The sequence below is a fragment of the Rhizobium sp. T1470 genome (assembly GCF_042140505.1).
Taxonomy (GTDB): domain Bacteria; phylum Pseudomonadota; class Alphaproteobacteria; order Rhizobiales; family Rhizobiaceae; genus Rhizobium; species Rhizobium favelukesii.
Genome location: NZ_CP148091.1, coordinates 2,758,508 through 3,540,000 on the forward strand (window position 1 = coordinate 2,758,508; position 781,493 = coordinate 3,540,000).

Here is a 781,493-nt window from a genome sequence, read left to right on the forward strand (position 1 = left end):
TCTTCTCATCCTCGACGACCTGGCCTACGTCACCAAGGACCAGGCCGAAACGAGCGTGCTCTTCGAACTCATCTCCGCAAGATATGAGCGGCGTTCCATCATGATCACCGCCAATCAGCCCTTCGGAGAATGGAACCGCGTCTTTCCAGACCCGGCCATGACGCTTGCCGCGGTGGACCGACTTGTCCATCACGCAACAATCTTCGAGATGAATGTCGAAAGCTACCGGCGGCGTTCGGCCATGGAAGCCAAACGCCAGCGCGGCAGGCCCGCCTCATTCGCGACAATCAAAAGCTCTTCCCAGCTTGTCGCGGAGCGGCAATCAGAACACGATGAAACTCTTGCCAGCGACAATCAACATGATAACTTCGCTCCAACCGCGACATAAGAATCTCATCCAGATTGTCGCTCGCGTCTCATCCTGATCGTCGCGCTATACTACGCGGCGCCACGAGTGGTTGACACGACCCGCCGTAAGTTTTGGTATCGGGATGATCTAGACCGCGCGATGAACATCGGCGTGGCTGAAACCGCATCCGGCATAGGAGCTAGATTCCGTGAAAAGATCAGGGAAAAGCGGAACAGTCGATCTGCCTAAGCACGTTCACCGCGTGACGAAGCGCCGGAGGAACGGCGCTGAGGCTGTCTATACCTTCTACACCCGCTTCAGAACACGAAGGCCGCCTGGCCTTCAATCGCGCTGCCAGAACCGTTGGAGCGGGAGTTTCAGACCAGAGCGGCTATATGCGAAGCGCTGGAGCGCGATGACAGAGGTTTCCTGCTTGATGGGAAGCGCCTACCCAACCCGATAGATCGAGACTTCTGGCCAGCGGCGGAGAAGGCGTTCGAAGCGCTCCTGAAGCGCGGCCGTGATGGCATCAAAGACTTCAAGACAATGGTCGGGGCCTTCCAGGATGAAGGCAAGCCGTTCTGGTCGAGCCTCGCGGCATCAACGCAGCGCGGCTACAAGGCATCGGGAAAGATCTTGGAGATGGTCGGCGATGACCTGCCCGCCGATCTGACGACCGTCGAGGCCCAGCCGATGATCGACGAGCTTGGCGAGACACCAGCAACTGCCAACCAGTTCCGCGCCTTCTTGTCCCGCCTGATGGCTTGGGGAGTGCCCCGCGGTTACTGCACCGCGAACCCTGTCGAGCACACCGAGAAGATCCCAGGTGGCGAGCCGTGGGTACCGTGGCCGAACTGGGCTTTCGAGATCCTCTTCGAGCACGCGCATTCCACATGCAGATTATCGCCATGTCCGCCTTCTTCACAGGCCAGCGCCAAGGCGACGTTATCGCCATGCTGAAGCCCAAGGCCGGAGAAACGACTATCGCCGTCAAAGCACAGAAAACAAAGAAGACGGTTTGGATCCCGATCCACTCCGCCTATCGGAAATGGATCGATCGCGTCCCGTCGAATGACAGCGTTGCTGCACGCCGGATCGCGCACGAAGTTCTACAAGACCGCCGACGGCTTCCGCACTGAATGGCAGAAGATGATGAACGAAGACGCGTTCAAGCGCTTCCGCGAAGAGTGAATTGTCTTCCACGGACGGCGCAAAAACGCGGTGATAAATCTGCTGGAAGTGGGGTGCACAGAGAACCAGGTGGGGGCGATCTGCAACATGTCTGCGCAGATGGTTCAGCACTACGGGAGGGAGGTTGCGCTACGCAGTTTGGCGCGTGATGCGATGAAGCTCATGGAGAGCCCGCTGGAGCGAAATTGAGCCCGCCGCATTCCGGAACAGGGACGGAACATGAATTGGAAACCGTTTCCAATTTCTTTGAAACTGGACAGCCGAAAACGTCTGAGTCATTCCATATTGTGTAATGATTTCAAGAGGTTTTGGTGGGTGATGTAGGGCTCGAACCTACGACCCGCTGATTAAGAGTCAGCTGCTCTACCAACTGAGCTAATCACCCGTAACCGCCGTGTTGCGCGGTGTGAGGGGGCGTATAAACAGGATCGTTCGGCTTGTCTAGCGCCTGCCTGAAAATTCTTTGGTTAAATGCGAAGATTTTTGCGCATGGCTGAAATGCAATGAAATCAAAGGTCCAGCGTTCCGCTTGCAATACGCACCGCCTGCCCGCCAATCCGGGCATTCGAGATCGCTCCGCCTTCGACATCCATATGCAGGTGGATGAAGGACGGTCTGCCCATTTCCACGCCCTGCTCGATCATCACCCCGTGGTGCCCGTCCGTCAGGCGGTCGAAATGGTGAATGGCACCGGATAGCGCGGCCACTGCCGACCCGGTGGCCGGGTCTTCAACGATCCCCATGCCGCTCTTAAACATCCGCGCGTGGAACTTTGCGACATGGTTCACTCCGCCCCGACAATAGATGTAGGCCGAGGCAAGTGCGCCGTCGACGAAGGGAACGGTCGCTTCCCAAAGTTGCGGGTCGAAATCCATGCGCTGCGCGGCGCCGACGTCGTGAACGGGAACCATGAGGAAGGGCACCCCCGCACTCCAAAGCGACGGAACGTGATTTTCAAAGCCGATCTCCGTTGTCTTCAGCGACAGCGCATTGGCAATTCCAAGCTTGTCGAGGGGCATGGCGATCTGCTGCGACTTCCGCGGCAGGTCGAACTCGGCAAAGCTCGCCTCACCCTCCCGCAGCCGAACGGCACAACGCACCGGCCCGACATTTTCCTCCAGCACCGAAACGAGATCGATGGTTGAGTTGCCGTGCGCCCGCTCGGCCAGAGCGATCGCCGTTCCGACCGTCGGGTGTCCTGCAAAGGGCAACTCGCGACCGGGGGTGAAGATGCGGATTTTCGCCGTGTAGGCGGGGTTGCCCGAGGGCTGAACGAAGACCGTTTCCGACAGGTTCGTTTCCTTGGCGATCGCGTGCATCGCGTCATCGCGCAAGTCGTCGCCATCGAAGACGACGGCAAGCGGGTTTCCGGCGAGCTTGCGGTCGGTGAACACGTCGTAGACGCTGTAGCTGCGCGCCACATCGGCCTCCCCTGTCTCGGTCCTCGTGTCGCCAACCTGCCCGACCGGAAGACCGAGTGCAAGGCGTTAAGCGCCCTGCTTCTCTCTGAAGTACCAGTCGATGACGGGGAGCATCGCAATATTGTACGGGTAAGCCTTGGGATCGGCCGACCGAATCGCGATGGCGCCGGCAATCTCCTTGTCATCGGCAACCAGCATGTGTGCGTGGATCCTCTCAATCATCTCTTCGGCGGTCAGGCCGAAGCGGAAGAGACGCAGCACCGTTACGGTGCGCCTGACGTGGCTCGCATAGTACCGATCGCCCGCCTGGGCAACGTTGAGGTCAAGCCCCGTCTCCTCCATCACCTCGCGACGCATGTTGCCTTCGACGTCGCAGCGGTCGCCGGAAACGTCCTCGAGCTCCAGCGAGCCGGCTGCGAAATACACCTGGCCGGGATTGGCTGTATGGCTCCCCATGCGGATCGCCACCAACGCGCCGTCGGATGCCTCGAGAACGGGATAGGCAAACAGATGGATGCCGCCGTGCCGGCTCGCCTGACGGCGCCACCACATAAATGTCGAAAACGGTATGACGTGGCCTTCGCCGGCGATACCGCTGTCGGTCAGCGCCAGCCGCCTCTGAAAGACCATCCGGCCGTCGAACAACGCCGGGTTCGCGGCGGTTTCCCGTTCCCAATTTTCCCGGATCGCCTCGCCCTGCTCGAGATAGAAGGGGTGGTCACCCGACAGGACGCGGAGGTCCAGGCCAGCAATCGGGAATACGGTCTGCTCCGGCGGCCAGCCGGCGAAATCTTCTGAAAAATGAACGTTCATATCAGATTCAATGTCATGACAACGGGGCAATGGTCGGAAGCTTTCGGTCGATCCCAGCCCGTGCGGGGATAACGCTCGACCTCCTGACCAGGTGGGAAGACCGTCCGGTAGGGCTGTCCATGCCGAACGATCTCCGGTATGCGGCTGGCGTTCGTCCTAGCAAGTGCGGCGGACAGCCAGATGTAATCGAGCTGACACAGCCATTGTTCTTCGGGTCCGCGGGCGTGGTAGAGCGTCCAGCGATCGAGTGGATCGCGGCGGCGGACGACGTTCTCCGTAAAGCCGTCATGGCTGAAGACATCGAGTGCGCTGACACTCTCGTCCCGATGCTCGAAACGGAATCCGGTGCGGCGGCGCCCGATGACATCGACGCGCTCCTGATAGTCGTTCATATCGCCGCAGATGACGAACCGCTTGTCTTCGATGCGACCGCCGAATCGATCCTCGATGATGCGGCGCACCGCCAACGCTTCTGCCCGCCGCACCGGCATCGTGCCGAGCCTGCTGTCGACGCCTTCCGTGCGCGGTCCGTCCATCGATTTGAAATGGACGACATAGAGCGATAGCGGGACACCACCAATCAGCAGATCGAACTCCAGGCAATCGCGCTTGAAGATCTTGTCGTCGATGCGGTTGGTAGGCGCCAGTTGATCGTTGAAGAGCCCGAGATCGCGATAGGTGAGCATGGCATGGCTCCTGATCTGCTTGAGCTCGATCTTCTGGCCGTCACGCGTCTCTTCCCGCATCAAAACAGCGACGTCGATGCCGCGACTGTCATTACCCTCGACGAGATATTTCTGCCGGTAGCCGTTGCCGACCATCCGGAACAGATAGCCATACTCGAAGGCCTGCAGCGCCTCCATATTATCGACCTCCTGCAGGCACAGAATGTCGGCATCGGCGTCTGCGATCGCCAGGGCCGTCATCTGCCGCGTATCGTCGGTCGAGGAAATCACCCGCGCCTGTTCGAGCTGCTGGTAGACGCCTTCGCTACGCACCTCGAAAAGCTTGATCACGCGGTCCTGCCGCAGCTGGTTGCGGAAGCCCGTGAAGTCGAAGCGCGTCATGAGATTTTCGACGTTGAAAGTAGCAAGGCGAAGCGACATCGAGCATTTCCAATTGACGTTGCGTCATTAGTAGTGGCTAAGGCCCGCTTCGCAAAGACGTTTCGAAATCAGAGGCGCCAGGCGGCCCGGGCCATCACCCGCACACTCTCGCCAACATCCAGCCGCTCCCGGCTGAACGCCCGAAGCACCTGCCCGTCGCCGAGCAACAGCTTCACGGCATAGCGCTCGCCCTCGTAGAGGATGGATTCGACGCGTGCTGCAATGCCCTCACCCGTGATAAGGACATCCTCCTGGCGCAGCAGCACGTCCACCTTCGGCCGATCACCGACTTCGTGCGACAACAAAGGTTCGAGAGCGCACCAATCGAGCAGCCTGATGTCACCAACCGGAGACGGAAGCGAGAGAATTGCGCCGCGACCGATCAAACCGCCGACCACCCGACCCTCCGGCCGGGCGTAGATTTCCGCTGGCAGTGCAGCCTGCAGAAGGCGGCCTTCGGACATGACCGCAACGTCGGTTGCGAGTGCCATCGCCTCGCTCTGATCGTGCGTGACATAGATCATCGTCGCACCCGAGCGCTGGTGGAACTCGCGAAATGTTTCCTCCATCTCCTGCTTCAGGTGGTGGTCGAGATTGGCGAGCGGCTCGTCGAGCAGCACGACATCAGGTGAGGACACGAGGCAGCGCGCCAGTGCCACCCGCTGTCGCTGGCCACCGGACAGATCGGCGGGACGGCGCTCGGCATGATTGGCCAGTCTTACGGTCGCCAGCGCCTCGCGGACCTTCTGCTTGTAAGCCTCGCCGGAGATACCGCGCACCTTCAAGGGATAGCCGACATTGTCCGCGACACTCATGTGCGGCCAAAGTGCATAGGACTGAAACACCATCGCCATGTTGCGCCGTTCCGGCGGCAGCGACCGGGAGGCGTCTGCAAGCAGCCGCTCCCCGAGATGGATGGAGCCATTCGTCGGCGCTTCGAAACCGGCGATCATGCGCAGCACCGTTGTCTTGCCGCAGCCCGAAGGCCCGAGCAGTGCCAGAAAGCCGCCATGCCTCACCTTCAGGGAAAAGTCGGTAACGGCCGCACGGCCGGTGCCGAAATCCTTGGCGAGGTGGTTGAGGATCAGTTCCGCCACGGCACGACCCCTTTCGGCAAGCGTTTTGCCAACAGTTCCAGAAGCAGCATCATGCCGACGACCATGAGGACGACGAGCACGGAAAGCGCCGATGCCAGATCGGAGCTGCCGCTATCGTCGAGATTGTAGATTGCCACGCCAAGCGTCTGTGTCCCGGCAGACCATAGGAGCGCAGAGATGGTGAGCTCATTGCAGGCGATCAGGAAGACCAGAATGACCGATGCTCCCGCCGCGGGGGCGATCAACGGCACGATGATATCGACGAGCCGCCGGAAGAAGCCCGCCCCCGATAGTCTTGCTGCTTCCTCCAGTGCCGAATCCAGCTGATGGAACGCACTGACGACAGGCTTTAGGCTTACGGCAAAAAAGCTCGAAAAATACGCGATCAAGATGATCCAGATCGTCCCGTAAAGTGTCACGTGCAGGATGGGAAGCGGCGCGGCAAACACGAGAATGAAGGACACGGCCATAACGATGCCGGGCAGCGAATAAGGGATCTCGATGAGGCTGGAAACAATCCGGCTCAGCAGGTCTTGGCGTCGCGCCAACGCGTAAGCCGAAAGCACGGTCACCACAAGGAGACACAATGCCGTCCCAGACGCGAGAGACAGGGAGTTCACGAACGCCGTGCGCGTTACCGCTTGCCGGAAAAGGATTTCATAGAAGGCGCTCGCCGACATCGTCTTGAAGGTCAGCGGCACGCCATAGGCCGGCACGAGCGCACCGGCCAGGAGAGCGAAGAATGGTGCAGCCAGCATGAAGAAAAGGCAAAGCCATAACAGCGGCTGCAAAAGGAACTTCCAGCCTCCCAATTCGAAGGCCACGGTCGCGCCGGAAAGCCCAAGCACGCGATAGTCGCGTCCACGCAAGGCGCGGTCCTGAATGGCAAGCCCGACCACTGAAATGATGGCGATGATCGCTGAAAACAGTGCCACGTCGCCGAAAGTCCGGCTGGTGAAGGCGGAGAACTTGGTGAAGATCAGCGTCGGAAGCGTATAGATCGAGGCCGGTATACCGAGGATTGCCGGAATGCCGAAATTGCCGGTGCAGGAAACGAACGAGATTGCTGCTCCGGCAATGATCCCCGGCAGCGAAAGCGGCAGGATGATATCGCGGAAGACCCGAAGACTGCTGGCTCCGGCCAGTCGCGCCGCCTCGACGCCATCGCGCGGGAGCGCCATCAGGCCAGCACGGAGAGCGAGATAGACGAGCGGCGCATGCTGCACGCCGTAGAGAAGCGAAATCCCGCCGACCGAATAGAGCGGCTGCGGCGACCCGAGTGGAGGCGCAATGTGCAACGCCTTCAGGAGCGGGCTGGAGGGCCCGGACATCTGCACCCAGGCGAGCGCCGTCACCTGCGGCGGGATCATCATCGGCAGGACGAACAGGAAACTCAGCGCGCCCTTGCCGCAAATATCCGTCAGCGTCAGCAGGAACGCGAAGGCGCAGCCGACGGCAAGCGAGATCAGCGTGCCGAGCACCGCCGTCACGAGGGTGTAGTAGGTTGCCGACCAGAGCGCCGGATCGCCCAGCACCGCGCCGACGCCACCGTTTGCAAGCGCGGCAAGGCCTGTTGTCGCCAGCCGCGCCAGCGGCAGCACGCTGAGGATCAGCACGATGATAACAATAAAAGGAAACAGCCAGACGGGCTGGCTGTTTCCAGGACGAACATATCCGCGCATCTGCTTTCCGGCGGCGATCAGTTCGAGCCGTAGATGCCGGAGAAGGTCTTGAGGTCCTGATCGGTGCTCGTCAGCGCCTCGGCCGCATTGATCGGCAGCACCTTGATGCTGTCGCGGGCCGGAAAGCCCTCCGGCAGCTTCATGCCATTGCGGGCCGGGATATAGCCGAGTTTCAGGAAGCCTTGCTGTCCCTTTTGCGAGAGCACGTAGTCGACGAATTTCTTGGCTGCATCGGCATTCTTCGAGCTGGCGAGAATGCCGACCGGCTCCGTCACTGCGGAGACGCCTTCCGTCGGGAAGACGAACTCGACCGGCGCGCCCTTGGCTTTTTCGCGGATCGGCATGTAATCGACAATCATGCCGAAGGCCTTCTCGCCTGAAGCAACCGACTTGAGGACCCCACCATTGCCGCCGGCAGCAGTCGCGCCATTGCCAGCGAGATCCTTGTAGAAGTCCCAGCCGAGGCTATCGACGCCGGCAAGCGTCTGCGCATGAAGGAGGGCAGCGCCCGACGTCAACGGGCTCGGCATGGTCACGAGGCCTTTGGCTTGCGCCTTCGTCAGATCCTTCCAGCTCGTCGGCTTGAACGCGGCAGAGGTGTTGTAGACGATACCGGTGGTGATCAGTTTCGTCGAATAATAGTAGCCGTCGGCGTCGTAGAGAGCCGCGTCATAGCTTGCAGCCTCCGGCGACTTATACGCGAGCAGCTTTCCGGCTTCCTTGAGGCGCTCGAGCGTTACCGTGTCGGCGATCAGCAGAACGTCGGCGACGGGATTGCCGGCCTCGATTTCCGCCTGCAGCTTCGCCATGATCTTCGGAGTGCCATCGCGCACCCAGTCCACTTTGACCTCGGGATTGGCGGCCACGAAGCCGTCCACGGTCGCCTGTGCATCTTCGTTCGGCTGGCTCGTGTAAAGCACAAGATTGGCGGCAGAGGCCGGCATTGCAAGCAAGCTCGCGGCAAGCAGCGTGGCGGCGGAAACGATCGTCTTCATGATGGATCCTCGATGATGGGAGAACCGTTCCTTAGCCATCGCGGATAACATGATTGTGACAGTCGGCTTCGGCACGAGCACGCCGACCTCTGCCCTTGACCCGCCTGCTCCGCCCCTATCTTCTACCGCACGTTCTGACATGTTCATTTTGGAGGAAGGCATATGGAATACCGGCTTCTCGGCCGTTCTGGTCTCAAGATTTCGACCGTGACGATGGGCACGATGACGTTCGGTGGCCAGGGCTGGGCGAAAATGGTTGGCGATCTCGGGGTTGCCGAAGCGCGCAGGCTTGTCGATATGTGCATCGACGCCGGCGTCAACCTGATCGATACGGCCGACGTCTACTCGCAGGGCGCCTGCGAAGAAATTCTCGGCGAGATCATCGGCGGGCCGCGCAAGAACGGCGTTCTGGTCGCCACCAAGGCACGCTTTCGCATGGGAGACGGCCCGAACGATACCGGCTCTTCGCGCTATCATCTCATCAGCGCCTGCGAAGCCAGCCTGCGGCGCCTGAAGACTGACGTCATTGATCTCTATCAGCTTCACGAATGGGATGGGCAGACGCCGCTGGAAGAAACCTTGGAGGCGCTCGACACGCTCGTGCGCCAGGGCAAGGTCCGCTATGTCGGCTGCTCGAATTTCTCAGGCTGGCACATCATGAAGGCGCTCGGCGTCAGTGAGAGAGAAAAGCGGGAGCGGTTCGTCAGCCAGCAGATCCACTACACGCTCGAAGCGCGCGATGCGGAATATGAACTGCTGCCCATCAGCGTCGACCAGGGGCTCGGCGTGCTGGTCTGGAGCCCGCTCGCCGCCGGCCTTCTTTCCGGCAAGCACCGCCGCAACCAGGCCGCGCCCGAAGGCTCGCGTCAGTTTGCCGGCTGGACCGAGCCGCCGATCCGTGACGAAAACCGCCTCTGGAATATCGTGGAAACGCTGGTAGCGATCGCCGACGAGCGCGGCGTGTCGGCAGCCCAGGTGGCGCTTGCCTGGCTGATCGGCCGCAAGGCGGTGACCTCGGTGATCATCGGTGGCCGGACCGAAGCCCAGTTCAAGGACAATTTGGCTGCCGCCCAGCTGAAGCTGACCGAGGACGAGCGCAAGCGCCTCGACGCCGTCAGCCTGCCGCCGGTGCTTTATCCGTATTGGCACCAGCTCAACACGGCAAGCGACCGGCTGAGTGAGGCCGATCTGGAATTGTTCGGCCCGCACTTGAATCGTTAGTTGTTCCTGAAAAGTCGGCGGCCGATCAGCCGCCGGTTTCGCCAGCGATCAGCGCGCCAAGGCGGCTGATCCCCTCCTCGATCATCTGCTCGTTCGCGCAGGAGAAGCTGACGCGGAATGTATTCTCGCCCGAACCGTCGGCGAAAAATGCCTTGCCGGGGACGAACGCGACCTTGGCCGTTTCCAGCGACTTGGCGAGCAGCTTCGCGCCGTCCATACCCTTCGGCAGCGTCACCCAGATGAACATGCCGCCTTCGGGCTTCGTCCAGCTCGTGCCGGCAGGCATATATTTCTCCAGCGCCGCCAGCATGACGTTGCGGCGATGGCTGTAGACCGACCTGATCTTGGCGACCTGCGCGTCAAAGCCGCGCTCCGCGACGTGCGCGATCGCCATCTGATTGATCGTCGAGGAATGCAAGTCAGCCGCCTGCTTCATCAGCACGAGCTTGCGGATCACCAGAGCATTGGCAACGATGAAGCCGACACGCAGGCCCGGCGCCAGCGTCTTGGAGAAGCTGCCGCAGTAAATGGTGCGCGTGTCGTTGATATTCCCCTTCTTGGCAATTTCCGTCGCCAGGATCGGTGCGATCGGCGTCCCATCGTAACGCAGCGACTGATAGGCTGCGTCTTCGATGACCGCGATATCGAGCTCCTCTGCCAGGGCGAGAACCTTCTCTCGTCCGGCTTGATCGACAGTCTCGCCCGTCGGATTGGCAAAATCGGCGGAGAGATAAGCGAACTTCACCTTCCCACCCGCAGCTGACGCCTGCGCCCTAAAGGAGTCTGGCGTGCGATTGCCGTTCGGCGTCAGCTGATCATAGGTCGGCTCGTAAGCATTGAAAGCCTGCAAGGCACCGAGATACGTCGGCCAGGTGACCAGCGCCGTGTCGTTCGGCGAGAGGAAGAGCTTGCCGAGATAATCCAGACCCTGCTGCGAGCCGGAAACGATGAAGACGTTATCGAGGTCGCAAGGGATGCCGATGGCAGCCATCTGCTTGATCAGCCATTCGCGGAGCGGCTTGTAGCCTTCGCTGACGGAATACTGCAGCGCCGAGTTCACGGCCGAACTGTTGAAGATATCGGCGTAAGCGGCCTTGAATTCCTTATCGGGGAAAAGTGCCGGATCCGGAATGCCGCCGGCAAAGGAAATGATGTCAGGGCGGTCAAGAAGCTTCAGAAGCTCGCGAATCTCCGATGCACGCATCCGTGAAGAACGCGTCGCGAATATGCTTTCCCAATTCAACATGGGCATTTCCTCGCAATTTTTTGTCTTTGGGCGACAGAACCACGCAACAAATGATAAGTCAACATTACTGACCTATTTGTTTGTCACGGTGACAAGTCTGCGCGCCTTTTAGTCCAAAAAATCTGCGACAGCGACTGGAAAACGTTACAGAAAGGCCCCGTTCCCGGAAGAAACAGGGCCTTCTTGTCTAGCAAGATCACGAACGGAAAAGCGTTGCGATCTGCTCTTGTGTCGGTAGCTGGCCCCGCGGCGTCAGTTTGTCGACCACGCCAGGCAAGACGTTCGACAGTTGGTTCAGCAGCTCTTGCTCACTGATTCCCGCCTGCCGTGCGAGATCACTGATCGTCTTGGAACCGAGCGCATCATTGAGATTGCCCGGTGCGATCGGCTTGTTCTGCCCGGGCTGGACCCACGAGTCGACCGTATCGCCCTGCCCGGCTTCCGTCAGCTTGCCGAGAAGACCACCGAGCCCACCGAGAAGTCCGCCGTCGCCGGTCTGCGGATTGGCCTGCGGATTGGCCTGCTGAGTGGCTGGATCCGCCTGGCTGCCGCCGGCACCGAGAAGCTTTCCCACCAGCAACGCGCCAAGAGCAATCATGATCGGCTTCGATATATTTCCGCCTGGAACGGCGTCATCAAAGATACCCATGCCATCCTCCTTTTCGGTTTCTTCATTTCATTGAACAACAACTGTACAATGAAAGCATAAGGTTCTCGCGAACCTTGAATTCCCCGACCAGCTATTTAGCTTGAACGGGAAGATGGCCTGAATATTCAACCAATCAAGGAGGGGAATGGCAGATGTCAGTAATCGGTTGGATTATCCTTGGACTGATCGCAGGATTCATCGGAAGCAAGATCGTCAACAAGTCAGGCGCGGGCATGCTGATGGATATCGTCCTCGGCGTCGTCGGAGCAATCGTCGGCGGCGTCATCTTCAGTTTCTTCGGTGCCTCCGGCGTGACGGGCTTGAACATCTACAGCCTCGTCGTCGCCGTCATCGGTGCCGTTATCGTTCTCTGGCTCTACCACGCTGTCAGCGGACGACGCTCCATCTAGTTCGCTATTCTTCATCGAGCGAATGTGGGCTGCCTCAAAGGCGGCGGCTTTACGCGTGTAACTCCGGTCTTGGCTCATCGGGCAAACGATCATGGCGGACGAGAGTACATCTTCATTCTACAACGACAACGCGGCCACCTACGCTTCGCGGCAGCGTATTTTGCCGATTCGACGGCTGGACGCCTTTTTGTCGCTGCTGCCTCCGGGCGCAGCCGTCCTTGATTTGGGGTGCGGGGGCGGCCAAGACAGCGCCTACATGCTGTCGAAAGGCTTCGATGTGACACCGACAGACGGGTCGCCGGCAGTCGCGAAACAGGCGGAGATCCTTCTCGGACATCCCGTCGAGGTCGTGCGCTTCGAGGATTTGGACGAGGAAGAAGCCTTCGACGGCGTATGGGCCGAGGCCAGCCTGTTGCATGTCCCGCGAGTAGCACTTCCCGAGGTGCTGGAACGGATCCGCACGGCGCTGCGGCCTGGTGGCACCTTCCACGCCACGTTCAAGGCAGGCGAAGCGGAAGGACACGACGGCTTCGGTCGCTACTACAACTATCCGTCGGCGGAATTGCTCTCGGAAATGCTGAGCAATGGCGGCTGGCACAACATCGTCGTCACCGAAGGCGACGGCAGCGGCTACGACGGCAAGCCAACCCGCTGGCTCGCCGTGCGGACGCAAAAATAAAGGCCGGAGCTTTCGCCCCGGCCCGCTGAAGCAGTAGTTCGAAACCGCTTAGTTGACGCTCTTGTCGACCAGCTTGTTCTTGCCGATCCACGGCATCATGCCGCGAAGCTTGGCGCCGACTTCTTCGATCTGATGGCTATCGTTCATGCGACGAATACCCTTGAAGCGCGAGCCGCCAGCCCGGTATTCCTGCATCCAATCGGACGTGAACTTGCCGGTCTGGATGTCGTGCAGAACGCGCTTCATTTCAGCCTTGGTTTCAGCGGTGATGATACGCGGGCCGGTGACGTATTCGCCCCACTCAGCGGTGTTGGAGATCGAGTAGTTCATGTTGGCGATACCGCCTTCATAGATCAGGTCGACGATGAGTTTCACTTCGTGCAGGCACTCGAAATAGGCCATTTCCGGCGCGTAACCGGCTTCGACCAGTGTTTCGAAGCCAGCGCGGATCAGTTCGACGAGACCACCGCAGAGAACGACCTGCTCGCCGAAGAGGTCGGTTTCGCACTCTTCGCGGAAGTTGGTTTCGATGATGCCCGAACGGCCGCCGCCAACGCCGCAGGCGTAGGAGAGAGCGAGTTCAAGTGCATTGCCGGAAGCGTTCTGGTGAACGGCAACGAGGCAGGGAACGCCGCCGCCCTTCTGGTATTCGCCGCGAACCGTGTGGCCCGGGCCCTTCGGCGCGATCATGACGACATCGAGCGAAGCCTTCGGCTCGATCAGGCCGAAGTGAACGTTGAGGCCGTGTGCAAAGGCGATTGCAGCACCGTCACGGATGTTGCTGGCGATGTCGGCCTTGTAGATGTCGGCCTGCAACTCGTCCGGGGTCGCCATCATGATGAGGTCGCCCCACTTGGCAGCGTCGGCAACGGTCATGACCTTGAAGCCGTCGGCTTCTGCCTTCTTGATGGTGGCCGAACCGGCCTTGAGCGCGATCGCAACGTTGGCGGCACCGCTGTCCTTGAGGTTCAGCGCGTGCGCACGGCCCTGCGAACCGTAGCCGACGATGACGACGTTCTTGGACTTGATGAGGTTGATATCGGCATCACGATCGTAATAGACGCGCATTGTTCTTTCCTTCCCTTTGCTGGTCCTGTGACTTGTAAGAGGGCATCAGCCGACGAGCGGCATCTCCGCCAAAACCTTCTCCGTGCCGTAAAGGCGCAGGAAGGCGCAAACCGCCCTCTCCGCCTGACGCGCGGTATCCTTGAGACCCGGCTCGCCGAGCAGCATGCGAACATGCAGATCGGAAACGATCAGGCCATAAAGCGTGTGATATGCCTCGTCGGCATCATTAAAGCGTAGCAGCCCGGCACGCTTGCCGGAATCGATAAGCCCCATGGCGCGGCGATCGATCTGGCGGCGGCCCCGCTCCAGAAGCAACTTGCCGAGCTTGGAGCCGTCGCGATGCGACTGGCCGATGGCGAGGCGGTTCAGCGCCAGCGAAACGTCGCCGGCGAGAACCTCCAGCAGATCCTTCGAGAAGATGACGAGGTGATCGTGCAGGCTCACCGACGTCAGTCGCTCGCCGTTGCGCTCGAACGTGCGCACCTTGCTCGCCTGGTAGGCGATCATCGCCGACAGCAGCCCGTCGCGGTCGCCGAACCACTTGTAGAGGCTTTCCTTAGAGCAGTTCGCCGCGCGCGCGACGCCGGATGTCGTCAGCGCCTTCTCGCCGCCGTCGACGAGCAACCGCAGCGCCTGCTCCAGAACGGCGTTTTGGCGCGGCGAAAACTCGCTGGGCTCCAAATTATCGACGGACACGGTCTCACTCCCGATTAGTACCGTACGGTACGGTTCGCGGGCTTTATGCTGCAAAGCTTAGGGCGCGTCAAGCGGCATCTTACGAAAATTCCCGCCTCGTTTCGAGCCGTCGATTTCCGTCGTCAAGACCGGTCCGACGCGGCAATTGCTTGCTCAGGCACCGTCAACGGGCTCGCGCGCGGCCTCGACGTCTCTCAGTGGGGACAGGCCATAGACGCGGCTGTACTCCCGGCTGAACTGCGACGGGCTCTGGTAGCCGACGCGATGGCCTGCCGTCCCGGCATCCAGCCTCTCGATCAGCATCAAGCGCCGCGCCTCATGCAGCCGCAGCTGTTTCTGGTACTGTACTGGCGTCATCGCAGTAATTGACTTGAAATGATGATGGAAGGACGACACGCTCATGCTGACCTGGTCGGCGAGGTCCTCGATGCGCAGTGGCCGGGCAAAGTTCTGCCGCAACCAGGCAATGGCGCGGGCGATGCGGTTGCCATGGCTGTCGGCGACCGCAATGTTGATGAGCCGGCCACCGTCCGGACCGGTAAGGACCCGATATAGGATCTCCTGCTCGATCAGCGGTGCCATCGCCGCAATGTCCTTTGGACTATCGAGCAAACGCAGGAGCCGCACCGCCGCATCCAGGAGTTCGGCTGTCGCTATGTTTACGACAATCCCGCGCCCGCCTACGGGTGCTGTCGGGCGCGGGAGATCAGTGCGGCTCAGAAGATCGAGAACCTTCTCGCTGTTGACGGCGAGTGTCAGGCAGAAATGTGGAACCTCTGGGCTCGCCTCCACGACGCGCCATGTCACCGGCAGGTCGAGCGATGTCAGAAGATAGTCGCCAGCGCCGTAGTTGATGACATCGGTGCCGAGGCGAAGGCTCTTGGCGCCTTGGATAACGAGGGCGATGCAAGGTCGGTAGCTGCCATGGCACGGCGCGCTCGGAGTGTGTCGGCGGCTGATCCCCAGGCTCTCGATGGCGGTGCGGAACTCACCCTCTCCGTCCGCGTGACGCGCGGCAATGGAAGCGATTTCCTGATAAGGATTGAACGGCAAGGTCATGTAGAACTCGTTCTGAGATAGCAGGTTCACTTTATCTAAGCTTCACGGCAGCATCCTACAAACCCGTAGTCGCACTATTCGGTCTCCGGAAGCAAAGGAGATTAGTCGTCATGACGGGAATGGATCGCTAGGGGCAGCTCGACGTCAAAATCGGCCGTTGCAGCATTCGCGATACTTCCTATTCTGCCAGGCTGCAAAACATCATGCGGACGTCGCGCTTTGGTCCGGTATCTTGCGCAACGACTTTGAGCGTCTCGAGAGGAAAATGATGCGTTTTATCAATTCTATTCCTTTCGTTCGCGACATAAGTCGCTCGAAGGAATTTTATAACGAGCTGCTCGGTCTGAACATTATAGAGGACGCCGGAAATTTCGTCCTTTTCGAGTGTGGCTTTGCAATCCACGAAGGACAATCACTTGAACAAACGATCTGGGACCAGAAGCATGACGCTGCCGAACCCTATGGGCGAAGAAACTTGCTTCTGTATTTCGAACACGGCGATCTTGATGCCGCGTTTGAAAATATCGCGCCGCATGTCGAATTGATCCACGCAGTAGAAAAGCAAGCGTGGGGACAGCGGGTCTTCCGATTTTACGATCCGGATGGGCACGCAATAGAAATTGGCGAGCCACAGAGCTGAATTGCTTAGAAGATTCGCGAACCTCCTGAAATTCGTGACGCGGTCCGTTATATGGCTCTGCCCGTGAATTTTGCAGGATCGTGCAAGAAGCTTGCAGGATCGCTCTAACGCCTCTTCGTAGTCCCGAGGCATAGTCGGGCTGTCCAATTGCTCACATCAAAGGAAGTTTCAGATGGCTATTGCAAAAGGCTATGCCGCGACGGATGCGTCGAAACCGCTAACACCCTTCACCTTCGAGCGCCGCGAGCCCAATCCCGATGACGTCGTGATCGACATCAAGTTTGCCGGCATCTGCCATTCGGACATCCACACCGTCCGCAACGAATGGAAGAACGCCGTCTATCCGATCGTACCGGGTCATGAGATCGCCGGTATCGTCTCCGCGGTCGGCTCGGCCGTGACGAAGTTCAGGGTCGGCGATCGTGTCGGCGTCGGCTGCTTCGTCGACAGCTGCATCGGCTGCGCTACCCGCGACGTTGACCGTGAACAGTATATGCCGGGTCTCGTCGGCACCTACAATGACTTCGAAGCCGACCGCAAGACGCGCACCCAGGGCGGCTACTCCGACTCGATCGTCGTCAAGGAAGGCTACGTGATGTCGATCCCGGACAACCTTCCGCTCGATGCCTCGGCCCCACTGCTTTGCGCCGGCATTACGCTCTATTCGCCGCTGCGTCACTGGAATGCCGGCCCCGGCAAGAAGGTCGCGATCGTCGGCATGGGCGGGCTCGGCCACATGGGCGTCAAGCTCGGCGCCGCGATGGGCGCTGACATCACCGTTCTGTCCCAGACCCTTTCCAAGAAGGAAGATGGCCTCAAGCTCGGCGCCAAGGAATATTACGCCACCAACGATCCGGCAACCTTCGAGAAGCTCGCCGGCGCCTTCGATCTGGTGATCTGCACGGTCAGCGCTGAAGTTGACTGGAATGCCTACCTTGGTCTGGTCAAGGTCGACGGCGCCTTCGTCGTCGTCGGTGCGCCGGAAAACCCGATCCCGGTTCATGCTTTCGCACTGATCCCAGGCCGCAAGAGCATTTCCGGCTCGATGATAGGCTCGATCAAGGAAACCCAGGAAATGCTGGATTTCTGCGGCACGCACAACATCGTCTCCGAGATCGAGAAGATCAACATCCAGCAGGTCAACGAAGCCTACGAACGCGTTCTGAAAAGCGACGTTCGCTATCGCTTCGTCATCGACATCGCCTCGCTGGCTGCCTGACAAACGCAAAGGGCGGCCTGGAGCCGCCCTTCTTGTTATGTGCAATTGTCGTCGCGCATCGTTTCCTTCTGAGTGATGAGCCGCGCGCTGTGCTGACCGCTCAGGTAGATCCAGAGCCAGCTCCAGGCCACCGCAAAGCGCGAACGCGTTCCGATCAGGAAGTAGATATGGGCGATGCCCCATATCCACCAGGCGATCCGGCCTTTCAGTTTGATGCGACCGAAATCGATGATGGCGGCACTCTGGCCGATCGTCGCAAGACTGCCCCGATGTCTATAGCGAAACGGGGCGGGCGCCGGTTTTGCCGCTAGGCGCGCGCGGATCACCTTTGCTGCATAGGCACCCTGTTGCTTGGCGGCCGGCGCGATCCCCGGAACCGGAGCGCCGCTCTCCTGAATGACAGAGGCCGTGTCGCCGACGACAAAGACATCCGGAAACCCCGGCGCCGTCAGATCCTTCTCGACGATGACGCGCCCCGCCCGATCTGCCGGCACATCGAGCCACTTGGCAGCGGGCGAGGCCTGTATGCCCGCAGCCCAGACGATCGTGCGGCTTGCGATGAGTCCTTGGCTTGTCTCGACGCCTGCTGGCGTGCACTCCAGGACGCGCTCGCCGATATGCAGTTCGACACCCAGTTCTCCAAGCGCCTTGCCGGCATAGGCCGAAAGTTCTTCGGCAAAGGTCGGAAGCACGCGCGGCCCCGCCTCGACGAGCACGACCCGTGTCTTGCGCGTATCGATATTGCGGAATTCGCGCGGCAAGGTATTGCGCGCAAGCTCGACAATGATCCCGGCGAGCTCGACACCGGTCGGCCCTGCACCGACTATCGTGAAAGTCAGAAGCGCGTCACGCATAGCGGGATCGGTTTCGGTCTCTGCCCGCTCGAATGCGAGCAAAACCCGCCGTCGGATTGTCGTTGCGTCCTCCAGCGTCTTCAGACCTGGTGCAACCGGCTCCCAATCATCTCGCCCGAAGTATGCGTGCGTTGCCCCCGTCGCGAGAACAAGGCTGTCATAACGCAGCGTCATGCCGCCGCGTAATGCAACCTCCCTTCCGGCCGTATCGACACCAACGACTTCGCCAAGCACCGTCGTAACGTCCGGCCGGTCGCTATAGAGGTGGCGAATGGGCCAGGCGATATCCGAGGTCGAGAGGATTGTTGTCGCCACCTGGTAAAGCAGCGGTTGGAACAGGTGATGATTGCGACGGTCGACAAGGGTGATGCGGACACCCGCCCCCTTCAAATCGTTTGCCAACTGCAATCCGCCGAAACCGCCACCGACAACGACAACGTGGTGCTCGCTCATGCCTTGCCTTTCCGTGCCATTGCGCTACCGCAAATGTCGTCGATTGCCTGCGGCTTTCAACCTCTCCTTGGGCATAGCTCGCCTGCGTCCAGCGGTTGTTGCGGAGGTCGAATTCAGAGAATGGAAACAACTCAATCTGCGTAAGCAACCGGAATCGATGTCCCGCTTTTCAGCAATTCCATCGAGATGGACGCGGACACGTCGAAGAGTTCGATCTTGCGAACGATCTGCTTATAGATCACATCGTAGTGCTCGACGCGTGGGAGCACGATCTTCAGAATGTAGTCGTGGTTCCCGGTGAGCCGATGCGCTTCGACGATCTCGGGAATGCTGCTGATCGCCCGCCGAAACGCTTCGATCCACTCGTCGGTGTGATGCGCGGTCTTGATCAGCGCAAACACCGTCGTCGGCACGCCCATCTTCTCGCGATCGAGCACGACGATTCGCCGCGCGATATGGCCGCTCTCCTCCAGCCGCTGGATGCGCCGAGAACAGGCAGAGACCGATAGCGCGACACGTTCGGCAAGATCCGTCACCGAAATGCCTGCATCGGACTGCAAGAATTCCAGGATTCGTCGATCGCGGTCATCCAGCACCGGCCTTCCTATCTTTCATGGTTGTCGTTTGCACAATATTCGATATCCACGCAAAAAAACAGCGTACGCCGAGAATTTAAAACAAACAAAGCAAACCATTTGCGCGAGGATCGATGCAAGATTTCAGCAACAGGAAATTCCAGACGGGAGCATAAAAACAATGCAGACAATCGGACTGATTGGTGGGATGAGCTTTGAAAGCTCGGCGGTCTACTATCGCTTGATCAACGAAATGGTGCGCGAGCGCCTCGGTGGGCTCGCCTCTGCCGACCTCCTGATGCACTCCGTCAATTTCGACGAGATCGTCGCCATGCAGAAGGCGGGCGACTGGGACGCCGCCGCAAACCGGCTCGGCGACGTGGCCCTGCACCTGCAGATCGCCGGCGCGCGCTGCATGCTCATCTGCACGAATACCATGCATCTCATCGCCGATCAGGTCGCCTCGCGAATCTCCGTGCCGCTGATCCACATCATCGACGAGACCGCCAAGTCCCTGAAGGCCGCCGGACGGAAGCGCCCGCTGCTGCTTGCCACGCGATACACGATGGAGCATGGCTTCTATGCCGATCGCATGAAGAGGCTCGGCGTCGACATCGCAGTTCCCGAGGCCGCCGACCGAACTGCTGTCCACGACATCATCTTCAATGAGCTCTGCGCCGGTAAGGTGCTCGAGAGCTCGCGTGATAAGCTCCTGCAGATCATCGAGCGCGAGCGGGCCAAGGGCGCCGACAGCATCATTCTCGGCTGCACGGAAATCTGCCTTATCCTCGACCCGAACGACCTGCCCCTGCCCGGCTTCGACACGACAGAGATCCATGCCCGGGTGGCGGTCGAGTTCGCGCTTGCCGACGAAGTGGTCGAAGAGACCGTCGCTGCCTGAGTGCAAAATTAGTTGACTCAGTCAAATAAAAGCAGGACAAAATCTCCTATCAGGAGGTTTTGTCCATGTCCGACTCTGGCTTGATCGACGTCGCCCGCGACTTCAATCGCTTCTATACCAACTTTCTCGGCGTCTTGAACCGGGCCTATCTCGATACGGAGTTCACGCTCAGCGACGCGCGTGTCCTCTTCGAGATCGGCTCTCGCAAAGGTGTAAGCGCGGTCACGCTTGCCGGCGACCTGCACCTCGACCCCGCCTATCTCAGTCGGATCCTCAAGCGCTTTCGAGCCGGCGGCCTGATCGAAACACAAGCCGATCCAAGCGATCTGCGCAGTCAGATCATTACGGTCACTACCAAGGGACACGATCAGTTCGAGGAACTTGGCAGGCGCTCAAATGCTCAGATCGCGGAGCGCTTCGGCAACCTCGCCGCGGGCGAGCCGCAAAGCGTCGTAACGGCAATGACAGCCATCCGCTCGCTACTCGATCCGGACGCCGCACCCCCTCCATTGGTCATCCGCGCCCACCGGCCCGGAGATATCGGCTGGATCGTCCAGAGCCAGGGCAAGGCCTATACCGAGGAATACGGCTGGGACATGCGCTTCGAGGGCCTTGTTGCAGAGGTCGCCGGCAGGTTCCTGACGAATTTCGATCCGTCGATGGAGTATTGCTGGATTGCCGAACGCGGCGGCACCAACATCGGTTCGATCCTTGTCACCAATGGTGGCGACGGCGTTGCGAAGCTTCGCCTGCTCTACGTGGACAAGGCGGCTCGCGGCCTCGGGCTCGGCAAGATGCTGGTGGACGAGTGCATTCGCTTTGCCAAGGCAAAGAAATATCGACAAATCTCTCTATGGACGAACGACATCCTGCACGCTGCGCGCGGCATCTACTTAAAGACCGGTTTTCGCCTTGTGTCTGAAGAGAGGCACCGGATGTTCGGGCCCGAGGAAAACGGTCAGACCTGGATTCTTGATCTCTGATTTGCTGCGTCGCAAAAGTTTCACTTGATTTGGAAACGATCGTTTCCTAATTAAGTCATCATGACCATGACGACCTTCACTGGAACCACCCGCACACGCGGAAGACCGCGCGAGTTCGATCGCGATGCAGCACTGGACAAGGCGCTGCAGGTCTTTTCCGAGCGCGGCTATCATGCTGCGTCGATCAGCGAACTCACAGAGGCAATGGGCCTTGCCTCCGGCAGCGTCTACAAGGCGTTCAAGGACAAGCGCGGAATATTCCTCGCAGCCTTCGACCGGTATCGCACGGTGCGTCGCGGCCTGCTGGATGCCCGCATGGCGAAAGTCGAAACCGGCCGCGACAAGATTCGGCAGGTCCTGACCCACTATGCCCTCTCCTCCCACGGCACCTCTGGGCGGCGGGGCTGCTTGGTCGTCGGCAGCGCGAACGACCTTGCGCTTTTCGACGAAGAGGCTGCCGAACGTGTCGCAGCCGCCTTCGCGGCCAACGAAAACCTGATCGCCGACCTCCTCCACCTCGGCCAAAGCGACGGCTCGATCTCACGCGAGATCGATGTCGCCGCCACTGCCCGGACACTTCTGTGCATGACCAATGGAATGCGCGTCGTCGGCAAGACGGGGCGCAATGAGGACGACATGGCCGCTGTCGCCGAGACTGCAATGAAGCTTCTTGTGTGAATCGGGTTGCGATCGACCCGCCTCAGCACGCAACCTTTTTTAATCATCCGATAGCCCCACCGGAGCCCATTATGAGCCTTTCGACCACCACGCGGGAAACCGTCGCGCCACAGACGATCTCGCCGTTGATGACGTTTCTTTTCGCTGCCGCGTGCGGGCTCGTCGCGGCCAATCTCTACTACGGCCAGCCGCTCGCAGGCCCGATCAGCGCCTCCCTCGGCTTCACACCGGCGGCAACCGGCCTGATCGTCACCCTGACGCAGATCGGCTATGGTCTCGGCCTTCTGCTGATCGTTCCCCTCGGCGACCTGCTGGAAAACCGCAGACTTGTGCTGACCCTCATCGCCGTCTCTGCCGTCGCTCTCGTCGGCGCGGCTCTATCGTCGACTCCACCCACGTTTCTCCTGGCCTCGTTGTGCATCGGCCTCGCCTCGGTCGCCGTCCAGGTGCTCGTTCCCTTTGCCGCCCACATGGCGCCGGACGCAAGCCGTGGCCGCGTCGTCGGCAACGTCATGAGCGGGCTGCTGTGTGGCATCATGCTGGCGCGCCCCTTCGCCAGCTTCCTTGCCGAGGCGACGTCCTGGCACATGGTCTACTTCGTCACCGCTGCCTTGATGATCGCGCTCGTCGTCATCCTAAGGGCTAACCTGCCAGTGCGTGTTCCTCACACCCAGCTGAGCTATGGCAAGCTGCTCGCCTCTATGGCGGACCTCGCCCTCCATTCGCGGGTTCTCCAGCGTCGCGCACTTTATCAGGCCGGCATGTTCGCTGCTTTCAGCCTGTTCTGGACCACCACGCCCCTGCTTCTGGCAGGCCCGGAATTCGGGCTAACGCAGAACGGTATTGCCTTGTTCGCGCTGGCGGGTGCTGCCGGTGCCATCGCTTCGCCGATCGCCGGACGCCTGGCCGACCGCGGCCTGACCAAGGCTGCCTCAACGCTGGCGATGCTGCTTGGAATGTCGGCCTTTCTCATCAGCCACTTCTCGACGGACGGTTCGCCGACGGCGCTGCTGTTGCTGACGGCGGCGGCGATCCTGCTCGATTTCGGCGTCACGACCAATCTTGTCTGCGGACAGCGTGCCATCTACGCGATCAGCGCCGAGCATCGCAGCCGCCTGAACGGTCTCTACATGGCGACGTTCTTTGCCGGTGGAGCGATCGGATCGGCCGTGGGCGGCTGGGCTTATGCCACCGGTGGTTGGACGATGACTGCCTGGATCGGCTTCTCGTTCCCGGCTTTCGCGTTCCTTCTCTTCCTGACGGAAGGTCGCGGTCAGCGTCTGAGACTGCCTGCTGACCGCGACCTTCCTGACGGAAGGTCGCGGTCAGCAGGCAGTCTCAGACGCTGGCTGAGTCGAACCTGAGCCGGGCGGCGCGAACCGCATCATGGTTTCCTTCCGCCCAGTTCAGCAGCAGTGCGAGGGTGCCGTAGAGCGAGCGGCCAAGATCGGTCATGCGATACTCGACACTCGGCGGCTTGGTCGGAAACACCTCCCGCTCGATATAGCCGTCACGCTGCAGATCTCTTAGCGTCTGCGTCAGCATGCGCTGCGAGATGTCAGGGATCATCCGCCGCAACTCGCCGAATCGGTATGGACGCTGCGACAACGCCTCGAGCATCAGCGTCGACCATTTGCCGCCGATCTGCTGCATCATGTCCCGGACCGGGCAATTGCTGAAGTCGAGCTTGCTGAGATCGACTTCACGACGAATGCCGGGTGCCTTGTTCTTCAGGTTGACGACGGCGCCGCTCATCCTTGGTTCCCTTTTGGTAACGTAGAGCGAAAAAACTGCCTTCTTTACAGACGCCAGTCAATTCCTAATCTAGAGCTACTCTCTTTTTGAGACTGCAACGAACCTAGAGGAAAGACATGAGCGAGACCATTCTCATCACCGGCGCCGCCGGCCAACTCGGCCAGAAGGTCATCCATCATCTGCTCGAGACCGAAAAAGTTCCGGCGGCAAACATCATCGCCGCAACGCGCGATCCCGCCAAGCTCGCAGATCTTGCCGCCAAGGGTGTCATCGCCCGCAAGGCCGATTTCGACGACGCCGCCTCGCTCGAAGCTGCCTTCAAGGGCGTCGATCGGCTGCTGATCATCAGCACCGACGCGCTTGCCGTCCCCGGTCAGAGGCTCAAGCAGCATAAGGCAGCGGTGGATGCAGCGGCCAAAGTGGGCGTGATCCATATCGCCTACACGTCGATGCCCTCGCCGGACAAATCCCTGGTGACCTTCGCGCCGGACCACCTCGGCACCGAGAATGCCATCAAGGCAACGGGTATTCCCTACACGATCATTCGCAATGCCTGGTACATGGACAATTATCTCCACGGCATGCCGCATAATCTCCAGTCCGGAAGCTGGTACACGGGCAGTGGCGAAGGCAGGGTTGCCAACATCTCCCGCGAAGACTGCGCGCGGGCGATCGCGGCAGCTCTTGCCTCAAGCACAAACGAAAGCGTAACCTATACACTGACCGGCGCTGAATCCCTGACAGCTGACCAGATCGCCGCAACAATCGCTGATGCCGTCGGAAAGCCGCTGAAGGCCATGAAAGTCACCGATGAGCAGCTTGGCCAGGGCATGCGCGGCGCAGGTCTGCCCGATTTCGTCGCAGACATGCTGGTCTCCGCCGACGCCAACATCCGCGCAGGCAACTTTGATCTGGCGACAGCCGATTATGAGAAGCTGACCGGCAAGAAGCCTGAAACGCTTAAGGACTTCTTCGTCGCGCACAAGGCCGCCCTCATCGCTTGAACCGGTCAAGGAAGCCCGCTTCGCACCACCGGAGCGGGCTTTCGCCTATTCGCGGTCTTAGATCTTCTGGCCGCACGCCCGGCAGAACCGCCGGACCGTTTCGGCCATGCCGAATTCAAGCGCATCGGCTGTCAACCCATGCCCGATGGATACCTCGGCGAGGTTCGGAATGCGCTTTACGAGCGGCGGCAAGTTCGCCACCGTCAGATCGTGCCCCGCATTGACGCCGAGGCCGATCGCTAGCGCCGCATCCGCTGTCTTGCCAAGCGCCTCAAGGATCGGCCCTGCCCGTTCGGGCGACCCGAAGCACCCGCCATAAGGACCCGTATAGAGTTCGATCCGGTCAGCGCCGACCGCCTTGGCGATCGCGAGGGCCTCGGCGTCCCCGTCGCCATCGGCGAACAGCGATACGCGCGTGCCCGTCTTCTTCAGCCGCGCAATCACCTCTACCAGAAAGTCCCGGTGTTTGCGGAAATCCCAGCCATGATCAGAGGTTGCCTGCGAAGGATCGTCCGGAACCAGTGTTACCTGCTCGGGTGCCGCACCGGCGCAGAGTTCAAGAAACTCATCGGTCGGATAGCCTTCGATATTGAACTCGGCGTCCGGAAATTCATCATCGATCAGGTTGCGGATGACGGGCAGGTCGGAGAAGCGAATGTGCCGCTGGTCGGGCCGCGGATGCACGGTCAATCCGCTCGCGCCGGATTGCAGCGCGATCCGCCCCAACCCCTCGATACTCGGCCACGGCAGGTCACGGCGGTTGCGCAGCATCGCGACGGCATTGAGATTGACGGAAAGCGTGGTCGGCATGGCAGGATTCCAATGAAGCGAAGGATGATCGTTTCTAAGCCAATGAGTCGGCACGGGCCAACGAGATTCGTACATGAATGCATGTGAATCTGTGATGACGCGAGTGTTTCACCCATCAGCGCGACGCTGAAAGTACATCTGGTTCGGTCTTCGCGCTTTAAACGATCAAGCGTTTCTCCAACGCTGATTCCTCACGAGAATCGTCATCGCCCGGGCAACTTTTCCCTGCAAATTAAAGGTCACTAATTTTGATACTAACAAAATACGTCAATCACGAGTAACGTAAGCTCTCGATATCGAAGAGAACACCGCCAGTTGCTTCGAGCCTGAACAGAAACGATAAGAGGGAACCCCACTCAGCCGCACCCTTTTGCAATTTGCAGACGCACAATGAGCACAATGGGAGGGACACCATGCAAGAAGGTTACAAGCAGGGGTTCACGTCAGGCCTAGCGACACAAACGCGACCGCGGCACCGTTTCCTCCCTTTAGCGGCCCTCCCCGCCGATTTGCCCCGCGGACGAGTCCCGATCGCCGATATGGCCAATGCCTTCGGCGTTACGCATCGTACCCTGCACTTCTATGAGGAAAAGGGACTGATTTCCGCCAGCCGAATCGGTCTGATGCGCGTCTATGAGCCGGGCGATGTCATGCGCATGGCCGTCATCAACGCCTGCCGCGAGGCGGGTATGGCGGTAGCTGTGATACAGGACCTGATGAACGACCTCGTCGAGGCCGGTTCGCAGGACGCTGCCGAGACTTTGTTTCGCGACGCGCTGGTGACCCGCAAACGCGAACTCAGCGCGGAAATGTCCACATTGCATCGGCAGATGCAGCAGGTGAACGAGCTGCTCGACCACGAAGCAACCGACGATCAAACGCTCAACGACAATCAAGGCGGATCGCCACTCACGGATCAGGAGTTGCGGTGTCTGGCACTGATGGCTGCAGGGCTTTCCACGCAGCGCATTGCACGCACCCTCGACCTTCCAAATGACGATGCTCAAAATCTCGAATCCGGCATCATCGTGAAATTCCGCGCCAACAACCGCTTTCAGGCCATTGCCCAGGCCGTCATGCTGGGTGTCGTACAGGTCTGACTGCAGGCGGCAAGCCTTAACGCACGATCGTCAGCGTCTCCGCTGCGCGCGTTATTGCGGTGTAGAGCCACCGCTCGCGCGTGTCGCGGAACGCCCAGCTTTCATCGAACAGCACGACGTTGTTCCACTGCGAGCCCTGCGCTTTGTGAACCGTCAGCGCATATCCATAATCGAATTCGTCATAGCGCTTGCGCGTGTTCCAAGGGATTTCACCCTCGACGTCCTCGAAAGCCTGCTTCAGCAGTTTGACCTTCGCCGCGCCGCGATCCATGTCGTCGTCTTCAGGCCGGATCAACAGGTTGATGCCGGGCTTTGTCGTCTCCTTGGACGACGTCATGACCTGCCAGAGCGAGCCGTTGAGCAAGCCCTTTGCCGGATCGTTGCGCAGACAGACCAGCTTGTCGCCCGTTTGCGGGTATTCGGTATTAAAGCCCTTCAACTCGCGAAGGCGCTGATTGTACCGACGTCGCGTTCTGTTGGTACCGACGAGCACCTGATCGGCGTCAAGCACCAGCGACTGGTTCACGTCGCCTTTTGAGATGACCTGCGCAGTGCCATAGTCGCCGTAACTAACTTCGTTGCCCTCACGCACCTGCATAGCGAGCTGGATGATCGGATTGTCGCGAGCCTGGCGGTGAATATCCGTCAACAGATAGTCCGGCTCCTGATTTGTGAAGAACCCGCCGCCGGAAACGGGAGGCAACTGCCCCGGGTCACCGAGCACCAGGATCGGGGTGCCGAAGCTCATCAGGTCCCGGCCGAGCGCCTCGTCCACCATCGAGCATTCGTCGACCACGATGAGGGCGGCCTTGGCCACCGGACTCTGCCGGTTGATAGAAAACATCGGAGCGATGGAGGTCTTGCCCGTCTCCTCGTCCTCGACGGCTTCCTCGCCGCGCGGACGATAGATCAGCGAGTGGATCGTCTTCGCATTGCTGGCACCCCGCGACCGCAGCACCTGCGCCGCCTTGCCCGTAAACGCGGCAAACAGCACTTCACCATCGACGTGCTCCGCGAAGTGGCGCGCAAGTGTGGTCTTGCCCGTGCCGGCATAGCCAAACAGGCGGAAAAGCGGCGACCGCCCTTCCTTCAGCCATTTAGAAACGGCCTTCAGGGCTTCATCTTGTTGCGGAGCAAATTGCATCGTGGATCGACTTGGCAGGATTCGCCGGGGATAGGCAACCCTGAAAATCCGAGCGGATTGAGGATCGCATGGGAATAAAACCGGCGCCGATCGTGTCTCATGTCTGGCAACGCAATCAAGCGTGCCCAACACGTGAGGAGAGAGCCCATGAAATCCGCAACGATGCTGATCGCATTTGCCATTGCATCCGCCGCCACAACGTCCGCATTTGCGGCCCCGCCCGTCAAGGCCGTAAAGTCCACCAAGGGCGAGGTTCTTGCCGGCGAAAACGGCATGACTCTCTACACGTTCAAGAAGGACAAGATGGGCGTTTCCAATTGCTACGACGACTGCGCCAAGAACTGGCCGCCGCTGATGGCCGCTAGCGGTGCGAAGCCTGAGGGTGCATATTCGATTGTCGAACGAAAAGACGGCAGCAAGCAGTGGGCCAAGGACGGCATGCCGCTCTATTTCTGGGTGAAAGATAAGAAGATGGGCGATATCACCGGTGACGGCGTCGGCGGCAACTGGGATCTCGTCAAGCCGTGAGCGAACCGACTTGAAGACACCAGGTCACGACACGTTCGAGGGCCAGATCCTGGCCCTCCTTCCCTCGCTGAGGCGTTACTCGCGGAGCCTCACCCGCTCCGATGCGGAAGGCGAGGACTTGCTGCAGGACTGCGTCGAGAAGGTGTTCGCCCGCCGCGGGCAGTGGCGGGGGTTGAACCTGCGCGGCTGGGTGCTGACGATCATGACGAACCTCTATCGCAACAGTTACCGCCAGACCGGTGGCGCGCCATTCGTGGAACTCGACAGCGCCGAGGACATCGTGTCGGTGGATCCAGCCCCAGATCCGTTGGAACGTTCGCGGCTGGAGGACGCCGTGAACAGTCTTTCCGAGGAGAACCGCTCGGTGCTGATGCTGGTCGTCATCGAAGGCTATACCTATCAGGAGGTTGCAACCGCGCTCGATATCCCGATCGGCACCGTTATGTCGCGTCTGTCACGCGCACGCCAACGGATAGGAGAGCGCATGAAGGCTGACAATGTCATTACGCTTCGGAGACCGAAATGAATGAGATCAACCAGACCGTGACCGAAGCGGATCTTCATGCCTACGCCGACGGGCAGCTTCCCGAACAAGCACGGGCGCGCATCGAGGCGTGGCTCAGTGACAATCCGGACGATGCCGCCAGAGTGGCGGAATGGACGGCACAAAATGCCGAGATCCGATCGCTTTTTGCAAGCTACGAAATGTCCAGGGATACGGACATTGAGCTTGTCACGGGCCGTAGTAAGCGCGCAAGCTGGCCGAAACGATTGGCCATGACAGCCGCAATCGCCGGCATTTTTGGTCTTGGGGCTCTGAGCGGCCACTACGGCCCGGCGCTGTTTGAAAAGCCGAATCTGCAACTGACGGAACTCGAAACGCTTCCCAATGAAGCCCGCAACGCCTTCCTGGTTTACGCCGGTGAAGTCCGTCATCCCGTCGAGGTCTTTGCCAATGAGGAGGCTCACCTCGCTACCTGGCTCGGCAAGCGGCTAGCCGTTCAGGACCTCAAGGTTCCGAACCTGCAGGAACTCGGCTTCAAGCTGGTCGGCGGTCGCCTGTTGCCCGTCGACGGCAGCCCGGGTGCGATGTTCATGTACGAGGATCAGGCAGGCGAACGCCTGACGGTACTCGTCGGGCGCAACGCGGATAACAGATCGACCAGTTTCCGCTTTGCCTCATCCGGCAATGTCGAAACCTTTTATTGGATCGATGGCGAACTCGGCTATGCCGTGACCGGCGAGGTCTCGCGCGATGTACTGAGAAAGGTCACGGAGGAATGCTACAGGCAGTTTCCGTCCTGATCTTCAGTGCAGCGGATCATTGGCAAGCTCGATCGGCTTGCCATGCGGCGTCGCCTCCGCCGCCCGCTGCCAGCTTTTCTGCAGATCGAGGATCATGTCGGCGTCAGCGACGCCGAGTTTGACGAGGATCGCAGAAAGCGCGGCCACCCAGCAATCGAAGTAGTCGCCGCCGTCCTCGGCGCGGCCGGGTTGGTGCAACTCCCGGGACAGGGTCTCCGCCCACTCGCCCCAGGTAAAGATGCCTTGCTCGTGCAGATGCACCGTCATAGCAAAGGCTTCCGCAGCCCATGGCTCAGGAAAAACCGGCTCGCCATCGGACGATTTGGGCAGTTGCGGCGATTGCGCCAGCGGCGAGCGCATCTCACACTGGCTCAAGATAGTTCTCCCAGGCATCGATCGACACGCTGAGGGTCGGATCGGCGCCTTCGCCCCAGATCTCGCCGCCACCGAACACGACCGTATAGACCCATTGTGGATTCTCGCCTTTCCCGTGCGCGTTGTCGTCAGGAAAGACAAAGGAGCCCTGAATCGCTTCCACCACACCGGATTTTGAACGGGCATAGCGCGGCAGCCGCGTATGTGTCGTCGGGCTGAAATTTCTGGTTCGGACCCTGTCACCTTCTGAGAAGCGGGGCGGGATCGCCACCGGTCGGTCACAAGGACCGCCCTTGGCGATCACGCCCGCGACCATGTCTGCCTTGAGGACGCGCTTCGGCGTCGCTCCGTCCGTCTGCTTGTGGCCGGCATCGATCTCGTCGGCCGTCACGAAGCCATGGCGCTGCAGCAGCACCTCAAGCGCCCGCATCCAGATCTCGTAGTAGCTCGCGCCAAGATAATTCGCTGGCGGGATGCTTTCGCGGGCATGCCGGCTCTCGTCGATATTCCAGGCGCCAAACGCACCGCTGGAAAGCGTAAGTCCAAGCGCCCGTTTCTCCCACCGCGCATGGAAATACGGCTCGTTCTTCTCGGGCGCGACTGGGCCGAAGCCCATCTGACCGCCAAGGTCGTGAGGGCCGTTCATGGCGCAACTCCCGCCACAGCCGCGAGACCCGTCCCGATCATCGCGTCGCGGCTGACGAGACCGGCAAGCTGCTCCTCGCTCCACCCTTCTGTGCCTTCCGGTCGCTCGGGAATGACCAGATAACGCAGCTCCGCAGTCGAATCCCAAACGCGGATCTTCTTATTCTCCGGCAACATCACGCCGAATTCAGCCAGCACGCCGCGCGGATCGATGACCGCCCGCGAGCGATAGGCGGGGGCCTTGTACCAGACCGGCGGCAGGCCAAGCACGGACCACGGATAACAGGAGCAAAGCGTGCAGACGACGAGATTGTGCGTATCGGCGGTGTTGAACACCGCGCGCATATGCTCACCCTGACGGCCGGTATAGCCGAGGCTCGCGATGGCGGTCGTCGCATCACGCCGCAACCCCTCGGCAAATTCAGGATCGCTCCAGGCCCTGGCAACGACGCGCGCCCCGTTGCGCGGGCCGACTTTCGTCTCGTAGGTCTCCACGATCGCATCGATAGCCGCCGGATCGATCAGCCCCTTCTCCGTCAGGACCGTCTCAAGCGCCTTCACCCGCGCATGCATGTCGGTGTAGCGGTTATCGTGGTCGTGATGGTGATCGTCGTCGTGCACGAGATATCCTCCTCCGCCAATCTGCGGCTATCTTTAGGCTCTTGCTTGGGTCTCGCCAAGACATTCTATGCCGATGCAACTTTTCGGTTAAGTTCGATGCCATGAACATCCTGATTCTCGGTGCGACAGGCTTTATCGGTTCGGCGACAACAGCCCGCCTGCTGGCGGATGGGCATCGTGTGACCGGCCTCGGACGCACCCCATCGCGCGCGCGCCTGAAATTGCCAGATATCAAGTGGATAGCGGCTGATCTGTCGAAAATGCTGCGCGCAGAAGATTGGAGCGCCATCATTGAAGGTCATGACGCCGTCGTCAATTGTGCCGGCGCTCTGCAGGACGGCCTTGCCGACGACCTGGCGGCGACACAACACAAGGCAATGCTGGCGCTCTACGCCGCCGCACAGCAAGCGCGCCCTCTCATTGTGCAGATATCCGCACGGACCAACGGCGCCGCCGGCGACCGACCGTTCCTGACAACGAAACGTCAGGCTGACGAAGCGCTCGCGGCAAGTGGCCTGCCTCATGTCATCCTGCGCGCGGCCCTCGTCCTCGGCCGCAACGCCCATGGTGGTTCGGCCCTGCTGCGCGCCCTCGCTGCCCTGCCCTTCAGCATCCCGCTAGTGCCGCGCCACAGAGATTATGACTCTTTGACGGGGTAAGCTTTGCGGAGCTTTTGGCGGGCTTTTTCGGTTGTGAACATCCATTGGATCTTTGCGCCATTAGCGTTGCGTTGCTGCTCCCAGGCTGCGACTTCGGCGATTATGGTGTCTTTATTGTCGATACGACGGTCGAGGCATTGGCTGCGCAGGACACCGATCTCGATCTCGACCATGTTGAGCCAACTGGCGTGCTTGGGCGTGTGGTGGAACTCCAGTCGCTTCAGCACCCTTCGAGCCTCCGGGGCTGGAAATGCGTCGTAAAGCGCCCCGGCGGAATGGGTGGAGAGGTTGTCCATCACCACGCGGATGATCGGGGCGTCGGGATAATCGACGTCGACCAGTTCGCGCATGCACTGGGCGAAGTCTTGGTTGGTTCGCCGATCGGTGACCTTCACCCTGCGCCAGGGCTGGTGGGCGTCCATGAAGACAAACAGATTGACCGTGCCGTTTCGGCGATACTCGCAGTCGTAGCGTTCAAGCTGGCCAGGCTTGGCCGCAATGGGCTCGCGCACTTCGCCGATGAGTTGGGTCGGGCTCTCGTCGAAGCAGACCACGGGCCTTTGTGGATCAGGCGTCTCTGCGTAGAGGTCGAGAACATCCTCCATGCGCGCGACGTATTCCCCATCGAGCTTTGGGATGCACCACATGTCTTTGCGCCAAGGTTTGAGATGATTCTCAGCCAGCCGGCGACGTACGGTCTCCGAGGACAACTCGTCATGATCGGTGAGTCGGACCATCTCATCGGCCAGAAGCTCCAGGGTCCAGCGGGCTCGCCCGGGCGGCGGCTTTGAGCAGGCGGTCGCCACCAACAGCGCCTCCTCCTTGCTCGATAGCTTGCGCTCAACACCCGGGCGCGGTTCTTCACTGAGCGCGCCTTCCAGATTGGCTTCCACAAACCGGCGCTTGGTCCGGTAAATCGTCGATCCGCTGACGTTCAAGGTTGCCGCGATCACCTCGTCGCTGAAGCCTTCGTCCGCCGCCACCAGGATCTGGGCGCGCTTGATCTTGCGCGACGCATGGCGTCCCCCGCTCAACAAAACGGCCAGTTGATCACGTTCCGATTGGCTAAGCTCTACGTGAAACTTTATATTCATCGACACCTCCTTCAGCGCGGAGACGCAGATGAATCCGAAAATGAGTCCCTCACTTGACCCGCAAGCCGCAACGGCAAGACATGGCCTTACGCAAGTCCAAGGCCAGTACCTGGCCTTCATCTACGCCTACAGCCGCATCTTCAAACAGCCTCCGGCCGAAGCCGACATGCGTCGCCACTTCGCCGTTACGGCTCCGTCTGTTCACCAGATGGTGCTGACCCTCGAGAAGGCAGGATTTATATCCCGCGTGCCAGGCGCAGCACGCAGCATCCAACTTCTCATCCCACCAGAAGACTTGCCCATTCTACGATAACCCAACCCGTCATAATCTCTGTGGCGCGGTACTAGTTCATGCAGCAAGTCCGATTGCAGCAGTCGCGCTTGATGACGTCGCGGCGGCGGTAAGCAGCGCTGTGGCGGGACAGTTCCCATCCGGCGCTGACGCGGATCTCGCATCGACCGAGCAATTGACGCTCGCCAAACTCGTCACCCTCCACCGGCAATGGCTGGGTTTGCCGCACGCAAATGTGGTTTGCCTGCCTGCCATCGCTTCAAGGCCGGTCACCTGGCTCGCAGACGCTGCCGGTTGCCTTGGATGGCGTTCACCCTTGCGCTCCACAGCCATGGCCGTCATGGCTGAAGGCATCCAACCAAGCGCCGGCAGTGACCCTGGTATTGCTACAGCGTCGGCGCGGGACATCCTGCGCATGAACCCGGCCGGCGTGCAGGATCTTTGGTTTGCCAGGCTCTATCTCCTGAAGCCGCTGATGATTGGCACTCTGTCGATCTTCTGGCTGCTGTCGGGTTTTCTGCCGCTGCTTGATGTTCAACGTGCTGCCACACATTTCCTACCCCTGCTGCAGGCAGGCCCTGCCACGTCGCTGACCGTCCTCACCTGCCTGATCGATATGCTGCTCGGTGCGGCTGTCCTCGTCCGGCCACTCGCCCGCCGAGCCATGCACGGCATGATGTTGGTATCGCTGGCCTATCTTGCTGGTGCCACTATCGTCGAACCTTCCCTGTGGCTCGATCCGCTTGGACCTTTGGTAAAAGTCCTGCCGTCGCTCGTGCTGACGCTGGCCACCCTCGCCATTCTGGATGAAAGATGATGCTCGAACAGTTGCTGCTGCTGGCACACGTGATCGGCGCGACCGTCCTGTTTGGCACGGGCGCCGGCATCGCTTTCTTCATGGTGCTTGCACACAGGACGCGGGATCCGAAGCTGATCGCTCATGTCGCAGGAACCGTCGTCATCGCCGATGCGCTGTTCACGGCGACAGCCTCAGTTCTCCAACCGGTGACAGGCTATCTACTGGCGAGACTGATGGGCTGGGAACTGACGGAGGGCTGGATCGCCCTTTCATTGCTTCTCTACGTCTTTACCGGCCTTTTCTGGCTACCGGTCGTGGGTATTCAAATCCGTATCCGAAATCTTGCCCGCGCGGCCATCGCGGAGCAAACAGAGTTACCCGCGGCTTATTTCCGGCTTTATCGCATCTGGTTTACCTTTGGATTTCCGGCGTTCTTCGCAGTGATCGGCATCCTGTGGCTAATGCTCAACAAACCGACGATCGCACTATTTTAGCATTGGCCAGAGGCTGAGCACCAACAATACGGCCATCGTGATGTTGAACCATTTGAGCCGTACAGGATCCGACAGCCAATCGCGCAGGGCCGAGCCGAACCCTGCCCAAGTCGACACGCTCGGAACGTTGACCAGCGCGAAGGCGAAGCCGACGATCAGGACGCTCGCGAGATAGATGTCCGGGATCGTATAGGTCGCCATCGCGGTCACCGCCATGACCCATGCCTTGGGATTGACCCACTGGAAGGCTGCCGCCGACAGGAACGACATCGGCTCCACGCCGCTTTTGCCTTCGCCAAGAGTACGCGATGTCGCGATCTTCCAGGCGATCCAGGCAAGATAAGCGCCACCGGCAAACTTCAGCGCCGTATAGAGCGCCGGCACCGTATGCAGCAGTGCCCCAAGTCCGAATCCTACGCCGATCAGCAGAGAGAAAAAACCTGCCCCGATGCCCAGCATATGTGGAACGGTGCGGCGGAAACCGAAGTTCACGCCGGATGCGAACAGCATCATGTTGTTGGGGCCTGGCGTGATCGATGTCGTGAAGGCAAACAGAACAAGAGCCAGAAATGTATCCAGCGGCATGAGACCTCCCGGAGGCCCGCGGTTGGTTGGCGAGCTCAATTTGATTTAGGTCAGCATAACTGACCTAAATTCGTCATTCCACGTAATCATTGTCATGGTGACAGGATTGGTTGAAAGATTGCCGGGCCGTCCAACCTTCATCGAAAACGGAACGACCATCATGCAAGACGCCGCCATCCCGGTTATCCGCTTCCCGAACGGTATCGAAGTCCCGGCACTTGGCCAGGGAACCTGGAACATGGGCGAGAAACCTTCCGAGGCGAAGAGCGAGATGGAGAGCCTGCGGGCCGGCCTCGACCTCGGCATGACCCTGATAGATACAGCGGAAATGTACGCCGACGGTGGCGCGGAGAGGATCGTCGGCGAAGCGATCCGCGGTCGCCGCGAGGAAGTCTTTCTCGTCAGCAAAGTGTATCCCTGGAACGCCAGCCGATCGGGAACGATTGGTGCCTGCGAACACAGCCTCTCGCGTCTCGGCACAGATCGGATCGACCTCTATCTGCTGCACTGGCGTGGCGACCAGCCGCTGTCGGAAACCGTCGAAGCATTCGAAGAACTGAAGGCATCAGGCAAGATCGGCGCCTGGGGCGTTTCCAACTTCGACGAGGACGACATGAAGGAATTGCTCGGAGTTCCGGGCGGCCGCAATGTCGCGGCCAATCAGGTGCTCTACAACCTGTCGCGCCGCGGCATCGAATACGATCTGCTGCCTTGGTGCCAGGAGCGCCAAATCCCGGTTATGGCCTACTCGCCGATCGAACAGGGGCGGATCCTGCATCATCCGGAACTAATCCGCGTCGCCAAGGCCTACCAGGCAACGCCGGCGCAGGTGGCGCTTGCCTTCCTGCTGGAGCGCGACGATGTGATGGTTATCCCGAAGACGTCGAGCGCTGCCCGCGCAGCCGAAAACCGCGATGCCGTTTCGCTCGATATAACCGACGAGGATTGGGCAGCTCTTGATGCCGCTTTCCCGCCTCCGGCAAGAAAAAAGCCGCTGGAAATGCTCTGATCGCCAACGGCCTTAGATATCACTGCACGGTGACTTACATACCCTGCGAGCCGCGGTTCATCGCTGCAATGCCGGTGCGGCAGACTTCGATGAGGCCGAGCGGCTTCACGATCGCCACGAACTGGTCGATCTTCGATGACTTGCCGGTCAGCTCCAGGATGAAGTGTTCGACGGTCGCATCGACCACCTTGGCATGAAAGGCATCGGCCAGACGGAGCGTCTCGGCACGGGTTTCGCCCTCGCCCACCACCTTGATCAGCGCCACTTCGCGCTCGATCGGCCGTTCCTGACCCAGTTCGCGGGCGCGCACTGTCAGGTCGACCACGCGGTGAACAGGCACGATGCGCTCGAGCTGGGCCTTGATCTGCTCGAGGACGTGGGGCGTGCCGCGCGTCACAATGGTAATTCGCGACAGATGCGCCTGATGCTCAGTCTCGGAAACCGTCAGGCTCTCGATATTGTAGCCGCGGCCGGAGAACAGGCCGATGACGCGAGCAAGGACGCCCGGCTCGTTGTCGACGAGGATTGAAAGCGTGTGGCTTTCGGCTGCCGCCGTTTCCGGTGAAATGAAGTAGGCCGAGCCCGTCGGTTGTAGATGTGCATTCATGGTCTTGGGTTCCTTTTCCCGGAAATCAGACGAGCGCTCGGCCCTTGGCGTCGATGGCATTGGCAACGGCTTCGTCAGTCGCCTCGTCCGGCAGCAGCATCTCGTTATGCGCCTTGCCCGACGGAATCATCGGGAAGCAGTTAGCGAGATTGGCAACGCGGCAATCGAAAATGACCGGCTTCTTCACATCAATCATTTCCTGGATCGTCGCATCGAGATCAGCAGGCTTCTCGCAACGCAGGCCGACGGCACCATAAGCTTCCGCCAGCTTGACGAAGTCGGGCATCGCCTCTGTATAGGAGTTGGACAGGCGGTTGCCATGCAGCAGCTGCTGCCACTGGCGGACCATGCCCATGTACTGGTTGTTCATGATGAAGATCTTGATCGGCGCATTGTGCTGAATCGCCGCCGACATTTCCTGGATGCACATCTGGATCGAGGCATCGCCGGCGATATCGATGACGAGGCTTTCCGGATGCGCGATCTGTACGCCGAGTGCCGCCGGCAGACCGTAGCCCATCGTGCCGAGGCCGCCCGAGGTCATCCAGCGGTTGGGCTTCTCGAACCCATAGAATTGTGCCGCCCACATCTGGTGCTGACCGACTTCGGTTGTGATGTAGGTATCGCGATCCTTGGTCAACGCATAGAGACGTTCCAGTGCGTATTGCGGCATGATGACGTCGTTGCTCTTGGTGTAGGCAAAGGAGTTACGCGCGCGCCAGCGGGTGATATCGGCCCACCAATCGGCGATCTGGCTCTTCTCCGGCTTCTTCGGCAGCGCCCGCCACAGGCGAACCATATCTTCCAGAACGTTGCCGACATCGCCACGGATCGGGATATCGACGCGAACGTTCTTGTTGATCGACGAAGGATCGATATCAATGTGAATCTTCTTCGAGTTCGGAGAGAAGGCATTGAGACGACCGGTAATGCGGTCGTCGAAGCGTGCGCCGATGCAGACCATGACGTCGCAGTCGTGCATCGCCATGTTCGCCTCGTAGGAGCCGTGCATGCCGAGCATCTTCAGCCAGTTCTTGCCGGAAGCCGGATAGGCGCCGAGGCCCATCAGCGTCGAGGTGATCGGGAAGTCCGTCAGCTCGACCAGTTCACGCAGCAGCTTGGTGGCCTCGGGGCCGGAATTGACAACGCCGCCGCCGCTATAGATGACCGGGCGCTTCGCATTCGCCATCAGTTCGACAGCCGCCTGGATCTGATTGAGATCGCCCTGGACCTTCGGCTGATAGCTTTTCTGGATCGCGTGTGCTGCGGGCGGCGTATAGGTGCCGGTCGCAAACTGCACGTCCTTCGGAATATCGACGACAACTGGACCGGGACGGCCGGACTGGGCGATGCGGAACGCTTCATGGATGATGGCAGCCAGCTCGTTGACGTCCTTGACCAGCCAGTTGTGCTTGGTGCAAGGGCGCGTAATGCCGACCGTATCGCACTCCTGGAACGCATCCGAGCCGATCAGCGAGGTCGGAACCTGGCCCGTCAGGCAGACGAGCGGGATCGAATCCATCAGCGCGTCCTGCAGCGGGGTGACGGCATTCGTCGCACCAGGGCCCGACGTAACGAGCATGACACCGACCTTGCCGGTGGAGCGAGCGTAGCCTTCGGCGGCATGGCCGGCACCCTGTTCGTGGCGAACGAGGATATGCTTGATATCGTCCTGCTGGAAGATCTCGTCGTAAATCGGCAGCACAGCGCCGCCCGGATAGCCGAAGATGTGCTCGACGCCGTTGTCCTTCAGCGCCTGGAGGACGATCTCCGCTCCCGTCATCCGATTGCCTGCTGCCTGATTGTCCGTGCCCGTCATGTTTCTTTTCCGTTTTGACTGCTGGGATTTGAGTTTTGTGGTCCGGAAGCCCGAATTTCGGACATAAAAAAAGGCCCCTGAGGGAGCCTGTCATCTAGCGCATGGGTGGCTATCGCCGGATGGTTACACCATCCTGCCCATGCGCCTTCCCACCACGATAAGAGCTACTGCGATTTTCATGGGCCGAAGTGATAGACAGAAAATTTCGCATCGTCAACGCATGCCGCAATAAAAAATCGAGCAGCATCGTACCAGCCGAATGTGTGCGCGAACGGCCCGCCTGTCGCAAAAAGACTTTCTTAAACGTTCGCTCATATCCTTCTTTGCTACCGCAGGGAGTAGCCCTTTGCTGAACAAGGACTTGCACACGTCAGGCAAGGAAGGCGAGCATGACCGCCGCGATGACCAGACCCCGGGCAACCGGCTTCTTGGTCGCGTTGTTGCGTGTAGCGGCTCTCGCGCCACAATCGCCGCCGTCGCCGAAGCCGGCGGCACAGAGCTGGCAGAACTGTGGTCGGTCGGCAGGCTTATTTCCATCAGCGTCGGTCTGAACCGTGTGGTCGCCCTCGTCTACGCGATGAACACCGGCAGCCACAGCTGGGGTGAAGGCGAAGACAACTATTTCCAGATCGAAACCGAACTGCTCGGCGAAGTCCGCGTCGACGGGGATGGCCGCGAGCAGTTCTCCACCGGCATCTCGCGCTATCCCTACCTCGGCGCCGTCGCACACCGCATTCGCTCGGCCGACTTGATGCGCATCTATGATGCCGGCAGCGGAACAACGGCTGTCATCGGCAAGCTCACCCAGGACGAGAGCATTGATGCCGCCCTCCATATCCCTTCGATGCTGTCCAAGCACTTCGCCATCGTCGGTTCGACCGGCGTCGGCAAGTCGACGGCCGTCTCGCTGCTTTTGCACAAGGCGATCGAGGCCGACCCGAAGCTGCGCGTCCTGATCCTCGACCCGCACAACGAATTTGCCGCCGCCTTCCCGACGCACTCCGTGGTCATCGACACCGACACACTCGATCTGCCGTTCTGGCTGATGAAGCTGGAGGAGTTCGCGGAGGTCGTCTTTAGAGGCCGAACTCCCATTCCCGAGGAGGTCGATATCCTGCGGGACCTGTTGCCGGAGGCAAAGCGTGCTTTCCGGGGCAGCGACAGCTCCCTCGTGCGACGGACGACCGAGAAGAGCTCTATTACCGCCGATACGCCCGTGCCCTACCGCATGGCCGATCTGCTCGCACTGATCGATGAGCGCATCGGCAGGCTAGAAGGCCGCAGCGAAAAGCCTCTTCTGCGATCGTTGAAGATGCGCGTCCTCGCCGCCATCAACGACCCACGCTACCACTTCATGTTCTCCAGCAATACGATCAGCGACACGATCATGGAGACGGTGGCGGAGATATTCCGCATCCCCGGTGACAGCAGGCCGATCTGCACTTTCCAGCTGTCAGGCATTCCGTCCGAAGTCGTGAATTCCGTTGCGTCAGTCCTCTGCCGCATGGCTTTTGAAATCGCTCTATGGAGTGACGGCGCCATCCACATGCTCGTCGTCTGCGAAGAGGCGCACCGTTACATTCCCTCCGACCCGACTCTCGGCTTCGTCCCAACGAGGCAGGCAATCGCCCGCATCGCCAAGGAGGGCCGCAAGTACGGCGTATCGCTGGGGATCATCACCCAGCGCCCCGGCGAACTCGACCAGACGATCCTATCGCAGTGCTCGACGCTCTTTGCCATGCGCCTCGCCAATGATCGCGACCAGGAGATCATTCGCTCGGCCATTCCGAACTCATCCATCTCCACGACAAGTTTCATTTCCTCGATCGGCAACGGTGAGGCGATCGCCTTCGGCGAAGCAATCAGCGTTCCGATGCGAATGCGCTTCTCGCGCGTCGACGAACGCTACCTGCCCAAGGCCAACGGCGCCAACGTGAAGGTAAGCGAAGAGGATCCTGACAACGTCGACCTGCGCAAGATCGTGACGCGCATGCGCGCCGTGAGCGGTCCCGATATTTCGGCGTTCCAGCAGAGCTATTCATCCGCGATCCCGAGCGGTCCCTATGAGGACGAAGACGACTATGGTGACGACTTCGACGAGCCGGCAGTGTCCCCCTCCTACCCATCGGTGCCAACGGCGGCCCCCTTACCGGCAACGCCGCCACTTGCCCCATTCGAGCCCTACCGCCGCGATATGCTGCCGGGTGCGGGCTCGCAACGCGAGCCTGTAGCCGCCGCACCACGCGCAACTGTCGCGGCACCGCAAACGTCTATCGACAGTCGCCTCGAAGCCCTGAGACGCGAAATCCGTGGAGAAACGTCGCCGGGACAAGGCGACAAGCCAACCGTCGCGGGAAGCATTCGCCGCGAACCCGGCATGTCCCTTCGTGACAGCATACTGAAAAAGCCTCTCAGCAGCATAAATAACAAGGACTAGTGCCGCAGGCGGTTTCTACCGTAGGCGCTCCCAGCTTTCGTCCATCTGGTTGCGAAACCAAGTCATTTGCCGCTTGGCGTATTGTCGCGTCGCCGCTGCACCCCGCTCCAGCACTTCATCGCGCGTAAGCTCGCCTCTCAACATCGCCGCAATCTGCGAGACGCCGATAGCCTTCATCACGGGCATATCGGGCGACAGCGAAAGGGCGAATAGCGCCCTCACCTCGTCCGCGGCCCCCTGCTCCAGCATCTTCTCGAACCGGCCGTTGATCCGCTGATGAAGGACAGCTCGCTCCGGCTCCACGACGATCCTGCGAGACGTCGAAGGATCGACGATCACAGGGCCTGCCTGCGCCTGGAAATCGACGATCGATCGACCAGTCGCCTCAAGAATTTCCAGCGCCCTTACGATCCGCTGCCCATCCTGTGGGCGCAGACTGTCGGCGACCAATGGATCGCGCGCTTGCAGTTGTCGATAGAGTTCCTCTGGCCCTTCCGACTGCAAGAGGGAACGGAGCCTGTTGCGCAACGCGTCCGGTATCACCGGCATATCCGAAAGCCCGCCGGTCAGCGCCTTGAAGTAGAGACCCGTTCCGCCCACAAAGATCGGTTTGCGGCCACCGGCGCGCAGGCGCTGCAGAAGATCCGTGACATCCCGCAGCCAGGCGCCCGTCGAATAGGCTCGACTCGCCGGGACGTGACCGTAGAGGTGATGCGGCACGCCTTGCATGTCCTCCTCTGAAGGTCGCGCCGTCAACACACGCAGCGTGTCATAGACCTGCATGCTATCGGCGTTGACGACGACGCCGTCGTGCTGTTTCGCCAGCTCAACGGCCAAGGCGGACTTGCCGCTGGCGGTCGGCCCGGTTATCAGGATCGCGTTCACCGCGCTCAGAAGGTTTTCCATCATGGCCCTCGTTGCCACGCTTGTTGCCAATCCGTCAAATCCTGTTCTCACGCCTCTGATTGCCGAGCAGGCATTCGACGCGGCGAATGCTTCCGGCCTCTACTGGCTTGCTGACGGAATCGCTTGCGATATCGCGCTGAGAGACGGGACGGATATTGAAGCCGCTCGAGCCAACATTCTCGCTGTCATCGGCAGCGCAGCCATAGACCTCGTCATCCAGAATGCCGAGACACGCCGTAAGCGGCTTCTGATCGCCGACATGGACTCCACCATGATCGGCCAGGAATGTATCGACGAACTCGCCGCCGAAGTCGGGCTAAAAGAAAAAGTGGCCGCCATTACCGCTCGTGCAATGAACGGCGAGATCGCCTTCGAGCCAGCCCTTCGCGAGCGCGTCGCACTTTTGAAAGGGCTGCCGGTTTCCGTCGTGAACGAGGTCATTGCCAAGCGCATCACGCTGACGTCAGGCGGTCCGGAACTGATCGCCACGATGAAATCGAAGGGACACTATACGGCGCTAGTCTCTGGCGGCTTCACCGTTTTCACCGGCCCCATCGCGAAGACGCTCGGCTTCGATGAAAACCGCGCGAACGTTCTTCTAGCAGAGAACGGCCTCCTCTCCGGCTTCGTCGTTGAACCCATCCTTGGCAAGCAAGCGAAAGTCGATGCACTGAACGACATTGCAGAAAAGCTCGGAATTTCGCCAGAAGAAGCGATCGCCGTTGGCGATGGGGCAAACGACCTCGGCATGCTGCATCTGGCAGGCTCAGGCGTCGCACTACACGCCAAGCCAACCGTTGCCGCAGAAGCGAAGATGCAGATCAACCACGCGGACTTGACGGCGCTGCTCTATATCCAAGGCTATCGGAAAACGGATTTCGTGTCATCATGACAGTGATCGCGACGACGGATCGCCTGCTTCTGCGCAATTGGACCGACGAGGATCGGCCGCTTTTCCACGAGATCAATTCCGATCCTGAAGTGATGGAATTCTTCGCCTTTCGTCGCGACCGCGCTGAAGCAGATTGGATGCTGGACAATATTCGCGATGCCATTGCGACTACAGGGCTTGGCTTCTACGCCATCGCCCTGAAGGAAACCGATGAGCCGATCGGCTTTTGCGGCCTCTGGAAACCCGAACTCGAACCGTTCCTTGCGGCCGGCACGATCGAGGTCGGCTGGCGTCTTGTGAAGCGGCATTGGGGCAAGGGATATGCGACGGAAGCGGGAGCGGCGGCACTTCACCTCGGCTTCACCCAGTTCAATTCCCCCGAGATCGTCTCTTTCGCCGTGGCGGACAATCATCGTTCCACCGCCGTCATGCGCCGACTGGGCTTGCATCACGAACCGGATCGCGATTTCGACCATCCCCGCGTTCCCGACACGCATCCGCATCTGAAACGCCACGTTCTCTACGCCATTAGCCGTCACCAGTGGAAGCAAGCAGTCGGCTGACGCCGATTGTCGACGCGCGCAAGAGACTATGGAAAACGTCGCCCCGTCTGCCATCGTCGTTGACGCAGACATGGGAAGACGGGACCGTTCAGTAGTTCCTGAAACGATGAACCCCGCGTCTTGTTATTCCATCGGCACCGCCACGAAACGCAGGTCGCCATTCGCCGAGGCGATCATCATCTGTGCATTGCGCCGCCCTTCCTGCTTCAGCGACTGCACCTTCGCGGCAACAGCCTCCGGCGAGCGCATGAACTCCTGCGCCACCTCGACGATCACGTCGCCGGGCTTCAAGCCCTTTTCAGCAGCAAGCGAGCCAGGCGCGACCTCAGCGACGAGCACGCCATCAACGCTTTCGGCAATGCCGAAGGTCTTGCGCGTCTCGGCGCTGAGCTCCGAAAGCGAGAGGCCGAGTACGTTCTTGGGATTCGTTGCATCCGGCGTTGCCTGGTCCGCCTTACCCTTGCCATCCGGCATTGGCTGGCTCTGCTGGTCATCGGGCTCGTCCATATCCTGATTTTCATCAGGATCCGGATTGATCACACCCTTGTTGGAATCGGCATCGTTCGAGGCGGCCTGATCGCTATCTTCAAGGCGGCCGAGCTTCACCTTCACGGTCTGCTCCTTGCCATCGCGAAGTACGACGACGTCCACTTCCTTGCCGACCGGGCTTTCCGCCACGACGCGCGGCAGGTCGCGCATCTCATTGACCGGCTTGCCGTCGAATTTCAGAATGACATCGCCCGCCTTGATCGAGCCGTCATCGACCGGACCGCCCTTGATGACGCCGGCCACCAGCGCGCCCTTGGCGCTCGAAAGGCCGAGGCTGTCGGCAACATCGTCGGTAACCGGCTGGATACGCACGCCGAGCCAGCCGCGGCGCGTCTCGCCAAACTCGCGCAACTGCTCAACGACACCAGCCGCCAGTTCCGACGGCACCGAGAAGCCGATACCGATCGATCCGCCGCTCGGCGAAATGATCGCCGTGTTGATGCCGATAACCTCACCCTTCATGTTGAAAAGCGGACCACCGGAATTGCCCTTGTTGATGGCCGCATCCGTCTGGATGAAATTGTCGTAGGGGCCGGCGTTGATGTTGCGTCCACGTCCCGAAATGATGCCGACGGTCACGGACCCACCGAAGCCGAAGGGATTGCCGATCGCCATGACCCAGTCGCCGATGCGCATCCCACTGGAATCACCGAATTTGACGGCCGTCAGCGGTGCCTTCGGCTCGACCTTCAGGACAGAAAGATCGGTCTTCGTATCGGTCCCGATCAGCTTCGCCTTCAGCTTGGTGCCATCGGCGAAATTGACTTCGATGTCGTCGGCCCCCTCAATCACGTGATTGTTCGTGACGATGTAGCCTTGCGGATCGATGACGAATCCGGAACCCAGCGAATTGACGTTGTGGTTGCCGCCCTTATTGCCCTTCTGCTTGTTGAAGAAGTCGTTGAAGAATTCCTGGAAGGGCGAACCGTCAGGCGCGCGCGGTGCCGGACCAACGCCCTCGTCGTCCTTGACATTCTGTGACGTCGAAATGTTCACGACGGCGTTGAGAAGCCCTTCGGCGAGATCGGCAACAGATGCCGGCCCGTTCATCGGCGGCGTGCCCTGTGCGTGGACCGCGCCTGTGAACCCAATGTTAGCCAGAAGTGCGGCGCCGGCCAGGAGAGCGAGCGATCGTCTGAAGGTCGGGCGAGTCGTCGGGGCCATCAAGCATCCTCATTTCAAATAAAACGCACTCTGAGCACCAGCATAAGGCGGAATGATGGAGGGTGAAATCACCTTTTCGCGAAATCCCGCGCAATCTATCCGCCGCGCTCGCCACCATCATGTCGCAATGCAAAAAGGGCCGGCAAAGCCGCCGGCCCTTCGTGTTTTTGCACGTCCCGATGCGCCGATCAGTTCGCCGGCGCGGTCGGCATTGCCGGCGATGGGTTTCGTGGCGCGCCGCTTGCGTCGTTGAAGAAACGGAAGAACTGCGAGTTTGGCGAGATCACCAGTGTCGTGTCCTGAGAAGTCAGAGCCGTGGAATAGGCTGCCATCGAGCGATAGAACTCGAAGAAGGCGGGATCCTTGCTGAAGGCATCCGCAAACAACCGGTTCCGCTCGGCATCGCCTTGGCCACGCAGGATTTCGGAATCACGCTGCGCATCGGCAGTGATCTCGACCACCTGCCTGTCTGCGATAGCCCGGCGGCGCTGGCCCTCTTCCGTACCCTGTGCGCGCAGGAGTTCAGCTTCGGCAAGTCGCTCGGCGCGCATGCGGTCATAGGTCTTCGGCGCAACTTCGCGCGTCAGATCCGTACGACGGATGCGCACGTCCTGAATGTTGAGGCCGAGGTCTTCGGCATCGCGATGCAGATCGTCGCGAACCTCAAGCATCATCGCCACACGCTCTTCCGACAGCGCAGCATCGAAGTCGCGCAGACCGTAGACACGGCGTAGCGAAGAATCGAGCTGGGTACGAAGGCGCGCTTCCGCTGCCTCGCGATCGCCCGAGACGGTTTCGCGGAACTTGCGCACGTCTCTGATGTCATAGACCACGAAGGCATCGACATCGAAGGTCGCGCCACCGCGAACCTGGACGCGAATGTTGTCGAGGTCGAAGCGGAGTGCCTGTCTTTCGACGATCTGGACGCGGTCGGCATCCATGAAGGCAAACGGCAGCTTGAAGTAAATACCCGGTTCGGTCTTTACCGACTGGATCTGGCCGAAGCGGACAACGATTGCCTGCTCACGCGCGTTCACCACGAAGACCGAAGAGTAGAGCGCAACCAAGACGACGGCGAGGATGCCGAGAATGAGAGGAAGCCTGTTCGATGTCATGGCTCAACCTCCCTGCTGTGCCGGTTTGCCGATCTCGTTCAGCGGCAGATAAGGCACAACCCCCTGCTTCTCGTCGATCACGACCTTCTTGGAATTCTTCAGGACTTGCTCCATCGTTTCGAGGAAGAGGCGCGTCCGGGTGACATCAGGCGCCTTCGCGTATTGTTCGTTGATCGACGCGAAGCGCTGCGCCTCACCTTCAGCTTCCTTGACGACGCGGTTCTTGTAGGCTGCCGCGGCTTCACGGATCTGGGCGGCGTCACCGCGCGCCTGACCGAGCTTCTGGTTGGCGTACTGATTGGCCTCTTCGACCAGTCGCTGCTTGTCCTGGTCGGCACGCTGCACTTCTTCGAAGGCATCGGCAACTTCACGCGGCGGCGCCACGTCCTGGATCGTCACGGCGCCGATGGAGATACCAGCCCTGTAACGGTCCATCGTTCCCTGGACGATATTGGCGACTTCGGTCTCGATCGGTTGACGATTGTCACGGAACGCATCCTGGGCAGGACGGCGACCGACGACTTCGCGCATGGCGCTTTCGGCGACCTGCTGCAGGGTTTCGGCCGGATTCTCGACGTTGAAAAGATAGGCCTTCGGATCGCTGACCGTGAAGAAGACGGAGAATTGAACGTTCAGGATGTTCTGGTCGCCGGAAAGCATCAGGCCGCTCGGCGAAGAGGAGGACGTCGACGCGGCGCCTATGTTCTGCTGCTGCATCGTCACCTTGACGATTTCGATGGTTTCCATCGGCCATAGGTGGAAATGCAGGCCAGGTGTGGAAATCTCTTCCTTCGGATTGCCGAAACGCAATTCGACGCCGCGCTCATCCGGCTGGACGATGTAGATGCACTGGAAGAGCCAGAACACCACCAAAATCGCAGCGACAATGACGAGCACGCCGCCGTTGAACCCGCCAGGCACAATGTTGCGCAGCTGATCCTGTCCGCGCCGGATGATATCCTCGAGATCGGGCGGTCCGCCCTTGCCGCCCCCGCGTGGGCGATTGGGTCCTTGCCCCCATGGTCCCTGATTGTTACCGCCGCCGCCGCCCCAAGGGCCGCCGCCGCCATTCTGATTGCTCCAGGGCATCAAAACCTCGTTATTCGTTAAACTCTCGATCGCCGAACCCGCGGGGGCGGCGGATATTGGCGATCGTGACCGTTATAGGTATCGCCGCAGCTGCTTTCAACGCAGCATGAGGAACTTGACGATATTTATTGGAAAATAGTTGGTTTTCAGCGTTTAGCGCCTGTCGTAGACGACGAATCTCGTAGGATAGTTATCCTTGTCGCCTGCTGGCACATCGATCGTCTCCGTCACCTTCCAGAGCGTCGCGTCAATCGCGGGAAACGAGGTGTCGCCTTCAACGAAGGTTTCGACGTGCGTCACACACAGCCGATCGGCTAGATTGATGGCCTGCGCGTATATTTGGCCACCACCGATGATGCAGATTTCGCCCTCGCCATTGTGCGCGGCAATTTCCTCGGCACGATTGACGGCTTCGTTCAGCGAACCGGCCATGCGCACATCCCGATGGTCGATCGCAGTCGCCTGGCGCGAGATGACAACATTCGCGCGTCCAGGCAACGGTTTGCCGATCGAGTCATAGGTCTTCCGACCCATAATGACGGGCTTGCCCAGCGTCAGCGCCTTGAATCGCTTAAGATCGGTGGATAGCCGCCAGGGCATGTCCCCGTCTCGCCCGATGATGCCGTTCTTGGAGACGGCCACCACGATGGTCTTGCGAATTCCCGACATGGATGTCCCTGATCAGACCGCGATCGGCGCCTTGATGCTGGCATCGGCCTCATAGCCGATCAGCTCGAAATCATCGAACATGAAGCCGAAGATATCGTTCACTTCGGCGTTGATCCGCATGAACGGCAACGGCTTCGGCGTACGCGTGAGCTGCAGTTTCGCCTGCTCGAAGTGGTTGTGATAAAGGTGCGCATCGCCGAGCGTGTGGACGAAATCGCCGAGCTTCAGCCCCGTCACCTGCGCCACCATCATCGTTAACAGTGCATACGAGGCGATGTTGAAGGGCACGCCGAGGAAGATGTCGGCAGAGCGCTGATAAAGCTGGCAGGAAAGCTTTCCGTCGGCGACGTAGAACTGGAACAGGCAATGGCACGGCGGCAACGCCATCTCATCCACCTCAGCTGGATTCCACGCCGAAACGATATGCCGGCGCGAATTCGGATTCTTGACGATGCCAGCAACGAGATTGGCGATCTGGTCGATATGACCGCCATCGGGAGCTGGCCAGGAGCGCCACTGAGCGCCGTAGACCGGTCCGAGGTCGCCGTTCTCGTCGGCCCATTCGTCCCAGATCGATACGCCATTGTCCTTGAGGTAGCCGATATTGGTGTCGCCGCGCAGGAACCAGAGAAGTTCGTGGATAATGGAACGCAGGTGCAGCTTTTTGGTCGTCAGAACCGGAAAGCCTTCCTGCAGGTCGAACCGCATCTGATAGCCGAATACGGAACGTGTGCCGGTGCCCGTGCGGTCCCCGCGATCTGTTCCGTGTTCCATCACATGCTTCAAGAGATCGAGATACTGCTTCATCGTTTGCCGCCGATTCCGTTCCTTACCTATTTAGGCGCTTTGACCAACGAAACCAATCGCCGCGCTGTCTTTATCCCGGCAAATCTCCGCCCTGCCTGTCAGGATGCAACCCGCGACGCGCAGCACTTTGAGGTTATCGTCAGCTTCACATGTCTCCCTGTGCTCGGCGCGGGGGCGCTCCACGGGGAATCAGCACCATCAGGATACTGGCGGCAATGTCGCCGACCCCCCTTGGGGCCAGCCGCAAGTTTTGGGGGGAAATGATGGCCGAGAGCCCAGTACGATTGCAGCTACAAGCATAGCGGCGCGACGAAGTATTCGCCCAGCAGGATCAGCCCATCGGCGACTTCACATTCAATGCGAAGGTCGCCGATGTTTTCGACGACATGGTCAGCCGATCCGTGCCGTATTACGAAGAAATGCAGCGGATGGTCGGCGAGCTGGCGCAGGACTACGCCAAACCGAAGACCAATCTCTACGACATCGGCTGTTCGACGGCGACCACGTTGCTCACCCTCGACCGAGTGATCGATCCGACCGTCAATTTCATCGGCGTCGACAATGCCCCTGACATGCTGAAAAAAGCGACGCAGAAAATCCAGCATGCAGACACGCAGCGACCGATGGACCTGAAAGTCGTCGATCTTCACCAGGGTCTCTATATGGAGAACGCCAGCGTCGTAACCATGCTGCTGACGCTGCAGTTCATTCGCCCGCTGTTTCGCGAGCGCGTGATGAGGATGATCTTCTCCGGCCTGAACGATCAGGGTTGCCTGCTGCTCGTCGAGAAGTTGACCAGCGAGGATACCGCCTTCAACCGCCTGTTCATCCGCCACTATTACGACTTCAAGCGACGAAACGGTTACTCCGAAATCGAGATATCGCAGAAGCGCGAAGCACTCGAAAACGTGCTCATCCCCTATCGTCTGGAAGAGAACATGCAGCTTCTGAAGGAAGTCGGCTTTCGCAGCGTCGAGGTCTTTTTCCGCTGGTACAATTTCTGCGGCATCATAGCCGTCAAGTGAGGCTGGGCGCCAACATGAAAGCAACCATGATCCACATCGGGAACTTCTTCTTCAAATACCGTAACCAGGTGTTTCCGCTCATAATTGTCGCCCTGTTTCTGATGTCGCCGCCCCCGGCGGAAGCGTTACCGCTGAGCGTGTCAAAGACGTGATCGCGCTTTTGATCGTGTTTTCCGGCCTGGCCCTGCGGGCAACGGTGATCGGCTACGCCTATATCAAGCGGGGCGGTTTGAAGAAGCGCGTCTACGCCAGCGACCTCGTGACGGAAGGCATGTTCGGCGTTTGCCGCAATCCACTCTATGTCGGAAACATGCTGGTCTACGCAGGGGTCTTCCTGCTGCACGGCAATCCGACCGTCGTGATTGTCGGCATAGCTCTCTTCATGTTCATCTACCAATGCATCGTCTATGCCGAAGAAGCGTTCCTCGAAGACAAGTTTGGAGATGCATACCGGGCCTACTGTGCGGACGTCCCTCGCTGGATGCTACGTTTTAGCAACTTTGCGCAGGCAACCCACGGGATGGTCTTCAATGTGAAGCGAGTAATCGCGAAGGACTATTCGACTGTCTCTGCCGCGCTGCTCGCTGTTCTCCTGATCGAGATCTACCGGGCTGCAGGTGCAGCCAATGCGCTGTCTCTGCCTTACATCTCGCTTCTCGGCTTCTTTATGGCCGTCGTGGGAGCCGCGACCGGAATGGTCAGTCTGCTCGAGAAGCGTGGTGTCTTCAATGATCCGAAAGCCATCTCCTAGAGCGGCCAGCGACCTTTTCTCTTTCCTGCTCCGTTACGACACGGTTTTGTGACGACGCCTCTTCCCATACGAAACGGAAAACACTATATCAGCCATGCCGGTCTTCGGATCGGCTATGGCGATAAATGAGCGGTGTAATAAACCTATTGGACCCGGGGGCGGTACCCGGCGCCTCCACCAAAAACCGGCGACCTTGCAATGAGATGGCCGGCTTTTGATGGGGGCGAAACAGGATCGACAAGGGTGTAAAGATCGTCTTTTTGCTCGGCATTGTACCGCCGTTATCGGGCTAAAATTGTAGTTGCAAACGACAACTATGCGGAAGCTCGTCTCGCTGCTTAATCGCGGTGTGACACTTCAAATAAAGCCCTAGTGGTTCGCACCTCTAGGCGGGGTCCGAAGGCACCTGGCAACAGAAGCCTTCACCTTCTCCCTTGCGCGCAAATCATGTATGGTTTGGTCAAGCATGAATCGGCTCAGGCCTTTTCCAGGGCGTCTTGGCATGCCATACAGCCTTGGGAAACGAGTCCGAACCTAAAGAAAGACAGGAAAGCATGGGGCAGGATCACATCCGTTACGACATTCTGGCACAGGACGCACTGCGTGGCGTCATCCGCAAGGTTTTGTCTGAAGTTGCCGCGACGGGTCGCCTGCCGGGCGAGCATCATTTCTTCATTACCTTTCTCACGGGCGCGCCGGGTGTTCGCATTTCGCAGCACCTGAAGTCGAAATATCCGGAACAAATGACAATCGTCATTCAGCACCAGTTCTGGGAGTTGAAGATCACTGAGACCACGTTCGAGATTGGCCTTTCCTTTTCGGACGTTCCGGAGAAGCTGTTTATTCCATTCAACGCTATCCGTGGCTTCTACGATCCCTCCGTCAACTTCGAGCTGGAGTTCGACGTACCTCTCGCTGACGGCGACGAGCTTCCGGACGCCGAAATCACTGCTTATCCGGTCTCGGCCGAGAAGCCCGAGGAAACGCCAACCAGCAAGGCGGATGGCGAGGAAAAGAAGCCTGGTTCGGTCGTCTCGCTCGACGCCTTTCGAAAGAAACAGTAAAACGAAGGGAAGCAATTTCTTCCCTTTTTTCAATTCCGATCGAGGCCAGCCGTGACCGCCGAAGTCGTCAATTTGCGTCAATTCAAAAAGAAACGGACCCGCGCCGAGAAAGAGAAACAGGCGGAGCAAAACCGCATTTCTTTCGGCCGCACCAAGGCCGAAAAGCAGCTCACGAAGGCACTCAATGAGAAGGCCGAACGCTCTCATCAGCAAGGCCGGATCGAGAAATCCGAAGACGACATATGAGCGTCTTGAGAAACGAAAAGGATTCTCGCATCAGTCAGTTGGCTGGTTTTCTGGAATCGTTTCCTCAGCACGTTGGATCGAATTCTGAAGCCTGGCGATGATCCGCAAGCACTCCGCTACTCTGCACGGCCACCGCACCAGCTTTTCCCTGGAAGACGAATTCTGGACCGAGCTGAACGCAATTGCCAAGGCGCGCGCCGTCCCGCTCGCAGCCCTGATCTCCGATATCGACGATCAACGGCAGCCGGAGAGCAACCTCTCCTCAGCGCTTCGCCTTCATGTCCTTCACTGGCTGAAATCCAAGCGCGCGAGCTAGGTCATTTCCCTCGTTTCGGCAGGCCGGGTACCCGAATGTACGGATTGTTCGGATCGTAGGGGAAGCTTGGCTCGCCCAGGCCTTTCGACACGACGTTCCTTGCAATAATCCCGTCGTTGCCGAAGAGATAGTCTATGCCTGCGCAGAGGTGTGCAAGCTCCCTGTAGTCGAACTGTTTGAACTCGGTCTGTGCCAGAAAATTCGCGTCGTCCCAGGCTTTGCCGCGCAAATCGAAATAGCCGTTCTGTTTCAAAAACGCGATCCCGGCGCCCTCGTCTGTTGCCGATCCCTTGCAGGCATGCCCCGCCATCAGCGACAGGATAACGGTCCGCAGCAATCCGGCCTCCGGCGTATTGAGCCGTCGCGTGAATTTTGCGAGGTAGAGATTGCTGGCAGGATCATTGGTCATGCTCTTGTGCCAGAATGCCGGGATACTGTCCTCGGCCCCAGCACCGGCCGGCGAGGCAACCGTCAGGCCAACACGGAGCGGCGACAAGCGCCAACATAAGTCTGGTCGAACTCATCGAGTATTCTGGCTCCAGTCGTCACAATGCCCGCCAGCTAACCAGATTCGCTCAAAATACAACCATTGAGAGCGTCCATAAAATCCGCTACTGCGGCATCTGCACACCGGGCAACCCGGGTATCGTCTTGAAATTGAGAGAGTTCTCGGGGGGAACGGCAAGCTGCTCTTGAGCACGTCGCGCAGCATCCGCGGCAGCCTTCTCTTCCGCCGCCTTCGCGCGTGCTTCGGCATCGGCTTTGGTTTTTGCTTCTGCTTCGGCCTTTGCTTTCGCTTCAGCCGCCTGCCTCTCGCGCTCGGCCTGTGCGGCCAAAGCTCTCAGACGCTGCTCTTCGGCCCGTCGCTCTGCCTCGAAGGCTGCAGCCTTTTGGCGCTCTGCGTCATTGAACTTGTAGAGAGCGACTTCGCGGCGCAACCGCTGCTTTTCCAGAACGTTTGACTGCAAACGCTCGACACGCCGGCGTTCACGCTCGAAGGCACGCAGCGACAAATAGCCGGTGATATCGGTGACATCCATGGTTCGTCCAGGCGACGCGAGCAGTCCCGAAAAGTCGAGGCGTACGGCGGGCTCCGCGCCCGCAAGCACCTCGCCGCCCGGATTCAGCGCAATGTTGAGCGACGCGTTGATGCGCTCCTGCGGCAGATCGATCTGGCCGTTGCCAACGACCGTCGCCTGGTCGGTCGTCACGCTGACGTTCTGAAAGCGCAGAACCCCATCCGTCACGTTGAATGGAATAGCGGCCGGCGGCAGTTTCGCCTCGCCGTTGTTGAGCAATGTCTCAACGATCGGATGAACCTTGCCGGCATTCAACTGATCCTGCATCGGATCGGTCGCAGCCAGCAACGGCGCCAGCATGCCGAGATTGAGACCGCGAACACTGGTATCTCCAAGCCGAAGCTCGCCGGAGCCGTTCAGCGAACCGACGATGTCCTTCATCGACTTGCCGGAGGCTTCCGTGGAGAGTGCCAGCCCGAACTTCCCATTTGCGACGGGCGCTCCGTCGCGTGACCACACGACACCAGCCAAATCCGCATCCGTCACCGCCAACTTGGTCTGGAAGAAGCCTGTCCCATCGGCATTGGTAAACAGCAGGCTGCCGTTGAGGCTGCCGCCACCCCAGCCGCCCTTGATGCCGTTCAGCTGCAGTTCATCGCCCTTGTAGGCCACATCAGAGGTGAAATCCGAAATAGCGCCCGACCAACCGGGCCAGAATTGCTTGGCGGAAAGCTTGAGGGTGACGTCCATGTCCTTGAAAACTGGCAAGCCCAGCGCGCCGGCCGACAGATCGCCAGTCGCCGCATCTGTCATTGGCCCGTAGATGGCTTCTCCGAGCCACGCGGCATCGGCCTTGGAAAGCGCCAATTCACCCGTTGCCGTCGTCTTCTCCGCTTTGCGGTCAACGGTCAGGGCGCCATTGAACTCATTGTCGGCGGCATGGCCGGCGATGTCAGCAAAAGCAATCTTGTCGCCATCAATGGTCGCGTTTGTCGTCAGCTTGAACGGCAGGCCGGTGCCCATCTGCGGCACGGCGATACCGTTCATGACAAGATACGGATCAAGGTCCGCACTCTCCAGAGACACCGCAAGCTGTCCGTTCATGAAGGCTTGCGGGCGAACATCGACCTTCCCGCCGGCCGTAAAGGAGGTGCGATCAGTGGCAAACGTCAGCTGTGCGTCGGCGGGATCGGTTCCCTCTGCCTGCACCTTGAGAGTCAGGCGCCCGTTGGCGTCGGCTTCGACCGGCAACGGATCGAGACCGGCCTGCCCGAACAGGATGGAGGTGACGCTGTTTTCGAGCGTCGCCTCAAGGCTCGTCGTGCCCTTGCCTGTCAGCGCCAGAAGATCCGACATGCGGTAGTCGAGATTGACACGGCTGCCGTTGCTCACCCCGGCCAACGTCAGGGTCAGACCGTCGCCCTCGTCACCACCGAGCGTCAACGCTCCGCGCAGTGCGGTATTCGTGTACCACGCGGCGTTACGAACGAGCCGGTCCATGACCGGATGCGGCGGCAAATGCTGCTTCAGCATCGTGAAGAACGCGCCCGGATCGGCCGATTTGAAGGTGATTTCCCCAGAGCCCGTGTAGTCGAGCAGCGATCCTTCGGCGCGGCCGGTCGCCGTCACTTCGGCACCCGCCAGATTCTTGACGGAAAGCTTCTCGACCGCGAGAGCGCCATCGGCAATTGCAAAACGTGTCTCGACATCGGCCGCTTCAACGCCAAAGGCTGTAAACTTGTCGGCCTTGAGCTGTGCATTGATTTTGTGATCGAGCACGTTGTCGCCGGCATCCTGACCCGTGAACAATCCTGTCAGCGCACGCAGCGCATCCAGATCGAGTGCATCGCCGGCAAGCGCCACATCCAGCGTCGGCGCCTGATTGGCCACCACCTGTCGGTCCAGCCTGCCCTTGAGTGTCGCCTGCCCAACGGCAATTTCCAGGTTGCTGAACGTCTGGCGCTCGTGCGTGAGGCTAACATCTGCGGAAAAACCCGCCTGCCGCAGTTGCCGGATCGCGGGATCGACGGAGCCTGCAAGCCAGGCCGCAAGGCCAGTGGGCTGATTGGATGCCACTGTGATCTGCCCAACGAAGGATGCCTGCCCCTGCAGATTGAGCTTGCCTTGGCCTTCCACCTGCGTACGACCCGGCAGCGTGCCGACCACATTGTCGATCGTCCAGCCCTTGCCAGCGGGTTCGACATCGAGCTGAATGTCGCGGATTGTCGTGTCTCCCGCCACGATCGCCGGCAATCGAACGCTCGCCTTACCCGGCACCTGCGGCACCGGCACTTGCGAAACAATCTGGATCAGCGCGTTCAAGCGCTGCCGGGCCGAAAGGCCGGCATCACGGGTGGTCTTGCCGTTCGCACCTTGATTGCCGATGCGATTGACATCGATCTGCTGGCCGTTCGCAATCAACAGGAATTGCGGCTTGCTTCCGGTGTCGAGCGTCGCCTCCCCGGTGACGACGTAGGGATCGTCTGTCGCCCCGACCTCCAAACGATATTCCGGTATGCGAACGCTCTCGTTGGTAAGTTCGAACTTCCCCTTCAATCGCGGAGGCACATCGGCCTTGTCGGCCTTCTTGCCATTCCGGTTTTCGATCGAAGCCGACACCGTTCCCTGATAGTTCGGTTTGCGGTCGACGAGCTTCAATTCCCCGTCGAGATCCACCGTCACCGGCTGCTTATCGGGCTGCAGCCGCGTGCGCATCCGCAGGATTCCGTTCTCATCCAGCTGATTACTGGCAATCGTGAAGCTGCCATGCGCCCCATCCAGAGCCGCATCGCCCTCGATCCGCCATGGACCGGCAAGCGACTTCGCCGACATTTCGGCATTCAGGCCCGTAATGTGTCGCGACCGTCCCGACTGATCGTCGATGAACTGGACATCGCCGCCGCTGACGTGAACATTCTCGAGAATAACCGTCCTGGCCGGAATTTCAGGTCGGCTGCCGCGGGTCCAGTCGAGTGTGCCGTCTTTCAGGAGCCTCAGCTTCACCTTCGGGTTGACCACGCGCATGTCGAAGATCAGCGCCTCGCCCGAGAGGAACGGCGCGAGTTCCGCATCCATCGAGAACTGTTCGACCTGCACGATCGGCGATCCGTCAAGCTCCTGCCCGACGCGCACGTCATGCAGGGTCACGGAGGGAAACGGCAACAGCCGCGCATCCACCGCACCGTAGACGATGACCTTTTTGCCGATGATGCGGCTCGCCTGAGCCTCGAAATTCTTTCGAAAGTCCGTCCAGTCGATAAACAGCGGCGCCAGCAGCGCCACGAACAGCGCCACGACAATCACTCCGCCCAAAAAGACGAGGAACCGGCCTACCAACTCAACACTTCTCCATTTGGGAATCCATCGCGGACACTAGAGCATGATACCGAAAGCTGTGAAGCAGCTTTCCGGCAACATCGTGCTCTATTTACTTGATTTCGAGATGAATTCGCCTCACGCCCGGTCATTTCCCTCTCAGTCGGTCTCGCCTGACAGACAAGCGCAACAGAGTGTTCGTTTTCAGGCACGGTGGAATATCTTGCCCGGATTGAAAATATCATCCGGATCGAGCGCCTTCTTGACCTGCCGCATGAGATCGACCGTGCCCCCAAGCTCCTCTTCAAGGAACGCCATCTTGCCTTGGCCGATGCCGTGCTCTCCGGTGCAGGTACCGTCCATCGCCAAAGCGCGGGCGTTGAGCCGGCCGACAAAGGCTTCAGCCACAGCAATGCCCTCCTCCGTCTTGTCGTCAAACAACAGGAGCACATGGAAGTTCCCGTCACCGGCATGCCCGACGATCATCGCCAGCAGACCATGTTCCTCGATATCGGCCTGCGTCTCGCCGATGCAATCGGCAAGGCGGGAAATCGGCACGCAAACGTCCGTCGAGAGCGCGGCCATTTCAGGCGCCAGCGCGCGCGATGCCCAGTAGGCATCATGCCGTGCCTTCCAGAGCTTGCTGCGTTCGTCGGCGTTGACCGTCCATGAGAATTTGCCACCGCCGCATTCTGCGGCAATCTCAGCAAACTGCTCCGATTGCAATGCAACGGTTTCGTCCGTGCCATGAAACTCAAGGAAGAGTGTCGGCTTTTCCTCATAGCTCAGCTTTGAATAGGCATTGCAGGCGCGGATTTGCAGGGCATCGAGAAGTTCGATGCGGGCAACGGGAATACCCATCTGGATGGTCATGATCACCGCATCACAGGCAGCCCGAACGGTCGGAAACGCGCAGACGCCGCCGCCGATCTTCTGCGGAATACCCTGCAGCCGCAGCGTGACGGAGGTCAAAATGCCAAGCGTACCTTCCGCACCGACGAAGAGCCGGGTCATGTCATAGCCGGCGGACGACTTGCGTGCGCGTCGCGCGGTGCGGATTTCTTCCCCATTCGCAGTCACCGCCGTCACGGCGAGCACATTGTCCTTCATGGTGCCGTAGCGCACGGCATTCGTTCCCGACGCCCGCGTCGAGGTCATGCCGCCGATCGAGGCATTTGCCCCGGGATCGATGGGGAAAAACAGTCCGGTATCGCGGAGATACGTATTGAGCTCCTCACGGGTCACACCTGGCTCGACGGTGCAGTCGAGATCTTCCGCATTGACTTCAAGAATCCGGTTCATCCGGCTGAAATCGATCGATATGCCGCCATTGGGGGCATTGACCTGCCCCTCCAGCGACGAACCGGTGCCAAAGCCAATGACGGGCACCTTATGTTCGGCGCAGATCTTCACCGCGGCCTTCACATCGTCACTGCCCTCGGCAAGTAGCACGCCGTCGGGCAGCTGCGCCGGGATGTAGGTGGTGGTGTGCGCGTGCTGTGCGCGAAAGGCTTGGCCGGTCTGAAAGCGCTCGCCAAAGCTCTGCTTCAGAGCGCCAAGAGCGGCGGCGATGCCTGCCTCGTTCCGTGTTCCGGTTTTTGCATCTTTGAGCGCCATCTCTTTGATCTCCTTCACCTTCGCTGCCGGAGGCAGGTTGGTATGGGACAAGAGACGGCGCCTGTCTAGTGCAGGATTAGCGAGAACGGTTCTCTGTCGAGCACCGCTTAGACCAACGGCGGATTGAGCCGCGCAAACGCTTCCTGCCTGCGGTACGGAAAGTACGGATAGGGCGCGGTCACGGCACTGGCTTTATCGAGCTTTTCCACCTGCTCCTTCGACAAAGACCAACCGACGGCACCGAGATTCTGCCGAAGCTGCTCCTCGTTGCGCGCACCGATGATAACGCTGGCGACGGTCGGACGGCCGATGAGCCAATTGAGCGCGATCTGCGGAACGGTGTTGCCGGTCTCTTCGGAAATCTCCAGGAGCGCATCGATGATATCGTAGAGCTTCTGGTCATCGACCGGAGGCCCGTAATGGGCCGTCTGGTGCAGACGGCTACCCTCCGGCAGCGGCTGGCCGCGTCGGATCTTGCCGGTGAGACGCCCCCAGGCAAGCGGACTCCATACCAGCGCGCCTACGCCCTGGTCGGCAGCGAGCGGCATCAGTTCCCATTCGTAGTCGCGACCTGCGAGGGAATAGTAGACCTGATGCGCAACATAGCGCGGATGGCCTTGACGCTGCGCAATGCCGAGCGACTTCATCAGTTGCCATCCCGAGAAATTAGAGACGCCGATGTAGCGGATTTTGCCTGCCGCGATCAGGCCGTCCAGCGTTGCAAGCACCTCCTCGATGGGAGTCGAGGCGTCGAACGCATGAAGCTGCAGCAGATCGATGTAGTCCGTTCCCAGCCGCTTCAGCGCCTCGTCCGTGGAGCGGATCAGCCGTGCGCGCGACGTTCCCCAATCCGCAGGTCCATCGCCCATCGGCAAGGCAATTTTGGTCGAGATCAGCACCGCATCGCGCCGACCGGCGATCGCCTGGCCAAGGACCTCCTCGGAGGCACCGGCCGAATAGACATCTGCCGTGTCGAAGAGATTGACGCCCGCTTCCATCGAGATATCAATCAGTCGCCGCGCTTCCGCAGCATCGGTATTGCCCCATGCCCCGAAGAGCGGGCCCGCGCCACCGAAGGTTCCTGCGCCGAAACTCAAGACCGGCACCCTGAGGCCGGATGCGCCGAGATTTCTGTATTCCATGGTCGGTCACCTCCTGTTGTTGTCCTCAGAAGAGATAGACACTGAATTTACGGTGATATAGCTTACCGGAAGGAAAACCATCCATGAATTGAATTCATCATGAGCCGACAAGACATCAATCGCTCCGGCGAAATGGAGGTCTTCGTGCGCGCCGTCGAGCTCGGCGGCTTCACGGCCGCGGCTCGCGCCTGCCGCATGACACCATCCGCCGTCAGCAAGCTCGTCGCGCGGCTTGAGGCACGCCTCGGCGCCCGCCTCGTCAACCGTTCGACCCGCAAGCTGCACCTGACGCCGGAAGGCTCCGCCTTCTACGAGCGCAGCGTTTCCATCCTTGCGGACATAGCGGAGGCCGAGCGCTATGCGTCCGCCGGCGAACAGGCTGCTGGTCCCATTCGCATCAACACCAGCGCGTCTTTCGGCCATCATATCCTTGCGCCGCTGGTTTCAGACTTTCTGGCGCTGCATCCCGCCATCACACTCGACATCTCGCATACCGACGCCATCGTTGATCTCGTGGAGGATCGAGCCGATGTCGCAATCCGCGCCGGACCGCTGAAGAGCTCCAGCCTGATCGCCCGCAAGCTCGGCGTCACCCGCAAAGTCATCGTCGCATCGCCGGCCTATCTGAAGCGTTTCGGCGAGCCGAAATCCGTCGACAACCTGAAGCAGCACCGCCGCATTGGTTTTTCTTATGCGCGCAGCGTCCAGGGCTGGCCTCTGCGCCATGACGGCGAAACCGTCACGCTGCCGATCACGCCAGGCGTGCAGGTTGGTGACGGTGAAGCGATGCGATACATGGCCGTGTCAGGAGCGGGCCTCGTGCGGCTCGCCAACTTCACCGTACGCGCCGATATCGAGGCGGGCAGGCTGGTGCCGGTTCTTGAGGATATCAATCCAGGCGACATTGAGGAATTCTACGCCGTCTATATCGGCCAAGGCGGTCCATTGCCGGCTCGCGTGCGGGCTCTGCTCGACTTCCTGGCGGAGCACGTCAGTCTCTAACACTGCGAAACCTATAGGATTTCGCAATTGACCCCTTCCATGGCTGGCGCCTATATCGGCGCAGTGTCCTCCGGCTTCTCCGGCCGGTCTTTTTACCCGCCAGTGCTGCTCCCCTGCTTCGCCTCGATTGCAGTTTCAGCATTGGCAAGACATGCATGGGATCATGCCGTTGTACGATGCCAGCCGCTTTCTTCGATACGCCAGCCTGCCGCGGTGGGTACTCTTGCTCAGCATCTCGACCCTGCTCGTCGTCGGGCTCGAAATGCTCGGTCTACCGGCTTCGCTCCTTATCGGTCCGATGGTGGCGGCGATTATCCTTGCTTTGTCCATAGGCCAGGGATCGCTTCGCGTGCCGCGCTGGCCGCTCCTCTTCGGGCAGGCGCTCGTGGGCTTCCTGATGGCACGCGCCATCACGGTCGATATCCTGAAGACGATGGCGACCGATGCGCCGCTCTTTCTCGCAATGATCCTTTCCGTCATCGTCGCGGCGGCAGGCCTTGGCTGGCTGCTGACACGCTGGCAGGTTTTGCCGGGAACGACGGCCGTTTGGGGCTCGTCTCCCGGCGCCGCTTCCGCAATGGTCATCATGTCCGAGGCCTACGGCGCCGACGCCCGCCTCGTCGCCTTCATGCAGTATCTGCGTGTGGTCTTTGTTGCTGTGGCCGCCTCGGTCGTTTCCCGCCTCTGGGTTGCCGCCGATGGCGGCAAACCGCCGGCATTCATCCTCTTCCCTCCAGTCGACTGGCAGGCGCTTGCCGCTACCATCGCCCTCACCTGCCTGTCAGCTTATGTTGCCGTCCGCTTTCGCATCCAGGGCGGTACGATCACCGTGCCTTTGGTTCTCGGCTCGCTGCTGCAAGGCTTTGGTCTGCTGACGATCGAGCTGCCGCTATGGCTTCTGGCGATCAGCTATGCCCTGATCGGCTGGAATATCGGCCTGCGCTTTACCCGTGGCATCGTCATGCACGCCGCTCGTGCCCTGCCCCGCGTTGCTGCCTCCATCCTGTTGCTGATGTCGATCTGCGGCTGCATGGCCTTTGCCTTGCACAAATTCGCCGGCGTCGATCCGCTCACGGCCTATCTGGCGACCAGCCCAGGGCGCGCAGATTCCGTCGCCATCATTGCAGCGTCCAGCGATGTCGACGTGCCCTTCGTGATGGCGATGCAAACCGGCCGCTTCCTCGTGATCCTGTTTACCGGTCCGATGCTGGCTCGCTTTATCGCGCGGCGCTCCGGCCTTGCGGAGAAACCCGTCTGAGGCCTGCCCATTGGCCCGGCGTCAGACCATAGGCCTTCTTGAAATGGCGGGTCAGATGGCTCTGATCTGCAAAACCGGTTGCCGCGGCAACATCAGAAAGTCCTTCGCCCGCTCCGATCATGACGCGTGCCTGCTGGAGCCGCCGCATAAGAAGATACCGATGCGGACTGGTTGCAAAGGCGGCCCTGAAATGCCGCGCGAGGGAAAAACGGTCGAGGCCGGTGACAACCTCCAATTCGCCGGACCGCACAGCTTCTGTCGCATGTGCTTCGAGATAGTCCCGCGCCAATCGTGTGCGCTCCCACGCCACGTTGGCGAGCGGCCGCAGTGGTGTCCTTGCGTGCTTGGCAAGTCCGCCCGCAACACGCGAAACGAAGTCATCGACGAAAAGCTCATCGAGTTCGCGATCCAGTTCGCCAAGAGCGGCGAGCAATGTGTCGGCCAGGATGGGATCCCCGATCACCGGTTCATCGACGAACGGCAGCCCGATCTTCTCGGCGTCCAGGCATTCGAACAATAGCGCCGGTTCCAGATACAGCATACGATATTGCAGCCCGTCATCTGTGCCCGCACCGCCATCATGCTCTTCATCGGGGTGGAGGACGATCACCTGCCCAGGCATGCTGAAGCGCCGCTTGCCTCGATAGGAAAAAGTCTGCACGCCCTTGATCGTGACCCCTAGAGCATAAGTATCGTGGCGATGCGGCTCGAAGGCATTGCCTGAAAATTGCGCCTCGATCCGCTCGATGCCCGGAAAGGCCGGTGCGGTCAGGATCCCGTCTGTGCCGGGCTCCATGCACAAACGTTCAAGACCTTCGAAGGCGTGATTGCTTACATCCTGGTCCAACGCGACTTTCGACCCCGCATGAAAGAGACTGGAATGTTTGATACCAAAATTGCAATCGTTCTGCGAAACAATCTTGCATCCTGGCAAAAGCTGAACGTCACCGCCTTCCTGATGAGCGGCCTTGCCGGACACAATCCCGAGATCATCGGCGAGGCCTACAAGGATCGCGCCGGCAATCTCTACCATCCGCTTTCCATCCAGCCGATCATCGTTTTGTCGGCCGAGGGCGAGACGCTATCGACGATCCACCGCCGTTCTTTGGAGCGCGGCATAACCTCCTCGCTGTTTATCGAGGAGATGTTCGCAACCGGCCACGACGCCGCCAACAGAGCTGTCTTTGCCGAGTATGCACCTGATGATGCCAAGGTTGTCGGCATTGCCATCAGGGCGGAGAAGAAGATCGTCGACAAGATCACCAAGGGCGCGACGATGCACCAATAACGAAAACGGCCGGGCGTTGGCCCGGCCGTTTTCATGCCTGCAATGTTGATCAGCTCTGGGTGACAGGCGCGATCTGGATTTCGACGCGGCGGTTCTGGGCGCGGCCGGCTTCCGAGGCGTTGGAGGCGACCGGTTGCGACGGTCCGAAGCCGACGGCCGAAACGCGGCGCGGATCGATGCCCTGGGTGCCGAGATAGTCGGCAACTGACATCGCGCGGCGCTGCGACAGATCCTGATTGTGCTGCAGGCTGCCGGTGGAGTCGGTGTGACCGTTTACGTCGATCAGCGTGCGGTTGAACTTGCGCAAGACGATCGCCACAGAGTTCAGCGTCGGGTAGAACCCAGCCTTCACGGCATCCTGATCAACATCGAAAGTGATGTTGGACGGCATGTTGAGGATGATGTTGTCGCCGCGGCGGGTGACCGAGATGCCGGTTCCCTGGAGCTGAGCGCGCAGTTCGGATTCCTGCTGGTCCATGTAATTGCCGACCGCACCGCCCGCGAGCGCGCCGACGCCGGCGCCAATCAGCGCGGCGTTGCGACGTCCAACCGGCGAGCCGCCGACAGCCAGGCCAGCAAGCGCGCCAACGCCGGCACCCAGCAGTGCGCATTGGCATCCAGAGCGATTTCGCGCAATCGTTGGACGATTCCTACTCCCGCGGCATCAGCCGCCTGATCGATGCCGACATGGAAGAGCAGTCAAGCCGGCTGCGGGCCCTGCAAACACAGGAGCAGCTTGGCCTGCAGTCGCTGAACATCGCCAACGCGCCAGCTACGACAAGGTTCGCCAGCTCTTCCAGAACGTCTAATACCAACATGCATTGATCAAAACCGATGCGCCCACTCGCGCAGTCCAATGGACATTATCTTCCAGGGTTGCGCGACGAGTTTGTTCCAGGCGGCACAGCAGTGAGCGACGATGTCCTCGTAGTCTGTGAAGATGCGGTTCGACAGCCAGTTGTCCCTCATAAACTGCCAGACGTTTTCGACAGGGTTCAATTCAGGCGAACGCGGCGGCAAGAACAGCAATGTGATGTTGTCAGGGACGCTGAGCTTCGGCGTGACGTGCCATCCGGCTTGATCGAGGATGAGGACCGCGTGAGCGCCGTCATCGACTGCCTGGCTGATTTCCAGCAGATGTTGATTCATGGCGTCGGTATCGCAATAGGGCAATACGAGGCCCGCGCCCTTACCTTTCTTGGGGCAGATGGCACCGAAGATGTACGCCCACATCGTCCGTTGATCCAGCGGCGCTGAAGGTCGGGTGCCACGGCGAGCCCATCGGCGGGTGATCTTGTTTTTCTGACCTATGCGCGCCTCGTCGGCCCACCAGAGTTCGATCTCGGTATTCTTCGGGAGGCTGCTTCTGATGGCTGCCAATGCGGCAGGGAACTCTTTTTAAAAGCGTCCACTTCGGGTTCATTCTGGGCGTAGTGGCGCGGCCGGGCAGACAGCTTGGCAAAGCCGAGAGCCTTCAATTCGCGACCAACCGTGGTCTCGTCCATCGAGATCCGGAATTCCTGGAAGATCCATTGGACCAGATCCTTGCGCCGCCACCGAACGACACCGTGGATAGCCGGGATCGGACCACGCTCTACAATCTTGGCCAAGGCCTGGCGCTGATCATCATTCAGCTTGGGCCGATTGCCGGGAGCCTTGCCGTTGAGGAGCCCGGCCGACCCGTGCTCATTGAAACGAACGACCCAGTCGCGAACAATCTGCAAGGTCACGCCCCCGATCCGGGCCGCATCTGTACGCGAGCCGCCGTCATAAATTTCCGCCAACGCCAGAAGCCGCCGCGCTTGAGCGGCATCCTTGGTCCCTTTCGCGAACTGCCGCAGAGCAGGACCATCAAAATCATCGCGCAATGCAATCGCCGAACCCATTGCAAACCTCCCGTTTGCCCCATGGATTCAGATTTTCACCGATTCGGGAATCCCAAGTGAGTCGCACTCTGCGCTCGCTGGTATAACCGGCTGTCTTGAAAAACGGTTCGTCGCCCGTATTCCGACGGGCGACATGGCCACGCAGCCTGTCACTGTGGCTTGCGATCCGCAGTAGCCGTGCATTTTGCCCAATTTCCAGTATCTGAAGAGCCTGCTTCATCTTGTTGCCGCAATCCTTAATACTGGTCGCATCAACACCGAATTGGAGATACCGCTGTCCATGATCAAGAAATTCATACTTTTGTCTGTTGCTGCAACTTACCTTAGCTGCCCCGCCTGACGTGTTCGACATCTTCTGCTCGCCCGTATAGGGGTCGGTCGTGGTGCAAGCGCGACCACCTCGAAGGATGCACGTTACCTCATTGATGATCGGACGACCGGCTCCGGTGAGTATGGCGCTCTCACCTCTCAGTATTTTGCGACAGAGGCCGGCGCTTCGCAAAACTATGTGATGCTGAAGGGCGCCGGCAATACGGCAGGGCAGGTCGAAATTGGGGTTTCCAGCAGCACGACCCAGGCGCAGGTGAAGGAGATGATCACCGTCGTCGACATGATGCTGAACCAGATGACGACGGTTGGCTCGGCCTTCGGCGCACTCGAAAAGCGTCAGCGAGATCAAGGCAAAGCTCGTTGCAGCAACCGAACCCGGCCGCACCAACCGGTGCGAGATCGACCTCATAGCTGAGCATGTCGACCTTCACCGTGCCATCGGAATGACGGATGAAGGAAGACGGTATCTGCCTCGGCTTGGACGGATCTGTGGATCCGTCGATAACAACCCAGTTGTCGCCGTTGAACTCCGCGGACTGGGCAACCGAGCGCAGTGATCTTTCAGGTAAGCGATATCCGTGTTGATCTTGTCCTTGTCGACGAGATCGATCGCATTGTCGACGGCATTGTAAGCTGTGTCCATGGTCGCAGCCGCGAGGCCAAGGGCGTCGCGAATAGCCGACTGGGCTTTCTGATCGGTTTTCAGCGTCGAACCTATCGCCCAATAGGCGCCGTTGTCGGACGCTCTTTCCACTCTGAGGCCGGTGGATACCTGCCTCTGCGTCTTGGTCATATCGCGACCGATGTCACGCAAAATATACAGCGCGGCATCCACCGAAGTGCGCCGATAAATCGTCAAGGTACTGTACTCCGAACACAACAATACGCGACTGATACAAACAAACCGGTACCGCGAACCTTCATGTCCGGGAGCGCCTCACACCGGCGCCGAAGCGGCCCTCCGAAACGTTGGAGGATCTATCGGTTTCTGTCGGAATGATTGCCGCTCATGCTTAAAAAACATCTAAGGTTTAGAGGAAATTCATCCAATCCTACAACTTTTCATAAACTATAAGTCGCAGCGTTTGCCCGCCAGGGCAGCGGGCTTCGCTATTCTGCCGCCTGCAGTCGGCCTGCCTTTGGTGCCGGAGGCCGCGATGCGTGAGCCATTTCTTCGTGGAGGCGCTCCTCTTCATGAGCATGCGGCTTCGCAAAGCGGGCGATAAGCAGGTAGGCGACCGGCGTAATGTAGAGCGTCACCAGCGTCGCAAAGCCGAGCCCCCCGACAATGACCCAGCCGAGCGCGACGCGCGCTTCCGCGCCAGCGCCATGCGCAAAGACCAGCGGAACGCCGCCGAGGATGGTCGCGATCATCGTCATCATCACGGGTCGCAGACGCAGCGCACACGCCTTCTCGATCGCTGTGCGCACATCCTCGCCGCGATCGCGCAGCTGGTTCGCGAACTCGACGATCAGAATACCATTCTTCGCCATCACGCCCACAAGCAGCACAAGGCCGATCTGGCTGTAGATGTTGAGGCTCGACCCGGTGATGATCAGTGCGAAGACGGCGCATGCGAGCCCGAGCGGCACCGTCGACATGATGATCACCGACGACAGCACGCTTTCGAACTGCGCGGCCAAAACCAGAAAGATGATGACGATGGCAAAGCCAAAGGTCAGCGCCATGCCGCTCGAGTTCTCTTCCAGTGTCGCGGCCTCAGCGAGAGGGACGAGACGGGCGCCGGGCGGCAGGATCGATTTGGAGATCTCGGTCACTTCCTTGACGGCATCTCCGAGCGAGAGACCGTTCTTCAGGCCGGCAGTGATCGCCACCGAGGCGAGCTGCTGTTCGCGGTTCAGCTGCGGCGCGACCGAGCTTTCCGTCAGCGACGCGATCACCGACATCGGCACGATCTTGCCATCACCGGTCTTCAGGAAGACGTTCTCTAGATCCGTCGGATCGTCAAGGGGCCGGGTGTTGGAGGTGAGCAGCACCGGATAGGCTTCACCCTTGACGAAAACATCGACGACCGAGCGCCCTTCCAGCAGCGACTGCATGGCCGTTGAGAGGCCGGTAATGTCGATGCCGAGATCGGAGGCCCGCTCGCGGTCGAACGTGACCGACACCTGAGCCTGGGTCGGCTCGTTGCTCAATCGCGGCGTATCGTAATGCCCTTTTGCGTCGAGTGCCTGGACCAATTGAGCGGCTGCGGTCGTCAGTGCCTCATGATCGTTACCAACCAAAGCCATCTGCAATCCATTGCCGGCGCCGCGAATGCGCAGGCTGTTCGACTGGATCGCATTGCCGCGCAGAGCCGGAACCCTTGCAGCCGCCCGGTTGATATCGGCGACAATCTCCGCCTGCGTGCGGTGGCGCTCACCCCACGGCGCCAGCGTCAGCACCATGAAGCCGCTGTTGACCTGCCCGCCTTGCCCGGAGATGGAAAAGACGTTGCTGATATCACCGCTGTCGACGAGCGGCTGAAGATACTCTTCAACCCGCTGCATCTTGTCGCGGGTATATTCGAGACTGGAACCCTGCGGTGTTGTCAGGCGCATCATCACCAGGGCGCGGTCTTCGTTCGGCGTCAGCTCGCTTCGAACCGTCGAGAAGGCCAGCACAGCCGCTCCCGCGAAAATCGCGGAAACGACGATGACGACGAGCGGCGCATTCAGGCAGGCATGCAACGACCACCGGTAGGTATCAGCAAACCAGGTGCCGAAACGGCCGAGAAGTCCGTGGTCCTCGAGCATCTCCTTCGTCAATATCCGCGAGGCGAGCATCGGGCACAAGGTCAAAGCGACGATGGACGAGAGGCCGACCGAGAAGGCCAGCACGAAGCCGAATTCGCGGAACAGGCCACCCACCTGCCCCGGCAGGAAGGACAGCGGAATGAAGACTGCGGCAAGCGTCGCAGTCGTCGCGATCACCGCAAAGAACACCTCACGTGTGCCAAGCACGGCGGCCGCCCGCGGCCCCATGCCTTCCGATCGGCGGCGCACAATGTTCTCGAGAACGACGATCGCGTCGTCCACGACGAGACCCGTGGCCAACACGATCGCAAGAAGCGTCAGGATGTTGATCGAGAAGCCGACGAGATAGACGGCCGCAAGGGTTCCGATCAGCGCCACCGGCATGCTGACGGCAGGGATGATCGTCGCGCGCCAATCCCGCAGGAAAAGATAGATCACGCCGGTAACGATGACGGCGGCCAGGATCAACGCCAGCACGACCTCATGAATCGCCCCCTGGATGAAGACGGCATCATCGCTGGTGATGGTGATCCGCGTGCCCTCGGGAAGCGTCTTCGAAAGCTCGGCAACGGCGTCCTTGATGCCGTTCGAAATGTTCAGCGTATTCGACTGCGCCTGGCGGATGACGCCGAGACCGATGCCGGGAACGCCGTTGGAGCGCAGTGCCGTCTGTCCGTCGCGCGGTCCGAGCGTAACGTTCGCCACATCGCCGAGGCGCACGCGGTTCTGCAAAATGACGTTGGCGAAATCCTCCGGCGTCTGCAGACTCGCCATCGCACGCACGACGATCGTCTGCGTCGGGCTCTTCAACGATCCGGCCGGCATATCGAGGGCAGCGCTCGACAGCGCCTTCGTCAGATCGCCAACAGTCAGCCCACGACTGGCAAGTTCGCTCTGGTTGACGTCGACACGGAACACCTTCTCTTGGTCGCCATAGGTCTCGACATCGGCAACACCGTCGACCGAGGCAAGGCGGTCGATGACCTGGTTTTCCACGAGAAGGGTCAGGTCATCCATGTTGAGCTTGGACGAGGTCACGGCAAGTCGCATGATCGGCTGAGAATCGGAATCTGCCTTGACGATCTGCGGCGCATCTGCCTCCTCGGGCAGACGATCTGAGATACGGCCGATGGCGTCGCGCACATCGTTTGCCGCGACGGCAAGATCGATTGAGTCCGAGAATTCGAGCGTCACCCGGCTCTGGCCGAACTGCGAACTGGAGGAAATCGACTTGAGGCCGCTGACGCGAGCCGCCGCGCCCTCGATCACCTTCGTCAGTTCCTGGTCGATCGTCTGCGGCGACGCGCCCTCGAAAGTGGTGCGAACGGTCACGATGGGCCGATCGACATCAGGCAGTTCGCGCACTTCGATTCCGGCATAGGCCGCAAGGCCGGCGACGATCATCAAGGCATTGAAGACCAGCGCAAGGATGGGACGCCGGACGAACAGCGCGGTAAAGGTCTGTTTGCCGGAAGCCGGCTTGTCCTGCATCTCGATCACGTTCATTGCGTGGCAGGCTCCGAATTCGACGCGACTTCGCCGGCAACCCGCACCCCGCCGCCCTCACGGACGCGCTGCAGGCCCTCGGTGACGATGGCATCGCCATCCTTCAGATCGGCTTTGACGAGAATGTAGTCGGGATTGCGCTGCACGATACTGACCCGCACCTTGCCGGACTTGCCGTCGACAACCTTCCAAACAAAAGCCCCTTGCGAGTCCCACTGGACCGAAAGCGGATCGACCGCCGGATATCGGTCACCCCCAAACTTCATCCCGACATTGAAGGACATGCCGGCGCGCAGCTCGTCCGACGCGTTGTCGATACGGGCCCGAACGCGCATTGTGCGGCTGGCCGCGTCGATGCGGTTGTCGATTGCTTCGACCGCGCCCGAGAATACCCGACCGGGCCGGGCTACCGACGTTGCCTCAACCGGCTGGCCGACCGTGATGGTGTTGGCGAAGCGCTCGGGCACCCAATAGTCGACAAGAATTTCCGTTCGGTCGTCGAGCGTCGCGACAGGCGTGGTTGTCGAGACGTTGTCGCCGATGTTGATAGGGATAATGCCGACGATGCCATCGATCGGCGCAACGATGCTGCGGCGTTCAAGATTGAGATCGGCGGCCTGCAGCTGCAGCCGCGCGCCCTGCTCCGCGATTTCGGCATCGAAGACATCCATGCGCGATACGCTGGATTTGATGTTGTGGTAGAGACTGGATTTCTCGATGGCGCTCTTCAGCGCCACATCCGCCTGACCGCGAGCGATGACTTGCTCTTCGCTGTCGAGTTTCGCAAGGACCTGCCCCTTGGTGATCCTGTCGCCCGATTTGATGAGGATTTCGCGGATCGTGCCGCTCGCCTGTGGCATCACCACGACAGAGCGGATCGCATCCCCCGTGCCGATGGCGCTCAACCGATCATTGACAATGCCACGAACAACGGCTTGCGTGGCGACCAGAACGGGGGCAAGGGCTCCGCCACCGGGACGCCTCGACTGCCCTTCTCCACTGGCCGCCAGCTGCGGTACAGCCTCGTCGGGCGCTAGCTTGGAAACCTCCCTAAAGCCGGCCTTGCGCAGCGTCTCGCCAGCTCCCGGCACAAAGTATACCCATCCAGCAAAGCCGGCAGCAATCACGACAAGGCAAACGATAAACTGCTTCCAAAATGGCATTCACGTCTCCAGAGGGACTCGAGGCTGGTCCAGGGTCTATCGAAAGAGGCGTTCGCAGGACAAATTGCCGCGCGTCTGCGACAATATTGTCTCTTTGCTGATCACCGGCAAGCGAATTGGCCCCTCCTTACTGAATTGTAATATCAAGACTGAGTTATCGACGGAGTATCCGCCCATCGCTCCGCGCAGGTTTCGCAGTGTCTCTTCGTTCGGGTCAAATGACGGTTGTTTTCTGACGTTTATGAGGGATGCGGTACCGCCGGGAACGATTCTCGTCTCACATGCCGGCAATTCGCTGCCGTTGCTGCCCTCTCACGCCAGATACAAGCTGAGGACAGCCATCCGACCGGGAATGAAAGCAGAACATCTTTTCTGGTCTTTCCATCCCGAATCACTACATTACGCGCCATGAGCAATAGTTTCGACGATATCCCCTTCTTCGATGAAGAGCCGGGCGAGCCGCCGCGCAAGCAGCCGACCCCTGCCGCTTCCGCCGCCGGAGGGCTCGCCGCCCGGGCCATGGCCGCTCGAGATGGCGGCAAGCGCCCCGATTACCTTTCCGGCTTGAACCCCGAGCAGACCGAAGCCGTCGAAACGCTGGAAGGCCCCGTCCTCGTGCTCGCGGGCGCAGGCACTGGCAAGACACGTGTCCTCACGACGCGCATTGCCCATATCCTCAACACCGGCCGCGCATTCCCCTCGCAGATCCTCGCCGTCACCTTCACCAACAAGGCTGCCCGCGAGATGAAGGAGCGCATTGCCGTTCTCGTCGGCGGTGCTGTTGAGGGCATGCCATGGCTCGGCACCTTCCACTCGATCGGCGTGAGGCTTCTGCGCCGCCATGCCGAAATGGTCGGCCTGCGCTCCGACTTCACGATTCTCGATACCGACGACGTCGTCCGTCTGATCAAGCAGCTCATCCAGGCGGAAGGTCTCGATGACAAGCGATGGCCTGCCAAGCAGTTCGCCGGCATGATCGACACCTGGAAGAACAAGGGCCTCGGCCCCGGCGACATCGCGGAAGGCGACGCACGCGCCTTCGCCAACGGCAAGGGCCGCGAACTTTACGTCGCCTACCAGCAACGGCTTTCGACGCTGAACGCCTGCGATTTCGGCGATCTCTTGATGCACCCGATCGCGATTTTCCGGAAGAACCCGGATCTTCTGAAGGAGTATCACGGCCGCTTTCGCTACATCCTCGTCGACGAATATCAGGACACCAACACCGCCCAGTATATGTGGCTGCGGCTGCTCGCGCAGCGCCCCAAGGGTGAGCCGCAGAACGTTTGCTGCGTCGGCGACGACGACCAGTCGATCTATGGGTGGCGCGGCGCCGAGGTGGACAACATCCTGCGCTTCGAAAAGGATTTCCCGGGCGCCAAGGTCATCAAGCTGGAGCGCAACTACCGTTCGACGGCGCATATCCTCGGTGCGGCCGGCCACCTGATCGCTCACAACGAAGGCCGCCTCGGCAAGACGCTCTTCACTGATCGGAGCGATCCCGAAGACATCAAGGTCCAGGTGCACGCCTCCTGGGATTCCGAAGTGGAAGCCAGGGAAATCGGCGAGGAAATCGAGCAGCTTCAGCGCGGCAATCCCGATGGCAAGCGGCATCTGCTGAACGACATGGCGATCCTCGTGCGCGCCTCCTTCCAGATGCGCGAATTCGAAGACCGCTTCGTGACGTTGGGCCTCAACTACCGCGTGATTGGCGGCCCGCGCTTCTACGAGCGCCTCGAAATCCGCGATGCCATGGCCTATTTCCGCCTCGTCGCACAGCCTGCCGACGACCTCGCCTTCGAGCGCATCATCAACACCCCGAAGCGTGGTCTCGGCGACACCACCGTGCGCGCCCTTCACGATTACGCTCGCGCCCGCGATATTCCGATGCTGGCGGCAGCCGCCGACATGATCGAGACCGACGAGTTGAAGCCGAAGGCTCGCAAGGCCCTCTTCGACGTCGTCCAATCCTTCCGCCGCTGGCAGGAAATGCTGGAAAATACGCCCCATACCGAGCTTGCCGAGCAGATTCTCGAAGAGTCGGGCTATACCGATATGTGGAAGAACGACAAGTCGGCCGACGCGCCGACCCGTCTCGAAAACCTGAAGGAACTGATCCGCTCGATGGAAAGCTTCGAGTCGATGCGCGGCTTTCTCGAGCACGTCTCGCTGGTCATGGACGCCGAGCAGAATGAAAATCTCGACGCCGTCTCGATCATGACGCTGCATTCCGCCAAGGGCCTGGAGTTCGACACCGTCTTCCTGCCCGGCTGGGAGGAAGGTCTCTTCCCCCACCAGCGTTCGCTCGATGAAAGTGGTCGCGCCGGCCTCGAAGAAGAACGCCGCCTCGCCTATGTCGGCATCACCCGCGCCAAGCACCGCTGCCACATCTGGTTCGTCTCCAACCGACGGATCCACGGTCTCTGGCAATCCACCATCCCGTCGCGTTTTCTCGATGAACTACCGGAAACGCATGTCGAAGTGGCGGAAGCCGAGCAGAGCTACGGCGGCTATGGTCGCGGCGGCTACGGCCAATCGCGCTTCGATAAGGCTGATCCCTTCGCCAACTCTTATTCGACGCCGGGCTGGAAGCGCGCGCAGCAGAACAAGACGGACGCCACCCGCGACAACTGGGGCACCCGTTCCGGCCACGCTGTGGAGCGCATCGGCTACGGCGAAAGCGGCCCGCGCGGCCGCACTATCGATGGCGAACTGGTGGCAAAATCCACAGCGACCGAGCCCTCGAAATTCAAGACCGGAGACCGCGTCTTCCACTTGAAATTCGGCAACGGCAACATCATCGAGATCGAGGGCAACAAGCTGACCATCGATTTTGACCGGGCTGGCCAGAAGAGAGTGCTCGATGGGTTTGTGGAGCGGGTTTCGTAGAGCGGAAATCAGCCTGCTCGCCAACCTCAGATAGCTCTCACAACACAGGGATGGCGCGAACTATCGCTCGGCTTTCCTCACCCATTCGTGACTTCGCTTGTCGTCCTCCCTCCCGCATACTGGATACCCGACGCGCACTGATTGGTGGAGAGAAGGAGCACGCAGATGAAACACTATTCGCTATCGCTGATCGCAGCCTCGCTTATGGTCGCCGTCTTGAGCAGTCCGACCATCGCATTTGCCTGCAACAAGATCATCCTCGGGACCTGATACCAAACGGCCGCGCTTGCCGCGACGACCGAGCAAGTACGAACTCACGGGGCGGGCGTGGCGCCCGCTCACCCCAGGATCGGCATCGATCCCAGTCCCAGTATGTCATTGATCAATGCCAGCCCGATCCCGGCCGCGACGACCGCGATGCCGATCAGAAACAGCCGTCTGGCCCGATCATATTTTGCAGCAATCAGCGAATCCCGAGCCAAGAGGTCGGCGAAAACCTTGACTTGTAGGGCTATCCCCGCACTGAGCAGCAGCATCGGAAAGATGTCTATCCGGCTCCAATCGTTCGGATTGGAGACCCAGCGACTTATGAAGCTCAAGGAAAAGCCGAGAATGATGCCGGCTGCTGTTAGCGAGCCGTTGCGGAATGTCGCGTCGATCTTCTCCTCTGGACCGGGCTCGGTCATGGCTTGGGCTCCGGGTGATCATCTCGCAAAGAAAGGCAGAAATTCCCGGCGTGAGCAAGGCCGCAACTCGCCGCGATGCTACGCGGGCGCTAGGCGCAGGCTTCCGCCGCAAACGTTGCATTCCGCTCTTCAAGCAGGCGCCGCAATACGCTTCGATGGCATCTGCTTTCATTCTCGCAGTAACAGCCGATTGAAAAATGGCTGGCATTCGAAAGCGTGGCGAACAGGTCGAGCACGTGGCTCGCCTCCGGCACTTTCATTTCCTTCCTGAAGCTGCGCACAAACGCCGCCCATTCGGCGTCCGTGGTCGCCGCCTTCGCTTCGCTCACCAGGGCCTGGCTCGGCGAAAGGATCGGCAGCCAGACGTCATAATAGTTGCGGCTGGAAAATTCCTCCTTCGGCACACCGCGCGGCGGTCGGCGGACGGTGCCGATGCGCACCCCCTCGCCGGCAGCCCGCGCCGAACCTAATTGAACGACACTGATAGCCACTTCGCCCTCCATCAACTTGGTGCGATAACGATCGCAATCGCTGCCTCCTCACCAGCCTGCGCAGGATATCCTTCGGTTACCAGAGGCCAGGGAAAAGACGCCATCTGACTTTCTCGCGGTAGTCGGCATAGCCAGTCAATTGCTTCACAAGGTGTTTCTCCTCGTCGAGCAGCCGCGCGACGAGACCGCCAGGGACCGGGAGTACCACAAGCACGCCCCAATAGCAGCCCAGCGCCAAGGGCACGCCGAGGAACATCGGCAACACTGAGGCATACATGGGATGGCGCACCATACCGTAGAGCCCTGTCGAGATCACCCGCTGCTCTTCCGTTACGCGCACCATTGCCGCGGCGAAGGAATTTTGCCGGAAGACGAAGAAGCACCCGACGAAGCCGAGGGCGATCAATACATTGCCGAGAAGCACGACAGCGACAGGAATGGTGCCCGACCAACCGAACCTGCAATCGAGCGCCGAGACAACGAAAAGCGCTATGATTGCGATACTGTTGAAGAGTTGTATCCGCTTTTGCGATGGCTCCCGTTCCGCAGCGGGTCCGACGCTCAAACGCTGCCGGACCAACGCCGGGTCGCGCTTGACAAAATACGCCATGAGGGCTGCGCACCAGCCGCAGAAATTCGCGAGAAACAGCCAGTCTTGCCAGTAAGACATGGATCCCACAGCAAGGAAGATCATCCCGAGCATAACGAGGCAAAACCTGACCGTCGCCTGCCGCCCAATACTCTGAACGCTACTCACCATTGTCGCTCTTTCGCGCCTTTGAAGCCGCGATCTCTTCTGCGAAGGAAGGTTGGTCGGATCGTGCGGGCGTCAATGGCTCCTCGCATGAGAGCGGCCAGCGCGGCGGGCCACCAACAACGCCGCGTCAAGCGAAGGTTAACGAATCACTCTTAAAGATCGATCAAATAGTGCTGTGCCTCCACAGGCAACGCCAAAATCGAAAGTCCTGTCATGAGCGATTCCGATATCTTCGATCTGTCACCAATCGCGATGTGGATCGAGGATTTCAGCGGGGTCAAGGCATCGCTGGCGCGCCGAAGGCGTCGTCGACATTCGGGCCTACTTGGGAGACGACACAACCCGCGTCGCGTCCTGCTCGCGGCTGATCCGCGTTCTGCGCGTCAACCGCAAGACATTGGAACTCTTCGAGGCCAACGACCTCGACCACCTCGTCGCGAATCTCGGTTCCGTGTTTCGCGATGAGATGCTCGAAAGCCACGTCAACGAATTGGCCGAACTCTGGGAGGGCAAGACAGAGTTCACCAGCAGCGCCGTCAACTACACGCTGTCCGGACGCCGGCTCGATATCCAGCTGCGCGGCTCGGTGCTGCCGGGCCATGAGCAGTCGCTGGCGCAGGTGATGCTGACGACGGAAGATGTTACGGCGCGCGAGGAAGCGCGTCGCAAGGAGTGCGAAAACCGCCGCTACGCCGAAGGCATTTTCGAGCATTCGCCGGTCTCCCTCTGGGTTGAGGATTTCAGCCAGATCAAGCTGCTGCTGGAGAATGTCGGCGATCGCGGCATCGACGATTTCAGGGTCTTCACCGATGTCCATCCTGAGTTCGTGCGCCAGTGCATGAGCGAAATCCGGGTCATCGACGTTAATCAGGCGACCCTCGATCTGTTCTGCGCGCCCGACCGTCACACACTTCTGCAACGCATGGGCGAAGTCTTTCGGGACGATATGGAAAAACACTTCCGCGAACAGCTGATCGAACTGTGGAACGGCAGGCTTTTCCACCAGCGCGAGGTCATCAACTACGCGCTTGACGGCTCGGAACGCTACGTCCTCCTGCAATTCTCCGTCCTTCCCGGTCACGAAGCCGACTGGGCACTGGTGCAAGTGGCGCTCACCGACATCACCGCACGCAAGAAGGCAGAGGCCTATCTCGAATATCTCGGCAAGCACGACGTGCTGACCAAGCTGCGCAATCGCGCCTTCTATGCCGACGAATTAAACAGGCTCGAGCGCAAGTCGCTGCGTCCGGTCTCTGCTGTCATCATCGATCTCAACGGCTTGAAGGAGGCAAATGACCAGCTCGGACATGATGCCGGCGATGCACTGTTGCGCCGCCTTGGCGAGGTCTTGAACGGCGCTGCCGCGCAACCCAATCATGCGGCCCGCATCGGCGGCGATGAATTTGCAGTGCTGATGCCTGGCGCCGACAAGCTGGCTGTCGCCACGATGGTCGAGACCATCGGCGAACTCCTCAAGATCAACAACCAGTTCTACTCCAATGCTCCGCTCAGCATTTCGCTCGGTGTCGCGACAAGCGAGCCCGGCGAAACGATGGAGTCGATGGTGCGGCGTGCCGATATTGCCATGTACACGCAGAAGCGCGCCTACCACGCCAGCCGCAAGGCCGACGAACAGGGCGGCGCGGCCACGAACGAAAAGTCCGCCTCGGCCGCCTGAACACTGCCAAGACGCCCGCCCCGGCCTTCAGTGACGCTGGCGTGAAATCCTGCGCCTAGATGCGTGTTCGCAAGGGCGAAGCGCATATCGCGACGCACAATAAAAATCGATTGCATGCTACCAATTTTGTTTCAAACGGTTATATGAAGCCCCGTGGCTTGCTGCATGCTTCCTCCCAAAGCGCCTGCCGAGCCACCGCCGACCCGTCGTTTCGACGGCTTCAACGGAAAATTTCCGGCGCAAACAAGAACAAGAGGTACAAGACAGTGGCTGGTATCATCACCAACAATGCCGCGACGATACGCCCGGCATCGACTTCCCCAGCAGCGAATTATCAGTTTGCCCTTGTGGCCCTGACATCGCTGTTCTTCATGTGGGGCTTCATCACCTGCCTGAACGACATTCTCATTCCGCACCTGAAGAACGTCTTCCAGCTGAACTACACGCAATCGATGCTGATCCAGCTCTGCTTCTTCGGCGCATACTTTATCGTCTCCCTCCCCGCCGGCGCGCTCGTCAAGCGTATCAGCTATAAGTGGGGCATTGTAGCGGGCCTCCTCATCTCGGCGATCGGCTGCGCGCTCTTCATTCCGGCGGCGAGTTACCGTGTCTACGCTCTCTTCCTCGGCGCCTTATTCGTGCTGGCAACCGGGATCACCTTGCTGCAGGTGGCAGCGAACCCCTATGTCACGGTGCTCGGCCCGCCCGACACGGCTGCAAGCCGCCTGACGCTGACACAGGCATTCAATTCGCTCGGCACCACGCTTGCCCCGATGTTCGGCGCGTTCCTGATCCTGTCCGCTGCGACGGCCGCCGTTGCCGGCGCGACACCCGAACAGCTGGATGCTCTGAGACTGGCAGAAGCCGGCGCCGTGAAGCTTCCCTACATGATGCTGGCTGTCGCCTTCCTGTTGCTGGCAGCGCTCTTTGCAGCCCTGAAGCTGCCGCACGTCGAAGGCGCCGAAGACATCGAGCCGATTACCGGTGGCGGCTCGGCCTGGCAGCATCGCCATCTGGTGCTCGGCGCGGTCGGCATTTTCCTCTATGTCGGCGCAGAGGTGAGCATCGGCAGCTTCCTCGTCAACTTCATGAGCCAGCCGGACATTGCCGGCTTTTCGGAAACCGAGGCCGCTCATCACGTGTCCTACTTCTGGGGCGGTGCGATGATCGGCCGCTTCGTTGGCGCTGTCGTGATGCGCTACGTCAATGACGGCAAGGCATTGGCCTTCAATGCAGTCGCAGTGATCCTGTTGCTGCTGCTCACCGTCTTCTCGGGCGGTCACGTGGCCATGTGGTCCGTGCTGTCAATCGGCCTCTTCAATTCGATCATGTTCCCGACGATCTTCAGCCTGGCGCTGTACGGTCTCGGAAAATATACCAGTCAGGGCTCCGGAATCCTTTGCCTGGCCATCGTCGGCGGCGCGCTGCTACCGCTGGTTCAGGGCGCCCTTGCCGACACCGTCGGCATACATCTCGCCTTCCTAATGCCGGTTCTGTGCTATGCTTACATCGCCTTTTATGGGCTGAAGGGGCACCGGCCAACCTGACCTTTTCAAGGCTCGCTTCGCCGCCCCTGCGGCGAAGCGTCTTGGCGCTTGCGCCATCCCTCGGCCCTTGGCATGGTGCAGTGCAAAATCCAGGGAGTCGCACCGATGAAAGCCTTGCTTCTAGTCGATATTCAGAATGGCTTTTGCCCGGGCGGCAACCTCGCTGTACCGGACGGCGACGACGTGGTTCCCATCGCAAACCGGCTGATCGAGAGCGGCAAATACGACCTGATCATCGCCTCCCAGGACTGGCATCCGCCCGGCCACGGCAGTTTCGCCTCCTCTCATCCCGGTAAGAAGCCATTCGAAGTCGGCACACTTTTCGGCAAGCCGCAGATGCTGTGGCCGGATCATTGCGTCCAGGGTACGCCGGACGCGGAACTGCATCCAGACCTCAAGATGGGGAAGATCGATCTCATCCTGCAAAAGGGTGAGAATCGCAACGTCGACAGCTACTCCGCCTTTCGCGACAATGATCAGGACGCGCTGACGGGGCTCGCCGATTTTCTCGAAGGCCAGGACGTCACGGAACTCGACGTTTGCGGTCTCGCAACCGATTATTGCGTGAAGTTCTCGGCATTGGACGCGATCGAGATGATGCCGGGCGTGCGGGTTCGCTTTGTCGAAGATGCCAGCCGCGGTATCACGCCCGAAGGCGTCACGGCCGCGATCGAGGAGATGCGCGAGCATGGCATCGACATCGTCACCAGCCGGAAGGTTCTGGAAGGCTGATCACTCCGTCGCATTCCGCTGCAACTGATAGACGTCCTCGGAAAAGTCATCCATGCGTCTGGTGAGGGCGGCCTGCGCGTCTTCAAGCCCCTTCTTGTAACAGGCGGCGCCAACTACCTTCGCAAAGAATTCGAGAACGAACTCCGCTTTGAGGAGGCCGATCGGCTGGTCCAGCTCGCGGTCGAAATAATGCTGGATCCGTGCAATGAGCTCGGCCTTCTCTTCCTTCGAAAATTCGATCTGATTCATGTTCTCTCCGCGAACGGCAATCGGTCACGCGTGCATCGTTCAGCGAAATCGATCGTTCAATCAAGGAAATTTGCTTGCGGCAGATACCGCCCCTCCTTAGACGGGGGCAAGATTCCAGAAGGATTGTCGCCGATGAGTCGCGCTGATTTTTTCGACGGTTTGCGCGGTGGTTCAGCCGTTGCGCTGGCCTCGGCCCCGTTCGGGGCTTTGTTCGGAGCACTGGCGGTCGATAACGGCATGTCGCTTGCAGAAGTGACCTTCATGAGTGCCACGGTCTATGCCGGCGCGAGCCAGATGGTCGGCATCGAGCTCTTTGGTCATAACGTCCAGGCGTGGCTGATCGTCGCCTCCATTCTGGCTGTCAACTTTCGCCATGTCCTCTATTCGGCGGCAATCGCGCCTTACATCAAACACTTCTCTCCGATCCAGAAGTTCTTCACCTTTTTCCTGCTGGTCGATCCCCAGTTTGCGGTAACGGCAAAACGCGGCGAATCAGGCAAGCCAGTCACCTTTGTCTGGTATCTCGGCTTTGGCATCATCATCTACATACCCTGGGTCCTGGTCAGTCTGCTCGGCGGCCTGCTCGGCAGCTTCATCGGCGACCCGAAATCGATCGGACTGGACATCCTGCTGCCGGCCTATTTCCTCGGTATCGTCCTCGATTTCCGTCATCGCGACAATTTTCTGCCGGTTGCCGCCGTCAGCGCGGTCGCCTCTGTTATCGCCTATCATTATGTCGGCTCGCCTTGGCACGTCAGCCTGGGTGCCGCGGCGGGCATCATCCTTGCCGCCCTGTTCCCGCCCCCGCCTCGTGAACAGGAACTCGAATCCGATCTTCACGAGGTATGACGATGGCCTTCGATCTTCATATGGCACTCGTGATCGCCGCTGCGGCAGTTGCAACCTACGCGACCCGCATCGGCGGCTATATCCTCATCACCACGATGAAGCGGATTCCGCCGCGCATGGAGGCCGCGCTTGCCGCAGTCCCTGCCGCGGTCTTGACGACCCTTGTCGCGCCGGCCTTCTTCACCGGCGGCTGGGATTCGAAACTGGCCCTGCTCGTCGCGCTCCTCGTCGGCTTGCGGGTCTCGCACACCTGGATGCTGATTGCCGCCTGGCTCGTCGTCATGGGCTGGCGTCACACGATCGGCATGTGACGCCACCGGCGGCGAGCAAGGCCGCCGCGCTTAATATTCCAGCGGCAGCGTCGCATTTTCCAGCCACGCCTTGACGTCGTGGTCGTGGATCAGCGGCATCAGCGCGTCGCGGGTGCGCTCATGATAGCCGTTGAACCAACGCAGCTCGTCATGCGTGAGACGTTCGGGAATGACCAGACTGCGGTCGATTGGGCAGAAGGTCAGCGTCTCGAAGCCCAGCATAGGCATGTCGCCGCCGTCGATCGCCTCGGCCTCGCGCACATAGATCAGGTTCTCGATACGGATACCGAAGGCGCCGGGGCGGTAGTAGCCCGGTTCGTTTGAAAGGATCATCCCGGGCAGCAGCTCCTGCGTTGAAAGCCTCGAGATACGCTGCGGACCTTCATGCACCGAAAGATAGGAGCCGACGCCATGGCCGGTGCCATGGGCGAAGTCGACGCCGGCCCGCCAGAGCGCAATGCGGGCGAGCGGATCGAGATCGCAGCCACGCGTGCCCTTGGGAAAACGTGCGGTGCTGATCTGGATCATCCCCTTCAGCACCAGCGTGAAGAAACGTTTGTGCTCCTCGGTGACCGCGCCGATACCAACGGTACGGGTAATGTCGGTCGTACCGTTGATGTACTGGGCGCCGGAATCGATCAGGAAGAGCTCGCCGGCTTCCAGGTTGCGGTTCGTTTCTGTCGTCACACGATAGTGCATGATTGCGGCATGTTCGCCGGCACCGGAGATCGTATCGAAGGAAATGTCCTTCAACGGGTTCTGCATGCTTTCGCCGACGCGGCCGCGCAATGCTTCCAGCTTTTGCGCAACTTCGATCTCGGTCACGGTCCCGGGCTTCGTCTGCGAGAGCCAGTAGAGAAACTCGACCATCGCTGCTCCATCCTGGAGGTGCGCGGCCGCGGAGCCGTTTATCTCGACGTTGTTCTTGACCGCCCGCGGCAGTTTGGCAGGATCGTTGCCCTCTGCGACCTCACCGCCTGCCTTGCGAATGATCTCCGCCAGGGCATAGGAGGTCAGGTCCGGATCGACCAGAACTTTACCGCCATCCTTCGCAACAGCCGCGAGCTTCTTGTCGAGTTCCGAGGGCGGAAGCTGTACGCACATCTGCGCGAGGTAGGCTTCGGCCTCGATGCCGGTCTTGCGCTTGTCGAGGAAGAGATCCGCGTTGCCGTCGGCATAGATGATTGCTCGCGCCAGCGGGTGCGGCGTGTGCGGCACATCGGTACCGCGAATATTGAAGATCCAGGCGACTGAAGACGGATCCGCAATCAGCGCCGCCTTGAGATTCTTCGTTGCAAGATCGGCGGTGATGGTTGCTATCTTCTCCGTCGCGAGCACGCCCGCCTGGACGATGTTCTGGATCATCACCTGCCCCAGCGGCTCCTGCGGCCGGTCGCTCCAGAGCTTGTCTAGAGGATTGTAGGGCAGGACAACGAGCGAACCGCCAATCTCGGCAAGCGCCTTTTCGAGCCGCCTCACCTCTGCTCCCGAATGGAGCCAGGGATCGATGCCGACACGCAAGCCCCTGGAGCCGTTCTTGGCGAGCCAGTCATGAGGCGGCTCGTTCACAAGATCTCCACCAATGAAGACGGAGTTGTCCACTTGCTCGGCAAGTTGTGTCACGTAGCGCCCGTCCACGAAGACGATCGCCTCGGAACGCGTTACCAGCGCGACGCCCGCCGACCCTGTGAAGCCCGTCAACCACGACAAGCGCTCCGCGCAAGCCGGCACATATTCGCCGTTGAACTCGTCGGCGCGCGGCACAAGAAAGGCGTCGATATCAAGCGCGTCAAAACTTGCGCGCAAGGCCGAGACGCGATTTCGGCCGAATTGTGGCGTCGAGGTGACTTCGAAAGACTGGAACATGCTCAATAACCCGGTTTCTTGGACGAATCCGCTGCGAAAGGACACGTCTATGTTATCGGAATCTCAGACGAATACGAGAAATTCGCGACGTGACGTGTGAGCGAAAGCCGCGCAATAATCCGGCGGAAATGAGGCGCCCATTCGCAAATTGGCACGCTTTATGCATTCCACGCATGGCTCCCATGAACGAAACCCTCTCCCTCGACTTTTCTAAATCGCTATATAGGCGCCATCAGACTGGTTCGAGACGAACCTGAAACGAAACAAAAGGAATTTTGATATGACTGCCCTTCTGTCGCGCTTCGCTTACAGCAGCCCGGTACAGGCTGGCGAACGCCAGACTGTGCGTCACGTCATCGGCTCGCGCCGTCCGCTCAATGAGGACACCCTCAATCTGCTGGGCGCCGGCCAGAAGGTTACGCGCCGCCAGGTTGCAACCAGCTACGCGTTCTGAGCAACTCGCCGCTCCGTTCTCCTCCTCCCTCATCGGACCGGCGATCAGAACCAGTAGAGCCCGCTCGAGCGCTCCTCCTCCTTCGAGCTCGCGGGCATTGACCGGGAAACTGGTCCGAAGGCGGTGCCATTGGCACCGCCTTTTCTTTTGTCTCACCTCAAGGACGATCGAGATGGATCGTCACCCAGCCATTGCGCCAGATCGTGCGGACGTGCCGCAAATGCGCACCGTTATAGGCGGCCAGCACCTTCCAGCGCTGCGCGGCCAGAATACCGGAGAGAATGACCGAGCCTCCTGGCGCCAAATGGTTCACGAGCTGCGGTGCCATCTTGATGAGGGGTCGCGCCAAGATGTTGGCGATGATCAGATCAAAGGGGCCATGCGCGCCAAAGGCGGTGGAGTGAAACCCCGGCGCCGTCTCGGTGGCGATGCCGGACGCGATGCCGTTGCGCCGAACGTTCTCGGCAGCGACCCGCGTCGCGATCGGATCAATGTCCGTTGCTAGAACAGGAATATTCCGCAGCTTCCTGACGGCAATCGCCAGAACGCCGCTACCAGTCCCGAGGTCGAGCGCATTCCGCACCCGGCGGGAACGAAAGACAGCGTCGATCGTCTCCAGGCAGCCAGCCGTCGTGCCGTGATGACCGGTACCGAAAGCCTGGCCGGCGTCGATCTCGATCGCAATGTCGCCGGAGCGCACCTTGTCGCGGTCGTGCGATCCGTGGACGAGAAAGCGCCCCGCCCGAACCGGCTTTAGCCCTTCAAGCGACTTCGCCACCCAATCGACATCGGGAATCACTTCGCGCTCGACTTTGGCCTCGGGAAAGCTCACCTTCAGCGCTTCCTCGACGCGCGCGCGAACCTGCAGTTCGTCTTCGCGCATCATGTAGACCGAGGCTTCCCAAATATCCTTCCTCTCATCGATCTCAGTGGTCGCGATTGCGAAGTCTTCTTCGCCGAAGACATCGGACAGCAGGTCCAGAATCTCTCCTGCCTGCACTTCGGTCGTCGTCACATAAAGGCGTATTTCACTCACAAGCGGTCTTTCTTCTATAGTGCGCCATCGATCCAGGGCGGCGACTGCGTATCATATCCGGAAACGTCGTGAAGCAATTTTTGTCGGAATGCGGGTATTCGCAAAAGTAAGGGGACGGCAAGATTGCGGATCGCGATCGCCACCGGATGCTTCATGGTAATAAGCGATGTCAGTTGATGCGTCTGCTTCAACACCGTCTTCACCGCCGGCATCCTGAGACCCGCATATTCACGCTCCCGCCCTTCCGAGATGAGCCAGGCCAACCAACACGCGTCCTCGATGCCAAGGTTCATCCCCCGCGCACCGGCCGGCGAATGAATATGCGCTGCGTCGCCGGCAAGAAACACGTTGCCCCTCGCCATCATGGCGACGTGGCGGAAATGAATGCGGAAATCGGACGCCCAGACGCGCTCGGCGACCGGCGCGGGATGTTGGATTCGGCTCTCGAAATCGGGAAGCGTTGAGATGTAGCGCAGCACATCGCGCGTGACAGGCAGACGACCGATCATGCCTGGATCGAACAGGCTGATCTCGGCAAAACCGGGATCGATCGGCACAGCATAACGAAAGTCCGCCAGATAGAAGCTGCTCTCCAGCGCCTGCCCGGGAAAGCCGATGCCGACGGCCCTGCGCACCGCCGAATGGGCGCCGTCGGCAGCGACCACGATATCGAAATCCGCCGCTTCGACCGATCCATCTGCCTTCCGTAGCGTTACCCGCGGCTTCGAAAGATCCCCGGAGACCGTCTCCACCGCCGTTTGCCACTCTGGAGCAACCTCATAGTCGGAAAGCTTGCCCAGCAGCAGCCGCTCGGTATGCCCCTGTGCCAGGGCCTGGATTGCGCTGTAGGGGCCGGGAACCCTCGTCGTGTCGATGTCGGCAAGCAGTCTGCCCTTGGAGACGATGCGGAAGTGCGCAATCCGCTGCGCCTCCTGCAGGATCGTGTCCGTCACGCGCGAAGGCGAAAGAAGCGTCAGCGTTCTGGCATTGATGCCCAGCGCACGGCTTTCCGTCAGCGGCACGGGTCCGGCGTCGCTGTCGACGATACGCGCAAGGAACCCGCGTCGGGCAAGTTCGAGGGCAGCAGCCAGGCCGGACGCGCCGGCCCCGGCGATCAAGATGCTGCGATGCCCTGACGCCATGCCGTCATCCCTTGCTGACGAGGTTCTCCAGTTTCTTTACAGCCGTATCGGGATTTTCGCCATAGGCGATGGTACCGGAGAACCGCCCTGCCGAATCGAGCAGGAAGACCGAGGCCGTGTGGTCCATCGTGTAGTCACCGTTCGGATTGCTCTCGTCCACGGGAACCTTCTTGGCGTAGACGCGGTAACCCTTGATGACGTCGGCAACCTTGTCGGGAGCGCCGGTGATACCGACAATGCGCTTGGAGACATTGGAGACGTACTGGTTCATGACGTCAGGCGTATCGCGCTCCGGATCGACAGTGACGAAATAGGCCTGAAGCTTCTTGCCCTGCGGATCGACTTTCTCCAGCCAACCATTCATTTCGAACAGCGTTGTCGGACATACCTCCGGGCAATGGGTAAAGCCAAAGAAGAGCGCCGTCGGCTTGCCGCGGAAGGCCTGCTCCGTGATTGGTTGGCCGTTCTGGGCGACAAGCGTGAATGGCACGCCGAACGGTCCCTCGGATACGGCCTCTTTTGTCTTGGTCACATTGAGCGTCAGCCAGCCGAGAATTCCGGCCATCACCAGCACCGCAACCCAGACCGCAATGCGGACAGTCTTCATCGATCGAACCTCTGAGATCGGGACCATTCCCGTTTCCGGGTGATATCGCCTCGTTCTTCACGGTGCAATTCAACAAGATGTTTTCCAGGCGGCGACCGATTGCCCCACCAGCACACGGAAAAGGCGCAATCAAAATTGGAAACTCCTGTATTTACAAACACATATTCGACGCAACAAAGGCAACCTACAATCTTTGAGCGTTAGTAAATACTTAAAAATGCATATCTATATTTAGCGATGGATAGAACGGTCGCCGTTCTCGTGACATGACGTCTGCCTGGCATTTCAACCCCGGCTATCCGCGTGAGCGCAAGATACATGCCGCGTCTCATCGCGGAGGGGATGATCGTCACATGAGCGATATGAAAGTGCGCAAGAGCCTCTCCGTTGGCCAGAGGCTCGGAACGCTGGCCGGTGCGGCATTCATCGGCTTCGGCGCGATGCTTGGAGTCGGCTGGTACCAGAATTCGAGCGCCGACGCCGCTCTGAGGCACGCCAACGAGATCCAGGCCAGCGTCGATCACATCAACGAGCTGCGCACCGCAAATCTCACTCTAATTCTTGCCGCCATGGACACTATCGTCGATCGCGGCGATCGCGCCGTGATGCCCGAACGCCTTAAACTAATGAACGAAGCAATCGGCGAGCTACAGAGCAGTTCCAAGGAAATGCACCGCCTCGAAGAAGAGCTAAACGCGGGAGGCCTGCTCTCCACGTATGATGCAGACGTGGCGACGCTGGGACAGAATATCGTCGGAGACCTGAAGGCTGCCGTCGATTCTGCGGCGCCTGACAGTGAATTCGACAGACTAGATGACGCCATCGACGGTGGCGGCAAAAAGGTGGGGGCGACACTGGAGAAGTTCGCGCGCCAAGGCGGCGAATTCGCCAAGAGGAAAATCGACGAAGCCAATGCGATCTCGCGGCGAGCGATTCACATCCAGCTTGCACTTGGCATCGTCGCTATCGTGACGATGGCGATCCTGCAGTACATCCACGGCGGCTCGATTCGCCGCGGCATCGAGGGCGTACGCACGAGCATGCAGGGGATCATGCGTGGCGATCTCAATCGCCACGTCCCCGCCACCGAGCGTGGCGATGAGATCGGCGACATGGCGCGCGCGGCGGAGAGCTTTCGCCTTGCCGCAATCGAGAAGCAGGAACTCCAGGCGCGAAGCGAAAGCGAGCGTCAGCAGAGCGATGCCGAGCGTCGCAGCCGCGAAACGGCAAAACTGGCAGATGCCGAAGCGCTCAATCGTGCAGTAAATGCGCTTGGCCAGGGCCTCACACGGCTCGCTGGCGGCGACGTGACGGTCACCATCGATCAGCCGTTCAAGCCGGAACTGGAGCGCCTGCGCAGCGACTTCAATGAGACGACGGCAACGCTGCGCCAGACGATGGCCGGGATCTCCCAGAACGGCGCTTCCATCCAGGCAAACAGCCGGCAGATGCGCTCAGCTGCGGACGACCTCGCAAAGCGCACGGAGCAGCAAGCGGCATCGCTCGAGGAGACCTCTGCCGCACTCGATCAGATCACGGCAACGGTTCGCAGCGCCACCAGCCGCGCCGAAGAAGTCGGCCACATGGTCGCCCATACCCGCCAGAACACCGCGAAATCAGACATCGTCGTCACCGATGCCATGGCGGCCATGGAGCGTATCGCAGCCGCCTCGCGCGAGATCGGAACGATCATCAACGTCATCGACGAGATCGCCTTCCAGACCAATCTCCTCGCCCTCAACGCCGGCGTCGAGGCGGCGCGTGCGGGCGAGGCCGGCAAGGGCTTTGCGGTCGTCGCGCAGGAAGTACGCGAACTCGCCGGTCGCGCTGCGGGTGCCGCCAAGGATATCAAGGCTTTGATCGGAAAATCCGGGGCTGAGGTGAAGGCTGGCGGTGAACTCGTGACGGCAGCCGGCGAAGCCTTGCGCCAGATCGGCGACGATGTTTTGCGTATCGACGAACACGTTAAGTCAATCGTAACCTCTGCACGCGAACAATCCACTGGATTGAACGAAATCAACACGGCCATCAGTCAGATGGACCAGGTCACGCAGAAAAACGCGGCCATGGTGGAAGAGACGAACGCTGCAAGCTGCGCGCTCGCCACCGATGCCGACAGCCTGATCCACCTGATCCAGACGTTCAAGATCGGCGAGGGCATGAATGCCCGTTCCACGCCGCGGGAAGCCACCGCAGTCTCGCATCCGAAACCATCTCCCGCACGAAGCCTGATCGGCAAGGTCGCGGGCGCATTCAGCGGCGGCGCAACCGCCAGAGCCATGGCCGCACCGGCCGGAGACAACTGGGAAGAATTCTGATCATGAACAACACCGTCATCAACCAGACCGGCTCGCATCTCGAGATCGTCTCGTTCCACCTCGGCGAGCAGGAATTCTGCATCGACATTATGGCGATCCGCGAAATCCGCGGCTGGGCGCCAGTGACCCCGATGCCGCACACGCCGCCGTACGTGCTTGGTCTCATCAACCTGCGTGGTGCGGTGATCCCGGTCATCGACATGGCCTGCCGCCTCGGCATGAAGATGACGGAACCGTCCGAGCGCTCCGCCATCATCGTCACCGACATTGCCGGCAAGCTGGTCGGCCTGTTGGTCGAACAGGTATCTGATATGATGACCATCAAGAGCGAAGACCTGCAGCCGGCGCCTGAGATCATCCCGGAAGCACAGCGCGCCTTCTGCCGCGGCATCGTGGCGCTCGAAAAGACCATGGTCTGCTTCCTGAACCTCGACACCGTCATCGCCGACGAGCTGGCACAGGCCGCGTGATCAGACCAGCCGGGTTTCGCTGTTAGCCCTGACCGCTGACAACACTTCCGAACCGCTTGCGACAGAACGTTGCAAGCGGTTTTTCTATGCCATTCTTCGGGCCGTATTGCAGGCTATCTCGTTGGCGAACGCCACCTCCGTCATGCGGTCCTTGGACATAGCCTTGTAAATCAAGGGCGAAGGCAGGCGTTTGAATGTCGTTGGAAAAGGCAATGGGATACGCAGGATGAGCGATGCAAAGACCCGCCACACCGGAGGATGCGGCTGCGGCGCGATCCGCTATAGACTCGACGAGGCGCCCCTATGTAGCGGCATCTGCCATTGCCACACATGCCGAAAGGTTGCTTCGGCTCCGACGCTGCCGTTCGTCACCTTTCCCGTGCGAACACTGGTGTATGAACAAGGAGCCCCGCGGGCTTTCGCCTCCTCGAAGGGCGTCGTGCGGACATTTTGCGGTTCATGTGGTTCCCCGCTCGGCTACCAGAACGATGCGGACCCCGGCTTGATCGACATCATGACCGTCAGCCTCGACGAGCCGGATGAGTATCACCCGACCTTTCACGTCTGGACATCCGAAAAGGTGTCCTGGGATATCATCTGCGATGACCTGCCGGCCCATCCCAAAAGCCGCACCTAACTCGACGAGCCACGCTGCTATTGCGGCTTGCCGTTTTTCCACAAAACGTTCTGGCCGTAGAGCGGGATGGTCGAGATCGCCATCTTGGCCGAGCCGTCGGTCAATTCGCGCGAATGCGCAAGATAGATCAACGTGTCGTTCTCTTTGTCGTAGATCCGGTTGACGACCAGCTTCTTCCAGATCAGCGACATGCCTGTCTTAAACACCTCGTCGCCGCCCTTCGACAGGTCGATGTCGCCGATCTCGATCGGCCCTGTCTGCCGGCAGGCAATGGAGTTGTTCGAGGGATCCTCAAACCAGTTGCCGTTCTTTACGCGGTCGATGACGCTGCGGTCGAAATAGGTGACGTGGCAGGTCACGCCTTTCACCTGCGGGTCGGCCACCGCATCGATGATGATGTCGTTGCCGATCCAGTCAACCCCAACCTTGCCGACGACGTCGGCCGACACGGTGCCAGCGCTAAGACCGATGAGTGACGCGGTGGCAAGCGCGATATAGCTCTTTGTGGACATGACGGCTCCCTGATTGCATCAGCATCTAAGGTAAGCGCGCCAGGGGTCTTTACAAGGAAGTGCTCACTGCTTCCTGCAGGTGCAGGCCTCATACCCGTTTGACGTCAGCCGGCCCGGCTTCATGCCGATCACAGCAGGAATGGCGTTCACGGCGGCGGCCCCGACGGCCTTTGCCATCGCGATCGCCGCATGCGCGCAGACGGCGGCATCTTCGGCTGCATTGTGATGCGCAAAGCGAAGGCCGAGATGCTCGGCGATCATGTTGAGCCGGTGCGATAGGAAATGCGGCCAGATCCGCTGTGCCATCTTCAGGCTGCAGAGATAGGTGAGTTCCGGATAAGACTGCCGATAGAGATCGAGGCAGGCACGCCAGACGCTAAAATCGAAAGCCGCATTGTGCGCGATCATGGTCGCGCCTCGGAAATCGTCGTGGAACTCGTCCATCACCTCCGGAAACTCCGGCGCGTCCTCGACCTGCTCCGGCCGGATGCCGTGGATGGCGATGTTCATGCCGGAGAACCGCATCTCCTTCGGCCGGATGAGCCGCTCCTCGACGCGCGTGACCTGGCCGTCCTCGATCCATGCCAGTCCGACCGAGCAGGCGCTTCCGCGCTGTTCGTTGGCTGTCTCGAAATCAATGGCGATAGTCTTCAACGAGGCTTCCGATTCGATTGTATCGATCTGGCATAGCCTTCCTGCCCTGTCGGCGCAAACCAGGCTGTTGACATCCGCAACCGGATTGCGAACATGGCGAGCATGAACGGATCGATGGCCATAACGCTTACGCTGACGACCACCACCCTTGCGGGGTTGGCGGGAGCCACGGTGCGCTAGAAGCAGTCCGTCCAGCCCCGAAACCCCTGCCGAGGCGAGCAGGGTTCGGGAACCGGCTCCCCTCGCAATGACAAGGAGAGTTGTATGCAGAATAATCCAAGCAGCAGAAAAGCACCTGTCGGACTGTTGATCCGAGCCATCCGTTCGTCCGACACCGAGGCCTTGGCAGCGCTGGTCAATCTGCCGGGCTTTCGGGCCGGGACCTTGCGTCCGCCCTACCAGAGTATCTAGAGCGCCGTACCTTTAATCGAACCCATAGCCTGCGGCTGTAAAATAGTTTCGACATTCTTGGCTGTTGAAGAGGTTACAGATGGATCCGAGCGCATTTGAGAGTGCGTCAAACGTGCGAGCGGCGGCGGCTCGGAGATGGGCCTTAATTTTGGCGAAGGCCATTTCGATCGGGTTCAAATCTGGCGAATAAGACGGCAGAAACAGGAGCCACGCACCAACTTCCTTGAGGCAGGCTTTGGCTTTATCGCTCTTGTGAACGCGAAGATTATCCAGGATGACGACATTGCCTGGTTCGAGTGTCGGCGCAAGCTGGGTCTCGATGTAGGTGTCGAAGATTTCCCGGTTCATCGGCCTGTCAATAATCCAGGGCGCAGTAAGACCGAAACAGCGCAAGCCTGCAATGAATGTCTGTGTCCCCCAGTGGCCAAAGGGCGCATCCGTGATGAGACGCTCGCCGCGCGGGGAGCGCCCACGCAGTCTCACCATCTTTGTGTTCACCGAGGTTTCGTCCAAGAAAACAAGTCGATGCGGTTCAAATCGCATCCGGGGTTGGCGTTTCGAAATCCAGACATCACGATCCTTTCGGATATCAGCGCGAGCGCGTTCCGACGCCATTATCTGTTTTTTTATATGTGTATCCCTGCGTTATCAAAACCGCGACAGGGACGATGGTGGAATAACCAATCCATGTTCATCCTCAAGGCGACGGGCAAGCTCTGGCATGGTGATATCCGGTTTGCCTTCGACCTGTGCGACCAGGAAATCGCGAAACGCCGACAGTTTCCCTGCACCTGGTGGCCTTCCTTGACGCGCGGGGGTTATCAGCCCAGTCCGCTCCCGGCGTTGCAGCAGCTTGATCGCACTGCTGTCGCTGATTGCGAAATGACGGGCAGCGGCTCGCCGTGATTGGCCGCTAGCGACCATGGAAACAACACGCTGACGAAGATCAACAGAATGAGATTTACCCATGTGATACCAACGAGCGCTAATCAAAACCGGTGCGCCCAGTCACGCATTCCAATCGACATGATCTTCCACGGCTGAGCGACCAGCTTGTTCCATGCGTCGCAGCAATGGGCGACGATGTCCTCGTAATCTTTGAAGATCCGGTTGGACAACCAGTTGTCACGCAGAAATTGCCACACGTTCTCGACGGGATTTAATTCGGGCGAGCGTGGCGGCAGGAAGAGCAGTGTGATGTTGTCGGGCACATCGAGCTTCGGCGTGACATGCCACCCCGCCTGATCAACGATCAGCACGGCATGAGCGCCGTCATCGACGGCCTGGCTGATTTCGATCAAATGCTGGTTCATGGCGCTGGTGTCGCAGTAGGGAAGAACGAGACCCGCACCTTTGCCCTTCTTGGGGCAGATAGCGCCGAAGATATAGGTCCACATCGTGCGTTGATCGTGTGGTGCCGAAGGCCTTGTTCCCCTGCGTGCCCATCGCCGGGGGATCTTGTTCTTTTGGCCTATCCGAGCTTCGTCGGCCCACCAGAGCTCAATCTCGACGTTCTTCGGGAGCCTGCCTTTGATGGCTGCCAGTGTGGCGGGGAACTTTTTTTAAAACTCTCCAGGTCGCCTTCGTTCTGGGCGTAATGGCGCGGGCGGGCAGACAGCTTTGCAAAGCCGAGCGCCTTCAATTCGCGGCCAATGGTCGTTTCATCGACGGATATCCGATATTCTTGGAACAGCCATTGAGCAAGATCCTTGCGCCGCCAGCGCACAACGCCATGCACCGCCGGTATCGGGCCACTTTCGACGATCTTTGCCAAAGCCTGGCGATGCACGTCGGAAAGCTTTCCTTGATTGCCGGGTGCTTTGCCATTGATGAGCCCCGACGGGCCACGCGCATTGAAGCGAATAACCCAGTCGCGGACAATTTGCAGGGTCACGCCTCCGATCCTGGCCGCATCGCTGCGGGAATGGCCATCATAGATTTCGGCAAGGGCAAGAAGCCGCCGAGCCTGTGCCGCATCCTTCGTGCCTTTGGCCAACGCCCGAAGAGCGAAGCCGTCGAAGTCATCGCGCAGTGGAATTCCTGATGTCATCCGCAAACCTCCGTTTGCGGTATTGATTCAGAACTCAACTGATTTGGAAACCTCAAAAAGAGTCAGAGATCGCTCACGCTGGTATGATTCACCTCCAACCGCAGTGAATCACACCAATACCCTCGTGAAAACCCCACTCGATTCTCAATTCAAGTGCGATGCTCTAAGAAACCCGCCGCCATGTCGAAAACAGCAATCCGGACGCGATGCGTCTGGTCGCAACCATCGACGGGCAAATCGTCGGCGACATCGGCATGACCCGCTTCCGCGGCCGTCGCAATCACGTCGCCAGCATCGGCATGGGCGTTCATGACGACTTTGCCGGCCGCGGTATCGGCAACGCGCTGCTCGCCGCCGTCATCGACGCCGCGGACAACTGGCTGAACATTAGTAAGCGCTCATTTCCATGCGCCTTTTCGCGTTGAGTTCTCTGCCGCATGAAGTGTCCACTTGAAATAGGTGGACACCAAATATGAATGACGAAGAGCAGAAGCTGCGTGTGCGGTTGGTGGGGCGTGATGGTCGGCGGCGCTATGATCCAGGATCAAAGGCGCGGCTTGTTACGGCTTGCCTCCAGCCTGGTGTTTCTATATCAGGCCTTGCGCTTGGCCATGGGGTCAATGCCAACCTTCTACGCAAGTGGGTCAAGGAGGCCAGGGAGGCTGGCTTGTCGGCGGTATCTGCAAGCTCGCCGTTTATCCCGGTCGTCGCAGCAGACGGCAGCCTGCCTGTCGGGATGCGCTCGCTGGATATACCGGTCGCGTATGGTGAAGAACAACCGGCATCACTGGAGAAGACGGCCCATCTGTCAGGTTTTTCCAAAATCAGCGCGTTGCTGCCGAACGGCGTGAAGCTTTCGCTGGAATGCGGTGATGTGGATGCGTTGACGGCGATCATCGGAGCTCTGGGTCATGTTCAGACTGGGCGCTGATATCAAGGTTTACCTGCACCGCGAGCCGATCGACTTCCGGGCCGGTATCAACAGCCTTGCGGTCCTGGTGCAGGAGGTGATGGAGCTCGATCCGTTTGCGCCTGCGGTCTTTGCCTTTTGCAATCGCCGCCGTGACCGGATGAAGCTCCTGTTCTTCGATCGGTCCGGTTTTGTGATGGTGCTGAAGCGATTGTCGGAAGACCGGTTCCGATGGCCACGTCGGGAGATGATGGTGGTAACGCTGACGACCGAGCAATTACACTGGATTCTCGACGGCATTGATATCGACGCGATGGTCCGCCATCCGGTTCGGCAATACCAGATCGCCGGCTGACAGTTCTCGACGTCTGCGGTTGACGGGGCGAAACGGTTCAGATTCAAGAATCTGATGATCCGACCCGGCGAACCCACTGTTGAGGAGTTGATGGCGCGCATTGCGGCGCTGCAGGCGGAGAACCGTCAGCTCACGGAACGCGTGGTCAAGCTCGAGGAAGAACTGGTGTTGGCGCGGCTTCATCGTTTTGCGCCGAAAAGCGAAAAGCACGTGGACCGCCTCTTCGATGAAGCCGAGCAGGTTGCCGATGAAGACGACGCCGGCGGAGACAATGGGGAGGTCGTCGACCTGCCGGACACGGGCTTTGCGGCGATCGAGAAGCCAGAGGGCAAGAAACGTGGCCGCAAGCCCCTGCCGGAACATCTGCCGCGCGAGCGCGTCGAATATGACCTTGCCGACGACCAGAAGGCCTGTCCTTGCTGCCGTCACCAGATGCATCGCATGGGCGAGGCCGTCACCGAGCAGCTCCACATCGAGGTGAAGGCCAAGGTCCTGCAGAATGTGCGGCTCAAGTATGCCTGCCGCCATTGCGATCGCACCGGGATCAACACGCCTGTTGTCCTTGCGCCAATGCCCGCGCAGCCCTTGCCGGGCAGCATCGCCACGGCCTCGACGCTGGCATTTGCTCTTGTTCACAAATATGTCGATGGCACGCCGCTCTACCGCCTGGCCCAGGCCTTCGAGCGCGCCGGCGTTCCCGTCAGCCGCGGTGCTCTGGGCCATTGGGTGATCGGTTCGAGCGAGAGGCATCTCTCCCGCATCTATGACGCGCTGAAATCGCGGCTCAGGTCTCAAGCCATCATCCATGGCGACGAGACGACGGTCCAGGTGCTGAAGGAAAAGGACAGGGAGGCCACCAGCACATCATTCATGTGGGCGTATCGGAGTGGAGAGGACAGCGACGAGCCGATCGTGCTGCTCGATTATCAACCCGGCCGCGGCCAGATTTATCCGCAGGCCTTCCTCGGCGATTACCACGGCATCCTGATGAGCGATGGCTATTCCGCCTGGCGCACGCTGGCAGGGGCCACCCATCTGGGATGCATGGCGCATTCCAGGCGTCGCTTCGTCGATGCCCTCAAGGCAAGAAAGAAAGGCGGCGGTCCGCCGGAGCAGGCGCTGAAATTCTTCGAGCAGATCTACCGGATTGAAAGCCAGGCGCGCAACGCAAAGCCTGACAAGGGCGAAACGCAAGCCGATTGCATTCGCCGTTTCCGCCAGCAACACAGTGTCCCCATCCTGAATGCTCTCAAGGTATGGCTCAACGACATCGCCCCGAAGGTCTTGCCCGACAGCAAGATCGGCGATGCCGTGTCCTATACCCTAAATCAGTGGGACTACCTGACGCGCTACACAGAAGACGCCAGGATGCCGATCGACAACAACCTACTCGAGCGCGATATCAGAATTTTTGCCACTGGCAGAAAATCCTGGCTGTTCAGCGACACCGTGGACGGAGCGAGGGCCAGTGCCGTCGTCTACAGCCTAATGCTGACCTGCCGAGCTTGCGGCATCGAACCCTTGGCCTACTTGCGCCACGTGCTTACCGAACTGCCGCAGCGCGCAACAGATTCCGACATCACTGATTTGCTGCCCTTCAACTTCGCCAAAACTACCGCTGCCTGATCCGATAGGGCCGTCACAAAGCGACCCACGTCAAATGGGCCACGTCAACGCGCATGGAAATGAGCGCTTACGAACATTATGCGCCTTGAATTGACAGTCTACACCGACAACGAAGCCGCCCTCGCCCTCTACAGAAAGTTCGGTTTCGAAGAGGAAGGCATACTTCGTGCCTATGCCTTCCGGGCCGGCACCTACGTCGATGCTTATGCGATGGCGCGCATCAAGCGGTAGTAGGAGGCTCTGAGATGAGCGGAACCGATGCCCTCACCCGCCAATCAGCGCCAGCCACTCGTCCTCGTCCATCGTCTGGACACCGAGTTCGCGTGCCTTGTCGAGCTTCGAGCCGGCGCCCGGTCCCGCAACGACGATATCGGTCTTCTTCGACACCGAACCGGCGACCTTGGCGCCGAGGCTTTCGGCCCGCGCCTTGGCCTCGTCGCGCGAAAACTTTTCCAGCGAGCCGGTGAAAACGACGGTCTTGCCGGCGACAGGGCTGTCTGATGTCACCGCCTGTTCGGCGGGCAACGGCCTCTTGTCGTCGAGTTCGTCCAGCAACGCGCCGATCACCTTGATATTACGCGGTTCCTTGTAGAATTCGACGATAGCGCGGGCGACAATCTCACCGATGCCTTCGATAGCGTTCAAGTCGTTCCAGGCATCGCCGGAAAGTGGTGCAGCCTCCTTCATCGCCGCCTCGAAGGCGTCATAGGTGCCATAGGAGCGCGCAAGCAGTTTCGCGGTTGTCTCGCCGACATGGCGTATGCCGAGCGCATAGATGAAGCGGTGGAGCGCGATAGTGCGGCGCTCGTTGATGGCGGCGTAGAGCTTGCCGACACTGACCTTGCCGAAGCCGTCGATATTTTCGAGCTTGGTCAGTGAATCCGCCTGCCGCTTCTCCAGCGTGAAGATATCGGGCGCGGTGCGGATCTGCAGCGCGCTGTCCTCATTATCGAAGAAGAAGTCGATTTGCCTGGAGCCCAGGCCCTCGATGTCGAAGGCATTGCGCGAGACGAAATGCTTGAGATGCTCCGTCGCCTGCGCCGTGCAGATGAAGCCGCCGGTGCAGCGGGTGACCGAATCGAGCTTGCCGGTCTTCTCGTTCTTCTCACGCACCGCATGGCTGCCGCAGACCGGGCAAGTTTTCGGGAATTCGTAAGGCCTGGCCTCGGCCGGACGCTTCTCCATGACGACGTCGAGCACCTGCGGGATGACATCTCCTGCCCGCTGCACGATGACCGTATCACCGATCCGGATGTCGTGTCCCACTTCGCGAATACGTTCGCCCGAATTGCCGATGCCTTCAATATAATCGGCATTGTGCAGCGTCGCATTGGTAACGACGACGCCGCCGACAGTGATCGGCGTCAGGCGTGCGACCGGCGTCAGAGCGCCGGTGCGGCCAACCTGGATGTCGATATTTTCGACCATCGTGAAGGCCTGCTCGGCCGGGAATTTATGTGCGGTCGCCCAACGCGGGCTGCGCGAGCGGAAGCCAAGACGGGCCTGCAGCTCAAGGCTGTCGACCTTGTAGACGACGCCGTCGATGTCGTAGTCGAGATCGGGCCGCTTCAGGCCGATCTCATCGTAATGCGCCAGGATATCGGCGACGGAGTTCAGCCGCTTCATCAGCGGATTGACGGGAAAGCCCCATTCCTTGAACTTCTGCACCATGTCGAATTGCGCCTTCGGCAAATCATTGGGCTCGGAAATCTCGCCCCAGGCGTAGGCGAAGAACTTCAGCTTGCGGCTCGCTGTCACTTTCGCATTGAGCTGTCGCAGCGAGCCAGCGGCGGTGTTGCGCGGATTGACGTAGGTCTGCTTGCCCGCCGCCTCCATCTGCTTGTTCAGCGCCAGGAAGTCGCTCTTGGCCATATAGACTTCGCCGCGCACTTCAACGACGGCCGGAACGCCCCGGGGCAACTCGTTCGGGACTTCCTTGATGGTGCGGATATTCGCGGTGACGTTTTCGCCCGTCGTACCGTCGCCGCGAGTCGCTGCGTTTACAAGTTTGCCGTTCTCGTAGCGGATCGACATGGAGAGGCCATCGATTTTCGGCTCTGCCGTAAAGGCAATCGACTGGTCCGGCAAGCGGCCGAGGAAACGATAGACGCTGGCCACGAAGTCCTGCACGTCCTCCTGCGAGAAGGTATTGTCGAGCGACAGCATCGGCCGCGCATGCACGAGGGGTGCGAATGTGACTGAAGGCGCGGAGCCGACACGCCGCGACGGGCTGTCGTCGCGGATCAGTTCCGGAAAGCGCGCCTCGATCGCGTCGTTGCGCCGCTTCAGCGCATCATACTCGGCATCCGAAATCGCCGGGCGATCCTCGCCGTGATAGAGCTCGTCGTTGCGGGCGATCTCCATCGCAAGCCGCTCGAGCTCGGCGGCGGCATCTTCGATCGTCAGGGCATCAACGGCTATGGTTTCGGTCGACATACGGCTCTCACTCCACGGAATCTGGAGTCGTTTTAGAGCAAAATGCATGGATTGAAAGGGAGTGAGACGTCATCTCCGGCGCCTCTCCCCAATTCGGCGATTTCGAAATCAGCCGTTCCCGGCCAGCAGCCGGGCAGCAGCCGCCCTCGCCTCTTCCGTCACCGAGGCGCCCGCCAGCATGCGCGCGATTTCTTCGGTACGGTCGTCGGGCGCCATCGTCGCGACGCGCGTCGCAATCTTCTCGGAGCCTTCGGCGGCCGGTCCCTTTGAGATCAGCAGATGCGTCGCCGCCCGTGCTGCAACCTGCGGCGCATGGGTAACCGAGAGGACCTGAACGCGGTCGGAAAGCCGCTTCAGGCGCTGACCTATCGCATCCGCAACCGCCCCGCCAACACCGGTATCTATTTCGTCGAAGACGAGCGTCGGTGCAGAGCCGCGATCGGCGAGCGCCACCTTCAGCGCGAGCAGGAAGCGCGAAAGCTCGCCGCCGGACGCCACCTTCATGATAGAACCCGGGCGCGTGCCCGGATTGGTCTGCACGTGGAACTCGACAACGTCGATGCCCTCTGCTGTCGCATCCTCGCGATTGGTGGTGATCTCTACCATGAAACGTGCCCGCTCCAGCTTCAGTGCCGGCAGTTCTGCCATGACGGCGGCAGCCAAAGCGTCGCCGGCGCGATGACGCTTATCGGAAAGCGTGCGTGCTGCTGCATCGTAGTTCGCCTTGGCAACACCAACCTCGGCTTCGAGCTTGGCAAGCCGTTCCTCGCCGGCATCGAGATCGGCAAGATCGCTGATCATGCGAATGGCGAGCGCTGGCAGTTCGACCACCGGAACAGAGTACTTGCGCGCGGCGGCGCGCAAGGCAAACAGGCGCTCCTCTACACGCTCCAGCTCCTTTGGATCGTATTCCGTCTTTCGGAGTGCCGCCTCGACTTCCATCTGGGCGTTGGAGAGCTGGTCGAGCGCAGCGTCCAGAAGCGCAACCGTATCTTCCAGCAAGCCAGGAGCCTCGTGGCTCTTGCGCTCCAGCCGGCGCACGAGCGAGGCGATATGCGGCACGGGAGAGGCATTGCCGTTGAGGAACTCTGAAGCCTCGGCGATATCGCCTGCGATGCGCTCGGCCTTCATCATCTTTTGGCGGCGATCGGCGAGTTCGTCCTCCTCGCCATCCAGCGGCGAAAGCTTTTCCAGTTCCTCGACGGATGAGCGCAGATAGTCCGCCTCGCGCGTAGCATTCTCCACCTTCTCGCGCTGTTTCTTCAGCGTCCGCTCGGTATCGCGCCAGATGCGGTAAATGTTGGAAACGGTAGCAGCGTCTTCGTTCACGCCCGCAAAGGCGTCGAGCAGGATCCGGTGAGCGTGGGTGTCCACGAGCGCGCGATCATCATGCTGACCGTGAATCTCGACGAGCATCTGTCCGGCCTGACGCATCAGCTGAACGCTGAGCGGCTGGTCGTTGACATAGGCCTTGGTGCGCCCGTCGGAGTTTTGGACACGGCGGAAGATGAGATCGCCATCATCATCGATGCCGTTCTCGCGCAGCAGCTTGCGGGCGCCGTGATCAGGGCCGACGTCGAAGACAGCCGTCACCTGCCCCTTGTCTTCGCCGTGGCGAACGAGGCCTCCGTCTCCGCGGCCCCCAAGGGCCAGCGACAGGCTATCAAGCAGGATGGATTTGCCAGCACCGGTCTCACCGGTCAGCACCGAGAGGCCGGTCTCGAAGGCGAGGTCCAGCCGCTCGATCAGGACGATATCGCGGATCGAAAGCTGGATCAGCATTGGCCTCAGGAACCGAGCAGGAGTTTCTTGCCTGCAGCCGCGATCCAGGAACCCGGGTTTTCACGCGGCTCCGCGCCACCGTTCTTCAAGAGCTTGAAGGAATCGGCGTACCACTGGCTGTCCGGATAGTTATGGCCCAGAACGGCAGCTGCGGTTTGCGCCTCCTCGACGATGCCCATTGCGTAGTAGGCTTCGACAAGGCGCGCGAGCGCTTCTTCGATCTGGTTGGTATTCGGATACTTCTCGACGACAGTGCGGAAGCGCGAGATCGCGGCGAGGTATTCCTTCCGCTCCATATAGTAGCGGCCGACCTGCATTTCCTTGCCGGCCATCTGGTCGCGCGCGAAGCGGATTTTCGCCTGCGCGTCGTCGACGTATTCGGAATCCGGGTAGTTGTCGATGACCGCCTGCATGGCCTCGACAGTCTTTGCAGCTGCGCGCTGATCCTGCGTGACGTCCACGATCTGCTTCGAATAGGTCAGACCGATCACATACTGCACGTAGGGAGCATCTTTCGACTTCGGATACTGCGCCATATAGCGGTTGCCCGAGGCAAGAGCATCGTCGAGACGGCCTTGGCGATACTTGACGAAGGTGCTCATCACGAGCGCCTTGCGCGCCCATTCGGAAAACGGGTTCTCGCGATCGATGGCGTCGAACTTGCGCGCCGCTTCGGCCATGTTGCCGGCCTTCATGTTGGCAAGGCCCTGGGTATAGAGAACATCCGGCGGATCGCTCTCGACGCCGAGCTTGCTAATATCGATATCGGGGTCCGACTGGCATCCAGAAACTAAGGCACCTGCGCTCAGCACCAAGAGCGATGCGAACAAAGCGCGCGCTGTCTTCATCATACTTTCAGACCCTGCATAACCCATCGGAACAATCCCAACGCCGCCATCCCTCAACGGCAGCCACGCCTTGCTGGCGTTTCTAGCCACAAATGTGGAGCCAGAGCAACGCAATGATGATGCATTAACGCATTTTTGTGGCGATGCAGGCGATAATCGCCCGTTTTGCACCGTGAAAGCTGCACCTGTTGCCGCTAAACATCTGCGGCGAAACATCTATCGGGGAATCACCGTCAGTCTGTTCAAAATAAAGAAACCGCCTCCCGAAGGAGGCGGCCCTGGCCTAGTAGATGCGATGGAGGTCATGCCGACCAGGGAGCAAATTCCGGTGCGTTGACCCGGATGAAATCCCGAGGAGCAACACGCTGGCGCGGCGCAGAGGTCTCGACCACTTCGTAGGCGGTCGGGTCGCTGAGCAACACCTTGAGAGCATTAGCATTCATCTTGTGGCCGCCCCGATAGGAGCGATAGCAACCGATGAAAGGAGCGCCGGCGAGCGCAAGATCGCCGACGGCATCGAGTGCCTTGTGGCGCACGAATTCGTCCTTGGCGTAGCGCAGGCCCTCGACATTGATAACGGTATTGTCGTCCGAGATGACGACCGAATTCTCAAGCGAGGAACCAAGCGCGTGGCCGGAGGCCCAAAGACGCTCTACATCCCGCATGAAACCGAAGGTACGAGCGCGCGACAGCTCGGACTTGAACGTCGCAGCCGTCATGTCGCCTTCCCACTTCTGCCGGCCGATCAGAGGGCAATCGAAATCGATCTCGACTTCAAAGCGCGTACCATCGTAGGGACGGAACTCGCTCCACGAGCCACCATGCTCGATGCGAACCGGCTTGGTGATGCGGATATACCGGCGCTTCACGCCGAGCGATACCAGGCCAACCTGTTCGATCGCTTCGATGAAAGGCATCGAACTGCCGTCCATGATCGGCATTTCGGCGCCATGAACCTCGATCACGACGTTGTCGAGACCGAGCGCGTAGACGGCAGCCATGACATGCTCGATCGTCGCAACCGAGTGTGCCGGCGAGAACCCAAGAACGGTGCACAGATCCGTATTGCCGACCTGCGAAGACACAGCACGGTATTCGGAAACCTCGCCGTTCTCATGCATGCGATTGAAGACGACGCCAGTGTCAGCTTCTGCCGGGTTGAAGGTAATCGAAACGTCAGCACCAGAATGAACGCCGATGCCCGAGAGCGTGATCGGACGTGATACCGTCGTTTGAAATCCCAACATGCCAATAACCATAAATTTTTGCCTTTATAATCCCTGGTGACCCGCCGCGGCTAACATGCCGAACTATCTGCCAGGGTTCATTTCACTCCGTTGAAGGCTCGCCATAAAGCGCGAGAACACGGTTTCTTGAGCACATACATACGTGCGCCCGGGTTCCAATCCAAATCACTGTTTCTTTCGCATTGTTACGAAAGCATGTCTTTGAAATAACGCCGCAATTGGCGCCAGATTCCATCCCTTGAAACAGCAATGCCCGGGAGCGTACTCCCGGGCATCCATGTGGCGATTCTATCCCTGCCTCAGTTCGACTGACGGCGCAGGAATGCCGGAATTTCGAGCTGATCGTCTTCCTGCATCATGCGAGCCTGCGGAACGCTGCGGCCCTGATCGTCGAGGTTTCCGCGGCGCGGCGCATAGAGGCTGGCTTCCGGAGAAAGCGGACGGCGCTGCTGCGAGGCAGCAGCAGGAGCCGACGTCATCTCCGGCGCGACTTCCTCTTCGCGACGGCCAAGCGAGTTGGTGATCCGCTTCAGGAGGCCCATCGGACCACGCTCTTCATGCGCATGAGACGTGGGGGCAGGCTGCGAGCGATGGTCGATCTCTGCCTGAACCACTGGCGGAAAATCCTCCACTTTCGGCATGCGAACGGGCTGTTGGGCGGCCATTGGCTGCTGCATGACAGGCGCCTGGCTCGTCACAGGCTGCTGAACCGGCTGGCTCATGACAGGCGCGTGAACCGGAGCCTGCTGAACCGCGGCTGGACGAATGACCGGAGCGGCTTCCGGAGCGGCAAAGATCTTGCTCTGCGGACGGAAGGTCTCCTGCATCGCCGGCTGCTGCACCGGTGATGCTGCACGTGGAGTGTGGATCTCGAGCTCGCGCTCCATTTCCGCTTCAGCCGTACGGATCGCCTGCGCGACCGGGTCGACGGCCTTTGGTGCCTGCTGCATGACAGGTGCAGGCTGAACTGCGGCCGGCGCCGGAGCGACGGCCGCGGAAGGACGGACAATCGGCTTTGCGACAGGCTGGAATGTCTTGCCGGCTGCTTCGTTGAGCGCACGGTCGATGCCGGTTGCGACGACGGAGACGCGGATGATGCCTTCGAGCGATTCGTCGAACGTCGCGCCGAGGATGATGTTCGCATCCGGATCGACTTCTTCGCGGATACGCGTTGCTGCTTCGTCGACTTCGAAGAGGGTAAGGTCGCGACCGCCGGTGATGGAGATCAACAGGCCCTGTGCGCCCTTCATCGACGTTTCGTCGAGCAGCGGGTTGGCAATCGCAGCTTCGGCAGCCTGCATTGCGCGGCCCTGGCCCGATGCCTCGCCGGTGCCCATCATTGCGCGGCCCATTTCGCGCATGACCGAGCGAACGTCGGCGAAGTCGAGGTTGATGAGACCTTCCTTCACCATCAGGTCGGTGATGCAGGCGACACCGGAGTAGAGGACCTGGTCTGCCATCGCGAACGCGTCGGCAAAGGTCGTCTTGTCGTTGGCGATGCGGAAAAGGTTCTGGTTCGGAATGACGATCAGGGTATCGACCGACTTCTGCAGCTCCTGGATGCCGGATTCGGCTAGACGCATGCGGCGCCCGCCTTCGAAGTGGAAGGGTTTGGTCACGACGCCGACCGTCAGGATGCCCTTGTTACGGGCTGCCTGTGCAACGACTGGAGCAGCGCCAGTGCCGGTGCCGCCGCCCATGCCGGCGGTAACGAAGCACATGTGCGTTCCATTCAGGTGGTCGACGATCTCGTCGATGCACTCTTCAGCGGCTGCGCGGCCGACTTCCGGCTGCGAACCAGCACCGAGCCCTTCCGTGACGTTGGCGCCGAGCTGGATAATGCGCTCTGCCTTGGTCATCGTCAGGGCCTGGGCATCCGTGTTGGCAACGACGAAGTCGACGCCCTGGAGGCCCGCGGAGATCATGTTGTTGACAGCGTTGCCACCGCCACCGCCAACACCGAACACGGTGATACGCGGCTTAAGCTCAGTGATATCCGGCTTTTGCAGCTTGATAGTCATGTTACCGTTCCTTCTCTTTATGGCCGCATCGCCACGCCGGCCAATTCACTCAATTGTCAGAAGCTTTCTTTCAACCACTGGCCCATGCGGGCAAAGCGGCTGGTATTTCCCCCAAGCGACATGAGCAGACCGCTCTGTGGCGCATGTGTTTCTTGGTCCGCGACCTGCGGATAGATCATCAGACCGACGGCGGTCGAAAAGGCTGGGCCCTTCGCTGCGGTCGGCAGGCCCGAGACGCCCATCGGACGACCGATTCTGACGTTGCGGGCAAGAATGCGGCGCGCAACTTCGGCAAGGCCGGTCAGCTGGCTCGCACCACCCGTCAGCACGACGCGCTTGCCGACGATCGGGCTGAAGCCCGAGCGCTGGATGCGATCGCGGATCAATTCCATCGTTTCCTCGATACGGGCGCTGACGATGCGCGATACCAGCGCACGCGGCACCTGCGTCGGCAGGTCGCGTTCGTCTTCGCCGATCGGCGGGATCGAGATCAGTTCGCGCTCGTCCGAGGAGTTCGGCATCGCGGAAGCATGAACGACCTTCAGGCGTTCGGCATCCTCGATACGGGTCGACAGACCACGGGCCAGATCAGTGGTCACGTGATGGCCGCCGAGGCTGACGGCATCGGTGTGCACCAGCTTGCCCTCTGCGAAGACAGAAATCGTCGTCGTGCCGCCGCCCATGTCGATGGCCGCGCAGCCGAGCTCGACTTCATCATCGACGAGAGCGGCAAGGCCGGAGGCGTAAGGCGTCGCGACGATTCCCTCGACCGAGAGGTGCGCGCGATTGACGCTGAGTTCGAGGTTCTTCAGTGCAGTGCGCTCAGCGGTGACAACGTGCATGTCGACGCCGAGAACGTCACCATACATCGACAGCGGATCGCGGATGCCGCGCTCGCCGTCGAGCGAGAAGCCAGTTGCCAGCGAATGAAGGACCGCGCGATCCTGTCGAAGCGACTGCTGACAGGCAGCGGACAGAACCTTCTTGAGGTCGTTCAGCTCAACTTCCTGACCACCGAGATCGATGGTCGCAGTGTAGATGTCGCTTGTCAGACGACCCGCCGTGACGTTGACGATCAGGCTTTCGACGGTCAGGCCGGCCATGCGCTCGGCTGCGTCGACCGCAAGCCGAATCACGCTTTCCAACGCATCCAGGTCGGAGATCGCGCCGGTCTTGATGCCGCGCGAACGCTGGTGACCAATCCCGATGATCTCAATGTTGTGCGTACGGCCGGGCAGAACCTGACTTTCCTCGCGAGGCGTCAGGCGGCCAATCATGCAGACGACCTTCGTCGATCCGATGTCCAGCACCGAAACGACATGGGACCGCTTCGACGAAAGCGGCTTCAGGCGCGGCAATCCGAAATGGGACGAACCGAACAAGCTCATATATTTTGCCCCGCCTTCTTCAATTCCTTGGTCCGCTGATCAAGCACGAGTTGCCGGCGCGCCATCGCTTCCGGCGTCAACTCAATCGCCGTGCGGTCGGTAAGCCTCAGATCGACGGCAGCGATGTCGCGCTCCAGAAGATCCTGCTCCTTCATGAACTTCGACAGCCGCGCCAACGCCACCTCGACATCGTCTTCCGGCAGCTTCACCGCAATACCGTTGTCCATGTGCAGATCCCAGCGACGACCCGAAACCCAGACGTAGGCCTTCACCCGCGCCTTGATCTCCGGCCACTTTGCGAATTCGGCTTCGAGCGAGGTTGCAGCAACCTCCGCGCCGCGACCAACCACGAGGGGCAGCTCCGAAAACTTGTTATCGCGTAGCGGAGCGATTACCGAACCACCCTTCTCCACGAGAGAAAGCTCCTGGCCATGCTGCCAGATGGCGTAAGCCTGACGCTCTTTGAGTTTTACCTCGATCGTCTTCGGGTAGATCTTGCGGACTTCGACATTCTCGACCCAGGGAAGCTTAGCGATCTTCTGGCGCGCCGCATCGACATCGAGCGCCACAAGCGACGTCGTGCCATCCAGCCCCAACAGCTGCAGGATCTCGATTTCGGAGGTCTCGGAATTGCCGGACACCTTGACGTCATCGATTGCAAATCCGGCAGCGGTCGTCGTCGCTTGCGCAACAGCGTCGGTGTGACCACCGAGCGACATGCCGTAGAGACCCGTCACAGCAAAGAAGGCCAAGGCGGAGACCGTCCCGACATGGGCCGGAATATGGATGCGGCCACTTCCGAGGCTGACAAGGAAGCGCACGACACGGCGCAGCGGGCGCGGAAGAATCAGCCGACCATCACCCTCGGGATACGAAGGCTCAGCCTGATGACTTGGGCGCCCTATTCTTTTGACCGTCACCGAGAACAAGAAGCGTCCTCCACCATCCAACGGAGAAATTCACCAAATGAGTAGCCGGCATGACCAGCCATTTCGGGCACCAGGGAGGTTGGCGTCATGCCCGGCTGAGTATTGATTTCCAGCCAGATAATTTCGCCATCTTCGGAGAAGCGATCGTCGTAACGAAAGTCGGAGCGACTGACGCCACGGCAACCAATTGCTTGATGCGCCCTTAATGCCAATGATTGTATTTTTTGGTAAATATTCGGTGAAATTTCCGCCGGGATGACGTGTTTCGATCCACCTGCGACATACTTGGCGTCATAATCGTAGAAGCCATGGCCCAGCGGCACCACCTCGGTCACGCCAAGCACCTGATCCCCCATGACACCGCAAGTCAGCTCCCGGCCATAGACGTAACGCTCGACAAGAACCTCTTCGCCGTAGCGCCAGTCCGGAGAGCTGATAATCTGCGGCGGATGCGATTGATCCTCCTGGACGATCACCACACCGAAGCTGGAGCCCTCACGCACAGGCTTCACAACATAGGGCGGCTTCATCGGATGCTCGGCTGGAAAGGCGAATCGATTGATCACCTCTGATTGAGCAACCGGAACGCCCGCGGCGGCGGCAACGCCCTTTGCCTTCTCCTTGTCCATGGCAAGCGCCGAAGCCAGCACGCCGGAATGCGTGTAGGGAACCTCAAGATACTCGAGGACGCCCTGGATCGTACCATCCTCGCCGTAGGGGCCATGCAGCGCATTAAAGACGACATCGGGTCGCAGTGCAGCAAGCTTCGCAGACACATCGCGATCGACGTCAATCCGCGTCACCTGGAAACCCTCAGCCTCAAGGGCATCCGCGCACGCCGTCCCGGAAGAGAGGCTTACCGGCCTCTCCGAGGAAAACCCGCCCATCAGGACAGCGACATGCTTGCGACTCATCAACACCCCCAAAAAATAACCCGCACACTGCGTTCCGACGCTTGCACCAAGCTTGTTTCTCGTCCGAATCCAGCTTGATGATGCAGGTGCATTAGAGCCCGATTATGGTTAACGAAGTGTTTACTTTCGTTAATTTTCACCTCGGAAAGCGGCGCGGACATGACGGCGCAGAACGCAAAAGCCCCGCAGCGGCATGCCGTGCGGGTTCCTTCAGGACGTTGCGTCAGTTGAGGCCACTTCGCCTGTCATTTTCCAGACAAGGCCACCGAGGACACCGCCTATAAGCGGCGCAACCCAGAACAGCCACAGTTGCTGCAACGCCCAGCCGCCGACGAACAACGCCTGTCCTGTCGAAAGAGAGGGATTGACCGACGTATTGGTGACCGGAATCGAAATCAGATGAATGGGCGTCAGCGCAAGCCCGATGGCGATTGGCGCGAAGCCCGCCGGCACCCTGCTGCTCGTTGACCCCAGGATGATGAAGATGAAGAACGACGTCAGGACGACTTCGATGACAAGTGCAGAAAGGAGCGAGTAGCCGCCGGGCGAATGTTCACCATAACCATTGGCGGAAAAGCCTCCGAGCTCGAAACCGGCCTTGCCGCTGGCGACGGCATAAAGCAAAGCCGCCGCAACAATCGCGCCAATGACCTGTACCGCGATATAAGGAACCACGCGACCGGCCGGGAATTTGCCCGCGACTGCGAGACCGACGGAAACCGCCGGGTTGAAATGCCCGCCGGAAATGCCGCCGACGGCAAAAGCCATTGTCAGTACGGTAAGACCGAACGCAAATGCAACACCCACAAAACCAATGCCAAGTTCGGGAAACGCTGCGGCAAGCACGGCACTGCCGCATCCGCCGAATACGAGCCAAAACGTTCCAAGAAATTCTGCAACAAGACTTTTCTGCATATTTCCCTCCTGCGCTCAACCAGGGCGTTCATGAGGAATCGGCTTCATATTGATTCTGGTCAAGTGCCCACACGCGGCATCGATGGGCGGAAAAATGCAAAGCCTGCTAATCTTTTTTCGTTTGTTGCGCGATGGGCATTTGCGCCGAATTAAAATTGCGTTAAGAGCCGCCTGCCTTCCCAAGGCATCTTTACAATCCCGATTGGAATGAAAATGTCAGACGCGATATCCAGAGTATCGCCGATACCCGCTTCATCGAACAGTGCGCAAGTCAACTCGCCGGCGCGCGTTCTGATCGCGAGCCTCGTCGGCACCACAATCGAGTTCTTCGATTTCTACGTATATGCAACTGCCGCCGTGCTGGTCTTCCCGACGCTGTTCTTCCCAAACAGCGACCCGACGACCGCGCTGCTTGCGTCCTTCGCAACCTTCTCGATCGCCTTCTTTGCCCGTCCGCTTGGCGCCGTCGTCTTCGGCCATTTCGGCGACAGGATTGGCCGCAAGACGACGCTGGTTGCCGCCCTGCTCACCATGGGTATCTCGACGGTGGTAATCGGCCTTCTGCCCTCCTATGAATCGATCGGCGTCATCGCACCGCTGCTGCTCGCGCTTTGCCGTTTCGGCCAGGGCTTCGGTCTCGGCGGGGAATGGGGTGGCGCCGTGCTGCTCGCGACGGAGAACGCGCCGGAAGGCAAGCGCAGCTGGTATGGCATGTTTCCGCAGCTTGGCGCTCCGGTCGGCCTGTTCCTCTCCTCAGGCATTTTCTGGCTGCTTCTACAGGTCATGTCTCAGGACGCCTTGCTGAGCTGGGGCTGGCGTGTGCCGTTCATCTCTTCCATTCTGCTGATCGTCATCGGTCTCTGGGTCCGCCTCTCGATCACCGAAACGCCGGCCTTCCAGAAGGCGATCGACAAGCAGGAGCGCGTTGCCGTCCCGGTTGCCGAACTTTTCCGCAAGTACAAGCGCAGCCTATTCCTCGGCACCTTCGTGGCGCTCGCCACCTTCGTGCTGTTCTACATCGGCTCGGCTTACCTGCTGTCCTACAACGTCAAGGTCCTGAAGATACCGTTCCTTGACGCGCTCGAAATCCAGATCGTCGGTTCGGTCGCCTTCGGTATCTTCATCCCGATCGTTGGTAAACTCGCCGAGCGGTTCGGACGTCGCGAAATGCTGATCCTCACCACCGTACTGATCGGTATCTTCTCGTTCTTCCTGCCGGGCCTGATGACGGGCGGCGAAGGCAGCATCGTGGTGTTTGCGATCGTCGCCATGGCGCTGATGGGCATGACCTACGGCCTGATCGGCACCGCGCTTGCCGCCCCCTTCCCAACGGCTGTTCGCTACACCGGCTCGTCGATCACCTTCAACCTTGCTGGCATCTTCGGCGCTTCGCTGGCGCCCTATATCGCCACCTGGCTGCAGGCAAACCATGGCATGCAGTATGTCGGTTACTATCTCGGTCTGTCTGCCGTGATCACGCTGATCTGCATCCTGGCCTCCGGCCGCGACGAAGTCTGATCCCGGAAATCCAATTTGAAGGGCCGCGACAGGCAACTGTCGCGGCTTTTTTTGTTGTTGTTGTCTGATCGCGCCTTGCTCCTAGATTTTCAGAAACAGGGGAAGCCAGATGCTGACAAGACGATCACTGCTGACGCAAGGGCTCGGTGCCGGGATTTCGCTGACACTGCCGTCAATTGCGAAAGCAGCCAGCCTTCCGCCCACCGATGTCACCTTCCTTGTCATCAACGACGTCCACGCATGCCGCTTCGGAGACGGGCAAAGCCCGAACTGCCAGGATGAAGGCAAGACCGACGCAAACCTGTTACGCCACATTCTTGCATTGAACAGCATTCACCATCAAACCTGGCCTATGGAGATCGCCCGGAGACCGAGCGGCCTGCCGCTCGCCGGACAGCCCATTGCAAGGCCGCAGGGCATCATCGTCTGCGGCGATGTGACGGACGATGGTGGTGGTCAGACGGCAGAGGTCGCGGAAGGGTCGCAGCTGCTGCAGTTTTCCCATCGCTACCAGCAAGGGCTCGGTGCCGATCATGTGCACTTTCCAGTCTATGTCGGCCTCGGCAATCACGACCTCGATCAGGATGGGCGCCCGCCGCAGGTCGACTGGTATCGCGATGAGCTGCGCGATTACGTGCAGATGAACCACAAGCCGAGCGTCTTCTTCAAGCCGCTGGTGCCCGTCGACAACTACGACGAAGCCTCGGACAACTATTCCTGGAACTGGGGCGGACTGCATCTGATCCAGGCGCAACGCTACGGTGGAGACAATACGAAAGGCGCCGCAAGCAGCCTCGATTGGATGAAGCGCGATCTCCAGACCTATGCATCAGATGGACGCCCGGTAGTCATCTTCCAGCACTACGGGTGGGATCCGTTCTCATTGGAGCGCTGGGATCGCGAAAAGAAAACGTTCAATGCCAGCGGCACCGGCGCACCCCATTGGTGGGGTGAATCAGAACGTCAGGAACTTCTCGCAATCCTCGAAGGCTACAATGTAATCGGCATTTTTCACGGACACGAGCACAACACGCCCATGGCCTACACCGTCGGCAAACTGGATGTCTTCAAAGCGAAAGCCGCCTTCATGGGCGGCTTCTGCCTTGTCCGGGTGACAAGCAACACGATGGATGTAGCGATCGGCGAAGCCAGCGACAACAGAGGCGGAGTGACCTTTTCCACCGCTTTCACCAAGCGCTTCGCCTAAGGATTACTCGCTGGTCACGCCCTGAAAGGGACGTACCTCGCGCCCGGGCATGAAGACGCCGAGACGCTTGATCTCCCACTCGAGCTTGATGCCGGAATTCTCGAAGACTTCGCGGCGGACCTGTTCGCCGAGATACTCGAGATCGTATCCCGTCGCCTGCCCCATGTTGATCATGAAGTTGCAGTGAAGCGAGGACATCTGCGCGCCGCCGATCACCAGGCCCCGGCATCCGGCCTCGTCGACGAGCTTCCAGGCGGAATGCCCTTCCGGGTTTTTGAAGGTCGAGCCGCCGGTCTTTTCGCGGATCGGCTGTACCGTCTCGCGATGGCTGCGCACAGCGTCCATCTCAGCGCGGATCTTAGCGCGATCCTCGCCATACCCTTCGAAGAGCACCGACGTAAAAATCAAATCGTTCGGTACCGACGAATGACGGTAGGAATAGCCCATATCTGCGTTCGACAGGACATGCTTGTTCCCCTTGCGATCAACGGCGTTCACCTCGACAAGCCGTTCGCGCGTCTCGGCGCCGTTGGCGCCGGCGTTCATGCGTACCGCACCGCCAATGCTCCCCGGAATGCCGTAGTAGAAATGGAAGCCGCCTATGCCGTTATCCATTGCCATGGCTGCGACATGCTTGTCCGGGCAGATTGAACCGGCAAGGATGCGATTTTCGCCCGCGAGCTCGACCGCCCCAAAGCCCTTCGCCGAAAGCCGCAGAACGACGCCAGGAATTCCACCATCGCGCACGAGAATGTTGGAGCCGACGCCCACGACAGTGACCGGCACCTCCTCCGGCAGAATCTTGAGGAAGGCGATAAGGTCGTCCTCGTCGTGCGGCTGGAACATCAGCTCGGCCAGACCGCCGGCGTGGAACCAGGTGACGCGGTCCATCGGCGCATCCGGTGTGATCCTCCCACGGATGTCCTTTACGCCGTCGCCAAGCGACGCAAGAAGCTTTTCCCCATTCACCTGTTTCATGCAGATATTCCCGAAAGGCTTTCCAATTGCTTGGGCAACGCTGCCGCCCAGTATGTGATACTCCCAGCCCCTAACAGAACCACAAAATCCCCCGGCTTTGCAATCTCTGCGACCATTTCAGGCAAAAGCTCTGGGGACGACAGGAAGCGGGCATCGCGGTGACCGCCCGATTTGATCAGCGACACAAGTGCCTCGGAGTTCGCTCCTTCGATGGGATCCTCACCCGCGGCGTACACAGGCGCGAGGAAAATACTATCCGCATCGTTGAAGCAGGATGCAAACTCTTCGAAAAGGCTGGACAGCCGCGAATAGCGATGCGGCTGATGAACCGCGATCACACGACCCTTGCAGGCCTCGCGCGCAGCCCGTAGCACGGCCTTGATCTCGACCGGGTGGTGGCCGTAATCATCGAAGATCTGAACGCCGTTCCATTCGCCGGTCAGCGTGAAGCGGCGCTTGACGCCGCCAAAGGACGCGAGCCCCTTGGCAATGTCCTCGCTCGACATGCCGAGGCGGTTGGCAACCGCGATCGCGGCTGTGGCGTTGGAGATGTTGTGGCGACCCGGCATGGGCATGACCAGATTGTCGAGCCTGATAACCTGCCCCGTCCGGCGGCGGCGGATCTCCACGTCGAAGATCGAACGCGCACCATCGATGCGCACATTCATGAAGCGCACGTCGGCCTGCGGGTTTTCACCATAGGTGATGACCTTGCGATCCTCGATCCGACCGACCAGCGCCTGCACCTCCGGGTGGTCGAGGCACATGACGCCGAAGCCATAGAACGGCACGTTCTCGACGAACTGCCGGAAAGCCGCACGAACGGCATCGAAGTTGCCGTAGTGGTCGAGGTGTTCCGGGTCGATGTTGGTGATAACAGCAACATCGGCGGGAAGCTTCAGGAACGTGCCGTCGGATTCGTCGGCCTCTACCACCATCCACTCGCCTTCGCCCATTCGGGCATTGGTGCCGTAGGCATTGATGATGCCGCCATTGATGACCGTGGGATCGAGGCCACCCGCTTCCAACAACGTCGCCACCAGCGACGTCGTCGTGGTTTTTCCATGCGTACCGCCGATTGCAATCGCATTGCGGAACCGCATCAATTCGGCAAGCATCTCCGCCCGGCGCACGACCGGCAGCAGCTTTTCGCGCGCCGCCACGAGCTCCGGGTTGTTTTTCTTGATCGCGGTCGAGACGACCACCACTTCGGCGTCACCGAGGTTCTCTGCTTTGTGGCCGACGAAGACTTCGATGCCCTTGTCGCGCAGGCGTTGCACATTGGCGCTGTCGGCCTGATCCGATCCCTGCACACGATGGCCGAGATTATGGAGCACTTCGGCAATGCCGCTCATGCCGATGCCACCGATGCCGATGAAATGAACGAGGCCGATGGCCTTCGGCATTTTCATGCGCGTTTCCCCTTGAACTCTGCAATTGTCCGTCGTGCCGCAATAGCCTCTACCATGTCGGCAAGCAAGTTCGCAGCGTCGGGTTTACCCGCTTGCTTGGCGGCGGCGGCCATCCGGGCGAGCTTTTCCGGGTCGTTCATCACATGGGTGAGGATCGAAGCGATCTTCTCGGGCGAAAGCTCGGCCTGAGGAATGACTTTGGCGCCGCCTGTCGCCGCAAGCGCTGCCGCATTCGCCGCCTGATCGTGATCCAAAGCATGCGGATAGGGCACGAGCACGGCCGGTCGCCCGATGACGGAAATCTCCGAAACAGTCGATGCGCCGGAGCGGCAGATAACGAGATGTGCCGCGGCAAGTCGTTCGGCCATATCGGTGAAGAACGGTGCTGTGTCAGCCGCCATCTTCAATTGGGCGACGCAAACGCTCATCATCTCCATGTCTTCTGGTCGAACCTGCTGGGTAATGCGCAGGCGGTCGCGAAGCCCGTCATCGAGCAAGCTGATGGCCGTCGGCATTGCCTTGGAGAAATACTGTGCACCCTGGCTGCCGCCAAAGACGACCAGATTGAAAGGCTCACCTGGTTTCGAAGGAGAATATGGCACGTTGGCAGCGGCGATAATGGCCGGGCGCACCGGATTGCCTGTCGTCACCGTCTTGTCGGGAAACTGGCCACCGCCTTCAGGCAGGAACCCGCCGGCAATCGCCTGCACGCGGCTCGCCAGCGCCTTGTTGGCGCGTCCCATCACCGCATTCTGCTCATGGATCATGGCAGGCACGCCGAGGCGCGTTGCGGCGAGCAACGGCGGCACGGTCGGATATCCGCCGAAGCCGACGACAACAGCGGGCTTCAGGCGCGCGATCAGCTTCTTGGCGGCCCGCATGCCGCTCCAGAGCGTCCACAGGGAGCGCGCAACGGCAACTGGATTTTTCGAACCGATCGTCGCCGATGGCACGACATGAATCTCATCGGCAGGGAATTTGCCGGCATAGCGCTCAGCGCGGCTGTCGGTGACCAGATGCACGGAATAGCCGCGTTCCTTCAGCTTATAGGCCAAAGCCTCCGCGGGAAACACATGACCGCCGGTTCCCCCGGCGGCAAGCAGGACGATGCCTTTACTCATAAGCACTCACTCCGCCGGCATACCATGCGCGACGCGAAAGAGGCTCCGCTCTTGCGCGCGCTTTTCCGGCCTATGACGCGTCAGCGCGAGAATAAACCCGGCGGTGACGCAGATGGCGACCATGGACGAACCGCCGTAGGAAATCAGCGGCAGGGTCATGCCTTTTGCCGGCAGCAGTTCGAGATTGACGCCCACGTTGATGATCGACTGTATGCCGATCTGCAGCACGAGACCAGCGACAGCAAAGCGGTTGAAGTCGTTCCGCTCCTTGTAGGCATGCGAGAGACCGCGCAGCACGAGGACGGAAAACAGCGCGACAAGCGCCATGCAGAAGACGATGCCGAACTCCTCGGCAGCGACCGAGAAGATGAAGTCGGTATGGGCGTCCGGAATGATGCGCTTGACGATGCCCTCGCCCGGTCCCTGGCCAAACCAGTCGCCGCGGATGATGGCTTCGCGCGCCGTATCGATCTGGAAGGTATCGCCCTCGCCAGTCAGGAACTTGTCGATACGCAGTGCCACGTGCGGGAACACGTAGTAGGCGCCAAAAAGTCCTCCGACGCCGCCGGCGCCAAGAAGAATGATCCATATCCACGGCATGCCTGCCATGAAAAACATTCCGCCCCAGACGGCCGTCGTGAGGATCGTCTGCCCAAGGTCGGGCTGGGCGACCAGTAGCGCGGCAACGATGCCGAAGAGGATGATGGCGAACAGGTTGCCCGGAATCTCCGGCTGCCTCGCATGCTCGGCAAAGAGCCACGCACAGACGACGACGAAAGCCGGTTTCATGAACTCGGAGGGCTGGATCGAAATGCCGGCCAAGGTGACCCAGCGGCGGGAGCCCTTGACCTCGACACCGAAGAACAGCGCCAACAGCATCATGCCGAGGGCGACAATCAGCAGGATGATCGCCGTGCGCCGCACTTGGCGCGGCGTCAGGAAGGAGAGACCAATCATGACACAGAGCGAGGGGATCATGAAGGCCGCGTGTCGCTTGACGAAGTGGAACGGCTCCAGCCCGATACGCTCGGCGACCGCTGGCGACGCAGCGAACGACAGCATGAAGCCGATGCCCATCAGGAAGATGAACATCGCCAGGAAAAAGCGGTCGATGGTCCAAAACCAATCGGCCAGAGGCCCACGTTCCGCACGGCTTACCATGTCATTTATCTCCTGTTGCCGAATCGATCAGCATGGTGATCTCGTCGAGCGCTGCCACATGGCTGACAAATGCATCGCCCCTGACTTCGAAGTTCTTATATTGGTCGAAACTTGCGCAAGCCGGAGATAACATCACGGCCAGCGGGCCACTTTCATCTTTGTCGGCATCCGCAGCAGCATGCGCTACGGCGCGCTCCAGCGTTCCAGAAATCTCATATGGCACGGCTTCGCCGAGCGTCGCGGCAAATTCCGCCGCAGCTTCGCCGATCAGATAAGCCTTGGCGATCCGCGGGAAGAAGCCCGTCAGCGACGTGATGCCCCCAGCTTTTGGCAGCCCACCGGCGATCCAGTAGATGCGGTCGTAACTCGACAGCGCCGGAGCGGCCGCATCCGCGTTGGTGGCCTTCGAGTCGTTGACGAAAACGACGTTGCCGCGACACCCGACCGGCTGCATCCGATGCTTGAGCCCGGGGAAGGACGTCAAGCCCGCGCGAATTTCCTCTTCCGAGACACCGACTGCAAGGCATGCGGCAACTGCCGCAGCGGCATTCTGCGCATTGTGGCCGCCCCGCAGTGTCTGGATCCCTTCAAGATCGGCAATCGACTTTGTTGCGCCTCCCGAGGCTTCGATAAGCTTGGTTCCTTCCGCATAGATGCCATAGGGAAGCGCATGACGCCGGGAAATCCGCGTGACCTTGCCACCTGCTCGTTCGATACGATCTGCGATCATCTCGCAATGGCTGTCGTCCACGCCGATGACGGCAACGTCGCTACCTGCAACGAGCCGCTCCTTGATGTCGGCATAGTGCTGCATCGTCCCGTGGCGATCGAGATGATCGGGCGTCAGGTTGAGCAGGATGCCAGCGGAGGGATTGAGCGTCGGTGCAAGGTCGATCTGGTAGGACGAGCACTCGACGACGTAGAAGCGTCCATCCTTCGGCGGATCGAGCGTCAGGACCGCCGTCCCGATGTTGCCGCCGAGCTGTGTGTCGCGCCCACTCGAGGTCAGGATATGCGCGATCAGCGCCGTCGTCGTCGACTTGCCGTTGGTGCCGGTGATGGCGATGAACGGGCAACCCGGCGCATGCGCCCGGCGTTCGCGTACGAAAAGCTCGACGTCGCCGACGATATCAACCCCGGCCGCACGAGCGAGATCGACTGTCCAGTGTGGCTTCGGATGGGTCAACGGCACGCCTGGCGAAAGCACGAAGAGCGACTGCGCGCTCCAGTCAATGGAGCGCAGATCGACCGTACGAATGCCTTCAGCGGCGGCCTTGGAGACGCTGTCTGGGTTATCGTCCCATGCAGTGACCTCGGCCCCCCCCAATTTGAGCGCACGCGCCGTGGCAAAGCCCGAGCCGCCGAGCCCAAAGAGCGCGACCTTCTTGCCTGCAAGTGTCGTAATCGGGATCATCGCCGCCTTACCGCAGCTTCAGGGTGGAGAGACCAAGCAGGGCGAGACCGACGGCGACGATCCAGAAGCGGATCACCACCTGGCTTTCCGTCCAGCCCTTCTTTTCGAAATGGTGATGGATCGGCGCCATCAGAAAGACGCGCCGACCGGTCATCTTGAAGAAGCCGACCTGAATGATGACAGAGAGCGTTTCCATTACGAACAGACCGCCAATGATCGCCATGACGATCTCGTGCTTGGTCGCAACGGCAACCGTGCCGATCGTGCCGCCGAGTGCCAGCGAGCCGGTGTCGCCCATGAAGATCGCAGCGGGCGGTGCATTGAACCAGAGGAAGCCAAGGCCGGCGCCGATAACGGCACCGAGGACAACCGAGAGTTCGCCCGTGCCCGGTACGAAATTGATCTGTAGGTAATTTGCGAAGACGACGTTACCCGCCAGGTAGGCGATGACGCCAAAGGACGCAGCGGCGATCATCACGGGGACGATGGCAAGGCCATCAAGACCATCGGTAAGGTTCACGGCATTGCCGGCGCCAACGATGACGAAGCCGCCGAAGACAACGAACATGATGCCGAGATTGATCATGAAATCCTTGAAGAAGGGAAAGGCAACCGACGACCCGAAGGTCGAACCTGCCGTACCCGACGCCAGCGCCGTGCGCATCATGAAGTAGACGGCAATGCCGGCGATCACGAACTCGATACCGAGACGAGCCTTGCCGGAGAATCCCTTATGGCTTTGCTTGGTGACTTTCAGGTAGTCGTCGTAAAAGCCGATCGCACCGAAACCGAGGGTCACGAGCAGCGTGGCAACCACATAGAGGTTCGAAAGGTCGGCCCAAAGCAGCGACGAACCGACAATACCGGCGAGGATCATTAGGCCGCCCATGGTCGGCGTACCGGCTTTCTTGAAGTGCGTTTGCGGACCGTCGGCGCGGATCGGCTGCCCCTTGCCCTGGCGGATCCGCAGCGAATTGATGATCATCGGACCAAAGAGGAACACGATGAAGGCGGACGTAAACAGGGAGGCGCCCGTGCGGAAGGTAATGTACCTGAACAGATTCAAGAATTTCAGATGTTCCGACAGTTCGACAAGCCAAATCAGCATTCAGGGCCCCTTGTTTACCCGCTCAAAAATCGCGTTGCGTGTCGGCAAATGGCGGGAACTTGTCAAGGAGCACGGCGACGATCTTGCCGAAACCGATGCCCAGTGACGATTTTACCATCAGCACGTCGCCAGCCGCGACAGCGTTCAATATGTACTCTGCTAGTTCTTCGGTCTTCTCGTAGTGGACGACCTGCACGCTCTCGGGGAGCGATTCCTTCAGCGCAACCATTTCAGGGCCGGCAAGCCAGACGTGCTCAATACCGGCAGCGAGCAATGGCCCTGCCAGATCCGAATGGACCTTCTCCGCGTAGTCGCCCATCTCCAGCATGTCGCCAAGCACGGCGATGCGGCGTCCCGTGCCCGTCGGCACGGAACTCGCAAGCACAGCGATTGCCGCTCGCATCGAAGCAGGATTGGCGTTGTAGCTCTCGTCGACGACTGTGAAGGAGCTGCGCTCGATCGCCAAGCGATGACGACGGCCCCTGCCCTTTTCCGGCTGGAGGGTCGCGAGGGCGGCGATTGCCTGCCGCATATCAGCTCCGACGATCTTCACGACGCCGAGGGCGGCCAGCGCATTCTCGGCGATGTGCCGGCCCGGCGCGCCGATCGCAACTTCCTTCGTCTCGCCGTCAATGGTGATCCACAACGTCGAACTCTGATCAGAGTCGTTGAATTCTGCCAGGCGAAACTCGGCCTTCGCATGCTGACCGAAGGAATGGATGTGCTGGATGCCGTGTGTCTCTGCGGTGCGCTCCAGGAAATTGAACTGATCGTTGTCGCGATTAAGCACGACCTGCCCGCCCGGCACTACGCCTTCGAAGACCTCGGCCTTTGCCGTCGCGATCTCCCTTATGCTCTTGAAATTGCCGAGGTGAGCGGGCGCGATCGTCGTGATCACCGCAACATGCGGCTGGATCATCTTGACCAGCGGACGGATCTCGTCCGGATGGTTCATGCCCACTTCGAAGACGCCGAAATAGGTATCGAGCGGCATGCGGGCGAGCGTCAAAGGTACGCCCCAGTGATTGTTAAAAGAAGCAACGGAGGCATGCACCTTGCCCGATGGAGACAAGACCCGCCGCAGCATCTCCTTGGTCGTCGTCTTTCCGACCGAGCCGGTCACGGCAATGATCTGGGCGCGCGAACGCGCGCGAGAGGCTTGCCCGAGTTTGCCGAGCGCCGCCAACACATCCTCCACGACGATCACCGGAACCGTCAGCCGCCCCATGGCGGGAAGGCGCGCTTCGCTGACGACGAGAAGAGCTGCACCGTTTGCCATCGCCATCGAGGCGTAGTCGTGGCCGTCGACGCGGTCGCCCTTGATGGCAAAGAAGGCTTCGCCGGACGCGATGGAACGGCTGTCGATGGAAATCCCGGTAATGCCCTCAGGCAAAGTGCCGAACGGCCGCCCGGCCATGGCGGCAATCAAGTCTTCCGTCGTCCAAAGCCAGTTCACGGTTTCAGCTCCTCCAAAGCCTTACGCAATTCGGCATGATCCGAAAACGGCAGGGTAACGCTCCCGATCGTCTGCCCTTCCTCGTGTCCCTTGCCGGCAACGATCAGCGTGTCGCCGGACGTCAGCATCTCAACCGCCATGCGGATCGCCTCGGCGCGGTCGCCGATTTCGGTTGCGCAGCCTGCGGCCGCCATGATCTCGGCGCGGATGGCCGCCGGCTCTTCTGAGCGCGGATTGTCATCGGTGACGATCACCACATCGGCCAGACGGCAGGCGATCTCGCCCATGATCGGGCGCTTGCCGCGATCGCGATCGCCGCCGCAGCCAAATACGACAATCACACGGCCTGTGGTAAACGGCCGGACGGATTCCAAAACATTGGCGAGCGCGTCCGGCTTGTGCGCGTAATCGACATAAGCGAGCGCGCCATCCCTGGTATGGCCTACCAATTCCAGACGCCCGGACGCGCCCTGCAGCTTCTCGAGCGCGGCCATGGCGACCTTCGCCGGCACGCCCGTCGACATGGCAAGACCTGCCGCCACAAGTGCATTGGCCACCTGGAAGTCGCCGGCAAGCGGAATGTCGACCTCAAAGATCTCGCCGTCAGCATGAATTTCAGCCACCTGCTTATGACGGAAATGTTCGACGCGCTTCAGCGCCAGGTAATCGCCCTTGCGGCCGACCGTGCGAACATCGTGCCCCGCACGGCGAGCTGCCTCGACCGCTTGTTCCGACCAGGCATCGTCGGCAAAGATCACCGCCGGTGCGCCCTTCGGCAGCAGCGTGTCGAACAGGCGCGTCTTTGCGGCCATGTAGCTTTCGACCGTCGGATGGTAGTCCATGTGATCACGGCCGAGATTGGTAAAGGCGGCGGCAGCGAGCTTGACACCGTCCAGGCGGCACTGATCGAGGCCATGGCTGGACGCCTCCATTGAGGCATGTGTGACGCCCTCGTCCGCGAGTTCTGCCAGCAGCTTGTGGAGTGAAACCGGATCAGGTGTTGTCAGTGAGCCGTATTCGTTGCGTGTCGGCGAGACGACGCCAGTCGTGCCGATCATCGCGGCCGCATGGCCGGCATGGGCCCATATCTGCCGGGTGAAGGAGGCAACCGACGTCTTGCCGGCTGTGCCGGTCACGGCCACCATCGTTTCCGGCTGCTTGCCATAGAAACGCGAGGCCGCGATCGACAGGAAGCGTCGCGGGTCGCTGACGACAAGAACGGGGACGGAAGCGTCAATGCTGTGGGAGGCAACTGCTGCGACGGCACCACGTGTTGCCGCATCGGCGATAAAGCCTGCGCCGTCCGCCTTCGTCCCGGCGACAGCCACAAACACCATTCCGGGTTCGATCTTGCGGCTGTCGGACGAGATGCCGGAAACCGCCAGCGCCCCGACAGACCCGGCCAATTGATCAAGTTCCGGAAATGCATCTCCGGCGATGTCTCGCAAGTTCATCGAATGTACTTTTCTCTTTCAAGCCGCCGCGCCCCGTGGCGAATCGGCTCCGACATTCATTCAGACTCAATAAGACACCAACATGGCCGATCCGTCGTCACCGAACTTGGGTTCCACACCGAGAATTGGCGCTGCGCGGGCAATGATGTTCTTCACCATCGGCGCTGCAGTGTACGCGGCGATGTTCTGGCCCTTCTCACCATTGTGCGGTTCATCGCAGAAAGTAAGAACGACATATTTCGGGTCATCGATCGGGAACGCCGCAAGGAACGCATTGAAGTTGAGGTTCGTCGCATAGCGGCCGTTGACGACCTTGTCGGCCGTTCCGGTCTTTCCGCCGACGTTGAAGCCGGGAACGTCCGCATTGCGGCCCGAGCCCTTGATGCCGTTCAGCTTGAAGAGATAGCGCACGTCGTCGCTGGTGCTCTTCTTGACGACCACTTCAGCGACTTCATCTGCCTGCTCACGGTTGCGCGGCAGGAAGGTCGGCTCGATGAGCTTGCCGCCATTGACGAGCGCGGCACCGGCGACGGCAGTCTGCAGCGGGGTGGTCGACACCCCGTGGCCAAAGGAAATCGTGATGGAATTGATTTTCTTCCAAACCTTCGGTTGGCTCGGCATTTTCACTTCGGGCAGTTCGGTCTGCATCTTGGTCAAAAGGCCGAGCTTCGTCAGGTAGTCTTTCTGAGCATCCATGCCGACGATGTCGATGATGCGGGCGGTACCGACGTTCGACGAGTACTGGAACACTTCGGGCAGCGTTAGCCAACGGCGCTGACCGTGGAAGTCATGGATAGTGAAGCCGCCGATGCGGATCGGCTGTGTCGCATCGAAGCTGTCGTTGAGGCTGACCTTGCCCGTGTCGAGCGCCATGGCGAGCGAGAAGGTCTTGAAGGTCGACCCCATCTCGAACGTGCCATTCGACATGCGGTTGAGCCAGCCCTCCTTGGCGCCTTCCAGCGGATTGTTGGGATCGAAATCCGGCGCCGATGCCATCCCAAGCACCTCACCGGTATGAATATCGAGGATGACGGCGCCGGCGCCCTTTGCCTCGTAATTCTTGACTGCGTTGACGACGACATCACGCACGATGTTCTGGACACGAACGTCGATCGACAAGCGCACCGGTTCAAGCGGCTGATCGCTTGTCATGCCAACTGAAGCAAGGTCGGCAAGTCCCTGATCATCGATGTATTTTTCCATGCCGGCAACGCCGCGGTTGTCGATGTTGACGTAACCGAGGATATGCGCAGCAGTCGCGCCACCGGGATAGAAGCGGCGTTTTTCAGGCCGGAAACCGATGCCGGGAATGCCGAGCGCAAGGATCTGGCTCTGCTGCTTCGGTGTCAACTGGCGCCGCAACCAGGCAAAATGGGATGTGCGGTTCGCGAGCTTCTTGTAGGTGCCTTTCATGTCGAGGTCAGGCAAAACCGTGGCAAGCTTCTCGACGGCCTCGTCCGCATCGACGACCTTGTTCGGCTCGGCAAAGAGCGAGACGGTGCGGATATCGGTTGCCAGCACTTCGCCGTTTCGATCCAGAATATCAGGGCGCGACGCCATCAGACGATCCGGCGGCAGTATGCTGGACACAACTTCCGGATCGCGAATCGCGTATTCGACGAGACGCCCACCGATCACGCAATAGACCCCGAGGAATCCGACGATCAGCAGACCGACGCGGCTCTTGGCCTGTACTGCCTTCTTCTTTCTCGATCCCTCGATCTGCACGTTGCCGGACGCCCCGCCAAGACGGTTGTATACGCCAGCGGAAAAATGCGCCTGGCTCTTCAAGACCATGATGCGTGAAAGAAAGGACATCTCTACTCCACCGATCCGGTTGCCATCAGGTCTTCTTCTTCGGGTTGCGGCACCACTGCCTTAGGCTTCGCTTTGGCGCCTGAACCAGCCTTCGCCTCGGTAACGTCGGGAACCGCAACCTGCGACTTCAGCATCGGCAACTCGCTGGCATGAACGAGAGAGGTGGACGCCGTCGGCTGCAGCTGAAGTTCGCCATTGTAGTTGTTGACGAGACGCTCGAGCCTGTTCGGCTGGGACAGCAACGCCCAATCGGCCTTCAACAGGTCGATCGTGTCCTTCTCGAGCTTGATCTCCGCTTCAAGGCGATGAACTTCCTCGAGCTTGAGTTCTGCGTGATGCTTGATCGTGTAGGTGACGGCAGCCGCGGCTGTCATGACACCGACCAGGATGAGGTCCAACGTTCTCAGCATATCAAGCTCCGAGCTTTCCGAGACTTGCCAGGTTCGGCAGCCCGAAGATGGAAACATCAGCCGCTTCGGCGGGGGCTGCGGTGCGCAGCCCTGCACGCAGCTTGGCGGAGCGCGCCCGCGGGTTGACCTCGGCTTCCGCCTCGCTTGCAGCCACCATCGGCTTGCCGATCCGCTCAAAGGTCGCCGCGCGCTCGTGCGCGACGGGCAGATGACGCGAGCCCGACGCCTTGCCGGCACGATCTGAGAAGAACGTCTTGACGATCCGATCCTCAAGCGAATGGAAGGTGACGACAACCAGACGCCCGCCGGGCTTCAGCGCCCGCTCGGCACCAAAGAGCGCCTGCGCCAGTTCGCCGAGCTCATCGTTGACGAAAATCCTGAGCGCCTGAAAAACGCGCGTCGCCGGATGAATCTTGTCCTTCATCTTGCGCGGCGTAACGAGCTCGATCAGCCCAGCCAGATCGCGCGTCGTCTCGAAGGGCTTTTCGGCACGCCGCTTTTCGATCGCGTGGGCAATGCGCGGCGACTGACTTTCTTCTCCGAGAAAATGGAAGATACGAATCAGATCGGCCACCTTGGCGCGATTGACCACATCGGCCGCAGAAACGCCTGCAGCCGACATGCGCATGTCCAGAGGGCCGTTCTTCTGAAAGGAGAAACCGCGCTCCGCTTCGTCAATCTGCATCGACGACACGCCGATATCGAGCACGACCCCGTCGAGCCCGTCGTGGGGAGCACACTCGGCCAAATGAGAGAACTGAGAATGAACGAGTTTCAAACGACCTTGACTGTTTGCCACAAGCGCCTGGCCGGCTTCGATAGCGGTCGGATCGCGATCCAGCGCAATCACATCGGCGCCAGCATCGAGAATGGCTGACGCATAGCCGCCCGCGCCGAATGTGCCATCCAGAATGAGCTTGCCAGGGGAAGGTTCGAGCGCACCCAGAACCTCGTCGAGAAGAACCGGAATGTGGCGAACCGGTCCGCCACCGGCATCAGTTGAATCTCCGCCAGGATTCGCCGCCATTCCGTTCCCTCGTATTATTCGAAACGCCTGCCCGCCAGCCGACGCCCTCCTCGTGCCTGCATCTGCGCAGCCTGAAATGCCTGCGGCTGCCACAGCTGAAAATGATCCGCCCGACCGACGAAGGTCACCTCGTCGGAGACGCCGGTGAAGTCGCGAATGAAATCCGTGACCATCAGCCGACCTTCCGCATCGAGCTTCATGAAGATACCGCCCCCGTGGATCAGAAGCGACATCTCGTTCGCATCCGGCGAAAACGGATCCTCCGCAGCGATCTGACGCTCGAACCTTTCCAGAAGGTCCGGACCGCCGACGCTGATTGCCGGAAACACAAAGTCCTGGAAGCAATAGAGCTCCTGAACATTGCGCTGCGCCAGCACGGATCGAAACGCTGCCGGCACGGAGACCCTGCCCTTGGAATCGATTCTGTTGGTCGCATTTGAAAGGAAGCGGCTCATGACACGAAACATCCGTTCCCAAAAGAGCCCGGACTGAACTCACAAGCCCGGAACCCCGAAATTCAGGCACAGCCTCGCGAGCCGAATGGGCACAATCCCATCCGGCGCTTCCGGAAAGGAAGACGCCTTGGCTTTGCGATTGATGGGCACCTACCTGCCCGTGCGCAGTGCATAAATGGGATAACATGGGACCATATGGGCGTCAATGGGAAACGCCCGTCTCACGATGAGCGCAGTATCGAAAATTTATAAGCTGTTAAGTTTAACAAAGGGTTAGGATCGCGCATCTGCAGGCTGAATAGCGGCGCGCTCGCCACCCTTTCGACGGCGGCAGATGACCCAAATAGCGACAGGCAAATAGGCAATTTCATACAGCGTCTTAGCGCGGCGCATTCATGGACGAGGCGAATTGTCGCGACGCCACATGAAGAGGTAGGCCGCGGCTATCCACTTTGAAGTAGGCGACCAACCCCTTCGGATAGAACCACGTGCAAAATAATGAAGTGCCGGAGAATTGAACTAGTTGGAGGCTGCCGCATATTATGCAGTGCTAAATAAATAACGTGGAGTACTGCTATGACAAACTTCACATTAAAGGGGCTTCTTTACGGGCGTTTTGAGCCGGAAAAGCGTATTCCGCTGTCGCAGACTGGCATGACGACCGATATAAAATGCGATTCCTGCGGCAAGATATTCAAGCGTTGGTCTATTCTTGCTCGCAGCAGCACCACCTGCGAGGAATGTCTGGCGAAGGCGCCGACCGCTCATTAGCAACCGACGGCAATCACACGGAAGGCACGCTCCTGCAAAGGTAGTTCGCCAGCTGGCCTGTAAGCCGGGTTCTGTATGGCCCCGGCCGAAGCCGGAACGTGGCAGCCATTCCTCTGGGACAGCGTTCGCACGCTGCCTCACGCAACCCACCCGGATGACTGACCTGGAAACCGGCCGGAAGGCTTGCGCCCCCCACGTCATCCCTATTCGGTCTTGCTCCCGGTGGGGTTTACCTTGCCATCGCCGTTACCGGAGATGCGGTGGGCTCTTACCCCACCCTTTCACCCTTACCTGCCGAGGCAGGCGGTTTGCTTTCTGTGGCACTTTCCCTGAGGTCGCCCTCGCCGGACGTTATCCGGCACCGTGTTTCCGTGGAGCCCGGACTTTCCTCACCCTACCGCCTTTCGGCATTGGTAAAGCGCGGCTGCCCGGCCAACTGGCACGGCTCCCTTAGCGGAGACTTGGGCCGAATTCCACTGAAATATCGCCAATCTCCACGCAATAGTGCAAGGGTTAGCCGAAGCGCCTCCTCGCCACCAGGCGCGCGTGCCTAGCGGAAGACGGGCGTCAGTTCCCTGCCGAAGTCCTCGGCCCCGAGCCAGCCTTGCGTCATGATGACAGCGCCCAGTCGACCGAGCTCATCCGATGATTTCGCGGCAACGAAATTGCCACCGGTCAGCACCGCGATCCGCGGCGAATCCGTATATCCCACGTAGGGATATGCACTTGTCGTGAAGGTCGCCACACATGGCGCGGAGGTCGTTGGGCAGCCGGCCAATGCTGGCATGAGCCGCAAAGCCGTTGACACCAGATGATCGCGCTCGAGCGAATCTCCGTCAGAGCGAAACCATGCTCCGATATCCTCCAGCGTGTCGAATGAGCGCGTTTCCAGATCGCCGCCGAGCTTGAGATAGGTCTTGCCGTCGGGATAGCCGACCGGCGGAAGGATATAGACATGGTCCTCGTCGCGGTCACCAAAGACGATCGTCGAAGGCATTTCGGAGAAGATCGTCATTTCCCGCTCACTAAGCTCGAAGAAGGCGACGGTGCGTGCCGCAACGCGAACATCGATGGCATCAGGCAGAAGATCATTGAAATTGCTGAACCCGCCGGCGGCGACCAGCACACGTTCCGCGGTGCAGCGCTTGCCATCCGCATGGATCTCTACGAACGTGCCTTCGTCACGAACCGCACCAACAGTTGCATCGATGACCGTCACACCGGCCTGCTCGGCAAGTTTGGTTTGAGCCCGAACCAACGCGCGCGGATCGATGTGGCCTGCACGCCGCGCCTCGAGATAGCCGTTGAACGAAGGATTGAGCGCAAACTGAGGAAAGCGGTCGCGCAATGCCGCAGGCGGCAATGTTTCGACGTCGAGATCGAGCGCTTCGGTTACCTGCAGCGCCCCCCAAGGAATCCCTGGCCCGGCCGGGCGGGCGGTCCGGCAAACAGACAACCCGCCTCCGAGAAAAAGGAAATGCCGCTCTTCGCTTCGATTTCCCGGTAGCGGTCGAGCGAGCGTGCCGCCAGCATCGCCCAGACCATATTGTCGTCGAAGGACCGGGTGATGCGGGCCTCGTCGTAATGACTGGCAAAAACACCGTGATGGCTCTTGCGCTCGGCTGGCTCACCGGGGCCGATGAGCGCAACACCGTCGATCATGCCGGAAAGATGGCGGGCCGCAGCCGCGCCCATCATCCCGCGTCCGACGATGATCACCTTGAAATCAACTGCCATATGTCACCTCATTCAGAGGCGAGATAACACAGGCGCCAAGTTGAATCATATTCTTACTTGCCCGGCCGAAGCGATTCTCGAACAAGCGGTTTTAGATGATCAGTCGAGCATCGCCAGGACCTTGCCGCAATAGGCCTTGGAGACCGGATTCATGCGGGTGGCACCGTGGCCGGCATTGTACTTCAGGATCGTGTCGCAGGTTTCGCCACCGCCGAGCTGATGCGCTGTAGCCAAGTATTTCATGCCGAACTTGATGTTTGTCTCGGGATCGAACAGGCCCTTCCTCGTACCCGAGTAACCCATCATCCTTGCCGTGGCCGGCTTGATCTGCATGAGGCCGACTTCACCCGCGCTACCACGTGCATCGGGATTGAAATTGCTCTCGACGCGCACGACCGCCTGAGCAAGCTCGACAGGGACGTTGTATTGGTTTGCGTATTTGATGATGAGAGCTGAATAGTTGTTGGCGGTGAAGTCCGGCATCGCATAGCCGCTAGTCCGATCGACAGTCTTCAAAGGAAGTGTCTGGATCCTTCCACCCCACTCGCCCGCGAAGGCGCAATTGATGCCCATCAACAGTGTACTGACGCACACTGCAGCAGAAATAATCTTATTCATTCAGTCTAATTACTCCGACCCAAAGAAATTCCGGATCATGATTAAATAATAATCCGGCTACATGCGGCAGATATACATTAGCTATTCTGCAGCATTTCTTTTTGTTTCAATTGACAACCGCCTGAAACCCTAAAACAAACCAGGCGGCGCCGTTCGACGATGGCGTTAGACCATCGCAATGAGGAGATAATAGGGAAATCATGTGGCGGCGCAGCAGACTCCCGAATTCTTGGGAGTCGGTGCCGTCATAAAAGTACGACTTATGAGACGTAATGTGAAAGCGACGCCAGCAAACGGTGCAGCGTGTCTATCGTCGAAAAATCTGCGATTCCATCGATCCGAGCAGGCCGGAAGTGGCGCTGGAAGGCCTCGACATCGCCTGCCGTCCTGTCGGAGAATTCGCCTGTGATTTCTGTCGCATAACCGTAAAGCGAGAGCATCGACTGCAGGGCCTCGACCGGCTGGCCGCGGTCACCGCGTTGGAAAAATCTTCCACCAGCAATCGGGGCAGGCTCGACCCAGTGCCCGACACCGGCTCTGTGGAGGTCTTTCCAGGGAAATTTTTCCCCCGGATCAACCTTCCGAATCGGTGCGACATCGGAGTGCCCAAGCACCCGTTCGGGCACGATGGACCAACGTTGGCCGCAATCGCGACACAATTCAACGAGCGCCTGAATTTGTTCTTGCGGATACTCGGGAAGACCGCCGGGATGCCCTGCATTGGCGATCTCGATCCCGATCGACAGAGAGTTGATATCGGTCTCGCCCTGCCAATAACTTTTGCCGGCGTGCCAGGCGCGGCGCTCCTCAGGCACGAGCTGAAGAACCTCGCCGTCTTCACTTACGAAGTAGTGACTCGAGACCTGGCTCTCGTCACGACAGAGCCATTCCAACGCTCCATCCCGCGTTGGCATGCCTGTATAGTGCAGAAGGATCATGTCGGGCTTGCGCCCGCCTGCGCGCTCGCCGTGATTGGGCGAAGGACGAACGCTCGCCTTCCGGTAGTCGGCCTCGAACGAGGTCATGCGGCGCGGCGTTCCTTTTCGATCGCCTCGTAGGCTGCATTCAGAGCGGCCATTCGCTCATTGGCGATGGCGTGGAACTCGGCCGGTACGCCGCGGGAAATCAGCCGATCCGGATGATGTTCGCTGACAAGGCCATGATAGCGGCGGCGAATCGTCGTGAAGTCATCGGAGGGCGACACCCCGAGCACCTTGTAGGGATCACGTCCCATTGAGACATGGCGCGCGGCAATCCTTTCGAAATGCTCTTCGTTCATATGGAAAATCTCGCCCACATGCCGCAGGAACGCCAGCTCCTTCTCGTGGACGAGCCCATCCGCCTTGGCGATATGGAAGAGACCGTCTAGAACCTCTTCCAGCACCGGGCAGTTGGCGGCGCATGTCACGCACAAAGACGACAAACGCTCCGCGTAGGCCTCGTAACCAGCGACGTCCTGACGCGCCAGATTGTAGAGACGTGCGACGTTCTTCGCCTGCTCGGGCGGGAACTCGAAGATCTCACGGAAGGCATCCACCTCCTTCTCGCTGACGATTCCATCGGCCTTGGCCATTTTTGCCGACAAAGCGATGATCGCGACCGAGAAGGCGACCTTCCGGCGCGTCTCGGGGTCGCCCTCGAAAACCGTCCGAATGGCCTCGACCACCGCCGAAAGGACATTGCCCGCAGTGTTGCCAATGGCGTTCAGCAGTTTTTCCCAGAAGGACATAAAAAGTCTCTCGCCGTGCAAACAGGTGTAAAACACCTTGACCAAATAATGGTTGCCTTTGCAAGGCGGCGATTGGTCGTAGGGCGGAATACACTTTTCACAATTCGTTCATGGTTGCACTGGGATCATCCCCGCATCGCACCCAAGTTCCAATTGCTGCCGGCCGGGTGACGCGATTTCCACAACCCTTCGGCACGGGGCATCTCGAGCTTGAAACGATTATATCAGCGCTTCTGTCCGCCTTCGCCGTTCAGGGCATGATTTTCATAATAACGACACTTTACATGCCCCTTTCCCTGTCGCATCCATGCGTTAGGTAAGCAGCACGCAACTGCGCTGATACGTGACAATGGAGGGATCATGGCCAAACAGAAAGTCGCAATGCTCACGGCTGGAGGCCTGGCACCCTGTCTGTCGTCCGCGGTCGGCGGACTTATCGAACGCTATAGCGACGTGGCGCCTGACATCGAGCTCGTCGCCTACCGCTCCGGATACCAGGGCGTGCTCCTCGGCGACAGCATCAAGATCACCGCCGATATGCGGGAGAAGGCGCCGCTTCTGCATCGCTACGGTGGCTCGCCGATCGGCAATAGCCGCGTCAAGCTCACCAACGCGGCCGATTGCGTGAAGCGCGGTCTCGTCAAGGAAGGTGAAAACCCGTTGCGCGTCGCAGCCGAACGCCTCGCCAACGACGGGATCACGATCCTTCATACGATCGGCGGCGACGACACCAACACCACGGCGGCCGACCTCGCGGCATATCTGGCCGCCAATGGCTACAATCTGACGGTCGTCGGCCTGCCTAAAACCGTCGACAACGACGTCGTCCCCATCCGCCAGTCACTCGGTGCATGGACGGCTGCCGAAGTCGGAGCCCACTTCTTCGACAACGTCAGCAACGAGCAGACGGCAGCACCGCGCACCTTGATCATCCACGAAGTCATGGGACGCCACTGCGGCTGGCTGACGGCGGCAACCGCCCGCGCCTATCTACAGCGGACGAAGAATTACGAATATGTCGATGGCTTCATGACGAACGCCAAGATGAAGAGCATCGACGCGGTCTATCTGCCCGAGATGGCGTTTGATCTCGATGCGGAAGCGGCCCGGCTGAGGGAAGTCATGGACCGCACCGGCCATGCGACCGTGTTCGTGTCGGAAGGCGCCTGCCTCGACGCCATCGTCGCGGAACGTGAAGCGGCGGGCGAAACCATCAAGCGCGACGCCTTCGGACACGTGAAGATCGACACGATCAACGTCGGCGGCTGGTTCCAGAAGCAGTTCGCTGGCCTCATCAACGCCGAGCGTTCGCTGGTGCAGAAGTCCGGCTACTTTGCCCGTTCTGCCCCCGCCAACAACGACGACCTTCGTCTCATCCAGAGCATGACCGACCTTGCCGTCGAAAGCGCCCTCAACAAGATTTCCGGCGTCACCGGTCATGACGAAGCGCAGAACGGCAAGTTGCGAACGATCGAGTTCCCGCGCATCAAGGGTGGCAAGGCCTTCGACACCTCGACCAGATGGTTCGCGCAGGTCATGGAGACGATTGGACAGAAATACCAGGCAGCATGATTGACTGAGGGTTGATATGGTGTCTTTGCTTTTACCCTAGGGAATAGGAGGAGATTCCATGTCGCTCGAAGCCTGGTTCGCTTTTGCCGCTGCGTCTGCAATCATGCTGGCCATTCCGGGCCCGACAATTCTCCTCGTCGTTTCCTATGCCCTCGGCCATGGACGCAAGACGGCGCTCGCGACGGTAACTGGTGTTGCGCTCGGCGACTTCACCGCGATGACCGCATCGCTATTCGGATTGGGGGCCGTACTCGCGGCCTCCGCAACCCTGTTCACGGTATTGAAGTGGGTCGGTGGCGCCTATCTGATCTGGCTCGGCATCAAACTCTGGCGAGCGCCGGTCATGTCCGAGCCGATGGCAGACAATGACAACCTGCCCGAAAAGAAATCGCTCAAGGTTTTCCTCCACGCTTATGTCGTCACGGCGCTCAATCCGAAGAGCATCGTGTTTTTCGTCGCATTCGTTCCGCAGTTCCTGAATCCGGCTCAGCCGTTTTTCGGCCAGATGCTGATCATGGAAGCCACCTTCCTGGTTCTTGCAACCATCAACGCTTCCATCTATGCGCTCGCCGCAAACGCAGCGCGCGGCCTCATTCGCAAGGCAAGTGTCCAGCGCGCAGTCAACCGCACCGGCGGCACTTTGCTCATTGCTGCGGGCGCCGTCACAGCCGGCTATCGGCGCATCGCCGCGTAAATAATTCCAGCGGGTTGCAGCAAAGCAACGAATACGTTAATGGCGAAATCCGGGCTTAAGGTTTTTGGTAACTTCTAACGCTGCCGGGGCGGCGCATTCACGAAAGTGAGAGTATGGTAGCGATCGGTTTTTCCGGCCTGAAACGCAGTCTCATCGTTTCCACGATGCTCTGCGGCGTTGTCGCCGGATGCACGAGCGTCGAATACACGTCGCAGGCCGAATTAACCGCAGTCCAGACCGTTGTCCCGACGCCGAAGCCGGGCGAAGACGCTACGCTTGCAGCCGTGCCCGCCGGCGAAGGAACGACAGAAACGGCGATGATCACCGCCGCTGACCAGACGGCGATCGCCCTCGCAGCGCCCGCCATGCCGGCAACCGATCCCTCTCAGTTAAACGGTCAAATCCAGACAGCGACGGCAACGGGTAATGCGCAGATCCCGCTGACGCCTGAGATGACGGCGATTCAGTCCGTCGTACCGACCCCGCGCCCGGGACCCCCCTCCCCGGCGACGCAGCTTGCCTTTGCAGCAACGCCTCAGAACGGCGGCGGTGCCATCGCCGCGCTTTCCGCGATCGACACCACACCGCATCCGATGATGGACTACGGTTTCGACACCTCGGGGCCCTCCGATCCGCCGGCTGCTCCACCCATGTTCAGTGATAGCGATGACGATGGCGCACCGACCGTCGAGAAAAGCGCGATCACCAAGATCATCGACAAGTACTCGAAACTTTACCGGGTGCCCGCCTCGCTGCTTCACCGCGTCGTGCATCGCGAAAGCCGCTACAATGCCAAGGCCTATAACAAGCGCGGTTATTTTGGCCTGATGCAGATCAAGTACAATACGGCCAAGTCGATGGGCTACGATGGCGAACCTGCGGGCCTGTTTGACGCCGAGACCAACATCAAATACGCCGCCAAGTATCTCCGCGGCGCCTGGCTTGTGTCCGACAGCAGTGAAGACGATGCTGTCCGCCTCTATGCCCGTGGCTACTATTACGACGCCAAGCGCAAGGGCATGGACGACGTCGCCCACGGGAACTACTGACTACTGCCGAGGAAGCGCCGCTAGAATCTCCTTCACGAGGATCTGCGGTCTATAGCCAAGCCAGCTTGGCGTCAGCCCGAGCCTGACGACGACAAGCTTCGCAGACGGCACGATCGCGACACTCTGTCCATCATGCCCTTCCATCCAGAACGTGTCTTCAGGAAGACCGGCAGTCGCGCTGCTATCGCCGCCCGGCGCAGCGAGCCAGGCCTGCGCCTGCGTATATTTGCCACCAGAGGCGGCAGTCGGCGTCCTCATTGCCGCCATGAACCGTTCCGGCAACAGCCTCTGTCCATTCCAGACACCGTCCTGAAGAAGAAACTGGCCGAAACGAGCCCAATCCCGCACTGTGGCGTAGAGATAAGAGCTGCCGGCAAAGGTGCCGCGGGCATCGACCTCCAGAACGGCGCTCGACATGCCGAGCGGATCGAACAGCGCCATCTTGGGATAGGCAAGCGCTGCCTGCATGTTGCCGATCCGATCCATCCATATCTTCGAGATCAAGACCGATGTGCCGCTCGAATAGTTGAAGCGCACGCCCGGGCTCGCCTCCAAGGGGAGGCTCGCCGGCAGTGCCGTCATATCTGCATCGAGATAGAGCATTCGTGTGACATCGGCGACCGTGCCATAACTCTCGTTGAAGGCCAGGCCGCTCTCCATGCCCAGAAGATCCCTGAGCTTGATTGCTGAATGATCGCCGCCCTGCCACTGCGGCAGGAGGGCTGCGTCACCAAACGCGATCCTGTTGTCGAGCATCAGCCGTCCGACGATCGCTGCATTGACGGTCTTCGTCATCGACCAGCCCGTCAGCGGCGTTGTTGGATTGAAGCCGTCACCGTAGTGCTCGGCGATGATACGGCCGTTGTGAACGACGACAACCGCGCGCGCTTCAGGACCGGTCAAATTGGTGTCTGAAAGCAGCGCGTCGACACGGCTGTCATCGACCTTTGCGACGGCGTTGCCCTCCGGCCATATCTCATCATTTTGCGGCTCTGGAGCGGCAGGGCGATCGGGCACTGCGCTCGCTGCCGCTTCAAAATCCCCGTCCGGCACGCTGCTGCAGCCGAGTGCGCCGCGATAGATCGCATAGCCCGGTGCGAAGACCCCGAGGATGCGCGCTGTAACTCGCTTCTCCTGCCTGTCGACAGCCACACGCACCAGCCGCAGCAACGGATTTCCCGGCGCCTGAACGTCCTCGTAGAGCACCTGTTCAGGATCCCGCCCTGCGAGGAAGACGTTCGAGCAAACGATCTTGGCTGCATAGCCATCACCCACCCGCAGCAATTCCGGTGGGCTGACGTAAAGCCAAGTCGCGCCCATAGCGACGATCACGACCAGCAGAAGGGCAAGTGACTTCACGACACGCAGCACAAATCGCATGTACGGTCCTCCATGCCTGCAAGAAAAGCAGGAAAGCCCGCGGCGCGAAAGACCCGAACGCCCGGATGCGTTTCTATTTGCAGCCGCGCAAAGCCCTGCCCACAGCCTGCGTCATCAAACTGTAGTGACGGCGCGCTAAACGCCCTGAACGCTAAAAGGGTGAAAGATTCATATGACGGAATTTGCACCGGATGCCGGCTTCCGCAAGAACCGGAAACTCAAGGCAGCCCTTCTCCGCCACAATGCCTTCTCCAAGGCAGGCTTTTCGGAACGGCTTTTCGGCCTATTGTTTTCCGGCTTGGTCTACCCGCAAATTTGGGAAGATCCCGACCTCGACATGCTGGCGATGGAGCTTCAGCCGCATCACCGCATCGTAACGATCGGCTCCGGCGGCTGCAACATGCTCGCCTATCTCTCCAGAAGCCCGGCGTCGATTGATGTGGTGGACCTTAATGCGCATCACATCGCCCTCAATCGGCTGAAACTCGCGGCGTTCCGTCACCTTCCCGGACACGCCGACCTCGTTCGCTTCCTCGCCACACCGCGCGAAACGTCGAACAGCCACGCCTTCGACCAGTTCCTCGCAGCAAATCTCGACGAGACAACTCGGAACTACTGGAATGGCCGGAAGTTCGGCCGTCGGCGCGTGACGGTTTTCGACCGCAACATCTACGAAACGGGCCTCCTCGGTCGGTTCATCGGTGCAGCCCACCTGCTTGCCCGCCTGCATGGCGTCGAGCTGACGGAGATGACAAAGGTACGTTCGCTGCGCGAGCAGCGCCAGTTCTTCGACGAGAGGATCGCACCGCTCTTCGACAAGCCGGTCGTACGCTGGATCACCGGCCGCAAGAGCTCGCTGTTCGGCCTCGGCATCCCGCCGCAGCAGTATGACGAACTGGCAAGCCTCGCAGCCGACCAGTCGATCGCTCCCGTCCTGCGCCACCGTCTTGAAAAGCTCGCCTGCCACTTCCCCATGCAGGAAAACTATTTTGCCTGGCAGGCTTTCGCTCGCCGCTACGCACCGAAGGGTGACGGCCCGCTTCCGACCTATCTCGAACCGGCGAACTACGAGGCGATCCGTGCCAATGTGGATCGCGTCAACGTTCATCATGCAAGCTTCACCGAGCTTCTCGCCGGCGAGGCGGCCGCCTCGCGCGATCGTTATATCCTTCTGGACGCACAGGATTGGATGACGGACCAGCAACTGAATGATCTATGGGCCGAGATCAGCCGCACCGCGCGTGAAGGCGCTCGGGTGATTTTCCGCACCGCGGCCGAAAAAAGCATCATCGAAGGACGCCTGTCGCCTGCGATCGGCGATCAGTGGACCTACATGGAGGAACGCTCGATCGAACTGACGGCGCTCGATCGCTCGGCGATCTATGGCGGCTTCCATATCTACAGGAAGACCGCGTGAGAGGCGTCGACACCAACCCGGTCGTCAAGGACGACCGCCATGCCGCCCTGATGGATGGCATGTATCGCTATCAGCGCCACATCTATGACCTGACGCGTAAGTATTACCTGCTCGGTCGCGATCAGACGATCCGCAATCTGAATGTGCCGGCAGGCGGCACGCTGCTGGAGGTCGGTTGCGGAACCGGCCGCAACCTCGCGCTTGCCCATAGATATTATCCGCAGGCTAAGCTCTACGGCCTCGATATTTCGGCGGAGATGCTGATCTCCGCGCGCAAGACATTCGAGACCAAAGCCACGCTCCCGGATTTCCGTGTCGCGGACGCGACGGCCTTCACGCCGCGCGAATTCGGCGTCGGCGGCTTCGACCGCATCCTCATTTCCTACGCGCTTTCCATGATCCCGGATTGGGAGTGCGCGATCGACTCGGCCTTGGCCGCCCTAGCCCACGGCGGCGAGTTGCACATCGTCGATTTTGGCCAGCAGGAACGCCTGCCAGGCTGGTTTGCGCGTGTTCTCAAGGCGTGGCTGCAAAAATTTCACGTGTCGCCGCGTGCCAATCTGCGGCAGGTTCTGGAGTCTCAAGCCTCTGAAAACCAAGCACGACTTACGTTCGAGACCATCGGCGGCGGCTATGCCTGGCGGGCCGTCATTGTGACCAAACCTTGACATTTCGCTTGAAACTAACCGAATTTTTACGTTGATATGGCAAATAGAGGGGACATTCCTCTGCTGGACGCGTTTATCACGAAGGTCGAGCTGTGGGGCAAAAATTCCATTCGTTTCGCGACGGAACATCTATGCGCCGGCTTCTGTTTTGCGTTTTGCCGTTGGCTGTCATGCTCGCTGGATGCACGTCATCGGGCTATGACTATCTCGAAACAGCGTCCGTAAAGCCAAAAACGCGCTTCAAGGACACCGATCCTCAGGACTTCGGAACAAAGCATCCGGAGAAGCAGCCGATCCACGGCATCGACGTGTCGAAGTGGCAGGGCGATATCGACTGGCAGACGGTCAGGAACTCCGGCGTCGCCTTCGCATTCATCAAAGCGACCGAAGGCAAAGACCGCATCGATCCGCGTTTCAATGAGTACTGGCAGCGTGCCCGCTCCGTTGGCATTCCCCACGCGCCCTATCATTTCTACTATTTCTGCTCGACGCCTGATGAACAGGCCGACTGGTTCATCAGCAATGTGCCGAAGGATTCGATGCGCCTGCCGCCCGTCCTCGACGTCGAATGGAACTCGGAATCGAAGACCTGCCGCTATCGCCCTGATCCGGCAACGGTCCGCGCCCAACTGCAGCGCTTCCTGGACCGTCTCGAGGCCTACTACGGCAAGCGTCCGATCATCTACACGTCGGTCGACTTCCATCGCGACAATCTCGTCGGCTACTTCCAGAATTATCACTTCTGGGTCCGCTCCGTCGCAAAGCATCCCGAAGTTACCTATGCCGACCGCCGTTGGGCCTTCTGGCAGTACACGTCGACGGGCGTCATCCCTGGTATCAAGGGCCCGACGGACATCAATGTTTTCGCCGGATCGAGCCAGAACTGGCACAATTGGGTAGCCGCAGTCTCTAAGGACACAAATTCTTAGTAACGTCCCCTGGTCTTTCTTGCTTCCGTCACAATCATCTGGGAAATCGACGGAATTCCATTGACGACGAGGATCGAAACTATGCACCGCTCGCCCGCAAGCCGCACGGCACTTGCACTCCTTTTTGCTGCCGGCCTCGCCACCGGCGCTGCCGCGCAGACGCCGGCACCGAGTGCACCGGCTTCGCAGGCGGCCGCCCCCGCGTGTGACGGCGATCTCTCTGAATTTCTGGCCGGCGTGAAGGCCGATGCGATTGCATCCGGCGCATCTGCTGAAGCCGCCGACAAGGCGCTGGAAGGCGCACAGATCGACCAGAAGGTTTTGAGCCGCGACCGCGCTCAGGGCGTGTTCAAGCAAACCTTCCTGGAATTCTCGCAGCGCACTGTCAGCCAGGCCCGCCTCGACATCGGCCGCCAGAAGATGAAGCAATATGCAGATGTCTTCGCCCGTGCCGAACAGGAATTTGGTGTGCCCGCTGGCGTCATCACCGCCTTCTGGGCCATGGAGACCGATTTCGGCGCCGTGCAGGGCGATTTCAACACCCGCAATGCCCTCGTGACGCTCGCTCATGATTGCCGGCGGCCCGAGTTGTTCCGCCCGCAGTTGATTGCCCTCATCGAAATGGTCCAGCACGGCGATCTCGACCCCGCGACCAACACCGGTGCCTGGGCCGGCGAGATCGGTCAGGTTCAGATGCTGCCTCGCGATATCATCGCCTACGGTATGGACGGCGACGGCGACGGCCATGTGCGCCTCAAGCAGAGCGCCCCCGATGCCATCCTGACGGCCGCCAAGTTCATCCAGCATCTCGGCTTCCAGAAGGGACAGCCGTGGATCCAGGAGGTTACTCTTCCAGACAACCTCCCTTGGGAAAAATCCGGCATCGGCGGTCCGCTGACGGCCGGCGAGTGGTTTGCCCTTGGCGTCAAGCCGCGGGATGGCAACACGAGCTTCGGCAATCTGCACGGCGACCTGATACTGCCGCAGGGTCGCCTTGGCCCGACCTTCATCGCTTACCCGAATTTCCAGATCTACCTCGAGTGGAACAAGTCGTTCATCTACACGACCTCGGCCGCTTATTTTGGGACCCGCCTTGCCAGTGCCGAGCCCTATCTCAGGGGCACGCCTGAACAGGGCCTTTCCAATGATCAGATGAAGGAATTGCAGACGAAGCTTGGAACCCTCGGCCATGACGTCGGCAAGGTCGACGGCATCCTGGGTTCGGGCACGCGCGTTGCCATCCAGAAGGAGCAGCAGCGCCTCGGCATGCCGGCCGACGGCTGGGCAACACCGACGCTCCTTAACTCCCTCTGATCGCGCATCTTGAGCGCACGCTTTCGGGCCGGGTTTCAGACCCGGCCTTTTCATTTCCGGATTATTCCATTGTTTCAGACGCTTCAGGCAAAGCCTTCATCTTGCCGCAAGTGTGAAGGCCGGATCGCTGACTTTAACGCCAGGTTAAAATCTGTGAATATTTTTCTCCGGCGATTTCTTTCGTAATTTCAGCGTGTTGATCGCAGGCTCGTGTCTGCGATGTGACATTTTCGCCGCAGTGCAGTATAAAATCCGCTTTCCAAGCGACACATTCACGACATATTATCGCACCGTTAACGCGAGGAGACAGACATGGGACTTACACAATCCTTGAATGTCCTTTTGGTCAGCGCGGCGTTTGCATTCGTATTGACAATGCTTTTCATCTGAACGTCGTGCCAATCGAACAGTGACTCCTGAGTAGCGAAACAGTTCAATGAATCGGAAAAGCGCATCCCACGAGGAGATGCGCTTTTCTTTTTGTCTCCTGACGGGAGCGGTCTATGCGGCTGCACCGGCCTTCTTGGCGCCTTCCCGTGTGAAGCCGAGATGGGTCAGCACGGCCGAGACGAGCGGCGCACGATTCATGGTGTACAGGTGGAAGTCGGTGAGCCCGCGACGGGCCAGATCTTCGATCTGTTCGGCTGCAACGTCAGCCGCAACCTTGGCTCTCTCTTCCGGCTTGTCGTCGAAGCCCGCAAAGCGCTCATCCAAAAACGCCGGTATGATGGTGCCGCAGGCGCCGGCGAAGCGCTTCAGCTGCGTCAGGTTCTGGATCGGCATGATGCCCGGCACAACGGGAATATTGATACCGGCGGCCCGCACTTTCTCCAGGTAGCGCTCGAAACTGTCGTTATCGAAGAAGAACTGCGTCAGCGCCCGCGTCGCGCCGTTGTCCGCCTTCTGCTTCAGCATGTCGATGTCGGCAGCGGTATCGCGGCTCTCCGGATGCTTTTCGGGATAGGCAGACACCGAAATCTCGAAATCGCCAATCTCGCGCAGTCCGGCAACCAATGCCGCCGCGTTCGCATAGCCGCCGGGATGCGGCTGGTAGGGCGCGCCGACGCCGCCCGGAGCATCGCCGCGAAGCGCTACGAAATGCTTGACGCCAACCTTGCGGAAGGTCTCGATGACGCTGTGCGTCTCATCCTTCGTCGCGCCGACGCAGGTGAGATGCGATGCGGTGGCGAGGGGAGTCTCGGCGAGAAAGCGCGAGACGGTCGCCAGCGTCGGTGCCTTGGTGGTGCCACCGGCGCCATAGGTTACCGATACGAAGTCGGGATCCCAGTCCTGCAGCTCGCTGACCGCGTTCCACAGCTGACCTTCCATCTCTTCCGACTTCGGCGGAAAGAACTCGAAGGAAATACCGATCTTGCGGCGCGCGTCGCTGTTCAAAGCCATATCATTATCTCCCGGCAAATATGGGTTCGGCGCCTTCGCTCGCTGAGGAGGCCATGAGACGCCGGGGGTCGCGCGCAAGCCAGACGGTGACGGTGAGCCCCTGCCCGCTTTGATGACCCGGATGAAGGTCGACGACCTGCTCGACATCCAGCCCCACCTTGCGCAGCCAGTCCGATATCGACTGATGCGAGAAGCCGAGGCGAACATGCGCATGCTCGTCACGAAGGTATTCCAGCCCATGCGGCGCCAGATCGATGATGACCAACCGCCCGCCCGGCCGCAGCATGCGCGCTGCCTCGCCGATCGCGATCTCGGGCTGATCGAAAAAATGCAGCACCTGATGGATCGTCACCACGTCGAAATCCTGCGCCTCGAACGGCAGGTTCAGGATATCGGCGTGGCGAACGGATGCCTTGGTGATCCCTGATTTGTCGAGATTGGCGCGCGCCACGCTCAGCATATCGCGGCTGGCGTCCACACCAATCGCGCGGCGATAGAGGCCGGACAGGAGTTCAAGGATGCGCCCCGTGCCGGTGCCGAGATCGAGAAGCGAGTCAATCGGCTGGCTGCCAAGCAGCCGAATGACCGCGGCATCGACTTCTTCGTCCGCGGCATGCAGCCGGCGAAGCTCATCCCATTCGGCAGCGTTGCGACTGAAATAGGCCTGTGCGCGCTCGGCCCGTTGGCGCTTGACCGCAGCCAACCGTTCGCTGTCGCGAAGGACTACAGGATCATTCTCGGAAGCATGCGCAAGCAGGCTGCGTGCGAAAATGGCTGCCTTGCCATCCTGGCGCAGCCGGAAATAGGCCCACGCGCCCTCCTGGTAGCGGTCGATGAGATCCGCTTCGCCGAGCAGCTTCAGGTGACGAGAGATGCGCGGTTGGGATTGGCCGAGGATTTCAGTAAGATCGGTGACCGTCAGATCCCCTGCCGCCAGCAGAGCCAGCAGGCGCAGACGCGTCGGCTCGCCGGCCGCCCTGAGGACGTCCACCAACGCATCCAATCCGAGTCTGATAGGCTCACTCATACCCAATCCAATCAACATATAAAGATATCTTTATGTGAATCGAGCGAGTGTGGCAAGCCGCAATTCCATCCGTTCACGAAATTAGCTGCTCGGATCGCGACATCGATGCGCGCAAAAAAGCCCCGGCGCGAACCGGGGCCTCCATGTCTCTAAACCCGGCTTCTGGCGGTCAACGCGTCAGCCGCTTATAGGTCACGCGGCTCGGATTGATGGAATCGACGCCGAGACGACGCATCTTGTCCTGTTCGTATTCCTCGAAGTTGCCCTCGAACCACTCGACATGGCTGTCGCCCTCGAAAGCAAGGATGTGTGTCGCCAGACGGTCGAGAAACATGCGATCGTGGCTGATGATAACAGCGCAGCCTGCAAAGCTTTCAAGCGCGTCCTCAAGAGCCGCCAGCGTTTCCGTATCGAGGTCGTTGGTCGGTTCGTCCAGCAGGATGACGTTGCCGCCGGCCTTCAGCATCTTGGCAAGATGCACGCGGTTGCGCTGACCGCCCGACAGCGTCCCGACCTTCTGCTGCTGATCGCCCCCCTTGAAGTTGAAGGCGCCGCAATAGGCGCGCGAATTCACTTCATGCTTGCCGAGTTTGATGATGTCGCTGCCACCGGAGATTTCCTCCCAGACGGTCTTGTTGCCGGCGAGCGCATCGCGGCTCTGATCGACATAACCGAGATCGACAGTCTCGCCGATGCGGATGGAGCCGCTATCCGGCTTTTCCTGACCCGTGATCATACGAAACAGCGTCGTCTTGCCAGCGCCGTTCGGACCGATAACGCCGACGATGCCGCCAGGCGGCAGCTTGAAGGTGAGGTTCTCGATCAGAACCGTGTCGCCGTAGCCCTTGGTTAGGTTCTCCGCCTCGATGACCACCTGGCCGAGACGCTCGCCGACTGGGATGACGATCTGCGCATCGCCAGGACGACGGGCATCCGCCGCTGCGACCAGGTCGTCATAGGCACGGATACGCGCCTTGGACTTTGCCTGACGTGCCTTCGGGCTGGAGGCGATCCATTCCTGCTCGCGGCTGATCGCCTTCTGGCGGGAGGCCTCTTCGCGGCCCTCCTGCTGCATGCGCTTGGCCTTCGCCTGCAGATAAGCGGAGTAGTTGCCTTCGTATGGGATACCGCGACCGCGGTCGAGTTCGAGGATCCAGCCCGTGACGTTGTCGAGGAAGTAGCGGTCGTGGGTGATCATCAGCACGGCACCGGGATATTGGCGCAGGTGCTTTTCAAGCCAGGCGATCGTCTCCGCGTCGAGGTGGTTGGTCGGTTCGTCGAGCAGTAGCAGGTCCGGCTGCGCGAGCAGCAGGCGGCAGAGTGCCACGCGGCGCTTCTCACCACCAGAGAGCTTTTCGACCGTGGAGTCGCCCGGCGGGCACCGCAGCGCATCCATTGCCATTTCCACCTGGCTCTCGAGGTCCCAGAGGTTCTGGCTGTCGATGATATCCTGGAGCTTGGCGCCCTCTTCCGCCGTCTCGTCGGAATAGTTCATCATCAGCTCGTTGTAGCGATCGAGGATCGCCTTTTTCGGCGCAACGCCTTCCATGACGTTCTCGAGAACGGTCTTGGAAGCATCGAGCTGCGGCTCCTGCGCGAGGTAGCCGAGTGTTGCGCCTTCGGCAAGCCACGCCTCGCCGGTAAATTCCTTGTCAAGACCGGCCATGATGCGCAGCACCGTCGACTTACCAGCACCGTTCGGGCCGAGGATACCGATCTTGGCATCCGGATAGAAAGAAAGGTGGATGTTTTCCAGCACCTTCTTGTTGCCGTACGCCTTGTTGAGGCCGGCCATATGGTAGATGAACTGACGTGCCATTGATAATTCGCTCCGCGGGGGATTTTAAGTTTTGCCGCTATGTAGGCGAATTGGGACCAAGGAGCAACGCGCGACGGCCAAAAACCAGAGGCTTTTGTGAGCATCGCGGAGAATGGAACTCGGTGTGATCGTCTACATCAGCTTCGTACGCTCTATAGAGATCGGGTGAACTCGTGCCGATCGAGGCGTGTCGACCGGCTGGCCTCCGTTCTCGGTGAGAGGCGGTTCAAAACCCTGCCGCATCCACGACGCCCTCATCACAGCCGAACGACGTCCGCCCTGCCCCTTGAATGAGGTCGCGCAGGCTTGCTTTGTCATCCGATGTCGCGTTCTCCGACAGGCCGATCGTGAGCTCGCTGATGACGCGGTCCCCTCCGCCGGCGCGCCGGCAACTCATCTTGACGCGATCGCCGGCGCCAGGGCCGAAGCTCTTGTCGAATGCAGCCTTGATCACCTCCGCCGTCAGCGCCTTGCCGATACTGGCCGCGAACAAATCGCGGACCGCCGAGGCGTTCAGCTCATCGATCAGACGGACCGACGTGGCAAAATAGTCGTCGGCACTCATCTTGGTGCAGGAGCCGTGCTTGATCCACTCGTGTCGCTCCAGGCCGGATTGCGTTCCAGGCATTATTTTCTCGAGCGCGGCCCTGGTCGCAGTAGACAACTCCACCTCGGGCAGCTCACGCCAATCGCCGTCCTTGTCCGCGGTCCGCAGACTGCCGGAGACGTCGCAGTAGTCCTTCCGCATCGACCAGAGCCCGTGCAGCGAGAAATTGGTCGCATCGAATCTGTCCTTGGTCTGCGTGCGGCATTCCGGCTTGCGCTGGTTGGTTTCACAGAAGGCGGGCTGCCAGCTGGCCGCCAGAATCAAGCGCGTCTTTCCGCCCGCATCCTGGGCCTCCCCAACACCGGCAGCCGCCATTGCAATCAAGAATACAGCCGTGCGCAAAAATGGATTGCTCATCCTCATCCCACAGAACACAGAACACAGAACAATTCATGAACAAGAGATCATGGCGCGTTAATTTTCGCAACCCTCAATTCGCAGGTGCGAAAATCCTGTGGCATAAATGTTGGGATGTGTTGCTTTTTACGGCCGATCTGGTCTCCTCCCGGCAATGGGAGAATAAGATGTTCGCACAAACGCAACGCCTTGACGCGGCGAATGCCTCGCTTGGCTTTCATCATGAGCGGGCACAATCGCAGGCACGCGGAATTATCCTTGTGTCTCATGGACTGGCCGAGCATTCCAAGCGTTATTCCCGTTTCGCAGCAGCCATGGCGGCCCGTGGATACCATGTCTTCGCGTTCGATCACCGAGGGCATGGCGAAACGACTGCACCCGATGCGCCAATCGGACGGTTCGCCCGTCGCGATGGCGTTCGGCAGGTAATCGACGACGTCTCGTCGGTCCGCGAGCATGTTGTGAGGCAATATCCCGGCTTGCCGGTCATCCTTTTCGGACATTCGATGGGAGGCCTCATCGCGCTGAATGCGGCAGTCACGCATCCAGAGAAATACGATGCCGTCGCAGTCTGGAACTCGAACTTCAACCCCGGTATCGCCGGGCGCGCTGCGCAGGCGATCCTGCTCGCCGAACGTGCGCTGAAGGGCTCCGATGTCCCAAGCGGCATCCTGCCGAAACTCACCTTCGGCACCTGGGGCAAGTCCATCTCCGGCCGTCGAACAGAGTTTGATTGGTTAAGCCGCGATCCTGCCGAAGTCGACAAGTATATCGCGGACCCGCTGTGCGGCTTCGATGCCTCGGTGTCACTCTGGCTCGATATTTTCGAACTGACGTTTCGCGCCCCGCAGATGACGCATCTGGAACGGCTGCCGAAGCAGATACCGATCCACCTTGTCGGCGGCGGGCAGGACCCGGCGACAGATGGCGGAAAAGCAGTGATCTGGCTATCAAACCATTTGAAAGCCCATGGCTTCTCCCTTATCACGACCCAGATATATCAGGACATGCGCCACGAAACGCTGAATGAGATTGGAGCGGACGCGGCTATCGCTGCATTCGCCGACTGGTGCGACGAAGCGATCGCAAGATCCTGAACTGAAGGATTTCGCGATGAGTAACAGTGTTTATTTTCGCCCCGCCGCCGCTTCGGAGGTGTCGACCGGCATTCTGCTGATGTTTCTGTCGGTGCTTGTCTCGCCGATCATCGACATCTTTTCCAAGCTCGCGATAGCCACGATTCCCGCGGCAGAAATCACAGCCGCACGCTTTGTTGTACAGGCCCTCTGCATGCTGCCGATCGTCATCTGGCGCGGAAGCTGGAAGACCTTCTCCTGGCGCGCCAACGTCTTCCATGCCATCCGGGGCGCCATCATAACCATCTCCATGGTTTCCTTTGTCACGACGCTGAAGTACATGCCGGTTGCCGATGCCATCGCGATTTTCTTCGTCGAGCCCATCATATTGACGATCCTGAGCAGCATCTTCCTCAAGGAGACAATCGGTTGGCGCCGCTACACCGCCTGCGGCGTCGGCTTTTTCGGCGCGATGCTGATCATCCAGCCGAGCTTCCAAGAGGTGGGCTACGTCGCGCTCCTGCCTGTCGTCAGCGCCCTCTGCATTGCCATCTTCGCCTTGATGACCCGCGTGCTTTCGCACCGGGAAGACCCGTGGGCGATGCAGCTTCAGATGGGCATCTGGGGTCTGCTGTTCTGCGCCATCGTGCTTGCGTTCGGCAGCGGCACGGGTTCTGACGTCTTTGACGCGGTGATGCCGGATGGCCGTGGCTATCTCTACCTGCTCGGCGTCGGTGTCACGGCAGCCATTGCCGGCATCTTCGGCGTCTATGCCTACCGCGCAGCACCCGCCTCGACATTGGCACCGCTGCAGTATTTCGAGATCGTGTCGGCAACCTTTTTCGCCTGGCTCGTGTTCGGCGACTTTCCGGATGCGGTCAAGTGGCTTGGCATCCTGATCATCATCGCATCGGGCTTGTACATCATCTGGCGAGAGCGGCGCTTTGCATCGAAGCCGGTATCCGATACACCTCAATCGGCGCTGGCGCCCTGATCTGCTCGTGGGAGGAACATGACGGACCATCAGCCCAAGAAACCACCGCTCTCCGGCATCCGCGTCATCGAGCTCGCACGCGTGCTCGCTGGCCCATGGGCGGGCCAGATGCTGGCCGATCTCGGCGCCGATGTGATCAAGATCGAAAACCCGGATGGAGGCGATGACACCCGCCACTGGGGACCACCCTTCGTCGAGGGCGCCGACGGCGAAAACCTGTCCGCCGCCTACTACCACGCTGCCAACCGCGGCAAGCGCTCGATCACCGCCGACCTGAAGCGCGAAGAAGATCAGGCGCTCGTCCGCCGTCTTGTCGCTACGGCCGACGTCGTCATCGAGAACTTCAAGCTCGGCGGGCTGGTGAAATACGGTCTCGATTACGAAAGCCTGAAGAAGATCAATCCGAAGCTCGTCTATTGCTCGATCACGGGTTTTGGTCAGAACGGCCCGTATGCTAGCCTCGCTGGCTACGACTATATCGTGCAAGGCATGTCCGGCTTCATGTCGATCACCGGCGAGCCGGACGGACAACCGATGAAGGCAGGCGTCGCGATCGCCGACATTTTTACCGGAATCTATGCGGTCGCAGCCATCGAGGCGGCGCTCATCCACGCGCAGAAAACCGGCGAAGGGCAGCTGGTCGACATGGCGCTGCTCGACGTTCAATCGGCAGTGCTTGCCAACCAGAACATGAACTATCTTGTCTCCGGCCGTCCCCCGACCCGGCTTGGAAACGCACATCCGAATATCTCGCCCTATGAAGTTGTTCCGGCCGCTGATGGCTATCTGATCCTGGCCGTGGGGAACGACGGCCAATTCCGCCGTTTGTGCACGATCCTCAGCCTCGAGGGTATTGCTGACGATCCACGCTTTTCGACAAACAAAGCGCGCGTTGCAAACCGCGACGAAGTTCGCAGGCTGGTTTCGACGGAAACGCTGCAATGGCAGAAGGCCGACCTGCTGAGGGCTTGCGAGGCGGACGCCGTTCCGGCCGGTGCGATCAACACGATCGAGGAAATGTTCGACGATCCACAAGTCCAGGCGCGCGGGCTGCGGGTCGATCTGGCCGACGCAAAGGGTACCGTCATTCCCGGCGTGAGGACGCCGGTCGTGCTGTCGCAAACGCCCTTGCGTTACGAGAGCCCGAGTCCGCGGCTGGGAGAGCATCAGCAGGAGGTTCTGGCGGAACTCGCCGAACTGGAGGGGAAGAGACCATCATGAAGAAAACCGGCGGGGAACTAATCGTCGAGGCCTTGAAAGCCAATGGGGTGAAACGCCTCTCCTGCGTGCCCGGCGAGAGTTTCCTTGCTGTTCTCGATGCGCTCTACGACAGCGATATCGACGTCGTGGTCTGCCGTCAGGAGGGTGGCGCGGCCATGATGGCCGATGCATGGGGCAGGCTCACCGGCGAGCCTGGCATCTGCATGGTTACGCGCGGCCCGGGCGCCACAAACGCCACGGCGGGCCTGCACATCGCCAGGCAGGATTCCATTCCGATGATCCTCTTCATTGGACAGGTGCAGCGCGACGCCCGCGAGCGGGAGGCCTTCCAGGAGGTCGAGTTCCGCCGCGCCTTGACCGAATTCAGCAAATGGGTTGGGGAGATCGACGATGCTGCTCGCATTCCGGAGTTCGTCACCCGCGCCTTTGCGATCGCCACATCCGGTCGTCCCGGTCCCGTTGTATTGTCACTGCCCGAAGACATGCTGCGTGATGAAGTGGAGGCGCCCCGCGCCAAGCAATACTCGCGCGTTGAAGCGCATCCCGGTCGTCGCCAAATTGACGACTTTTACCTGCGACTGCTGAAGGCGGAGCGACCGATGGTCATCGTCGGCGGCACGCGCTGGGATGCGGATGCAGTGGCCGACCTGAAAACCTTCTCGGAACGCTTCGCCCTGCCTGTCGGCTGCTCGTTCCGTCGGCAGATGCTGTTCGACCATCTCCACTCGAACTATGCCGGGGATGTCGGCATCGGCATCAATCCTGCGCTCGCGAATGAGATCAAGGAGAGCGACCTGCTGATCCTACTAGGTGGCCGGATGTCGGAAATGCCCTCCTCCGGCTATACGCTGATCGACATCCCCTATCCGCAGCAGTCGCTCGTCCACATTCATCCCGATCCTTCGGAGCTCGGCCGTGTATACAGGCCCGACCTCGCAATCTGCGCGAGCCCGAGTGACTTCGTTGCAGATCTTATTGATCTCGAGGCACCAAGCGAACTCAGATGGGCGGAACGCACCGAACGGATGCATCAGGCCTACATTGCGTGGTCTACGCCACCGCAGAGCGGTCCCGGTCCAGTGCACATGGGGCCGATCATGGAGTGGATCGAGGCAAACACGCGCCCGGATGCAATATTTACCAACGGCGCGGGAAACTATGCCACCTGGCTGCATCGGTTCCATCGTTTCCGTCAATTCAACACCCAGGCCGCCCCGACATCAGGCTCCATGGGCTACGGCCTACCGGCTGCGGTTGCGGCCAAGCGGCTCTTTCCCGAACGCGAGGTCATCTGTTTTGCCGGAGACGGCTGTTTCCTGATGCACGGCCAGGAATTTGCGACTGCCGTTCGCTATAGCCTGCCGATCATCGCCATCGTCATCAACAACGGCATCTACGGCACCATCCGCATGCATCAGGAGCGGGAATATCCGGGTCGCGTCAGCGGCACTGACCTCACCAACCCAGACTTTGCCTCGCTTGCGCGCGCTTATGGCGGCCACGGCGAAACGGTCGAGGCGACCGAGAGCTTCGCAGCCGCCTTCGAGCGCGCCCGCGCAAGCGGCAAGCCGTCGATCATCGAAGTAAAACTCGATCCGGAGGCGATTACGCCAACGCGCACGCTTTCCGAAATTGCCCAAACAAAAAGCCGGTGAGCGAAACCCACCGGCCTTGGAAATCGCGATGCTGTCGACCTTAGTCGATTGCGGCCGTAACCGTGAACTCGACCTTGTACTTCGGCGCAGCGAGCTTGGCTTCGCTGGTGGCGCGAGCCGGCGTGTTTGCCGGATCGACCCAGGCTTCCCAGGCAGCGTTCATTTCCGCGAAGTAGGACATGTCGGAGAGATAGATCAGCGTCTGCAGGATCTTGGACTTGTTCGAGCCGGCAGCGGCGAGCAGGCGATCAACTTCGGCCAGTGCCGACTTGCACTGTTCGGTGACGCTTTCGCCTTCACCGACCTGGCCAGCGAGGTAGACGGTGTTGCCGTGGACGACTGCGCCGCTCATGCGGGCGCCGGCGTCGATGCGCTTGATGCTCATGGTGTTCTCCTGTTTGCGAAACGAAAGACGCCGCTGAGATCAAGCGGCGCCGGACTTGGTTCAGTGACCGACACTAGGCGCGAATATGATGCGTCTTTTGGTAGATCGCGGTGGAGCGGGCGCCGGAGCGGCAGTAGCCGAGCATCGGGCGCGGGAATTCATCGAGCGCGTCGACCATACCGGCAATTGCCTCTTCGGTGACCCCCATGGAGCCGACCGGCACATGCGCGATATCGAGGCCAAGTTCATTTGCGCGCGCTTCGACCAGGGCATACGGCGTCTGATCCGGGCCCTCATCGTCGGGGCGATGGCAAACGATCGATTTGAAGCCCATGGCCTTGATTTGATCGAGATCCTCGACCGCAATCTGCCCGGAAACCGAATATTCGTCGTCGATCTGGCGAATGTCCATCGCTAATCCTCCTGAAATCGTGGGCTGAATGACTACGCCGCCCCATGCCCAGCGTCAACCGCAGATCACTCAAACGAAGGCGAAGCTGAGCGCATAATTTCGGCTCTCGCCGGGCTTCAGCATGATGAATTCGCCGGCGGTCTCCAACTCAAAACGCGATAGCCAACGATGCGACACCGGCTCGATGCCGAGCACGTCGGCAGGCGCCTTTTGATTGCGCCAGACCTGCAGGTGCGGCAACGTCTCGGCAAGGACACGTACTCTCAGGGCCTTGCCGGCGATCGCGGCAATCGGACCAAGGCGCACCTCGGCAAAACCGCCTTCCGTTGCCGGTGCCTCAACGCAGAAGATACCACCCGGTTCCTCGCCGAAATTCCAGGGAAAGCCGCCGCCGTCGAGCATCTTGCCTTCAAGGCGCGTGCCGGCATCGAACCATTTGCCGCCGATATTCATATGATACATGAGGAAGGCAGGCACGATCTCGTCGCTCGTATTGACGACCTTGTCCTTGAGGCTCACCTCGCCCGTGCCGCCATCGATGAGCCAATGACGCTCGATGCGGGCCGGCAATCCCTCGACCGTCACGACGTCGATATCCGCCCGGCACTCCGCATTCCCATTCTCGAACTTCGTCCAGAGAATTTTGGCTACGTGGCCAGGCGCGGACCCATGCAGCGGATAGACCTTGCCGTCAGCACGGCCCGGAATTGGTTCGCGGTGCCTGATATGGTCCGGCCCGCACGTAAAGAGGAAGCCTTGGACGGAATGCGAGATGCGTGCATCACCATCATCGGGAACCGCCTCCTTGGGAGCGATGTCGACGCCGTTGATGACACATGCGCCGATGTCCATCAATGAGGTTTCGTCGAGCATCAACTTCGGCCCTGCTGCGGCGGCAAACTCGATCATCGTTCAACTTCCTCCCGGTTCTGACCACTTATGCAGCGTTATGTCTCGCGGCCAAATTCGTCAATCGCGACCACGTGCGCAGCGCGCCGGAACCGGTTCGCGCCCCAAATGTTTACGACCAAAGGAAAAATCACGGAGTTTTTATCTTTTGTTCAGCACGATTTCATAAATTCCACACTAGCGTCAAAATTCGCAGGTGTGTGTCGGCCAGTCACTAAAGGGTATGAAGACGTGAATCGCTTTGTAATATCGGGATTATCCGCCGCCGCTGCCCTGCTCGCCATTGCTACCGCAGCGCCCTCTGCCGATGCGCAGCAGTTTTTCAACGGACGCCAGGGCGACGTCGTCTTCGTCGCGCCGAACGGCGATATCCTCGACTATGTCCCATCGGGCGCTGCCTACGCGCGCGACCGAAGGGGCAATCGCGTGCTGGTCGATCCCTATGGCAATGTGATCGCGACTGAAATGCGTGCCCGCGGCTACTACCCACGCCCACCGGTACGCGATGCCTATAATAACGATGTTTATAACGGCGACGATCCCTACGGCGATGCTCGCTATTCCGAGCGCGGCGCCGTGACTGGCTCCATCCCACGCAACGCGCCGATCGACCGCCAGCCGCTCAACGACCAGCCCTACCCACAAAGCGACGACTATGCGTCTATCGAGCCTGACCAGCAAACGCCTGATGTGATGCAGCCGAAGCCCTCCCAAGAGCCGGTCATCACGCTGAAGAACAAGTCGAAGTCCGAGATCGTCGCCCTGCAGGTGTTTCTCGACCGCGCTGGCGTGTCGCCGGGCGCGATCGACGGCCACATGGGCGCAAACGTCACCAAGGCGATCTACGCCTACCAGCAGATGACGGGCGAGACGCTCGATCCGAACAACACCGACGCCATTCTCGAGCAGTTGCGCATGTCCGGCGGTCTGCCGCTCGTCGGCTACACCATTACGCCTGCCGACGCTGCCGGTCCGTACGTTGCGGAAATCCCGGAGGACTACGCGCATAAGGCTGCCCTGTCATCACTCGGCTACACCTCGACGACGGAAATGCTCGCGGAGCGTTTCCACATGGACGAAGGCTTCCTGAAGGAAATCAACCCGGGTGTGGATTTCACGGTCCCCGGCACGATCGTAAAGGTCGTCAATCCCGGTGAAGTGAAGGCCGGTTCGGTCGCGCGCATCATTGCCGACAAGGGCCGCAAGCAGGTATTTGCCTATGATAATGCCGGCAATCTGATTGCCGCCTATCCCGCCTCGATTGGCTCCACCGATACGCCCTCGCCCACCGGCACGGTGACCGTCGAGCGCGTCGCATTCAATCCGGGCTACACCTACAATCCGAAGATCAACTTCCAGCAGGGCGCCAACGACAGGATCCTGAACATTCCGCCGGGTCCGAACGGCCCGGTCGGTACGGTCTGGATGGCGCTTTCCAAGCCGACTTACGGCATCCACGGAACGCCAGAGCCATCGAAGATCGGCCGCACCCAGAGCCACGGCTGCATCCGCCTGACAAACTGGGATGCCACCGAACTGGCGAAGATGGTCAAGCCGGGCGTGACAGTCGAATTCGTCGACTGATCCATCCTGCCTGTTCCCAAAAAAATGCGCCTCAGAGGGCGACCTCAGAGGGCGCATTCTTTCTTTTGGTAGTTTCGTCTAGGCCGCTGAGCGGATCAGTGGACCGGTGCTGTGCGTTGGCTCAGCAAGCTTCACCGGCAGCTTGCCCATGATCTCTTCAGCAAAACAGCGAGCGTTCTCACGCGCCTTTTCGAGGTTGCTTACACGAGCCGGATCCAGCGAGTGCAGCGTGCCGCCACAGTCAAAAATATCGCGGAACGCCGAGCGTTCGATGATCGCGGTGTCGAGAACCGGGACCTGGCGCTCACTCAGCAACGACTTGACGAGACAGAGTGCCCGCGTCGTCACCATCGAGTTCACGCGGGTCAGCACGACCGAGTGCCCGATACGAATGCCCGCCTTCTCATCCAGATATTGCAGCAGCTCGAGGACCTGCGCACCACCACGGGCGTCCATGGCGCATCCCTGGATCGGGATCAGCACGTGGTCGGAGAGCCCGATTGCCGTCGCAAGCAGCGGATTGCGCGCTCCCGGAAGGTCGATGATGAAGTAGTCTGTGTTGTGCTTGTTTTCGGCTATGTGCAGCGGCAAGGAAGCCGACGTGACGAAATCGATGACCGAGATATTCGTCACATGCCCGGAGACTTCATGCCATCGCGTGATCCAATGTTGTGGATCGGCGTCGAGGATCGTCACCCGATAGCCCTTCTGGGCAAGCTCGGTGGCGAGAAGAAGTACGGCTGTGGTCTTACCAGCGCCGCCCTTGGTGTTTGCGAAAGTGATGACTGGCATATTCGGTCCTCGAAGGGAGAATGCGAGCCCTCTATGGCTCTGCCGCGCACTCTTGGAAGCATCGTGCGGTTAATGCATCCTTTCTAATTATGGTTAACAACTTCTAAACACGACACCTGAAATTGCGGTCAGCATTTCTTGCGCCCGCGAAAAACACCACGATCGCGAACAAGAAAGCCCGGAAAGCCTAGGCTTTCCGGGCTAGCTCAGGTCCGCCGTCTCTATGTTCAGAAGCAATCTTTAAAGAGCACCTTGGTATTTTCGAGCGTCATCTTGACTGGATTGCCGCCAGCGCTTGGATCTTCGATCGCCATCTCCGAAAGTTCGTCGATTCGATCCGGCTTGATTCCCATCGCAGACAGGCTGTCCGGAACGCCGAGCTCCGAGCGAAGCTGCAGCACGTAGCTATAAAAGCCGTCGAAGCCGCCGGAGATGCCGAGATAGGCCGCGGCGCGCGCAATCTTCTCCTCAATCGCCGAACGATTGAAGCGCAACACCGCCGGCATCACGACAGCATTCGTCATGCCGTGATGCGTGTTGTAGACAGCCCCGATCGGATGCGACAGCGCATGGATGGCGCCGAGCCCCTTCTGGAATGCGACTGCGCCCATCGCAGCCGCCGACATCATGTTGACGCGGGCTTCGAGGTCTGTGCCTTCCTTGTAGGCGCGCGGCAGGAACTCCTTGACGAGCCGCATGCCCTCCAGCGCGATGCCGGCCGACATCGGGTGGTAAAAGGGCGAGGAATAGGCTTCCAGGCAGTGCGCGAAGGCATCCATGCCGGTGCCGGCAGTGATGATCTTCGGCATGCCGACCGTCAGTTCCGGATCGGCGATGACGACGCCCGGCAGGAACTTTGGATGGAAGATGATCTTCTTCACATGCGTTTCGGAATTGGTGATGACGCTGGCGCGGCCGACTTCCGAACCGGTGCCGGCCGTCGTCGGGACGGCCACGATCGGAGCGATGCCTTCGACGCTCGCACGCGTCCACCAGTCGCCAATATCCTCGAAGTCCCAGACCGGCAGTGTCTGACCGGCCATGAACGCGACGCACTTGCCGAGGTCAAGGCCCGAGCCTCCACCAAAGGCGACGACGCCGTCATGGCCACCGTCCTTGAACGCCTTGACGCCAGCGTCGAGGTTCTTGTCGTTCGGGTTTGGATCGACATCGGCAAAGATCGCCCGGCCGAGGCCGGCGTCTTCAAGAATGTCGAGCGCGGTCCTGGTGATCGCCATCGAGGCCAGGCCGCGATCGGTGATCAGCAACGGCTTCTTCATCCCGAGGCTCTTGCAAGCGTCCGCCAGTTCCTTGATGCGGCCCCGGCCAAGCTTGAAAGCGGTCGGGTAGCTCCAGTTGGCTGTGATGTTGCTGCTCATGCTGTGACTTTCTTCAGATGGAAGGATTTCGGACGCGTCAGGTTGTGGAAGCCGATGATCGACAGCGAGCCACCTCGGCCGGTTTCCTTGACGCCGGTCCAGCACAGAGCCGGATCGAGATAGTCGGCGCGGTTCATGAAGACGGTGCCGGTCTCGATCTCGCGGCCGAGCCGCCCTGCCCGCTCAGGATCCTTCGTCCAGAGCGAAGCCGTCAGGCCGTACTGGCTGTCGTTCATCAGGGCAACGGCTTCGTCGTCGCTCTTCACCTTCATGATGCCGACGGCAGGTCCAAAGGTCTCCTCGCGCATGAAGGCCATCGAATGATCGACATTGACGAGGATCTGCGGTGCCAGATAGGCGCCGCCGTCGTCGGCCGAAAAAAGCTTCGGATCGACCAGTGCCTTGGCGCCCTTGGAAACGGCATCGGCGATCTGCTCGCGCACGACCCTGGCGAAGCGCTTGTTGGCCATCGGGCCAAGCGAGGTTTCAGGATCGAGCGGATTGCCGAGCTTGTAGTTCGAGACCCAGGCGACCGACTTCTCGACAAAGCTGTCATAGAGCGATTCATGCACATAGATACGCTCGATGCCGCAACAGCACTGGCCGGAATTGTAAGTCGCGCCGTCCATCAGCGTGTCGACGGCCGCGTCGAGGTCGGCATCGTCCATGACATAGCCCGGATCCTTGCCGCCGAGCTCAAGCCCGAGCCCTGTGAATGTTCCGGCCGCCGCCCGCTCCATCGAGCGGCCGCCTTCGACCGAACCGGTGAAGTTGACGAAGTTGAAGCTGCCCGCAGCAATCAGCGCCGAGGTCGTTTCGTGATCAAGGAACACGTTCTGGAACACGTCCTCAGGAACGCCGGCCTCGACGAAAGCCTGCACCAGCCGCTCTCCAACCAGCAGCGTCTGTGACGCATGCTTGAGGACGACCGTGTTGCCCGCCATCAGCGCCGGCGCGATGGTGTTGATCGCCGTCATGTAGGGGTAGTTCCATGGCGCCACCACGAATACGACGCCATGCGCCTCGCGCTCGATGCGGCGCTCGAACTTGTCGCTCTCCTCGACAACCAAAGGCGCGAGCGCATCGGCGGCGATCGAAGCGACATAGTTGGAGCGCTCGTTGAAGCCCTTGTACTCGCCGCCGTAGCGGATCGGGCGGCCCATCTGCCAGGCAAGCTCGGGCACGACCACGTCGGACATTTCATTGAGCCGTGCGACACCCTTCAGCACCAGCTGAACGCGCTCCTCCAACGGCCGCTTCGCCCATGCCTTCTGCGCCTTGCGCGCACGCCCCACGGCCTCCTTCGCCGCCTCCAGCGAAAGCGCCGGACGCTCGGCGTAAACCGATCCGTCGACCGGTGAAATGCATTGGATCATTCCCATGATCTTCATCCTATGTTTTCACGTGCCGAAACCGGCAAACCCCAACAATCTCCTCAGGTATGGAGATCATACGACAGGGCGCCGTGCGGCCTTGGCTACGCCTATTATGCTCTTTCGAAACCGCGCGCCACTTCCCAGTCGGTGATGCGACGATCGTATTCTTCCTGCTCCCACTCGGCAGCACGGGTGTAGTGGTCGACGACATCATCGCCGAAAGCATTGCGCAGCATCTTCGATTCCGTCATGGCGACTGTTGCCGCGCGCAGCGTACGCGGGATCTCGCGGACGCTGCGAGCTCCATAGGCGTCGCCGACGAACGGCGCCTCGAGCACCATCTTCTTCTCTATGCCATCGATGCCGGCGGCAAGCAGCGCGGCAAAGGCGAGATAGGGATTGAGGTCGGAGCCGCCGACACGGCACTCGATGCGGATCGCTTTGGTGTCGTCGCCGCAGAGGCGATAGCCGGCGGTGCGGTTGTCCTTGCTCCAGATTGCCTTCGTCGGCGCAAAGGTGCCCGCCATGAAGCGCTTGTACGAGTTGATGTAAGGTGCGAGGAAGTAGGTGATCTCGCTCGCGTGGGCGAGAAGACCGGCCACGTAGTTGTTCATCAGCGGCGACATGCCGTACTTGCCACCCTCATCGTAGAAGAGCGGCGTCTTGCCGTCAGCGCTCCACAGCGACTGATGAATATGCGACGAACTGCCGGCGGCATTGTAGTGCCACTTCGCCAGGAAGGTGATTGCCTTGCCCTTTGACCAGGCGATTTCCTTGCAGCCGTTCTTGATAATCGAGTGGCGATCGGCCATCGTCAGCGCCTCGGCATAGCGGACGTTGATTTCTTCCTGGCCCGCGGACGCCTCGCCCTTGGAATTTTCGACCGGAATGCCGGCGCCCTGAAGGCCGGTGCGGATTGCCCGCATGACCTCTTCTTCCTTGGTCGTCTGGAAGATGTGGTAGTCCTCGTTGTAGGCGCTGGCGAGCTTCAGATTGCGATAGCCGGACGCGTGCGCGGACTCATAGGTCTGGTCGAACAGGAAGAATTCGAGCTCCGAGGCCATGAACGCCTTCATGCCCATGTCTTCCAACCGCTTGACCTGTTTCTTCAGGATCGCGCGCGGTGAGTGCGACACCTCTTCATGCGTGTGGTGGTCGAGGAGATCGCAGAGCACGAGCGCCGTGCCTTCGAGCCACGGAATACGGCGCAGCGTCGAAAGATCAGGCTTCATCGTGTAGTCGCCATAGCCCTTTTCCCAGCTCGTCGCCTTGTAGCCGGAGACGGTTTCCATCTCCATGTCGGTGGCAACGAGATAGTTGCAGCTATGCGTTTCCTTCCATGCGCTTTCGAGGAAGTATTCAGCCTGAAAGCGCTTGCCCATCAAGCGGCCCTGCATGTCCACCTGGCACGCCAGAACCGTGTCGATGCGCCCGTCGGCAACATCCTGCTTGAGATCGTCGAGGGTATAGATGCTCATATTGAATCCGCCTGACCTTGAACTGAAATCGGGGCACCGAACGAGCATAGAGTGAAGCGGGCCTGCCGGCTTTGATGCCTTTTCGTTGATCCGGGAAGCGGGGCCGCCATCGCGGCCCCGCCGTTGGAGAGGGAAGCCGAAACCTCAGGCTTCGCCGACGGCCTTTTCGGCAGCCGCGATCTCCACCTGACGGCGCGCAACCTCGTCGCCGATCGGCGGGCCTTTGAAGCGGCGGCTTTCGAAGCCGAACCAGACGATGCCGGTAAGGACCAGGAAGCCGACGGTGATGTAAAGCGCCCACTGGTTCGGCGGCTGGATCCCGAGGACGAAGATCAGCATCATCGCAAGGATCGACAGGACCGCGAACAGCTTGAATATGCCTTCGCCGAGGTTCCATGGACCCATCTTGTCCCACTTCGACGTTCCCCACGCGAAGAGACCGAGGGTGATCGGGATCGCGAAGGAGAAGAACAGGAAGATGACCGTGCACGAGACGACGATCGTGTAAACGGGCGTCTCGCCGATCGAAACAAGCGACGAGCCCCAGACGAACAGTACGGAGAGGATCGAACCCGTCCAGATGGCGGCAACCGGCGTGCGGTGCTGCGGGCTGACCTTGGCGAGAGCCTTGGATGCCGGCAGACCGCCGTCACGCGAGAAGGCGAAGATCATGCGGGAGACCGAGGTCACCGTCGCCAGACCGCACAGCCACTGGCTGACGAAGATGGCGAGATAGAGCAGATCCTTGACGGCCGGGTTGACCTGGCTGTCCATGGCCCAGAAGAAGACGTTCCAGCCCTGCTTGGCCGCGTCGTCCATGTTCGGGAGCATCAGCACGAATGCGCAAAGCATGATGTAGCCGAAGAGAGCCGACCAAAGAACGGAGGCAACCATGCCACGCGGAACGGAGTGGGCGGCCTTCACCGTTTCCTCCGAGGTATGCGCCGAAGCGTCATAGCCGGTGATCGTATAGATCGGCAGCAGCAGACCAAGTAGGAATACCCAGGCACCCGAAGTCGACGGCCATACGTTGCCACCCGCTTCGCCGGAATAGTTCGCGAAGGTGAACAGGCGGGCAATGTCGTAGGACGGCGCCGCCAGCAAGCAAACTGCAGCCAGGGCAATTGCCGTTGCGAAGATCAGGTAGCCCGAAAAATCGGTGAGCTTCGCCGTCAGCCCGATCCCCATGTGGTTCACGAGCGCCTGCGCGCCGGTGATAACAACCAGGAACAGGATACGCACGACAGTGGTATCAGTCAGGTCGAAGTAGCTCGTTCCAAACGATCCCATGAAGAAGTAGTAGGTGCCGACGTTGATCGCGCCGAGCACCGTAACGAGGCCGAGGAGGTTGAACCAGGCGGTTAACCAGCCGGTGAAGCGGTTGCCGAGGATCGAACCCCAGTGGTAGAGACCGCCCGCGGTCGGATAGGCCGAGCTGATCTGCGCCATCGCCACAGCGAACACCAGCGAAACGAAGCAACCGAGCGGCCAGCCGATGCCGATGGCCGCACCGCCGGCGCCCGCCGTCGCTTGCGCCAGCGAGTTGATGCCGCCGGAAAGGATGCAGATGATAGAGAATGAGACCGCAAAGTTCGAGAACGAGCTCATTCGCCGTTCCAGCTCCTGGGCATAGCCCATGGAATGCAGGACATGCATATCCTGTTTCTTGTCGTGATCCGTGTAGTCGGACATGACTTCCCCCTGTTTAGCGATCAGCCGCGGGATTGCGGGTGATCATCCAGTGCCAAAGTGCCCGTGACGTTTTCGCCTACGGGCGGACCGCAGTTAGACTGCTCCCCGGGGTCTTTTCTTCGTTGTCAGGCGTCCAGGCTTTGCTGGAGAAGCCCCGTCAGATAGTCGGCCATGACCCCTTGACCGTCTTCGTCTGAGATGAGGTCGTTGCGGACCTCGATCATTACATTGCGGAACCCGTTGGACAGCCCATGCAAGATCAGCGTGTGGGTCACGCCATCCGCAGGGCCATAGGGCTCGTTGCGTTCGATTTTGTAGAGAGGCGAGCCGGTCGATGCGGCGTTCAAAACGCTGTCGGCAAAGCGGCTGTCTTCGTCGTGCAGTATGCCAATTTCCACGGCGCGCGTCCTGTCGTGGTACACCGGAGTGAAGCTGTGGACCGTCGCAATCACCGTCTCCTGCCCCCTCGCCTTGCGATCGCGAATCAGTGCGCGAATGGCGTCGTGGAAAGGAATATACAATGCTTCGGCGCGCGCGAGGCGTTCTTCCGCGCTGAGATCGGCATTGCCGGGAATCTCGTAGATTTCGCTTCTCGCGGGCATCGCCCCCGGAGACTCCGGCGGCCTGTTGCAATCGTAGATCAATCGCGAAAATCGCTGGTAAATGAGCGTGGCATCGAGCGCTTCGGAAATCCCGCGGGCAACTGCCAATGCGCCAGGATCCCATGCGATATGACTTTCCAGGGCCTCAGCGGAGAGACCGAGTGTGCCGTACCGCTCCGGCAGCAATCGGGATGCATGCTCGCAGATCACCAGCAACAGGCTCTTGCCGTCCGGCCGCTCGACCGAAACGCATTCGCCTTCCGCTTCGCTTAGAACCTTGAAATGAGCAGGCACCACAGCCGCATCCCGATCATTAATAAAGAATGTATAAGAAAAGAATTCTTCAGGTTTCGGCGACTGTCAAGCGCACTCTGAAAATTTCTTTTCATGACAGCAGTTGACATGGATTATGACAGCGTTGTTAACTTTCAGTGGGAAAGTGGCACAAGACCAATCCCGGGGAGCAAGTCGCGTGACCGCTGCGTCGAAGACAGTTTCGGACGTAATCCATTCGCATTTTGGCACGCTCACGCGGGCTGAAAAGCAATTGGCTGAAAGCCTGTTGGACAACTACCCTGTCTCCGGACTGGGGAGCATAACGACGATTGCGGAAAACGCAGGCGTATCGACGCCGACGGTCGTACGCATGGTTCAGAAGCTGGGCTTCAAAGGCTATCCCGACTTCCAGGCGCACCTCCATCAAGAGGTGGAAGCGACGATTTCAAACCCCATCGCCAAGCATGACCGATGGGCCTCCAACGCGCCGGGCACGCACATTCTGAACCGGTTTGCCGACGCAATCATGGGCAACCTGCGCCAGACACTGAGCGCTCTCGACACGGCGACCTTCAACGACGTCGCCTCGCTGTTGTCCGATCGTAAGCGCGGCCTTTACTTTGTCGGCGGGCGCATCACCGGCGCCCTGGCCGAGTACTTTTTCACGCATATGCAGGTCATTCGCCCGAACACCGCGCTGTTGTCGTCGAATTCGAGCAGCTGGCCGCAATATGTTCTCAATATGAATCCCGGCGACCTCCTGGTGATTTTCGATATCCGCCGCTACGAGCAGGAAATGGTTAGCCTTGCGACCGCTGCCCGCAAGAGCGGCGCCGAGATTGTCGTCTTCACCGATCAATGGGTCTCGCCGGCCGCCAAGCTCGCGCGTCATACCTTTCGCGTGCAGATCGAGGCGCCGTCGGCCTGGGACTCTTCCGTCGTCACTCTCTTCATCGTCGAAGCGCTGATCGAGGCCGTCCAGAGCTCGACGTGGGACGAGACGAAAGAACGCATGAAAACCTTGGAGGGTCTGTTCGAACAAACCAGGCTCTTCCGCAAACTCGGCTAGGAGGAAAAATACAACAGAGAGATGACGCAAGTCGTGCATGCAAGCAACGTGTCGTAAATAAAACATCGCGGCCAACTGTCTGCTATACAAAGAAAAAATAACGTCGTCGAGCTGTCACGAAAGCTTCACGTAACGTCAGTAACAGCATCGTCAGACACTGAACCCTGAAGGAGAACAACAGTGATCTCTAATATCTCGAAAATGCTTTCGCTTTCTACTGCTATTGTTGTTGCTTCGACGGCAATTGCAGCTGCCGAACCAAGCGCTGAACTTATCGCCGCTGCCAAGAAGGAAGGCACGCTGACGACGATCGCGCTTCCACACGACTGGTGCGGCTACGGCGACGTCATTGCCGGTTTCAAGGCCAAGTACGGCCTCGAAGTCAACGAACTGAACCCGGATGCAGGTTCGGGCGACGAAATCGAAGCCATCAAGGCCAACAAGGGCAACAGCGGCCCGCAGGCGCCCGACGTGATCGACGTTGGTCTCTCCTTCGGTCCGTCGGCAAAGGCCGAAGGCCTGATCCAGCCCTACAAGGTTTCGACCTGGGATTCCATTCCTGACAGCGCCAAGGATGCCGATGGCTTCTGGTACGGCGATTACTACGGCGTTCTCTCCTTCGTCGTGAACACCGATATCGTCAAGGAAGTTCCGAAGGACTGGGCCGACCTGAAGAAGTCGGACTACGCCAACAGCATCGCTCTCGCTGGCGACCCGCGCGCTTCCAACCAGGCTGTTCAGGCTGTCTACGCTGCCGGCGTCGCTGCTGGTGAAAAGGATGCGACCAAGGCTGGTGAAGCCGGTCTCGCTTACTTTGCCGAACTCAACAAGGCCGGCAATCTCGTTCCTGTCATCGGCAAGTCCGCCTCGCTCGCTCAGGGCTCGACCCCGATCGTCGTCGCTTGGGACTACAACGGCTTGTCCTGGCGCGATACGCTGAAGGGCAACCCGCCGGCTGACGTCGTCGTTCCGGCATCGGGCGTTGTCGCTGGCGTTTACGTCCAGGCGATCTCCGCCTTTGCTCCGCATCCGAACGCTGCCAAGCTCTGGATGGAATACCTCTATTCGGACGAAGGTCAGCTTGGCTGGCTGAAGGGCTATTGCCACCCGATCCGCTTCAACGATCTGGCGAAGAACAAGAAGGTCCCGCAGGCACTTCTCGACAAGCTGCCGCCGGCCGCTGCGTATGAAAAGGCCGTATTCCCGACCCTCGACGAGCAGGCTGCTGGCAAGACCGCCATCACCACCAAGTGGGACAGCGTCGTCGGCGCCAACGTCAAGTAATCTCTGACGCAGGACCTCTCCGCCCGCGTGGCGGAGAGGTTTCGTTCTTCATTGCCCCGATAAGGCTGTCGTCTATGACCACTGTTTCAACATCCGCGGCCCCGGCCACGCCCATGATAAACCGCGACAGGATCGTAGACTGGCTCGGCATCGCGCCGTTCATGATCTTCGCTGCGATGTTCCTTATCATACCGACGCTTTATCTGGTCGCAGGTGCATTTCTGACGCCGGAAGGCGACCTGACCCTCAAGAACATTGCCGACCTGTTCACGCCGTCGATTCTCAGCGCCTACTGGATCAGTATCAAGGTGTCCGTGGCATCTGCCCTCGGTGGCGCACTGATCGGCTTCTTCCTCGCCTGGGCAGTCGTGCTCGGCGGCCTGCCGAACTGGATTCGTTCGGGCCTGCTGACCTTCTCCGGTGTTGCCTCCAATTTCGCAGGCGTACCGCTTGCCTTCGCCTTCCTCGCCACCCTCGGACGCACCGGTCTCGTGACCGTTTTGATGCGCGACTGGTTTGGCTTCAATCTCTATTCCACCGGTTTCAACCTGCTGAGCTTCTTCGGGCTCACCATCACCTACATGTACTTCCAGATCCCGCTGATGGTCCTGATCCTGACGCCGGCGCTCGACGGCATGAAGAAGGAGTGGAAGGAAGCCGCGCTGATCCTCGGCGCCACCAATGGCCAGTATTGGCGCATGGTCGCCTTCCCGATCCTCTGGCCCAGCCTGATGGGCACGACGCTGCTCCTCTTTGCGAACGCCTTCGGCGCCATTGCCACTGCCTACGCGCTGACCGGCAGCTCCCTCAACATCGTGCCGATCCTGCTCTATGCGCAGATCCGCGGCGACGTGCTTCACAACGCCAACCTCGGCTACGCGCTGGCGCTTGGTATGATCGTCATCACCGGCCTGTCCAACCTTGTTTACATCCTGCTGCGCATGCGCGCTGAACGGTGGCAAAAATGAAGACATCACGCCTTGGAGCCTGGATATCCATCGCATTCGGCGCGATCTACTTCGTCCTGCCGCTCATCGCCACAATCGAATTTTCGCTGCGTATGCGCCGTGGCGCCTACAGTTTTGATGCCTACGCCTCGGTTTTTTCCGAAGCGCAGTTCCGCGAGACCTTCGGTTATTCGATGCTGATGGCGCTGCTGACGATCGTCTTCGGTATGCTGCTTGTTGTGCCGACAGCCTATTGGGTGCGCCTGCGCTTGCCGCAGATCCGCCCGATCGTCGAGTTCATCACGCTGCTGCCGCTCGTCATCCCGGCAATCGTGATCGTCTTCGGCTACCTCAGAATGTACAACTCATCGTCGATCCTGCCGCTGACGGGCTCGACGACGGGCACGAACATCCTGCTGGTCCTCTCCTACATGACGCTCTCGCTGCCATACATGTACCGCGCCGTCGACACCGCCATGCGGGCAATCGACGTCCGCACCCTGACGGAAGCGGCCGAAAGCCTCGGCGCAAGCTGGACGACGATCTTGTTCAAGTGCATTTTCCCGAACGTCATGAGCGGCGTGCTTTCCGGCGCCTTCATCACGCTTGCGATCGTTATGGGCGAATTCACCATGGCCGCGCTGCTCAACCGTCCGGCCTTTGGCCCCTACCTGCAGCTGGTGGGCGCCAACCGCGCCTACGAGCCGTCGGCACTGGCCGTCATTGCCTTCTCGATCACCTGGCTCAGCATGGGCCTGCTGCAACTCGTCTCCCGCTTCCACAAAGCCGCCCCGGCTAAGTCGTAAGGTATCTGGTTTCATGGCTTTTCTCGAACTCGCAAACCTCAAGAAATCCTTCGGCAACACGCAGGTCGTGCATGACTTCAACATGCAGATAGAGAAGGGTGAATTCATTTCCTTCCTTGGCCCCTCAGGCTGCGGCAAGACGACCGTCCTGCGCATGATCGCCGGCTTCGAAACGCCTTCCGCCGGTCGCATCGCCATCGGCGGCAAGGAGCAGAACAGCCTGAAGCCCAACAAGCGCAATATCGGCATGGTTTTTCAGGCTTATGCGCTGTTTCCCAACATGACCGTTCACGACAACGTCGCCTTTGGCCTGAAGGTCGCCGGTGCGCAGCCGACGGAGATCGATCAGCGCGTCAAGGAAATGCTCGCGCTGATCAAGCTCGACCATCTTGCCGACCGCTATCCCTATCAGCTCTCCGGCGGCCAGCAGCAGCGCGTGGCGCTTGCCCGTGCGCTTGCAGTACGCCCGCAGGTACTGCTGCTCGATGAGCCGCTGTCTGCCCTCGACGCCAAAATCCGCGTGTCGCTGCGCGAGGAAATCCGCGCGATCCAGCAGACGCTCGGTATCACCACCGTCTTCGTGACGCACGACCAGGAAGAAGCCCTTTCAATCTCCGACCGCATCGTCGTGATGAACGCCGGCCGCGCCGATCAGATCGGCACGCCGTTCGAAATCTACAACACCCCGGCGACCCGCTTCGTCGCCTCCTTCGTCGGCACACTCAACATGATCGAAGCGAAGGTCGTCGATCCCGCTGCCAACCGTATCCAGATCGGCGACCAGGGCGTGACGCTGAAGCAATCGGTTGCCGCCTTCAAAGCGGGCGATACTGTCTCGCTGGCGCTGCGTCCGGAAGCCGGATCGCTGACCGAAGGCACGCCAAGCGACACGAAACTGACGGGGCAGGTCGTATCGGCCCACTTCCTTGGCTCGGTCATCCGCACGCGTATGAACGTCGGCGGCAACGTCATTTCATTCGACATGTTCAACAGCCCCGGCGTGACCCCGCCGGCCGCCGGCGAGACCGTCACGCTCCGCTTCATGGCGGCTGACCTTCTCGTCATCCGCGACTGACCGCCAAAGCGCTCCCTTTGCGGCTTTGCCACACCCGCTTCCGCATTTCCGGCGCTGTATTGCGCGGCGCCGGAAATTGCTTGAAATGGCGACCTTGATGCGCAACGACGGCTGAAACGTTTTTGTTAGGCAAGATCAGCATCATGTCCCCTACCACGACCGCCACAGCGCCCCGCCGCCTCACTTCGCTGGACTTCCGCACACTTGGCCTCTCGGCCCTCGGAGGTGCGCTTGAGTTCTACGACTTCATCATCTTCGTCTTCTTTGCGGCGGTCATCGGCAAGCTGTTCTTTCCGGCCGACATGCCGGAATGGCTCGTGACGATCCAGACCTTCGGGATCTTTGCCGCCGGCTACCTCGTGCGCCCACTCGGCGGCATCATCCTGGCGCATTTCGGCGATCTTTTCGGCCGCAAGCGTGTCTTCGCCTTCTCGATCCTGCTGATGGCGCTTTCGACGCTCGGCATGGCGGCGATGCCGACCTATGCCACGATCGGGGTTGCCGCTCCGGTTCTGCTGGTGCTCATGCGCATCCTGCAGGGTGCGGCAATCGGCGGCGAAGTGCCTGGCGCCTGGACCTTCGTGGCGGAGCACGTCCCCTTCCGTCGCGTCGGCTTTGCCTGCGGCTTCCTCTGCTCCGGCCTGACGCTCGGCATCCTGCTCGGATCATTCATCGCAACGATCATCAACTCCGTCTTCACGCCGGCGGACGTCGAAGCCTATGCCTGGCGCATCCCATTCTTCCTCGGCGGCATCTTCGGCCTCGTTGCCGTCTATCTGCGCCGCTGGCTGCAGGAAACTCCTGTCTTCTCGGAGATGAAACAGGCCCGCTCGCTCGCTCCCGAGTTGCCGTTGAAGGCGGTGCTGCGCGACTACCCGCGCGGCGTGATCATCTCGATGCTGCTGACCTGGATCCTGTCGGCCGGCATCGTCGTGACGACGCTCATGACGGCGACCTTGCTGCAGAAACTTTACGGCTACACTGCGCAGCAATCGCTTGCAGCCACCAGCTTCGGCACCCTCTTCCTGATCGTCGGCACCGCCGCCGCCGGCGCGATCGTCGACCGGGCTGGCTCAGGCCGCTTCTTCGTTGTGTCGAGCATCTTCTTCGGCGCAGCGACCTTCGCCTTCTATACCTACGCGGCGGTTTCACTGACCGTCCTCTTCGTACTCTACGCGATTATGGGACTCTCGGTCGGCATGGTGGGCGCCGCGCCTTACGTTATGGTCCGCGCCTTCCCGGCTCGTGTCCGCTTCAGCGGCCTCTCCTTCTCCTACAACGTCTCCTACGCCATCTTCGGCGGCCTGACGCCTCTGGCGGTGGCATCGCTGCTGCCGCTGAACCCGATGGCGCATGCCTACTACCTTCTCTTCATCGCAGTGTTGGCATTCGTCCTCGGCCTCTATCTGATTGCCAAAGGCGACAGCATCGAATCCGAAGTCGGTATCGAAGAGCCAACGGATCGCCTTGCCGCCTAGCTTAAATACAAGCCTTCGGCCGCGCGGTTAACCCTCGCGGCGTTTCCCTAAGACGAGATTCTCAATGATTACTTGCTATTTGCGTTATACAATCGACCCATACAAGATCGTCGAATTCGAGCAGTATGCGCGCCTCTGGATCCCGATCGTCGATCGGATGGGCGGCACACATCACGGCTATTTCCTACCATCCGAGGGCGCCAACAACATTGCCATCGCGCTGTTTTCCTTCCCGAGCCTTGCGGCTTACGAGGACTACCGCACCCGCATGGCAAGTGATCCGGAATGCCAGGCCGCGTTCGACCTTGATAAGCGTAACCGCAGCATCATCAGCTACGAGCGCAGTTTCATGCGGCCCGTGCTTGGCTGATCGGTAGAAATGGAAAGCCCCGCTCAATGGCGGGGCTTATGTTTTGTGGCGGGCGTCTAGCGGATTGCCTGGTCATCTGCATCGAAGCGATGCATGTGGCCCGTATCCGGCGTCGCATAGACGATGTCATCCGGCTCGTACTTGTGCTCGCCGAAAAGGCGCGCAGTGATAAGGCCACACTGCTCGGATTCCAGATAGATGATGGTATCCGCCCCAAGATGCTCGACGTGGACGACTTTCGCCCGCCAAGTGCCCTGCTCGCGCGAAAGGGCCAGATGCTCCGGGCGGACGCCGACGGTCTTTGCGCCGGCATCGGCGACCTTGTCGCCCGGAATGAAGTTCATCATCGGCGAACCGATGAAGCCCGCGACGAAGACGTTTGCGGGGCGGTTGTAGAGCTCCATCGGTGAGCCGACTTGCTCGATCGCACCGGCATTCAACACCACGATCTTGTCGGCAAGCGTCATCGCCTCGACCTGGTCGTGGGTGACGTAGATCATCGTTGCCTTGAGGCTGCGGTGAAGGCGCGCGATCTCGAGACGAGTCTGAACACGAAGCGCAGCATCGAGGTTTGACAGTGGCTCGTCGAAGAGAAAGAGCGCCGGCTCGCGCACGATCGCACGGCCAATAGCGACGCGCTGGCGCTGACCACCGGAAAGCTCTGCCGGGCGCCGCGCGAGGTAGGGTTCCAGCGACAGCATCGAGGATGCCTTGCTCACCCGCTTGTCGATCTCGTCCTTTTGCGTGCCGGCCTGCTTGAGGCCGAGGCCCATGTTGTCCTTGACCGTCAGGTGCGGATAGAGCGCGTAGGACTGGAACACCATCGCGATGCCGCGCTTGGCGGGAGGCGTCAGCGTCTCATCCTTGCCGTTGATGAGAACGGCGCCCGAGGTGACATCCTCCAACCCCGCAATGCTGCGCAGAAGCGTCGATTTCCCGCAGCCCGAAGGCCCGACGAAAATGACGAACTCGCCGTCCTTGACCTCCAGGTCTATACCTTTCAGCACCTCGTGGATGCCGTAGGTCTTGCGGATGGATTTGAGTTGAAGCGATCCCACTAGTCGTATTCCTTACAGTTTGACCGGCTCTTGGAGCTTGACGGCTTGGCCGGTACGCACGCTTTCGTCGGCGGCGAGGCAGATGCGCAACGACGCGACGGCGTCTGCCATGTGACGGTTAAGGTCGATGTCCTCGCGAATAGCCTTCAGCATGAAGGCCTGCTCGCGGTCGCAGAGTTCCTGATGGCCAGGTTCTCCCGCCATCGTCATGTCCTGGTCCGGCCTGATGAACTTGCCGTCGGGTCCCGTGTCTGCCGTGTGCAGACGAATGACCGAGGTCTTGGTGTGAGCGTCGATGTCGTCAGACTTGGCGTTCGGGTACATGACGATCGAGACGGACCCCTTCGGCGAGATGATGTCCTTCACGAAGAACGCCGTTTCCGAGATCATGGGGCCCCAGCCAGCCTCGTACCAGCCGACGGAACCATCCTCGAAAAGCACCTGAAGCTGGCCGTAATTGTACATATCGGGCGCGATTTCGTCCGAAAGGCGCAGTCCCATGCCGCGCACTTCCAGCGGCCTGGCGTCGGTGATCTGGCACATGACGTCCACATAATGCACGCCGCAATCGACGATCGGCGACGTCGTCTGCATCAGTGACTTATGGGTCTCCCAGGTCGGACCGCTGGACTGCTGATTGAGATTCATGCGGAAGACATACGGCCCGCCGAGCTTGCGCGCCTCCTCGATCAGCCGCATCCAGGACGGATGGTGGCGAAGGATATAGCCGATCACCAGCTTCCGCCCGGCCTTCTTTGCCGCCGCCACGACGCGCTCCGCATCGGCAACCGTTGTCGCCAGCGGCTTCTCGACGAAGACGTCGCAACCGGCTTCGAAAGCCGCGACGGCATAGTCGGCGTGAGTGTCCGAATAGGTGCAGACGGCGCAGAGATCGGGCTTCAGCTTAATAAGCGCCGCCTCGAAATCCGAATGGATCTTGTAGCCCCGCAGTTCCTCCGGCAGATCAGGCGTCGAGCGATTGACCAACCCGACAATCTCGAAGCCGGGATTGTTGTGATAGGCCAGCGCATGGCTACGTCCCATGTTGCCGAGGCCGGCGACCAGAACGCGGATTGGCTTGTCGGACGCACTCACTTGACCGCTCCCGAGGTGATGCCGCGGATCAACTGCCGCGAGAAGATGACATAGAGGACGAGGATCGGCAGGATCGCCAGCGACAACGCGGCAAGCACGGCGTTCCAATTGGTCACGAACTGCCCGATGAAGATCTGCGAGCCGAGAGTAACGGTCTTCGTTGCTTCGGATGGCGCCAGGATCAGCGGGAACCAGAGATCGTTCCATATCGGGATCATCGTGAAGACGGCAACCGTCGCCATGGCCGGGCGCACCAACGGCAGCACCAGCCGGAAGAAGATCGAATACTCCGAGAGCCCGTCGATGCGACCGGCGTTCTTCAGGTCATCGGAAACCGTGCGCATGAACTCCGACAGGATGAAGATCGCAAGCGGAATGCCCTGAGCCGTATAGACGAGGATCAGCGCTGTCAGCGTGTTGACGAGGCCCGCTGCCACCATCCCCTGCAGGATGGCGACCGTGCCGAGGCGAATCGGGATCATGATGCCGATCGCCATGTAGAGACCGGTCAGCGTGTTGCCCTTGAACTTGTACTCCGAGAGCGCAAAGGCGGCCATCGCGCCGAACAACAGCACGAAGAAGATCGAAACGACCGTGACGATGAAGCTGTTCTGGAAATAGGCGGCGAAGTCCCCCTGCCCCAGCACGGTCTGATAGCCGACAAGGCTGAAGGTCGAGGGTGTCGGGACCTGCATTGGCGAACGGAAGATCGCGTTGCGGTCCTTGAACGAGTTGATGATCGTCAAAAACACCGGGAAAATGGCAACCAACGTATAGCCGATCAGTGCCAGGTGAACGAGGCCGGTGCGGATGGGGGATGTGCGTGCTCTGTTGGACATGACACACTCCTCAGAACTGGTACCGGCGCATGCGCCGCTGGATGGCAAAAAGATAGAACGACACGCCGGCGAGTATGATCAGGAACATGACCGTCGCGATCGTGGCGCCCATCGAGCGGTCGCCGAGCTGCAGCTGGAACCCGAAGAAAGTGCGGTAGAGCAGCGTACCCAGAATGTCCGTCGACATGTCAGGCCCGGCAAGCGCACCCTGCACTGTATAAATCAGGTCGAACGCATTGAAATTGCCGACAAAAGTCAGGATCGAAATGATACCGATCGCGGGAAGGATCAAGGGCAGCTTGATCTTCCAGAATTGCGCCCAGCCGGTGATGCCGTCGCACTCGGCGGCCTCGATCACCTCCTCCGGGATGCTGAGTAGCGCAGCATAGATCAGCATCATCGGAATGCCGATATATTGCCAGTTGGAGATCAGCGACACGGCGACGAGCGCCGGCCCGGACTGCCCGAGCCATGGGGCAAAGAACGACTTCATGCCGACGAGGCTCATCAGCCACGGAGCAACGCCCCAGATCGGCGACAGGATGAGCTTCCAGATGAAACCGACGATCACGAAGGAAAGTAGCGTCGGCAGGAACATGGCCGTGCGGTAGAACGCCACGAAGCGAAGTCGTGGCGTCGAAAGCAGCGCCGCCAACGCGACACCGATCGGGTTTTGCACGCACATATGAATGACGAAGAAAATGAAGTTGTTGACCAGCGCGTTCCAGAAATCGTGCGCCCAGCGCGCATCGCCCAACAACACCTTGTAGTTCGCGAGCCCGACGAAGGCAGGCGCGCCATCGACGGTGTTGTAGAACGAAAGCCTGAGCGTTTCGATCAGCGGCAGGACCATGATCGCCGAGTAGACGACAAATGCCGGGAAAAGAAAGACGCCGATGTGCCAACGCACGGGGCGCCTGATGGGAACGACATCGATAGCGGATTCGGCTTCGCTCATGGCTTTTGCCTGTTCTTCTTGGCTGCACCGGTGGTGCAGCGCGTCTGACACAGCGGGCAGAACGCCCTTCCCTCCAATCGTCTCCCCGTCTCTTCGGGTTTCGAAGGCGGCGGGGAGAGGAAAAGCGGACACGAAATGGCTTAAGGCCGAATGAGGGACGACGTCACGCCGTCCCTCACCTTTCATCACTTGGCGGGCTTGTACCAGCCGTCGAGGCCCTTCTGGAGCTTCTCGGCAGCAACCTGCGGCGTGTCGGTACCGTTGACGACGTTAGCCGATTCGACCCAGGTCTCGTTTTCGAGGTTCGGCGTGCCGCGCGACAGGACCTGGTAGGTAGAGCGGATGGTCGACTTGTACGGGCCACGCCAGGAAACGAATTCCTGAGCGAGCGGATCGGTCATCTTCACCGGGTTGGAGTTCAGGCTGAAGAAGCCCGGCAGCGAGTTCGCGTAGATGTCGGCGAATTCGCTTGAGGCAACCCAGCTCAGGAACTTCTTGGCTTCTTCGGGATGCGTGCTCTTGGCGTTCAGGCCGACGCCGATATCCGGATGGTCGGAGATGTAGCCGGTGTCACCAGCCTTGGGAACCGGCGGCGGGAAGGCGCCCATCTTGAACTGAGCCTGGCTGTTGAACAGCGAGATTTCCCAGGAACCGGCCGGGTAGATGGCGGCACGGCCGAGCGTGAAGAGGTTCTGGCTGTCCGAGTAGGTCTGAGCTTCGAAGCCGTCGCCGAGGTATGGCTTCCACTTGGCAAGCTCTTCGTACGGCTTGACCCAGTCGGCGTCCGTCAGCTTCTGCTTGCCGGAAATCAGCGCAAGGCGGCCGTCCTCGCCCTTCCAGTAGTTCGGGCCGATATTCTGGTAGCCCATGGTTGCCGCTTCCCAGAGGTCCTTCGTGCCCATGGCGAGCGGAATGTACGTACCGTCGGCCTTGATCTTGTCCAGCGCTGCATAGAACTCGTCCTGCGTCTTTGGAACAGCGATGCCGAGCTTGTCGAAGGCATCCTTGTTGTAGATGAAGCCATGGATGACCGAGGCCATCGGCACGCAGAAGGTGGTCTTGCCGTCATCAGTTGTCCAGGCGGCCTTGGCGACGGGCGAGAAGTTCTCCATGCCCGGCAGGCTCGTCAGATCGGTGAGCTGCTTCTTGTCGAAGAGTCCGAGCGAGGGGTCGAACGGCCGGCAGGTGATGATGTCGCCGGCGGAGCCGGCATCGAGTTTGGCGTTCAGCGAGGCGTTGTATTCGGTCGGCGCCGTCGGCGAGAAAACGAGCTTGATGCCCGGGTTCTTGGCTTCGAAGGCCGGGATGATCTTCTCCTGCCAGATCTGCAGGTCGTCGTTCCGCCAACTTTCAATCGTCAGCGTGACGTCGGCGGCATGAGCAAAGCCTACGGATGTCAGCAGGCTGGAGGCCAGCAGGAAGCCTTTTAGTGCAGTGTTCTTCATTTCCCTCTCCTGTTTTGAGCGCCGATGGGGCGCCGTTCTTGACCTGAAACGAGCGGTTGCGTGCATGAGATGGCACCCAACGCCCCTTGGGGCCGTCAGCAGCAACTGCCGGCCCGAAAGCTCAAATCGGTTCGACAGGTACGACACCCGTCGACCAGACGGCGTGCCCGAACAAGAAACCGATCCGGCACAGCCGTGAAGGGAAACCCGATGGCGAGAAACGGCTGAAGAGCGACAAAGCCGCCACGGCCAATCCACATTTCATCGAGTGGCCCGGCTTATCTCTGTCCTGCCGGTTTGTTGCTGCCCGATGCGCTGTTCCCTTTGATGGAATTAAGTCCAAAAAAATACCAATTGTCCAGCCAATTTTAACATCTGAGCGACAGAAAAGTCGCTTCGAAAATTTTTCGATGCAAAATCAAATAGATAAAAAGACGAATTTTTGCAGCGCTTTGCACTTGGTAAATGGTATTTTTTTGGTATTGTAGTGAAAACAAGGGGGGCAAGCGGATTTTGGTGGTTCAATGACAGAACTTGCGATCGGCATTGATGGCGGCGGTTCTAGCTGCCGCGCCGCAGTCACGGATACGACGGGGCGCATCCTGGGCCATGGCACTGCCGGCCCGTCGAACATCCTGTCCGACCTCGACAACTCGTTGCTCAACATCGTTGCGTCGGCCAGAAATGCATTGAGCGACGCTGGCCTTTCACCTGAAGCCGTTTCCAGCGTCGCGGCGGTCGTCGGCGTCGCCGGCGCGAATGTGGGCGACTATGCGGAGCGCATCGAGCGCGCCCTGCCCTTTGCCAGACGTCGCGTTGTCACTGATGCGACGACCGCGCTCCAAGGAGCGTTGGGCGATTGCGACGGCGTGATCGGCGCGTTCGGAACGGGCTCCGTCTACAATGCGCGCCGCAAAGGAAAGCTTTACGGCATCGGCGGCTGGGGGTTCGTTGTCGGTGACCAGGCAAGCGGCGCCCGCCTCGGTCGCGATCTGCTGGAGCAGTCTCTGCTTGCCCATGACGGTGTACGCCCCTCCTCGCCAGTCACAAAGACGGTGATGGCCGAGTATGGCGACGATCCGGAGCGCGTCGTCGAGTTTGCCCATGTGTCCCGTCCCAATGACTTCGCGCGCTATGCACCCGTCGTCTTTGGGGCTGCCGCTAGAGGCGATCCGGTTGCGACGGCGATCGTACAGAACGCGGCAGCCTCGATCGGCGAGAGCCTGGATGCGCTGCTCTGGCCGGAATGCCAGGCCATCTGCCTGCTCGGCGGCCTGGCGAAGGCTTATCGTCCGTGGCTTGCAGAGCGTCACACCGCCCTGCTGCGCGAGCCGAAGGGGGACGTTCTGCAAGGTGCCATCGAGCTCGCGGTGAAATTTCTGCGGGAAGAAGGAAGAGGCGCGGCATGACGGATGATTTTGCAAGCCTCCTTTCCCCCGAGCGCCTCCAAGCTGGCGGCACCGGCCCGCTCTACGTCAAACTGCGGCGCACGCTGGAAGATGCGATCCGCACCGGTACGCTCAGCCATGGCGACGCCTTGCCGCCCGAGCGCGACATCGCCGAATTTGCGACGGTAAGCCGCGTCACGGTGCGCAAGGCGATCGATGAGCTCGTTGCAGACGGCCTGCTTGTCCGCCGCCACGGCTCCGGGACCTTCGTGACGAAACCGGTATCGAAGGTCGAGCAGCGCCTCTCGCAGCTGACCTCCTTCACCGAGGACATGGCCCGACGCGGCATGACCTCGCGCTCCGAATGGCTGCACAAGGGCATCCACACCCCCTCACCCGATGAAATGATGATCCTCGGCCTCGCTACCGACGTCAGGGTCTCGCGCCTCAGCCGTCTGCGCATCGCCGACGACCAGCCACTGGCAATCGAAAACGCCAGCGTCTCCGGCGAATTCCTTCCGGATCCTTTCGTCGTGACGACGTCGCTCTATGCCGAGCTCGAGCGCCGCCAGGTACGCCCGGTACGCGCCGTGCAGAGGATTTCGGCGACCAACATGAAGGAGGCCGACGCCCACCTGCTCGGCGTTCCCGTCGGCGCTGCCGGGCTGTCGATCGAGCGTATCTCCTATCTTGGCTCCGGACGTGCGGTCGAGTTCACCCGCTCGCTCTACCGAGGCGACGCCTATGATTTTGTCGCCGAACTGACGATCGGCGCGCCGTAATGCCTGGACGCATTGAATGGACGGCAATGCGCGTCTATTGAATGCACCCATGACATCTCGCATCAAGATCCTCGACATCATCTCCGATCCCGGAAATCCCGCAAAGCCGAACGACGACAGCTTCGGCCATAACCAGGCCTGCGCCTTCGTCATCGACGGCGCAACGGGCCTCGGTGATCGCCAGTATATGGATGAGGCAGGCAGCGACGCCGCCTGGATCGCCCGGCATTTCGCCCGCGGCTTTCAAGATCAAATCACCCGCGACACCGGCGTCTCGGAGGTTGCGCGCAGCCTGTCACTGGCAGCCCGCACGGAATTTCTACGCCGCAACGAGAATGTTCCGCGCTACGCCTGGCCGCTGACCGCCTTTGCCATGCTGCGTCAAACACGCGGTGGATTCCACTTCGTCGGCCTCGGCGACTCCTGCCTCTTTCTGCTGCAAGAAGACGGCTCAGCCGCGATGCACATGGCGATCCCCGGTGCCTATGAGTATGAGCAGAGCCAGGCGCGAAAACACATTGCCCGCACGGGCGGCATTACGAAGGAAGGTGGCGCACTCGGCAATTTGGAAACGCTCGCCTTGCTGCGTCAGCACCGCGAGCGCCAGAATACGCCGGAAAGCGGCGTGTGGACCCTTGGCCTTGTGCCGGAGGCGGCCGACCATCTGGTTTCCGAACCGCTTGATATCAAAGGCCAGGCACACGCCATCGTCTGCAGCGACGGATTTTCGGATCTGGCGGTGCTTTACGCAGCCTACGATTCGGCAAGCCTTGTACGTACCGCACGACAGAGGGGTCTGCGGCCAATGCTGGACGAACTCAGACGCTTCGAACGCGAGATCGATCCGGAAGGGCTCCGCTATCCGCGTTTCAAGCAGAGCGACGACACCACGGCGCTGCTCGTCGAGTTGACGCCCGCTACATGAGGCGATTTTCTATTCAGATTCAGTGCGTTGCCGCCGAAACCTGATTCGATCTATCTGCTCTTTGAATCAAATACTGAAGACGCAGCCGATCAGGCCGCGTCATCAATCTCCTCATCGCGCTTGCGCGGCACGTAGTTGAGAACCGGTCCAAGCCAGCGCTCGACGTCAGCAACATCCATGCCCTTGCGAACGGCATAATCCTCGACCTGGTCCCGCTCCACCTTGGCGACGCCGAAGTAGTACGACGCGGGATGGCCGATATAGATGCCGGAGACGGATGAACCTGGCCACATCGCATAGCTCTCGGTGAGCGTCACGCCGGCTGCATTCTCGGCATCGAGCAAGCCGAACAGTGTCTTTTTCTCGGTGTGGTCGGGCTGCGCCGGATAGCCCGGAGCCGGGCGGATACCGGCATATTCCTCGGTGATGAGCTGCGCGTTGGAGAGATGCTCATCCTGCGCATAGCCCCAGTACTCACGGCGAACCTGCTCGTGCATGCGTTCGGCAAAGGCTTCCGCGAAGCGGTCGGCCAGCGCCTTCACGAGAATTGACGAATAGTCGTCATTGGCGCGCTCGAAGCGTTGCGCAATTGCGACTTCCTCGATACCAGCCGTGACGACGAAACCGCCGACATAATCCTGAACGCCGCTTTCGACCGGAGCAACGAAGTCCGACAGCGCGACATTTGGCCGGCCATCGCGCTTCGAAAGCTGCTGGCGTAGCGTGAAGAAGGTGGCAAGCTCTTCCTTGCGACCGTCGTCCTTGAACAGGCGGATATCGTCGCCGACCGCGTTCGCCGGCCAGAAGCCGATGACGGCACGCGGATGGAACCACTTCTCGTCGATGATCTTCTTGAGCATCGCCTGCGCATCAGCCCACAGCTGGCGAGCCGCCTCGCCCTGCTTCTCGTCCTCGAGAATCGCCGGGAAACGGCCGCGCAGTTCCCAAGTCTGGAAGAACGGCGTCCAGTCGATATACTTGGCGATCTCGGCAAGATCGTACCCGTCGAAGACCTTGGTGCCAAGGAAGCTCGGCCTGGTCGGCTTGTAGGCGGTCCAATCGACCTCGTGCGCGTTTTCGCGGGCACGCACCAGCGGCAGGCGGACCTTTTCTGCCTCGCTGCGGGCATGCGCAGCCGCCACTTTGGCATACTCGGCGCGGATATCGGCCACATAGCCGTCGCGGCTCTCGGGCGACAGCAGCGATGAAACGACGCCGACCGCACGGCTGGCATCCGTCACGTAGATCGTCTGGCCCTTGCTGTAGCCAGGATGGATCTTGACTGCCGTGTGGACACGGCTCGTCGTCGCACCGCCGATCAGCAGCGGCAGATCCAGTCCCTGGCGTTCCATTTCAGCGGCGACATGCACCATCTCGTCGAGCGACGGCGTGATCAGGCCGGAGAGACCGATGACATCAACCTGCTCGGCAACGGCCGTCTCGAGGATCTTCGTTGCCGGCACCATGACGCCGAGATCGATGATCTCGTAATTGTTGCAGGCGAGAACGACACCGACGATGTTCTTGCCGATATCGTGGACGTCGCCCTTCACGGTGGCCATGAGAATCTTGCCGGCAGCCTTACGCTCGTCGCCGCCGTTGAGCCGCTTCTCTTCTTCCATGTAGGGAAGGAGCACGGCAACCGCCTGCTTCATCACGCGGGCAGACTTGACGACCTGCGGCAGGAACATCTTGCCGGAGCCGAAGAGATCGCCGACCACGTTCATGCCGGCCATCAGCGGGCCTTCGATGACATGCAGCGGCCGCGCGGCCTGCTGACGGGCTTCCTCGGTGTCGGCCTCGATATATTCGGTGATGCCGTTGACCAGCGCATGCTCAAGGCGCTTGGCGACCGGCCATTCGCGCCAGGTAAGATCCTGCACCTTCGCTTCCCTGGTGCCCGCGCCGCGGAAACGCTCTGCGACCTCAAGCAGACGCTCGGTCGCATCCGAACGGCGGTTCAGCACCACATCTTCGCAGGCTTCGCGCAACTGCGGATCGATGTTGTCGTAGACCGCCAACTGCCCGGCGTTGACGATACCCATGTCCATCCCCGCCTGGATGGCGTGGTAGAGGAACACGGCATGCATCGCCTCGCGCACCGGCTCGTTGCCGCGGAACGAGAAGGACAGGTTCGAGACGCCGCCCGAAATATGCACGAGCGGCATGCGCTGGCGGATCGTCCGCGTCGCCTCGATGAAGTCGACGCCGTAGTTGTTGTGTTCTTCGATGCCGGTCGCGACCGCAAAGACGTTCGGGTCGAAGACGATGTCCTCGGGCGGGAAGCCGGCCTTTCCGGTGAGGATCTTGTAGGCTCGCGTGCAGATCTCGACCTTGCGCTCGTAGCTGTCCGCCTGCCCCGTCTCATCGAAGGCCATGACCACGACGGCGGCGCCATAAGCATGCAGCAACTTTGCCTGAGCAAGGAAGTTCTCCTCGCCTTCCTTGAGCGAGATCGAGTTGACGATCGGTTTGCCCTGAACGCGCTTCAGGCCGGATTCGATGATCGAGAACTTCGACGAGTCGATCATCACAGGCACGCGGGCGATATCGGGCTCGGCGGCGATCAAGTTCAGGAACTCGATCATCGCCTTTTCAGAATCGATCAGGCCCTCGTCCATGTTGATGTCGATGATCTGCGCGCCGTTTTCGACCTGGTCGCGCGCGACATCGAGCGCTGCGGTGTAGTCGGCATTGGTGATCAGCTTGCGGAACTTCGCAGAACCCGTGACGTTGGTGCGCTCGCCAACGTTGACGAAGGGAATGTCCTTGGTCAGCTCGAAGGGCTCGAGGCCCGACAGCGACATGAACGGGCGATGCTCGGGGATTTCACGCGGCTTGTACTTGGCAACGACGTCGGCAATCGCCTGGATATGTTCCGGCGTCGAACCACAGCAGCCGCCAACGATGTTGACGAGGCCTTCGCGCGCAAAGCTCTCGATCTGCGCCGCCATCAGTTCCGGCGTCTCGTCATATTGGCCGAACTCGTTCGGCAGGCCGGCATTCGGATAGGCGCAGATGAAGGTATCCGCAGCGCCCGAGAGCTCCTGCAGGTGCGGACGCATGGCGTTGGCGCCGAGCGCGCAGTTGAGGCCGATCGTGAACGGATTGGCGTGACGCACCGAGTTCCAGAAGGCGGACGGCGTCTGGCCGGATAGCGTGCGGCCAGAAAGGTCGGTTATCGTGCCCGAGATCATGACCGGGAGGCGGATGCCCTTCGCCTCGAAGCGCTCTTCACAGGCAAAGATCGCAGCCTTGGCGTTCAGCGTGTCGAAGATCGTCTCGATCAGGATGATGTCGGCGCCACCGTCGATCAGGCCGTCGATCTGTTCGCGATAAGCGATGCGCAGATCGTCGAAGCTGACGGCACGGAAGCCCGGATTGTTGACATCGGGCGAGATCGAAGCCGTACGGTTCGTCGGGCCGATGGCACCGGCCACGAAACGGCGGCGACCATCTTCGCGCTCGGCACGGATGGCCGCACGGCGCACGATCTCGGCACCCTCCTTGTTGAGTGCATAGACTTCGCTTTCCATCGCGTAGTCGGCCTGGGCGATGCGCGTCGAGGAGAACGTGTTGGTCTCGAGGATATCGGCGCCAGCCTTGGCGTACTTATAATGGATCTCTTCGATCGCATCCGGCTGCGTCAGGATCAAAATGTCGTTGTTGCCCTTCTGATGGCAGGCACAGCCAATGAAGCGGTCGCCGCGGAAATGGTCTTCATCATAGCCCAGCCCTTGGATCTGCGTACCCATGGCGCCGTCAAGAACGAGGATGCGCTCGCTGGCGGCTTTCTTAAGCGCCGCAAACACTTCACTGCCGTCGCGCTTTGCCCCTTCGGGACCAAAGAGAGTATCAAACACGGGCGGACTCCTTGACGTCGTTACTGGCCAGCTGACCAAATCACATAAAGATATCTTTATGTCAATATATGCCCTTCATGTGGCGCCTTTGCGGCGCTTGACAGATGACAGACTCGGGCGGCCCCTATATAGGCAGTTGCAAGGACTTTGTGCACGAAATCGGAGGAGTATCATGGCATTTGCAATCGGCGAGGCCACGCTCGGAAACTGGACCACCCGCGCCTACCACCGCAATTAGCTTCTCGCACAGGCAAACGGCCTTTTCGGTTTCTTCCAGCACAATTCTGTCAATCCCGAGGGCGGTTTTTTCGATCTCGACGATAGCGGCAAGCCGCTCGATGCCGCTGGCCAGGTCCGTCCGATCCACATTGCAGCCCGCGCCGTTCACTGCTTTGCCATTGGCGCTTTGCTTGGCCGCCCCGGTGCTGCCGACATCGTCGATCACGGCATGCAGTATATCTGGAAGCATCACCGCGATAGCAAGAACGGCGGCTACTTCTGGTCGCTCAACAGCGATGGCCCGGTCGATTCTACCAAGCAAGGCTACGGCCATGCCTTCGTGCTGCTTGCCGGTTCCTCGGCGAAGGCGATCGGACACCCGCTTGCCGACGGCATGATCGCCGATGTGACCGAGGTCTTGAACACCCGGTTCTGGGAAGCACGCCACGGCGCGATCGCCGAGGAATTCAACGCCGACTGGTCGCCGATCGACGGGGGCACCTATCGCGGCCAGAACTCCAACATGCACCTGACCGAAGCGCTGATGGCGGCCTTCGAAGCGACAGGCGACAAGGCCTATCTCGACAAGGCCGAAAGCATTGCCGATCTCGTTATCCGCCGCGCTGCCGGTTCGGTGGATTGGCGCGTGGCCGAGCACTTCACGTCCGAATGGGTTCTCGACAAGGACTATCGCGGCAACGAGATGTTCCGCCCCTCAGGCACCACACCCGGCCATTGGCTGGAATGGGCGCGCCTCGTGCTGCAGCTCTGGGCGCTCGGCGGCAAGAAGCACGACTGGATGCCGGAGGCAGCCAAAGCTCTCTTCGCTCAATCGATGCTGCTCGGCTGGGATGCGGACAAGGGCGGCTTCTTCTACACGCTCGACTGGCAAGATGCGCCCGCCAAGCGCGAAAAGCTCTGGTGGCCGGCTTGCGAAGGTGCTGGCGCGGCACACTTCCTCAACGAGCACCTGCCGAGCGACTTCCACGAGGAAAGCTACCGCAAGATCTGGAACGTCATCGAGCGCTGCTTCATCGACCACAGGAACGGCGGTTGGCACGAGGAACTCACCGAAGACCTGGCTCCCGCCCACACCATCTTCCCCGGCAAGGGCGATATCTACCATGCCCTCCAGGCCTGCCTGATCCCCCTCTTCCCGGCAACCGGCAGCCTGACCAAGGTTATCCCGGAAGCCGGCGGCAAGACCTGATCGGGAGCGAGCGCCACCCCAATGGTGCTCGGCCATCATTTCAAGCGATATCGCGGCGGCACCGTAACTCGAGCGGAGGACACGACGCGGCGTACCCGCGCAAACGACAAGACGTCGTCGGAATGGCCGTGCGATAGAAAAACAAATCAGGGCGAGGTTTTGGTTTATGACGCGAGTTCCAACGACAAATTGGGCGGCAAGCTTTCACTATGGCTTTCGAGATTGCCTCTACCCGACTTCTGTGGAGGCGGTTTGCGAGATCGTGGCGCGATCGCCAAAGATAAAAACCGTGGGGTCAGGCCACTCATTCAATGCAATCGCCGATGGCGAAGTTGGCCTGTCGCTTAGCGAACTTCCGATCAACCCCATTATCGAGGGCGATGGAACACAGGTTTCAATTGGCGGTCATTGCACCTATGGAGAGCTTGCGCTTTTCCTCCATCGGCATCATCTCGCCGTTCACAATCTGGCATCGTTGCCCCACATTTCGATTGCCGGAGCAATTGCCACGGCAACGCACGGCTCAGGCAACCGGAACGGTAACCTGGCGACAGCGGTTTCCGGACTCGAGATGGTTTCAGGCGACGGCCGCCTTATAAAAGTGGCACGCGGCCATGCCGATTTCTTGGGACTGGTGGTGCATCTGGGCGCCCTTGGCGTCATTACGCGCGTGACGCTTGACGTTCAGCCGGAGTTTCAGGTCGCACAGTCCGTCTACGAAGGATTGGCCTGGGACAAGCTGTTGGCCAACCTCGATGAGATCATGGCTGCGGGCTACAGCGTAAGTGTGTTCACGCAATGGCGTCAACACGCGGGATCAATTTGGGTCAAGAGAACCGCATCAGCCGATGAATGGCCTGCCGCCATCCATGGCGCAACGCGCGCGACGGTCAACAGGCATCCCATAAGCGGATTGGATTCGCAAAATTGCACTGAGCAGTTGGGGCAGTACGGGCGATGGTCCGACAGGCTCCCGCACTTCAAGATGGGCTTCACACCCAGCAGTGGCGAGGAGATACAGTCCGAATTCCACGTTTCCAAGGAGTATGGGGCGACGGCGATCGAAGCCCTGCTGTCAATCCGTGAGAAGTTTGCGCATCTGGTGCAAGCAGCGGAATTCCGGACAGTCGCAGCAGATGAGTTGTGGCTCAGTCCTCAGTATCACCGCGACACCCTATCGATCCACTTTACCTGGATTCGGGATCAGGAGGCAGTGAACGCGGCTGTGGAGCATATTGAGCAGAAACTATCGCGGTTCACGGCCCTGCCACACTGGGGCAAGGTCTTCACCGGGCGCCATATCCGGGCAAAATACGAAAGGCTCCCTGAGTTTGCCCAGCTTCGAGACAGGATGGATCCCCAACGGACGTTTTCTAACCCGTGGTTGGAAGACGTCATATTTGGTACGAGCGAAAACTAGGCGCCTGTCGCCGACGACGTTGCCTCTACCTCGACCCGCTCGAATTGCAGCCGTACCGCCGTCCAGAAAGATCGCTTGCAACATAGACCTGGCGTGTCACAAACACGCCAGGTAGGACGGATTTATGCCAAGCGCAGCGCGTCGAGGTCCTTCGCCAGCATCAGCGCCAGCGCCTCGACGGCGAGATTGTGGTCCTCACGTTGCGGCAGGCCGGACACGGTGACCGCGCCAATGCAGCCAGTGCCCTTTACATTGATCGGGAAGCTGCCGCCGTGTGGCGCATAATCGGCATCCGCGAGGCCGTTGTCGGCAACCGTCTTGCCTCTCTGCTTGAGATCGAGGCCGATCGCGTAGCTGCTCCTGAAGTAGCGCAGCACCAGATTGCGCTTGCGCCGCACCCACTGCACATTGTCGGGGGTGACGCCGGGGAGTGCAGCGTAGAAGACAGGCATCGAATGCAAAGTGATGTCGATGGCAATACCGAGGCCGCGTTCGGTTCCGAGCTCCTGCAGAAGCTTGCCGAGCTGCCACGCCGTCGTGAGATCAAAGGTGTCGAAACTCAACGCCCTTTCCTGTTCTGCGATCCGCGCGAGGTCATCGTCTGGCGTGGTCATGTCTGCTTCCTCTCCTGCAATGCCTTTTTCTGAACAAATGCAAGCGGAGCGTAAAAGTAAAGCAGAATCGTGGTGATAGCCGCGCCCCTAAATCTCGGTGGGAGCGCTCGAAGCGATCGCGGATCGTGGATTGGGTGTCCCGTCGAGGGCGCAATGGCATCGACCTCGGCGGCATCGACACGCAGGCGACCGAGCGAAGCATCCGGACGAGGCTTGCCGATTGATGCTTCACCACATCGCACATATTGAGGCCGACCTCGATCTGCGCGAACGCAGGGGCGCCGGCCTCAAGAAAGCCTTCGAACTATAGCAATTTCTAGTTTGGGAGGCGCGATTGCGGCCGAATGACCGCAATCCACCAGTTCAATTATCCGAGTGGCGCTCGGCTGGCCGTTCTGCAACGGCGACGATCTCAGGCATACCGTTTGCAAGCAGGCGCTTGCGAACGAGGACTCCCATGACACGAGCGGCGGTCGAGAAGCTCATCTGGTCAAGCGGTCCCTCGCCTTCCCAGGGTTTGGTAAGCCGTTCAGTGACGGCCCCGACGATGTTCATCGGAACGATATCGTCGCATTGACGCATCGCTTCGAAGACCTGGCTGATGGGAACAACGCGTCCTTCGAAGGTGACTATTGGTTCTGTGAGTTCCGTATCCCACTCTTCGAAGGCATAGAGTGCTTCGCGGAAGAGTTCCTGAAGGGTGAACGGGGCGTGTCCATCGTGAAGCGGCGGCAAGGCATTCGTCATGTCTGTCTCCTCTTTAGGGCTATTTGCCATTCCTCCTCTTCGGCCGGGCAGCAACGCGGGAAGCAGAACTCAGGGTTCCCTGCCGGGCCGAATAACACGATCAATGTTATAGTGTAATATATGCGTGATAAAGCGTTTTATCCGCCTCGCGGTTTCCTGTCGCCGGATAAAAATAGATAGGCCATTGATATTGCAGAGAATATCAATGGCCGTTCGGTATCAAATTAACTGCAGCCGAGGCGCCGGGCGATTACTGCGCGATCGAAAACGTCACGTTGACGGTGATGTTGTAGCTGGTTTCACCGCCCTGGACCGGTACGGCTGAGTCTGCCGCTTCCTTCATCATGGCGGCCCGATAGACCGGCACCGGCTGCGGGCGCGGCGATGTCTCGCTAATCTCGATCACACGCCCGAGCTTGACATCGGCGGCTACGGCCAGCGTCTTCGCCTTCGCAATCGCATTGGCGACGGCATTCTTACGCGCCTCTTCCATTGCCTTCTCGGGCTTGTCATTGGTGAACTGAATGTCGCCGCCCTGGTTGACACCGAGTGTCACGGCCTCGTCGAGGATGACGCCGAGCTTGGACAGGTCGCGGACCCGCACGCTCAGCGAATTGGACACCTGGTAGGCGATCAACTGTGGCGACTGAGGCTGACCATCGTTGGACTGCGGGTAGCTGTACTGCGGCTGCACCGAAAAGCCCGAGGTTTGGAGATCCCGCTCGGCGATACCCGCCTTTTTGAGCGCGGCCAGCACATCGTTCATCGACTTGTTGTTCTCGTCGAGCGCCTCGCGTGCGGTCTTTGCCTGCTTCACGACGGAAAGGTTGAGCACCGCCATGTCGGGTGCCACGCTCGATTGGCCCTCGCCGCTAACCGAAATCACCGCCTCGCGCGGCTGCGAATCGGCGCCCAGCGCCGGCAGCGCCGTGACAGCCGCGATCGGAAGTCCAAGCAGAAGGCTGAAGGCGATTGTTCTGGTGTTCGGCAGCACGATGTTTCACTCCGTGATTGTGAAGTCTCGATTGTCGTCTTGCCGATTGATTGTGAAGCTATTGCGGCAGTCCCTTGTGACCGCTGAAGAATTGCGTTAGAGCGAAACCCGTTCCGGGGAACCATTGCGCCGGACACGGCAGCCACGCTGCCGCAGGGCCTGTAGCTCAATGGTTAGAGCCGGCGGCTCATAACCGCTTGGTTGGGGGTTCGAGTCCCTCCGGGCCCACCACCATCCTAAGATTCTGAATTTCCATAAAATTTTAGGCACCCGTTTTCCGTCGTACACGTCGATGTACACACGACCGTACACATCGCGGCCCACTGAAAGGGTTCGTTATGTATCTTTGGCGACGGTCTTCCGGTTTTACATTCCAGCAACGGGTCCCGGCTAGGTTACGGGAAAAATTCGGGTCATCGCCCATCAGAATCAGTCTCGGTCCGATTTCGGCAGAGGAAGCACGTCGTCGTGCCAGGATTCTCGCTGGGGCGTTGACTAAGCAGATCGAGGAGCCGACCATGACACGAGAAATACTTTCCGCCAGTCTGACCGCGCTGGCCGCCGAACTCGACGGTATCCGGAAGCAAGACAGGTATCTCGCATTCATGGGGCCGTCTGCGGACGAGGTGCACCAGATCGATAACAACGAACTCGCGACCGAAAACGAACGTGGCATCGCCAACCTCCTTGGAGAGGAGCGAGCATCGGCTGTCCGGAAGCGGCGGAACCTGAAGGGACTGAGAGCGCGTCTGGAAAAGATCGGCGCGGCGCTGGAGAAGGACAAGAACACTTGGGAGACGGAGCGCGCGACGTACAAGGATACTGTGCGAATGCTGGCATCTCTTGAGCGTCCAGCGGTAGAGGTTCGGGATGGAAAGTCCTCGACATTGTTGAGTGTCGCCGGAAGAGAAGTTCTTGATGCTCGGAAGGCCGCGCTGAACCCTGAAGATAAGGATGCAACGCGCTACGAAGAACGGCTTGAAACAGCCTTCGCGGCGTTTCTGGAGATTGTGGGGGACAAGCCTCTCAAGGAGTACCTTCCGATTGATGTCCAGCACTTCGCAACCTTCCTTGCCCGGCTGCCGAAAAATCGTTCGAAGATCGCTATCTTTAAGGGCCTGACGTTGAGGCAGATAGTCGAGAAGAACGCCAAGCTCCCGCCTGAAGAACGCGAGCAGTGTCTGTCAGAAACGACGGTTGCGAGCTACCTCTCGGAATTCAAGAATATCTGGTCCAGGGTGGCGGCAAGCGTGCCAGACATTCGAGACATGGGCGGATATCGAGTGACCATGCCAAAGGGAACCGAAGCTGCTATCGACCGTGAGCCGATGGCGGTGCCGTCGTTGAACATCTGGTTCCAGGATGCGGCTACCCCGAAGCTCATGAAGAAGGCGCACAAGGCTTGGCTGCCGCTGGCCGGGCTGCTGACAGGAATGCGGCTTGCGGAACTGATCTATCTCCAACGGACCGACATTGTCGACGTCGAAGGCAATGAGGTTATCGATCTGACCCGTCCGCTACTGCTCGCGGGGCAGAAGATTGACCGTCCGGTGAAGACGAAAACGTCGAAGCGCTACGTCGCAATCCACCCACTACTCCACGAGGTCGGTTTTATCGACTACGCGAAGAACGTGGAGTCACCCGACGGCTTCGTGTTCGGCCACTTCCACAGGGCGGACGATCCGCCAGATGCCGCTCAGAAGCAGATGTACAACTGGATGAACGGACTTGGTATCCACGAGACGCAACGGCAGGTCTTTCATAGCCTCCGGCACAGCGCCAAGGATTGGCTCCGGGACCATGTCGGCGAACGTCTGGCCGACAAGCAATGCGGTCATGCCTTCTCCAGTGTCAGTGCCAAGTACGGAGCGAAGCTCCTGAAGCCGAAGGAAGTGCGGAAGATCATGGCGATGCCCGCTCCGGAGGGCGTGGATTTCACACCATTCATTCGATGAGGAGCGTGAAAGCGAGGGAGGAGTACCTAACTAGCCGTCCAATCGAGGCTTGGGGGGAAACTTCGCGAGAAGCAGTTCGTCGATGCCTTGTGATGGCACCTGCGGCTGCCCCTGCGACCGCATTTGAAGAAGAGCTTGCTGGCGCCTATGCATCTGTAGCTCCTCTTCTTGGGCTAGCGCATTTGGATAGTAAATGCGAGCGATGTCATCGACCTTGAGTGTATCCGATAGCCCGATATCTGCGCCCATTTCCTTCAACAAGACGCGTAGTTTTTCTTCGCGGAGTTGTGGATGAGGAACATCCGAGGTGTGAAAAATCGCGAAAAGGTCGGCCCAAGCTTCGCGGACTTTTGGGGACTCCGAGAAGACGAAATCGATTGAGTTGAGCATTCTTACCGAATCGAGGGAAGCGATCGTCGCTCTCTCCTGCATCAGCGTAGAGAACACCTGAAGTTTCATACGCCGCCGTTCGTTTTCGCGTTCTGTATCATTCCGAATCTGCTCAGAGAGTTTGGCTGCAGAACGTGGGCCTTGCCATGTCGCAACGACCGACAACAGTGCCGCCACGGCGCTCAGGAATGCCGCGATCGTTGCTGGGTTTTCCTGGATCCATTCGATCAAGCTGCGTCTCCAAGATCACGGAGCTTTTCAAGCTTGATATTCACCGGACCGAATGGGGTATCAACTCGGATAAACGGAGCTTCGAGGAAATTTTCCGGCATCGAGAAAGGAACTTCGTACGTGAGGCCATTCGGCCCTGTATTAATTCCTTGAACTAGGTCGATATTGGGAGGTGCGTTGACAGTTATCTTTCCTTTGAAAGAATTTGTTGCTGAATCCTGCGTGTAGGTTCCATCAAATTTAACGCCGCCAGCGTCAACCCCGACGATATTACTTCCTCTGAAAACGAACAATACTACGCCGTATCCGTCGGCTGACATGTAACCAACATAGAACCCATCAAGCATCGCGATCTCCTAGCGATTCGGTCTACATACTTTACAACGGTTCGTTGATTTCGTCGCGTATAGCGGGTGCTCCCCCCAGAGGATATCTACTCACCCCGGGAGCCCGGGATGTTTCTCCATTGACCTTCTTGCGCCGACGATCGACCATGAAAAAAGCCGTGGTCGAAGGGCTGGAACCCTGCACGGCTTTTTCAAGGACTGTTCAAAAATGATGAACAATGACCAAGAGATTGTAAAGCCCCGTCGAACGGGTAGTTGAGCGCCGGGGGCGAAATATTCGCTCCGGACGACCTCGCAAGCTCATCTTTTGAAAATCTAATTGTTGACAACGTGGTTGTGCAGATCGAAGGCGGCAAGCCGGGCGGGATTGCTGCGCGCGCGCTGGCGGGCGTTTCCGGTGCCGCGACCGCGTCCGGGCGCGGTGTGAAGACGCACAATTCGGTGCTGAAGTCGAACAGTGGATGGGGGCTCGATCCCGTCGCCTGGGCGCGGCGTGCTGCGGCGACGGCGAAGCTTATGGAGCAGAACGACCGCATCGCCAAGGCGCTGCAGCGCGCGGGGGAGGATGTCATCCGGCCCGGCGGAGTGACGCTGATCTCCGCTGTCACGAACGTCATCGAGACGCAGCGTGTCTTCCGTGCCGTTCGTTTCCTGCCAGTCGTCGCCGCCCGCGACAGGCGGCCAACGGTGAACGGCCTGAAGTTGTTCATTCATGAACATCCTTCCGCGAGGTACTTCAGGTACGCTGTCATGACCTGCGCCGAGCCGGTCCCCGCCTTTGGCGACCTCCGGGGAGCCATTCAGGAGCTGTCACGTCGTATATCGTCGTGGGCTTATGAAGTGAGCACGCCGGACAAGAAAACGGGCAAATGCTACGACATCGAGGTTTTATATCGCGGCATCGAATTCACCCGCGCGACGGCTGCCGAACGTGATGCCGCCGCTGCCGAGCGTGGGCAGGCCTCGGACCTGTCGGCACGCTACGGCGCGGACACGGTGCTGTACCATGTCCATGCGAACGTACTGTACTGGCCGAAGCGCAACATCGCCAAGCTGTGGCCGGAATTCCTCCGGTACACCGAAAAATTCATGGACGCGCACTGGCGGGACAATGGTCGTGTCGAGAAAGTCGAGGAGATTGTCAAATATTGTAGCAAGCCAGCGGACACGCTTGCGGCTACCGACGACGAACTCGTCTGGCTCTACAGACAGACGCAGAAGTTGAAAATCTGCCAGCCGATGGGAGAGTTCAGGACGTGGATGAAGGAACTCAAGAAGGAGCGGAAAAAGGTCGTCCGAGTTCATGTGGGACGTGGTGATGGCCAGCTCATGCGCGTCAAGAAAGGTAAGCGCGGCGGTGCCCCGGACGAAGACGATGCGGATGACGACGGCAACGTCATCGAAGACGGCGAAGCTGGCGAAGACGCGCCGGACAAGGATTTCGACGATGCTCCGGAGCTGTCCCCGGAGAAAAGGCCGCGGCTGGGCGACGGCGGTCCTGCGGCGAACATCGTCATTGGCCTCACGCTGCCGCAATGGCGGCACACGCCGTGGGCAGAACCGATGATCATGGTCCAGAATTATGATCCGTTGAAACTGTCCACCGAAGACGGGGCTGACATCCGCGAGTGGCAGCAGCAGGCGCGTGAATGGTGGGACGATGCCTTCGCGCCGCCTCCGGAAGAGGCGCTGCGCGTGGCGAGGATGGCGCTCGACGTGGCGGAGCGGTATGCCGCGTGGTCATGCGACGGACGGATGTCGGACGATGATGAGGACGACGCTCGCGCCGCACTGAAAGAGGCGCGGGCTGAGGCCGAGGACGATATACGCGAAGCTGCGGAAGCAGCGAGCTATATCGTTCACACATGTAGCTCAACTGTCCGAGAAGGACAGGCAGAGCTACCCCACGACATCTCCAATATCATCGACGACCCCGTCATCGAGGAGATTGCGGAGATATTCGGTGGCAAAGTCGTCAGGCTGAAGCCTCGAACGCCAGACGAAGACGACGAAATCCCGTTTGAGTCGTCGGACGACGAGGCGAAGTGGGCTCACGTGCGGGCGAACCTCGACCAGCGGGCAAGCGAGTGGCAAGCGCTGGTGGCCGCGCACGGCCTTACCGGAGCGCGACAGATCGATGAGGACCGTCAGCGGGTGCGGTATGCCGCGTATCTGTCGCGCCAGTATGCCGCAGCCGCTTGCCGCGCGGCGGCGTGACAGAGCCGTCGCATTGTCACCATGGCAACCATCCGGTTGCCTCGTCGCATCCAGCGGCGACAAGGCCCCTGCCAGGAGCCTCGCGGAAGTCCCCAGACAGGGTCCCCCGGAAAGGTCCGGCGGAAGCCTCCCCGAAGGGCCGACGACTCGACCCAACGGGGAGAGCCATTAGTCGGTCACTAAAGACTATTGTTTTCGGCTCCGCCGGCACTGAAGATTCTTCCACCAACAGGGAGGGTTGTAATGGCGTATGGCGATGTCGTTTCGGGTTGCTCTGTTTTCTTCCGGGAGTGGCTTCCGCACTGGGTCAACTTGCAACGGCGCAAGTCCGTCACGGTCGAACATGTCGGACGGAATCGAGTTCTCATTCATCTGCCGAAAAAGGGGGTGGCGGTTCGCAAGTCCCTGACGGCGAAAAGGATCGGAATCGTCACGCGGGACGGTCGCGATCTCGTCGCCGAATGGCGCGAAGTGCCGGGGCGTGACTGATGTCCTTCCAGTTCGTCCATCTCGAAGCATTCTCGCGCAAGGGCGACAGTAAGGGCCGCTCCACGGGCTTCGTGTTCAATGAAGCTCGGCGCGATCCGGTAGCGTCCGTTCATGTCGCGAATCCATCTCCTCCGATTGTCGTCTATGGCTCGACGATCGATGAGGTAGAGGCGCTGCACGAAGCCGCTGCCGATGCCGCGACGACAACGCCGAAGGGTGGCAAACCTCGAAGAATTCAGAAGACCCAGCACACGCTCATGACAGTCGTGGCGAGCCATCCGTACACGATGGAAGAAGTCCGCGCCGATCCGGAAAAGCAACGCGAGGCGGAGGAGTGGGAAAAGCAACGCGAGGCGGAGGAGTGGGAAAAGCGAACAGTGGCATGGCTTCGGTCGCAATACGGCGACAAGCTCGTCTCCGTGATCCGGCACGAGGACGAATCTCATTGGCATATCCACGCCTATATCCTGCCAGACGATCCAGCCATGCGTGCGGCCGCCCTTCACCCCGGGCAGACGGCGAAGGCCGCTGTAATGGCGGCAGGTCCCCTTGACGGCGAGGACACCAAGGCGTTGAACAAGCGCGGCGATCAGGCGTATCGAGCCGCGATGCGGGAATGGCAGGATGCGTATCATGGGACCGTTGCCATCGCCTGCGGTCTGACTCGCCTCGGCCCGCAGCGTCGTCGTCTGACGCGGGCCGAATGGCAAGCTGAACAGGTACAGGCCAAGGCGCTACGGACCACCATCGAACGGGCCAGAGAGGTCAAGCGCAAGGGCGAATCCATGATCGCCAGCACGAAAGACGAGGCCGCCCGGATTGGTGCGGAGGCTGCTGCGGCCAAGAAGGAAGCGGCCCGCCAGCTTGCCGCTGCGAAGGCCGCGACGGAAGCCGCTTTGAAGGCCCAGGACAAGGCCGTTCAGGAGCAGAACAAGGCCCGGTCGATGATGGCCCGTGTTCGTGAAGAGGCCGTCCGTGTCCGCGAGGCTGCTGCACGCCTTCAACTTCTACCGGGAGCGCTGCGCAGCGTGTTCGATGGATTCCGGAAATCGAAGGTCGCGGCACGCATCCGCGCCGCCGTCGATGCAGAAATGGAAGCTCTCCGGCAAGCCGCCGCCGATGCCGTTGACCGTGCCAGCGCCGCCGATGCCGGACGGCGGGAGGCTGAAACGCGGGCGAAGAACCTCCGCGACAATCTCACCGATACCGGGCGGCAATTGGCAGCGGCCCGACAGGAACTCGCGACCCTGCGTCCGCCAGAGCCGGAACGCACGCCGGCCATTTCGACGCCCGCTCTTCGACGGCGAGGCTGAAATCCTACGAAAATCGCGATCGGCACAAAATTTGTGCGCCAGAGAAGGCCGTACAGCGCGATCTCGCGCGCCTGATGGGGTCATACCCATCAGGATTCACGTCGAATCCTTGTCACGGTCCTGCCGAATGCAGGTCGTCCAGCCATCCATCAAGCCCGGTGAAATAGCCTGATACTCCCTGCATCACGCCGTGGATATTTTCCAGGTCGATTATGTGATCTGGCAGTTTGATTTCTTTGCCTTCTTTGCCCCAGCCGTACCGGAAGCTAATTCCGGCCCGATCAAGATCATGGAATTCCTTGACGATCTTCTCGACCACTTTGGTGGCCTCGTCGTCATTCTGCTCGTATTGTTCAATGATCGCGCGGCAGCGCTTCCAAAGCTTCCAAAGGTCATGATCTGCCTCGATCCCCTGAAATCCTTCTCCGCCGAAACGAAGCACGATCCATTTCATCGCTAGTTCGAGGCCGTGGCGATAATTGAACAAAATTGGATAGATCACGAAGTGCCGGTCGCCCCCGTATCCATCCTGGGTACATAGTTCGATCAGTCCGGCTCCGGCTCTCATGTAGCCTTCCCAAAGATGCACGTGTCTATCGATTGGCCGCTTGGAGAACTCCACCCCTCGGTCCCAATCATCCGATCGGCGTAGCAGTCGATCGCCCTTCTTGGGCCAGCGGTACTCAAAATTCAGCAGTTCCTCGAAACTCGTGGGCCTCTTCTTCATCGGGACATTCTCCTCGGCTACCAAGCGGGATCGAAGGTGGTGCAGGATAGGCGGTTTCGTCGAGCCGACAATGGCCTTGGGGTCACTCCGTTGGCGTTCGACGTCGAATCCTTCTCCCGGGAGTCGCGCACCCGCTCCTGATTTGCGCCGGTCCCGACCTGCCCGCATCCTGAAAGAAGGCAAAGGGCAGCGGAGGGTCGGGTATGTCAACAGTCAACGAAAGAATCGAAACCGTCTATCAGTCAGCACACTGGATGGCCGAAGGTGTGTTGATAGATGCGTGCGAGAACTGCTGGCCAGCCGAGCAGGTCGCGCAGGCCGCTCGTGAATGGCATCGCACTCGTGAGCTGTTGGCGATGTCGAAGCGGTGGCGCGAAAAGGTGAGAGGCCGCCCGTTCACTTCATTCGATGAAATCGAATGGTGAGCGTCATGAACATGAAGAAGCAGGATAAGCGTCGTCGGACATGCGTGGATCGCATGCGCCGCGATCTGGCTGAACGCCAACGGCAGCGCCGGGGCGGCGATCCGGCAGGCAAGGTGTTGCTCCAGCTACTCGGAATCCTATCGGCGACGCTCGCGATGATGCCACCCATACCGATGCCGGCTTTCTCATTTCCCTTCCGTCCTGCCCGTTCGCCTGCCTCGTCGATCGACGATGACCGGGGGCCAACGGCATACGCGATGGAGCGCGGCCTGGAGCCGCTGCACTACGCCACGAACCGTATGCGCCCGCCGCCGTCCTTCCGGCGGCTTGTTAAAGACCTGTCGCGCAGCCGAAAGGCTGACATTGCTCGCGAGATGCTTGAAGCGCGAGTGCCGCCAGCCGCTGTCGAGTGGCTGCGCGACTCCATCTACACGGGCGACCTATGGCGGCTCCGGATGGCCGCTCGGCCCGGAGCCTCTGATGATGAGATAACTGCCTCCATGTTGGCGGCGGCGCAGATGTGGGAAGTCGAACGGCAGCAGGCTGCGCCCCCGGAGACGGAAACGCCGGATGACGATGCGGGTACGAAAGGACCGAAGCCATGACAGACGAAATCGCCATCGCCAGCCCCAGCCTCGCCGGCTTTCTCACTCGGGTCGGATTGATCGCCTCCGCGCGGGATCGTGTCATCGCCATCGATCGGACGCTTGCCCGCGAACTTGAGAGCGACCAACCGGACGCTGATGGCTGCGCGGAACTTGTCCTCGAAGCAGCGGACCTCATCGCAAACGCGGGGTCGTGGGGCTTTGATTGGAGCGGCTGGGATGATGAAGGGAAGGAGTAGACATGTATAACCTTGTGGTGGGGGTGATCGCGGGCGTGATCTTCGGAGTGCTGGCTGTTGCGGGCGCCTGGTACGGCGGCGAGGTCTACGAACACGCGCGGCTCCGGGCGGAGCTTGTCGCGGTCGTGGGGCAGCAGCAGCAGATAGCAGCGGCGCTCGATCTCTACGGGACGGACGGCGGCCGGGTGTCGTCCCTTGGTGATGACGGGGCGGCTCTCACCGGGCTCCTGGAATCCGGCTTCTTGAATGCGGTACCGCCAGGAACGTGGCGTGTCCGGCACGGCGGCGGGCAGGTATGGAATCCACTGCGCATCCAGACACCCGGGGCCTGCACAGCGATGAACGGGCTCGCCGGCTTTCCAGAAGTCTGCCCGCCATGCGACAGCGAGACCCTGTCACGCTACCCGGCGTGCGAACTGCCGGAGGATGCGGCATGAAGGCTGTCGTCGCTCTCGCCACCATCGCGGCTCTCTGGAACGCTGATGCGTCGGCCGGGACGTTTGTTCTGCGATCGTCGACGACGGGCGTGATCGCCGTCCCTGTCGTGGCTCCTCCGAAGGAGCCGACGACACCGATACCGCCGGACACTCCGGCAGGCTTCACGCTGTCCGTCACGGGGCAGACATCTGTGGCCGTGGGCTCGGCGCTCGATCTGCGTCCGGTCGTCTCCGGGGCATCCGGCAGCCCCTCGTATTCATATTCCGGCAGGATGCCACTCGGGGCGACTTTCGACGTCGCGACGGGGCGGATCGGTGGCCGGGCGCTGATCGCGGGGAGCTATGAAATCTGGGTGTCCGCGACAGATTCGAGTGGTGTGGCGGTGACGGCGGACATCACCATCGTCGTGACCTGAAGCGCGAAATCGGGGTCTCTCGACCCCGATGTCCACATTTCGTTGCGTTTAAGTGGCCCGTACAGCACGCCTGACCGCTCGGGTGGTGTCTGTACCCGCCCGGAATGGAGAATGTCTCTGGCGGTCGCCTTCCGCTATTCAACGGGCCTGATTGAGGCCCGCCGGGCTTCGACCTTGGCGAGGTGGCAAGCTTCATCCCATGATGACGCTGTCCCCTCTGCAAATGTCACCCCGGTCCTGTTGCGGGTGCCTGTGACGCTGTAGTGCGTCGGTCCGATACGGCCCGGCTCGCCAATCACGAGCATATCGTAGGTGTCCTCCTCGCCATCCCCGACGATGAGGAGGTTCGTCCATGTGCTCTGGGTATTGTCGGCAACGGTGTCGTCCCGCTCCCAGCCGAGAAGTTGAAGAGCCTGCATCATGCGTCCTCCTTCTTCAGCTTTGCCTCGATGTCACTGACAACGTTGTCCCCGTTGAGGGTGAATTTCGTCACGTCGTCGGTACCAACGGCAAGAAAACGAGCCGTTCTGTGAATCTCGCTATCCTCATCAAGCGAGCATACGAGGTCATCCATCCGGTCGAGGTAGCGATCATAAGCCTCTTTAAAAGCTTTGAACTCTGCAACGATATGGCGGGCGACGATGCTGTTCGTAGTATGTGTCATGGGGGTCTCCTTTTCTGTCTGTCGATCATTCATGACGCTGGACAGTGTCGCGAATGCCGCTGGAAAAATCGAGGAATTCCATATCCTTGGGGCGTGTCCCGTCTGGTTTCCAAGCGGTCTTGAATCCTTGCCGGAAAGGACTCGAAGGGCATCGAATCCTTGCTGAGGCAAAACGAGTCCTTGGTGAATCCTTGGAAAAATATTTCAGGCAGCCGGCGAAAAAGTTTCAAGAGCACGAACGCCACGCTGCTGGACGGCCTGAGCCAGTTCCTTCGCGGTGCCGGGGATGCGAGTGCGCCGGACGAGGCGTTGCGCACCCGACTTCCGCTCCCGGATCAGGACTTCGGCACGGTAAAAGAGAGTGCCGACGGCATCTGCATGTACGGTTTCAATGATGAGGACATCGATTGCTAGCCCGCGAATTACGGTGGTCGTCGTCTTCATTCGAAATCTCCATAACTCATTGAAAACATGAATTTTATAGCAGATTTCGGGAGTCGGGCCCAGGGCGATCGGAAATGATTTCCGGGTTCCCGGAAACAGGACGTCGAAGTCGTTAACGTGATTCAGATTGGCACGACGGCAGGCAGGGGTTGACTGTCACAAGGGTCGCCATGCTCGGAAGAGGCATGCCCCTCCAAGGGGGATGCCGCAGGCCGCAGGCCGTTTCTGAGCGGCCCTTGGGATTGTCACCGAGCGACAAGGTTCCGCGACTATTTTTTCCCCGGTCCGCAATGCGGATCGGATCGAGACACGTGGCTCGATCCGAAGGGCAGGAAAAAATCGTCGTGGAAGAGAGCGAGGCTACCCCTGCCGGGATCAGGGGAACAATGAGCATATCGGAGCCGGGAGCATAGCGTCCCCGCAGGGGCACGGCGGGAATTCGCGCATGCCGAGACCGGACAAGAGGGCAGCCGCAGGAGGTCCAGCATAGCGCCGCCGGCTACGGCGGGGACTGGGATCGACTGGCCCCGGCGAGGCATTCAATTGTTGACACCATTTTGAGATCTCCGTACACATCGCTGAACCCGCGAATGTATCCGGAAGTGCCTGGAAACGCGGAGTGCCTTGGAGTTCAGGGCTTCAGGATGTACACGGCCCTTCGTCCCTCCGGGCCCACCATTCCTTTCCACACCTCCTTATGTTTCAAGGACTTGCGGGTGAATTCTGCTAACGGCTCGTACCTGTTAGCAGATTTTTGTTTCTCCAACGTTCTCATGCTGCCCCATAGGTCTTCGCTGTTGCGCTATCGGCAAGCTTGCTCTTGTTCGCTTCCTTCACGTAGGTTTCCACCTCCGCAAGGTTCTTGTGCCCCGTGATGCTCATGATCTCCGATGCGGAGCAACCTGCCTGTGCAAGCCGGATGCATGCTGCTTTTCGTAGGCCGTGGGGGGACCGGTGCGGGGGCAGGCCAGCGTCCCGGCCGGCTTCAATAATCCAGTTGGTGAAAGCCTTCTCCGATCGGGCTGCGCCTTGCGCTGTCACGATAAGGCTCGAATGGCCTTGGGGGATGGTGTTCAGGGTTTGCCGGAATGCGGCATGGATTGGAATGCTGACTTGGACGATGTCGCCGCTCTTTTTGATCTTTGTGACGATGCGGTCATTCTGGATATATGGCCTGCCAAGACGGACAGCATCACTGCGGCGAAGGCCGGTGAACAATAGGATAGCCGATCATCGCGCCAAGCCTGCTGCCGCCGCCGAAGGACGCCATCTTGACCACGGCCGGTTGGCTGCCGGACGCGAGTGATGCAAACCGGGACCGCATGGAAGGTTCGCCGGCGCCAAATCCATCCCTCAACCCGGCCGAACGGCGGCCGCGTTTGGTCCCACCATGCATTCGGCCGGCGGTAAGAGATGCGGTCGGGACCGCTCCGCCGCGGCGCCGGCGCTCCTCTTCCTCCAAAGTCTTGCCCCGGCCCAGCGACCGCTCGTGTAGCAGCGCTGCCCTACGCCGCTCCCACTCATTCTCGAACGCACCGAAGAAGAACTCCATCAGGCGGTTCCTCGCCGCCGTTGGGCGCCGCGCGCCGCGAAACGCCTGAGCTCGAGCATGACGGCGGCGACGATCTTTTGAATATCTGCCGTTTGAGCAGAGATCGCCTTGGCATCAACGTGACCGCTGCTGTTTGCGGCGCGCGCCAGCTGGTTGAGGTTCACGCCAATCGCCCGCATGTCCGACAAAAGCAGATCCAGAATTGCCCGGTCGTCATCGGTGAAGAAGGGGCGGACGCCTGCGCCTTCCAATGTCAGCGACCGCATAAAGGCCGAGATGGTCATTCCGGCGCCTGCGGCAACGCGCGCAATGACGGCGATTTCGGAGGTGCTGAAACGCGCGTGCACGACCCGATCCTTCCGCTTGTCTGCCCCTTCTCGTTTGATCGCCCCGCGGTGGCTTGCCGCCATTTCATCCTCTTCGAAACAATCGCCGCAGGCGCCATCGACGGCTTGTCCGTCGATCGTCAGCAAATTTGTATCACAAATTTGCGTATCCTGCCAAACATAACCATACGTATTTAGTATTGTTCTTCAAGCTGTCATCGGAGAGCCTTGATGGGGCCTGACCGCGAACGAACGAAGCTTCGCAGGGACAACAGCCATGTGCACAATTTGAGCAAATACATCGAGCATTCACACGCTATTTCAATATAATGGGTGTGAACAAACACCTCGTGTAATCACATCGTGTGCCATTGGCATGTGATCCCACTCTAGGGGCCATCGCCCATAGAATGTGTTTGATCGCCAGCATTTTGGTTGACGGTTGCTATACGCATAGAGTTATATTCACAGAGACACTGAGCACGTCAGCTTTCAAAGGGTCGATCAAGATGAGCCGGATCTATGCTGCGGTGAGCAATAAGGGTGGTGCGGGCAAGACCACGCTCGTCACCCTGGCGGCGGGGGAGTATGCGCTCAGAAACGAGCGTGTGCTTCTGATCGACGCCGATAGCAGGCAGAACCTGTCGGGATGGTGGCGACTGTGCCACAACAAGCAAAATGTGCCCGACAACATCGAAGTCACGACCGCATCGACATCACGAACGCTCGAGACGGCCATCGAGCGGTTTGCAACGTCCTTCGACCTCATCGTGATCGATGCACCTGGCGTCGACAGCTCCCTTCAGACGAGCATCATTCGCGCTTCGGAACTTCTCTCCCATTCAGCCGGCGATCAAGGAGATCGAGGCGGCTGGACAGGCGATCGCCATGGTCAACGAGACAAACGACGAAGCGGGTACCAAGATTCAGCATCTGAATGTGAGAACGCGCGTGACTATCCCGGGGCGCAACCTCGAAGCCTATCGCTATATCCGGCCATTCGTTGCCGGGTTGCAGCAAGCCGCCTATCGCACTGCACTTCTCGATACGGAGTTGTTCGAGCGCAATATCTATCGCGCGATCCAAAACGGTCTCGGCACATTGCAGATGCAGGACTTGACCGACAGCGTCCGAAAGGCCCGCGCCGAAGTTCAGGCGCTCGTCAACGAAATCGAGAGCAAACGATCGATCCACCTCAAGGGCATTGCCGCATGAACAAGCCGAGCCTGGCCCTTGACGACTTCATCATCGCATCGAACGCCGTCAAAGCCGACCACAATGCCGGGGGTGCGAACGCGAGATCGGTCGAAGGTCTCGCCGAAGAAGGATCTGCGCCGTCGGTCGAGGCCCCTACTCTGCGAAAGCTTGGCCAGGATAATCGACGCGCGACCGGATATGACACCGTGGGTCTGGCGGGCGACATGCCGCCCCTGCCCTAGAAAAACGAGGAGTGGCGTCGATTTTGACCTATCAAGTACGTGAATCAATGCGGCGCGACCGATTCAAAACTGTCGTTGGACGCCGAGCACCGGATCACCGATCCTGTTGTCCATGTCGCTCGATCCCTATCGCCTCTATTGCCATCGCGCTGATCTAAGCAGGAACATGGCACGGTTCCACACCCTGTCGATACGAGCCAACGCTGTTCGGTGAAACGGCTGTCGTCCGCTCATGGGGCCGGATCGGGACGAGCGGTCGGGAATAGACAGAGGTGTTTTCGGATGAGCTCGCAGCGGCGTCGCACTTCCTCAAACTCGCGCGCCGGAAACGGTCGAAGGGCTATAAGCCCATAGGAAGCTGTGGAAATGCCGCCGAAGTCAGTTCGGTGGGCATCGTGGCCGATGACAGAGGAGCCGCGTGGTGGAAAGGATTCCGGAGCTTCAATCGGGAGTTCACCATGACCACAACCAACGAAATTGCAGACAAGATCGCCGGCGAACATGGCCTGACCAAGGTACAGGGCAAGGCGATCGTGGAAGCCGTGTTCGGCCATCACTGCGGCATCCACCTCCGGCAAGGAAACCTCGATCCCAGGTTTCGGCAAATTTAAAGTGAAGGACACGCCGGAGCGCGAAGCGCGCAATCCGGCGACCGGCGCGACCATCAAGGTCGCCGCCGCCAAGAAGCTCACCTTTGCGCCGGCAAAGGCGCTGAAGGATGCACTCAACAAGTGACATTGAGAAAAGCCCCGCTTGAGTGGCGGGGCTTTCTGGTTCTGCTTACCGGCGCGTGTTGCGCGACCAGATGAGCTGGAGGCCCTCCTGGCCCTGGACTTCGGTCAGCGTGGCATAGATCGGAGCCGGGAAGCTCGGATCATCTAGCTTGACCGAGATGTAGTCGCGCTCGGTGTCTCGGGCCTGCTTCTGCCAGCCTGCGCCGAACTCGACATTGCCGGCCAGGACGCGGAAGTCCGGGGCGCCTTCGGAGGCGCGTTCGACCCTGACGATCTTTGCCTTGACGTTGAGATTGAGGGTCTTGATGGTGCCGGTGAAGCCGTCGGTTGAGGCGGTGAAGGAGCCGATGGTAGCCATTGTCGCATTCCTTTTCGGTTGCTCGAGCCGCGCCCATCGCAGTCTCGATGGCTGTCGATCAGACCGGCGACGATCGGCGCGCACCCGCAGGGCCGCAACGAAGTGGAGGACGGCCATGGGCCGAGGCTTTCTTGGCTACCGCGAGGAATGACGGCGATCCGGGGTCCCCGCGTGACCTGTCACGTGGGGTGGTCGCCGTCAGGGGAAGAAAACGAGCCGGCCGTTGCGGGAGGACGATCGAGCCGAGCAGCGTGAGGCGTTCTCCGGTCCGACATGCCCCATCGAGACCGCGGTGGGCCTGCCTTGCGCAACCATTGAAGGGATAGAGAATGGCGGATCCAGGCGCGCCAGCATCGAGGCCGCGACACCCGCGCGTGTCATTTTCCCGTCTGCGGCAAGCGTAGGATCAGGAATGCGTAATACCAGTGAGCCTTCGGGCAGCGAGGACCGTTCGAAACTTCCTCGCTGCAGACGATGCTTTATTTCGACCGATGCACTTCCTACACCTCACCGTTCGGATGCGGCAAGCGGGCTTCGCCCACCGCGACGCGATGGGCGTGGACAGGGACAGTTTCCTTCATCAGGTCGCTCCACTTCGGTCAATGAGGCCAGTTCCGGACAATCGACACAAACGCCAGCATCATCAACCGTCAAGGCGTGGATCCAGCATTCTGAAGACCGTGCAGGTAGGCAACGGCGCGCTGCGCCTGAGCGGCGGCCTGGAAAATGAAGCGCTTGTCGTCTTCAGCACCAAGAGCCATGATGCAAGATAGCTCGCATGGTCCGGGCGCGGCTCCATCTCCGGAACGATGCCGAGATCGGCCGCGAGAAACACGGCACCCAATTCGGCGATCAGCTCTTCGCGTGCGCGCTCCGACCGGTCTTTCGCGTATCTGGAGAGATCACGATTGAGGCGATGTGTTGCACCGACCCAGTGAATTTCTTCATGGGCCAGCGTTGCATAATAGCTTTCCACATCCCTGAACGTTTCGATCGGAGGCATCTGGATGTCGTCCGTCCCTGGCGCATAGAACGCCTTGTCACCGCCATGACGGATGACGGCACCGGTTGCTGCGAAGAAGGCGTCGGCGTGACCGATCCTGTCGACACACCGCACGCTACTGTCCTCACTCGAATAGGTTTCGGGAAGCCCGTCGATCTGCTCGACATTGAAGACGGTGTAGGCCTTGAGGAAGGGAATATCGCGTTCGACCTCCTGCCCCTCGCCGTCGGTTTCGATCTTGCTGATACGGTTGGCGTAAACCACCATCGAGCCCGTCTCGCCCTTGCGGACGCAAGCGCCAAGTTCCACTGCCTGGCGAAACGTCATCCATGTCGATGACGAAAAACCGCGTGCCATGCTCTCCGACCAGAGCAGCAGCACGTTGATGCCCGAATAGGGCTCGCCGTTATGGCGCAAGGGCCGCGAAACGCGTCCGCTCAGATGCTTCGCGCTCCATGGCTGCACCCACGGCCGCACGCCCTCGTCGAGCGCGGCAACGATCTTGTCGGTGATGCGTGCATAAATGTCTGCACGCTCGCCGATATTCTTGTCTGACTTCTTCATGGTCTTGTTCCTCAACTTTGCGAACCGCGCCCTTCGCGGTTCGTCACGGCGGTCGAGGAAGCCGAGGCCGGAGGCGGTGCACCCGCTGGCATCCAGTTGGTAATTCGATCATCACAGGCGGGCCGAAACGACAGTGGAGGACGGCTTGCCGTTGCGACCGTCCATCTCCGGACCCGGCTAGACCGCAAAACGGGACGAACCGTAATCGGCAAGGCCTCATCATACGACATGGGGAAAGGCCGGTGCGCGACGCGCACCGGCCTTGTTTCGGAGATGAAGGGGCTTTCGCCCCTTCCGGTCAGTCGAAGGCGGACATCTGCAGCGAAGCCGCCCTCTGGTCGATCGATGAGCGGAAGGCGCAGCGCCTGTGCGCTCATATGGCTTCCAGGTCTCGCCGGTGATCTCTTCGTAGGCGCTGACAGCGCCTTCTGCGGCCATACGCAGAACGTGGGCCTGCAGGCCGATGTCGGCTGCGAATTCGCGCTTGCGCTGGGCGCGGCTGCCAAAGCCGACCGGGCCTTCGAGATCCTCGTCGCGATAGTCGTTCGAAAGCTTGGTGGTGAGATCGCGCGCTTCCGTGACCGAGCGGCTGTAGAACTGGCCGGCGCCGTAGGCGGAGCCAACGAAGGAACCGACGATGCGCTGCATGTGGATCTGCATGGCCTTTTCGGCCAGACCGTCTTTCAGTGCCGCAGCACTTTCGATCAGTTGGGCATGGTGAAGTTCGCGGATACCGTCGCTGTCCACGACGGCCAGGCCGAAGCTTTCGGAGATGCGTTGTGCCTGTGCGCTGTCCGGGCAGGCGTGGCGGACCATCTCGAAGGTGGTGGCGCGCTGGGCGGCTGGGCGGGCTTTCGGGCCGGAACGGTTGAGCGATGCCATGATGAATGTCCTTGTTTGGGTTGGTTGAGCGAAGCCCGGGGCTGCCGATTGTCCGGCGCTGTCCCTCGGGTGCGGTCGACACGAACCGGCGAAGCAGCCTGGCCCAAGGTCAGGACGATGCGTGGCGAGAAAGGTGGGGTTGCGGACAATGCGGGCCGCGTCCACGGTCTGCAGTGGACGCGGCCACGCCTTGCGAAGCAAGCGTCGAGACTGCCGCCCCGCGGCGCGGAACGCGGCCTTTGATCGGGCTGCCGTCCGGTTCAGACCGCAGCAGAACCGAGGGGCTGCGCCGGATGAACCGCTCGACGTGCGCACTCATCCAACGCGGCGGGAACATCATCGTCGCCTCGCGGTTCCTCGCCAGAAGCTCATCTCAGACGACGCCGATCTCGGAGGCAACCCCGCGGCAGCTTCAGTCCCGCACGTCGTGTTTCAGGTAGACGATGCTGTGCTGTCGCCGGAGACCAGGCCCGCGAGTGTGGACTTTAATTATATTCATTATGCGCCAAGCGACGATTATTACGACGACCACTGATCACGAACACCGCAGAGATCATCATTCCAATCATTCGCGCGTGGCCGCAGTCGATAGAAATCGCAACCCTTGGCATCGGCGATGGCCCGCAGTGCGTCGGCAAAAGCCTCGCCCTGACTGTCACGATCGGTTGCGGCCACCAGCTTTCGATCCCGCCGTGACAGCGCCGAGACAGCAGCCTGAGTGCGCGGCGACCAACCACCCGCGGTGCTGGCATAGAGGGTGTCCTGGCGCAGGCCCTCGATTGCCGCCAGACTGAGAGCGTCGATCGCAGATTCGGTAACGCAGACACGGGTGGGCGCTTCGCTGCCAAACCGAAAGAGCGATTTGGAGCCCCCCGTGGCAAAGCCGCGCCACCCGTCGCCCCTCTCCTCCCAGCCGACAACCACGCGGGCCTCTCGATGCGCAAACCATGCGCTCCCATACGGGCCCGACCGCAACCAGCCATCCGCGACAGCCTTTGCAAGGATCGCCGGCGGGAGACACCGTGTCTTGGAGAGATAAAGGAGAATTCTCGACCCAGCTTTAGGCATGGCTCGCGCCGCCCAGCGGGCCGCCGGCGTCGCGGCAGATGATCGCGGTTTTGGATTGCGCTCGGGGTGCGACCATATGGAATCGGCGACGCGCCACCCGATCAGGTCCGAGGCTACTTTGAGCGCCGACTGAAACCCCAGGCCTTCGATATGGCGAAGCAAATCGAAGATATCTCCCTTGCGATCAGACAGCGGATCAAACCAACCCTTGCCGTCATGGATGACGATGATGATCTCAGCCTCGCGTCTGTATTTCACTGCCCGTCGCGTGCTCTCCTTCAGGTCCACGCGCCAACCGCCGCGTTCAAGGACTGCCCCGCAAGAGATCTTCTCTCGCAATGCCTCTATGTCGTCGCGCACCATCGCTCGTTCTCCTTCACTTTCATTCTCTGAGGACAACTTCCAAAGAGCGCGAAGGCCGATGGACGCAAGGGCGCGCTATCTACTTGACGATGAGTGAGACGTGATGCGCGGCAAAGCCTCCCTTGTGTGCATCCGGCCGCAAGCGCCAGACGTCATTGCGAGGGTCGCCTTGATGACCGCTTCCGCCACGGATGGATGCCCGACACAGGCCGGGCAGGTTTCCGCTATTCCGACAGCCCGGCCCGCAGGGCGGCGCAAAACCGCCTCACAACGCGACGAAATCGGCTGTCGTTACGTTGGCATCAAAACGCGCAATTCTCCTTAAACGTGTCACGAGATTGCGGTTGCACGCCTTTGCGGGGAGACGATGGCAGCGATCAAGTTGAAGTCCTACACATCTCCGACCCGGATCCTGCTTGTGCTCGATTGGGAAAGGGGAAGCCAGATGAATGATTTCCTCGGATTGGCGATCAGGCGCACTCCAGGGTCAGAGGCGCCTGACAAGCCGGCCGACCAACCACACAGGGACGCGTGGGAGATGGAAGGCGAGCAACCGCGCTTTGCTTGCGAGCATCGACCAGCTCTTGCCCCAGACGGGGAGAGCCGAGAGGTCAGCCTACCCGTTGGTGATCCTCTCGAGCCCTCTCAGGGGACCCGAAGGTGCCCCTGCGTGTCCTTTTTGGCGGAAGGACAGGAGCAACTTAGGCAGAGTGCGCGCGCTTGGAAAGTTGGACCAAGGTCCGATTGGAAGGAGGGAGGCTGCAGGAGGGTTGGTCCGCGACATCCTAAAGCCTCCCTCATCCTTCGGGGCAGAAGGACATGGGTCACTTAGCGCTCACAGAACGCTCGGGTAGTCGGACTTAGGTCTGACGAGTTCACCGCCATTTTGCGAGTCTAGCGGTATTTCCGGCACAACCGCTCGTCACAGGAGTGCCGGATGAAGCGGAAACGCAGGAGGAACTAGAGCCCGTGCGCTAGGACCTTCTGGCAGCCTGGCGACAAACGCTGCATGTTTTCCCTGAGGCAGGCGATGCCGCGTCCGCCGCCGAGCGGAACGGCACGGCAGTAAGACCGGAAGTCCGGCCCGCAGGCCTCGCGGGCAATGACCATTTCCTCTCGCGGTGAAAGCTGAGGTGCGGCCGCGGCCGGCGCTGCGGCCTTGGGGGTGCCGGTATCCGGCGTCGCCGGCGCCGTCGACGCATCGGAAGACGATTTCGGCGCGGTGGCCTTGCTACCTCCGCCGAGCGCGCTGATTGCCTGCTTGCAACCCGACGAGAGCGACGCTTCGTGCTGCTGCAGGCAGGCAAGCGCCTCCTTGCCTCCCGGCGTGACGCCGGAGCAATTGGATATGAAATCGCTGCGGCAGGCGGACTTGATTGCGTTGCGCTGCGCGTCGGTCGGTTGCTGCGCCAAGGCGGCGCCCGCGAACAAGACGACGCCCAGCACGGACAGGCCAAGTCTCATTCTCCACATGCCGCGTTTCGCGTATGCGATTTCCAGTGACGACGACGAGAAATTTTCCATAGTTCCTCTCCTTGCGGAAATCATAGTGTCGACGATGTCGGCATCGTGAGGGCGGCTTTAGCCCTCTTCCTGCGAGGGCGCTCCATTGCTTATCCACGGGCCGAAGGTCGAGCGCGGCGGCCCGTTCGTTCTTCGCCGGGAATAGCAATTCTCAATGCGGCGTCAGTTCTGGTCAGCGGCGTGTCGATGTTGGTCCTTGACGCCGCATACCTACGTCTGTGCGTCAGGCACCGCCACCGCGCGGCGCTTCCGGTATTCCTCGAAGTGCTGCAGGATCACGTAGAAGGACGGCACCAGCAAAACCGCCAGGCACGTCGATGCAATCATGCCGCTGAAGACGGAAATGCCGATCGATCGGCGCGCGTTGGCGCCGGCACCTGTCGCCAGCACCAGCGGCACCACGCCAAGGATGAAGGCAAACGACGTCATCAGGATCGGCCGGAAACGCAGCCGCGCGGCAAGCACGGCGGCAGCGGCGATTTCCATGCCCTGCATGCGTTTTTCACGTGCATATTCAACGATCAGGATGGCGTTCTTCGAGGAGAGCGCGATGAGCAGAATGAGGCCGATCTGGGTGTAGAGATTGTTGGCAACGCCGAGCGCCGTCAGTGCGCCGACCGTCCCGAGCAGAGCGAGAGGAACGGCGAGAATGACGGCGAACGGCAATATCCAGCTTTCGTACTGTCCGGCCAAAACGAAATAGACAAGCAGAATGGCAAGGCCAAAGACGTAGTAGATCTGCCCGCCGACCGCCCTCTCCTGATAGGACAGCGCCGTCCACTCGAAGCCGGCGCCTGGCGGCAGCGTCTGATCGGCAATCTGCTCCATGACATCGAGCGCCTGCCCCGAACTGAAGCCGGTGGCGGGACCCCCGACGATCGTGGCGGTAGGATAGAGATTGTAGAGGCTGATCAGCGACGGCCCCGGCACGCTGGTGACATCGATCACAGTACCAAGCGGCACCATGGTGCCATCGCCGGCCTTGACCTTCAGGTTGCGGATATCATCCGGCCGCACCCGGAAATTTGGAGCCGCTTGCACATAGACCTGAAAGGTACGGCCGAACTTGTTGAATTGGGTAACGTAGCTCGATCCGACGTAGCCCGAGAGGGCGGAGAACACCTGCCCGACCGTGACGCCAAGCGTCTCGGCCTTGATGCGATCGACCGAGACCTCAAGCTGGGGAGCATCCGCGCGGAACGACGTCTGCAGCCGCTGCAGCGAGGATTGCGAATTCCCGTGTTCGACGATCGTGTCGGCCAGCGCCTGCAGCAGCGGGAAATCGAAGCTACCGTCCTTGAGCAGCACCTGCATGGTGAAGCCGCTGGCATTGCCGATGCCCTGGATCGCAGGTGGGACCACGACCAGCGTCTTGGCCTGCATGATACTCTCCAGTGCGCCATTCAGATGCTGGTATATCGACAGCAGATCCTGGCCTTTTTCCTTTCCTCGCACATCCCAGTCCTTGAGAACGACATAGGCGACACCGGCGTTCGGCAGGCTTGCATTGTTGTCGATGATCGAAATACCGCTGATCGTCAGAACCTGATCGACGCCCGGCGTCGCCTCGGCGATCTCGCTGACCCGCAGCATCACGGCATCGGTGCGTTCCTTCGACGCACCATCCGGCAGTTGCGCGCTGATCAGCACGTAGCCTTGATCCTCGATGGGAAGGAAGGCGGTCGGAAGCCGGGCGAGCCCCCAGAAGGCAACACCAATCAGAGCCAAACCCACGAGGACTGCAATGGCACTCTTGCGCACAAGGCCGCCAACAAGCCGGGAGTAGCCGTTCTCCGCGGCGTCATAGATACGGTTGAAGCCGCGATAGAAAATGTTGCGCTTCTCGGGCGCAACGGGCGGCCGCAGCCAAAGGGCGCATTGCGTCGGTTTCAACGTGATCGCGTTGATCGCGCTGATCAAAGCGGTCGCGGCAATGACGAGCGCAAATTGTCGGTACAGCTGCCCCGTCAACCCAGGCAGGAAGGCAGCCGGAATGAAGACGGCCATGAGAACCAGCGTAATACCGATGACCGGGCCGAGAAGCTCGTCCATCGCCCTCTCTGCCGCTTGCCTGCAGGGCATCCCCTCCTCGACGTGACGTGACACGCCCTCGACGATGACGATCGCGTCATCGACGACGATGCCGATCGCAAGGACGATCGCAAACAATGTCGACAGGTTGACGGTGAACCCAAGGGCTGCCATCGCCGCAAAGGCACCGATGATCGTCACCGGAACGGTCGTCGCCGGCACGAGCATGGCCCGCCAATCCTGCAGGAAGAGCAGGATCACGATCAGCACCAGAACGCCGGCCTCGATCAGCGTCACGTAGACTTCGCGAATCGACGCCTTCACGAATTTCGTCGTATCGAACGGCATGTTGTATTCGAGGCCAGGCGGAAAGCTCTTTGAAAGCTCCGTCATCTTCGCCCTGACGGATTCGGCAACCGCGATGGCATTTGCTTCCGGCAACTGGAAAATGCCGATGCCGGTGGCGGGGCGCCGGTTCTGCAGGAATGATTGGCTATAGGTTTGAGCGCCAAGCTCGACACGGCCAATGTCGCGCACGCGCGTTATCCGGCCGCCACTGTCGGAATCGACCTTGACGATGATGTCTTCGAAGTCGGCGACTTCGTTGAGACGTCCGCTGATATTCAACGTGTACTGAAAATCCTGGCCGCTTGGCACTGGCGGCAATCCCACCTGCCCTGCCGTGACCTCCTGGCTCTGTTGCTGAATGGTGTTGACGACGTCCTGCGGCGTCAGTCCCCGGGCTTGCAGGAGATCCGGGTCCATCCAGATACGCATTGCGTACTGGCCCGCGCCGAAGACGGAGACATTGCCGACGCCTGGAAGCCGGGCGAGTTCATTCTGCAGGTTGATGACGGCATAATTTGACAGAAAGAGGCTGTCGTAGCGGCTATCCGGCGAGGTGAGGCTGACGAAACCGAGGATCGATGTCGACTTCTTCTGCGTCGTCACGCCTTGCACCTGCACCGCCTGCGGCAGTGAGGGCATGGCAATGGCGACACGGTTCTGCACGAGGACCTGCGCCTGGTCGGGGTCCGTGCCGATCGCGAAGGTGACGGTCAACGAATAGGTGCCGTCGCTGGCGCTGGTCGACTGCATGTAGAGCATGTTTTCGACGCCGTTGACCTGCAATTCGATTGGCAGTGCAACGGTGTCCACCAGGGTCTTGGCGCTCGCGCCCGGATAGCGCGTCGTCACCTGCACGGTGGGCGGAACCACGTTCGGATATTGCGCAACCGGCAACTGGAAGAGCGCGACGGCACCGATCAGGACGAACACCAGAGCAAGGACATTTGAGAGCACCGGCCGCTCGATAAAGAAGCGCGAAATCATCTTGTTCGCCTCCTGGATCGGGTCCGGTGCCGTCTCATGGGACCTTCGATCCGCTGGGATCGCCTGTTGCCGCGGCGGCGTCTATCGTGATTTTCTCTGGCGTGACCGTCATGTCGGGCACGGCCCGCTGGATGCCGGCCATGACAACCCAGTCGCCAACGTCGATACCCTGCTCGATGACCCGCATCGAGCCATCGCGCTGGCCGATCTTGACCGGTCGCTGTTCGATCACGTCGTCCTTGCCCAGCACCAGCACATAGTTCCCCTGCTGGTTGGTGCCGATCGCATCATCGCGAACGAGAAGCGCCTTGTCCTGATGGGCCACCGGAACACGAACCCGAACGAAAAGGCCCGGCAGGAGGGCGTGGTCCTTGTTGTCGATGATACCCCGAACCGAAAGCGTGCCCGTCGAGGCATCGATCTGCGGAGCGACATAGTCGAGATGGCCCTTGTGCGGATATCCCTCTTCGTCCCCCAGCCCGATTTCCACCGGTATGGTTGGGAGATCGACTTGTGTCAGCTTGCGTCCTGCCTTTGCGAGGCTCTGCTTGATCCTCAGCACCTGCGCTTCGCTGACGTTGAAATAAACGTACAGCGGATCGGTTTGCACGATGGTGGCAAGCTTTGTCGGGCCGGACACTCCGACCAGAGCGCCGACATCGACGAGATGATCGGTCACCGTGCCATCGAAGGGCGCCACGACCTCGGTATATCCGAGATTGATGTTTGCAAGATCGAGGCTGGCCTGCGCGTTCAGAATGGAGGCGTTTGCCTCATCGAGCGTCGCCTTGGCGCTGTCGACAGCCGTCTGCGTCGTTACCTGCTGCTTGTTGAGATTGAGTTGCCGGTCGTATTCCTGCTTCGCCCCGACCTGCGACGCCTGCTGCGAGGCCAACTGCGCCTGAGCTTGATCGACCTGCGCCTTGTAGGTGTCCCGCTGGATGCTGAAGAGCTTGTCGCCCTTCTTCACTGCAGTGCCATCCTTGTAGTCGACCGACTCAAGAAAGCCCTGGACGCGCGCTTCGATATCGACGGCGCTGATAGCATCCGTATTGCCTGTCAGCTCGAAGTATTCAACTACCGGCTGTTGCAGGGGTTGCGCGACATTGACCTTGGGCGGCGGCGGCGGCACATACGCATTGCCCCCGTCGTCGCACGCCGATAAGCCGGCGACCACTGCCAAAATCCCGATAAACTGCAGCCCTCGATACGATCTACCACGCATTTCCCTGCCTCGATGAATGCACGAGCTTCGGATTTCATGCGTGCCTCGCAGTGGATCCCAACACTCCAGGGACCGAGGCGGAGTGTAGTATGGGACAATATTTCCGCGAAAGGCAATAGCAACGCACGCGATAAATATTTGCCGATACAAGCCGAGATGTGCGAAACGAGATGAACTTACAGTTACATTTCGGCAGCAAGAAAAACAAACGTGCAGTAGCTGCGCTTCCGTCCGATCGGGCAGAGGTTGCCGAGCCGATTTCGAAGTGTCTCAAAGGTACGCCGTAAAGGAGTAGGCTCGCCTAGGCCTTCTTAGCGATGGCAATGCCGCCGGCAACCTTAACGTACCCAGCATTCGACGCGTACCCCATCAACCGTTGCCAAAGTGAGGGCCGTGACATGTCGAAATTCATCTTGCCGACGCGTACGGATTTTCGCCTTTGCGCTCGCAGTCGCGTTTGCCTCTCTTGACGTCAGCATGGAGGGCAATGACCTGACAACCTTGACCTTCAGGGCGTCCACGCCGGCCGAGGCCGTGATCGGACGCCCGCTGACGCCGCTCTCCTACGCGGGCGTCGCCCGCCGGACCACCCGCCGTGTCGTGCGTAGGACAAACGTCTACATCAGCACTCTGTCGGCGGGCTGCTGCGGATCGCTCTACTACGCCAAGAGCGGCGCTACCTATGTGCAAGTGGTGATCGAATAGAAGGCTCGAGCATTCACGTCTGCTTCAAGGGCAAGTCAGCAAAGGAATGGCGCTTGAGACACAGCGACAGGCGCATCACGTGCGCCGTGCGCATGTTCCAGGAACTGCCCGGCCAGCAGCTGTTCCAGTATATCGACAACCATGGCGCCTCCCATCCCATCCAGTCGCAGGGATGTGAACTCCTGCATAACGGGCATCCGGAACCGATTTCAGCTCGCGGCAATTCCGCACCTCGGGTGCCACGCAATCGCTGCGATAGCGCTGGCCGCGCTCGAACCGCAGCAAAGCCAGCGTGGACGCGGGCGCCAGATGAACGAGATCATCGATGCGGTTGCCGCACGCCTAGTCACCACACGCACTGTGTGTCGGTCCTCCTATATCCATCCAAAAGTGTCGAAAGCGAAATGGGCGAGCTTGCCAAGCTCGCTGGTGCGCGGCCGAGCCGAAGCGCCAGATTGTTGCGCTGGATGGACCAGGGGGAAATCGTTGTGCCACGCTGGTTGAAAGGCCTCAACGGCCGCTGACAGCGGCTGGTTCACTGCATTCGCACGCTTCACGACGATTGCAATGGAACCAAACCGCACCTCAGTCCGTTATGGGCCATTGCCGCGAATGCGGCCACGGGAGATGGCGCCAGGGCGCAAATGGCACGTCAGACCTATTGGAAGGGCTATCTCAAGCTGTCACTCGTCACCGCCGCGGTATCGCTGACGCCGGCGACAACGGAAAGCAACCAGCTTCGATTTCATGTTCTGAACCGAAAGACGAAGAACCGCGTCGAAAGCCGCTACGTCGACAGCGTCACCCGCAAGCCGATTGCCGACAAGGATCAAGCCCGAGGATATCCGCGCGGCGAGGACGACTACGTCATTCTCGAAGACAAGGAACTCGACGAAGTCGGCTTGGAAAGCACGAAGACGATCGATATCGATACGTTCGTGCCGCGCGGCTCAATCGACTGGATCTGGTATGACAAGCCACATTTTCTTACCCCGGAGGACAAGGTCGGCACCGAAGCTTTCTGTGTGATCCGCGAATCGATGAACGCAAACGATGTCGTTGGCATCGCCCGGCTTGTTCTCTACCGGCGCGAGCGGGCAGTCCTGCTTGAGCCGCAGGGCAAGGGCATCATTCTCTGGACGCTGCATTTCGGCGACGAGGTTCGCCCGCCGGCAGCGACACTGGACAGCCACAGCAAGGTGGATGACACCGTGCTCTCCCTGATGAAGAAGCTGGTGAAAGACCGGACCGAGGAATGGCAACCGGCCATGGTGCAGGACCCGATCCAGAAACGGCTGAGAGCAATGATCCGAGCAAAGCAGAAAAGCCTCGTCAAAGCGACACCACCATCTTCCAAGGGGCCGCCACCGAAACCGACGGGCAACGTCGTCAATATCATGGACGCACTGAAGAAAAGCCTCGCCAAGGAAACAGGCCGTCCGAAATCTCACTGAGACATCGCAACCAGCGGTCCGTTATTTTTGCTTCTCGAGCGGGACGGCGGCGGCAAAGAAGTCCGCCCACGGATCGCTTCGCAAGATATCGAGACGCGCCGGAGCGTTGTCGACCGTGAAATAGGCCGGACCGATTTCCTCGGTCAGCTCTTTCCACTCAAGCGGCATGGAGACGGCAGCGCCGGGGCGTGCTCGCGTCGAATAGGCGGCGACGGCCGTATTGCCGCGCCCATTGCGCAGATAGTCGATGAAGATCTTGCCGTTCCGCTTCGCCTTCGTGGCGGTTGCCAGATATTTATCCGGCTGATCTTTCGACATACCATCGGCGAGCGCCTTGGCGAAGGCCTTGACCTGCGTCCAGCTGGCCTTCGGTTTCAGCGGCGTCACGACATGCAGCCCCTTGCCGCCGGAGGTCTTGACGAAGGCCGCGAGACCGACCGCCTCCAGACGCTCCTTCAGTTCATCGGCGGCGGCGATCACATCCGTCCAGCTGACGTCATCAGCCGGGTCAAGATCCATCGTGATCATGTCGGGCCGTTCCCAACTGCCTGTCGTGGCACCCCAGGGATGGATCTCCAGCACCGCGGACTGGACAAGCGCAATCATCCCGTCGAAGTCCATGATGCGCAGCAATTTCTCGCCGCCCCTGTCCTTCGGATCGGTGATCTCTTCGATATTCGAATTCATGCCCTTCCAGGCATGCTTCTGAAAAAACCGCTGTCCGCCAATACCATCAGGACAACGCAGCAGCGCCAGCGGCCGCTTGGTGACATAGGGTTCGATGAAGCGCCACACCCGCGCATAGTAGCTGGCCAGCCCCTGTTTTGTGATGCCCTCCTCCGGCCAGTAGATGCGATCCGGGTGGGGGAGCGTGACGCTGGACTGAGGCAGTTCCTCAGCGGTCTTACTTGTTGCTTCGGGCATCACATCCTCTGGCGCCTTGTCGTCCCTCAAGCCACGAAACGCAGCATGCCGCAAGTTGCCGTCGGCCGACCAGGCCTGAAACTCCACCTCGGCAACGAGCTCCGGCCTGACATAGACCAGCCCACGGCGCTCTTCGGCAGTGAGTTCATCGTCAAACGAATTCTCACTCTGCTCCATCGCCGACAACTTGTCATAGAGATCTTGTGCGACATTGACGCTGAAGCCCGTTCCTACCCTGCCGACATGCTCGAGCTTGCCGCTGCGGTTGACGCCCATGGCAAGCGAGCCTATCGCATTTTTCATCGAGGTCGACGGCACATAGCCGCCGATGACCAGTTCCTGCCTCTGCAGGCATTTTGATTTGACCCATTCGCCCGTGCGCCCGGACACATATTCGCTGTCCGCCAATTTCGAAATGATGCCCTCAAGACCGAGCTGGCGGACATGGTCCAGCACCAAGGCACCCTTCTCGGCGAAATGCTCGCTGTAGCGGAGCCTTCCGTCAGCGTCTGCCAGCAGACCCAACAGCAACTCCTTGCGGCTGGTGAGCCGGACTTGCTGCAGGCCGTATCCGTCGAGATAAATCAGATCAAAGGCGTAAAAGACAAACCGATCGTGACGCCCTTGGCTGAGATCGTTCTGGAGGGACGAAAAGTCGGAGGCGCCGTTTTCCCGCTCGACGACGATCTCTCCATCGAGGATCGCTGACTTGGCCGGCAGTGCCGCGAAAGCATCGACAATCTCTTGGCCGAACTTCTCGGTCCAATCGAGGCCGCTGCGCGTGAGCAGGGTCGCCCTGCCATTCTCAAGCCGTACCTGCAGCCGGTATCCGTCAAATTTGATTTCGTGGATCCACCCTTCGCCCGACGGCGGTTTGGCCTTGAGCTTGGCAAGCTCGGGCTCGACAAAGGCAGGCATCGCGGCCTTTTCGGCTCCCTTCTCATGGCGTTTCGGCTTGACCGGGGTCGCTGCAGGCTTGGCGGAGGTCGGCTTTGACGTGCCCTTGGGGCGGGAGTTCCAGGTGGCGTCAGGGTGCTTGGCAATGTCTTCGATCTTGCGGCCGCTCTTGACCGATTCCGGCCGCTGTTTGAGAATGTCGCCCTTGTGGCGCGCTTCCTCGTCCTCGGCCTTGATGAGCAGCCAGTTTTCCTGTCTCTCGGCCGGTTTGCCGTGCATCCGAACCAGATGCCAGCGGCCGCTGAGTTTCTCACCGTCGAGGTCGAACTCCAGATGGCCCTTCTTGTAGCCCTTATGCGGATCGCCATTCGGCGTCCATGTGCCCCGATCCCAAACAAGCACCGTGCCGCCACCATATTGCCCCTTCGGGATGGTGCCTTCGAAGTCGCCATAGTCCAGCGGGTGATCTTCGACGTGAACGGCAAGCCGCTTTTCATCGGGATTGAGGCTTGGCCCGCGTGTGATGGCCCAGCTCTTCAGCGCGCCATCGAGCTCAAGCCGGAAGTCATAGTGAAGTCTCGTCGCATCGTGTTTCTGAATGACGAAGCTGAGCGCTGCAGGCGCGGCAGACTTGGTGCCACGCCGGCTTCCTCGCGGCTCCGGCGTCACCTTGAAATTGCGCTTTGCCTGATAGGCCTCCAGAGCCATGGTCAGCTCGCCTTCGGCTGCCCGCTAGCGGCGCGTTTGCTTCCCGGTGGTTTAGCACTCAGCTTGGCGCTCTGGCGCAGGGCGTCCATGAGATCGATGACCTTGCCCTGCGGCTTTGGCTTCGCTCTCGGCAGCTCCCTGCCGTCGATTTTCGCCTTCACCAGCTCCGAAAGCGCCGTCTCGTAGCGATCGTCATATTCCTGCGGATTGAAGGCGCCCTTTTTCGTGCCGATGATATGGCCGGCCAGTTCGAGCATTTCGTTGTCGAACTTCATCTCCGGAATGTCCTTGAAGACCGTATCCGGCTTGCGGACCTCGTAGTCGAAGCTCAACGTCGTCGCGACGACATAGTCGTCCTGCGGCCGGATCAGAACCGTGCGGTTACGGCGGAACAGCACGGCCTCTGCGATCGCCGCAACCTTTTGATCGTGCATGGCGCGAGCGATCAGCCCGAGCGCCTCCTCGTCATCTTCGCCCGCCGGCGCCAGATAGTAGGGCCGATCGAAATAGAGCTTGTTGATTTCATTGTAGGGTACGAAGTTCTGCACGTTCAGGACTTTGTCGCTCTGCGGCATGACACCGGCGATCTCGTCGCCCTCGATGACAATGTATTCGCCGTTGTCCAACTGATATCCCTTGACCTGGTCATCCCGTTCAACCGGCTTGCCGTTCTCGCTGTCAACGAACTGGCGCTCCACGCGATGGCCGGTCTTGCGGTTGATGATGTTGAATGAGATGCGGTCCGAGGTGGAGACGGCAGTGTATAATCCCACGCCGCATACGAGGTCTCCGACCTTCAGATGGCCTTTCCAGCTTGCCCGAGCTGCCATGACATTCCCCTCAGTTGTCGTTTTGCAGTTTACGCCGGCGCCTTTCGTCCAAGGCTATAATCTTCTCAACGGATGCGACGTCGTCGCTCGTCACCACCGGAACCGGGTCGGCAGCGATGGCTTCGAGCACATCCTTCGATAGTCCTCCGTTGCGGATCACCCATTCAAGGGTCTCACGGGTCTGGCGTTCGGCCTTAAGCTGCGCGTAGAGCGCAACAATCAGCCGGTCTCGGGCATCCATCTGCCCGCTCTTGCGATCGATCTTTCGGATGTGAGGCACGTGATCACCCGCCCGCATTTGCAACGAGAGGATTCAACAGATTGGAGGCAAAAAAGTTCCGGGACTGCGCGGCTTCAGCACTCTTTTTTGCTTTCAATGGCAACCCTAGAACCGCAGCCGAGCAGAAAGAAACGATCTCCTCCTTGCCCTCTCAATGTTTTGCCGGCCCCCCTCGAGATCGTGGAGCCGGTTGCTGAAACCGGATCGCTCGCTGGAAAAGTGCCTTCCAGTCCCTCGTCGAGCTGTTCTTCTATGGCGCTGCGATCGGCTGCCGCACGAGGGCTCGGCCGCCGTCAGTCGATCAGAGTTGACTTCGCCCCATTGGCGGCAGCCATCTCCAGCATGACCGCCTTGGCTCGTTGCACAACAGGACGGAAACCACCTCGCCGCCAACGCCTACGAATTCGATCGTGAAGCCCGGCTTGCCGCCCATTTCGGGAATGACCTGCGTGCCGACGACCTGCATGACGTTCTGCTTCAGCTTTTCTTCTTCTTGAGAGGCGCAAGCCACAACCGGATGTTGCGAGTTGCGACCAGCGGCGCGGTATCCAGCGCGCAAAAAAATAGCCACCGCTTGCACGGTGGCTGGGAGTATGAGGTCAAGGACCTCCAGAGGGAACAGTTGCGTCATCGACCGGGAGGTTGGTCGACATGCGTCAGCAACCATCGCCAATATGCAGCTTTGGCGCCGTGCGCTCAATCAACCACGGACCGAAATCCGCTGTTTGCGGAAACCATCTTTCCAGATTTTCGCGGAAACGCGCGATATTCTACCTGCTACAGCGTCCCGGGCGGCTCAGCCGTGCGGAGCCCCTTGCGCCGAAACGAGGAGGATCAGGGCTTGGACGGCCTCGCCGGCCCGGTCGATTCCCGCAGGATGAGTTCGACAGGCCACAATTCGTGGATCTCCAGCGGGGACCGCCCCGACAGCAGCTGCAAGACAAGATCGGCGCAACGCGATCCGGCTGCACGCATCGAAGACCGCGTCGCCGAAAGCGACGGCACCATGTTGTCTGCTGTCAGGTACGGAAAAACGTCGTCGTGGGCGATCACCGAGACGTCCCGGCCGATCTGCAGCCCCAGCGATCGAACCGCGCGATAGACGCCGAGCGCCGTCATCATGGATCCCGCCACAAAGGCAGTCGGCGGGTTCGGTTGTTCCAGGAAGGACCGCGCGAAACGAAAGCCAAGCTCGTCGGTGAAGTTTCCGTTCGCGATCAGCTGCGCATCGGGTTCCATACCGTGGCTTTGGAGGGCCTTGCGAAACCCGCTGTCTCGATGAAGGGCGTAGGTGGCGCCCGGCCGCCCATTGATCATGGCAATACGCCGATGGCCGAGGTCGATCAGATGCGATGTTGCTCGTTTGATCGCGGCTTCGTTGTCGATGTCGAGCCAGGCATGCGGTACGTCGATGGCGGATCGGCCGTGCACAAGAAACGGCATGCCGAGTTCGTGGAGTAGCGCAATGCGCTCATCGTCGGGTTTGGGCGAATGCACGATGATGGCGTCCACGCGTCGACTCTCCACGAGTCGTCGATAGAGCTGCATCTCGTCTTCATGGTTCGGATCCGCCATCGGGATGACGAGAATATCGGTCTCCTCCGCCACCAGTCGCTCCGCCATACCGGCCATGAACTCGGCGAAGTGGAATTCGCCGGCCCGCCCCATCACCACGCCGATCGCCCCGGCCCTACCGGTCTTCAGCCGCACTGCATTGACGTTCGGGCTGTAACCCAGCCGGACCGCAGCCTCCGCAACACGTGCACGTGTGGTCTCGCTCACCTCGGGATAGCCGCTCAGCGCCCGACTGACGGTTGTCGGGGACAATCCCACCTGCTTCGCGAACTCTTTAAGCTTCATACGGCATTGTGTCTTTCGTCCTGGCCTACCTGGCTGGACGCCAGCAGGTGCTGTCTTCCTTATGGCCTAAGCGTCGCAGTTCGCAAACAGCCAAACCGTTTTCAATTCTAGATATTCCTCGGCGGGCGATCCTGTTCTTTTCCCACAACCGAAATCAGCGCCATCCCTATGATTTTTCTTTGTTATCAATATGTGATTGCGGTTGTGCGACTTTGACACGAGTGCCCGCTTGACTCAATATCGACCTTCTGACAGTTTTTTCCAACCAAACCGTTTTCAATTTTCTCAATGTTTGGTTCTTTTGGGAGGAAGATATGAAGTTTCGTTTCACAGCGGTCGCCATTGCTGCCGCGTTGATTGGCGTCGCACAGCCGTCCTTCGCCGCCAGCATCAGCATTTCCGCCAGCTCCACCGGCAAGAACCTGGAGCTGTTCCGCAAGCAACTCGACGCCTTCGAGAAGGCAACCGGCAACAAGGTCAGCATCGTGACCATGCCATCCTCCTCGACCGAGCAGTTTTCGCAGTACCGCCTCTGGCTGGCCGCCGGCAACAAGGACGTCGACGTCTATCAGACGGACGTGATCTGGGCGCCGCAGCTGGCCGACCAGTTCGTCGACCTGAAGGATGCGGCCAAGGATGTCGTCGGCGATTTCTTCCCGTCGATCATCGCCTCGCAGACCGTGAACGGCCGCCTCGTCGCCATGCCGCTCTACACCGATGCACCGGCGCTGTTCTACCGCAAGGACCTGCTCGACAAGTACGGCAAGCAGCCGCCGAAGACCTGGGACGAAATGGCGGCAACCGCCAAGGAAATCCAGGAGAAAGAACGCGGCGCCGGCCAGAAGGATCTCTGGGGCTTTGTCTTCCAGGGCAACGCCTATGAGGGTCTGACCTGCAACGCGCTGGAATGGGTCAAGTCGTCGGGCGGCGGTCAGATCATCGAAGCGGATGGCACCATCTCCATCAACAACGAGAAGGCTGCACGCGCGCTCGACCGTGCCAAGGGATGGATCGGAACGATCTCTCCTCCCGGCGTCCTCGCCTATCAGGAAGAAGAGTCCCGCGGCGTCTGGCAGACCGGCAACGCCGTCTTCATGCGCAACTGGCCCTATGCCTACGCGCTCGGCAATGGCGCAGACAGCGCCGTCAAGGGCAAGTTCGACGTGGCAACGCTTCCCGTCGCCAAGGACGGCGACACCCCGTCCTCGACGCTCGGCGGCTGGAACCTTGCGGTCTCCAAGTATTCGCAGAACCAGGACGCCGCGATCGCGCTCGTCAAGTTCCTGACCTCCCAGGAAAGCCAGAAGCAGCGCGCCATCGAGCTGTCGAACCTGCCGACGCTGCAGGCGCTCTACGACGACAAGGACATCGCTGCCGCGCAGCCATTCATGCCGAACTGGAAGCCGATCTTCCAGAACGCCGTTCCGCGTCCCTCCGCTTCGGCCAAGGTCAAGTACAACGAGGTCTCCTCGAAGTTCTGGACCGCCGTTCACAATTCCCTCTCCGGCAACGGTACTTCCGCAGAAAACCTCGAGCTTCTCGAAGCCGATCTGACGTCGCTTAAGGGCGACAACTGGTGATCGACAGTACCGGCAGCGGCGGAACCCCCGCCGCTGCTCACTTCTGAAGACGCCATCGTCAATCGCCTCAAGAAGCGGGGACCTCATGACTGAAGCCGCAATGTCTCAAAGCGTCGGATCGCGAGCGCGCGCCGCCAGCACCTCGTCGGATTTGCACGCCGAGCGCGTCCGCTCTGCCTGGATGTTCCTGGCTCCGACCCTGTTCATTCTGGCAGTCGTTGCCGGATGGCCTCTTTTCAGAACCATCTATTTCAGCTTCACGAACGCATCGCTCACCAGCCTCGGCGACGCGCAGTTCGTCGGCTTCAAGAATTATCTCTCCTGGATTACGCTCAAGAGCGGGCGCACCGTCTATAGCGGCCTGCTGGCCGATCCCGCCTGGTGGGGCGCCGTCGGGAACACGATGAAATTCGCGTTTCTGTCAGTGACCATCGAAACCGTCCTCGGCCTCGTCGTCGCCTTGGTGCTGAACGCCCAGTTTCCAGGCCGCGGCATCGTGCGCGCCGCCATTCTCATTCCCTGGGCGATCCCGACCATCGTTTCCGCCAAGATGTGGGCCTGGATGCTCAACGATCAGTTCGGCATCTTGAACGACATCCTGCTTGGCCTCGGCCTGATCAGCCAGAAGATCGCCTGGACCGCCAATCCCGACACGGCGATGATCGCGGTGCTGATCGTCGATATCTGGAAGACGACGCCCTTCATGGCGCTGCTCATTCTCGCCGGCCTGCAGATGGTCCCCGCCGATATCTACGAGGCGGCCAAGATCGACGGCATCAACCCGATCCGCGTCTTCTGGCGGCTGACGCTGCCGCTGGTGCGCCCGGCCATCATGGTTGCCGTGATCTTCCGTATGCTGGATGCCATGCGCATCTTCGACCTCATCTATGTACTGACGCCGAACAATGCACAGACCAAGACCATGTCTGTCATGGCGCGTGAAAACCTGTTCGATTTCGACAAGTTCGCCTACGGGGCAACCGCTTCAACCATGCTCTTCCTGATCATCGCAACGGTTACCGTGCTCTACATGTGGCTCGGTCGCGTCAAGCTCGGTGGGAGCGAACGCTGATGTTGCTGACCCTGACCAAGAACACGCTCTTCTATCTGCTCGTCACCGTCATCGTCATCGTTGCGGTCTTCCCGTTCTACTATGCGATCCTGACGAGCTTCAAAGCCGGCACGGCCCTTTTCGAGGTGAACTACTGGCCGACTTCGATCTCGCTCACCAACTATACGACGGTCCTGACCACAGGCAGCTTCATTCGCAGCCTCGGCAATTCTCTGCTCGTCGCCTGCCTCGTCGTCGCAGCCTCGCTGCTGCTCGCCGTCACCGCGTCCTATGCGCTTGCCCGCGTCAATTTCCGCGGCCGGGCACTGCTGATGCTGACGATCCTGTCGGTCTCGATGTTCCCGCAGATCGCCGTGCTCGCCGGCCTGTTCGAGCTGATCCGCTGGATTGGCATCTTCAACACGCCTTTCGCGCTGATCTTCTCCTACATGATCTTCACCCTGCCCTTCACGGTCTGGGTGCTGACCACCTTCATGCGCGATCTGCCGATCGAAATCGAGGAAGCGGCGATCGTCGACGGCGCCTCCCCCTGGGTCATCATCACGCAGGTTTTCATGCCGCTGATGTGGCCTGCTTTGGTCACCACAGGCCTGCTTGCCTTCATTACGGCCTGGAACGAATTCCTCTTCGCCCTAACATTCACCTCGTCGGACGCTCAAAGAACCGTGCCGGTTGCCATCGCCCTGCTTTCGGGCGGCAGCCAGTTTGAAATTCCTTGGGGCAACATCATGGCGGCATCCGTCATCGTCACGGTACCGGTCGTTGTCCTGGTCCTGATATTCCAGCGACGCATCATTTCCGGCCTGACAGCCGGCGGCGTCAAAGGTTGAAGAAAGCAAGATATGGCACAGATTCGACTCGATAATATCCGCAAGAGCTTCGGTGTGCTCGAGGTCATCAAGGGCGTTTCGCTTGATATCCGCAAGGGCGAATTCATGGTCTTCGTCGGCCCTTCGGGCTGCGGCAAGTCCACGCTGCTGCGGCTCATCTCGGGGTTGGAGGACATCTCGTCGGGCACGCTGTCCTTCGATGGCGAAGCCGTTAACCGCTTTGCCCCTTCCAAGCGTGGCATCGCGATGGTGTTCCAGTCCTATGCGCTTTACCCGCACATGACCGTGTTCGAGAACATGGCCTTCGGCATGAAGCTATCGGGCCGCAGCAAGGAGGAATGCAACACCCGCGTCGAACAGGCAGCCGGCATGCTGCAGCTCTCGCCTTATCTGGAACGCCTGCCGCGCCAGCTGTCGGGCGGTCAGCGTCAGCGCGTGGCGATCGGCCGCGCCATCGTCCGCGACCCGAAGGTGTTCCTGTTCGACGAACCGCTGTCGAACCTCGATGCTGCGCTGCGTGTCGCGACCCGGCTGGAGATCGCCAAGCTTCACCGCAGCATGCATGGCACGACGATGATCTACGTCACCCACGACCAAGTCGAAGCAATGACGCTGGCCGACCGCATCTGCGTGCTGCGCGACGGCGTCGTCGAACAGGTCGGCACGCCGCTCGAGCTTTACGAGACGCCGAATTCCGTTTTCGTCGCCGGTTTCATCGGCTCGCCGAAGATGAACTTCCTGACGGGCGAATTCTCGGCACCCTACAACGCCCACACCATTGGCGTGCGGGCCGAACACATGCAGATCGTCCAGCAGGCGCCCGCCTGGACGGGAACCGTCATCCATTCGGAAATCCTCGGCTCGGACAGTTTCGTCTATCTCGACATCGGCATCGCCGAACCGCTCGTCGTTCGCGAAACGGGCGTATCGAGCCACCGACCCGGCCAGAAACTGGGCGTCGCCCCGGTAAAGGGCTGCATTCACCGGTTCGACCAATCCGGACGCGCGCTCGAGAGGATGCCCCTCAAAGGCGCGGCCTGACACCCATCAAACCACAGGATCCGACCGCTTCCCATCGGTTTCGGTCCACCATCGCATGAAGGAGCAGTAACTTGGCTATTCGCACCATTGTCTGGGGTGAAAACATCCACGAAACCACCAATGCCATCGTTCGGGGCATCTATCCGGAGGGCATGCACACCACCATCGCCAATGCGCTGAACACCGATCCAGGTATCAGCGCGACGACGGCGACGCTGCAGGAGCCGGAACACGGCCTGACCGAAGCCCGCCTCGCCGAAACCGATGTCCTCACCTGGTGGGGCCACAAAGACCATGGCGCCGTATCCGATGTCGTCGTCGAGCGTGTCGCCAAGCGCGTCTGGGAAGGCATGGGCCTTCTCGTTCTGCACTCCGGCCACTTCTCGAAGATCTTCAAGCGCCTGATGGGCACGCCCTGCGCGCTGAAGTGGCGCGAGGCCGGCGAGCGCGAACGCCTCTGGACCATCAACCCGCGCCACCCGATCGCAGCCGGTATCGAGGAGAATTTCGTGCTGGAAAACGAGGAAATGTACGGCGAGCAGTTCTCCGTACCGGAGCCGCTGGAAACCGTCTTCATTTCCTGGTTCCAGGGCGGCGAAGTCTTCCGTTCGGGCCTCACCTGGCGCCGTGGCGCGGGCAACATCTTCTACTTCCGCCCCGGCCATGAAACCTATCCCACCTATCATGATGCCAACGTCCAGAAGGTACTCATCAACAGCGTGAAATGGGCTTATAACCCGCAGGGCGATCTCAAGAGCATCACCGATGCCCCGAACGTTCCGGTCGAAAAGGCGCTCGAACCGATCGTCGAGCGCGGTCCGAGACTGCACCAGGCCGGCGAAGCCGGTTACCGCTGAGGAGCATAGCAATGCGTCTACTCGTTCTTGGCACAGGCGTTATGGCCAAAAACCAGGTTGCCAACTTCCTCGCCATTGATGGTGTGGAGGTTGTCGGCGCCGTTGACACCGACCTGGTCCGCCTCGCCGAATTTGCCGATCACTTCCACATCGAGAAGCGTTTCCAGACGCTCGAGGAAGCGATCGCATGGGGCGAATTCGATTCCGCCACCAACGTCACGCCGGATCGCATCCACCACGCGACCAGTCTGGCGCTGATCGCCGCCGGCAAGCATGTGTTTTGCGAAAAGCCGCTGGCGGAAAACTATGCCGACGCTCTGGAGATGACGGAGACCGCGGAAGCTGCGGGCGTCGTCAACATGGTCAACCTGACCTATCGCAATGTGGCTCCTCTGCAGCGCGCCCGCGAAATGGTGCTGGCCGGCGAGCTCGGCACGATCCGCCATGTCGAAGCCTCCTACCTGCAGAGCTGGCTGGTTTCTCGCGCCTGGGGTGACTGGCGCACGGAATCGCGCTGGCTATGGCGCCTGTCGACCGGTCACGGTTCGAACGGCGTGCTTGGCGATGTCGGCATCCACATCCTCGACTTCGCCGCCTATGGCGCAGCAACCGATATCGACCATGTCTTTGCCCGCCTGAAGACCTTCAACAAGGCACCGGGCGGCCAGATCGGCGAATATCTCCTCGACGCCAACGACAGCTTCACCATGTCGGTCGATTTCACCAACGGTGCGCTCGGCGTCATTCACGCCACCCGTTGGGCGACGGGCCACCTCAACGAACTGAAGCTGCGCATCTACGGCGAAAAGGGCAGCCTGGAAGTGATCCATCGTCCCGATGGTTCGGACCTGCGCGGCTGCTTCGGCGAGGACATCGAGACCGCCATTTGGCGCGACATCGAAGTGCCAGCGGTTCTCACCAACTACCAGCGCTTTGCTGAAGCGGTCAGAACCGGAAAGCAGGACGACCCGACCTTCCGCCACGCTGCCAACCTGCAGAAGGTCATCGACCTTGCGATCGTGTCGGAGAAGGAGCGGCGGGAGCTCAATCTGCTGGAGGCCTCCGAACAGGATAGCCCAGCAGACAAGCGGATACCGCCGCTGACTGTCGTGGTCTGATGCAAGCGACGCGCTGCCAGCCAGAAGCAATAAGGGCCCGCTCATGCGGTAATGCAGTTCACTTAGTGAGCTGCGGGCAAGTTTGATGGTTCAGGATGGGGATTCGTTTTCCCATCCTGTTTTTGTTTGTGATGTCACGCACCCTTGGACATTCGGCCGAATTATCGGCTCTTTCGCAGGCGATCGACCCGGACTGGATCGCTCAGGCTCTCGCCACGACAGGCAAGGCGAGCATCCGCAAGCGCAAGCTGCCAGCCGAGCAGGTCGTCTGGCTGGTGATTGCGTTGGCCCTTTATCGTCATCAGTCGATCCCGGAGGTGGTGGCCCATCTTGATCTGGTTTTGCCCGATGAGGTCAACGCGGATATTGCCAAGAGCGCGTTGACACAGGCACGGCAGCGCTTGGGTCAGGCACCGTTGGCGCAGTTGTTTGCAATGAGTGCATCATGCTGGGATGAACGCCACCAATCCGGGCGTGCCTGGCGGGGTCTTTGTCGTTATGCCGTGGACGGCAGCACGCTGCGGACGTCCGACAGCCCGGAGAACCGGGCGCATTTTGGAGCGCAGGCCTACGCGTCTGGCGTTGTCGCAAGCTATCCGCAATTGCGGCTGCTGACGCTGACGGCGCTGGCGACGCATCTGGTGCGTGATGCGGTGTTCGGAGCCTATGGCACAAACGAGATGCTCTATGCCAAAAGCCTGCTCGACCGGGTTCCGGACCATTCGCTGACGGTCTTCGACAAGGGCTTCTTCAGTGCCAGCCTTCTCTTGCAATTGCAGACGAAGGGACATGAGCGTCACTGGCCGATTCCGGCCAAAGCCAACAGCACATGGGAACGACTGGATCCGCACCCCACCGATTATCGGGTGCGCATGAAGGTCTCGCCCCAGGCGCGGCAGGCAGAACCGGACTTGCCGGCCTTCTGGGAGGTCAGGGCCATCGAGACGACCACCAGCCATGGCAAAAAGCGCATATTGTTGACATCGCTGATGGACAGACAAACTTATCCGGCAAGCGAAATCGTCCATCAGTATGAAGAGCGATGGCGCATCGAGACAAGTTATCGCGAACTCAAGCAGGAGCTTCTCGGTAGCGAACTGACCCTGCGAAGCGGCACGCCGGAGACTGTCTATCAGGAGGTCTGGGGCGCGTTGCTGGCCTACAATCTGGTGCGGCTCGAAATGGCAGAGGTCGCGACCGAAGCCCAAGTCGAGCCAACCCGACTAAGCTTTATCACAGCCCTGCATTACCTGCGTCACGAATGGGGATGGATGGCGATCGAAGCACCCGGCAAAATCCCCGCCCACCTCACCAGATTGAGAAACAGATTGGCAGACTTGCTGCTGACAGAAAAACGGGGGCGATCATGCCCCCGTGTCGTCAAAAAACTCCCTGCCAGATACCCGATAAGAGCCGTAAGCAAACCTAAGTGAACTGCATTACCGCTCATGCGGGCCTTTGTCGCCTTGGGTTTGCTATCGAAGGCGCTCTGCGAGGAGACCAATCAAAGCCGCATCGGCATTTGCGAAAGCGAGCCTCAGATAACGCTCCTGCCCTTCTCCGAAATAGCTTCCGGGCAAGCAAACGACGCCCGCCTGCTTTGCCAGCCGCTCCGCGACGGCCGATGAGCCGAGCTGTTCAAAGGGATGACGGATGAAGGCGAAGTAGGCGCCGATCGCGCCGATCTCCCAACCGGGCAAGCCTGCCATTACGGCCCTGAGCGCATCCGCGCGGCGCGCGATTTCCAGACGGTTGCCTGCACGCCAACCGGCGAGGATCGGCATCGCCCCGGCAACGGCGATCTGCGCAGCGCGCGGAGCGCAGATCTGCATATTGTCCATCACCTTGGTAATCTCGGCGACGACGCTCGCACCGGCCGTGATCGCCCCGAGGCGATGGCCGGGAATGCAGAAGGACTTCGAAAAGCTGTAAAGCAGGATGAGCGTGTCTTCCCAGCCCGGAATTGTCAGCAGCGGATGCGGCGCGCCGTAGCCATCGGGCAGAAAGTCGCGATAGGTCTCGTCGACGATCAGCCACGCCCCGTGCTTGCGGCACAACATCAACAGGTCGCGCAGCAACGCCGGCGGATAGATCGCGCCGGTCGGATTGTTCGGCGTGACGATCGCCAGCACCTTCGCACCTCCGGCCAGAGCCTTTTCGGCGGACTGAACGTCTGGCAAGAAACCATTCTGCGCATCGCACTCGACGAGGGCACGCTTGATGCCGAGCATCGACAGCGTCGTTTCCTGATTGAAATAGAACGGATTGGTCAACGCCACCGTATCGCCGCAACCGGCAAGCGCAATCGCCACGGACATGAAGGCCTGATTGCAGCCGGCGGTTATATGGATGTTGTCTGACGACACCGCGGCGCCGTAGAGTGCCGACATGTGCCGCGCATAGGCTTCCCGCAGCACGCCCTCGCCCTCGATCGGCCCGTAGCCGGTCATCTTCGGTGAGGACGCGGCTTCGCCCAACAGCCGCAGCATATCGGGGTGCGCGGGATAGCCGGGCACCGCCTGCGAAAGGTCGACCAGCGGCCCCTTCGCGCCCTTGTATTCACGAGCCCAAGCGAGGACGGACGGGATGGGCGGGGGAGACAGTCGCGAAACAAGCGGATTGGGTTCGGCAGACATGCGTATCTCTTATGGAACGAGGTGGACCAGCACTCCTGCACAAAATCGGCTGCCTCGGCAACATGCATTCGAGCGTCAGGAACCGCAGAAAGCCTTGAGCTTTGAAAGCTTCGGCACGTTGATATGCCGATTGGCAACGATCCCGATCATCCCCTCGGCCTTCAGCTTCGACATCTGACGGGAAACGGTTTCGATCGTCAGCCCGAGGAAGTCCGCAATATCCGCCCGCGATAGCGGCAGGTCGAACTGGCGCCGGTCGCCGGTCGCCTCGGGATCGAGGTGCGTCGCGATCAGGAGCAAGAAGCTTGCGACCTTCTCCGCCGCCGTCTTGCGCCCCAGCGTCACCATCCAGTCGCGCGCTTCATCCAGCTCGCGCAGTGTTTGCGTCATCAGACGTTCGGCAAGCGCGGGGTTGCTCTTGACCATGCGCTCCAGCGCAACCTTTGGAATGCGACAGAGGTTGAGGTCGGATGCCGCCTCCACCGACACGGCATTCTCGTCGGCATTCAGTCGGCCAAGGAGATCGGGAGCGAATTGCAGTCCAACGATCTGCTGGCGTCCGTCTTCCAGCGTCTTCGTGAGCTTCACGACGCCACGGATCACAGTGGCGTAGGATTCGGCCGGCATCTTCTCGCCAGCCAGCTCATCGCCGGCTTCGTGGTTGACGAGGCGCGTATGCGCAGAAAGCGCCTGCAACTCATCGGCGCTGAGCGCGCCGCATATGCCCTTGTGGCGGACCTCACAACTCATGCAACGGACTGGTATGTTTGAATTATGTATGTCTTTGCGCATCAAATCAGCTCCGCGCAAAAGCATAGACGACAGCCACAGCGGGAGAACAGCGTTTTCTTGATCGAAATCAAAGTGTCACCGGATCGGCTGACGAGCTTCGACGGCAACACCTTCGCCATCAGGCCGAAGGGCCGGCCTTTCGTTCGGGTGATCGCCGCGACGTTCGACCGCTACCTCAATCAGGGACAGGCGAAACATTCCGTCGCCGTTTGATCCAGATCACGTTTTGCCGCGGCGAACCTTCGTATGACTGACCGCGACACCAAATTGCCGCAGCCCTCACTTGCCGATTGCCGATAGAGCCGACCCAGTTATAGTAGTTTCAGAAATTTCTGAAATCACAGACATAACGGAAACAGAGATGAACCTTCCGCCGCTTGTTCAATCCTTCGTTCTGCACTTTGGTGAAATGGGCTCGCGCTGGGGCATCAACCGCACGGTCGGCCAGATCTACGCCCTGCTCTACGTGTCGCCTTCGCCGCTCTGCGCTGAGGAAATCGCCGATTCCCTCGGCATCTCGCGATCGAACGTGTCGATGAGCCTGCGCGAACTGCAGACCTGGAACCTCGTCCTGCTGAAGCACCGACCCGACGACCGGCGCGACTTCTTCACGACGCCAGATGACGTCTGGCTGATCCTGCGCACGCTGGCCGAGGAGCGCAAAAAGCGCGAGGTCGATCCGACGCTCTCGGTGCTGCGGGAAATCCTCATGCAGCGGCCGGCAAGCGAGGCCGAGCGTCATGCGCAGGAACGCATGAGCGAGATGCACACGCTGATCGAACAGCTAACGCATTGGTACGAGGACGTAAAACAACTTGAAACCGAACGGCTTGCAACGTTACTCTCGCTCGGAGCGAAAGTGACGAAGCTGTTGGAGGCCAAGGACCGAGTCGTTTCGCTCGGCCGCAGCCGCCGGCCCAATCCTGCGAACAAGAGTTAGCGCTATGGGGAGTGCTTACTTAGACGCAAAAGGAAAGCAGGCTTTCGGCAAGCCGGCAAAAACCGTGCCCGGACATGGTGGGTTGCGAAAGACAGCCGCGATCCAGACCCTGGCATCGCTCATGTGGATCCCACAGGCGGCACTCCTCGCCACTGCAGTCGGCCGGATTGCCGATGGCGGCGGCTTCACCAATGTTCTGTGGCCCGCCGTCTACATCGCCCTGCTCGGCATAGCGAAAAGCTGTCTCGAGGCAGCTGGCGGCCGCATGGCATTTCGCGCCGCGCGCGCCGAGCTGACAGCGCGGCGTGAACTGGCCGCCGCAGCCCTCGCCCGACGCTCGCCGATCGACAGCACGAAGCCGAGCTCCGGCGAGGCCGCAAGCGTTCTCGGCGAGCAGGCCGAGATGATCGTTGCCTATCTCTCGCGCTTCCAGCCGGCTCGCTTCAAGGCGAGTGCCGTACCGCTGGTCATCCTTGCCTGCGTCTTCCCGATTTCGTGGATTGCCGCCCTCATTCTCTTGATCGCCATGCCGCTGATCCCGGTCTTCATGGCATTGATCGGCTGGCGCGCGCAGGCGGCAAGCGAAAAACAGCTGGCAGCGACCGGCGGCCTCAACGGTTTCCTCCTCGACCGGCTGCGCGGGCTGGCCACCATCCGCGCGCTTGGTGCCGTCGACGCGACCGCGACGAGGCTGAGAGCCGACGCCGACGCGCTGAAGGTCCGGACGATGGCTGTGCTGAAGATCGCCTTCCTGTCGTCGGCCGTTCTGGAGCTTTTCGCGGCTCTGGGCGTCGCGCTGGTCGCCGTTTACATCGGCTTCTCCCTGCTTGGAGAAATCCGCTTTGGCGCCTGGACAGCCGGGCTCCACCTGACGACCGGCCTCTTCGTGCTGCTGCTTGCGCCCGCCTTCTTCGAGCCGCTGCGCGAACTCTCGGCCGTCTGGCATGACCGCGCCGCCGGTGAAGCTGCGATCAAGGCGATCGATGCGCTGAGCACTGGCGGCCTCATGCTGCCCGAGGACGCCGACCCATGCGCAGGCAAGCCAACCACGCCAGCTGGCGCCATCCGACTGCAGAATGTCGGCTTCCGCTACGGCAAGGATACCGGCATGACGATCGACGCCTTCGATCTGAACATCCGCCCCGGCGAGCATGTCGCACTGCTCGGCGCCAGCGGCTCTGGAAAATCGACCCTGCTCGCCCTGATTGCCGGCCAGGCTGCGTGCGAGACCGGCAGCATCACCATCGACGGACAGCCAGCCAACCCCGCCCTCCGGGCCAAGATCGCCTGGGTCGGCCAGAAGCCGCACATATTTGCAGGCACGATCGCAGGCAACATTTCTCTCGGTCGGCCCGGCGTTTCGATGCAGGCCGTGGCGAGGGCGCTCGAGCTCGCCAAGCTCGGCCGCTTCGCCCGCAGTCACGCTCGACGCCCGCTCGGCGATGGCGGCATGGGACTTTCCGGCGGCGAAGCGCTGCGCCTCGCAATCGCCCGCGCCGCCTGCAATGCGGACGCCTGCATCGTGCTTGCGGACGAGCCGACCGCGCACCTCGACGCCGAGACCGCAAGCGAGATCACCGAGGGCCTGCTTGCTCTTGCAAGGGGACGCACGCTTGTCGTTGCGACCCATGACCCGCGGCTTGCCGCGCGCATGGACCGGACGATCGCCCTCGATCTCGAAACCGCACGGGAGGCCGCCGAATGAGCGCATCGCTTTCCAACCTCAAGCCGATCGTCAAGCTCTTCCTGACCGAACGACGCCGCGGCTTGATCCTCGGGGCAGCACTTTCGGCGACCACGGTATCTGCAGGGATTGCCCTGCTCGGCCTCTCCGGCTGGTTCATCACGGCAACCGGCATCGCCGGGCTTTCGGCAGCAACGCTCGCCACCTTCGACGTCTTCATGCCGTCGGCCGGCATTCGCCTGCTTGCGCTCGGCCGGGCCGCTTCGCGCTACGGCGAGCGGCTCACCACCCATGACGCAACGCTGAGCGTGCTCGCCGCTCTGCGCGAACGCTTGTTTCGTGGATGGTCCGTGCCCGGTGCCGCCAGGCAGCTTGCACGCCGGCCCGCCCGCCTGCTCTTCCGCCTGACGGGCGACATCGACGCGCTCGATTCCCTTTACCTGCGCGTGCTGGTTCCGGCAGGCGTTGCGATCTGCGCGGCGATTGCCGCGAGCATCGCGCTCGGCCTCATGCATCCACTCTTCGGACTGGCGGCCGGCATCGTGCTGGTTGCCGCCGGTCTCGGCATTCCCTTCGTCGCCGGACGTCGGGCCGCAAAGCACGCTCGCCGCCGTGCCTATGGCATAGAGGCGGTTCGCGCGCGCACCGTTGATCTCGTCGCCGGCCAGACGGACTTGCTGATAGCCGGGTGCCTTGATGCGCAGCGTGCGGCGATCGCCGATGCCGACCGCTATGCCGCTTGCGCCGACGACCGCCTCAACCGCGTCGAAGCCGGCGTCACATTCGGCTTCGGCCTCACCGCTACCGCGTTGCTCAGCGGTTCGCTAATGGCTGGGGCAGCATTGAGCGTAGCGGGCACGATCAGCCCGCCGGTCGCCGCGCTCGGGGTGCTGATGATCTTCGCCGCAGTCGAGCCCTTCGGTGCGCTGCGCCGTGGTGCGATGGAGCTCGGCCGAACCCTGCTTGCCGCCCGCCGCATCGCGCCGCGCCTGTCGGCAGATGAAGACGCACACCGCAACGCTGCATCGGCTCCCGGTCTGGCGTTCCGCCTGAACGAAGTGACCGCGGGATATGACGCGGAAATGCCTGTGCTAGGTGACATCAACCTCGATCTAGAGGCCGGCGAAAAACTCGCATTGATCGGCGCAAGCGGTAGCGGCAAATCGACACTCCTTTCGCTTCTCGCAGCCGAAATGCAGGCCCGCCACGGAGCCGTCGAATGCGTCGACGCGACCCTGCTGACGCAGCGCACGGAGCTTTTCCAAGATAGCGTTCGCGGCAATCTGCAACTCGCGAGCCCCGGTGCAAGCGACGTCGCGCTGCATGGGGCGCTCGCCGCCGCCGGTCTCCTGCGCGCCGTCGTCGCTCTGCCGCGCGGCCTCGACACGCCGCTTGGCGAAGGCGGCATGGGGCTCTCGGGCGGTCAATCGCGCCGCCTTGCCCTCGCCCGCCTCTTCCTGCGCGACGCGCCGCTCTGGCTGCTGGATGAGCCGACGGAAGGCCTCGATGGCGCAACCGCGCGCGATGTCATGAGCCGTCTGGTGGAGAAAGCGGAGGGACGCTCGCTCGTCATCGCCACGCATATCCGTCGGGAGGCCGCGATCGCGGACGTCATCGCGGTCATGGAGGATGGGCGCATCACGGACGTTTCGCGCCGCGGAGAGGCCGCGTTCGAAAAGGCTTTGAACCGGCTGAGACCGGACTGAACCACACCGCATGACCGCCAGGCAATCCGGTTTGGCGGGAACCCTTCGTACCCCGTGGGACCGTGGGAGAAAGACAATGGAACTAGACATCGTCGCGCTATCGCGCTTCCAATTTGCGCTGACTGCGCTTTACCATTTTTTATTCGTGCCTTTGACGCTCGGGCTCTCCGTGCTGCTCGCCATCATGGAAACCGTCTACGTCATGACGGGCCGCCAGGTCTGGCGGCAGATGACGAAGTTCTGGGGCATACTCTTCGGCATCAACTTTGCAATCGGGGTCGCCACCGGCATCGTCATGGAGTTCCAGTTTGGCATGAACTGGAGCTACTACAGCTACTATGTCGGCGATATTTTTGGCGCACCGCTGGCCATCGAAGGGCTGATGGCGTTCTTCCTTGAAGCAACCTTCGTCGGCCTGTTCTTCTTCGGATGGGACAAGCTTTCGAAGGTCGGTCACCTGGTCGCGACATGGTGCGTGGCACTCGGCTCCAACTTCTCGGCTCTCTGGATCCTCGTCGCCAACGGCTGGATGCAGAACCCGGTCGGCTCGGCGCTCAATCCGCAGACAATGCGCATGGAAATCACCAGTTTCTTCGACGTGGTCTTCAATCCGGTCGCCCAGGCGAAATTCGTCCACACCGTATCGGCCGGTTATGTCTGTGCATCGATCTTCGTGCTCGGCGTCTCGGCCTGGTACCTGCTGAAGGGTCGACACCTCGAAATCGCCAAGCGTTCAATGACGGTTGCGGCATCGTTCGGCCTGGCATCGGCGCTTTCGGTCGTCGTCCTCGGTGACGAAAGCGGCTACCTCGCAACCGAAAACCAGAAGATGAAGCTCGCCGCCATCGAGGCGATGTGGGAGACGGAACCAGCGCCCGCCGCCTTCACCGCCTTCGGCTTCCCCGACCAGGAAGCGCGCGAGACGCATTTTGCCATCCATATTCCCTGGGTCATGGGTTTGATCGGCACACGCTCGCTGACAACGGAGATCCCCGGTATCGACAAGCTCGAGCAGCAGGCGGAAGCCCGCATTCGCGACGGTATCAAGGCCTACGACGCGCTGATGCAGATCCGCGCCGCGGCAACGCCGGACGGTATCGCACCTCAGGTCCGCACCTCGTTCGAGGAACTGGGACACCAGCTCGGCTACGCTCTTCTTCTGAAGCGCTACGTCGACGATCCGCGCCAGGCCACCGACGCGCAGATCACCCAAGCCGCACGGGACACGATCCCGCATGTACCGACGCTCTTCTGGTCGTTCCGCATCATGGTCGGGCTCGGCATGTTCTTCATTGTCTTGACGGCCACCTTCTTCTGGCTCTCGGCACGGCGTCATCTGGACAAGTACACGCTCCTGCTGAAGATTGCCGTCTTCGCGATCCCGCTTCCCTGGATTGCCATCGAATCGGGTTGGATCGTTGCTGAAATCGGCCGTCAGCCGTGGGTCATCGAAGGCGTTCTACCGACGGCAATGGCGGTGTCGAGCCTCGGCGCAAGCACGGTACTGCTGACAATCATCGGCTTTGCCGCGCTCTACACCACGCTCATCATCGTCGAGATGACGCTGATGATCAGAGCCATCCAGAAGGGGCCGGAGCCGGACGACGAGCCGGAAGCAGAGCTTATTTCCGAAACCCTCGTTCCCGCTGCGGAGTAATCCATCATGGTCCTTTACGAACTGATAGACTACGAAATCCTGCGCTTGATCTGGTGGCTGCTTCTCGGCGTACTCCTGATCGGCTTTGCCGCCACGGATGGCTTCGACCTCGGCGTCGGCACGTTGTTGCCTTTCGTCGCCAAGACGGATACCGAGCGCCGCGTCGCCATCAACACGATCGGCCCTGTCTGGGAAGGAAACCAGGTCTGGCTGATCGTTGGCGGGGCCGCTACTTTCGCCGCCTGGCCGCCGCTTTATGCAGTGTCGTTCTCGGGCTTCTACCTCGCGATGTTCGCGATCCTGTTTGCGCTCATCCTGCGCCCGGTCGGCTTCAAGTATCGCTCCAAGCGCGAGAGTGCCCGCTGGCGCAACAACTGGGACTGGGCGCTGTTCGTCGGTGGTTTCGTACCGTCGCTGATCTTCGGCGTCGCCGTTGGCAACGTGCTCCAAGGCGTGCCGTTCCGCTTCGACCCGGCTGACATGCGCATCTTCTACGAGGGCTCGTTCTTTGGCCTTCTCAACCCTTATGCTCTGCTTTGTGGCCTGCTCTCGGTCGCCATGTTCGTCATGCACGGCGCTTCCTGGCTGGTCCTGAAAGCAAGCGGCACGGTCGCCGAACGGGCAAGACGCTATGGCAGCCTCGCCGCGCTCGCCGTCATAGTCCTTTTCGCACTCGGCGGCATCTTCCTGGCGCTTGGTGTGAGTGGCTACAGCATCACCAGCGAGATCAATCGGGCCGGCCCGTCGAACCCTCTGCTCAAGACGGCCACCCACGATGGCTCCTGGCTGGCGAACTATGGCACCTACGCGTGGATGCTGATTGCGCCGGTCCTCGGCTTCCTCGGAGCAGCAGCCGCCTTCCTCGCCCTTCGGGCAAAATGGGAAGTCGCTACCCTGCTCTTCAGCAAGCTCTCGATCTTCGGCATCATCTCGACCGTCGGTCTCTCGATGTTTCCGTTCATCCTGCCCTCCTCACTCGACCCGAGGTCGAGCCTGACGGTATGGGATGCCTCGTCGAGCCACATCACGCTGTTCGTCATGCTTGTCGTGTCGCTGATCTTCCTGCCGATAATCGTCGCCTACACCGCCTGGGTCTACAAAGTCCTCTGGGGCAAGGTCGATGAAGAGACCGTCAACGACAAGAGCGGCCACGCTTACTGAAGGAGAAAGACGATGTGGTATTTCGCATGGATCCTCGGCCTGCCGCTGGCCGCCGCCTTCGCCGTCCTCAACGCCATGTGGTATGAGCTGATGGACGACGAAGCCAAGAAGCGAAAGCAGTAGCGCTTAGGCGTCCTGTTTGAAACCAACGAAGGGACGGTCTGCGCAGGCGCTCGTCCCTTTTTTGCCTGAGAGACGTCAGCTACGAAATTCTGATGCTCACGAACTCAAAGGTTAATAGCTCCGGCCAATAGCTGGGGCTAATAGCTGGCCTCGACGAAAATCCGGGCCAGAGCTTCGACGCCGGCCTGATCCTCGGCCTCGAAGCGCGACGCGGTCGGGCTGTCCAGATCGATGACGCCAAGGATTTTACCGTTGCGTTGAAGCGGCACCACGAGTTCCGAACGCGAGGCGGCGTCACAGGCGATATGCCCGGGAAACGCATATACGTCCTCGACGAGGATCGAAGTCCCCTTTTCCACAGCCGTACCGCAGACCCCGCGGCCCACCGCGATTCGAACGCACGCGGCCTTGCCCTGGAATGGTCCAAGAACCAGCTCCTTGTCCGATTTCAGGAAGTAGAAGCCCGCCCAGTTCAGATCCGGCATCATTTCGAACATCAGAGCCGATGTATTCGCGGCATTGGCGATCGTATCGCTTTCGCCATGCAGCAGCCCCTTCAGCTGCTGGCAAAGCTCTTTGTAGAAATCGGCCTTGTTGGCGGAATTTATGGTCGCGGCCTGAAACATATCCGTTATCGCTTCCGTTTGCGTGGTGAGCGTCGATATAGGGGCACGCATCCCGATTGCCAAACGCAATCGTGAGGAGCAGGATGGACCATCATGTCACTAGATGGCGATAGTGATCAGCAACCATCTTGTCGGTCGATGATCCGACTCTATGTAGTGCCCTGTCGCGACCTATTGCGGGTCGCGAGTTAAATCGGCCGGCAGCTGCGGTTTGCGCGCACGGCGATATCGGGCGACGGTCAGGTAAAACGCAGCCGCCCCTCATTGTTAGGGCATTCCGACGAGCGCAGCAGCTATCTCGGCAGGGCTGCGCAAGAAGTCATGAAGCCGCTTCGGCTGGGCAGATTGATCCATTGATTTCAAGCAGAGGTAAGGACGATGACACCGGAAGACAGACGGGCGGTCTTTAGCCACCGCCAGATAGCGGCAATCATTGAAGGCATCATGCAGGAAGACGGCACCGAGGAGCCGATCACGGGAAAATCGCTTGGCGAGGCGATCCTCTTCGTATCGGAAGAAGCGGCGACCAGCGCATCCAGCGCCCATGTCATTTACGGCGAGAACGGCTCGCTTAGCTATACCGATTGCCTGAGCGTTTACCGCGACTACGGCGTGGCTCTTCGCCAGACGCCGAATTGAGACAGAGCGCTGGGCGGGCCGCGCCCAGCGCTCTTCCCCGTAAGCAGAAGGATGCAGTCGATATGGCGAAGCGAAGTGCAGGCCTGCTGATTTACCGCCTCCATGATGGTGGCTACGAGGTCCTCCTGGTTCACCCGGGGGGGCCTTACTGGGCAAAGAAGGACATCGGCGCCTGGTCGATCCCCAAGGGCCTCGTCGACGAGGACGAAGATGAACTTGATGCGGCAAGACGTGAAGCCCGCGAAGAGCTGGGCGTCGACGTCGAAGGAAGCTTTCACCATCTCGGGGAGTACAAGCAACCCGGTGGCAAGATCGTTGCTGCCTGGGCGGTCGAGGCCGACACCGATCTCAAAGCAACTGCCAGCAATCGCTTCCAGATGGAGTGGCCGCCGCGCTCCGGCGTGATGGTTGAATTTCCCGAAGTGGATCGGGCCGAATGGTTCACGCTGGCGGATGCGGAGCGAAAGATCCTGAAAGGTCAGCACCCCCTGCTCGTGGATTTCCGTCGACGGCGGTCGCAAAGTCCCCTGGAGGCATATGCGAGCTGATCAATGATGACAGCCGGGCTTGCGATTGTGCATGGCAGCTATTCGCAATCAGCTCTCGCGTTGCCGTCGGCGGTCCGTAAGAGTTCAAAACACTCTCCTGCGGACGAATCTAGAAACATGACAGCCCATTCTTCGCCGCTGCGCGGTGTTCTCGTCGCGTTCGGCGCCTATGCCGTATTTGCCTTCAGCGATGCATCGATCAAGATATTGCACGGCGGCGTGCCGGCCTATCAGATCGCCTTCATCGGTGCACTGTTCGGCTGCGCAGCACTGCCCTTCATCAAGGGCAGAGATGACACCTGGGTCGATATCGTCAGAAGCACGAACCGCACCCTTTGGCTGCTGAGGTTCGCCTGCGGCGCCATAGGAGCAATCGCTTCGATCATCACGTTCACAAAGCTGCCGATGGCTGAGGCCTTCTGTCTGCTGTTCCTTCTGCCGTCGTTCGTGACCATTCTGTCGGTCATCTTTCTCGGGGAAGACGTACGCTGGCAGCGCTGGGCCGCCGTCATCGTCGGCTTCGTCGGCGTTCTGGTCGTGCTCCGTCCGGGCTTCCGCGAGTTGTCGGTCGGTCATCTTGCGGCGGCGATCGGCGGCTTGGCTGCAGCAATCTCGATCGTCATCATGCGAAAGATGGGGCCGGCCGAAAAGCGCCTGTCGCTGTACGGCGCAGCCTTGCTCGGCACGCTCGCCGTCAGTGGCATCCTGATGCTGTCGGAGGTGGTTGTTCCAACCCCGCGCCAGTGGCTCTTCATCGCAAGCTATGGCCTGCTTGGCGCGGCCGGTAACGTGCTGCTGATGACAGCCGCCCGGCTCGCACCGGCAAGCCTGGTCGCCCCTCCGCAGTACAGCCAGATGTTGTGGGCGATCGCATTCGGATATCTGATCTTCGACGACACCATCGACCTTCCGATGGCTGCCGGCATCGTTCTCATTATCTGCTCGGGCTTGCTGACGCTGGCCCGTGAAAAGAAGCGTGGTACGCCGCTGCCGCGAGCCGTCGTTTCGGCTGACAGCCAGGCGCCGCTTGCAACATCGACCGACGAGACCGGCGACGTGGAGCGACCAGCTCAAACGGCCTTACACGCGATTTCTCAAGCCTAAAAAAACGCCTTTGCCGAGGTCGAATGACGTTGGCAAAGGCGGTTTTCTATGTTTTCAGGGTCTGGTGATCGGGACCGTTAGCGGCGCAGGACCGGGCAGCCGCGGATATTGCCGAAGCTGATTTCATCGGCGCCACGGCGCGTCCAGCCCTCGACGATCACGCGGCGGGGCGTGACGTCGACCACGCGGGTACGACGAAAACCGTAGTCGCGCGCGATATCTTCTGCGAGCCGAGGGTCGCAGCCACGCTGACGCCGCTGCGGGCGATCATAGTCAGGCGGTGGCGGGCGGTAGTAACCGGGAGGCGGTGGCGGGCGACCATTGCCAATGTAGACGTCTACCTGAGCGGATGCCGGTGCAGCTGCCCCGGCAACAGTGCCGGCGGCGAGCAGCGTCGCAAGGCCCGCCTTGGCCAGAAATTGCATCATCGAAAGTTCTCCATCGGGGTGCGGCAGGGCCCTTCCCCATTCGATACACTCTTACCGGCAAGGTCAGGTCCAACCTTTCCGGATCTGCGCATTCATATGCGATTCGCACAAAGCAGGGTGAAAATGGCGTGGCCAAGGCAAGCTGACGGCGCATTTGTGGATGACGCCAATCAGCGGCGGATCAAGGGGCAGCCGCGAACGTTGGCGAAAACCATCCGGTCCCAGCCCCGATAATTGCGGCCGGAAACGACCACACGCCGGCCCGTGACGGTCGTGACGCGCGCGTAACGCAGACCTGTCCAACGTGCCTTCTGGACAGCTTGTACGGGCGAGCAGGCATACACGGGACGGTATTGGACATCGACAACTGGCGCACGTCCCCATTCCGAAGCCGAGGCGGTCGGTGCGCCGAACGGAACCGAGGCCAATGCGATAATGGCGGCAAACGAAGCCTTGGCGATGAAATGGGTCATGATACGAACCTCTGAACCGTCGCTTACATCTCCCATTCGGGATCATGGCGACGATAACCCACTGAAAATGAATGATCTTCGAACCGACCGTTCAGTTCCGGTTCAGCCACCGAGATGCAGCACGATCTCACGCCGATGCGGCCGGTCGCGGTGTTCGAACAGGTAAATCCCCTGCCACGTGCCGAGCGCAAGGCGTCCCCCGACAACCGGAATGCCGATGGAAACCTGCGTCAACGCAGCCTTGATATGCGCCGGCATATCGTCCGGTCCCTCGGTCGTATGAACGATCCAGCCCATCGAGGGATCGGACGCGGGAGGCACCAGTCGGCGAAAGAATGCATCGAGATCGGTGCGGACGTCCGGGTCGGCGTTTTCTTGAATAAGCAGTGAGCATGAGGTGTGGCGCACGAAAACGGTCAGCAGCCCCTCGGCCGCGCCATTGGTGCGAACGAAGGATGCTGCCTCCGCCGTAACCTCGTAAAGGCCCTGGCCCCTGGTGGAAACGCTGATGATCTTCTGGGGCATGGCGCCGGTTCCGCTAAGCGTCTCTTTTACCAGACGTGGCGTTGAGCTGCCCGCATGTCAATGCAGCTTCCTCGCTGCTCAAAGCTGCAGAAAGGGAACGAACCCACCGAAAATCATCCGCTTGCCATCGAAGATCGACTTCCACTCGTCGCCTTGAAGACGAGGGTCTGCCATCACCTTCACCATGATGTCATCGCGCTCCTGGCGTGAGCCATAAACGATCCAGGAAAAAACCACGACTTCGTCGTCGGCAGCCTGCACGGCGCGCGGAAACGAGGTCAGTTCCCCATACGGCACGTCGTCGGCGATGCATTCCACATACTCTTTCGCACCGTAAGACTTCCAGATCGCACCTGTGGTCGCCGAAAAGGCCTTGTACGCCTCCATGTTCTTCTGCGGCACAGCCACGACGAACCCATCGACATAGGACATGGTTTTCTCCCTTTTGCGTTGTAGCACGTCCAAGGACGAACGGAGTTGGCTTGGACCGACAGCCCTCTTCAAATTAAGATTAGGCAGGATCGGCGATAGGCAAGAGACTTGCCGCGAACTTCCAATCGGGAATAATTCGCTGACCGTTGTCGGCACTCCTCCTCTTTCGGCGTCCTTGCCACAGATGAAGCGCCAGGAGGACAACCGATGCAGAAGATCACGCCTTGCCTTTGGTTCGATAACCAGCTCGACGACGCCATCAGCTTTTATAGGACGATATTCAAGAACGCCGGGGACCCGCAGGTGAAGCGAGGCCCGGATGGAAAGGCATTTGCCGCGACGTTCGACCTGGAAGGCCAGCAGTTCATGGGCCTGAACGGCGGCCCTCAGTTCAAGTTCAGTGAGGCCGTCTCATTCTTCGTTCGTTGCAAGGATCAGGCAGAGGTCGACTATTACTGGGAACGGTTGCTCGATGGCGGCAAGCCGCAGCAATGCGGCTGGCTGAAGGACCGGTTCGGCGTCTCCTGGCAGATCATACCCGACGCGCTGATGCGCTATCTCAACGATCCGGACGCAGAAAAGGCCATGCGTGCGCAGGCTGCGATGATGCAGATGGTGAAGATCGATATAGCGGCGCTCGACGAAGCCTACGCAGGCTGAGCGCTGGACATCTCGACAAGCCGGGTCTGATCCTTCGCCTGTGCCTGTGTCTCGGCCTCCTGGCATTGCGTGGTGAGGCGCAGGCTTCGGAACCGCTCGACGAGAAAATCGACGAGCGCGCGAACGGCTGTCGGCAGTCCCCGGGTTGCGGTGAAGACCAGGTAGATCGTCGCCTGGGACATCTGGTGATTGGGCAGAAGGCGCACGAGCCTGCCATCGCGAATTCCCTCGGCGCAGATATGGTCGGGCAGAAGCCCGACCCCTATCCCGGCGTATATCGCTTCCAGCACGGCCGCGACGCTGCGGCAGCTCATGCGCGGCTTGTGCTGATGCCGGTATCGGGTGCCATCGGGTCCAGTGAACTCCCAGACATCCCAGTCCTGCCACTCCGTCAGCGGCCCGGCAAAAGACACCGTCGGAGCGTCGGCGAGGCATTCGACGCCTTCGATCGACGGCAGTGAACGCGCAACTTTCTGGTTCGCCACAAGGATCAGATCCACCTTGCTGAGCACACGCATCGTCAGTTCGGAATCCGTCTCTTCGGCCAATTGCGCGCGAACCGCGAGATCGAGGCGCTCGTTGATGATGTCGACCCGTCGATCCGTACTGAGTATCTGCAGCTGAACCTTGGGGTAACGGTTGAGAAACTCCGGGATCATTGCGCCAAGCGAGCCATCCAGCAAACCGTGAGGCACGCTTATACGAATCTGCCCCTGCGGTTCACCGGTCGCATCGTTGATGGCCTTGGCGGCGCGATCTGCCTCGCGCAGCATGTTTTCGCAGTGATTGTAGAAGGCACGTCCGATGTCCGTCACGCGGAATCGATTGACCGTCCGCTCCAGTAGCCTGACGCCTAGTCTTGCCTCCAGTGCTGTTATGTGCCGGCTGAGCTTCGATTTCGGCATGTTCAGCACCCGCCCGGCGGCGGAAAAGCCATTGTGACGGACGACGGCGGCAAAATAGACGAAATCGTTCAGATCCTGGAAAACACCCTCTGCGTTCAGCATCGGGGCACCCCTTTCAGTCAGCTCGATAGGCCTGCGATCGTTATCGCTTACCGCTACTAAGGGGTGATGCCAACCGCATGGAACGAGAATTCGTTCCAAATTTGGAACACTGCGTTCCAATCCGTGCCCTTCAATTTGGCCTTTGGCGGGACTACTTGCGGTGCGATTTCCTTTGGCGCCGTTGCGATGATGGCGTTAGACGCGCTCCTACGAGCCCGCCGAGAACAGCATGACGATGGCGATGCGCCGTACAGCTGCGACGCTGCGGAATCGCGAGCTTAAGCGTTTGATATTGTTACAAAAAAGCAACAGAAACCATCAAAGAACCGTCGCAAACCGGGATTTCGTTACAGGCAGAATTGATAGATTTAATCAAGGATGAAATTAAGGCTTCAGCGGTTCGCTGATCCGCCAGCCGAAAGGCAAACTACCGGAACGGCCCCATCTCCCCTGGCGGCGGTTCAATCGAAAAGGAAATGGATTTCAAATGAACATACGGATGGCTTTGTTGACCTCCGCCGCAGCGTTTGCTGCTGCGTCTACGCCGGTCTTTGCTGCGGACGCAATCGTCGCAGCTGAACCCGAGCCGGTTGAATACGTCCGCGTCTGCGACGCGTACGGCACAGGCTACTTCTACATCCCGGGCACCGAAACCTGCCTCAAGGTCAATACGGCGGCCCGGATGAGAAGGGTACGTCGGACTGGAACGCCTTCACACGCGCCCAGGTTCAGTTCACGGCCAAGAGCGACACGGAATATGGTCCGCTGACCGGCGTGATCGTTTTCCGTAACAACGGCGACAACGCTTCGACCAGCACCATTTTGGACTCGGCATACATTGATATCGCCGGTTTGCGCGCTGGTCTGTTCTACAGCTGGTGGGATGACGACCTTTCAGGCGAGCCAGACGTCCTGTCCAGCTTCGAGACGCTGCACAACTCCATTCGCTACCAGTACGAGAACGGCGATTTCTACGCCGGTATCAGCGTAGACGAGCTTGAAGACGGCTATTACAAGACTGGCGAAAACCCGAACAACGTCGGCGTTGCCTTCGGCATCGGCGGCAAGGCTGGCGCGATCAGCTACCAGGTTATCGGCGGTTACGACACCGACAACGAAGAAGGTGCTGTGCGCGGCATGCTTTTCGCTGATATCGGCCCGGGCACGCTCGGCCTGGCAGCTGTCTATGCGTCTGGCCCGAACTCCTACTACTCTCAGTCGGAATGGACGGTTGCCGCCGAATACGCGATCAAGGCTACCGACAAGTGGACGATTACCCCGATCGCCCAGTACTTCGGTAACTATGTGCCTGATCTTAACACCTTCCACGGCGACTCCTTCGACGGTCTGGGCGATGCATGGAAGGTCGGCATCACCGTCGACTATCAGATTGCCGACAATCTCTACGCCAAGGCAACGGTCGACTACACCGACCCGGACGACGCCGACGAAGTGACCAAGGGCTTCTTCCGCCTGCAGCGCGCGTTCTAATTCGAAATCCCGGCGCCCTGGATCAACCTTGGGCGCCGCCCAGTATTGCGTTTTCTGATCCGTTTGACCTCCGATCAGTTACGGGGACTGGTCCGGTTTCCCTGCCGGACCGTCCTTGCTTTTCCTCCCAAGCATGCCACGCTTCCGCAGCAAGATATCTCGATCAATCAGATGCCATGGGGCAGAACGGTTCCGATATCGAACAACGCTGCTTCAACTCGCCACCGGTGGCGCGCCACACTAACCCGAAAACTCCTCGATAGAGTCCACCCGATCGGGATAGAAGGCGAGATGCTCCTTGATCTCGCTGACCGCGGCATACGGATCTTCATAGGTCCAGATCGCGTTCCCCGCAGTGTCACCACCCGAAACGATGTTGAAATACGAGGCCTCCCCCTTATAGGGGCAAGAGGTATGGTGGTCACTTCGGGTCAGGAGCGCCATGTTGACATCAGCGCGCGGTATGTATTGCACGGCGGGATAGGACGCTTCCTTCAGCGTCAACGCGTTGCGACTGTCGGCAATGACCTGACCGCCGAGCTTTACGACGACGCGCGCCGGATTGGGCCTGACGGTGATTGGATGATCGGGACCAGGTATCTTCATCGGTTGTGCAGACATCGACAGCTCCTTTCGGCCAGACATCAGATATAGGGACCGACGTGGCGAATTTCATGGGCCGGTCGGACGAACGGAATCGCGCTGGCTTCATACGCGTGGCGAACCTGCGCGCATCGTATTGTGCCTTGGCCGCGTTCTACCTCGCCATTGTCGCCCGTCGCTGAAGCGCCCCGAGCGCCAGGACAGCCGCCAACACGCACCCGACGCCGCCGATCTGGTATTTGGACAGCGGTTCACCGAGGATCCCGAAGGCCAGCAACAGCGCTGAGACCGGTGCGACTGCTGTGAAGAGCGACGCCTCAACACCACTCACACGCTCCGCCCCCGCATACCAGAGAATGAAGCCGGCAACAGTCGGCACGAGTGCGTAGTAAATCACCGCCGACATTGCACTTGCAGGCAACGCGCTCGGCACGCCCTCCACCACGAGGGCCGCGACCATGGCGACAATGAAGCCGATCCCCGTCATCAATGCGGATTGCGTCAGCGCCGGGATCGGTGAACTGAGGTTCTTGTTCAGGAGTATGAACAGGCTTTCGCAGATCACGGCTCCGAAAACCAGCGCGTTGCCAAGGAGGGATCCACTCCCTGCGTCGGGCGAAAGAGCAATGAAGAGAACACCGGCTGCCGCCAGCGCGATCGCCAATACCATCGATGAATGTGGTCGCTCGCCCAAAACCGCGACGGAAAGCGCCCCGGCGACGACCGGCAGCGTTCCAATGATGACGCCCGCGTCGGCGGCGGTCGTCAGCCTCAGGCCCGAGATCAGCAAGGTTGTGTAGCCAACGCTACCGGCACCAGCCTGAACGACGAGGATGATCCAGTCGCGAGGCGGCAAGCCTGGCAAGCGCGTCCGGGTCATCCACATCAACAGCACGAAGAACGGGAAGGCCGTGGCGAAGCGCAGAGCTGTTGCCGTGAGTGGCGGCATGCCTGACGCAATGACCCGGCTTGCGATGACCGTGCTGCCGACTGTGATCATCGCCAGGGTCAGATAGAGGTAACCTTGCAAATGTCGCTGCATCGTCTTCTCCTGTTTGCGCAGAAGAAAGACGAAAACCGCACGGCGATCTTGTATGAAATTGCAGCGCAGTCAGGCGACCGCATTGGCATAGGCGCGCGGGGACACGCCGTACTTGCGCACAAACACCCGCGTCATATGGCTTTGGTCGACGAAGCCGCTGGCCACGGCAGCCTCAGCCAAGGGCGCGCCGCCGGCAATCAGGTGTCGGGCAAGATGGATGCGGCGCTGGACCAAATAAGCGTGTGGTGTCATGCCGGTCGCCTTGGCAAAACCGCGCAACACCTGAAATCGGCTGAGCCGGCTTGCGCAGGCGAGATCGGACAGCGAGATTGCGACCGTCGGATCGCAGTCGATCATCTCCTGCGCGGTCCGGATGGAGTGAGGCGCAGCCTGCCGTTCATCCGGCACGACCTTTGCAACGACACGGGCGACGAGTTCAAGAAGGACTTCCTCAAGCTGCAGTCGATGCCCTCCTGCGCTGGTCACCAGCGCAAAGGCTGCCTCGAAGCATGCCGCAATCGCCTTGTCATGCAGTACCGGATGCGAAATCTCGACAGCCGATCGCCGCCCCTGCGTGATCTCGCAGACATTGGCAGCGATCATATCGGGATTGAAGTAGAGGATCCGCCACGATCTGCCCCCACCAATCGGCATGCCATCATGCACTTCGTTCGGATTGACCGTGATGATATCGCCGGCACCCGCCTCAACCATCCCTCGGCCGCTCAGGGACTTTTGCGCACCTGACGAAACCAGCCCGATGCCGAACTGCTCATGCGTATGGCGCGCAAAGCTTTGGTTGCTATCCGCAGCCACGGCCTCGATGCCGGGAACGACCGACCTGAACATGCGAAATTGACTGCGAGCCATGTCTGCGCTTCCGAGGTAACAACGCATAGTGCCAGCACAAGCCACTGAAAACAACGGTGAGCGAAATCGGTCGATGCAGCGATCCCGTCAAGGCTTCAAAACTGGTCAGCCTGACCACTCAATGGATCGTTTCGCGAACATCGTCGTCGGCAAGAATCGCAAAGACGTCCTCAAGCGCGGCGACCAGGATGTCGGTGAGCTCGTCGCCGCGGCTCTCGACAAAGGCCGCCTTGGTTGCCTCATCCTGCAATTCGAAGAAGCGCTCGATCTCGTTCGACATCTCATTGTCCTTTCACGCGCCACCGACATGTGGCGATGGGACAAAGCTATCCCGGCAGTCTTGTGCCGAACTGGCGACAACTAGTCCATCGGGAAACGGCGGCTGGCCCATTCGCTTCTCGGAACAGGATTGCCGACAGCAAGGCCGAACGATTTGACCTTCGTTGCTCCATCGTCCACCTCGCAACGGAAGCTGACATCATACCAGCGCCCCGCAGCCCGGAACGCGCCCCGCTTTACCTGAAGAACCGTTCCCTTTGAAAGACGGTAGGACGGCAAGAGTTCCGGCCGATACGATGGAGCCCCATGCATCAACTGCTGTCGAAGCTCACTGCCGCAGAGCTGATCCACCCGTGCGCCACGCGGCAAATCACCCATTGCGGTTCGCGCTACCGGGTCGTTGGTCATATTTTGCGAGAACAATGTCTTCGCCTCGGTCAGTTCGAGCGGCTTGTCCGCCGCGGCAGTGGCCGTCGCATCGGGTTTTGCTGCAGCGGGCGGCTTTCCCTGCTGGAAACTCGTCTTGGCGTCGCTTGCAGTTCCGGCGGCGGGGCCATTTTTCTCGGCATGGTTCTCCGCCAGGTCCACCTGCGGGAGTTCGACATCCTCAGGAACCGGATTGGCTGGCGGCTCCTCGCTTTCGGGTGCCTTGGCTGCTTGCGCAGTTTCCTCTGGCTTCGTTTGATCCTTAAGGGGTTCCGGCTTGGGCTCAGCTGAAGGAGGCGCCACATCTGGCTTCACGCCCGCGACGGACGCATCTCCCTCATTGGATTTTTCTGGTCCGGTATCCTTGTCGCCAAATTCGACCACCGGTCGCAGCACCGACAGGGGTTGCGACTTGCCGGCCTGCTCCTTGGACTGGGCATTTTCTGCAGCCGCCGCTTCCGGCGGTTTTTCCGGTGGCTTCTCTTCCGGTGCCTTTGCCTCCTGCAACGGGGGTGGCGGCGGAGGCGGCGGCGGTTGCTCGGCCTTTGCCTCCTTCGGCGGCTCCGCAGGCGTCTCGGCCGGCTTTTCTTCGGCTTTCTTCTCCTCCGGTTTCGGCTCCTCGGGCTTGGGCTCTTCCGGCATCTTCAGCTCCGGCGGCTTTTCCTCGGGCTTCTTTTCCTCCGGCGGCGGCACGAGGTCGACGCTGACGGTTTCCTCCTCCGGGTGGGGAGCAGGCACGGGCAGCTTCACGAGAAAGAAGGCGACGACGGCAAGGTGCAACAGCACGGAGGCAAAGATGCCCCAGCCGAACGCTCCCCATTTTTTTGCCGAAACCTGCTGCATGCCTACGAACGATGCCCTACGCCACGCTACCGATGTGGCCTTTTAAGAAGGCATCATCAAGCCATAAAACAAAAAAGCCTCGCGCTCCACGGACGCAATGCGTCGGCGCAGGACACGATCCACATATTTGCCAGCAGCAGGCCCGGCAGCCCGACAAATCAGCCCAGCGAACCTATGATCTCGCGATAGGCGGCCTCCGGAAATGCCTTCAATGTCCGCGTGCGCACATTGCCAGCCATTCCAAGAGACAGGTTGAAACGGGCCATCACGGCATCGTCAGGTGCCTCGCATACGGCGACAAGGTCATGATCGCCCATCGTCAGGAAGAAATTTTGGAAGGAGCCGCCCATGTCGCCAAGCAGCTTCTTTGCCGCGTCCAAGCGCTTTGTCGAGTCGCGAACGTTGCGAATGCCCTGATCCGTCCAATTGATAAGCACGATGTAAGTGGTCATTGCACACCTCCCAACGGAGGGTCTTGGCCCACGCAACAGGCTATGGCGACCTCGCTCATGCGCTGTGGTCGGTCCCTTCCCCCGTGGGGTGCACCTTACTCCTGTCCCCGTTCGACAACAAGAAACACCACGGCCCGCAGATGCGCGCCGAAAGCAAAAAGCCGGGCACACGGCCCGGCTCTTTGATGCGTTTAGCGACGACCAAATCCTAACTGTCCAGGAAGCTGCGGAGCTTTCTGGAGCGGCTCGGATGCTTCAGCTTGCGCAGCGCCTTTGCTTCGATCTGACGGATACGCTCGCGGGTGACCGAGAACTGCTGGCCGACTTCTTCGAGCGTGTGGTCGGTATTCATGCCGATGCCGAAACGCATACGCAGAACGCGTTCTTCGCGCGGTGTCAGTGATGCCAGAACGCGGGTCGTCGTTTCGCGCAGGTTCGCCTGGATGGCGGCGTCGATCGGCAGCAGCGCGTTCTTGTCCTCGATGAAATCGCCGAGGTGTGAATCCTCTTCGTCGCCCACCGGGGTTTCGAGCGAGATCGGTTCCTTGGCGATCTTGAGGACCTTGCGGACCTTTTCGAGCGGCATTGCGAGCTTTTCGGCCAGTTCTTCCGGCGTCGGCTCGCGGCCAATCTCGTGCAGCATTTGGCGCGACGTGCGGACGATCTTGTTGATCGTCTCGATCATGTGCACCGGAATGCGGATCGTGCGGGCCTGGTCGGCGATCGAGCGGGTGATCGCCTGACGGATCCACCACGTCGCATAGGTCGAGAACTTGTAACCGCGGCGGTATTCGAACTTGTCTACCGCCTTCATCAGGCCGATGTTGCCCTCCTGAATGAGGTCGAGGAACTGCAGACCGCGGTTCGTGTACTTCTTGGCAATGGAGATGACGAGGCGAAGATTCGCTTCGACCATTTCCTTCTTGGCGATGCGCGCTTCGCGCTCGCCCTTCTGCACCATGTGCACGATGCGGCGGAATTCCGAGATCGAAATGCCGGTTTCCGTTGCGAGATTCTGGATCTCCTGGCGGATGTCGCGGATCGTCGTGTTTTCGCCCTTGGCGAATTCCTTCCAGCCGCGGGCGGCCAGATTGCCGATCGACTTCATCCAGTTCGGATCGAGCTCGGCGCCCTGATACTGTTCGAGGAAACTATCGCGCTTGACGCCGTAGGATTCAGCCAGACGCAGCAGGCGGCCTTCGTTCTGAACGAGGCGCTTGTTGATGTCGTAAAGCTGCTCAACGAGGGCGTCGATGCGGTTTTGATTCAGCGACAGAGACTTGACGGCCTTGATAAGCTCATCCTTGAGCTCCTTATAACGGCGCTCCTGGGCGGACGACAGCGTGCCGGTCGCGGCAAGGCGCTGTTCGACCTGCTGATCCTGAAGCTTGCGCAGCTTCTTGTAGGTCTCGGCGATGATGTCGAGCGTTTCCATGACCTGTGGGCGCAGTTCCGCTTCCATGGCGGCGAGCGACAGGTTGGACTCGTCTTCGTCCTCTTCCTCTTCCTCAGGAGGCAGGCCCTCGCCGCCGACATTGGTAATGTCGTCGTCGCCGGAACGGACGCGGCGCGTCTTTTCCTTTTCTTCGGCAGCCTTGCGGTCAGCCTCGATCTTCTCAGGGCTCTGGAACTGCGGCGCAGCCTTGGCTTCCGGACCGGAATAGGTCGTTTCGAGATCGATGATCTCGCGAAGCAGCGTCGTGCCTTCGTTCAGTTCGTCACGCCAGATGATCAGCGCCTGGAACGTCAGCGGGCTCTCACAGAGACCACCGATCATCGTTTCGCGGCCGGCCTCGATGCGCTTGGCGATCGCAATTTCGCCTTCGCGCGACAGAAGCTCCACCGAGCCCATCTCGCGCAGGTACATGCGCACCGGATCGTCGGTACGGTCGGTCGGCTCCTTCTTCTTGGCGGTCGCAAGGGCGGTACCGCCAGAAGGGGCCAGTTCGCCGCCTTCGCTTTCGTCGTCGGAGCTGGAATCGTCGTCGTCGCCACCTGTGGCGCCGGCCTCTTCGGCTTCCTCGTCCTCGATGACGTTGATGCCCATATCGGACAGCATCGACATCGTGTCTTCGATCTGCTCGGACGTCACCTCTTCGGACGGCAGGACAGCATTCAGCTCGTCCATCGTCACATAGCCGCGTTTCTTCGCGGCCTTGATCATCTTCTTGACCGCGTCATCGGAAAGATCGAGAAGAGGGCCGTCGGTGCCGCCGTCGCGTTCGACTTCCGCTTCTTCGTTCTCTTTGACCTTGGTTGCCATTTATGTCGTCGCCTTCCTGACGCTATTCAAACTCGCCGCAGTGAACGGCCGCACGCAGCCGATACGCGGCAAACGACCGTCTCGAATCACCTAGTCCCACCTAACGGGATGAGATTTAATGCCTGATTAACCACGATTGCCGGCGACGGACGACAGAGCTTAAAAGTCATCATATGTCCGGCCATGGTTGTGCGATCCGCCCTTGACCCAGTTCACCGCTTTCCAAGTCGAACGGTGATTCCCATATTTTTTGTTCTCGTCAAGCTTTTCTAGCAAAAAAGCCTCAGAAAACCCCGAAAAAGCCTTATCCACAGGTCCGGAACCGCTCAAGCGATTGCCAAGCATAGATAGGATGTCACCACGAGAAGACAAGAGCAGCGGACATTCTTCTTGAACGGCAAAGTTGCCGCCAAGAACCGTTTGCCCGCCGCTAGTTGTTCGATCCGGGTCGAAAGCTTAGTGAGACTGCCCATCCCAGGGTTGGATCTCTAGACTTGCAAGATCGACAGCGGGAATGCAGCGGACGTTGATGCACGCCATCTCGGCGCCATCAGGCATTTTGGCTTCGGCGAAAGGAGCAATCCCGCATGTGTCGCAGAAGCGGTGCTGAATGGTGCGCGTATTGAACGTATAGGTCGACAGGCTCTCACGCGGCGTTTTCAGCGTGAACTTGTCGCGCGCAACGAAGGCGAGCAGTCCTCCGCGCCGCCGGCAAAGTGAACAATTGCAATCAAGGGCGGAGGTGAACTCCCCGTCCACTTCAAACGCGATTTTGCCGCAATGGCAGCTTCCCTCGTAAATCATAAATCCCCCTCAGTTCCAATCCATAACAACCTTGCCGGAATTGCCGGAGCGCATCGCCTCGAACCCCTCACGGAAGTCATCGATGCCGATCCGGTGCGTAATGACGGGCGACAAATCCAGCCCCCCCTGCACGAAGGCTATCATCTTGTACCAGGTCTCGAACATCTCGCGACCATAGATGCCCTTCAGATTAAGCATCTTGAAGATGACTTTGTTCCAGTCGATCTCGAAGCCGGCGGGTGCGATGCCGAGGATGGCGATCTTGCCGCCATTGTTCATCTTGTCGATCATGTCGCGGAACGCCGGTGCGGCGCCGGACATTTCCAGCCCGACGTCGAAGCCCTCGGTCATGCCGATCAACTTCATGACATCGGCAAGGTTCTCCTTCGAGGCGTCGACGACATAGTCGATGCCAAGCTTGCGGGCGAGCTCGAGCCGGTGCGGGTTGATATCGGTGATGACGACCTTGCGCGCCCCCGATCGCTTGGCGACCAGCGCCCCCATGATGCCGATCGGGCCAGCGCCGGTGACAAGCACGTCCTCGCCGACGAGATCGAAGGACAGCGCCGTGTGCACCGCGTTGCCGAATGGATCGAAGATCGCGGCTATCTCGTCTGGAATATCATCCGGGATTGGCACCACGTTCGCCTCGGGAATGCAGACGAACTCTCCGAAGGAACCGGGGCGGTTGACGCCGACGCCCAGCGTATTGCGGCAGAGATGCCCCCTGCCTGCGCGGCAGTTGCGGCACTTGCCGCAGACGATATGTCCCTCGCCGGAGACCCGCTCGCCGACATGGTATTTCGTTACCGCCGAGCCAATCTGTGCGATCTCGCCGCAGAATTCGTGGCCAACCACCATCGGCACCGGAATGGTCTTCCGCGCCCACTGGTCCCAGTTCCAGATATGCACATCGGTGCCGCAGATCGCGGATTTTTTCACCTTGATCAGCACATCGTTCGGCCCGACCTCGGGAACGGGAACATGCTCCATCCAAAGCCCGACCTCCGGCTTCGCCTTGACCAGTGCCTTCATCATGTTCGACATGATCTTACTCTCCCAAACCCTTTAGATGACACCGAGTTCGCGGCCAGCTTCCGCGAAGGCTGCAATCGTCCGTTCGACGTCCGCACGCGAATGCGCGGCCGACATCTGCGTGCGGATGCGTGCCTGCCCTTTCGGCACAACCGGGAAGGAGAAGCCGATCACGTAGACGCCCTTTTTCAACATCAGTGCCGCCATGTCCTGCGCCAGCTTGGCATCGCCAAGCATGACCGGAATAATCGGATGCCCCTCGCCGGCAAGCGTGAAGCCAAGCTTCGTCATCTCGGAGCGGAACAGCATCGCATTTTCCGTCAGCCGCTCGCGCAGCGCGGCACCATTCTCGATGAGATCGAATACCTTGAGGGATGCAGCGGCAATGACTGGCGCCAGCGTGTTCGAAAACAGATAGGGACGCGACCGCTGGCGGAGCCACTCGACCGTTTCCGCCTTGGCCGCGGTATAGCCGCCGGAAGCACCGCCGAGAGCCTTGCCGAGCGTGCCGGTGATGATGTCGATCCGGCCTTCGACCCCGCAATGCTCGGCTGACCCACGCCCATGCTTGCCGACGAAGCCGACGGCGTGGCTGTCATCGACCATGACCATCGCACCATACTTCTCGGCCAGATCACAGACGCCCTGCAGATTGGCGATGATGCCGTCCATCGAGAAGACACCATCGGTGGCGATCAGCTTGAAGCGACTGCCTTGCGCCTTCTTCAGTTCCTCCTCCAGCGCTGACATGTCGTTGTTGGCATAGCGGAAGCGCTTGGCCTTCGAGAGGCGCACGCCGTCGATGATCGAGGCATGGTTCAACGCGTCCGAGATGATCGCATCCTCCTCGCCGAGCAGGGTCTCGAAGAGGCCGCCGTTGGCGTCGAAACAGGAGGAATAGAGGATCGTGTCTTCCATGCCGAGGAAGGAGGAAATGCGCGCCTCGAGCTGCTTGTGCTCCTCCTGCGTGCCGCAGATGAAGCGCACTGAGGCCATGCCATAGCCATAGCGGTCGAGCGCCTTCTTCCCCGCCTCGGCAAGCTCTTCGTTGTCGGCGAGCCCGAGGTAGTTGTTGGCGCAGAAATTCAGAACCCGCTCGCCCGAAGCAACGGCGATCTCGCCCGCCTGCTTCGACGTGATGACACGCTCGGACTTGTAAAGCCCGGCGTCCTTCAGTGCAGCAAGTTCGGTACGGAGGTGGGAGAGAAATTGCGAGGTCATTGAGTGCCCTTCTTGTGATGTTTCCCGATGCCCTGCACTAGCACATAGCCAAGCGCCTGTCTTGCCGTCGTCAACGCTGTGCGGCGATCAACAAAAACATCGGCCGGTCCATCTCTTCTGCCCATTCGGGACGCGCACAACTGCTCGTCGCTCGGCCGCCACGCCTCGACGTGGCGGAGCGAAAAGCCAGCAGCGATCAGCGTGTTCAGTCGTCCCCAGCATGCGATACTCTTTGGCGACACCCTTGGCGAACCAATCCGTCGTGCGCTGCCCTGGCGCAAACAGCCGTCAAGCGGCCAGATCCGGCGCCCCTCGCCATCCACCGCCCAAGCGGGATTGCCCGGCGCCATAGAGATCGGATGCTCGATCAAAAAAGACGACATCGGCGCCCGGCACACGTGCACGGTGGATCGTGGCAGACAGGCGGGTAAAATCCTCGATATCGTGAAATGCCAAAGAGCTATAGCCCAGATCGAACGAAGCCGGCAGCAACTGCGGCCTCTCCAGATTCGCGATCTCGTCGCTGACCGAATGATTGACGGTATGGCGTCGCGCCCGGTCGATCATTCGCTCCGAGATATCGAAGCCGAAGACGCTTTTTGCACCCTGCCGGGCGGCACAACGGGCAAACCAGCCAGAGCCGCAACCGAGATCGACGATCCGCGTGCCGTGCAGATCCGGTAGCACTGCCTGGATCGATTCCCAGTGCGCGCCGTCGAGGCCGTGCAGAGACCGCGAAAGCTGGCTGGCCTGTCGAACCAGCACGCGATAAAGGCCGCGCACCAGCGGTGACCCACAGCCCTTCCGACGTCCATCGGGGAGACGCGGTGGGCCGGCCGCCGAGCGACCTGGATGAGTATACGCCTGGGATCACTCCAGGTCGCATCGCGATTATAGGCGTTCGCAGCTGCCTAGTCGTGGCTGAGGATCACGTCCAGAAACGCATCGCCGTAGCGTTCGAGCTTAGACTGGCCGACGCCTAAGATGGCGAGCATCTCCTTGTGCGTTCGCGGCCGCTCGGTCGCGAAAGCGATGAGCGTCGTATCGGGAAAGACGACATACGGTGGCACGCCGAGCGAGCGTGCAATCGCCGTCCGCTCCGTGCGCAAAGCGTCGAACAGGACACCGTCGCCACCAGACAGAACGGAGCGCGGCTCGACCTGCGCCGTTCGTTTCGAGCGACGTTCGGCAGCCGGACGATCCTTGCGGAAAAAGACCGGTCGTTCGCGCTTGAAAACGGCGCGGGCCTCCGGCTCCAGCTTCAGGGCGCCAAACGCCTCGTGATCGACGCGGACCAGTCCCATCGCAAGCAGTTGCCGAAATACCGATTGCCACGTGCGGGCCGGCAGATCGTTTCCGGCCCCGAAGACCGGCATCGTGGTGTGGCCGAAGCGTTCCGTCTTCTCGTTGACATGACCGAGCAGCACGTCGACCACATGTCCGGTACCGAACCGCTCGCCCGTCCGGTAGACCGCGGCAAGCGCCTTGATCGCCGCCTCGGTCCCGTCCCAGGTTTCGACCGGCTTCAAACAGCTATCGCAGCCGCCGCAATTGCCCGCATGGGCCTCGCCAAAGTGCGCAAGGATCGCCTGGCGGCGGCACGAAGCGGTCTCGCAGATCGCCAGCAGTGCATTGAGCTTGGAGCGCTCGACACGCTTGATCTCGTCGGCGGCGGCTCCCTCGTCGATCATCCGTCGGCGCTGGATGACGTCGGCCATGCCGTAGGCCATCCACACTTCCGAAGGCAGGCCATCGCGCCCGGCGCGGCCGGTTTCCTGATAATAGGCCTCGACGGAACCCGGCAGATCGAGATGCGCCACATAACGCACGTTCGGCTTGTCGATCCCCATGCCAAAAGCAACGGTGGCGACAAGGCACAGGTCTTCCTCTTTCAGAAAGGCATCCTGGTTGGCATCACGAAGCGCCCTGTCCATGCCGGCGTGATAGGGGAGCGCGCGAATACCCTGCCCGTTCAGCCACTCGGCCGTATCCTCGACCTTGGCGCGCGACAGGCAGTAGACGATACCGCTGTTGCCTTTGTGTCCGGAGAGAAAGCGCAGCAGCTGCTTTCGCGGCTGGTCGCGCTCGACGATTTCGTAAGAGATGTTCGGTCGGTCGAAACTGGTGGTGAATACCTTCGCATTGCTCAAGCCAAGCCGTTGCGCGATGTCGTCGCGTGTATGCGGGTCAGCGGTCGCCGTCAGCGCGATGCGCGGCACCCCGGGATAGTGTTCCGCAAGCCTGCCGAGTTCGCGATACTCCGGCCGGAAATCATGTCCCCATTGGGACACACAATGCGCCTCGTCTATGGCAAAGAGCGCGATCTTCGAATTGCCGATGGTGTCACGGAAGCCATCCATGAGAATGCGTTCCGGCGTCACATAGAGAAGGTCGAGCTTGCCCGCCGATAGCGCCCGTCGAACTTCCATGAACGCCTCTCGCGACAGGGAAGAGTTCAGCGCCGCTGCACGGATACCGAGCTGCTTCATCGCCTCCACCTGATCGCGCATCAGCGCAATCAACGGCGAAACGACAATGCCGACGCCCTCGCGGCAGAGCGCTGGAATCTGGAAGCACAGCGACTTGCCGGCCCCCGTCGGAAAAAGAACGACGGCATCGCCGCCGGAGACGACATGCTCGACCACCTGCTGTTGCTTGCCGCGGAAGGCGGGATAGCCGTAGACACGGTTGAGAATGCCAAGAGGCGAGCGCTCGGCACCGAACAACGCATCGCCAGCGGAAAATTGCCGATCTGGCGCTCCCATCAATGGCTCGCCGCTCCCTTGACGCGGCCGGAGAGCACGCCGAAACCATCGATGATGGCTTCCTGGTTCTCGAGGCGAAGCCCCTCGAAATGGACCTCCTGCAGCGCGCGCATCAGCTGGTCGATCACCTCGCCGTTGCCGGCCTCGGTCGCCTCGGCGATCTCGCGTTCGAGCTCGATCTTCTGGAAACGCAGAGCTTTGGCGCGTTTGTGGAAAGCGAGCGCCTGCCGGTAACCCTCGCGCGCATCCTCCATCGCTGCCTCGGCCGTGGCGATCCAGAGGCGGGCATTGCGGATCTGCTGCTCGAGCCCCTGCAACAGCGAGCCGAAGCCCTGCTCTTCCATGCGCTCCAGCAGATACTCGCGCGTCAGACGCGGCCCGGCGACGGTGGCAGCAGCCCCGAGCATGACGGACCAGAGCCGCTGAAGCTCGCGGTTGTCGTAATCGATCGAGGCGATCTCGTCATATTCGTCCTGCATCAAGGCTGGATGATTGATGACCGTCAGCGCCAGCACGCTCTCTCGCAAAGCAGGTGTTTCCTGATGGCCACGAACCAGACCGGAGCGGGCCAGCCGATCGGAGATGCCGCCGCCGGAAAGGCGCGGGCCGCGCGGCCCCTCGTTGCCGCGGCCGCGACCTTGGCCAGCGCCGCGATCGAAACTTCGCCGTTCGCCGCCGCGGCTCTGGAATTGCGGCTGGAAGAAGCCGTTCAGGCGGTCGCGCATGTCCTGCTGGTAGTGACGACGCACGTTTTCATCGGCGATGACCGTCACCAGCTGCTTTAACCGCGCTTCGAGCTCGGCCTTGGCTTCGGGCGTCTCGAACTGCCCCGTATTGATTTCACGGCTCCAGATCATCTCGGCCAGCGGCTTGGCCTGGCTCATCACCTTGTCGAAGGGCGCGCGGCCTTCGTTGCGCACCAAATCGTCCGGATCCTTGCCATCGGGCAGCAGGGCAAAACGCACGGTGCGCCCCGGCTTGATATGCGGCAAAGCCAGATCGGCCGCGCGATTGGCGGCGCGAATACCGGCGCCATCGCCATCGAAGCAAAGCACCGGCTGCGGTGTCATCTTCCAGAGGAGTTCGAGTTGGTTCTCGGTCAATGCCGTGCCGAGCGGCGCCACGGCATTCTCGACGCCCGCCTGGTGCAGCCCGATCACATCCATATAGCCTTCGACGGCGATGATCGTGGCCTCGCTGTTCGCGCCCTGTGTCGCCCGCCGGGCGCGCGCGAAATTGTAAAGTACATTGCCCTTGTGGAAGAGCTCCGTCTCATTGGAATTGAGATACTTGGCTGGAGCGTCCGGCGACATGGCACGGCCACCGAACGCAATGACCTTCTCGCGCGACGACAGGATCGGAAACATGATGCGGTCGCGGAAACGATCGTAGGAGACCGGCACCTCGGGTCCGTGCACAACAAGCCCGCAGGCCTCGATCTGGTCCTTCGCAACGCCCTTGCCCGCCAGGAACTCCTTCAATGCATTGCGACTGTCGGGCGCAAAGCCCAGCCGGAACGTCTCGATCGTCCGTCCCGTCAGCCCGCGATCGCGCAGATAAGCGCGCGCCCGCGCGCCGTTTGCCGTCTGCAGCTGATCCTGAAAGAACGTGGTCGCAAGCTCCATCACATCGAGAAGCGAGGTGCGCTCCTTCTCGCGCTTCTCCATGACCGGATCGGCAATCGGCATGGCGACGCCCGCCATGTCGGCGATCTGCTGCACGGCCTCCGGGAAGCTCAACCCCTCCAGATCGGTGAGGAATCGGAAGTGATCGCCGGTCACGCCGCAGCCGAAGCAGTGGTAGCGCCCCTTCCGGTCCTCGCAGTGGAAGCTCGGCGACTTCTCGCCATGAAACGGGCAGCAGGCCCAATAGTCCGCGCGCGAGACATTGGTCTTGCGCTTGTCCCAGCTCACACGACGGCCAATCACGTCCGAAATCGGCACGCGATCGCGTATCTCGTCGAGAAAGGAATTGGAAAAGCGCATGTGAACCTCTTAACAGGGGTCCATATAAGCAGGTTCATCAGCACATGCCACGGCATTTGGCCAAAAGACGCGCTATTCACAGGACTGCCGCGCCTTCAGAACCATCATCGGACGAGCGTTCAAAAATGCGTTACCATGCCTGCGACAGGGGGTGCGACATTGAGGATCGCGCCCCCCGTTTTGCGTGTATGCGAGCCGGCGTCTTGAGCGCGCCAACCTTTGGCTTTCGTCAAAAATCGGTTGCAGAACAATAGCTTCCTATCTGCCCGGAACGACGAATAGCCATCGCGAAACCGCCGCCTTCAGCATGAAGGACACATCTAAGGCAGGCTGCGTCGCCAATCATTATTTTTTTGTAATTTGAATCACTTGCCGCATCGCAATACCGTCATCTCCAACAAAGCGATCCCCGAGCGAGGCACCATCCCTACCCCCGGCGCCGCCTCGCAAGGGTGTCTTTGCTAATATTCGCTGGCTTGGATCTCGGTCCTGCGTCGCCACCGGAAGCAAAGAGCAAGAAGGCAGGAGCACCCCCAGCTCCTGCCTTCTTTAATTTCACGCAACGGTTTTATTTTTGATATTTCCGCGTCCACTATTGGCCCTGGAAAGCCCTGGAAGGCATTGACAGTCACCATCCTATGCCTAATGAAAGCGACCTATCGGGATGGTCGCATGCCACATAAAGTTGAAAATTTTCTAGAAAGCGACGCCTTCTTCGTGGCCGTGTTGCATTGCGCCCGCGAAATGCTGTCGATCTATCGCGAGAGCCCGCGCATCGCATCGATCTTTGCCGCGCAACGGCGCTGGCTGATGGCCCATGCCGGCTTCGCCCTTCATTTCGGCTACCCCGGCGAACCGAAACTCGGCCTTTATTCGGGCCGTTTCATCGCCTTCGTCGTGGCCAACAAAATTGCAAGCCGCAATACCGCCGCGGCCTTTATCCAGGAAATGCGCGCCTACCGGTTCCTTCGCCCGGTCGAGAGTACAAGCGACAAGCGCACGCGCCTGTTGGAGCCGACGGAAACGGCCCACGAGCACTTTTTCAAGTGGCTCACCACCCATCTTCTCATTCTCGACAGTCTGGACGGCGGCAACCGGCTGGACCGGTTCAACGCCGATCCGTCAGCCTTTTCCAAGCTGCAGCCGCTGATTTCCAAGGCGATCATCGATAGCGACGCCGTGCGCGACCCCGGCGCAACATACAATCTGTTCAACTGGGCCAATTCCGGCGGTCTCATCATGGACTACCTGATGAGCCGCATCGGCAACTTCGATCGCAGCTCGGAACGGGCCTACATCGGGCCGCTGTCACTCAAGGAAATCCGCGACCAGTTCATGATCTCCAACACGCACCTCAAGCGCCTGCTGACGCAGGCGTCCGAAATGGGAAGTGTGGGCTGGGCGCAGCCGCCCTACAAGGGCGATACCTGGTTGTCGCGCGGCTTTGTCATGGAGTACTGGGGCTATCAGGCAGCAAAGTTCGCGGTTGTCGATGCCGCCGCAGAGGCAGTGCTGGGGCCTGCCGCCAGAAAAACGGCGAGCGTGCGCTGATCAGTTCAGCAGTTCCTTGACGGCGCCGGAGGCCTTGGAGAAGTCCATCTGGCCGGCATAGCGCTCCTTCAGGACAGCCATCACCTTGCCCATATCTTTCGGGCCGGCGGCACCGATCTCGGCGATGATCGCGGCGATGTTTTTGCGAACCTCTGCGTCGGAGAGCTGCTTCGGCAGGAAATCCTGGAGCACGACAATTTCGGCGCGTTCCTTGGCTGCCAATTCCGGACGTGCGTTTTCTTCGTAGATCTTCGCCGATTCGTCGCGCTGCTTCACCATCTTGGCGAGGATCTGCAGAATCTCGTCGTCGCTCGCCTCTGCCTTTCCGGCGCCGCGATTGGCGATATCCCGGTCCTTGACGGCGGCCTGAATCAGGCGAACGGTCGAAAGCCGTTCGGCATTCTTGGACTTCATGGCATCCTTGAGGGCGGCGGCGAGTTGATCGCGCAACATTATGGTCACTCCTGTTTGAATGCCGCTTCATAAACCACGCGAATGCTTGGGATCAAATAAATTGCGGAAAATGGCGGCAGAAAGCGCGAGAAAACCCGCAGAATGTGCGGTACAAAGATTGACCTCGCGCAATAGCGTGGCTATTTACCGCCACCTGCACCAAAATTCGTGATCAGGCCTGAGAGCGCGCGCCTTGCCGCGCGCATACGCTTGCGAACCAAATGGCCGGCCAACGTTGCCCAAGAACGTGTGGCTGCCGGAAACGGGATGAAGATGACCGCAACAGCACCCTGGACAACCGAAAAGCCGACCGCCCTGCTCGTTCTTTCAGACGGAACCGTCATCGAAGGCAAGGGCATCGGCGCGACCGGCAAGGTACAGGCCGAAGTGGTCTTCAACACAGCACTGACCGGCTACGAGGAGATCATGACCGATCCCTCCTATCTCGGCCAGATCGTCACCTTCACCTTCCCGCATATCGGCAATATCGGCACCAACGACGAAGACATCGAAGACCTGACGCCGGCAGCACGCCACGGCGCCGTCGGCGTCATCTTCAAGGCCGAGATCACCGAACCGTCCAACTATCGCGCCGCCAAGCATCTCGATGCCTGGCTGAAGGCCCGCGGCATCATCGGCCTTTGCGGCGTCGACACTCGTGCCCTGACGGCCTGGATCCGCGAGAACGGCTCGCCCAACGCCGTCATCGCCCACGACCAAAACGGTGTCTTCGACGTGGAGACGCTGAAGGCCGAAGCCAAGGCCTGGAGCGGCCTCGAAGGGCTCGACCTCGCCAAGATCGCCTCCTCGGGCCAGTCCTCGCAATGGGCGCAGACCCCGTGGATCTGGAACGAGGGCTATGGCGAACTCGCCCCCGAAAATGCCAGGTACCACGTCGTCTGCCTCGACTACGGCGTCAAGCGCAACATCCTGCGCCTGTTTGCCGGCCTCGACTGCAAGGTCACGGTGATGCCGGCAACGACGAGTGCTGAGGACGTGCTGGCCATGCAGCCGGACGGCATCTTCCTTTCGAACGGCCCGGGTGATCCGGCAGCAACCGGCGAATATGCCGTTCCCGTCATCCAGAAGCTGATCAAGACCGACATCCCGGTCTTCGGCATCTGCCTTGGCCACCAGATGCTGGGCCTGGCGCTCGGCGCCAAGACCGAGAAGATGCACCAGGGGCATCACGGCGCCAACCATCCGGTGAAGGACCACACGACAGGCAAGGTCGAGATCGTCTCGATGAACCACGGCTTCGCGGTCGACACGAAGTCTTTGCCCGATGGCATTGAGGAGACTCACGTTTCGCTCTTCGACGGCACCAACTGCGGCCTGCGCGTCGCCGGCAAGCCGATCTTCTCCGTCCAGCACCATCCGGAAGCCTCCCCAGGCCCGCAGGACAGCCACTACCTCTTCCGCCGCTTCGTCAATCTGGTGCGCCAGAAGAAGGGCGAGGAAGCCCTCGCCGAGCGCTGAGAGGCATCCGTTCGCTCAATTCGAAAGCCCACTTCTGAAGCCAACCCCTCATTCAGATGTGGAATACATAAGCTCGCAAAAGTCGGGTCGCTGAACTCCAGCTTTTGCGACCTTGTTCCGCTGATAAGTTCGAAGGGGCCAAGGTTGGGAATGGACTTGGCGGAAGGACCGTTGCGCTTGCTCAAAGCCGGCCAGGCTATCTGATAACCATTTCCATGGAACGCGTCGCCTCTTCCAAGCCCCTCGGTGTTGGTTCAAACGGTTTGCACTCTTGAAATCCGAATTTGCGCTAAAGGGAGATGGCATCCTTCATGAACGCAATCGTCACGAGGTTCACTTTTTGGAACTTGGACTGCTCGATAGCATCAAGCGCGGTCGCAAGCAGGCGGGTTCCTGCGCCTTTTCCTCTTCCTTCCGGACGCACGAAGAGTTTGATGATTTGGGCACATCTCCACGACTGACGTGGCCGATGCAACCTAAAACGACTGAGCCGACCTGAGCGAGGTACATGCCGGTGTTCGGTAATGTGCACATTTCCAACAAGCTTGCGACATCGTCAGAATAGTAGGCAGAAATCACGTCCTCCGACGGAAGACCGAGCGCATCGCATTGTGCAACATCCCACCGGCCCATCTCCGCGATGAGCGCGTGGGCTTCATAGAAGTCAGCAAGCGTCCGTGCCTTTGTAATGACAACCATCGCACGCCCATGATGTGAGGTTCGGCGAGGCTTTACGTTCGTATTGCATATGGTCGCGAGACTAGCACAATCAAAAGTAGCTGTCTGCCTTCCCTTTTGAGCTGAGAAAAGCTTAGCGAAAATCTCTTCGGCAAGGAGTGCCCCGGCCTCCGGCGAGTGGGTTCAGGCTCCAATGTGATTCCCACTCCACATTTCGGCTAAAGGCTGGGCTTCAAAAACGGTGTTTTTTCGTTTTTGAGCTATTGCCCTCAACTATGGCTGGCGCGCCCGCCGCATCGATATCCGTTTGAATAGTGTCGAGAGTCCTGATTTACTGACTCTGATCAGGGAGGCGGCCATGAGATGCGTGGTTCTGGCAGTTGCGTGCTTGGTCCCGACGGTATTGCTTGCCGCCGGGCCCGTGAAGGTCGATGCAAAAGATCACAGCTGTGCGCAGCTTGCGCAGATTATCCGCCAGTCCAAAAAGGTCTATGTACGCCTCGGCTTCGGGGGCCGGAATTTTCGCTATCCGCCGGCCCAATGCGGGCCTGGGGATAAGCTGAGCACTACCAGTTTGCGTGATGGCACCGGCAGGCAATGTCTCCTGGACTACGCCTGTGTGAATGATCCGATGTCGATGTACAATTACTAATTTAGCGGCGGCAAACTGGCTTGGGGGGTGAGAGGAAGCGCGCGCGCGCGCGCCCCGAGCCCAGCGACCGTCCATTCGCTCAGTTGAAAGCCGGCTCTCGCGCGGGTTTTTCGTTTCCGGCCTGTTGACCTCAACTTAACTTGAGGAATTACACCCGCCTTTGTGACATCGAAGCAAAGGAGATGAGGATGAACGGAGCGTTTTACCGGATCGACAAGTTTGCTGTTCCGGAGGCAGCGCGCGAGGAGTTCCTGATGAACGTGCTGAAGACGCACGAGGTCTTGCAGGTGCAAGAAGGCTTCATCAGCCATCAGGTGCTGGAACAGGTTTCAGGACCCGGCGAATTCAACTTCGTGACGATCGCCCAATGGGAAAGTGCGGAGGTGATCGACCGGGTAAAGGCCGTGGTGCAGGCCGCCCATCGTGCCCGAAACTTCGATCCGCAAGCACTGTTCGAACGGCTCGGCATTCGCGCCGACCTTGCCAATTACAAACCGATCGCGGCTTGATCTGAATTGGCCGGCTAGACGCCGGCCATGTCCTTCTCGCGGCGCACAAGCAGGTAGAAGCGTCCGCACAGCATCACGGCTGCCGCCGCCAGTCCGACGAGGAAGCCGAACCAGATGCCGATGCCGCCGAAGCCAAGCGGGAACGCAAAGGCCCAGGCAAGGAAGAAGCCGATCGGCCAATAGGCAATCAGCGCCATGATCATCGGCACGCGCGCATCCTTCAGGCCGCGCAGCAGCCCGTTGGCGATTACCTGCAGGCCATCGACCAGCTGGAAGAGCCCTGCCACAACGATCAGCGGCCCGGCATAGGCAAGCACCTGCGGCGCCTCTGGCAGGGTGGTATCGAGGAACCAGCTTCCCAGGAACTCGGGAACGACAGCAAACAAGATGCCACCGGCACCCGCGATCAGGCAGGCGATGACGACGACTGCGATCGAGGCTCGAACAACCGCGGTGTAGTCGCCTTGCCCGTGCGCCACGCCAACCCGAACGGTCGCCGCCTGCGACAAACCGAGCGGGATCATGAAGGCGATCGAAGCCCATTGCAGCGCGATGCCGTGAGCGGCGAGCTCGATTGTCCCGATATGCCCCATCAGCAGTGACGCCACGGTAAAGAGGCTCACTTCAGCCAAGATCGTTATGCTGATCGGAAGACCAAGGCGCACGACCTCCCAAAACGCCTTCCAGTCGGGACGCCAGAACCGCACGAAAATCTCGTAGCGCCGCGTCTCCTGCCTGCTTTGCACATAGGCAACGATAAACAGGAAGCCGGCAACCTGCACGACGACCGAAACGATCGCGGCTCCCTCCAGCCCCATTGCCGGAAAACCGAAATGCCCGAGCACCAGCGCATAGGCGAAGAAGGCATTGAGCACCAGCATCGCGATCGTCACGTTGAGAACGACCGCCGCTCTTCCGATCGCACTGACGAGGGCGCGCATGACGTTGTAGAGCAGGCCGGGCAGCACGCCGAACTGACCGATCAGGATGTAGCCATGCGCCAGTGCCGCCACTTCGGGCTTCTGCCCGGCGGCCAGCAGGATCCGCTCGGAGTTGAAGAACGCCGGCAGCATGATCACCCAATAGGCCAGCACGACCCAAAGACCCATGCGCAGTGACCGGCGCACGCTGACGACGTCACCCTTGCCGTATGCCTGCGCAACCATCGGGATGACCGCGATCGCAAAACCCGAGCCGAAGACGAGGATGGTGAACAGGAACTGCGCCGAAAGCACCATGGCGGCCAGATTCTCGGCGCCGAGGCGGCCGACGATCATCACGTCGGTCGTATTGATGCCGAGCTGGGCCAACTGCGCGCCGATCAGCGGGATTCCGAGCGCCAGCGTGGCGCGAAAATGCGCAGCCCAACGGTTATCGGTTTTCGGCGCAAGCTTGCGCGCGTCGATCGGCGTGTCCATGACACTGTTCCTGTAATTCAATCGGCAAGGCCGCAAGTTGCGGCGAAATATCAAGACGCCTTAGATCAAACCCCGGCAAAGAACCACTCAAAACGATGCAAATGATGAAAAATTCATCATCGCATCACGAATTCTAATGGCTCACTGCGCCGGCTGCTCGACGATGTCTGCGGCCTTAACCGTGCGCACCTTTGTCAAGAATACCATGGCCGCGATCAGGATGATGATGGCCGACAGCAGATACGGCGCTCCGGCAAAGCGCACCGGCGCCTCGGGCTTCGTGAAGTAGCCGAACAGCTGCGTGAAGATCAGCGGCCCGATGATCGTGGTGATGCTGCTGAGGCTTGTGAGCGCCCCCTGCAGCTCGCCTTGCGCCGACGGCGGCACTTTGCCGGCTGCTATGCTTCGCAGCGGCGGATCGGCGACATTTTCCATCACCGTCAGCACGATCACCGTGTAGACCATCCAGCCCTCCCAGGCGAAGGCGTAGCCCGTCAGTCCGACGACGGAAAAGGACAGGCCAAGGACGGCAGTCTTCCACTCGCCAAGCACCGGCACGATTTTCGGCAAGATGACACCCATGACGAAGGCTGCTCCGATGCCATAGATGCCGAGCGACAGGCCGATTTGCCCCTCGCTCCAGCCATAGCGATAGGTCGACACGAACGACCAGACCGCCGGATAGACGGCATGCGCCAGCCAGAAGAGGAACATGACCGCACAGATCGGCCCGATACCGGGATAGGCGCGCATCTGCTTCAGCGCGCCAAGCGGATTGGCTCGCTTCCATTCAAACGTCCGACGATGCCTTGCCTCCAACGTCTCGGGAAGCATGAAGTAGGCGGCAACGAAATTCACGAACGAAAGAGCCGCAGCCCCGAGAAACGGCACCCGGGGGCCGAACTCGCCGAGGAAGCCGCCGATGACAGGACCGATCGTGAAACCGACACCGAACGCAATGCCGATCAGGCCGAAGTTCTTGGCGCGATTCTCATCAGTACTGATATCGGCGATGTAGGCCGAGCAGGTCGCAAAGCTACCGCCGCTCAAGCCAGCAAGCGCACGACCGATGAAGAGCATCCAGAAGCTCGTCGCCACCGCGCAGATGAAGTTGTCGATCGCAAAGGTCAGCACCGATAAAAGCAGGATGGGTCGCCGCCCGAAGCGGTCGCTGAGATTGCCGAGGAACGGTGCGAACAGGAACTGCATGACCGCATAGACGACAAGCAGCCAGCCGCCGTCGAGCGCAGCGTCGCTCACCGATCCCCCGGTCAATTGCTCGAGATAGGCGGGAAGTACCGGCATAATGATCGCAATCCCGATCACGTCGAGAAACAGGATCATGAAGACGAGGAAGAGGCCGCGACGAACGAATTTCGGATCGAGCATCAGACATCTCTACAGCAGGTTGTTTTCTGAAAAGACGATCTCGTCCCCGGTCTTGTTACATAGCTCACGTACATGAGCGAAACAATCCGTGAACATTTCAAATCTTTTGATAGGCGCACGACTTATGTTGATGAGGAACGGGAACAAACGCAGATTCTAACCGGCTTTGCGCTGCTCAGCCTTGACGAAATCGACGAAAGCCCGAAGTGCAGGCGGCATATGCTTGCGGCTCGCGTAGTAGAGAAACGGGCCGGAGAACTCCGTTACCCATTCTTCGAGGATCGGCACCAGTGCCCCTGTCTCCATGGCTGGCAACAAGACCTCCTCGAAGGTCCGGATAACGCCGAGCCCGGCGACCGCAGCCGAAACCTCCATATCGATCGCGTTGGCAATGACCGGCCCCTTCGGCGTGATCATCAGCGTCTCCTCGCCCCGCTCGAATTCCCAAGGCAATGAAGCGCCACTGAGGAAGCGATGCCTGATGCAATCATGCGCGAGCAGATCACGCGGGTGACGAGGAACGCCACGCTGCTCCAGATAGTCAGGTGCGGCCGCCGTGACATATCTTTGCCTGCGAGGCCCGATCGGCACCGCGATCATGTCGCGCTCCAACCGCTCGTCATAGCGGATGCCGGCGTCGTAGCCGGCAGCGAGCACGTCGACGAACGTGTCCTCGCCGACGATCTCGAGTGAGATCTGCGGATAGCGCTTCAAGAACCGGTTGGCGAGATCGGGCAGAAACAGCCGCGCGGCGATCGTCGGGACGTTGAGGCGGAGCGTCCCGCTGGGGCCATCGCGGAAGGTATCGAGTTGCTGAAGCGCCAGGGAGACCTCTCCCAGAGCAGGCGTAAGACGTTCCAACAGCCGCTCCCCCGCCTCCGTCGGCGTGACGCTACGGGTCGTCCGGTTGAACAGGCGAACGCCGACGCGCTCCTCCAGGCGCCGCAGCGAGTCGCTGAGCGAAGAAGCGGAGACACCGCGTTTGCGGGCCGCCGCGCGAAAACTGCGCTCCCTTGCAATGGCGGTGAAGGCATCCAGATCATTGAGGGGAAGGTCTTCCATTGTGCATTTTCCCGTACAGCCCGTTCGCATTCACATGGATTATCGCACGAAGCGCGGCGCGATAAAACCGCTCCGAAGTATCAACACAGGCATGACGAAGGAGAACGAAATGGAGACGCATCGTTTGGGGAAAACTGGCCCCACGGTATCGGCCATCGGCCTCGGCTGCATGGGCATGTCCGGCATGTATGGGCCATCCGACCGCGGCGAAAGCATTGCGACGATCCATGCCGCACTCAACGTCGGCATCAATCTGCTCGATACCGGCGACTTCTATGGCATGGGCCATAATGAAATGCTGATCGGCGAGGCGCTGAAGGGCGGCAAGCGGGACGATGTTGTCATCAGCGTCAAATTCGGCGCGCTGCGCGATCCAGCCGGCAACTGGAGCGGCTACGACTCCCGTCCGGTGGCAATCAAGAACTTCCTCGCCTATACACTGAAGCGTCTCGACGTCGACTACATCGATATCTATCGCCCTGCCCGCCTGGATCCCAGCGTTCCGATTGAAGAAACGGTGGGCGCGATCGGTGACATGATCAAGGCCGGATACATCCGCCATGTCGGGCTGTCCGAAGTCGGCGCGGACACCATTCGTCGGGCGGCAAGCACCCATCCGATCTGCGACCTGCAGATCGAGTATTCGCTGATATCGCGCGGCATTGAGGACCAGATCCTGCCGACCTGCCGCGAGCTCGGAATTTCCATCACCGCTTACGGCGTTCTCTCCCGCGGCCTGATCAGCGGACATTGGCAAAAAGGGCAAGGAAGCAGCGCCGGCGATTTCCGCGGCATGAGCCCGCGTTTTCAGGACGGCAATGTCGATCAGAACCTCGCGCTCGTCGAGGAATTGCGCAAGATCGCGGACGCAAAGCGGGTATCGGTCGCTCAGATCGCCATCGCCTGGGTGGCAGCCCAGGGCGACGACATCGTGCCTCTTGTCGGGGCGCGCCGGCGCGACCGCCTGACCGAAGCGCTCGGTTCGCGCGCCGTGCAATTGTCGGCCGAGGAAATGGCGGCCATCGAGCGGGCCGTTCCGAGGGATGCTGCAGCGGGCACCCGCTATCCCGACGCCCAGCTCAAACATATGGACAGTGAAAGATGATGATGATCAGCCTCTCCTCTGAGGAGAGGCTGTGTCTGTGTTTCAGATCGGCCCTGAGAACGTATCGCAGGCGGACAACTGCCCGCTGTCGAAGCCGCGCTTGAACCATCGGGCCCGCTGCTCCGAGGTGCCGTGGTTGAAGCTTTCCGGCACCACGTAGCCCTGGCTGCGCTTCTGCAGCGTGTCATCGCCGATCTGCTGGGCTGCGTTCAACGCCTCCTCCAGATCGCCGGCTTCGAGAATGCCCTTCTGCTCGGTGAACTTGCCCCAGATACCGGCAAAGCAATCGGCCTGCAGTTCGACGCGAACCGACACCTTGTTGGCGTCCGCCTCGCTCATCCGCTGACGCGCCTGATTGAACTTCGGCAGGATGCCGAGCAGGTTCTGAACGTGATGGCCGACCTCATGTGCAACCACATAGGCTTCGGCAAAATCGCCGGAGGCGCCGAATTGGCGGCTGAGCTGGTTGAAGAAGGCCGTGTCGAGATAGACCTTGTGGTCGCTCGGGCAGTAGAACGGCCCGGTCGCGGCCGAGGCAAAGCCGCAGGCAGATTGCGTCTGTGCGGAGAAGAGAACGAGGCGAGGCTCCTCGTACTGACGGCCCTGGGACTGGAAGATCCCGTTCCAGGTATCCTCCGTCTCGGCAAGGACGGTTCGCACGAATGCGGTCATTTCGTCATTGGCGGGCGTCTGGCTTCCCGATTCGCTCTGCTCGTAGCCCGGTCCACCTGTTGTCATGCCGCCATCCATGATCTGCAGCAGGTCGATGCCCATGGCCTTGAGGACAAGGTAGATGACGACGAGGAAGATGATGGTGCCGATGCTCAAGCCACCGCCGCGCCGGCCCATGCCGCCGCCGGACGGAAAGCTGAAGCCTCCTCCTCTGCCCAATCCGCCCATGGAAGGGTCGCTACGGCGATCCTCGATGTTGTCGGACTGACGCCGGCCTTTCCATTCCATGACGGTTCCCCCAGGCTAAACCTTCGGTCGCTACAGGCTCATATATATCTCGCCGATCGGGAAATTCCAGCTACCCGAGAAGGCGTGTTTGAGCGGAGGCTAACGGCGCAAGCAGCCTTCGGGATTTGCGTCCGGCCGGGGCAATCAGACGGTTACGACGGCATCCTTTGGAGCCTCGGCGGCTGATCCTGATTCGCGATCAAGCAGCTTTTTAAGAGTAAAATGGCCGAGCCCAACGACAAGCAACGACGCGTAGCCATCAATGGCGTAGTGCCAGCCGAGATAGACGGAGCTCGCTATCACGAACGCCGTGTAACAAAAGGCGATGATACCCAGCCTGCGTGAGACCTCTGCGGCGAAGAATGCATTCAAGGCGATCAGCCCCACATGGACGCTGGGAAACGCCGAGATGCCCGAGCCGAGCCCGGATGTCCCGTGCTCGTGAAGCGACCATAGATAACGCTGAAACATGCTCGCGGTCGTCGGACTATCAGGCGAGTTGAGAACCGTCAGCAGCTCCGCAAAGCGCTGCCCGTCGCCGGTTACCGCGCCATAAAAGACAGGCCCGGCCGATATGAAGATGCCGGCAAGAATATTTCCGCAGACCACCCAGACGAGCATGAACATGCTGATATAGCGGACGCGTATCGACGCCGCTCGCGGCGAGGTTGCCACGTAGAAGAGCGTTGCGAAGCAGACCAGGAACCACAATACGCTGTAGTTCCAATCGACGATCTTGACGATGGCGTCGTGGCCGGCGATCGAGAGCAGCCCCCTCCAGGGATCGGGCCCGAACGACAGCAGGGCATCGAGGTTTGCGAGCGGTTGATCGTAGATGAAGCCGCCGCGAATGATCGGCAGCAGGTTCTTGATCGATGTGAACGTGCCCTGAAAAATCATCAGCGCCATCATCAGCGCCATGCCCGAGAAGAGATGGGCCAAACGCTGAGGCGAAAATGCTCTTCGCGCAGCCAGCGATCGTTTCTGATCAAAGCGAAGCAAAATCCATGCGTAGTCAAAAATGGCGGCCATAAGTGGCATGAAAAACAGGAACAGGTAGGTCCATTGGTTGAAGTATAGGCCGAAAGACATCATCTCGGCGTGGCCATCGGCGATCAGCAACACGACGCCAATCACGAAATAGACTGCTACGGCGAGATAAAGCCAAACGTCCGCCGTCATCCGGACCTTGAGGTGCGATAGCAACTCCAAAGTCCACGCTCTCAGGCTCGCAAGCCTTTTATCACGCTGAGATACTGTCAATTCAAGCGCGCCCCTGCAAGCAAACCGCCCGCCTGGTTTGCAATGATAAATAGAAGCACCCAATTTGTTAATTTTCACGAACTGGCACTGCTAGAAGGCCGGCCTGACCATATTTTCCAATTGCGAGGCAAAGAAGCACTGACCGAGCGCAGCGCGCGCAACCGCTTGACGAGACATCGCCATTCAGGCCTCCTTGCGCGACGAAGTCAAAGGAGGAGAGACAAACGATGAAGGCGGTGCGGCTCGAAGCGACGGGAAAGCTGGCACTGCGCGAGGTAGAGCGTTGCGAGCCGGGAGTTGGCGAATTGCTGGTTCGCGTGGAGGCCTGCGGCATTTGCGGCACCGACCGCCATCTGTTCCTCGGAGAGTTTCCTTCCAAGCCACCCGTTACGCTTGGCCACGAATTTGCCGGCATCATCGAAAAGGTGGGCGAGGGTGTGAGCGGCTTTCGCAAAGGCATGCGCGTCACCGGCGATCCGAACATCGCCTGCGGTCGCTCCCGCAATGCCAGCGCGGCCGCGTCAATCTGTGCCATAACCTGCAGGCGATCGGCATCCATCGCGACGGCGGTTTTGCCGAATATGTCTGCATTCCGCAGCAGCAGGCCTTCGAACTGCCTTCGGCACTGGATCCTCTCCACGGCGCCTTTTGCGAGCCTCTCGCCTGCTGCATCCACGGCGTCGATCTTGCCGAAATCCGGACCGGCGCCTCGGTCGTCGTCCTCGGCGGCGGCGTGATCGGCTTGCTCATCGTGCAGTTGGCCCGGCTGGCGGGAGCAACCAAGGTTGTCCTCGTCACCCGCAGCGAGGAGAAGCGGACGCTCGCCGAGAGGCTGGGCGCCACTGCGAGTGCGGATCCTTCGACAGGCGATATCGTGGCACGCTCGACTGCGGCAGACGGTTTGCTGCCCGGCGGCGCCGACATCGTCATCGAATGCGCCGGTGTTGCCGAAACAATCGAGCAGGCGCCCCGCCTTGCACGGCGCGGCGGCACCGTCGTGATCCTCGGGGTCATGCCCCAGGGCATGAAGATTGCGGTCGAACCCTTCGACCTCCTCTTCCGCGAGATCAAGCTGGTGAACTCGTTCCTCAACCCGTTCACGCACCGGCGCGCGGCCGATCTCATCGCATCGGGGACCATCAAGGTCGCGCCGCTTGTCTCCCGCCGGATCGGCTTCAATGACGCGGTTGAAGCAATCTCCAGTCCCGCCCGCCGGGGTGAGATCCGAGCCCTTGTCGTACCGGGTGTCGTACCGGGTATCGACTAGGCTTCTGTCGTTCGGCCAATTCCTGTCGATTCCGCAATTTATGGGGTTCCGTTTACAAATACATTTGCCTATAAGCCGCTTCTAGCCTGAAAAGACCATCACATGCGCGACCCGGCCGGTGCCTCCCACCCTGGCCGGCTTTCTGCGCAGCTAGGAAACGGAAAAAGCCATGCCGAAGCGCCAAGATATCAAATCGATCCTCATCATCGGCGCGGGACCGATCGTCATTGGCCAGGCTTGCGAATTCGACTACTCCGGCACCCAGGCGTGCAAGGCGCTGAAGGAGGAAGGCTACCGCGTCATCCTCGTCAATTCCAACCCGGCAACGATCATGACCGACCCTGGTCTTGCCGACGCCACCTACGTCGAGCCGATCACGCCCGAAGTCGTCGCAAAGATCATCGCCAAGGAACGTCCGGACGCGCTGCTGCCGACCATGGGCGGTCAGACGGCACTCAACACCGCCCTTTCGCTGAAGCGCATGGGTGTTCTTGACCGCTACAATGTCGAGATGATCGGCGCGAAGCCCGCTGCAATCGATATGGCCGAAGACCGCGCCCTCTTCCGAGAGGCAATGGATCGCATCGGCCTGGAAACCCCGCGCTCCATGCTGGCAAACGCCACCGACATCAAGGATGCCGATCGCAAGACGCATGAAGCCGAGCGCAACAAGCTGAAGGAGAGCCTCTCCGGCTCCGACCTCGACAAGGCGCTCGACGAGCTGGAAAACCAGTGGAACCTCGGCGAGACCGACCGCAAGCAGCGCTACATCAGCCACGCCATGGCGATCGCTGCGCAGGCGATCGACGCCGTCGGTCTGCCTGCCATCATTCGCCCGTCCTTCACCATGGGCGGCACCGGCGGCGGCATTGCCTACAACCGCTCGGAATTCTTCGAGATCATCGGCGGCGGGCTGGATGCGTCGCCCACCACCGAAGTTCTGATCGAGGAATCGGTTCTCGGCTGGAAGGAATATGAAATGGAGGTCGTCCGCGACAAGGCGGACAACTGCATCATCATCTGCTCCATCGAGAACATCGACCCAATGGGCGTCCACACCGGCGACTCGATCACCGTCGCCCCGGCGCTGACGCTGACCGACAAAGAATATCAGATGATGCGCAACGCCTCGATCGCGGTCCTGCGCGAGATCGGCGTCGAGACCGGCGGCTCGAACGTTCAGTTCGCCGTCAACCCGAAGGACGGCCGCCTCGTCGTTATCGAGATGAACCCGCGTGTTTCGCGCTCCTCGGCCCTCGCCTCCAAGGCGACCGGCTTCCCTATCGCCAAGGTCGCCGCCAAGCTCGCGATCGGCTATACGCTGGACGAACTGGAAAACGACATCACCGGCGGCGCGACGCCGGCCTCCTTCGAGCCGTCGATCGACTACGTCGTCACCAAGATCCCGCGCTTTGCCTTCGAAAAGTTCCCGGGCGCCTCGCCGGTGCTCACCACCGCGATGAAGTCCGTTGGCGAGGTCATGGCGATCGGCCGCACCTTCGCGGAATCGCTGCAGAAGGCGCTCCGCGGTCTCGAAACGGGCCTGACTGGCCTCGACGAGATCGAAATTCCGGATGTCGAGGAAGGTGAATCCAGCCAGAACGCCATCCGCGCCGCCATTGGCACACCAACGCCGGATCGCCTGCGCATGGTCGCCCAGGCGCTGCGTCAAGGGATGAGCCCTGAAGAAGTTCACGAAGGCTGCAAGATCGACCCGTGGTTCATCGCCCAGTTCAAGGCGATCGTCGACATGGAAGCCCGCATCCGCGAGCACGGCCTGCCAACTGACGCAACCAACCTGCGCGCGCTCAAGGCGATGGGTTTCTCCGACGCCCGCCTGGCAACGCTGTCCGGCAAGCGCCCGAAGGAAGTGGCTGAGCTGCGCAACAGGCTGAACGTCCGACCGGTCTTCAAGCGCATCGACACCTGCGCCGCCGAATTCGCCTCGCCGACCGCCTACATGTACTCGACCTACGAAACCCCGTTCGTCGGCGTTGCCCGCTCTGAAGCTGACGTTTCCAACCGCAAGAAGGTCGTCATCCTTGGCGGCGGTCCAAACCGTATCGGCCAGGGCATCGAATTCGACTATTGCTGCTGCCACGCCGCCTTCGCCTTGAGGGATGCCGGCTATGAAGCGATCATGATCAACTGCAACCCGGAAACGGTCTCGACTGACTACGATACCTCCGATCGCCTCTATTTCGAGCCGCTGACGGCCGAGGATGTCATCGAGATCCTGCGTGGAGAGCAGGAAAAGGGCGAAGTCGTTGGCGTCATCGTCCAGTTCGGCGGCCAGACCCCGTTGAAGCTTGCCGAAGCCCTCGAAAAGAACGGCATTCCGATCCTCGGTACGGCACCCGACATGATCGACCTCGCCGAAGACCGCGACCGCTTCCAGAAGCTGTTGATGAAGCTCGATCTCAACCAGCCGAACAACGGCATCGCCTACTCCGTCGAGCAGGCCCGCCTCGTCGCCACCGAAATCGGCTTCCCGCTGGTCGTGCGCCCGTCCTACGTTCTCGGCGGCCGCGCCATGCAGATCATCCACTCGGAATCGATGCTGCAGACCTACCTGCTCGACACGGTTCCGGAACTGGTGCCTGAGGACATCAAGCAGCGCTATCCGAACGACAAGACGGGCCAGATCAACACACTTCTCGGCAAGAACCCGCTGCTGTTCGACAGCTACCTCAGCAACGCCATCGAAGTCGACGTCGACTGCCTCTGCGACGGGACAGACGCTTATGTCGCCGGCATCATGGAGCATATTGAGGAAGCCGGCATTCACTCCGGCGACTCGGCCTGCTCGCTGCCGCCGCGCACCCTGTCGAACGAGATGGTCGACGAGCTCGAGCGCCAGGCGAAGGCCATGGCCAAGGCGCTTAACGTCGTCGGCCTGATGAACGTGCAGTTCGCCATCAAGGACGGCACCGTCTACGTTCTCGAAGTGAACCCGCGCGCCTCGCGCACGGTACCCTTCGTCGCCAAGACCATCGGTGCGCCGATCGCCAAGATCGCGGCGCGCGCCATGGCTGGCGAAAAGCTCGATGCGACGTTTGCCGCCTACGGCGAAAAGCCCGATCCGCGCAACCTCAAGCACATTGCCGTCAAGGAGGCCGTATTCCCCTTCGCCCGCTTCCCCGGTGTCGACACCCTGCTCGGTCCGGAAATGCGCTCGACCGGCGAAGTCATTGGCCTCGATACGGATTTCGCGCTGGCCTTCGCCAAGTCGCAGCTCGGCGCCGGCGTCGAACTGCCGCGTGAAGGCACCGTCTTCGTTTCGGTCCGCGACGAGGACAAGCCGCGCGTTCTGCCGGCCATCGGCGTTCTCGTCGGCGAAGGCTTCAAGGTCCTGGCAACCGGCGGCACGCAACGCTTCCTGGCTGAAAACGGCATCGAGTCGACGAAAATCAACAAGGTCCTGGAAGGACGTCCGCACATCGAAGATGCCATCCGCAACCGCCAGGTTCAGCTCGTGATCAACACGACCGACGGCAACAAGGCGATCTCCGACTCGAAATCGCTGCGCCGCGCAACGCTGATGCAGAAGGTACCCTACTACACGACGATGGCCGGCGCCGAGGCAGCCGCCCAGGCGATCAAGGCGCTGCGCGCCGGCAACCTCGAAGTCCGTCCGCTGCAGAGCTATTTCTGAGCCAAACGACCTGAAGTTGCCGTCCGATCGCTCGGATGCTACCGTTGCGGCGGTAGCTCCGGAGTGGTTCATGGCAAAGAACCTCGTCATTCTGTTTGACGGCACGTCGAACGAGATTTCGGCTGACCGGACGAATGTCCTCAGACTATTCGGCACCCTGAAACGCTCGGATGAGCAGATCGTGTATTACGATCCGGGCATCGGCACGTTCGGCGCGACCAATGCCTGGTCGAGACTGCTTCGCAAATCCTACGAGATTTTCGGGCTCGCGACCGGCTGGGGTCTCGATCAGAACGTCAAGGAAGCCTATCGCTTCCTGGTGGAGAACTACGATCGCGGTCCGCCCGATGCCGACGGGCGACATCCCGATCGCGACCGTATCTATATCTTCGGCTTCAGCCGCGGTGCCTATTCGGCCCGCGTCCTGGCAGGCTTCATCCATGCCTTTGGCTTGACAAGCCGATATCATCTCAATCTGCTCGACTATGCCTATAGGACCTACAAGGGGATTCCCGCGCAGGAAGAGCAGCTTGGCGGTGCCCCAGAAGATGGCGGCGAGGATGCGCCGTCGGCCTTCGCTGCCATGCGTCTCTATGAGCGCACGCTCAGAAATGACCGTCCGCCGATCAAGCTGCTCGGCCTCTTCGACACGGTGGCGTCGGTGATCGAGGCCGGCAAATGGCATCCGCAATTCAAGACCCACCCTTTCACCCGCAAAAATCCGAGCGTCGAATGGGTGCGCCACGCCGTCGCGATCGATGAACGGCGAACGATGTTCCGGCCGGTTCTCTGGGAGCCGGATCAGGAATATTGGGGTCGCCCGTTCCGCCCAAAGATGCCGGTCAGGCAGAACGTCAAGGAAGTGTGGTTTGCCGGCGTGCACGGCGATGTCGGCGGCGGCTATCCGGAAGCGCAGAGCGGAGCCGTCAAGATCCCCCTCGCCTGGATGATCGAGGAAACGAACCCCGCCGGGCTCCTCTATCGCACCCGCACTGTCAACGACATCGTGCTTGCAAAGAGCGGGAAGAAATACGCGCCGTTGGACCCCATGGCTCCCCTCCACAGTTCCATGACCGCCGGCTGGAAAATCCTGGAATACATCCCCCGGCGCGTGCCGGAAAATTCCTGGCGCAAGCGCGGCAGTCGCAATGGCATTTATGTTCCCTTGAGCGACCGGCGCTTCATTGCGGACGATGCGCTGATCCATATTTCGGTCAAGGAGCGGAAGGATGCGTGTTCCTATGATCCACCGAACCTGCCCGCAAACCCTCATTTCGTTCCCTAGCGGCTTGATCCATGTCCTGCGATCAAGCAGTCAAACCCTTGATCCGGCTCTTGCCTTCGTTATGACGGCGGCATGCAAAGACGCATCGCGTCGTAGCCGTGAATACGAATTTTATGGAAATCGCCGGTGCCGATCTGCTATAAGCCGTGTAACTAGGATTGTTGCACGGTTCCGAAGTTCGCCTTCGGGACCTGTTTTCTTTTGTGTCTGCGGCAAAGCAGACGCAGGGAGTGAAGGACAGAGAAATGGTTGATAAGGTACCGATGACACAGGGTGGTTTCGTCAAGCTGCAGGAAGAGCTGCGCTGGCGTCAGCAGGAAGAGCGCCCGCGAATCATCGAAGCGATCGCAGAGGCGCGCGCGCACGGCGACCTTTCCGAAAACGCCGAATACCACGCCGCAAAGGAAGCGCAGAGCCACAACGAAGGCCGCATCAGCGAACTTGAAGACCTCACCGCACGCGCCGAGGTTATTGACCTGTCCAAGATGTCTGGCGACAAGATCAAGTTTGGCGCCAAGGTGAAGCTCGTCGACGAGGACACCGACGAAGAGAAGACCTATCAGATCGTCGGCGACCAGGAAGCCGATGTTAAGGCCGGCCGTATCTCCATCTCCTCTCCGATCGCGCGTGCGCTGATCGGCAAGGAAGTCGGCGACTCCATCGAGGTCAATGCACCCGGCGGCGCCAAGGCTTACGAAGTTCTTTCCATTTCCTGGGGCTGATGAACCCGTGGAAGGTCGCGGCCAACCGGCTATCATCAATGTCAGTGACGTCGAGATTATTGCGCCGAACTTCAAGAAACGGCTCTCAGGCGTCACCTCCACCATCATTCAGTTGATCCCGGTCCAGCGCGCTCTCGGCGAGAAGATTGCGGCTCTGGGACCGGGTCTTCCGGCATCTTTGCCGCACATTCGCTTTCGCGACCTGCCGAAGCTTTGGCGCGCGCCCCGCAGCCGGCCCTTCCGCATATGGCACGCCCGCCGCAACATCGAGATGCTTCCAGCCATCCTGATGCGCGATGTCCTGCGCATGCCCTTGAAGATCGTCTTCACCTCGGCCTCTCAGCGACGCCATACCGGCTGGACGAAATGGCTGATCTCGAAAATGGACGCCGTGATCGCAACCAGCGGCAAGACGGCCGATTATCTGGAGGTGCCGAACACCGTCGTTCTGCATGGAATAGACACGACCCGTTTTTCCCCGAGCGACGACAAGGCAGGAGCCAGGCGAGGCCTTGGTCTCGACGCGACGAAGAAAATCGCCGGCTGCTTCGGCCGCGTTCGCCATCAGAAGGGAACGGACCTTTTCGTCGACAGCATGATCCGCCTGCTGCCGACCCGACCGGACTGGATCGCTATTCTTGCCGGACGTGCAACCACGCAGCACGTCGAGTTCGAGAAGCAACTGAAGGCGCGCGTCGCTGCCGCCGGCTTGACCGATCGCATTCTCTTCGTCGGCGAACACACCAATATCAATGACTGGTATCGGATGCTCGACCTCTTCGTCGCTCCGCAACGCTGGGAAGGTTTTGGTCTGACGCCGCTCGAAGCCATGGCAACCGCTGTCCCCGTGGTCGCCACTGACGTCGGTGCGTTTCCGGAACTGCTGTCAACCGGCGCCAACGAAACCGGCGTCATTGTCCCGCGCGATAATCCGGACGCAATGGCTCAAGCTGCGGGCCTTTTCATGGACGACGACAGCCGCCGGCAACGGGCATCGGCCCGGGCGCGGGTCCATGCGATGAACGCCTTCAGCATCGAAGGGGAAGCCCAGAAAATCGGTGCCGTCTATCGATCGCTTTGAGCGACGCCTCAAGGTTTGCGGGTGAAGAGCTCGAGGTAGGCGTTGGCAACCACGTCTTCAGAGAACTGCTTCATCAGCGTCTCGCGTCCGCCTGCAGCAAGCTTTGCGGCCAGGTTCGGGTCGTTGATCACCCGTTCGATGGCGTGCGAAAAACCATCGGTATCTCCGATTTCGGCAAGAAGCCCATTGTCGCCATCCCGCATGAACCACGACGGTCCTTCGGAACGGCTGGAAACGACGGGCTTGCCCTGCGCCCAAGCCTCCAGAATGACATTGCCAAGCGGTTCGTGGTTTGACGGCATGACAAAGATATCTGCCGCCGCCACGAAAGGTCGCGTATCCTTCTGCCAGCCGAGAAATCGCACGCGGTCCGTCACGTCGAGATCCGCCGCTATCTTCTTGACATTGTCCAGCTCCTCGCCTTCTCCGGCGAGCCACAAATAGACGCCCGGAAGCTTCGCAACCGCCGCCGTCAGCAGCGCAAACTCCTTGCGTGGCACGAAACGGCCCATCGACATCACAACAGGCGCATCCGCTGGTGTGCCGAATGCAGCACGGTCGATCGGGGCAACCTGTTTTGCACTCGTGAAGTTCGAAATCACCTCGACTCCTCGCGTCCATCCCAGCTTGCGCACGTGCTCGGCGATGCCGGGCGTGTTGCAGACAAGAATGTCGGAGTTCTTGAAGTATCTGAGATTGGTCGGGTAATCCCCAAGCCGGGAGATCTTGATGCAACCTTTGTAGTTCGGCATCAACTCGCTCGCGCGAGGTGCCCAGGCCATGATTGCATCCGGCCGAACCCATCGCGCATTGAGAGCAACTCTCAGCGGCAGCAAAACCCGATCCAGGGAGAGATTGCGGAAGTTGCTTTCGGAGATCCTGACCGAGGCCGGCATATCCTTGCGCCAGATCCGACCGGGTCGGATGACGGCGCTCTGCTCGACATTGCGCCGAGCCAGGGCATTGACAAGGTGAACGAAGAACCGCTCGGCCCCCCCATCCTTGCCAAAGTGGAAGTGCATCACCCTCACGGTTCACTCTTCCCGGTTTCAAACAAGCGGATGTAGGCTTGCGTGATGGCCTCCTCGGAAAACCGGTTCGTGAGCGTGTCTTGGCCACCTTCGATCAAGGCAGCACGCAAGGCCGGCTGATCGCGAAGGCGCGCCATTGCATTCGCGAGCCCCTCGACGTCGCCGCAATCGACCATCAACGCATCCTTGCCATCGGTCATCACCCAGCTCGGTCCCTCGGCACGAGAGGAGATGGTGGGTTTCCCCGCCCCCCAGCCCTCGAGGCACACATTGCCGAGTGGCTCGTGAAGCGACGTAACGGTGAAGACATCGGCGGACGCGAGATAGGCATAGGCATTGGTCTGCCAACCGGCAAACCGTACGCGGTCGCGCAGGCCGAGCTCATCGGTGAGTTTTTCAAGGTTCTCGCGTTCGGGCCCATCGCCCAGCAACCACAGGTATGCGCCCTGGGTTCTCGCAATCGCCTTGATCAGGACATCAAAGCCCTTCCGCTTTACGAAGCGTCCCATGCCGATCACAACGAACGCGCCTGCGGGCGTCTGTAGCGCCTCCCTGGCGATTGGCTCGCTCGGGACCGAACGCGTAAAATTGGCGATCACCTCGACGCCACGCGTCCAGCCGAGTTCCCGCACACGCTTGGCGATATCAGGCGTGATACAGACGAGCGTTTCAGAATTGCGGTAATAGTCGAGGTGTTCCGGATAGTCTCCGAGCCGCGAAATGCGTCTGGCGTTCTTGTATCGCGGCATGAAGCGGCTCGCGCGCAATTGCCAGGACATGATCACGTCGGGCTGAAAATCGTTCAAAATGGCGCGCATGCGCGCCGACAAGACAAACCGGGAGAGCGAAATACGCCGGAACGTACCCTCATAGACCTCACCGCACTTTTCTATGTCCTTGCGCCAGCTGCGATCGGGGCGAATGAGCGCACGCTGCTCGATACCGCGGTCGTGGAGGGCATTGACCAAGTTGACAAAGAAGCGCTCTGCTCCGCCCTCCTTGCCGAAATGAATATGCATCACTTTCATTGCGATCGGACCTCAGTGCCTTCCTGCGTCGTCAAAGCTCGGGTGCCGCTCTGCGACCTGCCGTTGGTACAGCTTCGCCTGGGTGAGAAAGGCGTACACGGCGCCGGTCATTGCCTCGATAAAGCCCGACGGCCCGCAGCGCCATAGCCCGTTGTGGAAATACAGACGCAGGAAATAGAGCGGCGGGCTGCAAATCAGTTTGGCGAAGGTTGTCCCCTCGCCCAAGGCAAAGTGCTGATCGGCCTTCAGGGTCGAATACTTATTCTCTTTCAGGATTTGCTCATCGATGATCAGTGGCCGATAGTGAAGGAGACTCCCGGACTTCGCATCCCCGACACGCCCGGTCGGCACGATACCTTCGTGAACGGTTTGCGTGAGATCATACGCACCTCTGCCTTTGCGGATGAGCCGCAGGTTCTTTCGCTCGTGCACATGCTCGGGCGTGTAGCCGTAGCCGATCAGATAGGGGCGACGCGCCACCCGCCAGCCGACAATATCGTCGGGAGCGGCAACCAGCTCCGGTAAAAGCTTCCGCAGCGGCGCATCGAGCCGCTCATCGGAATCAATATTCAAGCGCCAGGGCTGGGTACACTGATCGAGCGCGAATTGCTTCTGCCCCGCATAACCGCGCCACGTCTCGTGAAACAGCCGGATCGGCCAGCCCTTGTCGATATAGGATTGAAGCAGAGCGACCGTGCCGTCCGTCGAACCGGAGTCGACAACCACGATTTCCGCACATTTATCGAGACTTTCGATGCAATTGCCGAGATACGTCTCTTCGTTCTGGCAAATGATGAACGCGGAAATGGGCAATTTGGTCATAGAATAATCTTCGCATCTTCATCCGCAGCGGACGGCCCGGCAAAACGCCTCTAATAAGGCATAAGCCGTTCCATTCATAGAGCTTCGCTTCCAGCTCTTTGCCGCTCAGACTTCGACCAGGCCCGCGCGCTTGACCTGTCGGATCGTCAGCATCGTGCGCACGGTATCGACGTGCTCGTTGGCCGTCAGCACCTCGATCACGAAGTCCTGGAACCGCGTCAGGTTCTCAGCAACGCAATGCAGCAGGAAGTCGCTGTCGCCGGACACCATCCAGGCCTGTCGCACCAGCGGCCACTGGCCCGTTGCGGCGGCAAAGGCCTTGAGGTTGGCCTCCGACTGATGCTTCAGACCAACCATGCAAAAGGCGACCAGATCGAAGCCCAGCTTCGGACTGTTCAGCATCGCGTGATAGCCTTCGATAACGCCGGTCTCTTCGAGCTTACGCACGCGGCGAAGGCATGGCGGCGCCGAAATGCCGACGCGGTCGGCCAGCTCGACATTGGTCATGCGGCCGTCGGCCTGTAGCTCACGCAGTATCTTTATATCGATGGCATCGAGTTCGGCGCGAAGCACAATCCTGCCCTTCCTTTAATTCATGCTCGCCAGCTTCTATATAAAGCGACGGAATTCGCAAGAAAGTTTCACCTCGGCGATGGATTGTTGCACGCCGCGCCGAGAAAGCCCTGTTGGTAACGCAAGGCTGCCCTTGAATAAAAGCACTGGACGTTCATAAATGGCGGATGGATCGCGAAACGGCCTCATTCGCCTCTTAGCCGCCGCCCTCCCGACAGTCGAAAAGGAAATACCCATGTCCGCCCGCCACACCAAGGTGCTCATTATCGGCTCCGGCCCTGCCGGCTACACGGCTGCCGTCTATGCAGCACGTGCAATGCTGAAGCCCGTGCTGATCGCCGGGATGGAGCAAGGCGGACAGCTGATGATTACGACTGACGTGGAGAATTATCCAGGTTTTGCCGATCCTATCCAAGGACCGTGGCTGATGGACCAGATGCTGCAGCAGGCAAAACATGTCGGCGCAGAGATCGTCAATGACATCGTCACCGAAGTCGAGATGAACCAGCGCCCGTTCGTGGCGCGCACCGATAGCGGCCAGGTCTGGACTGCTGACACGCTGATCATCGCAACCGGTGCCAAAGCGAAGTGGCTGGGTATCGAAAGCGAGCAGCATTTCCAGGGCTTCGGCGTCTCGGCCTGCGCGACCTGCGACGGCTTCTTCTACCGGAACAAGGATGTCATCGTCGTCGGCGGTGGCAACAGCGCCGTCGAGGAAGCGCTCTACCTTTCCAACATCGCGAAGTCGGTGACGGTCGTGCACCGCCGCGACATCTTCCGTTCGGAAAAGATCCTGCAGGAACGTCTGTTCTCGAAGGAAAACATCAAAGTGCTTTGGAACACCGAAGTGGCCGAAATTACCGGCACGCCGGCCAAGCCGCCGATGCCGCCGTCGGTTACCGGCGCCCGCCTGCGTAACACACGCACCGGTGCGATCACCGAGGTTGCCGTCGACGGCGTCTTCGTTGCGATCGGCCACGCGCCGGCCACCGAGCTTTTCAAGGGCAAGCTGAAGCTGAAGGACAATGGCTACCTCTGGACCGCGCCTGACTCGACGGCAACCAGCCTCGAAGGCGTTTATGCCGCTGGTGACGTGACCGACGATACCTTCCGCCAGGCGATTACCGCCGCCGGTCTGGGATGCATGGCAGCTCTCGAAGCCGAACGATATCTGACGGGCCATATGCCCGTCGCGGTTGCCGCGGAGTAGGATCGGCTATGAGGGGTGGGGGAATGCCATTGGATTGGGACAAGCTGCGTATCTTTCACGCAGCTGCCGAAGCGGGTTCGTTCACGCATGCGGCGGATAAACTGCATCTGTCCCAGTCCGCGATCAGCCGCCAGGTCAGCGCGCTCGAGCAGGACGTCGGCACCAAGCTTTTCCACCGCCATGCGCGCGGTCTGATCCTGACGGAACAGGGCGAACTGCTCTATCGCACCGCTCACGATGTGCTGCTGAAGCTCGAAACGGTGAAGATGCAGCTGACCGAGACGACGGAAACGCCGACCGGAAAGCTGCGCGTGACCACGACGGTCGGCCTCGGTCAAGGCTGGCTGACGGACAAGATCCAGGAGTTCATGCAACTCTATCCGGATGTCCAGATTCAGCTGATCCTCGACAACGAGGAAGTGGATGTGAACATGCGTTATGCCGATTGCGCCATCCGCCTGCGCCAGCCGGTGCAATCGGACCTGATCCAGCGCAAGCTGTTCACCGTTCATATGCACGTCTATGCGGCCCCCTCGTACATCAACCGGCACGGCGAGCCGCAGACGGTCGAAGATCTCGACAACCATCGCATCATTACGTTCGGTGAGCCCGCGCCGAGCTACCTGCTCGATGTCAACTGGCTGGAAGTCGCGGGACGATCGTCCGACAACAAGCGCATCCCGCATCTGCAGATCAACAGCCAGACCTCGATCAAGCGCGCGTGCCTGCTCGGGATGGGCATCGCCTGCATGCCCGACTACATCGTCGGCCGCGACCCTGGCCTCATCCAGCTGCCGATCAACGCCGACGTGCCGTCGTTCGATACCTACTTCTGCTATCCCGACGAAATGAAGAATGCCGCGAAGCTGAAGGCTTTCCGCGACTTCATTGTCAGCAAGGCGCGCAACTGGAACTTCTAGTTGCTTCGTTCGGAAATACAAGCCGTGCAATATACGCATGTCTGGCATGCATAAAACGGGGTTGCCGTTTGCTCATTAAAACACCATATCGCACATAGCTGATGCACATGGTGGCTTTTCCTCCCAGTTCCACCGCATTGGCTGTTCCCCTCTGGAGGTTTTGACCTTCACACCTATAAGGGCCCCGATCTTTCGGTGGCCCTTTTTTTTGCCCGATTTTTTCGCAGTGCAGCAGAAAATTGTGCAGCGCATAGCAGGCATGCGCAAACATGCATTGAAATCTGCCTCCCAAAGCATCATATCCCAATCAGTTGATGCATTTCGTGGTTTCTCTCCCAGTGCCACCGCGTCAGCTGTTCCCCTCTGGAGGTTTATTGACCTTCACACCTTTAAAGGGCCCCGATCTTTCGGTGGCCCTCTTTTTTTGCCCAAAATTTAGCCAGGCCGGGAAATGCAACACTTCACGCCGTCGTGACTTGCATATCGAAAACGAGCAATCCATATATCGCCTATAAACGATTTATAATTCGAAGAACGGCGATGGAAAAAGACGAAATCCTGAAGGCGATCGCCCATCCGACACGGATGGAAATCCTGAACTGGCTGAAGAACCCCGAAAAGCACTTTTCCTCGCAGGAGCACCCGCTTGAGATGGGCATATGCGCCAGCCAGTTCGAGCGCTGCGGCCTATCGCAATCGACCGTCTCAGCGCATCTGGGGACCTTGAGCCGGGCCGGCCTCGTGACGACAAGACGCGTCGGCCAATGGATCTTCTACACGCGCAACGAGGAGACCATCGCGGCTTTCCTCAATCAACTCTCGAAGGATCTGTAGGATGCCGGTCGCCTCTGCGCTGCCCTGCCTGAGCGCCTGCGTTCGGCATGATGAGCGCCAAGCGACTGGCGGACGACTTTCTAACACGGGCTCAGATGCAACGCGCACCGCTTGCGGCTGCCGCCGTTGATCGGCGCATCGCAACAGCCCTCACCCGTCCCTTTGCCGAATGGCAGGCGCGTCCGCCTCGGCCGAGTGATCTTCCCGCAGCAAGAAAGGACTCCCATGAGCAAGCTTTTCGAACCGACAAAGGTTGGCGACATTACCCTCAAGAACCATATCGTGATGGCGCCACTCACGCGCAACCGCTCACCGGGGGCCATTCCGAACGACCTCAACGTCGAATACTACCGCCAGCGCTCAGGGGCTGGGCTGATCGTCACCGAAGCAACGGCCATTACGCATCAGGGCCAGGGCTACGCAGATGTTCCCGGCCTCTACTCCAAGGAAGCGATCGACGGCTGGAAGCGAGTGACCGATGCCGTGCATGCGGCAGGCAGCAAGATTGTTGTTCAGATGTGGCATGTCGGCCGTATCTCGCACACGACGCTGCAGCCGAACGGTGGCAAGCCGGTCTCTTCGACGAATACGGCTGCAAAATCCAAGACCTATCTCGTCAACCCGGACGGTACAGGAAGCTTCGTACCGACGTCTGAGCCGCGCGCCCTTGAAACATCGGAAATCCCGGGTATAGCGCGGCGATCTGGATGAGAGGCGCGCGACAATCTGGATGAGAATCCCGTGTGTCGCTGGCTGGGTGAGTTTATCTGTTTGATTGACGCTCGCAAGCGTCATTCATTGGTCTGATTGACGCTCCGCGACAATCTCGTTTGTGTTGTTGATTGTCGCGTAGGAGGACGGTCTTCCACGTTGGCGTTTTGCCTCCATGGCAGAGCGACGCCTGTAACTTTCGACGTTCATCTCGAAGATCGTTGCGTGATGAACAAGCCGGTCCACCGCGGCGAGCGTCATCGCCGGATCCGGGAATACACGGTTCCATTCTCCAAACGGCTGGTTTGCCGTAATCAGCATGGATTTACGCTCGTATCGCGCGGAGATCAGTTCAAACAGAACGCTTGTTTCGGCCTGATCCTTGGTGACGTAAGCAAGATCATCGAGAATGAGCAGATCGAATCTTTCGAGCTTGTTGATCGCGGATTCCAGTTGAAGTTCGCGGCGAGCGACCTGAAGCTTTTGAACAAGTTCCGTCGTGCGCGTGAAGAGAACCCGCCAACCATTTTCGACAAGTGCCAGCCCGATGGCGGCCGCCAAATGACTCTTGCCTCCGCCTGGTGGGCCGAACATCAGGACATTAGCGCCCTTAGCGATCCATGCGTCGCCAGCGGTGATCGCCATGACCTGGGCTTTCGAGATCATTGGCACGGCATCGAAGTCGAAGCTGTCAATGGTCTTGCCGGGCGGCAGTCTTGCCTCAGCGAGATGACGTTCAATCCTGCGCCGGTCTCGTTCCGAGAGCTCGTGCTCGGCGATGGCCGCAAGGAAGCGCGCTGCTGGCCAGCCTTCCTTGTCGGCCTGTTCAGCAAATTGCGGCCACAGAACTTTGATCGCTGGCAGGCGGAGTTCATTGAGCAGCAGGGAAAGGCGTGCGGCGTCGACGGAGCTGCTATTCTTCATGCTGCATCTCCCATCTCGTTCGATGCGAGCAGAACTTCGTAGCTGGAAAGAGGAGCCAGTTGGACGACGACACCGGGTATCGCGGCCGGATCGGGAGCGAACAGTGCGTTCAGGCGCTGCATGTTCGGCAGTTTACCGGCGTCGAGACTGAGCTGAAGTTGGTCGGCGAGTTCAGCCTCGCAGCCGCGGTCATGCGCAAGTGCGAGGAGCTCGACCATCAACTTACACGCCTGCTTCTCTGGCATCCGTTCAATCAAGAGGTCGAAGGTCTGCCGATACGATTGCCGTGGAAAGAGCTGATCGCGATAAACAAGGCCGAGCAGAGCCATGGGTTTGCGGCGCAGCGAATGAATGACATGCCGATAGTCGACGATCTGACTATGCTTGCCACTGGAGTGAGCGCGCCCTCGGGGCAGTGTCATCAATGGTGTTCCGCCGACAAACAGATCAAGGCGATCGTCGAAAAGGCGAATGCGCAGCGTGTGTCCGATCAGTCGGGAAGGAACTGTGTAGAAGACTTTACGCAGTGTGAAGCCCCCGGTGCGCGCGACACGCAGAACGATCTCCTCGAAATCGGTCGTTCGTCTTTCGGGCAAACGTTGCAGATGCGTTCGTTCCACATCGGTTCGCTTGCCCTTCAGCGCATTGCGACGGCCGATAATCTCATCGATGAAGCTGCGATAGCTGTCGAGGTCGTCGAAATCATTTGAACCTCGCATCAAGAGTGCGTCTTTAATCGCACTCTTGAGATGGCCATGGGAGCTTTCGATCGAGCCGTTCTCATGGGCGATACCCTTGTTGTTGCGCGTCGGCGTCATCAGGTAGTGCTCGCAGAGCTGCTCGTAGCGTTGCGTCAAATCCCGCTTTGCGTCGTTGTCGAGATTGCGGAAAGCAGCAGAGAGGCTATCCGTTCGGTGGTTCAATGGTGCCCCACCCACCGACCACAAAGCATTCTGCAAACCTTCCGCCAGGGCGACAAAGCTCTCTCCGCCCAAGATGACGTGCGCATGCTCAAAGCCGGACCAGACAAGACGAAAGTGATAAAGAAGATGATCAAGCGGCGCAGCGGCGACGCGAACGCCAATGCTGCCCATATCGGTGAAGTCGGATAGTCCAAGCCTGCCTGGCTCATGAACCTGCCGAAAGATAACCTCCTGTTCTTGGCCATGTATTGACCGCCATGCACTGATCCGCCTCTCCAGAGTCCGCCGAATTCCCTGTCCGAGTTCCGGATGACGCCGCAGCATCTCCTCGTAGAGGGCCACAGATCGAATACCTGGCGAGGACTTCAGGATCGGCACAACTTCGGCGTCGAAGATGTCGACGAGTGGATCGGGACGCCGCCGTTCACGGGCCGGCTTCTTTTGGGATGGTAGCCTGGCATCGCTATCAAGGCGGTAGGCTGTGGCAACGCTTATGGAGGATTTGGCGGCCGCAACAGTGACCGAATGCGTCTGACGCAACTTCATAAAAAGCCTCATTTGATGATCGTTTACATGGCGACCCGGCAATCGGTGCTCCTCTCAGGAATACACCTCGATACTGGGCCGGCCGCGATACACAAACGAGCCGAAAAATCTCGCCATCAGCGCTGCTGGAACTCCGGTCGGGCTACGCCCTCCCTACGTTCCAGCAGCGCTGACAGATTCTCATCTTGATTGACGCGCATTCTCATCCTGATTGTCGCGCCGCACCCGGGCATCGTTGAAGACTATCGCAAGGCAGCGCGCGCCGCGATCGAAGCCGGCTTCGACGGCGTCGAGATCCACGCCGCAAACGGTTATCTGATCGACCAGTTCCTGCGCTCCGGCATCAACGACCGCACGGATCAGTACGGTGGCTCCGCCGAAAACCGCGCACGTTTCCTCTTTGAGGTCGTCGATGCGATCACCGCCGAGATCGGCGCTCGCCGCACCGGCATCCGCATTTCACCTGTGACGCCGGCAAACGACTCCTCCGACCCGCATGCACAGTCCATCTTCACCTACGTGGTCGAAGGCCTGGCAAAGTATGACCTCACCTACATCCACATCGTCGAGGGCGCGACCGGAGGTGATCGCGACTATCAGCAAGGCGACAAGCCCTTCGACTACAAGGCGCTCCGCAACGCCTACGAAAAGGCTGGTGGCAAGGCGAGCTGGATGGTCAACAACGGCTATGACCGCGACATGGCGATCGACGCTGTAGAGAGCGGCCGCGCCGACCTCGTCGCGTTCGGCAAACCGTTCATCTCCAATCCCGACCTCGTCGCGTTCGGCAAACCGTTCATCTCCAATCCCGACCTCGTCCAGCGCCTCAAGGACAACGTGTCCCTCGCCGGGTTCGACCAGGCAACGCTTTATGGTGGCGGTGCCACGGGATATGTAGACTATCCAACGCAAGTGAAGGCTGCCTGAGCCCGCAAACGCCAACGGACATCCCGCCATCTGGCGGGATTTTCTTTTTCCAGCGCCCTGTTAGCATGACGCCATGTTCTTACCGCACATCAAGCGCTGGCGACTGAGCGTCGACGGCGAACCGATCATCACCCATTCCAGCCACCTGTTGCCCGTTTCCTGGGACGGCAAACCCGCGATGCTGAAAATCTCAAGCGATGCGGCCGAGCGGGCTGGCGGCGCCTTGATGCAATGGTGGGACGGCGTCGGCGCAGCCAGGGTGTACGCGCACGACAGCGAGGCCGTTCTGCTCGAGCGCGCGATGGGCCGCCGCTCGCTTCTGGCAATGGCAATGGACGGCGCCGACGATACGGCAACCCGCATCATTTGCAGCACGGTTGCAAAGCTTCACGCCCCGCGCGAACGCCCCCGGCCCGAGCTCATTCCGCTTGCCCGCTGGTTTCGCGACCTCGCGCCTGCGGCAGACGTTTATGGCGGCATACTGGCTCGGTGCAACCTGATTGCCGCAGCACTGCTTGCCGACAACGGCGATCCCGTCGTCCTGCACGGCGACATCCACCACAACAACATCCTCGATTTCGAACAGCACGGGTGGCTGGCGATCGACCCCAAGGGCCTCATCGGCGAACGCGGTTTTGATTACGCCAACATCTTCGTCAACCAAGACCTTCCGACAACAAGTACTCCCGGCCGCCTGCGAAGGCAGCTTGGCATCGTCGCGACCGAGGCAGGCCTTGAGCCGAAACGCCTGCTGCAATGGATTGCTGCCTATTCGGGCCTGTCAGCTGCCTGGTTTCTCGGCGACGGATCGACGGAACTGGCCGAAAGTCCACTCGCTGCGGCGCGCATTGCGCTTGCCGAACTGCAGCAGGGCTAGCCGCGCCGTCCATCCAGCGCGCCGTGCTCGGATCCTGGCGTCGGACGCCCTGCCGGAGCGAGGCCGGGTACAGCGAAGAAACGCCACTATGCTGCAATCCGTCAGAACAACCGTTGGCGTTACGCCTCTTTGGTTTTGCGCGCTTTCGCCTTGGCGGGCGCGTTCTTCTTCAAGTTGTTCTTGTTGTAATCGATAGCGGCCCGGACGAGTTTCTTGAGAGCGGGCTCATTGATGTCATCGCCCTCGAGGAAATCGATGGCGCGCCGCGCGTTGCCTTCGAGGCCCGCATTGAAGAGCTTGGCAGGATCCGGGATGTTCGCCCCATGAGCAAAGGTAAGCTTCACCTTTCCCTTGTGCGCGTTGGCAACGGCGATCATTCCGTCGCGGGACCAGACCGGGCTTCCCATCCACTTCCATTCCTCGATTATCTCCGGGTCGACCTCGAGAATGGTCTTACGGACACTGGCGAACGTCTTGCCGCGCCAGTCTGAGATTCCTTCGATCAATTGATCAATGCGTTCCGATGCATCCATTGTATCCAATTCCTCCAATTCCAACCTTGCGGCAATCCCTTCACCAACCCTCCAACGATGAGAATGCCTCGTAGCGCTCTCACATTCGTTCACCAGGCAACCGACTTGCCTGTCTCACCCAGTCGGCGAACTGAGCCTCATCGAGCTGGTCGTCTTCACGGATATCGAGGTAACGCACCTCCTTCTGTTTTGACACCCCTGGGGGCACCGGCTCCAGAGAGCTGCCGCGGAAGAAAGCCACCTTGATGTACTTGGTGAAGCAGTGAAAGCTCAGGAACCAGCCCTCACCCTTGATGCCGTAGAACGGCGAGTTCCATTTGACTGCCTTATGGACGTCGAGCACGGTTCGCCCGATGAGCGCATCCAGACGGCGTCCAAGGTCGCTTTTCCAGCCTGGCATGGCGGCGATGTAAGCCTGTACGGGCGCATCGCCTTCGGCTTTGGCAATCTGGGGATTGCCGTCTGAGAGCAGTGTCGGCCTGGTTCCACTCGCTGTCTTGGTCATTGTCCATCCTCTTGAGCCGACCTTGGATATGATCGCTCTTTGAATTGGCGGCCTCGGTCACGCGCGCGCCGTGACGCAGCAACGGCGACACGCTCGACATCAAAGGCTATCCGCAGACGCCTTGGCAATGCAACCCTAAACAGGTGCTAGTGGACTGCCTGCACCAACGCGTGCTCCGGCCCTGCTGGCGGCATGCAGCCGAGCGAGACCAAGGAGGCGCGAACGGCCTCGTCGATTGGCGTATTCGGCTCGCTGCCGAGCGCGCAGACCAATCGTTCATTCGACATCCGCAGCGGTTCTTGCCAGAGATAACGCATCTCCTTCAGCTCACGCATGAACGTGACGAACGGAGCGGCCAGCGGCACGATCCACCAAGGAAAGTCCTGCGTCCTTGTTGCCTTGCCGGCCACCCGCTTGATCGCAGCCACCATCTGGCAGCCATCGGCGTCCCAGAAGCCGTCCATGTGATAGACGGCAAACGATGGCAGGCGGTCAGCGCATTCGACGAGACGGACCATCGTTTCTGCAACATCAGGCAGATAGGCCCATTGATGCCCGACACCGCGCCGCGCCGGATTCTTGACGGCGTTCACCGGCTTTCCCGGTGTGACCATGCCCTGCGAGAACCAGCTGTTGGCGGCTCCCGGTCCGAAGAAATCGCCGGCGCGCACAATGATGACCGGTACGCCGCTGCGCGAGGCCACCTCCAGTCGCCGTTCCATTTCGACGCGGATCGCTCCCTTCACCGTCACAGGGTGTTGCGGGCTGTCTTCTCGAAGGACTGGAAATGCATCCGGTCCGAAATTATAGACGGTACCCGGCAGAACGATGCGCGCGCCGACCGAACGCGCGGCTGCGATGGTGTTGTCGAGCATGGGAAGGACGAGCTTGTCCCAATCGCGATAGCCCGGCGGATTGACTGCGTGGATAATAAGGCTGGCGCCTTGCGCCGCAGTCATGAGATCGTTGGCGTGCATCGCATCGCCTTGCACCCAATCGAAGTCGGGCGCTTTCGCGCGGACCTTTGCGGCATCCCGGTTCAGCGCCCTCACCCGCCAACCGCGTGCGGCGAGCTTCCGAGCGACCTCGCCTCCGATCCCGCCTGTTGCACCGAGCACCAAAGCAACCTGCCCATTGATTTCAGTCATGATGGTCTCCGTCATGTTCGACTGACCCGATCATGCCCGCATTTCTACATAAACAAAATTGACGAAATTCGTAGGGCCGATATACATAAATACATGAGCAGAGAACCCGACTGGCATTTCTACCGAACGCTGTTGGCCGTGCTGGACCACGGATCGCTTTCGGCGGCAGCGCGTGAATTGGGCCTGACGCAGCCGACGGTCGGGCGGCACATCGATGCGCTGGAGGACGCGATAGGCTCGCAGCTCTTCGTCCGCTCACCGAACGGTCTTTTGCCGACCGATGCAGCGCTTGAATTGAAGCCTTATGCCGAAACGCTCGCGTCGACATCCGCCGCCCTCATGCGAACGGCGTCGGGGCATCGCGAGGCGAGTTGCCGGCACAGTCAGGATAAGTGCCAGCGAGGTCATCGGTGTCGAGGTTCTACCGCCGATCCTCGCACCGCTGATGGCGGCCCATCCCGAGCTCAATATCGAGCTCTCGGCGTCGGACGCCATCGAGGACCTTCTCAATCGGGAGGCAGATATCGCCGTACGGATGGCAGAGCCGGCGCAGGATCAGCTTCTTTTCCGGCGCATCGGAGAGATACCGCTCGGCTTTCACGCCCATCGACGCTACCTCGCCCAGCACGGCATGCCGCAGGAGATGGCCGACCTCGCAGGACACCGCCTTGTCGGCTTCGACCGACAGACAGCCTACATCCGGACCATGATGGCGCGCTTTCCAATGCCGGACGGCCTCCCCTTCGCTTTCAAGAGTGATAACCCGCTCGCGCAGATTTCGGCGATTCGCGCCGGCTTAGAGCATCGCACTTGAATTGAGAATCGAGTGGGGTTTTCACGAGGGTATTGGTGTGATTCACTGCGGTTGGAGGTGAATCACATGGGTAAATCTCATTCTGTTGATCTTCGTCAGCGTGTTGTTTCCATGGTCGCTAGCGGCCAATCACGGCGAGCCGCTGCCCGTCATTTCGCAATCAGCGACAGCAGTGCGATCAAGCTGCTGCAACGCCGGGAGCGGACTGGGCTGATAACCCCCGCGCGTCAAGGAAGGCCACCAGGTGCAGGGAAACTGTCGGCGTTTCGCGATTTCCTGGTCGCACAGGTCGAAGGCAAACCGGATATCACCATGCCAGAGCTTGCCCGTCGCCTTGAGGATGAACATGGATTGGTTATTCCACCATCGTCCGGTTTTTGATAACGCAGGGATACACATATAAAAAAACAGATAATGGCGTCGGAACGCGCTCGCGCTGATATCCGAAAGGATCGTGATGTCTGGATTTCGAAACGCCAACCCCGGATGCGATTTGAACCGCATCGACTTGTTTTCTTGGACGAAACCTCGGTGAACACAAAGATGGTGAGACTGCGTGGGCGCTCCCCGCGCGGCGAGCGTCTCATCACGGATGCGCCCTTTGGCCACTGGGGGACACAGACATTCATTGCAGGCTTGCGCTGTTTCGGTCTTACTGCGCCCTGGATTATTGACAGGCCGATGAACCGGGAAATCTTCGACACCTACATCGAGACCCAGCTTGCGCCGACACTCGAACCAGGCAATGTCGTCATCCTGGATAATCTTCGCGTTCACAAGAGCGATAAAGCCAAAGCCTGCCTCAAGGAAGTTGGTGCGTGGCTCCTGTTTCTGCCGTCTTATTCGCCAGATTTGAACCCGATCGAAATGGCCTTCGCCAAAATTAAGGCCCATCTCCGAGCCGCCGCCGCTCGCACGTTTGACGCACTCTCAAATGCGCTCGGATCCATCTGCAACCTCTTCAACAGCCAAGAATGGCGAAACTATTTTACAGCCGCAGGCTATGGGTTCGATTAAAGGTACGGCGCTCTAGGGATTGGAATCTGCCAGACCGGCCTCGCAGCGCGGGAGCCGGATCTGCTGCCGGTCCTGCCGGAGCTTTTCCGGATACCTCTCGACACTTGGGTCGTCATGCACGAGGGGATCAAAACGGCACGCCGCTATCGCGTCACATTCGACGCACTGGTCGACGGCCTGATGAATTACGTGAAGGCAACGGCGCGCAAGCGCCCGGGCTGATCATCGTTTGGACGATAACCGTATGCTCATGCGCGAGGCGAGGCTTCGCTTGAATGGCTTTTCCAGGTGCCGTCGACCACCTCGGTCTCCGGCCGGTCTCCGCCTTCGGCATACTCCTCATGCCATTTACCCTTATCATCCTGCCAGCTGATCTCCGCGGAATCACCGCCAACCTGCTGTTCGGCCGCAACGATACGGGCTGCTTCGAGCGCTTCGGAGTGTGTCGGGAATGCTTCCGAATAGACATTGCCCAACCGGTAGGCCCAGCCCCCGTCGTGAGGAACGACCTCGTAGACCACCTTGACCATGCATCTCACTCCACTTCTTCTTGTTTCGCGCTCGAATACTGACCGGATTGCATCCAGTTCTGCGCGGGCCGCGTTGCAAGAGACGAGAGGGCGCCGCGATGTGCTTCCGGCTGACCGATGGGGTAGTATTCCATTAAATTCTCAAGACTGCAAACGCGCTCCCTCCCCGTGCTCGCTTGCCATGCAAAATCATCGCTTTAGACTTGCCCGATGATTCAAGATCGGAGCTTTCCGTGGATATCGTGTCGCGACTGAAAGACGAAATGCTCTTGGTATTGGCGATGGTGGTCGCGGCTGTCGCCTATGTGACGGAACATGCGGTTCTTGAGATGGGGCGCGGGATATCGCTCATCGCCGCAGCCCTCCTTGTCGCCACCATCGTCTTTGCCTCGGTTCGCGTCGCCCACCATGCGGAGGTGCTGGCAATCAAGGTCGGCGATCCCTACGGCACGATGATCCTGACGCTGTCGGCCGTTGCCGTGGAGGTGATCATCCTCGCCATCATGATGAGTGGCGAAAGCTCCCCCACGCTCGTTCGCGACACGATCTATGCGGCCCTGATGCTCGACATCAACGGCATCCTTGGCCTTGCCGCCCTACTCGGAGGCTTGAAGCACGGAGAGCAGCCATACAACGACAACTCGGGAAAGACCTATGGCGTTATGATCCTCACTGCGATGGGTATCTCGATGATCGTCCCTGAATTCGTGCCGGCGGATAAGTGGCACTTCTACTCCGCCTTCACCATCCTGGCGATGATCGCTCTTTACGGCCTCTTCCTGCGCATGCAGGTCGGCCAGCACAGCTACTTCTTCAGCTATGCCTACCCTCGCAACGAACGGAAGAAGACCGATCCAAAGGAGCACTCGAGCGAGGATTCCACGGCCGCCTCGATCGCCACGATCCTGATCGGCGTGGTCATCATCGGCCTCCTTGCGGAGTTCATGGCCACCTTCATGACGGAGGGCCTGCGGGACACCGGCGCTCCCGTTGCCCTGACCGCCATCGTCGTCGCAGCGATTTCCGCAGCGCCTGAAATCCTGACGGCGCTGCGTGCGGCGCTGCGCAACCGCATGCAGGCGACCGTCAATATCGCCATGGGCGCGTCGCTGTCGACTGTCATCCTCACGGTTCCGGTGATGGAGGCGATCGCCCTCTATAGCGGCCAGCCCTTGATCATGGCGATGACACCGGTCCAGACCGTGATGGTGGCGATCACCCTGGTTGCGGCGGCCATCAACCTCAACGACGGCGAAACCAATGCCATAGAAGGCATGACGCATTTCATCCTCTTCGCAACGTTCCTGATGCTGTCGGCATTGGGGCTTTGATTGTGTGAAATGTGTCCGATCGTTCTGTCGCTACGGCGAGCAGATCGCACCTTGCAATTCGTATGCGTGCACACCATGTCCATGGTATCGGCGGCATCTCAAACGGACGCTGCCCCGTGCGGACGATCAGGAGCGTTCCAGCCCCACCAAAGCCAGCCCCAACAAAGGAGGACAGCATGTCTTCCGGCTCCAGCATAGAGTGCAATGTAACGTTCGCCCATCCGTTCGTTCTAAAGGCGCAGATGATTGCGTTGGAAGCCGGGCCTTATCGGCTGATCGTCGACGAGGAAGAGATCGAAGGCCTTCGATTTTCCGCCTTCAGGAGAACCAGGACCCATCTCGAAATACCGGCGATTGCAACGCGCATCGGCACCAGGCAGCGGCTGAGTGTGTCTTCGCAGGAAATCGAAACTGCCCTTCCCAAGGATGCCAGCACCGGTGAGTGATGCTGCCGGCAGACCGCGCGACGGCGATCTTGCCGACAACGCGATCCAACAGAAGAACAAGAGGCGCATTATGGCAATCGCATTTCCCAACCGCGCCAGAAGTTATGACGAAACCGCCAGGCGCATCCGCTTCCTCGGCCATGATGGTATGTTCGAGATTCGTTTCTCGATGGATATTGACGTGCTGACGAAGGGACCTTGCCCGGCAGCCACATCGGAACGCGACTATCTCGCGGGATTTGACGGGCTTCGAACCCGAATTCTAGATGTCGCCAAACGCGTGTACGGTTCTAAACGACAAAATTCGATCATCCTGAAACTGTCGGATTTCAGATAGCAGATTGATCGCTGGTTCGTTTTTCCTGCACCAAAGCCCTTATCGAAAACCAACCCTACAACGAGGACCCGCCGCATGCATGAACCATGGAGCAAAAGCCGCGAACGCGCAGAAGCGGCGTTCGGCTTGACACAGACACAAATGTTGTCCCGCACCAAGGAGGCTTTGAAAATCGACGCCGTCGCTACCGCCAGAAATGAGAAGACTGCGCGACTGAGGGCGATGCGCCTTGAGCAAGAAGCGCACGCGCGGGCCGGGAAATCGTCCCATGCAACGCCGATCACGGAATGACCGAGGGCACCTGCGGCGCATTTGGGCGTTGGTTTGGTTGAAGCGATCCCACCGGATCGGGCGCAAGCGGCGCCTTGCGGTACGAGGTGGGGAACATGGCGCTCCACGCTGGGAATTCGGTCGATCTTTCATCTCAGCCGGTTGGCGACGCCGAGCAACAAAAAACCCGCCATTCGCCGTAATGCAGTTCACTTAGTGAGCTGCGGGCAAGTTTGATGGTTCAGGATGGGGATTCGTTTTCCCATCCTGTTTTTGTTTGTGATGTCACGCACCCTTGGACATTCGGCCGAATTATCGGCTCTTTCGCAGGCGATCGACCCGGACTGGATCGCTCAGGCTCTCGCCACGACAGGCAAGGCGAGCATCCGCAAGCGCAAGCTGCCAGCCGAGCAGGTCGTCTGGCTGGTGATTGCGTTGGCCCTTTATCGTCATCAGTCGATCCCGGAGGTGGTGGCCCATCTTGATCTGGTTTTGCCCGATGAGGTCAACGCGGATATTGCCAAGAGCGCGTTGACACAGGCACGGCAGCGCTTGGGTCAGGCACCGTTGGCGCAGTTGTTTGCAATGAGTGCATCATGCTGGGATGAACGCCACCAATCCGGGCGTGCCTGGCGGGGTCTTTGTCGTTATGCCGTGGACGGCAGCACGCTGCGGACGTCCGACAGCCCGGAGAACCGGGCGCATTTTGGAGCGCAGGCCTACGCGTCTGGCGTTGTCGCAAGCTATCCGCAATTGCGGCTGCTGACGCTGACGGCGCTGGCGACGCATCTGGTGCGTGATGCGGTGTTCGGAGCCTATGGCACAAACGAGATGCTCTATGCCAAAAGCCTGCTCGACCGGGTTCCGGACCATTCGCTGACGGTCTTCGACAAGGGCTTCTTCAGTGCCAGCCTTCTCTTGCAATTGCAGACGAAGGGACATGAGCGTCACTGGCTGATTCCGGCCAAAGCCAACAGCACATGGGAACGACTGGATCCGCACCCCACCGATTATCGGGTGCGCATGAAGGTCTCGCCCCAGGCGCGGCAGGCAGAACCGGACTTGCCGGCCTTCTGGGAGGTCAGGGCCATCGAGACGACCACCAGCCATGGCAAAAAGCGCATATTGTTGACATCGCTGATGGACAGACAAACTTATCCGGCAAGCGAAATCGTCCATCAGTATGAAGAGCGATGGCGCATCGAGACAAGTTATCGCGAACTCAAGCAGGAGCTTCTCGGTAGCGAACTGACCCTGCGAAGCGGCACGCCGGAGACTGTCTATCAGGAGGTCTGGGGCGCGTTGCTGGCCTACAATCTGGTGCGGCTCGAAATGGCAGAGGTCGCGACCGAAGCCCAAGTCGAGCCAACCCGACTAAGCTTTATCACAGCCCTGCATTACCTGCGTCACGAATGGGGATGGATGGCGATCGAAGCACCCGGCAAAATCCCCGCCCACCTCACCAGATTGAGAAACAGATTGGCAGACTTGCTGCTGACAGAAAAACGGGGGCGATCATGCCCCCGTGTCGTCAAAAAACTGCCTGCCAGATACCCGATAAGAGCCGTAAGCAAACCTAAGTGAACTGCATTACGCCATTCGCCGGGCTTTTTGCATTTCGTTCCTGAACTGCTTACTTGCAGGCGCCGCAGAAACGCTGGATGCGCTTGCAGGCTTCCTCAAGCAGCGCTTCCGAGGTCGCATAGGAGATGCGGAAGTTCGGACCAAGGCCGAAAGCCGAGCCATGAACGACGGCGACACCTTCGCTTTCAAGCAACTCGGACACGAAGTCCTCGTCCGTCTCGATAACCTTGCCAGAGGGCGCGGTCTTGCCGATCAGGCCGGCGCAGGACGGATAGACGTAGAACGCGCCTTCCGGCGACGGGCACGTGATGCCCTTGGCCTGGTTCAGCATCGACACGACGAGGTCGCGGCGGCCTTCGAAGATCTTCTTGTTCTGAGGGATAAAGTCCTGCGTGCCGTTCAGCGCTTCGACAGCGGCCCACTGGGCGATCGACGTCGCACCCGAGGTCTGTTGACCCTGGATCATGTCCATCGCTTTGACGAGCTGGATCGGACCTGCCGCATAGCCGATACGCCAGCCGGTCATCGCATAGGCCTTGGAGACGCCGTTCATGGTCAGCGTGCGGTCGTAGAGCTTCGGCTCGACTTCGACAGGCGTGACGAACTTGAAGTCGCCATAGGTCAGATGCTCGTACATGTCGTCGGTCAGCACCCAGACATGCGGATGCTTGAGCAGCACGTCCGTCAGTGCCTTGAGTTCGGCATGCGTATAGGCAGCGCCCGACGGGTTGGACGGCGAGTTGAAGACGAACCACTTCGTCTTCGGCGTGATCACCTTGTCGAGATCGGCCGCCTGGAGCTTGAAGTTGCTTTCCTGCGTCGCCGAAACGATGACAGGCGTACCGCCGCACAGCGCCACCATCTCCGGATAGGACACCCAGTAAGGGGCTGGAATGACGACTTCATCACCCGGGTTCAGGGTCGCCATGAAGGCGTTGAACAGAATCTGCTTGCCGCCGGTGCCGACGATCGTCTGCTCCCAGGCGTATTCCAGGCCGTTCTCGCGCTTGAACTTCGCGGCAATCGCCTTGCGCAGTTCCGGAATGCCGGATACCGGCGTGTACTTCGTTTCGCCGCGATTGATCGCGTCGATGGCGGCCTGCTTGATATTGTCTGGCGTATCGAAGTCGGGCTCACCGGCACCGAGGCCGATCACATCGCGTCCTTTGGCTTTCAGCTCGCGCGCTTTCTGGGAAACGGCGATGGTGGCTGAAGGCTTCACACGGGAAAGAGCATCGGCAAGAAAGGCCATGATATCGGTCCTATACGGTTGATTTGGGCAGAAAGCCGGGACCGGAGTTCTGCGCTAAGCTCTATGTCCAATGTCAGCAGGCATTTCAAGCGCAAAGGCGTGATGGTGCCAATGATTCTTCGTGATCAGTCGGCTCACGCGATTGTCGATTCGCGACATCGCCCACTCGGCCCGATGCACCATTTTGCGAAGCACTTGAATCGGTTTCTGAAGAGAGCCCGATTTACGCCCTGAAATCAAAAACTTCGCCTTTTTCAGGCTTTGCCACGAATTGGCCGCAACAAATGCCGCGGCATGCCGCAATTCGGTCGCGAGCACGCCGAGATCGAAGCCGCATCTTGGTGCATCCGACATTGGTTATTGAGGGCATACCATGTTTCTGGAAGACGAGTTCGTCATAAGGCGCGTTCGCGCCAGTCGCGTATCCATCTCATTGCTGGTTGCATTCGTGGCTTTCGCCGCGTCGATCCTTATGACGTTCGGGCTCGTCACGACGGTTTACGCCGAACAAAGCCAGCAGACGGTCGAGCAGCTCGCCGGCCTCGTGCGGCCGAACGACGTCAACAGCGGCTCCCTCCTCCTTCCCGCCAGGGAGCCCGGCTTCTTCGTCGAGGCACCGCGCCAAAAGACCGATGTGCAGATGGATGTCTCCGGCCCCATCGCGCGCGTCAAGGTCACACAGCGCTTCCAGAACCCAAGCAAGGGTTGGGTCGAGGGCACTTACGTCTTTCCGCTGCCTGAGAATTCCGCCGTCGACGTGCTGAAGATGCAGATCGGCGAGCGCTTCATCGAGGGCCAGATCAAGCCGCGTCGGGAAGCGCGCGAGATCTACGAACAGGCCAAGGCGGAAGGCAAGAAGGCAGCCCTTCTCGAGCAGCAGCGGCCCAACATCTTCACCAACCAGGTCGCCAACATCGGCCCCGGCGAAACGATTGTCGTGCAGATCGAATACCAGCAGGCGGTCCACCAATCCGGCGGCGAGTTCTCGCTGCGCTTCCCGATGGTCGTCGCCCCCCGCTACAATCCGGCGCCAATCGTCCAGACCGTGGAATTCAACAACGGCGCAGGCTTCGCAATTCCGAACGATCCGGTGGAAAATCGCGAGAAGATCGAGGCTCCGGTTCTCGATCCGCGCGACAACGCCAAGATCAACCCCGTTGCGCTCACCGTCAATCTGAAGGCCGGCTTCGTGCTCGGCGACGTGACATCCTCCTTCCACGACGTCGACATCCAGCAGGACGGCGACCAGAACCGGATGATCTCGTTGAAGGGCGAGAGCGTTGCGGCAGACAAGGACTTCGAACTCACCTGGAGGGCTGCGCCCGGCAAGACGCCAAGTGCCGGGCTTTTCCGTGAAGTCGTCAACGGCAAGGCCTACCTGCTCGCCTTCGTCACACCGCCGGCAACGCCCGATGCATCCTCGCCCGCAGCCAAGCGTGAGGTCGTCTTTGTCATCGACAATTCCGGCTCCATGTCCGGCCCGTCGATCGAGCAGGCCAAGGAAAGCTTGGCGCTTGCCATCTCGAAGCTCAATCTCGACGACCGCTTTAACGTCATCCGCTTCGACGACACGATGACCGACTACTTCAACGGCCTCGTTGCAGCCTCGCCCGACAATCGCGAGAAGGCCATTGCCTACGTTCGCGGATTGACCGCCGATGGCGGCACCGAAATGCTGCCCGCATTGCAGGATGGCCTGCGCAACCAGGGCCCCGTCGCCAACGGCGCGCTTCGTCAGGTCGTGTTCCTGACCGATGGCGCGATCGGCAATGAACAGCAGCTGTTTGCCGAGATCAGCCAGAACCGTGGCGAGGCTCGCGTCTTCACCGTCGGCATCGGTTCGGCGCCGAACGCCTATTTCATGACCAAGGCCGCCGAGATGGGCCGCGGTACGTTCACCCAGATCGGCTCCGCCGACCAGGTCGCTGGCCGCATGGGCGAGCTCTTCGCGAAGCTTCAGAACCCGGCAATGACCGACATCGCGGCAACCTTCCAAGGCGTCAAGGCAAAGGATATCACCCCGGCTCCGATGCCTGACCTCTACACCGGCGAGCCGGTCGTCCTGACCGCCGAACTGCCGGAAGAAAAACCCGCCGGCAAGCTCCAGATCATAGGCAAGACCGGCGTTCAACCCTGGCGCGTCGATATGGATATTGCCAAGGCTGCTGACGGCCAGGGAATTTCGAAGCTTTGGGCCCGTCGCAAGATCGACGACCTCGAAGCCCGCGCCTACGAGCGCGAGGACCGAACCTCCCTCGACAAGGACATCGAGACGGTGGCGCTCGCCCATCACCTCGTCTCGCGGGTGACCAGCCTCGTCGCAGTCGACGTCACGCCGTCGCGTCCCGCCGGTGAGCCGCTTGGCTCGGCAAAGCTGCCGCTCAACCTCCCTGACGGTTGGGATTTCGAGAAGGTCGGCGGCGAGGACGTCCGGCCCGCACCTGCCAGCGCGCCCGATCACGCGATAACAACGCCCCAGCAGGAATTTGCGCAGCTGGCAGCATCGCGTATGGCTGCTGCCCCGACGGCGAAAGCAGCCGGGCTGATTGCCCAGAAGTCCGCGTCGGTAAAGCTGCCGCAAACGGCAACGCGTGCTGACGAAAAGATTGTCCGCGGCATCGTCATGTTTCTCGCCGCACTGATGGCGGCAAGTGGGCTTGCCGTCTGGCGCCGGCGCGTGCGCGGCGTCTTTGCAGGAGCCAAGCCATGACGCCCGCCAGCGCAAGATCAGGAGTTCGAAACCAGGACGTGGACGAGTTCGGCCCGCTTCCGACCTACCTCGAGCTCGCCATGGCGACGGCTGCGGCGACCGCCTACGATGCAGCCACCGAGCGCGAGAACCGCTCGCTCCTGCCCAGTCTCTCCGTCGTCGAGAAGGCAATTGCCGTCAGCATCGCCCTCCTTGCTCTCTACGGAACGGCACTGGTCGCCGATGGACTCTACATCAAGGCCAAGGCGGAATTGTCACAGATCCTCCTGAAGCGAGCCTTTGCCGCCGAACTCCGCGGCGAAGACGCCAAGCCCTGGCCCTGGGCGGATTTCACGACCGAGGCGGAGGTGACTGCGCCGCGCCTCGGCAAGCATGCGATCGTCCTGTCCGGCGCCTCCGGCGAGGCTCTGGCCTTCGGCCCCGCCTGGCTCACCGATACGCCCCAACCCGGCGATGAAGGGACCTCCGTCATCGCGGCCCATCGCGACACGCATTTCCGCTGGCTGAAGGATGTCAAACCGGGCGACGAAATCGAGGTCACACGTCGCGACGGCAAGGTCTTGACCTTCAAGGCGGGCGAAGGCCGCATCGTGCCATGGGATCGGAGCGGGATCGATCCGGCAGCGCAAGGTCGCCATCTGGTGCTTGCGACCTGCTGGCCTTTCGGCGCGACGCAACGCGGCCCGCTGCGCTATATCGTCGAAGCGGAACTCGCCGATCCGCAACCGACCGGCGCGATACCATCGACAAACACAAAGCCGTTATCCCGAGCCGAATGAGGTTGAAGCAGGTGTCGGATGCTCCACGTTGATCAGGACAGGCAATGGGACGGACCATGACGATCTTTGCAAAGCTTCACGTCGGCTTCTTTCTAGCAGCCGCGGTCTTTCCCTCCCCAAGCTTGGCGGCCGATGCGGTCAAGACGAAGACCGTCGAGGTTCAGGTCGATACGATTGCGACCGGGCTTGAGCATCCCTGGGCCGTGGAGGTTCTTCCCGACGGCTCTTATCTCGTCACCGAACGACCGGGGCGGCTGCGCATAATCCGTGACGGCAAGCTCTCCGCTCCCATTGCCGGCGTACCCAAAGTCAGTGCCCGCGGTCAGGGCGGCCTGATGGATGTTGCGCTCGCACCCGATTTCGCAACGAGCCGCAAGATATTCCTCACCGCTGCCATAAGGGCCAAGGGCGGCTCCGGCACCGAGGCCTTCAGCGCCACGCTGTCAATGGACGGAACCAGGCTCGATGACGTCAACTCCATCTTTGCGATGACGCGCTTCACCGGTGGCAATATCCAGTACGGTTCCCGCATCGCCTTCGCCAAGGACGGCTCGCTGTTCATCAGCATCGGGGACCGCGGCGACAGGGATCGCTCGCAGGACTGGAAGGACGACGCCGGCTCCATCATTCACATCAACGCTGATGGCAGCATTCCTGACGACAATCCTTTCAAGGACGGCGCCAAGGCGCTTCCGGAAATCTGGTCGAAAGGCCATCGCAATGCGCAAGGCATCGCCTTCGATGCCGCCGACGGCAAGCTCTATACGGTTGAGCACGGCGCGCGCGGCGGCGATGAGATCAACGACATCGAGCCCGGCAAGAACTACGGCTGGCCGATCATCACCTATGGCCGTGATTATTCCGGCGCCGAGATCGGCGAAGGCACGGCCAAGGAAGGACTTGAGCAACCTCTTTATTATTGGGACCCGTCCATAGCGCCGGGAGCGCTCGTCATTTACCGCGGCAAGATGTTCCCCGAATGGGATGGCAATTTTCTTGTCGCGGCGCTGAAGTTCCAACTGCTTTCGCGTTTGCAGCGCGACGATGGCGGAGCCTTCGTCGCCGAGGAGCGGCTATTCGATGGCTCCTATGGCCGCATGCGTGATGTGGTCGTCGCGCCCGACGGCGCCCTGCTGATCCTTACGGATGAAGACGATGGTGCATTGCTCAGGGTGTCTCGAGCACCGGCGGACAATGGCTGATGCGAAGCCTAGAGACCGGCGCGCAGTTCCTTTCGGATCATGAACTTTAGCCCCGACCACGTCTCGTCTATTGCGCAGACTTTTACGTCAACCAGCCCCAAAGGCAAAAAAATCGATCGCAGCACGTCTTCGGTGATTGTTGTCGGCATTCACGCGGCTTTCTTGGGCCAGGAAATCCAGAGCATCCCGTCGGGCCTGAGAACGCCGGACAAAGACTGCGCCATATCTTCCAGACGTGGCAGGCGGGTTTCGAACACGTGCACATAGTCGAAGCGACGCTCGATCACTGCCGGGACGGCCGTGTCGACAGAGGAGAAATGGAAGCCTCTAAGCTCAGCAATGTCAGGCACGCCGACCAGCAGTGCCGCTCGCCCTTCCTTGAGGCCAAGCTTTCGCGTGAGTGAACTGCCGGAGTATCCAGCCGGCGCAAGCGGAGCCTTTTCCTCGCGTTCCAGGGGCAATGAACCCGCTTTCGTCGTCATCGGTTTTTGCTCTCATGGGCTGACGCCTCGCGACAGTCTTCACCCTTGCCCCAACGAAAGGCAACTGCTAACGCTCGACGACACCCCCCTCTCCCCGCATCGAGGACGAAATGACGCGCATTCAGGCGAACCTTCTTTTGTTGCTTGCAGCTGCCATCTGGGGTGGCGGCTTTGTCGCGCAGTCGACGGCAATGAAGGCGATCGGTCCGTTCTGGTTCATTGGCCTGCGCTTCATGATCGCTGCGCTGGCGGTTCTGCCGTTCATGCTTTTTGAGGCACGCAAGGGCCCGGTCAAGACCGCGCCTCGCCACCTCAAGCTCTACCTGCTGACCGGTCTTGCGCTGTTTGGCGGCGCCGCCACCCAGCAGATCGGCCTGCAGACGACGACGGTGACGAATTCCAGCTTCATCACCGGCCTCTACGTGGTGATCGTGCCATTGATCGCCGTGGTCTTCCTGCGCCGCTCTCCGCACTGGATCATCTGGCCCGGTGCGATCATGGCCGTATCCGGCATATACTTGCTGTCGGGCGGACAGCTGTCGGCACTGACGACCGGCGACCTGCTGACGGTCGTTTGTGCAATCTTCTGGGCCGGACAGATCACACTGGCTGGCACCACGGTATCTGAAACCGGCCGTCCGCTTGCCCTCTCGGCCGCTCAGTTTGCCGTTACCGGCGCCTGCGCGCTCGCCGTTGCGGTCGTCACGGAGCCGATCAGCTGGGCGGCGATATGGGCTGCGGCCCCGGAAATTCTCTATGTCGGGATCTTCTCCTCGGGTGTCGCCTTCTCGCTTCAGATCATTGGCCAGCGCTACACGACGCCATCGCAGGCAGCCATCTTCCTGTCCTCTGAAGCGCTCTTCGGCGCGTCGCTCGGCGCCCTGCTGCTTGGTGAAACCATGCCGCCGCTCGGCTACGCCGGCTGCGCACTGATGTTCACCGCCATGCTTCTGGTTGAAGTGGTGCCCGAAATAGCGCGCCGTCGCGCTTCGGGCAGACTGAAACCGAGCCCAAATTTGAGTTGAACGTTCGGAAAAGAAAAAAACTTTAGCTTTTACGCAGTCGCGTTAGCGTTGCATTTTTGGCAAAATCTGCTCCCAAACTATATTGCCAACAATATAAAGCGTGCCTCCACGGCTGCTGACGAATGAAATTTTGCTCCGCGAGCGCAAAAATGCGGCCTGAAGGCAGCCGCCGGCACAAACGCGTTAAGAAACTTTTGCTTGCCAAAATTTAATAATCGCAGCACTCTCACCTTTGTTCGGGCATTTTGCGAGCATGGGAAGTCCTTTAAGAATGTGCGCGCCGGAGACGCTAATATTCCGGTCAGCCAGTTCCGAGAAAGCGGGCGTCAGTCCCGTGGTGAGCTTGGTTGTGCTAGAGGGGACCTTTTTCTCACATTTCAATGATTGCCTGCCAACGTCTCCGCGAGGAGGCATTATCAGTGATGCTGCCCGTGTGGATGGCGGGCGGAGATAAAAGGACCTGACGCATGGCCGAGACTGGCACTGTAAAATTCTTCAACACCGACAAAGGCTTTGGCTTCATCAAACCGGACAAGGGCGGCGCCGACATCTTTGTACACATTTCTGCCGTTCAGGCTTCTGGCTTGGCCGGACTGACGGAGAATCAGAAGGTTAGCTTCGACACGGAGCCGGACCGCCGCGGCAAGGGCCCCAAGGCTGTCAACCTGCAGATCGCAGGCTGAGCCTCCAGCCAACGCTGTCAATTCGAGTTGAGCCCGGCAGCAATGCCGGGTTTTGTCATTCAGCCTGTATTCAGATCGCAGCCCTTACCTTGCCATCATCAAGGTGCAGAACCGGAATCGGTTAAAACAGGGAAAGACAAATGAACAGGCTTGCGAAGACCCTCCTTATGACGGCAACCGCTGCTGCCCTCACGGTATCATCGATCGGCGTTGCTTCGGCTGGTGATTGGCATCGTCATCACCACGGCGATGACGCGCTTGTTGGCGGCGCTGTCGGCCTTGCAACGGGTCTGATCGTCGGCTCTGCCATCGCCAGCGCGCCGCGTTATGATGAGCCGCGCTATATCGATCCGCCGGTCTATGAGCCGGAATACGAAGCAGTGCCGGTCTATCGCGCTCCCCCGCCCCGCTACTATCGTCCGGTCGCTGCCGACGTCGAGCCTTGGACTGCGCAGTGGGAACGCTACTGCTCCTACCGCTACCGGTCGTTCGATCCGCGCAGCGGCACGTTTATCGGCAATGACGGCCGGAGCCACTTCTGCAACGCCGGCTGATGTCTGAACGCATGATCAAACACCAAGCGCCGCCACTCAGCGGCGCTTTTGTTTTGTTGGTGCTCAGATCTGCTGCAGGAAGGGATTGCTGCGTCGCTCGTCACCGATCCGGCTGCCCGGCCCGTGCCCGCAAATAAAACCAACGTCATCGCCCAGCGGCAAAACCTTGTCGCGGATGGAGTCGAGCAGTTGCTGGTGATTGCCACCTGGCAGATCCGTCCGACCGATGGAACCGTTGAAGAGTACGTCGCCCAGATGGGCGAAGCTTTGCGCGCGATTGAAGTAGATGACATGGCCCGGCGCGTGGCCCGGTGTGTGATACACTTCGAACTCGTGCGTGCCGAAAGAAACCTTGTCGCCATCCTTCAGCCAGCGATCCGGAACGACGTTCTGCATGCCCGGTGGCAGGCCGTACTTCTGCGCCTGCGCCTCGATCCGCTGCAACAGCGGAAGATCGTCCTCGTGCGGGCCAACGATATCGATGCCCAAGGCTTGCCTGAGCTCCTTGGCACCACCGGCGTGGTCAAGATGGCCGTGCGTCAGCCAGATCGCCTTGATGTCAAGCGCGTTCGCCGTGATGGCCTCAATGATCGCCGGCACGTCACCACCGGGATCGACCACGACGCCTTCCTTGGTCTCCGGATCGAAGAGGATCGTGCAGTTCTGCTGAAAGGGTGTCACCGGAATAATGCCGGCCTGGAGCATGCCCATGAGTGCCTCGCTTGTCTCTGTCCCGTGTCGCTATAGTCCGAAACTGCGCCGCGCGCAGCCCGCGATTTTGTTCGGCCACCAGCCGCGCTGGAGTTTAACACATCGATACAATCGTTTACCGGCGAAGCCCACCGCAGGGGAACCTCGCCATCAGCCAAACGTTACTTGGCTGTATAAGACAAGGAGAAACGAGATGACCCTGAAGCGAAATCTGTTCCTGGCTGGCGCGATCGTCGTGGGAAGCGCCGGTCTTGCCCAGGCGGACATGGCTGCCACGGCCATCAACGATCTGAACGTTCGTGCCGGCCCTGGTCCGCAGTACCCATCCCTCGGCATAGCGACGCGCGGTTCCCAGGCGATTCTGGACGGCTGCATCCAGGGAAGCCGCTGGTGCCGGGTTGACGTCAACGGCGTCCGTGGCTGGGTCTATGCCGAGTATCTGCAAGTTCAACAGGGTGGCAGCAGCGTCATCGTCGAGCAACACCAAGTCGATCTCGGCGTTCCTGTTGTGACCTACGAGACGACGGCAAGCGTCGCTCCCGACCCGGCTCCAGGCGACGAGTTGCTGGGACCGGTTGGTTCTGTCGAGGCCATCAGCCCGCCTGAGACGGTCACGACCTATGTTCAAACCAATCCGGCTCAGACCGTTCGCCTCCGCGGTGATGTCGTCGTCGGTGCAGCGCTGCCGGGGGATGTGACATTCCAGGAAATTCCGGACTATCAGTATCGATATGTCCGCATCAACGATCGGCCGGTCCTTGTGGATCCCGCTACCCGTCGCATTGTTTACGTCTACGACTGACTTTGACGCACGACATGGAAAAGGCGCCTTCGGGCGCCTTTTCCATGGGACAGCGTGGAAAACTTTCACGCATGGGTTGCTCTCCATTCCACTCCATATTCAATCATGATAAAATACTGATATTCAGACGATATCCCTGCTCCCGGTCGGACGTCGGATCGCCTGTATGGCTGGCTATCCTTTCGGACCGCGCAGCCGGCAGTGGCGTTTTGAGGAAACGCAAAAGGAGGGAAATCGTGGAAGCCTTATTGCCCATCATCACACAAGTGATAGCAGGGGCCGTCGGCGGCAATGTCGCAAGCGGCGCACTGAAGCAGGTTGCAATCAATGCCGTTGCCCGGACGATCGCCGGCGCAATCGGTGGCATTGGTGGCGGCATGCTTCTCAGCATGGTCGGCGGCGAAGCCGCAATGAGCGGTCTGATTGCCGACGGAATCGGCGGCCTGATCGGCGGCGGCATCCTGTCGACGATCGTCGGCGCAGTAGCCGCTCGCGCAAGGTAGACAGCGCATCGAAAAACGGCCGAGCTCGCGAGGAACTCGGCCGCTCCTGCTCTTAACGATCACTCGGCCGCTGCAGCGGCCGCCGGGTATACCTCTTTTATGTAGTCGTTCATCAAAGTTTCGCTGATCGTTGCCGGCGTGAATTTATGCGGGCCGATTTCCGAGACCGGCGTCACCTCTGCCGCAGAGCCCGTCAGGAAGCACTCGCTGAAATCCGCAAGCTCCTCCGGCATGATGGCGCGCTCGATCACCTCGATACCGCGACGCTTCGCGAGCTCGATCACTGTCTGTCGGGTGATGCCGTTCAGGAAGCAATCGGGCGTCGGCGTATGGATAACGCCATCCTTGACGAAGAAAATATTTGCCCCCGTCGCTTCCGCCACCTGGCCTCGATAGTCGAGCATCATGGCATCGGCATACCCCTTGGCTTCGGCCGCATGCTTTGAAATGGTGCAGATCATGTAGAGCCCGGCAGCCTTCGAGGCGCACGGCGCCGTCTTCGGATCGGGCCGGCGATATTCGGCAATGTCGAGCCGGATGCCCTTCAGCTTCTCTGCCGGATTGAAGTAGCTCCCCCATTGCCAAATGGCGATCGCGACGTTGATGCGGTTCGATTGAGCGGACACGCCCATCATCTCGCTACCGCGCCAAGCGATCGGCCGGACATAGGCATCGGAGAAGCCCTGGCGCTTCAGGAGCTCGATCGTCGCCGCATCCAGTTCAGCAACCGAATAAGGCACCTTGAAGCCGAGGATCTGCGCGGACGTGTGCAGGCGCTGGTTATGTTCCGTGAGCTTAAAAACCCTACCGCCGTAGGCGCGCTCCCCCTCGAATACCGCGCTTGCGTAGTGGAGACCATGGGTCAGCACGTGGATCTTTGCGTCTTTCCAGGGCACGAACGCACCGTTGAACCAGATTTCGCCATCCAATTGATCAAAGGGAACTGAAGCCATTTCTCACTCCTCCGGCGCCCGCACGCCATTGCTGTTGATTGTTGTCCCCAATACGTTTTATCCACTCACGCAGGGGAAAATTACGCATTGTAGTGAAGTTTGCGAAGTCAGGCCAAATTTCCAGTGGAAATGGCGTCCTCTTCCGGCTTCGCAACGCTTGGGGAAGCTAGCAACGGCGCAGAGATACGTCAACAATGCTGACATATTTTAACGAGCGCTTCCCGCACGGTGCGCAACAAGAAAGGAAATGCCAAGTTGGCACGCCAGACGAGCCCGAAGGCGGGCAAGCCCGAACCGCTGAAGATGCCGATGGAAAACACGCAAAGCATCGATTTCGAGATCATCGAGCTTCTGTTTTTCTCCTATCGTGACTTCGTTTCCGATCCCGACGCCATTCTTGCGGAGATCGGTTTCGGGCGGGCGCACCACCGTGTCGTTCACTTTGTTAACCGCAACCCCGGTATGACGGTTGCCGATCTGCTGGATACATTGAAGATTACCAAGCAGAGTCTCGCAAGAGTGCTCAAACAACTCATCGATTCGGGGTATATTCGCCAGATTGCAGGGCCTGAAGACAGGCGGCAGCGCAAGCTCTATCCTACCAAGCTGGGGCGCGAGCTGGCCCTTGCTCTGGCAGAGCCGCAATCGCGCCGTATTGAGAGAGCATTCGACGGAGCTTCTCCTGAGGTACGGGAAGGCATAAAGGCCTTCCTGAGGGGTATGCGGAACAGACAAAACGCGAAAGCAGACTGAATGGCGACAAAGACAGTGATTTCGGACGACGCTGCGCACTTGCTTGTTGTGGACGACGACACGCGTATCCGTGCCCTGCTGAACCGCTATTTGACCGAGAACGGGTTCCGGGTGACGGTGGCCGCGGACGGCGCGGAAGCGCAGCGCAAGCTTGCCGGACTGGACTTCGACCTCATCATCATGGACGTCATGATGCCAGGCGATTCCGGGATCGACGTGACCAGGGATCTGCGCACGATCAAGAACGTGCCGATCATCATGCTGACGGCACTGGCAGAGTCGGGCAGTCGCATCGCCGGACTGGAGGCCGGCGCCGACGATTATCTGGCCAAGCCCTTCGACCCGCGCGAACTCGTGCTGCGCGTCAACAACATCCTGCGCCGCAATGTCTCCAACGATGCGCCGAAGATCGAACAGGTGATGTTCGGACCATATACCTTCTCCCTGACGCGCAAGGAGCTGAAGAAGGCCTCCGAAGTGGTCCGGTTGACGGATCGCGAGCAGGAAATCATGCTGCTGTTTGCCAAGCGCGCCGGCGATACCATTCCGCGGCACGAGCTCATCGGCAACGATGTCGATGTCGGCGAGCGCACCATCGATGTGCAGATCAACCGCCTGCGACGCAAGATCGAGGACGATCCCGCAAATCCGGTCTGGCTGCAGACGGTTCGTGGTATAGGATACCGGTTGAGCATCGATTGACAGTCGCAACCCCAGGACCAGCGACCAAATGGTGACATTCGACTCCCTTCGGCGCGAGGACCGCCCGCCCGCCCGCGGCTGGCGGTCGATGATCCGCAGATTACGGCTCTACCTGCCGACCGGCCTTTACGTCCGCTCGCTTCTCATCATCATCATCCCGATGTTGCTGCTCCAGTCCGTCGTCGCGGCCTTGTTCATGGAACGCCACTGGCAGATGGTGACGCAGCGCCTCTCTGCTGCGGTCACACGCGACATCGCAGCGGTCATCCAGATCATCGAGACCTATCCACAGGATACTGATTACAGCGAGGTCACGCGCATAGCACGCGACCAGCTGGGCCTGCAGATCTCGATCGAACCGGACGGCGACCTGCCGCCGCCACGCACCAAGCCGTTTTTCTCAATCCTTGATGGCATCCTGAGCGACGAGATCAGCGACCAGGTCAAACGCCCGTTCTGGATCGACACGCTGGGCGATTCCAACCTCGTCGAGATCCGCATCAAGCTCGAAGACAAGATCCTTCGCGTGCTGGCAAGACGCAACTCCACCTACGCCTCCAACACCCACATCTTCATCGTCTGGATGGTCGGCGCTTCGCTGGTGCTGATCGGCATATCGATCCTCTTCCTGCGGGGACAGATCCGGCCGATCCTTGCGCTCGCAAACGCAGCAGAAAGCTTCGGCAAGGGCCAGAAGGCTGACAACTTCCACCCGCGCGGTGCAGACGAGGTTCGCCGCGCAGGCCTCGCCTTCATTCTGATGCGCGAGCGCATCGAGCGGCAGATGGAGCAGCGCACGGCGATGCTGACCGGTGTGAGCCACGATCTGCGCACGATTCTGACCCGCTTCAAGCTGCAACTGGCGCTGGCCGGCGACAATCCCGACCTGCACGGCCTGAACGACGACATCAATGACATGCAATCGATGCTCGAGGCTTACATGGCCTTCGCGCGAAGCGAGGTCGAAGAAGACGTCGGCGAAATGAAGCTCAGCGACCTCTTTGCAAAGCTTGAGACCGATTTCGAACTTCACGAGGGCAAGACACTCAAATACTCCATAGAAGGCGATGACGGCATTGCGGTGCGTCCAAACGCCTTCGCGCGCCTTGTGACGAACCTCGCCTCGAATGCTCGCCGCTACGCCACCACCCTCGACGTCAACGCCAAACACAGTGCCAAGTGGCTGACGATCACCTTTGACGACGATGGTCCAGGCATTCCCGAGAAGAACCGCGAGGATGTCTTCAAGCCATTCTTCCGGCTCGATGAAGCGCGCAATCTCGACGCCTCGGGCACGGGCCTCGGTCTTGCCATTGCCCGCGACATCGCCCGAAGCCACGGCGGCAACGTGACGCTCGGCGACAGCCCTCTGGGCGGTCTGCGGGCGACCGTGCGCCTACCGGCGTGAAAAAACAGATGATGATCGATACGGCGCGAATGACATGGCTGAACCCGCCGCCTCGCTTTGAAGAGCGCAACGGCGACCTGCATGTCTGGTCTGGACCGAAGACGGACTTCTGGCAAGGAACCTACTACGGCTTTCACCGCGACGACGGGCATTTCCTGCATCAGCGAAGAGGCGGCGACTTTTCGGCCGAAGTATCCTTCTCCGCACGCTATGAGGAACTCTACGACCAGGCCGGCATGATGGTTCGGGCCGACGCGACGCATTGGATGAAATGCGGGATCGAGTATACCGATGGAGCAATGCACTTCAGCGTCGTCGTGACCAATGGCAACTCCGACTGGTCAGCCTTTCGGCTCGACCATGCATTCGAGCGCATGGGCGTGCGCGTAACGCGAACCGGCGATGCCCTGTTCATTCAATACAGAACAGACCGGATGGAGGACTGGCGCATGGCGCGGCTTGCTTGGTTCGATCCGGCATTGGTGCAGGTTGCCGTCGGCCCGGCATTCTGCTCGCCGCAACGCGCCGGCTTTGAAGCCGTATTCCATGCGTTCTCGCTGACCGACCCGCTGTCGCGCGATATCCACTGATCACATCAGCTTCTTGCCGTTCGGCACTGGCTTGTCCGGTGCCGCAAGAACAATCGCGCCCGCTTCGTCCTCGAAACCGAGGGTCAGGACTTCTGAGCGAACTGGGCCGATCTGTCGCGGCGGAAAGTTGACCACACCTAGAACCTGCCGACCGATCAGGCTCTCGGGCGTATAGTGAACGGTGATCTGGGCCGATGATTTCTTAAGGCCGATTTCCGCCCCGAAGTCGATCAACAGCTTGAAGGCCGGCTTGCGCGCTTCCGGGAACGGAGTTGCCTCGACAATCGTCCCGACACGGATGTCGACACGCTCGAAGTCGGCATAGGTGATTTCGTCAGCCATGGTCTGGATGTCCTCAGCCGGCAAGCTCTTCGGCACGCTTGCGTGCTGCTGCAAGGGCCTTGTCGAAAAGAGGCTGCATCGCGTCCTCGGCCATAAGGACGGAAAGCGCGGCAGCCGTCGTGCCGCCCGGCGAGGTCACGTTCTGGCGCAACCGCGAGGCGTCGTCGGGGGACTGGTGCAAAAGCTCACCAGCCCCCGCGACAGTTTCCCGTGCAAGACGCATGGCAAGGTCCGCCTGCAAGCCAAGTTTACGGCCTGCCTCTGCCATACACTCGACGAGATAAAACACATACGCCGGTCCGCTTCCCGACAGGGCCGTGACGGCATCGATGTCGGCTTCGGTTGGAACCCACTCGACCGGACCGGATACACGCAACAGAGAATGGACTAGCTCGCGCTGCGCATCTGTGACGCGCGCATTGGCAAACGCACCCGTAATGCCACGACCGACCATGGCCGGCGTATTCGGCATGGCGCGCACCATCGCAGCCTCGCCGAGATGCTTTTTAAGGAACGACAATGTCTTGCCAGCGGCAACGGACACGACGACCGTCTCCGGTCCGACCGTTGCCTTGACCGGCGCCAGCACGCCATCCATTACCTGCGGCTTGACCGCAAGGAAAAGAACGCCTGCCGTCAACCCTGCCGGGGCCGAGATGACGTGCGTCACGCCGGCATCGTTGATCGTCTTCATCATCTGCTCCGACGGGGCGGGATCGATGACGACGACGGAGGAACCGGCCACGCCGCTCTTGAGCCAGCCGGAGAGCATCGCGCCCCCCATGTTGCCGGCACCGACGAGAACGACAGGACCTGAAGATGCGGATGACATTTACGCCTCGCCGACCGTTTCGAAGAGAACCGCTTCCATAGCGCGGTTCGCTTCCATGCCGGACCAGATCACGAACTGGAAGGCCTGATAATACGCCTCGCAAGTGTCGAGTGCACTAGCCAGCAGAACCTCGACCTGTCGATTGGTCGGCTCGGCACCACCGGCAAGCAGCAACGACTGGCGGAAAATGATGACATCTTCCTGGCGCCAGAGGTCGAAGTGTCCCATCAGCACCTGACCATTGATCGCGGCCAGGAGCTTGGTGACTTCGTTGACACGCTGTTCGGGAACCCTGACGTCGAAGGCGCAGCCTAGGTGCAGCGCCTCAAACTCTTCCATCCAGGAAAAGGAAACGTGGTAGTCGGTCCACTTCCCTTCAACCGTCATCGCAATCTCGTCATCGCCCGACCGCTCGAAAGACCAGTCGTTATTGGCGGCGACGTACTCGATCATATCGACCGGGTTCGACTGACGCTCGACTTCCAATTCCATGAGGCTCATGCAGCACCTTCTTGACCGGAGTGAATGCGAACCAACTTCTCAACGAGACACAAGGAGAACACACGCAACAGCCGGAACCACCAACCCTGATGACCGTTGAACCGCTACCAGACTTAACGCAGTCAAACCTGCCTGGAGCTTATCAACTGCTTCGAATCATCATTTAAAATCAGTGTATAACGGGCTAGGCGACGCGCCAGCCCCTCACAGCCGTTTTAGGGAACGGCACTGTGGAAAGCTTTTCGGGTTTCCATTCAGAAGGAGGGTTTAAATGACTCTGCCCATTGATCTTTTTGGCAGTGTCCACAGGTGGATAACGACACCCGGTTTTTAAGTCACAGCCGCAGCGTGTCTCATAAAGGTCACACCACGGCCTGTGTCACAGCGGGAATTATTTGCCCTTGGCTGCAAGCTTCGCTTCAAGGGCGGCGATCCGGGCAAGGAGGGCGTCGTTTTCATCGCGCGCCTTGATCGCCATGTCACGCACGACCTCGAATTCCTCGCGCTTGACGACGTCGAGAGTATTGAGCCAGCGCTCCGCCTGCGCATTGAAGGCTGTCTCGATTTCCTTGCGCACACCCTGGGCCGCGCCGGCGGCATCCGTCATCAGCTTGGCGAACTCGTCCATGATGCGGTTTGCTCCAGTCGTCATGGCGGTGTTCTCCCTTTACAACATACAACGTGCGGCCTTTGGGGCCTTTCAAGAATGAGGTAGGGCTTCGCCGCTAAGGATGCAAGCGCTTTGCTCTGGATAAGCCTGCCCGTGCGCCGCGATCGCCAACAATCGACTTGACCGTTTTTGATAGCAGCGCCATCTTCCGCCCACATCGAGCTTGGCGCGCCTTTAGAAAGTCGCAAAGGACGCCTTGAACTGAACTGCGTTCGTCCGACCGGCCACTCCGTAGGGCTCACGCCAGCGAATGGGAAACCCTTGCCGACAGCAGCCAATCTCCTGGCGATCATGCCCTTCCCCGAGATCGACCCGATCGCCTTTTCGCTCGGCCCGCTTTCAATTCACTGGTACGGACTTGCCTATGTCGCCGGCATCATGCTCGGCTGGTACTATGGCCGTCTGATCGCCGCAAACAACAAGCTATGGCCAGGCGATGTTTCCCCGATCACCAAGGTGCAGCTCGACGATTTCATCATCTGGGTCGCTCTCGGCATCGTTCTCGGCGGGCGCATCGGCTACATCCTGTTTTACGACATGCCGGCAGTGATCGAGAGCCCGATCCGAGCCATCCAGATATGGAACGGCGGCATGTCGTTCCACGGCGGACTGACGGGCACCACGATCGCGATGATCATCTTCGCACGTCGCAACGGCATACCGATCTGGAGCCTGTTCGACATCGTCTCGGCGGTCGTCCCGATCGGCTTGTTCTGCGGCCGTATCGCCAACTTCGTCAATGGTGAGCTGTGGGGTCGCCTGACGGATGCGCCGTGGGGCATGGTTTTCTGCAATCAGTACATTGAGAAGACCAACGGCTACTGCCCTGGCGGCGACTTTGTTCGCCATCCCAGCCAGCTCTATGAGGCTGGGCTGGAGGGCATCGTGCTGCTCTTGGTTCTCGCCGTTCTGATCTACGGCTTCCGCGCCCTGAAGGCGCCGGGCTTCGTCACCGGCGTCTTCGTCTGCGGCTACGCACTTTCTCGTATTTTCGTCGAATTCTTCCGCGAACCGGATGCCCAGCTGGGCTACCTGCTGGGCACCAATTGGCTCACCATGGGCATGGTGCTTTCCACGCCGATGGTTCTGCTGGGAATCTGGGCCATGCTTTTGGCCCGCCGTCAGGCTGCCTTGCAGCACTGAACGCAGCCGGACAGGAGGTATCGATGAGCACCGCGCTCGGTGAGAAGATCAAGGCGATCATCCAGGCAAACGGCCCGATCAGCGTCACGGACTTTTTCTCGCTGTGCCTCGCCGATCCCGAACACGGTTACTACAGGACCCGCGAGCCTTTCGGGCGCTCGGGCGACTTCGTCACCGCGCCGGAGGTGAGCCAGCTTTTTGGCGAGATGATCGGCGTCTTCATCGTCCATGCCTGGCAGCGACACGGAACCCCTGGAGGTGTCCGTCTTGTCGAGATCGGCCCCGGTCGCGGCACGATGATGTCGGATATGCTGCGCGTCATTTCCCGCATAGCACCGCCGCTCTTTGAGGACATGACGGTGCACCTCGTCGAAACGAGCGAGCGTCTGCGCGACATCCAGCAGGAAACGCTTGCGTCGTATCGCGACAAGGTCAGCTGGCATCAAGGTTTCGACGACGTGACGCCGGGTTTTTCGCTCGTCGCGGCGAACGAATTGTTCGATGCCATTCCGATCCGTCAGTTCGTGAAGACGACGACAGGGTTCCGCGAGCGCATGGTCGGCGTCGACGCAGGCGGTGAACTGGCCTTCGGCGTCGGGGTGGCAGGGATCGATCCAGGCCTTCTGCCCTCGCCGGAAGAGGATGTGCTCCCGGGAACGCTGTTTGAAATCTCGTCGGCTCGCCAGTCGGTGATGGTAGCGATCTGCGATCGGCTGAAGGAATATGGGGGAACGGCTGTCGCCATCGACTACGGGCACCTCGTAAGTGGCTACGGCGATACGCTGCAGGCGGTGCGCATGCATGAGTATGACCCGCCGCTGGCACATCCGGGCGAAGCCGACCTTACGAGCCACGTCGATTTCCAGGCCCTGGCGCAGGCCGCCACCTCGGCTGGCGTTCACCTGAACGGCATGCTTCACCAGGGCGATTTTCTTGTCGGCCTCGGCATTCTCGATCGCGCAGCGGCGCTTGGCCGAGACCGGGAAGCACATACGCGCCAGATTATCCAAACCGCCGTCGATCGACTTGCCGGCGAAGGCGAAGGGCGCATGGGCGAACTCTTCAAGGTCATGGCGGTCTCTCACCCGACCGTGGATTTGATGCCCTTCCGTCCAGCGGATTGACAGCGCAAGCGCCGCTCGCCAACATCCGCCGCAACCGACGGGCTTCGCCATCCGAAAATGGCGCATAAGCAGTTCAAGCAATCTTGGAAGTTTTAATGACACAAGCAGCATCTCCGGCACCGATCCAAAGCACGCTGCTGAGCGAGACAACCGGTGACGCGATTCTCCATGGCTATTTTACGCGGGAAGGCGGCGTTTCGGACGGCATCTATCGCGGCCTGAATGTTGGCCTCGGCTCGAACGACGAGCGCGAGAAGGTTCAGGAGAACCGCCGCCGCGTGGCAAACTGGTTTGAATTGCCTGTCGAGCGTCTCGCTACCGTGCACCAGGTCCACTCTCCCGATGTGGTCATCGTCGACAAGGACTATGACGGATCCCGGCCAGCAGCAGATGCGATGGTAACGGCAACCCCCGGCATAGCGCTTGGTGTTCTGGCAGCCGACTGCGGACCCATCCTTTTCGCCGACGCGACGAACGGTGTCATCGGTGCCGCTCATGCCGGTTGGAAAGGCGTCCTAACCGGCGTGTTGGAGAACACGATTGACGCCATGGTCCGACTTGGCGCGAAGCGGGAGGCAATCGTTGCCTGCCTCGGGCCATCGATCAGCCAGGCGAGCTACGAGGTCGGCCCGGAATTCGTGGAGCGCTTTGTCACACTGGATCCATCTTACGAGCGCTACTTCGTGTCCTCAGGAAAGCCGGGGCACGCGATGTTCGACCTGCCGGCGCTGACTGTCGATCGGCTGCGCGTCGCCGGTGTCCGCGCAGAAACCCTGGGGATCTGCACTTATCCCGACACCGAGCGATTCTTCTCTTATCGCCGGACCACACATAACAAGGAGCCGGACTACGGCCGCCAAATTTCTGCAATCGCAATCAGGGAGATTTAAGCGGCATGGCCCTGCACTTCGACAGACCCGAATTCGCCGTCCGTCTCGCACGTCTGACCGATAGAATGCGCGAAGAAAAGCTGGACGCCCTGCTGCTCTTTGCGCAGGAAAGCATGTACTGGCTGACCGGCTACGACACCTTCGGCTACTGCTTCTTCCAGACGCTTGTCGTCAAGGCCGACGGGACAATGGCCTTGATCACGCGCTCCGCCGACCTGCGCCAGGCCAAGCACACCTCTATCTTGGAAAATGTCCAAATCTGGGTCGACCGCGTGAATGCCGACCCGACCGTCGACCTCAGGAACCTGTTGGTCGAGATGGACCTGCTCGGCGCCAGGATCGGCGTCGAGTACGATACCCATGGCATGACGGGCCGCGTTGCCCGGATGCTCGATGCGCAGTTGACGTCGTTCGGACAGATCGTCGACGCCTCCTATCTCGTCAGCCGCCTGAGATTGATCAAAAGCCCGGCCGAAGTCGCCTATGTCGAACGCGCGGCCGCCCTGGCCGACGATGCGCTCGATGCGGCGCTAACGCTGACCAAGCCAGGTGCGGACGAAGCCGACATTCTGGCCGCCATGCAGGGCGCCGTCTTTGCCGGTGGCGGCGACTACCCGGCGAACGAATTCATCATTGGCTCCGCCGAGGACGCACTGCTCTGCCGCTACAAGGCCGGCCGCCGCAAGCTCGATGCGAACGATCAGCTGACGCTCGAATGGGCAGGCGCGTACGCGCACTACCATGTGGCAATGATGCGTACCATCGTCATCGGCGAACCGAACTATCGCCACCGGGAACTCTACAATGCCTGCTTCGAGACGATCCAGGCGATCGAGACCGTCCTCAAGCCGGGCCAAAGCTTCGGCGATGTTTTCGATATGCACGCGAAAATCATGGATGAACGAGGCCTTTCCCGCCACCGTCTCAACGCCTGCGGCTACTCTCTGGGCGCCCGTTTCTCGCCGTCCTGGATGGAGCATCAGATGTTCCACGTCGGAAATCCGCAGCCGATCGAGCCGAACATGTCGCTCTTCGTGCACATGATCATCATGGATTCCGACACGGGAACGGCGATGACCCTCGGGCAGACCTATCTGACGACCGACGACGTGCCCCGCGCCCTTTCGCGCCATTTTCTGGACTTCATCAACGTCTGACGCAAACCATTGCTGGCCAAGAATCCGGAATTGACACAGACCGGCGCCGGCCTTCATAAAGTGGATGGGGCCGGCACTGGGAAGGATGAAACGAGGGATGACGCGAGTTGCGACTGCGCCGATGCTCCTTGCCTGCTTTGCCCTATCCGCCTGCAACACAACCGATGCCCTGGTTCCCCTGGTCGACATCGGCGAACCCTCCGGAAGCATCCGTTCATCGCCGGTAACGCAGGGCGACGTAGAGCGCATGGCAGGCGCGGCGCCACGCCAGCAGGCCTTTGCCTCCGAACAGCGGTCGAACGGATATCACCCTGCCTACAACCAGACGGGCTACCGGCAGGGTTCTGGCGCACCACCGACCACGATGGAAGCCCAGGCTATGGCGCTGGAAAACGACCCGCTCTCGCCCGCCGCCGCCGCTCCGATAAAAGCCGAGACGCTGCCTGAGCCTGTGTCCAATGCCCAGGCCGAAGAAGAAGACATGGGGGAAACGCCCCCGCGTGAGCCGTCGCGGCAGCAAACCCAGACTGCCATGCTGAATACCAACTCCCCCTCGGCACGCGGCACGACCGTCCGCTTCCTGCCGATCATCGGCGCGCCGGTCCAGGCCGTCACGCCGCTTTCGCGCCAGCTCGGGGCCGAGGCCCGCTCGCACGGCCTTTCGATCAAGAGCTCGAACGACAGCTCCAGCGCCTACATTCTGAAGGGGTATCTCTCCGCCTTTTCTGATAGCGGTAAGGTCACGGTGGTCTACGTCTGGGACGTTCTCGACGGTGGGGGCGCTCGGTTGCACCGCATACAGGGAAAGGAAAGCGTGCCCTCGCAAGCGCAGGATCCCTGGGCCGGCGTTCCCGCGTCGGTCATGCAGCAAATCGCCTCGAAAACCATCACCGAATTCTCGACGTGGCGCGACGCTCGTGGCGGTTAAGCCACAAGCTTTTTAGAAATATAGGCGCAGATGACGCCTTAGCCCTTGCATTCAGGAGCAAGCTGGCTAAAAAGCGCGGCTATCAGCAGGTAATAGGCGGACCAAGATGAAGGTTTTCGCAGGCAATTCGAACCGGCATCTCGCCGAAGCGATCTGCAACTATCTCAACGTGCCATTGGGCAAAGCCAGCGTCAGAAGATTTGCCGATCAGGAAATCTTCGTGGAAATCCAGGAAAATGTCCGCGGCGAGGACGTGTTCGTCTTCCAGTCGACGTCTTTCCCGACGAACGATCACCTCATGGAACTGCTCATCATGATCGATGCGATGCGCCGCTCGTCGGCGCGCCGCATCACCGCCGTCCTTCCCTATTTCGGCTATGCCCGTCAGGATCGCCGCGCCTCGGGGCGTACGCCGATCTCGGCCAAGCTCGTCGCGAACCTCATCACGGAAGCCGGCGCCGATCGTGTGCTGACACTCGATTTGCACGCTGGCCAGATTCAAGGCTTCTTCGATATCCCGACGGATAACCTCTACGCTATCCCGGTCCTGACACGCGATATCAAGGCAAATCACGACATCAGCAACGTCATGGTCGTTTCGCCGGACGTCGGCGGCGTCGTTCGTGCCCGCGCGCTCGCCAAGCGCCTCGACTGTCTGCTGGCGATCGTGGACAAGCGCCGCGACCGCCCGGGTGAATCCGAAGTCATGAACATTATCGGCGAAGTTGAAGGCAAGGATTGTCTGCTGATCGACGACATCGTCGATTCCGGCGGCACGCTCTGCAACGCCGCCGACGCGCTGCTTGCGCAGGGGGCTGCAAGCGTTACCGCCTATATCACCCACGGCGTTCTCTCCGGCGGCGCGGTTACCCGCATCACCTCCTCGAAGCTGCGCGAACTGGTGATTACCGACTCCATCCAGCCGACGACGGCTGTTCAATCAGCCCACAACATCCGCGTTGTCAGCACGGCAAGCCTGATCGGCGAAGCCATCAACCGAACCAGCCAGGAAGAGTCGGTTTCCAGCCTATTCGACTGAACCTGTACGAAATTCTCAACTACCGCTGAGGTTCGAACTTCCCCGGAAATGCAACTTACGCTAGGATTTAGAAAGAAATCCAGCCATAGGGGAAGAATAATGACGCTCGCCGGATTCCTGTCGCCGCGAAAGCTCGCTCTGCTGGCGCTCATCCCGCTTCTTTCCGACTGCACCGTCGACGTCGGGCCAAGTTATTCGCGTCCGCCGCCTCGCCCGCCCGGGCCGGCGATGTGCAGCATGGAGTATGCTCCGGTCTGCGGCCAGCGCAGTGGACGTGTCGAGACCTTCACCAATGCATGTCAGGCCCGCGCAGCTGGCTTCGCGATCATCAACCGCGGCCAGTGCCGGCGCCCGACCCCGATAACATCGCGTCCGCCGCCGCCTCCTCGCGCGGCCAGGCCGCAGATGTGTACCATGGAATATGCTCCGGTCTGCGGCCAGCGTGGGGCACGTGTCCAGACCTTCGCCAATGCATGCCAGGCGCGCGCCGCCAACTTCGCGGTCATCAGCCGCGGCCAGTGCGCCCGACAGCCCGGCATAACGGTGCGCCCGCAGCGTCCGGCACCGCGACCGCAGCCGGGCGGCATCTGCACACGCGAGTACCGGCCGGTCTGCGGCCAGCGCGGCTCGCAGATCAGGACGTTCCCGAACGCTTGCGAAGCAAGCAACAGGGGTTTCCGCATCGTAAGCCAGGGCGCGTGCCGGCGGTGAAACAGCAACCCTCATAGGCGGCTTCCGCTTCCGCGTGCGGGAGCCGAAGCGCGTCTGTCGAAGTGGACTGGGGCGTGACGAGCGGACCTGAAAGCCCGCGACGCGTGTTAGGCGGCGATGTGCGATGCCGCCGACATGACTTCTTCGGGGGCCGGCACGCCGAACATGTGTCGACCGTCGTCGGCGACTTCAGTAAAACACCATCTGATGACGCCATCGCGGTCGAGCAGGAATTCGCCGACCAACTGGCCCTCTCCCGTTGCGATCATGCGCTTATCGTCGTCGGTGAATTCGTAGCCATCGGCATTGTCGAGGAATTCGACAGCCGCCATCGGCGCCATCGGCTGAGGCAGATCGGGCATATCGACCCGCATCGAGGTCAGCGTGTCGAGACTAACCTTATAAGGCCAGACTGTCTCCGACTGCGTGAACTCGAGATTGGGAAGTCCGAAGGCGCGATGCGATATCCGGTCGGGATCGGATGCGGCCACCAGATTGGGCAAGGGGTGGTAACGGAAATAGAGGCGCGCTCGGTCGATGGGCGTGTTGACGATCGTCAGGCTCTCGACGCCCTTTTGCTGGAGATCACCCGCGAGGCTCGCCATCGAGGCGATTTGCCGCCGGCAGAATGGACAGTGGAGCCCGCGAAACAGGCCGACCAGCACAGGCTTCTGCCCCCGGAAGTCATCGATCGATATCTTGCCCTGGCGGGTGATCGCATCGAGAATGACGTTCGGCGCGCGGTCGCCGGGCTGCAGCGGTCTTTCGCTTTGATTTTCGGGCATGATAGCCTCCCTCACAGACGCGTCGGCGAGACGCCGAACAGAAGAACAAAAACAGCGAAAATTCAGCACCTTACCTGTCGGCGCTGAATCAATCCAGGAAGGGCAACACGACCAGTGCGTCGGGATCCAGCCCATGCCTGACGCAAACGTCCTGGGCGAGCGAAAAGTATCGCTCCGCCTCGGCCATATCGTCTTTTTCCAGGTTCAACGTCGCAAGCCCATCATAGCATGGAAAGAGCAGCTGTGGTTCGCCGATTTCACGCGCGAGCTGAAGCGCTTCCTCATAATAATTCCAGGCCAGGTCCGGTTTGCCGTGACATTGATGGATCTGTCCGAGGACGATGAGCGGCACCGCCAGGTGATCGCGCTGATCCAGCGCCCGGTCGATCTCGATCGCCCGCTCCGCCGCCGGCACTCCCTCCTTGGCGCAGTTGTCCGTGAAGGTGCAGCAGGCAACGGCGAGATTGGCGAAAAGCCGTGCTTGAAAGCCGAGGTCGGAAATGCGCTTAGCAACCTCGAGGCCTTGGCGACACACATCGATGGCGCGCCTTGGATCGACGATCGTGTAGAGCACGCCGAGATTGGAATAGGCACGGCAGGCGGCGCCAAGAAGTCCCGCCGTTTCGGCAACCTCCAGGCTTCGCTCGACTTCGCGCACGGCCTCGCGATGCTGTCCGAGCCGCGCCAGTGCCACGCCTTTCGTATTCAGCGCCTCGGCGCGCACCTGTGCTGCTTCCACGGCGACGGGACCGCCGTCATCAAAGGCTGCCGTGCTGAGGCAGGATAGCGCATCGTCGGCCCAGCGTGCTGCTGCGCTTTGATCACCCATGCGGAAGGCAAGATGTCCGCGCTCCTGCAGCAGATGCGCAAGCTCGATGGGCGCAGCGCTCTCGCTCAGCAGCGAGGCGGCCTGCGCATAGTCGGCGTCCGCAAGATCGCTTCTGCCGGCTGCGAGATTGAGGCGACCGAGCTTGCGCAGGATCCGTGCCGCCCCGGGCTGGTCACCAGCTTTCCTCAAGGTCGTCAATACGCGCCCATAGTGTTCACGTGCCGTATCCCGTTCTCCCGCCGGCCCGCAGAGATCGGCGACGCGCTCATAAAGGGCAAGCAATTCCGCACCGGCCTGTGGCTTATCCGAAATCGCCGCAAGCGCCTCGCGGTAGAGGCGCATTGCATCGTCATTGGCATAGGTCTTGCGGGCAAGATCGCCCGCAGCCATGAGATATTGGGCGCCCTTACCCGTCTCCTCGGCCCGGCAGTAGTGACGGCCGAGTTGTGCGATGTCCTCAAGCCGAGCGGGTATGCCATGATGCATCCGCTCGATGGCCGCGCCGATGCGCGCGTGCAGCTGCTTGCGGCGCTGCAGCAAGAGATTGCCATAGATGGCATCGTGCAATAGCTGTTGCGGAAAGCGATAGGAGATCGCCTTTGTCGAAGCAACACCGGGCGCTTCCTCGACGATCTCCGCCTGGCAGAGATAGTCCAGCCCATGCTCGATACGCGCTGCATCAAAAGCGACGGCGTGAAGCAGCGCCAGATCGAAGCGCGGACCGATGACGGCGGCTTCCTGCGCCAAACGCTTGACGTCGGGCGGCAGACGGTCGACGCGTGCAAGCAGCATCGCCTGCAGGCTCATCGGTATCTCGCTGCCTATTTCAGCATTGGCGACATGCCAACATCCGCCCTCGGAATGCAGCACGCCCGTCTCGATCAGGGCCCGAACGATCTCCTCCATGAACAGCGGGTTGCCGCCCGCTCGCGCGAGAATTCGTGAGCGCGTTTTCGCTGGCACGGAACTGTCCGCGCCAAAGAACTGATCCAGCAGCGCCTCGCCATCCTGAACCGAAAGCGGCGCGAGCCGCATGAGCGTACGGCTGATCCGGCTTGACTCCAAGCCCTCGCCTTCAGCAACCGACCGCCCTGTTGTCAGCATCATCAGGCGCGTTCGCTCCAACCTGTCCAGCACAAAGCGAAGCGCCTCGATCGAAGCCGCATCCGCCCAGTGAAGATCCTCCACCACCAGCAGCAGCGGACTGAGCGAAAGCCGCCGCTCAAAAATGGTGCGCGTGGCATAAAAAATCTGCCTGCGCAGTTGCTCCGGCTCCACGTGGCGCAGCGCTCCATCGGGATCGCCGAGGCCAAAGACGTAAGACAAAAGCGGCGTCAGACCGGCAACCTCGCTCTCGGAAAAGCCTAGGTCGATCAATCCTGATGCCAGCAGTTCCGCCGTCCGGGCTGCAGTTTCGCGCTCGGCTATTGCGTAGGCGCTTCGTAGAACGGCCGCGAGCATACCGTAAGACTGTTCGCCAAGCGGCGAGCAGACGGCGCGGCGCACAACAACATGACGAAATCGCTCTTTCTCAGCGACGGTCTCCAGGAACTCCCTGACCAGCCTTGACTTGCCGATGCCGGCCTCGCCGATGAGCTGGACGAGTTGCGCATTGCCGCCACAGGCAAAATCCAGGCAATCGGACATCCGCGACAGTTCTGCGTCACGCCCGATGAGTGCGGCGTGTAGTCCAAGGCTTTCCAATCCGCGCGCCGTGTGGGGCGTCTCCATCCGCCCGAGGAGACGATGCACCTGTACATTGCCCGTCTTCCCGCGAAGGGCCAGCGAACCGAGATTTTCGAAGGCGAACGCATGCAGCGTCAGGCGGTATGTCACTGGCCCGACCAGTATCTCGCCCGGACCGGCTAGGCTTTGCAGCCGTTGCGCTGTATTTACTGTATCGCCAGTCACGGAGTAGGATCGCGCCGCCGCCGCCCCGAAACCACCGCTAACCACCGGTCCGGTGTTGATACCGACATGCAACTGCAGCGGATCACCACCGACCAGATCCAGCCATTTGGCGCCGAGGCGGTCGGCCCCCGCAATCATGTCGAGCGCTGCGCAAAGCGCGCGATCGGGATCATCCTCATGCGCCGTCGGCGCACCGAATAGCGCAAGCAGCGCATCCCCCACAAACTTGTCGACGAAGCCGCCGTAAGCCTCCACCGCCCGCGTCAGTTCCTCGAACAGCTCGTTCTGCAGCGCGCGCATCAGCTCGGGATCTGTTCTCTCGCTGAGAGCAGTAAAACCACAGAGATCCGCAAACAGAACCGTCAGCGGACGCCGATCAGCGGCATCGTCAGGCGTCGATGTATGCGCGACTGTAAGCGGCAGCGGTTCGGCAGGAGCTGCACGAACGTCGGCTCGGCCGAGGGCTGCCCCACATTTCGGGCAAAACGCGAAATCGGGCTGGCAGGCCTCGCCACAGGAGGCGCAGACTATAGGTTGTCTTGCGCCGCACTTCGGGCAGAACGCAAAACTGCTTTCGATCGCAAAACCACAGGCGGCACAATTCATCGGCCTGCCCCCAGGACGCGCACTGGCCCCCGCCCGGGAGCCTACGCTAGCGAGACAGAATGAACCTGCCGCGAATGCGCCGCAAGGGGTGCCCGTGGCGCTTGGAGCTGTTACGGCAAACTCAGTCCGCGCCCTTGATGACCTGGCCATTGATCGTGACGGATCCGTTTCGCGCAACGCTGATATCCCAGCGCTGGCGCCCGTCAGGATCAGTCTTCGCAAAGCCCTTGGCCATCATCAGGCCGAACGAGACCTGATTGAGATCGGCATTGGTCTTTGCAAGCTCCTGAACGGCGGCAATGGTCTTGTCGAGATCACGCGCCAGAACGGTCGCATCCATGGAATAATCCTTGGAGGTATCGACGCGACCGCGGATCTTTCCGGAAATCTCGGCATCATAGACGCCCGACACCGCACTGATCTTCGGGAAATCCATCACCAGTTCGCCGCCCTTGAAGAGGCGCTCGACAGCCTTCTTGCCGCTCTCTTCCGAGGAAGCGCCGCCGGTGAAATCGACCTTGAGGAACTCATCGCCGAAGGCAGTGAAATCCATGTCCTCAATTGCGAACTGCAGCTGCAATTCCCGTGGCACGAAGGCGGAATAGGCCGCAGGGACGATCGCGCTCGCAAAACTGATCTGCTGCGCCGTCAAGCCGACGCCGAAACGCGTAGCATCGGTCGGGCCGTCGAGCGTGACGTCGTAGTTGACGTTCTTCGCACCACCGTTGCCCGCAGCACTCGACACGGTGAGATTGTTGAAGTCGATCGTTTCGTTGAAGCTCGTGAGCAAAGGGAAGGCATCGCGAAGCATCGCCTTCAGCTTGTCGCTGTCTGCCCCGGCAAGCTGCTTTTCGTCGGCATGATCGACCGCAAACAGGATGATATCGCGAACCTTGTTTGCCGGCAGGCCGTTGACAGCGGCTGCGAAATCGATCGCGTCGGCGCGAATTTCGACCGGTGGCACCTCGCGACTGCTGATCTTCTCGAGGAATCCTGCAGCGGAGCCGCTGGTGGCGAAATTCGTCGTGCCAGCCGCTGCGCCATCCGCTGACGTCAGCTTGTACGTCATGCCATCAAAGCTGGCGCTGACCTCGTCGGCCTCGCTCTTCGACGAAAAATTTATGGCCTTCGTGGAAAAGTCGCCCGAGCGAAGATAGCTGATCGCCGGGTCGAAAATGCCGCTGAAGATGAAGGCATCGATGGCATAGGTAAAATCGGTTCTCGGCTGTCCGGGCGCCGTGAAATTCCCGGAAACATTGAGGGAATTGTTCCCTTCGACGCTCCAAAGGCCGGTATCGAGTGGTGTAGCGAACATCGACCAAGGCGTCAGGCCGGTGATTGCAAAGCTGCCCGGCTCGACCTTCTTCAAGAGCTTCACGAAATCATAGATGATCTCGTAGCGTGTCCCTGCTGGGTTCACGGTCACGAAGCCGTCTTTTGCCACACTCTTCGGCAGCAGCTTCGTCAGGCTTTCCTCGACCTGCTTTGCCCCGGCCTGGTTGATGTCGGCGGCATAGGCTGCAGATGCCAAGGCGAGCGCAATCGTGATCGTTGCCGCAATGAGATTGACCCGCATACCTGAATTCCTCCGCCGCTTGCGTTTTGCGAGCATGTGAGGTTTCCGCACGACAGATGTCAAGGCGTGTTGCAGCGCCGCAGTCAGGCCGCCGCGTCGGTCTTCACGGCAACTGTCGAGCCATCGACTACGCCTGCACCGTCAGCATTGACGAAGGCCTCGATGTCAAGACGCGGCATCGGCCTTCCGAACAGAAAGCCCTGCACCTGCATGCAACCTTCGCGGCGAAGGAAATCGACATGCTCCTCCCGTTCCACGCCCTCGGCGAGAACCGGAATATCAAGGCTCTGCGCCAGAATAAGCGTCGAGCGGACAATCGCAGCCGACTGTTTGTTGGTGACGACGCCGTCGACGAAGGCACGATCGATCTTGATCTTGTCGAACGGGAAACTCTGCAACGTCGACAGCGAGGAATAGCCCGTGCCGTAGTCGTCCATTGCCACCTTGACGCCAAGCGCCTTCAGCCGCCGGATGGCATTCAGCGCATGCCCGTGGTCGGCAATGATGCCGGATTCCGTGATCTCGAGCTCGAGCCGCGGAGCCGCCAGACCCGTTTCCACCAGGATCTGATGGACGATCTGCGGCAGGCGGCTATCGGCGAGCTGCTGGGCCGCCACGTTGACGGCTATGTTCAACGGGTTCCTCCAGCTGGCCGCTTCGACGCAGGCGCTGCGCAGCACCCATTCGCCGAGTTCCATGATGAACCCCGTCTTCTCGGCGATCGGGATGAATTCCGCTGGCGAGATATGGCCGCGCGTCGGATGCTTCCAGCGCAGCAGCACTTCGAAGCCCAGCACCTCGCGCGTCACGGTATCGTTCTGCTGCTGATAGAACAGTTCGAATTCGCCCTTCTTCAGCCCTTCACGCATCTCGATCGCCAGCGCGTTTCGTTCCCGCGCCGCCTCGTCCATCGAGGGGTCGTAGAAGCAGATGCTGCTTCCCGCCGTCGTCTTGGCGCGGTACATGGCGACATCGGCCTGCGAAAGCAGGTCGTCGATGGTGCGCGCCCTGTCAGGGAAACTGGAAATGCCGATGCTGGATCCGACGCTGAGCGATTGGCCGTTCCAATCGACAGGCCGCTCGATCTCGTCGAGCAGGCGTTGTGCTACGCTCCTGGCCTCCGAACGGCCGGCATGATCGCGCATCACGACCACGAATTCATCACCGCCGACGCGGGCTGCAAACTGTCCCTTCTGCATGACCTTCGCCAGCCGCTCGCCGATCGCCCGGAGCACGGCGTCACCAGCGGCATGACCGTGGACGTCGTTGATTTCCTTGAACCGATCAAGGTCGAAGCAGAGGACGGCGACGTTCCAGCCGATTTCATGGGTGTTTTTGGTGGCAGTCGCCAGATGTTCGTTCAGCGCCGAGCGGTTTGCAAGGTTCGTCAGCGGATCGTGTAGCGACAGATGGCGATAGCGGGCGACGGCCGCTTCGGTCGACTGCATGTCGATGATGTAGGTGGAGGCGCCGAGAAGCAGGATGATGATCATGACTGCGCCGACAAGGCTGGTCATCACGCCGACGGAGAGAATTTCGCGGGGGACGGACACGGTTGCGTCGGGAACAATCGTCATGCCCGCCATGCCGAGGAAGTGCGTCGAAACGATTGCAAGGATCAGCGGCAGGGCGGCGGCGACCGGGCTGAAACGTGTCGTCGGGCGGGCAACCCGGCTCGTCACGAAGGCGCCGAACCCGGCCGCTGCAATCAGCGAGCAGATGACATAGGCGCTGTTCCACTGGATATCGCCGGCCACCCTGTAGCCTTCGATGCCGACATAGTGCATGGCTGCCACGCCAAGTCCGACGATGGCGCCGCCGGCCTCGACAAGCGCGTCCCGGCTTCGCATCGAGGCCACGGTAAAGCCGATCATCGTGGAGGCGATTCCAATGAAAAGCGACAGCAGCGTCAAATCGGGCTCATAGCCGCTGAGCGCCGGCGCCCGGAAACCGAGCATGGCAATAAAATGCGTCGTCCAGATCGTCGCGCCGCCAACGAACCCTGACAGGAACAACCAATTGAATTTTTGGAGCCCTTGGGTGCGCCGAACCCGCGAGAAAAGCCGTACCGTCAGCAAAGAGCCGAGAAGGCAGATGACCGTTGCAAAGATCAGGTGCGGCCAGCTATGGTCGACGGCAATGCAGGAGACGAGACGGAGCATGAGAAGGACCAGGTTGTGATTGGTCCCTGATAGCCGCCGTGACATTCTGTATTCGTTAATCTCGCGGGAAATCCGGCTTTATGGTTAAGCCTTCGCGATCGCCTTCAATTCTGAAATCGTTCCCTCGCCGACAGCGTGTCCGGGTTCCTGGCCGTTGCCGATGGCAAGGGAGCAGCTTGCGTTTCCGGTGCATCTATACTATAGCGCACGCGTCCGCGCAGACACCCTTGGAGGCAACGCGGATGAGGATGGGGTAACCCGCCTCCAGTTCCGCGGCAAGCATTGGCCTGCGCGGGGCTCTCCAAATAACCTCGGAAGGAAAAGTCATGAGCCACGAAAGCTACGAGCTCAAGGCCGAGGCGCGCGAACGGGTTGGTAAGGGGTCCGCCCGTGAACTTCGCCGCAACGGTTTGATTCCCGCTGTCATCTATGGTGACAAGCAGGCCCCCATTTCTATCGCTCTCAGCACCAATGAGGTGACGAAGCGCATTCACGCAGGTGGCTTCATGACCACCATCGCGACCATCGAAGTCGACGGCAAGACGTACAAGGTTCTGCCGAAGGACTATCAGCTCGATCCGGTCCGCGACTTCACGATGCACGTGGACTTCCTGCGCGTTTCCGGCAACACCCAGGTTACCGTTGAAATCCCGGTTCACTTCATCAACGAAGAAAAGTCCCAGGGTCTCAAGGCTGGCGGCGTCCTGAACATCGTTCGTCACGAAATCGAAGTGCAGTGCCCGGCCGATGCGATCCCGGAATTCTTCAACGTTGACCTGAGCGGCAAGAAGATCGGCGACAGCATCCACATCTCCGACCTCACCCTGCCGAAGGGTGTGGCGACGGTTATCGCGGACCGTGACTTCACGATCGCAACGATCATCGCCCCGGCTGGCGGCGTTGACGAAACGGTCGAAGAAGAAGGCGAAGCCGAAGCCTGATCGCTTCCATAATTTGTAAAGCATAAGGCCCGCTTTCTGACGAAAGCGGGCCTTTTCATTTGCGCGCGAGGAGCCAGTTTCAGCAACATTTAATACATTTCATGGAAGCATGCCGGTAGGTTTTTGAAGACCGGCGGGCGTAGAAAACCGTGAACGCAAAGTGCGGCTGGGGGCAAACGGAACAATGAACAATTCCGTTGAAAATCGTTTTTTGGCAATCATTTGCGGAGCTTTGCTCCTCTTCGTTGCTCCACTGTTCGTGCTTTTCCTTTTTCTTTCTTCCGAGCGCGCAGACAAGGAAATACGCGACCACATCTCGGTTCTTCTTGTCGCCAATTCTCAGGCGCTCGCAAAGCCGCTCTGGGACCTCGATGATGACAGCGTAACCCAGATCAGCGCGACGACCGTTTCGCAGGGCGCCATCGTCAAGGTTCAGGTCCGGGATCAATCCGGCCAGCTCGACGTGACGCAATCGACAATACCGAAATCGTTCAACGGCAATCTCGTCCAGGTGTCGCGCGCGATCATATACAATACCATCGACGGCCCGAAGAATCTGGGCACCATCTCCGTCTTCTATCCGGCACTTGGCCTCTTCTCCGGCCTCAAGCACGAAGAGGTCGTCTTCATGTCGATCTTCATCTTCGCAGTGCTTGCCGTCTTCAGTGCGGCATTGATCGGCAATCGCATCTTTATCATCCGGCCGCTGATGCGCCTGACGGCAGCCGTCGAGGCCACCCGTCAACTCGGCTCGCGGCATCACGTCAACTGGCAATCGAACGACGAGATGGGCCGTCTGGCCCGCGGCTTCAACGAAATGCAATCGAAGCTCGAAAGCGAGGAATGCGAATTGAAGCTCGCGCATCGCCGTGCTGTCGACATCTACGACCTGACGCCGGCCATGCTGTTTTCGCTCGATGAGGATGATCGCATAACCGCCGTCAGCGACTACTGGCTCGTCGCGACCGGCTACGACCGGCCGCGCGTGATCGGCTGCAGGTTCGCAGATCTCGTGACATCCGATACGCGCGAAGCCTTCCTCAAGCGAAAGAACGACCTCGACGGCGGCGCCGCAGTCGACGTGACGGTAAAGTTCATATGCGCCGATGGCAGCCTCATGGATGTGCTCATCCTGGAATCGACAGCAGCCACTGCGGGTCATGACCGGCTCTCGCTATCGGTCATGACCGATGTCACGGAGCTGAAAGCCTCCGAAGCACGCAACCACCAGCAAGCCATCCGGGATCATCTGACCGGCCTGCTGAACCGCCAGGGCTTCGAAACGGTGCTCGACGCCAAGATCCTCGAAGTAGACGCCGCCGGCCAGGAACTCGCCTGCCTGTTCGTCGATCTCGACCGCTTCAAATGGATCAACGACAATCTCGGCCATGCCGAGGGCGACAGGGCGCTGCGTGAGTTTGTCGACCGGCTGAAGAGGCATCTGGCGCCATCGGATCAGGCGGCCCGCCTCGGTGGTGACGAATTCGCGATCCTTCTGCCGGCAAAGGACGCGGCCCGGCGGGCAAGCGCAATGGCCGAGCAGATCGCCTCCATCTTCATCGAGCCGTTCGGTCCGGATCTGCATCTGAGCGCCAGCGTCGGCATCGCCATCTACCCGCGCCATGCCTCGAACGCCGCCGAGTTGTTGCAGAAGTCGGATATGGCCATGTACGCGAAGAAGCGCGACGGCAAGAATGGCGCGCAACTCTTCGACACCAGCATGATGGACCACACGCGCGCTCGCGCCGAAATCGAGAACTATATTGAAGCCGGTCTCGCGGAGGACTGGTTCGACGCCTACCTGCAACCGATCGTCAGCCTGAACGGCCGCGGCGTTGCCGGTTTCGAGGCGCTCATGCGCCTCAATCATCCGCAAAAGGGTTTGATGGCACCGGCGCAAATCATCAATGTCGCGGAGGAAACGGCCAAGATCGTTCGCGTCGGCAACGTCATCATGGAAAAGGCGATCGCCCATCTTGCGGCCATTTCCCGCCTCCCCGGCATGCAGGACAGCTATCTCGCCATCAACTTCTCGCCGCTGCAATTCGAAGCTGCCCTGCCCGCGCGGCTTGCCGCACTGCTCGGCCGCCACGGTATCCGCCCCCAGCGCATCGTCGTGGAAATCACAGAGGCGGTGCTGATGCACAACAATCCGCAAATCCGCACGATTGTCGCCGAGATGCGCCGCTTCGGCTGCCGGATTGCCCTCGACGACTTCGGCACGGGTTATTCGTCGCTGAGTTATCTCAACCGCTTCCCAGTCGATATCATCAAGATCGACCAGTCGTTCACGCAGTCGATCAACGACGCCAACGACGACGTTCGCGACAAGAGCCGTACGCTGGTGGAGAGCATCACAACGCTGTCTCACAAGATGGGGTGCATCGTCATTGCCGAGGGCATCGAGAGAGAGGACGAATGCCAGACCTTGCACAAAATGGGCCTCGACTTCGGCCAGGGATACCTGTTCCATCGCCCGCAGCAAGCTGCGGCTCTGATCGAGCGTCTGTCTGCGACTGAACAGCGCATTGCGCGGGCCTCTTGAACCCAGAAAGGCAACACCATGAAGAAACTGCTGCTTTTCACTCTTTTGAGCATCTGCGCCTCCAGCCAAGCCATTGCAGCCGGCGTAATGCTCGCCACCGAGGAATACCCTCCCTTCAGCTACCGTGATGGAAAGACAATCAAGGGCGCTTCGGTCGAGCAAGTCGAAAAGGTCATGAAAGACGCCGGCATCGACTACAAGATCGAGATGATGCCTTGGGCCAGGGCCTACAATCTCGCCCAGACCACGCCTATGAGCTGCGTTTTCACGACCGCTCACAGCGCGAAACGCGACCCTATGTTCAGGTGGGTCGAGCCGTTGCTGGTCGATCGCAACATCCTCATCACCAGGTCCGGGTCAGGTGTGACAGCGAAGAACCTTGAGGAAGCGAGGCAATATACCGTCGGAACACAGCGCGACGATTATACAGAGGTGACGCTGAAGGAGAACGGCTTCACCAAGCTCGACGTCGCCACCGACTTCAACGCCACACTGCGCAAGCTGCTCAATGGTCGCATCGACATGATGCCGATCTCCGAGATCTACTTCGGCAAGCTCAAGGCGGAACAGCCGTTGGAGAAGCTCACGCTGCTCTCCTCACAGCCGATGGGGATCGCCTGCGAGAAGGACTTCCCAAGCGATCTGCTGGCCAAGATGCAGGCCGCGTTGGACAAGCTGATCGGCGATGGCACACAGCAAACCATCTTCACCAAGTATGGTCTAAGCTCGGCAGACTGATTTTTCTGCGCTTGCGGCCTCCGCGCCTTGACTTTGACGCCGTTTCGCGGTGGTGAACGATAACGCACATTTCAAGGAATGAACGAGCCATGCTGATCATCGCGGGTCTCGGCAATGCCGGCGGCAAGTACGCCGGAAACCGCCACAATATCGGCTTCATGGCTGCTGATGCCATCCACCGCCGCCATAATTTTTCGCCTTGGTCGAAGAAGTTCAAGGCTGAGATCGCCGAGGGCGAGATCGCCGGCGAGAAGGTGCTGCTCATCAAGCCGCAGACCTACATGAACCTCTCTGGTGAGGCCGTCGGCGAGGCCATGCGCTTCTATAAGCTGCAGCCCACCGACCTCGTCGCGATCTATGACGAACTCGACCTGCCGCCGGGCAAGGCGCGCCTGAAGACGGGCGGTGGCCATGGCGGCCACAACGGCATCAAGTCGTTGGACGCCCATTGCGGCAAGGACTATCGCCGCCTGCGCCTTGGCATCGGCCACCCCGGCGTCAAGGAACTGGTGCAGCATCACGTTCTCGGCGACTTCGCCAAGGCCGATCAGGCGTGGCTTGAGCCGCTGCTGCATGCCCTTGCCGACAACGCCGACATGCTGGTTCGCAAGGAAGACTCTCAGCTGATGAACAAGCTGGCGCTGGCGCTTGGCGGAAAAGCCGAAGAAGAAAAGCCGAAGCCGGAGAAGAAACCAACGGCGAAGTCTCATATCCACCAGGCTCGCAATCACAATCAGCCGAAGATGCCTGCAACCGGCCCGATGGCCGAAATGCTGAAGAAGATGTTCGGCAACAAGGGCGATTGAACCATGTCTGCCGGCGCGCTCATCATTCGCGCTGCTAAGGCACGCGACCTGCCCGGCCTGCTTGCCCTCTATCGTGAGCTGAACCCTGCCGATCCGACCATGGACCGCGCGCACGCCGAAGAGCGGTTTGGAGCTATCCGCGCGCAACCCGGCATGACGGTCTTCATCGGCGTCGCGGGCAAAACCGTCGCGGCGTCGGTGACGCTGGTCGTCGTCCCCAACGTGACCAGGAATGGCGCGTCCTATGCGCTGATCGACAACGTCGTCACCGCGGCCGATTACAGGCAGCGGGGGTATGGACGAGCCCTGATCCGGTACGCCAGCGCCGCAGCCTTTAAGGCCGGCTGCTATAAGGTGATGTTTCTGACCGGCTCGAAGGATCCGGCAACACTGCGCTTCGATGAGAATTGCGGCTTCGTCCAGGACAAGACCGGCTATCAGATCAGGCGACCGGCAGCCGGCTCATAGCAGCCCGATCGTGTGGAGCCTGAAAAGCAAGAGGTTCCAGACCCACGAAAGACCCCTTTCGATCAGCCAGGCCATGGCAATGGAAACACCCGGCGAAAACAGCATAGCCAGCAGACCGCCGACGACGCTCAGCATGCAGGAAATGCGGAAATTCTTGAGGCTGTCGAGACGATAATAGCCGCTGTCGTCATATTCGGTCCCGAAGAGCAGATCCGGAAGATTGTAACCACTCGACAGTGGCAAATCCATCAGAGGCCTGTCGGTTACGCGGTCAGGCAGAACGTTGAAGACCGCCCGGCAGAGATGACCGATCGCGCCAAGAAGGGCAAAAAGCCCCGCCGCCACAAAGTAGTGCCATGTTGCTGCCTCGCCCTGCATGAACGCCTCCGCTGCTGCGGACATTCTGCCTGAAAACAGCGGATGTCAGATTAAGGAGCCTGGTTAAGAGATCGCCAAGCTATTCCTCGGGCTCCGCCGTCAACATCAGCGGAAACCCGGCCTGCTTGGCATAGTCCATCGCCTCCTTGACCTTGGTCTCGGCGATATCCTTCGTGCAGACCACGACGACGCTCGATCCCAGCTTGTGCGCCGTCATCATCACGCGGTAGCCGACCTCCTCGCTCATGCGGAACACAGCCTTGAGGATCATCACCACGAATTCGCGCGGCGTATAGTCGTCGTTGAAGAGAATGACCTTGTAGAGCTTCGGCCGATCCAGCTTCGGTTTCGACTTTGTCTTCGGTTTAAGGGCAATACCGTTGTCACTCATCGGAAACCCACCCGTTGATGACATGGAGAGGCGAGAACAGTGCATCGATATCTATATTGCGCTGCAAAGGCGGGCGTTCAACCCCTCAGAATGCAAGAGACTTGCGCGAAAAGCTTGACCGCAAGGCGCGTTTTATCCCATAGCCAGCACCAACGAATTCAAGAACAGCAGGTTTCAGGCCATGGGCTTCAAATGCGGTATCGTCGGTTTGCCGAACGTCGGCAAATCGACCCTCTTCAACGCGCTGACCAAGACGGCGCAGGCGCAGGCGGCGAACTATCCCTTCTGCACGATCGAGCCGAACACCGGCGAAGTCGCGGTGCCGGACCCGCGCATGCAGAAGCTCGCAGCGATCGCCGGCTCCAAGGAAATCATCCCGACCCGGATCTCCTTCGTCGACATCGCCGGCCTCGTGCGCGGTGCATCGAAGGGTGAAGGCCTTGGCAACAAGTTCCTCGCCAACATCCGCGAAGTCGATGCCGTCGTGCATGTGCTGCGCTGCTTCGAGGACGACGACATCACCCACGTCGAGGGCCGCATCAACCCGGTCGGCGATGCCGACACGATCGAGACCGAGCTGATGCTCGCCGACCTCGAAAGCCTTGAGCGCCGCGTCGAGCAGACGCGCAAGCGCGCCGCCAGCAAAGACAAGGAATCGCTGGCGCAACTGCCTGTCATGGAAGCCGTGATCAAGCTCTTGAACGAGGGCAAGCCTGCACGCCTGCTTCTCAAGACGCTGGCGCCTGAGGAGATCGAGATCCTCAAGGGTCTCAACCTCCTGACCTCGCATCCGGTGCTCTACGTCTGCAACGTCGCCGAAGCCGATGCCTCGACCGGCAACGAGCACACCAAGGCCGTGGCCGCCATGGCGATGGAACAGGGCGCCGAATGCGTCATCATATCGGCTGCGATCGAATCCGAAGTGGCACAACTGCCGGAAGAAGAAGCCGTGGAGTTCCTGTCGGCGCTCGGCCTTGAGGAAGCCGGTCTTGATCGGTTGATCCGCGCCGGCTACCACCTGCTCGACCTGATCACCTATTTCACCGTAGGCCCCAAGGAAACCCGCGCCTGGACGATCGTCCGCGGCACCAAGGCGCCTGCCGCCGCCGGCGTGATCCACACCGATTTTGAACGCGGCTTCATCCGCGCCTTCACGATCGCCTATGACGACTACATCAACTTCAAGGGTGAAGTCGGCGCCAAGGAAGCAGGCAAAGGCCGGGACGAAGGCAAGGAATATGTCGTCCAGGACGGCGACGTGATCCACTTCCGCTTCAATACCTGACGCGAACTGAGAAACTGCCGCCTATGCCGGTGGCAGTTTCTCCTGCATGGCAGCCGGCAGCGTCCGTATGACGAGCCGCCGGAGCGGCATCCATCCGGTGCCGATGACGAGCACGATCGCGCCGACGGTCAGAAGCGTGATGTAGATGTAGGTATCGACAGAGGCGTCCCCCTGGCGGAAGATGCCGTAGAGCGCAAAGCCCAGCGACAGTAGTCCTGACGTCACGAATGCGCGCCGGTCGATGATGAGGCCGATCAGCATGAGCGCGACGACCGTCGCAACCACCACGGGCGTACGAAACGATACTGTCTGCAGCGCAGCAAGCGTACCGCCGCTCAGACCGGCAAGCGAAATGACGCTGTAGAGCAAAGCCGGTGCTGCGCCGAGATGGAGCCAGAAGGCAATATCGGAATTGACTGTACGACGAAGCGGGTCGCGCAGATCGAATTTCATGGCCAGTGCGAAAAGACCGACCGCGCATATGATCGCGATGATCGACAACACGACGGGATGATTGACCTCGAAGAGGGGATCGCCGCTGAGCCAGCCGAGGGTGCGCAAAACCAGCTGCAGAACAACCACCGCCGCCCCTATGATCGTGAGCGCAAGGGCGAGCGGGATGCGATACAGCAAATAGAAGAGACCGAACACAACCGGAAAGGCGAGCGTGTACTGCAGTGCCACGTTGCCGCCTATGGCAGTGACAGCAGGGGAGCCTTCCAGCCAGCGCGCAGCCACCACTGCGGTCCAGAGCGCAAGCGTGACGGTCAAGGCGACAGCAGGCAATGCCAGCCTCTGGCGTCGAACAAGGATCTCCGCAAGAACGACGATTGCCGGCAACACCGCGAAGACCGAAGCGATGCCCCACAGCCCTGCCAGCGCCACGATGATGCCGATCGTAATCAGCACATCGTGAAAGCCGCGCACGAAACTCGGCGTCTCGGTGTCTGAGAAAGCTGTCGGCTCCGCGCGCTGCTCCACCGGCTGGCCATCCGCCTTGACGCCGCGCTCGATCAGAAACGGCAGAAGCCGCTCAGCAGCCCGGACTGGAATGATACCCTCACGTGTGGCTTCATCGAGGATCAATTTCAATTCGGGCATGGTCAAAATCTCGCGGGGTTCGTTGAGTCGCGTCGAATGCTATTGTAGTCGTTCTGAAACGCCAAAGCGGGGAAGAGAAATTTGTCCGATCAGAAACTTGCCTTCGAAGATTTCCAGCCGGGGCGACGTTTTGCACTCGGCCCGAGGCCGGTCACGGCAGCGGAGATCATCGCGTTCGCCCGCGAATTCGACCCGCAGCCGATGCATCTCGACGAGGCGGCCGGCCGCGCCAGCATCCTCGGTGGGTTGGCAGCATCCGGCTGGCATACGTCCGCACTGTTCATGCGCATGATGGCGGAGAGCTTCCTCATCAACTCGTTCTCTCAAGGCGCGCCCGGCGTCGATGTCATGGAATGGCGAAAGCCTGTTCTTGCCGGAGACACGCTTTCGGGCCATTCGACAGTCATGGAGACCCGTGCGCTGCGCTCCAGGCCCGGCATCGGCATGGTGAAGTTCCGCCATGAGGTTGAGAACCAGAAAGGCAAACTCGTCTGCGTGGCCGAGAATTCGATCATGTTCGTCCTGCGTGAAGCGCTGGAGAAGACCGCATGATCATGGCAGAACGCTACGCCAGCGGCGAGAAGACCGAAATCGGCAGCTACCTATTCACGGCCGAACGGATCGTTCACTTTGCCGAGCGCTTCGACCCTCAACTGTTCCACATGGACGCGGAAGCCGCAAAGGCTACGCTCTTTGGCGGTCTCTGCGCTTCGGGATGGCACACTTGCGCGGCATGGATGAAGACCTTCGTCGCCTACTGGAGCGCAGAATGCGCTCGACTGGCCGGCGAGGGCATCAAGCCGCCCAAGCTTGGCCCCTCCCCTGGCTTTCAGAAGCTTCAGTGGCTGCGGCCCGTCTTCGCCGGCGAGGAAGTGACTTATTCCGTCACGTTTCTTTCCAGCCGCCCCCTGGCGTCGCATCCGGGGCGTCGGTTGAACACTATCGTCTGCGAGGGCGCGATCGCTGACGGCGCGCCGGTCATCCGGTTCGAGAGCACCGTCATCGAATTCGAGTGATCGCGGGGCTCAGTGGCCTGAGAATTCCACCAGGGTTCGAACGTCGACGCCGAGATCCTCCAGCTTCCTGCGGCCGCCGAGATCCGGCAGGTCGATGACGAAGCAGGCTGAAACGACCTGCGCCCCCATTTGCCGCAGGAGCTGTGTGGCGGCCACCGCCGTTCCTCCAGTGGCGATCAGATCATCGACGAGGATGACCTTCTCGCCTGGCTGCACCGCATCCAGGTGCATCTCCATTTCGTCGACACCATATTCCAGGCTATAAGCGACACGCACGGTATCGCGTGGCAGCTTGCCTTTCTTGCGGATCGGTACGAACCCCGCCGAAAGCTGATGCGCCACCGCACCGCCCAGAATGAAGCCCCGCGCTTCGGTTCCGGCAATCTTGTCGATCTTCAGGCCTGCATAGGGCTGCACCAGTTCATCGACGGCGCGGCGGAAGGCGCGCGGATTGCCGAGAAGCGTGGTGATGTCACGGAAAATAATGCCGGGCTTTGGGTAGTCCGGGATGGAGCGGATGCTGGCTGCAAGCTCCGAAATCGTATCACTCATGGAGTATCCATATTCTGCAGGGCTTCATTCGGCGCACCCTATCAATTGCCACTGTCGGAACCAACAAAAAAGGCGGCACGAAGGCCGCCTTTCCCTAGATCCTGGAGCAAAGCTCTCAGTGTTCCTTGTTCGCATAGACCGAACGCTTGGTCAGATAGATCAGTCCCGTGAAGATCACCAGGAAGACCATGACCATGAAGCCGGTGCGCTTGCGATCTTCGAGATGCGGCTCGGCAGCCCACATCAAGAAGGACGAGACGTCCTTGGCGTACTGGTCGACCGTCGCCGGCGCACCGTCGTCATAGCTCACCTGGCCGTCGGACAGCGGCTTCGGCATCGCCAGAGCAGCGGCATTGGCGAAGTACGGGTTATAGTGCGTCCCATCGGCCACCTGAACGCCGGCCGGCGGCTGCTGGTCGTAGCCGGTCAGCAGCGAGTAGATGTAGTCAGGGCCACCTTCCTGATAACCGCCGACGAACGGGATCATGTCGATCAGGAATTGCGGGAAACCACGTTCGATGCCGCGCGCCTTGGCAATCAGCGAGAAATCCGGGGGCGCCGCGCCATTGTTGGCCGCTGCCGCCGCTTCGTGGTTCGGGAACGGCGATGGGAAGTAATCCGACGGGATGGCCTTGCGGGTGAACATGTCACCGCTGGCGTTCGGACCGTCCTGAACCTCGTAGTTGGCGGCAAAGGCCTTCACCTGAGCGTCCGAGTAGCCAAGATCCCCAAGCGTTCGGAAGGGCACAAGGCTCATCGAATGACAGGCCGCACAGACTTCCGTGTAGACCTTCAGACCGCGCTGCAACTGGCCCTTATCGTAGTGGCCGACAGGGCCGGCAAAGGTCCAGTGTTCATGCTTGGGATGAAGCAGCGGATAGTGCGGCGTCTCGCCTTCGGCATGATGCGCCGGCTCGGCGCCGTTCGAGGCGGCTTCCTGGGCGAATGCTGCGCCGCTCAAACCGGCGACGACAGCAAGCGACAGGAGGCTTGTAACAAGCTTTTTCATGTTTCTCTTCCCTTCCTGTCGCACGCTCAGGCCTTGACCGGCTCAGCGGCGGCAGCCTTGTTGCGCTTTTCCAGAACCGCTTCCGTAATTGAATTTGGCAAGCGGCGCGGCGTCTCGACGAGGCCGAGAACCGGCATGGCGACCAGGAAGAAGGCGAAGTATAGCAGCGTGCAGATCTGCGAGATGGTGGTGAACAGGCCCTCGGCAGGCTGGGAACCGAGCCAACCGAGAACGATGGCATTGGCGACGAACAGCCAGTAGAACACCCTGTACCACGGGCGATAGACAGCCGAGCGAACCTTCGACGTATCGAGCCAGGGCAGGAAGAACAGCACGATGATGGCGCCGAACATGACCAGGACGCCGGCGAGCTTGGAGTCGATCGGTCCGATGTTGAAGGTGATCGAGCGCAGCATCGCGTAGAACGGCAGGAAGTACCATTCCGGAACGATGTGGGCAGGCGTCTTCAACGGATCAGCCGGAATGTAGTTGTCCGGGTGGCCAAGGAAGTTCGGCATGTAGAAGACGAAGTAGGCGTAGACCAGCAGGAAGATCGACACACCAAGCGCATCCTTGAGGGTCGCGTAAGGTGTGAAGCGAACGGTATCCGTCTTGGTCTTGACCTCGACGCCGGTCGGATTCGTCTGACCGACAACGTGCAGCGCCCAGATATGCAGGACGACGACGCCGGCAATGACGAAGGGCAGCAGGTAGTGCAGCGAGAAGAAGCGGTTCAGCGTCGGGTTCTCGACGGCGAAACCACCGAGCAGGAACTGCTGGATCCACTCGCCGACCAGCGGGAATGCGGAGAAGAAGCCGGTGATAACGGTCGCGCCCCAGAAGGACATCTGACCCCAGGGCAGAACGTAGCCCATGAAGCCGGTCGCCATCATCAGGAGGTAGATGAGGACGCCGAGGATCCAGAGGATCTCACGCGGCGCCTTGTAGGAGCCGTAGTAGAGACCACGGGCGATGTGCAGATAGACGGCAACGAAGAAGAAGGAGGCGCCGTTGGCGTGCATATAGCGCAGCAGCCAGCCATGGTTGACGTCACGCATGATCTTCTCGACGGAGTTGAACGCAACCGTCGTTTCCGCGGCATAGTGCATGGCAAGCACGACGCCGGTTAAGATCTGCACGATGAGCATGACGGCAAGCATGGCGCCGAAGGTATAGGCATAGTTCAGGTTCCGCGGAACCGGATATGCGACGAAACTGTCGTAGACCATGCGCGGCAAAGGCAGGCGCGAATCGATCCACTTCTCTAGGCCGGTTGATGGCTCGTAGCTGGAATGGCCACTCATAAATCAGTCCCCCTCAACCGATCTTGATTACTTTATCGGAAATGAACGAATAGGTCGGGATCGCCAGGTTCTGCGGCGCCGGACCTTTGCGGATGCGGCCGGCCGTATCGTAGACCGAGCCATGGCAGGGACAGAACCAACCATTGTATTCGCCGGCCTGGCCGAGCGGGATGCAGCCGAGATGGGTGCACGAACCGATCATGACGATCCAGTTTTCCTTGTCCTTGCCGGCGGAACGGTCAACGCCAGTCGCCTGGGCGTCTGAAGGCAGGTTGGCGTTGCGCGCGACCGGATCCTTCAGATCGGACAGCGCAACCTCATCGGCAGCCTTCACTTCCTCAGGGGTACGGTTGCGGATGAAGATCGGCTTGCCGCGCCACTTGGCGGTCAGCGACATTCCGGGCTCGAGGCTGGAAACGTCGACTTCGATGGAAGCCAGAGCCAGCGTGGAGGCATCCGGACGCATCTGATCGATAAACGGCCAAGCGACCGAAACGGCGCCGACAGCGCCCGCCATACCAGTGGTGAGATAAAGGAAATCACGGCGAGTGGGCTCGCCCGTGATCTCGCTTGTCGTTTCGTGTTCGCTCACGGCTTAAACCATCCTCTACGCAATTTTTGCGGAACTCCGCCTTCCCCTCGCGGCGGCGAATCTGTCGCGACACAATTCGACCTTAGATTCCCCACCAATCCGGCGCGTTCTAAGCTTGATCGCAAATTATGTCCAGCCTTGGCAAGGCCATGTGGGCACAATGTCGCGGGAATTTTCAGATGATTTTCGAAGACAATCACATGCTTGCCACAGTTGTGCATTGCACCAATTCGAACCTCGTGCTAGGCGACCGCCACAAACCTCTCCCCATCCCAGCGCCCGCCGATGAAAGACACTTTATACTGCATAGGGAGTGTTCTCCTCTCGCTGTTACTGGCGCTGGTGTCTTTGCGCTATATCACACATGTGTGGCTTCTGGCCTTCGTCTATAGCTTTCAGATCCACTTTGCTCTGGTTGCGATCGCAGGCTGCCTGGTCCTTCTCATCCTCAGGCGGCACTGGTATGCCTACGTGCTGCTTTCCATCGCCGCGATGTTGCTTGGACATGGCGTGATCATGCTGCGGGAGTTTGAGGCACCCCCGGCACGTGCCGAGACGCCACCGCTTTTCAGGCTGATGTCCTTCAATATCGAGCACGAGAACGTCTCCAATGCAGCCCGCATTGCGGATTTCATCATCGCCTCGAATGCGGATGTCGTGAACATCCTGGAGGCTGCACCCCTTCGCCCGCACATCGCGCGCCTGTCTGGCACATATCCCTATCACATAGGCTGCGGTGCGGAGACCAACGAATGCGACACGCTTGTCCTCTCGAAGCGGCCGTTTGTCGACAAGAAGGTCAGCAGCCTAGGTGAGCTTTGGCGCAACCGGCTGACGCGCTCTGCCATCGACTTCGACGGAACCAAGGTCAATTTCCTGGCAGCCCACCTCGCCAAACCCTATTTCGATGACTTCCAGACAGACGAACTCGTCGATCTCAGATCGGCGGCAGGTGCGATCGACGGCCCGCTCGTTCTTGCCGGAGACTTCAATTCCGCAATCGCCGACCCACACATCCAGCGTTTGATGCGCAGGGCCGGCTTTCACTCCGTCTTTCCGGAACCGGCGACCTGGCCGATCAGGGCGGGCCGCCTCGGCATCGGCATCGACCATGTCCTCGCCCGCCCTCCGCTGCGGCTGAAGTCGGTCGAACGGATCGAAGACAATATGGGGTCAAACCACTTTGGCCTCATGGCCGAGTTTGCGGTCGACGGTTGACAGAGGCGTCGACGCCTCGAAATCGGTGGCGAGGAACCCGCCTGATTGCCGTGCCCAGAGTTCGGCATAGAGACCGCCACGCTTCAGCAGGGTCTCGTGTGTTCCCTCTTCGATGATCTCGCCCTCGTCGACGACGATCAATCGGTCGAGGGCGGCAATGGTCGAGAGCCGATGCGCGATGGCCAGCACCGTCTTGCCTTGCATCAGGCCGATCAGGTTGGATTGGATTGCCTCTTCCACCTCGGAATCCAGCGCCGAGGTGGCTTCGTCGAGCACGAGGATCGGCGCATCCTTCAGCATGATGCGTGCAATCGCGATGCGCTGGCGCTGACCGCCGGAGAGCTTCACGCCACGTTCCCCGACATGTGCATCGAAGCCGTTGCGGCCATTCTGGTCCTGCAGGCGCTCGATGAAGCCAAGCGCTTCTGCGCGCCGCGCCGCCTCCATCAGCCGCGCCTCGCCCGCATCAGGGCGCCCAAACAGGATATTGTCCCGGACCGAGCGATGCAGCAGCGACGTATCCTGGCTGACGACGCCGATCTGCATGCGCAGGGTTTCCTGCCTGACGGCTGCAATGTCCTGGCCATCGACCAATATCTGTCCGCCTTCGAGGTCGTAGAGGCGCAACAGCAGGTTCACCAGTGTGGACTTGCCAGCACCGGAGCGCCCGACGATACCGACCTTCTCCCCCGGTTCGATCGTCAGCGAGAAGTTGTCGATGACACCGCTTTCCCTGCCGTAGTGGAAGGAGACGTTCTCGAAGCGGATGCCGGGCTGTCGGATGACAAGGTCGGGCGCGTCGGGGCGATCGACCAGTCCGAGCGGCTGCGAAATCAGCTCGGCAGCATTCTGGATCGTGCCGAGGTTGCGCATGATGCCGTTGAACTGGGTCATCAGCCGACCCAGAAGGAAGTTGAGGCGCAAGACAAGCGCAAGCGAGAACGCCACAGCACCGGAACTGACAAGGCCGGCCAGCCACAAATGAACGCAGAGCGCCGCCATCGTGACGATCATGATGCCCGAGAGCAGCGCCATCGAGGCGCGTACGCCGGTGATGAAGCGCGTGAACCGCAGCACCGTCTCCTGATAGAAGTCGAAGCCTTGCCGCATGTAGCGGTCGCTCTCCTCATCGCGCGCAAACAGCTTCAAGGTCTGGATATTGCTGTACGCGTCCACCATGCGCCCGTTGATCATCGAGGCGGCTTCAGCTGTTTGGCGGGAATGAAACCGGATGCGCGGCACGAAATAGCGCGCCAGAACGGCGAAGGCGCACAGCCAGCAGAGCACGACCACGGCAAGCGAGAAATCGAGGCCTGCGACGAGCACCAGCGTCGTCGCCGCATAAATGCCGACGAACCAGACACTCTCCATCAGCGACGTGACCAAGTCGCCCGTGGCCTGCCCGGCCGACCAGACCTTGGTGACGATGCGACCCGAGAAATCGCTTTGGAAGAAGGACAGCGATTGTTTCGAAACATGCAGATAGGATTGCCAGCGCGCCAGGTTGTAGAAGCCGGGCGTGATCACCTGCTGATCGACGAGCGCGATCAACAGCGCGACGACAAAGCGGACAATGCCGATAAGAACGAGCATGCTGAACAACTCGGCGCCGTGCGCGGCAAGGAGACCGCTCCAGCCTGCCGCCGGCGTGATCGTCGAAAGAATATCCACGAGCCGCCCGACGAACCAGAACAGTGCCGCCTCGATCGCCGCCGACATCCCGCCGAGCAGGAGCATCGCCACGAACGGCGCCTTCGCTTGACCGATATAGAACCAGACGAATCCAAACGTAGAGCGCGGTGGTTGAATGTTTTCCCGCGGCGCAAAGGGATTAATCCAATTTTCGAAAGCACGGAGGAGTCGTTTTATCAGCATATTTGCGATATAGGCTTAATAGCCGGAGCGGGAAAGCGACGGCCCCAGGGCGCAACCCTATATTTTCGTAACAATCGGTAACAACAACGGCATCGTCGTTGAATGAGACTGACCTCGTCACAATCTCGGGGTACAATGGATTCTTACGGGAGACGGCCGCGATGCAAGCAAGAAAGGCAATCATGTCGAGTATTCCGCTGCCGCTTGCGGCACGACTTGATGCACTCGTTGAACAGTTGGACATATCCTACGACCAAGCTATTGCCGAGGCGATCTCTGCGTGGATCGATCGTGAGGAAGAGCGGCGTCTGTTCGCATTGCGTACGCTTGCGTCGACCAATAGCATGCTTGTCGAAGGAAACCGGGTGAAAGATTGGGCAGACAGCCTCTGACCCCACATCCATAGACTTAAAAAGAGAAGCCCTCTCCGCATCTGCAGGGAGGGCTTCTGGTTTATTCGGCCGCCTCTTCCGCCTCTTCCGAATGATCGGCCAGGAAGCCGCCCGATTGCCGGCTCCACAGGTCCGCATAGATGCCGCCTTGTTCGACAAGCTCGACATGGGCGCCGGCCTGGATGATCCTGCCCTTGTCGAGCACGATCAGACGGTCCATCTCGGTCAGGGTCGACAGGCGATGTGCGATTGCAATCACCGTCTTGCCTTCCATCAGCGCGAACAGGTTCTCCTGGATCGCCGCTTCGACCTCGGAGTCGAGCGCCGATGTCGCCTCGTCGAGGACCAAAATCGGCGCGTCCTTCAAGAAGACGCGGGCGATCGCGATGCGCTGGCGCTGACCGCCGGAGAGCTTGACACCACGCTCGCCAACCTGCGCGTCGAGCCCCTTGCGGCCCTGCATGTCGACAAGCCCGTCGATGAATTCCCAGGCGTTGGCCCGCTTGGCGGCTTCGATCACCTGGGCATCTGTCGCCTCGGGGCGGCCATAGGCGATGTTGTCGCGGATCGAACGGTGCAGCAGGGAGGTATCCTGCGTCACGACGCCGATCAGTTCGCGTAGGCTCTCCTGAGAAACGGTCGAGACGTCCTGCCCATCGATGGTGATGCGGCCAGCCTCCAGATCGTAGAAGCGCAGCAGCAGGTTCATCAGTGTGGTCTTGCCGGCGCCGGAACGACCGACCAGACCGACCTTCTCGCCCGCCTTGATGTCGAGAGAGAGACTGTCGATGACGCCCTTGCCCTTGCCGTAATGGAAGCGGATGCGGTCGTAGTGGATTGCACCCTTCTTGGCAGACAGTTGCGGCGCGCCCGGCTCGTCGACGATGTCGTGTTTCTTCGTCATCATTTCCATGCCGTCATAGACCGTGCCGATGTTCTCGAACAGCGCCGAGACCTCCCACATAATCCACTGCGACATGCCGTTGACGCGCATGGCAAGACCGATCGCGATGGCAATGGCGCCGACGGAGATCTGTCCGTTCAGCCAGAACCAGATGGACAGGCCCGACACCACGAACAACGCCACGCAGTTGTTCATGTAGACGGCGATGTGAAACAACGTGACGCGGCGCATCTGCGCATGAACGGTTCCAAGGAACTCCTCCATACCGCTACGCGCATAGGTCTCCTCGCGGCCGGCATGCGAAAACAGCTTGACCGTCGCGATGTTCGTGTAGCTGTCGACCACCCGACCCGTCATGATCGAGCGCGCATCCGCCTGCTGCGCCGCGATCCTGCGCAGCCGTGGCACGAAGTAGGACACGATGGCGACGTAGACGGCGAGCCAGACGAGGATCGGGATCATCAGCCGCCAGTCGGCAGCAGCGATGACGATGATCATCGACAGGAAATACGTCACGACATAGACGAAGACATCAAGGATCTTCATCGTCGTTTCACGCACCGCAAGCGAGGTCTGCATCACCTTCGTCGCAACGCGTCCGGCAAACTCGTTGGCAAAGAACGTCATGCTGTGACGCAGCAGGAAGCGGTGCATCTGCCAGCGCGCGATCATCGGGTAGTTGCCGAGAAGCACCTGATGCATGATGAGCGAATCTATGCCCGCCGCCAGCGGCAGGCCGATGAGGATCAACGCTCCCATCCATGCCAGCCTCGGCCACTCCGTTTGCAGGAACGTTGCCTTGTCGGCATTCGTCAGCCAGTCCACGATGTCGCCGAGGAACTGGAAGAGAGCCACCTCACCGACGGCGATCAGCGCCGTCAGGACCGCCATGATGGCAAGCCACGGTGCTGCCGGCTTCGTATAGTGCCAGCAAAAAGCAAAAAGGCCCTTCGGAGGAGCAACCGGCTCCTCGCTCGGGAAGGGGTTAAGTCGCTGTTCGAACCAGCCAAACATGAAAATGCTCCGAAACTTCGCAGTTCCGGCCTCCCGGCTCGGCCAAAAAGGGGGCGCTTGAGCTCATATGGGAACCGGATGTTCACGAGGCGAGGCCACGACAGCCGCGCAATGGATTACAAATGGGAATTCAGGAAAGAAATGGCACTAGGCGTGCCAGATCGCCACTCGTGGGTTCACGCGTCGAGAGCGCATACGCGGCAATATTTCCATCTGGCGCTCCCTGCTGGCGATTAAAAGATATGCACCGATAACGCGAATTCGATGAAATTTCCAGCCCCGATCTGCCGGAAATTGAACATTTCAGGGTCAAAATGCGTCCTATTGCACCGAAATCACAGTTGCAATAGGTCTCGTTCGACGAAAACCGAAGAAGACGACCGCACCATGGCAGACCTCAGACTAGCCCTCTATCAGCCTGACATCCCCGGCAATACCGGTACCATCCTGCGTCTTGCCGCCTGCCTCGGCTTTGGTGTCGATATCATCGAGCCGGCGGGCTTTGATATATCGGACCGAAACCTCAAGCGGGCCGGCATGGATTACATCGCCGCAGCCGCCCTCACCCGCCACGTCAATTGGGATCGCTTCGAAGATTGGCGAAAGAACACCGGCCGACGCCTGGTGCTGGCATCCACCAAGTCGTCCGGCCGTTACACCGACTTCGCGTTTCACGCCGACGACATCCTGCTTTTCGGCCGCGAAAGCGCCGGCGTCCCGGACCACGTGCATACGGCAGCCGACGCCCGGATCCTTGTTCCGATGGTTGAAGGTCAACGCTCGATCAATGTTGCCGTCTCGGCCGCGATGATCGTCGGAGAAGCCATGCGGCAGACTGTCTGGGGTTGATTTCCGGCCCGGTGACATGAAATGCCGATAGAGCCCCAGAATATGTCGCGAACGGCGTTGTGAATTTTCCTGAGCGGCGTATAGTTTTTAGCCGGACAATTAAAAAAGTGTGCGGAAGGCCATGTTTTCAATCACTTGGCAAAGAGAGATTCGAACAGGAAGGCGCCTGTTCGCATAAGAGACAAAAGAAACGGTAGAATGGAATCGACGATCGTCATGATCAACCTGTTCGGCGCGGTAGCCCTGCTACTGTTTGGCCTGGCACAGGTAAAGGACGGCGTTTCCCGAGCGTTTGGAGCGCGACTGCGCAGCGGCCTTGCGACCGGCACCCGCAGTGGCTTGCGCTCGTTCGCGTCCGGCTTCGTCGCCACGGTCGCGCTGCAGAGCTCGACCGCGACGGCCCTGATGGTCGCCTCCTTCGTCGAGCGCGAACTGGTGAAGCAGCGCATGGCGCAAGTCGTCCTGCTCGGCGCCAATGTCGGAACCGCGGTGACCGCCTGGATCGTCGCCACCGGCATCGCGTGGCTGTCTCCTCTGGTGATCCTTGCCGGAATGATCCTTCATCGCAGCGGCTCGTCGGCACGACAGGGCGGCGGCGCGGCCCTGATCGGCATCGGCCTGATGCTGCTGTCGCTGCATCTCCTGAGCAGCGCCACCGAGCCGATGCGGCAGTCGCCCGCCCTTAGTGCCTTCATCGCCCTGCTCGACAATGCCTGGCCGGTCGCACTTGCCTTTGCCGCCGGCATCGCCTTCATCTCGTCGTCGAGCCTTGCCGCCGTCGTTCTCATTCTATCGCTTGCCTCGACGGGCATCCTGTCGGCCGGACTGGTCATCGTGCTGGTGCTCGGCGCCAACCTCGGCGGCGCCGTTCCCCCGGTCATTGCCTCGCTCGGCGGGCCGGCAGCCGCCAAGCGCGTCACACTGGGCAATCTGATCGTGCGGGCAACCGGCTGCCTGATCGCGTTGCCGCTCGCAGGCTACGGCGCGGAACTGCTGGCAACGCTGCCGCTGGCGCCGGCAAAACTGCCCGTCGACGCCCATCTCAGCTTCAACCTGATCCTCGCGGCGCTTGCCTGGCCCTTCTCGCGCCCACTCTCGCGGCTGATGCTGAGACTGGTGCCTGACGACACGCAGCCAGACAGCGCACCGAGATACCTCGACCAGCATGAACTTTCGACGCCTGTTGTCGCCCTCGCCAGCGCGACGCGGGAAGTGCTCGGCGTCGGCGATCTGATCGAACGCATGTTGTTGCGCGCCTCGAACGCTTTTGAAAACAACGAGCTGGCGAAGCTCAAGGAAATCCCGTCGCTGGAAAAGCGGGTCGACAGCCTGCAGCAGGAGGTGAAAATCTACCTGTCCAAGCTCGGCCACGCCGGTCTGAGCGAAGAGGATGGTCGCCGCTCCATCGTCATCATCGACTACGCGATCAACCTCGAACATATCGGTGACATCATCGAGAAGGGCCTGACGCCGCAGGTTTCGAAGAAGGTTTCGCTGGGCCTGAAATTTTCCGAGGAGGGCTACGAGGAACTGCGCAAGCTCTTCCACCTGACGATCGACAATCTGCGCATCGCCCAGACGATCCTCGTCACCCGCGACTTCAACCTTGCCAAGCAGCTGATGGAGGTGAAGGTCGAGGTTCGCCGGATGGAGAAGCAGTCCTCGGAACGACATCTGGAGCGCCTGCGCCACGGTCGCGCTGACAGCCTGCAGACAAGCTCATTGCACCTGGACATGCTGCGCGACCTGAAGCGCATCAACGCCCACATTGTTTCGGTCGCACACCCGATCCTCGACGAAAGCGGACTGCTCATCGAAAGCAGGCTGAAAGGCGCCGCCGAGTAACGCCGCTCAGTCGGCCGACGGCAGCCGGCGCATCGTGAATTCGATCTGGTCGCCTTCCAGCTGGCGCCAGCTCTCGACTTCCGTCCAATATGCAGCCTTGGGATATTCGTCGAACCATTCGCGCGCCTTGGCGCGGGCCTCGAGGAGATTGAGGCAATAGGTTTGTCGGACGAAACGGTCGTTCTTGCGGGGCGTGCCTTCCGCCCGGTGGGCAGCAATCCGTCGCTTGAGACCGTCGAACGACGGAGGTCCAGGAATTTTCGTCATGTGCCTACCTCTGTCGGAAAAAGGTAATATCGAAAATCGCGTTTTGCGAGTCGAATCTGAGGAAGCCTCAATCACCTGCTCTGCTGGCAGGACCCTGCCCCAGCTGCTATCAGAGCAGCAAAGACGAAAGCGCGAGTCGACTGGCGACCCGCTCGGAGAGAGACAGAATGGAAAGACCGGAACTTCCGATCGGCCTGCCGGATGATATCGAAGAGAAGAAGTCGACTGCCCGGGCATGGTTCGAAAGTCTTCGCGACACGATCTGCTCCTCGTTCGAAGCGCTGGAAGACGAACTCTCCGGCCCGCTCTGCGATAGAGAGCCGGGCCGCTTTGTGGCGAAGGACTGGTCGCGCGAAAATGGTGCCGGTGGCGGCGGCCGCATGTCGATGATGCACGGCCGCGTCTTCGAGAAGGTTGGGGTGCACACCTCCACCGTCTACGGAGAGTTCGCGCCGGACCTGCGCGCCCAGATGCCCGGCGCCAAGGAGGACCCTCGCTTCTGGGCCTCGGGCATTTCGCTGATCGCCCATCCTGTCAATCCCAACGTGCCGGCCGTTCACATGAACACGCGCATGGTGGTCACCTCGAGCCGCTGGTTTGGGGGCGGCGCCGACCTGACGCCGGTGCTTGATCGCCGCCGCACGCAGGAAGACGAGGACAGCCAGCTCTTCCACAAGGCCATGGAGATTGCCTGCCGAAGCCACTCCGGTGTCGCCGACTACGCCGCCTACAAGACGTGGTGCGACGAGTATTTCTTCCTCAAGCACCGCAACGAGCCGCGCGGCATCGGCGGCATCTTCTATGATTGGCTGCACTCCCGTGAGGAGGCCGGCGGCTGGGACGCCGATTTCGCCTTCACCCGCGACGTCGGAAGGGCGTTTGCCATGGTTTATCCACGGATCGTTCGCTCCAACCTCAATAAACAGTGGACAGACGCGGATCGTGACGAACAATTGATTCGCCGTGGACGCTATGTTGAGTTCAATTTGCTCTATGATCGAGGTACAATCTTTGGCCTCAAGACAGGAGGAAACGTAGAGTCCATTCTCTCATCCTTACCCCCGCTCGTCCGCTGGCCGTGACCTGACAAAAAAACGCGCCGGGAGGGCTTAAATTCGGAGACTGGACTACTAGGTTTATGCATGTACGCGTAACAATCGCAGGAGGATTGTCATGACGATACAAAGCAGCTCTGCAGCACCGGCGGGTGCTCCGGAGCCTCGCCCTCCCATCGATACGCCGGAGTTTTTGAGCCGGATTGCCGAAGGGTTTCGGGCGAAGAGTGGGTCCGATCTGCCACTTTCGTGCTTTATCGAGCAAGTGAAGCTTCAGCTGGCCGGTGGTAAGACGCCGGAAGAACTTGATCGTCTGGCAAAGATCCAGGACAGCAAAGCAGCAATCGATTGCTTCAGAGCCTGGGCGATGCCCGATTAACAAGAAAATGAAAAACCGGCCGGTCCTTCGCGCCGGCCGGAACCTTCCTACCGCTTCGAACATTCAGGCATTACGCAGCGCGTGACGTCGTTGAAATCCGAAAGAAGGAGGAAAGAATGAGACTCTTCGAATGTGGCACGCTCGTCCCCGGATGCGACTGGCATACCAGGGCGAATGATGATGCCGAAATCGTCCGCCGCGCTGTCGAGCATATGCGCAACGCCCACGGCGAAACCGTCATCCGCGAAAACATGATCGAGAACATCAAGGCTCGGATCCGCAACGAGGCGACGGCGGCCTGAGCTATTTTGTCAGATCATTCAGCCGGGCGAGCAGCGCCGCCCGGTCCGGCGTGAAGTTTTCCTCGACCCAGATGTCTTCCAATGCCGACAGCGTCTCACCGACCTGCTTCCCGGCCGGCACGCCCGCGCCCATGACGTCGCCGCCATTGATCGGGAACTTTGGTTTTTTCCAGTTTTCAGCCAGTTCGAGCAGCTTGCCGAGCCTTGCGCAGCGAGCCATCTCCTGCATGTCGGCTTCCGCCTTGCCCCGCGCCGTTGCCAGTGCAAGTTTCAAGCGGGTTGCAATCCCGTCCGCGCCGTGCCGATAGAGCAGCCGCGCAAAGGCGGCCGAAGACAATTCATCGTTGATAACGGGCGCCCTGGTCCACGCTTTGAAATAGGCGGCTTCCGCATTGGCGAGCTTGAGGCGCCTTGCCATCTTCTCCAGGCGATCGGCATCGCAAGGAACGATGGCGGCGAGGCGCAGAAGCGGGTCCGGCTTCCAGCCAAGCGCCCTCTCCGTGTTGATCAGCGTCGGAATGGTGTCGATCCCCCACTTCTCCGTCTCCGGCAGGATTTCGCTGAGTACGCCGACCTGTCGCATCCACAAGAGCGCCCGCCCGGGATCCTCCACGCTGAACAGCTTACGGAGTTCCGACCAGACCCGTTCGGCAGAAAGCGTCTTCAGCTTGGCGCGAGCCGATGCGCACGCCCTCAGCCCCTCGGCATCCGGACGGCCCGAACCATAATAGGCGAAAAACCGGAAAAATCGCAGGATACGCAGATAGTCCTCGGCAACACGCGTCGCGGCGTCCCCGATGAAGCGGATGTTGCGCTTCTCGATATCGGCAAGTCCACCGACCAGGTCGATCACATCGCCCTTGGAGTCGACATAAAGCGCATTGATCGTCAGGTCGCGGCGCTCCGCGTCAGTCTGCCAATCCGAGCTGAAGGCAACCTTGGCCCGGCGTCCGTCGGTCTCGACATCGGCCCTCAGCGTCGTGATTTCGAAGGGCTTGCCGTCGATGACAAGGGTCACCGTACCATGTGCAACGCCTGTCGGAACGGCTTTGATGGCAGCGGCGGCGGCGCGTTTGATGACCTGTTCCGGCGTGAGTGTCGTGGCCACGTCGATATCGCTGACGGGCAGACCCATCAGGCTGTTGCGGACCGCCCCGCCGACGACGCGCCCCTCTGCGCCGTCGGCGTTGAGAAGCGACAACACGCGTGTCAGAGCCGGATCCTTAAACCAAGCCTCGTGGCCAAGGTTGGTCATGCATAGAGCCTTTCATAGAGGGTGCGGACGATGCCCGCGGTAATGCCCCAGATCATCCGGCTTTCATAGGGCATCCGGTAGAAATGTCGTTCGAGACCGTCGAGCACACGCCTGTCGCGGCTGTGATTGGCCGGGTTCATGAGAAAGGACAGCGGCACTTCGAAGAAGTCATCCACCTCGGTGGGGTTAAGCTTCAATTCGAAGCCGCGCCGGACGACCGCGAGCACCGGCGTAATACGGAAGCCAGTCGACGCGAGGTAGTTCGGAAGCCGCGCCACGGTCTCGACAAACGACCCGTCGATACCGATTTCCTCCTCGGTTTCCCGGATTGCAGCTCTTTCTGCGGATCCGTCGATGGCATCGATCTTGCCGCCCGGAAACGCGATCTGTCCGGAATGTTTGCGCAGTGTCGCCGTGCGCTGCGTGAAGATGACATGCGCCTCGTCCCCGTCGTCGATCACCGGCACCAGGACCGCAGCATCACGAAGCTTGAAGGACTCCACCTGCGCGACGATATCAGGATTGAGGATGTGATCGCCGTGGTCGCGCCATGACATATCCACCGGTCCGCCGCTCTGATGAAGCGCGCGACGACGAAATTCGGCCGCGGAATAGAGCGCGTGGCGGTCAGTCAAAACGTTGCTCATCGGGAAAGCTTATCCAGTTCGTCCGCCGGCATGACGGCAAACGTCACGCCACCGGAGCGCAGGCAGAACATCGTCTTGCCATCGACCTCAAGGCGTTCGCCGCATTCGACGAGTTCGTACATGATCGGGCGGGAAACCAGCGCCTCCAGTTGCCCGCGCACATGAAGATAGGGCTTCAACTGGCTGTTTTCGCCGTGAATTACAAAGCGGAGAGGATGCTCCACTCCGGCCTCTATCACGTCGCCGACATTGGTCCGGAACGTCAGCAACGGCTCGCCATCTCTTTCGCCGGCATTCATTTCAACCGCCACAAAGGGTGCGTCGACGACCCGGATGCCGACCTTTTCCACAGGCGTTACAAGATACGTCTTCCCGTCCTCATCCTTTCGGAGGACCGTTGAAAACAGTCTGACGAGCGGCGCCCGGCCGATCGGCGTTCCCATGTAGAACCATGTGCCGTCGGCGCGGATTTCCATGTCGATATCGCCACAGAAGGGCGGGTTCCATTTATCGACGGGAGGAAGCCCGCGCGTTTTGCTGCCCGCATCGCCGGCGGCGCGTGAAATCAGCGCTGCAAGACCGGCCGCGTCCGTCGTTGCTTTGATCTCTTCGGCTGCCATTCTTCTGTCCCGGTTTGTGTTTAACTCCAGAAGGTCACGAGATAGTCATTCGGAACCAACTTGTCAGCCCGCAACATCTCCATAACTCTATCTGGTATGAGGCTTGCGAGTAAGTCTGCCGATTCGCGACGAATGATATCAGCCGCTGGAGATGCCTAATGGGTATGATGAAGACCGAAGCCCCGCTTGATGAAAAGGCGATCGTCGCCGCGGCCGAGAAGGCACTTGCAGATATCGCCGCCATCCGGGGCGAAGTCTCCAAGGTGATCTTCGGCCAGGAAAGCGTCGTCGAGAACACCCTGCTTGCGGTTCTCTCGGGCGGCCATGCCCTGCTGGTGGGCGTGCCGGGTCTCGCCAAGACCAAACTCGTCACCACGCTCGGCGAAGTGCTTGGCCTCGCCTCCAACCGCATCCAGTTCACGCCGGATCTGATGCCGTCCGACATTCTTGGCTCGGAGGTGATGGACCAGGACGAGAGCGGCCGCCGCTCCTTCCGTTTCGTCAAGGGACCCGTGTTCGCCCAGCTCCTCATGGCCGACGAAATCAACCGCGCGTCGCCGCGCACGCAGTCGGCTTTGCTGCAGTCGATGCAGGAGTACCACATCACCGTCGCCGGTCATCGCTACGACCTGCCGGCCCCATTCCACGTCCTCGCCACTCAAAATCCACTGGAGCAGGAAGGCACCTACCCCTTGCCCGAGGCACAGCTCGACCGCTTCCTTCTCCAGGTCGACGTCCACTATCCGGAGCTCGCTGCCGAGCGACAGATCCTGCTCGAGACGACTGGCATCGGCGAAACGGCGCCGCAAGCAATCCTGAGTGCCGAGCGCCTCGTCGAAATCCAGACGCTCATCCGCCAGATGCCGGTGAGCGACAAAGTGGTCGACGCCATCCTCGCGCTTGTCCGTTCCGCCCGTCCGGGTCAGGGAAACGCCTCGACCGACAAGAACGTCGCCTGGGGTCCCGGCCCACGTGCCGGCCAGGCCATGATGCTCTGCGCCCGCGCCCGTGCCCTCTACGAAGGCCGCCTCGCACCGTCTGTCGACGACGTCCACGCGCTCGCCGAACCCGTCCTGCAGCACCGCATGGCGCTGACATTCGCGGCGCGCGCAGAAGGCATGTCGGTTCGTGATGTCATTGCCGCGCTGGTCAAGCAGGCCAAGGGATAAGGAAGCGTCTGCGTGGCACCCATCGGACAGATCGTCAATGCGACTTCGGGCAACGACGCCCTTGCTCGCGCAAGGCAGCGGGCAAGCCTGGTGCCGGATTGTCTGGTCGAGGCCAAGCGGATCGCCAACACGGTGATCGCCGGTTGGCATGGCCGCCGCAAACGCGGTATCGGCGAGAATTTCTGGCAGTTCCGTCCCTATACCGAGGGCGAGAGCCTGTCGCGCATCGATTGGCGCCGGTCCGCGCGCGACGATCACACCTACATCCGCGACCGCGAGTGGGAGGCTGCCCATACGATCTGGCTCTGGGCCGACATGTCTCCCTCGATGATGTACAAATCGACTTTCGGAAACGCCTCGAAGGAAGGCCGGGCACTCGTCATCATGCTGGCGCTTGCAGAGATTCTCGCGCGCTCCGGCGAGCGCATCGGATGCCCAGGCGTCATGGAACCGATCGCCGCGCGCAACGCTGCAGAGCGACTTGCAACGGCATTGATGCATACTCCGCTGAGCGGAGGCCTCCCGGAAACGGCCATGATTCGCGGCTGGAGCGAACTTGTGCTGATCGGTGATTTCCTCGACGACGCGCGTGCGGTCATGGCGCGCATCGGTCCCTTGGCGCGGCGCGGTCTGCGCGGCCACGTGATCGAGATCGCCGACCCGGCCGAAGAGCTCTTCCCCTATGATGGCCGCACCGAATTCACCGATCCCGAGACCGGTTCGAAACTGACAACCGGCCGCGCCGAGCATATCCGCGAAGCCTATACCCGCGCCTATCTCGGCCGCAGGGACGATCTCGGCCAGGCGCTGCGCCACATGGGCTGGACCTTTGTCAGCCATCGCACCGACCATCTCGCCTCCGAAGCACTGGTCGCCGTTCACATGTATCTGTCGGGTATGCCGGCCAGCGCGACGCATGGAGGGCAACGATGAACGCCCTTCCCTTCGCTTTCGCCTATCCTGCAATCCTCGGCGCGCTCGTCGCCCTGCCGATCATATGGTGGCTGCTGCGATTGACGCCGCCGCGCCCGAAGACCGAAGTCTTCCCGCCGCTGAAGATTCTCGCGACGGTTCTGAAGCGAGAGGAAACCCCGGCCCAGAGCCCCTGGTGGCTGACGCTGCTGCGCATGCTGCTTGCCGCGGCCGTCATCCTGGCGATCGCCGACCCTGTCTTCAATCCACGCGCGAATTCAATCGCTGCCGGCGGTCCGCTCGTGCTCTTTGTTGACAATGGCTGGGCTACGTCGCCGGATTGGGACCAGCGCGTCAAGACCGCCGACGCGCTGATTGACGACGCGGAAGCGGCCGGGACCCCTGTTGCCATCGCCTTCACCGCCGATCCGACCAACGACGCGGTTCCAGGAACGGCGTCCGTTGCCCGCGACAAGCTGCGCGCCGCGCAGCCGAAGCCGCTCGTGCCCGACCGCCAGCGCGCGTTTGAGGCGCTGCGTGCCGCCTTGAACGGCGTCCATCCCGGCACCCTCGCCTTCCTCACCGATGGCGCCGCCGCAAGCGACAGCGACGCAACGATCCGCCAACTTTCCGACCTCTCGCCTGCCCAGTTGCGCTTGGTGTCCGGCGACGCGGCCGAGACGATCGCCATCACGTCAGCCAACAATGCCGCGGATGCGATGACGGTGACCGCCACGCGCCTCGACAGCGCGGGTGCCGCATCGCTGCCCATGACCGCGCAGGATACACAAGGTCGCGCAATCGCCGCCGGTTCGATCGACTTCCAACAGGGGCAGAGCGTTGCCACTGGATCGATCACCGCACCGTTTGAAATGCGCAACGACTTCGCGCGCGTCAGCATTGACAGCCACGCCACGGCAGGCGCCGTGCATCTGCTCGATGATGGCTTCAAGCGCCGCCGCGTCGTCCTATTGTCCGGCGAAGTCGGCGATACGTTCCAGCCGCTGCTTTCGCCGCTCTATTACATTCAGCGCGCCCTGCAGCCCTATGCCGATCTGATAGAGCCGAACACGCCCGATCTCGCGTCCTCGATCCCGGATCTCCTGACGCAGAATCCGTCCGTGATCATCATGGCTGACATCGGCCGCCTGCCCCAGGAAACCTACGCGCCGTTGCAGCGCTGGATCGCGAATGGCGGAACCTTGATCCGCTTTGCCGGGCCGCGCCTTGCCGCCGCTCCGGCCGACGACCCGCTGGTTCCGGTCACGCTGCGCCAGGGCGAGCGTGCGCTTGGCGGCGCGCTGTCCTGGGCCGAACCGCAGCCGCTGGCCGAGTTTCCGGGATTCGGCCCGTTCGCTGGAATGGCGAAGCCGACGGACGTCACCATCAAGCGTCAGGTTCTCGCTGAGCCGACGCCTGATCTCGCCGAGCGCACCTGGGCAAGCCTTGCCGATGGGACACCGCTCGTGACCACGAAGCCGATCAATGCCGGCCGGATCGTCCTCTTCCACGTCAGCGCCGAGGCCACGTGGTCCAACCTGCCGATTTCGGGCAATTTCGTCGAAATGCTGCGCCGCCTCGTCCAGTTGTCGCGCTCGGGTGGCGTCAACGCCGAAGCGAATGGCGCTTCGAGCGCCGAGGCATTGCCACCCTTCCGCCTGTTGACGGCCAGGGGCGCGCTGACGACCGAGACCGGCACAGCGCGTCCGCTGATCCCCAACGCGAAGGTCACGTCGCTTGCCAGCTTTGACAACCCGCCTGGCCTGTATGGGTCCGAGGAAGGATTTACCGCTCTGAACGTGCTGCCGAAGAACGCCGAACTGAGGCCACTCGACACGTCGGGGATCACCATCGTTCGCGAGGGACTGATCGGCGGTGAAACCTGGTCTGCAAAGCCTGCCCTGTTCCTGATCGCCTTCCTGCTGCTGCTGGCCGACAGCCTGATCGTGATGTTCATGAGCGGCGCCTTCTCGCGGCTGCGCCCAGCGGCCCGCACGGCAGCGCTTGTCGCCGTTGCTCTGAGTGCAGCAATCTTGCTGCAGCCCGGACAATCGCATGCAGATGACGCCAAGCCAGGCGACGAGCAGATCTTCCAGCGGCTCGACAATACGCACCTCGCCTTCGTCGTTACCGGCGAACAGGACGTCGATCGTATCTCCGAACGGGGGCTCGAGGGCCTGACGGACTTCCTGACCTATCGCACCACACTGGAGCCGTCGCCACCTGTTGGTCTGGATCTCACGAAGGATGAGCTCGCCTTCTACCCGATCATCTATTGGCCCGTCTCGGCGACCGCGCCGATGCCTTCGGCAGCGGCGATCAACAAGATTGACGCCTACATGCGCTCCGGCGGAACTGTGCTCTTCGACACACGCGACCAGTTCAGCGCACTCGACAACAATGGCGGCTCGGTCAGCGCCAATGGCGAGCGGCTGCAGCAGATCCTTGCCAATCTCGATATTCCGCCGTTGGAACCAGTGCCATCGGACCACGTGCTGACGAAATCCTTCTACCTGCTGTCGAGCTTCCCCGGCCGCTACACCGGAAGCCCCCTCTGGATCGAAGCGCGACAGGAAAACCGTGCCGCGGATGCCAAGTCGACCGGCACGGCAGACGGCGTTTCGCCGATCCTCATCACGGGCAACGACTTTGCCGGCGCCTGGGCCGTCGACGACAACGGGGTGCCGATGTTGCCGACGGTTCCGCCGGACGAGACGCAGCGCGAATACGCCTACCGCAGCGGCGTCAACATCATGATGTATATGCTGACCGGCAACTACAAGACCGATCAGGTCCACGTTCCCGCTCTCCTGGAACGGTTGGGACAGTGACATGACGGTTGATTTTTCGCCTTTCATTCCTTGGCCGGTCCTGGCGGGTCTGGCAGTCATTGTCGTCGCAACCGCCGCCTTTGCCATCTGGCGCCGGGTGCGCGGTGCCTGGATCCGCTCGATTGCTGCGCTTGCTTTGCTGACCGCCCTCGCCAACCCGCTGTTGCTGCAGGAAGATCGCGAGCAACTGTCGACCGTCGTGCCCGTCATCGTCGACCGCAGCCAGAGCCAAGAGACGCCTGAACGCATCAAGATGACCGACGATGCCCTGGCGCAGTTGAAGGAGCGTCTTGCTCGCTTCCCCAATATCGAACCGCGCTACGTCGACGCGACGGAACCGGACGATTCCGACGCACCCTCGACCCGGCTGTTCAACGCGCTTTCCGCGGCTGTCGCGGATGTGCCGCCCGCGCGCATCGGCGGCGCGATCATGCTGACGGACGGCGAGGTCCATGACGTTCCCGCCGTCAACCAGGCACTTGGCTTCGATGCACCGATCCACGGCCTGATCACGGGTAAAGCCAACGAATTCGACCGCCGTATCGAAGTCGTCAAGGCACCACGCTTCGGCATCGTCAACGAGGAGCAGCAATTGCTGCTGCGCGTCTTCGACGACGGCCCAAGCCCAGGCGGCACGGCCAATGTCACGGTCAAGCTCAACGGCAACGAGATCGCCACGCTCCAGGCCACGCCCGGTCGCGACACGCCGTTTTCGTTCAAGGTCGAACGCGGCGGCAGCAACGTTCTCGAATTTTCGGTCAGCGGCCTTCCAGGCGAGGTTACCGAGGCAAACAACCGCGCCGTCCATGTGATTGACGGCATTCGCGAGAACCTGCGCGTTCTGCTTGTCTCCGGCGAGCCGCATGCCGGCGAACGCGCCTGGCGCAACCTCCTGAAATCGGATGCGTCGGTGGATCTCGTCCATTTCACCATCCTGCGCCCGCCCGAAAAGCAGGACGGCACGCCGATCAACGAGCTGTCGCTGATCGCCTTCCCGACCCGCGAGCTGTTCGTCGACAAGATCAAGGACTTCGACCTGATCATCTTCGACCGCTACCAGCACCGTGGCGTGCTGCCGATCCTCTACTACGACTACATCGCCCAGTATGTGGAAAATGGCGGCGCCCTTTTGATCGCAGCTGGCCCTGAACACGCCGGCCAGGATTCGATTGCGCTGACGCCGCTGTCATCCGTGCTGCCGGCCGCCCCGACCGGCCAGATGATCGAGAAGGCGTTCTATCCCAGGCTTTCGGAAGAGGGCCGCAAGCATCCGGTCACCCGTGGCCTCGACGGATCCGCTGACGAGCCGCCTCATTGGGGCCGGTGGTTCCGCAGTGTCGATGTCGAGCCGCCGCAGGGCCAGACGGTAATGGTCGGAGCCGACAACCATCCGCTCCTCGTTCTCAATCGCGCCGGACAGGGTCGCGTCGCCATGCTGCTCTCCGACCAGGGCTGGCTGTGGGCCCGTGGCTTCGAGGGCGGTGGTCCGCATGTGTCGCTCTATCGCCGCGTCGCCCACTGGCTGATGAAAGAGCCGGCCCTTGAGGAAGAGGCGCTGACCGCTCGGGCATCCGGTCGCACGCTGGAGATCACGCGCCAGACGATCGGCGCCAACCCCGGCAACGCGACGGTGCGCTATCCCTCCGGCAAGACGGAGACGCTGACGCTGACGCAAGCCGAGCCCGGCCTCTTCAAAGCCGAGAAGAAGATGGACGAGATCGGCCTCTTCGAAATCAGGAACGGCGAGATGACGACGCTCGTTCATGTCGGCGCGGTCGATGCGCCGGAATTCAAGGCGATGATCTCGACGAGCGAGGCGTTGAAGCCCATTGCCGACAAGTCGAAGGGCCTCGTCACCCGCGTTTCCGATGCCAGCGGCGCGATCAGCATTCCGCCGATCCTGCCGGTTCGTGGCCAGGTCCGCGTTGCCGACAACGATCGCATGCAGATCCACCTTACCAACGAAACGGTGCTGAAAGGCATCAACACGCTGCCGCTGTTTGCCGGCTTCGCCGGTGTCGGTATCCTGTTGCTTGCCTTCGGCGCCATGTGGTGGCGCGAAGGGCGTTAGCGGCATGGCTGAGTTTGAGGTCACAGGCTCGCCCGCTGCCGATGATCTCACGACGATCGGCGACGCGCTCTCGGCGTTCAATCTCGATGATGTTGGCCCTTCCGAACGCCGGCCGCTCGCGGTTCTCATTCGTGATACCGATGGAAACGTCAGCGGAGGCCTTTCCGGCTATACCGCCTGGGGCTGGCTGTTCACGCAGTTGCTGTACATTCCCGACAAGGAACGGGGCAAGGGCATGGCTGGCCAGATCCTTGCGTTGGCCGAAGAGGAAGCGGCCGCACGCGGCTGCCGCGGTGCCTGGATCGATACCTTCAATCCGCAGGCGCTGCGGGCATACCAGCGCCAAGGCTACGAGATCTTCGGCGAATTGCCTGAATTCCCGAAAGGCCGCACCCGCACATTTCTGCGCAAGCGTCTCGATTAGACGCCGCAACAAGGTGCGCGATTTCGCCAGACATCGATGCTCCACCGTCCGGCCGAACGGTGGAGCACTGGTCGCTTTCAGCTGTCAGACGGCAATCTTTCCACCGCCGACCTTGGTGATCGCAACGACAGCCGGTCGGACCGGCATGTCCTCCTTGAAGTCCGGCCAGCGGGTGGAGAGATCCTCATAGTAGGACGGACGACCGTGGCCCGACCAGTCGTCGCCGCCGTCGCCGGGATGTTGCACGGCTACGAATGCCGTCTGGTCGTCCGGCAAAAAGAGCGGGCCGCAGAGCTCGGCACCCACCGGAACACGGTAGAAGAGCTTGGAGGTTGCGCGCGCGTCGCCTTCGGTGTCGACGGCCCAGAGACCGTCGGTGCGGCCTGTCGCCTTGTTGTTATTGCCGTCGGTCGCGACCCAGAGGCGGCCGGCAGCATCGATGGAACAGTTATCCGGCATGCCGAACCAGCCGTTCTTCGTCGTTTCGGTCGAGAAGGAAGCGCCGACGGCTGCGACGGCAGGGTCTCCACACTTCAGCAGGACTTCCCACTTGCCCGAGGTTGCCCCGAAGGCACCGCCATCCTCGGTGATCTCGATGATATGGCCGAAGGCGTTGTCGGCACGCGGATTGGCCGCGTCCACTTGCTCGGGCTTGCGCTTCGTGTTGTTGGTAAGCATCACATAGACCTTGCCGTTGACGGCATTGGGTTCGATGTCTTCCGGCCGGTCCATCTTCGTCGCCCCGAGCAGGTCCGCCGCGCGGCGGGTCTCGATCAGCACCTCGGCCTGGCTGGCAAAGCCGTTTTCCGCTGTCAACGGCCCCTGGCCGTGGACAACAGGCAACCACTGCAGCGTCCCGTCCTCGGTGAACTTGGCGACATAAAGCGTCCCTTCGTCGAGCAGCTTCATGTTGGCAGTGCGGTCGTTGGCCATGTAGGTGCCCGACGTCACGAACTTGTAGACGTAGTCGAAACGTTCGTCGTCGCCGAGGTAGAAGACGACGCGGCCATCCTTGTCGACGATCGATGCAGCGCCTTCGTGCTTCGTGCGTCCAAGCGCGCTGCGCTTCTTCGGGGTCGACGTCGGATCGAGGACATCGACCTCGACGATCCAGCCGAAGCGATTGGGTTCGTTTGGCTCCTTTGCAACATTGAAGCGGTCATAGAAGTGTGCCCACTCATAGGCGCCTTCCGGCACGCCGTAGCGCTTATGGTTCGCCGCCTCCTTGTGATCGGCAGGCAGTTCGCCGGAGAAATAGCCATGGAAATTTTCCTCGGCCATAATGTAGGTGCCCCAGGGCGTGACGCCGCCGGCGCAGTTGTTGAACGTGCCGATTACCTTGGTGCCGGTCGTATCGGCGGATGTCTTGACGCGCTCATGGCCCGCCACCGGACCGGTCAGTTCCGTCTCGGTCACCGAGGTTATGCGGCGATTGTACTTGCCGTCCGGCACGACCTGCCACTTGCCGTCGGCTTTTCGGATCTCGACGATCGTGCCGCCGTGAGCAGCCATCTCGATATCGACCTGCTCCTTGGTAAGCTTCGCTTGCTTGATCTTGCCGTCGGCGATCGTCACCAGGCCGGGGAACATCAAGTGCGGGTTTGTGTATTCGTGATTGACGACGAGGATACCGTGCTTTGACGAGCCATCGATCGGAATATAGCCGACATAATCGTTGTTGTAGCCGAACTGTCGGCTCTGCGCCGCAGCCGACTGTTGCTTCGGGTCGAAGACCGGCGAATCGGAGAAAAGGGCATCGCCCCAGCGCAAGAGAATATCGGCATTGTAGTCCTCGGCGACATGGTGGTCCGCATCGACGCCGGCCTCGACTTCAGTGAAGGAGAAGGCGGAGCCGCCTGCAGCGCGAGCCTTTTGCGCGCTCAACAGCGCGATTGGGCTGACAGTCGCGGCAATAGCCGAAACGGCAAGCGATCCTTGAAGGAAACCGCGACGCGAGAAGCGCCGGCCAATGATCTCCCCCATGGTGGGATTGTCGCAGCGGTTATGGCCGTCGCCGTCGGCATCCTCAAGCTGGCTGGTCGGAAAGATTTGTTTCTGTGAAATATGTTCGGTCATCGAACTACCCCCATCATATTGACACCACAGGTCCGCTTTGGAGCGCTTCCAAAGTCTAGGGAGCGCGCATGACAGTCGTGTGATCAACTGAATTTGACGTGGGGATGGCGATGCCTGGATCGGCCGCCCGCACACGTTTTTGCACACATTGCCGGTGCCGGAATCAGCTGAGCGCTGCCTGGCGCGTTTCTGCGTCGATCGCCATCGCGGCAAAGGCCGCCACGACCAGCAGGCCCGCAAACAGGCCGATGGCCAGGCCCAATCCACCTGATACGACGAATGCCATCAGGGACGGAGCAAGCAGCCCGCCGAGGCGCGCCATCGCGCCTGCCGATCCCATGCCCGTCGCCCGCGATGCGGTGGGGTAGAGCTCCGGCGTAAAGGCATAGAGCGCGCCCCACGTCCCGAGCAGCGCGAAGCTCATGACCAGCAGCGACGCGCCAACCAGCATGTCGCTCGGAGAAACCACGAAGAGCAGGCACCCCAGCGCAGAAAGCAGGCAGAAACAGATCAGCGTCGGCCTGCGCCCCCAAGCCTCGACGCCATAGGCGGCAAGCGCGTAGCCAGGTACCTGGGCAAGTGCGACGAACACCAGAAAGCCGTATCCGCGGACGAAGCCGAACCCGTCGCCGGCCAGCTTCGCCGGCATCCAGGTGAAGACGCCGTAGTAGGAAACGGAAACCAGGAACCAGATCGCCAGGATCAGTGCGCTTCGGCGACGAAGCTCTTCTGAGAAGATCCCTTCCGCCACCTGCGGCGTCGCGACGATCTCGTCGTCGGACCGCAGGGGCGCTTTTTGGTGCAGCGCCAGCATCCTGTTGACGATCATCTTGGCCTCGCCTGTCCGTCCGGTCCGAATGAGGTAGAGGGGAGATTCAGGAACGAAGAAGCGCAGCGTCAGGCCCAGCAGTGCCGGCAGTGCGGTGACCGCGAAAATATAGCGCCAGGGATCGCTCACCCCGGCAACGCTCGCAGCCCAGGCAGCCAATGCGACGATCAGCGTTCCGATCGCCCAGAAGCCTTCCAGCGCGACCAGCCAGCGGCCACGGCTCTTGGTGGGCAGGAACTCGGCCATCATCGCGTAGTCGACCGGCAACGTTCCGCCGACCGCCATGCCGGTGAGGAAGCGCAGCACGAGCAGGCTGGTAAAATCGGCAGCGAAGATCGAAAGCGTGCCGAAAAGCGCGTCGCAGGCAACCGTTGCGATCAACACCTGGCGCCGTCCGACCTTGTCGGCCAGGCGGCCGAAGGCGACGGCGCCGATGAGCATGCCGAGAAAGAACAGCGTGCCGGTCTGCAGAGCTTGCGGAACTGTCAATCCAAAGGTGGCTGCAATCGAGGCTGCGGTGAAGCCGACGGCGAGCACCTGCATTGCGTCCGCCGTCCAGACAAGTCCGAAGATGCCGATCAAGCGCCGCTGGAAAGAACCGGTCCCGGCGCGATCCAGCGCCTCGTCCATGGAAATGCGGCTCATGCTCAAAGCCCTTCAAGCTACTGAAAGATCACGCGAAGCGCGCGCCGGGCGTAAGGCTCAATACCGCACGCGATCTATTTCCGCCAGCCGATAGTTCCCTTGAGCCTTACATGCGCATCCTCGGCGAGCGGCACCACCAGCACGCGCGCCGGATCGACTGGGCCCGGAAACGTCAGCGCATTGTGGGCAACCTTCTCGAAGCCGAGCGGGCAGTAGTAAGGCGGGTCGCCGATGAGAATGACCGCCTCCGACCCCTTGCGCCGCGCTGCGTCGACGGCAATCCGGACCAGTTCCCGGCCGATACCGCGACCCTTGTGGGACGGCCGAACGGCCAGCGGCCCAAGCAGGTGTCCATTGACCGAACCGGCTTGGACGGGCGTCATTCGCACCGATGCGATCGTTTCCCCGTCATCGGTGCAAATGAAGGAAAGCAAAAGGTCGTGTGGCCCCTGCTCGCGGATTCGGGCTGCGGCCCGCGTATGCCGGCCGGGACCGAATGCTTCTTCGTTGATGTGTTCGATAGCAGCGTCGTGCGACGCATCCTCAGTGAGGTAGACCAGATCGTGCTTGTGCATGATGAGACGGAAACCGGATAGACAGAATTGATGGATCTCGAGCACGCCCTTTGGCGTTCGGGAGCATCAGCGTCGTCGCAGGTTTCTCGGGGCAAACATCAAATCGGGTTCCAGAAGTGTGAAATGGCCGATAGCAGGAAAAATTTCGGTCGTCCAACGGAAATTTAGCGGGAGACCACGCGACGTGACGCAGTGTTCAATCTTTGCCGCCTGCAAAGAAGCAAGAGCTGCGATATGTTCTGCCCCAGGATAATCTGAAGGATTACAACATGGGCATGCTGGTTGACGGCGTCTGGCATGACGTCTGGTACGATACAAAAGAAACCAAGGGGCACTTCAAGCGCGCCGCTTCGCAGTTTCGAAACTGGATTACGGCGGATGGAGCCCCTGGCCCTTCCGGTGCAGGCGGTTTCAAGGCCGAAGCCGACCGCTACCACCTTTACGTTTCGCTGGCGTGCCCTTGGGCGCACCGCACGCTGATCTTTCGCAAACTCAAGAAACTCGATGATCTCATCACCGTTTCCATCGTTGATCCCCTCATGCTGTCGCATGGCTGGGAGTTCAAGATCGGTGACGGCGCCACCGGCGACCATCTCTTCGGCGCCAAGACGCTATCGGAAATCTACGTGAAGGCCGATCCGCACTATTCCGGCCGCGTGACGGTGCCGGTCCTGTGGGACAAGAAGGCCAACACAATCGTCAACAACGAGTCTTCCGAGATCATCAGGATGTTCAACAGCGCCTTTGATCATCTGACCGGCTCAACTGTTGATTTTTATCCGCAGGATCTGCGCGCCGACATCGATGACGTCAATACCGTCGTCTACGATACCGTCAACAACGGCGTCTACAAGGCGGGCTTCGCCACGACGCAGGACGCCTACGGGGAGAATGTCGTCAGGCTTTTCGCAACGCTTGATATGCTCGAAGACCGTCTTTCCAAGGGTCGTTATCTCTTCGGCGATCGGCTGACCGAGGCCGATTGGCGGCTGTTCACGACATTGGTTCGCTTCGATGCCGTCTATGTCGGTCACTTCAAGTGCAACATCCGCCGCATCGACGACTACCCCAATCTGTCGGCCTACCTGCGCGACCTCTATCAGACGGCGGGCGTCAAGGAGACGGTGAATTTCCGCCATATCAAGGACCACTACTATCGCAGCCACAAGACGATCAATCCGACCGGCATTGTGCCTATCGGCCCGGCGCTCGATCTCGATCGCCCGCATGGCCGTGCCCGACTGGCAGCGGCCTAGCCCTGGGCTCTACCAGACGTGGGCGGGCTCCCGCTCGCCCGCCAGTTCAGCCAGGCGACGACGCGTCGCGTCAGTGGTGCCAGACGGCAGATCATCGATCGCGAAGAAGCCGCACTCGACGATTTCCCTGTCCGCTGGGCGCGGTGCGGTCTGCTCCACCTGTGTCTTATAGAAGAGAACATGGTCGCGTCGGCTGGCGGCCGTGTTGAAATAGATGTGAAACAGCTGCGGGCGACCGAGAATACGCAGGTTCCCCTCCTCACGAAGTTCCTTGATCAGCGCCTCCTCGGCAGTCTCATTGCGCTCAAGCCCGCCGCCGGGCATATGCCAGCCGGGCACGTAGCTGTGCCGCACGAGAAAGATGCGGCCCGCCGAATCGAAGCAGGCCGCCCGCACGCCCATCGTCATTCCGCGCGCGATCGCGAAATAGACATGCACGATACGCATCAGGAATCGCGACTGCCAGGGGCGGATGGTACCGATCACGCTTTTTCCAATTCCATTAATCCGTTCAAGCAGATGTGTTTGAATTGCAGAGTTACTGGGCTATGTGTCGTCGCATGTTCAAGCTCGCGCACATCTCCGATATCCATCTCGGCCCCCTCCCTCGCCTTTCCGTCCGCGAGCTCTTCTCCAAACGCATTACCGGCTTTGTGAACTGGCATCGCAACAGGCGCAAGCACCTTTTCGGCAGCACGCTGGATCTGTTGCTCGATGACATACGCGCGAAGCAAGCCGATCATCTGGCGGTCACCGGCGACCTGGTGAACCTCGCGAGCGGCTTGGAGATCCGCGCCGCCGCCGCATGGCTGAAAGAACTCGGCGACCCCGCAGACAATTCCGTCGTACCCGGAAACCATGATGCCTACGTCCCCGGTGCCTACGAAAAGTCGGTGCGTGCCTGGTATGACAATGTGCGCGGTGATCTTGCACCGGCTGAGTGGCAGGAAGACCGCCACGTTTTTCCCTACCTCCGCGTTCGCGGCAAGGTCGCCATCGTCGGCTGCTCGACTGCGGTCGCAACGCCCCCTTTCGCCGCCAGCGGCTTCTTCGGTGAACGCCAGGCCCGTGATACCGTGAACATGCTGCGTGCCGCTGGCGAGGCCGGCCTGTTTCGGGTCGTGATGATCCATCATCCGCCCATTCGTGGCGCAACGTCCTTCTACAAGCGGATGATCGGCATCCGCCGCTTCGGTGCCGTGATCTCCACCGGCGGCGCAGAACTGGTGCTCCACGGCCATACTCATTTGAACACGCTCCACTGGCTGCGCGGCCAGACTGGTCCCGTCCCCGTGGTCGGCATCGCCTCGGCATCGCAAGGGCCTGGAGGGCTGAAACCTCGCGCCGCCTACAATCTCTTCACGATCGATGGCTCTCCCGGCGCGTGGGAACTGACCGGCGAGCGCTTCAGCATCAACTCCATGGGCGACAGCATGGGCAGCGAAAGTGCAGATATTTTCAAGGCTTAGCGCCATTTTTGGAATCATCTTGTCGCCGAGCTCACTCGGAAACTCAAAATGACGATATCTTGAATTCGGAAGGCATCCGCGGCCTTGGCAATTGGCGATCGCCACGTACACTCGTTATCTCTGGACCCATCCATTCACGGAGCGTTGCATGCACGTGGCATCCTTTAGCCTTCGCGGCCTGGCTTTGGCCGGTTCCCTTGCCGTCGCCGTCTCTTCCGCAGCCTTTGCCATTGGCGACGAGAGCGACGAAACGAAGCCGCCGCCAAAGACCGAGACGACGACGAAATGCACCGACGGCAAGATCTGGGACGCAAAGCGCAAGGAGTGCGTGGTTGCGAAGAAGAGCTCGTTCAACGACGACGACCTCTACAAGGCAGCCCGCGAATTCGCCTATGCCGGCCAATACGACAACGCCCTGACCGTGCTTCTCCTTGCCAGGAACCAGAACGATGCGCGCATCCTGAACTACCTCGGCTACGCCAACCGCAAGGCGGGCAGAATGGAACTGGGGATGTCGTATTACCGCAAGGCGCTGCAGGCCGACGAGAACTATGTTCTGGCACGGTCATACATGGGACAAGCTTTGGTGGAACAGGGTGATGTGCAGGGAGCGCGCGTCCAGCTCGTCGAGATCCGGGATCGGGGCGGCGAGCAGACATGGGCCTACCGCTCGCTACTGAAAACATTAAACGGCTACCGCACGTATTGAGGTTTGCCGCACTGGTGCCAGCGAAGAAAAGCTTTGAGAACCCGTGGGATACGCCGCCGGATGCTTGCGAAGTATCAGGTACTTGTTTCATAAAGGACACAGAAGCGATATAAATCGATTTCCTGCTGGGCGTTCTGCCCGAACGCCCATGCACTACTTGGAAAGACCATGCGTCAACCCGTGACGACCATCGATATCAGACGCGATCTGGTGGGCCTTCTGCCCCGGCTGCGGCGTTTCGCGATGACCCTTGCAGGTGACGCAGCGAGCGCCGACGAGCTCGTGCAGGCGGCTTGTCAGCGCGCCATCGCCAAAAGCAACCAGTGGAACGGCGAAGGCCGTCTGGAAAGCTGGGTTTACACCCTCGCCCGCCAGCAATGGAGCGATGACCATCGTCGTCGCAAGGCTCATACCTCTACTAAGACCAATGTGACCGATATCCGTGAGGCGAGCCGCGACCGCGCCTCGCTCATCGATCCCGATGTCATCCACCGCATGGTTTCCGAGATGCCAGAAGGCACCTCAAGCGCGTTTCTGCTGGTCGTCGTCGAGGGGCGCAGCTATCAACAGACGGCCGACATTATGGGTGTTGCCGTCAACATCGTCGTCTCACAACTCGCGGCGGCGAAACTGCACTTCGCCAGCGTCGCGGACAATGATCCTCACAGGTACTGAATTGCTCGATTTCAAGAAACTGCCGCTCGATGCTCAGCTGACCGCCCTGCTGGACGGTGAGGCGACGCCAGAACAGAAGCAGGAGCTCGAGCAGCGCTTGGCAACCGACGAAGGCGCCAAGCGGCTCTACGACAAGCTGCGGCACGGTGCGGACTTCGGGAAGCACCGTTTCGACGATATTCTCAAGGAGCCCGTTCCCCTTGCGCTCGTTCGGTCGATCAAGAGCGTACAGCCGCCGAAGGCTCCGGTTGCTGCACGCCTTTCGCGGCCTTCGCTGAAGCTTGCGCCGACCGGTCCGCAGGCTCTTGCCGCGGCAATCATCCTGTTCGTTGCCGGGTGCGGCATCGGTTATTTCGCCGCCGGCAGCACCAGCACCGTGCAGTCGGCGCAGCCGACAACGATCGAAGCCGCCTCGGATTCCAGCGAGTGGTTGACAGACGTCATCGCCAACCAACGTCTGATCGCCCGCCAGCCGCGTCATATTTTCGAAGTGCCGTCGACACAGGCGGAGGAAATTTCCACCTGGCTGACCTCAACGGTCGGCGTTGCGTTCCGCGTGCCAGACCTGTCAGATCAGGGCTGGACCTTCCAGGGCGCACGGATCTTCATCGGCGCCGGCCGGCCGGTCGGTCAGCTCGTCTACACGAGCTCCGATGGCGACCTTGCTTCCATCTGCTTCCGCAAGGACAACTTGCCCTCCGAGGCCGACGATTTCAAGGAAACGATCAAGGACGAGATCGGTGTGGTCGCCTGGCACAATGCCGGTACGTCCTATGTGCTCGTCGGCCCATCGTCGGAAGCCTCGCTCGGCCAGCTCGCGATGCAGGTCGCCACGTCGATCTGAGACGGTTTAGGCAACCGGCCACACGTGGCGCTAGGTAGCGACCGGTGCGCCCTATTCTCAGCAAGTTCCCGGAAAGAGGCGCAGCGGAGGAGACCGCTGCGCAGATCTTGTCAGGCCTTTCCGGCCTTGACCTCGAGCACGCGGTTCGCCGCCGACACGATCGCTTCCAGCGACGCGCCGACGATGTTGGTGCTGATGCCAGCGCCGAAAAGCTTGCCGCCCGGATAGGAGGTCTCGACGTAGGAGATGGCGGCAGCATTAGAGCCGTGCTGCAACGAATGCTCCGAATAGTCCTCGACCGACATTTCGATGCCGAGATAGTGCGAGAGTGCATTGATGAAGCCGTCGACCGGGCCGTTGCCCCTGCCTTCGATGCGCTTCGTCTCACCATTGTCGGTAATCTCGGCAGCGACGATGCGCTGCCCCTTGTGCTCCGGATCGGCATAGGTGTGGTGGTCGACGAACTTGATGCGGCCCTTGGGCTGGGTCACGTAGCGCTCGATAAAGCGGTCATAAATCTTCCGTGACGGCAGCTCCTTGCCCTCTTCGTCGGTGATCCGCTGGATGTCCTCGCGGAATTCCACCTGCAGGTTGCGCGGCAGGTTGAGCCCGTAGTCCTGCTGCAGGATATAGGCGATGCCGCCCTTGCCGGACTGCGAGTTGATGCGGATGATCGCCTCGTAGGAACGGCCGACATCCTGCGGATCGATCGGCAGGTAGGGCACTTCCCAGACCGGGTGATTGGCGACCTTGATCGCCTTCATACCCTTGTTGATCGCATCCTGGTGGGAGCCGGAGAAGGCGGTATAGACCAGTTCGCCGACATAAGGGTGGCGCTCGCCGATCGGCATCTGGTTCGAATACTCGAACACTTCCTTCACGCGAACGATATTGGAGCAGTCGATCTGCGGGTCGACGCCCTGCGTGAACATGTTCAGCGCCATGGTGACGACATCGACGTTGCCGGTGCGCTCGCCATTGCCGAACAGCGTGCCCTCGACACGGTCTGCACCCGCCAGCAGTGCCAACTCGGCAGCGGCGATACCGGTGCCGCGGTCGTTGTGCGGATGCAACGAAATGATCAGGTTCTCGCGATTGTCGAGATTGCGGCACATCCACTCGATCTGGTCGGCATAGACGTTTGGAGTCGCCATTTCGACGGTGGACGGCAGGTTGATGATCAGCTTGTTGTCAGGCGTCGGCTTCATCACCTCGATGACGGCGTTGCAGATGTCTAAAGCCACGTCGAGTTCGGTGCCGGTGAAGCTCTCAGGCGAATATTCGAAACGATAGCCGCCGCCGGCCTTCGCCGCCATGTCGGAGATCATCTTCGCAGCATCGACTGCGATCTGCTTGATGCCCTGGACGTCCTTGGCGAACACGACACGACGCTGCAATTCGCTGGTCGAATTGTAGAAGTGAACGATCGGACGGTTCGCGCCTTCCAGCGCCTCAAAGGTGCGGGTGATCAGCTCCGGACGGCACTGCACCAGCACCTGCAGCGATACGTCGTCCGGCACGTTGCCCTGCTCCACGCACCAGCGCGCGAAGTCGAAATCGGTCTGCGACGCCGACGGGAAACCGATCTCGATTTCCTTGAAACCCATGTCGAGCAGCAGTTGAAACATCCGGGCCTTGCGGTCGTGGCCCATCGGGTCGACCAGCGCCTGGTTGCCGTCGCGCAAGTCAACCGAACACCAGATCGGCGCCTTGGTCAGCGTCTTGGACGGCCATGTGCGGTCCGGGATGTTCACCTGCGGATAAGGGCGGTACTTGATCGCCGCGTCGGGCATGCCTTTGGTCTGGGAGCCGGTGTTCGTGTCCATGTCTTTTCTTCCTCTTCCCGTCATCTGGCCAGCCGCGTCATAACGTATCGGGTCTGGCTTGGCGATGACGAATCCGGTGCGAATGCAATCCGGTTGATCAGCTTTCGGGATTGGTCACGAGGAGCGATGGCCTGGGCGGGCTTTCGGCCGCCGGCCGCTCCTCAATGGACCCGGCAACCGCGCGTAAGGCCGAGGAGAAGAAGCGAGGTAAGGGCGCGCGTATTGTCGCGGAGCGCGATGCGCCCGCGTGCAATCTGCTCAGAAATCATGATGCCCGTGCTCTTCATGGTCGCGCTTATAGCCGGGCTACAAAAAACTGGCAATCCCTCCGCCTATTTTTTCGCCGCTTGCACAAGACGTGACAATGCCAGCATCAGCCCTCCGCCGAGCAATCCCCAGAATGCCCCGGAGATACCGGCGAAGGAGACACCGGATGCGGTCACCAGAAACGTGATGGCTGCCGCCTCGCGCGATTCCGGCGCCTGGAAGGCGGCCATGGCCGAACCCGAGAAGGCGCCGACCAGCGCCAGCCCGGCCACGGCCTGGATCAGGATCGGCGGCGCGAGCGCCACGAAGGTCGTCACTGCGCCGGCAAGCAGCCCGAGAATGACATAGGAGATGCCTGAGACCAGGACCGCCCAGTAGCGCCGCGCCGGATCGGGATGCGCGTCCTGGCCAGCGCACATCGCCGCGGTAATCGCAGCAAGGTTCACCGCATGGCCTCCAAACGGCGCCGACAGTATCGAGAACAGGCCGGTCACGGAAAAGAGTGGCCCGGGCTTTGGCGCATAGCCATTCACCTTCAAGACCGCAATGCCGGGAATGTTCTGCGACGCCATAGTCACGATGAAGAGCGGCAGGGCGATGGAAATGAAAGCCGGCAGATTGAAGACAGGAGCCACGAACGCGACAGGGGGCCGCAGCGCCTGTTCGATCGAACCGAGCGCCCCTTGGGGAATGTCCACGCCGAAGGCTACCACCAGGACGAAAGCCGCTAGAGCCGCCGGCACCGCCCAGAGCCGCTTGAACGCGCCGACGACGATCCACGCCAGTACGATCGGCAAGCCAAGTAGCGGGTTGAAGCCGATCGCCCTGACCGGCGCAAAGCACAACCCGATCAGCACACCAGCGAGCATCGCATTGGCAAGAGGCGCGGGAATAGCCGCGACTGCCCGGCCGAGCGGCTTGAACAGGCCGGCAATAACGATCAGCAACGCGCAGATAAGAAACGCTCCGACCGCCGCATTGAACCCACCTTCGACCACACCGGTACTTGCAAGGAGCGCCCCACCCGGAGTGGACCATGCGATACTGATGGGCACACGCGTCACGGTGCTGAGCACGATCGCGCAAAGCCCCAGCGAGATCGACAGCGCCATAAGGCCCGACGCGGCCTGCGCATCCGTCGCGCCGACACTCTGCAGGCCATGCAGCACGACCGCGAAGGAGCTGGCAAATCCCACGAAAGTGGTGAGAACGCCCATGAACAGGGTTTGCACGGAGAAGTCTTTAAGCATGGCGGGACTCGAACTGAATGCAACTGCCGCATGGAGCATTAGACGTGGAAAGAACACAAGCCCGCGACGGCCAAGTTCCGTTCCCCTGCACCATCGAGCCGTCTTGCAAAAGAGACGCTCCCAATATTCGAAATACTGTTGACCTGTCCCCTGGGGCTGCCCCGATAAGCAGGGCGACAAACAAGCAGCGAGGTGAGTCGTGGATCATTCCGCACACTTTTTGAGCCCGTCCGAGGCGGCAGCGCGGCTAGGTATCTCCATCAAGGCGCTGCGGATCTATGAGCAACGCGGCCTCGTCGACCCCCTGCGCACATCTTCCGGCTGGCGCGCATACGGGCCGGATGAGATGGCCCGCGCTGGCGAGATTGTGGGATTTCGTGCACTCGGCCTCAGCCTCACACAGATTGCCCAGGTTCTGAAGGGTGATCGCGGCGGCCTCGAACACGGACTCGCCTTGCACCAGGCATCGCTCGAAAACGGTGTGCAACGGCTCATCGAAACGATCGGCCGCGTCGCGACGTTCCGCAGGGCCATCGCCGCGGGCCACGCCCCGTCCCCTGCCCAACTGGCCTCGATCATGCCAACGTCTCCGGTTCTTGCAGTCTTTGAACTGCCTTGGCCATGGGGCGGTGAACGTTTTGAACTGCGAGACGTCAAGGCTCTGAACTACATCATCGGTCCGCTTGGAAGCGGCAAGACGCGGCTCGCCCATGCCATTGCTGACGCGTTGCCGGATGCCCGCTTCCTGGGGCTCGATCGCGCCGCCGCGACGAGCGCCGATATCGATGCGCGATTGGATATCGATCCGGCATCGAAGGCGCGCTTCCTGCAAGCCCTCGACTGGCTTATCGATGAGGGCGCCACCGCCTCACTCGCCTTGATCGCGCTTCTCGCCGAGTTGGAGGGGCAGCACCAGGGAATGCTCATCATCGACATGATCGAGCAGGGATTGGATCAGGCCACGCAGGAAGCCTTGATTTCCTACCTACGCAATCGTCCCGCAACCGCGCGCACTCTTTTCATGCTGACGCGTTCGAAGATGATCCTGGATCTCAGCGCGGTGACACCGAATGAAGCAATCATCTTTTGTCCGGCCAACCATAACCCACCGATGACCGTGCATCCCTATCCGGGGGCGCCGGGTTATGAGGCGGTCGCAACCTGCCTGGCGTCGCCGGATGTCCGCGCACGCACGGAAGGCGTCATCGCCTGGCGGCCCGCGGTCGCTTGACAGTGGACCTTGCCTCCTGAGTTACGACGCGCGCCGGACGACGAAGATCATCTCCTCGGCGTTTCGCTCGTCGAAAGGCTGGCGGTCCCAATCGCCGTAAACGGCGTCGGCGCGCAGCCCGGACGCCTGCAGGTGCCGCTCGATATCGTTGCGCGACAGAAACAGCAGCTCGCTTTTTGAGACAAGCGTCTCTTCGGGGAAATGATAGCGGGTTTCGAAATGGGCCCGCCCTTCCCCGTAAGAGACCACGTCGCGCGTCTTGCGAACGACAAGCCCGTCGTGAATGACCTCGAACACACCGCCGTCCCAACGTGCTTTCCAGTCTATTGCGGGATTGCGAGTCTCAAAGACGATCCGGCCGCCATCCGCCAGATGCTCGCGCATGACGGCAAGGGTTGCGAGGATGGCGTTCTCATCGAGCAATACCTGAAAGGCATGGCCGGTCATGATGATCAGATCGAAGCGTTTTTCAGATCGAAAGTCCTGCGAGTAACACTCTACCCATTCGATGCCGCAGCCATTCGGTTTGCGTCTAGCGATTTCGAGCATCCGTGCTGAAGGATCGGCGCCGGTCACGTCATGGCCACCTGCCGCGTAGGCATCGCAGATCAGCCCGGTGCCGCAGCCAAGATCGAGAATTGACTTCGGCCCGCCGTCCGCCAGCGAGAGATAGAAATCGCGATCCTCCGACCAACCGCAGGCAAGATCATAAAGGGCTGCCAGACGCGGATGCTCATAGTGTAGATCGGGCATGTGGAAACCCCGCTCACCTCGGCTCGGGAAACAAAAAAACGCCCTCACCCGCCATCCAGCAAGCAAGGGCGCTTCTCATAGCACGAAATCAGATCTCGGACTGCGACGTTACAATGCGAGAAACGAGGCCGTAAGCCTTGGCTTCTTCCGCAGACAGCCAGTAGTCGCGGTCGGTATCGGCAGCGATCTTCTCGTAAGGCTGGCCGGTGGCCTCGGACATGATCTTGTTCAGACGCTCGTTCATCTTGATGATCTCGCGAGCCTGGATTTCAATGTCGGATGCCATGCCGCGCGTGCCGCCGGAGGGTTGGTGCAACAGGAAGCGCGTGTTCGGCAGGCAAATGCGCTGTTCCTTCGGCGCCGCGACAAAGATCAGCGCGCCGGCCGATGCGACCCAGCCCGTTCCGATCATCCAGACCTTCGGCTTGATGAACTTGATCATGTCATGGATCGAATCGCCGGATTCGACATGACCGCCAGGCGAGTTGACATAGATGCGAATGTCCTCGTCATTGGCCGCGGAAAGCGCCACAAGCTGCGTGCAGACCTTCTGCGCGAGTTCCTGCGTGATCGGCCCGTAGATGAAGATCGAACGCGACTTGAAAAGGTTCGCCTCCGTTTCCTTGCCGAGCGGCAGTTCCTTCGTCTTGTCGTCCTGTTCTTCTTCTTCGTACATTCGAACCTCTCTTACGTCGAATTCGGGTTCCCCGCACATAGTGCGACTCCATGCGTAAAACAATGCGGGAAAAAGACAAGCCACGGAACGGATGAAGATATGGTTAGGCAGCCCGGCGGCTTACCGAAATGTAACTTGGCGCGGCTTTGAAAAGTCGAAATCCGTTCCTACGTCATCCCTAGGCGCAAATCGCCAGCAACAGAGGAGACCGGCCATGTCACCTGAAGAACGCCAATTGTTGACCGCCCTTTTCGAGCGCGTCCGCACCGCATCGCAACGCCGCGTGACCATGACGCCGAAGCGCTGATCGATCAGGGAACGCGCGAGCAACTGTATGCCACCTATTATCTGGCGCAGGCTGTGATCGTGCAGGAAAAGGGCCTCGAAGCGGCGGCCAATCACATCAAGCAGTTGGAAGAGCGCATTCGTCTGCTCGAAGCCGACCAGAGCGAATATCACAAGGCTGAACAGGGCGGCGGCTTCTTGAGCTCGATCTTCGGCAGCAGCCAGAGCCCGCAGCAGCCGGCGTCCCCCCCGCCTTCCTCAGGCCCATGGGGAAGCGCCCCGCGCCAGCAGATCCAGCAGGATCGCGGCTTCGACACTGCCCCGCGCGCCATGCCACAGCAACCGACCGGGCCCTGGAGCCCGCAGGCGGCGGCGCCCTCCGCAGGCGGCAGCTTCCTGCAGGGAGCGCTCGGCACCGCGGCAGGCGTCGCAGGTGGCATGCTGCTTGCCAACTCGCTGAGCGGGATCTTCGGGAGCCACATGTCGTCGCTTGGCTGGGGTTCACCGCTTGCCGGCAACAATCCCTTCGGCAACGCGCCGACCGAAGAGACCGTCATCAACAACTACTTCAGCAACGACGGGGACAAGCAGCAGGCAGCTGACAACACCACAAGTAACGATAAAAGCGACGACAACGACGCTGCCGGTCTGCAACAGGCAGACTACGACACCAACGATGACGCCTCTGCCGACAACGATCAATCCGACGTCGGCAATGACGACAGCTTCAACGTCTGAGGCGGTCTGGTTGCCTTCGCTTGATGCCAGTCTGTCGGTCGCGGCGCACGACGATGCTCCCATCCGTTCTCGGACGTATATCAGCAACCGACAGATCAACCTTGACGAGAGAGGCGGAGTTCTCGATAAGGTCGGAAGCGTTATGACGGTGCAGCAGGCAAGAGCGTAGTGAATATCCTTATTATCAGTCGCAGGTCAGAGCACGAGAGAAGGCATTTTCAGTCTCAACAGATGGCGAGACTTGGATTGGAGTATCGTTTTCTTGATGCGTTTGAAGCAAGCGACCTATCGCCTGAAGACTGCCAGGGAGCCGCGAACAACTGGCCAAGTCCGACGCTTCGCCAGGACATAGCCTGCTTCACCTCGCATAGAATGGCATGGAACGCCGTCGTAGAGCGAAACGAAAAGACAATCATACTGGAAGACGATGCCGTCCTTTCGAGTGATATTGGCGACGTGATAACGACGATCCGCGACCGAGATGACGATTGGAATTGCGTCTACGATCTGGAGTTCGTCCCTCAGCCCCATATCGTGGCAAAGTCGCCGCTTTGGATAGATGATCGCACGGGCCACAAGGCCACGCGCGTCTTTCAAAATCGGCTCGGCCTGGCTGGCTATGTCATCGGCCCGCGAGCAGCCACCAGAATGCTTGAGGATACGAGGACGTATGCGCTGGTCGACGCGCATTTCTGGCATCGATCGTGGGTGACGGCCCTTCAGATCGAACCCGCTCCGGTCGTCCAGCTGCGTTTTATCGGCGACAGCACGGTCAGGGCGGCGCCCTTCCTTCGGACATCCGAAGACGATGCATTCAGGCCAAAGAGCAAGCTGCGCAAGCATTTCATGCGCTTGCGTCTCGAGCTCGTGAAGGCGCGCAATCTTATGCGAGCCGCCCATTTTCGAAGCGAGAAGCGCCAAATCCATATGGATCGCGCCAAGTTCACACTCGCGCCCGACCACGACAAGGTTTGAATTCCGGGACTCCCAGTCAAATCAACCCAGCCGCCGTCCGTTGGCGGCGGGATAACGGTGCTGTGTTGGTCAAACGAACGCCTCAGCCGCGACCGCGATAGGTCGCGACGCCCTGGTCGGGCAGCCACACGTTCTCCGGCGGCTTGCCGGTCTGCCAGAACACGTCGATCGGAATGCCACCGCGCGGATACCAGTAGGCGCCGATCCTGAGCCACTTCGGATCGAGCAGCTCGACCAGCCGCTTGGCGATATAGATCGAGCAATCCTCGTGGAAAGCGCCGTGGTTGCGGAAGGCATGCAGGAACAGCTTCAGCGACTTCGATTCCACCAGCCAGTCGTTCGGGATGTAGTCGATCACGATGTGGGCGAAATCGGGCTGCCCCGTCATCGGGCAAAGCGACGTGAACTCCGGCGCAGTGAAGCGGACGACATAGTCGGTGCCGGCGTGGCTCGACGGCACCCTCTCCAGCACCGCTTCCTCAGGTGATTTCGGAGATTCTGTCTGGCTGCCCAGCATGGACAGGTTGGACACGTCTGTGGTGGGCATTCAAGCCTCCTTGATGACTTTGACGCGGATGCCATGGGCTTTTTCACCCTCAGGCTCAACGTGAATGGCGATGCTGGAGCCCGGATGCGCTGCACGGATGGCATCTTCAAGGCGGTCGCAGATATCGTGCGCCTGCCTTACAGACAGGGCGGCCGGCACGACAAGGTGAAAATCGACGAAGGTGACAGTGCCGGCGCGGCGCGTCTTCAGGTCGTGCACGCCGATGGAGCCCGTGGCGTGCATGGCGATCGCCTGCATGATCGCCTCTTCCTCATCGGGTGTGACCGCCTGATCCATCAGGCCGCCGATCGAATGCCAGATCACCTTGAAGCCCTGGTAGAGAATGTTGATGGCGACCAGAATGGCGAGCACTGGGTCGAAGATCGCATAACCGGTGGCCAGCGCCAGCAGCAGGCCGGCGAGAACGCCGACGGAGGTGACGACGTCGGACATGATGTGCTGACCATCCGCCGTCAGCGCCGCCGATCGGTACTTGCGTCCGGTCTTGATCAGGAGTTGCGCCCAGACGGCATTGATCACGCCGGCGACAAAGTTGATCGCCAGGCCGAGGGCCGGCGCATCCAGCATCCGCGGATCGGAGAGATGCCCGATCGCCTCATTGACGATCAGCAGCGCCGCCACGACGATCAGTGCGCCCTCGGTCACCGCCGAAAAATATTCCGCCTTGTGATGGCCGAAGGGATGATCGTGGTCGGCCGGTTTCTGCGCATAGCGGATGACGAAGAAGGCGACGAAGGCGGCAACGACGTTCACCGTCGATTCCAGCCCGTCCGACAGCAACGCCACCGAGCCTGTCACCCACCATGCGACCATCTTCAAGCCCATGACGCCGAGCGACATCGGGATACCCCAGAGCGCCAGCCGCCGAACCGTAAGACTGCCCTTTTCGTTCATCTTCATCCCCTGCGCAGACATCGGTGCGGATGCGAATGAATTGCAGAAACCAGCCCATTCAAACGCAAAACCGCCCGCGCGAAAATCGCACAGGCGGCCCATGCGGCTCATATGTGTGATGATACCCATTTTGTCAAACAGGATCCGCAAGAAAGATCTCGACGGGTCGCCGTCGCAAACGGCGATCCTGACCGGTCGACGCGAATGCCGGGCGCGACCTCGGTCGCTAAGTACTCTCGGCCGGGCTTGAGGACGTCGATACTGCCGCACTTTCGGCTGTGAAACTGATTGATTGCGGCCAACGGAGGAGTGCCGCTTCGCCGGCTGGCGTCAGGGCATAGACACCCTTCTCCCGCCGTTCGAACCAGCCATACACATTGCCGAGCAGGATCTTCCCCGCATCCGGTGCCAGCGCCTTCATGTCGCGCGGCCGCACGAGCCCTTGATTGAGTACTGCGGCGCAGATGAGCGCCCGCTGGCGATAGGCCGTCATGATCGGCGCACGCGAGCCGCCGCCGACGGCCGGATCGCCGCGTCGGTGCTGATGTTCCTTGACGAGCCGCGACCGGCGCTTCGGATTGGTGCGCGGCATCGGCGAGACGGAACTGACGATGACGCTGACTTGTCCGGTATCGGAAACGCCGAGCATGCCGATCCCCAGCCGACGGCAAAGATCGCGATAGCGCTTGTCCGCCTCGCGGCCTCGTCCCTTGGCCGAAACGCGAGCCGCAATCCACACTTCATCACTCATCACAGCCCGATCGACCGCCTGTAGGACAAGCTCCAGATTGAAGCTGAGCTTCAGCTCACACACCACGACGACGGGCGGCTCACCCTCGCTCAAGCCGACGAGATCGCATCCGCCGATCTCGCCTTTGACGACATAGCCCGCAGCCTCCAGAAAGCTTTTCACCGGCAGGTAGAGCGAGGTTTCCATCATGGGTCGAGGTTATCAGGGGTTGATATCGGCGATGTCACCGTGCCGGACAATGAGCCGCGGCGACGACATATCGCCGGTCTCTTCATCGACCATCACGGCATAGGCCGCGACGCCGACGAAACGCGAGGCCATGGAGGTGGCAATCTTCTCCGCGCTGATGGCATTCGATGCCTGGCGCATCTCGCCCGGCACCAGATTGCCCCGGTTCTTACGGTACGGGAGCACGATAAATTTCTCAGCATTGGCCACGACGTTATTCCTCATTCATCGTTCCCGAAATGTTCTGATTTGTTGCAGGATGTCAATCAGAACCTGCCGGCTCTCGTCGCTGGTGTCCGAACTGCACACTGTCAAGCCGATGCGAGGCGAGGAGCGTGGGCGGCACAAAATCGTCCGCGCCGCCAAGGCGGCAGCCGCGCAAGATCGCAGTTCACGGCAGATTGTCGGAGACGGCTTCATGAGCAAATGCGGCCTGATCATTGTGGAGCCACAGGGAAGCTCTGAGCATCCATGGCAGCGCCGTCCACCACCCGGAAACGAGACCGGCCTGACGCAACGCCGTGGCAGTCCAGGTGTTGCACCCCAGGAAGGCATTGAAATAGCCCTCGGCTTCAAAGAAGGCATCGTTCTCGCCATAGGAAATGCGGCCAGCGGCATCGGCTTGTCGACCTGCTTCGCGAAACTGCCGAGAACCAACCCGAGCAGGCGCCGGTATCCCTCCGCGCCGACATCGACTGCCACGACGCTCGGGTGATCGAGCGGAATGTCGCCGGCCAGCGAAACATGCATCACGGAATTGTCGGGGCTGAAGCACTTGAAGACCGGCATCGCCTTCAGGTCTGCCCAGGTCGGCGTTTCCGAATAGAACGACCGGCCTGCCCATCCGAGGATGATGTAGCCAAGGTTCGGGTCGTCCAGATCAAGCGCGCCGTCACGAAGGAAGCCGAACCGCGCAAGAGTGTCGGCGTCAACCGGCACGGCGATGTCGCTGTGGATCGGATTGCTGAGGACGAGGATGCGATGACGGACATCTCCCGGGGTCGGATCGTCGCGCCAGATCGGCCTTGGCAATCCGATGCCGGCCGCAGTTGCCGCAGCGATCAGCGCGATGATTTCAGGATCTTCAGGAGCACGCGGCCATCCATAGCCCCGGCGGCATGGCCACCACATTGGCCATGCCGCCGATTATCTCCAAGGAGGCCGAGACGGCCTCGCCTGAAGCGTCGTCTCAGGCCGCCTTTGTCTTTGCCTTGCGCGACAGATGGGCGACGACGTTCTCGATCATCCGCATGCCGGCATCGCCGCCAAGCGTCATGATCGATTCCGGGTGGAACTGCACGGCCGCAATCGGTTCCTTGTCGTGCTCGATGCCCATGATCGTGCCGTCTTCGCTTTCCGCCGTGATGATAAAATCACGCGGCAAGGTCGAGGGATCGGCGAAGATCGAGTGATAGCGGCCGACCGTCACCTCCTTGCCGAGGCCGGAGAAGACGATGCCCGGTTCCAGCACACGGATGCGCGACGGCTTGCCGTGCATCGGCAGCGCTAGATGGCGGAGTTCGCCGCCATAGGCCTCGGCCAGCGCCTGCAGTCCGAGGCAGACGCCGAAGATCGGCAGGTTGCGCGCCCGCGCCTTCTTGATCGTCGCCTTGCAATCGAAATCCTTCGGATTGCCGGGACCCGGCGACAGCACGACCAGATCCGGATCCAGCCGGTCGAAGATCTCGTCCGGCACCGGCGTGCGAACCGTCGAAACGGTCGCGCCGGTCTGGCGGAAGTAGTTGGCCAGCGTATGTACGAAGCTGTCCTCGTGATCAACAAGCAGGATATTGACGCCCTTGCCGACGGCAGCGACGTCGCGGCTGACCTTGCCGGAGTTGCCGGCCCTGGCATCGCGGATGGCGGAAAGCATGGCGGAGGCCTTCAGTTCGGTTTCGGCTTCTTCTTCGTGCGGATCGGAATCGTTGAGCAAGGTCGCCCCTGCCCTGACCTCCGCGATCCCGTCCTTGATCCGAACCGTGCGCAGCGTCAGGCCAGTGTTCATGTCGCCGTTGAAGCCGACCATGCCGATCGCCCCGCCGTACCAGGCGCGCGGGCTCTTCTCATGGCTTTCAATGAAGCGCATCGCCCAGAGCTTCGGCGCGCCGGTTACCGTCACGGCCCAGGCGTGGCTGAGGAAGCCGTCAAAAGCGTCCATGTCGTCGCGCAGCCGGCCCTCGATGTGGTCGACGGTGTGGATCAAGCGCGAATACATCTCGATCTGGCGGCGGCCGATGACCTTCACCGAGCCGGGTTCGCAAACGCGGCTCTTGTCATTGCGGTCGACGTCCGAGCACATCGTCAGCTCGGATTCGTCCTTCTTGGAATTCAGAAGCTTCAGGATCTGCTCGCTATCGGCGATCGGGTCCTCGCCACGCTTGATCGTGCCCGAGATCGGGCAGGTCTCGATGCGTCGGCCGGACACACGCACGAACATTTCAGGCGAGGCGCCGACCAGATACTCCTGGTTTCCAAGATTGATGAAGAAGGAATAGGGCGACGGATTGATCGCCTTCAGGCGCTTGGAAATGTCGGACGGCTTGCTGTCGCAGCGCTCCATGAATTTCTGGCCGGGCACCACCTCGAAGAGATCACCTTTGCGGAAGCTTTCCTTGGCCTTCACCACCAACTCGGCATACTCGCCGGGGCGATGGTCGCTCTTCGGCGGAATGACGTTGGTGCGCTGGAACGGCTCGGCCGGAATGTCGCCCGCCTTGTCCTCGGTCGAAAGCCCGCTCTTTTCGAAATCGTAACGGTCGATCCAGGCCTTGGCAGAGTAGTTGTCGACGACGAGGATTTCATCCGGCAGATAGAGAACCATGTCGCGCTGGTCGGACGGGCGCGTCAGCTTCAGGTCGATTGCATCGAACTGGAAGGCAAGGTCGTAGCCGAAGGCGCCATAAAAGCCGAGGTTCGCATCCGCCTGCGAATGGAAGAGATCGGTGATAGCGCGCAGCACCGTGAAGATCGTCGGGATCTTCGAGCGTTCTTCCTCGGTAAAGGCGCGCTCCGGCGTCTTCACCGTCAAATCGAGGCGCCGCGCCGTGGAGGCGCCGAGCACCAGATCGGAGACCGTCTTCAAGCGCTCGGTAATGAAGGAGAGGATCACCTCACCGCGCTCGTTGTAGGCCTCGATCCAAACTTCACGGCCATGGCAAGAAATCCCGAGTGGCGGATCGACGACGGCAGTGTCCCAGCGGGTATAACGGCCCGGATATTCGTAGTTCGACGAAAACACGGCGCCGCGGCGCTCGTCGAGCTTGTCGATATAAGAGGAGACCGCATCGGCATAGGGGATCGCCCGCCGCTGCCGGGTGACGGTAATCCCGCCCCGCGTCTCGTAGATTTCCGCTCCGTCATCCCGAAGGATCGTTACCATTGTTCCACTCCGTTATCGGGGCCCGGATGACAGGCAGCCTTAAAAACAAAAAAGCCGCCTGGCGTTTTCCGGGCGGCTCACTCGTCGTCTTTGGACACGATTGGTCGAGGCCGCCTCAGCGAGCCCACCACCAAACTGCAATGTTCAAGGACGTGTTCATGGGCGAAATTGTTAGCGTGAGATCGGATCGAGCGCAAGAGCCGAATCCGGGAATGAAAAAGGGCGGCCCAATGGCCGCCCTCCACATCTTAATGCCACTGGTTCAGAATCTGGCCTTGGCTGTCACCATGAAGGTACGACCGCGACCGGTGTCGATCGCCGTGCTCTGGATCGTGCTGGAAGCCGGCGTGTAGGTCTTGTCGAAGACGTTCGTCACGCTCGCCGTCAATTCCAGACCATTTTCCCACTTGTAGTTGGCAAAAAGGTCGACAACGCCATAGCCACTCATGAATCGTGGGCGCCCGGCATTCGTTGCATTGATTTGCCCGATGTCAGCCTTTCCGGCAGCGTAGAGGCGCGTGCCGAGTGTCAGGCGTTGATCTTCAAGGAAGCGCCCACCGAGGGTACCGCTGAAGATGTTTTCCGGAAGATAGCTCTGCACACCGAAGCCGTTGACCTGCGACGGAAGATTGGTATCGGTATGGGTATAGGCAAGATCGCCGAAGACGAAGCCCGCGTCGTACGCCGCCTGGATTTCAATGCCGCGAACGTTTGACGTACCGGGGTTGTTGACGAAGAAGGTCTGCCTGCCGCCTCCGGCAAACGCACCGGTGATGTAGTTGTCGATGTTGTCGTTGAAGTAGTTGGCTTTGAAGCGGAAGCTGTCGCCTGCATCCAGAATGCCATCCAGCTTGATGTTGGCGCCGACTTCCCAGCCCTTGGAGGTTTCCGGCTCCAGGAAAGGATTCGGGAAAAAGGTCTGGCCGGTAGAACCGGGGTGTGAGCCGCCAGCGAAGGTTTCATTGAGGGTCGGCGCGCGCTGGGTCTCAGCATACGTCACATAAGGCTGGAACCACTCGGTCGGATTCAGCGCAAAGGTGACACTGGGGTCCAGGCGCCCGTCGGACTTATCGACGCTATAAGGACCGGCCGGCATGCCCAGCGGATTGCCTGCGACGACAGAACCCGAACCGTCAAGATTGAAATGATTGTAGCGCAGGCCAAGCGTCAGATCCGCCATGCCGTACGTCAACGTGGTCGTGTCGAAGACGCCGAGGATGCCGCTCTTGCCGCTACCGTTGACGCCACCCAAGGGCTGCGTCCGGCTGTTGATCACGTCGTAATCGTCGCGGAAATACTCGACACCATAGTTCGTGGAGACGGCGACGTCGCCAATGTCGAATTTGGAGGTGTTGGAAACGTCGAAGCCAATCCCGGTATCGGTAATCCGGCGACCGGCGGCCGCACCGCCGCCCGTGGCGTTCGTGTCATATTTCATCTCAAGGTGGTTGTAGTAAAAGTCCGTCTTGAAATCGATCAGCTCGTTGTCGCTGGGCGTATAGGCGTAGCTCGCGGCAAACGTCTTGTTCTTCACGTTCTGGAAATAGGAATTCGCGAAGAAGTCGTTGTCGTAGGTGATGCCGCCGAATTTGATCGTGTTTTCCGCATTCGGCGTAATCTCAGCCTTCAGCATGCCGGAAAGCAGATCCTGCTCGGTGAAAGGCACGGTAACGCCGTCGCCGTTCTCGTAGTTGCCCGGATCGCTCTTGCTGATACCGCCAAGGACGGCAAAGACATCATTGAACCGATAGGCGCCAATGGCCGATTCGGACCAACCAAGTTCGTTGGTTCCGACCGTCGCTGAGACGATACCACCGTAGTTCTTGTCGCCCTGGATCAGATCATCGATCTCGTAGGTTCGGAAATTGACTGTCCCGGCCAGTGCACCGCCGCCGATACCGGTGACTGCACCGCGGGTCACGTCGATGCCTGCCAGGAAGGCTGGATCCACATAGGTAAATCCTTGCGCCTCGTGGCCGGTGAAGCGGAAATTCTGGCGAACGCCATCGATCGACATGTTGACGCGGCCGGAGCCTTCGAAGCCGCGAATGTTCACGGCCACCCCCGGGTTCTGAGGATTGTTGGCCGTCGACGTTCCGGGAACACTGCGCAGCAGATCATCAGTGCCCTGACCGGACTGGAGGTTGATCTGGTCCGCGGTGACCGTGCTGAAAGGACCCGCCTTGTTGTAGGGATCGTTGGCCGCCTGCCGGCTGCCCTTCACGATGATTGGCGAGAGGAAGGTATCGCCCTCGTTCTTGGCCTTCTGCTCTTCGGCCGTCTGGGCAGTCGAAGGCGCGCTTTGCGCAAAAGCGATGGCGCAAGGCAAAACAATGGCGAGTGTTGTGCAGGCGAGTAGAACCGAGCGCGAGTGCCGGACGATCATGAAATCAACCCCTTGAGAAAAATATCCACCGGGCTGGCTGGTCGTGACGCGGTTGCGTTCTCGATGGGCTGGCTAGGCTTTCTGGCGACGTTTTTCGCCTTCTTTTTGCCGCATAAAAAACATGAGTTTAATTGTCAATATATCGGGAGCCAGTTATCTTGATTTAATAAATCATATTTTCATCGTAGCGATCAACGTTGCGATATTGCAACGAAAACCGCATCCGCACGTTCCCCTCCCGGGTCAACATACAACGGGTGGATGCGTGAAGAATATCATCGTGATTCTATCGGCACTGGGCTGCATCGGGCTTTTGACCGACGCACGTCTGCCGGACGAGGGCCCTTTTCCGGCGGTCCGTCCAGGTCAATCCAATACTGCAGCGCCCACCCCGCAACTTCCCCCGATACCTGAACCGAAACCGGAGCGAAGCGATGCTGACACGCCGCCCGCCAAACAGGGGCCTCCCGATTTTTCCAACCAGCCGGAAAAGCAGGGGCCGAAACTTCCCTCGCAGCAGACGCTGGAAGAGCAGCATCTGACGATCGCCGCAGAGAGCGATGCCGAGCATTCGGAATGTGAGAGGGAGCTTCAGGTCCTCGGCGTTGTCTTCAAGGATATCGCGCGCATCGACGATGGCAACGGCTGCGGAATCGACAAACCGATCAAGGTTTCCGAGGCTTTGCCGGGAATCAAATTGAAGCCCGAGGCGGTGTTTCGCTGTCCTGTCGCTCTCGCCTTGGCCCGCTGGATGAAGGAAAGCGTCATCCCGGCGGCAAGCGTCGCCGCAAAAAACCAGGGCCGCATCGTCGCCGTCAATCAGGCGTCCTCCTATATCTGCCGCCTGCGCAATGGCGCGGAAATCGGCAAGGTTTCCGAGCACGCGCGCGGCAATGCGGTCGACATTGCAAGCTTCAGCTTCGAAAAAGGCAAGGACGTCGCCGTTCAGCCGCGCCGGGAGGATCCAACGCTGATCGGCGCCTTCCAGCGGACGATCAGCGCCGCCGGCTGCCTCTACTTCACGACGGTGCTGGACCCTGAAAGTGACGCAGCCCACGAAACGCACTTCCACCTCGACGTGTTGGAGCGGAACGGAGGATATCGCTACTGTCATTAGCGCGCCGTGCGTTCGAATGGGCGCACAAAGGACGCTCTAACTCTTTGAGCCCCCGCATCGTGCTTTCCGAAAATCGATTCCGATTTTTTCGCCGATGCTGTAGCTGGCGTCGCCACCTTAAAGGCGGATGTACCGGTTCAATGACCTGCGCGCCGCGTGCAGACATAGGGTTTCTTGATGCAGGCGATCGTCGGCGTCGAACAAGCGGCTTTGCCATCGACCACGGCGCAGGTCGAACACTGATCGCTAAATTCCATGCAATCGGGATGACCCTTCATGAAATCGGCCATGCTTTCGGCAACCGCCTGCTCGTCGGCCATAGCGCTGTTGGCGAGCAGCAAAAGGACCGCGGCCGCTGCGAAAGCACAGCGTCGAGTATAGCCACAGAGCGACATCGTCGTTTCCAATCCAAGCCGGGCGAACCGCACTAACGCCTTGCGTTGCTGAAAGGTTCAGAACAACCCCTCGATATAGCCCTGATCATTGAGGTAGATCCGCTCCGCCGAGGGCGATCTCGGCAGGCCGGGCATGGTCATGATTTCGCCGGTGATTGCGACCACGAAGCCGGCCCCCGCCGAGAGGCGGACTTCGCGCACCGGCACGATATGTCCTTCTGGCGCGCCGCGCAGGTTCGGATCGGTCGAAAAGGAGTATTGTGTCTTGGCCATGCAGACCGGCAGGTGCCCGTATCCCTGCTCCTCCCAGGCCAGCAGCTGGTCTCTCACAGCCTTGTCCGCCGTCACCTCGCCCGCGTGATAGATCTTCGAGGCCACGATCTCGATCTTCTCGAACAGGGAGACATCGTCGGGATAGAGCGGCTCGAATCTCGACTGTCCCGATTCCGCAAGTTCGACCACCTTGTAGGCAAGCTCCTCGATGCCGGCAGAACCCTCGGCCCAGTGCCGGCACAGGATCGCCTCCGCCCCCAGGCGGGAGACATACTCCCTCACCGCTGCGACTTCCGCATCCGTATCCGAGACAAAATGATTGATGGCGACGACGACGGGAACGCCGAACTTGCGAACATTGGCGATATGGCGGCCGAGGTTGGAGCAGCCCTTCTTCAGCGCGGCGACATTCTCCGTTCCGAGATCGTCCTTCCTCACCCCGCCATTCATCTTGAGCGCGCGCACCGTCGCAACGATGACGGCGGCATCGGGCTTCAATCCGGCTTTGCGGCATTTGATATCGAAGAATTTCTCGGCACCGAGATCCGCACCGAAACCCGCTTCGGTCACGACGTAGTCGCCGAGCTTCAACGCCGTCTTGGTGGCGATCACCGAGTTGCAGCCATGCGCGATATTGGCAAAGGGGCCTCCATGCACGAAGGCCGGATTGTTTTCCAATGTCTGGACGAGGTTGGGCTGCATGGCATCCTTCAGGAGAACCGCCATCGCGCCGTCCGCCTTCAAGTCGCGGGCATAGACGGCCGTTTTGTCGCGGCGGTAGCCGACGATGATATTGCCGAGACGCTCCTCCAGATCGTTGAGATCCCTGGCGAGGCAGAGAATGGCCATCACCTCGGAAGCCACCGTGATGTCGAAGCCGTTCTGCCTGGGAAAGCCGTTGGCGACGCCGCCCAGCGAGGAGACCATCTCGCGCAGCGCACGGTCGTTCATGTCCATCACGCGCCGCCACGTGACGCGCCTGAGATCGATATCCTGTTCGTTGCCCCAATAGATGTGATTGTCGATCATCGCGGCAAGCAGGTTATGGGCGGAGGTGATGGCGTGGAAATCGCCGGTGAAATGCAGGTTGATGTCCTCCATCGGAATGACCTGCGCATAGCCGCCGCCCGCAGCGCCGCCCTTCACCCCGAAGCATGGTCCGAGCGAAGCCTCGCGGATGCAGACGATGGCCTTCTTGCCGATCCGGTTCAGCCCATCGCCGAGGCCGACGGTCGTCGTCGTCTTGCCCTCGCCTGCCGGTGTCGGATTGATTGCCGTGACGAGGATCAGCTTGCCATCGGGCTTCTCTGCCTGCGCGGCAATGAATTGGGCGCTGAGCTTGGCCTTGTCATGCCCGTATGGCGCCAGTTGCTCGGCCGGAATGCCGAGCTTTGCACCGATTTCGAAGATCGGCTTCTTATCCGCCGCGCGCGCGATCTCGATGTCGGATTTGTATGGTGCCATCCCCGTTTCCCCACTCTCGTCTGCGCGCGATCGGCGCCACATATGTTTCAACGGGATAGCGAAATATGCCGCGACTGTGAATAGTGCGCTGGTTGCCCAACGCTCGTCCAAGCCGCTATCAGTCAGACATCGAACCTATCCATTGCTAGGACAAGACATGAAATCACTCGAACTCATTGTCGAGCGCATCATCCTTTCGAGCTGACCAAAAAGCGAAGATAACGGACAAGATCTGATCCCGAAATGATTCGAAAGTCCTTGGCGCCTGGCGGGCGCCCCCGGAATTCCGGCCCGCACGGGCGCTCAGTCGCCTTCGCACAGATGGAATGGTCCATTCCGTCTCCTTGGGTTGCGTTTCCAGCGGGCATGAAAACAACCATAGGCCGATCGCTGTGGTTAAAGTAATACAATTGAAATTAATCACTGCGCGCCGCGCTGTTTGGCACTAGCAAATATATCAGTTTGCATATTCTATTGCGCTGATATGAAGGTAAGCAGGGACGCATTCATGTCTTACATGACGACCTCGGAACGGCAGCTGTCTCTCGTCACGGAGATTTCAGCGGCAACACCAGGGCCGAATTCGCACAAGCTCTCGTTGGGGCAGCACGCGCTTACGGTTTCCGGCATGTAACCTTGATGCATGCCCCCGCTCCCGAAAGCACTCTTCTCAAAACCCTTCTCATCGAAACCTCGCTTCCATCCGCATACTTCAACCAGTTTGACCGCGCCCGCATCATGCGCTTTCCGACGCTGCCCACGGGAATGGGCGACTCGGCCCTGCCGCGTTCCTGGAACCTTTCCGACAATGCCTGCGACAGTATTTTCCCGGATGAGTTGAGCAAGCTTCTGCGCGCCTTCGGCATACCGACGGGCGTCGCGGTGCCCGCCTATACACGCGACAGTGAGCGAATCCTGTTCTGGCTGGCGGGCGACCGCCAAGCGGTCGGGCAGACGGAGCTCAACGAACTCACCATGGTGACCCTCCATTTGCTCGACGCGTATCACCGCACGAAGCAATCGAAGCTCATGGAACACCCGCCCCTTTCTGCCCGCGAACGGGAGGTCGTCCGCTGGACGGCACAGGGAAAAACGTCGATCGAGATCGGCCAGATCCTTTCGCTATCCGATCACACCGTGAACGCCTATATGACAAGCGCCATCAAAAAGCTCGACTGCGTGAACCGGACGCAGCTTGTCGCCAAGGCGATCCGGATGAAACTGATCAACTGAACAAGGTGCTCAGCGATCGAGTACGGCGCGAATCTCGACGAGATTCGACCGGACGCGAAGAATGTAGAAGCCCATCGTCGCCAGATGGCTCGGCATGATCCAGCCGTCTTCCCGACCGTTGGAAATAATTGCCGGCTGGATCTGCAACGCCGCCTGGAACTGCCTCGTCGTTGCGCTAAAGATTGCGCCCAGATTGCGCTCCGCGACGACTTGGGAAAAGTCGGATTGTGCGGCCGCAAGGATCGCGTAGTAGGCATAAAGCTGACCGTAGGCGAACCAGAAGCGGTCGTCGGCGCGTGTATCGAACCAGCCGCGATGATGGTTCTGCGAGCGGTCGGCGAGCACATCAGAGGTGCTGCCGAGATCGTTGGCGATGCGGTCGACGAACTGGATCAGGTTGTCCGCGCGTCCATCGAAGATCGCGTTGCAGGCGGCTAGGTCGGCATTGAATTTGCGCAGGCTTTCGAGAGCGGAGCGATAATAGCTTGGTGTCGGCGTCTTCGGCCCGAACGGATCAAGTCCGAAATACCAGCTGTACTCGTCGAACTGCAAATTTCCGCGCGCCCTTTGCAGATCGTTGTTGATCCCCGACGTGCCCCGCACGCGGCCAAGCGTATCGACGAGTTCGACCGAGGTGCGACGGACCGCCTGGTTCACGCCACGCTGAAACGACGCCTTGTTGTCGAGGAACGGCGTGTGATCCCAGTCGATGCCGAAGAAGCCGAGACGATAGAGGAGCATGGAGGAGATCCACGCATTCTGATTGACGTTGAAGTCCGTCAGATCGGCGGCGACATCGACGATGGCCGAGCGCTGGCAGGTCTTCGTCGCCGACCCGTCTGTTGTCGGCAGTTCCTGACCGGCGGGAACCTTGCGCTCCGAAAGTCGATACTCGTTCACGAAAGAAGGGTTGAACCCGGACCAGACCTGCGTCTGCCAGATGAAATAGCAATAGAGAACAGCAAGCAGCCCGAGAAAGCCAAGGATCGGCAACCGGACCATCCATGTGCGCTGTACATACCAGCCACGGGCGGCGATAAATGGCCAGAAAGCCCAGGCGAAGAAGATCCGCGCAAAGCGTGCGATGGTCCGGCCGATCAGCCTGAAAAACCCGGCGATCCGGTCGAGCATCGTCTTCTCCTTGCCGTGATCGGCGAACGTTGTTTGCGCACTGACATATGCGCTCGCTCCGGCAAGGACAATATCATGCTGATATTATTGTTTCTTCGGCGAGAGGCTAAGAGCGCAGAAAGCGGAAGCGCAGACGCTTGGAGATTTTCGTCGTATCGATGATCGGCCCGCCGGAGCTTTCCTCCGGCGCCTGCTGGAAGGCCCCGAACTTGCTCGCGAAGACGGCGTCTGCCATCCGCTTGCGATGCTCCAATTCCTGCGGCACCAGCATGTTACGCTCAAACAGTTCAATCGGACCGGCAATGGCGGGAAAGAGTTCGGCTGAAATCTGGACCTTCGAACCCGGAATGTCCGTGTCGACCTGTGCCTGATAGATCAGCAGTCGCTCTTCGGTGTCGATCACCATCTTGCGGCTGAGGGCGTTGCACTGGCCGACCTGGCTATTCAGGGCATCGACGAAAACCTGGAAGAGATTGATGAAGCGTTCGCGGCGCTGGCTATCCTCGCGCATTGCGCGTTCTTCATCGGCAACGCGGCCAGCGTCCGCCTTCAGGGCGCGACGCTCTTCTTCCATGCGCTCCCATTCGGCCTTGCTTCCGTAAAGGCCAATCCTGCCCTGCGTCGTCAGCGCCCTGGCATTCAATTCCCGGATGCGGAGGCGCGCGATATCGATCTTGTCGACAAGCCGACGGCGCTGCTCGACGACACCGATCAGCCCATGCTCCCCCAACTTATGAAAGTCGATGCCAATCGTGCGGTAGCTCGCGATGACACCCGTGGTGGCATCCGACTTCACCAGCAGGTCGCGCAGCCGCTCCACAACAGGAGCAGCGCGCACCCGCGCGCTATGGCGACGCCACATCCGCTGGCGCGAAAAGCGACCGATGAATCTTTCGCCCGCCGTCAGGCCACGGAAGCTGTCGAGATCCGACGAAACCTTGATCGTCAGCGTATCGAGGACGGAAACGAGTTCCGCGAGGAGATTGGTCAGGCTCGCGCCGTTTGCGACAAACGCCTGGAAGCGGCCGTTCTCGACAAGGAAGCGCTCATCGTCGACCGCGGCCCCATGGCGTGCAAACTCGCTGATGAACTCGACGCAGACCCTGGCTTCAAGACGCAACTGTTCCACGAGCGCTCGCGCGGCTTCCAGCTGCGTGTCGAAGGAAAAAGGCTTGCGCACGGGGACGCCTCCATCAATCGGTTATGGCGAAATGGCTCGGTTATGGCGAAACTAGCGCATAAGCCGCCGAACCGGAATCGATTTGAGGAACGGTCATACCGCTTCGGCGAGCCATTCCCCGTTCATGGCGTCATCCCAATGGCGCCGGCACAGAGACACGTACTTTTCGTTGCCGCCGACATCGATCTGCGCGCCTTCGCGCAGCACCTTTCCTTCTGCGTCGAGGCGTACCACCATCGTCGCCTTGCGCCCGCAATGGCAGATCGTCCGGACCTCGCGCATCTCGTCGGCGATCGCAAGAAGCTCCTCAGACGCGGGAAACAGTTTCCCTTGAAAATCGGTCCTGAGCCCATAGACCATGACCGGAATGTTCATGCGGTCGACGATCCGGGCGAGCTGCCAGACATGTTCGCGCGTCATGAAATGAGCTTCGTCGACGAAGACGCAAGCGATTGGCTCCCCCTCCTTGCTGAGGTCGCCGATCAAGGCCTGCAAGTCCGCTTCCGGTTCGAAGCCGACGGCGCTCGCCTTGAGCCCGATCCGGGAGCCGATAATCCCCTTTCCGACGCGCTCGTCGAAGGCCGCAATCAGCAAAACGACACGCATGCCGCGCTCCTCGTAATTATAGGAGGCCTGCAGCAGCATCGTCGACTTGCCGGCATTCATGGTCGAGTAGTTAAAATAGAGTTTTGCCATCGTTTTCTCCGTCTTTCGCTTTTTGGAAGCTCGAAACTGCGAAGAAAAGTCCCTCATTTTGATAATCACAGGAAAATCGAGGCCAGAAACCGTCAAAACCCTTGAAAACCCGGCATTCCGCGAAAAATGCCCTACGTCGCAATCGGATACTGCAATGCGGCGCAAACGCGCTCGGGTCGCTTGTAAAACTCGGCTATTGGTGATTGGCTTGGGAACGCAAGACTGGGAGTCAAAAATGAAAACGACAAGCGCATTCAAACTGACCACCGCCACCGCAGTTGCCGCTCTCTCTGTTGCAACAGCAGCATTCGCCGCAGATCCCGATAGCTGCTCGGCCGTGCGTCTTTCAGACGTCGGCTGGACGGACATCACCGCCACCACCGCCACCGCCGCAGTCATTCTGAAGAACCTCGGCTACGAGCCGGATGTTAAGGTTCTCTCGGTTCCGGTCACCTATCAGTCGATGAAAAACAAGGACATCGACGTGTTCCTCGGCAACTGGATGCCGGCCCAGAAGAAGGACGTCCAGCCCTACCTCGATGAAAAGACTGTCGATTCCCTCGGCGTCAACCTCGAGGGCGCCAAGTACACGCTCGCGACCAATGCCAAGGGCGTTGAACTCGGCATCAAGGATTTCGGCGACATCGGCAAGCACAAGGACGAGCTCGACGGCAAGATCTACGGGATCGAGCCGGGCAACGACGGCAACCGCCTCGTCATGACCCTGATCGAAAAGAACGAGATGGGAATGGGCGGCCTTGAACTCGTGGAGTCCTCCGAACAAGGCATGCTGGCGCAGGTCGCCCGCGCCGAAAAGGAAGGCAAGCCGGTCGTATTCCTCGGTTGGGCGCCCCATCCGATGAACGAAAACTTCAAGATGACCTATCTGACGGGCGGCGACAGCACCTTCGGTCCGAACTTCGGTGGCGCGACGGTCTACACCAACACCCGTGCCGGCTACACCACCGAATGCCCCAACGTCGGCAAGTTCATCTCGAACCTGAAGTTCAATCTGGAAATGGAAAACCAGATCATGGGCAAGATCCTCAACGATGGTGAGGATCCGCAGGTCGCCGCGACCGAGTGGCTGAAGGCAAATCCGAACGCAGTCGATCCCTGGCTCGCAGGCATCACGACGAAGGATGGCAAGGACGCCCTTGCCGCCGTGAAGTCGGGCCTTGGCCTTTGAAACTGATGAACGGGGCGGCCCTCGCCGCCCCTTCTTGTTTCACCTCGATCTTTGCTCTTTCGGATAGGCGCGCTCCTTGAATTGGATCACCGACTATAAAATTCCTATTGGCCCGCTCGCCAAATCGACCGTCGATTGGCTGACATCGAGCGGCGAGTGGTTTTTCGACCGGCTTGCATTCTTTTTATCGCACGTTATCAATGCGTTGCTCTTCATTCTGCAAGCCCCGCATCCGCTCATCGTGCTGGCTGCGATCGTTGGGATCGCCTATTGGCTGCGCCGCTCGATCGGCGTCGCGGTCTTCACCCTGCTCGGCTTGCTGCTGATCATGAACCAGGGCTACTGGAAGGAGACGACGGAAACGCTGGCGCTCGTCCTGGCGTCGACGTTCGTCAGCATGGCGATCGGCATTCCGCTCGGTATCGCCGGGGCTCGACGCGCCTGGGTGTTTTCCATCATGCGGCCGGTCCTCGACCTGATGCAGACGATTCCGACCTTCGTGTACCTCATCCCAGCGCTCATTCTCTTCGGCCTCGGCATGGTTCCGGGCCTGATCGCAACCGTCATTTTCGCGATCCCCGCCCCAATCCGTCTGACGCGCCTCGGCATCATCTCGACCCCCTCCTCGCTCGTGGAGGCCGCGGAATCGTTCGGCGCGACGCCAATGCAGGTGCTGCGCAAGGTCGAGCTTCCCTTCGCCATGCCGCAGATCATGGCCGGCCTCACGCAGACGATCATGCTTTCTCTCTCGATGGTGGTTATCGCCGCGCTCGTCGGCGCCGATGGTCTCGGAAAGCCGGTGGTGCGCGCGCTCAATACGGTCAACGTCGCCATGGGCTTCCAAGCGGGTCTCTGTATCGTCATTCTTGCGATTATTCTCGACCGCATGTTCCGTGCGACAGGTGAAGGAGAAGGCGTATGACCGCGGTCCGCTTCGACAACGTCAGCATCGTCTTCGGCGACAAGCCGGAAAACGCCCTCGCCTTGGCCGATCAGGGCAAGAACCGCGACGAGATCGGTGCTGCGACTGGCCTCGTTCTCGGCGTGGCGGATGCCTCGCTCTCGGTTCAGGAAGGCGAGATTTTGGTCCTCATGGGACTTTCGGGCTCCGGCAAGTCGACCCTGCTGCGTGCGGTGAACGGGCTGGCGCCCGTCGTGCGCGGCGAGGTGTCGGTTGCAACGTCGAATGGGCCTTGCAATCCCTACAAGACCACTGCCAAGGGCTTGCGCGACTTGCGCATGCATACCGTTTCGATGGTCTTCCAGCAGTTCGCGCTGCTGCCGTGGCGCACCGTGGCGGAGAATGTCGGCTTCGGCCTTGAGCTTGCAGGTATGGCGGAAGCCGAGCGCAAGAAGCGCGTGGGCGAACAGCTCGAACTCGTCAACCTGACGAAATGGGCCGACCGCAAGGTCAACGAGCTGTCCGGCGGCATGCAGCAGCGTGTCGGCCTGGCGCGTGCCTTTGCGACTGGTGCGCCGATCCTTTTGATGGACGAGCCGTTCTCGGCGCTCGATCCGCTGATCCGCACGCGCCTGCAGGATGAGCTTCTCGAGTTCCAGCGGCGGCTGAAGAAGACCATCCTGTTTGTCAGTCACGATCTCGACGAGGCGTTCCGCATCGGCAACCGCATCGCCATCATGGAGGGCGGGCGCATCATCCAGTGCGGCACGCCGCAGGAAATCGTCAAGAACCCGGCCGACCAGTACGTCGCCGATTTCGTCCAGCACATGAACCCGATCAGCATGCTGACTGCGCAGGACGTGATGCAGCCCGGGCTCGGTCATGCAGCGGCGGGCGCCAGCGTCAGCGGCACGGCGCGTGTCGAGACGCCACTGATCGACATTCTCGATGCGCTGTCGCGCCAGCCCGGAAGCATCGGCGTCGTGGAAAACGGCGCCATCGTTGGCACCATCTCGGCGCAGGATATCGTCGAAGGCTTGACCCAGCACCGGCGCAAAGAACAGGCTTGATCCCGCCGTCCGCTTCCGCCAGAAAGTGGACATGAAAGATCAAGCTTCCGTTCTCAGGGAAACGGACGGAGAAGCCCGCAAGCTCGCTCGCACGCTTCTCCGCTCCGCCCGCTACGCCGCAATTGCCGTTCTCGATCCCGCGACCGGCTTCCCCTTTGCGAGCCGCGTCCTGCTCGGCACCGACATCGATGGCGTTCCCGTCATTCTCGTCTCGGGTCTGTCGACGCATACGCGCGCGCTCGACGCCGATCGTCGGGCCTCGCTCCTGACGGGTGAGCCCGGCAAGGGCGATCCGCTTGCCCATGCCCGCCTGACAACCCAATGCCTTGCCGAACCGGTCGAGCGCGACAGCGAGGTCCATGCGCGAATTCGTAGCCGCTTCCTCAACCGCCATGCCAAGGCAAAGCTCTACATCGATTTCCCGGACTTCCGCTTCTTCCGGCTTGTGCCGCAGTCGGCAAGCCTCAATGGCGGATTTGGTCGCGCCTATCTTCTGCAAGGCGACGACCTGACGATTCGATCCTCCGGCAGCGAGGCCGTGGCGGCGCAAGCCGACGCGATAGTGCAAGAATTGCTAGGTAAGCGCCCCGATTTCGCCGCGACGATCGCAGCGGGCCTGAAGGCAGGCAACGGTGATTGGCGCATTTGTGGAGTCGATTGCGCCGGTTTCGATCTGATTTCGGGAGATTTTCTCTTGCGTTTCGAATTTGACGCCGTCGCGCAAGGGGTTGAGGACGTTTATTCACATATATCTAACATAAAATACGCAATACCTGAAATTTAGCTATATACAATCTTGACGCGGTATTGATAGTTTTCGCCGTCCGGCATTGAGCGGGAACATGCGTTTTTGAAATTAGTTTCACATCGGGAAGAAGATATGGACACAATCGATTTAACCGCCAACGCAAACGTTGCAGCTGCCTTGTTGTCGGCCATGGCAAATCCGAAGAGACTCCTCATTCTGTGCAACCTCGTTAAGGGGGAAATTCCGGTCGGCGCGCTCGCGCAGCAGGTCGGCTTGAGCCAGTCCGCTCTCTCGCAGCACCTGTCCAAGCTGCGCGCGCAGAAGCTGGTAAAGACGCGCCGTGACGCCCAGACCATTTACTATTCCAGCAATTCCGAGCCGGTTCTCAGGATCCTTGAAGCCCTCACCGACATTTATGCCGTTCAGAGCCGCGCAAAGTCTGCGGCGTAAGGACGCGCTGACATAATGTCAGCCTATAAGTCGCGCTGCCGAGGGGATGTATCCCGGAATAGTGCGGCATTTCATTTCAGCACCTGAGTATTGGTTTTAGACCGGCAGGAATGCCGGTCTATTTTTTTGAAATGGTGCTCACCGATGCGGCGGCAGGGAAAGCCAGGTCGGCGATATTTGATCGTGGGCGACGCCCAGGCGGCAATGTCCGCGGCTTGACGCCCCGACAGGCGCTGATAATTTGACCGGGCAGTCAAAAACTGCCTCAGCAATACCGGGAACGGCCTCCGAAACGGCCATGGAGAACAGCATGTCCAACCGCCTCAATACCACGCCAAACGACCTTCGGGCCTTTTGGATGCCCTTCACTGCGAACCGTCAGTTCAAGAAGGAGCCGCGTCTGTTCGTCGGCGCCAAGGACATGTACTACACGACCCATGATGGCCGTCAGGTGCTCGACGGCACTGCCGGCCTCTGGTGCGTGAATGCCGGCCATTGCCGGCCGAAGATCACCGAGGCGATCCGCGAACAGGCCGGCGAGCTCGACTATGCACCGGGCCTTCCAGCTCGGCCATCCCAAGGCCTTCGAGCTGGCCAACCGCCTTGTCGACATCGCACCCGAAGGCATGGACCACGTCCTCTATACAAATTCGGGATCGGAATCGGTCGAGACCGCCCTCAAGGTCGCCCTCGCCTATCATCGCGTGAAGGGCGATGGCTCCCGGTTCCGCCTGATCGGCCGCGAGCGCGGCTATCACGGCGTCAACTTCGGCGGCATCTCAGTCGGTGGCATCGTCTCCAACCGCAAGATGTTCGGCACGCTGCTGACGGGCGTCGATCACATGCCGCACACCCACCAGCCGGGCAAAAACGCCTTCACGCGCGGCCAGCCGGAGCATGGCGGCGATCTCGCGACCGAGCTCGAGCGTATCGTCACGCTGCATGACGCCTCCACCATCGCCGCCGTCATCGTCGAGCCGATCGCCGGCTCGACCGGGGTCCTGATCCCGCCGAAGGGCTACCTGCAGAAACTCCGCGAGATCTGCACCAAGCACGGTATCCTCTTGATCTTCGACGAAGTCATTACCGGCTTCGGCCGCCTGGGCGCGCCGTTCGCTGCCCAGTATTACGACGTCAAGCCTGATATGATCACCACCGCAAAAGGCCTGACCAACGGGGTCATTCCGATGGGCGCCGTCTTCGTGACCGCAGAGATCCATGACGCGTTCATGAACGGCCCGGAGCACATGATCGAGTTCATGCACGGCTACACCTACTCCGGCAATCCGATCGCTTCGGCGGCAGCGCTTGCGACGCTCGATACCTACAAGGAGGAAGGTCTGCTGACCCGCGCTGCGGAACTCTCCGACTACTGGGCCGACGCGCTGCACTCCTTGAAGGATTGCCCGAATGTCATCGACATCAGGAACACCGGTCTGATCGGCGCCATCGAACTGGACCCGATTGCCGGCGAGCCGACCAAGCGCGCCTTCACGGCCTTCCTGAAAGCCTACGAGAAGGGCCTGCTGATCCGCACCACCGGCGACATCATCGCGCTCTCGCCGCCGCTGATCATCGAGAAACACCACATCGACGAACTCTTCGCAAAACTGCGCGAAATTCTGCAAAACAACATCTGATATCGGCGGCGGTAGAGTGCCGCATTCAATCCTCTCCCCTGAGGGGGAGAGGCATCAAACGCGATTTGCACAAAACACGCGATGACCGGCCACCGCCTTGCTCGTCATGCACCGAATGACATCTCTATCAAGCCAAGACCTGAATCGCGTTACGGGTCTCCGCCACCGCATTTTTCCGCCAGAAAGGCCACGTTCCTTTCGATCGGAGATCATTGCCATGTTCACAAGACTGCTTGCGCTTTTCTGTCTGTTGCTCGTCGTCACATCCTCTGCCTATCCAGCCTCTGCTGCGTCGGGCTTTCGCGAAATGACCATCCCGGGCACTGCGAGCGATCATCCTTTGCATCTCAGCCTCTGGTATCCCACGGGTGCCGACACTGAACCGACCCGGCTTGGCGAGACGCCTGCCTTCGTCGGCCTTCCCGTCATCCGGGATGCCGACCCCGCGCCCGGCCCACACCCTCTGGTTATTCTCTCGCATGGCTACGGCGGAAGCTGGCGCAACCTCGCCTGGCTCGCCAGCGAACTCGTCGACCGAGGGTATGTCGTGGCCGCCCCAGATCACCCCGGCACGACCACCTTCGACATGGGGCCGGCGGACACCGTGACGCTCTGGATGCGCCCCACCGACATCAGCCGGGCAATCGATGCCGTCCTTGGCGACACAACGCTCACCGGCGGCATTGCAGCCAACCGCATCGCCGCCATCGGCCATTCACTTGGCGGATGGACCGTCGTCGAACTCGCCGGCGGCCGCTTCGACGCCGAGGGTGTGATGACGGACTGCTTGGCGCAGTTCGGCGCCCTCTATTGCAAGATCTTTTCCGCACTCGGCGTTGGCCGCGATCCGGCAGCCACCGCAGCACTCGGCGCGGATCTCAGCGACAGCAGGCTCGGCGCGATCGTCACCCTCGACCTCGGCCCTGGGCGCGGTTTCACCCCACAGAGCCTCGCTGCAGTGCAGATACCCGTGCTTGTCCTTAGCGCCGGCGAGAACATTGATCCGCAGACGGCGCAAAGAGCTGGCATCGCAGCGACCAACAAGGACTCGTTCTATCTGGCCGGGCATCTGCCTTCGGCAACGACGCAATTTACTCTGGTTGCCGGCGCACTGCATTTCAGCTTCATGCAACTCTGCAAGCCGGGCGCAGCCGCACTGATCGAGGAAGAGGCGCCTGGTGAAAGCATCGTCTGCCGGGATGCGGCCGGCGCCAATCGACAATCGATCCACAGGCAGGTCAGCGACATGACTCTTGCCTTTCTAGCCAGAGCGCTTGCCACGAAATAGATGGCGCAGCGGAACAGACGGAACCGCGGATTTTCGTGTGAAAGTCGTGATTGCGGCGCAGCTCATTACAGAATTCGTCAAAAGTGGCGATCGATTTGCTATCTTCTTGCTTAATTGCCGTGAAATTCCTAAGAAACTTGCTGCGCACTCGCCGAAGCCAAACATGGAAGGCGGGTGTCTCGGCCGCGCAGCTGCTCATCGTCTCTTGGCGCATCCCGCAAGGGTTGTTGTACGATCTGGGTTCGCCGCTGCGGTACTCAAATCGCGGGTTTGAAACCCACCCAAGGAGAAAGAAAATGAGTCTGAAGACGTTGTCGGGCGCGACCCTCGTCGCCTCCCTTGCCTTTGCGCCGCTCGCCCATGCAGACATCACCATCGGCCTTATCGCGCCGCTGACCGGTCCGGTCGCTGCCTATGGCGATCAAGTGAAGAATGGCGCGCAGGCCGCTGTTGACGAGATCAACAAGAAGGGCGGCATCCTCGGCGAAAAAGTCATCCTCAAATATGCCGACGATGCCGGCGAGCCCAAGCAGGGCGTTTCCGCTGCAAACCAGATCGTCGGCGACGGCATCCGCTTCGTCGTCGGCCCGGTCACCTCAGGCGTCGCGATCCCGGCATCCGACGTTCTCGCCGAGAACGGCGTGCTGATGGTCACCCCGACTGCAACCGCCCCGGACCTGACCAAGCGCGGCCTCGCCAACGTCCTGCGCACCTGCGGTCGTGACGACCAGCAGGCCGAAGTCTCTGCCAACTACGTCCTGAAGAACTTCAAGGACAAGCGCGTCGCGATCATCAACGACAAGGGCGCTTACGGCAAGGGTCTGGCAGACGCCTTCAAGGCCACGCTGAACGCCGGCGGCATCAAGGAAGTTTTCGACGACTCGCTGACGCCAGGCGACAAGGACTTCAGCGCGCTGACCACTCGCCTGAAGGCCGAGAAGGTCGATGTCGTCTATTTCGGCGGCTATCACCCGGAAGGCGGCCTGCTGGCCCGCCAGCTGCATGACCTCTCGGTCAACGCCGTCATCATCGGCGGCGACGGCCTCTCAAACAGCGAGTTCTGGAACATCGGCACCGATGCGGCCGGCGGCACGATCTTCACCAACGCGGTGGACGCAACCAAGAGCCCGGACTCCAAGGCAGCGTCCGACGCGCTTGCCGCCAAGAGCATTCCGGCTGAAGCCTTCACGCTCAACGCCTACGCCGCAGTCGAAGTCCTGAAGGCAGGCATCGAGAAGGCCGGCAGCGCCGAAGATTCCGAAGCAGTCGCCAAGGCGCTGAAGGGCGGCGAGCCGATCTCGACGGCAATCGGCAAGCTGACCTACGGCGAAACCGGCGACCTGACCTCGCAGAGCTTCGCGCTCTACAAGTGGGAAGGCGGCAAGATCGTGCCGGCTGAGTAAGTCTTTCGATCTCTTCGATTTTTTGCCGGGCGCCCGTTTGGGGCGCCCGATTTCATTTGTGGAACGGGCATCTCACTGCAGCAAGCCAATCTCGCTTTGCCGCGCACATCGGCTATAACTGGACAAACGCCAGCACGAGGATGCCCATGACCGCCAAGCTCGAACGCCTCATCGACCAGGGAACGGGACGCCTGCCTGCCGATATCGTGCTGAAAGGCGGACGCTTCTTCGATCTCGTGACCGGCGAACTTGTGGCATCGGATATCGCCATCGCCCAGGATCGCATCGTCGGCACATGCTCCAACTACGATGGCGAAACCGAAATCGATATTTCAGGCAAGATCGTCGTGCCTGGTTTCATCGACACGCATCTCCATATCGAGTCCTCGCTGGTGACGCCGCATGAGTTCGACCGCTGCGTCCTGCCCTATGGCATTACCACCGCCATCTGCGATCCGCATGAGATCGCCAATGTCCTTGGCACCGAAGGCATCCAGTACTTCCTGGATTCCTCCCTCGAGACGATCATGGACATCCGCGTCCAGCTTTCCTCCTGCGTCCCCGCCACGCATCTGGAAACATCGGGCGCCGATCTGCCGATCGAGCGGCTCCTTCCATTTCGCAGTCACCCGAAGGTCATCGGCCTTGCCGAGTTCATGAACTTCCCCGGCGTGATCCACAAGGATCCCATCTGCATGGCCAAGCTCGACGCCTTCCAGGGCGAGCATATCGACGGCCACGCGCCCCTGCTAACGGGCAACGACCTGAACGGTTATCTCGCTGCCGGCATCCGCACGGAACACGAATGCACGAGCGCTGCCGAAGCGCTGGAAAAGATCCGCAAGGGCATGCACATCCTCGTGCGTGAGGGCTCCGTGTCGAAAGACCTCGTGGCGCTGATGCCGATCATCACCGAGCGCCTGTCGCCGTATCTCGCGCTCTGCACCGACGACCGCAATCCGCTCGACATCGCCGAGCACGGCCATCTCGACTACATGATCCGCACCGCCATCAAGAACGGCGTCGAGCCGCTGGCCATCTACCGCGCCGCATCGATCTCTGCGGCGCGTGCCTTCGGGCTGAGAGATCGCGGCCTCGTCGCACCCGGCTGGCGCGCCGACCTCGTGGTCATCGACAGCCTGGCAAACTGCCGCGCCGACATCGTCTTTGCAGCCGGACGCCAGGTGACAGCGGAGCTTTTTGCAGCGCGCAAGCCGGTGGAGCCGGTCGGCCTCGACAGCGTCAAAGCCCGGCCCGTCAACGCCGCCCACTTCGGCGTCCCGGTAGCCGATGGTGAAACGCCTGTCATCGGCGTCACCCCCGGCAAGATCATCACCGAGCATCGCCGCTACCGGCTTCCGGTGAAGGGCAACCAGAGCGATGTCGATCTTAGCAACGACATCATCAAGGTCGCCGTCATCGAGCGGCACGGCAAGAACGGCAACCATGCCAACGGCTTCGTCCAGGGCTTCGGTCTCAACAAGGGCGCGATCGCTTCAACCGTCGGCCATGACAGCCACAACATCTGCGTCGTCGGCGTCGGCGAGGATGACATGGCGCTCGCTGCCAACCGTCTCAGCGAAATCAAGGGCGGCTTCGTGGTCGTCGAGGACGGCAAGATCACCGGCGAGATCGCCCTGCCCGTTGCCGGGCTGATGAGCCTCGAGCCCTACGAGACGGTGCGCGACACGCTCCACCATCTACGCCAAGCCGCCTATGCGCTCGGCACGACGCTGGAAGAACCCTTCCTGCAGGTCGCCTTCCTGCCGCTGCCGGTCATCCCGCACCTGAAGATCTCAGACCGCGGAATGGTGGATGTCGACACGTTCGCGTTGATCGGGTGAGTGCCTAGCCCGCTACCCGCGCGCAGAACGCATCCAGCGCTGCCAGCTTGATCGGCCCGGTTCCGATCACCGCCTCGAAACCCGGCATCGTCAGGCGTTCTCCGATCACCATTCTCGCCGGTGGCTCGAACTGTGCCGGCTTGTGCGTCAGGTTGAAGACGAAGAGCAGCTTCTCGCTTCCCTTCTGTCGCGTGAAGGCCAGAAGGTCCTGATTGGTCCCGATGAATTCCATCGTCCCGTCGAGCAACGCTGGATGGCTTTTGCGGAATTCGAGCGTCTGCCTGTAGTGATGCAGCACCGAATGCGGGTCGTTTTCCTGCGTATCGACCGAAAGAGCTGCCTGCTCGTAAGGCACAGGCAGCCACGACCTCTGCGCACCCGTGAAGCCGGCATGCGCCTTGGCAGCCTCCCAGGGCATCGGCGTGCGGCACCCGTCGCGTCCCTTGAAGGCCGGCCAGAAGCGGATGCCGTAGGGGTCACGCAGATCCTCGAAAGCAAGCTCGGCCTCCGGAAGTCCCAGTTCCTCGCCTTGATAGAGGCAGATCGAGCCGCGCAATGTTGCCAGCACCGACATGGCGAGCTTGGCGACGACAGGCCGCTCCGCTTCGGTCTTGGCAAAGCGGCTGACATGGCGGTTGACGTCGTGGTTCGAGAAGGCCCAGCAGACCCATCCATCCGCAACCGATGTCTGGAAGGCGTCGACGCAGCTGCGGATATGCGTGGCGGTGAAATCCGGCCCGAGCAGGTCGAAGGTGTAGCACATATGCAGTTTGTCGCCGCCGCCCGTATAGGCGGCCACTGTCTTCAATGAGCGGGCGCCGTCGCCAACCTCGCCGACCGCCGTGCGCGCCTCGTATCGGTTAAGCAAGGCCCGGAACCGCTGGAGGAAGCCGATATTCTCCGGCTGCGTCTTGTCATAGAGGTGGTTCTGCATGCCGTAGGGGTTCGTATCGGGTGCATCAAGGCCGGCATCGCTCTCGTCGGGCGCGTGCGCAGGGTTGTCGCGAAGCAGCTTGTCGCAGAAGTAATAATTGACCGTGTCGAGGCGAAAGCCGTCGACGCCGCGGTCGAGCCAGAACTTCACCGTGGCAAGCACGGCGTCCTGAACCTGCGCGCTGTGGAAGTTGAGATCCGGCTGCGAGGTCAGGAAGTTGTGCTGGTAATACTGCCGGCGCACGCCATCCCATTCCCATCCCGGCCCGCCAAAGATCGACAGCCAGTTGTTGGGCGCCGTGCCGTCGGGCTTCGGATTGGCCCAGACATACCAGTCCGCCTTGGGATTGGTCCGGCTCGAGCGGCTCTCGACGAACCAGGGATGAACGTCCGACGTATGGGAGATCACCTGGTCAATGACGACCTTGATGCCGAACCCGTGAGCCGTCGTCATCATCTCGTCGAAATCGGCAAGCGTGCCGAAAATCGGATCGACATCGCAATAGTCCGCAACATCGTAGCCCATATCGGCCATGGGCGACTTGAAGAACGGCGACAACCAGATGGCATCGACACCGAGGCTGGCGATATAGGGCAATCGCCGGGTAATGCCCTTCAGGTCGCCTAAACCATCTCCGTTCGTATCCTGAAAGGAACGCGGATAAACCTGATAAATCACAGCACCCCGCCACCAGTCCGCAGTCTTGTCCGCAACCGACATCAGCCGTTCCTCTCCTGCATCATCCGATGGTGCCCACACTAAAGCGGGAGAGACAAAATACAACCTTCAGCCGGGATCTGCCGCGCAGCCATGCTTCTTCATCTTGCGCCTGATCTTTTCGCGCTTCTTGATGTCTTTGCTCGGCAGCTTTCCGCCCGTCACATTGCGCTCCATGACGGCAAGCGTCGCGCAGTCCATCTTGCGCCCCTTTCCGCCACCGCCGTGCCCATAAACCAACGTCGCCGACACGATTGCTGCAGCTCCAATCGACAAAGCCAGGGGAAATCTTGTAACAGCGCGCATCGGTTCGCTCCGGGAGAACCTGCCTGTCGGCAATATGCGCTTCCTGTTCGGTTCAGGCAATTTCCCCGAAGGATGCAGCCGCCGCCAGTTCATAGCTTGTCAGGAAGGTGCTCTGCGCGTATCAGCGAAACGGGAAATTCAGGGAGGCTTTCTGTGAGCGGGCGTTTTTTATCGATCGGTGAATGCATGGTGGAGCTTTCGCAGGCCGGCGCCGGTCTGTTGCGCAAGGGCTTTGCCGGCGATACGCTGAACACCGCCTGGTATGCCCGCGCCTGCCTGCCGGCCGATTGGTCGGTGGAGTATTTTACCGCGCTCGGCGACGACGCCATGTCCGATGAGATGATCGCCTTCTTCAAGGAAGCCGACATCGGTACCGGGTTTATAGGCCGCATAAAGGGCAAGGCGCCCGGCCTCTACATGATCAGCCTGAAGGATGGCGAACGCTCCTTCAGCTATTGGCGAGACAACTCCGCGGCCCGCCAACTCGCGGCCGACGCGGAACTCCTGCGTGAGGCGATCGAGGCCTGCGACGTCATCTATTTCTCCGGCATCACGCTTGCAATCCTGTCACGCAATGACGCCGACACGTTGCTGGCCGAGGTCCGCCGCGCCAAGGCGGCCGGCAAGCTTGTCGCCTTCGACCCGAACATCCGTCCACGTCTCTGGTCGAGCTACGACGTGATGCATGCGACGATCAGCGAAGGCGCGCGCGCCGCCTCCCTCGTATTGCCGAGCTTCGATGACGAGGCGGTTCACTTCGGCGACGTCTCGATATCGGCAACGATAAAGCGATATCGGACGCTCGGGGCGAGCGACGTCGTCGTCAAGAATGGTGCCGAGGGTGCCACGCTGAGTTTCGATGGCGTGGAGAGCTTTGTTGCCGCCGAAAAGGTCGAGCAGGTCGTCGACACGACAAGTGCCGGCGACAGTTTCAATGGCGCATTTCTCGCGCGCTATCTCGAGACCAAGGACGCGCCGGGGGCTGCGGCATTTGCGGCAAAGGTCGCCGCTCGCGTGGTCAGCGAACACGGCGCCCTCGTCGCACGCGAAAAGCTCGGCTTGAAGACGACCTGATCAGCAACGAGCCCCGCAAAAGATCGCAGTCTGTCGGCGCAATGCGACTGTCATATTTCCATCATCGACGACCGCCAGAATGAGAGGCGCGGGAACGAGTCTCCGGGCCTGCCCGGAATTGAGCCGACGCCACTGCGGGCGCGGCATGGATGGAATTGGGGCGTGCTGCAAGGGATGTCGGATGTTGGAAGCGACGAAAGCCGGGCCGTGTCTCGGTTGGGCGTGGCGGAACGGCTCGTTATTGTCAGCGATGCCTGGCATCCGCAGGTCAATGGCGTCGTTCGCTCGATCGAGAACACCAATCGCGAACTGGCGACGATGGGGATCGAAGTGGCGATGGTGACGCCGCAGGGCTTTCACAGCATCCCCTGCCCCACCTATCCCGAAATTCGTCTTTCGATCGCCAATTATCGCCGCGTCGCGCGCGAGATCGAAAAGCACATGCCGTCCTACGTCCACATCGCGACGGAAGGCCCTCTGGGTCTCACGGCGCGGCGCTGGTGCCTGAGGAACCGCATGCCGTTTTCCACCAGCTATCACACCCGCTTTCCGGAATATGTCTCGGCGCGACTGCCCGTGCCGAAGAGCTGGCTTTATGCTTTCGTGCGCTGGTTCCACAATTCCGGCGCCGGCTGCATGGTCGCAACCCCCAGTCTTGCGCGTGAACTCTCCGAGAAAGGCATCCGAAACCTGATGCCATGGAGCCGAGGCATCGACGCGAACCAGTTCCGCCCGATGCCACTGGAGGAGGCGCCGTTCGGCCTGCCCCGCCCAATCTTCATGACGGTTGGCCGGGTGGCGTTGGAAAAGAACCTTCCGGCCTTTCTGGATCTCAATCTGCCCGGAACGAAGGTCGTCGTGGGTGACGGACCCGCCCGCGCCGAACTCGAGAAGCGCTACCCGAATGTACGTTTCACCGGTCTGAAGGTCGGCGAGGAACTGGCAGGGGCTTATGCCCAGGCGGACGTCTTCGTGTTCCCATCGCTGACCGATACGTTCGGCAATACGATCTTGGAGGCGCTCGCCTCCGGCGTTCCCGTCGCTGCCTATCCCGTGACCGGCCCGCTCGACATCATCGGCGAGGACAACGAGGTCGGCGCACTCGACAACGAGCTGAGGACAGCCTGCTTGGCAGCTCTGTCTGCCTCGCGCGAAAAGGCCCGCGATCTGGCCCTGCAATATTCGTGGGAAGCTGCGACCACGCAGTTCATCAACAACATTCGCGCCGCCAATGGCGTCATCACGCCAAAATGGAAAAAGGCTTGGCAATTTGCCGCCAAGTCGCTGCCAAGAACAAAAAGCCCGGCGAAACCGCCGGGCCTATCTCGTCTGGAACCTGATCCACTTATTTCCTGAGCGCGTCGCGCAGCGTCTGGGTGGCGACGGAAATCGCGCTGCGTACCGCCGGTGTCTCGGCAATGGCGTTGAGAAGCACAAAGTCGTGGATCGTCCCGTTATAGCGGATCGAGGTCACCTTGACGCCGGCCTGGCTCAGCTTCCGGCCATAGGCCTCACCTTCGTCGCGCAGCACGTCGTTCTCATCGGTGATGATCAGTGCCGGCGGCAGGCCGTTCAGCTGATCGAGCGATGCCTGCAGCGGTGAAGCAGTCGGTTGCTTGCGCTTGGCTTCATCGGGCAGATAGGCGTTCCAGAACCACTTCATCGCCTCCTTCGTCAGCCACGGACCGTTGGCGAACTGGTTGTAGGAGCCGGTCTCGAAGTTGGCGTCCGTCACCGGATAGAAAAGAACCTGTTGGTCGATCGCCGGGCCGCCGCGCTCCTTGGCAAGCAAGGTGACTGCCGCCGCCATGTTGCCGCCCACGCTATCGCCGGCCACCGCCAGGCGGCTTGCGTCGACATTGAATTCCTTCTCATGCTCGGCGACATATTTCGTGGCGGCGTAGGCCTGCTCGATCGCGATCGGATAGCGCGCCTCCGGCGAGCGCTCGTAGTCAACGAAGACGACGGCGGCCTTGGCGCCATTGGCGATTTCGCGCACGAGGCGGTCATGCGTGTCGGCATCGCCGAGAACCCAACCGCCGCCGTGGAAATACATCACGACAGGAAGCTTGCCCTTCGCACTTTCCGGACGAACGATGCGCAACTTGATGCTGCCGGTCGGACCGGCCTTGATCGTCCCGTTTTCTTCCTTTGCCGCAAGCTTCTTGACGTCGCCCTTCTGCGCGCCAGCAAGCACGCCACGGGCGTCGGCGGGAGACAGCGTATAAATCGGCTTGGCGCCGGCCAGCGCGTCGATGAACTTTTGGGTCGTCGGTTCCAGTACCGGATCGGCCGCGGCGCCGAAGGTGGTGGCTGCCAGGATAGTTGCTGCGGAGACTGCGGTCTTTACGGTCGACATTGTTTTGTCCTTCCGGTTGCGGTTCGTCGTGAACACGCATTTTATTTATCGTGCGATTATTTATTGTACGATATAAAACTCGGCATGGCTCCCATGCGAAAAACTTCATTGCGATTATTTATCGCGCGATATATTGTTGCGCAATTTTGGAGATCACAGATATGAGCGACGATCTGAACCTCGACGATTTCGTCTGCTTCGCGCTTTACACCGCGAACCACGCTATGAACCGCGTCTACAAGCCGCTGCTTGACGCCCTGGACCTCACATACCCGCAATATCTGGTGATGGTCACCCTCTGGAACGAAGACGGTCAGACCGTCGGCGGCATTGGTGAGAAGCTGCTCCTCGAGTCGAGCACCCTCACCCCGCTTCTTAAGCGCCTGGAAGCGATAGGCTACGTCAAGCGCGAGCGTGGCAAGAACGATGAGCGCGTCGTCATCATCCGCTTGACCGGGGAAGGCCGGGAACTCAGACAACGCGCGGCTGCCATCCCCCACTGCATCGCCGAGGCGTCAGGCAGGGAATTCGCAGAACTGAAGCGGCTAGGGGCCGACGTCATCGCACTGCGCGACGCGCTGCAACGCAAAACGGCCTAAACTCCGCTGCCGACTAGGTCCGTCGCTTCTTCGACTCGTACGGATTGTCAGGCGAGCGGTAGTGGATGCGGATCGGCACGCTCGGCATGTCGAAATCAGCACGCAGGCCATTGATCAGATAACGCGTATAGGATTCCGGCAACGCGTCCGAACGCGTGCAGGAAATCATGAAGGCCGGCGGGCGCGCCTTCACCTGCGTCATGTACTTGAGCTTGATGCGGCGGCCGGAGACTGCCGGCGGCGGGTGCTGCACCTGCTGCTGTTCCAGCCAGCGATTGAGGCGCGCCGTCGAAATGCGCTTGTTCCAGACCTCGTCCGTATCGATGATCGACTGCATCAGCTTGTCGAGACCACGCCCCGTCTGGCCGGAGATCGGTACAGCGCGGATGCCGCGCGCCTGCGGCAGCAGCCGGTCGGTCTTTTCGCGCAGATCGGCCAAAACCGCCTGCGGATCCTCGATCATGTCCCACTTGTTGAAGGCGAGCACAGCAGCACGGCCCTCACGCAGCACCAGATCGACGATGTGCAGATCCTGTTTCTCGAACGGGATCGTCGCGTCGAAGACGACGACGACGAGTTCGGCAAAGCGGATGGCGCGCAGCGCATCGGCGACCGAAAGCTTTTCCAGCTTCTCGATCACCTTTGCCTTGCGGCGCATGCCTGCCGTGTCGAACATCTTGATCGTGCGGCCGCGCCAGTCCCACTCGACGGAGATGGAATCGCGCGTAATACCGGCTTCCGGCCCGGTCAGCAGCCGGTCTTCGCCGAGGAAGCGATTGATCAGCGTCGACTTGCCGGCATTCGGGCGGCCGACGATCGCCACGCGCAGCGGCTTGCTGTCGTCGTAAGCCGGCTCTTCCTCTTCCTCGCCGTCGGCGCCGGTCGACTGCGGGATATCGACATCAGTGACGGCGACATCTTCCTTCGGTGGAAACGCACGCTCCTCGCCAAGCGCCGCAACGATCGCGTCGCGCAGGTCGAGCATACCCTGTCCGTGTTCGGCCGAAATCGGCGTGGGCTCCCCGAGGCCCAGCGAGTAGGCATCATAGAAACCAGCGTCGGAGCCGCGCGCTTCGGACTTGTTGGCGACCAGTATCACCGGTTTGCCGCGACGGCGCAGCATCTCGGCGAGCGCCGTATCGATAGGCGTCAGACCGGTCTTGGCGTCGACGACGAACAGAGAGAGATCGGCTTCGTCGATCGCCGCCTCGGTCTGCGCGCGCATCCGCCCCTGCAGGCTCTCTTCGTGGGCCTCCTCAAGGCCAGCGGTGTCGACGATGGTAAAGCGCAGGTCGACCAGCCGCGCGTCGCCGGGGCGGCGGTCGCGGGTGACACCCGGCGTGTCATCGACGAGCGCCAGCTTCTTTCCAACCAAGCGGTTGAAAAGCGTCGACTTGCCAACATTCGGGCGACCGACGATGGCGACCGTAAAGCTCATTGAAATTCCTTACATTCAGCCCTGTGCGGCGGGCGCCTTGCCGGATGCGGTGATGTTATCAAGCATCATCTGGGCACGATTGGCAACATTGCGCGGGCTCTGCGCATCATCGGCGATCGCCTGGAACCATTGGCGCGCCTGCGTCATGTTGCCGGCCTTATAGGCGGCAAGGCCGAGTGCCTCGCGGGCGGAGTGACGGAAGGCGTTGCCGGGAACAGCCATTTCCTCGACATGCGCGGAAACCTGATCGTAGGTGCCACCTTCGATCAGCAGCCAGCCAGCCCGCATCTTGGCGGCATCGCGAACGGCCTGTGGTGCTGCGTTGTCCTTGCCGATCACGTCGAAGGCGGAAACGGCACCTGGTGTATCGCCCTTCTGCGCCAGCACGGTGGCTGCACGCATCCGCGCCAGGATCGGGTAAGCTCCGTGACCTTCCTTTTCCAGCTTATTGAGCGCGGCCAGCGCCTCGTCGTTCTTGTTCTCGTCAGCGAGCTTCATGGCAGCAATGAACTGGTCGCCCGTGCCGGAGGACTGGTTGTCGTCCCAATACTCATAGACCTTGTAGCCGACGGTACCGAGGACGATCAGGACGGCAAGCGCAATCAGGTAGCGGCCGAACCGGCGCCATGCGCCCTTCACTTGGTCGGAACGCAGTTCTTCATTGACTTCACGAATGAAGCTGTCGTCGTTGAATGCCATTCTCGTCTCCGGCCGCGGATATGCTTCGTCATGCGGGTTGCACGCACATTGTGGGCCTTCTACCCCATTTTTCAGCAGTTGTAAGGGGGATTGGAAAGATTCGTCACATAACGATCGGCGCCACGCCAATCAACAGCTCGTGCAGCTTGAACGTGATGAGTGCCCAGGCAACGACGCCGATGATCACGGCATAGAGATCATACTTTCCCGAGACGAAAGGACGCAGGGTGAGCTCGCCGGCGCGCTCGCGGCGCTTCAGCGCAATGCGCAGGATCACGCCCCATGCGAGGAAGGCACCGAACAGCAGCACCGAGGAAGTCTCGCCGTTGGCCAAGAGGTGTGAGAAAGCCCAGATCTTCACCGACAGCACCATAGGATGCTTTGTCTTGACCGCGATATGCCCCGCCGGTAGCAGCGAGGCGACGAGACAGATGATGGCGAGCAGCATCAGCGTCAGGGTGACGTGCGCCATCCATACCGGCGGGGTGTAGAGCATGCCAGTCACCTGGCGGGCCTGACCAAAGCCGTAGATCAGCAGGATCAGCGAGAGGATGCTGACAATGGAGTAAGCGATCTTCCAGCCGTGCTCGCCGAGGCTGTCGATCATGGACTGTCGAAGGCCGGGCGCAATGACGCGGATCAGATGAAGCCCGAGGAAAATGATGATCCCGACGATTAGCAATGTCATGGCGATCTCCTGTGCGTTTTCCGAGACTTAGCCGCAGCCGGCGAAAAACGCCAGCGTCACCGCAGCTTCGCCGCATTTCTGTAACAGGAAAGCCGCAAACAAATTGTCGCGGTGTCCATGTTTCATTCGTTTTTCAAAGCCTCCCTCGCTCTTTCTTTGTTCATTCCCGGCGCAGCGGGCGCCAACGACCAGCCGAAGCAGCTGGTGATGATCTCGTTCGACGGTGCGCACGACAATGCGCTCTGGCAGAAAAGCCGTGAGATGGCGGCGAAGAACGGCGCGCATTTCACCTACTTCCTCTCCTGCACCTTCCTGATGAACCAGGCCGCCAAAAAGGCCTATCAGGCACCGCACCAGAAACAGGGCAAGTCGAATGTCGGCTTCGCCCAGAGCGACGACGAAATCCGCGAGCGGCTCGGCAATATCTGGCACGCCCACCTCGAGGGCCACGACATCTCGAGCCATGCCTGCGGCCATTTCGACGGGCGGCAGTGGAGCGAGGCCGACTGGTCGAAAGAATTCGCGACCTTCCATGCCACGCTGAAGAACGCCTGGAAGAGCGTCGATCTCGAAGAGCCGAACGGCTGGCAGGAGTTGGTCGACCACGGCATCCGTGGCTTTCGTGCACCCTACCTCTCGGCAACGCCGGGCGCAGACATGATCGCTGCGGAGAAGACGGCTGGCTTCGCCTATGACGCAAGCCTGGTGACCAAGGGACCGGCCATTCCGGTCGAGGAAGCCGGCATCGTGCGCTTCGGCTTGCCGCTGATCCCTGAAGGCCCGCGCGAGAAGCCGATTATCGGCATGGACTACAACCTGTTCGTTCGACACTCCAATGGCACTGAGGACAAGGCCGATTCGAAGGCATTCGAAGACCGCTCCTATGCGGCCTTCAAGGAGGCATTCGACAAGCAGTATTCAGGCAACCGCATCCCGCTGCAGCTCGGCTTCCATTTCGTGGAGATGAACGGCGGCGCTTATTGGCGCGCGCTCGACCGGCTTGTCAGCGATGTCTGTCGCCGCGCCGATGTCGCCTGCGTCAGCTATTCCGAGGCGATCCCGATGATCGAGGCGCGCGGCAAGTTGCTGGCGCAGACGCAGACCTCGGGGCTTTAAGCGAGCATTGCGGCGCCTTACATCCACCCCTGTGCTTGCAGCGAATGAAAAACGCCGCGCGTCAGCCTGACGCGCGGCGTTTGTTTTCACCGAACGATAGCGTTAGCCGTCGGCGTGGATGATGCCTGCTTCGCGCTCCAGGTAGCGCTGGTCGATATCAGGCAGCGGCTCGCCCTCGATCGCGGATTCGAAGGTGCGCAGGCGCTTGTAGATCGACAAGAGTTCAACGATCGTCGTCCAGGAGTTGACGAGATACTGGAACGAGCCGCGCACCTGATCGAAGACATTGTTGATCTGCGTCAGCAGGCCGAGCGTCAGCTTGCCGGCCACGATCGACGGCACGAGCACGATCAGGCTGAACAGGTTGTCGGCCTGCAGATAGAAAATGCGGGCGACGTTGAAATACATGTAGTGGAAATAGAGCCGGAAATAGTTGCGGCGCACGTTGGCGAAGAGTTCGGCGACCGTCGGCGGCGTTGCCCGGTCGGCATGGTCTTCGCCGTAGACGAGTTCCTTGCGGTAGGATGCTTCGACGCGCTGGTTGCGGAACTCCAACCCCGGCAGCTTGATGCCGACGAGCCCGAGGAAGACAGTGCCGAAGATCGACCAGAAGAGCGCTGCCCAGACGAGCGCATGCGGCACCTCGCCGATCAGCGGCAGCTCGGTGATGTTGGAGCCGATCTTGAACAGCACGGGCAGGAAGGCGATCAGCGTCATGACCGAGCTGACGAGGCTGACGCCGAGGCTTTCAACCGTCGAGGAGAAGCGCATCGTGTCTTCCTGAACACGCTGCGAGGCACCCTCGATGTGTCGAAGCTTCGGCCAGTGCGCCATGTAGTATTCGTTCATCGCCGTGCGCCAGCGGAAAATCCAGTGGCTGACGAAGAAGAGATTGAGGACACCGACGGTGATCGCCACGAAGGCGATGCCGGCAAAGCCGAGCATGCCGAGGTAGAGCTGCGCTGCAGTGACCGGTGCCGTTTTCGCGAGAGCCTGCTGAATGAGATCATAGAACGGTCCGTACCAGGCATTGATGGCGACGCTCACCTGAACCGAGAAATAGGTATTGAAGATGATCAGCGCGGAGCCCAGCACCGACCACATCTGCCAGCGGTGCGGGCTATAGGTGAACCAGAAACTGGCAAAGAGCGCGACCGCCAACACATAGTAGATGTAGAACCACAGGAACGGGGCCGACCAGAAGACAGACACACCAATCGGCGCCTCCTGACCTGACGCCAGGGGCGGCAGGCCGACCACCGCACCGAGGCCGGAACCCACGAAATACCAAATGAGAACGGCAAGAAGCGCCCAAGCAACAGCTGAGATGAAGAAGAGGCTAGGCTTGGGGAAGTAGGATACGAACACGGGAGAGCTTGCTTTCCTGAACTGGAGTCTTCGGAGTCTCTAAACAGACCAATTGCGGCGAAAACTACGGCAGTTCGCAAAGAGCGGCAATGGGCTGACCCCATTGTTACGCACTTGTAACGCGCTATGACAACGTCCTGGTGACCGGTGTCACCAGCGCCGCGCACACCAGCAGCGCCGCGGCCGCGGCATAGGTCGGCGTCGTGAAGCTGCCCGTTTGCTCGGCCATCCACCCCGCGACAATGGGGCCGATGATCTGCCCGGATCCGAATGCTGCCGTCATCGTCGCGAGTATCCGGCGCGGGCTGGCGGGGGACAGTTTGCGACCGATCTGCAGGCCATAAGCGGTAATCGCGAGGAAGGTTGCCCCAAACAGCGCGCCACCGATGAGCGGCGCTACCGAATGCGGCAGGAGAACGGTTGCCAGCACGCCGACCGCCTCGATCAGCAGTGCGGCCACGTACACCTTCCCCAGTCCGAGCGGGCGGACGAACGGCTTCCAGGCAAAGAGCGCCACCGAAGCGGTCAGACCGGCGATGAACCAGCAAAGAAACTCAACGATCGGCCCGGCAGCATCCATGCGCGCGATCGTGACCAGAAACGTGCCGGTGATCACATAGCCGAAGCCGAATAGGCCATAAGATGCGGTCACAAGCAGCATCGGTGGGCTCCAGACGATCCGCGGTTCCCTGCCGGTCTGTGCCGCGACAGCCGGGCCTGCCGGCAGCAACCACCAGACCGCTATCAGGCTGACTGCCGAATAGACCGCACCACCGATCCAGGACGCTCGCCACGCCTCAGCGCTGCCGTGATAAAACAGCCCGATCAGTAGCACCATGACGGACGAGAGCGCGATACCGGCGCCTGGACCACCGAAATGCGCCGCCTGCACATGGTCGTTGCCAGCGATCGCGCCGTGGCTGAGCACGATCTGCGAACTGAAAACGAGAGCGAAGGCGCTGGCAACGCCGGCGAGGAAACGGATGACGGCAAAGGCCGGAACGGATGTCGTCATGGCCATGGCGGCAAGGAGGACCGCGGTTGCCGCAAGAGCAAGGAGCGCGACCTTGCGCTCGCGTCCTTCTGCCCAGCCATAGGCGGCCAGAACGGCACCGACGAGATAACCGACGAAATTCGCTGAGGCGATAAAGCCCGCATCTGCGGCCGAAAGCGGCACGCCGCTGATCATGCTCGGCAGGATCGGCGTGTAGGAAAAACGGCCGAACCCCATGGCGGCGGCCATGGCGATTGCGCCTGCCAGCCCGGTTCGGAACAGGTTTTCGGAGGAGGTGTCATTGCGTGCCAACATGGTCTGCTTATCGCGCTGCAGCATGACGCCGACAATCAAGATTTTCTGATCGATCGATCAATTGCACGAAATCATCCCTTCGCTCCTTGAAAGCGATTATCTTAAGATATATGTTTTAAGACATAGTGAAAGATACATCAAAGGAGTGACCTATGAGAGGTTTCAGAGGCGGAATGATGGGCGGCGGCGGTTTTCGCATGGGGCGGAAATTCGCGTCGGGCGACTTGCAGCTGGTGATTCTGGCCCTGCTGGTGGAACAGCCCCGCCACGGCTACGAGCTGATCAAGCTTTTGGAAGAGCGCTCAGGCGGCTTCTATGTTCCAAGCCCCGGCGTCATCTATCCGGCGCTGACTTACCTGGAAGAAACCGGTCTTGCCGATGTCGAGAGCGAGGGCGCCAAGAAGCTCTATAGCATCACCGAGAGCGGCCGCAGGCTCGTCGAGGAGAACCGCACGATGATCGACGTGACGCTCTCCAAGTTGGAGGGGATTGCTTCGAAGATGGCGCATGTCCGCAAGATCTTCGACCCCGAAAGCCGCGTTGGCGAACGAGACGATGACGGCTTTCCGGACGACAAAACCGAAGTTGCGGCGGCGCGCATGTTGCTGAAATCCGCGCTTAGGCTGCGCTATCCCTGGTCGAAGGATGAAGCCAAGCGCATCGCCGGCATTCTCGAGCGCGCGGCCGGCGAAATTCTTGCCGGCGGCCGTTCGGGCGCCTAACGCCTCAGGCGCCGCCTTCCGGCAGCGTCAGGATGACAGGACCATTTCGCGTGGCGACGATCGTGTGCTCGTATTGCACGGTCGGTGCCTCCGGGTCCGCGTAGAGCGTCCAGGCATCGTCGCCTCCCTCCGCCCATGTTGCGCCGAGCGAGAGGAAAGGCTCGACCGTGAAGACAAGGCCTTCCGTTATCATCCGCTTCTCGGATGGATCCGGCCAGGTCGAGAGCTCGGCCGGCTCTTCGTGTAGCGAACGGCCGATCCCGTGGCTCGCCAGATTGGCGACAAGGGTATAGCGGTTCTTCACGGCAAAGGCGCCGACAGCCTGGCCGATCCTGGCGAGAGGCTCGCCTGATTTCACCTGGTTGAGGCCGACCCACAGCGCCCGCTTGCCGTCGCGGCAGAGCTTCTCGATCTTCGACTTGTGCGGCGCAAGGCTGAAGGACGCACCGGTATCGGAAAAGAAACCGTCCTTTTCCGCCGATACGTCGATATTGACGAGGTCCCCCGGACGAATGACGCGCTGGCCCGGAATGCCATGGGCGATTTCCTCGTTGACGCTGATGCAGGTCGCACCGGGAAACTGGTAGCAAAGTTCGGGCGCGGAGCGCGCACCGGCTTCCTCCAGCACTTTACGGCCAATCTGATCGAGTTCCAGCGTCGTGATACCGGGTTCAAGCGATGCGCTCATCACCTGCAAGGCATTGGCGCAGATGCGGCCGATTTCCTTCAGCTTGAGGAGTTCGTCTTCGCTTTCAATGATCATGGATCTCTACCCGGCCTTCTTCGGCCGGTCGGCCGGCTCTCGATCAGGATGAGAGCACGACTGCGTTCGGAATCCAATTCATCCTTTACGGCATCATGCTCCAGCTTCAGGCGGTGGCTTTCGCCTCTTCGTCGCTTTCAGTCAATGCCTTTCTGACGATCGGCGCGACTTTCGTGCCGTACAACTCGATGCCGCGCATGATCTGGTCGTGCGGCATCAGGCCGATGGCCATCTGCAGCAGAAAGCGGTCATTCTTGAACAGTCGGTGATGCGCGATGATCTTCTCCGCCACCAGTTCCGGCTCTCCCACGAAGAGCGCGCCGTTGGGTCCGCGCGACATGTCGAAATGCGCCCGGTTCGTCGGTCCCCAGCCGCGTTCGCGGCCAATCCGGTTCATGACCTCAGCCTGCGGACCGTAGAACTGGTCGGCGGCAGCCTCCGTCGTATCCGCAATGAAGCCGTGCACGTTGATGCTGGTCTTGAGCTTCGACGCCTCCTGCCCGGCCCGGCGCGCCGCCTCGCGGTAGAGATCGAACAACGGCGCGAAGCGCCGCGGCTCACCGCCGATGATAGCCAGTGCTACCGGCAAGCCCATCGCGCCTGCACGCGCCAGCGATTGCGGCGTGCCGCCGACGGCGATCCACAAAGGCAAGGGATCCTGCAGCGGCCGCGGATAAACCCCGCGCCCATTGATCGGCGCACGCAGTTCGCCCGACCAACTGACCGTCTCGTTGTCGCAAAGGGCCACCAGCAGGTCGAGCTTTTCCGCAAACAGCTGGTCGTAGTCTTCCAGATTATAGCCGAAGAGCGGGAAGGACTCGATGAACGAGCCTCGCCCCGCCATGATCTCGGCACGCCCATTGGAAAGCAGGTCGAGTGTCGCGAACTGCTGGAAGACCCGCACCGGATCATCCGAACTGAGCACGGTCACGGCGCTGGTCAGTCTGATATTCTTGGTTTTCACGGCAGCGGCGGCCAAGGCGACGGCGGGAGCGGAAGCGGCATAGTCCGGCCGGTGGTGCTCGCCCAGTCCGAACACATCGAGCCCGACCTGGTCGGCGAGTTCGATTTCCTCGATCAGATGCTTCAGGCGCTCAGCCCCTTCCTCACCCTTGCTTCGGCTCGGAACCGGGTTCACGTCGGCAAAAGTGTAGAGGCCTAGTTCCATGGTTCGCATCCCGTTGAATTCACTGATGGAGATAAGGATGACGCAGCCCTAGCGCAAATACAAATTCTGGAACCGATCGTTCGAGAATATCGATAGGCAGCATCGCCGCGACTCCGGCCGCGGCGGAGTTTCCGTTCTGAAATCAACGACTTCAGACCTTGAATGGAATCATTTTCCGAAGGACTTCGTATCTGAGATAAAGGCCACCCCAGGCAATCAGCCCGAGATAGACCCCGAACAGCAGGTGCGAAAAGATCGGGCTTCCCACCCGCAGATGCGTCGCGATCGCGCCGCCGAGCAAACCCGTAAGAAGGATTGCCCCGAGCACCGACGTCCGCGGGATTGCATAAAGAAGTGCGCACAACAGCGTCACGATACCGAGACCCCGGGCAAGCATCGGATCACCCGAATAGCCGAGCGCAGTCATCGTCTCGGTGACCGGCGCGATCGGCACCAGCTTGATCGCCCCGTCGAAAACGAGGAAGGCAACGATCAACCCGCTCATCAGCGTGCCGGTCACGGTTTGCCAACGCGGAAGCCCCGCATGTGATTCAATGATTGCAGACATGCCTGTATCCCCCTGTTTCGATTCCCGTTTCAGATCCTGGCAAGCAACTCGGCGAGTTGGTCGGCGCATTTGCCCCAGCCTTCGTGGAAGCCCATCTGCTCGTGCTGTTCCTTGTCGGCCGCCGTCCAGTGTCGGGCCTTGGCGGTGTATTTCGTCCGCCCGTTGCCGAGGTCTTCGAGCAGGATGATGCCGACGAAGAACGGCTTTTCGGATGGCACCCAGGCACTGGTGAATGCATCGGTGAAAACGATCTTCTCGTTTTCGACGATCTCCAGATAGACCCCGCGGTTCGGAAACTCCTGACCATCTGGGTTGCGCATGACGATGAGGTTCGAGCCGCCGGGACGCACGTCGAGCTTGGCGTCTGCGATGCTCCATGGACGCGGAACGAACCATTCCTTCATCAGCACAGGATCGGTCCAGGCCTTGAAGATCTTCTCGCGCGGGGCATCGAATTCCCGGACGAGAACCAGTTCGTGTTGGGCTTCTGCGATCATTTCAGCATTCCTCCTGTTGAGCGAAACCTGTTTTCGATCAGGTTGTTACAAGGACGTAGGAGGTTTTCCGGTTCCGACAACCGGATATGACGTTTGAGAATTATTTCGCGATCGGTTGCGCCGCCCCGTGGACGAGGCTGTCGATCTGCTGGCGGATGTGGGCAGCTTCCGCTGCGGAATGAGCAAGCGCAATGGCGCGATCGAAGGCCTCGTGCGCCTCACGGGTGCGACCGAGTTGCTTCAGCAGGCCGCCGCGCAGACCGTGGTAGTAGAAATAGCCGTCGAGCTTGTCGCCGAGTGTTTCGACAAGTGCCAGCGCCTCTTGCGGGCCGCTGAGCTTGGAGACCGCGACGGCGCGGTTGAGCGTGATCACCGGCGACGGCTGGACACGCTCCAGCGCAAGATAAAGCAGCTCGATCTCTTCCCAATCGGTATCTTCGGCGCGCTTGGCACGAGAATGCAGCGCCGCGATCGCGGCCTGCAGCTGGTAGGGTCCGGGCTGGCGATGACGGATGGCCTTGTCGAGCAGCGCCAGCGCCTCGTTGATCAGCTCGCGATTCCAGAGCGAGCGGTCCTGATCCTCGAGCAATACGATATCGTTTTCGCGGTTAAAGCGGGCCCGACGCCGCGAAATCTGCAGCAGCATCAGCGCAAGCAGGCCCATCAGCTCTGGCTCGCCGGGAAAGATGCGCAGCAAAAGACGCGCGAGCCGGATCGCCTCGTCGCTGAAAGCGCATGCCTCGTGCTTCGGATCGGCTTGGCTGTAGCCCTCGTTGAAGATCAGATAGATCATCGTGCTGACGATTGAGAGCCGTTCGGCACGTTCCTGCGCATCCGGCGTCTCGAAGGGCACGCCGGCCTTGGCAACGCGCGCCTTGGCTCGCGTGATCCGCTGCTCCATGGCGCTTTCGCCGACGAGGAAGGCACGCGCGATCTGCTGCACGGTAAGCCCCGAGACGATGCGCAGCGCCAAAGCGATCTGCTGCGTGGCCGGCAGATCCGGGTGGCAGCAGATGAAGAGCAGCCGCAGGATATCGTCGCGATAGTTGGAATCGTCCAACCGTTCGGCAATGTCGCTTTCGGCGTCGCCGGTATCGGAAATCAGTTCCTCATCGGGAAGCGCCTGTGTCTTCGAGCGCTTGCGCACAGCGTCGATGCCGCTGTTGCGGCCGACGAAGATCAGCCATGCCGTCGGATCGCGCGGCGGTCCCTTGTCCGGCCAGGTGCGGATGGCGCGCAGGCAGGCCTCCTGAAAGGCCTCCTCCGCGATATCGAGATCGCGGAAGTATCTGAGCAGGGCGCCAAGCGCCTTCGGCCGGGCCGAAGCAAGCGTCACATCGATCCAGGCAATGTCTGTCATGTCGAAGAAGCTCCCGGCCGGAACACGTAGAACGGCCGAATTTCATAAGAGGTGGAACCCGGATTGACCGCAGACAGCTCCTTCGAGAAGGCGACCGCCTCCTCCAGAGCATCGAAATCAACCACGTAAAAACCGAGGAGCGCTTCCTTCGTCTCCGCAAACGGACCGTCGAGGACAAGCGGCTCTTCCTTGCCCTTGCGCACGGTGGTGGCCGCGGTCGTCGGCATCAGCCGGCCCACAGGACCAAGCTTGCCACGCTCGGCCAATGGCGCCTGGACGGCATAAAGCTTCGCCATCACGGCCTCCTCCTCCTCCTTGGTCCAGGAGAACACCGTCTCTTCATTCGCATAACAAAGGATTGCATAAAGCATGTCTTACTCCTCTTCCTGAATGACGAAGGAGTAGCGCGACATCCGACAGGACGCAGCAAAAAATTACAGCGCACAGAAGGAGATGCTAAGTGTTCGCCGGCAGCGCCAGGCGTGGCGAATGCGGCGTAAGGCAAAACAGACGGCCGTCCGCGACGCAGCCGTCCTGGCTGAACACTGCCGGGACTGGAGAGCGCTACGCTACCTCAGCCCCATCTGTTCGGCCTGACCCGACGGCAACGGCCTCCTGCACTGCCAACTCCGCCATGGCCAACGCGGCCTGGCGGGTCTTGGCGGCGGCGACGAAGCGGCCGTTATGGCAGAACGTTGCGCCCGCCACGCCGCAAGCGGCCTCAAGATCGCCATTGGTCAGGCCGGCCCAGGCTGCGGGCAGATCTGCCCGCAGCTCGAACCCCTCTTCCGCGCGTCGAATGCCGGTCACGCACCAATCCTTTTCCCGCGGATGAACGACAAACAGCAGGTGGTCGGCGCCTGCCTTCACGATGGCGGGACGGAAAGGCATTCCTGTTGGAAGTTCCAGAACGCGCGCTTGACCGGCACGCTCGATTGCCTGAAAGACCAGCGCTTCGGCCCGCAATTTGGCAGCGCCTTTGGCAATCTTCGCCTCGACGAAACTGCGGGCAATGGCGACGGCGTTTTGGAATCCGCGATCTTCGGCCTCCGGATCCGTCTCGTCGAAAGCCGGCTTCAAGGTTTCCAGCAGGGCCGGCAGCGTCAGCCCGGCCAGTGGGCCCGACGGGCTGAGCACACCGTTGTCCGTGAGATCGACCGGCAGCACGAAGCTTAGATCGAAGGCGGCATGCACCGCCTCGATGTTTGCCTCCGGAACGCCGGCGGCGACGAGGTAGTCGCGGCCGTAGTGCTTCCAGATCAGACCGAACGAGCTGTAGGGCTGCCCATCCTCGCGCAGGGGCGCGCCACGCTGATGGTGATCGAAAATGCGCGCGGAGGCGTCATATCCGCCACCGACGTCATAGATGATGCGGTCCGCGCCCGGCGTGATCCACTCCGACGCCCTGCTGCGGATCAGGCGGGCTTGCGGGAAAAGCCGGGTCAGGATGACGCTGGACAGCACTTCGTCGGCATGGAAGCCACCGGAATGGGTGACGAGGAAATCGGGGATCATGCCAGGATGCGCCTTGTGTTTGCTGGGGGCCGCTTGCGGTTGGCACCACATAACCATTGCTGCCCGCCATCTCAACCGGTCATTTGCCGAACAGAGGGTCGCGATCGAAGCACGGTGTCGCCCGCCAACTGTGGCTTGCATTCGGTCGCGCCATCAAGCCGCCACCTTTGGTCGGAATTGCTCGGCAATCTCAAACGTCATACTTCCGAGACAATCGTGAAACCCGCTTTCCGCCTGCTTGCCGCCTTTGCGCTCCTCGCTTGCCTCAACGACGGCGTTCTTGCCGCGTCCGCGCCGGAGAACTTCATCTATACGAGCTCTGGCGATCTGGATGCGGCACGCCCGCTTCTCAGCCGGCCCGACATTGGTGGCGCGCAGATCGTCTACAACTGGCGCCAACTCGAGACGGCGAAGGATCAATATGATTTCTCTGCGATCAAGGCCGATCTTGCCGTCATCAAAGGCCTGAACAAGAAGCTTTTCATCCAGATCCAGGACCGTTTCTTCGAACCGAAGGCAGCAAACGTTCCCGACTATCTGATGACGGGCAAGGAGTATGGTGGCGGCATCACGGCGCAGTTCGACAACCCCGGCGAGAGCAAGCCAGTCGGCTCCGGCTGGGTGGCGCAGCAGTGGAACCCGGCGCTACGCCAACGCTACCAGGCGCTGCTCGCAGCCCTTGCCGAAAAATTCGACGGCGACGTCTATGGCGCCAATCTACCGGAGACCGCCATCGATCTCGATCCGAAACACGAGCCGGAAGGCTACAGCTGCGACGCCTACTTCCAGGGCGAGATGGAAAATCTTGCCTTCGCCCGCAAGGCCTTCAACAAGAGCAAGGTCGTTCAGTACGTCAATTTCTGGCCCTGCGAATGGGAGAACGACCACAATTACATGGGGCGGCTTTTCGAGTTCGCGGCGAAAAATGGCGTCGGCCTCGGCGGACCGGATATCGTCCCCTACCGCAAGGCCCAGATGAAGAATTCCTATCCTTTCTTCAACAAATACAAGGGCAAGCTCGCCTTCGTCGGCCTCGCGGTTCAGGAGCCAACCTTGACCTACAGAAATCCGAAGACGAAGAAGCCGTTCACCAAGGACGAGTTCGTTGCCTTTGCCGGTGACTATCTCGGCGCCGACATCATCTTCTGGAGCACCGCGACGCCGTGGTTGCATCGCTGACGCAGCGATTTGGCGGCATCTGGCTCTCCGCGAATGCACGCTCGCGGTGCAAATTTCGCCGCACCCCTCGTTTTTGACGTATTTGGCCTATCTATTTCGCTGCACTGCACAAATCGGAGGGCGGTCATTGCAGCAGAAAACCCGCATCGATTGGCTGGATATCGCCAAGGGTATGTCCATCATTCTTGTGGTGATCTACCACACCCTCCTCTACCACGACGTCCACGACATGGCCACTGACCTCTATGCGCGCCTTAGCAGCATCATGACGCCGATCCGGATGCCATTGTTCTTTACGGTTTCCGGCTTCCTGGCTGCCTCGGCGATGCGTGCCTCGTGGGGCGACTTCCTGCGCCGTAAGATCTGGCAGCTCGTCTATCTCTTCGCGATCTGGAACACCGCGCGCTGGCTGTTCTTCCGTTACGTGCAGACGAACGTTCTGGTGCCGACCGAAGGAAGCGACCCCTATCAATTGCTCGAAATGTGGTGGGCGCCAAACACCGGCATCTGGTTCATCTGGGCGCTCGCCATCTTCATGGTCGCGACGAAGCTTCTCTCCCCCATCCGCCGCCCGACCACAATCGCAATTGCCGCAATGATCTCGATCCTGACCTTCGGCGAGCACCTGTCGATCGATCTCTTCACCCACCGCAACGTGCTGCAGTATTTCGTCTTTTTCCTATTCGGCTGCTGGTACGGGAAGCCGGTGGTCAACGCGATCACGGAGCGGCCGCTGCTGACGGCTTGTGCGGGCTTGCTCATCTTCGCCGCGCTCTACGTGCTGCGCTGGAGACTGCAGGCGATCGAGAAAGGTAGCTGGGCGCTGGTCTCCTCGATCGCCGGTCTTGCGTGGCTATGCGGGACGGCCGTACTGATGTCGCGTTTGCAATCGGTGCGCCACGCCTTCGCCTATTTCGGGCGCAACACGCTGCCGGTCTACGTGACCCATGTGATGATCGTGTCACTGGTGGTCGCCCTGGCTGCCACGATCGTTGGAAGCAATGCGGCAAGCGGCTACATCACCGCGCCGCTGGTGGTCGTCTTTGCGATCGGCCTATCGCTTGCGATCAGGGCAATCGCCGATCGCAGCTGTGCCGGCTGGCTCTACACGCCGCCGACGCGGCGGCAACGGCAGGCCGTGCCCGCCTGAATGGCCGCAATCTCAGGAGCTAGGCGGCGGGCTCGATGGAAACTGCCACGCCGCGGCGCAGCGAATTGCTGACCATACAGATCGCCTTCGCCCGCTCGACCACCTGCTCGGCGCTGGTGCCGTCTTGCCCATGGCAAGCGACTTTCATCACCGCCGATTTCGCAATGATCGGCTTGCCCTCGAGCTCCAGGATGACCGAGATTGCGATCTTCCCAAGTGAGACGCCCATCTCGTCAGCGGCGTAGCGCAGTCGTTGCAGAAGCAACCGCCGAGCGCCAATGCCAGAAGCTGCGCGCCATTGAACCCGAGCCCCTGCCCGCCGGCCTTACCCTCGGGACGATCGACAACGACGGTGTGCGAACCTGCCCATCCCATCGCCGCCTGCGTGCCCTCGACATTCCGCAACTCCACCGTGACTGTAACCATGCCAACTCCTCCGCGGCTGAACAGGCAAGTCTTAGAGCGCCGCAGTTTGGCGCGATGCGACCGGAAACTCGGTGCATATTATCCGCATCGATCCGACGGGAGACAAGGACATGACGCCCTCACCGTATTTGAATGACCCCAAGGTCTACATCGACACCGACACCTTCATCGATCTCATCAACAAAAAGACACGGTGCCTAATTTGTTGCGAAGCCCTCGAGAGCAAGGTGGTCAACCGGGAACACGTCCTGCCCAAATGGATTCTGCGGAAGTACGACCTTTACGACAAGGAGATCACTGTGCCCCACGAATACCATGGTCGGCGATACGATCGCCACACCTTCCCCTGCTGCAAGGACTGCAATTCGCTGCTTGGAAGGAAGCTGGAGCAGCCGGTGCGACGATTGACGGAAGGCGGATACGCGAAACGTCTACGACACCTTGACGATGACGGGCACCGTCTGCTGTTTCCTGGCTTTCCTGGATGTTCCTGAAATTCCTGATAAAGGACGGCGCCATCGCGATCAACCCGGATCACCGCGTGGACGCCGTCGTGCAAGACAAGAGCACGGATTGGGCGACACTCCATCACATCCATTGCCTCGCCAGATCCCCCTATACCGGCGCACGCATTGCAGGAGACGTTCACCATCCTGCAGGCACTGGAAATCTGCGCGGATATGGCGGCAACGACAACGCGGATCAACAGCAAGCCCATCTACTTCACGCGCATAGATCAAGCCACGGGCCGTCCCTCGATCCATGCGGACCTACCCGTCCACGAAGAAAATCCTGTCGATCCGCGCACGCGCGCCGCAATATTCGAACTCGTCTACAGGGAGCATCTGCCGCACCTGAAGATAGCGGGCAGCGACGTGTCCGCCCTGCAGGCCATCAGGGAGAACCGTTTGACCTTCCTCGATCATCGGATAAGCCGGGCGGCCACCGAAATACTGGAATAGACAATTGCTTCCGGTATTTGCGGACGTTTGCTGAGATCGACGGCGCCGTCAGGCATCCGCAAGCGTGCGCTTGACGGCGCTGCGCCAGCCCTTGAGCTTCGCCGCACGCGTCTTCTCGTCCATGGCGGGTTCAAAGCGATGGTTGCGCTTCCAGCTCTTGGCGAAGCTTTCACGATCCGGCCAGACACCGGCCCTGCTGCCGGCAAGCCATGCCGCTCCGAGCGCCGTGGTTTCGAGAATGACCGGCCGGTCGACGGGCGCGTCGAGAATGTCTGCCAGCCGCTGCATCGTCCAGTCGGAGGCGACCATGCCACCATCGACGCGAAGAACGGTGCTCTCCACGCCGCCCTTCCAGTCCTTGTGCATGGCGTCAAGCAGATCGCGGGACTGGTAGCAGACCGCCTCGAGGGCAGCGCGGGCGAATTCCTTCGGGCCGCTGTTGCGCGTCAGGCCGAAGATCGCCCCGCGCGCATTCGCATCCCAATGCGGCGCGCCAAGACCGGTGAAGGCGGGAACCAGATAGACTTCCTGTGTCGGATCGGCAGCATCGGCAAGCTCGCCGGTGCGAGATGCCGTATCGATGATGCCGAGCCCGTCGCGAAGCCATTGCACGGCAGCGCCCGCGATGAAGATCGAGCCTTCCAGCGCATAGGTCGTTTCGCCGTTCAGCCGATAGGCGATCGTCGTCAGCAGCCGGTTCTTCGAACCCACGATGTCGCTGCCCGTGTTGAGCAGCGCGAAGCAGCCGGTGCCGTAGGTCGATTTCATCATGCCGGGCTCGAAGCAGGCCTGTCCGATGGTCGCCGCATGCTGATCGCCGGCGACGCCGAAGATGGGAATCTCCGCGCCAAGAATGGCTTTCTCGGTAATGCCGAAATCGTCGGCGCAGTCCTTCACCTCAGGCAGCATCGCCGCCGGAACACGCAGGATATCGAGCAGAGCCTTGTCCCAGCAATTGTCGGAAATGTTATACATCAACGTGCGGGAGGCGTTCGTCGCATCGGTCGCGAACACCTTGCCACCGGTCAGCCGCCAGATCAGGAAGGCATCGACGGTGCCGAAGCACAATTCGCCCTTGGCGGCGCGGGCCCGCGCACCTTTGACGTTGGCGAGCAGCCACGAGAGCTTGGTGCCAGAGAAATACGGATCAAGAAGAAGGCCGGTCTTCTTGGTGAATGTCTTTTCGAGATCCTGTCTTTTCAACTTGTCGCAATAACTTGCCGTGCGGCGGTCCTGCCAGACGATTGCGTTGTGGATCGGTTTGCCGCTTTCGCGTTCCCAGACGACGACGGTCTCGCGCTGATTGGTAATGCCGAGCGCCGCGATGTCCTTTGCCTGGATCCTGGCTTCACGGATCGCCATTTTGATGGTCGAGACGACGGAATCCCAGATTTCCTCCGGATCGTGCTCCACCCAACCGGATCGAGGGTAGATCTGGCGGAACTCCTTCTGGCCCGCACCGGCGATCTGCATTTGGCCATCGAAGACGATCGCCCGCGTCGATGTCGTCCCCTGATCGATTGCCAGAACATATCCGCTCATGCCAGTCCTCCCGCTGATCGTGATTATCGGGAGAAATCAATAAGACAGGAGGGCGGGCGATGAAAGAACCTAGCCACCTCTTCGACACAAGAGATTTGCCGTCAGCGCAATTGCCAGCAGTGATGCTTTGCGCATAACCTCAACTCTATTGCGTCGCAAAACGGCTTGAGGAGAAGAGAATGGCCAGAACAATCGTCGTCACCGGATCCACCAGCGGCATCGGCCTTGCGATCGCGACAGCCTTTGCCGGCAAGGGCGACAACGTCGTCATCAACGGTTTCGGAAAGCCCGAGGAAATCAAGGCGATAGTCGAGAAGCTTGAATCGGCCTCGAAGGCGAAGGTGATCCATCATCCGGCCGACATGACGAAACCAGCTGAAATCGCGGACCTGATCGAAACTGCCGCGAGGACCTGCGGTTCCGTCGATGTGCTGGTCAACAATGCCGGCATCCAGCATGTCGAGAAGATCGAGGATTTCCCGATCGAAAAGTGGGACCAGATCATCGCGATCAATCTGTCCAGCTCGTTTCACACCATGCGTGCCGCGATCCCGCTGATGAAGGCGAGGAAAAAGGGACGCATCATCAACATCGCCTCCGCGCACGGCTTGGTCGCCTCTCCGTTCAAATCCGCCTATGTCGCGGCAAAGCATGGTATATTGGGCCTGACGAAGACGGCGGCACTGGAACTTGCCGAATTTGGCGTGACCGTGAACGCCATCTGCCCGGGCTATGTGCTGACGCCTCTCGTCGAGAAACAGATACCGGATACGGCCAAGGCACGCGGCATGACCGAGGAGCAGGTCAAGACCGAAGTGATCCTCAAGGCCCAGCCGACGCATGAATTCGTCAAGGCGGAAGAGATTGGGGCGCTGGCTCTCTACCTCGCAAGCGACGAAGCCCGGCAGGTGACCGGCACCCACATCTCGATTGACGGTGGCTGGACCGCGGCATAACCATTCAAAATAAAGATAAAAACCAAGGAACGATATGAACGACAGCATCCGCTTCATCCTGAATGGCGAGGACGTCACGCTTGGCGATGTCCGGCCGACCGAGACGCTTCTCGATTATCTCCGGTTGAAGCGCCGGCTGACCGGCACGAAGGAAGGATGCGCGGAGGGCGATTGCGGCGCCTGCACCGTCCTTGTGGGACGGCTGATCGACGGCAAGCTGCATTATGAACCCGTCAACGCCTGCATTCGCTTCATGGGGTCTTTGAATGCCACCCATGTCGTCACCGTCGAGCATCTGGCCGCCAGGGACGGTTCGCTGCATCCGGTACAGCAGGCAATGGTCGATTGCCACGGCTCGCAATGCGGCTTCTGTACGCCGGGTTTCGTCATGTCGATGTATGGCCTCTGGCTTTCCAACGACAAGCCGGTTCGCGCCGACATCGAAAAAGCCCTGCAAGGCAATCTCTGTCGTTGCACCGGTTACGAGCCGATCGTGAAAGCCGCCGAGCAGGTGAGCCGCACCCGCCCGAGCGCACTCTTCGACCCGCTCGAAAAGACCCGCTCGGATATCATCTCGCGCCTCTGGGCGATGCGGAACAGCGAGACGATCTCGATCACGACGGTGGAGGGCCGGCTGGTCCTGCCGGGATCGCTGGACGCGCTGGCGCGTGTGCTGTGCGAAGAGCCGACCGCCACCATCGTCGCGGGATCGACCGATGTGGGCCTCTGGGTGACCAAGCAGATGCGCGCCTTGAACCCGGTCGTCTTTATAAACCATCTGACCGATCTGCAGTCGATCACCGCTGGCGACGGCGGCTTCACGATCGGCGCCGGCGTGACCTACAGCCGCGCCTTCGAAACCATCGCCAGCAAGGTGCCGACCCTCGGCCGCCTCATCGACCGCATCGGCGGGGATCAGGTGCGCAACATGGGCACGATCGGCGGCAACATCGCCAACGGTTCGCCGATCGGCGATATGCCACCGCCACTGATTGCCCTCGGCGCCACGGTGAAGCTGCGTTCTCTGGCCGGAACGCGCATGCTGCGTCTGGAAGATTTCTTCATCGATTATGGCAAGCAGGATCGCCGACCGGGCGAGTTCGTCGAGAGCATCTTCGTGCCCTATCCCGCCGAGGCGACCCAGTTTGCCGTCTACAAGATCACCAAGCGCCGCGATGAGGACATCACGGCGGTTCTCGGCGCCTTCTACCTGACACTGGATACGGAGGGAGACGTCAACGACATCCGCATCGCCTTCGGGGGCATGGCCGCAACACCGAAGCGTGCCCGCAGCGTCGAGAATGCGCTCATGGGCAAGCCTTGGAGCGAGACGACGATCGAAACCGTCCGGGCCGAGTTCGACGCCGACTTCCAGCCGCTGACCGACTGGCGCGCGACGGCCGAATACCGTCAGTTGACCGCCAAGAACCTTCTGACCCGTTTCTATCTGGAAACGTCAGGCACACCGGCGGAATTGAGGCGTTTCGAGGAGGTGGCATAAATGGACAAGTCAACTCTCCCCGACCCAAAGTTTATCATATCAGGCGCGATGCATGGCTCGCTGCGCCACGATTCAGCGCACAAGCACGTTACCGGCACCGCCGACTATATCGACGACCTGCCCGAGCCTGCCGACCTGCTGCATGGCGCACTCGGCCTGTCCGACCGGGCGCACGCCGAGATCATCAGCATGGACCTTTCCGAGGTCAAGGCGACACCGGGTGTCATCTGGGTTTTCACCGGCAAGGACGTGCCCGGCGTCAATGACGTCAGTTCGAACGGCAGCCACGACGAGCCGCTGCTGGCCGAACACAAGGTCGAATTTCACAACCAGCCGATCTTCGCCGTCATTGCCGAAACGCGCGAGATCGCCCGCCGCGCCGCCCGCAAGGCAAAGATCGAATATCGCGACCTGCCGCACTGGAGCGATATCGACGGCGCGCTTGAAAATGGCAGCCCGCTCGTCATCACGCCGATGACCTTGCAGCGCGGCGATGCCAAGGGCGAGATGGAGAACGCCCCGCGCCGATTGAAGGGCCAGATGCGGATCGGCGGCCAGGAGCACTTCTATCTCGAAAGCCACATTGCCGTGGCCATCCCCGGCGAGGACGACGAGGTCGCCATCTGGTCATCCACCCAGCATCCGAGCGAGATCCAGCATATTGTGGGCCACGTCCTCGATATCGCGTCGAACGCGGTGACGGTGAACGTGCGCCGCATGGGCGGCGGTTTCGGCGGCAAGGAGACGCAGGGCAACCAGTTTGCCGCCCTGGCGGCGATTGCCGCCAAGACACTGAAGCGCGCCATCAAGTTTCGTCCTGATCGCGACGAGGACATGGCCGCAACCGGCAAGCGCCACGACTTCCTTGTCGACTACGAGATCGGCTTCGATGACGAAGGCCGCATCCACGCAGTCGACGCCACCTATGCCGCGCGCTGCGGCTTCTCCTCGGATCTTTCCGGCCCTGTAACGGACCGGGCGCTGTTCCACGCAGATTCCAGCTATTTCTATCCGCATGTCCATCTGACATCGAAGCCGCTGAAGACCCACACCGTGTCCAACACCGCCTTCCGCGGTTTTGGCGGGCCACAGGGCATGCTCGGGGCTGAACGCTTCATCGAAGAGATCGCCTATGCGCTCGGCAAGGACCCGCTCGACGTCCGCAAGCTGAACTTCTACGGCCAGCCGGGCTCCGGCCGCACGTTGACCCCCTACCATCAAGAGGTCGAAGACAGCATCCTCGAACGCATCGTCAGCGAACTGGAAGAAAGCGCCGAGTACCAAGCGCGCCGCAACGCCATCATCGCGTTCAACCGCGACAGCCGCTACATTCGCAAAGGCATTGCGCTGACGCCAGTCAAGTTCGGCATCTCCTTCACCATGACAGCGTTCAACCAGGCCGGCGCCCTCGTCCACGTCTATCAGGATGGTTCAATCCACCTGAACCACGGCGGCACCGAAATGGGCCAGGGGCTATACACCAAGGTCGCGCAGGTGCTCGCCGACAGCTTTCAGGTCGATATCGAGCATGTGAAGATCACGTCAACGACGACCGGCAAGGTGCCCAACACGTCGGCCACCGCGGCATCCTCCGGATCGGACCTGAACGGCATGGCGGCCTACGATGCCGCCCGCCAGATCAAGGAACGGCTGGTTGCCTTTGCCGCCGAAAAATGGGGCGTACCTCCGACGGACGTTGTCTTCCTGCCCAATCGCGTCAGGGTTGGCGACAAGGAGTTCCCCTTCCCTGATTTCATCAAGCAGGCCTATTTGGCCCGCGTCCAGCTTTCCGCCGCCGGATTCTATAAAACCCCGAAGATCCATTGGGATCGTGCAGCCGGCCGCGGCACGCCGTTCTACTACTATTCCTATGGCGCAGCCTGCTCGGAGGTCTCGATTGATACACTCACCGGCGAATACCTCGTCGAACGCACCGATATCCTGCACGATGTCGGCCGCTCGCTGAACCCGGCGATCGATATCGGCCAGGTGGAGGGCGCATTCATTCAGGGCATGGGCTGGCTGACAACGGAGGAACTGTGGTGGGACGACAAGGGCCGGCTGCGCACGCACGCGCCTTCGACCTACAAGATCCCCCTCGCCTCCGATCGCCCGAAGATTTTCAACGTGCGTCTTGCCGAATGGTCGGAGAATACTGAACACACGATCGGCCGCTCCAAGGCCGTCGGCGAACCGCCGCTCATGCTGGCGATCTCAGTGCTGGAGGCGCTTTCCATGGCCGTTGCCAGTGTTGCCAACTACAAGGTCTGCCCGCAGCTCGATTCACCGGCAACGCCCGAGCGGGTGTTGATGGCCGTGGAGAGAATGAAGAAGGCATAGGCTGAAGTGGCAGCATCTCGGGGCACTGCCACTCCAATCTCACGGCTTACCGCCGGAACTCGCTGTTGTAGCGCGGCTCGCGCCCGTCCATGAAACCGAGGTCGCGCTTGATGCGATCCGGCATACCCTCGAATTCCAGCCTATCCCATCCCGAAAGCCGACGCAGCAGTCTCCGGCCAAGGTCGGACAGCCAACTGGAAGTCCCGGCAGCCCTTGCCTGCCTGTCCTGTACGATAGCGGCGCAATCCATAACATCACCTCAACAATCTGATCCGTTGGGTTGCAGATTGCGCCAATAAATGCTGAAATTCCAATCGAACGCTCGTCTGGATGCATAAAGAGAACTTATCCATGAAGCTGTCGAAGCAGTTTCCCCTGAACGCGCTGCGCGTATTTGAGGCCGTCGCGCGGCTTGGCAGTTTCACCAAGGCCGGCGACGAACTCGGCATGACGCAGACGGCCGTCAGCTACCAGGTGAAGCTGCTGGAGGAGAATATCGGCGAGCCCCTCTTTATGCGGCGCCCGCGCCATATCAGACTGACCGACGCCGGCGAACGGCTGGCGCCCAAAGTGACGGAGGCCTTCGCCATATTGCACGAAGCGATGGCCTCGGTTCGCGGAGCAGCCGAGGAAACGCTGCTCATTCACTCCACGCCGACCTTCGCCTCGCAATGGCTGGCGCGTCATCTCGGCTCGTTTCACCTCAAATATCCCGCCACCGCCGTACGTCTGATCACATCGGACTCGCTGATCGATTTTGCCAGGGAGCCCGCCGACATCGCGATCCGCAGCGGCAAGGGCGAGTGGCCGGGCCTCGTGTCCCACCGGCTGCTGGCGATCGATTTCACTCCGATGCTGAGCCCCGAACTTGCGGCCAGTGCCGGCGGCATCCACCAGCCGAGCGATCTCCTCAAGTTGCGACTGATCGATGCCGGCGACTCGTGGTGGACGTCATGGTTCGAGGCGGCCGGTGTCGCCGATCCCGACCTTGCGGGCAGACCGCGCAGCCGGCTCGGCGCGCAATCCTTCGAGGCGAGTGCTGCCCTGGCGGGGCAGGGCGTGGCGATCCTGACGCCGGCATTCTATCGCGATGACCTTGCCGCCGGTCGGCTGCTCCAGCCCTTTCCAATCCTCTGCAGCGACAACGATTGGGACTACTGGCTGGCCTACCCGGAAAGCCGCCGCAATGTTCCTAAAATCAAAGCATTTCGAAACTGGATTCTCGAGGAAATGGACGTCGCCGCGACCAACGGAAGCTAATAGCCCATCTGCGGCGCGTAGAAGCAGCGCGGCGTATCCTCGTTCGGGAACAGGCAGAGATGGTAGTCGCCGTCACCGGAGCGCATTGCCTTGCCCATGGGAAGGAGGAAGACATGCGCATGCGTGACAAGCCTGTGATCGCCTGGCAACAACGTCACCCGATAGCCATGCGGCGTAATTGCCACGCTTTTTGGCGGGATCATCTGGCAGTCTCCAGTTTCGCTGTCGCCGTTGCAACAGAAGGGCTCGTAGCTCCAGCCTGAAGGCGCATCATGGGCCTGAACACAGGACGCGAATGCAATCATCACACACACAAGAATGCTGCGCATTGGCATCTTCTCCGTTGATGAATGCGCCGCCGGAATGAAGCGGTTTTCACCTCATCCCGACGGCCTCAAAAATGAAATTGTAATCGAACCGTGACATTTCAAGCCACTTTTCATGCTGCAAAGCGGCCTCGACAGACCGCCCATTCAAGGACGCCTAACCATTCCGCGTGGTTTGCGGACAGCAGTCCGCAAACGGGCTCCATGATCGCGAGATCACCGCCATGAGGGAGCATCCAATGCAAAAGCGTCGACATCTTGGCTTGGCATACATTCTTTTGGTTCGCGCGCGTTGAATGTACAGGAACGCATCCCGCAGGAGGACGATCCTGACACGCGCGCGGTCGGTGAGCTTCGCCGTCCTGGCAGCCCGCCCAACATCATTGATATGGTTTGCATATTGCAGCCCCTATCAGGACAGGCTGTCGTTTCCGTCTAAGGGCGAGATAAGGGCGGAATGCAATCTGAAGCCGCCGGCGACGGGAGCTGGAGCGTTGTTTCGATCTTCAAAAAAAGCAGGTAGGCCTGCGGAGAATACGCGCTCGACCTGATTGCCGAACATGAAATCATGGCCTCAGGCGCTGAAAGCGTCGCATGTGCAGTCCACTCGCATGAAGCATTTTCAAAAATTCGTTACCGTGGGCGACGCTGCGGTGTACACGTTAGAGCCCCGGCTGGCGCCTTATCCCCTTTCCTCCGCGCGCGACTTTCTGCAATGTGGCGAGACTGAAGAACAGGGGAACTCCATGTATGAATACGCCATAGCGTGGGAATGGCTGGCCTTTGCGGCCCGCTGGTTCCACGTCATCACCGCGATTGCCTGGATCGGCTCGTCCTTTTATTTCATTGCACTCGATCTCGGTTTGGTGAAACGGCCGCATCTTCCGCCGGGCGCCTATGGCGAGGAATGGCAGGTTCACGGCGGCGGCTTCTATCATATCCAAAAGTATCTCGTGGCCCCGGCGCAGATGCCGGAGCACCTGACCTGGTTCAAGTACGAAAGCTACTTTACCTGGCTATCGGGCTTTCTGATGCTCTGCATCGTCTATTACGGCGGCGCCGACCTCTTCCTCATCGACCGCCATGTGCTCGACATCAACGCCCCGGTGGCGATCCTGATCTCGCTCGCCTCGTTGGCCGTCGGCTGGATCGTTTACGACCTGCTGTGCAAGTCGCCGCTCGGCAAGAACACCTGGGGCCTGATGGTCGTGCTTTACGCCGTGATCGTCTTCATGGGCTGGGGCTACACGCAGCTCTTCACCGGCCGCGCCGCCTTCCTGCATCTCGGCGCCTTCACGGCAACGATCATGTCGGCCAACGTCTTCATGATCATCATCCCGAACCAGAAGATCGTCGTCGCCGACCTGATCGCCGGGCGCACGCCCGATGCGAAGTACGGCGCGATCGCCAAGCAGCGCTCGCTCCACAACAACTACCTGACGCTGCCCGTCATCTTCTTCATGCTGTCGAACCACTATCCGCTGGCGTTTGGCACCGCCTACAACTGGGTGATCGCCGCCCTCGTCTTCCTGATGGGCGTCACCATCCGCCACTGGTTCAACACGACGCATGCCCGCAAGGGACGCCCGACCTGGACCTGGATCGTCACCCTCATCCTCTTCATCCTGATCATGTGGCTGTCGACGGCGCCGAAGGTGCTGACCGGCGAGAAGGAGGCGCAGGCTGTCGCGCCCGCCTTCCAGCAATTCGCCGGTGACCCGCATTTTCCCGCGGTCAAGCAGCTTGTCGGCACACGCTGTTCCATGTGCCATGCCGCCGAGCCGGTCTATGAAGGACTGGCGCGGCCGCCGAACAACGTGATCCTGGAAACCGATGCGGAAATTGCCGCTCACGCCCGCGAGATCTATATACAGGCGGGTCGCAGCCACGCCATGCCGCCCGGCAACGTCACCGACATCACCCCGGACGAGCGCAAACTGCTCGTCGCCTGGTTCGAAAGCGCAGTCGAAGGCAAACAGGAATGACCTCAGCCGCCCTTCGTGCCCTGCTTCTCGCTTCCACGCTGACCGCCTGCGGCCAGAGCGGCGTGGATGCCGCGGCGCCGGAGGGTCGCTTGGCGGCACCCGCGGGCGATTTTTCCGGCGATCTGAACGCCCTCGGCACCGAACCCTTCTGGGCGATCAGGATCCGCTCCGACAGCATCACCTTCAGCCGCCCCGGCGCTGAAGACGTGAAAAGCGTCAACCCAGGCCCGGTGGCCAAGAAGGAAAGAGCCAGCTGGACGGTCCCCGGTGGACCGGCTCCCTTCAAGCTGACGCTGACCAAGGGGGATTGCTCCGACGGCATGTCCGATCGCCACTACCCGCTCAACGCGGTTCTGGCGTTCGGGGACAAGACGATGTACGGCTGCGCCGCCACGCCGGCGGCAATCGCGGCCCAGCCGGCACCGTGACGCGAAAACCGCCGCGTTCGGACAATCGACAGAGGGGCAGAACGCCATGACACACACACTTCTCCGCGGCCGGCTGCTCACCTTTCTGCGTGCGCCGCAAGAGCTTGGCGACACCGGAAGCTACCTCTACGAGAGTGATGGCGGGCTGTTGATCAAGGATGGCCTCATCGTTGCCTGTGGCGCTTACGACAAGGTGAGCGCAAAAGCCCCCGCCGACGTCGTGGCCGTCGATCATCGGCCGCATCTGATCATGCCGGGTTTCATCGACACGCATGTTCATTTCCCGCAGATGCAGGTGATTGCCTCCTATGCGGCAAACCTGCTGGAATGGCTAAACACCTATACCTTCCCGGAGGAATGCCGCTTCGTCGAAAGCGCCCATGCCGCGCGCATCGCCACGCATTTCTACGACGAGCTCGTCCGCCACGGAACGACGACGGCGGTCGCCTACTGCTCCGTCCACAAGACCTCCGCCGATGCGTTCTTCGCCGAGGCGTTGAGACGCAAGATGCGCATGGTCGGCGGCAAGGTGATGATGGACCGCAACGCCCCGCAAGGACTGCTGGACACGCCTCAGATGGGCTACGACGAGACCCGCCAGATCATCGCCGAATGGCATGGCAAGGGCCGCTGCCACGTCGCCATCACACCGCGCTTCGCGATCACCTCGACCCCGGCGCAGATGGAAGCCACCCAGGCACTCGCCCGCGAGTTTCCCGACCTGCACATCCAGACGCACCTCTCGGAAAATCACGACGAAATCAAGTTCACCTGCGAGCTTTATCCCGAGGCGATCGATTATACCGATGTCTATGCGCGCTACGGCCTGCTTGGTGACAGGACGCTCTTCGGCCACTGCATTCATCTCTCGGATCGCGAGGCCGATGCGATGAGCGAGACAGGCTCGGTCGCCGTGCACTGCCCGACCTCGAACCTCTTCCTCGGCTCCGGCCTCTTCCCGCTGAAGGCGCTTGCGCGCCGTGAGAAGTCGGTGCGCATCGGTGTCGCGACCGATATCGGCGGCGGTTCCAGCTATTCCATGCTGCGCACGATGGACGAGGCTTACAAGATCCAGCAATTGCTTGGCGAACGCCTGAATCCGCTCGAAAGCTATTACCACATGACGCTCGGCAACGCCCAATCGCTGTCGCTCGACGACCGGATCGGCACGCTCGATGTCGGCTCGGACGCCGATATCGTCGTCCTCAATGCTGCCGCCACCCAGGCCATGGCACTGAAGATGGAAGTGGTGAAGACGCTGCCGGAAGAGCTGTTCCTGCTGCAGACGATGGGGGACGACCGCGCGATCGTCGAGACATACGTTTCCGGGGTCGCGGCGAAGAGCACCATTTAAGTTTCTGCGCTGCTTGTAAGAACCCGCACCGAACCGATGGGTGGCTCCTATCGCTCACGCGCGATAACGAAGCGCGTTGACGAGCAGCGAAAACGCCGGCGAGGCCTGCCGGCGGCTCGGATAATACAGATGGTAGCCGTGGAACGGCGCACACCAATCCTCAAGCACCCGGACGAGCCCGCCTGCCGAGAGATGTTGCTGCACCAGCATTTCCGGCATGTAGGCCAGGCCGAGCCCCGAAAGCGCCGCGTTCAACCGGAGCTGGATATTGTTGAACACCAGCTGCCCCTCGACGCGCACCTTCAATTCACGGCCGTCCTTCTCGAATTCCCAGGAATAGACGCCGCCATAGGTCGGAAGGCGCAGGTTGATGCAGTTATGGTCGGTCAGATCGGCAGGTATCTCCGGTTTGGGTCGCTGTTCGAAATAGGCTGGCGCCCCCACCACCGCCATCCGCATATCCGGTCCGATGCGCACCGCAATCATGTCCTTCGCCACCTGCTCGCCCAACCGCACGCCGGCATCGTAGCGCTCGGCGACGATGTCGGTCAGCCCGTAGTCGACGATGATCTCGACGTTGATGTCAGGATAGTGCGGAAGCAGCTTTTCGAGCGCCGGCCATAGAATGGCATCGGCCGCATGCTCGCCGGCATTGATGCGGATTGTGCCCGCCGGCTTCTCGCGAAACTCGCTGAGTGCTGCCAATTCGCTCTCGATCTCGTCGAAGCGCGGCCCGATCGAGGTCAGCAACCGCTCGCCCGCCTCCGTTGGCGACACGCTGCGCGTCGTACGCGTCAGCAGCCGAAGCCCGAGCCGGGTTTCAAGCCCGCGGATCGTGTGGCTGAGGGCGGATTGCGACACGCCGAGCTTGGCCGCTGCCTTGGTGAAGCTCTTTTCCCGCGCCACGGCCAGAAAGGCCACAAGATCGTTGATCGATTGGCGCGTCATTCATGAATCTCCCTCATAAGCGTTTGCGATTTATACCATCTAATCGCAAGAAACCGAACGCCCTAAATCTCTTCTCCGACACAGCCAGCCTAGCACCGGGCTGCGAAGTCACGAAAGGACGAGAGATGAAAATCAAGCGAAACGGCTCCGATCCATCCGCCAAGGGACCGGTGGATTATTTCACCGGAACGGTCCGGATCGACGCGCCGTTCCAGGCGACAGCGCCGGCGCGCGTCGGCGGCGCAACCGTGACCTTCGAGCCGGGCGCACGCACGGCCTGGCACACCCATCCGCTCGGCCAGACGTTGATCGTCATTTCAGGCAGCGGTCGGGCGCAGCGCGAAGGCGGCCCGGTCGAGGAGATCCGCGTCGGCGACATTGTCTGGTTCGAACCGGGCGAGAAGCACTGGCACGGTGCCTCCGCTACCACCGCCATGACCCACATTGCGATCGCCGAAGCCCGCGACGGCAAGGTGGTCGACTGGATGGAAAAGGTCACCGACGAGCAATACCAGAACTAAACGAGGAGCTGGCATGAAAGAGGCCGCGGCCGCTGAGAGAACGGATCACCGAGATGCAGTTGATGATCGAGGGACAGTCACACTTCCAGCCTTTCGGCTTATCCTATTGGGGTTTTGCAAATCTCAACAAGGGAGTTGGAAGCATGACTGCCTCTTATGATTACCATATCGGCGTCGATTACCACAAATCCTACAGCCACCTGGTGGTGCAGGACAGCAGCGGCAAGACGCTGAGATCCGGCCGGGTGAAGAACGAGCGACAGTCGCTTGGCGGGTTTCTGGAGCGCTACCGCGAGAACTCGCATGCGGTTGTCGAAGCGACGCGCAACTGGATGGTGATGTACGACTGGCTCGACGACATTTGTGATGATGTCGTCCTCGCCCATCCCTGGAAGGTCAAGGCGATCGCCGACGCCAAGATCAAGACCGACAAGATCGACGCGACGGTGCTGGCGCATCTGCTCAGAGCCGACCTGGTGCCCGAAGCCTGGGCCCCCGGCGAACGCGCAAGAGAGCTTCGCGTCGCGCTGCGCGAGCGGATGTTTTACGTCCGGCTGCGCACGATGACGAAGAACCGGATCGTGACGGTGTTTGATCGCTATCCGGAGCAGACGGCACAGTTGAAGAAGCTCGGTGATCTGTTCGGCAAGGCGGGCCGCATCCAGCTGGCACAGGTCAACGTCTCGCCGATCGACCGCATCCAGATCGACCGTGGCCTCGACTTCATCGGTGACATCGACGCGCGGATCAAGCAGTCGGAAGCGACGATCCGGACGATGACCAAGGCCAATACCAACGTGAAGCTGTTGAAGACCATCCCTGGCATTGGCGAGTTCTTTGCAAGGCTGATCGACGCGGAGATCGACGATATAGCGCGCTTCCGCAATCCGAAGAAGCTTGCCGCCTATGCCGGACTGGTGCCCTTGACCTATTCTTCCGGCGGCAAGACCTTCCACGGCAAGATCATCAAGCAGGGCAACAAGTGGCTGCGCTGGGCCTTCGTCGAGGCGGTCTGTCCCGCCATCGCCGTCGATGCGCAGCTTCGCGCCCAGTATGAACACTTGAAGATCAGAGGAGTGAACAAGGCGCGGGTTGCCATCGCGCGCAAGCTTTTGACGATCGCCTTCCAGATCCTGCGGGACCAGCGCGCTTACGAGCTGCGCGGCGAAAGCACCATGGAAGGCGCGTCGACGATATCCCGGTTGTCCTGATGTTTACTTAGCGAGCCCGGCAGGACTGGGCTGCGCCTCTTGAGGAGAATGGGAAACCGGGAGCCGAACGCCATTCTGTGACCGAAGCCACAGGCATCAGGGTCACGCATTGGAGCATGGGTCGAGAACCGAAGGACGGAAACATTCTGTCCCGCGGAACGGAAGACTTGGCCGATCGGCGAGAACGCCGGTCAAAACGAAACCGAACCCAAGGAAAGCCGCCAATTGAAGGCGTTTTGCCCCTTGTGTTCTTTCATTGGAGATACCAGTGCAGAAGCGTACACTTGGAACGAGCGGCCTCGAAGTATCCGCCATCGGCCTCGGATGCATGGGCCTTAGCTATGGCTACGGTCCGGCGACGGACGCGCAGGACGCCATCAAGCTGATCCGCGCCGCCTTCGAACGCGGCGTCACCTTCTTCGACACCGCGGAGGCCTACGGTCCGCACCAGAACGAAACACTGCTCGGCGAGGCGCTGGCGCCCTTCCGTGACAAGGTCATTATCGCGACCAAATTCGGCTTCAACTTCGGCCCGGACGGCGCTCAGAGCGGTATGAATAGCCGACCCGCCCATATCCGGGAGGTCGCCGATGCGGCGTTGAAGCGTCTCAACACCGACGTCATCGATCTTTTCTACCAGCACCGCGTCGATCCCGACGTGCCGATCGAGGACGTCGCCGGCACCGTCAGGGAGCTGATCCGCGAAGGCAAGGTCAAGCATTTCGGCCTGTCTTGCTCGAAGGCGGCGGCGGCATCAACGGCAGCTTTCTGTCCGCCGGGCTCATCGACGAGATCAGTCTCCTCATCCTGCCTGTCGCCGACGGCAGCCTAAACGTGCCGACCACGTTCGATCGCCCCACAGGGCCGGCAACGCGTTTGTCGCTCATATCCGTCGAGCAACTGGAAGGCGATGTCGTCTACCTGCGCTATCGCCCTTGGTAATGCGGGACGAACGGGCTGATGGATAGCTGCGGCGTATCAGCCCGACCACGAAATCGACTTCAACGCGTCCATGACAACCCGCACGATTGGCACGCTGCGGATGTCGGCATGGACGACGAGCCACAGTTCTCGCGTCAGCGGGCGCGGTTGAGGGATCGCTTCGACAAGATCATCCAGGCCGGCCAGCATGAAATTCGGCAGCATGCCGATGCCGCCGCCGGCACGCGCTGCGGCGAGCTGAAACTCCAGCGTCGTTGCCCGGAGCGCCACCTTGCGGCCCTCCGCTGCCTCGCCAAGCAGCATCGATTGCGGCGCGCTCGCCATCGTTTCGTCATAGGCGATGAAGGTCCTTTGCTCCTCCGGCGTCGCCGCAAGATAAGCAGCCGTGGCATAAAAGCCGAAAGCGACATCTCCGAGCTTGCTGATGACGAAGTTGCCCTGCTCGGGCTTCGTCATGCGAACGGCAATATCCGCCTCCCGCCGGTCGAGTGAGGCGTAGCGTGTCTCGCCGACGATCGTGATGCCGATATCGGGATGCCGACCGCGCAACGCGACCAGTGCGGCCGGCAGCAATGCCGCAGCGAGCGTTGGCGGCGCGCTGATCCTGACCTCCCCGGCAAGCGTCGCACCGGCAGCAAGCCCCAGCCTCTCGATCGCAACGGCCTCCTCGCCCATGCGCTCGGCCATCGCCGCCACCCGCTCGCCTTCCGGCGTCAGCAGAATGCGGCGCCCGCGCCGGTCGACCAGCTTCACGCCCGTCTGCTCCTCGAGTCCGGCAACCCGCCGGGAAACCGTCGCATGCTCGACTCCGAGAGCACGCGCAGCCCCGAGCAATGTGCCGGCCCGCGCCAAGGCAGCAAAGTAGCGAAGGCTTTCCCAATCGATCATTGTTCATTTTTTCCCATTGAATGACAATCAATAGGGAATTTTCGATCAAGACGCCACGCGCAATGATGGCTGCAACAGCAATCGGAGTGCGCTTTCATGGACAGGGTCGTTACACTTCTCGCGCCGGGCGGCATCGAGCAATTACAGGTTTCGGAACAGACGCCGCAGGATCCGGGCGCAACTGAAATCCGGATACGCCATGATGCGGTCGGCATGAACTTCCTCGACATCTACCACCGGCGCGGGCTCTACCCGTTGCCTGCCTACCCCGCCGTGCTCGGTGTCGAAGGTTCCGGCGTCGTGGAAGCAGTCGGAAGGGAGGTCACCGACCTGAAGGCCGGCGACCGCGTTGTCTACGCTGGCGCGCCTGTCGGCGCCTATGCCGCGACACGACTGCTTCCGGCGGCGCGCGCCATCCGCCTGCCTGATAGCGTGCCCTCACAGGTTGCCGCTGCCTCCATGCTGAAGGGGCTGACGGCCTATATGCTGCTGACCAAGACCTACCGCATCGAGCCCGGAACCACCGTCCTCGTCCATGCAGCCGCCGGAGGTCTCGGAAGCATCCTCGTGCCGTGGGCCAAGCATCTTGGCGCCACCGTCATCGGAACCGTCAGCTCGGAGGAAAAGGCAGAGCTTGCCCACGCATATGGCGCCGATCACCTGATCGTCGGCCGCGATGCCGATGTCGTTGGCGCCGTGAAGACGGTGACCGATAACAGAGGCGTTGACGTTGCCTATGACGGCATCGGCGGCGGGATGCTCGCAAAGTCCATTCGGGCCGTCCGTCCGCTCGGCGTCGTGGCAACCATCGGACAGGCCGGCGGACCGATCCCGCCCGTCTCAGTCGACGAGCTCCGTCCGGGCAAATGGCTGACGCATCCGAGCATCATGGCCTACATCACGGATACCGCCAGCTACCTGGCGGCAGCCGAGGCGGTGGTCGCAATGCTGGCATCCGGCATCGCTGCAACGATCGCCCGCGAATACGCTTTGGAGGAGGCTGCGCTAGCCCAGCAATTCCTCGAAGAGGGCCGTGCCGCAGGCAGTCTGATTCTTGTTCCATAGGCAACGAAAGAGATACACAAAGCCTCGGAAATCATGTTAAGGGCCATGGCGTTATTCCGATGTGAAAGTCTTATCCATGGCCACTCCTCTCACGATCGCCGACCTGAAAAGTCTCGCCCAGCGCCGCGTCCCGAAGATGTTTTTCGACTATGCGGATTCCGGTGCCTGGACAGAGTCGACCTACCAGGCGAACGAGAGCGATTTCTCCAAGATCAAGCTGCGCCAGCGCGTGCTCGTCGACATGACGAACCGCACGCTGGAGACGACGATGATCGGCCAGAAGGTGGCAATGCCGGTGGCCCTTGCCCCGACCGGCATGACCGGCATGCAGCATGCCGACGGCGAAATGCTGGCCGCCCGCGCCGCCGAGGAATTCGGCGTTCCCTTCACGCTGTCGACGATGAGCATCTGCTCGATCGAAGATGTCGCCTCGGTCACCACGAAGCCCTTCTGGTTCCAGCTCTACGTGATGCGCGATAAGGACTTCGTGCTCAACCTGATCAACCGCGCCAAGGCGGCGAAGTGTTCTGCCCTCGTCCTGACCGCCGATCTGCAGATTCTCGGCCAGCGCCATAAGGACCTGCGCAACGGCCTTTCGGCACCGCCGAAGTTCACGCCGAAGCACATCTGGCAGATGGCGACGCGCCCCTTCTGGTGCCTGGACATGCTACAGACGAAGCGCCGCACCTTCGGCAACATCGTCGGGCACGCCAAGAACGTTTCGGACCTCTCCTCGCTGTCGTCCTGGACGGCAGAGCAGTTCGACCCGCAGCTTTCCTGGGCCAACGTTGCCTGGATCAAGGAACAATGGGGCGGTCCGCTGATCATCAAGGGCATCTGCGACGTCGAGGATGCGAAGGCGGCAGCTGAAACCGGCGCCGATGCCATCATCGTCTCCAACCATGGCGGCCGTCAGCTCGATGGCGCTCCCTCTTCGATCAGCATGCTGCCTGATATCGTCGACGCCGTCGGCCACAAGATCGAGGTGCATCTGGACGGCGGCATTCGCTCCGGCCAGGACGTGCTGAAGGCGATCGCCCTTGGCGCCAAGGGCACCTATATCGGCCGCCCCTTCCTCTACGGCCTCGGCGCCATGGGTAAGGATGGCGTTACACTCGCCCTCAACATCCTGCGCAAGGAAATGGATGTCACCATGGCTCTTTGCGGCAAGCGCGACATCAACGACGTCAACTCGTCAATCATCGCTGGCCGGCAGTAGATTACGGCATCCAGCCTGTCGCAAGCGCGCCTGCCCAATCCGGGCGGGCGTTTTCTTTGGCGAGGCAGGACATGGCCATATGGTCGTAGGCAACGGCTCGGAAGTCCGGCAGCCAGCCAGCCTCGCCCTTCTCTAGGATGCAATAGGACGCCAGGGGGTGGCCGGTCTCGACCTTGTGGTAGTGTGGCGCGTCATCGTCATAGGCGGGGCAGCTGACGCTACCGGGATTGACGATGAGCCTGTTGTCGCTGAGGCGGACCATTCGCGGGATATGGCTGTGGCCGCAGAGGATCAGCGGGAAATCCGTGCCTTTCGCCAGCGCCTCGATCTCCGCGAGCGGCTTCAGGAATACGTGACCTTCGACGGACACGGACTCAAGCCAGTAGATGTTGTCGTTCGCCGGCGTCGCGTGGCAAAGATAGATTTCGTCACGGTAGACCGCACTTGTCGGCAGGCGGCGCAGCCATTGCAGGTCCTCCTCGTTCAGCTGGCCGAAAGCAGCGGCGTCGGAGGCATGCATGGCTTTTGGCGCCTGTTCAATCAGATAGCGATCGTGATTGCCGCGCACGGTCAACATGTCGAGCGCCCGCAGGCGCTCGGCGGTTCGCGCCGCCGTCAGCGGCCCGCTGAAGCAATCGCCGAGATTGACGATATCGCCAATCCCCAGCGCTGCGATGTCGGCAAGCACCGCTTCCAGCGCGAGATGATTGCCATGGATGTCTGCAATGGCGGCAAAACGCATGGTCTAGCTGCCGCGATAGGTCGAATAGCCATAGGGCGAGATCAACAGCGGCACGTGATAATGCGCGGTCACGTCGGCGATGCCGAAACGGATGGGCACGAGATCCAGAAAGGCCGGATGCGGCAGGGCGATACCCGCCGCGCGCAGGTAGTCGCCAGCGTGGAAGAGCAGTTCGTAGGTTCCCGCCTTAAAGCTGTCGCCGATCAAGATAGGTCCGCCATCGACGCGGCCATCGGAATTTGTACTGACCGTCTTGATGTGGCGACGGAAGTCCCCATCCAGATGGAAGAGATCGATCCGCAGCCCTACGGCCGGTTTGCCGGCGGCGGTATCGAGAACGTGTGTGGTCAGTCCGGTCATAGGATCGGCTCGCTGATGATGAACGGGGTTTCGAAGAAGTATTCTTCCAGATTGTTACCGGGCCCCTCACGGTCTACGACGAGGAAGTCGCTGGCGGCGCCGAGAGACATCAGCGGATGATGCCAGACATTGCGGCGATAGTTCACGCCCTGATCGCCTCGGGCCAGGAACACCCGAGGGCGACCGGGCCTGCCTTCGTCCTCGGACACGACAACGAGGTAGGGGCGGCCGGAGATCGGCGAAAAGCTCTGGCTGCCGAACGGATGCCGCTCCATCATGCCGACTTCGTAGGGAAAGGCACGCGGCTGACCGCGGAAGAGATTGATGATGACGCGCGCGCCCTCGCCCGCTGCTTCGGCGACGGCCAGTGCATGGAAGCGCTCCGTCGTGCCATTGTTGATATAGCGCAGCGTTGCCGGATCGGCTTCGATCACGTCGCCGAAGGGCGCGAAGGCAGATTTGGTGAGGGGAAGAATGTCGAGACGTTGGTTCACAGGATTATTCGCCTTGGATGCGCCAATGGCGTATCGATTGAAGCTGCGAGATCAGGTCGGTCAAATCACTTCGCACGGTGCCCCAAATGGCCGAAAGGTCCGCGCGGTAGTAGTCGTGCACGATCAGATTGCGCATTCCCTTTATCTTTGCCCAGGGAAGTTCAGCGTGATCGCGGATGAAATCAGGATGGCTAACGCCGATCCGAGCTGCGGCCTCGCCTAAGAGGACGAGTGACATGGTCACGGCGAGTTGGGTTCTAAGATCGGCCTGGAAAGCGTTCTCGGTCATGCCCTCCGTCAGCGCGCGTGCCTGCTCGGCAGCTTGCTGCATACGATCGACATATTCCACGAGCCGTTCTGTGCTCATACGACGATCGCTTCTAGGAGAACGCGTTCCCGTATCTTGTCTGGAAGACCCCCGGGCGTTACCAGATCCACCTTCACGCCAAGTGTCTCCGTCAATTCCTCCAGCAACCCGCCAAGATCGAACAATGTCGTGCCTGGCAAGGTGTCGACCAAGATATCTAGATCGCTATCGGGCCGATCCTCGCCGCGCGCCACGGAGCCGAAGACACGCGGGTTCGTCGCGTTGAAGCGCTTCGTCGCTTCGCGGATCGCCTGCCTGTTCTTCTCCAGCACTTCTGAGGGCTTCATGGCGCAACTATAAGTCACGGAGGCAAAAGAGAAAAGCCGTACGACTGGGCAGTCTCAACGCCCCGGCAACATCGTTTCGAGGCGCACCAGCGCAATGCGCTCGACCTCAGCCATGGCGGTGGTGAACTCCTCGTCGCGGCTGTTGTCGATGCGCTTTTCGAAGGCCGCGAGAATATCGTCCTTGTTCAGCCCCTTTACGGCGATGATGAACGGAAAGCCGAATTTTTCGACATAGGCGGCGTTGAGTTCGGTGAACCGTGCGTGCTCCTCGGCGCTCAGGCGATCGAGCCCGGCGCCGGCCTGTTCCTTTTTGCTGTCTTCCGTCAGCTCGCCTGCTATCGCAAGGCGCCCGGCAAGATCGGGATGAGCGCGCAGCACGCCGAGCCTCTCTTCCGGGCTTGCTGCACGAAAGATGGCGACGAGCGCCGTGTGCACACGATCCACGGTCAGTTCATCACCGATGAAACCGTCGTCATAGGTGCGCTCGGCAACGAACGGCGAATGCTCAAAGACGCCGCCATAACGTGATACGAACTCGTCCCGCGAAAGCATCAGATCGTCTCCGGCTTGTGGTGGGCATGCCAGTGCTGTGCGATCTCGATGCGCCGCGGGATCCACACCTTGTCATGCTTCAGCACGTATTCCATGAACCGCTTCAGCGCCGCCGCGCGGCCCGGGCGACCGACAAGTCGGCAGTGCAGGCCGACCGACATCATCTTGGGGCTGCCTGCCTTGCCTTCGTCATACAGCGTATCAAAGGCATCCTTGAGGTAGGTGAAAAACTGGTCGCCCGAATTGAAGCCCTGTGGCGTGGCAAACCGCATGTCGTTGGTTTCGAGCGTATAGGGAATGATGAGGAACGGATTGTCATCGATGCCCTTCACCCAAAACGGCAGGTCGTCGGCATAGGAGTCAGAAGAATAGAGGAACCCTCCCTCTTCCATAACGAGACGCAGCGTGTTGTCCGAGGGCTTGCCCTGATACATGCCGTAGGGACGCTCGCCGGTCAGCGCCGTGTGCAGGCGCACGGCTTCCTGAATATGCTTGCGCTCGACGTCTTCCTGGAAGTCCTTGTATTCCAGCCAGCGGTAGCCATGGCTGGCGATTTCCCAGCCGGCTTCCTTCATGGCCGCGACGGCCTCGGGGTTGCGCGCCATGGCGAGCGTCACGCCATAAACGGTCGCCTGTACCTTGAGTTCCGTGAACAGGCGCCACAACCGCCAGAAACCGGCGCGCGAGCCATATTCATAGATCGACTCCATGTTGAGGTTGCGTTGGCTCTGCCAGGGTGCAGCGCCGACGATTTCCGACAGAAGGTTTTCGGAGGCCGGATCGCCGTCTAGAATGCAGCTCTCGCCGCCCTCTTCGTAATTGATGACGAACTGGACGGCCACGCGGGCATCGCCCGGCCACTTCGGATCGGGCGTATTGCGTCCATAGCCGATGAGATTGCGCGGATAGGTCTCGGATACCATGAAATCACCTTCCTGAAAGTCGGCGAAACGGTAACATCCGCAGACGGAATGTCGAGACGGAAAGTACGCAACAGAGTTTCGCCTTTGCGGCACAAACCCTTAGGCTAACGCAGGAACACGATCCCGCCGAGCGCTGACCTTGCCCATCGGATGCAGCGAATGCACGCGAAACGGCCCGCCATTCCCTTCCTCGATCATCAACGCAACGTTGGCGACCTTCACGCGATCGGCAAGTACCGGCTCGAAGACGGCCCGAAGCGCCTGCTCGACCCGTGGCATGTCGCAGTGGCTGACGGGGCCGGTCAGCGGCATGTGAAAACGAAATTCGTCCATCACATAGGGGCTTCCCCAGCGGTGCAGATTGGCGAACTGCGCCGCAGATAGACCACCCGGATCGGTCCGCTCGATTTCCGCCTCGCTCAACGGCGCGCGGAATCGATCGAACTCCTGAACAACGGCACTGGCAAGGTAGTGGGCGTGTTCGCAGGGCAGCGACGGAACGAGACTGTAGAACGCACCGAGCCGGGCCACCTCCAGACGATTGATGTGAAACGGCGTCAGTGTGCCGCAGAAGCGCATAAGATCGCGCAAAAGTTGCGCCTCCGTCACATCGGCGGCAAGGCGAAAGGGTGCCTTCAGGACACCGTGAAAACCATAGCGGCGCGGCATCGCCGTATGGAAAGCGATCTCGTGAATGCTCAGGCCGCGTATTGCGGTCGGCTCGACCGTCTCGCCGGAAAACACGTTCCGACCCAACCAATTTGCGGCCACATATGAGAGCGGGTCGCTCGCAGCGGGCGTGAAGCAAATCGCATAGCGCATCACATTTCCTCCGTAGACAAACGGCGCAGCCCTCCGTCGGCGCCGCGATTGCGCTAGCAGATAGGTGATTTGCGTGACAGATTGACGAAAGGCAGGAAACGCTAATTCACGTTTAGCGTGACGCTACGCGGATGTGATTGGCAAGCAGGAAGCTTTCGGGCAGCGCAAAGGGCGGCTGACGACCGGCGGCCAGGTGGACCGCGACCGCCGCCAGATGGTGCGCCAGACCGAAGCTGACCTTGAAGCCGCCCGTCAAGGCGACAAGGCTGTCATGATCTGGATGCGCGCCAACCATCGGATCACGGTCGATCGCCTTCGGCCGCAGACCGGCCCATCGTTCGACAATGGGCGCGCCTTGCAATGCCGGCACCAGTTGTGCGGCTGCCTCAATCAGTGCGTCCAGCTGTCGATCGGTCGAGAACGGCTCGTCGAAGCGAACCTCGCTCGTGCTGCCGATGGCGACATGACCGCCCTCATGCGCAACAATATACAGCCCATCGCGGAAGATCGTCGGCATGGACGGGTCCACGTCGACTTTCAGCAATGCCGCCTGGCCTTTGACGGGCTGGCCGAGCGGCCTTGAAAGACCCCCGGTGCTGCGCTCGAGCAAGGGAAAGGATTGGTGGCCCGCGGCCACAATGCATTGGCTGAAAGTAACGTCGCCCATGCTGGTCTTTGCGACCTTGCGCTGAAGATCGAAACCATCGACCGAAACGTGCTCGGCAACGCGGACATGCCGTGCGTCACGCAGGAATGCAGCGAGTACAGCGATGAGAGAGAGCGGGGCAACTCTGGCGGCAAGCGTGTCGTGCACGAAGCCACTTTGGCCAGCCGCTCCGTCGAGCCAATTCTCTTGGGGAGGCCTGTCGAGCACATGCCAGTGGAAGCGCCGCTCGCCCGCGATCCAGCGCTCCTCAGCATCCCGGGAATGGCCAAGCGCGATCTTACGCAAATGCGGCTTCGGCAACGGAATGAGACGCCCTGAGCGGCGATAGCCGGTGGAAAGGCCCGTCTGCTGTTCCAACGCTGCAATCTCCGCTTCCAGCGAAACCAGCGCATCGAACTGAAATTGCTTCTTGGCGTTCCACTTGTCCGGCATATGCGCCATGAGGGCTCCCAGCAGGCCACCGCTTGCGCCGTGGCCGAGCCGATCGGCGTCGACGAGCAACGCATCGATGCCGAGACGCTCCGCGTGAACTGCCGCCCACAGCCCCATGATCCCGCCGCCGACGATCAGCAGGGCAGTCGATGATTGACCGGAAGACAAGGCCGGACTATCGGCTTTGGTCATGACAGATACGGATCCCGAAAAAATCGCTGGCGCGCACCAGCCGCTTGAGTGGCGCGACGGCGATATGCCCTATTCACCGGCCTTTGGCGACCATTTTTATTGCCAGACTGACGGCAGGTTGGAATGCGGGCATGTCTTCCTTGCCGGCAACGGCCTGCCGCAACGCTGGCAGGTTCACGGCGACTTCCTGATCGGCGAGCTCGGCTTCGGCACCGGTTTGAACTTTGCCGAGACATGGCGCCAGTGGAAGCTCAATCGGCGCACGGGGCAGCAACTGCACTTCATGTCGTTCGAGCTTTATCCGATGCACCGCGAGGAAATCGATCGTGCGCTTTCTCATTGGACCGAGATCGATGCCGAACGGCAAGCCCTGGCGGCAGCATGGCCAGAAACGCCGCAGGCAACGGTATCGCTGAGGCTTGATGACCAGACATCCCTCAGCGTCGTCTGCGGCCGCGCTCTTGAAGGCGTTGCGGCCACCGAGGCCGGCTTCGATGCCTGGTATCTCGATGGCTTCGCCCCGTCGCGCAACGCCGACATGTGGTCTGCGGAATTGATGCACCTCGTCTGCGACAAGACGAAGCCGAACGGAACCTTTGCGACCTATGCCGCGGCCGGCTTTGTCCGGCGCAACCTGATTGCGGCAGGCTTTGTGGTGGAGCGTCGAAGCGGCTTTGCCGGAAAGCGCGAGATGCTGTGCGGCATCAAATCCTAGCTCGCCGAGCGCCCAGCCTGTTGCTCGCTTCGGCCCAACCACAGCTCCAGCTTCTCTTCGAGCAGTTCCGGGCTGATCGGCTTTGACATGTAATCGTCCATGCCTGCCTCCAGGCAGAGGTCGCGGTCGGCCTCCAGCGCATGCGCTGTCACTCCGATAATTGGCACGCGATGGCCTTGTCCGCGCTCGCGATTGCGTATTGCGCGCGTCGCGTCATGGCCGTTCATCACGGGCATCGAGACATCCATCATGATGATGCGTGGGGTATAACGGTCAAATGCCTCGACGGCCTCCCAACCGTTGCCGACAACGAGAAAGTTGCGGCCGGTTTCCTGCAATATCTGCGTGAAGACGATCTGGTTGACCTCGTTGTCTTCCGCAACCAGCACATCGATGAACTCGCGCGGTGCACGTTCGCGAGGTTGGACCTTGGGGAGCGGCGGCGGTGCCGCCTGAACGCTGGGCGGCATGGTGACAACAGCGGCAATCTGCTTCGCCCGGCTCGCACGCACGACGTCAACAATGGTGTTCCTCAGCACGCTGGCCCGCGCCGGCTTCATCAGATAGGCTTGGCCGTTAAGCGCTGCGAACTCTTTTTCGGCCCCGGAAATGCCCATCGACGTGAGAAAGATGATCGGCAGACGCTCGAAGCGCCTGTCGATGCGCAGTTTCCGTGCGATCTCGGCACCATTCATGCCCGGTATCGGGTCGTCGAGCACGACTGCATCGATCCCTATACCAAACTCGTCCGCAGCCTCGAGGATTGCAAATGCCGCGGGTCCGTCTTCGGCTGCCGCGCCATCGAAGCCCCAAAGCGCCAATTGCTCGGTTAAAATCTGTCGGTTGACCACGTTGTCGTCGACGATGAGAACACGCGCACCCCTGACGTTGACGGGCAGCGGCTTTGCCAGGCGCGCCGCGGCCACGACGAAAGGCAGGTTCACGGTAAAGACCGAGCCTTCCCCCGGCTGACTGTCCACCTCGAGGTTGCCGCCAAACAAGTCGACCAGTCCTGCCGTGATGGCAAGGCCAAGTCCGGTTCCCTCGTGGCGACGCGTGGAGGATGCGTCGATTTGCGAGAACTTGTCAAAAATGGACTCGAGCTTGTCGCCCGGAATGCCGATGCCGGTATCCTTAACCCGGATGTTCGCCATGAACTCGTCTGGCGCGCCCGGTGTGAAGCCGACGTCCACAAGGACGTGACCACGCTCCGTGAACTTCACGGCATTGCCGACGAGATTGGCGATGATCTGCCGGAAGCGCCCCGCGTCGCCGATCACGGCCGACGGCAAATCAGGCGCCGTGCGCACCAGCAGCTCTATGTTTTTTTCGGCTGCCGGTGACGACAGAAGGGTCGCAACATCCTCGATCGCCTCGACCAGGTCGAACGTCGTGTGCCGGAGCGTCATCTGGCCGGCATCGATCTTGGAGAAATCAAGAATGTCGTTGATGATCGTCACTAGCGCATTGCCTGATTTGACGATGATATCGATGAACGTCTTCTGACGCGTATCGAGATTGGTCTTCGCCAGCAATTCAGCCATGCCGAGAACACCGTTCATGGGTGTCCGGATCTCATGGCTCATGTTCGCCAGGAACTCCGATTTGACGCGATCGGCGGCTTCCGCCCGTGACAGGAGCCGCTCGAGCTCGGCCTCGCGCTCCTTTGCTTCGGTAACGTCGGTGAACAGCGCAATCCAATGCTGGCGCTCACTGATGGTAGCATCCAGGTTGACCCAACGCTCTCCGGCGACATGGAATGGCGTCGAGATCGGTTTCTTGGCCGCGATGTTGTCACGCCAAGTCGTGAGAATTTCATCCTCCTGACCATGAAAATCCCCACGTCGAGCGCAGAACCGGAAGAGGTCGATCCATCCCCGGCCGACAGCCAGGTACTCGGGCGGAATGGCGAGGATGTCGCTGAGTGGGTCGCTGGCGAGTAGGATGATCCCGTCCTGCACGATCAAAAGGCCCTGGGACATCGCACGTGTCGCGTCGTGCATCAGATCGCCCAGATGCTCGAGCGCTGCGCGCGTTTCGTGGACTTCCTTTTCGCGCTCACGGACCGCAGTCACATCAGCATAGGAAAGCAGAACCCGGCCATTGGAGAGACCTCGGCCATCGAAAAGCACTCGCTTGCCGCCAACCCAGCCGAGTTCCACCGGCTGCTGTCGCCTCTCAGCCGCCTGGAAATGCGCCTCACGCCGCGCAAGGATCTGTTCAGGTGTCAACCTGGCGCCGTAGCGTCCGAGCTCGTGACTATGACGGATCACGTCGATGAAGGCCCAGCCGTCAAAGCGGTGGTCGCGCGGTAGATCCCAGACATCGTAGAACTCGTCATTGGCGTAGAGAACATCGCGCTTGTCGTCGAGGATCATGACGCCGACGGGAAGAGCGCGAAGGATGTTTTGGAGATCCTCTGTCAGAGCCTGGCTGCGTGCCAAGGCCGACGCCGAACGGCTATCGCTGCCATGACGCAAGGCCTTCCTTTCGAAAAGACCCAATATGTAGACACGGTCTTCGGACGGCGAGAAGCTCTCTATTCGCACCCGCTCATGCCCGACAGCACCGGCGTCGAAGCAAACGGCACTTTCCTCGCTTGCGAAGACGAGAGCACGCCGTTCCTTGTCCTCGCGGATCTCCTCTTCCGGCGTATCAACGAGTTCGCGGCTCCTGCGCCCGATGAAATCGGAGATTTCCTTTCCGAAGAAGGACGCATAGGCCTCGTTGACGGCCACGTAGCGAAGCTCACTGTTCTTGACATAGGCAGGGTGCTCCAGATCCGCGATCCGGCGGCAGGCCAGTTCGAGAAGGTCCCCGCTCGATGTCAAAATTGGTCCTCGGTCAGGAAAAGCTTGTGCATCGATCGACTATAAACGGGCGCTCTTTAACAAGGCTTTAACCATAATTGTCGCCGGCCTCGAACAGGCGCGAGCAATCCGCGCTTTCGCCGGGCACGGTCGATCAGCGATCATCCGTGGCAGCGGACCAAATCGAGTAAACATCCCGGAATTGTGGTATAGTTTCACTCGTTTCTAGAATGGACCCGTTCAGTTGGCCCGTATACCCGAACGGTTTTGCCTGACGGCTTCAAGAACAAGCTTCGTCTGCGAAAGGAGACGACCATGTCCGTACTTCATAAAAGCGTGGCGGCGGGCTTAATGGCATTGATCCTGACTGGTGCATCCCTCATCCCGGCAACACCCGCAAATGCCAACAGTGACTTCTGGGGTGGCGTCGCCGCTGGAGCCGTCGGCGGCATTCTGCTGTCGCAGGTTGCACGCCCCTACCCTTATTATGGCTACTACCCGGGCGCGTACTACAGGCCATACTACAGGCCCTACTACAACTCCTATTATAGGCCTTACTACGGCTACAGACCGTACTACAGGCCTTATTCGGCGTATCGGAGCCCCTACAGACCCTACTATTCGCGGTACTACTACGCGCCTCGCTGCCATATCGAATGGCGACGCAGCGGTTGGGGCGAAGCTTACCGGACAAGGGTCTGCTACTGAGATCTGCGTGGCTTGGGGGCGTGGCCGGGCTTTGCGGCCGCCGCTCCCTGAACCGGTGCTCTTGACTTTTGGCCCGAACTAGACCAAATGCAGGCCAGCTTTCACCTTCCGGCCGCCGCGTGAGCGTGCCCCTGCCAGCAAATAGGATGCAGGAAGAAGGACAAAAGCGCATTTCATACAGGCCGCATCCCAAGACGCGGCAGAAGCGCTGGAAAGCTTTTTCCAACAAGACAAGTTCCCACTTCACGCGGGGTTCTTGACGCCAGAATGACACCGGGCCGCACTCTGCGATCCGGCGGATTTGTTTTGGCGCGCCCTAAAAAGGTTATGACTTGACCAATTTTGAATCGCTTGGTGTGTCCAAGCCGATCGTCGCTACACTTTTCCAGCTCGGCATCGAAACGCCGACCCCTATCCAGGAAAAGGCAATCCCGCTTCTCCTTCAAGGCCGTGACCTCATCGGCCTCGCCCAGACCGGCACCGGCAAGACGGCTGCCTTCGGCCTGCCGCTGATCGAAAAGCTCATCCCCGAAGAACGCCGCCCGGACAACCGCACGACCCGTACGCTGATCCTGGCGCCGACCCGCGAACTGGTGAACCAGATCGCCCAGAACCTGAAGAACTTCCTGCGCAAGTCTCATCTGCGCATCAACGTCGTCGTCGGCGGCGTGTCGATCAACAAGCAGCAGTTGCAGCTTGAAAAGGGCACGGACATTCTCGTTGCCACGCCGGGCCGCCTGCTCGACCTCGTCAACCGTCGCGCCATCGGCCTCACCGCCGTGCGCTACCTTGTGCTCGACGAAGCCGACCAGATGCTCGACCTCGGCTTCGTGCACGACCTGCGCAAGATCTCCAAAATGGTGCCGAAGAAGCGCCAGACCATGCTGTTTTCGGCCACCATGCCGAAGGCGATCGCCGATCTCGCTGCCGACTTCCTGACCGATCCGGTCAAGGTCGAAGTCACGCCTCCCGGCAAGGCTGCCGACAAGGTCGAACAGTATGTTCACTTCGTCAACGGCAAGAACGACAAGACCGATCTCCTGAAGAAGTCGCTCTCCGAAAACCCCGATGGCCGGGCCATCGTATTCCTGCGCACCAAGCACGGCGCCGAGAAGCTGATGAAGCACCTCGAGCATGTCGGCTATTCCGTTGCCTCGATCCACGGCAACAAGAGCCAGGGCCAGCGCGAGCGCGCCCTCAAGGCCTTCAAGGACGGCGACATCAAGACGTTGATCGCCACCGACGTCGCTGCCCGCGGCATCGACATTCCGGCCGTCAGCCACGTCTACAACTACGACCTGCCTGAAGTCGCCGAAGCCTATGTCCACCGTATCGGCCGTACGGCCCGTGCCGGTCGCGACGGCATCGCGATTGCCTTCTGCGCGCCTGACGAGTCGCGCCTGCTGCGCGACATCGAGCGCCTGATGAGCATCAACATCGCCGTTGCCAGCGGCGAAGCCCCTGCCAACATGAACGCGACCCCACGCCGCGGCAATGGCAACGGCAATGGCGGCAACCGCGGCCAGGGTCGTGGCGGTGAAGGTCGCGGCGGCGAAGGCCGTGGCGAACATAACCGCTCGGGCGGTCGTCCGGAGCGTCGTCCGCGTCGCGAAGGCGAAGGCGGCGAAGTGCGCGCCAACAACGAGGAACGGCGCGAGCGTCGTCCGCGTCCGGAGCGCCAACCCCAGTCCCAGCGCAACGAGGACTTCCGCGGCCAGCGCCGTGGCGAGCCTACGCCTGCCGTCGGTCCCGACAATGATCTGGCCACGACGTCCGACTTCCGTGCGGCCCGCAATTCGCAGCGCCCGCAACATGGCAACCATGCCAATGGCAGTGATGCAAACCGTCATCATCCCGGCGGTGGCGCACGCAACGCCCACGGTCGTGCGGCCCGCAAGCACGGTGAAGACCGCGGCGCGCAAGCCAATGCCGGCGGTGGCGAGCGCGGCGAACGTCGCGAAGGCAACGGCGGCAACCGCCGCCCTTCGCGCGGTGGCAACGGTGGTCAGCGCCGCGAACGCGCCTGATTAAAGAGAGGGGGCGGGAGAAATCCCGCCCTTCAAAACGTGCGTCTTGAGGCGCCAGATCGATTCCCATTATTTCAATCCTACCTTGTAGCAACCGGTCAGCTGCGTTAGCATGAGGGTGCTGCTGTAGGGCGCGTCGGCCTCAGGCCGGAGGGGCGTTGCCCGCCTACGACAACGTCGAATGTAGTGCGCGCCCATGCCCAATATCGAAAACCTTCGAAAGCAAGCCAAGACCTACCTGCGATGGCATCGCCAACGGTACTATCCCGTGGCGGCGCAAATCAGGTGGATCCTGCCCGGATATCGAGACCAAAGCGATCGAGAGATACTGGACGCAGATTTCAAGCTCAGCGACGCCCAGGAGCTTGTTGCCAGAAAGCATGGCTTTGCGAATTGGCCGGCGCTGATCAAAGGGATCGAAGCCATGACAGACACGCCAGTCCTCAATAGCAACGGCTCGCTTATCATATCGGCGCAGCCGCAACTCTTCGTCGCCGACCTCGATGCCGCATTCCGGTTTTATGTCCAGCAGCTCGGCTTTAAAGTCGCATTTTCCTATGGAGAGCCGCCGTTTTATGCCCAGGTCTTTCGCGATGGCGCCTGCTTGAATCTGCGAAAGGTCGGCGTGCCAGCTTTCGATGCCGGCTTCAGAGCCCGAGAGGTCGATGCCCTTTCCGCAACCCTGACACTCGACGATCCGAAGCCGTTGTTCCTGGAATATCAGGCGGCCGGTGTCCCGTTTCATCAGTCTCTACGGACCGAGCCATGGGGTGCACGCACCTTCATCGTGCGGGATCCGGATGCAAACCTGATCGCCTTTTCAGGCGGCGATATCTAGGCGCGCCTCATCGTGGCCATATCTCGTGAAGGCACGCTCGCCGGTCGGTTCGTCAGATAGACGCCGGCAACGACCACGATGGTGCCGAGGATCAGGGGCAGCGTCAGCGGCTCGCCGAAAGCGATAAAGGCCTCGAGCGCCACCGTTGGCGGCATCAGATAGATGAGCGAAGCCGCCCGCGAGACCTGACCGCGACGGATGAGATAGAGCAGCAGTCCGACGCCGCCCATCGAGAGCCCGAATACCGACCAGATGAGCGCCGCGATGGCCTGCGCCGACGCATCGAAATGCATGCGCTCGAAAGTAAGCATCAGCGGCAACGTGACGATCAACGCACCGACATATTGTAGCGTGGCGATCGGCAGAAGGTTGCCGGTCTGCAGATGTTTCTTTTGATAGAGCGTTCCGTAAGTGACGGAACACATGGCGATAAGGTTGATTGCCAACGGCAGCGCCGCATGCGCCAGATCAGCGGTGGCGGGATCGAAGAGCTTCGGCGATATCGCCATGGCGATGCCGAGGAAACCGAGCAGCAGACCAAGCCTCTGGACGCCCTGCAGGCGCTCGCCGACGAGCAGCGGCGCAGCCATTGCCGTGAGAAGCGGCTGCAGGGCGGCAATGATGCCTGATACCCCCGCCGGCACGCCATTCGCGATCGCCCACCATAGGCCAGCGAGATAGAAGCCATGCAGGAACACACCGGAATAGACCGCCTTGAAAGCAACCGCCCTGCCGGGCCACGCCGCGCGCATCACCAGGCAAAGGCTGAAAAACGCCAGCCCCGACAACGCGTAACGCACCGCAAGGAAGGTAAAGGGCTCCGAGTGGAGGGCGGCGTATTTCGCCACGACCCAGCCGGTCGACCAGAGAAGAACGAAAATGGCGGGTGCAAAGCGATCAAGCGACATAAATTGATCCTGGGGGCAATGGATTGCGGTGGGGATAGCCGACCGATGGGCTGCCCGTCAAAGGCGAACCGCTGATCCTTACCTGAAGTTTCGTTGATGCTGGGCGCAGCCTCCATCCGACCCTGCGGCCGAAATTGAATCGGATGCCGATTTGAAAATGATCAACTGCTCACATTTTGAGCGATCGCTGAGGATTGACGACAGGAGCGCCGACGCCTGCTTTCGATAAATGCCAGTTTTTCGACTGTTTTGGCCGTCGGAAGGTTTTTACGAATCTCGCCTTCAAACTGTGCATGGTTCTTGCATTGCTATTTGCATTGTATTCAAATGAACAAAAAAGGGGAGCCACACCTTTGGCATTTGATGAAATGATCACCGCGGACGAAAGTCCGCGTCCGCCATATGAAAAATACTTTGAGTGGTACAATAGCCAAGATCGAACGCATCTGATTGCCAAATCGCAGGACGCGGAAAACATCTTCCGCAAGACTGGCATTACATTTGCGGTCTACGGACACGCTGACTCCTCCGAAAAGCTCATCCCCTTCGACATCATCCCCCGCATCATTTCCGGCCGCGAATGGCGCAAGCTCGCTCAGGGCATCGAGCAGCGGGTCATTGCCCTCAACGCCTTTCTCGATGACATCTACCACAAACAGGAAATCATTCGCGCCGGGCGCATTCCGCGTGAGCTGATCGAGAGGAACGATACCTTCCTGCCCGAGATGATCGGCTTCCGGCCGCCCGGAGGGGTCTACACCCACATCGTCGGCACCGATATCGTGCGCACCGGCGAGGATGAATTCTACGTGCTGGAGGACAACGCCCGCACGCCTTCCGGTGTCAGCTACATGCTGGAAAACCGGGAAACGATGATGCAGATGTTCCCGGAACTGTTCCACACCAACAAGGTCCGGCCGGTCGAGGACTATCCCTACCTGCTGCGCCAGAGCCTGGCATCGCTTGCGCCTCCGGGCTGCAAGGGCAAGCCGCGCGTCGCCGTTTTGACCCCCGGGATCTACAATTCGGCGTATTACGAGCACTCGTTCCTGGCCGACACGATGGGCGTCGAGCTTGTCGAAGGCTCGGATTTGCGCGTCATCGACGGCAAGGTGAAGATGCGCACAACGCGCGGCTACGAGGCGATCGACGTGCTCTACCGCCGCGTCGACGACGACTTCCTCGATCCCCTCACCTTCCGACCGGATTCCGCGCTCGGCATCCCGGGGATCATGGATGTCTACCGCTCCGGTAACATCACCATCGCCAATGCACCCGGTACCGGCATATCGGACGACAAGGCGATCTATTCCTATATGCCCGAGATCGTCGAGTTCTACACTGGGCGCAAGCCGATCCTGGAAAACGTGCCGACCTGGCGCTGTTCCGAGCCGCAAAGCCTCAGATACGTGCTCGAGCATCTGGAAGAACTCGTCGTCAAGGAAGTACACGGTTCAGGCGGTTATGGCATGCTCGTCGGCCCGACAGCTTCGAAGAAGGAACGCGCCGACTTTGGCGAGAAGTTGAAGGCGAAGCCTGCCAACTACATCGCACAGCCGACGCTTTCGCTTTCGACCGTGCCAATCCTCGTCAACAAGGGAATTGCGCCGCGCCATGTGGACCTGCGCCCCTATGTTCTCGTCTCCGACAAGGTGCAGATCATCCCCGGCGGTCTGACCCGTGTAGCCCTGAAACAGGGTTCGCTGGTGGTCAACTCCAGCCAGGGCGGCGGCACAAAAGATACCTGGGTATTGGAGGACTGATGCTCGGAAGAACCGCAAACGGACTCTACTGGATGTTCCGTTACTTCGAGCGCGCCGAGAACATCGCGCGCCTCATCGATGCCGGTCTTCGCATGTCGCTGACACGAAGCGGAACCGGTGACGACGATTGGGATGGCGTCCTGCAAAGTGCGGGCGTGCGCGAGACCTACGACGAAGGCCACAGCAAGCTGACAAGCGCTGATGCCATCGACTACCTGCTGCGCGATCGCACCAATCCCTCGAGCGTCATGTCCTGCGTCGACTACGGGCGAAACAATGCCCGTATGGTGCGCACGGCGCTGACCCGCGAAACCTGGGAGGCGACCAACGAGTTCTGGATCGAACTCAAGGCTCTGCTCTCCAAGAGGCTGAAGCCGGCGGAACTGCCTGAAGCAATCGATGCCATCAAGCATCGCGCCGGGCTAATCCGCGGCGCCTTCCATGGTTCCATGCTCAGAAACGAGCTCTATAACTTCGCGCGCATCGGCACCTTCATCGAGCGCGCCGACAATACGAGCCGCATTCTCGACGTGAAGTACTATGTGCTGCTGCCCTCGGTCTCTGCCGTCGGCACGTCGATCGACAATATCCAGTGGGAATCGATCCTGCGGTCGGTCTCCGCCCACCGCTCCTATAGCTGGGCCTATGACGGGGAGTATCGCGCCATGAACATCGCCGACTTCCTGATCCTCAATGGCCAGATGCCGCGCTCGCTCGCCTACTGCTACGAGAAGATCGTCAGCGAACTCGGCTATCTCGCCAAGGACTACGGCGAGCGGCTGCCGGCGCACGGCACGGCAGACGCCATCCGCAAGACGCTCCAGACACGTGCCATCAAGGAGATCATGGATCAGGGCCTGCATGAATTTCTCGAGGATTTCGTCACGCGCAACAACCAGCTCGGCATGGAAATTTCCGACGGCTACCGGTTCTACGTATAGGCGGGCATCACATGAAACTTAAGATCAGCCACGTCACCGAATATCACTACGACGAACCGTCAACCTTCTCGCTGCAGCGGCTGCGACTGACGCCGCCGACCATGGTTGGGCAAACGGTCCTCAACTGGTCGCTACATGTCGAAGGCGCCAAGCCTGAAGTCGAGTATGACGATCAGTTCGGCAACCACGTCAACCTGGTCTCTCTCGACGGTGAGCAGCGGACGACACGCATCGTCGCCGAAGGCGAAATCGAAACAGCAGATCAAAACGGCGTCCTCGGCCCTCACCGCGGGTTCTGCCCGCTCTGGCTGTTCCTGCGCGAGACGCCGAGGACGAAGCCCGGCAAGCTTGTCAAGGAGCTGATCAAAGGCGTGAGCGGCGAAAACGAGCTCGCCCGCATGCATGCGCTGATGTCGGGGATTCATGAGATGGTGGCCTACCGGCCCGGGACGAGCGACACGGAAACGACAGCGGAGCAGGCGTTGGAGAAGAAGAGCGGCGTCTGTCAGGACCACGCCCATATCTTTGTCGCCGCCGCGCGGAGCCTCGGGGTGCCAGCCCGCTACGTCTCCGGTTACCTGATGATGGAAGAGAAGGTCGAGCAGGCGGCGACCCACGCCTGGGGCGAAGCGCATGTCCCCGGCCTCGGTTGGGTCGGCTTCGACCCCGCCAACAATATCTGCCCTGACGCGCGCTATGTGCGTGTCGCCTCCGGCCTCTGCTACCGCGATGCAGCGCCGGTTTCGGGGATGCGCATCGGCACGCCGGGAGAAAAGCTCTCTGTCGTTGTCAAGGTGGAAGATCAGGGACAGATGCAGAGCCAGAGCTGAGCGGCTCGCCTGGGAAGAACTCACTATCGGATTAGCCGAGCCGCCGCAGGGCGGCTCGGATCGTTTTGGGCGCTCGTTAGGCCAGCGTGTAAGCCGTCTTGACGGTCGTGTAGAACTCGGCGGCGTACTTACCCTGCTCGCGCGGGCCATAAGACGAACCCTTGCGGCCGCCGAACGGAACGTGGAAATCGACGCCTGCGGTCGGCAGGTTGACCATCACCATCCCAGCTTCGGAGTTGCGCTTGAAGTGCGTCGCATGTTTCAGGCTGGTCGTTGCGATCCCGGCCGACAGGCCGAATGGCGTGTCGTTGGCGGTCGCCAGCGCCTCTTCATAATCCTTAACGCGGATGACGGAGACAACGGGTCCGAAGATTTCCTCGCGCGAGATGCGCATCTGGTTCGTGGCTTCCGTAAAGAGTGTCGGCTGCAGATAGAAGCCGGGCGTCTCGCGGGTGATGAGTTCGCCGCCAAAGGCGAGCTTGGCGCCTTCTTGTTTGCCGATCTCGATGTAGTCGGTATCGGTCTTGAGCTGCCTTTCGTCGACAACCGGGCCGATGTGGGTGCCTGATTTCAAGGCGTTGTCGACGACCAGCGTCTTCAGCTTCTCCGTTAGCGACGCGACGAACGTGTCGTGGATGCCTTCGGTGACGATCAGGCGCGACGACGCTGTGCAGCGCTGGCCGGTGGAGAAGAAGCCAGAATTGGCGGCTGCCTCGACGGCGACGTTGAGGTCGGCATCATCGAGAACGACCATCGGGTTCTTGCCGCCCATTTCGAGCTGGAACTTGCGGTTATGCTCAATCGAGGCGGCTGCGACGCGGCGTCCCGTGCCGGTCGAACCGGTAAAAGTGATGCCGGCGACATCTGCACTGTCGAGCATCGCCTGGCCGACCACCGAACCCTTGCCCATGACCAAGTTCAGCACGCCTTTCGGCAGGCCCGCACGATGCAGGATGTCGACGATCGCCCAGGAGCAGCCCGGAACGAGTTCGGCCGGCTTGAAGACGATGGTGTTGCCGTAGCACAGCGCCGGCGCGATCTTCCAGGCGGGAATCGCAATTGGGAAGTTCCAGGGCGTGATGATGCCAATGACGCCGAGCGGATCACGGGTGATCTCGACGCCGATATTCGGACGGACCGACGGAATGATCTCGCCTGCGAGCCGCAGCGCTTCACCGGCGAAGAATTCGAAAATCTGCGAAGCGCGGATCGTCTCGCCGATCGCTTCGGGTAGCGTCTTGCCCTCTTCGCGGGCAAGCAGGGCGCCGAGCTCGTCCTTGCGCGCCATGATCTCGTCACCGGCCTTTTTGAGGATGACGTGACGTTCCCAGATGCCGGAGCGCGACCATGCCGGGAAGGCTGCCTTGGCGGCGGCAATGGCATTCTTGGTGTCTTCGACCGTACCATCCGCATAGAGGCCGACAACCTCGTTGGTATCCGACGGATTGATGTTCTTGGTCGCGTCCGAGCCGACCCATTCGCCGGCAATTAGGTTTTGATAAACGGTCATGGGCTGATTGGGCCTCCTTCACCGTTCTATGAAAAACGGTCCGGACGCAAAGCGCCCGGGCCTTTTCGAAATCAGAGCTGCTTGACGGCAATCTCTTCTTCGGCGGCAATCTTAAGCGGGTTGCGCAGCGGCAGGCCGAATTCGGCGACTTCGATTTCGAAGACGTCGCCCTCTTCCGCCTTTATGCCTTCCGCAAAGGAGAGCGTCGCAGTGCCGAACATATGGACGTGAACGTCGCCCGGCACGCGGAACAGGCCGTATTTGAAGTGGTGATATTCGAGGTTGGCGAAGGTGTGCGACATGTTCGCCTCGCCCGAAAGGAAGGGCTTCTCGAAGATCACCTTGTCGCCGCGCTTGATCCGCGAGGTGCCGCGGATGTCGTCCGGTGCCGCGCCGATGCGGATTTCCGGGCCGAAGCTTGCCGGACGCAGCTTGGAATGCGCGAGGTAGAGGTAGTTGATCCGCTCGGTGACGTGATCGGAGAATTCGTTCGACAGAGCGAAACCGATGCGGAACGGCGTGCCGTCTTCCGCAATCACATAGATGCCGGCCATTTCAGGCTCTTCGCCGCCGTCGAGCGCGAAGGAAGGCGAGACCAGCGGCGTGCCGGGAGCGGCCGAGCCGTAGCCGTTGCCCTTGTAGAACCACTCGGGCTGAACGCCCTTCTCGCCGGCTTTCGGCTTGCCGTTCTCAAGGCCCATCTTGAACATCTTCATCGAGTCGGTGAGCGTCTCTTCAGCCGCCTCGGAGGTCTTCTTGTGCATCGAGTCGCGCGTCGCGGCCGAACCCAGATGCGTAAGACCGGTGCCCGTCAGATGCAGGTGCGCAGCATCAGGATGCGTCATCGGCGGCAGAAACTTGCCTTCGGCATACGCCTTTTCGAGATCAACCGCATCGCCGAGGCCATGCGCTTCGATCACGGAAACCAGCGACTTGCCGCCATTTGCTGCTTCCATGGCCAGCGCGTAGACGCTGCCGGCGTTCTTGACGGCTTTCGCGATACCGCCCGGCTCGCGCACGGCGACGATGATCTCTCCGTTCGAACCCTTGATCTGCGAAATGAGCACGGTCTTCATCCTTTTTTTCGATAGCGCGGAAAATGCTCCGCCAATCCGGCTCTAGAATGAACCGGATTGGTAAGTTCACATGACTGCGAATACGTGGGCGGCGCCGGAGCGCTTAGCCCTTGTTCTTGTTGTAGACGTCGAAGAAGACGGCAGCCAGAAGCACCAGTCCCTTGACCATCTGCTGGAAGTCGATACCGAGGCCGACGATCGACATGCCGTTGTTCATGACACCCATGATGAAAGCGCCGATGACAGCACCGGTGATCTTGCCAACGCCGCCGGACGCCGAGGCACCGCCTATGAAGCACGCTGCGATAACGTCGAGTTCGAAGCCGACGCCTGCCTTCGGGGTCGCCGAGTTCAGGCGAGCCGCAACGATCATGCCGGCGAGACCAGCAAGAACACCCATGTTGACGAAGGTGTAGAAGCTCAGCCGCTCGGTGTTGATACCGGAAAGCTTGGTGGCCTTTTCGTTGCCGCCCATTGCGTAGACACGGCGGCCAATCGTGGTGCGGCGCGTCACGAAGGTGTAGGCGGCGATCAGCACGAGCATGACAACGAGAACGTTCGGCAGGCCCCTGTAGGTCGAGAGCTGGAAGCCGAGGAACAGGATCGCCAGCGCGATGATGACGTTCTGTGCAACGAAGAAACCATACGGCTCGACATCGATGCCGTGGCTCTCGTTCACCTTGCGGCGACGCCAGGCAAGGAAGAACAGCACGACCGGGATGATGACGGTCAGGATCAGCGAGGTCGAATGCAGCGGGATGCCCGCGATATCGATCATATCGCCTGGCAGGAAGCCCGTGCTGATGACCTGGAAGTCTTTCGGGAACGGGCCAATGTTCTTGCCGCCGAGCACGAACAGCGTCAGTCCGCGGAACACCAGCATGCCGGCGAGCGTCACGATGAAGGCCGGGATACGGTGATAGGCGATCCAGTAACCCTGAGCGGCGCCGATAACACCACCGATGATCAGGCAGAGAATGCCGGCCAGCACATAGTTCATTTGCAAATTGACGGTCAGGATGGCCGCTATCGCGCCGACGAAGGCGACGATCGAGCCGACAGAAAGGTCAATATGTCCGGCCACGATGACGAGCAGCATGCCGAGCGCCATGATGACGATGAACGAGTTCTGCAGAACGAGGTTCGTCAGGTTGACGGGCTTGAAGAGAATGCCGCCCGTATAGAATTGGAAGAACACCATGATCGCGACGAGCGCGATGAGCATGCCGTATTCACGAATGTTGCTTCGGATATAGTCCGCAACGGAAACGACGTTGCTTTCCTCGGTGGCTGAAGGGTTGACCGGAGTCATTGTTTCTTCTCCCCTGAGCGCATGATAGCGCGCATGATGGTTTCTTGGCTCGCCTCTCCCTTTGGCAGTTCCGCAACGATACGTCCTTCATTCATGACGTAGATGCGGTCGCACGTGCCAAGCAGTTCCGGCATTTCCGATGAGATCATCAGAACGCCTTTGCCGTCGGCGGCGAGCTGGTTGATGATAGTATAGATTTCGTATTTCGCACCGACATCGATACCGCGTGTGGGCTCGTCGAGGATCAAAACGTCGGGATCGGAGAACAGCCACTTCGACAGCACGACCTTCTGCTGGTTGCCGCCCGAGAGATTGACCGCTTCCTGGAAGATGCTGGAGCTGCGGATGCGCAGCTTCGAGCGGTAGTCCGATGCGACCTTCGATTCCTTGATACTGTCGATAACCGTGGCGCTCGACACGCCGGCCAGATTGGCGAGCGTCGTGTTGTGAACGATGTTCTCGCCGAGCACGAGGCCGAGATGCTTGCGGTCTTCGGTCACGTAGGCGAGACCGGCATCGATCGCCTTGCGAACGGTGCTGACATCGACTTCCTTGCCGTGCATGAAGACGTCGCCATGGATCTTGTGTCCGTAGGACTTTCCGAACAGGCTCATGGCGAATTCGGTGCGGCCGGCGCCCATCAGACCGGCGATGCCAACCACTTCGCCCTTGCGGACGGTGACGTTGATATCGTGCAGGACCTGGCGGTCACGATGATGCTGGTGATAGGCGTTCCAGTTCTTCACCTCGAGGATCGTCTCGCCGATCGGCACGGAGCGCGGCGGGTAACGATCGGCGAGCTCGCGGCCCACCATGTTCTTGATGACGATGTCTTCGCTGATCTCTTCGGTCTGACAGTCGAGCGTCTTGACCGTCATGCCGTCGCGCAGAACCGTGATCTGGTCGGCGACCTTGCGCACTTCGTTCAGCTTGTGCGTGATGATGATCGAGGTCAGGCCCTGGTTGCGGAACTCGATCAGAAGTTCGAGCAGCGCGTCGGAATCCCTTTCATTGAGCGACGCCGTCGGCTCGTCGAGGATCAGCAGCTTGACGCTCTTCGACAGTGCCTTGGCGATTTCGACCAGCTGCTGCTTGCCGACGCCAATGTCGGTGACGAGCGTTTCCGGCGACTCCTTGAGGCCAACCTTGCTCAGCAGCTCTTTCGTGCGCTTGAAGGCTTCCTGCCACTTGATGATGCCGTTCTGGGCGACTTCGTTGCCGAGGAAGATGTTTTCGGCGATCGACAGGAGCGGCACCAGGGCCAGTTCCTGGTGAATGATGACGATACCGATTTCTTCGGAATCCTTGAGTGCCTTGAAATGACGGACGTCGCCTTCGTAGACAATGTCGCCGTCGTAGGTTCCGGCCGGGTAGACGCCGGAGAGAACTTTCATCAGGGTCGACTTTCCGGCCCCGTTTTCACCCACCAATGCGTGGATCTCACCCTGTCGAACCTTGAGGTTCACATTCTCAAGCGCCTTCACGCCTGGGAACGTCTTGGTGATGTTCCGCATTTCGAGGATTGTATTGTCCATGGTCATAATCCAGCGCCAGCAGCCAAAAGGGGCTCGGCGATCATAAAATTGAAGACCGGAACCTGCAAGCAGCGGGTTCCGGCCAACTTGGTACAATTATTACTTCAGCTGGTCAGCCTTGTAGTAACCGCCTTCGACGAGGATCTTCTCGTAGTTCGTCTTGTCAACTGCAACAGGGGTCAGCAGGTAGGACGGAACAACCTTGACACCGTTGTCGTAGGTCTTGGTGTCGTTGACTTCAGGCTCCTTGCCTTCCATCAGAGCGTTGACCATGCCGACGGTAACCTTTGCGAGATCACGGGTGTCCTTGAAGATCGTGGAGTGCTGCTCGCCAGCGATGATCGACTTGACCGACGGAACTTCAGCGTCCTGGCCGGAAACGACCGGGAGCGGCTGGTCCGGGGTGCCGTAGCCAACGCCCTTCAGCGACGAGATGATGCCGATGGACAGACCGTCGTAAGGCGACAGAACTGCATCGACCTTCGCGTCGGTGTAGTTAGCCGAGAGCAGGTTGTCCATACGAGCCTGGGCCGTTGCCGCGTCCCAACGCAGCGTACCGACCTTGTCCATGCCGGTCTGGCCAGACTTCACGACGAGCTTGCCGCTGTCGATATAAGGCTGCAGGACAGACATAGCGCCGTCATAGAAGAAGAAGGCGTTGTTGTCGTCCGGCGAACCGCCGAAGAGCTCGATGTTGAACGGGCCCTTGCCATCCTTGAGGCCGAGGGCGTCAACGATGGAGGTTGCCTGCAGAACGCCGACCTTGAAGTTGTCGAACGTCGCATAGTAGTCGACGTTGGCCGAGTCGCGGATCAGGCGGTCGTAAGCGATGACCTTGATACCGGCGTCATGAGCCTTCTGGAGAACGTCGGAAAGCGTCGTGCCGTCGATAGCGGCGATGACGAGAACCTTTGCGCCCTTCGTGACCATGTTCTCAATCTGAGACAGCTGGTTCGGAATGTCGTCGTCAGCGTACTGCAGGTCGGTGCTGTAACCGGCTTCCTGAAGCTGCTTGACGATGTTGTTACCGTCGTCGATCCAGCGTGCGGACGACTTGGTAGGCATTGCGATACCGACAGTCCCCTTGTCGGCAGCCATAGCCGGCATAACGAACGACGCGACGCCGAAGGCCGCCGCTGCCATCAATGAGATAATGGATTTCATATCTCTCTCTCCCTTAGTTAATAAACGCGCGGACGAAAAATCGCCCGCCCCGAAACTGTGGCAGGTTCCGTCTTGGATCATACTTCAGATGGTGAGAAACGAAGTAGGTCTCCTCCACGCTCTCACACGTGTTGAGTGCCAACCAGCACACGGCGGCAAACTGGTATGGATTCCCATAACTGTCAAATAGAATAACTGGTAAAGTGCATAACAATTTTGGTATATCGTTAAAAAGTATTACTTTTGATGGAACGCGGTTGGGAGGCCGCAACCATGGCGTTCATTTCAGACCCCCAGACGCATGCCCATGTAGACATTCCAACGGATATTTTCGGCGATGACGCCCTTTTGAGATCGGGGCTCAAGCTGAATCACCTACGGATGATCGTCGCAATCGAAGATAGCGGGCAGATTTCCGCCGCTGCCGAGGTATTGAACATTTCGCAGCCAGCGGCATCGCGAATCCTGTCGGAAATGGAGTCGATCGTTAAGACGCCACTGTACGAACGCGTCGCACGTGGCGTCGTGCTGACGACCTTCGGACTGGCACTTGCCCGACGGGCGCGAAAGATCATGCTGGAGCTGCGCGAGGCCGGCCGGGAGATTGCCGAACTGAAGACCGGAAAGGGCGGCGCCGTGTTCATCGGCGCGGTCACCGCGCCAGCCATGAGCCTCGTCGTACCAGCGATTAAGCGCGTCAGAAGCGCCCTGCCCGGCATAGAGGTCACCATACAGGTCGAAACGAGCAACGTGCTTACCCGCGAACTGCTCGCCGCCCGGCATGACTTCATCATCAGTCGCATTCCCGACGATCTCAATCCACGCCTGTTCCAGGTCCAGGAGATCGGCGTGGAGAAGGCCTGCCTGATCGTGCGGGGCGGCCACCCGCTCCTGAAGAAGAAAAAGGTCGCCACCCTCGAAGACCTTCCACGATACGACTGGGTGTTTCAGCCACCCGGGACGCTGCTGCGCCGGACGATCGAGGACCTGTTCCTCTCTCGCGGCGTGCCGCTGCCGGAAAATATCGTCAACACGTCTTCCCTGCTGCTCACCTGTGCCACGGTTTGCCAGACGGATGCGATCGCTCCAATCGCGCTTGACGTCGCGCAATTCCTGGCGACCCACAAGTCGAAGGCATCGGATGTCCGGGTGCTGCCGATCGATTTCGACATCAACGTCAGGCCCTACAGCCTGATCACGGTCAAGGAGCGGGCACTGCCCCCAAGCGCACGGCTGCTCTATGACCTGGTGCTTGCCGAGAGCAAGAAGGCGGCTGCGAGCTGACAAGCTTTGCACCACCTTGCTCGCATTTAATGCCGCCTCCAAAGGAGGTGGCAATCATGCTGTTCGGGAAATCCGTATTCCAGTCCGTGCTCGACCGCCTGAAAGCGGAGGACGATGAGACTGCCGAACAGGATGCACCTGCTGCCGCCCGTGTGAGCGGCCTCAACACCGGCCTCGCCTTCGACGTCATGGAAGGGGTCTCGGCATCGTCAGCGCGACCCGACCAGGCGTATGTCGAGACATTCGAATTCGCCCCTGCGAAGACCGTGGCAAAGCAGTCGCCGCCTCCTGAACCCGAGCCCGAGCCCGTGATGCCCGACTATCTCGTGCGTGTCACACCGGAAAACGTTGCAGCCGAACTGGATATTTCGGCGCGCGATACGGTCCAAAGCCTGAGCGAAAAGCGCCGCGCCTTTGCCAAGAAGAATCACCCCGATCGTGTTGATCCGCCGTTTCGTGAGAACGCCACGAAACGGATGACGATCGCGAATCTGCTGATCGACCAGGCCTTGCGGCGCCTTGGCCGCTGACTACTCCGCGTCCTTCGTGTCTTCCTCGTCATCGGGAGATGGCGTAGCGGTCTCCGCCGACTGCGGCTTGTAGTTCCAAAACAGCATATAGGCCGCGTAGACGCCGGCGCCGCCCGACAGGACCGCCCAGAATGGATCTCCGGTAATGATTTCGACCAGCGCCCAGCCGAAGCAAACGGCCACAATCAGAATGCGTGCCCAGAGCGGGCGATAGGCCGGATGGTTCGGATCGATAAGTTGCATATTTATCCCGCGCCGTATTTCGATCACATGTCTTTAGGATGGATTTTACAAATGTGAAAGAGCCGCGGGCTTGACGCGGCACCCATTAAATGGAATGAAAATTCCACAATCAGCAAAATTCGGTTCATTTGTTCCGAATTCAAGGGAGGTTCTCATGACTGTCAGATTTGGTCTTCTCGGTGCCGGCCGCATTGGCAAGGTTCATGCGAAGGCCGTCAGCGGCGATGCCAACGCCAAGCTCGTCGCCGTTGCCGACGCCTTTCCGCAGGCCGCCGAGGCGATCGCATCGGCCTACGGCTGTGAGGTTCGCACAATCGAGGCGATCGAAGCCGCCAAGGATATCGACGCCGTCGTCATCTGCACGCCGACCGACACCCATGCCGATCTGATCGAGCGCTTCGCGCGCGCCGGCAAGGCGATCTTCTGTGAAAAGCCGATCGATCTTAACGTTGCCCGCGTCAAGGCTTGCATCAAGGTCGTTGACGAAACCAAGGCCAAGCTGATGGTTGGCTTCAACCGTCGTTTCGATCCGCATTTCATGGCCGTTCGCAAAACCATCGATGATGGCCGCATCGGCGAGGTCGAAATGGTGACGATCACGTCGCGCGATCCGGGCGCCCCGCCGGTCGACTATATCAAGCGTTCGGGCGGCATCTTCCGCGACATGACCATCCATGATTTCGACATGGCCCGCTTCCTGCTCGGCGAAGAGCCGGTCGCAGTCAGCGCCACCGCCGCGGTCCTCGTCGACAAGGCCATCGGCGAAGCCGGCGACTACGACAGCGTTTCGGTGATCCTGCAGACCAAATCCGGCAAGCAGGCGATCATCTCCAACTCGCGCCGCGCCACATATGGCTACGACCAACGCATCGAGGTGCACGGCTCCAAGGGTATGGTCGCAGCCGAGAACCAGCGCCCGGTGTCGATCGAGGTCGCCAACGGCGACGGCTACACGCGCCCGCCGCTGCACGACTTCTTCATGACCCGCTACACCGAAGCCTATGCCAACGAGATCGCGAGCTTCATCGCCGCGATCGAGAAGGGCGCAAAAATTGCGCCTTCCGGCGCCGATGGCCTGGCAGCGCTGGCGCTTGCCGATGCTGCCGTGCAGTCCGTCAAGGAAGGCAAACTCATCAAGATCGGCTGACGGCCCTCTCCCGACCGAAAGCCACCTGTGAGATGGCCGGGCCCCTGCCCGGCCATCTCTCGTTTCGACCGCAGGCTAGCCTTGGTCGGCTCCATGGATGCCGGACATGACGATATCCTGGTCGATCACCGACAATGCCCTGTCCAGATGCCCCTCGAAGACGAGGTTCGGTTCATCGGGCACCACCCGGATCTCGGGCATTCCCTCCATCCGCACGACATGCGCCTGGCCAAGGCCCTCCTCGACCCCCTGCCGCAACAGGTCATAATAGCGCGTTCCCGGTCCCGTGATCGCGATCGGCATACGTTCCGTCAGGCTCAACAGCCGCGAAAGCCCGTTTCCGAGCGCGATCCCAGCCTGCCTGAACGCAAAGGCAGACATGCGATGTCCTTGGCGCGCGTGCGCAGCGATCTTGTCGAGCTCGGCAACCGGCACGAACTTGGCTGGGATCGTGTCGAGCGGCACCTCGAAGGCCATTCGGAGAATGGCGTAGAAGCCGGCATAGGCCTCGATGCATCCCTTGCTGCCACAGCGGCACAGGCCGCCATTGGCCATGTGCAGCATATGGCCGAAATTCGGCGCCGAGATCTCACGCTCCCCCTGCCCTGTGCGCCGGACGATGCCGAGGCCGATGCTATGTCCGAGCGACAACGCCGCCAGCGAGCGGAACTCCGCGGGCCTGGTATTCTCCTCATGCGCGCCGAGCGCCGCCGCAACCAGCTGCGTCTCGTTGCCGAGAATGATTTTGGCCTGCCAGGCCGGCCGCAACACCGATTCGAAGTCGATCTGTTTGCTGCCGAAAATCGGCGACCAGACCAACGCCGGTTCGGTGGGGTGCACGAGACCTTTGCTGCTGATCGATATCAGCAGCACTTTTTCCTTGGGAAGCTTTGAGCGGGCAAGAATGCGTGAAAGCCCCTCCCTGATGGAGGCAACGAAACGCTCGGCTCCGGCAGGATCATGGGATCGTTCCTCGCTGAACCGGTCGATGAGCCTACCGGCATAGTCGACCAGCGAGTACTGGACGCCATCCGACGAGATGATCACGACGACAAGGTAGCCACAGTCGCGCCGTTGCCGAAACAACACGCGCGGGCGCCCCCTCCCGCTGGTGGCCTGCTGCTCGGATTTCTCGATGATTTGCGCTTTTTCGAGGTCGGCGGTGATCGCCGAGATCGTTGCGGAAGAAAGCTTCGTAGAGTCGGAAATCGCGGTATGCGCCAGCGCGCCATGTCTTCGAAGCGCGGCGAGCACGAGGACGCTATTTCGCTGCCGGACCAATTCCGTGCTCGACTTGGTCAGCATATATGCCGGCCCTCTCCCCTCGCATTCCGCCCTTATTCACACCTCATCTCCAGCCGTTTCAGCAACGGAAATTAAGCTGGTAGTGCAGTGTTGACAGTTGAAAAAATCTCTGACACTAAATTTCTCGACTGTCGAGAAAATAATTCGAACTTCTCGTCAGCGAACCGCGGCGGCCGGAGGAACCACTGGCTGGGGCTGGCCGCAACTCACTCGGGAGGATAATTATGAAGTCAATTTTGAAGCTGATGGCCGGGGCGGCCATCCTCGTGTCGGTCCACACTGCCGCCATGGCTGCTGATCTCGTCGTTGGCGTTTCCTGGTCGAACTTCCAGGAAGAACGTTGGAAGACCGACGAAGCTGCCATCAAGAAGGCACTGGAAGCCAAGGGCGCCAAGTACATTTCTGCTGACGCCCAGTCGTCTGCCGCAAAGCAGCTGACCGACGTTGAATCGCTGATTTCGCAGGGCGCGAACGCACTCATCATCCTCGCTCAAGACTCCGACGCAATCGGCCCGGCCATCGAAAAGGCTGCCGCTGAAGGCATTCCGGTCGTCGGCTACGACCGCCTGATCGAAAACCCGGCTGCCTTCTACATCACCTTCGACAACAAGGAAGTCGGCCGCCTCCAGGCGGAAGGCGTGTTCAAGGTCAAGCCGGAAGGTAATTACGTCTTTATCAAGGGCTCCTCGTCCGACCCGAATGCGAACTTCCTGTTCTCGGGCCAGATGGAAGTGCTGAAGGCCGCCGTCGATGCCGGCAAGATCAAGAACGTCGGCGAAGCCTACACCGACGGCTGGCTTCCGGAAAATGCACAGCGCAACATGGAGCAGTTCCTGACTGCGAGCAACAACAAGGTTGACGCTGTTGTTGCTTCGAACGACGGCACCGCCGGTGGTGCGATTGCAGCCCTCGACGCCCAGGGCCTCGCCGGCTCTGTACCGGTTTCCGGCCAGGACGCCGACAAGGCAGCCCTGAACCGCGTCGCGCTTGGCACGCAGACGGTCTCCGTCTGGAAGGACTCGCGTGAACTCGGCAAGCGCGCCGCTGAAATCGCCCTCGACCTCGCAGGCGGCAAGAAGATGACCGAAATCGAAGGTGTCCAGACTTTCGACGGCGGCGCCAAGAAGGTCGCCATGGAATCGGTCTTCCTGAAGCCGCTGCCGATCACCAACGAGAACCTGAACGTCGTCATCGACGCCGGCTGGATCTCCAAGGCTGAAGCTTGCCAGGGCGTCAAGGCCGGCAGCGTCAAGGCTTGCGACTAATCGACCTGCGCAAGGCATAGATTGCCGGCGCCGCAACGGCTGAAACCGTTGCGGCGCCGGATGCGGATTTGAGCCGTCGCTCGATGGTCTATCCGCCTCACCCAACCATCGCGGCCTTGATTCCCTGCCGGTTTCATGTCGCGGGACAGAGCGACCGAAATTCCGGGCGCACGGCGATGGTCAGTACAAGAACGGGGCGAAGCCGCGGGCATCGACGTGATGCCGAGCGGATCAGACGTCCAAACAGTGGGGGAACGGCAAACCCATGGCCGAAATGGTAAAATCCACAACTTCAAGCGGACCGAGCATGGCTGAGGGCAACCTCATCAGCCGCTTCTTCCGCGCGACCGAAATCGACACGCGCCTTCTCGGTATGATCGGCGCGCTGCTCATCATCTGGATCGGCTTTCATATCATTACCGGCGGCCTGTTTCTGACGCCGAGAAATCTCTGGAACCTTTCGGTTCAGACAACCGACATCGCGATCATGACGACCGGCATGGTTCTCATCATCGTGACGCGCAACATCGACCTTTCCGTCGGCTCCGTACTTGGCCTCTGCGCCATGATCATGGGTGTCACGCAGGCAAAAGTCCTGCCTGAGTTCATCGGTTTCGACAGCCCGTTTACCTGGATCATCACCCTGATCGTCGGCCTCATCGCCGGCGCCCTGATCGGCACCTTCCAGGGCCTCATCATCGCCTTCCTGAACGTTCCCTCCTTCATCGTGACGCTCGGCGGCCTGCTTGTCTGGCGCGGCGCAACCTGGCTCGTCACCAGCGGCCAGACGGTCGCTCCGATGGACCAGACCTTTCGCGTCATGGGCGGCGGTGCCGAAGGCTCGATCGGCGCGACCTGGAGCTGGATCGTCGGCGTGCTCGCCTGCCTTTTCGTCATCGGCAGCATCGTCAACTCCCGCCGCCAGCGCAAGCGTTTCGGCTTCCCGCGACGTCCCGTCTGGGCCGAGTACTTCCTGTCAGCACTCTCCTGCGCGTTGATCCTCGGTGCCGTCTGGATCGCCAACAGCTACTACTGGCCGATCAATATCGCCAAAAGATACGCCGAAGCGAACAGCATTCCGTGGCCTGAAACCGGCCTGGATATCCCCTACGGCATTGCCGTTCCGGTTCTGATTGCCATTGTCGTCGGGATCATCATGACCTTCATCGCCACCCGCCTGCGCTTCGGCCGTTATGTCTTCGCGATCGGCGGCAACCCTGAGGCGGCAGAACTCGCCGGCATCAAGACCCGCTGGGTCACCGTCCGCATCTTCGCGCTGATGGGCATTCTCGCCGCCGTCGCGGCAGCCATCTCGACGGCGCGCCTCAACGCCGCCACCAATGCTCAAGGTACGCTCGACGAGCTATATACCATCGCTGCAGCCGTTATCGGCGGCACATCGCTTGCAGGCGGTACCGGCACGATTGCCGGCGCCATGCTCGGCGCGCTCGTGATGCAGTCGCTGCAGTCAGGGATGGTACTGGCCCATGTCGACACGCCGCTGCAGAGCGTCGTCGTCGGTGCGGTGCTCGTCGTCGCCGTCTGGCTCGACACTGTCTATCGTTCGCGTGCCAAGTAAGAGGAGTCCTAGATATGACTGATCAACGCACTCCCCAGAGCCAGAACGCTCCTCTTGTGGAACTCAAGAACATCTCGATCTCCTTCGGCGGTATCCACGCCGTGGACAATGCTTCGGTCGACCTCTACCCCGGCGAAGTCGTCGCGCTTCTCGGCCATAACGGCGCCGGTAAGTCGACGTTGATCAAGATCCTCTCGGGCGCCTACAAGCGCGACAGCGGCGAAATCCTCATCAACGGCGAGCCGGCCGACATCCGCAATCCGCGCGATGCAAAGAAGTACGGCATCGAGACGATCTATCAGACGCTCGCCGTCGCCGATAACGTCGACGCCGCCGCCAACCTCTACCTCGGACGCGAGATCCGCACGAAGTGGGGCACGCTCGATGACGTCGCCATGGAGGCCTCGGCCCGTGAAGTGATGGGACGTCTCAACCCGAACTTCCGCCGCTTCAAGGAGCCGGTGAAGGCGCTCTCCGGCGGCCAGCGGCAGTCGGTGGCGATTGCGCGCGCGATCCTCTTCAACGCCCGCATCCTGATCATGGACGAGCCGACGGCCGCCCTTGGTCCCCAGGAAACGGCGCAGGTCGGTGAGCTGATCAAGCAGTTGAAGAAGGAAGGCATCGGCATCTTCCTGATCAGCCACGACATCCACGACGTCTTCGATCTTGCCGACCGCGTCTCGGTAATGAAGAACGGCCAGGTGGTCGGCCATGCCCGCACCGAGGACGTCACCAAGGATGAAGTGCTCGGCATGATCATCCTCGGCAAGGTGCCGCCCAAGGCCATCCCCGGCCCCGGCGCCATGCAGGTCTGACCCCCAGACGTGAGATATAAAAGTCCGCCGCGCACAAGAACGGCGGACTTTTCATTTTGTAGATTGAAGCCAGCGAGAAGCTAGGCTAAGAACCACGCATCGGACAGGCGATTCAAACGCCTGCGGCATGCACCCGTAGCTCAGCTGGATAGAGTGTTGGATTCCGATTCCAAAGGTCACAGGTTCGAATCCTGTCGGGTGCGCCAAAATTTCTAGTGTCCAGCCCGGAGACATAGGTAACAGATCGTCCCTAAGACATGGGTGACAACCTCGTGCCGAACGGGTTGTCGATGGTTTGCAAAGTCCTCTGCTCCAGGTCGATATATCCGAGATCATAGTGCATGAAGCTGACGAGCCAAATGCCGTCGACGACTTCCTTGATGCCCAGTTTCTGGCCGGCCAGCACGGTCGAGATGTTGATCATCTTGCGATAGATGCAGATGCGGCCGCAATTGGTCACCAGCGCATCTCTGTCGTGGAACGGGTAGTCGATCTCGGGCAGTCCGTTATAGATCCGCGCTGATGTTGTGTAGATGTCTGCAGGGGCTCTCATATCCAGCGCCTCGTGCGGCCGTTCGGTATTGAATTCGCTGACGAATGCATCGAAGCGGGCCTGTTGCTGCAGGATGTTCCTGCCGGGTGGGCGCGTCGCCTCCCTTTTGAGTGTCAGGTGCATGCGCTCATGCCGGCCATTCTGTTGCGGATGGCCCGGCCTGATGCGCTCGAGGCCGATGCCGAGCCTCAGCCACCAGACCGACAGCTTCGACAGATTATAGAGCCCGTTGGGGCTGGCGAACGGCAGGCCGTTGTCGCTACGGATCGCGCTTGGCAGGCCATGTTCGGCAAACAATCGGCGGAACGCCTCGAACACACCCACCTCCTTTGTCGATTCGACGGCCTCGCAGGCAAGCAGGTAACGTGATGCCTGGTCGGTGACCGTCAGCGGGTAACAGTAGCGGCCGTCACCGAGCTTGAACTCGCCCTTGAAGTCGGCACACCACAGATCGTTCGGCAGCAATGCCTGAGACAATGCTGTCCCTTCGGCTCGATGGCGTTGTCGTTTACGTGCATGGGCGACCAGCCCGTGCCGGAGGCTATTCGCGACCACGTCCGCGCCCGCCGCCACTCTCTTCAGAACGCCCCTTTCTGTGCCGTTCTGCTAGGGTCAAAAACGAAACGTGACGCCAATTATCGGACCCTGTTGAACCACGTCATAGACGAAACCATCATTTTCGTAGTCGACGCCAGCGGCGCGGTATCCGGCGACCGCCGAGATTGAATCCGTGAACTGATATCCAGCACCGCCCATCACGTCCCAGACGAGGTCGGAAGAGGCGCCGCCGCCGATCAGCGCCCAGCCCGTCAGATAAAACTGCTCCGTGATCGAAATCCGGCCTTTCAGCCCTGCAATCGGATCGACCCAGGTTTCCGTTTGCGACACTTCCCGCCCTCCGAGGAAGCCGGGCGGGTTGAAATCCAGTTCGTTTTCGATCGAGAACAGCCGGAACCCTGCAAAAGCGTCGAGGCTGGCATTGCGCTGATCAATGAGGCGATACTCGCCGGCGGCCGTCCACATCAGGCTGTGCACGGTGGAATCCACGCTGCTTGCAAGGATTCCAAACGGCGTGTCACTCGAGGTCGAGAGCTTGGTGTAGTTAAAGTCGGTGAAGATGCCGAACCGCTCGTAGCGCGCTTCTGCCAAGCCCATCACGGCGATGTCCATGTTGGACAGGATGTCGTCGATGCTGGCATCGACGTGCGCGGTCCGACGCCGCCCCCGACATCGCCCTCGATCCCCGCAAACCAGCCGTACATGCTGAAGGTGAACGTCCAGCCCGACGGAGACTCGTACCCTGTCGTGTTCGCCCCCGGATAGATCGCATCGGCCGCCCTTGCCGTGCCCATGCACCCGAAAGGGCTGCAGAGGCAGACAACCAGTATCATGCGCAGTTTCATCATTCCCCTCCCCCCTAGGAAAGATCTGCGCGCGGTGCGCGAATCAACCTTCTCGCCTAGCCCGCCGGACTGTACCAGATCGGCGACGTGTAGGCCCGCTCCTGCAATGTCATCAGCACTTCCGGCGGCATGGTGACGCCGAAGTACTTCGCGTCGTAGGCCGTCCAGCGTGGCGTCGGAATTTCCAGCACGCGAGCGTAGTAGAAGGCGCGTTGGGCGGGATCGAAGTCGGGATCGGTCCACACCGAGATCAGCTCGGGCGCGCCAATTGTGTTGGTCCAGGTGGCGTTGGCGACGTCGACGGTGCTTCCGACCGGCGGCAGCTTGCCGTCAGCGCCGGGCTTGCGGTCGCCGGACCATGCAGCGTCATAGACGTGCTCGTGCAGCTCCCCCGCCGCGTCCATCCAGCCCTTGACGATCTGGTAGCGGTCGAGATTGGCACCAATCGGGTCCTTCAATGCCGCCACGAGGAACGTGGGGGACTTCCCCGCTGGCGCTGCCGGCAGGTCGCCGCCCATGGGAACGCCCTTGGCATAGCCGACAGCCGCCGGGCTTCGCGTCTTGGTGTCCGCCTCGGCGAAGTCCCATCCGCCAAATAGCCGAACCAGCATTCGCGGCCCGGTGGTGGCATAGACCTCCTTACGCTTCATCGCGTCGAAGATGGCTTCACGCGTGTTCTCCGTCGCCCAGACGGCAGCATAGCCGCTCGAAACGACTTCCCAGCCCATGACCTCCTTGTCGCCGAACTTGGCGATTGGGTGTGTCGCGCGGTCGGCGGTCGGTTCTGCTGCAGGGAGTTTGCCAAAGAAGTTGTTCTCTTCGACCGCGGCGAGCGAAGTGTGGGAATCCGTCGATCCGATCAATCCATACTTGTACGGGTTCACGCCAAGCTCTTTCTCGAGTTTCAGGCCGTTCTTGAGGGCCGAGCGCGCATACTCGAACTGCAGCATTTCCGGAGTTTTCGCCGCACTCAGGTCGAGGTTGCCCATATCCCACCGCTCGAAGTTGGCGAACTCGTCGGTCGGCGACAGAGTGGGATGCGTCTCCCCGTCGCCTTTCATCTGGGTAACTTCCATCAGCGGCTCCAGGCTTGCGCGGGTGCGCGCATACTCCGCGGCGATCGGCTTTCCTCCGACGGGATTGATCAACGGGAACATCAAGCCGTTCGACAGATTGCCGTTATGAGGGATGGCGAGCACGCTGCCGCCGGTCTTCGTCACGTAGTTTTGAAGAGCCTTCCACAGGTCTTCCGGATTGTCGCTCTGCAAGGACGAGAATGGCAGGATCGATTCTGTCTTTTCCGCGCCGTCGCGGAAGACGACCACGCGATGGAGGTTGTTGCCGCCGGTGTTGGATGACGATTCATAGCCGATCAATGCAGTAAACGTGCCGGGATCGTTGTATTTCTCCGCAGCCTGGACGTTCTTTTGCCATACAGACCGCGTCAGTTCGTCCGAACGAAGCGCAGCCGGCAAAGGCTTGCCTCCACCACCGACGCTCGCCATTATTTCGTAGTAGACGTTCATCGCCTGGTCGCCGCCGGTTGCCATCATCTGGTTCCAGCGTTTCAGGTCAGGATCGTTCATCAAGGTCGGGTTTCCGGCCTTGATTTCGCCCAGCGTGCCCATGTTCTCGGCGTGATCGGACACGACCAGGAAATCGAGGGGGCGGCTCAAGCGGGCGTGCTGGCCGGTCGAGGAGATGACTTCCTCGCCGCGGGCGAAGCGATAGGCCTCCTCCGGTCCGAGGGAGTTGCCGAAGGCAATGGCGTCGAAGGATTGCGACGTGTGCAGATGCGTATCGCCGAACAGCGGACGGGTCGGGAAGGTATTGCCGGCATAGGGGGAGTAGCCTGGCTTCGGAAAGAGAGTCTCGACCGCCTTCGGGTCGAGCGTTCCCTTGTCTGTGGATTCCTGCGCCAGTGCGGTATCACTGAATGCTGTGGTCGCAGCCAAGGCGAACCCGGCCAAAGGCATCAAAACTCGCATGACTTCCTCCAGATTAGTGAGTGATTTGTCATTCCGATCTGTCAATCTGCTGGGCGCATTCGGGAACTCAGGTTCAAAACGATGCGGGACGAATCTTCCCTCTTGAACGGCAGCCGTTCACGGTCGGCGTAAGGCGAGTACTGGCTGGCCTGACGGGGATTTTCTCCGTCCTTCCTGGTCCCTGCGGCATCGGATGTGGCAGGTTCGAGCGCGGCCGGGGTTTCGCCGAACTGCTGATGGTCCCGGACAAACGCCGCGACCTCGCCATCGTCTCCGTAAAGGCGCATCACCCCGCGTGCATGCGCTTTGCCCAGAGTGAGACGCCCTGCGGCGATCTCGGCGATTACGGCCTCGCCGGTGACGATCACGAGATCGCCGTCCTCGGGGCCTGAAACATGGACCGCGGTCCGCAAGCCGCTGGCTGTCGGTTCGAAGCGCGCCCATAGCATCGGCTCGACGAGGACGACGGCGACCGGCCTAAGTGGCTCGGGCGCCCCCGCACCGAGCAACGCGCCGAACTGCGCCAAGGAAATCGCGGCCAGCTTGAATCTGTGCCCGAACACGTCGATGCCAGGCCGATCGAAATTCGCAAGTGGGAGCCGCCCTGCCGCGACCTCCTGCGATATCGCGCCGATCACGTAAAGCGAGTTGGGATAGGCCCAACTCAGGGAACCGCGCGAGACCGACTGCGGGTCGTCATAGCCGCAGGCAAATCCTTGTGAGGCGGGCGCTGCGGCAAGCAAGCCCGCCGCCACTGTCATGGCAAGAAAACCGCCGCTTTTTCGATGTCTGAGGTTCCCCATTGTCGTCCTTCCTCAAAGGAACATCGCGTCCAGCCGTTGGGCGCACCAGAACGCCGCGACGATGCCGATTGCGTAGGCCGAGGCGACGGCCGCCTGGCGCGGGATGACGACAAGCCGCCCTGCCAGATAGACCGCGGTCAGCAACACAGCGATAAACGCCAGTTGCCAGAGCTCGACACCGACATTGAAGGCGAGCAGGGCCAGCGGAATGTCACCCTGCGGCAGACCGAGGTCCACAAGCGCGCTGGCGAAACCGAAACCGTGCAGCAGGCCGAAGACGAAAGCCACCATCCACGGCCTGACGATGGCGAGGCTGAGCTGCCCGCGCTCCATGCGCACGACCTCGGCGGCGACCATGACGATGCTGATTGCGATCATCGCCTCGACGGGCCGCGACGGCAGCGTCACCCACCCGAGCGTCGCGCAGGTCAATGTGATCGAGTGGGCGACGGTGAAGGCGGTCACGGCCTTCACCAGCTTGCGCCAGTCGCGCACGATCAGCATCAGACCGGCGACGAAGAGCAGGTGATCGAAGCCAAAGGCGATGTGCTCGACGCCTTGACCGACATAGGTGGTGAAGACGCCCCAGGTGGTTTGCGACGCCGGGATCAGCGCAGATGGCGAGCCGGGCGTCAGCCGAGCCGTCCAGGTGTTGCCATTGGCAAGCACCACGTGGACAAGGGCATCCGTCATGGTGTTCTGCAACCCGTCAATCAGCACCGTCTGGCCGGTCAGCGGCTCCAGGGTTCGCATACGCCAGGTCTGCACCATCGCATCACCGGTCGGATGCGAGACGACCCGGCTCACCGTCTCCGTCCTGCCGGAGAACAAGGCTTTCAGCGCCAGCCGCGCGTCGCCCTGCATGGGGGTCTTGAAGAGCACGTTGAACTCGTTCGACGCTTCTTCCCGGATACTCAGGTAGGCGGGACGTACTTCATGGGCGAAGGCAGCTACCCAGAACAGCATGGCAGCCGCGAGTGTCAGTACGATCAGCCAGACGGACGCCGTCCCTTCGCACGCTCGCACGAGCACGGATCGTTGGGCTCGCCCGCTCATTTCGCGGCCACCTTCGACGCGAGCTCAGAGCCCAGCATCGCGCTCACGCCGTCCTCTAGCTCGAGCCCATACTTCCTGCGAAGCTCGGCGAGATAATCGCGGGTAAGTTCGGCTTGCCTGGCGCTACGCCATTCAGCCAGAACAGCGTCCCGCACGGTTTCGAAAGGTTTCGTGGCCGCCGGCATATGCTGTGTGACAAACACCAGATGGAAGCCGTAGCCGGATTTCACCGGCCCCCTCCACCCGCCCGGTTGAAGTGCTAGGACGTCGTGCGTGAAATCCGCGCCGAACATGCCGGAGAGTGCCGCCGCCTCGGTGTCGTCGAAGCTGTCCCCGATGAGCAGCCGGTCGCCTGCCGCCGGCTCGATGTCGCCGGCGTTCAATCTGGCGAGAACTGCCTTGGCGTCCGCTGCAGCGTCAACGCGGCGCTCGGGACTGAAGTAGACCTGCTTGAACGAGAGTCTGCCAGGCGTCTCGAAGCGCGACGAGTTGGCGGCGTAGAATGTCCGCAGTTCCGCCTCCGCCGGCTCGGCTAGCTGGGCAGTGTCCTCAACCATGAATTTAAGCTTTTGCGCCAGGCGGCGGCGAATGATGGTGTCGTCCTGATCGAGACCCATCTCCTTGGCCGCGCGCGCCAGGAGCCTTTCGTTTGAGAGATCCTCGACCAGTCCCTTCAACTCGATGGAGGTCGGATCGCGCAGCCATTGGCTCGACCATGTCTGCTTCAGCCAACGGACGTCGCCTTCGCTGATGCGAACAGCTTCGACTGCCCCCTCCTTCGCCCGCTTTTCATGGAGCCACGAATAGCCGCCGAACAGGACCGCCCCGGCGACGGCAAAATGCAGCAGAGGTTCTCTGAACACCTTCATGCAGCCCACTCCGTGGTCCCTCCGGTGAGTGGCAGAGAAGAAAAACCAGAGTCACAAGATCAGCGCAGTTCCTTTATTGGGCATGGCCGACGCCTTTCCCCAGGCATGCCGGCACCGCAGATGTATTTTATGCACTTGGTATCAAGCGGTTGCAATATCTATTATGTTAGCATGCAATGATTTAGAAATTTATGGTTGGCGACGATCGGATGCAGGGGCAGGCTGTGAGATAGAGGTCGGACAACTCTCCCATAAACCCGCAAGATTGCACGATTTTGCAGGTGGGCCAGCGGCCTGCCACATCGGCCCTGCCAAGCACGGCGCTGGAAGCCTGAGAAATCCACGCAGAAACCGAATGCAGCAATATAGGGAGGCAACCATGAAAATTGAAAGTCGATTGGTCACGGGAATACTCGCCTTGGCACTGTTGGCGCCCGCCGCGCATGCTGAGGATGATGCTCGCGCAATCCTTAAATCGATGTCGGATTACCTGGCGAAACAGCAGACCTTTTCTGCGACCTTCGACACCGACATTGAGGTGGTGACGCCTGATCTGCAGAAGCTTCAGTTTACAAGCTCAGGTCAGGTCGCTGTCAGCCGTCCGAACAAGATGCATGCAGCCCGCACGGGCGGCTTTTCCGATGCCGAGATGATTTTCGACGGAAAGCAGATAACCATCCACTCGAAGGACGACAAAGTATTCACGCAGATTGATGCCGCGGGAACGATCGACGACCTCATTGCGAAACTTGAGGCGGACGGTTATGCCCTGCCTGGGGCAGACCTTCTCCTGGCGAACGTCTATGAGGAGCTCAATGCCGGCGTCATCGATGCCAAGCATATCGGCACGGGCGTGATCGGCGGCGTCGAGTGCGAGCACTTGGCCTTCCGCAATGCGGATACAGACTGGCAGCTTTGGGTGCGAACCGGCGCAGCGCCAATTCCCTGCAAATACGTCATCACCTCAAAGGCAGTCACGGCTGCGCCGCAATACACGCTGATCGTCAAGACCTGGAGTGGAGAGGCGAAGGATGATTTTTCGTTCGCACCGCCGGCCAACAGCAGGCGGGTGGATCCACAGGCAATGCCCCACATTGACGAAGTTCCAGAAGGAGCCAACGAATGACCGGCCCAACAAGACTAATCGCGCTGGCAGGCGGTATTGCCATCATGCTTTTTGGAGGCGAGTTTCCCATAGGCGAAACCGGCGCGTTCGTCTCTGAGGCTCAAGCTCGCGTCGGACGCCCGCTCACTCCCGTGAGCTATGCTGGCGTGGCACGGCGAACGACGCGCCGAACCGTTGCCGCAGGAGCGGCGGTCGGCGCAACGGTCTACGCGCCGGGTTGCGTCCAGGCGGCCGATGCATACGGACGGATTTACTACAGGTGTCCGTGAGTATTGCGAGCCACTGAGCACACGAGCGCAGTGCGTGCGGACTGGACACGTTCGGATGCTTCGTCCAAGCGGCCGTGTGGCGGCTTGCGATCCGTGGGAGGGAAACGGCTTCGTATCGAGACCTTCGATATCGGGTGCGAGGTTCAGTTTCACCCGCATCGCGCCGCAAGGGCAACCGGGCGAAGGGCCACCCGTTTACTTCCCTCTGCGCGTTTGGGAGTGACGATCCACCGCACGCACAGTCTGGATTCGTTTTTCGATGAGGGCAATCGTGACTGGAATTGCAACAGCTTGCATCGTTTTCGCCTGTGTGTCCTGCGGCGCACTGATGGGCATGCTTCTTCGCCGTGTTTTGCCCGAGCATCATCTCAACGGCGATTCCAAGGATGTCTTGAAGCTCGGAATGGGCCTGGTGGCGACGCTGACCGCCCTGGTTCTCGGCCTGCTCATCGCCTCGGCCAAGAGCCAGTACGATGGGCAGCGCGACGGGCTTGATCAGATCTCGGCCAAGTTCATTCTGGTCGACGCAGCGCTGGCACAGTATGGGCCGGAGGCTGCAAGTGCGCGCGGTCTGCTCCGTCAAGCTGTCGCGTCAGCGCTTGACCGCATTTGGCCGCAGGATTCGTCTCAAGCTTCCTCGCTAACTGCTCGCGATACGACTGCGGGAGCCAGGGCGATCTACGGCCTGGTTGAGGGACTCTCGCCACATAACGACATGCAAAGCAGGCTCCAATCTCAAACTCTGCAGCTTCTTCAGGAGCTCGGCCAGACGCGTTGGCTGCTTGCCGCACAACAGGAAAGCCGCGCCATTCCTCTGCCATTCCTGATAGTCCTTGTGTTCTGGCTCGCTGTTCTCTTCGCCAGCTTCGGGCTCTTGTCGCCGCCAAACGCGACGATCGTCGCTGTGCTTTTTGTGTGTGCCCTCTCTGTTTCAGGAGCGGTGTTCCTTGTTCTCGAGTTGAGCCGACCGTTTGAGGGAACTCTGCAGCTTTCCAGCGCCCCAATGCGCCACGCCTTGTCGCAGATGGGGCAGTAACCGGCTGTGTTGCAGGAAACGAAGACTGGGCACGGGGCGCCGCTCCGGGTGTGACGTTGACGTGTTCCACCGGGAGATCTTCGACATGGGAAAGCAGGGAGGGGTCTGATGTTCCTTCGAACGAGCCGACCTTCGAGGCGCGCCGCGATCGCAAGGTTGAAGGCTTAAGGGCAGCGGGATACAAACTGCCGGTGCCTGAAGGTATCCGTGAAGTCCCTGGAGGCGTCGGCCTTTCCCCCGATGGTGTTGATCGCACCGGACGGAACGGGCGAAAGACTTAGACCGACGTTCTGGCTCCCTTCGGACGTTGAAACGAGTTCCATTTTCACCGACGAGATATCGAAGGTCGTGTCGTCTGCATTGACGACAGGCTCTTCCCAGCATCCGACCCGCCATCCAGGGCGCTTTCGTTTCGAGACGGCCTTGAACCCCAACTGCTTGTCCGACTGGTAATAAGCAGCAAGCTTAAGAAGCGCCGTGTTCGGAACCTTGTCGCCGTCCGGGTGGGCCTTGAGGATGACGAGAAGGCCGTATCTACCAAGGGCGTGCTGCGCTTCCCGCATCAGCCTAAGTCCGAGGGCCCCGACCTCGCACCGCAGGATCGACCCACATGCGATCGAGGTGTGCGACTGCTCCGAAGTCGTCGGCAAGCGAATTGACCTTCAAGGCCTTCTCTATAAGGGCGGCATCGTCCACCAGAATGTGGAAGGCTTGCAATGCGTGCTGGCTTCGCATGTCGAACACGTCGAAATACCAGTCGTCGTGGTCTTCGGGTATATAGCCCGGTTGCGCCAGAAAGCCGGTAAGACTTGCCAGAAGCTCCCCCGGATCTTTTTGCGTGTCGCCCCGGTATCGACGCAGGCCGACCGTCCATTCGAGAACGTTCGGTTCGTCAGGGCATTTTCGAAACCGAGTATCGAAAGCCAGATATCCACCGTCGTCTTCGATGTCGTCCATTCGTCCCCGCCCGATTTCGGTGGATTCTAATTGCATGGGAACGGCGGAACTATCAAGACGCCGAAGCTTGCGATGCGCAGTGGCTGGGACTTATCGCGATGGCCGACCGACGGATCCGGCAAGTGTATAAATCCGCTGACCGTGGTACTACGACCTCAGGTTTATCGAAGCGGCAGGTGTATCCATGAAGACTGCGTGTTTGGGCTGGGGTATAGCGCGGCGATCTGGATGAGAGGCGCGCGACAATCTGGATGAGAATCCCGTGTGTCGCTGGCTGGGTGAGTTTATCTGTTTGATTGACGCTCGCAAGCGTCATTCATTGGTCTGATTGACGCTCCGCGACAATCTCGTTTGTGTTGTTGATTGTCGCGTAGGAGGACGGTCTTCCACGTTGGCGTTTTGCCTCCATGGCAGAGCGACGCCTGTAACTTTCGACGTTCATCTCGAAGATCGTTGCGTGATGAACAAGCCGGTCCACCGCGGCGAGCGTCATCGCCGGATCCGGGAATACACGGTTCCATTCTCCAAACGGCTGGTTTGCCGTAATCAGCATGGATTTACGCTCGTATCGCGCGGAGATCAGTTCAAACAGAACGCTTGTTTCGGCCTGATCCTTGGTGACGTAAGCAAGATCATCGAGAATGAGCAGATCGAATCTTTCGAGCTTGTTGATCGCGGATTCCAGTTGAAGTTCGCGGCGAGCGACCTGAAGCTTTTGAACAAGTTCCGTCGTGCGCGTGAAGAGAACCCGCCAACCATTTTCGACAAGTGCCAGCCCGATGGCGGCCGCCAAATGACTCTTGCCTCCGCCTGGTGGGCCGAACATCAGGACATTAGCGCCCTTAGCGATCCATGCGTCGCCAGCGGTGATCGCCATGACCTGGGCTTTCGAGATCATTGGCACGGCATCGAAGTCGAAGCTGTCAATGGTCTTGCCGGGCGGCAGTCTTGCCTCAGCGAGATGACGTTCAATCCTGCGCCGGTCTCGTTCCGAGAGCTCGTGCTCGGCGATGGCCGCAAGGAAGCGCGCTGCTGGCCAGCCTTCCTTGTCGGCCTGTTCAGCAAATTGCGGCCACAGAACTTTGATCGCTGGCAGGCGGAGTTCATTGAGCAGCAGGGAAAGGCGTGCGGCGTCGACGGAGCTGCTATTCTTCATGCTGCATCTCCCATCTCGTTCGATGCGAGCAGAACTTCGTAGCTGGAAAGAGGAGCCAGTTGGACGACGACACCGGGTATCGCGGCCGGATCGGGAGCGAACAGTGCGTTCAGGCGCTGCATGTTCGGCAGTTTACCGGCGTCGAGACTGAGCTGAAGTTGGTCGGCGAGTTCAGCCTCGCAGCCGCGGTCATGCGCAAGTGCGAGGAGCTCGACCATCAACTTACACGCCTGCTTCTCTGGCATCCGTTCAATCAAGAGGTCGAAGGTCTGCCGATACGATTGCCGTGGAAAGAGCTGATCGCGATAAACAAGGCCGAGCAGAGCCATGGGTTTGCGGCGCAGCGAATGAATGACATGCCGATAGTCGACGATCTGACTATGCTTGCCACTGGAGTGAGCGCGCCCTCGGGGCAGTGTCATCAATGGTGTTCCGCCGACAAACAGATCAAGGCGATCGTCGAAAAGGCGAATGCGCAGCGTGTGTCCGATCAGTCGGGAAGGAACTGTGTAGAAGACTTTACGCAGTGTGAAGCCCCCGGTGCGCGCGACACGCAGAACGATCTCCTCGAAATCGGTCGTTCGTCTTTCGGGCAAACGTTGCAGATGCGTTCGTTCCACATCGGTTCGCTTGCCCTTCAGCGCATTGCGACGGCCGATAATCTCATCGATGAAGCTGCGATAGCTGTCGAGGTCGTCGAAATCATTTGAACCTCGCATCAAGAGTGCGTCTTTAATCGCACTCTTGAGATGGCCATGGGAGCTTTCGATCGAGCCGTTCTCATGGGCGATACCCTTGTTGTTGCGCGTCGGCGTCATCAGGTAGTGCTCGCAGAGCTGCTCGTAGCGTTGCGTCAAATCCCGCTTTGCGTCGTTGTCGAGATTGCGGAAAGCAGCAGAGAGGCTATCCGTTCGGTGGTTCAATGGTGCCCCACCCACCGACCACAAAGCATTCTGCAAACCTTCCGCCAGGGCGACAAAGCTCTCTCCGCCCAAGATGACGTGCGCATGCTCAAAGCCGGACCAGACAAGACGAAAGTGATAAAGAAGATGATCAAGCGGCGCAGCGGCGACGCGAACGCCAATGCTGCCCATATCGGTGAAGTCGGATAGTCCAAGCCTGCCTGGCTCATGAACCTGCCGAAAGATAACCTCCTGTTCTTGGCCATGTATTGACCGCCATGCACTGATCCGCCTCTCCAGAGTCCGCCGAATTCCCTGTCCGAGTTCCGGATGACGCCGCAGCATCTCCTCGTAGAGGGCCACAGATCGAATACCTGGCGAGGACTTCAGGATCGGCACAACTTCGGCGTCGAAGATGTCGACGAGTGGATCGGGACGCCGCCGTTCACGGGCCGGCTTCTTTTGGGATGGTAGCCTGGCATCGCTATCAAGGCGGTAGGCTGTGGCAACGCTTATGGAGGATTTGGCGGCCGCAACAGTGACCGAATGCGTCTGACGCAACTTCATAAAAAGCCTCATTTGATGATCGTTTACATGGCGACCCGGCAATCGGTGCTCCTCTCAGGAATACACCTCGATACTGGGCCGGCCGCGATACACAAACGAGCCGAAAAATCTCGCCATCAGCGCTGCTGGAACTCCGGTCGGGCTACGCCCTCCCTACGTTCCAGCAGCGCTGACAGATTCTCATCTTGATTGACGCGCATTCTCATCCTGATTGTCGCGCCGCACTGGGGTTCGCTCGTCTGGGATCCGAGGGAACTGCCCCTCCGCTCAGAATGGTTGCCAGACGGCCCACCGATCCGAGTCGAATTCGTTCGCCAGTCCGGGAGGGAGAACGGGCGAATTACCCCGGTCATTCTGCCGTCTGCCGAAGCGGTCACGTCCCAATGGGCCGAAATGGATTCCGATGATCCGGAAGAGGCCAAGGAGCTGCTCCGGCTTCGGGAAGGCAAGCCTCATCGCCGCCACATCGGACTATGGCGTCTTCGGGCAGCCTGACCCCGCCTCCCTGCCCGGCCTATCCGACTGGGCCGCAGCAAGAGACGTCGACGCCGTGATTTGGACCGATCTACCTCCGAAATTTCAAGGCGAGGAAGGGCGAATCCCATCCATCGGGGAGGCCGCCTATCTGAATGGCCTGCCCGACGAACCTCGGGCCGCAGCGATCGAATACATCCGCAATGCACCGGCGCAGATCGATACCGCCTATCGTCGGGAACTCGCACTTCTGGTACCAGCGACAGCGCCTTGATCTTCCGACACGTTGGCGACCTGATAGGATCGGGCAATGGCATCGAGTGGATCGACGCCCAACGACCGACTACCTGGTATGGTCACTGAATGAAGCGCTGGCGACCAGTGAAGTCGCGACTCACCCGAGAGCCATGATCCGAGGCAAGGATCGATAATCGCGGAGCTACCGGATCATGTTCGAATCCAGATTGAGAATGGTGATCACGCCCGCCCCTGGTATCCGGCCTTCCTGTGCGACAGGTCGCGCCGGCACGACTGTCTTGCGATCGCCAGGACGGTCACGACGCCGCGGCGGCCCTCAGTTTGGCAATCGGAACTGGCGCGCCTGCCCAAATGGCCGGGAAGGTCGAAAGGCTCTCTGCCATCGCCTTGGTCGGACCGCAGATGAGCCGGTCACTTCCAGCGTTCGTTCGTAGTTCTCAACGACCGGCTTGAACACGATGTTCTTGTGGTGCGCGACGTTGTTGCGGAAGGTGCGCACGAATTCGACGCCGTCATGGAGGTCGACGATCGTCTTCCCGCGGGGAAATCCGGGCAACACGCTGTGGAGAGGGGCATGCCAAAGGTCCGGTTGGAAAGTCTTCGTGAAGACGCTTACCCAGAAGCCGAATGTCAGCTCGCTGGTAATGTAGTCCGAAAGGTTCCCTCGCCGGCCGAGATCAAGCTCGCGCTGGGCCGCTTCCCGAAGTTCCCCGGCAAGTTTCTTCGAGAGACGGTAGTCGAGCAGCGTTGAATTGTTGTACCAGTGCTTTCCGTACTTGGCGATAAGACGCTTCAATGCGAAGTTTCGAATGGTCACTTCGGCGAGATGGAGTGTCGGCAAAAGCGAACCTGCGACGGCGGCATTCCAAGCATGGAGCCGGAGTGCGGTCCTAAGGTCGTCATCCGCAGCCGTGAGGTATCGTTTCAGGCGGGCGGGAGAGATCGTCTGCCTGCTTGCCTCGAGCGCTTTCGGCGCGTGTAATTTTTCGTCTTGAAGGAATTGATCCGCTGCGATATATGTTCTGCATGCGCTAGCGGGTTTAATCCCTGTCGTAACAGACAAATCCCCACTAGACACAGTTACGAGGGCCGGACCTACGGGTGCCGGCCCTCCTTTGCTTCCAGCAGCATTCGAATTGTTCAAGGCCGTCTCCGATAAACGAGGTCGGCTCCATATAGCTCAGCGACGGAGCAACTTCCAGTCGTGCGGATTGCGGGTTGCGGTTCTGCAGCGAACTGGTTGCGGGTCTACTCGTGCAGACTCCAGTTGCGCGCTTCGTCGTTTCGACGGTTGAACGCCTCCGAAGGCAGTCCGGAGCGAAGCTCATCGGCACTTTCGCGCAGTCGCTCAGCATTGGCAGGAGTTGATAGCAGATGCATACGGCGGACTTCGCATTCTCGCAACTATCGCCTGGATCAACGCCACGGCAATTTATTGCTTGCCCTGGAGCACCGGAGAAAATAGTTGGCTCGCAGCCTGAAGCGATTGACCCCGGACCATTGTTAGCCCTGGATTTCGGTTCGGGGCGTCAGCGTTACCGCCCCGACCGACGTTATCAGTGCGCGGCAGTCATTTTGTCAAAGACCCCGAGCTTCTTGAGGGAACTCACCAGACCAGTGAGCGCAATCACCACAACGAATAGCGCCAGAAGCAATATCGCGTAAGACAACTCCTGGTCCGATATGGAGTCGGCCGCGATTCGATAAAATTCCGTCGCCAGCAACGCGATCAGTGTCGACGACATCGTGGAATAGTCCTTGGCAATAACCCGCTTCGCATTGAAAGCCATTCCCTCTGTCGATGCCGAGAACGCACTCAACTTGAGTCCCCATCTGGGGACATCGCGGCAATATGCGCTGTACGCGTCACCGAATTTGTCAGCCAGAAATTCCTCTTCAGCGTAGATGATGCACTGGTAGATGAAGCCGAATAACAAGCATCCGACGATGACGACTACTGGATCGCCGTGGAACAGGAAAAGCCCCGAGTAAACGAGCATGTTCCCGACGTACAACGGGTTGCGACAGACGCCGAACATGCCTTCCGTAACCAAGTCCTTGGCATAGACCCGTTTGTTAAGACCGCCTCGCTTGATGTAAGCGTATCCAATTACGGTTGCGCGCAATAGCAAACCTGCGAGTACTATTAGCAATGCGACGATATCCGCCCACTGCTTGAGTGCTGCGCTACCCAGAACCGTCGTCGTCGGTGGCGCGGCAATAAACAATGCAACGATGATCAGCGGAAACGCCTGGTTTCGGTACTTGAAAAAGAACGTCCCGATCGTGAGCATAAGATTTTTCATGACAAACCGTCTTACTTTACCGCGACAATGCCGCAGAAGTTATACCACCGGAAGAACACCTCCGTGCTCTTGAACCCCACCTCCTTGAGCAATTGGAGGTTCTCCTCGAGGCGGTAAGGAATGAGCACGTTTTCCAGGGCCTCCCTCTTCTTCGATATTTCGATCGAGGAGTATCCGTTACGCCGCTTGAAGTCATAGTAGTGGTCGATGAAGAGCCGGTTGAAAGTCGTGTCCTCGCTGGTCAACTTTTCGATCAGTAGCAAACATCCGTGCTCGTTGAGCCCGTCGTAGATCGTCTTCATGACACGTTCGCGAAAGAGCGGACGCACAAATTGAAGCGTTAGGAGCATCGTCACGACGCTAGCGTTTTCAACAGAGAAGCCGCGGTGAAGGTCGCCTGTTACCAGATCGATTGATCGGTTTGTTCCTGATGCCTCGATCTTCTCCGCCGCCTTCTTGAGCATGTCTGGAGCATTATCGATTCCGACGAAATCCACGTGATTGTCGACGATGTGGTCCAGCGCGAGCAGCGTCGTAGCCGTCGAGCAGCCAATGTCATAGAGGTGCGACTGAGGTTGCGCAAAATCCCGGGCCAGTTCGCAAACCATGCGCTGCATCTCCCCGTAGAACGGGACCGAGCGGCTGACCATGTCGTCGAATACGTTTGCGACGGTGGAATTGAATGCAAAGTCCGCAACCGCATCCCGTTCGTCGGCGAACACCTCGTCACGAGAATTCGTATGCAGGATAAGACGGTTAGACGGCTCGGTCATATCCGCTCCAGATGTACAGCAATGTTAGATGGGCGTGCTTTTCCCCAAAGCACACCCGGCGCGCAGCGATTTGGTCACAGAAGTCTGACGCCAACCTGAAAGCGCCGAATTTCACACGAATTGAGGAAGGAACCGCCTGAAGGTAAGCCAGCAGGCGAAGGACCAGACTGAGCCCGCACACCACCCGAAGAGCACATCGATCGGAAAATGTACGCCGAGGTAGATTCGGCTAATGCCTATCGTGCAGATGAGCGCGACAGCAACAAGGTATACATATGCTTTCTGGGCTGGCGAACGTAGAAATCGGACCGCGACAGTTGCCAATGTCAGATAGGTTGCGGCGGAAACCATAGCGTGACCGCTGGGAAAACTAGCATCGCCGACGGGCACCAGATGGGTGACTACGTCCGGACGGGGTCTTGCGGTCCATATCTTCAGTGCATTGCTGCATAGCCAGCCGCCTGCGAAGCCAACTGCAAGGAACAAGGCATCGACCCGTCGACGCGCAACCAGCAGGAAGCCAATAGTGGCCAGCGTGATCAACAGGAGCACCGCCACTCCGCCCAGGCTCGTGTAGTTCACCATCGCTGTCTTTACCCAGGCGGGTCCGAGAGGCAGGGCAACATCGTCCGCGTGCCTCAACGAGAGAAGAAAAGCCTGATCCCACGCAAGCGTATCGCCTTCGCGAACCTCCACCGCGGCGTAGAATAGTGTCGCGATACCTAGCAGTAGAAGAGCAAAGGGTAGAACCCGATAAGCGACCGTCCAACTCAGGCGCGCCCGTGCACTGCAGAACTCTCGCCTCATTGCTTGATTTGCCTCATTCGTGCGGAAAGTTCGTCCAGGTTGAAAGGTTTAACGAGGAAATCATTCGCTCCTCCCTTCATTCTCGCCAGCCGATCGCTGTACTGGTCTTGTGCCGTCATGATGATAACCGGAACCTTGTCATTTCCTCCGCGGATGTCGCGCAGGAGCGAAAGGCCATTGCCGTCCGGCAGACGCAGATCCAGGAGTACCAGGTCATACTTCTTCGATACCAGCCTACGGGTAGCCTCCTTCAGGTTCATGCACCAATCGACGCGGTGCCCATCAGCCACCACATGGGCTGATACTGCGTCCCCGATGTCGATGTTGTCTTCGATGACAAGCACATTCACCGGATCACGTTCCTATGTGTTGCGTCGCCGTTGCGTGGTTGTGATTCTCAAGAGCTCCCACTCCTGCACTTCGCGAATACGTCGAGCTTCTGCTCGTAGACGGACGTCTCCACGTTCATCATCCCGAGCACGCTATGGAAAAGGTTGTCGTGGGAGGTTGGAGCGGTCGCTTCCTTTCGTAGGCAGGCCGTGTCCAGATCCATTGATTTGGTAAAATCGTCGTTAAACCACGTCAGGAACGGCACGTGCGTCTGCTGCGAGGGAGCGAAAAGGTATGGCGTTCCATGTAGGTAGAGCCCCTTCTCACCGAGGGATTCCCCGTGATCGGACATGTAAATCAGGCCCGTCGCCATCTTCCCGGAACGAGCCTTCAGATGGTCGATGACGGTCGCGAGGAAGTAGTCGGTGTAGAGTATCGAGTTGTCGTAGGCGTTGATGATCTCTCCTACCTGGCACTTGCCAAGCTCCGGGGTTCGACAATCCGGAAAAAACTTTCCCTGGTGTTCAGGGTATCGGAGATAATAAGCGGGTCCGTGGCTGCCCAGCTGATGGAGTACAAGGACGCTGTCGCCTTTGACGTGGTCCAGCCAGTCATCGAGTTTGTCCAGGAAGATGCCATCCAGGCACTCACCCTGCTGGCAGAACCGCGGGTCTTTCGAGTTCGCCAAGTCGACGTATTTGATCCGATCAGCGACACCCTTGCTCCCGGTGTTGTTGTCAAACCACGCCACGTCAATGCCGGCATGCGCCAGCACGTCTACTAGCGTTTCGTTGGCCATCGCCTTCGCATGAGTGAAATCCGAGCGCGTGAACCGCGAGAACATGCAGGGAATTGACGTCGCGGTAGCCGTGCCGCAACTCGTAGTATTCGGGAAATAGACGACGTTCGCGACTTTGAGCCGCGGATTGGTCTCCCGTTGGTATCCGCCGAGTGATACCAACATGCATTGATCAAAACCGATGCGCCCACTCGCGCAGTCCAATGGACATTATCTTCCAGGGTTGCGCGACGAGTTTGTTCCAGGCGGCACAGCAGTGAGCGACGATGTCCTCGTAGTCTGTGAAGATGCGGTTCGACAGCCAGTTGTCCCTCATAAACTGCCAGACGTTTTCGACAGGGTTCAATTCAGGCGAACGCGGCGGCAAGAACAGCAATGTGATGTTGTCAGGGACGCTGAGCTTCGGCGTGACGTGCCATCCGGCTTGATCGAGGATGAGGACCGCGTGAGCGCCGTCATCGACTGCCTGGCTGATTTCCAGCAGATGTTGATTCATGGCGTCGGTATCGCAATAGGGCAATACGAGGCCCGCGCCCTTACCTTTCTTGGGGCAGATGGCACCGAAGATGTACGCCCACATCGTCCGTTGATCCAGCGGCGCTGAAGGTCGGGTGCCACGGCGAGCCCATCGGCGGGTGATCTTGTTTTTCTGACCTATGCGCGCCTCGTCGGCCCACCAGAGTTCGATCTCGGTATTCTTCGGGAGGCTGCTTCTGATGGCTGCCAATGCGGCAGGGAACTCTTTTTAAAAGCGTCCACTTCGGGTTCATTCTGGGCGTAGTGGCGCGGCCGGGCAGACAGCTTGGCAAAGCCGAGAGCCTTCAATTCGCGACCAACCGTGGTCTCGTCCATCGAGATCCGGAATTCCTGGAAGATCCATTGGACCAGATCCTTGCGCCGCCACCGAACGACACCGTGGATAGCCGGGATCGGACCACGCTCTACAATCTTGGCCAAGGCCTGGCGCTGATCATCATTCAGCTTGGGCCGATTGCCGGGAGCCTTGCCGTTGAGGAGCCCGGCCGACCCGTGCTCATTGAAACGAACGACCCAGTCGCGAACAATCTGCAAGGTCACGCCCCCGATCCGGGCCGCATCTGTACGCGAGCCGCCGTCATAAATTTCCGCCAACGCCAGAAGCCGCCGCGCTTGAGCGGCATCCTTGGTCCCTTTCGCGAACTGCCGCAGAGCAGGACCATCAAAATCATCGCGCAATGCAATCGCCGAACCCATTGCAAACCTCCCGTTTGCCCCATGGATTCAGATTTTCACCGATTCGGGAATCCCAAGTGAGTCGCACTCTGCGCTCGCTGGTATGACAAGTTCTCCGCGCGCGCGGTCTCGCCCGCGACAATGACCGTAACCCGCGGCTTGTTGATGGGCGGCTCGGGCGACTTGACCGTGGCGTCGACTCCGACAGATTGAACGACGATCGAAGCCTCTTTCCCGGCATCTAGGAAATAGCGAGCGGTACTGACGATCGGTGTGACAGGATTGAAGCTCTTAGAGATGTCCCGCCGCTCCCTGACGGCTGCCGTGTACTCCCGCGAGTATGTTACGCCGCAGATGCCGAAGATCGCGAGTGAGGCGAGGATTGCAATGAGGTTCCAGAAGAACTTTCGCATAAACGTGCGATGATCAACCTTCGTCCAGACTATGAGCAACGATGGCACGATGCCGAAGATGGCAACATGCGTAAGGAAATCAGAGGTGATCAAATGCTGGGCTTCCGCCGGCGTTGTCTCCATCGCGTTGCGGATCATGTCGCTGTCGATGACCACCCCGAATGTGTCGGTGAAATGAGATGCCACCGCCGCGACGACGACCAGGAAGATCAGAAACGGCTTGATGAGGTACTTGGTTGAAAATGGGGTGATTGCGGCAACGAACAGTGCGAGCATCGCGAGATACAGAGCCCAAAGCGGACCACTTCCGCTTCCAAGATAGTCGGTGACCTTCTGCCAGAACGTGTTGTTGCAGAAGACAAGGATGTAGCAGCTTGTAAGTATGCAGAGCGGGATGCTGCCAATCTTCGGCCGCAGCGAGCTCACTTTTGTGGGCATTGTCGTCAATTTAACCTCTCCAACGCAAGCGCGTGTTTTGGAGGCAATTGCTGACAGACACCTGAAGCTGGAAAGATGAACAATTATGTCCAGATTCGTCGGGTCACGGCTTCCCATCACTTGGCTTCTGGTTACAAACGTGATCGATTGCAGTTCACTCAACGATTGCTGCGCTTGGTATGGATACCACCTCTGATTTTAGCCCAGCGCCGGAACATGCGATCGCTTCGGCCTGTCGACCCAGTTCGGACTCGCTGGGGGCGTTTGCGGAAGGAGGCGGATTCCTAGACATGCTACGAGCAAAGTGCTGTGGCATCTTGATATCTCGTATCGTGACATCGCCGATGTCGGTACCGAAGAAGACTACCTCTATACCATTATCAAGGACGCCGGCTTCCTGCAGGATCGCGCCAAGCGGCGTGCCTGCCCAGCGGGCGTTGCCGATGCCGCCGGTGAAAAAGGGGAAGCCGTGGTTGCCCGAGCATTCCACTGTGAAAACGACCTCTTGCCGAGGCCGCGCCTTGATGGCGTCGAGCGTCAAGTTCAAGGGCTTTTTGACCAGGCCCTCGTCGATCGTTGGTCGATTGAAGGTGCCGATGTAACAAATCCCTCAAGTGCCAAGCGCCTTGCGGCCTCCTCGAAGTGCGGTGTCAGACCTAACTTGTCATGAGCCACAATTACACCGGGGTGAGGCTCCGTGTCGGTGTCGGGGCGGGCGACATAGCAGTCAAGTTTGCCCCAATCCACATCGATAGCCACCCTTTCGGTGCGCAATCGCGGGTCGTCGTTGCCGATTTGAGGCGCACTTGCATATTCCGACACATGGCACAAGGCAGCCTTGCTATGGCTGCCATGCCGGCCAAGCATTCTGCCGTATCAAGAAGAAACATCCGGCGCTTCATACGTGCAAGGAAGTTCAAATGACTTCGATCTCCGTTGGGGCAAGACATACTAGCGCAACTCTCCGAGCGTAAAAACCAGCGGCGCAGAGGGCGTGCTTGGGACCCGAACCACGCGGCCTACTCGCACACCGGAGCCTGGACAACTTGGAACCTGGCGAGCCAAAGCTCAAATAGATGCGCACATGTCGCGTTTAAGGTGACCGTCAGCATCGGCGTCCAAATAGCAATGCGTGATCAATATTCTCCGCAAATTTTAAGATCGCCCCGACGCGTGACGGAGGCATGTTTGCTAGGGAGGCCGCCTCGTGGACCCTTTGGTCCATCCATCCTCGACCGAATCTTTCATCCTGTCCCCTCCAACCCGCGCAAGCTTCGGGCTATCCCGCTCGATGCACTGCAAGCCCACGAGGTCGATGATCTGGTTTCTCCATGCTCGTTGTTTGACCGGAGGACGGTCGGCCTGCGGCCGACTATCCGGAAAACAATCTGACGGGCGAGGTCGTGGACAGCGCCTTCCACGGTCGCTGTTGGCGGCTTCAGGTGAAGATTGGTGACGACCCGGTCGACTGGTCCCGCGGGGAGCAGAAAGGCGCCCTCCCGCATTTTCGCTCCCTCCGGAGCGATGCACCGTTTTGCCCGCATGAAATTCAAAGATCGAAACGGAAAAATCAAATGACAACGATAACAGGCATAACCTCGACGATGACGGCGTCATTCCTCGGCTCCCTTGTTGAGGTTGTAGAAGCCTTCACCATCATACTGGCGGTCGGCGTGACGCAGAGCTGGCGGCCGGCGTTTATCGGAACGGGCCTCGCCCTCGCGGTTCTGGCAATCCTCGTGCTGGCGCTCGGACCGCTGCTTGGAATGATACCCATCGAACTCATGCAGTTCGTGATTGGGACCCTGCTGATACTGTTCGGCTTGCGGTGGCTTCGCAAGGCGATCCTGCGGGCGTCCGGGTTCATCGCCCTTCACGACGAAGAAAAGGCATTCGCGGAGGAAACCGACAACCTTCGACGCCAGGCATCGGATAGACGAGCGAACGTTCTTGCCGCGATCGCTGCCTTCAAGGCAGTTCTGCTCGAAGGGGTCGAAGTCGTTTTCATCGTCATCGCCACTGGCGCTGGCCACGGCATGATCGGTTATGCGAGCATCGGCGCGTTGGCTGCTTGCTTGCTGGTACTGGTTATCGGCCTCTTTGTGCACAAGCCCCTTTCGACCGTCCCCGAGAACAGCTTGAAGTTCGTGGTCGGCCTGCTCCTCAGCGCGTTCGGCATCTTCTGGGTAGGCGAGGGCATCGGCGCGGGTTGGCCGGGAGCTGATCTGTCGCTGATCGCCATCCTCGCGGTGTTGATCGTCGTGTCGTTCGGTCTGGTCCGGATGCTCCAACAGTATTTTGACTCCCATACAAAGCAGGTAGCACGATGAATTTCCTGAAACTGGTCCTGAAAGAAACAATTGGCCTGTTCATCGACGACGGGGCACTCGCACTGCTCACGATCGCGCTGATCGCCCTGGTCGGCGTCCTGGTGACGCTCGAGGGTATCGATGGGTTGCTCGGCGCGTGCATCCTCTTCCTTGGATGCCTGCTCATCCTCGCGGAAAGCGTCGCGAGGGCAGCACGCCGGAAATTCAAAGGCTGACCGGGCCGTAGTAGAGGGCAGCCTTGCAATTACCAGGTGGCTGATTACCTGCTCATTTCCGCATATAGCCCATTGTATTGGCAGCAAGATTTCCCAATAAACTAAAACTCCATGGAACCATTTGGGGGGCTCGTTTCCTCTTCAGAATTACCAAATCGTGGCCGCCGAACTTGTCCGCTAGCGTTGCGAATCACAGGCGCGACAGACGGGGTCGACAGCGTCAATTCTGGAGATCGAAAATGAAGAAATTGGTTTTGTCAGAAGTTGTTGCGGTGATTGCCGCAAGCACGGGAATGGGTGTAGTGGACACGGCAGCCTTGCGCTGTTGTCCCTACTCTGTTGCAAGGGATATACTTGGCACGCCTGCCAGGAATATCGCAGCCACCGAGGCGGCGATGAGAGGCTTGGATCCGAACATTGTCCGTCTCCCGCGAAAGAGGCCACAGCCGTGGCCTCGATGCCTCAGTGGCGGCGTGATTGCCGCCACCGTCATAGATTCGGATTACGACTTGGAGACCGCTTCCATGGCGTCCGCCAGCGTGGAGGTGGCGTTTTTCTTGCAATAGGCGGCGACCTTCTCCGCATTGGCGTGGGCCTTGTCGCCATCGATCATGGCACTGCCAGCTTTGCCGTGAACGTACCCGTTTACCCACATCGCCACACCGATGGTCTTCGCGGCGGGCATGTCGCCGACATCCTTGCAGGTGAGTTTCGACATGTCCACTTCCGCGGCCAACGCCTGGCTTGTCAAGCCAATACCTGCAACTGCTATTGCGATTGAAACAAGGCGTATCATGATCTTCCTCCCAAATTCGCCCGTTGCCAGAGCGAGGGCTCGTGTGTGTGGTGGTATGTTTGGAAACCACAAGGCGCCGTGGCCAGGATCGACCGCGGCAGATCGTAATTTAGAAACAACTAATAATAGCACGATACGTTGAGGAATACGCGTAATTTTATCGCGCTCTCTGGCGACACGAACGACAGTGGAGGGTGCGTCGCGATCGATCTGTCAGTCCTTCCAGACCGCTGTCGTTATAGCGGTGATGATCTTGTGACCGGTCTTGCGGGAGATGCCGAATTCGCGGCACAGCGCCGCTATCTTCTCGCCATCCAGAACCCGCGCAACGAATTTGAGACGCTCGTCCATGCGGTTGCACTTCTGCCAAGGCACCTTCGCTCTCCTCGCAAAGGCAAAAAGTGTAACCCATGTCTCCGGTTTGAACTGTCACCCCTCTCTCGGGAAGGACACTTACCATGCCAAGGCTTTTTCTGGTCTTGGTCACGAATTGGTCACTCCGTTCTGCGCCACCCGCCGCGCCCCGTCGCATAGCAGCCTGATTGCGATTGTTGCGGCATTAAGAGGCAATCATCTCAAGCTGTCGGCACAGTGCCACCGTCGATGGTGTATTCGGTCCCGGTGATTGCGCTCGCACGAGGGGACACGAGAAAAGCGATCAAATCCGCGACTTCCTCTGGCTTGGCCGGTCTGCCGAGCGGTATGCCTCCCAACCCCTTCATGATGATCTGCTTGCCGCCTTCGTAGTCCGTGCCAGCTTCATAGGCCAAACGCTGTGCCAAGCGCACGGCCGCCTCCGTTTCTACCCAGCCTGGCGAAACTCGCACGACGCGAATGCCCTTCGGCGTGACCTCTTTCGAGAGGCTCTTGCTGTAGGTCGAAAGCGCAGCTTTCGCCGCAGCGTAGGCAGTCGTGGACTCGGGGAGCGGTAACTGGTGCTGAATCGACGTAACATGAATGATGACGCCTGATCCCTGTTCAAGCATTAGCGGAAGCAATGCGCGGTCGATGCGAACGGCAGACATGAGATTTTGGTTGAGCGCCTTTGCCCATTCGTCGTCGCTAAGGGCTGCGAAGCCTCCAGCAGGCGCACTCGACCCACCCAAAACATTGACAATGATGTCGATGCCACCGAGTTGTTCCGTGACCGCTCGGGCGACCGCCTCGCAGCCTTCAGCCGTTGCAAGGTCGGCGGCGACATAAAGCGGACCGCCGGCGGACGGCGGCGGAACCGAACGCGCCGACGTCAGCACGGTCGCGCCAGCATCCAGCAGCGTTGCGACAACCGCCGCGCCAACGCCTTGCGTTCCGCCACTTACCAGTGCGCGCTTGCCTTGCAAATCGAGGCTAAAACTCATAGCGCCGTCTCCAGCGCCGCAATCTTTCCGCCTTCCAGTACAAAGAAATATCGCAGATCGACGGGGCTTCCGGGGAAGTTGCCGACGAGGTGGCTGGTGACGATCACCTTGCCATCAGCGCGCTCTATCTTAAGCGGCTCACTCGTATATTCATACTTTGCCGACGCTTCGGCCTTCCAGCGCGCAATTGCGGCTCGTCCCTTGTAGGTATTACCTTCGTCTTTTACGATGGCGTTCTCAGTAAAACACTTGGCAACAGCATTACCGTCGCCCTTGTCAGCCGTGAAGTAGTCAGCAATTGGCTTTGGCAGATCAATCATTTACATGGCCTCTCTGGTTAAGCCTTGTACGGCCAGCGGGATTGCGCGGAATTAAGTATGGCGATACGCTATCAAAATGACAAGAACACACGAAAAAGTAAGGTACATACCAAAAGGTAAGGTTGGCACCTATACACGCGAAATGGCGGCGGAGGGCGTCGAGCAGGCATTGAAGCTGTTGGAAGGGCGGTGGAAGCTCACCATCCTGTTTCACCTGTTTGGTGGCCGGATCATGCGGTTTTCCGATTTGGAGCGCGGCATCCCCTTGATTTCACAGAAAATGCTGATCCAGCAGCTTCGACAGATGGAGAAGGACGGGATCGTCCGTCGCATTGTCCATCATCAGGTGCCGCCAAAGGTCGAATATGGCCTGACAGATTGGGGGCAGGCGCTATGCCCGGCACTCGACGCCTTGCTGACCTGGGCAGCAGAGCGTCCGGCGCCCGACAGCGCTGAAGGAGATTAGCTGCCCGTCGGCATGACATCTCTAACTTTCGCGTATGTGAAACACGCGAAAGTTAAAATTCTGATAAAGGTGCGCGTTTTCATAATGTTCACAATAATGGTCATTAAGCGGCTTTTGGTTCACGTTCGCGGACATAGCTGGCACAATGCGTTTTGGGCGTTCTGAGCGCATCAGTTGATTTAACGTTCATAATCGTGTACACTAACTGCTATAGCGACTACGATCGTGAACGCAATGGACAAGAACGCATCATATAACCTGCCTATCCCCGTCCGGCGTGCCCTGCGCAAGCTGGGCCAGGATATCCGCGATGCACGGCGGCGGCGGCGCATTCCGTCGGCAATCCTAGCCGAGCGCGCCTCGATCAGCCGCACAACCCTTGTCAAGGTCGAGAAGGGCGACGCGGGCGTGTCGCTTGGCACCTATGCCACCATATTATTTGTGCTTGGATTGATTGATCGTCTTTCCACCCTTGCGGACGTGCGGCACGACCCGCGCGGACTGGAGCTGGAAGAAGAGCATCTGCCGAGACGCATCAGACGCCCCAAGAGCCCCCAGCCCTCGAAGGACGGATGATGGATCAGGAAACGCTCGTCTATGTCGACCTTGGCGGCGCCTCCCATCTTGTCGGGAAGCTCTGGGCACATATGCGCAAGAACCGCGAAAGCGCCACTTTCGAGTATGCGCCGTCATGGCTTGAGAATGGACAGCGTTTTGCTCTGGAGCCTGCCTTGAACCTCGGCGAGGGCGCGTTCCACACTGCGGCCGACAGATTCATGTTCGGCTCAATCGGCGATTCCGCACCCGACCGGTGGGGCCGCGCTTTGATGCGCCGGGCCGAAAGACGCCGCGCTGAAAAAGCCGGGGAACCGCCGCGCACTCTGGGAGAAATCGACTATCTTCTCGCGGTCGATGACGAGGCTAGGCAGGGAGCCTTGCGTTTTGCTGGCAAGGAAGGCGGGCCCTTCCTCGCGGATCACGAGGACGCCACACGCATCCCGCCGCTGATTGAACTGCCGAGGCTGCTGGCCGCTACCGAGCGCATCATTGATGATGATCATGATGGTCATGATGATGATGAGGATGAGAATTTGCGACTGCTTCTTGCGCCGGGCTCCTCCCTCGGCGGCGCGCGTCCGAAGGCGTCCGTCAGAGACAGGGACGGCGCGCTCGTCATCGCAAAGTTTCCGCACAAGGATGACGAATTCAATACCGTCGCCTGGGAGGCCGTTGCACTGTCTCTTGCGGCGAGGGCCGGGATAGCGACCGCCGCATCACAGTTTGAGCATATCGCCGAAAAGCCGGTGCTGCTGCTCCGCCGCTTTGATCGTGACGGCGCGACCCGCATTCCGTTTCTGTCAGCCATGAGCATGCTGGGCGCAAAGGATAACGAGCCGCACAGCTATCTGGAGATCGTCGATGCCCTGCGGCAGAGCGGTGCGAGAGCGAAAGAAGACATGCGCGAGTTATGGCGGCGCATTGTCTTCACGATCATGATCTCGAATTCAGACGACCATATGCGCAATCACGGCTTTCTCTACACAGGCCCTGACGGCTGGGCTCTTTCCCCTGCCTATGATCTCAACCCCGTTCCGGTCGATATCAAACCGCGTGTTCTCTCGACGGCGATTGACCTCGACGACCAAACTGCCTCTCTCGACGTGGCATTGTCCGTCGCAGATTATTTTGAACTGAAGCCCGCACAGGCGCGCGGGATCGCGGCCGAGGTTGCCGCCAGCGTTTCCTGCTGGAGAGACGAGGCCGGGCGCATTGGGCTCAGCGTAAGGGAGTGTGATCGTATGGCGTCAGCCTTCGAGCATGGCGATCTTGCGGCGGCATTGAAGAAATAGCTGACGGCTTGCCGGACGGCTTCAGAAATTATAACGCACGAACAAGGACATACGAGTTCCCAGTTTCATCCTCTCCGGCGCGCTAAATTGTTGTGGTCCCGGCGTTATTCGACAGGCCCTTTCGCCAGGGTCTTCACAAGGCGGACGTCATCGTCGGCGGCCGGCGGCACGGCATCTGCTTCAACGCCCTGGCCTTCCTGCCTCAGCCACCAGACCGACAGCTTCGACAGATTGTAGAGCCCGTTCGGCTGGCGAACGGCTCTCAACGTGATGGCAGCGTCGTGATCGAAGGAGCCCGTCGCGCGACTCCACCCCGTATCCGGTCGGAAACAGCGGTTTTGGTGCTCTCGCCTTTCAAGCCCTTCACCGCGGGAACGGTTCCGGCTCCCGTTTCCCGCGCAAGAGACTTTACCCCCGGCATTTCATGACTAGCGGCGTCGCCTTTGGCCTTCGCTGCGGGGGGTCTCTGAGATCTTTCGCAGAAAGCTGCGAAGCTTCGACAGGAACATCTCGGGCGCTTCAGCATCGTCGCTCTGACGCGCAACCACGTCCCTGCGGTTCATTTCCTGCCCCCTGCGAGCCAATACTTCAAAGCTCTTGACGAGATCCGGCCGTACCGCGATGGCGTCACCCACGCCCTGTTTGTCAAGGCTGTAAGCGGTCACGGGTGTCAGTGCGGTAGCGGTTGCCGCGTAGGGTGTCCCTGTGATCATGCCGATCGCCCCAAGGCTGCTGCCCGGCCCCAATCGGAAGATCACTTCGGGCCATTCGGGAGTATCATTCGAAATCTCCACGGTGCCCGACGCCAGAATGAACAGCACTTTCGGATCATCGCCCTGCTTCATGAGTTTGTCGCCCGCCGCAAACCACACCTCGACCAGATGCTCCGCCAAGAGAATTCGATCGGACTCGGCGAGCACTCCGAACCAGTCAGACTCCTGGAGGAGCGTTGCTGCGCTTGGAACGTCCAAGCGCGCTCGGATCGGGACACCCGGAACGGCAAGTGCAATGCCCGCGTGGCGAAGATGGGATTGAACGTGGCCCAGCAGTTCGGTACGGGCTGCGACGAGCACTTCGATGCTTGGAATGGAAAAGCTGATGTCATAGGCCACGCCATCGCCCTCAAGTCCCGTGCGGGCGACACTGGGCGGCGGCGTCGCGGACAGCAACATGCAGGTTTTGACTGCCGCGTTCAGAACCGCCATACAACGATCCGGCAGTTCGTTCGCCGCGAGCTTCACCGTGATTGAGACGCGACGGATGTTCGTCGGCATACTGTGGTTCACCAGGCGTGCCTTAGCCATCACGCTGTTGGGAACGATGGCAACGTCCCCGTTCGGCGTCGCAATGTGCGTGGAGCGCCAGTTTACCTGTATGACCCGGCCTTCGATCCCGCCTTCTACCCAAACCAGATCGCCGGGACTGTAGGGCCGCTCGATGCCAACGGCGATCCCGGAGAATACGTCTGACAAGCTACTCTGAAGCGCTAAGCCCAACACGATCGCAATGACGCCGGAGGTGGCAAGAAGGCCGCCGACCGGAACGGCGAAGACGAAGTTGATCACGGCGAACAGCGTCAGAAGATGGATGATCCCGGCCATCAGGTCAGAGACGATGCGGGTTTCTCGTGGCTTGGCCTCGAACACCACGAACAGCCGGACAATGCCGATTGCACACTGGGCCGCGATAAGCCACCATCCGACCCCGATAAGTTGCTGCCATATTCGGGCGCCGGGCTGCACGGTATCAAATTCCGGACCAAACGGTGAGCCCACCGTTCGCAGCACGAGATATGTGAGCGCGATGAAAGCCGCCAGCTGCCACGCGGCTCTCGCCCAAAGCGGCCATCCTCGCGTCATCAACGGCACGATCATCGCCGCAAACAACAGCAAAGTTGCACTGATCTGAGCGGCTTCTTTCGTCATGTTGAAATCCGATTGATAGAAGAAACCCGGCAACTACGCCGTCGCGGGCCGGGAGAATGTAAACTTCGGAACCCCGAAGGAACAAGTGCTGGCGGCTTCCTGACTCTCGGGATTTTCTTCTTTCTTCCGAACTGCCAACCAAACGGCAAACGATTCCCTGTAGCCCTGTAGCTGCTATAATAGCAATTAGCCATGCGCAGCGTGCGTGTCTTACTGTATCCTCGCGTTGCCTCACGCGTAGGCTACTTCAATGCACCGGCACCTGTCATAATATTGGCATATGGAGGGCGGCTTCGATGAAAGACAATCAAGGCGCTAGGTATCGGATCTGCGAGGACGCTTTCGGCATTTTCTCGGTGATCGATGACGCCATAGGTCTTCCCGCCGAAGTAGGAGTGACGTTCGTTCTTTTGCAAAAGCCGGAAGCACACGATTTTCTCACCTGGCTTCGACGAGGGTATCATCCTCCACGACTGCAATCTTCTTCGACCCGACGCAGTCAGCGAATGTCAAACGAGGCAATTGGATTCAAACGATACCCGATAAAGGTTTATCCCGTGCCTGCGGCTCTACAGCCCGGTCGAACCGTTCTTCACCAAGACCTGGCGGCCGAGTGAGGTCGAAGTCGTTAAGTGGTCAGCGAGCGAACGCGATAGCATCGCGTCAGGGATCGGCCACCGCTTGGCCGATCCGTCCATCCTCGATTTCATTTCGAACGGCTGTTTGCGGGACCAAAACTTAGTCGAATAAACGTGTTTCGCTACCCAGGCGGCCTTGGGTGTGATCGCTTCCCTTTCCGGACAAGCCCGTCTTCCGCTACCGGCCAGAAGCAAACGAAAGCGCGGGCCAACCTTAGGCAATAGCCCATTCCATTAAGGCGTTCTGGGCATGCAGCAAGAATGCCTTTGCAGTGCGGCTTTGACATACTGGGTGCGACATTGCATCGGCAGTCATCCGGAGGCGCAATCATCTCGGAACAAAGGGGCGGTTTCATCGGAATCGGCACACTGCCCCTGTAGGATTTTTCCATGAATGTACGTCAAGAACGCCGCTTTAGGGATTAGTATGAAGACGGCTCCGAACTGCATCTAATTGGCACGGGATGCGAAGGTCCGTACTTTCAGCTGGTTGGCATTTTGGAGGATGGCCTCCGGAAGGCCGGGTTGCCGAGTGACGTGCCGTTCGGCTTGTGCCGATCCAGGACGAACACGGCTCCGCTCGGTTATCAACTGGGACTGTATCCTGGAAACGTCGGTACTTCATACTGCGCACATCCCGGCGCGGTCCTCATTGAATTACGTGGCTTTCGCGGCCATGTGATCGGCAATGCACGTAGCGTCTTCACCAACGCCAAACAGCTGCGGCGCGACAATCAGGATGAGAATGCGCGTCAATCAAGATGAGAATCTGTCAGCGCTGCTGGAACGTAGGGAGGGCGTAGCCCGACCGGAGTTCCAGCAGCGCTGATGGCGAGATTTTTCGGCTCGTTTGTGTATCGCGGCCGGCCCAGTATCGAGGTGTATTCCTGAGAGGAGCACCGATTGCCGGGTCGCCATGTAAACGATCATCAAATGAGGCTTTTTATGAAGTTGCGTCAGACGCATTCGGTCACTGTTGCGGCCGCCAAATCCTCCATAAGCGTTGCCACAGCCTACCGCCTTGATAGCGATGCCAGGCTACCATCCCAAAAGAAGCCGGCCCGTGAACGGCGGCGTCCCGATCCACTCGTCGACATCTTCGACGCCGAAGTTGTGCCGATCCTGAAGTCCTCGCCAGGTATTCGATCTGTGGCCCTCTACGAGGAGATGCTGCGGCGTCATCCGGAACTCGGACAGGGAATTCGGCGGACTCTGGAGAGGCGGATCAGTGCATGGCGGTCAATACATGGCCAAGAACAGGAGGTTATCTTTCGGCAGGTTCATGAGCCAGGCAGGCTTGGACTATCCGACTTCACCGATATGGGCAGCATTGGCGTTCGCGTCGCCGCTGCGCCGCTTGATCATCTTCTTTATCACTTTCGTCTTGTCTGGTCCGGCTTTGAGCATGCGCACGTCATCTTGGGCGGAGAGAGCTTTGTCGCCCTGGCGGAAGGTTTGCAGAATGCTTTGTGGTCGGTGGGTGGGGCACCATTGAACCACCGAACGGATAGCCTCTCTGCTGCTTTCCGCAATCTCGACAACGACGCAAAGCGGGATTTGACGCAACGCTACGAGCAGCTCTGCGAGCACTACCTGATGACGCCGACGCGCAACAACAAGGGTATCGCCCATGAGAACGGCTCGATCGAAAGCTCCCATGGCCATCTCAAGAGTGCGATTAAAGACGCACTCTTGATGCGAGGTTCAAATGATTTCGACGACCTCGACAGCTATCGCAGCTTCATCGATGAGATTATCGGCCGTCGCAATGCGCTGAAGGGCAAGCGAACCGATGTGGAACGAACGCATCTGCAACGTTTGCCCGAAAGACGAACGACCGATTTCGAGGAGATCGTTCTGCGTGTCGCGCGCACCGGGGGCTTCACACTGCGTAAAGTCTTCTACACAGTTCCTTCCCGACTGATCGGACACACGCTGCGCATTCGCCTTTTCGACGATCGCCTTGATCTGTTTGTCGGCGGAACACCATTGATGACACTGCCCCGAGGGCGCGCTCACTCCAGTGGCAAGCATAGTCAGATCGTCGACTATCGGCATGTCATTCATTCGCTGCGCCGCAAACCCATGGCTCTGCTCGGCCTTGTTTATCGCGATCAGCTCTTTCCACGGCAATCGTATCGGCAGACCTTCGACCTCTTGATTGAACGGATGCCAGAGAAGCAGGCGTGTAAGTTGATGGTCGAGCTCCTCGCACTTGCGCATGACCGCGGCTGCGAGGCTGAACTCGCCGACCAACTTCAGCTCAGTCTCGACGCCGGTAAACTGCCGAACATGCAGCGCCTGAACGCACTGTTCGCTCCCGATCCGGCCGCGATACCCGGTGTCGTCGTCCAACTGGCTCCTCTTTCCAGCTACGAAGTTCTGCTCGCATCGAACGAGATGGGAGATGCAGCATGAAGAATAGCAGCTCCGTCGACGCCGCACGCCTTTCCCTGCTGCTCAATGAACTCCGCCTGCCAGCGATCAAAGTTCTGTGGCCGCAATTTGCTGAACAGGCCGACAAGGAAGGCTGGCCAGCAGCGCGCTTCCTTGCGGCCATCGCCGAGCACGAGCTCTCGGAACGAGACCGGCGCAGGATTGAACGTCATCTCGCTGAGGCAAGACTGCCGCCCGGCAAGACCATTGACAGCTTCGACTTCGATGCCGTGCCAATGATCTCGAAAGCCCAGGTCATGGCGATCACCGCTGGCGACGCATGGATCGCTAAGGGCGCTAATGTCCTGATGTTCGGCCCACCAGGCGGAGGCAAGAGTCATTTGGCGGCCGCCATCGGGCTGGTAACAAGAAGGCGAACCAATGCCCTACAAGCGGTACGGTTTAGAGGAGAACTCAGACGGCAGTTGGCGTGTCATAGACTACCGTGAAGGAAAGGCTGCGGAAAAGAACGGAGAGGTTCTCGATCGGTTACCCCACGATACCGCTAGCAACCTTGAATTTATCCTTAACGCCCAAGAGAAAGGGAAGAGGACGGCTAAGGTCGCGCCACAGCAGCACCCAAAGGCACACCTCATGGCAGCCGTGCGGTATAGCCGTCGCGAGAACCTAAACAACTACTGGACAGTCGTCGATGCAGTCACCGGTCAGCCGGTCGTTATCGATGGGGTGGTCATGGATATGCTTCTCGACGAGGAGGCCGAGGAACTGGTCGAGCGGCTGAACCGTAATGAGAATGAATATGGACCCTTTAAGCGGCCCTAATGTCCACCCTATGGAAGGAGGCTCGCCTCTGTCGGTCGCGCTAGATGCCTCTCCGATTTGGACGATAATCTGTTCCAAACAGAGGGAAAATATAGCGCGCACGCGGCTAAACTCATATTGCCCTAAAGGGCAATGACAAGCGTTTAGAAAACGGCTTCACAACTGATACCCGCCAAACCACAGAATGCCCTATTGTTCTGGACCAAGTGTTGTCACCGTGCACTTGCGCCAACATTAGGACTATCTCATCATGCTTGCAACATGCGACCTTGGGGGGCTCCTGCATGGCTCCGCTGGAGTGTTGAACCGACTTGCAGGTAGGAGCAATGACTGTGTCAGAAAATTCTCTCAAACTCCTGAGTTATATCGTCCTTCTGACATCAATAGCTACATCTGCGCACGCCCAGTCCAGTGAGGAGCTAGCGAAAAAGCTCTCGAACCCGATTGCCTCTCTGATCAGCGTGCCATTCCAGTTCAACTATGACCAAGGGTACGGCCCCCAAGATGGCGATCACGCTACGCTGAATATTCAGCCGGTGATTCCGTTTTCACTCAATGAAGACTGGAACCTCATATCCCGAACAATCCTGCCTGTGACCTGGCAGGACGACATCGCTGGCCCGTCAGGCGAGCAGTTCGGGCTTGGGGACACGCTGCAGAGTTTCTTCCTGTCGCCTGCCAAGCCAACTGAAAGTGGAATCATCTGGGGCGTCGGCCCTGCATTCCTTCTGCCCACCGGCACCGACGAACTCCTCGGAACAGGAAAGTGGGGCGCAGGTCCAACTGGCGTTGCTCTAAAGCAGGAAGGTCCCTGGACATTCGGCATACTGGCAAACCATATTTGGTCGTTTGCCGGACAGAGCGACCGTGCTGACGTCAGTTCGACGTATCTACAGCCTTTCATTTCTTATACGACGCCTGAAGCCTGGACGTTTTCATTGAACACCGAGAGTACATACGACTGGGAAGCCAAGGACTGGTCGGTCCCGATCAACTTCCAGGTCTCAAAGATTGTAAAGTTCGGCGAACAGCCCGTAAGCTTTGGCATAGGTGCGCGTTACTGGGCGCAATCACCGGAAAACGGACCGGACGGCTGGGGAGTTCGGGCGGTCGTCACCTTCTTGTTCCCGAAATAGAGCGACCGCGACGGCTGCAGCGTTTGTCTGACTAGCCTTCACCGGAAAGTTCCTCGCGCAATCAGCCATGTGCACCACACCGAGAACAGAAATGCAACGGCAACAGCCCACACGGGATGTTCAAGTGCGGCCATCCAGAAATCGAGACCTGTCCCGCATACTGCTTCCAAGGCGGCCAGCAAATGTCGACCCCCCAATATCCCACCATCTCGACCTTCTGCCAACCGGTCGGTACATCTTGCGGGATGAAGATTAAGGGGCAGGCTGCGGCCAAGCGACCCCGTCGGCACCATGAGCCAGCCGTGAAAGCAGGCCTGCTTCGCGGCGCAATATCCGGTGTTTGCGGATATTTACGTCCCAGTCATGACCGCAGTCCTCGAAACTGCTTAAAGAATCTAGTTCGAGGTGTGAGCGGGACACCGCGTACGTCTATCCTGTAATATGCTGATGAGATGCTTTTAAACAATTGGCGTTTTCCGGTCGTTATCGATGGGCTGCGATTGCCGGTCCAAGTCCATCACCTCTACCCAGAATCACCCGCCTCGTCCCGCTATGACTTGCCATGCAGACGTCGATCATCCCGTCATTTCGCAAACCACTGCCGTGTTTTTGCCTTTCGCCTTGGCCTCGTAGAGACACTTGTCGGCGTGCCTCATCATCTTTTCGAGAGTCGGCGTGGAGGAGATGGTCCAGGCAGCTCCTACGCTTGCTTCGACAAGCACGACACCTTCCTTCAAGTCGATAGGCGCGGCCAGTTCAGCTACGATACGACCTGCAACTCGCTCAGCGACTTCACCGCCACCTTCGAGAACAACGACAAATTCGTCTCCGCCCAACCGGCATACGGCATCACTGGGTCGGACCGCCGCCTTCAATCTCGAGGCCGTCTCGATCAGCACCTGGTCGCCGGCGGCATGACCTAAGCTGTCGTTGACCTCCTTGAAGCCATCGAGATCGATCGTGAGCACCAGTCGGCCCTTCTCCTTACTCATGCGATCGAACTTCTTCTGCAGGCCGCGCCGATTGAAAAGTCCTGTTAGCACGTCGGTGTCAGCATTGGCCTCAAGTTCGGCGCGTCGCAGGTGTTCTTCAGTAAAGTCGATCACCACGCCAATTATACGGAAGGGTGTTCCCTGAGCGTCCCTAAGCAGACGCCTGTCACAACGCATCCAGCGCTCTCCTTCGGTGGTTCGAAGACGATATTCCGCTACAGACTTGTCGACCTTCCCTTCCAGAAGCGGCGTCAGGTCGGCAGCAGGATGGTCATCTTGGTGCACGTTTACCAGGTACGCCTTGAGGTCCATTCGACCTGCCTGGGGTCCGCCGATGAAACGCGCCAGCCGGTCCGACGTCTCGAAACTCTTTGTCTGCAGGTCCATGTGCCAAAAACCGCCCCTCGCCGCCTCCATGGCGAGTTCCAACTGTGCCGCGCGTTCCAAGAGTTGACGTTCAATCCGGCGAGCCTCCGTCACGTCCTCGATCATCGCCAGCAGTCGCGCAACCTCCCCTGACGGTTTCCGCATTGCTGTCACCGTCAGGCATGCTTCAACCACCGAGTTGTCCGGTCTCAAGTATCTCTTATCGAGCCGATAGCCGTCCCTCTTTCCACGGAGGACATCATTGAACAGGTTCATGTCCGTTTCCAAATCGTCCGGATGCGTTATGTGGCCAAATGGGACATCGGTCAGATCGTCGCGCGCTCGAGCGAGCATGGTGGCAAGACTTCCGTTCACCTTGACGATCTTCCCAGAAGGACTAACCAGCGCAACGCCGATCGGCGCAGCTTCAAACGCGTAGTCGAAAAGAGCACCGCGCTCCTCCGCCGAATGTGCCGACTCTCGATACAACGGCTTAACGTTTCCAGATTGCTTCAATGATCTCTCCGCTGAAGGTTCTTGCGACGGCCGAGGTGACATGATGACAGGGCAATGAGGGGGTTTGATGTCCGATGAATATCGTGTCTGTGCGATCTTGAGCTATTTGCGATTCTGGAGAAGATTGCGGGCCAGATACAAAGATGAATGCGTTGGACTGTCCCGCTGGCACGCTTTCGACGTTGTCCTGAATCGTGCCAATTTCTCGACGAGGAATCACAAAGCCAGCCCGACACGCGCATTTGAGTACTGCAAACCGCCGCCAACGCTCGTCCACTGGGCGAGAGCGACATCCTCGCGAACCCGAACGATCGGCTCTGCGCTTTTCGGCCAGGGCCGTCTTCCGCTATCGGCCGCCCATAGCGGATATCAGCTTGGATCCCCTTAAATCTCACGTAGGTTTGAGTCCATCGCGCCAAGCAATCGCTTCTTGCTCGACCCGGACAGCGTCCTCGACGGCAATCACGGGTCGTGCCTGGAATTCAAAAGCGGGCCAGGTCGAGCATGCCTTATGAACGGCCAACGGATCGTCGCAGTCCACCAACATATGCCCACCCCATTCGCCCACTCGCACAACGAACAACTCGATCTTGAAATTGGCCGGCGCTTTCCATTGAGTGAAAACCTCCAGTATCCGCTTCTGGGCATTCTCGTACTCCGCAGGCGATCCCTGCGGACGTTCGAACCAACTGATCATGTACTTCATCTTCATCCTCCACTATTTGAGCTGAAATCCTCGGGCCGAATTATCCTCGAAGCCTTGCGCAATTGGGATTCTTAGACACCTCTGTTGTTGGTCCGAAGCTGCCTCTGATGGCACGACCAGAGTTTCTGAATTTCTGACGGCGGCTTCACACCGAGAGCTTCGCGTGCACCGAAGCGCGCTCAGGATTTGCGGTATGCATCCGGGGGAGGCCGCCTTGCTGAGAAGTGAGCGGAATTGGATGATCTGTCTATATGGACGTCAATATAGACGGTGTAATAGCGATGGACGTAACGATAGAGGGCCGGCCGCAAGTCAGCCGGATGGAGATTGTCGACAGTGGGCGGCGTCGCCGTTTCAGTAACGAGGCCAAACTTGCGATCGTTGCGGAGAGTTATTCCGCTCCCCAGCAGGTCACGGCAACGGCACGGCGACATGGCATCACGCGCTTTCAGTTGAACGATTGGCGTAAGGCAGCACGTGAGGGACGGCTTGGCAGTGGCCGTGGCATTGAGGGGTTTATTCCTGCCCTGTTGGTTCCGGAGCCAGGCATCCCGGTCGCTGCGACCAAGCCTTCGATGGCACAAAGTGGCCTTATGGCACAAAGTGGCCTTATGGAGGTGCTGAGCGCGAACGGCCGCCGTGTGATCGTGGACCGCGATGTCGACGTTGAGGCTCTGCTGCGGATTGTCCGAGGACTGGAGACATTGCGATGAACCCGTTTCCGATGGGAACAGGGGTCAAAGTCTGGCTTTCGACGGGGTATACGGACATGCGCTGTGGCTTTCCCTCTCTGGCGCTTCGGGTGCAGGAGGTCTTGAAGCATGACCCGCTCGGCGGTCATTTGTTTTGCTTCAGGGGCCGGCGCGGTGACCTGATAAAATTGGTTTGGCATGACGGCCAGGGCAGTTGCTTGTTCACAAAAAGATTGGAACGCGGGAAGTTCATATGGCCTTCTGCCGAAGGTGGTGCGGTTGCAATATCACCTGCACAGCTCAGCTATCTCCTGTCTGGCATAGACTGGCGCCATCCGCAGGAAACATGGCGTCCAACGAGGGTTGGATAGCATTATTCCATTGAAAATACAGTGAGAATCTGATCGAATGACTTCATGACTGTGAAGCCTGACGATCTTCCTGCGGACCTTGCCGGCGCCTATATGGCGCTGCTGGCCGAGCGCGAGGTATTGCAGGCTGAACGTGATGTGGCGGTTGCCGAAGCTGCTAATGCGCAAGCCCTGCTGTCCGACCGCGACGCCCTGATCGCCAGTCTTGAATTGAGGATCGACAAGCTCAAGCGCGAACTGCGCGGTCAGAGCAGCGAGCGCACGGCGCGCCTGATCGACCAGTTGGAATTGCAGCTTGAGGAACTGGTCACGGCAGCTACGGAAGATGAGATTGCAGCGCAGGCTGCCGCCGCCCGGACCTCGTCCGTGCGTCCGTTTGTGCGCAAACGGCCGGTGCGAAAGCCCTGGCCGGAGGATATCGAGCGCGAGCGCGTGGTGATCGATCCTCCGATCAATTGTGTATGCTGCGGTGGCTCGCGCCTGTCTAAACTGGGTGAGGACGTCACCGAAACGCTGGAAGAGATCCCGCGCCGGTTCAAAGTGATCGAAACAGTGCGGGAAAAGTTCTCTTGCCGTGATTGTGAGGCGATCAGCCAGCCGCCAGCGCCTTTCCATGCCACGCCGCGCGGCTTTATCGGCCCTCATCTCCTGACGACGATCCTGTTTGACAAGTTCGGCATGCACAGCCCGCTCAACCGCCAGAGCACCCGGTTCAAATGCGAAGGGATCGATCTTTCGACTTCGACGCTAGCCGATCAGGTTGGTTTTGGAACATCCGCTCTCATGCCGGTTGTTGATCTGATCGAGAAGCATGTCTTTGCGGCTGAGCGGCTTTTTGGCGACGACACCACCATTCCCATCCGGGCCAAAAGCAAATGCACGACCGGGCGCATATGGACCTACGTGTGTGATGATAGGCCCTATGGCGGCGGGGCCGCGCCGGCGGCGATCTACTATGCTTCAAGCGACCGTCGGGGCGAGCATCCGCAAAAACATCTGGCCGGATATGGCGGCATTCTACAGACGGATTGTTACAACGGGTTCGAACCGATATCGGTTGCCGAAAAGAAAGAAGTGCCGATCACGTTTGCTTTTTGCCATGCCCATGCGCGGCGGAAATTCTTTGAGCTGGCCGATATCGAGAAAAGCGCCCGCGATAGCAAACGCAACGGCAGGCCGATCTCCCCGATCGCGCTGGAGGCGGTCAAACGATTTGACGCCCTGTTTGAAATCGAACGACAGATCAACGGCTTGAGTGCAGCAGAACGACTGGCCGTGCGGCAGGAAAAGAGCAAGCCTCTGTTCGACGACATGCACGAGTGGCTGAAACGCGAACGTGCCGCGCTCAGCAGATCCTCCGACCTCATCAAAGCCATGGACTACATGCTGAAACGTTGGGATGGTTTTGCCCGCTTCCTCGAAGACGGAAGAGTTTGTCTCACGAATAATGCCGCCGAGCGCGCGCTGAGAGGTATTGCATTGGGAAGGCGGAATTGGACCTTCGCCGGTTCCCCGCGCGGGGCCGATCGTGCCGCCGTCATGCTGACGCTCATTACGACCTGCCGCCTCAACGACATCGACCCGAAAGCCTGGCTCGCCGACGTCCTGGCCCGCATCGCTGATCTTCCCGCCTCTCGCCTGCACGAACTGCTTCCATGGAACTGGAAAAGTGCGTCGGCGACAGCTCATATGCTGGCGGCCTGAAGATGGCTGCCTCCGTCGTCCGCCTGAAGGTCACCCTCGATCAAGTCGATCCAATGGTGATGCGGCGTGTTGTCGTGCCATTCCGTATCAGGCTCAGTCGGCTGCACGAGGTGTTGCAGGCGGCGATGGGCTGGACCAACAGCCATCTTTATGAATTCCGCATGCGTGACGTCGGTTTTGGATTGCCTGACGAGGAATGGGGGGATGGTCCCATCGACGCTCGCAAAGTCTCGCTGCTGTCGGCAGTCCAGGACACCGGCGCGAAATCGTTCAAATACCTTTACGACTTTGGCGACGGCTGGACGCACAGCATCAAGATCGAGCGCACCTTCCCGGCAATCGGCACGGAAGGCCCGATGCTCCTCGAAGCGGCAGGACACTGCCCACCCGAGGACGTCGGTGGCCCATGGGGGTATCAGGAGTTCCGCGAGGCGCTTGTCGATCCGGCACACGAGCGACATGCCGAACTCGTCGAATGGTGGGGCGGCAGCGATTACGATCCTGGCAATGCCAACCTCAGCCAACTCAACAAAGCCGTCGACGATCTGGCTGCCAAATGGGCCCGAAGAGCGCGCCGAAAAATCTGAAGGCATGCAAAAGGACCCAACTTGAACCGTATCACTCGATCATAACCCGGCTGAAGTTCACGCGCGAGCCTTCATCCCGCGTGATTGCTCGGATGCATACGATTTGCGGCCGAAAATAGTGTCGTACCGGTCCCGCGCGTTCAGATACCCAGTCATGGCACGTGCTAGGTCAAGCGATAAGCGAACTTGAGGTGCGTTTTCCAAGACAGCTACCTCATCGGTACTTCGATCTACGACACGGTCGGTTCCGTGCTTTTCCGGCTGAATTTCGTACCTCATCGCTGCATCTGACTAAGTCTTTCAGCGCGATCATATAAAACCGGATGTTAAATCTTCCGGCGGGGAAGGAAAAGACACTCATAGAGAGAGAGAGAGAGAGAGAGAGACGAGTGAACAATCCGCCCTTCAAAGGCCCCTTTAGTGCCTCCTCGTCCCGCCCCTACCGTCGCAGGATACAGCATCTCGCGGATTGCATTGAAATCATTGATGAGGAGAGGCTGCCCTTGTCTATCGCCGCGAAGGAGTCGAATGGCGATTGGCGCATCGGCACGCTGACCCACTGGTCAAGGGGTGAGCCTCGAAAGGCGGCCTTCCTTGCACGCTGAGCGGCGTTTGCGCTACGGCCGGCCGCACCGACGTCTGATTACCATGGTCCAGAGAGAAAATGGCGCACGGATGCGAACTATCTGTTCGGCACCCTTGATCGCCTTCGGCTTCTCCCCCACTCGAGCGATCCGGCGGGCTTCCCGGATGTTGTGTTCGATATCGGCTCCGGTAAGTCCTTCGGCTTCGTTCGACAGCACGCGCCTCCTTGTCAGGCCGAGGAATGCGCACGGACGGTCGCGACGGCCAGAGCGCAGGATGGCGGGGTCGATAAAGCGCGGATGGATCGGCCGCAAGGATGCAACGATCAGAAACAGTCGTGCAGAAACTGCTCTCCATGCACTGAAACCAGAGACAGAATTAGAGATACGAAATCTACAACTTTTGATCGTGGCGAACCGGCCGATTTGGTAGCTAGCCCCCATTGCCGTTTTTGTTCAGTTTCGGGCCATCTGTCATTGGGGGATGAACGATGGCCGCATACCGATTGTGCATGAACGTCGAAGGCTGGTCCATCATCGACCAAGCCACGCTTGCACCAGTCCGACTTGACGGCGTTCCGCTCGCCTCGATGAAGTCCGACGAAGCGAAGCATATGCTGTCAATCCTCAAGGGCATCGACCGGGTGCGAGCGGCCTCGAGATGGTGGGCGTCATTTGCCAAGAAGAAGCGGCCTCCTGCGCAACGAACGCGGATCGAAGCGCCCGGATTGGGCGACTTTGAGGTGCTCAGACCGTTGACGGGCTTTCGCGGATCCGGACCGAGGCGAAACCAATGAACTACTTGGCGGAAGGGGTGAAGCGCGTGTTGTCCCTGCGTACGCGGGCGAAGGCAGGACAGTCGTTTTCATCCGGAGGCTGGGCTGGAAGGAGTGGCTTCTTTTCGTACAGTAATCGGCTTCGCAGGAAGACCGTCGAGCGCTTCACAATACCAATGATCGAGAGAGGAACAACAGATGCCAAGTATCGACCGTCAGCGCCGCAATTCGGAAATCGATAGGGAGATTGGCGAGCGCCTCCGGCAGCTTCGACAGATGCGCGGGATGACGCAGACGACGCTTGGGAAAGCTGTGAATGTGACGTTTCAACAGATGCAAAAGTACGAAAGAGGGTTCAACCGGATCGCCGCGTTTCTGCAGATCCATGAGCTGTCGGGGCGCGACAATGGGTGATGATCCGAGCGAAGGAATTCGACGAGCCTTGGAATTGCTGCCAATCCGAAATCTCGACCTGCAGGTTTACGCCAGCAACGTTCGATGGTGGGCCGACTTTGCACAGCAATACGCGGATGCCGACAAAGCTTCCGACGAAATGCGCGCCAGTGGACGGATCGTAGCAGTTTTGGAGGAGTTCGAATCCATCTGTCATGGCAAGCCGATATCATCGAAGGTGGATCTGATGATCGATTATGCACTGAGGCCGGCTTCTCCGATCTGTTTGTATCTGTCTTCTGGCTTCGCGTGGGGCGCTTCGGATGCCGGTTCCCGATAACGATTTCACGTTCGTAAAGGACGCCATGAAAGCTCTCTGTCGCGAGCATGGCATCGAGCGAGACAGGAAGGCCACAGTCGAGATCGCAGCGCTGTTGGTGGCCTTGGTGAAGGAAGGGATCCACGACGCGGAGGAACTCAAAGTCCTTGTCCGCGAAAGATGGATGGAGGCGGCCCCGCTTTTTCGCGGGGCGGACAGCCCGGCTGAGCCGCCCTCAAGGAGTTAGCTTAGCTAGTGCCCGTCCATAAACGGCTGTTTTTCTGCGGTTTTGAAAGGTTGTTTGCCGGCTGACATCGTTTCTTGGGACGCGTGATGGCACAAGACCGCGCAGGTTATGGCCCGAAGAGCGATCTGGCGGCAATGGGGTCATGAGGTATCGGCCACCGCTCGCCGGGTGTGCTCTGAACGCTGCCGGATGAGGGGTGTCAGGTCGGCCTGAGGCGGGCGAAGAGGGCGAGATTGTAAGCGACCACCGAGGACCAGACATAAGCCTTAAAGTGGTCGAGCCCGCGCCAGGTGCAGCGCCCCAAGCCATAAGCGCGTTTCAGACAAGAGATGCCGGCCTCGATGCCGGCGCGGAAGTTGCGCAGCCTGCGATAGACCCAGCGGCTTGTGACCATGTCTTCGATGCGGAGGCCGGACTTCTTGTGGAAGGCCATGTCGCGGACGCAGCAGGCTTTGGCTCCGCTCAGATTTTCGCGGCTGGCATAGCCGCCGTCGGCTGCCGACTGACGCGGCGCCTGGCCATAAAAGGCGATGTGGCGTTCCAGCATCGGCAGCAAGCGCTCGCTGTCGGCCGGGTTGCCGGTTTCGACGACGAGGTCGAGGACCAGTCCGCTTCTGCCGGTCGTCAGATTGAGTTTGTGGCCGTAGTCGACGTCGCGGCTGCCCTTGACGATGATGTCGGCATGCGGCTCGAACAGGCTCACCAGCTTCTCGCCGGCCGGGACCGGCTGCCCGGCCAGGACCCGCCGTTCGGTCTGGGCGAGGATCCGTGCGATCAGTGGCCGGTAGTGGCGGAGCTGGGCCTGCCACAGTTCGCCGGCCGGGCCCGCCGTCTGGGGCAACTGTTCGCTCGCCTGCTGCAGATAACTCAAGGTCGTGCGCGTGATCTTGAGCAGTGCGCGGTAGTGCTTCACCCGTTTGGGACGGCCGCGGGTATATTCGATCGCCCGAGCCCGCTTCTTTGCCGCGCGGCGATGGTCGTGCCATGGAATGGCGCTACCCAGTGCCTCGGCCTGCTGCAACAGTCGCACCATCACCCGCACGGCGTCCCATAACAGGCTGCTGTCGCTCGGCTCATGGATCAGTGCCGCGGTGACGGTGCTGTCCACACGCACGACCTTGCCATTTTCCAGCTTCTCCCGCTTGGCGCTCGCCAGCAGCACCCGGTTGATCTCTTCAAAGGTTTGCGCCCGGATCGCGCTGATCGTCTTGTGCAAGACCGACTTCTTCGGGTTCCATCCCCACGGCAGCCGGGCAAAGGCCCGGAACGAGGCGGAGTCTTCGAGATGGAAGGCCAGTTCCTGATAACTCAGCTGGCGATGCTGCTTGAGCAGCGCGCAGCGCAGCACAGCCTCGGCCGGCAGCCCCTCGCGACCGGTCTCCTTGAGACCATGCCGGCGCAGGTCCCGCGTCACCAGCCCGAGCAGATCGCGATGCTCATCCAGCCATTGCGACATCGCCTTCAATTCACGGCCGATCTCGTGCCCGGCAAAAAGATCGAATATACTGGATTGGACGGTGCGTTCTTGGCGCATTGTCGGCTCCGGCGGTTACGGGTTTGTCTTTAGAATCAGTCGCTTGATCTAAAGTATACCTGAAACCGCCGGGCTTTGCCCGCGGCAATATCGCGATTCATACAATAATTTCAGCGGTTTACCGTTTGTGGATGGGCACTAGCTAGGCTTGCCCGTTTACCGATCGATCCCCAGAGCCACGCCGGTTGCGAAATCGACGATCGTGCGATCGCTTTCGTCCTGCGCCGCTCCGCTGCACGGTCAGCGCCGAGAGAGACCGCTGCCTCCGAGCTAAATTAGGGCGAGATGTGATCCGACCTCGATTTCTCAATCGCAGACTCGTCGGCACCTTCGGCAGAGATCGCGGGTTCTTGAAGTGGCGGACCGCAACTGCAGCCGAGCTTGAAGCCATCGCGATGATCGGTGCACCTCTCAATGAGAGCGAAAGAGACGTCGCGAAGAGGCGCTGAGATTGGCATCAGAGCCTGGACCTCATCGAACAAAGTAAAACTCCACCGTTGGCGGCCTGGGGACATCGATACCCTGAGGCCAGCCGTTTAAGGTTTGAGATCGAGCAGAGCGCGACCGGTTCCATCCATGGCGAAGGGCACGGATGCATGTTGGTGGGACACCATCCAGCGGCCATCGCGCTTCACCAGGCCAAGGGTTTGACGAAACCAAAGATCGACCTCGGTGCCGTCAGTTTTAGTTCCCGTCATGCGCGTCAGACCACTCCAGAAAGCAACATCTCCGCCGACCGTTAGCTTGGCATCGCAAACATCGCCACCGATCGGACCTTCCCAGGTATCGAACCACGCCTGCAGGCCTGCCTCGTCCTTGCCGTGATAGACGAGCGGCGGTGCTAGCGAAAACTCGACGGAATCCCCGGTTTCGTAGGAAAGTGCGCCCTTGGCATCTTTTTCGCCGAGCGCGGAAGCGCGCATCGTTAGCATGGCGATAATCGCCTCTTCTTCGATATTGACTTTGGTTTCGTTGCTCATTGGCCGTTCTCCTATTCTGTTCAAGCGGAGGACGAACGGGGGAACGACAATCCGACACCGACACACGAAGCTAGTGGAAATTTCGCGCCTTCACCTTCAAGGTGTCGTTGTGGAGATCCGGGATGAAGATGCCCGGCGGCTGAATCGCAGGCTTCGGCTTGTCCCTTGGGTTCGGCCCGCCGCCATGCGCAAACTCGTCTCCCCTGCCCGTCGGTAGGGTGAAGTGTCGCGGTCGGCAAGCCCTGACAGGCCGCCCGACAGATCGAAGAGCGGCTGTGGCACGAGATGGACCGCGTCGCCCTCTCGCTGGATCTTCAAATTGATCGCCATCATCGACGATCCGAGGACCACGCGGCGGCGCTTCTCGAACAAAGACGACCAGATTGGCCGGACCCGTCTCGTCCTCGATGGTGATGAACATGACACCTTTCGCACTGCCCGGCTTCTGTCGAACCAGAACGACACCCGCGGTCATCAGCCAGCGACCGTCGCGCGCGTTTATAGCCTCCGAGCATGCGACGATGTTCGGCTTCGCGGAAATCCAGGTCGTATCGTTCGCCGACTTGTACGCAGGAAAAATCATGGCGGCTCTGGTTAGGCAGCATCCGCGCGACCTGTTCGACATACGGGATTTGTTAGCGGCCGAAGGGATAAGCGAAGCCATTCGCCAGGCCTTTTGTCGTTTATCTGATCAGCCACGGCAGGCCCATTGCTGAAGTGCTCGCACCGGGTCGCAATGATATTAAGGCGGAGTGCGAGCAGAACGTTGATGGCATGGCCGTCGAGGACGTCGCGCCTTGATACGCAACGGGCGGCGCGGGAGCAGCTAGTACCGCGCCACAGAGATTATGACGGGTTGGGTTATCGTAGAATGGGCAAGTCTTCTGGTGGGATGAGAAGTTGGATGCTGCGTGCTGCGCCTGGCACGCGGGATATAAATCCTGCCTTCTCGAGGGTCAGCACCATCTGGTGAACAGACGGAGCCGTAACGGCGAAGTGGCGACGCATGTCGGCTTCGGCCGGAGGCTGTTTGAAGATGCGGCTGTAGGCGTAGATGAAGGCCAGGTACTGGCCTTGGACTTGCGTAAGGCCATGTCTTGCCGTTGCGGCTTGCGGGTCAAGTGAGGGACTCATTTTCGGATTCATCTGCGTCTCCGCGCTGAAGGAGGTGTCGATGAATATAAAGTTTCACGTAGAGCTTAGCCAATCGGAACGTGATCAACTGGCCGTTTTGTTGAGCGGGGGACGCCATGCGTCGCGCAAGATCAAGCGCGCCCAGATCCTGGTGGCGGCGGACGAAGGCTTCAGCGACGAGGTGATCGCGGCAACCTTGAACGTCAGCGGATCGACGATTTACCGGACCAAGCGCCGGTTTGTGGAAGCCAATCTGGAAGGCGCGCTCAGTGAAGAACCGCGCCCGGGTGTTGAGCGCAAGCTATCGAGCAAGGAGGAGGCGCTGTTGGTGGCGACCGCCTGCTCAAAGCCGCCGCCCGGGCGAGCCCGCTGGACCCTGGAGCTTCTGGCCGATGAGATGGTCCGACTCACCGATCATGACGAGTTGTCCTCGGAGACCGTACGTCGCCGGCTGGCTGAGAATCATCTCAAACCTTGGCGCAAAGACATGTGGTGCATCCCAAAGCTCGATGGGGAATACGTCGCGCGCATGGAGGATGTTCTCGACCTCTACGCAGAGACGCCTGATCCACAAAGGCCCGTGGTCTGCTTCGACGAGAGCCCGACCCAACTCATCGGCGAAGTGCGCGAGCCCATTGCGGCCAAGCCTGGCCAGCTTGAACGCTACGACTGCGAGTATCGCCGAAACGGCACGGTCAATCTGTTTGTCTTCATGGACGCCCACCAGCCCTGGCGCAGGGTGAAGGTCACCGATCGGCGAACCAACCAAGACTTCGCCCAGTGCATGCGCGAACTGGTCGACGTCGATTATCCCGACGCCCCGATCATCCGCGTGGTGATGGACAACCTCTCCACCCATTCCGCCGGGGCGCTTTACGACGCATTTCCAGCCCCGGAGGCTCGAAGGGTGCTGAAGCGACTGGAGTTCCACCACACGCCCAAGCACGCCAGTTGGCTCAACATGGTCGAGATCGAGATCGGTGTCCTGCGCAGCCAATGCCTCGACCGTCGTATCGACAATAAAGACACCATAATCGCCGAAGTCGCAGCCTGGGAGCAGCAACGCAACGCTAATGGCGCAAAGATCCAATGGATGTTCACAACCGAAAAAGCCCGCCAAAAGCTCCGCAAAGCTTACCCCGTCAAAGAGTCATAATCTCTGTGGCGCGGCACTAGTACCGCGCCACAGAGATTATGACGGGTTGGGTTATCGTAGAATGGGCAAGTCTTCTGGTGGGATGAGAAGTTGGATGCTGCGTGCTGCGCCTGGCACGCGGGATATAAATCCTGCCTTCTCGAGGGTCAGCACCATCTGGTGAACAGACGGAGCCGTAACGGCGAAGTGGCGACGCATGTCGGCTTCGGCCGGAGGCTGTTTGAAGATGCGGCTGTAGGCGTAGATGAAGGCCAGGTACTGGCCTTGGACTTGCGTAAGGCCATGTCTTGCCGTTGCGGCTTGCGGGTCAAGTGAGGGACTCATTTTCGGATTCATCTGCGTCTCCGCGCTGAAGGAGGTGTCGATGAATATAAAGTTTCACGTAGAGCTTAGCCAATCGGAACGTGATCAACTGGCCGTTTTGTTGAGCGGGGGACGCCATGCGTCGCGCAAGATCAAGCGCGCCCAGATCCTGGTGGCGGCGGACGAAGGCTTCAGCGACGAGGTGATCGCGGCAACCTTGAACGTCAGCGGATCGACGATTTACCGGACCAAGCGCCGGTTTGTGGAAGCCAATCTGGAAGGCGCGCTCAGTGAAGAACCGCGCCCGGGTGTTGAGCGCAAGCTATCGAGCAAGGAGGAGGCGCTGTTGGTGGCGACCGCCTGCTCAAAGCCGCCGCCCGGGCGAGCCCGCTGGACCCTGGAGCTTCTGGCCGATGAGATGGTCCGACTCACCGATCATGACGAGTTGTCCTCGGAGACCGTACGTCGCCGGCTGGCTGAGAATCATCTCAAACCTTGGCGCAAAGACATGTGGTGCATCCCAAAGCTCGATGGGGAATACGTCGCGCGCATGGAGGATGTTCTCGACCTCTACGCAGAGACGCCTGATCCACAAAGGCCCGTGGTCTGCTTCGACGAGAGCCCGACCCAACTCATCGGCGAAGTGCGCGAGCCCATTGCGGCCAAGCCTGGCCAGCTTGAACGCTACGACTGCGAGTATCGCCGAAACGGCACGGTCAATCTGTTTGTCTTCATGGACGCCCACCAGCCCTGGCGCAGGGTGAAGGTCACCGATCGGCGAACCAACCAAGACTTCGCCCAGTGCATGCGCGAACTGGTCGACGTCGATTATCCCGACGCCCCGATCATCCGCGTGGTGATGGACAACCTCTCCACCCATTCCGCCGGGGCGCTTTACGACGCATTTCCAGCCCCGGAGGCTCGAAGGGTGCTGAAGCGACTGGAGTTCCACCACACGCCCAAGCACGCCAGTTGGCTCAACATGGTCGAGATCGAGATCGGTGTCCTGCGCAGCCAATGCCTCGACCGTCGTATCGACAATAAAGACACCATAATCGCCGAAGTCGCAGCCTGGGAGCAGCAACGCAACGCTAATGGCGCAAAGATCCAATGGATGTTCACAACCGAAAAAGCCCGCCAAAAGCTCCGCAAAGCTTACCCCGTCAAAGAGTCATAATCTCTGTGGCGCGGCACTAGTCGAAACCATTGCCGGCGCCATGCCGGCACCTCATCGCAAGTTTCTGGTCGGATTCAAGAAGCGGACGCCGGATTGGGAAAAGCTTGGACTCCCTGATGCGGCAGAACCTCCGGCGGTTGAATTCAAACAACTCAATCTCGATAAGCTGCCGGACGATGTGCGCGCAAAGTTGGTCGAGAGGCTTTCGAAGGTTCTTGGAATTGAAGATGGCTGAGGCTGAGGCTGGAGCGTTGTCAGCACAATTCAGTGTTCGGAATTAGCCGTGGTGTAAGGTTTAGGATGGATCAACTGTCAGTGGCGTCCGCGCTGGCGGGCCAGGGTACACAAGGAATGGGTCGGCGACGATCATGGCGATAGCTATGAGACGGCCATGCCTATCAACGTGATGGCAGCGTCGAAGGAGCCCGCTGCGCAAGAGACTTTGATGACGAAATCGAGTAGACCAGTGATCGTCGGCGATCACATCGGCGAGATCTCACCGATGAACTGGGAGGCCAGAGGATGATCCAAATAATAGCGGCGGCCGTGACGGCAGTCCTTGTCGCAAGCTGTACTGCCGTTTCGGGATCCTATTCGTCGCAAGGTTACGCGCCTATTCCCGGCAGCATCACCTACGGCGGCCAGCCCCGAACGAAGCTCGCGAGGTCGCCGATCGGCTCTTCGTTCCCCCATACGTTCACGGATCAGACGGGGCGCGAGGTCGAGGAGATCTATATCATCCAACCGGATCGAACTCTGCTTATCGTCCAGCGACACTATCGGCCATTTTTGGCCTGGAGCCGGAACTAAGGGGCGGTGCCCCAGAGCTAAGAACCCCCATGCCAGGAACGGTCATCTCGATCTGGGTCATCAATGAACTTGTTTGGTCGGCGATGCGAATGTCGGGCTGCCTATCTCGTCTGGATTGGTCTACACGATCCAGAACCTGACGCTCACTACTTGCGACTGGCAAATCCAGATCCAGTCCGCAATCGAAAGCTGAGGCTCATGCAACAAACCCGCGCACGGGCAGCGAGCCTCCGGTATCAATCATGCCACCGAAGTCTCCTTCGATCCCCGACTGCATCTCACTTCACCACCAGCGAGAATTCAAACCTGTCGACTGGAGACTGAATAGATACTCGTTCCTTTGCGCGAAAGTGCCGTCGGGATTGCGGGAAATGACGCCGCAGAAACGCCACCGCGTCGGACAGATGGAAAACCGATTCTGCTGCTCCCCTGATCGGACCGTTTGCCAGCGGAGATAGTCGTCATGCCGTGTTCTGCAGTCGCTCGCCGATATGCCTCGCCTGACTTGATGTTGTGCCCCTGGATTTCGTGACCGAAGAGCAGAGCCCTTATACCGGAGGACGCCACTCGCGTGAAAGCATCCTGCCTCGCACGAGCGCCTGCGCGTGCTGCCGCTCCCGGCGGGTGGCTGATGCCGTGGCGCTTGCTCGCGCGAACTGACGACCTGGTGCCGGTCGCTGCGACGCATGGCCGGCACAGACTGTGGCCCCCGGCAAAGGCAATGAAAATACGTGGCAACAATCCTGCGTCACGAGCTAGCTTAGCCAAATCCGCTGCCTACGCTTCTCCTTTGAAAAGAAGCTGAGCAGGCTGCAGGCTCTGCAATCATCGCTGTTCTGCGCTTGCTGCAGTCGTTTCATTCGGCGGAATATCGAAATAGAGAGTCGACTGTAAGTTTGACTTGCGACATTGTAGTATTGCTGCAGTTCCAGTGGGATGCACGTGATGCCGTACTCGCAAACACTCCCAGTCTACGCATCCGTCGTCGTGACGGGTATTATCGCGCCGCTGTTCGCATTGTCGGCTGCCGAAACGGCAGCGGTCAAATCTGCGCGGACCCAGTCGATATCAATTCTTGTCACAGCGAACCTCGAACAGCGAGAGCTGTCGGCGCCCGGCACCTCAATTGACTGGTGGCTGCGGGAGGATATCGTGCATACGTCCGAGGCGACGGATGGGACGAAGAGCGTCTTCAACCGAAATTGGCTAGCGGGCGATCAGCTCCGCGGCTCTCATTGATCAACTTGGCAGGCCCAATCGAACGCCGAATGATCGATTGATCCAGACGCACTCGAGATCAAGTTGCGCGGCGGCTCATATACGCCCCCACTACAGCCATCCGCCGGTAAAGCCGGCGCGGCGCAACCCCCTGACGACAGGTTCGCAATTGCGCATCAGATTCCATAGGAAGCCGGTGCGATAATTCTCGATCATCAGCGCCACCGGCCCCTGATCGATCCCGAAATGGTAAGGGCTGATCCACCAGCCAGTTGGACTGTTTCCATCCTTGAACGTCTGATTGAACGATGGCTTGAAGCCGTAAAGCCGCGTCATCCCAAGATTCATGCTCGCGAAATTACGGACGGTTGGAATGACGATCTCGGGCGCAAAAGGCAGGGATGCCACGACAACCCAGGGCGATACGGTGCCGTCATCCGGCCCGAACGGAGCGCCGCGGGCGATGTAGTCGAAGAAATCGCGGCGCACCCCGTCGATCTCCGCTGTCTGCCAGCCGGGACCATCGCTCGCGGTAAATCCCCAGCAATGCTCGCCATAGCCCTCGAAATCCATAGGATTTCGGATCGCATATTCCTGCTGGACGAAGGCCGCTTGCCGGCTGTTCTGGAAATAGTCGCTGTTATGCTCGCACATGAATTCGTCGCGGATGCCGCGAAAATCGATCCACATATGCGACAGCTGATGCGTGAAGAGCGGACCGGAATAGAGCAGTTCGCGCCCGAAGATGTTCCGCCATTCGTAGCTTTCAGTGTAAGCCGCATAGCTTTCCGGCGGCAGCGGATACGACGGCGATCCAAGCCCCAGTATGTAGAGAAGTAGGCCTTCGTCATAACCGCGCCAGCGGTAAGGAATGAAGCCGCTCTCCGGTCGCCAGCCGTGCGTCAGCGTCGCACCCTGGTCACGCGCCCAATTCCAGTCTGCTCGCTGGTACAGCGACATCGCAAGTTGCCTGATCTTCGTTTCTTCAGCCGTCTCCCCGTCAAAATAGGTGGCGACCGTCAGCGCGCCGGCAAAAAGAAAGGCCGAGTCGATCGTCGACAGCTCGCATTCCCACACCCGGCGTCCCGTCTCGATGTCGAGAAAATGATAGAAGAAGCCCTTATAGCCGGAGGCGTCCGGCTCCGGTCCTTGGTGACATTGCAGCAGAAATTCGAGCCGCCGCCGGGCAATCTTGGCCGCAAACTCGCGAATGATGACGCCACGCTCGACGACGATTGGAATGGTGGCGAGTGCCATGCCGATGGCCGCGATGCTCGCCGGTGCGCCATCTTGCGTCTTGTCGCGAACCAACCCGTTATCGGGGTTCGTACAATGCAGGTAGTAGAGCACCGACGAGAACTGCAATCGCGCAAAGTCCTGGTCGCTCGGCGCGGCCTCCATGTTTGGCGCAGTCAACACCTCAATCATGAGTCACCATCCGCATAGCTTCGAAATTCGCATTCTTGGCGTAGGCCGTCGCAGCCGATACACAGGTCGCCGGCCTGACCACGGCAGGAGTGATTTGCGTATCGCGTCGGCGTCATCGCTGTAGGGCGGCCGCCCCGCTGCACATTTTGCGGTCTGCGCCTTAGGTATTGTCGCCTTCCGTCGACGTCCTATGCGTTCTTGCTGGCTGCCCCTGGACACCCCACTTCCAACCGGTGATTTCGGGCATGTCGTCGCCGTGTTTTTCAATGTATTGCCGGTGCTCGATCAGCTTCTCGCGGATCGCTTGCTTGAAGTAGGCGGCGCGGGACCCGAGTTGCGGCAACCGATCGATGACGTCTTCGACAAGGTGGAAGCGATCGAGCTGGTTCAGAACGACCATGTCGAAGGGCGTCGTGGTCGTCCCCTCCTCCTTGTATCCGCGCACGTGTAGATTGCCGTGGTTGGTGCGCCGGTAGGTCAGTCGGTGGATCAGCCAGGGATATCCATGGAACGCAAAGATGATCGGCTTGTCCTTGGTGAAGAGCGCATCGAAATCGCGGTCGGAAAGCCCATGAGGGTGCTCGCTTGATGGCTGCAACTTCATGAGGTTGACGACGTTGATGACGCGCACCTTCAACTCCGGCATATGTTCGCGGATCAATTGCACCGCCGCCAGCGTCTCCAGCGTTGGCACGTCGCCACAGCACGCCATCACCACATCGGGTTCCGAGCCCCGATCGTTGCTCGCCCACTCCCAGATGCCGAGACCTTCGGCGCAGTGCTTAACCGCCTGATCCATGGTCAGCCACTGCGGCGCCGGTTGCTTTCCAGCCACGACGACGTTCACATAATTGCGGCTGCGCAGGCAATGATCGGTGACCGAAAGCAGCGTATTCGCGTCCGCCGGGAGATAGACGCGGATCACCTCTGCCTTCTTGTTGACGACATGGTCGATGAAACCCGGATCCTGGTGGCTGAAGCCATTGTGATCCTGTCGCCAGACATGCGAGCTCAGGAAATAGTTGAGCGATCCAATGGGCCGCCTCCACGGGATGTGGTTGCAGACCTTCAGCCATTTGGCGTGCTGGTTAAACATCGAGTCGATGATGTGGATGAAGGCTTCGTAGCAGGAAAAGAAGCCGTGCCGTCCCGTCAGCAGATAACCCTCCAGCCAGCCTTGGCATTGATGCTCGCTCAGAACCTCCATGATGCGCCCGTCGGGCGACAGGTGATCATCCTCGGGATAGATTTCCGCCATGTAGCAGCGATTGGTGACCTCGAGCACATCCTGCCAGCGGTTCGAGTTGTTCTCGTCGGGACTGAACAGCCGGAAGTTGTTGCTGTTCAGGTTCAGCTTCATGACGTCGCGCAGAAACTTGCCCATGACCCGGGCGGATTCGGTCGTCGTCGCTCCCGGGCTCGGCACGGAAACGGCGTAGTCGCGGAAATCCGGCATCTTCAGGTCACGGAGCAGCAAGCCACCATTTGCGTGCGGATTGTCACTCATCCGGCGATTCCCGGCCGGGGCTAGCGAGGCGAACTCGGCGCGCAGCTTGCCGTCGTCATCGAAGAGCTCTCCAGGCTTGTAGGTCTGCATCCAATGCTGAAGGATTTCGATATGCTTCGGCTTGTCCATGTCGCCCATCGGGACCTGGTGCGACCGCCAGTAATCCTCGCATTTCTTGCCGTCGATTTCGCTCGGGCAGGTCCAGCCCTTTGGCGTGCGGAAAACGATCATCGGCCACGCTGGGCGTTTCAGATTGCCCTTCTCGCGAGCCTCCGTCCAGATCCGCTTGATCTCTGCGACGGCTGTATCCATCGCTGCCGCCAGCTGCTGCTGCACCTTGTCGGGATCGTGCCCCTCCACGAAAAGCGGCGCATAACCCATCCCCTCGAAGAATTTCCGCAATTCGTGCTCTGGGATGCGGGCGAGGAAGCATGGATTGGCGATCTTGTATCCGTTGAGATGCAGGATCGGCAGCACGCATCCGTCACGGGCGGGATTGAGAAACTTATTGCCATGCCATCCCGTCGCAAGCGGACCGGTTTCCGCCTCCCCGTCGCCGACCACACAGGCAACGATCAGATCGGGATTGTCAAAGGCCGCGCCATAGGCATGGCTCAAGGCATAGCCCAGTTCGCCGCCTTCGTGGATGCTTCCCGGCGTTTCGGGAGCGACGTGGCTCGGAATGCCGCCGGGAAAGCTGAATTGCTTGAACAGTCCCTTCATCCCCTCGGCGTCTTGGCCGATATTCGGGTAGACTTCGCTGTAGGTCCCTTCCAGATAGGCATGTGCGACCAGCGACGGGCCGCCATGGCCCGGCCCGATCACGTAGATCATGTTGAGGTCGTCGCGCTTGATCACGCGGTTCAAATGCACATAAAGCATGTTCAAGCCGGGCGACGTTCCCCAGTGGCCAAGCAGCCTTGGCTTGATGTGCTCCCGCTTGAGAGGTTCCTTCAGGAGCGGATTATCAAGCAGATAAATCTGTCCGACCGAAAGATAGTTCGACGCGCGCCAGTAGGCGTCCATCAAGCGGAGTTCGTCTGCCCCAAGCGGAGCGGTCTTTGTCTGATAGCTGTCAGTTGAAAGAGCTGCATTGGTCATCGTCAGCCTCCTATCGACTTTCTTGTCGTCTCAGTCTCCGTGCTGCGCGTCGCCACCGTTTGCGCGGCTATACGGCGTCTTCCACTGCCATGCGCCACTATCGTCAAGGTCCAGGATGGCGTCATAGGACGATATTCTGGCGGCGCTCCTAATATGAACGCAGGCGATGCCGTCACCTTCTGTAAGGCGAGTCATAATCCGGAACAGCACATCCTAACCCACCATAACCTCGGTCCTCTCAAGGAAAATGACATGCGGCTTCGCGATGGATAAGCTCGCCAACATCCACAGGCGCTGCTCTGTTGGCGTCAGAAACGTAGGTCATTCCACTTCTTGTCGAAATCCCTCTGCTTTAGAAATGCGCTCGAGTCTCAATTCGGCAAGTAGCATCGAAATCCGCTCGTCCGGGATTTCTGCGTTCACAGCCAGTGGGACGATCAGCTGTCGAAGCGTACTCGGCGGAAAATAGGGTTGCTGCGGCAGGAAGCGTATCCCTGGGCGCAGAATTCGGCCAGAACCTGGATAAGCAACGCCCGCGGCGGCTCTGAAAAGCGCAAGCAGGAACGAGAGGGTCGTCACGGCAAACGCGCGGATATCTTTTGAGATGCGCTGATCGGGATGCGAGAGCTCGCTCGTAACATCGAGGCGATAGTATGCTCCATCCGTCAGACAAAGCTTGACGGCGCCGCGCGTCAGTTCTTCCATGCCTCTCCCCTTTGCGTCGCGTCATTGCCCAAGCTTGACCCTAAAGATGAAGCCCCGCTATTCGCGCGACATAGGTTGGAGCCCAACGTCGAACAACATCCTGACAACTTTCCACCCTCAAATGCAGGCCCGGGTGGGAGCCAGTTGCCCCTTCGTTTCCTCAAAGCGTCCTCGGCCGTACTGATAAACTCCAGAACATCCTTGCCTGTGCGCGCGAGCTCACAAACGTTCCATGGGCCAGAACATAGGTCGTCCAAGACATTCCGCCACTGACTTGACGGGAGCCGTCAACCTCCAGCCGATTTGCTGATCCGCTGAACAACGATGGCCCAGAGATCTCGACGTTGAGGGGTTAAGATTTGAGGTCGTGTGCCTGCCCTGACGCTCGCAGTTCCTTGAGGTATTGCCCACGCAACTTCTCCCGTCAGATCCGCCTACGGCTTTGGCTTTGCCGTCCAGCATGCCGCCATTGGGCAAGAAAATTGTGGTCGACCACGACACAATTTTATCGGGAAAAGGAACATTTGGGGCCGCCTGCGAAGAGCCCGAAGTCCGGCCTTCTGCGCGGGGCTAAGGCGCAGGTACACCGCCCCCACGAAAGTAACGATGGCCAACGCGATTGGGCTCGCGTCGACCACCGTTCTCAGGACGTTGGGATTCCGTCGCCGTGGTTAGGCAGGCTGGGTCGCCGTGTCGTCATCCGATGCCGGCCGGCCGTCCAGAGCGCCACTCCAGAGCGTCAGAACCAAGGCTCCCACGACAAGGATTGCGCCAACCCATGGTGTTGCCCCAAGCCCCAGTGAGGATTCGACCACGAGGCCGCCGATCCATGCGCCCGCGGCAATGCCAAGGTTGAAGGCCGCGATATTCAGGGCCGATGCGACGTCAACGGCGGCGGGGCGAACCTGCTTTGCCAACTGCACAACATAGATCTGCAGGCCAGGCACGTTGGCAAAGGAGAGGAAGCCGAGTGCAGCCAGCGTCGGAACGGCCAGCCAGGGCGACGGCGCTGTGAAGCTGAAGAGGACCAGCACGATCGCCTGGGCAATGAACAATCCGGTCAAGGCGCGTACCGGGCTGCGGTTGGCGAGCCGGCCGCCGGCAACATTGCCGATGGCGATGGCGATGCCGTAGACCACGAGGATGAGACTGACGGTGCCCGCCGCAAACCCGGTGATCTCCTGTAGGATCGACGCAAGGAATGTAAAGGCGACGAATGTGCCACCGTATCCGAGCGCGGTCATCGCGAAGACGATGAGCAGGCGTCCGCTGCCGAGCACGCGGATCTGATCGCCGATGCTGGCGGCCGGCGCCTTCTTCAGGCTTGACGGAAGAAGCACGGCAATTGCAAGGAAGGCGATCGCGCCGAGGCCGGCAACGGCGGCAAAGGTCGCACGCCAGCCGAAGATCTGACCGATCAGCGTGCCGAGCGGAACGCCGGTGACGATGGCGACGGTTAGGCCCATGAACATCATGGCGATTGCCGAGGCGCGGCGGTTTTCGGGGACGAGATCGGCTGCAATCGTCGAGCCGACCGAGAAAAAGACGCCATGCGCAAAAGCCGAAAGCACACGCGCAACCAGCAACGGCGCGTAGCTTGGGCTGATTGCCGCCATCCCGTTACCGATGATGAAGAGCGCCATTAGGCCGAGAAGCAGTGGTTTCCTTTCGATACGTCCCGTCAGCGCCGTCAGCACCGGTGCGCCGAAGGTGACACCCAGCGCGTAGACGCTGACGATCAACCCAGCCAGCGGCAGGCTGATCTGAAGATCTGTAGCGACCGTCGGCAACAGGCCGACGATGACGAATTCTGTGGTTCCGATCGCATAGGCCGCGATCGTCAAAGCAAAGAGAGCAATTGGCATAGTGCGCCTCGAATGATCTGCCGGTCTGCCGGCGTGGTTGACTGGCGAACATATGGAGGCCCTGGATTTCAGTGATAAGCGGTCACTCAATCCAAAGATCTGTGAAACGAATTCACAGAAAGTAGAGATTTCCCGCTGTGGGGTTGTGGAGGCTGAGACCCGATGGGCAGCGCACAGGGAGCGCAGCCCCGTCTCCGGCTCGTTGCGGTTCGGTAACACTCGCCCAAAACTCGTCGCGGCGCGTGGGCATTTCGCGCGAACTGCGCCTAACATCTGCGTCGTTGCTGTAAAGTCCTTTCACTTTAGCCCGGCCACCGTAAGGTGCTTGCGTTTTCAATGAGGGAACCGGCAACGTGATCGCTGCCCGCACTGTTCGGACACTTGTACCGTTGCTCGTCGCCGCACTTCTTGCCGGTTGTGGTCATCCAAGCGGCGTCATGACGCCCATTGTACTGACGGCGGCAACGCCGAAGACCTCGCAGGTGAGCATGCTGGTCGCGACAACCCGCGAACCGTCTGGCGACCCAGCAACGCTGTTTACCGGCGAACGCAGCCCGAAACCTTACTTGACGGCGGTCGACGTCTCGATACCGCCAAAGCGGGCGCCCGGCACCGTGCAATGGCCGAAACGCCTGCCGCCCAATCCAGCGACCGACTTTGCGGTGACCAGTGTCAAGGAGATCGACACAGTTCCGCAGGGGCGCGCCTGGTTCCGCCAGAACATCCAGGGCGGGCACGCGCTGGTCTTCGTCCATGGCTTCAACAACAAATACGAGGACTCGGTCTTCCGCCTGGCCCAGATCGTCCACGATTCCGGCATGCAGGCGACTCCGCTCCTCTTCACGTGGCCATCACGCGCACAACTCACGGCCGACGCGGATGTCAAGGACATCACCATCCTCGCCCACTCCATGGGCACCTGGCTCACCATGGAGGCGCTGCGGCAGATGGGTATTCGCGACGGCCATGTGAACAGCAAGATTCACAACGTCATCCTCGCATCCCCGGATATCGATATCCAGGTCTTTGCCAAGCAGTTCGCCGAGATGGGAACGCCAACGCCGAAATTCACGATCTTCGTATCCCAGGATGACAAGGCGCTTGCCGTGTCGAGCTTCATCACCGGCCGTGTCTCGCGTCTCGGCGCGATTGACCCGACCGTGGAACCCTATCGCTCGAAACTCGAAGCCGCCGGCATTACGGCGATCGATCTTACCAAGGTCAAAGGCGAAGGCCTGAACCATGGCAAGTTCGCCGAAAGTCCTGAAATCGTTCAGCTGATTGGCCAACGCATCATCACCGGACAGACGCTGACGGATTCGAACGTCTCGCTCGGCCAGGGTCTGACCGCTGTGGTCGGCGGAACGGTGACAACCATCGGCAACGTGGCTGCCACGGCCGTCGCCGCGCCGGTCACCGTGCTTGAGCAGCCAATCCAGGGCAACAGGCGTCCTGCCGATGAAACTCTGCAGGGAGACCTCAAGCCGCAACCGCTCACCCAGTAGACAAGAAGCATTTCTGCTCGTTGTTACGATTTGGCCATCGCTTGTTACCGTAACGTACTTACCGGGTGACGCTTTCAGTGGGACCGTGCGGTCGTCGAAAACGCGACGACCGTTCAGCAGTGCCGTCTTGGCCTGCTCCACAAGGAGAGCGTAAATGTTGAATGACATGCAGGGAAAAGGGAGATCGCTATGAGTGCATCTCTCTCAATGCGGCTTCGGCGCGCCGGCGCAGGGCTTGCCATAGCGCTGGCCTCCACCTCGCTCAGCTATGGGGCTGCTCAAGCGCAGCAGGCGGCACCTGCCCAGAATACGGCCAAACCGAACATCCTGGTCATCTTCGGCGACGACATCGGCCAGACCAACATCAGCGCCTATTCGATGGGGGTCGTGGGCTACAAGACGCCCAATATCGACCGCATTGCCAAGGAAGGCACGCTGTTCACGGACTACTATGCCGAAAACAGCTGCACGGCCGGTCGCTCGACATTCATCACCGGGCAGGTCTGCCTTCGAACGGGTCTTTGCAAGGTAGGCATCCCCGGAGCGACGGTCGGTCTGCAGGCGCGTGACATTACCATCGCACAGGCGCTAAAGCCGCTTGGTTACGCAACGGGCCAGTTTGGCAAGAACCATCTTGGCGACCGCGACGAATTCCTGCCCACGAAGCACGGTTTCGACGAGTTTTTCGGCAACCTCTATCATCTGAATGCCGAGGAAGAGCCGGAGCGTCCCTACTATCCGAAGAACGACCAGGAATTCGTGAAGGCCAATTCGCCGCGCGGCGTGCTGCATTCCTTCGCGGATGGCAGGGTCGAGGATACCGGTGCGCTGAACCGCAAGCGGATGGAAACGATCGACGATGAAACGACTGCTGCGGCCATCGATTTCATCCAGCGGCAGGCCAAGGAAGGAAAGCCCTTCTTTACCTGGATGAACACCACCCGCATGCACGCGTTCACGCATGTTCGAGAACCGATGCAGGGCCAAAGTGGCATGCCGGGCAACGAATACGCCGACGGCATGATCGAGCACGACGGCGATGTCGGCAAACTGCTGAAGACGCTGGACGATCTCAAAATCGCGGACAACACGATCGTCGTCTATACGACGGACAATGGTCCCAACCAATGGTCATGGCCGGATGCGGCGACGACGTCGTTCCGAAGCGAAAAGGACACCAACTGGGAAGGCGCATTCCGCGTTCCCGCGATGGTTCGTTGGCCCGGTCACATCAAGGCGGGCGAAGTGTCGAATGAGATGATGTCCGGACTTGACTGGTTCCCGACCCTGCTTGCAGCAGCCGGCGATACCGACATCAAGGAACGGCTTGTCAATGGTGCGAGCATCAACGGCAACCAGTTCAAGGTCCATCTCGACGGCTACAACCAGCTTCCCTACCTGACGGGGCAGCAGCCGAAGTCGGGACGCGAGGACTTCAACTATTTCAACGATGACGGGGAATTGGTTGCTTATCGCTATGGCAACTGGAAGATCGTCTTTTGCGAACAGCGAGAGCCAGGAGGCTTCCAGGTCTGGGCAAACCCGTTCACCTGCCTGCGCGCGCCCAAGGTCTTCAACCTGCGCATGGACCCCTACGAGCGAGCGGATACCGTCTCCGACCAGTATTACGACTGGCTGGCGCAGAACGCCTATCTCATCCAATACGGCGTCTACCGGGTCGCTCCCTTCCTGCAGACATTCAAGGATTATCCTCCGAGCCAGCGCTCGGCGAGCTTCAGTATCGACCAGATGGTCGACGCCCTGATGCGCAGTGTGGATCAAGGCCCAGCCGTCGGGAAATAGCAAAGCGCCATGAGCGGGTTGGCTTTTTGAGCGGCCCGCTCGATCTTGTTCACGGTGGAGCCATGACAGCACGCGCCGATAGCCTCGATAGACGACGGGCACCTTCACGCTGCCTCCCGCAACGATTAAATTCAGCTCCTCCGATGACGGCAAGTTCGCTCGAGGCACCGCACAGTTGCCACCGACGCAGTTCCCAGCTGGCTGCCCAACCGGCAGCGACAGCGACGCGCTTCCTTTCGCGGTCCGCGGCGTCACCATCACACAGTCGTTCGATCGCGATCGCGCCAACCTCAAGGCAAGCGAAGCCCCGGTACGAACCGTGGTCGTCTTCGCCGGGAATACGCAGGCGATGATGATCCCGCCGCGACCGAGCAGCTACGCTCGATCGAGCGGCGCTGGCGACCGCGATGACGCGAAACAGGCGGGCGCAGCGAGACACGCCCCGCACGACGCGCGGAAATTCACTACCCGCGTTGAATCCTGAGGCTGGAGCAGCAGATTTACGCCTGATGTAACGTTTTGTGGAAGGCGTGTTACCGTAACGTACTTACGGGTGACGCAACATCTGGCGATACTCGGGCAGGCTTTCGGAGGCGACGATGGCACTGGCATATGACACAGCACACCGGCAGCAACGTCAGGGCGACGACAATGGCGACCTCGTCTGGATACCTGGCCGGACCTTCGTGATGGGTTCCAACGAGCACTACCCGGAAGAGGCCCCGGCTCATCCTGTTACCGTCGACGGCTTCTGGATCGAGGCGACGCCTGTCACGAACCGCAAATTCCAGGAATTCGTCAAGGCGACCGGCCATGTTACCCTCGCCGAGAAAACGCCAGACCCGAAAGATTATCCCGGCGCCCTGCCGAACATGCTGCGGGCCGGATCTCTCGTCTTCACACCGCCGAAATCGGTGACCGGCACGGACATCGGGCAGTGGTGGAAATTCAAGTTCGGCGTCAACTGGCGGCGGCCCTATGGCGGGCTGAGCGATCTCCGCGGCAAGCTCGACCATCCAGTCGTTCACGTCGCATATTGCGATGCGAAGGCCTATGCCGAATGGGCGGGAATGGACCTGCCGACGGAAGCCGAGTGGGAACTCGCTGCCCGCGGTGGGCTTGACGACACTGAGTTTGCCTGGGGCGACGAACTCATGCCCAACGGTGTTGCGATGGCCAACACGTGGCAAGGCACGTTCCCGACGCACAGCACGAAGCTTGCAGGTAAGGACCGAACAACGCCCGTGCGTTCCTTTCCGCCCAACGGCTACGGCGCCTATGACCTGATCGGCAACGTCTGGGAGTGGACGTCGGACTACTGGTCCACGCGCCATCCGGAACCCGCGCCGAAAGCCTGTTGCATCCCAGAGAACCCCCGCGGCGGCGGGAAAGAGGCGAGCTACGATCCCAACCAACCGAACATTCTCATCCCGAGGCGCGTATTAAAGGGTGGCTCGCATCTTTGCGCCCCGAACTATTGCCGCCGCTATCGCCCGGCCGCTCGTCACGCCGAGCCGGAAGACACCTCGACCAGCCATGTCGGCTTTCGCTGCATCAAGCGCGTTGCAACCTGACTGGGAGCATCTCGATGTCTCGATCTGTGCGCGTCTTCCTGCTTTTCCTGCTGCTCCCTGTGAGCGCATTCGCGCAGGAGCTTCCTTCCTGGAATGACGGCAAGTCGAAGCAGGCAATCGTGGACTTCGTCAACAAGGTCACCACGGAGGGCGGCGCCGACTACGTGGCGCCCGAGGACCGTATCGCCGTCTTCGACAACGATGGTACGCTCTGGACCGAGCAGCCATTTTATTTTCAGCTTGGCTTCATACTGGATCGGGTCAAGGCGCTCGCCCCGGAGCATCCAGAGTGGAAGGAGAAGGAGCCCTTCAAGTCGATCCTCGCTGGCGATCTCAAGGGCATCGCCAAGAGCGGCGAACGGGGCATCGTCGAGCTTGCGATGGAGACCCATGCCGGCATGACGAGCGAGGATTTCCGCAAGATCGTCAACGACTGGTTTTCCACAGCAAGACACCCGAAGACCGGCAAGCCATACAACGAGATGACATTCCTGCCCATGCACGAAGTGCTGGACTACCTGCGTGCAAAGGGGTTCAAGACGTTCATCGTCTCGGGCGGCGGCGTCGAGTTCATGCGCCCGATGACCGAGAAGGCATACGGCATCCCGCCTGAACAGGTCGTCGGCAGCACGATTACGACGCAATATGCGCTGGTCGACGACACGCCGGTCCTGAACCGGCTCTTGAAGATCGATTTCGTCGATGATGGCCCCGGCAAGCCCGTGGGCATCAACAAGTTCATCGGCAGGCGCCCGGTCTTTGCCGCCGGCAATTCGGACGGAGACTATGAAATGCTGCGCTGGGTGATGGCTGGCCAAGGGCCTCACTTCGCAATGATCATTCATCATACCGATGCAGATCGGGAATACGCATATGATCGCAAATCTGACTTCGGAAGGCTCGACAGGGCGCTTGACGAGGCTGCTGCACGCAACTGGCTGCTCGTCGACATGAAGGCCGACTGGAAGAAGATTTACGCGTTCGATCAATAGGTCCCAGCTGGCGCTTCTGCCGGCCGGGTGCTCCATACCCTCGCTATCAAACGAAAGGAACGGACAATGTCGGAACTCGTCGTGATCGGCTTTGATGCCATGGATGAAGCAGACAAGGTGCTGCTGAAGTTGCACAACCTGAAGAAGGAATACCTCGTCGATCTCGAAGATGCTGTCGTTGTGGTCCGCGACGAGGCCGGCAAGGTCCATCTCAAGCAGAGCCTCAACCTGACAGCAATCGGCGCCACGTCGGGCCTGTTGTCCGGCTCTCTCTGGGGCGGCCTCGTCGGCTTGCTATTCCTCAATCCGCTCGCGGGCTTTGCGATCGGCGGCCTCGTCGGCGCAGGCACCGGCGCGATCTCCGGCTCGCTCGCCGACTATGGCATCGACGACGAGTTCATCAAGTCTCTTGGCGGGACGATACCGAATTCCTCCTCCGCTCTCTTCGTCCTCGTGCGCAAAGCGCAACCGGAGAAGGTTCTCGCCGAGCTCCAGGGGCTGCGTGGCCGCGTCCTGAAAACCTCGCTGGCGCCGGATCAGGAGGAGCGGCTGCGCAAGGCGCTCTCAGGCAGCCCGAGCGAAGCCGCATCCACATGATCCGCAGCGGCGGCCCTGCTCGCACCGAGGGTGGGATCGGGGCCGCTTTCGAAGCTGAGGTCGGTTCTTCCGATGGTTTGCGGTTGCTGCGAGGCCGCGCGATACTACTCCTCCTGATTGGCAGGCTGGCGCATTCGCGAGGGCGAAACATTGGCAATCATCTCAACTGCGCCACCGCCTCGGAAATGGCGAGTTCTGGCACTCATCACTCGGTTCACCTTCCGGCTGGCAGTCACCGCCTTCACGGGATGGTTTGCCCTCGCCGCTTTCTACCAGGCCCCGTCTCCATGGAAATGGCCGATCATCGCCGCCGGCTTGCTCACCGGACTGATCACCATTCTGACCGTCAGGCGGCGGCCGCTGCTCGTTGGTGTGCTTGTGCTCGCAGCAATGCTGGCGGTTTCCTACTGGTGGAGCAGCATCAAGCCAAGCAATGATCGGGACTGGGCGACCGACGTTGCCCACGGCGTCACCGCAACGATAGCAGGCGATGAGATCACACTGCACAATATCCGGAGTTTTCGATGGCGGACGACCGAAGACTTCGACCCGGTTTGGCAAACCGGGACGTATGATCTCGCTTCGCTACAGTCAGTGGACCTGCTTAACTCGGTCTGGAGCAATCCGGCAATTGCTCATACCCTCGTCAGCTTTGGTTTTGCGGACGGTCGCTACGTCGTATTCTCGGCAGAGATCCGAAAGGAACGAGGCGAAGCGTTTTCGGAGATCGGCGGCTTCTTCAAGGAGTTCGAACTGGTCCTGATTGCGGCCGAAGAAAACGACATCGTCCGGCTACGCACCAACATCCGCCGGGAAACCGTGTCACTCTATCCTCTTCAAGTCTCCGCAAAGGTAGCACGCACGCTCTTCCTGTCCTATCTCGAGAAGGCCAACGCGCTTTCGGTGCAGCCCGAATTCTATCAGACGATCACGGCAAACTGCACGACCATCGTCTTCAAGCTCGCCCGGCTGATCGACCCTGGCATCCCGCTCGACTGGCGCATTATCGTATCCGGCTACCTGCCGGACTATCTTTACGACCGCGGCCTGATCCGCACCGACGTCCCCCTCTCGCAGGTAAAGAAAAAAGCCGAGATCAGCGGCCGGGCGCAAGCTGTCCCTGCGTCGAACGCCTACTCGAGGTTCATCCGGCCAACATTGGACGGCGGTTGACAGCGTAGACGAGGCCGCGTTTCATGAGTTGAGTTGGCGCGGAGATCTTCATCCAGTGTTGCGACTGTTTTGGCACTCTCATTGCCGCAGTTGTTCGGCATGGCCGATGTGAGCCGGGCGCCGGAGGTTATAGACGAAGCCAGCTTCGCTCCATCGCCGTTGGCAAAGCCATTCCGGGTTCGAATTTGTCGAGTTTCGAGGCCGCTTTGGTTTGTGTCCTTTATCCATATCAGGACCACGTGGGAAACGACGTTGCAATGGCGCACAAGGTCAATGCGCACCTCGACACGACCGAGTATGCGGCAGGTGAAAGTTGCTGGTCGATCGTTTTGGCAGGCAGTGAGACCATTGAGCTTGTCACGTTCTGGCGATCAAGCCAGCTCCGACGTGGGTGGTAAAGCTGTGGAGATCGACCGCATCGGCAGCGAGCCGGCGGGCAGCGGCCAGAAGCGAGGGATCCCGTCCCCTGCCGTTCAGCGTGCCGATCGCGAGTTCGGCGCCATCGCGCAGCCACGCATTGATGCGAGCAGCCAGAACCGGCCCGGCATGCCTGGGAAAGAAAATGCGATTGACGACCGCCGCACAGATGATGCCGAGCGCGATTTCCTCGACGCGGGCAGTTGCATAGGTGAAAGCGGTATCCGGGTTTGCGACAATCGGGAAGCCGGTCAGAGCGGTCGTATATCCGGCGAGCATGAAACTGTAGCTGCGCGGTGTCCGGTCGAGCAGGCTGACGCCAAGGCAAAAGGCCATCCACAGCGCGATCGCGAGCGTCAGCAGTTCCGGCGAATTGACGAGGTTCGGGATCAGGATCACCGTAACGGTTCCGCCGAGCGCGGTACCGATCAGGCGATAGAGCGCCTTCGACGTGCTGGCACCCGACAGGGGATGGGCAACGATGTAAACCGTGCCCACCGCCCAATAGGGATTCGTCAGGTCGAAGCAAAGCGCAATGCCAAGTGCGAGCATCGCCGCCGCGAAGGTCTTGATGGAAAAAACGACGTCTCCCAGGCTGGGATCGATCGTGTTCTTGCTACTCGTCATTTTCCTGTATTCCGGATAACGTCGCGGTCTTCGCCGCGATGGCGCGCAGGACCTCCAGGGCGGCCTCGACCTGTTCAGGATCAAGGTCGCCAAGGATCTGTGCTCGCAGCTCCGCCGCACAGCTCTCGGCGCGCTCGGCGACCGCTGTGCCTCCTCCGGTGAGTTGCACCAGCTTGATGCGCCGGTCCGCCTCATCCGGAACCCGGCAGATCAAGCCGTCATTTTCCAAACTGTCGAGAACTCGCACAAGGGTCGGGCCTTCCACACCGACCCTTTCGGCCAGAACGCCCTGCGGTATCCGGTCGCCATGTCGAAGCAGCGCTATCAAGGGTGCAGCGCTCGCGTCAGACAGGCTGTGCTCGGTCAGCACGGCGTTCAAAGCCCGGCGCCACCCGCGCCCACAGATCATAAGCAAGGGTGCGAACTCGGCCCACGTTTGTTTCAGATTCGTCGTCATGAAATTAGATAACATCCTATCGATTAGAATACAATGATATTCTTCGAGGTAGAGATGATTGTGGATAGGGACCGTTCTCGTCGCCCGCCTCCCGGTTCGTCATCATGTGTGCTTTCCTTCAGGACTGTGGTTAAAGGGTCTTGAGGAAGTTAAAAATTAACCATAGGCGGTAATAGTTTCTTAGAGAATCGCCGAGCATCCCGTTGGAGACCCTATGCGCCGATATGCAATCCTTGCCGCACTGTCTGTTCTGTCGGGCTGTGTGAGTGGCCCGGACCATGTTCCCCCGGAGATGCCGCTTCCGGCGAAGTTCAGCGAGGGCGGCGCCAAGAACATCGGCGACGTGTCGACGGCGGCCTGGTGGACGGCCTATCGCGACACCCGGCTGAACGGTCTGGTGGTTGACGGGCTGAACGAGAACCTTACGGTTCAGCAGGCGCTGGAGCGCATCAATGCGGCTGCCGGCGGCGTCACCGTTGCCGGGGCCGGCTCGCTGCCGAGCCTGTTGGTCGGCGCCAGCCACACCACCAGCGGCAGCATGGGCGAGCGCCGCACGGCGAGCGGCGCCACCAACATCAGCGGCGGCGAAGCCAACGTCTCCTGGCTGCTCGACCTGTTCGGCCAGTACCGGCGCTCGAAGGAAAGCGCCCAGGCGAGCCTCGATGCCGCCTATTCCAGCGCCGACGTCGCCAAGCTCACCTATCTGCAGGACCTGGTGAACTCCTACATCGACCTGCGCTTCTTCCAGGAGCGCCTGGCGCTGTCGCGCGCCAACCTGAAGTCGCGCAAGGAAACCTACCAGCTGACCCAGTTCCAGCTCGAAGCCGGTGCCGCCTCGCGCCTCGACGTCGTCCAGGCCGAAGGTCTGGTGCAGTCGACGCAGGCCGAAATCCCCGGGCTGGAGACCAATATCCGCGTCGCCGCCCACCACATTGCCACGCTGCTCGGCCAGCCGGCCGGCTCGCTGCTCGGCGAGCTGTTGAAGGCCGCGCCGCAGCCGATCTTCCGCGGCGGCATCGCCTCCGGCATCCCGGCCGACCTGATCCGCAACCGGCCCGACATTCGCGTTGCCGAGCGCAATCTGGCGGCGGCTACCGCCAATATCGGCGTCGCCATCTCGCAGCTCTACCCGACGATCACCCTGTCGGGCTCGATCTCGCCGACCTATGTCAAGCCGGCCGGCTTCTCCGGCGGCAGCCTGACCACCTGGTCGTTCGGCCCGACCCTGACGCTGCCGATCTTCGACGGCGGTCAACTGCGCGCCAATGTCGACATCGCCAAGTCCGATGCCAAGACGCAGTATCTGGCCTGGAAGCAGACGGTGCTGACTGCTGTCGAAGAGGTCGAGAACGCCCTGTCGGCGGTGCGCCGCGACGCCCAGACGGTGGAAGCGCTGCGCGCCCAGGTCAAGACGACCCAGGAAACCCTGGAACTGTCGACCGCCAGCTACAAGGACGGCGCCTCCTCGCTGCTCGACGTGCTCGATGCGCAGCGCCAGGTATCGCTGGCCCAGGCGAGCCTGGCCGCCTCCATCCAGCAGATGGCCAAGGACTATGTCTCCCTCAACGTCGCCATCGGCGGCGGCTACAATCCGGGCGCACCCAGAACCACCGCGCCGCCAAAGGCAAGCTGAGCAACAGCAGACAAAAAGCCCGGCAATCGCGGGCAGCCTGCCCCATGTGGAATCGCACCATCAGCAAGCGCCTGAACCGCTTGCTGATGGTCCATTTTATTGGTGCTACCTGCCGAAGACATCTTCGTTGAGCCGGTTGCCGCCGGACTCCGATTTTGCGACGATGCAAAAATCAGACGTTAAACTGCCGCTTTGATTGGGATATTTGCGACAGGACTGAACTGGACGTTACAATGAGCCGTTTTTGGAGTCCGCTGGTTCACTCCTTGACCCCCTACGTTGCGGGGGAACAACCGACAATGAGCGGCTTGGTCAAATTAAACACCAATGAAAATCCTTACGGCACATCGCCCCGCGCCCTCGTTGCGATCGCAGAGGCAGCAAACGATACTCTCCGGCTCTATCCGGATCCGACAGCCCTGCGACTGCGCGAGGTGATTGCTGCGCGTTATGGCCGCGATCCCGATGAAGTGTTCGTTGGAAACGGCTCGGACGAGGTTCTGGCACATACTTTCCATGCCCTTCTCAACCATGAAGAGCCGCTGCTTTTTCCCGACATAACCTACAGCTTCTATCCAACGTACTGCCGCCTGTACGGAATACATTTCCGTCGAATTCCTCTCGATGAAAACATGCAGGTTCGAATTGAGGACTACCGGCAATCTTGCGGAGCAATCATCCTGCCGGAATCCCAATGCACCAACAGGCATTGCGCGACCGCTCTCTGAAATAGAAACCTTGATCCGGCAACATCCCGATCAAGTGATCGTCATTGACGAGGCATATGTGGATTTCGGCGGTGAAAGCGCCATCCCGCTCGTGAAAGAATATCCGAACCTTGTTGTTGTTCAGACCTTCTCAAAATCTCGGGGCCTCGCCGGGCTCCGCGTTGGCTTTGCCGTTGGACAACGGCCGCTGATTGAAGCACTGGAAAGGGTCAAGGACAGTTTCAACTCCTATCCGCTGGATAGGCTCGCTTTGGCCGGAACAATTGCGTCCTGGGAAGATGAAGATTGGTTTCGCCAGTACCGCGATTTGATTGTGGCGAGCCGGGAGCGCCTAACCGTGGCACTCCAAGGGCTTGGTTTTGACGTCCTTGAATCATCCGCCAATTTTCTATTTGCACGGCATCCCGAAAAATCCGGTGCGGACTTGGCCGCGGGACTATGGGACAAAGCAATCTTGGTCCGGCATTTTCCCATGGAACGCATAGAAAACTATCTTCGTATCAGCATTGGGACAGATGCTGAGTGCGATCAGCTGGTGGCAGCTTTCAGACAAATACTGACCTAATTCATGTTCGGAAATTTGAGAGCGACCGGTGGAGTGTCGTTGTGAGGAAAACCTCATTCGAGAGCGAAAGCATTGTTTAACGAAAACGGCCCATATCAGCAGTGCTGGAAGTACCATATGAGTGTAAGCGCTCATTTCCATGCGCGTTGACGTGGCCCATTTGACGTGGGTCGCTTTGTGACGGCCCTATCGGATCAGGCAGCGGTAGTTTTGGCGAAGTTGAAGGGCAGCAAATCAGTGATGTCGGAATCTGTTGCGCGCTGCGGCAGTTCGGTAAGCACGTGGCGCAAGTAGGCCAAGGGTTCGATGCCGCAAGCTCGGCAGGTCAGCATTAGGCTGTAGACGACGGCACTGGCCCTCGCTCCGTCCACGGTGTCGCTGAACAGCCAGGATTTTCTGCCAGTGGCAAAAATTCTGATATCGCGCTCGAGTAGGTTGTTGTCGATCGGCATCCTGGCGTCTTCTGTGTAGCGCGTCAGGTAGTCCCACTGATTTAGGGTATAGGACACGGCATCGCCGATCTTGCTGTCGGGCAAGACCTTCGGGGCGATGTCGTTGAGCCATACCTTGAGAGCATTCAGGATGGGGACACTGTGTTGCTGGCGGAAACGGCGAATGCAATCGGCTTGCGTTTCGCCCTTGTCAGGCTTTGCGTTGCGCGCCTGGCTTTCAATCCGGTAGATCTGCTCGAAGAATTTCAGCGCCTGCTCCGGCGGACCGCCGCCTTTCTTTCTTGCCTTGAGGGCATCGACGAAGCGACGCCTGGAATGCGCCATGCATCCCAGATGGGTGGCCCCTGCCAGCGTGCGCCAGGCGGAATAGCCATCGCTCATCAGGATGCCGTGGTAATCGCCGAGGAAGGCCTGCGGATAAATCTGGCCGCGGCCGGGTTGATAATCGAGCAGCACGATCGGCTCGTCGCTGTCCTCTCCACTCCGATACGCCCACATGAATGATGTGCTGGTGGCCTCCCTGTCCTTTTCCTTCAGCACCTGGACCGTCGTCTCGTCGCCATGGATGATGGCTTGAGACCTGAGCCGCGATTTCAGCGCGTCATAGATGCGGGAGAGATGCCTCTCGCTCGAGCCGATCACCCAATGGCCCAGAGCACCGCGGCTGACGGGAACGCCGGCACGCTCGAAGGCCTGGGCCAGGCGGTAGAGCGGCGTGCCATCGACATATTTGTGAACAAGAGCAAATGCCAGCGTCGAGGCCGTGGCGATGCTGCCCGGCAAGGGCTGCGCGGGCATTGGCGCAAGGACAACAGGCGTGTTGATCCCGGTGCGATCGCAATGGCGGCAGGCATACTTGAGCCGCACATTCTGCAGGACCTTGGCCTTCACCTCGATGTGGAGCTGCTCGGTGACGGCCTCGCCCATGCGATGCATCTGGTGACGGCAGCAAGGACAGGCCTTCTGGTCGTCGGCAAGGTCATATTCGACGCGCTCGCGCGGCAGATGTTCCGGCAGGGGCTTGCGGCCACGTTTCTTGCCCTCTGGCTTCTCGATCGCCGCAAAGCCCGTGTCCGGCAGGTCGACGACCTCCCCATTGTCTCCGCCGGCGTCGTCTTCATCGGCAACCTGCTCGGCTTCATCGAAGAGGCGGTCCACGTGCTTTTCGCTTTTCGGCGCAAAACGATGAAGCCGCGCCAACACCAGTTCTTCCTCGAGCTTGACCACGCGTTCCGTGAGCTGACGGTTCTCCGCCTGCAGCGCCGCAATGCGCGCCATCAACTCCTCAACAGTGGGTTCGCCGGGTCGGATCATCAGATTCTTGAATCTGAACCGTTTCGCCCCGTCAACCGCAGACGTCGAGAACTGTCAGCCGGCGATCTGGTATTGCCGAACCGGATGGCGGACCATCGCGTCGATATCAATGCCGTCGAGAATCCAGTGTAATTGCTCGGTCGTCAGCGTTACCACCATCATCTCCCGACGTGGCCATCGGAACCGGTCTTCCGACAATCGCTTCAGCACCATCACAAAACCGGACCGATCGAAGAACAGGAGCTTCATCCGGTCACGGCGGCGATTGCAAAAGGCAAAGACCGCAGGCGCAAACGGATCGAGCTCCATCACCTCCTGCACCAGGACCGCAAGGCTGTTGATACCGGCCCGGAAGTCGATCGGCTCGCGGTGCAGGTAAACCTTGATATCAGCGCCCAGTCTGAACATGACCCAGAGCTCCGATGATCGCCGTCAACGCATCCACATCACCGCATTCCAGCGAAAGCTTCACGCCGTTCGGCAGCAACGCGCTGATTTTGGAAAAACCTGACAGATGGGCCGTCTTCTCCAGTGATGCCGGTTGTTCTTCACCATACGCGACCGGTATATCCAGCGAGCGCATCCCGACAGGCAGGCTGCCGTCTGCTGCGACGACCGGGATAAACGGCGAGCTTGCAGATACCGCCGACAAGCCAGCCTCCCTGGCCTCCTTGACCCACTTGCGTAGAAGGTTGGCATTGACCCCATGGCCAAGCGCAAGGCCTGATATAGAAACACCAGGCTGGAGGCAAGCCGTAACAAGCCGCGCCTTTGATCCTGGATCATAGCGCCGCCGACCATCACGCCCCACCAACCGCACACGCAGCTTCTGCTCTTCGTCATTCATATTTGGTGTCCACCTATTTCAAGTGGACACTTCATGCGGCAGAGAACTCAACGCGAAAAGGCGCATGGAAATGAGCGCTTACATATGAGTGCATGCGCGGCCGCCGTTTTCCTTTTGATGCGGCCAGGCGGCCGCGTCTCAACCGGCCTCATGCACTTAACCGTACCGGCTAACCACTCTATGAGCATCCTGTTGAAAACGTCTCTGATTGTGGCACCTTGCGGCCATGACAAGCATCCGCTCTCCGAAATATAGCGCCGAAGATATGCGACGCTCGCGAGAATGCGAAGCTGTCTGTAAAGTGGCGGTCACCGATATTGTCCGTCGCGCGGTAGCGGCGGGATGCGGGAAGAGGAAATCGCTCTTCATCTCGCAGATGCAGCAGACAATCATGTGATCTACCTGGCAACGAAGCCGGAAGCGCAGGCTGATGGCAGCCAACAGCAACTGACAGGCGTCGCTGTCGGCCGGTCCCGGACAAGCCGAATAGGCGTGTGCGCTCATCAAAACAGCCACATCGACGTGAACTCCAGACGCATTGTGGCGTGAGGCTCTCGATCGATCCCGGAAAAATGGCCCGGCCTCTTTTCGTCCAGCGATCGGCGTTTAATTCTGCGGTCTGTTTCTGAAGGCTTCCGCTTCCGCGTAGAACTTCTTTTCCCATTCCTTGTGCTTATCCAGCCCCTCACGAATGAAGGGCGTGAACACGGCGAGGTTCATCAGCACCCAATTGACGAAGCTGGCCGGGAACTTCAAAGGCTTCACGAAGTCGACAAAGAGCACCACGCGCGTCTTGTCGGTGTGGTTCCAGGCCTCGTGCTCATAAGCATCATCAAAGATCAGGACTTTTCCCTCCTGCCAGTGGCAGATCTGGTCCTTCACCCGGATAGCAAGCTTGTCCGACGGTTCCGGTACGATTATGCCGAGATGCAGGCGAAGCACGCCATTGTAAGGTCCGCGATGCGCCGGCAGGTGTTTGCCGGGCTCGAAGATCGAGAACATGGCGGTTTTCAATCCCGGTATCTTTTGCACCGCCTCCCAGGTTTGCGGGCACGCCTTGATGTTCTGTTGCGACGTCACACCGAACCCGACGAGGAAGAATGTCTTCCAGCCGCTATCACTTGTAATCGTCTTCACGTCAGTCGAGATGTCCTGGAATGTCGGCAGTTCGCTCTGCCGCACGAGCACACGGTCCAGTTCGGACCGGATCTGCGGCCACGCCTTCTCCATCTCGGCGGCCCAGGGGAACGTCGTGGTATCATAGACCGGCGGATTGCCGAGCTCGGCATATCTGAAGTTCAGCTTTTCGGCCCATGCGACGATACCCATGAAGAAGCGCGTGATCGCGCTCGGCCGATCCATCGGCGCGATGCCGGCAGTGTTAAAGGATTGGCCCTTGGTTGCGGATGGATTTTCAGAAAGGTCTGCGTCAGCGGTACCGTCGGTCATGGGTTGTCCAATTCGTAGAATAGGCTGTGAAAAGTTCAAGAAGATATGGATATGGCGCCATTTTTCACAAGCCCGCGCGGCGGCGGTCAAATGTCGCGACGACATTCGGGGGATCGCAGCGGGTCAAGGTGGCGCGCCAGATGATCCCGGATGCGGGCGAAATCAATGGGAGACGGATTTTGAGAAAAGATTGACCACCAGCACGCCGACGACGATCAGCCCCAGCCCGATGATCGCCGGCGCATCGAGCCGCTGCTTGAAATAGATGAGGCCGACAGCGGAAATCAGCACGATGCCGAGCGCGCTCCAGATTGCATAGGCGATGCCGACGGGAATGACCTTCAGCGTTATCGACAGGCAATAGAACGCGGCAGCGTAGCAGATGACCAGAACAGCCGTCGGCCCGACGCGGGTGAACTGCTGCGACAATTGCAGCGCCGTCGTGCCAATGACCTCCAGCGCGATCGCAGCAAAGAGCAGCGCGTAGACGACAGCGGGAGCCATGGCGGGGTCCTACTCTACTTGTTGGTGAGTTCGACGAGACGGGCAATCAGCGCATGCCGATCGCCGCCGTTGTCATGGCTGCCGAGCATGTCGGCAAGCCAGAGGCCGTCAGCCGCAAACCGAACGATCTGCGCATCGACGGACGAATCCGTGCCGACGTATTCCTCCGTCCGCTCCTGCACCCACGCGCGCCAGCGATGCCGAAGCCGTGGCTCAGCAAGCAACGCGACCGTGACCTGAGCCCAATGGGCCGCCTCGTCGGAACTCTCCCTGAGATCGGCGACGGCACGCAGATAGGCCCTGCTGAAACGGCCATGCGGCACCGGGTCTTCACGCATGCGATCATTGATATCAGCGTCAAAACGATCCAGGAGGCTTTCGAAAAGGGCATCCAGCAGCGCATTCTTCGTCGGGAAGTGGTGCAACAGTCCGCCCTTGCTGACCCCTGAGGCGCCGGACACGGCATCCAGTGTCACAGCAGCCATACCGTGCTCCATCGTCAGGCGAGCGGCCACATCCAGCAACTGCTGGCGCACAATGAGAGGCTGTTTGCGGCGATGATGAGCGAGTGACATCTCCATAAAAGATACCGTCCAGACGGTTTTGTCAAGAAATTTGTCACCGGCAGACCGGCGACGGGCGAATTGCCGCGTACTGATCCAGGCGGTTGCGGTCGTCTTCCTCGCAGTGCATTAAGAGTTGGATTTCGAGGAATGTAACCGTGACGGAAAAAGTCATTACCCTTTACGAGGCAATTGGCGGCGGCGCGGCCGTGCGTGCGCTGGCGCACCGCTTCTATGAGCTGATGGATACGCTGCCCGAGGCCCACCATGTCCGCGCCGTCCATCCGCCATCACTGGACGGCAGCCAGGAGAAATTCTACGAATACCTGACAGGGTATTTCGGCGGCCCACCGCTCTACACCGACAAGCGCGGCCATCCACGCCTCAGAAGCCGACATTTCGTTGCCAAGATCGGTCCCGTGGAACGCGACGAATGGCTGCTCTGCTTTCGCCGCGCACTTGAGGAAACCATCGCCAATCCGAAGCTGCGCGAGATCATCCTGCCGCCCATCGAACGGCTCGCATATCACATGCAGAACAAGGAATAGGACCAGCCATGACGCTGAACGCGCGTATTGCGCCGCTACTTTATCTGTTTGCCGGCCTGTTCGGCTTTGCCGGCGTGGCGCTGGCGGCTGCCGCAGCGCATGGCGGCGACGACGCGCATCTCGTCGCTTCGGCCTCGGCAATGTGCCTGGCGCACGGTCCTACCCTGCTTGCCCTTGCCATCGGCGCCGAGAAGCTGAGGACCGCATGGCTTGCCGGCATACTGATAGGTGCTGGTACACTTCTGTTTGCCGGCGATCTCGTCGCTTTGCGCTATGCGGGTTCCGGTTTGTTTCCGATGGCCGCACCCACGGGCGGATTTGCCATGATGTTCGGCTGGCTGGCGATCGCGGTGGGCGCCTTCATCCGCCGAGGCTGATCGATGAGCTGACGGGTATGCGCTCAAACCGAAAGCAGATTGCCATGCGGGTCATGGATATAGCATTCTTCCATACCCCAAGGCCGTCGCTCGAGCGGGGTCAGAGGCACTTATTCGGCATGCAGCGCGGCAATTCGACCGCCACGCAGTAGACGGCCGTCGCCTCGCATAGCGCTCGCTCGCGCGCCAGCTGCAACTCCATCTCGTCGCGACGCAGGATCAGACAGTCTGGAGACTGGTGGATGATCCGGTCGAAGCCAAGATCGTCACGATAAAAGGCCAGCGTCTCGGCGATGGCAGCACCGGCAGGACTTCGACACGATCCGGGTCCTGCTCGGCCATTCAGATGCCGGCCACGACGTTGAAGCCTTCGAAAACCGGCGGCCCCTTGTACATTGCCATGCGCTCACCGGCACTGCGGTGTGCGGCGCGAAAGTTTTCGGACTTCGTCCAGTTCACGAAGTCCTCCTCGCTCTGCCAGAGGGTGTGCGAGGAAAACAGCGTGTAATCCTCCTGCGTATTCGTCCTGCCCCGCAGCAGGCGGAACTCGACGAAGCCTGGAACCTGCGAGAGGCTGGAATCGCGATTGCGCCAGACATCCTCGAAGGATGCCTCCGATCCGATCGCAACCTTGAAGCGGTTCATCGCAATATACATGGCAGGATCCTTACCCTTTGCCTTTCACGCCAGCGCGCTCAGGCGCGCAGGCCACAACATTATTGCCGTTTGCAGCCTCCAAACCAAGCGGCTTTTCCGGCTGCTGCCCGGGCATCCGTGCCTCCCAGAGCGGAAACTCCGACACGTTGGGATAGTCTCTCCGCCGCTCAACATTGCGCAGCAGCAGATCGTAAAGCTCCGGCACAAGGCCGTCACCTCTTTGAGCGGCAAGCTTGTGCAGGCCGATCATCATGACCCCGTCAGGGCGTTCTTCATTCATCGGGAATTGTCTCGTTCGTTCATTGTCTGCAGCGCGCGTTCCAGACTGGACTTGCTGCCGTTTCGAAGCGGGATGAAAGCCTTGCCGAATTTCTTGCAGCCCGTCTTCACGCGCAGGCAGGCATCGTGGCTGATACAGTCGATCGGGCAAAAGACGCAGTCGACCGAGGGAAGCACGGTATCGATGCGGGAGACGGCCTCGCGCAAACCACCGTCGTGGTGGATCAGCTCTGCCCCAAAGTTGCTTGCGATCTGGCGAAGATGCGCCACCTGGCAGTCCCGTCCGCCGACATACAGGAAACTGCGTCCATCAAGTTTGGACCGCCCGGACGCTTCCTGAACCGTCTCGATATTCGCATTGACGCGGATTTCGCGGTTGGAACCCTTCTTCGTCTTTCGAGCCATTGCCCACCCGTTCGCTCGTTGATCGTCACACGAACCCTGCGTGTGCGAGCGGACCTTATTAAACTTGATTTTTAGAGTAAAGTATAAAGTTGATTATCACAGTCATATTTTATCAGCGCCCCCCAACCTGAAACGGGAGAGTAAACGACCAAGCCGGTTTTCCCGCGGGCAGCGGCTGAAACGGTGCGGCGCGGTGGACGGCATCGACAGTCACTTGATCCAGCTGCGTGTTTCCCGAGCTTCGCGCGACTCTAACGCTGCTCAAGGCGCCTGAGGAAACGATTGTCAGGCTAAGCGAGACGCTCGCTGGCTCGCGCTTTAGCGCGGAGGGAACCCTAAGCGCACGGAGAACGCGGGACCGCACTTTGCCGGGATAGTTGGCGACAGCCGCACTACCTGCACCGCCGCTGTTGCCAGCGCCGCGCGAGTTCTGGCTCGACGTTGCCGTTTCCGTTCCGTCCACCAATCCCTTCTTGGAGTCCTGCTTGTTTTCACCGCCCGACCCCGCAGATGGTTTTGCCTTCTTAGACGGCTCCTTCTTCTCGACCGGCTTTTTGACAGGCTTTTGCGCCTTCGGCTTGGGTTCAAGCGTCGGCTTATCCGGTTGCGGAGCGACCGCCGCTGTTTCCATCGGCTGGACCGGCTTAACCTCCTGCGGTGCGGCCTGGGCAACGGGAGGCGTCTCGGCAGGAACCTCCGGCGGCACTTCGGTCGCCATCGGCTGCACCACGGATGTCTCGGCAGGCGATAGCGAGGTCAGGACTTCGGATTGCGCGGCAACGACGTTTTCCGGGGAAACGCGCGTGACCTCTTGCGCCGGCGCAACAGCCACCGGTTCTTTGGGCTCTGTCTCCGTCGGCATCATCGCAGTCGGCTGCACAGTCTGCGTCTGAACGGTCTCGGCCACGATCTCCTCAGGCGGTGGCTCTTCAGCTTTTTCGCCTGCGGCCGCCTGGTCCGCCTCTGAATCGCCAAGGATAATAACACTCACCACCTCGCCGGCCTCTTCAACCGGATCGTGAGGTGTGACCACGAACCCGACGACCAGGATCGCGATGACAGCCACATGGCAAGCAAGAGAGCTGAGACAAGCCATCACCGCATGACGCTGATGTGGTCTTGCGCTCTCATCCTTTTCGACGCTGGCATCCATCGATGGCGCGGCAGTGACGGTGTTGCTCGCACTCTGCGGATCCTGCGGGAAGGATTCAATCAATGCCAGGCGGGCGTAGTGGATGGAGACCTCGGCGGCCGGCTGGCGCGGCACGTTACGAAGATCCGACAATTCATGCCCGGGATGCATGCCGGGATTGTTGTCGTTCATTCCGCTGTCGGCGACCGGCTCCTCAACGAGAATGACTCTCGATTTGGATTTTGCTGAAACTGCCATTTGTGCCTGCCTCGGCCCGTTGAAACAGAAAGCCGCCGGCTGTCATGCCGGCGAACCACTCAACCCTCGAAAGGAATGGAAACCTGTGAACGGGTGACAAGACCCTTCATGCACTCTCCCGTGGCCGGGCCGTCGCAAACCGGCGCATCGTTGATCAACAGGCGCGTCACGCTCTCGCATGTGACGTTCGGCATGTCGAACTGGCGCACGCGCTTCTTGCCTTGCGGCAGATCGCGGAAGTCCAACACGGTCACCCGGTCGACCGCATTCCTGTCGTTGAAGAAAGCAAGCTCGAAGGAGATCTTGTTGATCGGCGCGGCGAGATTGTTGAGCGCAACGAAGGTCATCGTGCAGCCCCTCTGCGAGGGCGCGAGGCCGTTCAGCTCGACCTCGAGGGCTTTGGCCGGCGACGCCGCTGCAGCATCCTGAGCAAGAACCTGTGACGCACTCGCAACCACGATCAGACCGCTCGTCAAAAGCGCTGCAATCTTGCTCACTGCTATTTCCTCCATCATTAGACTCTAAACTTGAGTTGCAAACTCCGCTATTGCGTCATTAAAAAATGATGACTATGAGAGTCAAGATAATTATGGATTTTCCCGGCGTTGGGCGCCGCGGATCGAGCGGACATAACCGACCGACAATGATGGTTGAGAAGCCAGATACCTTTCGTCACGCGTCGCTGCAGCGCGAACCAACGGCAGAAATGCGCGTTTTGGAAAGTGCAGACATTTTTCGCGGAGCGACCGAGATCATGATCCGTCACGATGGCGTGGTCTACCGCATGAAAATCACCCGTCAGGGCAAACTCATTCTCAATAAGTAGGGCTAGGACATGACTGAGACCACGAAACCGGCTCCCGCCGACATTCGCGCATTTCGCGCAGAAAATCCGAAGATGCGTGAGCGCGATATCGCGGCTCAGCTTCAGATTTCCGAAGCCGCGCTCGTCGCGGCCGAGGTTGGCATCAGCGCAACCCGCATCGATGGCAGCGCTTTGAAGCTTCTGCAGCGGGTCGCTGAACTCGGCGAGGTCATGGCCCTTTCTCGCAACGAAAGCGCCGTTCACGAGAAGATCGGCGTTTACGAAAACATCACCGCCGGACCGCACGCCTCGATCGTCCTTGGGGAAAACATCGACTTGCGCATTTTCCCCAATCGCTGGGCGCACGGCTTTGCTGTTTCCAAGAGAGACGGCGAACAGGAGCGTCTCAGCCTGCAATACTTCGACAAGGCTGGAAACGCAGTTCACAAGGTCCATCTTCGCCCGAACTCGAATGTCGAGGCTTATCACGCCATCGTCCGGGATCTGACGCTTGAGGATCAGTCGCAGGAATTCGTCGCCGATCCGACACCCTCGTCGATAAACGAGAGCGGCGAGGTCACGCGCGACGAGCTACGCCAGCACTGGAGCAAGCTCACCGACACGCATGAGTTCTTTGGGATGCTGCGCAAGCTGAAGATCGGTCGCCAGGTCGCCGTCCGCACTGTCGGCGACGACTATGCCTGGCAGCTCGACAACACGGCGACGGCAGAGATGATGCACGCTTCGGTCAAGGCAGGCCTGCCTGTCATGTGCTTCGTGGCCAACAACGGAATCGTCCAGATCCATTCCGGCCCGATCGTCAACGTGCAGCCGATGGGTCCGTGGATCAACGTTCTCGATCCGACCTTCCACTTGCACCTTCGTCAGGATCACATTGCCGAGACCTGGGCCGTGCGCAAGCCGACGAAGGACGGCCATGTGACCTCGCTCGAGGCATACAATGCCGATGGCGAAATGATCATCCAGTTCTTCGGCAAGCGGAAGGAAGGCACCGAGGAGCGCGACGACTGGCGCTCCATCATGGAAACCCTGCCGCGCACAGGAACAAGCGTCGCGGCGTGAGAAGGGGTTGAAGATGCGTAAGGAACCGCGCCACAAGCGGCTTTGGGCACTGGCGTTTTCGGCGGCGGCGATCGTGCTGTCGCTGGCTCCCGTCTCGGATGCCCTGGCGGCCGAGAAACTGGATACGACGCGCCTCGTATCGGTCGGCGGCGACGTCACCGAGATCGTCTACGCGCTGGGTGAGCAGGATCGGTTGATCGCCCGCGACACGACGAGCATGTATCCCGAAGCTGCGATGAAGCTGCCCGACGTCGGCTACATGCGCGCCCTGTCGCCGGAAGGCATCCTTGCGATGAACCCGACGGCCATCATCGCCATCGAAGGATCCGGACCTCCGGAGGCACTGAATGTTCTAAAGAGCGCCAGCGTTCCGTTCGAGACCGTCCCGAATGCCTATACGCGTGAGGGCATCCTCGCGAAGATCGACCGCGTCGGCGAACTTCTTGGGCAGCCGGACAAGGCAAAGGCATTGGAAGAAAGGGTCGGCGCAGACCTCGACGCGGCGATTTCCGACGCCAAGAAGCGGCCCGAAAGCGAGCGCAAGCGTGTCCTCTTTATCCTCAGCATGCAGGGCGGCAAGATCATGGCATCCGGTACCGGCACTGCCGCCGACGGCATCATCAAGCTTTCGGGCTCCGTCAATGCCGTGGGCAACGTCCCCGGCTACAAGCCGCTGACCGACGAAGCGATCGTGGAAGCAAAGCCCGACGTCATTTTGATGATGAACCGCGGCGATGGTTCGGGTACTGGCAATGAAGACCTTCTCAAGCAGCCCGCACTGGCCCTGACACCGGCGGCGCAGAACAAGGCGATCCTCCGTATGGACGGCCTGCACCTGCTTGGTTTCGGCCCCCGCACTGCAGGCGCCGTCCGTGAGTTGAACGCGGCGATCTACGGGAACTGACGATGGCTCTTCAGGACGCCATGGGACAGAAGCGTGCGATGTTTTCGCTGACAGGTCTGCGGGAGCGTCACAGGACGGGCGATCGCAGCCGCCTCGCCCTGCTGGCGATCGTTCTGCTTGCGGTCGGCTCCGTCCTGTCCCTGTTGTTTTCGGTGACAACGGGCGCTTCCAACGCCTCGTTCCTCGACGTCATTGCCAAGGTGGCCGGTTCAGATGATGCGCTGAACGCACGCGATCGGATCATCATCTTTGATATCCGCATGCCCCGCGCGATCCTGGGTTTCCTGGTCGGTGGATCGCTTGCCGTCTCGGGCGCCATCATGCAGGGCCTGTTCCGCAATCCGCTTGCCGATCCTGGACTTGTCGGCGTGTCCTCAGGGGCCAGTCTCGGCGCAGTGGTGATCATCGTGCTCGCCAGCACCTTTGCCGCACCGCTCTACACGCTGCTCGGCATCTACGCACTGCCGATCGCAGCCTTCTGCGGCGGCCTCGCCAGCACGTGGCTGCTCTACCGGATCGCAACTGGGTACGGCCAGACCTCGGTTGCCACGATGCTGCTTGCCGGCATCGCGCTCGGCTCGCTTGCCGGTGCGCTCACCGGGCTTTTGATCTACATGGCCAATGATCAGCAACTGCGAGACCTCACTTTCTGGGGGATGGGATCACTTGCTGGAGCGACATGGGCAAAGATTGCCGCCGCAGCGCCAATCATTCTTCTCTCCTTTGCCGCCATACCGTTCATGGCCCGGGGCCTGAACGCCATCACGCTCGGCGAAGCGACGGCTTTTCACATGGGCGTCCCCGTCCAGCGGCTGAAGAATATCGCCATCGTCAGCGTTGCCGCTGCAACTGGTGCTTCGGTCGCGGTGAGTGGGGGCATCGGTTTCGTCGGCATTGTGGTTCCGCATGTGCTGCGAATGTCGATCGGCCCCGATCACCGCTTCCTGCTGCCAGCCTCCGCCCTTCTCGGCGGCTCGTTGCTGATTTTCGCCGATGTCCTTGCGAGGACGATCGTCGCGCCGGCCGAACTGCCGATCGGCATCATTACGGCGGCCGTCGGCGGCCCGTTCTTCCTGTGGATTCTGTTGCGGCATCGCGCACGCCTTGCCCTTTGAGTATCGAGCAATGATCGAAGTATCCGGCGTTTCCGTACGCCTTTCCGGCAAGACCATCGTTCGTCAGGTCGGCTTTACCGCACGGGCTGGTCAGCTGACGGCGATTGCCGGTCCGAACGGTTCAGGCAAGACGACCACGATGAAGGCCGTCTCGGGCGAACTCCCCTACGCGGGCACCATTCGCCTCAATGGGCAGGATGTGAGCGCGCTGCAGCCATGGCAGCTGGCGACGATGCGTGGCGTGCTGCCGCAGGCAAGCACCATCTCCTTCCCGTTCATGGTGCGCGAAGTGGTCCGGATGGGCTTGACCACTGGCGTCAATCGTAACCCTGATAAAGTGGAACAGATTGCCGCCAATGCACTGACGGCTGTCGACCTCGAGGGCTTCGAAGGACGCTTCTATCAGGAGCTTTCGGGCGGTGAGCAGCAGCGCGTACAGCTCGCCCGCGTTCTGTGCCAGATCGCCGAGCCGGTCATCGACGGAAAGCCGTGCTGGCTCCTGCTCGACGAGCCGGTATCGAGCCTCGACATCAGCCATCAGTTGACCATCATGACATTGGCGCGCAAATTCTGCGAAGCTGGCGGCGGCGTCATCGCAGTCATGCACGACCTCAACCTGACTGCGCTCTTCGCCGACGAGATGATCCTCATGAAATCAGGGCAAGTGGCTGCGGCTGGTGGCGTCCGCGACGTGCTGACGGATGAGACCATGGAAACCGTCTTTGGCTGTGCCCTGCGGATCAACCAGGTTCCAGCGGACGGCACACCCTTCGTCCTTGCCCACAGTGCAGTTCAGACCTGATACAATCCAGCGTAGCGGAACTTTTGAGAAGCGGCCGCGTTAAGCAATTGATGATGTGGGTCATTGCCGGGCGACAATCTTCATGCAACCTTCGGCGGCGGCCCTGTGTTGAACCAGGCCGCGTCAGAGCGCGCCTTACCGATGGAGAAAATCGTGGCCTCTTCGCTCCTCCACCCCCTCCGCAGCCGGCGCAATGGCGGCACGCTTCACAACATTGAATCCACCATCGAAGAGCAGATCGAAACTCTTCGCGACGACATCGCGGCCCTGACGAAGATCGCTGGAAAGCAATCGCGCAAGTCGGGTGATCGACTTCGCTATCAGGCAGCAGCCGGCTACGACGATCTACTCTCCCGCAGCGAGGACCTGATCCACGAATTGCAGGAGGGTTACCTACGCGGCGCGCATGAAGTGCGCAACACGGTACGCCGGCACCCTGTAGCCACCATCGGGGCGGCGGCAGCCTTCGGGCTTGTCCTCGCCCTCCTTGCCCGCCGTTAAGGAGACGAGATGCTCTTTTCGCTCCTCAGCCTGCTGGTAGGCACGAGTGTTCACCGAACCGTTGCGCGGACGAAGCGCAACGGTATTTTCGTGGCGATTGCCGTCGTACTCTTGTTGACCGCCTATACACTCGCCGTCGTTGCCGGCGCGATATGGCTCTCCGGCATTTATGGACCCATAGGCGCGGCGCTATTCCTGGCTGCAGCAGCGCTGCTGATCGCGATCGTCGTCCTCGTTATCATGATGGTGATCAATGCGCAGGAAGCGCGCCGTGCGGCGGAGCGCAGACAGGCGCTGGAATCGCTTGCGGCCGCCGGTATAGGCCTCATCCGCGCCCAGCCGTTGCTGACGGCGGGTGTTCTCGCAGCCGTGGTCGCGGCCAACCTCTTGGGCTCCAAGCGCAACGACGACTGACACTCCATCGTTCACCCGAAAAAAGGCCGGCCGTTCACCCGAAAAAAGGCCGGCGCCGTGAGGCCGCCGGTCTTTTTGGGTCGAGCTGGGCATGTCAGAAGGCGAAGGCTTTGGACGTCAGCGGCGAGGATGTTGCATCTGGCCCGAAATCGGCCTCGCCGGAAATCTGAAGCAGTTCCTGGAGACGCTGGCGGGCGCGATTGACGCGGCTCTTGATCGTGCCGACGGCACATCCGCAGATTTCCGCGGCTTCTTCGTAGGAGAACCCCGATGCGCCGACCAGAATGATCGCTTCACGCTGGTCCGGGGGCAGCTGATCGAGCGCCTTCTTGAAATCCTGAAGATCGAGCGCGCCATACTGCGACGGGTGCATCGCCATCGACTCGGTGAACAAGCCATCGCTATCCTGGATTTCGCGTCCGCTCTTGCGCATCTGGCTGTAAAGCTCGTTGCGCAGGATGGTAAAGAGCCAGGCCTTCATGTTGGTGCCCATCTCGAAATGATCCTGCTTTGCCCAGGCCTTCATGATCGTGTCCTGAACAAGATCGTCCGCCCGGTCATGCCGGCCAATCAGCGAGATGGCAAAGGCTCGCAGACTCGGTAGCGACGCAAGGAGCTCGCGCTTGAAGCTTGGTTGCTGCTTTTCCATGGAGCCACCTTACTTCGCGGCCTTGGCCGAAGCGACCAGTTCAGCCTGGTCAAGCTTCTCGAGCAAATCGAGAAAGCGCTCCGGAATCGCTTCTTCCTGCACGGCAGCATAAAGCGATCGTAACTTCACCCCGATCTGGCTGTTCGGGTCCAGGATATCGCTTGCGCGCATTTCCAGCCGCTGCCGATCTTTTTCATTCTTGCGTGTCGTCATCAATCGTCACTTTACTCGTTATCCGCCCGTTCTGCCACGCCGCCTTGATTAAGTTCGTCTTAACTACATCAGCCGCTTGGGCCGGCTGATTGGCGAACATCCCGTCGCGTGTCATGAAACAAATGCGATGAGCCCTCTAGTTTGTAGGCACGATAATGCTGCTGAGAAAAAAAAGTTCCTACATATCAGGAACATTTTTACAGTCCGTCGCGTTTTAATCGCCATTGAGGCCTCTCACCGGCCTATTGGGAGCTATAAATGACACTTTCGACTCGAATTGCGCCGCACCTTCCTTATCTGCGTCGTTATTCCCGCGCGCTTACTGGAACGCAAACGTCGGGCGACGCGTATGTAGCCGCCGTCCTCGAGGCGATCATTACCGATATATCCATTTTCCCGGATACCGCGGATGACCGCGTTGCATTGTACAAACTTTTCACCACGCTGTTTGGTTCCGTCACAGTCCAGATCCCTGAACCTGCCTCGCCTTACGCGTGGGAGCAGCGCGCAACGCTGAACCTCGCCAAGGTTTCGCCGCTCGCGCGCCAGGCTTTTATCCTCGCCTCCGTCGAGAACTTCCGGGTTGGAGAGATTGCCGAGATCCTGGGCGTGGAAGAGGACGAAGTCGTCAGCCTGCTCGACAACGCATCGCGCGAAATCTCTCGCCAGGTTGCCACGGACGTCATGATCATCGAGGACGAGCCGCTGATCGCGATGGACATCGAACAAATGGTGGAAAGCCTCGGCCACCGGGTGACCGGCATCGCCCGTACGCATGCCGAAGCGGTTGCGCTTTATAACAGGACCCGGCCGGGCATGGTTTTGGCAGATATCCAGCTTGCCGACGGCAGCTCCGGCATCGATGCGGTCAACGACATTCTCAAGACTGCGAGCGTGCCGGTGATCTTCATCACCGCCTTTCCCGAGCGACTGCTGACGGGCGAACGGCCGGAGCCGACCTTCCTGGTCACGAAGCCGTTCAATCCGGACATGGTCAAGGCATTGATCAGTCAGGCACTTTTCTTCAACCAATCCACCAAGGCCGCCGCCTGAAGAAATGGCGACTTGAGGAACAAAGGGAACGGGAATGCGTTTCGGTGAATCTGGAACGCTTTTCCGGCCTTAAGGTTTTTTTTTAGCGCTTTCTTCTAGGATAAGCTTCCCGATCAATGGGCACCCTCCTCCGCCGTGAGGAAAGATCAAAATGGGAAAGGCGACTAGGTGAACAGGAATGAACCAGTGCCCGGCATGTCCTTCGCGCCGGAAGGCAGAGTGGTTCTACTGCAGCGCGCGCTCGCAAGTGCCGGGATTTCAGTGATCTACCAGGATCCTGGCCTGTCGATCATCTATGCCGATAACCTTCCTGCGTATTTTCAGCCGCTTGCAATACCGGGCGGAACTGACGTAGATCTCTTCGGCGAGACACATGGGCGCAACCTGGAGAAGCTGAAGCAGCAGGTATTCGAAACCGGGAAGCAGATGACAGCCGAGGTCGACATTTCGATCGACGGGGAAATGCGCACGTACGAACTGAAGATCCAGCGCGCTGGCACGGATCACGCCATGGGCATCCTCTCCGTCATATCCGAGGTGACGGAGGCACGGCATCGCGAAAAGGTGCTGAAGTCCCTTCTTCGCGAGCTATCGCACCGCTCGAAGAACCTTCTGGCCATTATTCAGGGCATCGCCACACAAACGGCCCGCAACACCATATCGCTGGATAGCTTTCTGGCGAAATTCCGCGGGCGATTGCAATCGCTGTCGAATTCGCAAGACTTGATTACTGACTCCAGTTGGCGCGGTGCCTTCCTGTTCGAACTGGCTGAAAAGCAGTTCGCCCCCTATTGGCCTGAGACCGCAGGACCGCTGCCGATCTCCGGGATAAACGTCCACCTGACACCCAATGCCGCCGTGCATGTCGGCCTGGCGCTGCACGAATTGATCGTCAATTCGGCTTCCTATGGAGCGATCGCTGGCAGCAAACCTGCTGTCACCTTGAGCTGCCACGAAGTGGCCTCTGCCGGGCGAAAGGCAATCGAGGTTTCATGGGCGGAGACGCTGTGCGATCCGACAGAGATTCATGAATTCAGCGACAACAGCTTCGGCAAGACGGTGCTCGAGCGCGTCGTCCCCTCCTCGGTAAACGGCAAGGCCGAACTCACGCTGGTACCAGGCCGGATCGAATATCATCTGGTCATCCCCGACGCCGAGTTCGAAATTCTCCGGCGTCCTCCTCGACAGGCAGCAATGCGCTAAACGAAGAACAGCCAGTGCGAGGGCGGCGCACCGGCTGTTCTTTCACTCATCGGGAGGGGACCGTGAGTAGGTCCGAACGATGTTTTGGGGGCGCGCATGTTGGGTCGATGCGGTCATCGTTCGGATACCGCAGTAACGGGCAAGTATCCGAATGGTTCCCCGAACGGACGAGAAAAAATCGATTTTTTCATTTTTTATTTCAAGGACGCGGCCAAGGGCGGACGGCGCTCCGAAACCAGCAAAAATAGCCCTATTAAAACAATATGATAAACGGCATGCATCGCAAAAATTTTACCGTTTGATAAATTTTTTAACCTGAGTTACGCTTCCCCCTACTGGCCGTTTACCAATAATGAGGGAACTTCAATGGAACGACTGGGAACTGGGATTCGTGCAGGCCGGCTTTCGCCCGCCGAGTACGAGTCGAACTTCTCCGATCTTCATCCGCGCCTCGACAAGCACGAGGCGCTGGTGGCAGCCGACCGCTGCTATTTCTGCTACGACGCGCCGTGCATGACGGCCTGTCCCACCTCCATCGACATTCCGCTCTTCATCCGGCAGATCGCCACCGGCAATCCGCTCGGATCGGCCAAGACGATCTTCGACCAGAATATCCTGGGCGGCATGTGCGCTCGCGTCTGTCCCACCGAAGAGTTGTGCGAGCAGGCCTGCGTGCGCAACACGGCAGAAGAGCGACCCGTCGAAATCGGCCGCCTGCAGCGCTACGCCACCGACACGGCCATGCAGGCAGACAAGCAGTTTTACAGCCGCCCCGCTCTGACCGGAAAGACGATTGCCGTCGTCGGCGCGGGCCCGGCAGGTCTTGCCGCTGCCCATCGCCTCGCCGTGAAGGGCCATGACGTCGTCATCTACGACGGAAGGCCGAAGTCAGGCGGCCTCAACGAATATGGCATCGCCACCTACAAGACAGTCGACGACTTCGCGCAGCAGGAAGTGGACTACGTTCTGGCGATCGGCGGCATTGAAGTCCGCCACGACCAGCAACTTGGCCGTGATTTCTCTCTCGCCGATCTGCAATCGCGATATGACGCCGTTTTCGTCGGCATCGGCCTTGCCGGTGTCAATGCGCTACGTCTCGAAGGCGAAAATCTACCGGGCGTGGATGATGCCGTCGACTTCATCGCCAGCCTGCGCCAGGCCGCAAGCAAGGGCGAGATTGCGATCGGCCGCCGCGTCGTCGTTCTCGGCGGCGGCATGACGGCAATCGATGCCGCCGTGCAGGCCAAGCTGCTCGGCGCAGAGGAAGTGACGATCTGTTATCGCCGCGGCAAGGAACATATGAACGCCTCGGAGTTCGAGCAGGATCTCGCCACCTCGAAGGGCGTCATCATCCGCCATTGGCTGGCGCCGAAGTCCATTCTCGCAAAGGACGGCAAGGTCGCCGCGATCGAGGTTGAATATACCAAGCTCGTCGATGGCCGCCTGTCGACAACCGGCGAGACCGGGGTCATCGCCGCCGACCAGATCTTCAAGGCGATCGGCCAGACCTTCGATGCCGCCGGCCTCGGCGCGCTGCGCATGGAGTCCGGACGCATCGCCATCGATGCGCAAGGCAAGACGTCGTTGGACGGCATCTGGGCCGGCGGCGATTGCGTCTTCGGTGGTGACGATCTCACCGTCTCGGCCGTCGCGCAGGGCCGCGATGCCGCCGAATCCATCAACCGCATGCTTGCTGCCGGTGCGCAGCCGGCCGTTGCCGTCGCGTGAAGGGGAGAATGAACAATGGCTGATCTCCGCAATAATTTCGTCGGCATCAAGTCGCCCAACCCGTTCTGGCTGGCCTCCGCACCGCCGACCGACAAGGCCTACAACGTCGAACGCGCCTTCAAGGCCGGCTGGGGCGGCGTCGTCTGGAAGACGCTCGGCGAGGAAGGCCCGCCGGTCGTCAACGTCAACGGCCCGCGCTACGGCGCGATCTGGGGCGCCGACCGCCGCCTGCTGGGCTTGAACAATATCGAGCTCATCACCGATCGCGACCTCTACACCAACCTGCGCGAAATGAAGCAGGTGAAGATGAACTGGCCGGACCGGGCGCTGATCGCCTCGATCATGGTCCCGTGCGAGGAAAACGCCTGGAAATCGATCCTGCCGCTGGTCGAGGAAACCGGCGCCGATGGCATCGAGCTCAATTTCGGCTGTCCGCACGGCATGTCCGAGCGCGGCATGGGCTCCGCGGTCGGGCAGGTGCCGGAGTACATCGAAATGGTCGTGCGCTGGTGCAAGCAGTACACGCGCATGCCCGTGATCACCAAGCTGACGCCCAACATCACTGACATCCGCAAGCCGGCGCGCGCTGCCAAGGCCGGCGGAACCGACGCGGTCTCGCTGATCAATACGATCAACTCGATCACCGCGGTCAACCTCGACACCTTCTCGCCGGAGCCGTCCATCGACGGACGTGGCAGCCACGGCGGCTATTGCGGCCCGGCGGTCAAGCCGATCGCGCTCAACATGGTGGCCGAGATCGCCCGCGATCCGGAAACCTACGGCCTGCCGATCTCGGGTATTGGCGGCGTAACGACCTGGCGCGATGCGGCCGAGTTCCTGGCGCTCGGCGCCGGCAACGTGCAGGTCTGCACGGCAGCGATGACCTATGGCTTCAAGATCGTGCAGGAGATGATCACGGGTCTGTCCGACTGGATGGACGCCAAGGGCCACCGCAATCTCGACGATATCACCGGCCGCGCAGTGCCGAATGTTTCCGACTGGCAGTATCTCAACCTCAACTACATCGCCAAGGCGAAGATCGATCAGGATGCCTGCATCAAATGCGGCCGCTGTCACATCGCCTGCGAAGATACCTCGCACCAGGCGATTACCCAGTTCGTCAATGGCGTGCGCCACTTCGAGGTTATGGACGACGAATGCGTCGGCTGCAATCTCTGCGTCAACGTCTGCCCGGTCGAGAACTGCATCACCATGGAAAAGCTCCCCGCCGGCGACCTCGACAAGCGCACCGGCAAGATCGTCGATCCGAACTACGCCAACTGGACGACCCATCCGAACAACCCGATGGCCCGCCAGGCCGCGGCGGAATTGACGCCGCGGCATTGCGTGCTGAGCGCGACCCGCCTCCTGTGGACGACCTTATGAATCTCTCGCCGCGCAGACCCGCAGCTGCTGGTTTCCTGTGACAAGCACAGGAACGAGGAGGGGCTAGAGCGCCGTACCTTTAATCGAACCCATAGCCTGCGGCTGTAAAATAGTTTCGACATTCTTGGCTGTTGAAGAGGTTGCAGATGGATCCGAGCGCATTTGAGAGTGCGTCAAACGTGCGAGCGGCGGCGGCTCGGAGATGGGCCTTAATTTTGGCGAAGGCCATTTCGATCGGGTTCAAATCTGGCGAATAAGACGGCAGAAACAGGAGCCACGCACCAACTTCCTTGAGGCAGGCTTTGGCTTTATCGCTCTTGTGAACGCGAAGATTATCCAGGATGACGACATTGCCTGGTTCGAGTGTCGGCGCAAGCTGGGTCTCGATGTAGGTGTCGAAGATTTCCCGGTTCATCGGCCTGTCAATAATCCAGGGCGCAGTAAGACCGAAACAGCGCAAGCCTGCAATGAATGTCTGTGTCCCCCAGTGGCCAAAGGGCGCATCCGTGATGAGACGCTCGCCGCGCGGGGAGCGCCCACGCAGTCTCACCATCTTTGTGTTCACCGAGGTTTCGTCCAAGAAAACAAGTCGATGCGGTTCAAATCGCATCCGGGGTTGGCGTTTCGAAATCCAGACATCACGATCCTTTCGGATATCAGCGCGAGCGCGTTCCGACGCCATTATCTGTTTTTTTATATGTGTATCCCTGCGTTATCAAAAACCGCGACAGGGACGATGGTGGAATAACCAATCCATGTTCATCCTCAAGGCGACGGGCAAGCTCTGGCATGGTGATATCCGGTTTGCCTTCGACCTGTGCGACCAGGAAATCGCGAAACGCCGACAGTTTCCCTGCACCTGGTGGCCTTCCTTGACGCGCGGGGGTTATCAGCCCAGTCCGCTCCCGGCGTTGCAGCAGCTTGATCGCACTGCTGTCGCTGATTGCGAAATGACGGGCAGCGGCTCGCCGTGATTGGCCGCTAGCGACCATGGAAACAACACGCTGACGAAGATCAACAGAATGAGATTTACCCATGTGATTCACCTCCAACCGCAGTGAATCACACCAATACCCTCGTGAAAACCCCACTCGATTCTCAATTCAAGTGCGATGCTCTAGAAGGCCAATATCAGGGCCTCAACCGCGGCCGGTCGCAAACATCTTCCGATAGGCCCCCGGGCTCGTGCCCAACCGCTTGCGGAAGTGATGGCGCATCGTCGCCAGCGTCCCAAAGCCGCTGGAAGCTGCGATGTCGTCGAGGGATGCGCCGATCTGTTTCTCCAGCAGCTCGCGCGCATGGCGAAGCCTCTCGCGCAACAGCCATTCACCGACGCTGATCCCGGTGGTGCTCTCGAACCGGCGCTGAAAGGTTCGCTGGCTCATCCCGGCTTTCGTCGCGAGCAGGCTGATCGGCTGCTCCTCATCCAGCCGCTGCCGCATCCACTCGATCAGCGGGCCGAGCCGGATGCCCTCGCGCTTCTGCGGCACCGGCGCCTGGATGAACTGCGCCTGCCCGCCCTCGCGATGCGACGGCAGAACCAGGCGCCGCGCGACGCTGTTGGCAGCCTCCGTGCCGAAATCGCCACGAACCACATGCAGGCAGAGATCGATACCGGCGGCGCTGCCTGCCGCCGTCAGGATACTGCCCTCGTCCATGTAGAGCACGTCGGCATCGAAGCTGATATCGGGGTAGCGTTCCGAGATCGAGGCGACGTAGCGCCAATGCGTGGTTGCCCGCCGATGGCCAAGCAACCCGGTGGCGGCAAGCACCGCAACACCGGAGCAGAGGGACATGATCCGCGCACCACGCTGATGGGCTGAGCGCAAAGCATCGATGACTGCCTCGGGAACCTCTGCATCGATCGCGCGCCAGCCAGGCACGACGATCAAATCCGCCTCCTCAAGCACCTCCAACCCATGATCGACGGAAACTGTCAGCCCGCCGGCGGCACGAAGCGGTCCCGGCTCTATCGCGCAGACCGAATAGCGATACCATCCCTTGCCCATTTCCGGACGCGACAGACCGAACACCTCGTAGGCAATGGCGAACTCGAAGGTGCACAGGCCGTCATAGGCAAGCACCGCGACATGGGGTCCCTTCAGCGCATTTGGCATGATCTTTACGCGAACCGTCATTCTGGCCAATTTCGCCAAGCCATAACATCGGCGATGGTCGGCGGCAACTCGAACCGAAAGGACATGCCATGCCAAGCTTCGTCGCCGAAACCCCTGCCCTCTCTCCGGAGGCCACCGCCGCCTACTATGCCCGCAAGCTCGCCTTCGAGACCGATTGCTGGGACGTCCACGCATCGCTTTCCGCCGGCAACAGTGGCTTCGTACTGCTGGACGTTCGCTCTCCCGCACTTTATGCCGCCTCCCACGTACCGGGTGCCATCAACCTGCCGCACGGCAAGATGACGGCGCATCGCATGTCGCAATGGCCCGCAGATACCCTGTTCGTCGTCTATTGCGCCGGCCCGCATTGCAACGGCACCGACAAGGCCGCTCTCCGCCTCGCCAGGCTCGGGCTCCAGGTGAAGGTCATGATCGGCGGAATGACCGGCTGGGCCGACGAGGGGTTTGCCTTCGACAGCAGCCCGGCGACGGCGGCCGCCTGACGCAAGGTTCGCTGCACGGCCAGTGCATTGGACCGGCGCGAGGGAGATTGTATTTTCCTGCGCCGGTGCGATAGTCGGGAGGCGCAAAGAGGTAGCCTCCCGCATGACATGTCATATCGTTGCGATCGGCCAGTTGCCTCCGCCACAAAACGGCTTCTCGCACGCGACTAAAAGCATGATCGTGCTGCTTTCGGAAGCAAACAGGGTCACGGTTTGCAATGTCGCCCCGCCGACCGGCAAGCTGTCGCTGCTGAAGCATCCGATCAAGTTCAGTCGCGTCCTCAGCGCCTGTCTCCAGCTGTTGCGCGATCGCAAGCATGGCAACAGGATCTGCTATCTCGCCTGCGAAGGCGGCTCTGGCCTGATCTACACGTCGCTGATCGTGCTGTTTGCGAGGCTCCTTGCCTATCCCGTCTACCTGCACCATCACAGTTTCAGCTACATCGATAGGCCGAGGTTGCTGATGCGATCCATCCTGACGCTCGGCGGCCGCCGGCTGCGACACATTTTCCTGTGCGACATCATGCGAGACGACTTCACCGATGCTTATGGCCGCCGCACGCAGAGCAGCCTGATCTCCAATGCGGCCCTCGTTGCAGCGCAGGAAGAACGGGACGAGCCGAAGGACCGCAGGCATCTCGTGATCGGCATGCTCAGCAATCTCCGCCGCGAGAAAGGGCTGGACACCTTTCTTGATCTCGCACGGCAAGCGCGGAATGAGAGCTTGCCGATCAGGGCAATCCTTGCGGGTCCGGCCGGCGCCAGCGAACGCGCCGCCATCGATGCCGCCGCCGCAGAACTCGGCGATACGCTGGACTATCGCGGCCCGCTATATGACGCCGCGAAATCGGCCTTCTACCGCGAGGTGGATGTGTTCGTCTTCGCCACGACCCATGGCAACGAGGCGCAGCCGCTGGAGATCTTTGAGGCGAAGGCGGCCGGAAACGCGGTCATCTCCTTCGACCGCGGCTGCATCAGGAAGCAGCTCGACGAAAGCGACCTTCTGATTCCCTCGGGCGGCGAGTTTGTACCGACCGCGTTGGCGTGGTTATCGGCCATGTCACCGGAGCCAGCGCTCGAAACAAGACGGAAGGCGATCCAGCAAGCCTATAAAACCCGCCACGCCAAGGCGCGCGCTGCCATCAACTCACTCTTGAATTTCGACGAATGATGACGCGATGCCACGACATCATGATGCGCCAGGCACCGGCTTGACCTTCAGCCCGTCGATGAACAGCTGCTCGAGAAAGCGCGCCGCATCGTCGAAGCGACCGGCGCCTGCATGGTGCCCGAGCACCGCCCTCACCTGAACGTCGAAGTCGGCATAATGCTGTGTCGTCGACCAGATCGAGAAAATCAGGTGGTAGGGATCGCACCTGGCGATCTTCCCTGCTTTCGCCCAAGCACGAATAACTTCGGCCTTCTCGTCCACGAGTTCCTTCAGCGGTCCTTTCAGTTCGTCTTCGACATGCGGCGCGCCCTGCAGCATCTCGTTGGCGAAAAGCCGGCTTTCGCGTGGGAAATCGCGGGCCATTTCGAGCTTACGCCTTATGTAGCTGCGGATCTCGCTTTCTGGATTACCCTCGGCATCGAAAGCTCTCAACGGCTCCAGCCAGGTAAAGAGCACGCGGTCGATCAGCGCCCGGTGCATCGCTTCCTTGGTGCGGAAATAATAGAGCAGGTTCGGCTTCGACATGCCGGCGACTTCGGCGATCTGATCAATCGTGGAACCGCGAAAGCCGCTCACCGAAAACACGTCGAGCGCGGCTTCAAGAATCTGCTCTTCCTTCTCTTCCTGAATGCGCGTGCGCCGCTGAGTCCTGGCTGCTCTCGGGATTGCCATGTCGATCTTGTTTCCCCTTCAAATTCAACCATTTCACTCAAGATTGAACCGGTATGGGCCGCTCGCCGCAAAAATGGGCAGATGCCGGTGATTTTGTCTGTATTTTTCCTGATTTTCGTCTTGAGCCCAGCGCCGGAAGTTGTAATGTTTACCAATCGGTCAAATTATCGATCAGATGCAAAACAAAGGCAACTGGCGATTTTCCGGCGCTAACAAGACAAACAAGAGCGCCGAGAAACTGACCACGGGAACAAGCGGGCATGCGCGCTGCATGACCGCGAAAACAGGGTGAGGGCTTTAGACATGGTGGCAGCACCAGGCGAGAACATGCGCGTCAACGGGGATCGTCTTTGGGACAGCCTCATGGACATGGCAAAGATCGGCCCGGGCATTGCTGGCGGCAACAACCGCCAGACCTTGACGGACTCCGATGCCGAGGGGCGCAGCCTTTTCAGGACATGGTGTGAAGACGCAGGCCTGACCCTCGGTATCGACAAGATGGGTACGATGTTCGCGACCCGTCCGGGCACCGATCCGGATGCACTGCCGGTCTATGTCGGCTCGCATCTCGATACGCAGCCGACCGGCGGCAAATATGACGGCGTGCTCGGCGTGCTTGGCGCTCTCGAAGTCGTCCGCACCATGAACGACCTCGGCATCAAGACCAAGCATCCGATCGTCGTCACGAACTGGACCAACGAGGAAGGCGCACGCTTCGCACCGGCCATGCTCGCCTCGGGTGTCTTCGCCGGCGTCCATACACTGGAATATGCTTACGAGCGCAAGGATCCGGAGGGCAAGACCTTCGGCGACGAGCTCAAGCGCATCGGGTGGGTTGGCGACGAAAAGGTCGGTGCGCGCAAGATGCACGCATATTTCGAGTACCACATCGAACAGGGGCCGATCCTCGAAGTCGAGAACAAGCAGATCGGCGTGGTCACGCACTGTCAAGGCCTCTGGTGGCTCGAATTCACGCTGACTGGCAGGGAAGCCCATACCGGCTCGACCCCGATGAACATGCGCGTCAACGCCGGGCTCGCGATGTCACGCATCATCGAAATGGTGCAGACCGTGGCGATGGAGAACCAGCCGGGCGCCGTCGGCGGCGTCGGTCAGGTTTTCTTCACCCCCAACTCGCGCAACGTCCTGCCTGGCAAGGTCGTCTTCACCGTTGACATCCGCTCCCCCGATCAGGCGAAGCTCGACGGCATGCGCGCCAGGATCGAGAAAGAAGCACCTGACATTTGCGAAGCACTCGGCGTCGGTTGCGCGATCGAGGCGATCGGCCACTTCGCGCCGGTCACCTTCGATCCGACGCTCGTTTCGCGCGTGCGCGGTGCGGCCGAACGGCTTGGCTACAGCCACATGAACCTTATCTCGGGCGCCGGCCACGACGCCTGCTGGGCAGCAAAGGTCGCGCCGACGACGATGGTCATGTGCCCCTGCGTCGGAGGCCTCTCGCACAACGAGGCGGAGGACATCTCCAAGGAATGGGCAGCGGCCGGCGCTGACGTCCTCTTCCACGCCGTCGTCGAGACCGCCGAAATCGTTGTATAATCAAGGGCGGGATCATTCCCGCCTTTCTTTTACCGGCGGACGCAGAGCCGCGAGCAATCAATGCAAGGGATCTGATCATGAGCACAGTCATCAAGGGCGGAACCATCGTCACCGCGGACCTGACCTACAAGGCGGACGTGAAGATCGAGGGCGGCAAGATCGTCGAGATTGGCCCGAACCTCTCCGGCACCGAAACGCTCGATGCGACGGGCTGCTACGTCATGCCCGGTGGTATCGACCCGCATGTCCATCTCGAAATGCCGTTCATGGGCACCTATTCCTCCGACGACTTCGAAAGCGGCACCCGCGCGGGTCTCGCCGGCGGCACGACCATGGTTGTGGATTTCTGCCTGCCGGGACCGGAGCAGTCGCTGCTTGAAGCCCTGCAGATGTGGGACAACAAGACCAGCCGCGCCAACGCCGACTATTCGTTCCACATGGCGATCACCGGCTGGAACGAACGCGTCTTCAACGAGATGGAGACGGTCGTCAGGGACAAGGGCATCAACACCTTCAAGCATTTCATGGCCTACAAGGGCGCGCTGATGGTGAACGACGACGAGATGTTCGCCTCCTTCCAGCGCTGCGCCGAGCTCGGCGCACTGCCGCTGGTTCACGCAGAGAATGGCGATGTCGTTGCCTCGATGACCGCCAAGCTTCTCGCCGAAGGCAACAACGGCCCCGAGGCACACGCCTATTCCCGCCCGCCCGAGGTCGAAGGCGAGGCAACCAACCGCGCCATCATGCTCGCCGACATGGCCGGTGTGCCGCTCTATGTCGTGCACACCTCCTGCGAGCAGGCTCACGAAGCGATCCGCCGTGCCCGCCAGAAGGGCATGCGCGTCTATGGCGAGCCGCTGATCCAGCACCTCACGCTCGACGAAAGCGAATATTTCGACAAGGACTGGGACCATGCCGCCCGCCGTGTCATGTCGCCGCCCTTCCGCAGCAAGCAGCACCAGGACAGCCTCTGGGCGGGCCTGCAATCCGGCTCGCTGTCGGTGGTGGCAACTGACCACTGCGCCTTTACCACCGATCAGAAGCGCTTCGGCGTCGGCAACTTTGCCAAGATTCCGAATGGCACCGGCGGCCTCGAGGACCGACTGCCGATGCTGTGGACCCATGGCGTGAACACCGGCCGTCTCACGATGAACGAATTCGTAGCGGTCACCTCGACCAACATCGCCAAGATCCTCAACGTCTATCCGAAGAAGGGCGCGATCCTCGTCGGTGCCGATGCCGATATCGTCGTATGGGATCCGAAGCGCTCGAAGACGATCTCGGCCAAGTCGCAGCAGTCGTCGATCGACTATAACGTCTTTGAAGGCAAGGAAGTCACCGGCCTGCCGCGCTACACGCTGACGCGCGGCGAAGTGGCGATCGAGGAAAGCACGGTCAAGACCACGGAGGGCCACGGCCAGTTCGTCAAGCGCGAACCGTTCCAGGCAGTCAACAAGGCGCTCTCGACCTGGAAGGAGCTTGTGGCGCCCCGCAAGGTCGAACGATCCGGCATCCCGGCGACGGGAGTCTGATCCTTGACATCGTCACCCCTGTACCAGCCGATCAAGCTCCGGAAGCAGAACGACGCTTTCCTGCTCGTTCGGATCTGTGCGGGCGATGATCGCGGTGCAAGGGGTGCCGCTGAGGTTGGCAGGCAGATGCGGCACACCGGCGGGGATATAGAACAGCTCGCCGGCGTGAACGACGACATGATGCTCCAGCGCGTCGCCATACCAGGTGTGAGCCTCGCCGGACAACATGTAGATCGCCGTTTCGTGCGCCTCATGCAGATGCGCCTTGGCGCGCACGCCGGGCGGAATCGTCATAAGATGCATGCAGATGCCCTTGGCGCCGACCGTCTCGGCCGCGATGCCTTCGAAGTAGCTGAGCCCTTGCTTGCCGTCATAGGCATGACTGGGACGCACAATGTGACAGATGGGCTTTGATGTCGCGTCCATCGTCATCCTCCATGGACCTTGCCGGAACAATGAAAACCGCTACTCATACTATCATGCAAACCGCACAAGCGCGGGGAAAACAGGATACACAATCATTGACGCAAGCTGCCTCCGTCGTATCCGCCAAGGACCTCTGTCTGACCTACGATGCCAGCGATGCTCCTGTGCATGCGCTGACGAACGTCAATCTCGACGTGCGCAAGGGCGACTTCGTCTCCTTCATCGGCCCGTCCGGTTGCGGCAAGACCACTTTCCTGCGCGTGATAGCTGATCTCGAAAGAAAAACATCGGGTGAAATCACCGTCAACGGCATGACGCCGGAGGAAGCGCGCAAGGCCCGCGCCTACGGCTATGTCTTCCAGGCACCGGCGCTCTACCCCTGGCGCACCATCGAGAACAACATCGCCCTGCCGCTCGAAATCATGGGCTATGCCTTCGCCGACCAGAAGAAGCGCATAGCCGATGCGCTTGACCTCGTGAACCTTTCCGGTTTCGAGAAGAAATTCCCCTGGCAGCTTTCCGGCGGCATGCAGCAACGGGCCTCCATCGCCCGCGCACTCGCCTTCGATGCCGACCTGCTCCTGATGGACGAACCCTTCGGCGCGCTCGACGAAATCGTTCGCGACCACCTGAACGAGGAGCTTCTGAAGCTCTGGGCGCGCACCAACAAAACCATCTGCTTCGTCACCCATTCGATCCCAGAAGCGGTCTATCTCTCAACCAAGATTGTCGTGATGTCCCCTCGCCCCGGTCGCGTCACCGACGTCATCGACTCGCCGCTTCCCAAGGAGCGGCCGCTGGATATTCGCGAATCGCCCGAGTTCCTTGAAATCGCCCATCGCGTGCGCGAGGGCCTGAGATCGGGGCACAGCTATGAGCACTAAGGCATTGGGAGTTAAAACCGGTGCGCGGGGGCGCTCATGAGGCCAGATACTCTTAAGGATCGGATAGTCCCCGTCCTCACAATCCTGTTGGCATTGATCGCGATCTGGTACGTCGCGGCAGTGCTGATGAATGCCTCCTTCCAGCGCGACATGGATCAGCGCGCCAACCAGACGCCGGGAACGGTGGAATTCGTCGAAAAGACGCTGTCGCAGCCGAAGCCGCTGCTGCCGGCACCGCATCAGGTGGCGCAGAACGTCTTCGAAAATACCTTCCTGCGCAAACTTTCGAGCAACCGCAGCCTGGTCTACCATAGCTGGGTCACGCTCTCGTCGACGCTGCTGGGCTTCGGCTTCGGCACACTGCTCGGCATCGTGATCGCCGTCGGGATCGTTCACATCAAGGCGCTCGACCGCAGCCTCATGCCGTGGATCATCGCCTCGCAGACCGTGCCCATCCTGGCGATCGCCCCGATGGTGATCGTCGTCCTCGGCGCGGTCAACATTACCGGCCTCGTGCCGAAGGCGCTGATCTCGACCTACCTTTCCTTTTTCCCGGTCACCGTCGGCATGGTGAAGGGGCTGCGCTCGCCGGAGGTGATGTTCCTCGATCTGATGCGGACCTATAACGCCACAGCCGCGCAGACCTTCTGGAAGCTACGTGTTCCCGCCTCCGTGCCGTTCCTCTTCACCTCGATGAAGGTCGCGATCGCTGCAAGCCTTGTCGGTGCCATTGTCGGCGAGCTTCCGACCGGCGCCGTCGCCGGCATCGGTTCGAAGCTGCTCGCAGGCTCCTACTACAGCCAGACAATCGATATCTGGGCGGCGCTTGTCGCAGGCTCGGTGCTGGCAGCAAGCCTGGTCGCCATTGTCGGCCTCGTCGCGAAGATCGTCGATCGGTCGATGGGCGGGAGGCCGGCATGAAACAGATGACCTTCTCATGGCAGGGCGTTGTTGTCCTGGTGCTGGCCGCCATTGCGCTCGTGACGCTGCCGATCATGGGCGCAGGCGCGCCTGAGGCGGTTTCGTCGGCGACCGTTGGGCTGACGATCGCCCTGATCGTCGCCCTCGCCTTGGTTTCCTTCGCGCCCTTGCCGAAGCTTTATGTTGCCGGCGCTTTGCTGATCGGTGCGCATTGGGCCGCCTGGGTGCTGCTTTCAAGCGTGACCGGCAACGAGGGCCTGGCGACCAAGTCCCTCTTCCTGCTGATGGCCGCCTGCTGGCTGCTCGCCTGGCGCTGCGTCACCGAGCTTTCGGAGATGAAGCCGGTCTCGAATTTTGGCCGCTCCTTCCTGCGGCTGCTGATTCCGGCAATCTTCGGCGCCTGGATCCTGATCCTCTGGGAAGCGCTGACGCGTGGCGCCGGCATCCCCTTCGTGCTGCTGCCGCCGCCGAGCGCCATCGGCGTCAGGATCGCCGGCTCTCTGCCGATTCTGGCCGACGACGTGCGTCAGACGATCTTCAAGGCAGTGTTTTCCGGCTACGTCATCGGCTGTGGCGCAGGCTTTGCCGTCGCCGTCCTTGCCGATCGCGTCGCCTTCCTGCGCCGCGGCCTGCTGCCGATCGGCAACATGGTGTCGGCGCTGCCGATCATCGGCGTGGCGCCCATCATGGTGATGTGGTTCGGCTTCGACTGGCAGTCGAAGGCGGCCGTCGTCATCATCATGACCTTCTTCCCGATGCTGGTGAACACGGTCGCCGGCCTCGCCGCATCCGGTTCGATGGAACGCGACCTGATGCAGACCTACGCTTCGAACTACTGGCAAACGCTGCTGAAGCTCCGGCTTCCGGCGGCGATGCCCTTCATTTTCAATGCATTGAAGATCAACTCGACGCTGGCGCTCATCGGTGCCATCGTTGCGGAGTTCTTCGGTACGCCGATCGTCGGCATGGGCTTCCGTATCTCCACCGAGATCGGCCGCATGAATGTCGACATGGTCTGGGCCGAGATCGCCGTTGCGGCGCTGGTCGGCTCGATCTTCTATGGCGTCGTCGCCCTCGCCGAAAGGGCGGTGACTTTCTGGCATCCGTCTATCCGTGGTGGCTAGGCGTCGCTTTGTTCCCGCCAATGGGATTGGGGCATAACTTCAGAGGGAAAAAGAAAATGAAAAAACTGATTGTTGCGATGATGGCGAGCGCAATGTCGCTCGCAGCAGCCCAGGCGATGGCTGCCGACAAGGTGACGCTGCAACTCAAGTGGGTGACGCAGTCGCAGTTCGCCGGTTACTACGTCGCCAAGGACAAGGGCTACTACGAGGAAGAAGGCCTCGACGTTACCATCAAACCGGGCGGCCCTGATATCGCGCCGGAACAGGTGATCGCCGGCGGCGGTGCTGACGTCATCGTCGACTGGATGGGCGGCGCGCTCGTTGCCCGCGAAAAGGGCGTTCCGCTGGTCAACATCGCCCAGCCCTTCCAGAAATCCGGCATGGAACTGATTTGCCGCAAGGATGGCCCGATCAAGACCGAGGCCGATTTCAAGGGCCATACGCTGGGCGTCTGGTTCTTCGGCAACGAATATCCGTTCTTCGCTTGGATGAGCAAGCTCGGCCTGAAGACGCAAGGCGGTGCCGATGGCGTAACCGTGCTGAAGCAGAGCTTCGACGTACAGCCGCTGCTGCAGAAGCAGGCCGATTGCATCTCCGTCATGACCTACAATGAATACTGGCAGGCAATCGATGCCGGCTTCAAGCCCGAAGAACTGACTGTGTTCAACTACACCGCCATGGGCAACGACCTGCTCGAAGACGGTCTCTACGCGTCTGAAGACAAGCTCAAGGACCCGGCCTTCAAGGAAAAGATGGTCAAGTTCGTCAAGGCTTCGATGAAGGGATGGAAATACGCAACCGAAAATCCTGACGAAGCAGCAGGAATCGTCGTCGATGCCGGCGGCCAGGACGAAAACCACCAGAAGCGCATGATGGGCGAAGTTGCCAAGCTGATCGGCGACGGCACCGGCAAGCTCGACACGACGCTCTACGATCGCACGGCCAAGGCCCTCCTCGACCAGAAGATCATCAACAAGGAACCGACGGGCGCCTGGACGCACGACGTCACGGACGCTGCTTCCAAGTAATCAGCGGCTGAAACGACGAAACGCGCGGAGCTTCCGCGCGTTTTGCTTTTTGACGAAAAAGTTCGCGTTCCATGTCGCATCGGCCATGGCTCGCGCGTCATATGGAGGCGATGGGCGATCAACTATCGGAATGCTTGCATAACCGCTCAGTGATTGATCTGCATCGCAATGGTAATTATTGTGTTCAAAATGAGGAATTATTTTCTGCCGGGCTTGCACGATGGGCAAATCGCTACCACGTACAAACCGAATTTGCCGGACGAGGGACTTCTTAAGTAAGGGTCGGCGAAGGACGCGGAAATACTTTCTGAGAACACCAATACGGGAACCGGCCATTCGCGAGCTGATGACAACGCGCGAGTCTGACCGAGCAAACTGGATGACGACGCATGGCACGCACGCCTGTTAAGATACTTCGCGCCTCAACCCTGCTGATCGCGGCAGCTGTTGCTTCGGCAGCGTTTGCCCAAGAACAGCCGGTCGCAAAGCCGCAGCAGAACCTGCCGGCAATCGTGGTGACGAAGGCGTCCACCCGCACCCTCGTCGACCGCGTTGTTGCGACCGGTACGGTAAAGCCTGTCGAGGAAGTTTACATTCAGCCTCAAGTCGAAGGATTGTCGGTCCGCACGTTGAATGCCGATGTTGGCGACAGGGTTCAAGCCGAGAGCACGCTGGCGACCCTGAACGACGACGCACTCATCCTGCAGAAGAGCCAGATGCAGGCCACGAAGGCCAAGAACGAAGCGAGCCTTGCGCAGCTTCGCGCTCAGTTGATCGAAGCGCAGGCCAATGCAGAGCAGGCGCGCCAACAGCAGGCACGCGCCCAGGAAATGGGCAAGAAGGGCACGGTTTCCACGGCGACCGTCGAGCAGGCGGATGCCGCAGCGGCTTCGGCCAATGCCCGTGTCGATTCCGCAAAGCAGGCGATCCAGGTGGCCGTCGCGGAGATCAGGGTGACTGAGAGCCAGATCGCGGATGCCGATCTGAAGCTGGCGCGCACCGACGTCAAGACGCCGGTCGGCGGTACCGTCGCAGCCAAGAACGCCAAGATCGGCGCGATTGCACTCGCGACCGGTGATCCGCTCTTCACGATCATTCGCGACGACAAGATCGAGCTGGTAGCGGAAGTGGGTGAGAGCGACATCGTCAAGGTCCAGCCCGGCCAGAAGGCCACTCTCTCGCTCTCCGGTAGTCGCGAGAAGGTTACCGGCTCCGTACGCCTGGTTTCGCCAACGGTCGATCCGCTCACACGCCTCGGTTTGGTCCATATTTTGATCGATGACTCCAGCAAGGCACGTTCGGGCATGTACGGCAGCGCTGACATAGTCGTGCGCACCACCGAAAACGTGGCGCTCCCGGTCTCAGCCGTGCTGTCGGGCAATGAGGGATCCTCGGCCCGCAAAGTCGAGAACAGCGTCGTCAAGTTTGCCAAGGTCGAAACCGGCATCCAGGACGGCGCCTATGTCGAGATCATCAAGGGATTGAAAGCCGGCGACGAGGTCGTAGCCAAGGCGGGCGCCTATGTCCGTGACGGCGACCGCATCACGCCGGTTCGTGAACAGCCACCGATTTCCAACTGAGAGACGGCCGATGAACTTTTCAGCCTGGTCTATCCGAAATCCAGTCGCATCGCTTCTGGCGTTTGCACTGCTGCTTTTCGTCGGCATCCAGTCGTTCAACAAGCTGCCGATCACGCGTTTCCCGAATATCGACGTTCCGCTCGTTTCCATCGTCGTGACGCAGAGCGGCGCTTCGCCCGCCGAGCTCGAGATGCAGGTGACGAAGGAGATCGAGGACGCCGTTGCCAGCATAACCGGGATCGATGAGATCCAGTCGACGGTGACAGACGGCCAGTCGCAGACGGTCGTCATGTTCCGTATGGAAATTCCGACCGAGCAGGCCGTTCAGGACACCAAGGACGCGATCGACCGCATCCGCAGCGACCTGCCGGCCAATGTCGAGGAACCAATCGTCTCGAAGATCGACGTCGAAGGCCAGGCGATACAGACCTTTGCCGTCTCCTCGCCTGATATGACACTCGAAGAACTCTCCTGGTTCGTCGATGATACCGTCAAACGCGCCCTGCAGGGGCAGGCGGGCATTGGCCGCGTTGACCGCTACGGCGGCGCGGACCGCGAAGTGCGCATCGAGCTCAATCCCGACAAGCTCAACGCCCACGGCATCACCGCCGCGAGCGTGAACCAACAGCTGCGCGGTACGAACGTCGATCTCGGCTCCGGCCGCGGCCAGGTGGCGGGTAGCGAACAGGCGATCCGCGTGCTCGGCGATGCCCGAAATGTCGCGGAACTCGCCAACACGACGATCGCGCTGCCGAACGGTCGGTTCGTCAAACTGTCTGACCTCGGCGCCATCAAGGACACCTATCAGGAGCCAAAGTCCTTCTCGCGCTTCGATGATACGCCTGTCGTCACCTTCGGCGTGTTTCGATCGAAGGGCGCCAGCGAAGTCAGCGTCGCGGAAACCGTGGCCAAGAGCCTCGAGAAGGTGCGCGCCGAAAACCCCAACGTCGGCATCGAGCTGATCAGCGACTCCGTCTACTTCACCTACGGAAACTATGAAGCGGCCATCGATACGCTGATCGAAGGCGCGGTGCTTGCGATCATCGTCGTCTTCCTGTTCCTCCGGAACTGGCGTGCAACGTTGATTTCGGCAGTCGCATTGCCGCTGTCGGCGATTCCGACGTTCTGGATCATGGACCTGATGGGCTTCTCGCTGAACCTCGTCAGCTTCCTGGCCCTGACGCTCGCGACAGGTATTCTCGTTGACGATGCGATCGTCGAAATCGAGAATATTGCCCGTCATATCAAGATGGGCAAGACCCCCTATCGCGCGGCAATCGAGGCCGCCGACGAAATCGGCCTCGCGGTCATCGCAACGACGTTCACGATCATTGCCGTGTTCGTGCCGGTGTCGTTTATGCCCGGCATCCCGGGTCAGTACTTCATTCAGTTTGGTCTCACGGTCGCCTTCTCCGTCTTCTTCTCGCTCATGGTGGCACGCCTCATCACGCCGATGATGGCTGCATACCTAATGCGTGCGGAAGACGGCATCGAAGACCATCACGACAATGATGGTCGCTTCTTCCGCGGCTACACGCGCCTCGTGCGCGCCACGACCCGGCGGTGGTGGACCCGCTATGCGACGTTGATCGCGGCAATCGCCTTCCTCGTCGGCTCCGTCATGTTGCTTGCGCAGGTGCCCGGCAGCTTCCTTCCGCCGGAAGATGCATCGCGCATCGTCCTATCCGTAGAGCTGCCGCCGAACGCGACGCTCGACGATACCGAAGCGACGACGAATGCGATCTACAAGGACGTGAAGGATATCGATGGCGTTGAAAGCGTCTTCGTGCTCGGCGGCGCTTCGCCGAAGGGCGACCTCGAACTGCGCCGCGCGACCGTAACATTGACGCTCCATAAGCTCGACCAGAGGCTTTCGAAGAAGCTGGTCGACGACTTCCTTGGAGCGCTGCCGATCATCGGACCGCACCTGCCCAAGGTGGATCCAAAGGGCCGTGTTCGGCCGCAGTGGGATATCGAGAAGGAGGTCTTTTCCAAACTCCGCCATATCCCTGATGTGCGCATCTTGAAACTCAACGATCGCGGCGAGCGTGACCTTTCGTTCAACTTCCTCTCGAAGAACGAGAAGGACCTGAACGACGCTGTGGGTATCCTGGAATCAAAACTGCGAGCCGATCCGCTGCTGGCGAACGTCAGCGCCGAGGGCGCCCTGCCCCGTCCTGAACTTCAGGTCCGTCCACGCAAGGACCAGGCTGCCCGTCTCGGCATCACCCCGCAGCAGATCTCCGAGACCATCCGCGTCGCCACCATCGGTGACATTGATGCAGCCCTCGCCAAGATCAACCTGGACGATCGCCAGATCCCGATCCGCGTACAGGCGTCGCTCGATATGCGCCGCGATCTTGCCGCCCTGCGGGCGCTGAAGATGCAGACGGCGAGCGGCGGCACCGTGCCGCTGTCCACCGTCGCCGACATCGACTATTCGGAAGGCGTCAGCTCGATCAAGCGCAACAACCGCTACCGCGTCGTCTCGATCGGGTCCGACCTGCCGCAGGGCGTGGCACTCGACACGGCATCCGCCCGGTTCCGGCAGATCGTCAACGAGGCCAAGGTTCCTCCGACGGTTCAGCTGGCCGAAAGCGGCGACACGAAGGTGCAGACGGAAATGCAGCAGAGTTTCGTCAACGCCATGTTGATGGGCCTGATGCTGGTGCTGACGGTGCTGATCCTCCTGTTCAAGGACGTGATCCAGCCCTTCACCATCCTGTTTTCGCTGCCGCTTGCGATCGGCGGCGTGGCAGTCGGCTTGCTCGTCACCCAGAACCCGCTCTCGATGCCTGTCATGATCGGCATCCTGATGCTGATGGGGATCGTCACCAAGAACGCGATCCTGCTCGTCGACTTCGCCATCGAGATGCGTCATCGCGGCATGGAGCGCGTGGAAGCCATGGTCGAAGCGGGCCGCAAGCGCGCCCGCCCGATCATCATGACCTCGATCGCGATGTCGGCAGGAATGCTGCCCTCAGCGCTCGGCGTTGGCGAAGGCGGTGCTTTCCGTGCGCCGATGGCGATCGCGGTGATCGGCGGCATCATTGTGTCGACAGTACTTTCGCTGGTCGTCGTGCCCTCGTTCTTCCTGATCATGGACGATCTGTCGCGCTTGCTTGCCTGGATGTTCGGCCGTCTGGTGGGCAGGAAGGACAAGGAAGACCTGGCAATGTCCCGCGAAGAGCTCACCCAGGCTGTTGGTGCCCTCGAAGGCCGGGTCACCGCAATCGAGACCCCGGAGGGCAAGCGCGGCAAATCAGGCAATGTCGTGCGCCTGCCGCCTTTCGCAGCGGAGTAGCCGCTCAAACCAAAAGCCGGGGCAACTCCCCGGCTTTTTATTGGCCGACGTTTGATCGAGATCAAGTTCTGAACCTCGTCTCCCGGTTACCCTTGCCAAGTATCAGGTAGGGGCGGCACGTGCCGCACCGCAGGGAGAAACAGATGCCCAGAGCTTTGAAACTCAGCAGCGCGCAGCAAGCGATGCTTGGTGGTGCGTTGATCGCGTCCAGCCTTGATCGGCATGAGCAAGATGCACTGCTGTCGTGCGCGGTGGCGGTGCGCTACGAGCCGCAGGACGTTCTCTTCCGTGAGCACGACAAGGCACGCTACTTCTACTGCGTGCTAAACGGCTACGTTCGCCTCTATCGCGGCTCGCAAGACCGCGAAGCGGATATCAGTATCTGTGAGCCGGGCGACAGCTTCGGAGAATGTCTCGTGCTCGCCGGCGAAGGATATAATTATAGCGCCCAGGCAATGGAACACGCGATCCTTGCCCGCTTCGACATCGCGCAGGTCAAAGCGTTGCTCGACCAGCGGCCGCGTATTGGCGGCGCGATCGCGCGCAGCCTTTCGCAGCATTTGCTTTCGACCATGGAATGCCTGGCGCGGGATCGCATGCAGACAAGCCCGCAGCGCGTCGCGCATTATCTCTTGGCGCACTGCACCAATGAGGGTACGCGGGCCTCCTTGCGCCTGCCGTTCCAAAAGAGCCTTCTGGCGCGAAAGCTGGGTCTGGCGCCGGAGGCGCTGTCGCGTGCTTTCTCCACCTTGCGCACATCCGGCGTAAGCGTTTGCGGCCGCGCCATCGCGATCGAGGATATCAATGTGCTAAGGCAGGTTTAGCTATAGGCCGCCCTGTTCCTTCAGGAAGCTTACGATGGAACTGACGCCATCGCCGCGCTTCATGTCGGAGAAAACGAAGGGCCGTGCCTGGCGCATCCGTGTCGCGTCGCGGTCCATGACATCCAGGTCCGCGCCGACATAGGGAGCCAGATCCTTCTTGTTGATGACAAGAAGATCCGACTTGGTAATGCCGGGGCCGCCCTTGCGCGGGATTTCCTCGCCCTGGCAGACGGAAATGACGTAGATCGTGATGTCAGCCAGATCAGGAGAAAAGGTGGCAGCCAGATTGTCGCCTCCCGACTCGATGAAAACGACATCGAGATCGGGGATCCGCTCGTTGAGGCCAGCGATGGCCTGCAGGTTGATTGTCGCATCTTCACGGATTGCAGTGTGCGGGCAACCGCCCGTCTCCACGCCAACGATCCGATCCGACGGCAGAGCCTGCATGCGCATGAGCGCTTCGGCATCCTCGGTCGTATAGATGTCGTTGGTGACGACCGCCACCGAATATTCGTCGCGCATCGCCTTGCAGAGCTTGGCGGTCAGCGCCGTTTTGCCGGAGCCGACCGGTCCGCCGATGCCCACACGCAACGGCCCGTTTCCTGATTTCATGTTCTGAACTCCAATAACAGCCGATGATAGCGTGCCGACCGGAGGGCGGCCACCGGCAAATGACGCAGGTCGTGACGGCTGGCGGCGACCTGCCCGATCCCGGTCACGATCGAAAGAGCCGCGTCGACTGCGTCTCGTGGCGCAGCGACATGATATCGGCCTGGATGGTCGCCGCTCCAAGATCGTCGAGCGTGGACGTGGCCGACCGCTTCGCAATCCGTGCGATATCGCCTTCAAGGCGCGCCAGGATGGCAACACCGTCCTTCTGCCCGGCAACGCCGAGACGGATGCCTGCGGAAACCGCCTGCGAGAGATAGGCATGCAGGAATGCCGCAATCGCCCTCTCCGATGCGACCTTATGCGCACCCGCCACAGCGCCCAGTGCAACCGGATATGCCACGTGTTGCGGCAATCGATCGAACACCTCATCCGGCCAGGCACGGGCGGCAGCGACAAACGCGTCGCCAAGCAGCATCGTCTCCTGATGACGCTCGCGCGCGCCAGCAAGTGCTTCAGCGAGCTCCGCCAGTTCACCAAGCCGGTCGCGCTGCCCGTGGCAGCGGTGGCTCTCGGCAAGGAGGACTGCGTCGTTCCACACCACCCCGCGCTCGATGAGGTTCAACGCCCACGTCGCAAGCGAATGAGCGTCGGTGACCAACCGATCGTGAACGGCCCGCTCCAGACCACCTGAATAGGCGAAGGAACCGATGGGGAAGGCCGGCGACAGCCACGCCATCAGCCGCAGCAAGGCCTGCAGGTCGCCATCCTCCGTCATGTTCGCTCAATCGTGCGAGTGATGGGCATGATCATGACCGTGCGCGTGTGCGTGGGAATGGTACGCGCCGCGGGCGGGCTGAAACGGCTCGGCAACCTCCCGGACCGTCGCACCAAGCCCTTCGAGCATGGAGCGGATCACATGATCCCGCAGGATGAGGATGCGGTCTTCCTCGATCTGTGCGCCGAGATGTCGATTGCCGAGGTGCCATGCGAGTTCGATCAGGTGCAGGCGGTCCCTGCCCTTGACCTCGAAGAGCTTCTCTTCGGCCGCCACGATCTCGATGAGTTCGCCGTCATCGAGAACCAGCATATCGCCACTTGCAAAAAGCACCGGCTCCTTGAGGTCGAGCATGACCATCTCGCCGGTTTCGAGATGGAGCAGCTTGCGCCGCAAATGCCGCAGATCGTGCGGCAGAACCACTTTTCCGATCGGGGTGGAGGAGGGTGTGCCGGCAGGCAGGTAGGAAGTAACGCGTTGCATGACGTGTCCAATTCGCTTGAGACTGCGACCATGCAAAATCGCCCCGCGCGATGCAAGAAGGAATGCGGCCGGAAGGGTATGCTGCCCGACTTTCCTCAGGCCAGTCGCGCTTCGTCACAATCCGCGCTCATCGCGCGCGCAGCTGCAGCGTCCTGCGGCAGATGCCTGCGCCAACCCGGATGCAGTCCCTCGTTCTCATGCACGACACGGTTTCGACCGAGCGCCTTTGCCAGATAGAGCGCCTTGTCAGCGGCTGAATAGGCTCCCGCCTTGCCCCGTCCCCCACCAAGTTCGGCAATGCCGGCGGAAACCGTTATGGCGACCACGCAATTGTCGGCCGCAATGGGCTTTTCCGCCAAGCGTGCGCAGACCGACTGCACTTTCTCAATCCGCTGCGCCTGCGAACCACCGACGACGATCGCGCCGAACTCTTCGCCGCCCAGCCTCGCCGCGACGGAGCGCCCGTCGAAGGCGGCGGCGAGAATAGCGGACACAGCGACGATCACGGCATCGCCGCAGGCATGGCCGAAACGATCATTGATGGCCTTGAACCGATCAACGTCGAAGATGGCAAGGCAGGCGTCCCCGTCGGCCCGCTCCAATGCCTCGGTGAAGGCACGCCGGTTAAGGAGACCTGAGAGTACATCGGTACGGCTCAGCTGCTCGAACTCCGCGCGCGAGACGCTGAGTTGGTGCATCGCGTGACCCGCCACCAGCGACAACACACTGGAAACAGCCCCGCCAATCAGCCACGACAGCACCACGCCATCGGCGAGCGGCACGGGCAGCACCCCCATCCAGTCGAGCGGCGGCAATATGAGGAGGATCACGACCGACGACAGCGTCACCGCGAGGAAGCTCATCTTGAGAGCGAACACGTAAATTGTGTGGCGATCCTGAAAATCGCCAAGCTCCGCCTGGAGTGAAATTCTCATGCGAATCGACCTTCTTGCCCACCGCCAAGCCCATTGCTTAGAGGCCAACTGCTGCCGAGTTCTTAAGTGAATTGTTAAGATTTGAACGAGTTTAGTGAATTGATCGACGGCGGGAAAATGCCCGAAAACGCGACGTTTTCAATGATGAATCGCGCTGCGAGCGCTGGAATTCAAGCAATTGATTTTACAATACTTTTCCAACGACGGTGCTGCGATTGTCCGATTGCGGACAGGACGCCCCAAGGTGGAACACGTCAAAACGTCAATAGCCTCATCAACTGCATCAGTCGAGAGCGACGCGCCTCCCAGATGGCGCCTGGATACGGATAGGGGGCGCAATACGAATGTATCGTGCACTGAGCGCATCCTTGGATTGTGCGCATGGAAAGAATCCCGTAAAAGGATTTAGTGTGCAATCATGATGGAACCGCTACGATGGACGCGATTCTGACTGAAGGCTTTGATGCGGCTTTGACCCTGACCGACCATATCGAGCACCTGCCGGACAGGAAGCGGCGTGAACTGGCGCGCATCATCGAGATCCTGTTTGCCGAGGTCGAAGCCTTCCAGGCAAGCAAGCTGTCGGCCAAGCGCAATGCCGGCAGGATCCTGATGGTCCTCCTCTATGGATCTTACGCCCGCGGTGACTGGGTCGAGGATCACTTGAGCGGCTATCGCTCCGACTACGATCTGTTGATCGTCGTCAACAGCAAGACCTTCGCGGAGGAGCAGGAACTCTGGGAAGGCATCGAGGAGCGGCTGTTGAAGGAGCAGATCGCTCATCACATCGAAACACCGGTCGTGCCGATCGTCCACACGCTGGCTGATGTCAACGACCAGCTTTCCCGCGGTCGCCCCTTCTTCGTCGACATCGCCAGGGACGGCATCGTCCTCTACGAAGAGCCCGGCCATCCGCTGGCGCAACCGAAGCCGCTGACGGCGGAGGACGCCAATACGGAAGCGAAAGCTAATTTTGATCAGTGGTTCCCTGATGCCGTCGAATTTTTCGGCATCGCAGAATATTGCGGGGGACGGGGCAACTACAAACTGGCGGCCTTCAATCTGCATCAATCGACAGAACGGCTATATCATTGCCTGCTGCAGTCCCTGACCCTTTACAGCCCCAAATCCCATCGTCTGAAGGTTCTTCGCTCTCAAGCCGAAGGGCTGGATATCAGGTTGGTTGAGGCGTGGCCGCGCGACAGCCGGTTTTCACGACGCTGTTTCGAGTTGCTCTCGCGGGCCTATGTGGAAGCGCAATATTCGTCGAAATACACAATCACCAACGAGGAGCTCGCCTGGTTGGTCGAGCGCGTGAAGGTGCTGCAGGATCTCGTAAAGGCAGTTTGCATGGAGCGGCTTTCGTTGTAGCCGCGAATGGGCGCCTTGGGATCCCATCAGGGGTGAGTAGCGGCCTGCACCGTGGCAGAGTGAGGTCGCTAGAAAACTCTCTGGAGGCCAATCATGCCGATGACAGCAGATCAATCTCACGCGCAGACCGCTACTCACCCCTGATGTGAAGGGATACGAACTGCAACCAATATCTGTTTTTCTCAAGGCGCTGAAAAACCAGCTATCTGCGCGCAACACCACCATTCCTTTTATCGCAGGGAAAAATCGTCGCGGTTGCTCATTCGGTCAGGATTCCCCGGCCTTTCGCTTCTTTGGGCGGCTGGTGCAGCGCGATCGGTTCCGCCGGATAGACCTGCTGGAACCGGCAGTGGGTCTGGCACCAGGCGGCGGCCGGTGGGGACAGCCAGCCGGTCATTTCCAACATGCTGTCGTAGCGCTTCGGCAGGTTCCACATGATGACCGGCTCGTGATGGGCGATGAGATTCCGCAGGCTGCGGATTTGCGCCAGCGGGCCGGAGAAATCCTTTCTTCGCAACCCCTTTCCGTCCGGCTTGCGGCCGATCTTGTGCAGGGTTGTCTGCCACAGCGTTTCATAGTCCTTGCCGAACATCGCAGTCCAGAAGCTGAATGTCAGGGCGGCGACGATCCGGCCGGGCGTCGGCTCCTTTTTGCCTTCCTCAATATCCTGGATGGCCTTGGCGAGCTGTTCGGGCTGCCATCCACCGAGCAGCAATCCCTCCTCGTGAAACCAGCTTTCATTGATAGCTTCGGTCATGATGGCATCGGTGCGGTTCCGCAGCGCCACTTCCAGCATCTGGAGCGGCGTAGATATTGCTGTTCCAGTCCACGGCAGCCGTCTTGCGCATTTCGCGCCTGATATAGCCAGCCCTCTCCAGGGCGCGCATATTGTTCTGGATAGTCTTCTCCGTGACATCCATACGATTCGCCAATTCCTTCTTGGCCGGAAACGGCTTGCGCGTCGGCTCGTGCCAGTAATCCAGGAGCTGGATGATGATGTTCATCTGCATCGCATTGATGCCAAGACGGCGCTGCGCCTGGATCAGGATAGAGGGGATGCCGGCGTAACCGTGGCTATACACGGCCTTGACCCAGATGCGCTCCGTTGAGGAAGGCTACTTGGCTGCGGGCTTGGGAAAGTTGATGGCTTCTGCATCGGTAGTCGTGGCGCTCATGGTTATTCCGGGTCGCGCTGACGTTCCTCTTCCCCAAGTAAACATATCTTCCGAGACAGCGGCCGCTCACCCGTAGCATACGGTAACATACTATCTGCATCGGAGCCTTCGCTGCCATGGTGTGTGCGATCTCGCTGCAAAGAGAGCGAGAACCGATCTCGAAACACAAGGGACACAAGCGAATGAAAGTCCTCAAGAGCACCGCCCACCTGCTTGCGGCAATCTCGGTTCTGATGCTGGTCTCCGTACCGATCCTCGGTCCGTCACCGGCCGAAGCAGGACGGGCGGCGGCGTGCGGCCCGAGAGGCTGTGCTGCGGCCGGATGCGGGCCAAGCGGTTGCGCAGCCGGAGCCGTCCGACGTCCTCCCGGTTATCGTCCGGTACCGCACCGCGGCGTGGTCGTCGTCGCACCGCATCGCTACTGGAGGCCGGGCGGTGCGATTGCCGCGGGTGCTGCGATCGGCTTCGTTGCCGGGGCGACGGCGGCCTCGATCGCCGGAACGCCACCCAAGCCCGGCTATTGCTGGTACTACACGACTCCAGCCAAGACGACCGGCTTCTGGGACGTGTGCCCCTCGTAATACAGCCAGATCGAGAAAATCCTATGACGACTTCGCGGGCGCGATATTCGTGGCTGCTGACGACACAGGCGATTGGCTCTGCATCCTTGCTGAGCCAATGCTATCCCCTGTACTCCCGAATGCTGGATGATCCAGGGCATGTGCAGGTATACGCCGATACGCCTATGGTTTCGGTTATTGGGCTCAGCATAGCACTGGTGCAATTCGCGCACTGGTATCGGGCATTCAAGGTTCCCGTGCCGTTCAGGGACGCTAACGTTGTCCTTGGTCAGCTTGTCCTGTTCGCCAGCCGCCTCACCTTCATCATCGCCAGTGCGCTGTTTTCCTTGGTGCTATTTCGACATCTGCCGGAAGCCGATTTTGGACAGCCCTGGGGCTATGTCTGGCGCGGCCTTCTCCTCCTGGCGGTCTTGTTTTCCGTTTTCTGTTTCACCACCGAATTGGAGCGCCTCGGGGTGGCGTTTCGCGGACAGGAGAAAACAACAGGCGATTGATTCGGTTCGAATCGCTGCGACGGACGTGGCGCGCGCCACCGTCAGCCGTGGCTGGGCCGGTCGCGCAGGCTTGGCCGCCAAGAATATGGCGGCGGCCGAGGCTCGCTCATCGAGCACCGTCCGCAACAGAACATACCAGATGTTACGGGCTTTCGCCGGCGCCACCGTGTAGTTGTTGAGCGCAGTCACGTGAAGGAGAAGTCATGAAGCGCCTACTCATAGCCATCGCGGCATTTGCGGCAATTGCCAACATCGCATATGCACAAGATCCGATTGTTGGAAACTGGAGGACCGAGCTTGGAGATACCGCCGAAATCGCTTCCTGCGGCAGCGGCTATTGTATCACCCTGAAATCGGGCAAGCACGCCGGCAAGCAGATCGGCACCTTCGGAGGTAGGGACGGCAGTTACGAAGGCAAGATCACCGATCCGGGTGCCAACAAGACCTATAACGGCTCCGTGACTGTCTCAGGTAACGCGCTAAAGCTGAAGGGGTGCGTGTTGAAGGTCGTGTGTGAAGCGCAAACGTGGCCTCGCCTCTGAGAAGAAAGCCTGGGTGTCCGCCGCCGTTGCCAGCGACGGTCCCCTTATTGTGACCGGTTGACCTGCACCATCGGCTGGGCGAAATCGATGTCATTTTCGCCAAATGTCTGCATCAGCAATGTGTATGCTTTTCTTCGGATCGAAGTCTGTTCGCCTGGCTTGCAGGTGAACCCTACAGCGACTTCGATGCCGTACTCGCCGATTTTCTCGACGCCGGTCAGCTTGAGCGGCTTTATGAAAGATGACTTGAATTCCGGATCCGCCTCGAGCTCGACGCCGATATCCTTGATGAGTTTGCTCACTTTATCCAGGTCCGTTTTGAAGGGGATATGGAAGCGAAATTTGTCGACTGCCCAGTCACGGCTCGAATTTTTGATTGCGCCAAGCGTGCCGAAAGGCACCGTAAATATTGGTCCTTGATAATGCCGCAGTCGTACAGATCGTAGGCTAAACGACTCGACGACACCGGCGTAGCTTCCCGCCTCAATGTATTCCCCGACTCGGAACGCATCGTCCAGTAGATAAAAAACGCCGCTGACAATGTCTTTGACGAGAGTCTGCGAGCCAAATCCAAGAGCAACACCCACCACCCCTGCTCCGGCGATAAGCGGGCCGATCTGCACACCCATCTGTGAGAGAACAGTGAGAACGGCCACAGAAAGCAGCCCGGCGGCCAGCGTGTTGCGGAAAACCGGGAGCAAGGTGCGAATCCGGCTTTGGCGCGCCATCTCGTTCGAGTCGAGCGCTCCTTCGTCGCCGTAATCGCTGAGCTTGCGGGCGATGTATGCGTTGCCCAGTTGCCAGATTAAGTCGAATACAAGCAGAATAACAACGCTATTGAATACGCCGGCAACGATCGACTGAGCCAGAGCCAGGTGATCGCCTAACGGCTGAAAATTTTCGTGCCAAACGAAGGCGATCCAATCCGCTGCCGCGATGACGATAACAGCTCTCGCCACCCGAACAAGCATGACGGCTTTCAGCTCCCTCGTGCCATTGCTGTTCCAGTGAGAAGCCGCGAACGCCGAGGTCAGCTTGTCAGCGACTGACAGCGCGCGTGGCACAACGACAATCATGATACCGATCCAAAACAATCCTACGAAACCACAGCACCAAAGTAGCCAGAGCGAGATCGCAGCACCAATCCTTATTGCGCGAGGCGCTCGGCCCACTGCGGAATTGCCATCACTTCGAGGCGCGCGGCCTATTGTATCGATCACGATCAGGAGAAAGACTGTCGAAAATATAAGGGCACTCAGCGAACGGACGTTCGATGCGACGCCGAGCCTCTCGCCAATAGCCGAAAATGCCAATGCCGCCGTCAGCACAGCGACGAGCAGTCGGACGCGAGGATAGACCCTAGCCATCGATGTGGATGCGGCCATCGCGAGCCGGTAGAGCGCCATTGCTCCCTGGAAGGCCACTGTCGCCAGAAGCGAGTAGAGAACGACCAACCGCACAAGCGGCGGCCAGGCGACGAGCAGATACAATAGCGCAGCCGTAGCCGTGAATATCAACAGTGGCATAATCTCGGTGTGGACTCGCTTCAGCAGAGGGTTGGCTGGGAACATGTATGGCGCCGAACGACGAATGGATCGGCCCCCGCCAATGGCTGCGATGATCCCGAGCAACAGTATTCCAGGCGCAAGGCCACTGTCGCGCGCCTCTTGCCAAACCGGACGCGATACGCGGTAGAGTTCGTTGCCAAATAGCGGCACGGCGGAAAGCAGTCCGTCGAGGCGGGTGCGTGATCGGGTCTCCAATTCGTCGATCACCCGCACGGCTTCTGTAGGCGCGGCTTCAGCAGCCACAACTTGCCTTTGCGCCAACCATGTCTTCACGTCCGCGTCTTCGAGAAGGCGAAGCAGTTCGGTGATCTTTGGCGGCTCAGCAGGGGTCGTCGCAAGCGCAAAGGCCCCCAACGGAGAACTGCTCCACAAACAAAGGCACAGGTTGAGTAGCAGAATGCGAATGGTGAACATTTAGCCTCGCGCGGCCAACTGGCGCCTTGGTGTAAATCGTTGGGATGAATCGTGATGAATTTCCGTGCCCTCTGGAAAGGAGCCGATGCTTGCCGCCTTATCTTATCCGGACCGGTCGGATCCAACGATGCGGCCCAGAGGGTTCGAAGCAAAGCAGATACGAGCAACCTGTATTTCGGCCTATATGCATCCGAAATGCTAGGTCTGGCCCATGCTCATCATTGAGGACCATCGTCAGAATGCGCGCGCTTTGCTCGCAACATATCGAATCTTCCAACGTCGGTCATGATGTTGACCAGAACACTGCCAGTCCATCCGAAGGTGAATAACCCCGACATGCCGATGATCGGTCCGAGCAGACGCCATCGATCTGGCAGAGTGACGTTGCCTTCCCCGAGCGTCGTGTAGCTCTCCAAAACGAAATAGTAGCTGTCGCGCATCGAGGGGATGATTGAACGCGCATAAAGAGGAACCGACCAGATCAGCGTCTCTGCAAAATGCAGGATTGCCAAGGCAGCGATCGTCACTGCGAGCACGAGATTCAGGCGCCAGTGCCCTCTGGTGCTCGTGACATGCATCCACGATTTGCTGAATTTCCAACTGATGGCCCGGATGCCCACGCCGTGCACGAATATCACCACGATCAGAATGACAGTGCCGACACATATCTCCAGAACCGGGTTTGAGCCGATAGCAGATCCACAAGTGACATCCTCGGTAGTCTGGCCGCAGGTGTGGAAGGCTTCTCTCGAGCCTCCCACTGGTCTGTCTCCAGCGCAAATGGTGCGGTTGCGTCGCGCTAGTAACAAGGTGGATAGGGGTAGTATCCGCATGCTGGAGGCGGGTAGTAGGGCCGATTGGCGGCGACCGCGGCTGCGCCGACCGCAGCACCCGCAACCACGCCCGCGCCGTAATAGGCGCCAGGATGTGCGTACCAGCCGCCACGCCAGACGGGGGCGCGAAAACCAGCGCCCCCGACGGCGACGCCCCCGTAAGGACCACGTGCCGCAAACCAGTCGATGAACAGTGATGCCGGCCCATCCGCTCCGGCGAGATCACCTTCGAGCACAGCCACGTCGAAGGTCAGATTCTCGCCCTCGAGCTTCGGCATCTTCAGGACGACCACGGCGTCGGCGATGGAATCTCCCTTGGCGCTCAAGACCGAAATCGTCGCATTGGGAGGGTCTTTGGCGAAACTGTCTGCCCCCTCGCCCCACTGCTTGATGAACTCTGCGGTCAGGACATGCCCCGCAGAACGCACCGGGCGGTCGGCGAACACAATGGAATTTGCTGAGATGCCGCTCATCGTCAGCTTGCCGTTCTCCAGCTTTGCACCTGCGGAGTTGAGCACGGCAAGCGACGGCACCATTTTGGACTTGGTTGCGCCGATGGTCTTCTGCGCGGGGGCCGAGATGGCGTCTTGCGCGCCGACCGGTGAGGTGAAAGCGAGGCTCGCGGCGACCGCGATGATGCAGGTGTGAGAGATCCTAAGCACTATTTGTCCTCCGGTGGGCCACGAGGCCTCTACTTCAAAAGTCCAAGATTGATCAGTTGAACGCGCCTGTTATCGGCAGCCTCCGGGTGGCCGGCGTCGATCGGCCATTCTTCGCCCGCGCCAACGGAAAAGAGGCGATCGGGTGAAATTGCGAACGTCGTCGCCAGCGCCTCGTTGATCGCGTCGGCGCGTTTCTGGCTGAGCTCGAGGTTGTGTCTGGCCGATCCCGTCGCGCTGGAATGCCCGACGATAAGGAACTTGTAGCGGAACAGATCCGGGTGATGCAGTGCATCTGCGATCAGGCCGACGGTGCGGTAGGATTTCGGCTCGATGGCGGTGGAGTTGTTTTCGAAATCGATCTCGACGATCAGCTGCGAAAGCTCTGCGAGCTTGCTCCAGTTGGGGAGTGCTGCAACGCCCTTCCCGACGTTGGCGTTTGCCTCCTCCACGAGCAGGGCGACGTCGACGGCAGGGGCTGCCGACCTGACCTGTCCCAGCGTGCTCATGATCTGACTGTTGTCGAGCTGTTGAGCGGACGCGATGCAGGGAGCCAGCAGCAGGCCGAGTGCGAGTGAGACGCTAAGGCGACGAACGAACATTTTCTTTTCCCCGGTTCGGATCAAGTTCAACGCCATCCAGCGTCGGTGATTGCCTGGTTGCATGCCTTGCTGTCGACGCGTTTGGTTTCGACGAGGCAGGAAAGGATATTCCCGTCGCCCTTCACGCTGTTGCAGTATTGAGAGACATCATGCTGGCAGACCTTGAACACCGACGCCTGCGCTTCCCGGCGCTGGGCGATCGATGTGAGCACGCTGCCAAGCGTCGAAGTGCAGGTCGGCGAAACCTTTGCGGCATTTTTCTCAAGGCAGGCCTGGATCCGGCCCTGTCCAAGGTTCTCGCCATTGCAGAACTTCTTGATGTCGTTTCCGCAATCCTTGGCAAGAACTGTCACCGCATCGGCGTAGCTGATTGTGTCCGCCCAACTAGTCGCCGCTAAAGTGAGGAAGGCGGCTAGCGCCGCTCCTCCAAAGACGCCAATTCTCTTCGACATAGTGTATCCCATCCTGGAGCGATTGATCGGAGAAGGTGTTTCCGGAGACATCCGTCGCGCGTCGGGATCAGAAAGGGAAGTATGTTACGGTAACAAACGATAGCAACACTGGTAGCTTCGTCACTGTCGAGGTCGGGTGAACGGTACGACATGAGCTTGGTCCAGGGCCTGCTCGATCTCGATCTGAAGGCTGCCGACGAGCTCGGTGTACTCGCCGATACGTTCGTCGCGGTCTGGGCCGGATGACCGTTCCCATTCCAGTTTCTCGCTGCTGGCAGTGGCGAAGTCGTCGCACAGGTCGCGAAACCCCTCGCTCCGCGCGGCGAGCTCTTCGATCGCCTTGGCGCGCGGTTTGAAATACGCCTTGGCGAATTCGACACCCTTTTCCATCTGATCCATCCCTATGCCGCCTACAGCAGGCGACCGCCCTTAACCGTACGCTGCCGCAGCAAACCTTCATGCCACCAGGCAAACTCAAAAAGGCGGAGCCCGCTTGCCGGAACCTGCGCCGCCGTCGATCCGTAGTCAGAACAGGTACTCGCGCAAGGGCACCGGCCACAGTGACCTGTGATCTTGGAAGCGCAAGTATGACACCGTAACATACGGCGTATGACGACCGTGGGCTCTTGTCACGATCGCCTGCTAGAATAGGAACAAGCACGGGGGGCAATAGATACGGCGCGAGTCTTGCTCGTGGACGACGCATAATTTCTGCGTTAGGTTTTATTTTGCAGTTGCAATAAAAGTTCTGGTAGCATCCCTCAAGAGCGGGTGAGGAGAAAGCATGGAGAATGAGATGCAGGAGCGGCGCGGTCATGCGCCGTCGCCCACGCGCGCGCCCCCGAACGCCGATGATATTCGCGCTCAGCTCGCGCGCATTCTCAGCAGCGAAGAATTTCCACAAGTGGGTCGCAGCGTTTCGTTTCTGGTTTATGTGACCGAAGAAGCGCTTGCCGGCCGCAGTGATCGGATCAAGGGCTACAGCATTGCCATCGAGGTCTTCAAGCGCCCAGAGGGGTTCACGCAGGATGATCCTGTCGTCCGGATCGAGGCCGGGCGGCTGCGTCGCGCCCTCGAGCGTTACTATCTGGTCGCAGGACAGGACGATCCTGTCAGGATAGAAATTCCAAAAGGCGGCTACGCTCCATCGTTCACATGGAGGGTGTCTGCGGATTCCGCAGGTAGCAATGAAAAACCGTCAGTCAATGCGTCTGGATGGCGGTTCTTCCTGTCAGTGCGAAGCATTGTGCCGATGGCCGTTGGAGCAGCATTGGCGATTGGTGTCGTCACGATGGGGTTGGTATTATCTGCGCATATAACTGTGCAACCGAAGAGTTCGCCAGCGATCGACGGCCCTACCCTGGTGATCGCGCCATTCGTCAGCTTCAGGAACGACCCTCAGGCTGCACTCTACGCAACAGGTCTGACTGAGGAGTTATTGACTGCCCTCCCCCGCTTCAAGGAGATCAAGGTCTTCGGTCGTGAGACGTCGAAATCCCTGTCACCTGAGACGGAGGCGGCACTGGTCCGTGATGAACTCGGTGCCCGGTTTCTTCTCAAGGGTGCCGTTCGCGTTTCCGGCAATGCTGTTCGCGTTACGGCGCGACTGCTTGACACCGACACCAACGAGATCCTTTGGTCCCAGACCTATGACGACAAAATTCAGACGCGCGATATGTTCGCCATCCAATCGGACGTTGCAAACAAGGTTGCGACGGCGGTAGCGCAACCATACGGAATCATCGCGCGGGCCATCGTTGCCAAGCCTCCGCCGAGCGATCTCGGGAGCTATGGTTGCACCCTTCCCTTCTATGCCTACCGTGCTGAGCTAAGTGCCATTCGGCATGCCGAGGTGCGAGAGTGTCTCGAGAGCGCGGTCGCCCGCTTTCCAACCTTCGCGACAGCCTGGGCGATGCTCTCCATCATCTATCTGGACGAGGACCGTTTCAAGTTCAATCCGAGCAACGACGCATCGTCGCCGCTAGATCGCAGCCTACAGGCGGCCCGCCGTGCCGTTCAACTCGATCCCGGCAACGCCCGAGCCCAGCAGGCACTCATGACCGCGCTGTTCTTCATGCAGAATGTACCGGAGGCTCTCCGTGTCGGCGAACAGGCGCTATTGACCACCCCGAATGATACCGAATTGCTTGGCGAGTTCGGAACCCGTGTTGCAATGAGTGGAGCGTGGCAGCGTGGAGCAGAGTTACTGGATCAAGCCATTGCCCTCAACCCGGGTGGCGGCGGCTACTATCATGGAACCCGTGCGCTCGCCGCCTACATGCTGCACGACGACAAGACCGCAGTCATTGAGATCAGGCAGGCGGACCTCCAGAAGTTTCCTCTCTTCCACGCCGTTGCCGCCATCATCTACGTCGATGCGGGGATGATGGAGGACGCGCGTCGGGAAGCCGCTCGTTTCAACGAGATGCGCCCGGATTTCATCCGCAACATCGTCGCTGAACTCAGATCCCGTAATATCCAACCTGACGATCGGGCAAGAATGATTACCGATATCAGAAAGGCGGGATTGCCAGCCGAGGACGAAGTGCGGTCGACCATGCTGGCGCCGACCGATGGCTCTGTTGAAGTTTGGCCACGCTAAAGACTTGTCGAACGCGTTCCGGGGACAGTTGGGGCACAGAGCATACGCGATGTTACGGGCGCTTTCTGCCTTCCGACTGTAGGCATTAGCGGTCCTGGACGACTTCACAAGTCGTTGAGCGGGCTCGCTGATTTCGCTGGCAAAGGCAACCGTAACGTAGAGGTCGGTCGGCCTTATTCCCCGTGGAATAGCGAGACCAACCGGGGCGGTAGTTTCCCCCGGCGGCTCGGAGCGGCTCGTTTACGGGGGTATGTTACAGTAACGTACTTGCCAACGATCACAATTGCCAAGACGTTCTCAACGCGGGGGCTTACCAATCCTTCGTCGCGCATCTTAGCCCATCAATTTTTAGGCGTGAGATGAACTGAGGGCCTAACTTGGCGTCTACCTTGCCGCGACCCTTCACCAGTAGGGCGTTACTCGTGCCCGGAGCTCGATCGGCGCACCTTAATCGAGCTCCGCCTGATAGCAACAAATTGCACTGCAAGGGAAGTGTCATGGAGAGCCAAAAGGCGACATCAAGCGGGGGTTGGGGACCATCCGCAGTCGCGTAACCTTCTCCTATCACTTATGCCCGTCGCTTGACGGCTGCGAACCAAAAGGATTTTCCAGATGCTTACAAAACGTGATCTGCTCCGATCTGCAGCGATGGCCGCACTCGTCGCGACGACGGCGAAGGCCGACCTGACCTCCCCCCTGGTCATTGATCAGAACAACGCCGAATGGCCCAGGCTGTTGGAGGCCAAGGACATCGCTGAGGAAGGCTTCATCTACGGCTTACCGCTCGTGATGAACTATGCGGTCATGCAGGAGTATGCCGTAGACAAGAACTCGGGGCAGTTCAAAGCGCCGTTCAACGAAATTTATAATATGCATCACGTCGCTACCCCAGCTGACACGGCAATCATCACGCCAAACAGCGACACCCCATATTCGATCCTCTGGCTGGATCTGCGCGCCGAGCCGATGGTGATATCGGTGCCGGCGATCGAAAAGGAACGCTACTACTCGGTCCAGTTCATCGACGGCAACACCTACAATTTTGGCTACATCGGCACGCGCGCCACAGGGAGCGAGCCGGGCGACTATCTGGTGGTCGGACCCGATTGGAAGGGTGAAACGCCAACCGGGATCGAGAAGGTCTTCCGGTCCACGACGCCCTTCACACTCGCTGCTTTCCGTACCCAACTCTTCAACGCCGACGACATGCCGAACGTCGAGAAAGCTCAGGCCGGCTACAAGGCGCAGCCGCTTTCTGCGTTCCTGAAACAACCCGCTCCACCCGCCGCACCCAAGATCGAGTTCGTTCCTGCCACCACCGCCGGGATCAAGGATAACTTCTTCCAGTATCTCGACGCAGCCCTGCAATTCGTCCCCGAGACGCCGAAGGACAAGGCGATCCGTGCAAAACTTGCGAAGATTGGCATCGGTCCGGGAAAGACCTTCGCGTTCAAGGATCTATCGCTCGAACACAAAGCCGAAATCCTGGTGGCGATGAAGCAGGGTAATGACAAGGTCGACAAATGGTTGGCCAGCGGCAACAAGAGCATCAACGGCTGGAACGTCGGCTCGTTCTTTGGCGACGAGGCCTTCTACAACGGCGATTGGGCGATGCGGGCCGGCGCCGCCAAAGGGGGTATCTATGGCAACGATGCCGTCGAAGCGATGTACCCCTATACCCGAACGGACGCCACCGGTGAGCCGCTCGACGGCAGCAAGCACAAGTACACCATCACCTTCCCACCCGGCCAGTTGCCGCCGGTGAATGCGTTTTGGTCCGTTACAATGTACGACGGCAAGAGCCAGCTCCTGGTCAAGAACCCGATCAAACGCTACCTCATCAACTCGCCGATGTTGCCGGCGATGAAAAAGGGTACGGACGGCTCGTTGACGCTGTACATTCAAAAGGACAGCCCCGGTGCGGACAAGGAAGCAAATTGGCTGCCGGCGCCTGACGACAAGATCTATCTCGTGATGCGCCTGTACTGGCCGAAGACCAAGGCGCCGTCGATCCTGCCGGCCGGCAAAGGCAGCTGGCAACCCCCAGGTATCATTGTGGCCCGATAGTTTTCCCGTTCTGATGAAAATAGCGCTTCCGGCATCGTGTCGGAGCGCTCGTGGACCGGAGGATCGGCGACATTCCCCCTAAACGGTCGAACGGATTTGGAGCATCATGACACTCTTTGTGGATCCCCAAATTCCGGCGTGGCCGCCTATCGAAGCGAAATCCAGCACACGTCATCGGGCTCAATGCCGCAGTACGAAGAACAGCGCGACGTGAGCAGCGACCGGCGCCTTTGCACCGGCCGCGCCGGATCAATCAAAACAGGAAGTACCGCTGCGCCATCGGCAGCACGGTCGCCGGCTCGCAGGTCAGCAATTCACCGTCGGCGCGCACTTCATAGGTTTCTGGATCCACCTCGATCTGCGGTGTCAAATTGTTGTGGATCATCGACGCTTTGGAGATGCCGCCGCGGGTGTTCTTGACCGCGATGAGCTCCTTGGCAACGCCAAGACGTCGCTTGAGGCCGGCATCGAGTGAAGCCTGCGAGACGAAGGTGACGGACGAACTGGTGCGCAGCTTGCCATAGGCAGCGAACATCGGTCGGTAGTGCATCGGCTGCGGTGTCGGGATCGAGGCATTCGGATCGCCCATTGGTGCCGCAGCGATCGAGCCGCCGAGCAGCACCATCTCCGGCTTGACGCCGAAGAAGGCCGGGTTCCACAAGACGAGGTCGGCGCGCTTGCCGACTTCGACCGAGCCGATCTCATGGCTGAGGCCCTGGGCGATCGCCGGATTGATCGTGTATTTGGCAATGTACCGACGGACGCGGAAATTGTCGTTCTCGCCCTTCTCTTCCTTGAGCCGGCCGCGCTGACGCTTCATCTTGTCAGCCGTCTGCCAGGTGCGGATCGCCACTTCGCCGACGCGGCCCATCGCCTGGCTGTCGGACGAGATGATCGAGAACGCACCGATATCGTGGAGAATGTCTTCCGCGGCGATCGTTTCCTTGCGGATGCGGCTTTCGGCGAAAGCGATATCTTCCGGGATTGACGGCGACAGGTGATGGCAGACCATCAGCATGTCGAGATGCTCGGCGATGGTGTTGACCGTATAGGGACGCGTCGGGTTGGTGGACGACGGAATGACGTTCGACTGGCCGCAGATCTTGATGATGTCAGGCGCATGGCCGCCGCCGGCACCCTCGGTGTGGAAGGCGTGAATCGTGCGGCCCTTGATGGCGCCGATCGTGTCCTCGACGAAGCCGCTCTCGTTCAGCGTGTCGGTATGGATCATCACCTGAATGTCGTATTCGTCGGCCACCGAAAGGCAGCAGTCGATTGCGGCAGGCGTCGTGCCCCAGTCCTCATGCAGCTTCAGCGACGAAGCGCCGGCCAGGACCATTTCCTCAAGTGCAGCAGGCAGCGAGGCATTGCCCTTGCCGGCAAGCGCGAGGTTCATCGGGAAACCGTCGAAGCTCTCGATCATCCGCTCGATATGCCAGGCGCCTGTACAGGTCGTGGCGAGCGTGCCATGTGCCGGGCCGGTGCCGCCGCCCAGCATACACGTGACGCCTGACATCAGTGCCTCCTCTATCTGCTGCGGGCAGATGTAGTGGATATGTGCATCCATGCCGCCGGCCGTGATGATCTTTCCTTCGCCGGCAATGGCCTCGGTCGACGGGCCGACGATGATGTTGACGCCAGGCTGCGTATCCGGATTGCCCGCCTTGCCGATCGCCGCGATACGGCCGTCCTTGAGGCCGATATCCGCCTTCACGATGCCGGTGTGGTCGATGATGACCACGTTGGTGATGACGGTATCGACTGCGCCATTGGCGCGCGTCACCTGGCTCTGCCCCATGCCGTCGCGGATCACCTTGCCGCCGCCGAACTTCACCTCTTCGCCGTAGGTCGTGAAATCCTTCTCGATCTCGATAAAGAGCTCCGTATCGGCAAGGCGCACCTTGTCGCCGGTGGTCGGACCGAACATGCCGGCATAAGCAGCGCGGGAAATCTTATAAGGCATATGTCAGGCTCCTTGGGAGGAAGAAAGAGACGGTTCAACTGCGTAGCGCACCAGCCGGCCATTGGCGATATAGCTGTCGACGAGTTGCCTTTCGGCGACGAAGGGATGCCCTTCCCAGCCCGCATGGCCGAAGCCGGCAAGACCGATTTCGGCATCCGGAAAGCGACGGAAGGTTTCGGCAATCGCGATAAGCCCGGTGCTCGGCACGACGTAAGGCTCGGGGTGGAACGCGGTCAGCGCCTCGTCCACCGCTTCATGAATCACTTTCTCAACGACCACATGCCGTTTGCCCGCTTCCTCGCAGAAGGCTTTGAACTTGCTCGTATAATCGTCGCAGAAGTCGTCGAGCTCGGGATGGGAAACGGCCAATGGCGCCCGCATGGCGGAAAATTTTTCAGGATCGCGCACGCACCAGATCTCGGAGGCCTCCACGACGCACGGCAGCACCCGCCAGCTCGCCGCCTCCGTCATCGCCTTGCCCGGCCTGCCCGTATTGCAGACGGCAACGGCATCTGTCCGGCCAGGGCTTGCGGCATAGGACCGGCACTCATTGAAGCGGATGACAAAGCCCGCAGCGGCGATCGCCGCGCGTCCCTCCTTGCTCACGTCACCATTGCCGACGATCATGATCCTCTGTCCCACGTCAGTTGCCCAATGCGTCCGAGAGCTCTTTCAGCTCCTTCGTGCGCTTGTCCGTCAGGTTGGCGAGGCAGCCCGCAACCAGCATAGGCTCCATCGACCCGCCTCGCGCTTGAAAGCCCTCGGCTTGGCATTCGGCGTCGCGGTAGGAGATCCAGGCCCGCTGCGCGGTAAGCAAGGCCTTCTCTGCGCCGCGGTCCTTCTCTTCCAAGTTCGTGTCGACGTCCGCCGTCTGCGCGCGCGTCTTCTTCCATTGCTCGTTCAGCGCCTTGTCTGCCGTGTCGTAGCGATCCTGCTCGCAGCTTGTCATCTCCATCTGCGTCTGCGGGTTCTTGCAGTCCGTCTGCTGCGCAAACGCTCCCGAAGCGGCAGCCATACCGCCCGCCAGCGCCAGCAGGCCGATCGTCCAATGCATCTCTTTCCTCCCGGATTTTCGTCAGAGCTTGCCCATGACGAGCTGGCGGAAGCCGTAGACCTCGCGCTTGCCCGAGAGCGGGATCAGCGTCACCGAGCGCGTCTGACCAGGCTCGAAGCGGACGGCCGTTCCGGCCGGAATGTCGAGACGCATGCCTTGCGCTTTCTCCCTGTCGAAGGAGAGACCGGCATTGGTTTCCGCGAAATGATAATGGCTGCCGACCTGTACCGGGCGGTCGCCGGTGTTGGCGACGTCAAGCGTCACGGTCGGCGCGCCGACGTTCAGCTCGATCTCGCCACTTGCAGTGATGATTTCTCCTGGGATCATGTTTTTCTCCTCACGCGGCCTTGACGGGCGCACAACCCTCGGCCTTCAGGACACGTTTTGTCGATGCCGGGTGCTTGGCGAGCATCGCGGCCGGCCGAACCGGGCGACGCACGAGGTCCCCGCCGCAATTCGGGCAGGCGCCACCGAGACCATCAGCGACGCAATCGGCGCAGAACGTGCATTCGAAGGTGCAGATCATCGCCTCGGCGCTGTCGGGCGGCAGATCCTTGTCGCAGCATTCGCAGTTAGGTCGCAGTTCGAGCATTGCCGCCTCCTCAGCGGATCGGTTCGTGCACCGTCACAAGCTTCGTTCCATCCGGGAACGTCGCTTCGACCTGCACGTCATGGATCATCTCGGCAACGCCTTCCATCACCTGATGACGACCGATGACATGGGCACCGGCCTCCATCAGCTCGGCGACGGGCCGTCCGTCTCGAGCTCCTTCGACGACGAAATCGGTGATGAGCGCGATCGCCTCCGGATGGTTGAGCTTAACGCCCCGCTCCAGCCGCCGCCGCGCGACCATCGCCGCCATCGAAATCAACAGCTTGTCTTTTTCTCTCGGTGTGAGGTTCATCGTGCATCCATCTGCTTGAACAAAGCATGATGCCGAAAGGTGTGAAGCGGTTTTCGGACAACATCATGCTCTACTTCTTTAATTGAGAACGGGATTCAGATTTCAGGTCGAAACGACCGGAAATCATCTGGCTCTAGAGATTCCAGACTTTCGGTACCGGCGCTCCATTGCGCAAGGTCGAAATGATCGGGATCAGGATTTTTCTCAAGGCGAAGCCATCCGGCGCCGAGAGGCGCACGACGAGCTTGCCGGCCCAACTGCTGGCACCACCCATATGTCCTTCGAGCAAGGGACGCGCGGCGCTGAGATAGGCGTCCGCGAGCGGCCCGACATAGAGGACCGTCGCGAAGGCAACCTTGCCGCCGAGCACCGCATCGGCCCGGGTTAGCAAGGCAACGTCGCCCATGAGCTGGAGGTCCTCCGCGTGGCAGAGCTTGCCCCCCTTGCGGATGCGCCAGCGGTCACGGAAAAGCCCGGTTTCGACGGCCTCCCCCATCGCCTTGCGGCCGAGCAGGATCGCCTCGACGGCAAGGAACTCCGAATCGTCCTCAAGGTCGACGTCGAGCCGGCGAAACAGCGACGAGCGATCGAACAGAATGGTTTCCTGCGGCAACCAATCCACCCGCGCCTTGGCGCCAACAGAAATGGTCGTGTTGACCTCGGCCGTAGCTGACGATGCCTTGTAGATTTTTTCGCAGGCCTGTGTGGTGACATCGATGCGCGTGTCGGGACCGGCATCGATGCTCCAGTTCATCCGGTCGCCGCCCGTCAGGCCACCTGCCGTATTGATGATGACGGCTTCCATGGAGGAATCGAACGTATCCGGCAGGCGAATCTTCGCCGCCCCTTCCTGATAGAGCTCTCGCAGCCGCGTGCGACCGTCGAGCGCCTTTGCAGCCAGATGCCCGCGCCCCTCGGCCCTCTGCGGTCTCGTGGCTGCCGCGGCGTTCGTCATTCCATCCCCTTCCAGCGCCTCGCCGCTTATTGCGGCCGTTCTCATTGATGTCTCTAAACGATTACAAGCAATTCCTGTGCCGTGCCGACCCGGAGTGTGGCTGGCCACATAAGGCAAGCTCCCCTTGGCGCGCTGCCGGCAAAAGCGGCATTTGCCTAATGGACCAGCACGATCTCAAACCGTAAGACAACGGCGCGCCGCCAGCACGATCTTGTCGCGATCCATGATGTAGACCTAGTCCAAAAACCGAGAGACTGCTCGACCAGCAGGGTCGCCATGACGGTGCTGTCGCGCGCATAGCTGATCGCCAAGAGTTCGGAGGAAGTTGCATTGATCCGCACAGCGACAGGGCGCGATATTGCCCGGATCGTCGAGATACGGGCCAACGTTTACGAAACCATTCTATCCGTTCCCTCCAAGGTCACACTTGACGGTCTCCGTTGACCACCGCGACGGCAAATTGCTTTTTGAGCTGAAGCTCCAGCCCGACGGCAGTTCGCCAGGCGTGGCCGAGACTCAGGCAACGCGATCCGGTGGCGATCTGCCTTCAAAGAAGGCGGTGATGTTGTCGACGACCTTCATCCCCATGGCTGTGCGCGTTTCCTCCGTTGCACTACCGAGATGTGGCAGCAAAACGACGTTGTTCATGGCTTTCAGTGCATCCGGTACATGCGGCTCGGCCTCATACACGTCGAGCCCCGCACCGCGAATGACACCGTTCTTCAACGCATTGGTCAGCGCTGCCTCGTCGACGACATCGCCGCGAGCCGTATTGATCAGGAACGCGCCCGGCTTCATCGCGGCAAGCCGCGCAGCATTCATCAGGTGCCGGTTCTCTGCTCCACCGGGGCAATGCAAGGACACGAAATCGGACAGCGCCAACACGTCCTCGACCGTCGGCAATTGCCGCGCGCCGTAGCGCGCCGCTTCCGCCTGTTCGACCGGCGACCTGTTGTAGAAGACCACCTCCATCCCGAAGCCGAAGTGGCAGCGCTGTGCAAACGCCTTGCCGATGCGTCCAAAGCCGATGATGCCGACGGTCTTGCCGGTAACCTTCGTCCCGATCATGTGCGTCGGGCACCAACCGCCCCACTCACCGGCACGCACCTGGCGCTCGCCCTCACCGCCGCGTCGGGCGACCGTCAGAAGCAGCAGCATGGCGATATCAGCCGTGCAGTCGGTCAGCACACCGGGGGTGTTCGTCACGACGATACCGCGGTCCTTGGCGGCGTTGATATCGATATGATTGTAGCCGACCCCAAAATTGCCGAGTATGCGCGCGCGCGGCATCGCCACGTCAAAAACGCTCGCCGGCAACTTGTCGGAGACGGTCGGCAAAACAGCGTCATAGTCTCCGATCGCCTTGTTAAGCGCCTCCACACTCATCGCCGCATCGTCGAGATTGAATGTTGCATCAAACCGTTCCGAAAGAATGCGCTCGACGGCTGACGGCCACTGGCGCGTGACGAGAATGCGTGGCTTGGACATGGCGAGTTGTTCCGGATGCTGTGATTGGCTTCCTAGCCAGTAGCGCAAAAAGCGCGAGGGGCCAAACGCAAGAAGCCCGGTCTTGCGACCGGGCTTCCTGAAACCGCACCAAAGTGGGGATGAACCCTTACTTGGCGTCCTGCGGGAAGTAGCTATACTTGCCGTCCGGACCCTTCTTCCACTCGTACATGATGTAGCCTGGAAGCTTCGGGTCGCCCTTTTCGTCGAACGACATGTCGCCGAGAACGGTCGGGAACGGGCCCTTTGCCTTCATTGCAGCAGCAACAGCTTCAGCATCGTTCGAACCGGCAGCCTTTGCTCCACCAGCGATCGACTGCAACGCGGCGTAGGAGTAAAGCGTGTAAGCTTCCGGGTTGAAGCCCGCAGCCTTGAACTTCGCCACGAGGTCCTTGTTGGCCGGGTTCAGCGTCGGATCAGGACCGAAGGTGTTCAGCGTACCGGCAACAGCGTCACCAGCGATCGATGCCAGTTCGTTCGAAACGATACCGTCACCGGAAACGAGCGTCGCCTTCAGGCCCTGGTCGGCAGCCTGGCGGATGATCAGACCAGCTTCGGTGTGGAGACCACCCCAGTAGATGATCGTGACGCCGGCTTCCTTCATCTTGGCGATCAGGGCCGAGAAGTCCTTGTCACCGACGTTGATGCCTTCGTAGAGGACTTCGGTCGTGCCAGCAGCGTTCAGAGACTTCTTGGTTTCGTCAGCCAGACCCTGGCCGTAAGGCGTCTTGTCGTGGATGACGGCGATCTTGGCGTCCTTAAAGTGGTCGGCAAGATACTTGCCGGCGATTGCGCCCTGCTGGTCGTCACGACCGCAGGTACGGAACGTGTTCCAGAGGCCACGCTCGGTGAACTTCGGGTTCGTAGCGGCCGGGGTGATTTCGAGCATGCCGTTTTCAGCGTAAACTTCGGAAGCCGGGATCGAAACGCCCGAGTTGAAGTGGCCGATAACGAACTTGACGCCGTCAGCAGCAAACTTGTTCGCAACCGAAATGCCCTGCTTCGGGTCGGAGACGTCGTCGCCGAGTACGACCTTGATCTGCTCGCCGTTGATGCCGCCCGCAGCGTTGATGTCAGCAGCGGCCTGCTCTGCGCCCTTCTGGAGCTGAGCGCCGAATGCAGCGTTCGGGCCGGTCAGCGGACCAGCAACGCCAACGATGATGTCGGCCCATGCGTTGCCGCTGAAGGCGACCATCGCCGTCAGAGCTACAGCCGACAGGAGAGACTTTTTCATTCTATTACTCCCAATTTTCTAGCGGGTTCCGTTCCACTACCCAGCGCATTACCCACTTTACTGCGCCAGGAAACTTGTTCCACTCCGAGGGGCAATCTGTCCCTAGATTCAACCGGCTGTCAATGTTTTGCCTTCCAGGAGAAGGGGGACGTCTTTTCGTATAGCCAGTAGTAGTTATTGACCATCTGGTTGGTCCGGCGATAGCGATAGCCGGCCGTCGAGAAGATCGAAAGAAGGACCAGGTCGATCACGTAGTAAAAGACGCTGAGAACCGGTCCATTAAACAGCGCATGATGCAGGAACTGCATCGCTCCAGCGAGAAGCACGGTGTAAGCGATGACCAACGGATAGTCGCTCCAGCTGTCAGCCGCGGCCTTGCCTGCCCGCCACGCAGTCCAAAATCCGATCAGCACGACGAAAAGCCGAATGGCGCTGCGCACGCCTGTATCGCCTTCAAAGAAAAGTCCCTGCATATCAAAGTCTCCCCTTCGTCATGCTCAATGACGTCCGCCTTCGAGATAGGCGGCACGCACTTCCGGATTTGCAAGCAGCTCCATACCGGAACCGCTCATTGTGACCTTGCCGTTGACCATGACATAGGCACGGTCCGACAAGCGCAGGGCTGCAAAAGCGTTCTGCTCCACGAGGAAGACGGTTAGCCCTTCTTCCTTGTTCAACTTCTTGATCGCTTCGAAAATGCCCTTGACGATCAGCGGCGCGAGACCAAGCGAGGGCTCGTCGAGAAGCAGCAGCTTCGGACGCGCCATCAGCGCGCGACCGATCGAGAGCATCTGCTGCTCGCCTCCCGAGAGCGTGCCGCCGCGCTGGCCTTGGCGCTCCTTGAGGCGCGGGAACATCGCGAAGACTTTCTCAACGTCCTGGCTAAAATATTTCAGGTTGTCGAGGCCAGCGCCCATCTGGAGATTTTCCATGACGGTCATGCGCGGGAAAATGCGCCGCCCCTCCGGCGACTGGGCGATGCGCAGCCGTGCGATCTCGTGCGTCGGCAGACGCGTGATGTCTTGGCCATCGAAGATCACCGAGCCGGTGCGTGCCTGTGGGCTTCCGCAAATTGTCATCATCAGGGTCGACTTGCCGGCGCCGTTGGCACCGATCAGACTGACGATCTCGCCGCTATGGACCTCGACATCAATTCCGGCCAGGGCCCGGATGTTGCCATAATAGGTTTCAACGCCCTGAACGTTTAGAAGTGGCTGACCAGTCATCAGTGCGAGCCTCCTTCGAGGTTCTCTACGGCTGCAATCACTTCTTCCACTTCCTCGTCCTCGACACCGAGATAGGCTGCGATAACCCGCGGGTCCTGCTTCACGTCATCAGGCGTGCCGTCGGAAATCTTCTGGCCGTATTCCAGCACGACGACATGGTCGGAAATTTCCATGACCACCGACATGTCGTGCTCAATCAGCAAGATCGACGTGCCGCTGTCAGCACGAATGCTGCGCAGCAGCGCGTTCAGCACAGCCGACTCTCTTGGATTGAGGCCAGCGGCGGGCTCATCGAGGCACAGAAGCTCCGGTTCGGTGCACATGGCGCGCGCGATCTCAAGCCGGCGCTGTGCGCCGTAGGGCAGATCACCAGCGGGGTCATCGGCACGATCGATGAGATCGGCCTTCTCCAGCCAGTGGCGCGCCAGTTCAATGGCGTTCTTCGCCTCAGCCCGATATGGCCCGATGCCCACCAGGCCCATCACTGTATACCCGGACGCCTTCATCAGCTTGTTGTGCTGGGCGACGAGCAGGTTTTCGAGAACCGTCAGACCGGAAAACAGCCGTATGTTCTGGAACGTGCGGGCAACCCTGGCCTCCTTGGTGATCCGGAAATCCGGAAGGCGTTCAAGCAGGAACTCCTTGCCGCTCTTCTGCTTCAGCGTGATCATCCCCATCGTCGGCTTGTAAAAACCTGTGATGCAATTGAAGACCGTCGTCTTGCCGGCGCCGTTCGGGCCGATCAATGCGGTAATGTCGCCACGCTTGGCTTCAAATGAGAAGTCGTTGATCGCCATCAGGCCGCCGAACTTCATCGACAGGTGCTCGACCTTGAGCAAAGTATCGCTGGTCATGTTTGTTTCCTGAGGGCTCATCAACCATGGCCCTCCTTGGTAAAGCTGCCGGAAACTGCCTTGCGCTCCTTGAGGAAGGCTGTCGGTTCACGCGACCCTACGAAGCCGCGCGGTTTGATCAGCATTACGACGACCATCGCCAGACCGAACAACAGCATGCGGTAGAGCTCAGGCGTGAAGTCAGGTCCGAAAATCGCTTTCAGGAAGGCCATCTCACGCAGCAGTTCCGTGCCGCCGACCATGACGATTGCGGCGATCGCGATCCCCGTCAGCGAGCCCATGCCGCCGAGAACGACGATGGCAAGGATAACTGCCGATTCCAGGAAGACGAACGATTCCGGGGAAACGAAGCCTTGGCGGGCGGCAAAGAAGGAGCCGGCGAAGCCGCCGAACATGGCGCCCGTCGCAAAGGCCGTGAGCTTCGTCGTCACCGTGTTGATGCCAAGCGAGCGGCAGGCGATTTCGTCCTCGCGCAGGGCTTCCCACGCGCGGCCGATCGGCATCCGGCGCAGGCGGATCGTCACATAGGCGGTCAGCATGCAAAGGGCCAGGATCAGGTAGAAAAGGAAGATCTTGTAGTAGGCCGAGGAAATCGGCAGGTGAAAGAGCTTCGCGAAGCCGCCGGCGCTCGCATCGAAGGGAATACCGAAAAGCGTTGCCTTCGGAATGCCCGAGATACCGAACGTTCCCTTGGTGAGATCCGTCCAGTTGATGATCACCAGGCGAATGATTTCACCGAAGGCCAGCGTTACGATCGCCAGATAGTCACCACGCAGTCGCAGAACCGGGAAGCCCAGAATGACACCCCACAGCGCAGCCAGAATACCGGACAGAGGCAGGAGCACCCAGAACGACAGGCCGAAATAGCTGGAAAGAAGCGCGTAAGAATACGCCCCGATCGCGTAGAAGGCGACGTAGCCGAGATCGAGCAGTCCAGCCAGACCGACGACGATGTTCAGCCCCCAGGCCAGCATCACATAGATCAGGATCTGGATACCAAAGTTATCCACCCACTTCAGCGAGCCCTGTGGACCGGCGACGGCGTAGATGAACACGGGATAGAGCAGTAGCGCGACAAGGGCGATCTTCAGGAAGTGCGTGTGGAAGAAGCCTTTTTCAGTCGAGATATCCAGCTCGCCACTGCGCGCCTTCGCCAACTTGCGCGCATCGAGATGCGGCCTCAAAAAGACGACCGTCAGGAAGCGGCCGACGGCGGCAATCGCCACGAAGATGGCAAGAAGGCCCCAGCGCTGGACGATGATCAGTTCGTTGGAGATGTTCTGGTCGGTCTTCAGGCCGACGTAGAGCACGAACATGCCGAATGAAATGAGAGCCGCGAACAGAGCTTCTTTAATACCCTTCTGAACAAGTCCGGCGTTTGCGGACTTGTCAGCGGAACGTACAGCATTTTCCATGACGTTAAACCTTCTCGACTTCCGGCCGACCCAGGATACCTGTCGGCTTGAAGATCAGCACGAAAGCGAGGATGGCGAATGTCGCCACATCCTTGTACGCGATGGTGAAGTAAGCCGACCACAGCGACTCGATGAGACCGATCATCAGTCCACCGAGAACAGCGCCCGGCAAGGAGCCGATACCGCCAAGAACAGCCGCGGTGAACGCCTTCACACCCGGTACGAAGCCGTCGTTGAAGTTCACGACGCCATAATACATCAGATACATCGTGCCTGCGACCGCAGCGAGCGCCGCACCCATGATGAAGGTAACGGAAATCGTCTGATCGACATTGACGCCCAGCAACGCCGCCATCTTACGATCCTGCTCAGTTGCACGCTGAGCGCGCCCGAGCGACGTATGATTGACGAGATACCAGAACAACGTCAGCAGCACAGCCGTGATGATGATGATGATGATCTGTTTCAGCGAAACGGAGATACCGGCGACATTGTAGACAGTGCTGACCAGCGGCGGAATCGGCTTGTTGCGCGGCCCCTGGGTCACCTGGATGAAGTTCGACAGCGTGATCGACATGCCGATCGCGGTAATAAGGGGCGCCAGGCGGAACGATCCGCGCAGCGGACGATAGGCAACGCGCTCGATCGTCCAGTTCCACAAACTCGTCATCAGCATCGCAACGACCAGCATCGCCAGCAGCAAAACCGCAACCGGAAGGCCCGCGAACATGGACGTGAGGACGAGAAAAACGATCAGGCCGGCAAAGCCGCCAAGCATGAAAATATCGCCGTGAGCGAAGTTGATCATGCCGATAATGCCGTAAACCATCGTATAGCCAATAGCCACAAGGCCATAGATGGATCCAAGAGTCAGCCCATTAACGAGCTGCTGGACAAAATATTCCATATGTCATTTCCCCTGGATGCAAGCCGGTTCAGCCAGCATCTCTTGTTATTAGAGCCTTTGATGAGCCCTTGATTAAGGATTTCATACCGCTTTCAAACCAAAAGGGAAGTGCAAAATCGCAAAGCCCCAAAGTTCTTTGTCGTTTTGGTGAAAATGACTTTTTTGCGTTCAAGAATTCGCTTTTTTCAGCATACTGAGCCTAAGAAAGCGCTTTTTGACTGGAAACGGCCCAGCTAAGCCAGAACCACCCCCCGACGACCAGACGCTGCAGCCTATGTCCGCAGCTGAACGTCTCTCCCGGAAGTGTTCAACGGCAGACCATGCGCGGGATAAGATTCCCATGGCCGCGAGAATTGCCTATATAAGGTAAGGCGCTTTGCGTCGGCGCAACACGTGACATCCGGAAGGCGAGCAATGCTCGAAACATTTGAGCGCGCCGCTCTGGAAGCGGGCAAGGCCATCATGCAGGTTTACCGGGAGGGATGCCCGTCGGCCAGGAAGGCAGACAACAGCCCGGTCACGATTGCCGACGAGCGAGCCGAGCGCATCATCATCGCACAGCTTGAAGCCGCCTTCCCCAAGACGCCGATCATCGCTGAAGAATCGGTGGCAGCCGGCAACGTGCCTGTGATCGGCAGGTCCTTCTTTCTTGTGGACCCGCTCGACGGTACTCGGGAATTCATCGACAAGCGGCCCGAATTTACCGTCAATATTGCCTACATCAGCGACGGGCGCCCTGTCGCCGGAATCGTCTATGCCCCTGCCCTTGGCGTCGCCTTTGCCGGGGAAAACGACAAGGCCGAGAAGCTCCTTGTCGATGACCATTTTCAGGTGACCCAGCGGACTGTCATCCGTGTGCGCCCGCAACCGGCCGACCGGACGGCGCTGGCAAGCAGATCTCACAACAGCCCCCAGACAGACGTCTTTCTTGCGGCAAATGCGATCGCGCAATGCACCAATATCGGCTCTTCGTTGAAATTCTGCATGCTGGCTGAAGGCCTGGCCGACGTCTATCCGCGCTTCACGCGCACGATGGAGTGGGATACGGCCGCCGGCGATGCGGTGCTGCGCGCCGCGGGCGGCTCGACAGTCACGCTGGACGGGTTGCCGCTGACCTACGGCAAGACGTCACAGGCGCATGACAGCGACTTCGCCAACCCGAACTTCATTTCTTGGGGCAGTGCCAGATCCGCGTTGGAGCGGGCATAGCCGCGTCGAAAAAACGCGCAAAGTCAGCGACACGTGCGCTTTGCCGTTCACGCTCCGTCTGCGGGCATCTAGGATTCGCGGTGAATGAAAACGCGCCGGGCGCCAGTCCGGCGATTCCTGGAGCTGCAAACCGTGTCCGACCAGACAAAAAATCTCGCCCTGCCCGACTTATTGTCATCTCAGGCCCAGGCAGGGCGGCTTCTCTCTCGGCGCGACTGTTCCATCCGGCACCGGCAACCGCCTGCCTATTTCGGAGACGGGCTTATAACTCTTGCTGCTGACGACAACCACATTGTCCTCTTCTGGGCACGAGGCCGTACTCGAGGCAAATGGGGCCACAACACTGACATCCATCGTCGGCCCCGTTGCAGCCTCCGCGGCACGCCATACCGCCTTCCCAATGGCGTATGACGGAGACTGGCTGGCGCTCCTGCATCAGGGGCAGCGCGCAGTATGAGTTCGCAGCCGCAAAGACCGAACGTTCGGCAATGATGCTGTCGATCAGGTCGATGGGCGCCTAGAGGAGGCGGTAGCGGAATGCGCGGGCAATTGCCTGCATGCGATTGACGGAATCGAGCTTTCGCATTGCGCTCTTCAAGTAACCGACAACCGTATGCGCGGAGAGGTCAAGAATAATCGCGATCTCTTCGCTACTCTTTCCCGCGGCCGACCAGCGCAGGCATTCGATTTCCCGGCTGCCGAGGCTTTCGGTAGGTTTCTCCACAGGGTTCTGCTGCCCGAATAGTTCCAGGAATTCCATCGCCCGAAAGACCTGCTCCATCACCTCCGCACGCGTGAGGCGCGCGCGCTCACCCGAGAATGCGAAGATGTACTGCCGCAGGTGCATATCATGCAGTGCAAACGCAAACGTGGTCTTCAACCCATGGACTGTGAAGAGGCCCGCAAGCCGCTGGTTCTCCTGGTTTGCCGCCGTGCTCTCGAACGACGGCTTATCGCAGAGGACCGGCATTGCTGTCTTCTTGAGAGCTGAGACCAGCTTACAGCAATAGAAGAGATCAACCTCCTCATAGAAATCGATGAGCTCTTGTGGCCAGTTGCAGGCAAGACAGTTGCTGGCGAAGCCGCTGCGATCTCCACGTGGAAATTCCGCCAGCAAGTAGTGGTTGAGTCCCGTCTCCCTTGCCATCTCGGCCACGCAATCATTGAGCCGTTCCGCGGACATGTCCTGCCCAGACGCGATCCGCGAGAAAACAGCATCATCCGCGCCGTCGCGGACGACGCGTTCTTGTCTCTTCATTCTCTTGTCCCTCGGCGGCTAGCTCCGGCTCAGTTTCTTCATTTGCCGACCCGAAAGTGGCCGCGCGGCGTCTGGGAAAAGCAAAAGACCCCGTATCAAAAGGATACGAAGCAAAAAGCCTTAGTCATTCCGGACACTACAATAAGAACGGAGACGAATTCTTGCGCTCACAACTATGTTGCGGCGCTTATAAATTGGCGATTATCAATTGCCCACCAACCATTACGCATGGCTCCTATGCGCTGACCACAAATTTACGTTGGGGAAGGCTACGCGGGCGCAAATCGCTTCTTGGGAAGCCGACGCCTAAATTTCTTATCAAAGTGTTACGATGCGCTTAGGCAATTCTTAAATGTGACAAGCTAGAGTGGCTGCCGTGGTCTTGAGTTGTGTAGAGAGTCCAATGACCGAAATGATACGTCCCCGAGTAAAATATGTCATCGGCCCCGATGGCAGCCCGCTGACGATTGCGGATCTGCCGCCGCCGAATACACGGCGCTGGGTGATCCGCCGCAAAGCTGAGGTTGTAGCGGCGGTCCGTGGTGGCCTGTTGAGCTTGGAAGAAGCCTGCGAGCGTTACACGCTGACTGTCGAAGAGTTTCTGTCCTGGCAGTCTTCCATCAACAGCCACGGCCTTGCCGGTTTACGCACCACGCGCATCCAGCAGTATCGCCACTGACAAGCCCTTCCTGGGCAACGAATTCTACGTTTCGGGCCGCTTGCATTTCCTGAGGGGGATAGACAGACGGCCCGAAATCGTTGACGCAGCCAGTAGATGGCCTGCTTCAACCCGCTGCTACAAGCTTCACCGCGAGTTCCGTGCCCCATAGACCACTTGGCAGGAACTCGATCGGTGACGCCGGAACAGCACCCGGGGACATTTCCCCTCAGCCCATCGAACACAGTGTCCTCACCGACCGGCTTGGCGTCGCCAGCATGACATGCGAGTTTCCATCAACAGCATACTGTTGATGAGGAATGGCAATGGACATCAAGAACGAAGAAAATCCCTCCGGCGGCCGCTACGTTGCAAAGGTGGAAGGCCACGAGGCCGAAATGACCTACTCCCGCGCCTCGCCGAAGCTCGTCATCATTGACCACACCGGGGTTCCCGATGCGCTACGCGGCAAAGGCGTTGGCCAGGCACTTGCTCTGCACGCGGTCGAGGAAGCACGCAAGGGGGGATGGAAGATCTTCCCGCTATGCCCGTTCTTCAAGGCGCAGGCGCAACGCCACGAGGAGTGGCACGACGTCGTCAACGGCTAGAGCCGCGCAACGCCAAAAGCCATGTATGACGGACGCGACAGCCCATCATGCATGGCTTTTTTCGAGGCGATGCCCAAGCGCCAAACCGCGCCTGTTTCCTGCCCTTAGGCTCTTGCCCGGACTGCGCCGTCGCGCTCTTCCAGCGCGGCTGCACGTGCGTATTCCGCCTGCATCTCTTCGAGCGCTTGTTCGAGCGACTCTTCCTGCATCTTCAGTTCCTTGATCGAGACCTGAAGATTGTCCGCGCGCTGGCGTGCTGCCTTTGCGAAGGTCGGATAGGCGAAGTGATTCGGGTCGGAAATGCCGGACTTCTTTTCTTCGACGACGATCTGGCTCTCCAGATCCTTCGTCATCCGATCAAATTCGGACATCATCATCTGCAATTGCTGCAGTTGGCGACGTTTTTCGTTCACCTGAAACTCCTTCAGACGAACTAGGCTCTCACGCGACTTCATACGCATTACTCCAGTGATGCGAGACCCCTGCTCCACTTAAACCGCCCCTGCGGGCCGTTTTGACGCGGCCTGCCAAAAAATTTCCGTCGGTATTAACAAAAACCTACCGTTGGTAACCTTTCGTTTACGGGCATCGTTAATGATAGTGCCGATGATTTAAGGGTCGGTAAACACAACTACGCGATTTCCGATACCGTTTCATTGGTGAGTCGAATGAATCGCTTACCGGCCGTTCTTAATGTAAAACTTAAGAATCTGGCTTTGCGAATTTTCGTTGGAAAACAGCGGAATGGACAAAATATTTAATAAATTCGTTACCTCTTGCCAGAGTGAATCAGAATTTGTTAACCATTTCGTGGCAGCTTCCAAATCACGCAGTGACATATTCGGTATCGCGTAGGGGGCCAGACCACCTTTCGGCGGCGGTAAAGGGGATAAGAATGCGGGTACTACTCATCGAAGATGATAGCGCGACAGCGCAGAGCATCGAATTGATGCTCAAATCAGAAAGTTTTAACGTCTACACCACCGATCTCGGTGAAGAAGGCGTGGATCTCGGGAAGTTGTATGATTACGACATCATCCTTCTCGATTTGAACCTTCCCGACATGTCCGGATATGAAGTGCTGCGCACTCTGCGCCTGTCCAAGGTCAAGACACCGATCCTCATTCTGTCCGGCATGGCCGGTATTGAAGACAAGGTTCGCGGTCTCGGTTTCGGCGCCGACGACTACATGACCAAGCCGTTCCACAAGGACGAACTGGTCGCGCGCATTCATGCAATTGTCCGTCGTTCCAAGGGCCATGCCCAGTCGGTCATCATGACCGGCGAACTGATCGTCAACCTCGACGCCAAGACCGTCGAAGTTGGTGGCCAGCGCGTGCACCTGACGGGCAAGGAATACCAGATGCTGGAGCTGCTTTCGCTCCGCAAGGGCACCACGCTCACCAAGGAAATGTTCCTGAACCACCTCTATGGCGGCATGGACGAGCCGGAACTGAAGATCATCGACGTCTTCATCTGCAAGCTGCGCAAGAAGCTGGCAAATGCTGCCGGCGGCGCGAACTACATCGAAACCGTCTGGGGCCGCGGCTACGTTCTGCGCGAGCCGGATGGTGCCGAGTACGCCGAAACCGCCTGACGTTTCATCCCCTTTGCCAAGACTAAAAAAATCCCGTCCTTTGTGGCGGGATCTCTGTCTCTGTTTTCGATATGGAAAAAGCCGCCCAGAGGCGGCTTCGATCGGCTGACGGATGCCGGCAACTATGCCGCGATAGCGCGGTTGCCGAAAACGGCCGTCAGTATCTGCGGTCGAACGGCTTGAGCAGAAAATCGGTGGCCCCTGCCCGCTTGCCCATCATCAGCTTCTTGAGATCGGCCTCGACCACGCAATAGTAGATCTTGACCGCCTTGCCGCCTTCCATGCCGCGAATGGTCGAGATCAACTCGAGCGCGCTGTCCATACCGGAATCGACGATGAGGTATTCGGGGAGTTGAACCTGGCAGTTGGAGACGGCTTCGGCAGCGCTCGAGGCTTCGCTGACCATGAAATCAAGCTCGGAAAGGATGCGCTTCCCCACCTTCCGAACGACGTCAGATGAATCGGCGATCATAAACCTCTGCATGTCTGCTCCTTGCCCCAGCTTCTGTCGCGGCTGGCCTATTACCGCCAAAGATAGAAACATTAGGCTAAGGATTTATTACCCGGCGAGCCGAATCGCCGTCGAGGCCTCCATCAAGCTGCGACGACGTCAGCGGTAAAGGTCAGTTCTTCGGTGGTCGCGCTGTGGCCGAGTTCCATGCCGCATTCATCGGCAAGCAGCACCGTATAATATGGCTGAATCGTGTGAGCATCGATGGCTTCCTCGATCTCCCCGGTCGAAATCTCCACGAATTTCGGCGGAAGGCGCATCAGCTTGCCCTTCGCGACGATCTTGAATTTTGCGTCGAGCTCGGGGTTCTCCAGCGTGATTTCAAGGATGCCGCCACGTGGGATCGACGAATAGGCCACGAGAAAGAGATTGAGCAGCAGCTTGACGCGGTTCTTGGCGATAATCGCGCGCGGGCCGCTCCAGGTAACCTCGGTCTTCTTTTCGGCGGCCGCGAAATCCTTTGCCGCGCGTTCGGCTTCACCGGTATCGATCGAGGCACCGACCGAACCGGAAGCACCGAAGGCAAGCCGGGCGAACTTCAGACGGACAGACGCGTTGAGCGCGCTTGTCCTGATAAGATCCATCGCATCGGCATCGGCGCCGCCTTCGTCCAGAAGCTCCAGACCATTGTTGATTGCGCCGACCGGCGAGATGACGTCGTGGCAGACGCGGCTGCACAAAAGCGCGGCCAGGTCGGGGCCGGTCAGGGTGAGGTTTGGATTCTTCGACATCATCGTCTCCAGGGGCGTTCATTCCGCCGTCTATCTTGCGTCATCAAAATTGCGCGAAGTTTGCGCCGTACTCGGCGCCATAATGACACCATATTTGGTAAACCGATTGTTAAGACCATACGCGCAAAATGAATGAAACGCCGGAAACGGCTCATCGTACCGACCATGATGAACGGATGACACCATGCGCTCCAATTTCCTCGGAAGATTTTCCGCCATCTGCAGGCTCTTCGTTGCGCTGACACTTTCGCCTCTCATGCTTGTTCCAACACAGGCATCGGCGCAGCAATCCAACAGCGGCCAGTATTCGATGCAGGAAATCGTCGACGCTGGACACTCGTTCTTCGGCTCGACGAGTGGTGGGCTGGCCAAGGTGATCGAAGCGGCCTTTCAGAAATATGGCCTTCCGAATGGTTACGTTCTCGGCCAGGAAGGCTCGGGCGCCTTCATCGCCGGCCTCACTTACGGCGAAGGTCAGTTGAATACAAAGAATGCCGGCGAGCATCCGCTCTACTGGCAAGGTCCCTCGCTCGGGATCGACTATGGTGGTCAGGGCACACGCGTCATGATGCTGGTGTACGACCTGCCTTCGACCGACGCCATCTACGCGCGCTTCGGCGGCGTCAGCGGTCAGGCCTTCGTTATCGCCGGCTTCGGCATGACGCTTCTCAAGAACAACAATGTCCTTGTCGTACCGATCCGCACCGGTGTAGGCGCTCGCCTCGGATTGAACGTCGGCTACCTCAAGGTCACGCCGGATCCGACCTGGAATCCCTTCTGATTTCCATCTGCGCCAGCGAACTCTCGCTCGCCGTTACCTTTCCGCCACTTGCCCTACGCGTCAGGTCCGCTTAATCATGGTTCTGACGCAAATCAACTTTTGGAAGCCGTGGCCGCGCCGTGATCGAATATGCTCTCTTGTTCGGATTGGGCTTTCTGACAGCAGCGTTCCTCGTCTTCCTGGTATCGCCTGCTGTCCACCGCCGCATCGTCTGGTACACGGAAAACCGGATGCGCGCGACCATGCCGCTCAGCCCGCAGGAAGTGCGCGCGCAGAAGGATATGGTTCGAGCCCTCTATGCCGCCGAGAACGCCAAGACGACACAGCATCTGGTGCGCGAGCGCGAAAAGTCGCTGGCGCTGCAACTGAAGCATGACTCGCTGGCACTCGATGCAGGACGGTTTGCCGCCGAGATCGCCGGACTGCAGGCCCAGATCAGCGATATGAGTGTCGAGGCTGCGGAACAGCGCTCGCACCTGCGCAAGGACGAGAACTACATCAGCCAACTGAAGACGAGCCTTCACATCGCCGAGCAGGCAAGCGCCGCCAAGGAAGGCGAACTCGATGCCCTTCGCATGCGCCTCAACAAGCTTGCGGAGCAAGCCGACAATCTCAAGATCGATTTGGCAGCGCGCGAGACCGAAATCGAGAGCATGACATTCAAGGCGAACGCAGTCCGCGTCGAGCGCGACAATCTAAGCCAGGACGTTGGCCTGCTGCAGAAGCGCGCCAAGGATGCCGAGCAGACACTGGCCCAGCATGAGCACGCCGTCATCAGGCTCGAAGACCAGGCAGGTCGCGATGCCGCGTCGGCTGCCGACAAGGACACCCTTCTCGGACGCCGTCAGCAGGAAATTGCCAAGCTGAAGGAACAGATCAAGGCGGCGAACGCCGAACTGCGCAAGGCAAATAGTGCATTGCGCAACGCTGGTCTTCAGCCCGTAGCTGCAGATGCGGTTTCACAGGAGCGGGCAACCGGGGAAACGATGGCAACCGAACTCGAGACAGCAGCGATTGCAACGCGCCTGAGCGAAGAGGTGCGCAAGCGCAGCGCCGCCGTCTCAAAGCAACTTCTGAAAGCGAAATCCGACGCCAGCCACGATGGTGCCATACGCGAAGAGATCGCCGGCATTGCGGCAAGCATGGTTGCGCTGACCGCTATGAACGAAGGCCCGTCTTCGCCGATCCGCGACCTTCTGCCCGATGCCCCCGACAATCAGGACGGCGAACGCATCAACCTCGCGCAACGCGCCGCGACGATCCTGTCCGAGCCGGGCTGACATCAAATCAGTTTCGCGGCCGATGACATGGCGAAGAGAGCAATGCCCGTTGCCGTCGCCACATTGAGGCTGTCCAATCCCGCCGATTGCGGGATACGCGCGCTGTGGAAGCGCTCCAGGACAGCAGGAGGCAGGCCCTCGCCTTCTGTGCCCACAACCAGCGCCATACGCTCCGTCGGGGGAATAGCTCGGATGTCGGCCTCGCCACGCGGCGAAAGCGTCCAGATTGCAAATCCATTCGCCGCAAGCCGTGTCAGCACGTCGAGCCCAGTTCCCTTCCGCTCGTAGGGAACACGGAGTACCGAGCCGACTGAGACGCGCAATGCCTTGCGATAGAGCGGATCACACGACGTCTCATCAAGAAAGATGGCATCCGCCTTGAAGGCGGCCGCATTACGGAACATCGACCCGGCATTGTCATGGTTGGAAATACCGCAGCCGACAAGGACGAGCGACCGTTCGGGCAGCCGGTCGATAAGCTCGGTTTCGACCACCTCTCGCCTGCCAAGCGCCAACACGCCGCGATGGAGATGAAACCCGACGATCCGGTCCAGCACCTCCGCCTCCGCGACATACACCGGTACGTCGTGCGGTAGCCTCTCGAGTATCGGAGCGACACCATCGACACGGTTCCTGAGCAACAGCACCTTTTCGGTCACAAAGCCGCCACCCTGGCTAGCCTCCACCAGCATGCGAAGGACGACCGTGCCCTCCGCGATGAAGCGGTTCTGCCGGCCGGTCAGATCGCGCTCGCGGATGTCGCGAAAATCGGCGATACGAGGATCGTCCGCACTCTCGATGGCAACGAGGCGAGAAGCCATTGCCCTAGCCGCCGTTAATCGTCACATCAGCGACAATGCGTCCTGACTTGATATCGACGACGAGGGACTTCATGATTCCGTCGGCGGTTGCCCCAAAGAACATGATCTGGCCTCCTGACAGCGACGACGACTGAATGACGAAGCCCGGCGGCAACGTGGCCGTCACAGACACAGGCGCATCCGACGGCACACCCGCCGATGTCGCGGCTGTTGGTTCCTTCGCGGGAGCCCGCATCGTCTTGTAGACAACGGCGCCGAAGACAGCCATAAGGCTCACGAACATGATGATGCCTGAGACGATCTGCAGGCGGATCATCTTGCGCCGGACACGTTCCATCGCCGGATCCAGGGGCTTTTCGTCCTGATCGTCTTCTGGCTGGATATTCGTCATATGTGGCGTTCCGTTCTATAAAATAATTCGGAGAAGAAGCGTCTTGAGCGACCCCTTTAAACAAGCATCCGGCATTAGAAAAGTCCTGACTGCCGACGAGAACGCCGAAGGCCGTCTTGACGCGTGGATGACCGGGCAGCTTGGTGAAGAGTTTTCGCGCAGCCGCGTCAAGGCGCTGATCAAGGAAGGCCAGGTTTCTGTGGCCGGCAAAGTCATGGCCGATCCGCAGAAAAAGGTGCGTCCGGGCGATACCTTCGAGATCGTGCTGCCCGAGCCGCAGGATCCGACGCCTCAGGGCGAAGATATCGCGCTCGATATTCTGTTCGAAGACGATGACATCATCGTCATCTCCAAGCCGGCCGGCCTTGTGGTGCACCCTGCGGCTGGCAATTGGACCGGCACGCTCGTCAACGCGCTGATCTATCATTGCGGGGACAGTCTTTCCGGCATCGGCGGTGTCCGCCGTCCAGGCATCGTCCATCGGCTGGATAAGGACACCACGGGCGTAATGGTCGTCGCCAAGAACGACATCTCTCATCGTCATCTGTCACTGCAATTCGCCGATCACGGGCGGACCATGCCGCTGCAGCGCGCGTATCAGGCGATCGTCTGGGGCCGTCCTCGCTCGCTTAACGGAACGATCAATGCCCCGCTGGGCCGCGCCGTCGGCGACCGTACGCGCCGAGCCGTCAAACGACCCGAGACGCAGGATGCCGACGAGGCGATCACGCACTACGAAGTACTCGAGCGCTTCCACGAGAACCCCGACGCGACATCGCTCGCCTCTCTTGTCGAGTGCCACCTTGAAACCGGCCGCACTCATCAGATCCGCGTGCACATGGCGCACATCGGCCACCCACTGCTTGGCGACACCGTCTACGGAGCGGGTTTCAAGACAAAGGCAAACCTCCTTCCAGATACCGCCAGGAAGACGGTAAATGCCTTCGCAAGGCAGGCGCTCCACGCCTACATGCTGCAATTCGAGCATCCCCGCACAGGCGAAGTCATGCACTTCGAGGTGCCGCTGCCGCAGGACATGGAAGAGCTGGCAACGGCCCTGCGCGCCTCCTCAGAGTAACGCCTTCGTGAAGCGGCGTGTGGCCTTGAACCCCTGTTTAGCCATACTTATCTGTACATTGACTTAGTGCGGGCTCGGATAGAGCCGCACGTCCCGGTTCGCCTTTCGACGCAGGGGCGCGTTCCATTGGGAACCGGAATTCAGATAGGAGGGTGCTCTTATGGCCCGAAATAACTTGCCGTCCATTACCGCCGGCGAAGCCGGTCTCAATCGCTATCTCGACGAGATCCGCAAGTTCCCGATGCTGGAGCCGCAGCAGGAATATATGCTGGCGAAGCGCTATGCGGAACACGGCGATCGCGAAGCGGCACACAAACTCGTCACCAGCCACCTGCGCCTCGTTGCGAAGATCGCCATGGGCTACCGCGGCTATGGCCTGCCGATTGGCGAAGTCGTCTCCGAAGGGAACGTCGGCCTGATGCAGGCCGTCAAGAAGTTCGATCCGGAACGCGGTTTCCGTCTTGCCACCTATGCTATGTGGTGGATCAAGGCTTCGATCCAGGAATACATCCTGCGTTCTTGGTCCTTGGTGAAGATGGGTACGACCGCCAACCAGAAGCGGCTTTTCTTCAATCTGCGTCGCCTCAAGGGCCGTATCCAGGCCATTGATGACGGCGATCTGAAGCCGGAGCACGTCGCTGAGATCGCCACGAAGCTGAACGTCTCCGAGGAGGAGGTCGTTTCGATGAACCGTCGCCTGTCGGGCGACGCGTCGCTGAACGCACCGATAAAGGCCTCGGAAGGCGAATCCGGCCAATGGCAGGATTGGCTCGTCGACGACCATGACAGCCAGGAAGAAGTTTTGATCGAGCAGGACGAACTCGATACGCGCCGCCGTATGCTGGCGAAAGCGATGAGCGTTCTGAACGACCGCGAGCGCCGCATCTTCGAGGCGCGTCGCCTTGCGGAAGAGCCGGTAACGCTGGAAGACCTCTCGTCCGAGTTCGACATCAGCCGCGAACGCGTTCGTCAGATCGAGGTCCGCGCCTTCGAAAAGGTCCAAGATGCCGTGCGCAAGGAAGCGCTCGAACGCGCAAAGGCCGTTCGGGTTGTCGAAGCCACGGCCTAAGGCACAAATTCTCTGCAAATGAAAAGGGCGGGACCAGATGGTCCCGCCCTTTATTTTGCCCTCAATCGGCAATCACTGGCTGGTCGATACGTCGCCGAAAGCAGCCCATTCCTTGATCGCGGCGTTGAACGCCTCCCCACCTGTGGCGCCCTTCTGCATCGTCAGAAGCGCGCGGCGGCCGTTGCGATAGGTGATCGGAATATCGATCCAGTCGCGGCTTGCAAGAAGTTCGAGGTTCGCCTTGCGCGCATCCGGATAGTCGTTGAGCGCAATCATGTGGAAATCGTCGGTGATCTTCGCCGGCACGGCAATCAGCGCGTCGCCACGATCCTGCTCGGTGCGCTTCAGGGAAATGCGCTGAACACTCTCGATGGCTCCGCCTTCGAAATTCGGCGGCAGCGAGAAGACGACCTCGACGATGTGGCTCGCCGGCAGGGACGGATCGGAATTGCGTTTGAACGTCAGCTGCGCCGACAGATTGCGTTCCGGAACGGTTACGGTCGCCTGTACGGTCGCTTCCTGCCTGCCGTCCGAGCCTGCCTCGTGCTGGAGGGTCCAGACGACCGAGCCCTGGATGGCGGTCGGCGAGCTCTGGCCGATCCGCTCCTCGTAAAGGAACATCTTCTCGGTGGAACCGAGCGGCGCGGCCTGCGTCGCTGCTCCGGCCGCCGGCGGCGTCGCCGCTGGCGCGGTGGCAGCCGGGGCGCTTGCTGCTTGCGTCGCTGAGGTCGCTGGCGGCGTCGTATCGGCCGAAGCAACGTTCTGCTCGGCTACCGACTTTCCTTCCGCCGTCGGCGTTCCCGGAACGGAGGCGGGGCCGCTGTCGACCTCGGTACCATCGGCAAGAAGCCGCTGGTTGAACTTGTTGTTGACGGAAGCGCCGTCATTCACGGAAGCAACTTCCTTGTTTGCTTCAGCCGGCTTTGCGTCACTGGTCTGCGGCGTTGCCGTATCGGGCTTGGCAGGGGTCTGCTCATTCTTCGCGCTCTGCGAAGGAGCGGCGCTGACAAGGTTCTTCACCATTGACGACAACGCATCCCGATTGGTCCAGGCGGCATATCCGCCGCTGCCGACCACGCCCAGCGCAACGAGGATCGTCACGATGGAGCCGATGCCGAAGCGGCGGCGCTTCGGTTCCATACGGAGGTTTTTGCCCTGGAATTTGGCAGCAACGGCGCTGTCGAGATCGGCGGCAGGAACGCCGTCATCATCCTCGGCAACGACGCCACGATTGTCGTATCCGCGAAGCGGCCTTGCCTCTTGCCAGGCTGGATTGGCTTCCGGTGCAGCTTTTGCTGTCGGCGTCCCATGAACTTCCGAGAAGAGATCGCCGTCATCGAAATGGGCGGTGATCGGGATCTTCTTGCCATTTTCGATCGGTGGCAGGTCGTCGAAGGCTGCAGCCTCCCAGGAGAAGCCCTCGTTCGCGGCGGGCATCTTCACGCCGGCCGGCGTGTGGTCGATGCCTGCAATGACGTCTTCGAACGCGCGGGCCGCTTCACTTGCGGTAGCAACTGGCGCTGCTTCGGAAAACTGCCTGAGTTCTTCGAGCGCCCAGTCCGTCTGCGCATCCTTAGCCGGCGGTGCAGGCGTTTCCTCGACGGGCTCTGCCCATACCGGATCGAAATGTCCGGCGGCATCCGCGTGGAGCGGCTCCTCCTGGCTGCGATCCACGAATTCTTCCGGCGGACGATCCAGCCCAAAGACCGGTTCGACCAGGCGGTTGGTCAGATCGTAGTCGCGCGCAATCGGCTGCAGAGCCGGTTCCTCGTGGGGCGGCGCGGCCGGTCCGACAATGGGCTCCTCAGGTGCGCCAACGGGCTCCTCGTGACCGTCGTGATCCTCGTGAACAACCTCTTCGGAATGAGCGGCATGCCCATGCTCGACAGGCTCGGCTTCGCTGACAGGAGCCGGCGGCTCTTCATGCGCCCAATGTGCGTCCTGCTGCTCGGCATGTTCCGGCACAGCAGCGACAGGCTCCTCATGATAAGGGGCAGGTTCTTCGTGATAGGGAGCGGGCTCTTCGGTCGGCTCTTCGTCGGCAGGCGCAGAGCCTTCGGCTGCCACACGGTCTTCGTGGACCGGCGTCTCGTGCGCCGGTTCCTCAGCTGCGGCCTCGCTGGCAAGCCGTTCCCGGTCATTGCCGGCGTCAGCGCTTGCCTCGACCTCAGGCCCGGCCGCGAGCGCAGCATCGTCGACTGGAACGGCCTCGGCATGCTCCGCTTCGACTTCGCCGATTGCAGCTTCGAGCTTTTCAAGCTGTCGTTGCAGCATCGCTTCGGGCGGGCGCGGTTTCATATTCTCGAGCTGCCGCTGAACAGCACCGCGAGCGCGCTCGTAGACTTTCACCCGCATCTCGGGAGTATTTTCAGACAGGCCGTCAACCGCCCGCCGGATCACTGCGATAAAATCCGCCATTCGAACTTTCTCTAAGAGTGCGGTCCGCCCTGCGAACCGCACAAATAATGACCCGCGACCTTAATCCTCAAACGGATCGGTCACAAGTATCGTGTCGTCACGCTCGGGACTTGTAGACAAGAGAGCGACAGGCGCCCCGATCAACTCTTCGACCTGGCGGACATACTTGATCGCCTGGGCCGGTAGGTCGGCCCAGCTGCGCGCGCCGACAGTGGATTCCTTCCAGCCTTCAAGCGTCAAATAGATCGGTTCGACGCGAGCCTGCGCGCCTTGGCTGGCCGGAAGATGATCGATCTGCTCGCCGTCCAACTTGTAGCCGACGCAGATCTTCAGTTCGTCCAGGCCGTCGAGAACATCAAGCTTCGTCAGCGCGATCCCGGTAATGCCGTTCGTTGCAACCGACTGGCGCACCAGCGCCGCATCGAACCAGCCGCAACGACGCTTGCGGCCGGTAACCGTGCCGAATTCGTGGCCCTTTTCGCCAAGGAACTGGCCGATGTCGTCATGCAGCTCGGTCGGGAACGGCCCCTCGCCGACGCGCGTCGTATAGGCCTTGGTGATGCCGAGGATGTAACCGAGCGATCCCGGGCCCATGCCCGAGCCGGCCGCAGCCTGACCGGCAACGGTGTTCGAGGACGTCACGAACGGATAGGTGCCATGGTCGATGTCGAGCAAGGTGCCCTGCGCGCCTTCGAAGAGGATGCGGGCGCCCTTGCGGCGTTCCTTGTCGAGGAAAAGCCAAACGGTATCGCGGTAGGGAAGCACGCGGTCGGCAATCGACGTCAGCTCGGTCATGATCGTGTCGTGGCTGACCTCGGCGACGCCAAGGCCGCGGCGCAGTGCATTGTGGTGCGTCAGGATGCGGTCGACCTTGCCCGGCAGCGTATCGAGATCGGCGAGATCCATCACGCGGATCGCACGGCGGCCAACCTTGTCTTCATAGGCCGGACCGATGCCGCGGCGTGTGGTACCGATCTTCGTGCCGCTGTTGGACGCTGCATCTTCGCGGAAGGCATCGAGCTCGCGGTGCAGCGAAAGAATAAGGGTCGCGTTGTCGGCAATGCGCAGGTTCTCGGGAGAAATCTTCACGCCCTGCTTTTCCAGCTTCTCGATCTCGGCGATCAGCGCATGCGGATCGACGACGACGCCGTTGCCGATTACAGCCATTTTGCCGGGACGCACGACGCCGGATGGCAAGAGCGACAGCTTGTAGCTGGTCCCATCGATGACCAGCGTATGGCCTGCATTGTGTCCGCCCTGATAGCGCACAACGATGTCCGCACGTTCCGAAAGCCAATCGACAATTTTGCCTTTGCCTTCGTCACCCCATTGCGAACCGACCACGACTACGTTCGTCATTCACGTCTTCCTGTTAAAGGCGGATTTAACCGCACCCTTCTCAAACCCGCGCATCTATAATGCTTTGTTACCGGGAAAGCGACCCTGTTATGCCGCCGGAATCGGCTTTTTACGTGACAAATCAGCCATCATCGGGCTATTGGCCGATCATACCCTGAGGTTGAGAACCGCATCGCCGCCATCTGAAAGAATCGCCTGTGCAGGTCGCCGCTTATATTTCTCTCGTCGTCGCAGCGCTGTGCTGGGGCGCAAACGCGGTGGCGGGCAAGCTCGCGCTTGGGCACGTCAGCCCGATGATGCTGACGTTTCTGCGCTGGTTCCTTGCAACAGCACTGATTGCCGCCGTTTCGTTACCGCAATTGAAGCGCGACTGGCCGATTGTCCGCAGGAATTTGCCGCTGCTCTTCTTTTACGGCGTCATCGGGTACACGCTCTTCAACGCCATGCTTTACTCGGCCGTCAAGTATACGACCGTGATCAACGTCGCGATCGAGCAGGCCGGCATTCCGATGCTGATCTTCCTGCTGAATTTCGTCTTCTTCCGCACAGGCGTCTCTACTGCGCAGGTCGTCGGCTTCGCCATGACACTCGGGGGCGTCGCATTGACCGCCGCGCATGGCGACCTGACGACCCTGCTGCGGCTTGACCTCAATCGCGGCGACGGCCTCATGCTGATTGCTGTCGCCGCCTACTCGGTCTATACGATTTTTCTTCGCTGGAAGCCGCCGCTCGACTGGCGCACATTGATGGCCATCCCCGCGCTCGGCGCGACGCTGACCGCCGTGCCGCTTCTCATTTGGGAGGGCAGCCAGGGCGCCGTTCGGCTGCCTGACAGCAAAGGCTGGCTGATCGCCTTCTACACCGCGATCTTCGCCTCCCTGCTCGCACAGATCCTTTACATCAAGGGGGTTGAGGCGATCGGCGCAAATCGCGCCGGGCTCTTCATCAACCTCGTTCCGGTCTTTGGCACGCTGTTGTCGGTCGCCCTGCTTGGCGAGCAGCTGCAGGCCTTTCACTTGATTGCGCTTGCGCTTGCATTGGGCGGCATCGCCATTGCCGAAAAAGGCCGCCCTGAGCGAGCTGCCTCGACGGCGCCTGCTTCGCCTATGGATTAGCCGAGCTCCAGCGTCGTTACGCCGAAGACGTTCTTGAGCGCAACGTTTGGCGCTGTTCCCCGATACATCCGGGCGGTTTCGAAGACAGGCGCCAAGCCCATGCTCTCGGCAAGCTCAACCGCCTCCCCATTGCTGGTCGGAATATCGATGAAGACCTTCGCTCCCTTGGCATGCGGCGTGAGGGCCGAAAGCAAGGCTGCGGCGCTATCCTTGTCGGCTGCAAACAGCGGGCCGATCTTGTAGCCTTCATAACAACGGCGGATCGTCCCGTACCCACGGATCTTGCCACTCTTGCGCACCACAGCCGAGTGCCGGTCCTTGCGCGTTGCACACCACGACGCCACAAACGCCGGCCGCGGAGCCGGAAAGATCGTCGCGTCATAGCGCAGCAATCCGTCAAGCTTGCCTGAGACGGCTTGCGCGACCAATGTCGATTCCGGCACGGCTGATATCACGCCACCGTAGCGAACCGTCCGATAGGCCTCTTCGAAACCGGCCTTGCGGTAATTGTCTTGCTGCGCTGGGACACCGTCCAGGCCGATGCTGCGGCCTTCCGCAGACGCCATGCCGGTATTCCAGATGGCTTTGCCGTAGCCCCTGCCCCGAAAATCCGGATGAACGATATAAAGCCCGAGGAACGCAAAATCCTCGCCATATTTGACGACGGAAATCGAGGCGACCGGCACCTCCCCCAACACGCCAACGAAAAAACCGGATGGGTCCGCATCGTGGAAGGCATTGGAATCGTCGAGGCCGGGATTCCAGCCCTCCTGACGTGCCCATTCAAGCACTAGCTCCAACTCACCGGGTCGCATCGGGCGAACGGCAAACTCCGAATTCATGCGGCATCCCTAAATCAGATCGACCGCAAGTACGCACTCGCGGGACAAACAAGAATGAAAGTCTAACAGCCGTAAAGCCAGCCGGCAGCGAAGAAACATGTTCATGGCTGAGGCGATCTGCATCGATCGTCATGAAGCACGACCCGAAATTCTTCGCATCGCAGTATCATGGAACAGGGAGATTACAATCTCAAGGGAATTACTTAAGACAACATGAAGGCACGGCAAATTCCCAGTAACGGCCACGTGAGGGCAACCAATTTTTGCTTTGCGCCAAGATCGTCCACGTACGACTGGGAACAGTTCGCATACCCGAGTTTCAGAGTCATAAGCTTCGAAACCGGCCGTCGCGTTCGCATGATGCCGAGATGGACGCCCTAAGAGATGGCGATGACCTCAAGCTCTTGACCGCCTACACTGACGACATCACCAATCGTTTTGCCGATGAGGGTCCTTGCCACCGGGGATACGAAGGAAATCGAGCCAGCTTTGGGATCAGCTTCGTCCTCTCCCACCACCCGATAGGTCTGTACGCGTCCATCGTCACGGCCGAAGGTCACGGTGCTTCCAAAGGCGACGTTGTCGAATGAAGTCGGGTCAGGGATAACCTGCGCCGTGCGAACGCGTGCGGCCAAGTAGCGTAAATCCCGTAGTGGGTTTGCTGCCTGCCGCCGTCGTTCATTCACGTCCTCTATGGTGCTCGCGGCATCGTAGGCTTCGCGAGCTTGCTGGAGCTGCAGTTCCAAAGCCTTCAACCCCGCTTCCGTAACAAGGTTCGGATGCGGCGAAATTGGACGGTCAGGCAAAAGCGTTTCCGACGCAGCTTCGGCACTTTCTTCTTTGACGAAGGCAACACTCAATTTCGAAACTCCGCTTTGGTGCTCTCTGTGGTCTTGGAGCGCATGAACGATAGTCCTGAATGATCGGAACCACGCATATCCAGCAACAGTGCGGCGACACCGACTGGATGGTGGCAGCCGCAATCGATCATATACCATCTTATCCGATGGTCACAGCGCCCACCGGAATATCACAGCCACAGATAAGCCTATTGGAGTATCACCCTCCGCATTCGAATGGGGCTGTCGGATGGCCAAGGGCCATTCGACAGGAGCCACTTAATGATACGGGTCGAAGAACCTGTGAATGGCGTCGATTTCGTTCTGTCGGATATCGTGCCCACCTGCATGCCACTCGGTCGTGACAAGAGCATTCTGGGCTTCGAAGTAGTCGGCCAAAGCCCTCGTGACGGGCGCAGGGCTGATCGGGTCGCGCTCACCGGCGGTGATCAATATCTTGCGCCTAGCCAGTGCGGTGTTCGCCTTCGGCTGAAATGGGATCAGCGGATGCATCAGCACCGACGCATCGAACAGTCCCTTATCGATCAATACGTTGGCAAGAATATTTGCTCCGTTCGAGAAGCCAAGTCCGAGGATATCGGTGGCCTCATGTTCTTTCGCCAGCGTTGCGACATAGGCGGCCATCTTCTCCGTTGCTCGGGCAAGATCCGTCATGTCGTAGACGCCCTCGCCAGTGCGTTTGAAGAAGCGTGCCGAACCAAACTCCGAGACGTCGCCGCGCGGCGAGACAATCGTCGATTCCGGCAATAGGCGCCGCGCGAAATCGAAGAACTGGTTTTCGTCGCCGCCCGTTCCGTGCAGCACGAACAGAATGGGCTTTCCGGGTGCACCGGCCTGCAGCCGGTGCGCATAGCTGTTATCGGTCATCATGCTTCCCCTTAGGCTTCAAGCGGCTGCAAGTGCTGCTCGATGAGGGCACGCAGGTGTTGGTGCTGCTGCGGCAGCTTCAACGCTTCGCCAAGATGTGCGGTGTCCTCGTCACGGTTGAATCCGGGCTCGTTCGTCGCAATCTCGAACAGGATGCCGCCCGGGGTCCGGAAGTAAATCGCCCAGAAATAATCACGGTCAATGACAGGCGTAACCTGATAGCCGGTGTCCATCAATGCCTTGCGTACTTCGAGCTGCTTCTCTCGGTTTTCTACGGCGAAGGCCACGTGATGAACGGAACCTGCACCGGGCAAAGCGCGCGAAACGTTCGGCATCGTTTCAAGATCGACGAGATGCGCGCCGTTGCCACCAGGAATGGTCAAGCGTTTCACGCCATCGCGTTCTTCCTGGACGTCGTAGCCCATGAACTTGAGCAGTTCGGACGTAGCACCGTCATCGCGCAACCGCATGGCAACCGAGTGGAAACCGCGGATCGCGTGATCCTCGCTGATGCCGCCGTGCGTCCAGGGCAGGCGATTGTCGTCGTTGACTTCGACAAGCGCAAAACCGTCGCCATCAGGACCGGCAAAGTTCAGGCGCTTTTCGCCGAACGTTTCCTCGGTTTTCAGGCCGGTGATGTTCAGCTTGGTCAGGCGATCGCTCCAGAAACCGATCGAACCCTGCGGGACCGAGAAAACGGTGGTTCCGACTTCGCCGGTTCCAGGGCGACCTTGCGCCATCTTCGGGAACGGGAAGTAGGTCATGATGGTGCCGGGCGCACCGGTTTCGTCGCCATAATAGAGGTGATAGACGTCAGGCGCGTCGAAGTTCACGGTCTTCTTGACGCGGCGCAGGCCGAGCGCGTTGGTGAAGAATTGGTTGTTGGTGCGGGCATCCTCCGCCATCGATGTGACGTGGTGCAGGCCCTTGATTTGATCGAGCATTTGAGACCCCTTTCTTGCCCGCCTCGCGGGCTTCGGATGGGGTATAGATGATTGCTAAGGGCCGATTGGAATAGTCCCGCCGACCGGAACGCATTGTCTCTTTCTAGTGAACGACAAAATGAAATCGTTCAAAAAGAGCCTAGATTTCATCTGCGGCGGCGGGCAGCGGCCAGTCGATCGGTGCCCGACCGCGCGCCTGCAAAAACGCGTTGGCCTTGGAAAAATGGCCGCAACCGAAGAACCCGTTGTGCGCGGAGAGCGGTGATGGATGCGGCGCCTTCAACACAAGATGGCGCGACGTGTCGACGAAGGCGGCCTTGCGCTGGGCGTAGGCGCCCCAGAGCATGAACACGACGGCATCGCATTCGTCATTGACCTTGCGGATGACTGCGTCGGTGAAGCGCTCCCAGCCCTTGCCCTGGTGTGATGCGGCCTGCGCCTCCTCGACCGTCAGCACGCTGTTTAGCAAAAGCACTCCCTGCCGCGCCCAGTGCTCCAGAAATCCGTGCCGAGCCGGCGGAATGCCCAGATCGCTCTGCATTTCCTTGTAGATATTGACGAGTGACGGTGGGATTCGAATGCCCGGTCGAACGCTGAAACAAAGGCCATGCGCCTGGCCGAGCCCATGATAGGGATCCTGCCCCAGGATCACGACCTTGACGTCGGCCAGTGGCGTCAGGTCAAGAGCGCGGAAGTACTCGGATCCCTTGGGAAATATCCGTTTGCCTTCCTGTTTCTCGGCGACGAGGAACGCTTTGAGTTGCTGCATGTAAGGGCTGGCGAATTCGCAGGCGAGAGCCTCTCTCCAGCTTTCCTCCAACGCAACCGACTGTTCATTCATGGACGGTCCTCGTCCGCTTGGATGCGCTTTCAGCTTGCCTCGAAGCGGGATTTGGCAGACATTTTATTGTTCGTCGGGGTTCACTATTTACGAACGCTGAGTAGATTGCGGTCGAATCGCTGGTGAATTCAAGCGTATCCGGGGGCTTATTCAGGATGAAATTCGGAACAAGTGGGCTTCGCGGCCTGTCTGTTGACCTCAAGGGGCGAGCTTCGGCGCTCTATGCCACCGCCTTCGGTCGCTATCTGCTCGACAGTGGAATGGCGCGCCACGGCGATGCCCTGCTGATCGGCGAGGACTTCAGGGATTCCAGCCCTGAAATCGCGGCAAACTGCGCCGATGCTTTGGCCGGCCTCGGCTTCGACATTCTCGACTGCGGCACCGTCCCAACGCCGGCGCTTGCGCTCTATGGCCTGCAGCAAAAGGCCGCTTGCCTGATGGTAACGGGCTCGCACATTCCAGCCGATCGCAATGGCATAAAGTTCTATCGGCCGGACGGTGAGATAGGCAAGGCAGACGAGGCAACGATCACGGCCGTGGCCACAGAACTCGATCGCGCCGGTTTTGCGTTTCAGCCCCGCGGCACCAAACCACAGGATCGGTCTGTCGAATGCCTGGCAGATTTCCGCGAGCGGAATGCCAATATTCTCCCCACAGGCGCGCTCGACGGCGTCAAAGTCGGTGTCTACCAACACAGCACGGTCGCCCGTGACCTGCTGGTGGACCTCTTGAAGCATTTCGGCGCAACAGTCGTGCCGTTTGGCCGTTCGGAAGCATTCATACCCGTCGACACCGAGGCCGTTTCGCAAGAGACGATTGCCAAGCTCAAGGATGTCGCAAGGCAGCATGGCCTCGACGCGGTTGTTTCTGCGGATGGTGATGGCGATCGCCCGTTGGTGGCAGATGAGACCGGCACGCCACTGCGCGGCGACCTGCTTGGACTGATCGCCGCAGACTTTCTCGGCGCGACATCGGTGGTGACGCCCGTGACTTCGAATTCCGGCATCGAAGCTGCCGGTCGCTTCAACATCATTCGCACCCGAGTCGGCTCTCCCTTTGTGATATCAGGCATGCAAGACGCACTCGCAGCCGGGCAGACCCATGTCGCCGGTTTCGAGGCAAACGGAGGCGTGCTGACCGCGAGCGACTTCGACGTCAACGGCCATAAGCTGCGCGCCCTGCCGACGCGCGATTGCTTCGTGCCGATCCTGGCGACGCTGTCTCTCGCAGCATCCAGACGGCAGCCGCTTTCGGTCATCGCCGCCTCCTACCATCTGCCGTTTGCCGCGGCCGACCGCCTTGAGAATTTTCCGGTTGAGACCAGTGCCCGGTTGATGGCGCATCTCCGTGCCGGCTCCGTCAATCTCGCGGCGTTTCTGCAGCCGATCGGCGAGGTCGGCGGCGTCAGCGACATCGATGGGCTTCGCGTCACGCTGAAGGACCGAGGCATGATTCATTTCCGCCCCTCCGGCAATGCCCCCGAAATGCGCTGCTACGCCGAGGCGGAAAGCGAAGCCGCCGCCCTGGCGTTGCTGCACGCCGGTCTGGAGCGGATTCGCTGGTGGGCGCAGGCGAACTGATTGGCGAAGCAAAAGAGATATTCAAGGACACTCCAAATGACACAGAAGATCGTTCCCGTGATTATGGCTGGCGGTAAGGGCACGCGCCTCTGGCCGCTGTCGCGTGCTGCAGCACCGAAGCAATTCATACAGTTTATCGGCGACAAGACACTTTTCCAGGAGACACTGCAGCGCGTGTCCGATCCGGCGCTCTACGAGGCTCCTGTCGTTCTCACCAACGAAGAGTTTCGCTTTCTCGTCGCCGAGCAGGCACGCGAACTGGACATTGGCCTCGCCGCCATTCTGCTCGAACCGGTCGCCCGCAACACCGCTGCCGCCGTTGCAGCGGCTGCGACGCTGGTGAGCAAACGCTTTGACCAAGACACAATCATGCATGTGCTTGGCTCCGACTATGAGATCGTCGCCGACGACACCTATTTTGACTGCGTCCGCATCGCAGCTGCGACAGCCGCCGAAGGCAAGCTCGTGACGTTCGGCATCCAGCCGACCGAGCCGGCAACCGGCTACGGCTATATCGAAGGCGGAGAAGCGCTGACGACCGGTGCAAGGGTGGTGGCACGCTTCATCGAAAAACCGCCGCTCGCCAAGGCGGAAGAGATGCTCGCCGCAGGCAGCTTCTATTGGAACTCCGGTATGTTCATGTTCTCGGTTTCGTGTCTGCTCGATGAATTGCGCACCCACGCTCCCGAAACGATAAAGGCGGCCGGAGAGGCCGTCGCAAACGCCAAGACAGATCTTGATTTTACGCGCCTCGATCGGTCAGCGTTTTCCGCCGCGCCGAACATCTCGATCGACTACGCCATCATGGAAAAGACGAGCAACGCCGCCGTCGTCCCCTCGCCCTTCAAGTGGTCCGATCTCGGCAGCTGGGATTCCGTCTGGAAGAGCGGCAGCCGCGACGAGCATGGCAATGTGGCGGCCGCCAATACGACCGTCGTCAATACCAAGAACTCGCTCATCATGACACATGGCGTGCATCTCGCCGTCCAGGGCATGGACGACATCGCCGTCATCGCCAGCGAGGACGCCGTCTATGTCGGCCGGTTGCAGGACAGCCAGGACGTTGGAAGCATCGTGAAAATGCTCGCTGCCGCCCCATCGACATCGCAGCTGACCGAGACGCACCCGACCTCCTACCGGCCGTGGGGCGGCTACACGTCGGTGCTGAACGGCGACCGCTTCCAGGTCAAGCGCATCTTCGTCACGCCGGGCAAGAAGCTGTCGCTGCAGAAGCACCATCACCGCTCCGAGCATTGGATCGTCGTCAAGGGCACGGCCGAGGTGACGATCGGCGAAAACGTGCAGATGCTCAGGGAAAACGAATCCGTCTACATTCCGCTCGGAGAAATCCATCGCTTGGCCAACCCCGGCAAGATCATGCTTGAACTGATCGAAGTCCAGACCGGATCCTATCTCGGCGAAGACGATATCATCCGCATCGTCGACGAGTTCGGGCGCAGCTGATCATCTCTGTCTTGAACTTATAAACGACGCCCTGTAACACCATTGCGGCCCCGGCCAATCGGCCGGGCCGCGATTGCTGTCCCAGGGAATGTACCCATGCGTATTGTGATGATTGGCTCGGGCTATGTCGGCCTTGTCTCCGGTGCCTGCCTCGCCGATTTCGGCCACCATGTCACCTGTGTCGACAAGTCCGCCGCGAAGATCGACGCCCTCGAAGCCGGCAAAGTTCCGATTTTCGAACCCGGCCTTGATAACATCATCGAGCATAACCGCAGCGCCGGTCGCTTGGATTTTTCCAAGGAGCTGGCGGCATCGGTTGCGGAGGCTGAGGTCGTCTTCATCGCTGTCGGCACGCCGTCGCGGCGCGGCGATGGCCATGCCGACCTGAGTTACGTCTATGCGGCCACCCGCGAGATCGCGGCGGCGGTCTCCGGATTTACCGTCGTCGTCACCAAGTCAACGGTTCCCGTCGGCACCGGCGACGAGATCGAGCGCATCTTCCGCGAGGAATTCCCCGAGAAGGATATTTCCGTCGTCTCCAATCCGGAATTCCTGCGCGAGGGCGCCGCAATTAGCGACTTCAAGCGCCCGGATCGCATCGTCCTTGGCACCGAGGAGCCGCGCGCCGTGGAAATCATGCGCGAGGTCTATCGCCCCCTCTACCTCAACGAGGCACCACTCTACTTCTGCGAACGCCGCACCTCCGAGCTGATCAAGTACGCGGCCAACGCCTTCCTGGCGATGAAGATCACCTTCATCAACGAGATCGCCGACCTTTGCGAGCAGATCGGCGCCGACGTGCAGAAAGTGGCCAAGGGCATCGGCATGGACAAGCGCATCGGCGACAAGTTCTTGCATGCCGGCCCCGGCTACGGCGGCTCGTGCTTCCCCAAGGATACACTGGCGCTGGTCAAGACCGCGCAGGATTATGACAGCCCGGTTCGCCTCATCGAGACGACGGTCGCGATCAACGACAACCGCAAGCGTGCCATGGGCCGCAAGGTCATCGCCGCCTGCGACGGCACTGTTCGCGGCAAGAAGATTGCGATCCTCGGCCTGACCTTCAAGCCGAACACCGACGACATGCGCGACGCGCCGTCGATCACCATCATCCAGGCGCTGCTGGACGGTGGCGCCAATGTTCAGGCCTACGATCCGGAAGGCATGGAGATGGCAAAAGAGGTTATCGGCCCGATCACCTACGGCAACGACCCCTACGAGATCGCCGAAGGTGCGGACGCCATCGTCATCGTCACCGAATGGGACGAATTCCGGGCGCTCGATCTCAAGCGGATGAAGTCGCTGGTGAAAACCCCGACGATCGTCGACCTGCGCAATATCTATCCCGTCGCCGAAGTGACCAAGCATGGCTTTGCCTATTTCGCTATCGGAAAGAAGAACGAGAAGCAGTAGAGATGCGCTATTTCATCACCGGCACTGCGGGCTTCATCGGCTTTCATCTTGCCCGCCGCCTGCTGCAGGATGGCCACGAAGTCGTCGGCTTCGATGGCATGACGCACTACTACAACATCAAGCTCAAGCACATGCGCAACGCGGCGCTGGCACAGTTTCCGGCCTTTCGCTCGGTGACAGCCATGCTGGAAGATCGCAAGGCCCTGGAAGAGGCCGTGGAAAGCGCAACGCCCGATGTGATGGTGCATCTCGCAGCGCAAGCCGGTGTGCGCTACAGCCTCGAAAACCCGAAGGCCTATCTGACGTCCAACCTGGAAGGGTCCTGGAACATCCTCGAGATCGCCAAGGATGTCGGTGTCAACCATCTGATGCTGGCCTCGACCTCGTCGATCTATGGTGCCAACCCGACTGTTCCCTTCCGCGAGACAGACCGGGCGGACGAGCCGCTGACCTTCTATGCGGCGACGAAAAAATCGATGGAACTGATGGCGCACAGCTATGCCCATCTCCACAAGATCCCGACCACAGCCTTCCGCTTCTTCACCGTCTATGGCCCCTGGGGCCGTCCCGATATGGCGCTCTTCAAGTTCGTGAAGAACATGCTGGAGGACCAGCCGATCGAGATCTACGGCGAAGGCCAGATGAGCCGCGACTTCACCTATATCGATGACCTCGTGGAGGCGGTTGTCCGGCTCTCGTCCGTTGCTCCGTCGGAAGCCAACCGCGTGGCCGACCAACGTGTCGAGACGCTTTCGCATCAGGCTCCGTTCCGTGTCGTCAATATCGGCGGCGGTCAGCCCGAGAACCTGATGACCTTCGTCGAGACCGTCGAAAAGACACTCGGCCAGCCGGCAAAGCGCAAGATGCTGCCGATGCAAAAGGGTGACGTGCCGCGCACCTTTGCCAGCCCCGATTTGCTGGTGGCTCTGACCGGCTACAGGCCGGAGACGACGCTGAATGTCGGCGTGAAGGCTTTCGTCGACTGGTATCTGGAAGCCCGCGGCGAACTCGAGCCGTAAGCGCTCTACCCAGGCAAGCTAACGACGAAGGTTGGCGGCCTGCGTCGCCTTTTTCGAAGCGAAGATGCTATCGATCTCGGATGCCGGCAGCGGATGGCCGAGCGCGAAGCCCTGCAACGTGTGGCAGCCGAGCTTGGCGAGCGTCACGGCATGGTTTTCGGTCTCGACTCCTTCCGCGATAATGTCCACACCGAGAGCCTTGCCGATCTCGACGATCGACTTGACGACGCGGCGCTGCTCGGAGGACGTATCCACCTCGCTCACCAGTTGCCGGTCGATCTTCAGGCGTGCCGGGCGCAGCCGGACAAGGCCGATGAGCGACGCGTGGCCAGAACCGAAATCATCGATCTCAATCTCGATTCCCATCTGCTTAATGCGATCGACAGTCTGCAGGAGCTCGTCGTCGCAATCATCCAGGAAAATCGTCTCGACCAGTTCGAAAACCAGGGCACCTTCCGGTATCTCGAGCGTCTCCAGATCATCGATCAATTGCGGATCGTAGAGGCGCTGTCCCGAAATGTTGACCGAGATCCGTGGCAAGGCCGTTGCATGCTGCCCCCAGCTCAGCCGGTCCGCGAGAACGCGCCTCAGGATCGAAGCGTCGATTTCGGACGACAAACCGAACTCGTCGGCGATCTTCAGGAAGATACCGGGTGAGAGAGTGCCACGCTCGCTGTGATGCCAGCGTGCCAGTGCCTCGATGCCGACGATCTCGCGCGTATGGGCATCGAGCTGCAATTGGTAAAATGGAATAATATCGCCTTGCTCCAGCGCAAGCTTCAGCTCTTCTGCAAGGCGCCGCTTGCCCATAAGATCGTCTTTGAGCTGCTGTGAAAAGAACTCGACGCGGTCGCGCCCCGATGTTTTTGCCTGATAGAGCGCGATATCGGACTCAGCGAGCAGGTTGGAGCCAGAGCGATCTGCCGACCAGGAAATGCCGATCGAAGCTCCCGATTGCAGCATTTCGTGGCCGAAGCGAATCTTCTTCTTCAAGCGCCGCTGCACGTCACGCGCCATACGATTCAGTTCGGTCAACCCTCCGAAATTGACGAGAAGGATGACGAATTCGTCGCCACCGATACGTGCCGCCATTGCGGCTTTTGGAATGGCGGCCTCGATCCGCAAGGCCGCGGCACGCAGCACGACGTCGCCGGCGGCATGGCCATGACTGTCGTTGATCTGCTTGAACTCGTCGAGGTCGAGGTGGAGAACTGCAAGCGTCGAGACCGAGGCGTCCTCGGCCAATTCGGCCAGGCGTTTGTCGAAAAGGCGACGGTTGGGAAGACCTGTCAGATAGTCGTGTTCCGCCACATACTCGATGCGTGCACTGCTTTCTTCCAAAGCCAAGGCCCGCGCCTCGGCGACCGCCCGTTGGCGAGCCGCCTCGTTCGCAAGCAGTACGTCTGCCGTGACGTCCCACTCCGCGCCGACAAAGGAGGGCGACCCATCGTCGTTCACGTAGAAATGGGCCCGTGATCGGATATATCTTATCTCGCCGTCCGGCCAAACGATCCGAAACTCCGAATTATATTGCCCGCGTCTGGCAATGGCGTCCTCGAATTCCTGTTCGGCGCGCGCGCGATCGTCGGGGTGAATTGCGTTTGACCAGATGGCAGTCGGGACCGGACCACTCTTTCTCCCGGTCTGGTAGAGCCGATGCATCTGGACATCCCAGGCGATCTCATTCTGATCGAGGTTGTGCTCCCACACACCGATCTGTGACGCATCGAGTGCAAGCTCAAGGCGCCGCAAAATGTCCTGGAACTCTCGTTCGGACCGTGTGGGACTGCTCGATGCCAACGCCGTCCAAGCCTCATGCAGCTTCAAGTAACAGTGTGGTGTCATGCCGACACCACGGAAGTCCTTTGTACGTGCCGAACCAACCTTTTGGCGAGAGATTAATTAGAACACCCTAAAAATCCATCAATCATTGTAGGTCGAACGCAGCGTCGATTTTGACAGAGATCCTGTGCACTAGGCAATTCAGCCTTTCGAGGAACGGTGTTTCGTTTCTTCGAGTTGCAGCAGCAAACCGCTGTGATCGGTTTCGCCGCCGCCATGTTCGACGAACTCCGCAAACTCGGCGCGAACGGCCTGCGTCAGCGGCAGCGTTAGCGAGAGGCTTTCCGCAGTCGCAGTGATGTTGGGCAGATCCTTGGGCTGCAGCCTCGAAGGACCGGCAGTTGCGAAATCGCGGTCGACCATCCGCTGACCGTGAATGTCCAGGATGCGGCTTTCCGCGAAGCCACCGCGGACCACGCGGCGCAATGCCTGCGGTGAACCACCGCCCGCTTCGAGCAGCAGCATCGCCTCCGCGATGGCCCCTCGCTCAGCCCCGCCGGACACGATCGCGGCAAGATGAGACACGACATCGGGCCTTGAGGCGGCGACGATCCGTGCGGTCTGTCCTTTAGCAGAAATATCGGCAGCGCTCGCCGCGACACGCCCAGTGAAGCCTTCCCGGGCGACCGGTGTGACGACGTCGACAAGGGAAAGCGAGTGACGGCCTGACCTGCGAGCCGCCCGTCGGCGACGAGCCGCGTGGTCAGCTTGCGCCCGATCATTCCCGCTGCGCCAATAATGACAATATGCAGTGGCGGCCTCCATCAACCATTCACCGCGCGCCTGCCCTCGCCCGGCTCTGTCCTTCGAGACGTAGCCGCATGGTCAGCCCATGAAAACAGGAAAGGCGGAGCACTGCTCCGCCTTTCCACGTCTCGCCGCGCAGTGGGGGCTATTCGGCAGCGAGCCGTATGACTTTCGCTTCGTTCTCTTCCTGCTCGTGCTCGTGCTCCTTGTGCTGCACCAGCGGACGGTTGCCTGTCAGCTTGCGAACCAGCACGTAAAACACTGGCGTCATGAAGATGCCGAAGAACGTCACGCCGATCATGCCGGAGAACACGGCCACACCCATGGCGGCGCGCATCTCGGCACCTGCACCGGTTGAAACGACCAACGGCACGACGCCCATGATGAACGCCATCGAGGTCATCAAGATCGGACGCAGGCGCAGGCGGCTTGCTTCGATTGCCGCCTGTACTGGCGTGCGGCCTTCGAATTCCAGCTCGCGAGCGAATTCCACGATCAGGATCGCGTTCTTCGCCGAGAGGCCGACAAGGACCACCAGCCCGATCTGCGTGAAGATGTTGTTGTCTCCACCGGTCAGCCAGACGCCTGTCAGTGCCGCCAACACGCCCATCGGCACGATCATGATGATCGCGATCGGCAGGGCAAGGCTCTCATACTGTGCAGCGAGCACGAGGAAGACGAGCAGCAGCGCCAGCGGGAAGACGATCACGCCGGAATTGCCCGCCAGGATCTGCTGATAGGTCAGGTCCGTCCATTCGAAGGCGATGCCCTTGGGCAGCGTCTCGTCGGCGATCTTCTCGATCGCCGCCTGAGCCTGGCCTGAGGAAAAGCCCGGAGCTGGACCGCCGTTGATATCGGCGGAGAGGAAACCGTTATAACGGTTGGTCCGCTCCGGCCCGGTTGTCGCGTTCACCTTCAGGAGCGCAGACAGCGGGATCATTTGGCCCGATGCGGAACGAACCTTCAGCTTGCCAATGTCCTCGGGCTGGGCACGGAACTTGGCATCGGCCTGGACGCGCACGCTGTAGGTGCGGCCGAAGGCGTTGAAGTCGTTGACATAGAGCGAACCGAGATAGATCTGCAGTGTCTCGAAAACGTCGGTCACAGGGACACCCAGCTGTTCCGCCTTCTCACGGTCGAGATCGGCATAGAGCTGCGGAACATTGATCTGATAGGCAGAGAATATGCCCGTCAGTTCAGGCGTCTGGTAGGCCTTGGCGATCATCGCCTTGTTGGCCTCGTCGAGCACCTGATAGCCGAGACCGGCCCGGTCTTCGAGCTGCATCTTGAAGCCGCCCGTCGTGCCGAGACCATTGACCGGCGGCGGCGGGAACATCGCAATGAAGGCATCCTGGATCGCCCCGAACTTCTGGTTCAGGGACATGGCGATCGCACCGCCTGAGAGCGCCGGCGACTTGCGTTCCTCGAAATCCTTCAGCGTCACGAAGACGATGCCGGCGTTCGAGGAGTTGGTGAAGCCGTTGATCGACAGGCCCGGGAAGGCGATGGCATGCGCGACGCCGGGTTCGGCCATGGCAATGTCGCTCATCCGCTTGATGACGTCTTCGGTGCGGTCGAGGCTCGCAGCATCCGGCAGCTGGGCAAAGCCGATCAGATATTGCTTGTCCTGAGCCGGCACGAAGCCGCCCGGTACGGCATTGAACAGACCGTAGGTCGCGCCGGCGAGCGCCAGATACACCAGCATGACGATGCTCTTGCGCGACACGAGGCCGCCGACGCCCTTTCCATAGCCCCGGGAACCGGCACCGAAGGCCTTGTTGAAGCCCCGGAAGAACCAGCCGAAGACGGCATCCATCCCGCGTGTCAGCCAATCACGCTTGGCGTGATGGTCCTGCAGCAAGAGGGACGCGAGTGCCGGTGACAATGTCAGCGAGTTGAAGGCCGAGATGACGGTCGAAATCGCGATCGTCAGCGCAAACTGGCGATAGAACTGTCCCGACAGCCCGCTGATGAAGGCGAGCGGCACGAAGACGGCGACGAGCACAAGTGCGATCGCGATGATCGGGCCGGAGACTTCCTTCATTGCCTTGTAGGTTGCGGCACGCGGACTGAGCCCGTTCTCGATGTTTCGTTCGACGTTTTCGACCACGACGATCGCGTCGTCCACCACGATGCCGATCGCCAAGACGAGGCCGAAGAGGCTGAGCGCGTTGATGGAGAAGCCGAAGACATACATCACCGCAAACGTGCCGATGATCGAAACCGGAACGGCAATCAGCGGGATGATCGAGGCGCGCCATGTCTGCAGGAACAGAATGACGACGATGACGACGAGCGCAATGGCTTCGAGCAGCGTGTCGACGACCTTCTCGATCGACGACCGGACGAACTTCGTCGTGTCATAGACGATCTCGTAGCTGACGCCGTCAGGCATCGCGGTCTTCAGCTCTTCCATCGTCTTTTGAACTTCGTCCGAGATGGTAATGGCATTGGAACCCGGAGACTGGAAGACCGGGATAGCGACTGCCGGCTTGCCATCGAGGATCGAGCGCAGCGAATAATCGGCAGCGCCGAGCTCGATGCGGGCAACGTCGCGAAGACGGGTGATCTCGCCATTGGCGCCGGTCTTGACGATGATGTTGCCGAACTCCTCGGGCGTCTGCAGGCGGCCCTGCGCATTGACGTTGAGCTGCAGGTCTACACCTGACAGGCTCGGCGAAGCGCCGATCGTGCCGGCTGCGGCCTGCACGTTCTGGCCGCGGATCGCATTGGTGACGTCGCTGGCGGCAAGGCCATGCTCGGCAGCCTTCTGCGGGTCGATCCAGACGCGCATGGAATAGTCGCCCGAACCGAAGACCTGAACCTGTCCGACGCCATCGATACGCGCCAGCCGGTCCTTGATGTTGAGGACGCCGTAATTGCGCAGATAGGTGATGTCATAGCGATTGTCGGGCGAGATCAGGTTCACGACCATCATCAGGTCGGGAGAGCTTTTGACCGTCGTTATGCCGATGGTCTTCACCTCTTCCGGCAGACGCGGTTCGGCCTGCGAAACGCGGTTCTGGACGAGTTGCTGTGCCTTGTCCGGGTCCGTGCCGAGCTTGAAGGTGACCGTCAGCGTCATGACGCCGTCGGAAGTCGCCTGGCTGGACATATAGAGCATGCCCTCGACGCCGTTGATCTGTTCTTCGAGCGGCGTTGCGACCGTCTGCGCAATAACCTCCGGGTTTGCGCCGGGATAGGTGGCACGCACGACGATCGATGGCGGAACGACTTCCGGATATTCGGAAATCGGCAGTGCGCGCAGGCCGAGCAGACCGGCGACCACTATGAGGACCGATAGGACCCCGGCAAACACCGGACGGTCGACAAAGAATCTGGAGAAATTCATTTCAAAGCCCCCTCCGGGATGAAACTGGGATGCAACGACCCCCTCCGGCGGTTGGGAGGCCGCCGGTGGATCGCGTCTTTCGGAATTTCCGCGGGGCGCCGAGACGCTCCGGATGCTTCGGCTTATTGAGCCGTGGCGACTTTCTCTTCCGCCTGCGGCGCAACCACTGCGCCCGGACGGATACGCTGCAGACCATTGACGACGATCTTGTCGCCGACGGTCAGGCCGCTTTCAACGATACGCTGGCCTTCCGCGGCCGCACCGAGCTGGACGGGCCGATAGCTCACCTTGTTCTCCGCATCGACGACGAACACGAACTTCTTGTCCTGGTCCGTGCCGATGGCGCGGTCGCTGATCAGGATCTTGTTCTCGGCCTTCGGCTCGCCCATGCGGACCCGGACGAACTGGCCGGGGATCAGCTTGCCGCCGGGATTGTCGAAGACGGCGCGAACGCCGATCGTGCCGCTTGCCGCATCGACCTGATTGTCGATCAGTTGCAGCTTGCCCTTGATCGGCGTGCCCTGATCCGCCAGCGTGCCGACCTCGACCGGGATCTGCTCGACGGCGGGGACGGCACCATCATCGGCTGGTAGTTCGGCAAGCGCCTTGGTGACCATCTCTTCGCTGGCATTGAAGCTTGCGTAGATCGGATCGACCGACACGAGCGTCGTCAGAGCGGGAGATGTGGAGCCAGCGGCAACAAGGTTACCAACGGTGATCTCGATCTTGCCGACACGGCCGGCAACCGGCGCATGGACCGCGGTGTAGCCGAGTTCGAGCTGTGCCGAACGAAGCGCCGCCTGGGCGGTACGCAGGCCGGCCTGCGCTTCAGTGAAGGCATTCTGACGCTGATCGAGATCGCTTTGCGAAATCGTCTTGTTGTCTGAGAGCCTGCGGCCGCGTTCCAGCTCGATCTGCGCGAGGTTGACCTTCGCCTCGGCAGATGCCACCTGGCCCTCGGCCTGGGAAACCGCCGCCTGATAGGGCTCGGGGTCGATAGTGAAAAGCAGATCGCCCGCCTTCACCAGCGCGCCTTCGCGGAAGTGCACGGCTTGGATGGCTCCGGCCACGCGCGAACGGATCTGCACGCGGTCGACGGCCTCAAGCCGGCCGGAAAACTCCTGCCATGTCGTCACGTCACGGCTGGCGACGAGGGCAACCGTCACCGGCACAGCGGGAGCCTGTGCGGGTGTGGAAGCGGCCGTGGCGGTCGTGCTCATCGGCAGTTCGAAAAAGATGGCTGCGGCCGAAACGGACGCAGCAAGTCCCAAGCCGGCGCCCACGAGGGCCCAGCGCTTCTTACTGGACGTCATTGTTACTCTCCTTGCGGCCCTTGAAATGGCCGGATTCAATCAGTTCGTCTTCAATGCAATAGGTTGGCTGCTAATATCGCGAACAAAGCCCTCGAACTGGTCAGTGATCGTGTGTTGCCAATTCGACGTGTGTTCGGACTTCCCGCCATAAAGGGATGGCCAACCTGTCCCGGCGGGGAGGACATTTCGGCGAACTGCAACACCAGCCTGTTTCAGGCGATCCGCATAACCGAGCGTCTCGTCACGAAGGGGATCATCTTCTGCCGTCAGAACAAGTGCCGGCGCGACCCCTGCGATACGGGAACACAAACACGGTGCAGCATAGGGATGACAGCCGCCGCCACTGAGATAGTGGCTCCAGCCTTCGGTCCAGCGCTGGCGCATACCGATGCCGTCAGCTTTGCGGATGGACGACGTTCCCATGAATGGGTCAAGGAGCGGCGAAATCAGAACCTGACCATCGAGTGCATCGGCATAATGGTCACGTGCCTTGAAAGCGACACCGGCAGCAATGTTGCCACCCGCCTCTTCGCCAGCCACGATAAGCAGAGAATTGCGATCGCCGAGACCCGACGCGCGCTTGTTGGCGAGATAAGAGAAGATCGAATAGCCGACTTCGAGCGGCTTCGGAAAGACATTGCCGAGCGGCGCATTGTAGTCCGGCACTGCGACGATTGCGCCGGCTTTCGCCAAGCTCTGCGCAACCACGCTGTCCTTGATGCCCGACTGCAGAAAGGCGCCGCCATGAAAAAACAGTATGATCGGCGAACCCTTGCCGAACTCGGCGCCCTGATAGACGCGTGCGGAAACGGGGCCGATGGCCACCTTCTCCATCACTATGTCTTTCACCTGCACCGCCATCGTTCCGGCTCGCGTTTGACCCACACATAACGTATTGCGCGCCAAGATGGCTTGCAATTTCTGAGGAAAAGATATTGTTATTCCACTGTCGGAATAAGAAGCGATAGTACGATTACACTGTTCCGAATTTCGAACAATACCGCAGTGCAACCTGCTTAGGTGATTTCCGATGGACCAGCTCTCGGCAATGCGCGCTTTCATCCGCGTCGTAGAGACGGGCAATTTCACACGGGCCGCCGACACGCTCGCCATGCCCAAGGCGACGGTGACCAATCTCATCCAGGGGCTTGAGGCGCATCTGCACACCAAGCTTCTCAACCGCACCACGCGCAGGGTCATGGTGACGACCGACGGCGCGCTCTACTATGAACGAGCGGCCCAGATCGTCTCCGAACTCGAGGAACTGGACGGCAGCCTGTCGAATTCGCAGGGACTGCCGACCGGACGTTTGCGCGTTGAGATGGCAGGCGCTTTTGCCGACTGGATCGTCGTGCCCGCGCTCTGCGACTTCTACCAGAAATACCCGGATATCCGCGTAGACCTCGGCGTGGGCGACCGCACCGTCGACTACCTCGCCGAGAACGTCGACTGCGCGCTTCGCGGCGGAACGCCCGCCGACCAGTCACTGATCGCAAGGCGCGTCTCAGAAGTCGAAATGCTCACCTGCGCAGCACCGCTCTACATCGAAAAATTCGGCATTCCAACCCGCCCCGAGGAGCTGGAAAACGACCATTATTCAGTGAGTTACTTCCGTGCCCAGACCAACCGGACACTCCCATTCGAATTCCGCAAGGACAATGAAGATTTGGAGATCAATCCGCGTTACCTGCTGTCGGTCAACGACAGCCGAACGTTCGTCAATGCGGCATTGAACGGTCTCGGCATTGCACAGCTGCCGCGCTTCATGATCCGCGACGCATTGGCGAAAGGCGACCTCGTGGAGATTCTGCCGGAATGGAGCCGCGAGCCGTTGCCGCTCTACATCGTCTATCCGCCAAACCGGCACCTCAGCAACAAGGTCCGCGTCTTCGTCGACTGGCTGGTGAAATTGCTCTCGGACGCCAAACTTAATGACGCCTGACGCAATTGCGGCCCGGGAGGAGTTCCTTGACGGGCCGCAACTGTCTGTCATCGAATTCCGTTCAGACCCTGCCGCGCCACCAGGGAAATGGCTCGGCCGGTATCTGAGGTTGGCGCCCGGAGTTGGAGGTCTTCCAGTCGCCTTTCGTCCGAGCATCATAAGCCTGCCCTTGCCCATTTGTTAAGAGCTGATTCGTGCACAGCAAGTTCGCAAAAATGGAACAATGGCGGACACCGGCATTCAGCGAATGACTGGCTTGAGGAGATCTTCCAGACCGATTCGCCGGAACATTTCGGCACGAACCCGGTCGGCAACGCCATTGACGACCTCGGCACCGTCCTCAGACGGGTCGACATGGGTGCGGAACGGACGCTTGCCAAAGGGCATGGCGACGACCTGCGCGATCGACGTTGCGACCGAGCCTGCATCGGCATCGGCGGGTTCGAGCGCGGCAAGCCCCTGCAGCGCCTGCTCCGGCACGCCCCTGTAGGGGCCGTCATTGTATTCCGCTGCCCGCGCCGCGTCGGCCGGCGAACCAGAGTGCGCGAAGTGTTTCGTGCCCCTGGTAAAGGCGCCTGGCACGATGATCGCGGTTTCGATGCCCCACCGGGCAAGCTCCGACGCATAGGAGACGGCAACCGAGTCCATCGCGGCTTTGGCAGCGAAGTAGGGCGCAAGATAGGGAGGCGTGCCGCCGCGTGTGCTGGAGGAGGAAACCCAGACGACCAGTCCCTTGCCGCGCTTGCGCATATGGGGAAGCGCAGCACGGTTCACCCGCTGCGTCGATAGTACGTTGACGTCGAACAACTCTGCATATTGCTCCGGCGTGAAAGCCTCGGCCGGGCCAAACGACATATGGCCGGCATTATGGATGACGACGTCGAGCTGGCCCACCTCCGCGATGACCTTGGCGATCCCGGCTTCGACGGACGCGTTGGAGACCACATCAAGTTCGACCGAACGCAAATCGACATTGTTCTCCCGCGAGAAGGCCGCGATATCGGCAACGGCTTTCGCGTTGCGGCCGGCCGTGTCGCGGATCCCGGCGTAGACGACATGCCCTTCTGCGGCGAGGGTGCGGGCGGTGAGAGCGCCAAAGCCGCTGGATGCTCCGGTGATGACGATGACCTGCTTATCCATTTTCCTGTTCCTTGGATATTCGAGGGTTGCTGTTGAATGCTGGCGTTCGGAAAGTGGCGGCAGGACAAACCCGCCGAAGTCGACGATCAGACCATGCCGCCGTTGGCGCGCAGCACCTGGCCGTTGATCCAGGAACCGTCTGAACCAGCGAGAAAGGAGACCGAGGCGGCGATATCCTCCGGTGTTCCCAGACGCTCTAGCGGGTTCATCTTGGCCAACCGGGCGATCAGCTCATCCGATTTCCCGTCGAGGAAGAGGTCGGTGGCGGTCGGACCCGGAGCCACGGCGTTGACGGTGATGTTGCGGCCGCGCAGTTCTTTCGACATGATGGCCGTCAGCGTTTCGACGGCTGCCTTAGTCGCTGCGTAGACGCCATAGTTTTCGAGCTTCAGACCCACGACGCTCGTCGAGAAGTTGACGATACGGCCGCCATTGCGCAGGCGCCTTCCGGCTTCGCGCAAGGTGTTGAACGTGCCCTTCAGATTGACGCTCACCTGACGATCGAAGTTGGCGTCGTCAGCATCGGCAATCGAGGAAAGCTGCATGATACCGGCATTGTTGACCAGCACGTCGATGCCGCCGAAGGCTGCTTCCGCTGCATCGAACATCCGGCGGACGGCTTCGGGGTTGCTGACGTCAGCTTGCGCGGTCAGTGCCTTGCCACCACCCCGTTCGATCTTCTGCACAAGCTCTTCGGCGAGCGCGGCGTTTCCGGAGTAGTTGATAACGACGGTGAAACCGTCCTTGGCCAGCCGTTCCGCGATCGCGGCGCCGATACCTCTCGAAGCGCCCGTGACCAGTGCGACCTTGTTCTCGTTGCTGCTCATTGCCTTTCTCCTTCTTTCATCGTGCCTCAGCGCGTTTTCGATGCGGAGAAGATGCCTCTTTTCACATTGCGGATAATCAGCCATTATTCGGCATCACTATCCGAATAATCCGAACAAAAAAGATGGACAGATTCGATGCCATGCGGGTGTTTTCCCGCGTCGTGGAGCGCCGCAGCTTCACGCTCGCCGCCGAAGACACCGGCCTGCCGCGCTCCACGGTGACCGATGCCGTCAAGCAGCTGGAAGCACGCCTCGGCGTGCGTCTGCTGCAGAGGACCACGCGCCATGTCAGCCCGACGCTAGACGGCGAAGCCTATTATCAGCGCTGTATCTCCATCCTCGCGGATATCGAGGACGCGGAGGGCGCCTTCGCCGGCGCCAAGCCGAAGGGCATGCTGCGCGTGGACGTGCATGGCACGCTTGCCCGGCATTTCGTGCTGCCGAGCCTGCCGTCTTTTCTGGAGATGTATCCGGATATCGAGTTCTACATGAGTGAGGGCGACCGTCTGGTCGACCTCGTGCGCGAGGGCATCGACTGCGTGTTGCGGGTCGGCACGCCTGATGACAGCGACATGGTGGCACGTCGCGTCGCCATGCTGGAGGAGGTTACCCTTGCCGCTCCCGTCTATATCGAAAAGCATGGCCTGCCCGAGCATCCCGACAGGCTCGATGGCCACCGCATGGTCGGTTTCCGCTCGACTGCGACGGGCGGCGTTCTACCACTGGAATTCATCGTCGGCGGCAGCATCCGCAACATCACCTTGCCCGCGGCGGTAACCGTCAATGCCGCGGAGAGCTTCATGTCGGCGGCGAGGCTCGGCCTCGGCCTAATACAGGTGCCGCGCTATCACGCCGAAAGGGACCTCGCGGCCGGCACACTCGTTCATGTCCTGCCGGATTTCAAGCTGACGCCAACGCCGGTCTGCCTGCTCTATCCGCGAAACCGACAGCTCTCGCCCCGCGTTCGCGTTTTCATCGACTGGCTGGTGAAGGTCTTTGCTCGACAATCCTAGCGAAAAGCGTTTCACTTGGGTCAACTGTCAGAACCGGGAGATCTTCCATGGCCATCACAGACGTCACCGTGCATCCGAAGGAAGGCAGTTTCGTTGTCATCTTCACGCAGCAGTCGGGCAACAGCATATCGGTCACGCTCTACGCCGCTGCCTCCCCGGGGCTGACGAACGACAATGCGATCACGCGCGCGCGGGCATTGCTTGCGACAACGTTGCAGAGTTCGCAGGCTGATGGCGCGCGCGGCAAGGATGCAGCCCTGCTCGAAGAAGAGTTGGAAGAAGGTCTCGAGGATACCTTTCCGGCAAGCGACCCCGTATCGGTAACGGGTTCCTCCATCTCGGGCCACGACCCGAAAGCCGGTCATTAGTACCTTGAAGCAAGCCGCCGGAGCCCGAAACAGATGACGTATGCCGCTGGTGCGATCGGCGCCGCTCCCCTCGCCGGCCAGGAGCTTCAGCGTTTTTTCGAGCGCGATGCGATTGCCGTTGCCCGCGATCTGCTCGGTTGCCATCTGCATGTTGGCGATGTCGGCGGTCGCATAGCGGAGACGGAAGCCTACTTTCCCGACGACGAAGCCTCGCACAGCTTTCGCGGCCCGACGCAACGAAATGGCGCCATGTTCGGTCGACCGGGCAATGTCTACATCTATCGCATCTACGGCATGTATTGGTGCCTTAACTTTGTCTGCACGCCGGGCTCGGCCGTGCTGATCCGCGCAATCGAGCCGGAAGCCGGCATCACGACCATGACGGAGCGCCGCGGCAGCGACGTGCTCACGCAACTTTGCAGCGGCCCCGGCAAGCTCTGCCAGGCGCTCGGCATCGACCTCTCGGTGAACGACAGACTTCTCGACCGCCCGCCGTTCTCGATCACACCCTCAGCTCCTATCGAAATTGTCGCCGGCAAACGGATCGGCATAACGAAAAATGCCGAAGCACCTTGGCGCTTCGGCATCTCCGGGTCTCGCTATCTCAGCAGGACGTTCCGCTGAACATCACTCCATCACGGCGCTGTGGTCCATCGCCGGAGCGACTTTCGGTTTGCGCAACAGCAGCACGAGCGGAATGACCGCAAGCGACATCAGCATCAGCAGCTTGAAATCGTCGATATAGGCGATGACAGTCGATTGCAGCGTGATCAGTTCATTGAGCGATGCCCGACCGGCCGCCGTCAGCGGGCTCAGCCCCTGCGCCGCCGCCGCCTCGAAGGCCCGGTTGAACGGTGTGACATAGGCGGCAATGGTCTCGTGATTTACCTGGGCGTTTTCGACAAGGAGCGCCGATACGATCGAGATGCCAACACTCGAACCAATGTTTCGCGACAGGTTGTAGAGACCGGTTCCGTCACCGCGCATGTGCGCCGGCAAGGTCGAGAAGGCGATCGTCGTCAGCGGCACGAACAGGAAGCCAAGGCCGGCGCCCTGAACGAAGCCGACGGAAATGATCGTCCACTGCGAGACATCGGGCGTCCAGCCAGTCATGGCGTACATCGCCCAGGCCGTCAGCCCGAGACCGAGCACCAGCAGCACGCGCGTATCGACCTTGCCGATCAGCCTGCCGACGATGAACATGCACAGCATGGTGCCGAGGCCACGCGGTCCCATGACGATGCCGGCGGTCATGACGGGGTAGCCCATCAGTGTCTGCAGATAAGGCGTCATCAGTGCCAGCGAGGCGAGATAGGTGATGCCGATCACGAAGATAAAGAGCATGCTGACGCTGAAATTTCGGTCCAGAAACAGCTTCGGATTCACGAACGATTTCTCAGCCGTCAGCGTATGCACGATCAACAGGTAGAAGGCCGCGGCGCAGACGATCGCCTCGATCATGACCTCGCCGGATGCGAACCAGTTCAGCTGTTCGCCGCGGTCGAGGAACAGCTGCAGCGATGCAATGCCGAGACTCATCATTCCGAACCCAAACCAGTCGAGCTTCGCCAGCACATCCAGCTTCGTCTCGGTGACGTAGATCACGATACCGGCAAACGCCAGCGCGCCAATCGGCACGTTGATGTAGAACACCCAGCGCCAGCTGATGTTATCGGTCAGCCAGCCGCCGATCACAGGTCCGAGGACCGGCCCGACCATGACCGAGACGCCAAATAAGGCCATGGCCGAGCCGCGCTCCTCGACACTATAGATGTCGAGGAGGATGCCCTGAGAGAGTGGAACCAAAGACGCGCCGAAGAGGCCCTGGAGAAGTCGGAAGGCAACAATCTGAGGAAGGCTTTGAGCCAAGCCACACAAGACCGAGGCAACGACAAATCCCGCGATCGCCGCCAGCAGCACCCGCTTGCGCCCGAACTTCGCGGCCAGAAAGCCGGACGGCGGCGTCATGATCGCAGCCGCCACGATATAGGAGGTCAGAACCCAGTTGATCTGGTCAGCGCTCGCCGAGACGCTGCCCTGAATATAGGGCAGCGCGACGTTGGCGATCGTCGTGTCCAGCGCCTGCATGATCACGGCCAGGATGACGCAAGCCGTGATCGCGGCGCGATTGGCTACCGGGGTGGCCGGCGATGATGCAGCGTTACTCATGGTCCTTGCCGCCGGAGCGGCCCAAAAGCTTGGAAACGAAATCCGGAAGACCGCGGGTACGACCCGTATCGACGTCGACGACCGTGCTCATGCCGACGCGAAGCGGCGGCTTGCCGGCGGTGTCATCGATACTGACCCGCATCGGAATGCGCTGCACGACCTTGACCCAGTTGCCAGTCGTGTTCTGCGCCGGCAACAGCGAGAAGCTCGAACCGGAGGCCGGGCTGATGCTCTCGACCTTGCCCTTCCACTCCACGCCCGGGTAGGTGTCGACATAGATCGTCACCGGCTGACCGGGCTTGACATAGGTCAGTTCCGTTTCCTTCGGGCTCGCGGCGATCCAGAGGTTGCTTGCCGAAACCAGCGAGAAGGCCTGCGTGGACGCCTGCAGGTAGGAGCCCGGCTGCAGCGCGTTGACGTTTGTCACGATGCCGTCGAACGGCGCCTTGACCACGCTGTGGTCAAGTTCGCGCCGCGCATCGTCCACCTTCGCCTTGGCTTCGAGATAGAGCGGATTGTGTTCTACCGGCTGGTCGGCATTGCCGCCGAGCTGCGCCAGCGTCGCTGCCGCTTCGGCCTTGGCAACGGCAACCTTCTGATGGCCGGCGTCGAGATTGTGCTTGGCCTGGTCATAGGCAACACGTGTCGCAGCCGAGCTGTTCAGGAGGTTCTGCTGGCGGTCGAACTCCGTCTGGTAATACGGAATATCGGCTTCGGCCTGTGTGATCTCGGCAAGCGACTGCTGATAGCTGGCCTTCAGATTGAGGATCTGGTTGCGCACGGCGCCAAGCTGCGCCTGCGCACCGTCGAGTGCGATCCTGAAAGAATCCTGGCGCAAGCTGAAGAGCGCCTGGCCCCTCGCGACGGCCTCGTTCTCGTGCACGTTGATCTGGTCGACGATACCGGAAACGTCGGTCGTCAGGCCCACCATGTCAGCCTGGACATAGGCATTGTCGGTCGACATGATCTGACCGCCGTTGACGTAGTAATAGCCACCGATGACGAGCGCGACCGGCAGCAAAGCGAACAGAACGGGCCGCGTGAGGCTGCGCCGGCGGCGGACCTGAGTGCCGCCGGGCGCAGCCACCGCAGTAGCGGGCGCTGAATTGGATGAAGGCGCCTCAGCTACTGTTTCCTCGCGAGGGGAAGTGTCATTTTCTTCAACTGGGTTTTTGGCATTTGCGTCGGCAACGACGCGCAGGGAGGACTTCTCAGCCATGTCTGGTCTCATGTTCGGCTACCGGGGTTCGGCAGGCCTGCACTAGGTTCGTCTTCATTGCGGATAGGATGTCGAACAGCTGGTCCCGCTGCTCGGGAGGGATACTCTGGAATGCTTCGCTGCGTGTCAGCTCACCGAGTTCGCGCATCTCAGCGAGCAGTGGATGTGCTTCCTCGCGCAGATAGAGAAGCCAGATGCGGCGATCGGTCGGATGCTGACGGCGCTCGATGAGCGCGCGGTCGGCGAGTTTGTCAACAATGCGGACAAGTGTCATCGGCTCGATTTCCAGGATCTCGGCAAGCCCGCCCTGGTGGATTCCCTCGTTGCTACGGAGGTACGCAAGCGTCTGCCATTGCGACCGCGTGAGCCCAAGGCAACGCGCGCGCTGCTCGAACCGCTTGCGAAGCAGCCGTGCAACGTCGTGCAACAGGAAGCCGAGAGTAGGATTGCCACTCATGACAGACAGCACCGATAATTGATAAGCACACTTATAATATGCCTAGATATATTAAGCGTTTGCAGATGCACAATAGGCTCCCTCCCAGATTCCGCAGCTGCGGCCAAAATGCCGCACTGGAATACGCGCAGAGATTTCGGAGGGTTTTGGAAATTGCAACCGGTTGGCATTTGCAATTTCGATCGGCAGCCGTTTAAAGTAGAAATCCAGAGGGTTATCGGAAATGCAGTGGTCTCGGTCGGCCGGTTTTCTCGATGACAAGCACGCCTGCGCGGCCGACCGCCGCGATCGTAAATTTGCAATGGCATAGGTGAATGAGGGCCAGCGCCCTTGTTTAGCGACATCAAGACATGAATCGCATTCGATCAGCATAAGCGACGGCGGCGCTTGCGGCCGTCCGGATAAGGAAACCGCCATGCCTTCCTCCCTTCGACGTCTGCTGACTATTGGCACCTTGGCTCTCCTGCCGTTCAACGCGGCGATGGCGCAGCAGCCAGCCTCCCCCCCTCCCGTTTCCGTCGCCAAACCTGTCGTGCGCGATGTCGTCGACAATGACGAGTTCATTGGCCGCTTCGAACCGGTCGATCAGGTATCAGTGCGCTCGCGTGTCGGGGGCTACCTGCAGGAAGTGCATTTCACCGACGGCGCACTCGTCAAGCAGGGCGATCTGCTTTTCGTCATTGACCAGAGGCCGTTCAACACCGCGCTGAACGAAGCGAACGCGGCACTGGAGGTGGCCAAGTCCACGCTCGTCTACGCCGAGGCTCAGTTCAAGCGGGCCGAGAGCCTGGCGACGAGCGGCAGCCAGTCGATATCGATCCTTGACGACCGCCGGCGCGAATGGGTTTCGGCACAGGCGAACGTCCGCGGCGCGCAAGCGACGGCTGATCGCGCGGCACTCGACCTCGAATATACGAAGATCACCGCCCCGATCGGCGGGCGCATCGACCGCCGGCTGATCTCCGTCGGCAACTTGGTCCAGGCCGACCAATCGGTGCTGACCACCATCGTTTCGGTGGATCCAATCGACTTCTACTTCGACGTCGACGAGCGCCGCCTTCTTAACTTCGCGCAGACTGCCCGCGAGCGCGGGGTTGATCTGCAGGAGGGCGGCGGCGGCGTCGAGGTCCAGGTAAGGATCACGGATTCGAACGAAAAGCCATTCAAGGGCAAGCTGGACTTCGCTGAAAACCGCATCGACAGCGAGACCGGCACGAAGCGCATACGCGCTCGCTTCGACAACCCGAACTATGTGCTCCAGCCGGGCCTATTCGGTCGCGTTTCTGTTGAAGCGTCGAACGTCTACAAAGCGATCCTCGTCCCCGACGAGGCGATCGGTTCGGACCAGAACCAACGCGTTGTCTATGTCGTTGGAGATGACGGGACTGTCACGGCAAAGCCGGTCCGCCCCGGCCCGCGCCTTTATGGTTATCGCGTGATCCGTGAGGGCATGGACGGCAACGAGACGATCGTCATCAATGGCCTCCTGCGGGCACGCCCAGGCTCCAAGGTGACGCCGCAAGTGGTGGAGCTTCCGCAAAGCCGCGAGGAAATTGCGCCAGAAGCCGCCGGCTTGGAGCTCAGCCGATGAGATTTGCGCACTTCTTCGTCGACCGCCCGATCTTCGCCTCGGTGCTCTCCATTGTGCTGCTCATCGTCGGCGGCATCGCCTATTTTCAGTTGCCCGTGGCGCAATACCCCGAGATTGCGCCACCGACCATCGTTATCCGCACCTCCTATCCCGGCGCTGATGCCGAGACGATTGCCAATACCGTCGCGACACCGGTCGAGCAGGAGGTCAATGGCGTCGAGGACATGCTTTACATGTCCTCCTATTCGACTGCTGACGGCTCGATGGCACTGACCGTGACCTTCAAGCTCGGCACGGACCTCGACAAGGCGCAGGTCCTTGTCCAGAACCGCGTTGCCATCGCCGAACCACGCCTTCCCGAAGAGGTGCGGCGCATCGGCATCACGACGGCAAAGAGTTCGCCCGACCTGATGATGGTGGTGCATCTTTTGTCACCGAACTCTCGCTACGATCAGCTTTACGTCTCCAACTACGCGCGCACACGCATCCGCGACACGCTTGTTCGCCTTGACGGCGTTGGCGACGTCATCCTGTTCGGCGAGCGCGAGTATTCACTGCGCATCTGGCTCGATCCGCAAAAACTGTCGGCCTACGGCATGACCTCCGGCGACGTCGTCGATGCGCTGCGCGAACAGAACGTGCAGGTCTCCGGCGGCTCCATCGGCGGACCGCCGGCTGCCGGCACCAACGCCTTTCAATATACCGTGACGACCCAGGGACGTTTCTCGGATGCACGACAATTCCGCTATGTCATCGTCAAGGCGACCGCGGAAGGGCGTCTCGTCCAGCTGCAGGATATCGCCCGCATCGAACTCGGCGCCAAAGACTACGTCACAAATAGCTATCTGAACGGCAAGCCGGCCGTGGCGCTCGGCATTTTCGCGCGTCCCGGCACCAATGCGCTCGCGGCCGCAGCCGAAATCAAGAGGACGATGGACACTGTCGCTCAGGATTTTCCGCAAGGTCTCAGCTACGACATCGTCTACAACCCGACTGAATTCATCGCGGAGTCGATCAACGAGGTCTACAAGACGATCGCTGAAGCCGCCCTGCTCGTCGCCATCGTGGTTCTCATATTTCTACAGTCATGGCGAACGGCAATCATCCCCATCGTCGCCATCCCGGTCTCGCTGATCGGCACCTTTGCCTTTCTGCTCGCCTTCGGCTTCTCGCTCAACATGCTGACGCTGTTCGGCCTGGTGCTGGCCATCGGCATCGTCGTCGACGACGCGATCGTCGTGGTCGAAAATGTCGAGCGCAACCTAGCAAAGGGAATGACGCCGCGGGAGGCCGCGCATGTGACGATGAACGAAGTCGGCACGGCAGTCGTTGCGATCTCGCTCGTCCTGATCGCCGTCTTTGTGCCGACCGCCTTCATCCCCGGCATCTCGGGTCAGTTCTATCGCCAGTTCGCGGTGACGATCTCGGTCGCCACCGCAATCTCGGCGCTGAACTCACTGACCCTCTCGCCGGCCCTTGCTGCGCTGGTGTTGAAGCCCCACGAGGAGCACGAGAAGCGTCGCAATCCGATTGCGCGTTTCGCAAGCGCGCTTGCGAACGGATTTAACAAAGGGTTCGACAGGTTGAGTGCGGGCTATTCATGGATCGTCCGTCACACGGTGCAGACGGTTGCCGCACGATTCCTCGCCCTCATCGTCTTTGTCGGTCTGCTCGGCGCGACATACTATATGAGCCGGATCGTTCCGGGTGGCTTCGTCCCAGTGATGGACCAGGGCTACGCCATTGTCGTCGTGCAACTGCCGGACGGTGCAGCACTTTCCCGCACCGACGCGGTTGTCGAACGCGCTTCGGAAATTATCCGCAACACACCAGGCGTGAAGAATGCCGTAGCCTTCTCGGGCTTCAGCGGCGCGACATTCACCAATGCCTCCAACTCCGGCGTCGTCTTCGCCGCCTTCGACACCTTCGAAAACCGCCTGGAGCACGGGCAGACGGCGTCTACGATCATTGGACAACTCTACGGGAGCCTACAGGCAATCCAGGAGGCCTTCATCATCGCTATCCCGCCGCCGCCGATTTCCGGTATCGGCAATGCGGGCGGCTTTAAGATGCAGCTTATGGATCGCGAAAGCTCCGACATGCGTCGCATTCTTGGCGTCGCCTATCAGCTGATGGGCATGGCCAACCAGACAGAGGGCCTGACGGGTGTCTTTACGACGTTCTCCGCCAACAGCCCGCAGTACTTCCTCGAAATCGACCGCGACAAGGCGCGTACGCTAAACGTACCGATCTCCAACATTTTTGATACGCTGTCGATCAATCTCGGCACATCCTATGTCAACGATTTCAATGCTTTCGGGCGTGTCTACCAGGTGCGGGCCCAGGCCGACCAACAATATCGCGTCGAGCGGGACGACATCCTCGCCCTGAAGGTAAGATCCGCCACCGGCGCACTCGTCCCGCTTGGCACGCTGGTCGATATCCGCGATACCAGCGGCCCGTCGCTCGTCCAGCACTATAATATGTACGTGTCCGTACCCGTGCAGGGCAATGCCGCCCCCGGCGTTTCGACGGGCACTGCATTGGACAAGATGGAGGGCCTTGCCAAGCAGCTACTGCCAGCAGGAACAACCTTCGAGTGGACCGAAATCGCCTTTCAGGAACGGAACACCGGCAACACGGCGATCTATATCTTCGCCCTGTCTGTCGTCTTCGTCTTCCTGGCACTGTCGGCGCAGTATGAAAGCTGGGTCCTGCCGCTTGCCATCATCCTGATCGTTCCCCTTGCGATCCTGGCTGCCTTGATCGGCGTTCACCTGCGCGGGATGGACAACAACATCCTGACGCAGATCGGGCTGATCGTGCTGATCGGTCTGGCAGCCAAGAACGCCATCCTGATCGTGGAGTTCGCGAGACAGGCGCAGGACGAAGGCAAATCGGCCGTCGAGGCCGCGATCGAGGCCAGTCACCTCCGTCTGCGGCCAATCCTGATGACCGCCTTCGCGTTCATCTTCGGCGTCGTGCCGCTGATGATCGCCACCGGCCCCGGCGCCGAAATGCGTCAATCGCTCGGAACGGCCGTTTTCTCAGGGATGCTTGGCGTAACGATTTTCGGCCTGTTCCTGACACCCGTCTTCTACGTCGTGCTGCGCGCGCGCCGGCGAAAACCAGTTGCGCAGACCGAGACCGCGCCGCCCTCCGAGGAGACTGCCACCGAAACCTCTTCATGAAGGGCGCCGCTCGACCGCGTTCTGTTTGAGCAGGTCTGACGACAGGATCTTGCGGAGCGGCTTCTCGACAAGCTCGTAGGCTGCGGCTCCGAGGATCGTGCCTCCTATGACGGCGATTACGATCGTCGGCGTTGCCGACATCCCGACTGCGCCTGCAGCCTTGACGATCACGGAGATCGCCAGCGTGTGCCAGAGGTAGATCGAATAGGAAGCATCACCGAGATAGGTGAGAAGCGGTACGCGGCCTATGCTGCCACCCGCCTCGAGGGACACCATGCCGTAAACCAGGGCCATGGCGAGCGGCCCGCAGATTGCTTCATCGAAATCGGCACCGATCAGGAAGATGGTGGCAAATCCGGAGAGCGATGCGCCGACACAAGCAAGCCCCAGACTGGTGCCCGCAATCCAGCGTCGGATCCACAATTCCGCCAGGAAGACCCCCCCGAGGAATTCCAGAATGATCGGCCGCGTATAGGTGCTCAGCACCGGCGATGTGGGCTCGAAGAGAAGGCCGATCAGGAAAAAGCCACCGAAAATCACCGTCAGATAGGCCAACCGCCAGCGACGCGGCAGGAAGAGCGCCCCGGCAAACAGCACGTAAAAGAACATCTCGAAATTCAGCGTCCAGCCCTGAACGAGGACCGGCCAGATATCACCGGTGCTCGGCGACTGGGCAGGAATGAAGAAGAGTGAGGCAATGATATGGGCGCCAGTGAGCTTCAGGTTCGGGAAGAGGCCGATCACCGCGCCGGCGATCATCGCGCTCGTCACCAGCCAGTAGGACGGCGCGATGCGACGAAAGCGATCAAGCAGGAAACCCTGCGGCGTCATCGGTCGGCGATCGCTGATGACCCACATGATGAAGCCGCTGATGACGAAGAAGACGTCGACGCCGGCGGCGCCAATGGCGAAATGCTCACCGGACTTTTCCGCCGCATGGAAGACCACGACGGCAAGTGCCGCAAAGGCGCGCAGATATTGGATGCCGTAAAGTGTCTTCATCCGGATTCCTCGGAAGACCGGTCCAGGCCGGTCGAAAATGCAATGACGTTATTCAGTGACGGGCTCTGGCGACGTCTGTCGTTGCCATAAGCTCACCGCCGGTCGGCGGCGCGCTGTCGCCAGCTTGCCGGCGGCAAAGTAGAAAAGAAACGTTCCGACGTTGTATGGGGTCAGAATGTCGATCTCGACGAAGGAGCGGATCGTCAGCAGCACCGCGATCGAAAACAGCAGATAGGATTCATCGTTCCTGAAATCCTCGATGACCCGGCGCAGGTGCCCCCACAGAACCCGCAACAACATGACGGCAAGAACGATGACGCCCGTGAGCCCCAGCTCGACGGCCGTTTCGATGTAGGTGTTGTGGAAGTGGAAGCCGCTGCGCGATCCGATGAAGAACTCTTCCCACAGCCGCTCCGGCTCGGAGAAGCCCTGGACCCAATAGGCCTGGTAGCCGATTCCCAATACCGGGTTCTGCTTGGCCGCCTCGATCCCCTGCTGCCAGAGATAGGTGCGGCCGGTCAGCGTGGAATCCTTGCCGAAGATGCCGAGAACGGCATCGACCGCCCCCAAGTAGACACCAGCAACGGCGAGGACGATCACGGCGACGCCGCCGCCGATCACCAGCAGCTTGCGATGGTCGGGGGCAAGGGCGAGGACGACGCGCAGCCCCATCATCAGGGCGATCACGACGGCTGTCGTCAAAACCGACGTCGCAGACTGGCAGGCGATGAGGCAGTAGGCCGATAGCAGCCCGACCACGCCCGACGCCGCCATCCAGAGGCGTCTTTCACCGAAGATGAAGACAGCCGCAAAAGAGACGATCAGGCCAAGCGACGCATAGAAGCCAAGCTGGTTCTTCGAGGCGAAGGCCCCCACAAAACTGAAGGTGCCATCCAGCGGATCGTACTCGTAGTAGCCAAACAGCAGCGAATACACGAGAACGATCCCGACGCCCGCGACCATCCCCACCGTCAGGGTTCTCACATCGAGCACCCGCACCGCGATCAGGGCGCAGATGACCTGCGTCAGATACTGGATGCTGGCGCGAAGCGAAATGCTGGGAACCGCCGACCAGAAGACCGACAGGAAGGCAACTGCAGCAAAGGCATAGATCCAGAGGTAGCGACCATGGCTGCCGAGCACCTTCTTGTAGTCCACAGCGATGAGCGGCAGCCAGAGCGCATAGTAAAGCAGGATCGCCGCCTGCCCGAACTTGATCGAGTAGGCGAAGCAAAAAAGCGACAGCGCCACGGCGGGGATGGCATAGGCCGCGTTCCCGCCGGGCTGGATGAGCACCGATTTTGCGATCCGCATTGCGGCCTCGTTATCGCATGTACAATCCGGCGGTGATCTTGATCAGGTCGCCGGGCTGCAATGCTGTGTTTTCCTGAACCGGAATCTCCTTCGCCTTCCCGTCGACCTCGCGGATGATCGAATAGGCGATGCTGGCAGCACCGCTCGTCGTGTCGAAGCGTGCAGCATCAGTCGACTGCGTCAAGGCTTCCGACATCAGCGAGTTGCTGGTGTTCAGCTTGAGATTGAGTTCGTCGAGTTGGGCGTCGGCATTCTGAAGTTCCTGGGCAAGCTGCGCATCCCAGTCGTTCCGAAGCGTGATCTCGTCCTGATTGGCCTTGCTGATATCCTGCTTGGCCTTCAGCGAATTGGTATCGATATCGAGGAGCGTCGCCTCGGTGTCGGCAGCGCGCTGCTCGGCCGCCATCTTGCGGGCACTGAGCGCAAGACCCTTTTCTGCCAGATCCTCGACCTTGTCGCGATCCTCCGTTGCCAGCTGCAGCTGCCGCGTCTGCGTTTCGGTCTTCTTGGCAAGAGTCTCGACTTCGCTTTGCAGCAGTTGCTTGAGGTCAGCAAGCGCCTGAAGTTGCAGCGTCAACCGCTTCTTGCGCGTGTTCAGGAGGGCTGTTTCGCTGTCAAGCAGGGCCTTGGCCTCCGGCTTGTCCTGAAGCTCCTTCGGCATTTCGATCGTATCCTGGTTCGCGGTCTCGGCGCGCAGCCGCGCCTGCTTCACCAGCAGGCGTGCACGGTCCGCCATGTAGACGACAGCGTCACCCTTGGCGTTGATGAAGTCGCGCGCAAACCGTTGCCCGGCATCCGCACGGCGCAGACCGCCGGCAAGGCTCACGGCCTTTACGACCGTGAGATTGGGCGCAAACGGGTATTCGCCGGGCTTTTCGACGTCGCCTGACAGATAAACCGGCCGGAATTCCGACAGTTCCACCGAGGCAGACGGCCGGTCCTTCAGAGCAAATTGCTTCTGCAGAGCCGAACCGATCTCCTGGGCGATCGCGTCCGTCGTTTTGCCCGATGCGGGCATATCGCCGACGAAAGGCAGGGAAATGCTTCCTGAAGGCCCGACCGTGTAGTCCCCACTGACGACCGACCAGTCGCGGATGCTGCCATCCGCGGTCTGCCATTCGGCCACCCGGATCTTCAGCTTGTCCATGATGCCGAGACGGTAGTCGTCGGCGCCAGCAAGCGATGACGACGCCAGAAAAGCACCAAATCCGGCTGCGAAAACAATACCGGATCTTAGCGTGCGACGTCGTCCGGCCCTGCCGTCAAGAAAGCGTTTTTCCATGTACCTTCCCCGTGTTTCAGCACGACAAGCCGCAAGGCGTTGCCGCGCAGTACTCTTTGGGTTTGAGATGCGGCTTAGTAGCTGCCGCGTTGAGCGCATACCGCCGGGATTGTGCGTGCGATGATCACGACATCCCGAACCAGCGACCAGTTTTCGACATAGTGCGTGTCGAAGGCGACGCGGGTTGCGTAAGAAACGTCATTGCGTCCGCTGATCTGCCAGAGGCCGGTCAGGCCAGGGCGGGACTGCAGATAATAGACGGCCGCATTCTCGTACATTTCGAGTTCGTCTCGAACGACCGGACGCGGACCGACGACGCTCATTTCGCCGCGGATGATATTGAAGAGCTGGGGCAGCTCATCAAGACTCAACTTGCGTAGAACGGCACCGACGGCAGTGACCCGGGGGTCGTCCTGCAGTTTGCGCGTTGCACGCCACTCTTCCATGGCCTTCGGATTGTTGCGCAGGTACTCCTGCAGAACCTTGTCACCATTGGTGACCATTGTCCGAAACTTCAGGCAACGGAACTCTTGGCCATTATGGCCGATGCGGCGATGCCCGTAGAAGATCGGCCCCCTGTCGGAAAGCTTCACAAGCAACATCACCATCAAAAAAAGCGGGCTCAGAAAGATGAGCCCGAGGCAGGCGGCGGACATATCGAATGCCCGTTTTGCGATCCCGCCAGTCGGCGGAAACACGCTCTGATGAACTACGCCATAAAATGGCGAACTGTCCGATCTCGTCGCAGACTTCATAGAGGTAACTCCACTTATGTTTGCCGTTTGGTCGGGTAGGCTCAGGTGGTCGGGTAGGCTCAGGCCGCTTGGCCAGCGCTGACGAATTCGAAGTGTATGAGGTGATTTTGTTTTTTTAAGCCACAATTTTAAGACCGAGGCTTTACGACGTGTTTTTACAGCCGCCGTTCAACTTTTTTGTTTTTAAGATTTTGCTGAAACAGCTATACAATTCTCTGGCGATCTGGAAATAATCTCTGCGTGTACCAATAAAAGTCTCGGCCATTGCTATGCGCACCAAAGATACTGAAGTCTAGGTCCTTCGGGCATGGTGCTGACAATTGGTGGTTTGCATTGGCGGCTTCTGGAAAAGCGGCGGATTCTATTTGTCGAAAGAACCCGTTTATTGCATTGCACCATCAATTTTGCACTGCAACAGCTAACCGTTTGAATTTAAAACTTTGTAATAAAAGTTGAACGCATAACCGCTCTTACCCACCCCATATGACCGACATTGTGGCACTAATAGATACGTGTATTGCCTAATTGTGCGCAACCAAAGATGTGCGTAATATTTTTTAATCATCTTTCGCGAAACCGATGGAACGGTGGCAGCACGTGGCATTTTTACCAATAGCCGGAAGAAACCTTTAAGATCGTCGCTGTACTACCCATTTCGCAGACGCAAAAAACGTCTCCAGAGCTTCAGTTGAAACAGGAAGTCCTGTAAAACATTTATCCTAGGAAGGATCCTGGTGGCGCTTTCGTCTTCAATGATTGTTCGTTGAACGAAGCTCCGATGGAGGAGGCGACGATGTATGCACCTCGCGTTATCTTCAGCATGCTCGGCGCATTGGCCGTATTTGCTGTTGCGACGTATTGGCTGAGCGGTTCTCTGACCGGCACCGCGATCAAGACGGCGATTTGTGCCGTCCTGCTTCAGACCGGCTACTTCGGCGGCATCCTATACCTCGTTTGGAAGGAAGCCCGGAGCCGCACGATTCGCCCCGCAGTGAAGCGCGAAGAGGCGGAAAAGCTGCCTGTCAGGCCGTTCAACGGCTCTGAACCGTTCAACCGCTAAGCGTTGCGATTCGCGGCGCTGCCGTGGCTCTCCAACATCGAGAGCAGCCCGCGTTCGTAACATCATTTGAACAGCCGACCGTTGTCCGCCACATTTTGACGTCCTAGTTGTTGGGGGAAACAACGGAGGTAAAGCGTGGCAAAAACCGCAAGCATTTGCGTCATCATCGCTGCCAAGAACGCAGCGGACACCATCGAAACCGCCGTTAGATCGGCCCTTCGGGAGCCGGAAGTGGCCGAAGTGGTTGTCGTCGATGATGGCTCCAGCGACGGCACGGCAGAGGCTGCAAAACGTGCGGATGACGCCAGCGGCAGGCTGAATGTCGTCAGATTCGACCAGAACAAAGGGCCGTCCGCCGCCCGTAACCACGCCATCGACATCTCTTCGGCACCCCTGATCGCAATCCTCGATGCGGACGATTTCTTCTTCGATGGCCGCTTTGGCCGGATGCTCGCGGAAGACGACTGGGAGTTTGTTGCCGACAACATCGCGTTCGTCGACGCCGATACGGCGAGCCAGGCGCCCCAGCGGCTTCAGCAATTTGCCGAAAGTCCGCTCTTCCTCGACCTGCCCACCTTTGTCGATGGCAACATTTCTAAGCGTGGCGTCCGCCGCGGCGAAATCGGCTTCCTCAAGCCGATCATGCGCCGGGCCTTCCTGGACAAGCATGGCTTGCGTTACCGCGAGGAGATGCGGCTTGGAGAGGATTACGACCTCTACATCCGCGCCCTGGCGCTCGGCGCGCGCTACAAGGTGATCCACAGCTGCGGCTACGGCGCTGTCGTGCGCGGAAATTCGCTCAGCGGCACCCACCGCACCGAAGATCTTCGCCGCCTTTACGAGGCCGATCGCGCGCTCCTGACGTCATCGAGATTGCCGCCAGAGGCCGCAGAAGCCGTGCGTCGGCATGAGCGCCATGTGCGCGGCAAATATGAACTGCGGCGGTTCCTCGACATCAAGTCGCAATCAGGCCCGCTGGCAGCAATCGCCCACATCGCAACGCACCCGGCGGCGTTCCCGTCTGTCGCGGCAGGCATCCTGATGGACAAGACGGAGCGGATGCGCAATCCCGGTGGCGTCTCCGTCACCGCGCAGGGCAATGGCTTGCGATATCTTCTGAGCGCCCCGGCCAAGTAGCCGGGGTTCGACTATCTCGAGAACTTGCCGGCAGCCAGCTGCAGCGCGCTCTGAAGCAACCGGGGATCGCGCGCTGCCCAGCGTGCGAGCAACCTGAAATCTGGCGTCTTGCGACGACGCAGAAGCCCGATCTGGCTCCAGATCGCCTGCTTACGCGCGGTGTTCTTGTGCGCCTTGATCGTCGCGACCTCCTGCGGTCGGCGCGAGAAGCGGCTCTCCAGTAGGTCGAGTGCCATCCAGGTGATGAACTGCTGCTTGAGAAACTCCGGTGAGGCGTTGTCGACACCGTGGAAGATGTTGATGCCTTCCCCGCGCAGCGCTCCCGGCTCTGCACAGAGCAGCACCTGTTTCGCCGCGATGATGCAATCGCAGAAGAACAGGACGTCCTCGGCCGCCAATCGCAGGGCCGCATCGAAACGCACCTTTTCGAACAGCGGTCGGCCGATGACCATGCAGGACATGTGCAGGAAGGCCCAGTTCTTCAGCATGACGCCGGCGAGATCCGGCACCTCGAGGATCAGCGGCTTGTCCAGCAGACGCCGCGCCCCGTCTTCTCTTACGAGCGCGGCGATACCGAAGTGATAGTCGAATTCCTCGCCCCCTTCGATCGACGCCCAGTAGCAGTCGCCACCGAAAGCTTCCATCGCGTTGGCCGCATTCGCCAGATGATCGGGTGTCCAGACGTCGTCGGAGTCGAGAAAGGCAACATACCGCGTCGCTTCCGGGACATGATCGAGACCGGTGTTTCTGGCTCCCCCTGGCCCAGCGTTGGGCTGCGCGATCACCGTGACGCGCGCCCTGTCCTTTTCCGACAGGCGAGCCAGATCCGCATCGGGAGAGCGTGGTGACTGGTCGTCGACGACGATGACATCAACATCCTTGAAGCTTTGCGAGAAGACCGACGCCAGGGCGCGGCTGAGGATGCCGTCCTGACGCTGGTAGAACGGGATGATGATCGTGAAGGCCGCCATATACTCTCCTTGAGATACGCGAAGTGATGTTTCCACCCCAGCGCATCTAGGGGTGATTGAAAGCCAAGCAAGTCTGCTGCACTGCAAAATGATGACGTTCATTTCGGCCGAAGTTTGTCAAAGCGGATTGGTAGATCGGATCAGAGCCATCGTATCGAAACGAAACGGCTGCCCGGTCTCCGGTCGCAATTCGGCCACGATCGGAGCGGTTCGTCAGCCTCGCGTTGTAACAATCGTTCACCAGTCAACAAAAACTTTTGCCCTGCGTGGCGAGGGAAAAAGCCAGAAATTGATGAATATCATCATGTTATGAAATGCACTGCTGTCGTTGACGTTCAGGACGATTCGGGCAGAGCGATATAGAGGGTTTTTCCCATACTGAGCCAGGACAGGACGACTGTTACGAAGTGGGACCCCGATCACTTTTTGCTGCACTGCCATATTTTCTTCCGTGAATCCGCCCTAACTTCGGCGTGCGGGCTCGAGTCTGCTCTGATTGAAAACGGTCGCAAGGGGAGGTGCGGCCCAAAAGGGGTGACTGATAACGTGAATGTTGATGCGAACGTATCGTCACGGATCAATCTGATGCGCATCGTGCTCATTTCGGGCATTGTGTTCGTCCATATACCGTTCGACGCCGCCAGCAGTCCCTACGACGGGACCTACGGCGCATTTGACTGGATCCGGGTTTTCCTGACGGAGGCGCTCTTTCGGGTGGGCGTTCCCTGCCTGAGCGCGATCTCTGGCTATCTGCTGTTTCGCAGTGGACAGGAAAACTTCAGCTACAAGAAAACCGTGCGCACGAAGGTGCAGACGGTGTTCCTGCCGTTCCTGCTTTGGAACTGCGCGTTTATCGCGGCGATCGTCCTGGCCACCAGCCTCGGCGTTGGCGACGGCTATCTGCCCGACCCGCTGACCGCATCCGGCCGCGATCTGATGACGCAGGTGCTGGCGGTGGAGGATTTTCCGGCCAACGTGCCCCTCTATTTCCTCCGCGATCTCTTCGTCTGCATCCTGCTTTCGCCGATCCTCGCGTGGCTGATCAGCCGCGCTCCGATTTTGACGCTGACCGCCTTGCTGGTAATCGCGCTGATTCCGGAGCTGTCGATCTACATCGTTTTGAAGCGCTCGATCCTCTTCAGCTTCAGTCTCGGCATCTTTATTGCCCTGCAGCAGTTCGACCTGAAGGCGCTCGACCGCTTTGCCGCCCTTGGCGTCTTCCTGCTGCTCGCCGCCTCGGCACTTCTGGCGACGGCCATCTTCTACACCGGCCCTTCCCTGCCGGACTGGGTGCAATTCTTCCGCAATGCGCTAGCAATCGTCGGCGCGCTCGGCTTCTGGCTGCTGTCGGCTCCGCTGATCAAGACGCAACTCGGTCAACGGCTTGCGAAGACCGGAAGCCTGAGCTTCTGGATCTTTTGCGCCCATTACCCGCTGCTCATCTTTCTGTGGATCCTGTGGGGCAAGACGGATGTGAGCTTCTATCCACTCTTCTTCGTCCTGTCTTTCGCCCTTTTGTTTCCGCTCCTCGCCTTTTCGAACGGACTGTGCCGGAGGAATTTCCCACGCATCTACGCAATTCTGACGGGCAGCCGAACCAAACGGTCCGCGACGCCGACGTCGCCCCACGACATCTCTCCCAAACTCGTTACACAGCAAAGGTGACACATGACGACCCAAATCGCCCATGCGCGAAAACTTTGCCTGAGCCTTCTGACCATCACGGCAGCCTGCGTTTCGGCGCTGCCGGCTTCGGCACAACAGGCACCCGGAAAGTCCTTTGTGGATGACTTCGACAAGATCAACCGCGGCTTCTGGTACGTGTCGGATGGCTGGAACAACGGCGCCCATCAGAACTGCACCTGGTCGAAAAACCAGGTGAAGGTAGAAGATGGCGCCCTGCAGCTCTCGTTCGCGGACGGAAAGTCCAAGGACCGCAACTACTTGTGTGGCGAGATCCAGACGACCAAGCGCTACAGCTACGGCACCTATGAAGCGCGTATCAAGGCCGGTACGGGCTCCGGATTGAATTCCGCCTTCTTCACCTACATCGGGCCTGCCGACAAGCAGAAGCACGACGAGATCGACTTCGAAGTGCTGGGAAAGAACACCGGCGAAGTGCAGGTGAACCAGTACGTGCAGGCCAAGGGCGATAACGAGAAGCTCGTTCCTGTCGGCAGCAAGGCCGACGAGGGCTTCAACGATTATGCCATCATCTGGGAAAAGGATCGCCTGCGCTACTACCTGAACGGCAAGCTTGTCCAAGACGTTACCGATCCGTCGAAGATACCGTCCAACCCGCAGAAGATCTTCTTCAGCCTATGGGGTTCGGACACGCTCTCGAACTGGATGGGGCGTTTTGACTACACGAAGCCAGCCGTTCTCAGCGTCGATCGCGTTGCTTTCACCGCGCTCGGTGACAAATGCCAGTTCCCTGAATCGATCGCATGCACGCTCAACTGACCAGCATCCTGCAGACAACAAGCGCGGCGGAAGCCGGCACCCAAAAAGGAACGTCGATGCTCAAAGTGCTCTACCTCGTGCATGATCTGGCAGACCCTGCCGTACGGCGGCGGATGCTGATGCTGCGCGAGGGGGGCGCCGACGTCGTGCTCGCCGGTTTTCGCCGCGGAGAGAACCGGCTTGCCGAAGTGCAGGGGGTCACGCCGATCGAGCTTGGCCGTACGACCGATGCCAAGTTTGCGCAGCGCATGGGCGCCGTCGCAAAAGCCGTGGCCGGTCTCAAGGCACTGTTGAAGAACGTGGAGACGCCGGATCTCATCATCGGGCGCAATCTGGAAGCGCTGGCCGTCGCGCACAGGGCCAACGCGCTTTTCGGTGGCAGCGTTCCCGTTGTCTACGAATGCTTGGACATCCATCGCCTTTTGCTGCGCGACGATCTGGTGGGGACTGCGATCCGGCGTGCCGAGGCGCATTTCGGCAAGGATGCGAAGCTGATCCTGACGAGCTCTCCGGCCTTCATAGAGAACTATTTCAGCCCCCGATCGGGCATCAAAGCGGAGACCCTTCTGATCGAGAACAAGGTGATTGCCCTCGACGAGGCAGCCATCGAGCCGGCATTCGGCCGCCCGCTGAAGCAGCCCGGAGAGCCATGGAAGATTGGCTGGTTCGGCGCGCTTCGTTGCCGCAAGTCGCTCGGCCTGCTTGCCGATTTCTCCCGTCGCATGGAAGGCAGGGTCGAGATCGTCCTGCGCGGCCGCCCCGCCTACGCTGAATTCGAGGATTTCGACACCTTCGTGCGCGACGAGCCTTACCTTCGTTTCGAAGGCGCCTATCGCAACCCGGAAGATTTGCGGGCGATCTACGCCGACGTCCATTTCTCCTGGGCCATCGATTTCTTCGAGGAGGGCCTCAATTCGAGCTGGCTCCTGCCAAACCGGCTCTATGAGGGCTGCCTCTACGGCGCCGTCCCGATCGCGCTGCAAGGCACGGAGACGGCACGCTTCCTTGAGGCCCGCGACATCGGCCTTGCGCTTCCGGAAGCGAGGCTTTCGCAGCTCGAGCACCTGTTCGAAAGCATGACCGGCGACCGTTACCGCGCGTTGAGCGAGGCCGTCGCCGCCAAGGATCGCAAGACCTGGCTTGCCGACCGCAGCGATTGCGCTGCGCTCGTCGCAAACCTTTCCCGCCTTGTTCCGACAGCCGCAAAGAGGGGCGGCGCCGGGGCAACTGTTCCCACAAGCGTATCTCCAGAAGGGTGGACACCCATGAAGTCTGATGCCGGTGCCAGCGTCTCCAGTCTCATCATCATTCCCTGCCTGAACGAAGAGAAGCACATCGAGGCTCTGCTCGCCAAATTGAGCCTCGAGCTCGATCACATGAATGCCCGGATCGTTGTCGCCGACGGCGGCAGTACGGACGCGACACGCGAAATCGTGGCTCGCATCAGCACCACCGATCCGCGCGTCGTGCTGCTGCACAATCCGCGGCGGATCCAGAGCGCGGCGATCAATCTCGCTGTCCAGACCTTTGGCCGTGACTACGACTACCTGATCCGCATCGACGCGCACGGCGACTACCCAGCCGACTACTGCCGTCGCCTTGTGCAGGAGGCGGTGCTGACCCAGGCGGACTCCGTCGTGGTCGCAATGGAAACCGTTGGCTTCGGCGTCTTCCAGAAGGCAACGGCCTTTGCTCAGAACTCCAAGCTCGGGAACGGCGGCTCCAAGCATCGCGAAGGCGCAAAGGGTCATTGGACCAATCACGGCCACCACGCACTGATGCGCATCGCAGCCTTCGATGCCGTGGGCGGCTATGACGAGACCTTCAGCCATAACGAGGATGCGGAACTCGACTACCGCCTGAAGCAGGGCGGCTTCGGTATCTGGATGACCGACAAGACCCGGATGACCTACTATCCGCGCTCGACCATCTCGACGCTGTTTCGCCAATACCTCGGTTATGGTCGGGGTCGGGCGAAGAACATTCTCAAGCACGGCAGCATGCCCAATCTTCGGCAGATGCTTCCGCTGCTCGTCGTGCCTGTCTTCATCGGCGCGTTTCTCGCCGTTCTGAACTGGGCGGCCGTCATCCCGTTCAGCCTCTGGGCCGTCGCGTGCGTCGGTTACGGCTTCTGGATGGCCATCGGCCACAGGAACCCGTACGGCCCGCTCGCTGCTGTTTCGGCAATGGTGATGCACTTCGCCTGGTCAGCCGGTTTCTGGATGGAGCTTCTGAGCTTCCGCGGCAGAAAGGTCTCCTCATGAACGATGTGAAACCCATGCAGATCGATATCGGCGTTTGCACCTACCGCCGCGCTTCGCTTGACGAAGCGCTGCTTTCGCTTGCGGTCCTGGCCGTCCCGGAAGGAGCAAAGCTGCGCATCATCGTGGCCGACAACGACAAGGTTGCAAGTGCGAGGGAACGGATCGATGCGCTTCGCGCGACCATTCCGCATGAGATTGCCTATGTGCACTGCCCGGCATCGAACATCTCTATTGCCCGCAACGCATGCCTGGACAATGCGACCGGCGACTTCCTGGCCTTCATCGACGACGATGAGGACGCCAGCGAGGAGTGGCTGGTGGAATTGCTTGCCGCGGCCAGGAAGACCAAGGCGGATGCCGTGCTTGGCCCTGTGCGCAGCGTCTATTCCTCCACGGCGCCGAATTGGATGCGCGAGGGTGACTTCCACTCGACCCTGCCGGTCTGGGTCGGCGGCGAAATCCGCACCGGTTACACCTGCAACGTCCTCCTTCGCCTCGATTCGCCCCATGTGGCCGGGCGTCGCTTCAACCTGGCGCTTGGACGCACCGGTGGCGAGGACACCGAATTTTTCAGCCACATGCATGCCGAAGGCGGCGGGATCGCCTTTGCGCCCGAGGCTTATGTCTACGAACCGGTGACCGAAAGCCGCGCTGGCTTGTCCTGGCTTGCCAAGCGCCGCTTCCGCTTCGGTCAGACACATGGGCGGCTGCTCCAGGAGCAGAACACCGGCTTGCAGCGGCTAAAGCAGATCGGCCTTGCCGTCGCCAAGGCAGTCTTCTGCTATGCCGCGGCGCTTGCTTGCATCTTTTCGCCGATTCCTCGGTATCGCTACGCCCTTCGCGGCCTCATGCATACCGGGGTCGTCAGCGGCCTGTTGGGCGTTCGTGAAATCCGTCAGTATGGAACGGCGGAGGCCGCATGACGCAAACCCAGCCCGACGTCAGCTTCATCGTCGCCGCGTACAATGCGGCGGGGACGCTCGCCAAGGCGATCGATAGCGCGCTTGCACAAAGGGGCGTTTCGGTCGAGGTGATCGTCGCCGATGACTGCTCGACGGACGAGACGAGAGCCATTGCGGCGAGCTACGCCGACAGAAACGTGAAGCTGCTGGCGCTTGCCCGCAACGGCGGGCCTGCGGCAGCGCGCAACGAGGCCCTGTCGGCTGCGACCGGCCGCTGGCTTGCCGTGCTTGATTCCGACGACACCGTCGAACCGGACCGACTACGGCGCATGATCGGGCGCGCCGAGAAGGCTGGTGCTCAGATCGCCGTCGACAATCTCCGCGTCATTCGCGCCGACGGCACGCCGCCGGAGACCATGTTTACCGAACAATCGCTGGCGGAAACGCCCGAGTTGACGCTTCCCGTATTCATACGATCGAATGCCCTGTTTCAGACAACGCATAACTTTGGTTATCTCAAGCCAATCTTTCAGCACGCTTTCATCGAACGACATGGGCTTCGTTTCAATGAAGCTTTGAAAGTCGGCGAGGATTATCTGTTCCTCGCCTCGGCCATGGCGCTTGGTGGGCGCTGCGTGATCGAGCCAATCCCCGGCTACGATTATCAGATCCGTGAGGGATCGATTTCACGCGTTCTTGCCCTTCATCACATCGACGCCATGATCGAGGGCGATAAGAGCTTCCTTCGAGATTACACGCTGGATGCGGAGGCGGCGGCCGCACAGGAGTTTCGCGAACGAAGCCTCCGCCGAGGTCGCGCCTTCCTCATCCTCGTACAGAACATCAAAGACCGGTCGATCTCCGGAGCGATCAAGACGGCCTGGAGCAATCCGTCGGCGGTGGCGCATCTCAGGATGCCGATCGCCATTCGGATCCATCGCGCGCTCGCGCCGCTTCGCCAACTGATCAGCCCGCGGACCGACCTCACAGCCATCGATGGCGTGACCCGCTCCCGCAAAGGATAGAGCCATGAACCAACGGAACCTGACCTTGCACAGTTCTCTGCCCAAAGCGGCCGACGATTCCGATTCATTCATCGACATCGATCGCCTGATCGCCATTGTCATTCGCCGCGCCGGGTCGGTGGCGCTCTGCGTTGCTGCGACAGTGACGCTCGCTGTTGTCTATCTGCTCTTCGCCACAGCGCAGTACACGTCGATGACGCAGATCCTGCTCGACGACGATATTGCGAAATACGCGCAGGATCCGACGCCGGCGGCCAGCGCACAGCAGGTCGACATGCAGATCGCCAGCGCCGTCGAAATCCTGAAGTCGAACGAGCTCGCGCTTCGCGTGGTCGATGCCGAGAAGCTTCAGGATAACGAAACAATCCTCGATCCTGCGCAGTCGCCGGCCGCGCTGATCAAGTCCGGGATGAAGCTGATTGTGAGCGCATTGGCACCTGGCGGGCCGCCGGCTGCGGAAGACGATGCTCGCAACGCCCGCCGCCAGAAGGCGGCCGCTTTGCTGCAGGACGCGGTGGCTGTATCCCGTGTCAACCGCAGCTCTGTTCTGGCGGTTTCGTTCCGTTCGACCGACAAGCTCCTCGCCGCGCGGATCACGAAGGCTTACGCGAACGCTTATCTGAACGATCAGTTGAATGCCAACTTCGACGCGACGGAAAGCGCCTCGGTCTGGCTGCAGCAGCGTCTCGCCGATCTTCGCGAGCGGTCGCAGCAGGCAGCCCTCGATGTGGCGAAGTTCAAGTCTGCGAACGGGCTGACATCGGCCAATGGTGAGCTGATGTCCGAACAGCAGCTTGCCGACCTCAACAAGCAGTTGATCGTCGCCCAGGCAGACAGTGCCAGCGCTTCGGCCCGCTACAACCAATTCAAGTCGATCGTTGATCTTGGTCCCGACAGCGCCGTCAACAACGCGGCAATCTCGTCCGGCCAGACGGACAATACGGTGATCCAGGATCTGCGCACCCGTTACATCTCGGTGAACAAGCGCGAGCAGGAGGTCACGACAAACTTCGGCGAAGACCACCCGCAAGCCGTCGCTCTGCGTGCCGAAAAGCAGGACCTGACCCGCCAGATCTATCAGGAACTCCAGCAGTTGACGTCCAGTTACCGCAACGAGTTCGAAGTCGCCCGCTCACGGGAAGCCTCGCTCCGCCAGAACATCGAACATCTGACAGGCAAGAATTCGGAAGCCGACAGGTCGATCGTCCAGCTCAACGATCTCGAGCAACGGGCAACCGCCTTGAAGACACTCTACGAATCCTACCTCGGCAAGTACGAGGAGGCCTCGCAGCAACAGTCCTTCCCCATTGCCAAGGCTCGCGTGATCTCTGAGGCAGGCGTGCCGGTCTCGCCGTCCAGCCCGAAAAAGACCATGACGCTTGGCCTTGCCATCGTTCTCGGCCTGATGGCCGGCGGCGCGCTCACGGCATTCCAGGAATTCCGCGAACGCTTCTTCCGCGTCGAGGGCGACGTCAGGACGATCCTTGGCCTCAAATTCCTCGGCTATCTGCCGCTGATCGGCAAGCCGCCGCGGGAGGGCAAGCTCTTCCGGCCCCGTGCCAATCCTCCGCTGGACCCTGCCGAAGCGGCAGCCGATTCCGGCGCGACCTTCGAACGCATCATGCGTGTTGTCCTCGAAGCACCGCGCTCGATCTTCGCCGAAACCCTGCGCAATGCGAAGCTCGCGAGCGACGTCATGTTCCAGGGCAAATCGGACCGCGTTATCGGCGTCGTCTCGGCGATGCCGGGAGAAGGCAAGTCGACCACGGCCGCCAACTTCGCGGCGCTCCTCGCCTCCAGCGGCAAGCGCACGCTGCTCATCGACGCCGACCTTCGCAACCCCGGCCTGACGCGCATGCTGAAGACACCGCCAAAGCAGGGGCTCGTCGAGGCGGTTCTTGGTGAGGTTCCGTGGGCAAGTGCCGTCAAGGTCGATCCTGTGACGAAGCTGGCAATCCTCCCGGTTCTGCCGAACGATCACCTCATGCACACCAGCGAGCTGCTTGCTTCGCAGGGCATGTTCAACCTCATGGAAAATGCCCGCAAGATGTTCGACTACATCGTCGTCGACCTTGCGCCGCTCGGCCCCGTCATCGACGCCAAGGCATTTGCCCCACAGGTCGATGGCTTCCTGTTTGTGACCGAATGGGGCTCGACGCCGACATCCGTCGTGCGCGACCTTCTGAATGCCGAGCCGCAGATCAAGTCCAAGATTCTCGGCGTGATCCTCAACAAGACCGACATGACCGAGCTCGGCAAGTTCACCAACTTCGGCGGCACGGAACGCTACCGCCATAAATATGTGAGCTACTACACGGAAGAGACGCCAAAGAAGCGGGAGCCAGCAAAAGCCGGCGCCTGATCACGTCTGGAAAAGATGCACACGCCCCTTCCACAGCCTGGCAACCGTGAGTTTGCCGCTGTGGAAGGCGCCAGTGTCGAGGTTCAGCCTCTTCGGCAGGACCTCAGGCTCGTCGTTCGGCGTATGGCCGTGGACGATTACCTTCGGCAGCGGCCGACGGCTCTCGAAAAAGCGATGACGGATGAAGACGAGATCCTCGTCACTTTGCGCCTCGATCGGCAGCATCGGATCAATACCGGCGTGCACGAAGAGCACGCTAGGCGTATCGACGAAAATCGGCAGGGAGCGCAGGAAATCCACATGCGGCTTCGGTATTGATTGCCTGATGAAGCCATCAAGCTTTGCTGCGGTCGAAAAAACCAGCGGCAACTGCTCTGCGTCGAGGCCATAGGAGCGCAGCAGCGCATCCGACCCCATTCGCATCCAATCGGAAAAGGAGACCAGACCGTCGAGATAGTCGAGCATCGTAATCTCATGGTTCCCGGTCAGGCAGATGCGGTCGAAATTCTCGGGAGGCGGCCCCATCAGGTGGGAGATGACTTGTGCTGATGACGGCCCGCGATCGATGTAATCGCCGAGCGTGATGATCAGCTTGCGCCCTGCAATGGCGGCGGCATCCTCGACGATTGCCTGCTCTGCCTTCTGCAGCAAGTCATGCCTGCCATGAATGTCACCGATGGCGTAGATCGGAATGTCGCCGGGATCCAGTTTCAGCCGCTCACGGACCGTCGAAGGCATGTTGAACCTCTCATTGCGAGCATCGAAGCGTCGCTACGCTTCGCATTGGTGCAATCAAGCGACAATAAAATCCAATCGCTCGTGCATTCGTAGAAAAACGCGCCTTATCATTGCACCCGCGATCCATCAATCCTAGAGGCTCAACTGATTGGAGGAGCAATGGGAACCGTATCGCGGTTTGCCGACCGGGCAAGACCAGCCGCGCACCGCATCGAAAGCGAGGAAGAGGCGATCGCCACTGCGCGCCGGCTTGCTGCGGACTTCGCGCTGCAGGCGAGCGAGCGTGACATCAACCGCGTCTTTCCTCGTGCGGAGCTCGACGCCCTTTTCCAGTCAGGACTGACAGCCGTGACGGTTCCACCAGAGAATGAGGGGCTGGATGTCGCCAATGCGCTCCTCGGCGAGATTGTCGCCATCATCGCGGAAGGCGATTCTTCGATCGGGGAATGCCTCGAGCATCACTTCACCGTGCTGGAAGAGCTCAGGAATGAACCGAACGAGGAGCGAAGGGCCCTCCTCTTCGTTCGCGCCCTTGCCGGCGATCATTTCGTGGCAGCAACCTTTGCTGAAGCGGGCGCGGCGGTCCCCTCTGGCGTCCGCTATCAATTGAGCGGCCGAAGCTTGCGCGTGCCCGGCATCCTGTTTGCCGATTGGATCGCCGCCGACGCGATCGAGACGCAGGGGCAAGCGGTCCGCTTCCACCTGCCTTGCGACACCGCGGGGCTGCAGATCATCGATGACTGGGATGGTTTCGGGCAAAGGACCAACGGCGCCGGATCCGCAGTTGCCAATGGCGTCATCGGAAACGGCGAAGCAGTGGCGGATAATCGCCACCAGCCTCACACGACCAGTTCGGCCCTGGCCGCCCTCCTCCATGCTGGGACGGACCTCGGCATCGCGCGAGCCGCCCTTGCCAGTCTTCGGGAAGCGCCGCGTTCGGCCGGGGTTGGAAAACTTGCACTTTCCGTGCAGGCGACGGCTGCGCTCCTGGAAAGCGCGGGCGGCAAATTGGACTTCGCGCAGGTGAGCCCCTCGACAGGCGGGACCGAAGCTGCCTTCTTCTCCGCGTCAGCCGCCAGCATCACCGCAAGCAGGACGGCGCTTGACGTCGCCAACGCACTGTTCGAACTGTCCGGTAACGGTGCGACAAGCATCGGCCGGAATCTCGATCGGCATTGGAGAAACGCACGAATCCGCGCAAATGATGCGGCCGCCGACGATCTCTACCGGGCGGCCGCGGCGCATTATTTCGGCGACGGCTGATGCCTCAATTGGCGAGAGAAATGGCGACTTCCTCGTCGGCACCGTCCAGCTTGTTGCCGGATGCGACGAATTGCTCGAGCGTCATGTTGTCGAGAATATCGGCGATCGCGTCCCGGACCTCGGTCATGGAGCGCCGCACCTGACAGTTTTCGGGATCGGAACAGTCGTCGCAGGCTTCGAAAGCCGTGCGGCTGGCACATCGAATAGGTGCCAAGGGGCCGTCGAGTGTGCGGATAACATGACCGATGCGAATTTCGGAGGCCGGACGCGACAGCGAGTAGCCGCCGCCCGGGCCTTTCTTCGATCGAAGAATGCCGACATTTCGCAATTCCAGAAGAATCGTATCGAGGAATTTCTTCGGAATATTGTTGCGCGAGGCAACGTCGTTGATGAAGGCCGTTTCACCGGGCGCGAGCCGCGCCAAGTCAACCAGCGCCTTCAACCCATACTTTCCCTTTTTCGTCAGCATTTTCTGTTGCCTTAAGCCCCCGGTACTCCGTCCCCATTATCCAGCAAATAACGCCAAAACCGTGAACACACAAGAAATAGCTATTATTTATATAGTTTATATTCGACTTCGGCTTGCCCACAGACACCTCGGGTGGTTGCGCCCGACTTCACCGCACAATAGTCTTTCCTGGTTTCAAGCAACCGTTGAAAATCCGATGGAAACGCTGGCAAATCTGGAGTCCTTTGTCCGCAGCGCCGAACTCGGTGGATTTTCCGCTGCAGCGCGCCGCCTTTCCGTCACGCCCGCGGCCGTCAGTCGCAATGTCGCGATGCTCGAGGCCAATCTCGGTGTTCGCCTGTTTCAGCGCAGTACGCGCAAGCTCACGTTGACCGAGGCGGGCGAACGCTTCTTCGCCGCCATCCGCGATGATCTGGCAAACCTGCAGAGTGCCATTGCCGCCGTGGCGACCGATCGAGGCGAACCGTCCGGCGTCCTCAAGGTCAGCATGAGCCCGGCCTTTGGCACCGGCTATGTCCTGCCGTTGCTGCCGGATTTCCTGGAACGCTATCCGCTTGTGAAGCCGGAATGGATGTTCGAGAACCGCCAGGTCGATCTCATTTCCGAAGGCTATGATGCCGCGATCGGCGGCGGCTTCGAACTAACGCCCGGTGTCATCGCCCGAACGCTTGCCCCCGCTCATCTCGTTGCTGTCGCCTCCCCTGCATACATGAAGGGCCACGTTCCGCCATTTGATCCAGCCGGGCTCTCCGTGCTCGACGGCATCGTTATGCGGTCCAGCCGCACCGGCCGTCTCCGTCACTGGGCGATGCGCAACGTCGCCGGCGATGAGATGCCTGCAGCGTTACCGGAAAAGGTCGTCGTCAACGATCCCGTGGCCATGTGTCAGCTTGCCCTGCTCGGCCTCGGCGTCGCGATGATTGCAACCGCAGATGCCCTGCCCTTTCTTCAACGTGGCGAACTCGTGCGTCTGGTTCCGAACTGGTATGCCGATGCCGGGCCAATTTCGCTCTACTACGCAAATCGAACATTGCTGCCGGCAAAGACCCGCGCCTTCATCGACTTCATCACCGATCGCTTCCAGAAGGACCGTTTGGCCGAGCGTTTTGCCGGGAGCCTTGGCTAGGTTCATGCCTCCGGCGAGCGAAAAAGTGCCACCTTCTGCGGAAACCCGTTGAGTGTGTGCCAGCCGGCCGAGACGGCTTCGGCCTGCGCCTCTTTCGGGAGCGCGTCGGACATCAGGAGCCGAACGCGAAGATCTCCGCACGTTGTCTGGATGCGGCTGACGCGAGTGACGTCGGGGCCGATCAGCGTGAAGTCGAGGCGACGGCTGGAACCGATCGACCTCTCGCAGAATGTCCCTGGCGGCGATCAATGCCGACGTGCTGCTGGGGTGGTCGCGTCGGGTCACTCGGCTTCCCCGGCGACCTCGAATGCTTCCTTGCGGGGAAATTCGACCATTGTCCTTCTCCTGTGACTTGCCTCGCCACGCGAGGTCAAATTCGATGAGATGGACAATGCGCTGTCACGTGCGTTCTGATAATCTGCTCAAATCGGGAAGGATCATCAACTCAGAGCGGATAATCGGAGAACCCAATGGACCGGCTGACAAGCCTCACAGTCTTTGGTCGCGTGGTGGAGTGCGGCGGCTTCTCTGCGGCCGCACGCCGTCTCAACATGTCGGTGACGATGGTCGGCAACCACGTACAGTCCCTCGAGGACAGGCTGGGTGTCAGGCTACTCAACCGCACGACGCGCAAGGTCAGCCTCACGGAAACCGGCAAGTATTACTATGAACGCTCGGCCCAGATCCTGGCCGATCTCGAGGAAGCCGACAGTACCGCAGGAGCGTTGAGCTCTACGCCGCGTGGTACCCTCAAGATCTATACCAGCACGGCCATCGTCCGCTTCCTTCTGCCGGTGGTCAGCGAGTATCTCGAGCTCTACCCGTCGATCGCCCTCGATATGAATATTGGGGAACGGATGATCGATATGGTCGAGGAAGGTTATGATCTGGTGATCCGCACCATACCGCCGCCGGACTCGAGCCTCGTTGTCCGGAAGCTGACGCCTTGGCGGCACATCCTTGTGTGTTCGCCAAGCTATCTTGAGAGCCATCCGATACCGCAGGTCCCGGCGGATTTGGCCAACCACAACTGCCTTCAGTACACCTATTACCCCTATGGAGACGAATGGCGCTTTGAAGGCGCCGATGGCGCCCAGGCGAGCGTGAAGATCGGTGGCAACGTCGTATCGAACAGCGCCGAGACGCTACGGCACCTCACGACGACGGGCCAGGGCATCTTCCTGGCGCCGAGTTTCGTTGTGTTCGACGACATCGCGTCGGGACGATTCGTCCGGATGATGCCCGACTACCGCGCTGTCGAGTTCAGCGTCAACGCCGTCTATCCGAACCGCAGTCACTTGCCGACGAAAGTGCGCCTGTTCATCGACCTGCTCGCAGAGCGCTTTGCGGAGCACCGGAAATGGATGACGTAGTCAGTTCGTGTTTTGCGTCGGCGGCGGCACGGTATTGGGGCTCGTGGCGCCTGCCGGCGCCTTCGGCGCGGGACTGGTCCCGCCGCCTGTCCAGACGTTGAATGCCAACACGACCATCGCCACCACGAAGACGACGGCACCAATGCCCAGGCTGAAAGGTTTCGCCCTTCCCTTGACAGCGCTTTTTCCTGCGCGTCGTAGGCCGTGTGCCGATCGGTAGAATGATCGTCCGGCCTGTTGTCATTGGCGGTCATCGTTGCACCTCTGGCAACAAAACGCGACCGCTGTCGGCGAGTTCCGGAGATCAGAGCAGCGGATCGCGACCCTGGGCGGCACTGAGGTTTAGTTCGCGGGCAATGTCCTCTGCATCTCTCTTGGTGAGGCCGACGAAATCCCTGCCGTCCGTTGCCGCAGGCAGGGACGTCAAGGTGTCGACGATCGTCCACCCTCCACGCGGCTCCTGACGGATCTCGTAGCGGGGGAGATCTTCGAATGGACAAGGTTCATCTTCCATGTGTTACCGCTAACTGTCATTCACATAACGGTATCTGCGGCGGCCAACAGCTTTTGCAAGCCGCTGTCGACAGCCCTAGGCTTTTGCATCAGGGACATTTGTCTTCAACTCCTTCAGCCATATCCGTGCATTGCCGTCGGATGGCGCACGCCAATCGCCACGCGGAGACAGCGAACCGCCCGACGTCACTTTCGGGCCATTCGGCGATGCCGACCGCTTGAACTGGCTGATGGTAAAGAACCGGAACAGGAAAACCTCCATCCAGTGCTTGATGACGGGCAGATCGAAACTGCGGCGCTTGTCGGCGGGGAAATGCGGCGGCCAGACGCCCGCCCCGGCATCCCGCCAGGCATTGTAGGCAAGGAAGGCGATTTTCGAAGGGCGAAGGCCAAAACGCGTCGTGTAGTAGAGGGCGAAGTCGTGCAGATCGTATGGCCCGATCTTGTCCTCCGTGCTCTGCATGACGCCGTTCTCATCGGCGGGAACCAGTTCGGGCGAAATCAGCGTGCCAAGAATGCTCTCCAATGTCGCATTGGCTTCCGCATCGAAATCACCGGAACGGATCACCCATCGGATCAGATGCTGGATCAGGGTCTTCGGCACCGATGCGTTGACGTTGTAGTGGCTCATCTGGTCGCCGACCCCGTAGGTCGACCAACCGAGACCAATTTCCGACAGGTCTCCGGTACCAAGCACCAGCGCATTGCGGTGGTTTGCGGCGCGGAACAGGAAGTCCGTGCGCAGACCAGCCTGGACGTTTTCGAAGGTCGTATCGTAGACCGGCTTGCCGCTGCCGAAGGGATGCTTCAGATCCTTGAGCAACTGCAGGGCCAGTGGCCTGATGTCCACTTCCTCCGCCGTGACGCCCATGCTGCGCATCAGCGCCCAAGCGTTCGACTTGGTGGCGTCGCCCGTCGCGAATCCCGGCATGGTGAAGCAGAGGATGTCCGAACGCGGCCAGCCGAGCTGGTCGAAGGCGCGCGCCGCGACGAGCAGCGCATGGGTGGAATCGAGACCACCCGAAATGCCGATGCAAAGTCGCTTGATGCCGGTCGAGCGCAGCCGCTTCATCAGCCCCTGCACCTGGATGTTGAACGTTTCGTAGCAATCCTGATCGAGGCGGCTTTCATCAGCGGGCACGAAGGGGAAGCGCGCAACATCGCGCTTCAGGCCTATGTCGCCTTTCGGCTTCTTGAACTGGAACGCTACGCGCCGGAATTCGTGCCCGGCCGTGAGGTTGAGCGTGGCCGCATCATTGAACGTGCCTGTTCGCAACCGCTCGAGCCGCAGCCTCTCGACATCGATATCTGCCACGCACATCTGCGACGACGTCGGGAAACGATCGGTTTCGGCAAGCAGACTGCCCAGCTCGTAGATGCAAGCCTGACCGTCCCACGCGAGATCCGTCGTCGATTCGCCAGGGCCGGCGGCCGAATAGACATAGGCCGACAGGCTACGCGCCGACTGTGCCGAGCACAGAAGCTTACGGGTGTCGGCCTTTCCGACCGTTATGTTGCTGGCCGAAAGGTTGGCGAGGATCAGCGCACCCGCCAGCGCGCCGAAATCGCTCGGCGCCGCCGGCGCCCAGAGATCTTCGCAGATCTCGATGTGAAAAACGAAATCTTCCATATCTTCGGCTGCGAAGATGAGGTCTGTTCCGAACGGTACCGTCTCGCCGGCCACACGAATGCTGTCGCCGCGCACGCCTCGCCCAGACGCGAACCAGCGTTTCTCGTAGAACTCGCGATAGTTCGGGAGATGCATCTTCGGAACGACGCCGAGGATGCGACCAGCATGAATGGCGACCGCGCAATTGTAGAGCCGCCCGCCGTTCTGCAGCGGCGCGCCGACAAGAAGAACCGGCGTGAGATCGCGGCTTGCCCGGACAATCTCCGCGATCGCAGCATCGACGCCCTTGAGAAGCGCGTCCTGCCCCAGCAGGTCGTCGATGGAGTAGCTGGAGATTCCGAGTTCGGGAAATACCATCAGGCCAGCGCCCTCGGCATGTCCCTGCCGCGCCAGTTCCAATGTTGCCTGCGCGTTGAAGTCCGGATCGCCGATCTCGCAATTCGGCGTGCAGGCCGCTACGCGGACAAAACCTTGATCATAAATCGAATAGAAATTCACCAATGCCTCCAGCAGCCAAGCGCTTGATGACTGACCATTACATCCAAATGCCTCCGGGCAAAACCTGATCTCGCACTGCGAACAGCCTTATTCGATGTCGCTCATGCAAGCTGCAAACAGTATCCTGTAAAATGAAGGACTTATCAGCAGTTGCGAAAAGGGAAGACCCGCGAAACTGCCCAAAATAAAATTACGAAACTGTCATAAAACTATGGAAGAGTCAGCCTATATCGCTCGCGCGCCACAGTTCGATTTACCTCTCTTCCAGAGCAATGAATGTCCAACGTTATCCGCGTCCGTGCCGGGCTGCTTCGGGAAACACATCCCGGTGAGCGTCGCGTCGCGTTGACGCCGGACGACGTGCGGCGGCTTTCCGCGCGTATGTCGATTCATTTCGAGCGCAGCTGCGGCATCGGCGCGGGGCACGCAGACAACGCCTATATCGCTGCAGGCGCCGAGCCCGCCGAGTTCGCCGGGATGGCATCCTCTTTGGATGTATTCGTCAGTGTGCGGCGGCCGGCAGCCACGCGGATTTTTCCAGGGACAGCGGTTCTGATTTTCCTTGGTTCGAACGCAGCACCAGTGGCCGGTCTACCAGCTGGACAACGGCCGCTCCATCTCGACATCGCCAGGCTTTCCGGGGTGCAGGGCGTCAAGGGTGCGGACATTTCATCGAGACAGGCAGCCATTACCGGCCACGCCGCCATACTGGAAGCGGCCAGGCAGTTCGGCATTTCGCATCCGATGCTGATGGTGGACGGAAGCTTTGTCCGGCCGGTCAAAATGGCCGCCTTGGGCAGCGACGCAGCAAGCCTGCAGGCACTGGCGACCGCGCGCCGTCTCGGCGCGCTGACCCATGGCTTTGGCCTGGGGAGGGATACACAAGCAAAGATCGAACGACTCGGTGCCAAATTCCTCGCCATGTCCTCAGACTTGGCACGGCTGCGCCAAGAGCTTTCCGATCCTCTGTCCAAGATGCAGTTGATCACGACCAACGTCGTGATACCCGGTCAAACCGCCCCGATGCTGCTTGACGAGACCATGCTTTCGCGGTTGAGCCCCGGAACGGTGATTGTCGATCTTGCCGCCGAAAGTGGAGGCAATTGCGCGCTGATGCGTGTCGACGAAACAATCAACGTCTTCGGCGTTCGAATCATCGGCTCCGCCACACTTGCGAGCCACGAAGCCGCCGAGGCGAGCCGGCAGTTCAGTGACGGGCTGAGAAATCTGCTGGAACATTTGATCGACGCAGATTGTGCTCTGAGGCTCGATCCCCGCGATTCCATGACGGCCGCGCTTATGAATGAAGAGACTGCATTGAGGCGCGTTTCACCATGATCGCGGCGCACGCTTGAAGAGAGGACGGACGGCTGCGGCGCCATAGATGCTGCGGTGCAACATTATTGTCTTGGTAACATCCGTTTCGAAAACGCGTTGAGTAACAACTGGTTATGGCCAGCGTTGGTAAACGTTTCCTTGCGCAAAAATCGAGAGTTGCCTTTGTGCAACACCCGAATTCCGCTTTGCAGCAAAACTCAATTTTGACTGTATCTATTATTGATACATTTAATCGGAAATGTAATTTGGCGCCGCGGACGTACCGCGTTTCCCGCAAGGGCTTGTACGAAACAATTTGGGGTAGGTAGAGCCGGCTTTCGGCAGTGACGACCTGTGCCCAATCGACAGAAGATTGGACTGATTATGAACATTAAGATGATTCTCATGAGCTCGGCGGCGGCCTTGGCTGCCATCTCGAGCGCGCAGGCCGCTGACGCCATCGTTGCTGCTGAGCCGGAACCGGTTGAATATGTCCGCGTCTGCGACGCTTACGGCAGCGGCTACTTTTACATCCCGGGCACGGAGACCTGCCTGAAGATCAGCGGTTACATCCGTTTCCAGGTCAACGCTTCCCCGAACGCCGTCACGGGCGGCGCTTCCACGTCCGGCACCTCTGACTGGGATGCCGTTACCCGCGGCCAACTCCAGTTCACTGCCAAGAGCGACACCGAATACGGTCCGCTGACGGGCGTCATCGTTCTCCAGACGAATGCCGACAATGCGTCCGGTCAGATCGCAAAGCTCGACTCGGCTTACATCGACATCGCCGGCATCCGCGCCGGTCTGTTCTACAGCTGGTGGGACGATGGCCTGTCGGGCGAAACGGACGACATCGGCAGCAAGGTGACGCTGCACAACTCGATCCGCTATCAGTACGAAGCCGACAACTTCTACGCTGGTATCAGCGTTGATGAGCTGGAAGACGGCTACTACAGCGCCGGCGAACAGCCGAACAACGTCGGCGTAGCGATCGGCATCGGCGGCAAGGCTGGCGTATTCGGCTACCAGGTCACAGCCGGCTACGACACCGACAACGAAGAAGGCGCCGTCCGCGCCATGGGTACTGTCGCTATCGGTCCGGGCACCCTCGGCCTCGCAGCGGTCTACTCCAGCGGCCCGAACTCCTACTATCAGGCCGCTGAGTGGGCTATCGCCGGTGAGTACGCCATCAAGGCGACCGACAAGCTGAAGATCACCCCGGCCGCCCAGTACTACGGCAACTACGGCATCGTCGCTGGCGACTTCAACGACAACAACGACGCCTGGAAGGTTGGACTGACGGTTGACTATCAGATCGTCGACAACCTCTACGCCAAGGCGACCGTCAACTACCTCGATCCGGACATCGGCAACGACGTAACGTCGGGCTCTTCCGCCTCCAGCGCGCATTCTAATCGAAAACGGCGCCGCGTTTTCACCTTGCTTCGCGACTAAGGTCACGGAGAAGGCGATGCGGCGCCTCTTTAACGTTTCTGATCAGATTGACCTCCGATCAGTTAGGAGAGGTGGCCCGGGTTCCCTGCCCGGCCACCCCTTTTTCGTCTTGAGGACGAAATTATTCCGCGGCGTGGCGATCGCGCACGAGACTTCCATCTGACGGCTGCCGATGGCCGGCAGATTTCTGCGCCTCGAGGCGACGTAGCTCGGCTACACTGTCGTGAATGGTCACCGAACCAAGCATGTCGACGACGGCCTGCTCGGCGCGATCGCAAAGAAACTCCGAGAGGTCTCCGATATTCTCGCCCACAAGTCCCTCATGCGGAATGTCATGCCTGGTCGCCCAGATCTTCTTGTCACCGGTGACAGCAGCATAGATCTGGCTGAGCAATATCTGGTCCCGCGGACGCGCCAAACGGATGCCGCCCTTGCCGCCCTGGGCAGTAGCGAGAATACCGTTCTCATTGAGCGGCAGCAGCAGCTTGCGGACAAAGCTGGCGCTGGTATCCAGCCCTTGTGCTAGGGATTGGCTCGTGGTGCGGAGATTTGCCTCTTCGTTGACGGCGACACTGATGACAATCTGTAGAGCGGTCGAAAAGCGCGTGTCGATCATGCTGTGCTGAGGCCTTCCGTCTGAAGCCAGTTCGTGACAGATATTTGCCACGCGAATCCATTGTCAAGAACGCATAGTTGAAATCACGGCGACTTGACTGAAACCTCGGATAGGGCGGGTACGGCAGCGACACGGAGTGCGCCGCGAAATAAACATGAAGGCCGTGGCCTCTCGGCATGAGACCACACCAAGTTTCAAGGCTCCATCACGCGATTTCGATTTTACGCCAAGGCTTACCTGCAATACGCTCCGCGCGCTAGAAATTTCAACCAGGGAGAGACGCCATGAGACGCAGGTTTGCCTATATCGCAGCCGCTTTCGCCTTTTCAGCGGTTGGGATCCATGCTCAGGACAGCGCGATGAGTTTCTTCGTGACCAGTGCAAATCCCGGCAAGGGCGGCGACCTCGGCGGCCTTGCCGGTGCCGACGCCTATTGCAACACACTTGCCACAGCCGCGGGCTCCACTGGCAAGACCTGGAAGGCCTATCTTTCCACTGACGCCGAGAACGCAAAGGATCGCATCGGCTCCGGGCCATGGCATAATGCCAAGGGTGAAAAAATCGCCGACGACGTGGCCTCTCTACACAGCGACAAGAACAACCTGACCAAGCAGACCGCGCTCAACGAGAAGGGCGAAGTCATCAACGGCCGCGGCGACACACCGAACCGCCACGACATCCTGACCGGCTCGCAAGCGGATGGCACCACGGCGCCTCAAACATGCGGCAACTGGACGATGGGCGGTGCAGAAGGTGTCGCGATCGTCGGCCACAGCGACCGGACGGGACTAAATGACTCTGCGGAAGCCAAGTCGTGGAACGCCGCGCATCCGACCCGTGGCGGCTGCACCGTGGAAGCCTTCAAGACGACCGGAGGCGACGGTCTGTTCTACTGCTTCGCAGCGAATTGATCGGCAAGGCATTGCCGGACGGTGCATTCACCGCCCGCATCGCCACCGCATGCCATCACGAGCCGAGGCGCAGGCACGGATGCCCTGCGTACAGAACACGGTCGCTGTCTAAAGCCAGCCGATCCGCCGAAGCAACCAAAGTGTCGCAACGGATGTGATCGTCACGAACATCACGATGATGACGAATGCCCAGGTGTCGTTGACCCCCGGAATGCCTCCGACATTCATTCCGAACAGGCCGGCCACCACGCTCGGCGGCAGCAGCAGGGCCGCCAGCGCCGCCAACCGATTGGAATTGCGTGCGATGCGTTCGCTGATCACCGTCGAGAGGTCATCGTGCAGGATACCGGTGCGGTCGCGGATGGCATCGAGGTACTCGATGAAGCGCATCAGCTTGTCGATGACCTCGCGCATGCGCAGCTTGTCGCGTTCCAGGAGCCATGGCGCGTCATCATGTTCGATGCGGTTCAATGCATCGCGCTGCGGCGCCAGATAGCGGCGAAGCTGTACAGAACGCCGGCGCAACAGCTTGAGGCGCTGGCGCACCTCGCTTGCTTCGCCGTGAAAGATCATCTCGTCAAGCTCGTCCACCTCCTCGTCCATGGCGTCAAGTACAGGCTCCAGGTCGCGCACAAGCTTGTCGCCGATCAGCGCCAGCAGGTCTCCGGTGCGATGCGGGCCCTTGCCTTTCTCGAGCGCCCGGCGAATGTCGCGCAATGCGGTGATGTAGTGGCCGCTGTCACGCAGGGAAATGACCTTGTTGACGTCGATCCACATATGGAGCGGCACGAGATCGATGTCGGTCTGCTTGTCCGGCTCTTCGTCCGGCGCCGTCGCACACACGCCCCGAAGGATGATTAGCAGACCGTCGGCGACAGGCTCGACGCGCGGCCGTGTTTCCTCTTCGAGAAGGGCTTCCGTCACGAAGCTATCGAGGCCGCTTTCCCTGTTGATCCAATCGGCAGCCGCCACATGGTCGCGCTCGAAATGCAGCCAGATGATCCCATCTTCCGGCTTCCATCGTCGCGCCCGAGCAATGTCCAGCTGTGTACAGCCACCACACCCGTCCAAGAGCAGGGCGAAGCGCAATCCGGGCTCCGCGCCGTAGCTCACTTTAGAGGTAACTGGCGACTCCATCGCGCGCCCCGCAAACAGCCAGAGGAAACCTGAAAATGCAGCCAACACAAAAGCTTGGCACGGCAGATTCTAGCAGGTCACGATCAAGGCGCAAGTCCGCCAGAATCAGCATTGGTATCCGGCAGCCGCGGGCTTGGCGCTCAAAATAGGTCGCCTTCGTCTGCCAAGACGATTTCAACACCGATCAGATTGGCGTATTATTGCAGTGTAATTGTGCGAGGCCGATCCAGGAAGGAGGTCCAGCTTGATCACGACAACCACCGATCACCGCAACTGGTCACAAGGCTTCGGCGCGCCTGGCTCAGGCGAAGCTCCGCGTAACGTTCGCGATCTCACCGAGCATGCCGATATTGTCGTCCTTTTGCCCGATCCGGCCTCGGCACAGTCCTGTCTCGATCTGGCTGACGACGCGGCAGATGCTGTGCACGACAGCATCGCCGCCGTACATATCGGGGCCGATCCGCTGGCCATGCTCGTATCGGCCGAGGAAATCGAATTGCAGATGCTCCGAGACCTCGAGGAAGGTTCGACGCACGAACGGTTCGAACGCGTTAAGCGGCTATTCGACGAGTGGAGACTGAGCGCGCCTCACCGGCAAAGCCTGGTGCTCGGCGATTGCCAGGGTGACCTGCGCCGTTGCGTCGGCAACGTTTGCCGGAACGCGTCGCTTGTCGTCACGCCCTATCGAGGCAATCTCGACGCTCGACGTCCTCTTTCACGAAGGCAAGCTCGTGCTCGTCCCGCCGGCCAATGGCTATCGCGGACGTCTGCTGGACCACGTCCTGATCGGCTGGAAGCCGCATGACCACGCGCGGCGCACGATGGTCGCCGCACAGCGCTGGCTGGAAGCCGCCAACCGCGTTACCGTGCTCTGCGTCGATGACAAGCCGAACAGGCACTACGAGACCACCGCGACGGAAATCTGCCGGCAGCTGGGACTCGATGCCGAGGTCGTCGTGACCTCGTCAACGGGCCGCTCGGTCGGCAACACCATCCTCGACTTTGGTACGTCGGTGAACGCCACCTGCATTCTGATCGGCGCGTTCAAGCACGGTTATCTGCTCGAACTGCTTCTCGGCCGCGTCACCTATCGCCTGCTGTCCCATGCCACTGTTCCCCTGCTAATGAGCCATTGACAGAGCCGCCAAGCGCACCTTTACGAGCCGGAAGATGCGGCGGTGAAAACCGCGAACTGTGCGTCGAATGCACGCTTGTATGCGGGCCGCGCTTGACCGCGAGCGACATAGGCGGACAGGTTCGGGTATTCGGCCAGTAGGCCCGATCCTTTCACCCTGAGCAGCACCGACACCATCTGAAGGTCACCGGCGCTGAACTCGCCGTCGAGCCAGTCGGCATCGCCAAGTCGATCGGAAAGTTCGCCCAGCCGCTTTCGGATGCGTTCCTCGACGAGAGACCGGCGCTCGTCGTACCAAGTCTTGTCGCCCTCTAGGTATCGGGCGATTTCGCGATCGACGATCGGCGGCTCCATCGTGCTGATCGCGGCAAACATCCATGTGATCGCGCGCGCCCTGGCATTCGCATCGTCTGGCAGCAGGCCGGCATGGCGCTGCGCGATATGGAACACGATTGCCCCCGACTCGAACAAGACCAGATCGCCTTCTTCATAGGTCGGAATTTGCCCGAAAGGCTGAAGCGCGAGATGCGCGGGCTCCTTCATCGCTTTAAACGAAAGAAGGCGAACGTCGTAAGGCTGGCCAACTTCTTCGAGCGCCCAGCGAACGCGCATGTCACGCGCCAGACCCTTGCCGCCATCAGGCGACCGTTCAAAGGCGGTAATTGTAATCGTCATCGCTGTCCTCCATAGCTTGTCTGTCTTGAAGACGGCTGGCTAAACGGGAACCCGACAGTTTGTGCTCGAGATAATCCTCGCGGTCACTTCAATCAGCTCAAAGGACGCGTTCCTGCTGCTGTCGAGCGTCGGCTCTGGCACGACCGCCACATCTCCGTGCACAGACCTGCTGCGACCAGCTTGTCGAAGCAAGCGATTGGGCGCAATAGTCGCGACACCTGCTACGTGCAAGATAGGGCTCATCGAGCGTCCGGGGCAAGACAGCCTGTTCCGCGAAATGAAGGAAACCATGCCCCTGCAGGAAAAGGAGATTGGACGTGCCAACAGAGATCGACGACGAACCTCTTCGCAAGCTTGGATTGAAGTATCCCCTTGTCGTCGCGCCGATGGCCGGTGGCCCCTCAACGCCCGAACTGGTGATCGCGGCTTCGGCTGCTGGCGCGCTGGGTTCGGCCGGGGCCGCCTATTCCAATCCCGCAGCCATCGTTGAATTCGCTGACAAGGTACGCCAGCGCACGGACAAGCCCTTCGCGATCAACCTTTTCATTCCTCATGCCGCCCCACCCGTTGATCCGGCCGCGGTGGAGCGGGCGATAGCAGCCACGGCCGGATATCGCGCCGAGCTTGATCTGCCGACCCCGCAATTCAAAGCACCTTTCGAAGAGGACTTCGACTCCCAATTCGAGACGATTCTGAGGATTAGGCCGGCCGTGTTCAGTTTTGTCTTCGGCCTGTTGTCGGCAGATCATACGAAAGCGGCACGAGAAGCCGGCATTCTGCTCATCGGGACGGCGACCGCACCGGAGGAAGCACAGGCACTCGAAGACAGTGGCGTTGATGCGATCACGCTCCAAGGCTTCGAGGCCGGCGGCCATCGCGGTATCTTCGAACCCGACGGCGCCGATCCGGAGATCTTCCTTCGCGACCTTCTCGCTCAATGCAGGGGGAAAGTGCGCGTGCCGTTGATCGCGGCGGGCGGCATCATGACCGCGTCGGACATTCGCGCCACCCTCGCCGCGGGCGCGCAAGCGGTGCAGCTGGGCACGGCCTTCCTGGCCACCAGTGAGGCCGGCACGTCGGCTCCTTACCGGTCCGAACTCGATGCTCCGAAGCGAAAGACCCGAACGACACGCGTCTTTTCAGGCCGGTTTGCCCGAGGTATCGAGAACCGCTTCATGGAAGAGATGACGCCAAAGATGGATGCCGTCATGCCGTTTCCCGCGCAGAACAAGTTTACTCGTGACTTGCGAGGCGCGTCCGCGGCAAAAGGCTCGCCGGACTTTCTGTCGTTGTGGGCAGGAACGGGAGAAGGTGAGCTTTGGCAGGGGTCGACCTCCGAACTGATCCGGAGCCTGTTTGCCGGATAGCTCCGGCCAGGCGACGACCGAGCGGCTCGAGCGATTTCCATGACTTATCGGAAGAATTGAAAGCGCTGACATTGTATCACACTGTATTCAAAGAGCCGCGGGATACAGCAACATGCAAGCCCAGCGGCCGTCAACATACGGCGGATACATCAAGGGCGTCATTAGCAGCAGAATAATGGAGATCGCGCGATGGAGCACATCGACCACGTCCTTATCGTCGATGACGATCGCGAAATCCGGGAGCTCGTGTCGAGCTACCTGAAGAAGAATGGCCTTCGCGTGACCGCAGTTGCCGACGGCCGGCATATGCGCTCCTTCCTCGAAGCGAACTCCGTCGATCTGATCATCCTCGACGTGATGATGCCAGGCGACGATGGCCTGGTTCTCAGCCGCGAGTTGCGTGCCGGACGGCACAAGGCCGTTCCCATCGTCATGCTGACGGCGCGTACGGATGAGATGGATCGCATCATCGGTCTCGAGATGGGTGCGGATGATTACCTCGCCAAACCGTTTTCGGCGCGTGAATTGCTGGCGCGCATCAAGGCCGTCCTTCGGCGCACGCGCATGCTGCCACCGAATCTGCAGGTGTCGGAAGCCGGCCAATTGCTGAGCTTCGGCAAATGGAAGCTCGATACGACGGCGCGCCATCTCGTCGATTCCGACGGGACAGTGATCGCGCTCAGCGGTGCCGAATATCGGCTGCTGCGCGTCTTTATCGATCACCCCCAGCGCGTGCTGAACCGCGACCAGCTTCTCAACCTGACACAGGGCCGCGACGCCGAGCTTTTCGACCGTTCGATCGACCTTCTCGTCAGCCGCGTGCGCCAGCGCCTTGGCGACGACGCCCGAGAGCCGACTTACATCAAGACCGTCCGCAGCGAGGGCTACGTCTTCTCCATGCCGATCGAGATCACCGAGGCACGCTGATGGCGACGCACGCCTTCCTGAATGGATTTCGCCTGTGGCCGCGCACCCTCGGGGCGCGGCTGTTTCTTATTCTGCTTGCTGGTCTGGCGATCGCGCATGGCATGTCGTTCACGGTGCTATTTTTCGAGCGCTACACGGCCGCCAAGTCGGTCATGTTCAACACCCTCGAAAACGACGTCGCAACCTCGATCGCCATTCTCGATCGCCTACCGGTCGACGAACGCGCCGATTGGCTCGATCGTCTTGATCGGGGGAGTTATCGTTTCGTGCTGGGACCCGGCTTGCCCGGCAATCCGACACTCGAGGCGCGCAGCGCCGAAATCGCTTCCAAGGTTCGCGCGGCGATCGGTGCAAAGTATCCGATCGAGGTGGAGACCATTCCCGGCGCCAACCTCCGACTCCAGGCACATCTGTCACTGAGCGATGGTGCGCCATTGACGATAGACATCAACCCGCATGGCGTCATGCCGCTGGCCGATTGGCTGCCTTATGTGCTCGCCGTCCAACTGGCGTTGCTGGTGCTGTGCAGTTGGTTTGCCGTGCGTCAGGCAATTCGCCCGCTCGTCAATCTCGCGCGAGCCGCCGACACGCTCGACCCGAACGTGAAGACCCCTCGCCTGAGCGAGACGGGACCGAGCGAGGTCGCTTATGCCGCAACCGCCTTCAACGCAATGCGCGAACGCATCGCGCAATATCTTGAGGAGCGCGTACAAATACTCGCAGCCATATCGCACGATCTGCAAACGCCGATCACCCGCATGAAGCTCAGGGCGGAGATGGCGGAGGATTTCGGCGATAGGGATAAGCTGATGCAGGATCTCGGCGAGATCGAACGTCTTGTCAAGGAAGGTGTCGCCTATGCTCGCAGCGCCCATGGCAATGTCGAGAAAGCCTCGCGCATCGATCTCTCCTCGTTCATCGAAAGCCTTGTTTATGATTACCAGGATACCGGCAAGGACGTTGCGATAATTGCGATGAGCGGCGGTGCGATCATGACACGGCCGCACGCCTTGAGGCGCGTTCTCACCAATCTCATCGACAACGCGCTGAAGTTCGGCGGCAGCGCCGAGATCGAAGTGCAACGCCGCGCCGACGAGAGCATAGTCGTCACAGTGCTTGATCGCGGTCCCGGCATTCCCGATGACCAGCTGGAAGCTGTCCTCAAGCCCTTCTTTCGCCTGGAGCAATCGCGCAATCGCGACACCGGCGGAACCGGGCTCGGCCTCGCCATTGCCGTACAGCTTGCTACGGCGATCGGTGCATCGCTGACGCTGCGCAATCGGGACGGCGGCGGGCTTGTGGCCGAAATCGCCATCAATCGAACAGCAGCTTGAGCCGCCTTGCGGTTGCCACTGGAAACATTCGCCTGACTATCGGCAAAAGAGCGGCAGCCTTTGACCGCTGCCGCTCCTCGCCATCACACCCACCTGGCGGGGGAACCGTCTTTCTTATCTCGTCAGACGAGGTTTATGGTGACGTTGATATTGCCGCGCGTAGCCTTGGAATATGGGCATATTTGATGCGCTGCATCGACAATAGCCCGAGCAGTTTCGTGGTCGATGTCCGGCAGGCTGACGTTGAGGCGTGCCTGAAGGGAGTAGCCGCCCGTGCTGCTGCAGAGGTCCACTTCGGTGTTGACGGCGAGGTCGGCAGGAAGTGCGACCTTCAGGCTGCTGGCGGCAAAGCCCATCGCGCCGATGAAGCAGGCCGACCAGCCAGCGGCAAAAAGCTGCTCAGGGTTCGTTCCCTGCCCCGCGCTGCCAGGCGACGACAGTTTGATATCGAGGCGACCGTCGGAGCTGCGCGATGCGCCGTCGCGACCGCCGGTCGTGTGCGTCTTGCCGGTGTAGATTACTTTCTGGTTCTCGCTTATGATGTTCTTCCTTTCGACAGAATGGATGCCGCCGAAGCCTGATTGCCTGGCTCGCTGTCGAACCGCAGATGGCGCTCCTTACGTGTCTGGAATGTTTCGTCGCGGTGCTGAAATGTAGCCAACTTCCGTGCAAACGCGGTGCGGATACAATACGATACGAACCGCCCGTAAGCGGCTGACCGCTCAGCCAAGGCGCCGGACGCAGATCGCGCCCGGATGAAGTACGAAGGGCTGCGTGGGCAGGACCGCACCTTCATGACGCGTGCATGATAAAAAACCCGGCGTGCGCGCCTAAACGCTCTAACGCCAGGTCCAGAGTTCGGAATGAAGGCGAAGCCGGAAAAGCGCGGCTGGCCGGCGCGACTACCCTCGCCGATGAACCATCAGAATCGATCGACGTCGACCACGGCTTGCGCAAAGGCTTGCGGCGCCTCCTGTGGCAGATTGTGACCGATACCGCCGGTGATCAGCCGATGTTCGTACTTGCCCGAGAACTTCTTGGCGTAGGCCTCCGGCTGCGGATGAGGCGCACCATTGGCATCGCCTTCCAGCGTGATGGCAGGCACGCCGATGACTGGGAACTTGGCAAGCCGCGCTTCGAGTTCGTCATATTTGCGCTCACCCTCGGCCGCGCTGATGCGCCAGCGGTAGTTGTGGATGGTGATGTCGACGTGATCCGGATTTTCGAAGGCGGCCGCGCTGCGATTGAAGGTCGCGTCATCGAAATTCCACTTCGGTGATGCAAGCTGCCAGATGAGTTTTGCAAACTCGCTCCGGTATTGCTCATAGCCTGCGCGGCCACGTTCGGTGGCGAAGTAGAACTGATACCACCAGGCAAGTTCGGCCTTCGGCGGCAATGGCGCCTTGTTGGCTTCCTGGCTGCCGATGAGATAGCCGCTGACGGAAACCAGCGCCTTGCAGCGCTCGGGCCAGAGGGCGGCAATAATGCAGGCCGTCCGAGCTCCCCAATCACAACCACCGATCAGCGCCTTCTCGATTTTCAGCGCATCCATGAGCGCGACGATATCGGAGGCAATTGCAGACTGCTGACCGTTGCGCAACGTCTTGTCGGAGAGGAACCGTGTCGTGCCGTAGCCACGCAGATAGGGAACGATAACGCGGTAGCCAGCCGCGGCAAGCAGTGGTGCGACGTCGACATAGGTGTAGATGTCATAGGGCCAGCCGTGCAGGAGAATGACCGGAGGCGCGTCGCTCGCACCAAGTTCGGCATAACCGACGTTGAGCAGACCTGCATCGATCTGCTTGATTGTGCCGAACGAGGTGTTGGTGCCTGGCGCGATGGTGGGAACGCGGGCAGCAGTTGGCGTCGCCGCTTGCGCAACACTCGTCCCGATGACGCCCAGTTGCGCAGCAGCGACGGTCAGGGCCGCGACGCCCATGAACCGCCGCCTCTGTTGATTGATTTCCTCTGCCATCGATGTTCTCCAGATTGCGTTAAAGACATTCGTAGAAGCCGGTACGCGTGTATATCCAATGTGTGCCCGATGGCGGGAATTGAATGCTGATGTAGGGATCGGGTCGAGAGATACATTGGTATACTTTCGCCTACAACTGAGCGACCCGAGGTGAATGTTCAGCTCAAGGACACTCAAGTTCGGGGAGCCGGACCGTTTTCGGCAAAGGCGGGAATCGCGCGAAGCCCGGCGACAACCGCTGCGATGCGAGGCCACTGGTCGAGCGCGAGCCCAGCCCGCTCGGCATTGACGGCCTGCGGGAAGAGGCAAATGTCGGCCATCGACGGCGCATCGCCGGCCGCATATCGACCTGTCTGCCGCCGCGCGAGTAATTCCTCCACTGCAGTCAATCCAACGCGGATCCAATGACGGCTCCAGTCCGCAATTTCCTGCGGCCCGGCTCCTGGAATGGTGCCAAGGCGAGCCGTCACCCGCGGCGGAAGAAGCGGATGGATATCTGCAGCGATCGCCAAGGCGACGGCCCGCGCAAAGGCGCGATCCTCAAGCTTTTCAGGCAACAGCGGTGGCTCGCGATAGCGCTCGTCGAGATATTCGATGATTGCCAGCGACTGGGTCAGAAGCACGCCCTCATCGGTCAGCAATGCCGGAACGAGCCCCTGTGGATTGACATGCAGATATTCGGGTGTCCGATTGATGGCATCGGCACCGAGGATACCGATTGTCTCCCGCTCGACGCCGAGCCCTTTCAGCGCCAGGGCGATCCTGACACGGGACGCCGCCGACGAGATCTTGTCTTCGAAGAGTTTCATCGCGGATCTCCTCAATAATTCGCGCGTTGGGGCAGTGCCTTATCGGCCGATGTCGCCACGAAGGCAACATTCGCGGTCTGCGCGGTTTGCTTCGACCCTGCATCAGTTGGAGGCGATAACCAGGAGAAGAGTGCGGCGATCGCGGGCGGCTCCCCCGGAGCGGTATCCCAGGCACATGGCACTGCTGACAGCGCAAGCACGGCAATGGTGGTGACTAAAATGCGCATTGCTTTCTCCTCAATTGCTTGACCCGTTTGGGTCAATTCCAGGAAAATTCTGATCTTTCCGGAGCGGGTAGAATCCGAGCGTGACGACCGCGCGTATCCCGAATGTGTTCGAATGCCCCGAGGACTGTATCGCTATGTATGCGGGGATCAGGCTCGTTCGACTGACCCAAGTTTGAATTATCGTCACCTCGATGCGGCGGAGCGACGCCACCGCGGCATGGCGCCAAGGTCAGCCTGCCTGGTCTGCGACGAGCGCTGGACGCTCCCGATACTGCGCCGGGAAAAGCCGCTTCAGAGCTTCGATCTTCGGTTGCTCGTAGACGTACACATAGGGCTGGCTGGGATTGTTGTAGACGTAGTCCTGATGATAGGCCTCAGCGCGATAGAAAGTTTTCCCGACTTCGGTCGAAGTGTGAATCGGGCGACTGAAAGCGCCTTCTTGACCGAGTTGCGCGATGTAGTCGGAAGCGACCTTCGCCTGCTCGTCGTTCAGCGGAAAGATCGCCGACCGGTATTGCTTCCCGACGTCAGGCCCTTGTTGGTCGACCTGCGTCGGATCGTGAACCACGGAGAAGAAGATCTGCAGCAACTGGCCGTAGGTGATCTGCGTTGGATCGAAGACGATCTCCACCGCTTCGGCATGAGCGGTTTGCCCGGTCTCAGTCATTTCGTAGGTCGCAGTCGCGGCACTCCCGCCGGCATAGCCTGCCGTGGCGCTCACAACGCCGGCAACATGCTGGAACGCCCCTTGCACGCCCCAGAAGCAGCCGCCGGCAAGCACCAGCGATTGCGTTCCGGATGTCACGGCCACGTCATGGAGGGCCGGAGGAATGCGCTTGGTCTCTTCGGGCGGCGATCCGCCATTCAATTTCAGTGCGAGGCCGCCGCCACCGATCACCGCCAGGGCCACAAGGCCGAGGCGTGCGATGGCGCCGATTGAGGCCAAAAGGGTTTTTGCTCGATTTTTCATGGCCCTATCCTCTCAACCAAAGGTGAAGACGAAAGCTTCGACACCGGGATCGAGGAAGCGGATCTCGAACGTCCGCTCCCGCACGTCTTTCGACTGGCGCACCAGCTGGTAGAGGCGCGTTTCCGAAACACTGCCATTGCCTTGCGCATCAATATCCGAACCGTGGTCTGCCCCCGGCGCTACGCCGTCCACCGTCACCTGAAAGCGGACCTTCTTGCCGCCCGCTCCAGGCCCAAGGACGAGATGGAGATCTCGTGCACTGAACCGGTAGGTGATGCCTCCACCGGCCTGCTCAAGCGAGGCCTGCTCGCCCCCTACCGTCCACTTGCCCGTCAGACCCCATTCGTTGAGGCCAGGCTTTCCGACGGTGTAGTCACGCGCGGCGTCTGCCCCGGTCCCTTCCGGCGAGACAAAGTTGGCAGCTCGGAGGTAGCCGATGTAGGATTCACCGGACTGCAGGCGCGCAAGGTCGGGCGCCGCCTCGGCGCCCTTGGCATCGGGCGCGACGGTGACCGTGTCAGCCTTCTTGCTGCCTGCGGCTTCCGCCAGCAGATCCTGGATGACGCGTTCGGACTGTTCGTAGTCTCCTTCACCGAACTGGGTGTGCCTGATCTGGCCCTTCGCATCGATGAAATAGTGAGCCGGCCAGTAGTTGTTGGCGAATGTCCGCCAGATCTTGAAGTTGTTGTCGATCGCCACGGGATAGCCGATCTGGAACTTGTCGATCGCCTGACGGACATTGTCGATCCGCTTCTCGAAGGCAAATTCGGGGGAATGGACGCCGATCACGACCAAGCCTTGGTCCCGGTACTTTTCCGCCCAGGCCCGAACGTAGGGGATCGTCCGAATGCAGTTGATGCAGGAGTAGGTCCAGAAGTCGACGAGAACCACCTTGCCGCGCAATTCTTCGGCCGTGAGCGGCTTCGAATTCAACCACTCCACAGCACCGTCAAGCGACTGGAAGCGGCCTAGCACCGGCAAGTCGCTCTGGTATCCCTTGCGCGCATCATTCGCAGCGAGTGCCATCGCATTGCCTGCCGGCTTCCCAGCGGCACCGCCAGCGCCGTGCAGCCTGTCCAGCAGCGACTGCTCGATGCTTTTGCTGCTGGCATAGGAGAGACGCGACAACAGGCCGGTATCGAGCCCGAGCGCAATCGCCGTAACGCCGGCCAGTACGGCAACGCCAAGACCCTGCCGAAGGCGTTCGCCGACGCCGAGCGATCGCTTCATCGCGGCAAACACCTTCTCGCCGGCAAGAGCAGCCATTGCCAATGAGGTGGCAGCGCCCGCGGCGTAGGCCGTCAGCAGGAGGGTGGTCTGCACGTTTGCCCCTTGCAGGGCGGCACCGGTGAGGACCAGTCCGAGGATCGGGCCGGCGCAGGGCGCCCACAGGAGACCGGTCGCGACGCCGAGAAGGAAAGAGGTACCAACGCCAGCCCTCTTGCCGCTCGCTTGCTGCGACAGACGGCTGCCGAGTGCCACAGCCGGCCGCGTTACCACCGCCGCGATACGCGGCGAAAGCAGCGTCACGCCGAAGCCAGCAATCAGCGCAATGGCGACATATCGGCCAATTTCGTTCGCATCCACGGCCCAACTTCCGCCGACTGCGGCAAGCGTTGCCACGCCCGCGAACGTCACGATCATGCCGATCAGCATCGGCAGGATGCTTCTTGTAAACGGCTGACCTGCCCGCGACAGCACGAAAGGCAGGACCGGAAGGATGCAGGGGCTGACGATGGTCAGCGCCCCTGCAAGATAAGCGATCAGGAATAGGATCATTGTCATCCCCTGCAGTTGACCGATGCTTGCGCACTGGTCGTTGATGGTGACTGCAGGGGATCAGCCCGAAGTATCCAGGATGTGTCGCGTTTCCTGAGAATTGTATCAAAATGCAAGCAGCGCCAGCCGTAGGCTCATGCGTTCAAAAGCTTCAACAGTTTCTTGGCGGCCGAGGTGGACGAAGCCGGGTTCTGGCCTGTGATCAAGCGCCCATCAACGATGGTGAAATCGGCCCAGTCGCCGGCTTTCTCATAGTGCCCGCCCAATCGCTTCAGCTCATCCTCGACGAGGAAAGGCACGACCTCCGTGAGATGGACGGCCTCCTCCTCGCTGTTGGCAAAGCCCGTGACACGCTTGCCCTTGACAAGGGGCTGTCCCTGATAGGTCACCTTTCTCAGAACTCCGGGGGCATGACAGACAGCGGCGACCGGTTTGCCGGCATTGTAGAAGCTTTCGATCAGCGCGATCGAATTCCTGTCGTTGACGAGGTCCCACATCGGACCGTGGCCACCGGGATAGAAGACCGTGTCGAAGCCGTCCGCCTTGACGTCGCTAAGCATTACAGTGTTTGCCAGCTCCTTTTGCGCCGCTGGATCGCCCTTGAAGCGGGCCATCGCCTCGGTCTGGTTGGCTGGCTCGTCGCTCTTCGGATCGATCGGCGGCTGCCCGCCCTTGGGCGAGGCCAAGGTGATCTCGGCACCTGCATCCTTGAACACGTAGTAGGGCGCAGCAAACTCCTCGAGCCAGAAGCCGGTCAGCTTTCCGGTGTTTCCGAGCTGATCATGCGAAGTCAAAATCATCAGGATCTTCATCGTCGGTCTCCCTTTGTTGAGCGAACGCAAGACGCGGTTTGGCCGGCTACCCTCGCAGTCGCGCGCATTGCTCGCTGCAGGGCCTCGTCATCCAACCTGAAAGATTCTGGATCCGCTGCCGGGCTACCCGACAGATAGCGCGGTGGCGCGGCCTGTCTTGCTTTTACCTCCCGATATTTACTTCCTTCCGATTTCGGGTGAATACTCGCCGCCAGGCAATCACTATTCCGCGGGGCGACACAATGGATCGCATCGACGCCATGAAGGTGTTTGTGACGGCAATCGACGAGGGCAGTCTCGCCGGAGCAGCCCGCAACTTGAAACGATCGCCGACGGCGGTTAGCCGGGCGCTCAGCTTCCTAGAGGCGCATGTCGGCGTCGAACTGCTGCACCGGACAACCCGGACGCTGAAGCTGAGCGAGGCAGGTCAGCGCTATGCGGCAGCCTGCCGGCGTGTGCTCGTCGATCTTGAAGAAGCCGACATGCTAGCCGGGGGCGAGCGCTCCGCACCGCGCGGAACGCTGACCATTTCGGCACCGCCGATTCTTGGAGAAGAGGTGCTGCGCCCCATACTGGACGACTTCCTTGACCTTCACCCGACGGTCTCCGTGCGGTTTCTTATGCTGGATCGGTTCGTCAACCTGGTCGACGAAGGCGTCGATCTTGCCGTGCGCATCGGCCACTTGTCGGATTCCTCCCATGTCTCCACTCGTCTCGGTGGCGACGTGCGACGCGTCGTGGTCGCCTCTCCTCGTTATCTGGCCAACCATCCGCGCATCGACGAACCCGGGGACCTGGCGAAACAGCAGATCATCGCGTTCAGCAACTTCGGCCTGGATTCCTGGAGCTTCACACCGGCGAAGGGGTCTACGATCCCGCGGACGGTTCATTTCACGCCGCGCTGTATCGTCAACAGCGTTCGCGCCGCCGCCGCGTCAGCCGCTGCAGGCGGCGGCCTGACGAGGCTCTATTCCTACCATGTCGCATCTTATGTGCGCGACGGACAGTTGAAGATCGTGCTCGCGGACGCAGAGCACCCGCCGCTGCCCGTGCATCTGCTCGCACCGCAAGGCCGGATGTCGGTGCCAAAGGTCCGGGCCTTCGTGGACTTTGCAACGCCCCGCCTGCGTTCCGAATTCGCGCGCATGGCAACCGCAGCAGGCGTACTCGCCTAATTATGCCGAAATTCGGTTGATTGTCGCTCAAACAACGGCAATTCTCTCACATATCGAATGGATCTAAATCAATTGCACCAACGCCGAGGGCGTAGGGCGGCCTCAACTGTAACGGCCGCTGCACTTGAAAGGATCACATCATGAGCACGGAACAGAAGGTCGCCATTATCACCGGCGCATCGCAAGGCATCGGTGCAGCATTGGTTCAGGCTTACCGCGACCGGAACTATCGCGTCGTGGCCACCTCCCGATCGATCGAGACCAGCTCCGATACAGGCATCCTCGCCGTAGCCGGCGATATCAGCAAGCCCGAGACTGCAGAGCGGGTAGTGCGCGAAGCGCGTCAGCGTTTCGGCCGCATTGACACGCTCGTGAACAACGCCGGCGTCTTCCTGGCGAAGCCATTCACCGAATTCACCCAGCAGGACTACGACCACAACATGAGCGTCAATGTCGCTGGCTTCTTCCACATCACGCAGCGCGCAATCGCGGAAATGCTGAAGCAGGGCTCGGGTCACATCGTCACGATCACGACCAGCCTGGTCAATCAGCCGATCGCCGGTGTGCCCGCAGCTCTCGCTTCCCTGACCAAGGGTGGTCTGAACGCAGTCACCCAGGAACTGGCCATCGAGTACGCAAAGAGCGGCGTTCGCGTCAACGCGGTCTCGCCGGGCGTGATCAAAACGCCGATGCATCCGCACGAAACCCACGCCGCGCTTTCGACCCTGCATCCGGTCGGCCGGATGGGCGAAATTCGCGATATCGTCGACGCCGTCCTCTATCTTGAGAGCGCGAGCTTTGTGACCGGCGAGATCCTCCACGTCGATGGCGGTCAGAACGCCGGCCGCTGGTAGGCACTGCGACGTTGGTTGTCCGGCCGAACCAACGTTCATCCCCGCGGCCGCGAGCCCGAATGGCCGCGGTCGCCGTCAAGATAAAGCTGAAATGAGGTGGAAAATGAAACTGGTCATGGTCGCCGACCCGATGTGTTCCTGGTGCTACGGTTTCGGAAAAGAAATGACTGCGCTGCAGCAGCGTCACCCCGAGATCTCGCTTGCGATCATCGTCGGAGGTTTGCGCGCCGGTGCGACAGATGTGCTTGACGAGGCGGGCAAGCGTTTTCGCCTGGAACATTGGGCGCGGGTCGAACAGGCAAGCGGCCTTCCCTTCAATCGGGATGGGCTGATGGCCCGCCAGGGCTTTGTGTATGACACCGAACCCGTTTGCAGGGCGGTCGTGGCGGCACGTATCCTGGCCCCGGAAGCCGACTTGCTGAAGGTCTTCCGCGCCTTCCAGCATGCATTCTATGTCGATGCCGTCGACACGACCGATGGCACGGTTCTCGCCAAGGTGGGTGCCGAGGCCTTGAGTGCCGAAGGCCATCCCGTCACCCAGGACGAGTTTCTGGCGATATGGCAGAGCAAGAGCACCATCGACGCCGCCTCGGCTGACTTCATCAGGGCGCGATCGATGGGCGTGACGAGTTTCCCAAGCTTGTTCCTTGCCCAACAAGGCAAACTGCGCCGGGTCGGCAACGGATATGCCGATGTCGAAACATTGGAACACGAGATCGCCGCTCTGCTCGCAGCATAGCGCCATTTAAGTCAAGCCCGAGAAAGGAGACTGCAAATGCCCATCGTCACCGTACAGGTTACCCGCGAAGGAACCACACCCGACCGCAATTCGGTAACGGCCGAAGAAAAGGCCGCGATCATCAAGGGCGTCAGCCAAGTGCTGCTCGACGTGCTTAACAAGCCGCTTGAATCGACCTATGTCGTCATCGAGGAAGTCGATCTCGACAATTGGGGCTGGGGCGGCCTGCCGACCGTGCAGTACCGCAAACAGCGCGCCGCGGCAGCAAAGTCCTGAAGCTGTCGAGGTCTGCGCGGACCCGTTGCTCACGTTGCGAGCGACGGGTCCTGGCGCTTGCGTTTCGACAGCGCTTCGGACAGCACCAGCCCGCATCGCGTTAGTCTATACTGGGCGCGAATATCAGCCATAGCGACCACTGCCCACCCGGGTCATACCATTGTGCGTGGCTTCCTATTGCAGATGCTGAAGGCCGACCTCAGGACATCCTCGGACGTTGGCAAAGGTGATTTCGCGGCGATCGCCCCACCCGGTCAATCCTCTCAACGTCAGAACATTCTCGTCGCGATAGACCACATCGGTCCGGTAGATGCCGGCGCGGCGGGCTCTGTTCGTCGCTTGGCTGACGTTGCAGGTGCCTTCCGATGGCGACACATGCCAGGTGCTCGTACCCCTGCCGTCGCGATTCCAGCCGTCCGATGCGCCCGCCGCCACGGCCGGCAGCAAGGCTACGAAGATCATCAAGGTCGTATGGAAGGCGGCTTTCATGATCCCTGCCCCGGTTGCACTGCGCTTGAGCGCTCTGCGCCAAAATAGACGGGCCTGCGCGTAGCGCAATCATCTCCGGGCGGACCCGCGCGCCATTTGCGAACAAATGTCGCCGGAGTCGTGCGGCAGCGTTGATAATCGGTTAACGCTGCCGCCGATCGGCTGAGTGATCACCCGTGGCGGGGTTCATCGTTCGCGCGGGCAAGGACAAAGTCGTGTTTTACCTCCCAGAAATCGCCGGCGAATTGATACTGTTTCGACCGTTCGCGATCGCTCGTCCGGCGGAATTCGGCAAGCAGGCTCTCCTTTACGCCGAACACTGCATCGGAACTGATGTAGGGATCATCGGGATCGAAGATATGGGTGGTCAGTGGTTCGAAGCCTTCGGCCTTGATGATGTAATGGAGATGCGCGGGCCGATAGGGATGGCGGCCCAGTTCCTTCAGCAGTTGCCCGACCGGGCCGTCATCCGGGATCGGATAATATTTGGGTTTCACCGCCCGAAACCAGTAGCGCCCATCCGGACCGGTGCGGAACACGCCCCGCAGATTGAAGTCCGGCTGAAGGCCCTTTTGCTGAACGTCGTAGAAGCCCTCGTCGTTGGCCTGCCAGACATCGAGCAGCGCATCGGCGATCGGCTGTCCGTCGGTATCGAGGATCCGGCCTTCGATAAACATATCCTCGCCCTTCTGGTCGAGGCAGATGTTCGCCCCCATCGGCAGTTCCGGCGCGTCGGCAACGTGAAACGGACCAAGCACCGTGCTCTCCGAAGCACCCGAGGGTTTGCGGTTGTTGATCGCATAGACCAGCATCGAAACGCCGAGGACATCGGAGAGGAGAATAAACTCCTGCCGCCATTCGTTGCAGATCTGCCCCGTGTGCGTCAGGAAGAAGATGGCCTTCATCCACTCATCCTGTGTCGGCTCCATTTCCTTTACCGCTTCGTGGAGCTTTCGCGTGATGACTTCCATCACCTGCTTCAGGCGTTCATCCTTGGCCTTGTCGTTGCGGCCGGTCACCACAGCGATCGAACTTTCTTCCGTAAAGAAGCCCTTCTCATGTGCTTCCATGATGCTCTCACTTATCAAGGATGGATTTGAGGACGCGGCGCAGTTCGGCTTCCGGATTGGAAACCATTGAATCTGCACGCCAGGCGACGTGGTGATCGGGCCGCACGAGAATGGCGCCAGAATCCCGGACCTCGCGCGCATTCGCCCAATCGCCAACCAGGTCCTGCCATTGCTGGCGAGGTCCGATCATGTGCGTGGCGATCCGGATATTGAACTCCTTTGCGAGTGCCTTGGCAGCCGCTAGCCAGCCATCACCACCGATACCAGTCAGAACCGTGAAGGCGCCGTGGCCGGTCAGGTCGAGGGTGGAGACTTTCTCACCACCGTGATTGAACAGCCAAATATGCGGCAGCCGTGCGCCGGGCCATGTCGTCGGCTGGTAGTGAAGTTCCGGGTCCTTCGCGAAAGCCGGCTCTGGTCGACCGTCGGCAACGACGGCACTTGACCTGTACCGCTGGTTCATCTCGACGCCATGCGCGTCGAACTCGTAAACCTTGTAGGCGATCGCTTCCCGGATCGCCTTGCGCTGCCTCTCCGCCTCTGGAGTATCCTTGCAGCGGGCGTCCATGTTTTCCTGCATCTTGACCGGATCGACAGAGTCCAGAAGGCCGAGGGCCTTGAAGATCGGGCCGAACTCTTCGATCGACTTGTTGGCTCGCGTCACGATCTGCTTGGCGATCGGCGCACGCTCAGCATTGTAGCTATCAAGCAGACCCATTCCGGCCTGTCCCTTCAGCACCATGGACAGCTTCCATGCGAAATTGAAGGCGTCCTGGATCGACGTGTTGGAGCCAAGTCCGTTCGACGGAGGATGCCGGTGGGTGGCATCTCCCATGCAGAAGACACGGCCCTTGGACATCGCCACTGCGTACATGTTGTTGACGGTCCAGGTCGAGACCGACTTGATCTTCGGCTGGAGCTCCTGGTCACCGACGAGGTCCCGAACCACCTTGACGGCGAAATCCTCGGTCACGTCAGGCGCCGGCCGGTTGATGTCGTAGCCCCAGACGATCAGCCATTCGTGCCAGGGCCGGACCATGCGCACCAGGCCCATTCCGATGCCGCCGACATCCGCGCCCGGCTGCAGCACCCAGTAAAGCACGGAGGGTCGGTGCGCGACATGCCGCGACAGATCGGCCTCGAACAGGATGTTCATCGAGCCGCCGACACCCATCTTGCCTTCGAAGGAAAGACCCGCCTGTTCGGCCACCCTCGAATTGCCACCATCGGCGCCAACCAGGAACTTGGACCGGACGCTAAATTCCTTGCCCGTCAGCCGGTCGAGACAGGTGGTGGTGACGCCGTCGGCATCCTGCGCATGGCTGACGTACTCCGTCGACATGCGCGCCTGCGTGCCACGCGAGCAGGCAGCCTTGAAGAGCAGCGGCTCCATGAAGGTCTGCGGCAGGTCGTTCATCAGGCTGGGTGAGGAGAGTTGATGCTCGGCGCGAGACAGCGGATGCTTGCCCCAGCTCTTCATGCGGCCGATTTCCTCACCCGTCAGCGACGTGCAGAAGACGTTCTCACCCATCAGATCCTGCTCGGCGGCGAACATATAGGCTTCGTCTTCGACATCGCGACCGAGATCGCGCAACACCTCCATCGTGCGCTGATTGGTGATATGGGCGCGCGGTGTATTGGCGAGCCATCGGAAGCGATTAATCACCATGTTCTCGACGCCGTAAGTCGACAGCAGCGCCGCAGTTGCAGATCCGGCAGGGCCGGTTCCGATGATGAGTACGTCCGTTGTGATATCAGCCATTTGGCTCTCCTATCTTCTTGTGTCCGAGAGGTCCGCCTTTGAGGATTCGGCGAACCGGAAAAAGCTGGATGCCGGTGCGGTCGGAAAACAGGCCCCAAAGCCCGCGCGGCGCAAACAGCATCGTGACGATGGCGACCAGGCCGAGGATCAAGAGATACCAGGAGCCATAGCCAGCAAGCAGGTTCTGCAACAGGAAGAAAACGATGACGCCGACAATCGGCCCCTCGACCGTACCGATGCCGCCGATGACGACGATGAAGATCACGTAGGCCGTCCAGTCGATCACCGAGAACGCGGCATCTGGCGAGATGCGTTGCTTCTGGACATAGATCAGCGCGCCACAGCAGCCGGTCAGAAATGCCGCGGTTAGGTAGACCATGGTCTTCATCCGCCGCGCATCGACGCCGACGGCGCGTGCCGCCTGCTCATTGTCCCGGACAGCCGCAAGACCCAGCCCGTGCCGCGATCGCAGCAACCGGTAGATGGCTCCGATGGTGGCCAAGGCGAGTACCAGCGCGAGCCAATAGGTCAAAGCATCGCCGGCCTCCGCCGATTTCATGCGCAAAAGGGATTTCAACAGGTCGACGCCGATCATGTCGCGCGTCGCGTCACGCGGCAACGATGTGCCGGTTCCGCCACCAAGCGCCTTCCACTGGGCGAAGAGCAGACGACCGACCTCGGCGATGACCCATGTGCCAATGGCAAAATAGGGACCGTAAAGGCGGAAGGTGAAAAAGGCCGTCGGCACGGCGACGATGACCGCAAAGACACCGGCCACGAACACCGCCGCCACAGGATCGAGGCCCAACAGGCTGACGAGAGCAAACACGGCGTAAGCCCCGCAGCCGACGAAGAGTTGCTGGCCGACCGAAATCAGGCCGGCATATCCGGCAAGCAGGTTCCAGCATTGCGCCAGCACCAGCATGGTGAGGATGAAGAACAGGTCCTGGACGGCACCGCGCGACACCAGAAGCGGCGCCAGGAACGCGAGGACCACCGCGATGGCAGCCATGACGGCGAATGCCGCGGAAGCGCCCGTACGGGTCTCGACTTTGAAGGTTGGTGCGAGCAACTGTTCCATGACGCTCAATCCACTGCGCGCGGGAAAAGGCCGCGCGGCTTGAACAGGAGGACGAGAAGGAAGGCGAGATGCCCGGCGAGGATCTGCCATTCCGGATTGACGGCCGCCCCGATCGTCTGCGCGACACCAAGTATGATGCCGCCGGCCAGCGTTCCCCAAAGTGAGCCCAGCCCGCCAATGATGACGGCTTCGAAGGCATAGATCAGCCGGGCCGGTCCCGACGTCGGATCAAAATTGGCGCGCGTTCCGAGGAACAGTGCCGCGATGGTCACCACGACCATGGCAAGGCCTGTCGCCATGGCAAAAATGCGTTGCGGCCGGATGCCCGCCAGGCCTGCCGTGGTGACATCGTCGGATGTGGCACGAAACGCCCGGCCGATCGAGGTGCGATAGATCAACTGGTTCAGCGCAATGATGGCGAGGATCGCTGAGCCAAAGGTCAGCATCGGCATGACACCGACATTGATCGGCCCCAGCGAAACGGAAGCCGTCTCGAGCGCGCCGGTTGATATCCGACGGCTGTCGGCCGTAAAGCCTTCCAGCAAGCCATTCTGGATGACGATCGAAAGACCGAACGTGACGAGCAGAGGCGGCAGGATATCCTTTCCGAGCGTACGGTTGAGCAAGTGGTATTGAAGGACCCAACCGGCTGAGAACATGAGGGGAGCCGCAATGAGCGCGGCAACGAAAGGATGAAGCCCCAGCAGGGAAACAAGCAACAGGATCAGAAAGGCGGCGAAGACGATCAGGTCGCCATGCGCAAGGTTGACAAGCCGCATGATGCCGAAGACCAGGCTTAGTCCCGCGGCAAAAAGCGCATAAAGCCCGCCGAGCAAGATGCCTTGCGCTATCGTATCAAGCCAGTTCATGACCATCTGCTCCGAAATAAGCCTTGTGAATGGCATCGCGGTCGAGGTCGCATGGCTCTCCGGAGAGAGTGATGCGGCCCTCCATCATGCAATAGACCCGATTGGAGACCTTGAGTGCCTGAGCGATGTCCTGCTCAACGATGATGATCGCCGCTCCGGTTTCCCGGATTCGTGGAAAGGCGGCATAGATGTCGCGCACCACGACCGGCGCCAGTCCAAGGCTGATCTCATCGCAAAGGAGGACGTCCGGGTTCGACATCAACGCCCGGCCGATCGCCACCATCTGCTGCTGGCCGCCGGACAGTGCCGTGGCAGGGTTTCGCCGACGCTCCTTGAGGATCGGAAACAGCGCATAGATGCTCTCGAGCGTCCAGGGGCCCGTGGCCTTGCGGCCATAGGAACCAATCAACAGGTTCTCCTCGACGCTCAACGATGGAAACAGCCGCCGGCCCTCCGGCACCATGGCAATCCCGCGCGACATCACATCGGGGGCGGCCAGCGCGCCGATCGCCTCTCCCCGATAGCCGATGGAACCGGGCTCGTTTTTTAGGACGCCCGACAGCGACCGCATCAGCGTCGTCTTGCCGGCCCCATTCGCGCCGATGATCGCCAGCGTCTCGCCCTCTTCGAGGCTGATATCGATGCCGAACAGCGCCTGGAAGTCACCGTAGGAAGCCGTCAGTGCGTGGGTTTCGAGAAGTGGCATCACACATCGATCCCCAGGTAGATTTCGCGAACTTGCTTCGAGTTCATGATCTCGTCGGGCTTACCGATGCCGATCACGCGACCGAAATGCAGGACAAGCAGACGACCGACCACGGCGTTCAGCGCATGCAGGACATGCTCGATCCAGATCACCGCAATGCCTTTGTTGTGCAGGCCGCGGATGGTCGCCACCAGTGCCCGGCACTCGCCTTCCGTCAGCCCGCCGGCAATCTCGTCGAGCAGCAGAAGTTTCGGATCGGTTGCCATCGCGCGCGCCAGTTCCAACCGCTTGCGCTGCAGCAGCGTGAGGCTGCCGGCCATTGCATTGGCTTTGTCAATCAGACCGGTGTCGATGAGGATTTCTGCACAGCGATCGGCAACCTCCCCTTCCCGCTTTCGCGCGCCGAACGATCCGGCCACCAGCAGGTTCTCGAACACCGTGAGCTGATCAAAGGGCTGCGGAATCTGGAAGGTGCGACCCATCCCGGCAAAGCACCGCGCCATCGGCGGTGTATTGGTCACGTCGGAGCCTCTGAAACGGATCGCGCCTTTGTCTACAGAAATGTTGCCATTGATCAGATTGAACACCGTCGACTTGCCGGCGCCGTTCGGGCCGATGATCCCGAGTGCCTCGCCGTCTTCCACGGCAAAGGAAATCTGTTCGGCGACGGTCAACGCGCCGAACTTCTTCGAGACACCTTCCAGTTCCAATATTGGCATCCATCTCTCTCCCACGAAGGGAGCCGCCTCCACGGCTCCCCGCTCGCCTCATGAGCGCTGACGCGCTCAGGCGATCAGCTCCATTTTTCCCCCGGTCGGTATGTTGGGTGCCGTGGCGTTCTCGACGATGACGAGATCATAACCCTTGCCACCCTGCTTCAGCCGCCACTGGCCTCCGACAAGGGGCGTCTTGGCGACATTCTTTTGTGCAAAGGGCGCCAGTTTCTCGCTGCCCCAGGCGATCGGCCCAACAAGCGTATCAAGCTTCGTTTCACCAATGACCTTGGCCACGGTCTCGCCGTCACTCGGATCCTCGGCTCGCTTCATGACATCGACCCCGAGTTCGAACAGCGCGTGCGCAAATCCGATCGGCTGTGTCCAGGGCCGGCCCGTCGCCTTGGTGAAGGCGTCGGCGACCTGCGCCGCCGTCTCGCCCGTCAGTGATGATTTGAACGGGTGGCTTGGCGTCCACCAGACCTCGGTCGAGAGATTGTGACCAGCATCGCCGAGCGATTCCACCGTTTGCGGGAAAAGCAGAGCCTTACCCACTGAGGCAACCTTTGGCTTGAAGCCCTGCTGCTTCGCCTGATTCCAGAAGGTCGTGAGATCCGGTGGGATAACGACACCGGTGACGATCTCGGCGTTCGCCTGCTTGAATGCGTTGATCTGCGCGGAGAAATCATCCGAAAGGTTCTGGAAGCGGCCTGGATCGGTCAGCGTATAGCCGAGCTTCTCGAGCACCGGCGGGAAGCCCACGACCTTGTCTCCCCACGCGTTGCCATCCCCGTCGTTGGGGAACAGTCCGCCGACCTTCTTGTTGGTCTCGACCTGGCCCCACATGCCGGTAAAGACGGCAATGATGTCCTCGAGCCCCCAGAAGAAGTGATAGGCGAAGTTGAACGGTTTCCAGGAATTCGGGTCGCCGGGATTTGCCTGCTGGCCGATGAACCATGGCTGCCACGGCGCCACCGTGGAAATGCAAGGCATTTCTTCGGCTTCGCAGGTCGTCGACACCGGGTTGGTTGTTTCAGGCGTCGAGGAAACGAGGACCAGGTTTACCTCATCGGCGACGATCAGTTCCTTGGTCACCTCGGCGGCACGATTGGGATTGGACTGGCTGTCTTTGACGACAATCTCATAATCGAGGCCCATCTTCTTGGTCGTCGCCAAAAAGTTCTCGATCACGAACTTGTCGGCCTCGCCGAAGGCGGCAAGCGGTCCGGTTTGCGGACTGACATAGCCGAGCTTGATCGAGCTCTTCTGTGCCAGCGCCGGCAAAGCCAGCCCGGATGTGGCGGCAAGCACGCCGGTGGCTGCCGTCTGTTTCAGGAATTCGCGCCTGGTTGTCATCTCATTCTCCTCCCATTCCCCCTTGTGTGACGACTAATTCTCCGGCCGGCGGCCCTCCCAGGCCTGCTGCAGCAATGCGCGGATCGATTGCCGATCGATCGATCGAGGATTCCAATAGGGGTTCTCGACCGCGACCTGGCTTGCCTTGTCGAGGTCGGCCTCGGTCAGGCCGAGATCACGCAGCGCCCGCGGCGCGCCGATCGACTTTGCAAAGTCCCAAAGCCCGCCGCCGACCGAATCTCCGAAAATCTCTGACACAGGCTGAAGAAGCTCCGGCACCGCCACGGCATTAAAGGCCGCCGTGTGCGGCAGCATGATCGCATGCGTCTCGGCATGCGGTGTGTCGAAGGTGCCGCCAAGCGTGTGGCAAATCTTGTGATGCAGGGCCATGCCAACCGCTCCGAGCACTGTGCCGCAAAGCCAGGCGCCGTAAAGACCGCCCGCCCGCGCCGTGAGGTCACTCGGCGTCGCGATGATTTCCGGAAGTGCAGCCCGGAAGGCGCGCAAGCCTTCGACAGCCATGAGGGTCGAGATCGGGTTGCGGTCCTGCGCGTAGAGCGCTTCGACAGCATGGGCCATGGCGTTTAGACCCGAGGTCACAGACAAACCAACCGGAAGGCCCGTTGTCAGCGTGGCATCGTAGATCACCACTTCGGGCAGGATCCTGGCATCTTTCACCGTCGACTTGCGACCACCCTCGGTTTGACCAAGGATCGGCGTGACCTCCGAGCCTGCGTAGGTCGTTGGAATGACGATCTGTGGCAAGTTCGTCCGATAAGCGATGGCCTTGCCGAGACCCGTCGTCGAGCCGCCGCCGAGCGACACGACGCAATCGGCCCCGCTTTCCCCGACCAGCTTCATTGCCGTCTCGGTGACATCGACAGGCGTGTGCATGACGGCGCCGCTGAACACGCCGACGGCCAGCGACCCGATCTTCGTAGCCAGTGCCTTCGCGTCACTCTTCTGCTGTGGCGTGGACAGAACCAAGGCTCTCCGGCGACCGATCTTGGCGATCCAGTTTGCCACCTCTTGGCTAGCCCCTTCGCCGAAAACGATATGGGCCGGGCTGCCGGCATAGTGAAAGGACAGGCTCATTTTGTTTTCTCCGGTCTTGCCCGCACCATCACGAAGGTGAAATCGACCTGCTTCATCTGCGACACGTCTCCGCTGACCGGGCAAAAGTCCAAGACCAGCTCAGGTTTGACGCCAAACAACGCGTCCTCATGGAGATGCGGATCGTTTTGATCATAGACATGCGTGGTGATCGTCTCGAAACCTAAAGCGCGGACCACAAAATGCAGATGCGCCGGCCGATGAAGGGGATAGCCCGCGGCTGCCAGCAGATGTCCGACCGGGCCGTCGTCGGGCACGCTGTATCCTTTCGGCATGACCGTGCGGTAGTTGACGCTTCCATCGGCATCGGCGCGGAAAAGGCCCCGCAGGTTGTGCTCGGGCTGCAGATCCGGCTGCTGGTTCTCATAGAGGCCCTGGGCATTGGCCTGCCAGGTGATGAGCTCGGCCGAGGGGATCGGGTGCCCGTCGAGGTCGATGATCCGGGCCGAGACGCAAAGCGGCTCTCCCACGCCATCAAGCGAAATCGAGCTGCCCAGCGGGCGCTCCGGCACATCACTGCGAAAGAACGGGCCGCGGATGGTGTTGGGGGTTGCGCCTTTCGGCCGCCGCGAATTGATCTCTTCCACGAGGGCCGACGCACCAATCAGGTCGGAGAGCAACACCCACTCCTGACGGCGTTCATCGGAGGCATGGCCGACTTCCGTCAAAAACGCGATCACCCTGCGCCAATCATCCTGGGTGGGCCGGAATTCCTTGATCAGTTCATGCGTGTGCTTGGCGACTGCCGCCATGAGGCTGGGCAACTGGTCGCCCTTGCCGGAGGGCATGCGCTCAGCAAACACGTCGGAGGAAGTGGCTTCACTGAAAATAAGCGCATCGGCTGCCGGCGGCATGCGTCCCTCCCAAGCACTCGCATCGTTGCTCAGAGTAACTTAGCAGGCCAGTACTGGCTGATTGATGATTTGATTCAACTTTAATATAACAGATCGTTATGAAGATTGACGAACGTCACCTGATACAGCTCGCCGCTGTGGTCAAGACCGGCGGCGTGACCGAGGGAGCGGCCCTCCTCGGACTCGCGCAGCCGGCCGTCTCGCGCACGCTGTCGATGCTTGAAATGCGTCTCGGCGAGCCATTGTTCATCAAAGGACGCAGACCGTTGCAGCCGACGTCGCTTGGCCTGTCACTGGCTGAGCAAGGGCTGGTGATGCTGGCCGCGTCCCGGAAAGCGTCGGATCTGGTGGAAAGCTTCCGCGTCGGCAAAAGCGGCGTCGTGCGCGTCGGAGGCACGCCCTTCTTCATGGATGCGCTGATCGCAGGGTTGTGCGCCGAGTTTCAGGTCACCCATCCCGACGTTCGGATCGATCAAAGCTACGGCTACTTTCCTGATCTGCGGGCTGCGCTCAAGGCCGACCAGATCGACCTTGCCATCTGCCCGATCGACATTCTCGACGAAGGCTCCGGCTTGGAATTCCAGCAGATCTTGCCGGGGCGCAACGTGATTGCCTGCCGCGTCACGCATCCGCTGCTGCTGAAGCGCCGGCCGCAGCCAAGCCAGCTTCTCGATTATCCCTGGGTCGCCCCGCCGCCTGGCAGCCCGCTGCTTGCCGATCTTCGCGCCCTGCTGCTCTCCTTCGGCGCAACCGAGATCAAAATCCGCTATTCCGGCGGCTCGCTGATGAGCGTGATCAACTATCTCAAGGCGGCCGACGCCCTGACCGTCATGCCGCACAGCGTGGTCTTCGCATTGCGCAAGGAAAAATCCATCACCGCCCTACCCCTGACGATCCCGCATCCGGAGCGAGCGCTGGCAATTCTCACGCGGGCGGACTCGGCGCGATCGCCTGCGGTCGATCAGTTCGCGCAACATATTCGCTCCGGATTCGAAAGCCTGCGTCATCTGATCAAGAGGCATGAGGAGGCTGTGGTCTGGGGGCGGTAGCAGCTTACCGCTACCGCCATGATAGGCCAGTGGCGACCAATGTCGCCTCCGCGACGGTCAACGACCTCGCAGGCTCGCCTTCTGGGCCACCGCGGCCGAGCTTGTCAGGAAGTGGCTGCCCCTTTGGCGTGAACTCGAGCGACCCTGAATTTATGCAGAAGCGCTCACCGGTGGGAGGCGGGCCGTCCGGAAAGACGTGGCCCTGGTGCGCACCGCAACGCGCGCAAACGATCTCCGTCCTGACTGTGCCGTAGCGGGTATCGCGAATATGCCGCAGATGACCCTTCGCGACCGGAGCCGTGAAGCTCGGCCAGCCTGTGCCGCTTTCAAATTTCGCAACAGCCCTGAACAGGGGAAGACCGCACAGGTGGCAGGTATAAAGGCCCTCGCGTCGCTCGTGGAGGAACACGCCACAGAACGGCGCCTCCTCACCATGCTCAAGCAGCAAATGGCGGTCCTCTTCGTTGAGGTCCGCCACAAACTGCTGCATCTGTTCTCGAGTGGGAGGAGTGAGATCGAACTGCAATTCGAGGACATCACGCATTCCTGGTTCTCCTTGGCCCCGGCGGATGCCTGGAAACCCTTTTCAGACAGGTTACTGTCACCAACGGGATGGCGCCGTCCCGATTGTGTCTACGCCGACCGCAGCGAATGGAACGCAGCTCTGAGTTCGGAGATGAACGCTTTCGGCTGCTCCCAGGCAGCAAAGTGCCCGCCCTTGTCGAGCTTGTTGTAGTGGATCAGCTTGGGATAGGCGCGCTGCGTCCAGCTACGCGGAGCCGCATAGATCTCATCCGGAAAGACGCTCACGGCAACCGGGATGGTGACATTCTTGACAGCAAAGAATGCCAGCTTGTTTTCCCAATAGAGGCGCGCCGACGAGACGGCAGTGTTCGTCAACCCGTAGAGTGTGATGTTGTCGAGGATATCGTCCCGCGTCAGGCCTTCGGTCTTTCCATCGAAGACGCGCGCGATCATCTCGTAGCTGCGGATATCGTGGTCGATCATCCATGCCGCTAGGCCGACTGGCGAGTCGGCGATTCCATAGAGCGTCTGCGGACGGTTCGCCATTTCGAGCGCATAGCCGAGCCCGTGCTTGTAAAAATCGTCCAGCTGATCGTAGGCATGCTGTTCGTCGGGAGAGAGGCCCTTCGGCGCCGTACCGCCGGGCTGCAGCGCTGCGGCGATATCAGCCGGAACGGTCGCCGGCATGTTGACATGGATGCCGAGCAATTCCGGAGGGGCAATCAGAGCCATCTGCTCGGTGACCGCATCCCCCCAATCGCCACCCTGCGCCACGTACTTCTCATAGCCGAGCCGCTTCATCAACTCGATCCAGGCATGCGCGATGCGGATCGGGTCCCAGCCGGTCGTGGTTGGCTTGCCTGAAAAGCCATAGCCGGGCATCGACGGGATGACCAGATGGAAGGCATCCGACGCCTTCCCGCCATGCGCCGTCGGGTTCGTCAACGGTTCGATGATCTTCAACTGCTCGATGATTGAGCCCGGCCATCCGTGCGTGACGATGAGCGGCAGTGCGTCCTTATGCTTGGAACGAACGTGAATGAAGTGAATGTCCACCCGATCGATCGTGGTGATGAACTGCGGCAGGGCATTCAGCTGCGCTTCGACCTTGCGCCAATCATATTCGTTTGCCCAGTAGCGAGCGAGTTTCTGGGTCGTCGCATACTGTACGCCTTGCGAACTGTCGTTCACCGTTTCCTGCTCCGGCCATCGGGTCGTGTTGATGCGCTGGCGCAGATCGGCAAGTTGCGCATCGGAAGCCTTAAACTCGAAGGGGCGGATTGTATTGCTGTCGTCACCCGCTGCGGCGAATGACCCCGGCAGGAGACTAACGGCGCCGGCAACTGCTGCAGATGCAAGCAAGCTACGCCGTGTGACCGATGATGATAGAGCTGACATATCGTCCTCCTATGTCGGTTCATTCGGATGCCTGGCACATTTTCACCGAAGGCCGGGCTTATCCATTGTACGATGGTGTCGGCGATACCTTTGCATTGTTCTCGCCGAGAGCGTTTTCCACCCCTTCAGATGAGGTTGGTCGACACGTCGATATTGCCACGCGTTGCCTTTGAGTACGGGCAGATCTCATGCGCTGCATGGAGAAGTTCTTCTGCGACGTCACGCTCGATACCCGGCAGGCTTACATTGAGGCGCGCGCGCAGGAAGTAAGAACCTCCGTCGGCATTCAGATCGATTTCGGTATCGATCTCAGGATCGACGGGCAGCTTGATCTTTCTTTGCGCTGCGGCGACCTCGATGGCGCCAATGAAGCAGGCCGACCATGCGGCGCCAAAAAGGCGCTCAGCGGCCGGGTGCGGCTGCGCCAGCCGGAGGTCCAACTCGCCGTCGCTGCTGCGTGTAAAACCGTCGCGACCGCCCTTGTTGTGTGTCTTGCCGGTAAAGAGGAGCTTCTCGGTCATGGTGAAATCTTTCGGGTTGCGTTTACTCGTATCCGCTTCATTCGGACACGATTTAAATAGATCAACGAAACGGAGCTGTCAATACCATTGCGATTTAATCGGATACGATTTATATAAGAGGGAACGAAGAGAAACCGAATAGGATCTCCCATGTCCGCATCTAAAACCGCAAAGAGCCTGGTGGTTGAGACGCCCTCCTCCGGCGACACCGACAGCAAGGGCAACACGCTTTCAAACTTTCTGTGCTTCGCAGTCTACTCGGCAAACCTCGCCTTCGGACGCGCCTATAAACCGATCCTGGATAAGCTGAACCTGACCTACACCCAGTACATCGCGATGGTTGCCCTGTCAGAGAAGGACGACCAGACTGTGGGAGCTCTCGGCGAAAAGCTCTTCCTGGAATCAAACACGCTGACACCGATACTCAAGAAGATTGAATCCTTGGGTTATATCCAGCGCAAACGCGATCCTGCTGATGAACGGCAAGTCCGCGTGACGCTCACCCCCGCCGGACGCAATCTTGTGGAGGCCGATCCCGGAGCACCGCTGGTCGAAGCCACTGGCCTGGGTGAGGACTTTCCGGTCGTGCAGAAATCGGTGGTGCGGCTGCGCAACAACCTCCTGAAGGTGATAAAGGACGGACCGGCGAAGGATTGATTATTGTCGCTGCCAGTGAGCGTCGATGCGTTCGGCGCCCGCCTCGGCCCTCGGATGCAGCCGTCCAGGTTTCGTTGTTCGGAAAGTGGAAAGAAAGTGTCGGGCTTTTAGGTTGTGCTTCCAGCAATCCGCGACGGACCCTCGAACACAAGATTTCGGCGTGGCGGCACCCGTAGCGCCGCTGTTTGCGAGCCCCGCGGTGTAGCCTTGGACAAGGCCTTCGCTGATCGAAAGCCGAGCACCGGAATTGCTCGAGGCGTTGCAAAAATAAAATAACATGACCGATCGAACGTCACCCGAACTGGCCGACACCTGCGCGAACCCGACGGCATCCCTTCTACCGCAATGACACCAAGGCAAGCTCATTTGCCTCCATCATCTCGGCCGCCTTGGCGTATCCGCCACCCATGCCGTCGAGAAAGTGCAGATGCGAATCCGGCTTTCCCGAAGGCACAAAGCAGGTCATGAGCGCGTGGGACTGGCGGTGCAGTCCGAAGTTGACCTCGCCCCGCGCCTTTGCCGCAACCAGGATGGCTTCGACTGTTTCGATCTGTTCGCGAGTGCAATCCAGCGTGAGACGCAGGCCATCGTCATATTTGCGGAAGTCCGAGTTGGAGGCGACCGCCGGCCAGCCTTCGAGATCGACTGTCCTGGCGCTGTCCTTGGCGATGGCGGTATTCCGCGACAAGGGTTGGGCCTGCCGCGTTCCGGCGTCGAGAAGGGAAAGCACGCACTTTGCCAGCGACGCGAAGGCTTCCGGGCTCCTGTCTTCGTATGGCTCCACCAGCAGCGAGAGGATCTCGCCCCGCTGGCTGAGAAACGGCTCCCAATCGCAGGTCAGGCCGGTCAGATCGGGCTTGGTCGTGTAGCTGCCTGGCTTCACCAGGTATCGCCCGTTCTTGATTTGCCGCTCGGCCCATTTCAGGCCACCGCCGGCAAACATCGCATAGGTCGCGTTTTCAGAGGCGGCGTAGCGCGCAATGCGCACGTCGCGTCCATTGGCACGTATTTCACCCACGGTCAGCAAACCGGCCCGAAGAGCAAGATTGAGATTGGCCTTTGCAAAGGCGCTCACCTGCCGCAGCGCGGAAGTCGCGGTCATGATCCCCTGGGGCGGCAGCGCGAATGCGGCTCCGTCGCCGCGGAATACGAAGGGAAAATCGAAGTCGCCCCACGCGTTTCCGACCGCGGCGATCACCGACGCACCAGCGTAGTTGACGTCTTCGTAGCGTCCCGACTTGATCGCCGACGTCGAGCCGACGACATCCGTTATTCCGACCAGCCAATCATCGGGTAACGCCTCATAGATAGAGGGGTCGAGCACTCGCGAAAACTCGCTATAGGCCCGGGGCGTGTTTGGATGATCGCTACGCATCGAGCGTCCGCCGGCCTGCATGGCGGTAATCGCCGATTGCATCGACTGCCTGAACCTGGTCTCGCCGGACATAGCGACGTCCTTTCCGCCAATTTAATTCGCGCCCGAATAACTCGGATGCGCTTAAATACGCGAACCGCGTCGCTACGTCAATATATTTGCGATTTAATCGGATACGATTTATGAACAAGGATGCAAGAGGGGAACGGCCGGATCACGCTTCGCATGACTGAATCGTAAGGACCGAGGTCTGCGAATGACGACCTCGTGGTTTCTGAACAGCGGTAGACGGAGGCATCATACGAAAGAGGGTCGCAGGCAAACAGCAGTATCCGTTTCAAGCCCGACATTCCCCAAAAGGCTCATAGCTGGAAGCCGCGCAATAGGCGGCCGCTCCCAAAGTACATGTGGATTACCGTATGTGATAAATTCCATGTTTCAGTGCTTCAGGTAGCATGCGCTTGGATGATTACATTTCCTAGTCATCAAGAGGTCACTGCAAAACTCACGTCGTCTGTTTTGCGGTGACCTCGCCAAAATCCAAGCGACCGACGCCCAGAGATGCCTTCAACGGCTGGTCGCAATGCCGCCATCGACATAGAGCATCTGACCGGACGCCACGGCGTGTGACAGGCCGAAGCCTTGCAACGCATCGCCCGAGTACCCATCTTGTGGCGGTCACCCGAAAAATTCGAACATGACATGGTCGACGCATCGTGCGTCGCATCTTGGTGCGTTTCCTCCGAGCCGCTGATGGAAACCGAGGCCGCCATGTCGAGAACGCCACCATGCGGCAAAGGACTTCAATTGAACAAACCCAAAGCTCCCGCCGCACCAGCGGCGAGCCCGCGCGAGCGCGATGACGCCGCTCGCCGCCCGGACAAGAACTGGAAACCTTACCCCTGCCTTCTCACGCGTCGTGAACTGCAGGAACTGATCGCCCAGCAGCTTGGCTGAGAGGCAAACCACTGAACCTCAAGAACAAGGAAAAGATGCAGGTCATTGTCAGAGACAACAACGTCGAACAGGCCATGCGTGCATTGAAGAAGAAGATGCAGCGTGAGGGTCTGTTCCGCGAAATGAAGGAACGCCGAGCCTACGAGAAGCCGTCCGAGAGACGCGTGCGTGAACGGGCACAGGCAATCGCCAGGCAGCGCAAGGCGGCCCGCAAGAAGTTGCAGCGCGAAGGCCTCTTGGCCTCCCCCAAGCGGCGCTCATCCGGCCGATAACGTGTCGCGACTATTGTCGCCGGGTGTCCTCGGCGGCAGCTCCATCCCGAGAAAGGTCAATTATGGAAGAACTGCATAGCCTGACTGTTTCCGATGAACGTCTCGAGGACTGCCGGGACGTGATCGAGCCGGATCTTCAGGATCTGATCCGTATGACAATCGCCTCCGGCTTTACCGCCGAAGAGGTTCTGATCGCAATCAGCGAACTCGTGGCGGAGGACTACGCCGTAACGGCCAAACTGCCAAGCGTGCACTGATTGGCCCGCGCCCGCCGGTCGACAATCGCCCCGGGGATCAACATGGCGAGGCACGGTCTCACGCCGGCGTAGGGTGTTGATCGGCTCCGACGAACACCTACATCCCGCTTATCGTTTGTTGGCAAAGAGGAGGTTCATCATGAACACTATCAGCCATGCAACCGAACAAAGGTGGGCTGCGCCCGTGGCTATACGGATTGGAGCACGCCCCTGTGAGCATATCCACGGTCCTGCCGAAGCAGTTGACTATCTGGAGCACAGGTGGCCGATCCAAAACAGCATGCACCTTGAAGCCGCCAAGCGCAGATGCGTAGAAGCCATGAATTATCTCGCGCACCTGGAAGCCGCACGAGACGCTTTCGTCGCAGCTGCCGTAGAGGCAGAGGTCCTGGCATGACTTGCGTCGGGGCGAAGGCTGCTAGATTTGGCCGCCTTCGCCCAACGGCGCGCAAGTCCAACCCGCACGCCCAAGCAAACGCACGCGTCTTACAGTAACGGGCTCAGCCACTTCAGTCGGCCCAAAGCTGCGCTGACGATCTAGTGCGTTGTGACGGACTTCGCAGAACGCGCGCGACGGGGCTTGTCTTCGGGAGCTGCGGTTATCGCGATCGCAGCCACTTTTGTCTTCTTCCCGGCTTGTTTTTCAGCTGCGGTTTTCGTCGCAGCTCGCGGCTTTGCCGATTTCGCCTTGGCCGTCGACTTTGTCGAAGCACGGCCAGTTGAACCATCGGCCTGCTCGCCGAATTCCTTGAAGGCTGCCAGCCAATGCTTCATATCCTGACCGTGGGGCGTCCCTCCTGCTCCCAGATCTCATAGGCGCGGCGGCGGATTTTCTCTTCATGCTCTTTCATGTGAAGGATCCTACTCTTCGTTGCAACCCGATCTTAACTGGCGCAAGCGGTCCAATAGGCAATGGAGACACCGGCATCGATTGATCGAATGAAGCCGGCCGCGGCGGCGAATTAAAGCAGCGATTGTCTTTTCCGAAATGCCTCTATCTACCCCCGCGCGAACGACTTAAAGCAGGAAGGAAAGCGAGATGAAACGCCTATCGATTTTGCTTCTTCTGGCAGGAGTGACGATTGCCGGATGCACGCCGACCGAGCAGGGCGCGGGAATTGGTGCGGCCTCGGGCGCGGTCATTGGCGGTGTGGCGACCGGCAATGTGCGCGGTGCCGCCGTGGGTGCCGCCATAGGTGGCGTCGCTGGCGCCGTTATCGGCAACGTCGCAGGGCAGCCTGGTCAGTGCTACTACCGGGATCGTTACGGCCGGCGATATGTCGCCGCCTGTCCGCGCTGAGCATATTCTAGGGCGCGCCAAACGCGAGGCTGATGTTTGGCGTGCTGGCGTCCCGCATTGCGCTCAGCCTTGACCGCGAAAGATCGCGACCGTGGCGGCAACAAGCTCGGCATTGTTCGCTGCGATCGCCCCGTCGGGAAGAAACTTTCCATCTTCGAGGCCGACGCGCGTGGAATAACGCTGCTCTTTGGCCAGTTGCACGAATGGCCAAACGGTGGCGTCGAAACCATGCATCAGGATGGGCCGCTGCACATTGGCACGCTGAAGCGTATCGACGATCCCCTTCGCGACATCGCGAGCGGCTTGCAGCTCCTGCTCGTTGTCGAGCTCGATGAGTATGCGCAACACCCGCTCATGTGCTTCAAGGCGAATGTATCGTTCCGCGTCCGCGACTGATGCCAGCCCAACTTCGATCCCAATTCCCTTTTCGCGGAGTAATGTCATGACGGCCGGGGCGTTGCTTTCCGAAAGGTTCACTGACGCATAATCGGGCAAGACACCCCACTGACGAATGGCCTCCAGGGTTCGCAGCTCGTCACCTTCAATCCAGGCCCCGGTTGAGACGCCCACGAGAGAGCCGGGGCACGTGCGTCGAACCGCATCGATCGTCTCATCGACTGCTACAAGACTTTCATTTCCGTCAGCAGCACGCGGGTGAACATGGAGTTCCGCGGCGCCGGCAGCGACGACAGCAGCAGCGTCCCTTGCGATTGCCTCAGGCGTCAGAGGCAATCGCGGATGGTAATCGGTTGGCCGCGCGCCATTGATGCAGGCTTGAACGATCACAGCGGGTGTTTCCTTATTGCCCCGTCGCAGTTGACATCATGTTGCCTGTTTTGGTGGCTGATACCGATAGTGTCTTCACAGCGGCCAAAAGACCATGCTGAAAATCAGCTCTTCATGAGCACCCGCGCCTGGACCGGTTGCTGTATCCCCTTGAGCAAGAGCAGGCGGGCCTCGGCCCCCGAGGCAAGATGCGCAGCCTGAGCGGCGGTCTCCGGCGATATTATGATCTCGTCAGCACGGGCCTGAGATTCCAGCCGCGCGGCCAAGTTAACGGTCCCACCGATCGCGGTAAAATCGCTGCGGAAGCTCGAAAACTCACCGATCTCGACCTCGCCGCTATGAATGCCGACACCGACACCCAACCCTTGATCGGCGTCAAGGCTGTCGAGCGCGGCCGCGCAGCGTCGCTGTATGTCCATTGCCGCCATAACCGCTGCGGCAGCGTGATCCTTCCGCACGATCGGAAAATTGAAGATCGCCATCAGACCGTCGCCCATTTGCTTGTTGACGATGCCGTCGTGAGCCCAGATCGCCTGCGCACACCGGTCCTGGAACAGACTGACAATGTCGCTCAATCTGACTGGTTCAATCTGTTCCGAAAGGGCTGTGAACCCTCTGATGTCAGCAAACAGGATGGTGACGCTGGCGGTGATCTGGCGCTTCTTCTTGACGTAGCGAAACGACCGCTCGCAAATCGTGCAAATGTTCGGGTTCATCTTGCTGCGGGTGACGCCAAATACGCGGAACGGAAGCGCAAGCGCGCCCCGGATCGGAATGGGCACGTGCATTTGATCCCAGCACCCCCGGCAAATCCTGGCGTCGCCGTGACTGACCGGGTCTATCGGATGGGAGGCCGTTGTCATGATCCGCGATCCCTCCAGCAGAAAGGCCGGCTGTTGCCCGGCTCGAAAAACAAACTTCTAATATTCGCCGGCAGTTGGCAACTCTTGGGGTTGGGGATCACTGAACATCTGCCGTGGGACGCGCTGATCATCAGAGGTATGCTGCGACAACGTCCGCTGCTTGGAGATCGTCGAGCTTGAAAGAGGCATGGCGATTTTTCGGCTGATGAACGCTTGTGGGACGGCAGCGCCTGCTGCCATTTGCACATAACTGGCTGCAACGTTCGTCTCTTTTCCTTGCAAAAAACCGCACTTTATGTTAATGACTGTCCAGTCAGTCATATTTTGGTGCAAAGGGGATGGCAGAAAAAAAGCGAGAAAGACGAGATCCGGAGCAGCGTAGAGCCGAGATCCTGGCGGCCGCCTTTGCCTGTTTTGCAGAGCGCGGTTTCGCCGCGACACGGATGGAGGATGTCGCAGCCCGCGCAGGCATCGCCAAAGGCACGGTCTACCTGCATTTCCCCGACAAGGAGCGATTGTTCATCGAACTCGTGTCCGGTGTTGCCTCCCCGATCCTCGGGGAAGTCGGCGGCTTGGTGCAGAAGGAGATGATCCCGGCGCGTACCGCCGTGTCGATGTTCTATGCGCTCTTCAAGCGCGAGGTTTTGGAGACGGAGCGTCGGCACCTGCTGCGGCTGATCCTTGCCGAGGGTCCGATGTTCCCCGTTGTGACCGAATTCTACTACCGCGAGATCATCACCAAAGGCCTCGCGATCGTGCGTGTCCTGCTTGCCCGTGCCGCTACGCGCGGCGAGCTACGCAATCCCGCCGTGGCCGACGTCCCGCAACTGGTCATGGCGCCGGCCTTGATGTCGATCATTTGGACGACGCTGTTCGAAGGCTACGAGCATCTCGACACGCAGAAACTCTTCGACACGTTTCTCGACACGCTCTTCGTGCCGGAAGGAGGCGCGATATGAAACGAATTCTCATCGTCGTTATCGTGGCCGGCGCGGCGCTTACCGCCCTGCCCTTCCTGTTTTCCGACAAATCCCAGCGCGCCTACCAAGGCTGGATCGAGGCTGACACGCTGTTCATCGGCGCGGAAAACAGCGGCCGCCTGGTCAAGCTCGATGTCGCTGAAGGCCAGGCAATTGCGCCCGGTGCGCCGCTCTTCAGTTTGGACTCGCAGAGCGAGGAGGCCGCAGTCGGCGCCGCACGCGCTTCGCTCGCCCGCCTGCAGGCCGAACTGGAGCTCGCCGAAGCCAAGCAAAAGCGGCCGGAAGAAATAGACATGCTGCGCGCCAGCGAACGTGAGGCAATCGCCCGACTCGAGCTTGCCGCACAGGATCTCGATCGCACCCGCGTCCTGGTCGAGCGCGGCACCGCAACAAAGGCAAACCTCGACACGGCGACGGCCACCGAAGCCGCTAACCGTGCCGTCCTCGACAATGTCCGCAGCCAGATTACGCTCGCCAACCTGCCCGCCCGCATTGAGACGCTGCGCCAATCGAGGGAGGCTGTTGCAGCCGCAAAGGCCGATCTCGCCTCTGCAGAAGCAGCGCTCACCCGCCGCTTCGTCTCGGCTCCGGCAACAGGCAGCATCGAGACCGTCTATTATCGCACCGGTGAGGTCGTGCCCGCCGGCCGGCCGATCGTGGCCCTCCTGCCGCCAGAGAACATCCGCATCCGCTTCTTCGTGCCTGAAACCGAGATTGCGCTGTTTTCGCTTGGTCAGTCGATCCGCGTCGCCTGTAACGCGTGCCAGCCCACCGATGCGAAGATCAGCTTCATCGCAAAGAACGCCGAGTATACGCCACCGGTAATCTACAGCCTCGAAGAGCGTGCCAAACTCGTCTACCGCCTCGAGGCGATCCCCGCCGATCCAAAGGCGTTGCGCCCGGGCCAGCCGGTGGATGTCACTGCGGGAGCCCGACCATGAGCGACACGGCAATGGCCATCGACGCGCCCGGGACCGTGATCGACGTCCATCACCTCACCAAGAGTTTCGGCAGCAGAACGGTGGTCGATGACCTTTCGATGTCGGTCAAGAAGGGCCGCATTCACGGCTTTCTCGGCCCCAACGGTTCCGGCAAGACCACGACGATCCGCATGCTCTGCGGCCTGCTGACACCAGACAGCGGCGATGGCACCTGCCTTGGCTTCGACATCCTGACCGAGAGCGATCGCATCCGCCGCCGCGTCGGCTACATGACGCAGAAATTCTCGCTCTATCAGGACCTGTCGATCCGGGAGAATCTGGAATTCGTCGCCCGCGTCTACGGCCTGCCTGACGCCCGCGGCAAAGCAAGCGCCGCCATTGAGCGCCTCGGCTTGAAAGGCCGTGAACAGCAGTTGGCAGGAGAGCTATCGGGCGGCTGGAAACAGCGCCTTGCGCTCGGTGCCTGCATCCTGCCCGAACCGGCGCTGCTCCTCCTCGACGAGCCGACGGCCGGCGTCGATCCCAAGGCCCGCCGGGATTTTTGGAACGAGATTCACGCGCTTGCCGCCGACGGTCTCTCGGTGCTGGTGTCCACCCATTACATGGACGAGGCGGAGCGTTGCCATGAGATCGCCTATATCGCCTATGGCAAACTGTTGGCGCAGGGAACGGTGGACGAAGTCATCGCCGGCACCGGCCTCGTGACATGGACCGTCTCCGGCGCGGAGGTGCATCGCCTCCAATCCGAACTCGAGAACGAGCCGGGCGTGGACATGATCGCGCCGTTCGGGACGAGCCTGCATGTTGCCGGCCGCGATCCCCAGGCGCTCGAGAAGGCAATCGCGCCTTACCAGGAACGGTCCGATCTCAAGTGGCAAAAGGGCGAGGCAACGCTGGAGGATGCTTTCATCGATCTGATGCGCCGCTCGGAGGACAATTTTCAATGACGACCACAGTGGCAAATGGCAATGGCGGCACTTTCGGGCGTTTCTGGGCGATGACCGTCAAGGAATTCATCCAGATGACGCGCGACCGCATAACGCTGGCGACGATGGTCGCCTTGCCGATCATGCAGCTGTTCCTGTTCGGCTTTGCGATCAACACGACGCCGCACAACCTGCCGACCGCAGTGCTGATGCGCGAGAATACCGATGTCGGCCGATCCATCTTGGCGGCCCTTCAAAACACGGATTTTTTCCAGATCCGTTCGGTCGTGACGCGCGCCGAGGACATGGATTCGATTCTGCAATCCGGCAGGGCACTGTTCGTGGTGGAAATTCCCGAGGGATTCGAACGCTCGCTTCGCCGCGGCGATACGCCCTCGCTGCTGGTCGCGGCCGACGCCACCGATCCGGTCGCGTCGAGTTCGGCGCTCGGCGCGCTTTCCGGCATCGTCACGTCGGCTCTCGCCAACGACCGCCAGGTCGAATTTTCCGAACCGACCAAGCCCGCCTTCTCCCCCGCCTTCTCCATCGTCCAGCACCGTCGCTATAATCCGGCCGGTTCATCGACCCTGAATATCGTGCCCGGCCTGCTCGGCACGATCCTGACGATGACGCTGCTGATCTTCACGGCTCTCTCGGTCACGCGCGAGGTGGAACGCGGTACGATGGAGAACCTGCTCTCCATGCCGATCAAACCGCTGGAAATCATGCTGGGGAAGATCGCGCCCTATGTGCTGATCGGCCTCATCCAGTCGTTGTTGATCATCGGCGCTGGCCTGCTTGTGTTCCACGTCCCAATCCTCGGTGGTCCGGCCTCGCTCGCGGCAGCGACCACGCTCTTCGTCATCACCAACCTCTCGATCGGCTACACTTTCTCGACGATCGCGGCCAATCAGTTGCAGGCCATGCAGATGGCGATGATGTTCTTCCTTCCGAATATCCTGCTGTCGGGCTTCATGTTCCCGTTCGCCGGCATGCCGAAATGGATCGGTGAGGCCCTGCCGCTGACCCACTATATCAGGATCGTCCGGGCGATCATGCTGAAGGGCGCCAGTATCCAGACGCTTGCCTATGACACGATCGCCCTCGCCTGCCTGATGGCCGTTGCCATGCTCATCGCCGTCCGCCGCTTCCGCAGGACATTGGATTAGTCGCAGGCTGATGTCCGCGGTGCGGATCCCTTCGCGGTACACACAACAAGGCTGCCTGGCTATCTGGGCCGGCGAACGGCCCGGACCTTGCCGCTGGTTCCCCCGCCACAAAAGAGGCGATCTGCGCCATCGGACTCGAGCCCCGATATGGTCAGGCCAGGCGGCATGTCGATGCGTTCCAACACGCGCCCGCTCTCAGGTTCAACGCGCCGGATATCGCTCTCATCGCCTTCCCAAGTGGCGTGCCAGAGTTCGCCATCGACCCAGGTCACGCCGGTAACGAAGCGGCTGGACTCGATGCTGCGAAGAAGCGCGCCGGTGTCCGGATCGATCTGATGGATCTTTCGGCCACGGTAGTCTCCGACCCAGAGCGTTCCTTCAGCCCAGGCAAGCCCGGAATCACCGCCATTGCCGGGGGCCGGGATCGTCGATAGCACCTCGCCGGTCTTCGGATCGATCTTCTGGATCCGGTCTTCCGCAATCTGGAAAAGATAGCGCCCATCGAAAGCCGTTCCGGCATGTGCGGCAACGTCTATCGAGTGCACGACCTCGCCGACCTCGGGATCGAAGGCATTGAGCTTGTCGCCGGAGGCAAACCAGACATGCCGGCCGTCAAAGGTGACGCCGGCAACACGGTCCGCGTTCGGAAAGGGGCCATATTCACGAAGGATTTCAGCTTGGCTGTGTTTCATGGGCTTATCCTAGTCGTTCGGCAGTGGACCTGGGAGCAACAAAGTTGACGGGAAACCCGGCAGCGACGGTATCGTCCACCGGCGCGCCGGCCCGCGTCCGAAGGATTGCACCTTGCCCGTTGCCGCCAGTGCGTCAAGCGCCCGCTGCACTGTGCGTGGGCTTGCACCGATCGCGATCGCCAGCGCCGAACTCGACCAGGCCTCCCCATCCGCCAGAAATGCGAGGACCTCACCATGCTGCTCCTCGACGGGCGGGGCCAGGATGATCACCTCAGCGGCGCGACGCGGTGCAAGCACAAAGCCGTCCCTCGTCGCTCTGATATCCGCTATCCTGTGAAGCTCGCCGCGCAGCCGTCCGACTTCGACACGCAGCCTGGCGCGATGCGATTCATCGGCGTCCTTCGCCCTGAATGCACGGGCAACGAGGGCGTTCCGCGATGCGTCTGTCGGCCAGCTCTGCGCGAGCGCACGCGCCAGCGCGAACAACACCGGGCGCGTCGTCAGCGAAACAACCGCGTCCGCGTCCCGCACGACATAGCGACATGCATCGACCACGAGCGCCCCTGACGCCAGCACCGCCTCGACCTCCTCCAGCAGCAAGAACCGCTCCTCGCCACGCCTGATCAGTCGTGCCGCCGGCGTTCTCAGAACCTCGAAGGCCCCTTCGACCTCCGCACGAAGTGCGGGAATGCCCGCCTCGCGCGCAGCATTTTCTGCCCGGCGCAGCGCCGCGCGCGCAACGCCTGTCTGGAGACGGCGGATAGCAATCCCGGCGACGACGAGTTCGTAGCCCGTCAGCAAGGGGGGCGTGAGCGGCGCCGAATCGACCCCGGCGAGCAGGCGTTCGGCCTCGTCGAGATGGCCGATGAGAAGCAGCCGCCGGGCTTCGAGATGCCGTGCATGTGCGGCGTTCAAACGGTCATCATGCGCTTCGAGCACCTCGCGCGCGGCGGTAAGTGTCTTGGCCGGCCAGCCTAGATCGCGCGAGACGAGCGCAATTTCTGCTTCGGCGACGAGGCAGCGCGCCCGCGCGACGGGTTCTTTTGGCCCGAACGCACGGGCAGCCGCCTTCAGCAGGGCCTTCGCCCGGACGAGATCGCCAAGCTGTGCCATCGCGATGCCCCGAAGCGCGAGCGCAGGCGCATCGTTACGCAACGCGACCCTCTTCAAGGCACCGAGAAGATCACCGGTCGCGAGCAGCCTCGCCGCAGCGATGATCATCGAGTCCATAAAAATCCCGTCAAACTTGTCACTCCCACCATCTCCCACTCCGGCTCTAGTCTGCTCACGACCACCAAGCAGCCGCAAGTGGCGGCAATGCTAAGCCCACAGGCAGCAACAGGAGAAGCATGATGACGATGCATATCACCGGTACACGCGAAGAATGGCTTGCGGCGCGGCTCGACCTGCTCGCAGAAGAGAAGGAACTGACACGGCGCAGCGACATGCTGGCGCAACGCCGCCAGGAACTGCCGTGGGTGCGGATTGACAAGGAATACCGGTTCGAGACCGCCAATGGCAGCGCTTCGCTGATCGATCTCTTCAAGGGCCGTTCGCAGCTTCTCATCTACCATTTCATGTTCGGACCCGACTATACGGCCGGATGCCCCTCCTGCTCGTCGATCGCAGACGGCTTCAACGGCGTCGCCGTCCATCTCGAAAACCATGACGTCGCCTTCACCGCCGTTTCCCGCGCACCGCTTGCCAAGCTGCAGGCTTTCAAGCGACGGATGGGATGGAGCTTCGACTGGGCATCCTCTTTCGGCAGCGATTTCAACCTCGACTTCAGCGTCTTGTTCAGCGAAGAGCAGCAGCGCGAAGGCGGGATAGAGTATAACTATCGCCGCGAGCCACCGGCACGGGTGCTATCAGAAGGCCAGACCGTGCAGGAATGGAAACTGCGCGGCAGCGAGAGCCCAGTCGCCCAGATCGCCGCAATGACCGGGACGGATGTCGCGACGTACACGCGCGACCGGCCGGGTGTCAGCGCCTTCGTGCTCGAGGACGGCGCGGTCTACCACACCTACTCAAGCTATGCGCGCGGCCTGGACAGCATTTGGGGCGTGTATCAATGGCTCGACCGCGCGCCCCGAGGCCGCAATGAGCAGGGTATCTGGTGGCGGCTGCATGACGAATACGGCCAGGGATGACGCTCATGCTTTCCTCCGACCAGACACGGCGCAGCACATCCGTCGAGACACCGACCGGCAATATAGCAGGCGTCGGCGATTGGCTGCGCCTGGCAGCCGCGCCAACCTTCGCCATCATGGCGACTGTCACCCTGGCAAGCGGCGGAGCAGATATGATCTGCTCCGCAATGCAGGACGTTTTTCCTGTGGATGGCATGACGACGATGCACCTGCTGATGTGCGTCTTCCACCTGCCGCCGTGGTTGCGCCTGATTTCCGGACGTCCGGCCGAACCTGGGCGGCCCTGATGCGCAGACCCGGAACTGTCGCTACCGGCTAAGATTCCGGGCGCCAGAGCGTGCTTTGCTCCGCCCTTGTCGACTTCGGGACCTCGTTGCAAAAGGCAATGGCGATTGCACCGAGTGCCTTGCATTGCTCCCTGCCCGCTCCACCTTAAGCCCCGAGTAAAGCCACCCAACCAGACAGGCAATCGGGAGAAGGTCCGTGCCATTCAGTTCCACGATCTCAGCGGCCGCATCGGGACAATTTTCGATCGGCACCATCACCATCAATCGTCTCGGCTTCGGGGCGATGCGTATTACGGGACCCGGTATCTGGGGGCCGCCTGCAGACAAGGCCGGAGCGTTGGCAACCCTGCGTCGCCTGCCCGAGATCGCCGTCAATTTCATTGACACGGCCGATTCCTACGGCCCCGACGTGTCCGAAGAGCTCATCAGCGAAGCGTTGTATCCTTATAAGGGGCTGTTGATTGCGACCAAAGCCGGGCTGACCCGCGAGGGGCCGGACCGGTGGACGCCGAAGGGGCGGCCGGAATATCTTCTCGACCGAGCGAAAGGCAGCCTCAAGAAGCTTCGCATCGAGCGGATCGACTTGTGGCAACTGCACCGCATAGATGCAGCGGTCCCTCGCGAAGAGCAGTTCGGGGCGGTAAAGATGCTCCTGGATCAGGGCCTCATCGCCCATGCCGGCCTCAGCGAAGTGTCGGTTGAAGACATAAAGGCCGCCCGAAAGGTATTTCCCGTGGCGACGGTTCAAAATCGCTACAACCTCGTGGATCGGGGCAGCGAGGATGTGCTGGACTACTGCGAGCGCGAGGGTATCGGCTTCATTCCATGGTACCCACTGGCGGCAGGCGAGCTTGCCCGTCCTGGCTCCATTCTTGACATGCTGGCCAAGAAGTATGGCGCGACGCCAGGCCAGATTGCTTTGGCGTGGGTGCTCAAGCGCAGCCCCGTGATGTTGCCCATTCCGGGAACCTCCAAGGTGAAGCATCTCGAGGAAAATGTTGCGGCCGCTAGCATCGTTCTCGATGAAGGGGACTTTGTAGCCCTGGACGAAGCGGCTCGCCAATCTGGCTCCTAACGCAGACGTGAACCCGAGCGACTTGTCCAACTGGGGCAAGTGCTCTTAGTCAGGCGTTGAGGGCCAGATGAGCGAAGAGATGCCGCGCCTGGTTCGTCAGCCAATCCGGCGACTGGCAGCATAGCACCAGCCGCCGGCTGGCCCATGCGTCGGCAATGCGCACTTCGGATAATGCATGCGACCTGCGAAAGCGCCTTGCGGCCGTGGCGGGAATAATGGCAATGCCTGCCCCGTTGGAAACGAGACGGCATATGCCCTCAAAGCTTCGCACCCGGACGCGCAACTTCAGCTTTCTGCCCAGTCGCATGGCCTGATCTTCAATATGACTTTGCAGCGCTCCGTCCATAAGGCCTATGAAGTCCTGGTCCAGGACTTCCCGGAAGGCGATGTTGGCTTGTCCCGCAAATCTCCACTGCTTGCCAGCAACGATCACCAGTCTGTCCGTGGCGAAATGGCGGAGGTGCAGGTCGCCGGTTTCCACGGCATCGGATAGGATGCCAATCTCTGCGTGGCCGGCCGATATCGCCCGCGCGATCTCAGCACTCTGTCGCTCCTTCAAATCGAGATCGATCGTCGGATGCATGGCCATCCAGGATGCAAGCCGTCCCGGAAGAAACTCCATTATCGCGGCGGTATTGGCGAGTACCTGGATCGTTGCCCGCAATCCTTTGGCATGTTCGCTCAACTCGCCGCGCATGCGTGCCATCTGGCGCTCGATCAGCCGCGCGTGGTGAGCCAAGGCCTCGCCCGCTTGTGTCAGCGATACGCCTCTGCGGCCGCGTTCCAGGAGCATCACGTTGCCGGTGGCCTCCATCGCCCGCAAACGCTCACTTGCGGCCGCAAGCGACAGGCCGACCTCGGCCGCACCACGGGTGATATTGCCCGCCTCGGCAACGGCGAGAAAGAGACGGAGATCAGCAAGGTCAAAGCGCATCCTCGACGATTACACCGGAATCAGCCTTCGGACCAGCCGAAGCCTGGGTTCCGACAATCCGCATTGTGCGCGACGGCAGATCCGCTATTCCCGAGCACATGGAAACACCGCTTGCCCTCCTCGCGCTCATCGCCGTGATCTTCTTCGTTGCCGGGATCGTCAAGGGCATCACCGGCATGGGTTTACCCACCGTGGCGATGGGCTTGCTGGGCTCGCTCGTTTCTCCTCTTGCTGCGGCCGCTTTGCTGGTGATGCCATCGCTCATCACCAATCTCTGGCAGTTGGTGGCGGGACCGAGCTTCGTTCCGGTAACGGTGCGCCTCTGGCCAATGATGCTCGCAATCACCGTGGCGACGATCGCAGGCACCGCCTTCATCACCAGCGGACACAGCAACGGGCCGACCGCCGCACTCGGCGCAGTGCTCATGCTGTATGCGATCTATACGCTCCTCGCCCGGCCACTCAGCGTCTCAGCGCGGCTGGAACGGTGGCTTTCTCCGGCAATCGGCCTTGTGACGGGCATGATCACCGGCGCGACCGGCATTCTCGTCGTCCCAGCGGTCCCTTATCTGCAATCGCTCGACCTATCCCGAGACGATCTCATACAGGCCTTAGGTCTGTCTTTCACCGTCTCGACGATTGCACTTGCCGGCGGACTTGCGTGGCACGGTGAATATCACGCGGGCGCTGTGATGACGTCCGCGATCGCCATCATTCCCGCACTTGCCGGCATGGCTGCCGGACAAGCCATACGCGCAAGGATCGATCCTGCCACGTTCCAAAAGTGGTTCCTCATCTGCCTGTTTGCACTGGGGCTGGAAATGCTGCTCCGGGCGTTCCTGTAAGATCGCAAGGGTCGGAGACTCCCTTTTCGTGTGGGATATCGCTTCGATTGCGCCGCCGCTGAAGTTTTTGTCATCAGGACGTTTTGTCCGGCTGGCATCGCTCTATCTCTCTTCGAAAGAATTGCATCCACCGATCACCATGCGACCGAGCGGAGACCGCCATTTGGCAACGGAAACGGAACTGAAGCTAGAACTGAGCGCCGACGCTGTCGACACGCTGCTGGGATCCGGCTTGCTGGGCGAGCCGGTCTCTGTGGATCCCTTGACCTCGATCTATTTTGACACCCCCGACCACCTGGTGTGGGAGGGCGGCTATTCTCTGCGAATCCGTACGGTTGGCGAAGCGCATGTCCAAACGGTAAAGACGAAGGGCTCGAACAGTGCCATCTTTGCGCGCTCTGAGTGGGAAGCGCCGGTCACAGGCAACACACCTGTGATCGACTACACGACCCCGTTGAAGGCGGAACTTGATATCGACGGCACCGCTTCCGTCGCGCAGTTCTCTACAACAGTAAAACGGCATCGGTGGAACGTCGATCAGGACGGGAGCAGGATTGAAGCCGCGTTGGACATGGGCTTGATCGTCGCCGGCGACCGCCAGATGCAGATACGGGAATTGGAACTGGAGCTGAAGGACGGCAAGCCAAATGCCCTGTTCATCCTTGCCCGCAGAATCGAGGCGCTTGTTCCGATCCGTTTCGGTGTCGTTTCAAAAGCAGAGAGAGGATACCGTCTGCTCGGCGAGCAGGAAACGGCCTGCAAATCGGAGCCCGTGCACCTCGATCGCGATCTGCGGGTTTCTGGTTCGTTCCAAGTCATCGCTGAGGCATGTTTCCGGCAATTCCGGCTGAATGAATCGATCCTCATGGATCGCGCAAACCCGTCGGCACTCCATCAGGCCCGCGTTGCACTCAGACGGCTGCGGTCCGCCTTCTCGCTCTACAAGATGATCCTGGTTGATGTGGAATCCCATCGGCTCAAGGATGAGCTGAGGTGGCTGACCGGTATTCTCGGAACGGCGCGCAACATCGATGTCATGATTGCCAGGGTCGGAAGCAGCGACATCAGAAGCTACCTGCTTGAAGCGCGCGACAGCGCCTATGAGGAGGTGCTGAATGCGCTTTATGGCTCGCGCGCCAAAGCCCTTATGCTTGACCTTAACGAATGGCTCCACTGCGGCGAGTATCTCACGCTGCCGGAAACGGCGGAGATCCGCAACGGACCGGTGGTCGATTTCGCAATCGAGGTTCTCGACCGTCAACGCAAGGCGCTGAAAAAGCGGGGCAAGTCTCTGGTGGAGGCTGACGACGAGCACCGGCACGAAGCGCGAAAGGCCGCGAAGAAGCTCAGATACGCAAGCGAATTCCTAAGCTCGTTGTTCACCAGCAAGCAGGCAGAGCGACGGTACGGCAAGTTTATCAAGTCGATGGAACAACTGCAGGATGAACTCGGTCTTCTGAACGACATGGCAACCGCGCCGACTGTCGTTCAGGACTTGGAGCTGGATTCACATCCCGACGCTCAATCCCTGATTGTCGTTGGCGACCGCGAAAAATTGGTCAACACCGCACAGTCGTCCTTGGATGAGCTGATGGAACGGAAGAGATTCTGGCGGGGATGAACCGGACAAGCCCGACGTCATGCAAGCCTCTTCGCCCCAGGCTGAAGCGGCTTGGCGAACTCAGTTTTGGACTCGCGCAACCTGCGAAGCCGAACAACGTCCGACGAAGCCGATGACAAAAACGGACTGGGATGTGCTGGCAGCCGTTGGCTACACGTTCAACGACACGGTCTTAGCGGTTGCCGGCTATCGCGCCCTCGGCGTCAACTACAGCAATGACGGCTTCACCCATGACATGATCCAGCACGGCCCGATCATTGGAGCGGTCATCCGTTTCTGATCGACGTTCCGGAGTGCGCCAGTCCAGAAAGCGACGCACTCCACAACCGTCTCCTTCCATGTCACACTGAACGGGTCAGGCCGCCGTCGACGCGAATGTTCTGCCCCGTCATGTAGGCTGCTCCCGATGACGCGAGGAACGCAACGGTCGCGGCAATTTCCTCGCTCGTGCCGTAGCGCTTCATCGGAACACTGTCGCGGCGCTCCTCGGTTGCCGGAAGACTGTCGATCCAGCCGGGAAGAACGTTGTTCATGCGAATGTTTTCGGCCGCATAGGTCTCCGCGAATATCTTGGTGAACGATGCCAGCCCGGCGCGGAACACGGCCGACGTCGGGAACATCGGACTCGGCTCGAAAGCCCATGCCGTGGAAATGTTGATGATGGATCCGGCCTTCTGCTTCTGCATGTGCGGCGTCACCAGGCGCGTTGGACGGATGACGTTCAGGAGGTAGACCTCCATGCCGCGGTGCCAGTCTTCGTCTGATATGTCGAGGATGGGTGCGCGAGGACCGTGGCCCGCGCTATTTACGAGCACATCAATGCGTCCCCAAGTGGAGATTGCGAGATCAACGAGCTTATGGAGATCGTCATTTGATTGGTTCGAGCCGGTCACACCGACACCCCCCAATGTTTTGGCAAGTTCTTCGCCCTTACCCGACGATGACAGGATTGCCACCTTGAACCCATCGGCTACGAGACGCTTTGCTGCGGCGGCTCCCATTCCGCTGCCGCCGGCCGTAATCACCGCAACTTTTTCTACTGACATTACAATCTCCTATCTCCAGAGGGGTCCGCACCGATTGCCGTCTGCAGTCGCATGAAAGCGTGATATCACTACGACATCAGCAATGCGAACCACTTCCGCTTCCACTAACCAGTAGAAAATCTATCGAATGGCAGAAGGTATCAGGCGTCTTCCCTCCCTTAACGGCCTTCGCGTGTTCGAGGTCGTCACGCGCCACTTGAACTTCCGTCTCGCGGCCGAGGAGATCGGGGTAACGCAGGGCGCGGTGGCGCAGCAGATACGAGGCTTGGAGGCGGAATTGGGCTTGAAGCTGTTCGACAGGCTCCCGCGAACATTGGCGCTGACCGACGCAGGTCAGAGCTACGTGACAAACGTCCGCCGTGCTTTCGAGCTGATCTCTGATGCTACGGAGACGCTGAAGCCGGAGCAGCTTCACCTGACGATCAGCGTGACGCCAACCTTCGCCTCGAAGTGGCTAATCCCCCGCCTTCCGGACTTCACGGCGGCCCAACCCAACATCGATCTGCGCATCCTGGCGAGTGATCGCATTGCCAACTTCCAAACCGACGCAGTGGATCTCGCGATCCGTTATGGCCGGCTACCCTTCGGATCGGGCCTGAACGCGGAACTTCTCTTCGAGAACGTCCTTGTTGCCGTCGGCAGCCCTTTGCTGGTGGAGAAGCTGGGCCCGCCCGGCCAGGATGGCAATTTCCCGCGCTACCCGCTTCTTCACGACGCCCACGATTCTTGGCCGCAGTTTCTGGAATTGGCGTTTCCGGACGATCTGCCGACGACCGCCAAGAACATCCGGTTCAATCAGACGTCGCTGGCGCTCGAGGCCGCGATTGCTGGCCAGGGTCTCGCTCTGACGAGCACGTTCTTCGTCGAGGACGACATAACGTCGGGCCGCCTCCTGCGCGTGTTGCCGACCGAACTCACTGTTGGTTCCGATTTCTACGTCGTCTCGCCACGCAAGCCCCGTCATCCGGCCTCTGTGGCAGCGGTAAAACGCTGGCTGGCAGACGCTGCAGGCCGGTAACAACCAGCGACAAACACGCCAAGCCTAATACCAGCGTGAGCGATCTCTGACTCTTTTTGAGGTTTCCAAATCAGTTGAGTTCTGAATCAATACCGCAAACGGAGGTTTGCGGATGACATCAGGAATTCCACTGCGCGATGACTTCGACGGCTTCGCTCTTCGGGCGTTGGCCAAAGGCACGAAGGATGCGGCACAGGCTCGGCGGCTTCTTGCCCTTGCCGAAATCTATGATGGCCATTCCCGCAGCGATGCGGCCAGGATCGGAGGCGTGACCCTGCAAATTGTCCGCGACTGGGTTATTCGCTTCAATGCGCGTGGCCCGTCGGGGCTCATCAATGGCAAAGCACCCGGCAATCAAGGAAAGCTTTCCGACGTGCATCGCCAGGCTTTGGCAAAGATCGTCGAAAGTGGCCCGATACCGGCGGTGCATGGCGTTGTGCGCTGGCGGCGCAAGGATCTTGCTCAATGGCTGTTCCAAGAATATCGGATATCCGTCGATGAAACGACCATTGGCCGCGAATTGAAGGCGCTCGGCTTTGCAAAGCTGTCTGCCCGCCCGCGCCATTACGCCCAGAACGAAGGCGACCTGGAGAGTTTTAAAAAAAGTTCCCCGCCACACTGGCAGCCATCAAAGGCAGGCTCCCGAAGAACGTCGAGATTGAGCTCTGGTGGGCCGACGAAGCTCGGATAGGCCAAAAGAACAAGATCACCCGGCGATGGGCACGCAGGGGAACAAGGCCTTCGGCACCACACGATCAACGCACGATGTGGACCTATATCTTCGGCGCTATCTGCCCCAAGAAGGGCAAAGGTGCGGGTCTCGTTCTTCCCTACTGCGACACCAGCGCCATGAACCAGCATTTGATCGAAATCAGCCAGGCCGTCGATGACGGCGCTCATGCCGTGCTGATCGTTGATCAGGCGGGGTGGCATGTCACGCCGAAGCTCGATGTGCCCGACAACATCACACTGCTCTTCCTGCCGCCACGCTCGCCCGAATTAAATCCCGTCGAGAACGTGTGGCAATTTCTGCGTGACAACTGGTTGTCCAACCGGATCTTCAAAGATTACGAGGACATCGTCGCCCATTGCTGCGACGCATGGAACAAGCTGGTCGCTCAGCCGTGGAAGATCATGTCGATTGGAATGCGTGACTGGGCGCACCGGTTTTGATTAGCGCTCGTTGGTATAAGCGTGCAACTGACCCCGACACCGTTCGGGTTACATCGCAGATCGGCAATCGAGGCGTTGTCGAAACGCTTTCATGTGAGGCCCTCTCACAGAGGCGGTGTGCATCGGCACCAGCGTTGAATGCCGACTTGTGGGGAAAGGCATCCAAATTGTGACGGAACGCACAAGCAAAGTCTTGGCATGAGCGGAACCGACTGGTGCCGCTCCGATTTCTATAGTAGCCCTCAGTTTGCAGTCAGAATTGCATGCTACCGTGCGGAAGAACAATCATCGGGATGTCCAGATGACGCGAACAAACATAGGCGTGTTGCAGTTGTCTCTTCTAGCCTTGGTGCTGGCAGGATGCACGAAGGTCGAACCCCTGGAAACCGCCGCCGTCACACAGTCAATCCCGTCAGCCACGAAGACGGATCAGGCGGTTATCGCAGACGCAGTCAGCCGCGGCCCCGTCGGAGTGAAGCCCCTTGCCTGGGCAAACCCATCAACGGGAAGTGTTGGCGTGATTGAAGAAATCGGCGTTGATCCTGAAAGTTCGTGCCGCGCCTTTGTGACGACCCAGCGCACGCTCGAGGGAGAAACCCGCTTCAAGGGTCTCGCCTGCCCGTCGGGCGAGTCTGACTGGAAGCTCGGTCCGGTACGATAACCGCGATGCCCCCGTCCTCGAGCCGAACAGCCGACTCGAGCTGCTTTAGCGTTCTCCTGCGCAGGTCGTCGCAACGGCGCTTCTGCTTCCTTATTGCCGGCGATCGCGGGCCGGCGCGCGCCGGTGTCTCATATTCGACCAGGCGCGATCGCCCGCAGCTCAGGCGCATGATCGGCGCCGTCGGCCTCGAGACGGAACACGGACGGACGTTCGCGGAGACGCGCGGCTTGCCCGGCGAGGATGGCGGAGGCGGCGTTGCTTTCCTCCACCATTGCAGCGTTTTGCTGCGTATCCTGGTCCATGCGCCACCGCGGCCTCCTCCTCGAGCTTTGCGTTGGTGATTGCAGACTGACGGAAGACTTCGAGCGCCCTCGCCACGAGGCTGCGCTCCGACAAGATCAGGCGTTTTCCCTCGTATGCCGCCGCTCCAGTTTTGGAGGTGGCACCCATTTCATCAACTGTCCCATCTGGCGAGGTTCCAGCTGAAGAAGGATGCGCGGACGCAGCTGAGAGCCGCGTCCGCGCGAGAGCTGCCGATCAGACGAGGTCGAAACGATCGGCGTTCATGACCTTGGTCCAGGCTGCGACGAAGTCCTTGACGAACTTCTCCTTGGCATCGGACTGGCCGTAGACTTCGGCAAGGGCGCGAAGCTGCGAGTGCGAACCGAAGATCAGGTCGACGCGGGTACCGGTCCACTTGAGCTCGTCCGTCTTGCGGTCGCGTCCCTCGTAGATGCCCTCCTTGCCGGCAACGGGAGACCACTGCGTGCCCATGTCGAGCAAGTTGACGAAGAAGTCGTTCGTCAACGCCTCTGGACGCGACGTGAAGACGCCGTGCTCGGGCTCGCCCGCCCTCAGCACGCGCAGCCCGCCGACGAGAACCGTCATTTCCGGTGCGGTCAGCGTCAACAGGTGCGCGCGGTCGACGAGAGCCTCTTCCGGCTTCATGAATTGCCGGCCGCCGACATAGTTGCGGAAACCGTCGGCGCGCGGCTTAAGCGCCGCGAAGGAGGCCACATCCGTCTGCTCCTGCGAGGCATCCGTGCGGCCAGGCGTGAACGGCACGGTGACGTCACGACCTCCAGCCCTTGCTGCTTTCTCGACACCGGCTGCACCGGCAAGAACGATCAGGTCGGCGAGCGAGATCTTCTTAGCCCCAGTCTGGGCAGCATTGAAGTCTTTCTGGACGCTTTCGAGGACGCCAAGCACCTTGGCGAGCTGCGCCGGCTGGTTGACTTCCCAGTCCTTCTGCGGCGCAAGCCGGATGCGCGCGCCATTGGCGCCGCCGCGCTTGTCGGAACCGCGGAAGGTCGAGGCGGACGCCCAGGCGGTCGAGACCAGCTCCTGCGCGGTGAGGCCGGTTGAGAGAACCCTCTCCTTCAGGGCAGCGATGTCCTTGTCGTCGACGAGCGGATGATCGACGGCCGGGACCACGTCCTGCCAGATCAGGTCTTCTGCCGGGACTTCCGGACCGAGATAGCGAACCTTCGGTCCCATGTCGCGGTGGGTCAGCTTGAACCATGCGCGGGCAAAAGCGTCGGCGAACTGATCTGGGTTCTCGAGGAAGCGGCGCGAGATCTTCTCATAGGCCGGATCGAACCGCAGTGACAGGTCGGTGGTCAGCATGGTCGGGAGATGTTTCTTCGACGCGTCATAGGCATCCGGAATGGAAGCGTCGGCATCCTTGGCCTTCCACTGCTTCGCGCCGGCCGGGCTTGCAGTCAGCTCCCATTCAAAGCCGAACAGGTTTTCGAAGAAGAAGTTGCTCCACTTCGTCGGGGTCTGCGTCCAGGTCACTTCCAGGCCGGCGGTGATGGCGTCCTTGCCGACACCGGTACCGAACGTGCTCTTCCAGCCGAGGCCCTGATCCTCGATCGCGCCGCCTTCCGGCTCGGCACCGATCAGCGATGGATCGCCGGCACCATGCGTCTTGCCAAAGGTATGACCGCCGGCGATCAGCGCCACGGTCTCCTCGTCGTTCATCGCCATGCGCGCAAAGGTTTCGCGGATGTCGTGGGCAGCTGCGACCGGATCGGGATTGCCGTTCGGGCCTTCGGGATTGACGTAGATCAGGCCCATCTGCACGGCGCCAAGCGGCTCCGAGAGCTCGCGTTCACCGCTGTAGCGTTCGTCGCCCAGCCAGGTGCCTTCCGGACCCCAGAACAGTTCCTCGGGCTCCCAAACATCCGCACGGCCACCGGCAAAACCGAACGTCTTGAAACCCATGGATTCCAGAGCGACGTTGCCCGTGAGGATCAGCAGGTCGGCCCAGGAGATCTTGTTGCCGTATTTCTGCTTGATCGGCCACAGCAGGCGGCGGGCCTTGTCGAGGTTGGCATTATCAGGCCAGCTGTTGAGAGGCGCGAAGCGCTGCTGGCCGGCACCGGCACCGCCGCGACCGTCGGTGATGCGGTATGTGCCAGCACTGTGCCAGGCCATGCGGATGAACAGGCCGCCGTAGTGACCGAAGTCGGCCGGCCACCAGTCCTGCGAATCGGTCATCAGCGCGTGAAGGTCCTGCTTCAGCGCGTCGAGGTCGAGCGTCTTGAATTCCTCGGCATAGTCGAACGCCTTGCCCATCGGATCGGCAAGACCGGAATGCTGGTGAAGAATCTGAACGTCCAGCCGGTCCGGCCACCAGTCGCGGTTGGATCGACCACGGGGCGTATTGCCATGCGCAACGGGACATTTGCCTGCGCTGTCGGGTTTCTGGTCCATAACGTTCTCCTTGATTGCTTTGAATTTTCTGCCGTCCAAAGGGAGCTTTGCCAAACCACCCGGCCCGGCCGAGCTGCGCCGTTCCCGAATGAGGCTTTGTGCTCGAGCCGAAGACACCGGTCGACGCGCATCCTCCCTTTGCTTCTTCATATCGGAAGCTGATCATAATTCTAAGTTAGATTTACTGATCGTTACGATAACCTAAAATTATGAAAATCCTGAGGGCCCACAGCGCAGCGTTTCTGACTTGGACGCGAGCACCGTGGCATGCCGTCGGGTTTTTGGCGTTGGCAAAAACATTGCCTACCGCGGGCTGTGCGTAGCGCTTCCATGCAGCCGAGGGCCGTGGCCAAGACGTTCGGATTTTAACGCCTCGCTGCCCGGCTGACCGGCGGTGGCCGGCTTCCGGAGGGTGGCCGCCATCATTCCCCTACAGACTCCCGCCTCCATCACAAAACTCCCCGGGCGCATCACCGTCGCATGTCCATTTGACAGATATCCTACAAGTGGATATGTGTCTCTTGTCTGAAACTTTTGCAGCGGGATTGGCATGCCACTCAAGACCATGAAGCCTTTGACGAGAGCCCCGCTGCTGCATGTTTCCGTGCAGGAGAGCCTGCGCGCATACATCAACGACAATGGCTTGAAACCGGGCACCCTTCTGCCGGCCGAGAGCGAGCTCGCAGCCCAGCTCGGCGTCAGCCGCAACTCCCTGCGCGAGGGCATCAAGGCGCTTGAATCTCTCGGTGTGCTGGAATCGCGTCGCGGCGTCGGGATCTTCGTCAAAGCGTTCTCCTTTGAGCCGCTGCTCGACAATCTTGCCTATGGTCTTGGCGGCGCGCTTCGCCAGATCGAGGAAGTCATCGAGATTCGCCGGACGCTCGAGGTCGGTCTGATCGGCAAGACGCTGGGGACGATCAGCAAGGACGACATTGCCGAGCTTCGCGCCGCCGTCAACCGCATGAAGGCGCATGCGGAACGTGGCGAAGCCTTCGCCGAGGACGACCAGCTCTTTCATCGCCTGCTGTTCCGCTGCCAGCAGAACGAGACGCTGAGCCGGCTGATCGACGTGTTCTGGCTCGCTTTCTACAAGGCCTCGGATTTCGTCAATCTCGACAATGTCGATCCGATGGCCACCTGGCGGGATCACGCCGCCATTGTCGATGCCGTCGAGGCCCGGGACCTGGAGGAGGCCCGCCGGCGTCTCGACCACCACTACGAGGGCATCGCCCGAGTTATCGCAAACAACAAGACAAGTTCAAATGTGGGAGGAACGCAATGAAAACTCTGTCTCGACTTTCGGCGATCGCGATCGCTGCGATGATGGCAACAACCGTCGCATCGGGCTTCACCCGCCCGGCACAATCCGCAACCCTGTCGGGCGGTTTCGACGTCGGCCCCGGTGGCTTCCAGGGCAATTTCAATCCGCTGGCCGCGACCGCCGGCTTCACCTGGCTCAGCATCTATTTCGAGCCACTCGTCGCCTACGATGCGAAGCTGCAGAAGACGGTCGGCGTCCTTGCCTCCTCCTATGAGATCAGCCCGGACCAGCTGACCTACGCGTTCAAGCTCGCCGACGCGAAATGGCACGACGGAAAGCCATTTACGGCAAACGACGCCAAGTTCACGATCGGGCTCGCCAAGAACGCCAAGACCGGCTCCGTCCTGGCAGCCCGCCTGTCACCGGTATCGGCGGTCGAGGCTCCCGATGAACATACGCTGGTCATCAAGCTCAGCGCACCATCCGCGAGCCTCATAGATACGCTTACCAAGGTGATGATGCTGCCCGAGCATGCGCTGTCGTCAATACCGGCCGACCAGCTCGCCAAGAGCCCGTGGTGGTCGACGTCACCGATCGGCACTGGTGCCTTCAAGTTCACCAAATATGTCAACGACCAGTACGTCGAACTCGCCGCCAACACCGATTACCGGGGCGGTAAGCCGGCTCTGGAGAAGATCATCAATCGCTACTTCGCCGATCCGGCGGCCGCGATCGCCGCGCTTCGCGCCGGCGAGATTCAATTCACCTATGTCGATTCCAACGATGTCCCGACGTTCAAGGATGACACGTCCTTCCAGGTGATCGAAGGCAACTCGTTCGTCGTCAATTACCTGGGATTCAACCATGAATCACCGATCTGGAAGGATTTGCGTGTCCGTCAGGCCGTGATGCACGCGATCAACCGCGATGCAATCATCCAGAGCCTCTACGGAGGCGCCGCCAAGCCGGCCAACTGCGCCTACGTCGCCGACCAGCTCGTGCCGAAGGATATCGACCCCTATGCCTACGATCCCGAAAAGGCAAAGGCGCTTTTGAAAGAAGCGGGCTGGGACGAGATCAATGGTGGCAAGCCGATCACGCTTTTGACCTACTACACGACGCCATTGGCGACCAACGTGCTCGCTGCGGTTCAAGCGATGCTGGCGCAGGTTGGCATCAATGTCGTGCCGCGCGCAGTCGATGCTCCGACCTATAACAGCATCGTCCTGAAGCCGGATGCCGATATCTCGCAGTTTCAGCTGGTCTATGCCGGTCTGCAAAACGGACCGGATGCCGGCAGCATCAATGTCGGGCTGAATGAAAAGCAGATTCCGCCCGCCGGCCCGAACGTCGTTCGCGCCCGCATACCCGATCTGACTGCCGCGCTCGACACTGCCCTTGCCGAGCCCGACGCGGCAAAGCGTGACGAACGCTACCGGCAGGTCTGCAAGGTCATGAACAGTCAGCTTCCCTGGGGCACGCTCTGGGTGGCGAACCGCTATGGCGTCGTCTCCACCAAGGTCAAGGATTTCGTCTGGACCCCCGCTCCCGGAGGCGGTCCCTACGAGGCCGATCCGCAACATTGGTCGATCGCTGAATAAGGCCGCCCATGGTACGAGAGGGTGGCGTTCGCCACCCTTTCAGGACGGAGTTGCAATGCTGACATTTAGCCTCCGGCGCTTGGCGATCGGGATAGGCATGCTGCTCGCGTTGAGCATGCTGATTTTCCTTCTGCTGCGCCTCACCCCTGGTGATCCGATCGATGCCTATATCGATCCGAACATTCCGTTGTCGCCGGCTGATCTGGCTGAACTGCGCAGCAGGCTCGGCCTCGATCAACCGCTGCCTGTGCAATACCTGGCCTGGCTGCAGCAGGCGTTGACCGGCAATCTCGGCTACTCGATCAAGCGCATGGATCAGCCGGTGCTCGGCCTCGTGCTGTCACGCATCGGTCCCACCATCCTGCTCATGGGAACGGCTCTCGTCATCTCAATTATTGTTGGCATCGCCACCGGCATCGTAAGCGCCGTGCGACGCAATTCGGTCACCGACGTTTCGTTCTCGGTGCTTGCGCTTGCCGGCATTTCAAGCCCGGCTTTTCTCAGTGCGTTGATCGGACTTTACGTCTTTGCCGTACGGCTCAACTGGATGCCATCTGGCGGCATGCTGACACCCGGCGAGCCGTTCTCGGTCCTCGATCTGCTGCATCACCTGATCCTGCCTGCCTGCCTGCTTGCAGTCGCCCAGGCAGCGTTGATCATGCGCTACATGCGCGCCTCCCTATTGGAAGTGCTCAATCAGGACTACGTGCGCACGCCGCGGGCCAAGGGCGTCATCGAATTCTGGGTGATCGTCAAGCACGCCTTGCGCAATGCGCTGCTGCCTGTTGTCACGCTCATCGGTTCGACCATCGGTCTTGCCATCGGCGGCGCCATCTTCATCGAGAGCGTCTTCAATTGGCCGGGCATGGGTCTGCTGCTCGTCGATTCGGTCGAAACCCGTGACTATCCGGTCATCATGGGCGCCACACTCATCATCGGAGCCTGCGTCATCGTGGTCAATCTGCTGACGGACATGACCTATGCGGTGATCGATCCGCGCATCAAGGTGGGCTGAGCATGCTGGCCAGAACCCCCACCCGCAGTCCCGGTCCTCTCGCCCGCGCGCTCGACCGCTTCCTGATCAACCGTGCTGCCGTTTTCGGCGTCTGCCTGGCTCTTCCTGTGTTGGCGATGATCCTGTCCTACCCGCTCTGGTGGACCTTCAAGCCAAACGACATTGACCTATTGGCGATGAACAGCGGTCCAAGTTCCAAACACGTCTTCGGCACGGACGGCGTCGGACGCGACGTGTTTGCGCGCGTGATGGAAGGCGGACGCATCTCGCTCCTCGTGGCCGTTGCCTCGACGCTGCTGTCAGCGATCATCGGCTTTCTTTTCGGCGCCGTCTCCGCCCTTGCCGGCCGCTGGGCAGACGCCGTCGGCATGCGGTTTGTCGATCTCGTCATGACGCTGCCGCCCGTGATTTTTCTCCTTGTGCTCGCCTCGATCGCCGGCACGGGCATCTGGCCGACCGTCCTCGTCATTTCGCTGCTGTCCTGGCCGCTCCTGGCATGAATGGTGCGCGCGCGGCTCCTGGAATTGCGCGAGCGCGACTTCGTCATCGCCGCGCGGGGAATGGGCGCTGGCCTGCCGCACCTCCTCTTACGGCACGGTCTGCCGAACTCGATCGATATCCTGGTTGTCTACGCCACGCTGCAGATCGCCAACGCCATCCTGCTCGAAGCCGGCCTTTCCTTCCTTGGTCTCGGCATTGCCCCGCCGGCCGCCAGCTGGGGCAACATGCTGAACGCGGCCCGCTCGACGGCGGTGCTTGAACAATATCCCTGGCAATGGCTGTTCCCAGGCGGGGCTCTCATCCTCGCGGTTCTTGCCATCAACTTCATCGGCGACGGTCTTCGGGACGCTTTCGACCCTCGCGCTGAACTAAACTGATCATTCGAAAGAAGAGACAATGACAAAATTCAAGGGTGTAATTCCTCCAGTCGTGACGCCTCTCAATGCGGATTTCACGGTCGATTATCCGTCCTATACGCGGGTTCTGGAGCATCTTATCGACGGTGGATGCCACGGCGTTTTCGTGCTTGGTTCGACAAGCGAGGTAATCTTTCACGACGACAAGACGCGCCGCCAGATCATCGAGCATTCGGCAAAGGTGGTGAACGGGCGCGTACCGTTGATCGTCGGCGTCATAGATGCGACTACGGATCGCGTCATTCATCACGCAGACGTCGCCAAGCGGGCGGGCGCCGATGCCGTGGTTGCCACCGCGCCGTTCTATACCGTCACCAGCCAATCGGAAATCCTCGACCACTTCCGCTTTATCCGTGACGCCGTCGACGTACCGCTCGTCGCCTACGACATTCCGGTCTGCGTGCACGTCAAGCTGCAACGCCAGACGACGGTGACCTTGGCCAGGGAAGGCACGATCATCGGCCTTAAGGATTCCAGCGGCGACGACGGCAATTTTCGCTATGCCCTGCTCGATCTTGCCGACCGGCCGAACGTGTTCCTGATGACCGGTTCGGAAATCGTCGTCGACAATGCCTTGCTGATGGGGCCCATGGCGTTGTTCCTGGCATCGCCAATGTCGATCCGCATGGCTATGTGCGCCTCTGGAACGCCGCCCAGCGTGGGGACTGGGTCGCCGCGCGCAAGGAGCAGGAGCGGCTCTGCCGTCTCTTCGAAATCGTCTGGGTCGCCCAGGGCCGCGTCAGCGGCGGTGCCTCCGGCATTGGTGGCTTCAAGACCGCAATGAAGAGCCTCGGCATTATCGATACCGCCGTCATGCCGCGTCCGCGCGCCGCCCTCAATGAAGCAGAGACGGCAAGGATCAATGAGATCCTGCGTGCAACCGGTCTGCTTGGCGGGTGACCACCATGCAGTCAGCCGAACCGGTTCTTGCCATTCAGGGCCTCAAGACAATCTTCCGCATTCGCGGCGGCGATGTCACGGCCGTCAACGACGTCGACCTGACGGTGGGCGCAGGAGAGACCGTGGCTCTGGTAGGAGAATCCGGTTCGGGCAAATCCGTGACCAGTCTTTCCGTCATGCGCCTTCTCACCCGCAACATCGGATCGATCGCAGCGGGAAGCATCCGGCTGCGCCGCAAGGATGGTTCCGGGCACGACCTCGTTACGCTGACCGACGAGGAAATGCGCGACATTCGCGGCGACGACATCGGCATGGTCTTCCAGGAGCCGATGTCCAGCCTCAATCCCGTCTACACGATTGGCGACCAGATCGCCGAGCCAATTCGCATTCATCGCGGCGCAACCCGAAAAGCCGCAATGGCTACTGCCGTTTCGCTCTTGGAAAGCGTCGGGATCCCCGATGCCAAACGGCGCGCCGGCCAGTATCCGCACGAGCTGTCCGGCGGCATGCGCCAGCGTGCGACGATCGCCATGGCACTTGCCTGCGATCCGACATTGCTGATTGCGGATGAACCGACGACCGCACTCGATGTGACGATCCAGGCGCAGATCCTCGATCTGCTGCTGAAGCTCCAGCGCGAGCGCGGCATGGCCATCCTTTTCGTCACGCACAATCTCGGCGTCGTGGCCCAGATCGCCCATCGCGTCGCCGTCATGTACACCGGCCGCATCGTCGAGGAAGGGCCGGTCGGCGAGGTCTTCAGCAATCCGAAGCATCCTTACACAAAGGGCCTCCTTGCCTCGATGCCCCGGCTTGGCGACGCGACACGGATGAAACAAGCCGGCGAAAAGCTCGCCGCCATTCCGGGCGTCGTTCCAAGCCTCGTCAACATGCCCTCGGGCTGCACCTTTGCGCCGCGCTGTCAATTTGCGATCGAGGCGTGTCGCAAGGCGGTGCCGGCGCTTGAACCCGTTGGACCGCTTCATAAGAGCCGATGCATTCGCTGGCGGGAGATCTAGATGACCGAACCTCTGCTTTCCGTCCGCGATCTGTCCAAACACTACGCATCCCATGGCACGCGGCTGACCATTTTGAAGGATATTTCCTTCGACATCGGCAAGGGCGAAGTCGTGGGGCTGGTCGGCGAATCCGGAAGCGGCAAAACGACGATCGGCCGCTCGGTGCTGCGCCTGGTCGAGCCGTCCGCCGGCAACGTCCGTTTCGACGGCGTCGAACTGACCGGCCTTTCACCGTCGGCGATGCGCCGCATGCGCCCGCGCATGCAGTATATCTTTCAGGACCCGTTCGCCAGTCTCTCGCCGCGCATGACCATCGGCGAAATCCTGACGGAGGGATTGAAAATCCAGCGCATCGGAACCCGCGCGGAGCGGATGGAGCGCGCCCGCATCGCGCTCGAGCAGGTCGACCTGCCCGCCGAGGCGATCAATCGCTATGCCCACGAGTTTTCAGGCGGGCAGCGCCAGCGCATTGGCATTGCGCGCGCACTGACACTGACCCCGGAGCTGATCGTCGCCGACGAGCCGGTGTCGGCGCTCGATGTCTCCATCCAGGCGCAGGTCATAAACCTGCTGCGCGATCTGCAGCAGCAGCTGGGGCTGACCATGCTGTTCATCTCGCATGACCTTGCGGTCGTAGAGTATATTTGCGATCGGGTGATCGTCCTCTATCTCGGTCGGATCATGGAAATCGCTGCGAGCGGCGATCTCTACGCCCGGCCGCAGCATCCCTATACGCGCGCGCTTCTCTCGGCCATTCCCTCGACCGACGTCGGCGCCAAGCGCGAGCGGCAGGTGCTGAAGGGCGAAATCCCGAGCCCCGCCAACCCTCCGAGCGGCTGCGTTTTTCGCACCCGCTGTCCGCACGCGATCGAGGCCTGCGGCCAGGCCGCACCGGAACTGCGGGAAGTCGCGCCGGGACACTTCAAGGCCTGCATTCGCGATGACATACCATTGGGAGCCATGCCTTGACGACGCAAAGACGGCATTCGATCGCCGGCAATTGGGCGAGCCTTCTGTTGCCCATCATGGAGAACGACGAGATCGACTTTTCTGCACTCGGCGAAGAGATCGACATCCTTGTAGAAGCCGGCGTCGACGGCATCTATTCCAACGGCACGGCTGGTGAGTTCCATAATCAGACCGAAGCCGAGTTCGACAGGATCCAGGCAACGCTTGCCGAGCGTTGCGCAGGGACCGGCATACCCTTCGTGATCGGCGCGTGTCAGCCGGACCCGCGGATCGCGCTCTCCCGGATCATACGCGCGGTGGCCCTGAAGCCTCTGGCGATCCAGGTCATTCTGCCGGATTGGTGGCCGGTAGCCGATCTGGAGGCGATCGATTTCCTGAAGCGCGCGGCGGACTGCGCCGAGGGCATCCCCCTGATCCTCTACAATCCGCCACATGCAAAGCGGGTTCTCACGCCCCGAGACCTGGCCGCCATCTGCGGCCCCTCCCCTTGCGTTGTCGGCATTAAGCTCGCCGACGGCGATGCGGATTGGTATGCGGCGGCGCGCGAACACCTCTCGGCGCTCGCGCTTTTCGTCCCCGGCCATCATCTTGCGACCGGCATGAAACACGCCGGTGCCGCCGGCGCGTTTTCCAATGTGGCCTGCCTCAGTCCGCGCGGCGCCCAATGGTGGACCGACCTCATGGCAAAAGATATCGACGCCGCTCTGGCTATCGAGAAACGGATTTGCGCGTTCATGGACAGCCACATCGTTCCATTTCGCCAGACCCAGGGCTATTCGAATGCGGCGCTCGACAAGTTGCTTTGTGCGATCGGTGGGTGGGGCCCGGTTGGAACGAAACTCCGTTGGCCATACCGTTCCATTGAAAAAGCCGAAGCCGAGCGGCTGAGTAAGATCGCACGCGCGGAACTGCATGAACTCTTCCAATGAGCGCACTGCTCAGCCCTTGGCCCCCTGAACGTCTGGCGAAAGGCACCCATTTGTCTGACTGAGGAGCGCAATCGGATCAATCGTGCGTGGGAATATGCGAGTCGACCCCGGTCGTCTCGATCTTGTTCCGGACATGCCGCACGCCGTCGACCGCAAGGGCAGCGAGTTCGACCTTCCGTGCCATTCCGATCGTTTCGACTTCTCCTTCGAGGGTCACGGTATGGCCGTCTGCATGAACGTCGATACTATCGACATCAACATCAGGGATGTTCTCGAGATTCTCCGTCACCTTCGCTTCCAGCTCGTCGCTGTCGTCGCGATCGATCATCCCCGGGCGCAGTGAGTCCTTAAGAGGGTTCTCGTTGCCGTTCTCGTCCACACCGTCCACCCGCAAGCCGCTGTTGTTGTCTCGGCCGGGGTCACCTGAAGCTTCGCCATAGGCGCGATTTGCCGGAGCGGGCCGCTTTGGCTCCTTGTCGGCATAAGGCCAGCCTTCATCGATATTGCGCTCTTCGAAATCGCGATAGTCTCCTTCACGCGACAGTTCTTTATCGTTCCTGGGCATGATGATCTCCATGGGTTGCGCTGTCTTGGAGAAACTCATCGGTCCCGAAATGGTTCAGGAGCTTGTGTCGTACTCAATGCTACCGTGGAGATAGGACGGATCGCTACCGCTGCCGCTCTGACATTAACTTTGGGTTAACCATAATCGTCGTTTACCATGGGTAGCGGCCTCAAGGGTCGTTGATTCGGAAGTCCACCGCGAAATCTGCGCATGGATGTGAGGAAAGACGATTGCGGCGACCCGAAACGTTCAGTTTACTGAAGGCGTCATGCTTGGCATTGCTTGCCGGGCTCCTCGTTGGATGTCAGTCGTCGGGAAACGTCAGGTCCCCAAACATTTCCGAGACGGTGCCCGCCGAGACGGCGCTGGCCTTGCCTCCGCCTGGCGGCCCCTCGATCGTCAGCGTCGTCGAGCACAAGCGTGGCAACGGCACCGAGCAGATGATTTCGCTCTACACGTCGTCATCCGTGCCAGGCCAGAATTTTCTCAAGGTACAGTTCCTCGGCGCGTCGGGAGCCAATCCCGGTACTGGAAACGCCTCGTATAAAATGATCAGCGAAAACGGGATAATCCGCGAGGCTTTTGTGGCCGTTCCCGGCGTGCAAATGACGCGGTCCACGACCTATCTACAAAACAGCTATGGACCGTTCGGCTATGCCTCGGGCGAGAGCGGTTCGGGCGATACCTGTATTTATGGCTGGCAGCAGATCCGCTCGAGCAGATCCGCTCATACGCAAGCGCGTAACTTCGGAATGATCCAGGTGCGGTTGCGCCTCTGCGATGCGCGGGCAACCGAAAGGCAGTTGCTTGGAATCATGTACGGCTACACGATCGTCGGGATGCTGGACGGAGAAATCTGGAATCCATTTGGATCTCCGCAGGGTATTGATCCGACGCTCGGGCGCCCTGGCAATCCGATCTATCCGGACCAAGGCGGTTACAGGAACATGCCGATGGCCTTTGGCTATGAACCGGCCCGCCCGGAAATCCAATCGCGTGTCGTTCGCGTACGCAGCGTTCAGCCGAAAGCTGAGGAGGCGCCTGCCCAGTTACCGCTGCCGACAGGTCCTCGCGTGCCGTTGCCGGACGCCTCGAGCGATTTGCCACAGCCAGGCATGTCAGCAGTGCCTTCGAACGAACAGACGCAACCGAGATCCGCGACGGCGAGCGGCCTAACGGTGCCGTCGCCAGACTGTATAGGGGATTCGGCCATGACGGCCGTGTGCCGAAGATAGACGTGGGAAGGCTGCGGTGTTCCCAAGCACCCGGCCTGCATTGTCAAAGGGATCTTGATGCATAAAGCCCGGAGCATCATTACGTGGGCCTTCGTTTCTCTATGTGTGATCGCGCTGATCACATTGCCAGTGAACCTGCAGACCCAGCTGATTGCGAGCATTGTCGTCGTCGCCGTAATGGCGATCATCAAGGGGCTGAAGGCTGAAGGCACCTGGAGGCTGATCGCGCTTGCCTTCGGCACCTCAATTGTTCTTCGCTATGTCTACTGGCGCACGACCAGCACGCTGCCGCCGATCAATCAGCCAGAAAACTTCATCCCCGGTCTGCTGCTCTACCTCGCGGAAATGTACAGCGTGGCGATGCTGGCGCTCAGCCTGTTCATCGTCGCCACCCCCCTGCCGCCGCGCCCTTCGCGGGCGAGCAAGGAAGAACGCTTTCCCCACGTCGACGTGTTCGTCCCCTCCTACAACGAGGACTCGCACCTCCTCGCCAATACGCTGGCCGCCGCGAAGGCCATGGATTATCCCGCTGAGAGGCTGCATGTCTGGCTGCTGGACGATGGCGGCACATTGCAGAAGCGCAATTCCAACAAGCTTCTCGAAGCCCAGGCGGCAGCGGCGCGTCACAACGAGCTCAAGAAGCTCTGCGAGGATCTCGGCGTACGCTACCTCACGCGCGACCGAAACGAGCATGCCAAAGCAGGCAACCTCAACAATGGAATGAAGCATTCGAGCGGCGAGCTGATTGCCGTATTCGATGCGGACCACGCGCCGGCACGCGATTTCCTGCTCGAGACCGTCGGCTATTTCGACGACGATCCGAAGCTGTTCCTTGTCCAGACACCGCATTTCTTCATCAACCCGGATCCCCTGGAACGAAATCTTCGAACCTTCGAGAGAATGCCGAGCGAGAACGAGATGTTCTACGGCATCATCCAGCGCGGTCTCGATAAATGGAACGCAGCATTCTTCTGCGGCTCAGCTGCCGTCCTCAGCCGAAGGGCACTGGAATCCCAGGGCGGATTCAGCGGTATCAGCATCACGGAGGACTGCGAAACCGCCCTTGCGCTGCATGGCAGCGGATGGAACAGCATCTATGTGGACAAGCCCCTGATCGCCGGGCTGCAGCCGGCGACCTTTGCAAGCTTCATCGGCCAGCGCAGCCGATGGGCACAGGGAATGATGCAAATTCTGCGCTTCCGCTTCCCCTTGTTGAAGCGGGGCCTGACACTGCCGCAACGCCTTTGCTACATGTCGTCGACGCTCTTCTGGCTCTTCCCGTTTCCGCGCACGATCTTTCTGTTCGCGCCGCTTTTCTACCTCTTCTTCGATCTGGAGATCTTCACCGCATCGGGCGGCGAGTTCCTTGCCTATACGCTGGCATACATGCTTGTGAACCTGATGATGCAGAACTACCTCTACGGTTCCTTCCGCTGGCCGTGGATCTCGGAACTCTACGAGTATGTTCAGACGGTTCACCTGCTCCCGGCAGTGGTTTCGGTCATGCTCAATCCGCGAAAGCCAACGTTCAAGGTTACGGCGAAGGACGAGTCGATCGCGGTCAGCCGTCTTTCGGAAATCAGCCGACCGTTCTTCGTCATCTTTGCCGTACAACTGATTGCTCTGGTGGTGACGATCTTTCGTATCTACGCCGAGCCGTATAAGGCCGACGTGACCTTGGTGGTCGGCGGCTGGAACATCATCAACCTGATCATGGCCGGCTGCGCCCTAGGCGTCGTTTCCGAACGTGGCGAGCGGGCTGCGTCCCGTCGCGTGCGTGTAAACCGGCGTTGTGAATTCGGGGTCAACGGCAAGTGGCACACGGCATCCATCGAGGACGTCTCGGTGCACGGTGCCCGGCTGCATGTGTTCAACAAGCAGCTGGATCCGATGGTGATTGGCGCCGAGGGCGAGATACGCTTCCAGCCTCACAGCGGCGCAAGCATCGAAACGCTGCCGCTTATCGTCCGCAATATCCAGCCTTCAGGCGAGATTCTGGCTGTTGGCTGCCAATATAGTCCGAAGAACGCCCTCGACCACCGCCTGATCGCCGACCTGATGTTTGCGAATTCCGATCAGTGGACGCAGTTCCAGCAGGCGCGCCGCCACAACCCAGGTCTCATTCGCGGAACGATCTGGTTTCTCGGCCTGTCGCTCTATCAGACAAGCCGCGGCCTCGTGTACCTTTTCCGCAGCATGCGGCCCGAACGCGAGCGGCAGAGCCAGGTCGCGAAGGCAGGCTACCGATGAAAAAGATCACATCGATCTTGGCGTTTCTCCTCGCGGCTTCAGTAGTTGCCTATGCGCAAACGCCGCCTTTCGACATGTCGGGTGAACGTGAGCAGGGCAGTGCGCCGATGGTGCCGAGACTGACGTTCCCGGCGACGCCTGCACCGGCAGAGGCGCCGCCGCGGTCTGCATCGCCTGCACCGACACCGGTGGCGCCCATGCCTGCCGCGCCCACCCCTTTCTCCATGGCACCCGCTTCACCATCAGCCTCGGCAACGCCACCATCGCAACCGCAGGCGCCGGCCGACGTTGCTCGACCGCAGCCTTCGCCACCAGTCGTCCCGGCGCAGGCGCAACGCCCTGCGCAACCGCCCATCCAGCGAGCTGGTCAAAGCTCGGTTCAAAGGTACATCATCCCTTTCGCCAAGTTCGGCCTGGATGGCGAGTATGATCGCAGGTCGTGGTCGATCTACATCACGCCAGAGCAGGCTGCCGCGCCAGCGAAGTTCAACTTCTCCTATCAAAATGCCGTCGTCGTTGCCCCGGAGGCGTCGCAACTAACGGTTCTTCTGAACAACAGGATCGTCGGTCAACAACCGATCGCCTCGTCGGACGCGCCATCGAACGTCTCCTTCGACGTGCCCTCGGGACTGCTACAACCGGGCGCGAATCTTCTGACATTTGAAGCCACCCAACGCCATCGCACCGACTGCACTGTTCAATCGACGTATGAGCTTTGGACGGACATCGACCCGGCAAAGACCTATCTGAGCTTTAGTGGGCAAGAGGCCGCGAAGTTTTCCAGTACTGACGCCATCCGCGCGACCGGTGTAGACGAAACCGGCAAGACGCAGTTCAATTTCGTCGTACCGGCGCTCGAGCAGCCGGGCACGACAAAGCCTCTCTTACGCCTTGCCCAGGGCCTCGCGGTTCTAAGCGGCATGCCGAATGAAACCTTTTCATTCACGCCTGACACGTTGCCGCAAACGGGTGCGGGTCGCATGACTGTCGTCGTTGGAACGCCGGCCGAGCTGCAATCAGTCATCGCGACGCCGCCGGCCGCGCAAGCAGCGCCGCTGGCCTCGTTCGTGACGGACCCGAAGTCTGGGGCACCCGTTCTTTTGATCAGCGGCCCGTCCTGGCCAGCAATCTCGTCCGCTATCGACACGATCGTTTCGACAACGGATCGCCCAGCGACGGCCGTTCGCGACACGCTGGTAACCCAGCGTTGGAGCGCGCCGGATGCGCCGCTCGTTCTCTCCGCCGCGAACCTGACGTTTGCGCAGCTGGGCGTGCCGACAACGGAGTTTTCAGGACGACGCTTCCGTACCAGTTTCAATATCGCCGTGCCGTCCGATTTCTATGCGAACGCCTATGGCGAAGCCACAGTACTACTCGACGCAGCCTATACGCAGAATGTCCTGCCCGGCAGCCATATCGACATCTATGTCAACGGCAACATCGCATCGACGGTGCCCATTTCGTCAACAGGGGGGGGCATCTTCCGGCACTTGCCCATTCGCGTGACGATGCGGCATTTCAAGCCGGGTTTGAACACGCTGTCGCTTGAAGCCATCCTGATGACGAAAGAGGACGAGGTCTGCGTGCCTGGCACGACGGCCGGCGCAGCACCGCGCTTTGCGCTCTTCGACACCAGCGAGCTTCACATTCCCGACTTTGCCCGGATCGGGCAACGGCCGAACCTCGCCGGCCTATCTGGAACCGGCTATCCCTATAACCGCGCGACGCAGCCAACGCCCCTCTTCATCGACCGGATTGATAGCGATACACTGTCGGCGACCGCTACGCTGCTCGGACAAATGGCGATCGTTGCCGGCCGCCCGATCGACGTTGAGCCGGCAGCGACGCCGGGCGCCATCGGCGAGCGAGACGCCATTTTCATTGGATCGATCTCGCAGATGCCGCCGGCAGTGCTGACGCAGCTGAACATAGCGGCGAGCAGTCAGGCCTCTTGGCGGCCCCCCGCCGCGGCCCAATCGAACCAGACCGAACCTTCCGTGACCTTTGACGATTGGCGCTCGAAAGTTAGCGGCGGAGTATGGCGCGGGCAGATCACCTCATTTCAGGAGTGGCTTCGCCGCAACTTCGACATTTCGCTGAGTTCGCTGCAGTTCGTGCCCGGGTCGGAAGAAGCCTTCACGCCCTCGAACGACGACAGCTTCCTGATCGCTCAGGGCAAAAGCGCCGCAGGGGGATCGTCCTGGACCATCGTCACGGCTCCTTCCGCCGAGGACCTGCGTGAGGGCGCCGAGGCAGTTGCCGCACAGGTCAACTGGCCGCAGGTCGCCGGTCATATCACCACTTATTCCAGCAAGACCGGCAAGGTCGAAAGCGTCCCGGTCGGTCGCTTCGATTTCGTGGCCTCTCAGCCGTGGTCAATCTCAAATTATCGTCTGATCGCTGCGAACTGGTTGTCTACGAACATACTGTCCTACGCCTTCCTTCTGGTCGTCCTTTCGCTTCTGATCGGCGTTGCCACGGCAAGCATGCTTTCCAGGCTGGGCAGGCGCGAATGAAGAGACTGTTGAAACTGATCTGCGCCGCAAGCTTCGCGGTTGCCGCCGCCTGCCAGTCCGCGCAGGCGCAAGGTCCGGGGATCAACCCGCAGGCATGGGGCGCCTATAAGGCGAAGTTCCTGGATGCCAGCGGCCGCATCGTCGATGATGCAAACGCCAATATCAGCCACAGCGAGGGCCAAGGGTATGGTCTGCTGCTTGCCTACCTTGCCGACAGCCCCGCAGACTTCGAGCAGATATGGTATTTCACGCGCACCGAACTGCTGCTGCGCGACGATGGCCTGGCGGCCTGGAAATGGGATCCGGCCGTTACGCCGCATGTCACCGATATCAACAACGCGTCGGACGGCGATCTGTTGATTGCCTATGCGCTGGCCCTTGCGGGGTCTGCCTGGAACAGAAGCGACTATATCGAGGCGGCCGCGAAGATGGCCCAGGCGCTTCTTTCGCATGTCGTGGTCAGTTCAGGCGGACACACGCTACTGCTGCCGGGCGTCAGCGGTTTTGATTCCTCCGATCGCAAGGACGGCCCCATCGTCAATCCCTCCTACTGGGTCTACGAGGCGATCCCGATCATGGCGCTGCTGGCGCCGTCTAACGTTTGGCAGAAACTGTCGGATGACGGCCTGTCGCTGTTGCGGTCGATGCAATTCGGCCCACGAAAGCTGCCCGCCGATTGGGTGAGCCTCGATCACATGCCGGAACCCGCCAAGGGCTTCGACGCGGAATTCGGATACAACAGCCTGCGCATACCGCTCTACCTTGTTCGCGCGGGAGTTTCGGACAAGGCTCTGCTGTCAAGATTACGCCAGGGAATGACCGCCGAGGACGGCACTCCGGCGACGATCAACCTCGCGTCCGGCAAGCCAAAGACGCTGCTGTCGGACCCGGGTTATCGAATTGTTAACGATGTCGTGGCCTGTGTGACAGACGGAACGAAGCTGCCTGAGTCGTCGCAGCAGTTTGAGCCATCGCTCTATTATCCATCGACCCTTCATCTTCTTGGGTTGGCATTTGTCGGGGAGAAGCATCCGGAGTGTCTGTGAGATCCTCATCCGTTGCAATTGTTGTCGCGGTGGCGGTGGCCGGTCTGGTGACGGCCCTGAAGGATCGTGCGGCACTTCAGGAGATGTTGGGCTTCGGCGGATCGGGTCACGCGCCCGCGCCACAATTCATGCTCATGGGTCGTGTCACGGGGCCGGAGATCGGCCCCAAGCCTCAGATCGACGTGCAGGCGATTGCAGATCGGCTGCAGGCCGCAACGACGGTCCCGCCGCTGCCTCAGGAGAGCGAGACTGCCGGTGACGAGGCCGAAAAATCCGTAACGGTCGCGCAGGCACCGCAAGGGCAGCCTGCTGCTGGTCAGCCAGCAAAGCCGGCTCAGCCGAAAGTCGACGAGAGTGCGTTGCGCTATTTCGCCAGCCGTGGTGACAAGGCGCGACTGCAGGCCGAGATCGCGCGCCTCCAGGCGCTCTACCCGAACTGGGTGCCACCCGCCGACCCTCTGGCCGTTCCGCAGAGCGGTGACAGGCAACTGGAACAGATGTGGCAACTGTATTCGGAGGGACGCTACGCGGAGCTTCGCAAGGCTATTGCCGATCGACAGGTCTCCGAATCGGGATGGCAGCCGCCGCCCGACTTGCTTGACCGACTGGATGTCGCGGAAGCCCGTGCACGCCTCGTCAATGCATCCGACCTGAAGCAATACGCAACCGTCGTCCAGATCGGCGCCAACACGCCGAGCCTTTTGACATGCAGCGACATCGATGTGCTCTGGCGGGTTGCCGAAGCCTTCGCGAGGACGGATCGCGCGCCCCGCGCCCGGGATGCCTATATGTATATCCTCAAGAACTGCACGAATCCGCAGGAGCGCCTGGCGACCATTCAGAAAGCGTCTGCTTTGCTGTCCTACGCAACGATGCAGGATCTCCTGGGGCTCGAACGCCCCGATGGCAACGGCGGTCGCGAGTTCGACAGCATCCGCAATGACCTTGCCCGCCGCTTCGTCGCGGCTGGCAACGATGACCCCGATCTCGTTGTGGCGCCGGCTTACCTCTCGATTGTTCAACGACTTGCCGAAACCGAGGGCCTGGCATCCGACAGCCTTATTCTCGGCTGGTACCAGCTTCGCCGGGAGAACTATGCGGATGCCGAGAAATGGTTCCGGGCAGCCCATGACAAGGAAGACACGGCAATTGCTTCCCAGGGTCTGGCGCTGACGTTGATCGCGGAAAAAAAGCCCCAGGAGGCGGAGGACATCATGTACAAATGGCGTGGCGCCTCCAAGGATGCGACCGCGACCTATCTCGCGGCGACGGCAAACCTGATGGCTCTGCAGCCACCCGCCGATCTCAGCGAAGAGGTGCTTTCACGCATCGCGGCAGAAATCATTGCCCAGAAATATGTGCCGACAGCACAGCAATTCGGCTGGTTCGCCCGCAGTCTCAACCAACCGCAAACGGCAGCGCGCTGGTTCGAAACGGCGTTGCGCTGGAAACCGGATGACGAGCCGTCCGCCTACGGGTTGGCCATCACGCGTCAGCAGTTGCGCGACCGGGCGGGTGTGGCCGAGATCCAACGGCTGTGGGCGGGAAAATCCGAGCGCATCGCCCAGTTTGGCGAGACAACCAACCGGCAAACGACGCAACCTCCCCTGCCCGCTCCCGGGCAGACGGCGCCGCAAGGCGCAGCCGCCTCGCCCCCTGAGATCGTTAGGGCACCTGGTCTCGATGAGGCCGCGAACCCGCCAGCCAGCGTTGAGGTCTCGCGCCAGCCTGCGATGCAAACGGTGACGGTTCGCCGCAGCGCGCGGCAGTTGCGCGGATGCACTACCACGCTCAATGCGCAATTGCTCCATCCTGAAGCGGCACTGTCGCGTGGGTGGTGCCTGATGGACATCGATCGCCCGATGGAGGCGGTAAAGGCGTTCGAGGCGGCGCTGCTCAGTCCAAACCGCAAAACGCGCGAAGATGCGGCCTATGGCCAGAGCCTCGCCTACCTGCGGGCCGGCCTATCCAACAATGCCGCCGTTGCAGCCACAAGGGCGCCGCAGACACAACAGCGCGCGGCGGAACTGCAGATTGCGATCTTGGCCGACAGGGCCTTGGCCGCCTTCGACGCCAAGCGTTATCGCGAGGCCTTGATATATCTCGATCAGCGCGCCCAGCTGCGCCAGGAGCCGATCGATTTGTTGGTGCTTCGGGGATATGCCTACTTGAACATGAAGATGTACGGCGACGCGGAACGGATATTCACGGCCGCCGCGGCGACCGGCAGCAAGGACGCGAACCGTGGTCTAGCCGATCTGAAGGCATCGACGCATCCCGACACCGTCGATTGAAATTGGCGTGAACAGTGCCACTTAGCGTGCGCCGGAGGCAACCACGGCCGTTACCAGCGTTGCCTCAGAACTCCGCCGGAGCGGATGCGCCGCTTCATTCCTTCAAGTCCCGATGCAACGCCCGCCCCCGCCGAAAGTCCCGCAATCTCTCCTAGGAAGAAGGCGTTTCATGCTCGTAGAGCTGATCCATGCTTAGTGTTGCGACCTTGGCAAAAGAGGTCTGATTCCTGACGCTGCCGTCATGAAGTATGACGACTTCGTCGCAGAACGAAATGGTGCTGCGGTGATGGCTGATGACGATTGTCGTGCGACGGCCGGCCCTTGATTTCAAGGTTTCGACGATCGCAGCTTCCGACAATCCGTCCAGGGCGTTCGTGGCCTCGTCCAAGATGAGAATTTCCGGATCTCGCACGAGCGCCCTTGCTAGCGCGATCCTCTGTCGCTGACCTGCCGAGACGGTGGCTCCCCTGTAACCGACCACGGTCTCATACCCGTCAGGCAGTTTCTCGATGAACTCGTGCGCCTCAGCAAGCTTGGCGGCGTTTTCAGCGTCGGCAAACGAAGCGTCGTGACCATAGGTGATGTTTTCCAGGATTGTACCATCAATCAGCTCAAGGTCCTGGCTGGCGAGCGCAATTTGTCTTCGCCATTGGAGAGGATCGATTTGATTGAGTGAGATGCCATCGATCAGAATCCCTCCCTCGTCGGGCTCCACAAATCGACAAAGGAGATTGACGATCGTGGTCTTTCCAGCGCCCGATCGTCCGATGATTGCTGTCGATCGACCTTGGCGAATGTCGAAGCTCGCGGCGCGCAGCACGGCCGGTCGCGAGCCCGAGCCCGGATATTTGAACGTTACGCAGTCAAAGCCAATCTGCTGGCGGAGCCCCTGGACCGGGTCGTCGCCCGCCGGTGGCTTTGGCTTATCAGACGAATCCAAGAGCCATCTGACCTCTTCCAAAGAACCACTCCAGCCTTGCACCGCGCTCCACGCCATTTGAAGCGCACGCACATGCGGTTGCAGCCGATATAGCAGGACCACGAAAGCGACGATAATCGGAAAACTCACGCCCCAAAGCCAGGCGCTGACGACGACCGTTAAAAAAACAGCTGAATGCAGCATCTCTGTCAATGGCGGCAATATCGCTTGTCGGGATTGCAGAACGAAACTCGCTTTTCGAACGGCATCTGAAGAGGAATCGAAGAGTGCCTTTTCGCGCAGTTCCTGTCCGAATGCGCGGATGAGCCGCCCCGCATGTACGAGATGAAGCATCTTCGAGGCAAGTTCACTGTTGAATGACGTGACGTTGCGGCTCGGCCCTTTCAGGCTGGCAGAGAGGATTGCATGAATAGCCTGGATTACAACGAGCCCCAGCGCGACGCACAGGGTCATCTGCCATGAAAGAAGCAAGAGGAAGATGAGCAAGATGACGGCGGCTGATGCGTTTACGATCGCCGCAAGGGTTGTCTGTATTGCGTCCGAAGCCCGCCAGGATTCGTTGGAGATGATATTGAGCAGGCGCCCCGGGCTCTGCTGCAGAAAAAATGAGTATCCAATCGTCAAAAGCTGGCCGGCAAGAGAACTTCGCATGGCGTGGCCGGCTCTGCCGTAGATGAAATTGGTGAGCACGGCGTTGGCGAACGCCAGCACATTCTTCACTGTGATCAATCCGAGGATTGCGGCAGCGATCGCAATAAGCCTTGCCCGATCATCCAAACCGGCGCCCACCTGTTGGAAGACGGCTGAAAGCCCAGCCATCCCCGAGGGATCCTTCTCGCCGCCGATAATGCCGAGCATCGGAATAATGAGACCGATGCCCGTGCCTTCGAGGACGGCGGTGCTTAATCCTAAGACGACGACAATCGCAAGCAGGTAGATCTGCCGGCCGAGCGCCTGACGCAATAGCCGAAAACTCGACCAAACGAATTCTAGCATGGCTGTCGTGACCTCAGCTGGTGGCAGGCTCTGGCGCGGGGGAATACGCCCACTATGCGAGCCCTTGAAGCGACTGTACGGTTTTAGCGGGCACCGATTGATAGTAGCGCGCCATGAGATCCAGTCGCCGGGTCGCGCCGCCTGAAAAGCGGCACAACCACGGCGCATAAGCAGCGGACCGAAGTCCGTACCGTTCTCGACGCCGGATGAGCTGCCACTTTCCAGTCAGCGTTAAAAACGCGTGCGTGAGCTCCGGTCGCTGCTCGTCAATAATAAGTTGATAGAGGAAATAGAAGAAGCACAAGCTTCCGTGCGCGTAGCTGGAACGCGTCGGACCCACCCGCTCCGCGATTTTCCGTTCGATCGCGAGGAGGCAATTTGCAGCACGGCGTACCGTGTCGGGCGTAACCGCTGCCCCGATGGCATGAAGCGCATCGGGATCGTCGCAAAGAGATTGTCGTTCGAGGTTCTCCGCGACGATCTTCAGGTGCGTTTGACGCATCTGCTGCTTGTGTCTGCTTGAGACGCTGTCGCGGTGAATACGATAGGCAACGAGGCTCTCATCGATCATCGCCGCAGGAAACTGCCGGGCAATGCGCCCGAAGAGATCAAAATCCTCGGCATGGACATAGCCTGCGTCATACACCAGCATGTCTTCAGGGATGACCTTGCGGTTGTACATCACGGTCGAGTGCAAGAAGATGGTAAAGAACGTCGACAGTATGTGCCAATCTCCGGTCTGATAGATCGGATTTGGCCTGCCGCGTACCACGCGGTTGCCGAGAAGCTGATCAATGCCCGTACCACTGATCGCGAGCTGAGGCTGCTTGGCAAAGAGTGCGGCCTGGCGCGAAAAGCGGGATGGATAGGAAATATCGTCTGCGTCCATTCGGGCGATAAGGTCCCCTCTCGCCAAGGCGATGCCCTCGTTCAACGTCGCAATCAGTCCGCGGTTCTCCCGCGAGACGATGCGGATACGATCGTCGGCTTTTCGACACCGTTGAAGGACCTCCAGCGAACGATCGGTCGAGCCGTCGTCAAGCGCAATGACTTCAAAGCGGTCGTAGTCCTGGCGCAGAATGCTTTCGAGCGCGGCGGCAATGTAAGGCTCGCCATTGTAAACAGGCAGCACGACCGAGATCAGAGGATCAGGCATCTATTAAGTCCCATGTTCATCGCGGTTGGCATAGCTTGGGCGGTACGCTGAAACCTCGTATGCTCGTACGTCGGGTTCACTCGCCCTGTTCGACGACGGAATGTGAGCCTGGCTTCTGGAGCGGACATAGGGGAAGTGGCGTTTGAGCTGGTTGAGCGGCTTTTCGAAGATCGTCCAGGAGATCGAAGCCAGCATCAGTGTGGCCGCGGTCGCAATCACAAAACGACCGGGACCCTGTTCCGAAACATTGACCGGGATCCAGGCCTGAGCCTTGACGATCAGCGAAAGCACAATCGGATGGAAAAGGTAAACGCCGTAACTTATGCGTCCGACCGCGGTGATCGGCGGGAGTTCCAGCAGGCGGCCGAGCGGTCCTCGTAGGCCCGACGAACAGCCTCCGACCAGCATGACGAGGGGTATGATGGGAAAAATCTCCGCACCGATCCACGTCAGCCATTCAAGCGCTGGTGTCATCGGCACTGGTTTCAGCCATAGGAAAATGACGGCGCCGGCGGTCAGGGGAGCAACGCTTACCCGCATCCAGCGGGGCCAAACCTCAGTCCTGCTTCGATGGACGGCGAGGAGGGCGCCAGCTACGAGCGCATCCAACGACGCCGGAGGAAGAAGGTCACGCGCGAGGGCGGGTGTGCCTGTGAACGGCCAGTAGAAGCGATACGCTAGCGAGAATGCGATGACCGCGACGCAAATCGGTCCAATGAAGCGGCGGGGAGCCAGCAGGATCACCAACGGCCAGGCAATATATAGCGCGACGATCAGGATGAGACGCGAGCGACAATCTGGATGAGATTCTTATGTCGCGGTTGGAGCGAAGTTATCATGTTGATTGTCGCTGGCAAGAGTTTCATCGTGTTCTGATTGCCGCTCCGCGACAAGCTGGGAAGAGCTTTTGATTGTCGCGAATGAGGCGGGTCTGCCGCGCTGGCGTTTGGCTTCCATGGCCGAACGCCGCCGGTAGCTTTCGACATTCATCTCGAAGATTGTTGCGTGATGGACAAGTCGGTCCACCGCGGCAAGCGTCATGGCCGGGTCTGGAAAGACGCGGTTCCATTCTCCGAAGGGCTGATTGGCGGTGATCATGATGGAACGCCGCTCATATCTTGCGGAGATGAGTTCGAAGAGCACGCTCGTTTCGGCCTGGTCCTTGGTGACGTAGGCCAGGTCGTCGAGGATGAGAAGATCGAACTTGTCGAGCTTTGCGATGGCGGCTTCGAGCTGAAGCTCCCTCCGCGCGACCTGAAGCTTCTGGACGAGATCGGTCGTGCGGGTGAAGAGCACGCGCCAGCCGTTCTCGATTAGCGCGAGGCCGACGGCTGCGGCGAGATGGCTCTTTCCGCCGCCGGGCGGACCGAACATCAGGATATTGGCGCCTTTGGCGAGCCAGCTATCGCCGGCTGCAATCGCCATGACCTGGGCCTTGGAGACCATGGGAACAGCGTCGAAGGCGAAGCTGTCGAGCGTCTTTCCGGGTGGCAGGTGGGCCTCGGCGAGGTGTCTTTCGATCCTGCGATGGGCGCGTTCGGCCAATTCATGCTCGGCGATGGCCGAGAGGAAACGGGCAGCAGGCCATCCTTCCCGATCGGCCTGCTCGGCAAATTGGTGCCAGAACGTCTTGATCGTCGGCAGCCTCAGTTCGTTGAGCATGATGCCGAGGCGGGCTTCATCGACTGTGTGGATGTTGCTCTTCATGCGACCTCTCCCGCATAGGCCGTGCCGATCAGGGCTTCATAACCATTGAGCGACGCGAGTTGCACATGAACGATCGGCAACTGATCCGGGTCCGGGCTGAAGACCGCTCTCAAAGCCGCCAGATCAGGCAGTTTGTGGGCGTCGAGCGTTTTGGCAAGCTCCTCGGCCAGTTCACGCTCGCAACTGCGATCGTGAGCCAAGGCAAGCAGTTCCACGGTGATCTTGCAAGCCTGCCGCTCGGGCAGTTGCTCGATGAGCGCGTCGAAAGTCCTGCGATATTCCGGCCTGGGGAAGAGCTTGTCGCGATAGACGAGCCCCAAAAGCGCCATCGGCTTTTTGCGCAGGGAATGAATGACGTGATGATAGTTGACGACTTGATCGTGCTTGCCACTCGCGTGGGCGCGGCCTCGGGGTAATGTCAGCAGATGCGTGCCGCCGATGAAGACGTCGAGGCGATCGTCGAACAGACGCACCCGCAGCCGGTGGCCAATCAGACGGGAAGGCACGGTGTAGAAGACCTTGCGCAAGGCGAAGCCGCCGGTGCTCGATACGGTGACGATGACCTCTTCGAAGTCGGTGGTGCGACGATCGGGAAGAGCTTGCAGATGCGTGCGCTCGGCATCGATGCGCTTGCCATGTGCGGCATTGCGGCGGCTGACGATCTCATCGATGAAGGCGCGATAGGATCCGAGGTCGCCAAAGTCCCTGGTTCCGCGCATCAGCAGAGCATCGCGGATCGCATTCTTGAGATGGCCGTGGGAACTTTCGATCGAGCCGTTCTCGTGCGCGACGCCCTTGTTGTTGCGCGTCGGCGTCATGCGATAATGGGCGCACAGTTCGTCGTAGCGATGCGTCAGATCGACCTTGGCGTCGGCATCGAGGTTGCGGAAGGCGGCCGATAAGCTGTCGCTGCGATGATAGAGCGGCGAACCGCCAACCGACCACAGGGCGTTCTGCAGCCCCTCGGCCAGAGCGACGAAGCTCTCTCCACCCAGGATGACATGGGCATGCTCGAAGCCCGACCAGACCAGCCGGAAGTGATAAAGCAGATGATCGAGCGATTGGCCGGCGATCGTCACGCCGAGGCTGCCCATGTCGGTAAAATCCGACAGTCCTAACCGACCGGGTTCGTGCATCTGACGGAAGATCACTTCCTGCTCCTGACCGTGAACAGCCCGCCATGATCGGATACGACGCTCAATCGTACGGCGAACACCTTCTGACAGCTCTGGATGACGCCGCAGCATCTCGTTGTAAACGGCGACCGCTCGGATGCCGGGCGCGGCCTTGAGGAGCGGAACAACCTCGGCGTCGAAGATGTGCTCAAGGGGATCGGGGCGACGCCGGTCGCGCGGCGGCTTGGTCTGCGATGGAAGACGCGCATCCTTCTCGATGCGGTAAGCCGTCGCCCGGCTGATCGACGCCTTGGCGGCAGCGACCTCAATGGGGTTGTTTTGTCGGTACTTCATAAAAAGCCTCGTCTGATGATCGGTTACATGGCGACCCGGCACAAAGGTGATTCTCCATTCTCAGAAAATCACCGACGCTACCGGGCCAACCGCGATCATGAGACGCCGAAAAATTGCGCCGCGGCGGGGGTGTAACTCCAGTCGGGCTACGCCCTCCCTTCGTCACACCCCCGCCGCCGAGTCTCATCCTGATTGACGCTGAGTCTCACCTTGTTTGTCGCCGCGCAAGGCAATATAAAACTGTTCCTCAATGCTTAAGCTCCAGGTGTGGCACAACACCCAAGGTATCCATTCATTGTGGAGGGCATACCAAAAGTTCGAGAGGTAAGCCGCGTGCCACTTGAGGCTACCGCGAGCTCCTTCAAGGTTTACAAACCAAACGAAGCCCAACATCGCAAAATAGGGAGGGAATATGCGCAAAGCGCGGCGAATATAGAACGATTTCAGCGCAGTGCCCGGTTCATAGTCGATAGCGGAACGTGCATCTAAAAGGAGCCGCGTTATCAGGAAGCCGCTGAGTACGAAGAAGAGGCGTACGCCGAGATGACCCAAAACTGATCCATCGACCGCGAAGAAATGGTGGTATAGGACCATAGCGACGGCGAGAGTGCGAAGTCCGTCCAGTTGCCGTTCTCGTGCATGAAGCATGGATCCCCCTTGGTCTCGAGGGAGCTCGCCTCGTCGGAGCCTACTCCCAATGACATTCTCACGACCCGCTTTTGTGCTGTTTATTCCGTTCCGGATGGATCGGATTGAGGTGCCAAAGTGCTTCTTAAAATTCCGGGCAATCGGGCCAAACTGTGGCGCTGGGGCAGTATCAGACTTTAGTCCGATCTATCGAACGCGTTGTCACTCCAATCGTTCCTGAGCGAGGGGAATGATCGGCCAGTGTCCTCCCAGCCGCAGAAATGGACGCCGCTGCAAGTTTTGGGATCGGCGGCTAACGACACGCACCGCGTAAGCCATTAGAAAAGAAGCATAATAGCGCATGGCAAGAGTCGGAGTGCATGACGAATGCACTTCTGGTGCAACAAGGCAAACCGTTAGGGGGCGCATCAATGAAAGCTATCCGTCTGATAATGCAAGCCGCGAATGATCCCTGCCGAGCTCTTGGTCGCGAGGAGGTACTCGCGGCGACGTTTCGCGATTTCGTGCAAAGGGCTCTCGCGGCGGGGTGGAATGAACCGGAGGTCGCCCTGACTTTGGCTGATATCGCCGATGACTACGTCATGGCACTCGCTCGGCGGGTTGTGGTAAATTAGTATCAAGTACCGACGCGCGTCGCGGGACCACCACCCCGCGACGCTTGCGGTTCACGGTCGCATCGCATCGATCCTGGCGGCAATGGAAGCAACCACGATGCTTGAGGAACGCTTCAAGCGTAAATTCCTCGATACTGCCGTGAAGTCGGAATCGAGCATGACGGAGGAGCTACGATCGCCAGCGCTATCTGGGTCTGGTTATTTCGGGTGCTTGGGAAGATTTGGTTGCGGGGGCACGCAACCAACGATTCCTGCGATTGGTTGAAAAGCCTATCCCGAGGCCAGCGGCCTAGACTGTCGACGTATGCCCGGTTCGAATCCCTCCCGACCCGCCATTTCAGTATAGAACTGGGCACGCCAGTTCCCGCCGATTTCCCGCCGCCAATGGCGACAAGCGCGCGTAAAAGCTCGTCTTTCGATCCCTAGCCGCATCATGAGGTGCATGGGATCGTCGCCTATCTCCTGCGTGATCGACAGCAGCTTGACGCCGTTCGTCGCGAGCTTGCGGACGTAGAACTCAAGCTCGAAGTGGTCGCGGAAGAAGCGCGAGAACGAATGGACCACGACAATATCGAAGGGCGCGGGCCTGCTGGTCCCGGCCTCGATCATGCGCTGGAATTCGGGGCGGCGGTCGTTGGTGGGGAAGCCCCGGCCTCGACATAGGTTTGCGCAAGCCTGAAGCGCGTGAGGCGCAATAGGCTTCGCCCTGCTTGCGCTGGTCGGGAATGGAGACGTCTTGCTCGGCCTGTCGCGCCGTCGAGACGCGCAAATAGGGGGCGGCGCGCAGCGGCACGGTCATGGCATGTATCTCCTTTTCAGGTCATAGGGGCCCGGATCGCAGACCATGCTGCAAACAGGATCGAGGAGTTTGTTGCCGGGGCATTGGACGGCCCAAAAGGCCGTAGCTATTGCTGCCGCCGCGTGAACAACTCCCGAAACAATTCCTCTGACCGCTGCAAGCCTTCATCCGTCAAGATCAAGGACTTCGTCTTGCTCGCCGGATCACCGATCAGACCCTTCTTGAACAGTCGGTCCGTCGCATCCCAATCAAAACTCTTCCATACCCGACGCCCGTCATGCAGCGTCAGCCATAGCAGTGCCAGGACAGCATCGTCGATCTTGTTCTCGTCGATATCCATCGATCGATCCTAACATGCAAATCGCTCGACTGCTGTAGCCCACCCCGAATGCGTACCGGTCACGTAACGCCCAACCTCTTCCTAGGCGAGCCACTCTGGTCGGATGGTCGAAAGGCGTGGCTGGCAATAAAATCCTTCCTCCGCATTGCCGCAGCCGAGGACGGCGAAGTCTGCCGGAACATTGATCCCCAGCCGCGTAAATTCCTCGATGCGGTCACTGCCGTGAAGGCGATTTCTGAATCCATCGGGACGACTAGAATGCCGACCGCCACCGTTGGTGGGCGTGCATGACGGTGATAATTTCGATGTCCTGACTGACACGGTACGGGATGATGTAAGGAATATCGGCCAGCACCACTTCACGGGTACCCTTGATGCGCCCCGGCCGCCCACTTGCAGGCAAGTCCGCAAGCATATCCACTGCGGTCACGATCCTGGCAATCACACGCGCTGCCGCATCGGGATTGTCCTGCTCAATACGGGCGCCGATTTCGTCAAGCCGCCGCAACGCCCGAAGCGTCCAGCGAATACGCTTTCCGCTCATGATTGGCGGGCGGACTTGACGTACTTCCCAACGATCTTCGCTACATCTTCGGCGCTGGCAAATTCGCCGCGATCGGCCTCAGCCAACCCAGCCTCGATCTCGGCAAGCTGCCACTCCTGCTGCTCAACGAAAGCCTCAATAGCCTCGGCGGCCATATAGGCACGAGAGCGATCCAGCTTTTCCGCGATCTGATTAAGCTTGCTCGCGGTTTCATCCGAAACACGCACGGTAAAAGCAGCAGTCATGGTACCTAACTTTCGTTGGTTCACCTCAATTATTGGTGAACCAACGTGGTTCGTCAAGGTTTTGCTCATGAGAGACGACTTTCGTTTTGATGAATTGAATAAGCTCCGGCCACGCCGGGGATCGGAGTGGCGGGACAAGGACCGCTCCCTTATGAAGCCTGCCAAGCGGGCTGACGAATCGGCAAGCGATTCGTGACGACACCCGTTCGGGTGTCTTTATCGGACCGTGGGGTCTCGGCCTCCGTGGAAGGGCGGCGGTCCGGCCGCCCTCCGGAGCCACTTGTGGCGGACAGCGGTTTTCAGGACCTGGCAAAGGGTGCCAACCACGTCATGAAGTGTGCTGCGCAGGCATCTTGCCGGTCGTCGTAGTGGAGATGCGGTGCACCCGAAGCCCCTCGCCGACATGAGTGTCGACGAATTCGACCGCGCCATTCGAACCAACATCCGCGGTACGTTTCTCGGCATGAAGTTTCAGATCCCGGCTATGCTGGCAAGCGGTGGGGGCTCCATCATTAACATGGCGTCGGTCGCGGGCGTTCAGGGCGTGGCCAACCTCGCGGGTTATGTCACCGGCAAGGCCGGCGTTATAGCGCTGACCAAGATTGCGGCGTCGGATTATGCTGATCACGGCATCCGGGTGAACGTACTCGCGCCGGGGCCAATCCTCACCCATCACCTCGAGGCGTCTGGTGAGCAGGCGCAACGTCAGGCCGCCATGGCGACTCCGATGCGACGCCTGGGCAACTCCGACGAAGTCGCCAGGACGGTCCTGTGGCTGGGTTCCGATGATAGCAGCTTCATCACGGGTGCGATTGTTCCGATCGACGGTGGACAGTTTGCCGGAACCAAGCCTGAGCGCATGTACCGGCAGGGTCAAAGAATGCCGGATGCGAAGTGAGAACGGGCATCGCAGGTGCAGGAGTCGTGCAAACCGGAATTGGTCGTAAACAGGCGATCAAAGAAGGCAATGGTTGTGGTCTGTCACCCGGACTCCCATAGCTTCAATCACGCACTTGCCAATGAAGTTCAGAAGGCTTGGTCGGAGGCAGGTTTCGACGTCAGGGTTCGTGACCTCTATGTTGAAGGCTTTGATCCTATCATCACAGCCGCCGAGGCTCGCGGCGCTCGGTCGCTCGATCCGGTGGTGACGGGGCATATCCAAGAGTTGATCACAAGCGACCTTTTGGCCGTCGTACACCCCAATTGCTGGGGTGCGCCGCCCGCTATGATGAAGGGGTGGATTGATCGGGTGTTCGCACCTCAGGCGGCATACACATTCCCCAAGGGAGAGGACGCAGGAGACGAGCCAATCGGATTGCTGGCGACACGAGCTGCGCTCGTCCTCAACACCGGCAATACGTTGCCGGATCGGGAACGCGAGCATTTCGGCGATCCGCTGGAGCGCATGTGGCGACAATGCATTCTCGCCTACTGCGGGGTGCCTAATACCAACGAGCGCTAATCAAAACCGGTGCGCCCAGTCACGCATTCCAATCGACATGATCTTCCACGGCTGAGCGACCAGCTTGTTCCATGCGTCGCAGCAATGGGCGACGATGTCCTCGTAATCTTTGAAGATCCGGTTGGACAACCAGTTGTCACGCAGAAATTGCCACACGTTCTCGACGGGATTTAATTCGGGCGAGCGTGGCGGCAGGAAGAGCAGTGTGATGTTGTCGGGCACATCGAGCTTCGGCGTGACATGCCACCCCGCCTGATCAACGATCAGCACGGCATGAGCGCCGTCATCGACGGCCTGGCTGATTTCGATCAAATGCTGGTTCATGGCGCTGGTGTCGCAGTAGGGAAGAACGAGACCCGCACCTTTGCCCTTCTTGGGGCAGATAGCGCCGAAGATATAGGTCCACATCGTGCGTTGATCGTGTGGTGCCGAAGGCCTTGTTCCCCTGCGTGCCCATCGCCGGGTGATCTTGTTCTTTTGGCCTATCCGAGCTTCGTCGGCCCACCAGAGCTCAATCTCGACGTTCTTCGGGAGCCTGCCTTTGATGGCTGCCAGTGTGGCGGGGAACTTTTTTTAAAACTCTCCAGGTCGCCTTCGTTCTGGGCGTAATGGCGCGGGCGGGCAGACAGCTTTGCAAAGCCGAGCGCCTTCAATTCGCGGCCAATGGTCGTTTCATCGACGGATATCCGATATTCTTGGAACAGCCATTGAGCAAGATCCTTGCGCCGCCAGCGCACAACGCCATGCACCGCCGGTATCGGGCCACTTTCGACGATCTTTGCCAAAGCCTGGCGATGCACGTCGGAAAGCTTTCCTTGATTGCCGGGTGCTTTGCCATTGATGAGCCCCGACGGGCCACGCGCATTGAAGCGAATAACCCAGTCGCGGACAATTTGCAGGGTCACGCCTCCGATCCTGGCCGCATCGCTGCGGGAATGGCCATCATAGATTTCGGCAAGGGCAAGAAGCCGCCGAGCCTGTGCCGCATCCTTCGTGCCTTTGGCCAACGCCCGAAGAGCGAAGCCGTCGAAGTCATCGCGCAGTGGAATTCCTGATGTCATCCGCAAACCTCCGTTTGCGGTATTGATTCAGAACTCAACTGATTTGGAAACCTCAAAAAGAGTCAGAGATCGCTCACGCTGGTATAAGGTCGAACGTCGCCTCTTTGGTGTGGTTGCGACCAGCACGGCTGCTGAGCGGGACGCCTGGCTCGCCGAAGCACGGCAACTCGCACATGATCTGTGCTGAGCTCGGTCACTCGCGCGGGTGGCCTAGGCGCAAAGCTGCTCATCTCGCGCGCGATCCTGTATCGTTCGCACCCCTATCGGATTAGGCGAGCGACTTCGGCGGGTGTTGGACGACTCCTCGACCGGCGCCTCGCCGAACGCTGCCCCGCTCGTCCCGAATGATCTTCAAGCTCGTTCCGTGGTCACGGTCGCTCGAACGGCAGCTCGGCCGTCACGGCGACGGCGTGGCACGCGGCGACGGCGGCATCGCCTGTCGCTGTGGACGGAAACGGGGATGGGGATTTAATAAAGCACGAACCCCAAGCTCCATCGGCGTCGGTCTAGTCGTCATCGGAGATTCCGATGGCGCCTTCGTGTTCTTCCGTTTCCTCTATTCAGGCAGATCTGCGAATTCTCAATGGAGGTGGTTCACTCGAGGGAACGGAAGACATGGAAAATAATGAAGTCGCGCATACGAAAATTCTTATCGCCGGGGGTAGCTCTGGAATGGGCTTTGCGCTGGCGAAGCGCTGCCTCGACGCCGGTGCGGCGGTCGTCATCGTCGGACGCAATGAGGACAAGCTGAAGCGCGCCCGCGAGGCGTTGCAGAGACCAGCGGCGTTGGACACGGTCGCGGCCGATATCGCGGAGGAGGATCAGGTCGCCGAGCTGTTCAGGCAGGTCGGCCGGCTCGACCATATCGTCAGCACCGCAGCCGATATCGAAGGCGCCTATCAGCTGTTGCCTTCGGTCGAACTAAAGGTGGCCCAGAGGGTGGTGGAAAGCAAATTCTATGGGCCGCTGCTCCTGGCCAAATACGGCGCACCCGTGCTGTCAGCCACCGGCTCCATCACCTTCACATCCGGCATCGCCGCCTATCGGCCCGCGGCGCGAGGCTCGGTCGTCGCCGCCGTCAATGCCGCGCTGGAAGGACTGGTCCGGGCGCTTTCGATCGAACTGGCGCCAATCCGGGTCAACGCCGTCTCGCCAGGCTGGGTCGACTCCCCCATCTGGCGCTTCGTCGCCGGCGACAAGAAAGACGAGACGCTCGCCGCGATGGCAAAGCGACTGCCGGTCGGGCGCGTCGGACAACCAGACGATATCGCCGACGCCATCAGTTTTCTGATGGGCAACGCCTTTACGACAGGGACGATACTGCATGTCGAGGGTGGCCACCGGCTGATTTGACCGGCGCGAAATTCTCGCTCGCAGCCGCCAGCAGCAGTTTCAGCGCCGGCGGCTGCACCCGTCGGCGGCGCCAGATCATGACAAGTGAAGCTGTTGCGACCTCTCCCGGCCAAGGCATCTCGACAATCTCGCCGCGATCGAGCGCGTCGGCGACCGCAAGGCGCGGAACCAGGCCCATGCCCGTCCCAGCCGCCACGAGGCGCGCGATCGTGCCGATGCTGCCGACTTCGGCAGCAAGCTTCGGGGCCGCAATGCCAGCCTCGGCAAATGCCTTGTCGAACAGGTACCGATAGATGCACCCGGCCTCGGTCGCGACGAAGCTCATCGAGGCAAGCGCGGTCAAGTCGCCTTCCCTCGAGATGGTGGATGCTTCCTTCGGCGGAGCAACAAGAACCAAAGGTTCCGCAGATATCATCCGCTTGACGAGGCGTTCGTCGAGGCCGCCCTTGTCGAAGCAGAAGGCGACGTCGATTTCGCCATCCTCCAGCTTGCGCAGCAGATCGCCGCTGCCCGCGACCTTGAGCCGAAGTTCGATGTCTGGATGGTCGCCCTGAAAGTCCGACAGTACTTGTGAAAGCATCGCCGAAGCGATCGTCTCCAGCGCGCCGATCGTTACCGACCCGGCGGTCTGTCCGGCTGTTACGCCCACGGCAGCCCGCGCTTCGTCCGATAGCGTCAGGATTTCTTCGGCATAGGGCCTCAACGTTTGACCTGCCGGCGTCAACTCCAGGCCGAGCTTCGAGCGGGTGAACAAGGTCGTACCAAGTTCGGTCTCAAGTAACTGGATCTGATCACTCACGGTGGATTGCGCCAGGTGGATCTCCTCGGCCGCACGCGTGATATTTCGGCACCGCGCTACCGTAAGGAATGTCTTGAGCAATTTTGGATGCATGAGAATGCCTTCCGTCAATAAACTATTATTTCATGTTACCGGGCTTGCTTGGCTACAATCACTCACATTCTTCTGGAAATCCCGCGGACTTCTAGGCAGCCTGGGCTGGCGGTCGTCAACACAGACAAGCAGGTACAGTAGAGCCGCCTCGAGCTCCATGACGGTTCTCGCAGAGTGGGTGCTTGCCTGAAAAACGAATTCAAAAGCCATTCAGCAAACGGCTTTGACCGATGACTGGCTGGTAGAAGCGGAAGTCACTGTTAGTGTCGCTGGTGTCCTGGATCGCGATCCCTAACGATCTGTTCGTCGAGATAGATTATTCGCTAGGATCGAGCGACTTCCGAGCACGGCCGTCCGTCGTAGGCCTCACCTGGTTAACGAGGATGAGCCGGGCGATCGTGCTGCGCGGCGACCTGGCCGCGATCCCGCGGTTCGCCGCGAACAAGAAAAACCCCGACGTCCTTTCGGAAGCCGGGGTTTTGGGTGCCTTGCTTTCGCAAGAATCGTTGGTTGCGGGGGCAGGATTTGAACCTGCGGCCTTCAGGTTATGAGCCTGACGAGCTACCGGGCTGCTCCACCCCGCGCCAAGGGGACGTTGTCCCCGGAAGTATACGCTCTGCGTTATGGTGTTCAAAGCGGAAAGGACCGCTTTGGGCGGCCCTTTGTTTTCGGCTTGGGCCGTTTGTTGTGATGAGAAGATTGTATGTTGCGTTTAGCAGACCTGGCAGCGACCGACTCTCCCGCGTCTTAAGACGAAGTACCATAGGCGCTGGGGCGTTTCACGGCCGTGTTCGGAATGGGAACGGGTGCAGCCGCCCCGCCATGACCACCAGGTCAGCGAAGCGCAACAATTGAGAAGCTGGCAGAGGTCTTGCGACCTCTTTTTTCCGGGCGAACATTTGATGTTCGCCGGGTGAACACGTCTTAACATCACCTTGAGCGGACAAGCGCCTTGCGCTTGCCGGGGTCGGGACGAATGCTTTGCATTCGCCCTGTGATGAGCATGGTCAATGAGAACGATCAAGCCAATCGAGCTATTAGTACCGGTAAGCTTCACACATTGCTGCGCTTCCACACCCGGCCTATCAACGTGGTCGTCTTCCACGGCTCTGATAGGGAATACTCGTTTTCAGGTTGGTTTCCCGCTTAGATGCCTTCAGCGGTTATCCATTCCATATGTAGCTACCCTGCTATGCCCTTGGCAGGACAACAGGTCCACCAGAGATATGTCCATCCCGGTCCTCTCGTACTAGGGACAGATCCTGTCAATATTCCTACACCCACGGCAGATAGGGACCGAACTGTCTCACGACGTTCTGAACCCAGCTCACGTACCGCTTTAATTGGCGAACAGCCAAACCCTTGGGACCTGCTCCAGCCCCAGGATGCGATGAGCCGACATCGAGGTGCCAAACAACCCCGTCGATATGGACTCTTGGGGGTCATCAGCCTGTTATCCCCGGCGTACCTTTTATCCGTTGAGCGATGGCCCTTCCACGCGGGACCACCGGATCACTATGACCGACTTTCGTCTCTGCTCGACTTGTCAGTCTCGCAGTCAGGCGGGCTTATGCCATTGCACTCGACGACCGATTTCCGACCGGTCTGAGCCCACCATCGCGCGCCTCCGTTACTCTTTCGGAGGCGACCGCCCCAGTCAAACTACCCACCATACACTGTCCCGGATCCGGATAACGGACCGCGGTTAGACATCCATGACGATAAGGGTGGTATTTCAAGGATGGCTCCACGGAAACTGGCGTCCCCGCTTCAAAGCCTACCACCTATCCTACACATGCCGACACGAATGCCAGTGTAAAGCTATAGTAAAGGTGCACGGGGTCTTTCCGTCTGACCGCAGGAACCCCGCATCTTCACGGGGAATTCAATTTCACTGAGTCTATGTTGGAGACAGCGGGGAAGT

The 781,493-nt window shown here is 60.3% G+C and carries 730 protein-coding genes, 4 tRNA genes, 2 rRNA genes, 2 other RNA genes and 52 pseudogenes (2 of these 790 running past the window's edge); 373 read left to right on the plus strand and 417 right to left on the minus strand.

Annotated elements, in window-relative coordinates:
- Positions 1-388 carry the 3' portion of an IS21-like element helper ATPase IstB gene (istB, locus tag WGT02_RS13915; protein ID WP_208245168.1) on the plus strand. Its footprint begins 509 nt before the window's first position, so only the last 388 of its 897 coding nucleotides appear in the window; the start codon falls outside the window, past its left edge; it ends in the stop codon at positions 386-388.
- A 324-nt stretch (positions 389-712) separates the two neighbouring features.
- Positions 713-1,309, plus strand: coding sequence for a hypothetical protein (locus WGT02_RS13920; RefSeq protein ID WP_225039672.1), 597 nt, complete (start codon positions 713-715; stop codon positions 1,307-1,309).
- Positions 1,310-1,849: 540 nt separating this feature from the next.
- Here WGT02_RS13920 and WGT02_RS13925 read toward each other — a convergent pair.
- The 7 genes from WGT02_RS13925 to WGT02_RS13955 all read right to left on the minus strand — a co-directional run bounded on the left by WGT02_RS13925 (position 1,850) and on the right by WGT02_RS13955 (position 8,654).
- Positions 1,850-1,925: transfer RNA gene (locus WGT02_RS13925), tRNA-Lys, on the minus strand.
- A gap of 124 nt (positions 1,926-2,049) precedes the next feature.
- Positions 2,050-2,961, minus strand: a complete 912-nt coding sequence (locus WGT02_RS13930; protein ID WP_208250188.1) for a PhzF family phenazine biosynthesis protein — start codon at positions 2,959-2,961, stop codon at positions 2,050-2,052.
- A gap of 66 nt (positions 2,962-3,027) precedes the next feature.
- Positions 3,028-3,774, minus strand: a complete 747-nt coding sequence (locus tag WGT02_RS13935) for an NUDIX hydrolase (RefSeq protein WP_208250187.1) — start codon at positions 3,772-3,774, stop codon at positions 3,028-3,030.
- On the minus strand, positions 3,771-4,880 hold the full coding sequence (locus tag WGT02_RS13940) for an endonuclease/exonuclease/phosphatase family protein (protein ID WP_208250185.1): 1,110 nt from the start codon (positions 4,878-4,880) through the stop codon (positions 3,771-3,773). The genes WGT02_RS13935 and WGT02_RS13940 overlap by 4 nt, the downstream gene beginning before the upstream one ends.
- Before the next feature lie 68 nt (positions 4,881-4,948).
- Entirely contained in the window at positions 4,949-5,977 is a 1,029-nt protein-coding gene (locus WGT02_RS13945) for an ABC transporter ATP-binding protein (RefSeq protein WP_024313532.1), read from the minus strand.
- Positions 5,965-7,659: an iron ABC transporter permease gene (locus WGT02_RS13950; protein WP_208250183.1), complete on the minus strand. Its 1,695-nt coding sequence runs from the start codon at positions 7,657-7,659 to the stop codon at positions 5,965-5,967. Before WGT02_RS13950 ends, WGT02_RS13945 begins: the two co-directional genes overlap by 13 nt.
- A gap of 17 nt (positions 7,660-7,676) precedes the next feature.
- Entirely contained in the window at positions 7,677-8,654 is a 978-nt protein-coding gene (locus WGT02_RS13955; protein WP_208250181.1) for an ABC transporter substrate-binding protein, read from the minus strand.
- Between the two features lie 162 nt (positions 8,655-8,816).
- Here WGT02_RS13955 and WGT02_RS13960 point away from each other — a divergent pair, with 162 nt between their 5' ends.
- The gene (locus WGT02_RS13960; RefSeq protein WP_024313534.1) at positions 8,817-9,875 is read left to right on the plus strand and encodes an aldo/keto reductase; all 1,059 of its coding nucleotides are present in this window, start codon (positions 8,817-8,819) and stop codon (positions 9,873-9,875) included.
- Between the two features lie 25 nt (positions 9,876-9,900).
- On the opposite strand, the gene WGT02_RS13965 is transcribed toward WGT02_RS13960, so the two are convergent.
- Together WGT02_RS13965 and WGT02_RS13970 are read right to left on the minus strand one after the other, a co-directional pair.
- Positions 9,901-11,121 carry a PLP-dependent aminotransferase family protein gene (locus WGT02_RS13965; protein WP_024313535.1) on the minus strand — a complete coding sequence of 407 codons (1,221 nt, stop codon included), beginning with the start codon at positions 11,119-11,121 and terminating at the stop codon, positions 9,901-9,903.
- A gap of 196 nt (positions 11,122-11,317) precedes the next feature.
- Positions 11,318-11,770 carry a YidB family protein gene (locus WGT02_RS13970; protein WP_024313536.1) on the minus strand — a complete coding sequence of 151 codons (453 nt, stop codon included), beginning with the start codon at positions 11,768-11,770 and terminating at the stop codon, positions 11,318-11,320.
- 152 nt (positions 11,771-11,922) lie between these two features.
- Between WGT02_RS13970 and WGT02_RS13975 the strand changes: the two genes are divergently transcribed.
- Positions 11,923-12,180 carry a GlsB/YeaQ/YmgE family stress response membrane protein gene (locus WGT02_RS13975; RefSeq protein WP_024313537.1) on the plus strand — a complete coding sequence of 86 codons (258 nt, stop codon included), beginning with the start codon at positions 11,923-11,925 and terminating at the stop codon, positions 12,178-12,180.
- Between the two features lie 91 nt (positions 12,181-12,271).
- Complete coding sequence (locus tag WGT02_RS13980; RefSeq protein WP_208250179.1) at positions 12,272-12,859, plus strand: bifunctional 2-polyprenyl-6-hydroxyphenol methylase/3-demethylubiquinol 3-O-methyltransferase UbiG; 588 nt, start codon at positions 12,272-12,274, stop codon at positions 12,857-12,859.
- 48 nt (positions 12,860-12,907) lie between these two features.
- Here the strand turns inward: WGT02_RS13980 and ilvC are convergent, their stop codons facing one another.
- The 3 genes from ilvC to WGT02_RS13995 form a co-directional block, all read right to left on the minus strand.
- Entirely contained in the window at positions 12,908-13,927 is a 1,020-nt protein-coding gene (gene ilvC, locus WGT02_RS13985) for a ketol-acid reductoisomerase (RefSeq protein ID WP_024313539.1), read from the minus strand.
- A gap of 45 nt (positions 13,928-13,972) precedes the next feature.
- Positions 13,973-14,638: a TetR/AcrR family transcriptional regulator gene (locus WGT02_RS13990; RefSeq protein WP_024313540.1), complete on the minus strand. Its 666-nt coding sequence runs from the start codon at positions 14,636-14,638 to the stop codon at positions 13,973-13,975.
- 138 nt (positions 14,639-14,776) lie between these two features.
- Complete coding sequence (locus WGT02_RS13995; RefSeq protein WP_024313541.1) at positions 14,777-15,682, minus strand: AraC family transcriptional regulator; 906 nt, start codon at positions 15,680-15,682, stop codon at positions 14,777-14,779.
- Positions 15,683-15,950: 268 nt separating this feature from the next.
- Here WGT02_RS13995 and WGT02_RS14000 point away from each other — a divergent pair, with 268 nt between their 5' ends.
- Both WGT02_RS14000 and WGT02_RS14005 read left to right on the plus strand, forming a co-directional pair.
- Positions 15,951-16,322 (plus strand): VOC family protein, encoded by a 372-nt coding sequence (locus tag WGT02_RS14000; protein ID WP_208250584.1) that lies wholly within the window; start codon positions 15,951-15,953, stop codon positions 16,320-16,322.
- Positions 16,323-16,494: 172 nt separating this feature from the next.
- On the plus strand, positions 16,495-17,541 hold the full coding sequence (locus tag WGT02_RS14005; protein ID WP_208250177.1) for an NAD(P)-dependent alcohol dehydrogenase: 1,047 nt from the start codon (positions 16,495-16,497) through the stop codon (positions 17,539-17,541).
- Positions 17,542-17,576: 35 nt separating this feature from the next.
- On the opposite strand, the gene WGT02_RS14010 is transcribed toward WGT02_RS14005, so the two are convergent.
- On the minus strand, positions 17,577-18,848 hold the full coding sequence (locus tag WGT02_RS14010) for an NAD(P)/FAD-dependent oxidoreductase (RefSeq protein WP_208250175.1): 1,272 nt from the start codon (positions 18,846-18,848) through the stop codon (positions 17,577-17,579).
- 131 nt (positions 18,849-18,979) lie between these two features.
- On the minus strand, positions 18,980-19,444 hold the full coding sequence (locus tag WGT02_RS14015; protein WP_024313544.1) for an Lrp/AsnC family transcriptional regulator: 465 nt from the start codon (positions 19,442-19,444) through the stop codon (positions 18,980-18,982).
- 160 nt (positions 19,445-19,604) lie between these two features.
- Here WGT02_RS14015 and WGT02_RS14020 point away from each other — a divergent pair, with 160 nt between their 5' ends.
- From WGT02_RS14020 to WGT02_RS14035, 4 genes and pseudogenes are all read left to right on the plus strand, one after another.
- Positions 19,605-20,324, plus strand: coding sequence for an aspartate/glutamate racemase family protein (locus tag WGT02_RS14020; RefSeq protein WP_024313545.1), 720 nt, complete (start codon positions 19,605-19,607; stop codon positions 20,322-20,324).
- 65 nt (positions 20,325-20,389) lie between these two features.
- Positions 20,390-21,307, plus strand: coding sequence for a helix-turn-helix domain-containing GNAT family N-acetyltransferase (locus tag WGT02_RS14025; protein WP_208250174.1), 918 nt, complete (start codon positions 20,390-20,392; stop codon positions 21,305-21,307).
- Between the two features lie 60 nt (positions 21,308-21,367).
- Positions 21,368-21,985, plus strand: a complete 618-nt coding sequence (locus WGT02_RS14030) for a TetR/AcrR family transcriptional regulator (RefSeq protein ID WP_024313547.1) — start codon at positions 21,368-21,370, stop codon at positions 21,983-21,985.
- Between the two features lie 71 nt (positions 21,986-22,056).
- A pseudogene (locus WGT02_RS14035) lies at positions 22,057-23,262 on the plus strand (MFS transporter); the annotation flags it as partial.
- A gap of 61 nt (positions 23,263-23,323) precedes the next feature.
- Here WGT02_RS14035 and WGT02_RS14040 read toward each other — a convergent pair.
- Entirely contained in the window at positions 23,324-23,740 is a 417-nt protein-coding gene (locus WGT02_RS14040; protein WP_208250173.1) for a helix-turn-helix domain-containing protein, read from the minus strand.
- Between the two features lie 116 nt (positions 23,741-23,856).
- Here WGT02_RS14040 and WGT02_RS14045 point away from each other — a divergent pair, with 116 nt between their 5' ends.
- The gene (locus WGT02_RS14045; RefSeq protein WP_208250172.1) at positions 23,857-24,744 is read left to right on the plus strand and encodes an SDR family oxidoreductase; all 888 of its coding nucleotides are present in this window, start codon (positions 23,857-23,859) and stop codon (positions 24,742-24,744) included.
- Between the two features lie 57 nt (positions 24,745-24,801).
- Here the strand turns inward: WGT02_RS14045 and WGT02_RS14050 are convergent, their stop codons facing one another.
- Positions 24,802-25,554, minus strand: a complete 753-nt coding sequence (locus WGT02_RS14050; protein WP_024313551.1) for a pyridoxine 5'-phosphate synthase — start codon at positions 25,552-25,554, stop codon at positions 24,802-24,804.
- A 413-nt stretch (positions 25,555-25,967) separates the two neighbouring features.
- Here WGT02_RS14050 and WGT02_RS14055 point away from each other — a divergent pair, with 413 nt between their 5' ends.
- Complete coding sequence (locus WGT02_RS14055) at positions 25,968-26,654, plus strand: MerR family transcriptional regulator (RefSeq protein WP_208250171.1); 687 nt, start codon at positions 25,968-25,970, stop codon at positions 26,652-26,654.
- A 16-nt stretch (positions 26,655-26,670) separates the two neighbouring features.
- On the opposite strand, the gene WGT02_RS14060 is transcribed toward WGT02_RS14055, so the two are convergent.
- Positions 26,671-27,798 (minus strand): ATP-dependent RecD-like DNA helicase, encoded by a 1,128-nt coding sequence (locus tag WGT02_RS14060; protein ID WP_024313553.1) that lies wholly within the window; start codon positions 27,796-27,798, stop codon positions 26,671-26,673.
- Between the two features lie 147 nt (positions 27,799-27,945).
- Here WGT02_RS14060 and WGT02_RS14065 point away from each other — a divergent pair, with 147 nt between their 5' ends.
- From WGT02_RS14065 to WGT02_RS14075, 3 genes are read left to right on the plus strand one after another with little or no spacing between them, the layout of a single operon-like run.
- Positions 27,946-28,326: a hypothetical protein gene (locus WGT02_RS14065; protein ID WP_024313554.1), complete on the plus strand. Its 381-nt coding sequence runs from the start codon at positions 27,946-27,948 to the stop codon at positions 28,324-28,326.
- A gap of 10 nt (positions 28,327-28,336) precedes the next feature.
- On the plus strand, positions 28,337-28,852 hold the full coding sequence (locus WGT02_RS14070; protein WP_208250170.1) for an RNA polymerase sigma factor: 516 nt from the start codon (positions 28,337-28,339) through the stop codon (positions 28,850-28,852).
- Positions 28,849-29,631 (plus strand): anti-sigma factor, encoded by a 783-nt coding sequence (locus WGT02_RS14075; RefSeq protein WP_024313556.1) that lies wholly within the window; start codon positions 28,849-28,851, stop codon positions 29,629-29,631. The genes WGT02_RS14070 and WGT02_RS14075 overlap by 4 nt, the downstream gene beginning before the upstream one ends.
- Positions 29,632-29,634: 3 nt before the next feature.
- Here the strand turns inward: WGT02_RS14075 and WGT02_RS14080 are convergent, their stop codons facing one another.
- From WGT02_RS14080 to nthA, 3 genes are read right to left on the minus strand one after another with little or no spacing between them, the layout of a single operon-like run.
- On the minus strand, positions 29,635-30,006 hold the full coding sequence (locus WGT02_RS14080) for a nitrile hydratase accessory protein (protein ID WP_208250169.1): 372 nt from the start codon (positions 30,004-30,006) through the stop codon (positions 29,635-29,637).
- Entirely contained in the window at positions 29,993-30,652 is a 660-nt protein-coding gene (nthB, locus tag WGT02_RS14085) for a nitrile hydratase subunit beta (protein ID WP_208250168.1), read from the minus strand. Before nthB ends, WGT02_RS14080 begins: the two co-directional genes overlap by 14 nt.
- Positions 30,649-31,224, minus strand: coding sequence for a nitrile hydratase subunit alpha (gene nthA, locus WGT02_RS14090; protein WP_210363634.1), 576 nt, complete (start codon positions 31,222-31,224; stop codon positions 30,649-30,651). The genes nthB and nthA overlap by 4 nt, the downstream gene beginning before the upstream one ends.
- Positions 31,225-31,373: 149 nt before the next feature.
- Between nthA and WGT02_RS14095 the strand changes: the two are divergent.
- Positions 31,374-31,925: pseudogene (locus tag WGT02_RS14095) on the plus strand (SDR family oxidoreductase); the annotation flags it as partial.
- Here WGT02_RS14095 and WGT02_RS14100 read toward each other — a convergent pair.
- A complete protein-coding gene (locus WGT02_RS14100; protein WP_208245192.1) occupies positions 31,910-33,025 on the minus strand; it encodes an IS630 family transposase in 1,116 nt (371 codons plus the stop codon). The pseudogene WGT02_RS14095 and the gene WGT02_RS14100 overlap by 16 nt on opposite strands.
- 28 nt (positions 33,026-33,053) lie before the next feature.
- Between WGT02_RS14100 and WGT02_RS14105 the strand changes: the two genes are divergently transcribed.
- From WGT02_RS14105 to WGT02_RS14115, 3 genes and pseudogenes are all read left to right on the plus strand, one after another.
- Complete coding sequence (locus tag WGT02_RS14105) at positions 33,054-33,338, plus strand: LexA family transcriptional regulator (protein ID WP_225039569.1); 285 nt, start codon at positions 33,054-33,056, stop codon at positions 33,336-33,338.
- A 31-nt stretch (positions 33,339-33,369) separates the two neighbouring features.
- Positions 33,370-34,134: pseudogene (locus WGT02_RS14110) on the plus strand (DoxX-like family protein); the annotation flags it as partial.
- Positions 34,134-34,610, plus strand: a complete 477-nt coding sequence (locus WGT02_RS14115; RefSeq protein ID WP_208250166.1) for a DUF2269 domain-containing protein — start codon at positions 34,134-34,136, stop codon at positions 34,608-34,610. The pseudogene WGT02_RS14110 and the gene WGT02_RS14115, both read left to right, overlap by 1 nt.
- Here the strand turns inward: WGT02_RS14115 and WGT02_RS14120 are convergent.
- Complete coding sequence (locus tag WGT02_RS14120) at positions 34,602-35,195, minus strand: LysE family translocator (protein WP_208250165.1); 594 nt, start codon at positions 35,193-35,195, stop codon at positions 34,602-34,604. The two genes, WGT02_RS14115 and WGT02_RS14120, sit on opposite strands and share 9 nt — an antisense overlap.
- A 160-nt stretch (positions 35,196-35,355) precedes the next feature.
- Between WGT02_RS14120 and WGT02_RS14125 the strand changes: the two genes are divergently transcribed.
- Complete coding sequence (locus WGT02_RS14125; RefSeq protein WP_024313563.1) at positions 35,356-36,204, plus strand: aldo/keto reductase; 849 nt, start codon at positions 35,356-35,358, stop codon at positions 36,202-36,204.
- A gap of 34 nt (positions 36,205-36,238) precedes the next feature.
- Here WGT02_RS14125 and ilvN read toward each other — a convergent pair whose 3' ends face one another.
- Positions 36,239-36,811 (minus strand): acetolactate synthase small subunit, encoded by a 573-nt coding sequence (ilvN, locus tag WGT02_RS14130; protein ID WP_024313564.1) that lies wholly within the window; start codon positions 36,809-36,811, stop codon positions 36,239-36,241.
- Between the two features lie 25 nt (positions 36,812-36,836).
- Positions 36,837-38,630 (minus strand): acetolactate synthase 3 large subunit, encoded by a 1,794-nt coding sequence (locus WGT02_RS14135; protein ID WP_208250163.1) that lies wholly within the window; start codon positions 38,628-38,630, stop codon positions 36,837-36,839.
- 346 nt (positions 38,631-38,976) lie between these two features.
- Here WGT02_RS14135 and WGT02_RS14140 point away from each other — a divergent pair, with 346 nt between their 5' ends.
- Positions 38,977-41,067: an ATP-binding protein gene (locus tag WGT02_RS14140; RefSeq protein WP_208250162.1), complete on the plus strand. Its 2,091-nt coding sequence runs from the start codon at positions 38,977-38,979 to the stop codon at positions 41,065-41,067.
- A 15-nt stretch (positions 41,068-41,082) separates the two neighbouring features.
- Here WGT02_RS14140 and miaA read toward each other — a convergent pair whose 3' ends face one another.
- Positions 41,083-41,976: a tRNA (adenosine(37)-N6)-dimethylallyltransferase MiaA gene (gene miaA / locus WGT02_RS14145; RefSeq protein ID WP_208250159.1), complete on the minus strand. Its 894-nt coding sequence runs from the start codon at positions 41,974-41,976 to the stop codon at positions 41,083-41,085.
- On the opposite strand from miaA, the gene serB reads away from it, so the two are divergent.
- Together serB and WGT02_RS14155 are read left to right on the plus strand one after the other, a co-directional pair.
- A complete protein-coding gene (gene serB, locus WGT02_RS14150) occupies positions 41,975-42,865 on the plus strand; it encodes a phosphoserine phosphatase SerB (protein WP_024313568.1) in 891 nt (296 codons plus the stop codon). The two genes, miaA and serB, sit on opposite strands and share 2 nt — an antisense overlap.
- Positions 42,862-43,428 carry a GNAT family N-acetyltransferase gene (locus WGT02_RS14155; protein ID WP_024313569.1) on the plus strand — a complete coding sequence of 189 codons (567 nt, stop codon included), beginning with the start codon at positions 42,862-42,864 and terminating at the stop codon, positions 43,426-43,428. Before serB ends, WGT02_RS14155 begins: the two co-directional genes overlap by 4 nt.
- 123 nt (positions 43,429-43,551) lie before the next feature.
- Here the strand turns inward: WGT02_RS14155 and WGT02_RS14160 are convergent, their stop codons facing one another.
- The 5 genes from WGT02_RS14160 to WGT02_RS14180 all read right to left on the minus strand — a co-directional run bounded on the left by WGT02_RS14160 (position 43,552) and on the right by WGT02_RS14180 (position 48,821).
- Positions 43,552-45,141, minus strand: coding sequence for a DegQ family serine endoprotease (locus tag WGT02_RS14160; RefSeq protein ID WP_208250157.1), 1,590 nt, complete (start codon positions 45,139-45,141; stop codon positions 43,552-43,554).
- Positions 45,142-45,329: 188 nt separating this feature from the next.
- Positions 45,330-46,256 carry a protease modulator HflC gene (gene hflC, locus WGT02_RS14165; protein WP_024313571.1) on the minus strand — a complete coding sequence of 309 codons (927 nt, stop codon included), beginning with the start codon at positions 46,254-46,256 and terminating at the stop codon, positions 45,330-45,332.
- A 3-nt stretch (positions 46,257-46,259) separates the two neighbouring features.
- Entirely contained in the window at positions 46,260-47,345 is a 1,086-nt protein-coding gene (hflK, locus tag WGT02_RS14170; RefSeq protein ID WP_208250155.1) for an FtsH protease activity modulator HflK, read from the minus strand.
- 153 nt (positions 47,346-47,498) lie between these two features.
- Positions 47,499-48,014 carry a dihydrofolate reductase gene (locus WGT02_RS14175; protein ID WP_024313573.1) on the minus strand — a complete coding sequence of 172 codons (516 nt, stop codon included), beginning with the start codon at positions 48,012-48,014 and terminating at the stop codon, positions 47,499-47,501.
- Between the two features lie 12 nt (positions 48,015-48,026).
- Positions 48,027-48,821, minus strand: coding sequence for a thymidylate synthase (locus WGT02_RS14180; RefSeq protein WP_024313574.1), 795 nt, complete (start codon positions 48,819-48,821; stop codon positions 48,027-48,029).
- A 338-nt stretch (positions 48,822-49,159) separates the two neighbouring features.
- On the opposite strand from WGT02_RS14180, the gene cmoA (WGT02_RS14185) reads away from it, so the two are divergent.
- The 6 genes from cmoA (WGT02_RS14185) (at position 49,160) to WGT02_RS14210 (ending at position 52,223) form a co-directional block, all read left to right on the plus strand.
- On the plus strand, positions 49,160-49,846 hold the full coding sequence (gene cmoA, locus WGT02_RS14185) for a carboxy-S-adenosyl-L-methionine synthase CmoA (RefSeq protein ID WP_225039828.1): 687 nt from the start codon (positions 49,160-49,162) through the stop codon (positions 49,844-49,846).
- A 148-nt stretch (positions 49,847-49,994) separates the two neighbouring features.
- Complete coding sequence (locus tag WGT02_RS14190; RefSeq protein WP_225039674.1) at positions 49,995-50,597, plus strand: isoprenylcysteine carboxylmethyltransferase family protein; 603 nt, start codon at positions 49,995-49,997, stop codon at positions 50,595-50,597.
- Between the two features lie 57 nt (positions 50,598-50,654).
- Positions 50,655-51,024: a transfer-messenger RNA gene (gene ssrA, locus WGT02_RS14195) on the plus strand.
- A gap of 127 nt (positions 51,025-51,151) precedes the next feature.
- Entirely contained in the window at positions 51,152-51,661 is a 510-nt protein-coding gene (locus tag WGT02_RS14200) for an SspB family protein (RefSeq protein ID WP_208250153.1), read from the plus strand.
- Positions 51,662-51,712: 51 nt separating this feature from the next.
- Positions 51,713-51,907, plus strand: coding sequence for a DUF4169 family protein (locus WGT02_RS14205; RefSeq protein ID WP_024313576.1), 195 nt, complete (start codon positions 51,713-51,715; stop codon positions 51,905-51,907).
- 97 nt (positions 51,908-52,004) lie between these two features.
- Positions 52,005-52,223, plus strand: coding sequence for a ribbon-helix-helix domain-containing protein (locus WGT02_RS14210; RefSeq protein ID WP_024313577.1), 219 nt, complete (start codon positions 52,005-52,007; stop codon positions 52,221-52,223).
- A gap of 1 nt (position 52,224) precedes the next feature.
- On the opposite strand, the gene WGT02_RS14215 is transcribed toward WGT02_RS14210, so the two are convergent.
- The 4 genes from WGT02_RS14215 to WGT02_RS14230 all read right to left on the minus strand — a co-directional run bounded on the left by WGT02_RS14215 (position 52,225) and on the right by WGT02_RS14230 (position 59,316).
- Entirely contained in the window at positions 52,225-52,632 is a 408-nt protein-coding gene (locus WGT02_RS14215) for a hypothetical protein (protein WP_225039676.1), read from the minus strand.
- A 202-nt stretch (positions 52,633-52,834) separates the two neighbouring features.
- A complete protein-coding gene (locus WGT02_RS14220; protein WP_208250149.1) occupies positions 52,835-56,578 on the minus strand; it encodes an AsmA-like C-terminal region-containing protein in 3,744 nt (1,247 codons plus the stop codon).
- 183 nt (positions 56,579-56,761) lie between these two features.
- Positions 56,762-58,174: an FAD-binding oxidoreductase gene (locus WGT02_RS14225; protein ID WP_208250148.1), complete on the minus strand. Its 1,413-nt coding sequence runs from the start codon at positions 58,172-58,174 to the stop codon at positions 56,762-56,764.
- 107 nt (positions 58,175-58,281) lie between these two features.
- Positions 58,282-59,316, minus strand: coding sequence for an aldo/keto reductase (locus tag WGT02_RS14230; protein ID WP_208250146.1), 1,035 nt, complete (start codon positions 59,314-59,316; stop codon positions 58,282-58,284).
- 99 nt (positions 59,317-59,415) lie between these two features.
- Here WGT02_RS14230 and WGT02_RS14235 point away from each other — a divergent pair, with 99 nt between their 5' ends.
- Together WGT02_RS14235 and WGT02_RS14240 are read left to right on the plus strand one after the other, a co-directional pair.
- Complete coding sequence (locus WGT02_RS14235; RefSeq protein ID WP_024313581.1) at positions 59,416-60,318, plus strand: LysR family transcriptional regulator; 903 nt, start codon at positions 59,416-59,418, stop codon at positions 60,316-60,318.
- A gap of 163 nt (positions 60,319-60,481) precedes the next feature.
- Entirely contained in the window at positions 60,482-61,576 is a 1,095-nt protein-coding gene (locus tag WGT02_RS14240; protein ID WP_208250144.1) for an AbrB family transcriptional regulator, read from the plus strand.
- Here the strand turns inward: WGT02_RS14240 and WGT02_RS14245 are convergent.
- Positions 61,536-62,372, minus strand: a complete 837-nt coding sequence (locus WGT02_RS14245) for an AraC family transcriptional regulator (RefSeq protein WP_374046181.1) — start codon at positions 62,370-62,372, stop codon at positions 61,536-61,538. The two genes, WGT02_RS14240 and WGT02_RS14245, sit on opposite strands and share 41 nt — an antisense overlap.
- A gap of 84 nt (positions 62,373-62,456) precedes the next feature.
- Between WGT02_RS14245 and WGT02_RS14250 the strand changes: the two genes are divergently transcribed.
- The gene (locus tag WGT02_RS14250) at positions 62,457-62,864 is read left to right on the plus strand and encodes a DUF2000 family protein (protein ID WP_024313584.1); all 408 of its coding nucleotides are present in this window, start codon (positions 62,457-62,459) and stop codon (positions 62,862-62,864) included.
- 49 nt (positions 62,865-62,913) lie between these two features.
- Here WGT02_RS14250 and WGT02_RS14255 read toward each other — a convergent pair.
- Positions 62,914-63,471 (minus strand): annotated as a pseudogene (locus tag WGT02_RS14255) (OmpA family protein); the annotation flags it as partial.
- Between WGT02_RS14255 and WGT02_RS14260 the strand changes: the two are divergent.
- Positions 63,471-63,673: pseudogene (locus tag WGT02_RS14260) on the plus strand (flagellin); the annotation flags it as partial. The pseudogenes WGT02_RS14255 and WGT02_RS14260 overlap by 1 nt on opposite strands.
- A gap of 16 nt (positions 63,674-63,689) precedes the next feature.
- On the opposite strand, the gene WGT02_RS14265 reads toward WGT02_RS14260, so the two are convergent.
- Positions 63,690-64,750, minus strand: a protein-coding gene (locus WGT02_RS14265; RefSeq protein WP_112334090.1) for an IS630 family transposase whose coding sequence is annotated in 2 segments (ribosomal slippage) — positions 63,690-64,258 and positions 64,258-64,750 — 1,062 coding nt in all. Because the reading frame shifts where the segments join, the coding sequence is not laid out codon by codon here.
- A 385-nt stretch (positions 64,751-65,135) separates the two neighbouring features.
- Between WGT02_RS14265 and WGT02_RS14270 the strand changes: the two are divergent.
- Positions 65,136-65,417: pseudogene (locus tag WGT02_RS14270) on the plus strand (flagellin C); the annotation flags it as partial.
- 43 nt (positions 65,418-65,460) lie between these two features.
- Here the strand turns inward: WGT02_RS14270 and WGT02_RS14275 are convergent.
- The 3 genes and pseudogenes from WGT02_RS14275 to WGT02_RS14285 form a co-directional block, all read right to left on the minus strand.
- Positions 65,461-65,939 (minus strand): annotated as a pseudogene (locus tag WGT02_RS14275) (flagellin C); the annotation flags it as partial.
- A gap of 251 nt (positions 65,940-66,190) precedes the next feature.
- A complete protein-coding gene (locus tag WGT02_RS14280) occupies positions 66,191-69,343 on the minus strand; it encodes an efflux RND transporter permease subunit (protein WP_208250142.1) in 3,153 nt (1,050 codons plus the stop codon).
- On the minus strand, positions 69,340-70,506 hold the full coding sequence (locus WGT02_RS14285) for an efflux RND transporter periplasmic adaptor subunit (protein WP_024313588.1): 1,167 nt from the start codon (positions 70,504-70,506) through the stop codon (positions 69,340-69,342). The genes WGT02_RS14280 and WGT02_RS14285 overlap by 4 nt, the downstream gene beginning before the upstream one ends.
- Before the next feature lie 408 nt (positions 70,507-70,914).
- Between WGT02_RS14285 and WGT02_RS14290 the strand changes: the two genes are divergently transcribed.
- A complete protein-coding gene (locus WGT02_RS14290) occupies positions 70,915-73,395 on the plus strand; it encodes an ATP-dependent helicase (RefSeq protein WP_024313589.1) in 2,481 nt (826 codons plus the stop codon).
- Positions 73,396-73,733: 338 nt separating this feature from the next.
- Here the strand turns inward: WGT02_RS14290 and WGT02_RS14295 are convergent, their stop codons facing one another.
- The 3 genes from WGT02_RS14295 to WGT02_RS14305 all read right to left on the minus strand — a co-directional run bounded on the left by WGT02_RS14295 (position 73,734) and on the right by WGT02_RS14305 (position 75,242).
- Entirely contained in the window at positions 73,734-74,081 is a 348-nt protein-coding gene (locus WGT02_RS14295) for a hypothetical protein (protein WP_024313590.1), read from the minus strand.
- Between the two features lie 89 nt (positions 74,082-74,170).
- Positions 74,171-74,572: a DUF488 domain-containing protein gene (locus WGT02_RS14300; RefSeq protein WP_024313591.1), complete on the minus strand. Its 402-nt coding sequence runs from the start codon at positions 74,570-74,572 to the stop codon at positions 74,171-74,173.
- 76 nt (positions 74,573-74,648) lie between these two features.
- Positions 74,649-75,242, minus strand: coding sequence for an isoprenylcysteine carboxylmethyltransferase family protein (locus tag WGT02_RS14305; protein WP_225039681.1), 594 nt, complete (start codon positions 75,240-75,242; stop codon positions 74,649-74,651).
- 300 nt (positions 75,243-75,542) lie between these two features.
- Here WGT02_RS14305 and WGT02_RS14310 point away from each other — a divergent pair.
- The 3 genes and pseudogenes from WGT02_RS14310 to pncA all read left to right on the plus strand — a co-directional run bounded on the left by WGT02_RS14310 (position 75,543) and on the right by pncA (position 79,286).
- A pseudogene (locus WGT02_RS14310) lies at positions 75,543-77,007 on the plus strand (diguanylate cyclase domain-containing protein).
- Between the two features lie 266 nt (positions 77,008-77,273).
- The gene (locus WGT02_RS14315) at positions 77,274-78,554 is read left to right on the plus strand and encodes a sugar MFS transporter (protein ID WP_024313593.1); all 1,281 of its coding nucleotides are present in this window, start codon (positions 77,274-77,276) and stop codon (positions 78,552-78,554) included.
- 105 nt (positions 78,555-78,659) lie between these two features.
- Complete coding sequence (pncA, locus tag WGT02_RS14320) at positions 78,660-79,286, plus strand: bifunctional nicotinamidase/pyrazinamidase (protein WP_208250140.1); 627 nt, start codon at positions 78,660-78,662, stop codon at positions 79,284-79,286.
- Here the strand turns inward: pncA and WGT02_RS14325 are convergent, their stop codons facing one another.
- Positions 79,287-79,535 (minus strand): DUF2164 domain-containing protein, encoded by a 249-nt coding sequence (locus WGT02_RS14325; protein ID WP_208250137.1) that lies wholly within the window; start codon positions 79,533-79,535, stop codon positions 79,287-79,289.
- A gap of 132 nt (positions 79,536-79,667) precedes the next feature.
- On the opposite strand from WGT02_RS14325, the gene WGT02_RS14330 reads away from it, so the two are divergent.
- Together WGT02_RS14330 and WGT02_RS14335 are read left to right on the plus strand one after the other, a co-directional pair.
- The gene (locus WGT02_RS14330) at positions 79,668-80,384 is read left to right on the plus strand and encodes an AzlC family ABC transporter permease (protein ID WP_024313596.1); all 717 of its coding nucleotides are present in this window, start codon (positions 79,668-79,670) and stop codon (positions 80,382-80,384) included.
- Positions 80,385-80,386: 2 nt separating this feature from the next.
- Positions 80,387-80,695, plus strand: coding sequence for an AzlD domain-containing protein (locus WGT02_RS14335; RefSeq protein ID WP_024313597.1), 309 nt, complete (start codon positions 80,387-80,389; stop codon positions 80,693-80,695).
- A gap of 30 nt (positions 80,696-80,725) precedes the next feature.
- Here the strand turns inward: WGT02_RS14335 and WGT02_RS14340 are convergent, their stop codons facing one another.
- Positions 80,726-82,561 carry an aminopeptidase P family protein gene (locus tag WGT02_RS14340; protein WP_208250135.1) on the minus strand — a complete coding sequence of 612 codons (1,836 nt, stop codon included), beginning with the start codon at positions 82,559-82,561 and terminating at the stop codon, positions 80,726-80,728.
- Positions 82,562-82,841: 280 nt separating this feature from the next.
- Here WGT02_RS14340 and WGT02_RS14345 point away from each other — a divergent pair, with 280 nt between their 5' ends.
- Complete coding sequence (locus WGT02_RS14345) at positions 82,842-83,015, plus strand: hypothetical protein (protein WP_208250133.1); 174 nt, start codon at positions 82,842-82,844, stop codon at positions 83,013-83,015.
- Between the two features lie 157 nt (positions 83,016-83,172).
- Here the strand turns inward: WGT02_RS14345 and WGT02_RS14350 are convergent, their stop codons facing one another.
- The 3 genes from WGT02_RS14350 to WGT02_RS14360 are packed head-to-tail and all read right to left on the minus strand — an operon-like array spanning position 83,173 to position 85,800.
- Positions 83,173-84,051 (minus strand): 50S ribosomal protein L11 methyltransferase, encoded by an 879-nt coding sequence (locus WGT02_RS14350; protein WP_208250131.1) that lies wholly within the window; start codon positions 84,049-84,051, stop codon positions 83,173-83,175.
- A 14-nt stretch (positions 84,052-84,065) separates the two neighbouring features.
- Positions 84,066-85,193, minus strand: a complete 1,128-nt coding sequence (locus WGT02_RS14355; RefSeq protein WP_208250129.1) for an NAD(P)/FAD-dependent oxidoreductase — start codon at positions 85,191-85,193, stop codon at positions 84,066-84,068.
- 4 nt (positions 85,194-85,197) lie between these two features.
- A complete protein-coding gene (locus tag WGT02_RS14360) occupies positions 85,198-85,800 on the minus strand; it encodes an SCO family protein (protein WP_024313601.1) in 603 nt (200 codons plus the stop codon).
- Positions 85,801-86,153: 353 nt separating this feature from the next.
- Between WGT02_RS14360 and WGT02_RS14365 the strand changes: the two genes are divergently transcribed.
- The 3 genes from WGT02_RS14365 (at position 86,154) to WGT02_RS14375 (ending at position 89,225) form a co-directional block, all read left to right on the plus strand.
- Positions 86,154-88,118 carry a methyl-accepting chemotaxis protein gene (locus tag WGT02_RS14365; protein WP_208250127.1) on the plus strand — a complete coding sequence of 655 codons (1,965 nt, stop codon included), beginning with the start codon at positions 86,154-86,156 and terminating at the stop codon, positions 88,116-88,118.
- 2 nt (positions 88,119-88,120) lie between these two features.
- Entirely contained in the window at positions 88,121-88,588 is a 468-nt protein-coding gene (locus WGT02_RS14370) for a chemotaxis protein CheW (RefSeq protein WP_018858340.1), read from the plus strand.
- A 226-nt stretch (positions 88,589-88,814) separates the two neighbouring features.
- A complete protein-coding gene (locus tag WGT02_RS14375; RefSeq protein ID WP_024313603.1) occupies positions 88,815-89,225 on the plus strand; it encodes a GFA family protein in 411 nt (136 codons plus the stop codon).
- Between the two features lie 17 nt (positions 89,226-89,242).
- Here the strand turns inward: WGT02_RS14375 and WGT02_RS14380 are convergent, their stop codons facing one another.
- Together WGT02_RS14380 and WGT02_RS14385 are read right to left on the minus strand one after the other, a co-directional pair.
- Positions 89,243-89,737: a CreA family protein gene (locus tag WGT02_RS14380; RefSeq protein WP_024313604.1), complete on the minus strand. Its 495-nt coding sequence runs from the start codon at positions 89,735-89,737 to the stop codon at positions 89,243-89,245.
- A 63-nt stretch (positions 89,738-89,800) separates the two neighbouring features.
- Positions 89,801-90,391, minus strand: a complete 591-nt coding sequence (locus tag WGT02_RS14385) for a 3'-5' exonuclease (protein ID WP_024313605.1) — start codon at positions 90,389-90,391, stop codon at positions 89,801-89,803.
- Between the two features lie 264 nt (positions 90,392-90,655).
- Between WGT02_RS14385 and WGT02_RS14390 the strand changes: the two genes are divergently transcribed.
- Positions 90,656-90,802 carry a hypothetical protein gene (locus WGT02_RS14390; RefSeq protein ID WP_318246551.1) on the plus strand — a complete coding sequence of 49 codons (147 nt, stop codon included), beginning with the start codon at positions 90,656-90,658 and terminating at the stop codon, positions 90,800-90,802.
- A 12-nt stretch (positions 90,803-90,814) separates the two neighbouring features.
- Here WGT02_RS14390 and WGT02_RS14395 read toward each other — a convergent pair.
- Positions 90,815-91,771 (minus strand): annotated as a pseudogene (locus WGT02_RS14395) (IS630 family transposase).
- Positions 91,772-91,791: 20 nt separating this feature from the next.
- Positions 91,792-92,852 (minus strand): IS630 family transposase gene (locus WGT02_RS14400; protein ID WP_208247307.1). Its coding sequence is split into 2 segments (ribosomal slippage): positions 91,792-92,360 and positions 92,360-92,852, totalling 1,062 coding nucleotides; the frame shifts between segments, so codons are not numbered across the junction.
- A gap of 206 nt (positions 92,853-93,058) precedes the next feature.
- Between WGT02_RS14400 and WGT02_RS14405 the strand changes: the two genes are divergently transcribed.
- The 5 genes and pseudogenes from WGT02_RS14405 to WGT02_RS14425 form a co-directional block, all read left to right on the plus strand.
- Positions 93,059-93,277 carry a GNAT family N-acetyltransferase gene (locus WGT02_RS14405; protein ID WP_225039683.1) on the plus strand — a complete coding sequence of 73 codons (219 nt, stop codon included), beginning with the start codon at positions 93,059-93,061 and terminating at the stop codon, positions 93,275-93,277.
- Positions 93,278-93,324: 47 nt separating this feature from the next.
- Positions 93,325-93,783: a transposase gene (locus tag WGT02_RS14410; protein ID WP_208245161.1), complete on the plus strand. Its 459-nt coding sequence runs from the start codon at positions 93,325-93,327 to the stop codon at positions 93,781-93,783.
- Positions 93,764-94,117 carry an IS66 family insertion sequence element accessory protein TnpB gene (gene tnpB / locus WGT02_RS14415; RefSeq protein ID WP_208245162.1) on the plus strand — a complete coding sequence of 118 codons (354 nt, stop codon included), beginning with the start codon at positions 93,764-93,766 and terminating at the stop codon, positions 94,115-94,117. Before WGT02_RS14410 ends, tnpB (WGT02_RS14415) begins: the two co-directional genes overlap by 20 nt.
- 54 nt (positions 94,118-94,171) lie before the next feature.
- Complete coding sequence (locus WGT02_RS14420; protein WP_208245164.1) at positions 94,172-95,743, plus strand: IS66 family transposase; 1,572 nt, start codon at positions 94,172-94,174, stop codon at positions 95,741-95,743.
- Positions 95,744-95,815: 72 nt separating this feature from the next.
- Positions 95,816-95,974, plus strand: a pseudogene (locus tag WGT02_RS14425) (GNAT family N-acetyltransferase); the annotation flags it as partial.
- 33 nt (positions 95,975-96,007) lie between these two features.
- Here the strand turns inward: WGT02_RS14425 and ligA are convergent.
- The 9 genes from ligA to aqpZ form a co-directional block, all read right to left on the minus strand.
- Positions 96,008-98,179 carry an NAD-dependent DNA ligase LigA gene (gene ligA / locus WGT02_RS14430; RefSeq protein ID WP_208250125.1) on the minus strand — a complete coding sequence of 724 codons (2,172 nt, stop codon included), beginning with the start codon at positions 98,177-98,179 and terminating at the stop codon, positions 96,008-96,010.
- Positions 98,180-98,287: 108 nt separating this feature from the next.
- Positions 98,288-99,961 carry a DNA repair protein RecN gene (gene recN / locus WGT02_RS14435; RefSeq protein ID WP_208250124.1) on the minus strand — a complete coding sequence of 558 codons (1,674 nt, stop codon included), beginning with the start codon at positions 99,959-99,961 and terminating at the stop codon, positions 98,288-98,290.
- Between the two features lie 5 nt (positions 99,962-99,966).
- Positions 99,967-100,836, minus strand: a complete 870-nt coding sequence (locus WGT02_RS14440; RefSeq protein ID WP_208250123.1) for an outer membrane protein assembly factor BamD — start codon at positions 100,834-100,836, stop codon at positions 99,967-99,969.
- Positions 100,837-101,111: 275 nt separating this feature from the next.
- Positions 101,112-102,068, minus strand: a complete 957-nt coding sequence (lpxC, locus tag WGT02_RS14445; RefSeq protein WP_208250122.1) for a UDP-3-O-acyl-N-acetylglucosamine deacetylase — start codon at positions 102,066-102,068, stop codon at positions 101,112-101,114.
- 287 nt (positions 102,069-102,355) lie between these two features.
- Positions 102,356-104,077: a cell division protein FtsZ gene (gene ftsZ, locus WGT02_RS14450; protein WP_208250121.1), complete on the minus strand. Its 1,722-nt coding sequence runs from the start codon at positions 104,075-104,077 to the stop codon at positions 102,356-102,358.
- Positions 104,078-104,133: 56 nt separating this feature from the next.
- Positions 104,134-105,465 (minus strand): cell division protein FtsA, encoded by a 1,332-nt coding sequence (ftsA, locus tag WGT02_RS14455; protein WP_208250120.1) that lies wholly within the window; start codon positions 105,463-105,465, stop codon positions 104,134-104,136.
- Positions 105,462-106,394, minus strand: a complete 933-nt coding sequence (locus WGT02_RS14460) for a cell division protein FtsQ/DivIB (protein WP_024313612.1) — start codon at positions 106,392-106,394, stop codon at positions 105,462-105,464. Before WGT02_RS14460 ends, ftsA begins: the two co-directional genes overlap by 4 nt.
- Positions 106,382-107,308: a D-alanine--D-alanine ligase gene (locus tag WGT02_RS14465; protein WP_024313613.1), complete on the minus strand. Its 927-nt coding sequence runs from the start codon at positions 107,306-107,308 to the stop codon at positions 106,382-106,384. Before WGT02_RS14465 ends, WGT02_RS14460 begins: the two co-directional genes overlap by 13 nt.
- Positions 107,309-107,518: 210 nt before the next feature.
- Positions 107,519-108,223, minus strand: a complete 705-nt coding sequence (aqpZ, locus tag WGT02_RS14470; RefSeq protein ID WP_024313614.1) for an aquaporin Z — start codon at positions 108,221-108,223, stop codon at positions 107,519-107,521.
- Between the two features lie 213 nt (positions 108,224-108,436).
- On the opposite strand from aqpZ, the gene WGT02_RS14475 reads away from it, so the two are divergent.
- A complete protein-coding gene (locus WGT02_RS14475) occupies positions 108,437-109,741 on the plus strand; it encodes an MFS transporter (RefSeq protein WP_024313615.1) in 1,305 nt (434 codons plus the stop codon).
- 109 nt (positions 109,742-109,850) lie between these two features.
- On the plus strand, positions 109,851-110,948 hold the full coding sequence (locus tag WGT02_RS14480) for a metallophosphoesterase (protein WP_024313616.1): 1,098 nt from the start codon (positions 109,851-109,853) through the stop codon (positions 110,946-110,948).
- 3 nt (positions 110,949-110,951) lie between these two features.
- Here the strand turns inward: WGT02_RS14480 and murB are convergent, their stop codons facing one another.
- The 12 genes from murB to mraZ all read right to left on the minus strand — a co-directional run bounded on the left by murB (position 110,952) and on the right by mraZ (position 124,762).
- Complete coding sequence (gene murB / locus WGT02_RS14485; protein WP_024313617.1) at positions 110,952-111,926, minus strand: UDP-N-acetylmuramate dehydrogenase; 975 nt, start codon at positions 111,924-111,926, stop codon at positions 110,952-110,954.
- The gene (gene murC, locus WGT02_RS14490) at positions 111,923-113,338 is read right to left on the minus strand and encodes a UDP-N-acetylmuramate--L-alanine ligase (protein WP_208250119.1); all 1,416 of its coding nucleotides are present in this window, start codon (positions 113,336-113,338) and stop codon (positions 111,923-111,925) included. Before murC ends, murB begins: the two co-directional genes overlap by 4 nt.
- On the minus strand, positions 113,335-114,459 hold the full coding sequence (gene murG / locus WGT02_RS14495) for an undecaprenyldiphospho-muramoylpentapeptide beta-N-acetylglucosaminyltransferase (RefSeq protein ID WP_024313619.1): 1,125 nt from the start codon (positions 114,457-114,459) through the stop codon (positions 113,335-113,337). The genes murC and murG overlap by 4 nt, the downstream gene beginning before the upstream one ends.
- A 6-nt stretch (positions 114,460-114,465) precedes the next feature.
- Entirely contained in the window at positions 114,466-115,620 is a 1,155-nt protein-coding gene (ftsW, locus tag WGT02_RS14500; RefSeq protein WP_024313620.1) for a putative lipid II flippase FtsW, read from the minus strand.
- A gap of 1 nt (position 115,621) precedes the next feature.
- Complete coding sequence (gene murD, locus WGT02_RS14505) at positions 115,622-117,034, minus strand: UDP-N-acetylmuramoyl-L-alanine--D-glutamate ligase (RefSeq protein ID WP_024313621.1); 1,413 nt, start codon at positions 117,032-117,034, stop codon at positions 115,622-115,624.
- A gap of 7 nt (positions 117,035-117,041) precedes the next feature.
- Positions 117,042-118,142, minus strand: coding sequence for a phospho-N-acetylmuramoyl-pentapeptide-transferase (gene mraY / locus WGT02_RS14510; protein WP_024313622.1), 1,101 nt, complete (start codon positions 118,140-118,142; stop codon positions 117,042-117,044).
- Positions 118,143-118,164: 22 nt separating this feature from the next.
- Entirely contained in the window at positions 118,165-119,598 is a 1,434-nt protein-coding gene (locus WGT02_RS14515) for a UDP-N-acetylmuramoylalanyl-D-glutamyl-2,6-diaminopimelate--D-alanyl-D-alanine ligase (RefSeq protein ID WP_208250118.1), read from the minus strand.
- Positions 119,595-121,052, minus strand: coding sequence for a UDP-N-acetylmuramoyl-L-alanyl-D-glutamate--2,6-diaminopimelate ligase (locus tag WGT02_RS14520; protein ID WP_024313624.1), 1,458 nt, complete (start codon positions 121,050-121,052; stop codon positions 119,595-119,597). Before WGT02_RS14520 ends, WGT02_RS14515 begins: the two co-directional genes overlap by 4 nt.
- A gap of 66 nt (positions 121,053-121,118) precedes the next feature.
- Positions 121,119-122,870, minus strand: a complete 1,752-nt coding sequence (locus WGT02_RS14525) for a penicillin-binding protein 2 (protein WP_024313625.1) — start codon at positions 122,868-122,870, stop codon at positions 121,119-121,121.
- A 2-nt stretch (positions 122,871-122,872) separates the two neighbouring features.
- Positions 122,873-123,280: a hypothetical protein gene (locus tag WGT02_RS14530; RefSeq protein ID WP_024313626.1), complete on the minus strand. Its 408-nt coding sequence runs from the start codon at positions 123,278-123,280 to the stop codon at positions 122,873-122,875.
- A gap of 1 nt (position 123,281) precedes the next feature.
- Positions 123,282-124,307 carry a 16S rRNA (cytosine(1402)-N(4))-methyltransferase RsmH gene (gene rsmH / locus WGT02_RS14535; protein ID WP_024313627.1) on the minus strand — a complete coding sequence of 342 codons (1,026 nt, stop codon included), beginning with the start codon at positions 124,305-124,307 and terminating at the stop codon, positions 123,282-123,284.
- Positions 124,308-124,321: 14 nt separating this feature from the next.
- Positions 124,322-124,762, minus strand: a complete 441-nt coding sequence (gene mraZ / locus WGT02_RS14540) for a division/cell wall cluster transcriptional repressor MraZ (protein WP_024313628.1) — start codon at positions 124,760-124,762, stop codon at positions 124,322-124,324.
- A 576-nt stretch (positions 124,763-125,338) separates the two neighbouring features.
- On the opposite strand from mraZ, the gene WGT02_RS14545 reads away from it, so the two are divergent.
- Complete coding sequence (locus tag WGT02_RS14545; protein ID WP_024313629.1) at positions 125,339-125,533, plus strand: hypothetical protein; 195 nt, start codon at positions 125,339-125,341, stop codon at positions 125,531-125,533.
- A 44-nt stretch (positions 125,534-125,577) separates the two neighbouring features.
- Here the strand turns inward: WGT02_RS14545 and rnpB are convergent.
- The 5 genes and pseudogenes from rnpB to WGT02_RS14570 all read right to left on the minus strand — a co-directional run bounded on the left by rnpB (position 125,578) and on the right by WGT02_RS14570 (position 129,617).
- Positions 125,578-125,973, minus strand: an RNA gene (rnpB, locus tag WGT02_RS14550) — RNase P RNA component class A.
- Between the two features lie 110 nt (positions 125,974-126,083).
- A pseudogene (locus WGT02_RS14555) lies at positions 126,084-127,270 on the minus strand (NAD(P)/FAD-dependent oxidoreductase).
- 99 nt (positions 127,271-127,369) lie between these two features.
- Positions 127,370-127,888, minus strand: coding sequence for a lytic transglycosylase domain-containing protein (locus WGT02_RS14560; RefSeq protein WP_024313631.1), 519 nt, complete (start codon positions 127,886-127,888; stop codon positions 127,370-127,372).
- 260 nt (positions 127,889-128,148) lie between these two features.
- The gene (locus WGT02_RS14565; protein WP_024313632.1) at positions 128,149-128,913 is read right to left on the minus strand and encodes an N-acetylmuramoyl-L-alanine amidase; all 765 of its coding nucleotides are present in this window, start codon (positions 128,911-128,913) and stop codon (positions 128,149-128,151) included.
- Positions 128,910-129,617 carry a DnaJ family molecular chaperone gene (locus WGT02_RS14570; RefSeq protein ID WP_024313633.1) on the minus strand — a complete coding sequence of 236 codons (708 nt, stop codon included), beginning with the start codon at positions 129,615-129,617 and terminating at the stop codon, positions 128,910-128,912. The genes WGT02_RS14565 and WGT02_RS14570 overlap by 4 nt, the downstream gene beginning before the upstream one ends.
- 360 nt (positions 129,618-129,977) lie before the next feature.
- Between WGT02_RS14570 and WGT02_RS14575 the strand changes: the two genes are divergently transcribed.
- From WGT02_RS14575 to WGT02_RS14585, 3 genes are all read left to right on the plus strand, one after another.
- Positions 129,978-131,189 (plus strand): pyrophosphate--fructose-6-phosphate 1-phosphotransferase, encoded by a 1,212-nt coding sequence (locus WGT02_RS14575; RefSeq protein WP_024313634.1) that lies wholly within the window; start codon positions 129,978-129,980, stop codon positions 131,187-131,189.
- Positions 131,190-131,247: 58 nt separating this feature from the next.
- Positions 131,248-131,883: a LysE family translocator gene (locus WGT02_RS14580; protein ID WP_024313635.1), complete on the plus strand. Its 636-nt coding sequence runs from the start codon at positions 131,248-131,250 to the stop codon at positions 131,881-131,883.
- A gap of 113 nt (positions 131,884-131,996) precedes the next feature.
- A complete protein-coding gene (locus tag WGT02_RS14585) occupies positions 131,997-132,932 on the plus strand; it encodes a lytic transglycosylase domain-containing protein (RefSeq protein ID WP_208250116.1) in 936 nt (311 codons plus the stop codon).
- Here the strand turns inward: WGT02_RS14585 and WGT02_RS14590 are convergent, their stop codons facing one another.
- On the minus strand, positions 132,933-134,312 hold the full coding sequence (locus WGT02_RS14590) for a serine hydrolase (RefSeq protein ID WP_208250114.1): 1,380 nt from the start codon (positions 134,310-134,312) through the stop codon (positions 132,933-132,935). It lies immediately after the preceding gene.
- Between the two features lie 172 nt (positions 134,313-134,484).
- Here WGT02_RS14590 and WGT02_RS14595 point away from each other — a divergent pair, with 172 nt between their 5' ends.
- From WGT02_RS14595 to WGT02_RS14610, 4 genes are all read left to right on the plus strand, one after another.
- Positions 134,485-135,729 (plus strand): DUF3419 family protein, encoded by a 1,245-nt coding sequence (locus tag WGT02_RS14595; RefSeq protein WP_024313638.1) that lies wholly within the window; start codon positions 134,485-134,487, stop codon positions 135,727-135,729.
- A 50-nt stretch (positions 135,730-135,779) separates the two neighbouring features.
- Entirely contained in the window at positions 135,780-136,397 is a 618-nt protein-coding gene (locus WGT02_RS14600; RefSeq protein ID WP_051166634.1) for a class I SAM-dependent methyltransferase, read from the plus strand.
- A 131-nt stretch (positions 136,398-136,528) separates the two neighbouring features.
- Entirely contained in the window at positions 136,529-137,326 is a 798-nt protein-coding gene (locus WGT02_RS14605) for a GH25 family lysozyme (protein ID WP_024313640.1), read from the plus strand.
- A gap of 81 nt (positions 137,327-137,407) precedes the next feature.
- Positions 137,408-138,640, plus strand: coding sequence for a lytic murein transglycosylase (locus WGT02_RS14610; protein WP_024313641.1), 1,233 nt, complete (start codon positions 137,408-137,410; stop codon positions 138,638-138,640).
- Between the two features lie 501 nt (positions 138,641-139,141).
- Here the strand turns inward: WGT02_RS14610 and metF are convergent.
- The 4 genes from metF to WGT02_RS14630 form a co-directional block, all read right to left on the minus strand.
- Entirely contained in the window at positions 139,142-140,041 is a 900-nt protein-coding gene (metF, locus tag WGT02_RS14615) for a methylenetetrahydrofolate reductase [NAD(P)H] (RefSeq protein ID WP_024313642.1), read from the minus strand.
- A gap of 4 nt (positions 140,042-140,045) precedes the next feature.
- Positions 140,046-141,068: a metalloregulator ArsR/SmtB family transcription factor gene (locus tag WGT02_RS14620; protein WP_024313643.1), complete on the minus strand. Its 1,023-nt coding sequence runs from the start codon at positions 141,066-141,068 to the stop codon at positions 140,046-140,048.
- Positions 141,069-141,237: 169 nt separating this feature from the next.
- Positions 141,238-142,887 (minus strand): energy-dependent translational throttle protein EttA, encoded by a 1,650-nt coding sequence (gene ettA, locus WGT02_RS14625; protein ID WP_024313644.1) that lies wholly within the window; start codon positions 142,885-142,887, stop codon positions 141,238-141,240.
- Positions 142,888-143,113: 226 nt separating this feature from the next.
- Positions 143,114-143,851, minus strand: coding sequence for a ribonuclease (locus WGT02_RS14630; protein ID WP_024313645.1), 738 nt, complete (start codon positions 143,849-143,851; stop codon positions 143,114-143,116).
- Between the two features lie 167 nt (positions 143,852-144,018).
- Between WGT02_RS14630 and WGT02_RS14635 the strand changes: the two genes are divergently transcribed.
- The 4 genes from WGT02_RS14635 to WGT02_RS14650 are packed head-to-tail and all read left to right on the plus strand — an operon-like array spanning position 144,019 to position 148,797.
- A complete protein-coding gene (locus WGT02_RS14635) occupies positions 144,019-144,948 on the plus strand; it encodes an alpha/beta hydrolase (RefSeq protein ID WP_024313646.1) in 930 nt (309 codons plus the stop codon).
- A gap of 16 nt (positions 144,949-144,964) precedes the next feature.
- On the plus strand, positions 144,965-145,921 hold the full coding sequence (locus WGT02_RS14640; protein ID WP_024313647.1) for a DMT family transporter: 957 nt from the start codon (positions 144,965-144,967) through the stop codon (positions 145,919-145,921).
- Positions 145,922-145,939: 18 nt separating this feature from the next.
- Positions 145,940-147,142 (plus strand): CaiB/BaiF CoA-transferase family protein, encoded by a 1,203-nt coding sequence (locus WGT02_RS14645; protein WP_024313648.1) that lies wholly within the window; start codon positions 145,940-145,942, stop codon positions 147,140-147,142.
- Complete coding sequence (locus WGT02_RS14650; RefSeq protein WP_208250112.1) at positions 147,139-148,797, plus strand: thiamine pyrophosphate-binding protein; 1,659 nt, start codon at positions 147,139-147,141, stop codon at positions 148,795-148,797. Before WGT02_RS14645 ends, WGT02_RS14650 begins: the two co-directional genes overlap by 4 nt.
- 40 nt (positions 148,798-148,837) lie before the next feature.
- On the opposite strand, the gene WGT02_RS14655 is transcribed toward WGT02_RS14650, so the two are convergent.
- The 3 genes from WGT02_RS14655 to WGT02_RS14665 form a co-directional block, all read right to left on the minus strand.
- Entirely contained in the window at positions 148,838-149,182 is a 345-nt protein-coding gene (locus WGT02_RS14655) for a RidA family protein (protein WP_024313650.1), read from the minus strand.
- Between the two features lie 73 nt (positions 149,183-149,255).
- Positions 149,256-149,594 (minus strand): TIGR01244 family sulfur transferase, encoded by a 339-nt coding sequence (locus WGT02_RS14660; RefSeq protein ID WP_208250110.1) that lies wholly within the window; start codon positions 149,592-149,594, stop codon positions 149,256-149,258.
- Positions 149,595-149,663: 69 nt separating this feature from the next.
- Positions 149,664-150,503 carry a DUF4432 family protein gene (locus tag WGT02_RS14665; RefSeq protein WP_024313652.1) on the minus strand — a complete coding sequence of 280 codons (840 nt, stop codon included), beginning with the start codon at positions 150,501-150,503 and terminating at the stop codon, positions 149,664-149,666.
- 231 nt (positions 150,504-150,734) lie between these two features.
- Between WGT02_RS14665 and WGT02_RS14670 the strand changes: the two genes are divergently transcribed.
- Entirely contained in the window at positions 150,735-152,087 is a 1,353-nt protein-coding gene (locus WGT02_RS14670) for a L,D-transpeptidase (protein ID WP_024313653.1), read from the plus strand.
- 78 nt (positions 152,088-152,165) lie between these two features.
- On the opposite strand, the gene WGT02_RS14675 is transcribed toward WGT02_RS14670, so the two are convergent.
- From WGT02_RS14675 to WGT02_RS14700, 6 genes are all read right to left on the minus strand, one after another.
- Complete coding sequence (locus WGT02_RS14675; RefSeq protein WP_024313654.1) at positions 152,166-152,879, minus strand: ParA family protein; 714 nt, start codon at positions 152,877-152,879, stop codon at positions 152,166-152,168.
- Between the two features lie 227 nt (positions 152,880-153,106).
- Complete coding sequence (locus WGT02_RS14680) at positions 153,107-154,258, minus strand: iron-containing alcohol dehydrogenase (protein ID WP_024313655.1); 1,152 nt, start codon at positions 154,256-154,258, stop codon at positions 153,107-153,109.
- Positions 154,255-155,640 carry an aldehyde dehydrogenase family protein gene (locus WGT02_RS14685; RefSeq protein WP_024313656.1) on the minus strand — a complete coding sequence of 462 codons (1,386 nt, stop codon included), beginning with the start codon at positions 155,638-155,640 and terminating at the stop codon, positions 154,255-154,257. Before WGT02_RS14685 ends, WGT02_RS14680 begins: the two co-directional genes overlap by 4 nt.
- A gap of 104 nt (positions 155,641-155,744) precedes the next feature.
- Positions 155,745-157,112, minus strand: coding sequence for a glutamine synthetase family protein (locus WGT02_RS14690; protein ID WP_208250109.1), 1,368 nt, complete (start codon positions 157,110-157,112; stop codon positions 155,745-155,747).
- A gap of 144 nt (positions 157,113-157,256) precedes the next feature.
- Positions 157,257-158,804, minus strand: a complete 1,548-nt coding sequence (locus WGT02_RS14695) for an amino acid permease (protein ID WP_208250106.1) — start codon at positions 158,802-158,804, stop codon at positions 157,257-157,259.
- 125 nt (positions 158,805-158,929) lie between these two features.
- Entirely contained in the window at positions 158,930-159,703 is a 774-nt protein-coding gene (locus WGT02_RS14700) for an N-formylglutamate amidohydrolase (RefSeq protein WP_208250105.1), read from the minus strand.
- Between the two features lie 175 nt (positions 159,704-159,878).
- Here WGT02_RS14700 and WGT02_RS14705 point away from each other — a divergent pair, with 175 nt between their 5' ends.
- The 7 genes from WGT02_RS14705 (at position 159,879) to WGT02_RS14735 (ending at position 166,711) form a co-directional block, all read left to right on the plus strand.
- The gene (locus tag WGT02_RS14705) at positions 159,879-160,751 is read left to right on the plus strand and encodes a MurR/RpiR family transcriptional regulator (RefSeq protein ID WP_024313660.1); all 873 of its coding nucleotides are present in this window, start codon (positions 159,879-159,881) and stop codon (positions 160,749-160,751) included.
- Positions 160,752-160,952: 201 nt separating this feature from the next.
- Positions 160,953-162,035, plus strand: coding sequence for an ABC transporter substrate-binding protein (locus WGT02_RS14710; protein ID WP_210363622.1), 1,083 nt, complete (start codon positions 160,953-160,955; stop codon positions 162,033-162,035).
- A gap of 74 nt (positions 162,036-162,109) precedes the next feature.
- Positions 162,110-163,003: an ABC transporter permease subunit gene (locus WGT02_RS14715; protein ID WP_024313662.1), complete on the plus strand. Its 894-nt coding sequence runs from the start codon at positions 162,110-162,112 to the stop codon at positions 163,001-163,003.
- Positions 163,000-163,788 (plus strand): ABC transporter permease, encoded by a 789-nt coding sequence (locus WGT02_RS14720; RefSeq protein WP_024313663.1) that lies wholly within the window; start codon positions 163,000-163,002, stop codon positions 163,786-163,788. The genes WGT02_RS14715 and WGT02_RS14720 overlap by 4 nt, the downstream gene beginning before the upstream one ends.
- Before the next feature lie 13 nt (positions 163,789-163,801).
- Positions 163,802-164,863 (plus strand): ABC transporter ATP-binding protein, encoded by a 1,062-nt coding sequence (locus WGT02_RS14725; RefSeq protein WP_024313664.1) that lies wholly within the window; start codon positions 163,802-163,804, stop codon positions 164,861-164,863.
- A 143-nt stretch (positions 164,864-165,006) separates the two neighbouring features.
- A complete protein-coding gene (locus WGT02_RS14730) occupies positions 165,007-166,341 on the plus strand; it encodes an MFS transporter (protein ID WP_208250103.1) in 1,335 nt (444 codons plus the stop codon).
- Between the two features lie 64 nt (positions 166,342-166,405).
- Entirely contained in the window at positions 166,406-166,711 is a 306-nt protein-coding gene (locus WGT02_RS14735; protein ID WP_208250101.1) for an NIPSNAP family protein, read from the plus strand.
- A 56-nt stretch (positions 166,712-166,767) separates the two neighbouring features.
- Here WGT02_RS14735 and WGT02_RS14740 read toward each other — a convergent pair whose 3' ends face one another.
- The 5 genes from WGT02_RS14740 to WGT02_RS14760 all read right to left on the minus strand — a co-directional run bounded on the left by WGT02_RS14740 (position 166,768) and on the right by WGT02_RS14760 (position 172,106).
- Positions 166,768-167,769, minus strand: a complete 1,002-nt coding sequence (locus WGT02_RS14740) for an ABC transporter ATP-binding protein (protein WP_024313667.1) — start codon at positions 167,767-167,769, stop codon at positions 166,768-166,770.
- A gap of 12 nt (positions 167,770-167,781) precedes the next feature.
- Positions 167,782-168,864, minus strand: coding sequence for a Gfo/Idh/MocA family protein (locus tag WGT02_RS14745; protein WP_208250099.1), 1,083 nt, complete (start codon positions 168,862-168,864; stop codon positions 167,782-167,784).
- The gene (locus tag WGT02_RS14750; protein ID WP_024313669.1) at positions 168,861-169,703 is read right to left on the minus strand and encodes a carbohydrate ABC transporter permease; all 843 of its coding nucleotides are present in this window, start codon (positions 169,701-169,703) and stop codon (positions 168,861-168,863) included. The genes WGT02_RS14745 and WGT02_RS14750 overlap by 4 nt, the downstream gene beginning before the upstream one ends.
- 10 nt (positions 169,704-169,713) lie before the next feature.
- Positions 169,714-170,661: a carbohydrate ABC transporter permease gene (locus WGT02_RS14755; RefSeq protein WP_024313670.1), complete on the minus strand. Its 948-nt coding sequence runs from the start codon at positions 170,659-170,661 to the stop codon at positions 169,714-169,716.
- 185 nt (positions 170,662-170,846) lie between these two features.
- Positions 170,847-172,106 (minus strand): ABC transporter substrate-binding protein, encoded by a 1,260-nt coding sequence (locus WGT02_RS14760; RefSeq protein ID WP_024313671.1) that lies wholly within the window; start codon positions 172,104-172,106, stop codon positions 170,847-170,849.
- 86 nt (positions 172,107-172,192) lie between these two features.
- Here WGT02_RS14760 and WGT02_RS14765 point away from each other — a divergent pair, with 86 nt between their 5' ends.
- From WGT02_RS14765 to WGT02_RS14780, 4 genes are read left to right on the plus strand one after another with little or no spacing between them, the layout of a single operon-like run.
- Positions 172,193-172,594 (plus strand): hypothetical protein, encoded by a 402-nt coding sequence (locus WGT02_RS14765; RefSeq protein WP_208250097.1) that lies wholly within the window; start codon positions 172,193-172,195, stop codon positions 172,592-172,594.
- 36 nt (positions 172,595-172,630) lie between these two features.
- Positions 172,631-173,515, plus strand: a complete 885-nt coding sequence (locus tag WGT02_RS14770; RefSeq protein WP_208250094.1) for an N-acetylglucosamine kinase — start codon at positions 172,631-172,633, stop codon at positions 173,513-173,515.
- Positions 173,512-174,276: a GntR family transcriptional regulator gene (locus WGT02_RS14775; RefSeq protein WP_007802416.1), complete on the plus strand. Its 765-nt coding sequence runs from the start codon at positions 173,512-173,514 to the stop codon at positions 174,274-174,276. Before WGT02_RS14770 ends, WGT02_RS14775 begins: the two co-directional genes overlap by 4 nt.
- A gap of 49 nt (positions 174,277-174,325) precedes the next feature.
- Positions 174,326-175,201, plus strand: a complete 876-nt coding sequence (locus tag WGT02_RS14780) for a hypothetical protein (RefSeq protein ID WP_024313673.1) — start codon at positions 174,326-174,328, stop codon at positions 175,199-175,201.
- Between the two features lie 89 nt (positions 175,202-175,290).
- On the opposite strand, the gene metH is transcribed toward WGT02_RS14780, so the two are convergent.
- Positions 175,291-179,064, minus strand: a complete 3,774-nt coding sequence (metH, locus tag WGT02_RS14785) for a methionine synthase (protein ID WP_208250093.1) — start codon at positions 179,062-179,064, stop codon at positions 175,291-175,293.
- Between the two features lie 172 nt (positions 179,065-179,236).
- Here metH and WGT02_RS14790 point away from each other — a divergent pair.
- Together WGT02_RS14790 and WGT02_RS14795 are read left to right on the plus strand one after the other, a co-directional pair.
- Positions 179,237-180,493: pseudogene (locus tag WGT02_RS14790) on the plus strand (AGE family epimerase/isomerase).
- 166 nt (positions 180,494-180,659) lie between these two features.
- The gene (locus WGT02_RS14795; protein ID WP_208250091.1) at positions 180,660-181,913 is read left to right on the plus strand and encodes a D-arabinono-1,4-lactone oxidase; all 1,254 of its coding nucleotides are present in this window, start codon (positions 180,660-180,662) and stop codon (positions 181,911-181,913) included.
- A gap of 122 nt (positions 181,914-182,035) precedes the next feature.
- Here the strand turns inward: WGT02_RS14795 and WGT02_RS14800 are convergent, their stop codons facing one another.
- Entirely contained in the window at positions 182,036-182,527 is a 492-nt protein-coding gene (locus WGT02_RS14800) for a heme-degrading domain-containing protein (RefSeq protein WP_024313677.1), read from the minus strand.
- Positions 182,528-182,732: 205 nt separating this feature from the next.
- Here WGT02_RS14800 and WGT02_RS14805 point away from each other — a divergent pair.
- Positions 182,733-182,837, plus strand: a pseudogene (locus WGT02_RS14805) (GntR family transcriptional regulator); the annotation flags it as partial.
- 53 nt (positions 182,838-182,890) lie between these two features.
- Here the strand turns inward: WGT02_RS14805 and WGT02_RS14810 are convergent.
- Together WGT02_RS14810 and WGT02_RS14815 are read right to left on the minus strand one after the other, a co-directional pair.
- Positions 182,891-183,274 carry a hypothetical protein gene (locus WGT02_RS14810; protein WP_024313678.1) on the minus strand — a complete coding sequence of 128 codons (384 nt, stop codon included), beginning with the start codon at positions 183,272-183,274 and terminating at the stop codon, positions 182,891-182,893.
- 250 nt (positions 183,275-183,524) lie between these two features.
- Entirely contained in the window at positions 183,525-184,268 is a 744-nt protein-coding gene (locus tag WGT02_RS14815) for an SIMPL domain-containing protein (protein ID WP_024313679.1), read from the minus strand.
- A 155-nt stretch (positions 184,269-184,423) separates the two neighbouring features.
- On the opposite strand from WGT02_RS14815, the gene WGT02_RS14820 reads away from it, so the two are divergent.
- The 3 genes and pseudogenes from WGT02_RS14820 to WGT02_RS14830 all read left to right on the plus strand — a co-directional run bounded on the left by WGT02_RS14820 (position 184,424) and on the right by WGT02_RS14830 (position 186,223).
- Positions 184,424-184,499, plus strand: a tRNA-Ile gene (locus WGT02_RS14820).
- A 107-nt stretch (positions 184,500-184,606) separates the two neighbouring features.
- A pseudogene (locus tag WGT02_RS14825) lies at positions 184,607-184,717 on the plus strand (DUF6538 domain-containing protein); the annotation flags it as partial.
- A gap of 69 nt (positions 184,718-184,786) precedes the next feature.
- Complete coding sequence (locus WGT02_RS14830) at positions 184,787-186,223, plus strand: hypothetical protein (protein ID WP_208250090.1); 1,437 nt, start codon at positions 184,787-184,789, stop codon at positions 186,221-186,223.
- Positions 186,224-186,253: 30 nt separating this feature from the next.
- On the opposite strand, the gene WGT02_RS14835 is transcribed toward WGT02_RS14830, so the two are convergent.
- Both WGT02_RS14835 and WGT02_RS14840 read right to left on the minus strand, forming a co-directional pair.
- Complete coding sequence (locus WGT02_RS14835; protein ID WP_208250089.1) at positions 186,254-186,844, minus strand: DUF6680 family protein; 591 nt, start codon at positions 186,842-186,844, stop codon at positions 186,254-186,256.
- On the minus strand, positions 186,841-187,191 hold the full coding sequence (locus WGT02_RS14840) for a hypothetical protein (RefSeq protein ID WP_208250088.1): 351 nt from the start codon (positions 187,189-187,191) through the stop codon (positions 186,841-186,843). Before WGT02_RS14840 ends, WGT02_RS14835 begins: the two co-directional genes overlap by 4 nt.
- Positions 187,192-187,527: 336 nt before the next feature.
- Here WGT02_RS14840 and WGT02_RS14845 point away from each other — a divergent pair, with 336 nt between their 5' ends.
- The 3 genes from WGT02_RS14845 (at position 187,528) to WGT02_RS14855 (ending at position 191,210) form a co-directional block, all read left to right on the plus strand.
- On the plus strand, positions 187,528-189,408 hold the full coding sequence (locus tag WGT02_RS14845; protein ID WP_208250086.1) for a hypothetical protein: 1,881 nt from the start codon (positions 187,528-187,530) through the stop codon (positions 189,406-189,408).
- Between the two features lie 243 nt (positions 189,409-189,651).
- The gene (locus WGT02_RS14850) at positions 189,652-189,897 is read left to right on the plus strand and encodes a hypothetical protein (RefSeq protein ID WP_208250084.1); all 246 of its coding nucleotides are present in this window, start codon (positions 189,652-189,654) and stop codon (positions 189,895-189,897) included.
- The gene (locus tag WGT02_RS14855) at positions 189,897-191,210 is read left to right on the plus strand and encodes a hypothetical protein (RefSeq protein WP_208250082.1); all 1,314 of its coding nucleotides are present in this window, start codon (positions 189,897-189,899) and stop codon (positions 191,208-191,210) included. The genes WGT02_RS14850 and WGT02_RS14855 overlap by 1 nt, the downstream gene beginning before the upstream one ends.
- 112 nt (positions 191,211-191,322) lie before the next feature.
- Here the strand turns inward: WGT02_RS14855 and WGT02_RS14860 are convergent, their stop codons facing one another.
- The gene (locus WGT02_RS14860; RefSeq protein WP_208250080.1) at positions 191,323-191,937 is read right to left on the minus strand and encodes a hypothetical protein; all 615 of its coding nucleotides are present in this window, start codon (positions 191,935-191,937) and stop codon (positions 191,323-191,325) included.
- Positions 191,938-192,140: 203 nt separating this feature from the next.
- Between WGT02_RS14860 and WGT02_RS14865 the strand changes: the two genes are divergently transcribed.
- From WGT02_RS14865 to WGT02_RS14885, 5 genes are read left to right on the plus strand one after another with little or no spacing between them, the layout of a single operon-like run.
- A complete protein-coding gene (locus WGT02_RS14865) occupies positions 192,141-192,362 on the plus strand; it encodes a hypothetical protein (protein WP_208250078.1) in 222 nt (73 codons plus the stop codon).
- A gap of 5 nt (positions 192,363-192,367) precedes the next feature.
- The gene (locus WGT02_RS14870) at positions 192,368-192,967 is read left to right on the plus strand and encodes a hypothetical protein (protein WP_208250076.1); all 600 of its coding nucleotides are present in this window, start codon (positions 192,368-192,370) and stop codon (positions 192,965-192,967) included.
- Complete coding sequence (locus tag WGT02_RS14875; RefSeq protein WP_208250074.1) at positions 192,964-193,206, plus strand: hypothetical protein; 243 nt, start codon at positions 192,964-192,966, stop codon at positions 193,204-193,206. Before WGT02_RS14870 ends, WGT02_RS14875 begins: the two co-directional genes overlap by 4 nt.
- Positions 193,207-193,208: 2 nt before the next feature.
- A complete protein-coding gene (locus tag WGT02_RS14880) occupies positions 193,209-193,643 on the plus strand; it encodes a hypothetical protein (protein WP_208250072.1) in 435 nt (144 codons plus the stop codon).
- Positions 193,640-194,059, plus strand: a complete 420-nt coding sequence (locus WGT02_RS14885) for a putative Ig domain-containing protein (RefSeq protein ID WP_208250070.1) — start codon at positions 193,640-193,642, stop codon at positions 194,057-194,059. Before WGT02_RS14880 ends, WGT02_RS14885 begins: the two co-directional genes overlap by 4 nt.
- 134 nt (positions 194,060-194,193) lie before the next feature.
- Here WGT02_RS14885 and WGT02_RS14890 read toward each other — a convergent pair whose 3' ends face one another.
- The 6 genes and pseudogenes from WGT02_RS14890 to mobC all read right to left on the minus strand — a co-directional run bounded on the left by WGT02_RS14890 (position 194,194) and on the right by mobC (position 197,192).
- Entirely contained in the window at positions 194,194-194,481 is a 288-nt protein-coding gene (locus WGT02_RS14890) for a hypothetical protein (protein ID WP_208250069.1), read from the minus strand.
- Positions 194,478-194,723 carry a hypothetical protein gene (locus tag WGT02_RS14895; RefSeq protein WP_208250066.1) on the minus strand — a complete coding sequence of 82 codons (246 nt, stop codon included), beginning with the start codon at positions 194,721-194,723 and terminating at the stop codon, positions 194,478-194,480. Before WGT02_RS14895 ends, WGT02_RS14890 begins: the two co-directional genes overlap by 4 nt.
- A 204-nt stretch (positions 194,724-194,927) precedes the next feature.
- Positions 194,928-195,167 carry a hypothetical protein gene (locus tag WGT02_RS14900; RefSeq protein ID WP_208250064.1) on the minus strand — a complete coding sequence of 80 codons (240 nt, stop codon included), beginning with the start codon at positions 195,165-195,167 and terminating at the stop codon, positions 194,928-194,930.
- Between the two features lie 885 nt (positions 195,168-196,052).
- Positions 196,053-196,385 (minus strand): annotated as a pseudogene (locus tag WGT02_RS14905) (tyrosine-type recombinase/integrase); the annotation flags it as partial.
- Positions 196,360-196,719 carry a hypothetical protein gene (locus WGT02_RS14910; RefSeq protein WP_208250062.1) on the minus strand — a complete coding sequence of 120 codons (360 nt, stop codon included), beginning with the start codon at positions 196,717-196,719 and terminating at the stop codon, positions 196,360-196,362. The pseudogene WGT02_RS14905 and the gene WGT02_RS14910, both read right to left, overlap by 26 nt.
- Positions 196,719-197,192 carry a plasmid mobilization relaxosome protein MobC gene (gene mobC / locus WGT02_RS14915; protein WP_375678465.1) on the minus strand — a complete coding sequence of 158 codons (474 nt, stop codon included), beginning with the start codon at positions 197,190-197,192 and terminating at the stop codon, positions 196,719-196,721. The genes WGT02_RS14910 and mobC overlap by 1 nt, the downstream gene beginning before the upstream one ends.
- Before the next feature lie 362 nt (positions 197,193-197,554).
- Between mobC and WGT02_RS14920 the strand changes: the two are divergent.
- The 4 genes and pseudogenes from WGT02_RS14920 to WGT02_RS14935 all read left to right on the plus strand — a co-directional run bounded on the left by WGT02_RS14920 (position 197,555) and on the right by WGT02_RS14935 (position 199,219).
- Positions 197,555-198,260 (plus strand): annotated as a pseudogene (locus WGT02_RS14920) (ParA family protein).
- Entirely contained in the window at positions 198,257-198,484 is a 228-nt protein-coding gene (locus tag WGT02_RS14925; protein ID WP_208250061.1) for a hypothetical protein, read from the plus strand. Before WGT02_RS14920 ends, WGT02_RS14925 begins: the two are co-directional and overlap by 4 nt.
- Before the next feature lie 112 nt (positions 198,485-198,596).
- Positions 198,597-198,837, plus strand: a pseudogene (locus tag WGT02_RS14930) (WGR domain-containing protein); the annotation flags it as partial.
- Positions 198,838-198,942: 105 nt separating this feature from the next.
- Positions 198,943-199,219 (plus strand): annotated as a pseudogene (locus WGT02_RS14935) (HU family DNA-binding protein).
- A gap of 45 nt (positions 199,220-199,264) precedes the next feature.
- Here the strand turns inward: WGT02_RS14935 and WGT02_RS14940 are convergent.
- The 7 genes and pseudogenes from WGT02_RS14940 to WGT02_RS14970 form a co-directional block, all read right to left on the minus strand.
- Positions 199,265-199,576, minus strand: a complete 312-nt coding sequence (locus tag WGT02_RS14940; protein ID WP_037069871.1) for a DUF736 domain-containing protein — start codon at positions 199,574-199,576, stop codon at positions 199,265-199,267.
- Positions 199,577-200,226: 650 nt separating this feature from the next.
- Positions 200,227-201,143, minus strand: a pseudogene (locus WGT02_RS14945) (ArdC family protein).
- A gap of 219 nt (positions 201,144-201,362) precedes the next feature.
- Entirely contained in the window at positions 201,363-202,025 is a 663-nt protein-coding gene (locus WGT02_RS14950; RefSeq protein WP_225039686.1) for a hypothetical protein, read from the minus strand.
- Between the two features lie 519 nt (positions 202,026-202,544).
- Positions 202,545-203,456: a DUF3991 and toprim domain-containing protein gene (locus WGT02_RS14955; protein ID WP_024317537.1), complete on the minus strand. Its 912-nt coding sequence runs from the start codon at positions 203,454-203,456 to the stop codon at positions 202,545-202,547.
- A 960-nt stretch (positions 203,457-204,416) separates the two neighbouring features.
- Positions 204,417-204,929, minus strand: coding sequence for a cysteine rich repeat-containing protein (locus WGT02_RS14960; protein ID WP_225039688.1), 513 nt, complete (start codon positions 204,927-204,929; stop codon positions 204,417-204,419).
- Positions 204,930-205,190: 261 nt separating this feature from the next.
- Positions 205,191-208,343, minus strand: coding sequence for an efflux RND transporter permease subunit (locus WGT02_RS14965; protein WP_208250057.1), 3,153 nt, complete (start codon positions 208,341-208,343; stop codon positions 205,191-205,193).
- A 34-nt stretch (positions 208,344-208,377) separates the two neighbouring features.
- Positions 208,378-209,568 carry an efflux RND transporter periplasmic adaptor subunit gene (locus tag WGT02_RS14970; RefSeq protein WP_024317540.1) on the minus strand — a complete coding sequence of 397 codons (1,191 nt, stop codon included), beginning with the start codon at positions 209,566-209,568 and terminating at the stop codon, positions 208,378-208,380.
- 477 nt (positions 209,569-210,045) lie between these two features.
- Here WGT02_RS14970 and WGT02_RS14975 point away from each other — a divergent pair, with 477 nt between their 5' ends.
- On the plus strand, positions 210,046-210,273 hold the full coding sequence (locus WGT02_RS14975; RefSeq protein WP_225039831.1) for a hypothetical protein: 228 nt from the start codon (positions 210,046-210,048) through the stop codon (positions 210,271-210,273).
- A gap of 35 nt (positions 210,274-210,308) precedes the next feature.
- On the opposite strand, the gene WGT02_RS14980 is transcribed toward WGT02_RS14975, so the two are convergent.
- Positions 210,309-210,461 (minus strand): hypothetical protein, encoded by a 153-nt coding sequence (locus tag WGT02_RS14980; RefSeq protein ID WP_225039690.1) that lies wholly within the window; start codon positions 210,459-210,461, stop codon positions 210,309-210,311.
- A 456-nt stretch (positions 210,462-210,917) separates the two neighbouring features.
- Between WGT02_RS14980 and WGT02_RS14985 the strand changes: the two genes are divergently transcribed.
- Positions 210,918-211,727 (plus strand): Ku protein, encoded by an 810-nt coding sequence (locus WGT02_RS14985; protein ID WP_024317541.1) that lies wholly within the window; start codon positions 210,918-210,920, stop codon positions 211,725-211,727.
- Positions 211,728-211,748: 21 nt separating this feature from the next.
- Here the strand turns inward: WGT02_RS14985 and ligD are convergent, their stop codons facing one another.
- The 5 genes and pseudogenes from ligD to WGT02_RS15010 form a co-directional block, all read right to left on the minus strand.
- On the minus strand, positions 211,749-214,256 hold the full coding sequence (ligD, locus tag WGT02_RS14990; protein WP_208250054.1) for a DNA ligase D: 2,508 nt from the start codon (positions 214,254-214,256) through the stop codon (positions 211,749-211,751).
- A 2-nt stretch (positions 214,257-214,258) separates the two neighbouring features.
- The gene (locus tag WGT02_RS14995) at positions 214,259-215,086 is read right to left on the minus strand and encodes a Ku protein (protein ID WP_024317543.1); all 828 of its coding nucleotides are present in this window, start codon (positions 215,084-215,086) and stop codon (positions 214,259-214,261) included.
- Positions 215,087-215,096: 10 nt separating this feature from the next.
- Complete coding sequence (locus tag WGT02_RS15000; RefSeq protein ID WP_263622950.1) at positions 215,097-215,327, minus strand: hypothetical protein; 231 nt, start codon at positions 215,325-215,327, stop codon at positions 215,097-215,099.
- Between the two features lie 113 nt (positions 215,328-215,440).
- Positions 215,441-215,832, minus strand: a pseudogene (locus tag WGT02_RS15005) (hypothetical protein).
- 368 nt (positions 215,833-216,200) lie between these two features.
- Complete coding sequence (locus WGT02_RS15010; RefSeq protein ID WP_024317546.1) at positions 216,201-217,226, minus strand: substrate-binding domain-containing protein; 1,026 nt, start codon at positions 217,224-217,226, stop codon at positions 216,201-216,203.
- Between the two features lie 314 nt (positions 217,227-217,540).
- On the opposite strand from WGT02_RS15010, the gene WGT02_RS15015 reads away from it, so the two are divergent.
- The 7 genes from WGT02_RS15015 to WGT02_RS15045 all read left to right on the plus strand — a co-directional run bounded on the left by WGT02_RS15015 (position 217,541) and on the right by WGT02_RS15045 (position 225,157).
- Complete coding sequence (locus tag WGT02_RS15015) at positions 217,541-218,806, plus strand: ABC transporter substrate-binding protein (RefSeq protein WP_208250052.1); 1,266 nt, start codon at positions 217,541-217,543, stop codon at positions 218,804-218,806.
- A gap of 85 nt (positions 218,807-218,891) precedes the next feature.
- Positions 218,892-219,878, plus strand: a complete 987-nt coding sequence (locus WGT02_RS15020; RefSeq protein WP_208250050.1) for a carbohydrate ABC transporter permease — start codon at positions 218,892-218,894, stop codon at positions 219,876-219,878.
- A complete protein-coding gene (locus tag WGT02_RS15025) occupies positions 219,878-220,708 on the plus strand; it encodes a carbohydrate ABC transporter permease (protein ID WP_037069880.1) in 831 nt (276 codons plus the stop codon). The genes WGT02_RS15020 and WGT02_RS15025 overlap by 1 nt, the downstream gene beginning before the upstream one ends.
- 12 nt (positions 220,709-220,720) lie before the next feature.
- Entirely contained in the window at positions 220,721-221,749 is a 1,029-nt protein-coding gene (locus WGT02_RS15030) for an ABC transporter ATP-binding protein (protein WP_024317550.1), read from the plus strand.
- A 71-nt stretch (positions 221,750-221,820) separates the two neighbouring features.
- Positions 221,821-222,606: a ThuA domain-containing protein gene (locus tag WGT02_RS15035; protein WP_024317551.1), complete on the plus strand. Its 786-nt coding sequence runs from the start codon at positions 221,821-221,823 to the stop codon at positions 222,604-222,606.
- 11 nt (positions 222,607-222,617) lie between these two features.
- Positions 222,618-223,724: a Gfo/Idh/MocA family protein gene (locus WGT02_RS15040; RefSeq protein ID WP_024317552.1), complete on the plus strand. Its 1,107-nt coding sequence runs from the start codon at positions 222,618-222,620 to the stop codon at positions 223,722-223,724.
- Positions 223,725-223,819: 95 nt separating this feature from the next.
- Positions 223,820-225,157 carry an IS4 family transposase gene (locus WGT02_RS15045; protein ID WP_208249505.1) on the plus strand — a complete coding sequence of 446 codons (1,338 nt, stop codon included), beginning with the start codon at positions 223,820-223,822 and terminating at the stop codon, positions 225,155-225,157.
- A 42-nt stretch (positions 225,158-225,199) separates the two neighbouring features.
- On the opposite strand, the gene WGT02_RS15050 is transcribed toward WGT02_RS15045, so the two are convergent.
- Positions 225,200-226,360: an aminotransferase gene (locus tag WGT02_RS15050; protein ID WP_024317553.1), complete on the minus strand. Its 1,161-nt coding sequence runs from the start codon at positions 226,358-226,360 to the stop codon at positions 225,200-225,202.
- A gap of 75 nt (positions 226,361-226,435) precedes the next feature.
- Positions 226,436-227,110: a Crp/Fnr family transcriptional regulator gene (locus WGT02_RS15055; RefSeq protein ID WP_225039693.1), complete on the minus strand. Its 675-nt coding sequence runs from the start codon at positions 227,108-227,110 to the stop codon at positions 226,436-226,438.
- A 99-nt stretch (positions 227,111-227,209) separates the two neighbouring features.
- Here WGT02_RS15055 and WGT02_RS15060 point away from each other — a divergent pair, with 99 nt between their 5' ends.
- From WGT02_RS15060 to cydX, 7 genes are all read left to right on the plus strand, one after another.
- A complete protein-coding gene (locus tag WGT02_RS15060; RefSeq protein WP_157997358.1) occupies positions 227,210-227,365 on the plus strand; it encodes a hypothetical protein in 156 nt (51 codons plus the stop codon).
- 148 nt (positions 227,366-227,513) lie between these two features.
- Complete coding sequence (locus tag WGT02_RS15065; RefSeq protein WP_024317555.1) at positions 227,514-228,092, plus strand: GbsR/MarR family transcriptional regulator; 579 nt, start codon at positions 227,514-227,516, stop codon at positions 228,090-228,092.
- 4 nt (positions 228,093-228,096) lie between these two features.
- Positions 228,097-229,797 carry a thiol reductant ABC exporter subunit CydD gene (gene cydD / locus WGT02_RS15070; RefSeq protein WP_024317556.1) on the plus strand — a complete coding sequence of 567 codons (1,701 nt, stop codon included), beginning with the start codon at positions 228,097-228,099 and terminating at the stop codon, positions 229,795-229,797.
- A complete protein-coding gene (gene cydC, locus WGT02_RS15075) occupies positions 229,794-231,482 on the plus strand; it encodes a thiol reductant ABC exporter subunit CydC (RefSeq protein ID WP_208250047.1) in 1,689 nt (562 codons plus the stop codon). The genes cydD and cydC overlap by 4 nt, the downstream gene beginning before the upstream one ends.
- A gap of 76 nt (positions 231,483-231,558) precedes the next feature.
- The gene (locus WGT02_RS15080) at positions 231,559-233,139 is read left to right on the plus strand and encodes a cytochrome ubiquinol oxidase subunit I (protein WP_208250045.1); all 1,581 of its coding nucleotides are present in this window, start codon (positions 231,559-231,561) and stop codon (positions 233,137-233,139) included.
- Positions 233,140-233,145: 6 nt separating this feature from the next.
- Positions 233,146-234,300 carry a cytochrome d ubiquinol oxidase subunit II gene (cydB, locus tag WGT02_RS15085; protein WP_024317559.1) on the plus strand — a complete coding sequence of 385 codons (1,155 nt, stop codon included), beginning with the start codon at positions 233,146-233,148 and terminating at the stop codon, positions 234,298-234,300.
- Between the two features lie 12 nt (positions 234,301-234,312).
- Complete coding sequence (cydX, locus tag WGT02_RS15090; RefSeq protein WP_007790147.1) at positions 234,313-234,423, plus strand: cytochrome bd-I oxidase subunit CydX; 111 nt, start codon at positions 234,313-234,315, stop codon at positions 234,421-234,423.
- Positions 234,424-234,560: 137 nt separating this feature from the next.
- On the opposite strand, the gene WGT02_RS15095 is transcribed toward cydX, so the two are convergent.
- Entirely contained in the window at positions 234,561-235,049 is a 489-nt protein-coding gene (locus WGT02_RS15095; protein WP_208250043.1) for a GAF domain-containing protein, read from the minus strand.
- Between the two features lie 378 nt (positions 235,050-235,427).
- Here WGT02_RS15095 and WGT02_RS15100 point away from each other — a divergent pair, with 378 nt between their 5' ends.
- The 3 genes from WGT02_RS15100 to WGT02_RS15110 all read left to right on the plus strand — a co-directional run bounded on the left by WGT02_RS15100 (position 235,428) and on the right by WGT02_RS15110 (position 237,340).
- Positions 235,428-235,688 carry a hypothetical protein gene (locus WGT02_RS15100; protein ID WP_024317561.1) on the plus strand — a complete coding sequence of 87 codons (261 nt, stop codon included), beginning with the start codon at positions 235,428-235,430 and terminating at the stop codon, positions 235,686-235,688.
- A gap of 62 nt (positions 235,689-235,750) precedes the next feature.
- Positions 235,751-236,236, plus strand: a complete 486-nt coding sequence (locus WGT02_RS15105) for an NUDIX domain-containing protein (RefSeq protein ID WP_208250042.1) — start codon at positions 235,751-235,753, stop codon at positions 236,234-236,236.
- Positions 236,237-236,353: 117 nt separating this feature from the next.
- A complete protein-coding gene (locus WGT02_RS15110) occupies positions 236,354-237,340 on the plus strand; it encodes a DMT family transporter (RefSeq protein WP_024317563.1) in 987 nt (328 codons plus the stop codon).
- A 77-nt stretch (positions 237,341-237,417) separates the two neighbouring features.
- Here the strand turns inward: WGT02_RS15110 and WGT02_RS15115 are convergent, their stop codons facing one another.
- The 4 genes from WGT02_RS15115 to WGT02_RS15130 all read right to left on the minus strand — a co-directional run bounded on the left by WGT02_RS15115 (position 237,418) and on the right by WGT02_RS15130 (position 239,198).
- Positions 237,418-237,768, minus strand: a complete 351-nt coding sequence (locus WGT02_RS15115; RefSeq protein ID WP_024317564.1) for a hypothetical protein — start codon at positions 237,766-237,768, stop codon at positions 237,418-237,420.
- A gap of 170 nt (positions 237,769-237,938) precedes the next feature.
- Positions 237,939-238,241 (minus strand): hypothetical protein, encoded by a 303-nt coding sequence (locus WGT02_RS15120; protein WP_024317565.1) that lies wholly within the window; start codon positions 238,239-238,241, stop codon positions 237,939-237,941.
- Positions 238,242-238,343: 102 nt separating this feature from the next.
- A complete protein-coding gene (locus tag WGT02_RS15125) occupies positions 238,344-238,766 on the minus strand; it encodes a secondary thiamine-phosphate synthase enzyme YjbQ (protein ID WP_024317566.1) in 423 nt (140 codons plus the stop codon).
- 78 nt (positions 238,767-238,844) lie between these two features.
- Complete coding sequence (locus tag WGT02_RS15130) at positions 238,845-239,198, minus strand: DUF1428 domain-containing protein (RefSeq protein WP_024317567.1); 354 nt, start codon at positions 239,196-239,198, stop codon at positions 238,845-238,847.
- A 207-nt stretch (positions 239,199-239,405) separates the two neighbouring features.
- Between WGT02_RS15130 and WGT02_RS15135 the strand changes: the two genes are divergently transcribed.
- Complete coding sequence (locus WGT02_RS15135) at positions 239,406-239,858, plus strand: VOC family protein (protein WP_208250041.1); 453 nt, start codon at positions 239,406-239,408, stop codon at positions 239,856-239,858.
- Here the strand turns inward: WGT02_RS15135 and WGT02_RS15140 are convergent.
- Entirely contained in the window at positions 239,846-240,865 is a 1,020-nt protein-coding gene (locus tag WGT02_RS15140) for a LysR substrate-binding domain-containing protein (protein WP_037069890.1), read from the minus strand. The genes WGT02_RS15135 and WGT02_RS15140 overlap by 13 nt on opposite strands.
- A 487-nt stretch (positions 240,866-241,352) precedes the next feature.
- Here WGT02_RS15140 and WGT02_RS15145 point away from each other — a divergent pair.
- Positions 241,353-242,356: pseudogene (locus WGT02_RS15145) on the plus strand (porin).
- 240 nt (positions 242,357-242,596) lie between these two features.
- Here WGT02_RS15145 and WGT02_RS15150 read toward each other — a convergent pair.
- The 13 genes and pseudogenes from WGT02_RS15150 to dnaG form a co-directional block, all read right to left on the minus strand.
- Positions 242,597-242,977 (minus strand): DUF427 domain-containing protein, encoded by a 381-nt coding sequence (locus tag WGT02_RS15150; protein ID WP_024317050.1) that lies wholly within the window; start codon positions 242,975-242,977, stop codon positions 242,597-242,599.
- A 136-nt stretch (positions 242,978-243,113) separates the two neighbouring features.
- Complete coding sequence (locus tag WGT02_RS15155) at positions 243,114-244,001, minus strand: DMT family transporter (protein ID WP_208250040.1); 888 nt, start codon at positions 243,999-244,001, stop codon at positions 243,114-243,116.
- Between the two features lie 69 nt (positions 244,002-244,070).
- Positions 244,071-244,871, minus strand: a complete 801-nt coding sequence (locus WGT02_RS15160; protein ID WP_024317052.1) for an AraC family transcriptional regulator — start codon at positions 244,869-244,871, stop codon at positions 244,071-244,073.
- A 118-nt stretch (positions 244,872-244,989) separates the two neighbouring features.
- Positions 244,990-245,151 carry a hypothetical protein gene (locus WGT02_RS15165; protein WP_167546210.1) on the minus strand — a complete coding sequence of 54 codons (162 nt, stop codon included), beginning with the start codon at positions 245,149-245,151 and terminating at the stop codon, positions 244,990-244,992.
- Between the two features lie 80 nt (positions 245,152-245,231).
- On the minus strand, positions 245,232-246,419 hold the full coding sequence (locus WGT02_RS15170) for a DUF930 domain-containing protein (RefSeq protein WP_208250039.1): 1,188 nt from the start codon (positions 246,417-246,419) through the stop codon (positions 245,232-245,234).
- 158 nt (positions 246,420-246,577) lie between these two features.
- The gene (locus WGT02_RS15175; protein ID WP_007790116.1) at positions 246,578-246,871 is read right to left on the minus strand and encodes a GYD domain-containing protein; all 294 of its coding nucleotides are present in this window, start codon (positions 246,869-246,871) and stop codon (positions 246,578-246,580) included.
- 208 nt (positions 246,872-247,079) lie between these two features.
- Positions 247,080-249,134 carry an RNA polymerase sigma factor RpoD gene (rpoD, locus tag WGT02_RS15180; protein WP_024317054.1) on the minus strand — a complete coding sequence of 685 codons (2,055 nt, stop codon included), beginning with the start codon at positions 249,132-249,134 and terminating at the stop codon, positions 247,080-247,082.
- Between the two features lie 456 nt (positions 249,135-249,590).
- Positions 249,591-249,938 (minus strand): GFA family protein, encoded by a 348-nt coding sequence (locus tag WGT02_RS15185; protein ID WP_024317055.1) that lies wholly within the window; start codon positions 249,936-249,938, stop codon positions 249,591-249,593.
- A 9-nt stretch (positions 249,939-249,947) separates the two neighbouring features.
- Positions 249,948-250,985, minus strand: a complete 1,038-nt coding sequence (tdh, locus tag WGT02_RS15190) for an L-threonine 3-dehydrogenase (protein WP_024317056.1) — start codon at positions 250,983-250,985, stop codon at positions 249,948-249,950.
- Positions 250,986-251,006: 21 nt separating this feature from the next.
- The gene (locus WGT02_RS15195; RefSeq protein WP_024317057.1) at positions 251,007-252,194 is read right to left on the minus strand and encodes a glycine C-acetyltransferase; all 1,188 of its coding nucleotides are present in this window, start codon (positions 252,192-252,194) and stop codon (positions 251,007-251,009) included.
- 70 nt (positions 252,195-252,264) lie between these two features.
- Positions 252,265-252,980 (minus strand): annotated as a pseudogene (locus WGT02_RS15200) (class I SAM-dependent methyltransferase).
- 125 nt (positions 252,981-253,105) lie between these two features.
- Entirely contained in the window at positions 253,106-254,959 is a 1,854-nt protein-coding gene (recQ, locus tag WGT02_RS15205; RefSeq protein WP_208250038.1) for a DNA helicase RecQ, read from the minus strand.
- Positions 254,959-256,944 carry a DNA primase gene (gene dnaG, locus WGT02_RS15210; protein ID WP_208250037.1) on the minus strand — a complete coding sequence of 662 codons (1,986 nt, stop codon included), beginning with the start codon at positions 256,942-256,944 and terminating at the stop codon, positions 254,959-254,961. The genes recQ and dnaG overlap by 1 nt, the downstream gene beginning before the upstream one ends.
- A gap of 672 nt (positions 256,945-257,616) precedes the next feature.
- Between dnaG and WGT02_RS15215 the strand changes: the two genes are divergently transcribed.
- Positions 257,617-258,495, plus strand: a complete 879-nt coding sequence (locus WGT02_RS15215; RefSeq protein ID WP_208250036.1) for a hypothetical protein — start codon at positions 257,617-257,619, stop codon at positions 258,493-258,495.
- Here the strand turns inward: WGT02_RS15215 and WGT02_RS15220 are convergent, their stop codons facing one another.
- Positions 258,496-258,948, minus strand: a complete 453-nt coding sequence (locus WGT02_RS15220) for a GatB/YqeY domain-containing protein (protein WP_024317061.1) — start codon at positions 258,946-258,948, stop codon at positions 258,496-258,498.
- A gap of 273 nt (positions 258,949-259,221) precedes the next feature.
- Between WGT02_RS15220 and carA the strand changes: the two genes are divergently transcribed.
- On the plus strand, positions 259,222-260,427 hold the full coding sequence (gene carA / locus WGT02_RS15225) for a glutamine-hydrolyzing carbamoyl-phosphate synthase small subunit (protein WP_024317062.1): 1,206 nt from the start codon (positions 259,222-259,224) through the stop codon (positions 260,425-260,427).
- A 289-nt stretch (positions 260,428-260,716) separates the two neighbouring features.
- On the opposite strand, the gene WGT02_RS15230 is transcribed toward carA, so the two are convergent.
- Complete coding sequence (locus tag WGT02_RS15230; RefSeq protein WP_225039695.1) at positions 260,717-260,959, minus strand: GNAT family N-acetyltransferase; 243 nt, start codon at positions 260,957-260,959, stop codon at positions 260,717-260,719.
- Between the two features lie 504 nt (positions 260,960-261,463).
- Between WGT02_RS15230 and WGT02_RS15235 the strand changes: the two genes are divergently transcribed.
- The gene (locus tag WGT02_RS15235; protein ID WP_024317063.1) at positions 261,464-261,757 is read left to right on the plus strand and encodes a hypothetical protein; all 294 of its coding nucleotides are present in this window, start codon (positions 261,464-261,466) and stop codon (positions 261,755-261,757) included.
- Positions 261,758-261,945: 188 nt separating this feature from the next.
- Positions 261,946-262,266 carry an antibiotic biosynthesis monooxygenase gene (locus tag WGT02_RS15240; RefSeq protein ID WP_024317064.1) on the plus strand — a complete coding sequence of 107 codons (321 nt, stop codon included), beginning with the start codon at positions 261,946-261,948 and terminating at the stop codon, positions 262,264-262,266.
- A gap of 14 nt (positions 262,267-262,280) precedes the next feature.
- Here the strand turns inward: WGT02_RS15240 and WGT02_RS15245 are convergent, their stop codons facing one another.
- From WGT02_RS15245 to WGT02_RS15255, 3 genes are all read right to left on the minus strand, one after another.
- Positions 262,281-263,684, minus strand: coding sequence for an MATE family efflux transporter (locus WGT02_RS15245; RefSeq protein ID WP_024317065.1), 1,404 nt, complete (start codon positions 263,682-263,684; stop codon positions 262,281-262,283).
- A 141-nt stretch (positions 263,685-263,825) separates the two neighbouring features.
- A complete protein-coding gene (locus WGT02_RS15250) occupies positions 263,826-265,073 on the minus strand; it encodes a TCR/Tet family MFS transporter (protein ID WP_024317066.1) in 1,248 nt (415 codons plus the stop codon).
- Positions 265,074-265,229: 156 nt separating this feature from the next.
- Positions 265,230-266,135, minus strand: coding sequence for a LysR family transcriptional regulator (locus WGT02_RS15255; RefSeq protein ID WP_024317067.1), 906 nt, complete (start codon positions 266,133-266,135; stop codon positions 265,230-265,232).
- 109 nt (positions 266,136-266,244) lie between these two features.
- Between WGT02_RS15255 and WGT02_RS15260 the strand changes: the two genes are divergently transcribed.
- Positions 266,245-267,240: an aldo/keto reductase gene (locus WGT02_RS15260; protein WP_024317068.1), complete on the plus strand. Its 996-nt coding sequence runs from the start codon at positions 266,245-266,247 to the stop codon at positions 267,238-267,240.
- A 42-nt stretch (positions 267,241-267,282) separates the two neighbouring features.
- Here WGT02_RS15260 and WGT02_RS15265 read toward each other — a convergent pair whose 3' ends face one another.
- Both WGT02_RS15265 and WGT02_RS15270 read right to left on the minus strand, forming a co-directional pair.
- A complete protein-coding gene (locus tag WGT02_RS15265; protein ID WP_208250032.1) occupies positions 267,283-268,200 on the minus strand; it encodes a neutral zinc metallopeptidase in 918 nt (305 codons plus the stop codon).
- 144 nt (positions 268,201-268,344) lie between these two features.
- Entirely contained in the window at positions 268,345-269,382 is a 1,038-nt protein-coding gene (locus WGT02_RS15270; RefSeq protein ID WP_225039697.1) for a phosphatase PAP2 family protein, read from the minus strand.
- Positions 269,383-269,690: 308 nt separating this feature from the next.
- Between WGT02_RS15270 and WGT02_RS15275 the strand changes: the two are divergent.
- The 5 genes and pseudogenes from WGT02_RS15275 to WGT02_RS15295 all read left to right on the plus strand — a co-directional run bounded on the left by WGT02_RS15275 (position 269,691) and on the right by WGT02_RS15295 (position 277,473).
- Positions 269,691-270,730: pseudogene (locus WGT02_RS15275) on the plus strand (zinc-dependent alcohol dehydrogenase family protein).
- A gap of 169 nt (positions 270,731-270,899) precedes the next feature.
- Positions 270,900-274,385: a carbamoyl-phosphate synthase large subunit gene (carB, locus tag WGT02_RS15280; RefSeq protein WP_024317072.1), complete on the plus strand. Its 3,486-nt coding sequence runs from the start codon at positions 270,900-270,902 to the stop codon at positions 274,383-274,385.
- Between the two features lie 70 nt (positions 274,386-274,455).
- Complete coding sequence (locus WGT02_RS15285; RefSeq protein WP_208250029.1) at positions 274,456-275,670, plus strand: DUF2235 domain-containing protein; 1,215 nt, start codon at positions 274,456-274,458, stop codon at positions 275,668-275,670.
- A gap of 245 nt (positions 275,671-275,915) precedes the next feature.
- Positions 275,916-276,392 carry a transcription elongation factor GreA gene (gene greA / locus WGT02_RS15290; RefSeq protein ID WP_024317073.1) on the plus strand — a complete coding sequence of 159 codons (477 nt, stop codon included), beginning with the start codon at positions 275,916-275,918 and terminating at the stop codon, positions 276,390-276,392.
- Positions 276,393-276,423: 31 nt separating this feature from the next.
- Positions 276,424-277,473, plus strand: a complete 1,050-nt coding sequence (locus WGT02_RS15295; protein WP_024317074.1) for a glycosyltransferase family 4 protein — start codon at positions 276,424-276,426, stop codon at positions 277,471-277,473.
- A gap of 8 nt (positions 277,474-277,481) precedes the next feature.
- Here WGT02_RS15295 and WGT02_RS15300 read toward each other — a convergent pair whose 3' ends face one another.
- The 4 genes from WGT02_RS15300 to WGT02_RS15315 form a co-directional block, all read right to left on the minus strand.
- Positions 277,482-278,504: a glycosyltransferase gene (locus WGT02_RS15300; RefSeq protein WP_024317075.1), complete on the minus strand. Its 1,023-nt coding sequence runs from the start codon at positions 278,502-278,504 to the stop codon at positions 277,482-277,484.
- Entirely contained in the window at positions 278,501-279,532 is a 1,032-nt protein-coding gene (locus WGT02_RS15305) for a glycosyltransferase (RefSeq protein WP_024317076.1), read from the minus strand. The genes WGT02_RS15300 and WGT02_RS15305 overlap by 4 nt, the downstream gene beginning before the upstream one ends.
- A 12-nt stretch (positions 279,533-279,544) precedes the next feature.
- Complete coding sequence (locus WGT02_RS15310) at positions 279,545-280,354, minus strand: glycosyltransferase family 2 protein (RefSeq protein ID WP_024317077.1); 810 nt, start codon at positions 280,352-280,354, stop codon at positions 279,545-279,547.
- Positions 280,355-280,459: 105 nt separating this feature from the next.
- Positions 280,460-280,927 (minus strand): Lrp/AsnC family transcriptional regulator, encoded by a 468-nt coding sequence (locus WGT02_RS15315; protein ID WP_024317078.1) that lies wholly within the window; start codon positions 280,925-280,927, stop codon positions 280,460-280,462.
- 235 nt (positions 280,928-281,162) lie between these two features.
- On the opposite strand from WGT02_RS15315, the gene trxB reads away from it, so the two are divergent.
- From trxB to WGT02_RS15335, 4 genes and pseudogenes are all read left to right on the plus strand, one after another.
- Positions 281,163-282,137, plus strand: a complete 975-nt coding sequence (gene trxB / locus WGT02_RS15320; protein WP_024317079.1) for a thioredoxin-disulfide reductase — start codon at positions 281,163-281,165, stop codon at positions 282,135-282,137.
- Positions 282,138-282,160: 23 nt separating this feature from the next.
- On the plus strand, positions 282,161-283,057 hold the full coding sequence (locus tag WGT02_RS15325) for a LysR family transcriptional regulator VtlR (RefSeq protein ID WP_007534166.1): 897 nt from the start codon (positions 282,161-282,163) through the stop codon (positions 283,055-283,057).
- A 540-nt stretch (positions 283,058-283,597) separates the two neighbouring features.
- On the plus strand, positions 283,598-283,891 hold the full coding sequence (locus WGT02_RS15330; RefSeq protein WP_208250028.1) for a helix-turn-helix transcriptional regulator: 294 nt from the start codon (positions 283,598-283,600) through the stop codon (positions 283,889-283,891).
- Positions 283,892-284,116: 225 nt separating this feature from the next.
- Positions 284,117-284,584: pseudogene (locus WGT02_RS15335) on the plus strand (alkene reductase); the annotation flags it as partial.
- 102 nt (positions 284,585-284,686) lie between these two features.
- On the opposite strand, the gene istB (WGT02_RS15340) reads toward WGT02_RS15335, so the two are convergent.
- Together istB (WGT02_RS15340) and istA (WGT02_RS15345) are read right to left on the minus strand one after the other, a co-directional pair.
- A complete protein-coding gene (gene istB, locus WGT02_RS15340) occupies positions 284,687-285,526 on the minus strand; it encodes an IS21-like element helper ATPase IstB (protein ID WP_208245483.1) in 840 nt (279 codons plus the stop codon).
- Positions 285,523-287,007, minus strand: coding sequence for an IS21 family transposase (istA, locus tag WGT02_RS15345; protein ID WP_208244988.1), 1,485 nt, complete (start codon positions 287,005-287,007; stop codon positions 285,523-285,525). Before istA (WGT02_RS15345) ends, istB (WGT02_RS15340) begins: the two co-directional genes overlap by 4 nt.
- Before the next feature lie 213 nt (positions 287,008-287,220).
- Here istA (WGT02_RS15345) and WGT02_RS15350 point away from each other — a divergent pair.
- Together WGT02_RS15350 and WGT02_RS15355 are read left to right on the plus strand one after the other, a co-directional pair.
- Positions 287,221-287,922 (plus strand): annotated as a pseudogene (locus tag WGT02_RS15350) (alkene reductase); the annotation flags it as partial.
- A gap of 73 nt (positions 287,923-287,995) precedes the next feature.
- A complete protein-coding gene (locus tag WGT02_RS15355; protein WP_208250026.1) occupies positions 287,996-288,799 on the plus strand; it encodes an aminoglycoside phosphotransferase family protein in 804 nt (267 codons plus the stop codon).
- Between the two features lie 119 nt (positions 288,800-288,918).
- Here the strand turns inward: WGT02_RS15355 and WGT02_RS15360 are convergent, their stop codons facing one another.
- The 3 genes from WGT02_RS15360 to WGT02_RS15370 form a co-directional block, all read right to left on the minus strand.
- Positions 288,919-289,332 carry a DUF1801 domain-containing protein gene (locus WGT02_RS15360; RefSeq protein ID WP_024317083.1) on the minus strand — a complete coding sequence of 138 codons (414 nt, stop codon included), beginning with the start codon at positions 289,330-289,332 and terminating at the stop codon, positions 288,919-288,921.
- A gap of 79 nt (positions 289,333-289,411) precedes the next feature.
- Positions 289,412-289,837 carry a DUF1801 domain-containing protein gene (locus WGT02_RS15365; protein WP_029710263.1) on the minus strand — a complete coding sequence of 142 codons (426 nt, stop codon included), beginning with the start codon at positions 289,835-289,837 and terminating at the stop codon, positions 289,412-289,414.
- A gap of 146 nt (positions 289,838-289,983) precedes the next feature.
- Positions 289,984-290,985 (minus strand): NAD(P)H-binding protein, encoded by a 1,002-nt coding sequence (locus WGT02_RS15370; RefSeq protein WP_208250024.1) that lies wholly within the window; start codon positions 290,983-290,985, stop codon positions 289,984-289,986.
- A 93-nt stretch (positions 290,986-291,078) separates the two neighbouring features.
- Between WGT02_RS15370 and WGT02_RS15375 the strand changes: the two are divergent.
- Together WGT02_RS15375 and WGT02_RS15380 are read left to right on the plus strand one after the other, a co-directional pair.
- Positions 291,079-291,784: pseudogene (locus tag WGT02_RS15375) on the plus strand (LysR family transcriptional regulator); the annotation flags it as partial.
- Positions 291,785-291,865: 81 nt separating this feature from the next.
- Positions 291,866-292,816: pseudogene (locus WGT02_RS15380) on the plus strand (IS630 family transposase).
- A gap of 248 nt (positions 292,817-293,064) precedes the next feature.
- Here the strand turns inward: WGT02_RS15380 and WGT02_RS15385 are convergent.
- Positions 293,065-293,346 (minus strand): DUF2188 domain-containing protein, encoded by a 282-nt coding sequence (locus WGT02_RS15385; RefSeq protein ID WP_007790042.1) that lies wholly within the window; start codon positions 293,344-293,346, stop codon positions 293,065-293,067.
- 5 nt (positions 293,347-293,351) lie between these two features.
- Positions 293,352-293,480 (minus strand): hypothetical protein, encoded by a 129-nt coding sequence (locus tag WGT02_RS15390; protein ID WP_263622793.1) that lies wholly within the window; start codon positions 293,478-293,480, stop codon positions 293,352-293,354.
- A 99-nt stretch (positions 293,481-293,579) separates the two neighbouring features.
- On the opposite strand from WGT02_RS15390, the gene WGT02_RS15395 reads away from it, so the two are divergent.
- The 4 genes from WGT02_RS15395 to WGT02_RS15410 all read left to right on the plus strand — a co-directional run bounded on the left by WGT02_RS15395 (position 293,580) and on the right by WGT02_RS15410 (position 297,314).
- On the plus strand, positions 293,580-294,677 hold the full coding sequence (locus WGT02_RS15395; RefSeq protein WP_024317087.1) for a calcium:proton antiporter: 1,098 nt from the start codon (positions 293,580-293,582) through the stop codon (positions 294,675-294,677).
- Between the two features lie 176 nt (positions 294,678-294,853).
- On the plus strand, positions 294,854-295,123 hold the full coding sequence (locus WGT02_RS15400; protein ID WP_208250022.1) for a hypothetical protein: 270 nt from the start codon (positions 294,854-294,856) through the stop codon (positions 295,121-295,123).
- The gene (locus WGT02_RS15405) at positions 295,116-295,460 is read left to right on the plus strand and encodes a DUF1488 domain-containing protein (RefSeq protein ID WP_318246552.1); all 345 of its coding nucleotides are present in this window, start codon (positions 295,116-295,118) and stop codon (positions 295,458-295,460) included. The genes WGT02_RS15400 and WGT02_RS15405 overlap by 8 nt, the downstream gene beginning before the upstream one ends.
- Before the next feature lie 516 nt (positions 295,461-295,976).
- Positions 295,977-297,314 carry an IS4 family transposase gene (locus WGT02_RS15410; protein ID WP_197901934.1) on the plus strand — a complete coding sequence of 446 codons (1,338 nt, stop codon included), beginning with the start codon at positions 295,977-295,979 and terminating at the stop codon, positions 297,312-297,314.
- Positions 297,315-297,363: 49 nt separating this feature from the next.
- On the opposite strand, the gene WGT02_RS15415 is transcribed toward WGT02_RS15410, so the two are convergent.
- Positions 297,364-298,566 carry a pyridoxal phosphate-dependent aminotransferase gene (locus WGT02_RS15415; protein WP_208250019.1) on the minus strand — a complete coding sequence of 401 codons (1,203 nt, stop codon included), beginning with the start codon at positions 298,564-298,566 and terminating at the stop codon, positions 297,364-297,366.
- Between the two features lie 54 nt (positions 298,567-298,620).
- Complete coding sequence (locus WGT02_RS15420; RefSeq protein WP_024313840.1) at positions 298,621-298,920, minus strand: hypothetical protein; 300 nt, start codon at positions 298,918-298,920, stop codon at positions 298,621-298,623.
- A gap of 19 nt (positions 298,921-298,939) precedes the next feature.
- Between WGT02_RS15420 and WGT02_RS15425 the strand changes: the two genes are divergently transcribed.
- The 3 genes from WGT02_RS15425 to WGT02_RS15435 are packed head-to-tail and all read left to right on the plus strand — an operon-like array spanning position 298,940 to position 303,257.
- Positions 298,940-301,276, plus strand: coding sequence for a marine proteobacterial sortase target protein (locus tag WGT02_RS15425; RefSeq protein WP_208250017.1), 2,337 nt, complete (start codon positions 298,940-298,942; stop codon positions 301,274-301,276).
- Positions 301,273-302,055, plus strand: coding sequence for a class GN sortase (locus WGT02_RS15430; RefSeq protein WP_208250015.1), 783 nt, complete (start codon positions 301,273-301,275; stop codon positions 302,053-302,055). The genes WGT02_RS15425 and WGT02_RS15430 overlap by 4 nt, the downstream gene beginning before the upstream one ends.
- A gap of 56 nt (positions 302,056-302,111) precedes the next feature.
- The gene (locus WGT02_RS15435) at positions 302,112-303,257 is read left to right on the plus strand and encodes a PQQ-dependent sugar dehydrogenase (protein ID WP_208250580.1); all 1,146 of its coding nucleotides are present in this window, start codon (positions 302,112-302,114) and stop codon (positions 303,255-303,257) included.
- Positions 303,258-303,265: 8 nt separating this feature from the next.
- On the opposite strand, the pseudogene WGT02_RS15440 reads toward WGT02_RS15435, so the two are convergent.
- Positions 303,266-303,739 (minus strand): annotated as a pseudogene (locus tag WGT02_RS15440) (DUF3052 domain-containing protein).
- A 110-nt stretch (positions 303,740-303,849) separates the two neighbouring features.
- On the opposite strand from WGT02_RS15440, the gene WGT02_RS15445 reads away from it, so the two are divergent.
- The 3 genes from WGT02_RS15445 (at position 303,850) to WGT02_RS15455 (ending at position 306,001) form a co-directional block, all read left to right on the plus strand.
- Entirely contained in the window at positions 303,850-304,764 is a 915-nt protein-coding gene (locus tag WGT02_RS15445) for a DMT family transporter (protein WP_208250013.1), read from the plus strand.
- Positions 304,765-305,231: 467 nt separating this feature from the next.
- Positions 305,232-305,447: a cold-shock protein gene (locus WGT02_RS15450; protein ID WP_007534130.1), complete on the plus strand. Its 216-nt coding sequence runs from the start codon at positions 305,232-305,234 to the stop codon at positions 305,445-305,447.
- 140 nt (positions 305,448-305,587) lie between these two features.
- Complete coding sequence (locus tag WGT02_RS15455; RefSeq protein ID WP_024313846.1) at positions 305,588-306,001, plus strand: BA14K family protein; 414 nt, start codon at positions 305,588-305,590, stop codon at positions 305,999-306,001.
- 63 nt (positions 306,002-306,064) lie between these two features.
- Here WGT02_RS15455 and WGT02_RS15460 read toward each other — a convergent pair whose 3' ends face one another.
- The gene (locus WGT02_RS15460) at positions 306,065-306,712 is read right to left on the minus strand and encodes an MBL fold metallo-hydrolase (RefSeq protein WP_208250012.1); all 648 of its coding nucleotides are present in this window, start codon (positions 306,710-306,712) and stop codon (positions 306,065-306,067) included.
- Positions 306,713-306,905: 193 nt separating this feature from the next.
- Between WGT02_RS15460 and WGT02_RS15465 the strand changes: the two genes are divergently transcribed.
- Complete coding sequence (locus WGT02_RS15465; protein WP_024313848.1) at positions 306,906-307,514, plus strand: DUF1236 domain-containing protein; 609 nt, start codon at positions 306,906-306,908, stop codon at positions 307,512-307,514.
- Positions 307,515-307,750: 236 nt separating this feature from the next.
- Positions 307,751-308,017 (plus strand): hypothetical protein, encoded by a 267-nt coding sequence (locus WGT02_RS15470; protein ID WP_024313849.1) that lies wholly within the window; start codon positions 307,751-307,753, stop codon positions 308,015-308,017.
- Positions 308,018-308,076: 59 nt separating this feature from the next.
- On the opposite strand, the gene WGT02_RS15475 is transcribed toward WGT02_RS15470, so the two are convergent.
- Complete coding sequence (locus WGT02_RS15475; RefSeq protein WP_208250011.1) at positions 308,077-308,970, minus strand: branched-chain amino acid aminotransferase; 894 nt, start codon at positions 308,968-308,970, stop codon at positions 308,077-308,079.
- A gap of 255 nt (positions 308,971-309,225) precedes the next feature.
- Between WGT02_RS15475 and WGT02_RS15480 the strand changes: the two genes are divergently transcribed.
- The 4 genes from WGT02_RS15480 to WGT02_RS15495 are packed head-to-tail and all read left to right on the plus strand — an operon-like array spanning position 309,226 to position 312,423.
- Positions 309,226-309,723: a MarR family winged helix-turn-helix transcriptional regulator gene (locus WGT02_RS15480; RefSeq protein ID WP_024313851.1), complete on the plus strand. Its 498-nt coding sequence runs from the start codon at positions 309,226-309,228 to the stop codon at positions 309,721-309,723.
- Complete coding sequence (locus WGT02_RS15485; RefSeq protein ID WP_024313852.1) at positions 309,724-310,425, plus strand: response regulator; 702 nt, start codon at positions 309,724-309,726, stop codon at positions 310,423-310,425.
- Between the two features lie 28 nt (positions 310,426-310,453).
- Positions 310,454-311,833 carry an ATP-binding protein gene (locus WGT02_RS15490; protein ID WP_037069911.1) on the plus strand — a complete coding sequence of 460 codons (1,380 nt, stop codon included), beginning with the start codon at positions 310,454-310,456 and terminating at the stop codon, positions 311,831-311,833.
- An 8-nt stretch (positions 311,834-311,841) separates the two neighbouring features.
- Complete coding sequence (locus tag WGT02_RS15495; protein WP_024313854.1) at positions 311,842-312,423, plus strand: DUF1349 domain-containing protein; 582 nt, start codon at positions 311,842-311,844, stop codon at positions 312,421-312,423.
- Here the strand turns inward: WGT02_RS15495 and WGT02_RS15500 are convergent, their stop codons facing one another.
- From WGT02_RS15500 to WGT02_RS15515, 4 genes are all read right to left on the minus strand, one after another.
- Positions 312,424-312,765 (minus strand): tRNA-binding protein, encoded by a 342-nt coding sequence (locus tag WGT02_RS15500; RefSeq protein WP_024313855.1) that lies wholly within the window; start codon positions 312,763-312,765, stop codon positions 312,424-312,426.
- A 13-nt stretch (positions 312,766-312,778) separates the two neighbouring features.
- Positions 312,779-313,597 carry a pyrroline-5-carboxylate reductase gene (gene proC / locus WGT02_RS15505; RefSeq protein WP_024313856.1) on the minus strand — a complete coding sequence of 273 codons (819 nt, stop codon included), beginning with the start codon at positions 313,595-313,597 and terminating at the stop codon, positions 312,779-312,781.
- Complete coding sequence (locus tag WGT02_RS15510; RefSeq protein ID WP_024313857.1) at positions 313,598-314,098, minus strand: YbjN domain-containing protein; 501 nt, start codon at positions 314,096-314,098, stop codon at positions 313,598-313,600.
- 391 nt (positions 314,099-314,489) lie between these two features.
- On the minus strand, positions 314,490-314,750 hold the full coding sequence (locus tag WGT02_RS15515) for an accessory factor UbiK family protein (RefSeq protein WP_024313858.1): 261 nt from the start codon (positions 314,748-314,750) through the stop codon (positions 314,490-314,492).
- Between the two features lie 279 nt (positions 314,751-315,029).
- Here WGT02_RS15515 and lgt point away from each other — a divergent pair, with 279 nt between their 5' ends.
- The 7 genes from lgt to WGT02_RS15550 all read left to right on the plus strand — a co-directional run bounded on the left by lgt (position 315,030) and on the right by WGT02_RS15550 (position 321,760).
- Positions 315,030-315,911, plus strand: a complete 882-nt coding sequence (gene lgt, locus WGT02_RS15520; RefSeq protein ID WP_024313859.1) for a prolipoprotein diacylglyceryl transferase — start codon at positions 315,030-315,032, stop codon at positions 315,909-315,911.
- 23 nt (positions 315,912-315,934) lie between these two features.
- Positions 315,935-317,035, plus strand: a complete 1,101-nt coding sequence (locus WGT02_RS15525; RefSeq protein WP_208250010.1) for a class I SAM-dependent methyltransferase — start codon at positions 315,935-315,937, stop codon at positions 317,033-317,035.
- 95 nt (positions 317,036-317,130) lie between these two features.
- Positions 317,131-317,925: a peptidoglycan editing factor PgeF gene (gene pgeF, locus WGT02_RS15530; protein WP_024313861.1), complete on the plus strand. Its 795-nt coding sequence runs from the start codon at positions 317,131-317,133 to the stop codon at positions 317,923-317,925.
- A gap of 5 nt (positions 317,926-317,930) precedes the next feature.
- Positions 317,931-319,082, plus strand: a complete 1,152-nt coding sequence (locus WGT02_RS15535; RefSeq protein WP_024313862.1) for a Xaa-Pro peptidase family protein — start codon at positions 317,931-317,933, stop codon at positions 319,080-319,082.
- A gap of 97 nt (positions 319,083-319,179) precedes the next feature.
- Positions 319,180-320,010 (plus strand): hypothetical protein, encoded by an 831-nt coding sequence (locus tag WGT02_RS15540; protein WP_208250009.1) that lies wholly within the window; start codon positions 319,180-319,182, stop codon positions 320,008-320,010.
- 106 nt (positions 320,011-320,116) lie between these two features.
- The gene (locus WGT02_RS15545; RefSeq protein ID WP_024313864.1) at positions 320,117-321,049 is read left to right on the plus strand and encodes a ribose-phosphate pyrophosphokinase; all 933 of its coding nucleotides are present in this window, start codon (positions 320,117-320,119) and stop codon (positions 321,047-321,049) included.
- 96 nt (positions 321,050-321,145) lie between these two features.
- Entirely contained in the window at positions 321,146-321,760 is a 615-nt protein-coding gene (locus WGT02_RS15550; protein ID WP_375679391.1) for a Kazal-type serine protease inhibitor, read from the plus strand.
- A gap of 107 nt (positions 321,761-321,867) precedes the next feature.
- Here WGT02_RS15550 and WGT02_RS15555 read toward each other — a convergent pair whose 3' ends face one another.
- The 4 genes from WGT02_RS15555 to WGT02_RS15570 form a co-directional block, all read right to left on the minus strand.
- Positions 321,868-322,545, minus strand: a complete 678-nt coding sequence (locus WGT02_RS15555) for a peroxiredoxin-like family protein (protein WP_024313866.1) — start codon at positions 322,543-322,545, stop codon at positions 321,868-321,870.
- An 88-nt stretch (positions 322,546-322,633) separates the two neighbouring features.
- Positions 322,634-325,891, minus strand: a complete 3,258-nt coding sequence (locus tag WGT02_RS15560) for an adenylate/guanylate cyclase domain-containing protein (RefSeq protein WP_024313867.1) — start codon at positions 325,889-325,891, stop codon at positions 322,634-322,636.
- A 121-nt stretch (positions 325,892-326,012) separates the two neighbouring features.
- Positions 326,013-327,467, minus strand: coding sequence for a hypothetical protein (locus WGT02_RS15565; protein ID WP_208250578.1), 1,455 nt, complete (start codon positions 327,465-327,467; stop codon positions 326,013-326,015).
- Positions 327,468-327,550: 83 nt separating this feature from the next.
- Entirely contained in the window at positions 327,551-329,629 is a 2,079-nt protein-coding gene (locus tag WGT02_RS15570; RefSeq protein ID WP_024313869.1) for a bifunctional diguanylate cyclase/phosphodiesterase, read from the minus strand.
- Between the two features lie 326 nt (positions 329,630-329,955).
- Here WGT02_RS15570 and WGT02_RS15575 point away from each other — a divergent pair, with 326 nt between their 5' ends.
- The 5 genes from WGT02_RS15575 (at position 329,956) to WGT02_RS15595 (ending at position 335,127) form a co-directional block, all read left to right on the plus strand.
- Positions 329,956-330,570 carry a 50S ribosomal protein L25/general stress protein Ctc gene (locus WGT02_RS15575; protein WP_024313870.1) on the plus strand — a complete coding sequence of 205 codons (615 nt, stop codon included), beginning with the start codon at positions 329,956-329,958 and terminating at the stop codon, positions 330,568-330,570.
- Between the two features lie 184 nt (positions 330,571-330,754).
- Positions 330,755-333,115, plus strand: coding sequence for an EAL domain-containing protein (locus WGT02_RS15580; protein WP_024313871.1), 2,361 nt, complete (start codon positions 330,755-330,757; stop codon positions 333,113-333,115).
- A gap of 18 nt (positions 333,116-333,133) precedes the next feature.
- The gene (locus WGT02_RS15585; RefSeq protein ID WP_024313872.1) at positions 333,134-333,853 is read left to right on the plus strand and encodes an ABC transporter substrate-binding protein; all 720 of its coding nucleotides are present in this window, start codon (positions 333,134-333,136) and stop codon (positions 333,851-333,853) included.
- A gap of 89 nt (positions 333,854-333,942) precedes the next feature.
- On the plus strand, positions 333,943-334,659 hold the full coding sequence (gene pth / locus WGT02_RS15590) for an aminoacyl-tRNA hydrolase (protein WP_024313873.1): 717 nt from the start codon (positions 333,943-333,945) through the stop codon (positions 334,657-334,659).
- Between the two features lie 3 nt (positions 334,660-334,662).
- Entirely contained in the window at positions 334,663-335,127 is a 465-nt protein-coding gene (locus tag WGT02_RS15595; protein WP_024313874.1) for a GNAT family N-acetyltransferase, read from the plus strand.
- Here WGT02_RS15595 and WGT02_RS15600 read toward each other — a convergent pair.
- Both WGT02_RS15600 and clpS read right to left on the minus strand, forming a co-directional pair.
- Positions 335,122-335,505 (minus strand): hypothetical protein, encoded by a 384-nt coding sequence (locus WGT02_RS15600; protein WP_024313875.1) that lies wholly within the window; start codon positions 335,503-335,505, stop codon positions 335,122-335,124. The genes WGT02_RS15595 and WGT02_RS15600 overlap by 6 nt on opposite strands.
- A 79-nt stretch (positions 335,506-335,584) precedes the next feature.
- A complete protein-coding gene (gene clpS / locus WGT02_RS15605; protein ID WP_024313876.1) occupies positions 335,585-335,896 on the minus strand; it encodes an ATP-dependent Clp protease adapter ClpS in 312 nt (103 codons plus the stop codon).
- A 181-nt stretch (positions 335,897-336,077) separates the two neighbouring features.
- Here clpS and ychF point away from each other — a divergent pair, with 181 nt between their 5' ends.
- Positions 336,078-337,181, plus strand: a complete 1,104-nt coding sequence (gene ychF, locus WGT02_RS15610; RefSeq protein WP_024313877.1) for a redox-regulated ATPase YchF — start codon at positions 336,078-336,080, stop codon at positions 337,179-337,181.
- A 21-nt stretch (positions 337,182-337,202) separates the two neighbouring features.
- On the opposite strand, the gene WGT02_RS15615 is transcribed toward ychF, so the two are convergent.
- A complete protein-coding gene (locus WGT02_RS15615; RefSeq protein WP_208250007.1) occupies positions 337,203-338,282 on the minus strand; it encodes a hypothetical protein in 1,080 nt (359 codons plus the stop codon).
- A gap of 81 nt (positions 338,283-338,363) precedes the next feature.
- Between WGT02_RS15615 and WGT02_RS15620 the strand changes: the two genes are divergently transcribed.
- Both WGT02_RS15620 and WGT02_RS15625 read left to right on the plus strand, forming a co-directional pair.
- Entirely contained in the window at positions 338,364-338,834 is a 471-nt protein-coding gene (locus tag WGT02_RS15620) for a MaoC family dehydratase (protein ID WP_024313879.1), read from the plus strand.
- Positions 338,831-339,298: a MaoC/PaaZ C-terminal domain-containing protein gene (locus tag WGT02_RS15625; RefSeq protein ID WP_208250006.1), complete on the plus strand. Its 468-nt coding sequence runs from the start codon at positions 338,831-338,833 to the stop codon at positions 339,296-339,298. Before WGT02_RS15620 ends, WGT02_RS15625 begins: the two co-directional genes overlap by 4 nt.
- Positions 339,299-339,307: 9 nt before the next feature.
- Here WGT02_RS15625 and WGT02_RS15630 read toward each other — a convergent pair whose 3' ends face one another.
- From WGT02_RS15630 to petA, 4 genes are all read right to left on the minus strand, one after another.
- Positions 339,308-339,850 (minus strand): adenine phosphoribosyltransferase, encoded by a 543-nt coding sequence (locus WGT02_RS15630; RefSeq protein WP_024313881.1) that lies wholly within the window; start codon positions 339,848-339,850, stop codon positions 339,308-339,310.
- A 115-nt stretch (positions 339,851-339,965) separates the two neighbouring features.
- On the minus strand, positions 339,966-340,859 hold the full coding sequence (locus WGT02_RS15635) for a cytochrome c1 (protein WP_024313882.1): 894 nt from the start codon (positions 340,857-340,859) through the stop codon (positions 339,966-339,968).
- 26 nt (positions 340,860-340,885) lie between these two features.
- Positions 340,886-342,163 (minus strand): cytochrome b N-terminal domain-containing protein, encoded by a 1,278-nt coding sequence (locus WGT02_RS15640; RefSeq protein ID WP_024313883.1) that lies wholly within the window; start codon positions 342,161-342,163, stop codon positions 340,886-340,888.
- 13 nt (positions 342,164-342,176) lie between these two features.
- Positions 342,177-342,755 (minus strand): ubiquinol-cytochrome c reductase iron-sulfur subunit, encoded by a 579-nt coding sequence (petA, locus tag WGT02_RS15645; RefSeq protein ID WP_024313884.1) that lies wholly within the window; start codon positions 342,753-342,755, stop codon positions 342,177-342,179.
- 285 nt (positions 342,756-343,040) lie between these two features.
- Here petA and WGT02_RS15650 point away from each other — a divergent pair, with 285 nt between their 5' ends.
- On the plus strand, positions 343,041-343,973 hold the full coding sequence (locus WGT02_RS15650) for an endonuclease/exonuclease/phosphatase family protein (RefSeq protein ID WP_024313885.1): 933 nt from the start codon (positions 343,041-343,043) through the stop codon (positions 343,971-343,973).
- Here the strand turns inward: WGT02_RS15650 and WGT02_RS15655 are convergent.
- Positions 343,929-345,848: an ABC transporter ATP-binding protein gene (locus tag WGT02_RS15655; protein ID WP_024313886.1), complete on the minus strand. Its 1,920-nt coding sequence runs from the start codon at positions 345,846-345,848 to the stop codon at positions 343,929-343,931. The genes WGT02_RS15650 and WGT02_RS15655 overlap by 45 nt on opposite strands.
- Positions 345,849-346,030: 182 nt before the next feature.
- Between WGT02_RS15655 and WGT02_RS15660 the strand changes: the two genes are divergently transcribed.
- Positions 346,031-346,240, plus strand: coding sequence for a hypothetical protein (locus WGT02_RS15660; protein ID WP_029709931.1), 210 nt, complete (start codon positions 346,031-346,033; stop codon positions 346,238-346,240).
- Between the two features lie 61 nt (positions 346,241-346,301).
- On the opposite strand, the gene WGT02_RS15665 is transcribed toward WGT02_RS15660, so the two are convergent.
- Positions 346,302-348,158, minus strand: a complete 1,857-nt coding sequence (locus WGT02_RS15665) for an ABC transporter ATP-binding protein (RefSeq protein WP_024313888.1) — start codon at positions 348,156-348,158, stop codon at positions 346,302-346,304.
- Positions 348,159-348,545: 387 nt separating this feature from the next.
- Between WGT02_RS15665 and WGT02_RS15670 the strand changes: the two genes are divergently transcribed.
- Both WGT02_RS15670 and WGT02_RS15675 read left to right on the plus strand, forming a co-directional pair.
- A complete protein-coding gene (locus tag WGT02_RS15670) occupies positions 348,546-349,007 on the plus strand; it encodes a tRNA (cytidine(34)-2'-O)-methyltransferase (RefSeq protein ID WP_024313889.1) in 462 nt (153 codons plus the stop codon).
- A 198-nt stretch (positions 349,008-349,205) separates the two neighbouring features.
- Positions 349,206-350,852 carry a Na/Pi cotransporter family protein gene (locus WGT02_RS15675; protein ID WP_208250004.1) on the plus strand — a complete coding sequence of 549 codons (1,647 nt, stop codon included), beginning with the start codon at positions 349,206-349,208 and terminating at the stop codon, positions 350,850-350,852.
- Between the two features lie 6 nt (positions 350,853-350,858).
- On the opposite strand, the gene WGT02_RS15680 is transcribed toward WGT02_RS15675, so the two are convergent.
- On the minus strand, positions 350,859-351,119 hold the full coding sequence (locus WGT02_RS15680) for a hypothetical protein (protein WP_024313891.1): 261 nt from the start codon (positions 351,117-351,119) through the stop codon (positions 350,859-350,861).
- 167 nt (positions 351,120-351,286) lie between these two features.
- Here WGT02_RS15680 and hemF point away from each other — a divergent pair, with 167 nt between their 5' ends.
- The 3 genes from hemF to WGT02_RS15695 all read left to right on the plus strand — a co-directional run bounded on the left by hemF (position 351,287) and on the right by WGT02_RS15695 (position 352,855).
- Positions 351,287-352,201: an oxygen-dependent coproporphyrinogen oxidase gene (gene hemF / locus WGT02_RS15685; RefSeq protein ID WP_208250001.1), complete on the plus strand. Its 915-nt coding sequence runs from the start codon at positions 351,287-351,289 to the stop codon at positions 352,199-352,201.
- A 91-nt stretch (positions 352,202-352,292) separates the two neighbouring features.
- Positions 352,293-352,553: a hypothetical protein gene (locus tag WGT02_RS15690; RefSeq protein ID WP_024313893.1), complete on the plus strand. Its 261-nt coding sequence runs from the start codon at positions 352,293-352,295 to the stop codon at positions 352,551-352,553.
- Between the two features lie 116 nt (positions 352,554-352,669).
- Positions 352,670-352,855 (plus strand): DUF1059 domain-containing protein, encoded by a 186-nt coding sequence (locus tag WGT02_RS15695; protein ID WP_024313894.1) that lies wholly within the window; start codon positions 352,670-352,672, stop codon positions 352,853-352,855.
- Position 352,856: 1 nt separating this feature from the next.
- Here WGT02_RS15695 and WGT02_RS15700 read toward each other — a convergent pair whose 3' ends face one another.
- From WGT02_RS15700 to WGT02_RS15710, 3 genes are read right to left on the minus strand one after another with little or no spacing between them, the layout of a single operon-like run.
- A complete protein-coding gene (locus tag WGT02_RS15700; protein ID WP_208249999.1) occupies positions 352,857-354,110 on the minus strand; it encodes a CCA tRNA nucleotidyltransferase in 1,254 nt (417 codons plus the stop codon).
- Positions 354,107-354,757: a CoA pyrophosphatase gene (locus tag WGT02_RS15705; protein ID WP_208249998.1), complete on the minus strand. Its 651-nt coding sequence runs from the start codon at positions 354,755-354,757 to the stop codon at positions 354,107-354,109. Before WGT02_RS15705 ends, WGT02_RS15700 begins: the two co-directional genes overlap by 4 nt.
- Positions 354,754-355,377 (minus strand): DUF1285 domain-containing protein, encoded by a 624-nt coding sequence (locus WGT02_RS15710; protein ID WP_024313897.1) that lies wholly within the window; start codon positions 355,375-355,377, stop codon positions 354,754-354,756. Before WGT02_RS15710 ends, WGT02_RS15705 begins: the two co-directional genes overlap by 4 nt.
- A gap of 158 nt (positions 355,378-355,535) precedes the next feature.
- Between WGT02_RS15710 and WGT02_RS15715 the strand changes: the two genes are divergently transcribed.
- The 5 genes from WGT02_RS15715 to WGT02_RS15735 are packed head-to-tail and all read left to right on the plus strand — an operon-like array spanning position 355,536 to position 362,784.
- A complete protein-coding gene (locus WGT02_RS15715; protein ID WP_024313898.1) occupies positions 355,536-356,546 on the plus strand; it encodes a MoxR family ATPase in 1,011 nt (336 codons plus the stop codon).
- A gap of 12 nt (positions 356,547-356,558) precedes the next feature.
- Positions 356,559-357,479: a DUF58 domain-containing protein gene (locus WGT02_RS15720; RefSeq protein ID WP_024313899.1), complete on the plus strand. Its 921-nt coding sequence runs from the start codon at positions 356,559-356,561 to the stop codon at positions 357,477-357,479.
- Positions 357,476-360,289: a DUF4159 domain-containing protein gene (locus WGT02_RS15725; protein ID WP_208249997.1), complete on the plus strand. Its 2,814-nt coding sequence runs from the start codon at positions 357,476-357,478 to the stop codon at positions 360,287-360,289. Before WGT02_RS15720 ends, WGT02_RS15725 begins: the two co-directional genes overlap by 4 nt.
- A 1-nt stretch (position 360,290) precedes the next feature.
- Positions 360,291-362,360 carry a hypothetical protein gene (locus tag WGT02_RS15730; protein ID WP_208249996.1) on the plus strand — a complete coding sequence of 690 codons (2,070 nt, stop codon included), beginning with the start codon at positions 360,291-360,293 and terminating at the stop codon, positions 362,358-362,360.
- 4 nt (positions 362,361-362,364) lie between these two features.
- On the plus strand, positions 362,365-362,784 hold the full coding sequence (locus WGT02_RS15735; RefSeq protein WP_208249994.1) for a GNAT family N-acetyltransferase: 420 nt from the start codon (positions 362,365-362,367) through the stop codon (positions 362,782-362,784).
- Between the two features lie 84 nt (positions 362,785-362,868).
- On the opposite strand, the gene WGT02_RS15740 is transcribed toward WGT02_RS15735, so the two are convergent.
- From WGT02_RS15740 to WGT02_RS15750, 3 genes and pseudogenes are all read right to left on the minus strand, one after another.
- The gene (locus tag WGT02_RS15740; RefSeq protein WP_208249992.1) at positions 362,869-364,860 is read right to left on the minus strand and encodes a PhoX family phosphatase; all 1,992 of its coding nucleotides are present in this window, start codon (positions 364,858-364,860) and stop codon (positions 362,869-362,871) included.
- Between the two features lie 163 nt (positions 364,861-365,023).
- Entirely contained in the window at positions 365,024-366,334 is a 1,311-nt protein-coding gene (locus WGT02_RS15745; protein WP_024313904.1) for an MFS transporter, read from the minus strand.
- Between the two features lie 74 nt (positions 366,335-366,408).
- Positions 366,409-366,976 (minus strand): annotated as a pseudogene (locus WGT02_RS15750) (GNAT family N-acetyltransferase).
- Between the two features lie 202 nt (positions 366,977-367,178).
- Between WGT02_RS15750 and WGT02_RS15755 the strand changes: the two are divergent.
- A complete protein-coding gene (locus tag WGT02_RS15755) occupies positions 367,179-368,165 on the plus strand; it encodes a glutathione S-transferase family protein (protein WP_208249990.1) in 987 nt (328 codons plus the stop codon).
- A gap of 9 nt (positions 368,166-368,174) precedes the next feature.
- Here WGT02_RS15755 and WGT02_RS15760 read toward each other — a convergent pair whose 3' ends face one another.
- A complete protein-coding gene (locus WGT02_RS15760; RefSeq protein ID WP_051166637.1) occupies positions 368,175-368,612 on the minus strand; it encodes an NUDIX domain-containing protein in 438 nt (145 codons plus the stop codon).
- A gap of 113 nt (positions 368,613-368,725) precedes the next feature.
- Between WGT02_RS15760 and WGT02_RS15765 the strand changes: the two genes are divergently transcribed.
- The 4 genes from WGT02_RS15765 to WGT02_RS15780 all read left to right on the plus strand — a co-directional run bounded on the left by WGT02_RS15765 (position 368,726) and on the right by WGT02_RS15780 (position 371,862).
- Positions 368,726-369,634 carry a metallophosphoesterase gene (locus tag WGT02_RS15765; RefSeq protein WP_024313908.1) on the plus strand — a complete coding sequence of 303 codons (909 nt, stop codon included), beginning with the start codon at positions 368,726-368,728 and terminating at the stop codon, positions 369,632-369,634.
- Between the two features lie 148 nt (positions 369,635-369,782).
- Positions 369,783-370,343, plus strand: a complete 561-nt coding sequence (locus WGT02_RS15770) for a hypothetical protein (RefSeq protein WP_208249989.1) — start codon at positions 369,783-369,785, stop codon at positions 370,341-370,343.
- A 168-nt stretch (positions 370,344-370,511) separates the two neighbouring features.
- Complete coding sequence (locus WGT02_RS15775; RefSeq protein ID WP_024313909.1) at positions 370,512-371,018, plus strand: RNA polymerase sigma factor; 507 nt, start codon at positions 370,512-370,514, stop codon at positions 371,016-371,018.
- A gap of 1 nt (position 371,019) precedes the next feature.
- Positions 371,020-371,862, plus strand: a complete 843-nt coding sequence (locus tag WGT02_RS15780) for an anti-sigma factor (RefSeq protein WP_024313910.1) — start codon at positions 371,020-371,022, stop codon at positions 371,860-371,862.
- 110 nt (positions 371,863-371,972) lie between these two features.
- Here the strand turns inward: WGT02_RS15780 and leuA are convergent, their stop codons facing one another.
- Both leuA and WGT02_RS15790 read right to left on the minus strand, forming a co-directional pair.
- Complete coding sequence (gene leuA / locus WGT02_RS15785; protein ID WP_208249987.1) at positions 371,973-373,688, minus strand: 2-isopropylmalate synthase; 1,716 nt, start codon at positions 373,686-373,688, stop codon at positions 371,973-371,975.
- A gap of 332 nt (positions 373,689-374,020) precedes the next feature.
- Positions 374,021-375,205 (minus strand): benzoate/H(+) symporter BenE family transporter, encoded by a 1,185-nt coding sequence (locus WGT02_RS15790; RefSeq protein ID WP_024313912.1) that lies wholly within the window; start codon positions 375,203-375,205, stop codon positions 374,021-374,023.
- 199 nt (positions 375,206-375,404) lie between these two features.
- Between WGT02_RS15790 and WGT02_RS15795 the strand changes: the two genes are divergently transcribed.
- On the plus strand, positions 375,405-376,436 hold the full coding sequence (locus WGT02_RS15795) for a MerR family transcriptional regulator (protein WP_024313913.1): 1,032 nt from the start codon (positions 375,405-375,407) through the stop codon (positions 376,434-376,436).
- Positions 376,437-376,457: 21 nt separating this feature from the next.
- On the opposite strand, the gene WGT02_RS15800 is transcribed toward WGT02_RS15795, so the two are convergent.
- Positions 376,458-377,189 (minus strand): bifunctional 2-polyprenyl-6-hydroxyphenol methylase/3-demethylubiquinol 3-O-methyltransferase UbiG, encoded by a 732-nt coding sequence (locus WGT02_RS15800; RefSeq protein WP_208249985.1) that lies wholly within the window; start codon positions 377,187-377,189, stop codon positions 376,458-376,460.
- An 88-nt stretch (positions 377,190-377,277) separates the two neighbouring features.
- Positions 377,278-377,865, minus strand: a complete 588-nt coding sequence (locus tag WGT02_RS15805; protein WP_024313914.1) for an ATP-dependent Clp protease proteolytic subunit — start codon at positions 377,863-377,865, stop codon at positions 377,278-377,280.
- 214 nt (positions 377,866-378,079) lie between these two features.
- Here WGT02_RS15805 and WGT02_RS15810 point away from each other — a divergent pair.
- Together WGT02_RS15810 and WGT02_RS15815 are read left to right on the plus strand one after the other, a co-directional pair.
- Positions 378,080-378,888, plus strand: a pseudogene (locus tag WGT02_RS15810) (DUF2076 domain-containing protein).
- 231 nt (positions 378,889-379,119) lie between these two features.
- Positions 379,120-379,863 carry a glycosyltransferase family 25 protein gene (locus tag WGT02_RS15815; RefSeq protein ID WP_339151134.1) on the plus strand — a complete coding sequence of 248 codons (744 nt, stop codon included), beginning with the start codon at positions 379,120-379,122 and terminating at the stop codon, positions 379,861-379,863.
- Between the two features lie 82 nt (positions 379,864-379,945).
- On the opposite strand, the gene queF is transcribed toward WGT02_RS15815, so the two are convergent.
- From queF to WGT02_RS15855, 8 genes and pseudogenes are all read right to left on the minus strand, one after another.
- Positions 379,946-380,410: a preQ(1) synthase gene (gene queF, locus WGT02_RS15820; protein ID WP_024313917.1), complete on the minus strand. Its 465-nt coding sequence runs from the start codon at positions 380,408-380,410 to the stop codon at positions 379,946-379,948.
- Entirely contained in the window at positions 380,411-381,325 is a 915-nt protein-coding gene (emfA, locus tag WGT02_RS15825) for a cation diffusion facilitator family transporter (protein ID WP_208249983.1), read from the minus strand.
- Positions 381,326-381,551: 226 nt separating this feature from the next.
- Positions 381,552-382,262: a DUF2161 domain-containing phosphodiesterase gene (locus tag WGT02_RS15830; protein WP_024313919.1), complete on the minus strand. Its 711-nt coding sequence runs from the start codon at positions 382,260-382,262 to the stop codon at positions 381,552-381,554.
- A gap of 15 nt (positions 382,263-382,277) precedes the next feature.
- Positions 382,278-382,514 (minus strand): hypothetical protein, encoded by a 237-nt coding sequence (locus WGT02_RS15835; protein WP_024313920.1) that lies wholly within the window; start codon positions 382,512-382,514, stop codon positions 382,278-382,280.
- A 181-nt stretch (positions 382,515-382,695) separates the two neighbouring features.
- Complete coding sequence (locus WGT02_RS15840; RefSeq protein WP_318246556.1) at positions 382,696-383,079, minus strand: DUF2459 domain-containing protein; 384 nt, start codon at positions 383,077-383,079, stop codon at positions 382,696-382,698.
- Positions 382,989-383,435: pseudogene (locus WGT02_RS15845) on the minus strand (DUF2459 domain-containing protein); the annotation flags it as partial. The pseudogene WGT02_RS15845 and the gene WGT02_RS15840, both read right to left, overlap by 91 nt.
- A gap of 58 nt (positions 383,436-383,493) precedes the next feature.
- Positions 383,494-385,683 (minus strand): anthranilate synthase, encoded by a 2,190-nt coding sequence (locus tag WGT02_RS15850; RefSeq protein WP_208249982.1) that lies wholly within the window; start codon positions 385,681-385,683, stop codon positions 383,494-383,496.
- Between the two features lie 262 nt (positions 385,684-385,945).
- Positions 385,946-388,069 carry a TonB-dependent receptor domain-containing protein gene (locus WGT02_RS15855; protein WP_024313923.1) on the minus strand — a complete coding sequence of 708 codons (2,124 nt, stop codon included), beginning with the start codon at positions 388,067-388,069 and terminating at the stop codon, positions 385,946-385,948.
- Between the two features lie 265 nt (positions 388,070-388,334).
- On the opposite strand from WGT02_RS15855, the gene WGT02_RS15860 reads away from it, so the two are divergent.
- Positions 388,335-389,186 (plus strand): extensin family protein, encoded by an 852-nt coding sequence (locus WGT02_RS15860; protein WP_208249980.1) that lies wholly within the window; start codon positions 388,335-388,337, stop codon positions 389,184-389,186.
- Positions 389,187-389,323: 137 nt separating this feature from the next.
- On the opposite strand, the gene WGT02_RS15865 is transcribed toward WGT02_RS15860, so the two are convergent.
- Together WGT02_RS15865 and WGT02_RS15870 are read right to left on the minus strand one after the other, a co-directional pair.
- Positions 389,324-389,581 (minus strand): hypothetical protein, encoded by a 258-nt coding sequence (locus WGT02_RS15865; protein WP_024313925.1) that lies wholly within the window; start codon positions 389,579-389,581, stop codon positions 389,324-389,326.
- 57 nt (positions 389,582-389,638) lie between these two features.
- The gene (locus tag WGT02_RS15870; RefSeq protein WP_024313926.1) at positions 389,639-391,318 is read right to left on the minus strand and encodes a formate--tetrahydrofolate ligase; all 1,680 of its coding nucleotides are present in this window, start codon (positions 391,316-391,318) and stop codon (positions 389,639-389,641) included.
- A gap of 508 nt (positions 391,319-391,826) precedes the next feature.
- Here WGT02_RS15870 and WGT02_RS15875 point away from each other — a divergent pair.
- A pseudogene (locus WGT02_RS15875) lies at positions 391,827-392,551 on the plus strand (LuxR C-terminal-related transcriptional regulator).
- Positions 392,552-392,560: 9 nt separating this feature from the next.
- On the opposite strand, the gene WGT02_RS15880 reads toward WGT02_RS15875, so the two are convergent.
- The 3 genes from WGT02_RS15880 to WGT02_RS15890 form a co-directional block, all read right to left on the minus strand.
- Positions 392,561-393,682 (minus strand): DUF2333 family protein, encoded by a 1,122-nt coding sequence (locus WGT02_RS15880; protein WP_208249978.1) that lies wholly within the window; start codon positions 393,680-393,682, stop codon positions 392,561-392,563.
- Between the two features lie 106 nt (positions 393,683-393,788).
- Positions 393,789-394,862 (minus strand): hypothetical protein, encoded by a 1,074-nt coding sequence (locus WGT02_RS15885; protein ID WP_024313929.1) that lies wholly within the window; start codon positions 394,860-394,862, stop codon positions 393,789-393,791.
- Between the two features lie 93 nt (positions 394,863-394,955).
- Positions 394,956-395,558 (minus strand): thymidine kinase, encoded by a 603-nt coding sequence (locus tag WGT02_RS15890; RefSeq protein WP_024313930.1) that lies wholly within the window; start codon positions 395,556-395,558, stop codon positions 394,956-394,958.
- A 235-nt stretch (positions 395,559-395,793) separates the two neighbouring features.
- Here WGT02_RS15890 and WGT02_RS15895 point away from each other — a divergent pair, with 235 nt between their 5' ends.
- From WGT02_RS15895 to ade, 9 genes and pseudogenes are all read left to right on the plus strand, one after another.
- Positions 395,794-396,747: a choline ABC transporter substrate-binding protein gene (locus WGT02_RS15895; protein ID WP_208249976.1), complete on the plus strand. Its 954-nt coding sequence runs from the start codon at positions 395,794-395,796 to the stop codon at positions 396,745-396,747.
- Between the two features lie 76 nt (positions 396,748-396,823).
- Positions 396,824-397,669, plus strand: coding sequence for a choline ABC transporter permease subunit (gene choW / locus WGT02_RS15900; protein WP_024313932.1), 846 nt, complete (start codon positions 396,824-396,826; stop codon positions 397,667-397,669).
- Positions 397,666-398,718 (plus strand): choline ABC transporter ATP-binding protein, encoded by a 1,053-nt coding sequence (gene choV / locus WGT02_RS15905; RefSeq protein ID WP_024313933.1) that lies wholly within the window; start codon positions 397,666-397,668, stop codon positions 398,716-398,718. Before choW ends, choV begins: the two co-directional genes overlap by 4 nt.
- Positions 398,719-398,749: 31 nt before the next feature.
- On the plus strand, positions 398,750-399,502 hold the full coding sequence (locus WGT02_RS15910; protein ID WP_024313934.1) for a HugZ family protein: 753 nt from the start codon (positions 398,750-398,752) through the stop codon (positions 399,500-399,502).
- Between the two features lie 96 nt (positions 399,503-399,598).
- Positions 399,599-399,916 carry a helix-turn-helix transcriptional regulator gene (locus WGT02_RS15915; RefSeq protein ID WP_024313935.1) on the plus strand — a complete coding sequence of 106 codons (318 nt, stop codon included), beginning with the start codon at positions 399,599-399,601 and terminating at the stop codon, positions 399,914-399,916.
- A 310-nt stretch (positions 399,917-400,226) separates the two neighbouring features.
- Positions 400,227-401,556 (plus strand): annotated as a pseudogene (locus WGT02_RS15920) (aspartate aminotransferase family protein).
- A 217-nt stretch (positions 401,557-401,773) separates the two neighbouring features.
- The gene (locus tag WGT02_RS15925; protein ID WP_208249974.1) at positions 401,774-402,844 is read left to right on the plus strand and encodes an alpha/beta fold hydrolase; all 1,071 of its coding nucleotides are present in this window, start codon (positions 401,774-401,776) and stop codon (positions 402,842-402,844) included.
- A 296-nt stretch (positions 402,845-403,140) separates the two neighbouring features.
- Complete coding sequence (locus WGT02_RS15930; RefSeq protein WP_024313938.1) at positions 403,141-404,247, plus strand: branched-chain amino acid ABC transporter substrate-binding protein; 1,107 nt, start codon at positions 403,141-403,143, stop codon at positions 404,245-404,247.
- Between the two features lie 146 nt (positions 404,248-404,393).
- On the plus strand, positions 404,394-406,091 hold the full coding sequence (gene ade, locus WGT02_RS15935; RefSeq protein WP_024313939.1) for an adenine deaminase: 1,698 nt from the start codon (positions 404,394-404,396) through the stop codon (positions 406,089-406,091).
- A 4-nt stretch (positions 406,092-406,095) separates the two neighbouring features.
- On the opposite strand, the gene WGT02_RS15940 is transcribed toward ade, so the two are convergent.
- Positions 406,096-407,745, minus strand: a complete 1,650-nt coding sequence (locus WGT02_RS15940; RefSeq protein WP_208249973.1) for an alpha-glucosidase — start codon at positions 407,743-407,745, stop codon at positions 406,096-406,098.
- A 66-nt stretch (positions 407,746-407,811) separates the two neighbouring features.
- Positions 407,812-408,048 carry a hypothetical protein gene (locus tag WGT02_RS15945; protein ID WP_024313941.1) on the minus strand — a complete coding sequence of 79 codons (237 nt, stop codon included), beginning with the start codon at positions 408,046-408,048 and terminating at the stop codon, positions 407,812-407,814.
- Positions 408,049-408,201: 153 nt separating this feature from the next.
- On the opposite strand from WGT02_RS15945, the gene WGT02_RS15950 reads away from it, so the two are divergent.
- Positions 408,202-409,122, plus strand: coding sequence for a sugar kinase (locus WGT02_RS15950; protein ID WP_024313942.1), 921 nt, complete (start codon positions 408,202-408,204; stop codon positions 409,120-409,122).
- Between the two features lie 174 nt (positions 409,123-409,296).
- Positions 409,297-410,462 (plus strand): annotated as a pseudogene (locus tag WGT02_RS15955) (glycosyltransferase family 4 protein).
- 5 nt (positions 410,463-410,467) lie between these two features.
- Here the strand turns inward: WGT02_RS15955 and WGT02_RS15960 are convergent.
- The gene (locus WGT02_RS15960) at positions 410,468-411,481 is read right to left on the minus strand and encodes an alpha/beta hydrolase (RefSeq protein WP_024313944.1); all 1,014 of its coding nucleotides are present in this window, start codon (positions 411,479-411,481) and stop codon (positions 410,468-410,470) included.
- Between the two features lie 161 nt (positions 411,482-411,642).
- Between WGT02_RS15960 and WGT02_RS15965 the strand changes: the two genes are divergently transcribed.
- Positions 411,643-412,080 (plus strand): MarR family winged helix-turn-helix transcriptional regulator, encoded by a 438-nt coding sequence (locus WGT02_RS15965; protein WP_208249972.1) that lies wholly within the window; start codon positions 411,643-411,645, stop codon positions 412,078-412,080.
- A gap of 13 nt (positions 412,081-412,093) precedes the next feature.
- On the opposite strand, the gene der is transcribed toward WGT02_RS15965, so the two are convergent.
- From der to WGT02_RS15980, 3 genes are all read right to left on the minus strand, one after another.
- Positions 412,094-413,518, minus strand: coding sequence for a ribosome biogenesis GTPase Der (gene der / locus WGT02_RS15970; protein ID WP_208249971.1), 1,425 nt, complete (start codon positions 413,516-413,518; stop codon positions 412,094-412,096).
- 15 nt (positions 413,519-413,533) lie between these two features.
- Complete coding sequence (locus WGT02_RS15975; protein ID WP_024313947.1) at positions 413,534-414,217, minus strand: tetratricopeptide repeat protein; 684 nt, start codon at positions 414,215-414,217, stop codon at positions 413,534-413,536.
- Positions 414,218-414,320: 103 nt separating this feature from the next.
- Positions 414,321-414,905 (minus strand): NnrU family protein, encoded by a 585-nt coding sequence (locus WGT02_RS15980; RefSeq protein ID WP_024313948.1) that lies wholly within the window; start codon positions 414,903-414,905, stop codon positions 414,321-414,323.
- 117 nt (positions 414,906-415,022) lie between these two features.
- Here WGT02_RS15980 and WGT02_RS15985 point away from each other — a divergent pair, with 117 nt between their 5' ends.
- On the plus strand, positions 415,023-416,021 hold the full coding sequence (locus WGT02_RS15985) for a polysaccharide deacetylase (RefSeq protein ID WP_024313949.1): 999 nt from the start codon (positions 415,023-415,025) through the stop codon (positions 416,019-416,021).
- 102 nt (positions 416,022-416,123) lie between these two features.
- On the opposite strand, the gene sbmA is transcribed toward WGT02_RS15985, so the two are convergent.
- Positions 416,124-417,389, minus strand: a complete 1,266-nt coding sequence (gene sbmA, locus WGT02_RS15990; RefSeq protein ID WP_024313950.1) for a peptide antibiotic transporter SbmA — start codon at positions 417,387-417,389, stop codon at positions 416,124-416,126.
- Positions 417,390-417,513: 124 nt separating this feature from the next.
- On the minus strand, positions 417,514-418,722 hold the full coding sequence (locus tag WGT02_RS15995) for a YbfB/YjiJ family MFS transporter (protein WP_024313951.1): 1,209 nt from the start codon (positions 418,720-418,722) through the stop codon (positions 417,514-417,516).
- A gap of 128 nt (positions 418,723-418,850) precedes the next feature.
- Between WGT02_RS15995 and WGT02_RS16000 the strand changes: the two genes are divergently transcribed.
- Positions 418,851-419,420, plus strand: a complete 570-nt coding sequence (locus tag WGT02_RS16000) for a PadR family transcriptional regulator (RefSeq protein WP_024313952.1) — start codon at positions 418,851-418,853, stop codon at positions 419,418-419,420.
- Positions 419,421-419,424: 4 nt separating this feature from the next.
- Here WGT02_RS16000 and map read toward each other — a convergent pair whose 3' ends face one another.
- The 7 genes from map to WGT02_RS16035 form a co-directional block, all read right to left on the minus strand.
- Positions 419,425-420,183, minus strand: coding sequence for a type I methionyl aminopeptidase (gene map / locus WGT02_RS16005; protein WP_024313953.1), 759 nt, complete (start codon positions 420,181-420,183; stop codon positions 419,425-419,427).
- A 106-nt stretch (positions 420,184-420,289) separates the two neighbouring features.
- Positions 420,290-421,351, minus strand: coding sequence for an LLM class flavin-dependent oxidoreductase (locus tag WGT02_RS16010; protein WP_208249970.1), 1,062 nt, complete (start codon positions 421,349-421,351; stop codon positions 420,290-420,292).
- 151 nt (positions 421,352-421,502) lie between these two features.
- Entirely contained in the window at positions 421,503-421,919 is a 417-nt protein-coding gene (locus WGT02_RS16015) for a DoxX family protein (protein ID WP_024313955.1), read from the minus strand.
- A 29-nt stretch (positions 421,920-421,948) separates the two neighbouring features.
- A complete protein-coding gene (locus WGT02_RS16020) occupies positions 421,949-422,416 on the minus strand; it encodes an SRPBCC family protein (protein ID WP_024313956.1) in 468 nt (155 codons plus the stop codon).
- Positions 422,417-422,516: 100 nt separating this feature from the next.
- The gene (locus WGT02_RS16025; protein WP_024313957.1) at positions 422,517-423,776 is read right to left on the minus strand and encodes an RNA polymerase sigma factor; all 1,260 of its coding nucleotides are present in this window, start codon (positions 423,774-423,776) and stop codon (positions 422,517-422,519) included.
- Positions 423,773-424,147, minus strand: coding sequence for a YciI family protein (locus WGT02_RS16030; protein WP_208249969.1), 375 nt, complete (start codon positions 424,145-424,147; stop codon positions 423,773-423,775). Before WGT02_RS16030 ends, WGT02_RS16025 begins: the two co-directional genes overlap by 4 nt.
- A gap of 193 nt (positions 424,148-424,340) precedes the next feature.
- Complete coding sequence (locus WGT02_RS16035; protein ID WP_208249968.1) at positions 424,341-425,291, minus strand: MYG1 family protein; 951 nt, start codon at positions 425,289-425,291, stop codon at positions 424,341-424,343.
- A gap of 216 nt (positions 425,292-425,507) precedes the next feature.
- On the opposite strand from WGT02_RS16035, the gene WGT02_RS16040 reads away from it, so the two are divergent.
- Together WGT02_RS16040 and WGT02_RS16045 are read left to right on the plus strand one after the other, a co-directional pair.
- Complete coding sequence (locus WGT02_RS16040; protein ID WP_225039705.1) at positions 425,508-426,470, plus strand: hypothetical protein; 963 nt, start codon at positions 425,508-425,510, stop codon at positions 426,468-426,470.
- Between the two features lie 127 nt (positions 426,471-426,597).
- The gene (locus tag WGT02_RS16045; RefSeq protein ID WP_208249967.1) at positions 426,598-427,620 is read left to right on the plus strand and encodes an acyltransferase family protein; all 1,023 of its coding nucleotides are present in this window, start codon (positions 426,598-426,600) and stop codon (positions 427,618-427,620) included.
- A 19-nt stretch (positions 427,621-427,639) separates the two neighbouring features.
- On the opposite strand, the gene WGT02_RS16050 is transcribed toward WGT02_RS16045, so the two are convergent.
- Positions 427,640-427,885: an OsmC family protein gene (locus tag WGT02_RS16050; protein WP_318246553.1), complete on the minus strand. Its 246-nt coding sequence runs from the start codon at positions 427,883-427,885 to the stop codon at positions 427,640-427,642.
- A gap of 232 nt (positions 427,886-428,117) precedes the next feature.
- On the opposite strand from WGT02_RS16050, the gene WGT02_RS16055 reads away from it, so the two are divergent.
- Positions 428,118-428,540, plus strand: a complete 423-nt coding sequence (locus WGT02_RS16055) for a hypothetical protein (RefSeq protein WP_024313963.1) — start codon at positions 428,118-428,120, stop codon at positions 428,538-428,540.
- Positions 428,541-428,678: 138 nt separating this feature from the next.
- Complete coding sequence (locus tag WGT02_RS16060) at positions 428,679-429,008, plus strand: hypothetical protein (RefSeq protein ID WP_024313964.1); 330 nt, start codon at positions 428,679-428,681, stop codon at positions 429,006-429,008.
- 48 nt (positions 429,009-429,056) lie between these two features.
- On the opposite strand, the gene glpK is transcribed toward WGT02_RS16060, so the two are convergent.
- Positions 429,057-430,550 carry a glycerol kinase GlpK gene (gene glpK, locus WGT02_RS16065; RefSeq protein WP_024313965.1) on the minus strand — a complete coding sequence of 498 codons (1,494 nt, stop codon included), beginning with the start codon at positions 430,548-430,550 and terminating at the stop codon, positions 429,057-429,059.
- Between the two features lie 179 nt (positions 430,551-430,729).
- On the opposite strand from glpK, the gene WGT02_RS16070 reads away from it, so the two are divergent.
- The 3 genes from WGT02_RS16070 to xdhB are packed head-to-tail and all read left to right on the plus strand — an operon-like array spanning position 430,730 to position 435,347.
- A complete protein-coding gene (locus WGT02_RS16070; RefSeq protein WP_024313966.1) occupies positions 430,730-431,506 on the plus strand; it encodes a 3-hydroxybutyrate dehydrogenase in 777 nt (258 codons plus the stop codon).
- A 34-nt stretch (positions 431,507-431,540) separates the two neighbouring features.
- Positions 431,541-433,007 (plus strand): xanthine dehydrogenase small subunit, encoded by a 1,467-nt coding sequence (gene xdhA / locus WGT02_RS16075; RefSeq protein ID WP_208249965.1) that lies wholly within the window; start codon positions 431,541-431,543, stop codon positions 433,005-433,007.
- Positions 433,008-435,347 (plus strand): xanthine dehydrogenase molybdopterin binding subunit, encoded by a 2,340-nt coding sequence (gene xdhB / locus WGT02_RS16080; protein ID WP_208249963.1) that lies wholly within the window; start codon positions 433,008-433,010, stop codon positions 435,345-435,347. It begins immediately after the preceding gene.
- Between the two features lie 46 nt (positions 435,348-435,393).
- On the opposite strand, the gene WGT02_RS16085 is transcribed toward xdhB, so the two are convergent.
- Positions 435,394-435,597, minus strand: coding sequence for a hypothetical protein (locus WGT02_RS16085; protein WP_024313969.1), 204 nt, complete (start codon positions 435,595-435,597; stop codon positions 435,394-435,396).
- A gap of 101 nt (positions 435,598-435,698) precedes the next feature.
- Between WGT02_RS16085 and WGT02_RS16090 the strand changes: the two genes are divergently transcribed.
- On the plus strand, positions 435,699-436,607 hold the full coding sequence (locus tag WGT02_RS16090) for a LysR substrate-binding domain-containing protein (RefSeq protein ID WP_225039707.1): 909 nt from the start codon (positions 435,699-435,701) through the stop codon (positions 436,605-436,607).
- On the opposite strand, the gene WGT02_RS16095 is transcribed toward WGT02_RS16090, so the two are convergent.
- A complete protein-coding gene (locus tag WGT02_RS16095; RefSeq protein WP_024313971.1) occupies positions 436,604-436,936 on the minus strand; it encodes a hypothetical protein in 333 nt (110 codons plus the stop codon). The two genes, WGT02_RS16090 and WGT02_RS16095, sit on opposite strands and share 4 nt — an antisense overlap.
- A 743-nt stretch (positions 436,937-437,679) precedes the next feature.
- Here WGT02_RS16095 and WGT02_RS16100 point away from each other — a divergent pair.
- From WGT02_RS16100 to guaD, 3 genes are read left to right on the plus strand one after another with little or no spacing between them, the layout of a single operon-like run.
- Complete coding sequence (locus WGT02_RS16100) at positions 437,680-438,918, plus strand: urate hydroxylase PuuD (protein WP_024313972.1); 1,239 nt, start codon at positions 437,680-437,682, stop codon at positions 438,916-438,918.
- Positions 438,915-439,346, plus strand: coding sequence for a COG3650 family protein (locus WGT02_RS16105; RefSeq protein WP_024313973.1), 432 nt, complete (start codon positions 438,915-438,917; stop codon positions 439,344-439,346). The genes WGT02_RS16100 and WGT02_RS16105 overlap by 4 nt, the downstream gene beginning before the upstream one ends.
- A 46-nt stretch (positions 439,347-439,392) precedes the next feature.
- The gene (gene guaD / locus WGT02_RS16110; protein ID WP_208249961.1) at positions 439,393-440,700 is read left to right on the plus strand and encodes a guanine deaminase; all 1,308 of its coding nucleotides are present in this window, start codon (positions 439,393-439,395) and stop codon (positions 440,698-440,700) included.
- Between the two features lie 54 nt (positions 440,701-440,754).
- On the opposite strand, the gene WGT02_RS16115 is transcribed toward guaD, so the two are convergent.
- A complete protein-coding gene (locus tag WGT02_RS16115; RefSeq protein WP_024313975.1) occupies positions 440,755-441,648 on the minus strand; it encodes a LysR family transcriptional regulator in 894 nt (297 codons plus the stop codon).
- Positions 441,649-441,773: 125 nt separating this feature from the next.
- Here WGT02_RS16115 and WGT02_RS16120 point away from each other — a divergent pair, with 125 nt between their 5' ends.
- The 4 genes and pseudogenes from WGT02_RS16120 to WGT02_RS16135 all read left to right on the plus strand — a co-directional run bounded on the left by WGT02_RS16120 (position 441,774) and on the right by WGT02_RS16135 (position 444,322).
- Entirely contained in the window at positions 441,774-442,169 is a 396-nt protein-coding gene (locus WGT02_RS16120; RefSeq protein ID WP_024313976.1) for a cupin domain-containing protein, read from the plus strand.
- A gap of 143 nt (positions 442,170-442,312) precedes the next feature.
- Entirely contained in the window at positions 442,313-443,380 is a 1,068-nt protein-coding gene (locus tag WGT02_RS16125) for an IS110 family transposase (RefSeq protein ID WP_208249960.1), read from the plus strand.
- A gap of 268 nt (positions 443,381-443,648) precedes the next feature.
- Positions 443,649-444,176 (plus strand): annotated as a pseudogene (locus WGT02_RS16130) (aldo/keto reductase); the annotation flags it as partial.
- Complete coding sequence (locus WGT02_RS16135) at positions 444,113-444,322, plus strand: dihydrofolate reductase family protein (protein ID WP_225039709.1); 210 nt, start codon at positions 444,113-444,115, stop codon at positions 444,320-444,322. The pseudogene WGT02_RS16130 and the gene WGT02_RS16135, both read left to right, overlap by 64 nt.
- A gap of 36 nt (positions 444,323-444,358) precedes the next feature.
- Here WGT02_RS16135 and WGT02_RS16140 read toward each other — a convergent pair whose 3' ends face one another.
- Positions 444,359-445,210, minus strand: coding sequence for a LysR family transcriptional regulator (locus tag WGT02_RS16140; RefSeq protein ID WP_024317689.1), 852 nt, complete (start codon positions 445,208-445,210; stop codon positions 444,359-444,361).
- A 96-nt stretch (positions 445,211-445,306) separates the two neighbouring features.
- Here WGT02_RS16140 and WGT02_RS16145 point away from each other — a divergent pair, with 96 nt between their 5' ends.
- Positions 445,307-446,275, plus strand: a complete 969-nt coding sequence (locus tag WGT02_RS16145) for a quinone oxidoreductase (RefSeq protein WP_024317688.1) — start codon at positions 445,307-445,309, stop codon at positions 446,273-446,275.
- 76 nt (positions 446,276-446,351) lie between these two features.
- Positions 446,352-447,494, plus strand: a complete 1,143-nt coding sequence (locus tag WGT02_RS16150) for an alpha-hydroxy acid oxidase (protein ID WP_024317687.1) — start codon at positions 446,352-446,354, stop codon at positions 447,492-447,494.
- 1 nt (position 447,495) lies between these two features.
- On the opposite strand, the gene WGT02_RS16155 is transcribed toward WGT02_RS16150, so the two are convergent.
- From WGT02_RS16155 to WGT02_RS16195, 9 genes are all read right to left on the minus strand, one after another.
- Positions 447,496-448,236 (minus strand): metallophosphoesterase, encoded by a 741-nt coding sequence (locus WGT02_RS16155; RefSeq protein WP_208249959.1) that lies wholly within the window; start codon positions 448,234-448,236, stop codon positions 447,496-447,498.
- Between the two features lie 3 nt (positions 448,237-448,239).
- Positions 448,240-448,596, minus strand: coding sequence for a hydroxyisourate hydrolase (gene uraH / locus WGT02_RS16160; RefSeq protein ID WP_024317685.1), 357 nt, complete (start codon positions 448,594-448,596; stop codon positions 448,240-448,242).
- On the minus strand, positions 448,593-449,090 hold the full coding sequence (locus WGT02_RS16165; RefSeq protein ID WP_208249958.1) for an ureidoglycolate lyase: 498 nt from the start codon (positions 449,088-449,090) through the stop codon (positions 448,593-448,595). Before WGT02_RS16165 ends, uraH begins: the two co-directional genes overlap by 4 nt.
- A gap of 4 nt (positions 449,091-449,094) precedes the next feature.
- On the minus strand, positions 449,095-449,457 hold the full coding sequence (locus WGT02_RS16170) for a DUF86 domain-containing protein (RefSeq protein ID WP_024317683.1): 363 nt from the start codon (positions 449,455-449,457) through the stop codon (positions 449,095-449,097).
- Positions 449,454-449,744 carry a nucleotidyltransferase family protein gene (locus tag WGT02_RS16175; RefSeq protein ID WP_024317682.1) on the minus strand — a complete coding sequence of 97 codons (291 nt, stop codon included), beginning with the start codon at positions 449,742-449,744 and terminating at the stop codon, positions 449,454-449,456. Before WGT02_RS16175 ends, WGT02_RS16170 begins: the two co-directional genes overlap by 4 nt.
- A gap of 54 nt (positions 449,745-449,798) precedes the next feature.
- A complete protein-coding gene (gene uraD / locus WGT02_RS16180) occupies positions 449,799-450,296 on the minus strand; it encodes a 2-oxo-4-hydroxy-4-carboxy-5-ureidoimidazoline decarboxylase (RefSeq protein ID WP_208249957.1) in 498 nt (165 codons plus the stop codon).
- The gene (gene puuE / locus WGT02_RS16185; protein WP_024317680.1) at positions 450,296-451,219 is read right to left on the minus strand and encodes an allantoinase PuuE; all 924 of its coding nucleotides are present in this window, start codon (positions 451,217-451,219) and stop codon (positions 450,296-450,298) included. Before puuE ends, uraD begins: the two co-directional genes overlap by 1 nt.
- 99 nt (positions 451,220-451,318) lie before the next feature.
- Positions 451,319-452,041: a DUF1045 domain-containing protein gene (locus WGT02_RS16190; protein ID WP_024317679.1), complete on the minus strand. Its 723-nt coding sequence runs from the start codon at positions 452,039-452,041 to the stop codon at positions 451,319-451,321.
- A gap of 112 nt (positions 452,042-452,153) precedes the next feature.
- A complete protein-coding gene (locus WGT02_RS16195) occupies positions 452,154-453,332 on the minus strand; it encodes an FAD-binding oxidoreductase (RefSeq protein ID WP_024317678.1) in 1,179 nt (392 codons plus the stop codon).
- Here WGT02_RS16195 and mnmD point away from each other — a divergent pair.
- Positions 453,331-454,047 carry a tRNA (5-methylaminomethyl-2-thiouridine)(34)-methyltransferase MnmD gene (gene mnmD / locus WGT02_RS16200; protein ID WP_024317677.1) on the plus strand — a complete coding sequence of 239 codons (717 nt, stop codon included), beginning with the start codon at positions 453,331-453,333 and terminating at the stop codon, positions 454,045-454,047. The genes WGT02_RS16195 and mnmD overlap by 2 nt on opposite strands.
- Here the strand turns inward: mnmD and WGT02_RS16205 are convergent.
- Positions 454,044-456,878: a PAS domain-containing hybrid sensor histidine kinase/response regulator gene (locus WGT02_RS16205; RefSeq protein WP_208249955.1), complete on the minus strand. Its 2,835-nt coding sequence runs from the start codon at positions 456,876-456,878 to the stop codon at positions 454,044-454,046. The genes mnmD and WGT02_RS16205 overlap by 4 nt on opposite strands.
- Before the next feature lie 294 nt (positions 456,879-457,172).
- Between WGT02_RS16205 and WGT02_RS16210 the strand changes: the two genes are divergently transcribed.
- From WGT02_RS16210 to WGT02_RS16220, 3 genes are all read left to right on the plus strand, one after another.
- Positions 457,173-457,565, plus strand: a complete 393-nt coding sequence (locus tag WGT02_RS16210; protein WP_082321224.1) for a hypothetical protein — start codon at positions 457,173-457,175, stop codon at positions 457,563-457,565.
- A gap of 332 nt (positions 457,566-457,897) precedes the next feature.
- Complete coding sequence (locus tag WGT02_RS16215; protein WP_024317675.1) at positions 457,898-459,592, plus strand: DEAD/DEAH box helicase; 1,695 nt, start codon at positions 457,898-457,900, stop codon at positions 459,590-459,592.
- A 196-nt stretch (positions 459,593-459,788) separates the two neighbouring features.
- A complete protein-coding gene (locus WGT02_RS16220) occupies positions 459,789-460,430 on the plus strand; it encodes a VOC family protein (RefSeq protein WP_024317674.1) in 642 nt (213 codons plus the stop codon).
- Here WGT02_RS16220 and WGT02_RS16225 read toward each other — a convergent pair.
- The gene (locus WGT02_RS16225) at positions 460,427-461,338 is read right to left on the minus strand and encodes a DMT family transporter (protein ID WP_024317673.1); all 912 of its coding nucleotides are present in this window, start codon (positions 461,336-461,338) and stop codon (positions 460,427-460,429) included. The genes WGT02_RS16220 and WGT02_RS16225 overlap by 4 nt on opposite strands.
- A 353-nt stretch (positions 461,339-461,691) precedes the next feature.
- Here WGT02_RS16225 and WGT02_RS16230 point away from each other — a divergent pair, with 353 nt between their 5' ends.
- The 3 genes from WGT02_RS16230 to WGT02_RS16240 are packed head-to-tail and all read left to right on the plus strand — an operon-like array spanning position 461,692 to position 464,872.
- A complete protein-coding gene (locus tag WGT02_RS16230) occupies positions 461,692-463,101 on the plus strand; it encodes a circularly permuted type 2 ATP-grasp protein (RefSeq protein ID WP_024317672.1) in 1,410 nt (469 codons plus the stop codon).
- Positions 463,101-464,042, plus strand: coding sequence for an alpha-E domain-containing protein (locus tag WGT02_RS16235; protein WP_024317671.1), 942 nt, complete (start codon positions 463,101-463,103; stop codon positions 464,040-464,042). Before WGT02_RS16230 ends, WGT02_RS16235 begins: the two co-directional genes overlap by 1 nt.
- Before the next feature lie 11 nt (positions 464,043-464,053).
- Positions 464,054-464,872 (plus strand): transglutaminase family protein, encoded by an 819-nt coding sequence (locus tag WGT02_RS16240; RefSeq protein WP_024317670.1) that lies wholly within the window; start codon positions 464,054-464,056, stop codon positions 464,870-464,872.
- A 76-nt stretch (positions 464,873-464,948) separates the two neighbouring features.
- On the opposite strand, the gene WGT02_RS16245 is transcribed toward WGT02_RS16240, so the two are convergent.
- The 5 genes from WGT02_RS16245 to chvE all read right to left on the minus strand — a co-directional run bounded on the left by WGT02_RS16245 (position 464,949) and on the right by chvE (position 471,469).
- Positions 464,949-466,382 carry an aldehyde dehydrogenase family protein gene (locus tag WGT02_RS16245; protein ID WP_208249953.1) on the minus strand — a complete coding sequence of 478 codons (1,434 nt, stop codon included), beginning with the start codon at positions 466,380-466,382 and terminating at the stop codon, positions 464,949-464,951.
- Positions 466,383-466,453: 71 nt separating this feature from the next.
- Positions 466,454-467,449, minus strand: coding sequence for an AraD1 family protein (gene araD1, locus WGT02_RS16250; RefSeq protein ID WP_024317668.1), 996 nt, complete (start codon positions 467,447-467,449; stop codon positions 466,454-466,456).
- 112 nt (positions 467,450-467,561) lie between these two features.
- Positions 467,562-468,770 (minus strand): multiple monosaccharide ABC transporter permease, encoded by a 1,209-nt coding sequence (mmsB, locus tag WGT02_RS16255; protein ID WP_024317667.1) that lies wholly within the window; start codon positions 468,768-468,770, stop codon positions 467,562-467,564.
- Positions 468,767-470,305 carry a multiple monosaccharide ABC transporter ATP-binding protein gene (gene mmsA, locus WGT02_RS16260; protein WP_208249951.1) on the minus strand — a complete coding sequence of 513 codons (1,539 nt, stop codon included), beginning with the start codon at positions 470,303-470,305 and terminating at the stop codon, positions 468,767-468,769. Before mmsA ends, mmsB begins: the two co-directional genes overlap by 4 nt.
- A gap of 99 nt (positions 470,306-470,404) precedes the next feature.
- A complete protein-coding gene (gene chvE, locus WGT02_RS16265) occupies positions 470,405-471,469 on the minus strand; it encodes a multiple monosaccharide ABC transporter substrate-binding protein (protein WP_208249949.1) in 1,065 nt (354 codons plus the stop codon).
- Between the two features lie 273 nt (positions 471,470-471,742).
- Between chvE and WGT02_RS16270 the strand changes: the two genes are divergently transcribed.
- Entirely contained in the window at positions 471,743-472,753 is a 1,011-nt protein-coding gene (locus WGT02_RS16270; protein WP_208249947.1) for a LysR family transcriptional regulator, read from the plus strand.
- 56 nt (positions 472,754-472,809) lie between these two features.
- Positions 472,810-473,283: a hypothetical protein gene (locus tag WGT02_RS16275; RefSeq protein WP_024317663.1), complete on the plus strand. Its 474-nt coding sequence runs from the start codon at positions 472,810-472,812 to the stop codon at positions 473,281-473,283.
- Here the strand turns inward: WGT02_RS16275 and WGT02_RS16280 are convergent, their stop codons facing one another.
- Positions 473,284-473,526: a hypothetical protein gene (locus WGT02_RS16280; RefSeq protein ID WP_024317662.1), complete on the minus strand. Its 243-nt coding sequence runs from the start codon at positions 473,524-473,526 to the stop codon at positions 473,284-473,286. It lies immediately after the preceding gene.
- A gap of 154 nt (positions 473,527-473,680) precedes the next feature.
- Between WGT02_RS16280 and iolG the strand changes: the two genes are divergently transcribed.
- Positions 473,681-474,673, plus strand: coding sequence for an inositol 2-dehydrogenase (gene iolG, locus WGT02_RS16285; protein ID WP_024317661.1), 993 nt, complete (start codon positions 473,681-473,683; stop codon positions 474,671-474,673).
- 75 nt (positions 474,674-474,748) lie between these two features.
- Here the strand turns inward: iolG and WGT02_RS16290 are convergent, their stop codons facing one another.
- Entirely contained in the window at positions 474,749-475,978 is a 1,230-nt protein-coding gene (locus WGT02_RS16290; RefSeq protein ID WP_208249944.1) for an ROK family protein, read from the minus strand.
- Positions 475,979-476,202: 224 nt separating this feature from the next.
- Here WGT02_RS16290 and xylF point away from each other — a divergent pair, with 224 nt between their 5' ends.
- The 4 genes from xylF (at position 476,203) to WGT02_RS16310 (ending at position 479,843) form a co-directional block, all read left to right on the plus strand.
- A complete protein-coding gene (xylF, locus tag WGT02_RS16295) occupies positions 476,203-477,243 on the plus strand; it encodes a D-xylose ABC transporter substrate-binding protein (RefSeq protein ID WP_208249942.1) in 1,041 nt (346 codons plus the stop codon).
- Positions 477,244-477,508: 265 nt separating this feature from the next.
- Positions 477,509-478,822, plus strand: coding sequence for a sugar ABC transporter permease (locus WGT02_RS16300; protein ID WP_024317658.1), 1,314 nt, complete (start codon positions 477,509-477,511; stop codon positions 478,820-478,822).
- 14 nt (positions 478,823-478,836) lie between these two features.
- Positions 478,837-479,637: an ATP-binding cassette domain-containing protein gene (locus WGT02_RS16305; RefSeq protein ID WP_024317657.1), complete on the plus strand. Its 801-nt coding sequence runs from the start codon at positions 478,837-478,839 to the stop codon at positions 479,635-479,637.
- 129 nt (positions 479,638-479,766) lie between these two features.
- Positions 479,767-479,843 (plus strand) — tRNA-Arg (locus tag WGT02_RS16310).
- 44 nt (positions 479,844-479,887) lie between these two features.
- On the opposite strand, the pseudogene WGT02_RS16315 reads toward WGT02_RS16310, so the two are convergent.
- The 7 genes and pseudogenes from WGT02_RS16315 to WGT02_RS16345 form a co-directional block, all read right to left on the minus strand.
- Positions 479,888-480,733: pseudogene (locus WGT02_RS16315) on the minus strand (integrase core domain-containing protein); the annotation flags it as partial.
- Positions 480,734-480,802: 69 nt separating this feature from the next.
- Positions 480,803-481,345, minus strand: coding sequence for a hypothetical protein (locus WGT02_RS16320; protein WP_225039711.1), 543 nt, complete (start codon positions 481,343-481,345; stop codon positions 480,803-480,805).
- Entirely contained in the window at positions 481,345-481,596 is a 252-nt protein-coding gene (locus WGT02_RS16325) for a hypothetical protein (protein ID WP_339151135.1), read from the minus strand. The genes WGT02_RS16320 and WGT02_RS16325 overlap by 1 nt, the downstream gene beginning before the upstream one ends.
- A gap of 53 nt (positions 481,597-481,649) precedes the next feature.
- A complete protein-coding gene (locus WGT02_RS16330) occupies positions 481,650-483,581 on the minus strand; it encodes a DUF3604 domain-containing protein (RefSeq protein ID WP_208249940.1) in 1,932 nt (643 codons plus the stop codon).
- 41 nt (positions 483,582-483,622) lie between these two features.
- A complete protein-coding gene (locus WGT02_RS16335; protein WP_208249938.1) occupies positions 483,623-484,384 on the minus strand; it encodes a hypothetical protein in 762 nt (253 codons plus the stop codon).
- Positions 484,385-484,396: 12 nt separating this feature from the next.
- A complete protein-coding gene (locus WGT02_RS16340) occupies positions 484,397-485,440 on the minus strand; it encodes a HupE/UreJ family protein (protein WP_208249935.1) in 1,044 nt (347 codons plus the stop codon).
- The gene (locus WGT02_RS16345) at positions 485,437-486,309 is read right to left on the minus strand and encodes a peptidyl-prolyl cis-trans isomerase (RefSeq protein WP_208249933.1); all 873 of its coding nucleotides are present in this window, start codon (positions 486,307-486,309) and stop codon (positions 485,437-485,439) included. The genes WGT02_RS16340 and WGT02_RS16345 overlap by 4 nt, the downstream gene beginning before the upstream one ends.
- 28 nt (positions 486,310-486,337) lie before the next feature.
- Here WGT02_RS16345 and WGT02_RS16350 point away from each other — a divergent pair, with 28 nt between their 5' ends.
- The 3 genes from WGT02_RS16350 to WGT02_RS16360 all read left to right on the plus strand — a co-directional run bounded on the left by WGT02_RS16350 (position 486,338) and on the right by WGT02_RS16360 (position 488,740).
- Positions 486,338-487,435, plus strand: coding sequence for a DUF2092 domain-containing protein (locus tag WGT02_RS16350; RefSeq protein ID WP_208249931.1), 1,098 nt, complete (start codon positions 486,338-486,340; stop codon positions 487,433-487,435).
- Between the two features lie 44 nt (positions 487,436-487,479).
- Positions 487,480-487,704 (plus strand): hypothetical protein, encoded by a 225-nt coding sequence (locus tag WGT02_RS16355; RefSeq protein WP_225039835.1) that lies wholly within the window; start codon positions 487,480-487,482, stop codon positions 487,702-487,704.
- A gap of 271 nt (positions 487,705-487,975) precedes the next feature.
- Complete coding sequence (locus WGT02_RS16360; protein WP_208249928.1) at positions 487,976-488,740, plus strand: DUF4239 domain-containing protein; 765 nt, start codon at positions 487,976-487,978, stop codon at positions 488,738-488,740.
- 164 nt (positions 488,741-488,904) lie between these two features.
- On the opposite strand, the gene WGT02_RS16365 is transcribed toward WGT02_RS16360, so the two are convergent.
- The 4 genes from WGT02_RS16365 to istA (WGT02_RS16380) all read right to left on the minus strand — a co-directional run bounded on the left by WGT02_RS16365 (position 488,905) and on the right by istA (WGT02_RS16380) (position 492,334).
- Positions 488,905-489,303 (minus strand): hypothetical protein, encoded by a 399-nt coding sequence (locus WGT02_RS16365; RefSeq protein ID WP_208249926.1) that lies wholly within the window; start codon positions 489,301-489,303, stop codon positions 488,905-488,907.
- Between the two features lie 4 nt (positions 489,304-489,307).
- On the minus strand, positions 489,308-489,697 hold the full coding sequence (locus WGT02_RS16370) for a hypothetical protein (protein WP_208249925.1): 390 nt from the start codon (positions 489,695-489,697) through the stop codon (positions 489,308-489,310).
- A 316-nt stretch (positions 489,698-490,013) separates the two neighbouring features.
- Positions 490,014-490,853 (minus strand): IS21-like element helper ATPase IstB, encoded by an 840-nt coding sequence (istB, locus tag WGT02_RS16375; RefSeq protein ID WP_208245483.1) that lies wholly within the window; start codon positions 490,851-490,853, stop codon positions 490,014-490,016.
- On the minus strand, positions 490,850-492,334 hold the full coding sequence (gene istA / locus WGT02_RS16380; RefSeq protein WP_208244988.1) for an IS21 family transposase: 1,485 nt from the start codon (positions 492,332-492,334) through the stop codon (positions 490,850-490,852). Before istA (WGT02_RS16380) ends, istB (WGT02_RS16375) begins: the two co-directional genes overlap by 4 nt.
- Positions 492,335-492,725: 391 nt before the next feature.
- Here istA (WGT02_RS16380) and WGT02_RS16385 point away from each other — a divergent pair, with 391 nt between their 5' ends.
- Positions 492,726-493,070, plus strand: coding sequence for a hypothetical protein (locus tag WGT02_RS16385; RefSeq protein ID WP_208249923.1), 345 nt, complete (start codon positions 492,726-492,728; stop codon positions 493,068-493,070).
- 300 nt (positions 493,071-493,370) lie between these two features.
- On the opposite strand, the gene WGT02_RS16390 is transcribed toward WGT02_RS16385, so the two are convergent.
- From WGT02_RS16390 to WGT02_RS16435, 10 genes and pseudogenes are all read right to left on the minus strand, one after another.
- Entirely contained in the window at positions 493,371-493,850 is a 480-nt protein-coding gene (locus WGT02_RS16390; protein ID WP_208249921.1) for a hypothetical protein, read from the minus strand.
- A gap of 760 nt (positions 493,851-494,610) precedes the next feature.
- Positions 494,611-495,360, minus strand: coding sequence for an isoprenylcysteine carboxylmethyltransferase family protein (locus WGT02_RS16395; RefSeq protein WP_208249919.1), 750 nt, complete (start codon positions 495,358-495,360; stop codon positions 494,611-494,613).
- 11 nt (positions 495,361-495,371) lie between these two features.
- The gene (gene cmoA / locus WGT02_RS16400; protein WP_037069943.1) at positions 495,372-496,133 is read right to left on the minus strand and encodes a carboxy-S-adenosyl-L-methionine synthase CmoA; all 762 of its coding nucleotides are present in this window, start codon (positions 496,131-496,133) and stop codon (positions 495,372-495,374) included.
- Between the two features lie 111 nt (positions 496,134-496,244).
- Positions 496,245-496,718 carry a phosphatase PAP2 family protein gene (locus WGT02_RS16405; protein ID WP_225039715.1) on the minus strand — a complete coding sequence of 158 codons (474 nt, stop codon included), beginning with the start codon at positions 496,716-496,718 and terminating at the stop codon, positions 496,245-496,247.
- A gap of 218 nt (positions 496,719-496,936) precedes the next feature.
- Positions 496,937-497,290 carry a response regulator transcription factor gene (locus WGT02_RS16410; protein WP_208249917.1) on the minus strand — a complete coding sequence of 118 codons (354 nt, stop codon included), beginning with the start codon at positions 497,288-497,290 and terminating at the stop codon, positions 496,937-496,939.
- 47 nt (positions 497,291-497,337) lie between these two features.
- Positions 497,338-498,225: pseudogene (locus tag WGT02_RS16415) on the minus strand (phosphoethanolamine transferase); the annotation flags it as partial.
- A 16-nt stretch (positions 498,226-498,241) separates the two neighbouring features.
- Positions 498,242-499,302, minus strand: a protein-coding gene (locus WGT02_RS16420) for an IS630 family transposase (protein ID WP_112334090.1) whose coding sequence is annotated in 2 segments (ribosomal slippage) — positions 498,242-498,810 and positions 498,810-499,302 — 1,062 coding nt in all. Because the reading frame shifts where the segments join, the coding sequence is not laid out codon by codon here.
- A 35-nt stretch (positions 499,303-499,337) separates the two neighbouring features.
- A complete protein-coding gene (locus WGT02_RS16425; RefSeq protein WP_225039717.1) occupies positions 499,338-500,294 on the minus strand; it encodes a phosphoethanolamine transferase domain-containing protein in 957 nt (318 codons plus the stop codon).
- A gap of 124 nt (positions 500,295-500,418) precedes the next feature.
- A pseudogene (locus WGT02_RS16430) lies at positions 500,419-500,730 on the minus strand (molybdopterin-dependent oxidoreductase); the annotation flags it as partial.
- The gene (locus WGT02_RS16435) at positions 500,676-500,999 is read right to left on the minus strand and encodes a dienelactone hydrolase family protein (protein WP_208249916.1); all 324 of its coding nucleotides are present in this window, start codon (positions 500,997-500,999) and stop codon (positions 500,676-500,678) included. The pseudogene WGT02_RS16430 and the gene WGT02_RS16435, both read right to left, overlap by 55 nt.
- A gap of 707 nt (positions 501,000-501,706) precedes the next feature.
- Here WGT02_RS16435 and WGT02_RS16440 point away from each other — a divergent pair.
- Together WGT02_RS16440 and WGT02_RS16445 are read left to right on the plus strand one after the other, a co-directional pair.
- Entirely contained in the window at positions 501,707-502,462 is a 756-nt protein-coding gene (locus tag WGT02_RS16440) for a COG4280 domain-containing protein (protein ID WP_024318689.1), read from the plus strand.
- Positions 502,459-502,677, plus strand: coding sequence for a hypothetical protein (locus tag WGT02_RS16445; protein ID WP_024318688.1), 219 nt, complete (start codon positions 502,459-502,461; stop codon positions 502,675-502,677). Before WGT02_RS16440 ends, WGT02_RS16445 begins: the two co-directional genes overlap by 4 nt.
- Positions 502,678-503,179: 502 nt before the next feature.
- Here WGT02_RS16445 and WGT02_RS16450 read toward each other — a convergent pair.
- The 4 genes and pseudogenes from WGT02_RS16450 to WGT02_RS16465 form a co-directional block, all read right to left on the minus strand.
- Positions 503,180-503,473, minus strand: coding sequence for an HdeA/HdeB family chaperone (locus tag WGT02_RS16450; protein ID WP_024318687.1), 294 nt, complete (start codon positions 503,471-503,473; stop codon positions 503,180-503,182).
- 196 nt (positions 503,474-503,669) lie between these two features.
- A pseudogene (locus WGT02_RS16455) lies at positions 503,670-503,824 on the minus strand (helix-turn-helix domain-containing protein); the annotation flags it as partial.
- 224 nt (positions 503,825-504,048) lie between these two features.
- Positions 504,049-504,831 (minus strand): SDR family oxidoreductase, encoded by a 783-nt coding sequence (locus WGT02_RS16460; protein ID WP_024318686.1) that lies wholly within the window; start codon positions 504,829-504,831, stop codon positions 504,049-504,051.
- Positions 504,828-505,151, minus strand: coding sequence for a nuclear transport factor 2 family protein (locus WGT02_RS16465; protein ID WP_029710505.1), 324 nt, complete (start codon positions 505,149-505,151; stop codon positions 504,828-504,830). The genes WGT02_RS16460 and WGT02_RS16465 overlap by 4 nt, the downstream gene beginning before the upstream one ends.
- Positions 505,152-505,227: 76 nt before the next feature.
- Between WGT02_RS16465 and WGT02_RS16470 the strand changes: the two genes are divergently transcribed.
- The 3 genes from WGT02_RS16470 to WGT02_RS16480 all read left to right on the plus strand — a co-directional run bounded on the left by WGT02_RS16470 (position 505,228) and on the right by WGT02_RS16480 (position 507,467).
- A complete protein-coding gene (locus WGT02_RS16470) occupies positions 505,228-505,617 on the plus strand; it encodes a helix-turn-helix domain-containing protein (RefSeq protein ID WP_024318684.1) in 390 nt (129 codons plus the stop codon).
- A 234-nt stretch (positions 505,618-505,851) separates the two neighbouring features.
- Complete coding sequence (locus WGT02_RS16475; RefSeq protein WP_024318683.1) at positions 505,852-506,193, plus strand: XRE family transcriptional regulator; 342 nt, start codon at positions 505,852-505,854, stop codon at positions 506,191-506,193.
- Positions 506,190-507,467, plus strand: coding sequence for a type II toxin-antitoxin system HipA family toxin (locus WGT02_RS16480; RefSeq protein ID WP_208249915.1), 1,278 nt, complete (start codon positions 506,190-506,192; stop codon positions 507,465-507,467). Before WGT02_RS16475 ends, WGT02_RS16480 begins: the two co-directional genes overlap by 4 nt.
- Before the next feature lie 104 nt (positions 507,468-507,571).
- Here WGT02_RS16480 and WGT02_RS16485 read toward each other — a convergent pair whose 3' ends face one another.
- From WGT02_RS16485 to WGT02_RS16495, 3 genes and pseudogenes are all read right to left on the minus strand, one after another.
- Positions 507,572-507,733, minus strand: coding sequence for a hypothetical protein (locus WGT02_RS16485; protein ID WP_157997360.1), 162 nt, complete (start codon positions 507,731-507,733; stop codon positions 507,572-507,574).
- Between the two features lie 162 nt (positions 507,734-507,895).
- On the minus strand, positions 507,896-509,392 hold the full coding sequence (locus WGT02_RS16490) for a mechanosensitive ion channel family protein (RefSeq protein ID WP_208249914.1): 1,497 nt from the start codon (positions 509,390-509,392) through the stop codon (positions 507,896-507,898).
- A gap of 852 nt (positions 509,393-510,244) precedes the next feature.
- A pseudogene (locus WGT02_RS16495) lies at positions 510,245-510,346 on the minus strand (ornithine carbamoyltransferase); the annotation flags it as partial.
- A 617-nt stretch (positions 510,347-510,963) separates the two neighbouring features.
- Here WGT02_RS16495 and istA (WGT02_RS16500) point away from each other — a divergent pair.
- The 4 genes and pseudogenes from istA (WGT02_RS16500) (at position 510,964) to WGT02_RS16515 (ending at position 514,385) form a co-directional block, all read left to right on the plus strand.
- Complete coding sequence (gene istA / locus WGT02_RS16500; RefSeq protein ID WP_208244988.1) at positions 510,964-512,448, plus strand: IS21 family transposase; 1,485 nt, start codon at positions 510,964-510,966, stop codon at positions 512,446-512,448.
- Positions 512,445-512,909, plus strand: a pseudogene (locus WGT02_RS16505) (ATP-binding protein); the annotation flags it as partial. The gene istA (WGT02_RS16500) and the pseudogene WGT02_RS16505, both read left to right, overlap by 4 nt.
- 151 nt (positions 512,910-513,060) lie before the next feature.
- Positions 513,061-513,249, plus strand: coding sequence for a hypothetical protein (locus WGT02_RS16510; protein ID WP_024318680.1), 189 nt, complete (start codon positions 513,061-513,063; stop codon positions 513,247-513,249).
- Between the two features lie 326 nt (positions 513,250-513,575).
- Positions 513,576-514,385 (plus strand): hypothetical protein, encoded by an 810-nt coding sequence (locus tag WGT02_RS16515; protein ID WP_029710669.1) that lies wholly within the window; start codon positions 513,576-513,578, stop codon positions 514,383-514,385.
- 575 nt (positions 514,386-514,960) lie between these two features.
- Here the strand turns inward: WGT02_RS16515 and WGT02_RS16520 are convergent.
- Together WGT02_RS16520 and WGT02_RS16525 are read right to left on the minus strand one after the other, a co-directional pair.
- The gene (locus WGT02_RS16520) at positions 514,961-516,259 is read right to left on the minus strand and encodes a diguanylate cyclase domain-containing protein (RefSeq protein ID WP_208249909.1); all 1,299 of its coding nucleotides are present in this window, start codon (positions 516,257-516,259) and stop codon (positions 514,961-514,963) included.
- Between the two features lie 391 nt (positions 516,260-516,650).
- Positions 516,651-516,965, minus strand: coding sequence for a DUF3303 domain-containing protein (locus WGT02_RS16525; protein WP_024318069.1), 315 nt, complete (start codon positions 516,963-516,965; stop codon positions 516,651-516,653).
- A 251-nt stretch (positions 516,966-517,216) separates the two neighbouring features.
- On the opposite strand from WGT02_RS16525, the gene WGT02_RS16530 reads away from it, so the two are divergent.
- The 6 genes from WGT02_RS16530 to WGT02_RS16555 all read left to right on the plus strand — a co-directional run bounded on the left by WGT02_RS16530 (position 517,217) and on the right by WGT02_RS16555 (position 522,638).
- Entirely contained in the window at positions 517,217-517,678 is a 462-nt protein-coding gene (locus WGT02_RS16530; RefSeq protein ID WP_375678551.1) for a transposase, read from the plus strand.
- Between the two features lie 56 nt (positions 517,679-517,734).
- Positions 517,735-518,028 (plus strand): IS66 family insertion sequence element accessory protein TnpB, encoded by a 294-nt coding sequence (gene tnpB / locus WGT02_RS16535; RefSeq protein WP_375679390.1) that lies wholly within the window; start codon positions 517,735-517,737, stop codon positions 518,026-518,028.
- Positions 518,029-518,073: 45 nt separating this feature from the next.
- Positions 518,074-519,732, plus strand: a complete 1,659-nt coding sequence (locus WGT02_RS16540; RefSeq protein ID WP_208245348.1) for an IS66 family transposase — start codon at positions 518,074-518,076, stop codon at positions 519,730-519,732.
- 2 nt (positions 519,733-519,734) lie between these two features.
- The gene (locus WGT02_RS16545; RefSeq protein ID WP_208245634.1) at positions 519,735-520,319 is read left to right on the plus strand and encodes a plasmid pRiA4b ORF-3 family protein; all 585 of its coding nucleotides are present in this window, start codon (positions 519,735-519,737) and stop codon (positions 520,317-520,319) included.
- A gap of 1,645 nt (positions 520,320-521,964) precedes the next feature.
- Complete coding sequence (locus tag WGT02_RS16550; protein WP_375679392.1) at positions 521,965-522,093, plus strand: hypothetical protein; 129 nt, start codon at positions 521,965-521,967, stop codon at positions 522,091-522,093.
- A gap of 302 nt (positions 522,094-522,395) precedes the next feature.
- Positions 522,396-522,638, plus strand: coding sequence for a hypothetical protein (locus WGT02_RS16555; protein ID WP_051509101.1), 243 nt, complete (start codon positions 522,396-522,398; stop codon positions 522,636-522,638).
- Between the two features lie 199 nt (positions 522,639-522,837).
- Here WGT02_RS16555 and WGT02_RS16560 read toward each other — a convergent pair whose 3' ends face one another.
- From WGT02_RS16560 to dnaE2, 3 genes and pseudogenes are all read right to left on the minus strand, one after another.
- Positions 522,838-524,172, minus strand: coding sequence for an ISNCY family transposase (locus WGT02_RS16560; protein WP_208249905.1), 1,335 nt, complete (start codon positions 524,170-524,172; stop codon positions 522,838-522,840).
- Between the two features lie 536 nt (positions 524,173-524,708).
- Entirely contained in the window at positions 524,709-525,152 is a 444-nt protein-coding gene (locus WGT02_RS16565; protein ID WP_208249903.1) for a nuclear transport factor 2 family protein, read from the minus strand.
- A gap of 70 nt (positions 525,153-525,222) precedes the next feature.
- Positions 525,223-525,678, minus strand: a pseudogene (gene dnaE2 / locus WGT02_RS16570) (error-prone DNA polymerase); the annotation flags it as partial.
- On the opposite strand from dnaE2, the gene WGT02_RS16575 reads away from it, so the two are divergent.
- A complete protein-coding gene (locus tag WGT02_RS16575) occupies positions 525,674-525,868 on the plus strand; it encodes a nucleotidyl transferase AbiEii/AbiGii toxin family protein (protein ID WP_231052272.1) in 195 nt (64 codons plus the stop codon). The pseudogene dnaE2 and the gene WGT02_RS16575 overlap by 5 nt on opposite strands.
- 145 nt (positions 525,869-526,013) lie before the next feature.
- Here the strand turns inward: WGT02_RS16575 and WGT02_RS16580 are convergent, their stop codons facing one another.
- Positions 526,014-526,298: a LexA family transcriptional regulator gene (locus tag WGT02_RS16580; protein ID WP_225039569.1), complete on the minus strand. Its 285-nt coding sequence runs from the start codon at positions 526,296-526,298 to the stop codon at positions 526,014-526,016.
- A gap of 28 nt (positions 526,299-526,326) precedes the next feature.
- Here WGT02_RS16580 and WGT02_RS16585 point away from each other — a divergent pair, with 28 nt between their 5' ends.
- A complete protein-coding gene (locus WGT02_RS16585) occupies positions 526,327-527,442 on the plus strand; it encodes an IS630 family transposase (RefSeq protein WP_208245192.1) in 1,116 nt (371 codons plus the stop codon).
- Between the two features lie 51 nt (positions 527,443-527,493).
- Here the strand turns inward: WGT02_RS16585 and WGT02_RS16590 are convergent, their stop codons facing one another.
- On the minus strand, positions 527,494-527,778 hold the full coding sequence (locus tag WGT02_RS16590; RefSeq protein WP_225039569.1) for a LexA family transcriptional regulator: 285 nt from the start codon (positions 527,776-527,778) through the stop codon (positions 527,494-527,496).
- A 28-nt stretch (positions 527,779-527,806) separates the two neighbouring features.
- Between WGT02_RS16590 and WGT02_RS16595 the strand changes: the two genes are divergently transcribed.
- The 3 genes from WGT02_RS16595 (at position 527,807) to WGT02_RS16605 (ending at position 530,971) form a co-directional block, all read left to right on the plus strand.
- Positions 527,807-528,922: an IS630 family transposase gene (locus tag WGT02_RS16595; RefSeq protein WP_208245192.1), complete on the plus strand. Its 1,116-nt coding sequence runs from the start codon at positions 527,807-527,809 to the stop codon at positions 528,920-528,922.
- Between the two features lie 522 nt (positions 528,923-529,444).
- Positions 529,445-529,732, plus strand: coding sequence for a hypothetical protein (locus WGT02_RS16600; protein WP_024318059.1), 288 nt, complete (start codon positions 529,445-529,447; stop codon positions 529,730-529,732).
- Positions 529,733-530,677: 945 nt separating this feature from the next.
- The gene (locus tag WGT02_RS16605) at positions 530,678-530,971 is read left to right on the plus strand and encodes a hypothetical protein (RefSeq protein ID WP_024318058.1); all 294 of its coding nucleotides are present in this window, start codon (positions 530,678-530,680) and stop codon (positions 530,969-530,971) included.
- Positions 530,972-531,061: 90 nt separating this feature from the next.
- Here WGT02_RS16605 and WGT02_RS16610 read toward each other — a convergent pair whose 3' ends face one another.
- From WGT02_RS16610 to WGT02_RS16625, 4 genes are all read right to left on the minus strand, one after another.
- On the minus strand, positions 531,062-532,378 hold the full coding sequence (locus WGT02_RS16610; protein WP_024318057.1) for a glucoamylase family protein: 1,317 nt from the start codon (positions 532,376-532,378) through the stop codon (positions 531,062-531,064).
- Between the two features lie 160 nt (positions 532,379-532,538).
- The gene (locus WGT02_RS16615) at positions 532,539-534,986 is read right to left on the minus strand and encodes a phosphoketolase (protein WP_082321228.1); all 2,448 of its coding nucleotides are present in this window, start codon (positions 534,984-534,986) and stop codon (positions 532,539-532,541) included.
- Positions 534,987-535,307: 321 nt separating this feature from the next.
- The gene (locus WGT02_RS16620; protein ID WP_208249901.1) at positions 535,308-535,691 is read right to left on the minus strand and encodes a hypothetical protein; all 384 of its coding nucleotides are present in this window, start codon (positions 535,689-535,691) and stop codon (positions 535,308-535,310) included.
- Positions 535,692-536,362: 671 nt separating this feature from the next.
- A complete protein-coding gene (locus WGT02_RS16625) occupies positions 536,363-537,556 on the minus strand; it encodes an MFS transporter (RefSeq protein ID WP_024318054.1) in 1,194 nt (397 codons plus the stop codon).
- A 437-nt stretch (positions 537,557-537,993) separates the two neighbouring features.
- On the opposite strand from WGT02_RS16625, the gene WGT02_RS16630 reads away from it, so the two are divergent.
- The 7 genes from WGT02_RS16630 to WGT02_RS16660 all read left to right on the plus strand — a co-directional run bounded on the left by WGT02_RS16630 (position 537,994) and on the right by WGT02_RS16660 (position 545,200).
- Positions 537,994-539,061, plus strand: a complete 1,068-nt coding sequence (locus WGT02_RS16630; protein ID WP_210363377.1) for an alpha/beta hydrolase — start codon at positions 537,994-537,996, stop codon at positions 539,059-539,061.
- A gap of 189 nt (positions 539,062-539,250) precedes the next feature.
- Positions 539,251-540,864: an arylsulfatase gene (locus WGT02_RS16635; RefSeq protein ID WP_208249897.1), complete on the plus strand. Its 1,614-nt coding sequence runs from the start codon at positions 539,251-539,253 to the stop codon at positions 540,862-540,864.
- Positions 540,865-541,039: 175 nt separating this feature from the next.
- Positions 541,040-541,348, plus strand: a complete 309-nt coding sequence (locus WGT02_RS16640) for a hypothetical protein (RefSeq protein WP_024318051.1) — start codon at positions 541,040-541,042, stop codon at positions 541,346-541,348.
- Positions 541,349-541,463: 115 nt separating this feature from the next.
- Positions 541,464-542,438 carry a formylglycine-generating enzyme family protein gene (locus WGT02_RS16645; RefSeq protein ID WP_024318050.1) on the plus strand — a complete coding sequence of 325 codons (975 nt, stop codon included), beginning with the start codon at positions 541,464-541,466 and terminating at the stop codon, positions 542,436-542,438.
- Positions 542,439-542,452: 14 nt separating this feature from the next.
- The gene (locus WGT02_RS16650; RefSeq protein WP_024318049.1) at positions 542,453-543,430 is read left to right on the plus strand and encodes an HAD family phosphatase; all 978 of its coding nucleotides are present in this window, start codon (positions 542,453-542,455) and stop codon (positions 543,428-543,430) included.
- Between the two features lie 66 nt (positions 543,431-543,496).
- Positions 543,497-544,027: a DUF1269 domain-containing protein gene (locus tag WGT02_RS16655; RefSeq protein ID WP_024318048.1), complete on the plus strand. Its 531-nt coding sequence runs from the start codon at positions 543,497-543,499 to the stop codon at positions 544,025-544,027.
- 150 nt (positions 544,028-544,177) lie between these two features.
- A complete protein-coding gene (locus WGT02_RS16660; RefSeq protein ID WP_024318047.1) occupies positions 544,178-545,200 on the plus strand; it encodes a DUF4105 domain-containing protein in 1,023 nt (340 codons plus the stop codon).
- A 384-nt stretch (positions 545,201-545,584) separates the two neighbouring features.
- On the opposite strand, the pseudogene WGT02_RS16665 reads toward WGT02_RS16660, so the two are convergent.
- Together WGT02_RS16665 and WGT02_RS16670 are read right to left on the minus strand one after the other, a co-directional pair.
- A pseudogene (locus WGT02_RS16665) lies at positions 545,585-546,244 on the minus strand (FUSC family protein); the annotation flags it as partial.
- Positions 546,234-546,701, minus strand: a complete 468-nt coding sequence (locus tag WGT02_RS16670; RefSeq protein WP_037070338.1) for a MarR family winged helix-turn-helix transcriptional regulator — start codon at positions 546,699-546,701, stop codon at positions 546,234-546,236. The pseudogene WGT02_RS16665 and the gene WGT02_RS16670, both read right to left, overlap by 11 nt.
- A gap of 214 nt (positions 546,702-546,915) precedes the next feature.
- On the opposite strand from WGT02_RS16670, the gene WGT02_RS16675 reads away from it, so the two are divergent.
- On the plus strand, positions 546,916-548,334 hold the full coding sequence (locus WGT02_RS16675) for an efflux transporter outer membrane subunit (protein ID WP_024318038.1): 1,419 nt from the start codon (positions 546,916-546,918) through the stop codon (positions 548,332-548,334).
- Positions 548,335-548,567: 233 nt separating this feature from the next.
- A pseudogene (gene hisC / locus WGT02_RS16680) lies at positions 548,568-549,627 on the plus strand (histidinol-phosphate transaminase).
- 194 nt (positions 549,628-549,821) lie between these two features.
- On the opposite strand, the gene WGT02_RS16685 reads toward hisC, so the two are convergent.
- From WGT02_RS16685 to WGT02_RS16710, 6 genes are all read right to left on the minus strand, one after another.
- A complete protein-coding gene (locus WGT02_RS16685) occupies positions 549,822-551,393 on the minus strand; it encodes an IS66 family transposase (RefSeq protein WP_208245164.1) in 1,572 nt (523 codons plus the stop codon).
- A gap of 54 nt (positions 551,394-551,447) precedes the next feature.
- On the minus strand, positions 551,448-551,801 hold the full coding sequence (gene tnpB, locus WGT02_RS16690) for an IS66 family insertion sequence element accessory protein TnpB (RefSeq protein WP_208245162.1): 354 nt from the start codon (positions 551,799-551,801) through the stop codon (positions 551,448-551,450).
- Positions 551,782-552,240, minus strand: coding sequence for a transposase (locus WGT02_RS16695; protein WP_208245161.1), 459 nt, complete (start codon positions 552,238-552,240; stop codon positions 551,782-551,784). Before WGT02_RS16695 ends, tnpB (WGT02_RS16690) begins: the two co-directional genes overlap by 20 nt.
- A 606-nt stretch (positions 552,241-552,846) precedes the next feature.
- Complete coding sequence (locus WGT02_RS16700; RefSeq protein WP_024315728.1) at positions 552,847-553,689, minus strand: aspartyl/asparaginyl beta-hydroxylase domain-containing protein; 843 nt, start codon at positions 553,687-553,689, stop codon at positions 552,847-552,849.
- Positions 553,690-553,851: 162 nt separating this feature from the next.
- On the minus strand, positions 553,852-554,193 hold the full coding sequence (locus tag WGT02_RS16705) for an SMR family transporter (protein WP_024315727.1): 342 nt from the start codon (positions 554,191-554,193) through the stop codon (positions 553,852-553,854).
- A 14-nt stretch (positions 554,194-554,207) separates the two neighbouring features.
- Positions 554,208-554,768 carry a TetR/AcrR family transcriptional regulator gene (locus WGT02_RS16710; RefSeq protein ID WP_208250575.1) on the minus strand — a complete coding sequence of 187 codons (561 nt, stop codon included), beginning with the start codon at positions 554,766-554,768 and terminating at the stop codon, positions 554,208-554,210.
- Positions 554,769-554,914: 146 nt separating this feature from the next.
- Here WGT02_RS16710 and WGT02_RS16715 point away from each other — a divergent pair, with 146 nt between their 5' ends.
- Both WGT02_RS16715 and WGT02_RS16720 read left to right on the plus strand, forming a co-directional pair.
- Complete coding sequence (locus tag WGT02_RS16715) at positions 554,915-555,304, plus strand: group II truncated hemoglobin (RefSeq protein ID WP_024315725.1); 390 nt, start codon at positions 554,915-554,917, stop codon at positions 555,302-555,304.
- 8 nt (positions 555,305-555,312) lie between these two features.
- Positions 555,313-555,681 carry a DUF423 domain-containing protein gene (locus WGT02_RS16720; protein WP_024315724.1) on the plus strand — a complete coding sequence of 123 codons (369 nt, stop codon included), beginning with the start codon at positions 555,313-555,315 and terminating at the stop codon, positions 555,679-555,681.
- Here the strand turns inward: WGT02_RS16720 and WGT02_RS16725 are convergent.
- The 6 genes and pseudogenes from WGT02_RS16725 to WGT02_RS16750 form a co-directional block, all read right to left on the minus strand.
- Positions 555,665-556,023: pseudogene (locus tag WGT02_RS16725) on the minus strand (VOC family protein). The gene WGT02_RS16720 and the pseudogene WGT02_RS16725 sit on opposite strands and share 17 nt — an antisense overlap.
- Positions 556,024-556,338 (minus strand): antibiotic biosynthesis monooxygenase, encoded by a 315-nt coding sequence (locus WGT02_RS16730; RefSeq protein WP_208249894.1) that lies wholly within the window; start codon positions 556,336-556,338, stop codon positions 556,024-556,026.
- A 10-nt stretch (positions 556,339-556,348) separates the two neighbouring features.
- On the minus strand, positions 556,349-556,618 hold the full coding sequence (locus WGT02_RS16735; protein WP_208249892.1) for a hypothetical protein: 270 nt from the start codon (positions 556,616-556,618) through the stop codon (positions 556,349-556,351).
- The gene (locus WGT02_RS16740; RefSeq protein WP_024315721.1) at positions 556,615-557,022 is read right to left on the minus strand and encodes a DUF2325 domain-containing protein; all 408 of its coding nucleotides are present in this window, start codon (positions 557,020-557,022) and stop codon (positions 556,615-556,617) included. Before WGT02_RS16740 ends, WGT02_RS16735 begins: the two co-directional genes overlap by 4 nt.
- 112 nt (positions 557,023-557,134) lie before the next feature.
- On the minus strand, positions 557,135-558,412 hold the full coding sequence (locus tag WGT02_RS16745) for a TonB family protein (RefSeq protein WP_208249890.1): 1,278 nt from the start codon (positions 558,410-558,412) through the stop codon (positions 557,135-557,137).
- A 59-nt stretch (positions 558,413-558,471) separates the two neighbouring features.
- Positions 558,472-558,924, minus strand: a complete 453-nt coding sequence (locus tag WGT02_RS16750; RefSeq protein ID WP_375679393.1) for a hypothetical protein — start codon at positions 558,922-558,924, stop codon at positions 558,472-558,474.
- A gap of 131 nt (positions 558,925-559,055) precedes the next feature.
- On the opposite strand from WGT02_RS16750, the gene hemP reads away from it, so the two are divergent.
- From hemP to WGT02_RS16785, 7 genes are all read left to right on the plus strand, one after another.
- Positions 559,056-559,238: a hemin uptake protein HemP gene (hemP, locus tag WGT02_RS16755; RefSeq protein ID WP_024315718.1), complete on the plus strand. Its 183-nt coding sequence runs from the start codon at positions 559,056-559,058 to the stop codon at positions 559,236-559,238.
- A 9-nt stretch (positions 559,239-559,247) separates the two neighbouring features.
- Positions 559,248-560,300, plus strand: coding sequence for a hemin-degrading factor (locus WGT02_RS16760; RefSeq protein ID WP_024315717.1), 1,053 nt, complete (start codon positions 559,248-559,250; stop codon positions 560,298-560,300).
- Between the two features lie 7 nt (positions 560,301-560,307).
- A complete protein-coding gene (locus tag WGT02_RS16765) occupies positions 560,308-561,204 on the plus strand; it encodes a hemin ABC transporter substrate-binding protein (RefSeq protein ID WP_208249886.1) in 897 nt (298 codons plus the stop codon).
- A gap of 2 nt (positions 561,205-561,206) precedes the next feature.
- Positions 561,207-562,319 carry an iron ABC transporter permease gene (locus WGT02_RS16770; RefSeq protein ID WP_024315715.1) on the plus strand — a complete coding sequence of 371 codons (1,113 nt, stop codon included), beginning with the start codon at positions 561,207-561,209 and terminating at the stop codon, positions 562,317-562,319.
- Positions 562,320-562,329: 10 nt separating this feature from the next.
- The gene (locus WGT02_RS16775; protein WP_029710125.1) at positions 562,330-563,121 is read left to right on the plus strand and encodes a heme ABC transporter ATP-binding protein; all 792 of its coding nucleotides are present in this window, start codon (positions 562,330-562,332) and stop codon (positions 563,119-563,121) included.
- Between the two features lie 141 nt (positions 563,122-563,262).
- Positions 563,263-563,622, plus strand: a complete 360-nt coding sequence (locus WGT02_RS16780) for a YqjD family protein (protein ID WP_208250573.1) — start codon at positions 563,263-563,265, stop codon at positions 563,620-563,622.
- 9 nt (positions 563,623-563,631) lie between these two features.
- Positions 563,632-564,036 (plus strand): hypothetical protein, encoded by a 405-nt coding sequence (locus WGT02_RS16785; protein ID WP_024315713.1) that lies wholly within the window; start codon positions 563,632-563,634, stop codon positions 564,034-564,036.
- Between the two features lie 94 nt (positions 564,037-564,130).
- Here WGT02_RS16785 and WGT02_RS16790 read toward each other — a convergent pair whose 3' ends face one another.
- Both WGT02_RS16790 and WGT02_RS16795 read right to left on the minus strand, forming a co-directional pair.
- Positions 564,131-564,685: an RNA polymerase sigma factor gene (locus WGT02_RS16790; protein ID WP_016554882.1), complete on the minus strand. Its 555-nt coding sequence runs from the start codon at positions 564,683-564,685 to the stop codon at positions 564,131-564,133.
- Between the two features lie 9 nt (positions 564,686-564,694).
- On the minus strand, positions 564,695-564,856 hold the full coding sequence (locus WGT02_RS16795) for a NepR family anti-sigma factor (RefSeq protein WP_225039840.1): 162 nt from the start codon (positions 564,854-564,856) through the stop codon (positions 564,695-564,697).
- 300 nt (positions 564,857-565,156) lie between these two features.
- Here WGT02_RS16795 and WGT02_RS16800 point away from each other — a divergent pair, with 300 nt between their 5' ends.
- The 4 genes from WGT02_RS16800 (at position 565,157) to preA (ending at position 570,268) form a co-directional block, all read left to right on the plus strand.
- On the plus strand, positions 565,157-565,951 hold the full coding sequence (locus tag WGT02_RS16800) for a response regulator (protein ID WP_024315711.1): 795 nt from the start codon (positions 565,157-565,159) through the stop codon (positions 565,949-565,951).
- A gap of 195 nt (positions 565,952-566,146) precedes the next feature.
- Positions 566,147-567,154 carry a sensor histidine kinase gene (locus WGT02_RS16805; RefSeq protein ID WP_208250571.1) on the plus strand — a complete coding sequence of 336 codons (1,008 nt, stop codon included), beginning with the start codon at positions 566,147-566,149 and terminating at the stop codon, positions 567,152-567,154.
- Positions 567,155-567,520: 366 nt separating this feature from the next.
- A complete protein-coding gene (locus WGT02_RS16810; protein WP_208249884.1) occupies positions 567,521-568,882 on the plus strand; it encodes an NAD(P)-dependent oxidoreductase in 1,362 nt (453 codons plus the stop codon).
- A 15-nt stretch (positions 568,883-568,897) separates the two neighbouring features.
- A complete protein-coding gene (gene preA / locus WGT02_RS16815) occupies positions 568,898-570,268 on the plus strand; it encodes an NAD-dependent dihydropyrimidine dehydrogenase subunit PreA (RefSeq protein ID WP_208249882.1) in 1,371 nt (456 codons plus the stop codon).
- A gap of 79 nt (positions 570,269-570,347) precedes the next feature.
- Here the strand turns inward: preA and WGT02_RS16820 are convergent.
- Both WGT02_RS16820 and ftrA read right to left on the minus strand, forming a co-directional pair.
- A protein-coding gene (locus WGT02_RS16820) for an IS630 family transposase (protein ID WP_112334086.1) occupies positions 570,348-571,305 on the minus strand; the annotation gives its coding sequence in 2 pieces (ribosomal slippage) (positions 570,348-570,953 and positions 570,955-571,305; 957 coding nt in all).
- A gap of 102 nt (positions 571,306-571,407) precedes the next feature.
- On the minus strand, positions 571,408-572,406 hold the full coding sequence (gene ftrA, locus WGT02_RS16825; protein WP_208249880.1) for a transcriptional regulator FtrA: 999 nt from the start codon (positions 572,404-572,406) through the stop codon (positions 571,408-571,410).
- A gap of 68 nt (positions 572,407-572,474) precedes the next feature.
- On the opposite strand from ftrA, the gene WGT02_RS16830 reads away from it, so the two are divergent.
- Both WGT02_RS16830 and WGT02_RS16835 read left to right on the plus strand, forming a co-directional pair.
- Complete coding sequence (locus tag WGT02_RS16830; RefSeq protein WP_024315706.1) at positions 572,475-572,888, plus strand: rhodanese-like domain-containing protein; 414 nt, start codon at positions 572,475-572,477, stop codon at positions 572,886-572,888.
- Between the two features lie 103 nt (positions 572,889-572,991).
- Complete coding sequence (locus WGT02_RS16835) at positions 572,992-574,059, plus strand: glycosyltransferase family 4 protein (RefSeq protein WP_208249878.1); 1,068 nt, start codon at positions 572,992-572,994, stop codon at positions 574,057-574,059.
- Positions 574,060-574,077: 18 nt separating this feature from the next.
- Here the strand turns inward: WGT02_RS16835 and WGT02_RS16840 are convergent, their stop codons facing one another.
- On the minus strand, positions 574,078-574,731 hold the full coding sequence (locus WGT02_RS16840; protein WP_024315705.1) for a TetR family transcriptional regulator C-terminal domain-containing protein: 654 nt from the start codon (positions 574,729-574,731) through the stop codon (positions 574,078-574,080).
- Between the two features lie 303 nt (positions 574,732-575,034).
- On the opposite strand from WGT02_RS16840, the gene WGT02_RS16845 reads away from it, so the two are divergent.
- A complete protein-coding gene (locus WGT02_RS16845; RefSeq protein WP_208249876.1) occupies positions 575,035-576,288 on the plus strand; it encodes a Zn-dependent hydrolase in 1,254 nt (417 codons plus the stop codon).
- A gap of 77 nt (positions 576,289-576,365) precedes the next feature.
- A complete protein-coding gene (hydA, locus tag WGT02_RS16850) occupies positions 576,366-577,820 on the plus strand; it encodes a dihydropyrimidinase (RefSeq protein ID WP_208249874.1) in 1,455 nt (484 codons plus the stop codon).
- A 12-nt stretch (positions 577,821-577,832) separates the two neighbouring features.
- Here hydA and WGT02_RS16855 read toward each other — a convergent pair whose 3' ends face one another.
- A complete protein-coding gene (locus WGT02_RS16855; RefSeq protein ID WP_208249872.1) occupies positions 577,833-578,246 on the minus strand; it encodes a cupin domain-containing protein in 414 nt (137 codons plus the stop codon).
- Positions 578,247-578,299: 53 nt separating this feature from the next.
- Between WGT02_RS16855 and WGT02_RS16860 the strand changes: the two genes are divergently transcribed.
- The 7 genes from WGT02_RS16860 (at position 578,300) to WGT02_RS16890 (ending at position 587,911) form a co-directional block, all read left to right on the plus strand.
- Positions 578,300-579,130 (plus strand): ABC transporter ATP-binding protein, encoded by an 831-nt coding sequence (locus tag WGT02_RS16860; RefSeq protein ID WP_051166682.1) that lies wholly within the window; start codon positions 578,300-578,302, stop codon positions 579,128-579,130.
- A gap of 36 nt (positions 579,131-579,166) precedes the next feature.
- Positions 579,167-580,051 (plus strand): ABC transporter permease, encoded by an 885-nt coding sequence (locus tag WGT02_RS16865; protein WP_024315701.1) that lies wholly within the window; start codon positions 579,167-579,169, stop codon positions 580,049-580,051.
- Positions 580,048-581,175, plus strand: a complete 1,128-nt coding sequence (locus WGT02_RS16870) for an ABC transporter permease (protein WP_208249870.1) — start codon at positions 580,048-580,050, stop codon at positions 581,173-581,175. The genes WGT02_RS16865 and WGT02_RS16870 overlap by 4 nt, the downstream gene beginning before the upstream one ends.
- Positions 581,176-581,231: 56 nt before the next feature.
- Positions 581,232-582,203, plus strand: coding sequence for an ABC transporter substrate-binding protein (locus WGT02_RS16875; RefSeq protein WP_208249868.1), 972 nt, complete (start codon positions 581,232-581,234; stop codon positions 582,201-582,203).
- Between the two features lie 389 nt (positions 582,204-582,592).
- A complete protein-coding gene (locus tag WGT02_RS16880; RefSeq protein WP_024315698.1) occupies positions 582,593-583,783 on the plus strand; it encodes an efflux RND transporter periplasmic adaptor subunit in 1,191 nt (396 codons plus the stop codon).
- A gap of 10 nt (positions 583,784-583,793) precedes the next feature.
- Complete coding sequence (locus WGT02_RS16885) at positions 583,794-587,087, plus strand: efflux RND transporter permease subunit (RefSeq protein WP_024315697.1); 3,294 nt, start codon at positions 583,794-583,796, stop codon at positions 587,085-587,087.
- 143 nt (positions 587,088-587,230) lie between these two features.
- Complete coding sequence (locus tag WGT02_RS16890; RefSeq protein WP_024315696.1) at positions 587,231-587,911, plus strand: Crp/Fnr family transcriptional regulator; 681 nt, start codon at positions 587,231-587,233, stop codon at positions 587,909-587,911.
- On the opposite strand, the gene ureG is transcribed toward WGT02_RS16890, so the two are convergent.
- The 4 genes from ureG to WGT02_RS16910 form a co-directional block, all read right to left on the minus strand.
- A complete protein-coding gene (gene ureG, locus WGT02_RS16895) occupies positions 587,912-588,523 on the minus strand; it encodes an urease accessory protein UreG (protein ID WP_024315695.1) in 612 nt (203 codons plus the stop codon).
- A 103-nt stretch (positions 588,524-588,626) separates the two neighbouring features.
- Positions 588,627-589,298, minus strand: a complete 672-nt coding sequence (locus WGT02_RS16900; protein WP_208249866.1) for an urease accessory protein UreF — start codon at positions 589,296-589,298, stop codon at positions 588,627-588,629.
- 6 nt (positions 589,299-589,304) lie between these two features.
- On the minus strand, positions 589,305-589,781 hold the full coding sequence (gene ureE, locus WGT02_RS16905; protein ID WP_208249864.1) for an urease accessory protein UreE: 477 nt from the start codon (positions 589,779-589,781) through the stop codon (positions 589,305-589,307).
- A 95-nt stretch (positions 589,782-589,876) separates the two neighbouring features.
- On the minus strand, positions 589,877-590,716 hold the full coding sequence (locus WGT02_RS16910) for a GGDEF domain-containing protein (RefSeq protein ID WP_208249862.1): 840 nt from the start codon (positions 590,714-590,716) through the stop codon (positions 589,877-589,879).
- A gap of 435 nt (positions 590,717-591,151) precedes the next feature.
- On the opposite strand from WGT02_RS16910, the gene WGT02_RS16915 reads away from it, so the two are divergent.
- Complete coding sequence (locus tag WGT02_RS16915; protein ID WP_208249860.1) at positions 591,152-592,087, plus strand: HEPN domain-containing protein; 936 nt, start codon at positions 591,152-591,154, stop codon at positions 592,085-592,087.
- Positions 592,088-592,346: 259 nt separating this feature from the next.
- Here WGT02_RS16915 and WGT02_RS16920 read toward each other — a convergent pair whose 3' ends face one another.
- Together WGT02_RS16920 and WGT02_RS16925 are read right to left on the minus strand one after the other, a co-directional pair.
- On the minus strand, positions 592,347-592,883 hold the full coding sequence (locus WGT02_RS16920; protein WP_197901936.1) for a hypothetical protein: 537 nt from the start codon (positions 592,881-592,883) through the stop codon (positions 592,347-592,349).
- Complete coding sequence (locus WGT02_RS16925; RefSeq protein ID WP_197901937.1) at positions 592,825-593,169, minus strand: helix-turn-helix domain-containing protein; 345 nt, start codon at positions 593,167-593,169, stop codon at positions 592,825-592,827. The genes WGT02_RS16920 and WGT02_RS16925 overlap by 59 nt, the downstream gene beginning before the upstream one ends.
- A 275-nt stretch (positions 593,170-593,444) precedes the next feature.
- On the opposite strand from WGT02_RS16925, the gene WGT02_RS16930 reads away from it, so the two are divergent.
- The 3 genes from WGT02_RS16930 to WGT02_RS16940 all read left to right on the plus strand — a co-directional run bounded on the left by WGT02_RS16930 (position 593,445) and on the right by WGT02_RS16940 (position 594,879).
- Positions 593,445-593,843 carry a hypothetical protein gene (locus WGT02_RS16930; RefSeq protein WP_024315689.1) on the plus strand — a complete coding sequence of 133 codons (399 nt, stop codon included), beginning with the start codon at positions 593,445-593,447 and terminating at the stop codon, positions 593,841-593,843.
- Between the two features lie 23 nt (positions 593,844-593,866).
- Positions 593,867-594,337, plus strand: coding sequence for a hypothetical protein (locus WGT02_RS16935; RefSeq protein WP_208249858.1), 471 nt, complete (start codon positions 593,867-593,869; stop codon positions 594,335-594,337).
- 203 nt (positions 594,338-594,540) lie between these two features.
- Positions 594,541-594,879 (plus strand): DUF2147 domain-containing protein, encoded by a 339-nt coding sequence (locus WGT02_RS16940; protein ID WP_024315687.1) that lies wholly within the window; start codon positions 594,541-594,543, stop codon positions 594,877-594,879.
- A 44-nt stretch (positions 594,880-594,923) separates the two neighbouring features.
- Here the strand turns inward: WGT02_RS16940 and WGT02_RS16945 are convergent, their stop codons facing one another.
- From WGT02_RS16945 to WGT02_RS16970, 6 genes are all read right to left on the minus strand, one after another.
- The gene (locus tag WGT02_RS16945; RefSeq protein ID WP_208249857.1) at positions 594,924-596,861 is read right to left on the minus strand and encodes a mechanosensitive ion channel family protein; all 1,938 of its coding nucleotides are present in this window, start codon (positions 596,859-596,861) and stop codon (positions 594,924-594,926) included.
- A gap of 218 nt (positions 596,862-597,079) precedes the next feature.
- A complete protein-coding gene (locus WGT02_RS16950; RefSeq protein ID WP_225039842.1) occupies positions 597,080-597,553 on the minus strand; it encodes an ion channel in 474 nt (157 codons plus the stop codon).
- Between the two features lie 107 nt (positions 597,554-597,660).
- Complete coding sequence (locus WGT02_RS16955; RefSeq protein WP_208249855.1) at positions 597,661-598,356, minus strand: hypothetical protein; 696 nt, start codon at positions 598,354-598,356, stop codon at positions 597,661-597,663.
- 29 nt (positions 598,357-598,385) lie between these two features.
- A complete protein-coding gene (locus WGT02_RS16960; RefSeq protein WP_024315683.1) occupies positions 598,386-598,955 on the minus strand; it encodes an OmpA family protein in 570 nt (189 codons plus the stop codon).
- Positions 598,956-598,981: 26 nt separating this feature from the next.
- Positions 598,982-599,407: a cysteine rich repeat-containing protein gene (locus WGT02_RS16965; protein WP_024315682.1), complete on the minus strand. Its 426-nt coding sequence runs from the start codon at positions 599,405-599,407 to the stop codon at positions 598,982-598,984.
- Positions 599,408-599,527: 120 nt separating this feature from the next.
- Positions 599,528-599,797, minus strand: a complete 270-nt coding sequence (locus WGT02_RS16970) for a hypothetical protein (protein WP_024315681.1) — start codon at positions 599,795-599,797, stop codon at positions 599,528-599,530.
- A 394-nt stretch (positions 599,798-600,191) separates the two neighbouring features.
- Between WGT02_RS16970 and WGT02_RS16975 the strand changes: the two genes are divergently transcribed.
- The gene (locus WGT02_RS16975) at positions 600,192-602,009 is read left to right on the plus strand and encodes an adenylate cyclase (RefSeq protein WP_208249854.1); all 1,818 of its coding nucleotides are present in this window, start codon (positions 600,192-600,194) and stop codon (positions 602,007-602,009) included.
- Positions 602,010-602,621: 612 nt separating this feature from the next.
- On the plus strand, positions 602,622-604,076 hold the full coding sequence (locus tag WGT02_RS16980; RefSeq protein ID WP_024315679.1) for a DUF1254 domain-containing protein: 1,455 nt from the start codon (positions 602,622-602,624) through the stop codon (positions 604,074-604,076).
- Between the two features lie 253 nt (positions 604,077-604,329).
- Here WGT02_RS16980 and ureC read toward each other — a convergent pair whose 3' ends face one another.
- The 14 genes from ureC to WGT02_RS17050 all read right to left on the minus strand — a co-directional run bounded on the left by ureC (position 604,330) and on the right by WGT02_RS17050 (position 616,095).
- On the minus strand, positions 604,330-606,039 hold the full coding sequence (ureC, locus tag WGT02_RS16985) for an urease subunit alpha (protein ID WP_024315678.1): 1,710 nt from the start codon (positions 606,037-606,039) through the stop codon (positions 604,330-604,332).
- Positions 606,040-606,042: 3 nt separating this feature from the next.
- Positions 606,043-606,666, minus strand: coding sequence for a hypothetical protein (locus tag WGT02_RS16990; protein ID WP_024315677.1), 624 nt, complete (start codon positions 606,664-606,666; stop codon positions 606,043-606,045).
- Positions 606,667-606,682: 16 nt separating this feature from the next.
- Positions 606,683-607,093 carry a lysozyme inhibitor LprI family protein gene (locus WGT02_RS16995; protein WP_024315676.1) on the minus strand — a complete coding sequence of 137 codons (411 nt, stop codon included), beginning with the start codon at positions 607,091-607,093 and terminating at the stop codon, positions 606,683-606,685.
- A gap of 21 nt (positions 607,094-607,114) precedes the next feature.
- On the minus strand, positions 607,115-607,420 hold the full coding sequence (locus WGT02_RS17000; RefSeq protein ID WP_024315675.1) for an urease subunit beta: 306 nt from the start codon (positions 607,418-607,420) through the stop codon (positions 607,115-607,117).
- A gap of 10 nt (positions 607,421-607,430) precedes the next feature.
- Positions 607,431-607,685 (minus strand): DUF1272 domain-containing protein, encoded by a 255-nt coding sequence (locus tag WGT02_RS17005; RefSeq protein ID WP_024315674.1) that lies wholly within the window; start codon positions 607,683-607,685, stop codon positions 607,431-607,433.
- Between the two features lie 10 nt (positions 607,686-607,695).
- Entirely contained in the window at positions 607,696-607,998 is a 303-nt protein-coding gene (locus WGT02_RS17010; protein WP_024315673.1) for an urease subunit gamma, read from the minus strand.
- Between the two features lie 133 nt (positions 607,999-608,131).
- Positions 608,132-608,953, minus strand: a complete 822-nt coding sequence (locus WGT02_RS17015) for an urease accessory protein UreD (protein ID WP_024315672.1) — start codon at positions 608,951-608,953, stop codon at positions 608,132-608,134.
- 516 nt (positions 608,954-609,469) lie between these two features.
- On the minus strand, positions 609,470-610,441 hold the full coding sequence (locus tag WGT02_RS17020; protein WP_024315671.1) for a D-glycerate dehydrogenase: 972 nt from the start codon (positions 610,439-610,441) through the stop codon (positions 609,470-609,472).
- Positions 610,442-610,568: 127 nt separating this feature from the next.
- Positions 610,569-611,693: a branched-chain amino acid ABC transporter substrate-binding protein gene (locus tag WGT02_RS17025; protein WP_024315670.1), complete on the minus strand. Its 1,125-nt coding sequence runs from the start codon at positions 611,691-611,693 to the stop codon at positions 610,569-610,571.
- Positions 611,694-611,812: 119 nt separating this feature from the next.
- Complete coding sequence (locus WGT02_RS17030; protein WP_024315669.1) at positions 611,813-612,166, minus strand: DUF6867 family protein; 354 nt, start codon at positions 612,164-612,166, stop codon at positions 611,813-611,815.
- Positions 612,167-612,190: 24 nt separating this feature from the next.
- On the minus strand, positions 612,191-612,919 hold the full coding sequence (locus WGT02_RS17035; protein WP_024315668.1) for an ABC transporter ATP-binding protein: 729 nt from the start codon (positions 612,917-612,919) through the stop codon (positions 612,191-612,193).
- Positions 612,919-613,794: an ABC transporter ATP-binding protein gene (locus WGT02_RS17040; protein WP_024315667.1), complete on the minus strand. Its 876-nt coding sequence runs from the start codon at positions 613,792-613,794 to the stop codon at positions 612,919-612,921. The genes WGT02_RS17035 and WGT02_RS17040 overlap by 1 nt, the downstream gene beginning before the upstream one ends.
- The gene (gene livM / locus WGT02_RS17045; RefSeq protein ID WP_024315666.1) at positions 613,794-615,188 is read right to left on the minus strand and encodes a high-affinity branched-chain amino acid ABC transporter permease LivM; all 1,395 of its coding nucleotides are present in this window, start codon (positions 615,186-615,188) and stop codon (positions 613,794-613,796) included. The genes WGT02_RS17040 and livM overlap by 1 nt, the downstream gene beginning before the upstream one ends.
- Positions 615,189-615,192: 4 nt before the next feature.
- Positions 615,193-616,095, minus strand: coding sequence for a branched-chain amino acid ABC transporter permease (locus WGT02_RS17050; protein ID WP_208249853.1), 903 nt, complete (start codon positions 616,093-616,095; stop codon positions 615,193-615,195).
- Between the two features lie 414 nt (positions 616,096-616,509).
- Between WGT02_RS17050 and cysQ the strand changes: the two genes are divergently transcribed.
- On the plus strand, positions 616,510-617,304 hold the full coding sequence (gene cysQ / locus WGT02_RS17055) for a 3'(2'),5'-bisphosphate nucleotidase CysQ (RefSeq protein ID WP_024315664.1): 795 nt from the start codon (positions 616,510-616,512) through the stop codon (positions 617,302-617,304).
- Positions 617,305-617,821: 517 nt separating this feature from the next.
- Here the strand turns inward: cysQ and WGT02_RS17060 are convergent.
- A complete protein-coding gene (locus WGT02_RS17060; protein ID WP_208249852.1) occupies positions 617,822-618,562 on the minus strand; it encodes a helix-turn-helix transcriptional regulator in 741 nt (246 codons plus the stop codon).
- 403 nt (positions 618,563-618,965) lie between these two features.
- On the opposite strand from WGT02_RS17060, the gene WGT02_RS17065 reads away from it, so the two are divergent.
- Positions 618,966-619,241 (plus strand): DUF1153 domain-containing protein, encoded by a 276-nt coding sequence (locus tag WGT02_RS17065; protein ID WP_007533628.1) that lies wholly within the window; start codon positions 618,966-618,968, stop codon positions 619,239-619,241.
- A gap of 305 nt (positions 619,242-619,546) precedes the next feature.
- Complete coding sequence (locus WGT02_RS17070) at positions 619,547-619,828, plus strand: GNAT family N-acetyltransferase (RefSeq protein ID WP_024315662.1); 282 nt, start codon at positions 619,547-619,549, stop codon at positions 619,826-619,828.
- Positions 619,829-619,932: 104 nt separating this feature from the next.
- Here the strand turns inward: WGT02_RS17070 and WGT02_RS17075 are convergent, their stop codons facing one another.
- Entirely contained in the window at positions 619,933-620,283 is a 351-nt protein-coding gene (locus WGT02_RS17075; protein WP_024315661.1) for a hypothetical protein, read from the minus strand.
- A 440-nt stretch (positions 620,284-620,723) separates the two neighbouring features.
- Here WGT02_RS17075 and ctrA point away from each other — a divergent pair, with 440 nt between their 5' ends.
- A complete protein-coding gene (gene ctrA / locus WGT02_RS17080; protein WP_003542362.1) occupies positions 620,724-621,425 on the plus strand; it encodes a response regulator transcription factor CtrA in 702 nt (233 codons plus the stop codon).
- 122 nt (positions 621,426-621,547) lie between these two features.
- Here the strand turns inward: ctrA and WGT02_RS17085 are convergent.
- A pseudogene (locus WGT02_RS17085) lies at positions 621,548-621,909 on the minus strand (PleD family two-component system response regulator).
- Positions 621,910-622,019: 110 nt separating this feature from the next.
- Positions 622,020-622,667: a histidine phosphotransferase ChpT gene (gene chpT, locus WGT02_RS17090; protein WP_024315659.1), complete on the minus strand. Its 648-nt coding sequence runs from the start codon at positions 622,665-622,667 to the stop codon at positions 622,020-622,022.
- Positions 622,668-622,851: 184 nt separating this feature from the next.
- Between chpT and WGT02_RS17095 the strand changes: the two genes are divergently transcribed.
- Together WGT02_RS17095 and WGT02_RS17100 are read left to right on the plus strand one after the other, a co-directional pair.
- Positions 622,852-623,448 carry a DUF1134 domain-containing protein gene (locus WGT02_RS17095; RefSeq protein WP_024315658.1) on the plus strand — a complete coding sequence of 199 codons (597 nt, stop codon included), beginning with the start codon at positions 622,852-622,854 and terminating at the stop codon, positions 623,446-623,448.
- A gap of 119 nt (positions 623,449-623,567) precedes the next feature.
- Positions 623,568-624,728 carry a hypothetical protein gene (locus WGT02_RS17100; RefSeq protein WP_208249851.1) on the plus strand — a complete coding sequence of 387 codons (1,161 nt, stop codon included), beginning with the start codon at positions 623,568-623,570 and terminating at the stop codon, positions 624,726-624,728.
- Positions 624,729-624,730: 2 nt separating this feature from the next.
- Here WGT02_RS17100 and WGT02_RS17105 read toward each other — a convergent pair whose 3' ends face one another.
- Together WGT02_RS17105 and WGT02_RS17110 are read right to left on the minus strand one after the other, a co-directional pair.
- Positions 624,731-625,549 carry an RNA methyltransferase gene (locus tag WGT02_RS17105; protein WP_208249849.1) on the minus strand — a complete coding sequence of 273 codons (819 nt, stop codon included), beginning with the start codon at positions 625,547-625,549 and terminating at the stop codon, positions 624,731-624,733.
- Between the two features lie 4 nt (positions 625,550-625,553).
- On the minus strand, positions 625,554-625,940 hold the full coding sequence (locus WGT02_RS17110) for a hypothetical protein (protein ID WP_208249847.1): 387 nt from the start codon (positions 625,938-625,940) through the stop codon (positions 625,554-625,556).
- Positions 625,941-625,983: 43 nt separating this feature from the next.
- Here WGT02_RS17110 and WGT02_RS17115 point away from each other — a divergent pair, with 43 nt between their 5' ends.
- Both WGT02_RS17115 and rpoH read left to right on the plus strand, forming a co-directional pair.
- Positions 625,984-627,018, plus strand: coding sequence for an RluA family pseudouridine synthase (locus WGT02_RS17115; protein WP_024315655.1), 1,035 nt, complete (start codon positions 625,984-625,986; stop codon positions 627,016-627,018).
- 160 nt (positions 627,019-627,178) lie between these two features.
- A complete protein-coding gene (gene rpoH, locus WGT02_RS17120) occupies positions 627,179-628,087 on the plus strand; it encodes an RNA polymerase sigma factor RpoH (RefSeq protein WP_024315654.1) in 909 nt (302 codons plus the stop codon).
- Positions 628,088-628,159: 72 nt separating this feature from the next.
- Here rpoH and WGT02_RS17125 read toward each other — a convergent pair whose 3' ends face one another.
- Positions 628,160-630,505 (minus strand): hypothetical protein, encoded by a 2,346-nt coding sequence (locus WGT02_RS17125; protein ID WP_208249845.1) that lies wholly within the window; start codon positions 630,503-630,505, stop codon positions 628,160-628,162.
- A 60-nt stretch (positions 630,506-630,565) separates the two neighbouring features.
- Positions 630,566-631,864 carry an adenylosuccinate synthase gene (locus WGT02_RS17130; protein WP_024315652.1) on the minus strand — a complete coding sequence of 433 codons (1,299 nt, stop codon included), beginning with the start codon at positions 631,862-631,864 and terminating at the stop codon, positions 630,566-630,568.
- A 197-nt stretch (positions 631,865-632,061) separates the two neighbouring features.
- On the opposite strand from WGT02_RS17130, the gene WGT02_RS17135 reads away from it, so the two are divergent.
- Positions 632,062-632,979 (plus strand): DMT family transporter, encoded by a 918-nt coding sequence (locus WGT02_RS17135; protein ID WP_208249843.1) that lies wholly within the window; start codon positions 632,062-632,064, stop codon positions 632,977-632,979.
- Here WGT02_RS17135 and WGT02_RS17140 read toward each other — a convergent pair.
- The 5 genes from WGT02_RS17140 to ung form a co-directional block, all read right to left on the minus strand.
- Positions 632,976-633,821, minus strand: coding sequence for a GNAT family N-acetyltransferase (locus tag WGT02_RS17140; RefSeq protein ID WP_024315650.1), 846 nt, complete (start codon positions 633,819-633,821; stop codon positions 632,976-632,978). The genes WGT02_RS17135 and WGT02_RS17140 overlap by 4 nt on opposite strands.
- Positions 633,822-634,198: 377 nt before the next feature.
- Positions 634,199-634,681, minus strand: a complete 483-nt coding sequence (gene greA, locus WGT02_RS17145) for a transcription elongation factor GreA (protein ID WP_208249841.1) — start codon at positions 634,679-634,681, stop codon at positions 634,199-634,201.
- A gap of 258 nt (positions 634,682-634,939) precedes the next feature.
- Positions 634,940-635,548, minus strand: a complete 609-nt coding sequence (locus tag WGT02_RS17150; RefSeq protein ID WP_024315648.1) for an alpha/beta hydrolase — start codon at positions 635,546-635,548, stop codon at positions 634,940-634,942.
- An 11-nt stretch (positions 635,549-635,559) separates the two neighbouring features.
- Positions 635,560-636,492: a VOC family protein gene (locus WGT02_RS17155; protein WP_208249839.1), complete on the minus strand. Its 933-nt coding sequence runs from the start codon at positions 636,490-636,492 to the stop codon at positions 635,560-635,562.
- A gap of 139 nt (positions 636,493-636,631) precedes the next feature.
- Positions 636,632-637,333 (minus strand): uracil-DNA glycosylase, encoded by a 702-nt coding sequence (gene ung / locus WGT02_RS17160; protein ID WP_208249836.1) that lies wholly within the window; start codon positions 637,331-637,333, stop codon positions 636,632-636,634.
- A gap of 155 nt (positions 637,334-637,488) precedes the next feature.
- Between ung and WGT02_RS17165 the strand changes: the two genes are divergently transcribed.
- The 4 genes from WGT02_RS17165 (at position 637,489) to WGT02_RS17180 (ending at position 642,809) form a co-directional block, all read left to right on the plus strand.
- Complete coding sequence (locus WGT02_RS17165) at positions 637,489-638,913, plus strand: phosphomannomutase (protein ID WP_024315645.1); 1,425 nt, start codon at positions 637,489-637,491, stop codon at positions 638,911-638,913.
- A gap of 36 nt (positions 638,914-638,949) precedes the next feature.
- Positions 638,950-640,377, plus strand: coding sequence for a mannose-1-phosphate guanylyltransferase/mannose-6-phosphate isomerase (locus tag WGT02_RS17170; protein WP_208249833.1), 1,428 nt, complete (start codon positions 638,950-638,952; stop codon positions 640,375-640,377).
- Positions 640,378-640,473: 96 nt separating this feature from the next.
- On the plus strand, positions 640,474-641,790 hold the full coding sequence (locus WGT02_RS17175; RefSeq protein ID WP_208249831.1) for a UDP-glucose/GDP-mannose dehydrogenase family protein: 1,317 nt from the start codon (positions 640,474-640,476) through the stop codon (positions 641,788-641,790).
- A gap of 2 nt (positions 641,791-641,792) precedes the next feature.
- A complete protein-coding gene (locus tag WGT02_RS17180; protein ID WP_024317303.1) occupies positions 641,793-642,809 on the plus strand; it encodes an NAD-dependent epimerase/dehydratase family protein in 1,017 nt (338 codons plus the stop codon).
- Between the two features lie 18 nt (positions 642,810-642,827).
- Here the strand turns inward: WGT02_RS17180 and WGT02_RS17185 are convergent, their stop codons facing one another.
- The 5 genes from WGT02_RS17185 to WGT02_RS17205 all read right to left on the minus strand — a co-directional run bounded on the left by WGT02_RS17185 (position 642,828) and on the right by WGT02_RS17205 (position 650,924).
- Positions 642,828-644,654, minus strand: coding sequence for a putative bifunctional diguanylate cyclase/phosphodiesterase (locus tag WGT02_RS17185; RefSeq protein WP_375678595.1), 1,827 nt, complete (start codon positions 644,652-644,654; stop codon positions 642,828-642,830).
- Positions 644,655-644,792: 138 nt separating this feature from the next.
- Positions 644,793-645,416 carry an NAD-binding protein gene (locus tag WGT02_RS17190; protein ID WP_375678597.1) on the minus strand — a complete coding sequence of 208 codons (624 nt, stop codon included), beginning with the start codon at positions 645,414-645,416 and terminating at the stop codon, positions 644,793-644,795.
- A gap of 127 nt (positions 645,417-645,543) precedes the next feature.
- On the minus strand, positions 645,544-648,750 hold the full coding sequence (locus WGT02_RS17195) for an efflux RND transporter permease subunit (RefSeq protein WP_208249830.1): 3,207 nt from the start codon (positions 648,748-648,750) through the stop codon (positions 645,544-645,546).
- Positions 648,751-648,872: 122 nt separating this feature from the next.
- Complete coding sequence (locus tag WGT02_RS17200; protein WP_024317307.1) at positions 648,873-650,063, minus strand: efflux RND transporter periplasmic adaptor subunit; 1,191 nt, start codon at positions 650,061-650,063, stop codon at positions 648,873-648,875.
- Between the two features lie 39 nt (positions 650,064-650,102).
- Entirely contained in the window at positions 650,103-650,924 is an 822-nt protein-coding gene (locus WGT02_RS17205) for an alpha/beta hydrolase fold domain-containing protein (RefSeq protein WP_024317308.1), read from the minus strand.
- Between the two features lie 169 nt (positions 650,925-651,093).
- Between WGT02_RS17205 and WGT02_RS17210 the strand changes: the two genes are divergently transcribed.
- Complete coding sequence (locus tag WGT02_RS17210; RefSeq protein ID WP_024317309.1) at positions 651,094-652,005, plus strand: LysR family transcriptional regulator; 912 nt, start codon at positions 651,094-651,096, stop codon at positions 652,003-652,005.
- Between the two features lie 240 nt (positions 652,006-652,245).
- Here WGT02_RS17210 and WGT02_RS17215 read toward each other — a convergent pair whose 3' ends face one another.
- Together WGT02_RS17215 and WGT02_RS17220 are read right to left on the minus strand one after the other, a co-directional pair.
- Positions 652,246-653,145: an SDR family oxidoreductase gene (locus WGT02_RS17215; RefSeq protein ID WP_208249828.1), complete on the minus strand. Its 900-nt coding sequence runs from the start codon at positions 653,143-653,145 to the stop codon at positions 652,246-652,248.
- 86 nt (positions 653,146-653,231) lie between these two features.
- The gene (locus WGT02_RS17220; RefSeq protein WP_024317311.1) at positions 653,232-653,972 is read right to left on the minus strand and encodes an SDR family oxidoreductase; all 741 of its coding nucleotides are present in this window, start codon (positions 653,970-653,972) and stop codon (positions 653,232-653,234) included.
- 122 nt (positions 653,973-654,094) lie between these two features.
- Between WGT02_RS17220 and WGT02_RS17225 the strand changes: the two genes are divergently transcribed.
- Genes WGT02_RS17225 through WGT02_RS17235 form a run of 3 tightly spaced genes read left to right on the plus strand, consistent with a single transcriptional unit; the run spans position 654,095 to position 655,977 of the window.
- Positions 654,095-654,985 (plus strand): LysR family transcriptional regulator, encoded by an 891-nt coding sequence (locus tag WGT02_RS17225; protein ID WP_208249826.1) that lies wholly within the window; start codon positions 654,095-654,097, stop codon positions 654,983-654,985.
- Positions 654,986-655,032: 47 nt separating this feature from the next.
- Positions 655,033-655,353, plus strand: coding sequence for a hypothetical protein (locus tag WGT02_RS17230; protein ID WP_024317313.1), 321 nt, complete (start codon positions 655,033-655,035; stop codon positions 655,351-655,353).
- A gap of 33 nt (positions 655,354-655,386) precedes the next feature.
- Positions 655,387-655,977 (plus strand): DNA-3-methyladenine glycosylase, encoded by a 591-nt coding sequence (locus WGT02_RS17235; protein ID WP_208249823.1) that lies wholly within the window; start codon positions 655,387-655,389, stop codon positions 655,975-655,977.
- A 3-nt stretch (positions 655,978-655,980) separates the two neighbouring features.
- Here WGT02_RS17235 and WGT02_RS17240 read toward each other — a convergent pair whose 3' ends face one another.
- From WGT02_RS17240 to WGT02_RS17255, 4 genes are read right to left on the minus strand one after another with little or no spacing between them, the layout of a single operon-like run.
- Positions 655,981-657,522: a DHA2 family efflux MFS transporter permease subunit gene (locus WGT02_RS17240; RefSeq protein WP_208249822.1), complete on the minus strand. Its 1,542-nt coding sequence runs from the start codon at positions 657,520-657,522 to the stop codon at positions 655,981-655,983.
- Complete coding sequence (locus tag WGT02_RS17245) at positions 657,515-658,741, minus strand: HlyD family secretion protein (protein WP_208249821.1); 1,227 nt, start codon at positions 658,739-658,741, stop codon at positions 657,515-657,517. Before WGT02_RS17245 ends, WGT02_RS17240 begins: the two co-directional genes overlap by 8 nt.
- Positions 658,734-659,198 carry a MarR family winged helix-turn-helix transcriptional regulator gene (locus tag WGT02_RS17250; RefSeq protein WP_024317317.1) on the minus strand — a complete coding sequence of 155 codons (465 nt, stop codon included), beginning with the start codon at positions 659,196-659,198 and terminating at the stop codon, positions 658,734-658,736. The genes WGT02_RS17245 and WGT02_RS17250 overlap by 8 nt, the downstream gene beginning before the upstream one ends.
- Positions 659,199-659,249: 51 nt before the next feature.
- Positions 659,250-659,615, minus strand: a complete 366-nt coding sequence (locus WGT02_RS17255; protein WP_208249820.1) for a hypothetical protein — start codon at positions 659,613-659,615, stop codon at positions 659,250-659,252.
- On the opposite strand from WGT02_RS17255, the gene WGT02_RS17260 reads away from it, so the two are divergent.
- Both WGT02_RS17260 and WGT02_RS17265 read left to right on the plus strand, forming a co-directional pair.
- The gene (locus WGT02_RS17260) at positions 659,614-660,789 is read left to right on the plus strand and encodes an efflux RND transporter periplasmic adaptor subunit (protein ID WP_024317318.1); all 1,176 of its coding nucleotides are present in this window, start codon (positions 659,614-659,616) and stop codon (positions 660,787-660,789) included. The two genes, WGT02_RS17255 and WGT02_RS17260, sit on opposite strands and share 2 nt — an antisense overlap.
- A complete protein-coding gene (locus WGT02_RS17265) occupies positions 660,786-663,980 on the plus strand; it encodes an efflux RND transporter permease subunit (RefSeq protein WP_024317319.1) in 3,195 nt (1,064 codons plus the stop codon). The genes WGT02_RS17260 and WGT02_RS17265 overlap by 4 nt, the downstream gene beginning before the upstream one ends.
- On the opposite strand, the gene WGT02_RS17270 is transcribed toward WGT02_RS17265, so the two are convergent.
- The 4 genes from WGT02_RS17270 to WGT02_RS17285 form a co-directional block, all read right to left on the minus strand.
- Positions 663,975-664,982 carry an acyltransferase gene (locus WGT02_RS17270; RefSeq protein ID WP_208249819.1) on the minus strand — a complete coding sequence of 336 codons (1,008 nt, stop codon included), beginning with the start codon at positions 664,980-664,982 and terminating at the stop codon, positions 663,975-663,977. The two genes, WGT02_RS17265 and WGT02_RS17270, sit on opposite strands and share 6 nt — an antisense overlap.
- Positions 664,983-665,030: 48 nt before the next feature.
- A complete protein-coding gene (locus WGT02_RS17275) occupies positions 665,031-666,296 on the minus strand; it encodes an O-antigen ligase (protein WP_024317321.1) in 1,266 nt (421 codons plus the stop codon).
- A gap of 10 nt (positions 666,297-666,306) precedes the next feature.
- On the minus strand, positions 666,307-667,578 hold the full coding sequence (locus tag WGT02_RS17280) for a polysaccharide biosynthesis/export family protein (protein ID WP_024317322.1): 1,272 nt from the start codon (positions 667,576-667,578) through the stop codon (positions 666,307-666,309).
- A gap of 74 nt (positions 667,579-667,652) precedes the next feature.
- Positions 667,653-668,333 carry a sugar transferase gene (locus WGT02_RS17285; protein WP_024317323.1) on the minus strand — a complete coding sequence of 227 codons (681 nt, stop codon included), beginning with the start codon at positions 668,331-668,333 and terminating at the stop codon, positions 667,653-667,655.
- Positions 668,334-669,126: 793 nt separating this feature from the next.
- On the opposite strand from WGT02_RS17285, the gene WGT02_RS17290 reads away from it, so the two are divergent.
- Together WGT02_RS17290 and WGT02_RS17295 are read left to right on the plus strand one after the other, a co-directional pair.
- Complete coding sequence (locus tag WGT02_RS17290; protein ID WP_024317324.1) at positions 669,127-669,393, plus strand: exopolysaccharide production repressor protein; 267 nt, start codon at positions 669,127-669,129, stop codon at positions 669,391-669,393.
- A gap of 135 nt (positions 669,394-669,528) precedes the next feature.
- Positions 669,529-670,530: a glycosyltransferase family 2 protein gene (locus WGT02_RS17295; RefSeq protein WP_024317325.1), complete on the plus strand. Its 1,002-nt coding sequence runs from the start codon at positions 669,529-669,531 to the stop codon at positions 670,528-670,530.
- Positions 670,531-670,541: 11 nt separating this feature from the next.
- Here WGT02_RS17295 and WGT02_RS17300 read toward each other — a convergent pair whose 3' ends face one another.
- A complete protein-coding gene (locus tag WGT02_RS17300; RefSeq protein WP_208249818.1) occupies positions 670,542-671,501 on the minus strand; it encodes a glycosyltransferase family 2 protein in 960 nt (319 codons plus the stop codon).
- Between the two features lie 546 nt (positions 671,502-672,047).
- On the opposite strand from WGT02_RS17300, the gene WGT02_RS17305 reads away from it, so the two are divergent.
- The 6 genes from WGT02_RS17305 (at position 672,048) to WGT02_RS17330 (ending at position 680,517) form a co-directional block, all read left to right on the plus strand.
- Positions 672,048-673,166, plus strand: a complete 1,119-nt coding sequence (locus WGT02_RS17305; protein ID WP_024317328.1) for an acyltransferase — start codon at positions 672,048-672,050, stop codon at positions 673,164-673,166.
- 3 nt (positions 673,167-673,169) lie between these two features.
- A complete protein-coding gene (locus tag WGT02_RS17310) occupies positions 673,170-673,964 on the plus strand; it encodes a glycoside hydrolase family 16 protein (protein WP_208249817.1) in 795 nt (264 codons plus the stop codon).
- Positions 673,965-675,229: 1,265 nt separating this feature from the next.
- Positions 675,230-676,228, plus strand: coding sequence for a glycosyltransferase family 2 protein (locus WGT02_RS17315; protein ID WP_024317330.1), 999 nt, complete (start codon positions 675,230-675,232; stop codon positions 676,226-676,228).
- Entirely contained in the window at positions 676,225-677,151 is a 927-nt protein-coding gene (locus tag WGT02_RS17320; RefSeq protein WP_024317331.1) for a glycosyltransferase family 2 protein, read from the plus strand. Before WGT02_RS17315 ends, WGT02_RS17320 begins: the two co-directional genes overlap by 4 nt.
- The gene (locus WGT02_RS17325; protein WP_208249816.1) at positions 677,148-678,155 is read left to right on the plus strand and encodes a glycosyltransferase family 2 protein; all 1,008 of its coding nucleotides are present in this window, start codon (positions 677,148-677,150) and stop codon (positions 678,153-678,155) included. The genes WGT02_RS17320 and WGT02_RS17325 overlap by 4 nt, the downstream gene beginning before the upstream one ends.
- 4 nt (positions 678,156-678,159) lie before the next feature.
- Positions 678,160-680,517: a polysaccharide biosynthesis tyrosine autokinase gene (locus WGT02_RS17330; protein WP_024317333.1), complete on the plus strand. Its 2,358-nt coding sequence runs from the start codon at positions 678,160-678,162 to the stop codon at positions 680,515-680,517.
- Here WGT02_RS17330 and WGT02_RS17335 read toward each other — a convergent pair whose 3' ends face one another.
- Positions 680,518-681,255 (minus strand): metallophosphoesterase, encoded by a 738-nt coding sequence (locus WGT02_RS17335; protein WP_024317334.1) that lies wholly within the window; start codon positions 681,253-681,255, stop codon positions 680,518-680,520.
- A gap of 159 nt (positions 681,256-681,414) precedes the next feature.
- On the opposite strand from WGT02_RS17335, the gene WGT02_RS17340 reads away from it, so the two are divergent.
- Positions 681,415-682,518, plus strand: a complete 1,104-nt coding sequence (locus tag WGT02_RS17340) for a monooxygenase (RefSeq protein ID WP_208249815.1) — start codon at positions 681,415-681,417, stop codon at positions 682,516-682,518.
- A 4-nt stretch (positions 682,519-682,522) separates the two neighbouring features.
- Here the strand turns inward: WGT02_RS17340 and WGT02_RS17345 are convergent, their stop codons facing one another.
- Entirely contained in the window at positions 682,523-682,987 is a 465-nt protein-coding gene (locus tag WGT02_RS17345) for an Rrf2 family transcriptional regulator (protein WP_024317336.1), read from the minus strand.
- Positions 682,988-683,183: 196 nt separating this feature from the next.
- Here WGT02_RS17345 and WGT02_RS17350 point away from each other — a divergent pair, with 196 nt between their 5' ends.
- Complete coding sequence (locus WGT02_RS17350; RefSeq protein WP_024317337.1) at positions 683,184-684,113, plus strand: LysR family transcriptional regulator; 930 nt, start codon at positions 683,184-683,186, stop codon at positions 684,111-684,113.
- Between the two features lie 470 nt (positions 684,114-684,583).
- Complete coding sequence (locus tag WGT02_RS17355; protein WP_208249813.1) at positions 684,584-685,486, plus strand: LysR family transcriptional regulator; 903 nt, start codon at positions 684,584-684,586, stop codon at positions 685,484-685,486.
- Between the two features lie 304 nt (positions 685,487-685,790).
- On the opposite strand, the gene WGT02_RS17360 is transcribed toward WGT02_RS17355, so the two are convergent.
- Together WGT02_RS17360 and WGT02_RS17365 are read right to left on the minus strand one after the other, a co-directional pair.
- Positions 685,791-686,000 carry a hypothetical protein gene (locus tag WGT02_RS17360; RefSeq protein ID WP_072374287.1) on the minus strand — a complete coding sequence of 70 codons (210 nt, stop codon included), beginning with the start codon at positions 685,998-686,000 and terminating at the stop codon, positions 685,791-685,793.
- Positions 686,001-686,075: 75 nt separating this feature from the next.
- On the minus strand, positions 686,076-688,127 hold the full coding sequence (locus WGT02_RS17365) for an NAD(+) synthase (protein ID WP_024316060.1): 2,052 nt from the start codon (positions 688,125-688,127) through the stop codon (positions 686,076-686,078).
- A gap of 276 nt (positions 688,128-688,403) precedes the next feature.
- On the opposite strand from WGT02_RS17365, the gene WGT02_RS17370 reads away from it, so the two are divergent.
- Both WGT02_RS17370 and WGT02_RS17375 read left to right on the plus strand, forming a co-directional pair.
- The gene (locus WGT02_RS17370) at positions 688,404-689,465 is read left to right on the plus strand and encodes an NAD/NADP transhydrogenase subunit alpha (protein WP_208249811.1); all 1,062 of its coding nucleotides are present in this window, start codon (positions 688,404-688,406) and stop codon (positions 689,463-689,465) included.
- Between the two features lie 363 nt (positions 689,466-689,828).
- Positions 689,829-690,859, plus strand: a pseudogene (locus WGT02_RS17375) (porin).
- A 161-nt stretch (positions 690,860-691,020) separates the two neighbouring features.
- Here the strand turns inward: WGT02_RS17375 and WGT02_RS17380 are convergent.
- On the minus strand, positions 691,021-691,515 hold the full coding sequence (locus tag WGT02_RS17380; protein ID WP_024316063.1) for an Rrf2 family transcriptional regulator: 495 nt from the start codon (positions 691,513-691,515) through the stop codon (positions 691,021-691,023).
- A gap of 284 nt (positions 691,516-691,799) precedes the next feature.
- Here WGT02_RS17380 and WGT02_RS17385 point away from each other — a divergent pair, with 284 nt between their 5' ends.
- Complete coding sequence (locus WGT02_RS17385) at positions 691,800-692,426, plus strand: hypothetical protein (protein ID WP_024316064.1); 627 nt, start codon at positions 691,800-691,802, stop codon at positions 692,424-692,426.
- A 108-nt stretch (positions 692,427-692,534) separates the two neighbouring features.
- Here the strand turns inward: WGT02_RS17385 and WGT02_RS17390 are convergent, their stop codons facing one another.
- Complete coding sequence (locus WGT02_RS17390) at positions 692,535-693,563, minus strand: CorA family divalent cation transporter (protein WP_024316065.1); 1,029 nt, start codon at positions 693,561-693,563, stop codon at positions 692,535-692,537.
- A gap of 301 nt (positions 693,564-693,864) precedes the next feature.
- Positions 693,865-694,098: a hypothetical protein gene (locus WGT02_RS17395; protein ID WP_225039723.1), complete on the minus strand. Its 234-nt coding sequence runs from the start codon at positions 694,096-694,098 to the stop codon at positions 693,865-693,867.
- A 133-nt stretch (positions 694,099-694,231) separates the two neighbouring features.
- Between WGT02_RS17395 and WGT02_RS17400 the strand changes: the two genes are divergently transcribed.
- Positions 694,232-694,699, plus strand: coding sequence for a universal stress protein (locus WGT02_RS17400; protein ID WP_225039725.1), 468 nt, complete (start codon positions 694,232-694,234; stop codon positions 694,697-694,699).
- A gap of 20 nt (positions 694,700-694,719) precedes the next feature.
- Here the strand turns inward: WGT02_RS17400 and WGT02_RS17405 are convergent, their stop codons facing one another.
- Complete coding sequence (locus WGT02_RS17405; protein ID WP_024316067.1) at positions 694,720-695,373, minus strand: glutathione S-transferase family protein; 654 nt, start codon at positions 695,371-695,373, stop codon at positions 694,720-694,722.
- Between the two features lie 317 nt (positions 695,374-695,690).
- Here WGT02_RS17405 and WGT02_RS17410 point away from each other — a divergent pair, with 317 nt between their 5' ends.
- The 3 genes from WGT02_RS17410 to WGT02_RS17420 all read left to right on the plus strand — a co-directional run bounded on the left by WGT02_RS17410 (position 695,691) and on the right by WGT02_RS17420 (position 699,001).
- Positions 695,691-696,740, plus strand: coding sequence for a nitronate monooxygenase family protein (locus WGT02_RS17410; protein ID WP_024316068.1), 1,050 nt, complete (start codon positions 695,691-695,693; stop codon positions 696,738-696,740).
- Positions 696,741-696,929: 189 nt separating this feature from the next.
- Positions 696,930-697,667 carry a response regulator gene (locus tag WGT02_RS17415; protein ID WP_024316069.1) on the plus strand — a complete coding sequence of 246 codons (738 nt, stop codon included), beginning with the start codon at positions 696,930-696,932 and terminating at the stop codon, positions 697,665-697,667.
- Positions 697,667-699,001 (plus strand): HAMP domain-containing sensor histidine kinase, encoded by a 1,335-nt coding sequence (locus WGT02_RS17420; protein ID WP_024316070.1) that lies wholly within the window; start codon positions 697,667-697,669, stop codon positions 698,999-699,001. The genes WGT02_RS17415 and WGT02_RS17420 overlap by 1 nt, the downstream gene beginning before the upstream one ends.
- Before the next feature lie 122 nt (positions 699,002-699,123).
- On the opposite strand, the gene WGT02_RS17425 is transcribed toward WGT02_RS17420, so the two are convergent.
- The 7 genes from WGT02_RS17425 to WGT02_RS17455 all read right to left on the minus strand — a co-directional run bounded on the left by WGT02_RS17425 (position 699,124) and on the right by WGT02_RS17455 (position 705,573).
- Positions 699,124-699,540 (minus strand): organic hydroperoxide resistance protein, encoded by a 417-nt coding sequence (locus tag WGT02_RS17425; protein ID WP_082321231.1) that lies wholly within the window; start codon positions 699,538-699,540, stop codon positions 699,124-699,126.
- A gap of 383 nt (positions 699,541-699,923) precedes the next feature.
- Positions 699,924-700,976, minus strand: a complete 1,053-nt coding sequence (locus WGT02_RS17430; protein WP_024316072.1) for an alpha/beta fold hydrolase — start codon at positions 700,974-700,976, stop codon at positions 699,924-699,926.
- Positions 700,977-701,149: 173 nt separating this feature from the next.
- Entirely contained in the window at positions 701,150-701,785 is a 636-nt protein-coding gene (gene maiA / locus WGT02_RS17435; RefSeq protein WP_024316073.1) for a maleylacetoacetate isomerase, read from the minus strand.
- 11 nt (positions 701,786-701,796) lie between these two features.
- A complete protein-coding gene (locus WGT02_RS17440; protein WP_024316074.1) occupies positions 701,797-702,012 on the minus strand; it encodes a hypothetical protein in 216 nt (71 codons plus the stop codon).
- Between the two features lie 229 nt (positions 702,013-702,241).
- Positions 702,242-702,982 carry a peptide-methionine (S)-S-oxide reductase MsrA gene (gene msrA / locus WGT02_RS17445; protein ID WP_024316075.1) on the minus strand — a complete coding sequence of 247 codons (741 nt, stop codon included), beginning with the start codon at positions 702,980-702,982 and terminating at the stop codon, positions 702,242-702,244.
- 12 nt (positions 702,983-702,994) lie between these two features.
- A complete protein-coding gene (locus WGT02_RS17450; RefSeq protein WP_208249809.1) occupies positions 702,995-704,761 on the minus strand; it encodes a cytochrome c biogenesis protein DipZ in 1,767 nt (588 codons plus the stop codon).
- 134 nt (positions 704,762-704,895) lie between these two features.
- Positions 704,896-705,573, minus strand: a complete 678-nt coding sequence (locus WGT02_RS17455; RefSeq protein ID WP_208249807.1) for a type 1 glutamine amidotransferase domain-containing protein — start codon at positions 705,571-705,573, stop codon at positions 704,896-704,898.
- Positions 705,574-705,815: 242 nt separating this feature from the next.
- Between WGT02_RS17455 and WGT02_RS17460 the strand changes: the two genes are divergently transcribed.
- From WGT02_RS17460 to WGT02_RS17475, 4 genes are all read left to right on the plus strand, one after another.
- Positions 705,816-706,748, plus strand: a complete 933-nt coding sequence (locus tag WGT02_RS17460) for a LysR family transcriptional regulator (protein WP_024316078.1) — start codon at positions 705,816-705,818, stop codon at positions 706,746-706,748.
- Between the two features lie 140 nt (positions 706,749-706,888).
- Positions 706,889-707,602 carry an SDR family NAD(P)-dependent oxidoreductase gene (locus WGT02_RS17465; protein ID WP_024316079.1) on the plus strand — a complete coding sequence of 238 codons (714 nt, stop codon included), beginning with the start codon at positions 706,889-706,891 and terminating at the stop codon, positions 707,600-707,602.
- Positions 707,603-707,705: 103 nt separating this feature from the next.
- Positions 707,706-708,341 carry a DsbA family protein gene (locus WGT02_RS17470; RefSeq protein ID WP_024316080.1) on the plus strand — a complete coding sequence of 212 codons (636 nt, stop codon included), beginning with the start codon at positions 707,706-707,708 and terminating at the stop codon, positions 708,339-708,341.
- Between the two features lie 36 nt (positions 708,342-708,377).
- Complete coding sequence (locus WGT02_RS17475) at positions 708,378-708,617, plus strand: 4-oxalocrotonate tautomerase family protein (protein WP_024316081.1); 240 nt, start codon at positions 708,378-708,380, stop codon at positions 708,615-708,617.
- A gap of 174 nt (positions 708,618-708,791) precedes the next feature.
- Here the strand turns inward: WGT02_RS17475 and WGT02_RS17480 are convergent, their stop codons facing one another.
- The 10 genes from WGT02_RS17480 to WGT02_RS17525 all read right to left on the minus strand — a co-directional run bounded on the left by WGT02_RS17480 (position 708,792) and on the right by WGT02_RS17525 (position 718,630).
- Positions 708,792-709,106 (minus strand): hypothetical protein, encoded by a 315-nt coding sequence (locus WGT02_RS17480; RefSeq protein ID WP_024316082.1) that lies wholly within the window; start codon positions 709,104-709,106, stop codon positions 708,792-708,794.
- 170 nt (positions 709,107-709,276) lie between these two features.
- Complete coding sequence (locus WGT02_RS17485; RefSeq protein WP_208249805.1) at positions 709,277-710,176, minus strand: intradiol ring-cleavage dioxygenase; 900 nt, start codon at positions 710,174-710,176, stop codon at positions 709,277-709,279.
- Between the two features lie 7 nt (positions 710,177-710,183).
- On the minus strand, positions 710,184-711,938 hold the full coding sequence (locus tag WGT02_RS17490) for an FAD-dependent monooxygenase (protein WP_024316084.1): 1,755 nt from the start codon (positions 711,936-711,938) through the stop codon (positions 710,184-710,186).
- On the minus strand, positions 711,931-713,019 hold the full coding sequence (locus tag WGT02_RS17495) for a branched-chain amino acid ABC transporter permease (RefSeq protein WP_024316085.1): 1,089 nt from the start codon (positions 713,017-713,019) through the stop codon (positions 711,931-711,933). Before WGT02_RS17495 ends, WGT02_RS17490 begins: the two co-directional genes overlap by 8 nt.
- 5 nt (positions 713,020-713,024) lie before the next feature.
- Positions 713,025-713,888 (minus strand): branched-chain amino acid ABC transporter permease, encoded by an 864-nt coding sequence (locus tag WGT02_RS17500; protein ID WP_208249803.1) that lies wholly within the window; start codon positions 713,886-713,888, stop codon positions 713,025-713,027.
- Positions 713,875-714,594, minus strand: coding sequence for an ABC transporter ATP-binding protein (locus WGT02_RS17505; protein WP_024316087.1), 720 nt, complete (start codon positions 714,592-714,594; stop codon positions 713,875-713,877). Before WGT02_RS17505 ends, WGT02_RS17500 begins: the two co-directional genes overlap by 14 nt.
- Positions 714,594-715,313: an ABC transporter ATP-binding protein gene (locus WGT02_RS17510; RefSeq protein ID WP_037070008.1), complete on the minus strand. Its 720-nt coding sequence runs from the start codon at positions 715,311-715,313 to the stop codon at positions 714,594-714,596. The genes WGT02_RS17505 and WGT02_RS17510 overlap by 1 nt, the downstream gene beginning before the upstream one ends.
- Positions 715,314-715,379: 66 nt before the next feature.
- Positions 715,380-716,663 carry an ABC transporter substrate-binding protein gene (locus WGT02_RS17515; protein ID WP_208249801.1) on the minus strand — a complete coding sequence of 428 codons (1,284 nt, stop codon included), beginning with the start codon at positions 716,661-716,663 and terminating at the stop codon, positions 715,380-715,382.
- 33 nt (positions 716,664-716,696) lie between these two features.
- Positions 716,697-717,758, minus strand: coding sequence for a maleylacetate reductase (locus WGT02_RS17520; protein ID WP_208249799.1), 1,062 nt, complete (start codon positions 717,756-717,758; stop codon positions 716,697-716,699).
- Positions 717,755-718,630, minus strand: coding sequence for a dioxygenase (locus tag WGT02_RS17525; RefSeq protein WP_024316090.1), 876 nt, complete (start codon positions 718,628-718,630; stop codon positions 717,755-717,757). Before WGT02_RS17525 ends, WGT02_RS17520 begins: the two co-directional genes overlap by 4 nt.
- Positions 718,631-718,728: 98 nt before the next feature.
- Here WGT02_RS17525 and WGT02_RS17530 point away from each other — a divergent pair, with 98 nt between their 5' ends.
- On the plus strand, positions 718,729-719,679 hold the full coding sequence (locus WGT02_RS17530) for a LysR family transcriptional regulator (protein WP_024316091.1): 951 nt from the start codon (positions 718,729-718,731) through the stop codon (positions 719,677-719,679).
- A gap of 10 nt (positions 719,680-719,689) precedes the next feature.
- Here the strand turns inward: WGT02_RS17530 and msrB are convergent, their stop codons facing one another.
- The 3 genes from msrB to WGT02_RS17545 all read right to left on the minus strand — a co-directional run bounded on the left by msrB (position 719,690) and on the right by WGT02_RS17545 (position 722,123).
- Positions 719,690-720,223, minus strand: a complete 534-nt coding sequence (gene msrB / locus WGT02_RS17535) for a peptide-methionine (R)-S-oxide reductase MsrB (RefSeq protein ID WP_024316092.1) — start codon at positions 720,221-720,223, stop codon at positions 719,690-719,692.
- A gap of 89 nt (positions 720,224-720,312) precedes the next feature.
- Positions 720,313-721,602, minus strand: a complete 1,290-nt coding sequence (locus WGT02_RS17540) for an epoxide hydrolase family protein (RefSeq protein ID WP_208249798.1) — start codon at positions 721,600-721,602, stop codon at positions 720,313-720,315.
- A 125-nt stretch (positions 721,603-721,727) separates the two neighbouring features.
- A complete protein-coding gene (locus WGT02_RS17545; protein ID WP_024316094.1) occupies positions 721,728-722,123 on the minus strand; it encodes an organic hydroperoxide resistance protein in 396 nt (131 codons plus the stop codon).
- 150 nt (positions 722,124-722,273) lie between these two features.
- Between WGT02_RS17545 and WGT02_RS17550 the strand changes: the two genes are divergently transcribed.
- Complete coding sequence (locus WGT02_RS17550) at positions 722,274-722,780, plus strand: MarR family winged helix-turn-helix transcriptional regulator (protein WP_024316095.1); 507 nt, start codon at positions 722,274-722,276, stop codon at positions 722,778-722,780.
- 337 nt (positions 722,781-723,117) lie between these two features.
- Here WGT02_RS17550 and WGT02_RS17555 read toward each other — a convergent pair whose 3' ends face one another.
- The gene (locus WGT02_RS17555) at positions 723,118-724,155 is read right to left on the minus strand and encodes a DUF3095 family protein (protein WP_225039845.1); all 1,038 of its coding nucleotides are present in this window, start codon (positions 724,153-724,155) and stop codon (positions 723,118-723,120) included.
- 771 nt (positions 724,156-724,926) lie between these two features.
- Here WGT02_RS17555 and WGT02_RS17560 point away from each other — a divergent pair.
- The 4 genes from WGT02_RS17560 to WGT02_RS17575 all read left to right on the plus strand — a co-directional run bounded on the left by WGT02_RS17560 (position 724,927) and on the right by WGT02_RS17575 (position 726,038).
- A complete protein-coding gene (locus WGT02_RS17560; RefSeq protein ID WP_051166692.1) occupies positions 724,927-725,112 on the plus strand; it encodes a hypothetical protein in 186 nt (61 codons plus the stop codon).
- Positions 725,113-725,147: 35 nt separating this feature from the next.
- On the plus strand, positions 725,148-725,384 hold the full coding sequence (gene rpsU, locus WGT02_RS17565; RefSeq protein WP_024316097.1) for a 30S ribosomal protein S21: 237 nt from the start codon (positions 725,148-725,150) through the stop codon (positions 725,382-725,384).
- 62 nt (positions 725,385-725,446) lie between these two features.
- Complete coding sequence (locus WGT02_RS17570) at positions 725,447-725,641, plus strand: hypothetical protein (RefSeq protein ID WP_024316098.1); 195 nt, start codon at positions 725,447-725,449, stop codon at positions 725,639-725,641.
- A gap of 139 nt (positions 725,642-725,780) precedes the next feature.
- Positions 725,781-726,038, plus strand: a complete 258-nt coding sequence (locus WGT02_RS17575; protein WP_024316099.1) for a DUF982 domain-containing protein — start codon at positions 725,781-725,783, stop codon at positions 726,036-726,038.
- Between the two features lie 140 nt (positions 726,039-726,178).
- Here WGT02_RS17575 and WGT02_RS17580 read toward each other — a convergent pair.
- Positions 726,179-726,492: pseudogene (locus tag WGT02_RS17580) on the minus strand (DUF2934 domain-containing protein).
- A gap of 188 nt (positions 726,493-726,680) precedes the next feature.
- On the opposite strand from WGT02_RS17580, the gene WGT02_RS17585 reads away from it, so the two are divergent.
- On the plus strand, positions 726,681-726,941 hold the full coding sequence (locus WGT02_RS17585; RefSeq protein WP_024316101.1) for a glycine zipper family protein: 261 nt from the start codon (positions 726,681-726,683) through the stop codon (positions 726,939-726,941).
- A 63-nt stretch (positions 726,942-727,004) separates the two neighbouring features.
- On the opposite strand, the gene WGT02_RS17590 is transcribed toward WGT02_RS17585, so the two are convergent.
- The 3 genes from WGT02_RS17590 to WGT02_RS17600 form a co-directional block, all read right to left on the minus strand.
- Positions 727,005-727,727 carry a 3-keto-5-aminohexanoate cleavage protein gene (locus tag WGT02_RS17590; protein ID WP_024316102.1) on the minus strand — a complete coding sequence of 241 codons (723 nt, stop codon included), beginning with the start codon at positions 727,725-727,727 and terminating at the stop codon, positions 727,005-727,007.
- 104 nt (positions 727,728-727,831) lie between these two features.
- Positions 727,832-728,590 carry an adenylate/guanylate cyclase domain-containing protein gene (locus WGT02_RS17595; RefSeq protein ID WP_024316103.1) on the minus strand — a complete coding sequence of 253 codons (759 nt, stop codon included), beginning with the start codon at positions 728,588-728,590 and terminating at the stop codon, positions 727,832-727,834.
- A 57-nt stretch (positions 728,591-728,647) separates the two neighbouring features.
- Complete coding sequence (locus WGT02_RS17600) at positions 728,648-728,911, minus strand: hypothetical protein (protein WP_157997363.1); 264 nt, start codon at positions 728,909-728,911, stop codon at positions 728,648-728,650.
- 17 nt (positions 728,912-728,928) lie between these two features.
- Between WGT02_RS17600 and WGT02_RS17605 the strand changes: the two genes are divergently transcribed.
- From WGT02_RS17605 to WGT02_RS17620, 4 genes are read left to right on the plus strand one after another with little or no spacing between them, the layout of a single operon-like run.
- The gene (locus WGT02_RS17605; protein ID WP_024316105.1) at positions 728,929-729,549 is read left to right on the plus strand and encodes a TetR/AcrR family transcriptional regulator; all 621 of its coding nucleotides are present in this window, start codon (positions 728,929-728,931) and stop codon (positions 729,547-729,549) included.
- Positions 729,546-730,511, plus strand: coding sequence for an HlyD family secretion protein (locus WGT02_RS17610; protein ID WP_024316106.1), 966 nt, complete (start codon positions 729,546-729,548; stop codon positions 730,509-730,511). Before WGT02_RS17605 ends, WGT02_RS17610 begins: the two co-directional genes overlap by 4 nt.
- Positions 730,508-731,458, plus strand: a complete 951-nt coding sequence (locus tag WGT02_RS17615) for an ABC transporter ATP-binding protein (RefSeq protein ID WP_208249797.1) — start codon at positions 730,508-730,510, stop codon at positions 731,456-731,458. The genes WGT02_RS17610 and WGT02_RS17615 overlap by 4 nt, the downstream gene beginning before the upstream one ends.
- Entirely contained in the window at positions 731,455-732,606 is a 1,152-nt protein-coding gene (locus WGT02_RS17620; RefSeq protein WP_208249796.1) for an ABC transporter permease, read from the plus strand. The genes WGT02_RS17615 and WGT02_RS17620 overlap by 4 nt, the downstream gene beginning before the upstream one ends.
- Positions 732,607-732,665: 59 nt before the next feature.
- Here WGT02_RS17620 and WGT02_RS17625 read toward each other — a convergent pair whose 3' ends face one another.
- Both WGT02_RS17625 and WGT02_RS17630 read right to left on the minus strand, forming a co-directional pair.
- Entirely contained in the window at positions 732,666-733,298 is a 633-nt protein-coding gene (locus WGT02_RS17625) for a PQQ-binding-like beta-propeller repeat protein (protein ID WP_024316109.1), read from the minus strand.
- Between the two features lie 9 nt (positions 733,299-733,307).
- A complete protein-coding gene (locus WGT02_RS17630) occupies positions 733,308-734,528 on the minus strand; it encodes a hypothetical protein (RefSeq protein WP_024316110.1) in 1,221 nt (406 codons plus the stop codon).
- Positions 734,529-734,650: 122 nt separating this feature from the next.
- On the opposite strand from WGT02_RS17630, the gene WGT02_RS17635 reads away from it, so the two are divergent.
- From WGT02_RS17635 to WGT02_RS17645, 3 genes are all read left to right on the plus strand, one after another.
- The gene (locus tag WGT02_RS17635) at positions 734,651-735,448 is read left to right on the plus strand and encodes a thioredoxin family protein (protein WP_024316111.1); all 798 of its coding nucleotides are present in this window, start codon (positions 734,651-734,653) and stop codon (positions 735,446-735,448) included.
- A gap of 5 nt (positions 735,449-735,453) precedes the next feature.
- Positions 735,454-735,735: a hypothetical protein gene (locus WGT02_RS17640; protein WP_208249795.1), complete on the plus strand. Its 282-nt coding sequence runs from the start codon at positions 735,454-735,456 to the stop codon at positions 735,733-735,735.
- Positions 735,736-735,931: 196 nt separating this feature from the next.
- Positions 735,932-736,810, plus strand: coding sequence for an aldo/keto reductase (locus tag WGT02_RS17645; protein ID WP_024316113.1), 879 nt, complete (start codon positions 735,932-735,934; stop codon positions 736,808-736,810).
- Between the two features lie 49 nt (positions 736,811-736,859).
- Here WGT02_RS17645 and WGT02_RS17650 read toward each other — a convergent pair whose 3' ends face one another.
- Positions 736,860-737,744, minus strand: a complete 885-nt coding sequence (locus WGT02_RS17650; RefSeq protein WP_024316114.1) for a LysR family transcriptional regulator — start codon at positions 737,742-737,744, stop codon at positions 736,860-736,862.
- Positions 737,745-737,842: 98 nt separating this feature from the next.
- Here WGT02_RS17650 and WGT02_RS17655 point away from each other — a divergent pair, with 98 nt between their 5' ends.
- From WGT02_RS17655 to WGT02_RS17665, 3 genes are all read left to right on the plus strand, one after another.
- Positions 737,843-738,589, plus strand: coding sequence for a sulfite exporter TauE/SafE family protein (locus WGT02_RS17655; RefSeq protein WP_208250565.1), 747 nt, complete (start codon positions 737,843-737,845; stop codon positions 738,587-738,589).
- A gap of 28 nt (positions 738,590-738,617) precedes the next feature.
- Positions 738,618-740,210 carry a CHAD domain-containing protein gene (locus WGT02_RS17660; RefSeq protein WP_225039728.1) on the plus strand — a complete coding sequence of 531 codons (1,593 nt, stop codon included), beginning with the start codon at positions 738,618-738,620 and terminating at the stop codon, positions 740,208-740,210.
- Between the two features lie 112 nt (positions 740,211-740,322).
- A complete protein-coding gene (locus WGT02_RS17665) occupies positions 740,323-740,490 on the plus strand; it encodes a hypothetical protein (protein WP_208250608.1) in 168 nt (55 codons plus the stop codon).
- A gap of 61 nt (positions 740,491-740,551) precedes the next feature.
- Here the strand turns inward: WGT02_RS17665 and WGT02_RS17670 are convergent, their stop codons facing one another.
- Positions 740,552-741,256, minus strand: a complete 705-nt coding sequence (locus WGT02_RS17670) for an SDR family oxidoreductase (RefSeq protein WP_208249794.1) — start codon at positions 741,254-741,256, stop codon at positions 740,552-740,554.
- 127 nt (positions 741,257-741,383) lie between these two features.
- Here WGT02_RS17670 and WGT02_RS17675 point away from each other — a divergent pair, with 127 nt between their 5' ends.
- The 3 genes from WGT02_RS17675 (at position 741,384) to WGT02_RS17685 (ending at position 744,108) form a co-directional block, all read left to right on the plus strand.
- Complete coding sequence (locus WGT02_RS17675; protein WP_208249792.1) at positions 741,384-742,274, plus strand: LysR substrate-binding domain-containing protein; 891 nt, start codon at positions 741,384-741,386, stop codon at positions 742,272-742,274.
- A 112-nt stretch (positions 742,275-742,386) separates the two neighbouring features.
- Positions 742,387-743,447 (plus strand): IS630 family transposase gene (locus WGT02_RS17680; RefSeq protein WP_208245220.1). Its coding sequence is split into 2 segments (ribosomal slippage): positions 742,387-742,879 and positions 742,879-743,447, totalling 1,062 coding nucleotides; the frame shifts between segments, so codons are not numbered across the junction.
- A gap of 301 nt (positions 743,448-743,748) precedes the next feature.
- On the plus strand, positions 743,749-744,108 hold the full coding sequence (locus WGT02_RS17685) for an RT0821/Lpp0805 family surface protein (protein WP_024316116.1): 360 nt from the start codon (positions 743,749-743,751) through the stop codon (positions 744,106-744,108).
- Between the two features lie 128 nt (positions 744,109-744,236).
- On the opposite strand, the gene WGT02_RS17690 is transcribed toward WGT02_RS17685, so the two are convergent.
- Both WGT02_RS17690 and katG read right to left on the minus strand, forming a co-directional pair.
- Entirely contained in the window at positions 744,237-744,410 is a 174-nt protein-coding gene (locus WGT02_RS17690) for a hypothetical protein (protein ID WP_375678629.1), read from the minus strand.
- 235 nt (positions 744,411-744,645) lie between these two features.
- A complete protein-coding gene (gene katG / locus WGT02_RS17695; protein WP_208249790.1) occupies positions 744,646-746,826 on the minus strand; it encodes a catalase/peroxidase HPI in 2,181 nt (726 codons plus the stop codon).
- 550 nt (positions 746,827-747,376) lie between these two features.
- On the opposite strand from katG, the gene WGT02_RS17700 reads away from it, so the two are divergent.
- The 8 genes and pseudogenes from WGT02_RS17700 to WGT02_RS17735 all read left to right on the plus strand — a co-directional run bounded on the left by WGT02_RS17700 (position 747,377) and on the right by WGT02_RS17735 (position 755,437).
- Entirely contained in the window at positions 747,377-748,108 is a 732-nt protein-coding gene (locus WGT02_RS17700) for a FadR/GntR family transcriptional regulator (protein WP_208249789.1), read from the plus strand.
- The gene (locus tag WGT02_RS17705) at positions 748,105-749,688 is read left to right on the plus strand and encodes an ABC transporter substrate-binding protein (RefSeq protein WP_024316119.1); all 1,584 of its coding nucleotides are present in this window, start codon (positions 748,105-748,107) and stop codon (positions 749,686-749,688) included. Before WGT02_RS17700 ends, WGT02_RS17705 begins: the two co-directional genes overlap by 4 nt.
- A 55-nt stretch (positions 749,689-749,743) precedes the next feature.
- A complete protein-coding gene (locus WGT02_RS17710) occupies positions 749,744-750,703 on the plus strand; it encodes an ABC transporter permease (RefSeq protein ID WP_208249787.1) in 960 nt (319 codons plus the stop codon).
- 2 nt (positions 750,704-750,705) lie between these two features.
- Positions 750,706-751,581: pseudogene (locus WGT02_RS17715) on the plus strand (ABC transporter permease).
- A 19-nt stretch (positions 751,582-751,600) separates the two neighbouring features.
- Positions 751,601-752,520, plus strand: a pseudogene (locus WGT02_RS17720) (dihydrodipicolinate synthase family protein).
- Between the two features lie 5 nt (positions 752,521-752,525).
- On the plus strand, positions 752,526-753,539 hold the full coding sequence (locus WGT02_RS17725; RefSeq protein ID WP_029710167.1) for an ABC transporter ATP-binding protein: 1,014 nt from the start codon (positions 752,526-752,528) through the stop codon (positions 753,537-753,539).
- On the plus strand, positions 753,540-754,508 hold the full coding sequence (locus WGT02_RS17730) for an ABC transporter ATP-binding protein (protein ID WP_024316124.1): 969 nt from the start codon (positions 753,540-753,542) through the stop codon (positions 754,506-754,508). It abuts the gene before it with no gap.
- A gap of 56 nt (positions 754,509-754,564) precedes the next feature.
- On the plus strand, positions 754,565-755,437 hold the full coding sequence (locus WGT02_RS17735) for a dihydrodipicolinate synthase family protein (RefSeq protein ID WP_231052293.1): 873 nt from the start codon (positions 754,565-754,567) through the stop codon (positions 755,435-755,437).
- A 76-nt stretch (positions 755,438-755,513) separates the two neighbouring features.
- Here WGT02_RS17735 and WGT02_RS17740 read toward each other — a convergent pair whose 3' ends face one another.
- Complete coding sequence (locus WGT02_RS17740; protein WP_024316126.1) at positions 755,514-756,002, minus strand: BON domain-containing protein; 489 nt, start codon at positions 756,000-756,002, stop codon at positions 755,514-755,516.
- Positions 756,003-756,349: 347 nt separating this feature from the next.
- Between WGT02_RS17740 and bcsN the strand changes: the two genes are divergently transcribed.
- From bcsN to WGT02_RS17765, 5 genes are read left to right on the plus strand one after another with little or no spacing between them, the layout of a single operon-like run.
- Positions 756,350-757,237: a cellulose biosynthesis protein BcsN gene (bcsN, locus tag WGT02_RS17745; RefSeq protein WP_037070019.1), complete on the plus strand. Its 888-nt coding sequence runs from the start codon at positions 756,350-756,352 to the stop codon at positions 757,235-757,237.
- Between the two features lie 57 nt (positions 757,238-757,294).
- Positions 757,295-759,487 carry a UDP-forming cellulose synthase catalytic subunit gene (bcsA, locus tag WGT02_RS17750; protein WP_024316128.1) on the plus strand — a complete coding sequence of 731 codons (2,193 nt, stop codon included), beginning with the start codon at positions 757,295-757,297 and terminating at the stop codon, positions 759,485-759,487.
- On the plus strand, positions 759,484-762,003 hold the full coding sequence (locus tag WGT02_RS17755) for a cellulose biosynthesis cyclic di-GMP-binding regulatory protein BcsB (protein ID WP_208249785.1): 2,520 nt from the start codon (positions 759,484-759,486) through the stop codon (positions 762,001-762,003). Before bcsA ends, WGT02_RS17755 begins: the two co-directional genes overlap by 4 nt.
- Positions 762,000-763,049 (plus strand): glycosyl hydrolase family 8, encoded by a 1,050-nt coding sequence (locus WGT02_RS17760; RefSeq protein WP_208249776.1) that lies wholly within the window; start codon positions 762,000-762,002, stop codon positions 763,047-763,049. Before WGT02_RS17755 ends, WGT02_RS17760 begins: the two co-directional genes overlap by 4 nt.
- The gene (locus WGT02_RS17765; RefSeq protein WP_208249775.1) at positions 763,046-765,343 is read left to right on the plus strand and encodes a cellulose synthase; all 2,298 of its coding nucleotides are present in this window, start codon (positions 763,046-763,048) and stop codon (positions 765,341-765,343) included. Before WGT02_RS17760 ends, WGT02_RS17765 begins: the two co-directional genes overlap by 4 nt.
- Before the next feature lie 151 nt (positions 765,344-765,494).
- On the opposite strand, the gene WGT02_RS17770 is transcribed toward WGT02_RS17765, so the two are convergent.
- From WGT02_RS17770 to WGT02_RS17795, 6 genes and pseudogenes are all read right to left on the minus strand, one after another.
- Complete coding sequence (locus WGT02_RS17770) at positions 765,495-767,279, minus strand: ABC transporter ATP-binding protein (protein ID WP_037070024.1); 1,785 nt, start codon at positions 767,277-767,279, stop codon at positions 765,495-765,497.
- 52 nt (positions 767,280-767,331) lie between these two features.
- Positions 767,332-768,435, minus strand: coding sequence for a glycosyltransferase family A protein (locus WGT02_RS17775; RefSeq protein ID WP_208249774.1), 1,104 nt, complete (start codon positions 768,433-768,435; stop codon positions 767,332-767,334).
- A gap of 3 nt (positions 768,436-768,438) precedes the next feature.
- Positions 768,439-769,197: pseudogene (locus tag WGT02_RS17780) on the minus strand (acyltransferase family protein); the annotation flags it as partial.
- A gap of 48 nt (positions 769,198-769,245) precedes the next feature.
- Positions 769,246-770,142: an IS21-like element helper ATPase IstB gene (gene istB, locus WGT02_RS17785; RefSeq protein ID WP_208245168.1), complete on the minus strand. Its 897-nt coding sequence runs from the start codon at positions 770,140-770,142 to the stop codon at positions 769,246-769,248.
- Entirely contained in the window at positions 770,139-771,611 is a 1,473-nt protein-coding gene (gene istA / locus WGT02_RS17790; RefSeq protein WP_208245170.1) for an IS21 family transposase, read from the minus strand. Before istA (WGT02_RS17790) ends, istB (WGT02_RS17785) begins: the two co-directional genes overlap by 4 nt.
- 228 nt (positions 771,612-771,839) lie before the next feature.
- Positions 771,840-772,259 (minus strand): annotated as a pseudogene (locus WGT02_RS17795) (acyltransferase family protein); the annotation flags it as partial.
- A gap of 410 nt (positions 772,260-772,669) precedes the next feature.
- Between WGT02_RS17795 and WGT02_RS17800 the strand changes: the two are divergent.
- Entirely contained in the window at positions 772,670-772,873 is a 204-nt protein-coding gene (locus tag WGT02_RS17800) for a hypothetical protein (RefSeq protein WP_024316134.1), read from the plus strand.
- A 270-nt stretch (positions 772,874-773,143) separates the two neighbouring features.
- Here the strand turns inward: WGT02_RS17800 and WGT02_RS17805 are convergent, their stop codons facing one another.
- The 4 genes from WGT02_RS17805 to WGT02_RS17820 form a co-directional block, all read right to left on the minus strand.
- The gene (locus tag WGT02_RS17805) at positions 773,144-773,482 is read right to left on the minus strand and encodes a recombinase family protein (RefSeq protein WP_263622817.1); all 339 of its coding nucleotides are present in this window, start codon (positions 773,480-773,482) and stop codon (positions 773,144-773,146) included.
- A gap of 296 nt (positions 773,483-773,778) precedes the next feature.
- The gene (locus WGT02_RS17810) at positions 773,779-774,012 is read right to left on the minus strand and encodes a DUF6429 family protein (RefSeq protein WP_024319104.1); all 234 of its coding nucleotides are present in this window, start codon (positions 774,010-774,012) and stop codon (positions 773,779-773,781) included.
- Positions 774,013-774,265: 253 nt separating this feature from the next.
- Entirely contained in the window at positions 774,266-774,556 is a 291-nt protein-coding gene (locus tag WGT02_RS17815; protein ID WP_024319103.1) for a type II toxin-antitoxin system RelE/ParE family toxin, read from the minus strand.
- Positions 774,553-774,801, minus strand: a complete 249-nt coding sequence (locus WGT02_RS17820; RefSeq protein WP_024319102.1) for a CopG family ribbon-helix-helix protein — start codon at positions 774,799-774,801, stop codon at positions 774,553-774,555. The genes WGT02_RS17815 and WGT02_RS17820 overlap by 4 nt, the downstream gene beginning before the upstream one ends.
- Positions 774,802-775,180: 379 nt before the next feature.
- On the opposite strand from WGT02_RS17820, the gene WGT02_RS17825 reads away from it, so the two are divergent.
- Both WGT02_RS17825 and WGT02_RS17830 read left to right on the plus strand, forming a co-directional pair.
- Positions 775,181-775,699: an SDR family NAD(P)-dependent oxidoreductase gene (locus WGT02_RS17825; protein WP_197901938.1), complete on the plus strand. Its 519-nt coding sequence runs from the start codon at positions 775,181-775,183 to the stop codon at positions 775,697-775,699.
- 69 nt (positions 775,700-775,768) lie between these two features.
- Entirely contained in the window at positions 775,769-776,263 is a 495-nt protein-coding gene (locus WGT02_RS17830; protein ID WP_208249773.1) for an NAD(P)H-dependent oxidoreductase, read from the plus strand.
- Here the strand turns inward: WGT02_RS17830 and WGT02_RS17835 are convergent.
- A protein-coding gene (locus tag WGT02_RS17835) for an IS630 family transposase (RefSeq protein ID WP_208245220.1) occupies positions 776,264-777,324 on the minus strand; the annotation gives its coding sequence in 2 pieces (ribosomal slippage) (positions 776,264-776,832 and positions 776,832-777,324; 1,062 coding nt in all). It lies immediately after the preceding gene.
- Between the two features lie 615 nt (positions 777,325-777,939).
- Here WGT02_RS17835 and WGT02_RS17840 point away from each other — a divergent pair.
- Positions 777,940-778,677: an SDR family oxidoreductase gene (locus tag WGT02_RS17840; protein WP_208249772.1), complete on the plus strand. Its 738-nt coding sequence runs from the start codon at positions 777,940-777,942 to the stop codon at positions 778,675-778,677.
- Here WGT02_RS17840 and WGT02_RS17845 read toward each other — a convergent pair.
- From WGT02_RS17845 to WGT02_RS17860, 4 genes are all read right to left on the minus strand, one after another.
- Positions 778,628-779,569: a LysR family transcriptional regulator gene (locus WGT02_RS17845; protein WP_024319097.1), complete on the minus strand. Its 942-nt coding sequence runs from the start codon at positions 779,567-779,569 to the stop codon at positions 778,628-778,630. The genes WGT02_RS17840 and WGT02_RS17845 overlap by 50 nt on opposite strands.
- Positions 779,570-780,076: 507 nt before the next feature.
- Positions 780,077-780,153, minus strand: a tRNA-Met gene (locus WGT02_RS17850).
- Between the two features lie 135 nt (positions 780,154-780,288).
- A 5S ribosomal RNA gene (gene rrf / locus WGT02_RS17855) occupies positions 780,289-780,403 on the minus strand.
- 182 nt (positions 780,404-780,585) lie between these two features.
- A 23S ribosomal RNA gene (locus WGT02_RS17860) occupies positions 780,586-781,493 on the minus strand; it runs 1,994 nt beyond the window's last position.

Excerpts from the sequence above, each read along its gene's own strand:
- WGT02_RS17190 (WP_375678597.1), bottom strand. The coding sequence starts at position 645,416 with ATGGAGGCCGCCACTGCATATTGTCATTATTGGCGCAGCGGGAATGAT.
- WGT02_RS14710 (WP_210363622.1), top strand. The coding sequence starts at position 160,953 with ATGCTTTCGCTTTCTACTGCTATTGTTGTTGCTTCGACGGCAATTGCA.
- katG (WP_208249790.1), bottom strand. The coding sequence starts at position 746,826 with ATGGACCAGAAACCCGACAGCGCAGGCAAATGTCCCGTTGCGCATGGC.
- rsmH (WP_024313627.1), bottom strand. The coding sequence starts at position 124,307 with ATGGCGGCGAATCCTGGCGGAGATTCAACTGATGCCGGTGGCGGACCG.
- pgeF (WP_024313861.1), top strand. The coding sequence starts at position 317,131 with ATGACACAAGCAGCATCTCCGGCACCGATCCAAAGCACGCTGCTGAGC.
- cysQ (WP_024315664.1), top strand. The coding sequence starts at position 616,510 with ATGCTCGAAACATTTGAGCGCGCCGCTCTGGAAGCGGGCAAGGCCATC.
- WGT02_RS17205 (WP_024317308.1), bottom strand. The coding sequence starts at position 650,924 with ATGGCGGTGCAGGTGAAAGACATAGTGATGGAGAAGGTGGCCATCGGC.
- ligD (WP_208250054.1), bottom strand. The coding sequence starts at position 214,256 with ATGGCTCTGGAGGCCTATCAGGCAAAGCGCAATTTCAAGGTGACGCCG.
- cydB (WP_024317559.1), top strand. The coding sequence starts at position 233,146 with ATGGTCCTTTACGAACTGATAGACTACGAAATCCTGCGCTTGATCTGG.
- WGT02_RS17150 (WP_024315648.1), bottom strand. The coding sequence starts at position 635,548 with ATGACCGATAACAGCTATGCGCACCGGCTGCAGGCCGGTGCACCCGGA.
- WGT02_RS15130 (WP_024317567.1), bottom strand. The coding sequence starts at position 239,198 with ATGTCCTATGTCGATGGGTTCGTCGTGGCTGTGCCGCAGAAGAACATG.
- WGT02_RS17455 (WP_208249807.1), bottom strand. The coding sequence starts at position 705,573 with ATGAAGATCCTGATGATTTTGACTTCGCATGATCAGCTCGGAAACACC.
- WGT02_RS15865 (WP_024313925.1), bottom strand. The coding sequence starts at position 389,581 with ATGTCGCTCTGTGGCTATACTCGACGCTGTGCTTTCGCAGCGGCCGCG.
- WGT02_RS17515 (WP_208249801.1), bottom strand. The coding sequence starts at position 716,663 with ATGACAACCAGGCGCGAATTCCTGAAACAGACGGCAGCCACCGGCGTG.
- WGT02_RS17550 (WP_024316095.1), top strand. The coding sequence starts at position 722,274 with ATGTCCGCATCTAAAACCGCAAAGAGCCTGGTGGTTGAGACGCCCTCC.
- WGT02_RS17760 (WP_208249776.1), top strand. The coding sequence starts at position 762,000 with ATGAAGAGACTGTTGAAACTGATCTGCGCCGCAAGCTTCGCGGTTGCC.
- WGT02_RS17755 (WP_208249785.1), top strand. The coding sequence starts at position 759,484 with ATGAAAAAGATCACATCGATCTTGGCGTTTCTCCTCGCGGCTTCAGTA.
- WGT02_RS14600 (WP_051166634.1), top strand. The coding sequence starts at position 135,780 with ATGGATGGCATGTATCGCTATCAGCGCCACATCTATGACCTGACGCGT.
- WGT02_RS15385 (WP_007790042.1), bottom strand. The coding sequence starts at position 293,346 with ATGGTCAAGGTGGTCTACGAGGTCGTTCCTCACGACGGGGGCTGGGCC.
- WGT02_RS14810 (WP_024313678.1), bottom strand. The coding sequence starts at position 183,274 with ATGACGAATGCCTTGCCGCCGCTTCACGATGGACACGCCCCGTTCACC.
- WGT02_RS15745 (WP_024313904.1), bottom strand. The coding sequence starts at position 366,334 with ATGAGCCGCATTTCCATGGACGAGGCGCTGGATCGCGCCGGGACCGGT.
- WGT02_RS16120 (WP_024313976.1), top strand. The coding sequence starts at position 441,774 with ATGAAAATCAAGCGAAACGGCTCCGATCCATCCGCCAAGGGACCGGTG.
- WGT02_RS16480 (WP_208249915.1), top strand. The coding sequence starts at position 506,190 with ATGATGGATCAGGAAACGCTCGTCTATGTCGACCTTGGCGGCGCCTCC.
- WGT02_RS16140 (WP_024317689.1), bottom strand. The coding sequence starts at position 445,210 with ATGATCGATTGGGAAAGCCTTCGCTACTTTGCTGCCTTGGCGCGGGCC.
- WGT02_RS16845 (WP_208249876.1), top strand. The coding sequence starts at position 575,035 with ATGGTGGCAGCACCAGGCGAGAACATGCGCGTCAACGGGGATCGTCTT.
- WGT02_RS15030 (WP_024317550.1), top strand. The coding sequence starts at position 220,721 with ATGGCACAGATTCGACTCGATAATATCCGCAAGAGCTTCGGTGTGCTC.
- WGT02_RS15800 (WP_208249985.1), bottom strand. The coding sequence starts at position 377,189 with ATGCCCGATCTACACTATGAGCATCCGCGTCTGGCAGCCCTTTATGAT.
- murB (WP_024313617.1), bottom strand. The coding sequence starts at position 111,926 with ATGAAACAGGTGAATGGGGAAAAGCTTCTTGCGTCGCTTGGCGACGGC.
- WGT02_RS16545 (WP_208245634.1), top strand. The coding sequence starts at position 519,735 with ATGGCTGCCTCCGTCGTCCGCCTGAAGGTCACCCTCGATCAAGTCGAT.
- WGT02_RS17095 (WP_024315658.1), top strand. The coding sequence starts at position 622,852 with ATGCGCTCCAATTTCCTCGGAAGATTTTCCGCCATCTGCAGGCTCTTC.
- ilvC (WP_024313539.1), bottom strand. The coding sequence starts at position 13,927 with ATGCGCGTCTATTACGATCGTGATGCCGATATCAACCTCATCAAGTCC.
- WGT02_RS17255 (WP_208249820.1), bottom strand. The coding sequence starts at position 659,615 with ATGGCGGTTTCCTTATCCGGACGGCCGCAAGCGCCGCCGTCGCTTATG.
- WGT02_RS15360 (WP_024317083.1), bottom strand. The coding sequence starts at position 289,332 with ATGGATGCATCGGAACGCATTGATCAATTGATCGAAGGAATCTCAGAC.
- istA (WP_208244988.1), top strand. The coding sequence starts at position 510,964 with ATGAGGCTTTTTATGAAGTTGCGTCAGACGCATTCGGTCACTGTTGCG.
- WGT02_RS16635 (WP_208249897.1), top strand. The coding sequence starts at position 539,251 with ATGAGTGCATCTCTCTCAATGCGGCTTCGGCGCGCCGGCGCAGGGCTT.
- WGT02_RS16575 (WP_231052272.1), top strand. The coding sequence starts at position 525,674 with ATGTTCGGCTTCGCGGAAATCCAGGTCGTATCGTTCGCCGACTTGTAC.
- WGT02_RS16515 (WP_029710669.1), top strand. The coding sequence starts at position 513,576 with ATGACTGTGTCAGAAAATTCTCTCAAACTCCTGAGTTATATCGTCCTT.
- WGT02_RS15925 (WP_208249974.1), top strand. The coding sequence starts at position 401,774 with ATGTTCACAAGACTGCTTGCGCTTTTCTGTCTGTTGCTCGTCGTCACA.
- WGT02_RS14420 (WP_208245164.1), top strand. The coding sequence starts at position 94,172 with ATGATCCGACCCGGCGAACCCACTGTTGAGGAGTTGATGGCGCGCATT.
- WGT02_RS14030 (WP_024313547.1), top strand. The coding sequence starts at position 21,368 with ATGACCATGACGACCTTCACTGGAACCACCCGCACACGCGGAAGACCG.
- WGT02_RS17140 (WP_024315650.1), bottom strand. The coding sequence starts at position 633,821 with ATGAATTCGGAGTTTGCCGTTCGCCCGATGCGACCCGGTGAGTTGGAG.
- ureE (WP_208249864.1), bottom strand. The coding sequence starts at position 589,781 with ATGCAACGCGTTACTTCCTACCTGCCTGCCGGCACACCCTCCTCCACC.
- WGT02_RS16470 (WP_024318684.1), top strand. The coding sequence starts at position 505,228 with ATGACAAGAACACACGAAAAAGTAAGGTACATACCAAAAGGTAAGGTT.
- pncA (WP_208250140.1), top strand. The coding sequence starts at position 78,660 with ATGAAAGCCTTGCTTCTAGTCGATATTCAGAATGGCTTTTGCCCGGGC.
- WGT02_RS17320 (WP_024317331.1), top strand. The coding sequence starts at position 676,225 with ATGAACGATGTGAAACCCATGCAGATCGATATCGGCGTTTGCACCTAC.
- WGT02_RS13935 (WP_208250187.1), bottom strand. The coding sequence starts at position 3,774 with ATGAACGTTCATTTTTCAGAAGATTTCGCCGGCTGGCCGCCGGAGCAG.
- WGT02_RS16920 (WP_197901936.1), bottom strand. The coding sequence starts at position 592,883 with ATGCTGGAAGTGGCGCTGCGGAACCGCACCGATGCCATCATGACCGAA.
- WGT02_RS14720 (WP_024313663.1), top strand. The coding sequence starts at position 163,000 with ATGAAGACATCACGCCTTGGAGCCTGGATATCCATCGCATTCGGCGCG.
- emfA (WP_208249983.1), bottom strand. The coding sequence starts at position 381,325 with ATGAACGAAAAGGGCAGTCTTACGGTTCGGCGGCTGGCGCTCTGGGGT.
- WGT02_RS16440 (WP_024318689.1), top strand. The coding sequence starts at position 501,707 with ATGACAACGATAACAGGCATAACCTCGACGATGACGGCGTCATTCCTC.
- carB (WP_024317072.1), top strand. The coding sequence starts at position 270,900 with ATGCCGAAGCGCCAAGATATCAAATCGATCCTCATCATCGGCGCGGGA.
- WGT02_RS14970 (WP_024317540.1), bottom strand. The coding sequence starts at position 209,568 with ATGCGTGGTAGATCGTATCGAGGGCTGCAGTTTATCGGGATTTTGGCA.
- WGT02_RS15975 (WP_024313947.1), bottom strand. The coding sequence starts at position 414,217 with ATGGCATTCAACGACGACAGCTTCATTCGTGAAGTCAATGAAGAACTG.
- WGT02_RS15575 (WP_024313870.1), top strand. The coding sequence starts at position 329,956 with ATGAGCCACGAAAGCTACGAGCTCAAGGCCGAGGCGCGCGAACGGGTT.
- WGT02_RS14655 (WP_024313650.1), bottom strand. The coding sequence starts at position 149,182 with ATGAGCATCAAGCGCATCGACGCCGGCGCCCGCATGAGCGGCGCAGTC.
- WGT02_RS17640 (WP_208249795.1), top strand. The coding sequence starts at position 735,454 with ATGCTTTCCTCCGACCAGACACGGCGCAGCACATCCGTCGAGACACCG.
- WGT02_RS16915 (WP_208249860.1), top strand. The coding sequence starts at position 591,152 with ATGGACGCGATTCTGACTGAAGGCTTTGATGCGGCTTTGACCCTGACC.
- WGT02_RS15705 (WP_208249998.1), bottom strand. The coding sequence starts at position 354,757 with ATGAGCAACGTTTTGACTGACCGCCACGCGCTCTATTCCGCGGCCGAA.
- ung (WP_208249836.1), bottom strand. The coding sequence starts at position 637,333 with ATGAATGAACAGTCGGTTGCGTTGGAGGAAAGCTGGAGAGAGGCTCTC.
- WGT02_RS15430 (WP_208250015.1), top strand. The coding sequence starts at position 301,273 with ATGACGCCCGCCAGCGCAAGATCAGGAGTTCGAAACCAGGACGTGGAC.
- WGT02_RS14960 (WP_225039688.1), bottom strand. The coding sequence starts at position 204,929 with ATGTGGAGAATGAGACTTGGCCTGTCCGTGCTGGGCGTCGTCTTGTTC.
- WGT02_RS15930 (WP_024313938.1), top strand. The coding sequence starts at position 403,141 with ATGAGTCTGAAGACGTTGTCGGGCGCGACCCTCGTCGCCTCCCTTGCC.
- WGT02_RS14240 (WP_208250144.1), top strand. The coding sequence starts at position 60,482 with ATGCCGTTGTACGATGCCAGCCGCTTTCTTCGATACGCCAGCCTGCCG.
- WGT02_RS14175 (WP_024313573.1), bottom strand. The coding sequence starts at position 48,014 with ATGTCGGGAATTCGCAAGACCATCGTGGTGGCCGTCTCCAAGAACGGC.
- WGT02_RS14605 (WP_024313640.1), top strand. The coding sequence starts at position 136,529 with ATGCGCCGGCTTCTGTTTTGCGTTTTGCCGTTGGCTGTCATGCTCGCT.
- WGT02_RS16145 (WP_024317688.1), top strand. The coding sequence starts at position 445,307 with ATGGACAGGGTCGTTACACTTCTCGCGCCGGGCGGCATCGAGCAATTA.
- WGT02_RS16020 (WP_024313956.1), bottom strand. The coding sequence starts at position 422,416 with ATGATCGCAGAAGCCCAACACGAACTGGTTCTCGTCCGGGAATTCGAT.
- WGT02_RS16970 (WP_024315681.1), bottom strand. The coding sequence starts at position 599,797 with ATGGAAAAGGGTGTCGAATTCGCCAAGGCGTATTTCAAACCGCGCGCC.
- tnpB (WP_208245162.1), top strand. The coding sequence starts at position 93,764 with ATGTTCAGACTGGGCGCTGATATCAAGGTTTACCTGCACCGCGAGCCG.
- WGT02_RS14885 (WP_208250070.1), top strand. The coding sequence starts at position 193,640 with ATGAAGGCTGTCGTCGCTCTCGCCACCATCGCGGCTCTCTGGAACGCT.
- WGT02_RS15270 (WP_225039697.1), bottom strand. The coding sequence starts at position 269,382 with ATGACGGCGGACGTTTGGCTTTATCTCGCCGTAGCAGTCTATTTCGTG.
- WGT02_RS17300 (WP_208249818.1), bottom strand. The coding sequence starts at position 671,501 with ATGGCGGCCTTCACGATCATCATCCCGTTCTACCAGCGTCAGGACGGC.
- WGT02_RS17730 (WP_024316124.1), top strand. The coding sequence starts at position 753,540 with ATGACCGAACCTCTGCTTTCCGTCCGCGATCTGTCCAAACACTACGCA.
- WGT02_RS17480 (WP_024316082.1), bottom strand. The coding sequence starts at position 709,106 with ATGAAAGCCGCCTTCCATACGACCTTGATGATCTTCGTAGCCTTGCTG.
- WGT02_RS17340 (WP_208249815.1), top strand. The coding sequence starts at position 681,415 with ATGGGAACCGTATCGCGGTTTGCCGACCGGGCAAGACCAGCCGCGCAC.
- WGT02_RS14715 (WP_024313662.1), top strand. The coding sequence starts at position 162,110 with ATGACCACTGTTTCAACATCCGCGGCCCCGGCCACGCCCATGATAAAC.
- WGT02_RS14560 (WP_024313631.1), bottom strand. The coding sequence starts at position 127,888 with ATGAATAAGATTATTTCTGCTGCAGTGTGCGTCAGTACACTGTTGATG.
- WGT02_RS16465 (WP_029710505.1), bottom strand. The coding sequence starts at position 505,151 with ATGATTGATCTGCCAAAGCCAATTGCTGACTACTTCACGGCTGACAAG.
- murG (WP_024313619.1), bottom strand. The coding sequence starts at position 114,459 with ATGAGTAAAGGCATCGTCCTGCTTGCCGCCGGGGGAACCGGCGGTCAT.
- WGT02_RS14250 (WP_024313584.1), top strand. The coding sequence starts at position 62,457 with ATGTTTGATACCAAAATTGCAATCGTTCTGCGAAACAATCTTGCATCC.
- WGT02_RS16700 (WP_024315728.1), bottom strand. The coding sequence starts at position 553,689 with ATGACCGACGGTACCGCTGACGCAGACCTTTCTGAAAATCCATCCGCA.
- WGT02_RS15540 (WP_208250009.1), top strand. The coding sequence starts at position 319,180 with ATGACGCGAGTTGCGACTGCGCCGATGCTCCTTGCCTGCTTTGCCCTA.
- WGT02_RS16525 (WP_024318069.1), bottom strand. The coding sequence starts at position 516,965 with ATGAAGTACATGATCAGTTGGTTCGAACGTCCGCAGGGATCGCCTGCG.
- preA (WP_208249882.1), top strand. The coding sequence starts at position 568,898 with ATGGCTGATCTCCGCAATAATTTCGTCGGCATCAAGTCGCCCAACCCG.
- WGT02_RS17170 (WP_208249833.1), top strand. The coding sequence starts at position 638,950 with ATGACACAGAAGATCGTTCCCGTGATTATGGCTGGCGGTAAGGGCACG.
- WGT02_RS14860 (WP_208250080.1), bottom strand. The coding sequence starts at position 191,937 with ATGAAGAAGAGGCCCACGAGTTTCGAGGAACTGCTGAATTTTGAGTAC.
- WGT02_RS15765 (WP_024313908.1), top strand. The coding sequence starts at position 368,726 with ATGTTCAAGCTCGCGCACATCTCCGATATCCATCTCGGCCCCCTCCCT.
- WGT02_RS14640 (WP_024313647.1), top strand. The coding sequence starts at position 144,965 with ATGAGTAACAGTGTTTATTTTCGCCCCGCCGCCGCTTCGGAGGTGTCG.
- WGT02_RS16290 (WP_208249944.1), bottom strand. The coding sequence starts at position 475,978 with ATGCTGACCAAGTCGAGCACGGAATTGGTCCGGCAGCGAAATAGCGTC.
- WGT02_RS16530 (WP_375678551.1), top strand. The coding sequence starts at position 517,217 with ATGGACGTCAATATAGACGGTGTAATAGCGATGGACGTAACGATAGAG.
- WGT02_RS14530 (WP_024313626.1), bottom strand. The coding sequence starts at position 123,280 with ATGCTGAGAACGTTGGACCTCATCCTGGTCGGTGTCATGACAGCCGCG.
- WGT02_RS17360 (WP_072374287.1), bottom strand. The coding sequence starts at position 686,000 with ATGGAAGATGAACCTTGTCCATTCGAAGATCTCCCCCGCTACGAGATC.
- WGT02_RS17350 (WP_024317337.1), top strand. The coding sequence starts at position 683,184 with ATGGAAACGCTGGCAAATCTGGAGTCCTTTGTCCGCAGCGCCGAACTC.
- WGT02_RS14855 (WP_208250082.1), top strand. The coding sequence starts at position 189,897 with ATGTCCTTCCAGTTCGTCCATCTCGAAGCATTCTCGCGCAAGGGCGAC.
- WGT02_RS14840 (WP_208250088.1), bottom strand. The coding sequence starts at position 187,191 with ATGCTTGATGGGTTCTATGTTGGTTACATGTCAGCCGACGGATACGGC.
- WGT02_RS15000 (WP_263622950.1), bottom strand. The coding sequence starts at position 215,327 with ATGGATGCCCGAGACCGGCTGATTGTTGCGCTCTACGCGCAGCTTAAG.
- WGT02_RS14675 (WP_024313654.1), bottom strand. The coding sequence starts at position 152,879 with ATGCCAGTCATCACTTTCGCAAACACCAAGGGCGGCGCTGGTAAGACC.
- WGT02_RS16095 (WP_024313971.1), bottom strand. The coding sequence starts at position 436,936 with ATGCGCAGCATTCTTGTGTGTGTGATGATTGCATTCGCGTCCTGTGTT.
- WGT02_RS15760 (WP_051166637.1), bottom strand. The coding sequence starts at position 368,612 with ATGCGTATCGTGCATGTCTATTTCGCGATCGCGCGCGGAATGACGATG.
- WGT02_RS16340 (WP_208249935.1), bottom strand. The coding sequence starts at position 485,440 with ATGAGCGGGCGAGCCCAACGATCCGTGCTCGTGCGAGCGTGCGAAGGG.
- ureC (WP_024315678.1), bottom strand. The coding sequence starts at position 606,039 with ATGCCTTATAAGATTTCCCGCGCTGCTTATGCCGGCATGTTCGGTCCG.
- WGT02_RS17125 (WP_208249845.1), bottom strand. The coding sequence starts at position 630,505 with ATGGCGGATTTTATCGCAGTGATCCGGCGGGCGGTTGACGGCCTGTCT.
- WGT02_RS15790 (WP_024313912.1), bottom strand. The coding sequence starts at position 375,205 with ATGCTTAAAGACTTCTCCGTGCAAACCCTGTTCATGGGCGTTCTCACC.
- WGT02_RS14575 (WP_024313634.1), top strand. The coding sequence starts at position 129,978 with ATGGCCAAACAGAAAGTCGCAATGCTCACGGCTGGAGGCCTGGCACCC.
- WGT02_RS17585 (WP_024316101.1), top strand. The coding sequence starts at position 726,681 with ATGAAACGCCTATCGATTTTGCTTCTTCTGGCAGGAGTGACGATTGCC.
- WGT02_RS16670 (WP_037070338.1), bottom strand. The coding sequence starts at position 546,701 with ATGACGACGAATCTGAAACAAACGTGGGCCGAGTTCGCACCCTTGCTT.
- WGT02_RS17845 (WP_024319097.1), bottom strand. The coding sequence starts at position 779,569 with ATGCATCCAAAATTGCTCAAGACATTCCTTACGGTAGCGCGGTGCCGA.
- WGT02_RS16940 (WP_024315687.1), top strand. The coding sequence starts at position 594,541 with ATGAAGCGCCTACTCATAGCCATCGCGGCATTTGCGGCAATTGCCAAC.
- WGT02_RS15680 (WP_024313891.1), bottom strand. The coding sequence starts at position 351,119 with ATGACGAAAATTCCTGGACCTCCGTCGTTCGACGGTCTCAAGCGACGG.
- WGT02_RS16225 (WP_024317673.1), bottom strand. The coding sequence starts at position 461,338 with ATGTCGCTTGATCGCTTTGCACCCGCCATTTTCGTTCTTCTCTGGTCG.
- WGT02_RS16855 (WP_208249872.1), bottom strand. The coding sequence starts at position 578,246 with ATGGACGCGACATCAAAGCCCATCTGTCACATTGTGCGTCCCAGTCAT.
- WGT02_RS16610 (WP_024318057.1), bottom strand. The coding sequence starts at position 532,378 with ATGATTGAGGTGTTGACTGCGCCAAACATGGAGGCCGCGCCGAGCGAC.
- WGT02_RS14660 (WP_208250110.1), bottom strand. The coding sequence starts at position 149,594 with ATGGACATTCGCCAGATCGACGACGAATATTCGGTTTCCGGGCAGATT.
- WGT02_RS17810 (WP_024319104.1), bottom strand. The coding sequence starts at position 774,012 with ATGGATATCGACGAGAACAAGATCGACGATGCTGTCCTGGCACTGCTA.
- WGT02_RS15675 (WP_208250004.1), top strand. The coding sequence starts at position 349,206 with ATGGAATCGACGATCGTCATGATCAACCTGTTCGGCGCGGTAGCCCTG.
- WGT02_RS15015 (WP_208250052.1), top strand. The coding sequence starts at position 217,541 with ATGAAGTTTCGTTTCACAGCGGTCGCCATTGCTGCCGCGTTGATTGGC.
- WGT02_RS15215 (WP_208250036.1), top strand. The coding sequence starts at position 257,617 with ATGCCACATAAAGTTGAAAATTTTCTAGAAAGCGACGCCTTCTTCGTG.
- WGT02_RS14345 (WP_208250133.1), top strand. The coding sequence starts at position 82,842 with ATGACTGCCCTTCTGTCGCGCTTCGCTTACAGCAGCCCGGTACAGGCT.
- WGT02_RS16195 (WP_024317678.1), bottom strand. The coding sequence starts at position 453,332 with ATGACCAAAGCCGATAGTCCGGCCTTGTCTTCCGGTCAATCATCGACT.
- WGT02_RS14995 (WP_024317543.1), bottom strand. The coding sequence starts at position 215,086 with ATGGCAGCTCGGGCAAGCTGGAAAGGCCATCTGAAGGTCGGAGACCTC.
- WGT02_RS17815 (WP_024319103.1), bottom strand. The coding sequence starts at position 774,556 with ATGAGCGGAAAGCGTATTCGCTGGACGCTTCGGGCGTTGCGGCGGCTT.
- istB (WP_208245483.1), bottom strand. The coding sequence starts at position 285,526 with ATGAAGAATAGCAGCTCCGTCGACGCCGCACGCCTTTCCCTGCTGCTC.
- WGT02_RS17485 (WP_208249805.1), bottom strand. The coding sequence starts at position 710,176 with ATGGAAGCACATGAGAAGGGCTTCTTTACGGAAGAAAGTTCGATCGCT.
- WGT02_RS15980 (WP_024313948.1), bottom strand. The coding sequence starts at position 414,905 with ATGACATTGCTAATCGTCGGGATCATCATTTTCCTCGGGCTTCATCTG.
- WGT02_RS17270 (WP_208249819.1), bottom strand. The coding sequence starts at position 664,982 with ATGAAGACACTTTACGGCATCCAATATCTGCGCGCCTTTGCGGCACTT.
- choV (WP_024313933.1), top strand. The coding sequence starts at position 397,666 with ATGACCGCGGTCCGCTTCGACAACGTCAGCATCGTCTTCGGCGACAAG.
- WGT02_RS16305 (WP_024317657.1), top strand. The coding sequence starts at position 478,837 with ATGACTGATCAACGCACTCCCCAGAGCCAGAACGCTCCTCTTGTGGAA.
- WGT02_RS14330 (WP_024313596.1), top strand. The coding sequence starts at position 79,668 with ATGAGTCGCGCTGATTTTTTCGACGGTTTGCGCGGTGGTTCAGCCGTT.
- WGT02_RS15160 (WP_024317052.1), bottom strand. The coding sequence starts at position 244,871 with ATGGCTCGCAGTCAATTTCGCATGTTCAGGTCGGTCGTTCCCGGCATC.
- iolG (WP_024317661.1), top strand. The coding sequence starts at position 473,681 with ATGACTGTCAGATTTGGTCTTCTCGGTGCCGGCCGCATTGGCAAGGTT.
- WGT02_RS14355 (WP_208250129.1), bottom strand. The coding sequence starts at position 85,193 with ATGGCGTCAGGGCATCGCAGCATCTTGATCGCCGGGGCCGGCGCGTCC.
- WGT02_RS17800 (WP_024316134.1), top strand. The coding sequence starts at position 772,670 with ATGAAAGCTATCCGTCTGATAATGCAAGCCGCGAATGATCCCTGCCGA.
- ftsZ (WP_208250121.1), bottom strand. The coding sequence starts at position 104,077 with ATGACTATCAAGCTGCAAAAGCCGGATATCACTGAGCTTAAGCCGCGT.
- WGT02_RS17450 (WP_208249809.1), bottom strand. The coding sequence starts at position 704,761 with ATGATCCTATTCCTGATCGCTTATCTTGCAGGGGCGCTGACCATCGTC.
- WGT02_RS17225 (WP_208249826.1), top strand. The coding sequence starts at position 654,095 with ATGGACAGATTCGATGCCATGCGGGTGTTTTCCCGCGTCGTGGAGCGC.
- cmoA (WP_037069943.1), bottom strand. The coding sequence starts at position 496,133 with ATGACCGAGCCGTCTAACCGTCTTATCCTGCATACGAATTCTCGTGAC.
- WGT02_RS15700 (WP_208249999.1), bottom strand. The coding sequence starts at position 354,110 with ATGACCAACCTTGGCCACGAGGCTTGGTTTAAGGATCCGGCTCTGACA.
- tdh (WP_024317056.1), bottom strand. The coding sequence starts at position 250,985 with ATGTCGAACATGATGAAGGCACTGGTCAAGGCGAAGCCGGAGGTCGGG.
- WGT02_RS14645 (WP_024313648.1), top strand. The coding sequence starts at position 145,940 with ATGACGGACCATCAGCCCAAGAAACCACCGCTCTCCGGCATCCGCGTC.
- WGT02_RS14380 (WP_024313604.1), bottom strand. The coding sequence starts at position 89,737 with ATGTCCACAAAGAGCTATATCGCGCTTGCCACCGCGTCACTCATCGGT.
- der (WP_208249971.1), bottom strand. The coding sequence starts at position 413,518 with ATGAGCTTTACGGTCGCCATCGTCGGTCGCCCGAATGTTGGCAAGTCG.
- WGT02_RS16355 (WP_225039835.1), top strand. The coding sequence starts at position 487,480 with ATGCTTTTTGGAGGCGAGTTTCCCATAGGCGAAACCGGCGCGTTCGTC.
- WGT02_RS17635 (WP_024316111.1), top strand. The coding sequence starts at position 734,651 with ATGACGATGCATATCACCGGTACACGCGAAGAATGGCTTGCGGCGCGG.
- WGT02_RS17165 (WP_024315645.1), top strand. The coding sequence starts at position 637,489 with ATGAAATTCGGAACAAGTGGGCTTCGCGGCCTGTCTGTTGACCTCAAG.
- WGT02_RS16405 (WP_225039715.1), bottom strand. The coding sequence starts at position 496,718 with ATGGTGAACTACACGAGCCTGGGCGGAGTGGCGGTGCTCCTGTTGATC.
- WGT02_RS17000 (WP_024315675.1), bottom strand. The coding sequence starts at position 607,420 with ATGATCCCAGGAGAAATCATCACTGCAAGTGGCGAGATCGAGCTGAAC.
- WGT02_RS14950 (WP_225039686.1), bottom strand. The coding sequence starts at position 202,025 with ATGGCATCGCTCAACCGTTCCGGCCCGAAAGCCCGCCCAGCCGCCCAG.
- WGT02_RS15450 (WP_007534130.1), top strand. The coding sequence starts at position 305,232 with ATGGCCGAGACTGGCACTGTAAAATTCTTCAACACCGACAAAGGCTTT.
- WGT02_RS17470 (WP_024316080.1), top strand. The coding sequence starts at position 707,706 with ATGAAACTGGTCATGGTCGCCGACCCGATGTGTTCCTGGTGCTACGGT.
- WGT02_RS14105 (WP_225039569.1), top strand. The coding sequence starts at position 33,054 with ATGAATCCGAAAATGAGTCCCTCACTTGACCCGCAAGCCGCAACGGCA.
- WGT02_RS15715 (WP_024313898.1), top strand. The coding sequence starts at position 355,536 with ATGGGTATGATGAAGACCGAAGCCCCGCTTGATGAAAAGGCGATCGTC.
- WGT02_RS15245 (WP_024317065.1), bottom strand. The coding sequence starts at position 263,684 with ATGGACACGCCGATCGACGCGCGCAAGCTTGCGCCGAAAACCGATAAC.
- WGT02_RS15235 (WP_024317063.1), top strand. The coding sequence starts at position 261,464 with ATGAGATGCGTGGTTCTGGCAGTTGCGTGCTTGGTCCCGACGGTATTG.
- WGT02_RS15630 (WP_024313881.1), bottom strand. The coding sequence starts at position 339,850 with ATGAGTGATACGATTTCGGAGCTTGCAGCCAGCATCCGCTCCATCCCG.
- WGT02_RS16450 (WP_024318687.1), bottom strand. The coding sequence starts at position 503,473 with ATGATACGCCTTGTTTCAATCGCAATAGCAGTTGCAGGTATTGGCTTG.
- WGT02_RS15695 (WP_024313894.1), top strand. The coding sequence starts at position 352,670 with ATGAGACTCTTCGAATGTGGCACGCTCGTCCCCGGATGCGACTGGCAT.
- WGT02_RS17345 (WP_024317336.1), bottom strand. The coding sequence starts at position 682,987 with ATGCTGACGAAAAAGGGAAAGTATGGGTTGAAGGCGCTGGTTGACTTG.
- WGT02_RS16595 (WP_208245192.1), top strand. The coding sequence starts at position 527,807 with ATGAATATAAAGTTTCACGTAGAGCTTAGCCAATCGGAACGTGATCAA.
- WGT02_RS14020 (WP_024313545.1), top strand. The coding sequence starts at position 19,605 with ATGCAGACAATCGGACTGATTGGTGGGATGAGCTTTGAAAGCTCGGCG.
- WGT02_RS16730 (WP_208249894.1), bottom strand. The coding sequence starts at position 556,338 with ATGTATATTGCGATGAACCGCTTCAAGGTTGCGATCGGATCGGAGGCA.
- WGT02_RS16090 (WP_225039707.1), top strand. The coding sequence starts at position 435,699 with ATGAAGCTGTCGAAGCAGTTTCCCCTGAACGCGCTGCGCGTATTTGAG.
- WGT02_RS16710 (WP_208250575.1), bottom strand. The coding sequence starts at position 554,768 with ATGTCACTCGCTCATCATCGCCGCAAACAGCCTCTCATTGTGCGCCAG.
- WGT02_RS14335 (WP_024313597.1), top strand. The coding sequence starts at position 80,387 with ATGGCCTTCGATCTTCATATGGCACTCGTGATCGCCGCTGCGGCAGTT.
- WGT02_RS17670 (WP_208249794.1), bottom strand. The coding sequence starts at position 741,256 with ATGTCAGTAGAAAAAGTTGCGGTGATTACGGCCGGCGGCAGCGGAATG.
- WGT02_RS17420 (WP_024316070.1), top strand. The coding sequence starts at position 697,667 with ATGGCGACGCACGCCTTCCTGAATGGATTTCGCCTGTGGCCGCGCACC.
- WGT02_RS16750 (WP_375679393.1), bottom strand. The coding sequence starts at position 558,924 with ATGGAGGAAATAGCAGTGAGCAAGATTGCAGCGCTTTTGACGAGCGGT.
- WGT02_RS16070 (WP_024313966.1), top strand. The coding sequence starts at position 430,730 with ATGGCCAGAACAATCGTCGTCACCGGATCCACCAGCGGCATCGGCCTT.
- WGT02_RS14000 (WP_208250584.1), top strand. The coding sequence starts at position 15,951 with ATGCGTTTTATCAATTCTATTCCTTTCGTTCGCGACATAAGTCGCTCG.
- cydD (WP_024317556.1), top strand. The coding sequence starts at position 228,097 with ATGGGGAGTGCTTACTTAGACGCAAAAGGAAAGCAGGCTTTCGGCAAG.
- WGT02_RS16220 (WP_024317674.1), top strand. The coding sequence starts at position 459,789 with ATGCCCAATATCGAAAACCTTCGAAAGCAAGCCAAGACCTACCTGCGA.
- WGT02_RS15120 (WP_024317565.1), bottom strand. The coding sequence starts at position 238,241 with ATGACCCATTTCATCGCCAAGGCTTCGTTTGCCGCCATTATCGCATTG.
- WGT02_RS15735 (WP_208249994.1), top strand. The coding sequence starts at position 362,365 with ATGGCTGAGTTTGAGGTCACAGGCTCGCCCGCTGCCGATGATCTCACG.
- WGT02_RS17260 (WP_024317318.1), top strand. The coding sequence starts at position 659,614 with ATGCCTTCCTCCCTTCGACGTCTGCTGACTATTGGCACCTTGGCTCTC.
- WGT02_RS14545 (WP_024313629.1), top strand. The coding sequence starts at position 125,339 with ATGACAAACTTCACATTAAAGGGGCTTCTTTACGGGCGTTTTGAGCCG.
- WGT02_RS15255 (WP_024317067.1), bottom strand. The coding sequence starts at position 266,135 with ATGGAAGACCTTCCCCTCAATGATCTGGATGCCTTCACCGCCATTGCA.
- WGT02_RS15110 (WP_024317563.1), top strand. The coding sequence starts at position 236,354 with ATGACAGCCCATTCTTCGCCGCTGCGCGGTGTTCTCGTCGCGTTCGGC.
- WGT02_RS15185 (WP_024317055.1), bottom strand. The coding sequence starts at position 249,938 with ATGATTTACGAGGGAAGCTGCCATTGCGGCAAAATCGCGTTTGAAGTG.
- WGT02_RS15665 (WP_024313888.1), bottom strand. The coding sequence starts at position 348,158 with ATGTTTGGCTGGTTCGAACAGCGACTTAACCCCTTCCCGAGCGAGGAG.
- WGT02_RS15325 (WP_007534166.1), top strand. The coding sequence starts at position 282,161 with ATGCCATTGGATTGGGACAAGCTGCGTATCTTTCACGCAGCTGCCGAA.
- metF (WP_024313642.1), bottom strand. The coding sequence starts at position 140,041 with ATGGCTTTGAACAGCGACGCGCGCCGCAAGATCGGTATTTCCTTCGAG.
- WGT02_RS14390 (WP_318246551.1), top strand. The coding sequence starts at position 90,656 with ATGCAGAATAATCCAAGCAGCAGAAAAGCACCTGTCGGACTGTTGATC.
- proC (WP_024313856.1), bottom strand. The coding sequence starts at position 313,597 with ATGTCATCCGCATCTTCAGGTCCTGTCGTTCTCGTCGGTGCCGGCAAC.
- WGT02_RS14865 (WP_208250078.1), top strand. The coding sequence starts at position 192,141 with ATGTCAACAGTCAACGAAAGAATCGAAACCGTCTATCAGTCAGCACAC.
- WGT02_RS15310 (WP_024317077.1), bottom strand. The coding sequence starts at position 280,354 with ATGACCAAATTGCCCATTTCCGCGTTCATCATTTGCCAGAACGAAGAG.
- WGT02_RS17570 (WP_024316098.1), top strand. The coding sequence starts at position 725,447 with ATGGAAGAACTGCATAGCCTGACTGTTTCCGATGAACGTCTCGAGGAC.
- WGT02_RS14735 (WP_208250101.1), top strand. The coding sequence starts at position 166,406 with ATGATTACTTGCTATTTGCGTTATACAATCGACCCATACAAGATCGTC.
- uraH (WP_024317685.1), bottom strand. The coding sequence starts at position 448,596 with ATGACCGGACTGACCACACACGTTCTCGATACCGCCGCCGGCAAACCG.
- ligA (WP_208250125.1), bottom strand. The coding sequence starts at position 98,179 with ATGTCGACCGAAACCATAGCCGTTGATGCCCTGACGATCGAAGATGCC.
- nthB (WP_208250168.1), bottom strand. The coding sequence starts at position 30,652 with ATGAACGGCCCTCACGACCTTGGCGGTCAGATGGGCTTCGGCCCAGTC.
- WGT02_RS17655 (WP_208250565.1), top strand. The coding sequence starts at position 737,843 with ATGGAAACACCGCTTGCCCTCCTCGCGCTCATCGCCGTGATCTTCTTC.
- WGT02_RS16370 (WP_208249925.1), bottom strand. The coding sequence starts at position 489,697 with ATGGACGACATCGAAGACGACGGTGGATATCTGGCTTTCGATACTCGG.
- WGT02_RS17015 (WP_024315672.1), bottom strand. The coding sequence starts at position 608,953 with ATGACGAACGCCGCGGCAGCCACGAGACCGCAGAGGGCCGAGGGGCGC.
- WGT02_RS17155 (WP_208249839.1), bottom strand. The coding sequence starts at position 636,492 with ATGCTCGATCAAATCAAGGGCCTGCACCACGTCACATCGATGGCGGAG.
- chpT (WP_024315659.1), bottom strand. The coding sequence starts at position 622,667 with ATGTCGAAGAATCCAAACCTCACCCTGACCGGCCCCGACCTGGCCGCG.
- WGT02_RS16645 (WP_024318050.1), top strand. The coding sequence starts at position 541,464 with ATGGCACTGGCATATGACACAGCACACCGGCAGCAACGTCAGGGCGAC.
- WGT02_RS14895 (WP_208250066.1), bottom strand. The coding sequence starts at position 194,723 with ATGACACATACTACGAACAGCATCGTCGCCCGCCATATCGTTGCAGAG.
- WGT02_RS15150 (WP_024317050.1), bottom strand. The coding sequence starts at position 242,977 with ATGTCTGCACAACCGATGAAGATACCTGGTCCCGATCATCCAATCACC.
- WGT02_RS17210 (WP_024317309.1), top strand. The coding sequence starts at position 651,094 with ATGGACCAGCTCTCGGCAATGCGCGCTTTCATCCGCGTCGTAGAGACG.
- istB (WP_208245168.1), bottom strand. The coding sequence starts at position 770,142 with ATGAAGAGCAACATCCACACAGTCGATGAAGCCCGCCTCGGCATCATG.
- WGT02_RS15805 (WP_024313914.1), bottom strand. The coding sequence starts at position 377,865 with ATGTACGAAGAAGAAGAACAGGACGACAAGACGAAGGAACTGCCGCTC.
- WGT02_RS14975 (WP_225039831.1), top strand. The coding sequence starts at position 210,046 with ATGGAGGGCAATGACCTGACAACCTTGACCTTCAGGGCGTCCACGCCG.
- WGT02_RS17685 (WP_024316116.1), top strand. The coding sequence starts at position 743,749 with ATGACGCGAACAAACATAGGCGTGTTGCAGTTGTCTCTTCTAGCCTTG.
- WGT02_RS16125 (WP_208249960.1), top strand. The coding sequence starts at position 442,313 with ATGACTGCCTCTTATGATTACCATATCGGCGTCGATTACCACAAATCC.
- WGT02_RS16880 (WP_024315698.1), top strand. The coding sequence starts at position 582,593 with ATGGCACGCACGCCTGTTAAGATACTTCGCGCCTCAACCCTGCTGATC.
- WGT02_RS16935 (WP_208249858.1), top strand. The coding sequence starts at position 593,867 with ATGACGACTTCGCGGGCGCGATATTCGTGGCTGCTGACGACACAGGCG.
- WGT02_RS16910 (WP_208249862.1), bottom strand. The coding sequence starts at position 590,716 with ATGAGAATTTCACTCCAGGCGGAGCTTGGCGATTTTCAGGATCGCCAC.
- WGT02_RS17430 (WP_024316072.1), bottom strand. The coding sequence starts at position 700,976 with ATGGCAGAGGAAATCAATCAACAGAGGCGGCGGTTCATGGGCGTCGCG.
- WGT02_RS15945 (WP_024313941.1), bottom strand. The coding sequence starts at position 408,048 with ATGCGCGCTGTTACAAGATTTCCCCTGGCTTTGTCGATTGGAGCTGCA.
- WGT02_RS16775 (WP_029710125.1), top strand. The coding sequence starts at position 562,330 with ATGATCGAAGTATCCGGCGTTTCCGTACGCCTTTCCGGCAAGACCATC.
- WGT02_RS17805 (WP_263622817.1), bottom strand. The coding sequence starts at position 773,482 with ATGATCGAGGCCGGGACCAGCAGGCCCGCGCCCTTCGATATTGTCGTG.
- WGT02_RS13960 (WP_024313534.1), top strand. The coding sequence starts at position 8,817 with ATGGAATACCGGCTTCTCGGCCGTTCTGGTCTCAAGATTTCGACCGTG.
- WGT02_RS16330 (WP_208249940.1), bottom strand. The coding sequence starts at position 483,581 with ATGCGAGTTTTGATGCCTTTGGCCGGGTTCGCCTTGGCTGCGACCACA.
- WGT02_RS16780 (WP_208250573.1), top strand. The coding sequence starts at position 563,263 with ATGGAGAAAATCGTGGCCTCTTCGCTCCTCCACCCCCTCCGCAGCCGG.
- WGT02_RS14850 (WP_208250084.1), top strand. The coding sequence starts at position 189,652 with ATGGCGTATGGCGATGTCGTTTCGGGTTGCTCTGTTTTCTTCCGGGAG.
- hemP (WP_024315718.1), top strand. The coding sequence starts at position 559,056 with ATGATGGTTGAGAAGCCAGATACCTTTCGTCACGCGTCGCTGCAGCGC.
- WGT02_RS16015 (WP_024313955.1), bottom strand. The coding sequence starts at position 421,919 with ATGTCTGCAATCATTGAATCACATGCGGGGCTTCCGCGTTGGCAAACC.
- WGT02_RS14050 (WP_024313551.1), bottom strand. The coding sequence starts at position 25,554 with ATGCCGACCACGCTTTCCGTCAATCTCAATGCCGTCGCGATGCTGCGC.
- uraD (WP_208249957.1), bottom strand. The coding sequence starts at position 450,296 with ATGCTTTCGCGGGACGAGTTCGTATCACGTTATGGCGGCGTCTTTGAG.
- WGT02_RS17440 (WP_024316074.1), bottom strand. The coding sequence starts at position 702,012 with ATGCGCATTTTAGTCACCACCATTGCCGTGCTTGCGCTGTCAGCAGTG.
- WGT02_RS17060 (WP_208249852.1), bottom strand. The coding sequence starts at position 618,562 with ATGAAGAGACAAGAACGCGTCGTCCGCGACGGCGCGGATGATGCTGTT.
- WGT02_RS17280 (WP_024317322.1), bottom strand. The coding sequence starts at position 667,578 with ATGGAAAAACGCTTTCTTGACGGCAGGGCCGGACGACGTCGCACGCTA.
- ychF (WP_024313877.1), top strand. The coding sequence starts at position 336,078 with ATGGGCTTCAAATGCGGTATCGTCGGTTTGCCGAACGTCGGCAAATCG.
- WGT02_RS16770 (WP_024315715.1), top strand. The coding sequence starts at position 561,207 with ATGGCTCTTCAGGACGCCATGGGACAGAAGCGTGCGATGTTTTCGCTG.
- WGT02_RS14280 (WP_208250142.1), bottom strand. The coding sequence starts at position 69,343 with ATGAACGTGATCGAGATGCAGGACAAGCCGGCTTCCGGCAAACAGACC.
- WGT02_RS16805 (WP_208250571.1), top strand. The coding sequence starts at position 566,147 with ATGTCCTTCGCGCCGGAAGGCAGAGTGGTTCTACTGCAGCGCGCGCTC.
- aqpZ (WP_024313614.1), bottom strand. The coding sequence starts at position 108,223 with ATGCAGAAAAGTCTTGTTGCAGAATTTCTTGGAACGTTTTGGCTCGTA.
- WGT02_RS15490 (WP_037069911.1), top strand. The coding sequence starts at position 310,454 with ATGGTGACATTCGACTCCCTTCGGCGCGAGGACCGCCCGCCCGCCCGC.
- WGT02_RS14665 (WP_024313652.1), bottom strand. The coding sequence starts at position 150,503 with ATGATCGAGTTTGCCGCCGCAGCAGGGCCGAAGTTGATGCTCGACGAA.
- WGT02_RS14155 (WP_024313569.1), top strand. The coding sequence starts at position 42,862 with ATGACAGTGATCGCGACGACGGATCGCCTGCTTCTGCGCAATTGGACC.
- WGT02_RS17285 (WP_024317323.1), bottom strand. The coding sequence starts at position 668,333 with ATGAAGTCTGCGACGAGATCGGACAGTTCGCCATTTTATGGCGTAGTT.
- WGT02_RS14680 (WP_024313655.1), bottom strand. The coding sequence starts at position 154,258 with ATGAGCAGCAACATCACAGCCAACTGGAGCTACCCGACCGCTTTCAAG.
- carA (WP_024317062.1), top strand. The coding sequence starts at position 259,222 with ATGACCGCAACAGCACCCTGGACAACCGAAAAGCCGACCGCCCTGCTC.
- WGT02_RS14985 (WP_024317541.1), top strand. The coding sequence starts at position 210,918 with ATGGCACGTCAGACCTATTGGAAGGGCTATCTCAAGCTGTCACTCGTC.
- WGT02_RS17265 (WP_024317319.1), top strand. The coding sequence starts at position 660,786 with ATGAGATTTGCGCACTTCTTCGTCGACCGCCCGATCTTCGCCTCGGTG.
- WGT02_RS13980 (WP_208250179.1), top strand. The coding sequence starts at position 12,272 with ATGGCGGACGAGAGTACATCTTCATTCTACAACGACAACGCGGCCACC.
- WGT02_RS15500 (WP_024313855.1), bottom strand. The coding sequence starts at position 312,765 with ATGGCTGACGAAATCACCTATGCCGACTTCGAGCGTGTCGACATCCGT.
- WGT02_RS14365 (WP_208250127.1), top strand. The coding sequence starts at position 86,154 with ATGAGCGATATGAAAGTGCGCAAGAGCCTCTCCGTTGGCCAGAGGCTC.
- WGT02_RS17230 (WP_024317313.1), top strand. The coding sequence starts at position 655,033 with ATGGCCATCACAGACGTCACCGTGCATCCGAAGGAAGGCAGTTTCGTT.
- WGT02_RS16105 (WP_024313973.1), top strand. The coding sequence starts at position 438,915 with ATGACCTCAGCCGCCCTTCGTGCCCTGCTTCTCGCTTCCACGCTGACC.
- WGT02_RS14610 (WP_024313641.1), top strand. The coding sequence starts at position 137,408 with ATGCACCGCTCGCCCGCAAGCCGCACGGCACTTGCACTCCTTTTTGCT.
- WGT02_RS16115 (WP_024313975.1), bottom strand. The coding sequence starts at position 441,648 with ATGACGCGCCAATCGATCAACGATCTTGTGGCCTTTCTGGCCGTGGCG.
- WGT02_RS17245 (WP_208249821.1), bottom strand. The coding sequence starts at position 658,741 with ATGGCTGAGAAGTCCTCCCTGCGCGTCGTTGCCGACGCAAATGCCAAA.
- WGT02_RS16620 (WP_208249901.1), bottom strand. The coding sequence starts at position 535,691 with ATGGAAGAACTGACGCGCGGCGCCGTCAAGCTTTGTCTGACGGATGGA.
- WGT02_RS16965 (WP_024315682.1), bottom strand. The coding sequence starts at position 599,407 with ATGTCGAAGAGAATTGGCGTCTTTGGAGGAGCGGCGCTAGCCGCCTTC.
- WGT02_RS14690 (WP_208250109.1), bottom strand. The coding sequence starts at position 157,112 with ATGAGCATCTATACCCTCGACGATCTCAAGCAGGATGTTGCCGACGGG.
- WGT02_RS15655 (WP_024313886.1), bottom strand. The coding sequence starts at position 345,848 with ATGCTGATAAAACGACTCCTCCGTGCTTTCGAAAATTGGATTAATCCC.
- WGT02_RS14245 (WP_374046181.1), bottom strand. The coding sequence starts at position 62,372 with ATGGAGCCCGGCACAGACGGGATCCTGACCGCACCGGCCTTTCCGGGC.
- WGT02_RS16860 (WP_051166682.1), top strand. The coding sequence starts at position 578,300 with ATGCAAACCGCACAAGCGCGGGGAAAACAGGATACACAATCATTGACG.
- WGT02_RS17460 (WP_024316078.1), top strand. The coding sequence starts at position 705,816 with ATGGATCGCATCGACGCCATGAAGGTGTTTGTGACGGCAATCGACGAG.
- WGT02_RS17840 (WP_208249772.1), top strand. The coding sequence starts at position 777,940 with ATGGAAAATAATGAAGTCGCGCATACGAAAATTCTTATCGCCGGGGGT.
- WGT02_RS15220 (WP_024317061.1), bottom strand. The coding sequence starts at position 258,948 with ATGTTGCGCGATCAACTCGCCGCCGCCCTCAAGGATGCCATGAAGTCC.
- WGT02_RS17370 (WP_208249811.1), top strand. The coding sequence starts at position 688,404 with ATGTCCAACGTTATCCGCGTCCGTGCCGGGCTGCTTCGGGAAACACAT.
- WGT02_RS15495 (WP_024313854.1), top strand. The coding sequence starts at position 311,842 with ATGATGATCGATACGGCGCGAATGACATGGCTGAACCCGCCGCCTCGC.
- WGT02_RS15870 (WP_024313926.1), bottom strand. The coding sequence starts at position 391,318 with ATGGCACCATACAAATCCGACATCGAGATCGCGCGCGCGGCGGATAAG.
- WGT02_RS16585 (WP_208245192.1), top strand. The coding sequence starts at position 526,327 with ATGAATATAAAGTTTCACGTAGAGCTTAGCCAATCGGAACGTGATCAA.
- WGT02_RS15455 (WP_024313846.1), top strand. The coding sequence starts at position 305,588 with ATGAACAGGCTTGCGAAGACCCTCCTTATGACGGCAACCGCTGCTGCC.
- WGT02_RS14005 (WP_208250177.1), top strand. The coding sequence starts at position 16,495 with ATGGCTATTGCAAAAGGCTATGCCGCGACGGATGCGTCGAAACCGCTA.
- WGT02_RS17050 (WP_208249853.1), bottom strand. The coding sequence starts at position 616,095 with ATGGAATATTTTGTCCAGCAGCTCGTTAATGGGCTGACTCTTGGATCC.
- WGT02_RS17700 (WP_208249789.1), top strand. The coding sequence starts at position 747,377 with ATGCCACTCAAGACCATGAAGCCTTTGACGAGAGCCCCGCTGCTGCAT.
- WGT02_RS14965 (WP_208250057.1), bottom strand. The coding sequence starts at position 208,343 with ATGATTTCGCGCTTCTTTATCGAGCGGCCGGTGCTCTCAAATGTCCTT.
- WGT02_RS17610 (WP_024316106.1), top strand. The coding sequence starts at position 729,546 with ATGAAACGAATTCTCATCGTCGTTATCGTGGCCGGCGCGGCGCTTACC.
- WGT02_RS16600 (WP_024318059.1), top strand. The coding sequence starts at position 529,445 with ATGATCCAAATAATAGCGGCGGCCGTGACGGCAGTCCTTGTCGCAAGC.
- WGT02_RS15195 (WP_024317057.1), bottom strand. The coding sequence starts at position 252,194 with ATGACCTCGCAATTTCTCTCCCACCTCCGTACCGAACTTGCTGCACTG.
- WGT02_RS16475 (WP_024318683.1), top strand. The coding sequence starts at position 505,852 with ATGGACAAGAACGCATCATATAACCTGCCTATCCCCGTCCGGCGTGCC.
- WGT02_RS15020 (WP_208250050.1), top strand. The coding sequence starts at position 218,892 with ATGACTGAAGCCGCAATGTCTCAAAGCGTCGGATCGCGAGCGCGCGCC.
- WGT02_RS15615 (WP_208250007.1), bottom strand. The coding sequence starts at position 338,282 with ATGCCCGAATTGAAATTGATCCTCGATGAAGCCACACGTGAGGGTATC.
- WGT02_RS13950 (WP_208250183.1), bottom strand. The coding sequence starts at position 7,659 with ATGCGCGGATATGTTCGTCCTGGAAACAGCCAGCCCGTCTGGCTGTTT.
- WGT02_RS16540 (WP_208245348.1), top strand. The coding sequence starts at position 518,074 with ATGACTGTGAAGCCTGACGATCTTCCTGCGGACCTTGCCGGCGCCTAT.
- WGT02_RS17315 (WP_024317330.1), top strand. The coding sequence starts at position 675,230 with ATGAAGTCTGATGCCGGTGCCAGCGTCTCCAGTCTCATCATCATTCCC.
- WGT02_RS16555 (WP_051509101.1), top strand. The coding sequence starts at position 522,396 with ATGCCGGTTCCCGATAACGATTTCACGTTCGTAAAGGACGCCATGAAA.
- WGT02_RS15545 (WP_024313864.1), top strand. The coding sequence starts at position 320,117 with ATGAAGGTTTTCGCAGGCAATTCGAACCGGCATCTCGCCGAAGCGATC.
- WGT02_RS16795 (WP_225039840.1), bottom strand. The coding sequence starts at position 564,856 with ATGCGCGCAAGCGATATCCTGGACCCGAACAGCCAGATCGGGGTGAAG.
- WGT02_RS16460 (WP_024318686.1), bottom strand. The coding sequence starts at position 504,831 with ATGAGTTTTAGCCTCGATTTGCAAGGCAAGCGCGCACTGGTAAGTGGC.
- WGT02_RS15595 (WP_024313874.1), top strand. The coding sequence starts at position 334,663 with ATGTCTGCCGGCGCGCTCATCATTCGCGCTGCTAAGGCACGCGACCTG.
- WGT02_RS15650 (WP_024313885.1), top strand. The coding sequence starts at position 343,041 with ATGAAAGACACTTTATACTGCATAGGGAGTGTTCTCCTCTCGCTGTTA.
- ettA (WP_024313644.1), bottom strand. The coding sequence starts at position 142,887 with ATGGCACGTCAGTTCATCTACCATATGGCCGGCCTCAACAAGGCGTAC.
- WGT02_RS15355 (WP_208250026.1), top strand. The coding sequence starts at position 287,996 with ATGTTCTTACCGCACATCAAGCGCTGGCGACTGAGCGTCGACGGCGAA.
- WGT02_RS15415 (WP_208250019.1), bottom strand. The coding sequence starts at position 298,566 with ATGGCCTTTCTTGCCGATGCTCTTTCCCGTGTGAAGCCTTCAGCCACC.
- WGT02_RS14410 (WP_208245161.1), top strand. The coding sequence starts at position 93,325 with ATGAATGACGAAGAGCAGAAGCTGCGTGTGCGGTTGGTGGGGCGTGAT.
- hemF (WP_208250001.1), top strand. The coding sequence starts at position 351,287 with ATGGAAAGACCGGAACTTCCGATCGGCCTGCCGGATGATATCGAAGAG.
- WGT02_RS17250 (WP_024317317.1), bottom strand. The coding sequence starts at position 659,198 with ATGAGTGGCAATCCTACTCTCGGCTTCCTGTTGCACGACGTTGCACGG.
- WGT02_RS15730 (WP_208249996.1), top strand. The coding sequence starts at position 360,291 with ATGACGGTTGATTTTTCGCCTTTCATTCCTTGGCCGGTCCTGGCGGGT.
- WGT02_RS15040 (WP_024317552.1), top strand. The coding sequence starts at position 222,618 with ATGCGTCTACTCGTTCTTGGCACAGGCGTTATGGCCAAAAACCAGGTT.
- WGT02_RS14620 (WP_024313643.1), bottom strand. The coding sequence starts at position 141,068 with ATGAGTGAGCCTATCAGACTCGGATTGGATGCGTTGGTGGACGTCCTC.
- WGT02_RS17770 (WP_037070024.1), bottom strand. The coding sequence starts at position 767,279 with ATGCTAGAATTCGTTTGGTCGAGTTTTCGGCTATTGCGTCAGGCGCTC.
- WGT02_RS17630 (WP_024316110.1), bottom strand. The coding sequence starts at position 734,528 with ATGGACTCGATGATCATCGCTGCGGCGAGGCTGCTCGCGACCGGTGAT.
- WGT02_RS17075 (WP_024315661.1), bottom strand. The coding sequence starts at position 620,283 with ATGAAGTCGCGTGAGAGCCTAGTTCGTCTGAAGGAGTTTCAGGTGAAC.
- WGT02_RS16875 (WP_208249868.1), top strand. The coding sequence starts at position 581,232 with ATGAAAAAACTGATTGTTGCGATGATGGCGAGCGCAATGTCGCTCGCA.
- WGT02_RS14210 (WP_024313577.1), top strand. The coding sequence starts at position 52,005 with ATGATCCGCAAGCACTCCGCTACTCTGCACGGCCACCGCACCAGCTTT.
- WGT02_RS15855 (WP_024313923.1), bottom strand. The coding sequence starts at position 388,069 with ATGATCGTCCGGCACTCGCGCTCGGTTCTACTCGCCTGCACAACACTC.
- WGT02_RS16760 (WP_024315717.1), top strand. The coding sequence starts at position 559,248 with ATGACTGAGACCACGAAACCGGCTCCCGCCGACATTCGCGCATTTCGC.
- WGT02_RS15565 (WP_208250578.1), bottom strand. The coding sequence starts at position 327,467 with ATGCGGGTCAATCTCATTGCGGCAACGATCACGATTGCGCTCGCCTTG.
- WGT02_RS14125 (WP_024313563.1), top strand. The coding sequence starts at position 35,356 with ATGCAAGACGCCGCCATCCCGGTTATCCGCTTCCCGAACGGTATCGAA.
- WGT02_RS16345 (WP_208249933.1), bottom strand. The coding sequence starts at position 486,309 with ATGAAGGTGTTCAGAGAACCTCTGCTGCATTTTGCCGTCGCCGGGGCG.
- WGT02_RS17620 (WP_208249796.1), top strand. The coding sequence starts at position 731,455 with ATGACGACCACAGTGGCAAATGGCAATGGCGGCACTTTCGGGCGTTTC.
- WGT02_RS16840 (WP_024315705.1), bottom strand. The coding sequence starts at position 574,731 with ATGGCAATCCCGAGAGCAGCCAGGACTCAGCGGCGCACGCGCATTCAG.
- WGT02_RS17735 (WP_231052293.1), top strand. The coding sequence starts at position 754,565 with ATGGAGAACGACGAGATCGACTTTTCTGCACTCGGCGAAGAGATCGAC.
- lpxC (WP_208250122.1), bottom strand. The coding sequence starts at position 102,068 with ATGGTTATTGGCATGTTGGGATTTCAAACGACGGTATCACGTCCGATC.
- mnmD (WP_024317677.1), top strand. The coding sequence starts at position 453,331 with ATGACAGATACGGATCCCGAAAAAATCGCTGGCGCGCACCAGCCGCTT.
- WGT02_RS14120 (WP_208250165.1), bottom strand. The coding sequence starts at position 35,195 with ATGCCGCTGGATACATTTCTGGCTCTTGTTCTGTTTGCCTTCACGACA.
- WGT02_RS15670 (WP_024313889.1), top strand. The coding sequence starts at position 348,546 with ATGGCAGACCTCAGACTAGCCCTCTATCAGCCTGACATCCCCGGCAAT.
- WGT02_RS14135 (WP_208250163.1), bottom strand. The coding sequence starts at position 38,630 with ATGACGGGCACGGACAATCAGGCAGCAGGCAATCGGATGACGGGAGCG.
- WGT02_RS15390 (WP_263622793.1), bottom strand. The coding sequence starts at position 293,480 with ATGGAATACTACCCCATCGGTCAGCCGGAAGCACATCGCGGCGCCCTC.
- WGT02_RS15025 (WP_037069880.1), top strand. The coding sequence starts at position 219,878 with ATGTTGCTGACCCTGACCAAGAACACGCTCTTCTATCTGCTCGTCACC.
- WGT02_RS16170 (WP_024317683.1), bottom strand. The coding sequence starts at position 449,457 with ATGAGCACAGAACGGCTCGTGGAATATGTCGATCGTATGCAGCAAGCT.
- WGT02_RS16280 (WP_024317662.1), bottom strand. The coding sequence starts at position 473,526 with ATGCAACTTATCGATCCGAACCATCCGGCCTATCGCCCGCTCTGGGCA.
- WGT02_RS15065 (WP_024317555.1), top strand. The coding sequence starts at position 227,514 with ATGAACCTTCCGCCGCTTGTTCAATCCTTCGTTCTGCACTTTGGTGAA.
- WGT02_RS16615 (WP_082321228.1), bottom strand. The coding sequence starts at position 534,986 with ATGACCAATGCAGCTCTTTCAACTGACAGCTATCAGACAAAGACCGCT.
- WGT02_RS14725 (WP_024313664.1), top strand. The coding sequence starts at position 163,802 with ATGGCTTTTCTCGAACTCGCAAACCTCAAGAAATCCTTCGGCAACACG.
- ureG (WP_024315695.1), bottom strand. The coding sequence starts at position 588,523 with ATGAAATCAGGAAACGGGCCGTTGCGTGTGGGCATCGGCGGACCGGTC.
- WGT02_RS15080 (WP_208250045.1), top strand. The coding sequence starts at position 231,559 with ATGGAACTAGACATCGTCGCGCTATCGCGCTTCCAATTTGCGCTGACT.
- WGT02_RS14160 (WP_208250157.1), bottom strand. The coding sequence starts at position 45,141 with ATGGCCCCGACGACTCGCCCGACCTTCAGACGATCGCTCGCTCTCCTG.
- WGT02_RS16275 (WP_024317663.1), top strand. The coding sequence starts at position 472,810 with ATGCTGTTCGGGAAATCCGTATTCCAGTCCGTGCTCGACCGCCTGAAA.
- WGT02_RS15725 (WP_208249997.1), top strand. The coding sequence starts at position 357,476 with ATGAACGCCCTTCCCTTCGCTTTCGCCTATCCTGCAATCCTCGGCGCG.
- WGT02_RS16930 (WP_024315689.1), top strand. The coding sequence starts at position 593,445 with ATGAAAGTCCTCAAGAGCACCGCCCACCTGCTTGCGGCAATCTCGGTT.
- cydC (WP_208250047.1), top strand. The coding sequence starts at position 229,794 with ATGAGCGCATCGCTTTCCAACCTCAAGCCGATCGTCAAGCTCTTCCTG.
- WGT02_RS14910 (WP_208250062.1), bottom strand. The coding sequence starts at position 196,719 with ATGGAGTTCTTCTTCGGTGCGTTCGAGAATGAGTGGGAGCGGCGTAGG.
- WGT02_RS16740 (WP_024315721.1), bottom strand. The coding sequence starts at position 557,022 with ATGGCTCGAAAGACGAAGAAGGGTTCCAACCGCGAAATCCGCGTCAAT.
- leuA (WP_208249987.1), bottom strand. The coding sequence starts at position 373,688 with ATGGACACGAACACCGGCTCCCAGACCAAAGGCATGCCCGACGCGGCG.
- WGT02_RS16995 (WP_024315676.1), bottom strand. The coding sequence starts at position 607,093 with ATGCATTGGACGATCGGCCTGCTGGCGCTGGCGGGCGGTATGGCTGCC.
- WGT02_RS15175 (WP_007790116.1), bottom strand. The coding sequence starts at position 246,871 with ATGACCACTTACATCGTGCTTATCAATTGGACGGATCAGGGCATTCGC.
- ilvN (WP_024313564.1), bottom strand. The coding sequence starts at position 36,811 with ATGAATGCACATCTACAACCGACGGGCTCGGCCTACTTCATTTCACCG.
- murD (WP_024313621.1), bottom strand. The coding sequence starts at position 117,034 with ATGATCCCGATTACGACACTTGCAGGCAAGAAGGTCGCGCTCTTTGGG.
- WGT02_RS17240 (WP_208249822.1), bottom strand. The coding sequence starts at position 657,522 with ATGAGTAACGCTGCATCATCGCCGGCCACCCCGGTAGCCAATCGCGCC.
- WGT02_RS15815 (WP_339151134.1), top strand. The coding sequence starts at position 379,120 with ATGGCGAGACTTGGATTGGAGTATCGTTTTCTTGATGCGTTTGAAGCA.
- WGT02_RS17330 (WP_024317333.1), top strand. The coding sequence starts at position 678,160 with ATGAACCAACGGAACCTGACCTTGCACAGTTCTCTGCCCAAAGCGGCC.
- WGT02_RS14055 (WP_208250171.1), top strand. The coding sequence starts at position 25,968 with ATGCAAGAAGGTTACAAGCAGGGGTTCACGTCAGGCCTAGCGACACAA.
- WGT02_RS14520 (WP_024313624.1), bottom strand. The coding sequence starts at position 121,052 with ATGAACTTGCGAGACATCGCCGGAGATGCATTTCCGGAACTTGATCAA.
- WGT02_RS16605 (WP_024318058.1), top strand. The coding sequence starts at position 530,678 with ATGCCGTACTCGCAAACACTCCCAGTCTACGCATCCGTCGTCGTGACG.
- WGT02_RS15435 (WP_208250580.1), top strand. The coding sequence starts at position 302,112 with ATGACGATCTTTGCAAAGCTTCACGTCGGCTTCTTTCTAGCAGCCGCG.
- WGT02_RS15095 (WP_208250043.1), bottom strand. The coding sequence starts at position 235,049 with ATGTTTCAGGCCGCGACCATAAATTCCGCCAACAAGGCCGATTTCTAC.
- WGT02_RS14325 (WP_208250137.1), bottom strand. The coding sequence starts at position 79,535 with ATGAATCAGATCGAATTTTCGAAGGAAGAGAAGGCCGAGCTCATTGCA.
- WGT02_RS13970 (WP_024313536.1), bottom strand. The coding sequence starts at position 11,770 with ATGGGTATCTTTGATGACGCCGTTCCAGGCGGAAATATATCGAAGCCG.
- WGT02_RS17275 (WP_024317321.1), bottom strand. The coding sequence starts at position 666,296 with ATGCGGATCGCAAAATCGGTGCTCATCCAGCCCGGCGGGAACGCGGCC.
- serB (WP_024313568.1), top strand. The coding sequence starts at position 41,975 with ATGGCCCTCGTTGCCACGCTTGTTGCCAATCCGTCAAATCCTGTTCTC.
- recQ (WP_208250038.1), bottom strand. The coding sequence starts at position 254,959 with ATGGGAGCGCCAGATCGGCAATTTTCCGCTGGCGATGCGTTGTTCGGT.
- queF (WP_024313917.1), bottom strand. The coding sequence starts at position 380,410 with ATGCCCACCACAGACGTGTCCAACCTGTCCATGCTGGGCAGCCAGACA.
- recN (WP_208250124.1), bottom strand. The coding sequence starts at position 99,961 with ATGCTGATCCAGCTTTCGATCCGCGATATCGTCCTGATCGAGCGGCTG.
- WGT02_RS16010 (WP_208249970.1), bottom strand. The coding sequence starts at position 421,351 with ATGGAACTAGGCCTCTACACTTTTGCCGACGTGAACCCGGTTCCGAGC.
- WGT02_RS14305 (WP_225039681.1), bottom strand. The coding sequence starts at position 75,242 with ATGTCTTACTGGCAAGACTGGCTGTTTCTCGCGAATTTCTGCGGCTGG.
- WGT02_RS17415 (WP_024316069.1), top strand. The coding sequence starts at position 696,930 with ATGGAGCACATCGACCACGTCCTTATCGTCGATGACGATCGCGAAATC.
- dnaG (WP_208250037.1), bottom strand. The coding sequence starts at position 256,944 with ATGCGCTTTTCCAATTCCTTTCTCGACGAGATACGCGATCGCGTGCCG.
- WGT02_RS16885 (WP_024315697.1), top strand. The coding sequence starts at position 583,794 with ATGAACTTTTCAGCCTGGTCTATCCGAAATCCAGTCGCATCGCTTCTG.
- WGT02_RS16695 (WP_208245161.1), bottom strand. The coding sequence starts at position 552,240 with ATGAATGACGAAGAGCAGAAGCTGCGTGTGCGGTTGGTGGGGCGTGAT.
- WGT02_RS15580 (WP_024313871.1), top strand. The coding sequence starts at position 330,755 with ATGAACAATTCCGTTGAAAATCGTTTTTTGGCAATCATTTGCGGAGCT.
- WGT02_RS14465 (WP_024313613.1), bottom strand. The coding sequence starts at position 107,308 with ATGAGTCGCAAGCATGTCGCTGTCCTGATGGGCGGGTTTTCCTCGGAG.
- WGT02_RS15305 (WP_024317076.1), bottom strand. The coding sequence starts at position 279,532 with ATGAAAGTGATGCATATTCATTTCGGCAAGGAGGGCGGAGCAGAGCGC.
- clpS (WP_024313876.1), bottom strand. The coding sequence starts at position 335,896 with ATGAGTGACAACGGTATTGCCCTTAAACCGAAGACAAAGTCGAAACCG.
- WGT02_RS17555 (WP_225039845.1), bottom strand. The coding sequence starts at position 724,155 with ATGCGTAGCGATCATCCAAACACGCCCCGGGCCTATAGCGAGTTTTCG.
- WGT02_RS14635 (WP_024313646.1), top strand. The coding sequence starts at position 144,019 with ATGTTCGCACAAACGCAACGCCTTGACGCGGCGAATGCCTCGCTTGGC.
- WGT02_RS17200 (WP_024317307.1), bottom strand. The coding sequence starts at position 650,063 with ATGACGTCCAGTAAGAAGCGCTGGGCCCTCGTGGGCGCCGGCTTGGGA.
- WGT02_RS14100 (WP_208245192.1), bottom strand. The coding sequence starts at position 33,025 with ATGAATATAAAGTTTCACGTAGAGCTTAGCCAATCGGAACGTGATCAA.
- WGT02_RS17650 (WP_024316114.1), bottom strand. The coding sequence starts at position 737,744 with ATGCGCTTTGACCTTGCTGATCTCCGTCTCTTTCTCGCCGTTGCCGAG.
- WGT02_RS14685 (WP_024313656.1), bottom strand. The coding sequence starts at position 155,640 with ATGGGAATGATCCAATGCATTTCACCGGTCGACGGATCGGTTTACGCC.
- WGT02_RS17405 (WP_024316067.1), bottom strand. The coding sequence starts at position 695,373 with ATGACGATTACAATTACCGCCTTTGAACGGTCGCCTGATGGCGGCAAG.
- WGT02_RS17820 (WP_024319102.1), bottom strand. The coding sequence starts at position 774,801 with ATGACTGCTGCTTTTACCGTGCGTGTTTCGGATGAAACCGCGAGCAAG.
- WGT02_RS17005 (WP_024315674.1), bottom strand. The coding sequence starts at position 607,685 with ATGCTCGAACTGCGACCTAACTGCGAATGCTGCGACAAGGATCTGCCG.
- trxB (WP_024317079.1), top strand. The coding sequence starts at position 281,163 with ATGTCCGCCCGCCACACCAAGGTGCTCATTATCGGCTCCGGCCCTGCC.
- WGT02_RS16870 (WP_208249870.1), top strand. The coding sequence starts at position 580,048 with ATGAAACAGATGACCTTCTCATGGCAGGGCGTTGTTGTCCTGGTGCTG.
- WGT02_RS14650 (WP_208250112.1), top strand. The coding sequence starts at position 147,139 with ATGAAGAAAACCGGCGGGGAACTAATCGTCGAGGCCTTGAAAGCCAAT.
- miaA (WP_208250159.1), bottom strand. The coding sequence starts at position 41,976 with ATGATGGAAAACCTTCTGAGCGCGGTGAACGCGATCCTGATAACCGGG.
- WGT02_RS16175 (WP_024317682.1), bottom strand. The coding sequence starts at position 449,744 with ATGAAGCCCTCAGAAGTGCTGGAGAAGAACAGGCAGGCGATCCGCGAA.
- WGT02_RS15400 (WP_208250022.1), top strand. The coding sequence starts at position 294,854 with ATGTCTTCCGGCTCCAGCATAGAGTGCAATGTAACGTTCGCCCATCCG.
- WGT02_RS14890 (WP_208250069.1), bottom strand. The coding sequence starts at position 194,481 with ATGATGCAGGCTCTTCAACTTCTCGGCTGGGAGCGGGACGACACCGTT.
- nthA (WP_210363634.1), bottom strand. The coding sequence starts at position 31,224 with ATGCATGCGCGGGTGAAGGCGCTTGAGACGGTCCTGACGGAGAAGGGG.
- WGT02_RS14295 (WP_024313590.1), bottom strand. The coding sequence starts at position 74,081 with ATGACCGAGCCCGGTCCAGAGGAGAAGATCGACGCGACATTCCGCAAC.
- WGT02_RS16835 (WP_208249878.1), top strand. The coding sequence starts at position 572,992 with ATGACATGTCATATCGTTGCGATCGGCCAGTTGCCTCCGCCACAAAAC.
- WGT02_RS15895 (WP_208249976.1), top strand. The coding sequence starts at position 395,794 with ATGAAAACGACAAGCGCATTCAAACTGACCACCGCCACCGCAGTTGCC.
- WGT02_RS17215 (WP_208249828.1), bottom strand. The coding sequence starts at position 653,145 with ATGGATAAGCAGGTCATCGTCATCACCGGAGCATCCAGCGGCTTTGGC.
- WGT02_RS16190 (WP_024317679.1), bottom strand. The coding sequence starts at position 452,041 with ATGCGCTATGCGATTTGCTTCACGCCCGCTGCGAGCGACCCGCTCTCA.
- WGT02_RS16550 (WP_375679392.1), top strand. The coding sequence starts at position 521,965 with ATGACGCAGACGACGCTTGGGAAAGCTGTGAATGTGACGTTTCAACAG.
- WGT02_RS15710 (WP_024313897.1), bottom strand. The coding sequence starts at position 355,377 with ATGGCAGCCGAAGAGATCAAAGCAACGACGGACGCGGCCGGTCTTGCA.
- WGT02_RS13975 (WP_024313537.1), top strand. The coding sequence starts at position 11,923 with ATGTCAGTAATCGGTTGGATTATCCTTGGACTGATCGCAGGATTCATC.
- glpK (WP_024313965.1), bottom strand. The coding sequence starts at position 430,550 with ATGAGCGGATATGTTCTGGCAATCGATCAGGGGACGACATCGACGCGG.
- WGT02_RS17710 (WP_208249787.1), top strand. The coding sequence starts at position 749,744 with ATGCTGACATTTAGCCTCCGGCGCTTGGCGATCGGGATAGGCATGCTG.
- WGT02_RS15880 (WP_208249978.1), bottom strand. The coding sequence starts at position 393,682 with ATGCTCGACCGGATCGCCGGGTTTTTCAGGCTGATCGGCCGGACCATC.
- WGT02_RS15365 (WP_029710263.1), bottom strand. The coding sequence starts at position 289,837 with ATGACCAAGACAGCGAGTGGAACCAGGCCGACACTGCTCTCAGACGGC.
- puuE (WP_024317680.1), bottom strand. The coding sequence starts at position 451,219 with ATGGTATCCGAGACCTATCCGCGCAATCTCATCGGCTATGGACGCAAT.
- WGT02_RS15240 (WP_024317064.1), top strand. The coding sequence starts at position 261,946 with ATGAACGGAGCGTTTTACCGGATCGACAAGTTTGCTGTTCCGGAGGCA.
- WGT02_RS17775 (WP_208249774.1), bottom strand. The coding sequence starts at position 768,435 with ATGCCTGATCCTCTGATCTCGGTCGTGCTGCCTGTTTACAATGGCGAG.
- WGT02_RS13995 (WP_024313541.1), bottom strand. The coding sequence starts at position 15,682 with ATGACCTTGCCGTTCAATCCTTATCAGGAAATCGCTTCCATTGCCGCG.
- ctrA (WP_003542362.1), top strand. The coding sequence starts at position 620,724 with ATGCGGGTACTACTCATCGAAGATGATAGCGCGACAGCGCAGAGCATC.
- WGT02_RS15410 (WP_197901934.1), top strand. The coding sequence starts at position 295,977 with ATGGGGATTCGTTTTCCCATCCTGTTTTTGTTTGTGATGTCACGCACC.
- WGT02_RS17290 (WP_024317324.1), top strand. The coding sequence starts at position 669,127 with ATGTATGCACCTCGCGTTATCTTCAGCATGCTCGGCGCATTGGCCGTA.
- WGT02_RS16000 (WP_024313952.1), top strand. The coding sequence starts at position 418,851 with ATGAGAGGTTTCAGAGGCGGAATGATGGGCGGCGGCGGTTTTCGCATG.
- WGT02_RS14565 (WP_024313632.1), bottom strand. The coding sequence starts at position 128,913 with ATGACCTCGTTCGAGGCCGACTACCGGAAGGCGAGCGTTCGTCCTTCG.
- WGT02_RS16945 (WP_208249857.1), bottom strand. The coding sequence starts at position 596,861 with ATGTTCACCATTCGCATTCTGCTACTCAACCTGTGCCTTTGTTTGTGG.
- WGT02_RS17390 (WP_024316065.1), bottom strand. The coding sequence starts at position 693,563 with ATGGAGTCGCCAGTTACCTCTAAAGTGAGCTACGGCGCGGAGCCCGGA.
- WGT02_RS16025 (WP_024313957.1), bottom strand. The coding sequence starts at position 423,776 with ATGACAGACATTGCCTGGATCGATGTGACGCTTGCTTCGGCCCGGCCG.
- WGT02_RS14040 (WP_208250173.1), bottom strand. The coding sequence starts at position 23,740 with ATGAGCGGCGCCGTCGTCAACCTGAAGAACAAGGCACCCGGCATTCGT.
- WGT02_RS15260 (WP_024317068.1), top strand. The coding sequence starts at position 266,245 with ATGGAGACGCATCGTTTGGGGAAAACTGGCCCCACGGTATCGGCCATC.
- WGT02_RS14115 (WP_208250166.1), top strand. The coding sequence starts at position 34,134 with ATGCTCGAACAGTTGCTGCTGCTGGCACACGTGATCGGCGCGACCGTC.
- istA (WP_208245170.1), bottom strand. The coding sequence starts at position 771,611 with ATGAAGTACCGACAAAACAACCCCATTGAGGTCGCTGCCGCCAAGGCG.
- WGT02_RS17705 (WP_024316119.1), top strand. The coding sequence starts at position 748,105 with ATGAAAACTCTGTCTCGACTTTCGGCGATCGCGATCGCTGCGATGATG.
- WGT02_RS13955 (WP_208250181.1), bottom strand. The coding sequence starts at position 8,654 with ATGAAGACGATCGTTTCCGCCGCCACGCTGCTTGCCGCGAGCTTGCTT.
- WGT02_RS16685 (WP_208245164.1), bottom strand. The coding sequence starts at position 551,393 with ATGATCCGACCCGGCGAACCCACTGTTGAGGAGTTGATGGCGCGCATT.
- WGT02_RS17600 (WP_157997363.1), bottom strand. The coding sequence starts at position 728,911 with ATGACTGACTGGACAGTCATTAACATAAAGTGCGGTTTTTTGCAAGGA.
- WGT02_RS16580 (WP_225039569.1), bottom strand. The coding sequence starts at position 526,298 with ATGAATCCGAAAATGAGTCCCTCACTTGACCCGCAAGCCGCAACGGCA.
- WGT02_RS14200 (WP_208250153.1), top strand. The coding sequence starts at position 51,152 with ATGGGGCAGGATCACATCCGTTACGACATTCTGGCACAGGACGCACTG.
- WGT02_RS15940 (WP_208249973.1), bottom strand. The coding sequence starts at position 407,745 with ATGTCGGTTGCGGACAAGACTGCGGACTGGTGGCGGGGTGCTGTGATT.
- WGT02_RS16560 (WP_208249905.1), bottom strand. The coding sequence starts at position 524,172 with ATGCGCCAAGAACGCACCGTCCAATCCAGTATATTCGATCTTTTTGCC.
- WGT02_RS14060 (WP_024313553.1), bottom strand. The coding sequence starts at position 27,798 with ATGCAATTTGCTCCGCAACAAGATGAAGCCCTGAAGGCCGTTTCTAAA.
- WGT02_RS17595 (WP_024316103.1), bottom strand. The coding sequence starts at position 728,590 with ATGACAACGGCCTCCCATCCGATAGACCCGGTCAGTCACGGCGACGCC.
- WGT02_RS15525 (WP_208250010.1), top strand. The coding sequence starts at position 315,935 with ATGAGCACCGCGCTCGGTGAGAAGATCAAGGCGATCATCCAGGCAAAC.
- WGT02_RS15125 (WP_024317566.1), bottom strand. The coding sequence starts at position 238,766 with ATGCCCCAGAAGATCATCAGCGTTTCCACCAGGGGCCAGGGCCTTTAC.
- WGT02_RS15140 (WP_037069890.1), bottom strand. The coding sequence starts at position 240,865 with ATGCTGAACGCAGAGGGTGTTTTCCAGGATCTGAACGATTTCGTCTAT.
- WGT02_RS15155 (WP_208250040.1), bottom strand. The coding sequence starts at position 244,001 with ATGCAGCGACATTTGCAAGGTTACCTCTATCTGACCCTGGCGATGATC.
- WGT02_RS14225 (WP_208250148.1), bottom strand. The coding sequence starts at position 58,174 with ATGGCGCTCAAAGATGCAAAAACCGGAACACGGAACGAGGCAGGCATC.
- WGT02_RS13965 (WP_024313535.1), bottom strand. The coding sequence starts at position 11,121 with ATGTTGAATTGGGAAAGCATATTCGCGACGCGTTCTTCACGGATGCGT.
- WGT02_RS15850 (WP_208249982.1), bottom strand. The coding sequence starts at position 385,683 with ATGGTAACGATCCTTCGGGATGACGGAGCGGAAATCTACGAGACGCGG.
- WGT02_RS14760 (WP_024313671.1), bottom strand. The coding sequence starts at position 172,106 with ATGAAGAACACTGCACTAAAAGGCTTCCTGCTGGCCTCCAGCCTGCTG.
- WGT02_RS14870 (WP_208250076.1), top strand. The coding sequence starts at position 192,368 with ATGAACATGAAGAAGCAGGATAAGCGTCGTCGGACATGCGTGGATCGC.
- WGT02_RS15625 (WP_208250006.1), top strand. The coding sequence starts at position 338,831 with ATGATCATGGCAGAACGCTACGCCAGCGGCGAGAAGACCGAAATCGGC.
- WGT02_RS16655 (WP_024318048.1), top strand. The coding sequence starts at position 543,497 with ATGTCGGAACTCGTCGTGATCGGCTTTGATGCCATGGATGAAGCAGAC.
- WGT02_RS16365 (WP_208249926.1), bottom strand. The coding sequence starts at position 489,303 with ATGCGGGAAGCGCAGCACGCCCTTGGTAGATACGGCCTTCTCGTCATC.
- WGT02_RS16245 (WP_208249953.1), bottom strand. The coding sequence starts at position 466,382 with ATGACCGTTTATCAAAACCTAATTGCCGGCGAATGGGTCGGCTCGGAC.
- WGT02_RS15995 (WP_024313951.1), bottom strand. The coding sequence starts at position 418,722 with ATGCTGCAGCGCGATAAGCAGACCATGTTGGCACGCAATGACACCTCC.
- WGT02_RS16435 (WP_208249916.1), bottom strand. The coding sequence starts at position 500,999 with ATGCTTGGCCGGCATGGCAGCCATAGCAAGGCTGCCTTGTGCCATGTG.
- WGT02_RS15330 (WP_208250028.1), top strand. The coding sequence starts at position 283,598 with ATGGAAAAAGACGAAATCCTGAAGGCGATCGCCCATCCGACACGGATG.
- xdhA (WP_208249965.1), top strand. The coding sequence starts at position 431,541 with ATGAACGACAGCATCCGCTTCATCCTGAATGGCGAGGACGTCACGCTT.
- WGT02_RS17465 (WP_024316079.1), top strand. The coding sequence starts at position 706,889 with ATGAGCACGGAACAGAAGGTCGCCATTATCACCGGCGCATCGCAAGGC.
- WGT02_RS14480 (WP_024313616.1), top strand. The coding sequence starts at position 109,851 with ATGCTGACAAGACGATCACTGCTGACGCAAGGGCTCGGTGCCGGGATT.
- WGT02_RS15055 (WP_225039693.1), bottom strand. The coding sequence starts at position 227,110 with ATGAGTTGTGAGGTCCGCCACAAGGGCATATGCGGCGCGCTCAGCGCC.
- WGT02_RS14075 (WP_024313556.1), top strand. The coding sequence starts at position 28,849 with ATGAATGAGATCAACCAGACCGTGACCGAAGCGGATCTTCATGCCTAC.
- WGT02_RS16325 (WP_339151135.1), bottom strand. The coding sequence starts at position 481,596 with ATGATGAAACTGCGCATGATACTGGTTGTCTGCCTCTGCAGCCCTTTC.
- WGT02_RS17510 (WP_037070008.1), bottom strand. The coding sequence starts at position 715,313 with ATGCCAATATTGGAACTGGAAGGTGTCTCGAAGAAGTTCGGCGCGTTG.
- WGT02_RS16720 (WP_024315724.1), top strand. The coding sequence starts at position 555,313 with ATGACGCTGAACGCGCGTATTGCGCCGCTACTTTATCTGTTTGCCGGC.
- xylF (WP_208249942.1), top strand. The coding sequence starts at position 476,203 with ATGAAGTCAATTTTGAAGCTGATGGCCGGGGCGGCCATCCTCGTGTCG.
- WGT02_RS14475 (WP_024313615.1), top strand. The coding sequence starts at position 108,437 with ATGTCAGACGCGATATCCAGAGTATCGCCGATACCCGCTTCATCGAAC.
- WGT02_RS17495 (WP_024316085.1), bottom strand. The coding sequence starts at position 713,019 with ATGGAACAGTTGCTCGCACCAACCTTCAAAGTCGAGACCCGTACGGGC.
- WGT02_RS15560 (WP_024313867.1), bottom strand. The coding sequence starts at position 325,891 with ATGAATTGTGCCGCCTGTGGTTTTGCGATCGAAAGCAGTTTTGCGTTC.
- WGT02_RS17690 (WP_375678629.1), bottom strand. The coding sequence starts at position 744,410 with ATGGACCAGGATACGCAGCAAAACGCTGCAATGGTGGAGGAAAGCAAC.
- WGT02_RS14580 (WP_024313635.1), top strand. The coding sequence starts at position 131,248 with ATGTCGCTCGAAGCCTGGTTCGCTTTTGCCGCTGCGTCTGCAATCATG.
- WGT02_RS17195 (WP_208249830.1), bottom strand. The coding sequence starts at position 648,750 with ATGAATTTCTCCAGATTCTTTGTCGACCGTCCGGTGTTTGCCGGGGTC.
- WGT02_RS14830 (WP_208250090.1), top strand. The coding sequence starts at position 184,787 with ATGACACGAGAAATACTTTCCGCCAGTCTGACCGCGCTGGCCGCCGAA.
- WGT02_RS15460 (WP_208250012.1), bottom strand. The coding sequence starts at position 306,712 with ATGGGCATGCTCCAGGCCGGCATTATTCCGGTGACACCCTTTCAGCAG.
- WGT02_RS16235 (WP_024317671.1), top strand. The coding sequence starts at position 463,101 with ATGCTCGGAAGAACCGCAAACGGACTCTACTGGATGTTCCGTTACTTC.
- WGT02_RS17385 (WP_024316064.1), top strand. The coding sequence starts at position 691,800 with ATGAGACGCAGGTTTGCCTATATCGCAGCCGCTTTCGCCTTTTCAGCG.
- WGT02_RS16865 (WP_024315701.1), top strand. The coding sequence starts at position 579,167 with ATGAGGCCAGATACTCTTAAGGATCGGATAGTCCCCGTCCTCACAATC.
- WGT02_RS15445 (WP_208250013.1), top strand. The coding sequence starts at position 303,850 with ATGACGCGCATTCAGGCGAACCTTCTTTTGTTGCTTGCAGCTGCCATC.
- WGT02_RS14370 (WP_018858340.1), top strand. The coding sequence starts at position 88,121 with ATGAACAACACCGTCATCAACCAGACCGGCTCGCATCTCGAGATCGTC.
- WGT02_RS14595 (WP_024313638.1), top strand. The coding sequence starts at position 134,485 with ATGACGGAATTTGCACCGGATGCCGGCTTCCGCAAGAACCGGAAACTC.
- WGT02_RS17675 (WP_208249792.1), top strand. The coding sequence starts at position 741,384 with ATGGCAGAAGGTATCAGGCGTCTTCCCTCCCTTAACGGCCTTCGCGTG.
- WGT02_RS14590 (WP_208250114.1), bottom strand. The coding sequence starts at position 134,312 with ATGCGATTTGTGCTGCGTGTCGTGAAGTCACTTGCCCTTCTGCTGGTC.
- rpoH (WP_024315654.1), top strand. The coding sequence starts at position 627,179 with ATGGCCCGAAATAACTTGCCGTCCATTACCGCCGGCGAAGCCGGTCTC.
- WGT02_RS15600 (WP_024313875.1), bottom strand. The coding sequence starts at position 335,505 with ATGCAGGGCGAGGCAGCAACATGGCACTACTTTGTGGCGGCGGGGCTT.
- WGT02_RS17505 (WP_024316087.1), bottom strand. The coding sequence starts at position 714,594 with ATGCCACTTCTCGAAACCCACGCACTGACGGCTTCCTACGGTGACTTC.
- WGT02_RS17185 (WP_375678595.1), bottom strand. The coding sequence starts at position 644,654 with ATGACACCACACTGTTACTTGAAGCTGCATGAGGCTTGGACGGCGTTG.
- guaD (WP_208249961.1), top strand. The coding sequence starts at position 439,393 with ATGACACACACACTTCTCCGCGGCCGGCTGCTCACCTTTCTGCGTGCG.
- WGT02_RS16150 (WP_024317687.1), top strand. The coding sequence starts at position 446,352 with ATGGCCACTCCTCTCACGATCGCCGACCTGAAAAGTCTCGCCCAGCGC.
- WGT02_RS17325 (WP_208249816.1), top strand. The coding sequence starts at position 677,148 with ATGACGCAAACCCAGCCCGACGTCAGCTTCATCGTCGCCGCGTACAAT.
- WGT02_RS17530 (WP_024316091.1), top strand. The coding sequence starts at position 718,729 with ATGAAGATTGACGAACGTCACCTGATACAGCTCGCCGCTGTGGTCAAG.
- WGT02_RS15135 (WP_208250041.1), top strand. The coding sequence starts at position 239,406 with ATGCAGAAGATCACGCCTTGCCTTTGGTTCGATAACCAGCTCGACGAC.
- WGT02_RS16890 (WP_024315696.1), top strand. The coding sequence starts at position 587,231 with ATGCCCAGAGCTTTGAAACTCAGCAGCGCGCAGCAAGCGATGCTTGGT.
- WGT02_RS15635 (WP_024313882.1), bottom strand. The coding sequence starts at position 340,859 with ATGAAAAAGCTTGTTACAAGCCTCCTGTCGCTTGCTGTCGTCGCCGGT.
- WGT02_RS14695 (WP_208250106.1), bottom strand. The coding sequence starts at position 158,804 with ATGTCCGACTACACGGATCACGACAAGAAACAGGATATGCATGTCCTG.
- WGT02_RS17500 (WP_208249803.1), bottom strand. The coding sequence starts at position 713,888 with ATGAACTGGCTTGATACGATAGCGCAAGGCATCTTGCTCGGCGGGCTT.
- WGT02_RS14775 (WP_007802416.1), top strand. The coding sequence starts at position 173,512 with ATGACGGATGATTTTGCAAGCCTCCTTTCCCCCGAGCGCCTCCAAGCT.
- msrB (WP_024316092.1), bottom strand. The coding sequence starts at position 720,223 with ATGCGTGATGTCCTCGAATTGCAGTTCGATCTCACTCCTCCCACTCGA.
- WGT02_RS16625 (WP_024318054.1), bottom strand. The coding sequence starts at position 537,556 with ATGCCAATTGCTCTCTTTGCTTTGACGATCGCGGCCTATGCGATCGGA.
- chvE (WP_208249949.1), bottom strand. The coding sequence starts at position 471,469 with ATGAAATCCATTATCTCATTGATGGCAGCGGCGGCCTTCGGCGTCGCG.
- WGT02_RS16085 (WP_024313969.1), bottom strand. The coding sequence starts at position 435,597 with ATGGATTGCGCCGCTATCGTACAGGACAGGCAGGCAAGGGCTGCCGGG.
- WGT02_RS14045 (WP_208250172.1), top strand. The coding sequence starts at position 23,857 with ATGAGCGAGACCATTCTCATCACCGGCGCCGCCGGCCAACTCGGCCAG.
- WGT02_RS16490 (WP_208249914.1), bottom strand. The coding sequence starts at position 509,392 with ATGACGAAAGAAGCCGCTCAGATCAGTGCAACTTTGCTGTTGTTTGCG.
- WGT02_RS17130 (WP_024315652.1), bottom strand. The coding sequence starts at position 631,864 with ATGACGAACGTAGTCGTGGTCGGTTCGCAATGGGGTGACGAAGGCAAA.
- WGT02_RS16675 (WP_024318038.1), top strand. The coding sequence starts at position 546,916 with ATGCGCCGATATGCAATCCTTGCCGCACTGTCTGTTCTGTCGGGCTGT.
- WGT02_RS15960 (WP_024313944.1), bottom strand. The coding sequence starts at position 411,481 with ATGTCGACCGTAAAGACCGCAGTCTCCGCAGCAACTATCCTGGCAGCC.
- tnpB (WP_375679390.1), top strand. The coding sequence starts at position 517,735 with ATGCGCTGTGGCTTTCCCTCTCTGGCGCTTCGGGTGCAGGAGGTCTTG.
- WGT02_RS14925 (WP_208250061.1), top strand. The coding sequence starts at position 198,257 with ATGAACAAGCCGAGCCTGGCCCTTGACGACTTCATCATCGCATCGAAC.
- WGT02_RS15660 (WP_029709931.1), top strand. The coding sequence starts at position 346,031 with ATGTCGAGTATTCCGCTGCCGCTTGCGGCACGACTTGATGCACTCGTT.
- istA (WP_208244988.1), bottom strand. The coding sequence starts at position 287,007 with ATGAGGCTTTTTATGAAGTTGCGTCAGACGCATTCGGTCACTGTTGCG.
- WGT02_RS14750 (WP_024313669.1), bottom strand. The coding sequence starts at position 169,703 with ATGTCCAACAGAGCACGCACATCCCCCATCCGCACCGGCCTCGTTCAC.
- WGT02_RS16800 (WP_024315711.1), top strand. The coding sequence starts at position 565,157 with ATGACACTTTCGACTCGAATTGCGCCGCACCTTCCTTATCTGCGTCGT.
- WGT02_RS16335 (WP_208249938.1), bottom strand. The coding sequence starts at position 484,384 with ATGGGGAACCTCAGACATCGAAAAAGCGGCGGTTTTCTTGCCATGACA.
- WGT02_RS16785 (WP_024315713.1), top strand. The coding sequence starts at position 563,632 with ATGCTCTTTTCGCTCCTCAGCCTGCTGGTAGGCACGAGTGTTCACCGA.
- WGT02_RS14215 (WP_225039676.1), bottom strand. The coding sequence starts at position 52,632 with ATGACCAATGATCCTGCCAGCAATCTCTACCTCGCAAAATTCACGCGA.
- WGT02_RS16300 (WP_024317658.1), top strand. The coding sequence starts at position 477,509 with ATGGCCGAAATGGTAAAATCCACAACTTCAAGCGGACCGAGCATGGCT.
- WGT02_RS14570 (WP_024313633.1), bottom strand. The coding sequence starts at position 129,617 with ATGTCCTTCTGGGAAAAACTGCTGAACGCCATTGGCAACACTGCGGGC.
- cydX (WP_007790147.1), top strand. The coding sequence starts at position 234,313 with ATGTGGTATTTCGCATGGATCCTCGGCCTGCCGCTGGCCGCCGCCTTC.
- WGT02_RS17070 (WP_024315662.1), top strand. The coding sequence starts at position 619,547 with ATGGACATCAAGAACGAAGAAAATCCCTCCGGCGGCCGCTACGTTGCA.
- WGT02_RS17830 (WP_208249773.1), top strand. The coding sequence starts at position 775,769 with ATGGTTGTGGTCTGTCACCCGGACTCCCATAGCTTCAATCACGCACTT.
- WGT02_RS17030 (WP_024315669.1), bottom strand. The coding sequence starts at position 612,166 with ATGCAGGGACTTTTCTTTGAAGGCGATACAGGCGTGCGCAGCGCCATT.
- WGT02_RS16590 (WP_225039569.1), bottom strand. The coding sequence starts at position 527,778 with ATGAATCCGAAAATGAGTCCCTCACTTGACCCGCAAGCCGCAACGGCA.
- WGT02_RS17310 (WP_208249817.1), top strand. The coding sequence starts at position 673,170 with ATGACGACCCAAATCGCCCATGCGCGAAAACTTTGCCTGAGCCTTCTG.
- WGT02_RS16510 (WP_024318680.1), top strand. The coding sequence starts at position 513,061 with ATGGCAGCCGTGCGGTATAGCCGTCGCGAGAACCTAAACAACTACTGG.
- WGT02_RS16445 (WP_024318688.1), top strand. The coding sequence starts at position 502,459 with ATGAATTTCCTGAAACTGGTCCTGAAAGAAACAATTGGCCTGTTCATC.
- WGT02_RS17040 (WP_024315667.1), bottom strand. The coding sequence starts at position 613,794 with ATGAGCCCTCAGGAAACAAACATGACCAGCGATACTTTGCTCAAGGTC.
- WGT02_RS15915 (WP_024313935.1), top strand. The coding sequence starts at position 399,599 with ATGGACACAATCGATTTAACCGCCAACGCAAACGTTGCAGCTGCCTTG.
- WGT02_RS17525 (WP_024316090.1), bottom strand. The coding sequence starts at position 718,630 with ATGCCGCCGGCAGCCGATGCGCTTATTTTCAGTGAAGCCACTTCCTCC.
- WGT02_RS17545 (WP_024316094.1), bottom strand. The coding sequence starts at position 722,123 with ATGACCGAGAAGCTCCTCTTTACCGGCAAGACACACAACAAGGGCGGT.
- WGT02_RS15420 (WP_024313840.1), bottom strand. The coding sequence starts at position 298,920 with ATGTCGGATGCACCAAGATGCGGCTTCGATCTCGGCGTGCTCGCGACC.
- ade (WP_024313939.1), top strand. The coding sequence starts at position 404,394 with ATGACCGCCAAGCTCGAACGCCTCATCGACCAGGGAACGGGACGCCTG.
- WGT02_RS17175 (WP_208249831.1), top strand. The coding sequence starts at position 640,474 with ATGCGTATTGTGATGATTGGCTCGGGCTATGTCGGCCTTGTCTCCGGT.
- mmsB (WP_024317667.1), bottom strand. The coding sequence starts at position 468,770 with ATGACTCCGGTCAACCCTTCAGCCACCGAGGAAAGCAACGTCGTTTCC.
- WGT02_RS16810 (WP_208249884.1), top strand. The coding sequence starts at position 567,521 with ATGGAACGACTGGGAACTGGGATTCGTGCAGGCCGGCTTTCGCCCGCC.
- WGT02_RS16565 (WP_208249903.1), bottom strand. The coding sequence starts at position 525,152 with ATGAGCAACGAAACCAAAGTCAATATCGAAGAAGAGGCGATTATCGCC.
- WGT02_RS16975 (WP_208249854.1), top strand. The coding sequence starts at position 600,192 with ATGGAGAATGAGATGCAGGAGCGGCGCGGTCATGCGCCGTCGCCCACG.
- WGT02_RS17335 (WP_024317334.1), bottom strand. The coding sequence starts at position 681,255 with ATGCCTTCGACGGTCCGTGAGCGGCTGAAACTGGATCCCGGCGACATT.
- ftsA (WP_208250120.1), bottom strand. The coding sequence starts at position 105,465 with ATGAGCTTGTTCGGTTCGTCCCATTTCGGATTGCCGCGCCTGAAGCCG.
- WGT02_RS15690 (WP_024313893.1), top strand. The coding sequence starts at position 352,293 with ATGACGATACAAAGCAGCTCTGCAGCACCGGCGGGTGCTCCGGAGCCT.
- WGT02_RS16745 (WP_208249890.1), bottom strand. The coding sequence starts at position 558,412 with ATGGCAGTTTCAGCAAAATCCAAATCGAGAGTCATTCTCGTTGAGGAG.
- ftrA (WP_208249880.1), bottom strand. The coding sequence starts at position 572,406 with ATGACGGTTCGCGTAAAGATCATGCCAAATGCGCTGAAGGGACCCCAT.
- WGT02_RS14875 (WP_208250074.1), top strand. The coding sequence starts at position 192,964 with ATGACAGACGAAATCGCCATCGCCAGCCCCAGCCTCGCCGGCTTTCTC.
- greA (WP_024317073.1), top strand. The coding sequence starts at position 275,916 with ATGGTTGATAAGGTACCGATGACACAGGGTGGTTTCGTCAAGCTGCAG.
- WGT02_RS17665 (WP_208250608.1), top strand. The coding sequence starts at position 740,323 with ATGACAAAAACGGACTGGGATGTGCTGGCAGCCGTTGGCTACACGTTC.
- WGT02_RS14980 (WP_225039690.1), bottom strand. The coding sequence starts at position 210,461 with ATGCAGGAGTTCACATCCCTGCGACTGGATGGGATGGGAGGCGCCATG.
- maiA (WP_024316073.1), bottom strand. The coding sequence starts at position 701,785 with ATGAAACTCTTCGAAGACAAGATCTCGTCGGCGGCGTCCCGTGTCAGG.
- WGT02_RS15555 (WP_024313866.1), bottom strand. The coding sequence starts at position 322,545 with ATGCCCGAAAATCAAAGCGAAAGACCGCTGCAGCCCGGCGACCGCGCG.
- WGT02_RS16980 (WP_024315679.1), top strand. The coding sequence starts at position 602,622 with ATGCTTACAAAACGTGATCTGCTCCGATCTGCAGCGATGGCCGCACTC.
- WGT02_RS16990 (WP_024315677.1), bottom strand. The coding sequence starts at position 606,666 with ATGATCGTCGGCAATGGTGACGTGAGCAAGGAGGGACGCGCGGCGATC.
- WGT02_RS17380 (WP_024316063.1), bottom strand. The coding sequence starts at position 691,515 with ATGATCGACACGCGCTTTTCGACCGCTCTACAGATTGTCATCAGTGTC.
- WGT02_RS14800 (WP_024313677.1), bottom strand. The coding sequence starts at position 182,527 with ATGACCACGCCAGACGATGACCTCGCGCGGATCGCAGAACAGGAAAGG.
- WGT02_RS17475 (WP_024316081.1), top strand. The coding sequence starts at position 708,378 with ATGCCCATCGTCACCGTACAGGTTACCCGCGAAGGAACCACACCCGAC.
- WGT02_RS17235 (WP_208249823.1), top strand. The coding sequence starts at position 655,387 with ATGACGTATGCCGCTGGTGCGATCGGCGCCGCTCCCCTCGCCGGCCAG.
- WGT02_RS15465 (WP_024313848.1), top strand. The coding sequence starts at position 306,906 with ATGACCCTGAAGCGAAATCTGTTCCTGGCTGGCGCGATCGTCGTGGGA.
- WGT02_RS15425 (WP_208250017.1), top strand. The coding sequence starts at position 298,940 with ATGTTTCTGGAAGACGAGTTCGTCATAAGGCGCGTTCGCGCCAGTCGC.
- WGT02_RS15985 (WP_024313949.1), top strand. The coding sequence starts at position 415,023 with ATGTTTCATTCGTTTTTCAAAGCCTCCCTCGCTCTTTCTTTGTTCATT.
- WGT02_RS14440 (WP_208250123.1), bottom strand. The coding sequence starts at position 100,836 with ATGGGTTATGCAGGGTCTGAAAGTATGATGAAGACAGCGCGCGCTTTG.
- WGT02_RS17355 (WP_208249813.1), top strand. The coding sequence starts at position 684,584 with ATGGACCGGCTGACAAGCCTCACAGTCTTTGGTCGCGTGGTGGAGTGC.
- WGT02_RS15755 (WP_208249990.1), top strand. The coding sequence starts at position 367,179 with ATGGGCATGCTGGTTGACGGCGTCTGGCATGACGTCTGGTACGATACA.
- WGT02_RS15910 (WP_024313934.1), top strand. The coding sequence starts at position 398,750 with ATGAAAGATCAAGCTTCCGTTCTCAGGGAAACGGACGGAGAAGCCCGC.
- WGT02_RS15010 (WP_024317546.1), bottom strand. The coding sequence starts at position 217,226 with ATGAAGCTTAAAGAGTTCGCGAAGCAGGTGGGATTGTCCCCGACAACC.
- WGT02_RS14900 (WP_208250064.1), bottom strand. The coding sequence starts at position 195,167 with ATGAAGACGACGACCACCGTAATTCGCGGGCTAGCAATCGATGTCCTC.
- WGT02_RS17490 (WP_024316084.1), bottom strand. The coding sequence starts at position 711,938 with ATGGCTGATATCACAACGGACGTACTCATCATCGGAACCGGCCCTGCC.
- xdhB (WP_208249963.1), top strand. The coding sequence starts at position 433,008 with ATGGACAAGTCAACTCTCCCCGACCCAAAGTTTATCATATCAGGCGCG.
- WGT02_RS17605 (WP_024316105.1), top strand. The coding sequence starts at position 728,929 with ATGGCAGAAAAAAAGCGAGAAAGACGAGATCCGGAGCAGCGTAGAGCC.
- WGT02_RS15265 (WP_208250032.1), bottom strand. The coding sequence starts at position 268,200 with ATGGAATGGAAAGGCCGGCGTCAGTCCGACAACATCGAGGATCGCCGT.
- WGT02_RS14770 (WP_208250094.1), top strand. The coding sequence starts at position 172,631 with ATGACAGAACTTGCGATCGGCATTGATGGCGGCGGTTCTAGCTGCCGC.
- livM (WP_024315666.1), bottom strand. The coding sequence starts at position 615,188 with ATGGAAAATGCTGTACGTTCCGCTGACAAGTCCGCAAACGCCGGACTT.
- WGT02_RS17540 (WP_208249798.1), bottom strand. The coding sequence starts at position 721,602 with ATGTCAGCTCTATCATCATCGGTCACACGGCGTAGCTTGCTTGCATCT.
- WGT02_RS15105 (WP_208250042.1), top strand. The coding sequence starts at position 235,751 with ATGGCGAAGCGAAGTGCAGGCCTGCTGATTTACCGCCTCCATGATGGT.
- WGT02_RS16900 (WP_208249866.1), bottom strand. The coding sequence starts at position 589,298 with ATGACGGAGGATGGCGACCTGCAGGCCTTGCTGCGGCTGATGGCGTGG.
- pth (WP_024313873.1), top strand. The coding sequence starts at position 333,943 with ATGCTGATCATCGCGGGTCTCGGCAATGCCGGCGGCAAGTACGCCGGA.
- map (WP_024313953.1), bottom strand. The coding sequence starts at position 420,183 with ATGATCATTGAAAGCGAAGACGAACTCCTCAAGCTGAAGGAAATCGGC.
- WGT02_RS14235 (WP_024313581.1), top strand. The coding sequence starts at position 59,416 with ATGAGCCGACAAGACATCAATCGCTCCGGCGAAATGGAGGTCTTCGTG.
- mraY (WP_024313622.1), bottom strand. The coding sequence starts at position 118,142 with ATGCTGATTTGGCTTGTCGAACTGTCGGAACATCTGAAATTCTTGAAT.
- WGT02_RS16210 (WP_082321224.1), top strand. The coding sequence starts at position 457,173 with ATGTCCGTACTTCATAAAAGCGTGGCGGCGGGCTTAATGGCATTGATC.
- WGT02_RS14405 (WP_225039683.1), top strand. The coding sequence starts at position 93,059 with ATGCGTCTGGTCGCAACCATCGACGGGCAAATCGTCGGCGACATCGGC.
- WGT02_RS16650 (WP_024318049.1), top strand. The coding sequence starts at position 542,453 with ATGTCTCGATCTGTGCGCGTCTTCCTGCTTTTCCTGCTGCTCCCTGTG.
- WGT02_RS15165 (WP_167546210.1), bottom strand. The coding sequence starts at position 245,151 with ATGTCGAACGAGATCGAGCGCTTCTTCGAATTGCAGGATGAGGCAACC.
- msrA (WP_024316075.1), bottom strand. The coding sequence starts at position 702,982 with ATGAAAAATCGAGCAAAAACCCTTTTGGCCTCAATCGGCGCCATCGCA.
- WGT02_RS17560 (WP_051166692.1), top strand. The coding sequence starts at position 724,927 with ATGTCGAGAACGCCACCATGCGGCAAAGGACTTCAATTGAACAAACCC.
- WGT02_RS16385 (WP_208249923.1), top strand. The coding sequence starts at position 492,726 with ATGATCCGGAAGAGGCCAAGGAGCTGCTCCGGCTTCGGGAAGGCAAGC.
- WGT02_RS16155 (WP_208249959.1), bottom strand. The coding sequence starts at position 448,236 with ATGCGTTTTGCCGCCATTGCAGACATCCATGGCAATCATCTCGCGCTG.
- WGT02_RS14525 (WP_024313625.1), bottom strand. The coding sequence starts at position 122,870 with ATGTCCTTTCTTTCACGCATCATGGTCTTGAAGAGCCAGGCGCATTTT.
- hflK (WP_208250155.1), bottom strand. The coding sequence starts at position 47,345 with ATGCCCTGGAGCAATCAGAATGGCGGCGGCGGCCCTTGGGGCGGCGGC.
- WGT02_RS15585 (WP_024313872.1), top strand. The coding sequence starts at position 333,134 with ATGAAGAAACTGCTGCTTTTCACTCTTTTGAGCATCTGCGCCTCCAGC.
- ftsW (WP_024313620.1), bottom strand. The coding sequence starts at position 115,620 with ATGGTAAGCCGTGCGGAACGTGGGCCTCTGGCCGATTGGTTTTGGACC.
- WGT02_RS17180 (WP_024317303.1), top strand. The coding sequence starts at position 641,793 with ATGCGCTATTTCATCACCGGCACTGCGGGCTTCATCGGCTTTCATCTT.
- WGT02_RS14630 (WP_024313645.1), bottom strand. The coding sequence starts at position 143,851 with ATGAGCAATCCATTTTTGCGCACGGCTGTATTCTTGATTGCAATGGCG.
- WGT02_RS16790 (WP_016554882.1), bottom strand. The coding sequence starts at position 564,685 with ATGGAAAAGCAGCAACCAAGCTTCAAGCGCGAGCTCCTTGCGTCGCTA.
- WGT02_RS15740 (WP_208249992.1), bottom strand. The coding sequence starts at position 364,860 with ATGACCGAACATATTTCACAGAAACAAATCTTTCCGACCAGCCAGCTT.
- WGT02_RS17010 (WP_024315673.1), bottom strand. The coding sequence starts at position 607,998 with ATGAACCTCACACCGAGAGAAAAAGACAAGCTGTTGATTTCGATGGCG.
- WGT02_RS17575 (WP_024316099.1), top strand. The coding sequence starts at position 725,781 with ATGAACACTATCAGCCATGCAACCGAACAAAGGTGGGCTGCGCCCGTG.
- WGT02_RS15100 (WP_024317561.1), top strand. The coding sequence starts at position 235,428 with ATGACACCGGAAGACAGACGGGCGGTCTTTAGCCACCGCCAGATAGCG.
- WGT02_RS16035 (WP_208249968.1), bottom strand. The coding sequence starts at position 425,291 with ATGATCCCCGATTTCCTCGTCACCCATTCCGGTGGCTTCCATGCCGAC.
- bcsA (WP_024316128.1), top strand. The coding sequence starts at position 757,295 with ATGCATAAAGCCCGGAGCATCATTACGTGGGCCTTCGTTTCTCTATGT.
- WGT02_RS16240 (WP_024317670.1), top strand. The coding sequence starts at position 464,054 with ATGAAACTTAAGATCAGCCACGTCACCGAATATCACTACGACGAACCG.
- WGT02_RS17725 (WP_029710167.1), top strand. The coding sequence starts at position 752,526 with ATGCAGTCAGCCGAACCGGTTCTTGCCATTCAGGGCCTCAAGACAATC.
- WGT02_RS14955 (WP_024317537.1), bottom strand. The coding sequence starts at position 203,456 with ATGGTGCGCGACGACATAGAGGCATTGCGAGAGAAGATCTCTTGCGGG.
- mmsA (WP_208249951.1), bottom strand. The coding sequence starts at position 470,305 with ATGGACAATACAATCCTCGAAATGCGGAACATCACCAAGACGTTCCCA.
- WGT02_RS14285 (WP_024313588.1), bottom strand. The coding sequence starts at position 70,506 with ATGCCATTTTGGAAGCAGTTTATCGTTTGCCTTGTCGTGATTGCTGCC.
- mraZ (WP_024313628.1), bottom strand. The coding sequence starts at position 124,762 with ATGAGCCGCTTCCTTTCAAATGCGACCAACAGAATCGATTCCAAGGGC.
- WGT02_RS16320 (WP_225039711.1), bottom strand. The coding sequence starts at position 481,345 with ATGGGCTTGGCAGAAGCGCGCTACGAGCGGTTCGGCATCTTCACCGAC.
- WGT02_RS14180 (WP_024313574.1), bottom strand. The coding sequence starts at position 48,821 with ATGAAGCAGTATCTCGATCTCTTGAAGCATGTGATGGAACACGGAACA.
- WGT02_RS17025 (WP_024315670.1), bottom strand. The coding sequence starts at position 611,693 with ATGAAAAAGTCTCTCCTGTCGGCTGTAGCTCTGACGGCGATGGTCGCC.
- WGT02_RS14375 (WP_024313603.1), top strand. The coding sequence starts at position 88,815 with ATGAGCGATGCAAAGACCCGCCACACCGGAGGATGCGGCTGCGGCGCG.
- WGT02_RS16735 (WP_208249892.1), bottom strand. The coding sequence starts at position 556,618 with ATGAATGAAGAACGCCCTGACGGGGTCATGATGATCGGCCTGCACAAG.
- WGT02_RS14230 (WP_208250146.1), bottom strand. The coding sequence starts at position 59,316 with ATGGAATACAGAAATCTCGGCGCATCCGGCCTCAGGGTGCCGGTCTTG.
- rpoD (WP_024317054.1), bottom strand. The coding sequence starts at position 249,134 with ATGGCAACCAAGGTCAAAGAGAACGAAGAAGCGGAAGTCGAACGCGAC.
- WGT02_RS15965 (WP_208249972.1), top strand. The coding sequence starts at position 411,643 with ATGAGCGACGATCTGAACCTCGACGATTTCGTCTGCTTCGCGCTTTAC.
- WGT02_RS15640 (WP_024313883.1), bottom strand. The coding sequence starts at position 342,163 with ATGAGTGGCCATTCCAGCTACGAGCCATCAACCGGCCTAGAGAAGTGG.
- WGT02_RS17105 (WP_208249849.1), bottom strand. The coding sequence starts at position 625,549 with ATGGCTTCTCGCCTCGTTGCCATCGAGAGTGCGGACGATCCTCGTATC.
- WGT02_RS14755 (WP_024313670.1), bottom strand. The coding sequence starts at position 170,661 with ATGAGCGAAGCCGAATCCGCTATCGATGTCGTTCCCATCAGGCGCCCC.
- WGT02_RS16630 (WP_210363377.1), top strand. The coding sequence starts at position 537,994 with ATGACGCCCATTGTACTGACGGCGGCAACGCCGAAGACCTCGCAGGTG.
- WGT02_RS16270 (WP_208249947.1), top strand. The coding sequence starts at position 471,743 with ATGGCGTTCATTTCAGACCCCCAGACGCATGCCCATGTAGACATTCCA.
- hydA (WP_208249874.1), top strand. The coding sequence starts at position 576,366 with ATGAGCACAGTCATCAAGGGCGGAACCATCGTCACCGCGGACCTGACC.
- tnpB (WP_208245162.1), bottom strand. The coding sequence starts at position 551,801 with ATGTTCAGACTGGGCGCTGATATCAAGGTTTACCTGCACCGCGAGCCG.
- WGT02_RS14065 (WP_024313554.1), top strand. The coding sequence starts at position 27,946 with ATGAAATCCGCAACGATGCTGATCGCATTTGCCATTGCATCCGCCGCC.
- WGT02_RS17625 (WP_024316109.1), bottom strand. The coding sequence starts at position 733,298 with ATGAAACACAGCCAAGCTGAAATCCTTCGTGAATATGGCCCCTTTCCG.
- WGT02_RS16030 (WP_208249969.1), bottom strand. The coding sequence starts at position 424,147 with ATGCTTTATGCAATCCTTTGTTATGCGAATGAAGAGACGGTGTTCTCC.
- WGT02_RS16705 (WP_024315727.1), bottom strand. The coding sequence starts at position 554,193 with ATGGCTCCCGCTGTCGTCTACGCGCTGCTCTTTGCTGCGATCGCGCTG.
- WGT02_RS14010 (WP_208250175.1), bottom strand. The coding sequence starts at position 18,848 with ATGAGCGAGCACCACGTTGTCGTTGTCGGTGGCGGTTTCGGCGGATTG.
- WGT02_RS15775 (WP_024313909.1), top strand. The coding sequence starts at position 370,512 with ATGCGTCAACCCGTGACGACCATCGATATCAGACGCGATCTGGTGGGC.
- WGT02_RS15770 (WP_208249989.1), top strand. The coding sequence starts at position 369,783 with ATGCACGTGGCATCCTTTAGCCTTCGCGGCCTGGCTTTGGCCGGTTCC.
- WGT02_RS15485 (WP_024313852.1), top strand. The coding sequence starts at position 309,724 with ATGGCGACAAAGACAGTGATTTCGGACGACGCTGCGCACTTGCTTGTT.
- WGT02_RS15515 (WP_024313858.1), bottom strand. The coding sequence starts at position 314,750 with ATGACGACTGGAGCAAACCGCATCATGGACGAGTTCGCCAAGCTGATG.
- WGT02_RS15285 (WP_208250029.1), top strand. The coding sequence starts at position 274,456 with ATGGCAAAGAACCTCGTCATTCTGTTTGACGGCACGTCGAACGAGATT.
- WGT02_RS14340 (WP_208250135.1), bottom strand. The coding sequence starts at position 82,561 with ATGTTCCAGTCTTTCGAAGTCACCTCGACGCCACAATTCGGCCGAAAT.
- WGT02_RS14730 (WP_208250103.1), top strand. The coding sequence starts at position 165,007 with ATGTCCCCTACCACGACCGCCACAGCGCCCCGCCGCCTCACTTCGCTG.
- WGT02_RS15890 (WP_024313930.1), bottom strand. The coding sequence starts at position 395,558 with ATGGCAAAACTCTATTTTAACTACTCGACCATGAATGCCGGCAAGTCG.
- WGT02_RS16960 (WP_024315683.1), bottom strand. The coding sequence starts at position 598,955 with ATGTTCGTTCGTCGCCTTAGCGTCTCACTCGCACTCGGCCTGCTGCTG.
- istB (WP_208245483.1), bottom strand. The coding sequence starts at position 490,853 with ATGAAGAATAGCAGCTCCGTCGACGCCGCACGCCTTTCCCTGCTGCTC.
- WGT02_RS14880 (WP_208250072.1), top strand. The coding sequence starts at position 193,209 with ATGTATAACCTTGTGGTGGGGGTGATCGCGGGCGTGATCTTCGGAGTG.
- WGT02_RS16830 (WP_024315706.1), top strand. The coding sequence starts at position 572,475 with ATGCCAAGCTTCGTCGCCGAAACCCCTGCCCTCTCTCCGGAGGCCACC.
- WGT02_RS15475 (WP_208250011.1), bottom strand. The coding sequence starts at position 308,970 with ATGGCTTCAGTTCCCTTTGATCAATTGGATGGCGAAATCTGGTTCAAC.
- WGT02_RS17220 (WP_024317311.1), bottom strand. The coding sequence starts at position 653,972 with ATGAGCAGCAACGAGAACAAGGTCGCACTGGTCACGGGCGCTTCGAGA.
- WGT02_RS15170 (WP_208250039.1), bottom strand. The coding sequence starts at position 246,419 with ATGCAGCAGGTTTCGGCAAAAAAATGGGGAGCGTTCGGCTGGGGCATC.
- WGT02_RS17065 (WP_007533628.1), top strand. The coding sequence starts at position 618,966 with ATGACCGAAATGATACGTCCCCGAGTAAAATATGTCATCGGCCCCGAT.
- WGT02_RS16395 (WP_208249919.1), bottom strand. The coding sequence starts at position 495,360 with ATGAAAAATCTTATGCTCACGATCGGGACGTTCTTTTTCAAGTACCGA.
- WGT02_RS14290 (WP_024313589.1), top strand. The coding sequence starts at position 70,915 with ATGAGCAATAGTTTCGACGATATCCCCTTCTTCGATGAAGAGCCGGGC.
- WGT02_RS14360 (WP_024313601.1), bottom strand. The coding sequence starts at position 85,800 with ATGAAGACTGTCCGCATTGCGGTCTGGGTTGCGGTGCTGGTGATGGCC.
- WGT02_RS14795 (WP_208250091.1), top strand. The coding sequence starts at position 180,660 with ATGACGCGAGTTCCAACGACAAATTGGGCGGCAAGCTTTCACTATGGC.
- WGT02_RS17110 (WP_208249847.1), bottom strand. The coding sequence starts at position 625,940 with ATGACGAATATCCAGCCAGAAGACGATCAGGACGAAAAGCCCCTGGAT.
- WGT02_RS15045 (WP_208249505.1), top strand. The coding sequence starts at position 223,820 with ATGGGGATTCGTTTTCCCATCCTGTTTTTGTTTGTGATGTCACGCACC.
- WGT02_RS15535 (WP_024313862.1), top strand. The coding sequence starts at position 317,931 with ATGGCCCTGCACTTCGACAGACCCGAATTCGCCGTCCGTCTCGCACGT.
- WGT02_RS13940 (WP_208250185.1), bottom strand. The coding sequence starts at position 4,880 with ATGTCGCTTCGCCTTGCTACTTTCAACGTCGAAAATCTCATGACGCGC.
- WGT02_RS17520 (WP_208249799.1), bottom strand. The coding sequence starts at position 717,758 with ATGAGCCTGTCCTTTCACTATGCCGGCAGCCCGGCCCATATCGTTTTC.
- WGT02_RS17035 (WP_024315668.1), bottom strand. The coding sequence starts at position 612,919 with ATGACTGGTCAGCCACTTCTAAACGTTCAGGGCGTTGAAACCTATTAT.
- WGT02_RS15830 (WP_024313919.1), bottom strand. The coding sequence starts at position 382,262 with ATGGAAACCTCGCTCTACCTGCCGGTGAAAAGCTTTCTGGAGGCTGCG.
- rpsU (WP_024316097.1), top strand. The coding sequence starts at position 725,148 with ATGCAGGTCATTGTCAGAGACAACAACGTCGAACAGGCCATGCGTGCA.
- murC (WP_208250119.1), bottom strand. The coding sequence starts at position 113,338 with ATGAAAATGCCGAAGGCCATCGGCCTCGTTCATTTCATCGGCATCGGT.
- WGT02_RS17020 (WP_024315671.1), bottom strand. The coding sequence starts at position 610,441 with ATGTCCAAGCCACGCATTCTCGTCACGCGCCAGTGGCCGTCAGCCGTC.
- WGT02_RS15050 (WP_024317553.1), bottom strand. The coding sequence starts at position 226,360 with ATGTCTGCCGAACCCAATCCGCTTGTTTCGCGACTGTCTCCCCCGCCC.
- WGT02_RS17615 (WP_208249797.1), top strand. The coding sequence starts at position 730,508 with ATGAGCGACACGGCAATGGCCATCGACGCGCCCGGGACCGTGATCGAC.
- WGT02_RS14585 (WP_208250116.1), top strand. The coding sequence starts at position 131,997 with ATGGTAGCGATCGGTTTTTCCGGCCTGAAACGCAGTCTCATCGTTTCC.
- WGT02_RS17740 (WP_024316126.1), bottom strand. The coding sequence starts at position 756,002 with ATGCCCAGGAACGATAAAGAACTGTCGCGTGAAGGAGACTATCGCGAT.
- WGT02_RS15510 (WP_024313857.1), bottom strand. The coding sequence starts at position 314,098 with ATGAGCCTCATGGAATTGGAAGTCGAGCGTCAGTCGAACCCGGTCGAT.
- WGT02_RS16100 (WP_024313972.1), top strand. The coding sequence starts at position 437,680 with ATGTATGAATACGCCATAGCGTGGGAATGGCTGGCCTTTGCGGCCCGC.
- WGT02_RS15570 (WP_024313869.1), bottom strand. The coding sequence starts at position 329,629 with ATGCTCCGTCTCGTCTCCTGCATTGCCGTCGACCATAGCTGGCCGCAC.
- WGT02_RS15370 (WP_208250024.1), bottom strand. The coding sequence starts at position 290,985 with ATGACTGAAATCAATGGGCAGGTTGCTTTGGTGCTCGGTGCAACAGGC.
- istA (WP_208244988.1), bottom strand. The coding sequence starts at position 492,334 with ATGAGGCTTTTTATGAAGTTGCGTCAGACGCATTCGGTCACTGTTGCG.
- hflC (WP_024313571.1), bottom strand. The coding sequence starts at position 46,256 with ATGACATCGAACAGGCTTCCTCTCATTCTCGGCATCCTCGCCGTCGTC.
- WGT02_RS15115 (WP_024317564.1), bottom strand. The coding sequence starts at position 237,768 with ATGATGCAATTTCTGGCCAAGGCGGGCCTTGCGACGCTGCTCGCCGCC.
- WGT02_RS14940 (WP_037069871.1), bottom strand. The coding sequence starts at position 199,576 with ATGGCTACCATCGGCTCCTTCACCGCCTCAACCGACGGCTTCACCGGC.
- WGT02_RS14025 (WP_208250174.1), top strand. The coding sequence starts at position 20,390 with ATGTCCGACTCTGGCTTGATCGACGTCGCCCGCGACTTCAATCGCTTC.
- WGT02_RS15250 (WP_024317066.1), bottom strand. The coding sequence starts at position 265,073 with ATGCTCGATCCGAAATTCGTTCGTCGCGGCCTCTTCCTCGTCTTCATG.
- WGT02_RS14780 (WP_024313673.1), top strand. The coding sequence starts at position 174,326 with ATGACATCTCGCATCAAGATCCTCGACATCATCTCCGATCCCGGAAAT.